The organism is Pontimonas salivibrio (assembly GCF_002950575.1).
In the GTDB taxonomy this organism is placed as follows: Bacteria; Actinomycetota; Actinomycetes; order Actinomycetales; family Microbacteriaceae; genus Pontimonas; species Pontimonas salivibrio.
In genome coordinates this window covers 569,684-1,492,429 of record NZ_CP026923.1, presented here as the reverse complement: position 1 = coordinate 1,492,429, position 922,746 = coordinate 569,684, and the positions used below count along the sequence as shown (strand labels likewise).

The window sequence follows — 922,746 nt, the reverse complement described above, 5'->3', positions numbered from 1 at the left end:
CCCTCTCGGTTTCGGGGAAGCCCGTTCCGCCGCCGATGGCCAGGTCATTGGTGCCTGAGGTGCGTGGGCGACCCAGTTCGGCGAGGACGTCGTCGGTGATGTGTTCGCCGATGGCGCGGAAAGTGGTCCACTTTCCACCAACCAGGCTCAACATGGTGGTGTCTTTATCGAGACGGTCGCGCACAATGCGGTAGTCGCGCGAGATGACGCCGGGGTTCACATCACCCGCGGCAGGCAGCGGGCGAACTCCGGAGTAGCGGTAGACAATGTGGGAGCGATCCAGGGCGATGTCGGGAAAGACGTATCCGACGAGGTCGAAAAAGTAGTCCACTTCTTCTTCGGTGCATTCGACGTCGTTGGGGTCATCGACGGGAATGTCCGTCGTGCCGAGCAGGACGCGGTCTAACAGTGGGTACATCAGGACAATCCGGCCGTCTTTATTTTCGAAAAAGATTTCCCGACCGTTACACGCGGCGTGTAGTTCGGGGTTGTCCAGTACGACGTGTGAGCCCTTGGTGCCACCCATGTAGTGCGAGTCGACACCTAGGGCCCGGTTTGTGAGGTCAGTCCAGGGGCCTGAGGTGTTGACCACCACGGTGGCGCTCAGATTTAGGGTGTCACCGCTTAGTTCGTCGGTAAGGGTGGTGTGGCCGTCTTCGTGAGCACTCGCGGTGACGTAGTTCACGGCGCGGGCGTGGGGTCCGGCTGCCAGTGCGTCTTGGAGCAGGTCGATGGCGAGCCGCTCAGGGTTTTCGATGGCGGCGTCGTAGTAATGCGCGGAATATTTGACCCGCTTGTTGATGCCGGGGATGGTGGCGAGTGTTTTTTCCCGCCCGAAGAACTGGTGGCGGGGCATCCGGCCCTGGTTGCGCCCAAACGTGTCATACAAGATGAGGCCGATTTTGATCAGTGCGGCGCCGCGTTCTTTGGGTTTGCCGGGGCGGTGGGTGAGGATTTTGAAGGGGGCGGAGAGAATTCCGGAAAACAGCGAAAAAATCGGAATCGTTGTTTTGAGGGGTTTGACGAAGTGTGGGGCATTTGCCAGCAGGCGGTTTCGCTCCAGTAGTGATTCACGCACGAGACGGATTTCGCCGTTTTCGAGGTAGCGAATACCTCCGTGGATCATGTGTGAGGAGGCGGCTGATGCTCCCGAGCAGTAGTCGGCTTTGTCGACGAGGACGACTTTGACGCCTTGGAGGGCAAGCTCCCGAAACACGGCGAGACCGTTGATCCCGCCGCCGATGACGAGGACATCGGTGCTGGGGTCATCTGACCAGTCAGCCAGTCTGCTGTGTGCCGTTTCCGGCAGTGAACGAATAGCCACGAACACCCTTCCCGCACCATTGCGCGATGTCTTTGTATTCGCAGAAGCATGTAGCAAGAATGAACTTCCTCTCAATCCATTTGCACGAACGTGCAAGAATGTCGGCTATGGCACCCCGAGCTCAAGACACCCTGCGAACCAGAGACGCACTCAAAGCTGCCCAGCTTTACTACCTCCAAGACCTCACAATGGAAGCCATCGGCAGTGAGTTGCGGGTGAGCCGCTCGACCGTTTCCCGCCTACTTGCAATGGCCAGATCCCAGGGAATTGTTGACATCCGGGTGCACTCACCCGAAGACGCCCCACGGCGGATCGAAGGTCTGATTAAGGAGTTGTACGGCGTCAACGCCTACCTCGTGCCGGTGCCTGACCGAACCTCGCATGTTGACCGGCTCGAGCGCGTTGCCCTCAGCGCCGCACGAATGCTCGGACAATTTTTCTCCCCCAATATGACCCTCGGGATCGCCTGGGGGTCCACCCTGAGTGCGATTAGTCGACACCTCATCAAGAAAACCGTTAACAATGCTGAAGTCGTTCAGCTGAACGGTGCCGGCAACGACCACACCACCGGAGTCACCTACGCCAGCGAAATCCTGCAGCGCTTTGGTGAGGCCTACCAAGCCCGGGTGCAGCACTTCCCGGTACCCACCTTTTTTGATAACGCCAAAACCAAAGAACTGATGTGGCAAGAGCGCAGCACCGAAAGAGTGCTAGCGCTCCAACGTCGGATGGACCTCGCACTATTTGGCCTCGGATCGATGACCGCCGATGTGCCCAGCCAGGTCTACACCGGTGGCTACCTGAACGGTCGAGAAATCCAACAGTTGCGGGATGAAGGAATCGTCGGCGACGTCGCCACCGTGTTTTACCGCGCAGATGGGACCTGGACAGACATTGAAGTAAACGCTCGCTCCAGCGGGCCAGGTTTACACGTCATCTCCCAGGCGCCCCGACGACTCTGCGTGGTCAGTGGTCAACGCAAACTAGAAGCCCTCCGCGGAGCGCTCGCGGCGGGGGTCATGACCGACCTGATTATTGATGACGGCACCGCACGCGAATTAGTCGGCTTCGCCGGTTAATAGGCACCTCGGGCTTCACGGACCGTAGCTCCCACCAGTGAGCACCGCACCACACACCCGCACTGGGGTGGGGATAACTTGCCCCCGCCATCGGACTCGGGCCCTACTCTGCCCGACATGTCAGTGCGAGAACGAAAACGCCACCGCCACCACGGCTATCACCACCCGCGTGCGACGTGGTTCAGCACCCTCTGGGTAGGGTTGTGTGCCCTCAGCCTGGTCTCCTGTGTGGGCGCTCAAGGGCAGATTGCTGACGCGGGAGACACCACAGAGTTATTCGATCCAATCCCTGCCGGTGTTGAGAGCCTTGAGGGGGGCAACTCCGACGGCCCTGACGGGGGCCTCAGCGGCGATGAACAGCCCACTGCCCGAGAGGAAACCACCACTCGGCAAGGTGCGACACCAGCGATCGAGACACCGTCTCGGTCTGAGGCCACACCCCAGGCAGCCGCGGCAGTCAGTCAGTATCTGGCACTCACCGATGAGGTGGGTGCGACAGGTGGCGTCGCCGTCGATGCTATGGCCGACGGTGTCACCCCCGAATGGTTAGCAGTGGAGGAGCGCGGTTTTGCCGACTACCGGGAACGTCGCATCAAAACCCTGGGACACACGGAGTTCTTTGCCCTCAGTGTCCAGTCAGTCCGCTGGAGCCCCCACAACATGTGGGAAGTGGCGGCCTTCGCCTGCATTGACTCGCGCAGAGTGTGGGTAGTGCCCGCAGATTCCCCTGACACCCCGGAAGGACTCGTTGAATGGTTGGCCTCCACCTCCACAGGTGGCGACGGGAAGACCACACTCTCGGAATCCGGTGGTGTCGGCGAGGCCGTTGATCCCGTCGCCGATTCGCCAACAGAGGCAGACCTTGCCCTGTGGCAAGAATTTATCGACGAAGCCAACCCCGATGCGGGACCCCTCGAGCCGGTGTTGTTGTGGTTAGTCGGGTCAGAGCTTGACCAGTTGAAAGTCGATGCAACGCAAACCTGGAGGGGGTACCACCCGTGTGGCACAGACAATCCGGTGGGGTAGGCCCGGTGTTTCATCTGATGATGTTTCGCCCCATAGTGTTTCACCTCGTGGTGTTAACCGCACTGATGGTGAGCGCTGTGGTGGTCACAGGGTCTGTGGCCTATGCGCAGTGTTCCCAAGCGGAGCGCACTGCCGGTTCCTGCACTGACACCACCACGCAGTGGACTACTGACAATGATGGCGACCAGGTCACCATCATCCGGGAGGAGAGCAACGCCGGATCTGAAGGCGACCAGAGCGGAAGTGGAACTCCCGGCACCAGTGCTGGTTCCAGTGGCCAGTCGGGACCCACCAGCCCGCCGCCCATCCGGCAAGAGGCGGAACTCGGTTCCACAGAGTGTGAAATCAAAGTGCAGGGACTCTGCCGCGGTGCTGCCCCCAGCAAAAACCCTCCGGTCGAACAGGTCACCAACACCCCACCAACCCCTCCGCGGTATGCCTCAGAGTTGGAAAGCTTTCGACCCGATCGGCCCTCGATTGTGTTTGAGCCCAACGGTTGGAGTGTGCCCACCTTGCCCACCAACATGATTGCGGGTGCCTCCCGCCACACGGTGCGCGGCGAGCTACTGGGTTGGCCGGTGGAGGTTCGCTTCCAACCGGTGACCTACCACTGGAGCTTTGGTGATGGTGCGTCTCGAACGGTGAGTGTTCGAGGAGACTCGTGGTCCAGCCGGAATGTGCCGCAGTTCGCTGCGACTCCCACCTCGCATCGTTATCTGCGACCCGGGAACTACCGGGTGGACCTTGTGGTGGACTACCGGGTCGAATTCCGTTTCGAAGGTGACGAATTTGACGACATTGACGGTTATGTGAGCGCCACAGCGTTGTCTCGAAATATGGAGGTGTTGAGCGTCTCACCCCTGCTGGTCAAATGAGATCACTAGACTTTTCGGATAACCTCCCCAGCGATTACCCGCGTGACACCAACGCTTTACTAAGGCTTTGCCAAGCTTTGGCCCGCACACTGTGGGGAGCCGAAGGGATGGTTGTTGATGTCAGAGCGCAATGGGGATATCGAAAACCCCAATAAACCGGAATCGTCCGGATCCGACCAACCCACGCCAGGTGTGCCAACAGATCGGTCCGATAGCTCCGGGTCGCCGGAGGTGCAACCACTGAGCGCTGGCACTCCCGACAAGGCTCCCACCGAGGCGAGCCGATCTGATGCGGCCGGCACTCCGCCAGAAGCCGAGGCTGTTGCATCAACAGAATCGGAGCACTCCGTCGCCGCCCCCGCTTCGGAAAACGCGGAGAGTGGCGCGGAGACTGGCGCGGAGAGTGGAAGCGAGCAGTTGGGCCGGTCCGGCTACACCGGGTCACCCTTCCACCAGAGCAGGTATCAGGGTATTCGCGATGCGGTGCTCGCCAGTGAGCGGCAACAAAAGCGTCAACGCCAGGGCGCTCGCCTTCGTCGATTGGGCGCAGTGATGACCCTGGTGGTCGGTTCTGTATTAGGTGGTGTCGCCGGGGCTTCTTTTGCCGTGTGGCAGTTGACCTCTGAAGGCCTTGTCACAGCGGGAGTAACCAGCCCACAAACGGTAACGGTCAATCAAGTTGATGACGCGACCCTCATCTCAGCGGTCGCCGCCCAAGCGATGCCGTCTGTGGTGACCCTTGAAGTGGCAGGAATGGGCACCGCCGGGAGTGGATCCGGTGTGATTATCAGCTCAGAGGGCCACATCATCACCAACGCTCACGTCGTCAGCGTGGGTGGTGCCGAAAGCAACCCCCGGATTCGGGTCTCCACCACTGATGGTCGACTGTGGTCGGGCGAAGTGGTGGGAAGTGACCCACTGTCGGATATCGCTGTCATCAAAATTGACACCGGAGCGGGCCTCACTCCTATCCCCCTCGGGGATTCTGACCAACTAAACGTCGGCGACGAAACGGTCGCGATCGGCGCACCGTTGGGGCTTTCGAACACGGTGACCAACGGAATCGTGTCCGCCCTGAACCGGTCGATTACGGTCGGCTCTTCAGAAACACCCGAAGATGGGCCTAACCTTTTCGACTTCGATTTGCCCTTCGGACAGTCGGGCAATGTGGGCACCGTGTCACTGCCGGTCATCCAAACCGACGCATCAATCAACCCCGGCAACTCCGGGGGCGCACTTCTCAACACGAAGGGTGAACTAATCGGCATCAATGTGGCGATTGCCTCCAACCAAGTCGGTTCCCAGGGTGCGGGAAGTATCGGCCTCGGTTTTTCCATTCCCTCCAACTACGCGATGCGTGTGGCGAACGAGCTGATTGCGACCGGTGACGCCAGCCACGGTCTTCTCGGCGCAACAGTGACCGATGCGGCGTTCGATGAGAACGCTTCCGTCTCCGGTGCCGCGATCGACAGTGTGAGTCCTGGCGGAGCCGCCGACAAGGCGGGACTTCGAGCGGGGGACATTGTGACGCGGTTTAATGGCCTACCCATTACCAACCGAATCGACTTGACCGCACAAGTGCGCACTGTGCCGGGCGGAACAGAGACCACTCTCACCTACGTGCGCGGCAGTCAGTCTTACACCGTGCGGGTCACCCTCGACGAACTGCCGTAATCCCAGTCGACACCGGATCTGGCAGAGGAATCTGCTGAGATTTTTCGATCGAGAAAAATGACCCCTGGGTGAAAATGGCCCCTAGATGAAGAAACGGGAGAGGACTCTTTACTTCTTCATGCTTTCGTAGATTTTTTTACACTCAGGGCATACCGGAAATTTTTCTGGATCTCGCCCTGGGGTCCACACTTTTCCACACAGTGCCCGAACGGGCGACCCGCTAAGAGCCGAGTCCATAATCCGGTTCTTCTTGACGTAGTGCGAAAAGCGTTCGTGATCGCCGTCTTCTAGCTGCTCCTCGTTGAGGAGTTTTTCCAACTCGCGATCGAGCACATCAACGCCACCAGCGGTGGTTTCTTCGGGATCAGCCATACGGTCAGTCTAAAACGGGTTGCTACAAAACTCATCCCAGTGCGTGGACATTGCCGCGGGTTCGTGACCGTTTGTTGACCACCGTCAATTGATGACGGTCTCGATGGCAGGCTCACCGTCTGCCAACCGAAAGGCATGTGGTGGAAGCTCTGCGATGGCGTGCAGATGGTGCTCGCGTGCTGCGCTCAGTGAGGTGTCGTGCTCGAGCCTCTCACCGTTACTCATGTAGTCGACAAGTAACTCTCGTGATTCGGTGATGTCCGGGTGCAATGTCTCGCCGGTCATCACCTGTTCGTACTGGGCGATACCGTCTTTGATCACACGAACAGCCTTTTTTTGGCCGCCGGGGTTAGCTTTGCCGACACTGGTTTTACTGACTGAGACCTGTTGCCCTGAATCGTCTTGTCGGGATACCAGTTTGTAGACAAGCCCGGCAGCAGGATGACCCGAGCCGGTCACGACGGAAGTGCCCACCCCGTAAGCATCTACCGGGGAGGCTTGGAGAGCCGCAATCGTGTATTCGTCCAAATCGTTGGTCACCACAATTCGTGTGGAGGTGGCTCCTAACCGATCCAGTTGTTCACGGACCTGGCGCACCACCACCGGTAAATCACCCGAATCGATGCGGACAGCACCCAGGTTGGGCCCAGCGACGCTAATTGCTCGCTCCACCGCCCGCTCCACATCGAAGGTGTCGACCAGCAAGGTGGTGTCACTCCCCAGCGTGGCAATTTGCGCCCGAAATGCTTCTTCTTCTGAATCGTGAAGCAAAGTAAAAGCGTGTGCGGCGGTGCCGAGGGTGGGAATACCAAAGCGTCGGCCTGCTTCTAAGTTGCTGGTGTGTGAAAAACCCACCAGATAGGCCGCCCGTGCGGCTGCCCAGGCGGCGTGTTCACTGGTGCGCCTCGAGCCCATTTCGATCAGTGGGCGGCCTCCTGCCGACTGCACCATGCGACTCGCGGCACTGGCAATCGCGGTGTCGTGGTTCAACACACTCAGTACGAGGGTTTCCACCAAGCAGGCTTCTTCGAATGTCCCTTCCACCTGCAGGATGGGGGAGTGGGGGAAGTAGATTTCGCCCTCACGGTAACCGCGGATGGTGCCCGAGAATCGGTAGTCAGCGAGCCAGTTGAGGGTGTCTTCTCCGACCACAGAGTTGTCGGAGAGGAAAGCGAGTTCTTCATCACCGAAGTGAAATTTCTCAATTTCGTCAATGAGCCGTTGGGTGCCGGCAACAACGCCGTAGCGGCGGCCGGAGGGTAGTCGGCGGGCGAACACTTCGAATACGGAGCGCCTCGAGGCGCGCCCGCTGTGGCGGGCGGCGTCGACCATTGTTAATTCGTAGTGGTCGGTCAGTAGCGCGCTGGACATGTGCTCAGCTTACAAACCACAGCGTGTGCCCGGCGGGTCACCATTTTTGCTCCCTACACTGCCGCTATGTCCGCCACCCCACGTTTTCTCACCTCCGACCAGCTGGGTCCACATTTTGACGATGGCGGGCCGATTATCGTCGTGGACAACCGCGGGGTGTTTGCCAGGCGCACCATGCATCGGCAGAAAGCCCATCTGATTCTCTCTGCGCTGTATCACCGGATTGCCCAGTGGGGTGATCGGGTGGAGGTCCACCAAGCCAGCTACTACCGTGAGGTGCTGCGCGGCAGAGATATCGAAGTGATTAACCCCACCTCCCACGGTTTGCGCCACATGGTGACAGAACTCTCTCGGGATGCGGCGATTACCGTGTTGCCTTCCAGAGGTTTTGTGACCAGTGAAGAAGATTTTTCCACCTGGGTGTCGGGGAAGAAACCTAGCCAGTTGTTGATGGAAACGTTTTATCGCGATGTGCGACACCGTGAGGGCTACCTGATGGTGCCAGATGCGAGTACTGGCGGGTATCTTCCCGAAGGGGGCGCATACAACTTTGATGCCGACAATCGCCAATCACCCCCCAAAGGTCAGACAACGCTCGGGTTACCCGAGCCGAAGTGGCCCGTAGAAGACGAGATTGATGCGTGGGTGCGCGCTGAGCTGGACCAGATGGAAGCCTCCGGCCAGGCCAGTTTCCTCGGCCACGATGGCCCGCGAGTATTCGCCGCCACCCGCGAAGAAGCCCTTGAGGCTCTGGACGATTTTCTGGACCACCGACTGGAACTTTTTGGCCCCTTCGAAGACGCTGCGATGCCCGACGACTGGTCGATGGCGCACTCTTTGCTCAGTGTCCCCATGAATGTGGGTCTACTCGATCCCCGCGAAGTGATCGATCGGGCGCTTGAGCGCTATCGCGAGGGTGGTGTGCCGTTGAACAGCGTGGAGGGCTTTATCCGTCAGATTGCTGGCTGGCGCGACTGGGTGTGGCACTTGTACTGGCATTTAGGGCCCGACTACGTCGAGACCTCAAATTACCTTTCTCACCACACGCCCCTGCCCGAAGAGTTCGCCCAGTTGAAGCCGGAGTTGGTTCGCTCCCACTGCATCAAAACGGTGTTGCAAGAAGTGCAGCAGCGTGGCTGGAGCCATCACATCAACCGATTAATGGTGTTGGGTAATCACGCCCTCCAACGCGGTATCGATCCGGCTGCGCTGAATCAGTGGTTCGTGGATGCTTTTGTGGACGGGACGCCCTGGGTAATGCCCGCCAACGTGGTCGGTATGAGCCAGCACGCCGATGGGGGTGTGGTAGCCACCAAGCCATACACCTCCGGTGGTGCCTACATCAAAAAAATGACCCAATACTGCCAGGGGTGCCCATTCCGTCCAGATGTTCGAGTCGGTGAGAACGCGTGTCCTTTTACAGCGGGATATTGGGCGTTTCTCAACCGACACCGTGAGGTTCTTCGACGAAACCATCGAATGTCGAAACCCTTGGCGGGCCTCGGCCGACTGTCTGACCTGGAGCCTTTACTGGAGCAGGAGGCTACGCGGCAGGCGTGGTAGCGCTCTCACCCGAGCGGCTCTGGCCTAAGATTGGCACTGCTCCGAGCGTGAGGTCGGGGAGTCAATCAGGGGAGGGTGAGCTGGTCTATGGCGTTTGACCCCACCGCCTACACCACCTTTTCCTACCGGGAATACCGTTTTTCTGATTCCCGCTTTGAGGCCACTTTTCACTACCAGCTCGCGGGTGGGTCGGTCACACCCCTTGACTTCACCGAAACAGTCCAATTCACTCCAGGCATCGCTGATCGTGTCGACACTCCTCGGTTGGAATCACTGTTGGCACTCCTCGGTGCCGTGTTGGGTCTCAGCTACTACAAACTGGCCGCACCCGATGAGTACGTCATTGAACAGCCGGGGCTTACCCGGGAAGCCGAAGAGTATCTGGCGCTGCTGATCTCGGAGGGGATGGCCGAGTTTGCCTACCGAAACGGTTTTTCTGTCCCCCTCCAACCGGCCATCATCAACAAAGCCGCTGGTGTGGCATCGGCGTGGCCCGAGGCGAGTTGGCGGGAACACACCGGTGACCCCATTGTCCCCATCGGTGGGGGTAAAGATTCGGTGGTCAGTGTGGAGCTGTTGCACCATCACCGCCTGCACCCCATCCAATTTGCGGTAAACGCTAACCCCACGATTCACCGTGTCGCACGAGCAAGCGGTCACCCACTGGTGACCGCGAAGCGCACGATCGATCCGCGTCTACTCGAGCTCAACACCGAAGGTGGCCTGAATGGGCATGTCCCTGTCACCGCGATGAATTCGCTGATTGCGCTGTGTCAGTCGCGCATTCTCGATGGGGGACCCGTGGTGATGTCTAACGAATCCTCGGCGTCTGATTCGACTCTCGAAGTGGATGGTTGGTCGATTAACCACCAGTGGTCAAAGTCGTGGGAGGCCGAAAAAGCCCTCCACGACGTGTTGGGGCCCCAAGCCGGGTTAAGACCGGAGCACTACTTTTCTCTCCTTCGACCCTTTAGTGAATTGCGTATCGCCGGAGCGTATGCGAACTATTCGCAGTACCACCGGGTGGCAACCAGCTGTAATCGTGCGTATCGACTGGATGCCGGCGATGTCAGCTGGTGCGGTGAATGCGATAAGTGCCGGTTTGTCTACCTCGTGCTCTCGGCATATCTCTCCCCGCAAGCACTCCGGGGAATCTTTGGTCGAGACCTGTTGGATGAGCCCGAACAAATCCCCGGCTACGAAGAACTGTTGGGCCTTGCCCGACACAAACCCTTCGAATGCGTGGGAACCGAAGCCGAGTCTCTGGTGGCACTGAGCGTGGCCGCCAGGCGACAAGACTGGTCCCAACACCGCGTGGTCGCCCACTTCGACCAAGTAATTCCGGGACTTTCCGACGTGCACGATGACCTTGAACACCAGGTCTGGGCTGCCTCAGAAAACAGCGCGACATTACCCGCCGGCTACCGTGAGGCTCAGGGTGCGCTTCGCTGAGCGTGGACTGACACCGTCAGATCTTGCTGGAGCCACGGTCGCCATTGTGGGGATTGGCCGAGAGGGCCAGGCCGTCGCTCGAATGCTGGAGCGGGATGTTCCCACTGCGACACTGCTCGCACTCGACCAGGCCGATGGGGAACACGCCAGTGTATGGCGAGCGTCTTTTGACATTCCCCTCCACATAGCAACCGGTGAGCAGGACGCCGCGTCGGGCGTTTTGTCCAGTGGGATCGACATCGCCGTAGTCTCCCCCGGAATTCCTCCCCGTAACCCGCTGCTTCGTGCACTCCAGGCAGCCGATGTCACGATCACTTCTGGAACCGACCTGTTTTTTTCGCTGAACCATGAGCGAATCATTGGTGTGACCGGCAGTAAAGGAAAATCGACCACGAGCGCGGTTGTTCACCACCTGTTGCGTGCCCACGGCGTGGATGCGGTCTTGGGAGGAAATGTCGGTGTGCCGCTGTGGGACCTGCCGGAGGCGACGTGGGTTGTCGCCGAAGTATCCAGCTATCAGGCAACCGGCTTGCACTTTTCACCCCACACAGCAGTACTGACCGCACTGTTTGAAGAACATATTGACTGGCACGGCAGCTTTGAGGCCTACGCCACCGACAAATTAAACCTGGTCGGGCACGGCCCCACCCACGTGGTGGTCAACACCACACAACAGACTCTGATGACCGAGTTAACGGCGCGGTACTCGAATCTGCCTCTCATCACGGTGGGGGAGGGTTCAGCCTGGCACATCGAACGAGTAGACGACCGGGCCTTTATCGCCCACCATGACCAGCAGTTGATCGCCCTCGATGCACTTCCCGTTGTGGGAGAACATAACGCCTGGAATGTGTTGTTGGCGCTCGCTGCGGTGGAGACGGTGATCACTCTGGATCCCAGTGTCATTGCGGACGCACTGGCGTCCTTTCATCCCCTACCCCACCGCATGCAACCCGTCTCGGACCCGTCTGGCGTGCGGTTTATCAACGATTCGTTGGCGACCAACCCGCCAGCGCTCGCTGCCGCGCTGCGCTCGCTTCGCAGCGAACGAGTAATCGCGTTGGTGGGTGGCCGCGACCGGGGTGTCGATGATGAGTCGTTGCGACAAGAACTCGTCGAGCACCCCCCTGCGGCGCTGATCGGGCTACCAGACTCTGGTCCCGACCTGTTACGGAAGGTTCGGGGTTGGCTCACCGACGCCGGAGTTGACCAGGGTCGCTGGCCGCGGTTAGAAGTTGCCGCGGACATGGATGATGCGGTGGCCGCAGCACGCACCATCGCCGGGCCCGGAGACGTAGTAACGCTGTCGCCCGGTGCTCCAAGTTTTGGCCGATACCGTGACTACCAAGAGCGAGCAGAAGATTTCATCCGTGCAGTGGAACACACTGCACCACACGGCACCCACGAGAGGACACCACCCCATGGCGCTTAAACGGTCCAACGGACGAGATAACCGCACCCTGCGCGAGGTCACCATTGAACGCGGTTGGTCAGAAAACGCCGAAGGAAGCGCGTTGGTGAGCTTTGGCAACACCCGGGTGTTGTGTACTGCATCATTTCAACCGGGCGTTCCGCGCTGGTTGAAGGGCCAAGGCACGGGCTGGGTCACCGCCGAATACGGGATGCTGCCTCGCTCCACCAATTCGCGGATGGACCGTGAGGCGGTGAAAGGCAAAGTGGGTGGGCGCACACACGAAATTTCTCGGCTTATCGGCCGCTCCCTCAGGGCCGTCGTGTCCTACCCGGAACTGGGCGAAAACACCATCGTGATCGACACCGACGTCTTGCAGGCCGATGGGGGAACAAGAACCGCGGCAATCACCGGAGCTTATGTTGCGCTCGCCGACGCGATTGCGTGGGCGAAAAAGCAGGGACACGTCCCCGAGGGCGCGAAAGTACTGATCGACGAGGTCGCGGCAATCAGTGTGGGCATTGTTGCGGGTGAACCAGCGCTCGATTTGGACTACAACGAAGACTCCACCGCCGAGACCGACATGAATGTGGTGGCGACAGGCCGAGGACTCCTGGTCGAAGTACAGGGCACCGCTGAGGGGCAACCCTTTTCGAAAGACGAATTGGGCGACCTTGTCGACCTTGCGCTGGAGGGTATCTCGACCCTGGTCGACATTCAACGAACAACATTGGCGTCGTAATGCAGCTGGTTTTCGCCAGTCACAACGCCCACAAGCGCGGTGAAGTCCAGGCCATCATGGCCGACGTGTGGCCGTCGGTAGACATTGTGGGGCCCAAGGGTGACCCCCCAGAGGAGGACGGCGATACTTTTACCGAAAACGCGTTGATTAAAGCCCGTGCGGGTTTTATTGACAGCGGGCAACCCACGATTGCCGATGACTCCGGGATTTGTGTTGACGCTCTTGGCGGTGCTCCCGGTATCCATTCCGCTCGGTACAGCCCCAGTGGTGAGGACACCGACAACGTGTCGCTCTTATTAGAAAACCTCAATGGCGTGACTGACCGCCGGGCATATTTTGTCTGTGTGGCCGCACTGGTTGATGGCGACGGAGAAGTGACTATCGAACGTCGCTGGTACGGGACCATCGCGGATGCCCCCCACGGCGGGGGTGGTTTTGGCTACGACCCGGTCTTTATCCCCGATGGCCAAGAACACACCGCAGCCGAGATGACCGCAGAGGATAAAAACCGTGTCAGCCACCGAGGTCAAGCCTTTCAAGCCTTAGCCGGGGCCCTTGTTGAGCGCTATCAGGGCGTGTAAGCAACCTCTATGGGGTCTCGGTAGCAGCTGTCCCCAGGGCAGCGATACCGGCCTTATGTCTCTTCTTTGCCAGGTTCTTCCCGGCCCGCCTGAATCACCGCGTTGCTAAGCTCGGGCGTGATGGACAGCCCCGTACTTCTCGCCTTCCTGGTGACCCTCGGTGCAGGGTTATCCACCGGAATTGGTGCCGCGTTGGGGCTTTTTGCGAAGACCACCAACGATCGGTTTCTCGCGCTCGCGTTGGGGTTTTCTGCCGGTGTGATGCTCTATGTGTCGTTTGTCGAAATCATCCCCAAAGCCATGGATTTTCTCGCCACCGACGACGGTGGTAGTGGGCTGGCCCAAGCCTCGGTTGCGTTTCTTACCGGAACGCTATTGATGGCAGTGCTTTACCGATTCTTACCCGATCTGCCCCTGCCCAACGATGAAAAGCGCCGTTTGGCAAAAGCCGACGTGGAAAGCCAATTTCCGGTCGAACCAGCCCGGCGGCTCTTTCGCGCCGGCCTCTTGGTCGCCCTCGCGGTCACCATTCACAATTTCCCGGAAGGAATCGCCACCTTCTTCCTCACGTTGGAAGACCCCGCCGTGGGGCTTTCCGTGGGTGTGGCCATCGCCATTCACAACATTCCAGAAGGAATCGCGGTCGCGATTCCCATGTATTTTGCGTTGCGCAACAGGTTGTGGGCGTTTGGGCTGGGTGTGCTCAGTGGTCTCGCGGAGCCTCTGGGTGCGGTGTTGGGTTACCTGGTCCTTCAACCCTTCATTTCCGATGCACTGCTCGGCACATTGTTTGCCGCAGTCGCAGGCATCATGGTCTACATCGCCCTGGATAGTTTGCTTCCGGCGGCCAGGGAGTTTGGCCGCGGACAGCTTGCCATTTATGGCGTGATTGCGGGTATGGCCGTGATGGCCCTCTCATTGGTGCTCTTCGAGGTGTAGACGACTGGTCACCCCGTAGTAGCTACCCACTACACCTCACTTTGTGCGGAAGGGGGGACTTGAACCCCCACGCCCGAAGGCACAGGAACCTAAATCCTGCGTGTCTGCCAATTTCACCACTCCCGCAGCTTCCACAGTCTATCCCGCCTGAACACTCGCCCGGCGGTAGTGCTGCTCCAACCGTGGGAGTGACACGCCCCTAAGTCAGGTCGCACCAGGTAGCTGTCACGCCTACTGGGGACAACTTCTGCGCAGGGTATTCGACGTTGGCACGGTGGTGGACATGACTTCCTCCGATTCCCTCACCGGTGCGCCCGTTGCAACTCCCAGCGTGCACTCCCACCTCACAGAACACATTAGGCGCCGAGCAGTGCACGCCGTTGATACCCCCTTGGCGAGCATTGTTGACGAGGAAGTTGCCCGGCACGCTGAAGCCAGCCTCGGGGGTGATGTGTGGGGTGCCGCCACAGAGAGCGAGCTTCGCACCCACCTGCACGCACACCTCGAAGGGTTTGGCCCCCTCCAGGAAGCCCTTGACGACCCGGCGGTCGAGGAAATATGGATTAACGCTCCCGATCGGGTCTTCATCGCCCGATCGGGAGTCAGCGAAGCCCTACCGCTGGTCTTAAGTGACGAAGAGGTGCGGGGACTAGTCGAGAGGATGCTTCGACCCACTGGGCGACGAGTCGATATTTCACAACCTTTTGTGGACGCATCCCTACCCGACGGATCACGCGTGCACGTGGTGATACCGGATATCACCCGACAACATTGGTCGGTCAACATCAGGAAATTTAGTAAGAGCATTCGAGACCTGGCCGACTTGGTGGAGCGGGGGGTCCTCTCGCTCCCCGCAGCTCACTACCTGAGGGCTGCCATTCGTGGAGGGAAAACCGTGTTGGTCTCCGGAGCAACTCAAGCCGGCAAAACCACCCTGTTACACACCCTGTTGCGGGCCGCACCACCTAGTGACCGGGTGGTCAGTGTCGAAGAAACCTTTGAACTGGATTTGGGCATTCCCGACCACGTCGCGTTGCAGTGTCGGGGGCCCAGTCTCGAGGGCACCGGTGAGGTCACTCTGCGTCGTTTAGTGAAAGAAGCGCTTCGGATGCGACCGGATCGCATCGTGGTGGGTGAAGTCCGCCAAGCTGAAGCACTGGATTTGTTGATTGCACTCAATTCGGGTCTGCCCGGTGCGTGCACTATCCACGCCAAAAGCGCTCGCCACGCATTAGAAAAACTTTGCACTCTGCCACTGCTTGCCGGTGGGAATATTGACCGCGGTTTTGTCCTGCCCACCGTGGCAGGCGTCATTGACGTGGTGGTTCACGCCGAACTGCGCTCGGATGGCACCCGTCGGGTGCGAGAAATCATTGAACCGCGCGGTGTCACTGATGGCGGTATCCACGCTGAGACTGTGTTTGATTGGCGAAGCGGTGAGCTTGCACGAGTGCCCCCTGGCGCCCACACACCATCTGCGGGCGGATTGATTCTCTCACCGAGTGTCGAAGGGGACCCGCTCCAATGACGTGGTGGGAAGCATTGGCTGTGGTCTCGGGGCTGGGCCTCGCTGCCGGAATACTGGTGTTGTTTTCCGTGTTTGTGACCTCTGCTGACCCTTGGCTGGATTCTTCACAGGCGGCCCATGTGAAGGCTGAGCCCGGGCCTGGAAAAGCAATCGGCATGGGAGGAGTAAGGGCAGGCGTGATGACCCGGGGTGTGGGTCAGGTTCAGCAACTACTGGATCAAGCGGGCTGGGGTTCTCTTCGTGCCCCGGTGGTGATGGCCCTGTGGGTGCTGGTCGCGGTGCTTCTCGCGGCACTGGTCGGGGTGTTCATTCCGATTCCCGTCCTGATGCCCCTCGCGATGGTGGGCTTTGGTCTTGCAGGCCGGGCACTACTGCAGGGCCGCATTGAGGCTCGCCAGCGACGTTTGAGGGCAGCATGGCCGGGCCTGGTGGACCATATTCGACAGGTCATTCGCTCGGGCGGTGGTGTCGCTGAAGCGGTGGCGGGTTTAGAACACCACTCTCCGGGTGAGCTGCGTGGTTTTTTTGCCGCTTTTGGCCGCGAAGTGGAGGCAGGTACCCGGGTGGATAGCGCCCTGGCGCAACTAAAGGACGAAGTTGCTGATCCTGTGGCGGATCGGATTATTGAAGCGCTTCGCATGGCTCACGAAGTGGGTGGCCGGGAACTGCCCAGTGTGCTCCACTCATTACAAGCCAGTGTGCGTGCTGACATCGCTGTTCGAGAGGATGCCCTCGCCAAGCAGTCCTGGATTCGTGCGGCATCACGCCTCGGCGTTGCAGCCCCGTGGTTGGTGTTGGTGGTCCTCTCCGGTCGGACAGAGACCGTACAGGCCTACGATTCCCCTGCGGGGGTTGCGGTCATCGTGGGAGGTGCACTGCTCAGTGCCCTGGCCTTTCGGATGATGAGCCGCTTGGGTCGACTCCCGGTGGACCAGCGCTGGTTCGCCAGCCCCGTTCTGGGTGTGGGGTAAACATGCTGTCTACCCCTGACGCCCTACACGCCGTTGCCGTGGTGTGTGGTCTTGCGCTGGGTGTCGGCTTGTGGGCGGTTGTCGCCAGCTGGTGGGCGCTGCCGGAATCCGGTGTGGAGAGTCGGGTCAGTAATTCCACCCTCAGGATTGCGCACGCGCTACGGGACATTTCCGCCCCGGCCAGAGCCGAGCTTGCCCCTCAGCTCATCGACCCCGTGAGCGTGGGTGGGGTGGTGGTGTCACCCGCATTCACAAGGCTTACCGATTGGCTCCACACTCTCCTTGGTGGTGATGCCGCGGCAACACGTGTGGTGGAACAGGCTGGTGTCGGCTACGGGCCATCGGAGTATCGGCTTCGCCGAGTCCTCTGGGCATTGGGGGGCGCGGCCTTGGGATTACTGGCTACCGTCCTCGCCACGCTCGGCCAAGGAGCTATTGGGTCTGTCGAGCAAGGAATGTCTGGTGGGGTACAGGGGGGAACCAGTGCTCTGGGTGGCACAGTCATGGCGTTGATGGCTTTGGTAATCGGCGCAGTGGTGGGAGCAGGCGCCTACGACCGTCTGCTTAGACGCCTCGTGGCAAAACGCAGCGAGCGTTTGGCCGAAGAATTCCCCAGCATTTTGGAGCTGCTGTCACTGGCGCTCGCCGCGGGGGAGTCGCTACCGGCTGCACTGTCACGCATCGCCCAGCGTGGGCACGGTGAATTGGCGGGGGAGTGGGCGCGGGTGATGCGCTTGGTTGAATTGGGTGAACCGTTGGGGCCCACACTCCGAGATTCTGCAGGGCGCTTGGCGGTTCCCGAGATCGAGGCGTTGGTGGAGCATCTGGCGGCCGCGCTGGAGCGCGGTGCGCCGTTAGCCGAAGTGGTTCGCTCTCACAGCGCTGATTCTCGCCACCAACGCTTGCGGGCAATTGTGGATCGGGCGGGTAAGGCAGAGGTGTGGATGTTGGTGCCCTTGGTGATGCTCATTCTCCCCACTACGGTGATTTTCGCCGTGTGGCCCAGTGTGCAGACCCTTCAGGGTGGCTTCTAGAACCGGACACACATAGAGCTACAACACTCAATATGAAGGACAACATTGGAGGCATTTGCCCGCTCAAACAATACGCCTCAGAGGTGATGGCCTCGCTGAAACAGAGGGCGCCCGCCTGGTTTTGATAGACCGTGGCAGACCCGCGGGCGCCGTCATTCCGATGGTGCCGTCTCGCCGTGACAAACTCGTTGAAGCTGGGTTCATGCGTAAACCGCACGATTCATGGGCATGCCCTGGGGGAGACCACGGACACAGGCCTTCTGTGCCGACCCCAGTTGCACGTCCACACCTGAAGTAGCCAACGCCTTGTGTGCCCTAACAGTGTGTTAAAACCCGTCCTGGCAAGCACCCTGATCACACTCACTGAGCTAGTCAGCATTGTTCGGCATTGTTCAGCATTTGGTGAGGGGGGCGGACTTGGCAGCCGAACAGTCATGCCACCCACTCGACAGCCGAGCTCATTCGGGCCTCGCCAGGCCGGGCGTGGTGAGGCAACAGTGGAGGCGCCTTGCGGCAATTAATGGTCATGAACACAAAGTAGGAAGTGAGAAACGCCACCGCATGACTTTCCCTCACAAGCCGTCTGTTGTCATTGGGTGGGCCCACGGTAGGGCTTCGCCTACATGGAAGCGTGTTGCCTAGCAGAACAGGCGTAGAGTATGGAGTCGACTGAGCGTGTGAATAGGGAGGTAACCCTCGTGGCGGGGACCGATGCGACAACCGATACAACCCAAGAATGGGCTGTTGTCGGCGACCGTATTCGATCTGCCCGGGAATCGATGGGGATGAGCGTTCGCGAACTTGCCCGCCGGGTGGATGTTTCGGCAAGTCACGTCTCACAGGTCGAACGCGGCCTCGCCTCCTTCAGTGTTCGCTCCCTCTACAACGTGGTGAGCGTTTTGGGTGTCTCCATGGACTCGCTGTTCGAGGAGGCCATCACCCCGGAGGGCGGCCCACTGATTGACACACCTAGCGAGGCGGATGTGACCGCCGAAGGCGGACCATTAGACGAATCAGGCATTGTGTTGCGCCGCGCCTCGCGCCCCAGCTTGAAGCTGCAGTCTGGCCCACGCTGGGAGCGACTGACGGCCAAGCCTGAAGAAGGGTCCGAGTTTCTCGAGGTGGTGTATGCCCCCAATCCGGGAGCGGAACCCCCAGAGGATTACATTCGCCACTCGGGGCGCGAATACGGTGTGATTCTTTCCGGCCTGCTCAACGTGCAAATTGGGTTTAGCGAAGCCCAACTCGGCCCAGGGGACTCGCTCGCATTTGATTCACGCATTCCACACCGTTTCTGGAATTCGGGTCCCGATGAAGTGCGCGCCATCTGGTTTGTCTCCGACCACGACGACGCCCTCGAGGGTGACACCCCTAACGCGGCTGCTGTCGGGCACCGCAACGGCCACGACTTCTAACTTCTCCCCACCTGACCGACCGTTCACCTCTAGATAACGTTTCGGTAAATCTGCAACCGCTAGTGGACACAGTGTTATGTCTGTGTTTACACTTGGCGAGTAGCCCAGTTTTTGGGCCGTAAGTTCTTAGGCAAAGGAGCCCCAGACGTGTCACCTTCGGCGTCCTCATCATCCGGGCCAGTGATCGAAGCTCACAACATCGTTAAGAAGTTCGGCGGCGCGACTGCCGTCGATGGGGTTTCCCTTGAGGTCCACCCCGGCGAAATCCACTCTGTTGTCGGCGAAAATGGGGCGGGAAAGTCGACCCTGATGCGGGTTCTTTCCGGAGTGATTCCCCACGACAGTGGCGAAGTCCTCGTCGAAGGTGCTGTTCTCGAGCCGGGCGCCCGTGAAGCCATCGACGCGGGAATTTCGTTGGTCCACCAAGAACTTTCCTTGGTCCCAGAAATGACTGTTGCTGAGAACATCATGCTCGGTTACGCCCCCACTACCTTTGGCTTCACTCGCTACGCAGAAATGAAAAAGACTGCTGCGGAAGCCCTGGACGAAATTGGTGTCTCCGTTGACCTCAACGAACGCATCTCCCGACTCTCGGTTGCCCTGCGACAGTTCGTGGAAATCGCCCGAGCGGTCGCAAGAAAACCCAAAGTGCTCATCCTGGACGAGCCCACCGCAACACTGACACCAGCCGAAACCGACTACCTGTTGGAAATGCTCCAGCGGCTAGCAGAACGCGGCATGGCCATTGTGTACATTTCCCACCGGATTCCCGAAGTGTTCCGCATCTCCCACACCGTCACCATCCTGCGAGACGGCAAAAGGGTTTCGGTATCCCCGATCGGTGAGACCTCGCCCGAACAGGTTGTCGACGAAATGGTCGGGCGCGAGTTGAAAAAAGACTTGCAGGAGCGACGTGTCGCCACCCCTGGTGACGTTGTGCTTCGGGCTGTGGGCATTAGGGCCCCTGGAGTGAACGGTGTCGACCTTGAGGTCCGTGCGGGAGAAATCGTCGGACTTGGCGGGCTCGTCGGAGCCGGTCGCACCGAATTGGTGCGCGCAATCATCGGAGCCGACGATCGCCTGTCCGGCCATGTCACGATGACTCTGGATGGTAAAACAAAGGTTCTTACCAGTTACCAATCCGCCGTGAAAAACGGCGTGGGGTACATCCCGGAGGAGCGCCGCACGGACGGGTTAGCACTGTCCATGACGGTGAGCGAAAACATCAATCTCACCAACCGCAAAGAACTCTCGACGGCTGGATTCCAACTGAAGAAGAAGATCATCACCTTTGCGCAGGAGCTGGCGGACCGCGTGGGTCTACGCCCGCCAGAGATTAAGCGTGAAGCAGGCCAATACAGCGGTGGAAACCAGCAGAAGATTGTGTTGGCGAAATGGTTGGGAAGAAAACCCTCACTGATCGTGCTCGACGAACCCACTCGCGGGGTTGACGTGGGAGCAAAAGCCGAAATCCACCGACTAGTCAAGGGCTTAGCGGACAACGGCACGGCCGTCCTCGTTGTGAGCTCCGACCTACCGGAACTCTTGGAGCTCTCCGACACGATTCACGTCGTTCGGGACGGACAAATCCAAGGAACCCTCAGCCAAGCAGAAGCAGACGAGAAGGCAGTGATGTCGCTGGCCTCCGGAGAAAAGATGGTGAGCGCATAGTGGCACAAGAGACGCTGACAGAGCAGATGGCGTTGGGCGAAATGCCCCCCGCCGATGACAAAGTCAAGAAATCACGCGGCGCTGCCGTCACGTGGGTCGCCGAGAACGGCATTTTTGTTTTCACCGCAATCCTTGTGCTCTTTGCGGTGCTCTTTATCGATGGTTTTGTGTCCCTGCAAAACATCACTGACGTGTTTCACCGGGCAGCGCCCATCGGCATTGTCGCGGTCGGTATGACCTTTGTGGTCATCAGTGGAAACTACTTAGATTTGTCCGTTGTAGCCCAGGTCGCTACTGCAGCGGTGATTCTCATCGCCGTGAGTAACGAATACGGCATTTTCCTCGCCGTCTTGGCCTCACTGGCTGCGGCCCTGGTGTACGGGATTGTCAACGGGGTTGCCGTCGGATACTTCAAAGCCAACGCGGTGATTGTCACACTCTCGACGACCTACATTGGGCTCGGAGTCCTCCGCTACTTCTCGGGGGGTTCGATTTTCTTTGGCCCGCAAGATGGCCCGATTCGCGAATTTGGTCTCGCCAAGCTTGGTCCTGTGCCCTATTCGGCACTCGTGTTGCTGGCCATGACCATCCTGCTGTCGATCCTGCTGACACGGACGAACTTTGGTTTCCTCGTGCGCTCCTTCGGCGTCAACGAAAAAGCCACTCGATTGGGAGGCACCAACACCGGGTTGGTCATCATCGGTGCCTTCATTGTTACCGCCATCGCTGCCATGATCGGAGGCTTCGTCCTCGCCGCGTTTTCCAACACGGCGGTGTCCGCGATGTCGCAGGGTTACGAATTCCGTGCACTGGCGGCCATCATCGTGGGCGGAACCAGTGTGTTTGGCGGAAGGGGAAGCATCTTCCGCACCCTCCTGGGCGTGATTTTTGTGAGCGTATTGACCAACATTCTGGTCCTCTCGGGAATCAGCTTCGGCTACCAGCAGGTAGCCCTGGGACTCCTCATTGTCATCGCCGTCTCTATCGACGCCATCGCCAGAAAGGTCTCCACACGATGAGCCAGACCATGCAGCTGGGTAAAGCAGCAGAAACCGGGTTCCTGGGGAACCTCCGTTCGACACTGGCGAGGCGAACCGAGGGTCGCGGTGTCGCGCTCCTCATCGTGATCCTCGTGTTCGTTGCCCTCTTCGAACCGCTCGTGTTCACGGCATACCCTGTGAGCTTGGGACGCATCGCCCTCATCGGTATTGTCGCCCTGGGACTCACCGCAGTCATCCTGATGGGTGAGCTAGATCTGAGTGTTGCCAGTACCTTGGCGCTCTCCGGTGTGATTATGGCGAGCATCCCCGACCTGACCCTCGGAATCATTGCGGGGCTGCTCACAGGCCTGGTTGTTGGCGCAATCAACGCGTTTTTTGTCGCCGTCATTGGCATCAACTCGTTCATCGCCACACTCGGAAGCCTGTTCGCACTGCGAGGCTTGGCTTTTGTTCTCTCCGATGAGGCGCCCGTAAGTTTGGTGGACAAGGACGCCGGTATCGCTTTTGGGCTTCCCCTGGTCGGTCCAATCACCCCGCGCATCATCATCTTCGTTCTCGTCTTCATCGCCATCCAGATGTTTGTGTCGCGCGTGAAGGCGGGCCGCGAATTCTTCGCTGTCGGTGGCAACCGCCAGGCTGCCTACGACGCGGGAATCCCCGTAAAGCGCCGCATTTTTACCGGGTTTATCATTTCCGGGTTCGTGTCCTCGCTCGCCGGAGTGATCAACACTTTGGAGCGGACAACGGCTGACCCGACCGCCGGGTCAACCGTGTTGCTCGCGAGTTTTGCCGCAGCAATCATCGGTGGAAACTACCTCAAAGGCGGTCGCGGTTCCATCGTGGGAACACTAATTGGTGCGGCATCGTTGGGTGTCCTCCAGGTGGCCCTCACCCTGTCGGGTATTCAAGTTCCCGTCCAACAGATTTTCATCGGTGCGATCCTGCTCATCGCAGTCACCACCGACCCCGCAAGTCTTCGCGCAGTTGCCGGCAGCCTGAGACAGGTCACTCGCAGCCGCGTGAAACCCTCGTCGGTCTAACCGACGGGAAACCGAACGTCCTCGGGCGTTCGTCCACTGTAAATAAGAAGAAAGAGGCACCACAATGCGAAAGTCCCGGATGTCACTGGGAATGGCGAGCCTATTCGCCGTCGCTGGTCTCACCCTCGCTGGTTGTGCTGCGGCTGAAGAGCCCGCAGTCGATGCAACTGGTGGAGAAGAGACCGCCGAAGAAACCACTGAAGAAGCAGCTGGCGGTGAGACCTTCGAGGTCTACGCACTGCTCCCCCAGGGTAATGACCAGCCATACGGCACCACCTACCTGCCCCCCATGGAGGCAAAGGCTGCTGAGCTCGGTATTAACCTGACCATCACCAACTCGGAGTACGACGCCGACAAGCAGGCCAGCGAGTGCGAAGTTGCCGTCGCAGCCCAGCCCGACGGCATCATCCTGTGGCCGGCAGTTGCGGACTCGATTCGCCCCTGCCTCGAAGCTGCTAACGCTGCCGAGATCCCCGTCTGGATCACCAACGCTGACGTGAACCCTGAAGACGCCGACCTGACGTACGGTTACTCCGGTACCGACAGCTACGGCCAGGGCGCTGCTTCGGCTGAAATGATGTGTGAACTGGCCGATGGCGCCGAAATCGGCATCATCCAGGTCAACGGTCTGACCGGTAACTCGGTGGCCACCCTCCGTGGAACTGGTTTCAGTGAAACCGTTGCTGCGAACTGCCCCAACGTGAGCATTTTGGCCGAACAGCCAGGTAACTGGAACAAGGATGAGTCGCAGATCGCGGCCTCCGAGATGCTGACCGCTGTGGGCGACGAGAACGTCCAGGGCATCTACGCCGCTGACGACACGATGGTTGCCGGTGCAATTGACGCCGCCAAGGCTCGTGGCCTCGACGTCGAAGCAATGTTCATCACCTCAATCGGTAACACCTTCCTGGGTAACCCCCTGGTGGAGTCCGGTGAGCTCGATGGCACCGTGTTCCAGTCCTCCTCATGGGATGGCGAGAACGCTGTTGTAGGTATCTACAACGCCATGACCGGTGCAACCGAACTCGGACGTGACGATGAAGGTTCGGTGCTGTACATGCCCAACCCGAAGGTCACCATCGACAACTTCGATGCACCTGAGGTTGCTCCTGAGTGGTAAACCCTTAATTTCACTTCGGTGAAATTGTTGTGGGTGGGGTGGTTTCCGCCCCACCCACAACACCACCGCACGACCTGCACTACCCGCAAAAACCCGAACATTAACCCTCACACGGATAGAGACCATGACTGACACTCTTCCCACTGCTCAGGCTGTTGCTGTTGAGACCAACGCTTCACGTGAAGCCGCTCCGGCACCCCTGATTCCCGCACTGGACTTCGCCAACCGCCAAATCCCTGCGCACGGCACGATGGCAGTCGATTTCGAAGCACGAGTGGACTTCCACCGTTTGCGTGATTACCGACTCAACCGCGCCATGGACGCCCTTAACCAGTCCGAGTGTGGTGCGTTCCTCCTGTTCGACTTCTACAACATCCGCTACGTCACCCAAACCTGGATCGGTGGCGCACTGGGCGACAAAATGTCGCGTTACGCACTACTCATGCCCGATGGCAAACCCCACATTTGGGACTTCGGCTCCGCCGCGAAACACCACCGCCTTTTCGCCCCCTGGCTCCACGAGGGCCACTCCCACGCGGGCATGCTCGGACTCCGCGGCGCTATCCACCCCGAGGTGGGCCTCATGAAGGAAGCCGTGACCCACATCAAGAACATGCTCACCGACGCGGGAGTCGTCAACGACCCCATCGGTGTTGACATTATTGAGCCCGCATTCCTGTTCGAAATGCAGGCACAAGGCCTAGATGTTCGAGACATCCAGCAAGACATGCTCGGTGCGCGCTCCATCAAAAACGTCGACGAAATAATGCTGCTCTCCCAAGCAGCCGCCATGGTCGATGGTGTCTACCAAAACATTGTCGACGTGCTGAAGCCCGGCATCCGCGAAAATGAAATCGTGGCTCTCGCCGCAAAACGCCTCTACGAACTGGGCTCCGATCAAGTAGAAGCCATCAACTCGGTTTCTGGTGAACGCTGCAACCCACACCCACACAACTTCACCGACAAAATCATCCGACCCGGTGATCAAGCGTTCTTCGACATCATCCACTCCTTCAACGGCTACCGCACCTGCTACTACCGCACCTTCAGCGTCGGAAGCTCCAACCACTTCCAACATGACGCTTACACCAAAGCCCGAGAATGGATGGATGCCGCGATCGACAAAGTCGCTCCCGGTGTCGGAACCGACGAAGTCGCCGCTCTCTGGCCCAAAGCCACCGAGTTCGGCTTCCCCAACGAAATGGAAGCCTTCGGACTCCAATTCGGCCACGGACTAGGACTCGGACTTCACGAACGTCCCATCATCTCCCGACTGAACTCCATGTCCAACCCGGTAGAAATCCAAGAAGGCATGGTCTTCGCCCTGGAGACCTACTGCCCCGCCCCCGACGGCATTTCCGCAGCACGCATCGAAGAAGAAGTCGTCGTCACCAAAAACGGAGCCCAAGTCCTCACACGATTCCCGGCGCAAGAACTGTTCGTCGCCAACCCTTACTAAGCGACCGCGGGCCCGGCAGAGGGCCCCAAGGACGGCAAAGTGCCCTTCCCATCAATGGGAAGGGCACTTTTGTTCGGTCTACATTTGGCGATTACGCGGTTTACTGCTTGCCGGCTTGACCAGCGGCGACCAAGAGCTCCTGGTTGTCCCAGGAGGGAGCGAGCTCACCGGATTCAATCTGCAGTGCGAGGTGCAGTATTGCCTCGTTTACTGGTGTCGGCATCCCAATTTCTTTGCCCTTTTTCACGACGTAGCCACAAAAGGCGTCCAGCTCGGCCCGGCGGCCTTTGTCCCAATCTTGAAGGACGGCAACCCGTGTCGTGGGTTTCGAGAAACGGGCAAGAACGGCATCCAAGAGGTCCAGAGCGTACTGCTCGGAGTCTGGCATCTCGTCTGCCGCAATGCCGAGCGAGGGCATAAACGTGACGCCAATCGCTTTAGCCAGGCGATAGGCCTCGATAGAGGCCTGATCCATCGCGAGTCGAATAACGGGGTTCCCGGCCGCCTCGACTAACGGTGCTCCGAGAATCCCTGAGGGCAACATTTCGGGGATATTGGCCAAGAGTTTCATCCACTTCGCGGAGCGAATGTCCTCGGTGATTTCCACCTGGGCACCGTGAGAGAGCAACTCGTGTACTTGACGCACCCGGTCGGTCACCGGCCCCTCCAGGGAACCCACCGCCAACCAGGTGCCCTCACGAGTGACTTCCCGGTTGATCAGACCAGGACTGGGCATGTTGGCCGCAATTCCGACCACGCAGCCCACCGTTCGCTCGGGTCCCACAATCTCGGAGACCTCATCAATGGTCATCCCGTTCTGGGTTCCTACAAACACCGAATCGGGTCCCATCAATGGTTTCATCAGCTCGGCAACCCACCGGGTGTCGTAAGACTTCACCCCAGTGAACACAATGTCGAAGGTGCCCCGCAGTGTGGGCACGTCGTAGAGGTGGAGCGGATGAAAGGGTGTGTGCTCCGTGCCGGTAGGCATGTTCACGGTCAACCCCGATTCGCGAATCGCGTCAACGTGTGGGGCCCACGGGTCGATGACGGTGACGTCGACACCGGCGTTGATCATGTCGGCGCTAAGCGATGCTCCGACTGCCCCTGCGCCACAAAAAGCAACTCTCATCGTCTCTTCCTACTTTCTGACATTCCCCGAATCTCGGCTAGTTGTTCTCCCGGGATTCGCCCAGCTGGCTGAGCGTAATTTCCGCCAGCGCCGACCAGTCTTTATCCGCCAAATCGGACTGTTGGAGGGCTTGGTCGAACACCGCTCGCAACGAAGAACTGGTGGGCAAGGTGATACCTGCCGCCGTCGCGGACGACTCTGCCAATCCGAGGTCCTTCAACCCAAGCTCCAACGAGAAAGCCTGCGGCAGGTATTCACGCTCAGCGACGAGGTTGCCATAGCCGGTGTAGACCACACCCCCAAAGAGTGTGTTCGTGAGTAGGTCGACAAAGTCTGCCGGCTTCACCCCCGCCGAAGTCGTCAGTGCGACCGATTCAGCAATCGCCTGAATGGCGTGAATGATGTTGTAGTTGACGGCGATCTTGACGAGGTTTGCCGTTCGGGGATCCTCTCCCATCAGCCAGGTGCGCGCCCCCATCACGTCGTAAAACGGTTGGAGGGCGTCAATATCTTCCGTCTGGCCCCCGGCCAAGATGTTTAAGCCCCCGGCTGCTGCGACATTCGGTCGACCGAGTACCGGTGAGGCCACATAACCGTGGCCCAATGACGCGAAGCGCGCAGCCAGTGTGTGGCCCATATCGGGGCTAACTGAGGCCATATTGGCGTGCACGATGCGATGGCTGGGCAGGTTGCCTTCCGACAACACCGCATCGGCAGCCTGGTCGTTGGCGAGCATTGATACCGAAACGTCCACTGCGAGGGCCTTGCCGGGGTGATCCACCGCAGTGGCCCCTGCCTGATCCATCCGTAGGCGGGGTTCCTCGGAGCGATTCCAGACAACAACCTCGTGTCCGGCATCGACTAGGCGGGTGGCCATGGCCTGACCCATGGACCCTAGTCCGAGGAAACCCACCCGCGCCATGACTAGCTCTTCCAGATGGTCTTAAAGTTGCAGAACTCCCTGATTCCGGGGGCGCCCAATTCACGACCGAAGCCGGAATCCTTCACACCACCAAAAGGCAGCTCTGGGTAGGAAATGGTCATTCCGTTGACGAATACAGCCCCGGCTTCGATGTTCTTGATGAAGTACTCTTCATCGCTCGCATCGCCCGTCCACAGCGCTGAGGAGAGACCAAAGGTGGTCTGGTTGGCCACGTCGGCTGCCTCTTCACGCGAGGACACTTTGTAGACGCTGGCGACCGGCCCGAAGGCTTCCTCCATGACCAGGCGCATTCCAGGCTCCAGACCATCCACAATGGTGGGTTCGTAGAACCAACCAGCACCTTCTGGCGCTTTACCACCGGTGCGGATTGTGGCGCCCTTTTCGCGAGCGTCATCAACCAATTCCGCAATTTCATCGCGGCCACGTTCGGTGGCCAGTGGGCCGACCTGGGTGGCCTCATCCATGGGGTCACCAACGACCAATGCAGACATTTTGGCGACGAACTTGTCCATGAACTCGTCGTAGACGTCGGCGTGGACGACGAAACGCTTTCCGGCAATACAGGACTGGCCGTTGTTGTTGATCCTCGCCGTGACGGCCACGGTGGAGGCCTGTTCGATCTCCGCCGAGGGCATCACAATAAACGCGTCTGAACCACCAAGCTCCATCACGGCAGGCTTGATGTGTGCTCCTGCTTGCCCGGCTACGGCCCGACCAGCGGGCTCTGAACCGGTCAGGGTGACGGCTTTGATTCGACGATCTTCAATGAGTCCGGCCACTGGAGCGGATCCGGCAAGGATGGTGGTGAATGACCCGTCGGGGAAACCCGCACGAGTAAATAGCGAATCCAGGTAGAGCGCGGAATGGGGAACGTTGGAGGCGTGCTTCAACAGTCCAGTGTTTCCGGCCATCAGTGCGGGTGCTGCGAATCGCACGACCTGCCACAGCGGGTAGTTCCAGGGCATGACCGCGAGGACAACACCGAGTGGTTGGTAGTGCAGGTACGCCTTCGAAGCGCCCACAATGCTGGGGTCTTCGAGGGGCTCATCGGCGAGGAATTTTTCGGCGTTATCCGCGTAGAAGCGGGCGTTTTTGGCGCATTTGAGCACTTCACCGACCGACTGCGCGATGGGCTTGCCCATTTCGATGGTGAGCATTTTGGCCAGCTCGTCGACTTCTTCTTCCAGAATGTCGGCCGCTTTTTTCATCCACACCGCACGCTGGGCGTAGTCGGTGGCTTTCAGTGCCTGGTAGGCCACTTCTGCTTTCACCACGCGGGCTTCAATTTCTTCCGCACTGTGTTCGCTAAAGGTTTCAACGGTTTCGCCGGTGGCGGGGTTGACGACAGCTATTGCCATGTTCTTACTCTCATCCTGTGTTGGGGTCTGGTTCGGGAAAAATTTCGGGGTGCCGCTCAAGGTTCACCCGGGTGCGGCGGATGTGCATACCCACAACCTGTTCGGCAAGTTCGAGGTCACCGTCACGCAGGGCACTGACCAACATGTGGTGGTCGTCGTGGAAAATCCGCATGTGCTCTGTGTCGACCAGACCAGTGTAAGCACGGCGGTAGGGCTGTGTGGTGTTCCATAAACGGTGCACCAACTCGCGAAGCACGTAGGTTCCCTCCGCCCGATAGGTGGCGAAGTGAAAGGCCCGATCGAGGGCAAGAAACTCTTCGATGTCCGAGCTGCTTTCCATTTTTTGGGCCAGGTCATCGAGTTCTCCGATGACCTCATCGGTGAGGTATTCGGCTGAGTGGCGAAGCAGTAACGGTTCAATTCGCTCGCGGGTTTGGTACACCTCAGAGCATTGAGCGAGGGTGAGGCTTTGCACCCACGCACCCGTGTTGGCAACCAAACGCACGAGGCCTTCGGTTTCTAGTTGACGAAGCGCTTCCCGCACGGGAATACGGGAACCGCCGTAGCGCTCGGAGAGGTCTTCTTGAACGATACGTTCACCGGGTTGATATTCGCCGGAGAGAATCGCTTCGCGCACAGCCTCGGCAATGCGCTGGCTTGCTGAGCCATCGCGAATTGCCGGGGTGGTGTCACTCATCTGTCTACTCTGCCGGTTTCGTCGGGTTCCACATGATGACGTCACTGTCCGCTTCGTACGCTTTGCCGTTGGGGTAGCTGACCAGTTCACACTGCATGCCCCACGGGGTGAGGAAGTAGATCCAACGTTGCCCGGTTGCACTTTGTTTGCTGGCTACCGGTTCGCCCAGCACCTCAACGTCGTGACTTTTGAGAAAGTCAATGGCTTCGTCTAAATCGTCGACGTAGAAAGCCAGGTGGTGTCCACCAATGTCTGAATTTTTGGGCTGTGGCGCAGGAGGCTCAGGGGTGACCCATTCAAAGATTTCGAAGTTGGTGCCAAAACCGCAGCGAAAATGACGATTCTCTCGAATGACCGAGCGCGGGTGAACGTTGAGTTGGTCGTTCATCCAATTGTCGTCGCGCTCAAAAGGACCCAGGGCGTAGACGCGCTGGCAGCCGATAATGTCGACAAAGAAGCGCTCTGCTTGATCCAGGTCAGGCACCGTGAAACCAATGTGGTCGGTTCCTCGCATTCCCGGTAACGGCATCAGACACTCCCTCATGTCACGGTGATTGCATCCAGTATGCCGTCATTAGTGGCGTAACGCCACCTTATTTCTCGAAAAAAGGGTGACATTGGATACTATCTCGTGTACCGTGGCACCGACCCCAACGAAGGGACCAACGCGGCGAGCCCGCGTGCTGGACACGGAAGAAGGCCACTGTGGCGAAAGAAAAGAAGCTCCACCCGCTCGAACCCTGGGTGGAAATCAGTTCCGAAAAATCCGACTGGGATACCGCGGACCCCACACTCTTGCACTCCATGCTCGTGCAACTACACCTCATTCGAGCTTTCGAAGAAACAGTCCTCGAACTCGCCGGTGAAGGACTCGTCCACGGCCCTGCCCACTCCTCGGTGGGACAAGAAGGTGGCGCAGTAGGGTCCGTCGTCGGACTGCGCGCCACCGACGCCATCAACGGCTCACACCGTGGCCACCACCAATTCCTCGCCAAAGCTCTCGGTTATGTCGCCCCACAAGGCTTTGACAAGAACTCCCAGGTCACCCCGGAGATCCAAACCGTTCTGCAAAAAACGCTCGCCGAAATCCTGGGCCTCGCCCAGGGCTTCTGTAAAGGGCGAGGCGGCTCGATGCACCTCCAGTGGCATGAAGCCGGTGCACTGGGAACCAACGCCATCGTCGGTGGTGGTGTCCCTCTTGCCGCGGGAAACGCATGGGCTCAAAAGCACGCCGGCACCGACGACCTCACCGTCACGTATTTCGGTGACGGCGCGGTCAACATTGGCTCTGTCCTCGAGAGCATGAACCTCACCTCGGCCTGGGATATCCCGCTCGTGTTCTTCATTGAGAACAACCTTTACGCCGTGTCCACCACTGTGGAAGAAGCGACCGGAGAGTCCCGCCTGTCTGGTCGCGGTGTCGGCTTTGGCATCACATCCCTTCGAGTAGATGGCATGGACCCGCTGGCTGTGCACCTCACCATGCAAAAAGCAGCGGAGATCGCTCGCTCCGGTAAGGGGCCAGTGGTCGTCGAAGCAGAGGTCTACCGTTTCTTCCACCAAAATGGCGCCTTCCCCGGATCAGCGTTTGGTTACCGCAGTAAAGAAGAAGAAGCCTCATGGCGTGAGCGCGACCCGCTCAGCAGGGTCGCCAGCGAAATGATTAGCCGGGGTCTGATCACCCAAGACGAAGTCGACCAGTTGCGATCTCACGCTCAAAGCGCGATGTCGCTCGCGGCCGGTGAACTAGTCGAACAAGACCCTGACGGCAAAGCCGGAGTGCGTCGCATCAAACCCGACCTGTGGCCGAGTGCTGACTTTGTCAATGTCGGTGTTCGCGGTGACCTCAGCGAACTCGCCGGTGCAGCAACTCGTGAAGCAGGCCAGGCCGGTGAGACCGAAGAGGTGCGTTTCGTCGACGCTGTCGCTGCCGTGATGGACCGCCGGATGGGCCTCGATGACCGCATCGTTGTCCTCGGTGAAGACGTCCACCGCCTCAAAGGTGGCACCAACGGTGCGACGAAAGGTTTGACCGAAAAGTACCCCGGCCGAATCTTAGGTACCCCCATTAGTGAGAACGCTTTTGTGGGACTCGGAGGAGGAATGGCCCTCGATGGTCGCTTCCGCCCCGTGGTCGAATTTATGTACCCCGACTTCTTGTGGGTCGCAGCGGACCAAGTGTTCAACCAGATCGGTAAAGCCCGTCACATGTTTGGTGGCGAATCTCCCGTACCGCTGGTCCTTCGCACGAAGGTTGCCATGGGTACCGGGTACGGGTCCCAGCACTCCATGGACCCCGCCGGAATTTTTGCGACTGCACCGGGTTGGCGGATCATGGCCGCATCAAACCCCCACGACTACGTGGGAATGATGAACGCTGCCCTGGCGTGCGAAGACCCGGTGTTGATGATTGAACACGTCGAGCTCTACAACGAAAAGGGCACCATTCCCGCGGGCGACTTGGACTACCAGATCCCCTTTGGGACAGCACGCGTGGTGCGCGAAGGCTCTGAGGTCACCGTGTTGAGCTACCTCTCCATGGTGCAGAAAGCGGTCACCGCAACCGAACACACCGGTGTCGATTCGGAAATCATTGACCTGCGCTTCTTGGACCAGGCCAGTATCGACTGGGCCACCATCGAGGCGAGCATTGCCAAGACCAACGCGGTGATGATTGTCGAACAGGGTGCCAGGGGCACTTCCTACGGCGGCTGGTTGGCTGATGAAATTCAGCGTCGCTTCTTTGATCACCTCGACCAGCCCATCACCCGCGTCAGTGGGCAAGAGGCATCCCCCAGCATTTCCAAACTGCTCGAGACCGCGGCAATTGCCGGCGTCGACGAAGTCGCGGCCGGACTCCAGCAGGTGCGAATCAACGCAGGAGGTGGGCGCTAATGGCCATCGTCATTCGAATGCCAGAAGTATTAGCTGGCGCGGTCGAAGCCGTGTTGTCCCAGTGGATGATGCAAGAAGGTAGCGAAGTGTCCGTCGGGGACACCTTGGCGGAAATCGAAACCGAAAAAGCCAACGTCGACTACCAGGCCGAAGAGCAAGGTCGCCTGGCGCGCGTCCTGGTCGGCCCGGGAGATACTGTCGAGGTCGGCGCACCCATTGCCGTCTTCGCCGCACCCGGTGACACCGACGATGATATTGATGCCGCTCTCGCGGCAGCGGGCATCGGTCAAGCCAGTGGCGGCAGTGAACCCTCTGCAGCCGCACCGGCGGACGAACCTGCCGAAGCACCCACGGTCGACCCCCAAGAGACGCCTAAGGGTGCGCCAGCAGAGCCTTCCCCCGCACAAAGCGGACCCGTTCCGCCGGTACCCGGGGGCCGCATTTATGCGAGTCCGTTAGTGCGAAAGCGTGCGCGGGAAGCAGGAATTGACCTCAGCCAGGTGACCGGAACCGGCCCCGGTGGGCGCATTGTGAAAAAGGACCTCGACGCGGTGGCCGCCTCGGGCACTGCAGCTCAGGGCACTTCGGCACCCGCGCATTCAGCAGTAGCCGCCCCTACGGTTCCGGCTGCGGCAATGGTTTCCGGCGACGCCGAGTACACCGATCGACCTCACTCCGGAATGCGAAAGGCAATTGCCCGAAGACTGACAGAATCGAAGACGACCGTTCCCCACTTCTATGTCAGTGCTGATTGTCGTGTCGAGAAATTGTTGGCTGCTCGCACCGAAATGAATGAGGCCACCGGCGTCAAGATTTCTGTCAACGACTGGGTAATCAAAGCCGTGGCGAAAGCCATGCTGGATGTTCCCGATGCGAACGTGATTTGGCGTGAAGATGCCCTTCGCTACTTCAACCGGGTTGACATCGCGATTGCCGTATCCGTCGAAGGTGGTCTGCTCACCCCTGTACTGCGGGGAGTGGAAGCGATGGGTCTCACCGAGATCAACTCTCAGGTCAACTCTTTGGCCTCGAAAGCCCGTGAAGGCAGGATTACCCAAGCGGAAATTGAGGGCGGAAGCTTCTCGATTAGCAACTTGGGTATGTATGGAACCGACGCGTTCCAGGCCATCCTGAACCCACCGCAGTCAGGAATCCTCGCGGTGGGAGCTGCCCGGGATGCCGCAGTGGTGGAACAAGGCTCTTTGGTAGCGGGCAAGATAATGACCGTGAACCTTTCGGCTGATCACCGCGCCGTTGATGGCGCCTTGGCCGCCGAGTGGATGAAGGCGTTCCGCCACTACATCGAACACCCCCTTGCATTGCTTGCTTAGAGTGAACACTGGGGTGATAGATGTCCCCGACAATTAGGAAATTCTGGACTCTGAAGGGTCCAGAACAGAGAAAAAACATAGTGTGCACGGCCGGCCACCGAGTGTAAGCTGAGAGTTAACACCCAGTGGTGCGGGCGGGGTTTATCTCCCCACAAGGCCACGACACACTCCACAACACAGCTCAACGAGGAGACAGAAATATGGACACGCAACGTCTTGCGGGTAGGAAAGCACTAATCACCGGCGCCGCCCAGGGTATGGGTGCAGCGATCGCGAAGAACTGGGCTGCGCAAGGCGCAGCAATCTGCGTGGCAGACATCAACGAAGAGGGCATTAAGGAAGTGGCCCAGGAGATCCGCGACGCGGGCGGCCAGGCCACCCACTTCGTCCTCGATGTGACCAACGAAGAACAAGCCGAGGCCGCTGTTGCCCACGTCGTCAAAGAGTTTGGTGAAATCAACCTGCTGCTGAACAACGCCGGCGTCAACAAGCCGACCATGTTCCCTGACACCCCCAAAGAAAACTACGACTTCATCATGAACGTCAACGCATGGGGCAAGTTCAACGTGATGCGGGCAGTGTCCAAGCAGATGATTGCCCAGGGCAAGCAAGAGCAGCCCTACAAAATCATCAACGTCGGTTCGATTGCCTCCAGGATGTCCTTCGACGACATCATCCCCTACTCGATGGCCAAGCACGCGGTACTCGCACTCATCCGCGGTGGCGCGAAAGCTCTCGCCCCCCACGGCATCACCGTCAACGGCTACGGCCCCGGTGTGGTGCGTACCGAAATGTGGGAGCAGCTGGATAAAGACCTGGTCGAGATCGGTAAGTTCGAACAGCCCGGTCAGTCAATGGACAGCCTCGCAGCCAACATGATTGAACTGAAGCGCTACTCCTACCCCGATGACATTCTCGGCACCGCCGCCTACCTGGCCAGTGCCGACAGCGACTACATGACCGGTCAGCTGATTATGATCGACGGAGGCATGGTTTACCAGTAAACCCTCAACAACACGTCATGACGGTCCCGCGGGTTTTCCCGCGGGACCGTTGCTTTCCAGGATTATTCGGGTGCAACAACCTCAAGACCCATTGACCGGGCGGTATCCCGAAATCGCTTGTCGTAGGTCACGATCCAATCAATGTGAGTCACAACAGTGAGGGCGCTGGCCAGGTGAATGGCATCTAGGCTTCCAAGCGCGGGACCGACCACTGCTCCAGCAATTCGTCCCGCCGCATCACACACCGCAGGCGTCAGCGCTAGGAGCTGCACACTGCGAAGAAGTGTTCGTGCGTCGTCAGGGTTTCCCCCCACACGCCCTGTGACCGCCAGGAGTTCGGTGCGCAGTAGGTCAGAGGACACTAGGGGTGATGACACCGGGCTACGGGACCCAGGCTGCCTTGCCAGGTGTTCGCGGATAAAAGCTGCCAATGCAACCGATTCCTGCTCGTCGACAATCAGCTTGGCTGCCGCCGAGGCGTCGAGGTATAAAACCCCCACTACTGTTCCTTGCGCAGTTCACGCAGGGCGTCAGTGCCTTTAGTGGAGGGTTCACCCCGAGGAATGCGATCGAGTAGCGCAGTGATGTCCCGATCGGGAGTGCTCACCAGTCCCGCCTCAGCGAGCTCCGCAAGCGTGGTGGGCCCGGCAGGCATAATCTTTGCCACTGGGTTGCCGTGGTCGGTCACGACCAGTATTTCGCCTTCTCGAACACGATTAATCACAGCAGAAGCATGCTGCTGAAGTTCCCTGATGCCTACCCTGTTATCCGCAATATGCTACAATGTAGCATATTGCGTGCGCCCAGGCTTACTTGATCCCACTGGGATACTGAAGCCATGTGGTTAGTCCAATTCATGTTCACCCCCGGTGAGTATGACGACGAGTTTCATCGCCTGAACGACGCCATCGACGCTTTTGCCGAATCACTCGAAGGGTTTGTGGGGACTGAGCGTTGGCTCTCTCCCGATGGCAAAACACAAAACTCCAGTTACTACTGGCGGGATAGTCAATCCCTCGCTGGTTTTTCCCGATTCCCCGAACACCTTGTCGCAAAAAAGAACTACCAACGCTGGTACCACTCCTACCAGGTGGTAATCAGCGAAGTAAGCGCCAGCTACGGCGATAGCTCAACACCACACCTATCCCAGCAGACCACGCCACGACACGATTAGCCCTACGCGATGATCAAGGCCCGACAAGGACAGGGATATCAGGTCGGCGCAAGAGTGGGAATCCAGAGGAAAAGAGAGCGCCCTGGCAATGCACTGGAGTAGTCATCTCACGAGGGTGCAGTGAGGAGAGAAAGGTGACGTCCCTGGCTGGCCTGTAATTGCTTTAGGTATATGACATTTTTTACTACGTGGTGAAGCCTTAGGGCCGCAGTTTGAGGACTATCGGTCCACTCAGCCGATCGAAACCGACGAGTTCTTGACGATTCCGTCTTTGTCACCGTGGGCAAACTGGTCGGTTGCGCGATGTGCTGCCGATTGAAAAATCCCGTCTCGCTGATTCTTCGCCGTCCTTGGGGTTATGCAAAGGAGAATTGGTTAGGCTCGGGACTGTGGGGGATCAGCGGGACGTCGGCCGATTTCGGCCTTTTCACAAGCGCCTGGCGGGCTTTTTCAGGTCGCTAAGCTGGCGGGATTTAGAGCCTGTCGAGGAAGGTCTGGCGGTTGCTGCGGTGTCCACTAAGCCGCAGTATCTTCTCGCTCCCCTGCTCGTTCTGATGAGCGCTGGGATGAGCTGGGCTTTTTTTTCTGCTGAGCAGGGAACCGACCGCTGGGGTCTGTTTTTTGGAACAGTCTCGATTGTCTTGATGGCATGGTCGTTTGTTCTGGGAACTCGATGGCAGTTTATGGAGTGGGCCTTTGGAGGGTTCGACCGACTACACGTCTGGCATCGTTGGGTCGGAGCGCTCGCCCTTGTTTTCTTGCTCCTGCACTCCAATGCGGAGAATTCAGTTCAAAATGGTGAGGTTCCTTTTGGGCGAAGTGTTGAGGAATTTGGCGTGTCACTGGGTGAACTCGCTCAGACTGTTCTCATTGTGTTTATAGTCGTGTCAATCCTTCGCATCTTGCCGTACCGAATTTGGCGTTTTTCGCACCTTGGGATGGTGATTCCATTTATTTTCTCCGCCTTTCACGTTCTCACCGCAGAGAGGCCATTCGGCGACTCACTCCTCGCAGAGGGGTATTTGTGGGCGTGGTCGGTCATCGGCCTCATCGCTTTTGTGTACCGGGTGTTAGTCGTCGACTCAGGTTTCTTCGACACCCCGGCCACAATTGCCGACGTTGCGGTTGACCCTCATTCCGCATCGGTTTCACTTGTTGCCCGGGAGGGCTCCAGTTGGTCCCACGTGGCTCCGGGGCAGTTTGTCTATCTGCGATTAGGGGGGGTTTTTCGCGAAGCGCACCCATTTTCCGTGACTGCATTCACCGATGACCCTCGCGTCATTTCCCTCCACATTGCGCAGGTGGGGGATTGGACCACGCAGGTCTCTTCTCGATTTGTCCCGGGGGCGAAAGTGAGGGTGTCGCGACCCCATGGACACCTCCGCCTGGGTGGAGAAAAAAAGACTGTCTGGATTGCGGGCGGTTCCGGTATTACTCCTTTTCTTCAACGGCCCAGCTTTTTCGAGGCGCTGGACGCTCCCCCCACACTTGTCTACTTTTTTCGAGGCAAAGAAAAAGCGATAGGACTTGACTACCTCACCAGGCTTTCGGACCAAGGTCTGATTCGATTGTCACGGATCGACACCACTCGTGAGAGAGTCGATCGAGCGGCACTTCTCTCGGAAGAAATTACCGCGGGTTCCCATGTCGCCGTTTGTGGACCGCGGGCACTGGTCTCAAGTGTTCTTCGCATTGCGCGGAAAAACCGCGCCTCGTCGGCGAGTTTTGAACTCTACGACTATCGCTCCCCTTTCGGACCGAACCTAAACCCGCTTCTCCGGATCCTCCTTGAAGGTGTTCTCCCACGTCGGATCGCCGCGAAGCTGCGATTCCTCGTTGATAACGACACCCCGAAAGAGACACAAAACTCACCAAGTCCGATGGTCTCGACAGCCCATATTGCTCAGTGAGTTAGTCACCGCCGGAACAAGCGGTGTCCTTCCAGCTAAGCGTTTCCGCTGTCACACCAAAGCTCGGGAAAACGATTCCCGGGCCCTCGTTGGCCAGCAGATTGAGCATGAGGCTTTCCGACGCTCAGCACCGCCCCCAAATCGTGAAACGTAAGGTTCGTGGGGGAGTAAGTTTTTCCCCTCAACATCCGTCTTTTCCTGCCACAAGGCGCACACTATTCGGGGCTGCTGTGCGCATACAAGCATGGGGATAACTTCCCCCGGGTCGTGAGGTCTTTTCGTAGCCTGTGGTCAACAGGTGAGAAAGGGAAAAGCCATGAACACATTCGAGAACCATCCCGGAGAACGAGGTGACGTCCCTGGGTGGGTGTTGATCACTTTGATGACGGCAGGGCTGGTCATTGTGATTTGGTCCGCCGCTGGTCCCGCTCTTGCCGGAGTGTTCGAACAAGCCATATCTCGTGTCACCTCGTTTTAGTGTTCGCACGAGTGATGCCAGCCCTCCGGGGGTAGATCGGCGGTGCCTCAACCGGGGTAACGCGCCTGCGGAATTTGTGTTGGTCTCGGGGCTCCTTGTCGCGCTCGCACTAGCCACACTTCACATCACCCTGGTCACTCACGTGAGACACACCTTGCAAGCCTCGGCGTGGGAGGGTGCCCGCCTTGCGAGCTACTACAACGCCACATCAGCAGACGGGGCCGATCTGACAAGGAGGCTCATCACCGTGGGGCTTGGCCCAGGTTATGCAGAGACGATTTATGCCGGTCGGGCCACTGTTGACGGCCAACCCGTCGCCCTCGTGAGCGTCGTCGCGCCACTACCCACCGTGGGTTTATGGAGTCTGGGTGGTGAGATCCGTGTGGAAGCTACCGCCCCACTGGAGCGACCCGACTAATCGTCTGTCATTAGATGCTGGTCGGGCATCGCTTGAGTTTCTGGTCGCCGGAGTAATCCTGTTCATCCCTCTGGTACTGCTCACCGTGTCGCTTTGGGGACTGCAACAGGCGGCGCTCGCGACCGACGCAGCCGCCCGTTACGGCGTAAGAGTGTTCACCCAACACACAGCGCTCTCGAGCGCTGTTCCGGGGACCCAGCGTGCGATTTCTCACACCTTAGAGACGTTCAGCATCGATCACGACGTTGACGTTTCCCTTATGTGTCGCCCCACAAATGGCTGTTTAGATCCCGGAAGTTGGGTCGAAATTACCGTCGTCGCTGATGTTCCACTGGGTTCGATTCCACTCATCCCGGCTGCCCTGCCCTTCAGTGTTCCCATCACCGGGGTGGCCCAAGCGCAGGTGTCTGATTATCGGGGTGACCCATGATCTGCACGCTCCCGGGGGAACGGGGCAGGAACCCCCAATTGACCGCCGAGCGCGGCTCCATTCTTCCGCTCGTGGCTGGAGCAATGGCTCTTGCAGTTGCCGTCACACTCGGCGTCGTCTCCGCGACGTCGCTGACAATCGAGCGTCATCGACTGGTCGCGCTTGCTGAAGCCACTGCCCTTCGAGGCGCTGAATCTTTTGACCCGGCAAGGCTTCGCCGAAGCGGCAGTGAGGTGGTGGCGCCCTTGGAGTCTTCTCGGGTGGCTGATGCGGCACTCGGGTTTCTCCGCGGTGTTCCAGAGATTTCGCACCACGAACTTCAGCTCATCCGCGCAGATACACCCGATGGGCGCCGAGCGCGAGTTGTTCTTGAGGCCACCTGGAGGGCCCCCTTGTGGTCAGAGTTTTTGCCACTGTCGCTCCCGATCCAAGCCGAAGCGCTTTCGCAAAGCGTGATTCGCTAAGGCCGACTGGCACCTGTGACTCTGGGGCGGTGGGAACACCCCGCCCAGGGTCTCTCCATGACTCCTGTGGAGACACTGAGCGAATATGCAGAAAGCGCTGGGACACTCACCTCATGACAGATCTTCATGGAGCCTCCATTCTTCTCGTTGGTGCCACAGGCGGGTTAGGGCGCGAGTTCGCCCACATCCTGCACGATAAAGGCGCCACGCTGACCCTCGCGGGCCGCGACCAGGCTGCGCTTGAGGCACTCGGTATTCCCGGGGCCACCGTCACCGGTGACATCACACAAGACGGAGTACCCGAGCGCTTCGTCGAAGCGGCAGTGGCCGCCCACGGACGCCTTGACGGCGTCATTTTTGCTGTTGGTGCGGTGGCTTTTGGCCCAGCAGCTGAAGTGAGCGACTCGACCCTGGATGCCCTATGGAAGGTCAACACAAAAGCCCCGATGGCACTGCTGCGAGCCGCGACTCCCGCTCTGCAGAGCTCGGCTGAGGCAGGTGGGTCACCGTTCATGCTCGCGCTCTCTGGTGTTGTCTCCGAATCGCCCACTGCCGGCCTCGCCGCCTATTCGGCGGTAAAGTCCGCCCTGCACGCCCATTTCTCGGCCGCTGGCCGAGAAATGCGCCGGGTGGGTATTCGACTACTCGACGCCAGGCCCGGTCACACCGACACCGAGCTATCGAAGCATCCCGTGGCGGGGCAACCGCCGGCTTTCCCGAAAGGTTTGGACCCCCACGCTGTGGCGGTGCGCATCGTCGAAGGAATTGAAGCTGACGAGCGGGATCTGCCGAGTACGGCCTTTAGCGCACTCGCTTAACGGCCTAGCGTGGCCAGCTGGGCTCGGTTCGTCTGGCCTCAGTTAGTCTGGGGACACGATGTCTGAACCCGATATTTCCCAGCGCATCGCCCACGCCCGAGAAAACTTCGAGGACATTGCCTCGGTTTTAGATCTGGGTCGTCTGCGAGAAGAAATCGAGCGACTCTCCGTGGATGCTTCGGCACCCGATTTGTGGGACGACCCCGACGCGGCCCAAAAAATCACCAGTGCGCTCAGTCACCGGCAGTCGGAGGTCAAAAGCATCGAATCGCTTCGTCAACGACTCGACGACCTGGACGTGTTACGAGAAATGGCGGAAGAGGACGCCGATTCGGCGACTGAACTTGCCGCCGAATTGGACTCCATCGAGCAGGCACTTGCCGATTTGGAAGTCAAAACTCTGCTCGATGGTGAATACGACGAGCTGCCGGCGATTGTCACTATTCGCGCGGGTGCGGGGGGAGTGGACGCTGCCGATTTCGCCGAAATGCTGATGCGAATGTATTTGCGCTACGCCGAATCACACGACCTTCCTGCCCGAGTGTTAGACACCAGTTACGCCGAAGAGGCCGGAATCAAATCGGCCACAATCGAAATCGACGCCCCGTTTGCGTTTGGCACCCTCGCCTCAGAAGCCGGCACCCACCGGTTGGTGCGGATGAGTCCGTTCAATTCGGCCGGCAAAAGACAAACGTCTTTTGCCGCTGTGGAAGTGGTTCCGTTGATGGCCGAAGTCACCGAGGTTGACATCCCGGAAAACGACATTCGAGTTGATGTGTTTCGCTCCAGTGGGCCAGGCGGTCAGTCGGTGAACACCACCGATTCGGCGGTGCGGATCACCCACCTCCCGACGGGCCTTGTGGTGTCGTGTCAAAACGAAAAAAGCCAAATCCAGAATCGCCTCGCGGCGATGCGTGTGCTGCAGTCGCGGCTGATGCTCCTTCAGCGTGAAGCAGAAGCGGCAAAGAAAAAGGAACTCGCGGGAAACATCACCGCCAGTTGGGGCGATCAGATGCGCAGCTACGTGTTGGCGCCCTACCAAATGGTGAAAGACCTACGAAACGATTTTGAAGTGGGTAATCCCCAGGCCGTGTTCGATGGCGACATTGACGGGTTTATCCGCGCCGGGATTCGTTGGCGCAACGCACCCGATCGAGTGTCGTAGCCGGTTTGCGGGGTAGGCGAGACCTACTCTGGAGAGGCCATGATTCTTTTCGACCAGGTCTCTAAGGTCTACCGAGGCGCCGCTCAGCCGGCGCTCTCGAACGTTTCGCTTGATATCCAACCGGGAGAGTTTGTCTTCCTCGTCGGATCGTCGGGTTCTGGTAAATCCTCGCTACTTCGGCTGATGCTGAAAGAGGAGCGTCCGAGCGCGGGAAGTGTTCACGTCTTAGGCCAAGACCTGCGCCGCATCCCGGCACGCAAAGTCCCCATCTTCCGCCGCAGCTTGGGAGTCGTGTTTCAAGACTTCCGTCTTTTGCCGCAAAAGACGGTGTTCGACAATGTCGCGTTCACCCTCCAGGTCATTGGAAAAAGCCAAGGGTTCATTCACGAAGCAGTACCCGACGTGCTTCAAACGGTGGGGCTTGCCTCCAAAGCGGACAATTTCCCCCACGAACTCTCCGGTGGTGAACAACAGCGAGTCGCGATCGCACGTGCGGCGGTCAATAAGCCCGCCATTTTGCTCGCCGATGAGCCCACAGGAAACCTTGACCCGGCGACGAGCGCCGGAATTATGAACGTGCTTTCCCGGATCAACGCTTCGGGAACTACCGTGTTGATGGCCACTCACGATGCCGGCATCGTGAACCAAATGCAGCGCCGAGTGGTGGAAATATCCAAGGGCCGTATTGTGCGCGACGAGTACCAGGGCGGCTACCAGACCAGCACTATTCCACTCGGTGAAGCCGACACTGCTCCGACTCCAGTTCAGTCGGACGATGGCGCCACGATGACTCCCATTCGAGAAAAAGTTGACCTGTCGGTTGACCCTGACGAAGTACCCGCCTCGTTCCCGTGGGAGCTTCGGGCGTGAGGATTGGTTTCATCCTCCGCGAGGTAGCAACAGGCCTCGCCAGAAATGCCTCAATGGTGGTCTCCATCATTTTGGTGACCTTCATTTCACTCACTTTCGTGGGCACGGCAGTGTTGTTGCAGTCACAGATTCAAGAGATGCGCACCTACTGGTTTGATCGTGCCCAGGTTGCCGTCTATTTGTGTACTGACTTTTCGACACTGGGTGGATGTGACCAGCAGGAAGCGACGACCGATCAGATTCGCGCGGTCGAAGCGCAATTGGAATCACCCAGCCTCAGCCCCTACATCGAGACGTTTTATTTCGAAGACCGACAGATGGCGTTCGATAATTTCCGGGAACAGTTTGCCGGCAGTGCGGTAGTCGACCTGGTCTCGCCAGAATTCCTACCCGAAACTTTTTGGGTGAGTCTGGTTGACCCGCAACAAACGGACCTGATTTTTGAGGCGATGGCTGGGCTTGCGGGTGTCGAGAGCGTGGTTGACCAGCGAAGCTACCTAGATCAAATCTTTGCCCTGCTGAACGCAGGGAGTATCACCGCGGTCGCCGTGGCGTCCCTGATGCTGGTGGCCGCTGCACTGCTGATTTCCACCACGATTCGCCTCAGCGCGTTTTCGAGGCGTCGCGAGTTGGGCATTATGCGACTAGTCGGTGCCTCAAACCGTTTTATCCAAACCCCCTTTGTCTTAGAGGGTGTGGTCGCCGCCCTAGCGGGTGCCGTCTTGGCAAGCGGTGCGGTGTGGGCGATTGTGCACTACTTTGTGCGGGGGTATCTGGTCGAAGCGCTGCCTACGACAGTGTTTATTGGCTACGACGAAGCCTTTGCGGCGATGCCGATTTTGTTGGCTACCGGGGTGCTACTCGCCGCTCTCGCCTCCTACGCATCGATTAGCCGGTACCTTCGGGTGTAGTCCCGGAGCGGTTGCCCGGGTGAGATGAGGGGGTGAATCGTGGTCAAAGAAGTGGGCGAGAAGCTCGTAGCGAGCAATAAAAAGGCGCGACACGATTTCCTCATCGAGGACACGATTGAAGCGGGCCTGGTTTTGAGTGGCACCGAAGTGAAGTCACTTCGAGCAGGTCGAGCGTCGCTTGTTGACGCGTACGCCACGATCGACCACGGTGAAGCGTGGATTGAAGGGGTACACATCCCGGAATATACGGCGGGGACGTGGACAAACCACCCGCCGAGGCGTAAACGCAAACTGTTGCTGCACCGTCGCGAAATTGACCGCTTGGCTGGCCAGGTGTCCCGTGGCGGCTACACCCTGGTGCCGTTGAAACTGTACTTCTTGGACGGTCGGGCCAAAGTGGAGATCGCCCTGGCGAAGGGTAAGCGTGAATTTGATAAGCGCCAGACCCTCCGGGAAAAACAAGACAAACGCGAAGCGGAGCGCGCGATGGCGAAGCGCAATCGGGGAGAAGCGTAAGCCGGTCGCTCTCACACTCCAGGTCTAGACTCGGGGGCAATGACCACTTCAGCTGATACGGGATCATCCCGGCCATCTACTGCCGCGATTCCGATCCTGAGTCCTGAGGAACAAAAGGTTCGTTGGCGGGCCTACGCGATCGCTGTCGCTGTCGCATCGCTCACCATTTTGGATTTAGCAAAAATCAATGTCGCTATTCCTGCCATTTCTGATGATTTGGGGGCGAGCGCCACCCAAGTGCAACTGTTAGTAGCGGGCTTCGTCCTCGCCTTTGGTCTGCTATTAGTGCCCTCTGGTCGAATCGGTGACCTTTACTCGAGGCGCACCATGTTTTTGATCGGATTAACCCTCTTTACTCTTTCCAGTCTTGCCGGGGCTCTCTCGCCGACTATTGAACTGTTGGTGGCCAGTCGTATTGCGCAAGGTTTCGCCGCGGGTCTCTTGATGCCACAGGTGTTGGGGTTAATCCAGCAACTGTTTTTAGGCCAAGAACGCGGTCGAGCGTTCGGTATTTTTGGCGCCGTCATTGGCCTCTCCACCGCATTTGGCCCCACCCTGGGCGGCATTTTGGTGGGTGTGGGGGGCTCTAGTTTTGGCTGGCACCTCCTGTTTTGGATGAATGTGCCACTGGGTATTGCCGCGTTTATTGGCGCGGTGCGGCTGCTGCCCAAAAAGCAAGACATTCCTGACTACGTGGTGAAAGATTTCGACGTGATCGGCACCGTGTTATTGGGTGTCACCGTGTTTTCGTTCATGCTGCCCTTTGTGCTCACCACGGGCACCGAAACGGATGAGCCGGCACGGTGGTGGTGGTTGGTCCTGGCTGTGGTGTCGGCCCTTGCTTTTGGTGCGTGGGAAAAGGGTTACCTGGCCCGTGGCCGGGTAGCAATTATCGATTTCACGCTGTTTCAGGTCTCGTCGTTTCGAAACGGTGTGGCAATTTCGAGTTTCTATTTCGCAGCCTTGCCCGCGACTTTTATCGCCCAAACGCTGTGGCTTCAAAACGGTTTGGGTTTCTCCCCCGTGGTGGCGGGAATGGTCACCATTCCCTTCGCCCTGCTTTCCGCGCTCAGTTCCTGGCGCAGTGGTCTGGTCGTGCACCGCTACGGACGCATTTTGGTGGTGGGGGGCTTGATCCTGGTTATTACCGGTTTTTCCAGCACCCTGATTTTGGGGTATGTGGTTTCGAACGAATGGATGGCCTGGGCTGTTGCAGGCTCCATGGCGGTTGCCGGTTTGGGTGGTGGTGCGGTGATTTCACCGAACCAAACCCTCATGTTGGAAGACATTCCCGTGCGTGAGGGGGGTTTGGCGGGCTCTATTGCCCAACTGGGTCAGCGCATCGGAACCGCAATCGGTTTGGCCGGTGTGCTCTCCGCCCTGTTCTACGGGGTCAGCCAAGCAGGCGTTGCGCTGAATTCGGACGCCTACTTGCAGGGTTTCACTCTGGCCGCGCTCGCATCTGTGGGACTCGTGGTGGCGTCGCTCGTGTTTGCGCTGTTAGATATGAGGGCTCGAAAACACCCCGTTGTTCGTCGCTAATCACTCGTTGTGGGTATCTGGGAAAAGTACGTGGTGGTGGGGTGTCCGGGGGTGTACACTGGAGGGCTGGCCACGGCCAGTTGATAACTCCACAGAGGCAAAACAGCTTCACGAGTGATTCATCATGGGGATGATCGGTTTCGACATTGCTAATGAGTCGGAGAGAAGCGGGTCGAGAACGCAGGGTTGTCTCGTTAACGCCCCCTGCATACCAATAGGTGCCAATACAAAGCGCGCCGACTTCGCCCTCGCTGCCTAGTAGCTAGCGAGCCCGAAGTCCGTCAGACCACGTGAGCCTTCAGCGTGGATTCTGGCGTCATGGAGAAGGCTAGCTGGGTGGTGGCGTGTCAGCGCCACTCGGGACTTTTACTGATACTGGGCCTGTCGTTCACGGTGCGTGTGCCGAATGGACGGGGTCGAGATACACGACATCGCACGCTACACCCGTAGAAGACTTCGTTTGGTAGCAGTGGACGGGGGTTCAATTCCCCCCATCTCCACCCAGTTCACAAAGGCCCCACCGTTTGGTGGGGCCTTTGTTGTGTCCGACAACTAACGCCTTGACCGGGCCCAGCTGTTCGTTATCAGACGGTGACCTGGTTCACAATGGAACCGGTTGGTTTCCCTGATAATCTGAGCGATGCGATGGAGCACATGCGTGCCCATCGCGCCTACTGTCCAACTACTAAGGAGTATTGATGAGGCACACGATTCGTGGTCGCTCCATCATCGGTGTTGCTGGCCTTTCGGTCGCCGCACTGGTGTTGGCCGGCTGTGCAGGAGGGGCTGGAGAAGAAGCCACCCTGTCCGAAGACGACATTCTCACAGAAATCAACGACTGCGTTGGCACCTACGAAGGTGAAACGGTCGAGATTTACACCACCATCATCGAACCAGAATCCACACTGTTCGAAGAGTCCTTCGTGGGCTTTGAAGAGTGCACCGGTATCGACATTGAGTGGAACGGTTCGCAAGAATTTGAAGCACAGATTGCCGTTCGCGTTGAGGGTGGAACTGCCCCCGACCTCGCAATCTTCCCCCAGCCCGGCCTCCTCGCCGCATTCCCCGACGACCTCGTCGCCGGATCAGCAGCGCTCGAGGGCTCGGTTGACGCCAACTACACCCCCGACTGGAAGGGTTATGGCACCGTTGGTGACACCTTCTTCGGCGCACCTCTTGGTGCGAACGTGAAGTCCTTCGTGTGGTACTCCCCGAAGGTCTTCGCCGACAACGGTTGGGCCATCCCCACCACATGGGATGAGCTGCTGAGCCTCTCCGACGACATCGTCGCGAGCGACTATGACGGCAACGCCTGGTGTGTTGGCTTCGGCTCCGGTGACGCTACCGGTTGGCCCGGAACTGACTGGATGGAAGACCTCATGCTTCGCTTCCAGTCGGCAGAAACCTACGACCAGTGGAGTGGCCAGGCCGATGAGCGCCTCGCCTTCAACTCGCCTGAGGTTGCCGAAGTTCTCGCAGAAGCCGAGAAAATCGTGAAGAACCCCGACTACGTGGGTGACGTTGCATCGATCGCGACCACCTCGTTCTCTGAGGGTGCTGCCGGCATTGTGGATGGCTCCTGTGCCATGCACCGCCAGGCTTCGTTCCTCGGTGGAATCCTCGTGGGTGATTACGGTGCTGAGATCGTGGCACCGGACGCCACTGACGTTGAGGGTGGAATCTCCGTGTTCTACTTCCCCGGCGTGAGCGCTGACCAGACTCCTGCCCTCGGTGGTGGCGAGTTCGTGGGTGCCTTCAGCAACACTCCGGCAACCCAGGTTGTCCGTTACCTGCTGACCACTCCTGAGTGGAACAACGAAAAGGCAGCTCTTGGTGGATGGTTCTCCGCGAACCTCGGCCTGGACACCGCCAACGTGGCAGACCCGGTCAACGCTGTTGCCGTGGAAATTCTGCAGAACGCCACCACGTTCCGCTTCGACGGCTCCGATGTGATGCCCGGTGAAGTCGGTGCGGGTTCGTTTTGGCGGGAAATGACTGCATGGGTGGCAGAAGACAAGGACAACCAAGCTGTCCTTGACGCCATCGAGGCCAGCTGGCCAGCAGAGTAATCTCGCTACACTGGCGCTAGCCAATCGGGGGGTCTGTCCCTAGGACAGGCCCCCCGATACCAGCCAACACAGCCGTTGGGGAAGGGACGACACGTGGGATCTGAGCTTTGGGCAGTAATTGCCCCGAACCTGGTGCTCCTCATCATTTCGTTACTGGTCTTCGCCGCCGTGGTCTATGCGGTGTTCCTGATTGGAGCCCGGGCCTCACTCAAGCAGCAAGAGTGGTTGCGTTACGTCATCTTCCTGGGCCCTGCGGGCCTGCTCCTACTCATTGGCCTGATCTACCCGGCTATCCGCACCATCATCCTGTCCTTCATGGATAAACGAGGCGACAATTTCATTGGCCTCGATAACTACATCTGGGCGTTTACGATGCCCGAGATTCAAATTGTTCTGCGCAACACGGTCATTTGGGTTATTTTGACCCCCATTCTCGCGACAGTCATCGGGTTGGCAATCGCCTATATGACCGACCGTATGAAGCGCGGCGCGTGGGTGAAATCCTTGATCTTCATGCCGATGGCCATTTCGTTCGTCGGTGCCGGTGTGATCTGGCGTTTTGTGTATAGCTACGAGCCCGACCCCAGCAAGCCAGAAATTGGCCTACTCAGTGCTATAGCGCGCGGTGTGGGTGCGGAACCCGTTAACTGGCTTCTTGAAGCCCCACTAAACACCGTGCTCCTGATTGTGGTGCTGGTGTGGATTCAAACCGGTTTTGCCATGGTGATTCTTGGGGCGGCAATGAAAAACATCCCGGATGAAGTGGTGGAGGCTGCGATGCTCGATGGTGCATCGAGTTGGCGCCGGTTTACTAGAGTCACGCTGCCCATGATCCGCTCCACCATCGTGGTGGTGTTGACCACCATCACCATTGCGACATTGAAAGTCTTCGACATTGTCCGGACGATGACCGGCGGTAACTTCCAAACCAACGTTGTGGCCAACGAAATGTATTCCCAAGCCTTCCGACAGCTGAACTATGGTCAGGGAAGTGCGCTGGCCGTGATTTTGTTCCTCGCCGTCGTTCCCATCATTTGGTACAACCTGCGACAACTGCGCCTAGAAAGGACGGAGCGATAATGACTGCACTGTCCGCGCCTAAAGGTTTAAGCCTTGGCCAGAAAAAGAAAGCGAAGGACATCTTCTCTTCGCCGGTGGCCTCGGCGTTCGCGATCGTGTTAGCCGTTGTCTGGACGATTCCGACGTTTGGCCTACTGGTCAGCTCGATTCGCCCCGAGCGGGACATCAACAATTCGGGTTGGTGGACGTTTTTTGCCAACCCCTCATTCTCGCTCGAGAACTACCAGCAGGTGTTGTTTGTGGGTTCGGGCGTCAATCCGCCCCTGTTCCAATATTTCTTCAACAGCCTCGCCGTGACTATTCCGGCGGTCATCTTCCCCATCACGTTGGCCACCTTTGCCGCCTATGCCCTCGCGTGGTTTGATTTCAAAGGTCGCGACTTCCTGTTCTTCACCATCTTTGCCTTGCAGATCATTCCCCTGCAGTTGGCGTTGGTTCCCCTCCTGCAACTTTTCTCCCAAGGGTTAGTCGTTGGCGGCGTGACCCTCATTCCGGCTCTGGGAATCACCGGGACATATATTCCCATTTGGATTGCCCACACCATTTTCGGGTTACCACTGGCAATCTTTTTGCTCCACAATTTCCTTCGCCAAATCCCGCGCGAGCTGATTGAAGCGGGTCGTGTGGATGGAGCCAACTGGTTCACCCTGTTCACGAAAATTGTTCTGCCACTGTCAATCCCGGCTATTGCATCGTTCCTCATTTTCCAGTTCCTGTGGGTGTGGAACGACCTCTTGGTGGGCTTGACCTTCGGCGCTGGGTCGAAAGAAGTGGCTCCCATGACGGTGCGTCTGGCTGAAATGGTCGGCACGAGGGGATCAGGTTGGGAAGTGCTCACAGCGGGTGCTTTCGTGTCCATCATCGTTCCCCTGATTGTGTTCTTTGCTCTCCAGCGATACTTCGTCCGAGGCTTATTGGCCGGTTCGGTCAAGGGTTAAGCACTTTCGGATCCCCTGCGCTCCGGCTCGTAGACTGAGGCCGGGGAGAAAAACGCAGTGATCTGGCACACACTTGACACGCAGACTCTCGAGAGCGAGTGTGCGACGAATGTGCACACGGGTCTTGGCGTTGAAGAGGCTGCAGCAAGACTCGAAGCTGACGGTCCCAATGCGCTCCCGGTAGGCACATCTCGCAGCGCGGTGATGCGTTTTGTGGACCAGTTTCGAAGCCCGCTGATCTATGTCCTACTGGTCGCGGCAGCGGTCACCCTCGCACTGGCCGACTATGTCGACGCGGCAGTCATCGGTGCTGTGGTGTTGGTCAACGCCCTGATCGGTTTCATTCAAGAGGGGCGCGCTGAGCGCGCCCTGGAATCAGTGCGTGGCCTACTGGCGGAAAAAGCCACCGTAGTCCGCTCCGGTTCGCGGCAGGTCATCGACGCTACCGAATTGGTGCGCGGGGACCTGATTGTTCTGGAGTCCGGGTCCAGGGTTCCGGCAGATGCTCGAGTGGTGAGCCAGCGCGGGGTGAGCGTGTCAGAAGCCACCCTGACCGGTGAATCTGTGCCGGTGGCAAAAACCCACGACGTATTGCCCGAGCAGATGCCGCTGGCTGAGCGGAGCAACATGCTCTACACCGGCACGGTCGTGAATTCAGGATTGGCCCACGCCATTGTGGTGGACACCGGCAGCAGAACCGAACTGGGTCGGATTGGCTCCTTGGTCGACCAGGTGGGTGCATTAACGACGCCTTTGACCAATCGGCTATCTCGCTTCGCACACCACATCACGTTGGCGATTATCGGCGTGGGTGGGTTCGCCTTTGCCTGGGGTGTGCTGGTCCATCAGCTGGACCTTTTTGACCTTTTTCTCGCCGTGGTGGGCATTGCCGTTGCCGCCATACCGGAAGGCCTTCCGGCGATTTTGACCATTGTGTTGGCCATTGGCACCCGACTGATGGCAGAGCGCGGTGCCCTCATTCGCCGTTTGCCCGCGGTGGAAACGCTGGGCTCAGTGTCACTGATCTGGACCGACAAAACGGGGACCCTCACCACCAATGAAATGACGGTAGTGGACGTGGTGACGGATGCGGGGGCTATTGAGGTCACCGGGGTGGGCTATGAGCCGGCGGGAGAGTTAAGGGTCAATGGTCAGCCGATTGTTTTAGCCGATTGGGCTTCCGGTGTAGAAGCCATTGAAGGAGGGGTGTTGTGTAATCGGGCGGAGCTTCGAGGGCAGGAGGGCAACGCTGCCCGCTTTGTTGGTGATCCACTGGATGCCGCACTCCTGGTTCTGGCGGAGAAAGCGGGTGTGGAACCAAGCGGCGTCACGGCCCGATATCCCCTGATCGACACGGTGCCCTTCGAATCCGAACGCCGTTTTATGGCCACACAGCACGATGATTCCGCGCACAGCGGCACTCGCACCTGGGTAAAAGGGGCACCCGAACGGGTCATCGAACTCGCCCAGGATGCGGGTGTTAGCCAGTCGGACGCTGAACTCTGGGGTACTCGCTCCCAGGAACTGGCCTCCAGGGGCAGGCGGGTCATCGCCTTAGCCACCAGCGCCGAACCACCACAAGGCGATAGCCGGTTTCCGGGTTTGCGCATTGTCGCTCTTGTGGGCGTGATTGACCCTCCGCGGCAGGAAGCGAAAGCCGCCATTAGCGCCTGCTATCACGCAGGAATTGCGGTGAAGATGATTACCGGTGACCACGTGGTGACCGCCTCAGTGATTGCCGGTCAACTGGGGTTGAGAGGAGAGCGGCCGCTGGTTGGTTCGGAAATTGATTTCCTGGACGACGATGAGCTGATAGACCGCATTGGCGAAACCGACGTGATTGCCCGGGCAAGCCCTCAACATAAATTACGACTAGTCACCCTCAGCCAGGCAGCCGGTCACCAGGTGGCCATGACCGGTGATGGTGTCAATGATGCCCCCGCGTTACAGGCGGCTGACATTGGTGTAGCGATGGGGAAAAACGGGACCGATGCCGCCCGCCAGGCCTCCGATTTGGTACTGACCGATGACCGGTTTGAAACCATCCAGGCCGCCGTTTTTCGGGGTCGAGTTGTCTTTGACAACATCAAAAAAGCCTTGTTGTTTATCTTGCCGACGAACCTGGGTGAGGCAGGAGTGATCCTTTTCGCCCTGATGTTAGGGGCTACTCTGCCGATCACCGCCACACAGATTTTGTGGGTCAATATGGTCACCGCGGTGACCTTGGCGTTGGCGCTTGTGTGGGAGCCTGGCGAACCTGGCGTGATGGTTCGCGCCCCAAGACCTCGCGCTGAAGCACTATTGACGGGGCGTTTGCTCACTCGGTTGGTTTTTGTGGGAGGGCTCATGGTGGCGTCAACCACCTTGGTCTTCCAATGGCAGTTAGATGTGGGGGCAAGTGTGGAGCAGGCCCGGACAGCGGCGGTGTCGATGCTGGTGGTGGGTGAACTCTTCTACCTGTTCAACGTCCGCTGGTTCACCCGTCACAGCCTCACCCACAACGTTTTTCGCGGCAACATCATGATGTGGCTCACTCCTGCTGCTCTGTTGGCATTCCAAGCGCTTTTTGTGTATTCCCCGTGGATGAATGACATTTTTGGAACGAGCGGCCTGGAGCTCGAGACCTGGCTGGTCATCGTGGGTATTGCCGTAGTCCAATTTCTCCTTGTGGAGGCGGAAAAGACGCTCTTGCGCTCTCGGGGCGTCGACCGGTTTTAACCCGGTGTGCGACTGGTGCACCGCGATACGGACTGTTCACCGGGGGTTACCCGTTGTGTTGTGATCTCCGCCCCGGCCAGATGCTAAAGTCGCGTTAACTCATTTCGTCGAAGAAATTGGACCTCCATGGCTTCCCCCGTTGTGTTTTCACAGCTCACGAAAACCTATTCCGGCACCCACGCGGTCAACGCGTTAAGTGCAGAGATCCCCTCCGGTCGCATTACCGGCTTTCTGGGACCAAACGGAGCCGGGAAATCGACCACTCTGCGCTGTCTGCTCGGCCTCGCGAGACCAAGCTCCGGTGCCGCCACTGTGTTTGGAAGCCCCTACCGGGAGCTTCGAAACCCGCTCAACCGAGTCGGGGTTGTCCTGGACACAAAAGGCTTCCAGCCCCAACTCTCAGGCGGTAAAAACCTTGGCCTGATGGCTTCCGGTATGGGGGTGTCGGGTAAACGTGTCGCCGAGCTCATGGAACTGGTGGAGCTAGGCGGTGTCGGTAAAAAGCCCGTGAAGTCGTACTCGTTGGGAATGCGTCAACGGCTCTCGCTCGCGTCAGCACTGCTTGGTGACCCAGAGCTTTTGGTGCTCGACGAACCAGCTAACGGTTTGGATCCTCTGGGTATCGCTTGGCTGAGAGCGTTCCTTCGCAACCTCCAAGCAGAGGGCCGCACGGTGTTGGTGTCATCCCACCAGTTGGCCGAAATGCAAAACACCGTCGACGACGTCTTAATCATTCATCAGGGTGCACTGGTGGCCCACGACAGCCTTGACGCAGTGATGGCCGGCGACGACAGTCTTGAAGCCGCCTTTTTGCGTCTCACCCAGGGAGGCCAGGCATGAAAATCCTGAAAGCAGAAGTTCAGAAACTCCTCGCCTCCAGCTACACCCGTGCGATTGGACTGACCGCCTTTGGTGTCGGTGTAGTCCTCAGCGTGTTTGATGGCATCAACATGCTCGCCCAACCAGAACGCGCGCTGGATCCTGAGCTGGTCGCCAACTTTTACACCGATACCGTCTTTTTGGCGTGGCTGTTCCCCGCCATTTTGGGCATCTTGTTGATGACCTCAGAGTTTCGTTGGGGAACAGCGATCCACACGTTCCTGCAAACCCCGAAACGAGGGATGGTGGTTTTGTGGAAGATGCTGGCTGCCGTCCTGGGCGGTGCTTTGATTGCCCTTGCCTCATTGGCGGGAGCGTTCATTACCGCCACGGTGATTCTCACCATTGTCGGTGACTACGCACTGCCTGAACCTGGTCGGCTCATTGGTGGAACAGTCGCCATGATCATTATCGGAATGATTGGGGCACCGTTAGGTGTCGCTGTTGGGGCGTTGATTCGCGCTCAACTGGCCGCCCTGGCCGTGTTCTTGGGCTGGATGCTATTAGTCGAACAGGCCGCTGCCGTGGCGCTTGGACCGGCGGGTATCTATTTGCCAGGAGCCATGATCCCCCGAGCGCTGTCACTGGAATGGACTGCCACCAGCCTCAGTGGCATATTCACCGAGCCGATTACTCCGATTAGCGCGATGATCTTTTTGGCTATCGAAGCCGTCCTCCTCGGTGTGATCGCCTCCTACACGACGCTGAGAAAAGACATCGAATAAGTTGACTGCCACGGGGGCAGTCAACTTCAGCAGCAGTGTTGTCGAAGTGCCCGATTACCGGGCGACGCCTTGGAGTGTTCCCGCTGTCTCCACACCGGGGTCAAACACCACGCAGTAGATGGAGCGGTCGCCCAGTGCCCAACTACTGGCCGTCGGGTAGTAGAAGTGGTAGTTCAGGCGTGACGCGGCAAAATCAAGACCCACAAACCGTCCAAATTCGCTCATACACTCACTCGTGGCTTGCGCGGTGACCGAATCCACACCCGGGTATTCGCCGCTATCGACGGTCACCTCGGCGAATACTTCCGACTGGTGTGGTTCATTGCAGGGGACCGACGGGATATCCGTGAGGTCTTGGGCGAGCGGCTGATCCACATCGTTTAAGCACGTGCCCACCTCCAGCTCCAACACCCCCAAGGCTGTGTCCCCACCGCCAGCGTCCGCCGGGGACACTGTGGCGCTATTGCCGGTGCTTTGACAGCCAGAAAGCAGCACTAGGGCCCCGAGGACAGCCCCGGCGAGGACATGATGGGAGTTTCCCCTCCTCATGACTGGTCCCCGCGCATAATGGCCAACACGTCGTTGTGTAACAGGCCGTTAGTGGCAAGAGCGGATCCAGCACCGAGATCTTCTGAGCCATCCAACGCGCTAAATCGACCACCCGCTTCTGTCACAATCGGCCACAGTGCGGCGATGTCATAGGGCTGTAGATCAAACTCCCCGGCCACTTCCAAAAGACCCTCGGCGACCAGCATGTAGGACCAAAAGTCGCCAATAGCGCGTGCCCTCCACGCAGTGGTGACGAGGGTCATTAGTTGATCGTGGGCGCCCGCCTCAAGCCAGCCCGGAAGACTGTTGTAGCTGACGACAGCCTCGTCCATTGAGCCGATGTGGCTGACACCGATGGCTCGGGTCTTCCCTTTCTGCCTCGTCCACGCGCCGTGGCCAGTAGCGGCCCACCAGCGCTGCCCGAGCGCGGGTGCGCTGACAACGCCCACTTCGGGAACACCGTTAATGGTGAGAGAAATGAGCGTCGCCCAGATAGGTAACCCGCGACTAAAACCTGCTGTGCCATCGATGGGGTCGATGACCCACTCCCTGGATCCCTCGGAGCCGGAACTGTGACCGCGTTCTTCGCCCAGAATCTGGTCGCGAGGACGTGCCGATCTAATCACTGCCCGCACCCGGTCCTCCACCGCCCGGTCGGCGTCTGTCACCGGTGTGGAGTCAGCTTTAGTGTCTGTCTGCAGGTCGGCCGCGTGAAAACGGGCCATCGAGATCAAGTCCGCGTCGGCTGCTGCCGCAAGCGCCAGGGAAAGATCATCTGCGAGCGAAAAGGTTAAGGCCACCGCTTCAGGCTAGTCGAGGGTCTCCTTCAGAAGCGTGGCCGTGGCCGGAGTGTTCGACAGCGAGGCCACGAAGGCGAACCAGCGACTCCGCCCGGGCTTTTTGGCGGGCACTGAGTCTGCCATCAGCCACCGCCTGGTGCAGGGCACAATCAGGCTCTGATTCACTGTGACCACAGCCCCTCGGGCACAACTCGAGGAAAGGTTGGAGGTCGGAAAAGCCTCGGTCGATGGCTTCTGGCGTCACGTGGCCCAAGCCAAATGAGCGCACGCCAGGGGTGTCAATAATCCAACCCCCACCGGGAAGCTCCAAGGCCCGACTCGAGCTAGAGGTGTGACGACCCCGACCGGTGACGACGTTGACCACACCGACATCGCGGTGGGCGCTGGGGACAAGACGGTTTACCAGGGTCGATTTCCCCACACCGGAATGGCCCACCGCGACCGTTGTGCGATCGCCGAGTAGTTCCCGCAGGGCATTTTCGTCATCTGGTTCACCGTCGGTGCGCAAGACCACGACAGGGATGTCTAATTGGGCTGCGTAGTCACGCAACCAGTCAGCCGGATGCACATCTGCCTTAGTGACACACAAAATGGGGTCAATCCCGGCATCCAATGCGGCGATGACGTAGCGGTCAATCAACCGTGGTCGGGGTTCCGGGTCGGCTGTGGCGACCACCATGAGCAGGTAGTCGGCATTTGCCACAATCACTCGTTCAAACTGGTCGGTGTCGTCCGCACTTCGACGCAACACATTGTCGCGCTCTTGGACGCGAACAATGCGGGCCAGTGTGCCCTCCTGACCCGTCACATCGCCCACTACATCGACGCGGTCGCCGACCACAATCGCCGTGTTGCGTAGTTCTCGCGCGCGGTTCGCCCGTACCTTTGTCGCCTCCGACGTATTCAGCACGACGTCGTAGCGCCCCCGGTCCACCCCAATGACCATTCCTGGGGCCGCATCGCTGTGGGCGGGGCGCTGTTTGCTGCGTGGCCTGCGGCCTGCCTGGGCGCTATCTAGAGACTCCTCGTAGGCATCGACCCAGTCGTCATCACCCAAGCGGGGGGTCACTGATTGGCTCCTCGCAGCATGTCCGACCAGAGGGCAACGAAACCGGGTAGCGTTTTCGCCGTTTGGTCAATATCGTCCACCTCGACGCCTGTGACGGCCAGGCCCACAAGCGCACCAGATGTGGCCATTCGGTGGTCCCCAAAAGCCTTCCACACGCCACCGTGAAGGGGGGCTGGAGTGACAATAATGCCGTCACTGGTTTCTGTTGCCACACCTCCCAGGGAGGTGATGTTTTCCACCAGGGCCGCCAGTCGGTTGGTTTCGTGACCTCGCAGGTGAGCAATCCCTCGAAAGGTGGAGGTCCCGTTTGAAAAAAGAGAAAGGGTGATGAGCGTGGGGGCCAGTTCACCGGCTTCACCCAAATCCATCGATACCGGCTCGAGTCCTAATCCAGGGCCTAACCCAGCACCCTGGACCATCAGTGTGTCGCCATCAAATTCCACCAGGGCGCCAAATGCTTTCAACAGCTCCGGTAGGCGCCCGCCCACCTGGGTGGTGCTGTGTGGCCAGTGGTGGATCGCCACTTGACCACCGGCGACCAGTGCCGCGGCGAGGAAAGGTGCCGCGTTGGACAGGTCTGGCTCAATGTGGACGTCGGTTGGCTTAATGGTGTGCGGTGTGACCCGCCATTGGTTGCCCCGGTCCGATTCGACAGGGACGCCCCGATCGGCCAAACACTTCAGGGTCATTTCGATGTGGGGGAGCGAGGGAACAGTGGCGCCACTGTGGGCGATGGTGAGTGGGGCGGGAAGTCTCGGCGCTGTGAGCAATAGTCCGCTCACGAACTGACTCGATGCTGAAGCGTCGATTGTGATGGTGTGATCTGTGGTGGGCAAGCCTCCAGGTTGTACCTCAAAGGGCAGCCCTGGGGTGCCCTGGTCGTAGACCTCCGCACCCAGTTGTCGCAAGCCTTCTAACACCCCCGACATGGGGCGGTGGCTGGCGTGTTCATCGCCTTGAAATTTCACGGGTTGGAAGCCGAGTAACACCATCGGCGGAACAAAACGCATCACTGTTCCCGCCAAACCGCAGTCAATGACGACGGGTTTATCGGCAATTGAACTAAACGAAATGGGGGTGATGCGCCACTGGTCCAGGCCGTCTGTGTGGTCAACCTTGATTGTGGCGCCCAACGCCTCGAGCGCCTGAATCATCAGGTCTGTGTCTCTGGCTCGCAAGCCACCCGTGATGGTGGACGGCCCAGAGGCCAGTGCGGCGAGAACAAGTTCGCGGTTGGTCAAAGATTTTGACCCCGGCAATTCGACGGAAGCATCGAGGATTTTACTGGCCACAGGAGCCTGCCACGGGGATGATGCTGCGGGGGAATGATTTTCGGTACCCATTGGTTAACAAGAGTAGTGGCAGTCGTCACCACGAAGGAGAAACTCACGTGAGAGCCCACACGGCAGTGTTGACACCCTCCGGTGTGTCATCGCGAGTCGCGCCCACACACCCGCCGAGTGGGGTGACATCCATAGACTGGGGGACGATGTCGGAAAACCTTGAGGATGACGCCTCGGACAGTGTTTCGGTGGAGGAAGTTTCTGCTGAGGAGGTCTCTGTAGGGGGACCTTCTTCCACGGAAGACTTTGTGGACCAGGCAATGGTCTTTGCCGACCAGCTCTATGCCGGGGCCATGCGCCTGGCAAAAAACCCTTCGGATGCGGCCGATCTGGTTCAAGAGACTTACCTCAAGGCGTACCAGTCTTTTCACCAATTCCAACAGGGCACCAACCTCAAAGCGTGGCTGTTTCGTATCCTCACCAACACCTTCATCAACCTGTACCGAAAGCGCTCGAAAGCGGGCATCCAGGAGGGCTTAGATGACCTTGAGGAATGGCAGGTGGGTGAGGCCACCTCACTCACACAAACCCGCACTCGTTCAGCCGAAGCAGAAGCGATCGACCGGATTCCTGATGACACGATTCGTCGGGCCCTGCAAGCACTGACGGAGGAGCGCCGAATGGTCATCTATTTGGCGGACGTGGAAGGTTTCCGCTACCACGAGATTGCCGAGATTATGGACACACCAGTAGGGACCGTGATGAGTCGTCTCCACCGGGGGCGGCGCGAACTTCGGGAAGCACTGAGCGACTACCACAAGACCCTCACCAACACTCAGGAGGTAGACCATGGCTGATTGCGGCTGCGACAAAGCACTCGTGGCGATGGAGGACTACATCCACGGGGAAACCGACGAAAACACTGGCAAAGATGTGGCCGACCACCTGGCCTGCTGCCCTCCGTGCGAAGAGGAGTGGCGGGTTGGCCAACACCTTTCCGAAGCGGTCAAGCGTGCCTGCTGTGAAGAAGCCCCCGCGGATTTGAAAACGCACATTGTTCAGACGTTAACGTCGGCCAAGAACCAGTAGAACGCCAATCCGGCCAAACGGTCGAGCCGGAGGGTCCAGTCGAGTGGCTTAGTCGAAAGACCGATCGAGAATCAGGCGCAATTCTTCGCTGCTGCGCTTCGATGAACCGGTAGCGGGTGATGCTGCCGCCGGGCGAGAAATCACGCGCATCGTGGGTAGTGCTGCCCCCAACGATTCGACTGCCATGAACGGCCATGCGCCTTGGTTTTCCGGTTCGTCTTGCACAAACACGTATTCGGCATTGGGGTAAGACTCGAGTTCCGCGCGAAGTTGTTCCGCAGGCAGGGGGTAGAACTGTTCCATTCGCACGAGTGCCACCTGATGTGCGCCCCGTGACTCGCGTTCGTTGGCAAGGTCGTAGTGAATCTTTCCCGCGTGGATGAGAACCCTGGTGACCTGCGAACGATCTGAGATGGTGTGGTCTCCCAAGACCGGTTCAAAACGGCCTGAGGTGAGATCGTCCACGCCACTGGTTGCCCCCTTCAAACGCAGCATCGCTTTCGGGGTGAACACCACGAGGGGGCGGCGGGGGCGCTGGTAGGCCTGACGGCGAAGCAAATGGAAGTAGGAGGCGGGGGTCGACGGTCTCGCAATCGTCATATTGTGTTCTGCGCCCAGTTGCAAGAACCGTTCAATTCGGGCTGAAGAGTGGTCCGGGCCTTGACCTTCGTAGCCGTGGGGGAGGAGCAACACCACACCGGAGCGTTGCCCCCATTTTTGTTCCGCGGACGAAATGAACTCGTCAATTACGGTTTGGGCGCCGTTGACGAAGTCACCAAATTGGGCTTCCCACAGCACCAGAGCATCGGGTCGCTCGACCGAGTAGCCGTATTCGAACGCGAGAGCCGCATATTCACTGAGCAGCGAATCGTAGATCGACAACCGGGCTTGGGTGTCGGAAAGGTTCATTAGCGGCAACCACTCTTGCCCGTTTACTCGGTCGTGCATGACCGCATGGCGTTGGACGAACGTCCCGCGCCTCGAATCTTGACCCACCAGACGCACCGGCGTTCCCTCCAATAGGACGGAACCTAGGGCTAAGAGTTCGCCAAAGCCCCAGTCAATCTCGCCGTTGCGGCTCATGTCGAAGCGTTTGGTCAGCAGCGCCATCAGTTTGGGGTGAACGGTGAAACCGGGAGGAATGTTTTGGTGGGCGTCACCGATGGCGTGAAGCACATCGGTGTGGACACCGGTTGACTCGGGAACCTCGACCCGGTCGTCACGTTGTGCCTCAGGACGCTCCACACCGCTAATCGCACCCTGGTCCGCTGATTGCACCTGGATGGCGCCGGTCTGGACGGCGTGGGTTTCAGCAAACGCTTCTTCGAGGCGGTGTTGGAAGTCCCGTTGGGCAGCTTCAAATTCTTCGGGGGTGATGTCACCACGACCCACCAAAGACTCGGTGTAAAGGTTTCGCACACTGCGCTTCGCTTCGATGAGGTTATACATCAGTGGTTGGGTCATCGAGGGGTCATCACCTTCGTTGTGACCGCGACGGCGGTAGCACACCAGGTCGATGACGACATCCGAGTGGAATTCTTGCCGGTACCTAAACGCTAACTCTGCGACCCTCATAACTGCTTCGGGGTCGTCACCGTTGACGTGGAAAATGGGCGCCTGAATGGTTTTCGCCACATCAGTGGAATACACGGTGGAGCGTGCGTCGTGGGGCAGGGTGGTGAAGCCAACCTGGTTATTGACCACCACGTGCACGGTGCCACCCGTGCGGTAGGCACGAAGCCTCGACATTTGCATGGTCTCGAAGACCACACCCTGTCCCGCCATGGCCGCATCACCGTGAATGAGGACCGGCAACACACCAAAGCGTCCCGGCTCAAGCCGATCCTGCTTGGCCCTCACAATGCCTTCGAGAACCCCATTCACGGCTTCTAAGTGAGAGGGATTGGCCGCCAAGTACACGGGAATACTCTGACCGCTGGGGCTTGTATAGGCTCCTTCAGTGCCGAGGTGGTACTTCACGTCACCGGAGCCCTGCACGGTGCTGGTGTCTTGTGTTCCTTCAAACTCGCGGAAGATTTGACCGTAGGTTTTTCCGGCAATATTGGCCAACACGTTGAGGCGACCGCGGTGTGCCATGCCGATGGCGACCTCGTCGAGACCCGTTTCGGCGGCTTTTTGAAGAATCTCGTCCACCAGTGTGATGGTGGATTCTCCGCCTTCGAGGCTGAAGCGTTTTTGGCCCACATATTTGGTTTGAAGAAAGGTTTCAAACGCTTCGGCTTGGTTCAGTTTGGACAGAACCCTCATCTGAGCATCGTGGGAGGGCTTCTCGTAAGGCTGTTCGAGGTGTGATTGGAACCAGCTGCGCTGGTCCGGGTCTTGGATATGCATGTATTCGATGCCGATTGTTCGGCAATACGAATCGCGAAGGACACCCAAGATTTCCCGCAACAGCATGGTGCGGCGACCACCAAAACCGCCGGTAACGAACTCTCGGTCCAAATCCCAGAAGGTGAGCCCGTGGCTTTCAATTTCCAAGTCAGGGTGTGAGCGTTGGCGGTACTCCAACGGGTCCACATCCGCCATCAGGTGACCGCGCACCCTAAACGCGTTGATTAGCTCTTGAACGCGGGCTGTCTTATTGACCGCATCGGCCGGATCAACCGCAATATCTTCCGCCCAGTGGATGGGCATGTAGGGGATGCGCAGAGCGGCGAATACTTCTTCGTAGAAGCCGCCGCCACCGATGAGCAATTCGTGGATTTTGGCCAAGAATTCGCCAGAGCCGGCCCCCTGGATGACCCGGTGGTCGTAAGTCGACGTGAGGGTAATCGTTTTGCCAATGCCCAGTTCAGCCAAAGAGGACTTTGCGGAACCCTGGAACTCCGCGGGGTATTCCAACGCGCCGGCGCCGATGATGCAGGCTTGACCTTTCATCAGACGGGGCACCGAGTGGACGGTACCAATGCCGCCGGGGTTGGTTAACGAGATTGTGTTGTCTTGGAAGTCGCTGGCTTCCAAAGCGCCCTCCCGGGCGCGCCGGACAACATTTTCGTATGCGGTGAGAAACTCCGCGAAACCCATGTGTTGGCAGCGCTTAATGCCCGGAACCAGGAGAGTTCTGCTCCCATCAGGTTTGGGCAAATCAATGGCAATACCGAGATTAATGTTGGCGGGTTTCACCATCACCGGTTTGCCGTCCTGCACGTCGTAGTAGACGTTTTGGCTGGGCAATTCCATGGTGGCTTTGACCATTGCCCATGCGATGAGGTGAGTGAAAGAGACCTTCCCCCCTCGCGTGCGACGCAGGTGGTTGTTGATCACAATGCGGTTATCGATCATCAACTTGGCCGGTACCGTGCGCACACTGGTCGCAGTCGGCACCTCCAACGACTCATCCATATTGGTCGCAATGGCTTTTGCGATACCGCGAAGTTTCTGGACCTCGTCGCCTGGTGGGGCCTCTTTTGCGGCCGGAGCCTGCTCTGTGGATTGGGAACCAGCAGCAGGTGCCTCAGCAGGAATGGGCTGAGGTCTCGGTTGAACGGATGTGGTTCTTGCCTGGGGAATAGTGATGGCGCCGGTTTGGGGCACTGAAATCTCGCCCGTGCGAGGCGGCTCGACGTGGGCAGTACGCGGGGCGTCGATGGATTCCGCTGGTTCGGCTGACGCAGGAGCCTTTGATGCCACAGGGGCAGTCGACGCCACGGGGGCAGACGAGGGGTCACCCGCTGGCGTTGCAGGTGTGGCCGCCGGTGTGCCGGCAGAGGGAATAGTGCTCACTCGGCCTGTAAAAAAGTCACGCCAGGCAGAATCGACCGTTTCCGGGTTGTGTTGAAATGCTTCCCACATTTCGTCGACCAACCATTGGTTGGCCCCAAAATCATTGGTGTCTACACCCACGGGTGACTTTGTGGTGTCCGATTCCGACACGTCGCGATGCCCACTCTCAACTGTGCTAGTCCGATAGGTCCGGCAAGGTTGTCTCAATGCTAGCGCGTGAGCGGGGTGTGCACGGTCAACAACTTCCCGGCGAGTGTGCTGTTATTCTGAACCCACCATGGGAGAACCCCCGTCTGAATCGGCAGACCCCGGTCATAGACCGCGGGGCACTCGAGGGAGTGCCCTTTGAGTACTGAACTCATCCTGCTCCTCACCGGAGTGCTGTTAGCCGTGGGTACTGGTGTCTTCGTCGGTAGCGAATTCGCTCTACTGAATTTGGACCGCTCGGAGCTTGAAGCCAGAAGGGACCGTGGGGCCAAAGGCTACGGCCCGACCATTGCGGCGCTGAAGCGCACCTCAACGCACCTTTCCAGTGCGCAGTTAGGTATAACCCTCACCACACTGCTCGCCGGTTACACCCTTGAGCCGTCGATCAGCTACTACCTTGCAGGGCCGCTTCAAAGCCTCGGGTTAGGAGAGGACTTCATTCGACCAGTAGGTGCGGTGTTAGCCATCGTGTTGGCTACCGCACTGTCGATGATTGTCGGCGAGCTGGTGCCGAAGAATTACGCGCTCGCGGTGCCAGAAGCCACCGCAAAGGTGCTGATTCCCTTGCAGTTGGCTTTCACATGGACGTTTAGACCCTTCATCGCTGTTCTCAATGGCAGCGCCAACAAGATCCTTTTAGCAATGGGCATCGAACCCAAAGAGGAGCTCTCCGCGGCGCGCACCGCCGATGAACTCTCGGCGTTGGTGCGCCGCTCTGCTCTCCACGGTCTGCTCGAGCAAGACACCGCGACCCTGCTGTCGCGCACACTCGCGTTTGCTGAGCTCAACGCTGAAGATGTGATGACGCCCCGAACCCGGGTCGAATCCGTGCACCGCAGTGATAGCGCCGAACACATTGTTGACCTTGCAGGACGCACTGGGTTTAGCCGGTTCCCTGTTGTTGATGACTCTATTGATGAGGTTCGAGGCGTCGTCCACATCAAGGCCGCGATGGCGGTTCCGCGTGATCGACGCTCTGATGTTCCCGCCTCCGCGTTGCAGTCTGATGTGGTCCGTGTTCCAGAGACCATGCCGTTGGATGCGCTGCTGACAGAACTTCGTGGGCGTGGATACCAGTTGGCGATTGTCGTGGACGAATACGGCGGCACTTCCGGTGTGGCCACCCTGGAAGACCTCGTTGAGGAGCTGATTGGTGAGGTCTCTGACGAACACGACCGCAGGCCGCTAGATGTGGTCCGAGCCAGAGACTGGTTTACGTTCCCGGGCCGTTGGCGACCCGACGAACTAGAAGATCAGACCGGCGTGAAACTGCCCGAAGAGGGTCACTTCGAAACGGTTGCCGGGTTTGTGATCGAGCAGTTGGGGCGCCTCGCTGAGGTGGGTGACACGGTCACCATCGAATCGGGCACGATTCGAGTGGAAAGACTTGATGGCAGGCGCATTGAGCGTCTGCGTTTCACTCCGGATATTCGTGCTGCGGAGGTGGAACTGCTGTGAGTGACGACTGGTGGGGCATTTTTTGGCTCTTTTTCCTCCTCGCGGGCAACGCGTTTTTTGTGGGGGCCGAATTTGCCGTCATTTCGGCAAAACGCTCCCAAATTGAACCTCGTGCTGAAGAGGGGTCCAAAAGCGCAAAGACCGCCCTTTACGCGATGGAACACGCCACCTTGATGCTCGCCACCTCGCAGCTGGGCATCACGGTGAACTCTTTGCTGATCTTGTTGGTCAGCGAGCCTGCACTGCACCACCTGTTAGAAATTCCGCTAGGAGCAACAGGTATTGACCCCGCCTGGGTGAGCACCATCGCGTTCATCATTGCCCTGTTAGTGGTCACCTACTTACACGTGGTGTTGGGTGAAATGGTGCCCAAAAACATTTCCTTCTCCCTGCCCGATCGAGCGGTGTTATTCCTTGCCCCACCGTTAGTCCTGGTGTCGAAAATCATTTCCCCCATCATTCGAGGTCTCAACGCTGTGGCGAACGGAATCTTGCGGCTCACCGGGGTGGAGCCCAAGCAGGAGGCCACCAGCACTTACACCCTCGATGAGGTGGCCACCATTGTGGCCGAATCCACCAGGGAAGGCATCCTCGAAGACCACACAGGCGCGCTCACTGCCGCATTCGAATTCACCGAAAAGAAGGCCCGGGATGTGGCCATCCCGGTCGCCAACCTGATCACCCTGCCCGAAGGGGCCACCCCGCACGATGTCGAGCACGCTGTCGGCCAACACGGGTTTAGTCGATACGTCCTCGTTGATGACGACGGTGAACCAAACGGTTACCTCCACATCAAAGATGTTTTGGACATTGATCCGCAGCAATATGACTACCCGCTACCGCCCAAGCGGTTGCGCTCCCTCATTTCCGTTGTTGCTGACACCGACCTCGAGGACGCCATGGCGATGCTTCGACGCACCCGTTCACACGTCGCCCGGGTGATGGACGAAACGGGAAACACCACCGGCGTGTTATTCCTCGAAGACATCATCGAAGAGCTCGTCGGTGAAGTCCGTGACGCCACCCGGCGCGGTGTGGGAACCGAGCGGCGCTAATGGGTGGACTTTTTGAGCTCACCCTCGACGATGTGGTGGGAATCATCCCTGCGCCCACGCCTCAAGACGATAAGTACTCCCGGGGTGTAGTCGGTCTCGCGGTCGGCTCCGATGATTACCCTGGCGCGGCTGTTCTCGTGGCTGAAGCAGCCATGCGCGCGGGTGTTGGAATGGTTCGACTCATCGCCCCCAGCCGCCCCTCACAGTTAGCCCTCCAGTCGCGGCCCGAAATCGTGACCGTTCCGGGGCGAATCGACGCGTTGGTTGTTGGCTCAGGGATGCCAGAGGCGTCAAGTGCGGATATCACGGCACGTGTTGCCCTGTGCGAATTGGGTGACCAGGCCCCTCGAATAGTCGACGCAGCCGCACTCGGTGACACACCGCATCTGGGCGGTCCCAGAATTCTCACCCCGCACACAGGCGAAATGACCCGACTGGCTGAAGCACTTCGATTGCCGGGCAGTGCACCCTCGGCGTGGGCGGAAGCGCTCGCGGCGCACTGGGGTGTGGTGGTGATTCTTAAAGGGCACCGTCCGGAGGTTTTTCACCCCGATGGCTTGGCCTACCGACTGCCCCCAGGTAGTCCGTGGCTGGCCACCGCTGGCACCGGTGACGTATTGGCGGGACTCTTGGGGGCGCTTAGCGCACTGCGACGCTTGCCGCAGTGGTCTTTTGACGATCTGGCGTTCACGGCAGCGGCGGGGGTGTTGGTCCACCAAGAAGCAGCATCCAGGCTCAGTAGACACTCGGGTGCCGGGCGACCCGGTCCAGTGCTGGCACTCGAGCTTGCCCGTGAGCTTTCTCCAGTGGTGGCCTCACTGATCGCTGAAGGGCCAGAAGACGATTCTTAGCCTGAGTCGAGGGGCACGGTGAGAAGCGCCTTACCCCGGGTTACGCCTTGTGGACCAGCAACCGGCTAATCTCCTGGCCGACAGCGTCCGATTCGATCAAGAAGCCGTCATGGCCAAATGGGGACGACACGACGGCTGGGCGCTTGTCTTTGCTGATCAGTCCCGGAATGTGGGCAGCGAGTTGTTGTTGCTGTTCGAGGGGAAAAAGTCGATCAGAGTCGACACCCACAACAATGGTCGGCATTTCGATGGAGCCCAAGACGCCTTCGAGTGAGCCGCGGTCGCGGCTGACATCGTGACTGTTCATCGCATTGACCAGCGTGAGGTAGCTGTTTGCATCAAAGCGTCGGGTGAATTTGTTGCCGTGAAAGTCGAGGTAACTCTCCACCGCAAAGCGGCCCGAGTCACCTAACGGTGAGCGTTTTCCCTGCCAACTGCGCTCAAAGCGTTCGTTTAATTCGGTGGCTGAGCGATAGTTCAATAGAGCCATCCGTCTGGCCAGAGCCAATCCGCGGTAGGGGCCCTCATCTTCGTCGTAGTAGTCGCCGCCGTGAAACGCGGGGTCGATGTGGACGGCTTCGATCTGGACAGAGTTCACCCCCAACTGGTCAGCGCTGGTGATTGCTGTGGTGGCAATGAGACCGAGGCGAGCCGTGTAATCGGGGTAGGCAATAGCCCACTCCAGGGCGTGCATACCGCCCATCGAGCCGCCAATCACCGCGTGGAAACGATGAATGCCGAGCTCCTCCGCGATGGCGCGAATGGGTTGAATTTGGTCTCTCACCGTGAGGTAAGGAAAACGAGAGCCCCATTCGTGGCCATTGGGTGCCACCGTGGCGGGTCCTGTCGAGCCTTGGCAGCCGCCCACGATGTTCGGCACAATCACCGCGAAGGTGTCCGTATCTAATGCGAGACCGGGCCCGATGATTCCTGACCACCAGCCACCGGTGGGGTGTCCGGGGCCTGCGGGACCTGTGGCGTGTGAATCGCCGGTGAGGGCGTGAAAGACCAATACTGCATTGGTCTTGTCGGCGTCGAGCTCACCAAAAATCTCGTACGCGATGCGCACGTGGGGAATGGTGTCCCCCGTTTCGGTCTCCAGGGGCCCAGTCTGTGCGAAGCGTCGATTGCCGAGGTGATCACCGTCACGCCATGCTCCAGTGACCGGAGGCGTGCCCCGAAGGGTTTGCGACAGCGCCTCAGTGACGAAAGCACTGGGGACAGAGTCGGAGGGGAGCTGCCAATCCATGGTGAGAGTATTCTCGCAGGATTGTCAGCTCCCCGCCGGAAGCTCTGGCTGTTTAGGCTTTCGCTGCTGCCTCGAAGCCTGCCTCCAGGTCGGCGATGATGTCATCGACGTGCTCCAGTCCCACACTCAAGCGCACCAGTCCCGGAGTGACACCAGCGGTGAGCTGCTGTTCGGGGGTCAGCTGAGAGTGTGTGGTCGAAGCCGGGTGAATGATGAGGCTTCGCACGTCACCAATGTTGGCGACGTGGCTGTGGAGCTCGACACTGTCCACCAGTGCACGGCCTGCATCAACACCACCCTTGATTTCGAAGCTCAACACAGCACCCACACCTTTGGGTGCGTAGCGCTGAGCGTGTTCGAAGTAGGGGTTGCTGGGCAGCCCGGCGTAATTGACACTCGCCACCTGCGGGTGTGCCTCCAGCCACTCGGCAACCTTTTGGGCGTTCTCGCAGTGGCGTTCCATCCGCAAACTGAGCGTTTCGATTCCTTGGAGGATCGCCCACGCGTTGTCAGGGGCGACAGCGGCACCCATGTCACGCAGCAGCTGCACACGGGCTTTGATGATGAAGGCAATTGGGTCACCCAACACACCGGTGTAGCTCGCGCCGTGGTAGCTGGGGTCTGGTTCGGTCAGGCCCGGGAACTTATCGGCATGTTTCGACCAAGGGAACGTGCCGCCATCGACGATGGCACCAGCGACGACGGTGCCATGCCCGCCGAGGAACTTGGTGGCCGAGTGAATCACAATGTCGGCACCGTGTTCGAAGGGACGCACCAGGTAGGGGCTTGGCACGGTGTTGTCCACGATGAGGGGCAGGTCGTGGGCGTGGGCAACATCGGCGACTTTTTGGATGTCGAGGATGTTGATTCGCGGGTTGGGGATGGCTTCACCAAAGAGCGCTTTGGTGTTGGGGCGAATCGCATCGGCCCATTCCTGCGCGTTGTCCTGGTCTTCAACGAAGGTCACTTCGATGCCCAGTTTCGCCATCGTGTACTTGAACAGGTTGTAGGTGCCCCCGTAGACGGAGCTGGAGCTCACAATGTGGTCCCCGGCTTGGGCGATGTTCAAAATCGCGGTGGTGGTGGCTGCTTGGCCGGACGCCAAGAGAAGGGCAGCGGTGCCCCCTTCGAGAGCGGCAATACGCTGTTCAGCCACATCTTGGGTGGGGTTCATGATGCGGGTGTAAATGTTGCCGAATTCGGCTAACGCGAACAGGTTTTGGGCGTGCTCGGCACTGTCGAAAACATACGCCGTGGTGCGGTAAATGGGAGTGGCACGCGCTTTGGTTGCCGGGTCAACACCGGCTCCGGCGTGAATTTGCTGGGTTTCAAACTTCCAGTCAGACATGACTTCTCTTCCTCACGGGGTGGTTGGGATGAGTTTTACAGTAGGGCGATGTCTGGCAGTTGTCACCTGACGCTGTCACAGTGCGTAACACTTATGGGCACGCGACGCACTGGCCCGGCAGTAATTATTTTCGACGAAGAGATTTTTGCATCATCACAATGCCAATCCAGCGCCCAAATTTGTAACCCACTTTTCCCATGCGTCCAGTTTCGGTGAAACCGAGCTTTTCGTGGAGGGCGAGAGATGCTTCGGCGCCCGAGTCGGCAATCACCGCGATCATTTCTCGAATGCCGGCCGCTTCGCAGCGGTCAATGAGTTCGGTGAGTAGTGCCCGGCCAAGGCCCCTCCCGGTTGACGCGGGACCTAAATAGATGGTCGATTCGACGGTGTGTCGAAAGGCGGCTTTATCTCGAAAGAGTTGCACCCGCGCGTAACCCAAAATGTCCCCGCTGGGGGACTGGGCGACTACAAACGGATACCCCAGTTTGTGGGTGTGTTCGAATTGGGCCCGAAAGGCCCGCAGGGTGGGGGGTTTTTCGTCAAACGTGACGACGGAGTTCCTCACGTAGTGGCGATACAGCGCGAGGACAGAGGGTAAATCTTCTGTCGTGGCTTCCCGCAGGGTGTAGGAAAACTCAGCTTGGCTGGGGGCCGCGGGGACAAGGTGGCGTGGTGGCTTCCGCCGATTCTGATATTCCGACTCCAGCACGATCACCCTCCCAAGGGCAGATTACCGTGTCGATTGCGGGCATGGCCCAGCACACCACCTGTTGTGTGACGTAGAGGGGTTACAGGCTCCAGTCGATGGCCGGTAGTCCCCGCTCAATCCACAGGGCATTGGCCCTGCTAAAAGGTTTTGAGCCAAAGAATCCTCGGTGGGCAGAAAGCGGACTGGGGTGTGCTGACTCGATGACCCCTAATGGCCCAAGGCGAGGAACAAGTTGCCTGGCCTGTGCGCCCCACACAATGGCCACAGCCTGTGGTGATTTCGCGACTACCTCATCGATGAGCGCATCGGTGAACACCGACCAGCCGAGGTCTTTGTGCGCTGCGGGCGCGCCCACAGCCGTGGTCAAATGACGGTTGATCAGTAACACCCCCTGGTCCACCCACGAATCCAGCGCGAAATGCTCACCAGTGTTGATTCCGAGGTCCGCTTCTAGCTCACTGCGAATGTTTCTCGCGCTAGGGGGTAGGGGCCACACCCCCCGGGGGACAGAAAACGCTAAACCCATGGCGTGTTGGGGGTTGGGGTAGGGGTCTTGGCCCACAATGACCACTCGCACACGATCTGGTGGCACTTCCAGTGCGCGAAAGACCTTTTCTGGCGCGGGAAGAATCGACTCGTGGGGCGCCCTGACATCCAGGCGGGCGCCAATGGCGGCGAGTTGGTCGAGGGTGTCTGCGCCAAGTGCTTCTGCCCACGCCGAGGGGAGTGTCTCTGGCAGTGTGTCTGCCCAGTGGGTGGAACTAGTTGGCACGCTCAGTGGTGTGTTGGCGCATTTGGGCGACCAAAGCTGAGCTGTCTTCGTAGGCCAGTCGCCCGCCGGGGAAAATCAGTGCTTCGTACCAGGCGTCGGGGTAGACGGCGTTGTAAATGGCCGGCACGGTGTCAGCGTCACCTTGAATCCAGTAGGTCAGCACCCCGTCACTGGTTTGGCCGGGGTTCAGCTGTTGGGCGAGCAGGCCATCGATCACTTCCGCCCTGGAGGTTTGCGTCATCGGCGCCACACTGAGGGTGAGGGTCTCGGTTTCTTCCAGATTGCCAAAGAGGCAACTAATTCCGCCACGCTCTTCCTGAGGAGAGGGGCCTTCTGGGTAGACGGTGTCTGCGGAACCACTGCCGGGACCACGGAGCAAATCAATGTTGCCGCTTAGCAAACTATCCAGACGGTCTGGGGGCAAAATATCTTGGCAGCTCCTTGGCAACACAAATTCGAGAGTTTCTGGAACACCAGCCCCGTCGTCGACTTCGTCTTGAGGGGCCTCAACTTCTTCTGGTTGTTCCGGGCTTGCTGCGGACTGGCATCCGGCGAGAAGGGCGAGGATGGCCAGGACGGCCGGAACCACTGCGCGGGGGTGGCTAGCGTGGCTCATGATGAGAAATCCTCTCCTGACCCTCGAGTATAGGCAACAAGTCAGGCAAATTGCCCAGAGTCAGGCGGAATGTGATGGGGTGGCGGATGTGCCGAACCCTAGTCATCTGTGGAAGCGATGTCGTGCCATGCCGGGCGGTCTCCTCCCTGGTCACGCCTACTAGCCTGAAGGAGTGACTAGTTGGCACCTGGAAAGCCTCGCCCAGCACCACGACGCCCTCAGGCACGGGCGCACGAGTGCGACAGAGCTCACCGAGTATTACCTCGAGCGCATCGAACGGTTCAACCCGCAACTGAATGCCTTCGTGCATGTTGACCCGGATTATGCGAGGAAGCGTGCGCTCACCGCTGACGAGCAATTGGATGGACCCCGAGCGACAGCGCTCACCGGCCTCCCGACAGCAGATAAAGATCTTGTCCAACGAGCCGGAATGCCGACCCGTTACGGTTCAGCCCTCACCGAAGGCCAGCCGCCCTCTGAGCATTCGGACCCGATGGCGACCTGGGTGGACGACGTGGGGGCAATCAGCGTCGGTAAGACAGCGACGTCAGAATTTGGCATGGCTGCCGCCACTGAAGCGCTCGCCATGGGTCCCACCCGTAATCCGCACGATCTAGAGCGCAGTGCAGGTGGCTCGAGCGGGGGCGCGGCCGCAGCGGTGGCGGCGGGCCTGTTGCCTTTCGCACCGGGATCTGATGGGGGTGGGTCAATTCGTATTCCCGCACTCTCGTGTGGCCTGGCGGGGTGGAAGCCCTCGCGGGGGCTTGTCCCCGCAGGTAGTGGCTTCGAGTTTTTGGGTGGCCTTGCCGTGCCTGGGCTCATTACCCGCAGTGTGGAAGATCTTGCCCTGGCGGCTGATTTGCTCGTGCAGGGCGAATGGCCCTGGGCGACAAGAGCTCCTGGTGAACCAGGCTCCTACCTGGCTGGTCTTCAGAGTCCCGAGGCGGGCCGCCGGATTGGTTGGACGGCTACAACACCCTGGCCCACAGACTGGGGCATCACCCCCGACCCACTTGCCCTTCAGGCTTTCGAGCGGGCGAAAGACGCCTTGGTGGATGCGGGACACGAACTTGTGGAGTTGGATTGGCAACCGGCACCGAGCTATGCCGATGACTTTGTCACGCTGTGGACGGCCAATGCGGCGAGTCTGCCGGTGCCGGAGGGCGCCGGCGACGCGCTTGAACCGTTGACGCGTTTTCTGGTGGAGGAGGGTCTGAAGGTCACCGGAGTTCAACTGGTGCAGGCATTAGCGGGCCTGCGATCGTTTGAGCGCGACACCATCATGGCCTTTGGTTCTTTCGACGCGGTGTTGACTCCTGGTCTGAATGGTCCAGCGCCCGCAATCGGCTGGTATGACCCAGCAGATGCCTGGCGGAATTTCCAACAGCAGGTTCAGATCACACCGTGGACGAGCTTTGTTAATGTCGCCGGGTTACCCGCCGTGGCACTGCCCACCGATTACAGCCCCGAGGGCTTACCACTGGGCGTTCAGTTAGTGGGCCGTGCCGGCGGAGATGCACTTGTGATGGCGTTAGCCAGGCAGATTGAACAGAGGCTGCCCGATGCCACGCGCAGCCCGCAGGGGTTTTAGTTCGCCGCATGTCGCTCCTAGAAGCTGTCCGCCGGGGGAGTTATTGGCGCCCGGGGTTACTGACCAAGCGCACCAAATACGACGGCGGCATCCCGGGTGAGCTCTTCTGAGCTTCCGGAGGAGTTTGTGGAGGCAAACCACACCGAACAGTTGGTTTCGGCTAAGGATTCAGGACATTCGGTGGGGGTGATGAAGTGGGTTTCGTTGGCCGTGTATTCACCGGAAATGTTCGAGCTGCTGGATTCGATTTTCCAGAGCGAACCGCCATCCAGGGTGGTTTGTGAATTTGAGGCAGCCGAGAGGATGTCTTCCACACCACCCATCTGCTCGGTGCCCAGAATGGCGACCGACGTGGTGGAGCTAAATTCTGGTGGGAGATACCAGGTGCAGGACACCCGAAGGTCGTTGCGAACGCCCTCCAGCAGCGCGATGAGGTCCTGATTGGTGGTTCCGTAGCCGTAGCCGTCCTGGCTGATGTCACCTTCTGGTTGGCGACCCTCTTCTTCAAAGGCGACGACCTGTGCGTCGCTATACAGCGCGGAGCAACCGGGCACCGCCGCTTGAACGGTGGGAGGAGCCGTGTCGTCCTCTGTGGTTTCTTCCACTAGTGGTGTGTCTGCGTCTGATTCGCTCGCAGCCTCATCCGTGCTATCCGAGGCACCATTTTCGCCTTGATCGGCAGTCTCTGTTGCGTCGGAGCCGCCGAGGGAATCGAGCACACCTTGGACGGATTGGCAGCCGGAAAGAATCAGGGCCAGGCCCACCAGGAGCGAGGCGGGAGCGAGAGTGTGAGCGCGCATCGCAGGATTCCTTTCCGAACCGAAAATGTGTTTCTAGCCTATGCGAGCGAGCACTTCTTCCTCGTAGCGCTGAAGCGTTTCTGGGTTGTTCGCGAGCGGGTGGGCTTTACCGCCAGGAAGTAACCCATCGAAGTAGGTTCCGTTGTCGACACCCAATTCGGGGGTATCCACCAAATGGACCAGGGGCGCAGCACCTGCCGGGGCGCTGATTTGCAAGTTTCGGGTGAGTCGAAGTGTGGTTCTGGCCAACCAGGTATCTGGTCCGAAACTGGTGGCGACATATCCGGGGTGGACGGGGTAACTCTCCAGTCCACTTCGTTCCATCACGGATCGTGCATACAAAATCACGCCCAGTTTGGCATCCGCGTAGGGCCGCCATCCTCCCTGGAATCCTCGGCTCTTGTAGTCGAGGTCATCTAGACGCAGTGCCGCCACCCTGTTCATCACCGATGACGTGTGAACAATTCGGGCGCCGTGGTCGACAAGTGTGGGCAGCAGTGTTTCGGTCAGGAGTGCCGACCCCAACACGTTTCGTTGCAGGGTCAGTTCGAATCCGTCAACGCTTTCTGAGCGTGTGCCTAAAATCCCTCCAGCATTGTTCACAAGCGCATCAATGCGGGGGAGCGTGTCGAGGAGTTGTCGGGCCAGCGTGCGCACATTGTCCAGTGAGTCAAAGTCGGCGATAAACGCGTCACCGCCGGTGGCTTCTGCCACCGCCCTGGTGCGCTGTGGGTCGCGTCCTGCGACCGCGACGTGCCAACCGCGACGGGCAAGTTCGATGGCGGCCGCACGGCCAATCCCTGAGCTTGCGCCCGTCACGACAACTACTCGCTGCACCACTTCAGTCTGTCGTAGTTACCAGCGGGGACAAAAGTGTGCTTAGTCCAGGCGCGAATGTGCAGCCTGCAACTGGGCACGAATTGCTTCTGGCAACTTGTCTCCGAAGGTGCTGAGGAACTCATCGGCCGCGTTGAGGTCTGCCCGGGCCAAATCGGGGTCTACTCTGAGCAAACCCGCGAGGGCTTCTTCGCTCAGCTCAGCGCCATCAATGTCCAGATCCTCTGGGTGGGGAGTGAGGCCCAGTGCCGTGTCGTTGGCGCTGTGTTGACCTTCGATGCGCTCGATCATCCACTTGACGACGCGAATGTTGTCGCCAAAACCTGGCCAAATGAAGCGACCGTCTTCGTCTTTTTGGAACCAGTTGACTTGGAAGATCCGTGGCACGCGCCCCTGGGAGCGAAGGCGCTCACCCATGCCCAACCAGTGCTTCATGTAGTCGCCCATGTGGTATCCGGCGAAGGGCAACATCGCGAAGGGGTCACGGCGAAGCACCCCAATGGTGCCCTCTGCAGCAGCGGTTTGTTCAGAGGCAATGGTCGATCCGAGGTATACCCCGTGATCCCAGTCGCGTGCTTCCACAACGAGGGGGACCGTATCCGAGCGGCGACCCCCGAAGATGATGGCATCGATGGGGACGCCCTCTGGGTTGTCCCAATCGGCGGCCAAACTGGGGCACTGGTCGACCGAGACGGTGAATCGGGCATTGGGGTGTGCGGCACGGTGGCCGGAGTGAGGGTCGTGGGGTTCACCGCGCCAGTTAGTGAGCCCTTCGGGAACCTCCTTGGTCATGCCCTCCCACCAGACGTCGCCCTCTTGTGTGACGGCGACGTTGGTGAACATGGTGTGACCCCAGAGGGTGTCCATTGCTACCGGGTTGGTTTTGTGTGAGGTGCCTGGTGCGACACCGAAGAAACCGGCTTCGGGGTTGATTGCCCGCAGGCGGCCGTCGTCGCCGATGGCGAGCCAGGCAATGTCATCGCCGAGTGTTTCAACACTCCAGCCATCGAGGACTGGTTGCATCATGGCGAAGTTTGTTTTGCCGCAGGCACTCGGGAAGGCTGCGACCATGTGGTACCGCTTTCCTTCTGGGCTGGTCAGCCGCACCAGCAGCATGTGTTCGGCCATCCAGCCTTCATCGCGGGCCATGGCTGAGGCGATGCGCAGCGCAAACGCTTTCTTGGGAAGCAGAGCATTGCCGCCGTAAGCGGAACCAAACGACCAGATTTCCCGGGTTTCGGGGAAGTGGGAAATGTATTTGGTGTCATTACAGGGCCACGCGACATCTTCTTCGCCCTCTGCAAGGGGCGCGCCGACGGTGTGCACGCACTTCACCCAGGACGCGCCCGCGGTGATGTTTTGCAGCACAGTGTTTGACACCCGCACCATGAGGTGCAGGCTGACGACGACGTAGGGAGAGTCGGTGATTTGAACCCCGTAGCGGGCCATCGGGGAGTCAATCGGGCCCATCGAGAATGGCACAACATACATAGTCCGACCGCGCATTGCGCCCTCGGAGAGATCCAAGAGGGTGTTTTTCATTTCATCCGGGGCAACCCAGTTGTTGGTGGGGCCGGCATCTTCGGGATCCACGGAGCACACAAAGGTCCGCGATTCGACGCGGGCCACATCGGTGGGTTCACTGCGGGCGACAAAACTGTAGGGACGCAGCTCGGCATTGAGCGGCTCAATGGTGCCCTGGTCTTGCATGAGCTGGATGAGTTCGTGGCGCTCGCGGGTGGATCCGTCGCACCACACCACGGCTTCTGGTTGCAGGGTGTCCTGCCACTGGTCAACAAAGGCAACAACGTCTTCGGGGGTCACGGTGAGGGTGGTGGTGGGGTCATTCATGAGGAGTGTCATGACCGTCTCTTTCGGTGTTTTCGGGTGGTTAACTCCATATTCGTCAAATAACGGGCCAGAATTCGACGATTACGACTGTCAAAAACATGCTTTTTTGCGTTATTGTGAGGAAATGCCTTCTCTCGACGTACTTGGCCAGCGCATTAGACACTTTCGCCAGCAACGAGGCTTCACCCTCGAAGAACTCGGCGAGCAGGTGGGTGTAACCGCTAGTCAGCTGTCTCTGGTGGAAAACGGCAAACGTGAAGCCAAAATTTCCCTGCTGAACGCTCTCACCGAATCACTCGATGTCGACATGGCGGAGTTACTGGATCGAACCCCGCCCAGTCCCCGGGCTGCACTGGAACAACGCTGGAAAGAGTCCGTCAGCGAGCCACTGTTTCACTCCTTGGGTATTAGTCCGCCACGGATCACCCGGTCTACTGCTGACGACGTGTTGGAAACACTGACCGGCCTCTACGGTGAAATTCATCAGCGTGAACAACAAGCGCTAGCGACCCCGGAGGAAGCCCGTCGGGCCAACACCGAACTGCGGCTTCGAATGCGTGAAGCCAATAACTATCTCCCCGATTTGGAAACACTGGCTGAAGACCTTGTGGGCGTGAGTGGGCACCAATCGGGTGCGATCACTCACCGCGAGGTTCAACTGATGGCAAAATCCTTGGGCTTCGACATCGTTCACGCCAACGACTTACCCAAAACGGCCCGGTCGGTCACCGATTTAGAAAACGGGAGAATCTACCTACCGCCCGCATCAATCCCCGGCGGACACGGCTTGCGCTCCATGGCCCTTCAAGCAATGGCCCACCTGTTACTCAAACACCGTGTGCCACAAACCTATGAAGAATTTCTCCAGCAGCGACTTGAAATCAACTACTTCGCCGCAGCCTGCCTCATGCCCAAAACCCAAGCGGTCGACTTCCTGAGGGACGCGAAAAAGCAACGCAATATCGCGGTAGAGGACTTCCGCGATGCGTTCGGGGTGACCCACGAAGCGGCGTCGCTTCGATTCACCAACCTCGCCACTGAGTTTCTGGACATCCGACTGCACTTTTTGCGCGTTGGTGATGACGGTGGTGTGTACAAGGCGTATGAAAATGATGGGCTTCGCCTCCCCACCGATGTGACCGGTGCGACAGAGGGGCAAATTGTCTGCCGTCACTGGTCGGCACGGCAAGCTTTCGCCCGCACCAACCGCACCACCGAGTACTACCAATACACCGACACCCCAGAAGGCACTTTTTGGGAATCCACCCAAATTGGTACCGGCTCGGCAGACGAATTTTCGATCACAGTGGGAGCCGCATTTGATGACGCCAAATGGTTCCGTGGACGGGACACCACCGAGCGCACCCATTCCAGCTGCCCCGAGCTGGAGTGTTGCCGCCGTCCTGAAGCAGACATGTCGGCGAAGTGGTCGGGCAAAGCCTGGACCTCGGCGAGGCTCCAGGCCCACACCCTCTCGCCGCTGCACGGCGGCACGTTCCCCGGAGTGTCTGACGTGGAACTCTTTGAGTTCTTAGAGAGGCACGAGCAACCTGATGAGCCCGTGAACTAGGTCATCCGCGGGATACTGGAGCCATGGTGCTTCGCATAGGAATGGTCGAAGATGACGCCCTCCTTCGACTGAGTATTACCGAAGCCCTTGAGGGCCGGGATGGCTGCCAGGTGGTCACTTCGAGCGACCAACCGAAAAGCATTATTGACGCGGTTCGCGCGGGGGCGCTTGATGTCGCCTTGCTCGATGTTCACCTGGGCAATGGCCCCTCCGGATTCGACATCGCCCAAAGCCTGCGACGGATCACACCGGGGCTTGGCATTGTCTTTCTCAGTAGTGTGCGCGACCCAAGGCTTTTGGGTTACAACCCGGCATCACTGCCCAAAGGGGCACGGTATTTGTTGAAATCTGACGTGGATGACATCGACATGATTGAGCAGTCTCTTCGGGCTGCCGCCCATGACGGCTATGCCCTCTCCGATCAGGCCGCACCCCGAGTTGACCTCACTCAGCCCCAGATTGACATCTTGCGCCTGGTTGCGCGGGGGCTGTCTAACGCGGAAATTGCCCGAGAGCGGGTCGTGACCGAACGGGCCGTGGAGGTTGCGGTGTCACGGTTGGCCAAACACTTGAATCTTCGGGAAACTCCGGGGCTGAACCAGCGGGTGCACATCGCCGCACGGTTTTTCAAAGAGATGGGGTGGACCCCGTGAGCCAAGCGCAGCCGACGAAAGTGCGTTTTCCTCGGCGGATACCCATACGTCACCTTTTTCACGTCCCGGCACTAGCCGGAGTGATGCCGGCAGTCGTCTTAATCTCTGCCATTGCCTCAACATCGGGGCTCACACTCTCGGTCCTCGTTGTCTGGTTGGCCGTTCACGCCGTCACACTGCTGCTAGCCGGACTGTTGGGCTGGGCCTTCGCGGCGATACTTCGCGCCGGTGGGCGCACCACAGTGGGGCCACTGATCGTGGTGACCACGGGCGCACTTGTGGGCGGCGCAAAAGGTTTTCTCACCGCCGTGGTCGACCTGGGTCTTGGCTTAACCGATGCGGGCGCTACCGAGTTGTTCATTCGAGGTCTGGGGGGAATTGTGGTGGGGGTGTGGCTGATTGGCACACTCGCCTACGCCCGGAGTGCCCTGGAGAAACTTGAAGATGCTCGCGAGATGCTCGTGCGGGCAAACATTGCGAGGCGACTGACTGAGGAGGGCGCCAGTACACCGCCAGAGTTGACCACGTCGCTGTACGCGGTGCGGGGTCTTCGCGACCAGCTCACCCGTGAACCTGAGGCGACCACGGCGAAAGAGATTCGAAGCGTCGTCGATGCGACGATTCGTCCGCTTAGTCGCGCGCTGTGGTCGGTGGAACAACAGCGCTACCCGAGTTTGCGACTCTCTTCGCTTTATCGTGTCGCGCTCGGGTCGATGCGCCCCCGCGCGTGGTTGATTGCTGTGCTGTGGTCGGCGACGTCCTTTACGGGCTTGGCGGTGCCACTGGGCATCATCGATGCCCTCCTTTACGTCGGTTGGGTGGGACTTCTGGGCGCAGCCCTGTTCTCGTTGATCCGATTGCCTTCCCGGTTGCCCATCGCCGTGTCGTTACCCCTGGTGATTGTGAGCTCGATTGCTGCGGTGCTCGGTGGCAACGCGATGGCGAGACTGGTCTACCCACCACTATCTGACCTCATCGGTTTAGGTCTTCTGGTCTCAGGGGTGGTCTGGATGACGTTTATTGCCATTAGCGCGAGCATGCTCTCTGGGGTGTTGGATATCCGCCGGGTTATTGAAGCGGATTTGGCCAGCCACGACACTCAAGCACTTCTCGACACTCGAGCAGGGCTTTCCGCCGAGGCAGTAAGTGCCAGGCGCCTTGCCACCGAACTACACGGCCGGGTACAAAGCAAACTGCTCGCCGTGGCAAGCGGCTTTGACCAACGGAGGCTGACCCGCAAACAGCTGGCCCAACAACTAGGTGATGTGGTGGGCAACCTAGAAAAACTGGCCGGCATCAACCAAGGCAATACAGCTTCTGAGGTCGCGACAGAGAACGAGACTGAGACCCTCCGTTCTCTAGAAGAAGCGTGGGCGGGACTGGTTGACCTCCGCATTGATGACGCTTCGCGCTCGGTCCTGGACCTGGCGCTCGTGGCGAAGCCTGAATTGATGGAGCCACTGCGTGAAGTCATTAACAACGCTCATCGCCATGGCCACGCAGGTGTTGTGGAGGTGTCTGCGAGCAGTAGCGAGGATGCTCTGGAAATTGTCTTCACCGATGACGGTTATGGCCCGACCGGGGGAGGGGCCGGGCTCGGCTCAGCACTGTTTGATTTGTGGACCCAGGGGAACTGGTCACTTGGAGCTGCTGTGGATGGCGGCGGCCGAGTAGAGATGGTGATTGAACAGAATCGGTTGGCCCCCAGCCAAGACATCTAGCGGCAAACCGTGGTTCACAACGCGGTTGTGGAAAGTTTCCCACGGCGGCCCGACCACAACGCTTTACTGGCGCGATGAATTCGTCACTGTCACGCCGGCGCGCGGCCTCGACCCTGCACTCCGTTGCGAATATTGTGAATTTAGGGGATAGTCGTGGGATGGATAACCTCGCCGTGGACGGACATCTATCAGACGAGAATGTTTCGGTGGAGCTTGCCTGTTTAAAGGAAAGGTTGGATGAAGACTCCAGTGTGGTCGTCTCCATCGAACGATCAGGACAGCACATTTCTCTGTCGAAGCACGCGACGCGGGCGCTTCGGGAGATTCTTGACACCGCGCTGACGCCTTCGCCCGAGGATGACAACCCTGCACGTAGAATCACGACCCAGCAGGCCGCACGCATCCTGGGAGTAAGTCGCCCCTTCGTCATCAAGCTCCTTGACCAAGGCGAAATGCCCTTTGAGCGCCTTGGACCCAGTCGACACCGACGCCTCAAATTATCCGACGTCGTTGACTATCAAACACGCATGCAACAGGTGCGCCGTGTCGCTCTTGCCACCATGACAGAAGAGGCGTTTACCGCCGGTTTATATGACGAGACCGCGTAGGAACCGAACACCGCGCTGTGGGCGACCAAACCTCCACGCCACCGCTGTTGGACGGCAGGAACCTGTGCGTCTTGGACACCTGCGTATTGGTGCCCGTGTCACTCACCGACACGCTCCTCCGGTGCGCCGAAACGGGCCTATTTAGCCCAATTTGGTCGGAGGGAATTCTCAGCGAGTTAACTCGGGCGCTCCTCCAGGCACACCCTGACCAGGACCCAAGGTTGCTGCAAAGACGGGTTCGAATGATGGCCAAAGCTTTTCCCGGCGCAGTTCACGACTTGACCGAAGAGCGTGAGCGGGTGGTTCGGGGCTTGCCCGATTCGGGTGATGAGCACGTACTCGAGCTGGCTCTGTCGGTTCACGCGTCATTGATTGTCACCATAAACCTCCGTGATTTCCCGGATGAAATCTGTAACCCCCTCGGTGTTCGGGCCATTCATCCCGGTGACCTGTTGGTGGCTTTCGCGACTGATGCGCCCCGTCTTATCGCAGACGTCCTATCGTCCCAAGCCCGTGACACGAGATCGCCAGCCATGACGGTGTCCCGTGTGGTGTCTTCATTGGGCGCTCACGTTCCTGATTTTGTCTCCTACTGGCGCGCACACCCGGACAACCCAGAGAGCTAAGCGTCCCACAATGGCCAGAAGGACCGACCACTGTGCCTACCCGGCGCGTGCTTGCCTTGCTCGGTAGATTCCGATGCCCACGCCGCCGAGTACGAGGGTGATCAGGATGCTTGATGCGGTGATGACCAACCACCCCGGAATCGGGTCCGAGGTGCCTTCGGGTGAACTGTTGGTCGACGAGTCTGTGTCGTTGCTCCCCGCCGGGGTCGTGTTGTCATCGCTGCCCTGAGTGGTGGTGGAGGCTTCTGTCGCGTCAGAGCTGTCCGAATCTGTTTTTGTCGCTGGTTCCTCCGCTTCGTCACCGGAGGTCTCTGCGGCAGGCGTCGCCTCAGCACTGGTGGTGTCAGTGCCAGAGTTCGATGCCGTTGCCGGGGAGGGTGCAGTGAAGAGCCCGGAGGCGTCGATACCGAAGCGCTCGGTCAACACCAGGAGGTTTCCGGCAGGGTCCTTAGAGTTGAGGGTCAGCGTGTAGGTACCGGGAGTGAGCCCTGCGGGCAAGGCGGTGTGGGTGCTGAAGGAGCCGAGCCTCGAGGCGGTGCCTGAAGCGAGGACTTGTCCCCCCGGTTCCAGCGTAAGAGTGAACGCCTCGCCGCGGGCAAGGCCTTGACCTTCAGCGAGCACACGAGTCTCGGCTACGGCAATGCCACCGGTGGCAGTCGCGTCTAGGTGGAGGGCGGCCTCTGCCGCGCGAGCGGAAGGAGCTGACTCCGGAGTGACTACCTCTTGTAACTGTTCAATATCCTCCACGAAAAAGACCGAGCTCACGCCAAAGACATCTCGCTCGTAGAACACGACGGAATCGTCCACACTCGAGACGGCGAGTCCACCCGTCGAGCCCACCTCAGGAGCGACCGTGGCGGCAACGTCCCCCGAGGCTTGCTCCACGAAATAGAGGGCGTCGCGGGAAGAGGAATTACTGGTGACGACAACCTCTGGGCTAGTCGAACGAAACGCAATTCCATCGCTTCGCGGAACACTCGTGATGGTGCGGTCGATTGTGTTGGTGGCGGTGTCGATGACCGTTATTGTCCCTCGAAGGCTGGTGACCCAAAGCTCTGAGCCGTCAGGCGAGACGGCAACCCGTTGGGGGTCGGATACACCCGTAATGGTTTCCGACACGGTGATGTTGGCGGTGTCGGATACGTCCACCACGGACACCGAATCATCGGCGGTACTTTGCACATACAACGTGTCACCGTTGAAATCGAGAGAAATAGGTCCCGTGCCCACCGGCACTGCAGAGAACTTTGCGAAGGTCGCGGTGTCAATCACTGTCACTGAGTTTCCGGCGAAGTTGGGAACAGCTGCCAGCGATCCATCCCCATTTAGTGCGATGTCGTATGGTCTGTTGGGGACCACAATTTCTTGCAGTCGCGGCAGCGTGGGGTCGGTCGCATCCAAAACGTCCACCCGAGACGTGCCGAAATACAACCGGGCGACCCACAGTTGAGACCCATCCGGGGAAATGTCCACAGCAAAGCCGCTTGTAGGTCCCGTTCGGGTTCCGGTCACCGTCTGCGTAGCGACATCAATTGTTTTGAGCTCATCGGAACCAACGACGTAATAGGTGGAGCCGTCTGGGCTCAAAACCGCGCCGTCGGGAGTGACGCCGGGGATTTCCAGCGAATTGACGACTTGCCACGCCGCCATAGCGGTTGACGAAGGCATGAACGCCGCTAAGGAGACGGTGAGCGCCACAAGGGCGGCAAACACCCGCGGTGGGAGAGAAGTGCGTGAGGAGGGCATAAGCCCGAGCGTAAAAATCAGGAGGGCGGTGAGGCCAATCGACGTGCCACACAGCCAAATACTGTGCAGGTAGCACTACAGGAAGAAGTCGTTGGGTGCCCCCAGTAGGATTCGAACCTACGGCCTTCTGCTCCGGAGGCAGACGCTCTATCCCCTGAGCTATGGGGGCCAGGTGTGCCTCAAGGTTACACGTTCGATGCCAGCGGTTTGCGCCGGTGTGGGCGGTTAGGCTGGGGCGTATGGATCCCTCTTCGTTGGCCGTACACATCGCGCACATTGCGGAGAAATACGTTGTGGAGGCCACAGGGTCCGCCGAGCACCCGCTGGGTCCTGAAGATGTTGCTCTCGAGCGTCCCAAAAAAGCCGAATTTGGCGACTGGGCCACCTCGGTGGCAATGAAACTGGCGAAGCCACTGGGTCAGTCGCCGCGTGAGATCGCCGAAGTGTTGGCCACGCGCCTGGCACACATTGATGGGGTGTCGTCGGTGGACATTGCCGGGCCAGGTTTTTTGAACATCACCCTCGATAAGGCAGCCCTCGGTGAGACCGCCCGCCACATCGTGCACAAAGGGGAGCAATACGGCCGCTCTGACGCACTCGTGGGGGAGACCATCAACTTAGAGTTCGTCTCGGCAAACCCGACCGGCCCTCTCCACATTGGCCACACCCGCTGGGCGGCCTTGGGTGATTCGTTGGCCCGAGTGTTACGCGCTGCCGGTGCGGAAGTGACCAGCGAGTTTTATATCAACGACGCCGGTTCACAAATGGACCTTTTTGGTGAATCGGTCCTCGCGCGTGCGCTCGGGCGCGACCTCCCCAAGGATGGGTACCCGGGGGATTATGTCGAGCAACTGGGTGCCACAGCGTTAGCCGAATACCCCACGCTTGCCGAAATGACTGCGGATGAAGCGCTGATGTGTTGTCGAGAGTGTGCCTACCGGGAACAGTTGGCCGCCATTCGGCGCTCGCTTGAGTTGTTCAACGTGCATTTTGATGTGTGGTTTTCGGAGCGCCAACTCCACGTCGTATCCACTCCGGAGGGCACCAGCTTGGTCGACCAGTCGGTTGACCGGTTGCGCGAAGGCGGTCACGTCTTTGACCACGAAGGTGCGGTGTGGGTGCGCACCACCGACTTTGGTGATGACAAAGATCGAGTGATCCGCCGCGCCAACGGTGTCTACACCTACTTTGCGGCCGATGCCGCGTATTACCTGTCGAAAAAAGACCGCGGGTTTGAGAAGAAGATTTACCTTCTGGGTGCTGACCACCACGGTTATGTCCACCGCTTAAAAGCGCTGGCGGGTGCCGCAGGTGATGACCCCGAACACCACATCGAAATTCTGATCGGCCAGCTGGTGAGTGTTAATGGCGAGAAACTCTCCAAACGCCGCGGCAACATTGTTGAACTGGACGAACTGCGTGAATGGTTGGGTACCGATGCGCTTCGCTATTCGCTTGCGCGCAGCCCAGCCGATTCACCACTGACTCTTGAACCCGACGTGTTGTTGGCAAAAACGAACGACAACCCGGTGTTTTATGTCCAATACGCTCACGCGCGCACCCACCAGGTGGGAAGAAATGCTGATGCGGCGGGCATTGACGGTTCAGGTTTTCATGCCGGTGACTTGGTCGAACCCAGTGAGGCTGAACTACTCACCGCACTGGCGGACTACCCGCGGGTAGTCGCTCAGGCGGCCGAGCTTCGTGAACCCCACCGGGTGGCCAGGTATTTAGAGGACCTTGCCGGGTCCTACCACCGCTGGTACGACGCCTGCCGGGTGACCCCTAAAGGTGACGAACCGATCGAATCAGTCCACCACTCTCGCCGTGTGCTGAACGACGCCACCGGCCAAGTGCTGGCTAATGGTGTGCAACTCCTCGGGGTTTCCGCACCCGAGCGCATGTAAGGCCCATCAGCGATATCCTTATTCTCAGGCTTCAGGGGCCACTCCGGGTCCGCTCGTCTTGACCACGGTGACTGTAGTCACCGCAGTGATCATCGCATCCCCTTTTTTGTTTAAGTGAAAGTGTCCATGTCAAACCCCCTCGCCCCCGACTGGCTGGTTCCACCCGCGGATCAAAACGCGCTGGATCAGAAAGTGTGGCCTGCCCACGCCCGTCGTGATGATGACGGAGTGTTACGCGTCGGCGGAGTGAGTGCTTCACGATTGGTGGAACAGTACGGCTCACCGCTGTATGTGGTGGACCTTGACGAAGTGGTGGAGCGCGCCCGGCATCTGGAGCACGTGTTAACTTCCGCCCTTGCTGTATCTGGGCGAACCCTTCGCATCCACTACGCCACGAAAGCCCTGTTGGCCGCAGACGTCATTCGCGCACTGGACGGGTTGGGCTGGGGCTTTGATGTTTCCAGTTTCGGCGAATGGGAGTGGACCAGGCGCGCCGGGGCCAACCCCGCACACGTCGAATACCAAGGCAACAACAAAACCGTGCACGAATTGCGCGCCGCCATCTCCCACGGTGTCGGCCAAATGGTGATCGACAGTGCCATCGAGGTGGAGCGCCTGGCTCAAGTCACCGCCGAGCTGGGTGTGACCCAAGACGTCATGATTCGGGTGAACACCGGTGTGCACGCAGGGACTCACGAATATTTGGCCACCGCACGCGAAGATCAAAAGTTCGGGGTCGCTAGGGCAGATATTCCCGCGCTCGCGGCAGAGATAGCCCGACACCCCAGCCTGCGGTTGATTGGGTTGCACTCCCACATTGGGTCCCAAATCGTGGCACCGGATGGTTTTGTCGAAGCGACGAAGCGCGTGTTGGAGCTGTATAAAACCCTCCAAGCCCATCACCCGTTGACCACACTCAACATCGGTGGCGGTTTCGCCATCCCCTACACCTCGGTGGACCCCGACTCGAACCTGGAAGACATTGCCCAGGCGGTCGGGCAAGAAATTGACGGATTTGTCACCAGGGAAGGCATCACCCTGGACACCATTGCCTGCGAACCGGGGCGCTACGTGGTGGGACCCGCCGGTATCACCCTCTATTCGGTGGGCACCACAAAACCGGTCGAGGTGGACTACCCGGTGGGCGAGGGATCAGACGCAGAGTCTGGGAGTGCCACCCGGTTGTATGTGAGCGTCGACGGCGGAATGAGTGACAATTTGCGCCCCGCCCTTTACGGAGCGAACTACACCGCACGGATTGCGAACAGAGCGTCCTCGGCGCCACCAGCGCTGGTGCGTGTGGTGGGAAGCCACTGTGAAAGCGGCGACATTGTCATTCACGACGACTATTTGCCCGCCGATGTCACCCCAGGTGACCTGGTTGCAGTAGCTGCGACCGGCGCGTATTGCCATTCACTCTCATCCAATTACAACGCGCTCGGTCGACCGGCACTAGTCGTCGTGGAAGGCGGCGAAGCCCGGGTGGCCATCCAGTCGGAAACACCCGACGATGTGATGGCCCGTGACCTCGGGTTAGCCTTGGGCTCTCGCACAGGAGCACAGAACACAGCAGACGAGAACACCACCGTTGAGGAAAGGACAGATCAGGCGTGAGGCAAAACTATCGAGACCTCAAAGTGGCTGTGTTGGGCTCCGGGACAGTCGGTTCCGAAGTGGTACACCGTCTCCTTCACGAACGCGAAGAACTGGGTGCCCGTATTGGGGCCGAGCTTGATGTGGTGGGTGTGGCTGTTCGTGACCTCACTAAACCGCGAAACCAGGACATTCCCTCAGAACTTCTCACCACCGATGCCGATTCCTTAATCGCCGGTGCGGACATTGTGGTGGAGCTGATGGGCGGAATCGAACCCGCTAAGTCACTGATTTTGCATGCCCTGGAATCTGGGGCTGACGTGATTAGCGCCAATAAGGCGCTTCTTGCCGCCCACGGACCAGAACTCTTTGACGCCGCCACCGCGGTCGGAGCGCAGCTCTACTATGAGGCCGCCGTTGCCGGCGCCATTCCGATTATCCGCCCGCTACGCGATTCTCTCGCCGGCGACAAAGTGCAACGCATTTTGGGCATCGTCAATGGCACCACAAACTTCATCCTTGACCTGATGGACCGCGAAGGGCAGTCCATGGAGGCGGCGCTGGCCACCGCAACCGAATTGGGTTACGCCGAAGCGGATCCGACCGCCGATGTCGGTGGCTACGACGCCCAACAAAAGGCCGCACTCTTGGCCCAACTGGCGTTTCACACCGCGATCGACCTGGAACAGGTTGGTCGCGAGGGTATTACTGAGATTTCCCTTGAGCAGGTTGAGGCCGCCCGGGAAGCCGGTTACGTCATTAAGCTGCTCGCCATTTGTGAGCGGGTGAACGAAGGAGGCGTCGAAGGTGTTTCCGTTCGGGTGCATCCCACCCTGGTCTCACGCGACCACCCACTCGCCGCAGTGCACGGCGCAAACAACGCCGTGTTTGTGGAAGCGGAGGGTGCCGGTTCGCTGATGTTTTACGGCGCCGGAGCGGGCGGACCCGAAACGGCATCGGCCGTATTGGGCGACATTGTCTCCGCCGCCAGGCGGCACGTGGCCGGCGGGCCCGGTGTGGCCGAATCGACCCACGCTGACCTGGTGATGGTCGACCCCGGCGTTGTTCCCACCCGCTACCAAATAGCCCTTCAGGTGCGAGACGAACCGGGTGTGCTGGCACAAATCGCTTCAGTGTTTTCCGAACAGGGTGTGTCGGTAGAAACTTTGAACCAGAGTGCGCCAGCCCACCCGCACTCGGGCGAAGAGCTCGCTACGCTGGTGATTCACACCCACACCGCGCCGGAGGCGAGCTTGGCACACACGGTCGCTCAGCTTGCCGACTCACCGGTGGTGGCGTCGGTGTCCGGAGTTGTTCGAGTAGAGGGGTCATAGTGGCCACACAGTGGCGCGGAGTCATCCGCGAATATTGGGATCGCCTTGATGTGAGTAAAAACACTCCGGTGATCACCCTCGGTGAGGGCGGAACGCCACTCATTCCTGCCCCTTTCCTTTCGGAGAAAACCGGCCTGGACGTGTACGTCAAGTTTGAGGGGATGAACCCCACGGGGAGTTTTAAAGACCGCGGTATGACGATGGCGATTTCCAAAGCGATGGAAGCCGGTGCGAAAGCCGTGATTTGTGCATCGACGGGTAACACGTCGGCGTCGACTGCGGCCTATGCCGCGTGGGCAGGAATCACTTCCGCGGTGTTAGTACCCGACGGCAAAATTGCGATGGGCAAACTGAGCCAAGCTGTCGCCCACAACGCCAACATCATTCAAATCGAAGGAAACTTCGATGACTGTTTGGAAATTGCCCGCGAATTGGCGGACAACTATCCCATTCACCTGGTCAATTCGGTCAATAATGACCGCATTGAGGGGCAAAAAACCGCGTCCTTTGAAGTGGTCGATTCGTTGGGTCGCGCACCCGACTACCACTTCATGCCGGTAGGAAATGCCGGAAACTACACCGCCTACCACCGCGGGTATAAAGAGGAACTGGCGCGCGGTCGAACCGACCGGATGCCGAGAATTTTTGGTTTCCAGGCAGCAGGTTCCGCCCCGATCGTGAGCGGCCAGAGGGTACTGAAACCAGAAACCCTCGCCAGTGCCATTCGCATTGGAAACCCCGCCTCATGGGATTTGGCCCTCGCCGCCCAAAGCGACACCAACGGGTATTTTGGGGCGATCAGCGACGAAGGAATCCTCGCCGCCCACCGCATGCTCTCCCAGACCACCGGAGTGTTCGTGGAGCCGTCTTCGGCGATCAGTGTGGCCGGGTTAATGGAGCGCAGCGAAGCCGGAGTGTTGGAGCGTGGCGCGACTGCGGTGCTCACCGTCACCGGCCACGGTTTGAAAGATCCTTCCTGGGCACTCAAAACAGAAGACGGGTCAGACATTGAACCCGTCCGCGTGCCCGTCGATGTGGAGCGAGTGGCTGAACTGCTCGGCATGGAAAAGTCCAGCTCGTGAGCGTGCGTATGCCCGCCGGTACCGGGGTCAGTGTGGTGGTTCCCGCCACCACAGCCAACCTCGGACCCGGTTTTGACACCCTGGGTATGGCCTTAACCATTTACGACGAGGTCACCGTGGTGACCCGGGAAACCCCCGGCGTCAGCGTCGAAGTACGAGGTGTCGGTGCAGGAGAAGTCGCCACCGATGAGACCAACCTGGTGGCCGCCTCCCTCATTTACGCCCTGGAAACCTGGGGTGTGGAAGTTCCAGGGCTAGATCTAGTAGCCACAAACCACATCCCGCACGGTCGCGGTGTGGGCAGCTCGGGTGCCGCCATTGTGGCCGGAGTCGTAGCGGCCAAAGGACTCGTCGAAGGAATTATTGACGTGAGCGATGACGAACTGCTTCGCATCGCGACTGAACGTGAAGGTCACCCGGACAATATTGCGCCCTCACTGTTTGGAGGACTGACCATCGCGTGGATGACACCCGATGGGCCGCGATCCAAAAAACTGTCCGTCCACCGCGGGGTGTCGCTGTTGGTGGCCATTCCGGGCGAGAGCCAAATGTCGACCAAGCTCGCGAGAAGTCTGCAACCAGAAACGGTGCCGCACGAAGACGCCATTTTCAACCTGTCCCGCGCTGCCCTCTTGATTGCCGCGCTTCTGGATAGTCCCGAGCTCTTGATGGAAGCGACAGAGGACCGCCTCCACCAGAACTACCGAGCCAGTGCGATGCCGGAAACCAGTGCACTGATCGGCGCTCTTCGCGAGAAAGGTTTCGCCGCTGTCGTGAGCGGTGCAGGGCCCTCGATTTTGGTGCTGTGTAGTGACCCCACACAGCGGGTTGATGCCGAAGCGCTGATTGCCGAGCAGGGCTCGGGGGAGTGGCAGTGTCACGCGCTGACGGTCGACCAGCGGGGTGCTACAGTGGAAGCGCTTCCGGGCTTCGCCCACTAAACCCAGTAGGCACTCCGGATTTCTCACCGGCTCCTCCAGGCGCCAAAGCCACCATGTGTGGCGTGTGGCGCCAGGAGACCTCGTCAGTCGACACCCCGATTGGTGCCGAGGACCACAGGCCGATGCGGAGAAAATTTCCCGACATAAGGAGACACCATGGACAACGACACCAGTACGCCTGATTCCACCGAATCGGTTGCACCGAAGCGCACAAGTCGCCGGGCAAAGACCGATCAGGTGGTCACCCCTGAGGCTGCCCCCTCATCCGAATCCGCTGCAACACCCACCCAATCTGCATCTGATTCCCCCTCTGGCGATGATGCCAAGACCAGCCGTGGGGCCAAGACCACCCGTTCAAGAAAAGCCGCTTCGGACGATTCATCGTCATCCAACGCTGCATCTGCTGGCGCCGATGGCCAGGCAGACGACGCCAGTGCAGGCTCCGGTGACGGGGCCGATGATTCAGCCAGCGAAAAGAAGTCCTCTGGCCGCTCGGGTTCACGACCAGCCCGCGGTAAGCGACCCTCGAACAAAAACCAGGAATCAGAAGAATCTGGCGACACGGCAGATTCTGACTCTGATGATTCCCGGGGCGAGTCCTCTGATGACTCCAACGATTCTGATTCCTCACAGCGCGGCCGCGGCCGCGGTCGGGGGCGTGATCGTCGGCGTGGTCGTGGAAATGGCGGCGATGATGTCGATCCTGAAATTTCTGACGACGACGTCCTGATTCCCATTGGCGGAATCCTCGACGTCCTTGATAACTACGCCTTTGTGCGGACCACCGGTTACCTTCCCGGGCCCACAGACATTTACGTCTCACTCGGTCAGGTGAAGAAATACAACCTCCGAAAAGGTGACGCCGTCATCGGTTCCATCCGTCAACCCCGCGAAGGGGAAATGCAGGGGCGCCAAAAATACAACGCCCTGGTCTCGGTCGACACCATCAACGCCCAAAGCCTGGATGACGCTCACAAGCGTCCCGATTTCGCGTCCCTCACCGCCATCCAGCCCACCAAACGCCTCAGTGTTGCCGGTGGCTCGGACATTAAATCCATGGGGCTGGTGGACCTTTTTGCACCACTGGCCATGGGTCAGCGCGGCATTATTGTCGCCCCGCCCAAATCAGGAAAATCCACCATGGTGCAGCGCTTGGCGGAAGCCATCGCAGCGAACCACCCCGATGTTCACCTGATGGTGGTCTTGGTCGATGAAAACCCTGAGACTGTCACTGAACTGCAGCGCAGTGTGAAGGGCGAAGTGATCGCGTCGACCTTCGACCGCCCGGCTGATGACCACACCACCATTGCGGAGCTCGCCATTGAGCGGGCAAAGCGCCTGGTTGAGCTGGGCCACGACGTGGTCGTCATTTTCGATTCGGTCACACGTTTGGCCAGGGCCTACCAACTCACCGGAACTCAGTCGCGCGGCAGCCAACAGGCTGACGCTGCGTGGTTGTACCCCACCAAGCGCCTTGTGGGTGCCGGTCGCCAGGTGGAAGGTGGCGGTTCACTCACCGTGCTGGGAACGCTCCTCGCCGACACCGGTCAAGCGATTGACGACCAGGTGGCTCACGAAATTTCCCAGCTGGCCACCGTCGAATTGGTGCTCTCCTCTGAGGCCTCAAGGGCCCGGTTGTTCCCCGCGATTGACGTGGTGCGCTCCGGCACGAGTCGTGACGAAGCCCTGATGGGCCACAGCGACGCGACGGTGATGGATGAATTCCGTCGACACGCTCTCCACGCCGACCAGGTTGAGGTTCTCAGTCACTTGATGGCGATTGCCGAAAAGACTCCCGCAGCTGAAGACATTGTCGAGAAGCTGCGGACCTCTCCGGTGGAGTTTCGCCAGGGGGCCTAAGCATGTGGGAGTCGATTGATCAACTCATTGCCGAACACGGCGAGCTTCAAGGCAAGCTCGCCGATCCGGCGGTTCACCAGAACCCCGGAATGGCACGCAAGCTCAATCGGCGCTACCTCGAGCTTGATCGGATCGTCAACGCCCACAAAAAGGTGATGGGCCTCCACGAAGACCTCGAAGCGACCAAAGAACTCGCGAAGGAAGATTCCAGCTTCGCCGACGAAATTCCGGCACTCACTGAACAAGTCGACGAAGCTGAAGACGCCCTGCGAGCACTGTTGATTCCGAAAGATCCCGACGATGGTCGGGATGTGATTATGGAAATCAAAGGTGGCGAGGGCGGTGAAGAAAGTGCCCTGTTCGCAGCCGACCTGCTCCGAATGTATTTGCACTATGCCGAATCGCGTGGCTGGAAAACCGAAGTGCTCGATAAGACCGAGTCCGACATGGGTGGTTACAAGAACGTCCAAGTCGCCATCAAATCCAGTTCGGCAGACCCGGCAGAGGGTGTGTGGGCGCGCCTCAAATATGAGGGCGGTGTTCACCGCGTGCAGCGGGTGCCCAGCACCGAATCACAGGGTCGTATTCACACCTCAACGACCGGTGTGCTCGTGTTTCCCGAAGTGGATGAACCCGAAGAAATCGAAATCGGCCCCAATGATCTCAAGGTGGACGTCTTTCGTGCCAGTGGCCCCGGCGGTCAGTCGGTGAACACCACCGACTCGGCGGTGCGGTTGACTCACCTTCCCACTGGGATTGTAGTGTCGATGCAGAACGAGAAATCGCAGTTGCAAAACAAGGAAGCGGCCCTTCGAGTGTTGCGCGCCAGGATTCTCGCCAAACAGCAAGAAGAACAAGATGCGGAAGCATCGAATCTGCGCAAATCCCAGATTCGCGGCATGGACCGTTCAGAGCGCATCCGCACCTACAACTTTCCCGAAAACCGCATCGCCGATCACCGCACCGGGTTTAAGGCGTACAACCTTGACCACGTCATGTCGGGGGCGCTCGACCCGGTCATTGATTCGTGTGTTGTCCACGACGAGGAAGCACAGCTCAAGGCCATAGGCGAGGCGTAACTTCGTGGCCGAATCTTTTCCAGACACTCTGGATCAGGCCATTTCCCGCCTCCGCGTGGCCGGTGTGGCCTCACCGGAGGCAGATGCCTGGTCACTCATTGCGGCAGTGACTGGCTTAGGTCGCGGTCAGGTACAAGCCAAAGCTCTGATCCACCCCGACCTGTTGGATGAGAAACAGTTGGTCCAACTGGAGCAGTGGTTAAGCAGGCGAGAAGCTCGTGAGCCGCTGTGGCGCATCACCGGTCTGGCACCCTTTTTAGAGCTTGAACTAGAGGTGGGCTCTGGGGTGTTTACTCCCCGGCCCGAAACAGAACTGCTCGCCCATCAGGCCATTGCGGAGGCGGAAGCCATGGTCCCCGTGGGGCAGGGTGTGTCGGTGGTGGATTTGTGCGCGGGGTCTGGAGCTATCGGGTTGGCCATAGTCCACCGTGTGGCGCACACCCACCTGGTCGCCGTGGAATCGTCACCGGAAGCCGCAGAATATTTACGCCGTAATGCTGAGTGTTTCGCGCCAGATCGCAGTGAGGTGCTCGTGGCCGACATCGGGGACGTGGTGCACACCGTAGCTGATCACACCGCGGACCTTGTGGTGTCAAACCCTCCCTATTTGGTTGAAGGTGTTGACCCGTTAGATGTCGAAACAGCACAGTTCGACCCGCCCGCAGCGCTGTTTAGTACCGGCCAAGGCCTCGATGTGATTTACCGGGTCGTCGACATTGCCGCAAAGCTGTTGAGGCCAGGCGGGGTGGTGTTCATCGAACACGGCATCGACCAAGGCCCGGCCACCCGGCAGGCACTTCAGGCTGCCGGGTTTCGCAACCCTCAAACCGAAGCGGATTTGCTAGGTCGGGAGCGCTTTAGCCGAGCTGTGGCGTCCGGGTAATAAAAGCCTGCAGTGCTCCACGCAACTCTTCTGCACTCTGGTTGGGGCTAAACCAGTGGCCAGTAATACCCAACGTTTCGGCACCACGAACGTTTTCTGGCAGGTCGTCGACAAAAAGAGTCTGGGAAGCCTTGTGCCCTAAGTGATCGATTGCTCGCTGGAACACCATTGGATCGGGTTTTCTTGCCCCGAAATGCGCGGTGGCAAAAAGGTTGTCGCCAAAAATGTCCAGAAGTTCGGGGGCAATCTCACCGAGGTGTTCACCAATGAGTGCACCGTTATTGGTCAATACGGCTACGTCCCCGTGGTGGGAGGCTTCCCTGGCAACGTCAATAATCGACGGTCGCGCCGTCATTCCTGCCCGTCTGTGGGTGAGCCAGTCGGGTACGGAAATATCGGACTCTAGGGCCGAATTGACCCGCTGCAAGTATTCGGCTCCTGTAGGGGGATCACCGGCTTCGGCCGCCCATTCACCGTCATCGTGCCACCAGCGGCGGCGTAGTTCATGAAAATCATGCCCGGTGAGAGCCGTGAGCCGGTCCATTCGAATTCGCCACTGGTAGTCGTAGAGGACATTGTCCATGTCGAAGAGGAATAGCATCAGCCCCAGCCTAGAGCGCTCGAAGTACACTAATTCGCAATGGCTACCCTCTTCGATCTCGCCCACGAGGATGATGCGCTCCCCGCGCTTCATCAGGCTCACGCCGCGCTCACCCGCGGCGAAGTGGTTGTTGTTCCCACCGACACGGTGTACGGGATCGCTGTCTCGCCTAAGGTTCCCGGTGCGATCGACACCGTGGTGGGTTTGAAAGGCCGCTGTAAAGATATGGCTCCACCGATCCTGGTCGCCACTGTCGACCAGGTGGTGCCTTTGGTGGCAGAGGGTGCGTTGAGTGACACTGTGCACGCGCTGTTGCAGCGCTACTGGCCAGGTGCGCTGACCGTGGTGTTGCCCGTCAACGAGTCACTTCCTTTTGATATTGGTCACACCCCGGGCACGATCGCCCTTCGAAGCCCCGATGATCAGTCGTTGCTGGAGCTTCTGCGGATCCACGGCCCCCTCGCGGTGACGAGCGCCAACCGTACGGGGGAGCCACCGTGTCAGAGCGTGTTCGAAGCAATTAATACTTTTGGTGACGAGGTGGCCGTCTATTTGGGAGCCACTCACGATTCACACACTGACCATTTGCCCTCGAGCATTGTCGACGCCAGCGATTTGGTGACCGGCGGAATGGGGCTGCGCCTCATTCGAGAGGGGGCCATTTCGGCCGCCGAGTTGCGTGACGCCGGCTATGAGGTGTCTGCCGCGTGACCTACTACGCACTTGTGCTCATTGTGGCGACCGTGGTGAGCTTTGGCCTTTCGGTGGCGCTGTGGCAAATCGGGACCCGATTTGATGTACGACGGGAAGTGCGCTCCCGTGATGTTCACAAAGAGCCGGTACCTCGATTGGGGGGTTTGGCTCTTTTCGGCAGCCTCCTGGTGGCGACTTTGGTCGCCAGCCAAGTCAGTTGGTTTGAGGGAATTTTTTCTGACTCTCACGCGGTCTGGGCGCTGGTGGGCGCGGCAGCTGTTGTTGTGGCCATCGGGTTTATCGATGACCTTTTCGAATTGGATTGGGTGACCAAACTGGCCGGTCAGGTTCTCGCTGCAGGGATTGTGGCGTGGCAGGGTGTGCAAATTGTGTCGATTCCCATTGGGGGTTTGACTCTGTTTTCTCCCACACTGTCGCTCATTCTCACCGTGTTAGCCATCGTCTTGGTGATGAATGCCGTGAACTTTATCGATGGTCTCGACGGGTTGGTCGCCGGTGTGACCCTCATTGCCAGTGGGGTGTTCTTTATGTACAGCTTTTTGCTGGCCACCGGCGAAGCCGACACCCCCTACTTCAACTACGCCTCACTGTTCACCGCGATTTTGTTGGGTGCCGTGTTGGGTTTCTTCCCCCTTAACTGGCATCCCGCGAAACTCTTCTTAGGAGATTCGGGGTCACTGCTGGTGGGCTTGATTATGGCCACTACGGCCATTTCGGTGACGGGACAGATCGACCCCGCCATGGTCAGTGCCTCCCAACTGCTTCCGGCTTTCATCCCCGTACTGCTACCGCTTGCCGTCTTGGTGGTGCCCCTGTTGGATTTCCTGCTGGCGGTGTTACGCAGACTGCGAGCGGGAATGAGCCCCTTTGAAGCCGACCGCCAGCACCTGCACCACCGTTTACTAGATATGGGTCACACCCACTTGCAAGCGGTATTGATTTTGTACGCCTGGACGTCAGTGTTGGCCATTGGCACCCTGATGTTCTTGTTTGTCGAGTGGTATGTCGCACTGGGCATCATTGCGCTGGGGCTTGTCGGTTCCACCGTGGTCACTCTCTCGCCAGAGCACCGAGACGTTGATGACCCTCTGGCAATCCCAGCCCAACCTGAAAGGACTGAGGCGTGAACGCACAGACTGTGATTAGAAAAGCCCTGTTCTGGGGGGTGGTGTGGACGTCTTTGGTGACCATTGTCGCCAGCATTGCCGGCGCCCTGGTCGCGGAACTCTCCGGAATGCTGGGCGCACTGCTCGGTGGCGGCATTGGTTTCGCCTTCCTTGCCATTACGCCACTGTCCATCGTGTGGGGGCTGAAAGCAGGTCGGGGAAATGTCCTAGAGCCGGGTTTCTTCGCTGTGGTCTTGGGCATGTGGCTGGGGAAGTTTGTGGCGTTTCTGGCGCTGGTGTTCTGGTTGGGCGATTTGGATTGGGCCCACCGAGAAACACTGTTTCTCACGATCGTGGCCTCGCTCCTGGTGGGGCTCGCCACCGATGTGGTGGTGGTGATTCGCTCGCGCATGCCCTACGTCGACGTGCCCCTTCCCGACTCCTCAGACCCGCAGTAGGCATTTCATGACCACACCTGACCCAACGGCCAGTGCACCAGCGTCTGGGCGTCAGGTGTTTTCTCTGGGTGACCCGGATTCGCTGCGGGCGGGTCTTCGCGCGGCGCGGATAGCTCTGGGGAAAAAACAGTTAGTCGTGATTCCCACCGACACGCATTACGCCATTGCCGCCGATGCGTTTTCACCGGCGGGGGTTGCTGCACTGGCACGTTTTAAAGGCTGGAGTGAACAACCTGCCCCCCAAGTGTTGTTACCCAATGCTGAAGCCCTTCACGCCTTAGGCGCTGAAGTTCCTGAGGCGATTACTCGCCTCACCGAGCAGTTCTGGCCAGGCCCCCTCACAGTGGTTGTGCAGGCAGGAAGTAGTGTGCGCTGGAATCTGGGTGACGCGGTGGACAGGGTCGGCCTCAGCTTGATCGCCCACGAAGTCACGCGGGAGCTTTTGCTGGATACGGGGCCGTTGATGATCAGTGCCGCGCACCCGGTGGGCGATGTTCCAAAAAACATTGAGGCACTGGCGGACAGCGACTATGCGGATCTTGCCGTGGTGTTGACGGACCCGCAATTGTCCTGGGATTTTTCTACCCCTGGCTCCACCGTTGTCGAAGTGGTCAACATTGCCGACACAGTCCGAGGTGCCGAGGCGGCCAGCGGTGCCGAGGTGGCCCGGGACGCAGCAGAGCAGGACCTTGCTGCGCGGGAGGGTGACCGCACCGTTATGCTTCGAGTGCTGCGTGAAGGAGTGATCTCGGGCGATCAGTTGCGCGATGTCGCCGGCGACGACGTGGTGTGGTGCTAACGATTTCGACAGAAAGTGTCTTCATCTGAAGATTTCCTGGCACTTTCTCAGCCTGGAGGGCCTTTTTGGTTGTTTGGCGCCTGTTCTTGCTTGATAGGGTAGAGCGACACGTAGCCGCCGCACCCCTTTGGTGCCACGACTCGGGAGACAACGCTGTTCGCGACACTCAGTAGCCGCTTGGTACCGCTGGCATCCGGCGATGACGGTGAATTCTCACCCCCCACCATTGCCGAGTTCTTCCCACCGGCCGTGTTATTCGAAGGCACCATTTTCGAAATGAACCGGATCGTTCTGATCCGACTGCTCGCGGTGCTCGTCATTTTCCTCATTTTCTATTTCGGCACCCGCAAGATGACGGTCATTCCTGGTCGCTTCCAGGGTGTCGTTGAAATGGCATTGGATTTGGTGCGAAGCGGTATCGCCATCAACGTCTTGGGCGAAAAAGACGGCAAGCGGTTCTTGCCGCTTATTTCCAGCATCTTCTTCATCGTCTTGTTCATGAACCTCACCGGGGTGATACCTGGGCTCAATATTGCGGGCACCAGTGTGATTGGTATGCCACTGGTGTTGGCCATCACCGCCTACCTGGCGTTCATTTATGCCGGTGTGAAAAAACACCCGGGCGCGTTTTTCAAGAACTCGCTCTTTCCTCCCGGTGTGCCGCTCCCGCTGTATGTGATCGTCACTCCGATCGAATTTGTCTCCACGTTCGTGTTGCGACCGGTCACCCTCACCCTTCGTCTTCTGATGAACATGGTGGTCGGACACTTCCTCCTGGTCTTGTTCTTCTCGTCCACCCACTTCTTCTTCCTCTACTCGGGCGATCTGCAAGCGCTCTTTGGGGTGGGGACAGTGCTGTTGTCGATCGTGTTCACGTTCTTCGAAATTTTCATCGCTATCTTGCAGGCCTATGTCTTTGCCCTCTTGACCGCCGTGTACCTCCAGCTTGCGCTTGCGGAAGAACACTAAACCCCGCTTCGGCTTGCCGAAGCACCAAATAGGAAGGAACGAGCTGTGGAACTCGCAGAACTCACCGGAAATATCGCCACAGTCGGTTACGGTCTCGCCGCGATTGGCCCCGCCATTGGTGTGGGTATCGTCGTCGGAAAGACCATCGAATCGGTGGCACGCCAACCCGAACTTCAGGGCCGCCTTACGGTGCTGATGTACATCGGTATTGCCTTCACCGAGGCGCTGGCGTTCATCGGTATCGCCACGTACTTCATCTTCACTGGCTAGGAGGCCTCAATGCTGCCGCACACAATGATCCTCGCGGCAGAGGGTGAGGCCCAGAACCCGCTCCTGCCTGCGATTTACGACATCATCTGGTCGATCATTCCGTTCGCCCTGGTGCTGTTGCTCTTCTGGCGAGTGATCCTGCCCAGGCTTCAGACAGTGCTCGACGAGCGCTCGAAAGCCATTGAAGGCGGAATCGAAGACGCCCAGTCGGCGCAGAAAGAAGCGCAGGAAGCTCTCGAGAAATACACGAAGCTCCTCGCGGACGCCCGCGATGAGGCGGCAGATATTCGAGACGAAGCCCGCAGTGAAGGCCAGAAGATTTTGGCCGAAATGAAACAGCAGGCACAGGCTGAAGCCGACCGCATCGCCCAGAACGCTCAGACACAGATTGAAGCCGAGCGTCAAGCCGCACTCGTCTCACTTCGCAAAGAGGTGGGCTCGTTGGCGTTGGATCTTGCCGGTGCGGTTGTTCGTGACCAGTTGGGAACCGACAAAAAAGCCAAGGCCGTAGTCGACTCGATGCTGGCCGACCTGGACAGTGCTGAAAAGGGCTCCACAAAGACCGCGAAGAAGGCCAGCAAGTAATCATGGGTGCACAGACGAGGGAATCGCTAGAAGCGGTGGCGCAGCATGCGTCGAGCACCAAGGGCCACTCCGTGGCTCACGTGGCCGGACTGTTTCAAGCAGGCCGTGCACTGGCGGCACACCCCTCGCTACTGGCAGCCCTGGCCGACCACGGTCACGACGCCAGCCAACGCAGCACCCTGCTGGATGGCGCACTGGGCTCATTGGATAAGGCTTCGAGGGAACTACTCGACCACGTAGTGGGTCTTGGTTGGTCGGCACCTGCCGATCTGCTCAAAGGCATCGAAGAGTATGGAATTCGCTTAAGCGCCGGACTGACCGACACTGATGTGTTGGTATCCCACCTGCTTCAGCTCTCCCGCACCATCAGAGGCCACGCCGAACTGCAGTTGGCGCTCTCGGATAAGCGCGCGAGTGCAGAATCAAAGCGCAGCATCGTGACGGCTTTGGGTGCGAAATCGATGGACAAAGTGGCGCTTGAAGTGGCTGCCCACGTCGCGTCACAACCCCGCGGTCGTCGCTCCAGTGACGCACTCATTGATGCGGCACGTCTGGTCTGCGCAGAAGACGGTAGAGGCCTCGCCGAAGTGTCTGTCGCGACAGAACTTTCCGCTGCGCAGTTGAAGACCGTGCAACAGACTGTGGTGAAGCGGTTTGGAACCGAGTGTTACCTCGATGTGGTGATTGCTCCGGAAATTATCGGTGGCGCACGCATCCAAGTAGGAGACGTCGTGATCGACGGCAGTGTCGACACGCAATTGAACGCAATGAGACTCCAGCTGGCTGGCTGACAACAGACGTAATTGGGCAACAACAAGGAATGGACAAATGGCAGAACTGACAATCAACCCGGATGAAATCCGCGATGCACTCCAAAAGTTCGCATCCAGTTATGAACCGGGCAGTGCCGAGGCGACCGAGGTCGGGACCGTTGTGGATGCCGCAGACGGTATTGCCCACGTTGAAGGCCTCCCCGGCTGTATGGCAAACGAGTTGGTGCGTTTCGCCGATGGAACACTCGGTATCGCCCAAAACCTCGACGAAAACGAAATCGGTGTGGTCGTCCTCGGTGAATTCGACGGCGTCGTCGCCGGCAGTGAAGTCACCCGCACCGGTGAAGTCCTCTCCGTCCCTGTCGGCGAGGGTTACCTCGGCCGCGTGGTCGACCCGCTGGGTAACCCCATTGACGGCTTAGGCGACATCGCGACCGATTCCCGCCGCGCCCTCGAACTTCAGGCCCCCGGCGTGATGGCGCGTAAGTCAGTGCACGAGCCCATGCAGACCGGTATTAAAGCCATCGACGCGATGATCCCCATCGGTCGCGGACAGCGTCAGCTGATCATTGGTGACCGCCAGACGGGTAAGACCGCCATCGCCGTGGACACCATCATCAACCAGAAAGACAACTGGGCCTCGGGTGACCCCGACAAGCAGGTGCGCTGTATTTATGTGGCTGTGGGGCAAAAAGGCTCGACGATTGCTGCGGTACGCGGAGCTCTCGAAGAGGCCGGCGCGATGGAATACACCACGATTGTGGCCTCGCCCGCATCTGACCCCGCAGGGTTCAAATACCTTGCCCCCTACACCGGCTCGGCCATCGGACAGCACTGGATGTATGACTCCAAGCACGTGCTAATCATCTTCGATGACCTGTCCAAGCAGGCTGAGGCCTACCGTGCGGTTTCGCTGCTGCTTCGTCGCCCACCGGGCCGTGAGGCATTCCCCGGAGACGTCTTCTACTTACACTCGCGCCTGCTGGAGCGTTGTGCGAAGCTCTCCGACGAACTCGGTGCCGGATCAATGACGGGTCTGCCCATCATTGAAACCAAAGCCAACGACGTCTCCGCGTTTATCCCCACCAACGTGATTTCCATCACGGACGGTCAGATCTTCTTGCAGTCTGACCTGTTCAACGCCAACCAGCGCCCCGCGGTGGATGTCGGTATTTCCGTCTCCCGTGTGGGTGGTGACGCTCAGGTCAAATCGATTAAGAGTGTGTCGGGAACCTTGAAACTGGAGCTCGCCCAGTACCGCTCCTTGGAAGCATTCGCCATGTTTGCCTCCGACTTGGACGCGGCAAGCCGTCGCCAGTTGGCACGCGGTGCCCGTTTGACTGAGCTGTTGAAGCAGCCCCAGTATTCGCCCTACCCGGTCGAAGACCAGGTGGTCTCCATTTGGGCGGGAACCAACGGAAAACTCGACGAAATCCCCGTGGAAGAGGTGTTGAAGTTTGAATCGGAACTTCTTGACCACTTGCGTCGCAACACCAAACTGTTGGACACCATCCGCGAGAGTGGAAAACTCGAAGATGACACCAAAGCCGAGCTGGAAAAAGAGGTTGACAAGTTTGTGACCTCGTTCCGCGGCGCCGGCAATGAAGGTCTGGGTCACCCCGGATCGGAAGAGTTTGACGCTCTAGAAGACGAAGACATCGAGCAGGAGAAAATCGTCCGGCGCAAGCGCTAGGACAATTGGCGACCAAGAAGGAAGAGAACACACACGAGTATGGGTGCACAACTTCGGGAGTACCGCGGCAAGATTCGCTCTGCCAAGGCAACCAAGAAGATTACCCGGGCGATGGAGCTTATCTCCGCCTCCCGGATTCAAAAGGCACAGCAGCGGATGTCTGAAGCTGCCCCCTACTCGCGCGCCGTCACTCGGGCCGTCTCCTCAGTAGCCACCTACTCCAGCATCGATCACCCACTGTTGACGGAAGCAGAAAACCCCCGCCGTGCGGCGGTGGTCATCTTCTCCGCTGACCGTGGTCTGGCGGGAGCCTTTTCCGCCCAGGTATTGCGTGAAGCGGGCGACCTCGCTGAGCGTCTCCGCGGCGAAGGCAAAGAGGTGCTCTACTACGTGCTGGGTCGAAAAGCGGTCCAGTATTTCCAGTTCCGTGAGCGCCCCACCGAGAAACAGTGGATGGGTGGTTCGGATAAGCCCGAGTTTGAAACGGCCAAAGAAGTCGCCGAAACGGTGATCGCCAAATTCACCGAAGACACCGATGCCGGTGGTGTGGATGAAATCCACATCGTGTACAACCGCTTCGTCAGTTTGGTGACCCAGCAACCAGAAGTGGTCCGCGTGCTGCCCTTGGAAGTGGTGGAAGGTGTTGACGAGCCCGGTGACACCGAAGTGTTCCCCCTCTACGAGTTCGAACCAGAACCCGACCAGGTACTAGACGCCCTGCTTCCCCGCTACATCGAAACGCGTATTTTCCAGGCCATGCTGCAATCGGCGGCCTCCGAACACGCGGCCCGTCAAAAGGCCATGAAGTCGGCAAGTGATAACGCCGACAAACTCATCTCGGACTACACCCGGTTGTTCAACAACGCCCGGCAGGCCGAAATTACCCAACAGATTTCCGAAATCGTCGGCGGCGCAAACGCGCTCCAAGGCTCCAAGTAAACAGAAAGAGACAGCGAAATGGCACAAGCTAAGACGGCAGTCGTTACCGGTCGTATTGCGCGCGTCACCGGCCCGGTGGTGGACGTCGAGTTCCCCAGTGACCACCTGCCTGGTATCTACAACGCGCTGCGTACCGAATTGAACCTCGGTGGTGAGAAAACCACACTGACTCTTGAGGTCGCCCAGCACCTCGGTGACAACCTCGTGCGCGCTATCGCGCTAAAGCCCACCGACGGCCTGGTCCGCGGCCAGGCCGTGGAAGACACCGGTGCACCCATCAGCGTTCCCGTCGGTGACGTCACCAAGGGAAAAGTGTTCAACGTGTTGGGTGAAGTGCTCAACTACGACGAGCAGATCCCCGAATCAAACGAGCGTTGGAGCATCCACCGCACCCCACCCGCATTCGACCAGTTGGAGTCAAAGACTCAGCTGTTCGAAACGGGTATCAAGGTCATCGACCTGCTCACCCCGTATGTGCAGGGTGGAAAAATTGGTCTCTTCGGTGGTGCCGGTGTGGGTAAAACGGTGCTCATCCAAGAAATGATTCAGCGTGTAGCCCAAGACCACGGTGGTGTCTCCGTGTTCGCCGGTGTGGGGGAGCGTACCCGTGAGGGTAACGACCTGATCGGTGAAATGGAAGAAGCCGGCGTCTTTGACAAGACCGCACTGGTATTCGGTCAGATGGACGAGCCACCAGGAACGCGTCTTCGCGTGGCGCTCAGTGCGCTCACCATGGCGGAATACTTCCGTGACGTGCAAAACCAGGACGTGTTGTTGTTCATTGACAACATCTTCCGGTTTACCCAGGCTGGTTCCGAAGTCTCGACTCTGCTGGGTCGTATGCCCTCCGCTGTGGGTTACCAGCCAAACCTCGCCGACGAGATGGGTATCCTCCAGGAGCGCATCACCTCGACGCGTGGTCACTCGATTACGTCGCTGCAGGCCATTTACGTCCCTGCGGATGACTACACCGACCCCGCGCCTGCGACGACCTTCGCCCACTTGGATGCCACCACTGAGCTTTCCCGTGAGATTGCGTCGCGCGGTCTCTACCCCGCGGTGGACCCACTGACATCAACCAGTCGAATCCTCGACCCGATGTACATCGGTGATGACCACTACCGCGTGGCCACCACGGTGAAGCAGATTCTGCAGAAGAACAAGGAACTCCAGGAAATCATCGCCATCCTCGGTGTCGACGAACTCTCTGAAGAAGACAAGGTAACGGTCTCTCGTGCCCGTCGCATCCAGCAGTTCCTCTCGCAAAACACCTACATGGCGAAGAAGTTCACCGGCGTGGAAGGCTCCACAGTCCCGCTGAAGGACACCATTGAATCGTTTGATGCGATTGCTCGCGGTGACTTCGACCACGTGGCCGAGCAGGCGTTCTTCAACGTCGGCCCGATCACCGATGTGGAAGAGAAGTGGGCGACCATGCAAAAGGAGATGGAGTAGTCGTGGCACCCCTCGACGTCACTGTCGTCTCTGCGACGGCCGAAGTGTGGTCGGGCGAGGCCGAAATGGTCGTTGCCCGCACCACTGAGGGTGAAATTGGTATCCTCGCCGGCCACGAGCCCACTCTGGGTGTGCTGGCTGCCGGAGAGGTTCGTATCACGACGACTTCGGGTGAGAAGGTGACGGCGACGGCTGAGGACGGTTTCCTCTCTGTCGATAACGACCAGGTGACCATTGTCGCCGGAATGGCTGAGATTCAGTAGCGCCTATGCGCATTGTTCTGCCTCCGTCGGAGACAAAAACCCCAGGCGGCCTGGACTCATCGCACCTCGAGTGGGAACAGTTAGCCCTTCCTGACCTCACTTCTGTGCGTCAGGCAATTGCCGAAGACCTTGTCGCACTGTCTCTGGACCCTGATGCGACTAAGAAGGCGCTGGGCCTTGGTGCTAAAGGTGACGAGTGGATCGTGGCCAATAGGGAGCTCCTATCGAGCCCGGTAATGCCCGCCATCCACCGATACACCGGGGTGTTATTCGATGCCCTCGATATTTCCGGTTTAGACGCTGCGGCCAGCGCGCACGCGGCCGAATCACTGTGGCTTTTTTCCGCACTCTTTGGACCACTTCGGGCGATGAACCCAATTCCCCGCTACCGACTCTCCTTTGATTCGAAACTTCCCGGGGAGAGCCTCAAATCCCGGTGGCAACCACACGCAGAGCAGATTTGGGCAGACGATTTCACGATTGATCTGCGCAGCGAGGGCTACCGAGCCCTCGCACCACTACCGGAGGGCACCGGGGTGTTCATTCGAGTGGTGAAAGACCTGGACCGCGGTGCGGCTGTCGGGCACGCCAATAAGGCCACCAAGGGCAAGATGGTTCGCGATTTGCTGACCAGTAATGCCCACATTGACTCGGCAGGGAAGCTCCTTGACTGGGGTGGCGCCCACGGTTGGCATTTTGCAGAGGTCCCAGACAATGCGGGGGAGCTGTACCTGGTCGTCGGTTAGAGGGCCCCACTCTTTTGGCCTTCTTCTTGGGTGAACACTTGGCAAACGAGGCCTCGTTTTTCGCTTCTTAATCGGTGCCCCAGGGCACACTTGGAGTACCCCTGCCATTCCAGGAGACCCCGTGTTGATGTCATTACCCCGCCGGCTTTTCGCTGAATTCCTCGGCACCGCGGCCTTAGTGATGATGGTGATTGGCTCGGGCCTCATGGGGCAGCGTTTGTCTGCAGACCTCGGTGTGGTGATCCTGATCAACCAGATCTCGACAGTGTTGGGTTTGGCTGTGTTGGTGGCCCTTCTCATTCCCGTCTCTGGTGCACACATCAACCCGGCAGTCACCCTGGTGATGACCCTTCGCCGAGAGCTGCCCGCGGGTGAGGGCCTGAGCTACGGCGTGATGCAGCTCGCCGGTGGTGTCGCCGGTGCGGTGGGAGCTCAGGCGATGTTTGACCTCCCCCTGGTGGAGTTTTCCAACAATCAGCGGCTCACGACGGGAAGCTTTCTGGGCGAAGTCATTTCCACAGCAGGCCTCATCGCGGTGATCTTGACCGCCGTCGCTCAGTCCAAAGCGGACTGGTTGCCGCTTCTGGTTCCGGCGTGGATTGGTGCGGGATTCTTTGCCACGTCGTCCACGTCTTTTGCCAACCCTGCGGTGACGGTTGGGCGCATGTTCACCGATTCGTTTACTGGCATTGCTGTCGAATCGGTGCTGGGGTTCATTGCTGCCCAGGTTCTCGGGGCATTATTGGGATGGCTACTGGTGTCCTTGTATTACCCCACAGGACTAGCCCGTGAACCACAGGGTGAAGAGGCCTCTCGGGCTGCTCACACCGAGCACACTGCGAAAGAAGGCCCCTAATGTCCACCACCCCCACGGTGTTGTTTGTCTGTGTTCACAACGCGGGCCGGTCCCAGATGGCGGCCGGTTATTTGCAGCATTTAGCGGGTGATCGCGTTCAGGTATTGAGCTCAGGCTCGGAACCGAAAGACCACATCAACCCGGTGGCCGTGGAGGCCATGCGGGAAGAGGGCATCGATATCAGTGCCAATCAGCCAAAAATCCTCACCGACGAACAAGTCGAGGCCAGCGACGTCGTCATCACTATGGGGTGTGGGGATGCGTGCAAGTTTCACCCTGGTAAGCGATACCTGGACTGGGAATTAGAAGACCCTGCAGGAAAAGACCTGGAAACAGTCCGCCGAGTACGAGACGACATCCGCCGCCGAGTGGAACAACTGATTGGTGAAATCACGCCGTAGTTATCACCCTGGTGCAGCGTGGAAAGCGATGTTAATGCGGCTTTTCGTGAGCAAGTAGTGCTTGCTTGGTAGAAATTCCATCGCCACCGCTGTAGCCGGTGATTTTGCCGGTTGAGCCCATGACACGGTGGCAGGGGACAATGATGGGAACTGGGTTGGCACCCACCGCACCACCGACCGCGCGTGCCGCACCAGGGCGCCCTACCGCCTCGGCCAGCTCACCGTAGCTGGCTGTCTGGCCGTGAGGGATGGACTCGAGTGCTGACCACACCGCTTCCTGAAATGGGGTGCCCTGCATCACCACAGGGACATCAAAGGTGTGCCTGGAGCCCGCAAAGTATTCCTCCAGTTGGGCCTTCGCCGCCTCCAATACGGGGTGGGCGAGGTCATGAGGCGCGGAGGCGTGACTCGGCGTTGACCCCGAATCTGATGCGTGGCCGATCTCCAGTCCGATCACGGCGTGATCAGTCGCATGAAGCGTGAGGGTGCCGAGCGGGCTTGGCATGGTGAGGGTTGCTTCGCCTTGTAAGTCACCGCCAGTGGGGTTGTCCCGGGTATGTGCTGAGGTCTTCGTGGGTGCCATGGGTGAAGTGTAAAGCCAGGCACTGACATGGCGCCAGGAGTGCCACCGCCCTGTGGATGGGTAACGCGAGGGTTAGGAGGCTTGTTCGACGGTGTCGATGTCGCCCAGTTCTTCTTCCTGCTCCAGCGTGATGTTAATGCCCTGGTTCAGCTCGGTGAGCTCTTGGTTCAGGATGTTTAGCTGATCGAGCAGCGCGTTGTATTCGTCGATGAGGTTTTCGACCTCTGCGCGCTGAGCGCGCAGAGCATTTTGGCGTCGGACCAGGTCTTCTTGTTCGGCTTCAAACCCTGCGGCACCCCGGACGTCCTCACCGTCGTTGTAACGAGACACCCTGTCGTTATAGATGGCAATATCGGCACCCAAAATTTCGGCATCCAACTCGTATTGAGCTTTTCGCGCATCAATGACCGTCAACCGGGCGTCAAGGTCGGCAACCAAGGAGTCGAGTTCCGCACCGAAAGAGTTGAAAATGCCGTAGACCTCGGCGGCAAGAGTCACTACCCTCTGGCGGTCGACAAAGTAGAGGGCGTAGTGGTCTTCTAACGCTTGGGGGAGCGTCTCGACCTCTGTTCCCAACAGGGCATACAGCTCAGGGATGCGGGAATTAGGATCGTAGTCTTCGTAACTGGCGATGCGCTCACGCATGGGGTGATCCTCCGGCAGAGCGGCGAAGGCTTCTTCTAGCAGCAGCGCCAGGCCATCCTTTGTGGCCTGGTCGAATCGATCCCACACTGCGTGGAGCATCTCGTGGGCGGCGATGACGGGTTCCATTGCGGAGAGCCGCTCGTCGGTGACGTCGTAGAGGTAAATTCGCTGTTCTTGAAGGCGGTAACAGCCCAACACGCCAATGCCTGGCTCGTTTCGGGAACAGTAGTTGTCAAACTCTAAAGCCGGCACCACTTCCGGCCGGGAAGCGTAAAAATACACTTCGCCCTCTGGGGTGAACTGCGCTTTGTCGGCATAGCCGGCAAGCTGTGGTCCAGGTTCAAACTGCAGGGCAATCGAGCGATCGGCAATCCACTGGTGGTGGTCCACCACCCAGTTCGCTGCCCACACCACACCGGCTTGGCCGGCCAGTGCGCCCACCGCAACGAGGGCCACGAATGCGCGGCCAATCTTTGCGGGGGTACTTAGTGAACTCATTGCCTCACACTTTCTAGACCAAAGCGGGTGGGTTACCACCCGCTGGAGTATTAGAACCGGGGATCATCCACAGCGGTGGCGTCAGAAGAAATCTAGTCAATCGGACCCGTATTTCGCTGGAGGTGGGGGACTACGTGTTCATCACCGCGATAGAGGCGTTGAGCGCGGTGGCAAACAGTAACCAGACCCAGTAGGGCACCAACAACACAGACGCGAAGCGCTGGACCGGCCAAAACACGAAAACGGTAGCCAGCACCGCAAAATCGAGAAGAACAATCCACACCAGTGCCACCCACAGTGCCACACCACCCGCATATTCAAAGGCGACAAAAAACAGGGGCGTCCAGGCCGCATTCATCGCCAACTGGCCCGCAAAAAGCCCCAATGCCCGCGAGCGCTCCAGGCTTCGGGGTTGGCGCCACACCAGCCACGCGGAAAGCGCCATCAGGGTGTAGAGCACACCCCAGATGGGGCCAAACATGTCGTTGGGGGGATTCCAGAGGGTCTTTTCTGCTTCGGCATACCAGCCGTTCACGGTAGAAACGGTCGCGAGGCCGGCAATTCCCGCCACCGCAAGACTGGCGATCAGAAAAAGGAGCAGAGCCCCCACATCCTGAGAGAGGGTGCGCGAATCGCTCCGGGTGTTCTCCCTGGTCTGATCGGGAGAAGGCAAACCTTCACTAGACATTCGGCCTGGTCACCTTTGATGGGGCAGTAAACGAAAAACTCTCAACCTGGAGGTTAAGCCTTCACTCTGGATAGTCGCCGTATGTCAGCTGGGTGTCGTGTGGAGGTTTCCGACACTGCCTCCCGGGCAGTGTGCACCCCAACAGGTAGCCTTCGATACGTGAGTTTGTTTGACCGCGAAGACGTAGCACCCCCCGAGGAGTGCTCCCGTTGTGGGCTCTTAGTGGCCCAAACCAGTCTTTTTTGTCCCTCGTGCGGCCAATCACGGGTCAACCCGTTAATCAAGAGCGAACCCGAAGATGACGCCTCGGAACACCCCGCGGGCGCTGAGGATCGCGCCGACGAAGACCCCGAGGCGACGGGTCCGGGCGGGGACGTAGGGGGAAGAGAAGCCGGAGGAAAGAAAACCGGTGACAAGTCAGAGTCGGACACCGAATCATCTGACGGCGACCACACCAGCGGCGACACATTGACCCGTGCGACACAGTGGTTGCGTCGCACTCTCGGTCGCGGGACTAACGCTCCCGAACCTGAACCATTAGATCCCGACGATTCGCCACTGTTGAGTGAAAAAAAGGCCCACCAGAGCTACCCGGAGCGTTTGTCACAGTCGTCTCGAGTTCGAGCCCGCTTTGTGTTGACTTCCCACACCGGCGTGACCTACACCTTGGGGGAAACCCCTGGCGGTATCGGCTCAGGAGACAGTGCTCCCGAGGGTGATCGTCTGCATTGGATTCAGATTGTTGCGGAAGACCAGTCTGTGGATCCTGTCCACCTGCGCTTTGGGGTCAGTGACGGGGTGTTGTGGGTCGAAGACGCCAATTCAGTGTTTGGCACGGTCGTGGTCGAACCGGGCCGGGCCGCACTCCAATGTGTGCCCTACGAGCGCTACCACCTGGTGCGCGGTTCAGAAATCCGGTTAGGGTCTGTCATTTTGGTGTTGGGCTAACCAGAACGGATAATTTCGCTGTCCACAGTGAATCGCATGTGGTCCTGTCGTCACCAAACAGGGCACACAGCAAAACACCACCTCCCGCACACGCTTTTCTGCAGGCTGTGACCCTACTTTCCCCACCCAGCAGCCCGCCAACTCCGCCCGTGGCGCCACGAACTTCCCGCTCTGCACCACGATTTCCGTGGCTCAGCCTGGTGGCCCCTCTGGTGATCTCTCTGGTGATGTTGGTCATCTTTCGCTCACCCTTCGCACTCATGATCGGCATTTTGGGACCCGTGATGGCGCTTGGGTCGTGGTGGGAAGCCAAGCGAAGCCACCGCCTGGCCATGGCCGAAGATGTGGCGGCTGAAGAAGCCGGCCAGGCTTATACCCAAGCCACCAGGGAGCACGAAGAGCGTCGTATTCGACAGGACGCACTCGAGCGACACCCGAGCGTCGTTGAATGGATGGCGAATCCGCTCTGGCGACCACACAGCGGCGGCTCGCTAGGAAGCGGATCGTTCGGGGGTGCGCACACGCAACACTCAACCTCCTTGCCCCTTCGGGTCGGCCTCGACCGTGTGGGCCCCAAACATGTTGGCCCCCAACACGGCGGCCTCGATCACAGTGGGCACTCCGGGCATGGGGGGCATTCTGGGCAGGTGATCTCTGGGCTTCCCCACCTGGTGGACCTTGCGGGCGGTGTGGCCGTGGTGGGTGAGGGGCCTCACGCGACCGCGGTGTACCGCGCAGTGGTCATTCAAGCACTGGCACTGTGGTGCAGTCGAGACCCCGAGCGAGATGTCCACTTGGTGTGGCCGGTTGATAATGAAGGCTCACTGCCGGGGGAGCCACCGTGCGTTGTCGAACTGTCCGAGATGGCGACATCCACAGCAGTTTCCCCTGCCAGTAGGGCTGGTGGCGTGCGCTGTGAACGAGTAGCCAGTCAGAGCGAGGTGCACCCCCAAGTACACACCGTGGTGCTGGTGAGTGGTCCTGACCAAGCTCAGGTGTATCAGGATGGAAGGCGCATGGATCAGGCGCTGAGGCCCGATCTTCTGGGCGCTCCCGGAGCATTGTGGGCGCTACGGCGAATGGCCCAGTGGCGACGGGTGTCACCGGAAGTTCACGCAGAGGCTGGGTCTTCTGATGATCGAAGCAGCCTGTGGTTTTCCCTCGATGGTCATCACAGTCACAACCTTGCCACCGAAGGCCCTCACGCATTGGTGTGGGGGCAAACAGGCAGAGGAAAAACCATCCTTCTCCAGCGGCTACTGCTCGATGTCGCAAGCCGATACACCCCGGAACAGTTCAGCTGCGTGTTGATTGATTTCAAAGGGGGTTCGGGAGCTCTCGGTCTGCAAGGACTGGGTCACTTAGCCGGGGTGCTCACCGATTTGGAGCCCGATGCGCTGCGCCGGGTCCACACCGGTGTGGTGGCGGAAATTGCCAGGCGAGAAACACTTCTCGCCAGCCACAGCGTGGCCGATATTAGTGACCTTCCTCCGGAAGTGGTCTGCCCGAGAAGCATTATCGCCATCGACGAAATCGCGCTACTGGTGCAGCGCGACGACAGCTTCGTCGACCTACTCTCCGACATTGCGGCACGTGGCCGCTCCTTGGGTTTACACCTAGTAATTTCTGGCCAGCGGATGACCTCCCAGGTTCCCAAAGGTGTCATTGTCAACGCCGGGCTGCGTTTCTGTTTGGGAGTGACCGACCCGATGGAGGCAAGCGAATACCTTCCGGGGGTTCCTGAGGCGACCATTCGACGCCTACACGCCACACCACCAGGGACAACCCTAGGTCTGAGCCTCGGTGGCTCCCCCTACACCAGTCAGGTGGTGCCACTGGGTCCGCCCGAGGGCACACAGCCTCCCGCTGCCAGGCTGTGGAGTGAATCCTTGCCCGATGTTGTCGCCCCGGTAGACGGTGAACTGGGTCTGATCGAACAGGCCGAGAAGCAGTGCCTGTCGCCCTGGAAGCCAGGTGACGTTGCCTCCGGACTGGTCGTGATTGTCGGTGATGTCGGTAGCGGTGTGGGGGAAGCGATGGCGCGTTTTGTGGAATGCACTTCAGCCAGTGGACCCGCTTCCTCTCTACCGAATGAACCGGCGGCATTACTCGACGCGCTCAGTCTTCTCACCGGTGTTTTCGACGACGGACACGGCACTGTGTCATCTGGTGGCCAGAAGGCGACAGGTCCGCTGGCGTGGACTGGTGTGACCCGTCTGGGCACCGCGCCACAAGTGTTTGCCCCGCGACTAGATCGAGTGTGGAATGACTGTTCTGAACAGGTGCAAGCCCAGTTAGCCACAGGACTCATCAGAGCGGGTGAGGCGCTCGCTGACCTGTCACATCCCGGGCGACTGGTCGTCTCAAGTAGACCAGGCTGCGCCATCATGCGCAGCCTGGTTCGAGCCGGCGCCGAGTTGATCACGCTCCGGGTAAGCCAAGCGGAGCTTTTGGACCAGTGGGGTATCAATCGACGCTATTTCTCACCACACGCTCCTCCGGGTCGGGGGCTGTGGCGGGAGCATCCGATTCATTGGGCGAGGCCTCGCTCTGGCAGAGAAGGAGTGGGCACTCGTCTCGACGCCGAGCATTCTTTTCCAAGGCCCGCCCTGGACCAGGTACTCGCTCACCAGAGGGGTGGTCTGTTGGTTGTGGCCGAACACACCGAGCCGGGCAGTGAGATCAGCACTCTGGTGGAACAGGCTGGCTGGTCTCAGGCCCCCGCACATCGCGTCTTCGCGGGCGGTGGGCTGGAGTCAGGTGGCCTCGACGCGGCGCTGGGTGGCCCAGGGGTAATTATGTGGGGTCTGTCACCCGCCCAAATGCGACAGGTTGTCGGGCACGAACGCGCACCCTTAGTGTCGCCTCCGGACTCTCAGGCGTGGTGGGTGCGCGCGCAAGGAGTGCGGCTTATTGACTGCGCTTAAGCGAGTATTCCTCCCGCCCGCCCACCCGAGCGAAAGGGTGGAAAGGCACGAGCAGTGAGGGTCTCTAGAAGTGGAGGGCGGCGTCTTCCGCAGTAATACCCAGAGCAGTTCCCACGAACTGGTTGGTGAGCGCACCAGCGTGGGTGGAAAGTCCTGCGGCCAGCGACGCGTCGGTTTTTAGGGCATCCTTCCACCCCTTATTGGCCAGTGACCGGACGTAGGGCATGGTGGCGTTGGTGAGGGCAGATGTTGAGGTGGCGGGGGCTGCCCCTGGCATGTTGGCCACGCAGTAGTAGACCGAGTTGTGCACGGCGAAGGTGGGGTCGTCGTGGGTGGTGGGCTTGGATCCTTCGAAGCATCCGCCCTGGTCAACAGCGATATCTACCAACACACTGCCGGGTTTCATTTTCGACACCAGGTCGAGGGAGACCAACTTGGGCGCTTTTGCACCTGGAATGAGGACAGACCCAATGACGAGGTCCGCATCGGTTACTGCACGCTCAATTTCGAGCGAGTTGGAGGCCAGGGTGGTGACCCGGCCGGCATACAGCGCATCGATTTCTCGAAGCCGCGCAATGTTGGTGTCCAACACCGTGACCCGCGCACCGAGTCCGACAGCGACGGCCATCGCGTTGGTGCCGGCGACACCGCCGCCCAAAATCACGACGTGGGCGGGGTGGGTTCCTGGAACACCGGGAACAAGCTGACCACTGCCCCCTTGGGGGCGAAGCAGCGTGTGAGCACCGACAATGGCGGCGAGGCGTCCGGCCACTTCACTCATCGGGGCAAGCAGCGGAAGGCCACCTCCGGGCAGTTGAACGGTTTCGTAGGCGATCGCTGTCACCCCGGCATCCATTAAGGCCTGGGTGAGCTCTGGTTCGGCCGCGAGGTGAAGGTAGGCAAAGAGGGTGAGACCTTCTCGGAAGTGGCGGTATTCCTCAGCGATGGGTTCTTTGACTTTGACCACCATGTCGGCGTGTCCCCAACATTCTTCGGCGGAAGCCACGATGTGAGCACCCTCTTGCTGGTAGTCGGCGTCGGTGATACCGCTACCCAACCCCGCTCCGGTTTCGATGGTGACGTGGTGTCCCGCAGTGACGAGGTCGCGCACGCCGGCAGGGGTAATCGCAACCCGGAATTCGTTGTTTTTGATTTCCCGAGGGATTGAGATTTTCATGACCTGCGCCTTTCTTTGTGGTCCTCGTCCGGGGCCCCATTGCCCAACGTCACGCGAAGACCGCCGATTACTGTGGAACCGCCTCGAACAGGCTCTTCGAGCCAGCCTCGTAGATTCTCCACTACTTCGACACTCACGGCACCTACTTTTGCGAGTGCTTCGAGTACTACCGGTGTGGTTGCTCGCATTGACCCGTCCAAGATTTTCACTCCGGCGGTGATTCCTCCGGGGAGACCGACCACGACGAGCCCTTCGGCGCCGATCTTGGCAATTCCCCCGAGGGTCTCAATGACCCTGGTGTTGGGGGTGTTCTCCCCTGAGAGTGCCCACGGGTGAGCGCCGATGGCGCTCACGATGCGCTTCGCGTGAGGGTCATCGCTCGAGAGAAGGCGGGAAATTCCCTGGGTGAGACCACGCAGTGTCACCGCGTGTAGGGGTGCCCCGCAGCCGTCGACACTGGTGTGGCTAACGGTTTCACCGGTGAACTCTTCGATGGTTGCTCTGATGTCTCGCTGTAGTGGGTGGTTCACATCGAGATAATTTTCCAACGGGTCGCCGCGGTGTTGGCAGGCGGCGAGAAAACCGGTGTGTTTTCCTGAGCAGTTCATCGCGAGGGAGCTTTTTTGACTGCCTTCGGCGATCAGGGCAGCTTTTTCGGAGACCGACAGTGGCCAATCGGGAGGGCACTGCAATAGGCCTTCGCTTAAGACGTGGCGCTGTAAAAACGCAGAAATCGCGTGACGGTGCGCGAGCGAGCCACTGTGACTGGCAGTAGCTAAGGCGATTTCCAGGTCAGTGAGCTCCACACCGGTGCGCAGCACCGCCAGGGTTTGCAGGGGCTTAATCGTGGATCGTGGATAGACCACACGATCAGCGTGACCCGCCTCAAAGAGCACTTTCCCGTCAGCGTCGACCACGCTAAGGATGCCGTGGTGAAAAGACTCCGAATGTCCGTCTCGCTCCACCGTGGCCAACACCGCACCATCGGTGGGTGCCAACCAGGTCAACATCGCTTATGCCTGCGCTGCGGTGGCGGCAATTGCCGCTTCGAGTGATGCTTCGAGAACGTCGAGACCTTCATGAAGCTGCTCGTCAGTGATGACCACACTGGGCAGGAATCGAAGGACGTTGCCGAATGTTCCGGCCGTGAGAAACAGCACCCCTTGGTGCAGGGCGAACTGCTGGACGGCTTTCACGATGGCGGGTGCTGGTTCACCGGTGGCAGGGTCCTGAAGTTCGATTGCCATCATCGCTCCCTTACCGCGGGCATCGGCGACAGAGTCGAAGCGTTGCTTGATGGCGTCCAGGCGTGGGCGCATGATTGATTCCACCCGCTGGGCTTCAGCGAGGAGACCTCTGGATTCCACCTGTTCAAAGACGGCAACCAGGGCGGCAGCAGCGACCGGGTTTCCTCCGAATGTTCCCCCTAAGCCACCCGAGTGGGAGGCATCCATAATGTCGGCACGACCTGTCACTGCAGCGATGGGTAGTCCACCACCGATTCCCTTCGCTGAGGTTGTGAGGTGGGGCACGATGCCGAAGTGTTCACTCGCGAAATATTTGCCGGTGCGGGCCATACCGCTTTGAACTTCGTCGGAGACGTAGACGATGCCGTTTTCTTCACACCAGTCCACAAGGGCGTTTAAGTAACCATCGGCGGGGATGATGAAACCACCCTCACCCTGAATGGGCTCCACCACGAGGCACGCAATCTGGCTTGCCCCTACGCGCTTTTCCAGGTGGGTGATCGTTGCTTTGGCAGCCTGCTCACCAGTGAGGCCATCACTAAACGGGTTGGAGTTGGGCGCGTGGTGGACTGACCCTGCGAGTGGCCCAAAACCTGTCCCGTAGGGGTGCATGTTGTAATTCATTGCCGCGGTGAGGTTCGTGCGACCGTGATAACCGTGGTGCAACACCGCAACCTCGGTGCGACCGGTGAACTTACGCGCAATTTTCACCGCATTTTCAAGTGCTTCCGCACCCGAGTTCACAAAGACCGATTTCTTGGGGAAATCTCCTGGAGTGTGTTCGGCTAACAACTCCGCCGCGCGGATATACGACTCGTATCCGACCAAACCAAACAGCGTGTGGGTGACTTTTCCCACTTGGTCGCGCACGGCTTCCACCACGGCGTCATTGGTGTGACCCACAGTGGTCACGCCAATTCCCCCGGTGAAGTCGATGAACTGGTTACCGTCGACATCGACCATGAGCGCATCGTGCGCGTGGTCGACATAAATCGGGAACAGCTCAGATACACCCTCAGAGACCACCTTCACACGGCGATCATGCAGTTCCACACTTTTCGGCCCCGGAATGGGGGTCACAATTTTCCGGTTGGTCGACTCGGAAGTGGTAGCGGGGGAGTGGAGAATGTCGGTCATAGTGCCCCAGTGTAGACCTCCACACTGACGCCCACGAAGTAGCTTTGCGCTGTGTCACACGCCGCGGTTGCACCCCTGCCAGAGGGCCCCTTTTCGAACTCCGGTGAGGGCAAATAGCTCGCCTCAGTGCGCCTTTGCCCCACGCTCAAGGGGGTGTCCCCATTGCCCAATGCCACCAGGGACCAACACTTCTGCCCGTGTGCTTCTGGGTCTAGGTGTCGTGCGTGTGTGGCCCGGCAACCCTAGAGTGTGAGCGGGAAGAGGCGTGAGCGTTAAGTGTTGAGCGGCGAGCGTTTCTGGCCTCAGTCAACCCAACAGACCGCTGAAGAATGCCCACACAGAACGGGGTGTAAATGCCAGAGCACCACTTTCACCTGCGCCTCCACGCGTTAGGTGAGATCGACACCTCTGTGGACTCTGACTCACTGAAGGGGGAGTCGCCCCAAGGGGATTACACCGAGCTGGGCGAGTCCCGCCCGGCTAGGCCGGGCGCGCTCGCTAGGAGGCATCTGATTGTGGCGGAGGGTAAACCCGACATTGTGGGTTCTTCGGCCAAAGTGTTCCACGGTGAAACGTCGAGGTGGAACCCCGAAGAGTTACTCATTGCCGCACTCGCCCAATGCCATTTTTTGAGCTTTGTGTACCTCGCCAGTGGGGCAGGAATAGACATCCGGGCTTTTGAGATGGAGGCCACCGGGACATTGGAGTGGGGCAGTGACGGTAAGGGGCAGATGACCCGTGTCGAGCTTCGGCCCTTCGTGAGTGTCCCGGGCGGGCAGAGAGATCAGGCCCAAGCCCTCCACCACGAAGCACACGAGGCGTGTTTTATTGCCCGCAGTGTGAACTTTGAGGTGGCTGTGATTGCCCAGACAATTTCGCTGTCCTGACCGCATATCCAGGTTTCGCCTGCGAAGATAGCGTGCGTTTGGTTTTCCCATCTGGAAGGTTGTCGCTCGTGCCCAGGCTTGCCCCTACTGCTGCCTCGGTAGCACTGACCCTTATTCTTGCCGGCTGCGCTGCCGGCGAAGCTGACCCGGCTGCCCTTGGCGAAGACGCTGAAGCCTCGGGCGGCAGCGAACCGATGGCTCCTGGTGAATGTCAGCCCTCCGGTCCCGATGTGGAATCACTGGAGGTCAGTACCGACCTGGATGCGCCCCCAGAGATCACTTTTAGTTCAGCACTCACCCCCGCCGCCACTGAGCGCATGGTGGTGGTGGAGGGTGAAGGTGAGCAGGTGGAAGCCCAAGACCGGGTGACCCTGTCTTATGCCTACTTCAACGGTGAAACCGGCGAAAAAATCGGCCACATTGGCTACGAAGATGAAGCTCCGGACATGATCCCAATCGAACCAGACACCCCCTACTTGGTCGGTTTGGTTCACACCCTGATGTGTTCCACGGTCGGCTCGCGCGTGGCGGGAGTTATTCCCGCCGAAGAAGCCTTTGGAACTGAGGGCGCACCAGAGTTTGGTTTAGGTGCGGGAGTGTCCATTATTTTCATTGCCGACATTTTGGACATTCAGCCACCACCCCCGCCGCCCCTTGAAGAACTGGTCGGTACACAACAGCCCGCCCCTGAAGGGTTCCCCGCGGTGGAGCTCGTTGATGGAGTGCCGGTCGTGGAATTCCCCGAAGGGGACATCCCGGGCTCCTATGCAGTGGCATCAGTGATTGAGGGTGAAGGCCCCATGGTGTACGACGGAGCCACCGTGGTCGTCCACTACCACGGGGTGAACTGGAACACGGGGGAGACCTTCGATTCCAGTTTTGAACGCGGTGAACCCGCCACTTTCCCCACCAACGGTGTCATCCCCGGTTTTAGAGACGGTTTGGTCGGCCAAGATGTGGGCTCCAGGGTCCTCATCACCATTCCCCCCGCCCTGGGCTATGGCCCGCAAGGGGGAACCGGTGATGGGCGTATTGGACCAGAAGACACAATCTTCTTCGTCGTCGACATCCTGGGGATGCAGTAGGTAAATAGTGCCTAGGGAACAAGACCTTTAGGGCCTCTTTGGCTCGAGAGGTTCAGGGCTGTGCGCTTGTTGAGCCGTGCGCGCTGCCACCCCGAGGGGCAATGGTCACCGGGTGGCGCTTGTCTTCGGGTAGAGCATTGATGCGCTCGCGGGCTTTGGTCATACTGGGCGACTCGGCACCTAAGACCCAGCCGATGAATGCCACAGCGACTCTTCCAATCGTGAGCGCTGGCCACCAGGGGCGCTTCAGGCCAAGCAGTGTCCGATATTGGGGCTCCAGGCTCGCGACTGCTGCGGCAGAAAGGAGCCGGTAGCCGGGTCGAATGCTTGGAGGAAGTGGTGGGTCCAGGATGAATTTCAGCGCGTCTGCGACCCGCTCATCGGAGCGAAGCTCCGGCAGGAATGCTTCGATGGCCTCCTTAAGGCCCTGCTGTGTGGTGGGGGGAGTGTTGTAGCCCATCAGGATTCCCGCGGTGGCCCATTCGCGAACGTAGCGGTCGGGGCCTGATTCACCGTCTTTGTCGGGGATATCTCGCCCGAGGCTTACGTGGCTTCCCAAAAAGGCGTCAGTAAATACCAGGTGCACCCAGGCGATCAGTGACTTGTCACTGGCCGCGTAGGGGGTTGGTGAGGCAGCAGACCCGGTGTCGCTGTTGGGTTGGTATTCGCCGGTCACACGGCGGTGCATTTTTTCTACCCGAGCAACTTCTGTGGCCACAGTGTCGGTACTGCCAAAGGTGGTGACCACCACCCACCGGACAGTGCCGGCGAGGCGTCCCAGGGGGTCGCTGTGGTAGCGGGAATGGTCGGCCACCCCGGCCATTGCGCCGGGGTGCAGGGTTTGCATCATGAGTGCCCGAATTCCGGCCACGAGGGTGGGGGCTGCGCCGTTGACGTGCCAGACGGCAGAGTCGGGGCCAAAGTAGCCGGCATCGTGGCCGTCGCCCATTTGGGCCACCCAGGGGGCGCCCCCTTCGGGGTCGCCCGAGAACATCATGAGGAGGTCTTTTCGAAGCCAACCAAAGAGCACCTGGTTGAGGGGTTTTTTCATCGGTTGGCCTGACACAGGTTTAAGGGTGACACGAACTAGCTGGGTGTGGAAATGATACCCCCCAGGGTATAAGGTGGTGGGTATGACCACACAGACTTCTCCGAACTCCAACCCCTCACACGCACACACCAGCGGCAGCGGTGTGCCCGAAAAAGTTGTCGTCATCGGCGGTGTCGCTGGCGGCATGTCCGCCGCGACCAGACTGCGACGGCTATCGGAAACCACACAAATCACCGTGTTTGAGCGCGGCGGCGAAGTGTCGTTCGCCAACTGTGGGCTGCCCTACCACGTGGGTGAGGTCATTCCCCACCGCAGCTCACTGGTGCTGCAAACACCCGGTGCGCTGAAAAACCGCTTCAACATCGACGTGCACGTGCGCACCGAAGTGACCGCCATTGACCGCGCCAACAAAACCGTTCAGGTGCGCGAAGTAGAAACCGGCAAGGAATACTCCGCCCCTTACGACGCCCTGGTGTTGAGTCCAGGCTCCAGCCCGATCAGGCCACCACTTCCCGGGGTGGAAAAGTCCTATGTGTTGTGGAACCTCGACGACATGGACCGGATGATTGAGCGCACCCAGACCGCCCAATCCGCGATCGTTGTTGGCGGAGGGTTCATCGGCCTCGAAGTGGCCGAAAACCTCGCCCACAAGGGCATGAAAGTCACCCTCGTTGAGGCACTACCCCAACTGATGCCGCTGCTGGATCCTGAAATGGCGTGGCTGTTGGTGGAGCGTGCCCGGGTCAACGACGTCGATGTGCACTTGGCTGCCAAAGTCCAAGAAGTGACCGACCAGGGTGTGACCCTGGAGGGTGGCAAGGCATTAGATGCCGACATGGTCGTCATGGCTGTAGGTGCCAGGCCCAACCTGGAGCTGGCCAAAGAAGCCGGACTCGAGATCGGTGCGGCCGGTGGAATCGCCGTAGATGACCAACAGCGAAGCTCCGACCCCGCCATTTGGGCGGTGGGCGATGCGGCCGAAAAGAAACGCGATGCCGGAGCCGGCATGATTCCCCTCGCAGGCCTTGCTAACCGCCACGGCCGCTATGCGGCCGATTCGATCATGGGCCGCCCGGTGCGAAACACCACCGCCTATGGCACCTCCATCGTGGGCTTCTTCGGACTGGCCGCTGCCTCCACGGGCGTAAACGAGCGAGTGCTCCGTGACCAGGGTCGAGCCATGCGGATCATCCACTCACACCCCATTGATCACGCCGGGTACTACCCGGATGCGGCCCAAATGGCGATGAAAATCATCGTCGATCCAGAAACGGATCTCATCCTCGGTGCCCAAGTAGTGGGCGATGACGGTGTCGATAAACGAATCGATGTGCTCGCGACTGCCATGCAGGCGGGCCTGACCGCCACCGACCTGATCGACTTAGAGCTTGCCTACGCCCCACAGTTTGGTTCTGCCAAAGACCCCATCAACATGGCCGGATACATTAACGACAACCGGGTCGGCGGGGAAGATTCCGCACAGTGGCACGAAGTCGACCAGCTCGCTGCCGATGGGTGGGAGCTAATCGACGTACGCTCCAGCTTCGAATACACCAGGGGCACCATCCCCGGTGCAGAATTTGTCGCCCTCGATTCGATAAGGGACAACCTCGACTCCCTTCGGGGTCGAAAGCTCATCGTCTTTGACCGTGTCGGCCAAAGAGCTCACACTGCGGCGAGTATTCTTCGCCTGGAGGGCATTGAGGTGAAAAATCTCGATGGTGGCTACCTCACCTGGCAGTTGGGAACATTTGCCACCACCGCCACGAAACAGGAGGCATCGACGTCATGACCGCCAAAAAAGTCGCGACCACGAAAAAAACCGGCAGTACCTCAGCGATCAGCAGCTCAGCAATCAGCACCGCGGGCATCGCACCGGAAGCGAAGCTTCCGGTGGCTGAAGACAAGAAAATCGTGAACCGCCTGCGCCGTGCACAAGGGCAACTGGGCGCGGTCATCGCCATGGTCGAATCGGGTCGTGACTGCCGCGACGTTGTCACCCAACTCTCCGCTGTATCGAGCGCACTGGATAAAGCGGGTTTTGCCATCATTGCCACGGCAATGCGAGAGTGCGTGGCCGAGGAAAACCTTGACGATGAAGGCAAGCCCACCGTTGAGGACCTCGAAAAACTGTTCTTGTCGTTGTCGTAGCCAAAGTGTGTTCTGAGCCCAACACTCTTAGCCGAGCGAGTCAATAACGCGACATTTGATTTCTGGCTTTCGTTGAAGGGCCGTCAGTGCCGTCCGGCGTGCGGTCGTTTGCTCTAGCGACGTCCGCGGGGGTATGACAGTGGCCGGCAACCCGGGGCGTTCATTTGTGGATGTGTAGACGCGGCACTCGGGCCACGCAACGCTCCGTGGCGCCTTCGGGAGACGGCACCTCCGGTAGCCCTTACGAAATCGCTTCTCCGGACAACCTTGTGTGGCTTTCATGGGCGGCTAGCGCAGATAACACTGGAAGCGATCCTTCACGGGCTGATGCCCTCGGAGCTTCATATCGCCAGACGGTAGATATTGACCTCGGCGGGTGCGAGTGGAAGCCAATCGGCGAGGCCGTCTTAAAATTTACGGGTTCCTACAACGGCCAAGGCAACATTGTGAAAAATCCTGTGGTGGCTGGTAACGAGAACTATGCCGGCTTTTTTGGCTACTTGGCGAGTGGTGGGGTGTTGTCAAATATTGGCTTGGTCGATGTTGATGTGTCGGGTCGCCTTTACGCCGGTGGACTTGTGGGGCGCCTTGATAGCGCCACAGTCTCTGGTGCTTTTGTTTCAGGGAGCGTGGAAGCCTGGCAAAAAGTGGGCGGTCTTGTTGGGTATTCATTATCTGCATCCCGGGTGACAGATAGTTATTCGACGGCCTCGGTTGGCGGATTTCGGCTGGTTTTGAACGACGGACGGACCTTCGACCCAGCGGACGTTGGGGGCCTCATCGGCCAAGCAGACGGTGCGTCACACGACCGATTGTTTTCAATTGGAGCAGTGTCTGCAGTGGACGGTGTGACCCATACCGATTTTGGAGGGTTTGCGGGTTCGGGCAAAGCCACCACGAATTCATTCTGGAACTCAGAGACCTCGCTGCAGTCGACGAGTGCTGCCGGTGAGGGCAAAACCACTGATGAAATGACTTCCCTCGCGACATTTAACGACACGGCAACTGAAGGCCTAGACGCTGCGTGGGGCATTGTCGACGGTTGGGAAGCATACGATTTTGACACACCGACCAACGTGTGGGGGATTTGTTCTCGAGCCAACGACGGTTATCCGTTCTTGTTGTGGGAATACACCGAAGATCCTTGTGTGGTGCCTGATTCAGGTGGCGGTGGTGACACCGGACGAAACGACGATGATGATGATGACACGGTGGCTGCTGCGGTAACTCCGGCGCCGGCTGTGACTGCACCCGTGCGGCCGAGGGTTGCTGAGGCTGCGCCGGCTCCGACTACGACTGTGGAGGGCCCGGTGTGGCGCGGTGGTGTGGTGTCCGCACCTCCTCGGGTTCCCACGGTGTTAGTGGGTGGTGTGCCGACCATTGTGGAGGAGTCTTCGCCTGATCCGACAACTTTGTCGGTGGTCGCGGGTTCGTTAAGCCTGGGTGTGAGTGTTGATGGGGGTTCTGGTGGGGTGTCACGCTCCGATGATGGGCTGAACCGTTTGAGTGTGAAGGCCGGCTCGGTTGCAGTTCTCCAGGGTGCTGGTTTAGAGCCGGGGGCAAGCGTTCAAGTGTTTATTCCCCTTGGTGTTGATGATTCGCGTGAGTTGGCGAGTATCACGGTGGCGGCCGATGGGACGTTTAGTGGTGAACTGCCAGTGTCGACAGATCCATTGGCGGAGCCCCTGCCTATTGGGGAGAGGCTGTTGCAGCTCGTAAGTGTGGATGCTGACGGTAACCAGGTCGTGCTCGAAATGGCCGTCAACGTCGCACAGGGTGATCCTGCTCCGGCGTTGGACCGTGATGCGGGTGATATTCCGGTGGTGGAGCCTGGAGCGACGGCGGTGACGTCTGCGGGTGTGGTCACGGAAGCCACAACGACGGCACTGCCCGATCAGAATATTGCGGTGGTGGAAGGGGATACCTGAAATATGGCGGTTGCGATTGATTCTGAACAGGGTGGTGTGGAACCCAGCGAGTCGGGTGCTTTGGTGACGCTGGTGCGTGATGAAGTGGCGCTGGTCTCTGGTGTGGGGTTCATGGCGGGCACGAGGGCGGATGTGTGGCTGTTTTCTGAACCTGCCCTGTTGGGAACGGTCACCATTGATGAAAATGGTGAGTTCTCGGGAGAGGTCGGGATTGACCCTGACCTGATCCCCACCGGTGAACATACTCTGCAGCTTCAAGGTGTGGGCACTGATGGTTACGTCAAAGCCGCCAACATGGGTGTCTTTGTGGATGACGCCCAACCCGACCTCGCAGTAGCGGAGCAGGCTGGTTTGGACCTGAGCTTCATTTGGTCGATCCTCGCCGTCATTCTTCTTGTGGCGATAGTCGTTGCCGCCTGGCTCCGTCGTAGCCGCCGGGCATAGAGGCCCGCCGCAAGCCACCATTCCGACGGCGACGAAGGAATCACTGGTTCGAGGCTGGGGCTCAACGGCTGTCTACCTGGGCGGTCTTGCTAGGCTTCATCTGTGAGTGTCCAGGTGGCGGTTGTGGGGGCTTCTGGCCGTTTGGGTCGGATTGTCGGCCAAGTTGTTGATGCCACTAATGGTTTCCAACTGACCAAAGAGCTTGGCTCCAATAACAGCTTGGACGAGCTAGCCGGTGTGGACCTGGTGGTCGATGTGTCCCTGCCTGGTGTCTCACCCAAAGTTGTCGATGCGGCCCTCGAGCACGGGGCAAAAGTGTTGGTGGGAACATCTGGTTGGGATGCCGACAAACTCGACGGCCTTCGCAAAAAGCTTGCCAGCCTGCCCGGTGCCGGGGTGATGGTGGTGCCGAACTTTTCTGTGGGATCTGTCGTGGGTACCCACTTGGCGACGATTGCTGCCCACTATTTCGATTCGGTTGAAATCATCGAAGCCCACCACCAAGGCAAAGTCGATTCCCCCTCCGGTACGGCAAGAAATACCGCAGAGCGCATCGCGGAGGTTCGCGATGCCCACGGTGGTGTGGTGGCACCACACTCCAACCAGACAGCCCGGGGGGATGACATCCACGGAGTGTCTGTGCATTCCATGCGGTTAGCCGGTGTGGTGGCCCAGCAAGAAGTCATTTTTGGCGGCACCGCAGAGACTCTTTCCATTCGACACGACACCTATTCCGCGGATGCCTACCGCCACGGTATTGCCGTGGCGATGAAAGCAGTGATGGACCAGGAAGGTCTCGTGGTGGGACTCGACCAGGCGTTGGGCCTGGGTGTGCCGGTTGGTGTGGATGATGCCGCCAGCGACCCTGTCGAGCCGGGGGCGTAGCGCTGGTGAATCGCTACCTCGCCGGTAGTGTGGTGATGTCACTGCTGTTGCTCGTCTATTTGGGCTTTGCCGTGGTGTACGCCTCGATCTTGCTGCAAGACGACAATCTAATTGTCAACATCATGGGTGTGGCCCTGCTGGTGTTGCCGCTGCTGGGAGCGTGGGGTCTTGTGGCCGAATGGCGTTTTGGCGCGGCCTCTAGTCGGCTGCGGGCACTTTTGGAGGAACAGGGCTTAGTTCCCGATTTTCCCCGCACCATCGGTGGTCGGGCACTGCGGGAAGAAGCCTCCCAGTTGTTCCCGCAGTTCCAAGGCGAGGTGGAAGCAGCTGAAGAAGATTGGAAAGCGTGGTTTCGGTTGGGCCTCGCCTATGACGCTTGCGGTGATCGCCGGCGTGGGCGCTGGGCGATTAGACGCGCAATCAGGTTGGAGCGGATTTACTCATAGGCTCCCCGGCCCGGATTTGTGGCTAGTCGACTCTCTGAACTATTGAGTTATGTTGCGCAACACGCTACACTGAGTGTGTGATTGTTTCGATTCGACACAAAGGGCTCCGGTTGCTCTTTGAGAAAGGAGAGTCGAGGGGGGTGAAACCGCAGCATGCGCCGAAGCTGAGACTTCTACTCTCTGCTATGGATTCAGCGAATAAAACCGAAGATCTCGATCTGCCAGGTTGGAGACTGCACCCGTTGAAAGGAGACCAGTCACCCCGCTGGTCGCTATCAGTGGACAAAAATTGGCGCGTGACCTTTGAGTTTCGAGAAGGAAACGCCTATCTACTTGATTACGAGGATTATCACTAATGACTGAGTTAGGACCAATGTATAACCCGCCCCACCCCGGTGAATTCATCACTGAGGTGTACCTGAAGCCCTCTGGGATGAGCTCGAGACGGTTGGCAGGCAAGCTGGGTGTCACGCCTTCAACGTTGCAAAGACTGCTCCAAGGTTCCCACCGAGTCAGTCCGGAGATGGCTATGCGCCTGTCGGTTGTTCTTGGCCGCTCAGCACGAAGCTGGCTGTCCATGCAGGCTTCTTATGACTTATGGCAGCTCTCCAGAGATTTTGAGCCCGGTGGTTTGGAGCGGCTGGACTTTAGTCAAGCCAGTTAGTTCAACTTAAAGACCAGCCGAGCTCAGTGCGTCGGCAACGGTCTTGTCCGAAAACTCGAATCCCGCGTCCGCTAGTGCTGTGGGGATCACCTTTTGGCTGGCGAGTAGAAGCTCGCGGCCTGCTTCACCGAGCAGGAGTTTCACTGCGAATTCCGGTAGGCCGAGCCAGTGGGGGCGCTTCATCATGTGAGCGAGAGTCTGGGTGACCTCGCGGGAAATGGCGGGGGTGGGGCCGGCGAGGTTAAACGGCCCGGAGAGTTTCTGGTTTTCCAATAAAAACACAAGGGCATCTACTTCGTCGCGCAGACTAATCCACGGCCACCACTGCCGACCAGAGCCAATAGCGCCCCCCACACCGAGCATGGTTTGTAGTCGAAGTGGTGCCATCGCTCCGCCCTGGGCGATGACCAAACCCGTCCGGGCCAGTGCCACACGGGTCGATGACCCCTCGAGCGGGGTCGTGGCACCTTCCCAGGCCTGGGTGACCTCGGCGAGGAAGCCAGAGCCCGGTTCGGAGTCTTCGCTGAGTTCTTCTTCGCCGCGGTCGCCATAAAAGCCCACCGCGGAGGCTTGGATGAGGCTGTGTGGTGGGGTGGGGGACTCCTTAATGGCGCCGACAATTGTGCCGGTGGCGTCGATGCGGGAGTCCAGGATGGCGCGCTTATGAGCGGCCGTCCACGGCAGTTTTGCAATTGATGCACCGGAGAGGTTGATGACCACATCGACGTGGTCGACGATGCCCTGATCAATCTGACCTGTGGCGGGGTCAAAGCGGTGTTCGGTCGCATCGTGTGGTTCGCGGCGCACCAACACGTGGACGTCGTGGCCACGGCTTCGAAGGCGCTCGACTAGGGGGGTGCCAATGAGGCCACTGGTACCAGAAACCAGCACCCGCAGGGTCTCTGCGGGGTTTTGGAGGAGTGGCATTACTTAAGACTCGCCTCCAGGGTGATCGGAACACCGGCGAGGGCTTGCGAGATGGGGCATCCCGCTTTGGCTTCTTCAGCGAAACGGTGGAATTCGTCTTCTGCAAGACCGGGAATGCTCGCCACCAGGAGTAGGTGTGAACCGGTCACGCCTTCACCGGGAACGAAGGTGACCGCGGCGGTCACGTCTAAGGATTCTGGGGTGTAGCCGGCACCACCAAGGGCGTGGCTGAGTGCCATCGAATAGCAGGCTGAGTGCGCAGCACCGAGGAGCTCTTCAGGGTTTGTTTTACCCGTTTCCCCGGTAGAGCGTGCTGCCCACGTCACATCGAACGTGGCAGCTCCAGAGGATTGCAAACTGGTTTGACCGTGGCCTTCGGTGAGTGAACCTTCCCAGTGGGTGCGTGCTTCGCTGGTAATAGCCATCGTGGTGTCCCTTCCTTGGGGGTGGTGGCGTGAACGAGATAGTCCGCGCTTTTTCTGCGGGAGTCCTTGGTCAGAGCCGAGGCTCTTCGAAGACGAGTTAATGCAACCACTATCTGACGGTTTTGGCGAGTGGTATTCAGGAACTTCCCACCCTTCAGGGTGTGGAAGGGCCTGCGGGGGCTCTACCCCGACGCAGGCGAAGGAGGACGTTATAGAGCTCACACCCCAGACACAGGCCAAATACGGCGTTTAAAAACGCCGCGAGGAACGCCACCGCTGCGGCGATCACTAGCCCGTAGGGGACGGCAAGTACATGCAGGGTGATCCCTACGGCGCTCACTATCAAGCCCACCAGTTGGGCGAAACGAGGTGGTGCTTGATCTTCGAGGTAAGAAGGTGGAGCGAGGCGGGGGCGAATAAGGGCCTTAAACAATGCCCCATATGGGTGTTTGCCGGGCCCCAGAAGCGTGCCCCAGGCAAATAGCGCAGTAATGACCACAAACAGCCACCAGGCACCATCAAAGGCGGGGGTGTCGGCAACGGGCAGGACGAGGGCTAACACCACCAGAAGCAACACACTGGTGATGGCCGCGCCAAAGCGCGGCCCGCGCGGATCAATCTGACCGGGGCGGTTAGATGAGGTATTCATCGGATCTCCTCTGGATTTCTTCGTAGGCACGGTGAATGTGATCGCTCACCACACCAGGCGGCGTGGGGCCTTCCAGTGTGAAAAGCACATCCCCTGATGCGGACACCAACAACGTCGTCGGTGTGCGTCGAATCGTGAACGACTCGATCACGTCGGGTATCTCCGACACGTCGTATTCGACGTGTCCTACCTGGGGGTCGCGCTCGGCAGCGGCAGCCAAAATGCCTCGCATCGCACCGCAGTATGAGCACAGCGGTGCTGAGACCTGCAACATGGTGAGTGTTTTTCCGACCGCGAGGTAGCCAGACGGCACCCGCGGTGACGTCTCAGAACTCCCCGGGGCGCTCACCCGTGACCGTGTGGCACGCCAGATGACGCCCACTGCGCTGGCTAGAACGACCAGGCCAATGATCAACAACATGCTGAGGGTCGAATCCATGTCCCACAACGCTATTCACAGTTGTTCCCTGATGCCAGTGTGTGACAAAGAATGACGGGAGGTTGTCTGCGTATGCTGAAGGGGTGTCAGAACATCACGAAATCGTTTTTCGCTCCGATGTCACCGTGGAGCTTGTCCGCCATCAGGCCTCCGACGCCGATGTGATCTTTGCTGCCCGGGTATCCACCCAGGGCGAGCAAACCCTTGAAGGGGCTGCCGCCGGTGAACAAGCCACCGAACGTGATCGTGGGCTGATCAACTACCTGATGCGCGATCGACACGGTTCGCCCTTCGAGCACAACTCGCTCACCTTCTACGTGCAAGCACCCATCTTTGTCTTTCGCGAATTCATGCGACACCGTATTGCCAGCTACAACGAAGAATCTGGTCGCTACCGGGAACTGCGTCCCGTGTTTTATGTTCCCGGTCCTGAGCGCAAACTCGTCCAGGTGGGAAAACCTGGCGCCTACGAATTTGAAGACGGCACGAGTGAACAACACCAGATGGCCGTCGACGAAATCAAAGCCGCCTGCACCGCAGGCTACGAGGCGTATACCCGCATGCTCGATGCGGGTATCGCCCGGGAAGTCGCCAGAGTGTCACTGCCCGTCTCGCTGTATTCGTCCATGTACGTGACCATGAATGCGCGCTCGCTGATGAACTTTCTAAGCCTCCGCACCACACGTGAAGGCACACATTTCCCGTCCTTCCCGCAGCGAGAAATCGAAATGGTTGCCGAAAAGATGGAAGCCTTCTGGGAGCCCCTCATGCCGATGACGGCTGAAACGTTCAATGCGAACGGACGCGTTGCGCCGTAGGTTCATAGCGACGATCTATTCGGCGCGGGTGGAGGAAATGGGAAGCAGTCCGCTTCGCTGGGCCTGAACCACCGCGTCGAGCCGGTTGCGTGCCCCAAGCGCGTGCATGAGAAACGTGACTTCGAGCTTGGCCAACGAGGCACTAATCGAGAGTTTTCTGCCGATTTCGGTATTGGACTTTCCGTCAGCGACCAGCTGAAGAACCTCGTACTGCCGGGGGGAGAAAAAGGATTCGGCATCCCCACTGAAACGACGCACTCCTCCGGCGCTCTCTGTGAGAGGAAGGCCCCCTAAGAAAAATTGGGTGCTGTGTTTGATTAACTCAAAGGCTCCTGGGCTGATGGAGAGGGCTGCAGTGAGGTCGAGGGCAATCACACCTAAATAGGGCGAGTCGATTCCCACTAAGTGTCGTGTTCCACTAGGCGAAGGCTCGAGGGGTATGTGCTGAGAGCCCTCCCGGAGAGCGGCGAGGTAGGAGGTGCCGAACGCTGAGGGGTCACCTCCGAGGGAGTCTGAGATGTCGTGAGTACTTCCAAAGCCCCCCAGGTAGATCCATTGGGCTCGCTCGGTGACACGCAGGACAGCGGCACCGCTCGCGGGAGGCTGGCCGAACACTTTGATCACGAGATGGGCGCAGTAGCGCTCGAGGGCTTGGTCTGCTGAGTGTGCTGTGCCGGACCCTGACCGCGGCCACTCGAGAATGCCGGAGTCGATGAGCGCTTCGGCATCGACCCTCTGCGTCATGGGGGCAGTCCTTTACGTCTGTTGCGGTGGTCCCTGGCTGGAGTGTTCCGCAGGACACTGTGTGGCTGAACGTAACCGCTTGAGGCGACGTTTCTTCAGATAATGCGCGGGCTTCTGCATGCTTTACCCGGTCAATCTGGTTTTTACCCGCTTTCCTCAGTGATTGGGGCGCCGAGCGGCCTCGGTAGACCCCGCAGCGTGCGCAGCATCCTGTGGACGACACCGACGCAAGGGCCGGGTAGCCTGGAGGCTGTGAGTATTCGAGAAAACCCCTTCGGTCAGGTCCTCGTCGCGATGGTGACTCCCATGAACGCCGAAGGCGAAGTGGATTGGCCATCAACCGAAGCGTTGATGGCGGGGCTTGTCGACCAGGGCGTTGACGGCATTGTGGTGACCGGCACCACTGGTGAAACCTCCACCTTGACGGATAAAGAAAAACTGCAACTGGTCACCGTGGGCAAGCAGGTCGCTGCCGGTCGGGCCAAGATCATTACCGGTGGTGGTTCCAACGAAACCGCTCACGCCATCGAGCTCTATAAGGCATCGGAAAAAGCGGGCGCCGATGGGGTCATGGTGGTCACCCCGTATTACAACAAGCCCACCCAGGCGGGCATTCTCACCCACTTCCGTCTGATTGCCGACGCCACTGACCTACCCGTCATCCTCTATGACATCCCGGGCCGAACCGGTGTGCCCATCAATTACGAAACGATTCTTCGTGCGGCAAAACACCCCAACATCCTTGCCGTGAAGGACGCCAAGGGCGATCTGATGGAAGTCAGCCGGGTGTTAAACGAAACCGACCTGATGTATTTCGCCGGCGATGACGGCAATGCCCTTCCCACCCTCTCCATTGGGGGAGTGGGCATGATCAGTGTCACCGCAAACATCGCCCCTGAGCCCTACCGGATCATGGTGGACGCGGTAAACCGCGGCAGCCTGCCGGAGGCCACAGAGGCCCACAAGCTTCTGGAGCCCCTCGTCCGGGCCACGATGACCCACGTACCTGGCACGGTGGCCACCAAATACATCCTCCACGGCCTGGGTCACATCACGTCACCGCGGGTGCGACTGCCCCTGGTGGGTCCAGAAGACGACCAGGCGGCCATTATCGAAGCCGACATCGATGAAGTATCCGGTGTCCCAGGAGTCGACTTTTCTAACTTCCGTCCCGACCGCAACGCGGCCGCCGGCGGCGCACTGCCCAAAGTGGCAGGCACCACCCGCTAAATATTGAAGGAGCCCACGGTGGCCCAACCTCTGCTCGATCCCCCCGCACTAAATTCCGAAACACTTCGCATTATTCCGCTGGGCGGAATTGGTGAAGTGGGGCGGAATATGACCGTCTTTGAACTGGGTGGAAAACTCCTCGTCGTCGACGCGGGGGTGTTGTTCCCTGAAGAAACCCAACCCGGGGTGGATTTGATCCTCCCGGATTTTGCTCCCATTAGGGACCGCATAGACGACATTGAAGCCATCGTGTTGACCCACGGACACGAAGACCACATTGGTGCCGTGCCTTACCTGTTGAAAATCCGGGACGATATTCCCCTGGTCGGCTCAACACTCACCATGGCGCTCATTGAAGCGAAACTCAAAGAACACCGCATCACCCCCTACACACTGACCGTGTCAGAGGGCACAAGGGAAAAGCTTGGCCCCTTCGATGTGGAATTTTTGGCGGTGAACCACTCCATCCCAGATGCTCTGGCCCTGTTTATTCGCACTACTGCAGGAACCGTGTTGCACACGGGAGATTTCAAAATGGACCAGTTGCCATTGGATGGTCGCCTGACCGACCTGCGCGGTTTTGCCCGGGTCGGCGAAGAAGGGGTGGACCTGCTGATGGCCGACTCCACCAACGCCGACATTCCAGGCTTCACCCCCGCGGAGCGGGGGATTGGTCCCGTATTGGAACAAGTGGTCCACCACGCAAAGCGCCGGGTGATTGTGGCGAGCTTCTCCTCCCACGTCCACCGCGTGCAGCAGGTGATTGATTCCGCGGTGGCAAACGGCCGCCGGGTGGCCCTCGTGGGTCGATCCATGGTGCGCAATATGGGTATTGCCAAAGAGTTGGGCTTCCTTCGGGTACCAGAAGGCGCTCTCATTGACGCCAAAAAGGCACCCGATATGCCAGACGACAAAATCGTCTACATGACTACCGGCTCGCAGGGCGAGCCGATGGCGGGACTTTCCCGGATGGCCAACCGTGAACACCCCACCATCGCCATCGGCGAAGGCGACACCGTGATTCTTGCGTCATCGCTGATCCCCGGAAACGAAAATGCTGTCTACCGGGTGATTAATGGGCTGATTGACCTCGGCGCTCAGGTGATCCACAAAGGAAATGCCAAAGTCCACGTCTCCGGCCACGCCGCAGCCGGAGAGTTGCTTTACGTCTACAACCTTGTCCAACCCCGACATGTGATGCCCATCCACGGTGAAGCAAGGCACCTTCGGGCGAATGCCGAAGTCGCCGTCGACTCCGGTGTGCCGAGAGACAACGTGATGATTTGTGAAAACGGGTCCGTGGTGGACCTCGTGGAGGGTCGTGCGAAGCAGACCGGCCAAATCGACATCGGCTTTGTTTACGTGGATGGCTCGACCGTGGGAGAAATCACTGACGCCGATTTGAAAGACCGACGCATTTTGGCCGAAGAGGGTTTCATCTCCATCTTCCTCGCCATCGACGCTCAAACCGGAAAGATCATTGTCGGACCAGAAATTCACGCCCGGGGCTTCGCCCCGGACGATTCCGTTTTTGACGATGTCCGCCCCGCGATCTTGAAAGCCCTCGAGGAAGCCGCCGGTCAGGGCACCAGAGACCCACACGGGTTTAGCCAAGTAGTCCGCCGGGTGGTCGGCCGCTGGGTGAACACCCAACATCGCAGGCGGCCCATGATTGTGCCGATCGTGATCGAGGCATAAGGGCAATATTTAGCGTTGGGTCGATAGGGCGCGCTTTGGCCCAGTCGCGTGTCCTCCGGGGTCAGAGAGCCCCACGGGATTAGCCTGAAATCCATGGCCACAAAGGGCACGACCGCGCGTGTGCAGGGAACAACGGGGCGCACGCCCCGCAGTCGACCCCGCGTACCCGATACTGAGCTGCCGAAGACCAGACGGATTGTGAGAAACCCTCAATCCACACCGCCCGTTCCGGTGACCACGCCTTACGAATCGGGGTTTTCTAAAGCCTGGCGCGTTGTCTCCCAAGCCACAGGCTCCGTGTTTCGACTCTTCCCGCTCGAGCCTGTCCACCCGGATGACCGCCGTGACAGTGTGCCCTTCGCATTGTTTGTATTGGCGACGGGTGGGATTGTCATCGAATGGTTTAACTACGGAGTGGGTTGGGCGACTACCTTCTCGCTGTACACCTTCGCCGGCTTCTTTGGTCGTTTATCGTTCGCGCTTCCCTTCATCCTGTTACTACTGGCTATATGGCTGTTTCGACACCCCACCAAAGCAGCAGCCAATGCCCGGATCGGCATTGGCCTGACGCTCTTCATGGTGGCAGTGGCCGGCATCAGCCACTTGGAAGCAGGACGCCCTGTTGTGGGCGAGGCAAGCCTGGAGACCCTTGGCCAAGCTGGGGGAGTCTTGGGTTTCGGTGTTGCCGAAGCGTTGGTGTTTCTCGGTGCCGGGTCACTCTGGATTGCCTGGCCCGTCTTAGTGGTGGTGATTGCCGGATCCTTGTTGGTGCTCACCAAAACCCCACCGGCTCAGATTGGCTCGCGGTTAATCGAGGCCTATGCCTACCTCTTTGGCCAACACCCCGACGAAATCGCCGCCTCCTGGCAGGATCGAAAGAGCGCCTGGGCCGAGGCCCGGGCCAGTAAACGAGACCTCGTTGCCCAGCGAAACGAACAGCAGGCCGGATCGGATCTGGTCGGTGAGGCCGACGTCGAATACGTCGATATCGACGACCTGGCAGAAACGATGCCGGTTGATCACGACTCAAATATCCCGTGGTGGCGCCGTGGTCGACAGCAAGAAAACACTGATCCAGACGGTGAATCAGGTGGTGCTGCGACCGGCCCAGCAGCAGATGGTGCGGATCACGCCTCGCCGGTGGGCAACACCGGCGTCTGGGATGCGCTCAGTGCCGCCGAAGACGCAGTCTCTGGTCAACAAGACGGCGACCAGGTTGCCGTCGGTTTAGAAGCAGACGACGAACCGGCTCTCGTGCCGGGCAGCGCGGCTCCGAAGCCTCCCGCCAGGCCCTACACCCTACCCCCGATGGCGCTACTCAAAGCCGGCTCTATTGCGAAATCGCGCAGTAGCGTGAACGACCAAGTGGTCGCGTCACTGACCCAAGTATTTGAACAGTTCGGTGTGAATGCCACGGTGGTGGGCTTCACCAGGGGCCCCAGTGTCACTCGCTATGAAGTGCAGTTGGGTACCGGGGTGAAAGTCGAACAGGTCACCCGCCTAGAAAAGAACATTTCCTACGCGGTTGCCAGCAACGAAGTGACCATTCTGTCGCCGATTCCCGGCAAATCGGCAATCGGTGTGGAAATACCTAACACCGACCGCGACATTGTCACCCTCGGTGACGTGTTGCGCTCCAGTGTGGCCGAGAATGAAACCCACCCCTTGGTGATGGGACTCGGTAAAGACGTCGAAGGTGGTTTTGTTGCCGCCAACCTTCAAAAAATGCCCCACCTGTTGGTGGCCGGTGCCACCGGGTCTGGAAAATCGAGCTTCATCAACTCGATGATTACCTCCGTGTTGATGCGGGCCACCCCCGACCAGGTGCGGATGATTCTGGTCGACCCCAAACGGGTGGAACTCTCCGCCTACCAGGGTGTTCCACACCTCATCACCCCAATTATTACCAACCCCAAACGGGCTGCTGAAGCGCTCTCCTGGGTGGTCACCGAAATGGACCAGCGCTATGACGACCTCGCCAGTTTTGGTTTCAAGCACATTGACGAGTTCAACCAGGCCGTCATCGACGGCACCATCGAACTACCCCCTGGTCTGAACCGCACCCTCGAGCCCTACCCTTACCTGCTCGTGGTGGTCGATGAGCTGTCCGATTTGATGATGGTCGCCCCCCGCGATGTGGAAGATTCGATTGTGCGCATCACCCAACTCGCCAGAGCATCTGGAATCCACTTGGTGCTCGCCACCCAGCGACCAAGCGTCGACGTGGTGACCGGTCTGATTAAAGCCAACATCCCCTCACGTCTGGGTTTTGCCGTCTCGTCCATGACCGACTCCCGAGTAATCCTCGACCAACCGGGCGCGGAGCGCCTGATCGGTCAAGGCGACGCCCTGTTTATTCCCCAGGGCGCCAATAAGTCCACCCGCGTCCAGGGCGCCTGGGTGGACTTGGATGAAATCCACCAAGTGGTCTCCCACGTGAAGCGCCAAGCAGAACCCGAATACCGCCACGACGTTCAAGCACAGGCCGTCGATAAGGCCAAACCAGACGCCGACATTGGTGACGATTTAGATGTGCTGTTGCAAGCCTGCGAACTGGTGGTAAACACCCAATTTGGTTCCACTTCCATGCTTCAGCGCAAACTACGTGTCGGTTTTGCGAAGGCCGGGCGCCTCATGGACCTGCTGGAATCCAGAGACATTGTCGGGCCCTCCGAAGGGTCAAAAGCCCGTGAAGTGTTGGTCGCGATCGAACAGCTTCCCGCGGCTTTGGCCCGTCTGCGCGGTGAGCAGGTGGCGGCCCCCGCCCCCACACCTGCCCCAGCTCCAGAGGAACAACTCACGATTGAGTTAGACCCCGCCGACATTCCCACACCACCAGAGGGCATGAGCCCTCCACCAGGTATCGAGGGAAGCCCTGACAGTGGCGACGCTGGTGGTGGTGGCGGCGAGCAGGCGCACTCTGACATTGCTCGGCCGAAGCCTGCCAGTGCCCACCAAGCTCACGATGCGGGCGAGTTTGACCCCACTCGTGCCGAGTACGATGGTGAGGATGCAAACGAGTCGGAGCGTTTCTAAGCTCTTTTCTGGCTCACCCGCGATGTCACCGGTCAGTCTTCGGGAGGTGTGTGATGGCCGATAAGACCGCCTCACCACACACCGGCTCCGGTGCCAAAGGCACTGCCCGCTTCCGCGGGCGTGTGGTGTCCGCAGGCGATGGCCCGGTTAGTGCCGGCAACCTGGCGAACATCATCACCGTGATCCGCATAGGTTTTGCCCCCCTCGTGCTGTGGTGGTTACTGCTCGATGACGGCCAGTGGGGTGTCTGGCGGTGGGCAGCTGCCGCCGTGTTTATTCTGGCCATTTCCAGCGACGGTATTGATGGGGCCTTAGCCAGGCGTCGAAACCTGGTGACCAGTTCCGGCATTCTCCTTGACCCGGTTGCCGATAAAGCCCTCACCGGTGTGGCGTTTGTGGGTTTAGCGCTTCTGGCGGAGTTGCCCTGGTGGGTCGTCATCGTGGTCTTGGGTCGTGAACTGGGGATTACCGTGTTTCGACTGGTGGTGGCCAACACCAGAATCATTCCCGCCTCGAGAGGTGGCAAAGCAAAAACAGTGTCCCAGGCGGTCGCCTTGACTTCTTGGCTGGCCCCCACCTGGCTCCTCTTTGGCGACTGGGTGTTCGTGTTGAACGACGTGCTGATGATCATCGCCGTGGCACTCACCGTAGTAACAGGTCTTGACTACCTCATCCGCGCATTGCGCGGAGATCGGCTGACCGGTGTCGATCCGGAGGTTGATCCTGGCGCTGATTCCTCTCGGGCAGATACCGCCTAATCGGGTGAACCAGGTGGGTAACGACACTCTTCCTCAGCAAGGCGACGCCGCTTTGGTGGTGGAGCTGCTTCGCACCCGCGGTGAGATGGTGGCGTGTGCGGAATCACTCACCGGGGGTGACCTGTGCTCGGCCCTGGTGGCTATACCGGGGGCATCCGCTGTCATGTTGGGTGGTGTCGTTGCCTACAGCAACACGGTGAAACACCACCTGTTGGGTGTGGATGAAGAAACACTGGCCACTACCGGTGCCGCGACGGCGGAAGTCGCCGTGGCCATGGCCAGGGGAGTGCAGAGTTCTTTGAGGGGTGACGCTACTGGCTCTGGCTCTGGCTCTGGCTCTGGCGTGTGGGGGGTGTCGACTACCGGAGTGGCAGGACCCGATCCGGATCCCATTTCCGGTGCACCTGCCGGTTTGGTGTTTATTGCGGTGGTGAGCCCCGATGGGAGAGTCTGGGAAGAAAAGTTGGGCCTTGTGGGCTCTAGAGCCCAGGTGCGCGAAGCCACTGTGTCTTTTGGGCTAGGGCTACTACAACGCGCCCTGCAGGCTTCGCCTGAAGCGCCTCCTGGAAGAACCAATACTCGGGAATAAAATGTGGCGGAGTGTCGTTATCTTCAGTAGCTACACAGAATGGTCACAGGGTTTTACCCGAGTGATGGCAAGGAAAACTGGTTAGAGTGTGGTTCACGGTTTAAGAAGGAGGTGTTCCCCGTGGTGTTGATGAGACACGAAATTGGTGATGTGTTGCGTGACTACCGTCTGCAGCGTGGTAAAACCCTGCGCCAAGTAGCGGGGCGAGCAAACGTTGCTCTGGGCTACCTCAGTGAAATCGAGCGCGGCCAGAAAGAGGCCAGCAGCGAAGTTCTTCAATCGATCGCTGAAGCGCTCGAATCGCCGCTGTCAGAAATTTTGATTGAAGTCGGCGAGAGACTCTCCATGTTTGAAGAGCTCACCCCCGTCTCCAACGTTCCAGACACCCTGCCCGACGAGCTTTACCGCGACCTCGGTCCCGTGGGTGCCAGCCAGCGCTAGAGCATCACTGCTCACCGTGCGACAGCGACGCTCAATACTGTGACGCGAAGCGAATTCGATCGTGCCGTAGCCGATGAGTTTGGTGTCACCGGTGGGCGCACCCTGGTGCGCGATCTGGTGATGCGCGCCCTGGGCGGTGTGACCGCCCAGGAGGCACTTTCTCGCGGAGATGCCCCCGCCGTGGTCTGGAAAGCACTGTGTGACGAAATGGATGTCGCTGGTCCGAGGCGCTACGGGGTGGGTATTGCAAAACCGCCAGAGGGTGCGCCGGCCTAAAAAGTCCTCGCCGTGTAGAGCTTTGTGGCGTGGTCGTGAAAGTGTCGGCTGCCAGGTCTCGAACGCCGGCTTATCGACACCGTTATCGACACGCCGCAGAGCGGCTGTTCGAATATTCGTTCGAATGGCACTAGCCTCGTCCCCAGGGCGTGATGGCCTGTCGTTTCCCACAGAAGTGGGCCAGGACCGACAAGTGTCGGTGGTGGCCGGCTACCGTGGGGCCGCTTCTGTCACACCCCAACGCCTTGTCGAGAGACCAAGGGCCTTACGGGGCCACGCGGAGGACGACAGCCGATAGGCAGCCACCCACAATGAGCGAGGAGTAAGTCATCATGACCCAAAATTCCGACCGCGAGAAGGCGCTAGACGCCGCTCTTGCACAGATTGACCGCCAGTTTGGAAAAGGCTCGGTGATGCGCCTGGGTTCGGAAGAACGCGCACCCGTTGCTGTCATCCCCACCGGTTCCATTGCCTTAGACGTTGCGCTCGGAGTGGGAGGTCTGCCCCGAGGTCGCATCACCGAGATTTATGGACCGGAATCGTCGGGTAAAACAACCCTGACGCTCCACGCCATCGCCAACGCCCAAGCCCAAGGCGGTATTGCCGCCTTCATCGACGCGGAACACGCGCTCGACCCCGAATACGCCAAAAGCCTCGGTGTGAACATCGACGAATTGCTGGTCAGCCAACCGGACACCGGTGAACAGGCCCTCGAAATTGCGGACATGTTGGTGCGCTCCGGCTCAGTCGACCTCGTCGTGATCGACTCGGTCGCTGCGCTTGTACCTCGCGCTGAAATTGAAGGCGAAATGGGCGACACCCACGTGGGTCTGCAGGCTAGGTTGATGAGCCAAGCGCTTCGTAAACTGACCGGTGGTCTGAATTCCACCGGCACCACGATGATTTTCATCAACCAGTTGCGGGAAAAAATTGGTGTCTTCTTTGGAAGCCCGGAGACCACTTCAGGCGGTAAAGCTCTCAAGTTCTACGCCTCAGTGCGCCTCGACATCCGACGCATCGAAACCCTGAAAGAGGGTTCCGATGCGGTCGGTAACCGCACTCGGGTCAAGGTGGTCAAAAACAAGATGGCGCCGCCGTTTAAGCAAGCCGAATTCGACATCATCTACGGAATCGGTATTTCCCGAGAGGGAAGCCTCATCGACTTCGGTGTCGAGCACAACCTGGTGCGCAAGTCCGGTGCCTGGTTTACCTACGAGGGTGACCAGTTGGGTCAGGGTAAAGAAAATGCCCGACGCTACCTGCTGGAACACCCCGAGATCGCCAACGAAATCGAACGCCGCATTCTCGAGCAGCTCGGTATCGCCCAAATTAAGGGCGAGAACGTGGCCGAAGCAGATGGCGTGGAAGCCGTTGTGGAGTCGCTAGAAGAAAAACGCGCTGAGAAGAGCGCGTAAGGCTTCCCCAGCCAGCTCTTATGACTACTTCATCGCAAGACAGCCCAAGCAAAGAGGGCACTGCAGGGGAGGGTGTGGCGGAAGTCATCGCCTTCCCCCGCAGTGCCACAGCACCCGTGACTGAATCGGACAGCGGCTCCCCAGAGGGTACGAACGACGCTCAGCCCCCACAGCATGAACAACCGGGGGTGCAACCCGAGTCGAGCGAACCTGTCCCGCTGTGGCCGGGGCAGGTCATTGACCTGCAACAGGCGCGCGCCATGGCGGGGTTACCCTTCGTTAGCGAGGGAGCTCCTAGCGGTGTGGAGGAGAGCGCGTCCGAGGAGGATGGCTCCCATGGCTCCGATGGCGCTGTGGACGATTCGGCATTCGCGACTGCTCGTCAGATTGCTCTTCGCAGTTTGGCTGCCAGGGCACGATCCGAAGCTGAGCTTCGACAGAAGCTCGCCGATCGTGGGGTGGAGCGCTGGGCGATTGACGAGGTAATCGCCGGTTTGCAAGATAAGCACCTGATCGATGATGCGCAGCTAGCCCACGACCTCGCACAAGGTTTGAGCGAGTCGAAAAAGATGGGCCCTGTCGGAATCAAACAGGCTCTGGTGAAAAGGCGTATTCCCCGAGGAATTATCGACCAGGTAGTCGGTGGTCTCGATGAGGTGAGCGACGACACACTCGAAGAGTTGGCACGCTCAAGGATGCGGGTACTTCGCGGCCTTGATCGCCAGGTTCAGGTACGTCGACTGGTGGGGTTCCTTGCCCGCCGTGGGTATCAAGGGCCCGAGGTCTACCGCGTGGTGGGCATGGTCGTCGATGAGCCAGAGGGCGGACCTGACATCGAACCGGATAGTGGTTCGACTCGCGGTGTGAGGTTTTCCCCCTCACCCGACTCCGCGAGTGCATGGGTCACCCCACTGGGCCGCCGTTAGGCCACCGGGTTTTAGACTGTCAGGGTGAGTGCACACACCCAGACCCTGAGCGAGGCCGAAGTCCAGTCCGACGCGCCGAATCTGTTTGGGTCTGGCCGTAGTTACGAAGTGCGGACCTTTGGGTGTCAGATGAACGTTCACGACTCTGAACGTATGGCGGGTTCCCTGGAAGCGGCAGGTTTTCACGAAGCAGCTGCCGGTGAAGAAGCCGACGTCATTGTGATTAACACCTGCGCGGTTCGAGAAAATGCCGACAACAAGCTTTATGGAACACTCGGCCACCTTGCCGAAAAAAAGCGCGAAAAGCCGGGAATGCAGATCGCCGTCGGCGGCTGCTTGGCTCAAAAGGATCAGTCCGGGATTGTGGAGCGGGCTCCCTGGGTCGACGTGGTCTTTGGTACCCACAACATGGGTTCTCTTCCCACGCTCCTCGAGCGCTCCAGGCACAACCAGCAGGCCGAGGTCGAAATCCTCGAAGCGTTGGAAGTGTTCCCCTCCACACTGCCGACCAAACGAGAGAGCACCTACTCCGGTTGGGTCAGTATTTCGGTGGGGTGTAACAACACCTGCACATTTTGTATTGTGCCCAGCCTGCGCGGTAAAGAAAAAGACCGTCGGCCGGGAGATATCCTGCGCGAAGTCGAAGCCTTGGTCGACGACGGTGCGCTCGAAGTCACGCTGTTGGGCCAAAACGTCAACACTTACGGTGTCGAATTTGGCGACCGCGGGGCTTTTGGAAAACTCCTGCGAGCGGCAGGCGACATTGAGGGCCTTGAACGCATTCGCTTCACCAGCCCGCACCCGGCGGCATTCACCGATGACGTGATTGATGCGATGGCGGAAACCCCCTCGGTCATGCCACAGCTTCATATGCCGCTGCAGTCTGGCTCTGACTCCATCCTGAAAGCCATGCGGCGCAGTTACCGCAGTGAAAAATTCCTCGGCATTCTCGATCGCGTGCGAGAAAAAATTCCCCACGCAGCCATCACCACCGACATCATCGTGGGGTTCCCGGGGGAGACCGAACAAGACTTTGAAGACACTCTCGAAGTAGTGAGAAAAGCGCGCTTCGCCAGCGCGTACACCTTTCAGTATTCGATACGACCAGGAACCCCGGCCGCGACAATGCCCGACCAGGTTCCCAAAGAAATCGTGCAGGAGCGCTTTGAGCGCCTAGTGGCACTCCAAGACGATATGTCCTGGCAAGAAAACAAGCGACAGCTGGGGCGTGATGTGGAAGTGCTGATCGCTACGGGTGAGGGTCGAAAAAATGAGGACACCCACCGAGTGTCCGGCCGGGCCCAAGACGGCCGATTGGTTCACGTCGGATTAGCTGAAGGGCAAGAGCCCCCTCGACCGGGCGATGTGATGAATGCCACCGTGAGCGATGCCCGGCCATTTTTCCTCATTGCCGACCCGCAAAGCCCTGAAGGCTTCCCGGTGAGACGCACCCGGGCGGGGGATGCCTACGACCGCGCCCAGGCCGAATCGTGTGGTGCCCCCACACCAGCTTCCGCGGCATCGGGTCCCGTGTCGCTGGGTCTGCCCATCCGGTTAAGAGACCAGTAGGCCGGTGGCCGCTTCCTCACCGGTCGACCAGGCTTCAGCGCACATGATGGCTAGCCCGACAATGTGGGCACTGGTAGGACCCACAGGAACGGGTAAGACCGCCACGGCAATCGCTGTCGCAAAGGCGGCGACACAGCGCGGTCTGAGCGTGGAAATTGTGAGCGCTGATGCGATGCAGCTCTATCGGGGCATGGATATTGGCACCGCGAAGGCCAGCCCGACAGAACGGGCACAGGTACCCCATCACCTCCTCGACACCTGGGAGCCTTCCGCTGAAGCCAGCGTCGAGGACTACCAACGAATGGCCAGGGAGGCTATTGTCGACGCGCAGGCCAGGGGAGTGGTGCCTCTACTGGTGGGAGGCTCTGGTCTTTATGTTTCCTCGGTGATTTACGATTTTCGCTTCCCAGGCCACGACCCACAGATTCGAGACCGACTGGAGGCCCAACTCGAGAACAAGGGGTTGGTGTCCCTGGTGGCGCTACTGCGCGAAAAGGACCCCCAGGTGGCAGACGCCGTTGATGTGCACAATCCCCGTCGGGTTGTTCGTGCCCTAGAGATTATGGAACTCACTGGGGAGCCACCCAGTGCGAGCCTTGCGGCAAGAGGGTCCTGGTGGTTCCAACCCTGCAGGGTAGTGGGCCTTGCCGGCCCCTGGGAATGGCTTGATGCTCGCATTAACCAGCGGGTGGAACAGATGTGGCAGCGGGGACTCGTCGACGAGGTGCGCACACTGCGAGAGGCCGGGTTGGGAAAGACGGCAGCTCAAGCCATTGGCTACCGAGAAGTGATTGATCATCTGGATGGTGAAACATCCGAGCCTGAGGCGAAAGAGCAGGTTTCTCAGCACACCAGACGGTATGCCAGGAAACAAATGTCGTGGTTTCGACGAGATGAGAATATTCACTGGATCAACGCCAGCGGCGACTCGGTGGAAACGGAAGTTGCCGACTATTTTTTACAGCCCGCCAGTCAGAGAGGCCGGGGGTAATTACCCCTGGCGCGATACATCGCGCTTTGCTTTGTAGGCTCGGGGTATGGCATCGACTCCCGCACAGACCCTCCCGGTGGAAAAAGCCCACGGAACAGGTAACGATTTTGTGGTCTTTGCTGACCCCGATGGCCTCTACGACTTGACCCCCGCACAGGTCCAAGCCCTTTGCGATCGACACCGCGGTGTCGGAGGGGATGGAATTCTCCGTGCAGCACGAACAGCTGACTCGCCCGAAGTGAAAGCACTGTTGGCAGAAGAGCGAGAGGCGACCTGGTTTATGGATTACCGAAATGCCGATGGGTCACTCGCGGAAATGTGTGGAAACGGCATTCGGGTGTTTGTGGACTTTCTTGTTCGACACGACTTAGTTGCTCTCACATCCGGCCAAACGCTGCCTATTGCCACCAGGGGCGGTGTGCGAGACGTCACCGTGTCGAACAGCGGTCACTACCAAGTCGACTTGGGCCGTTGGCAGCTGGTAGACACTGAGACACTCGTGCACGTACCCGGTCTGGATGTGCCTCGCCCGGCCCTTCGACTCTCGGTCCCGAACCCCCACGCGGTGGTGATTGTGGCGAGCAACGACGAGCTGGACGCACTCGATTTGTCGGCCTTACCTGACGTGCGCCCGGTTCCCGAAGACGGGGTGAACGTCGAGTTTGTGGTGCCTCAAGATCCCCTCATTACTGACGGTGTCGGTCACATTCGCATGCGGGTATATGAGCGTGGTGTGGGAGAAACACTCTCCTGTGGAACCGGAGCAGCTGCCGCCGCTCTCGCTGCGCGCCATTTTGTGGGCGATGCTGCGCCTCACCACTGGCGCGTGGATGTCCCCGGGGGGCAACTTTCGGTGCGAATGTTCCCCACAGAAGAGGGCGAACATGTGGCCCTTTCAGGGCCCGCTGTGCACGTGTTTGCCACTGAAGTGCAGGTCTAACTACCCTCACGCTTTACGCCGGGCGACGTCTCCGGTTCAGGACCCTGTGGGGGTGACGTGGAGAATCCAGAAACCTTTATCGCGGGCCGCGCGAATGCCGTGAAACGCCCCATCGTGTTCAGTGTTAATCCAGCGCAACAGCGTTTCCGCGCCAAGGCTTTTGGAAACCACAAGCCAGGCCTGGCCCTCGGGTGCCAGTCGGTGAAGCCACGTGCGAAGCAACTCGTGGAGTGCTTTTTTCCCAATGCGAATAGGGGGGTTGGACCAAATGGTGTCGATGGGGGCAGTGTCAGGAGTACGAGCCTCCCACTGGTCGGGGGTGAAGGCCTCAATGTTGTCCAGGCCGAGCTTCGCGGCGTTTGCCGCACAGGCTTCTAATGCTCTGGTATTGACATCGACGGCATACACGGTGGCGTCAGGGACCATAGTGGCCATGGTGACTGCGAGTGGCCCCCAGCCACATCCCACATCGACCAGGGTGTTACCCGTCGGCGTGGGAACGTGTCGAAGCAGTGCTGCAGTGCCCCGGTCGAGCCCCTCTGGCGAGAAGGTGCCGGAAAGGGTCTGTAGTTCCACCCTGCGCCCGGCCAGTTCTAAAGCCACGCTCCGCTCATGGCGGGCCGAGTCGGGGTCTTCAGAGAAGTAATGCTCGGTCGCCACAGGGTTAAGACTACTTCTGCTGATTGCTCACTTCCCGTAGCGATACCTCCAAGGTTTGTCTAAGCCACCGCCAAGGGTTCAGTAATACCCTTGGCTCATGACGACAATGACTCCCGCCCCTGAAATGTCTTTCGGTCAGGCGATCCAGACCGTGTTTCGCAAATACGCGGAATTTTCCGGGCGTGCATCACGGTCCGAGTTTTGGTGGTTCACGCTTTTCAGCTTTCTGGTCTCTTCCGGAACCAGCGCGATTTTTGGTGGTCTCGGTGTTGCCTGGTTCTTTGCCGTCATCGTGCCCTCGCTGGCGGTCGGAGTGCGCCGCCTGCGTGACGCTGGCCTGAGCTGGGCCTGGCTGTTTTTCCTCCTGCTGCCGTTTGTGGGCTTGATCGTGTTGGCTGTCCTCTTTGCCCAACCAGCGAAGCTTCCGCATAACGTGGTTACTGATGTGCCACCGGGCAGAGTTCCCCCCACCACGTCGGTTTAGCCGTGCCTTGTGGCCGGTGTGGGGGCTGCACCGTGGGTGATGGTGTTTGCGTGGAGGTGTCTGGTGTTCGGGCACCGTTATCGATTTGGCCCGTGGGGCGCTGGACTAGTGCGCCAGTGGGGTAATTCGCACTGTGCGAAAGGCCTGCAACTCGGGTCTAAGGACTCCAATGATGCCAAGGCCTTTTTGGGTGAGGTGGAAGATCGCGTTTTGCCGGTAACTCCTGGCGAGATCGACGGTGAACTCCCGCATCAAGTCAGAATTGTCCGCGGCAGCCATTACGGCAAAGCCGGGTTCGACGTGGTCGGAGTCCAGGGCGTATCCGGGGCAAGCTCTCGTGATCAGCCCTGAGTGGTCTAATTCGTGGGCAAGACTCGCCGTGGCGGCTGCATTTTCTTCGGGTGTGAACTCTCCCGAAGATTCGGGGTTTTCGGCGGTCAGGATGAACGCTTCCGTGTGGGGCGCCAAAATACTGGAGGCGTCGTCACCGTCGAACGCCGTCGGGGTGATCCTCCAGGTCTTTCCTTTCGCATCCGCCAGCTCCAGCGCGGTGGCGAAATACAACTCTTCAAGGGCACTGTCGTTCATCTGCTTAGAGTAATCGGCGACAGCCGCACTGTGTCGAAAAGTGTCTGCCAGGAGCCCGGAGTAAAGGCTTCATCGCTTGTGTTTGTTACACGGTAACTCTGCGGTGAGGTTCGCGGCATCCTCAAACCAGGGATAGAAGCCCACGCTCTCAAGCTCCTTTTCCAGATCGGCCTTAGCCTGCTCCAGGTCGGCTAAAGGGATAAACCCGGTGACCTCCTCGGCACTGTGTGGATCGGCACTGTGTGGATCGGTGTCGGTGCCGGTATAGATAGAGCCAGCCTGCCCACTGTTGTTGGCCGGAACTGTGGCGCGGAGCCCTTCGAAGCGCCAACACAACGGCTCTGGGGTGATGGGATGCTCCAGGCGCACAATGTCGGTTTCTCGAAGCGACCAGAAGTCGCGGGGTAGGGCCCAGCGCTCCACGTGGAGGGCCCAGGGGAATAGCCGGTCAAATGATTCACACACGGCTCCTGGTCCACCAGGGTGGGCACCTTCTAGTAACGCGCGGTCTTCTGCGAGCAGGGTGACCAGCTCTGGGTATTGGGGCTCTCGCACAATGTGCAGGAATCGTCCTGCTAACAGATACAGACTCATCTCATCCCTCCGGCCAAGGAGCCCACGAGAGGTGGGCTGTTTTTTGAGTTAATCTCACGCTAAACACGACCACTGACATGCCGTCTTGGTCAGAACGCTGACACGGGACGGGAGGCAGGGGACAGGGGTGGCGCACTGTCAGACTGGGGGTTGGGCTAGGAGTGTGACAAGGGTTCCCTTGATAAGGAGTGAGATGGCCGCGAAAAACCAGGCACAAATGTTTAGTGAGCTCACGCTGTCACGGCGCAGTACGAGGGATTTTCTGGATACGCCGGTCGCGCCTGAGCTTATTGACGAAATCCTCCAGGAGGCTCTGAGTGCCCCCAGCTGGTCAAACACGCGCCCCTACCGGGTCGCGGTGGCGACCGGCGAAGTGAAGGAGCGCATTTCGCACACACTGTTGGATCGCTTCGATGACATCATGCGCACCAGGAGTCCGAAGCTTGGCACCCGAATCAAGGGGGGCCTCAGTGCGCTGAGCCTCCTCCGCAGTGATTTTCGAATACCCATTAAGTACCCGGATGATTTGCGTGTGCGCCAAGTGGCTCTGGGTAAAGCGCTCTTTTCGCACCTTGGTGTCGAGCGTGGGGATATCGATGCCAGAAATGAGCAAATCCGGAACAACATGCGCTTTTTTGGTGCGCCGGTAGGGCTGTTTTTCTTTGCCCGCAAAGGGATGGGGGTGTACTCCCCGCTCGATGTCGGCCATTTCATGCAAACGCTGATGCTCTCGGCGAAAGCCCGTGGGCTCGACACCTGCGCACAAGGCTTTCTGGCGTTCTGGTCGGGTCCCATTCGTGACGAGTTTGAGGTGCCAGAGGGTTACAAACTCTTGTGTGGAATGTCGCTGGGTTATGCGGCCCACAGCCACACCAACGAGTTTGTCCCACCAGTGACCAAGGTTCAAGACATCGCACTGCCACTCTCCCAAAAGTAGACACGGGGAGAGGGCACGCTTCGGCCCTCAGTAACCTGAGTGGCCCCAGGGGTTTTTGGGGTTCACAGCGCGACGGTGTGGAAGCGGAAGTACCTGATGTGTGGCAGTGGTCTGGGTGCCAGGTTCAGACACAACGTTTGTGTGCAGCAACATCATGGGAGTGAGGTTTTCCGTGGGGCGGACTTATCTCGGGCAAAAAGCGCATGCTCGGCATCAGTAAGTCCCACCTGTCGGCCGATCGCCAGTAGTGCCTCCCCCTCATCGATACCGCCCTCTGAAGTTGTTGCCGATTGGATCATTGCCCTCACTTCGGCCTCCGCACTTCGATCGTTGAGTGCCGCACGCACTTTGAGTAAGCGATAGACATCGTCGGGAATGTTGCGAATGGTCATTGTGGCCACGGTGGGACCTCCTGGACTCGGGGACGGGTCCAGGTTAAGGCTTTGGAAGCATTGCTGGCGATGCAGGCACATAACGCGCATAGCGTGACCCTAGTCAGCGGAGGGGACCCCAGGCGGTGGCCGGGCGAAGGGCGAGGGTCGCTTCGTCTCAGGTGAATCCTTATGGACACACGGATCCTCTGGAGCATGCCACACGCCGAAGCCGAGGAGGCGCCTCGGGCCCTGACGATCCGTATCAGATGTGATACATTACTCCCATGGTGAACCCAAAAACTGCGTTCGACCGAGTGCTGGAGTCGGCGGCCAAGCTCCAACGGTTAGTTCCCGACCTCACTCTTGTGGGAGGGTCGGCTGCTGCCCTGCATGCGGGCCATCGTGTCTCGTTTGACCACGATCATGTCCTTACTGATCTCACGGATCGGTATGCGAGCGTGGTTGATGCGGTGGAGGCCACTGACGGCTGGGCCACTGCGGTGCGGGCAAGTCACCCACCACTCACGTTGATGGGCTCCCTCGATGGGGTTCAGGCGGGAATTAGGCAGCTTCGGCGAACAGCCCCCATCGAGACTGAGATGTGGGAGATTTCAGAGGATGTTTCGGTGCGGGTCCCCACGCTGGAGGAAATCCTCCGCATCAAGGCGTTTTTGACCGTCGACCGGGGAGCAGTTCGGGACTTTCTGGACTTGGCGGCTTTGGCCGACCGTGTAGGTCTCGAGCGTGCAACAGAGGTACTCGCTCGAATTGATGACTACTATGCAGCTCGCTCCGACGAGGCTCAATTGGTTTCCACAGAGGTCGCGCTTGCACTGGCAGCCCCAAAGCCCAAGGACGCCGCTGTCATTGCTGAGCTCGATCGGTATAAAGCACTTGAGCCGAGATGGCATGACTGGTCTGAAGTGGTGGCGGTGTGCCAACAGATCGCCGTGGGTTTGGCGAGCTCATGACTATGACGCTGTTTCGAAACGTCGATGGCAGTACTGCTGACCCGGTGGAAACCTGGCCATATGAGGGCATGGTGTCTGTCATCGAGCACGGGCTACTACCCGATTGGCGTCCGCTTATTGCCCACATTCGCCAACACCCCTGGGGCAAAGTTGCCCGCGCCCTCGAGGCCTACCTCGGCTATGCCGAGGATGCGCGCCAGGTGGCCTTTTTTCGACTCATGCTGGATCGTGCACGCTCGCGCGCTGAGAGCGAAGAACGCTTCGAGGTTGCCCGGCGAATTAGAGGACACCTGGAGGCTTCGGGGTTGACCAGAGCAGAATTCGCTCGGGCAATCGGAACCTCTCCTTCCAGGCTGAGTACCTACCTTTCGGGAAAAGTCGTTCCCTCTGCTGCACTCATGGTCCGAATGGAGCGAGTGGTTCAGGCTGTGGAAAAATCCTGAAGGTTTAATCCCGCGTGAAGTACCCTCGCGACATGGGCCGATTGTTACATGTACGCTTATGGTTATGGTGAAGCGAAGCGGGGACAGGCGCGTGAGGGTGCGGGTGGCAGACCACCGCGCACGACTGCGTGGTGAGGGCCTGAAGCCCGTTCAGATGTGGCTTCCCGACACCAGCAACGCCGAAGTACGAGCGGAATTGGCGGCGGTATGCCACGCGATTGAGGCATACCCGGGTGCTGCTGACGACGCGGCGTTTGTTTACGCGCTCGCTGAGGACGATCAGTGAGGCGAGGCGACCTCGTTCTCGCCTCAGCCGGTTCAGGTTATGCAGGAAAACCACGGCCGGTGCTCATTGTCCAAGACGATGCACTTCAGGCATTGAGTTCAGTGGTGGTGTGCCCGCTATCCACCACAAGTCCCGCCGATGGCCGTATTCGCCTTGCTGTCTCGGCGACCGCTGACAACGGCTTGGCGGCAGACTGCGTAATCATGACCGACAAAGTTACTGCCGTACCGACCACCACATTAGGCGCAGTAATTGGCTCTCTCGCTCGCCCCCAGATGAGAAGCGTAAATCACGCGCTGGGGCTTGTCTTGGGGTTTGGCCAGCCCCCTGGGCGTTAGACCTGGGTACTTCTAGGAGCCGTCAACGAGTCGTGCGGAACCGGTGGCCCGAATATCGAAGGCGTCTTCTTCTTCGAGTTCGTCCATCGCGCTGGAAAAGCGCCTAAAGGCCGCGTGCAGGTGTTCCTTCATGGACTCTTCGGCAGCTTTGGGGTCGGCGTCTTTGACCGCCCCGGCAATCACTTCGTGTTCGGCAATGGTCGCTTGCCAATCCCAGTTGGCTGTATACATCCGAAACAGGTGCAGGTGGCAGTGGGATTGTTCGAATGCTTTGAGCACGGTGAGGTTGCCCGCTGAGGTCAAAATCGCTGTGTGGAAGCGATTGTCGTGAGCGATGAGGGTCTGCTGCATGCTGTCGTTGGTGGAGTGAAAATCTTCTAGTTCTTTCTGCAACGTGGTCGCTGGGTTGCCCAGTCGGTTGGCCGACGCCGCTCCGGCCGCCCACGGTTCAAACAGGAGTCGAAATTCGAAAAGGTCGCGCACGCCCTGGCGGTCCAGGATGGCGGTGGTGGCATAGCCCTTATTGGATGTGGCCACCAGGAGGTTGTCTCCTTGGAGGAGCCTAAGGGCCTCACGCACGGGGGTGGGGGAGACGCCGAATTCTTGGGAGATGTGGTGGATGTTGACTTTGGTTGATGGCGGGATAGAGTGGTCAAGGATCTTGCGGCGCAATGCTTCATACACCTGGGCGGTAGTCAGACGCGCTGGGGGGGGCGAGGGTGTCACCATTTTGTGCACTGGTGGGAGTCGCACTTGCTGTATCCGGTGTCGTTACGCTCACGATGTTTTCTCCTCAGCGATGTGGGTTTGGCACTACCGCATCGGCGATGATGCGAAGTGTGTCCTTATTCCCACAGTCTTGTCGCTTTCTAGGGTAAACCAGAGGATGTTTCGTGCACATTTTCTCCTCCTGTGCGCCGTGTCGGTCAGTTGGCACCCCCACGGCGTTGGTCTGAACTATATAGTTCTGCTTAATCTGATAGCAAGAGAAAATAGTGTGGACGAGCGAGAGTCCGCGGAGGCTGCCTAAGCCATGGCACCACCGGACACCGGGAAGGCAGCAACCATGACCACGACAGCCCAGGAAGTGTTACCCGCTGACTCGAGCAGAGCGCTACTGGTCGGAAGAGTCTTCGACCCCGCTAATGGGGGTCCTCGCGTGTGTGTGGTGGAAGGCGAAGAACTTGTCGACATCACCCCACTTGTGCGCACCGTGTCTGATGCCATGGAACACCCCGACACGGTTGCCGACTCCGTCCTGCCTGGTGCCGCGCGTTACCCACTGAACGACGTGTTGGCGGCGTCCGAAGCCGGGGATCGGACTCAGCCCTACCTCCTGGCACCGATTGACTTGCAGGTGGTGAAGGCCTGTGGTGTGACGTTTGTGGGCAGCATGATCGAGCGGGTCATTGAAGAAAAATGTGCCGGTGATGCCGCAAAAGCCCAACAGGTGCGCGAGCACATCACTGCCGCCATTGGCGGCAGCTTGAAAGGCATCGAGCCGGGAAGTGAAAAAGCCAAAGCCGTCAAAGACATCCTGATCGAACAGGGTGTGTGGTCGGCCTACCTCGAAGTGGGCATTGGCCCTGACCCCGAAGTGTTCACTAAAGCCCCGGTGCTCTCCTCTGTGGGATGGGGCGCCAAGGTAGGTATTCCTGGGTTTTCGTCCTGGAATAACCCAGAACCAGAGCTGGTGCTCATTGTGAACTCGAAGGGTGTCGCCGTGGGCGCCACCCTCGGCAACGACGTTAACCTGCGCGATGTGGAAGGCCGAAGTGCTCTGCTGCTGGGTAAGGCCAAAGACAACAACGCCTCGTCGGCGCTGGGTCCATTCATTCGAGTATTCGACGAGCAATTCACCCCGGACACTGTCGCCTCTGAGGAGATTCACCTCCAGGTGAGTGGCACCGACGGCTATGAGTTGCACGGTGTGAACTCGGTGGCGGAAATCTCCCGGCCGCTCGAATCCCTTGTATCGGCAACCTGGGGAGCCCACCACCAATACCCTGATGGCTTCGCGCTGTATACCGGAACGTTGTTTGCGCCGACTCAGGATCGCGACACGCCAGGGGGAGGCTTTACCCACAAACACGGTGACCGTGTCGAGATCAGGAGCGAACACCTGGGCGCTCTGGTGAACACGACGGGGCCGGCTGAAGCGCTAGAGCCCTGGAATTTCGGGCTTCGGGCGATGATGGACTACCTCGGTGAGGCGTCGAAGAATGCTCACTGAGTGCGCCCTTTCGACCTATTTCTGTGGCTATTCCCACTGCCCGGAAGTCACAAATAAATATCTATTCTCTGGATAGTTGATATTTTTCTGGCGGTCAGGTTAGATAGGTCCATCCAGTCCCCCCTGCACCAGGGGAGAAAATAAGTGAGAGGAAAAATATGATGCTCAGGCGACGTAGCAGTGTGGCTTTCGCCGCGCTTGCAATGTCTGCAGGCCTCGTCCTCGCCGGTTGTACTCCGGCGGAAGAGGCAGCAGAAGAGTCCACTGACACTGGGTCGGAGTCGACCGAGGAAAGCACCTCAACAGACGGCCCCGACTTCTCGTCAGTTCAGGTCGCGCTGGTTCCGGGTGGAGCACACCCGTACTTCCAGCCGTGGATTGCTGGTGGCGAAGCTGCCGTAGCGGAGTTTGGAATCGGCGCCACCGAGTTCAACGAAACCGGCGAGTGGGACCAGACCAAGCACAACTCAGCCATCGACTCGATGGCCGCTCAGGGATTCAACGCATTCGGAATTTTCGGTGTGTCCCCGACCGACATCAACACCACCTTCAGCAACCTGAACGAACAGGGTTTTGCGACCGGTTCACTGGCATCCTGCCCCGCAGGTGACGTCAACGAGGCTTCGTTCTGCCTCTCGACTGACACCGGTGAAGCCGCCTACCTGGCTACTCAGGCACTCATCGAGCAGATGGGTGGCGAGGGCGCGATTGTGCACCTCACCGGAAACGCTGTGGACTCCAACACCGTTCGTCGTATCGACGGTGTCCAGGCAGCCATCGACGAGACCGACGGTGCTGTCACGCTGCTGACCACCATCACCGACATCGACACCGACCTGCAGTCGGCACAGAAGGCCGTTACTGACCTTCTCGCTGCTCAGGGCGACGCCGTGAACGGTATCGTCACCACCGCCTACAACCCGGCCGTTGCGGCCACTGAAGGCGTCGGCGACACCGGTCTGCCGATCAAGGTCATCGCCATTGACGACGACCAGATCATCCTCGATGCAATCCGCGAAGGCACCATTTCCGGAACCGTAGTCCAGAACCCCTGGGGTCAGGCCTACGTCGGTAGCTGGGTGCTTGCTGCACTGCAGACCGGATACTGCGAAATGAACGAACCAGGTCTCTACGTGGACTCCGGTTCGTTCCTGGTCACGACAGAAAACGTGGACACCTACGACGCTGAGCGCGAAGCAACGTCGAAGGAAATCCTCGCTGCGTTCCAGAACGACTACATGACCTGCAACTAACACACGCAGGTTCCTCTCTGACGGGGGCGGCCCTCGGGCCGCCCCCGTTGGAAGGAAAAAGCACCACCCGCTCCACAGCTTTACTGCTCAATCGCTCTACTGCTTCACCGCTTCACCCCAGACTTCACTTCTCCACTAAGGCAAGGACGCCATGGCTAAGATTTCTGCCGCGAGGGCCTATCTCATCGATATCCCCGTCGAAACCCCTCGAACAGATGCCGTGCAAGCGTTCCTCAAGCAAGAGACAATTTTCGTCCACCTCACCACCGAAGACGGTGTCGAGGGTGTGGGCTACAGCTACACGATCGGAACCGGTGGGACAGCGATTCTCGCGCTGCTGCGCGACTACCTGCTGGAAAAAGTGATCGGTATGGACGCCGATCGCATCGATCACATCTGGAACACCGTCTACTACAGCACTAGGGCGACCACCACCGGCGCGATTACTTCCGCCGCGGTGGCCGCCATTGACACGGCGCTGTGGGATCTGCGGGGCAAGAACAGTGGCTTGCCCCTGTGGAAAATGGTTGGCGGTTCCAACGATCGTGTAACCCTTTACGACACTGAGGGTGGTTGGCTCCACATCTCCGCTGAAGAACTCGTTCGCGGTGCCGTCGAGTCAAAGAAAAAGGGTTGGCCGGGTGTGAAACTGAAAATCGGCAAGCCCGACCCCTTAGAGGATTTGGATCGCCTGATGGCGGTGCGCGAAGCCGTCGGACCAGAAATGGCCATCATGGTGGACGCCAACCAGTTCATGACGCTCGCCGAATCGATTAAGCGGGCACGCATTTTGGAACCGGTCGGGTTGTTTTGGTTAGAAGAGCCGATGCCGGCTGACTACGTCGCCGAGCACGCCCAACTCGTGAAAGCCACCACTATTCCCATTGCGGTGGGCGAATCAATGTATTCGGCGGCACAGTTTCAGCAATACCTCCACCAGGGTGCTGCCGGCATTATCCAGGTCGATGTCGGCCGGGTCGGAGGCATCACGCCGTGGCTGAAAGTCGCACACCTCGCGGAGACGTATAACGTCAGCGTATGTCCACACTTTTTGATGGAGTTGCACGTGTCGCTCTCGGCCGGTGTGGCCAACGGGCACTTTGTGGAACACATCCCACAGCTCACCGCGGTGACAACGTCGCGGGTGACAATCGACAATGGTTATGCTCTCGCCCCAGAAGCACCGGGGTTGGGTATTCCATGGGACTTTGAGGCAATCGAAAGGTTGGTGGTGGCCTGATGAATAGCGCGTCAGAAAAGCTGGGGGCGAGGCTCGCCCATATAGCGACTGATCAGCGGGCAATTTTGGCTGTGCTGGTGATTGCCGTGTTCTTGGCCTTCGCCATTCGCACGCCCTCATTCCTCAACGGTCAATTTGTGATCTTCCCGCTGCTTCGAGACACCGCAGTCATCACCATCGTGGGTCTGGCGCAGTTAGCCACCCTCTCCATCGGCCACCTGAACCTCGCGGTCGGTCGAATGGCCGCCGTGGGAGCGATGGTCGCAGGCTTCACCTATGAACGCTTGGGCTTTGGGCTGACGGCCGGACTGATTTTGGGTATTGCCAGTGGTGCTTTGCTGGGTGCCCTCACCGGCTACATCATTGTGAAGTCGCAGGTCAACGCCTTCATTGTGACTCTGGCGATGGACTTCGCATTGCTGGGGCTTGTGACCTTTACCTACATCTCTATTACTGACGCGGCGGCATTCACGGTCAAACCCGACGGGATGGACACCATACGGCAGGGCTCCCTGGCCGATATTTGTCTCTTGGGTTGGTGTGGCCCTAGCGTGGTGCCCCTCATTTTGTTCCCGGCGCTGCTGGTGGTCGCGATTATGGGGTTTGTGTACCACCAGACCCGATTCGGTCGTGAACTACTCGCCACGGGCGGTAACGTCCGTGCGGCCAGGCTGTCGGGTATTCCGGTAAACGCCCGCATCATTCAGGCACACACCCTCTCCGGCGCACTGTCGGGACTGGGCGGAATTTTCCTCGCCTACGTCAACGGCTCATTCTCGGCAGCAATCGGAAACGAACTGTTGCTGCCGTCCTTCCTCGGACCACTGCTCGCGGGCACCTTGCTCACTGGTGGTGTGGTGGGAGTGTTTGGCACCATGATCGGCACCCTGCTGTGGTTGATCATCCGCCAAGGGTTGCTGGTTGAAGGAATCGGCCTCGAGACGTTGAACATCGCTCTGGGCGTGATTTTGTTGCTGGCACTCTCAGCCGACAAGATTCGCACCTCCATCACTGGTCTGTTCAGAAGGAGAAAAGTGGCATGAAGTTTCTCATCAAGCGTCTTCGGACCACAGAGTTTTCACTAACACTGCTGTTTATTGTGGGCTTCTTGGCCCTCGCATCGACCAGTGGTGGCGTGCTCTTCTCCGGTCAGTCCATCCGCAGCTTCCTCACCTATTTGGCCATTCCGATCCTGATCGGATTGGCGCAAATGGTGGTGTTGGCTGTCGGTCAGTTAAACCTCGCGGTGGGAGCCATGGGTGGTGCCACCGCAGCTCTGATGGCCCACATGATGGTCTCGTGGGAAGCCCCCATTTGGCTTGCCATGGTGACCGGCATCGTGGCTGCCACCCTGATGGGTGCACTAAACGGTGCCCTGGTGGTGGCGACAGGACTCAACGGCTTCATCATTACGCTCGGAACACTGACCATTTTGGAAGGTGTGCAGTATGCGTTTGTGCGAAGCTTCACCATCGACTCCTACCCGGACGCGGTGAAAGCCTTCGGAAAAATCAGCTTCTTCAACATCCCGACCGTGTTTATGATCGCCGTCGTCACGGCGCTCATTCTTGCTTGGTTCTACCGAACCAACATCACGGCGCGCAAAATGCTCGCCTCGGGGGCCAACCCTCTGGCTGCGCGCCTGTCGGGAGTGTCCAATAAGAAGTCAATTTTCTTGGCCCACACGCTTTCTGGAACCCTGCTGGGTGTGGCGGCCATTGTGACGATCACTTCACTGGGGGGTATTAACCGTTCGGTCGGTGGTGACTGGTTGTTGGCGAGCTTCGCCGCACCGATTATTGCCGGGGTGTTGATGAGTGGTGGTGTGGTGGCCATTTATGGCACCGTGATGGCGGCGTCAGTGATTCGCCTGGTGGACATTGCCAGGGCGCAGTACTCACTGGATCCCAGTGTGGTCAACCTGTCAATTGGAACCGTTGTCCTCTCAACGGTGGCGCTCAGTGAATGGCGCCGCCGGCGAGCCGAAATTAAGCGCCAAAAGTTTGTGGAGGTTGTTGATGAGTGACGTATTGCGGGTGGAGTCTGTCTCCAAATCGTTCCCTGGGGTTCGCGCCCTCAGCAACATGACGATGTCGCTTCGCGCCGGTGAAGTGCAAGCCCTCCTGGGCGAAAACGGGGCCGGGAAGTCGACATTGATCAAAATCCTCACCGGTGTCTATCAGGCCGATGAGGGCCAAATCCTCATCGACGGTGAGAGTGTGTCGTTTAACTCCCCACTGGAGGCCGCCAAAGCGGGAATCGGGGTGGTCCACCAGGAGAGAAACCTCATTCCGTATTTCACGGTGGCAGAAAACATTGTTCTCCAGGAACAACCCAACCGTTTGGGCATTATCAATGAGGCCAAGCGCACGGAAATGGCCAAGAAGGCCTTGGATTCACTGGGGTTGCTGATCGATCCTGATGAAATCACCCAAAACCTGTCCGTGGCACAAATGCAGTTGGTGGAAATCGCCAAAGCGATCGTCACGGAAACCAAAGTGTTGCTCCTGGATGAGCCCACCGCCTCCATTTCTGGTGCGGAAGCCAACCGCCTGTTTGAGGTAGTGGAGAAACTCAAAGAACAGGGCACCGCCGTGTTGTTTGTCAGCCACAAGCTCGAAGAAGTCTTCGCTGTGTGTGACACGGTAACCGTGCTTCGAGATGGTGAAGGCATCATCCAATCGGAACCGCTCTCGAACTACAACCAGCAAGAAATTGTGGCGGCGATGGTGGGTCGTCAACTTGCCGAGCGGGACAAGCGCTTCAGGGAAGTCTTGAAAGGCGAACCAGTATTCCAGCTCGACAACGTGGTGACCTCACTCGGCCACCCCGGTGCATCACTGGATTTGTATCAGGGTGAAGTTCTCGGCCTTTACGGTCTCGTCGGTGCCGGACGCAGTGAACTGATGCGCAGTGTCCTGGGTCTGCACACCATCGTCTCCGGCGACATCCTCCTGCGGGGTAAGGCCATCAAAATTCGGGATGTCCGTGATGCTCTGCACCGTTACCGCATGGGTTATGTGACCGAAAACCGCAAAGAAGAGGGCCTCTTCCTCGACTTTTCGGTCAACCGAAACGTTGCGGTCACCATTTGGCGGAAAATTCAACAACTACTCGGGGTCATTCGACACGACAAAGAATCTGACGTGTCCAACGAATACGTCGAAAAGTTGGGTATTCGTGTCGCCTCGGTCAAACAGTTAGCGGGAAACCTCTCCGGTGGTAACCAGCAGAAGGTCAGCCTGGCGAAATGGTTGGCGGCGAAAACAGAAATCATCATCATCGATGAGCCCACGGTCGGTATTGACGTGCGGACCAAAGCCACCTTCCACGACCTCATCATGGATCTCGCCGATGAGGGCATGTCGGTGATCCTCATCTCCAGTGACCTCCCCGAAATGGTGTCTGTGGCTGATCGCATTATGGTCATGCGCGACTACCAGTTCGTGGGTGAGTTTGATAACTCGAAGGACTACCCGGAGATGTCCACCAAAGTGATGGACGCGATTCAGGCGGGCAAGAAAGAAGCCGTCGTCTAACCTCAGCAGGTCGGGTCGCGTGTGGCCGCGGTGCATTGCGGGTTCACACGCTGGGTCGTTGCGCTGGGTCGAACCAGTGGCTCAGGTCCAGCGGCTTAGGTCCACTGGCTTAGGCCCAGTGGCTTACACCACTGCGTCCCGCCACTAAGAGAGGCCATTAAGGGACTTCGCTACGGCGCACCCAGGCGAGTGGCGAGACGCTCCAGCGCACCCCTACGCCGTGTTGAGTGTTGTTCAGGCCGTCGCTATTTGGTGCGCGGGGGTACCCGGAGGGTGGACAGCCCACCATCGACCGAGAGAATGGTGCCGGTGGTGGAAAGCGACTGCGGGTGCGCCAAATACATGATCGCGTGGGCGACTTCTTCGGGCGAGACTAGGCGTCCAATGGGCTGTCTCGCTTCGAGGGCGACACGTTCGGCCACCGGATCAGCAGCTTGGTCGAGGAGGCGCTGAACCCAAGGGGTATCTGCTGTTCCCGGGTTGACGCCGTTGACTCTGATTCCCTCCTCGAGGAAGTCCGCAGCCATTGAGCGAGTGAGGGACTCCAGTGCACCCTTCGAGGCGCTGTAAATAGCGCGCTTGGGGATACCGACGGGGGCTGCAACCGAGCAGGTGTTCACGATCACCGGGTTGGCGCCAGCGCGAAGCATGGGGTAAAACTCGCGAACGACGCGTGCGGTACCAAACACATTCACACCGAAAACTTGTTGCCACTGCTCGGGGGTGGCGTCGACCACCGTGCCGATTGAGCCCACACCGGCGTTGTTAATTAAGACGTCGAGGCCTGCACCCAGAATGTCTTTTACGGCGCTCGTCGCCTGCGACACACTGTCGTCGTCAGATATGTCGCAGGCGACGAACTCGGCGACGCCGGCAAGGCCACCCTCATGGAGGTCGAGGCCCACCACGGTGGCACCTTGGGCGCTCAGTCGGGTCGCTACTTCTAACCCGATTCCTGAACCCGCTCCTGTGACAATGGCACTCAGGCCGGCGAAATCTTTACTCATGCGTGCCATTCCTTACCGGTCTGGTAGTCAAAGTCTCTGATGGACTCGGCTTTCATTTCCGCTCCCGCGCCCGGGGTGGTGGGGGCGATGTAGCGGCCCTTGTCAATCACGGTGGGGATCACGAAGTGTTCGTGTAGGTGGTCCACAAATTCGACCACGCGGCCATCGTGGTGGCCGGAGACGGCCACCGAATCGAACATGGCCAAGTGTTGGACCATTTCGCACAGGCCCACTCCGCCAGCGTGTGGGCAGACGGGAACACCAAACTTTTTCGCCATCGCGATCATGGCGATGTTCTCGTTGACACCGGCCACCCGGGTGGCGTCGATTTGGAGGAACGAAATGGCGCCCGATTGGAGGAGCTGTTTCACCATGATGCGGTTGTGAACGTGCTCGCCGGTGGCGACTTTGATGGGGGCGATGCCATCTTGAATCGCTTTGTGTCCCAAAATGTCGTCCGGGCTGGTGGGCTCTTCCACCCAGTGGATTTTGTCGTCTTCTAGACCTTTAATCCACGCAATGGCGTCTGGCACATCCCACACCTGGTTGGCGTCGATGGCGAGGGTGATGTCGGGCCCCACGGTTTCACGCATCAGTTTCATGCGGTGGCGGTCATTATCGAGTGACCCGCCGACCTTCATCTTGATGAGTGTGAAGCCATCGGCGATGGCTTCGTGGGCGAGGCGCACCATGGTCTCGTCGGTGTAGCCCAACCACCCTGGGGTGGTCGTATAGGCCGGCAGGCCCTTTTCGAGCAGGATGCGCTCGTTTTCTGCCCGGTGCGGTTCCATTTCCTGGAAAATGTGAAGCGCTTCTTCCGGGGTGAGGGCGTCGGTGAGGTAGCGAAAGTCGATCAGGTTGGTCAGCTGTTCGGGGCTTAAGTGAGCCAACACCTGCCAGAGCGGTTTTTGTTCTACCTTGCAGACCAAATCCCAGAGGGCGTTGATGACGCCACCGGCGGCCATGTGGGGGATACCTTTTTCGGGTCCCAACCACCGCATTTGGGAGTCGCGGACCAAATCGCGACCAATGTCGCCGATCCGGTCGACGAGCCCTTCAATGTTTTCGCCGATGACGGCTTCAGCGAGTTGGGCGATTGATTCACACTGTAAGTCGTTACCTCGACCGATGGTGAAGACCAGGCTGTGACCGGAGAGACCTTCTTGGTCGGTTTCGAGGATGAGGTAGGCGGCCGAATAGTCCGGATCTTTGTTCATGGCGTCCGAGCCGTGGCCGTGCTTCCCAGTGGGGAAGCGGACATCGTGGGTCGTAGCCGAAATGATTGTGGTCACCGGTGACCGCCTTCCTGAGGGTAGAGGGGTATCAAAACCTGGGCCAAAGCATATATGATTTCGGCAGAGTCCATATGCAACCGCAATGAGGGGGAGGGCACTATGGCCACGCATCAAGACCAGGTGAGCTTTGGTCGCGCAGGATTGACCGTGAGCGCACTGGGAGTCGGCTGTGCACCGCTAGGCGGACTATTTAGTTCCGTATCTGACCAGGATGTCGACGAACTGATCGCCCGAGCCCTGGACATTGGGGTCACCTACTTTGACACCGCGCCCTTCTACGGTCACGGATCCTCAGAGCGGCGAATCGGTAAAGGGCTCGCGAAAGTGCCCCGCAGTGCTTTTCGACTCTCCACCAAGGTGGGCCGTGTACTGGAGCCCGGCCAATCCACAGAACCCAACGAATATGTCGACCTCGACCCGTTTATCCCCGTGTTTGACTACACGCCGTCTGGGATCAGGCGCTCGTTTGAATCCAGCCTGGAGCGTTTAGGTATCGACTCGATCGACATCCTCTACATCCACGACCCCGACGACTACCTCGACCAAGCCATCAACGAGGCCTACCCCGAACTCGACAAGATGCGACGTGAAGGGCTCATCTCGTCAATCGGTGTGGGAACAAACCTCGCCGAAATTGGTACCCGTTTTGTGCGAGAAACCGACATTGATGTGGCACTCGTTGCCGGGCGCTTCACCGTGCTCGACCAGATCGCCCTCGACGAGTTCCTCCCTGAAGCACACCGCCGAGACGTCTCCGTCCTGGGGGCTGGAGTATTCAACTCTGGGGTGCTCGTGAACCCCGTGGAAGGGGCCACCTACAACTACGCTCCCGCCTCACAAGAGATTCTTGAGCGCACCCGAGCCATTCACGACGCAATCGCCCCCTACGGCGTGCCCGTCGAAGCCGTCGGATTGCAATTCCCCCTTCGACACCCCGCCACCAAAGCGGTATTAACCGGGGTGCGCACCGCGGCTGAGCTCGACACCAACGTGAAAGCCTTCGACACCGAAGTGCCCGAACAGCTGTGGACTGACCTTGAGGACAAAGGCCTGATTAGGCCCTTGGGGCTCTAGTGGCAGGTGTGGCCGTAGTGGATGTGGCGGCGAGGCAGGTACACACCTTCTCGCCGACGTGGGGCTTAGATCATGGTCCCCTGCCCACTGCGCTCGCCCGCTGGGCGATGAGAAAAGGCCACACCCCTTTCTTGGTGATTGGGCGAGGCCCCATCGCCGGAGCGCCCGTTGTCGGTGGTCAAGTCGCGAGCATTACGGGTATTTCCCCGCTCGCACCCGTCCTTACCGAAGCAAAAGTTGAAGGCAGACTTGCTCGAGGCCTGCGCCGGCTCGGTCTAGATGCTGTGGTGATCTATGGCCACTCCGCAGACCCCGTCGCCGTTCAACTGAGTGCGGGGAGCCCAGCCCAACAAGCAGCCAAACAACCAGGGCAACAACAAGACAACTCCCACAAAGCCCGTGCGCTTGATGCGGTCCTGTTAGACGGAGAGTTTCTGGATGCAAGCGAATATGTCGACTCTGAAGTGTTCGGGACCGATTCGCTGCTTCGAGAAGGGCCAGACGATGTGGTGATCACCACAGGCTCCAGGGGGATGGCGGGGCATCCTGCGGCATCGATTGTCACCAACTGTGGTTTTCCCACCAGTCAGGGCGGTTTGGGTGCCGTCTGTGGCCAATTGGGCCTGAAAGCCATTGTCCTGCGAGAGGGCGGTGTCGAGCTGGCGGCCACGGCACTCGAATCAGACATCACCACCAGGTATCGAGAGTCCATTGACACCAACCCGCTCGCACAAAGCGAGCGGGACTATCCCGGTTTTGGCCTCTGGCCCTCCCAAGGGGCACTGGGTTATGCCAGCAGTGACGGGTTTAGTGGACAACCTGTTGCCGGTTTGGTCGATTTCGACGCGAAGGCGTTCATGCCTTTCGCCGTCGATGACGGCGAAGATGCCTGTCCTGGCTGCCCGCAGTCGTGTCTGAAAAGCTTCCACATCGATGGGAGTAAACCCGTCGATGGTGGCCGAGTCCACCAATTGGGTATTGCGGCACTAGCCAGCCAATCAAATGTCACCGACCCGAAAGAGCTGGTTGAATTCAACTCTCTCTGTCACGACTGGGGGGTTGAGCACTTAGCGGCTGAAGAGGCGCTTCGCAGCCACAACACCTCGCGCCCCGCAGAGGCTTCCACAGGCCCCCTGGCTGATCGGTTGGCCAGCGCACTGGAAGAAAAGCCTTTAGGTAGCGGTCTGGATGAGCGGGTAAAAGCCATGGTCATTCCGCCCTTTGACCCTCGGGCCAACCAAGGCCTCGCCGTCGGGTATGCACTAAACCCGACGGGTCCACGCTATGACGTGTTCGAACACGACATTGATTTTGATCCCGCCGGTGTCGGACCTGAGCGAAGCGAAGTGGGCGCCGATTTGGGCATTCCGGCAGGGGGTTTGCCCATGGGCACCCTGGATTCCAGGCGCCATGACAGCATCGTCTCACTGTGGCTGCTCTGGAGTGGCATGGACGCTTTAGGGGTGTGTGAATACGCCGGGCCACCCACCAGGGAACTAAGCACTGACGATGTGGTGGCGTTAGCCAATCAGTACCTTCCCGACCAGGTCACACGCACTGACATTGACCGTTGGGGACTACTACGCCTTGGCATGTTGCGCGATGCCAACCAGAGACTGGGGATCGCTTCTGATAGCGATCGGCTTCCTGAGCGGTTTTTCAGCCAACCGCTGCCCGCCGGCCCCCTCACAGGAAGCGTCATCGACCGGGCCGAGTTTCAGGACGCCACCGAGTACGTCCGAAAAGCACTGTCGTGGACCACGGACGGTGTTGACCCCGGCAGCGACCTGGCCGCAGCACTCTCGAGGGTGGATTCACACCTCGATGAGGAACTCTCAGAGGTAACTACTGAGGTAATGGCTACTGAGGTAATGACTACTAGAGGCAACAAGTAAAAGGAGCATGTAGATGAACCACGTCGTATGGACCCAGTGGAGTGATCTTGACGTTCCGGATGGAATCACCCTGCTCGGCCCAGATACTGCTCCGCTGGATAGTGACGCCATCAAAGATGTGACGTTTTACGTCCCGCCCTACATGACGGGCCATGCAGGACTCGCCCCGGTGAACTCCATGCCGAAACTTCAGTATCTGCAGATGCCAAACGCCGGTTACGACGACGCCATTGAGTATCGCAGGGAAGGGTTAGATATCTGCAACGCGCGTGGCGTCCACGACATTTCCACCGCAGAGCTCGCACTCACCCTCACGCTGTCGAGCCTGAGAGGAATTGACGACTTTGTGCGCGCCCAACCCAGTGGCGACTGGTTACAGGGCCCCAGGCCCTCGCTGGCCTATAAGCGGGTGGGACTTGTCGGTTATGGCTCGATCGGGAAAACCATCGCCAGCCTGTTAGCACCCTTCCACGTCGACCTGGTGCCCTTTAACCGCTCCGGCTCTGACGGCGCGACCACTATGGACCAACTCGACTCACTACTGCCCACCTTCGACGTGGTGATTTTGATCCTGCCGGCCACCCCAGAGACCACCAAACTCTTCGATGCGAAGCGACTGTCGTTAATGAAAGACGGAGCCCTCTTGGTCAATGTCGCCAGAGGAGTCATTGTCGACACCGACGCCCTCGTCCAAGAGCTCAACAGCGGACGCATTCGGGCAGCCCTCGATGTGATGGACCCCGAACCACTCCCGGCAGACCACCCGCTGTGGCAGGTACCCGGGGTCATCATTTCCCCCCACGTGGGCGGAAACTCCAGTGCGTTTGAACCGGGAATGCGCGCCCTGTTAGCGACCCAATTGGACCGGCTCGCTCAAGGACAAGAACCCATGAACATCGTCGTTCGAGGAATGGCAGGACAAGAATAATGATGAGAATCGATTCACACCACCACGTCTGGGATCTCTCGGTGAGAGAACAAGACTGGATGGTGGGCGACGCCGTCGCCCCCATCTCACGCACCTTCACCATGGCCGACATGGACCCGGTGTTAGAGCAATCACACATCGACAACACCGTGATCGTGCAAACCGTTGCCGTGATGGAAGAAACCCCCGAGTTTCTCGATATTGCCAGGGATCACCCCAAAGTGGCCGCCGTTGTCGGCTGGTTAGACATGGAATCAGACGACATCACGCCGGCACTGGAGAGCCACCTGGCCCACCCCGAATCGAAGCGTTTAGTGTCCATTCGAGACCTCGCCCAATACCAAGAAGACCCCAACTGGTTATCCAGAGACAGTGTGGTGCGAAACATTCAACGCCTGGGGGAGCGGGGCTTAAGCTACGACCTGCTCACCCTGCCCCCGCAGTTGCCCGCCGCCATTGACGCCGTCAAGCGCTCGCCGGATGTGCAATTTGTGTTGGACCACATTTCCAAGCCCTACATTGCCGATGGCGAAATCGACGCGTGGGCCAAAGACATGCGTGCCCTTGCCCAGTACCCCAACGTGGCGGTCAAAATTTCGGGAATGGTGACCGAAGCGAAATGGGACGACTGGACGCCGGAGACATTCAGGCCCTATGTCGATGTCTGTGCGGAAGCGTTTGGCCCCAGCAGGCTCATGTTTGGCTCCGACTGGCCTGTCAGCCTTCTGGGTGGGCAATATGCCGACATTGTCGGCATTGTCGAAACCCTCACCGCCGACTGGTCTGAGGCGGAACAAGAAGCCATTTGGGCGCACACCGCGATTTCTGCCTACCGTCTGGAGGGACTCCTGAAGTGAGCGTGCGTCGACAATTTCCCCGCTGGAGCAGCATTAAACCGCTGCTGGGTTGGTCCTGGCCTACTTTCAGAAAACGAGATCGTGGCCTGGAGAAGGTGCTGACCATTCCCGACTTGCGGGAATTGGCAAAAAAGCGCGTCCCGCTGTCGGTGTTCGACTACGTCGAAGGCGGCGCGCTTCAAGAAATCAGCATTATGCGCTCCAAAGATTCCTTCCAGCGCGTGGAATTTCACCCTCGAGTACTGCGCGGTGTCACCTCAGTGGATTTGAGCAGGGAAGTGTTGGGTAAGCGCACGTCCATGCCCATCATCCTCGCCCCCACCGGGTATACCCGAATGATGCACTATTTGGGCGAATACGCGGTGGCCGCCTCAGCGGCAAAACAGGACATGGTCTACGCACTGTCCACCATGGGGACCTGTTCGCCCTCCGATTTAGCAACAGCAACACCCGAGGGGCGTAAATGGTTCCAGCTGTATTTGTGGCAAAACCGGGACCAGTCGCGCGATTTCATCGCGCAGGCGAGGGATAACGGTTTTGATGCGCTGATTCTCACCGTCGACACCCCGGTCAGTGGTCAACGTCTGCGGGATACCAGAAACGGTCTGACCGTGCCGCCCAAAATCACCATGAAGACATTCCTCAACATGGCGACCAAGCCGCGTTGGTGGGCGAACCTACTCACCACCCCACCGCTGGAATTCGCGGCCATGCGCGGCTACGACAAATCGCTGTTTGAGCTGGCAAAGCTCATCTTTGACCCCAGTGTCACTTTGAAAGATGTCGCTTGGTTGCAAAAAGAATGGGGCGGCCCGCTCATTGTGAAAGGCATTCAAACCGTTGAGGACGCCCTGGAGATGAAAAAACTCGGCGTTCAAGGAATTGTCTTGTCAAACCACGGCGGACGCCAAATGGACCGTGGCACCACACCGCTTGAGCTACTCCCGGAAGTGAAAAAAGCCGTCGGCGATGAGATGGAAATCTACATCGACGGTTCCGTCCTCTCGGGTGGCGACGTGCTCGCCGCGGTCGCCCTCGGTGCAACGGCTGTACTGGTAGGTCGCCCCTACCTTTACGGACTGATGGCAGCCGGTGAGGCTGGCGTTGACAAAATGGCTGACGTGTTCCGCGAAGAAATGGAAAATACGATGACACTGATGGGTGTCGACAAAATTGATGACCTCCGCCCCGAACACGTGCGACTGCGTGAGCACTAAGGAGCACTAATGGCACCCCCCGCAACAATTCAAGCGATTGATCCCCGTACCGGGCAGGCCGTCTATGAAGGGTTGGTGGAAACCACCCAGGAGGAACTAGACAGCGCTGTTCACGAAGCCCATGATGCGTTTTCGACGTGGTCGAAGACCCCGGACCGCGAGCGCGCAGAGGTGTTGAATGCCCTCGCTGACGCTCTTGATGCTCACGTTGAGGAGCTTGTCGACATCGCCGAGCACGAAACAGGCTTGGGTGAAGTGAGGCTGACCGGCGAGGTGGCCAGAACAAGTTTCCAGCTGCGCATGTTTGCACAGCTGCTTGACGAGGGCGAGCTTCTCGCTACCCACGTCGATGAGCCCATTGAGGGGGCTCCACCAGTGGGCCGTCCGCGCATGGTGCGCTCTATGGTCCCACTCGGGCCGGTAGCGGTCTTTGGTGCCAGTAATTTCCCCTTCGCCTTTAGCGTCCTCGGTGGCGATACCGCCAGCGCGTTGGCCGCCGGCTGCACAGTGGTCGTGAAAGAACACCCCAGCCATCCCAACCTTTCGGTGAAAGTGGTGGAGCTGGCACGACAGGTGTTCGTTGACCACGGTCTTCCTGCGTCCGTGCTGGTGGGTGTGCGAGGTCTTGAGGCTGGGGTGTCGTTGGTATCCCATCCACTGATTTGTGCGGTGGGCTTCACTGGTTCCCAGGTGGCCGGGCGAGCACTTTTGGACATGGTCAATGCCCGCGAGGTTCCGATTCCTTTTTACGGAGAACTGGGCAGTTTGAACCCGGCCTTCATTACCCAGGCCGCCATGGGCGCCAGACGTTCAGAGTTGGCCGCGGAGGCCGCCACGTCCATCATGATGGGGCGGGGTCAGTTTTGTACGAAACCGGCGTTGCTATTCATCCCGGATGATCAAGAATTTGTGGATGAACTGGTGTCGAAACTAAGCGAAGCCCCAACCGGTCCGCTGTTATCCCCGGCTATTCGCCAGCGCTTTATTGACAGTGTCTCTCGAGTGAGCGAAAGCAGTGGAGTCACCTCACTGGTCGCCGATGATGACGCATCAGGGTTGTCGGTAGGGGCTCACCTTCTCAGTGTCAGCCTTGAGGACTATCTGGCGAACGCACACGGGATCAAAGAGGAATGCTTTGGGCCCTCTGCGGTCATCATTCGCTGCTCCGACGACACGGACTACCTGACGGTGTCAGAGGACTTAGAAGGCGCCCTGGTCGCCGCAATCCACGCTGAGTCTGGCGCCGACCAAAAGGTGGTCAATAGTGTTGTCGACGCGCTCTCTGGCCGTGTGGGGCGAATTGTCATGAACGGATGGCCCACCGGTCTTGCGGTGAGTCCATGGCAGCACCACGGTGGCCCCTACCCGGCGTCCACGAGCGTGTTACACACCTCTGTGGGTGGCCAAGCGATGATGCGCTTCGTTCGACCCTTAGTGATTCAAAATGCCACGCCCAATCAGTGGCCAGGCCTCACGTCGATCTAGTTTTTTGTAGGGCAACGCATAACGGGTAGTCACCCGATAAACCGTGGGTGACTACCCGTTATGCGGTTAGGCCTCCCCACGCCTGCCCCCGTGTGGCCATGTGCGGCCTTGCGGGGTGGGCGTGGGCTTTTGGCTGCTAGGAGAGGTTCGCTTCGACGCAGGTCGAGCGAATGGTGCCGATGCCCTCAATAGTCGTTTCGACAACGTCACCGGCTACCAAGTATTGGGTAGGGTTCATTCCCATGGCCACGCCTGCCGGAGTGCCCGTGTTGATGATGTCTCCGGGGAATAATTCCATGCACTGGCTCACGTAGTGGACAATTTCTGCCACGGTGAAAATCATGTCGTTGGTGTTGGAGTCTTGGCGGCTCTCACCGTTGACGCTGCAGGAGAGAACTTGGTTTTGTGGGTCAAAACTGGTGTCGGTCTCGATCCATGGCCCGCAGGGGTTGAAGGTGGGGAAGGCTTTTCCTTTATCCCACTGGCCACCGCGTTCGATTTGCCAGTGACGCTCGGAGACGTCCTGAGAGATGGTGTAACCGAGGACGGCTTTCATTGCCTTTTCCTGGCTGGTGGCGTAGCGAAGCCGGCTTCCGATGACGATGGCGAGTTCGACTTCATAGTCGGTTTTTTCTGACCCCGGGGGGATTTCGATGTCGTCGTTGGGACCCACCACACAGTCCGGAGCTTTCATGAAGATGACCGGTTCGGTGGGAGGTGTGGCGCCGGTTTCTGCCGCGTGTTTGCGGTAGTTCAGGCCGATGCAGACGACCTTGGTGGGGCGAGCCACTGGTGCGCCGATGCGGACATCGGTGAGGTCGATAGTGGGAAGGCTCTCGAGAGAGGCGGCCTTGACGCTCTCTAGTGCACCCGATTCGAGGGTTTCTCTGGACCAGTCGGAGATGATCGAATCGACGGCCACTGCCGTCTTGTCGTCGACAAAAACGACGGGTTTTTCGTGTCCTGTGTTACCAACGCGGCCGATTCTCATGGTGCAACCTTTCCAGAGGGTCTGTCGAATACTTCCACACTCTATCGGGCAGACCGGAAACAATATAGGATTTGGGAAAATCGTAGAAAGGAATTGGTGTGGCTGACCCCAAATCACGCGCCCAAGATGACCGACGAAGCCAGGATTGGTTTGGCGGAACCGGGCGCAACGGCTTCATACACCGCTCCTGGATGCGAAATCAAGGCTTCGCCCCCGATGTGTTTGACGGCCGGCCCGTCATCGGAATCGCCACCACCTGGTCCGAGCTCACCCCCTGCAATGCGCACCTACGCACCGTCTCAGAAGCGGTAAAGCGCGGTGTCTGGGAAGCCGGCGGTTTCCCCCTCGAATTCCCCATTGTCAGCCTCGGTGAGCCGATGATGCGACCCACCACGATGCTGTATCGCAACATGCTGGCCATGACGACGGAAGAACTCATCCGCGCCAACCCGCTCGACGGGGTGGTACTCCTCACCGGCTGTGACAAAACCACACCGGGAGCCATCATGGGTGCTGCCAGTGTGGACCTTCCCACCCTGGTGATTACCGGTGGTCCCATGCTGAACGGAAAATTCCGAGGTAAAGATATTGGCTCTGGTACCGACGTGTGGAAATTCACTGAAGAACACCGTGCCGGTCGAATGTCCACCGAAGACCTCTACGAAGCCGAAGCATGTATGGCCCGAAGTGCCGGCCACTGCATGACCATGGGAACCGCGTCCACCATGGCCGCCATTACTGAGGCATTAGGTCTTCAAGCCTCCGGCTCGTCGGCCATCCCCGCTGTCGACTCCCGCCGAGCGTCCATGGCTCAACTCGCCGGACGTCGCATCGTCGACATGGTCGATGAGCAGCTCACGCTCTCGCGCATCGTGACAAAGGATGCGTTCCACAACGCCATTGCGGTCAATGCGGCCCTGGGCGGGTCCACAAACGCCATCGTGCACCTGCTGGCGATCGCCAGGCGCCTGGGAATCGAGTTGACACTCGATGACTTCGACGCAATCGGTCGAGAAATCCCTCTGCTGGTGAACCTGATGCCCTCGGGTACCTACCTGATGGAAGATTTTTACTACGCCGGGGGTGTGCCCGCGGTGATGGCCGAAATGAAATCCGTCCTTAAGCTCAATCAAATCACTGTCTCCGGTCGCACCGTGGCTGAAGATATTGAAGGAGCGCCGAACTACAACCGCGATGTGATCGCGCCCTGGGATCAGCCCGTCCAGCCGGCTGGCTCCAGCACCATTGTGCTGAAGGGCAATATTTCCCCTAACGGTTCGGTGTTGAAAATTTCTGCGGCAAGCCCCGAACTGTTAACGCACAGAGGTCCTGCGCTCGTGTTTGACCGCAACGAGGACTACATCGCCGTCTCGGACGACCCCGATCTTGAGGTCACACCGGACACGGTGTTGATTGTGCGCAACTCGGGACCGAAGGGCTATCCGGGCTTCCCCGAAGTGGGCAACATGCCCCTGCCCAAAAAACTTCTCGAAGCGGGCGTGACCGACATGGTGCGCATCTCCGATGCGCGTATGAGCGGTACCGGCTTTGGCACGTGCGTGCTTCATGTCACCCCAGAGTCCGCCGCGGGCGGCCCTCTGGGTATTGTCCAAACTGGGGACATGATTGTGCTCGATGCGCATAAGCGCATCTTGGAAGTCGAACTATCCGACGAAGAAATAGCCGAGCGGATGGCAGCCTACGAGCCACAGGTGGCCCCCACCAGCAGGGGCTGGGAGCAGCTCTATGTCCAACACGTCACCGGAGCAGATACCGGAGCTGACCTCGACTTCCTCGAAGGCTCCAGTGGCAGTATGCCCGCAAGGCATTCCCACTGAGCATGATCCCCCACCTGTTCAGTAAACCAAGCCTTTAAACCACAGCACCTAAATACAGCATCCAAGCCCCAGCCCCTACACCACCCGACTACCCCACGAAAAGAAGGCAATTATGGTGACGAGACGTTTTCCCCGGCCTAAGGACCTTGCACCGCTGCTGAAGTTCAAAAAGTGGGAGCCGGATGGGACGAAGCGTCGGTTGGATAAGGCGCTGACGATCTGGGATTTGCGGGATATTGCGAAGAGGCGGACCCCGAAGGCTCCTTTTGATTACACGGATGGTTCTGCTGAGGCGGAGTTGTCGCTGGGGCGTGCGAGGGAAGCGTTTCAGGATGTTGAGTTTCATCCGGCGATTTTGAGGGATGTGTCGGAAGTGGACCTCTCTCGGGAGGTGTTGGGCCAGAAGGTGTCGATGCCGGTGGGTATTGCGCCGACAGGTTTTACGCGGATGATGCATACCGAGGGGGAAATTGCGGGGGTGCAGGCGGCTTCCCAGTGGGGTATTCCCTTTTCACTGTCGACTATGGGGACTCGGTCGATGGAAGAGGTGCAGGCGGCGGGGCCTGATGCGCGTAAGTGGTTCCAGTTGTATATGTGGAAAGACCGTGATCGTTCGATGGAGTTAGTGGATCGGGCGTGGAAGGCAGGTTTTGACACCCTTCAGGTGACTGTGGATGTGCCGGTGGCAGGCGCCAGGCTTCGAGACAAGAGAAATGGGTTTTCGATTCCTCCGGCACTGACCCTGGGAACGATTGTGAATGCGATTCCCCGGCCGTGGTGGTGGTTTGATTTCCTCACCACCGACCCTTTGGAGTTTGCGTCGCTGTCGAGTTGGGATGGCACGGTTGCTGAACTTTTGGATTTCATGTTTGACCCCACCGTCACGTATGACGATTTGAAGTGGGTGAAAAGCCAGTGGCCGGGGAAAATCGTGGTGAAGGGTATTCAGACGCTTGAGGATGCCAAAAAGGTGTCGAAGTTGGGTGTTGATGGGATTGTGTTGTCTAACCACGGTGGGCGGCAGCTAGATCGTGCGCCGATTCCTTTCCACCTGTTGCCTCAGGTGGTCAAAGCGGTCGGGAAAGACACGGAAGTGCATTTGGACACCGGAATCATGTCCGGTGCGGACATTATTGCCTCCGTGGCCCTGGGGGCTCGCTTCACGATGGTGGGGCGTGCGTATTTGTATGGGTTGATGGCGGGAGGCCTACCTGGGGTGAATCGCACGTTCGAGATTCTCTCCGAGCAAATGTCTCGCACCATGCGACTGTTAGGTGTTACCCACCTGGATGAGTTAACGCCTGCGCACGTCACCCAACTGCGGCGCCTGGCACCACGCGAGTAGCCCCGCATACAGGCCAGATCTATTCGAGGAGGCGGCAGTCAGTAGTTCTGGCAAGCTAAAGCTATGCAGACATCTTCTTTAGGCACCAGCGACCTCCAGGTCACCCCACTCACTCTCGGCACGATGACTTTTGGCAAAGAAGCCGATGAGGCCACCTCCCATGCACTACTCGATGCGTATGTTGCGGCGGGCGGAAACGTCATTGACACCGCCGATGTGTATTCGGCGGGGCTCAGTGAAGAGATCATTGGCCGCTGGCTAAAAGGCTCGGGCAAACGAGATGATGTTCTGATCGCCACCAAAGCCCGCTTTGCCATGGCAAAGGGTGGCCCGAGGGGCCTCCACCCCGACTACCTCAGGGGCGCAATTGAGGACAACCTTCGACGCTTAGACATCGACACCATTGACCTTTTCCAGCCACACGCCTTTGACCCCAACGTGCCGGTCGCCGAATGGCTGGGGCTCATTAAAGAATTTGTCGACCAGGGCAAGATTCGACACCTCGGTGTTTCCAACTTCCTGTCCTACCAACTCCAACAGACCCTCGATGTGGCGAAGTATGAAGGCTTGCCCACAGTGGTGTCCCTGCAGCCTCAGTACAACCTGCTCGATCGCCACATCGACTACGAAGTGATGGATGTGTGTAAGAACCACAACATTCCGCTTCTTCCTTGGTCACCCCTCGGTGGCGGTTGGTTGAGTGGTAAATACGAGCGCGACAGTGTTCCCACTGGCGCTACCCGTTTAGGTGAGGACCCCAGCCGTGGTGTGGAGGCTTACGACAAGCGAAACACCGAGCGCACATTCGCCATCTTGGATGTGGTGAAAGACATTGCCGCAGACCACGGTGCGAGCATGGCTCAAGTCTCACTCGCCTGGCTGATCCAACACCCCCAAGTGGGCAGTGTGATCCTCGGGGCCAGAACAACGGAGCAGTTAGCGGACAACCTGGGTGCAGCCCAGGTAGAGCTCAGCACCGAGCAGTGGGAGCGCTTAGAAGACGTCTCCAGGCCCCACACCCCCGACTACCCCTACGGTTTCGTGGACACCATGGGTGGGCGCTAGGGACCGAGCTTCTCTCAGCCCGTACTCCAATCCGAGGCACGGAATGACAGGGGAATTTAGTCAAGTGTCTCGCCTAAATCGTGAGCCGCTCGGAAGACGAAGTGTGGATCCCTTGTGAATTCGCGGGCTATAAAAATCGCGTCAGCGCGCCCCTCTTGGAGAATCTCCTCGGCGTGAGCTGCCGTCGTAATCTTGCCGACCGCAGCAGCTTTGACGTTGCCCAGCTCTCGAACCTTTTCGGTCAGGGGGACCTGATATCCAGGCGCAACGCTGATAAAGATGTCTCGCACTATTCCACCACTCGAGATATCAAAAAAGTCGACCCCGATATCCGCTGCCCAGCTTGCAACTTGGGCGGTGTCGCCAGGTTGCAAGCCGTCTTCAACCCAATCAGTCGCTGAGAAACGAATAAATAGGGCCGCCGCTTCCGGGATTTCCTCGCGGATTTCGCTAGCAATTCGTAACAGGATTCGCGCCCGGTTTTCTAACGACCCTCCGTATTCGTCGGTTCGGAAATTACTCAGTGGCGAAAGAAAACTATGGAGCAGATACCCGTGAGCTGCGTGTATTTCGATAACCTCAAAGCCTGCGTCTACTGCACGCCGAGCTGCTGCTCGATAATCGGCCACAATCTTGTCGATACCGTCTGTATCCAGTTCTTGGGGTGTGTCAAAACCGGGGCATGCGACGGCGGAAGGAGAAACAGGAGGCCACCCTCCTTCTTCGATCGGCTTCGTTTTGCCTGCTTCTGCAGTGAAGCCGCGGTAATCCGAGGCTTTTCTGCCAGCGTGGGCCAGTTGCATCGCCGGAACCGCACCTTGGGAGCGCACGAATGCCGCTACTCGCGCCCACTGATCCCGCTGGTCATCATTCCAAATGCCCGCGCACTCGGAAGTAATCCGGCCCTCTGGGCTTACTGCCGTGGCTTCGGTCATAAACATCCCCACACCACCTGCCGCATACTGGCCAGCATTGACTAGGTGCCAGTCATGTGGGAGGCCATCGTGCTCCAGGCACATGTACTGGCACATTGGTGAGACCCAGATGCGGTTTCGAAATTCCACACCACGGATAGTCAGTGGACTAAACAAAAGCCAGGCCATGTTTCTCTCCTTTGAGAAGTGGGCGCTGGCGAGGCCTTTCTGCCTCAGCGGTTCAGTTTGGCAGTCAGCTCTTCGTCGCTCGGTTCGACGACGAAACTACCGTCGGGGAAGACAATCACGGGGGAAGACTGCCCGCCGCTGATATTTTCGGCGCGCTTGCCAGCCTCGAAGTCAGAAGCAATATCGAGGAAACGATAGGTTAACCCCATCGATTCGAGTATTGCCTTAGAGCGAGCCCAATCGGTGCAGTCTGGTTTGCCGTACACGGTGATCATTCGCCCTACCTCCCCATAAATCCGCCGTCAATCGGCAAATTCACTCCAGTGACCCAGGTGGACTCGTCCGAAGCGAGGTACACACACGCCCACGCAACGTCGTCTGGGCGACCGATTCGGTGGATTGATTGGTTTTGTGTGTTTACTTCTTCATAGGCCTTTAGGCCCCCAGGGAATTCATTGACGATACCTTCGACTAAGGGGGTGAGGACTGTGCTGGGGTGGACCGAGTTCACTCGGATGTTGTACCTGCCGTAGACAGCAGCATCTTGTTTGGTTTGCATGGTGACGGCGCCCTTGGCAACGTGGTACGCGCTGAATTCATCATTACCGGCGAGGCCGTAAATTGATGAGTAGTTGATAATCGAACCGGATTGTTGGTCCATCATGAAGGGCAGAGTGTGTTTTGTGCAGAAGAACACACCTTTGACGTCGACGTTGAAGACTTTGTCCCATTCTGCTTCGCTGAGCTGGTGGGTGGGGTCACCTGAACCGATAATGCCTGCCGCGTTTACCAGTACATCGATTCGACCGTGGGCCTGCCCCACAGCAGTGCACACGGCGGCTACTTGGCCTTCATCGCTAACATCCAAAAGGTGATGCTCAGCTTGCCCACCAGCGGCGGCGATGTCAGAAACGGCAGCTTTCAGGCCCTCCTTGTCAAGATCACACAGGGCGACAATTGCGCCCTCCCGTGCGAACAGTTCAGCTGTGGCTTTGCCCATGCCCGATGCCGCACCGGTGATAATTGCGACTTTCTGATCGAGACGTCCCATTTGTTCTACCTATTTTCCTCTCTGTTGCCGAACTCAGAAGGCGAGGGGCGGAGTGAGCGACTTCTCGCTCCGCCCCACACCTGACTGAGGATTACGCGTTTATTAATTCAGGAGCACGGAAGGATCGGAAGCCGTCCTCTTTGGCCTGGCGGCAGAACTCCTGGTAGACCTGCCCGCCTCCCATGTACACCTGCAGTTGTCGCGGTTTGCCGGGGACGTTATCTCCCAGGAACCAGGCCTTTGCCTTCTTCCCTTGCTCGTACATGACGGTTGCCTTACCGGCCCGCTCCGACTCGGCAGCCCACCACTCTTCGGATTCAGGAGTCGCTTCGAGCTCCTCAATGCCGTTATCGCGGGCGAAGGAGATTGCATCTGCCATCCACTGAGCTCCCAACTGGATTGGCACCGGGAGGTTCGAGTACGGAGTCTGCGGCCCCAAAGCCACTAGGAAATTCGGGAACCCGTTGTAGGAGATCCCGAGGTTTCCGCCGATGTGGCCTTCGGCAAATTTCTCCCTCAGCACCTTGCCGTTGCGTCCGACGAGCTCAAGGTTGGTGAGGTTGCCGGTCATGGCGTCGAATCCGGTCGCGCAGATAATGACATCGAGTTCATATTCGGTGTCGCCTACTTTGAGTCCCTTTTCGGTGAACTCTGTAATTGGCGTGGTTTTAGCATCGATGAGCTGCACGTGAGGGAGGTTGTAGGTTTCGTAATAATTGAAACCAGTGGGAACACGCTTTCCGTTGAATGCGTAGTCCTTCGGGCAGAGCAACTCCGCCGTATCAGGGTCTTTCACAATTTCACGGATTTTGCTGCGGATGAACTCGGAAGCGAGCTCCGCAGATTCGTGGTCGGTAGCCAGGTCATTGAAGCATTCGTTGGCAAAGTGGAAGCCACCTTCGTCCCATTTGCTTTCAAAGATGCGCCTACGCTCTTCTTCGGACACTTCCTTTGCGCTGTATTTTGCCGGAACCATATCGACCCCAAACGGGTGCCCGGCTGCACGCTCCCAGATTTCGTCATACTCCGCTCGGACCTTCGCCAACTCTTCCGGAGTTGTCTTCGGGCTTTTTGCCGCTACGACGAAGTTTGGGGTTCGCTGGAAGACCTTCAACTCGGCGACTTCGGGAGCAATTGTCGGGGTGATCTGAAGCCCAGATGCGCCCAGACCAATCAGGCCGACGCGTTTGCCCTTGAGGTCAAAACCCTCCCGAGGCCACATCGCCGCGTGAAGCATTTCACCTTTGAACTTTTCGCGTCCCGGAATATCTGGCCAGATGGGTCGGGAGAGCACTCCCATGGCAGAGACCAAGTATTTGACTCGAAGTGTTCGGCCGTCGCTGAGGGACACTTCCCACACCTTGTCGGTTTCGTTGTAAGCCGCGTTGTTGACTGCCGTGTTAAACAACATGTCTTTACGCATGTCCAGGCGTTCCACAACGAACTTCAGGTAACTCAGTACCTCTTTGCCGGTGGGATAACGCTCACTCCAATCCCACTCCTCGCGTACTTCCTTCGAGAAGGAAAACGAGTAGTAGGGATACTCCGAGTCAGTGCGCACACCCGGGTAGTTATTAACCCACCAGGTTCCGCCCACCTCGGCTTCTTTGTCGACAACAAGGGTCTTAAACCCCGCTTCCCGGAAGAAGTGGAGAGTGGCGATACCGGAGAAGCCGGCGCCAATTACCAGTGCGTCGTAATCGGTGTGTCCTGTCATTTTCTGCTTCCTTTTCCTTTCTGGGTCCCAGGTCCGCTTCGTGCTGAAACGGGGCAGGGAATGCTGTTAGTTAGTGAGGGAGTGCTGTTAGTTAGTTCTGTCGCCCGGCGCGATACCACTCGGCCATGAGCTCAATCTCTTCGTCGGCTCGCTCATGGTTACCCGCGAGAAAGGGATATACGTGCTGCATTCCCTCTCCGATTGAGAATGTGACGTCGACTCCCGCGCTTTTCGCGAGTTCGTAGAGGCGCACGCTGTCATCAAACAGCGACTCCACATCGCCCGCGCAGATGTACAACCTTGGGAAACCGGTGAAATCTTGGTACAACGGGTTTGCCATCGGATCGGTAGGGGATGTGGCGCCCTCGAGGTAGCGGTCAATGTTTCCCTGCAGTCCCTCGCGGGTGATTAAAAAGTCCGTAGCATCGTTTGTTTCGATGGTGGCTCCAGTGTTTTCCATGTTTAGCCACGGGGACATTGTGATTACCTGGGCCGGTAGGGGCAGGCCCCGTTTCTTCATCTCGAAGACCATGCTGATCGCCAGGTTGCCACCGGCGCTGTCGCCGATAGGCGTGATGTCTTCTGGTTTGAGGCCCTCAGAAAGGAGCGCCTCGTAGATCGCGACTCCGTCCTCAATCTGTGCCGGGAACTTGTTCTCTGGGGCTCGACGGAAGTCAGCAACAAAGCAACCTATGCCCATCGCCTTTGCGATGTGCCCTCCTAGCTTGCGATGACTTGCGGACGATCCGAGGGCGAACCCGCCGCCGTGCATCAGAATCATCATCTCGCTGAGGTCAGCCCCGAGTGGTGTGACCATAATTCCGGGAACGCCACCAATCGATTTGTGTTCGTAAGTCACTTGGGTGGGCTCCGCAGTGGGTCGCTGCCAGTCGTCAAACATGAGCCTTAGGAGCTCAGTGGAAATGGGGGCATCGCCTAATTTGCCTAGTTCATCAATCCAGTGTTTATAAACCTCGCCGAGCATGTCAGTAGGTTCCCCGGGATGCTCAGAGGATCGTGGCGCCAGTGCCATTCTTCTCACTCCTTTGTGTTGTGGTGGTGAATCTGCTTCATCAGCTGGACCAATCGCGCGAATTCTTTCCAGCTTCCTTTCGCTGAAATTCGTCCGAGCCGAAGGGCTTTGAATAAGCGTGTACCGATGCACCAACGGTGCGAAAGCCGAGTCTCAAAATGAGGCAGTTGTTTCTCACCTTGAATCGAAATAGAGGGTGCCATCGACCCCATCATGGGTAAATCGGGCACCAGCTCGATTCGTGCCTCCCCCCATGGGGAGTTACCACGAGGCCTTTAGTCAAGGGAGATGAGAGGGCGTTCGGGAGTTTTATGCCGGCGGAGGATGTAGCCGGCGCGGCTGGAACCGTGGGAGTGGACAGCGGTATCGGCCAACATCACGGACTCGATCACTACCAGGACGTAAGTAAGGCTAGACCGGGGGTCACATCGTGACCCACACCAATGAAGAAAGTGAGATCACATGTCGAGGAAACTCAGGCTGTTGCTAACAGCGGTGTTTGCTTCCGGCGCTTTGGTCCTCGCTGGATGTGCCGCCGATGCCGGCGACACGGCCAGCGAGGACACCGCGCCCACCACAAGCGGCGAAGAAGAAACCGCGACGACTGAAGAGAACCTCATTCCGGTGGGTATTTCTGGCCTCCAAGGAGACATTGTCGACATCAGTGAATTCTGTGGAGACGAACCCATCAAGGTCGGCTTTGCCGATGGTTTCGGTGGAAACTCTTGGAGAGCTACCACCCGCGCCATCTTCGAGGCTGAGGCAGCGAAGTGCCCGAACATCACCGAAATTCTCTACACCGATGCTCAGGCCGACACCCAGAAGGCCATTGCGGACATCAACTCGATGGTCGCTCAAGGGGTTAACGTGATTGTGTCATTCACCGATGGTGGCGAGGCGCTTCTGCCGACGATCCGTGAGGCTACAAACGCAGGTGTTGCATTTGTGCCAATCATCGCGTGCCCCGGCGGCGAGCCGGGTATCGATTACGTTGATTGTGTGTCAGAGAACGTTGACACCTATGGTTATGGCCTTGCGAATTGGACCATCGGCCAGATGGGCGGCGAGGGCAACCTTGTCATGCTCGGCGGCCAAGCGGGCAACCCCTATTCGACCGCGGTCTACAACGGTGCCAAACGTGCAGTTGAAGAGAACCCTGGCGTTACCTTTTTGAACCTTGAATTGGGTGACACCTTCGTCGACACGGGCTGGGAGCCTGGCAAGACGAAGCAGGTTGTCGCAGGTCTGTTGACCCAGTTCGGCGAGATCGATGGAATCGTTGCTGACTACGGCGGGGGTTCTGTGGGTGGAATCGAGGCCTTCCTGGACGCAGGTGTTGCACTGCCCCCCTGGTCGGCAAACGACTCCAACCAGTTCGCGTGCCTGTGGTATGAGTACAAGGACACCCAGCCGAGCTACCAAGTGGCGACGATGTCTTCGCGTAACTGGGTTGCAGTTCCGGCCTTGCACAAAGGCCTTGCGGCCTACAACGGCCTGGCCAATAACGAGCCTTCGATCTACAACTTAGAGATCATCGAAGACTCTACTGATCCGAACAAGCAGCCTGTGTGTGAGACTGACCTGCCCAATGACGCGATTCTGTCGTCGGGCCTGAGTGTCGAACAGCTGCAAGCTCTGTTCAACTAATAAGGCGGAGACGTCGCCCCCGAGCATTAGGCCATCTGGGGGTGACAGAACTGGAAGGTAACGCTTGGGCGGGCTCTATGCCCGCCCAAGCGGACCGTCACCAGATTTCGCCCCTCAGCCGCATTCGCAGCCAGCCAGCGATGTGTGTGAAACAAAAAATGTCCCGCAAAAGTGGGTAAGTAAAGGAGTGCAAGTCATGAAACGTCTCGAAGGCAAGGTCGCCATCGTTACCGGCGCCGGCCGAGGAATCGGTCGAGCAATTGCCGAAATTTTTCACCAAGAGGGTGCCACGGTTGTGGCGACAAGCCAGTCCCCGAACCATGAGTTCGCGCCCGGAATTGATTTTATTCAGCAGGAAGTTGCAGAGGAGAAAGCATGGGAGCTCGTGGTGGCAACTACCATGCAGCGTCATGGCCGTGTGGATGTTCTGGTCAACAATGCGGGAATTATCGCCTACGAACCTCTCGGGGATTTGACCCTTGCTGACTGGGATCGGGTGGTAGCTGTAAACCAGACAGGTGTCTTCCTCGGTATGAAGGCAGTTCTGCCGCACATGTTGCAGCAGAAGACCGGTTCAATTATCAACATCTCCTCAATTTGGGGAAACGCTGCGGTGGCCGGCGCGCACGCATACCATGCGACTAAAGGCGCAGTCCGGAACATGTCGAAAAACGCCGCGATTACATACGCGACTACAGGAGTGCGGGTGAACTCACTCCATCCCGGTTTCATCGCGACACCACTGACCGACGCTCAAGACCCCGATGTCAACAAGTTTGTGGTTGGCATGACACCGATGGGACGTGCTGGCCAGCCCGAAGAAATTGCGTGGGGCGCGGTGTTCCTCGCTAGTGATGAGTCGAGCTTCATGACTGGCTCTGAACTTGTCATTGATGGTGGATACCTGGCTCAGTAATAACAATGTCAAAGAAAGAGGTCGATGCCATGTCTAGGAACGATTCCCCCCGGACAACAGCTGTTTCAATCGCCCCTGAAGTGGAGGTCGAGGCTGGCAGTGTTGCTCTGCGCTTGACGGGAATAACCAAGAGCTTCCCTGGTGTCAAAGCGCTCGCTGATGTATCGCTCGAAGTTCGTGCTGGCGAGGTTCACGCATTGGTGGGGGAGAACGGCGCTGGAAAATCGACCCTCATGGCAGTTGCCTCCGGGGCGCTCGCTCAAGATGAAGGCGCCGTTGAGATTGGTGGCCGCTCGCTGGAAGAAGCCTCACCAGATGAAGCAAGGCATCTGGGTCTCGCAATCGTGCGTCAAGACCCTGCTCTTTTGCCAGACCTCACCGTTGCGGAGAACATGGCAATCGGGAGCGGCGAGACGACAATGAAAGGGCTCTCAAGCGCCCCTGCTAAGGCGCAAGCACATTTAGATCCTTGGCAGATGGGAATCAATGCCAAAGCCCGAGTGTCTTCACTATCGGTAGAGCAACGCTTTGTGGTGGAAATCGCCAAAGCTCTATCGCTGAAGCCCCGAGTCCTTATTTTGGACGAGCCCACAGAGCACCTCAATAGCGACGAGGTCCAAAGGCTGTTTCGCCGGGTGCGCGAAGTCGTCAGTGCTAACGCAGCTGTGGTGTACATCTCCCACCGAATTCCGGAGGTTAAGTCCATTTCCGACCGTATTACGGTGTTACGTGACGGCCAAGTCCGCGGCACATTTGAAGCGGCAGATGTCTCAGAGTCCCAAATTATCGAGTTAGTCGTGGGGCGCGCTCTTGATACGGTCTTCCCCCCGAAGGGTTCTGCGTCAGGGCCAATCGTAGGAACGGATACCTTGGTGGTGACTAGCCTGTCGGGCTCCCATTTTCACGATGTGAGTTTTGCGGTCAAGCCAGGTGAAATGGTGGGCTTGGCCGGAGTTCAAGGAAATGGTCAAGAAAACCTCATACGCGCAATTGCCGGAGTCGATTCTTCCTCGGGAAAAGTAACGATTAATGGTCGTGGAGTGCGATTGGGCTCGAGCTCATCGAGCGCAAAGGCTGGAGTGGTCTATGTGCCCTCGGATCGACACGGCGAGGGTCTCTTTATGCCGATGTCTGTCGGTGAAAACATCGTAATGAAGACTCTCGGCAAGGTTTCCAGAGCTTCGGTCATCAGCGAGTCAGAGACACGCAGGGTCGCTCATCAAGAGATTGACCGGCAGTCGATTAAAACGCCCTCTCAGCGCACTGTCGTTTCGTCTCTGTCTGGCGGCAATCAACAAAAGGTGGTCTTGGCTCGGACGTTACTGTCGGAACCGAAAGTGCTGTTGGCCGAAGAGCCGACACAGGGCGTGGATGCAGGCGCCCGTGTCGACATTTACAAGATTTTGCGCGAAGCGGCCGATGAGGGTGCTGCGGTTCTCATCCTCTCATCCGACGGTGTTGAGCTAGAGGGCCTGTGCGATCGGGTGCTGATTATGTCCCGGGGGGAAATCGTTGAGGAGCTCAGGGGAGATGCTGTCACTGAGGAGGGAATAGCAAGGGCGGCGCTTACGTCGACGACTGTCCGGCAACGCAGCAACAGTAGCCATTCGACCGCGTCCCGATTTAAATCATGGCTGAAGGGTGACCACTCGCCAGCTGCTGTCCTAGCCATAATTGGGGTCCTGCTTGCTGCGCTAGTCGGTACCGTCAACACCGCCTACTTTTCGCCTTTCAACATATCCAATCTTCTGGTGATTGCCTCGATGTTGATTCTTGTGGGGGCCGCCCAGCAGGTTGTCGTGATGGGTTCGGGATTCGACCTCACGATCGGACCTCTCATGAGCTTCCTGGTTGTGATCGCTTCGTACTACGTCATTGACGGGGGCAGTATTGCCTTGGGGATAGGTTTGATGCTGGCCGCAAGCGTGCTCGTGGGAATAACCAACGGCTACCTGGTTACTCGCTTCAACTTAAGTCCTGTCGTAGTTACTCTTGCGATTGCGTTGGGTCTCCAGGGTACGCTCTTCCAAATTCGATCTACTCCTGGTGGGGTGTTCGATTACGCGGTAACCCAGCTGGTGCTCTACAAAATCGGTGGGTGGGTACCGATCTCCGCGATCTTCGCAATCATTGCGGTTTTGGTGCTGGAGTGGGCTCTTCGGCGAACTCGCTGGGGAGTTGAACTTCGGGCGGTTGGCTCGCGCAAGGATGCCGCTGGGCGATTGGGGATTAACACTGCCCGAGTCCAAATGTTTTCTTACCTGCTCACTTCTATTCTCGTCGTGCCAGCAGCGATCATCCTGATGTCACAGATTGGGGTTGGCGACGGACGGCCGGGCCTTCCTTTCACTTTGTCCTCCATTACAGTCTTGGTGCTATCGGGCGCAGCAATCTTCGGTGGTCGAGGTTCGTTCATTGGCATCATCATCGCCGGTGTTCTCGTTGGCCAGCTTCTAGGAATTCCGGGATTCGTGGGTGCCTCGGGCGCCTGGGGTTACTTGCTGCCGGGTTTAATCACCGTGGCGGCTGCAGTTCTCTACGCGCAACTTCGTAAAGCGAGGAAAAACTAATGTCTAACGCGCTCGATATGAAAATGGACCCCCTGTGGAAAAGGATGCTTGGGGGAGGATCCGGGACAATTTGGGTTGCAACCATTCTCCTTTTCGCGGCGAGTCCGGTTTTCGCCCCCGCAAGTCTGAGTTATTCGTCAGTAGTCGGAATGCTGCCTTTTGCCGCGGTGCTCGCTATCGCAGCAGTGGGGCAAACACTCGTCATCCAGCAAGGAGGTCTTGATTTATCAGTCCCCGGGATGATGGCCCTGAGTGCAGCGCTGGCTACTGGTTTGTACCAGTGGTATGCGTGGCCCAACTGGGCTGCCATCATCGCGGCGATCCTGCTACCGGGAGTTGCAGGCCTTCTCAGTGGAATTATTGTGACTCAGTTCCGCGTGATGTCTCTCGTGGTCACCCTCGGGATGAACGCGATTCTTCTTGGCCTCGTTTTTTGGCTTGCTGATGGAATCCCAGCGGGCGCTCCCGCTGCGCTTGCCCAGTTTGCTAAAGGAAAGGTCTTTGACGTTCCGGGCGTTTTCGGCATTCCTAATGCGCTGATCATTGCTGCGGTAATAATCGTATTCCTTGGGTTTATTGTTCAGCGGACCATTATTGGGCGGCGGCTCACTGCGGTGGGTGTTAGCCAGACGGCCGCAGCTGCCCTAGGCGTACCTGTCAACCTCTACCGGAGCCTGGCCTATATGGGCGCGGGAATGGCTTACGGGCTTGCAGGTGTCCTTTATGCCGGATACGTCACTACTCCGCCTCTGTTTTACGGTGACTCCTACCTTCTGCCCACTGTGGCTGCGGTGGTTCTTGGAGGCACGGCAATCGGCGGAGGGCGAGCTGCAATTGTCTCGACTGGTGTCGCTGCTCTTTTCCTCACCCAGCTCAGCCAGTTGATGAGGGCTGTGGGGTTACCCGAGCCGCTTCAGCTGATTGCCCAGGCCGGCGTGCTCCTCGCGGTTGTGTTGATGCGAGCTGTAATCCCGATGATTTCAGCTTCAGTGAAGGCGCGCCGCACGACCCCGATTACGGAGGTGACCTGACCGAACCACGAGGACCATTCACCCTCCCAGAGGGACATCCGAATCGAATCAATTAGGAAGGAGGCGCGAGTGCGTGTGTCAGCCCAGAGCGTATGTCTTAATTTTTCGATAGACGGTCGCGCGGGAGACGCCGAGAATTTCCGAAGCCTTAGAGCGATTTCCGTTTGCCTCCGCCAGAGCCTTTTTAATCGCTTCAATTTCCACCCGCTCGATGAGACTCAGATTTTTACCCATTTGCATGGTACCCGGCAGGTCTGCCGGAGTCACGACGCCAGACTTGCCGGCGTTGATTATTTGGCGAATCAGTCTGGACAACTCGCGAATATTTCCAGGCCAGTCGTATATCGAAAGAATGTTGAGAGCCTGGCTGCCCAGTTCCAGCTGGCTTCCGCCGCCATTAGCTGCCACGAGGTTGGTCCAGAGATCCGGCAAGTCCACGATGCGGTCGCGCAACGGAGGCAACCACACGCTGTTCGCCTCCAGAAGCAGTTCAAGCTTCCCAGCGTCACTGGGCTCTTCCGTGGTGAGCGTCATGATGATGTTGCGGTTTGTAGTTCCAGACAACACCAAACGGAGGCTATTCAAGCCCGCGTCGTCGAGCGCTTCGATACCTCGGATTACGACGGGTTTTCCTTGGTTGACGATTTCCCGAGCCTGGCTAAACCACTCACGGTTCCCCAAGACGTTGGCCTCGCCTGCTTCGAGAAGCTCCATCTCGGCTGGCTTATCACCGAAGTGGTACGGGTGGTCCAGCGCCAGGGATGCTTTGCCGGTGCCATACTCTCCGGCGATGATTACCGGAAATTCGGTATTCCGGAGCTTGTTGAGTTGGCTGACCAAGGCGAGCCATTCTGGCGAGCGGCCAACCAGATTTCTCGGGCGAATGGGCCGGTTTGCTGGAGTGGTGGCGCGGACCGCCGGCCCCATCAGTCGAACGAGGCGGTGTTGGTTGCCAATAGCGTGATAGTCCAGTTCAGTGAGGCCGCTCGACAGCTCGACAATGTAAGAGCCAGAATCTGGCTCTTCTTGGCTGAATTGGCGCAAAACCTCAATATCAGGCTCGGGGATTTGTTGGCCCTCGGAGCTTCGCATGATGGCACCCTCGGCGCCGAATCCTACAATGGGCGATCCCGTTTGCTTGGACATGGTGAGGAACAAATTCAGCATTTGTCTCGAATCCGGTCGCTCGATTCGAACCAGGTGCTCTTGCATCTCGCGAGACATCGAGCGGACGAGTGGTTTCAGATAATCCGCGCCAGGGGTCAGGTCACAGGAAATGGTCAACACGGCGAGAATGTTTCCACTTGTAGGGTGCATGATAGGCGCGCCGGTGCAAACCGCACCTTGGTAGAACTCGGCGTAGTGTTGAGGGCCACTCACTTGAACAGGCCGGCCGAGGGCCAAAACAGTGCCCACTCCGTTGGTCCCGACGACATTCTCGGCAAGGACAGCCCCGCGAACAGTGCCAACTGTGTCGAGATGTGCTTCAGCCCGGCGGTCTTCAAACCAACGTTGAACAATCTGGCCCCTGGCATCGGCGAGCAGGAGCGCCAGGCCCGTGCCTTGGACGTTGTCGGCGAACCGACTCATCAAAGGGCCGAAAACCTCCAACAGGTGCTCGTCAAGCATCTCTGCTGGGACGTGGGGTGCCATCGCAATATTCTCGGGGCTTCCCAGTGCCTCGTGGGAGCGTTTCCACGAGTGAAGCAGAGCCGATTCCTGGGCGTCGGTCTGAAAGTTGGCATAGAAAAGTCTCTCTTTTGCCTTTGCGGTCTCGCTCATGGTGGTGTCAAAGTCCACGGTGACTTTTCCCTTCCCAGGTTGGCGACATCCTACACCAATCTACGGCGTGCCATCCAGATGCGTCCGATTCAATCGCTCCAGTACCACCGAGGCCCCTCAGCTTGTTGGAGGTGCTTTGTACCCAAGGCCTCCCTGAGGGCTGGCGCTTCTGGGCCCGAGCACATTATTTGTCCCCGTTTCGCGAAGGCGAAGCGGGTTTCACCGCAAAGAAAGGCAGGGAAATGACATTAGAGAAGGATTCGAAGGTTGCAGATGTTCGGGGCCACCGGGTGCCAACCGGGCTCTTTATTGATGGTGAGTGGTTGCGAACAGGACAAGAGATTCCTGTTATTAATCCTTCGGACAAGTCTGAGATCACCAAAGTCGCAGATGGATCTGGGGGCCACGCTCTCGAAGCGTTAGCAGCCGCCGACCGGTCAGCACAGCAGTGGCGACACTGGGCACCGAGGGCTCGCGCGGACCTGTTTCACTTGGCGCATGGCTTACTTATTGAGAGGGCAGATGCCTTTGCCGATGTGATGACTATGGAAAGCGGAAAGCCACGTGCCGAGGCATTAGGGGAATTTAACTTGTCCGCCGGTTTCTTTCTCTGGTACGCCGAGCAGGTTGCTCACCTTCACGGACGCTACCAGGAGGGATCCCCTGGCGGCTATCGGGTCATAGAGACTCATCAACCAGTTGGCCCCAGCTTTTTGGTCACGCCGTGGAACTTTCCGATGTTGATGTCGGCGCGGAAGGCCGGAGCTGCGTTGGCTGCGGGTTGCACCGTAGTGATTAAGTCAGCGAGGGAGACTCCGCTGACGGCAGCATTGTTCATTGACACACTCCAAGAGGCGGGGTTCCCGGCGGGGGTTGTGAACCTCATACACACCAGCAACTCGGCGGAAGTCTCAGAGCAAATCATGGCGGATAGTCGTCTGAAGAAAGTGAGCTTCACTGGATCAAGCGCCGTGGGCACCGTATTGCTGAAGCAGGCGTCAAACCTCATCATCAATTCCTCGATGGAATTGGGCGGAGACGGCCCGTTTATCGTTTTGGATGATGCTGATGTTGATTTAGCAGTGCGCGAAGCGGTGATTTGCAAGTTCCGAAATGCCGGCCAAGCGTGTGTCGCAGCCAACCGCATCATTTTGCACGAATCTATTGCCGAGGAGTTCACCGAGAAGTTCCTGGCAGCCACTGCTGCCTTGAAGGTGGGTGATGGATTCGATCCAGAGGTCTCTGTGGGGCCGATTATCACCGAGCGCCAACTAAACCGTGTTTCAGGTCTAGTCGAGTCCTTCCAGAGTGCGGGAGGCACCCTTTTGGCTGGTGGGAACGTCATCGACGGAGAGGGTTTCTTCTTTGAACCCACCGTATTTCGATTTGATTCCTACGATCACGATTTCTGCAATGACGAGCTTTTTGCTCCAATCGCTGCGCTTTACACCGTCACAACAGTCGATGAGGCTCTTCGTTTTGCTAACGACACTCACTACGGCCTCTCGGCATATGTGTTTTCGAAGGATCTTTCTCGAGTGGTCACCGTTGCAGAGCGACTGGATTTCGGGATGGTCGGAGTGAATCGAGGAATCATGTCGGACCCGAAGGCTCCCTTTGGCGGAATAAAGGAATCCGGTTTGGGGCGCGAAGCGGGCCACGAGGGTATCTACGAGTTCCTCGAGCCCAAGTACATCGCCTTAACCATCGATGAGCGCAGCGGGATGGAGGGATAGGCGATGGAAACGGTGAACAACATCAGCGGACTTGGCTTGCTTCGCCAACCATCGACGGTGTTATTTGGTACTGGCCGGCGTCATCAAATTCCACAGTTGGTCAGTGACTTGGGCTCCTCAGTTCTCGTATGTACCGACGAGCGAATGGCGGGAACTCCGGAGTGTTCGCAATTGGTTGCCGGCCTCAAGGCAAGGGGTGTGGAAGTCGCGATATTCTCCGAGACCCAGCCAGACCTGCCTCGGGAAAACATCATGCAGGTGTTAGCTGCCTTTTCCTCTGAAGAAATTGAAGTGGTCATCGGTCTTGGTGGTGGAAGCTGTCTCGATATGGCCAAAACGGCTGCCTTGATGCTGCGGTACGGCGGAGATGTGCGGGATTATTACGGTGAAAACCAAGTTCCTGGGCCTGCCTTGCCGATTCTGACGGTACCCACTACAGCCGGGACCGGCGCAGAGATTTCGAACTTCGCGGTTGTTTTCGATGCGGAGCGCGGTATGAAGGTTGGGGTGGGCAGTGCCCATATCTTGCCCCGAGTAGCAGTGATTGACCCTGAGCTGACTCTCAGTTGCCCGCCAGGCCTCACTGCAGCGACCGCTTCTGACGCCCTGTCCCATTTGGTTGAGTCGTTTACCGACCGGGCGAAGAACCCGTCGTCGGAGGAGCTGGAGCACCACCTTTACGTCGGGAAGAACGTGTTGACCGATGTCTATTGCCGGGAAGGGCTTCGCCTGATGGCCCAGTCCATGGGTGCAGTGGCCACGGAACCATCCAACCTCCAAGCGCGCTCAGACGTGATGTTCGCGGCGTACTGCGGTGGGATGGCGCTCAATACTGCGGGAACTGCTGCATGCCACGCCCTGCAAGCACCTATTGGGAACCTGACCCACACGGCCCATGGATTTGGTGTGGGTGCACTGCTTCACTACGTGATGAGGTTTAACCTTCCCGCGCACATCGAGGCCTTCGCGGAATTATCCCGGGCGGTGGGGGTTTTCAACCCGGATTTGAGTGAACTGGACAATGCGAAGGCAGGCATTATTCGCGTTGATGAGCTCCTCGATGCCGTGGGGTGCCCAGCCGACTTGGCCGCACTTGGGCTCGAGCAATCTGACATTCCTCAGGTTGCCTCTCAAGCATTGCTGGCTACCCGGCTGACGGCCAACAACCCTCGAGCCCTCAACCAGGAGTTCGCTGAAGAGATTCTAAGAAGAGCCCATTCGGGGGATCGAAGCTGGTGGCCGATGGCATAGGGAGCTTCTTCGTTACCGCTGTAAGACCATCACCTGAACAAGAAAGAATCACAGTGTCTGAAACAGTTGCCATTGTCGGTGCTGGCTCCATCGGTGTCGGCTTCGCTGTCCACTTTGCCTCCCACGGATACCGCGTAAAGATGTGGGACGCTTTACCTGACGCCTTCGAACGAGCCCGCAATGACATGTCAGCTCGCTTAGAACTTCTCATCTCTGAGGGGGTAGTCGATTCCTCGGTTGAGGAAGTATTTGGGCGAGTGTCGTTTCACGATATTTTGCTAGATGCACTCTCCGGCGCGGCGTTGGTTCAGGAGTGCGCACCGGAGCAAGTTGGCACAAAGCGCGAGATATTTCAACAGATAGGTGCCTACTCGGAGAAAACCGCAATCCTGGCCAGTTCGAGTTCGGCAATTGTGTCCAGTGAGTTTGCGACAGTGACTCCGGCAAGAAGTCGCGTCCTTATCGGCCATCCGGGGAACCCGCCTTATCTCATTCCGGTCATCGAGGTTGTCCCCTCTCGGTATACCGACGACGCGATCACGCAGGCGGCAATTGATTTCTATGCCCGTTCTGGGTTGAGTCCGGTGCTGATCCGCGAGGAGACGGAGGGTTTTGTGTTCAATCGCCTCCAGGGCGCTCTGCTTCGGGAGGCTTACTGTTTGGTGCGCGATGGCGTAATCAGTGTGGACGACCTTGACGAGGTGGTCCGGCGCGGTTTGGGGCGTCGCTGGGCGTTTATGGGGCCATTTGAAACCTCGGATCTCAACACTCGTGGCGGGATTGAATCTCACGCTCAGAAAATGGGCCCCGCGTATGCACGCATGGGGCAGGAGCGAGGCCAAAATGACCCATGGACTGAGGATCTAGTGCGGGCCGTTAGCGATCAACGCCGAGCACTCCTGCCATTGGAGAAGTGGGACGAGCGGGTTGTCTGGAGAGACCGCCAACTGATTGCTCTGCGGAAGCTCTTGGGATAGGAACAGTTTTGGGTGGCGGGTATAGTCGCTTTTCCTTTGACGGCGCTCTAGGAGCATTGGCGATGGGTCAGGTGGTCGGCTGGGGCGTGTTGTATTATTCGCCGTTGGTGGCCATTTCGGCGATTTCCCAGCAGGAAGGGTGGAATCTCAGGACACTCACTGCCCTTTTGTCCATTGGACTGCTGGTTGCCGCCGTCGCGGGGATTTACGTGGGCCGGCTCTTAGACCGGCTCTCGCCCCGAAGGGTTCTTGTTGCTGGGGCAAGCATGGGGGTAGTGGGAATGGTGATGTTTGCTAGTGCAACCAGTACCGCATCGTTGGCGATTTCCCTCGTAGTTGTGGGGCTTGGGCAGTCAGCTGTTTTGTATCAAGCGGCTTTTACCGTTGCCACGCACCGCTATCGACAGTCCTTGGACTTTTCCCTCACTGTCATTACCATCGCGGGCGGGCTATCCTCGGCAGTTTTCGCACCAATTGTGGTGGGAATGCTCACTGAGCTCGGTTGGCGTGCCACTTTCGGTCTTCTGGCTGGGGTAATGGCAATGCTGATCCCGATTTATTTTCACTGGCTTCCTCGGGATGCTCCGGGCGGGCAATCCGATCCCCTGGAATCGGATTTATCTGAGCAGCATTCCGTAGCTGTCACTATGCGAACAGGTCGCTTTCTCCGCCTTGGTGTCATTCTCGTCGTTACTACCGTCGCGATTTTCAGTGTCACTTTCTTGGCTATCCCCTTATTCGAGGAGAAGGGGCTGAATTTCGAACAGGCCGCATGGCTTTTTGCCGCTATCGGTTTCGGGCAGGTGTTTGGACGATTGGGGCTTCTTTTCTTCCGTCTCGATCGGGCGCCCAGGTTGTTGCTCGCATTCGTCGCACTCGGAAGCGGGGCTGGGATTGCCGGATTTGTTGTGGTGGGCGATTATTTGCCCGTTTTGATGATTGTCGCGCTGCTAGTCGGCGGGTTGCGAGGTGCACATACGCTCGTTCAGGCCACAGCGATTTCTGTGAGGTGGGGTCGCCAGCATTTTGGCACTTTAAACGGTGTCCTTTCTGCGCCACTCAGTGTGGCGCTTGCTCTTGCGCCCGCCATTGGTGGGCAAATTGCCCATGTGATGTCTTCTTACAACTCGATGGCTCTCGTGATGGCGGCTGTATTAATTCTGGTCGCACCTCTCGCTCGTTACACCTAGAATTACACATAACGGCGCATTGACCGTTATGTGAATACTTGTTAGCCTGGCGTCATGTTAGACAAATCAGTGCCCTCCGTGCCTGACGCTCTAGGAGATGTGCGCGATGCATCCACAGTGATGATCGGCGGTTTCGGTCTGGCAGGGCAGCCCCGAGAACTCATTGACGGCCTCCTAGATACGGGCGCAAAAGACTTGGTCATTGTGAGCAATAACGCCGGTAATGGTGACATCGGCCTCGCAGCCCTTCTCAAAGCAGGTCGGGTTCGCAAAGTGATGTGTTCGTTTCCCAGACAGGTAGATTCGTGGGTTTTCGACGAGCTATATCGCGCCGGAAAAATTGAGCTCGAGCTCATACCTCAGGGCAATCTCGCCGAGCGTATCCGGGCTGGTGGCGCGGGCATTCCTGCCTTTTACTCGCCGACTGGGTTTGGCACGATTTTGGCGGAAGGGCTTGAGACACGAGATTTCTCCGGAACCCCAACCATTCTCCAGCACGCTATCGTCGCCGATCTAGCGCTGGTGAGTGCCTACCAATCAGACACCTGGGGCAATCTCGTTTACCGCAAGACCAGCCGAAATTTCGGCCCAATCATGGTCACCGCAGCCGCGACCAGTGTGGTGCAAGTCCGCCAGATTGTCCCTGTCGGAAGCTTGGATCCAGAAGCCATCGTCACCCCGGGAATCTATGTGGATCGGGTTGTCGAAGTAGGGCAGGGGGCGAGAGTATGACATTGGCTACCAGAGAGCACATCGCTAGGCGCGTTGCTCGCGATATTCCAGTCGGTGCGGTCGTGAACCTCGGTATTGGGGCCCCCACAATGGTGTCTAACTTCCTCGAACCCGACCGTCACGTCGTTCTTCACACCGAAAACGGCATGTTGGCAATGGGTCCCGAGGCCCAGGGAGACCAGATTGATACCGACCTCGTCAACGCTGGAAAAATCCCGGTCACCGAACTCGAGGGAGCCTCGTATTTTCATCACGCGGATTCGTTCGCAATGATGCGTGGGGGGCACCTTGACGTGTGTGTGTTGGGGGCATTTCAGGTTGCCACCAATGGAGATTTGGCCAACTGGCTGGTCAACACACCAGACGCGATTCCTGCGGTGGGCGGTGCAATGGACCTTGCGGCCGGCGCGAAAAACGTGTGGGTGATGATGGATTTGCTAACTAAGACTGGCGAGTCGAAGTTGGTGGGAAGTCGTAGCTACCCTCTCACCGGTCTCGGTTGCGTGAGCCGTGTCTACACCGATCACGGCGTGATCGATCTAACACCGGCGGGGCCTGTTCTTGTAGAAGCCTTCGGTGGGCACACCGCCCATTCCCTATCGGATATCACTGGTGAGACCATTCTGGAAAGGAACCCTGAGGCATGACTAGTTACATCTTCGACTCCGTGCGGAGCCACTTCGGGCGTCTCGGCCGCGGATTAGCCGAGGTGAGGCCAGACGACCTTGCCGCCTCAGTGATGAGGAGCTTGATGCAGCGTCAACCGCATGTGGCACTGGAGTCGATTAACGACGTGATTGTGGGCGATGCGAACCAGTCCGGAGAGGATAACCGAAATGTGGCGCGGATGGCGCTCCTGCTCGCGGGCTTCCCTACTAGCGTTCCTGGTACAACCGTCAATCGTTTATGCAGTTCGGGAATGGAAGCGGTGGTGCAGGGCTCGCGCGCTATCGATGCCGGCGACGCTGATGTGATTGTGGCTGGCGGAGTTGAATCGATGACTCGTGCGCCATGGGTATTGCCGAAGCCAGGACGGGCTTATCCGCCATCCAACGCAACTATTTATTCCAGCACTCTCGGTTGGCGGATGGTCAACCCAGCCATGGACTCGCGCTGGACGATCTCAAATGGGGAGAGCGCGGAAATTCTGGCTGTTCGCTTTTCGATCTCACGCGAGGAACAGGACTCCTTTGCAGTCCGAAGCCACCACCTCGCCCACCAGGCGTGGTTGGCAGGTGCCTTCGATGCTGAGGTGGTCTCGGTGGAGGGTTCAGAGCTCATCCGGGATGAGGGTATTCGTACTGACACGACACTGGAGGGTCTCGCTGGCCTGAAACCCGCCTTCCGAGAAAACGGCGGGACGGTCACTGCGGGCAACTCATCTCAACTGTCTGATGGTGCAGCGATGCTGCTCCTGGGGGGTGAAAAACTGGCAGCCAAGCAGGATCCGCTTGCCCGGATTGCTTCTCGTGCTGTTGTGGGAAACGACCCCGATGTATTCGGTATCGCCCCAGTTGAAGCGGCTAATCGTGCTTTGGCCAAGGCAGGTAAGACGTGGGCGGATGTTGATTTGCTCGAAATTAATGAAGCGTTTGCAGCGCAAGCACTGGCCTGCCTAAAAGGTTGGCCGGACGTTGACCCGGAGAGAGTAAATCCCCACGGCGGTGCCATCGCCCTAGGTCACCCGCTCGGGGCATCCGGCGCGAGGATTATTGGACACCTTGCTCACCAGCTTGCCCAGAGGGGCTCTGGTGTTGCCGTTGCGGCGATCTGTATCGGTGTTGGCCAGGGTATGGCGGTAGTTTTAGAAAGGTGAACACCCATTCGATTCCCCACACTCAGGGGGATTTTGTCCAGTCTCTCGCTCGCGGGCTTGAGCTGCTGAGGCTCGTCGGAGCCTCGGGTGGGTTTCTCAGCGTGGCTGAGGCGGCGGACAAGACGGGTCTCAATCCCGCGACAACTAGACGGTTACTGAAAACGCTAGAAGCCTTGGGATATCTCAGCTACGCCGAGCGGCAGTATCGGCTAACTTCGCAGGTGCTGGAGTTGGGCTACCACTATCTCACGAATCTTGGAATCTCTGAATTGGTGTCGGGTCCGATCGAAGCACTATCGGATTCACTGGGGGAGGCAGTATCTGTCACGGTCAGGGAAGGCGCCGAAATCGTTTATGTTGCTCGAGCCAGGCCTGCCCGTGTGATGACCGTATCGCTGGGAATAGGCGCTCGGCTTCCCGTCTGGCACACCTCGATGGGCCGGATCTTGCTTGCCGCACTCGACGCTCAGCGGTTGGATGAGCTCCTCAGCTCGTGGGTTCCTTCCCCCGCTCGGACCGCTTATTCGATCGTGAACAAAGACCTGCTCCGGGAAGAGGTGGAACATGTGCGGGCTCATGGCTGGAGCATGGTGGACCAAGAGCTCGAGCTTGGTCTAAGGTCTCTAGCTGTGCCTCTTCAACGGGCTGGTTCTATCGTCGCGGCACTGAATGCTGCGACTGCCCAGGTGGGGGAGAAGCCGGCGCAGAGTAGGGAGCGGATTTTGCCCGAGCTCCTCTCGACGGCAGAGACGATTGGCCAGCTTTTGGAGCAGGTGCCGAGGGAAACTCTGATGCCGTCGCGAGCTACGGGCTGACACTCTCCCGAAGTACTTACCGAGCAAAACCGCAAGCATCATGATTGCCTCTCGGACCGGAAAATTTGCGCCTGCGCATCGAAACGATGGAGGCCCAAAGGAATTGAGTAATTAACTGATGGGGGACCAGCGTCGGCGCGGTTGGGTCAAATTAACGACCGAGCAGTGGGAGCGCTTAGGGGACGTCTCCGGGCCCCACACTCCCGACTACCCCTACGGTTTCGTGGACACCATGGGTGGGCGCTAAGACACTTATCCGGGGCTGTGGATATCTGCCACGCCCAATTATTCGACGCCACTAACCTTCCAGGAAGTTCCCTGGAGCTACCGATTCCCCTGCAAATCCAGGCAGGGTGGGGTCTTTGGTTCCCGACAGTGCGAAGTATTTGTGCAGGGATTGTGTAGTGATTGTGCGGGGAGGGTGTAGTGATATCGTGATACCAGTTAGGAGGGCGTGATGACGGACATTCTTGTGCGGGGGCTCAGCCGCGATGTGGTGGCGAAAATCGACGACGAAGCGGCGAGGCGGGGTGTTTCTCGCAACCAGTTTCTGATCGAGTTCATCCAGCGCCCCTACGTAGAAGAAGACCGACCCAAGGTGACAGTGGCCGATCTGGAGCGCACTGCCCGTGCGGTCGCGGATCTTGGCGATCCTGACATCATGGCTCAAGCGTGGCGATAAAAACCTGGCTGATTGATAAGTCCGCCTACGCTCGTCTGAGCGAAAGTCCCGACCGTGAGGTCTGGGTTGAGAGAATATCGCGCGGACTGGTGCGCATCAGCTCCATCACAATGCTCGAAATTGCTTACTCTTTTCAGAATTCCTCGCGCGCCGATGAGGAGCTGACCAACCCCCCTCTCGCATTGATGCCGCTTGAATACCTGGGCGCCCGAGCAGAACGGCGCGCACTCGACTTGCAGCGAGCCTTGTTGAACGCCTCCGAGCATCGCGGGGTGAGCATCCCCGATCTCTTGATCGCCGCGGGTGCAGAAATCTCCGGGCACACCCTGCTACACGTTGACAGCGATTTCGAGCTCATCGCCCGCTACAGCGGTCAGCGGACTGAGAAATTGGTGCTGGGCTAGAGCCGCACCGTCTACCCTCGTCGCATTCGGGCGACGCAGATGAGCCAGCCACCTGCTTGACAACCAGCCTTCGGGTGAAAAGGCCTCCCCGGTGTGCCCCTCGGCGCGGACCTGCTGTGTGTGGCGTGAGTAGGTCAAAGACTCCAGACCCCAACGCCCGCCTATCCTTAGCGCTTTGTAGACACCGTGTGTGGGCATTAGCGATTCGAAGCTAACCGGAAGCTCTCACAATCAGCTCCGGGGCGAACCGTTGTGAGGTTGGTGCAGGTGACCCGGTGGCTTCTTGCATCAGTGTTTTAATCGCTTCAGTCATCTCTTCCACAGGCTGGCGAACAGTGGTGAGGGTGGGGTGTGAAAGCTGTGCAACCCCGACGTCATCGAAGCCGATAACCCGGAAATCGTCGGGAATTTTATGGCCGGCTGACGTGAGCCACGAGATCACACCAAGCGCAATCACATCGGCCCCCGTCACGATGGTCGCGGTCTGGAAGCCTCTCTTCAAAATCTGTTTGGCGGCTTTTTGACCCCAGCTAAAGCTAAAGCTTCCTTCTAGGTGCAGTACCGGCGATTGTGCGGTGAGAAATTCGGAGCTTCGCTCTCTACCCGAAGACGAAGATTCGCCCCCTCCCACCAAAATCACTGGCTGGCTGGAGGTGTCGACGGAGGTCTCGAGGTAAGCGCCCACCAGATCCATACCCGCTGCGTTATCGCAGCCGATATAGGGGATGGGCAAGTGGGGTACTTGCCGGTCAAATTGGATTGTGGGGACGTATTCGCTCGCCAGAAGGAGTGCTTCTTCGCTTTCGACTTCGTCGGTGGGAATCATGACGAGGGCGTCGACTTGGCGGCCAAGGAAGGATTGCACCGCTCTTTTTTCCTGCGCCTTGTCGTTGTCGGCGCTTGCAATGAGGACGTCAACTTCTGATTCGCCGAAACGCCGGCTGATGCGTTGAGCGAGAGAGGAAAAGAAGGGGTTTTCCAGGTCGGGGATGATTAAACCCAAGGTCGAAGTCTTCTTTTGGCGCAGCGCTCTTCCTACCAGGTTGACTTGGTAACCGAGCGTTCTGGCGGAGTCTTGAACCCGGGTGCGAAGTCCTTCCGACATCGACCGTGTGCCAGAGAGCGCGCGGGAGACGGTGGCGATTGAGACTCCAGCGTGTTCGGCGACGTCAAAGACGGTGACCCCGCCGTTGTTCCGTCGCTCCTGAGCCACGTCGCCTCCTTGATGTCAAAATGTTATCTTTTTTGCTCGATTTGCCATTGCCCCGCGCGAAAAGCATGATTAGATTAGCCCAATCTGGTAAACGTTTACCAGACGTGACATATCAGTCAGGAGACAGTAATGACAATCACACGCAAAGGGCTCAGTGGCTTCGCTGCCGCCGCGGCGCTTTCGCTGACGCTGGCCGGTTGTGCCGGCGGCGCGGAAGAAGCCCCGGTTGTAGAAGAAGAAACTGGCGCCTCGGAAGAGACAACCACTGAAGAGGCAGCAGCAGTCGACTGCAACATCGGTATGGTGCAGATTAACCAGACCGCTGCGTTCTTCACCGAAATGAACAAGGGAGCCGAAGAGGCCGCTGCAGAGGTGGGCTGTGAGCTCACCATCTCCAACGCCAACAACGACTCCGCGAAACAGGCCAGCGACATTGAGAACTTCGTGACTCAGGGCGTAACCGGCTTGATCGTCGTCGCCATTGACGTCAACGGCGTATTGCCTGGAGTTCAGGCAGCTATGGACGCCGGAATCAAAGTTGTCGCAATTGACGCAGCCCTCGAAGAGGGCAACTACGACACGTTCGTAGGTGTCGACAACGAAAACGCTGGCGCACAGATGGCACAGTGGGCAATCGACAACGGCTGGGCTGAAGGTAGCTACGGCGTTGTAGGCGCCAAGAACTCCTTCATCCAGAACCTTCGTGAAGATTCCTTCCGTGCCGCAGTCGACGCCGCCGGTGCGACCTTCACTCAGAGTGTCTCGGGTGACAACGTTCAAGAGCAGGCAGCTGACGCAGCCACCAACCTGGTGACCGCACAGCCTGGTCTGGACTTCATCTACACCACGGGTGAGCCCGCCACTGTTGGTGCGGTCTCCGCACTGGGCGAAAACTCCGACACCAAGGTAATCGGTTGGGACTTGACCGCTGAAGTAATCGCCGGTCTCGACTCAGGCACCGTGGTGGGCGTTGTCCAGCAGGACCCGTACACCGAAGGCATTGAGGGCGTGAAGGAAATCAAAGCGCTCCTCGAAGGTGCCGAGCCTAAGGGCTTCATCGATGTTCCGATCACTATTGTGACCACGGACAACGTTGACCCGTACCGCGAGATCTTCCCTGGCGGTTAAGAAGTAGTACCGGGGAGCATCGCCCGATGCTCCTGACGATAGAAAGGGGACCCCGTGTCAGTGACGACAACCACCGCTCGAGTCGAGATGGTCGACATAAAAAAGAGTTTTGGTGCAATTGAAGCCCTACGCGGGGTCACCCTTTCTATCCAACCCGGTGAGGTCGTAGGCCTCGTCGGTGACAACGGCGCCGGTAAGTCCACTCTCATGAAGATGTTGGCCGGTGCGGAAGTGCCCGATGAAGGCCAAATGCTCATCGATGGCGTTCCCATGGAGAAAATTGGCCCCAAAGAAGCCAGGGTGCGCGGAATCGAAATGGTCTACCAAGACCTTGCCCTCTGCAACGACATCGACGTGGCCGGGAACCTCTTTCTGGGCCGCGAAATTTATCACCCCATCACACGCCAGATGGATTCCAAGCGGATGCATAAAGAATCTCTGGAGCATCTAGAAAAGCTGCATATTCGCGTGAAACGCACCAATCAGATGGTGGGCACGCTCTCTGGTGGACAGCGCCAGGCGATTGCGATCGCCCGCGCCGTCACCTTCGACCCCAAAGTCTTGGTGCTCGACGAACCCACAGCAGCCCTTGCGGCCAAAGAAGTGGAAACCGTGTTGCAACTGGTGCGAGACATCTCCGCCAGAGGCGTCAGTGTGATTTTGATCACCCACCGCCTCCAAGACCTTTTTGAAGTCACCGACCGCTTAGTCGTCTTATATGAGGGCGAAGTGTGGAAAGAGCTCCAGCCAGCACAGACGGATCTGGCTGGCTTGGTCAACGCGATGATGGGGAACTAACGATGGCAACACAAGACGCAACACGGACCGACGCCAGGCGGACACACGGGAGCCCCGTGTTCGAATTTTTCACCGCATATTTCAACATCATCTCCATCCTTGGAGTGTTCCTCTTGTTGTTCGCCTTCTTCAGCGTTCAAGCAGACGCCTTTTTGACGGCAGAAAACCTGGTCAATGTGGCTCGACAGATTGCGCCCACGATCATCGTTGCCACCATGATGACCCTGGTGATTACGACCGGCCAGATTGACCTGTCGGTCGGTTCGATTATCGGAATGACTGCTTCTGCGCTCGCCATCCTTGTGGAAACAGGAAGCGCAATGTTTGGTTTGATTGCCACGTTGATTATCGGTGTGGCGGCCGGCCTAATACAAGGAATCCTGGCCGCTTACGGCAAGCTGCCCGCCTTCATTGTGACGCTGGCAGGCCTTATCGCCCTTCGCGGTGTTGCGCTTCTCATCACCCAGGGCTACAGCACCCCGATCACCATCGACTGGTTGCTCTGGTTGGGCCAAGGCAAGCTCTTGGGTATCTACATTCCCACCTGGGTGGCGTTGATTACCGTTGTCTTCGGGTGGTACCTGTTTACCCAAACGCGCTTTGGTCGCTACGTCGTAGCTGCAGGCTCCAACACTGAAGCTCTTCGCCGATCCGGCGTGAACGTCAAGCGTGTTCAAGCCTCCGTGCTGATGCTCACCGGGCTATTCGCCGGAATCGCCGGTGTGCTGATCGCGGCCAGGCTGGCCACAGGGTCGTCCAACTCCGGAACACTTTTTGAGTTGGAAGTGATCACCGCGGTGGTCCTCGGTGGAACCAACCTCCTTGGAGGCCGCGGGTCCATCGTGGGAACCCTCATTGGTGCCCTCACGCTAGGAATTATCGCCAATGGTTTGGTTTTGCTTCGGGTAGACGTGTTCTGGGTACCCATCACGCAGGGTGTGATTTTGATTATCGCCATGCTGCTCAACCAAAACGCCGTCGACCGGTTCCAAAAGCGCAAAGCATGACCCAAATACAGAGCGTCACCGGCCCAATCGACGCCGCCGATTTGGGGGTCTGCCTGCCCCACGAGCACGTCTTCAACGACGTGCGTTCGTGGTGGGCTAAAACAGAGCAAACAGGTGTTGACCCGGACTGGTTTCGGGATGCACCGGTGTCGATGGATATTTTGTGGGAGCTGCGACAGGACCCTTTTGGCAACCTCGATAACTGTGGCATGGACGATGAAGCTTTGGCTGCAGAAGAACTGGGCCGGTTCGCCGACCTGGGTGGCGTATCGGTGTTGGACGCGACGTCGGTGTCGATTGGGCGAAACCTCCCGGCCCTGAAACGGGCGAGTGAAGCAACCGGGCTGACCATCATTGCCGGTACCGGTTTGTATTTGGATAGTTCACTGACTGCCCAGCAGCGCACGATGACGGTCGATGAGATGGCTGAACTGCTCTACACCGACCTCACCGAAGGTGAAGAGGGTATTCGCCCGGGCTTTATCGGTGAGATCGGCGTGAGCGCCGACTTCACCGAAGCAGAGCGAAACAGTCTTCGGGCGGCCAGCAGAGTCCAAGCCCGGACGGGCTTGCCGATGCAAGTGCACTTGCCTGGCTGGTTTCGACTCGGCCACGACGTCCTCGACGTCTGCGAAGAAGAAGGTGTTGACCCTCGCTCCGTAGTGCTTTGCCACATGGGACCATCTGGTTCAGACAGTCACTACCAGGAGGCGTTGGCTCGCCGGGGAGCTTGGATCCAATACGACATGATCGGTATGGAAGTTTTTTACGCCGACCAGGGTGTGCAGTGCCCCTCAGATGAGGACAATGCCCGTCATCTGATGGGCTTGGTTGAAGCCGGTTTTGCCGACCAGCTCCTCATCTCCCAAGACATATTCCTCAAAAGCCTCCTACGCCGCTACGGCGGCCCAGGATTCGGCCACATCCTTCAGTACTTCCTGCCGCGGCTGCACCGCCACGGGGCCACCAAAGAACTGACCGACCAACTCACAGTGACCAACCCCCGACAACTTTTCGAAAAGGTAAAGGAGAAGCACCATGACTAATGTCCTCTTAGCAGGCGAGACCTGGATTTCGGAGGCAACCCACTACAAAGGGTTTGACAGCTTCACCAGCACCACCTTCCACTCTGGAGCCGACGACTATATTCGCGCTCTGAGTGCCCACTCAATCACCGTCGAACACATGGCCGCACACGATGTGCCGCAGGATTTCCCTGCGACCACTGAAGAACTGTCCAAATACGACGTCGTTGTGCTTTCCGACATCGGTGCCAACTCGTTCCAACTGCCGCCAGAGACCTGGCTTGAAGGCAAGGCAAGCCCCGACCGCTTAGGAGCGCTCGCCCAGTGGGTGAAAAACGGCGGTGCCTTGATGATGGCGGGAGGCTATTTAAGCTTCCAAGGGTTCCAAGCTCGAGCAAACTTTGCCCGTTCGGCAATCGCGCCCGTTCTTCCGGTGACCATGGCCGACTACGACGACCGTATTGAAGTCTCTGCGGGAGCCCCCGTAGCGGCCGTGTCAGGCACTGAACTGGGTGGCCTTGTGCATTCGGATGCCCCTGTCCTTCTTGGCTACAACAGGGTGGAGGCGAAACCTGACGCCACCGTCCACGCGAAGGTAGGTGACGACGTGTTGATTGCAACCGGCGCTTACGGTTCCGGACGCACCCTGGTGTGGACGAGCGATATTGGCCCACACTGGTGCCCAACACCCTTCGTCGAATGGTCTGGTTTCCAGCCGTTGATGGCCGGAATGATTCAGTGGCTTGCCACCGGAAAGGTCGGTGCCTAACGTGTCAAAGCCCACACCCATCATTCTCGATTGTGACCCCGGTCACGACGATGCTGTGGCCATCTTGTTGGCTGTGGCCTCGGAGAAAATCGACCTCCTTGGTGTGACGTCGTGTTTTGGTAACTGTTCTATTGACGACGCCACCTATAACGCCAGGCGCATTTTGACCCTGGCTGGTGCCACCGATGTTCCGGTGGGACGTGGGGCAGGTAAACCGCTTTCTGCTGAGCTGGAGCTAGGCAACTATGTCCACGGCAAGTCGGGGCTGGACGGTCCGGCAATGCCAGAGCCCGCCATGGAAGAAAACCCACTGGGCGCCATCGAACTGATGCGACACCTCATTGAGTCTTCTGCCGAATCGGTGACGATGGTGGTTACCGGTCCGATGACCAACATGGCTCAACTCTTGCGCGACCACCCAGAGCTTTCTTCCCGGATTTCCGAAGTGATCTTCATGGGTGGCTCCACCGAGCGGGGAAACCACACGCCCTCCGCAGAGTTCAACACTTTCGCCGACCCAGAGGCTCTCCAGGAAGTCATTGACTCCGGTTTGCCCCTCCGGATGGTGGGGTTAAACCTCACCCACCAAGCGTTAGCCGTGCCGGAAGTGGTCGAACGGATGAAAGCAATGGACCACGTGGTGGGTCAAACCGCTGCCGAATGGATGGGTTTCTTCGGTAGCTCTTACCGGCAAGTATGGAGCTTTGATGCACCACCAGTGCACGACCCGTGCACTGTTGCGGCATTAATTGATCCCACCCTCATCGAGTGGACAAAAAGCTTCCTCGCCGTCGAGCTCGAAGGTAAATGGTCGCGGGGTGAAACGATTGTTGACCTCCACGACCGATTCGAAAGAGAACCCAACGCGGACATTGCGATCACCTTGGATAGCGCCCGCTACTGGGACCTGGTGCTTGATGCCGTTGACACCCTGGGGAGGCGCTAGTGGCAGAAAAAACCCCGGTCGATGTCGCGGTGGTGGGTTCCATCAACGCCGATACGACCTATTTGGTGCCCCACTTGCCGGCACCCGGAGAAACCATCCTGGGTACCGGCAGATTGGACGCGCCAGGGGGCAAAGGCGCCAATCAGGCTGCCGCCATCGCGGCACTTGGCGCCAGCGTTGATTTTGTGGGGGCAGTAGGCGACGACGGGAACGGAGTTGCCCTCGTCGAAGCCCTTGCCAGTCGTGGAGTCGGTGTGGAACACGTAAGAGTTCTCAAGAGCGCTGCCACAGGATCGGCGGTGATTGTGGTGGCCGAGTCGGGTGAAAATTCAATCGTTGTCCATCCGGGGGCTAATGGTGAACTCGCCCCAGGCCACATCGCTGATTACCTCAGTAACCGGGCTCCTGAGGTCATCATGGCTCAGCTGGAAATTCCGCTCGAGACTGTCGTGGAAGCGTGCAAGAGGGCCCAGGGCACGGTGATAGTTAATCCTGCGCCAATGCCCGAAAAAAGCCCCCAGTTGGATGAAATTATTGCGCGCGCCGATATTTTGGTTCCCAATCGCACAGAACTCGCCGCTCTTGCCGGTCAACCCGTTCCTCAAAGCCATGACGAGGTTGTTGCATGCGCACAAATGTTGAACCTTGAGGGCCAGCTGGTCGTCACTCTGGGTTCAGATGGGGCCCTGTGTTTCCCAGACGGTGTGGCGGGCGAAGTGGTCAGTGTGGCATCGCCGGTCGTAAGCGCTGTGGACACCAGCGGGGCAGGCGATGCCTTCTGTGGTGCGCTTGCGGTCGGTATCCGACAGGGTAAATCTTTGGTGGAAGCGGTCGAATACGCCACAAAGTTTGCCAGTTGGAGTGTGACCCAGCCCGGCGCCCAAGTTCCCCAAACCACCCCAGATTCGCTCCTCGTTTCTGGGTAACCAGCCCACTGCGCAACCCTCGGCTTATATGAGGGCCGGGGGGATGATTGCGCGGGTCGGTGGCGCGGGGTGGTTGCGCGGATCGGTTGCGCGGCTCGGTTGCCTGGGCGAACAGCTAAGCGAAGAACCGGGCGAAGCGCCAGGGCTAGGCAGGCGCCCGGCGTGATGGCAGGGCCCGAATTTCCTGACGTCAGCCTAGGAGCAGGCCAAGGCTTAAAAGTCAGCGGGTCTCGGCTAGGGCGTCTCGGTTAGGGCGTCTCGGTTAGGGCGATGAAGAGCTTCAGCGCGGTCGCCATCGCATCTTCGTCAAAGAGAACTTCTGCGGAGTGGTTGAAGGCAGGACTCTCACCGACGGCCGCACCGACATAGACCATCGCCCCTGGCCACCGGTGCAGGAAATAGGAAAAGTCTTCAATGACCATGGAAGGGTGTTCCATTTCATGCACGTCGGTGATCCCCGCCGCAGCGAAGGTGTTTAACGCGCGATCAATAAAAGCTGCGTCCGAAATTACTGCCGGGTAACCGTCATGGATGGTGAGTGTGGCCTGGAGGCCCTGGGCTTCTGCGATTTCGATGACTTTTTCCCGCATAGCCCGATGCAGTTCGGCGCGCTGGGCTTCGGTTACTGTGCGAATCGTGCCGCGAAGACCCGCCGTGGTGGGAATCACGTTTACCGTGTTTCCCGAGAGGAATTCGGTGACGGTAGCGACTACTCGGGCTCGAGCCTCTGAGAGCTCATTGGCTAAACCGACAAATGCTCTGGTGATGTCGCTGCCGGCGAGAATGGGGTTGCCTGCACGCTCTGGTGCACTGGCGTGCCCACCTGGGCCCTCCAGGGCAATGTCGAACCAGTCGCCGAAGGCCATAAACGTGTCGCGGGAGTAATGCACACTTCCAGACGGCAAGACAGCATTGACGTGGACAGCGAAGGTCGTCGCGTCCTCGAGGTTCAGGTTCCGGTGCTTCAAGGTGTTCAGAGCACCACGGTCGGACTCTTCACCGGGTTGGAACGCAAAAACGAGCGGCCGTGGGGGAGTGTGTGTCGCGAAATGTTCTGCAACGCCGAGCAGCGTTGCCATATGTAAGTCGTGACCGCAGGCGTGCATTGCCCCTGATCTCACAGAACGAAACGACATACCCTGTGGTTCTTCGACGGGTAGGGCGTCCATGTCTGCTCGGAAGACCATGGGTGTTGCCGAAGGGTCGGAGCCACCAACCGTCACACTGACACCACCCCTCGGGTGGTGTTCAGTCTCGTAACCCAAAGACTTCAAAGACTCGACAATGTAGGCGTGGGTGTCAGGTAGTTCCAGGCCCACCTCGGGGTGTTGGTGGAGGTGTCGACGGTGTCGCACCATTGAGGGAAAGAGTGCGCTCGCGCTCGCCGGATCATTCTCTTTAGCGTTCTGTTTTTCGCTATTCACTGCGCCCATTTCCCTCGTGCTTCTCATGTCCTATTCTCGCCGACTGCAGTTCCTAACGCCACATGCACTCTGCCCACTGCTTCCAACTGGCCCGCAACTCCTGTGCCAGAGTGATGTGGTCCCCGCATTGGGGCTAAATGTTAAAGTCTTGTTGAACTATTACCTCAATTACCTGAGGTAACGTGCCAGTAGCTGCGCGGTCTGGTGTGATGGAGAGAGTTTCTGGCCAACAGTGCAGTGGGATAAGCCCAATATGAAGGATCTGGACACCTAGGGGAGTGAAGGCTATGGATTTTGGGTCACTCATTGTCCTGGCACTCATTGTGACCGGGGTCATCTTCGTCAGGCGACAAATCTTTCGCTCACGGGCGATGTCTTTCGGTCGCCAACAGGCCAACGCCCTGGAAGCACTCGCGCAAAGCTTTCCCGGCCAACACAGCACTGCTCTAGCGATGAAAAAGGGGGAAGAGTTTGTCTATGAGGCACACGGTGTCGCGCTCATGGAAACCCGAACAGGGGCCAGGCGCTCCCGGCGCACCATCGGTGCGCTGACTTTCCGGGTTGCCCCTGGGGTATTTGCCACCGGCGGTGCCGGTGGCAGTGTGAGCCCGCCACCACCCGAACACATGACGGCCATCGATCAGGGCTATGCCGTGTTTTCCAACCAAAGAGTGGTCTTTGTTGGCTCAATGCACACCAGGGAGTGGGCATTTTCCAAACTGCTGGGTGCCACACCATTTCAATCCTCGGGAGTGTTAATGGCCGTATCCAACAGGCAGAAAATGTCGGGCATTGTTCCCACCCATCAAGGTGGCCTAAGCCCCTGGGTCGCTTTTCAAATTGCCCAGCATGTCGCCGAACACGGCGTGGAGGCGGCAAAACAACAAATTGCTGATGCGATCACCGACGCCCACGCACAAGTTGACTTCATTAAATCCCACCTGTGGGCGACACGCTCATCAGTCGAACAGTTTCAACGCCAGCAGGCCCGCGCTGTCACTGCCACACCCACCAACCCCGCCACGAGCTCCCAGGTGGTTGGTAACCGGGATGAATCAGCCGTTCCGGATGGAAGGTCCGGGGCGCAGTTACCCGCAACAATCGATGTGGTGGGGGAGTCGTTTCACCCCGAGAGTATGGCCACACTGCGCAAATACTTCCGCTCGAAAGGCAAAAGCGAACACATTGTGGAAGCAGAGCTTCGCTGTGATCCAGACAACCCGCACAGCCCGTCTGGCAAAGCAGTAGCGGTGTTTATAAGAGACATGTTGGTGGGGCACATCCCTGAAGCCATTGCTCCCACAGTGTTCGACCAGGTCGACGCTGAGGGTGGCACCTTGATGGTGGGCTCCAGGTTGTGGCTGGATAGTCCACGCTCCAAGCCCAATAAGTCCTCGGTGGTGTTGTTTGTGGACTCGAGGCTCAGTATCTAACTGGCTACTTGACTTGTGGGCCACCTTATTTTGAGGCTGCGGCTCACCAGGTGATGGCCGTAGTGCAGGTCACAGGGCCATGATTTAGCGGGCAAATAGCCAAAAACATAAAAATAATTTGATGTTTTGTTCAGTTCTCTGACATGCTGAGGCTTATGCAAAGCCACAAGAGTTATACCGCCACCCTTTTACTTACCATCCTGCTCGGCTGGGCAGGTATTCACCGGTTCTATATCGGCAAGGTCGGCACCGGTGTCCTCTACTTCCTGACCTTCGGTCTCTTCGGCATTGGCTGGCTCATTGACATCATCTCCGCAGCGTCTGGCAACTTGACCGACAAGGCTGGGGCCTGGATCAAACCCGGTAACGCCGCTGCGTCAGGCGGCGCAGGCGCTGCGGGTTATGCCGCGGGCCAGGGGGCGTATACCTCCGCAGGGGCCAGCGAAGCCCCCGGCATAGTGGGCTCTGACAGTGGCGCGTCACAGGCATCACAGGCAGTGGGTGGCACGACTAACCCGGCTACCGGCAGCACAACTTCGACCCACACCCCCTACGGCCCGACGTCCAGAGTCGGTGTCGGCGCCGAAGGCGAATCTGAGGAAAAGCCGTTCTATACCCGCTGGTGGTTCATCACTATTGCCGTGATCGTCTTGTTGGCCATCATCTCGAGCCTCACCGGAGGTGGCGACGATGACACAAGCACCGATGCCAGCACTGAGCAAACCCAATCAGAAGCCAGCACGACTGACTCGAACGAGAGTGACTCTGCTGAATCAAGACTGCAAGAAGACGACACTGCAGGTGCTGAAGGCGTTGAGCAAGAGCCTGAGCGTCCCGATGAAACAGTCGGACAGCAAAACGCTAGAGAATCAGCAGAGAGCTACTTGAGCTTCAGTAGCTTTTCTCGCAACGGGTTGATCGACCAACTGGAGTTCGAAGGCTTCAGCACTGAAGAGGCCACCTACGGTGTTGACGCGGTGGGTGCTGACTGGAATGAACAAGCCCTCGGCTCCGCCGAGTCCTACCTCGACTTTTCTGCCTTCTCCCGATCGGGGCTTATTGACCAGCTCGAATTTGAAGGTTTCACCACAGAAGAAGCCACCTACGGTGTTGACGCGGTGGGTGCTGACTGGAATGAACAGGCGGCCCAGTCGGCACAGTCTTACCTGGAGTTCTCGTCATTTTCTCGACAAGGCCTCATTGACCAGTTGGTTTTCGAAGGCTTTAGCCAAGCAGAAGCCGAATATGGAGTGGACCAGGCAGGGTTCTAAAGACAGCTTGGCGTTTCACACCGCTTGGGGGTCGGATTCCTCATCGTCGACACTATCCATCTGTAGTCGAATGGTGTCGACGGAAATCCGTTGACTTGGGTCGGCCTTTCCGTCTGTGAATACGACACCTTCAGACTCCAGTACCTCCTGACAGCTGCGACCCTTGTAGGGGGAATCACTCGGCCAACTGAACTCAGGGGACACCGCTCCGCCGGCGCGGAGCACACGCCATGCTCCTTCCGGAGAACCAGAGCGAGATACGGCCGCGCCTACGACCTGTCCGACGGTGCCCACCGCTTGGGCAATATCGCCGTAGGTGGTCCAACTGCCAGGGCCGATCACTGCCATCGCTTCGTCGATCCTGTCGTATACGCTCTCTTGCTTGCTATTGAGCAACGCCTCATTTGGTCCCGGCCAGATACTGATTGCGGTTTCGGAAAGCCGCTCCGAGCGTTCGAGTATTTCCCGCTTTCCCCAGGAATCCTTTCGGGCGATTTGATGGTTGGCGATTACGCCAGTGTCCTTTAGCCGCTCCTCGCGCTTCACGCTAAACGGACTGTTACTTAGTTCACTGTTGTAGTTGGTGAGCGTCAGGTTTCCGATGGTGTGCACCAGTGCTTGGTGGGTTTCCTCGAGATCCTCGCCAGGTTCGAGTGAGGCAGCAAATTCGATTCGCGCTTGGTCAGAGAGTTTTTGTGGCAGGACGTGCTCGATACTCATCGAACTGAAGTCAATCGCGTCTTTGGCTTGTTCCTGTTCCAGAAGACGCTGGAGGACCAGTTTCACATTCTCCCGACGAGGTCGGAGGTAGATAGGGGTTTCGATGAGAATTCGGCGTATTTCGCTATCTGGAATGTACGCGCGGCGGCCGGTTGAAAGTAGCCGATGAAGCTCTTCTGCGACTTCGGGGCCGGTTAATTCTGCCGCGACAGCAGCGGAAATCCGGCCCAGTGAATTCACCGGGATGCCGGCGATTATCCGACGGACAAGATAGCTCTCAAGAACCGCGAAAGCCTGTGTGGCCTCTTCAAGCGATACCTTGCCTTTGGTGAGCAAGAAGAGAATGCGCGTAGCGACGACAAGCGCCCCCGGTGTTATGAGTTGAGCGAAGCGAGCGACCTGAGTTTGTAGACCAGGATCGGAGATAAGAGCGGTATTGCGCAGCTGCCTGAGCGCTCCCGCGATATCAAGCACATTCTCTAGATAGGCCACGACTGCATCGTTATCCATGGTCTTGAGGTGCTTCTTTTGCTGTTCGTACACGTTGAGCTTCCGGGATTCTGGATCGCGCCATTGGGCGTCAATCCAGAACACGGCCTCAACGTCTTCCGACGAGAGCTGGTCGACGATCGGGAGCCATAGCCGATCGTGAATGCGGTCGCCTGCTTTACCCAGCTTCATGAAGACGAAGTTTCGAACCAGGTCAGCCTGGGTGAGCCGCACACCTGTGTTGTTAATCGATTCGAAGATTCTGTATACGTTGTCGTCTGACTTCGCGGTGATGGTGACAAATTTGAGGCCCGACAGCGCGGCGTGTTGAAGCTCTTGTAAGTCGAGCCCCGACTCGTCGAGCTGTCTAATCTTGCGCTGAAAGAAGCTAAAGGCGCTCGTGATCTTCGATTCGGTGCCAAGAAGTTTCTGTCCCTGCACCACTGCTCGGAATGCGGGTTCATCGAAGTTTGCAGGTCGTAGGCGAAACTGAGAGTCAACATCGTCGGCGTAAGGGTTGACCAGGTACTGGTCTCGGATTTTTCGTGCCGCCTGTTCGTGTCCGCCCGCTTCCCATCCTCGAGTGATGGCCGCCAGGAGCACACTCAGGGTGGTGAGTCTCTGCTGGCCGTCTACGACCACGAATTGGGTGAGCCCGGTTGTCACCGAAGACGCTTCCAACACCAACGTTCCTGTGAAGTGGGTCGCGTGTGGTGCATGCTTCATCGTCTCAGCGAGCTCGATAATGTCTTGCCACAGGGTGTCCCAGTTCTTCATAGTCCACGAGTAGGGACGCTGGTAGAGCGGAATGAGGTACTGATTGGTGCCCTCAAGAACTTTTCCTAGTGCCGTGTCATGAACATCCACGCTCTATCCACCTTTCGTTCCCAAAGAATCACTTAAGAGGCGACACATTGTCATCGAGAGCCTAGGGCGGTGCACTGACGCGCAGGAGAGGGATTGGGGGAGGCCTCTCACCGCTATCCCAATCCAAAGAAGCGTGCGACGAATGCTGACAGGCGTTCGATGACCCTCTGTTTCGTTTCGCCGTGGCCACCATCGGGGGAAAAACGTGACACTGGGGGCAGAATGCCGGTGATGGCAGTTCCACTTGTGGCCACAGCACCGTCACGCAGGGCGGCCATGACAAACGCCTTGGTGGCCTGGGGTCTGAGGTTTTCGGCGGCAATAATGTGTTCCAGCTCTTCTTCGCGCCGCTTGCTGATGAACTCTGCCCACTGCTGGTCGACTTCTTCGGCGGTGTTGACCGATTCGATGAACGCCTCGATGAGATCTTTTTTGTTTCGCAGTGACGGTGAGGCGTCGATGGAGCGAGCGATTGATTCTTTGATTTCGGTATCGGAACCGTCACCAAATCGATCGCGGTGTTGTTGGACGAGCATCAGGATGTAGTCGACATTAATTTCGACCTGTTTGATCAACTCGATTTCGAAGACCAGGTCGTCGTTGATGGTGGCCCGCTCCGCGTCCAACAGTTTGCGACGTTCGTTGTAAATATCGAGGTATCGGGCGCGATAGTCCTGTTCTTGCCGATCTTCCAGTACGTCTTGGTGTTGGAAATCGTCGAAGGAAGTCAAAATGTTGCGAAGCCTGGTGATCGCACCCCACAGCTCAACAAACTCCCGCTCGGCTTGTTCGCCGACGATGTGCTCACCAGGGGGAAACTGTGTTTTGAGTTCGTTGAGCCTCTCGAGGTATTCGCTGAAGTAGTCCTGGTACGGCTTGAGGAGTACGACGCCCTTGGCGTCTTTGTTGCCAAACAGTGCAATAGCGTCGTTGGTGGCCTGTTCCAGATCACGAAACGACACGATATTTCCGTAGGTTTTGACCGAGTTCAAAATGCGGTTAGTCCTGGAATAGGCCTGGATGAGCCCATGGGAGCGAAGGTTCTTATCTACCCACAGAGTATTGAGGGTTGTGGCGTCAAAGCCGGTGAGAAACATATTGACCACGATGACGAGGTCCAAATCTCGCTCGCGAAGTCGCCTCGTGAGATCTTTGTAGTAGTTCTGAAAACCTTCCGAGGCACTGTCATAGCTCACCTCGAACATCTCGTTGTAATCGCTGATGCAGGCGTCCAGAAAAGACCGAGCGTCCATGCTGAGCCCGTCAGTCTCGAACTCTTCCTCATCGAGTAGGCCATCAACGAGTTCCTCGTTGGCCGCGTAGGAGTAAATGATTCCCACCTTCAGCCGCTCGCTCGCAGGAACGGACTCCTGCTGGCTTTTGAATTCCATGTAATACGCCTTCGCAGCGTCAATCGATGCGGTAGCGAAGAGCGAATTGAAGCCCTGCATCCGCTTACCCGCTGTCGTGTAGTGCTCCGAACGTTTTGTTTTCTGATCGAAGTGCTCGCGGATATACGCGACGATTTGGCGGATACGTTCACTGTCGAGCAGCGCACGCTCGGCATCGATTGCGGATACTTGCTGCTCGGTGAGACCGGGAGTCATCTTGACCGTGTTGACGTAGTCGATTCGAAACGGCAAAACGTTCTTATCGGTGATGGCGTCGACGATCGTATAGGTGTGTAGCTTGTCGCCAAAGGCCTGCTCTGTCGTTTTCAGCTGGGGTTTCCCGCCAGTCGACGCGTTTGACGCGAATATCGGAGTCCCGGTGAAGCCAAAAAGGTTGTAGCGCTTGAAAGCTCTCGTGATGGCCTGGTGCATATCGCCAAATTGTGAGCGGTGGCATTCGTCGAAGATGATCACTGTGTGATCGTTGTAGACCGCGTGGCTTTCGTGGCGATCGACAAATTTTGAGAGTTTCTGGATCGTGGTGACCACAATTCGCGCACTCGGGTTTTCCAGCTGTTTTTTCAGCTCGGCAGTGGATTGGTTGGAGTTGGCGGCACCCTTTTCGAACCGGTCGTATTCCCGCATTGTCTGAAAGTCGAGGTCTTTTCGATCCACCACGAACAACACTTTGTCGACACTGGGAATACGGGTAGCCAATTGTGCGGTTTTGAAGCTGGTCAGTGTCTTACCCGAACCGGTGGTGTGCCATACGTACCCACCGGCATCGATCGTTCCCAGTGTTTTGTAGTTCGTTGAAATAGCAATGCGCTGCAGGATTCGCTCGGTCGCCACAATTTGGTAGGGGCGCATCACCAGCAACATGCCCTCAGTGGTCAACACGCAGTATTTGGTTAAGACGTTCAAGAGTGAATGCTTGGCAAAAAAGGTTTTCGCAAACGCGGTGAGGTCCTGAATGGGTTTGTTGTGGGCATCTGCCCACCAGGAGGTGAATTCGAACGAGTTCGACGTCTTCGATTTGGCAGAGCCCTTTTTGGACTCCTCGAGGCGTTGTTTGCGAATGGTGTTTGAGTAGTACTTGGTCAATGTGCCATTGGAGATCACAAACAACTGCACGTATTCAAATAACCCGGAACCCGCCCAGAAACTATCGCGCTGGTATCGATTGATTTGGTTAAACGCTTCGCGTAAATCCACACCACGGCGTTTGAGCTCAATGTGAACCATCGGCAGCCCATTTACCAGAACCGTCACGTCGTAGCGGTTAGTCCGTGTTGCACCGCCGTTACCCTCGGCCACCTCGTATTGGTTGATGACCTGCACGCGATTGTTGTGAATGTTTGACTTATCCAGAAGCGCGATGTTTTTAGTCGACCCATCATCGCGGCGAAGAAGTTGAATGTGATCTTCTTGGATGCGCCTGGTCTTCTCCGCAATGCCCTCGTTTGAACTCGCCAGTTGGCTGGAGAAAAACTGCTCCCACTCGCCCTCAGAAAAGGTCACATTGTTTAGGGTCTCCAGCTGCCTGCGGAGATTAGCGATCAAATCCGCTTCTGACGTAATGCGGAGGTATTCGTAGGCCTGGCTTTCCAGCAACCGAATGAATTCAGTCTCCAGCTGCGCCTCTGACTGGTAACTAGAGGCGTTCTGTTTGTCCGGTACGTACTCCGAGACAACCGTGCTCTCGTTACTGACCGCAATCGGGTCATAACGGATCGCTTGGGCCTCACTCACGCAGCGAGCTCCTCAAAAGTCAACAGCTTGTCCCGGTAATACTCGTACTGCTTCCGGCGGGCAGCAATCTCAGCGGGAAGACCCGAAGATATGTCGTTCACCAAAGTGTTGAAGCTGTCGAGGATACGGACGATTTCCTGTTGAATGCCAAGTGGGGGCACTGGGATCTTCAATTCGTTGAGTTTGGCTTGTGTGAGGCTTGGGACTCCTCCGGCTTCATTGAGGTTTTCGAGCTCGGCTGATTCCAGGAAGTAGTAAAAAAACTTCGGGGCCAAGCGGTCCCCAACCTCGGTGAAAAAGATAGTGTCGACTGTCCAGAACGGAAATGACACAAAATATAGGTTTCCAAGCGAGCCCTTCCTAGGAATAAGCACAGAAGGGCCAGGATGGGCGGACTCTGACACAGAGGCGATGACGCCGCCGGAACCATAGACAGGAATTGGCCCTTCGGGCAAATGCTTGTAATCGCGGCCATTCCGAATCCGGACTAGTTCGCCAAGTCGATCCCAATCAATACCTTCTGGACACATCTCGTGAATCATTTCACTTAGTGGATGCCCCTCAAGGTCCCCATCAAACGAAACCAGAGAGTCGCGCACCACTTCATACTGCGTTTTTCGTGCCTCTAGCTCCGCCTCTAGCTCCGCCTCTAGCTCCATAAAGGTGTCGAGGATGCGGACGATTTCCTCTTGCACCCGTAGCGGGGGAATCGGGATGCGATAGTTCATAATTGCCGGCTTCGAACCTCTAGGCATCTTCCCCCCGCGTGCGTGCTTCATCGAAAAATTAAAGAAGCCATCTGACGAGAGAAGGTAAAAAAGGAAAGCCGGCGCCACCTGGCCAACGGAAGATGGTGTGATGCGAATCGCCAGTACGTCCCCGCTGCAGCCGCCAGAGCCTGTTGCGAGCCAAATTTTCTTTAGGTAGGGGCGAATATTTCCGAGCAAGATATCCCCTTCGGTGTAACCGGTGACTTTTCCGCTAACCGGAACCTGCTTCGCCGGACGGATACCTCGCTTGTTTGAAAGCATGTTGTCGACGCCCACGTAAGTCTCCGAGGTCAAAGAAGAAACATCAGAACGGGTGTCGGAAAAAGTGGCGATCTCGCTAAGGATTGCGTGGGGTACCCCGGCGGGAGACAACTCGCTAATAAGTCCGTCTATCCGACTCATCGCTCACCCTCGAGGTCTCTGACGATTGCATCAATTTGGGCTCGCAGTGCGGACTGTCTGGCGACGATTTGTTCAATTTCTTTATTTAGCTCGGCGATGTCGATGACTTCCCTGGTGTCTTCCTTTTCCACGTAAGCCGAGACTGAAAGGTTGTAATCCTTGGAAGCAAGCTCTTCGTTTGGTACCAGGCGGGAGAAGTATTCGGTGTTATCCCGTGATTCGTAAGCACTGAGGATGGTCGCCCGGTTGTCGGGAGTCAGGCGGTTCTTCGTGTTTTCCCTTTTGAACTCTGCGCTGGCGTCGATAAACAGCACCGCATTGTCGTTCTTCGATTTTTTCAGCACGAGAATGCAGGTGGCGATGGTGGTACCAAAAAAGAGGTCAGTGGGTAGTTGGATGACCGCATCAACAAAGTTGTTATCGATGAGGTATTTGCGAATCTTTTGTTCTGCCCCACCCCGGTACATCACACCAGGGAATTCCACAATGGCGGCGGTGCCATCAACGGCGAGCCACGACAGGATGTGCATGGTGAAGGCCAAATCGGCTTTTGATTTGGGTGCAAGCACTCCCGCGGGCGAAAACCGCGGGTCATTGATCATCAGGGGATTGGCGTCGCCGTCCCATTTAATCGAGTAGGGCGGGTTTGACACGATCGCTTCAAAAGGTTCGTCGTCGAGGTGGGCGGGATCAGTGAGAGTGTCGCCGTGTGCGAGGGAGAACTTTTCGTAGTTCACGTCGTGGAGAAACATGTTGATCCGGGCAAGGTTGAAGGTATTCAGGTTGATTTCTTGGCCGAAGAAACCCTTCCTCACGTTTTCTTTGCCAAGGACTTTGGCGAATTGGAGCAGCAGTGCACCTGAACCACAGGCTGGGTCGTACACCTTATTCACCTGTGTTTTGCCGACCAGGGTAATCCGAGCAAGGAGCTCAGAAACCTCCTGCGGGGTGAAGAACTCGCCCCCGGACTTTCCCGCACTTGACGCATACATAGCCAGTAGGTACTCATAGGCGTCACCGAACGCGTCAATCGAATTGTCCGCAAAATCACCGAGGGTGAGATCGCCAATCGCCTCCATAAGCTTTGCTAACCGACCGTTTCGTTTGGGGACGGTCGAACCGAGCTTTTGGGAATTGACATCCAAGTCATCGAATAACCCCTTCAGGTCATTTTCACTCTCGGAACCAATTGCTGAACCTTCAATTGCCTTGAAGATCGCCTCGAGGGTCTCGTTCAGGTTGGGGTCGTTGGCGGCCCGAGAGCGCACGTTGGCAAAAAGCTGACTGGGCAAAATGTAGAAGCCCTTTTCGGCGACCGTCTCCACGCGGCCGTATTCGGCCTCCTCGTCTGAGAGTGTGGCGTAGTCGAAGTCCGGGTTTCCTGCGGCCCATTCGGCTTTGTTCAGGTAGACGGAGAGGTTTTCCGAGATATACCGATAAAACAGCATGCCCAGCACATAACTCTTGAAGTCCCAACCGTCGACACTTCCCCGCATGTCGTTGGCAATTCGCCAAATTGTGCGGTGAAGTTCGGCCTGCTGTGATGCTGCTGCAGCCATTGACTAGCTCACCAACCACAGTGTTGGCATGGGTCTTTTGCCCTTGTGTGGATGGAGTGTCAGGGCTTGGTTATGCCTTTGATCGGCGGCGCGGGACAAATCGGCACATCTCTTCATGTTTGTAGTCTACGGTTGGTCACCAACAAGCTCACTGCTTGAACCCTCCTTACCCATCGCGCCCTGCCCGCCTAGGCCGTATCTCGAACCGTGATCGGCCACGTAATTGAGCCGGCATTTATGGTTTCACAAACGGTGGTTTTGTCACAAAGATTTAGTAACGAGATTTGGGTGCTTAGTTTGCAATTGAAGTTCACCATTACTTCCAAAGTCAGTGCTTCTCATAAACCAACGTTTTTGTATTTCTGCTCCTTTAGCGCGAATCCCGTAAAGAGGCTGATTAAGAGAGTTCAGTCCTCGCCACTAGCACCGATGTTTGTCTGTGCGGAGACCTGGAACTTGTTCGGGCGCTGCCAGCAAATGTCGAGAAGCAGCGCATTGCTTTGGAAATCGCGAATTGCGGAGCTGAACCATGACTTGTCCTCCGCCTGGACCTGTGCGACCGGCTCATCATCCACCGCAAAGACGAGATTTTCTTGGTCCACTTGAAGGCCGAGAGCACCGGGAAGTATTAGACGGTCCCAAAGGCGAGCACCATTGTTTTCAAGAAGTCTTCGGACGGTTTGCTTGTGCTCGTTCAACACGCGCCCATTAAATAGCCCAAATCGAAACGGAAGGGTCTCGGCGTAAGCAAGGCCCCGAAGGACCACTGGCCCCTTTCGTGCTGCAGCAGCGACTTGCGCTCTCGCCGCAGCCATTTCGGCGGGCTGTGACCGGGTAGCGAGCCACTCATCTGCCAAGCGCTTGCTTTCAAGCATTTCTGGTTTAGGCGACAACTCGGGATACCGTTCGAAAAACTCGCCGAGTGTCGAGTGGGGTTTATTCCAAAGAAGGGCTTTATCTAGCTCGGCGGAATCGTCCCACACTCCATTCTGCGGAACGACCACAACTGATGTGCGGCTTTTCGTAATGCGGTGTTCCACTTTGATTCCATGGGGCTGGAGCACTGCTTGGAGAAACTCTTCATCCGGCAGGCTCAGTTGGGTGATGGTGACTTCGTCTCCTTTTTTCAGCTTTGGCAGCTCAGGACTCCAGCCTCTTTTTCGGTCCTGCCTTTGGGCGTCGAGAGATTCGTGGTGTATCTCGTCAACTCTTGCGTATGTGGAGGAGCGTGCTTGCGAAAGGGGGCTTGGCTCGTCAGCCCAATGCACGGGGTGGATAAAGAGGTTGACCGAATGCTTTGGTCGCTCGCGCCGAAATTGGTCAAACCAGATTCGTCCTGAGCATCGAGCTGACCATCCGCGAGTCCTTATTTTGTCGAAAACCTCGGGGGCAACTTGTTCGGGGATGTGACCTAGTTGCAGTCCTAAGCACCACACGCCGACGGCTTTGCCTGATACGCTGAACCGATTGGTTGGGTCTGCCCGAAGCTCAATTTCAACCAGCGTTTCGCTTTTAGGACCGTTACCTAACTTTCGCGCCAGTCGTCGAAAAGATTTTGAGTAGAAACTTTCACCAGCGACGTTGGATTCACTACCTCGGGCTAGCTCGGGTAGTTGCGGAGCCGCTGTGGGGGGAAGTGTTTTCCGTTGAAGAAAATCAAGTATGCCCATGGGAAAAGGCTAGCCATGTCATGCAGACAGTTGGGAGAGTTTTCAAATGTCGTCGGTTCGGGGGAGAATCACACTGAAGGGGTAGAAAGGGCAGAAGAGGCGAATATGGAAGTTTTCTGGTTTCTTATGTTCTTCGGCGGAGTTGTCGCGAGTGTGTATTTCTTTGGTAGCCGTGGCCTCCGCAATCGTGCGATAACGACCGGGGCCGAGTCAAACGCTTCGATTCTCACGAAGCTCGCTAACGAGCTACCTCTTCAGAAGCATGCGGACTTCCAATTCCGCCCAGGAGAGCACTTGGTCTGGGTCCAAAAGAACGTGAACCTCATTGAGTCAAGACAGGCCCCGCGTATTTCAAGGAGGTCAGCAGACGCTTTCACCGTTGCTTTGGCAAAAGGTTTCTTCTACACCGCCGCATCAGGCACCTCCATCTCTCCGGAGCCTGGCGATGTTCTCCGCATTATCGATTCCGGCAGGGTCACCTTCACGAACATGCGCGTGATGTTTATCGGAAAACACCACTCTCGCGAGTGGGATATGGCAAAACTTGTTGGCTGGAACGCGGATAACGGCGGCCAGCTGATGATGGCGACATCGAACCGTAAGCGAATGTCGGGAGTCGCCCTCGCTGACCCCACCAACGGGCTCGCTCCATCAGTGGCCTTCGATTTGGCAGGCATTGCCCAGGAGGAGGGCTGGGAAGCCGCACGTCTAGAAAGTAGAAGAGGGGCAGAAGCCGCCCGCGCCCAGTCGCGAATCGTCCATGAGAACCCCTGGGCAAGCACTGAACGGTTACAGGAACTCATCGAACAGGCAGAAAACAGAAGGCTGAAAGCCGTAGATGATGATGAGCGCGCAAAGTCCCTCACTGTTGAGTCGCCGCCACAGCCAACAATCTCGGAGATTGAAGTTGTGGGCCAACAGTTCCAGCGCTCGAATCTCGAAAAACTTCGGAGGGACTTTCGCGCCGGCGAGGCGTTTGACTATATAGTCGAAGCAGAATTAGTGCAGGAGCCCGAAAACGACCACAGCCCTAGCGGCCGAGCTGTCGCTGTGCTCGTGAAGGGGTTGAAAGTCGGTTACGTCCCTGAATGGCTCGCGCTTCGTGTGTTCCAGGCTTTGGATTCGGTCGGGGGCCGAGCAACATTGCCTGGCTCGCTGCGCTTGTCCTCCGAGGCGAAAGATTCGACTGAGGCGCGGCTTACGCTTTCAATCGACTCAAGACTCCCTATTAATCCAGAGACTGCGTAGATGGTTGTTCCCTCGCCTCCTCACTGCCCATTGTGTGACTACGCACCTGCGCCCGAAGAAACACTTTGTGCTGCTGCGGCAATGCCTTCGCATGGCTCCAAGACGAGCACGGAAACTAATTATTAATTTCCGGAATCGTGTACTGAGCTAGTGGGTTGTCGAGCTCATCCTTCCGGGACAACTCCATGAAAGCCGGTCGTTTTGGCAGCTTCTCACCATGTAGAAAGCCGGTCGAGACTTCTAGAAAAGCTTTGTCAAATTCCTCGTGGGCTTGCTCGCCGGTGCCAATAATGTCGTGGGCCACCGAGGTTTCATCCTCGAAAACTATGAAGAACCGGAACCACTCCAAATCCTTGCCTCCAATGATTGGTAGCCACAGTCGAGCGCAGTCGGTCTTTCGAGTCTCTCAGTTCTAGTGTTTGAATTGGTAAATGGACAACGTGACAGCTGGAGCCTCAGATTCTCGTCCGCCAATAAAAAGGTGGTTTGTCTCCTTTCAGAATTTTTTGTCATTCGTGCTAGAGGTGTCGGACATGGCACGACTCGTCCGTCAGTCAATGAACAACTCTGAGGCATTGAATGACGCGGTTGAGCAGAGCTTGCGGGAGGTTTTTCCTCCAGATGTCTTGAGGTTGAAAGGCTCAGAGCTCGGCGAGATTGTGCGGGATGCATTCGAATATCGAAAATCCCTCGTCTCGCCCGATGGCACGCTCCATGATTCCTTTGAGGAGTCTTTGGATGAGGAAATTCGACAGAGGGTTGAGGCTTTGGTGGTTGCCAAAGACGAGCCCTTCGACCCAGACCTCTTCCTACACCCAATCACGAGGGCCATCCAGTCGGTCGAGAGGAGAACAGGTGGGCCTCGCTTGTACGCCGGTCTGCTTCTTCAGTTGGACTCCGCTTTCGAGGTCCTGACCGGAGACCTTATGGTTGCTATTAGTCTTCTTCATCCCGTGGATTATGACCTCAAGAGCCTTGGCCTTTCCTCGGGAGAAATTATCCGGGCTGTAAATCAAGAGGGTGTCGCACAGCTCTTCGCAGAGCGAGAGGCCGCAACAGTCTTGAACCGTTCTCTAGACGCGTGGATTGAGTGGTTTGAGCGAGCCCCACGAAAACTAATCGCGCCCGGAGCACTCACTTCCATTACTGATGTCAAGCGTTTCCACCTCATTAGAAATGTACTTGCTCATGGTGATGCGAAACCCCAGAGCAGACACCTCAAATTGATGGAGGAACTTGGACTACAAGAAACAGACTTTCGCTTGACCTCAGAGAGGTTTGCAGAGGCTTGTGAGGCATATCTTGCTCTTGGTTACGAGCTGTGGGCCATTTCTGGTGACAAGCTCTTTTCCAAGGAACCCGGGTTTAGCGGGCCGTTAACGTACATCCAGATTCGTCTGCTCAACAATGGCTTCTCCTCCGTCGTGGCGAGCCTTGACCACTCGCGGCTCAGGTCCTTTCAAGTTGATGAAGTGAGAATTAATGCCTGGCTAGCGAAGCTGGATGAGGTTGACAGAGATTCCGAATTCGAACTTGACCCTCCCTTCGAAGAGAACACTGTGGAGGAGCAAATTCGGCAATGGGAGCCTGATGATTCGGTGGCTGAAAGATTCGAGCGACTTCAACTCGCGAAGTTGGTCCTGACAGGCGACCGCGTCCAGGCTAATGCTCTAGCCACTCAGATGTTCGCTTCCGGTCGACTACAGATTAACCACGTTCTAGATTGGCCAATCTTCCGGAAGCTGGATACGGAGCGAATTCTTCAGGCTCATGAGGATGGGGCCTGAACGGACCTAACGTACGTTTTTGGCTCACCAAACGGCTGTAGCCTAAAAAGCGTGCTTGGAAGCGTGGATGAAGACAAAGATGGGTGGACAATCCTTTTCGGCAGCGTTGCAAGAGGAGACAACCGCCTTGAAGGATGCCCTGCCATTCTCGAGAGTTCCTCGCCCGGGCGATTTGTGCTCACGCTTCACGTGCCTGGGGCTCTCCTTCCCGTCCTTGGTGAAATGGGCGAAGACCAGGACTCTCTAAATACCGATGAGTCCGTCGAAATCTCCAACCCCGACGGTCGATGGGCGCTTTTCGGACTGCAATTCAAGAGCGCGAAAGGCTCGCTCGGAACCTTGCCTGCTCGGATTCAGTACAGAGTTGCATTTGTCGTCAAACTGGCTGCGGGAATAGTTCTGACGCCCCCTCTTCGTGCCGTCACCCTCTCTAGCGCGATTGAGCCGCTGGGCCACCTGTTCAGAGTGCGCGGTTTCGAGTGGGAGCCTACGCTTCCGCAAAAGACGGTTGCGATTAAGCCCAACATAGTAATTGCCGACTGGGGTTTCCAAGATTTTCAGTTAGCACTTGTTCACGAATCACGGTTTCGAGTGGCAGCCAATGTTTTGTCGGTCACCGGCTCAGTTCGGTTCAAGAGCAGCGCAACTGAAGATGTTCCACTCCAACTTCACCTAGACAGGAAACAGGAATTCCTCGCTCTTTTGAGAGTTGCTCTCGGTGAAGACGTTTCTGTTCAATCCCAAGTCATCGGGCTTCAGGACGAGAGCCAAACGTTTGACCTATGGACACATGACCAGAGCAGCGGCGCGAGTGGGGAAAACCCCTCTGAGGAACCGCCAAAGAGACTTCCCATTGATTTCCCAAAGATTGGTGTTGATAACTTTGCGCGTTGGCACGGAAAATATGACGAATTCAGGCGGCCAATCGAGGCGATTTCCAGTCTTTACGCAGGGAAACGAGTGGCTTATATAGAACACACGTTGTTGTCAGCATTCATTGCTCTCGAATCCTTAGCAAATATTCTTTCCAACCCCAAGGCACGAACAGCTAACGGGAAAAGCAAAGAGTGGGCTGCTTTCGACATTTACAGGCTCTTTTCCGAGGCACCGATACCCTACGAAGAATGGAATATTGATAGGGCAACACTTGCATGCTTCATGCCCAAGACTCACAATTCTTTGAAGCACCATCGAGAGAACAGGTTCATGGACACGGACGCCCTTGTTTTGGCAGGTTCTGTTGCGGTTGGTCTATCCCGATTTCTGCTGCTGAAGCATGTTTTAGGGCTCTCGCCAGACTCAATCGGTTTATACGGCCTGAGGGAGTTCCGTGTCGCTCGAGCTCTCATGAAGACGGCGTTCGCCGAAATTGAGGATTACAAGACAGGGAGGAAAGGCGCTGAGTGTGTTGGTTGCCTTTCAGCGCAATAGCGGCGGTACCGACGCCAAGTCTGTCATCGGTTGTGGGGCGCTTTTCTGTGCCCCACGAACTCCAGTTTCATGGACATTCATCCATGCTCAAAATAGACCGATATCCCTGAATTTGAGCGTTTATGACGCTGTGTGAGGCTCTCGCCGAGTACTGGGGGTGAACGGGTAATTAACTCCTCGACAAGAAGAGCGATTCCGAACAGATTCCGTAAAAAAGACGGAATCGGTCAGGAAAACCGGGAAAAAGGCGGAAAAGCGCTGACACTTTACAACTGCTGACGACTCCACGCACCAATATCTAGTTGAGGTTAATTCTTGATTTGCCGGCAGTGAAATTGTAAGTAAGACTAAAGAGGTGAAAAAAGCCCAAAATGTTGCCTTGTCCATCACTATTGCAGTTGCCATGCTTGCTTTGGCCGGCTGCTCACAATCCGCTGACAGTGGTGTTTCCCCGGAAGTGTCGGCTGAACAAGGAGCCGGCAGTGCAGGAGATGCAGTCACGGACCAGTCCTCTCGCTCCGACCAGGTGTGGCCAGTAACCCAATACGAACTGGATTCCGCACTTTCATCCGCTTCCTCGAAAGAGTACGACGATTTTGACGAAGAAACCACATATCTTTGGGCCGCGACCCAGTTTGCGGACTCAGTTATTTTTGGTGGGCAAGTTGATACCGCCGGGGGGTCGGCAGCTTTTTCTGCTTTCGTGGTCTATTACTCGGCTGATGATTGGATTTTCTTCGACACTCTTGTCGTTCGGGCCGGCGGGCAGACGTATGAGCTGAGCACATGGGAGTCCTACGAAAAAGGAACCGATGTTGGAAATGGTGGGATTGTAACCGAGTACGGGGTGGTCTCTCCCGGTCCGTCGGAGGACGAAGCTATCGCTGCGCTTTTGCGAGACGACAGCTCAAAATTTCGCCTGTCCGGTTCAGATGGCACAGTAGAGCGCGCTTTCACCACAGAGGAGCGACAGGTCATCAGAAATTGGTTCACTGCCCACCGTGGCTTGGCCGAGGGACTGGTTCCGTAGCTGCCAAAGGTTTTTGCCGTTCTTTCCGGGCCACGGGCTGGAGTAGCGGTCCTTGCGGGTGTAATCCGGACCTCTCTGCACGCTCAGAAAGACTGCGGCAAAGCCCGTCGGACCCAAACCTGAGAAGACTCCATCCCCGCGGAGTATCACTGCCTTGGTCCCGCTCGAAGAGAGGGTTGGGATACGGCTAGAGGGGTGGGGAAGCGGTCTTCTAGCTGGGTTTTTTGAATGTCAGGAGAAATGTCAGGAGCACGCCCGGACAAACTGACATTTCCTGATACACCCTGACACCCCCAAGCTCAGTAAACTGCTGGAAAACCACGTAGCTAGTGGGGTCGGTTTCTGTCTCTTAATCAGAGGGTTCATCGCACGTAGACCACTCGGCTCTTGCCTCAACTCAAAAAAACGGTGCAAGTGACCATTTGATGTCCGAAACCGAACGTTTGCGAGCCTTGTCGCGTTGATGGGTGTGGCCGCCCACCTTTGCGCACTGATTAGAGGTCAAACTCGGTCAATCGCGAGGCGCTTAATTTGAGTTTTTGGAGCGAACCGGATGGCCAGAAATTCCCATTACGTGAATACTCTTCAACCCTTGGCTATCTGTGCCCAACAAATGTGACGAGTAGGGTCGAGACAGTTAGCAGCACGTATAGGGCTATGTTTACTGCTCGCCAGAAACGAAGAAAAGAGGCTTTTCTCCATCCGCCGTTGGAGCGCCCCAAAAGGCCCAGCGTGGCGACAACTAATAAAGCGTGTGGCATCAATGTCCAGAAGTACGTAAACGTCTTCTTCGAATACGCGTCGTAGAGCCACACCTCGCTACATGAATCGCATTGCCATGAGGTCCCACTACCAATTGCCACAGACCCAGTTGCCCAGTGCATGAGCCGAGCCCGCGGCACTCCACACAAGTGTTTATTTGGCTGCGGTTTTGTTGGAGTTACAGGGACAACTTCTAGGAAACCCATGGCTTTAATGCTAGAGGTTCGTTCACTTGTTGCTCGTTATTACGACGTCCGGATGGGCCTCTCGAGCTCGCCAATCTCATGCCGAGGATATTTGCCTCCCCAGCCTTCAAGTTTGCTAAAACGATGCTCTTTAGAATTTGACGTCGTAAGGAGAAAGTTGTGGAGCCTCTCGCTGTGATCAGTCTCCTTGCTTGCGTTGGCTCTAAAGCCGGATAGTTGTGAGGACGGAGATAGATTACGAACTTGGAGTCGACTTAGATCGCAGACTCGTTTAATACGGCTCCACACACTCCAAACGAGTCGAAACAAGTGTGACGCTCCATGCGGATAAGAAACCCATTTCTAACCCGACAGCGCCCATGAGGCCATCCTGAGCAGGTTGGCGGGAGTGCGGGGGACCGGCATATCGGACTATTTCGTCGTAGGGCCGACCGACGAGCTGCCCCATCTCGGCCATCGCTTTTTGTGCGCTCTTCGAGTGGACATTTGGTTTGCCAGGGTAGGCACGGATGGACCACGTGCAGTCTCCCGGCACAAGGTCGCCCGCTGCAGGAACTTGTGAGGAGTCAAAGGGTTTGCCCGCGTTTCCTGCCTATTCGCTTCCCGGAAGAGCCCACACCCCGCCTGCGTCCATGATTTCATCGTTGTTTTCCGGTTTGACGCTGCCGACTGGCACCCGCCTGTCCGAGTTCTTGATAAATGCCTTTCCCGCATTGTCCGCATTTGGTTCGCCGCCCCCAAAGGGCGTCCCACATGCGCCTCAAAATTGATTGCCAGCGATCCGCTCGGTACCGCAATTAGTGAAAAACTTTTCCATCTTTTAGAGGCTAACCAGAGGTGAGGCCGCTTGCAAGGCGGCGGGGCCCGAAGTCACCAGAGCTCAGAATGTAAGTCCCAACCGGTCTGCGTCTTTACAAACTGGGGAGCGCTCGCCGAGAGTGCACGCGGTCCGCACGTAGAGGCCCTTCTCACTGTCCAGGTAATAGGTCATCCCGAAGGTATCCGGGTAGCGCTGAAGTCCCTTCCACCATTCGTCGACATTCGAGCAGGCGAAGATTGTTTCCCTAATTTCAGCATTATTGTCTTGACTGAGGGGCACAGCGGCAGCCGCCCGAAATGCGTCAGAGCAGCTCTGGCTTGGACTGGTTGTTGTTGGGGATTCACGCTCCTCGGGCTCATCTGCGGTCACGGTGATGAGATTTGTGGTCCGTGAGTAGTTGATGTCTGATGGCACACCGTCTATTTGACGCCGCCATTCAATGGAGTCGATGAAAAACTCCGTTTCGCCTGTGTTGAATGAGTAATCGCAGGTCGCGTCAGTTCCAATTCTCTGTCCAGCCGAGTTCTCGATGCTTATATCCATTTGCTTGAGGCCCTCAATGTGGGATGTGATTACACCTTCGGCAATGGATGGCTCGTGTGCCTTCAGGTACTGGGCACAAGCGTCGGCGATGGCTTCGGCGGTGGCGGCAGCGGTTGCTTCTTCTCTTTGGCTCAGCTGTTCGCTCCAAATGCTTGCCCCCACAATTGCAGCTAACACGACTCCTGCGACCGTCCACATAAGAACTGTGCGTCTCTTTTTTTCCGCCTCACCAGCTGCGGTTTCTGGGTCGAGAACTTGTGATTTTGGTGTGCTCTTGGTTGCTTCAAAATTCTGCTCCGTACCGGGCCCACCTTTCGGCTGGTCGGGTCTCTTGAGTCTCGAGCCACAGCTCGGGCAGAACGTCATGTTCGCTCTGGTCTCATAAGAGCATGAGAAGCATTTGGGCATCTGCAGCTAACCTCTCTGGAACGAGTTGACCACTTAACCAACTCCTTACCTCTATCCAATCGATGTCTGGGCAGTGTTGCAATTTTTTTTAATTACGTGGCATATTTGAACTAGGCGGGGGGTTACTTTTGTGTAGGTCGTGTGGTGCGCCAATTGAAGCTGGTCAGAAGTTTTGTTCTGAATGCGGGGCCGAACTGAGTCCCGCCATCATTAGTTTTGCCGCCCTTGCTGAGGAGAAGGAGCGTGGGCAGAAAAAGGACGACTGCTCGTCATGCGGTGCAGTCTTAGAGCCTGAGGCTTCGTTTTGCTTCGAGTGTGGGGAAGCGGTCGACAAGCCGCGGAACGTCCATAAGCCGGAACCCATTGTCCCCGATGGGGTGTCAGCAAATGCTGGTGACCCGGGGGCAGGGGCGGGCTTCCTTGGAGCGCTTTGGGGAAGCTCTGCCGGGTGTGGCTGTGGCTGCTTCACCCTCATCCTCGCTCTTGGGTTTCTTGCAGTTATCGGAGCTCTGCTCTGATGATGCTCGACGGCGGTACCGCGAGCATGAAGTTCTTTGAGCGTTCCGTGAAGGACCCCTCGGGAATTTAGAAAATGGCGGGTACCGCGAGAATTGACCGAGAAGGGGAGAGTTGCCATGGCAGGTGACGTAAGACCTTGTATCGCGTGCGCGGAGCAGATAAAGGCCGAGGCGCGTCTCTGTAAACACTGCAAAACAGCACAGGATGACGCCCGCTGGTCGCAGCAGTCCCCAACAAAAAGAGACGACACGGTGGTTCTGAACCCCGACGAGCAAAGAGTCCCGCAGGGGTCTATGACGCCTGAGGAATGGGATGCACGAGGGGCGGTCGAGGTTAAGAAAGGTTCTGAAGAACATGAGAACGCGGGAAGCGTTTTCGACCCCACAGTTCAACCCAAGCCGGACGATTTGGTGCCAGCCGACTGCATATGGGCAGTCTTTCCATGGCCAGGCCCTCTGCGCTCAGACCTCATTCCCGGGCGATGGTCCTCGCCAAATCCGGCGAAATTCTTCGATGAGCTGGGTGACGTTCGGGGATGGACCTACGCAGAGTTTGAACGCTGTGCCGGAGCCCCGTTCAATTCTTCTCGCCGCCCGGACGGAGGAAAAACAGTAATTTGGAGCCACGGAAGCCTGTTCGGAGCATGGTCCGCAGCGTTCTACTTCGACAAATATGGAATTTGTTACGGCATAGGGAGCGAGACCCAGTTTTAACTCCAACTCCAGTGCAGGTTTTTCGGTTGAGGTTTTGGCGCCACTAGCAAAGCAAGAGGTCCACTAGTTCCAGGTCAGCGGCTACAAAATCTGAAACCCTAAAAACAAGCAAAAAACGTCCCAACTAAGAGTGGCCAAACCTGCGCCCAGCGGGTCTGTTCTTGACACTTTTGTTCTGATAATGAAAAGCCCAGCAAAAACGAGTAGAGATACCTCAACCCGAACTGTCAGTATCAGTACGTGAGTAATTTTAAAAAGCCAATCAACGTGCTGGCTCTTGTCTTTTCTATCCTTACCCTTGGAGTCGTGGGATGGTCCATTTTCTCTGGTTTCCAGTCTTCCGAAGCTGCTACATCGGGCCTGGTGCACGTTTTGGTGACATGTAGGGTTTAGGCCGCGTGTCCTGTTTCAGTGGTCATTTTTGCTTCGTATTCGATGGGTGTCAAACGCCCTAACCGGTCTTGTCGCCGGCGGCGGTGGTATTTCGTTTCTATCCAGGTGACGATTGCTTGCCGCAGTTGGTCACGGGTGTCCCAGGTTCGCCGGTCGAGGACGTTTCCTTGGAGGAGGGAATGGAATGATTCCATCGCGGCGTTATCCGCCGCGGATGCGACTCGACCCATGGACAAGATCAGTCCATGCCGGGTGAGGACCTCCTGGAATGCCCTCGAGCGAAACTGGGATCCTCGGTCGGCGTGAACAACACACCCGGTGACATCACGACGTCTGGCGACCGCATTGGTGATGGCAGAGGTGACGAGTGTTGCTGTCATCCTCTCGGAGATGGAATAGCCCACAATGCGGTTCGAGAACACGTCTTTCACCCCGCAGGCATACAGCGTTCCCTCGCGCGTTTTATGTTCAGTGATATCGGTGAGCCATAACTGGTTGGGCCCATCAGCGGTGAAGTCACGTTTCACCAGGTCGTCAGCAACAGCAGGGCCAGGCGTCTTGCCCGACCCACGCTGTTTCCTGCCGATTACTGAACGAATGCGTTGCCAGGAGGCCAACTGCCACGCTGTTCGACGACTCATCGACCAGCCACCCTGTTCTGCTTCATCACGCAGCAGCCGATACCCGTATTCAGGGTCAGCCCGGTTGGCATCCACCAAAGCGTTGAGCTGATGCGCTTGCGCCCACGCCCGATCAGACACTGGAGTGTCTAACCACTGGTAATAGGGTTGCCTGGCCATTTTCAACACCCGACACGTCACCGTCACAGGGACACCCTCCACGGCTAGCTCACGAACGAGCGGGTACATCATTTTGGGGAACCACCCAATTTCAGGTTGGCCTGCGACAAATACGCTGCCGCGCGACGCAACTGACGTGACCCCATTTTTTAGGTCCGAAAGTTATGAGAGTCGTCTTGCGGCCAGCGTCAGCTGGCAGAAAGACTGTGAACATCATGACGAAAAGGAAGAAGCGGCATTCGCCGGAGCAAATCGTTCGGAAAATCCAGGACGCTGATCGCATCCTCGCCCAGGGCGGTGACGTTGCTGCCGTGTTGAAAGAGCTGAATGTCACGGAGGCGACGTATTACCGGTGGCGAAACCATTACGGCGGTTTGAAAGCAGAAGACGCGAAGAAGCTCAAAGCGTTGGAGAAGCAGAATTTGCAGTTGAAGAAACTGCTCGCTGAAGCAGAACTCGAAAAAGCAGTCCTCAAGGAGTTGGCTGAGGGACACTTCTAAGCCCGACCAGTCGACGTCGGGCCGTGATTCATGTGATGTCAGTCTTTGACATCAGTGAGCGGCTCGCCTGTCGACTAGTCGGGCTATCCCGGTCTGCATTCCGCCGACGCTTGCAACGTGAGCGCCCTGATGATCCAGATCGGGCCCTTCGGGCGTGGTTGCGTGACTATGCGCGCCGTCATGCCCGGTGGGGGTATCGGCGGGCGTATGTTGACGCCCGCCGTGACGGTTGGCAGGTGAACCATAAGAAAATTCAACGCCTCTGGGCTGAAGAAGGACTCCGCGTGGTGGTGAAACGCCGCCGGAAACGAATCGGTGTGTCAACCGTCCCAGCAGTGGTCGCTGAGAAAGCCAATGATGTGTGGTCTGTCGACTTCCAGTTCGACTCAACCATCACAGGCAAACCGATCAAGATTCTCTCCATCGTTGATGAACACACCAGAGAATGCTTGGGCGGCCTCGTCGACTACTCCATCACTGGGCTGGATCTAGCGGAACAACTCGACGTGTTGGCGTTGGAGCGGGGCATGCCAAAAGCACTGCGGATGGATAACGGGCCAGAGCTGGTCAGTAAAGCCTTGGCCGAGTGGGCTAGTGAAACAGACCGGGTATTCATCCCGCCAGGGCAACCCTGGCGAAACGGATACGTCGAGTCATTCAACGGCAAAATCCGAGACGAATGCCTCGGGGTCAACCAGTTTTACTCACTCAACCACGCCAAAGGCATCATCGGGCTCTGGAAGGAGGAATACAACACCATCCGGCCGCACTCATCGCTCGGCTATTCAACCCCGAGCATTTATGCTGGCCAATGCACCCACTAAAAACCAGTGACGACTCTCGAAGCGACTGGACCTAAAACAGGGGGCAGGTCACAACACCTCGTTTTCCTGCTCCAACAGGCGAGTGCGGCGACGCAACTGCCGCAACTCCTCCACCTGGTCCTTGGTCACACCATCACGGGACCCGTTTTCCACCTCGTCAGCCTTCAACCAGTTCGATAACGTCGCCGGGGAAATACCGAAATCCTCAGCGATTTTCTTCCTCGGCTCACGACTACTACGCGCAATTTCCACCACGTCACGGCGGAACTCTTCAGGGAACGCTTTCATAGCAACATCCTTCCAGGAACACCCCACGGTGTTCACATGTCAGATGTCACCAAAACGTTCACCACCCCCACACGGTGGGGGCAGGCGACTGCTTTGTTGGGTACTTCGTCTCGGCCGTGAATGGTGGCCATTCGTGGCAGCAAGCCCTTCGAGCTGGAGTTCATGCCGCGTCCGAGAGCGTGCAGCGCCTCGGAGCCCATGCGTCATACCCTTCGGCGGAAGACGCGTAGCGTTTCACCACAATCAGTTAGTGCACGGAGCGCTCATCTCACCTCGACGCTTGACGGGTGAGAGTTGGTAAGAAGCCACCCCGCCTCAGCAAACGTAACCAATGGCGCACTATGTCTGAGGTGACTGTAAGGCTGTAGGCATGGAAAACCTCATCGCACTCGGTGCACTAATCGTAATAATTGGTGCATTCCTCTGGTTCGTAGGCAAAGTCCTTTTGGCTTTCGATATTACTCAATCCGCTAATCATGGCAATCGTCGTAGCGGCAATCTCTCCGTCGAAGCAATATGCTTCCGAAGACGGTCCTGTTTCGCAGGCAGGTGAAATCGAGCGTTTGGCCCAGCTTCACGCGACAGGCGCCATCACCGTCGAATAGTGTGCAATCGCCAAGAAGCGGCTACTCGACTGGAATTAGCGGGCCGCCGCCGGCACGTTGGGTGGCACCCAGAATCAAATACACTTCTCACTCCAACCCATACAACCGACGATAGTGGTCACGCTCCTCGGGAGTTTTCTGCTCATCAGGACAAGCGGCCTCGCCAGCATAATCAGTTTTTTTACTGGACTGCTCCTCTTGATTGCCCGTTCTTTCGTCTTCGGCGGAACGATTCTGCAACATTCTGGGCCTGGTCGCGGAATTCAGGGCGGAGACCAAATCATCTGGAACTTCCGACAGGTCGGACTCCCTGATTTGGCTAATAATCGCGAGAACAGCTCCGATAACTAAGAGGATTCCCGCAACTACAAGAAACCCCGCGCCGAAGGCAAAACCCAACAAGACAAAGGGGATTGACAGGAGAGCGAAAATCAGTATCAGGGTGGAGGGAATAACTATCGCCCTCACCGCGTGATTCGCTCTATTCGTGGCTCTTATCTGCTCTTTAAGCAAGCTAACGAGCTCGTCGTGCTCGCCCTCAGACACAAGATGTCTCCCTTGGGTTCTTAGAATCCACGCGATTTGTCATTCAGTTGACTGGCCACTCTTGGCTATCGAATACTTCGCCAGTTGCTTCGTCGATGAACTGAACAGACCCACCTCTTTCGTCAGCTGGCACCCCAGCAAACATTTGGTAGAACTGAGCCTGAAAGTTGAGGCCAAAACCGAGCCACTGCGCTTCTGAGTTTGACTCGTAAGCGGCGCGGTCAACTACAAGCTCGAATTCAGTGACGTCATTGTCATAAGTGACGGACTTGAGCATTTCAGGATATTCGTTGGCGATTTCTTGAATCGACGCGTCGAGGTCTGCCTTCATTTCCCGAAGAGCTTCATCCCAGACCGCCTTGGGCATCGTGAATGTTACGCTGCCATCAGGGTTCATTACGAAGTCGGTGTAACCCTCCTCCTCGACGCTTTGTGCGATCTCCTCCTCCGAGATACCTTCGTAGAACTCGGCGGGAATCGTGACGTCGACAGTTAGCAAACCTTCATCGACTCCAATCGATTTATCGCCTTCAGCCTCTCCCGTGTCCGCTTCAGCCTCTCCTTGGTTGTCCTGAGACTCTTCGACCGCCATTTTGGTCCTAGGCGCGGGGTCTTCTTGGGTGGTACATCCCACGACTATCAGCACAAACACTCCAACAAGGGCCGTAAGGGGAAATGTCTTTGTCATTAGTTGGCACCTTTCTTACTGCGCGGCAAAAAAAACGGCAGCATCTCCCCATGAGGTGCCTATCCGCCAAGTTCCTTGTTTTGGGGCCTCTGAGGGAATCGCAATTGCGATATTTCCCTCCGCGACACCACCGTTGTACAACTCATTCAGACTGCCTAGGTCGTCCGGAATGACAACCGAAACATCAAAGGGCTTATGAGTGGTGCCGGCAGCTGAAACGTAGGCGAAGTCAAGGTCCCATGCGGCAGTCCCTGTTTCTTCGCCGAGGTACTTTGCTACAACCGGTAGGAGCGAGTACTGGAAGCCCTCCGGCGGGTCTTCGTTAAACATGTTTTCCGCAAGCACAACTTCGTTAGCTTCAAGGTCCGGCGCAAGAAGAGTGACCTCCCAAACACCACCCATCCCATCATCGAGGACCACAGCAGTACCTATCGGGAGCGGATTTTCTCTGGAGCCCAACTCTTCTGCCGTTTCCACTGAGTCTGAGCGGGCTTCCAGCTTGTCAGCGGGTAACTCGTCCGCAGATTGGGCTGCCTCGTCAACTTGCTGGTCACCTTCAACCGAAGAATCCACGTCTGGAACGATGGTAGTCGTGCCCGTGGAGCAGGCAGGCAACAATGCAACCAAGACCATAACCCCGATAAGCCTTGACCCCATACCCTTTACCCAAGCAGCAAAGGCGAGGTTATGTCAAAAAATCAGATGCTCTCGCGAATCAGATTTCATCAAGAAGACTCGCTTTTTTCTTGTCGAATTCCTCTTGGCTAATTAAACCCTCTCGCAAAAAAGAGCCAAGCTTCTCGATTTGTTCAAGCGGCGATTGGTTTGGGCCTGCGGATTGGCCGATCTGATTGGGAGTTGATGCCGGCTTCAGCGCCGCGACAACGAGCCACGTGACAAGAGGACTTATCAGCAAAGACAGCCAGAAAAAAGACAGCCAGCTCCGGTTCGACAACTCGGCCATATCCGCAACCATTGCCGAGAGCACCGCGAGGATTAATCCCAACACACCGGCCACTAGAACTGTAATTACAACCGAGACGTAAGAGTAGAAGCTAAATGCTGTGACAGAAATTGCGATGGCGACGATTGAAAAAAGAATCACGAAGAGCACCATGTTCGTGCCCTTCGTCGATGAAGTAGCAAACTCCACGCCCTGCGCCCTGAGGAGCTTCCTCTTTTCAACACGCGCTTCCCGACGCCTTTGTTCTTTTTCTTGTCCTTTAGGGCCGAAGGCGAGCACAACGAGGAAAATAAAAATCCCGATGATTGCCACCATGAGAAAGAGCGAAGGAATATCCACAAACGAATCTTCTCATGTCAAGATTCAGCCCGGGGCCAGGACGCGACTCCCAGAACCCTCGAGCCGCAGAATGACTCTCACATTTTTCGGAGCGAAAAGAGTGGGGGCACGTCACAGGGCGCAACCGTCATCGGCATGGGGACGCGGGGATAGACAAGCCAGTTACCTAGCAAGCTCCCTGCAGGCGACCTTTGCCTTAACAACAGCATCCGGGCGACTCTCTAGGAAGTCCCGTGCATTTTCCAAGTGAAGCTTTCGTGCTTCGATGGACCTATCTGCCGAAAACCCCGCCTCAGCACTTCCCAAAACAGTTTCATCGACGAAGACCAAGTACTCAATTAGGTTTGCAGTTTCGGAGGTGCGAGCATCGGGCAAATCATTGCCAATCAGCTGGTCCTAGGCCGATTCTTGCCTCTTCACCAATTCAGACCAATCGGTCAAATCGTTCCATCCACTCATCACGGTAGACATTTCACCCAGATACGTGTCCAGCCTTTCGCAGGCACTGACTGCTTCGGGGGCAGCGCAAGCTCCAAGGGCAAGGCTCCCCGTCAAAGTTGTTGCAAGGGTAAATTGATGCCTCCGAAACTTACTGCTCATCTTTTTCATTGACTCTCCCCGCCCGCAACACGAATTCTCCAATCGCAGACACCGCCAATGCAACAAGTAAAACGAAGGCACCGAAATCCATCACGATCCCCGAAATAGCCAAAAGATTCAGAGCATCGAGGTATTCGCCATCGCCCCCCAAACCAAACTCTAGAGACAACTCATTAGCAAAACCCAGTGAGTCAACCCTCCCTCGTGCCCAGAGCCATACGAATAGCCCAAGTCCAAAAAAGACGCTTCCAATAGCCCAGAGGGCCTTGGTCCCGGTGTTGAGTGCCATCTCTTACCTCATAACTTTCTTCACTTTGATTGACTGGCCTGACCATGCCTTGTTTGCTGGAGCCCGATAATCCATAGAGTCACCGCGATTACTCCCGAAACAGCGACCCCTGCAAACCCAAAAGAAATCGAAGCATCAAAGGCTCTGTCTGCCGAAAGGGCTTTCACCTGCGCTGTATTTCTAAGGTCCCTCGCCGATTTAATTTCTGCCGGGAGTTCGTCTTGTCGAACCGTGAGTGTCTCCTTTTTGTCTTGAAGCTGTCGCCACTCTTCACATCCCGCCTCATCGGCAGCCGTCGCTCCACTGCCAAACAATTCGTCGTTAATCACATTTGTGCAAAGAGCCCAAGCGTCTCCCTGCTCTGCGGGGATATCTAAGAGTCGAGCCGCGTTGTCCCGCTCCTCGTCCTCTAAGTCAGCAAGCTTTGATTCGCTGAGAAGAAACTCAGTTTCCGCTGATGGGGGTGGTGAACGTTTTGGTGACATCTGACATGTGAACACCGTGGGGTGTTCCTGGAAGGATGTTGCTATGAAAGCGTTCCCTGAAGAGTTCCGCCGTGACGTGGTGGAAATTGCGCGTAGTAGTCGTGAGCCGAGGAAGAAAATCGCTGAGGATTTCGGTATTTCCCCGGCGACGTTATCGAACTGGTTGAAGGCTGACGAGGTGGAAAACGGGTCCCGTGATGGTGTGACCAAGGACCAGGTGGAGGAGTTGCGGCAGTTGCGTCGCCGCACTCGCCTGTTGGAGCAGGAAAACGAGGTGTTGCGTCGCGCGGCAGCGTATTTGTCGCAAGCGAATCTGAAATTGGGTGGTTCCCCAAAATGATGTACCCGCTCGTTCGTGAGCTAGCCGTGGAGGGTGTCCCTGTGACGGTGACGTGTCGGGTGTTGAAAATGGCCAGGCAACCCTATTACCAGTGGTTAGACACTCCAGTGTCTGATCGGGCGTGGGCGCAAGCGCATCAGCTCAACGCTTTGGTGGATGCCAACCGGGCTGACCCTGAATACGGGTATCGGCTGCTGCGTGATGAAGCAGAACAGGGTGGCTGGTCGATGAGTCGTCGAACAGCGTGGCAGTTGGCCTCCTGGCAACGCATTCGTTCAGTAATCGGCAGGAAACAGCGTGGGTCGGGCAAGACGCCTGGCCCTGCTGTTGCTGACGACCTGGTGAAACGTGACTTCACCGCTGATGGGCCCAACCAGTTATGGCTCACCGATATCACTGAACATAAAACGCGCGAGGGAACGCTGTATGCCTGCGGGGTGAAAGACGTGTTCTCGAACCGCATTGTGGGCTATTCCATCTCCGAGAGGATGACAGCAACACTCGTCACCTCTGCCATCACCAACGCGGTCGCCAGACGTCGTGATGTCACCGGGTGTGTTGTTCACGCCGACCGAGGATCCCAGTTTCGCTCGAGGGCATTCCAGGAGGTCCTCACCCGGCATGGACTGATCTTGTCCATGGGTCGAGTCGCATCCGCGGCGGATAACGCCGCGATGGAATCATTCCATTCCCTCCTCCAAGGAAACGTCCTCGACCGGCGAACCTGGGACACCCGTGACCAACTGCGGCAAGCAATCGTCACCTGGATAGAAACGAAATACCACCGCCGCCGGCGACAAGACCGGTTAGGGCGATTGACACCCATCGAATACGAAGCAAAAATGACCACTGAAACAGGCCACGCAGCCTAAACCCTACATGTCACCAAAACGTGCACCAGGCCCGACCCGCCGCACAGATTGTTTGGACACTAAATGGGCCCGGGTTCACATTTCGTAAACACCCACTTTTGGCTTCCGAAAACGCCAGCTACCGCGGGGCGATTGGAACTCCGTACACCACACGATGGCGCCACGGTTGATCCATAACCCGGGGTTGGCGCTTATTGTGATTAGCCCGGGAGGGCGGTTCCCGTGGTGAAGAAATATTGAAGCAGGCCGTCAATCGTGGCCATTGTCGCTCCCAGATAGCACAGTGCGAAAGCGATGGTTCGCGCGGTGTTACCGGAAATGAGGTTCTTCACAACCTCCCCCAAGGAAAGACCAACAGCGCTTAAGACGAGTACCCCCACCCAAATGGACCAGTGGAAACTAGGTAAACCTCCGGCGAAGGACACTTTGGTGAGAAATGACGTTGCTCCGGTGGTGATGAACACCGGTTGTAATGTTGCGGCAAATTCGCGTTGTGGCCAACCGGTGGCGGCTGCATAAATCCCCATCGGAGGAGCACCCACCCCAGCTGTTGCACTGGTTACCCCAGCTGCGCCGCCCGCCACCATGGTGACCCACCACCGGGGGGTGATTTGTTTGGTGACTTTCGGTCGGGAAAGAACCAAGGTGAGTCCGGCAATCACAATCAGGCCGATTGCTATTTGGAGGCCTGGGCCTTGAAAGTTCACCACCACATAGCTTGTGGGAATGATGGCTAAGGCGGCTGGTGGACCAAGTGCAAGGTATGTCCGCCAGTTCACGTCCTTCCACAGTCTCATGAGTACGACAACAGATGACAGGGTTCCTGCGTAGTTGATCAGCACTACTCCGTCGTAGGGGCCGAAGGTGAGGACGAATACGGGGGCGACGAGCAGGGCAAACCCAAGCCCTGCAACTCGTTGGCTGATTGATCCAAGGACGACGCTGATTGCCGAAAAAATCAGCACGGGGAGTGGCTCTGACGGGTCATGATCTTTAGAGCTTTCCCACCTGCCAGGTGTTCTTGCCAAATTGGCTCAAGCCTTCAGGGTTCAGCTCCCACCCCCAACCGGGTTGTTCGGAGAGGGTGAGTACCCCGTCATGAATCTCTGGCTTACCGATAAAAAGTGAATCCCATAGTGGGTCCCGTGAGGCATTGGGGAAAACCTCTTGAATCAGGCCATTGGGTGAGGCAGCTATGAGGTGGCCGTGTATTTGGGGATCATGGTGGGGGGCCATTCCGACTCCGTGCGGGAGTGCGTGTTGTTGAACCCGTCGCCATTCGGTGACGCCACCCGCACGGGTGGCGTCAAACTGCATAACGCTCACGTGCCCAAGTTCGATCAGGTCGCGACATGTGTGTCGGGTAATCTCGCTTTCTCCCGATGCCAGCGGGATGGCGGTGTGTTGGGCGAGTTCACCAAGACCCCGAATCGAGTCGTACCAATGGAGGGGTTCTTCCAACCATCGAATGGAGTACGGGGCAAACGCGGTGGCCGCTGAAATGGCTTCCTCTAGCGAATATGCCTGATTAGCATCCAGCATCAAGTCGGTGTTTGGTCCGATGGCTTCACGAACTGCCGCAACCCGCTCTACGTCGGCGCTGAGGCTTAGGCCCCCAACCTTCATTTTGACCGCCGGATATCCAAGGGCGACGTAGCCAGCCATTTCCTGAGCCAGTTCAGCGGTGTAACTCTCTCCTTCTGGCCCGTAGTAACCTCCACTGGCGTAACAGTCAACGTGGGGTTGTTTTGCCCCAAAATAACGCCACAGTGGCATCTGCTGTGTCTTGCCGATGATGTCCCACAGGGCGATATCAATCCCCGCGATTGCGGCCATAAGTTGTGGGCGAACCCCGGAGCCAAAATGAGGCTGACCGTGTGATTCACCGAGCGCTGAACCCGCCCGTGTCACGCTGAGGTCAAATAATGACTGCCATATTTCGTCAATGTCTTCGGGCGAGCGCCCAATCAGGCTGGGCGCGAAGCTCTCGATGATCAGCTCCGCGATCTGATGAAGAGGTCGACCGTGAATTTCTCCAAGACCGGTGATGCCCTCGCTTGTGCTGATACTGACAATCAGTTCGGACGCCGTGCGGTATGGCTCCAAGGACATCCAATAGGGGCGGTCAAGGGGCGCGCTAATCTCCGTGACGGCTATACCGGTAATGTGCATCGCGCCCCGCCTCCCTATTTGCCGTAGTTTCGGAATTCCTTGTATCGGTCGAGGGTGAACTCATCAGAGGCGATGAGGTCCATATCGGCTGTTTCTTGGGTCCGGATCTTCTCCACGGCTGATGGCAAGTCGTCCAGCACTTCCCAGGGGATGACAACGATTCCGTTTCTGTCGCCGTGGAGAATATCGCCCGTCGAAATGACTTCCCCGCCGATGTGGGCGGGACGGGCGACGGTCGTGACGTGGAAATTGCTGTGTGAGACCACCGGGTATTTCATAAAGTAGTTAAAGCCCATGTCTTCGGCTTCTGAGACGTCTCGCAGCGCCCCATCGGTCACCATTCCCACCGCGCCAAGTCGCATCGCGAGACGGGACATGATTTCGCCGGCGTAAGCCACACGTTCGGGCCGCCCGCTGGCATCCTTAATCACCAGGATGTTGGGGGAGGGGAGTTTCTCTAAGGTCTCCCACATTTCCCATATCCCTGTTTTGCCTTCCACTGGACCTGGCCGGTCGGACATTTCTACCGTGAGGGCGATGCCCACCATTGATCCAAGCTGTGGGAACTGGCATTGAATGTCGCCCGCGAGAAAACCAACAGTTCGATCCCTCACGTTCAGAGTTTCAATCGCATTAGCGATGGTGGGACTGTCAACCGATTTCAAGAAATCGACCTGCTCGGGACTCAACGAGTGAGGGGTTTCCATGGCCGTTACTTCTTCACTCTCAACGTGTTCGCTTCTTCGGCGAGTTTTTCACCGGCAAGAAGACCGGAGGTCATCGCCCAACCAATGTGGTGTCCGTGACCTTTCAACAGCATGCCACCCTGCCCAATCGCTCCAACAGCGTAGAGTCCAGGAATCGGCTGACCAGAAGCGTCCGTGACGTTCAGATTCTCGTCGAGGCTCAGTGCACCCTCCGTGACCGTCAACATGCTCAGCACCGGGCCCAGCGTGACAAAGGGAGCCTTGAGGTTTGTCCCCTCCAAAGATGCCTTCACTGTGTCGAGCGGCAGGTGGAGTGATTGCGCAAGCTCTTCAACACTGGAGTGCTCCCTCACCAGGTCGGGGCGCCCCCGCTTATAGTCGGAGAAGTACGCGAACGCAATCCCTGGTGCGGTGGAAATGTAGTGTGGGTCGCCATTAAATTTCTTAGCGATCGACTCGTCGATCACGATGAAACCGGTACTTCCTTCTTGCATCGCAAGTTCTGATGCCGGTTTCTCCTCTTGGCCAAAGCGTTCTCCCCTGAAGTTCACCAGAATCCCGCCGCTGCGGAACAAATCATCAGTGGGGGACATCCACGCCACGAGGAGTGACTTCACAACGGGCTTCAGCATCCAGGTGGGCACGTTGCCAACGATGAATGCCTCTATTTGGCAAAGCCATTTCCATGTGGGAAGTCGATCCAAGAAGCCACCCTTTTCAGGGACGGGGAAGCGCAGTTGTGGACCAAAGAGCATGTCCATGTTCTTTGTTCCTGCTCCGTGTTTGATCGCAAACTCGTGGCCAAGGCCCAGAGCATCTTGGTTAATAGGAAGTGCGGTTGCCGCCTCGACGCTCAAATTCGCATCCCTGAGGGCCCTACTGGCGCTGAAATCGCCCGAAGCCAGCACAACACCCACCCGAGCTGCCACTGTTGAGGTTTTGCCGCCTCGGGTGACTTGAACCCCGGATACACGGCCGTCGTCAACTGTGAGGTCGTCTACAGCGGCACCGGTAATCACCGTTACTCCAGCTCTTTTGGCAGCTTCCAGGAGGCGAACGCCATAGGTCTTGGAGTTTGGAATCACATTATGCATCCGCGGAACTCGGTGCGGTGCTTCCGGGTAGGGCCCAGCAAAGGCCACTCCGAGACCTTGCAGCCAGTGAAGCGCTCGTGCCGAGTGGGTGGCATACAGTCGCCTCAGGTGAGGGGCATCGTTGGTCAGAAGTTCTTCATCGAACTTCCACATGTCCTCCATCATCCAGTCAACGCTGTCCGCAATTTTTTTGCGCTTCTGGAAGGTTGTTCCTGCTGCGGTGAACGACCCCACCGACATGATCGTGGTACCTCCCACCTCCGCATTTCTTTCAAACAGGGCGACCTTGAGGCCCTTTTTCGCCGCTGAAACCGCGGCGGAGAGCCCGGAGCCGCCACCGCCCACTACAACGACGTCGACTGATTCGGGGATGAGGGGAGATGAAACACCAGACATGCGGGCTTTCCTTTCCGGAAAATTATCGGTATCGTTTTCAAGATACAACACTGCAAAGCGATTTGTCTTATGTTTTTCGGACAACAAACGCTCGGCGGAGCTGTTGACCAATGAGAACAGCAGCCGTATTAGCGGGACTGGACTTACCAGGAACTGTCTTAAATCGGCTCAAAAACAGGGCTAAACCTGAGGAAGAGGGATTTTAAAATGAACGCTCCTGATCTGCGTGGCGTCACTCCCGCGCTTGTCACACCATTCAATGAGGATGGCTCAGTGGACTACGACACCGTCGTGAGTTACACCAAATGGTTGAAATCGATTCCCGGCGTCACGGGTGTGGTGGTAAATGCACACGCTGGCGAAGGAACCTCCCTGTTCGAAGAGGAGCGTCGAGAGATCATCGAAACCGTGGCGGCAAAAGTTCCGGATTTTCACATCGTGGCTGGTGTGTCAGGCGAAGGTACCGCTGTTGTTGCCCGGGAAGCTGAAATGGCCAAGGAAGCTGGCGCGCACTCTGTCCTCTTGTTCCCGGCAGCGTCTTGGACGCGATTTGGGTACCAAAAGCCCGCCGTCAGCGACCGCTACCGTGCCGTCTACGACGCTTCCGAGTTGCCCATCATTCTCTTTAACTGGCCCAACACAACCAAAGCGACCTATTCGCTAGATGTCCTGCTCGAACTCTGCGCGCTCGACGGTGTGTTTGCGATCAAAGACGGCGCCCGGGACATGATTCGTTGGGATGTAGAAACACCCATCATTCGACAAAATTTTCCCGACATCCAGATGCTTACCTGTCAAGACGAGTTCCTGCTTCACACCATGTGGGAATCAGATGGCGCGCTTGTCGGGTATGCCGCTCTCATACCCGAACTCATGGTGGAGCTACTCGAAAAAGCCAAAGCCCACGATTATGACGCGGCGAAGGAAGCATACGACCGGATGATGCCCATTACTCGGGCGGTCTATCACCGAGAGTCGCACATGGAATCAACGATGGCGATGAAGCTCGGTTTGGTCGAGAGGGGGCTTCTCAAGAACGCCATCGTGAGATCGCCATTGATGCCGCTGGAAGCTGAAGCCCGCGGCCAGGTTGCCTCAGCCCTCAAGTCCGCCGGCGTGATTTAGACCCTCAAACCTTAAGGAGCATTCGGAATGAAGATCACGGATATTCGCCACATCACGGTTCCTATCGAATCGGAAATGGCTAACGCCTTTATTAACTTTTCTAAAATGGACGTCAGCGTATTGGCGATAGAAACCGACGAAATTCGTGACGGGCAAAAAGTCATCGGCTACGGGTTCAACTCCAACGGTAGGTACGCCCAGCCAGGGATTTTGTCGCACCGGGTCGTCCCTCGCGTGCTTGAACAGGATTCGAAAAACCTCATCAACCCAGAAACGGGTCATCTAGATCCTGCGCTTATTTGGAAAGCGGCAATGGTGAACGAGAAACCGGGTGGCCACGGTGACCGGGCTGTCGCCCTAGGCATCCTCGACATGGCGTCTTGGGATCTTGCTGCGAAACTTGCAGGGAAGCCTGTTCAGAATCTGATGGCTGAAATTCCTGGTGTTGGCTTAGGAAAGCCACTCGAGAAAGTCTGGGTGTATGCGGCCGGGGGTTATTACTACCCGGATCGGGGAACCGACGCGCTTGTGGAAGAAATGCTCAATTATGTGGGCATGGGCTATCGCACCGTGAAGATGAAAATCGGGGGCGCTTCGCTCGAAGAAGACATCCAACGCATCGAGGCAGTGCTGGACGCGCTACCTGAAGGTGTCACCCTCGCTGTTGACGCCAATGGACGATTCGACGGGGCTGAAGCCGTCCGATACGGAAACGCTTTGGGGAACTATCCACTCCACTGGTACGAGGAGCCGACCGATCCGCTCGACTTTGAGGGACTAAAAATGGTTGCCGATTCGTATGAGGGCCCTCTGGCCACCGGGGAAAACCTGCTCTCCCGGGGAGAAGCAAACAACCTGGTGCTTTATGGCGGTTTGCGTAAAGACCGAGACGTACTCCAGATGGACTCCGCATTGAGTTATGGGTTCACGGAGTATCAAAAAACGCTGGCCGACTTGAAGGAAAAAGGTTGGGATGCTGGGCGGTGTGTGCCCCACGGTGGACACCAATTCAACCTCGCAATCGCCGCCGCGTGTGGTCTGGGAGGCTCCGAGTCCTACCCAGGAATCTTCGAGCCTTTCGGGGGTTTTGCCGACTCTATTGACGTCGTCGATGGGCACGTCGGTTTGCCCGACATTCCGGGAATCGGGTTAGAGGCGAAATCCTCCCTCGCGCCCATTCTTGCCAAACTCTCCTGAGGTGACTGCCCCGGTCGGGAACACGGTCCCTCGTAGTGCCATGAGGAGAGGGAAGTAATGAGTGTTTCTGACCGGGGTGGCGGCTCAAGGGTTGATGCGGTACTCGCCATTTTTATGGTGGGCCTGGTCACTGCTGTAATGGTGTCTGTTTTCGTCCCCGCTGCGAGGATTGTTTCGGGGGTACTTCTCTTACTGGTTGGTATCACTGGTTATTCGAGGCTTCGGCGGGGCCAAAAAATTGCGATTTCCATTTTGTCGACGCTCGGTGTTTCTCTGGCAGTAGCCGCCGCTTTTCGGGGATTTACGCCGACTTTCGGGGCAGCTCTGTCAATTAACCAGGACATCGTTGCCATGATTCTTTCGGTGTCTTTTGTGGCAATGGTGGCAAGCCCAAAAGTTGAATCACCATCCCGACTGCGAGGCCCCAAGGCCGTCCTGCGAACGGCAGTGGTGTCCCATTTTCTGGGCAGTGTGATCAATCTCAGCGCGGTGACACTGGTGGGGGACAAATTGGCGGGTGGTAAAAAACTGACCCTTCCTAATGCCCTGTTGTTATCGCGTACATACTCAATCGGCGCCTACTGGTCGCCGTTTTGGGCCGCTGCAGCGGCAGCACTCACATTTGCTCCGGGGGCCAACGTCAGCATGCTCGTAAGCTTCGGCTTGGCGTTTGCGATGGCGACACTCGTTCTCGGCGTGGTGGGAGTGATCCGTCGTATGGGAGACGATGTTGCTGACTATCGGGGTTACCCTCTGGCCCCCACAGTTGTCCTCCTCCCCATCATTCTTGTCATTATCGTCATGGGTAGCCATTGGCTGTGGCCGGAGGTACGCACGACCAACCTTGTCCTGATGGCATCGTTAGGACTGACAATCTTGCTGCTTTTATGGCGAGATCCGAAAATGGTTGTCCGACGTTTGTTTGAGCATTCGCGAAATGTGCTCCCGGGTATGCGCAGTGAGTCAATATTGTTTGCCTCAGCCGGTGTTCTGGCTGTGGGATTTTCCTTTTACCTCCAGACAACCCGCATCGCGCTGCCCGAAGTTGAGTTCGGTGTGTGGTTTGCGTGGCTGGCAATGATTGGCGTCGTTGCGCTTTCGACACTCGGTGTGCACCAGATCATTTCAATCGGTGTCCTCGCTACCGTCATCGCGCCGCTACACCCCGACCCCACGCTCTTTGCGATGGCCTGTACGGCGGCTTGGGGTACATCGGCTGCTATTAGTCCAATCGGAGGCCTGAACCTTTACATAATGGGGCGCTTCGGTCGATCAAGTACAGAGCTCGCTAAGGAAAATATTGTGTATGTCCTTGGGGTGATTGCTCTTGCGCTCCCACTGCTGGCCACCGTTGCCTTCGTTGTGGGCGCGGGGTGGTAAGCGCCCAAACCCACAATTACACCCTGAGGAGCGAGAAGCTCTGTTAACGTTTTCACTCGGGAACACAGAGGTTTGTGGAAATCCAGAGAGAAGTGTGCTGTGGCGACGATTAGAGACATCGCAAAAAAGGCAGGAGTCTCGCCTGCATCGGTGACGCGAGTTATCGGCGGGTACCCCAATGTTTCTGATTCACTGAGGGAACGGGTACTAGAAGCCGTCAACGAGGCAGGGTACAAACCGGACTTGTTGGCTGCTGGTTTGCGCCGAGGAACGACCAAAACCGTGGGTGTAATTATCAACGACATCCTCAATCCCGCCATTGCACAAATGGTGGACATCATCGAGAGCCAGCTTCGTGAAGCTGGCTATGGAGTCGTCTTCGCCAACTCCAACGGCGACCCCGCAAACGACCTCGAAGGTCTGCGCCTTGTGCTTCAGCGCCGAGTTGACGCACTGATTGCGTCGTTTGCAGACGATCAGGCGGAAGAGTTAGCCAAAAATCTCACTAACCCAAGTATTCCTACACTCCTGGTTGATCGACAGATGAACGTCGAGGGAGTGTCAGCTGTTCTCACCGACCACTATTCAGCGGCGGTCGTTCTGACACAACATCTCATTGATCAGGGGCACACTCGCATCGCCCTGATCAATGGTTCTCTCGCCGGCTATCCGAGCCGTGAACGGGCAAAGGCTGTGAAGGACACCTTGTTAAAAAATGGTCTGCCAGTTGAGGAAAGCCTCTTTCTTTCTGGGCGTGGATCCGAAGAATTTGGTCGGTCCGCAGCCCAGGAGATCTTCGGAAGAAATGATCGTCCAAGTGCATTGATTGTCGGCAATGGAAATACGGGCGCCCTCGCGGGAGTGCTGGACGAAATACGGAGCCTGGGAATTGGCATAGGAACAGAGCTCGCTCTGGCTGCATCCGAAGATGGTCCGCTTTGCACCCTCCACAGCCCGCCAATCACCACACTGCGGAGGGACATTTCAGACTTCGCGAGGCGGGCCACTCGCTTGACCCTTCAGCAACTGGAAAACAAGGGCAAGAATGCGTACGAAGTCCTCCTGCCAATGAATCTTATTGTTCGGGACTCCACCAACTGGCAACACCACTGAACCACCGCGGGTGAGCGCACCCATTTTGAGGTTTTTGCTTTCGCCTCTTGGGATTTTCTGCGGAGTGTGATTGAATATGTTAACCGTGCTGAAAACGGTACCGAACATAGCGATGGGGCTAGGGAGCTGCAGATGACGTCACGTGTTTGGCCTCACATCCCAAGTATTCGCTGGCGTTTTTACGCTTTCTTTGCGTTTCATGCAGTTTTTTTTGGCGCTGTTATGAAATCGATATCAAACACTTTCATGTCCAGCCCTGTTGCCGGGGGATTGACATGGAAATGAAAAAGGGCCCCTCCGCACAATGGGCGATTTCTGAACACCCTCGGGTTGCACAGTGGATCGGTGCTGTGGGCACAGTAGCTACCGAAACCGTCTCTCAGCGTGTGGTCGAGAACCTCGATAAGGCCCTGGAGCCTCTCGGGTCCACTCGTAAAATGCGCCCAACATTCGATGTGGTTGACCTTTGCCCGGACCCACTGGTGTTCGCTGTCAATTCAGGACTCCCTCGCCTTCGAGTGTTGGATAAGCAAATAGACGGCGGAAGTTTCTTTCATACCGCGCAGCGCTTGACCGAAGGGGAGATTACCCTCGTGCCCCGAATCTCCGAGATTTGGGAGCGTCGCACGAGCGACGGCCGCTGGATGATTAAGACAGTTTACGAAACGACTGTTTACACAGCGCGCGGATATTTAGTCGGCAGCGCGCGAGGAATAAGCCTCGATATCTCCAACGGGACGGAAGCCTAATGGCAGCTTCTGTTGGAGTTTTCGCTACTGGAATGACGTGGGAGGAGTCCCCAGTTATCGCCAGGACGGTCGACCTAGTGCACTGGGCGGTAGGGGCAAACGACTACACCGACTTCCATTTCGATTCAGAAGCGGCGCAGTCCCGAGGATTCGATGGACCCGTCGTGAATGGCCCCTGGAAAGCTCGAGCGATGAAAGCATTCCTTGAAGCGCGAGCCGAACCGCACGACGTACTGTTCGATGTAATCGACATCGATTATCGGCTTCCCGATGTCGTAAACCGGGAGTTGGTATTCGCGTTTGAAGTACTTGACGCCCAGTCGGATTCTCAAGGCAACCTGCGTGCTGAGATTGCGGGGGAGGTGCGCAATCCCGTCGGTGAGGTAACTACCAAGGCAAATTTGAAAGTGGTAGTCGCTACTTCACTGGAGACCGATGAGTTGCCCCTTGATGCCACTAAAGACGCATTGTCGATGGGCAAGGCCCATGGCCCATTCACTTACACCCTCCATCACAGCGATTTTCTCCGTTATCAGCAGATATCGGGACGCCCCGCCGACGAAGTAGATGACGTGATGCCCGCCGCGTTCTTCGGCGCCATCGACCCCGTAGAGCGCCGAGATCTTGACCTCGACAGTTTCCTGCTCGAGATTCCCCTCACAAAAGTGGGTGGAGGGAATGCGTTCAACGAGGTGTCATACGAACGTCCCATTAGAGCGGGCGAAGTACTGACCGTGATGACCACGTATACCGACGTGTTTGAAAAGAAAGGCCGTTCGTCCCGCCTGTTCTTTAGAGTTCGTGAAAACGTCTACCGAGACGAGAAAGGTGAGAAAGTCGCCGTCTCTACTAACGGTCACGTCATCGCCTACGCATCGGAAGGAGCTCAGAAATGATTGCCACGCTCGCGCTACCTGAAGTGGGTTTCCGTTTGACGCCCCGCGTGGTGGTCCCCACAACTACTGACTTAGTGAAATTTGCGGCCGCCTCCTCTGATTACAACTTGATCCATTACGACCACGAATACGCGAAAACACGAGGTTTCAGTGGCGTGATTGTCCACGGATTTTTCAAGGCAGCCTTTCTCGCTGAGCTTGCTCGTGCCCATGCGCCACACGGCAGTTGGTTTCGTTCCCTGAAAGCGACATACCTGGGTGTCGACAAAGTGGGCCGCCCCATCACACTCGAGGGCTCAGTAACCGAAGTTGATCAGGAAGCGCACAATGTGACTTTCGACCTTTCGACGAAAAACGCGGAAGGGCAACAGACCACTTCGTGTCAGGCGGTCGTGTCGTGGACACCAGCAGAGTCAGGGGGTGAGAGATGACTACTCACAAAATTGCCACTCTCCCGGGAGATGGAATCGGAAACGAGGTCGTTCCGGTCGCAATGGACGTGGTCAACCGGTTGGGCGAGATGCACGGGTTCACCATGGAGTGGGAGATTCAGGACTGGGGATGCGAAAGGTATGTCCGGGAAGGCTCCATGATGCCCTCTGACGCCCTGGACCAGATTGCATCTAGTGATGCCATTTTCTTGGGGGCAGTAGGTGCCCCTGGAGTGCCAGACCATGTGTCCCTGTGGGGCATGTTGATCCCTATTCGTCGCAGGTTTGACCAATACGTGAACCTTCGGCCCGCAAAAATCCTGAGAGGTATTCCTAGTCCACTCAAAGACGACAGGGCGCAAAACTTCGACATGGTCGTCATCAGAGAGAACGTCGAAGGCGAATACTCGGCCATTGGTGGCCGACTGTATTCGGGAAGCGACAACGAGCTCGCCATCCAAGAAAATGTGTTCACCCGGCGGGGCGTGACCCGCGTAATGGCCTATGCGTTTGAGCTTGCCCAGAAGAGGGGTAATCACCTCACGTCAGCCACAAAATCAAACGGAATCATCCACACCATGCCGTTTTGGGACGAAATCTTTGACGAAATGTCTGCACGACATGCTGATGTCACGGTTGATCAGTACCACATTGACGCATTGGTCGCCATGTTTGTCCTAGACCCGTCACGATTCGACGTAGTTGTCGCATCCAACCTTTTTGGCGACATCCTCACCGACCTTTCTGCCGCAATGGCCGGAAGTATCGGAATCGCACCGAGCGCGAATATCAACCCGGAAAGGATCCACCCTTCGATGTTCGAGCCGGTACACGGATCCGCGCCGGATATCGCGGGGAAAGGCATTGCAAACCCCATTGGGCAGGTTTGGTCGGCGGTATTGATGCTGGAACACCTTGGTCACCCCGTGGCAGCCAAGCACCTGATGCATTCAATGGAAGAAGTGATTGCCTCCGAAGTTCGTACACCAGACATTGGGGGGACGGCCACTACGCACGAAGTGGCAGAGGCCCTGATGGCGCAAATCGATGCCGACCTATCGCAATTTACATCGCAGGGACGGGGGTGACGATCATGAGATTTTCCGATGACGCAATCGTGATTACTGGTGGCTCCGGGGGAATGGGTGAGGCGATGGCTCGCCGCCTTCTCGCGGACGGCGCCCGTGTCGCGTTAGTTGATGTGAACGAAGAGGCTCTCAATAGCGCCCTGGCCAGGCTTGGTGTGGAGTCGTCACAGGCCGTTGGTCTCGTTGCTGACACCACAAATGAAGAGTCGATGAAGCGCGCAATGTCTGAGGTGGCTGCCACATTCGGCAGCGCGACAGGCCTCATCACCGCAGCGGGAATCCGCCAAACTGCTGCACTTTTCCATGAAATTGACCTCGACAGGTGGGACCTCATCAACAAAGTGAACGTCATGGGAACCCTCGTTGCTATTCGGGTGTGCCGTGAACAGTTGATCTCGACCAAAGGTTCAGTAGTCACAGTGGCCAGTGTGACTGCGGGAGGCGCTCGTTGGGCTCAATCCTCCTATGCCGTGAGTAAGGCTTCCGTATCCCATCTGACCAAACAGGTTGCCTTGGAGCTCTCTCCCCATGGAGTGAGGGTCAACTGTCTGTGTCCCGGTGTAACGAACACTCCAATGATCGCCGAAGCGGCCAAGACCGACGGCCCCGGGGTTTTGGAAGCCAAAGTGAATGGGTCCCTTGAGCAGTTTCGACCGGGGATACCTCTGGGCCGACTTGCCGAACCAGAAGAGCAGGCCGCGGCGGCGGCGTTCCTGCTCTCCTCGGATGCTTCATTCATTACGGGCATTGATTTATACGTCGATGGCGGCGTATCGATGATCGGTTAGACGGCGGAACAGGAGAGAGGAGCACACGTGGGAGTAGCAAGTAGTTTCTTCCGATTTATTTGGGAAAACAAGCTCGTAGCACTGAGCTTTTTCATCATCGGGGCCGTGCTGTCCTCAGCGCTCTTCCTTGATTTTTTGGCGCCCTTCGACCCGTATCTGATCGAAATGTCTCTGCGTAACCTACCGCCGGGAACTCCTGCTGAATCAGGTGGCGTATATCTGCTCGGTACGGACCCGCTCGGTCGCGACATACTCTCGCGGATCATGCTGGGCTCACAGGTGTCAATGTCGGTAGGCATCGCCAGTGTCGTGATCTCAGGGACTCTAGGCACATTCCTTGGATTGTTGGCGGGTTACTACCGCGGGTGGATTGACACCATGATCATGCGCTTGGTGGATATTCAGATGAGTGTTCCGTCGTTGCTTATCGCCCTGCTCGTCCTGTACATCCTCGGCCCAAGTTTCTTAAACGTTGTCCTAGTTCTCGCCATTACCCGGTGGATGGTGTACGCCCGTGTTGCCCGAGGCCTTGTCCTCTCGTTGCGGGAAACCCTTTTCGTGGAGGCCGCTCGTTCGCTCGGCGCATCTGACGCGCGGATCATCATGAAGCACCTCATGCCAAACATCAGTGCTCCATTGCTCGTGCTTGCCACATTGGAGCTTGCGGTCATGTTGCTGACGGAAGCATCGTTGAGCTTCCTCGGCCTCGGTATTCAACCGCCTGATTCGTCATGGGGTTTGATGCTCGCCGAAGGGCGAACCTATCTGACCAGTGCGTGGTGGTTAGTCGCGGTGCCGGGGTTCGCGATCTTGCTCACCACTTTGAGCGTCAACATCATTGCCACCTGGTTGCGCCAGAAAACACTCGACGAGCGAGGAAAGAAAACCCTTGAGAAATCAGATACGGGTGTCAAGAAGCAAGCAGGGGGTGGGCAGTAATGGCTGAGACGCAAATCACCCGGGAAATGGCCCTTGGCTGGGTTCGGTCAAACCTTGACTCATACCCCCACGCTCCGCAGGTATCGGTGCACGATCCTTTTACCGGTGAAAGTGTGGGCACCATTGCCGACTGCGGTAGCGCAGAGGTCAATAGCGCGGTTGCGGCCGCGCTGCGTGCATTTAAGACCGGTCTTCCCCGGGCTCAGCGCATCACAATTCTGGAAGAAGCAGCCCGTGGCCTTGACACACGGCGAGATGAATTCGCGGCGGTGATTGCTCTTGAGACGGGCAAGAGTCTCAAAGACTGCCGAACCGAGGTCGCTCGAGCCACCGAAACCTTGCGTTATACGGCTGCAGAAGCACGAACCCAGTCGAGTCGGGTCATACCCGCTGATGCTGCAGAAGCGGGTGAGGGAGCCCTCGCTATGGAAATGCGGGTTCCCCGTGGGGTTGTGGGGGCAATTACTCCATTCAATTTTCCGTTAAACACCTCGGTGCATAAAGTCGCCCCCGCTCTCGCCGTGGGGTGCTCCGTTGTGCACAAACCCGCCCACCAAACTCCGTTGACAGCTCTCGCACTTCAGGATCTTTTCCGCGAGGCAGGTTTAGGGGCCGGGTGGCTTGAAGTCTGCACTGATGGCGGCGGAAATGCGGGACGGGCTCTCGTTGAACACTCAGACGTCGCGGTAATCAGCTTCACCGGAAGCAATGTCGTTGGTTGGGAAATTGCGCAGAAGGCTCCAAAAAAGAAGGTCCTGTTGGAGTTGGGCTCTAACGCACCGGTCATTGTGACCGAAACGGCAGACCTTGCCCATGCTGCGAAACGCATTGCAACAGGAGGTTTTGGTTCAGCGGGGCAAAGCTGCATTTCGGTGCAGCGAGTCATTGCGCACCAGTCCATCGCGTCGAAACTTGAAGACCACTTAGCGGCGGTAGCGGGCGAGATTCAGGCCGGTGATCCATTTGATCCGAAAGTCGACATTGGCCCACTGATTTCTCTCGAGGCCAGCAGTCGAGTGCGGGAGTGGGTCCAGGAGGCCGTGGAGATGGGCGGAGCCATTGTGGGCAACACCCCAAACAATGACTCGGTAGCAATCGCGCCAATAATTATTTCCGGAGCACCGGAGAAATCTCGGATTCGACAAAAGGAGATTTTCGGGCCAGTCATCACCGTGTTGCCCTACAACACCTTTGACGAGGCCCTTGCGATCGCAAACGACACCATATTTGGCCTACAGGCCGGCGTCTTCACCTCAGACGTCAGCGAGATGCTCAGTGCCTTCCACCAACTCGAATTTGGCGGAGTGCTCATCAATGACATTCCGACCGTTCGACTTGACCACCAGCCATACGGAGGAGTCGCTGAATCCGGCAACACTCGGGAGGGGCCCCATTACGCCATGGAAGAGCTCACGCACTTGCGCTACCTCTCCATACGGGCGGGAAACCCCGGAGGTGACTCGTGACTGGTGCGCTAGAAGGAGTTCGGGTTATCGACTTCACCGAGCGGGTGCAAGGGCCCTACGCAACCCAGATTCTGGGTGATCTAGGTGCTGAAGTAATCAAGATCGAGCGTGTTCAGGCGGTAACCCCCGACGGTAGGCCTGACGAGCGTTACGGGATTCCACAATCCGAAGGGTCTCTCTATCGAGCTACATTCCTCGCTAATAACAGGAATAAGCGCTCTTTGGCTATCAACATCAAAGATCCAGACGGTCGAGCTGTGGTGCTGGACCTTATCGAAAACGCAGATCTTGTGTACGAAAATTTCCGGCCAGGAGTGATGGATCGCCTCGGGTTGGGATTTGATGCCTGCCGCGAAGTGAACCCGTCCATTATTTACGTGTCGGCCACAGGTTACGGCGATGATGGCCCTTACGTCGCTCACCCCGGCCAAGATCTACTCGCGCAGGCGCTCAGCGGAATGGGCCAGATGAATGTTGCTCCAGATGGCCGGCCCCTTCCTGTAGGGATGTCGATTACCGATGTCCTGGGCGGCATGTTTGGGGTGGTGGGTGCCTTGGCGGCCATTATCCATCAGCGCCGAACCGGGGAAGGACAGCGCGTTTCTGTCGACCTTCTCTCTTCTGCGTTGGCTGCCCAAGGGGAGCACCTAGTCCACTACATGAATAGTGATGTGGGTGAGCCATACCGTGAGACCGCACAGCACGCTCATGGTTACATCCCACCGCCATACGGCTTCTATCGAACCCAAGACGGTTTCATTGCGCTCTCTAGCGGCCGGCAAATCGGAGATATTTGCCACCTTCTTGGCATCGACGATTTAAGCCAGGATTTCCGCTTTGACACCTTCGAGAAGCGCCTTGCTCACCGCAGCGAATTCGAAACCATTCTTGAGGCCGGTTTAGCGGCCAAAACAACCGATGAATGGTTGGCGGAAATGATTCCCGCCGGAATCTTTGCGCAGGCGGTCAACACATTCGAAAAGGCTTTAGCAGACCCTCAAGTTGCCCACCGAGGCATGGTGCAACACGCACACCACAGCGCTGGGGACGTCAATCTCATTGCATTGCCTATTTCCCTATCGGAAACGCCACCTTCCTTAAGGCTCGCTCCACCCGATCACGGCGAGCACACACGTCAGGTCCTGTCCGAACTCAACATCGATGAATCTCACGTTGAGGAACTATTTAGCAGAAAGGTCGTCGCATGACGGACACACAAACGCTGGCCGCGAAGACCCCTCCGACAGCCGGAGAATTAATTCTCGACGTCCAAAACCTGTCTGTCGGCTTTAACGGAGCCAACGGGAAAGTGTTCGCGGTAAATGACCTCTCTTTCCAGGTCAAAGCCGGTGAACGCTTAGGGATAGCCGGTGAGTCCGGCTCGGGTAAATCGGTCACGGCGCTTGCTTTGTTGGGCCTTTTGCAAGGCGCTGAAATCGAAGGCAGTGTGTCGTTTCGCGGCCAAAATCTTTTGGAACTCCCACCGGCCGCACTGAGACGCATTCGTGGGTGGGATTTTTCCTACATTTTCCAAGACCCACTTTCTGCGATGGACCCCGTGCGCACGGTTGGTGACCAGGTAAGCCAGGTTCTCCGACTAAGGGGTATCTCGAAGAAAGAGGCACGCGAGCGAACCATCGACATGCTTGATCGTGTCGGGATCAGGAACCCAGAAGCTCGATTTAAGGACTACCCCCATCAGTTCTCAGGAGGCATGAGGCAGCGCGCCATGATTGCCATGGCGCTGATAGCAAACCCATCACTCGTGGTCGCTGATGAGCCAACGACAGCGCTGGATGTTCGCGTTCAGGCTCAAGTTATCGACCTACTCTACGAACTCACGGAAGAGCGCGGTACAGCAGTCGTCTTTATCACTCACGACTTGTCGATCATGGCCGGTTTTGCGCAGCGCATGATGGTCATGTACGCGGGCCGCATTGTTGAGGCCGCGACAACTGACGAGATTTACTACCGTTCTGTGCACCCCTACACGCTGGGTCTGCTGAACTCTCTACCCCGGGTGTCGGGTGATCTGGCCACTGAATTAGCAACGATTGGTGGCCAGCCACCAGCACCGAGCAACATACCGCCGGGATGCGCTTTCGCGCCCAGGTGCCGCTATGCATTGCCGGAATGCTCAGAAGCGGTTCCTGTGTTGGAAACCCCTCCAGGTGGCACTCACCCGAGCCGGTGTATTCGTTCTTCATGGCTCGCTGAACAACCGGGGGTGTTGCGATGACGGAAATCATGCTGGATGTAAGAAACCTGGTCAAGGAGTTCACGGTCCAATCCGCTGGTGGATCCGTCATGAGGGCTGTCGATGACGTCAGCTTTACCGTTTTCGAGGGCGAAGCCCTCGGCTTGGTCGGAGAGTCAGGTTCTGGCAAGTCGACAACCGCGAGATGTGTGTTGCGGCTGATTGAACCCACCGACGGCGAAGTGTTTTTCCGAGGCAAAGACGTCGTCTCAATGAATCGTCGCGAGTTGAAAGCGTTTCGACGTGAGGCTCAGCTGATTTTCCAAGACCCATACTCGTCCCTCGATCCGAAAATGCGTGTGGGGGACATCATCGCTGAAGGGATTCATATCCACCAACCACGAACGTCGAAGGACGACCTGTTGGCTGAAATGCGTCGCCTTATCGATCTCGTCGGCCTGCGAGAAGATCACCTCAACCGTTTTCCAGAATCATTTTCGGGAGGTGAACGCCAAAGGATTGGCATCGCCCGGGCGCTCGCCGTGGGGCCGAAGCTATTGGTGTGTGACGAACCGGTGGCTTCCTTGGATGTGTCGATTCAAGCTCAGGTCCTGAACCTCTTCCAGGAGCTGAAAGAGCGGCTCGGATTGACCATTTTGTTCATCGCCCATGATTTGGCCACTGTGCGCCACCTCTGTCAACGAGTAGCGGTGATGGAACAGGGTTGCCTTCGAGAAATCGGAAGCCGAGATGACGTTTATCACAACCCCACTCATCCCTATACAAAGTCGCTCATGGCGGCCGTTCCAGAACCCGATCCAGTCACAGAGCGCGAAAAGGTTCAGAAACGTTTGCGGGATAAAAAGAGGGAGGCGGAGTAACCGTGGCGCCCTCCCTGGACAGTATTGCTTTCACCGTCTCCGACGGAGTGGGTGAAATCGTTCTCAACCGTCCCCAAGTGCATAACGCGATGGATAGCGATATGCACCGAGCTATCTCGACAATCATCAGGGATGCCGACCATGACGACGACATCCGAGTCATTGTGGTCAGAGGCGAAGGTCCATCCTTTAGTTCCGGTTCCGACCTAAAAGAAATACGGCTTCTTGTGGGTGAAGCCGAACAGCGATACGTCGAACTGGATTTTGAGACGAAGAACATTGTCCAAACGTCGAAGAAGCCTACGATCGCCCTGATCCACGGCTACTGCCTCGGTGGAGGTCTCGAACTCGCCCTCGCGTGCGATATCCGCATCGCCTCCGAGGATGCCGTTTTTGGGATGCCAGAGGTAAGTCTTGGAAGTCTCCCCGGTTCCGGCGGCCTCCAACGCTTACCGGAGGTCGTTGGTGTCGGAATAGCGACCGAGTGGGTCCTCTCAGGGCGTCGGGTATCCGCCCAAGAGGCATATCAGCGCGGGCTTGTCTCAGCAGTCCACCCTGCCGACGAACTACGTGAAAAAGGTCTCACGCTGGCCACACAACTGAGCGGGCAGAGCCTGACGTCAATGCGTTTGGCAAAAGTGGCAATGAGGCCAGAGCCACTTTCTTCTCGCAGCCTGGTCGGCGTGTTCCAGGCCATGGGAGGCGACCTCACCCATCGCCAGGAGAGCTACCAAGAAGTGACGAAGAGGTTTGAGAAATGACAGGTCTCTGCTGCATTCGCAGCAGATTCTCGACAGGACAAAGCTGTGTTGTCGAGTCGAAAGGGAAAGGAAAGAAATGCCAAGAGTAACGACTACTGCAAGTCGCAAATCGCGGCTTACTCTGCTCCTCGGCGTTGTCAGCATCAGCGCGCTCGCGCTGGCTGGCTGCGCTGGAGGGGGAGAGACCTCGAGCTCGGGGGACACTTCTGGGGGCGACTCCAGTTCCGCCGGCTCGACCGACACGGAAATCACTATCGTGTTGCCCGAAGAGCCCAGAAGCCTTGCAAGCTGGAATGCGTATTCCAATGACGGCTTCCCCATTTTGAGGAACGTTGGTGAAGGGCTCATCAACCGTGACCCGGTGACAAACGAACTTGTCCCCGAATTGGCCACGGCCTGGGAGCAGGTTGACCCCAACAACTGGCAGTTCACCCTTCGTGAAGGTGTGTCGTTCCACGACGGCACCCCCTTCAATGCGGAAACAGCAGCCGCAGGGTTGAACTATGTTCTGAGCGAAGAGAACGGGTTCCCGATGCGGAACTTCCTCGGCTCTCAGACCAACGCCACAGCTGAGGGAGAATATCTCCTCAACGTAGAGACGGTTGATCCAGACCCGATTTTGGACCTTCGTCTCTACTTCGTCACCATTCCATCCTTCCCCGCAATTGAGGCGGATCTGGCTGGTTACGAAACCAACCCTGTGGGTACTGGTCCCTACATGCTGGATGAGTGGAACCGGGGAACAAGCATCACTCTGGTCCCGAACCCCGACTGGTGGGGCAACTCAGCTGGCGACGAGGCAAAGGGAACCCAACAGATCACGAAGGCCAACTTCGTGTTCCGTTCGGAGCCGACCGTTCGTTCGGCGATGGTGTCCTCTGGCGAGGCAGATTTTGCTCGCTGGATCACGCCGGAAGACTGTGACGCGGCAAGCGACTACGTCTGTGTTGGTGGGCCAACCATTGAGACGGCAATTTTCCGCCTTGACACCCCACACATCGCGATGTCTGACGTTCGGGTTCGCGAAGCCATCGCGCTGGCCTTTGATAAAGAGGCCATCATGAACGACATTCTTGGAGGCGGAATCACCGTCCCCCAGATTGTTGCTCCCACAACCCTGGGCTTCAACGACAGCCTGGAGCCTTACCCGTACGACCCTGAGCGCGCAGCGGAACTTGTTGCCGAAGCTGCCGCTGACGGTGTCGACGTGTCGGCCGAGATTGTTGTTGCCGCTCGTGAAGGGTTTATTCCAAAGGCTGGAGAAATCACCACTCTGATTGCTGACAGTCTCAATGCGGTAGGGCTAAACGCCACCACTTCCGTATTGGAGACTGCACCAGCTGAAGAGCAGTGGACTCTCGGTTACGAGAACATTCCCGAGGACCGCGGTTGGGCTGGTTTCTGGTTCCACGGAAACGAGCTCTTCGACTACTCGGCCAGTGTGGGTGGCTACTACGCCTGCAACGGTCCGGTGTCAGCCTACTGTGACGAAAATGTCGATGCCCTTTACCGAGAAGCGCTTCAGCTCTCCGGTGACGAGCGCGACAGCAAGTTGCAGGAACTCGCAGAATACGTCTACAACGACGTCGCAATCGTCCCCGTGGGACAGCCTTCATTCTTCTTCGGTCTCAGTGACCGAGTGGATTGGGAGCCCCGCGCAGATGGATTCATTCTGTTGAAGGAAATTACCCTCCAGTAATTTCCCCTGGTACCCAGCGGGCTTCGTGCCCGCTGGGTACCAGACCCAAACGAAGGAGTATGTAATGAGTTTTGAACACCCACTGACGAAGACGTGGTCACAAGGCCGCCAGGCTGTTGGCGGATGGGCGACAATACCGAGCTCCCTTCTGGTTGAGATTGCCGGCAGGCAAGGCCTGGACTATGTGTGCATTGATCAACAACACGGAATGATTGATGATTCGTCTTCCATCGACATGCTCCAAGCAATATCCGTAACCGACGCGGTCCCCTTGATTAGGGTGCGTTGGAATGAACCCGCGGCAATTATGTCCGCCCTCGATGCGGGGGCTCTAGGTGTGATTGTTCCGATGATCGAGACCGCTGACGATGCACGCAAAGCCGTCCAAGCGTGTCGCTACCCGCCGCACGGACAGCGCTCGTTCGGACCGGTGCGGGCAAGAGATGTTATTGGTTCAACCGATCCGCGCGAGTTGGAAAAAATCCTGTGCATCATCATGATTGAAACTGAGCAGGCCATTTCAAATCTCGATGAAGTCCTTGCTGTTCCGGGAGTTGACGCACTCTATATTGGCCCAAGTGACCTCGCGCTGGCCCTGGGAGAAAACCCTGGTAGCCAATCAGAGACCTTCAATAAACAGGTGTCCGAGATTAGACAAAAGGCGCAAGCGCAAGGTACCGCGGTAGGCATTCATACTGCTCACGGGGATGTCGCGAAGCGGTATTTGGACGAAGGTTTCAATTTCGTCACTCTCTACTCTGATGCTGGACTTTTCGCCTGGGCAATTAACGAACACCAGGCACTCATCTCCGGCCACGGCCGCGACAACGGGCCCTCCAGTTACTAGTTATTAAAGGAGATCACACCATGGCATTTCTCAGGTATATCGGAAAGCGGTTGAGCTTTTCTTTCCTGGTCATCTTGTTCATCCTTCTTGTCGTCTGGTTCATGGTGAACGAGGTAGGTGATCCCGCACGTTTGATCATTCCGACGGAAGCTAGTGAGCAGCTGTACCAAGAGACCCGCATCCGGTTGGGCCTAGATGATCCCCTGATTATTCGGCTTTGGCAGGATCTCTCCGGCTGGCTTATGGGAGATTTTGGAAATTCCTTATGGCAGGGGGTGCCAGCCCTGCCGCTCGTACTTAGTCGGCTGCCAGACACGCTTATTTTGACTTTCTTCACGCTGTCTATCGCCGTCCCTCTTGCGCTCTTGCTGGGTATCTTTTCGGCGCTGCGACCTAATTCGTGGCTTGACCGGCTTCTGACAACTGTCTCGCTTGCGGGGGTATCCATTGCCGACTTCTGGCTGGGGCTCATGTTGATCCTCGTGCTCGCGGTTCAGTTTGGAATCTTCCCGACCTCAGGATCTGGCGACTGGCGTTATCTCGTCCTTCCTGCCATCGCTTTGGCGATGCGACCGATTGGACGCCTGGCTCAGGTGGCTCGTTCCTCCCTTGTGGAGGAGATGAGAAAGCCGTATGTCACCACGTTGCGCGCGCAAGGCATGAGCGAGGGAAAAATCGTTCGCCGCCACGCTCTAAAGAACAGCATGATTTCAGTGATCACAATCGGTGGCGATGAGCTCGCAACATTCCTTAACGGAGCCGTGGTGATCGAGACGATTTTCGCGTGGCCAGGGATTGGAAGTCTCTTTATCCAGGCTATTGAACGACGCGATCTACCGCTTATCCTTGCGTGCGTTTTTGTCGTTGCCCTGATGGTTGTCCTCGTCAACCTCCTGGTCGACCTTGCTTATGCCTGGATTGATCCCCGAGCGTCAGTTGTGCAACGTCGGCAACGATTGAACCAAAGACTCCTGGGGGCTCGACCACTACCCAAAGGTCAGCCTTCATTCCCCTCCACCACCGAAGTACGCACGATCCCCGACGAGGTCAACGACCGCAAGTAGTGAGGAAGGAATCTGTTATGGAAGCTGCCGGACCCCTAGCGGGCGTGAAAGTTCTCGATTTTACGGAACGTATGCAGGGCCCTTATGCCACGCAAATGTTGGCTGACATGGGCGCTGACGTCATCAAGGTAGAGAGGCGCGAATCCTTCACTCCCGATGGGCGGCCAGATGATCGCTACGGGGAGAAGGGAAAATACGGCTCGGACCCTGAAGACTCCAAGGTGTATTCCGCGGGGTTCCTGGCGTGTAATCGCAATAAGCGGAGTATCACCGTTGACCTGAAGCACCCGAAGGGAGTGGCAATGGTCGAGCGGTTGGTGGCTCAGGTTGATGTGGTGTACGAAAACTTTAGGCCGGGGGTCATGGAACGCCTTGGTGTGGGGTATGAGCGTTGTCGGGAGCTGAATCCCTCCGTGGTCTACGCGTCTGCGACCGGATACGGGCCAGACGGGCCCTACGCCCGCAAACCGGGTCAGGATGTGCTGGTGGAAGCCCTGACTGGCTGGGGCGCTCTCAACGGTGACAGCGAGGGGCGTCCTGTCCCTGTGGGAACCGCGATAGCCGATACTTTGGGCGCAATGAACGGTGCTTTTGCTGTCGCGGCTGCGCTCGTACACAGGGCGAAAACCGGAGAGGGCCAGCGGGTAAATGTCTGCTTATTTGATAGTGCCCTCGCTGCCCTTGCCGAGTGGGGTGTGCACTTTTTGAACTCTCCGGCAGGGGAGCCTCACCGCACTCCTGCCACCCATGCGAGCCCTTACACCCCACCCCCTTACGGGTTTTACAAGACCAAGGACGGTCACATCGCTCTCTCGAGTGGTCGTCAAATCAAGATTCTGAGTGAGATTTTGGAAATCGACGACCTTTCGGTGGATCCTGATTACTCGAGCTATTGGCCTCGGTTTAATAATCGGGAACGCTTTTCGGCGATTCTTGAAGAGGCTTTGGCCCGAAAGACAACTGCCGAATGGGTGGCGTTGATGGAGAAAGAAGACATGTTCGTCGCGCCGGTCAATTCTCTCGAGCAGGCTTTTTCGGACCCTCAAGTCGCCCACAACAACATGGTCCAAGAAGTGCCCAGCCCGATTGGACCCCTCAAACTCCTCGGTCCTCCCTACGTATTGAGTGAAACTCCGGCAACGATACGATCTGCGCCACCCACTCACGGGCAGCACACTGATGAGGTCCTTCAAGAAGCCGGTTTCAGCGAAGAGGAAATCGCCGAGCTGAAATCGGACAAAGCGATATAAGCGCTGTATCTGTGCACTCCAGATCGGTTTAACTTCGGGGGAAGGGGAGCTGCTTTGCGGAGTTAGCCAACCCGCAACGAAGGTTTTGCGGGTTGGAATGGTAGGAAACGACACTCCTTAGGTCCCGAATGAAAAGGATGTCGGTGGTTGCCGATAACGTCTGTGCTCTTTGGCTAAAGGGGGCGACATGGACTGGTTTGAGTATTGGTTGATTTTTGACGACGAGGAATGCGTGGAAACCCACTCCGTCATTTGTAGTGGCCTTGATGAGGCCACAGGCTTATTTGACGAGCTGTATCTGCAATTGCACCTTTCGGGGCATATCGAAGATTACGGTCTTACCCCTGATCGGCGGCCTTCGGCGATTGCCCTCCGGGAAAAAGACGGCGAAGAGAATCTCGCTTCGTATGAACTGCACCTTGATGTAACGGGCTAAGCCGAAGGCGGGCCAGGGTATCCGCTTCGGTGGTTTTTTCAGCGGCGAGGCTATTCGTCCCGGCCGTACTCCCCGTAATGGGTATCTGGGTATGCAGTGCCTGGTTCGTAACCGCCACGGCCTGAATGGAAGTCGCCCTCATTCATGCCATCGGGGTGGTCACCGTTGGCGTCTGGGCCGCTACGGCTGGTCTCTGCTGGCCTTAATGTTTTAGTGGACGGAGTGCTGAATGTTTCGGACCAGATCGACAGGACTTTGCTCACAAACCAGATCAATGCGGCAATGATGGCTATTCCGGCACCGAGGCTGATCAGGTTTTCCATGCCCACAGCCTTACAGTCACCTCAGACATATCGCTACCCCCGCAGTATCGACTGTGTTGGCTCAAACGGGGGTCTTCTTACCACTCCTCGCCCGTCACATGCCGAGGTCAGATGAACATTCCGTGCACTAGCTGATTGTGGTGAAACGCTTGGCGTCTTCCGCTGCAGGGTAGGACGCCTGGGCTCCGAGGCGTTGCACGCTCTCCGAGGCGGCATGAACTCCTGATCGAAGAGCTTGCTGCCACGGATGGCCACCATTCAGGGCCGAGACGAAGTAGCCCACAAAGCAATCACCCGCCCCCACAGTGTCAATCGCCGTGACTTTGGGTGCTTCTGCGAAGTATGGCTCGGAGCCGGCGGCATGGCCGAGTGCTCCTTGTGAGCCGAGGGTGACCACCACATTGGTGCCAATTGCTTCTGACCAAGCAGGGACCTGCTCGATAAGTTCTCCCGGCGAGAGCTCTAAAGTGGTTTCGATTCCTACGTCGGTGAGGAGTGCTTCTAGTTCGCCTTCATTGGCGATTAACCAGTCGGTGTGTTCGAGCATTTCGGGCGAAAGCGCTGAATAGGGCGCGATGTTCAACACTGTGGTCATGCCATGTGATTTCGCACTGCCTAAGCCCGCGAGTACAACGTCGTGACCCAACTCGAGTTGGCTGACGAAGAACTTCGCCTGTGAGTGAGTTGACACTGCGTGTTCAGCTGCTTCTGGCGTGATCTTTCCCGATGCACCCAAGAACACTGTGATGCGGTTTGCTCCGTCTGGTTGAACCCAAATTGTTGCATTGCCTGAAGGTCCATCAATCTGCTCGAGGTGTGCAAGATCAATGCCCTCCTGGGACAGACCCTCCAGCATCATCTCCCCGAAAGAATCGGTGCCCACACGCCCAATGAAGCTGACAGCGCTTCCCGCACGACGTGCGGCGACTGCTTGATTCGCGCCCTTGCCCCCAAGTCCTATTGTGAAATCAGAGGCAATGATGGTTTCACCCTCAGCGACTTCGCGGGGAACGTAGGCGACGAGGTCAACATTAGTGTTTCCGAGGACCACTACGTGGGCTACGGGCCGACCAGTGCTGTCGTCGTCTTGAGTCGCGTGCATTCCCCCACTATCCCATTAACGAGGGGATGCGCAGGGGGCAGAGTAATTAGGCACGGGAATTGAGCACGGGAATTGGACCCTACGCGGCGAAGTCTGATTCGGCGCTTCGTGTGAAGCTGACTTGGGGCTTTCTTGAGCTGTGTTGAGCGTTCTTGGGCGCCGGCGGTTTTTGTTGCTTTAGGCCTCGGATAGCCAATGGAGCGAGTTGGCGGAGAAAAGTTGGAAACTCGTGCGGGGAAGAAAAATGGCGGTTTCGGAGGCCTATTTGGCCCCCGAAACCGCCACCGTTAGTTCTACTGGTTCGACAAATCGTTGAAGAGCTCGTGGGCGTCTTCAGCAGACATCCCTTCGTGGACGACCTTCGATACTGCGGTGATCATCGCACGGGGGTTGGCACTTTGGAAGATGTTTCGACCCATGTCCACACCGGCAGCACCTTCATCAATGGAGCGCCTTGCCATAATCAGTGCGTCTAATTCGGGAAGTTTCTTCCCTCCTGCGACAACGATGGGCACCGGGCAGGTGGACACCACAGTGTCAAAGCCTTCTTCGGTGTAGTAGCACTTGATGATTTGCGCTCCCAGTTCGGCACCCATCCGAGTGGCGAGACGGAAGTAGCGCGCATCCCGCACCAACTCCTTACCTACCGCAACAACGCCCATGACCGGGATGCCGTAGCGCATTCCCTCATCGACAAGTGTGGTGAGGTTCTTAATCGATTGGGTTTCAAACTCCCCGCCAACAAACATTTGAACGGCGAGAGCTGAGGCGTTGATGCGGATTGCATCATCAAGGGTGATGGCGACCTGTTCATTGGACAGCTCTTTGAGAATGCTGGGTCCTCCAGAGGCACGCAACACAATCGCTTTATCCATGGCGGGGTCGACTGACGTGCGAATGGCACCCCTTGTGGCCATCAAAGCGTCTGCTTTATCCAGTAGGGGCGGAATGGTCAGGTCAAGGCGTTCTAAACCAGTGGTGGGTCCTTGGAAGTAACCGTGGTCGACAGCGAACATCACTGTCTTTCCCGATTCTTTACGGAAAATCCGTCCGAGGCGGTTTTTCTGGCCCCATTCCAAAGAGTTTGCTCCTCGCACGTGGAAACCATGATTTTCCACGGGAACGTCCGCAAAGTAGTTACGTGATTCGGTGTCGTCTGCCTCTGGCATTTTTCTCCTTCTAGTGGTGGCTTTTTTGCTGGTTATGGCGTGGGAATAATCGCGACCTTGATGGCGTCGGGAGCGGAAATGGTCTCCACCGCCTGGTCGTATTCTTCGAGACTGAAACGGTGAGTGATCAGTGGGTCCACCACGATTCGGCCGGTTTCTAACAGTGCCATTGCCTGTTGGTAATCGGGTACCGTCGAGTTTGAGCTTCCTACTACTGTCAGCTCTCGGTAGTGAACCAGGTTGGGGTCAACCGAGGCCATTTCTCCTGCAGGGAAACCGGCAAAAAGGCTGACCCGTCCGTGTTTAGCTGCCAGGCTCATGGCTTGGTTCACTAACGCAGGTATTCCAATGCAGACGATGACGACGTCGGCACCTTGCCCGTTGGTGGCTGCCAGCACCAACTCTTCAAGATTTTCTTGAGTCGGGTCGACTGCCAACGAAACCCCAAACTGGGACCCAAGGTTCCGCCGAAATTCCATCGGCTCACTGAGAATGACTTGGTGGGCTCCGGAGAGTTCGGCGAGGGCGGAGTGGAGTAATCCAATGGCTCCGCCACCCATCACCAGCACGGTGTCGCCGACACCGACGTTCAAAAAACGTTGGCCATGAATGATGCACGAGAGCGGTTCAGCGAGCGCTGCTGCGGCGGGATCCAGATCGGCGGAGTAGGAAACAACTACACCATCGGCTACAGCCCTCGCGGGAATGCGGATAAATTCCGCCATGCCACCATCAGTTTGGTGACCGAGGACGAGGGCGTTCTCACACAGATGCACCCTTCCTCTTTGGCACTGGTAACAGCCACCGCAGGAGTAGGTGGGGCATATGCCCACGGTGTCACCGGGGGAGTAGGCATCGACGCCTTCTCCGATTGCTTCGATGACACCGGCAACTTCATGCCCGAGAATTCGGGGCGCGATGACGCCCTTTTTCTTTAATCCTCGAACAATTCTTAAATCAGTCCCACAAATAGTGTTTGCACCCACCCGAATCACTAATTCTCCCGGGCCGGGAGTGGGGGTGTCGACGTCCTCCACGCGGACGTCGCTTGGGCTGTGATAGCGCACGGCTTTCATGTGGGTGGGTTCTCCTTGTGTGCTGATGAGACTGAGGGTAAGAGTGCTTGGGCGGTCGCAGAGTCGGTCAGCAGTGTCGTGATGTAACCGCTTTGCGCTGCTGCGTTGATGATTTTTATCTTTGACGCGCCATACGCAATCGAGATGGTCTGCGGGATGTTTTTGAGCTTTTCGATGTCAACACCAATGACTCGAGAGGAAAACTCGGTGGATACGGGGACACCTTGTTCGTCAATGAAAATTCCGGCGACATCGCCCACTGCGCCGAGACCGGCGAGCTGTGCGGTGTCTTTTTGGGTGATGTACCCCGCACCGACGAGGGCGGAGGATTCGGGAGCCAAAGCACCGAGGCCGACTAGCGCGACGTCTGCTTGCGCTGAGCGCTCAAGCACATGTGACACTGCGCTTTGCTGACGCAGTGATTCCGCCGCAGCCACACTGTCGAGCATGAGGGGCGCACTCAGCAATTCGAGCTTTGCGCCCAGTTTATTGCTCGCTTTTCTGGCCAACTCCACCCCGTTCGAGGCGTCGTCGCTAATGCGCATCGATCCAATCATCTGAATGACGCTGAGGGTTGACTGCGTGGGGTTAAACAGGTGATCCACGACGTGACCGATCGAGCGTCCCCAACACACGCCCAATGTGCCGGGGTTCGGCAGCGAGTCTGCGACGAGTCCTGCGCCAATACGACCTAATGCATCTCGGACGTTGGGGGCCGAACGGGCATCGCCCTCAACAACGACGACTTGGCTCAGGCCGAGGTGTGCTGCGAGCTGCTGCTCCCAGTCCATGCGTCTGTGAACAGGAAAGCGAACCGAAATCTCGACTAGGCCTCGGTTCATGGCTTCTTTAATCATCCGGGACACGGTGGACCGGGACGCATGGATCAGGTGGGCAATTTCTTTCTGGTCCAGTCGTTGCACAAAGTGCATATGCGCGACGCGAGCGAGTTCTTGGTCATCGCGGCGATCAATGGTTGTTTCCATCAAGCTCCACTTGCGCTTTCGCCTTTTTGCCGGGCGGAAAGGCGGTGGAGGGTCGGGGCGAGGGCATCGTAGGCGGCGCGGTATTCGTCGAATAACGGCTGGTAGGCCTTAGTAATTTCCTGGTCTGGTTGGATTTGATAGTCAACATGGACCATATGGTCGACACCTTCTTGGATGCTGGAGAAAATCTCGGCCCCGACGCCAGCCAAAAGCGCTGGACCTAAGGTCGCCGATTCAGCGACCTTCGTGACTTGGAGGGGCACGCCTGACACATTCGCGTGCATTGCCAACCAGAAAGGATTATTCACTGCTCCGCCGCTGACCACCACTTCTGAAATATTGTGCCCCTGCTCCTTGAACCGGCGCATCGTGTTTTCACTGCCGAAACAGACGGACTCAATCATTGCGCGGAAAATGTGCTCTCGTTGGTGACTAAGGGACAGGCCCAGAAGGGCGCCCCGTGAGCGGGCGTCGACATAGGGCGTTCGGTTTCCTTGGAAGTGGTCCAAGACGAGAAGACCATCGGAGCCGGGCGGTAGTTGCTCGGCTTTTGAGGTGAGCTCCCTGAAGAATTCCTCGGAGGCCTGGCCTCCCACCAAATTGCGGAACCAGCCAACCATCGAGCCACTGGAGGTTTGGCCACCCTCCACGGTGTACTGGCCCTCGATGACGGCGTCGGGGTAGCTGCCCCAGGTGCCTTCGCCGTGGGTTCTTTTTGCCGTTTGGAGTAGGAGCAGGTGTGAAGAGCCGGTGATGAGCGCCATCGCACCGGGGTTGACAACGCCCAGGCCCACCTGGGCCACGAAGGCGTCTGCCCCGCCCATGACGACCCGCGTGCTGGGGTCAAGCCCTAATTCTTCGGCAGCGCTGGAGGTGAGGTTTCCCACGGCGGTGCCCATTGGTACCACCGTGTCAGGGAGCTTGTCGACGAGATCGGCAATGCCGACTCGGGCATACAGTTCGGAAGCCCAGCCGCCCTTCTCACGGTCGTAGTATGCGCGGATCGCTGCGGTGTTGAGCGAGGCCACTTTCTCTCCGCTGAGCCTCCAGGTGAGGTAGTCGGTGTACTCAGCAATCCAGCTTGCTTTTTCGTAAGTCTCGGGTTCGTGCCGGGATAGCCATAGGGATTTGGAGGTGAGCCACTCGGCGGATGCGTGGTGTTGGCCTGAAAGCTCTAGCGATGGCGAACCACTGGCCGCAATATCTGCCGCTTCCTGCTCGGCGCGAACGTCCATCCAGATGATTGCGGGTCGAATCACTCGACCTGAGTCATCTAGGCACACCACTGTGCAACTCGTGGCTCCTACCGCGATTGCCGCGATGTCAGAGGGTTCGGCGTGTATTTCATGCATTGCCTGGCGCACACCAGCAACGGCGGCCGACCACCAGTCATCAGGATTTTGTTCTGCCCAACCGGGCCGGAGGAAATTGGTGGGGTACGCGTTTCTTACGTAGACGAGGGGGGTTCCTGAAGTGTCGAAAATTCCAACGCGTAAACCTTCAGTTCCGCCGTCGAGACCAATGAGAAGAGGCCCGTGGGACATCAGTGTCTCCTTTGCCTTTGCTAACTAAATCGATACCCTCAGCGTAGGGTCAACAACCCGATAGCGTGCACAAAATTGAGCAACAACGCAATTAATTTCACCGCGAGTGTCGTGGCACTTCACAAGCCTCAAGACTTGCCGGCCCACGGAACCCGTGTGATCACGGCCTGGTGACAAATTGCGAAATTTATGACACGGATGCCCGGATCACCGGCAAGGGCAGTTGGGATGCGCGCAGGGGATTGAGGAAACTGTCGGTAATGATTGAGGTGAATCTATCGAGGCTAAATACCCGAAACAGGGCTCTGCGGTGGAATTTTGAACTATCGGCTACCAGGAAGGCGTCCTTCGCACTGTCGAGCATTGCGCGTTGGAGTTCAATCTCGTAGCTGGTGTTACTAAACGCACCATTGTCGCTGATCGAATCGGCGCCAAAGATGGCCACATCAACTCGAAGCTGTTGAACTTGTTCCACTGCGGTCGGGCCCCACATGTTGGTCGACTCCGGAAGGAGCTCGCCTCCGATAAACACGAGTTGAATTCCCGGTCGTTTGGCGACTTCTAATCCAATTCGCAAATCGTTGGTCACAATAGTCAGCTCGGCGTGTTCTAGTGCCTTTGCCACTTCCAGCGTTGTGGTCCCACTGTCGAGTAGCACGACCTGACCTTCGCGGATTCTGTCAGCCATTGCTCGGCCGATCAGGCGCTTCTCACGAATGTGGGGCGTGGGGGGTTCTGCCTCGTCGGCCGAGAGCTGAATTCTCGCACCGCCATAAGAGCGCTCAATGAGCTGCAGCTCGTCGAGTTTCGCGAGATGGCGGCGAATGGTCGACTCGTCGACCCGCAACTCGTCTGCCAGATCTCGTACTGATCGGAAACCGTGTTGCTGGATCGATTCAAGGATTTGAGATTGCCGCTTCACTGCGTCCTCCTGAAGCTATCCAGATGTGAACCCCACGATAGCGGGGAATTGGTAACATTTCGGCCACGATGCACAACTTTTGCACGAAACGTGCAGGAGCGTGATTGACATCGGGCAAAACCAGACCCTACAGTGAGGACACTCTGGTTGGTAGCGGGCCAGGAGGTTAGATATCTTCGCTACGCCTTATGAACACGAAGGAGTGATCTTGAAGTTCACGAAGAAATGGACCGGACTTGCGGTCCTGGGAGCAGCAGCTCTCGTACTCTCGGGTTGCACCTCGACCGAAGCCGACACGGCTGCAGTCGATGAGGGCTCGGCAGACGAGAACACCAGTGAAGAAAGCAGTGCAGCCGCGTCAGACCAGTCAATGGTTGTGGTTGTGAAGCTCACCGGTATCGGTTGGTTCGACCGCATGGAAGAGGGTGTCGTTGCCTTTGCCGAGCGCACTGGAATCGACGCCCGACAGGATGGTGGAGACGACGCCAGCCCTGAAAAGCAGGTCGCCATTGTGCAGAACCTGATTGCGCAGAACCCCACCGCAATCGGTGTGGTTCCGAACTCCATCGAGGCGATGGAGACAGTCTTGGGTGAAGCCCAAGCTGCCGGCATCATTGTTGTGGGACACGAAGCGGTTGGCATGCAAAACGCTGACGCCGTAATCGAAGCCTTCGACAACACCTGGTACGGCGAGCAAATCATGGACAACCTGGCCCAGTGCATGGAAGAAGAGGGCGAGTACGTTCAGTTTGTCGGTGGGTACACCGCTCAGAGCCACATGCAGTGGGTTGAGGGTGCACTTGCATCGCAGACTGCCAACTACCCGGGTATGACCCTGGTGGAGGAGCCCATCGAAAGTAAGGAAGACGAGACCGTCGCTTACGAGCGCGCGAAAGAAATCCTTGCTAAGTACCCGAACATCAAGGGCTTCCAGGGTTCAGCTGGAACAGACGTGGCCGGTATCGGACGCGCCGTTCAGGAAGCTGGCCTGCAGGATTCCGTGTGTGTGATGGGAACCAGCATTCCGTCAGTGTCAACCAAGTACCTCGAAGACGGCTCGATCGACAAGATCTTCTTCTGGGACCCGGCGCTCGCCGGTGAAGCCCAGTTGGCGATCGCACAGATCCTCGCCGACGGAGGAACAATCAGTGCAGGAACCGACCTGGGCATTGAGGGCTACAACAGCCTCTCGCAGCTCGACGGTTTCGACAACGTGTGGGTTGGTGAAGCCGCGGTTATCGTGGACGCCGACAACGCATCGCAGTACCCCTTCTAAAGAGCTCTCTAGAGCTTCCTGATAGGGAGGTTGGACCCGGAACTCATTGAGATCCCGGGTCCAACTTCCCTTGAGGGGAAGGTAAAGAATTTCATCCAGCACAACGACCGTGAGGGACATCACCGACAATGAGTAAGACGGCGCCGGTTCTTGAAGTAAAGAACATCATCAAGACTTACGGTGGGGTGAAGGCCCTCGACAACGTGTCGATGTCCCTCGTCGCAGGACACGTTCACTGCCTCGCCGGTGAGAACGGATGCGGGAAGTCAACCCTCATCAAAATTATTTCGGGTGTAGAACGCCCAGATTCTGGACAAGTAATCATTGACGGCGAAGTCCAAGCCGCACTGAATCCCGTCGATTCCATCCTCGCCGGAATCCAAGTGATCTACCAAGACTTTTCCCTTTTTCCGAACCTCTCAGTGGCAGAAAACATCTCCATCACTGCACAGGTCGCGCGGAAAACCAAGCTCTACTCATCGAACAAAGCCCGCGAAGAAGCATCCGCGATCGTCGCCGAGCTCGGACTTTCACTCGACCTTGACACCCTCGTGGAAGACCTCTCCGTCGCTGACAAACAACTGACAGCGATTTGTCGGGCACTCGTCAACGACGCCCGCATCATCATCATGGATGAACCGACAACCGCCCTCACTCACAGCGAAGTGAAGTATCTCTTCAAGCTCGTTGACCGTCTCAGGCAGCGCGGGGTGGCACTTGTTTTTGTGAGCCATAAGTTGGAAGAGGCGCTAGAGGTTTCTCAAGATGTGACCATTCTGCGAAACGGACAACACATCATCTCTGGTCCTGCTGAAGAGTTCGACCGTGCCTCCTTGGTGAAACACATCACCGGACGGGAAGTACTTGAAGTGCGAAACGTCAGTACTCCGGATTATCAGTCACCGCCGCTTCTCTCAGTAGAAGGCTTGGACCTCCCCGGGGCATTCTCAGGAGTCAGTTTCACTGTTCATCCGGGAGAAATCGTGGGTATCTCAGGTCTTCTTGGCTCCGGTCGGACCGAAATCGCGGAAGCTCTCTTTGGAGTGCGGCCGGCGAAAGCGGGCACCGTGCAAGTGGATGGAAAGACCGTGAAAATTCGGAGCATCAGGGATGCTCTGCGGGCCAAAATCGGTTACCTACCGGAGGATCGCCTTTCGCAAGGTCTCTTTCTTGAGCGCTCCGTCGGAGAAAACCTGATCGCAAGCTCCCTCGACTCACACCGAGGACGGGGGCCCCTGCTGGATTCGGCCCGAGTGAAACAGACCATTTCCGAAATGTTTGACCGGCTCCGAATCAAGGCAGCGAGTACTGAGGCAAAGGTGCGAAGCCTCTCTGGGGGAAATGCCCAGCGCGTCGTGATCGGCAAGCTGATCGCCACCAGGCCGAAAGTGTTGATCCTCAACGGACCCACGGTGGGTGTTGACATTGGTTCGAAGGAACAGATTTTGGAAATTCTTCGAGCAGAAGCAGCGGGCGGGATGGGAATCATCGTCATATCCGACGACGCCGCCGAGCTCGTGGCGGTGTGCAACCGAGTGTTGGTAGTAAAACAGGGACGAATTGTGGAAGAACTCACCAGTGAGCAAGTCAGCGTCGGGACGATTCAGGAGAAAACTGCAGCATGAGCAACTCACGAATGTCAACAGTGGCCCAATTTGTTGAGCGTTTTCGTGGCGCTAACAACGAAGGCATCCTCCTTCTCGTGCTTGCTGCACTGGTCTTAGTGATTGGCACACTAAACCCCGTATTTTTCTCGGTCAGCACGCTTTTCTCGATTCTCCGGGGTGTGCTTGTTCCATTGATTTTGGCCCTTGCGGTGTTGATCATCATGATTTCGGGCGGAATTGATGTGTCGTTTGTGGCGATCGCAATATTCGCGGGCTACACCTCAGTGGTTATTGCCCAGTCTGGTGGGGGTGACCCCGGGCTCATCGTGATCATTCTCATTGCCTTGTTCTTTGGTTTGTTACTTGGCGCCTTCAACGGCTTTGTCATTAGCCTTTTCCGGCTACCTACCTTGATTGTTTCCCTGGGAACCCAGAGTCTCTTTAAAGGCATCCTGTTGGCCTACGTGGGCTCGAAGTACATCGCCAACCTTCCGCCGAGCATGGACAGTGTGGCCACAACCAACATTTTGTCCATCCCACAAGATCAGGGGGTGGCAAACCTTCACGTCCTGGTCATCCCGGTCGCCATCATCTTGATTCTGGTGGCCTGGGTACTGAAAAAGACCATGTTCGGACGAGCCGTCTACGCAATCGGTGGCGACATGGAAGCAGCCCGTCGTGCTGGATTCCCGGTCGTGCGCACGCAGTTTTACATTTACATGCTCGCGGGCGCGTTGGCCGCAATAGGCGGATTCCTGCACGTCACCCTGGGCCGGGCAGCCAACCCTCAAGACCTTGTAGGCAATGAGCTTGACGTCCTTGCCGCGGTGGTCTTGGGCGGAGCGTCAGTCTTTGGTGGTCGCGGGTCTGTGTTTGGCACAGTGTTGGGCGTGTTGTTGATACAGGTAATCAACAACAGCCTGATTCTGGCGGGAGTCCCCACGTCCTGGCAGCGCACCGCAGTCGGCGTTTTGCTGCTGGTTGGTGTGGGAATTCAAGCGCTCTCAGCCAGGCGGCAGTCTATGAAATCGCACGTGACCGAAGATACGGAAAAGGAGTAGGGCCGGTGGCTTCACAAAACACTGAAACCAAAACTCTCGCGCTGGCTAACTCCCGAATCGAGACATCGCTGCGGGGGATGCTAAGCCGAACCCAGGAACACAGCTCGGTGACGAGAATGTTGGTGATCCTGCTGGGCTCCTTCGCATTCTTCACCGTGTTGCAACCGGCAATCTTTCTCAACCCAGTAAACCTGCAGAACATTTCGATTGCATCGCCGGAAATCGGAGTGATCGCCATTGCGATGATGTTGGCGATGCTTACGGGGGGTATTGATCTTTCCCTCATCGCTATTGCAAACATGTCAGCGATTACGATCACCACTCTTTACTCGACGCTCGCTGCTGAAGACCCCCAAGCAGCGGCAGAAGCAATGCCTTTTATTGTTCTCTTAGGCCTAGTGGTGGGGGGCGTAGCCGGAGCGTTTAATGGGTTCTTGATCGCGAAACTTCAAATCGTTCCGATTCTCGCAACACTCGGCACCATGCAGATCCTGAACGGGCTTGCGATTGTGTGGACGGGTGGAAGTACGCTCTACGGCGCCCCAGAGGCACTCACCGCAGTGGGAAAGAGCGGGATTCTTTACGTCCCCACGCTTTTTGTGCTCTTCCTGCTTACCGCACTTGGTGTTGGAGTATTTCTCAACCAAACATCACTGGGCAAAAAGCTACAGCTCCTTGGGAGCAATCCAGTGGCGGCAAAGTACTCAGGAATTGATACCTCCAGAGTCCTCATGAGGACCTACATCGTCACGGGATTATTGGGAGGCTTTGCTGGGATTTTGTTCCTTGTTCGAAACCCCACCTCCAGCGCGGACTACGGCAGTTCCTATCTCCTCCTTGCCATTGTGATTGCGGTGCTCGGGGGGACCAACCCCGCAGGAGGATTTGCCACAGTCTGGGGTGTAGTGCTGGCGACGCTGACTCTGCAGGTCGTCTCGAGCGGTTTTACCGCGGTGCGCCTGTCGGCCTACGAGTACGCCATTACCCAGGGTCTAATCCTCATCGTCGTAATGGTTCTGGATTTCCTCAGTTCGCGACGTAAGACACGAGCGCCTAAGTTAAGCCGTTTCAAATTGAGAAGAAAGGAAGTGTGAGCGTCATGAGAAAGATCATTAATGACCCTGAGGCCTTCGTAGACGAAATGATCGAGGGAATCGTCCTCGCGCACCCCGAGTTGGTGAAAACCCCCACCGATGATCCTCGGATCCTGGTTCGAGCGGATGCTCCGGTCGCCGGCAAGGTCGGTATCGTCACCGGAGGAGGATCTGGGCACCTGCCCCTGTTCAAAGGGTACGTGGGAACGGGTCTTGCTTCTGGTGTAGCCATCGGAAACGTGTTTTCTTCGCCTTCGGCGAAGCAATGTTTTGAAGCGACCAAAGCTGTCAACGGTGGGGCAGGTGTGCTTTACCTTTACGGCAACTACGGCGGGGACGTCTTAAACTTCGACCTCGCAGCCGATATGGCTGACCTCGAGGGCATCTCGACCGAGACCGTTCTTGGCTGCGACGATGTGGCGAGCCAGCCTCGCGAGAGAGCCCGCGATCGACGTGGCGTAGCAGGAATTTTCTTTGCGTTTAAAGCAGCGGGTGCTGCAGCGGAAAGAGGCGACAGTTTGGCAGAGGTCGCGGCTGTGGCCCAAGACATCGTCGATCACACGGCCACAATGGGAATTGGGCTCTCACCGACAATCTTTCCGGTGACAGGTCAGGCGAGCTTCGAGTTGCCAGAGGGTGAAATGGAAGTGGGTATCGGAATTCACGGAGAACCCGGAATTCACCGCGGTGAGCTGGAGTCAGCAGACGCCATTGTCGACCGTCTCGTCGATCCGTTGGTGACTGACCTGTCCCTCACAGAAGGCGACCGTGTTGCAGTGCTCGTCAATGGTCTCGGCTCTACTCCATTGGAAGAGCTCTACATCATGTACCGGCGGGTCAATCAGGTGCTATCTGAGCGAAAAATCAGCGTTGAAAAGGTCTATGTCGGTGAGTACGCGACATCACTAGAAATGGCGGGAGCATCAATTTCTTTGCTTGCGCTAAACGATGACCGCAAGGCACTACTCGATGCACCCGCTCAGTCACCGTTCTTCCAGGAAGGTTAAGTCCACGAAATGGATTCTGCACGACTAAAAATTGCCATCAAGAACGCCCTTGGGGATCTCGTCGACTATGAAAATGAACTGCGAGACCTTGATGCCGCGTTGGGCGACGGTGACCTGGGAATTACGGTCGCTGCCGGATCGCGAGCGGTAATCGACGCATTGGATGGGCTTCCTGAAACCGCAACACCCACCGACATCGCGAGGACGTGTGCGGCGACTTTTGCCGACGCGAACCCTTCCACGATGGCGGCTTTGGTCGCGGGAGGCCTCCTCGCTGGTTCGAAGACGTGGGAAGGCAAGGACACCATCAGTGTGGCTGATGCTGCCCTTTTCGTTCAGGCCGCGGCGGATAGCATCGCAAAGCGAGGGCGTTCCCAAGTGGGGGATAAGACCATACTTGACGCCATCTACCCCGCTGCCGAAGCACTTGGTGACGCAGCTTCGGTCGATGACGCACTCCCCAGCGCTGTCGCTGCCGCTGAGAAAGCTGTTCAAGACACGAAGAGTATGCAGTCCATGAGGGGTCGCGCCTCATGGCTTCAGGAGCGCAGCATCGGGCTCCAGGATCCAGGCGCCACCGCCTTTTGGTATCTATTGCGTTCTTGGCAGAAGACGAACGCCAACTAGTAGCGAGTTTTTGAGAAAAGGAGCAGGAAATGGCACAAATCGGATTTATCGGCATGGGCACAATGGGTCAGGGAATGGCCCTCAATCTCGCCAAGGCCGGTCACACGGTGAAGACCTGGAATCGCACGCCCTTTGATTCTCGCGCTCTAGGAGCAGAACCTGCGGCAACCATGGCAGAAGCCATGAGTGGCGCGGATTACGTCATGTATTGCTTGGGCGATGACCGGGCCGTGGAAGATGTTGTCTTCGGCCCTGAGGGAGTGTTGGCGAACGTTGAGAGTTCACAGGTCGTCATCGATCTTTCGACGATTGATCCTGAGACTTCCGCCAAGGAATCCGCTGCATTTGCGGAAAAAGGCGTCAAGTTCTTGGACGCGCCGGTGTTCGGCTCCAAAGGAGAAACGAATGCTGGGGGCCTATGGATTGTGGTGGGAGGTCCCCGTGAGGTCTTTGAGAGCGCGGCAGAAGTATTGGACCCCATCAGCGAAACAACTCACTACATGGGTGAATCGGGCAGCGGTGCAAAGATGAAGTTGGTTGGCAACCTCATCGTGGCTGCGCAACTCGAAGCTCTGGGTGAATCACTGACGCTAGCGAAAAAAGCCGGCCTGAACCTGGTTGATGTGCTCGGTGTGCTCAAGGTGACCGACTTCAAGTCGCCCATTTTTGACGGAGTAGGTGCCGCTGTGGTCGCTGGAGATTATTCTCCAAGCTTCGCTCTGAAGTGGATGTTGAAAGACGCGAACCTCGTGGTCGCTTTTGCCGAGCGCCTCGGTGCACCAGTGCCGGCTACTCGGTCAACGAGGACCACTATCGAGAAAGCCATCGCAGAAGGTTGGGGCGAAGAGAACGCATCGGCATTGATTAAGGCGCTTTCGAAAGAAGGTGGCGTCGACCTCGCTTCCTAACGTCCACCGCCTCATTATCGATCCCTGGAGTTCACTTTGTCCTGGTTAACCGAAGTATTTTCTGCGCCCAAGCCTGTCATCGCGATGTGTCACATGAAGCCTCTGCCGGGGGATCCGTCCTACGACAGTGCTTCCGGCATGGCCTATCTTGTCGAGTCAACTCGGAAAGAGATGCTGGCCCTTCAGGCTGGTGGTGTTGATGCCGTGATGTTTTCCAACGAATTCAGCCTCCCCTACCTAACCGAGACGGAGCCGATCACCGCCATATCGATGGCGAGGATCATTGGCGAAATTTCACACGAATTGTCGATACCTTTCGGGGTCAACGTGTTGTGGGATGCTCAAGCCTCCATCGATCTAGCAGTGGCGACTGGGGCATCATTCGTCCGAGAAATCTTTACCGGCGTCTACGCGTCAGACTTTGGCCTGTGGAACACCAACGTGGGAAGGACGGCAAGGCGTCAGCGAGCAGTCGATGGCCAGGCCGTTCGTTTGTTGTACAACATTGTTCCCGAAGCCGCTAGTTACTTAGGTGAGCGAAGCATTGAACAGATCACGAAATCTACGGTGTTCAATTGCAAGCCTGACGGTTTGTGTGTCTCCGGCCTGACGGCAGGAGCGGCCACAGATGCAACAGTGCTCCAGCGGGTCAAGGACTATGCAGGGGACACCCCGGTCATCGTCAACACCGGTGTTCGTGAGGACAGCGCCTACGAGTTGCTGTCCATTGCGGATGCGGCCGTTGTTGGAACCTACTTCAAGAGGGACGGCGTGTTTGAGAACGAAGCAGACACCACTCGAGTGGAGCGGTTAATGGCTGAAGTGACACGCTTGAGAGCCGATCTAGCGGGCAAATGAGTCCGACGAAGTCTTACCTCGGAGTCGATGTCGGCACCTTTGAAACCAAAGGGGTCCTCGTCGATGACGCCGGCACAGTCCTCGCAATGGCCACCAGAGGCCACGGCATTTCCACGCCGGCCGACGGACACGTCGAACAAGACGCCGACCTGGTGTGGTGGGCTGAGGTTGCTGCTGTCTGTCGTGACCTGATGGCAAGTGACGGGGCTAAGAACACGGTCGTCCAAGCAATGGCGGTCAGTGCGATCGGTCCATGTGTCCTCCCAATAGATGAGAATTTGCGTCCACTTCGACCCGGAATTCTCTACGGCGTGGATACCCGCGCAAACGAAGAGATTGAATTGCTTCGCGACCGACTGGGCGACGAAGAAATCAGCCGTCGTAGCGGCAATAGTCTCACCAGCCAGTCCGCAGGGCCCAAGATTATGTGGATTTCACGTAATGAGCCTGAGGTTGCGGCAAAAACACGGTGGTATGTCACCAGTCAGAGTTATCTGGTGGCGAAACTCACCGGTGAAGTCACGATGGATCACGGCACCGCCGGGTATTTCCATCCGCTCTACGATCTAGGCGCCCAGCAATGGGACGTAGCCGGGTGTGAAGACTTTGTTGAGCTAGCTCAGCTTCCCCGTGTGACCTGGGCAACCGAAATTGCCGGAACGGTCACACCTGAAGCGTCTGTGGAAACCGGGGTTCCCGAGGGTGTTCCTGTCTTAGTGGGGACTACCGATTCACCGGCAGAAGCAGTCGGCGCAGGAGTGGTCGCAGCTGGCGACATCATGATGCAGTACGGTTCCGCCGGGTACATGATTAACGTCTTGGCGGCACCACAACCCAGTGCTGATCTGTGGGCGGCGCCATTTGTCTTCCCAGGCACCTTCGTTGCGGCTGCCGGAACGGCAACCGCTGGCACCATCACCCGCTGGGTCGCCGATTTGCTTGACTTGGACTCAACCCAAGGGGATGCCGCGATGTTTTCCGCGCTAATCGAATTGGCCCAGCAATCGCCTCCCGGAGCGAGAGGCCTCTTGATGCTTCCGCATTTCAGCGGTGAGCGTACGCCTCTTCAGGACCCCTTGGCTCGAGGTGTCATTCACGGGTTGACGCTCGGTCATACCCGCGCGGATGTGGCCAGAGCGGCAATCGAGGGAATTGCTCACTCTCTGTCACATGCTTTCCTCAGTTTCGATGATGCAGGTTTACCCACGGGCACGATTACCGCAATCGGCGGAGGCACCAAGAATTCCATCCTGCTCGCATCGGTTTCGGCGGTAACCGGCAAAGATCAAGTCTCTATTGAAAGTGTGGGAGCCGCATTCGGTGATGCTGTTCTGGCGGCCTATGCGTCGGGGCGTTTCTCGAGCCCCCAAGAGTGCATGGAATGGATTCGGGTGAAAGCCCGGCAAGAACCCGACCCAGCAATCTCCGCTGTACTCGTCGCGGATCATGCTGACTACCGTGAACTCTATGAAGCAACTAGGCAACTGTCGCACCGTAGGGCGGTCAGGGGGTGAGTCCTGATTCACGATGGGCCGACCTTGCCAGGCAGCTCGCCCGCGGGACACAGCTCTCCGCGGGGGACAAAGCGTCCATCTTCATGACCGATGCCGGCGCGATGCCTGCAGTAGAAGCCTTTGTGGAGGAATGTTATCGCTGCGGTGCTGAGCCGGCGGTTTTGCTCACTACTGATGAATTTGATCGGGCCGCGCTTCGACACCTTCCAGATGAGGTGCTCCACATTGCGCCTGGTCTCGAGCTGGCCGCGATGGAGTGGTCGGACGTTCACGTATCTTTTCGCTCGATGGTGCCTCCCGGGCCGAATCTGAGCCCGAGGCGCTCCGCACTGCAGCGGCGAGGAAAAGGCCTTGTGTCCCAGGCCCGCTGGGAGAGCACGCGTTGGTGTCTAGTGAGAGTCCCCACCCCTGAATGGGCCGACTTTATTGGCGAAGACTTTTCTCAGGTCCAGGAGGAGTTCTTCGCTGGGACATTGGCTGATTGGGATGCGCTATCGAGTCAGCAGTCAGATCTCTGCGAGCACTTGAACTCGGCGACGTGGGTGCGGGTGACCTCTACCGATACCGACCTTACATTTGGCGTCAAAGGGCGCTCTTGGGTGGGGTTTGCAGGCGAAGCTAACCTGCCCGATGGAGAAGTGGCCACGGCGCCGTTGGATGACGAGGTCGATGGCCACATCACCTTTCCGGGGACATTCTGGTTTGCAGGAGTGGCAATTTCCGACCTTCGGTTGGTTTTTGAGCGCGGGCTGGTGGTTTCGGCCGAAGCGTCTGAAGGGGCCGACTTCGTCACCACCCTGCTGGAGTCTGACCCGGGTGCGAGACGGGTCGGTGAACTGGGAATAGGAACCAACTCGTTGATCAGAACGTTCACGGGCGATCTCCTCATCGACGAGAAAATCATGGGCACCATGCATCTTGCCCTGGGACGCGCTTACCCTGAATGTGGCGGTATTAACGAGTCGTCTATCCACTGGGATATCGTGAAGGATTTGCGAAGCCAGGGGGGCGCCGTTGAGTCCGATGTGGGAACCCTAATCAGCGGAGGCGCTCCAGGGGCACTCTTGGCACCGTTCGCCGATTGAACCGTGCGCTGTAGGGGAGCTTTTTCTGGGCACAGGAGGCTGAAAACCGCGGTCCTCTCTTAGCCGTGAGGCGCATGGACGACCTAGCCATTTGGGGCGACGTGAATGTGTCGAAACGGCCCCTTCAGGTCACTCGCTAGAACGTTGCCTTCGCGTTGTCGGAGGTCGGCACAATGTGGCCTTGGTTGACAGCCAGATCTGTTTCCAGCAGGTCAGGAAGCTTCTCTAGAAGTGACCGCACATGGTCGGAGGCCAAGTGTTGTTGGAAAGCGTCCTCTGATTCGTATACCTCCACCATAAAAAAACGGCCCGGAACTTCGCTGTCTCGGTGAACCAAGTACTTCACTACTCCCGCTTCATCCCAGGAGCCTTCAGCGACCATAGTGAGCTGGGTGAACAGCTCGGCTTCTTTGCCGCTTTTAGCCGTAGCGACAGCAATTACCGTCTTTTGTCCTTCGTTGTGTGACAATTCAGTGCCCATTTCCTCGAAGATGACGGTTTCCCGTTCGTGTCACGCAGTTTAGCCCTCTGTGCCAGTCAGCGCTATGGATGAGACCTTGGGCCCTCACGCCCTCGCTTTGGAGCTAGCACTGGGTGATGGCAGTGTGAGCGTCTGTGCGCCGTTTAGAGGACTCATGAGCACAATGTGCTCCGTTAGAGCTCAAACGTTTCCGGTTGGTTCAGAACACGCCGTGAGGCTACCTCGCGTCATCCTCACGGGCAAGGCGCTGTGAGATGTAGACGGGGATTAGCGACAGCAAGATCACAACTGTGGCAACCACGTTGACGACGCTGGCCTGGTTGGGCCTGGCCATTTCTTTCAAAATCCACAGCGGCAGGGTGTCCACCCCTGGTGGGGCGGTAAAAATCGTCACATACACTTCGTCGAAACTAAGGGCGAAAGCGAGCAGTGCTCCGGCGATGAAGGAAGAGCGAAACTGGGGGAAGGTGACCAGGCGGAACGTTTCCCACAAACCGGCACCGAGGTCCATTGAGGCTTCTTGCATGCTGGGGTTCATGCGTTTTAGTCGCGCGAACACGTTGTTGAACACCATGACGATGCAGAACGTGGCGTGGGAAACGATTAGGCCGAAGTAGCCCACATCGATACCGATGGGGGAGAGGAAGTTGGAGTAGGTGTTGGAAAAAGCCACACCGGTGACCACACCGGGTAGTGCAATGGGCAACACAACGAGCAGGTTGACGGTGCTTTTGCCGAAAAAGTCGTAGCGGCTCAGGGCAAAAGCCACCAGGGTCCCCAAAATGGCGGCAAAGACCATCGCGATACTGGCCACAATGAACGAATTCAACAGCGCCATACGAATCGGTTCATAGGTGGCCGCAAATATCCACCAGTCAAGGGTGAGCTGTTCAATGGGCCAGGCGGAAAGCCTGGCGCTGTTGAAGCTATTGGCAATGACCACGAACAGTGGGGTGTACATGAAAATCAGGACAAACAGGACCAGTCCGAGCAGGCCAAGCTTTGCCGACTTCGACATCTGCAGCATGACTACATCCTCTCCAGAGACCCGGTGCGCCGTGCCACCATCAGGTACATCACCACAAAGGCAATCGGCACCATCGAGAAGGCAGCGGCAACAGGGGGGTTCAAGTTGATGTTGGAGGCAATGATGCTCCCAATCATCTGGGTCGCGCCGCCGGTAAACCTGGCGGCTAAGTAGTCACCCAGGCTGAGTGAAAAAGTAAACACCGATCCGGCGATAATCGCCGGAACAATCAGGGGAATGACGACGCGGAAGATGGTTCCAAACGAGCGTGCGCCCATGTCGGCAGACGCATCAAAAAGGCTGTTGGGGATTTGGCGGATGGCGGTGAACACCGGAAGTGCCATGTAGGGAAACCACAGGTAGGTCAGGGTCACGATCGCTATCCAGACGTTAAACCCTGGGCTTTCAACACCCAGTGGGCCAAGGGCCCAATTGATGAAGCCGTTTTCGGTAAATACCAGGCGCATAGCGAGAATTTTCACCAGGTAGCCGGCCCATAAAGGCAGTGTGATGGCAACGGCAAGCAGGTTTCGCATCATCGGTGACGCGAGTTTCGCCATGTAGATACCCAGAGGGACAGCGAAAAGGATGGAAAGTGCTGTCACGGCGAGCGCCATTCCCAAAGTCCGAAGGGACGTCGAGAGGTAGGCGGGAACGGTGAAGATGCTCACAAAGTTGTCGAGCGTGAAGCCCGGAGTCACGCGGGAAGTAAAGGGGTTGACCACCCAGAAAGCGGTCACAAGTAGTAAGACCAGGGAAACGATGTAGATGCCGACAAGCCATGTCATGGGCAGAGCCAGGAGGCTGATCAGGCGTACGCGGGTGCGTTGGAAAAGGTAAGTCGAAAGGGGCCTTGAGTGCTCGTGCAGGCCAGTGACAGGTTCGGTGGAGCGAGGCTCGGCTTCGGCGACGGTTGCGGTAGCTGACGGGTTGTCAGCCGACTGCGTGTCATCGTCGCGGTGTGGTGAGCGCTCTGTCATCTTCTGTCTACTCCGGTTGGTGTGGATGTTGTGGTGGGGCCTATGGCCCCACCACAACACAGGGATTAACCCTTAACGGTCAACCACGCATTCGTCCAGTCTTGGAAACTGGTGCAGGTGACGTCGGTGCGTCCATCAATGCACTGCTCGATGGGAGTGGTCCAGGCCCAGATGCGGTCGAAGAATGCTTCATCTTCGGCAGCAAATTCATCACAGTGAGCTTGGGCTTCCTCGCTCGTCGCGCAGAACGCGAGGTTCGCAGGGGCCATACCGAAGTTCATGGCGATTGCACCATTCACGTCGGGCTGGCTGGTGTAGTCCATCCACGCGTAAGCGCAGGCGGTGTTGGGTGAAGTGGTGCTGAGCAACCACGCGTCAAACCAACCAGTCGAACCCTCAATGGGAAGAGTGGTCTTCAGGTTCGGGCTGTCAGCGAACTTGCGCAAAACCTCCCACGACGTACCCACAACGGTGTTTCCTCCTACGAAGGAAGTGATCTGCGCGACAGGGTCAGCCCAGTACTCGCCGATGATCTCGTTTTGCTGCTTCAGCAGGTCAACGGCAGCGGCAAGCTGGGTGTCATCCAGTGCGTAGGGGTTCTCAATGCCGAGCTCGGGCTCGTGGTACATCAAGTAGACCGCGGCGTCAGCGATGTAAATCGGTGCGTCGTATGCGGTGATTTTTCCGGCGTAGGGGCTGTCAGATTCCCAGACAACGTCCCAGCTTTCTGGTTCGCCACCGGTGACATCCTCGTTGTACTGCAGGAGGTTGGCGCCACGACCGATGGGCACACCGTAAGGGTTGCCGTTTACGGTGTCATAAATCTGACCTTTCATGCCCTCAGCGATGTCATCGCCGAAGTTGGGGATCAGTTCCATGTTCAGTGGCTGTACGTCTCCACCGACGATGAGGCGCAGTGCGGCGTCACCTGATGCGGAGACCAGGTCGTACTCGCCGGTACGCATCAGCGTCACCATTTCATCGGATGTACCGGCAACGCGAGCGTTGACGACACAGCCGGTGTCTGCTGTGAACTGATCGGTCCATGCAGGCTCAACGAACCCGGACCAGTTAACGATGTTCAGTTCACCTTCGAAGTCACCCAGTTCTTCAATCATTGGTACATCGGGCACATCGAGGGTGAGCTCTCCGCTGTCGGTGGCGCAGGCGCTCAGCACCACCGCTGATGCAGCAAAAAGCGATGCTGCTGCCAGCTTGTTTCCTCTCATGACTTTCCTTTCGCCTGGTCAATGACCAGTGTTATGCGGGGATTGTTGCGACGTGGTGATTGCGCCACGCCACAACGACTTTGTCGCCAGGGACAAAGCTGTGGAGTTGTTCAGGCGATTCCTCATTGAGCGACGTCGCAATGAGGCGTGAATCGGCTTGCGCCTGGACAACAAAATTAGTGTGTGCACCGGTGTAGATGACTTCGGTGACGACGCCTTCCGTGGTGGTTTCACCGGCGGCGGCAACATAATCGGAGGCGTGTAAGCGCAGGCGTTCGGGGCGCAGGTTGACCAGTTCGTCCCGACCCACCAGAGCTTTGGCTTGATCTCCTGAGAGAAGGTTGGACACCCCCAAGAAACCTGCAACAAACGATGAGGCCGGCTTTTCATACACCTCTACTGGTGTACCCAGCTGCTCGATACGCCCTTCGTTGAATACGGCGATGCGGTCACTCATTGTCATTGCTTCTTCTTGGTCGTGGGTCACAAAAATAAACGTGATGCCCGCTTCGCGTTGGATTGATTTCAACTCAATCTGCATCTTCTCGCGCAGTTGCTTATCCAGAGCCCCGAGGGGTTCATCGAGCAAGAGCACTTTTGGACGCAACACCAATGCTCGAGCCAGCGCGATGCGCTGGCGTTGCCCACCAGAGAGCTGGTGGGGCAGTTGGTTGGCCAGGTGGGCCAGTTTCACTCGGTCAATGGCTTCCAGAGCTTTTTCGGCACGCTGTGCTTTCGGTTCGCGCCTCGTGCGAAGACCGTATTCAACGTTTTCTTGAATGGTCATGTGAGGAAACAGCGCATAGTCCTGAAACACGGTATTCACGGTGCGATCGAAGGGGGCGAGTTCGGTGACGTCTTCGCCATCGATCGAGATTTTTCCGGCGGTGACCGTTTCAAACCCGGCAATCATGCGCAGCACAGTCGTTTTTCCCGAACCCGAAGGGCCCAACATGGAAAAAAACTCGCCCGAGGGGATATCCAGGTCTAATTTGTTGACTGCGGTGACCCCGTCAAAATTCTTGGATACTCCGCGCAGTGAGACAAACCCAGGAGTCGACTCTTGTCCAGTGCTCACGCGTTTCCAGCCTTCACTTTCTTTGGATTAACGTCCTAATGGTAGTCACCTTTCCCCTCTGGGGGATAACCGGCGCGCATAGTAAAGGTGGGGGGCTTGTGGCGACTTGGAGGCCGCTGTTGAGAGGCTGGGAGTTGGCTATGCGAGGTCTTTTTTGCCCGCGCGTGTCCTCAGTTAGGCTTGGATCATGACTACGACTTTGAAGAACTTCATTAACGGCCAGTACGTCGACTCGAAAGGCTCCGAGACGATCCCTTTGGTGGATCCGGCCACAGAAGAGGTATACGCCCATTCACCGATATCTTCCGCGGCCGACGTGGACGATGCCTACCAGGCAGCGTCGAAAGCCTTTGAGGGCTGGAGCGAGACTACGCCTGCTGAGCGACAGCTAGCGCTCTTTCGTATTGCCGATGAGTTGGAAAAACGCGGCGAGGAATTTGCCGACCTCGAATCCCAAGATGCCGGAAAACCCCGGGCGTCACTCGTAGAGGACGAAATCTCGCTCAGTGTTGACCAGATTCGCTTCTTCGCTGGAGCTGCTCGCAATCTTGAAGGCAAGAGCGCTGGCGAATACATGAAAGACCACACGTCTTTTATTCGCCGCGAACCCATTGGCGTTGTCGGCCAGGTCGCACCGTGGAATTACCCCCTCAACATGGCGGTGTGGAAGTTTGCTCCCGCCGTTGCCGCCGGAAACACCACCGTGTTGAAGCCTTCCGACACCACCCCCCAGTCCACGCTGTTGTTGGCAGAAATTTGCGCGATGCACCTCCCCGAAGGTGTCGTCAACGTCATCACGGGTGACCGCACCACGGGTGGTGCAATGATTGATCACAAAATTCCCGAAATGGTCTCCATTACCGGCTCGGTGCGAGCCGGGTTAGAGGTGGCGAAGGCTGCGGCGACCGACCTGAAGCGAGTGCACCTCGAATTGGGTGGAAAAGCTCCCGTCATCGTCTTTGACGACGCTGATATTCCCTCCGCAATCGAAGGAATCGGTATTGCCGGTTACTTCAATGCAGGACAAGACTGCACTGCGGCAACCCGAGTGGTCGTGCACGAGTCAATCCACGATGAATTTATTGCCGAGTTGAAAAAGTGGGTCGCCGCTAACGTGACCACGGGCCTTCCCTCTGACCCGAATACTTTCTACGGCCCGGTGAACAACGCCAACCAGATGGACCGGGTCATGGGAATCCTCGGTGAGCTGCCCAGCCACTCGACGGTAGAAGCCGGTGGTGTCCGCCAGGGCGAGCGCGGATACTTCATCGAACCCACCATCGTGTCTGGTTTGAAACAAAACGACGCCGCGATTCAGACTGAAATCTTTGGCCCCGTCATTACCGTGCAGCCCTTCCGCACGGAAGAAGAGGCCATGACCATGGCAAACGGTGTGCCCTATGGGCTTTCGTCTAGCGTGTGGACCAAAGACCACGCTCGGGCAATGCGTTTTGCGAAGGGGCTTGATTTTGGTGCTGTATGGATCAACTGCCACATCCCTCTGGTGGCAGAAATGCCCCACGGCGGCTTCAAGCACTCGGGCCACGGTAAAGACCTCTCGCAGTATGGCTTCGAGGAATACACGCGCGTCAAGCACGTGATGTCCTTTATCGGGAAGTAGCTGCGGGGAACGCGACTGACACTTCTGCGCCACTCAGTGCTGGATATGGCGGCACAACAAGAGCCCCAGTACTGCCCACGGTGTCGAACACCGTGGGTGTGGGGTAACGACTTCTGTGTGGGAGGCTGTGGTTGGACGCGTGAGTTAGAGGGGCGGGATTAGGCCGTGGCTACACCTACGAAGAGTCGGCATAAGAGCTCTCGGTATTCGATTGCCTCTCATAACTCCTTCATGTCAATCGGATCGATTGGGTCGGCCTTTTCGATTGGTTCCATTGGGTCGTTTGGCAGTGTGTTCGCTATTGGTTCGTTCCTGAGTGTTTTTGGCGTGCTCTCCAGCCTGTCGCTGCTGGCGATCATGTCCCACCGGGTCTTTCGGGGCGTTATGCGGGTTGGCCGCTAGGCGGCGGATGTATTCGACCCATTGGTCATGTCTTTTTGGGGCATACGGGGCAGTACCTGATTTTTTCTCTCGCCACAGTCGCACGTGACGACTAGCCTCAGAGGCGATGGTTCCCACCCATGCGGGAGCCGCAGCGAACAAGGAGAAGACTGATGAGCGATAGTGCTGACATGACTGGGGCTCCTACCCAGCAGAAGGGCTTTTTTGCTGCCCTGTTTGATCTGAAATTTGAAGAGTGGGTGACCCTCCGGGTTGCTGGAGTGCTGTATGTCATCATTTTGGCGCTGTTAGGCATCTTTGGCGTGGTCGCTTTTTTCTCCCTGCTGTTTGAGGGAGGCATCTCGATTCTTTTCGCCCTCGTCGGTGTCCCACTGGGTCTATTCATTGCCGTGTTGCTCATCAGGCTCAGTTTTGAGGCGACCGTGGCGCTCATTGCTGTGGCTCGCAACACCGAGTCCTTAAAGGACAAGAGTTAGCTTCAGCCAATCACCCGAGGTCGCTGGAGCTGTGGATAAAAGGCCCTACCACCGGCACGTTCGGTAAATGATGACTCGGTGGCCCCATCTAAAGCGAATTGTCGAATTGACCCGTTACCTGCTGGCCTCAATCGCTATCCTGTCCCGGCAGCACTGATTGGGCAGCTAGGTGTTGATCGTCGCGCTCAGGGGGAGGGCGTGGGATCTTTTCTTTTGAAGGATGCGCTCTCAAGAATCACTCGGACTAGCCACAACATAGGATTTCCACTCGTCGTGGTGGAGACAGTTTCTCCCGAGGTGACCACGTTCTATGAACGGGCAGGTTTTCAGCCCTTTTCTGACTGGCCATCACGCCTTTTTCTCTCTCTAAAAACGTTGCGTGCGTCGCCCGTGGAAATATAGTACGCTCACAGTACGTACAAGAGGAGTACAGATGTCCGCAACAACAAATCGAGCCGAGCGTTTGAATGTTCGCCTGAGCACGCAAGCTCGGGAGGAAATCACCCAGGCAGCCCATGCAAGTGGCCAGGATTTGACGTCTTTTGTAATCGGTGCCGCATTGGACCGGGCTCGACGGGTGCTCCTTGAAGAAAGGATTCTTTACTTAAGCACCGCCGACGCAGAACAGTTGGAGTTAGTGCTTGATAATCCACCAGAGCCGACCGAGTTTCTCCGGCGGCTCATGAGAGATTCCTAAGCAACCCTTCTGGCCTGTTGGGGGCCAAAAAAGCGCTGCCGGTGTGGGAAAACCACACCGGCAGCGAGGTCTTTTGTCGAACTAGATTCCTAGTGTGAGAGTCCTATTACTCAGTCCGGGCATGGGGCTTACTCACCGGGAATAACTATCTCGCAGTAACGCGTGGCGACCCCTGCCAGCTTCCGATCGAGGGTGACCAGGGGTATTTCCAGTGCCAACGCCAATCCGACATAACAGGCGTCGTAGAAGGTGATGTCGTGACGCAGGGGCCATGCGATGGAGGCGTATTCACTGACGTGATATTCACTCCAGGGTGAGCTGGTGAAGGATTCGAACTGGTGCGTGAGGTCCACACCTCTGAGCCGTTCCTGAGTGCGAAACACGTGACCCACTTCAGAAAAGACGAGGTCGGGGACGCAGCATTCAGACGAGGACAAGATGTCTCGGCACTGTGAGGCGAGTGGGGAGTCGTTGATCCACGCCTCTACGACAACCGAGGCCTCGACAACAATTCTCACGCGTCGCGGACCGCGCGAATTGTTGCCACGATTTCCTCGGTATTCAAGGCCGGGTTGGGCGTGGCCTTGAGGCCCGACTCAATCTCCGCCATGACTTCGGCCATGGTGGGCTTGTCGGCTGAGGCCTGGAGAAGGCCCAGGACATATTCCTGAAGTGACTTGCCCTCGCTCGCTGCCCGGCGAACCAAGGCTGCATGGGTATCAGCGGGGACACTTCTCACCAGAAGATTGGGGCTCATGCCCCCACGATAAGCAGTCTGCTTACGTTTTGCAAGCACGGTGTTGTGTGGTGGCGTCATCCGTGAAGGATAAGTCCCACCGACGCGCCGTGGACGAAAGGCCCCAAATCTGTGGAAAAAGGTCTTCGGCCCGCAGGCAAACAGCACGGGCGAGCTCGTGGGACTCACCAGGAGTGCCCTATCGGTCGACAAACGGTTGATGCAGTCTCGTAATTGCACAGTCCGTGTGCATCTGTCCGTGTGGTGCCTGGAAAAAGGACTGGCCTCGCCGCAGGTAGGAGATCTGAGACGCCACTGAATTGGCTTTTAGGCGGTGTCGGTGGTCCCTGTCACTGTGTCGTGATCATGCTGACACTCACCATCGCAAGAGCCCTGGGTTCACGATGCCTCGCGGGGGAGAGAGCGGATTGCGCGAGATCCTCCGGGGGCCCTGGCACTCATGTCACAAAACCGATACGATTTCGTGACATGAGTGCCGGAACTGTAGAAAATCCTTTAGCCCCTGACGCAAACGGCTTTGTGCGCTACCGCGCCTTCGAGGGTTTGAACGCTGCCGCACGACAACGCCTCTCTCGAGCAGCCAAGAGTGGTGAACTTCTCCCAGTCCGTCCAGGCTTGTATTACCGCGGGGTGAAAACCCAATACGGAATGGTCCCTCCCCGCCCCATTGATGTTGCGCGGGCTATCTGGGGCGAGCGGGGGATAGGACCATCAGGTTTTTCGGCCGCCAGAGAGTGGGGACTCACAAGCCAGATCCCCACTGCGCTCCACGTGGCAACACTGTGGACAGTCGCAGAGGTGAAGGGCATCGTTCAACATTCTCGAAGAAACCAGGCACGTCATGATTTGAACTGGAAAGAAATTGCGCTGCTCGAACTACTTCGCGACATGACGGTATATGTGGAAGCAGGCTGGGGTTCACCCGCCGAAAAAGTCCTCACCGCACAACAGGACGGCAGTGTCAACCTGGAGCGTATCGAGAGTGCGTTGCAGACCGAAAGGCGCCCCACGGCTCGCCGAGATTTCGCCACACTCATGGGGGTAATGGGAGTCTCGTGAGTCAAAAACTGAGGGATTATCCGGCCGAACTGCTCGCACTAGCCCAGCTTGTGGCCGAACATTTCAGTATCAGCTCGCCATCGGCTGTGAGCCTCCGGGCTAGCTCAACACATCCTTGGTGCTGAATCTGCCGTAGGCGAGGGCGCCAAACAGGGCGATGTAGCCGAGTTGTAGTAGGGCGTTGGAGCCGAAGCTGGAGAGCTCAATGGGCTGTCGCAATATATCCGCGAAGTCCAACCAGTAGTGGGTAAACAGCCATTCGTGGATGGCCGACAGCTGGGGCAGGTTGTCGAGAATTTGGCTGACACCACTGGCAATCAACACTCCTGTCATGGCACCCACGGGGATGGTCGTCAGGGTGGAGATGAAGAGCCCGATGGCGAGCATTCCCGTCATCGACACTGTTGTATACAGCGCGACGAGGGCCATTCGGCCCAGTGCTTCGCCAATGCCGATGACATCTCCGCTGAGCAGCGTGATGGGACCGGTGGGAAACAGAATCCACCCGATAAGTGCCCCCGCCAGCATCAGGGTGAAGGTTCCCGCTAGGACGAAAGCCAGTGTCCCCAGGTATTTCACCACCAGCAGGCGAAGCCTGCCGACTGGGGCAATGAGTAGGTAGCGAAGCGTGCCCAGGCCGGCTTCGCCGGCAATGGTGTCACCGGACACCACCGACACGGTCAGGGGAAGAAACAGCGGCATCGCCAGCAACATGGCGGCAAAACCGGTGAAGAGGCCGTTTTGGGTGACCCGGTCCACAAACGGAGGCCCCTCACCGGGGGCGAGCCGATCAGAGGACAAATACACGGCCACGGCCAACAGGATGGGAATGAGGGCGATGGCGGCGAGCATCGCCCAGGTGCGACGCCTGGTGAACATCACCAGGAGCTCGGAGAGCATCAGATCGAGGCTGAGAGCGGCAGTGAGAGTTTTGTTAGCGGGCAACGTCGAACCCCTCTCCGGTGAGCTCGACGAAATATTCTTCGAGGCTTGGTCGCTCAATCCGGAACCCACTGACACCAATACCTGCCGCGACCAATTCCTGGTTAATGGACGCAGCATTCGTGTCCACACTCACTGTGGCAACCAGTGTGGTGACCATGCCAGCAGTGGTCGCACGGGGGTGTCCTGAGGTGTTGCCTTCGTTGCGGGTGGGGTTTTTTGTGGTGGCGATGATGTGGTGCTGGGATAAGACACTCTTTGCACGGGCAACATCGTCGACTTCGATGACGAGTCTCGGTTCCGCGTGAGAGCGCAGTTCATCCAAGGAACCCTGGGCCAACAGTGACCCCAGGTTCATCACCGCGACATGGCTACACAACTGCTCGATTTCCACTAAAAGGTGACTGGAGAGAAAAATGGTGATGCCCTCATCAGCCAGGCTTCGAATCAAGTGTCGTACTTCCCTGGTGCCCTGAGGGTCTAACCCATTGGTGGGCTCGTCCAAGATCAGCAGATCGCGGGGTTTGAGAAGGGCGTTTGCCAGACCCAGGCGCTGTTTCATTCCCAGCGAATAGGCGCCCGCTTTTTTCTCCGCCGCCGCGGTGAGGCCCACCCGTGCCAGTGCGTAGTCGACTCGCTCCGCCCGGGATTGGGCATCAGAAAACCGATCAGCGGCATCCATTCGGATGAGGTTTTTTCGCCCCGATAAGTACGGGTAGAAGGCGGGGCCTTCCACCAGGGCACCCACTTTCGGCAGGGCGTGTTCTAAATGGCGGGGAATATCGTGACCCAGAACGTTGATGGTGCCTGAGCTTGCCTCCGCGAGGCCTAAGAGCATCCGAATGGTGGTGGTTTTCCCGGAGCCGTTTGGCCCCAAAAAACCAAACACTGAACCGCGGGGCACCGCAAGCGATAAGTCCTCGACGGCAGCCTGAGACCCAAACTTTTTGGTTAACCCCTCGGTCTGAATCGCGAAAGGCCCGTCAGTGGCGCTGTCAGATACCACCGCATGAGGCGCGGTGGTATCTGTTGTGCTGGTGGTCACCTAGTTGGAAGCGAGCTCGAGCAAGTACTCCACACTCACCGCTCCGGTGTAAACCTCACCGGCGTCGGTCAGAAGTGTGTTGCTGAGCGGAGTGCCAAACACCGTTCCGCCATCGACCTCAGTGGTGAAGTCCGCGAGGATGTCGTTTTCCAGCATCTCCAGCGGGAATGCCTCGGGCAGCTGGTTCATGGTGAGTACCGTGTCGAAGCCTTCACCGAGAGTGTCTGCGGTCACACCGGGGGCGAATTCTGCTTGCATGTCAGCTTTCAGCGACTCGAGCAGTGCTTCTTTCTCGGTGTCGCTTAAGTCTTCTCGCTGCAACTCGGTGAGAGTACTTTCCACCTCGGTGGGAAACTCCAGAGTTTCTACGGTTGCTCCCGGTGGGGGGCTAAAGGCAAAGATCGACGCTTCTGGTGTGTCGTAAGAGATGGTGTCGAAGGCGACCGAGAACGCGACGTCTGACTGCTCTGTGGAATACACCTGAACTCCCAGGCCCAGGCCGGTGTTGGCATCGACAGAGATATCAATGCGCTCAACCAAGCTGACCTCCGATACAGGTGTCACCACTAGGCGGTAGGCATCTTGGCCTGCCACACGGTGATCGGCGCCTACGGTGATTGTGGCTTTACCCTCTGCTTCTTCTAGCAGGGCGCTGGCCAGTTCGTCGGGGTTGGTTAGATCCAACTCGATTTCGCTGTTTAGCTCATCAAGGCTGGGCTTATCAACTTCCCCATCGATGCTTCTGGTCAGCACAGTGTTGGTCTTGGCGTTGTAAGAGTAGAAGGCGTCTTTGTTGACAATGACGTCGCGTTGGCTCATGGGGTCCAGGATTTGTGCGCGGAAGCCTTCTTCTGACGCGTAGACACGGATGGTGTCGGAGCCGGCGAGGAAAGAAATGGCGTCGGTCAGGGGGTTTTGTTCCACCAGTTGTGGGACGAAGTCTTCGAAGCCTTCCGGCATCCGCTCTTCCATGTCCGCAATCATCTCTTCACTCATCATTTGAGACATTTCCAACTCGGGGAGGCCCAGGTTGGACGTTTTGGTGACGCTTCCCGAAAAACCCTCCACGCTCTCGTCCATCGCCGCCAACAATTCGGCGACACTGCGCTCGGGCAAGTCCACTGCACTGGCTTGCATGGGCAGGGCGATTGCTCCGGCGGCGATTACTCCTGCGACGGTTACTGAGGGAACCCATTTGGTGAAAATGTCACTCACGACCTTTCAAAGACTGTGTGATGCTCACGATATGAGGTGTGTCTAAAGAACCGCTGAGTGCGGGTGTGGAGTGGTGCGGGTGTGGAGTGCTGCGGGTGTGGTGCGTTGTCCCGAACGGGACATCACCATGTCTTTGTTCACAGAGTCTTTGTTCTCAGGGGGCATCACATCAACCGAAGCAGCCGATCTAATCGGGCAGAGTGGGCAAATGGCAGGTATTCTGATAAGTATGAAGATTAGTGTGAACATTCCCGACGATGAAGTGGCTTTTGTCGACAGGGCAGTGGCCGCGGGACGCTACCCCTCGCGGTCGCAGGCATTTAGTGCCGCGATCAAGCTGTGGCGGAAAAAAGAGCTCGAAGCGAGTTACGAGCGCGCCTTTAGTGAAAGTGACCCGGCCTGGGATGCCGTCGTCTCCGATGGTCTAGCCGATGAAAAGCAATCGTGGTAGGTCCACAACGCGGTCACATTGCCTGGGTTGATCTAGGCGAACCCACAGGCTCTGAAGCCAGCACCAGGAGGCCTTGTGTGGTCATCTCGAACAATTCAGCAAATCGTGTCGCGCCGTCGCTCGGCCGTGGGGTCATCAACGTGATTCCGCTGACGACTAACCTGCAGCGAGCCGTCCATTCTCACTTGGTACTCACGGCCACACAGTCAGGGCTACCGCGCGATAGCGCCGTCCAAGTCGAACAAATCCGCGCGGTGGACATTTCACGGCTCCAGCCCACCTCGAATCGAGTGCCCACAGGGTTACTGGAGCACATCGAATGGGAAGTCCGGGTTCACCTGGACCTTCTGTAATCGACAAACACACACTCAGGGCTCACTGGTGGAGCGCCGATTATTGAACCGCCCATGTATTTTCTGCCCTCAACGCGGTGCACAGGTCTGGGTGCTGTAAAAGTAACCGTGCCGCAAGCGCCACAGTGTCCTACACTGTAGAACTGTGGATAACACTCACGTTGGGCTGCGTCAACTAGGTCAAAATGTCTCCCGCGTCATGGAACGAGTCAAACGGGGGGAAATCCTGGTGGTCACTGAATTTGGTAAACCGATTGCAAAGATCTCTCCGGTGCGTGAGCCCCAAACCCTTGAAGAAGCCGTCGAAATGGGTCAGATCACACCCGCGTCGGCCGATTTAGCAGAATTTCTCGCCCGGGAGCCCCTTCCCTCGGGCGATGGGGAATTGCTGTCGGAGACTCTGGAGCGAATGCGACGCGACGAAAGATGACGGGGTTTTATCTCGACACCTCGGCGGCGGTGAAGCTGGTCATCAGCGGGCGGAATCTTCTCCTGCGCGCCGTATCCCGAGCTAGGCAGTGTCCTACACTGTAGAACTGTGGATAACAATCACGTTGGACTGCGTCAACTAGGTCAAAATGTCTCCCGCGTCATGGAACGAATCAAACGGGGGGAAATCCTGGTGGTCACTGAATTTGGTAAACCGATAGCGCGCATTTCACCCATGGGTGAGCCACGGTCTTTAGAAGAGGCCGTTGCGGTGGGTGACGTCACTCCCGCCAAGGAAGACTGGCGCGATCTTCTGACCAATGATTTGGTTCCACAGGGAGACGGCGAGAGTGCCTCCGAGACCCTTCAGCGCTTGCGGCAAGACGAGAGATGAGCCTGGTCTACCTCGACACGTCGGCGGCAGTGAAGTTGGCCATGAGCGAGCCGGAATCGGATGCGCTTCGCGGCTGGATGGGCGCCACCGAGGGCGATTTACTGTCGAGTTCGCTTTTGGTCACCGAAATTCTGCGCGCGTGTCACCCGCACGGACCCGATGCGACCATTGCGGCCCGCGGAGTGATTGACAGAATCAACTTCGTCGAAGTCGACCGATCGATACTTGAGATAGCGGCATATCTTGCACCTGCCGCGATGCGCACTCTCGATGCGATTCATCTCGCAACCGCTCTGGGAAAGCTACCGTTCCTCAGAGCGTTGGTCACCTACGACAAGCGCCTGGCCGTCGCGTGCCGGGATCACGGTGTGTCGGTTGTGAGCCCTGGCGTGGACTTATAGCTACCGGTAAGAACCGGTCGAGGGCCCAGAAGTGCTACTGGACTCGAGTGCCAGTCTGCCAACATGTCCCGCACTGGACACCACCGACGCTGTGCTGTGGTTCCGTGACGAGAGGGTGCGTCTGGGCTTTATCGACCAAATTGGGCGGTAAGAGCCCGGTCGGATTCTTCCCACTGAGCGTCGGTCATGTCAGGAATTTTGCCTGCGGCGATGCCGAAAATGCTCTGCTCCTGCGGGCTTTCGAGGGGCACAATTCGCGCCACGGATACACCGGATCGCGACAACACGACGTCATCGCCGGCGAGAGCGGCTGTCACAAGAGAAGACAGTTGGGTTTTCGCTTCGCGCATTCCGACTATCCGGTCCATGGCATCAGTGTAACCGGAGCCACTTTGCTCGGTGCGGGACAGTACTTGCTGTGGCCAGTGGGGGAGACTCGCCCCACGTGCCCGGCAGGCTGTGAACCTAGTCCTCCGGCGTAATCACTTCGCAGTACTGCCTAGCTATGTCGGTGAGCACTCGGTCAGCGGTCACCAAGGGAAGGCCCCGCTCGATCGCGGATGCCAAATATGACGCATCGTAGAGCGACAGGTGGTGGCGGTGAGTCCATGTTTGCTCAGCGATTTGCGCGAAGGGGACCACCATAAGGTTCAATTCCACCACCGTGAAGAAGGCGTGTTCGGCGACCTTCTCGTATTCTCGTCGGCGCATGAGGTTTTTCAGCGAATGCGCCGCTTCCACACGGAAATGTTCGGGGACGTGTAATTCAGCGGACATGACCAACTGGTGAGCCTTTGACTTCTCCGACAGTGAGCCAACGGCCAACTCGATGTAGGCAGACGCGTCTAACACGATCGCGCGGTGGCTCACCGTTGCCGCTCGCCTCGCCGGTCGCGCTCTTTGGTTGATTCGTCAATCACCTTGCGGATGTCGTCTGACGTGGGCCGAGTCGTGCCTATCTCCGCATAGTGCTCGCGCATGACTCGTTGGTGTTCGGCCAGAATTTCCGCGTTGCTGCGGCGACTGGCGTGCTCGGTCAGCACCATGACAAGGTAGCGCTGAAGCGACAGTCCTTCGGTCTCAGCTTTGGCGAGGAGGGAGTCGTGCACGTCTGCCGGGACATTCCTCACGGTGATATTGGGCATAGCTTCAGGGTAAGGGGCCTGCATGCGGAATGCAAGCGTTTCTAACGGCCTTGAATGGGGTTCTCTCATGGCGAGACGATAGTGACGCCATGGGTCCCTTTGGTGCAACAAGCGTCACTCTGTGGAAAACCCGGCACACCGAGATGTGCTGGGTTTTTTGGCAGCTGTCGTTAGGCCGGGGGCAGATCGGGCATGTCCTCTTCAGGAGTGTTATCCATGCGCACCACGACTTTGCCCAAGACGCCCACCTCCTCGAGGTCGATGTATGCCTTTTTGAGCTCATCGAAAGGTTGTGTGCGAATGGGAATAATCAAGGAACCATCGGCAATTTTCGCCCCTAGGGCGTTGATGATGTCCCGGTTCAGGCCCACTCGGCCGACCGTGGGAACCCCGAATTTGGGGCCATCGCCAGAAATCGAATTGATGTTTTGGCGCGGGACACCCAGCTGGAGAGCGGCTTCGATCATCTCGTGACCAGAGTTATCGAACACATGGTGGAGCCCTTTGGGGGTGAATTCTTCCAAAGTGGCCACTAGGTCACCGTGGTAATCAACGGGAATGGCGCCCATCCCTTCGACGAACACGTGATTGCGCGGGCTTGCCGTGCCAATCACGACCGCTCCGAGGTCCCGAAGTAGTTGACACATCACCACTCCGACACCCCCGGCTGCGGCGCTGACGGCGACGACATCTCCGGGTTGGACGCGCTGTGATTCCACAGCAGCCCACGCTGTCTGTGCGGCGACGGGTAACACTGCCGCGTGATCGAATGTGATCCCGTCCGGCTTTGCCATGACGAGGTCGGCGGGGGACACGATGATGTCGGCCATCACACCTTGTCCGGTGCCCAGCACTTCTTGGCCCACTTCGACGTGGGTGACATTTTCGCCCACAGCAATCGCGATGCCAGAAAATTCGCGTCCAATGCGAGCCGGTAAATCAACGATCGGGGTGTGTCCTCGACGCATTTTGCTATCTGCGGGGTTCAGACCGGCGGCGATGACGCGGACCGAAACCTCGTCGGGGCCCGGATCACCTGGGTCTGGTTCGTGGACGAGAGTGATGACGTCTGGGGGACCGTAGCGGTCGTATTGCGCTACTCGCATGCTGGGGCCTTCTTTCTGGGCGCCTGCGGTTGTGGAGGGCAAATCGAGACGTCTTCTCGTGGTTTTCACCAGTGTAGTAGTGGCCTCTGACACCCGGGCCGGGGTGTGTGAGGGTATGTGACCCACTCGCGCCGGCTAAAAAACCGCGTGCCCGGGTAACCTCGGCGGGTCCAAGTCTCGCGATCGGCTTCTTTATCGGAAAAAACCGAAGAAAAGAAAAAACCGAAGAAAAAAAGTCTTGAACTTTTTTCGAGTCTCTACTTAACTGTGCGCCATGTTGACCCGATGGCGAGTCACGACAGATGGGCTACACCCTGAGGGTGTGTGGCCACCACACAAAAACGCCTCCCGTAAAGCCCGTGGCGCACAGCTTCCTCAGGGTCGCCCTGATTCCGGGCGGCCCTTCTTCGCTTTCCGATTCCCACTCACTCTGGGGGTTGTACTCGCTGCGGGAATCGCCGTGGCCGGCACCGTGGTGGCACCACCACTCTGGGCCACAGGCAGCGAATTAGAAGACGACTCTGCGGTGATGATCGGCTCTGACGGGGTCGTCTACTCGCTCAACATCGACACCGCCGTGGCCACCGCGGTGGACACCATTTCCGGTGACACTTTTGGCTACACCGTCACCGGCCTTGAAGCGGACCCCACCACCAACACCCTTTATGCCGTCAATCAGTCGATGGACGCCAACGTGTTGGCCTCCATCGACTACGACACCGGAATATCGACACTGATCGAATCCGACTACGGACCTGACGAAGTACTTGACGCCCTCGATCGCACCGAAGACGGCACCTTTTATTTAGCTCACGTGCCAGACCTCGATGGTGTGAGTGCTCACCTGTCCACACTGTCCATCACCGACGGTGCTTACGCCGAAATCGGCACCACCGACCTAGCGGGGGGGGGGGGGGGTAATCAGTACGTTTCAGCCCTCGTCTCGGTAGCTGACACCCTTTACGCGTTTATTTCCGGAGGAGCTGACGCGCTCTACCAGCTTGATACCGATACGGCTGAGCTCACCCTCGCACAAAGCGCCAGTGGCGACATGGCCGGAGTCACCATCGTGGCGGCAGATAACACCGCCGATGACACCGTGTATTTACTCGCTCGAGAAACCGACAACAGCCTGTCTCTTTACACCAACGACTTAGCGGGAACCAGCACCCTGGTCGGGGCTATCAGTGGGCTGCCCCTTGGTGTCGACGCCGGCAACTTCGCCATCGCCACCCTGCTCGAGAGGGAACGCGCAGAAGACGACACCGAAGAATCCTCCGGACACGACTCCGGAGGCAGTGAACCAGGTGGGAGCGGGGGAGGTGAGCGTGAGCCGGAGGACTCCGACGGTGTTGACACCGTCCTCACCTCGCCGCTCCCACCTGCCAGCGCACCACAACTTGCCCCCACCGGACCGGTTCTTGCGTTAGGGCTTGGAAGCACACTGGTCGGCTTAAGTCTTGGAACGGGGGTGGGTGTGCTTCTCGGGCTTGGCATTACTGCCGCCCTGGTTGGACCAGGTGGCTTCTCACGGGCGAGGCGTGGAAAACATCCTCGCGCCCACAGCGAACGACCCTAGAGCGGACGGTGCGCTCGCAGTACTCTGTAGGCACATGAGTGAATCGTCCAAGCGGGTAGACCCCATTGATCGAATTCTCTCCCGCGCGCCCGAAATGACAGACTCTGCGCCCCGCGCCACCGTATTCCACATTGCGGATGATGCCGCCGGTGAGTCCGACACGGTGAGTGCCTCTGCTGTGCTCGGTGCCGAAGAAAGAGACCGACCTCGCACAGCAAACGCGAGCGCTGATCCCACAACCGGCGATCTGGACCTGGAAGCCAGAAGTGGTCTGCGCCGTGTCGGAGGGCTTTCCACCGAACTCGAAGACGTTACTGAGGTGGAATACCGCCAACTTCGACTAGAAAACGTCGTGTTGGTGGGGGTGTATCGACACGGGGACATCGTTGATGCCGAAAACTCGCTGCGCGAATTAGCGCTGCTGTGTGAAACAGCTGGCGCAGCGGTCATTGACGGTGTCTTGCAACAGCGTGATCGACCAGACCCCGCCACCTACCTGGGTAGTGGAAAAGCCAGAGAGCTTGCCGACCTGGTCGCCGATGTCCGCGCCGACACCGTCGTGGCCGATACTGAACTGGCTCCCAGCCAGCGCCGTGCCCTAGAAGACGTGGTGGGAGTGAAAGTGATTGACCGCACAGCGGTCATTTTGGACATTTTTAGTCAACACGCAAAAACCCGTGAGGGTAAAGCCCAAGTGGAGCTTGCGCAGCTGCAGTATCTGTTGCCACGTCTTCGTGGTTGGGGTGCGTCGATGAGCCGCCAGGCTGGTGGTCAAGTCGGTGGCGCCGGAGCCGGAATGGGCTCACGTGGTCCCGGTGAAACCAAAATTGAACTAGACCGCAGGCGCATCAACCAGCGCATGGCGAGGCTTCGAAGCCAAATTGCCGGTTTTGCTCCTGCGCGCGCGGGAAAGCGTAAAAACCGGGAGCGAAGCAATATCGCTTCGGTCGCAATCGCGGGTTACACCAACGCCGGTAAATCCTCACTGCTCAATCAACTCACCGGTGCCGGCGTGATGGTTCAAGACGCCCTATTTGCCACGCTCGATCCGACGGTGAGAAAAGCCCAGACCCCCGATGGCAGGCCCTACACACTGAGCGACACGGTCGGTTTTGTTCGCTCCCTGCCCCACCAACTGGTCGAAGCGTTTCGATCCACCCTGGAAGAGGTGGCCGATGCCGACGTCATCGTCCACGTTGTCGATGGTTCTCATCCCGACCCTGCCGCCCAAATCCACACCGTGAGGCAGGTGATTATCGATGTGGGGGCGAGGGATATTCCAGAAATTATCGTGTTCAATAAATCCGACCGGATCGATTTTGACCGCGAAGTGGAACTGCGCGGGTTAGAACCCGGTGCAGTGTTTGTCTCAGCCTCCACAGGTCAGGGAATTGACGCCCTCCAAGCGGCAATCGCCGACGTGCTCCCGCGGCCGACCCTGCACCGCCACCTGCTCATTCCTTATGACCGCGGTGACCTGGTCGCCCTCGTCCACGACACAGGGGACGTGCTGGCGACCTCCTACGACACGTCAGGCACCAGCATGGAGGTCATGCTGGACGAGAAAGCTCTTGCCGCGCTGGAAGATTTCGTCCTGGACAATGACAGCACTCCCACGGCACCAGCCCAGTCGGCCACACAGTCGGCCACAGAGTCGGGCACAAGGTCTTAGTCCGTTGCTGTGATGGCTGAGGCCTGCGGCCTCACTGCTCAGAGTGTGCTTCCAGGTAGCCGTCGTCGCCTGGTTCGCTAAACCTCAACGCGTCCACCGCCTGGAAGGTTGCCTCAGGGCCGTGTTCAATCGCGACCCACACTACGTGTGCTCCGGCGGTGCGCAGGGAGCGAAGGATGGGGCTTAGGGCTTCGCGGTCATCGGCGGTGGAGACCACGATGACCTGATCGGCCCAACCAAGAAGTGAGCTGATGGTGTCCGAGACCACCTGGTGGAAACCCTCCAGCGAAAGATAGGCCTCACCGGGTGGGGTGTGGGCGCCTGAGGCGTTCGCGCTCGGTCCAAGCCACAGGGTGGGGGTTGTCCACCAACTCGCCACTTCGGGAATGGCGGCGTTTAGTTCCGCTCGAATGCCCGATGCCGCCGCTTCGACGCGCAAAATGTCTGAACCCAGTGGGGCATCGCCTGCACCTGAATGCAGACTGGCGATTGGTAAGAGCACCCTGAGTGCGCCATCAGGATGACTCGACCGGACGCTCGCGAGCTGTTGTGCACTGGAGTGGAGAAGATCACGACCTGACATGGTGGTCAGGTTACTCCCGTGGTGTCCCCACCAACAGGGTGTCGCGAGTACAGCGTGCCGCTAAGGCCCTAGTCGACCTTACGCAGGACGGTGACGACCTTGCCCAGAATGGTGGCTTCATCACCCAAGATGGGTTCATAGGCTGAGTTTTGGGGCAACAGCCAGGTGTGGCCATCTCGCTGTTTAAAGACCTTGACTGTGGCTTCGCCGTCAAGGAGAGCAGCAACAATCTCGCCATTTTCTGCAGTCTTTTGTTCCCGAATGACCACGTGGTCGCCATCGCAGATGGCGGCGTCAATCATCGAATCTCCGACCACGGTCAACATGAACAGGTTGCCGCTGCCCACCCACTGGGTGGGCAGGCTGACGATTTCTTCCACGTGCTGTTCGGCGGTGATGGGACCACCGGCGGCGATGCGGCCCACCAGGGGGATTGGCACCATGTTGTCTTCCAAAGAACTGACGGGGGCGACTGGCGCATCGGCTTCGGGGGTCAGGCGAATGAGGACCTCGAGGGTTCGCGCCGTGCCGGGGTGGCGCCTGATGTAACCGGCGCGCTCAAGCTGGCCCAACTGGTGGGACACGCTCGAGGTTGATGTGAGGCCGGTGTTCTCACAAATCTCTCTCATGCTCGGGGGAACCCCCCTGGAGTCGAGACTGTGCTCGATAAAGGCCTGGATGCGCTGCTGCTGTGGGGTCAACATAAGCACCAGGTTAGCGCGTTTCGAACACTTTTGTGAAACATTCTTTCGAACGTGTCGCGCCAATGTCAGTGGTCCCCGGTGAAATTATCTGCGTTCGGTAGTTGACAGCGTCAGCATTCGAACATATATTCGAAACAGAGATTCGCTCCCGATCCTCCCGGCCGAGGATCGGGAGCGGAACTCAACAGCCAGACAAGGAGAACACCATGTCCCTCACCACACTGACTAGCCCCGCCCCGACTGCCAGCGCGCCGCTTCGTATTACCCGGCGCGGACGCCTCGTTCTCGTGGGCCTGATTTCTCTGCCCGTGTTGGTGATGTCTTTGCTCTTTGCCACCCCGGGTGCTCAAGCAGGCGCGGAAGACGGCACCGTTGAGCTCTACACGGTTCTCGCCGGCGAGTCGCTGTGGGACATCGCAGAGGACATCGCACCGGAACAAGACCCGCGCGTGGTCATTGATCGTCTGCTGAGTGCCAACGGTCTGACAGCAACAGGACTTCAGCCGGGTCAACAGCTGATTATTCCCTCCGGCTTATAGGCTGCAGCGATAACCCCCAACCTCGGGGCTGGCGGCCCGTACGATGGGGTTGTGGAACTTTCCGACCTGCCCATCCGAGATGACCTTCAAGGGAAATCTCCCTACGGTGCCCCCATGATTGACGTTCCCGTCACGCTAAACGTCAACGAAAACACCCACAGTGTTCCCGCCGAGGTGCGAGCGAGCATCCTTGAGGCACTTTCTGGGGCACTGGAGAACATCAATCGCTACCCGGACCGCGAATTTGTCGCCTTGCGCCTGGCGCTAGCCGACTATGTGAACGACGGTGCGAAAGGGCACAGCGCGCCGGTCACCCCCGAGTCAGTCTGGGCGGCAAACGGGTCCAACGAGGTGTTGCAACACGTCCTGCAGGCTTTTGGTGGTCCGGGGCGAAGCGTGTTGGGCTTCCCGCCCACCTACTCGATGCACCCCATCATCGCCGAGGCCACCGGAACCCAGTGGGTCACTGCTGCCCGCGACGCCGATTTTGAGATCTCTCCTGCCACCGCAGTGGCTGCCGTAAAAGAGCACCAACCCGACGTGGTGTTTTTGTGTAGCCCCAACAACCCCACCGGGACGGGCGTGTCTCTGGAAACCATCGAAGCCACCTACGACGCGAGTGATGCGATGGTGCTCGTCGATGAGGCCTACATTGAATTCGCTCCGGATGATCACCCCTCAGCCCTGCGGTTACTAGAAGGCCGGCCGCGGCTGATGATTTCTCGCACGATGAGCAAAGCCTTCGCCTTTGCCGGGGCACGGCTTGGGTACCTGATTGCTGATCCAGCCGTAAACGACGCGCTCCGACTGGTGCGACTGCCCTATCACCTCTCCGCCCTCACCCAAGCAGCCGCCACCGCTGCCCTAGCGCACCACAGCACCATGCTCGCTACCGTCGAGCAAATTCGAGAGCAACGAGACCGCCTTGTGACGGAACTCACCAAAATGGGCTACACCGTCTGGCCATCGCTGGCGAACTTTGTCCTCTTCGGGGGAGTGGTAGACCCTCACGCCACCTTCAGGGGCCTTCTCGAGCGTGGGGTTCTCGTGCGAGACGTCGGAATCGAACACACCCTTCGGGTGAGTGCGGGCACACCCGAGGAGACCAGCGCTTTTCTTGAGGCTCTCAGCGATGTTGACGCGCTGGCTAGACTGGAGAAATGACTAGAAGCGCCAGCATCCAGCGCCAGACCAGTGAATCCACCGTCAGTGTGAGCCTGAACCTGGACGGCACCGGGGAAAACAGTATTTCTACCACGGTGCCCTTTTTCGACCACATGTTGACCGCACTGTCCAAGCACTCATTGATCGACCTCACCGTGGAATCCCACGGGGATACCGACATTGATGTCCACCACACCGTGGAAGACACGGCCATTGTCTTTGGTCAAGCACTGCGTGAAGCACTCGGCGATAAAGCCGGCATTTCACGCTTTGGTGATGCCCTGGTGCCGCTCGATGAGGCGTTGGCCAGAGCGGTCGTTGACGTATCCGGAAGGCCCTACTTGGTGCACACCGGTGAACCAGAAGGGTTCGAACACCACCACATCGGGGGTCACTTCACCGGTTCTCTGGTGCGCCACGTCTTCGAAGCCATCACCATGCACGCCATGTTGACCGTGCACGTGAGTGTGTTGGCGGGGCGAGACCCCCACCACATCGCGGAGGCCGAATTTAAAGCCTTCGCCAGGGCTCTGCGCAAAGCGATTGCTCCCGACACCAAAGTGACGGGTATTCCCTCCACCAAAGGGGCGCTCTAGTCGTGGCAACCACACCCCACGTCGTCGTCTTTGACTACGGCTCGGGAAATGTCCACTCTGCGGTGAAAGCGCTCGAGCGGGCCGGCGCCAGTGTGTCGCTCAGCGCCCATCGCGAAGACGCCATGAATGCTGACGGCTTAGTGGTCCCCGGAGTGGGGGCTTTCGCCTCTGTAATGGAGGCACTGGGTAAAAAGCGTGGCGGCGAAATCATCGAACGCCGACTCGCGGGCGGACGGCCCGTATTGGGTATTTGTGTGGGATTGCAGATCATGTTTGACCGCGGGGTGGAACACGGTGTGGACACCCCGGGTCTTGCGCAGTGGCCCGGTGTAGTCGAAAAACTTGATGCTCCGCGGCTGCCGCACATGGGCTGGAATACCGTGGATGCCGCGAGCGGCAGCGACCTTTTTGCCGGTGTCGAGCACGAGCGTTTCTACTTTGTGCACTCCTACGGCGTGACCCAGTGGAGTCTTGAACCCGGCCCACAATTTGTGGCCCCGAAGGTGAGTTGGAGCGAACACGGCCAACGGTTCGTGGCCGCAGTAGAAAACGGCCCACTCAGTGCCACACAGTTTCACCCCGAAAAATCGGGCGATGCGGGAATCCAGCTCTTGACCAACTGGCTCGGGCGCCTATAGTAGGTGGGTCAGTCCGGCCTGTGCCCCTAAGGGAAGAAATGGGCCCGGTTGCTGCATCTGAACACTCTGAACGCTTTCCGACGCGACACTGAGGGAAAAATCCGCACACTATGGCCGTTTCTTCTACCCCCAAGTTGGTCCTTCTGCCCGCCGTTGATGTCGCTGACGGCAAAGCCGTCCGACTCACCCAAGGGGAAGCAGGCACAGAAACCGCCTACGGCGACGCTGTCGCCGCCGCGGAAGAGTGGGCCCGCCTGGGAGCCGAATGGATCCACCTGGTCGACCTCGATGCCGCGTTTGGTCGCGGATCCAACCGCGGCACCATCAAAAAGGTCGTGAAAGCGGTAGGGAAGAAACTCAACGTCGAACTCTCCGGCGGAATCCGTGACGACGAGTCGTTAGAAGACGCCCTCTCCACCGGTGCCGTGCGAGTAAACCTCGGTACAGCAGCCCTAGAAAACCCTGAATGGACCGCCCACGTCATCGCCGAATACGGCGATGCCATCGCGGTGGGGTTGGATGTGCGCGGCGAAACCCTCGCCGCCAGGGGATGGACACAAGAAGGCGGCAACCTTTTTGATGTGCTCGAGCGACTAAACGACTGCGGCTGCGCACGTTTCGTGGTGACAGATGTGACCAAGGATGGCACCATGCGTGGACCCAACGTGGAGCTGCTTCGCCAAGTATTAGAAAACACCGACCACTCGGTGATTGCCTCGGGAGGTATTTCCAGCCTCGATGACATCGCCGAGTTACGCGAATTGGTGCCGCTGGGTCTTGAGGGAGCCATTTTGGGTAAAGCCCTCTACGCCGGTGCCTTCACGTTGACCGAAGCGCTCGACGTTGCAGGCCGCTGACTCAGCAGGAATCCCCTTTGATGGCCGAGAATTTCGGCCACACCCCTTCGCGGGCGATGATGGCAGCGCGCCGGAGCGTGTAGCCGAAGCGCTCGATCGTTGGTCCAGAGACCCCTCCGGGGCTGCGCAGTCAGAAGTAGTCGAATCTCTTCGAGACAGCCGTGTGCTCGTGCCACTCATTGCCGAAGCCGGAGATTTTGGCCACACTCCTGAGGGGCGTGTGGTGGAAAAAACACAAGAGCTCTCGATTGTTACCGTCGAAGGTCCTGACGGCCAGCCAGTGGGCCTCATGTTTTCTGATGTGGAATCGATGGCGAATTGGCGGTCAGAGGCGAGACCACAGCCGGTGGAAGCGCTCCGCGCTGCCGCCTGGGCTCTAGAAGAAGGCCTCACCCGGTTGGTCATCAACCCGACCACTTCCACCGAGTGTGTTCTTCGCCGAGGGGCTTTGGTCGCATTAGTGGCCTCACAGCCCTACACGCCGCCGTGGGAAGACCCCGAAGTGCTCGACGCCATTGTTCGGGGGTTAGGCAGTAAAGGGATCCTGCTTTCCGTGCGAAGCGGCTGGGGTGAGCCGCCAGCACCGGGGGCTGACCTCATCGTCGAGGTGGGTTTAGAGCCGGGTTTGAATCACGCGGAACTTGCCCAACTCCACAGCCAATGGTCGAGCGCGTGGGGTGGGGAAGTGGTGTTAAACCAGAGAGTTGACGGCATGCGCCTGGAAATTATTGCCCTCTAGGTCAGAAAACCTGGTTGTCGTGTCGCGCATTGTTCGGGCTGGACGGCAGTAGCGCGAGGATTATGGGGGCCGTCTGGCAGGTGTGAAACCAAGTGGTTAGTTGACCGGACCGGTGTATTTCTCGCCGGGGCCCTGGCCGGGAGCATCCGGGTAGGTGGACGCTTCGCGGAAAGCCAATTGCACGCTGCGCAGGCCGTCTCGTAACACTCGCGCGTGGTGGTCACCAATTTCTGGTGCCGCGGCGGTGATCAAGCCGGCCAAAGCGGTGATGATCTTTCTCGCCTCGGCTAGGTCAATTTCTTCTTTGGGATTGTCCGACAGGCCACATTTGACGGCTGCCGCAGAGAGCAGGTGAACACACACTGTTTGAATCAGTTCCACCGCCGGCACATCGCCGATGTCGCGCTCGGCATCCAACAGTGCTTCTTCTAATTCGTCGCTCATTGCTCTCCTTCAGACGTTCCCCCAGAGTATCGGCCCTTCTTCTGGGCTTTCTTTGCACCCGGGACCACACTTTGTGTTGGCGAATGCAACAACGCGGTTGTTCCCGCCGTTCGAGGGTGGCTGCGATCAGGCAATCAGTGCTTCTGCCGGTATTCCCAGCTCCCGGTGCAAGTTGCGAATCATCCGGATGCTTAACGGGCGTTTTTTGTTGAGGACTTCGTAGACGCGGCTGGTACTGCCGATAAGTGGGGCGAGGTCGCTGACGGCTAGACCACTTTGTTCCATCCGAAAACGGATAGCTTCGACAGGATCGGGTGGGCTAATCGGGTGGTGCTTGGCTTCGTATGCCTCTACCAAAGTGGCAAGAACATCGAGCTGTTCACTCTCCGGTGTCCCGGGTGCGGGATTGGCGTCCATAAGCGCCTCAATTGTTTCTAAAGCGGCGTGGAGATCTGTTTCGTTGCGAATCGGATGGATAAACATTTCTTGTCCCTTCTACTTCCGCCATTTGACGGTTTGCGCGTCGATTTGGTCATATTCTGCGTGGGTTCCAACGAACTTGATGTAGCAAATTTGAAGGAGGTAGTCGATGGCGACTACCAGGCGATATTTGTTTCCTGCGATGTTGAATACGACCCGGCCGCTTTGCAATACGCTTGCGTGGCGATAGAGGGCCTTAATGTCAGAGGGGCTTTCCCACTGTGCGTGCCGAGCTTCTTCGAACCATGCCCTCAGAGGTTGTTCTGCGTCGCCGTGCCGGTCCCAAAAATCCCGAAGACTTGATATTGCGATTACCCTCACACACTGAGGATAGTCCCATTTTGGGACTTGCGCAAGGGTGTTTTTCCAAGGTGTGCTGAGCGGAGTGTCGGGAGAGCGCCCTGTGCATAACTCCCCACTCGGGACGTGCACCTGCTACCCTTAGGGCGTTACTCATCCGAGTAACAGTGAAAGTGGAGAAGACTCCCACCTAGGTATACCGAATATCACGGTTTCCGGGTCGTTGTACTCCGTCGGGCAACCGGCAGCGTGAAGGGTACAGGGGGATACGTCCCCCGGGGACGACACTCGCACTCTCGCTGGTATCACGTGTTGATGTGTGTGAAAGGAGCCCCCATCAGCGATCCACGAATCAACGACCGTATCCGAGCAAGCGAAGTGCGCTTGGTCGGGCCCGAAGGGGAACAGGTCGGAGTGGTGCGAGTCGACATTGCATTGCGCCTCGCCCAAGAATCCGACTTGGACCTGGTTGAGGTTTCACCCAACTCGAACCCACCCGTAGTGAAAATCATGGACTACGGCAAGTTCAAGTACGAAGCCGCACAAAAGGCCAAAGAGGCCCGCAAGAACCAGGCCAATACGGTGTTGAAAGAAGTGCGTTTCCGCCTCAAAATTGACACCCACGACTACGAAACCAAGCGCAAAAGAGCTGAATCGTTCCTCAAGCAGGGCGACAAAGTCAAAGCAATGATCCTGTTTCGAGGACGCGAGCAGTCGCGACCCGAACAGGGTGTGCGCCTGCTGCAGCGCTTCGCCGAAGACGTGGCCGAATTTGGGCAAGTGGAATCCACACCCACCATCGACGGACGCAACATGGTCATGGTGATTGGACCGTTGAAGTCAAAGGCTGACCAGAAGCAACAGGCACGTAAAGGCCAAGAGGCTCCGGCCTCGGGCGACACCAGCGAGTAAGGCAACGAGGAGAAAGGCCACACAATGCCTAAGCAGAAAACCCACTCAGGGGCGAAAAAGCGTTTTCGCGTGACCGGTAGTGGAAAAATCATGAAGCAGGGTGCGGGTATGCGCCACAACTTGGAACGCAAAGAAACCAAGCTCACCCGTCGACTCAACAAAGACCGTGTCATCGCACCCGAAGACGCCAAGGTCATCAAGAAGCTACTCGGTAAATAGACCGACAACCAGGAAAGGTGTGAATCATGGCACGTGTTAAGAACGCGGTAAACGCGCACAAAAAACGCCGGGTTGTCCTCGAACAAGCCCAGGGCTACCGCGGGCAGCGCTCCAGGCTGTACCGCAAGGCCAAAGAGCAGGTCATCCACTCGCTCAACTACGCCTACCGCGACCGTCGCGCTCGCAAGGGTGACTTCCGTCGGCTGTGGATTCAGCGAATCAACGCCGGGGCACGCCAAAACGGCATGACCTACAACCGTTTGATTCAAGGCCTGAACCTCGCGGGTGTGGGTGTGGATCGCCGCATGTTGGCTGATTTGGCCATCAACGACGAGAAAGCGTTCAGCCAACTCGTCGCTGTCGCAAAGGCGGCTCTGCCCGAGCAGCGCTAACAACACTCGGTATTAAGGTGTGGGGCTCCGGGTTTGACCCGGAGCCCCACACCTTTATCGGCACAGTGTGATCAGCGCAGTGTGATGAGCACTGGGTTATCGCCACCGCTGTGTCGATGGACTATCAGCTCTCCCTTGGCGTTTATTCGCCCGGTGTTCACCTATCCGACATAACCTGAGGACGTCATGATTGACAACCCGCGTTCACCCCGCGTCAGAGCGGTAGCGAAGCTTGCCAAAAAATCCCGCCGTCACGAAGCGGGAATGTTCCTCGTGGAAGGCCCCCAGGCTGTTCGGGAAGCCCTTGCCCATAGGGCAAGTGACGTCATCGATGTATTCATGACGGAACAGGCGGCTATGCGCCACCAGGACCTCGTGGACCTAGCTAGCGGCGCCGGTATTGAGGTCGAAACTGTGACCGACGAAGTGCTTGAACAGATGGCGGACACGGCCACCCCACAAGGGGTAATCGCCGTGCACCACATCGTGCCCTTCACGCTTGACCAGGTACTCCAGGGAACCCCGCGACTGGTGGTCGCACTCGACCGGGTCAGTGACCCGGGCAATGCCGGCACCATTATTCGTGTGGCGGTCGCTGCGGGAGCTGACGCCGTCATTGTCACCGACGAATCGGTGGATATTTACAACCCCAAGGTTGTCAGAAGCACCACGGGCAGCCTCTTTCACATTCCTTTCGTCACCGATGTGGAATGGTCGGTTGCCGAGAGTGCTTTGCGCGCTGCCGGCCTGCAGGTGGTCGCCGCCGACACCTCAGGTGAATCTCTGCCTGATGTGGCGGAATCTGGTGGTCTTTCCACCCCCACGGCGTGGCTGTTTGGTAACGAAGCACACGGGCTCGCCCAGGACGTGCTGGAGCGCGCTGACCGTGTGGTCTCCGTACCCCAATACGGTCCCGTCGAGTCGATGAACCTTGCCACGGCGGCCGCCGTGTGTCTGTTCCAATCCGCGTTTGCCTTGCGCGGCCACCCTGGCTCTCCACAGGGGTAACCCTCCGCTTTCTTCTTCGCCCCGAGTGCCAGTGACGGGCTCACCGAGGCGGTCTTGCCCAGTAGACTGGGCGCTCGTGTCCGAGGTCGAAGAAATCAACGAAGCTGCCATCCAGCAGGCGGTCGATGCTGCCCTCCAGGCGATAGAGCAGGCAGACACTCCCGAAGCCCTTCTGGCAGTGCGAAGTGAACACCTGGGGGACGCCTCGGTGTTGACCAGGTTGCACGCGACACTGAAAAACCTTCCTCAGGATCAGCGGGCTGCCGCCGGGAAGCTTGTGGGCGGGGCGAAGGCCACACTGGCCCAGGCTTTTGACGCCAAACAGGTGGTGGTGGAGCAGGCCGCAGAAGCCGCCCGGCTCCAGGCCGAAGCTCTCGATGTCACCGCGATTGCCCCCAAAGGTCTACCCGGAGCCAGACACCCCCTCAGTGTGTTGATGGAAGCCATGTCGGATGTGTTTGTCCAGATGGGGTGGGAAGTCGCTGAAGGGCCTGAACTAGAGCACGAATGGTTCAACTTCGATGCGTTGAACTTTGATGCGGATCACCCCGCCCGGGCACTGCAAGACACGTTTTTCATCGACCCGATCGATCGGCACCTCGTGCTTCGCACGCACACGTCGCCGGTGCAAATTCGCTCACTCTTGAGCCGCGAGCTTCCCGTCTACGTGGTGGCACCCGGCCGGGTTTATCGCACCGACGAGCTTGACGCCACCCACACACCGGTGTTCCACCAGATTGAAGGCATCGCCATCGATCGGGGTTTGACCATGGCCCACCTCCGGGGCACGTTGGACCACCTTGCGCGGTCAATGTTTGGAGATGAAGCCAAAGTGCGGCTTCGCCCCAACTATTTCCCCTTCACCGAACCCAGTGCGGAGATGGATATCTGGCACCCCAGCTTTAAAGGTGGTGCCCGGTGGATCGAATGGGGTGGCTGCGGCATGGTCAATCGAAACGTCCTGGCCTCAGCCGGAATCGACCCCGACGAATATCAAGGTTTTGCGTTTGGAATGGGTATTGAGCGCACCCTGATGTTTAGAAACAACGTCCAAGACATGCGCGACATGGTCGAGGGTGATGTGCGCTTCTCTCAAGGCTTCGGGATGGTGGTCTAAATGCGCATCCCGCTGTCTTGGCTGTCCGAATACGTCACGAGCCCCACGCCGCTCAGTGCCGAATCACTCCACGACGCCTTGGTGTCGGTGGGACTTGAAGAAGAAGATGTCCACCGCTTCGAAGTCACCGGCCCCGTCGTGGTGGGTGAAGTACTCGAGTTCGTTGATGAACCACAGAGCAACGGCAAAACCATTCGCTGGTGCCAGGTGCGCGTTGCACCGGGTGATGCCGAGGGGTCAATCCGAGGCGTTGTCTGTGGCGCACACAATTTCTTTGTGGGCGACAAAGTGGTGGTGTCGCTGCCCGGAGCGGTACTCCCGGGTGGGTTCGAGATTTCGGCCCGAAAAACCTACGGTCACCTCTCAGACGGCATGATCGCCTCCGCCAAAGAATTAGGCCTCGGCGAGGATCACGCCGGAATCTTGCGCCTTGTGGAAATGGGCCTCGACCCCGATGTGGGTACCGACGCGAAAGAGTTGTTGGGCTTAGATGATGTCGCGGTCGAGGTAAATGTCACCCCCGATCGTGGCTACGCGATGTCCATTCGCGGTATTGCCCGCGAATACCACCACGCCACCGGCCATGACTTTGTGGACCCCGTGACGACCGTCACACCGGTTGTGGCCCAGGGTTTTGAGGTTCGGGTGGACGACCAGGCGCCCATTCGCGGTGTTCCCGGTTGCGAGGTATTTATTGCCCGGAGTGTGATGGGGATTGATGCGACCGCACCGACACCGCCGTTTATCCAGAGCAGGCTGTTGCTCGCCGGAATTCGCTCGATTTCTTTGCCGGTGGATATCACCAACTATGTGATGTTGGAATACGGCCAACCCCTTCACGGTTACGACCTCGATCGACTCACCGGGGGAATTACGGTTCGCCGGGCAGTAGCCGGTGAAAAACTCACCACCCTCGATGACCAGGTGCGCACGCTGGATGCCGAAGATCTGCTCATCACCGACGAGTCGGGTCCTATTGGCATGGCAGGGGTGATGGGTGGTGCTCAGACTGAATTGGGTGATTCCAGCACCAATGTGCTGATCGAGGCGGCCTGGTTTGATCCGGTGTCTATTGCGAGGACGGCGAGACGCCACAAACTGCCCAGCGAAGCGTCAAAACGCTTTCAACGCGGAGTCGACCCGCTGGTCGCTGAAGCGGCTGCGCAGCGAGCCGTGGACCTCCTGGTGGCTTACGCCGGGGGAACCCCCGGCGAATTGGGCGCCAGGCTCATCGACGACGCCGTGTCGACAATGCCCGTCATTACGTTTGAGCCCGACTCGGTGGAATCCCTGGTCGGTATCACCCTCCCGCATCCCCAGATCGAGGCAATCCTCACCGACATTGGCTGCGAAGTCGACACCACCGGTACCCGGGCGGTCGGCTCCTGGCAGGTCACGCCACCCAGTTGGCGCCCCGACTTGGAGGACTACCCGACCCTCGTGGAAGAAGTCGCCCGAATTGCCGGGTTTGACAGCATTCCCTCCGTGTTGCCGCCGGCACCCTCCGGTGCCGGGTTGACGCCTGTTCAACAGGCGAAGCGTCGAATCACACAAGGGCTCGCCCACGCTGGCCTCACCGAAGTGCTCTCCTACCCGTTTGTGGATTCAGGAGATAACGCGCGGTGTGGTGGGGTGAGTGAAGACCGCCAGGTGCGGGTGGCAAACGCTCTTGACCCCCAGAAGGCCGTGCTTCGCACCAGCCTGCTGCCGGGACTCATCGACATTGCGCAGCGCAACGTATCCCGCGGGCTTGTAGACCTCGCACTGTTCGAGGCGGGAAGTGTGTTCCTCCCACCAGAAACCCTCGGGACGGCAGATATTGCTCCGGGGGCAATGCGTCCCGACCAGGACACCATTGACCAGATGAACCAGTCGCTACCCCACCAGCCGTGGTGGGTCAGTGGAGTGTTTATCGGACACCAACGCCCCCGAGGGGTGGATCAGCGCTCAGAGTCCGCCAGCATTGCCGACGCATTAGACGCTGCGAGGACCGTGGTCGCCCTTGCCGGTGGACAGTTGGAGGTCGAGCAAGGAAGCCATCCGGCCTTCCACCCGGGCCGAGTGGCGACGCTTCTTGTGGCCGGGCAGCCCATTGGTGTTGCCGGGGAGTTGTTGCCCACGTGGTGTGTGGAGCGGGACCTACCCCGAAGGGTGGCGGCCTTCGAAATTGACGGTTCACAGCTCATCGAACGAGTCGGGAATAGCCCCCACACTGTGGATTCGTTGTCGGCCATGCCGGCAGCAACCCAAGACATTTCTGTTGTGGTCGATCGCAGTGTGCCGGCAGCGACCGTTCAGGCCGCGATTGCTGAAGGCGCGGGAGAGCTGTTGGAGCACATTGTCCTGAGCGATGAGTATGTGGGGGAGGGGATTCCCGAGGGGACGCGCTCGCTGACTTTTGCCCTTCGCTTCCGCGCCGATGATCGTACGTTGACTCAGGCGGAAGCAACGGAAGCGAAATCCCACGGCGTGGCCCGCGCCGCTGAGCTCTGCGGTGCACGCCTTCGCGGCGAGTAGCCACAACCCTGCTTCATCCTCTGGCTTAAGCTGAGACTATGACTCGTATCGCGGTAGTGGGCGCCAGCGGCTATGCCGGGGGCGAGATTGCCCGACTGATTTCCTCACACCCGCACTTCGAGTTGGGGACACTCACGGCCGATCGAAACGAAGGGCGTCCAGTCCGCCAGGTTCACCCACACCTGCGCACACTCGGTGATCAGACCTTTTCCGGCATCGACATCGACGTCTTGAGCGCCCACGACGTCGTCGTGTTGGCTCTACCCCACGGGCACTCTGGTGCACTTGGAGAGACACTGGCTCACGCGCGACCGGAGCTCACCCTGGTGGATTTGGGCGCTGATCGGCGACTCAACGACCCTGAGGCGTGGGAGCGCTACTACGGCGGTACCCACTACGACCCTTGGGTCTATGGCATGCCCGAGCTTGTCTTGGCAGATGGTCAGACCCAGCGTTCACGACTGGCTGGCGCGACACGCATTGTGGCACCAGGGTGCAATGCCACTGCGGTGACCCTCGCACTGGCGCCGCTGATTCGTGCCGGCCAGATTGAGCCCGCCGATATTGTCTCGACGCTGTCGGTGGCACCCAGTGGTGCCGGGCGCGCCCTGAAAGAGGAACTCCTCGCCTCCGAGCGGCTATCGTCAGCGGCCGCCTACGCGGTAGCGGGCTCCCACCGCCACATTCCAGAAGTGATTCAAAACCTTAGTAATGCCCGGGTCTCTGGCGTCAGCGAGGGCATGAGCGTGAGCCTCACACCGGTCTTGGTTCCCATGTCCCGGGGTATTCTCGCGGTGAACACCGCCCGGGTCGCCCCCGGAAATACTGGAAAAACACTGCATGACACGCTAGTTCAGTCATATGGCAGCGAAGCGTTCATCGACGTTCTGCCTGACGGGGAGCTCCCTGGCACCGGCAGTGTCCTCGGCTCCAACACGGTGGCCTTAGGTATTGGGCTTGACCCCGCCACCCAGAGAGTCACCGTGGTGAGCGCTATCGACAATCTGTATAAGGGCACGGCCGGTGCGGCCGTGCAATCTCTCAACATTGCTCTGGGTCTGGAAGAAACGGCCGGGCTTGAGTCAAACGGGGTGGCCCCGTGAGTGTCACCTACCCCAAAGGGTTTCGAGCCGGATCTGTTGCCGCGGGGCTCGCCGCGAGAGGCGGTGTGGATTTGACCGTGGTGGTGAACGATGGACCCACATTCGACGCAGCGGCCGTCTTCACCAGCAATCGCGCCAAAGCCCATCCCATTCGCTGGTCGATGGCAGCTATCGATGACCGCCAGGCCAAAGCGATTGTGTTGAACTCTGGTGGGGCAAACTGTTTCACCGGGCCGGAAGGGTTCGCATTGACCCATCGCTCGGCAGAACACACCGCCGAGACTCTGAGTGTTGTCGAGGGCTTCGACGTGAGTGCATCAGATGTGCTGGTGTGTTCGACTGGACTTATTGGTGAGCCACTGCCAGCCGGGGCCGTCATCCAGGGCATCGAGGTGGCCATTTCGCACCTCGATGACTCACCGGAGGCAGGAAAACAATCTGCTCAAGCGATTATGACCACTGACACGGTGGTGAAAACGGTGGAAAAAGAACGTGATGGTTGGCGCATCGGGGCGATGGCGAAAGGTGCTGGGATGTTGGCACCTGGCCTCGCCACGATGCTGGTGGTCATCACCACCGACGCCAAGGTGGATGGCGACACGGCTGATGCGGCCCTCCGGGCCGCCACTGCGGCCAGTGTTGACCGCCTCGATTCTGACGGGTGCATGTCCACAAACGACCAAGTGACCCTCATGGTTTCTGGAGCAAGTGGTGTAGCACCAGAGTCGTCAACCTTTGAGGATCTGCTTCTGGAGGTGTGTGTTGATCTCGCCCAACAGCTCCAACGGGATGCTGAGGGCGCTAGTCACGACATCACGATTGAAGTGATTGGTGCTGCCTCGGAAGCAGATGCTGTGGCGGTGGGTCGTGCGGTGGCGAGGAGCAACCTGTTCAAAGCGGCCATCTTTGGTGGCGACCCCAATTGGGGTCGCATTTTGGCGGCAATGGGAACAGCCGAAGCTGATTTTGTTGTTGATGCGACAGATGTGTCGATCAATGGTGTTCGTGTAGCCAGTGCGGGGATGCCCGATCAACCCCGCAGCGCGGTGGATTTGAGCCCCCGGGAGACCCACATTCTCATTGACCTGAAAGCCGGTGGCCACAGCGCCAGCATTTGGACAAATGACCTGACCCACGACTACGTGCACGAAAACAGTGCCTATTCCAGCTGATCTGATGATTAATCCTGAGCCGCGTTTCCACGACGCCCACGTTAAAGCCCAAACCCTCATTGAGAGTTTGCCGTGGCTGTTGCGCTTTGGCGGTCACACCGTGGTGGTGAAGCTTGGTGGCAATGCGATGGTGAGCGAAGACCTGTTAGATGCGTTTGCTGCCGACATGGTCTACCTGCGCACGGTGGGGGTGATGCCCGTCATTGTTCACGGTGGTGGTCCCCAAATTTCCGAGGCTCTGAAAGCTCGCGGTATTGAGAGTGAATTTCGTGGCGGCTACCGGGTGACCAGCACAGAGGCGATTCCCATCGTTCGAGATGTGTTGCGGGAAGAAATTTCCGCCGACGTGGTGGCGCGTATTGAACGCTACGGGGTGACAGCCAGGGCGCTCAACGGTTTCGATGAGGGGCTTTTTCACGCCACCAGGCGCGGCGCCATGATCGACGGCCACGAAGTGGATTTGGGTCACGTGGGAGAGGTCACTGAAGTAAACCCCGCAGTGGTGCGCACCCTGTTAGAGGAAGGCGCGATTCCGGTGATTTCGTCACTCGCTCCCGAACTGGGCAGTTCCGGTAATGGCGCGGAGGGCGCCACTGTGCTGAGCACTGAGTTGAACACTGGGCTGAATGTGAACGCCGACCAGGCCGCCTCCGCGCTTGCCGTGGCGCTCGGGGCTTCGAAACTGATTCTGCTGACTGACGTGCCAGGGCTGTATGCCCACTGGCCAGACACCTCCGAAGTGATTTCCACCATCACGGTGTCTTCCTTGGAGGCGATGTTGCCCGAATTAAAATCGGGCATGATTCCCAAGATGACCGCCTGTCTCGAAGCAGTCCGGGGTGGTGTGGAAAAAGCGGCCATCATCGATGGCAGGCTAGGCCACTCAGTCTTACTCGAAATATTCACCCCCACAGGCATTGGAACCGAGGTAGTGGCATGACCCGACACTTTTTACGAGATGACGATGTCACCCCTGAAGAACAGGCCGAAATTCTCAGCCTCGCGGGCCAGATGAAAGCGCAGCGCTTCGAACATCGCCCCCTGGAGGGGCCACAGACGGTCGCAGTCATTTTCGACAAGTCGTCGACGAGGACCAGAGTGTCCTTTGCGGTGGGTATTGCCGACTTGGGGGGCACTCCACTGATCATCTCGACGGCGTCTTCGCAGCTCGGCGGGAAAGAAACACCGGCCGATACCGCGCGGGTGTTGGAGCGAATGGTGGCCGCCATTGTCTGGCGCACCTACGGTCAAGAAGGCTTAGAGGAAATGGCTGATGGCACCACTGTGCCCGTCGTCAACGCCCTGAGCGACGACTTCCACCCCTGCCAGTTACTCGCTGACTTGTTGACCATGCAAGAAAAATTGGGAACGCTTCAAGACCGTGTGGTGTGTTTCAGCGGTGATGGCCGCTCCAACATGGCCCAAAGCTACCTTTTGGCGTGTGCGGCCGCGGGAATGCACGTGCGCATTGCCTGCCCCGAACAATTCGCCCCACGCGCCGACGTGGTGGCCGATGCGGAGCGCATCGCCCTACAAACGGGGGGCAGTGTTCGGGTAGGAGTAGACCCAGAAGAACTCGTCGCCGGTGCCGACGTGGTCGTCACCGACACGTGGGTGTCGATGGGGAAAGAAGATGAAAAAGTACAGCGGGTGAAAACCTTCACTCCCTATCAAGTCACCGACCAGCTGATGGCACTCGCGAAACCCGGAGCCCTGTTTATGCACTGTCTACCGGCCGACCGAGGGTTTGAAGTGGAACAGTCCGTCATTGACGGACCACAGAGTGTGATTTGGGACGAATCCGAAAACCGTTTGCACGCCCAAAAAGCCCTGCTGGCGTGGTTATTGGAGCGCGCGTAGCGACGCTTCGCCGGCGGTAGGATTGAGCTAACTCCCCACCTGGCCCTCCCTATCGTGGTCAGTGCGCCACCGGGAGTGCGAGCCGAGAGGAAACCCCATGTCAGAACGCGTCGTCCTTGCCTACTCCGGAGGCCTTGATACTTCAGTAGGAATCGGGTGGTTGAAAGACCAGACCGGTAAAGAGGTCGTCGCGCTTGCCGTTGATTTGGGTCAAGGCGGCGAAGATATGGACACTATCCGCCAGCGCGCCTTGGACTGTGGTGCGGTGGAATCCATCGTTGTCGACGCCAAAGACGAATTCGCCAACGATTTCGTGATGCCGGCACTGAAAGCAAACGCTCGGTACCAAAAGCGCTACCCACTGGTTTCTGCGCTATCCAGGCCCGTCATCGTGCGACACCTGGTGCGTGTGGCTAGGGAACTCTCCTGCGACACCGTCGCCCACGGCTGCACCGGTAAAGGAAACGACCAGGTCCGCTTTGAAGCCGGTGTGTTGGCTCTCGCGCCTGAACTGTCCAACATTGCCCCCATCAGGGATCTTGCCCTGACCCGCGATAAAGCAATCGCCTACGCCGAAGAGCACAACCTTCCCATCGAGCAGAGCAAGAAAAACCCTTACTCGGTGGATAAAAACGTGTGGGGTCGCACCGTGGAGACTGGCCCACTGGAAGACCCGTGGTCGGCACCCGGTGAGGACGTGTGGGAATACACCCAGACTCCCTCAGGGGATAAGCCAGCCGATGAAGTTACCATTACTTTTGCGCATGGCATCCCTGTCGCACTGAATGGGAAAAGCGTCACCCCCCTGCAAGCCATTCAGGAACTCAACGCCCTCGCCGGACCCCACGGTGTGGGACGCATCGACATCATGGAAGACCGCCTGGTGGGCATTAAGTCCCGCGAAGTCTACGAAGTACCCGGTGCGGAAGTGCTCATTAACGCCCACGAAGAGTTAGAAAACTTGGTGATGGAGCGTGATGTGAACCGCTACAAGCGCAGCATCGAAGCCGACTGGTCGCACCTGGTCTACGACGGCCTGTGGTACTCGGGGCTGAAGCGCTCGCTGGATGCGTTCATCGACGAAACCCAAAAACCAGTCTCCGGTGAGGTGCGGGTGAGTATTCACCAGGGCGCGGCTGTGGTGACCGGACGTAAATCCGAGCAAAGCCTCTACGACTTTGACCTCGCGACCTACGACACCGGTGACACGTTCGACCAATCCCACGCCAAAGGCTTTATCGAATTGTGGGCATTGCCTGGCAAGATTGCGGCTAAGCGCGACAGCAAATAACCACGGGGCGTAAAGCCCCCAGTGGCTGTCACGGGTCACGAATCGAGAAGGGCGCCACAACCATGAGCGAAAAACACTCCCGTGGTGACAGTGGCGCGAACGACGGTATGGCTGAAGGTAGAAGCGAGGGCACACACGAGGGCAGCCTGTGGGGTGGGCGGTTCCAGGACGGGCCGTCCTACGAGATGCAACAGCTCTCGCGCTCCACACATTTCGACTGGCAATTAGCCGCTTACGACCTTGAGGCCACTGCGGCTCACGCCAAGCAGTTGCAGGTGCACGGCTACTTGGAGCCTGAAGGCTTAGCTACAGTTCTTGCCACGCTCGAATCCATGCGAGAAGACTTTCTCGAAGGCCGGTTGGTGGCCAAGCCGGACGACGAAGATGTTCACGGCGCCCTCGAGCGTGAACTCATCCAGCGGGTAGGCCCAGAACTGGGTGGCGCGATTCGCGCCGGACGCAGTCGAAACGACCAAATCGCCACCTTTGTCCGGATGTATTTACGCGACCGCTCCCGGGCGATTCGCCACATCCTCATCGAAGTGGTGCGCATCCTGATCCTGCGCTCAGAAGAGGCCGGGGAGCGGGTGATGCCCGGTCGCACGCACTTCCAACACGCACAGCCGGTGTTAGTCGCTCACTTCCTGCTCGCCCACGCCTGGCCGCTGGTGCGAAACATTCAACGCCTCGATGACTGGTCGGTGCGCAATAACCTTTCGCCCTATGGCGGTGGTGCGCTCGCCGGTGGGGGCCTTGGGCTAGACCCGGAAGCGGTCGCCCGAGAATTGGGCTTTGATGGGGTACTGCCCAACTCGCTTGATGCCACCAGTGCGCGCGACAGCGTCGCCGAATGGGCGTATGTGGCGGCACAAATTGGTGTGGATATTTCTCGGCTGGCCGAAGAGATCATCGTCTTTTCCACCGCAGAGTTTGGTTACGTCACCCTCCACGACGCCTATGCCACCGGGTCGTCGATGATGCCTCAGAAGAAGAACCCCGACATCGCTGAGTTGGCCCGGGGTAAGTCGGGTCGACTGATCGGCAACCTGACGGGTCTACTCACCACGCTGAAAGCGCTTCCTCTGGCGTATAACCGTGACCTGCAAGAAGATAAAGAACCAGTGTTTGATTCGGCAGAAACGCTGTTGGTGACGCTCCCGGCGATGGCAGGTTTGCTGGCCCACCTCGAATTTGATTACGACCGGATGGAGAGCCTCGCCACTGCGGGGTATTCCCTCGCCACAGATGTCGCTGATTGGCTTGTCGTGCGCGGTATTGCCTTCCGCGAGGCACACGAAATTGCGGGTGCGCTGGTGCGAGCCTGTGAGCAGCGCGGTGTGGGCTTAGACGAGCTCACAGATGACGAGTATGTGGCCGTGTCAGCCCATTTGGACCCGTCGGTGCGAGACATTTTGAGTGCGGGGGAGTCGGTGTCGAAAAAGAACGGCCCCGCGGGGACAGCACCGCAGTCTGTTGCCGCTCAACGGGAAGCGTTGAGGCGACTAGTCGAGGGTCTCGACACCTAGATCCTCTGCCCGCTCGGGTGACGGAGTACTGGGCGCCGAGTGTTTCCGCACTACCGCTTGGACTGCCGCTGTAGGTCCCGCTGTCCACAGGGGGCTTTCGGTGCGCTGCTTTTTCCCTGCGAGCTGCCAGCGGGTTCTCTTGTGGCAACCCTCTGGCATTCTGAGCAAAGGAGTAAATAAACCTTTTATGTTGTAATCTTGGGGCGTGGTCGCATTTCTTCTGTTTGGCACATCAACACCTCCCGCATTGAGGGGTGGCTATCGACACTTGCGCCTAGAGGGGCGGAACGCTTGATTGCTCTCTTAGGGATGCTGGCGACACACGGTCCCCAATTAGGGCGACCCTACGTGGGCAAAATTGTGGGCTCGCGCTATTCGAATATGAAAGAGCTGCGTCTCACTGGACTCGAGGGCCGCCAACTGCGGGTGCTGTGGTGTCTTGATTCAGGTCGTCACGCGGTGATGCTTCGCGCAGGCGATAAAACTGGCCAATGGGACAGTTGGTATTCCCGCGAAATACCCATGGCCGATGCTGCTTTCGATGACTACCGGAGGACTAATAATGAGTGACGCCGAGAGCGAATTGGCGCAGTTGAGTGACCGTTTGCGCCTCAGCTCCGAGTCAATCAGGCGCGAACGTGAATCCCTCGAAAAAGAGCGCACTGCATACCAATTACGGGCTCTGCGTCGAGCCCGGGGGTTGACACAGGTTGAGCTGGCAGGGCGGCTGGGAGTCAGTCAAAATCGTGTCTCCCGTCTTGAGCGAGGAGAAATTCAGCGGGTGCGCATCGATACCCTTGCCCGCTACGTGGAGTCGCTTGGTGGCTCACTGCAAATCGAAATGCGCGTGGGCGACGCGCATTACCCCCTCGTGGTGGCCCACGAGGAAAGCGTCACGGAGCCATCCGGCGCAGACCCATCCAATGCAGACGAATCCTCCGAACCCGCCGCGCCTCTCTGGCAGGAGGCCACCACACGAGGGCGATAGCGTAGAGGAATGCCACTCAAACCTCTTTCCGCTATGGGGGCTTTGCTCCCGGTCGTCCTGGTCGTATCGGCATGTCAAGGACCGGCCACCCCACTCGCGGGTAACGCTGACGCTACGACCCCGGTCGACATTGATAGCTATTACGACCAAGAGATTTCCTGGGGCGAATGTGACGCCGAGTGGTTGATCGAACCCGACGTGGCAGCCAGTGGTTTCGTGGACGCTGACGTCACCTGCGCCACCGTGGCCGTGCCCGCCGTCTATGAGGATGTCTCCGAAGCAGTACCTGACTTCGAGATCGCGATGATGCGCCGAGAAGCAACCGAGCGCTCGATGGGCGCGATTTTTATTAACCCTGGCGGTCCCGGAGTGTCCGGGGTGGGCCAAGTGCAATTTTCAGACTTTCCAGAAGACCTCACCGACAATTTCGACATCATCGGCTTTGACCCGAGAGGGGTGCAGTATTCCGGGTTTGCCGACGGCACCGATATTCGCTGCTCCGATGTGACCGACTTCATCACCTACTTCGAAGAAGGCTCACCCGCCAACGAAGAAGAACTCGACGCCGTCGTCGAAGTACTCGACGTCCACTATGAAACCTGCCAAGAAGACAACCCCTACTGGTGGACACTCTCCACCAACAACGTGGTGGCCGACCTCGACATCATGCGCGAAGTGGTCACCCCCGGTGAACCACTGAACTTCATTGGTTCGTCCTATGGCACCACCATCGCCGGGCGCTACGTCAGCACTTTTCCCGACCATGTCGGAAAAATTGTGTTCGATAGCCCCACCACCGTGGATACTGACCGGATTGCCAGTCGGCTCGAAAAATTGGCCGCCGATGAAGAAAAACTTGCTGGTCTTGTCCAAGGCTATGCCGATAACCAAGAAATCAGTTTCGACGAAGCCTGGGATACCGTGCTCGAGCTGCGCCAACTCGCCGACGACGACCAGCTCTACGGTTTTGCGGGGATTGAACCGGCCGGGGAATTCGAAGACACCCAAATCAGCTCGGAGTCACTGTTTACCCGAGGTATCGCGGCCCTGAACTACCTACCCGAAGAAGACGCACAAGCGTATTTCAACCAAGCCATATTTGATGCGGTGCAATACCGCTGGAATGGCACCTTTGAATGGTTTGCTTTCTGGCTTGACGGTTACGAGCCCGATAGTTTGTATGGCGAGAGCCTGGAGGAAAAAGAAATCGCTCGCTCCAACGAGTTCGAGATTCGGGTGATCGTCAACACCATGGACTTCTCCCAGCCGCCCCTCGGTGAGGACGAGCAGCGAGAGTTTTCCCGCAAAGCAGAGGAAGTCGCCCCCATGCTCACTGCCTTGTATTCGGATGCCTCCGGCTACGAATACTTTGGTCCCCCCAAAGGCCTCAGTTGGTACCAACTGGCGATCGATAACCCGGAAATCCCTGACCCACCGACAGAGCCGTTCGTGCCGTCAAACCCCTCCGGGGAAGACCTGCTGATCATCGGGTCCCTCTACGAATCCGTGACCCCGTTTAGCTTTGCGGAGGACACCGCAGAGACCCTCGGGGCAACACTCATTTCGGTGGAATCGGAAATCCACGCGCCTGCCGGTAACTACACCAACGACTGTGTCAACCGGATTCTGGTGGACTATTTCCTCGACCGCGGTGAAATGGCACCGGTGACCTGTCCGGGGCAATCATGAGCCTAGAAACCATTGCCATAGGTTTGGCGATTACCGTAGTGCTCATTTTGGCCGGCGGGGCGATGGCCCTTGCGGCAAAAATTCCTCGCGACGGTCGTTGAGGACGGAATCCTTAGCGGTTATTGAACCGGTGCAGGAACTCCTTGGTGCGGTCCTTGGTCGGTGATTCAAAGATCTGCTGAGGCGAACCCTGTTCGCAGATCACACCCTGGTCGAGAAACACCACCTGGTCGGACACGTCTTTCGCAAAATCCATTTCGTGGGTGGCCATGACAATGGTGGTGCCATCTTCTTTCAAGGTGCGCACCAAGTCGAGCACTTCGCCGACCAATTCAGGATCCAGCGCACTCGTAATCTCATCCAGAAGTAACACTTCGGGGTTAGTGGCAATCGCGCGGACCAAAGCCACCCGTTGCTGCTGGCCGCCCGAGAGTCGGTCGGGAAACGCTTTGGCCTTATCGGCGAGCCCCACACGCTCCAACAGGCGCATTGCGGTCGCTTCCGCCTTGGCTTTGGGTGTGCCAAAGACTTCGGTGTCCGCGAGGGTGATGTTTCTCAGCACACTGAGGTGGGGAAAAAGGTTGAACTGTTGGAAGACGACACCGATCCGGGCACGGACTGTGTCCACATTCACCCGAGGGTCAGAAATATCGTCACCGCTTAGCCACATCTGCCCGTCATCTAACTGCTCCAACAGGTTGATGCAGCGCAACAGCGTGGATTTACCCGACCCACTGGCGCCAATCAGGGCGACGACGTCGCCCTGATTCACGGTGAGGTCGATGGAGTCCAGAACGACGTGGTCACCAAACTCTTTTCGCACACCACTAAGGGCGAGAACCGGGGGAGTGGACATTAGACGGTTGATCCTGCCTGCTCGCGGTCTCGAAGCCTGGCCGAATACCAGTCGGTGAGCCTGATCATGGGAAGGGCCATCAGAACAAACAAGAGTCCTGCGAGGACGTAGGGGGTGAAGTTAAACGCTTGCGCGGTTTCGATTTGGGCTGCACGCACCGCATCGACCGCACCGAGGACAGAAATCAGCCCGACATCTTTTTGCATGGCGATGAAATCGTTCATCAGCGCGGGCGTGACTTTACGAATGGCTTGTGGCATCACGATCATGCGCAGCGTTTGACCGTAGTTCAGACCCAGTGATCTGGCGGCGAGACGCTGTGAGGGGTGCACGGATTCAATACCGGCACGAAATACTTCAGAGACGTAAGCCGAATAGGTCAATATCAGTGCGATGGTGCCCCAAAACTCGAGGGGCATTCGAGGCAGCGCACCGAGACCGGGAACGCCAAAGCCCACCAGGTACAACACGATGATGAGCGGCATTCCCCGAAACAGGTCGGTATAGCCGGCGGCAAAAGCCCGGAGGGGAAAAAATACGGGGCCTCTGAGGGTGCGAAGTGTTGCCAGTAGGAGGGCAATGATCAGCACACCAATGGCGGCAAAAAACAGCACGCGGATGTTCAGCCATAAGCCTTCGATGACCCGAGGCCAGGCGCCCACCAACACGTCGACGTTGAAAAAGGCCTGCTGCACTCGTTCCCAGCCTGGAGTGTTGATGACGGTGAAATAAATCACCACCGCGAATACCAGAGTGCTGCCAAAAGAGACCGCTACGGAGCGGCCAGATTGTTTTTTCCGAAACGCCCGGCGCTCGAGCTCAATAGGGCTCGGGCGCCGGGCAGCGGATTCCACACTCACGAGTCGGTGAGGGTTTCTCTTAGACGGTCGTTACTGGAGGACCGGAGCGGACTGGTCAGCGCCCAGCCACGTGTCGGTGATTTCGGCGAGCGTGCCGTTGTCGGTCAAGGCCTGCAGTGCTTCGTTGACCGCGTCGGTTAATGGGCTGTCCTTTTCCAGAACAAGACCCCACTGGTCGGGCACGCCGACGTCGCCAGCAAGCTGGCCAACAATCAAGCCGTCAGTGATTTCCACACCGGTCAAATAGAACGCGGTGGGGAGGTCCACGACGAGAGCGTCGATCTGGCCGGTCTCGAGTGCGAGTTTCGCAGCATCGTTGTCGTTGAACGCCTGGGCGCCACTGGTCGGGTCGATGATTGCCTCAATGGCTTGGAAACTGGTGGTTCCCGTCGCTGCGCCAATGATCAGGTCTTTCAAATCAGCAATAGACGTGGCGTCGGCTGCTGCCGAAGACGCGTTGGTGATGACTGCCTGCGGGGTGGAGTAGTAGGGCAGCGAGAAGTCGACGTTTTCCGCCCGCTCCGCCGTAATGGTGTACTGCTGCAGGTTGAAGTCAAAATCTTTCGGTCCGGGCTGGATTGCGGCCTCAAACGTGGTGCGTACCCACTGGACATCCTCCGGGGCGAAGCCCAGCTCTTCGGCCAGCGCGTACGCGACGGCCGATTCGAAGCCTTCGCCACTGGTCGGGTCGTCTTCGAGTACGTAGGGGTAGTAAGCCGGTTCACCGGTGGCGATGGTGAGCACACCATCGGTCAGGGTCGGCAGCGACTCCTCGGCTGGAGTCTCTTCGGTGGTCTCTTCTGCGGCCTCTTCAGGTTCGGCAGTTTCGGTTTCTGGGGCGGTACCCGCTTGGCAGGCAGCAAGTGCCAAAACCAGGGCACCGGCACCAGCGAAAGCGCCAAAGCGCTTGCTCAGTGTCGACATTGTGTCTCCTCATTGTGCTGTGTGATGTAGTCACGGTGCTGTGTGATGCAGCCACTGTGATGGCGCGCCTCCGGAGGCCTCCTGGCGCAGGGATGTCTCTATTCTGTCCTAGCTTTGGCATCGCCGTGTGCTCGATGACAGTTCATGACGCTGCAGTGATAACCTGACCGCGTGTCAACGGCCTCTTCTGGCGGGAAAATCCCCGCCCCTCATAACGATGCGAGCTTTGCGGATGTCTGGGAAGAGCTCTCTTGGCGTGGCCTGATTCACGTCTCGACAGATCCGGTCGCACTGAAGGCTCTGCTGTCAGGGCCCCCCGTGACCTACTACTGCGGTTTTGACCCCACTGCTCCGAGCCTTCACCTGGGCAACCTGGTGCAGCTTTTGGTGATGCGCCGATTACAACTCGCCGGCCACCGCCCACTGGCGTTGGTAGGGGGGTCAACAGGTCTTATCGGTGACCCCAAACCCACCGCGGAGCGCACCCTCAATGACCCCGACACGGTGGCGCTGTGGGTGGAGAAGCTGCGCCACCAAGTCACTCGGTTTCTCGATGACTCTGGCGATAACGCCGTAGTGATGGTGAACAACCTCGATTGGACTAAAGACCTCAGCGCGATTTCGTTCCTTCGAGACATAGGCCAGTACTTCCGCGTAGGCACCATGATCAAAAAGGACGCGGTCGCTGCGCGGTTAAATTCCGATGCGGGGATTAGCTACACCGAGTTTTCCTACCAAATCCTTCAAGGTATGGACTTCATGCGCCTACATGAGGATTACGGCTGCATGCTCCAAACCGGAGGCTCCGACCAGTGGGGAAACCTCACGAGTGGCACCGACCTAGTCCACAAAGCATTGGGTAAGACTGTTCACGCGTTGGGCACCCCGCTGATTACTAACTCCGATGGCACCAAATTTGGAAAATCGGAAGGCAACGCGGTCTGGTTAGACCGCGAGCTCACCAGCCCCTGGGCGATGTACCAGTTTTGGCTGAACACCGATGATCGAGACGTAATCGACCGGCTGAAAGTGTTCACCTTCCTGAGTCGCGACGAGATTGAGTCTTTGGAGCAGGCCGTGGCGAGCGAACCTCACCGGCGGGAAGCACAGCGCACCCTCGCGCTGCACGTGACCGCGCTGGTTCACGGTGAGGAAGAAGCCAGGGCAGTCGAGGACGCTGCCTTGAAGCTGTTTGGCAAAGACTCTTTAGACGGCATTGATGCGGCGGTGTTTGACCAGGCGATGCAGGAATTGCCGCTTGCCGATGTTGAACCAGATACCCCGGTGACCCAAGCGCTCGTCGATTCGGGACTGTGCTCTTCGGTGTCAGAAGCCAGGCGGGCCATTTCCCAGGGGGGAGTGTCGATCAACAACACCCCTGTGAGTGAACAGGATGCCCCAGTTGGGGGTCCCACGCCGCCGTCAGCTCGCTGGTTGCTGCTCAAACGGGGTAAGAAAACCCTGGCGGGGCTTCGCATCACCGCTTAAACCCATCACCGTCTAATCGGGTCGCCGCGGGGTGCTCCAATTGCCGATGCTGTCTGGATGAGCACCAACTGGGAACATCGCGACACGCGCGGGATTCCTGGCTAATTTGGTAACAGGGCTGCTGGTCTCTATAGTTATCAAGTCGACATCACGGGCCAGTCTGGTGAGAACCCGAAGCCCCGAAAATGACGACAGCTAGGCCACAATCCTCTGGTTGCCAGAGTGACAGAAATGGACTAGTGTTATGGCTCTGACGCTTCTACGGAGCGAGACGGTCGAGTAAGGAAACTTCTCCCGGCTCGCAATCAACAAAGTGACAGATAAGTAAAAGGTAGAGACGCTTCGACGTTAACCCGAAAGGGAGCGAGTCGGGGGCGCCCGATCCTTGAGAACTCAACAGTGTGCACTAAGTCAATGCCAAAAAACCTCCGAGGCAGAGCAATCTGCCTTTGAGATTCCTTTGGATTATTGAACGAGTCAGACTCGTTCCAATAGTCAGAACACATTGGCATCGCGAGCAATCGCGGTGTCGCCAAGTGTGTGGTGGTCTTCGGATCATCACAGACAAACTCTTTACGGAGAGTTTGATCCTGGCTCAGGACGAACGCTGGCGGCGTGCTTAACACATGCAAGTCGAACGATGAACACCGGAGCTTGCTCTGGTGGGATTAGTGGCGAACGGGTGAGTAACACGTGAGCAATCTGCCCCCGACTCTGGGATAAGCGTTGGAAACGACGTCTAATACCGGATACGACACCTCCTGGCATCAGGTGGGTGTGGAAAGAATTTCGGTTGGGGATGAGCTCGCGGCCTATCAGCTTGTTGGTGAGGTAATGGCTCACCAAGGCGACGACGGGTAGCCGGCCTGAGAGGGTGACCGGCCACACTGGGACTGAGACACGGCCCAGACTCCTACGGGAGGCAGCAGTGGGGAATATTGCACAATGGGCGCAAGCCTGATGCAGCAACGCCGCGTGGGGGACGAAGGCCTTCGGGTTGTAAACCCCTTTTAGCAGGGAAGAAGCGCAAGTGACGGTACCTGCAGAAAAAGCACCGGCTAACTACGTGCCAGCAGCCGCGGTAATACGTAGGGTGCAAGCGTTGTCCGGAATTATTGGGCGTAAAGAGCTCGTAGGCGGTGTGTCGCGTCTGCTGTGAAAATCCAAGGCTCAACCTTGGACCTGCAGTGGGTACGGGCACACTAGAGTGCGGTAGGGGAGATTGGAATTCCTGGTGTAGCGGTGGAATGCGCAGATATCAGGAGGAACACCAATGGCGAAGGCAGATCTCTGGGCCGTAACTGACGCTGAGGAGCGAAAGCGTGGGGAGCGAACAGGATTAGATACCCTGGTAGTCCACGCCGTAAACGGTGGGAACTAGATGTGGGGTCCGTTCCACGGATTCCGTGTCGCAGCTAACGCATTAAGTTCCCCGCCTGGGGAGTACGGCCGCAAGGCTAAAACTCAAAGGAATTGACGGGGGCCCGCACAAGCGGCGGAGCATGCGGATTAATTCGATGCAACGCGAAGAACCTTACCAAGGCTTGACATATAGAGGAAAAGTGCAGAAATGTACTCCCCGCAAGGTCTCTATACAGGTGGTGCATGGTTGTCGTCAGCTCGTGTCGTGAGATGTTGGGTTAAGTCCCGCAACGAGCGCAACCCTCGTCCTATGTTGCCAGCACGTAATGGTGGGAACTCATGGGAGACTGCCGGGGTCAACTCGGAGGAAGGTGGGGATGACGTCAAATCATCATGCCCCTTATGTCTTGGGCTTCACGCATGCTACAATGGCCGGTACAGAGGGCTGCAATATCGCAAGATGGAGCGAATCCCACAAAGCCGGTCTCAGTTCGGATTGAGGTCTGCAACTCGACCTCATGAAGTTGGAGTCGCTAGTAATCGTGGATCAGCAACGCCACGGTGAATACGTTCCCGGGCCTTGTACACACCGCCCGTCAAGTCATGAAAGTCGGTAACACCCGAAGCCGGTGGCCTAACCTTTTGGAAGGAGCCGTCGAAGGTGGGATCGGTGATTAGGACTAAGTCGTAACAAGGTAGCCGTACCGGAAGGTGCGGCTGGATCACCTCCTTTCTAAGGAGCATCTGGTGTCTTCGGACACCTAGAGCCACGCGGGAGACATACGTTCTCTCGGTGGAAGCTCATGGGTGGAACATTGACTTAGGTGGTAGCGAAACTCAGTGCTGTTAGTACACCCTCCGGGGTCGGAACACAGCGCAGGGGGCTGCTGCCGCCATGCACACTGTTGGGTCCTGAGGGACCGGGTGGATGGGAAACCATCTCCTGGAACCGATCGGACCGTCACGAACGCGGAGCACATGCGCGCGTTTCGGGCGGTACCGCCCGTAGGTTGAGAACTACACAGTGGACGCGAGCATCTTAGAAACACACTCCTTCGGGAGTGTTTTTCGACAGATCTAGCAATAGATCAAATCATTGGTCACTGCCACAGTGTCGCTTAGGCGACGCTGTGACAGCGATTCATACTCATGTAGTCAAGTTTCTAAGGGCAAACGGTGGATGCCTAGGCATCTGGAGCCGAAGAAGGACGTAGCAATCTGCGATAAGCCTCGGGGAGCCGATAAGCGGGCTTTAATCCGAGGATTTCCGAATGGGGAAACCCAGCTGGGCGGCTAGTCCGACCCAGTTACTCCTGTCTGAATACATAGGGCAGGGAGAGGGAACGTGGGGAAGTGAAACATCTCAGTACCCACAGGAAGAGAAAACAATAGTGATTCCGTAAGTAGTGGCGAGCGAACGCGGAACAGGCTAAACCGGTCGTGTGTGATAGACGGTAGTCGTTGCACGGTCGGTGTTGTGGGACTCTCACGGTGTTCTACCGAACACCACATGGACACGCGTACGTATAGACGAATGGCATTGAAAGGCCAGCCACAGAGGGTGCCAGCCCCTTAGTCGAAATGCGTACCTGACGTGGAGAGGATCCCAAGTAGCACGGGGCCCGAGAAATCCCGTGTGAATCTGCCAGGACCACCTGGTAAGCCTAAATACTCCCAGATGACCGATAGCGGACAAGTACCGTGAGGGAAAGGTGAAAAGTACCCCGGGAGGGGAGTGAAATAGTACCTGAAACCGTTTGCTTACAAACCGTTGGAGCTCCCTTGTTGGAGTGACAGCGTGCCTTTTGAAGAATGAGCCTGCGAGTTAGCGATATGTGGCGAGGTTAACCCGTGAGGGGTAGCCGTAGCGAAAGCGAGTCTGAATAGGGCGATTCAGTCGCATGTCCTAGACCCGAAGCGAAGTGATCTATCCATGGCCAGGTTGAAGCGACGGTAAGACGTCGTGGAGGACCGAACCCACTTGGGTTGAAAACCGAGGGGATGAGCTGTGGATAGGGGTGAAAGGCCAATCAAACTTCGTGATAGCTGGTTCTCTCCGAAATGCATTTAGGTGCAGCGTTGCGTGTTTCTTACTGGAGGTAGAGCTACTGGATGGCCGATGGGCCCAACAAGGTTACTGACGTCAGCCAAACTCCGAATGCCAGTAAGTGAGAGCGCAGCAGTGAGACGGTGGGGGATAAGCTTCATCGTCGAAAGGGAAACAGCCCAGACTACCGACTAAGGTCCCAAAGCGTGTGCTAAGTGGAAAAGGATGTGGAGTTGCATAGACAACCAGGAGGTTGGCTTAGAAGCAGCCACCCTTGAAAGAGTGCGTAATAGCTCACTGGTCAAGTGATTCCGCGCCGACAATGTAACGGGGCTCAAGCACATCACCGAAGTCGTAGCATTTGCACAATAGGCAGGCCTTCGTGGTCCAGCCGTGTGGATGGGTAGGAGAGCGTCGTGTGGCGAGCGAAGCGGCGGGGTGACCCAGCCGTGGACGCCACACGAGTGAGAATGCAGGCATGAGTAGCGAAAGACGGGTGAGAAACCCGTCCTCCGGAAGACCAAGGGTTCCAGGGCCAGGCTAATCCGCCCTGGGTAAGTCGGGACCTAAGGCGAGGCCGACAGGCGTAGTCGATGGACAACGGGTTGATATTCCCGTACCGGCGAAGAACCGCAAGAGCTAATCCAATAATGCTAAGAGCCCGAATCTCCTTCTTGATCCCTTCGGGGTGAGAGTCGGAGGCTAGCGCTCGACCCTACGTTGGTGCGGCTAGCGTATTAACAGGTGTGACGCAGGAAGGTAGCTGAGCCAGGCGATGGTTGACCTGGTGTAAGGGTGTAGGGCGAGAGATAGGCAAATCCGTCTCTCATATGCCTGAGACCCGACGCGTAGCCCCATGGGCGAAATCAGTGATCCTATGCTGCCAAGAAAAGCATCGACGCGAGGTTCTAGCTGCCCGTACCCCAAACCGACTCAGGTGGTCAGGTAGAGAATACTAAGGAGATCGAGAGAATCGTGGTTAAGGAACTCGGCAAAATGCCCCCGTAACTTCGGGAGAAGGGGGGCCGGATGCGTGATGAAATTTACTTTTTGAGCGTTGAAGGCCGCAGAGACCAGTGGGAAGCGACTGTTTACTAAAAACACAGGTCCGTGCGAAGTTGTAAGACGATGTATACGGACTGACGCCTGCCCGGTGCTGGAAGGTTAAGGGGATCGGTTAGCTTCGGCGAAGCTGAGAACTTAAGCCCCAGTAAACGGCGGTGGTAACTATAACCATCCTAAGGTAGCGAAATTCCTTGTCGGGTAAGTTCCGACCTGCACGAATGGCGTAACGACTTCCCAACTGTCTCAACCGCGAACTCGGCGAAATTGCACTACGAGTAAAGATGCTCGTTACGCGCAGCAGGACGGAAAGACCCCGTGACCTTTACTACAGCTTGGTATTGGTGTTCGGTGTGGCTTGTGTAGGATAGGTGGGAGACTGTGAAGCGGACACGCCAGTGTTCGTGGAGTCATTGTTGAAATACCACTCTGGTCACTCTGGACATCTAACTTCGAACCGTAATCCGGTTCAGGGACAGTGCCTGGTGGGTAGTTTAACTGGGGCGGTTGCCTCCCAAAAAGTAACGGAGGCGCCCAAAGGTTCCCTCAGCCTGGTTGGCAATCAGGTTTTGAGTGTAAGTGCACAAGGGAGCTTGACTGTGAGACTGACAGGTCGAACAGGGACGAAAGTCGGGACTAGTGATCCGGCAGTGGCTTGTGGAAGCGCTGTCGCTCAACGGATAAAAGGTACCTCGGGGATAACAGGCTGATCTTGCCCAAGAGTCCATATCGACGGCATGGTTTGGCACCTCGATGTCGGCTCGTCGCATCCTGGGGCTGGAGTAGGTCCCAAGGGTTGGGCTGTTCGCCCATTAAAGCGGCACGCGAGCTGGGTTTAGAACGTCGTGAGACAGTTCGGTCCCTATCCGCTGCGTGCGTAGGAAGTTTGAAAGGATCTGACCCTAGTACGAGAGGACCGGGTTGGACGAACCTCTGGTGTGTCAGTTGTCCTGCCAAGGGCACCGCTGATTAGCTACGTTCGGGATGGATAACCGCTGAAAGCATCTAAGCGGGAAGCCGGCCTTAAGATGAGACTTCCATACCTTTTAGGTGAGAGGCTCCCAGTAGACGACTGGGTTGATAGGCTGGATGTGGAAGCGAGGACTAACGACTCGTGAAGCTGACCAGTACTAATAAGCCGAAAACTTGACATACACATGAACTGTTGTTCGCGTCCACTATGTGGTTCCCGATTTACGGCCGGGAACCGACGGCACACCCTCGGGTGTGCCCTCAGGCTGATAAATCCATAGAGTTTCGGCGGCCATAGCGAGAGGGAAACGCCCGGTTACATTCCGAACCCGGAAGCTAAGACTCTCAGCGCCGATGGTACTGCAGGGGGGACCCTGTGGGAGAGTAGGTCACCGCCGGACAACTATTAAAAAGTGGCCACCCGAGAGGGTGGCCACTTTTCATTTCTAGACTTTTTAATCACACAGAGGAACCCACTGATGGCAGATTCTCCTAGACGCCCCGGCGGTTCCTCAGACAATTCCCGCAATAACTCTCGTGGCCGGCCATCCACCGGCGGGAACTCCGGCTATCGGGGTGGCCCGAAAAAACCGGGTAGTCCGCGCTCTTCTGGCGGCGCACCCTCTGGTGAGGGTGGTCCACGTGATGGTGCCCGCAACTCGGGAGGCTACCGGGGTAGCGGGGGAAGCGACCGGGCTGGTGGCGAACGCGGAGGGCGACCTGATCGCCCTGATCGTTCGAACCGCACTGATCGCACTGATCGCCCGAACCGCACTGATCGCCCCGAGCGTTCTGGGCGCCCTGAACGCACCTCGGCGCCCCGCGATGGGTCGCGCACTGGTGGGGGACGACCCCCAGGAGCTGACACCAGACGCTCTGCGGGACCCCGAGCTGATAATCGCGATCGGCCACGCCGGGAGGAGGACCTGACGCCAACTCCCGTCTTTCCTGACGTCGATGAGGATGTGGAACCAAAACAACTCGATCGTATTGCCCGGCGGGATTTGACCACTCTGGATAAGGCTGAGGCTGAGTTTGTGGCGAACCACCTGGTGATGGCCGCACGGCTTATTGATGATGACGTGGAGCTCGCGCATCAACACGCTCTTGCCGCACTTCACAAAGGCTCGCGTATTCCCGTGGTGCGAGAAACCCTAGGAATTACCGCCTATTTGAGGGGCGATTTCGCGTTGGCACTGAGGGAGCTTCGCACGCACCGTCGATTGACCGGCAAAGACGTGAACGTGCCGATGATGGTCGATTGTGAGCGCGGCCTTGGCCGCCCACAAAGAGGCATCGAGTTGGCCAGAAGCACCAAAGTTGATTCTCTAGACACCGGCGTGAGGGTCGAATTAGCGATCGCGCTCTCTGGTGCGCGGTTGGATTTGGAGCAACCCGACCGAGCATTGTTGGAACTGCAGATTCCTGAATTGAATCCGAACTTGGCTTTTTCGTACTCGCCAGCACTATTTGATGCCTATGCGGTGGTACTCGACGAGCTGGGGCGCAGCGATGAAGCGGCGATTTGGGGCAACCGTGCCCACGTTGCAGCGCGAGCCCTAGCGGAAGCAGAGGGCGCCCCTGATGACATCGTGGTGGTGGATATCGGCGATGATGATGACGTGAGCCCCGATCTCAATCCTGAACTGAACCCTGATGTGAGCCCTGATGTGAGCGCAGACATTATTCCCGAGCCTGGTGAGCCAGGTAGCGAGCCTGGTTCGGGCAACTCCGCGCCAATGGTGTCCGACTCGGAAACCCCAGAGCCGCGAGGTGATGGGGCAGGTGACCTTTGATGATGGGGTTCACGGGTCGCTCTGGCAAAACTGACACCCCGCTTGCGGGTAAAGACGCTCTGTTTCTGGACCTCGATGGTGTGATTTATCGGGGTCCTGACCCAATCGATTATGCAGTGGAGTCCATCAACCAGACGGCTTTGCCAGTGGCCTATTTGACCAATAATGCTTCCAGAACGCCCGAGCAGGTGGCTGACCAATTACGCGGATACGGGCTGGAGCTAGTCCCCGAACACGTGGTGACGTCACCGCAAGCTGCTGTTGCGCTACTGAAAACGATGATTCCCGCGGCGTCCACTGTGCTCGTCGTCGGAGGTGAAGGCCTCCTCCGAGAAATCGCGGAAGCAGGTTTCTCGATCACGACGTCCGCTGATGATGAACCTGTTGCTGTCGTACAGGGTTTCTCGCCCGAGGTGGGTTGGCCACAGCTTGCTGAAGGGTCTTTTGCGATCCAACGCGACCCTTCTGTGGTGTGGGTGGCAACCAACACGGACTGGACCATTCCGGTGCAGCGCGGTGTGGCACCGGGAAACGGTGCGTTGGTTTCCGCGGTGCACTTGGCCGTGGGCCGACTCGCGACGTTTGCGGGTAAGCCCGAGAGGGCAATGTTCGATGTTGCCGCTCGCCGCATGGCCGTATCGACGCCGCTAATGGTCGGTGATCGCTTAGATACCGACATTAAAGGGGCGAGGGCGGCTGGAATATCGTCCGCTGTTGTGCTGACGGGAATCGATCAGGCCAAACAGATTCTTGCGGCAGGGGAAGACCAGCGACCCGATTATATCCTTCAGGACTTACGTCAGCTTCATCTGCCGTATCCCGAGATTATTAGAAGTGTGGACCGGGACGATGTGCACACTGTCGAGGTGGGGAAAGCGGTCGTGCGCAGAAAAGGCCACGTGGTTCGGGTGGCGCGTGCGGGGGAGAAGATTGATCTTCTTCGGGCCGGGGCAGCGTGTATTTATGATTCCGGTTTGAAAATCTTTGGACTCGATGTTGACCCTGCGTTGTACAGCGACAAGGGATAGTTCCGTTGGGGTGTTCTTCACACGCGAGCGAACCGTCCCCACATCCATCCGGCCCTCGCGTAATGTGGTGAACCATGGTCGAACCAGTGCACGGATTTTCTGACACCTCCGATGAGGAGTTTGTTGCCCAGGTTGAGGCGCTGATGGATTTGCCCCTCGAACAGCGCTTGCAAGGCCTCGCCGCAGCGGAAGAAGCCTTGCGGGAGCGTCTCGGTTCGGCCAACGTCACCGTGGCAGCGACACCCTCTGATGGCGAGCGTTCTGGCGCTGAGGACACTGCGCATTCCGAGTGAACGCCACTCGTCTTGATGTCGCTCTCGTTCAGCGAGGCCTCGCATCAACAAGGACCAAAGCTCAGCGTCTGATCGCCGGGGGACTGGTCACTGTGGCTAATTCACCCGCCACGAAGCCGTCGATGGTGGTGGCTGATGACGCGGTAATTGACCTTGTCGCCAACGCCGATCCCCACTCCGGCGTTTCTGAAGTGGCTGATGTGGGTAGGGGCGCGACAAAACTTCGGGCTGCGCTCACGCGGTGGTCACCTCCTATCCGTGGCGCGGTGTGTGTTGATGTGGGTGCGTCCACTGGTGGGTTTACTCAGGTGTTACTCGAATCAGGCGCGCGTAGTGTGGTCGCCCTCGATGTGGGACACGGTCAGCTTGATCCTTCCCTCGTTGCTGATACCCGGGTAATTAACCGTGAGGGTGTGCACGCTGCGCGGATTTCCTCGTCTTGGTGGGCGAATCAGTCTCTGCCGACACCGGTCAGTGTGGTGGTCGCCGACGTGAGTTTCATCTCCTTGACAAAGATCATTCCCGCATTGGTGGAGACTTTTGGTGTCCACAGCCACTTTGTGTTGTTACTAAAACCACAGTTTGAAGTGGGTAAGAGCGGGATTGACCAAGGCGTAGTGAAAGATGTCGCCAGACGGGATAAAGCGGTCCATACGGTGATGGAGTGTCTGGAAGAACATGGCGTGACACCACGCGACATCATGGTTTCGCCACTGACCGGCGAAAAGGGCAATGTGGAATATCTGGTCTACGCCAGTGCAACATCCAGTGTGTATCCAGCAGAATGGGACAAGGCGATTCCAGCCCAATGAGGGGAATACTGTGACCAGAAAGATGCTCGTTGTCTCCCACGTGGGCCGCGACGACGCACTCGAGGCTGCTCATACGGTGTTGCGGACCCTGCTCGCAGCGGGAGTGACACCGGTAGTGGCCCCCGATCAGGCTGAGCCGATGACTCGAGGGCTCGACATCCAACCAGAAATTCTCACACAGGGCGTTGCGGCAACAGACATCGAGCTGGGGATCGTCCTCGGTGGTGACGGCACAATCTTGATGGCAGCGGAACTCCTGCGAGGAAGCGGCGCTCCACTCCTGGGGGTCAACCTCGGACACGTGGGATTTCTTGCCGAAAGTGAAAAAGAAGATTTGCAGTTCACCGTCGACCAAGCCCTCGCCAAGAATTACCAGGTCGACGAGAGGTTAACCCTTGAGGTTGTCGTCGAAACCGACAGCCAGGAGGTGTTTCGCACCTTCGCGCTCAACGAAGCGACCGTGGAGAAAGCAGACCGCTCTCGAATGGTCGAATTGGCCCTAGAAGTTGATGGTAGACCCGTGTCGAGCTTCGGCTGTGACGGTGTTGTTCTCTCCACGCCCACCGGGTCGACCGCTTACTCATTTTCTGCAGGTGGACCCATCGTCTGGCCACAGGTCCAGGCGATGGTCATGACACCGCTATCCGCTCACGCACTGTTTTCCAGGCCTCTCGTTGTCGACCCAGGTTCAACCCTCGCCGTGGAAATACTTCCTCGAAACACGCAAGCCGCTGTGTTGTGGTGCGACGGTCGACGCGGCGTCGATGTGCCACCGGGATCTCGTGTGAGTGCCACCAAGAGCAGCGAGCCGGTCCGGCTCGCCAGACTTCACCCCGGCCCATTTAGTGACCGGCTGGTGCGAAAGTTTTCCCTTCCCGTGACGGGTTGGCGCGGTCCGGGGGAAGCCGGCTCATGATTGAGCAGATTCAGATCAACGACTTGGGTGTCATTTCCCACGCGAGTTTGCCACTTGGCCCTGGCTTTACCGTGCTGACCGGCGAGACAGGTGCAGGAAAAACAATGGTCGTCACCGCGTTGGGATTACTCCTAGGCGAGCGGGCCGACACGGCACGCGTTCGACAGGGAAGTGAACACAGTTGGGTTGAAGGGCATTTTCTTGCCGGCTCCATCACACCAGTAGCGGAACGCGTCGAAGAATTAGGCGGTGTCATTGAGGAGGGTGAATTGGTGCTCTCCCGTCAAGTGTCGGCGGAGGGCCGCTCCAAAGCAGTGGTGGGCGGGCGCTCTGCCCCCGTCTCGGTCCTTCAAGAACTTGCCCAACACCTCGTTGTCGTCCACGGGCAAAGCGACCAAATTCGACTGAAGTCGGAATCGGCCCAGCGAGATGCGCTCGATCGTTACGCCGGTGAACGCCTCGCCAGTGTCCTCCACGACTACCAAGAACTTTTTAGGGCACATCAGGAACGACTGCTGGAACTCGAACAAATCGATGAACGCTATGCGGCCCAAAAGGCCGACCAGGATCGGTTGCGCCAAGCTCTGGAGCGTATCGAAGGGGTGCGACCCGAACAGGGTGAAGATGTCTCATTGAAAGCGCTGTCGGACAAATTAGAGTCCATCGAAGACCTCCGAAACGCCGCAGCTGTGGCGAAAGAGGCGCTCTCCAGTGAAGCCGTCGGTCCAGAATCCTCAGATGCTCGCAGTCTTATCGACCACGCCATTCGCTCCTTAGAGCGAGTAGTGGAACACGATGCCGAACTAGCGGGGCCTCTTCAGACTCTGCGCGATGGTCTCTTTCAGATTGACGAAGCTTCACAAGCCCTGTCGTCTTACTTGAGCGCGATTACCGAGGGCGAGAGCCTCGATTTGGAATCAGTGATGTCCAGGCGTGCAGACCTTGGCGGTTTGATGCGTGACTACGGTCCCACATTGGACGACGTGTTGGTGTTCGAAAAATCAGCTAGTGACACCCTCTTGGAAATTGACCTTTCCGGCGATCGGCGAGGACAGCTCGAGGAACAGATCCGCCACGATCAAGAAACGCTCTCCCGCCTGGCCGCAGAAATTACTGAGCGGCGAATGGTCGCCGCGCACACCCTAGGGGAGCGGGTAAGCGCTGAGTTGCAGACACTCGCCATGCCAGACGCACACCTCGTGATTGATGTCTCACCCAAAGAGGCGACCGTTTCCGGAGCCGACCAAGTGAGTTTTCTATTGGCGCCACACCCCGGCGCCCCGCCACGCCCGCTGGCAAAATCGGCTTCTGGCGGTGAACTCTCCCGAGTGATGTTGTCTCTGGAGGTTGTCCTCGCCGAAGCAGACCCTGTCCCGACTTTTATTTTCGACGAAGTCGACGCTGGTGTGGGTGGAGCCACAGCATTGGAAATTGGAAAACGTTTGGCTCGACTGGCCCAATCTGCTCAAGTGATTTGTGTCACACACCTTGCCCAAGTGGCCTCCTACGCCGATACCCACCTCAGCGTGTTTAAAGACCGATCGGGGGAAGTGACCGAGTCGAGCGTGCGAGTGTTAGAAGCCGAGGACCGCGTTGCTGAGCTCGCTCGAATGTTGGGCGGCGATCAGGATTCCGACAGTGCAAAAGCCCACGCGAGAGAAATGCTCCAACGTCAATCGGTGAGTCGCAGCAGTGGTCGCTAAAAACCGGTTAGTCTTTTGACCCGTGGAGGATGAGATCCAGACGGATTCAATCCCGGTCACGAAACACATTTTCGTCACCGGTGGAGTTGTCTCCTCCCTAGGAAAAGGTCTGACCGCAGCATCGCTGGGTAATCTTCTTTCCGGTCGCGGCGTCAAAGTGGTCATGCAGAAGCTTGACCCTTACCTCAACGTTGACCCGGGCACGATGAACCCCTTCCAGCACGGCGAAGTGTTTGTCACCGATGACGGTGCGGAAACAGATCTCGATATTGGTCACTACGAGCGTTTCCTCGACATCAACCTGTCCCGCTCGGCAAACGTCACTACCGGTCAGGTTTACTCCGAAGTGATTGGCCGTGAGCGACGGGGTGAATACCTGGGGGAAACCGTCCAAGTGATTCCCCACATCACAGACGAAATTAAACGTCGGATGCGTGAGCAGGCATCGGCAACACCTAAACCGGATGTGATCATTAGTGAAATCGGTGGCACCGTCGGTGATATCGAAAGCCAACCGTTCATTGAAGCCGCCAGGCAGATTCGACACGAACTGGGACGCGACAACGTCTTCTTCGTCCACGTCTCCTTAGTTCCGTTCATGGGGGCTTCCGGGGAACAAAAGACCAAACCCACGCAACACTCGGTCGCGCAATTGCGCTCGATTGGTATCCAACCCGACGCGTTGGTGCTGCGCAGTGACCGACCCGTCGAAGCCGCCAATCGGCGAAAAATTGCTTTGATGTGTGACGTCGATGAAGCGGCAGTGGTTAATGCCATCGATGTGGCCAGTATTTACGACATCCCTTCCATGCTGCACAGCCAAGACCTCGACGATTACATCGTCGACCACTTGGGGCTAAACGCGGGGGAAATGGTGTGGGACGGGTGGTCGGCGCTACTCGATGCCGTGCACAACCCCGCTCGCGAAGTCACAATCGCGGTGGTCGGAAAATACATCGACCTGCCCGATGCCTACCTCAGTGTGGCCGAAGCCATTCGTGCCGGCGGCTTTGCCCAGCACACCAAAGTTCACCTCAAGTGGGTCGCCAGTGATGACTGTGCCACCGAGGAAGAGGCCGCAAAACAATTGGGCGATGTTGACGGTGTGCTTGTTCCCGGAGGTTTCGGCATCCGCGGAATTGAAGGCAAAGTGGGCGCCCTGCGTTACGCCCGCGAAAACAAGATTCCCACGTTGGGCCTGTGTTTAGGCCTCCAGTGCATGGTCATTGAATATGCCAGGAACGTGGCCGGATTGGCGGAGGCATCGAGCTCAGAATTTGACCCAGAGACCCCCCACCCGGTGGTCGCCACGATGGCCGAACAGGTGGACATCGTCTCCGGCCACGGCGACCTAGGTGGCACCATGCGCTTGGGCCTCTATCCGGCCAGTTTGACCAAAGGGTCTGTCGTCGCCGGTCTTTATGGCGCTCCAGAGATCCACGAGCGACACCGTCATCGCTTTGAAGTGAACAACAACTACCGCACCCAACTCACCGACGCTGGCCTGGTCGTCTCCGGTCAATCACCCGATGGCGGTTTGGTCGAATTTGTCGAGCTTCCTGCCTCCGTTCACCCGTTTTATGTGTCGACCCAAGCACACCCTGAGCTTCGCAGTCGACCCAATCGTGCACACCCGCTTTTTAGCGGCCTCATTGCCGCAGCGATTGAACGCCACGAAGCGTCTGCACTGTTTCCCGTAGGAGCAAAACAGGACACTGCGTGAGTACGCGGGACCTATCTGACACGCCAGAACACCCCACTGTGATCAGCACAGAACGGGTTTTTGATGGTGCCATTTGGGACGTCGTGCGAGAGCGCTTCGACTACAACGGCGATGTGCTTCGACGTGACTACGTTGACCATCCAGGTGCCAGCGCGGTGGTCGCGCTCGACCCGGACAACAACGTGTTGCTGTTGCGTCAATATCGACACCCTGTGCGCTCACGCAACTGGGAACTACCCGCAGGGTTGCTCGATGTAGTCGGCGAAGACCCCGCCGAGGCGGCCCGCCGGGAATTGGCTGAAGAGGCAGGGTATGCCGCAAGCGACATGGTGCACCTGGTGACGCTCAATGTGACACCGGGTGGTTCCAACGAAGTCATTCACATCTTTCTTGCCACGGGTCTGCGTCAGGTCGACCACGACTTTGTGGCGACCGGTGAAGAGGCCGACCTGGAGGTCGCCTTTTGGCCACTGTCTGACGCTGTCGACGCAGCGATGGCTGGGCGTATTAGAAACCAAATCTCCGTCACGGGACTGCTCGCAGCCCATGTCCACCAACAGTCCTAACCAGCCCTCCCCACCGCCTGGTCCCGTCGGGATTGAGGGGGAGCGCTTCCTTCGCTACCTCTCACTGGAGCGTGGGCGCTCGGCGAACACGCTGATTGCCTACCGCAAAGACCTTGAGTCTTACGGCGATTTTTTGCAGGCCCAAGGGGTTACCGAGTTGTCGCTGATCTCCAGGGAACACGTCGCGGAATTTGCCCGTGGCCTCACGGGTTCTCCCCGGAGTGTGCAGCGACGGCTCTCATCGATACGCAGTTTTCACCGCTACCTGATGGAAGTGGGTCACACCCAATCCAACCCGGCTGCAGAAGTGAAAGGGCCGCAGCAGCCGGAGCGGCTCCCGAAAGCACTGAGTGTTCACCGGGTCACCACACTGTTAGAAGGTGTGAGCGGAGATGACGCCCTCTCTCTTCGAGACCGGGCTGTCCTTGAAGTGCTCTACGGCACTGGCGCCCGAGTGAGTGAAGTAGTGAACCTCGCAGTCGACGATGTCACGGGAATAGATGGGGTCACACCCGAAGTGATTCGGGTGATTGGTAAGGGCGATAAAGAGCGCATCGTGCCGCTGGGTTCCAAAGCACGCGAGGCGCTCGAGGCGTATCTTGTGCGTTCGAGGCCGTTTCTCGCCAGAAAAGCCCGACGCTCCAGCGCCGCCCTGTTCTTGGGGGCGAGAGGCGCGGGTCTCTCCCGACAAAGCGTGTGGTTGATTTTGCGGGCACGAGCCGAAGCTGCCGGAATCACAGAGCCACTCTCGCCCCACACTCTTCGACACTCCTGCGCGACACATCTGATTGCTGGCGGGGCCGATATTCGGGTGGTTCAAGAGCTTTTGGGTCACCAGTCGGTGCAAACCACCCAGATTTATACGAGGGTCACCATTGATTCGCTTCGCGATGTGTACTACTCATCACATCCCCGGGCGACCGGGTAGCCCGGGAGTAGACTGAGGCCATGGCGAGCGAGAGTAAGACATCGGCGACAACGGGCCCGACGGGGCGCCCCGTTCGGGATTTCCCGGTCCCCGAAGCGCTGGAATCACACGGACCAGCGCGGGTCATCGCTCTGTGTAACCAAAAAGGTGGTGTGGGTAAGACCACCACCACCATTTCTTTGGCGGGCGCTTTGGCCGAGTACGGCCGAACCGTGTTGTTGGTCGACTTTGACCCTCAGGGCGCGCTGTCTGCAGGAATGGGCATCCAAAGCCACGATGTTCCCACCATTTACGACGCCATGATCGGTCGCGAAAAAGATATCCGACAGACCATTCAACCCTCCGCTATAGCCGGAATTCATGTCATTCCGGCCAATATTGACCTCTCGGCGGCAGAAGTGCACCTGGTCAGTGAGGTAGCCAGGGAAAACATACTCGCGGGGCTGTTACGGCCCGTCTTAGACGATTACGACGTCGTCCTCATCGACTGCCAACCCTCCCTTGGTTTGTTGACAGTGAATGCTCTCACTGCTGCCCACGGTGTGCTGATCCCTTTGGAGTGCGAGTTTTTTGCCCTGCGTGGTGTGGCACTGCTCGTTGACACAATCAACAAAGTCAAAGAGCGGTTAAACCCAGCCCTGCAAGTCGATGGCATCGTCGCGACCATGTATGACGCCCGGACACTCCACGCCAGGGAAGTACTCGAGCGCGTCGTGGACGGGTTTGGCGACACCGTGTTGGACACCGTGATTGGTCGGACGGTGAAGTTCCCCGACGCCTCCGTGGCGGGAACACCCATTACTGAGTTCGCCCCGCAGCATGCCAGCGCCCACACCTACCGTGAGCTTGCGAGAGAGCTGATTTCCCGAGGTGCGATTGCGTAGTGGCGTCCCACCAGGTGACCGGCGAGGCGAGCATGACTGATTCGGCCGTGTCTGATTCAGCAGTGGTTGATTCGGCAGTGGTCGATTCAGGGTTGAGTCCAGCGGAGGCTGCGTCATCTGCTGTTTCTGCTGAGCCTTCACAGCCAGGTGGCGACAGTGACTTTCACGTCTCGCTGGGTAATTTCGATGGTCCTTTTGACTTGCTGCTGCGGTTGATTGGGAAACGCGAAATGCTCATCACCGATGTGGCACTGGCGGCAGTGACGTCGGAATTTATTGACTATGTGAGCACCCTCGAAGGTGAGGACGGCCTCGATCAGGCGAGCCAGTTCCTTGTTGTCGCGGCGACATTACTGGACATGAAAGTTGTGGGGCTACTGCCCCAAGGTGACTATGTCGACGCGGAGGACGTCAAAGTCTTAGAAGCCAGAGATTTACTGTTTGCGAGACTGTTGGAGTACCGCGCGTTTAAGGACGTGTCCCAGTGGTTCTCTACCCGCCTCGCTGAAGAGTCCCTCAGAAATCCTCGGGTGGTGCCTCTGGAGGCTCACTACCGTGACCACACCAGGACCCTCCGTTGGACCACAAGCGTGGAGGATTTTCACGCCCTCGCCTTAATGGCTTTTGCCCCCAAAACCCTTCCCAGCGTGGCCACTGATCACCTTCACGCCCCACTGGTGAGTGTGCGCGAACAGGCGATCCACGTGCTCGGTGTGCTGCGTGGCGGGCAGCGAAGTTTCCGTGAACTCATTGCCGGTGTCAGTGAGCGAGGTGTCGTCGTCGCGCGGTTTCTGGCCATTTTGGAGCTCTACCGTCAAGGGGCACTGTCTTTTCACCAGCTTGAGCCCCTAGGGGAGCTCAGTATCAACCTGGTGGATGACTCCTTCAGCGACGATCAGTTGGCCAGTCTCGGTCAAGAATGGTCTAACCCCGCCGATGATGCCCGAAGCATTGACCAGGAGAACTATCCCGGCGCCGGTGAAGACGACGTTTCCGACAAGCCAGCCCGCGACAAGCAAGCCGGTGGTGCCACTGGTGAGAACTTATCTCCAGGCGCGGGAGAATAGGGCAGTGGAGAGTGAATCGGAGGAGACGGTGATGGACCAGCGCGGCGAGGAAGTCGCTGGGTCGTCGACGGCTGAAGACTCCGCCACACTTGAGTCCAACGTTGCGGTCAGCAGCGATGAGTTGCCTGCGGCTTTGGAGGCCCTTCTCATGGTCGCCGACCAACCGCTTTCGCCCTTGGCGCTGGCGCAGATTACCGGTCACCCCCAGCCGGAGGTCGAAGCCGCTGTGTCGAAACTGCGTGCCGATTACGCCGGAGAAGCCAATGGTCCTCGGCGCGGGTTCGAACTGCGCGAAGTCGGTGGTGGATGGCGCATCTACGCCGCAGCCCAGTGGGATGGCTTGGTGCGCTCCATGCTGCACGATGATTCACCACAACGTCTCAGCCAACAAGCCCTCGAAACGCTTTCTGTGGTGGCCTATAAGCAACCCGTGACGCGCTCGCAGGTGTCAGCAGTCCGAGCCGTCAACGTCGATTCGGTGATGCGCACCCTGATTGCGAGGGGCCTGATTGACGAACACTCCAATGATCCGGAAACGGGAGCCATTTTTTACCAGACGACACCGCTGCTTCTGGAATACCTGGGAATTGAATCACTCGAGGAACTTCCTCCGCTGTCCCCACTCTTAAGCGACGGTCGCGAAGGCTTTGGGGATGTTGAGGCGTGATGGCGGGCTCTCATGCTCGCGGGGGAGAGGAAGAATCAGACCGGTCCGCGCACGGCTCCTCTGAAGAGGGTGAGCGTCTTCAAAAGGTGCTCTCTCGAGCCGGTGTGGCATCCAGGAGGCGGGTCGAATCGTTTATCCAACAGGGACGTATTCGAGTAAACGGTGAAATCGTCGACGAGTTGGGTACCAGGGTCGACGTTTCACGAGATGTCGTCACATTGAACGGGAAAGCCCTGCAACTCGATGTGGACCGGCGTTACCTGCTTTTTCACAAGCCCACCAAAATGGTGACGTCACTGTCTGACGATAAAGGCCGCACCGACCTGTCAGGAATTCTGGATGAAGTCGGGGAGCGGGTGTACCCGGTGGGGCGCCTCGACTATGACAGTTCGGGTTTGTTGATTTTGACCAATGACGGTGACGCGGCCAACATTTTGGCCCACCCATCATTTGGGGTGGAAAAAACCTACGTCGTGAGCGTCAGAGGCGCGGTGTCGAATAAAACTCTGACCGAGTTAACCCGCGGGGTGGAATTAGACGACGGTGTCACCTTCGCGGATAGTGCCCAGCGTGTGGGGGACCCCCGCGGGGGAAAGTCGTTGTTGGAAATCACCTTGCATTCTGGAAAAAACAGGATTGTGCGGCGAATGTGCGCCGCGGTGGGCCACGAGGTGCTCACCCTGCAGCGGCGCAGATTTGGCCCCTTCCATTTAGGCGGTCTGCGTCCTGGTCAATGGCGTGACTTTACGGCAGATGAGCGCCACCAGCTCGCTACGCTGGTGGAATTGGCAAAAAGCCAACGCACACCACCGGGAGGCGCACAATGAGTGAATCATTGCCGTTTTCCCGCGTGCACATTGTGGGCACCGGATTGTTGGGAACCAGTATTGGCCTCGCCCTGGTCGAAGCTGGAGCCCAGGTCACCCTGGAGGACCAATCACCCAGTCGGGCAGCACTGGCTGCGGAATATGGGGCCGGTAGTGTTCACACTGCCGTTTCTCGGGAACACGACGAGTTGGCGGCTAATGTCGAGCTTGTCGTGGTGGCCACGCCTCCGGATGTGACCGCCACGGTCGTCTCCCACGCACTCGCGAAGTATCCACAGGCAATGGTGATCGATGTGGCCAGCGTGAAAAGCAGTGTTGTTGACGCGGTGATGGCTTCTGCATCGCCCGATGACAGTGGCGCCCGGAAACGGTTCTTGGGGACTCACCCGATGGCGGGACGTGAGCGTGGGGGACCCACAAGTGCCCGAGTTGATCTCTTCACCGGGCGACCATGGGTGATTACGCCGGTATCCGACACGCCTGTCGAACTCATTGGAGCAGTATCGGCTCTCATTCGGGTCTTGGGTGCCACCGTGCACACTATGACTCCTGCTGACCACGACCACGCAGTGGCTGTCGTATCCCACCTGCCCCAGCTGGTCAGCTCAGCACTCGCAACGCAGCTACAGAGTGTGTCAGAAGACGCACTGTCATTGGCTGGCCAAGGCTTGAGAGACATGACCCGGATTGCAGCCGGTGACCACGAACTGTGGGCCCAAATTCTCCAACACAACGCCGAGAGCGTGTTGCCCCTGCTGGATCACTTCAGGAACAGCGTGGACTCGTTAGAAAAAGCACTGCATGCCGCCTCAACCGAGGGTACACAGCGTGCTCTCGCAGAAGCACTCCACGCGGGGGCATCCGGTGTCAGTCGGATTCCCGGTAAACACGGAGGCCAGTCCCGTTTTGCCACGCTTGTGGTCGTCATTGACGACAGGTCGGGGCAGCTTGCCGCACTGTTGAGTGATGTGGGAGCCCTGGAAGTAAACCTCGAGGACATGAGCCTGGAGCATTCACCGGGAGCCCCCGTAGGCTTTGTGGAGCTATCGGTCAGTACAGAAGTCGTCGACAGGCTCGCTGCAGATCTCAGTGCGCGCGGTTGGCCCATAGCGGGAGAGAGTCAATGAGTGTGATTGTGGCCATCGATGGACCAGCAGGCAGTGGGAAATCCAGTGTCTCCAAAGCTGTTGCCCACAAACTGGGCTTTGGCTACCTCGATACTGGTGCCGCCTACCGCTGCCTCGCCTGGGCCTGTCTGGACTCAGGCGCGGACCTCGAACAACAAGACGCCATCGTGGCCCACCTTGACGCCATCGGGCAGAGTCGACCGCTCAACGCCGGAGATCAACGCCACAGCGTCGGTGACCAAGACGTCACCGACGCCATTAGGGGACCAGAAGTGTCCGCCGCGGTGTCGCAGGTCGCCAAGCACCCACTCGTTCGTCGCGGCCTCAACGACATTTTTCGGGCGCTCGCAGCGAATGATGAGAGACCCGGAATCATCATCGAAGGGCGTGACATCACGACAGTGGTGGCGCCGGATGCTCCCGTGCGTATTTTGCTCACCGCTGACGAAGCAACCCGTGTGGCCAGGCGCCAAGCCGAGATTGATGGTGTGGACGCCAGTGCGCTCATTGCCAGAGACCGGGCCGATAGCCAGGTGGTCGACTTCATGAGTGCCGCCGACGGGGTGTGGACACTGGATACGACACACTTAACTTTTGACCAAAGCGTGGAGGCGGTTATCGATCTGATTGCCCAGAACACCGAAATCAGCATAGAGACAGGGCAATGAGCGACAACCTTCACCACCCAGAGGACCACCCAGAGGACCAGCCACAAGGCCTCCCCAGCGACACCTCCGAGCAGGTGGTCGATCCTGGAGCGTTAGTCAACGACGAAGTGTTTCCTGATGACGAAGCCTCGCAGGATAAGCGCGCCCAAGCCCTTCGCGGCGGCTTAGAAGCCTTCGAGCTGGATGACGAAGATATTGCCCTGCTCGAAGGGGTGGGTGGCGATGCACTGGAAGAAGCCACCACTTGGGGAATGCCTGTGGTCGCCGTCGTGGGCCGACCCAATGTGGGCAAATCGGCGTTAGTGAACCGGATTATTGGTCGTCGTGAAGCCGTCGTGCAAGACATTCCTGGTGTGACCAGGGACCGGGTGTCTTACCCGGCAGAGTGGAACGAACGCCGTTTTAGCCTGATGGATACCGGTGGTTGGGAGCCAGACGCTAAAGGCTTAGACCAGTCGGTTGCCGTGCAAGCCGAAGTTGCCATCGACACGGCCGACGTCATTTTGTTTGTCGTTGACTCCCGTGTGGGCCCCACTGCGACCGATGAGCGCGTTGTGTCACTCCTTCGACAAAGTGGTGTTCCCGTTGTTGTGGTTGCGAACAAAGTCGACGACCAAAGACAGGAACCTGAAATCGCCAGCCTGTGGTCTTTGGGGTTGGGGGAGCCGTGGCCCGTCTCCGCACTACACGGGCGCGGTGTTGCGGACTTACTCGATCATGTCTTGACTCTTTTGCCCACCAAGGCCAAAGCGCCCATCCAACCGGGCGGGCCTCGGCGGGTGGCACTGGTGGGTAAACCCAATGTGGGTAAATCCAGCCTGTTGAACAAGGCGGCTCGCTCGGAGCGGGTGGTGGTTGCTGACACTGCCGGAACAACCCGTGATCCCGTCGATGAGCTTGTCGACATTGGGGGCGAGACCTGGAAATTTGTCGACACGGCAGGAATCAGAAGGAAAGTGCACCTCCAGCAAGGTGCCGACTTCTACGCCAGCCTTCGCACCCAAGCGGCGCTGGAAAAAGCCGAAGTCGCGGTCGTGGTGATTGATGTCAGCGAACCCGTCAGTGAACAAGACATGCGCATTATTGACCTCGTCGTCGAATCGGGCCGCGGCCTGGTGATTGCGTTTAACAAATGGGACCTGCTTGATGATGAACGCAGGCGTTACTTGGAGCGCGAAATCGAGGTAGACCTCGATCACGTCGACTGGGCGCCGAGGGTAAATATCTCGGCAGAAACCGGTCGGCACATCGAAAAGCTGCCCCACGCGCTGCACACCGCGCTGGAGTCGTGGGATCGACGTATCGGAACCGGTGAGTTGAACGCTTTCGTGGCGGAGCTTGCCCAAGCTCACCCGCACCCCGTTCGTGGTGGCAAGCAGCCCCGTGTTCTTTACGCCACTCAAGCAACGACCAGGCCACCCACCTTTGTCCTGTTTACGACCGGGTTTCTTGATCCCCAATATCGGCGTTTTATTCAGCGCAGGCTGCGGGAGACCTACGGTTTTGAAGGAACACCGATTCGGATTCAAATGCGTGTCCGAGAGCGCCGAAGCGAGCGAAAAGGACGCTAGGGCATGTCAATGATGCCCCCACCACTGCCGCCGGAGCACCTTCGTGACCCGGGCGATGCCTGGGTGGAAGGTCCCGATGGCACCCGCTATTGGGGCCGATTTGGTGCCGCTGGTGCGCTGGTGTGGCACCCAAGCCAGGGTGTGCTCTTACAGTTGCGGGCGGGATGGAGCCACCACGGCGGCACTTGGGGTATTCCGGGTGGTGCTCTCAAAAAGGGGGAATCAGCCCACCATGCCGCACTGCGAGAGGCCGGCGAGGAAGCAGGGGTGCCGAACGGCGGCCTAGAGACCCTGCACACTGAAGTGTTTGATTTGGGTTTTTGGTCCTACACGACAGTGTTGTTTTACTCCAGTGAGTACTTCGAGCCGCAAGTGACCGACCATGAGAGTGTGGACGTGCAGTGGATTCCCCTAGATACCGTCTCTTCCCTTGATTTACACCCAGGATTCCGGAAATCGTGGCCTGGGCTGCTCGCGCAGATTCACCTGCATACCGATTCGGTGTAATTCGCAGGGCGAGCTTCGGGGACACGCCGGGGTGACACCCGATGCGGTGGGTGCTTGCTGACCGTTGGACACCGCAGGAGGCATGGTGGGGTGGGCGATAGGATTGGCCTAATGTCTATCACAGCCGCCACCCTATGAGCAATCGCGAGGAATACCCCGATCCGTCTTTTCCGGTCACCGGAACGGTGCCGATTATTCGGCCGGACGACGAAGAGCTTTATCGCCTCGAGCAGGAAAAAAAAGACCGGAAAGACCCCGGCCCGCGTGGCCGGTTGTGGTTGTTCATTGTTCTGGCCGGTGGGATCTTTGCGGCGCTGACCGCACCCGGCCAAACGGCCGGGCTGTCGCCGTTTACCGACCCACTCATCGCCGAAATCGGTGTCGACCGAACAGAGATCTCGTTTAGCTACCTCATTGCCACACTGGCGGGTGCGACCGCGATGCCCCTTGTGGGACGGGCGCTCGATAAATTTGGGGCACGCCTGGCCATTGTCTGGATTGGTGTGGCGTTGGCTGCGGTATTGGTGGCGGCAAGCTTTGTGACCGAGATTTTGGGCCTCACCGGTGCGTATGTGGGGCTTCGCATGGTCGGCCAAGGCGCACTGACCTTGGCATCGACCACTTTGGTGGCCCGCTTAGTCACCCACCGCTCGGGCCTAGCCCTAGGGATCTCTGGCGCAATGGGTGCCGCAGGAATTTCACTCGCGCCGGTCGGTATCGAACGACTGATTACCCTTACCGACATTGCCACCGCGTGGCGAATCGAAGCAGCCACTGTGCTGGTCATCGCGCTGCCTTTGGCGCTGCTTCTGCCGAAGGATCGGCCCCGGACACACACCGAAACCGGTTCACTCATTGTGCATGTCCCCGAAGCGGGCTACACCCAAAAACAGGCGGCAGGGACTCTCATGTTTTGGGCGTTCACCGCAGCCGGTTTCACCGTAGGAATGATGGTGACTGGTTTGGCCTTCCACCTGATTTCCATCCTCGGTGCCCAAGGGCTGACCACCCTGGAAGCAGCCAGTAACTTTATCCCCCAAACCATCGCGGCCCTGTTACTAACCCTGGGCTTTGGTGCGATTGTCGACAAAATTGATCCGCGTTGGGGCCTGATCGCGTCAATGGTTTCCATGGCGGGCGCCATGATGCTGTTGCCGTTTGTCGAACCCGGCTTATGGGGCATTGTCTTTGGCCTGCTGCTCGGTGCCGCGCAGGGGAGTATCAGAGGTGTCGAAGCTGCGGCCTTTGTCCGCTACTTCGGCAGGGGACACATCGGTAGTATTCGCGGTCTCTCCACCGCGGTGATGCTGGCGTCGACTTCTCTTGGTCCACTGTATTTTGCTCTGGGGTTGGAATGGTCGGGATCCTATTTAGCGCCCAGCCTGTGGGGCGCTCTGCTTCCGGCTGCGGTGATTATCCTCGCGTTGTTGGCCAAAGAACCACCCCAAGAGGCTGAGGCGGTTGCGGTAGGGAAGAAATAGCTCCTTCCCGTGCTGTCGTTGCCAGTGTCGGTGTGAACCGGGAGGGTCTGGGGCCAGTAGAGTAGTCACTACGGGTTGTGGCGCAGCTTGGTAGCGCACTTGACTGGGGGTCAAGGGGTCGCAGGTTCAAATCCTGTCAACCCGACAATATTTGCGTCGTCCGCTGGACTACAGGCTTGTTGGTCGGGCGGCTGTTCGGTGACCAGGCCGAACGCTGCCTCCGACGAGTCGAACAATCTCCTCCGCGGCTTCCAAGTTGCTGAGGATTTCCTCGTGGGTATGAACCGGGGATTCGGTCATGCCCTGTGCCACGTAGTGCCCAAACCACTCTGCTTGGTAGTACAGTCCCTCATGGCCTTTGATCGAAGTGTCATCTGCCCAGGACATGGTGTCCGCGTAGAGCCCCTTGGTGGCCAGTTGCATCGTCGTGGGAACAAAGAACGGGTGCTCGAGGGTGATTGTCTGGTGCTGTCCGGAAATGGTCGCGGTGCAGGGGTGGGTGGCAATTCCGGAAATCACTAGGGTCGCTGTGGCTCCAGAGGGATAGGACAGTTTGACCGTTGCTGCTTCATCAATACCTCCCTCCGTCACACTGCCTAGGGCGTCAATCCGGGAGGGCGCTCCGAACACCTCATAGGCCAGTGCGATCGGATAGATCCCCATGTCGTAGGTGATACTTCCGGTGCCGGGACGCCAGAGCCTGTCGATGTGGCGGTTATCGACGGCGAAGGTTGCCACCAGGTGTTCTGGTGTCCCGAAGTCGGCCGACTGGATAATTGTGCGCAACACACTCGACTGTGGCAGGTAGCGCGTCCACATCGCCTCGGTCATCAGCAGCTGATGCTGCTTTGCGTGGGCGAGGACGCTCCGTGCGGCCTGGGCGGAGTAGTGCAGTGGCTTTTCCACTAGAGCGTGCTTGCCCGCATCCAGCGCCACCTGGGCGAGTTCGAGGTGTCCGTCAATGTGGTTCGAGATGTAGACCGCATCAACAACGCTCGATTCACACAGCTCGCGATAGGACCCCCAGTGCTGTTCGATGCCGTGGCGTGTGGCGAAGTTTGCGGCTCGCTGTGCCGAGCGTGATCCCACTGCCGTGATTTTTTGGGTCCCCCATTTGAGAACCGCAGAGGCGAACGTGTCGGCAATCTCCCCGGGCCCAGCGATACCCCATCGAAGCGGCGGCGAGGGTGGCACTGGTGTGGCTGGGGGGAACTGCATCGGCTGTGTCCACCTCTCTGTCGTTACTTCGGCCAGTTCGGCAGGAGCGGATGTCGAAACGCTCTGCCGAGAGTGGGCGCCGGTCTGGCTGGGCCGTGAGGCCCGACAGTCGGCGCCGCTATATTCGAAGCCCGCCCGGTGCCCGCTTTCTGGCAAGGGCGTCAACTGTTGCGGCCAAGGTGAGAACCAGCGCGGTGACGATAAAGCTGACACCAGCGGGGAAGCCCAGAAGGCCCAGTCCGTTATCGATGATGGAAATCACGATCGCGCCGATAGCGGCGTTGAATAGCTTTCCGCGCCCCCCAAAGAGGCTCACGCCGCCGACCACTGCGGCGCCCACGGCTTGGAGCACAATCATCCGACCGGCGGCCGATTCGACCGCGCCAATTCGGCTGATGTGCATGAGGCCACCAATCGTCGCGAGCGACGAGCAGAGCATGAAGGCGTAGATGCGGATTCGAGCGACGTTGATTCCCGCACGGCGGGCGGCTTCAGGATTGCCGCCCACGGCGTAGATGTAGCGACCAAACTTTGTCCTGTTGAGCAGGAATGTTCCTAGGAACAACAACAGCACCACAATGGGCACCACAATCGGGACGCCTTGGATGGGGTTTTCTGCCACCAGGCTTCGGGGGAGGTTTAGCAGGAACACCGCCAGTCCTCCCAGCAGCAGGTAGGCAACCACTTTGGCAAAGATGAAGACCGTGGGTCGTACCGGAAGGTCTTCTTTGAGTCGCCGTGAACGATCCCACATGGACAACGCAAGCACCACCGCCACGACAATGCCCAAGAAAAACCATCCCGCCCAGACCGGCAGGTTGGAGTTCATGATCGCCTTGATGACGTCGACTTCCAGTCGGAGGATGCCTCCACTACCCAAAATCAGGAGCATCACTCCCGGGAAACCCAAGTAGAACGCGAGTGAGATTACGAAGGATGGCACACCGATCTTGGCGACAAAGAACCCCAGCACCCATCCCGTGACGATTCCCACCAGGAAGCCAAGTATGAGCGCCAAAGGCCACGCGAGACCAGAATTGGTGAGTTTCACAAACAGCGCCATTCCGGTTGCCGCCGTGACACCAGCGCTCAGGTCAATTTCGGCAAGTAGCAGCACGAAGACCAGAGCCATCGCGGTCACCATCAGTACCGCTGATTGAACGAAGAGGTTGGCGATATTGATTTCGGTCAAGAAAAACGGCGAGAGGTTGGCAAACAGTGCCATCAGGACAATGATTCCTGCGACGGCCGGAAGGGCCCCCATGTCACCGGCTTTCAGCCGCGAAAAGTAGGCCTGCACCTGGTCAGACACAGAGCCCTCGTGGCCGGTGTTGATCAAGATTTTTTCCGCCATTAGACCGCTTCCTTCGTCTCGATACCCATGCCGGTGATGTAGCTGATTACTTCGTTCGTGGTGGTTTCGGATGCCTGCAGTTGGGCGACCATGTTGCCGAGGTAGAGCACGGCGATCTCGTCGGCAACCTTGAAAACGTCTTGCAGGTTGTGGCTGATGATGAGTACCGCGATGCCGTTCTCGGCAAGCCGAGTGACGAGGTTCAGTACCTGTTCGGTCTGAGCAACACCCAATGCGGCGGTGGGCTCGTCCAAAATGACCAACCGGGCGTCTCGCAGAACTGTCCGCGCGATGGCGACTGTTTGGCGCTGCCCACCGGACAGGGACGACACTGTCTGGCGCACCGAGCGCACCGTCTTCACCGACAGGGAGCTGAGCGCCTGGGCCGCTGCGTATTCCATCTGGGCCTCATTGAGGGTCCCGGTAGTGGTTTCCTCTCGGCCCAGGAACATGTTTTGAACAATGTCGAGGTTTTCGCACAGTGCGAGGTCCTGGTAGACCACTTCGATGCCAAGTTCCGCGGCATCTCGCGGCGAGTTCAGCGCAACACCAGAGCCTCTGAAACTCACCTCTCCAGAATCGTAGGGTTGCACTCCGGCAAGCCCTTTGATCAGCGTTGATTTACCTGCCCCGTTGTCACCGACCAGCGCGGTGACTTTCCCCTCGTAGATGTCCAAATCGACGCCTTTGAGGACGTCCACGGGTCCGAAACTCTTTTGTATGTTCTTCAGTGAAACTAGCGACTCTGCCATGTTTTCCCGCCTTTGGGTGATGTCCCGGGCGACCTGGGCCGCCCGGGACATCGGGTGTAGTGCTACACGCTACTAACTAGTTGACTCCGTAGGTGGCACAGGCCTCGGCTACCTCGTCGGTGCACAGGTCCTCTACCGTCGCGTCACCGTTGGCGACAACGTCGACGACATTCTCAGCGGTCACCACAATCGGGTCCACTGCGATGTACGGAGTGCCATCTTCGAGGGTCTGGTCGTAAGCGACTTCCTCGCCGGAGAGCAGGGCCTCAATGACCTCGAGGGCTGCAGTTACCTGAATACCAAACGGCTTGTAGACAGTTCCGAACTGCTTACCCAGCAGAACGTTCTGCAGACCAGCAACCGACGCGTCCTGACCAGAGATGGGCACACTCAGGCCGTTCTTGTCGAGGATCGCGATGATCGAGGATGCGTTGTTGTCGTTCGGGGCGAGGACAGCGTCCACGTTTCCACCTACAGCGGTGAAGGCCTGCTCAAAGAGCGTTCCGGCCTTCGCGCCATCCCAGGTGCCTTCCATGGTGAATGCCGCGCTGGCACCCGCCTCGTCCAGAACACTGAGCGCGCCGTTCAAGAACATCGCGGCGTTTCCATCCGCGGGGTCCCCCGAGGAGTAGACGATGCTCGCGGTCGCGGGGTCTTTTCCAGCAGCGGTCAGACCATCAATGATCATCTGGCCCTGGAGTGCACCCACGGTGAAGTTGTCGAACGACACGTAGTAGTCGGCACCCTCGATCGGGCGGTCATAGGCAATCACGGGGACGCCGGCGGCCTGAGCCTTCTCGGCGACCGTGGTGCCAGCACCCTGGTAGTCCACGACCAACATCACGGCGCAACCCTGAGTGAGCTGGGCGTCAGCAATGGTCGCAAACTTGGCGGTGTCGGCCAGAGCGTTTTGGATGTCTGCCTCGTAGCCAGCAGCGGTGATACCCGCCTCAAGAGCGGGGCGGTCGTTTGGCTCCCAGCGGGTGCCCGAGTCGGCATCCGGCAGGATGACGCAGACGCGCTGCGCTTCGCTGGTCGTGGTCTCCTCGGTCGTGGTCTCTCCAGAACCCGCGGTGTCTTCTGTGGGGGCGGCAGCGCCCGCACAACCCGCGAGCACCAGCGCGCTCGCCCCGAGGGTCGAGAGCAGTGCGAACATTCGCTTGGTCATGTTTCTCCTTAATTTTTGGATTTCTCACCCGACGCGACCCGAAGGGGGCTACGCCGTTGGAATATGTTCACATACAAAACAAAAGCTGGGAAGCAGTGCCTCATCAAGATTCGGTAACAATCGGCTCTGGCTTCCAGGGCACCGGGGTGGCAGGGGCCAGGCGACACTGCCTTGCCGTGGGGAACACAAACCATGGAAACTAGGGGGTTATGGAAGCTAACCCGGTCGGACCCGCTCACGGCGGCGCACTCGGCACCAATCTGCCCCGGGTCCTACAACTCATTCACGAACATCGTCGAATCTCTCGCTCGGAGATTGGGGCGATCACCGGATTGTCGCGTTCCGCGGTGGGAAACCTCGTGAACAAAGCGTGCGATCTTGGGCTTGCGCGCATCGTCGAGCATCGCGCTCCCGAGAGCGTGGGGCGGCCGAGCCTCGAAGTTGAGGCATCGGAGTACATCGTCGCGATTGCCGTGCACCCGGAAGTCGACTTTCTTGAACTTAAGGGCGTGGGTTTCAACGGCGAAATTGTGGCCAGCAAGCGCATCACCCTGCAGGAGCCGCTCTCAATCCCGGAGATGGTTGACGCGATTGTGCGCCAGACCCAAGCGCTGACCCGACGAATCGAAAAACTTGGGCCCCACTACGACGTAGTGGGAGCAGGGGTGGTTATCCCCGGACAGGTCGATTCGGCCACCGGTACCGTCATCCACGCGCCCCACCTGGGTTGGTTTGACGTTGCACTGAGGGACATTTTGGAAGCCCGCCTCGACCTGCCGTTGTATTTCGGAAACGACGGTGCCCTGGGTTGCAAGGCGGAGATTCGTTTTGGTGCAGCAGAAGGCGCGAGCGAAGTGGTCTACCTGCATGGAAGCTCCGGAATCGGTGGTGGCGCCTACACCCGAGGGCGCGAACTGAATGGTCGAAACGGCATCGTGGCAGAGTTTGGCCATATCCGTGTGAGCTCCGACAACACACGCGACTACTCGGGGCTTCCCGGCACTCTCGAAGCACTGGTTCGCCGCGAAGATCTCGAGCAGGTTCTCGGGTTGTCGAAAGTCTCTGACGAGGTTCTCGAGGACACGCTTCTCGGTCAGCGCACCACCCAGTCCACAGAGCTGGTGAGAAGACAGATTGACACCCTCGCGGTCGCCACGGCGAACCTCATCAATATCTTCAATCCCGAGACGGTGGTGTTGGCCGGGTTCCTCCGATCGCTGTACCGGTTTGACCAAAGCCTGTTTCTTGAGTGTCTAAAAAAACACGCGATACCCGCCAATCTGCGCTCTCTCAACATTTTTCTCGATGAGCTCGGTGGTAACTCGGTGGCCATAGGAGCGGCCGAGCTAGTGTTCGAACACCTGATGATGAATCCTGACAGAGTCACAGCCCACTAACCGCTGCGGGTACCTGCAGCGCGTGCTGCAATCCCTGTCGGGTAGCAGGCGGGTCTAATTGCCCGACGATGCCGGTGGCTTTTTTCGGTGCAGTCGGATCTCGTAGGCGCTCAGGGCAATCACGGTAATTGCGATCAGTGGCAACACGAACCACAGCATGACGATGCTAAAGCCGGTGACGGCGTCGTGTTCGGTGGCGGCCAGTACTACGTAGGCCAGGTAGCTGACGTAGAGGGCGACGAAGAGGGTGCCCTCCCAGCGGGCGACAATAAATCCGGTGAAGGCAATGGGCAGCAAGGCTAATGCGGCGGCCAACATCAGGGGAATATCGAGTGCAACCGCCGCTTGGGGCACGGGAATCCCCTCGCGGAAAATAATCGCGGGGACTCCCATGACGAGGCCGATGTTGAAGATATTGCTGCCGACAATGTTCCCCACTGCCATATCCCGCTCGCCACGGCGAATCGCGACGAGAGAAGTTGCCAGCTCCGGCAGTGACGTGCCGATTGCGACAACGGTTAAGCCCACCACGAGGGAGCTCACCCCAAGGTCAAGTGCGATGTTGACTGCACCCGTGACCAATGCCTGTGCTCCACCCACCAGCAGCGCAACACCACCCACCAAGAGCAAAGCGGCCAACCACAATGGCACCGGCTTCGTGTTGAGGGCTGCCTCTGCGTCTGGTTGGTCCAACGTGGCCGCATCCCGCCGCCCAATCACCACGCTGACAACGGCGTGGAGGACTAGTCCCAGCAAGAGCAAAATCCCGTCAATCAGGCCAATCTCGCCGTCGAGGGTTAACCCGAGAAAGAGCGCTGTCACTCCGAGCATCACGGGAATGTCAAAACGCACCACCTGGCGATTGATGGCAAGAGGGCTCACCATGGCGGAAAAGCCGAGAATCAATAAGACGTTGGCAATGTTGCTGCCGATGACGTTCCCGACAGCAAGACCCGGCTCACCCTCAACAACAGCACCGATCGTGACAGCAAACTCTGGTGCGGAGGTCGCACTGGAGACCACAATGAGGCCGATGACCAGTGGCGAGATTCCTACCCGCGCGGCAAGTGTGGAAGCACCTCTCACGAGCGCCTCACCGCCGGCGATGAGCAACGTCAGACCGAGTAGAACCAGTCCAATGTCAAGAAGCAGCACAGCGCCGAGACTATCGAAAGACGGTGTTTGAAGCCTGATACACCGCGTGACGGACCACCGCGCCAAAAAGGCTCGCGCGTTCACTCCCCACAGCCTTCCCAGGCTCTTCTTCGCATGCTTCCAGACTCTGCCGAGCTGTGTGACAGCTTTTTCGAAGGGCATTCACGAAAATATCGAGGTTTCACTCCGTAGCGTGCTTGTCAGCGCGCTGACGAGGCGGGGAGAGGAGAGGTTCGTGAACAAGAAAACGGTTGCCCTTGTGGGGGGAGCGTTTGCCCTGGGGGCGCTGAGCGTTGCCGGCGGGGTCGCAATCGGTGCGGGATTAGCAGGCGGCTCGCCGGTGCCCCCGGATACATCTGTGGTCGCCGCTCCAGCGCCTATTTCCGCTGAGACGGAGGGACTCTCAGAGCCAACTCCGACCAGCGATGTCACCAGAGGGACTTCCGACTTCGCACCCACCGCAATCGAAGCCCTTCAGCGCAACACCGTTGCCGCAGTCTCCGGGACCGTCGAGCGCATCACCGATGAGGACGAGTTCGTCCTGCGCGATGCGACTGGCACTATTCCAGTCTGGACGGGAGGGGACATGGTTCCTGTGCAACCGGGGGAACCGGTCACGGTCCGCGGATATGTGGATGACGACGTGCTGATTGAGCTGTATGCCCAAGAGATCGTCCGTGAGAATGGCCAGGTGATAATCCTCCGCGGACGCGGCTAGCGGGGCGACCACGAGGCTAGGCTGAAGCGGTGGTTAGCGTACAGCCCTATCGGGTAATTGAACCGCTCGGCGACCACGTTGAGCTGCGGGCCTATCCCGCCCACCGTGCCGTTTCGGTCGATGTTCAGGCCGGGTTAGAAGAAGCCGGCACGCTCGGGTTTGGCCCGTTAGTGGGCTACATTTCGGGGCGGAATGAGCACAGTCAGCGCGTCGCAATGACCTCGCCAGTGCTGCTCCAGCCCCGCAATGTTGATCGCCACGTGGTGAGCTTCGTGCTGCCCGAAGAGTGGTGGACGAAGGATGCCCCGGTTCCCTCGAGCAATCGAGTGTGGATCGAGGACAGACCAGAGGTCACGATGGCCGCCATCCGATTTCGAGGGATGTGGAAGGAAGCCAGGGTGTTGGAAAGAGAGGAGGCCCTGCGTCATGTCCTGCACACTCAGGGAATCCAGATCACCGGTGGGCCGCTTTTTGCTCGCTACGATCCGCCGGCCGTCCCCGGTTTTCTCCGCCGGAACGAGGTACTGCTTCCCGTTTCCCGCTAGTGCCTTCCAGCCGACACATGCTTTCGCGTGAGAGGAACGCCTGTAAAACCGGCTCTTGGGGTTAACTCGGCGGCTTCGGGGGCACAGCCTGATGCCCGCATGCCCGCCAGCAATGGCCTTAAGAACCGCACCGGCATGAGACGGCTCGATCTACTAGAAGGCGTCAGTGCGCCAGATAGATGGTGTTGGAGCTTTGGCCACCCGTCAGGGGGTTATCAAAGACCACCACCTCACCACTGACTTGTGTGAAGACGGTGTCCAGTACGGCCAGGAAGCCCTCATCAGGTGGGTCGTCGGACCAGAGTGCAAAGACACCGCCCGGCTTGAGGTGTCGGGCCATCTCTTTGAGACCCGATTCGCTGTAGAAGGGTCCGTGGCTGGGGTGTAAATGGTGTGATGGTGTGTGATCGATGTCGACCAGAATGGCGTCAAACACACGCTCCGCATCGTCATGGCGCATGAGCGCAAAGAAGTCAGCGACTTCCACGTTCATGCGCGGATCGGACATGATTTCCTCTGAGATGGGCAAGAGGTGTCGTGTATGCCACTGTGCGACCTGGTCGATGGCTTCAATGACCATGAGAGAGTGAACCCGATTGCTCGCTAATACTGCTTGTGCCGTGTAGCCAAGGCCCAGGCCGCCGACCATGACATCCAGGTTGTCGCCGGTGGCACACTCCACACCCAGGCGACCGAGCTCGATTTCTGCAGCGGTGAAATGGGTCGACATGAGGTGTTCGTCGTGCAAAATCGCTTCCCATACGTCCTTGTTCAACACGGGGTCAAAGCGTCGACGGAGTGTCAACTCGCCCATCGGGGTCTGTTGCCAGTCAAGCTCTTCGAAGCGTGTCACCATCTGCCCAGCCTATTGACCGTGGCAATCGGGCAAGAACTGGGCTATTTCGGGCTGGGGAGAAAGAGGACGAGGGTCGACGGGTTCACTCAGATTCGCCACGCTGGTTACGTGAGCGCGAAGGCGGGGGCCTCACCAGGTTGATCGCCCGACTGCAAGCCTCAGCCCACTGCGCCTACACTTTCTCTCATGGCCACACTCGCGGACGTTGCCCAGCGCGCCGGTGTGTCGAAGTCCACTGCGTCCAGGGCACTTTCCGGTCAGGGCTCAGTGTCGACAACGACGAGAAAAAGGGTTTCTGAGGTTGCGAAAGAGCTTGGTTTTGTTGCCTCCAGTGCGGCAGAGTCACTTGCAACGGGTCGTTCGCGCAATATTGCGCTGGTGACACCGTTTGTGAACCGCTGGTTTTACAGCGAAGTCATTGACGGTGTGGAGGCGGCACTAATCGGTGCCGGCTACGACCTCACCCTGTATCGCCTCACTGATGACCGCGGGCAACGGCAACAACTTTTTGACTATTTCTTGGTGCGAAAAGGTGTCGATGCGGTCATTGCCCTCACGCTATTCATTACCGACGATGAAGTGGCCCGGCTGGACGCGCTGGATAAACCGATTGTGGGAATCGGCGGTCGGATTCCTGGGGTATCCACCTACTTCATTGACGACCGAGAAGTGGCCCGAAAACAGACCGAACATCTGGTCGGCTTAGGTCACACCAAATTGATGCACTTTGGTGGCGACCAGGAACAACAGTTGGATTTCGAAGTGCATTCCCGACGCCTCCAAGGTTTCCGGGATGCCCTGGAGCGAGCAAATATTGCTGTGGACGGGGATTTTGCCGCGTGCGAAGTGTCGACAGCCGGCGGGTTTGACCGCGCAATGCAGGTTCTCTCTGACCCGCACAACAGGCCCACCGGTATTGTCGCCGTCAGTGACGAAGTGGCCATCGGGGTGATGTCAGCCGCTTATAAATTGGGCCTTCGAATTCCCGATGATCTCTCCATCATCGGACTGGACGGTCACCCCATGGGGGAAGCATTTGGGCTGACCACCATGGTTCAACACGTCTCACGCCAGGGAGCCATGGCGGTGTCTCAAGCGCTGGCCCTTCTCGGTGGCTTGGCTCCAGAAGATGAAAGCGATCTGGCCATGGCGCTACCGGTTGACCTCAAAGTAAGGGGCTCTACCGGCCCAGCGCCAAAGTAGTTCGACCGTCTTTCTTGGCACCGAATTAGGCCGGCATGGAGTGAAGGACCAACAGGCCGGTCTGAATGGCGGCAATCAACAGGTTGCTGATTACGACCGGGTTGGTGAGAACTCGAACGGTGAACGCTGAGAGCACCTTGTAGGCAATCTGGATGGCCAGCAGGGTAATAATGCCGGGCTCCAGTGGCCACACCAGGAACAAAATCGAGGCAGCAAGAATGGCCAAGTATTGAGCCATCACAATGCCTCGGGCCGGCGTGGCCTGACCAAAGGCTCGCACCGTCCACTTTGCGCCCACGGCCAGCGACGCAATGACGGGAACTAACACAACGATGTTGAGCCATAGGGCAATGAGCAAGACGGTCATGACCCACAGTCTAGATTGCTTGGCGGAGTGGGTGAGGGCAGTTGGTTGCATGACGCACAGGAGGCCGCCCTGCCACAGCGGGTAGAGCGCTTCCGCTTACAACCCCGGGGTCGGTAGTAAGCGGGCTCGGCTGGCACACTAAAGGCATGACAAAAGTCACCATTGTGGGAGCAGGTTCTGTCGGCACTGCGAGTGCTTTTGCGCTGTTACATACACAGGCAGTGGATGAGATCTGCCTGTTCGACATCGACTCCGACAAGGTGAGAGCCGAAGTATCTGATCTTGCCCATGCAGCGTCGGTGAGTAGCAGTGTTCGCATCAGGGGCGGGCATCGCCCCGATGTGACCGGAGGCAGCGACGTGGTGGTGATCACCGCCGGCGCTAACCGATCACCCGGTCAAACCCGTTTGGAATTAGCCGAGAAAAATACTGACCTAGTCGTCACAATCGCGAGGGATTTACTTTCCCACTCGCCTGAGGCGGTGATCGTTGTCGTGACAAACCCCTGCGACGTGGTGGCCACGGTGGCCCAGGCAGCCCTGGCCTTGCCACCATCACGGGTTATTTCTTCGGGGACGGTGCTAGACACCGCCCGACTGCGCTCCGTCCTGGCCGCCCGAATGGCGGTATCTGCGCAATCCGTGTCAGCGTCGGTGTTGGGGGAGCATGGCGAAAGCCAATTTGTGCTGTGGTCCGAGGCGAATATTTCCGGTGTGCCGGTGTCGTTATGGCAAGGCCCGGGAGGTCCGCTCGGCGACGAAGAGAAAGAGCAGATTGCCAAGAGCGTGCGCGACGCGGGTAAGGACGTGATTCAAGGAAAAGGCGTCACCAATTGGGGGATTGGTCAGTCGGTGTCGAGAATTGTCGAAGCGATCGTTGCGGACGAGCATCAGGTGTTACCCGTGGCAACGGTCTTAAACGGGTACCACGATATTTCCGGTGTCGCGGTGAGCGTGCCCCATCTGGTGAACCGCCATGGAGCCCACCCGGTAGCAATGTGGGAAATGGATCTGTCCGAGCGTGATCTGTTGACAGCGAGTGCCGCCCAAGTGGGGCTTTCTGTTGCGGGTCTGGGAGTGCCGCCCGCAACGGGCTAGTAGGCCACCCCAGTCAAGCGGGGGTAAACATCCTCTACTCCTGCACAAAGTCTTGCTAAATTGGTCGTGGACATGGTGTTGGTGTTCATGGTGGTCCATCCACATTGATGACATAAAGGATGGGACTAATGAAAGAAAAAGACGCAAATGATGCCCGCCGGGCTTTTGACTATCAAGAGCGCTGGCACGGTTGGGGTTCACCGGTAGGGCTGGGAATTTTTCTTCTCAGTGTTTCCGGGGGGCTGTTTCTGTTCTTCACCGGAGTGGGCTTTCTTGTGGCTAACCTCGAGGGTCTCCCTCAGTAGATGATTGCCGTGTGGGGTGAGTGTGCCCGCCCTGCTGCGTGCCTCTCGCCCCGCACGGTGTTCTCTACAGCTCAGAGTCACTACCGCTCATAGTCACTACAGCTCAGACAGGTGACGTTTCATCCACAACAGTTGAAGCAACGCGCTGGCTAAGAACAAGGTGATGAACGCTTCCCACACATCCGAGGTGAACGACCAGATGGCGACGAGGGCGAGCACAATGTGGCCCGAAGTCCAGCCCCAGCGAATACGGCCTAGTCTCCGCCGACGTGTGGTTCGAGCATCGTCTTCCTCGGCGGGCCCGTTGGGGGAATCGCTCACGGTGTACCTCGATTGCTCTGTGTTCGGGTGATGTGTGCACTGCGAGTTTAAAGCTCCACCGCACCGGTGCGCTCCATCTGATTGCTCGAGCGGAAGGGTGCTCTGGGTGCGACCACCCCAGGACGCCATTCAATCCCGTTCTTTGGCTGGGCCCCCTGCATACTTATTGGTGTGGGCGCAGAGACCGAAGACACAGGCACGAAGGATCGCCCGCTGTCGGTGGTGGTCGTTGACGATCACCGCCTGACCGCAATGGGCATCGCCGATTCACTGAGAGCTCGAGACATCACCGTTTTGGCCGTTGCCCACTCTGTTGCGGGTGCGGTTCAGAGCGTCAATGAACACTCACCTGACGTTGCAGTGGTGGATTTGGATTTGGGCCCGGGTCCAAGCGGGTTAGACCTTGCAGCGGCTTTTCGGGCCAGCCATCCAAGGATGGGGTTGGTCGTCCTCACCGCCTACGAAGATCCCAGATTGTTCATTCCAGAACTTCAGGAGCTGCCCCGGCGCATCGTGTACTTGGTAAAGCAACGTATCGACAGTGTTGAAGATCTGATCAATGCCGTCACCGAGGCAAAAGAGTGTGCGCAGGGAGCCACCACAGCGCAGTCCTCGTCGCCTTTCGTTTTGACGACTGCCCAAGCGGGGCTGCTGCGCCTCGTTGCGCAGGGCCTGTCTAACCATGCCATTGCGACCACGCTGAGCCTGACGGAAGATTCCGTCGCCAAATCCGTGAATCGCCTCGCCAAACGACTGGGGGTTGTTCACTCCGAGGGCACAAACCTCAGGGTGGGGCTCACTCAGCGCTATTACGACATGGTCGGCTACCAGCGTGAGGGTTGATTTCGACACGGTTCAATCTCGTGTAGGTGGCCGATTTGCGCTGTCGTGGAACATGGTGATTTCCGCGTTGCCGTTTTTCGTCCTCGGCCTTGTGGTCACCGAGGTGTCACCGGAGGATTGGTTCACTATGGGACCCGTGGTGGCCCTCGTGGGTCTCGCGGGCCACGGCGTCATCGCCCTGGGCTTCGCCTTCGGCCACCTAGTGTGGCGACCGGCGCACCGAGAGAAACCCATCGAGCTGTGGAAATTGGTGGTGTTGTTTTTTGTCGTGGCTCAAGCACGCGTGGCGGTCTTGCTGTGGGGGCTGGATCTTGTCGGCCTCGACAATGATGTCCCGTTGTGGTCACGAGTGCTGACTTCAGGGTTGTTGTTGCCGCTGGTTTTCACCTTTAGTGCCTATTCGCTGGAATCGCTGGAGCGCTATCGGGAAGGACGAAAAGCCCTTATCGAGTCGATTGTTGCCGCAGAATCACAGCTTGATCGGCAAGAAGACGCTGTGGCGTTGCTTCGCGATGCTTTTATGAGTTCCATTGATCAGAAAATTTCCGCAGTTAACGAGGAAACGGCTGAAGGTCTGCAGGATCTCGCCACTCGTATTGCCCAGGGCGAAGACATGAAACCTGAGCTGCAGGAGTTACTGGAGAGTGCCGATGCAGGCTGGCGCTCCATTAGCCACAGCACGTGGCAGGGCGCCCGAATCGACGTTCCGCCCAGCAGTGCCAAAGAATTTTTCTACACCTTGGCCGGATCTCGCCCACTGAGCTATTTGAGCGTTGTGTTTGGCGCGGTCTTCGTGCTCTCACTCGGTCTGGGAAGAACTTTGCCTCTCGGCTTAGCTCTCCTGGCGACGTTGTTGTGGTTGGCTGTGCTGCTCGCAGGGGTGTGGTCGGTCAATGAGGTCTCGGCCCGTGCGAATGTTTTTGCGCCGGCAGTGTTGGGTCTGGGGATTGTCGCCTTAGCTCTTCTCGGTCTGGGCTTCTGGTGGATACCTAATGTGTCGTCAGACCAGATTGCTGCTGCTTACTGGCTGCATGTCAGTGTGCTGGCGACCTCGTTGTTTGTCGGCTTTGGCCCGGCTTTGGCCAAAAATCAACAACGGGTTACCCGCGCCCTCTCTCGACACTTAGACCAGGCGACAATTCGGCGCTTAAGAGTGGAAAGTGAATTACTAGTGATCGCGAGAAAAGTTGCGAGCCGCCTTCATTCTGAAACGAGAGGCTATTTCCTCGCCCACATTCTGACCCTCCAACGCGCCCTCGACGATGGCGACACCGAGCGTGCACTGGGTGAAATTCGCAGTATCCAGGCTGCACTGCGTGACCACCATGATGGGTCCGAGGTAGTGGACAATCGGTCGGAAATCCAGACCTTTCTCGCCAATTGGCGCTCGTTGGTGACTGTCGATTCCAACCTTCACACCACAAAGATTCCGGTCGCCATCCGGGAGAGGGTCCACGGCATCGTGATGGATTCGGTTGCCGATGCGGTGCGCCACGGGGGTGCAGATTGGGTAGAAATTTCTTTTGAACCCGGGGTGGAATACTCGGTTCTCACTGTGGTGAACAACGGCCGGACGGGTGGACTGTCCACGCCAGGTTTGGGCAGTTCTCGCCTTGACCAGTGGGCCCCTGGGGCCTGGTCACGGCAGGTCGATGTGATGGGGTTCACTCGCCTCAAGGTGACCCTCGCCCACCCGTCAACACCGGAATGATTTCCCAGCGCTCACAGGCGAAAATCCGCCCCAGCGCGGCTCCCCACGGGTGTGGAGGGGAGAGCTTCGCTGGGGCGGACCCTCGGTGTTACTGGTTTCTCTGGGGGATATCTTCCGGATCGAGAGTGCCACCATTTTCCGCGGCCAGTTCGAAGGCGGGCAGGTGAGAATCGGCGGAGGCGTTCCGCAGGTTCTCAAGAACACCCACGAGGCGCTCGTCTGAAGCCTGCTCAATCAGTTCGTCGTAGAGTTCAACATTGGCGATTTCGCCAATCGCCCACGCCTGCGCTGCCGATTCAAGATCGACGGGTGCAGCGATGAGTCCGAGGTAGGGGTTTTCGCCCGGGGTATCGACGCCCATGCGGTCTAATTGGCGCACAAGGGCTTCAGCGTGGCGAGATTCTGCCTCTTTGATGGTGGCGTAGGGCTCGACTTGACCAAACTCGTCAAGGACTGCCTGATAGCTGGCGAGAGCCGCATATTCACCGTCGGGTCCCATCAGGGCTTCCCATGCCAGATAGGCGTCGGTATTCGCTTCTGGTGCGCCGATTGTCCAATCGGGTAGCGAGGGAGCTGTGTCGCCTTCGGCGTTATCTGAGGCGCCAGTCTCCGTTTCCGTATCCGTGTCCGTTGGGACGGAGGTTGTGTCGGTGTCCGCTGGTTCGCCGGGTTCCGCGGTGGGTGCTAAGGCTTGGCATCCTCCGAGGGTCACGCTGGCAACGATGGCCAGGGCGGGGAGGATGACTTTACGTGCGCGTTGTGTTCTCATATTTTGCACGCTACCGCGATGGTTGGCGCCTGGCGGCAACGAAAGGCTTTTCCTTAGCCAATTCAAGGGAATGACTTTGGCTTTACATAGGAAAGACCAAGAGTCGGGGTTAGTGGGTGAAGACTTTTCCAGGGTTCAAGATGCCCTGCGGGTCAAACAGCGACTTGATATCCCGTTGCAGTTGCCACTGGTCATCACCCAATTCGTCGACCAGCCAACGTCGTTTCAATAAACCCACACCGTGTTCACCGGTCAATGTGCCACCCAGGGCGATTGCTCGCCGGAAGAGTTCATCGGCGGCATCCCAAATATGGTCCGGGACTTCGTCGCCGTCCACAATGAAATTGGGGTGCAAATTGCCATCCGCGGCGTGCGCCACGGTGGGAATTAACACTGCCCGCTCCCGCTCAATCTTCCGGATCTCCTCAAACATCGCGCCCAGCTGTGAGCGGGGGACGGAGACGTCTTCGATTAACACCTGACCGAGGCGTTCCATTGCGGGATGCATTGAGCGACGCAGATGCAAGAGTGCATCTGCGTCAGGTCCCTCGGCGCTGGTCACGACCGAACCGCCAGCTACTTCACACAGCCCTGCAAATATGGCGATCTGTTCATTCGCATCAGATCCGTCAGCTTGGGCGATCAGTAACACCTCAGCGTCAGGGGGAGTGGGAAGGTCCAAATAGTTGTGGATGTGATGAAGCGAAATCGAATCAACGAGTTCCATAATCGCTGGGGTGTGGCCGGCACCGGTGATCGATTGGCAGGCCGTGGTGGCGCCCCCAATGTCGCCAAAGCGCGCGGCCAAGGTCCACACCGGGTGGGGGGAAATGGGTAAGAGTTTGACCGTTGCCTCCACAATCACCCCCAGTAAACCCTCTGACCCGATAAACAAACCGGTGAGGTCAAAACCAGTCACGCCTTTGACGCTTCGATGCCCGGTCGTAATGAGTCGACCATCGGCGAGAACGACGCTCAGCTCCAACACCGACTCCCTGGTCACCCCGTATTTTGCGCACAACAGGCCACCCGCATTGGTGGCAATGTTTCCGCCGACGGTGGACCACTGCCTACTTGCCGGATCGGGGGCAAACCACAAGCCATGCTCGCCGGCAGCCGCGAGAAGATCGCTGTTAATCACCCCTGCTTGGACCCTGGCCAGGCGGTCCTCCACCGAAATCTCCAAAATCTGATTCATTCGCTCAAGTGACAGCACAATCTCACCGTCTTGCCCGATCGCGCCACCCGCTAGTCCGCTGCCACCACCACGGGTGACCACGGGAATCTGGTGGGCGGTGGCCAGACGCATGAGCTCTTGCACGCCCTCCACAGTGGTGGCGTATGCAACCGCAAGCGGGGCCGAGTTGCTTCGATGCCCAGACTTGTCTGCCCTGGCTGATTCGACGGCTAAGGGGGAGGTATCTATGACCACACCGTCAAGGCCTACAAAGGCTTCCAACACATCGGGTGGGGTCATCACTTCAGATTACCGGCCGCACGGAGTGTGGTGCTTAATCACCCTGGTGTGGAGTCTCTTCATTGGTTGGAGGGTGTGGCGGATGCCTCGCCACATACACCCACAAAATGAGGCCCAACGTCAACAACGCAGTCGCAACAAGTGCGATCACCCAATCGTTTTCGGGCAGAGCGTCCCGGGTTTGGACCACCACGAAAAACACCATCAAGTAGCCAAAGACCAGGATTCGATTGCGCACAAGCCCAGAGTAGGCGACGGTGTGTGAAAACACCCGCCCTCGGGCACCGACTATGGGTATGAGTACGCTGGGCGCCATGAATCCGAGCCTCCCTCGTTTGGTCACACTCACGCCCGCGCCGTCGTGGGACATCACCTATTCGCTGAACACCTTGGAACCCGGCGTGGTGCACCGCGCTCAGAGCACCTCCCGGGAGTTCGCGGGTAAAGGCGTCAACGTGTCGAAGGCATTGGCGCTCGCCGGTATTGCCGCTCCGGCAGTAGTTCCGCTGTCCCACAGCGACCAGGCGAGCGTGAGCGTGGAAGTAGCCCTTGTGCCCGTTTTGATTGAAGGGCAGCTGCGCACAAATGTCACAGTGGTGGAAACCGGTGGGAGGACGACCAAAATCAATCAAGCCGCGTCGCCACTGTCCGCGGTCGAATGGTCCGCCCTGGCGAAAAAGACTGCCGAGCTTGGGTTGTTGGCAGAAGAATCCTGGGTGTTGGTCTCTGGAACGATTCCCACTTCGGGTGAAGCCTTGGAGAGCCGGTTGGTGGAACTCATCGACACACTGGGCCCGACACATCGCGTTGCGGTCGACACATCGGGGGAGGCCCTGAACGCTTTGGCTCGGTCGGGGCGGGTCGACTTGATCAAGCCCAACGTCAGTGAGCTCTCTGGGTGTGTCGGTCGGGCTCTGTTGACGTTGGGTGATGTTGTGGACGCAGCCAAAGAAGTCCTTGCCTGGGGTGTGTCAACCGTGCTGGTGAGTTTGGGCGAGCAAGGTTTCTTGGGTGTCCAAGCGGACGAAGTGGTCTGGGCCGAGAGCGAACGTGTCGCGGTGGTGAACACCATTGGTGCCGGCGATGCCAGTGTGGCGGGTTTTTTCCACGCGGTGCTCTCAGGTCGCTACTCGCTGGCCGATTCGGTGGCGTCTGCGGCGGCGTGGGGTGCCCTCAAGGTGACGCAGCCTGGGTCTCAACTCGAGACACTTCAGCCCCTTCCGAGGGTTTCTGTCCGCGCTGACATAGACGCTGATCAGCCCGTTTCTTCGGACTAGTTTTTCGCACCGTTGGGCCCGGCGGTGTTTTTTTGTGGAATCAAGTGTTGTTTTCTGTGGTTTTGTGTTAGCTTCTATGGAATTCGCGGACCCCGCACAGTAAGGACTCAACAAAGATGTTGGCTGAAGAGCGTCGCCTGATGATTGTCGATTGGACACGCACTGACGGACGCTTGGACGCATCCGATGCGGCCAACCGGTTGAACGTGGCAACCGAAACGGTGCGTCGCGATCTTGATGTCCTCGAGCGACGTGGCGTCCTCCGACGCGTACACGGCGGGGCAATTGCGCTCGAACGCTTTACCCACGAATACACGATTCCAGAGCGGGAAAACCTCAACCCGGAAGCAAAACGTCGTATCGCCGAGACAGCCGCTCGCTATCTTCCCGAGCAAGGCTGCGTCTTCGTCGATGGTGGCACGACAACAGAATTTCTCGCACCAGCCCTTCGCGGTCGGCCCAAACTCCTTGTGGTCACCAACAACATCCGGCTCGTGCACCGCATCGGTGACTCCGAGACGAGAGTGCACATGTTGGCAGGGACAGTGCGCCCCACCAGTTTGAGCTCGGTTGGGCCCCGCACCACAGCAGATCTCGAGGACCTGAACGCCGTAGTGGCTTTCATCGGCGCCAACGGCGTCTCCCAGGGCTTAAGGATGACCGCTTTTGACACCGATGAAGCAATCGTCAAAAAGAAAATGATCGCCAATGCTGAGGAAAGCATCCTCTTAGTGGACAACAGCAAATTTGGATCGACCTACCCCGCCAGTTTCGGGCAAGCCGGCGATATGGATCGTGTGGTGTGCGATTTGGACACCGACATCGACTACGTCGAACGACTGAACGCTGAAGGCACCGAAGTAGTTCTCGCATGAGAGCGCACACACAAGTTTCGTCGCCACCGATGGCGACGGAAACACTGAAAGTCCGGCAGGGGCGGAGCTTGTTCTCCCGCTGTGCCCCTTCCGGGACTTTTGGTGGGACTCCTTATCCCCCAACGGAAGGTTCAGTTTATGTCTGAGTTCATCCCGAGCGGGGGCGGCAGCCACACAGGCTGGCGAGCTTCACTGCAGAAGCTTGGAGGAAACCTTGCAGGTATGGTGATTCCGAACATCGGAGCATTCATCGCCTGGGGTCTCCTCACCGCCCTCTTCATCCCCACCGGCTGGTTGCCTAACGAAAGTTTCGCCAGCATGGTTGGGCCGATGATCCTCAACCTGTTGCCGATTCTGATCGGTTACACGGGTGGTCGCATCGTCCATGGTCAGCGCGGTGCTGTGATTGGTTCAATCGCCACCGTCGGTGTCATCGTCGGAACCGACATCCCCATGTTCCTCGGCGCTATGATCATTGGTCCGCTGTTGGCATGGATCCTCAAGCAAATCGACAAAGTTCTCGACCCGATCACCCCTCCGGGCTTCGAGATGCTGATTGGGAACTTCTCACTGGGTATTTCCGGAATGTTGGGCGCCATGCTCGGCTACCTGGCTATTGGGCCCACAGTGAGCGCAATCAGCACTGTCCTCGGTAATGGTGTGCAATGGATGGTGGACAACTCTCTGCTACCCATCGCATCGCTTATTGTCGAGCCCGCCAAGATTCTCTTCCTCAACAACGCCATCAACCACGGCGTGTTGGCCCCCTTGGGTGTCGTGGAAGCCGAAGAAACGGGCAAATCAATCCTGTTCATGTTGGAAACCAACCCCGGACCGGGTCTTGGAATTCTGGTGGCCTTCTGGCTTGCCGGACCCAAAATTCTCCGTGGCTCGGCGCCCGGCGCAATCATCATCCACTTCCTGGGCGGTATTCACGAAATCTACTTCCCTTACGTGCTGATGAAGCCACAGGTCATCCTGGCTGCAATCCTGGGTGGTGCGACCGGTGTGGCGACCTTCATGGTCACCGGAGTAGGTCTGGTAGCGACTCCGTCGCCCGGGTCAATCTTCGCCTACCTTGCCGTCACGCCACAGGGAGACCACCTGGGTGTGCTGCTGGGAATTGTCCTCTCTGCCGCGGTGTCTTTCGTCGTCGCATGGTTCTTGCTGCGCCTGTCCAAGTCGGATGCGTCCGACGCGGACTTTGAAGCAGCAAAAGCCAAGAGCGCCGCAATGAAAACGGGCGGACAGTAACAATGGCGGAAATATCGGCTGCTGACGTGAAGCAAATTGTGGTCGCCTGTGAAGCTGGTATGGGTTCCAGCGTCATGGTCGCCAAACAATTGGCCAAACAGTTGAAACCGCAAGGAATCACTGTGACCCACGCTCCGGTCAACCAACTCGCGGACACACCACACGAGATTGTTCTCGTGCACCGTGGTCTGTCAGCTCGGGCAAAACAAGCAGTACCCGAGTCCGTTGTGGTCATCTTTGACATGTTCCTCGGTGATCTCAACGTCGCGAAAATGGTCGGAACGTTGCAAAGCGGGGGAGTCGTCACCGATGGGTGACCTCCTTCAGACGGCCGGTATAACGCTCGATGCCACGGCCTCCTCGCGAGAGGAGGCCGTGCGCATCTGCGGCGATCTGCTGGTCACACTGGGGGCTGTCAGCCCGGAGTATGCCGAAGCCATGTGGGAGCGGGAGCTTGTGTTTCCCTCAGAAATTGGCGGTGGCTTTGCCATACCCCACGGCACTGACGAGTCGCGTCAATACGTGCACTTTGATCAACTGGTTTTTGTTCGATTCACGCAACCCTTCACCTGGATGAACGAGGAGGTTCAGGCCTGTGTGGGAATCGCCTCAGCGGGCGACGGTCACGTGGAGTTATTGGGAAATCTTGCAGAGCTGTTAATGGACGACGAATCCCGGACTGTCCTGCTGACTTCTCACGACGCGGACACAATCCGCGAATTACTCGTTTCTGGAAGGAGCGCATCATGAAAGCCGCCATTTATCGGGGACCCGAAGACCTCAGCGTCGAAACCGTTCCCTCCCCGGAAGTGGGCCCCCACGAAGCGAAAATGCGTGTGCACGCCTGCGCGACGTGTGGCACCGACGCCAAAATTTTTCATCACGGACACCCGCGACTAGAACCACCCCAAATCATCGGCCACGAGATTGCCGGAGAAATTATTGAATTGGGCGAAGACGTTCAGGGTTTAGCAATCGGTGATCGTGTCCAAGTTATTGCCGCCGTTCCCTGTGGCGAATGCTGGGCCTGTCGAGCAGGCCGGATGGGCATTTGTATCAATCAAACATCTATGGGCTATCAATACCCGGGCGGGTTCGCCGAAGAGATGATCATTCCCCACGAAGTGCTGAAAGCGGACGGAGTGAACCACATCCCCGACCACGTCAGCTACGACGAAGCGTCCGTCACCGAGCCACTGGCCTGTGCACTAAACGCCCAATCGCTGGTCAACGTGGGACCGGGCGACAACGTGTTGGTGATGGGTGCTGGCCCCATCGGTTGTCTCCACGTGCGTCTTGCCAGGGCTGCCGGAGCCGACAAAGTCTTCCTCGCCGACATTAATGGTGGTCGACTTGAGCTCTCTCAAGCCGTAGTTCACGCCGACCGGGCAGTAGACATGTCCATCGAGGACCTTGCCCAGGTGATGGCGGACGAAACAGACGGAATTGGCCCCAGCGTGATCATCACCGCGGCCCCCTCTGGTGCTGCCCAAGAGCAGGCCCTCGACATCGTCGCACCCGGTGGTCGGGTGAGCTTCTTTGGTGGGTTACCCAAAGATAAGCCCATGATTTCCGTGGATTCCAACGTCGTCCACTACCGAGAGCTCATCATTGCCGGTGCCAATGGGTCCAGTCCGGCCCAAAACCGCGAGGCCCTGGGGCTCATTGCCAGTGGCGCTGTTCCGGTCGCCGATCTCATCACCCACCGCCTGCCACTCGACCAGGTACGAGAGGCGATTCACGCGGTGACGTCCGGTGATGCCATCAAGGTCGTTATTCGCCCAGGAGAGAGCGCATGAGTGAGTATGTCCACCCGGTAGAAGTGCGTGACCCGATTGGCTTCCACGCCCGTCCGGTTGGCCAAGTAGTCGCGCAGGTGAAAGCCTCCGGTCTCGATGTCGTGGTGCGTCGGCCCGGCGAAGAGGGTGTGGTGGCCAACTCACCTCTTAGGCTTCTTGCCATGAAGGTCAAAAGCGGTGAACAGCTAGAACTGGTAATCCCCGCTGAAGGTGCCGACGCCGAGACATTAGCTGTTGCTCTGGCTGAGGCCATTAACGCCGAAGCGCCGTAAACGATGAGCCGGTCGCTCTCAGGTATTGGAATCGGTCGAGAGGCAGCGACCGGCCAGGTTCTGCGGTTCACGCGAGATCCTCGAGTCGAAGAGACACGCACCTCCTCCTTGGGCGTCGACCAAGAAATCGCGGCGTTGCGCAGTGCCATCGCGCAGGCTGGCGATGACGTGCGGGCACAGGTCGAAGGGTCCGACCCGGACACCGCCGCCATCCTGGATGCCCTGCTCATGGTGATCGAAGATGATGAACTCATCACGATGGCGACCCCCCACCTGGAACGAGGCCTGGATGCTGCCTCGGCTCTCTTTGGAGCACTCGATGACCTCAATGCCCTCATGGGCGATGATGAAGATTTTCAATCCCGTGTCGGGGATCTGCGTGGCATAGCGCGCTCGATTTCGACTCACCTTCGAGGACTCGACGCAACCACCACCATTCCCCACACGGGGGAGTGGGTTGTGGTTGCCGAAGACTTGACGCCGCTGGATACCGCACAATTCACGAACAGTGTGGTGGGAGTGGTGACCGAGTTGGGTGGCCCCACCAGTCACACCGCCATTATTTGCCGGGCGCGCAATATCCCGGCCGTGGTGAGCGTGACAGGGGCGATGGAATTGCCCGACGGGGAGTGGGTGTTAGTGGACCCGGCAGGCCACCGAGTGGTCGAGGGCGCTGACCTCAGTGTCGCCACGGTGCCGATTAGCTTTATTCCCACCCTCGATGAGCCTCTAGTGACGGTCAGGGCCAATATTGGCTCCCTTGCCGATGCGCAGGCAGCGGCTGACACGCTCGCTCGCGGAATCGGATTATTTCGCACCGAAGTGCTCTACCTCGACCGGCAGAGCCAACCCACAATGACGGAGCAGGCGTCTGAGCTTGCTGAGGTTTTTCGGGTGGCCCCTGCGGGCACCATTATTGTCCGGACAATCGATGCGGGCAGCGACAAACCTGTGGCCTTCCTCCCCGGAAAGAGCGAAGAAAACCCTGCACTGGGCGTTCGGGGATTCCGCTTAGGACGCGCCCACCCCGAGTTTCAAGAAGACCAACTCCTCGCCATCAAAGCGGCGATTGACGCGACTGGGCGACACGTGCAAGTGATGGCCCCCATGATTTCCACCGTGGAAGAAGCAACGGAATTTCGGGAGATGGCGAAGAAGGCCGGTCTTCCGGAGGTGGGAATCATGGTCGAAACCCCCGCCATTGTGCCGATGATTCCGGATCTGGCAGGCATCGTCGATTTTGTGAGTATCGGCTCCAACGACCTCTCACAATACCTCTTCGCCGCTGACCGGCAACACCCGGCCATGGGTGGCCTAGTCGATCCCTGGCAACCCGGATTGCTTCGCACTATCGACACCATCGTTCAACACGCCGCTCCCGCAGTTATTCCGGTGGGAGTCTGTGGTGAAGCCGGCTCCGACCCGCTATTGGCCATCGTCCTTGCGGGTCTTGGTGTGTCCTCAGTGAGCGCTGCACCCTCCGCGGTGGCGGCAGTTCGGGACGCACTGAGCTCGCTCACTAAAGCCCAAGCACAAGACATTGCCCGCGCGGTCGTCGCTGAAACGTCGGCGAACCGCGCCCGGGACGTTGCCACTGATGCCCTGGCCAGTGTGAGTCAATGAGCGATAACCCCAATTCAGAAGGACGCTCACCAGAGGCCTCCAGGCGCCTGGTAACGAACTGGCGCATTGTTGGTTGGGTAGTAGCGATATTGATGATTGTTGTGGTGGCAGGCCCACAAATCATCGACCTGTTTTGACCACTACCGAGAGGGTGTTGTGGTGGGCGATACTGGGTTCGAACCAGTGACCTCTTCCGTGTCAGGGAAGCGCGCTACCGCTGCGCCAATCGCCCGTAATTAAGTTGTGTCACCTCTTACGAGGTGGCGACGGGATTCGAACCCGTGTAGACGGCTTTGCAGGCCGCTGCCTCGCCTCTCGGCCACGCCACCGTACCGTGGATTCCTTCCGCCTGTGTATCGAATCCGAGCGGATGACGAGATTCGAACTCGCGACCCTCACCTTGGCAAGGTGATGCGCTACCACTGCGCCACATCCGCACTTACGCTTTCGCGTGGAGCCCACAATAGCTGATTTCTGGGCCCAGAGACAAACACGGCGCGCCCACAACGAAATGGTTGCTTTGAACCCTGGCGAATCCCGTGAGGACGAAGGGACAAGGGGTTCTCCCGTGCGCCTCGATGAGAGCGCCAGCACGCGAGCAGCCCCGCCTGTGGCACAATGAGAGCGACGGGCGATTGGCGCAGTGGTAGCGCGCTTCCTTCACACGGAAGAGGTCACTGGTTCGAACCCAGTATCGCCCACCATCTCGGTCAGATTTCTCCTGGTACCCCCAGCCCAATGGTTCGTCGGGAGTGCTCGGCCCGTAGCGTGAGCGGTGCAGGATCACGCGGGCATTACGAAATGCGGCACCGAACCGTCTACCCGGGCAAAATACGTGAGGCACGTCGCAGGCCGACATCGTCTGATACGTTGTCCACAATAGTTCCCCCCGGGGGTCGCTTATGGCGGCCGGTCGGGGGGCCTTTTTTTGGGTTACTGTCCGGGCGTGAGGAACACTTCGCTGTCGATCCCGGATCAAATAGCGATGCTGAGCTCACGAGGCCTCCACGATTCTCAGTCCCTACTGCCGAGGGCACTCTTGGGCATTGGGTATTTTCGGCTGTCGGGTTACTCCCGTTATTTTCAGGTAAATCCGGCCAAGGGCGGCAATAACTTTCAACCAGGTGTGGACTTTGCCAAGGTGTTCGATTTGCACCAGCATGACGCGGAACTGCGGAACCTGCTCTTGGAGGGATTGGCGGAAATAGAGATCGCGCTCCGCACAATACTTATCGCGCACACTTGCGCGATTGGTGGCCCGGGTACGGCGTACCTTCAGGCGTCCAGCTACAGAGAGAGCTACGACAAGACGGGTGCTCTGCTAAGAGACAAGCTATTGGCAGACCTTTGGGCCGATATCAATCGTTCTAAAGAGGCACACGTGGTGCATCACAGGACTGAGAGCCCCAAGGGGATCCCGCTCTGGGTTGCTGTTGAGGCCCTGTCGTTCGGGGTACTCTCACGAATGTTCGGACTCCTTGATAGCGAGGACATCCGTAGCCGAATCGCCCAGCGATTCGGCTACTCTAGCCCCGCCCACTTTCGCACGAATCTTCGCTCCGTAACGGTATTCAGAAACAGGTGCGCCCACCACAGCCGTGTCTGGAACAGTCGGGTTCGGCAGGACGTACCCCGGATGTTCCCCAAGTTGATTGACGAGGAACTAGTCGCTGCCAACTATGAGAACACTCCCTGGGGCGTCATCGCCGTGGTGGCGGACCTAGTCGGCCAGGTTCGCGGAGATACGACGTTCTTTGATGCCGTGTCGAGGTTGGTGCCAAGGGGCGGCCTCTACTGGAAAGGTCTCATCAGTCTCAGTAGCGAGTGAAGCCGTGGTTTTGGTTCAGGTTTCCACACGGCTTCCACGGCTTCTGCTCATACACTCGACGCTGTGAAACGGGTGTGCTGGTCGGGCTGGGCGAGTGCCCTTCTGCTGGTCGTTTTTGTTGTGCTGGTCGCGGGCTGTCAATCTAATCCCGCGCTCGTGCCGCCTGGCGTGCAGTCTGCGGTGAATGCGGACGACCGGGAGCGAAATTATGACCTTGCCTGGCAAGACATTCGTCGCCTCAACGGCCAGGTCGAGCGTGCGCAGTGGGAGGACCTCCCTGAGCTGTCACTCACCATCGTCTCCCGGATGGATCGGTTAGCGACGGGGGAAGCTGGGCCCTTAGCCGATCGGTCCACCACGCAACTGCTGGAGCAGGTTCGTGTGGATGTGGCCGAGCGCACTACCGAAGACAACGTTCGTGTCCTTACGGCGGTGGGTCTAGAGCTGCAGGAGGCTTTTGATCCGGGGGAGTTTGAGCGGGCACGGTCTTTGGCTATCGAGGCTCATGTTCTTTCGGTTGCTCTCGCACCCTCCCCATGAAGAGTGGGGCAACCTATACTGGACCGACCATGAAAAACCCTTTTGTTATCACCGCTTTGCTGTCTCTGGCGCTGTGGGCGGTGATTGTTCAACCGGCCTTTGAGCAAGACACCCTTTTGGCGTGGGTGGCCACCATTTTCCTTGTCGGTTGGGGTGTGTTCGGTTTGGTGTATTCGGCTCGCGGTGAAAAAGGGAAGGGTCGCGACTCGAAGTAGGCTGGGGAGGTCCTCTTTAAAGAAAGTTTGGGTGTCGTGAACACTTCCCCACAAGCCTCCCGCGCTGTTGTTGTCGACCAGGAAACCACTGGGAATGCACTTTTTGCTGACCCTTCAGTGGTCGCCATCCGGGTAGACGGGGAATTACGAGACCTGCACTCCACGGTGACTCCCGGCAGCACTGTGGAACCGGTCGAGATTGATTCACCAGACGGCCTCGACATTCTTCGACACTCCACCGCACACGTGTTGGCGCAAGCGGTTCAACAGATCAGGCCGGAAGCAAAACTCGGTATTGGGCCTCCCATTACCGACGGTTTCTACTACGACTTCGACGTGGAGGAGCCGTTTACTCCCGATGAGTTGAAAACCTTGGAAAAGACGATGCAGAAAATCGTCAACCAGTCGCAGCGGTTTCACCGCCGGGTTGTCACCGACGATGAAGCGAAGGCTGAGCTGGCATCAGAGCCCTACAAACTGGAACTCATTGGTCTGAAATCGGAAGCGTCCCAGGGTGGTGACAACGAATCCGTTGAGGTGGGGGCCGGTGAGCTCACCATGTATGACAACGTGGATGCCAAATCTGGTGACACCGTGTGGAGTGACCTGTGTCGAGGTCCGCACCTGCCCCACACGAAGCTCATTTCTAACGGGTTTTCACTGACGCGCGTCGCGGCGGCCTATTGGCGAGGCAGTGAACACAACCCCCAACTGCAGCGTATCTATGGCACAGCGTGGCCGACTAAAGACCAAATGCGGGAATATTTGGACCGCTTAGAAGAAGCAAAACGCCGCGACCACAGGATTCTCGGTCAAGAGCTCGACCTGTTTAGCTTCCCGGAAGAAATCGGTTCAGGCCTGCCGGTGTTCCACCCCAAGGGCGGAGTTATCCGCCGGGAAATGGAGAACTACTCGAGGCGGCGCCACGAAGAAGCCGGCTACGAGTTTGTGAACTCACCGCACATTTCCAAACAGGAACTGTTCGAAACTAGCGGTCACCTGTCTTGGTACAAAGAGGGCATGTTCCCGCCGATGCAGATCGACGAGGTGCGAAACGACGCCGGGGAAATCACTCGGGCAGGGGTGGACTACTACCTGAAGCCGATGAACTGCCCCTTCCACATTCTCATTTTCCGCTCCCGGCAGCGCTCCTACCGCGAACTTCCCCTTCGAATGTTCGAATTTGGTTCGGTTTACCGATACGAAAAATCTGGTGTCGTTCACGGCCTCACCCGAGTGAGGGGGATGACCCAAGATGACGCGCACATCTTCACCACCAGGGAAGATCTCGAAACAGAACTCCAAGGGGTCTTGGACTTCGTGTTGGGTCTGCTGGCCGACTACGGCCTGAATGACTTTTACCTCGAGCTGTCCACCCGGGATGATTCGGACAAATTTGTCGGAGGCGACGAGATTTGGACAGAGGCGACTGAGATTTTGCAGAGGGTCGCTGAAGGCTCCGGCCTCGAGTTGGTGCCAGACCCCGGTGGGGCCGCGTTTTACGGCCCCAAGATCTCGGTGCAAGCCCGCGATGCGATCGGTCGGACCTGGCAAATGTCCACCATTCAACTGGATTTCATGTTGCCGGAGCGCTTCGATTTGGAATACCAGTCGGCCGATGGGTCCAGGCAGCGCCCGATTATGCTCCACCGTGCCCTCTTTGGCTCCATTGAGCGTTTCTTTGGTGTGCTGACCGAACACTATGCGGGTGCGTTCCCCGCCTGGCTTGCCCCTGTCCAAGTGGTGGGCATTCCCGTTGCAGAAGAATTTGCTCCCTACTTGACCGAGGTCATCGACCGGATGCGGGCCTTGGGTATTCGCGCCGAAATAGACGATTCGGATGAGCGGATGCAGAAGAAGATTCGCACCCACACGAAACAAAAAGTGCCCTACCTGCTGATCGCCGGTGAAGACGACCGCAGCGCGGGTGCGGTGAGTTTCCGCTTTAGGGACGGCTCCCAAAACAATGGTGTGCCCATCGATGAAGCCATCGCCCACATCCAAAAAGCCATTGCGGAGCGCTCCGATGACTGAGGACCAACCAGACGCCGTCTTACGCGATGCGTGGGAAGTGCCTGGCGCCCCCGATAGTTTTCAGCGCCTCTGGGTACCCCACCGCATCGGATACATCCACGGCAATGAGGGGAAAAAGCCGGGCGAGTGCGTCTTTTGTGTCGCCACCGAGCTTCCTGAAGACGAAAGCCTCGTGGTGTTTGAAGGCACTCACAACTACGTCGTGTTGAACCTTTTTCCCTACAACCCCGGCCACCTATTGATTTGTCCTTACCGACACATCGCCCAATACGACGAAGCCAGTGAGGCCGAAACGGCCGAAATTGCCGCACTCACCCAACACGCCATGGTGCTGCTTCGCGAGGTGGCTGGAGCCCACGGGTTTAACATCGGAATGAACCAAGGTCGCATCGCCGGTGCGGGCATTGAAGAGCATCTCCACCAGCACGTGGTGCCGCGGTGGGGTCAAGATTCCAACTTTTTCCCCATCATCGCCAAAACCAAAGCCATGCCACAGCTGCTGGGAGATATCCGCGACCAGCTGCGTACAGCATGGTCACAGTCTGAAACAAAATAGAATCATGGCCTAGCGTGGGCCAAGGAGGAACACATGAGTGAACAGGGCAATCAGACCGGAAGTGCACGCGTCAAGCGTGGTCTGGCCGACATGCTTAAAGGTGGCGTCATCATGGACGTCGTCACACCGGAGCAGGCAAAAATCGCCGAAGATGCCGGTGCCGTAGCCGTAATGGCCCTGGAGCGAGTCCCCGCAGACATCCGTGCCGAAGGTGGCGTCGCGAGGATGTCCGACCCGGACCTGATCGACGAAATCATCAACTCGGTATCGATCCCGGTGATGGCGAAAGCCCGAATCGGGCACTTCGTTGAAGCCCAAATCCTCCAAGAGCTCGGTGTGGACTACATCGACGAATCGGAAGTCCTCAGCCCCGCGGACTACGTCAACCACATCGACAAATGGGGTTACACGGTTCCTTTCGTGTGTGGCGCGACCAACCTGGGTGAAGCCCTGCGCCGGATCAACGAAGGTGCCGCGATGATTCGCTCCAAAGGCGAAGCAGGCACCGGCGATGTCTCCGAGGCGACCAAACACATCCGTACCATTTTGGGTGAAATCAACCACCTCAAGTCCAAAACCCCCGACGAGCTTTACGTCGCCGCCAAAGAGCTCCAAGCCCCCTACGACCTGGTGGTCGAAGTGGCGCGAACCGGTTCACTGCCTGTGGTGTTGTTTACCGCTGGTGGAATGGCGACCCCCGCAGACGCGGCCATGATGATGCAGTTGGGCGCAGATGGCGTGTTTGTCGGCTCCGGCATCTTCAAATCTGGTGACCCGGCGAAGCGGGCGAAAGCGATTGTGCAAGCAACCGCCCAGTTCCACGACCCCTCCGTCATCGCCAATGTGTCCCGCCAGCTGGGTGATGCCATGGTGGGGATCAACGTGAACGACCTTCCCGCACCACACCGCCTGGCAGAGCGTGGGTGGTAGTAGCCCGGCAATTGGCATTCTCGCCCTTCAGGGCGATGTGTTTGAGCACCGGCGCATGCTGGAATCCCTCGGCGCGACCGTTGTCGAGGTCCGCGGTGTGCGGGACTTAGCGGGGCTACAAGGCCTTGTGATTCCCGGCGGCGAGTCCAGTGTGATGGACAAGCTCACCAGACTGTTTGACCTCGTCGAGCCCCTTCGGGGGGCAATTGATGAGGGGCTTCCCGTACTGGGCACCTGCGCCGGAATGATCATGCTCGCGAAAGATCTCGTCGACGGTATCGACGGTCAGGAAACACTGGGCGGCTTAGACATCAGTGTCCAGCGCAACGCCTTTGGTGCTCAACGGGAATCATTTGACACCCGGCTGAGCGTCAAAGGGGTGGCCGGCGAGCCGATGGATGTGTCCTTCATCCGCGCTCCGGTGGTCACCCGGGTCGGCCCCGGGGTTCAGGTGCTTGCGTCACTCGAGGATGGTCGAGTGGTGGCGGTAGACGACTCCCAGTGCATGGCGCTGGCTTTCCATCCGGAAGTGAGCGGTGATAGCCGCCTGCACGAAGCGTTTGTGAAACGCGCTGGCAACTATCCGCCCCTGCCTGGAGACCTCCCGACTACACTGGCCTAGGTCCCAGCAGTTAGCGCCTAGTGCGGCGCGGACACGGTGGGAGCCCGGCGAGGCAGCGCCTCTGAGGCACAGTGTGTCGTCACAGTGTGCCAACAAGGGCGGGTCGCACCGTTGGGTTGTATCAGGTGAGTTCAGTGGGGAGAGCGTGATGTCAGGACACTCTAAGTGGGCAACGACGAAGCACAAGAAAGCCGTCATCGACGCGAAGCGTGCGAAATCTTTCGCCAAACTCATCAAAAACATTGAGGTGGCGGCCAAAATTGGCGGCGCCGACCCAGCCGGCAACCCCACCCTGGCCGATGCGATCCAAAAAGCAAAAAAGTCGTCAGTACCCAACGACAACATTGATCGCGCCGTGAAGCGTGGGGCTGGCCTGAGCGGTGAATCCGTCGACTACCAAACGATCATGTACGAAGGTTACGGGCCGAGCGGTGTCGCCATGCTCATCGAATGTTTGACTGACAACAAAAATCGCGCCGCCGCTGAAGTTCGCACCATCATGAGTCGAAACGGCGGCACCATGGGTGACCCGGGAAGCGTCGCCTACAACTTTGCCCGCAAAGGGGTAATCGCGGTCGCGAAAACCGACGGACTCTCGGAAGACGATGTCCTGGCTGCCGTTTTGGACTCGGGCGCAGAGGAAGTCATCGACCGCGGTGAAGGTTTCGACGTCATTACTGACCCGTCCGACTTGGTGGAAAACCGAAAAGCAATACAGGCGGCGGGAATCGACTACGAGCAGGCTGAAGCAGAGTTCGTGGCTTCGGTGACGATTACCCCCGAACTGGAAGTAGCCAAGAAGGTCTTCTCACTGATTGACGCACTCGAGGAATCCGACGACGTCCAAAACGTGTTCACCAACATGGAACTCTCACCCGAGCTGCTTTCCGCACTAGACGAGTAACCCGTGCCACGCATACTCGGTGTCGACCCTGGAATCACCAGGCTCGGCGTCGGCGTGGTCGATAACCCTCACGGGTCATCTCTGAGCATGATTGCTGTGGACGTGCTTCGCACGCCCCCCGAGTGGGACATCACCGAACGGCTCCTGCATCTCCAACGAGGGGTCGCGCAACTGCTCGACCTGCACAAGCCCGATGTTCTTGCCCTCGAGCGCGTCTTTGCTCAACACAATGTCCGCACGGTGATGGGCACGGCCCAAGTCAGTGGCATCGTGATTGCTCTCGCCGCCGAACGTGGCATCCCGGTAAGCCACCGCACACCAAGCGAAGTGAAGGCCGCCGTCACCGGCTACGGCGGTGCAAAAAAAGCACAGGTTCAAACCATGGTGAAAAATATTTTGAGCCTGGACGAGATTCCTAAACCCGCCGATGCCGCCGACGCCCTCGCACTGGCCATTACCGAAGCCTGGCGGGGTCGGGTGCCGGGAGTTCAAGGCCGTGGGGCCTCTGCTTCCCCGGTGTCCAGCACACAGACGCCAGCTCAACGCGCGTGGCGCGAGGCTCTTGGTCAGCGCACCAACCTAGGCTAAGAGCGTGATTTCGCAGCTTCGTGGTGTGGTGGCGCTTGTTGACGGTAGCCGCGTGGTGATTGATATCCACGGTGTCGGCTTGAGCGTTTCTGTGCCAGAGCGCACAGCCAGCGTGTTGCGTGCTGGCGAGGACACTCTCCTGCACACCTCCATGATCGTGCGCGAAGACGATATGAGCCTTACTGGTTTTGCACTTGCTGAGGAGCGCGACCTGTTTGACCAGTTGCGAAGTGTCGGGGGAGTGGGGCCGAAGTCTGCGCTGGGTGTACTGCAGCACTACACCGCAGAGGAAATCGCCTCCGCCATCGCCAGTGAAGATGACGCCACTTTTCGCCAAGTGAGCGGAATCGGTCCAAAGACAGCGAAGTTAATCGTGCTAACCCTTCACGGCAAGCTGACCGCACCACCGGTAGGCGCCGGCAAAGGAGCTGTGGACACATCCGTGTCTGGAGCGGATCAGGCCGCTATTGTCCAAGCACTGGTCGGTTTGGGCTGGTCGGAGCGTGTAGCCAAAAAGGGAGTGTCGGACATGTTGGAGAGCCTGGGCGAGGGGGAAACCCCAAGTGTTTCCGACCTTGTGCGCAGAGCACTTCAGCTTCTGGGGCCCCAGACAAGCCGTGAGGGTAACCGTTGAGTGGTGACATAGTCGACCCCGCTGCGCAGTCCGATCAGGAACTGCAGTTCGAGGGTGCCCTTCGGCCATCGCGGCTTGAGGAATTCATCGGGCAAGAAAAAGTCCGTAGCCAATTGACGCTGCTGCTGAGCGCAGCGAGCCTTGAAAACCGGACTCCGGACCACATTTTGTTGGCGGGACCTCCCGGGTTAGGTAAGACCACGCTGGCGATGATTGTCGCCGAAGAATCACGCTCACCCCTTCGGATGTCGAGCGGCCCTGCCATTCAGCACGCCGGCGATCTCGCCGCCGTCCTCTCCGCACTCACCCCCGGCGAAGTGCTGTTTATCGACGAAATACACCGGATGGCCAGACCCGCGGAAGAAATGCTTTACCTGGCAATGGAAGATTTCCGCATTGACATCATGGTGGGTAAAGGCCCCGGAGCCACCACGGTTCCTCTTGAGCTCGCACCGTTCACACTGGTTGGTGCCACTACACGCTCCGGCCTACTGCCAAACCCCCTGAGGGATCGTTTCGGATTCACGGCAAATCTTGAGTTTTACAGCCCCGATGAACTGCAGGCGGTGGTGCGACGGTCATCGCGAGTTCTCAATATTGACGCCGACGAACAGGCGCTTTCAGAAATTGCGAAGCGCTCGAGGGGAACACCCCGTATTGCTAACCGACTACTTCGAAGGGTGCGGGACTATTCGCTGGTTCACGGCGGTCACGCGACCCTCAGCAATGCGCAGGCGGCGCTTGAGCTCTACGACGTAGATGACTGGGGTTTAGATCGTTTAGACCGTCAAGTTCTAGAAATTCTTATCGGCCGTTTTGGCGGGGGGCCAGTGGGACTGGGAACACTGTCGGTGTCTGTGGGGGAAGAGGCCGAAACGATTGAGTCGGTCGTCGAGCCGTTTCTTGTGCGCCAAGGCTTCATAGTGCGCTCACCTCGGGGGCGAATGGCGACCCCGATGGCCTGGGCTCACCTGGGGCGTGATGCGCCGGGTCTCAATGACCTATAGTTACAGGGGTGCCCGCGACGTCGGGCACTGTGTCGTGGAAGAGGTGGAGCGTCGTGGATCCTTTTAGTCTGTTTATGATCGCAGCCCTTGGGTTGCTCATTTTCTTTATGTTCAGAAACTCCCGCAAGCAGCGGCAAGCCCAACAGGAGCTTCAAGACAACCTGGTCCCCGGAGCCGAAGTGATGACCTCCTTTGGCCTGTTCGCCACAGTCATGTCCATCGACGATGACACCAATGTCGCCACCATTGACGCCGGTTCGGGAACGGTCCTCCGTGTCCACCGCCAGGTGCTCACCAAAGTGATCCACGACGAGCCAGAGCTCGAGACAGAATCCGCCGATAGTGCCACTGAGGCCTCCTCGGATGATGCCGGCCGCGAGTCGCGCGATTCCTAACCCCCAGATCCCTCAATCCCTGATTCCTAAACCCCGAACCCCTCACACACTGAATCCCTGATGGCCAAGAGAAGCGTTGCGCGCCAAGCGGTGCGATCCCTTATTTGGCTCGTTGTTATTTTCGCCCTGCTTGTGGGAGGAAATGCGCTTGCCGTGTTCGGTTCCGCAGGGTCCTGGGTGCCAAAGTTGGCCCTCGATCTTCAGGGTGGGACGCAAATCATTTTGGAACCACGCCTGGCTGAAGGCCAAAGTGTGAGTGAAGAGCAACTCAACCAAGCCGTGTCGATTATTCGACAGAGGGTCGACTCCAGTGGTGTTGCCGAGGCTGAAGTCACCACCCAAGGTGGCGAGAACATTGTCGTGGGTATCCCGGGAGAACCCGACCAAGCAACGCTGGAGCGAATTCGCTCGTCGGCGAAACTCGAATTTAGGCCGGTGTTGATCACCGGTGCGGCAAGTACCGAGCCGGTGGAACCCGTCGAGGTTCCCGAGGTTGACGACCAAGAGCGGGTAGAGCCCACGAGCGCTAGCGACCTGGCGTGGATTACTCCGGAAATTGACGCGGAATACCAGTCAATCAACTGTTTCGAGCTTGACACCAGCGGCGCCAATGTGGCTGACCCCACTCTTCCGCTAGTCACCTGTTCTCAAGATGGCTTCGAGCGCTTCATTTTGGGCCCGGTCGAAGTCGGCGGAGAATCCATTGCCGATGCGTCGTCAGGCCTTGTCCCCGGTCCAAACGGAGCACCCACCAACGAGTGGGGCGTCTTTATTGAGTTCGATGCCGAAGGGACTACCGGCTTCCGCCAGGTAACAGAGCGACTCATCACCCTGCCGGGTGTTCAAAACCAGTTCGCCATTGTTCTCGACGGTCGAGTGATTTCCGCGCCGCGCACCCTCGCGGCGATTACCGACGGCAACCCACAAATTTCCGGATCCTTCACTCAGGAATCCGCAGCGGTTCTGGCTGACCAGCTGAAGTTCGGTGCGTTGCCGATTGGCTTCCAAGTGCAGTCCTCGGAAACCATTTCGGCCACACTGGGAGTGTCGCAGCTTCAGAGCGGGCTTATCGCTGGCCTCATCGGATTGATTCTTGTGGTCATCTATTCGCTGTTCCAGTACAGACTCCTGGGACTCGTCACCGTCTTCTCGCTGTCGACCGCGTTCATCCTGTCCTACTTCGTCATCACTTATCTGTCTAACGCCCAGGGCTACCGATTGTCTTTGGCGGGTGTCGCCGGGCTGATTGTGGCGATTGGTATTACCGCGGATTCGTTTATCGTCTTTTTTGAGCGGATTCGAGATGAACTGCGTGATGGTCGGATGCTCGAATCCGCGATTCAGGCAGCCTGGAAGCGTGCGTTTAGGACCATTCTCGCCTCAGATGCGGTGAGCTTCATTGCTGCGGTGACTCTGTACCTTTTGGCGGTGGGAAACGTGAGAGGTTTCGCGTTCACGCTCGGGGTCACAACGATCGTCGACCTCATCATCGTCGCACTGTTTACTCACCCGCTGATGCAACTGTTGGGTCGAACCAAGTTCTTCGCCAGTGGGCACCCCCTTTCCGGGCTTGACCCGCAAGCATTGGGCGCGGTCTATCGCGGCCGTGCACGGTTTAGGGAACCTGTTGCCGTGGATAAGACGGCGAGAGAGCGTAGTCGTGGTGAAGCCAAACGCCGCCAAACCATTGCCGAGCGCAAAGCCGCAGAAGCAGAAGCAGCAGACCGTGGCGCAGGGAGGCTCAAATAATGTCGATGCTCACGCGTTTTGGAAACGGTCTGTACACCGGTGAGAAGTCGTTTGACTTTGTCGGTCGCAGAATGCTCTGGTACTTGATCGGCGCCGGAGTGGTCCTCCTCGCCATCCTGATTACGACCCTCCGAGGTGGCTTCGTCTTCGGAATCGAATTCCGGGGCGGGTCTGAATTTCGAGTATCCGAGCCTGTCCAAGTAGTGGAATCCGTCGCCATAGACACGGTTAACGAGGTTGTGGGTGTGGGCTCGAACCCCCGTGTGTCGATTGTGGGTGGGGATTCGGTCAGAGTGCAGACAGAGCAGCTCACCACCGAGGACACAGAATTGATTCGTGTCGAACTGGCTGAGGCCTACAACGTGCCGGTCAGCGAAGTCACCTCATCCTTTATTGGTGCAACGTGGGGACAAGACATCACCACACAGGCCCTGAGGGCTCTGGTGGTCTTCCTTGTCCTCGTGAGTGCTGTGATGGCTTTGTATTTCCGAACTTGGAAAATGTCGTTGGCGGCGATGACCGCGTTGATTCACGACCTGGTGATCACCGCGGGCGTGTATGGCGTTCTGGGCTTTGAAATCACCCCAGCGGCAGTCATCGGCTTCCTCACAATCTTGGGCTATTCGCTTTATGACACCGTCGTCGTCTTCGACAAAGTGCGGGAAAACACCGCAGAGGACGGCGAGGAGTCCACAAGGACATTCGCTGATTCAGTCAACCTGGCGGTTAACCAAACGCTCGTGCGCTCAATCAATACCTCGGTGGTCGCCGTGCTCCCCGTCGGTGCCATTTTGTTCATCGGTTCTGTGCTCTTGGGCGCGGGGACGCTGAGAGATATCGCCCTGGCCTTGTTTATTGGCATCCTGGCCGGGACCTACTCGACAATTTTTATTGCTGCGCCGATGTATGTGCACCTGCGCGAGAACGAACCGGAAGCCAGAAAGCAGGGTCGGCGCAAAGAAGTCGTCCAAAAGACCAGCTCTGGAGCTGTCCGCTAGTAGCACACCGCCGAAAGCCCCCATTCAGGCGCTCGGAGCGGGAACGCTCCTAAACTGTTGGTGGAGAGCGAGACGGAGGTGACCCGTGGCTGTCGAAACCCAAACCAACCAGTTTCAGGCGTTTCGTCAATTTCTGCCGCGCCTGTTTTCAAAAACCCAACCCACCGAGGGTCTCGACACCCTGCTTCGTACCATTAAACGCACCCACCCGCGTGCTGACATCGGACTGATTGAACGCGCCTATCGTGTTGCTGCCCTCGCCCACCAAGGCCAAACGCGCCACAGTGGCGAGCCCTACATCACCCACCCGTTAGCGGTGTCCCAGATTCTGGCTGACCTCGGGTTGGGCCCCAAAACGATTGCTGCTGCATTGCTCCACGACACGGTGGAAGACACGGGTTATGCACTGGAGACACTCCGCGGAGAATTTGGTGACGAGGTGGCCATGCTGGTTGACGGGGTCACCAAACTCGATCGAGTGAAATACGGCGATGCGGCCCAAGCGGAAACTGTTCGCAAAATGATTGTCGCGATGTCTAAGGACATTCGTGTGTTGGTCGTCAAACTTGCTGATCGTCTTCACAATGCGCGCACCTGGGGTTTTGTGGACCCCGAATCAGCTGCCCGCAAGGCGAAGGAAACACTCGAAATTTATTCTCCTCTTGCCCACCGCATGGGTATTCAAACCATCAAAGCCGAGCTTGAAGACCTGTCCTTTGCCGTATTGCACCCCAAGCTCTACGTCGAAATCGAATCTCTGGTGCGTGATCGCAGCCCCGAGCGGGAAGCGTTTGTCGAAAACGTCATCGAACAGGTGCGCGCGGACTTACGCCAAGCAAAGGTCAAAGGGGACATTAAGGGCCGCCCGAAAGAGTTTTATTCGATCTATCAAAAGATGATTCGACGCGGTCGCGATTTCTCCGATATCCACGACCTGACCGGTATCCGTATTGTGGTCGGCAGTATTCGCGACTGTTATGCGGCGCTGGGGGCTGTGCACGCCAGGTGGAACCCCATGTCGGGGCGTTTTAAGGATTACATCGCCACACCAAAGTTCAACCTCTACCAGTCGTTACACACGACAGTGTTTGGCCCTGAAGGTCGGCCGGTGGAAATCCAGATTCGCACCCACGATATGCACCAGCGTGCCGAATACGGTGTTGCGGCCCACTGGAAGTACAAAGAGGGCAGTCGAGACACCAAAGACCGTGAACGCCAACGGCGGGATGCTGATGATGCCCAACCCAGCACCCAACAAACCGAAATGGTGTGGCTTGCCCACCTGTCCGATTGGCAGGAGGAGGCAAAAGACCCCGAAGAATTCCTGGACACTCTTCGCTATGAAATTGGCGCGAAAGAGGTGTACGTGTTCACCCCGAAAGGGAAGGTCATAGGTCTGCCTGCCGGGGCGACACCGGTTGATTTTGCTTACGCCGTGCACACCGAAGTCGGTCACCGCACGATGGGCTCCAGGGTCAACGGCCGGCTCGTCCCCTTGGACACAGAATTGGGCAGCGGCGACACCGTAGAGGTGTTTACTGCTAAGAATCCTGATGCTGGGCCCAGCCAAGACTGGTTGAACTTCGTCAGTTCGCATCGAGCACGGTCAAAGATTCGCCAGTGGTTCACAAAGGAACGTCGCGACGAGGCCATTGAGCAAGGAAAAGAAGCCATTGTGCGCGCAATGCGCAAGCAAAACCTTCCGATGAAACGATTAATGTCTAGTGAAGCGTTAGCCACGTTGGGCAGCCAGCTGCACCTTGACGGGGTCGAAGCGCTCTATCAGGCGGTGGGAGAAGGCCGGGTGTCCACCCAGTCGGTCATCGAGAAACTGCTCGCGATTGCCGATGACAATTCGTCCGGTGATGAAGACTACGAGTCCAGTTCACCGGCACCCACCAGGCTCCCCACGAGGACCAGCGAATCGGGTGTATTGGTCCGAGGTGCGCCAGACATTTTGGTCAAACTCGCCAAATGTTGCACTCCCGTTCCCGGTGATGAAATTCATGGCTTCGTCACCCGGGGAACCGGTGTCAGCGTGCACCGCAGTGACTGCACAAATATTGCCAGCCTGATGGACAGTCCCGAACGGATGATTGAGGTCGAGTGGGCTGGGACAAAAGGGGCTGTCTTCCTCGTCCAGATTCAAATCGAAGCCCTGGATCGGCCCGGTCTACTCTCGGATGTGACTCGAGTGTTGACCGAACACCACGTGAACATCCTCTCCGCCACAGTGCACACCTCCGACGAACGGTTGGCTATCAGCCGTTTCGTGTTTGAAATGGGTGATGTCAGCCATCTGGAGCGTGTGCTGAACTCGGTTCGGCGCATTGACGCCGTCTATGACGTTTATCGCGTCACGACGGGGTGATCGCGCCACCATTGGCTCACTTGGGCGGCCCTGCGCCTCGCGCGGTCCCTGGCGGGTTTGCTCAAACTATCTCTCACTTGCTCCACCACTGAGTGCAGTTCAGTCTTGGTGACCAACGAATAAAGCTGTGCGGCAGCTACTTCGTCTTCACCCTGGTGGCTTAACAGGTCTGCTGCGCAGTCCATTCGTCCGAGAAGCCTGAGGCCTCTCACGCTTACTAGCGTGAAGCGCTCTAGTCGCTTCGCGCGAGGTCTCCATTGTGTGCGGGCAATGGGAGAAAGTGCTGGAGTGGTCGCACACAACACTGCCCAGGGTTCTGGTTTACCGAGCCCCGTCCAGACCCAGCCAGCAGTCTGCCCAGCCGCGACAGCCCATTGGGGGAGTCGCTCGGCCACGAGCGCTGCCCGCTCCTCATACAGTGGCGGTTCGCGCCGATCGGTGTAAATGCTTTGGATGCGCCAGCCGTCACCGTCGAGGTGGAGGGCGTGGCGTTCGGTGTCGCTGAGGGTCGGTGTGGGGTGCATCGCCGGATTATGGCGACCGCATCGGGGTTTCAGCCGACGGAGGGTGAATCTGTGGAGAGATTTGTACTACGCGTCGGTGAGGACATTGCGCCACGCCAGTTTGGTGTCCAGCTCAGCTTGGATCCGCTCTGCCTCTTGCGTGTTACCGGCTGCGTCGGCGGCAGACTTCTTCTCCTGCAAGCGTTCAATGTCTTGATCGATTTGCGACAAAAAGCTTTCGCTGCGCGCCTGTTTTTCTGGGTTCGATTTGTCCCAGTGGTCTGCTTCCAGCTTCTTGACGTGTTTATCGAAAGCCGCCACTTTCCCATCCAGCACTTTCACCTGTGCCCTCGGGACGGGACCAATTTTGCGCGAGCGCTCGTGAAAGAGTCGAATCCGCTCGAGAGCCTGACGGTGGTCGGTGAGGGTCAAAATGTCAGAAAACTCTTCAATGAGGGCAGCTTTTTGCTCCCCATTTTCCTTGTTGGCTTCATCTTCGGCCGCAGCTTCGGCAGTTTTTGCCTGATAAAGCACATCTCCAGCGGCTTTGAACTGACTCCACAGTTGGTCCTCAACGGCGCGGTTCGCCCGGGGGGCTTTTTTCCACGCTTCAAGAAGGTCGCGATATGCCGGGATACCTGCGGCCCCTTTCTCCGCTAATGCCTGGGCGCGCTCAATGAGTTCACGCTTGGCTCCCTTTGCTTCTTTCACGACTTTGTCGCGGGCTTGGAAGTGGGCGCGACGCGCTCGGTCAAGAGTGTGGCGGGCATTTCTAAAGCGCTTCCACAACGCATCTGCGGTGGCTTTGGGAAGCTTGGGGCCCTCTTGCTGCTGGGTTTTCCACGACTCAAACAACGCGTCAACGGCTGCGGTGGTTTCTTTCCAGCGCACCTGACTGAGGTCACCGTCAGCAAGCTTCTCAATCTCGGAGACAATTTTTTCACGTTCTTCAACCGCTACAGCCACAGCCTTTTCGCGCTCTTTGTTTTGCTGTGCCGCGAGTTCGCCGAGAGCCTCCGCAAGAGTTTCCACACGGGACTTCAACGATTCCAGGTCACCCACAGCACCGGGCGTTTCCAATGATTTGCGCAGCGCTGTGACACTTTTTTGGATATCTTTTGCGGGCGCCCCGGCCTTGTGGCGATCTTCGGCCAGCTTCACCTGAGATTCGAGGTCCGCGAACTTTCGCTCAAAGATGGCCATCGCCTCTTCAGGTGTTCCGTCTGGATAGGAGCCCACGGCGTGCCAATCGTCACCAATGCGCACCTCAACGGTGCCCTTTTCTGTGACACGACCCCAAGGGTGTGTGGTTTCGACCATGTCCTCCATGCTTTCCGCGCCAAATGTGTCGGCGCCGATTAGCCTACACACCGCCTTCTACTTGGCGAGCGCCACAAGCCAGAGACTTATCGGATTGTGATATTCGATATTTCGGCGGGTGCCACCGGGGAACCATCTGGAAGGCCGTCCACGGTGCCCTGCTCGATGACCTCGTCGACTAGCTCGGTCAAACCCGAAGTGACGGAACCAAACAACGTGTAGCCTCCGGCGGCGTCGGAGGGAATTGTGCTGTCGTCGTAGACGATGAAGAACTGGCTACCCATACTGGTGTCGTCACCGCCGACCCTGGCCATTGCGAGGCTACCGGTTTCATAGACGTCGTCTTCTGGCGCGTTTTCGATGGGCCCAAACGTGTAACCGGGGCCACCTTGTCCGGTTCCCTCAGGGTCACCACACTGCAACACGAAGATGCCCTCTGTGGTCAAACGGTGGCAGGAAACACCCTCGTAGAAACCGGTGCGGGAGAGCTCCAGAAAATTGGCGACAGCTTGGGGTGCCAAGAAGCCATTCAGCGACAGCTCGAGGTCCACCCCGTCGAGGGTCATTTGGGCCTCCCAGCTGCGAAATTCGCTGAGCGCAATGTCAGGAACCGTGTCCTCATTGATGACGGGCTCTTCCCCCAGCAGGTCGGTCACAGCGTCCTCGACGCCACCCTCCAAACCTTCAGATTCCTCGGCCACCACCGTGGCTCCAGGTCCCACCGCAACCCACGCCCAATAGCCCAAAGACGCAACAGAGACAGCCACCACCATGATTAACCCGGCCGCCCACTGGTCACGTGTGCGCCTGGTCACCTGCGTGTTGTGGACGATTTGATGGGCGCGGTAGAGCTTCAACCGCTGGTTGTGGTCGTCTTTTTGGCGTGAACTGGCCACGTGGGGCCTTCCTATCGGGAGTCGAACAAAAACCTCCCTCATTGTAGGCCCGGCGGGCACCGCTGACCGCACCATCCTGCCGGCGACATGGCCTCAGGCAACTAGCATGGGGCCATGTCAGGCCAGCCCGGGTTGTTTTCCTCCAAGGCACCCCTCGCAGCCGCCATGCGGCCACGAAGTCTCGACGATGTTTTTGGCCAAGACCACCTCCTCGTCGAGGGGTCCCCGCTTCGGGCACTGGCCGATTCGGCCTCAGGACAACCCGGTACGTCGGTGATCTTGTGGGGCCCTGCCGGTGTCGGCAAAACCACGTTGGCAAAAGTCATCGCCCACTCGTCAGAACGCGAATTTCTCGAACTTTCCGCGGTGAGTGCGGGTGTGAAAGATGTGCGAGAAGCAATGGATCGGGCGAGACGGGCTCTTGATATGGGCTCCCCGCCACCGGTGTTGTTTCTCGACGAAATACACCGCTTTTCCAAAGCCCAACAAGATGCGCTACTCCCGGGTGTCGAAAACGGCCTCGTGGTGCTCATTGCGGCCACGACCGAAAACCCGTCGTTTTCGGTCGTCTCGCCGCTGCTCTCCCGCAGTGTGTTGTTGACACTGCGGGCTCTTGATCACGATGCGTTGACCACAGTGGTGACCAGGGCCCTTTCCAGCCCTAGAGGCTTAGACAGTCGATTTGTGCTGGGTGAAGGGGTCCTCGATGCCTTGGTCGCCCGTTCGGGAGGGGACGCCCGGAGGGCGCTCACCGCTTTGGAGGCTGCGGCGTCGGTTGCACTAGGGCGCATCGCGAGCGCGGAAGGCTCAGCGGATGTTGGGTCGACCGATACTGGGTCACGCGGGTCAACAGCACCCGTCGAAATTACTGAGGACGATCTTTCCCACGCACTCGATGTGGCTCTGGTGACCTATGACCGAGACGGCGATCAGCACTACGACGTGGTCTCGGCATTTATCAAATCAGTCCGTGGAAGTGACGCCGATGCGGCCCTGCATTACCTCGCCCGCATGGTGGAAGCGGGGGAGGACCCCCGATTTATCGCTCGGCGTTTGGTCATTCTGGCCTCGGAGGATATTGGTCTCGCAGACCCGCAAGGGCTTGTGGTAGCAATGGCCGCTGCCGACGCGGTGAGTTTCATCGGGATGCCAGAAGGGCGCATTCCGCTGGCAGAAGCGACCGTGTATTTGGCCCTGGCCCCCAAGTCGAATGCCGCCTACCGCGGCATTAACCAGGCCATCGCTGATATTCGCGAGGGGAAAGCAGGTGTTGTGCCCCCGCATTTGCGAGACGCCCACTATCCGGGCGCGAGTGGGTTAGGACACGGTCAGGGCTACCTCTACAGTCACGACGCTCCGCGCGGTGTGGCACGGCAGCACTACTTGCCGGAAACCTTGCGCTCTGCGCGTTACTACCAGCCCACAACTCGAGGACTGGAAGCAGAATTGCACTCTCGGTATCGAGTGCTTCGGGGGATCATTGACGGTGAAGAGGCCGAGGGGCCCGGGGAATCTGATTCTTAGTCGACCCCGTGCTAGCATGATGGGTCGGTCGAGATAGCTCCAGCGGCTGGGAGCTTCAGTCCGAATGGCACTTTTTAGCCGGGTGCCTAGGCAGTGAAGTCTTTCCCTCTGGAAACGTCACTGAGTCTTGGTTGCCACTAATAAGGAGAAATTAATCCGTGTCCACTACGTCACGTACCCGTAGCAAGGTGCGCCTCTCGCGCGCACTGGGAATCCCGCTCACCCCGAAAGCTCAGCGCCACCTCGAAAAGCGCCCCTATGCTCCCGGCCAACACGGCCGCACCCGTCGCAAGACCGACAGTGACTTTGCTGTTCGTCTGCGCGAAAAGCAGCGCTTACGCGCCCAGTACGGCATTCGTGAAGCGCAGATTCGTCGCGTCTTCGAAGAGGCACGTAAAGCACCCGGTCTGACCGGTGAATCGCTTGTCGAGCTGTTGGAAATGCGTCTAGACGCTCTCGTTCTGCGCGCCGGTTTCGCACGCTCCACCGCACAGGCCCGCCAGCTGGTGGTGCACCGCCACATCATGGTCAACGGTCAGATTGTGGACCGCCCCTCTTTCCGGGTGAAGCCAGGTCAAATGATTCACGTCAAGCCCCGCTCGGAAGAGATGGATCCTTTCCAGGTTGCCGCCGCAGGTGCACACCAAGACGTGTTGCCTCCTGTGCCCGGCTACCTCGACGTATCCATTGAGACCCTTCAGGCCACCCTTCTTCGTCGCCCCAAGCGTGAAGAGGTTCCCGTGACCTGTGAAGTGCAGTTGGTTGTGGAGTATTACGCCGCAAGGTAGTCGTGTGTCCACCGGCATCGTCACAGCCGGTGGCGACCAACGGACAAGGAGTGTGGCATGAGAGCTCTCGGAGGCTTCATCTTCGGCGTTGTTGCCGGAGTAGTGCTGGTATTACTGGCAGGCCGCAGTGAGGCTGGCCGCGTCGCTCTCGCCCGCACCGACCACTCTTTGCAGGGGTTCGTCGACGGCGTGATTGAGGGTTTTCGTCAACCCGGTCGTTCTTAACCAGGTGAGGTAATGGAAACCGCCGAGATTCAGCGCCGCTGGTTGACCTATTTTGGTGACCGCGGTCACAGCGTTGTTCCCTCAGCGTCATTGGTGAGCGACGACCCCACACTGATGTTCACCGTGGCGGGGATGGTTCCCTTTATTCCCTACCTCACGGGAGTTGTTCCTTCACCGTTTGACCGCGCCACCAGCGTCCAAAAATGCATTCGGACGTTGGATATCGAAGAGGTGGGTAAAACCACGCGTCACGGCACGTTTTTCCAAATGAATGGCAACTTCTCCTTTGGCGACTACTTCAAAGAGGGCGCCATCGGTTTTGCCTGGGAGCTTCTCACCAGTTCCGAAGCTGACGGCGGTCTGGGGTTTCGCGACTCCGACCTGTGGGTGACCGTCTACGAAGAGGACGACGAAGCCTACGAGCTGTGGCAAAAAGTCGCTGGCGTACCAACCTCCCGAATTCAAAGGATGGGTCGCGAAGACAACTATTGGTCAACCGGTCAAGCAGGACCTGCAGGGCCGTGTTCGGAAATCTATTTTGACCGCGGGAGCGAATTTGGGCCCGACGGTGGACCCGCAGTGGATGACACCCGCTACTTGGAGCTGTGGAACCTGGTGTTCATGCAGTACGCCATCGACAATGTGCGAAGCAAAGTCGATTTTGATGTGGTGGGCGAGCTGCCCCAAAAAAACATCGACACCGGGATGGGGATGGAACGCGTTGCGTTCATCAAACAGGGTGTCGCCAACATGTACGAAATCGATCAAGTGCGGCCGGTACTAGACCGCGCTGCTGAGCTCTCCGGGCGAAAATACGGCGCTGACCCCGTCGATGACGTGCGGATGCGGGTTGTGGCCGACCACGTGCGCAGTGCGCTGATGCTGATGACCGACGGTGTGGCACCCAGTAATGACCAACGCGGCTACGTCCTGCGTCGCTTGCTGCGTCGCTCCATTCGGTCGATGCAGCTACTGGGCGTGAAGGAAGCGAGCTTCCCGGAGCTCTTCAGCGCCTCAAAAGACGCCATGGCACCTGCGTACCCTGAAGTGGCGAGCGAATTTTCCAGAACGCTTTCCCTGGCGACTTCTGAGGAAGAATCGTTCCTCGGCACCCTAGAAGCGGGAACGACAATCCTCGATGTGGCTGTCAGTAAAGCCACCGATGCGGGCCAGGCCACTCTCGATGGGGACACCGCTTTCGTGTTGCACGACACGTATGGCTTCCCCATCGACTTAACCCTGGAAATGGCTGAAGAGGCCGGTCTCGGTGTGGACCAGGAGCGCTTTGCCAGTTTGATGTCTGAGCAGCGAGACCGCGCTAAACAGGACGCCAAGAAGAAGCGCTCACAGGTGGCCGACACTTCCGTGTACCGGGAGTTCCGCCAACACGGCGAAACAGTGTTTTTGGGTTACGACGACCTCAGAAATGAGTCGAGTGTGTTGGGGCTCATCCGCGACGGGATCGCGGTGAGCTCAGTGGGTCCCGGTGACACCGCCGAAGTGATTCTCGCGGAAACCACTTTGTATCCGGAGTCGGGTGGGCAGGTTGCCGACCAGGGCACACTGGAAGCCCCCGGTGTCGTTGCCACGGTTCTTGATGTCCAGCGTCCCGTCTCTGGCCTCATTTCTCACACGGTGCACGTTGATCAGGGTGAGTTGGCGGTGGGCCAAAGCGTTGAAGTTCTCGTCGATGAGCCCAATCGTCGTCGCGCCCGCCAGGCCCACTCCGCCACGCACCTCATTCACGCTGCACTGCGCGACACCCTGGGGCCCCATGCCACGCAGGCGGGTTCACTCAACCGCTCCGGATACATGCGGCTTGATTTCTCGTGGACACAAGGGCTTGCCGCAGACCAGAAGTTAGAAATCGAAGCAATCGCAAACCGCGCGATTCACGACGACCTGGAAGTCAGCACCAAGGTGCTGCCCATTGACGAAGCCAAAGCTCTTGGCGCAATGGCGCTCTTTGGCGAAAAATACGGTGACACCGTGCGCATGGTCGATATTGGTGGCCCGTGGTCGAGAGAACTGTGTGCGGGAACCCACGTGGCGTCTTCCGCCCAAATCGGTGTCATCAACCTGGTCCACGAGTCGTCCATTAGTGCAGGAGCACGTCGGGTAGAGGCACTGGTGGGTATGGAAGCACTGAGTGAGTTCAGTCGCGAACGCGAACTGGTTGCCGGCCTGCAACAGACCCTCAAAGCTCCTCGGGCGGATATTCCCGCCCGAATTGATGAACTCATCAATCAAGTCAGGCAGATGGAAAAAACCATCGAAAGCCTCACCCAGAAAGGTTTAGGGGGAGCCATCGAACGGCTTGCTCCCACCGCGACCACATACGGCCCGGTGAATGGCGTTGTCGGCAGGGCCGACGAAGTGGCCAGTGCTGATGACCTGCGACACGTTGCTCAAAATGTGTTGCAACGTCTGGGCTCCGGTGCTCAGCTTGTCGCCTTAGGGGCTGACATCGCAGGGCGCGCCACCATCGTGGTCGTCGCCAACTCAGACGCCGTTGACCAGGGTGTCCACGCCGGAAACCTGGTCAAAGAATCGGTCGCCGTGGTGGGCGGTGGTGGCGGTGGTAAACCACAACTCGCCCAGGGTGGTGGCCCTGACGCAGCGGGTCTCGATAAGGCGCTAGAAACACTCGCCTCGAGCCTTCGCCAGTTGTGAACGATCACGCTCCCAGGCGTGGCGTGCGCCTCGGCGTTGATGTGGGTAAAGCCCGGGTGGGCATTGCCCGCTCGGATCCCGCAGGAATTCTTGCCGTTCCGGTAGAGAGCGCTCCTCGGGCGGAAGCCCTCAACCGACTGGTCTCCCTCGCGGGTGAATATGAGGCGCTTGAAGTTGTAGTCGGTAAACCCATCAGCCTCTCAGGTTCGCACACTGCGTCAACGGAGGACGCGGAATCTTTTGCTGCAGAGCTGGCGGGAAAGCTGGACTGTCCCGTTCGGCTGGTGGACGAGCGCCTGACGACTGTTCAAGCGAGTGCGGTTCTTCGTGGTCGCGGCCACAGCGCGAAAAATCAGCGGAGTGTGATTGACCAAGCATCGGCTGTTATCATTTTGCAACATTCATTGGATAGTGAAGCCGGCAGCAGCGTGGCTCCGGACGATGCGGTCGGCAGACCTGAGGGTGGTTCATGAGCGACGACGAGTTTGAGGCTCTGCTGCGTGGTTCGGGTCAGCCCGACCCCCCCGAGGAGCAGCCCGAACAACGCTCCCGCCGGGAACACCGTGAAGGTAATAAGAGTGCCGGTGCCCTCATCCTCGTCATCGTCCTCGTGGTGATCGCAGGACTCGCCGGGACGGGGTGGTGGGCGTGGAGCCAATATGGCGAGCGGGTCCTCGCCTATCTCGGTGAAGAGGAAATTCCTGATTACGCCAGTGACGGGACGATGACGGAAGTGCTCATCGTCGTGGAACAGGGCGATATTGGCGAAGATGTGGCCAGAAAGCTCGCTGATCAGGGCGTGACGGCCTCCTTTGAGTCGGTCTACCAGTTACTCCTAGAAGACACCAGCATCACCTTCCAGCCCGGTACGTACCGTCTGCGTGCCGAAATGTCGGCGGCGGCAGCGATTGAGGCCCTCCAGGATTCCGATAATCGGTTGCTTTATCGAATCACCATTCCTGAGGGACGCTCCGTCACTCAGGCGATAGAGACCATCGCCGAAAATTCGGATATTCCTCTGGCAAACCTTGAAGCGGCCATTGACGACCCCAGTGTGTACGGTGTTAACCCTCCCGCGGATAACACCTACCTTCAGCCTTTAGAGGGTTACCTTTTTCCCGCCACCTACGAGGTTGAGCCGGGCACCAGTGCCAGTGCGCTAATCCAACAGATGGTCGATGAGATGATCAGCCGCTTGGACAACCGAGGTGTGGAGCCAGATCAACGCCACGAAGTGCTCACGAAAGCGGCGCTTGTGCAACGAGAAGCCAAAGAGCCGGAAGATTTCTTCAAAGTCGCGGCCGTGATTGATAACCGTTTAGAAGACGGAATGCCTCTTCAGTTCGACTCGACCGTGACCTATTGGGAAAACACTTTCGGCACCGTCTGGACCACCGACGCCGCACGGGAGAACGCTGACAACCCTTACAACACCTACTACTACACCGGTTTGCCGGTGGGTCCTATTGGGTTACCGGGTGACATTGCCTTGGACGCCGTGTTGGAGCCCGCAGAGGGCAGCTGGAAGTACTTTGTGACTGTGAACCTGCAGTCGGGAGCCACAGTGTTTTCTGACACACTCTCCGAACACAACGCTGCCGTGGCGTTGCTTCGAGAGTGGTGCGATGATGCCGACAATGCCGTCTACTGCGAGTAATCTGCGCTTCGAAGTCTGGGGCTCACCCATACGCCACAGTCGCTCGCCGGAGCTCCACCAGGCTGCCTACCGTGTGTTGGGACTCGATTGGACCTACCGTCGCCAGGAGGTGACGGAGGAACAATTCCCGCAAGACTTTTCCAGCCTCGCTCCGGAAGTCGGTGGCCTTTCTTTGACGATGCCACTCAAAGAAGTGATTTTGGGTCACGTTGCTGATCACCGCGGACCGGTTGATCTTTTGCACGCGGCCAATACGGCCGTGAAAAACGCAGACGGCTGGTGGTTGGATAACACCGACTGGTGGGGGGCCTGGCGGACTCTCCAAGATTGTGGGGGAACGGCACACCAGAAGGTCTGGCTCTTAGGAGCCGGGGCAACAGCCAGGGCTGTAGTTTTCGCTCTCGCCGAAGATCGACCAGAGCACCTCACTTTGGTGGTGAGAAGCCCTGAGCGGGCCCGCATCACCCGGGTCTTAGGCGAGACTTTGGGTCTTTCGCTGAGCGTAGCCACCTTCGATGACCTTCCCACAGAGGCCGCTGACTGGGTGATTTCCACACTTCCAGGCGGGGTGGCCCCCGAGGCGCCCGGTCTCGCCCGCCAAGCCCACAGCGCGAAACTTTTCGATATTGCCTACGACCCTTGGCCCAGTGGGTTGGCTACGGCATGGCAAGAATCGCCACACCCTGTGGTGTCTGGCATGTCGATGCTGGTTTATCAAGCTCTCGGCCAGTTGCGCGCCTTTATTCAGGGCGATAGCCAAGAGCGGCTGAAACGCGAAAACGAAGTACTTGAGGCGATGTGGCAGGCGATTGGCCCTACCCCCGGCGCGGATGTCGCCCAGCCATCCGTGGAAGAATAGTGTCCATGCTTCGATGGCTTACTGCGGGTGAATCGCACGGACCGGAACTTGTTGCCCTGCTCGAAGGGCTTCCCGCCGGAGTTGAGGTGAGCGAAGACGCACTCCAACAGGCTTTGGCCAGGCGGCGGCTTGGCTACGGCCGCGGCGCACGAATGAAATTTGAAGCTGACGCGCTGTCGATCTCCGGCGGCCTTCGCCACGGGGTGACCCAAGGCGGGCCCGTCGCTCTGCGTATTGGAAATACGGAATGGCCGAAGTGGGAAAAAGTGATGAGCCCGTGGCCGGTAGACCCTGAAGAATTGACCGGTGCGAGGGCGGGAGCACTCACCAGGCCCAGACCCGGCCACGCGGATCTTGCCGGGATGCAAAAGTATGCCTTTGACGACGCCCGGCCAGTTCTTGAGCGGGCCAGTGCGCGTGAAACGGCGGCTCGTGTCGCCTTAGGGGCAATCGCGGCAGCGTTTTTGAAACCGCTCGGTATAGAGCTCATCAGCCACACGGTGGCCATCGAGCAGGTGGAAGTCCCGCGTGATGTGGCACCGCCATTGGCTTCCGAATTGGCACGAATTGACGAGGATCCGATGCGCTGTGCGCATCCAGAGACGTCTCAGGCGATGGTGGAGCGTGTCGATGCGGCCCATAAATCTGGTGACACCCTGGGCGGTGTTGTCGAAGTGGCGGTGTACGGACTGCCACCAGGTCTCGGTTCCTACGTTCAGTGGGATCGCCGCCTTGACGGGCGTCTCGCCGCAGCATTGATGGGGATTCAAGCGATCAAAGGCGTTGAGGTGGGTGATGGCTTCCACACCACCACTGTGCCCGGCTCACTTGCTCACGATGAGATCGTTCCAGGCCCCGATGGTGCCCAGCGCGTGACCGGCCACTCTGGGGGTATCGAGGGCGGTATGAGTACCGGTGAAGTGTTGCGAGTGCGCGCGGGCATGAAACCCATTGCCACGGTGCCCAAAGCGCTGCGAACAATCGACACCACATCCGGTGAAGCCGCTGGGGCCCACCATCAACGCTCCGATGTGTGCGCAGTACCCGCTGCTGGCGTGGTCGCAGAAGCCATGGTCGCATTGGTGATCGCTCAGGCGGTGTTGGAAAAATTTGGTGGCGACTCGTTGGGGGAAGTTCAGCGCAACCTTGCCTCCTACGTGGAGTCCATCCCGGAAACGCTGAAAACGGCGCCTGGCTCGAACGGTGAGTAGTAGTCACCCCAGAGTCGTCTTGGTGGGACCACCGGCTTCGGGGAAAACCAAGATTGGCAAAGTTCTCTCGAAGCGGTTGAACGAACCTTTTGTGGATACCGACACGGTCTTAAAAACCCGGTACGGGCCTATTCCCGCGATTTTTGCCGACCAGGGTGAGTATTGGTTTCGGGCTAGGGAAGCGGAGGTCGTGGCGGAATTCCTTGACGCGCCGGGCGTCCTCTCTCTCGGCGGAGGCGCAGTGACCACCGCGGGAACTCGCGAAGCGCTTGCGGATCACACGGTGGTGTTATTAGAGATTTCTGCCGAGGCGGTCGCACCGCGTTTACACAACGACAAGAGACCTTTACTCTCGGGCGGGGTGGCGCAGTGGGAAGAACTGGTTGCCGGTAGGAAGGGCTGGTACGACGAGGTCGCGACCTGGCGAATCGATGTCTCCCACCGGCCCATCGACGAGGTTGCCGAGGAAATTGCCGAGTATTTGGAAGGTGCCAATGACTGACACAACCGTGATTGACGTCACGAGCGCAGGGGTAAACCCCTACCAGGTGCACATCGGCCATGGTGTTCGGCAACAGATTCCCGAATGGTTGCCACACGACGCCCAGAAAATCATGATCGTTCACCCTCCAATCCTGCACGCCAGGGCAGAAGCACTGCGCGAGGCGCTCTCGGCGCAAAAGGAAGTCGTATTGGCTGAGGTTCCCGAAGGGGAATCGGCGAAACGCATTGAGGTGGCGAGCTTTGTGTGGGGCCTGCTCGGTCAGTTGGACTTTTCCCGAACCGACGCGATTATTGGTTTTGGGGGAGGGGCCACGACAGACCTGGCGGGGTTTATTGCCGCTAACTGGTTACGCGGGGTGCCCATTGTGCAGGTGCCCACCACGGTGTTGGGCATGGTTGATGCCGCCATTGGCGGCAAAACGGGAATCAACACCACTGAGGGGAAGAATCTTGTGGGAGCGTTTCACGCACCACACGCCGTTGTGGTGGACCTTGATTGGTTAGAAACCCTGCCAGAAAACGACATTCGGGCGGGACTCGCCGAAGTGGTCAAATGTGGGTTCATTAAAGACCCCGCCATTTTGGAGCTGATTGAAGCCCAACCCGACGAGGCCATTCGCGCAGGCTCCGATGTCCTGCGCGAGCTCATCACTCGAGCCATCCAGGTGAAAGCGGACGTGGTCAGTGACGACTTCACCGATGTGGGTGCCCGCGAGGTTCTCAACTATGGCCACACCTTGGGCCACGCCATCGAACACGCCGAGCGCTACCTGTGGCGACACGGTGTGGCGATTTCCATCGGAATGGTTTTCGCCGCGGAGCTTTCCCAAATGGTGGGCGGGCTTAGCGATGAGATTGTGGCCCGGCATCGCTCGGTCTTGAGCCTTCTCGGTTTGCCGTTGGACTACCCCGTCGATCGGTGGCCACAGCTTCTGGCAACCATGCAGAAAGATAAAAAGAGCCGAAGTGGTGTGCTGCGGTTTGTCATTTTGGATGGCCTCGGTCACGCGCGCGTTCTCGCCATTCCCGACGAATCGGTGCTTGTGGCCGCCTACCACGAGCTGCAAACGACCAGCGCCCAGTAGTCTGTAGGGATGCAGTCGATTTGGGTGATTAATGGCCCCAACCTTGGCCGACTTGGAACGCGGCAACCCGAAATTTACGGGACACAAACCGGTGGGGACATTCACGCTGTGCTTCAGGGCGAGCACCCCCAATGGGATATCCAGTGGAAGCAATCCAATGACGAGGGTGAAATCATTGGCTGGCTACACGAAGCGATCGATGGAGCCATTCCGGTGGTGTTGAACCCCGCTGCGTTTAGCCACTACTCCTATGCCCTTCGCGATGCCTGCGCGATGGTCACTGAAGCGGGACTGCCCCTCATCGAGGTTCACCTGTCGAATCCGGCGGCGAGGGAAGAGTTTCGGACGCACTCGGTCATTTCGGCGGTGGCCACAGGCGTGATTCAAGGCTTTGGTGCTGATTCTTACCGGCTCGCCCTCGCCCACATCACCGCACGCTAAATCCCCGACCACAACCTGCACGGAAGAGAGACGACGAAGAGATGGCAACGACAAACGACATCAAGAACGGCGTAGTGCTGAGCCTCGATGGCCAGCTGTGGTCGGTGATCGAATTCCAACACGTGAAGCCCGGCAAGGGTGGTGCTTTCGTGCGCACCAAACTGCGCAACGTGCGCTCCGGGAAAGTTGTCGACAAGACCTTCAACGCCGGGACAAAAATTGATTTCGCCACCGTTGACCGTCGCGACTACAGCTACCTGTACCAGGACGGCGAAAACTACGTCTTCATGGATACCAGTGACTACGACCAGGTCACCGTCCCCGGCGTGACGGTGGGTGACGCCGCCAACTACATGTTGGAGGGCACCGAAGTGCAGATTGCCATGTACGAGGGTGAGGCACTCTCGGTCGAACTTCCTCCGTCGGTCGTTCTCGAAGTGACCTACACCGAGCCTGGCCTCCAGGGGGACCGCTCGTCTGCTGGCACAAAGTCCGCCACTCTCGAAACGGGTTTTGAGATCCAGGTGCCGTTGTTTTTGGAAAACAACACCAAAGTGAAGGTGGACACCCGCTCCGGTGACTACCTCGGCCGTATCAACGAGTGAGTGCGCGTCACAAGGGCCGAAAACGCGCCCTCGATATTTTGTATGCGGCGGATTTGCGCCGCGTGGAAATCCTTGACGTGCTGGAGAGCGAATCCGCTCGGGTTGCCAAAAACCCTGATCAGTTACCCGCTTTTGAGTTTGGGGCCACACTGGTCCGCGGCGTGATGGGTGCAAGAGATCGCATTGATGAACTCATTTCCACCACGTCAACGGACTGGCCACTGGAGCGCATGCCGATTGTGGACCGCTCAGTCTTGCGCCTCGGAGTGTACGAATTGCTGGCGATGCCAGAGACACCGACTGCTGTGGTGATTGCCGAAGCGGGTGGTCTCGCCAGTGAATACAGCACAGATGATTCGCGTGGCTTTATTCAGGGCGTGTTGGGAACTATTGCGGAGCGGGTGCGTGGGGCCGGGCGCGAAGGCTTCAGTGAACACGGCTCGCCTGCATCACAAGCTGCGGAAGCTTCGGATTCTGCGCCACAGGAAGAGTCATCAGAGAGTGGGCCACCAGGACCCGAGGACATTTCGCCCGACACCGGGCGCACCGCGTAGTTCTCCCACGCCAAGCCTGGTACGCTTCCTGACGGTCCTACTTTAACCAGCGTCCAGAGAGGCGTGGAAGGAGGTACCGATGGCCAGCGACAGCGTCTTTAGCCAATCGGATATCACGCGCACGATTAAGCGCATGGCCCACGAAATTGTGGAAGGCAATCCGGACTCTTCGCTTCTCGTCCTTCTGGGTATTCCCACCCGCGGTGTGGTCCTCGCGAATCGCCTCGCCGAGCACATTGGCGATATCACCGGTGAGGATATTCCCACTGGGGTTCTGGATGTCACCATGTACCGAGATGATTTAGACCAAGCCCCCCTTCGAGTCCCACAGCCCACAACCGCCCCCACTGGTGGCCTAGACGACCGCATCGTGGTGCTCGTCGACGATGTGCTCTTTTCGGGCAGAACAGTCCGCTCGGCACTCGACGCGCTTGTTGATTTAGGTCGACCCCGCGCTGTGCGACTCGCGGTTTTGGTCGACCGCGGTCACCGTGAACTGCCCATCCGTGCCGACTATGTGGGAAAGAACTTGCCGAGCGCCCTGGGGGAGCGGGTTCAGGTTCGGTTACTGGGTGTTGATGACCGCGAAGCCGTGGAGGTCATTCGATGAACCACCTTCTGGGAACCGACACGCTCTCCCGCGAAGAGGCGGTGTCCCTGCTGGATTCGGCAAAAGAATTCGCCCGCGTGGCAGATCAAAAGATGCCAAAACTCCCCGCCCTTCGGGCGGTGACAGTGGTGAACCTGTTTTTTGAAGATTCAACTCGCACTCGCCTGTCTTTTGAAGCGGCGGCTAAGAAACTCTCCGCCGACGTGATCACCTTTCAAGGCCAAGGCTCCAGCCTGTCAAAAGGCGAAAGTTTGAAAGACACCGCCCAAACACTGGAAGCGATGGGGGCCAAAGTTGTTGTCGTTCGACACGCTTCTTCCGGTGCGGCGCACCGACTGGCCCACTCCGGCTGGCTCAGCTCATCGGTAGTCAACGCGGGAGATGGAACCCACCAGCACCCCACCCAAGCGCTTCTTGACGCCTACACACTGCGTGAGCGCCTTTACGGCGAAAACGCTGCCGGGGTGGGGCTTGACGGTGTCAGTGTGGCGATTGTGGGCGATGTGGCCCATTCCCGGGTCGCTCGCTCCAACGTGCACCTGTTGCACTTGCTGGGAGCCCAAGTGACCCTCGTCGCCCCGCGCACCCTCGCACCGAAGGGCATTGACTCGTGGCCGGTCAACTACGATCACGATTTTGACCGGGTGCTCAACGCAGGACCCGACGCGGTGATGATGCTCCGGGTACAACGCGAGCGCATGCGGGGGAGCTATTTTCCCAGCCCTCGCGAATACACGAAACACTTTGCGCTCAGTGAGGACCGGTTCGCTGCCTTACCCGAGCACACTCTGGTGATGCACCCGGGTCCGATGAACCGAGGTGTGGAAATTTCTTCGGTCGCAGCCGATTCACCGCGCTCCACGATTCTTGACCAAGTAACCAATGGAGTTTGGGTGCGAATGGCAGTCCTTTACCAAGTCAGCAGGGGAGGCCAGACGGCATGAGCGAAATACTGATTCGGCAGGCGGCGCTCTTAGGGGGCCCAAAGAGCGATTTAGCCATCAAAGATGGCATGTTTGTTGACCCGGTGGATCTCGACCCGAGTGCACGAGGCACACAGCTGATTGATGGGGAAGGACTTGTCGCCTTACCCGGACTGGTCGACTTACACACTCATTTGCGCCAGCCCGGAATGGAACAAGCCGAAACCGTTCTTTCCGGCTCGCAGGCGGCTGCAGCCGGCGGATTTACTGCGGTGTTTGCGATGGCGAACACCCAACCGGTGGCCGACTCGGTGGGGGTGACCGATATGGTCCACCGCCTCGGGCAGGAAGCAGGCTACGTGGATGTCCGTCCCATTGGGGCGGTCAGTAAAGGCTTAGCCGGTGAAGAACTCGCCGGAATCGCTGGAATGGCGGGCGGCACAGCGAAGGTTCGAGTGTTTTCTGACGATGGACACTGCGTGTCCGATTCCCTGCTGATGAGACGTGCCCTGGAATATGTGGGAACCTTCGGTGGTGTGATTGCCCAACACGCTCAAGACCCCAGGCTGACCGAAGACGCCCAAATTAATGAGGGTGCACTGTCGTCTCGGTTGGGTCTTGCCGGTTGGCCCGCAGTGGCCGAGGAAGCCATCATCGCGAGAGATATTCTCCTCGCCGAATACACCGGGTCCAGACTTCACCTGTGCCACCTCTCCACAAAAGGCTCGGTGGACATTGTTCGCGAAGCAAAAGCGAAAGGTGCACGGATTACGGCGGAAGTCACGCCGCATCACCTGTTGCTCACCGAAGAGCTCACCGCATCGTTCAATCCGCTCTACAAGGTCAACCCACCGCTTCGACAAGATGACGACGTCCAAGCACTTCGCGAAGCCGTGGCGGACGGCACGATCGACATTGTCGCGACCGACCACGCACCACACCCCAGTGAATCCAAAGAGTGCGCCTTCGACGAAGGGGCGTTTGGCATGCTGGGGCTCGAGGTGGCCTTAAGCGTTGTCCAGAAGGCTCTGATCGAACCTGGACACTTGGATTGGTCCGGAGTCGCTCGAGTTCTCTCCCAGACACCCGCCCACATTGGTGGTCTCGCCGGGTATGACAATCCGCTGACAGTGGGTGCTCCGGCACACCTCACCCTGGTTGATCCGGCGGCACTCAAGGATGTTCAGATGCGCTACACCCGCTCAGGAAACAACCCTTATGGCCACCTGCAGTTGCCGGGCGAAGTCCGCCACACCTTTTTTCGCGGGGTTCACACCCTCGCGGACGGACGTATTGTGCCCGCGGATGAACTCCCGGGAGTAGCGAAATGACGCGGGAATTGGCGGCCGGCCTGATGTTGGCGCTTCTTGTGGTGGCCCTCTTGCTCGCCTGGTGGGGCTGGCGCCACCGGGTGGGTCGACACCGGGACCTGCCAGAGCTCTTAGCGTCATCAGAGGTTTCTGTGCGCCCCGAGCGGGTTCATTCGTTGCTCTATGTCGCGACGACACAGTCGGACGCACCATTGGAGCGCATTGCCAGGCGTCCCTTGGCGTTTCGCGCACGGGTTAACCTGGGCAGTGGCCCCGATGGCCTGTGGCTGGATATCGCCGGTGAAGACGAAGTTTTCATTCCCTCTGCTCAGTTGATTGCGGTGGGTCGCGCCACGTGGACAATCGACCGAGTTGTCGATAGTGATGGTTTGATCTTTGTGCGCTGGCAGTGGGGCGAGCGCGAAGTCGATAGCTATTTTCGCTCAGTGGATTTCCCAGCTGAAGACGTTCAACGCGCAGTGGAAGTGGCACTCAGCAACGACACCAAGGAGGATGCGTGAGCATCAACACCCCCGCCGTATTGGTCTTAGAAGACGGCACCCGCTACGAAGGCACCGGTTTTGGTGCTGAGGGAAGCCGCTTTGGTGAGCTGGTGTTCAACACCGGCATGACCGGTTACCAAGAAACGCTGACGGACCCCAGCTACGCGGGCCAAATCGTCGTGATGACCGCTCCACACATCGGCAATACCGGAATGAACCAGGAAGATGAGGAATCCAGACGCATCTGGGTAGAGGGATTTGTGGTGCGGGATGTTGCCAGGAGGCCGTCGAATTTCCGCAGTCAGATCTCGCTACCCGATGCACTCACCCAACAAGGGGTGGTGGGCATCAGCGGGGTGGACACACGCGCGATCACCCTGCAGCTTCGAGAAGCAGGCGTCATGAGAGCCGGAATTTTCTCCGGAGCCGAGGCAGGCCTTGATCCGACACAACAACTCGACCAGGTGATCAACCAGCCCGAAATGAGTGGACAAAACCTCTCCGCCGAAGTGTCTGTGCAGACCACACGAATTGTCCCCGCTGTCGGAACACGCCTAGGGGCTCTTGCCGTCATCGATTTGGGCATCAAGGAATCCACTGTCCACCACCTGGCTGCCCGAGGGTTTGAAGTCCACGTCATGCCAGAGACATCCGGGTGGTCGGATATCGAAGCCATCAGCCCGGTCGCAGTGTTTTACTCCAACGGTCCAGGTGATCCGTCGGCCAGCGATCGACACGTTGGAATTTTGCGGGAAACCCTCTCCAAGCGGTTACCGTTTTTTGGCATCTGTTTTGGTAATCAACTTCTCGGTCGAGCGTTTGGCTTTGATACCTACAAACTCAAATACGGACACCGAGGAATTAACCAGCCCGTGTTGGATAAGCACAGTGGGACTGTGGAAATCACGGCCCAAAACCACGGCTTCGCCGTGGAAGCACCCCGAGACGAAGTGGTCGAATCGCCGGCCGGCTTTGGTCGCGTCGAGGTGAGTCACATCAGCTTGAACGACAACGTGGTGGAAGGACTACGAGCGCTCGATATCCCCGCATTTTCGGTCCAGTATCACCCTGAAGCGGCTGCTGGGCCCCACGATTCCACCTACCTGTTTGATCGATTCCGGGACATGGTGACCGACTATCTGGCTCAGCCCAGCGAAGGAGGGCGGCTCTAGTGCCCAAGCGTGACGACATCAATACGGTTCTCGTCATCGGTTCCGGCCCGATTGTGATCGGCCAAGCCGCCGAGTTTGACTATTCGGGCACCCAGGCCTGCCGAGTGCTGCGGGAAGAAGGTGTTCGGGTGGTGCTGGTGAACTCGAACCCGGCGACGATTATGACCGATCCGGGCTTCGCCGACGCGACCTACATTGAACCGATCAGCCCCGAAGTGATTGAGCAAATCATCATCGCCGAAAAGCCTGATGCCATTTTGCCCACACTGGGTGGACAAACAGCCCTCAATGCCGCCATGGCGCTCCACGAGCAAGGAATCCTTGCCCGCCACGACGTGGAACTCATTGGAGCGTCTTTTGAGGCCATCATGCGCGGCGAGGACCGCCAAGCGTTCAAAGACATTGTGTTGGCCTCTGGTGCGGATGTCGCAGCTTCCCGAATTGCCAAAAGCGTTGACGATGCCCTGAGTTACGCGGAAGAACTCGGATACCCGATGGTGATTCGTCCCTCGTTCACCATGGGTGGTGCGGGCTCCGGGTTTGCCCACACCGAAGAAGAACTCATTCGGATGGTCGCTGACGGCTTGCAGCAAAGCCCCACTCACGAAGTATTACTCGAAGAGTCCATTTTGGGGTGGAAAGAATACGAACTCGAACTGATGCGAGATCACGCGGATAACGCCGTCGTGGTCTGCTCCATCGAAAACGTCGACCCGGTCGGTGTTCACACCGGTGATTCGATTACGGTGGCCCCGGCGTTGACCCTGACCGACCGGGAATATCAACGCCTGAGGGATATCGGGATTGACATCATCCGTCGCGTCGGTGTCGACACTGGGGGTTGCAACATCCAGTTCGCGATTGACCCGGCAAATGGTCGCGTGATTGTTATCGAGATGAACCCTCGAGTGTCACGCTCCAGCGCGTTGGCGTCCAAAGCCACAGGTTTCCCGATTGCAAAAATTGCCGCGAAACTGGCGTTGGGCTATCGACTCGATGAGATTCCCAACGACATCACCAAGGTGACTCCGGCTTCTTTTGAACCGACCCTTGACTACGTGGTCGTCAAAGTGCCTCGTTTTGCGTTTGAAAAGTTCCCACTGGCCGATCGGACCCTGACGACCACCATGAAATCGGTGGGTGAGGCGATGGCGTTGGGCAGAAACTTTGCACAAGCACTCAATAAGGCCCTGCGGTCTTTGGAACAGCGGGGAAGCTCTTTCCACTGGTCGGAGCTTTCAGAGATAAAAGACACCCTTCTGCAGCGCGCGAGCGTGCCCACAGATGGCCGGATTGTGACCGTCCAACAAGCGATGCGCCAAGGAGCGAGCGTGGAGGAGGTCTTCCAGGCAACGGGAATCGATCCGTGGTTTGTCGACCAAATTGCGCTCATTAACGAAGTGGCAGACGAGATTGCGGCTGCGCCCGAGTTCACCCCAGAGGTGATGAGGTTGGCCAAAGACACCGGTCTTTCAGATGCACAAATTGGTCAGCTGCGCGGCCTTGGCGAGGTCGACGTCCGGACACTCCGCCACGGTTGGAATATTCGACCGGTCTTCAAAACAGTCGACACCTGCGCCGGAGAATTTCCCGCCTACACCCCCTATCACTACTCCAGCTACGACCTGGAGTCTGAAGTGGCGGCCTCCGACCGCGAAAAGGTGGTCATCTTGGGCTCAGGGCCCAACCGCATCGGTCAGGGTATTGAGTTCGACTACTCCTGCGTCCACGCCACCTTCGCCCTCCGCGAAGCGGGGGTGGAGACCATCATGATCAACTGCAACCCAGAAACGGTCTCTACCGACTATGACACCGCAGATCGGCTCTATTTTGAGCCGCTCACTCTGGAGGACGTCCTTGAGGTCATTCACCAGGAGGGCCAGTCGGGGACCCTTCGCGGGGTATTTGTTCAACTGGGAGGCCAAACTCCTCTGGGGCTTGCTCAGGGCTTAAAAGATGCTGGTGTGCCCATCCTGGGCACTCCACCTGAAGCGATTGATCGGGCCGAAGAGCGCGGACAATTTTCCGCCATTTTGGATCAAGCAGGCCTGCAAGCTCCCAAGAATGGCACCGCCCACTCCGTGGAGGGCGCCATCGCGGTGGCTGATGAGATTGGTTACCCGGTGTTGGTTCGCCCCAGCTTCGTGTTGGGTGGGCGGGCTATGGAAATCCTCTATGACGCGGAAAGCTTGGAGGATTACTTCCAGCGCATTGGTGAATTCGCCATTGTCTCACCGGAGGCACCGCTACTCGTGGATCGGTTCCTTGACGATGCGATCGAAATCGATGTGGATGCACTCTTTGATGGCTCCGAGCTGTATGTCGGCGGGATCATGGAACACATTGAGGAAGCGGGGATTCACTCCGGAGATTCTGCCTGCACATTGCCTCCCGTCACCTTGGGTCGCGACATCATCGACCAGGTGCGGCAAGCCACGCTGAAGCTCGCCAAGGGTATTGGCGTGCACGGGCTGATCAACGTCCAATTTGCGGTGGCCGCTGGCGTTCTCTACGTCCTTGAAGCAAACCCCCGAGCAAGTCGAACGGTTCCATTTGTCTCCAAGGCGTTAGGTATTCCCCTTGCCAGGGCTGCCGCCCTGGTGATGACGGGCTCCAGCGTCCGCGACTTGGTGGCAAAGGGGCTCCTTCCCGCCCAAGACGGGTCAGATGTTCCGGCCTGGCACCCGGTCTCGGTCAAAGAAGCGGTGTTGCCCTTTAAGCGCTTCCGCACACCCCAGGGCGACATTGTGGATTCGATTCTTGGACCAGAAATGCGCTCCACCGGCGAAGTGATGGGAATAGATCGCACCTTCCCCTTAGCGTTTGCCAAAAGCCAAGACGCCGCTTACGGTGGCCTTCCAAGCTCAGGTGTGGTGTTTGTATCCGTGGCTGATCGTGACAAACGTGGAGCTATTTTCCCCATCGCACGACTTCGACAGTTGGGTTATGACATTTGGGCCACCGAGGGTACTGCTCAGGTACTCTCCCGATACGGCGTCCCCGCGCGAGTGGTTGCCAAACACACGGATGCGCGCGATGACAACCAGCCCAGCATCGTCGATCTGATTGCTGCCGGTGAGGTGGACATCATTGTGAACACCCCGCGTGGTCGCTCCGCCAGAGCAGATGGCTACGAAATTCGCACGGCCACCGTGGCTGCGGACAAAGCCCTATTCACCACTGTGGGGCAATTGGGGGCCGCCGTGGTGTCTCTGGAGCAGCGCCCTGAGGTGCCCTCGGTGAAAAGCTTGCAGGAGTATCAGGCGGAGCGTGAGGCCCACCAGGATGAGCAGTAACGCCGCCTCGTTTGCCGAAGCGTTCCATCATTGGCACGCACCGGAGCAGCGCCTGTGTGTGGGCATTGACCCGCACCCTGACGTGTTGGTTCAGTGGGGTCTTGACGACAGCGCTTCGGGCAGTGAAAAATTCGCGACCGGCATCATCGATGCGGTAGTCGACGCGCGTGTAAGCCTTGTGAAACCGCAGGTGGCGTTGTTTGAGCGACACGGTGTGGCGGGTATGCGGGTGTTGGCCCAACTCATCGGGCGTATGCGTGCCCTCGGCATTCGGGTCATCGCCGACGCTAAGCGTGGTGACATTGGGACCAGCCTCCAAGGCTACGCTTCGGCGTGGCTTGCACCAGGTTCCGACTTCGAATCCGACGCGGTGACTCTTAGCCCGTACCTTGGTGTGGGCGCACTAGAGCCGGCTTTCACTCTTGCCAAGGAACACGGCAAAGGGGTTTTTGTCCTCGCCGCCACGTCAAACCCTGAAGGCCAGAGCATCCAATCGGCCGTGACCTCGCAGGGCGTCACTCTCGCCCAAAGCGTTCTCAATCAATTGCAGCACACCGTATCGGCCAGCCAGTCATCTCCGGGGTGGTTGGGCGCTGTGGTGGGAGCCACAATCAACCACGAATCACTCGGCCTGAACCTGAGTGCGGCGCCTGATGTGGTGATTTTGGCCCCCGGCTTTGGCCATCAAGGGGCACAATTGGGTGATCTGCACACCCTTTTTGGTGATGCGTCTTCGCAGGTAATCCCCACCGTGTCGAGGAGCGTTGCGGGAACAGACCCGGACGGTGTTGCCACCAGGCTCGCTCAACACCTTGAGGAGCTTCGTCGTGTCCACCCCTGAGCCACTAGATGGGTCGACACCCACATCGACATCGCCACCGGATAGGTCGGGGTTTGATGCGGGTGCTCAGTCGGCGAAAAGTAGTGCGCTTCGAAAAAGACGCGCGCAGATTAAGGAAGAACTCTCTCAGCTGCAAAGAGACTTTGTCGACACTTTTGACCGCGCCAAGGATTCCGACAATCCCGCACTGTCGGGATTGCGCGTGGATTGGTTCTTGAGGGCTTTACCCGGAGTGGGCCCCACGAAGACCACCAAGATACTCGAGCGTTTGGGTATCAACCCTCGGGCGACAATCGGCGGCCTGCGCATCAATCAACGCACAGCTTTTCGGCGCGAATTGGTGGAACTGACAAAGAACCTGCAACCAAGGCGCACCATCGGGCGCCTTGTTGTCATAGCCGGGCCTACTGCGGTGGGAAAAAACACGGTGATTTCCGAAATTCTTAAGGCACGACCGGAAATTGAAATGAGTGTCTCGGCCACGACCCGGCCGCCACGGCCCGGAGAAGTTGACGGAGTGGACTACTACTTTGTGCCCGATGAGCAGTTTGACGCGTTAGTTGAATCGGGTGAATTAATGGAGTGGGCCGTGGTGCATGGAACACACCGTTACGGAACCCCTCGAGGGCCAGTGTTGCGCCAGCAACGAGCAGGCAAGACGGTGTTGCTGGAGATCGACATTCAGGGCGCACGCCAGCTGCGTGACGGTGGCGAAGAGGCACTATTTATTTTTATTGCACCACCCAGTTTCGACGCACTGGCCGAACGTTTGGAATCTCGTGGCACTGAAGACTCGGACGAACGACAGCGGCGTTTAGCGACCGCCGTAGAAGAGTTGGGTGCCCGCGGAGAGTTTGATCATGTCGTTGTCAACGATGTCGTCCAGGATGCAGCCCAAGACATCGTAGACTTGTTAGAGGCCACAACCCCCCGAGGAGACTAAATCGTGTTGCACCACCGAGGAATCATTGATCCCCCTATCGACGAGTTGATGGAAAAAGTTGACTCCAAGTACCAGCTGGTGATCTTTGCGTCGAAGCGGGCACGTCAGATTAACTCCTACTACTCTGACCTCGGCGACGGGAGCCTCTACGAACACGTCGGCCCACTCGTTCCGTCCACAGTGGACGAAAAGCCCCTTTCTATTGCCCTGCGGGAAATCCACGAAGACAAACTCGTGATGACCCCGCTAGCGGATTAGCAGTAAGTGACTGCCTGGCACAGTGAGTCGGGCGCGCGGGTCGTCCTTGGAGTGACCGGCGGTATTGCCGCGTACAAAGCGGTGACAATCGCCAGGCAACTGGTCACCGCAGGCCACAGTGTCACCGTTGTGCCGACCCATTCGGCCCTCAAATTCGTGGGTGCACCCACCTGGGAGGCGATTAGTCGACGCCCAGTGGAGGTCGATGTTTTTGATGGCGTGTCAGAAGTTACCCATGTGGCCCTCGGCCAGCAGGCAGATTTAGTAATCGTTGCTCCAGCAACGGCGCATTTTTTAGCCCAATACGCTGGAGGCCAGGCTCCAGACCTCCTACACACCACTTTGCTGGCCACGACGGCACCCGTGTTGGTCGCGCCCGCCATGCACACCGAAATGTGGCAACACCCGGCCACCGCGGCAAACCTTGAGACACTCCGTTCTCGGGGTGTGCACTTTGTGGGTCCAGACAGTGGTCGCCTGACAGGGGATGATGAGGGCCCTGGCCGACTGGCCGATCCCCTCGAAATTGTCCAAAGGGGCCTCGCGCTGTTGGGCGACCGTCCCCTTTCAGGAAAGAAAGTTCTCATTTCGGCGGGTGGGACGAGAGAGCCACTGGATGCTGTGCGTTACATCGGTAACCGCTCCAGTGGGGCCATGGGGGTCGCACTCGCTGTCGCGGCAAGAGATCGCGGTGCGGAGGTCACACTTGTTCACGCCCCACTGGAAGTGTCTTTGCCCACCGGTGTGGAATGCGTGGCTGCGCCGACGGCCAAAGAGATGCACCGTGAGATGACGGGACGTGCAGGCGGTGCCAACTGGGTGTTGATGGCCGCAGCGGTGGCGGATTACACCCCGAGAAACGCCTTTTCGACGAAGGCCCATAAGGATGACCTCGGCGATGTGTACTCACCGGAGCTTGTGCAAAATCCCGATATTGCGGCGGAGCTTGGAAAAATGCTGCGCGATGACCAGCTGCTGGTCACGTTCTCTGCAGAAACTCTCAGCGATGACGAAGAGTTGATTCACAGAGCGCGGTCTAAGGGTGAGGCGAAGGGCGCCGATGTCGTGGTGGCTAATCGCGTAGGGCCCACGCTAGGCTTTGGCGAGACAGAGACCGCTGTGTGGATTATTCAGCGCTCCGGAGCCCCGGTTCTGTCGACTGGTTCAAAAACGGCCGTCGCGGGGCACCTCATTGATGTCCTGCTCAATCATTAGGGGACAGCAATGCGTTACTTCACATCAGAGTCGGTGACTGAGGGTCACCCGGACAAAATGTGCGACCAGATTTCTGACTCGATCCTTGATGCCTTCCTTGCGGAAGACCCCATGTCGAGAGTCGCCGTGGAATCACTCACAACGACCGGTCTTGTGCACGTTGCCGGGGAAGTGTCCTCCTCGGCAAAAATCGACGTCGAACACATTGCTCGCGAGCGGGTTCGAGACATTGGCTACATCGATGAAGATTATGGAATCAACGCCGAGACGATGGGCGTCATCGTCTCCCTCGGGCAGCAATCACCCGATATCGCCGGCGGTGTCGACAACTCTCTGCAAAGCAGAGAGGGTAACGCCAGTGACGCTTTTGACTCCTTGGGAGCTGGTGACCAAGGCCTGATGTTTGGCTACGCCACCAACGAAAATGAGGCGTTCATGCCCATGTCCCTGTGGTTGGCCCACCGTTTTGCTGAGCGCCTCGCTGCTGTGCGAAAAGACGGCACCGTCGACTACCTCCGTCCCGATGGTAAAACCCAGGTCACTCTTGGGCTGGATGGCCGGACTCCGGTTGAGTTGGACACTTTGGTGATCTCGACTCAGCATCACCCCGGAATTGCCCGCAAGGAACTCGAAGCAGACCTCAAGACCCACGTGATTAATCCAGTACTGGACATGGTGTCACTGGATTCGACAAAGACTCGCTACCTGATCAACCCGAGTGGGGAATTTGTTCTTGGTGGCCCCCAGGGTGACGCCGGCCTCACCGGACGCAAGATCATCGTCGACACATACGGCGGTGCCGCACGTCACGGTGGCGGTGCCTTCAGCGGCAAGGACCCGACAAAGGTCGACCGCTCGGCCGCATACGCCCTGCGCTGGGTGGCCAAAAATGTTGTTGCCGCCGGCCTGGCCGACATTGCGGAGATTCAAGTTGCGTACGCAATCGGTTCAGCTCACCCTGTCGGTATCTTTGTGGAAACATTTGGAACCGAGAAGGTAGCGACGGACAACATTGAAAAGGCCATCGGTGAAGTATTCGATCTGCGGCCTGCCGCAATCATTGATGCGTTGGAGCTCCGCACAACCCGGTACGTTCCGACAGCCACCTACGGTCACTTTGGCCGGTTGGATCTCGACCTGCCCTGGGAGCGCACCAACCGGATCGACGAACTTCTGCGCGCGAGCCGCTAATGGGTGAGCACCCGGTCGCCCGGGTGCTTCCCGAATCTAGGCTGCCGCAGTTAGATCGCATTTTTGACTACTCCATCCCCGAGGGGATGGAAGTCGCTCCTGGTGTGCGCGTGCGCGTACCCATGGGACGAGGCGGCCGGCTCCAAGCCGGCATCGTCATCGACGTGGTCGAAAAGTCCTCATTTGACGGGAAATTAACCCCCATTGACACTCTCGTGTCACCCGTCCCAGTCGTCACACCCGAGCTTCAGCGTCTGGCCGATGCAGTGGCGAAACGCCAGGCCGGTGGTGTGGCCGATATTTTGCGCTTGGCGGTGCCCCCGCGAGCTGTCCGGGTAGAAAAGGCGTGGCTCAACAGGGAATCGGTGGAACCCGCCGAGGTGGAGCTACCAGAAGCCCCCAGTGGCTACGACGAGGGTCACTGGTTAGGGCTGATCGAACAGGGCACTAGACATTGGTGGCAACTGCCCTATGGTCTTCACCACACCGCAGATCACAGTGTTCCCAATGGGCATTGGGAGATCGCCCAATTAGCCGCGCACGCCTTGGCTGCCGGCTCGGGTGTGGTGATTTGTGTGCCGGACTGGCGAGATCATCAGTTACTCGATGGTGCACTTCGTGAGCTAGTCGATGAGAGTGTCCTGGCTCCCTTTGTGGCAACAGAAACCCCCAGCGAGCGCTACCGCAGTTATTTGCGCACCCTTGAGCACACCCCGAGCATTGCCTATGGTGCTCGCCACGCAATCTATGCCCCGGTGTCCAAGCTTGGGCTGGTCATTGTGCTCTCGGACGGGGATGATCTTCACCGTGAGCCACTCGCTCCATACCCTCACAGTCGTGATGTTGCGCTGATACGCGGCGAGCACACCGGTGCCGCGGTGGTGTTCGCGAGTCACGTGCCGAGCCTTCCTGTGCTCAGATTGATGAAAATGGGCTATCTGACGGCCTGCCGCCCGCGTCATGACCGCAGACCCCGGGTTATCCCCACAGCCTTGGGGCGCTTAGCCGAGGACCCCCAGACACCGGGGCGCCTGCCGTCGGTGGCCTACCGGGCGATAGTCGACGCGTTGACAGCAGGCCCCGTTCTCGTTCAGGTCTTCCACGCCGGTTATTCCCCAGGGTTAACCTGTCGATCCTGTGGGGAGCGTGCGCGATGCCTCGAATGCGGAGGGCCGTTGAAAACCTCTCACCAAGCCGGACCTGTGTCCTGTGGCTGGTGTGGGCATCTGGCTGCCCTGTGGTCGTGTAGTGAATGTGGAGGCAGCGAACATCGCCCAAGCGGTCACGGGGTGGGGCGCACCACACAAGAGTTGGGCAAAGCTTTCCCCGGTGTTCCCATCGTTCGTGCTGATGGTGAAAGTAGGACCGCTTCGGTTCCAGGGCGTCCGGCACTGGTGGTGGCGACCCGAGGCGCTGAACCAGTCGCAGCGGGTGGTTACCACGCCGCGCTGTTATTAGACGGTGAGGCCATGTTGCAAAGGGCGTCACTGGATGCGCTGGAGGACACCCTGCAAGGGTGGGAGTGGGCTTTGAGCCTGCTGGCACCGGGCGCGGTGGTATACCTCACGGATTTGGAAGGAAAAGTCGCCCAAAGCTTCGCGTCGGGTGGTGTGGAGGTGCTGTTGGAACGGGAGCTCCAGCAGCGCGGGGAGCTTCGCATGCCCCCGACAATTCGTCTCGCGTCGGTCACTGGGCCACGCGCCGAGGTCGAAGCGGTGGTGTCTTCACTGACGGGCCCAGGGTCCTCGGGTGCCCTAAAAGGCCAGATTGATGCCTTGGGGCCCATTCGAACCGATTCTCACGCGACGTTCCTGCTTCGGATGTCCTACCGTGTGGCCCCAGAAGTGGGGGCGACGTTGCGCGCTGCCGTGGTGCGCTCTGCCACCGCGGGGCCCAGGCGGAATGCTCGCCTCAAAGTGGTGATGGATGACGTCGATGCACTAGACGCGATGGCGGATGACCCGGGGGAGTGAGCCCCACAAACCTGGTAAGCGGTTGGTCGCTCGCTGTCTACAGCCTCAGTAGTCTCGAAGGATGAGGGTTGTGTTCGCCGGTTCTCCGGCTGTTGCCAGGACCGTGTTGAAGGCCTGTGTGGACGCCGGGATGCCCATCGTGGGGGTCATTAGCCAACCCGATCGCCCGGTGGGACGAAAAAAGGTGATTACGCCAACGCCGGTGTCGGCCTATGCCACAGAAGGCGCGATCGCCCTGGAGCGTCCAGAGAGCTCAATAGAATTAACGGCTGCGATAGATCGGCTGAAGCCCGACCTTGTGATCGCCGTCGCCTACGGTCGCCTGATTACCCCTTCTGTGTTGGCATTGCCCACCCACGGGTGGTGGAATCTCCACTTTTCCCTGTTGCCCGCATACCGCGGTGCCACACCGGTGCAGCACGCCCTGCTAGAAGGCGACACGACCACCGGGGTGAGCGTTTTCCAGATTGATGAAGGACTAGACACCGGGCTGATTCTCGCCCAGGAGCCTCTGGTGATTAGGCCCCACGTTACTGCCGGAGAATTGCTGGTCGAACTAGCCCAGGTTGGCGCCCGACTGCTGATTCACACGTTCCATGATCTATTGGCCGGACGTCTGAAGCCGACACCCCAAAGTGGTCCTGTGTCACTCGCGCCCAAGTTGCCCCGTGACGCAGGGCGACTCGACTGCTCGCTTTCTGTGCAAGAGGTGTTCCAACGCTTTCAAGCCACCACGCCCGAACCGGGGGCATATCTCGCACTCGGCGAGGAAGGGGTTCGACTCGGTGTTCACGACGCAGAACCCCTTCCCGACATGCACGGCGAACCGGGTGTGATTGACCGTAGTGAGGGTCGGATTGTGGTGGGGTGCCACGACGGTGCACTCTGGCTGAAAAAGGTACAGCCCGCGGGAAAAACAGTGATGACTGCCGAGGACTGGTGGCGAGGGGTGTCGAAACCGGTGCACTGTGGCTGATCGAAAAACCCGCTACCCGCGGTCTGCTCGAGGTCTCGCGTGGGCGCTTCACCAACAGGTGTGGGAGGACGGGGGTTACGCAAACATTGTGTGGCCAAAGCTGTTGGCGGATACCCCACTGACTGCGGAGGACACACGGTTTGCGACCGAATTGGCTTACGGTTCGCTTAGGCGCTACGGCCAGTGGGAAGCCATTGTGAAGGCTGCTTCGGGTCGAGACCCACACCGGATACAACAAGAAGTCTGGTGGGTGCTCATTCTGGGAACCCACCAACTTCTCGCCATGTCCACAGCGACCCACGCTGCCGTCAACGAGATGGTGGCACTGTGTAAAACGCTGGGGTTTTCCCGCGCGTCTGGCTTCGTGAACGCTGTACTGCGTCGAGTGTCGGAAAAGACCCTGGAACAGTGGCTGGAGATCCTCACCGCCAATCGCCCGGAGGGGGCCGAGCGTTTGGGTGTGCTGCACGCCCACCCGGAGTGGATTGTCCACGCCCTTGGGCAGGCCCTCGAGCGTGAAGGTCGATTAGAGGAGCTTCCAGACCTTCTTGGTGCACATAACGAACCCGCCAGCACACACCTTGCGCTGCTCGGCTCCACGCCACACCCCAATGATCAGCGCACCTTATATTCGCCCATTGGTGTGGTGAGTCCCGGCAATCCGGGACTGGATGCCCGTGTGGTCGCGTCAACAGCAAGAGTGCAAGACGAAGGTTCACAATTGGCGGCACTCGTTGCCGCTCACGTTGTGCCGATGGCCGCAGGGATGAGAATGCTCGACGCTTGCGCTGGGCCGGGAGGAAAGACGGCCGTGTGGGGTCATGTAGCCCAGCAAGTGGGTGCCACCCTCACCGCGGTAGAACAACACGCCCACCGCGCCGCACTCGTGAGCGATTCGGTTCGTGGTCTGCATAGTGGGACAGTCGAGGTTGTCACCGCCGATGTCATTGATTACCTCGATGGGACAAGTGAGCCCTTCGATCGCATCCTGTTGGATGCGCCGTGTTTGGGCCTGGGGGCATTGCGCAGGCGACCGGAGGCACGGTGGCGCAAGAAGCGCTCCGATCTTGATGGCTTGATGGACACCCAACGTGCGCTGTTGTCGGCGTGTGCCGGAGCACTCGCCCCCGGTGGGCATCTGGTCTATGTCACATGCTCGCCCGTTGTGGAGGAAACCACGGAGGCTATTTCGTGGCTTCTCGCTCACGATTCGACCATGCGCGCTGTCCAGACAGAACCCATCATTCAATCCGTTGTGCGAAAGCCCCTCGATCAGGTGGCTGTGGGTACGGCCGTTCAGCTGTGGCCTCACCGTCATGGCACCGATGCGATGTTTATCCAAGTGCTCGTCAAGTCACCATCCGACTAGGCTTGAGCTGTGCAGGTGCGAATTAATCCGAGTGTTCTTGCGGCCGATTTTGTGAATATGGAAGCAGCACTGCAGAGCATCTCCTCCGCAGACGCGGTGCACGTGGATGTCATGGACTATCACTTTGTTCCCAACTTGACGTTTGGGCCCCAAATGGTGGGCCGCATCCAAGACGTCTCACCCGTCCCACTCGATGTGCACCTCATGATTGATAACCCCGAGCGTTGGGCAGTTGATTTTGCGAGCACCGGAGCCGACTGTGTGACGTTTCACGTGGAAGCCACCGAGGACCCTCTCGCGGTCATCGAGGCTCTGGAGAAGGCTGGGGCAAAGACAGGCATCTCGGTAAAGCCCGGCACACCCATCGAGCCCTACCTCGATTTAGTGGAGCGTGTCGACCAGGTACTGATTATGACCGTGGAACCAGGCTTTGGCGGGCAATCTTTCATGGACAGTGTGCTGGACAAAGTCACTGCTGTTGCCACGCGGGCGGCAGACATCGGCCGAGACCTGTGGATCCAGGTCGACGGGGGAGTAGGTCCCGGCACCATTCAACGTGCCGCTCGCGCAGGCGCAAACACTTTTGTGGCCGGCAGCAGTGTTTTTGGTCGAGAGATCTCTCCGGCTGAGGCGATCGCCGAACTACGGGCAGAGGCCCAGGCTGCCGTGGGCCACTAAGCGCCACGTAATACCACCCACACAGACCGTCCCGAAGGAGCAAGGAGTGCGACATGTCACAGACAAAGCCCGAAATTGATCCCCCCATGGGTCCAGCCCCCAGCGAACTGGTGATTGATGACCTCGAAGTGGGCTCCGGCGAGGAAGCCAAGCCGGGTGCCACTGTGGAAGTCCACTACCTCGGAGTGGACTACGAAACGGGCGAAGAATTTGATAGTTCCTGGTCGCGTGGCCAAACCATCACCTTTCCCCTCTCGGGACTCATTGCCGGTTGGCAGGAAGGAATTCCAGGGATGAAAGTCGGAGGGCGACGAACGCTGGCATGCCCACCCCACCTGGCCTATGGTCCTTCCGGTGGCGGGCACCCGTTGAGCGGAAAAACGCTCCTCTTCGTGATTGACCTGGTCGGCATCCGCTAAACCCTCCGCGTGATGGCCCTCCGGCGCGCTGTGGCCGGTAACCTGGTGTCGTGAAAACTTTCGATGAGCTTTACCGTGAAGTCCACGTTCGGTCCCTAGAAGCCACTGAAGGGTCGAGGACAGCTGAACTTCTCGCCGCCGGTGTGCACGCCATTGGAAAAAAAGTTGTCGAAGAGGCCGCCGAAGTGTGGATGGCGGCCGAGCACGAGACAGACGAAGAACTTGCCGTCGAAATCGCTCAGTTGCTTTATCACCTTCAGGTGATGATGGTCGCGCGCGGGGTCAGCCTCGAGGATGTGTACCGCGCCCTATGAGTTCTCTGAACACTCCAGCACAACCGCTACGGATCGCTGTACCCAATAAGGGCACTCTTTCCGACGCCGCTCAGCAAATGCTTACTGAGGCGGGCTATTCGGGCCGCGTTGATCCTCGTGCACTCAGTGTCCCCGATGAGCGAAACGGGGTCGAGTTTTACTACTTGCGCCCTCGAGACATCGCCACCTATGTGGCCAGTGGCGCCCTCGATATTGGGATCACCGGGCGTGACTTGTTGCGCGACTCGGAAACTCCTGCGAGAGAGATTCAGCCTCTGGATTTTGGTTTTTCCACTTTCCGTTTCGCGGGCCCTCCAGGCATTGATGACCTCGAAGCCCTCAAAGGCAAAAGGGTCGCTACGAGCTATCCGCACCTGGTCGAACGGTTTTTGGCCGAGCGTGGAGTGGTGGCCGACATTGTTCGCCTCGATGGTGCCGTGGAATCGGCAGTCCGATTGGGTGTCGCTGAAGCCGTGGCCGATGTGGTCTCCACGGGGCGCACTCTTGCCGCCCAAGGGTTAGAGATCTTTGGTCCAGTAATTCTGGAATCCGAAGCAGTGTTGATTGCGGGCCCAGAAAACCCCCCAGGTCTTGCGACCCTGCAACAGCGCCTCCAGGGTGTTTTAGTCGCGAGACAGTTTGTGTTGATGGACTACGACCTTCCGTTAGAGCTACTTGACCAGGCGATTGCGATTTCTCCGGGTCTGGAATCGCCCACCGTGTCGCCGTTGCAGGACCCTGCATGGGTTGCGGTGCGGGCGATGGTGCGCCGTGGAGACCAGCACGAGGTCATGGACCGGCTCTACGCCTTAGGTGCCCGCGCCATCCTGATGTCATCGATTCACGCAGCGCGGATCTAGTGACTCTGGCCACACGGGTCATTCCTTGCCTGGATGTTGATTCGGGCAGGGTCGTCAAGGGTGTCAACTTCCTCGACCTTGTTGACCAGGGCGACCCGGTGGAGCTGGCGACCCGTTACGGTGCACAGGGCGCCGACGAGATCACTTTCTTGGATGTGACCGCCACGGTTGATGACCGGGCGACCACGTTGGATCTTGTCAGGCGGACAGCAGAAACCCTCTTTATCCCGCTCACGGTGGGCGGAGGGGTGCGAACCAGTGACGATGTTGCCCGTCTCTTAGCCCACGGTGCCGACAAGATCAGTGTCAATTCGGCAGCGATTAGTCGACCAGAACTCATCGACGATATTGCTCAACGTTTTGGCGCCCAAGTGTGTGTTGTATCCCTCGATGTGAAAAGGGACCCGGGCACGCCCTCGGGCTTCGTCGTGACGACTCATGGTGGGCGGACCACAACCGACATTGATGCCCTCCAGTGGGCAATCGAAAGTGTTGACCGCGGAGCCGGAGAACTACTGGTTAACTCCATTGACGCAGACGGCACCAAAGAAGGCTTCGACGTGGAGCTGATTTCTCTGTTGCGGCCACACGTGTCTGTTCCCCTGGTCGCTTCAGGGGGTGCAGGGGCGCTGTCTCACTTTGCTCCTGCGATTGTGGCTGGCGCCGATGCGGTGCTTGCGGCATCGGTGTTTCACAGTGGCGCGTTGACCGTGTCACAGGTTAAGGAAGAATTGGTCGCGCAGGGGGTGGTAGTCAGATGAACTCAGTAGTGAAAGTCACGGGCGAAATACCCGGCGATGTGGTGTTCAACGCTGACGGGTTGGTCCCCGTGGTGGTCCAAGACGACCAGACCCTGCAGGTATTAATGCTGGCGTGGATGGACGCAGAAGCGATTCGCCGCACCGTGTCAGAAGGCCGAGTGACATATTTTTCTCGCTCCCGCAAGGAATATTGGCGAAAGGGCGACACCAGCGGTCACGTCCAATGGGCACAGTCACTTTCTCTCGACTGTGACGGTGACACGATCTTGCTCCGGGTCGATCAGACCGGGCCCGCCTGCCACACCGGGTCAACCAGTTGTTTTGAGGCCAGGTCGTGAACCAGTCAGGTCAGCCGATTAGCCACCTGGGAGACACCACGCTGGAGGCCTTTCTTGAGGCGGGCAACGATGCGCCTGTCGTGGCAGTAATGCGCACACTCTTTGCAGATAGTGAAACCCCGATGGGGCTTTATCGAAAACTCTCCGGGGGCCCAGGCTCCTTTTTACTGGAATCGGCCGATCAGGCCGGCAAATGGTCGAGGTATTCTTTTATTGGCGCCTCCAGCCATGGTGTGTTGACCGAATCAGATGGTCACGCGCAGTGGGATTCGCTGGGAATGAGTGCCAGTGAGGCTTTCGGGGGACCTGTCCCCGAGAAAGCACTCGATGCCCTCGAAGCACTAGACCTGCGCTGGGCAAGCAATGCCTTGCCCGCCGTGCCCCCATTTTCTGGCGGTCTTGTCGGCTATATCGGCTGGGATGCGGTGCGGGAGTTGGAACACCTGCCACACCCGCCACGCAGTGTTCACCCGGTGCCACGGGTCGCGATGGCACTCACAAAAGATTTGGTGGTCTTTGACCACCACTCGTCGGATGTGATTTTGTTGGCCTTGGTCTACTCTCAGGAGCCCGTCACAAAGAGCCACTACACCGAAGCTGTGGCGCGGTTGGATTCACTTCACGACGCCCTTCGAGCACCGACAGCCTCAACGCTCTCCACTCGCCACGAAGGTGAGGCCCAGGGGGCAACACCCAACATGACCCGGGAGCAATTCCACGACATGGTGGCCCGAGCCAAGCAACACATTGTTGACGGGGATGTCTTTCAAGTGGTCGTCGGGCAGCGCTTTGATGCCGAGGTCACCGCAAGCGCCCTTGAGGTGTATCGCGTGTTGCGTTCGCTGAACCCCAGCCCTTACATGTATTTGCTGGAATCACGGGGGGCTGATGGGGTTCCCTTCCACGTCGTCGGGTCATCGCCCGAAGCGCTTGTGAGCGTAAAAAACAATCGCGTGTACTCCCACCCGATTGCGGGTTCACGTCCCCGAGGGGACACCCCGGAGCGCGATGCGGAAATTGCCCACGAGTTGGCCGCAGATCAGAAAGAGCAGGCTGAGCACCTCATGCTGGTTGATTTGGCCAGAAATGACCTCTCCCGCGTCTGTGTGTCGGGCAGTGTTGACGTCACCGAATTCATGGAAGTGGAGCGTTTTAGCCACATCATGCATTTGGTGAGTTCCGTCGAAGGCCAAAAGCGCCCGGACGCGAGTCTCACCGACGTGTTACGCGCAACATTTCCCGCAGGGACCCTCAGTGGCGCACCGAAACCTCGGGCGCTGGAAATCATCGACGATCTGGAACCCGATCGGCGTGGCGTCTATGGGGGAGTGGTGGGCTACTTTGCCCACCGCGGTGACGCCGATGTGGCGATTGCGATTCGAACCGTGTGGATGCGCGAAGGTGTGGCCACCGTCCAGGCAGGAGCGGGCATTGTTGCCGATTCCGATCCCGAAAGTGAGTATCAAGAAACCCACCACAAGGCGGCCGCGCCCCTCAGAGCCGTTGCCACAGCCAACGCGCTACAACCGGACACACAGGCACCTGATTCGAAATGACCGCGTCGAATGGTTGATTCGAATGGCTGATTCGTGTACACCACGTCGCGGCAGTCGCCATTACCCCATGATTGTGGCCTTAATTGTGGGTTTGGTAAGTGTCGGAGCACCGTGGGTCACCGTCGAGCTCCCCACCGGAGCGACTGGCACAGCCGGCGTGGCTGAAGTCGCTCCCGCCTCTTTTAGTGCCGCCCTTGCAGCCGTTGCCGCGTGGGGTGCGACCCTGTTGACACGGGAGAGAGCCACCCGAGTCGTGAGCGTCCTGCAAGGGTTGTTAGGTGGGGTTGCAATCGTGTTTTATGCCCGCGCTTTTATCGAAACCGATTCGGTCATCGAATCGGTCGCGTCCAATGCGAGCGGTGTGATCGGTGCACTATCAGCCTCAGACAGTGTGACGACCTGGTCGCCGGCGTGGATTGGGTTGTGGGGCGTAGTGCTTCTCGCGATCATTATTTCAGGGTTGTGGGGTGTGCTGGTCCCCGGGCGGCGTGGCAGTGGCCGGTCGAAATATGAACGCTCGGATCAGGTGGATGAGCCCGACCCGTGGGAGTCCCTGAGCGACGGAGAAGACCCCACCTCCCGGTAAGATGGAGGAAAATCGTGTGTGAAGAGGAGCGTTTATGACCCCCGAGAATGACCCCGGACACGGCCACTCTCCTGCGGCCTGGATAGCCGTAGCGGTGTCGATTGCTGGACTTTCCGCCGCCACAGTGTTCTTCTTCCTCGCCATCTGGACACCGTTCTGGATTTCGATGGCGGTGTTCGTTGGCGGCCTACTCCTCGGACCCCTCTTAGCGGCGATGGGCTATGGCGTCCGCGGACCAAAATGGCAGCCAAAGGACACCCACTAGGTGTTAAACGAGCTTGTTGCGGGTGCCCGTGAGGATGCCCGCAATCGTGAGGCGACTGTTCCGTTAGAGGAGTTGGTGGCCAAAGCCACACTGATGCCCGCGGTGTCTGTCTCAGCACACTTGGCTCCGGGGCTGGACCATGTCGGCGTGATTGCGGAAATCAAACGGGCGAGCCCCTCTAAGGGCCCTCTGGCTGACATTCCTGACCCGGTCTGGTTGGCTAAAGAATACGAAGCGGGTGGTGCCAGTGCCATCAGCGTGTTGACCGAGTCGAGACAGTTCAAAGGTTCCCTCGACGACCTCGCGCAGGTGTCCTCAGCGGTCGATATTCCCGTTCTTCGCAAAGACTTCCTCACCAGTACCTATCAGGTCGTTGACGCCCGCGCCCACGGCGCGAGCATGATCCTGGTGATCATGGCCGCGGTGAATGATGCGGTGGCACGATCGATCATTGATGAGGCCAACACCTGGGGGATGCAGGCACTAGTGGAGGCACATAGCGCCGACGAAGTCCGACGGGCCGTCGATCTGGGGGCCGAACTCATTGGGATTAACGCACGAGATTTGACCACTTTCGAACTCGATCGGAACCTGTTTGGCACACTTCGCGACTTAATCCCGTCAGGTGTGGCGACGGTTGCGGAATCGGCCGTGAACACACCGGCCGATGTGGCGGCTTACCGCGAGCAGGGAGCTGATTTTGTGCTGGTGGGTGAAGCGCTCGTCACCGGAGAGAACCCCCAGGCAACCGTGAGAGAGTACTGCCAATCATGACAACACTTCGTGAAGAATCAGGCCCGTACTACGGCGCATTCGGTGGACGATTCGTCCCCGAATCTCTCATTGGCGCGCTCGATGAGCTAGAAGCCGCCTACCGGGACGCCAAGGCAGACCCTACCTTTCAAGCCGAACTAGATCGGCTCCATCGCGACTACACGGGTCGGCCCTCCATCATCACCGAAGCAACCCGCTACTCGGAATATTGCGGTGGGGCGCGAATTTTCTTGAAGCGCGAAGACCTGAATCACACCGGCAGTCACAAAATCAACAACGTGTTGGGTCAGGCGCTTCTGGCGAAAAGAATTGGAAAAACGAGGCTTATCGCCGAAACTGGCGCCGGCCAACACGGTGTGGCGACCGCCACTGCTGCAGCACTGATGGGCATGGAGTGCCTGGTCTACATGGGGCAGGTCGACACTGAACGACAGGCCTTGAATGTCGCCAGAATGCGCCTTTTGGGTGCAGAGGTCCACCCTGTGACCACTGGTTCGAGGACATTGAAAGACGCCATCAACGAAGCGATGCGCGACTGGGTGGCCAATGTGGAGCACTCCCACTACCTTTTGGGCACTGTTGCCGGACCGCACCCGTTCCCGCTCATTGTCCGAGACTTCCACTCGGTCATTGGCTACGAAGCCCGTCAGCAAATGCTTGAGCTGACCGGTCGCCTACCAGACGCCGTCACCGCCTGTATTGGTGGTGGCAGCAACGCGATGGGTATTTTCCACGCCTTCCTTGACGATCCTTCGGTACGCCTTGTGGGTTATGAAGCGGGTGGCGACGGCGTCGATACTCCCCACCATGCAGCGACCCTCGGAATGGGTAAGGCCGGGGTTCTCCACGGGGCCAGAAGCCTGGTACTCCAAGACGAAGACGGTCAAACCATCGAGTCGCACTCAATTTCTGCGGGTCTTGACTACCCCGGTGTCGGCCCCGAACACGCCTGGCTACAATCCATTGGGCGAAGCGAATACGGCTCCGTCACTGACGATGAGGCCATGCAGGCACTGCGCAGGCTGTCCCACAGTGAAGGAATTATTCCGGCAATCGAGACCGCTCACGGTCTTGCCGGCACCGAGAAGCTTGGAAAAGAGCTCGGCCCTGGAGCGAACATTTTGGTCAATCTCAGTGGCCGCGGAGATAAAGACATGGAAACTGCGGCGCGATACTTCAACTTGATCGGTGAAGGAGCTTAAGTGTCCACCCCGAGTGTTGCGGAGACCATTGCCGCCGCAAAGGAAAACGGCCGCGGTGTGGTTATTGGCTACCTGCCAATGGGGTTTCCAGATCTTGCGACCAGTGTTGAGGCCGCCGTCATTCTTGCCGAAGAAGGATTCGATGTTCTGGAGCTTGGTGTGCCCTATTCCGATCCTGTGATGGACGGACCGCTGATTTCGCGCTCCACCCAGCGCGCGTTAGAAGCCGGTTTTAAACTTCGCGATCTGTTTCCTGCAATTGCAGAAATCACTCGCAGAGTGGACATACCGGTACTGGTGATGACGTACTGGAATCCCGTTGTTCAGTACGGCGTTGATCGCTTTACCAAGGATCTTCTTGCGGCGGGCGCCAAAGGTCTCATCACCCCGGATCTCATCCCCGATGAGGCCAGCGAGTGGCTAGAGGTTTCTGAACGCCTAGGCGCTGAGCGGGTATTTCTCGCTGCACCGTCCTCCAGCGACGAACGCCTTGCGCGGGCCGTGGCAGAGTCCAAAGGGTTTGTCTATGCGGTGTCCACGATGGGAATTACGGGGACCCGAGCGGGCGTGGACAAGGCGGCGCACACGGTCGTCTCCAGACTTCGAGAGCAGGACGCTGATTCGGTCTGTGTGGGCCTCGGTATTTCCACTGGCGAGCACGTCGATGAGGTGCTCGCCTACGCCGATGGTGCCATTGTGGGATCCGCCCTGGTGCGTGCACTCGACGAGGGTGGTCTTGACCAGTTGAGAACCGTTGCGGCGGGTTTGACCAAACGAAGCGGGCTCCAGGCCAGGTAGCCTAGAGATTCGCCCACGCACCACGGAAGAAGAATTAATGCTGCCGAATTCACTGCCCAGCCCTCCTGCCGAATGGCGCTCATTCAATATCGGGCAATGGCTTCGAGACCTCGGTCTTGACTGGTTTGCGCTCAACCTCAGCGTGAATGCCTACGCCCTGTTCATCTTGCTGGGCATCGTGGCGGCAGTGCTGATTGTGAACCACCGTCTCACCAGTCGAGGCGCTGAACCGTGGATTGTGGTGGATATTGCCCTGTACGCGGTTCCCTTCGGCATTCTGGGGGGCAGGCTATTCCACGTCATCACCCACCCCGCCGATTACTTTTTTGAGGGCGCAGATCTCTGGCGGGTTCTCTACGTCTGGGAGGGCGGGCTCGCGATTTTCGGTGCCCTCCTCGGTGGTGCGGTCGGTGCATGGATCGGTACCCGAGTGACTGGGGTGCGTTTCTGGGCTTTTGCTGATGCCCTCGCACCGGGTTTGCTGATTGCGCAGGCCACAGGTCGCTTCGGTAACTATTTCAACCAAGAGCTTTTCGGTGCCCCAACCGACTTACCGTGGGGCCTGGAAATAGATCCGGGTAATCCCGCCATTCCGGTGGGGTTGCCCGCGGACACCCTGTTTCACCCCACCTTTGCCTACGAGTCCCTGTGGAACATTCTCGGAGCCCTGGTCATCATTGCGGCGACCAGAAAGCTCAACCTCCAATGGGGTAAAGCCTTTGCGCTGTATTTGATCTGGTACGGCGCGGGACGCTTCACCCTCGAATTCTTGCGCCTGGACGTTGCTGAAGTGATTTTTGGGCTGCGCGCGAATCAGTGGGCAGCGTTGGCTGGAATTGTGTTGGGACTCCTGATTATTGTGGTGCAAAGCAGATCTCACCCTGGCTTAGAACCTTCGGTGTATCGCCCTGGCAAAGAGTGGGAGCCAGACGATGAGGTAGAATCAGAGGACCGCTACCGGCTCGGTGAAGATTCTGAGCCTCGTAGCGAAGCGGCTTCTACGACCACCACAAGTGGCCAGCCCGCTCCAACCGACAAGTAAGAAGCCAGGCGTCGAGTGTAACCTCGAGGTCTCCTGGTATCCACGGGCCAACGGTGTCCCCGAACGGTGACGATTCGTCGTAAGGACGGTGACAATGACATTTCAAGGGCCCTACCAGCGCAACAACAGCATCCCGGACGCCTCCGGACTCTATAACCCACGCTTCGAACGTGACGCCTGTGGGCTGGCCATGGTCGCCACCCTCCGAGGAACGCCCGGTCACGACATCGTCGATAAGGCATTACGTGCTCTTCGCAACCTCGAACACCGCGGGGCAGTCGGTTCGGATGCGGGTACCGGTGACGGGGCAGGCATCATCACCCAAATCCCCGACCTTTTCCTCCGCGAAGTGGTCGATTTCGATCTTCCCGAAAAAGGTTCCTACGCGGTAGGAACAGGTTTTCTCGCCACCGACCCGTCTGTGCGATTGGATGAGAAAGCGGCGATTGAGGCCATCGCGCTTGAGGAAAAGCTCGTTGTTCTGGGTTGGCGAGAGGTTCCCGTGCGCCCCGAAGAGGTGGGCGAGCTCGCCCGTGCAGCAATGCCCGGCTTCGAGCAACTTTTCGTGTCCTCGACTGCGGAAGACCCGCGCTCAGGCATTGCCTTAGACCGGCTAACGTTCAGGCTGAGAAAACGAGTGGAGCGAGAACTGGGACTGTATTTCCCGTCCCTGTCGGCGAGAACCATGGTCTACAAAGGCATGGTGACCACGCTCCAGCTGGAGCCGTTCTACCCCGACCTTTCTGACGAACGCTTCCAGTCGACATTGGCGCTCGTGCACTCGCGCTATTCGACAAACACTTTCCCGTCTTGGCCGCTGGCCCAACCCTTTAGGCGCATCGCCCATAACGGTGAAATCAACACTATTCGGGCAAACCGCAACTGGATGCACGCCAGGCAGTCCCAGCTGCATTCAGAGCTTCTCGGGTCCCTCGACGAGCTCTATCCGATTGTGACGGAGGGCGCCAGTGACTCTGCCTCGCTCGACGAGGTTGTGGAGTTGTTGGAACTGGGCGGCCGTTCGCTCCCGCACGCCATCATGATGTTGGTTCCGGAAGCCTGGGAAAACCAAGCGGATATGGACCCTGCAGTGCGCGACTTCTACGAGTTCCATTCGATGTTGATGGAGCCGTGGGATGGCCCAGCCGCTCTGGTCTTCACCGACGGATCTCTCGTCGGCGCCACTCTGGATAGAAATGGCCTGCGTCCAGGCCGCTATGTCATCACCAGCGATGGTTCGGTGATTCTGGGTAGCGAGATTGGTGTGTTGGACGTTGATCCCGCGACCGTGGTGCGCAAAGGGCGCTTGCGTCCCGGTTCGATGCTGCTCGCGGATACTCACGAGGGTCGAATCATCGAAGACGATGAGCTGAAGGCTCAACTGGCCCACGCTGCCCCCTGGGGCCAGTGGGTCGAAGACGGCCGTATTGAACTTGAATCGCTGCCGGAGCGTGAACACATCATTGCGACACCCGCGTCGATTGTTCACCGCCAACGCACCTTCGGGTACACCGAGGAAGAAATCAGGGTGCTTCTCGCTCCGATGGGAGCTAACGGTCAAGAACCTCTCGGTGCGATGGGGTCCGATACGCCCATAGCGGCGATTTCTGAGCGCCCCCGGTTGCTCTTTGACTACTTCGCCCAACAGTTTGCTCAGGTGACCAACCCGCCGCTGGATTCCATCCGCGAGCAGGTTGTCACCTCCATGACGACGTCACTGGGACCAGAGGCCAACCTGCTCGATGCAGGGGCCGATCACACCCATCAGGTTGTGCTCGAGTTTCCCGTTATCGACAACGATGAGTTGGCCAAGATTGGTCACCTGAAAGATGACCAAGGCCAACCCAGCACCCACACAGTGGAGGGCCTCTACTCGGTAGATCGTGGTGTTGACGGATTACGCGAACGTCTCGATGAGATCTGCCGGGAAGCCGATGAAGCCGTTGAGCGTGGTGTGCGTTTCGTGGTGTTGAGCGACCGCCACTCCACCCAAGACCTTGCCCCCATCCCCTCGCTGCTGTTGCTCTCCGCAGTGCACCACCACCTGATTCGCGGCCACAAACGCATGCGGGTGGGCCTGGTGGTGGAAGCGGGCGACGTTCGCGAGGTTCACCACGCCGCCATGCTGATTGGTTTCGGTGCCTCGGCGCTGAACCCCTATCTCGCGATGGAGACCGTTGAGCACCTGGCGCGCACCGGAGAAATCGAAGGGGTTGAACCGGAAAAGGCCGTGAGAAACGTCATCACGGCACTTGGCAAAGGCGTGTTGAAAATCATGAGCAAGATGGGCATCTCCACTGTTGCCTCCTATGCCGGAGCCCAAGCATTCGAAGCAGTGGGGCTATCCCAGGAGCTCATCGACCTCTATTTCACCGGGACGACCAGCATTTTGGGTGGTGTTGGGCTCGAGATCATTGAGGCGGAAAACCAGAAGCGACACGCTTTGGCCTACCCGGAGACCGGTCACGCAAACCCGCACCAGCGTCTGCCTGTGGGTGGCGAATACCAGTGGCGCCGTGAAGGCCCACCGCACCTGTTTAACCCCCAGAGCGTCTTTTTGCTCCAGCACGCAACCCGCCAAAAGCGCTTTGACCTGTTTAGGGAATACACCAAAGGTGTTGACGACCAGTCCGAAGAACTAATGACCCTTCGTGGCCTGTTCAGCCTGCGCACCGGCGAGAGAAAACCGATCCCGCTGGACGAAGTTGAGCCCATCGAATCGATTCTCACCCGGTTTAACTCTGGGGCAATGTCGATGGGGGCGGTTAGCCCTGAGATGCACGAAACGCTTGCCGTGGCAATGAACCGTATGGGGGCGTTGAGTAACACCGGTGAGGGCGGTGAATCACCCGAGCGTCTGCTCGACCCCGAGCGCTCCAGTCGGATCAAACAAATCGCCTCAGGACGCTTTGGTGTGACCAGTTTGTATCTGACCCACGCGACCGACCTGCAAATCAAAATGGCGCAGGGCGCAAAACCCGGTGAAGGTGGGCAGCTGCCCGCGAACAAGGTGTATCCGTGGATTGCGAAGCTCCGCCATGGAACCCCGGGTGTGGGACTAATTTCACCCCCGCCACACCACGACATTTATTCCATTGAAGACCTCAAGCAACTCATCTATGACCTGAAACGCTCCAACCCGCTCGCCAACGTCCACGTGAAGCTGGTGAGTCAGTCGGGTATTGGTGCGGTTGCGACGGGTGTGGCCAAGGCAAAAGCCGACGTGATCCTCATTTCTGGACACGACGGTGGTACCGGGGCCAGCCCGCTGAACTCGCTCAAACACGCCGGTACGCCGTGGGAGATCGGTTTAGCGGAAGCCCAACAGACCCTGATGGTCAACAACCTTCGTGGGCGCGTGAAACTCGCCGTGGACGGCCAAATGAAGACCGGTCGTGATGTCATCATTGCTGCACTATTGGGTGCTGAAGGTTTCGGTTTCGCGACCGCACCCATGGTGGTCTCCGGCTGCATTCTGATGCGCGTGTGCCATTTGGACACCTGCCCGGTGGGTGTCGCCAGCCAAAACCCTGAACTGCGTAAGCGCTTTTCTGGCACACCCGAGTTCGTCCAAACCTTCTTTGAATACATCGCTGAAGAAGTGCGGGAATACCTCGCAGCGCTCGGCTTTAGAACCCTCGAAGAGGCAATCGGTCAGGCACACCTTATTGATGTCGACCGCGCGGTGTCGCATTGGAAGACAGACGGGCTCGACCTTGAACCCATTCTCTCCACTGAGGCACTGCGCCCCGGTGTGGCGGTCCATCACGCTGAAGGTCAAGACCACGAGATTGACCAACACTTCGATCAAGAGCTGATTCGACTGGCGGAACCTGCACTGTTGCGCGGGGAAAAAGTCACCATCGAGACCGAAATCCGGAACACTGAGCGAGCCGTAGGCACCATGCTCGGTAACGCGGTGACCGTCGCACACGGTGAACACGGATTGCCCTCAGGCACCATCGATATCACTCTCAACGGTGCTGCCGGCCAGTCGCTCGGTGCCTTTATGCCGGGCGGGATTTCGCTGCGCCTGTGGGGTGACGCCAACGACTACGTCGGGAAGGGCCTCTCCGGCGGAGCCATCACCATCCGACCCGCGAAGGGCAGTGTGTTTGCGCCTGAACGTAACGTGATCGCCGGAAACGTGATCGGTTACGGAGCAACCTCAGGAACCATGTTTATCAGTGGTGTCGTGGGGGAGCGGTTCCTGGTGCGAAACTCCGGTGCCACCGCGGTAGTAGAGGGTGTCGGCGATCACGCCCTCGAATACATGACCGGTGGCCTTGCCGTCATTCTCGGTGAGACGGGTCGAAACCTTGGCGCCGGCATGTCTGGCGGGATGGCCTACGTGTGGAAACTTCGCACCGAACGGGTAAACGCTGAGGCTCTTCGAAGTGGCGAAATTGAATTGGGTCCTTTGGGTTCGACAGAGCGTGAGATCCTTCGAGACCTGTTAACGCGCCACGTCGAAGAAACCGGCTCGCCGGCTGCCTCACGAATCCTGGAGCAGGGTGACGAAGGGTTAAACGACTTTGTGATGATCACACCGCGCGACTACCGGCGAGTGATTGAGACCAGGCAGCAAGCAGTAGCCGAAGGGCTCGACCCCGACGGTGATGAAGTGTGGAGCAGAATTTTGGAGGTGACCGGTGGGTGATCCAAGAGGGTTTTTGAAATACACCGAACGTGAGCTTCCACCCCGGCGGCCCGTACCGGTCCGAATTAGTGACTGGAAAGAGGTTTATGGGGCTCGTGACCCCGATGTACTGAAAAGGCAAGCGTCGCGTTGTATGGACTGTGGTGTGCCTTTTTGTCATCAGGGCTGCCCGCTGGGCAACCTCATTCCGGAATGGAACGATTTGGTGCGCCGCGGTGACGGGCTGGGCGCCATTGAACGCCTGCACGAGACAAACAACTTCCCCGAATTTACGGGACGGTTGTGTCCTGCCCCCTGCGAGTCCTCGTGCGTGTTGGGTATCAACCAACCCCCGGTCACCATCAAACAGGTCGAAGTATCCATTATCGACACCGCGTGGGCGAACGGTTGGGTGAAACCACTTCCTCCAGAGCGTCTAACCGGGAAAACAGTAGCGGTGGTCGGTAGTGGTCCCGCAGGCCTCGCGGCCGCTCAACAGTTGACCCGGGTCGGGCACACCGTTGCGGTGTACGAACGTGATGACCGCATCGGCGGTCTTCTGCGCTACGGCATTCCTGATTTCAAAATGGAAAAGCACCACGTCGATCAACGCTTGGCGCAAATGCAGGCTGAGGGAACACGCTTTCGAGCCGGAGTAAATATCGGAACCGACATCACCTGGGATGAACTCATTGCCCGTTACGACGCCGTCGTGGTGGCCACCGGTGCTCCCATTCCGCGTGATTTGCCCATTCCGGGACGCGATGCCCTGGGTATCCACTACGCGATGGATTATTTGGTTCCCGCCAACCGGTGGGTTGCCGGTGATGCCGTCGCCCAACCCATCGATGCCGAAGGCAAGCACGTCGTGATTCTGGGTGGTGGCGACACCGGAGCCGACTGTCTCGGTACTGCTCATCGCCAGCGGGCGGAAAGTGTCACCATGTTGGCCATTGGCCAACAACCACCGACCGAACGCCCAGAAAACCAACCATGGCCGATGGACCCCACACTTTTTGAAGTGCAATCAGCGCACGAAGAAGGTGGCGAGCGGATGTATCTGGCCTCCACGGTCGAGTTTGTGAGCAATGAAGCCGGAGAGGTGCGGGCGTTGAAAGTTGCGGAAACGGAATTCCGTGACGGCGGTCGGTACCCAAAGCCTGGGACTGAGCGTGAAATTCCTGCTGACCTGGTGCTTCTCGCGCTGGGTTACAAAGGCCCGGACTACCACCTGATGCACGACCAGTGCGGTATTGACATCGACGAACGGGGAAATATTGCCCGAGGCCGGGACTACGACACGTCGGTGCCTGGTGTGTTTGTTGCGGGCGACGCCGGTCGCGGCGCGTCGTTGATTGTGTGGGCTATTGCTGAGGGGCGCGCAGTTGCTGCCGAAGTCGATCGCTTCCTGGAAGGTGAGACGAGTCTGCCAGCACCGGTTCGTGCAACAGATCAGGCCTTAGCTGTCTAGAGCCTTGTGTAATCCCCGTAGGCTGGGGGTGTTCGTTTCTTCTACTTCGCATCGGGAGATGTCATGCGCCGTGCCAAAATTGTCGCCACCCTCGGGCCTGCCAGCAACAGCTACGAGCAGCTGCGGGCACTGATTCGGGCGGGTGTCAATGTGGCCAGGCTGAACTTGAGCCACGGCAGCCACGCCGTCCACGAAGAGGTCTACGCGAACCTGATGCGTGCTGCAGCTGACGAGGACCAACCAATTGGTGTGTTGGTCGATTTGCAGGGACCAAAAATCCGCTTGGAAACCTTTGCGGATGGTCCCCACCTGCTTGCAGCCGGTGACACATTCACCATCACGATCGAAGACACTCCGGGAACGAAGGAGTTAGTGGGGACCACCTTCAAGGGGCTCCCGCAGGATGTTGGCCCCGGTGACACCCTTCTGGTTGATGACGGAAAGGTCCGCCTTGAGGTGCTGGAGAAAACCGAGACCACCGTAGTGACCAAGGTCATTGTGGGCGGAATGGTCTCCAACAACAAAGGCATCAACCTGCCCGGAGTGGCCGTGTCGGTTCCTGCCCTGTCAGAAAAAGACGAAGCCGACCTGCGCTGGGGTCTTCGACAGGGCATCGACTACGTCGCGCTCAGCTTTGTCCGTAACGCCAGTGACGTCGTGCGGGTGCACGAAATCATGGCCGAAGAGGGCATCACACTTCCAGTCATTGCGAAGATCGAAAAGCCCCAGGCGGTCGACGCCCTGGAAGAGATTATTGATGCCTTCGACGGCATCATGGTCGCGCGCGGCGACCTCGGTGTCGAATTACCGCCCGAGACAGTACCCATTGTGCAAAAGCGCGCTGTGGAGCTTGCTCGGCGGATGGCGAAACCCGTGATTGTCGCTACCCAGATGCTGGAGAGCATGATTTCCAGCCCGGTCCCCACACGGGCAGAAACCTCCGATGTTGCCAACGCAGTGCTCGATGGCGCCGATGCCGTGATGCTGAGCGGCGAAACCAGTGTGGGCCAATACCCCATCGAAACCGTTGAGGTGATGGCTCGAATCCTGGCCTCCACCGAGGAGCACGGTGTAGAGCGAATTCCCCCGCTCGGAACCACACCCCGTACGCAGGGCGGCGCCATCACGCTCGCCGCCGTAGAGGTAGCCGACTTTGTCGAAGCAAAGTTTCTCTGCATCTTCACGGAGTCGGGAGACTCGGCGCGGAGAATGTCCAGGCTCCGATCGCTCATTCCTATGCTGGCGTTTACCCCGCTGGACTCGATTCGCCGTCGTCTGGCGCTCAACTGGGGTATCCAGAGTTACGCAATCGAACGTGTGACCCACACTGACGAAATGTATCGACAAGTCGATGAAGTCCTCCTGGGTGAGGGTTGGGCGGCTGTCGGAGACAAAGTTGTCGTCATTTCCGGTTCCCCTCCTGGGATTCCCGGCAGTACCAATGACCTGAGGGTGCACGTCGTGGGAGACGCTAGTGGCGGTAAAGCACCTGCTTGGCAAAACCACTAACGTCAGGTCCTCGCTTCGACACAGCCGGGTCGATGGTCGGCGTAGATCCACAACGTGGCCTGGCCTGGGCGGGTGCCCCAACGGGCTGGGGTGGAACTAACTCGCTAACCGTGGAGGATGTGTGGTGGCGCCTTGGCGCCAACTGTGGTGTCGAATAGCCAACTTGAGGGCAGACGAGAAAAGCTCTTCGTGGTGTCGGCTGAGTGTCGGCAGCTTTGTTAACGACTGCGAGAAACCCAAAAAGAGGGCAAACGGTTCGTGGGAGAGCGATAGGGGCAGCATCCACACGCCGGCAAACCCTGAAGCGTGCAGGGGGAAAGAAATATCGGGGTGCAGCACGTTCGAGGCATCGATCGGGAATGTACTCGAGCATGGACGCGCAAGTGCCAGGGCCAACGGCGTGGGGAAGGTCAATTCCAGTTGGGAAAAATCCGCGGGGGAGCCGGGGGCGAGGTGGCGGCCTCTTTCTTGTAAGACCCCGTCATCGTTGCACACCAAGATAGACGCGGCGTCAAGTGTGTGGCCCACAGCACGGCTGGCTATCACAAGGCGACACACGTCGTCGAGACTCCTACCACGGCCCATCTGATCGACCAGCTGCATGATTTGAAGCGTGTCACTCATAGGTGGGCCACCCCCTCCGAAGGCTTTGAGCGTGCACCAACAAGCGTGGAAGGGATGCGGTGCTCCCCGGAGGGGGTGTTCTGCGGGACCAGAAGGGCTGTCGTGTCAACGTAATATGTCTCCTCGTGACGGTCTCCATAAGAGTTGGAGAGTGGTGAGAGCCCTTCTGGCGGACTCCCTGAGGGAAACTGTAGGCAGGGTGAGATGCGCCAATTAGTGCGTAGGGGGGTTACCCGCACATGGCCTATACGGTGACCACAGGTGGGGTGCCGGATGTGGGATTTGAACCCACACGCCCTTTCGGACAAAGCATTTTGAGTGCTCCGCGTCTGCCATTCCGCCAATCCGGCTCCAGCGCTTACGCTGTCCTTAAGACGATACCTTAGGCTTGAATCATGATTGACCAGACGCCGAGCCCATCTTCAGAGCGAACCGTCGTGGTTGCCGAAGATGAGTCTTTGATTCGCATTGACATCATCGAAACTCTGACCGACAACGGGTTTACGGTCGTGGGGGAGGCCGCTGACGGCGAGAAAGCCGTGGAGTTGGCCAGGGAACTCCGGCCTGACCTGGTCGTCATGGACGTCAAAATGCCGTTGCTGGACGGTATTAGTGCCGCCGAAATTCTCGCGAAAGAAAAGATCGCTCCAGTGGTCCTGTTGACCGCTTTTAGTCAGCGGGAATTGGTGGAGCGGGCAAGTGAAGCCGGCGCTTTGGCTTATGTGGTGAAACCTTTTGGCCCCAATGACCTAATACCCGCCATCGAAATTGCCCTCAGTCGTGCTGCCCAGTTCCAAGCCTTGGAAGATGAAGTGTCGGATTTGGCTGATCGTTTGGAGACCAGAAAGGTTCTTGACCGGGCGAAAGGGATCCTGAATGACACTATGGGCCTCACCGAACCGGAAGCATTTCGCTGGATCCAAAAAGCGTCTATGGACCGCCGGCTGACGATGCGGGAGGTGGCCCAGACGGTCGTCGACCAGCTGGCGGCGCGTGCGGAGAACCCAGAAGGTCGTTAACCTCAGGCCCAGTCGTGCTCGTTATCACGCGCGGGTTACGCACCTTAATGAACGACCGCTGTGTGCCCAGGGGCTCTGACCGGGGCCCATCTGTCTCGTTACTCCTGTGGCATGTCCCGGAGGAAGTTCGTCATCCGCACGGTAGAAAGCCTTCTGCCTGAGTCGTCAGTCATCACAATTTCGTGCGTCGCTAGGGTGCGGCCCAAGCTGAGAGCTCGACAGTGGCCGTGGACGAGACCTTCAGTGACCGACTTGGAATGGCTGGCATTGATTTCAATGCCCACAGCGATCCGTCCGGGCCCCGCGTGAATCGCGGCCGATAGAGAACCCAATGATTCTCCAAGGACGACGTGTGCCCCACCGTGAAGTAAACCGATCACCTGACGGTTACCTTCGACCGGCATGGTGGCAATCGATTCCTCCGCGGTAAGTTTTTCAAACACAATGCCCATTTTCTGAGTCAGCTGGCCCCCTTGGGTGGTGACCAACCTTTCGATCAGTTTCGGGTCGAGGTTGGCGGGAAATTCGGTCATGCGGGGGATCTCCAGTGGCAGTGGTGAGGCCGGATAGGCTGGGGTGATGGATTCGAAGCCCCAGCCTACTCTGATGGTCATCGACGGCCATTCCTTGGCTTTTCGAGCTTTTTATGCCCTGCCGCTAGAAAGTTTCGTGACACCGGAGGGCCAACACACCAACGCGATTCACGGTTTTTTGTCCATGCTGCTGAGCCTGTTGAAGAACGAAAAACCGACCCACCTTGCCGTGGCTTTTGACGTGTCACGGTATTCGTTTAGGACCAGGGAGTACCCCGAATACAAGGGAACCCGAGGCGAAACACCCCCTGAGTTCGTGGGCCAGGTTCCGCTCCTGCAGAAAGCTCTGGACGCGATGGGTATTCACACCATCCAAAAAGAAGACTACGAAGCAGATGACATCCTTGCGACGCTGGCAGCCCAGGGCGAAGAATCCGGATTCAAAGTGCTACTCGTCTCGGGCGATCGAGACACACTGCAACTGGTGACCCCAGAAGTCACAGTCCTCTACCCAAGCTCTAGGGGAGTGTCCGAATTGAAGCGCTACACCCCTGACGCGGTGGTTGAGCGCTACGGCATCCCACCGGCGTCATACCCCGACATTGCCGCACTGGTGGGAGAAACAAGCGACAACCTGATCGGTATTGACAAAGTGGGTGAAAAAACGGCGGTCAAATGGATCACCCAGTACGGATCATTGGATGAACTCCTCGCACACGCCGACGACATTCCAGGCGTCGTGGGGGGCAACCTCCGAGAGCAGAAGGACCGGGCGCTCAGAAACCGGAAACTGAACACACTCGTGAAAGACGTTGAGCTTCCGGTCACCCCCAGCGACCTTGAGCGACGAAATATCAACACCGAAGCGGTCAAGGGCATCTTTGGGCAGTTGCGTTTTCGCACTCTCACCGAGCGCGTGCTCGCCCTCGCTGGCGATACTTCAGTTGTTACCGCGGATGTGCCGCCACCTTCAGACACCCCTGCGCCCCAGGCGCTGCTCGATGAAGAACTTGCTCGTTGGTTGGAAAAACACACTGACCCGCTTGCCATTGTGGTGCGAGAAGTGCCCCATGGTCTGCTCTGTGGCCTTTCAGACGGCACAGAGGTGATCGCAGTCCATCACACCCACGGATCGAAAGATGCTCTTCCCCTTCAACACGCGTTGCGCGAGCCACACAGGCAGTGGTGGTGGCTTCACGCAAAGCAGGACCTGCATCACCTTGCTGAGGCGGGCTGGGACGCTCCAGAGACAATCGACGGCGACCTTCGAGTGGCCTCGTGGATGATGATGCCGGGTCGAAAAATCCCCACGCTTGCCCAGCTGGTGGAAGAAAAACTCGGCGAGTCGACTGCTCCGGCTGACCCCAACACACTGCTGGACACTGGTGACGAAGGTGTGGTGGATTCCTGGTGGTTACATCGGGTGTACCCGGTGGTCCGCGATAGCCTCGCCGCCAGCCAGAAAACGGTCTACGAGGATGTTGAGCTGCCGTTGATTCCCATTTTGTGGAAGATGGAACGCCTCGGCATCGCCTCCAATCGCGCCGCGCTGGAAGAACTCAATTCACGACTACTCGGGGAAGCCGCCGAGTATCAACGATTGGCATTTGAAGCGATTGGCCACGAGGTGAATCTGGGCTCACCCAAACAACTTCAGGGTGTGCTTTTTGACGAGCTCAATATGCCAAAGACCAGGCAGACAAAGACGGGTTATTCCACCGACCAGCAGGCGTTGGCAGAGCTTCAAGAAAGTAACCCTCATCCGTTTTTAGATGCCCTGCTCGGCCACCGAGATCAGACCAAGCTCCACCAAATCGTCGAAGGTCTCGCGACAGCGGTCGGCGAAGACGGCCGGCTACACACCACTTTTGATCAGACGGGCACGAGCACCGGGAGGCTGTCCTCCCTGGAGCCGAACCTGCAAAACATTCCCGCCCGCACTGAAATCGGGCACGAGATTCGTGCGACTTTTGTTCACGGTGTGGAGTCTGAAGGTCTATTAACTGCCGACTATTCACAGATCGAAATGCGCATCATGGCCCACTTCTCCGGTGACGAAGCGCTCATCGAAGCTTTTCGGCGAGGTGAAGACCTCCACAACTATGTGGGCGCTCAAGTGTTCCAGGTCGAACCAGACGACGTGACACCCCAAATGCGGACCAAAGTCAAAGCGATGAGCTACGGGTTGGCCTACGGTCTCTCCGCCTACGGCCTGGCCAAACAGCTGCAGATTTCCCCATCGGAAGCAAAGACGCTGATGAGTGACTATTTCCAGCGGTTCGGGAAAGTTCGCGACTACCTGCGAGACGTCGTCGAGACAGCCCGAACAGCCGGTTACACCGAGACACTTTTTGGTCGACAACGACCTTTTCCCGAACTGAACTCCTCGAACCGGATGGCTCGCGAAGCCGCGGAGCGTGCTGCGTTGAACGCGCCCATGCAGGGCACAGCCGCCGACATCATCAAGCGCGCCATGATCACCATTGATCAGAAGCTGCGTGATCAGTCCATGTCCTCAGCCATGGTGCTACAAGTCCACGACGAACTTATTTTTGATGTCGCTCCGGGGGAGCGTGCCGCACTCGAAGCACTGGTCACGTCGGAGATGGAAAATGCTGCAGAGCTCGCCGTTCCCCTCGAGGTGAATCTCGGCTTCGGCCCAAACTGGGACCAGGCCGCGCACTAGCGGTTGCTGGCCATTGCGGCCCGGGCTACACTGAAGGGTCGCCCATTGGGCTTCTTTATCCTGTCCACGTCCGCGGAAACAACCCGCGGCCCGAATAACCCCCCGAGAGAACACCTACCGAATGACACCCTCCGCGACCACCGGCCCGAAGCAAGTAGCAATCAACGACATCGGCTCCGCCGAAGACTTCCTGGCCGAAGTCGAAAAAACACTGAAATTTTTCAATGATGGCGACCTCATCGAAGGCACTGTCGTCAAGATTGACCGCGACGAGGTTCTCCTCGATGTTGGTTACAAGACTGAGGGTGTTATTCCCTCCCGCGAACTCTCCATCAAGCACGATGTGGATCCCAACGAGGTCGTCTCTGTCGGCGACCCCATCGAGGCCCTGGTTCTTCAGAAGGAAGACAAAGAAGGCCGGCTGATTCTCTCCAAGAAACGCGCACAGTACGAACGCGCCTGGGGTGATGTCGAAAAGATTAAAGACGAAGACGGTGTGGTGACTGGTTCGGTCATCGAGGTCGTCAAGGGTGGACTGATTGTCGATATTGGTCTCCGCGGCTTCCTGCCCGCATCGCTCATCGAGCTGCGCCGAGTGCGCGATTTGACCCCCTACCTGGGGCAAGAAATTGAAGCCAAAATCCTTGAACTGGACAAGAACCGCAACAACGTGGTCCTCTCCAGGCGTGCATTGCTCGAGCAGAGCCAGAGTGAAACACGCAGCTCCTTCCTCACCAACTTGGAGAAGGGCCAAATCCGTAAGGGCGTTGTTTCGTCCATCGTGAACTTCGGTGCCTTCGTTGATTTGGGCGGCGTGGACGGTCTCGTTCACGTGTCCGAGCTGAGCTGGAAGCACATTGAGCACGCCAGCGAAGTCGTTGAAGTGGGCCAGGAAGTCACCGTCGAGGTTCTCGAAGTCGACATGGACAGGGAGCGTGTATCGCTGTCGCTGAAGGCCACGCAGGAAGACCCCTGGCAGCTCTTCGCGCGCACCCACGCCATTGGCCAAATCGCACCCGGTGCGGTCACCAAGTTGGTTCCCTTTGGTGCTTTTGTGCGTGTCGCGGACGGCATCGAAGGTCTTGTGCACATTTCAGAGCTCTCCGACAAGCACATCGATTTGGCAGAACAGGTCGTCTCTGCCGGTCAACAGGTCTTCATCAAAATCATCGATATCGACCTCGAGCGTCGTCGCATTTCCCTCTCGCTCAAGCAGGCGAACGAGGGCGTTGACCCAGAAGGCACAGAGTTTGATCCTGCCCTCTACGGAATGCCCACCGAGTATGACGATCAAGGCAACTACACTTACCCCGAGGGCTTCAACCCCGAAACGGGCGAATGGAAAGACGGCTTTGATGAGCAGCGCGCCAACTGGGAGCGCGAATACGGTGCGGCGCAGGCCCGCTGGGAAGCTCACAAGGTGCAGGTCGCCGAAATGGCCGCAATGGTCATCCAGCCAGTCGAGATGCCAGAAGCCGATGGGGATGATGAAGCCCCTGCGGCCGAAGCTGCACCTGAGGTGAACCAAGGTACGCTCGCCGACGATGAATCGCTGGCGGCGCTTCGCGAAAAGCTCAGCGGCTCTGGCGAGTAATCTCGCCCCAGCCAGCAAGGATCACTAGCGCGTATGGCTGTGGTCGCTCTCACCGGAGGAATTGCGGCGGGTAAAACCACCGTGACCGAGGTGTTAGCGGCCACAGGCATCGCGGTAATTGATGCCGACCAGGTCGCCCGTGATGTCGTGGCGCCCGGCGAAAGCGTGTTGGGTGCCATCGCTGAACACTTTGGCCCTTCAGTCCTCACCCCTGGAGGAGCATTGAACCGTGAGGCGTTGGCCCACATTGTGTTCGACGACGAAGCGGCCCGTTCCACACTGAATTCTCTGGTGCACCCAGCCGTATGGGAGCGCTCTACGGCTCTCTTTCGGGCTCACGAGGCGGCTCATCCCGATATTCCCTTGGTCTACGCCGTACCGCTGTTGGCCGAGGGGCAACGGGCGAAAGAATTCGACCTTGTCGTTGTCGTCGACGCACCAGACAGCGTGCGGCGCGATCGCTTAGTCCAGCATCGGCAGATGAGCGAAGAAACGGCCACTGCCCGGATTAAGTCGCAGGCAAGTGACGAAGCGCGCCGAGAAATCGCGGATGTTCTACTCGACGCCGGTGGTGATGTCGAAACGACGAAAGAAGCGGCACGCCAGCTGGCCAGAGGCTTGTGGGAGTACTGGCCCGATCGGCTTGACGACATCGCCCACGTGTTGCCCATCGCCGGGGAGTAACCTCAAGGCTGTGGAAGCAACACGATCTGTCCGGCCCTTCGAGGTGGTCTCTGACTACACACCAAGCGGTGACCAACCTCGTGCCCTCGATCAACTCGCCAGCAAGTTGCAGGCTGGTGAAACTGACGTCACCCTCCTTGGTGCGACCGGAACTGGCAAGACCGCAACGACCGCCTGGTTGGTGGAGCGTTTGCAAAGGCCCACTCTGGTGATGGCCCACAATAAAACCCTGGCGGCCCAGTTTGCCAACGAGTTGCGGGAGATGTTCCCGCACAACGCGGTCGAATATTTTGTGTCGTACTACGACTATTACCAACCAGAGGCCTACGTGCCACAGACCGACACCTTCATTGAGAAGGATTCGTCGGTCAACGCTGAGGTGGAGAGGCTTCGACACTCCACCACCAATTCGCTTCTTTCCCGTCGAGACGTCATTGTCGTCTCGACGGTGTCTGCGATTTATGGCTTAGGTGCCGCCGAGGAATATTTGGAGGCCATGCTGGCGCTGCATGTGGGCCAGCGAATTTCCCGCGACGCCCTGGTGCGCGCCTTTGTCGGCATGCAGTACCAACGAAACGACGTGGCGTTTCTCCGCGGCACCTTCCGGGTGCGCGGTGACACCGTGGAAATCATCCCCGTGTACGAGGAATTCGCCCTACGGATAGAAATGTTTGGCGATGAAATCGAATCTTTAAGTTCGCTGCACCCCCTCACCGGAGAAGTACTCCACGTTGTCGATAGCGTGTCCGTTTTTCCGGCAACCCACTACGCCGCATCACCGGAGACAATGAAGCGCGCCATCGGCACCATCCGTGAAGAGATGGAAGATCGGGTGTCCTGGTTTGAGAAGCAAGGAAAACTGCTGGAAGCTCAGCGGATTCGAATGCGCACCACCTATGACCTCGAAATGATGGAGCAGATCGGTTTCTGTTCCGGAATCGAAAACTATTCGCGCCACATTGATGGGCGCAGCCCCGGGGAGCCCCCCAACTGTTTACTGGATTATTTTCCCGATGATTTCCTCACCGTCATCGACGAATCCCACGTTAGCGTTCCCCAAATCGGGGGAATGTATGAAGGTGATGCGTCCAGAAAGCGCACCCTCGTCGAGCACGGTTTCCGACTACCTAGCGCCATGGACAACAGACCGCTGCGTTTTGATGAGTTTTTGGAGCGCACCGGTCAACGGATGTATCTCTCGGCAACACCGGCCGCCTATGAGCGGGAAGTCTCCGACGGCGTGGTCGAACAAATTATCCGTCCCACCGGTTTGGTCGACCCGAAAGTTGAGGTCCGGCCCGCAACCGGCCAAATCGACGACCTTCTGGAGGAAATCCGGAAACGCAGTAAGAAAAATGAGCGAGTACTGGTCACCACGTTGACCAAGAAGATGGCTGAAGACCTCACCGACTTTTTCGATGACGCAGGGGTGCGTGTGCGCTACCTACACTCAGACGTCGACACGTTGAGACGAGTGGAGCTGCTCACCGAACTGCGTGCCGGTGTGTATGACGTGCTTGTGGGGATCAACCTGTTGCGAGAAGGTCTCGACCTGCCCGAGGTGAGCCTGGTGGCCATTCTTGATGCCGATAAAGAGGGCTTTTTGCGTTCCCACACATCACTGATTCAAACCATTGGGCGCGCCGCACGAAACGTGTCAGGCGAGGTGTACATGTACGCCCAGACGATGACCGATTCGATGAAGTTTGCCATAGGGGAAACCAATCGTCGCCGCGAAATTCAAGTGGCCTACAACACCGAACACGGTATTGATCCCACCCCGTTGAGGAAGAAAATCGGTGACATTACCGCAGCACTCGTCCGTGAAAGCGCGGACACCGACGAATTGGTGGGTCAGGCGGAATCGGAAACACCAGTGATGCGGGCAGTGGCAGGAACCGAAGAACTTCCGGCGTTGATTCGACAACTCACTGATCAGATGATGCAAGCCTCGTCAGAGCTCAAGTTTGAATTGGCGGCCCGGCTGCGCGATGAAGTCGCTGAATTGAAGCGCGAACTTCGAGAAATGACCGAACATGCCAGTAGGTAAAGCCCCCTACTAACCGAAGGCACAGAGAGAACTACTTAAACTAAAGCGTGCCTATCGAGAAGCCCCGAACCGACCAAGTCATTTCCGTACAGGGCGCAAGGGTCCACAACCTGCGTGATGTGCATGTCGACATTCCCCGAAATGCTTTGGTGGTCTTCACCGGCCTGTCGGGCTCAGGAAAGTCTTCCCTGGCATTCGACACCATTTTTGCTGAAGGTCAACGCCGCTATGTCGAATCACTCTCTGCCTATGCCAGGCAGTTTCTGGGGCAGGTAGACCGCCCCGACGTCGACGTCATCGAGGGACTAAGCCCCGCGGTATCGATCGACCAGAAGTCCACCAACCGTAACCCCCGCTCGACGGTCGGGACGATCACCGAAATTCACGACTATCTGCGTCTCCTGTTTGCTCGAACCGGGCAACCACACTGTGTGGAGTGTGGTGAAGCTATTGTCCGCCAGACGGTGCAACAGATGGCCGACCAACTCATGACACTCGAGGCAGGGGAGCGGTTTCTCGTCTTGAGCCCCGTCGTCAGTCAACGCAAGGGCGAGTTTGTGGACCTTTTCAGCAGCCTGCAGGCCAGCGGCTATTCCCGGGCGATTGTCGATGGCGAGCAGATTCAACTGGCAAGCCCGCCGAAACTAGCCAAGACAAGAAAGCACGACATTTCGGTGATCGTCGACCGTTTGGTCACCGGAGAAGATATTGCTGGACGGTTAGTTGATTCGCTTGAAACTGCCCTTGGTCTCTCCGAAGGCAACATACGGATCCAGTTTGTGGACCGTGAAGGACCGGAAGCGACCAGGCTTCTGAGCGAAAAACTCAGCTGCCCAAACGGTCACCCCGTTGCTCTAAGCGAAGTGGAACCCCGCACTTTTTCCTTCAACTCACCCTTTGGGGCGTGCCCAGCCTGTTCAGGTTTGGGTTTCACCATGGCGGTCGACCACGAAATGGTGATTGGCGACCCCAGCCTGTCTATTGCCCAGGGTGCCATTTTGCCGTGGACACAGGCCGGTAAAGGCTTGTACGGGTATTTCACAAACCTTTTGGGCAGCCTTGCTCAGGACCTCGACTTTTCTCTCGACACCCCCTGGGAGGATTTGCCGGAAAGCGTCCGCGAAGCGGTATTGAGGGGAAACGACTTCGAAGTCGTGGTCAAGTGGCGCAATCGCTACGGCCGGGACGTGAAATATTCAACCGGTTTCGAAGGGGTTTTGCCCTACATCGAGCGCAAATACCGAGAAACAGATTCCGATTGGGCAAAACAGCGCTACGCCGAATACCTCCGCGAAGTCGCGTGCACGTCGTGTGGTGGGGCCAGACTGAAACCCGAAGTGCTCGCCATTACTGTTCAGGGCCGATCGATTGCCGAAGTGTCCGAAATGAGCCTGGATGACTGTTTCGGCTTCATCGTGTCCCTGGAGGATGTTGAACAAGACCACTCCATTTCGGCGCCCATCATTCGAGAAATTAGGGCCCGCCTGAACTTCCTGCTGGAAGTGGGCTTGTCCTACCTCACCTTGGCCAGAAACGCGGGAAGCCTCTCAGGTGGTGAAGCACAGCGCATCAGGCTGGCCACCCAAATCGGCTCCGGGTTGACCGGTGTGCTCTATGTGTTGGATGAACCCAGCATCGGTCTTCACCAGAGAGACAACAACCGTCTGATTGACACGTTGATCACCCTTCGCGATCTCGGCAATACCCTCATCGTGGTGGAACACGATGAGGACACCATTCGTACCGCGGACTGGTTAGTGGATATCGGCCCCGAGGCGGGAGAACACGGCGGCTACATTGTCCACTCCGGTCCGGTGTCAAAACTCGCCTCCGAGAAGAAATCCCTGACGGCTAAATATGTCTCCGGGGCGTGGCAAGTGGTGGAGCCTCGCGACATTCGGTCCATCGATCCGGAAAGAGTCCTTAAGGTCGTGGGTGCCCGGGAAAACAATCTGCGCACCATTGACGTGACACTGCCGCTCGGTGTGTTGTGTGCCATCACGGGTGTGAGTGGTTCGGGAAAGTCGTCTCTGGTCAACGACATTGTGTATCGCTCTCTGGCTAATAGGCTCAACAAGGCCCGCCACGTACCCGGCAAGCACACACGCATCGAAGGTGTGGAACACCTCGACAAAATCGTCCACGTCGACCAAGCCCCCATTGGCCGCACGCCTCGGTCAAACCCGGCCACCTACACCGGCGTTTTTGACAAAATTCGTGCCCTCTTTGCCGAAACCCAAGAGGCCAAAATGCGGGGTTACCTCCCAGGCCGCTTCAGTTTCAACGTCAAGGGTGGACGGTGCGAGCACTGTGCGGGCGATGGCACCATCACCATCGAAATGAACTTCCTCCCCGATGTGTACGTTCCTTGCGAGGTGTGCCACGGAGCGCGGTATAACCGGGAGACATTGCAGGTGCACTACAAGGGCAAAACCATTGCCGATGTGCTGAATATGCCCATCGAAGAGGCGACGACCTTTTTCGAACCCATCAGCTCGATCCACCGATTCCTGGCAACACTTGTCGATGTTGGACTGGGCTACGTGCGACTAGGACAAGCGGCTACCACCCTGTCCGGTGGGGAAGCCCAACGCGTCAAACTGGCCACCGAATTACAGCGTCGCTCCACGGGGCGCACCATCTACGTGCTGGATGAGCCCACCACAGGCCTGCACTTTCACGACGTCAAAAAGCTCCTCGTGGTACTCCAGGGGCTTGTCGACAAAGGCAACAGCGTGATTGTGATCGAACACAACCTTGACGTCATCCGATCCGCCGACTGGATTATCGACCTCGGACCAGAAGGGGGTGCCGGAGGTGGGCAAGTCGTCGCTGAGGGAACCCCCACGGAAGTCGCCGCCGTTGAAGCCTCGCACACCGGCAAATTTTTGCGAGAGGCGATGGCTAGAACACCGTGAGTTTGATCGCCCCCTGGCGTCCACGCACCGCGGACATCCCCACACAGCCGGGGGTGTATCGGTTCCTGGACGAAAAAGGGACCGTCGTCTATGTGGGCAAAGCCAAAAATCTTCGAAATCGGGTCACCAGTTACTTTGTGAGCCCTGAGCGTCTGATTGACCGGACGAGAAGAATGGTTCAGACCGCTCGTTCGATTGATTGGACGGTAGTCCAAACCGAGCGTGCCGCTTTGCAACTCGAATACGCCTGGATTAAGCAGTACCAGCCAGAGTTCAACATCCGTTTTCGGGACGACAAGTCCTACCCCTACCTGGTGGTGACGGTCTCAGATGATATTCCCCGCGTGTTCCTCTCACGTCGAAAAGACATCAAGGGCGCTAAGTATTTTGGGCCCTTCGCCAACTCCTGGGCCCTAAAAGACACCCTCTCCACGCTACTGAGAGCATTTCCGGTGCGTTCGTGTACCCAAAGTGTGTACCGAAGAGCCAAGCGCCAAGCACGCCCCTGCCTTCTCGGTGACATCGGCAAATGCGCTGCCCCGTGTGTGGATCGGGTAAGCCCGGAGGAGCATAAAGCTCTCGCTCTGGGGCTTGCGGCGTTCATGGACGGCAAAGACGATCGCGTCCTCGACACCCTGCGCTACGACATGATTCAAGCCGCTGAGCGTCTCGATTTTGAAAAAGCCGCCAAACTCCGTGACCGTATTGACGCCATCGAAACCATCATGGTGAAAAACACCATGGTGCTCGATGAGGCAGTTGATGCGGATATTTTTGGTATCGCCACCGATGACCTCCACGCCGCCGCCTACGTCTTTCGGGTTCGAGGAGGGCGTATCCGCCAAGCCCGAGGCTGGGTTCTTGATGGGGAGGAGCCCTTGAGCGAGGCGGAGTTGATCGAAACGCTCCTGCGCGACGGGTTTGACGATTCGTTTCCACCAGCACGGGTGGTTGCCCTTCCCCGGCTACCGGAGAGTCACGGTGTGTGGCAGGAGCGCCTCGGCCAGGTGCGCCAGGAACAGGGTGAGCGCGGGGGAGTCGAAATCCGGGTCGCTAAACGTGGTGACCTTGCTTCGCTGGCGGAGACGGTTCGCATCAATGCCCGACAAACACTGCAGTCCTTCCTCTCCAAACGCTCAACAGATGTTGTGGCACGCTCCGCTGCGCTGGCAGAACTGGGTGAGGCGCTGGGCCTGCCGGAAGCGCCACTGCGCATCGAATGTTTCGACGTTTCCCACTTGGGTGGAGAGAACCCTGTTGCCGCAATGGTCGTGTTTGAAGACGGCATTCCCCGGAAGGATCACTACCGGAAGTTCGCTCTCGATGCGCCCCAAGATGACACGGCAGGAATCTACGAAGTAGTGAGTCGGCGCCTTCGGCGACTCCAAGAGGGATCCGTTGAGGCTGCGGGTGAACAAGACGGGCCGCGCCAAAAAAGCGGCTTCGCCTATCCGCCAGGGCTACTGGTGATTGATGGCGGTCAGCCCCAGGTCAACGCGGCGAAACGGGCCCTGGATGACTCCGGCATGGACATTGCCGTGTGTGGTCTCGCAAAACGCTTAGAGGAAGTGTGGTTGCCGGGCCGAGACTTTCCCGTCATTTTGCCCCGCAGCAGCGAAGCGCTCTTCCTGCTTCAACGAGTGCGTGACGAAGCACACCGCGCAGCTATCAGCTACCAGCGCTCCACCAGAAAACGTTCGTTGAAAAGCGAATTGGTCGATATTCCCGGCGTGGGGGAGGCGATGGCTAATGCTCTCCTAAAAACCTTTGGTTCGGTTGCCCAAGTGCGAACGGCCGATGTCGAGACCCTCCAAAAGGTGCCCGGCGTGGGAAAAAAACTTGCCCAGACGATTTTTACCTCACTCCACGGTTAAGGCGGGTGTATGCCCCCACACAGCGCAAAGTGGGACCACCCCGGGGCACTACGATGAAGGCCTAACCATTGCGGAATGTAAGGGATTTTGGGGTACATGACTCAGGCGGACTCGAGCGGTGAGGTCTTAATCCTCACGGGCATGTCCGGAGCGGGTCGCTCAACGGCTGCCAACGCATTAGAGGACCAGGGCTGGTATGTCGTCGACAACCTTCCACCCCAAATGTTGAAACCGTTTATCGAGTTGGCCAGTTTGCCTGAGCACGGTCTCAACCGAGTGGCTTGTGTTGTCGATGTCCGGGGTGGCCAATTTTTTGAGTACGCCCGCGAAGCGATCCTGGACTTGGGAAACCGTGTCGGGGTCACGGTCGTGTTTCTGGATTCCAGCGATGACGTCCTGGTTCGCCGTTTCGAACAGGTAAGAAGGCCACACCCCCTCCAAGCGGATGGCACCATTCTCAACGGCATCCATAAAGAGCGGGACCTGATGCGCCCGATCCGTGAGCGGGCCGATGTCGTCATAGACAGCACCGATTTGAACGTCCACCAACTGACCAACACTGTTGGTGAGCGGTTTTCCGGGGAAGGTTCACCGGGCATCGCGCTCACGGTATTAAGTTTCGGCTACAAATACGGACTGCCCAGTGATGCCGACATGGTGTGGGATATGCGGTTCTTGCGCAACCCCTACTGGTCGCCAGAACTCAAGGACCGCACCGGTTTGGACAAAGAGGTTCAAGAATTTGTCCTAGACGGAGACCTGGCTGACACGTTTATCGATTCACAATTGCAGGCCCTGCGCGCAGTCCTCACGGGCTACGGCGAAGAAAACAAACGATTTGCCACGTTAGCGATCGGCTGCACCGGCGGACGACACCGATCAGTGTCCACCGCAGAAACGGTCGGCAAGCTTTTGGAAGAGTGGCCCGATGTGCGGGTGTCGGTCAAACACCGCGATGTAGGACGGGAGTAACCCTGTGAGTGTTGACGAATTGACGGTTGCCGTGAAGGACGACATCGTCCGAATTGTGGCACCCACACAGTCGGCTCGGCTGGCCGAACTGGCCACTATTCTTCGCTTCGCGGGCGGCCTGCACGTTATTTCGGGAAGCATCGCCGTCGAGGTGGAACTGACCCACAAAGAAACGGCGAAGAAGGTTCGCAGGGAGCTTCTTGAGTTGTTGGGGTTTAGTACCGACGCGGCGGTGTTGCAGCCCTCGGCCCAACGTCAACACCCCGTCTACGTCGTCCGGGTTCGCCAAGGCGGCGACATCCTTGCCCGCCAAATGGGCCTTCTCGACCAGCGGCTTCGCCCAGTGCGAGGTTTACCGAATAAGTTGACCACCAGCGCCATTGGTGACGTACCCGCCATCTGGCGTGGGGCGTTCTTAGCACGGGGGCAACTGAGCGAACCAGGACGCTCGTCGGCGATTGAACTCATCGCACCGACCGGTGAATCAGCGATCGCCATGGTCGGCCTTGCTCAACGCATCAACGTTCAAGCCAAAGCCCGCGAAGTGCGCATGGCGCAACGGGTTATCGTGCGCGAGCCTGACTCGATGTCCCAGCTACTTCGGGAGATGGGCGCTACCGACGCGATGGGGATGTGGGAAGAGCTCCGCGCGAAAAGGGAAGTGCGTGCGAACGCGAACCGGCTGGTGAATTTTGATGACGCTAACCTGCGTCGCTCAGCACAGGCAGCGGTTGCGGCCTGTGCTCGGGTGGAGCGTGCCCTAGAACTACTGGGGGATTCAGTACCCGACCACCTGCTGTACGCGGGGCGACTTCGTCTGGATCACCGCGAGGCAAGTCTGGATGAACTGGGCCATTTTGCCGACCCGCCGTTAACTAAAGATGCGGTTGCTGGACGGATTCGACGCTTACTGGCAATGGCAGACAAGCGCGCTGAAGAGCTCGGTGTTCCTGGAACCTTGGCGAGTGTGCCTAGCGACTACGTCGGATACTGACCATTTGGTGAATTCGGTGTCGCCTGGTCGCGACCCTGCTTAGACTAAAGAGACACAAACCAGAGAGGACATCATGGCTGCTTACACCCTGCCTGAACTTTCCTACGACTATTCCGCCCTCGAGCCTCACATCTCGGCGCGAATCATGGAACTTCACCACAGCAAACACCACAAGGCCTACGTGGACGGGGCAAATAATGCTCTCGCCCAGATGGCCGAAGCCCGCGAATCCGCTAACTTCGGTGCGATTAACAAGCTGGAGAAGGACTTGGCTTTCCACCTTGGTGGACACGTCAACCACTCGATTTTCTGGACCAATATGCAAGGTCACGGCCCCGCGACACCTGAAGGGGAAATCCAAGCGGCCATCAACGAGTTCTTTGGTTCCTACGAAAAATTCACCGCGCACTTCAGTGCCGTAGCAATGGGTATTCAAGGTTCGGGTTGGGCCGTATTGTCCTGGGATCCCATCGGCGAGCAGCTCATCGTCCAGCAGCTCTTCGACCAGCAAGCCAACACAGCCCAAGGCACTACTCCACTGCTCCAGTTGGACATGTGGGAGCACGCGTTCTACCTGGACTACCAAAACGTTAAAGGTGACTACGTCGCCGCGTTCTGGAACATCGTCAACTGGGAAAATGTGGCAGCCCGCCTCGCGGCTGCCCGTGGAGCCAGCGGACAGGCCCTGCTACTGTCCTAAACCTGAGTAGTTATCACACCCCGTTCAGTTCTAACCTTTGGAGAGTTAATGTCAGTCACCGTCGCAATTAACGGCTTTGGTCGGATTGGTCGAAGTTTCTTCCGGGCCGCATTGGCGTCCGGCCAAGACATCAACATCGTTGCCGTTAACGATTTGACCGACCCGAGTGTTCTCGCACACCTCCTGAAATATGACTCAGTCTCCGGACGACTGGACCAGGAAGTCGCGGTAGAGGGAAACCACCTGGTCGTCGGGGGAAAGAAAATCGCCGTCCACGCCGAGCGTGACCCGGGGGCGCTGCCTTGGGCCGCTCACGGTGTCGACATTGTCATCGAATCGACGGGTTTCTTCACCTCCGCCGACAAAGCGAAAGCCCACCTCGACGCGGGTGCGAAGAAGGTCATTATTTCCGCACCAGCCAGCGGAGAAGACATCACGGTCGTGATGGGTGTGAACCACGAGAATTATGACCCCGCTGCACACGACATCATCTCCAACGCGTCCTGCACGACCAACTGCCTCGCTCCAATGGCCAAGGTGCTCCACGACGCGGTGGGTATTGAGCGTGGACTGATGACCACAGTCCACGCCTACACCGCCGATCAGAACCTGCAGGATGGTCCTCACAGTGATTTGCGCCGTGCCCGGGCTGCCGGTGTGAATGTGGTGCCCACTTCAACGGGTGCTGCGAAAGCGATTGGCCTGGTCATGCCAGAGCTGAAGGGAAAACTCGACGGATTTGCCTTGCGCGTCCCCGTTCCCACAGGCTCCATTACTGACCTCACGGTGGATGTCGCAAAAACCATCAGTGTGGACGAGATTCAAGAGCTTTATCGTTCGCACTCCGACACGGGCGCCATGGCGGGAGTCATGCGGTACACCGACGATCCGATTGTGTCCTCAGACATCGTGGGCGACCCGTTCTCCTCGATTGTTGACGGAGGCCTGATTCGCGTAATCGACAACCAGGTGAAGGTCAGCTCTTGGTACGACAACGAGTGGGGATATTCCAACCGCCTGGTTGACCTCGCCAGTTACGTCGGCGCCCGCCTGTCCTAGTGGGTCTTCGCGGGATTGACACCCTTGGCTCCCTCGAGGGCCTTGTGGTGGGGGTGCGACTTGACTTAAACACTCCCCTGAAAGATGGGGAAATTACCGATGACGGTCGGGTTCACGCGGCCCTTCCGACACTAAGGGAATTGGCCGCGCGCGGAGCCAAGATGGTGGTCATGAGCCATTTGGGTCGCCCGGATGGAAAGCCAGACGAAAAATACTCGTTGGCTGCCGTCGCGAAACGGCTGCAGGAGCTGTGGTCGGGCTCTGTGAAGGCAGTGAGCCAGGTCTCCGGCGCGGAGGTCCAGTCCGCTCTGTCGGAGGTGGCAGCTGGGGACATTGTGTTGGTTGAAAACCTGAGGTTTGACGCTCGTGAAACGTCTAAGGACACCGAGGAACGTCGAGCCTTCGCCGAAGAGCTGGCAGCACCACTCGACTGTGTCGTCAGCGACGGTTTTGGAGTCGTCCACCGCCCTCAGGCGAGCGTCGTGGAACTGGTGGAGGCGAAGCCCTCATCGGCTGGTCTGCTGATCGAAGCCGAAGTGAAGGTCCTAGAAGCCCTTAGATCCAATCCCGAGCGGCCCTACACCGTCGTGCTCGGCGGCTCGAAAGTCTCCGACAAACTTGGCGTAATTGACGCGTTATTACCCGTCGTCGACAAGCTGGTGATCGGTGGAGGGATGGTCTTCACCCTTCTCCAAGCACAAGGTCACGCCACCGGCTCGAGTCTTCTTGAAGCCGACCAAATCGAGACCGTAAAGGGCTATCTGAGTCGAGCCAGCGAACTGGGTGTTGACATCGTCTTACCCACAGACATTGTGATGGCCGAATCGTTTGCTGCGGATGCGCCCTCAACCGTCCTACCCATCGACCAGTTGGAGTCTGGGCCGGCAGGAAAGAATGCCATCGGCCTCGATATTGGTCCCGACAGCGCGCAGCACTTTGCCGAAATTATTGCGTCTTCGCGCACCGTGTTTTGGAATGGTCCGATGGGCGTCTTTGAATTTGACGCGTTTGCCCACGGAACCCGTGCGGTTGCTGCGGCACTGACTGAAGTGGCCGGGTTGAGTGTGGTGGGCGGCGGCGATTCCGCCGCCGCAGTCCGACGTCTCGGTTTTGATGATGACCAGTTTGGTCACATCTCGACCGGCGGTGGGGCAAGTTTGGAGTTTCTCGAGGGGAAGACACTTCCCGGATTGAAGGTACTGGGATGGTAGGCACCACAGCGGCCAGGCGTGCACTGATTGCCGGAAACTGGAAGATGAACTTGGACCACCTGCAGTCGATTGCTCTGGTGCAAAAGTTGGCCTGGACGCTTAAAGACCGCAACTTCCAGTCGGACACGGTAGAGGTGGCGGTGTTTCCGCCATTCACTGACCTTCGCTCTGTTCAAACCCTGATTGCCGCTGACAAGCTCGATTTTTCTCTGGGCGGCCAAGACCTCTCGGCGCACGATTCCGGTGCACACACGGGGGACATCTCCGGGTCTTTCCTGAAAGCTTTGGCCTGCGACTACGTCCTCGTCGGCCACTCAGAGCGCCGCGCCAACCACAGCGAAACCGATCAGGTGTGTCTGGCGAAAGTCCAGGCTGCCCTGCGTCACTCTCTCACCCCTGTGTTGTGTGTGGGAGAAACCGCGGAGGATTTGGAAACGGTCGGCCAGAGTGCGGTACCCGTTGCACAGCTCACTGCAGTGTTAGAGGGAATCTCTGCTGAGGACGAGATTGTGGTGGCATACGAACCGGTATGGGCTATTGGTAGTGGCACACCGGCAACTGCGGAGCAAGCCCAAGAGGTCTGCGGAGTGTTGCGTGACACTATTCGCACCCTCCACGGCGACGAGCAGGCGGATCGCACACGAATCCTCTACGGTGGCTCCGTGAAATCCAGCAACATTGCCGGCTTTATGAGGGGCGCTGACGTGGACGGCGCCCTGGTGGGAGGGGCAAGTCTCGACTCGGAAGAATTTGCCGCCATCGCGCAATTCGAAAAGCACGTCACAATCGACTAGCCCTTGGGCGAAACCCCGTAGACTAAGTGACTGGTCGAAAGAGGAAGGGTGACCGTGGAAATCATTTTCGTGGTGTTCCAGGTAATACTGGCGCTCACCAGTCTGTTGCTGACCCTGATGATTTTGTTGCATAAAGGCCGCGGTGGTGGCCTCTCCGACATGTTCGGTGGGGGAGTGACATCAAACCTCGGCTCCTCTGGGGTTGCCGAGCGCAACCTGAACAGAATCACAGTAATTGTCGCGCTGGTGTGGGTGTCGTCCATTGTGGCGATCGGCCTGTTCACCCGTTTCGACGTCATTTAACGACGTTATTTAACAGTGTCAGGCCCGCAAGGGCACTAGGTGGGAGGAATTAGCCATGGCTTCAGGCGGTAGCGCGATTCGTGGGACCCGAGTGGGCTCTGGCCCGATGGGCGAACAGGATCGGGGAATTCTTGCCGATCGAATTGCGGTTTCCTACTGGGATGCGATGGGTAATGAAACCGTTCGGTACTTTTCCGCCCAGGTTGACCCCGAAGAAATTCCAGAGATTATTGATTCCCCACACTCAGGCCTTCCGGCTGGGCGCGACAAGGAAAACCCTCCCGAGGTTGCGATCAACGAGCCCTACAAGACCCACCTCGCTTACGTGAAAGAGCGTCGCACGGAGAAGGAAGCGGTCTCAATCCTCGACGAAGCGCTCGACAAGCTCCGACAGAAAAAGGGTCGAGCCTAAGGCTCAAGCGGGCACCCCGTCAGCGAAGAGCTTTCGGGACGTAGTCGGCGCGTTCATCTTCTGCGCTCCAGAACGTATCGCTGCGCACTAATTCTTCCGGGAGTAGACCGGCAAGTTCGGCGTCGGTAAAAATTTTGGTTGATCGCACCCCGCGCAGACCCGATGCAGGAACCTCGGCGACGGATGCTTCCGCCAAGGCAAGGCCCAACGCGGCAGCCTTATTGGCTCCTGAGACCACAATCCACACCCGGTCAGCTCGATTCAGCAGAGGAATGGTCATCGTTAACCGAAGAGGCGGGGGTTTGGGAGAATCCCAGACCGCCTGAACGTCTGGCGCTGTCGCAATTGCCTGCGACGAGCCAGGGAACACACTGAGCACGTGCCCATCGGGGCCCATCCCGGCAAAGGCGAGGTCAAAGTGTGGCCACTGGCCCTCTTGGCCGTGTTCCAACATGGCAGCTCTCGCCTGTGTGGCGGCGGCCTCCAGGTCGAGGCCACCATCGGAGCTCGGAAACCGCACGAGCTGCTCGTCACTCAGTCCCACACCACCGAGGAGAGCCCTTTGCGCTGCTAGGTCGTTTCGGTCCCCGTGTGAAGCCTCAACAAAGCGCTCATCACCCCAAAACACCGTCACCCCGGACCAGTTCAGCTGGTGCACCTTTGGGTGTTTCGAAATAGCCTGCAACACTTCTGTGCCCAAGCCCCCGCCAGTGAGAACCACTCGAAAGGATCCGGTTCGATCGAGAGTCTTTCTCGCACGCACCACGAATTTGTCGGCGACCAGAGCTGCGAGGTCGGTGGTGCTGGGGGCGATTACTACCCGCTTATCAGTCATGACATGATCCACATCGGCCAAAGGACATCTGATAACTCTACTGACCGATCACCTTCAGCATTGGAATACCCTCAGCAAGCACCCGGCCATAAATGGTGTCGGGAGCGAGTCGACGGAGCTCTTCGGCAACTAGCGTCGACAGTCCACGGCGTGGAAGCAGTAGAGGAAAATCGGGTTGGCCCGGTACGCGAAGCAGGACAGTTTGATCGTCGGTGCGCACAAGGGAAATATCACCCTCGCTGGTGTCCAGCTGCACGGAATAGACGCCGCCAATTCCCTCAGGAGCACTGGGATCTAACGTGACGGGTTGTCCTAGCGACACAGCCAGCCAGCCCGCGAGGAGTGCCACTGAGGGGTTGTCCGCAACGCCTGCGACAGTGGCCGCATGGATTGTGTCGATCTCTAAGTAGTCCAGAGTGGCGGCAAGCTGCGTCCGCCAGCCAGTGATCCGCCCCCAGGCGAGGTCGGTGTCACCTGGCCGGTAACCACTCGCTATACGGCCTAAACCGACAATGCCTTGACCGAGAGATTGCGAATCGAGAATCCTCCGTTGAGAAATCTGCCCGAGCGACGTTTCTGCCATACAGTCCGGACAGTGACTGGGCCACCACGTCACTACCGGGGTATCGGGCAGCAACAGTCCATTGACTAGACCGGGCAGGGAGTTCGCACTGGGACCCTCAGGGCGAAGCACCACGACCTCACTTGCCCCCGCATCGCCACCGAGGCGCAGCTGCGCAGAAAGGCCCGGTGCCACAGAGTGTGCTTCCGGCTCAGTGACCACCACAATGCGCATGGGGTGCTCACTACTGGCCTCATTGGCTGCAGCAATGGCTTGTTCTTCGCCGTCGTGGGGGGTGTAAATGAGGAAGGTGAGCACGCGGCCTAACGCCACCGCACCACCCTCTTCACGCGCGCTCACCAGACGTTTATTCACATCAGCCACGGTGGTGTTAGGAAGGTCGATAATCATGGCCGCCTCCAGACTCTGTTGTCTCGAAGCAGCAGTTGGTCAGCAGATGCGGGACCCCACGTCCCTGGAAGGTATCCCTCCGGGGTGCCCTGTTCTTCCCAATGGGCGAGAACCGGATCAAGAATGTGCCAGGACAGCTCAACTTCCCTCTGGCGCGGAAATAGTGGCGCGTCGCCTCGCAGGACATCCAAAATGAGCCGCTCGTACGCTTCGGGGGAGGTTTCGGTGAAGGCATGGCCGTAGCCAAAGTCCATCGTGACGTTTCGCACTTGCATGTCGGGGCCAGGAACTTTAGAGGCGAAGCGCATCGTGACGCCCTCGTCGGGCTGGACCCTGATTACTAGTGCGTTTTGACCCACTTCGCCGTGGGCAATTTCGGGGAACAAATGCCCGGGGGAGTCTTTAAAGACCACCGCGACTTCGGTCACCCGGCGTCCTAAACGCTTTCCGGTGCGTAAGTAAAACGGGACACCCTGCCAGCGGCGGGTGTTCACCTCTAGGCGAAGGGCTGCATAGGTTTCGGTTCTCGAGCTGTGGTCAATGCCGTCTTCATCCAAATATCCCGCAACCGCTGCACCGCCCTGCCACCCGCCCAGGTATTGCCCTCTGGCGGAAGAACTGGGCGGGTGGGCTATTGGCGCGACCGCAGCCAAGACTTTCTCTTTTTCTACCCGCACATCATCAGCCCCGAGGGTTCCAGGTTCCTCCATCGCGGTGAGGGCCAGTAACTGCAGGAGGTGATTTTGGATCACATCTCTCGCGGCACCAATCCCGTCGTAGTAGCCAGCTCGAGATCCGACGCCGATTTCTTCCGCCATGGTGATTTGCACATGGTCGACGTAGTGGGCATTCCAGATGGGCTCATACATCGAATTGGCGAAACGCAGCGCGAGCAGGTTTTGCACCGTTTCTTTGCCCAGATAGTGGTCGATACGGAAGACCGATTCGGGTTTAAATACCCTTTCAAGCGCCAGGTTGAGCTCTGCCGCCGTCTTTTCATCGCTACCAAAAGGTTTTTCGACAATCACCCTGCGCCAGGCGCCACCCGCATCCTCAGCCAGTCCGGCCTCTTCCAACCGTTGGGTCACAACCGGAAATTGTCCGGGCGGGATCGACAGATAGTACGCGTGGTTGTGGCCAGTGCCACGGGTGTGGGCCAGCTCATTCAACACAGTGGCCAGGGTGCTAAAGCCTTCAGGCTCGCTAAAGCTGCCTTCCACAAAACGCAATCCCGCTCGGAGCCGCTCAAAGACCCGCTCGTCAAACGCTTCCCGGGCGTGGGAGTGCACCGATTGGGCGACCTCTTCCTGGAACTGTTCATCCGACCATGGCCTTCTGCCGTAGCCCACTACCGAAAAGCCGGGGTGCAAAAGCCCACCCGCAGCCAGGTCGTAAATGGCGGGGATTAACTTCTTCCTCGCTAAATCTCCCGTCACACCAAAAATGACGAGCGCGCTGGGGCCAGCCAGACGTGCGAGGCGTCGATCCGCGGGGTCCCGTAACGGGTTGTACCTCACGCAGACTCCTTGAGGGTGGACAGGAGTGTGCGGGCGGTTTCTGCTGAATCGACACGCAGGGTCAACACAGGCCGGCCGCGCTCTGTCAGTACCTGACGATCACCCCAGCTTTGCGCATCAATCAAGGTGGCAAAGCTGTAGGGAAACCCCGGTATGTCCCGACCCCTTCGAGGTTCAATTTCAAGTTGCAGGAACACCCCGTCGGGAGTGCCCCCTTTGTGAAACTGACCGGTGGAGTGAAGAAACCTGGGACCAAAGCCCAGTGTCACGGGGCGTCCCGTTGCTGCCGCCAAGTGTTCTCGCACTTGGACAAAATCACTGAGCTCAAGACGGTTCCCGTACACCTGGAGCGCCAGGTACCCCGAATCTCCCAGCTGCGCGTGAAGATAAGACCAGGAATCCGCCAGAGTGGTCGAATCATCGGGGGCCCACAGTGTGTATTTCTCTGATACTTCCGACGGGTCCTGTCGGCTTGGCATGGCCTCCAGAAGGCTTCTCGTGGCCGTTTTGGCGCTCTCCACGTCGGGTTGGTCGAATGGATTCACGCCAAGGAGGACCCCCGCATATGCCGTGGCGTATTCCCACAACAGGAAAGATCCACCCAGTGTGGCCTCAATGCTGACGTGGGACACGTCTTGCCTGTCACCTGAAAGATCAACGATGACGACATCGTCGAGTGCGTTCGTGGCCTCTGGGGGAGTAGCGCTGGAGGTGGCAACAGGAAGCACCCCAATCCCGTCTTTACCCGTTGATTCCGCCACCAGTTGCTCAATCCAGTCCCCAAGGCCAGGCAGACTTTCGCTGGGTGTCAGCACGGCAATATCGCGCGATGGCGTCGACAACGAGGCAGCCAACAGCACCGCCGGGTTTTCCTCACTGTCCTGCCGCAATGCACTCCAGGCGTTGTGGGCGTCGCTTAGAAGGGCAGCAGTGTCCACACCGGCAAGAGTGGCGGGCACCAGCCCAAAAGCGGTCAGCGCAGAAAAACGGCCACCCACATGTGGGTCCGCGGTAAAGACCCGGTGGCCATTTCCCGCCGCTTCTTTGTGAAGCGGAGAATCCGGGTCCGTCACAATCAGAATCCGACTCGTGGGATCGATTCCCACACCTTGGAACGCTTCTGCAAAAGCCGCTCTTGCCGCCGCGGTCTCTACGGTTGTTCCTGATTTCGAGGACACAATCACTGCGGTGGACCGCAAATCTCCAGAGAGTGCCTGAGTGACGTGATCGGGATGAGTGGAGTCCACAATCTCTAACTGCACTCCCGCAGAGGACGCCATCACTTCTGGCGCCAGCGAAGACCCCCCCATACCGCAAAGGACAAACCGGGTTACTCCCTCGGCAGCAAAAGCCCGACGAAGCTCTTCTACGTCGTCAACTAGTGGGCGCATCAGGGAAGGGTCAGCGACCCAACCCACACGGATTGATGCTTCAGGTTCGGCATCCACCCCCCACAAAGTCGCATCACCGGCTGCAAGCCGCGAGGGTACGTTTTTCGACACCAGGGTGCCCACGGCGTCGCCGAGCGAGCTTCGAAAAGAGGACTCGAGGTGAACCCGAAGCGTCATCGAGTAGCACCCAACGCCTTCTCGACCGTTTCTAGTAACTCGTGCCAGCTGTCGATGAATTTCGAGACGCCTTCATCCTCCAGCGCTTGGGTCACCTCAGCGTAAGAAATACCCAAATCGGCCAGAGCGTCCATCACGCTGTGCGCCTCTGCGTAGAAGGCCGACACCCGGTCCCCCTCAATTGAGTGGAGTTCTCCCGTTGCCTCGAGTGTTTTTTCCGGCATGGTATTCACCGTGTGGGGTGCAGCCAACTCAGTGACGTACAGGGTGGGGGGCAAGGCAGGGTCTTTCACACCTGTCGATGCCCACAATGGGCGCTGAACGTTGGCGCCATCGGCGAGCAGTTTTTTTGCGCGATCGCTGTGAAAAAGCTCTTCGAATGCTTCGTAGGCAAGGCGAGCGTTGGCGATGCCCGCCTTGGACCGAAGGTCTTTGGCTTCAGGGGAACCATTCGCGTCTAGTTGCTGGTCAATGGCAGTGTCCACCCGGGACACAAAGAAAGACGCCACGGAATGCAGGGTGGAAATATCGACGCCCCGCTCGGCGGCCTGTTCCACACCGGCAAGATAAGCATCGACCACTTCGCGGTAGCGCTCCAGCGAGAAAATCAACGTGACGTTGACGCTGATTCCCCTGGCAAGAGTTTCCGTAATCGCGGGGAGACCGGCCTTGGTTGCCGGAATCTTGATCAACACATTGGCCCGGCCCACACTCTCTGCGAGGACGGTTGCCTGTTCGATCGTTGCCTGTGTGTCGTGGGCGAGAACGGGGGAGACTTCAATGGACACCCGCCCATCGACCCCCGCACTGGCCTCAAATTGAGGCACGAAAATATCGCAGGCATCTCGCACATCATCGACCATCAAGGCGAAGACCGCGTCTTCCGTGCTGTGGCCAGCATCGCCCAAGGCAGCTATACGTTCGGCGTAAGCGTCACCTTTGCTGATTGCCTGTTGGAAAATCGTCGGGTTGGTGGTGACGCCGACCACGTTGTGTGTGTCGATCAGTTGGGCCAGGTTTCCCGACGTGATGCGCTCACGCGAGAGGTCGTCCAGCCAAATACTCACACCCAGTGTGCTCAGTTCTGCAGTTGCACTCATGTCTTACTCCTTCGTCTTAAGCCTGCGTGCGTGACAGCACGGTTTTGGCAGCGGAAACGACAGCGTCTGTCGTCATTCCAAATTCTTGGTAGAGGGTTTTGTAGTCGGCCGAGGCACCAAAGTGTTCAATTGACACACTGTGCCCGTGGTCACCCACGAAACGGTGCCATCCTTGCGATATCCCCGCCTCTACAGAGACCCTGGCGCTCACAGTGGGGGGTAACACACTGTCTCGGTAAGCCTGGTCTTGGGCATCAAACCACTCCACGCAGGGCATCGACACGACGCGAGTGGCAATACCTTCGGATTCGAGACTGGTCTTTGCTTCCACGGCCAGAGAAACTTCCGAGCCGGTAGCAATCAGAATGACATCGGGCTTGCCACTACTGGCCTCAGCGAGGGTGTATCCGCCTTTGGCGGTGAGGGATGCAGGCGCGTAATCAGCACCGCGCTCAAATACCGGCACACCTTGGCGGGTGAGCGCAATACCTGCTGGTCCTTGGCGACGCTCTAGCATCGTCTTCCACGCCCAGGCTGTTTCGTGGGCGTCGGCAGGACGAACAACATCGAGGCCCGGGATTGCCCGCAGGCTCCACAGCTGTTCAATGGGTTGGTGGGTGGGGCCATCTTCACCCAGCGCCACAGAATCGTGTGTCCACACAAAAATGCTCGGGATTCCCATGAGCGCGGCGAGCCGCACTGAGGGACGCATGTAGTCGGAGAAGATCAGGAATGTTCCCGCAAAGGCCCTGGTCGGTCCGTGCAAGACGATTCCGTTGATAATTGCGGCCATTGCGTGTTCGCGAATACCGAAATGCAACACCCGGCCATAGGGGTCCGCACTCCATTGGCTGGTGGAGTGTTCTGCGGGGGCAAAAGACGCCGCTGACTCGATGGTGGTGAGGTTTGATTCGGCGAGATCTGCCGAGCCACCCCACAGTTCAGGCAACACCTTCGCGAGCGCGTTGATCACTTTGCCCGAGGCGGCCCTGGTGGCGATGGCGTCCACGCCCTCAAAGCTTGGCAACACCGACTCTAGGTCGGGTAGTTCACCTGCTTCGAGACGTGCGAGCAGTACCGCGCGCTCCGGATGTGCCGACTTCCACGCCTCAAACTTTTCAGTCCATTCGGCCCGGTCGGCAGCTGCGCGCTTGGCGAGTGAACGGGTGTGAGCGATGACGTCCTCTGAGACGGCGAAGTGCTCGGTGGGGTCAAAGCCAAGGATTGTCTTGGTCTCGGCGATTTCGCCGGCGCCAATGGCGGCACCGTGAATCTTTCCCGTGTTCATTTTGTGGGGTGAGGGCCAACCGATGACCGTTTTGACGATAATCAGGCTGGGCTTATCGGTTGCCGCCTGCGCTTTCTCAATTGCGCCAAACAGCGCGTCCACGTCTTCGTTGTAGTGATCGACGGGGCCAAAGTCCACGACGTGGACATCCCAGCCATACGCCTGGTAACGGGCAGCAACATCTTCGGTGAAAGCGATATCTGTGTCGTCCTCGATGGAAATCTTGTTTGCGTCGTAGAGCGCAATGAGTCGGCCCAGTTGTTGGTGTCCGGCGAGAGACGCCGCCTCACTGGTAATGCCCTCCTGGATGTCACCATCGCTCGCAATCACGTAGGTGTAGTGATCGAAAGGGGAGTCGCCATCGGGAGTTTCGGGGTCAAACAGGCCCCGTTCGAAGCGCTGCGCGTAGGCGAAGCCTGTCGCTGAAGCGAGCCCTTGGCCGAGGGGGCCGGTGGTGATTTCCACGCCACTGGTGTGGCCGTATTCGGGGTGGCCGGGTGTCTTTGAGCCCCAGGTGCGAAGCGCTTTCAGGTCATCCAGCTCCAAGCCGAAGCCTCCCAGGTATAACTGGACGTACTGGGTCAAAGACGAGTGGCCTGCCGAGAGAATGAAACGGTCGCGGCCAATCCACAGCGGATCGGCAGGATCGTGCCGCATCACCTTTTGGTAGAGCAGGTAGGCCACCGGCGCGAGGCTCATCGCCGTACCTGGGTGGCCATTTCCTACCTTTTCGACCGCGTCGGCGGCCAGAAGGCGGGCGGTGTCGACCGCAGCGCGGTCATGATCTGAAAATACCGAAGTCATCGGGTCAGTCCTTTGAGGTTGACGAACACTGGGGTACACCCCGGGGGCCTCTACGGCGACCCTTTGGCGACTGTGAGGACACGAAGACGCGGGGAAGTGGTTTCAGTATATCGGCGTGACTCGGCATCTATTCAGAACGGGAAAGGCCGGCCATCTAAGATGGAGCTACACCATGACTTCTTCGCTGGATCACGCCCACTCTCGCGCCCATTCCTCCTCAGATTCGGCGCCGAGGAACCGTTTCATGGCCTACCTGGCGCTCACGAAACCCAGAGTCATCGAGCTGCTTTTAGTCACTACGGCCCCCGTAATGGTCCTGGCCGAACGGGGAATCCCCAGCCTCTGGCTTCTTGCTTTCACTCTGATAGGTGGCGCCTTGAGCGCGGGCAGTGCGAACACGTTTAACAGTTACATCGACCGCGATATCGATAAGGACATGGGCCGCACGTCGAGTAGGCCTCTGGTGACCGGTGAGATCAGTAGCCGGCAGGCGTTGGTCTTTGCCTGGAGCTTGGGCATCGCCTCAGTAGCACTGCTGTGGGTGACGACAAACGCTCTCGCAGCCTTACTGTCGCTGGCAGCCATCCTCTTTTACGTGTTCGTCTACACGCTGTGGCTGAAGCGTCGCAGCGAACAGAACATTATTTGGGGTGGAATAGCGGGGTGCTTCCCGGTCCTCATCGGTTGGGCGGCAGTGACGGGCGATTTGTCACTCGAAGCCTGGATTCTCTTCATCGTGGTGTTCTTGTGGACCCCGGCACACTACTGGCCGCTGTCCATGCGCTACCGCGAGGATTACAGCAGTGTGGGCGTGCCGATGCTCGCGGTGGTTCGCGGTCCGAGGGAAGTCAGTGTGCAGGTGATTTTGTATGCGTGGGCGACCATCGTCATGTCACTACTACTGATTCCGATCGCCCCCATGGGGCCCCTGTACTGGCTGGCGGCCGTCGGTGGTGGCGCCTGGTTCATCATCGAGTCCCACCGTCTCTATGCGAGGGCCATTCGCGGTGAATCCGATCTACAACCGATGAAGGTGTTCCACTCGAGTATTAGCTATTTGACGCTGCTGTTTCTCGCTGTCGGAGTGGACCCGCTGCTGGCGCTAATTCCGGGTCTTCCCGGGTACTAAAAATCGCCGTGACGCTCAGCGCCACCAACACCGCAGCAAGCACCATGTGGATGCCGACAGCAAGCTCCGGTAGGCCATTTCGCGCCTGGTAAAGACCCACAGAGATTTGCACAAGGGTCATGGTGGTGAGCCCGACGAGGGTGCGCCTCAGTCGCATCTGTGAGGGGGAGCCATGACGTCGGAAAGCCAGTGCAGTGGCTAAGAGCGTGAGGCCAAAGACCACGTACGACGGCCAGGAGTGCAAGTGTTGGAGCAGTTCGGAATCGAGGTAGTTTCTCGCCGCACCTCCGTCGCCGGCGTGCGGTCCAGAACCCGTGGTCAGGATTCCCACCACAATGGACACCCCCAAAACGCCTAGGAGAACGGGCAACAGGCCCGCGAGCAGGGGCGATGCCGAGCGAACCCCTGTCGCCGGACCTACCCGAACCCGGTAGAGCAACCACGCCGCTAGTCCCACCAGGACCGCGGAGAGCAGGTAGTGCAAACCAACCACGTAGGGGTTCAGGTTTGTCAGAACGGTGATGCCACCAAGGACGGCCTGCGCGGGAATACCAAGACCCAGTGCGACGGACAGACGCAGGAGTTCGGGCCGCTCTTTTCGCATCCGTACCACCATGAGAAACATGCCAATGGCGATGATGATCAGCAGAAAAGTCAGCAGGCGGTTACCAAACTCGATAATCCCGTGAAAACCCATTTCGGGGGTACTCACGAACGATTCTTCGGTGCATCGAGGCCAGGTCGGGCAACCAAGACCGGACCCGGTCAACCGCACCGCACCACCGGTACCGATGATGAGAATTTGGCTTACCAATGAGGCCCACGCAAAGAACCGAACGCGCCCAATTACCCGGTCGGGTAACCACATCCACAGGTTTCTCACACCTAAAGCCCTTCTGCTTTGGGGCGGTCCCTACTAAGGTTGAGGACGCTATGGCAATGGTGCCTCGCACCGTTTCGAGGTGGCGCCGTCACCCTGAAGGGTCTGAACACGAAGTGTAGGTCAGTAGGCCGAAGCATCGCTGATAGCCCTCGGTGCGAGCCCTGCACGAGCGAAAGCGAGGAAAAAATGTCCGACATTCTTTTGGACCGTCCCGACCTTGAAGGCTTGGGAAACTACGAGTTCGGTTGGCACGATGCTGACGCTGCGGGAGCGATCGCGAAACGCGGTCTTTCACCCGACACTGTCACCGAAATTTCCGACCTGAAAGATGAGCCTGACTGGATGCGCCAAATGCGCCTCAAGGCTCTGCAAATTTTCGAACGCAAACCCATGCCCAATTTTGGGGCTGACCTTAGTGGCATCGATTTCGACAAGATCAAGTACTTCGTGCGCTCCACTGAGCGCCAAGCGCAAACCTGGGAAGACCTCCCCGAAGAAATTCGTAACACCTACGAACGTCTCGGCATTCCTGAGGCCGAGCGCTCCCGCCTAGTCGCCGGTGTTGCGGCCCAATACGAGTCGGAAGTGGTGTACCACCAGATTCGAGAAGACCTCGAAGAACAAGGTGTTCTCTTCCTTGACACCGACACTGCCCTTCGTGAGCACCCCGACTTCTTCACCGAATACTTTGGGTCGGTAATCCCCTCGGGTGACAACAAGTTTGCGGCGTTGAACACTGCAGTGTGGTCGGGTGGATCGTTTGTTTACGTCCCTCCGGGCGTTCACGTGGAGATCCCCCTCCAGGCCTACTTCCGGATTAACACTGAGAACATGGGCCAGTTTGAGCGCACGTTGATCATTGCGGACGAGGGTTCGTACGTGCACTACATCGAGGGTTGTACTGCCCCGATTTACTCCTCGGATTCGTTGCACTCTGCCGTGGTGGAAATCATCGTCAAGAAAAACGCCCGAGTGCGCTACACGACCATTCAGAACTGGTCGAACAACGTCTACAACTTGGTGACCAAGCGAGCAATCGCGCACGAAGGGGCGACCATGGAGTGGATTGATGGAAACCTCGGATCAAAGGTCACCATGAAGTACCCCTCGGTCTTCTTGGTCGGTGAACACGCAAAGGGCGAAACCCTCTCCGTCGCGTTCGCAGGGCCCGGGCAGCACCAGGATGCAGGCGCCAAGATGATTCACATGGCGCCGCACACCACGTCGTCAATTGTCTCGAAGTCGATTGCCCGTGGCGGTGGTCGTGCGGGTTACCGCGGTGAGGTGAGGGTCGATGAAAATGCCCACCACTCGGCCAATACGGTGCGCTGTGACGCCCTCCTCGTGGACACAATTTCACGCTCCGACACCTACCCGGCAATTGATATTCGGGTGGACGATGTGGTGTTGGGACACGAAGCAACCGTGTCAAAAGTGAGCGAAGAGCAGCTGTTCTACTTGCAGTCACGCGGTTTGCCAGAAGACGAGGCCATGGCGATGATTGTGCGAGGGTTCATTGAACCGATCGCGAGAGAGCTTCCCATGGAGTATGCCCTGGAGCTCAACAAGCTCATCGAAATGAATATGGAAGGGTCAGTCGGCTAGATGACCGCAGCGACACCGAACGGGTCGAACGTTACGCTCGATCCGTCACAGACACGTGTGACCTCAGCCGTCCCGGTGCAAACCCGGTCCGAGCGTTTCCACTCAGCTGATCCGGCGGACTTTTCGCCGGTCACTGGGCGGGAGCCCGAATGGCGCCTCACTCCGGTATCAGATCTCGGTGCCCTTATTGAGGGGCCCCTGGATGGTGGTTCCTACCCGGTCGAGTGCACCCCTCCTGAGGGTGTCACTGTGGAGTTCGTGGATGCTTCGTCGAGCACTCGCGGTGCGGTGGGCCTTCCGGAGGATCGTTTGTCTGCAAACGCCTGGTCGCAGGTTGACCAGGTGTTAGAAGTGACTGTGGCCTCCACGGAGCGCCAGACCACAAGGATTCTCCGACATGATCTTGGTGATGCACCGCGCGCAGCGCACACCCTGATTCACGTGAAGGAAGGCTGCCACGGAATTGTCATCATCGAATCCCAGGGCCAGGCACTTCTCGCCGAGAACGTGGAGATCCAGCTAGAAGCAGGTTCATCGCTCGAAGTGGTGGCTTTGCAGGAGTGGGACGAGGGCGCGATCCACTACTCGCCCCACTTTGGAACAGTGGGGCGCGATGCCCAGCTGCGTCACTTTGCGGCCAGTATGGGCGGGCACATTGTCGTCGTGAACCCGTCGATTACCCTGGCCGGTCAAGGCTCAGAGGCTGACCTGTTCGGCGTGTATTTCGCTGAGTCGCATCAGCACTTGGAGCACCGCGTGTATGTCCACCACGAAGGCCCTGACACCAAATCCCGGGTGAGCTACAAAGGTGCGCTTTATGGCCGTGGCGCGAGAACCGTGTGGATCGGCGATGTTCTCATCGGCGCTGGTGCGACGGGGACCGACTCATACGAAGAAAACCGCAACCTGGTGCTCTCAGATGGAACCAGAGCGGATTCGATTCCGAACCTCGAAATCAAAACGGGGGATATTGCTGGAGCCGGTCACGCGAGTGCCACTGGTCGCTTCGACGATGAGCACCTGTTTTACCTGCAGTCGCGGGGTATTCCCGAAGTGGCGGCCAGGCGGCTCGTCGTGCAGGGCTTTTTGGGAGAAATCGTGTTGAAGATTTCCGACGAAGAGCTCGTGGAGCGTTTGCTGGAACGGGTGAGACAAAAAATTCGCGAGACCGAGGAGGAGTCGTGAGCGAGGTTTTGGTGTGTAAAGCCGAGGATGTTGCCCCCGGCACGGCCCTCAAAGTGACCATTGATGGTGTCCCCATCGCGTTGGTGAAAGATTCCGCAGGTGACCTTCACGCGATCGGTGATACCTGTTCACACGGCGAAATCTCGCTCAGCGAAGGTTTCGTGGAAGACGATGCCCTCGAGTGCTGGGCGCACGGTTCACAGTTTGATTTGCGCAGTGGAAAACCACGCAACTTTCCTGCTTTTGAACCAGTTCCGGTCTACCAATTGAACGTGAAAGACGGTGAGGTCTACATAGACCCCACCGTTACCGTCGGCGAAAACGCCGACGCCTAATTCCCGCAACACACAGAAGGATTGTCATGTCGACACTAAAAATCACCGACCTGCACGTCAGTATTCAGACCGAGGCCGGACCGGTAGAAATTCTGAAGGGTGTGAATCTCACCCTCGAGGAGGGCCAAACCCACGCCATCATGGGCCCGAACGGCTCCGGAAAGTCCACCCTCGCGTACACCATTGCTGGGCACCCGCGCTATGACGTGACCTCGGGTTCAATCACCTTGGATGGTGAAGATGTTCTCGCTATGGCGACTGATGAGCGAGCCAGGGCTGGCTTGTTCCTCGCCATGCAGTACCCCGTTGAGATTCCCGGTGTCACGGTGACGAACTTCCTTCGCACGGCGAAACAGGCCATCGACGGTAAGGCACCTGCCCTCCGGCAGTGGATTGGCGACCTGAAACGCGCAATGGATTCGCTCAAAATGGATCCAGGGTTCGCCGAGCGCAGCGTGAACGAAGGATTCTCCGGTGGTGAAAAGAAACGCCACGAAATCATGCAGCTGCAGGTCTTGGGGCCGAAGTTCGCAGTACTCGACGAAACCGATTCGGGCCTAGACGTGGATGCGTTGAAGATTGTCGCCCAAGGCGTCAACGATGCGAAAGACAAAACAGGCCTTGGGGTCTTGCTGATTACCCACTACACGCGTATCTTGCGTTACATCAGCCCAGATTTCGTGCACGTCATTGTGGACGGAAAAATTGTGGAAGAAGGCGGCGCCGAATTGGCTGACCGCCTTGAAGAGGAAGGCTACGACCGCTACCTAAGCCAGGAGGTGAACTAATGGGAACGATTACTCTCGACGACCAAAAGTTTGATTCCGTCCAGGAAGCACTCAAAGACGTCATTGACCCTGAGCTGGGGGTCAACATTGTTGACCTTGGCCTGATCTATGACCTCAGTTGGGATGATGAAGAAGACGCACTCATCATCAGCATGACCCTCACATCGGCGGGTTGTCCGTTGACCGACGTCATTGAAGAAGAGATTTCTAAAGCAATTGATGGTGTCGCCGAGCGGTTCCGCATCAATTGGGTGTGGATGCCGCCGTGGGGTCAAGAACGCATCACGGAAGACGGCCGGGACATGATGCGCGCCCTCGGGTTTAACCTTTAGCGTCGCTCCATCGCGTCAACGCGGTCCATCAAGGCATCCTCGAAGTCCTGATCGGAGCGCGCCTTACTGGCCGCTTCAGGCCGAGTGATTCCCTTGCGCCGGCGCAACTCCTCCCGAAGGAGGTAGCCCCAGGCGATGAAACCTAAAATCCCAAAGAGGTACCACTGAAACGTGTAGCTCAGGTGGGGTCCTTCGTCCAACATCGGTTTGTCCTGGAGCAGGGGAGTGGGGCTCACTGGGGGAGACTCGCTCGCCATTGCCACGTATGCGTGTGGATAAAGCTCAACCCCGGTCACGCTGGTCGCTTGCGGCAGGTTGATTGTGGCTAGTTGTCCCTCCGGTGCGCCTCTACCGTCGATGGTGGCCTCACCGGGCAGCAGCCGGCCCTCAAGAGAAACGGCACCACTGGGGGCGGCAGGGACCAGGTCAGGGCCATCCTGCTCTTCACCGGTTGGCACCCAACCACGGCTCACCAAATAGGCCTGACCGCCTTCGGTCACGAACGGCACCACCACATCGAAGCCCACCTGGCCACCTCGAGGCCTTGTCCGCACGAGAAGCTGGTCCTCGGAGCGATATTCACCCTCAAGGATGACCGGGCGCCACTTCAGGTCCTCGTCGAAACTATCGCCACCGGTTAACAACTCATCAATGGCTACCGGCGCTTGGTCATAGTTGTTTTCCACTCGCTCCATTTCAGCCACAGCTTGGCCACGCCGATCCCACTGCCAGAGGCCAAACATCGTGGTGATGAGTGCGAAGACCACGGTGATCACGAGCCCCACCAGCCAGCGGGTACTGAGCGCTACGCGAAGGACACTCATTGTTGCCTCAAAGGTCGAGATGACACCGGAAATGAGCGAGAGGCTAAGTACTCCACGAAAAATGTCTCGTGTTCAGCACACGACAGCCAGATTTTTTCCCGATCCTCCGCGTGGATCTTGGGATTGCGCCAGACAATCTCATGGGCTGCGGACTGCTCACATTCACGCCGGGAGCAGCGCAGCGAATCGGGTCCGAGGTCGCCAAGCACTAGCGGGGAGAAGCGTCGAAGCGAACAATCTGGGAGGGCGCGTACGCCTGAGCGGTATTGCCGCGTTGGGTGACTTGGTTGGCGGCCACTACAGCCAAGTAGGGAAGCAACACGGCACCCGCGGCTGGGACCAACATCCACGCCCCCGGGGTGACAAAACACAACCCAATACACACCAGGCGCACACCCATGGCAGCCGAGTATTTGACCATGCGGGAGCGTCGCTCGTCGTCGGGCGACTCGTGCAACGAAGTGACGGCATTAACCTGGGCCATAGTGCTCACAATGCTAGGCGTTCTGCCTGCACATATGCTTGATGTCTATGACATCGACACGGACTGTTTTGGTCACTGGAGGCAATCGAGGCATCGGCTACGCCATCGCCCAACAATGTGTGGAAGCGGGACACCGGGTGGCTGTGACGGCCCGATCGGGAGAAGGCCCGGAAGGCACTCTCACTGTCCGCGCTGACGTCACGGACGGGAAAAGCCTCGATAATGCCCTGGCCGAGGTCGAAGACGCACTGGGGCCCATCGAAGTGGTCGTAGCAAACGCGGGAATCACTCGTGACACCCTGTTGATGAGGATGTCTGATGAGGATTTTGAGACCGTAATTAACACGAACCTGACCGGAGTGTTCAGGGTCGTCAAGCGAGCAATCAAGTCAATGGTGAAAGGCCGGTTCGGCCGGGTCATTCTCATCTCGAGCGTTGTCGGTCTTTACGGGTCCCCCGGACAGGTCAATTACGCCGCAGCCAAATCAGGCCTGGTCGGTTTCGCGCGTTCCCTCACAAGGGAACTAGGCGGTAGGGGAATCACCGCCAACGTGGTGGCCCCCGGTTTTATCAACACAGACATGACCGATCAGCTGTCCGATGAACAGCGCGCAAGCTACCTTCAGGCCATTCCCGCCGGTCGTTTTGCGGAGCCTTCCGAAGTGGCCAAAGTGGTCACGTGGTTAGCCTCCGATGACGCCGCCTACATTTCCGGCGCCGTGATTCCTGTCGATGGTGGACTGGGGATGGGGCACTAGACCTCGGTGACCCTCCACCCTTGAGAGTGAGCCTCGCAGGTCGCTACGCCCTCTCCAGGCCGAGCAGCTCAATCGCGTGTGACACATCCCGGGTATCAATACAGTGTGTGGCGTGTTGGCGAACGAGTAACTTCGGTACGAAGCCGATCGAGACATCTGCCGCCGCCATCATGTCTAAATCGTTTGCGCCGTCCCCAATGGCAACCGTGCGCGCGGCGCCCCATTGTTGGGCCCAATGCTGAAGCCAGCGCGCCTTTGCCAGCGCGTCAATGAGTTCACCCTGGAGCGAACCCGTGAGAACACCGGAAGACACCTCAAGGCGATTGGCCCTCCAATGGTCAACACCGAGAGAACTGAGCAAGTCATCCACCAGCTCATGAAAACCACCGGATACTGCACACACAATCCCGCCGGCTTGGTGCACGGCATCGACTAGTTCACGGGCGCCGGCGGTTGCGGTGACCCGTCTTTTCGCGTCCTCAATCACGCTTGAGGGGAGCCCCTTAAGCACAGCAATCCGCTGTTCCAAACTGGTCGCAAAATCCATTTCACCGGCCATCGCACGCCGAGTGATGGCCGCAACCTGTTCGGCAACGTCCGGACCGGCAGCACAGGCGAGTTCGTCGATTCCTTCTTCGTTTGAGAGTGTGGAATCCACATCCAATACGACCAGTAGTGGCGTGTGGGCGCCGCTCACGCCACCACCAAACCTTTGGCAACGACCGTGATTCCCGAAGCTGTCACGGTAAAGCCGCGGGCGCGGTCACGCTCGGCATCAAAGCCGACGTCTGCGCCTGGTGCGACAATCACCCCTTTGTCGAGGATTGCTCTATGTACCCTCGCGTCCTCACCGACAGTGACTTTTTCAAACAAAATTGAGTCCGAAATATCCGCCCCGGGGTGCACACGAACGGACTGGCCCAACACACTTCCACGAACTTTTGCCCCCTCAACGAGGGTTCCCAGTGACACCAGGGACCCCGTCATATCGCCTGTTCGACCAGAAGCGTCCGTAGTGAATTTTGCCGGCGGAAGGTTCCACTGTTGGGTGTATATCGGCCAGTCCGCGTTGAACAAGTTGAAAGCCGGGTCCGTGGCAATCAGATCAATGTGGGAATCGTAGAAAGAATCAATGGTTCCGACATCCCGCCAGTAGGTGCGATCCCGGTCTGTCGCACCGGGAACGTCGTTGCGCGACATGTCGTAGACGTACGCCTCTCCACGTTCCACAAACGCTGGAATGACGTCACCACCCATATCGTGATCGGACTCATCAGACTCTGCATCTTCAATGACAGCCTGCATCAGCACGCTGGCGTCAAACACATAGTTACCCATCGACGCGAGTACCTCTTCAGGAGAGTCCGCCAGTCCAGGCGCATCCTCTGGTTTTTCTAAAAACCTCGCGATTTTTCCCTTGGTGTCAGGGTGTGTCTGGATCACCCCAAACTGGTGGGCCAGTTCACGGGGTTGTCGGATACCCGCCACGGTCACACCCGCCCCGGAGGCCATGTGGGCGTCAATCATCTGCTGGAAATCCATCCGATAGACGTGGTCTGCCCCTACGACCACGACAATGTCCGGTTTTTCATCCCTGATGAGATTCAAACTTTGGTAGATGGCGTCGGCTGAGCCAGCAAACCAGCGCTTGCCAAGACGCTGCTGTGCGGGCGCCGAGGCCACATAGGCGTTCAACATTCCCGAGAGTCGCCAGGTTTGGGATATGTGCCGATCGAGCGAATGTGATTTGTACTGAGTGAGACAGACAATCTGGCGCAGGCCCGAATTGATCAGGTTAGAAATGGCGAAATCGATGAGGCGGTAGTGCCCAGCGAACGGAACTGACGGCTTCGCGCGGTCTTTCGTTAAAGGCATGAGCCTTTTGCCCTCACCACCGGCGAGCACAATTCCGAAAACTTTCGGGGCAACCATGACCCTAAGCGTAGAGCAGACGGGCATGCGATGGCAGGAACGCGTCGACTACGCTTGGGGTAATGACCATTGTTGCCAGCATGCGCGCCCTCGGTGTAGTCCGCGACCACAAGAATCTGTTGGCCGACATCGACTGGGACATTGACTCTTCAGAGCGTTGGGTTGTGTTGGGACCAAACGGGGCCGGTAAAACGACGCTTTTGACTTTGCTGGCCTCTCTGATGCACCCCACGTCGGGTGATCTGACCGTATTGGGAGAGCAGGTTGGCCACACTGACGTGTTTGAACTGCGCCCCCGAGTGGGTTTTGCCTCAAGTGCGATGGCAGCCCGCATACCGCAAAACGAATCGGTTTTGGATGCCGTGCTCACCGCGGCTCACGCCGTCACCGGCCGCTGGAACGAGGACTACGACGACATCGACACCCGCAGGGCCCACCGGGTGTTGGGGGAGTGGAATCTTGAACACCTCGCAACCCGTACCGTGGGCACACTGTCGGACGGTGAGAAAAAGCGCGTCCAGATTGCCCGCTCAGTGATGACCGATCCGGAGCTATTGTTGCTCGATGAGCCAGCCGGAAGCCTCGATTTGGGCGGCCGTGAGGATGTGATTGAACTTCTCGATCGTTTCGCTGCGTGGGAAGAGGCACCGGCAATGGTGATGGTCACCCACCACGTTGAAGAAATCCCTGCAGCGTTCACCCACGCACTACTGTTGAAGGATGGCGAAATCTTTGACCACGGTCCGCTCGAAGAAACCCTGACTAGCCAAAACCTTTCGGAACTTTTCGATCGCGAACTTCTTATCGAGCGCCATCAGGGTCGATTTAGTGCGAAAGCTAGCCCAAAGAGCTGGTAGACTAGGCGGTTGGTATCCACGAGTGAGGAATCTGTAATGAAGGCTGACATCCACCCCGCGTATCACCCGGTCGTCTTTCGCGACCTCACTTCGGGAGAATCTTTCCTCACCCGCTCCACTGCGGTCAGTGACAAGACGGTTGAGTGGGAAGACGGCAACTCGTATCCCGTGATTGACGTCGAAATTTCCTCTGCCTCGCACCCGTTCTACACCGGAAAGCAGCGCATCCTCGACTCAGCCGGACGCGTCGAGAAGTTCAACCAGCGCTTCAAAGGATTCGGCGCGTAGCGAGTTCTCTCCCTCGGGCCTGGAGTTAGGCCCGCATCATTCTTGTGCCCTGGGCTCCCGCGCCCTAGTGGAGTCCGTTGTCCAGCGGCCAGGCCCCACTTAAACCACGCGCAGGCCTGCCCTGGTTCTCCAAGTAGCGCCTAAAGTTCTCCGCCCACGAATACGCCCAATCAATTTGTTGGTCGTGTAGAGCCAGCACGTCGGAGAGTTGGTCCGGGAACCGAGAAACCAAGCCTTTTGTCACTAAGCCGGTGGTGAGAGCATCACCCTCGGCATTGTGGGCGGCAGGATTGGCCACTCCGTAATGGGCCGCCACAGCGTCTAGAGTTCGCTTTCCTTTGCGATAAGGGTCCAGGGCACGATCGATCACCAACGGATCAATCACCGGTTTGGGGTCTCCCACAGGCTCCACTCCATAACGAAGAGCCTCCCGGTAGCACAGGGACAGGTCATAACTGGCGTTATAGACAACCAGGGGAATGCCGTGGGCCGTCAGCTCGCGCAACTGCGCGACGACTTCGGCCACCACCTCAGCAGCGGGGCGGCCCTCTTCTTGGGCCCGTTGGGTCGACACACCGTGAACGGCCGTGGCCGCAGGGGGAATCACTATTCCTGGATCAGCCAACCAGCTGTGAGATTCCTGCAGGGCCCCATCTGGTCCCATCAGCCCGATGAACGCCGTGACGATGCGATCGTCCCGGGTGGACAGGCCGGTGGTTTCGGTATCAAACACCGCGAGATGATCTGACCAGTGCGACATCAGACCAGACTAACCACTCTGTGTTCCCGTAAGGAGAGTTATTCGACTTGGAGCCAGTAGAAACCTTGACTACCGAGGGTGAGTGTGACCTGAGCGTTCTCACCGACTCCGGGGAAAGTGTTTCCACCAAAAACGTCCCGCAGTCTGGCACCCGCGTGACGCGGGTCCAAAGTAATCGTTGTCGTCGTGGGGTGGTGCGCAAACGAAAACACGCACAACATCACCTGTGGGCGCTCCCCAGGTTGGCATTGGTCTTCTGACATGGTGCGTACAAACGCCAACACCGACTCGTTAGGCGTGGAGGCCATCTCTAGAGCCCCTATCCCCAACACCGGGTGGGCGCGCCGGACGTGAATAATTTGGCGCACAAAGTGCAAGAACGAGCGCGACTGAGCAAGCGCGGTTTCGACATTGACCGAGCTGTAGTGGTATCCCAAAGATTGGATTACCGGCAGGCAGAGTTTGCCCGGATCAGCGGTCGAAAAACCGGCATTTCGGTCTGGAGTCCACTGCATGGGCGTGCGGGAGGCATCTCGGTCGTGTAACCAAATGTTGTCTCCCATGGCAATCTCGTCGCCGTAATACAAAAACGGTGCCCCCGGCAGCGAGAGCAATAGAGCGTGGGCGAGTTCCAACTCGTGGCGAGAGTTATCGAGCAGTGTGGCCAGTCGACGACGAATCCCGACATTGATGCGCATCCGAGGGTCGTAGGCGTACCAGCCGTAGAGGGCTTGGCGCTCTTCGTCGGTCACCATTTCGAGGCTTAACTCGTCGTGGTTTCGAAGAAACACCCCCCACGCAGCGCTGTCAGGAATTTCTGTCGCCTCCGAGAGGACTTCAACTAAAGAGGACACCTGTTGGGAGCGAAGAGCGTAAAAAACCCGAGGCATGACGGGGAAGTCAAAAGCCATGTGGCATTCCGGATCGTCAGCTGTTCCAAAATATTCAGCCACCACATGGGGTTGCTGATTGGCTTCGGCGATGAGGACCTTACCCGGGTATTCGTCATCGAGGAGTGCACGCAGCGAGCGAATAAATTCGTGGGTTTCTGGCTCCGATTCGCCCACACCCTCATCCGACTCGTAGAGGTAGGGCACAGCGTCCAGGCGGAAACCATCCACCCCCATATCCAGCCAGTAGCGCGCCACATCGAAAATCTCTTGTTGGACCGCAGGATTTCCGTAGTTCAGGTCGGGCTGGTGGGAAAAGAACCGGTGAAAGTAAAACTGGCGACGCTCCGAATCAAAGGCCCAGTTGGATTCTTCAGTGTCACTGAAAATAATGCGGATATCGGGCCACAGCTCATCAGTGTCTGACCACACGTAATAGTCCCCGTAGGGGCCATGAGGCTCAGTCCGGGACTTATGGAACCATTCGTGCTGGTCTGAGGTGTGGTTCACCACCAGGTCAATCACAATGCGCATATTGCGCTGATGAGCCTGGGTCACCAGCTCCCGAAAATCGTCCAGTGTGCCGTATTCGGGTAACACTGTGCGGTAGTCGGCCACGTCGTAGCCGCCATCCAACAGGGGGGAGGCGTAAAAGGGTGGCAACCAAAGGGCATCCACGCCCAGCCATTCGAGGTAGTCAAGTTTTGAAATGAGGCCTTGGAAGTCGCCCACACCGTCGCCGTCAGAGTCCGCAAACGAGCGCACCATCACTTCGTAGAAAATGGCGCGGCGGTACCACTGCGGGTCGTGTTGAAGACCCGGTTGCCCAAACGGCACAGTAAAACTCACCCATTCCTCCAGAACTATTCGCGGTGCGGGCTTTCCCCTAAGACCCTAAAAGCCTAGAGGGTTAGACGACACTGACAATCTCGGCCGCGGTGAGTTCCTGCAGGCGTGCCGGTGTGATCGGAAAGACCGATTGGGCAGACCCCGCAGCGGCCCACACGGTCTCTAGTCGGAAGAAATCTTCGTCCATGACGGTGCGAAGGGGTGTGGGGTGACCAAAAGGAGGAACGCCTCCAATCGACCAACCGGTATGAGCTTTGACAGCGCGTGCGTCGGCTTGAGCCACAACACATCCCAGCCGGGCTCCAAGAGCCTCAGCGTTCACCCGGTTTGGCCCAGAGGCCAGCACGAGCAGTGGCTCATCTTGGGCCATGAACAGCAAAGATTTCACGATGGCCTCGACTGGTGCACCTACCGCAGCAGCTGCCTCGGCCGCCGTATGGGTGGATTGATCCATGTGCGACACCACAAGATCGAGATCTGCGGTGGCAGCCTGAAAACGCTCCAAGCCACTCGGCTTGGCCATTAGCTTGCGCGCTCCCTCGCTTCGCTCGGGTTTTGCTCCACAAAGTCTTCTGAGGCAAGCGTCCTGGCGACGACCTCCATCGGATCATCAAACTGAATCAGACTGACGCCCTGGGTCGAGTGGGCGAAGCTGTGAACCGAACAATTCCTGATCGGTTCTTTGTACTCGCCAGGTGCCGCGTAATCAACAACACTCCTGATCACACCACCATGGGTCACCACAATGATGTCGGCGTGAGGGTGGCGAATCGCAAGATCGCCCAGTGCCCGGGTGACGCGCTTTTGAACGTCTTCTCGCTCTTCTCGGCCCGGAACGGGTGCGTCACCGGGGAAGCGGGCGTCCAGATCCTCCCTGGTCGCCCCTTCCGCTTCACCGTAATGGCGCTCGACCAAAGCCGGCAAAGGAAGCGGCATGGGCATCTGCAAGCGTCGGGCAATAATCGTTGCCGTTTCCATGGCCCGTGAAAGAGGGCTGGCGACAATGAGGTCAAAGCGGTGACGAGAGAGCACACCGCCCACTTTGAGCGCTTGGGCGCGACCGGTGTCGTTTAGCGGAATGTCGCTCGAGCCTTGGATGCGGTGAATACGGTTCCACTCGGTTTCACCGTGGCGCACCATGAAAAAACGGCTCATCACACTCCTAGGCTGTGAGCAGACGTGAAGTCTGACTACGCAATCGAGTCGCCCACGGCCTGACGAAGGGCACTTAGCGACTCTGAGGTTCCGCCCTCAATCCTAACGGTCGCAACCTGGTCAGCGCGTGTAGGACCCCGATTGATCACCACAATGGGCAATCGGCGTTTCTTGGCTTGGCTCACTAACCGCATTCCGGTGTTCACCACGAGGGAAGAACCCGCCACGACGAGCGCACCCGACTGGGCCAACAGGGCTTGGGCGTGGCGAAAAACGGAACCGGGAACGAACTCGCCGAAAAATACGACCTCAGGCTTGAGGACTCCTTTGCACAAATCGCAACGCGGGACTACGAAGTCGATTCCTTCGGGCACTTCCACATCGCCATCCGGGCGGATTAAGTTTTCATCAACCGCGTCAATGAAGCCGGGGTTGTCCTGGGAAATTTGTGTCTCAATGGCACTGCGGGCGTAAGACTGCCCACAGTCCATACAACGAACCCGGTCCAGCCGGCCGTGCAGATCGACCACTCTTTTGGATCCTGCGTCATGGTGAAGCCCGTCAACGTTCTGCGTGACTACACCGGTGGCCATTCCGCGCTCTTCTAAATCAGCGATGGCAAGATGTCCCTCGTTGGGCCGCGCATGATGAAACCTCATCCACCCGAGGTGGGCTCCCATCCAGTAGCGACGCCTGCGGGCCTCTGAGCCCATGAATTCGTTGAATGTCATGGGGTGGTTTTTCGGTGCACCCTCCCCGCGATAGTCAGGGATGCCTGAATCTGTGCTGATTCCCGCCCCCGTGAGTATGCACAGTGGACGCCCGCGAATGACCTCCGCTGCGTACTCAATGGTGTGCCCGGTGGGAGGAACTACGCTCGATAGCGGAGCCAATAGTGACATCCACTCTCCTTCAACGTTCCGAGCTAACCAAAAGTTCCTAGGCTTGAGGGTACGGTGCGAATCTTACAAACATGTTTCGCCCCGCTGAGAGGAGTGTGGCCGGTGTTGTTAGTTGATGCGCCAGAAGCTGATCCGCAACTGGTCGCTGATTACCGGGATCTGACCGATTCGGCTCTGAGGCGACTTCAAGAGCCTCGTAGGGGGCTCTACATTGCTGAGTCCTTGACCATCCTGGGCAGGGCCCTCGATGCAGGCCACCAACCCCGGTCGGTGCTGACCAGCGATAAATGGCTACCCCAGCTCACAGCGTTGCTGCAACAACACGGCGCACCCGAGGACTTGCCGGTGTTGAGGGCATCAGATGAATGGTTAGAGTCGCTCACCGGTTTTCATGTTCACCGGGGCACCCTGGCGAGCATGAACCGACCCGCAACGCCAACACCGGACGAGCTACTCGCTACCGCACAGCGGATCGTGATTTTGGAAGACATTGTCGATCACACCAATGTGGGGGCGTTGTTTCGCTCGGTAGCGGCAATGGGTGCAGACGCGGTGATTGTGAGCGAGCGTTGCGCCGACCCCCTCTACCGAAGAAGCGTGCGGGTGAGTATGGGAACTGTCCTTCAAGTTCCCTGGACGAGAGCCGATTGGGGCGACATCATCGGCGCATGTCGCGATGGCGGTTTTGACGTCGTGGGGCTTGGCCTGGGGGAGGATGCTGTCGATTTCGACGAGTACGCGCCCAAGGCCCCGAAGAAGGTGGCGCTGGTGTTGGGCAGTGAAGGGCCGGGGCTCAGCCCTGAAGCTCTTGCTGATTGCGACGTAGTGGCCCGTATTCCCATGTCTCACGGGGTGGATTCGCTGAACGTGGCAGCGGCGGGTGCGGTCGCGTTACACGCCCTTCGACGCACCACAACGCGTCCCTAAAAGAGGAAAAGCAGGGGTGCTGTGGTGTGAAAGGCCTTTCACTGGAAGTTTCTAGCCCGCACAGCACTGCCCACTGCGAGTTGGGACACCCCATCGGCCACCACAGAGATCACCCCTTCGCCGCTCCGCTGCAGGCTGCCGCGCACAATGAGGCCACCACTGTGTCGAAGGATGAGCCGATAACGCTTCCACAGTCCCGGTGAACACACCACGTTAACAAGCCCCCACTCGTCTTCAAGGTTTAAAAACGTCACCCCACCAGCAGTGGAGGGACGCTGGCGGTGGGTGACTAGACCCGCCAGCCACACCCGGCGAGTGGTGTCGTGGGTGCGTAAATCCACGCTGGAAGACACACCCTGATCGCGCAACCACCCACGCAGGTGAGCAAGGGGGTGATCGCCCGGAGAAATACCGGTGGAATGCCGGTCGGCATTCATCAACTCCATGTCACTCATCGGCGCGAAAAGTGGTGTGTCTATCTGATGGTGGGTGCCCTCTAAATATTCTGGCTTTGCGGTAGAAGCTGATCCGGAAAGCCACAGTGCTTCTCGGCGGTTAACCCCTAAGTCGTCCAGTGCTCCCGCCTCGGAGAGGGCTTCAAGCTGTTTTTCGCGAAGCCCCACTCGGCGAGAGAGGTCATAAATATCCCCAAAAGGGCCACTTTTCTCGCGCTCGAGCACAATGGCTTCTGCCGTCTCGTGACCGATGCCGTCGATGGTGGCCAGTCCGCTGCGCACCGCCCAGTGCCCATCTCGGCGATGGTCTGCACTGTCATCCACAGCGTGTGGGTCGAACTCACCGGGGGGTTCTTGGTCAAAAATGAGGCAGCGATCTAAGCCGGTGGGTGCTGTGGGAGATTCGGGGGTGAGTGCTTCGAGTTCGGCGGTTGCCGCTGAGCGTTGCACGCAGGGTCGTCGCACCTCAACGCCGTGTCGCTCAGCGTCTGAGACCAGTGTGGCGGGGGAGTAGAACCCCATCGGCCAAGCCCTCAACATTCCGGTGAGGTAGCAGGCGGGATAGTGGAGTTTTAACCACGAACTGGAATACACCAGGAGGGCAAAGCTCAACGAGTGGCTTTCGGCAAAACCAAACCCGGCGAATGCCTGAATCATGCGATAAATGCGTTCAGCGTTTTCTGCCGAAATACCGTTATCGGCCATTCCGGCAAAAAGTGTTTCGCGCACCGATTCAATTTTTTCCAAACCACGCTTTGACCCCATGGCCCGGCGCAACACATCGGCGTCTTCCGCGGTGCACCCACCAATCGCCATCGCCATTTGCATGATTTGTTCTTGAAAGACGGGCACACCCAGGGTGCGCTCTAGTGGTCCTTCCAGTTTGGGGTGGAGGTAACTGACGTCCTCTAACCCCGCTTTTCGGCGCACAAAAGGGTGTACGGCGCCACCTTGGATGGGACCCGGTCGAATCATGGCAATCTGAATAGCCAGGTCATAAAACCGCCTCGGTTGAAGCCTTGGAAGTAGCGACATTTGCGCGCGGGATTCGACTTGGAATATTCCAATCGAATCGGCCCGACACAGCATGTCGTAGACCCCGGGTTCATCCCGGGGCAGTGTGGCAAGCTCCCACTCTTCACCCACCACGTCTCGAGCGAGGGTGAGGGTGTGTTGGATGGCTTCCAAAATTCCTAGTCCCAGGAGGTCAAATTTGACCAACCCCATCCATTCACAGTCATCTTTATCCCACTGCAGCACGGTGCGCTTATCCATCCGGGCGTGCTCAATGGGGACAACTTCACCGATGGGACGATCGGTGAGCACCATGCCACCCGGATGGATTCCCAAGTGACGAGGGAGCGTGAGTGCTTCTTTGGCTAACTGCACGACCGGTTCGGGTAGTCGTGAACTATCTGATTCGCTCAGTGCCCCACGGCGTTCGATGTCTTTGGCAAAAGCGTCTTGTTGGCCGGGGCTGTAGCCCAGCGCCCGAGCCATGTCGCGCACGGCACCCTTTGCTCGATATTCGATCACTGTGGCGACGAGCGCCGCGTTGTGGCGACCGTAGCGCTGGTAGACGTATTGGATGACTTCTTCGCGGCGGTGTGATTCAAAGTCCACGTCAATATCGGGCTCTTCGTCGCGCAGGGTGGAGAGAAAACGCTCGAAGGGCAGTCGGTAGTGGATGGCATCCACTGCGGTGATATCTAACAGGTAACACACCGCCGAATTGGCCGCCGAGCCGCGCCCCTGGCAGAGAATTCCTCGCGCCCTGGCCCATTGAACAATGTCGTGGACGATGAGAAAGTAACCGGCGAAACCTTTGGACTCAATGACGTCGAGTTCTCGCTCCACTCGAGCCATCACCGCAGCATCCGCATCCGGGTAGCGCCTGGGGATGGCCTCCGTGATGAGTTGGCGAAGGTAACTATCCGAGCTGTGCCCATCAGGGACCATCGAGAGGGGCAGTTGGGGGGCCACTTTTTTGAGTGAAAAAGCCAGTTCCCTACCTAATTGACCTGCGGCGTGCACAACACCCGGATAACGCCTAAAACGCTCCAGTTGTTGTGCCCCGGAGCGCAGAAAACTTGTGGGTGCTGGGGGCAGGTGGGCGCGCATTTGATCGAGAGAGCGCCTGGAGCGCACTGCGGCCATCGCTTGGGCGAGGCGGTGTTCGCGAATGGTGGCGTAGTGCACCACCCCACTGGCGATAGTGCGTAACCCGCGGTCCCTCGCGAGGTCGTAGAGGATGTCGTTGTGCAGCGAATCGAGGGGTTGTTGAAAATCAAATAACTCCACAACAACAGAATCTGAACCAAACCGCGCTACCAGTTCGTCTAATGCTCCCGCAGCAGCGTCAACCTGGCCGGTAGATGGGCTGCCAGAGCCCTGCAGCGGCCCACGAACGAGGCCTTTTCGACAGCCGGTAAGAATGACCCAATCGTCTGCTGCTTGTTCGGCGAGTTGATCGAGGTCATAGTCTGCTTCGCCTTTTTCCCCGGAAGATAAATGTGAGTCGGTCAACGCAGAAGCCAGCCGGTGGTAGCCCTCAGGGCCGCGGGCGAGCACTAAAAAGTGAGGCCCTGGTGGGTCGGCCCACTCGGTGCGCTGTGTGCGCGGCGCAAGAGAAAGCTCGGCACCAAACACTGTGGGTATCTGGTGTGCCTGTGCCGCTTCGGCAAATCGCACAATGCCGTAGAGGCCATCGTGGTCAGTAATGCCCACAGCGGACAGGCGTAATCGGGCTGCTTCAGCAACGAGGCTTTCGGGGGAGGACACCCCGTCGAGAAAACTGAAACTGCTGTGAACGTGCAGCTCGGCATAGTCCACCCAGTCTTCATCGGGTGGACTTTCTTGTTCGGGGGGCTGATAGGGGGCCCTGTGGTGTGACCATGCCGGTGAATCGCCAGGTCCCGCACCCAATGGTGGGGAACTTCCGGGACGAGTCGCTTCACGCAGTAACTGTTCATATTCCGACCACGGCAGGGGAGGGTTATGCCACTGCATCAGTCATACCTCGCCTCAATCTGCCAGTGGCCGCCTGTCTGGTCTTGGCTGACAAGCCAGCCCACACCCTGCTGATCGAGCAGTTGGAGTCGGTAACGACAGCGCGAGTGTGCAGGATCCCACCAGCGCTCCAGCACGGGCCAGGGGCCAGCCCAGGCCACAACGTCACGCGTGTTAGTGCCCGAGAGCATCTGGCTGGGAAGGCCACCGAGCGCCGAACCCTCAGCGTCAAGACTCAGTGGCTGACCCCACTGGTCGTGTAACAACACGGGCTGTGGGGGCTGAAACACGGTGGCCGGTAGTGGTTTAGGAAGTTCTGCCACAAAGGCTTCTGTGCGCTCCTGTTGACTCGAAGTGGCGTATTCATCAAAGGAGTCCGCTATGCCCCAGGGAATGATCTGTTCGCGTTCGTCAAAACTGTGCCCAGGGCGTAGGACACCGTGACCAACCGACTGATGCCCCAGCCGGGATTGCACGTGAGCAATTGCGTGTTCAATGCGGGCGTCAGCGTCGCCACCACCCCATAACCCCGGTTCGTGGCCAAAGAGACGCTCTGGCGAGAGGGCCTGAAAAGTGACTTCCTGAATGCCGCCTTCCTGGTATTCCTCGGCACTTTCTCGGGCAATAGATTCCCACTGCCAGCGCACACGATTAACCACATCGGCCGCATCAAAAAACCGCGGATGAGACCACACCTGGGAGTGAGTGACACCACGGTCATCCACCAGGCTGATGGACACGCTGGTGCACACCACGTGCGAGGCCACTAGTGCGCGCAAAAAATCTTCCACGGTGCCACGCAGTGCAAAACTTAACGCGTCGGAGCGTGCCAGTGGAGTATCGCCTTTCCAGGTGCGATCAGTGCTGGCAGGAATGTCACTCGGGGACGTCGTTCGGGGGTCAACTCCTCGGGCGCAGGAGTGCAGGAGTGTTGCCTCCAGCCCAAAACGGTCCTGCACGTGAAGAGGATCTAGCGCGGCAAAGTCCGCTAATTGGGTGAGGCCCAGTTTTGTGAGCGTGGCCGCAAGTCGAGGGTTTTCAAGGGTTGACAGGGGCAGTGGGCCAAGGAAATCGGCGTCACCTCCCGGGTCAATGACACACACTGGCGTGCTGTCGGTGGTGGCGTAGCGCGTGGCCACAGTGGCGGCAAAGAGAGTGTCAGCGACGGCTACTCGAGCAGAAACTCGACCTGCCTCGGCTTCCACCGCGTCAAGCAGTTGTGTCCCTGCGTGATGTTCTGACCCGTAGTAGCGAGCCAGGCCAGAAGATTTCATGACGATCAGTCCGGGTTCGATGACGGACACTTGGGCAACTGTGTCGTGAAGCCCAGAGAGCACCTGATTCCATAACCGCCAATCTCTGCCCGGTTGTGATGCCAGCACAGCCAGTTGGGGGCAGCTGACTTGGGCGTCTCTTACGCGCTGCCCTACCGACACCCCCTGTGCTCGTGCCTCTGGCGAACAGTGAGCGATGACCCCGCGTGCGCTAATGGCGACGGGTTGATTGTCAGCAAGGTGCAGACTCTCATCGGCTCGGGCGGCCACAATCGGCCAATCGGGGACACAGAGCACCATGACGCGTGAAGACCTCACGTGGCTACCCCGCAGCTTTCTCCACCACACTCACCGCGTGATCCAGCAGAGGCTCGTGCTGCGCAGCGCTACTGCGGTGAGGCTCTACACCTGTGCCAATCTGTCGGATTGTGGCGCGGTGTTGACTCTCGATGCCGCGGCTGGAGATACACAAGTCGATGTAGCGCGGCCTGGTTTCTCGGCGGTGTTGGTGGCTGAGTGTGATGTGCTGTTGGGAAAGTAGACCAAAACCGTGCCCTAAGCCTTCCCAGCTGCGCTGTGTGACGGAGATTCGCCCTTCGCTACCCGGCCAGGTGGCGCGAATGAGAAGCGTGGCTCCACGCTCTCTAAGCCTTGCCTGAAACCGATCACGCTGGCTCTGTGGAGGGAGCGCGCCTGAGGGGCTTAGCACCACGAGAGGCAGTGCATCGGCCAGGGTGCTCATGACAGAGAAACCGCTGCTGCCAGGCTGTGGAACCAGAACGAGCCGTTCGAGGTTGACTCCCGCATCGGCAGCAGCCTGAAGGCCTAAATGGGCCATGCCCACAAGGGCAATCCAATGCCCTGCCTGACTGGGGCCTGCCAAAAGGCTCCACAACAGTGAGCGTCCTTCGGAAATTTCATAGACCACACCGCGGCGCAGGCCACCGTCAGGAAACAGCTTGTCGACACCCACTGCACTGGGAAACACGGGTTGGTCTACTGGGGGTGATTCCATGTGTCGAATGTGTTGGCGCAAAGCCTCAACCTGCTCGCGACGAATACGCGCGGTGGGATGCAGAGTGAGGGGAGACACAGAGCCATGTTCGAACATTTGTTCGATTATGTCAATGTCCACTGACAGGGCGCTGCGTGGAGTTATCCCCAGAAACAGTCAGGGGTCCCACACTGTGTGTGAGACCCCATGAATTCTGGTGCGCGAGGGGGGACTTGAACCCCCACGCCCTTAGTCGGGCACTAGCACCTCAAGCTAGCGCGTCTGCCAATTCCGCCACCCGCGCAAAGCACACCGAATCCGATGACCGAGAAGACACTACCACTAAACCCGCCGGGCAAACCGGGGTCAAGATCATCGGTCGGGCTTGTCGCACGCAGTAGCGTGGAGGGGTCAATCAATGGAGGGCAACCCGGTGACCATTTTCGAAGCCATCATTTTGGGTATCCTCCAAGGTCTCACCGAATTTCTCCCCATTTCTTCCAGCGCGCACCTACGCATCGCCGGCGAGTTTCTTCCGGGCGCCAGTGATCCAGGAGCCACCTTTACCGCCATCACGCAAATCGGTACCGAAATTGCGGTGCTGATCTATTTTTGGCGCGACATTCGACACATTCTTGGCGCCTGGTTTCGACACCTCTGGCGACCCAAGACAACCCTCGCCGCCATGGACCCCGAAGGGCGCCAGGCCGTGCGCATGGGTTGGCTGATCATCGTGGGAACAATCCCCATTGTCATCGTCGGTTACACCGCACAATCGGCCATCCGAGACGTATTTCGCTCGCTGTGGCTTGTCGCCACCGTCCTGATCCTGTTCGGACTGGTCTTGTGGGCAGCGGACTACTTCGGGCGTCGAACGAGAACTCTCGAACACTTGACTACCGGCCACGGCATCGCCTACGGCCTCGCCCAAACTCTCGCCCTCATTCCCGGTGTGTCCCGCTCAGGAGCCACCATTTCCATGGGGCGAGCGCTCGGTTACACCCGAGTAGACGCCACACGTTACGCCTTCTTATTGGCGATACCGGCAGTGTTTGGTAGTGGATTTTACGAACTGCGCACCGCGTTATTTGACCCGGTAGCTGCCGGCCCCATCGACCTGCTGGCGACATTTGTGGCCACACTCACTGCAGGAGTTGTCGGATTTGTGGTGATTGCGTGGCTGATGCGCTACCTGACCACACACAGCTTTCTTCCCTTTGTGATCTACCGGGTGGCATTGGGAACCGGGCTGCTGATCCTGCTGGGAACAGGGGTAATCGAAGGCTAAATCGCCGCAGGAATTTAGCCTTCGCCTCCGGCGACGCCACCTGGCCAGTCAGGACGCTTATTGAGGTAGCGCTCAAATTCTTTGGCAATCGCGTCACCACTTGCCTCGGGCGATTCGACCGTGTCGCGCTGCTTTTCCAACTGGTGGATGTAGGCGAGCATGTCGTCGTCCTCAGCGGCTAAAGAGTCGATGTTTTCTTCCCAGACTTCCGCCTGCTCCAGCAATGAACCGCGAGGGATGTCGATTCCGGTGAGTTCGTGCAGGCGATCCAAAATCGCGAGTGTTGCTTTGGGTGACGGAGAAGTGTGCACATAGTGGGGAACTTGCGCCCACAGGTTCATCACCGCAATACCGGACTCTTGGGCCTGCAAGCCCAACACGCTCAAAATTCCCACCGGACCCTCGTAGCTGGATCGCTCCACATCCAAGGCTTCACGAATTTCCTGATCCTCACTGGAAGAGAGCATGCGCACGGGGCGGGAATGGGGCACGTCGGCCAGCATCGCACCACACAGCACCATTTGGTCAACATCCTGAGAGAGGGCTTGGAGGACCATCTGGTCGGCCAGTTGTCGCCACATTCGAGACGGCTCGGCACCGAGGATCACAAAAGGCCCTTCACCGTCACCTTCGTGACGGTCAGGCCCGAACAGCGTGATGTCTGGCCATGAGATCACCCGTGAACCGTCAGATTCAATCTGCACAAACGGCCTCGTGACCTGGTAGTCAAAATAGGCTTCGTCGCTAATGACCTCGTAGGGCACCAAGCCGAAGTGTTCGACCACCATGCGCAGTGCGGAAGTGGCGGCTTCACCCGCATCACTCCAGCCCTCGGTCGCGACCAAGAGTGTGTGGGGAGGTTCGAAAATGGGTCGCTCAGTCATACCCCCCCAACCTACCCCCGAAACGACAGGCGTCGCTGATTGTTCAATCACACGGCCACCACCAGGAGTGGGGGAGGGCCAGTAGGCTTGGTGACCATGATGAGACGCGTAAATGCTGGCCTTTTTGACATGGACGGCACCCTCATCGATAGTGAGCCCTACTGGCTTGAAGCCGAAATCGAGTTGGTGAAATCATTCGGTGGACACTGGACCCACGAACAAGGCCTCACGTTGGTAGGCAGTGGCCTCTGGGACAGTGCCACAGCGCTCCAACACGCTGGAGTGGATCTCGACCAGGCCGAAATTATTGACCGGTTGAGCGCGAGTGTGCGCACTCGGCTGGAGGAACACATCCCCTGGCGGCCCGGTGCCCGGGAAATGATTGGCCACCTGTTGGATCATGGCCTGCCCACGGCGCTAGTCACCATGTCTTATCGCAAGAACGCGTTGACCATTTCTCGTGCAATGAGCGCAGAATTGGGCCGCGAAGCGTTCGCCTTTGTTGTGGCAGGTGACGATGTGGAACAGCCCAAGCCAAACCCGGAGGCGTATTTAACGGCGGCTGAAGCCCTCGGAGTCGACGTCAATCATTCGGTGGCGTTTGAAGATTCCGTTTTTGGTGCGGCAGCCGCCTACTCATCGGGTGCGCTCACCATCGGAATACCCCTGCACATCGATATTCCTGACGCCTACATGCACAGCCGTTGGGAAACCATGGAACACAAAACGTTGGACGACATCGACAACGAGTGGCACCGCCGTGAGGGCTCTGCGTGAGCACTGAGGCATTACTCGCATCCGGTGACACGGTTCGTCTCACCGACCCCAAAGGTCGACACCACACTTTCGTGTTGGAATCCGGCGGGCGTTTTCACTCGCACAAAGGCTCGGTGGCACACGACGCCCTCATTGGCCTTCCCGAGGGCAGCGTGGTCACCACAGAACAGGGTGTCGAATATTTGGTGATGCGACCCCTCTTGGAAGACTACGTACTGTCAATGCCCCGCGGGGCAGCCATTATTTACCCCAAAGACGCGACCCAAATCCTTCAACGTGCCGATATTCACCCCGGCCAGACTGTTCTAGAAGCAGGTTTGGGCTCCGGGGCGCTTAGCCTCTGGCTACACCGTGTGTTGGGACCCAAGGGAACACTGATTTCAGTGGATCGGCGCGAAGATTTTGCCGACATCGCCAGAGGCAACGTGGAAACGTATTACCGCGGCTCACCTCCTGCCACCTGGGATATCCGGCTGGGTGATCTCAACGACGTCCTCGCCGATCAACCCGATCACTCAATCGATCGAATCATTCTTGACATGTTGGCGCCATGGGAATGCCTCGAACAAAGCCTGCGCACGCTTGTACCCGGGGGAGTGATCGTCTGCTACGTCGCCACGGTCACCCAACTCTCCAGAGTGATGGAAGCGTTGCGCGATACCGGGCGAACGACCGAACCAGAAGCAGCAGAAACCCTTCAACGCCCCTGGCATGTGGAGGGCCTTGCGGTGCGACCAGAGCACCGAATGATTGGCCACACTGCGTTTCTTTGCTGGGCGCGCAGCCTCGCCCCCGGAGCAACCCTCCCGGTGCGACCGGGAAAGAAAGTCAAACCCGACTACCTCGATGAAGATGTCGAAGCCTGGACCCCCGGGGCTGTTGCCCAACGCACCGAAACGGCCAAAAAAATTCGTCAACTTACGAGGGAAAGTCAGGCGCGCGCCGAAAAAGCTCGCCGAAATGCACCCGAGGTTCGCCCTGCCGACGATCCACCCACAAGCCCACACTCCGACGCTGGCGTCTCGTCAGCCGGGCTAGAATAGAGGTCTCATGACAAGAATTACTGGGCTGTCGCTTGCCATTACAGGTCTCATCGGAATAGGTGTCGTTGCAGGAGGATTCTCCGTTGCCTCCGCGGGCGATCCCGGTTGCGAGCCACTTGCCCTCTCCGGCAAAGCGTCCAGTTTGGTCGATGTTGAAGACGCCGAGACCGAGGGCAGCGCCCCAGTGGCCGTATTTCCCACCCCGCTCGTTACCAAGGGGCAGGAAGTTTCTCGAACAATTGCTGGCGAAGGCCAGGCTGCACTCACCGGTTCAGCCGTCGACTTCCACGTCGCCGCCTATCTCGGTTCCGATGGACAGTTTTTGACCGCCAGCAGCTTTGTGGACCAAGAGGCGGTTCGCCGGGTCGTTGACCCGGAAAGCGAAGACTTTTTTGCGAGGTCTTTGCAGTGCGCGAAAGCCGGTGACCGCCTTGTTGTGACCGACACGGTCGAAAACGTGTTCGGGCCTATCCCCGAAGATGAGCTGGTCCAAAACGACTCCACGGTTGTTGTGGTCGTGGACATTGTGCAGACCTACCTAGATCGGGCCGACGGCCGCCAACAGCCCGCCGAATCCGGTTCACCCATGATCGTCACCCACCCAGAGGGTTTCCACGGTGTGACACTCCCCATGGGCGCACCCCCGGAGGATCTCCAGGTACACACCGTGAAAAAAGGTGTCGGAGCACCTCTTGACAGTGGTGATACCGCCGTTGTCCACTTCACCGGGGTGGTCTGGGAAACCCGGCAAATGTTTTCCTCCAGCTTCGATCAGCAGACCCCTCTGGACATTGTGCTGGTCGACGGATCTACCGAAGGAGCCGTCGAAGGAGTTATCAGCGGGATCTACGAGGGCCTCTTAGGCCAAACAGTGGGATCTCAGGTCGCTATTGTCGTTCCGCCCAGTGCCGGCTACGCCGAAGGTGCTGGTCCTGCAGGTGTACCGGATGGGGCCACCCTGGTGTACGTCTTCGACATCCTGGGAACCCGCTAGAGTCCTGGTCTTTTCCCCCACGGCGAGCGAAGCAACCCCGTTACATTCCGGGTGCGTAGGATGTGGCCGTGACCGCGCCCACGATTAGACCAGAAGATCGACTCTTCCATCTGATCTTGGCGTTGATGGCGACCAGCCAAGGTCTGTCAAAAGACCACATTCTCACCACTGTGCGCGGATATCGGGAAGATGTCGAAGCGGGTGTCCAACGTGCCACCATCGAGCGTCGCTTTGAGCGCGATAAGGACACCGTGCGGGAGTTGGGAATACCGCTGGAGACCTATATTCCTGCCGAAGACGAAGGCAACAACAAGAGCACCCTCTATCGCATCCCCAAAGCCGATTACGACTCGCCCCAGGGATGGCAACTAGATGCTCAAGACATTCGACTGCTGAACACTGCCGCAGCGGTCTGGCGTGAGGGGAGCCTCTCGGTAGAAGCCCGTCTCACGCACACGAAACTGGCCAGCTACGGAGTCTCTGTGGACGAGCCCTTGGTCGGGTTTTTGCCGATGATCACTGCACGAGACCCCGCCTTAGACGCCCTCAGGCGCGCCGTGGCCGAGGGTTGCCAGGTGCGCTTTGACTATCTAAAGCCCGGTATGAGTCAGCCCACCACCCGAACCGTGTCACCGCTGTCCATCGTGCTGCACGAGAACCGTTGGCACCTGATCAGCCTCGAAGAGCCTGATGCCACCGAGCGCACCTTCCTCCTGCGACGCATTGTGTCGCCCATTAAGGCAGTGGATGCACCCGCTAGAGGCGCAGCCCCCGGGCAAATTGACTCAATCACCGCAGAGCTTGACGAACTGTTTTGGTCTAAGACTGCCCGCGTGCAAGTCACACCGGGCAGTGTCGCTGCCCTGGAGTTGGCTCATCGCCCCGGCAGCACCGTAGAAGGCGACACCGTCGTGGTGCATTTCACCGATGCGGTTGCCCTGGGGGTTGAGCTTGCCGGATACGGGCCCGACATTCGGTCTATCGAACCTGATGCCGTACGAGTGGCTCACCGTGATGCGTTGAACACCGTGGTGGTCGAACATGGCCAATAGCACCTCACACCCGACCGGGGAAAACCTTGTCCTATTTCTCGCACTGGTCCCTTTCGTGATGGACCGTGGGGAAGTGAGCATTGCCGAGGCCGCCGCACAGTTTGGCCGAAGTGAAAAGGACATCAAAAAAGCGGTCGAGTTAATAGCGTGTGCGGGAATTCCAGGAGACTCCTCCGCCTACCTGCACGCTGATTTGTTCGATATCGACTGGGATGCGCTAGAACACGACTCCGTCATTCGTTTCGAAAACACCATCGTGATTGACCAGCAACCACGGTTTTCTCCCCGCGAACTGGCCGCACTTATCGCCGGGTTGCAATATTTGGCCGCCCATCCGCGTTACGGCGAGCGCAGCGACGTCCAATCCTTATTGGCCAAACTGCGCACGCTGACAGGAAGTGACGCGGGGGACACACTGGTGGTGAAATCAGCCCCCATTGATTCCACGAGGGATCTGCTCGACCAGGCAATTGGTGCCGGCACCCAGGTGAGCTTTGACTATTTGACTTCCTCGGGGGAGGCGACGAAACGCAGTGTCGACCCCATCACCCTCGAAGCGCGGGATAACACCTGGTACCTGCGGGCCTGGTGTCACAGCCGTGAAGCGCTTCGGGTGTTTCGCTTGGACCGAATGGGTCAGGTGGAGGCCCTGTCCGCACCGATTGGGGAGCACCCGGATGTAAGCCAACCGGAATCGTGGCAGATTTTTGATCCGTCTTCGGCTGACCTCCAGGTGGTTATTGAATGTGATCCCCACGCCCTCGCACTGATTGCCGAATATCTTGACCGTCACAACCCGCCCGAAAAAGAGGGCGACGTGTTCGTGGCCACGATTCCTTTTGCCCACGAAAACGCTCTCGTGCGATTTGTCTGCTCCCACCCTGGGGTGGTGCGGGTGCGTGGCCCGGAATCGGCAAAGGCGGCTGTACGGGACTTTGCCACACGCGCTTTGCACGCCTCCGAAACCTCCGGAGATGCTTAAGCCCCCGGTGTTACACTCCAGACGTATTGAATCTTTAGTGACGCGAAGAAGGAGCAGGTAATGGGTGGCAATTTGGGGGGCTGGACTGGCCTCATTGTGTTGGTCCTCATTATTTTACTTTTCGGCGCACCTAAGCTTCCCGCCCTCGCACGCAGCCTCGGGCAGTCAATGAAAATTTTCAAATCTGAGGTCAAGGCCGAACCTGCCCAGGATGACAAGGCTGCAGCTTCCGACGAGCAGGAACTTCCGAAGAACTAACCGTGGCCAGATCCGATGGGGCCAGGATGTCCCTCGCGGAACACCTGGTTGAGCTTCGCAAACGCCTCCTGGTCAGCGCGGTGGCGATCATTCTCGCCGGAGTGGCGGGGTGGTTTTTAGCCGACCTTGTCTGGGCAGCCTTGTCGGAGCCGGTATTGGAAATTGCCGAAGAGCGCGACCGCAACGCCGAAATTAACTACACGAGCGTCAGCGAAGCGTTTGACACCAAAATCGCCATCGCTCTGACCCTTGGCATAGTGCTGTCGGCCCCGGTCTGGCTCTACCAAATTTGGGCCTATTTCGTGCCAGCCCTGGTGGCCAAAGAAAAAAAGGTGGTTTTGGGTTTTCTTGCCGCCGCCGTCCCACTGTTCTTTGCCGGAGTGTTTACCGGGTGGATGGTGCTGCCCAACATCGTGATTTTGTTGACCGGATTCGCACCCGAACAGTCCGCAACGCTTCTCACTGCACGGGTGTATTTGGACTTCGCGTTGAAGCTTGTGGTGGCAATCGGCGTCGGTTTTGTTCTCCCTGTATTTCTGGTGGTCTTAAACGTTCTCGGGGTCTTGAGTGCCCAGGCGATCATCAAGGGCTGGCGGATTGCCATCGTGCTGATTGCCCTGTTCACCGCGATCGCCACCCCCGCGGCGGACGTCATGTCAATGATTTTGCTCGCCATCCCGATGATTGTGTTGTACTACTTGGCAGCGGGAATCACGTGGCTCCACGACCGCCGGGCAGCGAAAAAAACGGCCCGCTTGGAGAGCGACGCACTGGCTGAGACAGGCAGCGACGTTGGCTGAGCCATCGTCGGCGAAGCTTTCTCCCGCCGAGCGTTACCGCGCAGCCACCAAGCGCACCCATTCCCCGGGACTTTCGGCTTACCGTGAGACCCTCGCGTTCGACTTGGACCCGTTCCAGGTCGCATCCTGCGAATCGGTCGAAGCCGGCCGCGGTGTCCTCGTTGCCGCACCGACAGGGGCGGGGAAGACTGCTGTCGCAGAGTTTGCCATTTTTTTGGCCCTGCAGACCACCGAAGCCAAAGTGTTTTACACGACCCCGATGAAGGCGCTGTCCAACCAGAAATACACCGAACTGGTCGAAGTGTACGGGGCGTCACAGATTGGTCTACTCACCGGCGACACCAGCATTAACCCACACGCCCGTGTGGTCATTATGACCACCGAGGTACTGCGCAACATGCTCTACGCCCACAGTGAGCTTTTAGAGCATTTGGCGTACGTGGTGATGGACGAAGTGCACTACCTCGCTGATCGCTTCCGTGGGGCTGTCTGGGAAGAGGTGATCATTCACCTGCCCGATACCGTCCAACTCATTTCCTTGAGCGCAACGGTGTCAAACGCCGAAGAATTTGGTGAATGGTTGCACACCGTGCGAGGCGACACCGACATTGTCGTCAGTGAGGAACGGCCCGTTCCGCTCTACCAGCACATGCTGGTGGGGGAGCGGATGGTGCCCCTTTTTCGCAGCGACCAACTGGGGGTCACCCCCAAAGTAAACCCCGAAATCGTTCAACTGGTGCACACGCTCCAACGAAACCAGGGCGGACGCTACGCCCAGCCGCGCGGAGCACGCCGTGGCCGTGGCGGGCGGCGATACGACAACACCGCCTCGCCAAAAGTCTCCAGTGCAAAAGTCATTCGACTGTTGGAAAGCGAAGACCTGCTTCCCGCCATTTTCTTCGTGTTTTCGAGAGTGGGGTGCAACAAGGCCGTCCAAGCAGCACTTGACCGCGGCGTCGACCTGACCAGCCCGGAAGAAAAGGCGGCCATTCTCGACCTCGTCGAGGAACGATGCGAACGTCTTGACGAAGAAGACCTCGGTGTATTGGGCTACCACGCCTGGGTGGATGGGCTACTGCGCGGGGTGGCAGCCCATCACGCAGGGCTCTTGCCAGTATTCAAAGAAGTGGTCGAAGAAGCGTTTCGGCGGAAATTACTGCGCGTAGTCTTCGCCACGGAAACCCTGGCATTAGGCATCAACATGCCTGCGCGCACTGTCGTGTTGGAGAAGCTTGAAAAGTTTGATGGTGAATCGAAAAAGCCGATTACCGCGGGGGAGTACACTCAGTTAACGGGGCGGGCCGGTAGAAGGCGGATCGACACACAAGGCCATTCGGTCATCACCTGGCGGCCGGGGATGAACCCTGAACAGGTCGCCCAGTTGGCTTCTAAGCGCTCCTACCCACTGCGCTCCAGTTTCCGCCCGACATACAACATGGCCGTGAACTTGATTGCCCAATTCGGGCACGAACCGACCCGCACCATTTTGGAAAGTTCTTTCGCCCAATTCCAAGCCGACCGCCACGTGGTGGAAATGGCCAAGAACGTTCGGCGCAACGAGGAATCGTTAGCCGGTTATGAAGAAGCAATCACCTGTGATCGGGGCGATTTTCGCGACTACGCGGCGCTTCGACGAAACCTCTCAGACCGGGAAAAAGCGCTCCGGCGCACCTCCGACGACTCCGAACGCAGCGAAATAGATTCGCTGCGTGTTGAGCTCAAAAAACACCCCTGTCACCATTGCCCAGACCGAGAATCGCATGCCCGGTGGGCGGAGCGTTGGTGGCGGCTTCAACGAGAAACCGACAAAATTCGGCGACAAATTGAGCAGCGCACTGGAGCCATCAGCGTCGTATTCGACCGGGTAGTCGGCGTGTTGGAAGAGCTGGACTACCTGCGCCCTGGCGACGGTGACTACACGCTCAGTGTCCACGGTGAGCGCCTGAGAAGAATCTATGGTGAACGCGACCTACTCACGGCTGAGGCGCTGCGCCGCCAGCTGTGGTCGGAGTTGGACCCTGCCAGTTTGGCTGCGATGGTCTCCGTCCTGGTGCACGAAGGCCGCGCAGACGAAATGCCCCCCAAACCCTCAGAGTTACCCCCGGGGCCTTTTCGGGCGGCCCTGAAGGACACTGAAGAGTTGTGGGAGCGCTTAGACATTGTGGAGCGCAGGCACCACCTAAGCGGGCCTTATCCGCTTTCAGCCCACCGAGCCTGGGCCATGTGGGAGTGGGCATCGGGAGCGGACCTCGCGGCAGTAATCGGTGACGACGATGTCGCAGTCGGCGACTTTGTTCGACTGTGTAAACAAGTGGTCGATGTGCTGGACCACATCGAACAGGTCGATGACGGTCCTGTAGGTAAGCGGGCGCGAGAAGCCAAAGCGCAAGTGTTCCGGGGGATCGTGGCCCTCAGCAGCCTTGTCTAGGCTTTCCGGTGTGAGTGTTGTAGCCCGAACCCACGCAGTGACTGCATGGAATGGTCGCGGTCCACTGGGGCTACCACTGCTTGTCGCCCTCACACTGGCCGTAGTTTCTGGCTGGGTGATGGATTTGGGGCACCCCGATACAAACCTGTGGCCACTCACTCTTGTGGGTGCCGCTTTGATGATTTTCGCTGCCCGAGGCCTGAGCGTTCGTTCGTCGCTGTTGGTGGGCGCTGTGGGTGGGTTTTCCTACTACGGCATTCACATCTGGTGGCTCACCGTGTATCTCGGCCCTGTGCCGTGGTTTGGGCTCACGATTGCCCAAACCGCCTTTTTTGCGTTGGGGTTCGCACTCCTCACCCTGGCCTGGCGCTGGATACCCCAGCTGTGGTCGGGACCGGTGGGAACACTTGGCATGCTTCCGACCGTGTTGGCCAGTATCTGGTTGTTGCGCGAATCGGTTTCGGGGGTGTGGCCCTCGGGGGGTTTCAACTGGGCCCGGCTTGCCCACAGCCAATCGGAGACACCGCTGACGCCTCTCGTGGCGTGGGTGGGTCCTGGCGTGTTCAGCTTTATCCTCGCCTGGCTTTCCGCCTTCGGGGTTGTGCTGTGGCTGGAGCATCGAGTGAGCAGGCAATCTCGCGCAGCGCTGGCGTTGGCTGTGGTGACAGCTCTTGTTGTCTGGCCGGCTTTCCCCACAACGATTAGTGGCCACATGAGCGTTGCCGCCATTCAAGGCAACGCCGATGCCGGACTCTTTGCACAGTATGAACGCGGTGACAATCTGCGTGACCATCACCTCGTCACCCAACGGATTTACGGCGAACAAGTCGACGTTGTGGTGTGGCCGGAAAACGCATCCGATATTGATCCACTGCGTGACGAAATGGCGGCCGCCATCGCCAATGAAGTGGTGCGAGAAATGGATGCCCCGCTGGTGGTGGGGACCATCACTAGAGACGGTGACGAGACGTTTAACAGCGTGTTGCTATGGGAGGAAGATGGACAAGGGGGCTCCGGGGCCTCCGATCAATACGACAAAATTCACCCCGTTCCGTTCGCCGAATACCTTCCCGCCAGGGAGCTGATTTACCCGCTGGCGCCAGAACTTTTCGACCTCGTCCCCAGGGATTACAGCTTTGGCACCCGCGATACGGTGTTTTCGATCGACTCCCACACCGCCGGGATTGCGATCTGCTACGACATCGTCGACGACGCCATTTTCGCCCAGATGATGGATGAGGGTGCGGACATCATTTTTGCCCCCACCAATAACGCTGATTTTGGGCGCACCGACCAAAGTCTTCAACAGTTAGCTATCGCCCGGCTTCGAGCGGTTGAACTGGGTCGAAGCGTGGTGAATATTTCTACAGTCGGAACCAGTGCGATCATCACCCCGGAGGGAAAAGACCTGGATCGCCTCCCCACCTATACCGAGGGTTACATGATCGAGAGGGTTCCCACCGCCACCCACACAACACCTGCAGCCCGGTGGGGGAAGCAGTGGGAGTGGTGGCTCATCGCCTTGGGCTTGAGCGCCTTGGCGATTGCGGGCTCCAGGCGTCATAGCCCGGTCAGGGCATCAGTTCGCGACGCTGGATTGCTAAATCCGCCCGGTCGGTGACCATCGCTCGCACTCCCAGCTGCCAATAGCGGGTCATCAGTTCCGGATCGTTGATGGTCCACACACCCAAGGTCACTTTTCGCTCAGTGAGCTGTGACACAAAGCGCGGGGTGAGGAGGTTTATCCCTCGCCAATTGGGGGGGATAAACACTGCCTGTGCTCCCGCGAGAGCACGGTGGGCAATACGCGGCAACCCTAGCTGGGAGGCGAGGTAGGCGGGAAAGAGTTGCTGACTGGTTGCGCAGTTCACAATGGGGGAGAGGGCTTTGAGGGCGCGAGCCCTCGTTTTCGAAGAGAACGAGGCAATCATCACCCTCGAGGTGGCCCCCATTTTCTTCAGAGTAGTCACCACGGGTTCTAACGCAGCGGGGTGTTTGATATCGACGCTGAACCGCGCCCGAGGAAACTCTTCCAACAACTCCGCCAGCGAAGGCATGGTGACTCCACCACCCAAATCAATCGCTGACAGCTCACGCTGACGAAGCTGAGAAATCCGCTCAGGCCGGCCGGCCAAGCGAAGCAGATTCGGGTCGTGGGAAATCATGGCCACACCGTCGGCGGATGCGTGGACGTCTGTTTCCAAAATATCGGCACCGACCTCCACTGCCGCGCTAAATGCCGGAAGGGTGTTCTCCGGGAAATGAAGCGCCAAGCCACGGTGTGCGACCACCAGGTGTGGTTGTTCAGAAAAGAAAGACAACGCTCACACCTGTCCTCTTTTATCGCCAATGGGCATGCCTAAGCTCAGCGTACTCTCCGAGGGTTGCTAAGGTTCTTGGCATGTCTGCTCCCTTGGAAACTCATGAACTTCTCGGCAAACGGGTGCTCGTCACCGGATCTTCCCGCGGTATAGGCGCTCAGGTGGCCGAGTACGTGGCGGCTGCTGGTGCCCGAGTAGCCATTAACTACCGCAACAAAGAAGCCCGAGCTCAGAAGATTGCTCGGGAGATTACTGACGCCGGGGGAGAAGCCATTGTTGTTGGCGGTGATCTCACCGACCCGGTTGCCGTATTAGGGATGATGGGTGCCCTGCGTTCAGAGTTTGGCGGGCTAGACATCCTTGTGTTGAACGCCTCTGGTGGCATGGAAGCCGATGTTGCTGAGGATTATGCGATGAAACTCAACCGCGACGCCCAAGTCGGGGTCCTCAACGCCGCGTTGCCCTTGCTCGCTCCTGGCGGACGGGTAGTGTTCATCACCAGCCACCAGGCACATTTCATTCGCGAGGTGGACACCATGCCGGAATACCGGCCTGTAGCGCTGTCAAAGCGTGCCGGCGAGGATGCCTTGCGGGCGATGAAAGACGAGCTTGAGGCCAAAGGTGTGGGTTTTGTCGTGGTCTCGGGGGACATGATTGAAGGAACGGTGACGGCAACGCTTCTGAACCGCATCCACCCCGGGGCGCTTGATGAACGAAAAGAAGTCGCCGGCAAGATCTACAACGTCGAGGAATTTGCGGCTGAAGTCACCAGGGCCATTGTCGATGAGATCCCTGAAGATCACACCCGGCTGGTGGGAGACACCAGCTCGTTTAGCCCCAGCAACTAACAGTGTTCGCCGCGCTTCGACCCACCAGTCGGGTGCTTTTGCTCTCTCCTTCCCACACCGTGTTGATGCTCTTTACCCGAGCACCAGATTCGAGTAATTGGGCCCGATGGGTGTTACCCGGAGGGGGAGTCGACCCTGGTGAGTCTCACGAGAAGGCCGCCATTCGGGAAGTGTGGGAAGAGACAGGCCTGGTCGTGCGGACATTGGGGCCCACAGTGTGGGTGGAAGATGTTCCGTTGCCCTACGACGAAGCCATCTATCCGGGGGCCCACCAGGAATATTTTCTCGCCCACATAGAAGGCGAGTTTGAACCAGACCCTTCAGGCTGGAGCGATACCGAACAGGTTGACGTGACCGCCTGGCGGTGGTGGAATCGGGAGCAGTTATTAGCCACCAGAGAGCCTTTTGAGCCTCGCCAATTGCCCGAACTGTTGCGCCAGGTGGCGCACAACGCACACCCTAAAAAAGGATCAGCCCGGGAGGCACCGTGAGCGGACATATTGTCAGTATCGGCGAGGCACTGGTCGACATGATCGAAGTCTCCGACCCAGAGCACGCCACAAGCGGTGTGGCACCCGCCCACACCCAACCGCACTACATGGCGGCCTGGGGTGGCAGTCCAATGAATGTCGCGGTCGGTGCCGCACGGCTTGGTTCCCGTGTGGAATTTGCCGGTTCGTTTGCCGCCGATGCGCTGGGCGGAAAGCTCAAGGCCTTCCTTGTCGATCAGGGCATCGGTGTTGACCTTTCGGTAGATGTGAAAGAGATCAACACCACGATTGCGATGACGTCTTTCGTCAACGCCGAGCCGCAGTATGCGTTTTACGCCAGCCCCGCGTCATACGGTTTCTTACCTCCCGCGACGGCTAACCGCCAACAAATCGCTTCTGCTGCTCTTGTCCACACCGGTTCTTTGGTGGTCCTAGAGGATGTGACCTACGAAACGCTCACTGAATGCTTCCGAGTGGCAACGGGTATTAAAACCTTCGACCCCAACGTGAGGCCACGCATGGTGTCGAATTGGGATGACTACCGCAGGCGACTCGGGCTACTCATCAATCAGTCAGATTTTGTGAAATTCAGTCTCGAGGACATTGAGGCGGCCTATCCGAACCAGTCAGCCGACTCTGTAGCCTGGGCGGCGCTTGATGGTCCCACCCAGGCCGTGTTGGTCACTCGCGGTGGTGCGCCTGTCACCCTTTACAGTCACGACCAGCAGACGGAGATTGCGTTACCAGGAACATTTCCGGTCGTCGACACAACAGGCGGTGGCGATGCCACCATGGCGGCGATCGTCCATCAACTGGCGAGTAACGGTTTGCCGGGCGATCACGACACCTGGCAGACGGTGGTCAGACACGCATTACGTGTCGCAGGAATCGTCACGTCGCGCCGGGGCGGGGCCATTGCGATGCCTAGTGCTGACGAGGTACGTGCCGCGGGCGGGGCTATTTAGGGAAACAGGCTCAATCCAACCCACTCGACTTAACCGATAATACTTATTATGTCAGTTTAGCGAAATCAGCCCGCCTGTTAAGCACTGAACCACTCACTCCCCGAGCAGCCGCCGTTCGATGCCGTCGAGCAATATGGTGAGCCCAGCCGAGAACTCATCGCCGAATGAATAGTGACCCGAGCTAAAGAGATCTCCCAGCGTGCGCGCCAGATGGGGAAATTCCGACTCGTCTAGACCCACCTCATCTGCGTACTCTTGCTCCGCTCCTGTCGCTGGGTCGAAAGGCAGGGTGCTCTCAGTGAGGACGAATCCGAACACAAAGGCGTCTACTGTGGCAAAAGCTGTGGTGGCGAGCGTCGCGGAAAATCCTGCTTCTGAGAGTCGACCCATCATCGAGTCGTAGTGTCGAAGCTGCGATTGTCCTGGTTGAGGGCGTGATTCCAGCATTCCGAGCCCCCAGGGGTGCGCGCGAAGCACCTCACTCGCGGAGTGTGCGCGCTCCGAAAGCGCATCTCGCCATCTTGCATCCACGTTAGGTATTTGGATTTTGCGAAAAAGCCATTCAGAAAGCTCATTCAATAGCGCGTCCTTGTTGGATACGTGGTGATAGAGCGACATCGCCTCTACCCCTAGTTCCGAGCCCACCTGGCGCATGGTGACCGCGTTTATTCCCCCGCGGTCCGCGACGCGGGCTGCGGCGTCAATGATCCGCTCCTTCGAGAGTCGCTCTTTTCCCGGCATGGCCACCATTCTTGCAATCTTACTGCTGTAAGGCTAGTGTCTATATTCTTACGAGTGTAAAAAGGAGTGTTATGACCACCGCATCCCCCTTCAGTCAGCGGATTGATGACCGAGTAATCGTCTCCTCGCTATGGATGGCGACCATGATTGCCGTCGCCTTTGTTGACCTCTTCTCGCTCTACCGAGCGGATGTGCGGGCACAGATTGACAGCGGGTCGATATATGTCTTCGACATCGGCCCTGGCTTTCTCCTCGGTGTCATCATCTACGTCCTGATTCCCACCCTGATGATTCCGTTGGCCCTCGTACTCCCCCGGCGGGCAAATCGCGTGACCAACATCATCGTGGGCAGCCTTTTTCTCATCACCGTCATCGGTGGCGCAGTGGGCGAATGGAGCTACTACGTCCTGGCCAGCGCGATCGAAGTTGTTCTACTGCTTGCGATTGTGCGGATCGCACTGCGCTGGAAGCCAGAACCCGTAGCGCACCCACACGACACGACCAGTACGGCTTAGACCCAAATGGACTATGCGGCTGAGGCGTGGGTTGCCTCGACCCAGGCGTCAAACTTGGCCTGAGCGCTTCCCTGATCAATAGTCGCCTGGGCCAGAGTGATGTTCTCCACAAGGCGTTCTCGGAGCGGTCGGTCCTGCTCAGCGGGATTCTGAGCAAGGGCGAAGGATGTCAATCCGGCAGCGGCGTTGAGGACGACAATGTCCCTGGCTGGGCTGGCATCCCCGGCGAGCACTGAACGTGCCAGAGTGGCGTTGTGTTGTGGGCTCTCCCCCAGCAAGTCCTCAATGCGGGCTTTCGGTAAGCCAAGTTCCTCCAGATCAATAACGTGCTCAATAACTTGACCGCGAGTCACTTCCCACACCCGAGTGTGTCCGGTCGTCGTCATTTTGTCGATACCGTCATCGCCGCGGTAGAGCAGCGCAGTTGCTCCTCGCGTACGAAAGACGCCAGCCATCTGCGGGACCCGTTCAAGGTTTGCCACCCCGACGGCACTGGCCTCGGGCCTCGCCGGATTACACAACGGACCCAAGATGTTGAATACCGTAGGAATCCCGATTTCCTTGCGGGCGTTTGCTGCGTGGCGAAAACCAGGGTGAAATTTTGCCGCGAACACAAATGTCAGACCGACTTCGTGGAACACCCTTGCGACGTCGTCGGGTGTGAGATCTAGATTCACACCCAGTTGGGCAAGAACATCGCTGGCTCCCGACGCTGAACTCGCTGCCCTGTTGCCATGTTTCACGACAGGGGCTCCAGCGGCTGCAGCCACAATCGAGGCAATCGATGACACATTGATGACCGCACCGTAAGGGTCTCCCCCAGTGCCCACAATGTCCAACACCATCGCCGGCACGTCAAGAGGTACGGCGTTGTCCAGGATGGCCGAGCGAAAGCCCACCACCTCGTCAACCGTTTCGCCTTTAGCTCGGAGGGCAACCAAAAAGGCCGCCAGTTGGGCGTCAGACACATCACCGGCCATGACCTGACCCATCGCCTCGCTGGCTTCTGACACCGAGAGGTCACCGTTGGCGAGGATGTGCTGGAGCAATTCCGGCCATGTTCGGGAAGCATTCGACATATTCCCAGCCTACTTTGTGCTCCTCCCCCGGGGTTTCGTGGTCCACGATTCCCAGAGACATCGGGCATAATATGGGGGTGACTACAGCGACCACTGCGAATATTCAGCCCACCATCAATCGGCCCAACACTGTCGCAGTGGGGACCATCGTCTGGCTAGGCAGCGAAGTGATGTTCTTCGCCGGCCTCTTCGCCATTTACTTCACTCTGCGGAGCACCTCCCCAGAGCTGTGGGAGTCACGAATCGAACTTCTGGACGTGCCGTACGCGGCCATCAACACCACAATTTTGGTGCTATCCAGTGTGACTGCCCAATTTGGCGTGTTCGCTGCCGAGCGCCTTCAACCACGTGCAACAGGGGCGTCCCCCACCAAGTGGGGAATGATCGAATGGTTCTTCCTCACCTACCTGATGGGCGCAATCTTCATCGCGGGGCAAGTCTACGAATATGCCGTATTAGTCAGTGAAGGCTTGGCGCTGAACTCCGATGCCTACGGTTCCGCTTTCTACTTGACCACCGGTTTCCACGGCTTGCACGTCACCGGCGGTCTCATTGCGTTCCTCCTGGTAATTGGCCGGGCATATGCCGTGAAAGTGTTTACCCACCGAGAAGCCACTAGTGCGATTGTGGTGTCCTATTACTGGCACTTCGTCGACGTGGTCTGGATCGGTCTGTTCCTCGTCATTTACGTACTGCAATAACCCACACCAAGAAGCAAAAGGACACGATGACTTCCATGAAGCACCAGCGCCGAGGCCGCCGACACCCACTCGCGGGGTTCGCTCTTTTGGTCCTCGGGTTGTTTGTGACAGGCGGCGCCTACTCAGCCACCACTGCGGGAATCGCTAGCGCGCAGGAGGCGCCGGTTGCCAGCGCGAACCTGGTGGAAGATGGCGAACGCCTGTTCCTCGCGAACTGCGCGAGCTGTCACGGGACCAACGCGGAAGGAACCGAAGCTGGTCCCAGTCTGATTGGTGTCGGTGCACTCTCGGTCGAATTCCAGGTGGGAACCGGACGCATGCCCATGGCCGCTTCTGGGCCCCAAGCGGAGAAAAAGCCAGTGCAGTTCACCCAGCCGCAGATTGATGCGATGGGCGCATGGGTTCAAACTCTTGGACCTGGGCCCACCCTCCCCGACCCGCGCTACTACGCCGGTGACGGAGATGCCGCTGTCGGCGCTGAGCTCTTCAGGATTAACTGTGCGATGTGTCACAACGTGGCCGGCGCAGGAGGCGCACTCACCGAAGGCAAGTGGGCTCCCGCGGTTGTCGATGTCGACCCCATCCACGTCTATGGCGCGATGGTGACTGGTCCGCAGAACATGCCGGTCTTTAGTGACATGAACCTCTCCCCCGAAGATAAGAACGACATCATCACCTACCTGCAATACGTGGAAAATAACCCGTCGGTGGGTGGTTTTAGTCTCGGCAGTATTGGCCCGGTAGCGGAGGGCTTGTTTGTCTGGATTATTGGCCTCGGCGTTCTGATTGCGATCACGATCTGGCTCACGGCCAAAGCCCACTAAACCTCTCGATTCGACTAAGGAGACATTCGGATGGCGAAAGAGCCTGCTGAACACAGCGACTCATACGACGACTACCAGCCTGATCCGGGTTCGGCCGTTGAACGCTCCAATGCACCCCAAAATCCGGGTTTGCCTGAAGAAGAGCACCGAATTACCGATAAGGACCCCAAAGCAGCGCGTACCGCGGAGCGTCGCATCGCGATGTTCTTCGGGTTGTCTGTTGTGGGAAGCATCTTTGCTACCGTCGCCTACGTCGTGTTCCCCATCATTCCGGGCGATATGACCTCAGTGCGCCTCAACAACGGCTTGATGGGGCTTGGAATCACGCTGGGACTATTGGGAATCGGTTTTGGCGCGGTGTACTGGGCCAAGAACCTCATGTCCGACGAAGAAATGGTCGAAGAGCGCCACCCCACCCGCGGTGACGATGAGACCCGCGAAAAGGCCTCTCAGATTTTCACGGACGCCAACAAAGAAAGTGGTTTCACGCGCCGCTCACTGGTGCGAAACTCCCTGATTGGTGCTCTTCTCGCGACCCCTATCCCCGCGGTAGTGCTCTTTAGGGATCTTGCCCCACCGGAAAACCCTTCAAAGCTGATGAAGCAGACCATGTGGGACCAAGGTGTGCGCCTCGCGAGGGACCCTTCGGGCGAGCCCATCCGCGCAGCGGATGTCACTATCGGCTCCGCGTTCCACGTCATTCCTGAGGGACTGAAAGAAATCAAGTCAGGAAAACTCGAGGAAAAAGCTAAGGCAGCGGTTTTGCTGATGCGCTTGCCGATCGAGGATCTCAACGAATCCGAAGCGCGCAAGGGCTGGTCATACCAAGGAATTGTCGCGTACTCAAAGATTTGTACCCACGTCGGATGCCCAGTGGCGCTTTACGAGCAGCACACCCACCACCTGCTGTGCCCCTGCCACCAGTCACAATTCGATGTATCAAACGAGTGCGAAGTGATCTTCGGACCCGCCGCCAGACCCCTTCCTCAGCTTCCTATCACCGTTGATGCGGAAGGATATCTAGTAGCACAAGGTGATTTCACTGAGCCTGTTGGACCTAGCTTCTGGGAGCGTGAACTGTGAGCGTCGCAACGAACACTGAACAGCAGAAACAAGAGCCCGGCAAGGGCATGAAATTCACGGGTGCGGCCGCAAGCTACATCGACGAGCGGACCAGCGCTTCTGTTGCGGTGAAAACCCTCGGGCGGAAAATCTTTCCCGACCACTGGTCGTTCATGCTGGGTGAGGTGGCGCTCTACAGCTTTGTCGTCATCCTGATCACCGGCACATTCCTCACCTTCTTCTACGACCCTTCCATGACAAAGGTCGAATACGACGGCTCGTATCTGCCCCTCAAGGGTGTGGAAATGGCTGTCGCGTACCACACATCCCTTGATTTGTCTTTTGACATCAGAGGTGGATTGTTGATGCGCCAAGCGCACCACTGGGCGGCGCTACTCTTTATCGCGTCAATTGGTCTTCACATGCTTCGGGTGTTCTTCACTGGAGCTTTCCGGAAGCCCCGTGAGCTGAACTGGGTAATTGGTTTCGTACTCTTCGTTTTGGCCATGGCCGAAGGCTTCACCGGATACTCCCTGCCCGACGACCTGCTCTCCGGAAACGGACTACGAATCATTGATGGAATGGTGAAAGCCTTCCCCGTCATTGGTGTGTGGATTTCTTACCTGCTCTTCGGAGATGAGTTCCCAGGAGACCAGGTCATTCCGCGCCTCTACATCCTGCACATCATGCTGTTACCGGCCATCTTGATCGCCACCTTGGCGCTGCACATGGTGCTGTTGGTGGTCAACAAGCACACGCAGTTTGCTGGCCCGGGTCGCACCAACGACAATGTCGTGGGTTCACCTGTGATGCCGACATTCGCGGCGAAAGCGGGAGGATTTTTCTTCATCGTCTTCGGTGTGATCATGTTAATGGCATCGACGTTTACGATTAACCCCATTTGGAACTACGGGCCCTATGACCCCTCCCCTGTTGGGGCAGGAACCCAGCCAGACTGGTACATCGGCTTTGCCGATGGTGCGCTCAGGCTCATTCCGCCGGGCTGGGAGACTGTCTGGTTTGGCTACACCTGGGCTTGGGGTGTGCTGGTGCCCACCATTTTGCTCATCGTGTTCCTCGCTGCCGTCTTCCTCTACCCGTTCTTCGAAGCGTGGGTCACGGGAGACAAGCGTGAGCACCACATCGCCCAGCGTCCGCGTAACGCCCCCACGCGCACCGGAATCGGCGCAGCTGGCGTCACCTTCTACGGCGTGCTGTGGGCAGCGGCAAGCTCAGACCTGATCGCCACACACTTCAGGATGAGTATTGAGGGAGTCATTACTTTCCTTCAGGTGCTTCTGTTTGTCGGCCCTGTGCTGGCGCACATCATCGCAAAGCGCACCTGTCTCGCACTGCAGCGGAAAGACCGTGAGATTGCTTTGCACGGTTTCGAAAGTGGTCGAATTGTCCGCCTGCCAGGTGGGGAATACATCGAAGTACACGAACAATTGGATGACCACGAGCGTTGGAAGCTTCTGGACTACGAAGAGTACACACCGCTTCCTGTCCGACCCAACGAAAAAGGCAAGATCACGGTCGGCCGGCGGCTGCGCTCCGCCGCGTCAAACTGGTTCTTTGAGGACCGCGTCATCCCTGTCACTCAAAAGGAACTGGAAAACCAGCCCCACTAGGGAGCTCACGTTCGACGAAGAAGCCCTGTCGCTGTCGGTACCTCGTACCTCGTACCTCGTACCTAAAGTGGCAGGGTTTCTTCGTATTTCGGAGCAAACACCTTTACGCCAAACTCTTTTTCGAGCACCGGGGCGAGTTCATCCCTGGCCTCATCCTCGCCGTGGATAAGGACCACCCGCTTAGGCAGCACAGCGGCGGACGAGAGCCATGCCCTCACGTCGTCCCGGTCTGCGTGGACGGAGAAGTGTTCAAGTTGAACAACCTCAGCCTCGACGGCAATGTCCTGACCATGGATGCGCACACTATCCGCACCATCTCGCAGTGATGCACCCCGAGTACCCGCCGCTTGGTACCCGGTGAGTACTACAGCGTTTCTTGGGTCGGGTAACAGCCTCTTCAAATGGTGAAGCACCCGACCGCCGGTAGCCATTCCGGAAGCCGAAATGATGATGCACGGCGGTGCCCCATTTATCGACTTCGAATCCTCCGGGGTGGGCAGGGTCTCTAGAGTCCCCGGGTTGAACACGTCGGATGCACTGAGGTGTTCACGAATTTCAGGGCGAATTTCTTGGTGGTCGCTATCGATGGCGTGACGATAGACCTGGAGGGCTCTAATCGCCATCGGCGAATCCACGTAGATGGGAACGCGGGGAATCTGATCGCTGTCCATCAAATCGTTGATTTCAGCAAGGATAATCTCGGTGCGATCGACGGCGAACGCGGGGATCAGGACCGTACCGTCTCTGGCGATTGTTGTCCGAATAATCTCATCGAGGCCACTCTCGGCCTCCGGATGAAGCCTTGCTCCATAAGTCGACTCAACAAGAACTGCGTCGTATGAGACCTCCGGAATAATGTGTGGGCCCACAAGTAAGGGGTGATTACCTTGACCTAGATCCCCGGAATGCAAGATGGCCACTCCCCCAACGTCGAGATCGACGATGGCTGAGCCAAGAATATGGCCGGCCGGAAGCAATCTGACCTTTGCTCCGCCGGGTAACTCTTGCCATTGGCCGTAACTTAAGGGTTGAAAGAGGGAGATTGCGCCCTCGGCATCCCGCGACTCGTAGAGCGGCTGCGGGTCGTCGTGGCGGGAATAACCTTCCTTTTTCGCGTACCGGGCATCCTCCTCTTGGATTCGTGCAGAATCGCGCAACACAATCGATGCCAGGTTGGCCGTATCTGGGGTGAGGTAAATGGGGCCCCGGTAGCCCTGCCGCCACAACCTTGGAAGATAGCCGCAATGATCCAGGTGGGCGTGAGAAATAACGACTGAGTCCAATTCCTTTGCCGGAAGAGGGAGGTCATCCCAGTTGCGTCTGCGCCACTCCCTCGGCCCTTGGAACAGGCCCGCCTCAAGCAGCAACTGATGGGAACCGTACTCTACTAAGAAGCGACTTCCGGTCACCGTACCCGCTGCGCCCAAAAACCGAATGCTCGTTGGGGCCGGAGTGCTCATAGGAGGCCCTAGAACAACCGGCGCATATATTCGGCCTGCTGGCTATAGCCCAGCCGGTCATAGAAACCACCAGCACGCCTGGCCGCAACAGTCAGCTGGGTCACACCGCGCGCTTCACACTCTGCCTCGACTGCCCTCACCAGGGCAGTTCCGACACCAGAAACTCTGGACTCCTCATCGACCACAATTTCCTGCAACTGCGCCGACGGGCCGTTGGAGTAAAGCAGCGGTGAAATGGTGGTCAAACAGTATCCGACGACAACTCCCCCCGCCTCCGCCACGTGCACAAGGGTGCGGTCTTCGTCAGCGAGCACAACGTTGAACGTCTCGGTAAACCTGGCCGGCTGAACCTCAAAGACGTGGTCCAATTTCCGCACGAGTTCTAAGACCCGATCGTGATCAGACAGGGCTGCCCTGCGAATGTTTATCGCCTCAGCGGGCAAAATATCCCCGGTAATACTCGAAGGTCCAACCGACGAGTCCAATCAGCACCAGTGGCACAGCGTAAAGAGCGACCCAGACACCTACCGCCAAGCCAATAATCGCCATCCCCGCGCCAGCCGCTAGGAAGATGGGCCACCAACTCCAGGGGCTGAAAAAGCCCAGTTCAGCCTCGCCGTCGTCAATTTCTGCGTCGAGGCGGTCTTCTGGTAGCTCGCCACCCTGGTTTTTCTTTGCAACTTGGAGGAAGAAGGCGATGAACACTGTCAGCGCACCACTCAACGCAATAGCGAGGGTGCCCACCCACTCCACTTCGCCCGTGTCAATGACAGCCCACACCGTGTAGACCGCAGCGAGGACGGCGAAGTAGGCGGTGAGAATCCACAGCAGAACAATGTTGGTCTTCACGAACTAGCTCTCCGACTTCACGTTGTCAGCTTTTCTGGAACTCCCCACCGCCAAGGGCAAATCCAATTCGGGGTGGTTCAAATCAAATGCCGGCGACTCGGAGCGAATCCGGGGAATAGAGGTGAAGTTGTGTCGAGGTGGCGGGCAACTAGTTGCCCACTCCAGTGAACGGCCATAACCCCACGGATCATTCACGGTCACCTTCTGACCCTTACGCGCAGTGAGATACACGTTCAAGAAGAACGGAATCATGGACAGCGCAAGGACCACGGAGCCGATGGTGGAAAGCTGGTTCATCCAGGTGAAGCCGTCTTCTTCCATGTAGGTGGCGTAGCGACGGGGCATTCCCATCACACCCAACCAGTGCTGGATAAGGAAGGTCATGTGGAAGCCGATAAAGAGTAGCCAGAACTGAATGTGGCCGAGGGACTCGTTCAGCATCTTCCCGGTGAACTTTGGCCACCAGAAGAAGAAGCCGGCGAACATGGCGAACACCACGGTGCCGAACACCACGTAGTGGAAGTGGGCGACCACAAAGTAGGAGTCTGAGGTGTGGAAGGTGAGCGGCGGGGAGGCGAGAATCACACCAGTCAGTCCACCAAAGACGAAGGACACCAAGAAGCCCAAGGCGTACACAATGGGAGTTTCAAATGTGACAGATCCCCGCCACATAGTCCCGATCCAGTTGAATATCTTCACTCCCGTTGGTACCGCAATGAGCATTGTCATTAGGGCGAAGAACGGCAACAACACGGAACCCGTCACATACATGTGGTGGGCCCAGACCGTCATTGACAAAGCGGCAATGGCAATTGTCGCGTACACCAGTGTCTTATAGCCGAAGATGGGTTTCCGGCTGAAGACGGGGAAAATCTCTGACACGATTCCGAAAAATGGCAGAGCGATGATGTAAACCTCGGGGTGGCCGAAGAACCAGAAGAGGTGCTGCCACAAGATCGCCCCACCGTTCGCCGCATCATAAACATGGGAACCGAACACGCGGTCGCTTCCGAGAGCCAGCATCGCCGCGGCCAACACGGGGAAGGCAAGCAACACCAGAATCGAGGTGACCAGTGTGTTCCAGGTGAAGATTGGCATGCGCCACATGGTCATGCCGGGTACACGCATTGTGATGATGGTGGTGATGAAGTTCACCGCACCCAAAATCGTTCCGAAACCACTGAGCCCCAGACCAAATACCCAGAGATTCCCCCCTAGACCCGGTGTGAACGTTTGACTAGACAGCGGCGTGTAGGCAAACCAACCAAATGACGCGGCACCCTGCGGGGTTAAGAATCCCGCTACCGCGATCAAAGAGCCGAAGCTAAAGAGCCAGTAGGCAAAAGCGTTCAAACGGGGGAAGGCCACATCGGGCGAACCAATTTGCAGAGGCATCAAGACGTTCGCAAAACCGGCGAACAGTGGCGTGGCAAACATCAGCAGCATGATGGTGCCGTGCATGGTGAACAGCTGGTTGTACTGCTCTTTGGTCGCCACGATCTCGAGACCTGGAGCGAAAAGCTGTGCACGAATCACCAGGGCCATCACACCACCGAGGAGGAAGTAGATGAACGAGGTAATGAGGTACAGGTAGCCCACCTTCTTGTGGTCGGTGGTGGTGAGCCACTCCACAAAGAGGTTTCCGCGTTTGGCGACGCGAGCGTTGCTCAGTCCTTCGGGAATGTCCGTGACGTCTGGACGTGGGGCCGTCTGGGTCATGGCTTAGCGCTCCTCTGCGGTGGCGGTGGTACCGGGAAGGTTCTGTAACACGTTGTACTCGGGTCCAAGGCGACCGGTGTTCCCCTGCTGACGTAGCGCTTGAATCTGCCGGTCATATTCTTCTTGGCTCACCACGTGAACCTCGAAGAGCATTAAGGAGTGGTATTCGCCACAGAGCTCGGCACATTTACCGCGGTAGACACCCTCCTGCTGGGGAATGAAGTACCAGTAGTTCGTACGAGCCGGAATCATGTCTTTTTTGTAGAGGAAGTCGACAATCCAGAAGGAGTGGATGACATCCCGCGACTCAATGGTGATTTCTACCTTTTGATCGACCGGCAGGTACAGCTTCGGCAGGCTTTCGGCGTCAATGGGCCCTTCAGGGAGCTCCTGGGCCTGAATGCCGGAGTAATAAACCTCTTCGTTGAGATAGTTAAAGTCCCAGGCCCAACGCTTTCCAAACACCTCAACGCGCACATCCGGGTCTGGCAGCGGTTCTTCGATGATTGCCTGGTCGCGGGCCGTAAACGCGAAGAATCCGAGAACCAGAATCAGCGGGACAACCGTGTAGAACGTTTCAATGGGCATGTTGTAGCGCAGCTGGGCGGGAGTACCGGTCTGACCCTTTCGACGGCGATACACCACGGCCGCCCAGATAATGAGGATCCAGGTGATTACTCCCACCACGAGCAGAACAATCCATGACACAACCCACAGGTCGATCACACGGTCTGTCTGGTTGGTCAAACCACGCTCAGTGGGCAACCAACCCAACGCGGCCTGCGATGTACACCCTGTAAGGACAAGCGCCAGACCCACCAAAATAGCTGCGGCCCTGGTGGACCTCGAGCGAAGCTTGCTCACGGCTCTCCTCAATATCTGTCAACTGCCCCTAGTTTACGACACGCCCACTACTACTCCGGTGCCACCAGAGCGGGTTTTTCCTGGAACTTAGCTGAAACTATCTCCGCAAGCGCAGCTGCCACCCGCATTGGGGTTATCAATCGTGAACCCCTGCTTTTGAATGGTGTCTTCAAAGTCGACGACCGCACCATCCAGGTAGGCGGTCGACATTTTGTCGACAATAACTTCCACGCCGTCAAAATCGGCGACAACGTCGTCTTCCATGAGACGCTCATCGAAAAACAGCTGGTAAATCAAACCAGAGCAGCCACCGGGTTGAACGGCGACACGAAGGCGCAAATCATCGCGTCCCTCCTGGTCAATCAGCGAGCGAACTTTGTTCGCCGCGGTATCGGTCAGCGTGACACCGTGCGTTTGGGTCTTTTCGTCAATTGACTGAGTCATCGTTCACACCTTTCGTCTGTGCCTCAGTTTAGCGCGGGTTCGTGGTGGCATCCTGGACGCGACTCTCCTCCATACGAGCCAAAAACAGTGCTTCACCGAGCGCCGCCCGCTCCAACATGGCCAGATCAACTGATTCGTCAATGCCATGGGCCGCCGATTGCCGATCCTCCACTCCAGTGACCGCAATGGGAACCCCCGGAAAACGCTGGGCAAGATGGGCCACAAAGGGAATCGTCCCGCCTACACCCTGGTACTCAACCGGGTTGCCAAAAGCCTCACCCAGACAGCCAGCTAATTCACTCAACAGCGGGTGGTCTGGTGTTTGGTCAAAACCTTCCCCTGCTTCTCCATCCAAAAACTCCATCACGACACCGGTGGGCAGATGATCCTGCAGATGGGTTTCCAACGCCTCTCGGGCCTTGATGGCATCGACATTGGGAGGAATGCGCAGACTGAGTCGAGCAGAAGCCTCAGGCAACAAAGTGTTCGATGCGTCACGAACCGCAGGGACATCCATGCCGGTGATGGTGAGGGCTGGTTCCCGCCAGAGCCTGCCAGAAAGCTCACCACTCCCCCACAACTCAATCCCAGGCAGAAGTCCTGCTTCTTCCCGGAAAGTGTCCTCAGACAGTTTCGTTAACGCACCGCTCGACACGCCAGAGAGCCCCTCAATCGCGACAGCCCCGGTGTCGTCGTAACAGGTGCCCAGTAGCCGCACCAACACACCTAAGGCATCAGGTGTCGGACCGCCAAAGAGCCCTGAGTGCCGCGCACCGGTCAGAGTTTTCAGCCGAACCGTCACACCCAACACCCCTCGAAGGCTTGTGGTCAGTGCAGGCCTATCGGGAGCAGGGTTATCCGAATCAGCCACCACGATGACGTCAGAAGCCAACGTGTCCGCATACATCTCCAACAACGTGGCAAACGTGGGTGAGCCACTTTCTTCCTCACCCTCGATAAACACCACAACGCCGAGACCCGGCGTCTCACCACAGTGTGATGTCAGTGCCTTAAGGGCGCTGTAGTGGGTGACGATGCCCGCTCCGTCATCGGCACTACCGCGTCCGTAAAGGCGACCTTCTCGTGTAGTCGCCACGAACGGCGGACTTGTCCATGAGTGTTCACCCCCCGTGGGTTGGACGTCGTGGTGTGCGTAGAGCAACACGGTGGGAAAGCCGGGCGCCGGCTCTTTTCTCGCCAACAAGGCGGGCGCGCCGTCAGGTGCACTGACGATCTCAATCCTGTTCCACGCAAGCAGCGGGGCAAAAAGTTCCTTAACAGTTTCTGCCGATTGGCTCAGCACCTTAGGGTCACTGCCCGGCTTCGACAGGGAAGGAATAGAAATCAGCTGTGCCAACACCGCCTGACTGTCGGGTTGAGCATCAGAGACAACATCTCTTAGCTGTGTGAGAAGTTCCTGCCGGTTACTGTTCACGCTCATGCCGGTAATCTAATGGCCAGAGATAACAGGAGAGTGGCAGACGTGAGCGAGACCGACAACACACACGCAGACGGCGAGACCGTCGGCAAAGGGCGCCCCACCCCCAGACGCAAAGACCGCGAGGCGGAATCGAGGCGACCCCTGGTCTCAAACAACCGCAAGGAGCGCAAGGCGCGGCAACGCGAGCAGCGAGACCGCGCCAGAGACGGCATGGCTCGTGGTGACGAGCGTTACCTGCCCGTTCGCGATAAGGGACCCCAGAAGAAATGGGTTCGAGATTTCGTCGACGCTCGGTGGAACTTTGGTGAGTTTTTGATCCCGATGATGTTTGCCGTCATTATCGCCACCTTCCTTCCCTCTCTCGAGGCTCAGGTGATTTCCATCATCGTGCTGTGGGGCTTTTTTGCGCTCGCGATTATTGACGCATTTTGGTTGGGCCGCCAGGTGAGACGAGGTTTAGGCGCCAAATACGGCCCCGAGAATGTGGAAAAGGGTGTCCGCTGGTACGCGGCGATGCGAGCGTTGCAAATGCGTGGACTGCGTCTGCCTAAGGCCCAAGTGGCTCGCGGCGAGCGACCCAGCTAGCCCATCTGCTCCAACAGTTCACGGATAATGTGCCGGGCAACAAACGGCCCCCGGTAGACAAAAGACGTATAGGCCTGCACGAGATCCGCCCCTGCATTCAACCGGGAGAACATCTGGGCACCCGTACTGACACCGCCCACCGAGATTAAGCAGGGCCCCTCACCGAGGGCTTTTCTTGCCACCGTCAACACCTGCTCGGAGCGAGCCGCCAGAGGTGCGCCGGATAATCCGCCGTCACCCATGGCATTAATTCGGGCGGCTGACGTGGACAATCCCTCCCGAGTCACCGTGGTGTTGGTCGCGACAAGACCCGCCAACCCCCTCTGCGTGACCAACCCAGCGATATCGGCAATTTCTTCATCAGGTGAGTCCGGCGATACTTTCACCAACACTGGCGTATCACCGGCTTCTTGCTGAACCACTCCTAGGAGGTTGTCGAGCACTGCTGGGTCTTGCAACGCCCGCAGACCAGGTGTGTTGGGGGAACTGACGTTTACCACAAGGTAGTCAGCGACGGGCGCCAGTTTTTCGGCCAATATGCCGTAGTCGTCCTCGGCGTGCTCCAGCGGAGTGTCGCGGTTTTTCCCGATGTTCACCCCAATGACAGGGCGGCGGTTATGTGCTCGGGCCCGCTGGAGGTTTTCCCGCATTGCCGCGACACCGTGGTTATTGAAACCCATCCGGTTCACGAGTGCCTGATCAGCTGGTAGGCGAAATAGTCGCGGGCTGGGGTTTCCAGGTTGCGGCCGGGGTGTGACCGTTCCGACTTCGACGTGGCCAAAACCGACTGCGCCCAATCCCGCAATAACTTCTGCGTCCTTATCGAAACCGGCGGCGAGCCCAAAAGGGTGGGCAAAATCAAGGCCCATGACGCGCCGAGGTAATCGGGGGTCCTCGATATTTCGACTCTCAAGAAGCTGCCGAATACCGGGGAGGCCACACGCTTTGAGTACTGCAACCCCAGCATGGTGAGTAAATTCTGGGTCTAACCGTCGAAGAAGGCGAAACAACGCGGGATACACCTAGGAGGCTCCTTCCGCTGACCCGGCATCCTTCTGAGATTTGTGAGAAGCACTGTTGTGTTCGCGGTCCGCGTCGGATGCTGCCCGTAGTGCAGCAATCGCGCCGTCGAAGTCGTCCAAACTGTCAAAGGCCTGGTACACCGAGGCAAAACGCAGATAGGCGACCTCATCAAGCTCGCGAAGGGGTTCGAGGATGCTCAAACCGATGTCGTTGGCGTCAATTTGGCTCACGCCGGTTTGCCGAATTGCCTCTTCCACCCGCTGGGCAAGCTGCGCCAGGTCACCGTCGGTCACTGGCCGACCCTGGCACGCTTTTTTCACTCCGGCGGCGATTTTTTCCCGCGAGAAGGGTTCGCTCACTCCACTTCGCTTCACCACGGTGAGGCTGGCGGTTTCTATCGTGCTAAATCGGCGCCCACATTCCGGGCATTCCCGACGTCGCCGGATGGACACACCATCATCGCTGGTGCGCGAATCGATCACACGTGAGTCGGGGTGGCGACAAAAGGGGCAAAACATCTCCTAGTCCTCCTCAGTGAGAAAGCGCGCTTCTACCGCTTCGGCGTGAGCGGGAAGGTTTTCGGCGCGAGCAAATATTCCCAAGGGTTCGGAAATCTCTTTCAGCGCATCGTGGCTGTAGTGAACGATTTGCTGCGGTCGCAAAAACGTGAGAGCCGAAAGGCCCGACTGGAATGTGGCTCGACCACCAGTGGGTAGTACGTGGTTTGACCCTGCGAGGTAGTCCCCCGCACTCACGGGAGTGTCCGAACCAACGAAAATGGCTCCCGCGTGTCGAATACGCGAAGCAACATCCAGGGCCTTCTCGGTGAGAATTTCGAGGTGCTCTGGCGCCAGCGCATCACTCACCACTACTGCCTGGGCCACCGTGTCGACGACGATGATGGCGGACTGTTGTCCGGCAAGAGCCATCTGGGCCCTCTCACTGTGGAGCGTGGCCTTCGCTCGGCGCTCAACATCGCCCAGCACCCGCTGGGCTAGGTCCCAATCGGTGGTGATCAACACCGCTTGGGCGAGCTCATCGTGTTCGGCCTGGCTCACTAAATCCGCAGCAACAATGTCGGCTGAGGCCCCAGAATCGGCAATCACCACAATCTCAGTGGGGCCCGCTTCAGAATCAATTCCGACCTGACCTTTGACCAGCCGTTTGGCTGAGGCAACATATCGGTTACCGGGTCCCGTAATCACGGACACCGGGTCGAGACCAATGTCCACAACACCGTAGGCGAGAGCGCCTACGGCACCGGCCCCACCCATCTGGTACAACTCATCAATGTCCAGTAAGGCCGCTGTGGCAAGAATCGTGGGGTGAATCTGTGCCTCGAAATCGGGTTGTGGTGGGGATGCGAGAGCAATCGATGACACCCCAGCCGCTTGGGCTGCCACCACATTCATGACCACGCTGGAGGGATACACAGCCTTCCCTCCAGGCACGTATACCCCCGCCCGACTGACGGGCACAAAACGCTGAGTAATCACTGCTCCCGGAGCCACTTCCACACTCTTAGACTCCGGCACCTGCAACGCGCTGGCCAGGCGAACACGATCAATACCAATCTCAATCGCGTGGCGCAGTTGCGGATCCAGAGTGTTGAGCGCCGTCTTAGCCGTTCCGGGATCGAGGCGAACGCTACTGGGCGCTACACCGTCAAAACGGGCAGATTGTTCCAACAGCGCTTCGCTACCGCGCTCGCGCACCTTATTAATAAGCTCCGTGGCGGCCTCAGAGACATCCAAGTCTGAGGCATTCAGCCGTGGGAGATCCGTCTCAAACGATCTGTCGTCGAGTGCACGGCCTCGCCAATCAAGCATCCTGATCATGCCCCCATGTTAGGCGCCATGGTGTGAAAGGAGCGCCCAGGGCTCGGGCGTAAGCTAACGGTGATGACTTCTCCACTTGATTACCAGACCAGCCCGTCCGCCCGAGAGAGTTTCTTGGAAGTGTTTCGCCGACACGGTGCCGGCGTATCCATCATTACTCTGCTCAAACCCTCCGGCGAACCCACCGGTTTTACCGCCACATCTTTGTCCTCGCTGTCATTACTACCTCCTCGTGCCAGCTTCAACATGTCCATCATGGCCAGTAGCTGGTCCGCAATTTCTGCAAGCGACTCGCTGCTTATTCACACCCTCTCTCATGAAGGCCACAGTCTGGCCACACAATTCAGCGGCGACGCATCCAGCCGCTTTGAGGGAATCGAACTGCTCGAGGGCCCTGAAGGGCTTCCGCTTGTTCCTGGCGCCTCGGGGTATCTTCACGCCAAGATTGTTGATCGCCACACGGTGGGTGACGCCGCCATGGTCGCGGTCGAAATTCTTGGTGGTGGACTGGGGGTCGACGGTGGTGCCCTGGTCTACCAACATCAGGACTACCGGGTCGCGGCCGACCTCTGATTAGCGTCCTCTGGTGAACCAGTCTTGTCCGGCTGGTAAATACAGTCCTTTCCAAGGACACCCTTCAGCTCAGCAATGAGGTTGGCGGTGACGTCCACCCGCTTGGGGAGGGCAAACATGCGGGCAGCGTGCGAGGTCACGAGCCGAATTCTCACGTCATAGTTTCCCGGGTGTGACTCCAAAATGCGATCCAACTGGGTGAGCACTTCTGCCGTCGCAAAGTATTCGGGAACAGCCAACGTGAGCGGCCCACTCCAACGCGCTTCAGCGCGGGATTGAATATCTAACGCTTTGGCCTGTTGGGCATGGAGTGTCACTTGGTCGTCTCGACGCTGCACCCTCCCCCGCAGTCCCACAATGTTGTCTGGTTGCAACAGGCCTTGGTGTTCTTGGTAGCTCTTGCCGAGGAACATCACCTGGATTTCGCCGCTGAAATCTTCAAGGGACACCTGGGCGTAGGGATTACCACTGGCCCTGGCCACTTTATGGTTCGCTTGGGTGAGCAGGCCGGCAATGGTCACCACCGTGCCGTCCTCAATGTCGCTTTCCAATAATTGCGCAACCGTCATTTCGGCGTGCTCCGCCAGACCCAATTCGAGGCCAGCCAGCGGGTGGTCTGACACGTAAAGGCCCAGCATGTCCCGCTCCAAGGAGAGAAGCTCGCGCTTTGGCCACTCCGGCAAATTAATGATTTTTGGGCTCGGAGCGCCGTCTGAACTGTCTAAGAGCGCGTCAAAGTCGAACCCTACGTCGCCGTGTTCCGCAGCCTTTTTGGTGCGCACCGCCTGGTCCACGACGCTTTCGTGGATTTCCGAGAGTGATCGTCTGGTGTTTCCCAGCTGATCAAAGGCTCCCGCCTTAATCAGTGAATCGACGGTGCGGCGGTTGAGTGCTTGAAGCGACACTTTGTGCACAAAGTCGTGGAAGTCAGAAAAGCTCCCCTTGTCGTCTCTGGCCTGCTTAATATGCGCCACTACAGATGCACCGACGTTTCGCACAGCGCCCAGTCCGAACCGGATGGAACCATCGACAGCGGAGAAGTTCACTTCTGACTCGTTGACATCGGGAGGTAAGACCGCGATTTTCATGCGGCGACACTCGTTCAGGTAAATCGCAGACTTATCTTTGTCATCGCTCACACTGGTCAACAACGCCGCCATATATTCCGCCGGGTAGTGGGCTTTGAGGTAGCCCGTCCAGTAGGACACAACCCCGTAGGCCGCGGAGTGCGCCTTATTAAACGCGTAGTCCGAAAACGGCAGCAAGATGTCCCAGAGTGTGTCAATCGCGTCATCGGAATAGCCGTTGTCGCGCATGCCGCCCTGAAACGCCTCAAACTGAATATCCAGTTCTTCTTTTTTCTTCTTACCCATTGCGCGCCTGAGCAAGTCGGCTTGAGCCAATGTGTAACCGGCGAGCTTTTGGGCGATTTCCATCACCTGCTCCTGGTACACAATCAGGCCGTAGGTTTCACCCAAAATGCCATCGAGGGCTTCAGCGAGTTCCGGATGCAGCGGGGTGATGTCTTGAACCCCATTTTTTCGAAGGGCGTAGTTGGTGTGGGAATCAGCACCCATTGGTCCTGGTCGATACAGTGCGAGAACAGCCGAAATATCGGCGAAGCGTTCGGGGCGCAGCAGCCGCAGCAGGCTACGCATGGGCCCACCATCAAGCTGAAACACTCCCAACGTGTCCCCTCTTGAGAGCAGTTCATAGGTGGGCCGATCATCCAAGCTCAGTACTTCTAAGACGGGGCGCTGACCGTGGCTTTTTTCGATGTTGTCCAGGGCGTCGTCGATAATCGTGAGGTTTCGAAGCGCCAGAAAGTCCATTTTCACCAGACCGAGGGCTTCACTGGTGGGGAAATCAAACTGGGTGACAATTTGGCCGTCTTGTTCCCGGCGCATAATCGGGATGATGTCTTCTAACGGGGAACGCGACATGATCACCCCCGCCGCATGCACCCCCCATTGGCGCTTCAGGTTTTCTAAACCTTTCGCGACGGCAAAGACACTGGCCGCATCGCGGTCTTGTTCGAGTAACGCCCGAAAGTCGGCTGCTTCTTTGTACCGCTCATGTTCCGGGTCGTTAATTCCCGAAAGTGTGATGTCTTTACCCATCACAGACGGGGGCATCGCCTTGGTGAGCTTCTCCCCCATCCCAAACGGGTAACCCAACACACGGGAGGCGTCTTTCAATGCCTGCTTGGCTTTAATCGTGCCGAAGGTCACAATCTGTGCGACGCGATCTTCACCGTATTTGTCCGTCACGTAGCGAATGACTTCACCGCGACGGCGCTCATCGAAATCCACATCAAAGTCGGGCATGGACACACGATCGGGGTTCAGAAACCGCTCAAAAATCAAGCCGTGTTCGATCGGGTCGAGCTCGGTGATGCGCATCGCGTAAGCCGCCATTGAGCCTGCACCAGATCCGCGGCCCGGCCCCACACGAATCCCGTGGTCTTTTGCCCACGTGATGAAGTCCGCAACGACGAGGAAGTAGCTGGGGAATCCCATCTGGATGATGACATCCATTTCGTATTCCGCGCGACGCATTGACTCTTCGGGGACCCCGTCGGGGTATCGCTCGTCGAGGCCGGTGAGCACAGCACGCCGGAATGCGTCTGCTTCGTTATCGCCCGCCTCGACAGCCCATTTGGGCATGTAGTTGGCCGATTCATCAAAGTCCACCGACACACGCTCGGCAATGAGCAGAGTGTTGTCACACGCTTCTGGGATGTCAGAAAACAGCTCACGCATTTCGGCTGCCGACTTGATGTAGAAGTCTTGGGAATCAAATTTGAACCGTTTGGGGTCATCCAGTGTTGAGCCCGATTGGACACACAGCAGAGCTTCATGGGCGGTGGCGTCTGCGGCGTGGGTGTAGTGAGAATCGTTGGTCGCGACCAGCGGTATCCCCAGTTCCTTCGCCAGACGCACCAGGTCAGTCATGACCTGCTTTTCAATCCCTAAGCCGTGGTCCATGACTTCGACGAAATAGTTTTCTTTCCCGAAGAGTTCCCGCATTTCACCGGCAACCCGCTTGGCCTCGTCATACTGTCCTAAACGCAGCCTGGTTTGCACCTCACCACTGGGACAACCCGTCGTCGCGATGATGCCTTGGTGGAGGGTTGACAACAGTTCGAGGTCCATCCGGGGTTTGAAGTAGTAGCCCTCCAACGACGCCTTAGAGGCCAACTTGAAGAGGTTATGCATTCCGGTGGTGTTCTCCGCCAACAGGGTGAGGTGGGTGTATGCACCCGCTCCTGAGACGTCATTTCCTCCGCCGTCGCCAAACGACACCCTCGTTTTGTCACTGCGGTGTGTTCCGGGAGTCAGATAACCCTCGAGGCCAATGATGGGGTTAATGCCGCGGTCTCTCGCGGCACGCCAAAACTCGTAAGCACCGAACATGTAGCCGTGATCGGTCATTGCCACAGCCGGCATGCCCTGCCTGGCCACCTCGTCCATCAGTTCGCCAATGCGCGCGGCTCCATCGAGCATCGAATACTCGGTATGGACGTGTAGGTGGGCGAACGAATCAGTCACGTAATCTCCGGCTCACTATTTCGACCTTTAGAGTATTGCTCTGCGGGCCCCGATTACTCAGCACACTCCGAAATCAGTCGGGGTCAAGCACCTGAAGGGCATGCGCGAGGTCCTCGGGGTATTCCGATTCAACCCGAAGCCGCTGAAGGGTGCCCGGGTGAACAAAGGACAGCACTTTTGCGTGCAACCACTGTCTGGTGAGACCGAGGCTGGCAGCAAAGCGCGGGTCGGCCCCATAGAGGGAATCACCGACTAACGGATGCCGTTCGGCTTGGAAATGGACGCGAATTTGGTGGGTCCGGCCCGTTTCAAGATGCACTTCGACCAGGGTGGCGCCGGGGAAGACTTCTAACGTGTCGTAGTGGGTGACGGCGTTCTTGCCGTCCCGCACTACCGCAAACCGCCACGATGAGGTCGGGTGTCTACCGACGGGCGCGTCAATCGTCCCCGAACTCGGTGACGGGTAACCCTGAACGAGTGCATGATAAATCTTCTCGACTTCGCGGTCGTGAAATGCGGCCTTGAGGGCCTGATAGGCCCGATCACTTCGGGCGAGCACCATCACGCCCGAAGTCCCTACATCGAGGCGGTGGACGACGCCTCTGCGGTCCTCAGGCCCCAAATCGGAGAGCGTAATGCCCGCTTTGTGCAGCGACGACAAAACGGTGGGGCCATCCCATCCTGGTGCGGGGTGAACCGCCAGTTCTGGCGGCTTATCAATGACCACCACATCGTCATCGATGTGGAGGACGGTGGGATCTGGACTTTCCGATGGCTGAAGGGGCACAGGTGGTAACGGGTAGGAAATATCGATCACCCAGCCCGCGTGGGCCGCTAAAGACTTCTTCACAGGACGACCTGCGCGGGTGACTGCCCCCTCGGCGATGAGCTCGTGAAGGCGCGAGCGGCTTAGGCCGGTGAGCTCCGCCAGGGCACCGTCAAGACGAGCTCCTGCATAGTCATCAGGGATGACGACCCGGGCAGGCTTCTCACCACCTCGGGTGACATCCACTTATTGGCTGGGGGTGTTGGGCGGCGGCGCAGCAACTGCGGACTGAGTCATGGATGATTCAACACCTGAATGTTCCAGGGTGGACAGTTGGCTTTCAATGAAGCCTCGCAGTCCCTGGCGATATTGACGCTCAAACTCACGAAGGCTATCCACTTTGGCTCCCAATGCATCGCGCTCTTGTTGGAAGACCGCCATCCGACGTTTTTGCTCTTCTTCGGCTTCGGCAACGATACGGGCGGCTTGAGCGTGACCTTCCGCAATGAGTTCATCTCGCTTATGGATACCTTCGCGCACGTGTTCTTCGTGGAGACGTCTCGCCAGTTGAAGGAGGTTGGTTGTCCCTTCAGCGTCGATGGGGTCATCCGCAGAGATGGTGGGAGCTTCAACGGAAGCGGCGGGTACTGGTGCGGGAGCACTTTGGACGCTCGCGGCGCGCTGTTTCGCCTCCTCAAGCTCCTTCTTTAGGCCCTCGTTTTCTTCAGTCAACCTACGCATTTCTACAACGACTTCATCCAGAAAGTCATCAACTTCGTCAGGGTCGTACCCCTCACGAAATTTTGTCGCCTGAAAGCGTTTGTTCACAATGTCTTCAGGAGTGAGTGCCATCTTTTCGTTCCTTACCCTCTGCGTGGACCCGGAGGCCTAGTAGCGTGTGGGTAGCATATTGAACGCCACCGCCGCCATCCTATCTCTGCCGTGATTTTTAGCGCGCCCGACTAGCGGAAACCCCCCACAATCGACATCGCTATCAGCGTTCCAATCATGAGTAGCGACCACCCGAGATCGATCGCTGCTCCCCCAATTCGAAGGGGTGGAATAACTTTTCGGACACTTCGAAGAGGCCGATCGGTCAACGAATAGCTGGCTTCGGCGAGAAAGAGGACCGGCCCCCGAGGCCGCCAACTTCTCGAAAAGACTTGAACCCAGTCCATGATGAATCGAACCCACATCGCAATAAAAAAGAGGTAAAGGGCGACATAAACCAGCCACGCAATTGCAGACACCATGGCCTCCATTATGGCCGTTACGCTCGAGAATCTACCGAGATTTAGTCGAGAAGAGCGTCGTCTGCAGAGTCATCGCTAGCCTCGCCCGAGACCTGCACGTGAGAGGGAGAGAGCAAGAAGACTTTGGGTGTGACCCGTTCGATGTGGCCGTAGAGGCCCTGGGTGAGCCCACTGGCAAAGTCCACCATGCGTCTGGCTTCCGATTCACTCATTTGTGTGACGTTCATCACGACGGGAATCCCGTCGCGGAACGTTTCGGCAATGAGTTTTGCGTCCTCATACTTCTTGGGGTGGACGGTCAAAATTTCGTTCACATCGGGCGCCTGGGATCCGCGTGCACGGCGCAGGGGCGTGACGGTGGCGCGCTGCGCGGGCTGCTGCTGCTGAGTGGGGTGGACGGCGGCAGGACGCTCTGACCACTCCTCGGAGGTGGACTCCTCAGCTAAACCGAGAAACTCCAAGGTTTTGCGCAATGGATTCGCCATGAGGCACCCTCTCTCTCTGTGTCGGGTAAGCCCAGGTTACGTCGCGGCTGGGCGTTTTCCGGTGATTGCCGTACCGATTCGAAGGTGTGTCGCACCAGCGGCAATTGCTTCCCGATAGTCACCAGACATTCCAATCGATAAACCGGTGGCGGAGGGAGCTAAGGCCAAGACCGTGTTGTGTAGCTGTCGAACCCGCGCAAAAGCGTCCACGGGCGGCTCGCCTTGGGGGGCCACAGCCATCACTCCCCGCAGGGTGATGGTCGGGGTGGACAGTATCTGCTCAGTGAGCGCCCCGAGGTCATCCGGGGACACTCCCCCGCGCCCAGGATCGCCAGTCAGGTTAATTTCGATGAATCCGTCAATGGAATGCTCCAGTGTGGCCAGTTTGGCCACGACACTCGATCGGTCGAGGGAATGTATCACTGAGCAGTAGTCGGCCACGGCCCGTGCTTTATTGGATTGCAGCTGGCCCACAAAATGCCAGGTGAGATCAAGGTCAGTCAGCTCGGCGTACTTCGCTGAAGCTTCTTGATGCCGCGACTCACCCACGTGCCGAACACCCGCAGCCTCAAGTTCACGCACGAGAGGCGCCGGGTGAAACTTTGTCACCACGACTGTCGTGATGTCGTCGGGGTCTCGACCGACCGCCTGTGACGCTTCCGCGATTTCGTCGGAAACGCGCCGCCAGCGATCGGTGACGCTCTCTGTGGCCACCGGGGTTAGCGCAAAAAGTCTGGGACGTCGAGGTCTTGATCGTCACTGTTTTCTGACGCAAATACGGGAGTGTGCTCCCTTTCAGGACGATCCGCGTCGGGTACCTGTGGGGCGGCATGGGATTCGATGAGCCATTGAGGGTCCGATTCGACACTGTTGTCGGCCGGGACGGTCTGTGTCGCTACAGGAACTTGTTTTTGACTTTCGGCGAATCCTGCAGCAATCACCGTCACGCGCACTTCGTCGCCTAGCGAGTCATCGATTACCGCACCGAAAATAATGTTGGCATCGGGGTGCACGGCTTCTTCGACCAGCTTCGCGGCGTCGTTGATTTCGTAGAGACCAAGATTTGACCCACCCTGAATGGAAATCAGCACACCTTGAGCTCCTTCGATACTTGTCTCGAGGAGGGGCGAGGCGATTGCCAGTTCGGCGGCTTTGATTGCTCGGTCCGCGCCGCGGGATGCACCGATTCCCATCAGTGCGGTGCCGGCATCTTGCATGACCGACTTGACGTCAGCAAAGTCGAGATTCCACAAACCAGGGGTGGTGATCAGGTCCGTAATTCCCTGCACACCGGCCAACAAAATGTGGTCAGCTGTCTCAAACGCTTGAATCATGCTGATGGTGGGATCACCCAATTCGAGAAGTCGGTCGTTGGGAACCACGATCAGGGTGTCTACTTCGTCGCGAAGGGCTTCAACACCCACTTCCGCTTGGGCTTGGCGGCGTTTTCCTTCAAAACTAAAGGGCTTGGTGACCACCCCGACGGTGAGAGCGCCCGTGGCTTTCGCGATGCGAGCGACTACCGGTGCTCCACCGGTTCCGGTTCCGCCGCCTTCGCCGGCGGTGACAAAGACCATGTTGGCTCCGGTGACAGCTTGTTCAATTTCTTCCGCGTGGTCTTCGGCAGCCCGGCGACCGATTTCTGGGTCAGCGCCCGCGCCGAGGCCCCTGGTCAGTTCGCGCCCGATGTCGAGCTTCACGTCAGCATCGGACATCAAGAGCGCTTGGGCGTCAGTGTTGATGGCGATGAACTCGACACCTCGAAGGCCTCGCTCGATCATGCGGTTCACGGCATTGACACCACCGCCGCCCACTCCAACGACTTTGATTACTGCGAGATAGTTGTGTTGACCGGTCACCCGGCACCCCCCTCGACAAAACCTTCAACCTATACTTTAAGATGAGAGTTTTATTCACTTTCGGACGTCTCCCACGCTAGAGCCTCAGGGCGTATCGGCCCGAGAGGTGCAGGGCGTGTCGTGCCAGCGGAACTATTACCCCGCAGGAACCTCACCGGGAGTGACAGTGTCGCTGCCTTCTACCGGCTCCTCTAACGGCGTCGGTGTGGGAAACGGCGATTCGATGTCGCGAATCACGACAGTGTCAGGCGTTGATAGGTCAATTAGCTGGGGACCAAACTCCCCCGCCGCCCGAAGGGCCGCGGGTAACACACGAGCTTTTTCCCTCGAAAGTTCACTACTGCCCCACAACACCCGATGTGGCGAATCACGCAAGGTGAACGCCACCGTATCCGCACTCGAGGCACTCACTCGATCGATCCGCGACAGCACGTCCGAAGGAATGACCGCCAGCGCCTCACCAATGGCCTGAAACCCACGAGATTCGGGCCGTGCAGGAACACAAATAAGGGGGAACTCTACAGGCAACACTTCAGACTCAAAGAGCACCACTGCGGCACGGTCCACTACGGCAAACCCGCCAGGGCTTCGAACCACCCCGATGGGTGTACGCTCCACGACGCTCACCACAAGAGTGCTCGGAAGCTCAATACGGGTGTCCACCGATTGCACAAGCGGAAGATCTGAGAGTAAACCTGCCACATCCGCCGGGCTCACCCGGGCCAACTGTTGACCGCCCAGAGGCTCCAGAGCGGACACGACGGTGTCGGTAGCGAGCCGTTCAGTACCTAAGACCCTCACCGTGTTGAGGGCAAGCAGAGGCGACGACGTCACAATCACGGTAAGTACTGCAATAAGGAGCACACCACCAATTCCCGCAGTGAAGGCTAAGCGTCGCTGACGGGTGGCCGTGGTGAACCGCCGGTATTCCCGGCGTTCCGCTCTCTTTCGCTCCCGGGCGGCCTGACGCTCGGCGCGCGTGCCCGAGGATGTTGATGCAGAACCCTTCCTCACAGCTGTGCCCCTGGGGGCCCCACCTGCCACTACTGGCCCACCACCGACGGGCCGGTTTCCTCGTCGCCGGAGTTGTCTTCGAATACGTCAACGGCCCGTTCGTGTACTTTCCGAAGCTGCTTGAGCAACCGAGGCACAATTTGATACAGGTCGCCGGTGCTCATCGTCACAATGACGTCTCCCGGCTGCGCTCGAGAAACGGCCAGATCAACTGCCCGATCCCAATCTGGCTCAAAGTCGTAAGACACCGCGGGTCCCAACCGATCCAGAATCATCTGAGTCGTGACGCCCTCGATGGGGTCCTCTCGGGAACCAAAAATGTCCAGAAAAATCGTGTGGTCGCTTCCGTGTCGAAAGGCCTCTGCCAGCTCGGCAGACATCAACTGGGTGCGACTAAACAGGTGGGGCTGAAACATCGTAATCACCTCACCCTGACCGGCAACGGTTTGAGCAATATCCAACGCTGTTGCCACTTCAGTGGGGTGGTGGGCGTGATCGTCGAATACCCTGATTCCGCCGATCTCACCGTGGAATTGGAAACGGCGATCGGCACCGGTAAAGCCAGACACACCCCGCGCCGCGTCGTCAAGAGACCAACCTGCCAGGAGGAGAACCCCGATTACTCCGGTGGCGTTGAGGGCGTTTAGCTCACCGGGCACAGCCAACTCAAAAGACGCACTCTGGGTGCCAAAAGTCACCACTGCCCGGGCATACGGTGCCACCGTGACGTCACTGAGTCGGAGTGCTGCGTCCGGGTGGGTCCCGTAGGTGAGGACCTCCCGAGGGGCAAGGCGTCCCACCAACGCCCTCGCGCCGTCATCATCCAAACAGACCACCGCGTCGGTGGCGCTTAGGACAAACTCATCAAAGGCAGCAAAGACCGCTTCCCTAGAGCCGTAAAAATCTAAATGGTCTGCCGCAACGTTCGTCACCAGCGCGATGCGCGGGTGATAGATCAAGAAGGATGCATCCGACTCATCAGCCTCCAGCACACACCACGACGAACTCCCCGCCCTGGCAGACACCCCCCACTGGCTGATCACTCCGCCGTTGACCGCCGTAATGTCCTCGCCGAGGCGTTCCATCGCGGTCGCGAGAATCGCAGTGGAGGTGGTTTTACCGTGCGAGCCTCCCACCGCAATGGTGTCTAAACCGCGGGCAATAAAGCGTAGAGCGTCTGCCCGGTGCAGGACAGTGATGCCCCGTTCGCGGGCTCGAACCATTTCCGGATGATTGTCACGCACCGCATAGGTAGATATCACCGTGTCCGCCTGGTCCACAAAACCCGAATCCTCACCAATGAACACGGTGATCCCACTCGCGGCAAGCGACTCGGTAACTTCTGACGCGGCCCGGTCGGTGCCGCTGACCATATGGCCGCGCTCGTGCAACACCCGAGCAATACCGCTCATTCCGGAGCCACCAATTCCGACCATGTGAACGCGACCCAATTCGTCGGGCAGCCAACCATCAGCACGCGGGCGCAACATCAGCTGTCGTCCTTTCTCCGAGCGCCAGCCTGTAAGGCCCAGCGCGCAACAATTTCCGCTCCGTCTCGATTGGCGGTCTGCTCCATCGCGGCCGCCATCGACGCGATTCGTTCACGGTCATCCAACAGTGGTAACAACACCGAGCGCACCCATTCCGCGGTGAACTCAGGCGTACTGACCTGAAGGGCAGCACCCGCTGACACCGCAAAGGCGGCGTTGTGTTCCTGTTCACCGTTTCCCACGTGGTACGGCACAAAAATGGCGGGAAGACCCACAACGCCCAACTCCGCCACAGTGTTGGCACCCGCTCGAGAAATTACCAGGTCGGCCGCAGCAAGCGCGAGGTCCATCCGGTTGGTATACGCAACCTGCACTACCCCGGTAGGTGGTGCGTCTGGTGCATCGTGGCCAGGACCGCGCAGGTGCAGGACCTGCCAGCCCTTCGCCACAATGTCTCCGGTGACCCTATCGAGCGTCTCGTTGATGGTTCGGGCACCTGAAGACCCCCCGGTCACTAATAGAACAGGAGTACCGGGGCGCAAACCAAAATGTTTCCGCGCCTGAGTGCCCAGCGCCAGACGATCCAGGGTGAGCACCTGCCGGCGAAGAGGCATCCCCACCACCTCTGCGTGGGGCAGCGGTGTGCCGGGAAAACACACTCCTACCCAGTGGGTAAGTCTGGCTCCGAGGCGGTTGGCAAGCCCCGGAATCGCGTTCGCTTCGTGAATGACCAAAGGGATACGAAGCGACCAGGCAGCCAGGTAGGCCGGGGCTGCCGTATACCCACCAAACCCCACCACAACATCGACCGCTGCCTGTTTGAGTGCCCGCCTGACGGCCAAGAAGGCCTTTACCCAACGAAGCGGAAACGCCAGTGCCGCCCCATTGATTTTCCTCGGGAAGGGCAGCTTCGGAATGCGGTAAATGATGGGAACACTTTGAGGCACCAGCTCATCTTCACGACCCCCGAGAGTGCCTATCACCACGCACCGCGCACTGCCGCCGAGCTGCTCAGCGACTGCAAGAAGAGGAGAAATATGCCCGGCAGTCCCACCACCGGTCAGGGCAATAGTAATCACCGTGCCGGTGCTTCCATAGAACCACCGGGTTGCCACACCGGAGTGACACGACTGTTGCGATTCACCGCCATCACCACGCCGATGCCCAACAGCGTCGAGAGCAGGGCTGAACCTCCGACAGAGATGAATGGTAGTGGAACCCCGAGCACCGGAAGATACTCCAAGACCACGGCAATGTTGACAAGAGCCTGACCCACAATCCAAATCATCACGCCCGCAGTGACCAGTCGGGCAAAAGGGTCAGGGCTTCGTTGAACTAAGCGGACCATGGCAATGGCTAACACCGTGAAACTGATAATCACCAGGCTTGCTCCCACGAGCCCCAACTCTTCGCCGATCACCGCGAAAATATAGTCGGTATCTGCCTCGGGTAACCACGACCATTTCGCGCGTGAGTTACCCAAACCCACCCCCAATACTCCCCCAGAGCCCAGGGCCATCGTCCCCTGCATGGGCTGCCAGCACTGGTAGAGGAATTCGTCTTCAGTACAACCGGAGAGCCACACCGTGACACGCTCCAGGCGGTAGGGGGCAAACAAAGCCATCACGCCCGCCACACCAGCCGTGGCGCCCACGACAGCACCCAACAGCGACAACCGAACCCCGGCCACGAAGAACACACCGAGGACAATCAGGGCCATCACCCCCATCGTCCCCAAGTCCTGACCGAAAAGGACGAAACTGAGTGCCAAGACCACACCCTGAATCAACGGGCGCCTCAGCGCCTGAGGGCTACGAATGTAGTCAACCCGGTCGGCCAAAATGTGTGCCATCCAGACGATTAGGGCAAGTTTTAAAAACTCAGAGGGCTGACCCTGGAGTCCGCCAATCGATAGCCAGTTGGTGTTTCCTCCTGAGGTGATACCCAAGGGGGTGAACACCACGAGGCCCTGCAGAATCAAACCAATGAGTAGCAAGGTGGGCGCCAGTGCTCGAAGAGCTTGGGGGCGCCAGGTGGAGAGAATGAACATCAGCGGGAGGCCGAGCATCGCCCAAATTACTTGCCGGGTGAACACCCCAAGGAATCCTTGACCCCCAGTTTGTGCCGTGACAAACGAAGAGGAAAGCACCATGACCAGCCCGAAAAGGACAAGAAAAAGGACCATCGCAACCATCACGACAAATTGGGGGGTTTCTGCACGAAATAGGCGCCGCACGGATACCAGAGCGCGGGGGCTTGCCGAAGGGGAGCGAGTGCCAGTGACTGTGTCCGCAGCAGAGGCCATTGACTACACCTCCATCGATGAGAACCCAGCCAGATAGACCACCCCTAGTCTCGGGCGAAGAGGGCAGTCGACGGGTGAGGGTAGCGGGTGTGTCCGCTATTTATGTTCCGGCCACTCACCACCGTCTTTAAGAGCCCCGCCGAGTAATTCCGGTGGCACGTCTAACGCGCGCGCAATGCCCAGCGCAGCTATCGCAACCTCAACCGACTCGGGCGTGGAAAAACCCGCGCCCACCAGCTCGTCGACCGTGCACAACTCCAATGCTCGGTCTTTTCGATCGGGCAAAAAAGCACGATCACAAATCACTTCACCGACGCGGCCCAGATCGCTCATTCCCGGGGTGTCCCCCACAATGCCAATCGCTCGGGCCCCCTCCACCACCGACGCCGCGTGAAGGGCGGTCTCGCTCTGGGTGCCGGGCTTATAGATGCAGGACTCAACCGTGTGGGTGTAGACCGCCTCGATTGTGCTGACATCCGTGTCCTCGCCTGGCGCGAAATAGACACTGACTCGTGGCCTGCGCAGGCTCGACTCATCAGCGCCCATCCGCCACAACTGTCGATCCGAAAGCGACCAGAGAACAACGTCAACGCCGTCTGGGTGTCGAAGGGCATCAAGCACTGACGGGGCGCCATGGCCTCCTCGGGCCGCGCGCTGTGAAGCGTGGAGCAAAAATCGTTGCGCCACATCGGCCACCCAGGACCCTTTCTGCTCACCAGCACACAAGACAATGTCGGGGCGTGTGCCCGTTTTATCGGCCACCCTCCAGGAGAATTCCACGTCAGACCAGACGATGAGATCGCTTTCCCAGAGCGCAGATTCGATTTCCCGGTCGGGGACCCAATCCGGGGACAGAAGCACCAGGTCAGGTGCAAGCTCTTTGGCCAAATCGGCAATCTCAGCATCTGATCCGACCGTATGAACACTCACGCCCAACACACCCAGGATGGTGAGCCGGTCAGCATCGTCGCCCAGCTGGACAACATGGGTGTGCGCCCCGAGCTCGGCCACAGTGTCCGCTAGGGCGAAACCACCCTCACCCAGGCCCACCACCAAGACTTTTAAGCCCGCCCAAGGTGCTGACCAACTGGTAAGAGTCTCAGGCGCAAAACCAGAATCAAGCACAGCGAACATTAACGACCAAGCCACTCCAGGTAGAAGATTCCCGCACCGGCAAAAGCAAGGAAACCGGCGATGAGCCAAAAGCGCACCACAATGGTCACTTCCGCCCAGCCTTTGATTTCATAGTGGTGATGGAGAGGACTGGAATAGAAAATGCGCCGACCTTTTGTCAGTTTGAAGTAGGTGCGCTGCAGGACTACTGACGCCGTGAGAATCAGAAACAGACCGGCAATGAGGGGTAGTAGCAATTCGGTGCGGGTAAAGATCGCCATTGCCGCAACCCCACCACCGAGCGCAAGTGAACCGGTGTCACCCATGAACACTTTGGCCGGCGAGGTGTTCCACCACAGGAACCCAATGAGGCTTGCCAAGATGGCCGTCGCCACGGCGGCAAGGTCTAAGGGGTCGCGCACTTCGTAACACTTGTAAGCCACTTCGGAGTCAAGACTTGCAGAGAAACACGACTGGTTGAATTGCCAAAAGCTGATCAAGACGTAAGCGCCAAAGACCAAAATGGATGAACCTGCCGCCAATCCGTCCAGGCCATCTGTGAGGTTCACCGCATTAGAAGTGCTCACCACAATCAAACTGGTCCAAATGGCGAAGGCGATATAGCTTCCGATCGTGCCAAACGCGGCGAAGGTGAGCCAGTCGATATCTCGGATAAATGAGACCGCCAGGGAGGCAGGGGTCTCACCATTCTGGTCGGGAAACGAAATGGCCAAGGCCGAGAACGCCGTGGCCACGATGATTTGTCCGACCACTTTTGCCCGCGGAGAAAGACCCAACGATTGCTGCTGACGAATCTTGGAAAAATCGTCCAGAAAACCTACCGCCCCCAATCCCAGCATGATCGCGATGACGAGCACACTGGAATAGCTGGGAACATCGCCGGCGATGAGGTGCGCGACGAAATACCCAAACACGATTCCCAGCAGGATGATGATCCCGCCCATCGTGGGCGTTCCCCTTTTCACAAAGTGGGTTTGGGGTCCGTCTTGACGGATGAATTGTCCCCAACCAAGACGTTGGAAGCCACGAACAAAGACCGGGGTGAGTACGAGGGTGAAAAGCAGAGACAGTGCTCCTGAGAGCAAAAGAACTCTCACCGAGTCACCCCCATCAGTTCTAACACGCCCGGCAACTCGCCAAAACGGTGCCCGGTAATGAGGACGAGATCATTCTCATTGGGCCAACCACGCAGGTAATCGTACGCTGTGGCGGCATTCTCCAACCACAGTGACTCGCCATCCCAAGAACCTTCTAGACCCACCTGGGTCGCTAAGGCTTTGGCTTCAACGCCCACACCAAGCCACTGGTCCACTCGCAGTCGAATCATGGCAGCGCCCAGAGCCGGTAACGAGTCATAGTCGTCCTCGGCACCTACCGCCACCAGACCGGCGACCACCAGAAGGCGGCCAGAGTCACGCACCGCAGCTGACGCTTTTTTTACGACGGAGACAAGATCATCAGCATGTGGGGATTCAGTCCAGTCCATCCAACACGTCGCCCCCGAATCAAACTCGAAGACTTCGACCAGGTGCGCACTTTGCGCAACACCCCGCACAGCAGTCTGATCGAGGCCACCCTCTGACTGGGCCAATAAGTCGATGACGGGTTGGCGGCTGATGAGCGCGGCAGGGTCATTGGGGTCAATTAACCCTAACGTGAGGGCTTCACCTTCCTCATCCACACACTGCGATCCCCATCGGGTAATGGCGTCCACTCTCCAGGTCACGATGGTTCCTCCTGATTGCTCTCCAGATAGCCCGATCGTTCAAGAGCTCTCAGCGCCTCTGTGCGAGCAGAGAACGGCTCTCGGACTCCGCCGACGTCGCGGTAAGACTGAGAGCCAGGCCCCATCCACACAACGGTATCGCCCGGCTTGGCGATCGTTACGGCCCGGGCGATGGCCTCTTCCTGGGAGGGGATTTCTTCGTAGGGGGTGTCGGTCATTTTCACGCCTTCCAGGAGGTCTGCGCGAATTTGTGCGGGGTCTTCCTTGCGCGGATCATCGTCGGCGACGATGAGGTAGTCAGCGAATCGAGCGGCAATCTTGCCCATAGCCGATCGCTTTGTTCGATCGCGATTACCAGAGGTGCCACATATCACGATCATTTTTCCCTTGGACTGGTTCGCGAGGGTTTCCAAAGTCTTTTGGTAGGCGTCAGGACTTCGTCCCGCGTCGACAAACACCTCAATGGGGGAAGTCCTGGATACTTTTTCCAACCGGCCCGGGACAATCAGTTCAATTCCGCCGCGCGCTAATCCCACCGCCTTTTCCAGCGCATCCACCGTGTAGCCGGCTTGGATGAACATCACTAACGCGAGGGCTGCGTTTCTCACCATATAGTCGCCGACCGCCCGAACACTGCTCGACAGGGTGCCCTCGGGTCCCGAGAGAGCGAATACAGTTTCGGCCCCGTCGACTCCGTGAACTTCCACGCTCCAGGTCGGATTTTGGTCTGGCTGGCCAACACTTACCGCGGGAACCCCGCAGCCCTCCAGCATTTTTCTTCCCCATTCGGATTCCAAAGAGATCACTGCCTGCTGGCTGAGCCTGGGTTGGAAAAGCTGGCGCTTTGTCTCGAAGTAGGACTCCATGTCACCGTAATCTTCGAGATGGTCGTGGCTGAGATTCGTGAAGCCTGCAACCCGGGAGATGATTCCCGTTAACCGCTGGCGCTGGATCGCTTGTGCGCTAGCCTCGATGGCCATTACGGACACACCTCGCTCGGCGGCAAGAGCAAGTAACGCCTGGAGCTCGGGTGCTTCTGGGGTCGTGAGAGGGGTCTTGACGCTCTCGTCACCAATTCGACGTTCGTGGGTGTTGGAAAACGCCGAAGGCACATGTAGTGCGCGGGCAATGGCATCCAGGAAAAACACCACAGAGGTTTTGCCGTTTGTTCCAGTGACTGAAAATACATCGGGCAGTGACACACCCGGGTCGTAAATGCGTTGGGACAGCAGGCCTAGTTCTGATCGGGGTTCAGGGTGAACCGCGATCGGAAAATCAGTTGACACACCGCTCAGCAACGCGGCGCCTTGAGGGTCGGTGAGTAAGGCCACCGCCCCGGCCGCGATGGCCCCCTCGGCAAACTCCGCGCCGTGCCGGGTGGAGCCGGACAGTGCAACGAAGAGGTCTCCTTCACACACCGCATCACTGGCAAGAGCGACACCGGATACGCGCGTCAGGCCGGGTTGGTGAAGCCATTCCCAGGAGAAAACGTCCGCGAGATCGGCAAGAGCCTTCGGGGTGCTGGTGGTCGGTCGCGGGCTCGCTTGGCTCACGGCGTTGACCTCCTCGATGACGCGGGCGTGCCTACCAGGTTAGTGGGGGAAGACCACCGGCAGGGGTCGACGGTGGCACCCGGAAGTGCTTCACGACTTGGGTGATAATCGCGTCGAAGGCGGGGGCGGCCGCGTAAGAAAAGCGGTTGGTCTGGGGTTTGACAAATGCGACCACCACCACGTATTTCGGGTCATCTGCGGGAACCATTCCGGCGATGGAAATCATTCGTTCGTCACCGTACTCGCCATTTTCGGCAATTTCGGCTGTTCCCGTCTTGGCCGCAACGCGGTACCCGGGAACATTCACTCGAGTCTGCAGAGTTCCGCTCTCGGGAACCGTTTCTAAGATCCGCAGCGTTTCTCGTGCCGTGGACTCCGAGACAACCCGCACACTCTCGCGCCTGGGGGCCGGCACAAACTCGCCGTCGGGCTGTTCACAGCCGCTCACGAGCCGAAGCGGGATTCGCTCACCTTTATTGGCAATAGCTTGATACGCACCGGCCATTTGGGCGGTCGTCGTCGACAGGCCTTGGCCGAACGTTTGGGTATGACGAGTAATCGAGTCGACCGTATCGGGATCAGGAAGGTACCCCGGCTGCTCCCCCAAAAACTCAACGCTCGTCATCTCGCCAAAACCGAAGAGTTGGTAATAGCGATTAAGGGTTTCGAGGTCCATCCTCTGCGCTAAGTCAACGATTCCGGTGTTCGAGGAATGACTCAGTATGCCGGCAGTCGTGAGATTGCCGGCCGCTGCCCCAGAGGAGTTTCTAATGTAGCGCCCGCCGGGGAGCTCCCAAGTGGCGGGGACATTGTGTGCCTCTTCGGAAAACGTTAGGCCTTGATCGAGAAGCGCCGCCATGGTCATCGTCTTCATTGTTGAGCCCGGCTCAAAAGTGGAACTGAAGCCAGCGGCACGAAGGTGCGACTGTGGCGCGTCCTCAAAGTTGTTGGGGTCGTAGGTGGGCCAATCGGCCGCTGCGACAACATCGCCCGTCTTCACCTCAACAACCATGGCCGAACCGCTTTGAGCACCAAGGTTTTGTCCGTAGCGGGCAAGCTGCTGGAGGACGAACCACTGTAGGTCGCTATCGACAGTGAGAACCGCGTTTCCCCCATCGAAGGCTTCCTGCGTGACCTCCATCGTGCCGGGAAGCTTCACCGAATCAGCACCCCGTTGATAGCGAAGCGACCCGTGTTCAGCGCGCAAGCATTGGTCCCATTTTAACTCGACGCCCTCGAGGGGGCCATCCGTGCCCATCATCCCGGTGAGATTGCCCGCAACAGAACCGAAGGGATAAAACCGCTCGGGGTTGCGCTCGAAATACATCCAAGGGATATCTAAATCGACGAGCGCGCGGTATTGGGTCGTAGTGGCCTCTTTACTGAGGTAGGCAAAGTTCGAATCCGGATCCGCTGACACACTCGCCCACATTTGGGCGACGGGGGTTCCTGTAATGGATTCGATTTCACCGAGTGCGGCCATGACGGTCACGGTCTGACCGTCCCGTCGAAAATCGGCAACGTGCATGGGCGACACGGTAACGTCATAGCGGTCAGCATTGTGGGCGAGCGCTTGTCCTGCTCGGTCAACGATTTGCCCGCGCTCTGCCCACAGAGTCGCAGACTGTGTCCGGAATTGAGTCGACTCGCTCGTGAGCTCCGCTGCTCGAACAACTTGAATGTCGACGAGACGCACGAAGAACGCCCCGACCGTGACTACCACGATGAGAGACACCGCTCCCATACGCCGTGCCGTCGTCGCGCCCGCCGGTCTCATCGTGTTCTTCAGCGAGTGACGGGAGCGGGCAAGTCGCCACCAAGAGGTGGCTGGTTTGCCGCGACCGCGGGTGTGTGGGGAACCAAGGCTTCTACTCCTGTGAGACTGTCTCCGGGCACGTCAACTTTTCCAGTGTCCCCATCCATGGCCGCAAAACCTGGCAGTGACTCACCCTGAGTGGGGGCTTGTTGGGACACCACCTGAGCCGTGGCAAGAGCGGCGGTGTTGGAGTCGCCAGGCACCACGCTCACAAGCGAGGTGCCCCCAACACGTGCAGGATCTCCTGAGCCGATCACTTGGGAGTCAGACAGTCGCAGGTATGCCGGGTCAGCGTTGTCGACCATACCCAGGGTGACCGCTAGTTGAGCGAGTGTCTGAGGATCTTGCATGGTCCCGATCTCCTCGCTGACAATACTTAAATCGCGGTTTCTCTCAGCAAGCTGCCGCTCAAGATCACGAATCTCGTAGGCACCGCTTCCTAAAGCGATTGACAGTCCGAGTTGGCCCATCAATACCGCAAAGATTCCCAGCAGGGTGCCGAGGACGTATCGAAGTTTCGGTGGGGCTGCCGGCGCCGGTCGGCTCACAGCTTTCAGGCCAGGGCGGCTCTTTAACCGCGGTGGTGCTGCAGCGGGGGCAGTCAAAGCACTCATCGAACATGTCCTTTACGGATTTTCTCGGCAGCACGAAGTCGAAGGGATCGGCTTCGCGGGTTGCTTTCGGCTTCTTCTGGCAGGGGGCCTTCAGGGGATTTGACCAACCAACGAAATGTCGGCTGGTCTGATTCAGGAATCACCGGAAGGTCAAGGGGCGCGTGGCTGCGCGTCCGCGCGTCAATGTCGTGTTTCACCACACGGTCTTCGCCCGATTGATAGGACAACACCACGATTCGTCCACCAACACACAGCGCATCGAGCGCGGCGGGAAGGGCGGCGGCCAGACTCTCAAGTTCATGGTTGACCGCGATACGCAGCGCCTGAAACACCCTCTTGGCGTTGTGACCACCGCGAGGGTGACCGCCGAGAGTCGCGCGGTCGATGACGTCGACCAATTGCAGCGTCGTGCGGAGCGGGCTCTCTTCCCGGGCGGTCACAATTGCTTTTGCGTACCGGGCGGCCAGCGGCTCGTCGCCAAAACGTTGAAACAGGGTCTGCAGCTCACCGCGGGAGAGAGTGTTCACCAGGTCGGCCGCAGTTGTCTCATCGTCCGGGTTCATCCGCATGTCCAAGGCAGCGTCAGTGAGGTAACTAAACCCACGCTCCGAGCGGTCAAGCTGAAGAGACGACACCCCAGCATCAAGAAGCACCGCATCGACACACCGACCGGGGTAATGGCTTTCCAACGCTGTGGGAAGCTCGTCGTAGCGGGCGTGAACGGTGGTCACGCGGGATCCGAAGCGAGCCAGCCGCTCGCGGGCAATCGCCAGAGCCTCTGTATCGCGGTCCATGCCGAGCAGTTGGACATCCGGGACTGCGTCCAAAATGGCTTCCGCGTGGCCTGCTAGCCCGAGGGTCAAATCAACCATCAGCGGCTCCGGCCCGTTGAGCGCGGGTGCCAGAAGCTCCACTGTGCGATCCAGTGCAACCGGGGTGTGGATAGGTATGGCCATCATGATTGTCAAGGGCCTGGCCTGTCGGTTTGATTCCCCTCCGTGAACCTGGGACCGGGGAAGGTGTTCCAGGGCCTACGGGAGGGAGTCAAACCGACAGATCAGAAGAGTCCTGGAATCACCTCCTCCTCGGTGTCGGAGAAGCCCTGTTCTTTTTCGGAGTAATAGGTCTCCCAAGCCCCGTGATCCCAAATCTCCGCGCGGGTTCCGGCGCCAATCACGGTGAGCTCCCGGTTGAGGCCGGCGTATTCGCGCAGAGCCGGAGGAATCGTCACTCGAGACTGCTTGTCGGGAATTTCATCCGACGCCCCGGAGAGGAACAGTCGAAGGAAGTCACGACCAGATTTGCTCGTCAAAGGCGCTTCCCGGATTCGCTCCACTTGGCGGGCGAATTCTTCTTCGGGGAATACGTAGAGACACCGTTCTTGACCTCGCGTCAGTACAACACCGCGGGAGAGCTCTTCGCGGAACTTGGCCGGCAAAATGAGCCGCCCTTTGTCGTCGAGCTTGGGCGCGTACGTACCAAGTAACATCACGCCCCCTTTCGCCGGCCCGATTGGTGCTTACCCCACTTTACTCCATTTCACTCCACTTTGCTCCATTTGAGAGGTCTTTTTTCCCGGAAACCCACCCGGAAGCTCCTCGAGGGGCTGATTACCTTGAATACCGAGGAACACGCGGGCATAAAAAAACCGGCCCCGTAGGGCCGGTGATGGGAAAGAAGTGTCCCGTTACAGTGCGTCGCCTCCGCGACGTTTCTCCCAACGCTCGTTGAGCTGGTCCATCAATGAGGCTGAGGGCTTAGTGCTCGAGGACGAGGCGGCGCGTACTGAGTCGATCGGTTTGCCTGGCACGCTGACAGCGACCATCACTCCCGTGAACAGCACCACAAAACCGATGATTCCCACAATGGTGGAGCTCGCCTGCACGGCCCACAACATCGCAATAAGCCCGACCACGCCAACCACTGTTCCGATACCGATTGCCCGGTAGTTGGGTGCACGTCTACCCAACTGAGAGGTCGACACAACATCGGCCTCGTTTTGATACAGGCCGCGTTCCATCTCTTCGAGCAACTTCTGCTCGTGCTCTGATAGCGCCATAACTCACTTCCTCAAAAGGTCTATACGAAGTCTAAGTCGAAAGGCTGAATATAGGCTAGGGGTGTGTCTAACTCATTGCGGTTCGTTGACATTATCGATTCTCAACTTCAACGCTTCTTCGATCAGAAGGCTGACGAGGTCGCGGAGATTTCTGCCGACCTCGCGCCGCTGATCGACTATTCGCGTTCCCTCCTGCGCGGAGGCAAGCGCTTTCGCGCGCGCTTCTGCTTTTGGGGTTGGCGTAGTATCGCCGGGCTGACTAATCAACCACACCCCCAGACAGGGGACCATCCGGCTTTTGAGCTCGCAACCGCACTGGAGATGTTTCACGCGGCGGCACTGGTCCACGACGACATCATGGATCGCTCAGACACACGACGTGGGGAGCTTTCGGCTCATCGTCATTTTGAGGAGCATCACAAAGGAAGTGGCTTTGGGCTCGATGCCGGACATTACGGTGAATCGACAGCTCTTCTTGTCGGCGACCTGATGTTGGCGTGGAGCTCAGAGCTGGTCACCCAAGCGTTGAGTGGTGTCACAGTGCCCAGTGTGATCGCCGGCACACGCCGCGAATTTCACCGGATGTGGAACGAAGTCACGCTCGGACAGTACCTCGATATTCATGAAGAGTCTGCCTGGCCGACGGTCAGCGACGATGAGCGCTTCCACCGCGCGATGCGGGTGGTGACTTTTAAGTCTGCGAAATACAGTATGGAAGCCCCCCTTCTGCTTGGCGCATCTATGGCTGACGCCAGTGACAATCAGCTACGCCAACTCGCCCATTTCGGCTTGCCGTTGGGTGTGGCTTTCCAACTTCGGGATGACCTTCTCGGCGTTTTTGGCGACCCGGAAGAGACCGGTAAACCCGCCGGAGACGATCTGCGAGAGGGAAAGCGAACGGTGTTGATTGCCCTGGCTGAGGCGCAAATGTCTCCCGGTGTCAAAGGGGTTTTCAATGACATGTTGGGTAACCCTGAGGTTACCGACGAACAAATTGCCATCATGCAGCACACGTTGCGAGACACCGGAGCGGTCGACCGCGTGGAGACAATAATTACCGAGTCGTCGCAGCGGGCCCTGTCCGCACTGGAGACTGACCTGCTCGATGGTGAAGCGGTCGCCGAACTTCGCAATCTCGCTGATGCGGTCGTCTCCCGCTCGGCTTAACGCCAGTCGTTGACCCTGGCCCTGCCACTAAAGGGCGAGGGCCTGTGCGATTCGGCGAACCTCAGTTTTACGACCTTGGCTGAGTGCAATCGCGGGACTCACTCCCAACAGGTCGTTATCTTCCAGTAACCACTCGAGCGCGCCATCTTCGCTGAAGCCACCGTCAATCAAAAGAGTGGCGGTCCCTGCGAGATGGTTAAGCGGTTCGCCTTCGTGAACCAACACAGCAGGGATAAGCCACTGGCCATCGTGACGCCTGGCGAGAAGGGTGCGATCCTCGATGAGACGGCGAACCCTTGAGGGACTGATATCAAGCTGCTCAGAAACCTGAGGCAGGGTGAGCCACTCGTCGGCTGGACTTTTTTCCACCCCTCTAGCCTGTCATGTCCGAGCCACGCAACAAAGAGCGGAACACAACCGGCGCGCACCGGACACAACCTCAAATGTTTCCGTTATGTTAACTGGCGCCACACCGACCACAATGATTGACTTCTCCCACTGGCTGTGGGAGCCTACTCAAGGGTCTAGGTGACTCCCATTAATGCTGTCGATGAGTGAGGTTCTCGTGAGCGAATCCCCAGAGCACGACCCTGCAATGGGTCGTGCTCCGAGAGACGACCACTTTTTCTTTGGCGACCCTCAAGAAGCCCAGCACGCACCGGAGATACTCCACGGTCTCCGGCCGCGCCACCTCGCCACCTCGGCAGCCGCGGCAACCACAGGTTCTGATTGGACCCAACGGACCATACGCGGAGGCCTGCCCCTTCTGATGACAGGGAGCCTCGCCGCGGGAGTAGGTGTCACCAACGCGATGCCCGCGGTGGCCGACACCGCAACCGAAGAGATTCCAGGGCACAGTCAACTGGATCGAACCAAGAACTCACTCTCCGAGCTGATTGCTCACGCCTTTGTTCCCCTGTCACAGCGGGTCGTCAACGCCGTGTCGCCCCACGTACCCAACACCTACAAGGTTCGCTCAGGTGAGACCGTGACCGCTGTGGCGGAAAAGTTTCAGATACCCACCGCCTTGCTTCTCAGCCTGAACGGGCTCAGTTGGAATTCGATCCTTCACGAAGGCCAGGTTCTTCGCTTGACCATGGCCCCGAGTAAACAGCGAGGAATGGCTCCCCCGCGGGTCTCTTCAGCGGGCTACCACGTTGAACCGGGTGACACCCTGGCTAAGGTCGCCCAACGTTTGGGCGTCTCCGAGAGAGCACTCGCCGAGGCCAACGACATGGAACAGGGAACACCCCTTACGCCCGGGTCAAAGCTGTCCCTACCCGGCAGCACAGCGGAAATGGCTCCGCGCACCGTTGCGAGCCAATCCTCCGTCCAGGCACCCAATATCGTTCTTGCGAGCCTCACCGATTCACCAGAGCGCGAAACGAATGAATCATCAACTGAGAGGGATTCAGATGATCCTGGTCGTGAAAGCGACCAGGAAGCAGCCTCCGGCGACGACCATGTGAATCCCCACCCACTGGGTGTCGATGTCCTACCCGCCCCGGAGTTGCGCCCCGAGAAGAAAGCTGCCCCCACTCCCCCACCCGCTCCCACCCCGGCCCCCGTTGCTCCCGCAGAACCCACGCAGGCGGAAAAGAAAGACCGCGACGACTCCGACGATGAAAGGTCTTCGTCTGACGAGTCCGCCACCGAATCATCCGTGGGCCAACCAAAATCTGGAGCGGTCACTCCACTCAACGACGTCAGACGGGAAAATGCATCAATTATCGTGCAAGTCGGTCGAGATCTTGGCGTACCCGACTACGGCATTGTGATTGCTCTGGCCACAGCGATGCAGGAATCCTCGCTCAGAAACATCAACTGGGGTGACCGTGACTCCGTGGGGCTTTACCAGCAACGCCCCAGCTCCGGTTGGGGCACGGTGGAACAGATTATGGACCCAGTGTTCGCTTCCAAAGCCTTCTACGGTGGCCCCAGTAACCCGAATCCGGGTAAAACCCGAGGCCTGTTGGATTACTCCGGCTGGCAATCCTTAGAGCTCACTGTTGCTGCCCAGCGCGTACAACGCTCCGCCTACCCTGACGCCTACGCCAAGTGGGAAGCAAGTGCCTGGGCGTGGCTTGACGAGCTCAGCTAACCTCCGCTGGGTGCGCCTGGGGCACGTACTGCGTTGCGCCCAATACAATCCAAAGCAATGAATAATGCCGCGACCGACCCCCTGGTCGGCACCACAATCGACAAGCGATACCTCATCGAGGATCGCATTGCCCGTGGTGGGATGGCATCGGTGTACCGCGGGTTGGACTACCGCCTGGAGCGACCGGTGGCAGTCAAAGTCATGCACCCACATTTGGCTGCTGATGCCCAGTTCACCGCCAGATTTATTCAAGAGGCCCGACAGGCAGCCAGACTGTCTCACCCCAACATCGTCAACGTGTTCGACCAAGGCCAAGACGGCGAACTGACATTCATCGTGATGGAGTACCTCCCCGGCATCACTCTTCGGGAGCTTCTCACAGACTTTGGCGTGTTGACCTGGGAGCAAACCCTTGACGTGGTGAAGGCCATCCTCCAGGGCTTGGACCTTGCCCACCAGGCGGGAATCGTCCACCGCGACCTGAAGCCAGAGAACATTTTGATGGCAGATGATGGTCGCATAAAAATTGCGGACTTTGGCCTCGCCCGCGCAGCGTCCCACAACACCCAGACGGGCCAAGCGCTGCTGGGGACCGTGGCCTACCTCTCCCCCGAGCTGGTGACCGGCAGTCCCGCTGATATTCGTAGCGACCTCTATGCCCTGGGCATCATGATGTTTGAAATGCTCACCGGGAAGCAACCCTTCATCGGTGACCAAGCGGTGACCATCGCGTACCAGCACGCGAATGCCGACGTTCCAGTACCCAGCGAAATCAACCCAGACATCCCCGATGAGCTCGATGACGTCATCCGCTGGGCGACCCAGAGGTCGCCAGACCAACGTCCGGCACACGCCCGGGCGCTGCTCGATCACATTATTCGAGTCGAACAAGAAATCAAGAAACGAGTGTCAGCGGGCGAACCCACGAGGGTGATGCCGGCCGCGGAGGCTCCCGATGAGCGCACCAAAGTCCTCCGCCCCGGAGACGTCGCGCCCCGCACGTCAGCAGACGACGAACCGACAGAAATACTCGGTCGCGCCGGCGACGTGTTTGCCGACTTAGAAGTACCCGACTACGCCGAGACCTCGCTAGCGCAAGAGGACGTTGCGGTCGAGGCGACACGTCGCCAACGACCCAGTGCAGGAGTGTGGTGGGCGTTTATTCTCACTGCGTTGGTTGCCGTGGGGATAGCCATCTTGCTGTTTGCCCCGCGCGGGCCCTCAATTGTTTCCGTGCCCGACGTCAGTGGAACCACGGTGCAGGAGGCTGGTGATTTACTTCAAGCCACCGAGCTCCTGGTGTCTGATCAACTTGACCAAGAATTCGACGATGCAATCCCTGCAGGGTTTGTCATTGGCACCGACCCGGCCGCAGGGGCGGAAGTAGAAGAGGAGACATCGGTAACTCTGATCATTTCTCAGGGCGTTGAGCCGACCGCACTTCCCGCCGTTGTGGGGCTGCAGCTCGAGCAGTCCGAAGCTCGCTTGGATGACGCCAGGCTCACGTTAGGGACCGTGACCAGAAAGTACTCCGATACCGCCCAACCAGGAGTCGTCACCGACGTCACGAATGAGGCAGGTGTCTCTATCGCTCCTGGCACACAGCTAGAGGCTGAAGCAGTTGTCAACCTTGTCACCAGTGCGGGGTCACTACCCGATGTGGAAGGGCTCACTGTTGAACAGGCCCAAGCAGCCCTGAAGGCCTTGGAATTGCAGGGAGTTGTCGGTGGCGACGGAGAGTTCTCCGAAACGATCGCCGAGGGGCTTGTTATTCGTTATACGCCATCAACCAACAGTGCACTCGATCCGGGCGACACGGTGACCTTAACCATTTCTCGTGGCCCGCCGCTGGTGACCATCCCCGACGTGCTGGGTGGAACCATCCGGGACGCTGTCGACACTCTCGAGAACCTCGGTTTGGAAGTCCAAGTGCGTACCGTGCTCCCGGAGGACTCGTGGTCAGATTCCCGCGCTGAAGTGACAAGCGTGGAGCCTGGCGAAGGGCAGCAAGTCCCGATTGGAACCACGGTCACCATTCGAAGCTTCGCTTAGGAAGCCGTCACAGCCAGTTCTTCAGCGACCAGGAAGGAAAGCTCGAGCGACTGTTGGTGATTGAGCCTCGGATCACACAACGATTCGTAGCGGGTTTCCAGGCCCAACTCATCAATTCGTTGGGTTCCTCCCATGCACTCTGTGACGTCATCCCCGGTCAACTCGACGTGGAGACCGCCCGGGTGTGAACCGACCTCACGATGGGCTTCAAAGAACCCTTTCACCTCATCGACCACATCATCAAACCGTCGGGTTTTGAAACCCGTTTGAGTAGTGATTCCATTACCGTGCATCGGGTCAGTGATCCAGATCGGCGTGGCCTCGCTACGCTGCGCCGCGTCCAGCAAGGGCGGCAAAGCGTCACGAATCGTGCCTGCGCCCATTCGAGTAATGAACGTCAACCGACCAGGGACCCTATCCGGGTCGAGTATGTCGATCAGTCTGTTCATATCATCGACGGTTGTTGAGGGGCCAAGCTTCACCCCGATCGGGTTTTGCACCCTGGAGAAAAAGTCGACATGCGCGCCGTCAAGATCCCTGGTGCGCTCACCGATCCACAGGAAGTGCGCGGAGGTATCGTAGGGAAGGCCAGTGCGGGAATCAATGCGTGTCATTGCCCGCTCGTATTCCATGAGCAAGCCTTCGTGACTCGCGAAAAAGTCCACCCGCTTGAGCTCATCAAAATTGGCTCCAGCGGCTTCCATAAACTTCACGGCTCGGTCAATCTCACGAGCCAATCCTTCATACCGCCGGTTGGCAGGGTTTTCCGCAAAGCCACGGTTCCAACTGTGAACCATGCGAAGATCAGCGAAACCACCCTGGGTGAAGGCGCGGATAAGGTTCAGTGTTGACGCGGCGGTGTGGTACCCCTCGAGCATTCGCTCGGGGTTGGGAGTTCTAGATTCTTCAGTGAATTCGTAGCCATTGACCATGTCCCCGCGGTAGGCGGGCAGTGTCACACCATCACGAGTTTCCTCGTCGCTCGAGCGAGGCTTCGCAAACTGCCCGGCCATGCGCCCCATTTTGACGACCGGTAGCGAGGCGCCATAGGTCAAGACCACAGCCATTTGGAGGATCGTTTTCACGCGGTTTCGAATTTGGTCCGCCGTTGCGCCGGCGAAAGTTTCTGCGCAGTCGCCCCCTTGAAGCACGAATGCCTCACCCCTGGCAACCGTCGCCAGCTGATTTCTCAGCTGGTCGACTTCTCCCGCAAAAACCAACGGCGGTACACGAAGCAAATGCTCAGAGACCGCGTCTGCTGCGGCCTGATCAGGCCAAGGAGGCTGTTGTTTCGTGGGCCGGGTGCGCCAATTGTCCAAACCCTCAATAGTTTCAGGCCGGGGTTCCACCACGGCTTCGGTGGGGTCAATCATCGTCGAAACGTTCATCGCTCCTGTATTTCTCACGAGGTTGGACAGGCTCTAAAGCCTACTTCAGGCTAAGGCGCCACACTCTCAGCTGGCGGCGGAGCCCTGACGCACTGTGGAGGCATACACGTCGACGTATTCCTGGCCACTGAGTTGATTAATTCGATACATTATTTCGTCAGTGATGGACCGCAATACAAAACGGTCACCCTCCATGCCCTCAAACCGCGAAAAATTGAGAGGCTCTCCGAAGCGGACGGTCACCTTTTTCACCCGAGGAAGCCGTTTGCCGAGAGGCATCACTTCGTCGGTACCGGTCACCGCAACCGGGATGACGGGGACGTGTGCTTCAAGTACCATTCTCGCCACACCCGTGCGGCCTCGATAAAGGCGTCCATCGGGTGAACGTGTCCCCTCAGGGTAAAGCCCGAGAATGCGCCCCTCGGCAAGCACTTGCAGACCGGTGTTCAGAGAAGCTTCTGAAGCCTTTCCGCCGGCTCGGTCAATGGGTAACTGGCCGGAGGCGGTGAAAAACCATCGAACGAGCGCCCCGCGAACACCCTTGCCCGTGAAATAGTCGCTCTTCGCGAGGTAACTCATCCTCCTGGGGACGGCTAGCGGGAGAAAAACGCTGTCTACGAACGAGAGGTGGTTGCAAACGATGATTGCTGGCCCGTCAGCAGGTATGTGTTCTACCCCTTCAATCTGGGGGCGAAAAACGGTGGCGAACAGAGGGCCCAGGAGACCATTTTTCAACCACCAGTAAAACACGTTAGACCCCCTCGAGATAATTCAGATTAGTGTGCAGAGTGGACGTCGTGTCTTTGAGCGAGTAAGCCCGCCCCAATAATTCCCGCTGAATTACCCAATTCGGCGGGAACAATTGGGGGAAATGCGACGCTTCTCCGCCCGTCTAACGCGTCATCTTTCAGTCGATCCAAGGCGTCGAACAGTTCCGCACCGAGCCGCTCAGTCACCCCACCGCCAATCACACTGAGCGCAGGATCGACCACCGCTTGGATTTGAAGGAGCGCCCCAATAATTCCTTCCGCCATCGTGTTGAGGAGAGTTTTTCGCAACTCCGGGGCATCAACCAAAGCTTGTTTAAGCGCGTGGGTCGAGTTGATCTCGATTCCTAAGGCTTGTCGCGCCATTGTCATGAGCGCCGTACCCGACGACACGGTCTCGACGCAGCCGCGCTGCCCACAACCGCACACCGCTCCCCCGGGGTTCACCACAATGTGGCCCAATTCGCCCGCGACACCTCTGGCGCCAGCCAAAAGTTTCCCGTCCAGAATGACTGCCCCGCCCACGCCTGTCCCGAGTGTGAGCATCACCATTGGCGACGCCTGCTGACCGGCTCCAAGGACGTATTCACCATAACCGGCTGCATTGGCATCGTTTTCCAACACCACAGGAAGCTGCAGGCCTTCCTCCAGTTCGTGGCGGAGTGGCCGGCCATCCCAGGCGATATTGGGGGAAAACTCAACGTGTGTGCGGGCAGGGTCAAGAAAAGCAGCAACAGCGACCCCCACCGTCGGCTGAACAGGAAAACTCTTCGCCAAAGCGAGCGTCGTGTCAATAATGGCGTCCGGATGCGAAGGGGTCGGCACCTGCCGAATCTCGCCCTCAAGCCCCCGAGGACCGACGATGCCGGCTTTGATTGAGGTCCCACCAATATCGATTCCGAGGCTCTGCACGGGCATTAGTGTAAGCCCTCAGCACCGGGCACTCATTTTCCCCGTCGAGGGGTGAAACCCCTCGAGCTCTCACCGATTCAGAAACCAGTCGGACTCTCGAATCACCCGCATCGCGTCGCGCTTTATCTCCGGCTCGAGGCCCTCAATATACAGGTGGCCATCTAAGTGGTCGCATTCGTGCTGTAGGGCTTGCGCCATCAGTCCCTCTCCGGAAAGCACTACCTCTACACCGGCTAGATCGACCCCCCGCACGGTTGCCTGCGGGTAGCGAAGCCTGGGAAAACTCATGCCGGGTACGGAAAGGCACCCTTCGTCCATCGTCTCCGGCTCTCCATCGACCGAGACCAGCACAGGGTTCAGCACATAGCCAACCTCGCCGTTCACGTTGTAACTGAAAGCGCGAAGTCCCACCCCAATTTGGTTCGCCGCAACACCGGCTCTCCCGGGTTCCCTCACCGTGTCCAAGAGGTCTTCCACAAGAGCCCTTGTGGAAGGATGTCCTAGATCTACCGGGTCGGTGGGACTGCGAAGAATCGGGTCACCAAAGAGGCGAATTGGCCGGGACGTCACGAGCTATCGCCCAGATTGGTCTGCCACACCCTCAACAACGAGGGCAGCCAATTCGCGGGCGGCGAGGCGGGTGAACGGACTGAGCCTGTCCCATTCAATGATCGAGCCAGCTGCCAACATGGGGTCGTAAGGAATACGCACAACGTCGCGGACCCGCGAGAGGAAGTGATCTTCAATCTCTTCCAACTTGACTACATTGGTGCCCTGAGTCGCAGTGTTCAACACCACAATGGTGTTCCGGACCAAATCGCCCCAGCCGTTGGCCTCCAACCAGGTCAATGTCTCCGAAGCCAAACGGGCTTCATCGATGCTCCCACCGGAGACGACAACCAGACCGTCTGCACGCTCCAGCGTGGGTTTCATCACGGAGTGAACCACACCGGTGCCACAGTCGGTGAGTATCACCGAGTAGAAGCGAGCGGCAGCGTCCGCCACCACGTTGTAGTCATCTTCATCAAACGCTTCAGAAAGTTGTGGGTCGGTATCTGATGCGAGCACATGCAGTCTGGTTTTGTCTTTGGAGACTAACTCGGAGAAATCGGTAAAACCGCGAATTCCGGCGATGAGTTTCACCACATCGCGAACGGTCGCGGCAGTAGACCTCGGCACTCGCTCTGACAGCGTTCCTCGGTCCGGGTTGGCATCTATCGCGATGACTCGATCGTCCCTGACCTCGGCGAGTGCCATACCCAGAAGGGTCGTTACGGTTGTTTTTCCCACTCCGCCTTTTCTGGTGAGAACGGGAACATACATGGCGCCACCATCAAAGGGACGAGCAATGCGACTGGAAAGGTCTTTTCTCGCTCGGGCGGCTCTCGAATCGCCGACGTTAATGAGGTGAAACGAAAGTTCGTAAAGCAGTCTTTGGAAGAACCCCTCCGGCACTTCGGCCGTTTTCTTCTGGTCAAGGAGACGGTCTTCGGTGAGCATGGAGCTCGCTTCGGGGGTGCCCGATGTGTTATCTTGCCGCTGGGTCTGCGCCGCGACCGAAGCAGTCACAATGACCGAGTGACTATCAACGCCATCGCCGATGAGCGCCGAAGGGTCCACTTGGCTTTCATCAAGGACCGAATCGTGTTCGGCGGGCTCTTGGGCCGCAACCGAAGCCGAATCTCCCACCTCAGGAGCACCCCCGGCGGGGTCATTTTTTTTCGAATCGGCGGGTACTGCTTCGGGATGCTTCGAAGCGCTCACTTTGTTATTAGCTTTAGCCACACTTGCTCCTTCATGCCCACGACAGCGGGCCTGTTCACTCTAGCGCGACCAGATGATGAGTCAGGATGAGAAGTGGGGATGCCTCACTGGTCTGCGATGACGAGTAATAGGTCCCCAGCCTCAACTGCTTGGGTGGCGCCAACTGCGTGTCGTGACACGACTCCGCTGACTTGGCTAGTGATAGCCGCCTCCATCTTCATCGCTTCAATGGTCGCCAGGACATCGCCTACTGCCACGTTGTCACCTACTGCGACCTTGAGTGTGGTCACACCCGCAAAGGGGGCCGCAACATGGCCGGATTGCAGCGGGTCAGCTTTCTCGACGCTCGGGATTTGGACACTGACGCTCCGGTCGGGAACGACGACGGGGCGCATTTGGCCATTCAAACTGGCCATTACGGTGCGCATACCCCTCTCATCCGTGTCACTCATCGCCTCCAGTTCGACATAAAGGCTCACCCCGGGCTCCACGTCCACGACAATTTCCTCGCCCACCCGCAGGCCATAAAGGTAGTCGCGGGTATCAAGCACCGAGACATCGCCAAACTGCTCCCGCACAGCTTCACACTCTTTGGCCGGACCGGGAAAGAGTAGGTGATTGAGAAGCACCTGGCGGTCTCGGCCCTGCTGGCTCAACGTGTCACGTTGAGTGTCGGAAAGTTCTTCCTGGGTGAGCGTCCGATGGCGCCCAGCCAAAATTTTTGTTCTGAACGGTTCGGGCCACCCTCCAGGAGGATCGCCGAGCTCGCCGGCCATGAAACCGATGACCGAGTCAGGAATGTCATATTTTTCGGGGTGTTGTTCAAAGTCGTCGGGGTCAACATCCGCGGCAGCCATTTGAAGAGCCAGGTCTCCCACCACTTTCGATGAAGGCGTGACCTTGGTAGGGCGACCCAGAATTCGGTTCGCTGCGGCATACCAATCCTCGATGGCTTCGAAACGGTCAGCTAATCCCAAGGCGATGGCTTGTTGGCGGAGGTTAGACAACTGACCTCCTGGAATTTCGTGGTGGTAGACACGGCCGGTGGGTGCTGGAAGTCCCGACTCGAAGGGTCCATAGAGAGCGCGAACTGCTTCGAAATAGGGCTCGAGCGCAAAAACGTTATCGAGCGTGATTCCTGAATCCCTAGGCGTGTGCTCCAGTGCGGCGACAAGCGCCGATAGCGACGGTTGGCTCGTTGTTCCCGATAGTGGCGCAGCAGCCGCGTCAACGGCATCCACGCCTGCACGGGAGGCTGCCAGCAGGGTCGCCAGTTGTCCACCTGCGGTGTCGTGGGTGTGCAAGTGGACGGGCTGATCGAAGCGCTCCCGCAACGCACTGACCAGAGTGTAAGCGGCCTCAGCGCGCAACAAACCAGCCATGTCTTTGATCGCGATGATGTGTGCCCCTGCCTCGACAACCTCCTCGGCTAAGCGAAGGTAATAGTCGAGGGTGTACAGGTTCTCCGCTGGATCGAGTAAGTTCCCCGAATAGCACATCCCCACTTCAGCAACCGAACGGCCGTTTTGGCGCACGGCGTCAATAGCAGGGCGCATCTGGTCGACGTTGTTGAGGGCATCGAAAATGCGGAAAATATCGACACCGACTGCACTGGCTTCGTCAACGAACGCGTCGGTCACTTCCGTTGGATAGGGCGTGTAGCCCACCGTGTTGCGTCCACGAAGGAGCATCTGAATGGTGATGTTCGGCAGCGCCTGTCTCATCTGCCCAAGGCGCTCCCAGGGGTCTTCTCCTATGAAGCGCAATGCGACATCGTAAGTGGCCCCACCCCACGCTTCCAGTGACAACAACTCTGGTGTGAGCCTCGACACAGCGGGGAGGACATCGACCAAATCCTTCGTGCGCACCCTGGTGGCCAGTAGAGATTGGTGGGCATCGCGGAAGCTCGTATCCGTGATCGCTAAGGCGGTTTGTTCCCGCAAGGACCGGGCAAAACCCTCTGGACCTAATTGTGCAAGACGTTCCCTCGAGCCTGGTGTGGGTTGCGCGTTGAGGTCCACTTCGGGCAACTTTTCGCTGGGTCTTACTAAACCGAGACCTTCTCCGTGGGGTTGATTGACGGTCACATCAGCCAACCAAGTGAGTAACTTTGTGCCGCGATCTTTTGACACCCGCGTCGTAATCAGCTCAGGGTGCTCATCGATAAATGATGTCGAGACGTCACCCGCGATGAATGACTCATCGGCCAGAACCGCTTGGAGAAAAGCAATATTGGTATGTACTCCCCTGATGCGGAATTCGGCGAGGCCCCTTCTGGCTCTCCGCACAACCTGCTCAAAATCTCTTCCCCGAGTGGTCATTTTTGCCAACATCGAATCGAAGTAGGGGGAAATTTGTGCACCCTGGTTGACCGTGCCCCCATCAAGGCGAATACCGGCGCCCCCCGGGGAACGGTAGGTGGTGATTTTGCCGGTGTCGGGCCGGAAATCTGCGCTGGGGTCCTCAGTCGTGATGCGACACTGCAGTGCCGCCCCACGCACTTCGATGGTCTCTTGACTGAGGCCCAGCTGCGCGAGGCTGACTCCAGCGGCAATCTGCATTTGCGCGCCCACCAGATCCACGTCGGTCACTTCTTCGGTCACGGTGTGTTCCACTTGAATTCGGGGGTTCATTTCGATGAAGACGTGCTGACCAGCGCGGTCGCCCGCGGTATCCAGAAGGAATTCGACGGTTCCCGCATTGACGTAACCCACCTGCCGGGCGAAGGACACCGCGTCAGCGAGCATGGCTTCACGAATGGCGGGGTCCAGGTTTTGGGCGGGCGCAATCTCGATAACTTTCTGGTGGCGCCGTTGGAGCGAGCAGTCTCGCTCAAACAGGTGCAACGTCTCCCCTGTGGAGTCAGCGAGGATTTGTACTTCGATATGGCGGGGCCGGACGACGGCCTGTTCGATGAACATTCGATCGTCGCCAAACGCGGAGGCTGCCTCTCGCATTGCGGCTTCTAGGGCCGGCCGTAGCAGCTCGGGGCTTTCCACCCGGCGCATTCCTCGTCCACCACCACCAGCGACGGCTTTCGCAAAGACGGGGTAACCAATCTCGGCTGCCGCGGCCACTAACGCGTCGATATCTGTGGTGGCTTCACTCGATTCGAGGACGGGGACTCCTGCTTGGCGGGCGGTGTTTTTTGCCTCAACCTTGTTTCCCGCAAGGTTTAGTGCGCGCTCTGGAGGGCCGATGAATGTCAGACCGTGTTCCGCGGCCGCCCGGGCAAGATCGGGGTTTTCACTCAGAAAGCCATAACCGGGGTAAATGGCGTCGGCCCCTGATTCGAGGGCGACTCGAATAATCTCGTCAATGTCCAGGTACGCCCTTAACGGGTGCCCGATTTCGCCGATGCGGTAGGCCTCGTCAGCTTTCATCCGGTGCAGCGAGTTGCGATCTTCGTAGGGGTAGACCGCAACAGTCTTGGCCCCTAGTTCGAAGGCGGCACGAAAAGCTCTAATGGCAATTTCGCCACGGTTTGCCACCAAAATTTTGTCAAACACGCCTCGGGCCCCCTCTGGCATACGACACACCGGGTCTCACGCCCTGAAGGGCGCGGTATCCAGCCTACTGAGGTTAAGCTGTAGTGACATGCGCGTGGTCAGTGTGAGTTCTCTTAAGGGTGGCGTCGGTAAAACTACGGTCACCCTCGGTGTGGCATCTGCAGGTTTTGCCCGGGGCCTGCGCACACTCGTCATCGACATGGATCCACAGTCAGATGCGTCCACGGGCCTTGATGTAGTGATGGGCAATCATCTGACTGTTGCCCACGTCCTGGGGAACCCAAAACCGCAGACCATCCGTCAAGCGATTGCACCGTCCGGGTGGACCAAGAATCACCGTGGCACCGTTCACGCGATGTTGGGCTCGCCGGCGAACATGCAGTTCGATACGCCAGTGCTGACAAAGCGTGAAATTTGGCGAATGGAAGAGGTTCTCGCTGAGTTAGAAGCCGATTATGACCTCGTGTTGCTGGACTGCCCGCCTTCGCTCAACGGTCTCACACGGATGGCGTGGACTGCCAGTGACCGCGTGTTGGTCGTCACCGAACCGAGCCTTTTTTCTGTTGCGGCCACCCAACGCGCTTTTCGAGCGGTTGACGAGCTACAGCGCGCGGTGTCGCCTCGATTGCAAGCTCTCGGTGCCGTGATTAACCGCGTTCGACCGCAGTCAATCGAGCACCAGTTCCGCATTGATGAAATGCGTGAAATGTTTGGCAACAGGGTGATCGAACCCCCACTTCAAGAACGCGTCGTGTTGCAACAAGCACAAGGCTCGGCCACGCCCGTGCACCTGTGGCCAGGGGAATCCGCTGAAGAAGCGGCAGCTCTTTTTGACGCGCTTCTCGCGCGTATTCAATCTGACGTTCCGATTGGTCCGGGCAACTAGGAAATCCGCTCCTGCGGCGCCCTCTTTCTGGCACGCCGATGCCCAGTTGACCTCCGTGGCGGATCTATAGCGGCGGGCACCGCTGGTGACACATGGTCCAACCGAGAACCAGGCCGTTTGACTTTCGCGCTCGAAGTCAAGCCGGTAGAAAAAAATGAGTGTCAGTGCCGCAATCGGTTGACTATCTTGCCGTGAAAGAGCGTGTTAGCTCGCTCGGCGGCTTCGCCTCGCGGCCAATTCATCTCGGGGGTCAAGCGTCGCGTCAGTGGTCTCCGCTGTGACCAGAGTGGATTCCACTTCCCGAAGAACTTTTCCGACAGCGATTCCAAAGACCCCTTGACCGCGTGAGACCAGGTCGATGACTTCATCGTTGGAGGTACAAAGGTAGACGCGTGCTCCATCACTCATCAGCGTGGTTTGTGCAAGATCTTCCACACCGGAGGTTCGAAGCTGTTCGATGGCAACCCTGATTTGTTGGAGAGAAATCCCGGTATCCAGCAGGCGCTTGACTAGTTTCAAGACCAAAATGTCGCGGAATCCGTAAAGACGTTGGGATCCCGAACCTGCTGCGTTTCTAATGGTGGGCTCCACGAGACCTGTTCGCGCCCAATAGTCCAACTGGCGATAGCTAATTCCCGCCGCTGTGGCGGCTACTTGACCGCGATAACCGTGGTCCGCGTCGAGCTCTGGCAAACCGTCAGTGAAGAGGAAATCTCCGGGACGCGTCCCATGGCCAGAAGGCGTGTATTCCATCACTACCGCTCTACCTTCATCTTCTAGTTTACAGTTAGGCTAGCTCCCCCACTGTACCCACCGATGCCACCCACAGTGGGATTGGAAGCCGACAGCCCGCTCGGGCGTGTCGGCGGCTACACCTGTTATGACTCTAACCCCTCCAAGGCTTGGCGCACCAGGGCCACGCGCAACTGCTGGACCACGTCGGCAAGTTCCCGTTGAAGTTCCTGTTTGGAACGTTTTGCTCGGGCGTCCTTCTGGCTCTTTGCGTCTACCGCGTGGCATACCAAGTCGACCTCACGGGCGACTGCCTGACTCATGCCCCTCAAGTGCCGGGGGGTCACACCAAAGCTTTCAGCCTGAACAAGTGACTCCACGACGCGCAACTGGTGCTGGTCAAAAAGCGGGCCAGGCGTAATCAGGCCCTGAGCAATTGCCTCGTCAACAAGATCCTTACTGGCACCGCTGCGGGAAATAAGCTCATCACGCTCCAGAGCGTTCACGCGGCCTATCGCCACCGGTTGAACGACCCGCGTGACGCCGGGAAGCTCAGCAGAGCCACCCGCATCCAACTCATCCAAATATGACTTGATGACCTTCAAGGGTAAGTAATGATCTCGCTGAAGGCCCAAGATGAACCGAAGACGATCCACATCGGCGTGAGAGTAAGTGCGATAGCCAGCAGGAGTGCGCCCAGGCTTCACGAGGTCCCGATCTTCCAGAAACCGTAGCTTCGACGGCGAAAGGTCGGGAAATTCTGGGTTGAGCCGCTGTAAGACTTGACCAATTGATAAAAGATTACGACCCGACGGCGTTGGAGTGGCCGAAGTTGCCCCCGCCACCTATGCGCCCCTCTCAGACTTGTGAGAAGACGGATAAAACGTCATACGAAACTTCCCCACCTGCACTTCAGCACCCTCATGCAACAGTGCTTGATCAATGAGGACACCATCAAAATACGTACCGTTGAGGGAACCCATATCGCGCACCTCAAATGAGTTGCCGTGACGCACAAATTCTGCGTGGCGCCTCGACACGGTGACATCGTCTAGGAAAATGTCGGCTTCGGGGTGGCGTCCGGCCACTGTTCGGTCTTGGTCCAGCAGGAAGCGCGCCCCCACCCCAGGGCCCCGGCGCACAATCAGCAGCGCAGATTCCGCCGGCAGTGCGTGAACAATTTCTTGTTCTTCCAGACTGAGGCCGTTCTCTAACGCCTGAATTTTCGACTCAAAATCTGGCCCAAAACGCTGAGTGCTGGAGGTGTCATTGGAGGGAACCTGCCCATCCTCAGAATGATCCACCATGGCCTAGCCTTCCGTCGTGGGTGCTAGCGTACCGGACTCGCCGGTGGCTCTTGCACGCGCTGTACGGGCAATCCCCACAGCGTCCAGGAGATACAAAATTCCTGCCCACCAATACAAGACCACGCCGGCAAACGCTATAGCCCACGCAAAGGGAGCGACGTACATTGCGAGTGCCTCAAAAACATTTACCAGGAGAAACAGCGGCAGCGAGAACAATAATGCGAAGGTGGCCCACTTACCCATCCACTTCACCGGTAAGACACCCACCCCAAAGCGTCTAAAGAAGAGCGTGCCAAGCCCGAGAAGGACATCACGTCCCAGCACGAGCAGCACAACCCACAGAGGCACCACGTCGCGAATGGTCAACGCCACCACAACGGCGGCAATGAACAGCCGATCTGCTAAAGGGTCCAGCAGTTGCCCGAGCACTGACACTTGGCCCAATCGCCTTGCGAGTGCGCCGTCGACAAAATCGGTCGACACGGCAACAACAAGCACGATTAGCCCTATAAGGTCATCACCGCGCCACACAAGCGACAAAAAGACCGGAATCGCTGCGAGGCGAGCCAGGCTGACGAGGTTGGGTATCGTCACAATCCGGTTGCTCACCCGAGCGCGATTTGGCACACCTTCAGTCTAGGCCTGGCGGCAGGCCTTTCTCAGGAACACCGCGGCTCGACAGGCCTGGCAAAACCCAGCACCCCTCTACCCCGCGATTTACGTGTGGACGATCGGGCACACCGGACTAATGCCTGAGGGCTGCCGTGAGAAAGTGGGCGCTCCAGTGACCTGGAAAGAGTCCCACTGGGCCGAACAACCCGTCGGGGCCTAAACCGTTGGTTGTGATGCACTAGCCGGGAGTCGCTGGAGCGCCATCAGGCCCACGACGATGGCGACACCGAGGCCTGCCCACAGCAGCGCCGGCAGAAGCTGTTCGGTCGCGGGCGCCAACAAGACCCGCTCATCGGTCTGCCACGGCCACAAAGCGCGAAGCGAACCCAGCAGCAGACCGGTCATCACGGTCAGTGTCAGTGCCCGCGCTCGACGTAACAGCCACTGCAACACCACAACAAAAGAAGCCAAACCGGCAATAGCCCCGGCAATAAAAAGGCCGAGGTAGCCAAAATCGCGGTCGTTTACTGCCGCGAGCGTGGGTTGGTACAGCCCTAAAGACAGCAGTAAGAACGACCCTGACACTCCCGGAAGAACTAACGCACAGACAGCTAACGCAGCCGAAGCGACAACCACCCACGGCTGGGGGTCGACCTGGTTCAGAGGTGCGAGCCCCAACACGAGAAACACCGCGGCCCCCACAGTGAGCACCACTGTAAGGCGACTAAACCCAAAGGGCCTCCCCACCATTCGAATCGGGACGGCAAGGGATGCCACAATCAGACCCGCAAAGAATGCACGGGTGAGCTCGGGGAAACGCTCAATCAACGGCTCAATAAATGCCGCCGCTGCCACAATGGCCACCAGCATTCCCGCCGCGATTACCAGGAGTCGCCACCATGGAAGTTGGCGGAGCGCCAACCAATTTTCCGGGCGGCTCGAGGGCTGAAACACAGAAAAAAACGCCCGAACAATGACGGCGGCGGAGGAGATGAGGGTCTCGTAAATACCCACCAACAGCGCAACCGTTCCACCACTCACTCCCGGAATGATTTCTGCCACACCAATGGCCCCACCCCGCACGGTGTCGAGTAGGCGTGCCTGGATGAGTCTCATCGGCCCAACATCCGACCAATGCTTCGACGTATTTTTCCGATCAGCTTTTTCAGCTGATAGCTCCACCGGTACTTCTTGACACCGAGGCCCCGCGATTCAACCCATTCGCGGTCGGCCGCCTTGTCGATCGCCACGTCTTTGGGGTGCACAAGCGGCAAAATTGCCGCAGTTGCCTTGGCTGCCCGCAGGGAATTACCCGACGTGTGGGTGGCGTCTGGGCGGTTCCAGCCAATGTTGCTCACCAAGTTCACCCTGGGAACCGCGACCAACCCACCGTGGGTGTGCACGGTGAATTTCCACTTATAGCCCCATGCATCGATACCGCTGTTGAAGTAGTGGTCAAAGCTTTTTCGGCGCACGAGGCGCTCCACACGGTCCGGGTACATACTCCGCTCTGTTTTGCTGCCCCTCACGGCCGGCCACCCCGAAAGCTCATGGTCGAAGTATTTCCAGGCCCTGGCCCACGTAGCCCAACCCCAAATCAAGGGATCGCGAATGAAGCCGTAACTTGCCCCCTGCGAGATGGGCAAATCGACCGAGTTATCTCCAGAGATGCACCACACTCGCTCGTCGCCGCGATACTTTTCGAGGAGTTCATCGCAGTAGCCAAAAAAGTCTGGGTGTGGAACACAATCATCTTCCAAGATGATGCCCTCTGGTACGTGGGAAAAAAACCAATCCAGCGCTCCAGAGACCCCCGCAAAAAGGCCCTGGTTCTGGTCGTTGTAACGGTAGTGAACTGTGGGGTTCCAATTCACCATCTCGGCAATTACCGTCCGGGTGTCTTGAACCTTCTGTTCCTCGCCCTCAACACCCGTGCGAGGACCGTCATTGAACACATAAAGTTCAGGTGGCTGTGCCTGCTGGAGCGTCGCTAACACTTCAGCGGTTGTATCTGGGCGGTTGAAGGACAGCAACAGCACGGGTGATTGTGTGGAAATGGTGCTTCTCCTTATGGCGTCTACGCCCTCAGTGTAGGCCGGGGTGACCAAGGCAGATGGTGATGCTGGCCTCAACGCCCTGTGGGTCGAAGCCCCTGCTCGTACTGCCAAATCGCTCGAGCCACAATCTTTCGATCCCGGGAATGCACAATGGCTCGGAGCGTAGCAGCTAGAAAAAACCCGATGATTGCACCGGCGGAATTGGCGTACACGTCATACAGGCTGGCCACCCGTTCACTCAGAAACTCCCGCTGAACATTTTCGATCAATGCAGAAAAAGCAGGACCCACTAACACCGTCAAAGCGGAAAGCCGCTGTGGGAGCAAAATCGCGACAATGAAACCAAACGGCACAAACATCGCCACGTTCGCCAGAAACTCGACTTCCCCGTAGCCAAACCACGTCGGGACGCCATTGCGATGGAGGACCTCGATGAGGCGCAACACCGCATTTTGATAATTCACGTCCATCTGGGTGGGCGAGAGAGTGACGGAGAGAATGAGTGTGCTGTACGCCAAGAGAATGGCGAAACCAATCAGCAACCGAAGCCGACTCTTACGTGGCGCCTGTCCAATTGCCGGCATTTCGAAACCTTCTCACACAGAATGATGTATGCCCCGAGCGTACTGCCGGAAGGTCGACTAGGCCGGCAAGTATCGAAGGACACCCCTCACACACACATATGAGGGGCCCGACGGGGACCCCTCATATGTGTGTGATGCGAAACGGTTAGGCGTTCTGGTTCTCGCCCTCAAGGGCGTAGCCCTCTTCACCGTGGACGATGGTGTCGATTCCCGCCACCTCGTCTTCGTTGGTGACCCGGAAGCCCATGGTCTTCTCGATTGCGAAGCCGATGATCAGCGCCGCAACAAATGAGAAGATCAGGACACCGAATCCGGCGATTGCTTGGACGACAAGCTGACCGAAGTCACCACCGGTGAACAGACCCGTACCTGTCGCAAAGAGGCCCAGATACAGTGTTCCGATCATTCCTGCGACGAGGTGGATACCCACTACGTCGAGCGAGTCGTCGTAACCCAACTTGTACTTCAGCTCAACGGCAAGCGCGGAGAGAATACCGGCGACGATTCCCAAAACCACCGCGAATGTAGGGGTCACGTTGGCACATGCCGGGGTGATGGCCACAAGACCACTGACGGCACCCGATGCGGCACCAACCGAGGTCGGCTTGCCATCCTTGATTTTCTCGATGAACAGCCAGCCAAGGATTGCTGCCGAAGTCGCGACCAACGTGTTGAGTGTGATCAGGCCGGCAAGTTCCATGTCGTTCAGGAATTCGGCACCGGCGTTGAACCCAAACCAGCCGAACCACAGAAGTGCTGCTCCGAGCATCACCAAGGGAACGTTGTGAGGCTTGTGAGCACCCTTTTCAAACACGACACGGCGACCCAGAACGATAGCCAAGGCGAGTGCTGCCGCTCCAGCGTTGATGTGGACTGCGGTTCCTCCCGCGTAGTCAATCACCGCCGGCAAACCCAGTGTCTCTCCCAGGTTCATGATCCAACCGCCACCCCAGACCCAGGCAGCAACAGGGAAGTAGACCACTGTGGCCCAGACGCCTGCGAAGACCATCCATGAACCGAACTTCGCACGGTCCGCGATCGCACCAGAAATCAGCGCTGTCGTGATGATGGCAAAGGTCGCGCCAAACGCGGCCCCAATGAGGTCCTCATTCGAACCAGCAATACCACCGAGGCCAAAGTCAGCAAAGGGGTTTCCGGAAAAAGCCCAGGTGCTATCCACCGCCGACATGTTGAATCCGTAGAGGACCCACAGCACTCCGATGAGCGCCATCGCGCCGAAGCTCATCATCATCATGCTCACCACGGACTTGGCTTTCACCAAACCGCCGTAAAAGAACGCGAGGCCGGGAGTCATTAGCAGCACCAGTGCGGTAGCCATGACTGCCCAGGCAAGTTCGCCTGTATCCATTTTTTCCCCCTGAAATTGGTAATCAATGGAGGTTGTGATCACGTGACCAAAAGGCCACGCGCACAACTCTCTGTGTGCCTCGCCAGTGTCACGGTCGCGCGTTTCTGGCAGGGGAACCAGAGTGTTACCAGCTGATTACCGCTGGGGCCTCGATGTTAAGACTGTGTTTCGTGCTGACGACCGACCGGTTCGCTCCTAGGCGCCCGGAGACTCGACGAGACGCGAAAGTGCAATCATTCGAGAAGTCGCTCGCAAATATTTCTTTCGATACCCACCCGAGAGCATCGTGTCGTCAAAAACCTCATCGAGCGCAACACCGCTGGCGGCAATAGCGACCTGCTGGTCGTACAGACGGTCAACCAGCGCCACCAGTCTGAGCGCTTGGGCCTGATCGTGCAGCACGTGCACGTCGTCAAGAATCACCATCGCGAGGTCTCGAACCAAGCCCACAAAGCGGCTCGGGTGGATCAGCCTGAGATGGTTGACCACTTGTTCGAACGAATCACGCGTGACACCCTGCGCACTGTGAGAAGCGATGCGATCGAGCTGGTCAGCCGTGAAGCTCACCGCATGCCCATCAAAGTCTCGCTTGCGGTAGTCCTCGCCCTCAATGCGGACCGTCAGAAATTTGTCCGACAGGGCGGTAATTTCTCGCAGGAAGTCCTCCGCGGCAAACCGACCCTCTCCCAGGGCGTTGGGAGGAGTATTTGAGGTTGCCGCGAGGCGGGTGCCGGTGGCGACTAATTCACCGAGAAGCCGAGACATGACCATGGTGTCGCCGGGGTCATCGAGTTCAAATTCGTCAATGGCTAAAAAATCGGCACCCTTAAGGTGCTCGACCGCACCCCGATAACCGAGGGCCCCAACCAACGCGGTGTATTCGATAAAGGTCCCGTAGTAGGTCCTACCCGGTGTGCTGTGCCACAGCGCAGCCAACAGGTGGGTTTTACCCACCCCAAAACCACCATCAAGATAAATCCCCGGCCGCTCAGCGGTCGAAGCGCTGGTTTTCGCTTTACCAAACCACGATTTAGCTCCGCCGTTTCGAAACGTCCCTCCCACCGCAAACTGTTGAACAGCAACCAACGCTTCCTGCTGGGACGGATAGCGGTCATCCGGCACATAGTTATCAAGACTGGCGTGTGCGAACTGGGCTGGGGGGTGAAAATACTCCAGCAGGTCAGCGGCACTCATCTCGGGGTTTCGCTCCACGAGACGCCCTAGCGCGGATTGGCTGGTCGAATGAACCATAGAAGGGTGTTGCTCCTTTTTCACGTGATTTTCCAGCCAGATGGTGGGAGACTTGGGCCAGTCTAATCTGGACGAGCGCCCGGTTTTCTGGGCAGACATGGAGTCACTGTGCCACTACCCACCGATCCTTCAATCGCCACTCACAACTACGCCCACCCTGAACGCCTGGTGAGCACTGAATGGCTCGCCGAACACTTGGGCTCTGAAGGACTCGTGGTGGTGGAATCTAACGAGGATGTCCTGCTCTACGACACGGGACATATTCCTGGTGCAGTGAAAGTTGACTGGCACACCGAATTAAACGACCCGGTGGTGCGCGACTACCTAAACGGCGAACAGTTCGCGGCCTTGATGTCCGCTAAAGGTATTTCCCGAGATGACACCGTGGTCATCTACGGTGACAAAAGCAACTGGTGGGCTGCCTACGCACTGTGGGTATTCAGTTTGTTTTCGCACCCCGATGTTCGGCTGCTGAACGGTGGACGGGATAAATGGATTGCCGAGGGTCGCGAACTGACCCGTGAGGTGTCTACACCACACAAGACCGATTACCCGGTCGTGGAGCGCAACGATGGCGACCTGCGCGCATTCAAAGAAGACGTTCTCGAGCACTTTGGCCGCCCACTCATTGACGTGCGCTCCCAGGAGGAATACACCGGTGAGCGCACACACATGCCCGCCTACCCCGAGGAGGGTGCCCTGCGCGGCGGACACATTCCCACCGCCCACAGCGTGCCCTGGGCAAAGGCCGCCAATGAGGACGGCACCTTCAAATCCCTCGAAGAGCTGCGAGAGGTGTACACCGAACAGGCGGGCATCGACGGTTCCGAACCAGTCATTACCTATTGCCGGATTGGTGAGCGCTCCAGCCACACCTGGTTTGTCCTTCAGCACCTGATGGGTATTGACAACGTCAAAAACTATGACGGTTCTTGGACCGAGTGGGGCTCTGCCGTGCGGGTACCGATTGTGAAAGGCCTAGAACCCGGCGTAGCACCTGGGCACTAATGTCTGATTCAAACCCTCCGCTGCCACAGTCGCTGCGCGCAATTCAAGACGACTTTCTTGCTCTTGGTAATGCCGACCGGCTCCAACTGCTACTCGAATTTTCGGACGAATTACCCGAGGTCCCCGAGGGAATGGTTCCTGAGGATGCGTGGGAGCGCGTGACCGAGTGCCAATCACCGGTATTCATTCACGTCGATAGCACTAAGAACGAACCCGTTGTGTACGCTTCCGCTCCGGCGGAGGCACCCACCACGCGAGGGTTTGCGTCCATCCTGGTTCAGGGTTTTCAGGGCTTGACCGCAGAGGAAATCATGGCGGTGCCACTCGATTTCCCTCAAAGCCTCGGCCTGGAAGAGGCAGTGAGTTTGCTTCGCTTGCGCGGGATGGCGGGAATGATTTGGCGTATTCAACGCCAGATTTCCGACGCCTCTCCCGCCTGAAATTAGCGCTGTGAACCTCTACCAGGTCTACCCCTCTAGCGGACTGCTCGATATGGACGATCCGAATGCTGCCACGACGCTTGCCCAATGGTTTGCGCCCCAGTCAGACACCCTGATTCGTTGGGCGTTGGTAGCTACCCCGCGTGGGGACATGCTCGATAGTGAAGGAAAGAGCGGAGGGTTATCGAATCCGGTCGATCGCAAAATTTTTCGCATTCTGCGAGAGCAGTCGCGCGCGGTAATCACCGGCGCACGCACCGTGAGAGCAGAGGCGGTAGCCATCCCCCCCACTGCCCCTCTGGTGATTATTTCCCGACACGGCGACCTCGCCGCACACCGCATCACCAAGCCCAGTTATCGCTCCGGAGGAGTCCTGGTACTCACCGGGCCACACCCCGAACACGATCCCACCCAGTTTTTTGACGCTGGCGTTGCCAGGCACAGGGAATTGGGCGATGCCTCGATGATTAACCCGCAGGACATTGTGAACACCCTCCGCGCCGAGGGGTTCCACTCACTTTTCCTAGAAGGTGGCATGGAGTTGGTTCGCCCCTTTTTGGATGCGCAAATGGTCGATGAGTGTGTGCTCACGATGACCCGGTCGCCCCTTGTTGAATCCCATCCCCCACTGCCTTGGTGGGAGGAACACTGGGGGCAGTGGAGTGCCAGCGCGGTGTTCACTGATGATGCGCGCTACCTGTACACCCGCTACCACCGGCCAGAAGTCTTTGAGGCTGTTTCACCTCCCTCGGCGCGTTAGCGAGGGTGCGCCGACGAAGGCGTTTAGATTTGACCCATGAGCGCTGCACCCCAGAATGATTTTCCCCCCGAATTTGAAGGGGCTTTGAGCACCGTCGCCGAAGTGGAATTCCGCGACGACATTCATGTCACAGATATCCCTGCCCCCGAGGGCATTGCCCCCTACGCGAAGGCGTGGTCGGCCACAATCGACCCCCGTTCTTCAGACGGCGACCACGGCACGGCCCGTCTGGTCATCCTCTACGACCCTTCAGCACCTGACAGCTGGTCTGGTCCTTTCCGCGCCGTGTGTTTTGCGAAAGCTCCGTTGGACCAATCTATGGGTGAAGATCCGTTCCTTCCGAAGGTGGCGTGGAGTTGGCTGATGGATGCGCTCGAGCAACGCGGTGCCGTTTTTTCCCGAGCGGCGGGTACCGCGAGCACAATAATTTCCACCGGGTTTGGCGAACTTGAGTCCGACCAGGTGGGTACTGAAATCGAGATGCGTGTCTCCTGGTCTCCAGACGGAGACAGGTTGGGCTCCCACGTGGAAGCCTGGGCGGAGTTTGTGGGAATGTTGGCCGGTTTGCCCCCTCAGGTTGAAGGCGTCACGGCCCTTCATCCGGGGCGTCATCGATGAACGAGAGCCACCCGGAGCCCCCAGAGAGCAGTCTTCGCCGCCTTGCGTCGCCGGATCACGGCTTAAAAGTCATCACGTCGGAAGATGCGTGGAAAAAAGTTCTGGATGTAATCGAGGCCGGGTCAGGACCGATTGCCCTCGATGTGGAACGGGCCAGTGGTTTCCGCTACTCCCAAAGGGCCTATTTGGTGCAAATTTATCGACGGGGTGGCACAAACTTTCTCGTTGATCCTCTTCACCTTCCCGACCTCAGCGGCTTCACCACTCGTTTTGGCGACCAAGAGTGGGTTCTCCACGCTGCTCGCCAAGATCTTGCGAGCCTGCGAGAGGTGGGTATGTCCCCCACGCGGTTGTTTGACACCGAATTGGGTGCCCGCCTTGCCGGGCTACCTCGCGTGGGATTGCAGGGTTCAGTTGAGGATCTTTTGGGAGTTCAACTGGCCAAGGAGCACTCTGCTGCAGATTGGTCCACCAGGCCACTGCCAGAGAGTTGGTTGAACTATGCAGCCCTGGACGTTGAAGTACTGCCAGACCTTCGCGACGCGATTTGGCGCACTCTCGAACAGGCCGGGAAGATAGATTTTGCGACCGAGGAATTCAACGCAATCATCCATGAACCCCCTGCAGCTGCAAGAGCGGAACCCTGGCGTCGACTGTCTGGCCTGCACCAAGTTCGAGGGGCACGCGGGCTCGCCATCGCCAGAGAACTCTGGCTTGCTCGAGAAGAGTTTGCGAAAGCACAAGATGTGTCTCCTGGCCGACTACTCCCTGATCGCTCCATTGTGCACGCGGCGATGGAGCGGCCTAGCTCACAAGCAGAGCTTGTTGGGTTAAAAAACTTCCACGGTCGTGCCAGCAGAAGTGAAGCCCCGAGGTGGTGGGCAGCGATACGTGAAGGCATGGCAACGCAGGAACTGCCCGCACTCCGTGGCTCTGGGGACACCCTTCCACCCCCACGGGCATGGCTCGATAAAGCCCCTGAGGCCCATCGGCGCTACGTGCTGGCGAGGGACCTCATTCAACGAGCGGGAGAGCGCATCACTATCCCCGCGGAGAACATTCTCACTCCGGAATACCTTCGGCGGATTTGTTACGCACCGCACGACCCTTCGCACCCGAGCGCTATTGACGGCCAACTGGAACAACTTGGTGCGAGGCGTTGGCAGCGTGACCTGGTTGTCCCCCTGCTGGTTGAAGCGTTTCGCCAAGCTGCCACTATTGACGAAGTAGCAGCCACACACTAGAAATGCGCATTGCCCCGCACTGCGGTAGCGGAGTGGGGGGAAACCCTACTGCCTGTTGATGGTCTTACTCGGTCGATTCCGACAGCGATTGCTGTTCGGTGGAGAGTTCTTCATCACCGGAATCAGGTAGCGGCCTGGCGACGGGAACTTTTGTGCCGAGAACCTGGGCGACCAGGTTTCGCGCAATCTCTTGGGCGGTGAGGCCAACATCGGCCAAGATTTCCGATCGACTTGCGTGATCGAGGAAACCATCCGGCAGGCCAATTTCGTCGACCGCTGTGTCAACACCGGCACGACGAAGTTCTTGGCGGATGCGTGTTCCGATTCCGCCCACGCGGGTGCCGTCTTCGATGCTGGCCACAATGCGGTGGTCTCTTGCCATTTCGACCACGCTGGAAGGGACGGGAACAACCCACCGAGGATCAACAACCGTGGCGCCGATACCCTGATCGGCGAGACGGTGAGCCACATCCATCGCCATGTGAGCCATTGGGCCGACCGCCACAATCAGCACGTCTTTATGCGCGGCTTCGACTAGCACGTCAACACCGTCATCGGTTCGACGGACCGCGGGCAGTTCGTTGGCTACTTGGCCACGAGGGAAGCGAACCACTGTCGGGGCATCATCCACCGCAATAGCTTCATCCAGTTCTTCCACCAGCCTCTTGGCGTCGCGCGGGGCCGCAAGACGGATTCCGGGCACCACCTGAAGGATGGACAAGTCCCACATGCCGTGATGGCTGGCTCCGTCAGGACCCGTCACACCAGCACGATCAAGGACGAAAGTCACGCCCGCTTTGTGGAGCGCGACATCCATCAAGACCTGATCGAATGCTCGGTTGATAAACGTGGCGTAGATCGCGACCACGGGGTGGAGGCCGCCGTAAGCCATCCCGGCTGCGCTGGTCACGGCGTGCTGCTCCGCAATACCGACATCCAACACTCGCCCAGGGAAACGCTGAGACATTTCGTAGAGACCCGTGGGCCGTAGCATCGCCGCGGTAATGCCCACCACTTTGTCATTTCGTTGGGCCTGCTCAACCATTGCTTCCGAGAACACCTGAGTCCAGCCCACCGAACCCGACGATCCCGTGGAGAGGCCTGTCACGGGGTCGATTTGGCCCACCGCGTGAAACTGGTCGGCTTCGTCAGCAACCGCTGGCGCAAAACCGCGACCTTTTTCGGTAATCACGTGCACAATGACCGGTTGCGAGTAGGCCTTGGCCTGAGCGAAAGCTTTTTCCAGGTCGGCCAGATTGTGGCCATCGATGGGGCCCACATATTTAATATCTAGGTTGGAATAGAGCGCCTCGTTGTTGGCAAAACGCGCCACAAACCCGCGCACGCCTCCGCGGATACCGCGGTAAATCGCTTTCCCGGGGGCGCCGAAGAAGCTGAAGAACGCTTCACTGCTGCCGCGGAAAATTCGGTAAGACTTTTGGGTGCGAATCCCGCCGAGGAACCTGGCGATTCCACCGATAGTGGGCGCATAAGACCGCCCGTTGTCGTTGACCACTAGGACAAGGTTTCTTTTATTGTCGTGGGAAATGTTGTTCAGCGCTTCCCACGTCATACCGCCTGTGAGGGCTCCATCACCCACCACAGCGACCACAAAACGTTCGTCATCTCCTTGTACCTGGAAGGCTCTCGAAATACCGTCAGCCCAACTGAGCGAACTTGACGCGTGGGAGCTTTCCACGATGTCGTGCTCGGATTCACTGCGCTGGGGATACCCGGCCAAACCGTCGCGTTGTCGAAGTTTCGAAAAATCGCGCCGACCGGTGAGGATTTTGTGGACATACGACTGATGACCGGTGTCCCAAATAATCGGATCCTTGGGCGAGTGGAACATGCGGTGAATCGCAATGGTCAGCTCAACAACACCCAAATTGGGTCCCAGGTGCCCGCCCGACTGGGCGACCTCTCGAACCAGGAACTCGCGTATTTCTTCTGCGAGCTGGCCCAGTTCACGAGAATCAAGACCGCGAAGGTCCTCCGGGGAATGAATCGAATCGAGCAATGCCATCTCTCCAGGGTATGCCTCGCAGCTTGAAAAATGCCAGACCCGCGTGCGCGAGTTAGACCAGTTGACGCAGGACGTAGGGAAGAATTCCGCCGTTTCGGTAGTAGTCCGCCTCGCCAGGGGTGTCGATGCGGACAATCGCATCAAACTGAACCGGTGTGCGCCCTGGTGCCGAGTGCGCACTGGGGGTCGCCGTCACACTCACTGTCGCGGGTGTTGAGCCTTCATTGAGTGACTCAATCCCTACGATGTCGAACACTTCGGTGCCATCTAGACCCAAAGATTCCGCGTTCTGCCCAGCCGGGAACTGCAGAGGAATGACACCCATGCCGATGAGGTTGGAGCGGTGAATGCGCTCAAAACTCTCCGCAATGACCGCTTTCACGCCCAGCAAGCTGGTGCCTTTGGCTGCCCAGTCACGTGAGGAGCCGGAACCGTATTCTTTTCCGGCTAACACCACCAGTGCAGTGTTCTCCTTTTGGTAGGCCTCGGCCGCGTCAAAGATAAAACTCTGTTCGCCCTCTGCGGTGGTGAAGTCTCTGGTGTATCCGCCTTCAACGCCGTCGAGTAGAAGGTTCTTCAGGCGAATGTTGGCGAAGGTCCCTCGAATCATCACCTCGTGGTTACCCCGACGCGAACCGTAGGAGTTGAAGTTCAACCGATCAATGCCGTGGCTTTGCAGGTAGTGGCCTGCAGGACTGTCTGCACGGATCGAACCGGCAGGCGAAATGTGGTCGGTCGTGACCGAGTCACCCAACAAAGCCAACACCCGTGCGTCAGCAATGTCGGTCACAGCCTTCGGCTGGGCCTCCATGCCGTCGAAGTAGGGGGGTTTTCTCACGTAAGTGGATTCAGCATCCCAGTCAAAGGTGTCACCGGTCGGTGTCGGCAGCGAACGCCAACGCTCATCGCCTTCGAACACGGAAGCATATTCCTTATCAAACATTCCGGTGTCGATTGAACTATCGATGGTTTCTTGAACCTCTTGGGCACTTGGCCAAATGTCCTTCAAGTAAATGGGCGACCCCGACGAGTCGGTACCCAAAGGCTCGTTGTCGAAGTCAAAGTTCATAGTGCCCGCTAGTGCGTAGGCGATTACTAGGGGCGGGCTAGCCAAATAGTTCATTTTGACGTCCGGGTTGATGCGCCCCTCAAAGTTTCGGTTACCCGAGAGCACCGCTGTCACCGCGAGGTCGTGGTCGTTGATCGCTTCGGATATTTCCTCATCGAGAGGTCCAGAGTTTCCGATACACGTGGTGCAACCGTACCCGACGAGGTAAAAACCGAGGTTTTCCAAATCATCCATGAGCCCGGCTTTTTCGTAGTAGTCGGTGACGACTTTTGAACCCGGTGCGAGGGTCGTTTTCACCCACGGCTTCGATTTGAGACCCTTTTGGCGTGCATTTCTGGCCAGTAGGCCAGCAGCCAGCATCACCGAGGGGTTTGATGTGTTGGTGCACGAAGTGATTGCCGCAATGGTGACGGCACCATTTTCCAAGTCGAACGCATCGCCTTTTACGCTCACCGGCACACGATCGCCAGTGTGTCCCGGCTTCACGTAGTCGGGAAGGTCGTGAGCAAATTGCTCTTTCGCACGGGATACTTCGATGCGATCTTGAGGTCGCCTCGGCCCAGCAATGCTTGGCACGACAGTTCCAAGGTCAAGCTCGAGATACTCGCTGAAAACCGGTTCGCGCTCAGCGTCGTGCCACAGGCCTTGGGCTTTTGCATACGCTTCGACGAGGTCGATTTGTGCGGAGTCTCGTCCCGTGAGCGCCAGGTAGTCCAGGGTCACCCGGTCTACGGGGAACATTGCGGCTGTGGAGCCAAACTCGGGGCTCATGTTCCCGATGGTCGCTCGGTTCGCGAGGGGAACTTCGGAGACACCGGCACCGTAAAACTCCACAAATTTGCCGACCACTCCGTGCTGGCGAAGCATCTGAGTAATGGTCAAGACCACATCGGTTGCTGTCACTCCAGTGGGAATGGAGCCGGTGAGTTTGAAACCCACTACCCGCGGAATCAGCATAGAGACCGGCTGGCCGAGCATGGCCGCCTCCGCTTCGATGCCACCGACACCCCAACCTAATACGCCGAGGCCGTTGACCATTGTGGTGTGGGAGTCGGTGCCAACGCAGGTGTCTGGGAAGGCTTGGAGTGTTCCGTCTACCTCACGCGAATAGACCACCTTGGCGAGGTGTTCGATGTTGACCTGGTGCACAATTCCGGTACCCGGAGGCACCACTTTGAAGTTTTCAAAAGCCGTTTGACCCCAACGTAGGAACTGGTAGCGCTCAGCGTTTCGTTCGTATTCGATGTCGACGTTTCGCTCTAGGGCATCCTCACTACCAAACAGGTCAGCAATGACGGAGTGGTCGATGACCAGCTCAGCCGGTGACAGGGGGTTGACTTTGTTGGGGTCGCCACCCAGGTCAACAATTGCTTCACGCATGGTCGCGAGGTCCACGATGCAGGGCACACCGGTGAAGTCCTGAAGAACAACCCGAGCTGGTGTGTATTGGATTTCTTTTGACGGCTCGGCTGCCGCATCCCAACTACCCAGCGAGCGGATTTGATCGGCGGTGATGTTGGCGCCGTCTTCGGTGCGTAGAAGGTTTTCAACGAGTACTTTCAAACTAAACGGCAGGTTCGCCGCCCCCTCGACGGCGTCGATGCGGTAAATCTCGTAATCGACTCCTCCGACCGTCAGCGTGTCTCGTGCGCCCAAGCTGTTCAGGCTCGCCATCGTCGTCCTCCCACTTAATTATCTTTACGTGAAGCTAATTCTATCACTCGGGAGTGTCCGTTTGAGGTCGGTACACCGAGCGCAACAACAACCATGTCAACCACAAGGTCAACCCGTACAGGGGCACTCCCATCACCAGTTTCGCTGTGGCAAGTGCTTGAACAGCGGGTTCTCCAGCCCAATAAAGAGGCACTTGGACCAGCAACCGCAGCCCAAACATTCCCGCCCACAACAGTGTCGCCACCGAGGCCATCGCAAACCGGGCGCGATGTTGGTGCCACTGATCGTCCCCCACGAGAATTCCCGCAATGACCCCGATGATGGGGCGCCTAAACAGAAACGAACCCAGGATCACACCCAGCGAAATAGCGTTCACCCACAGGCCCAACACGAAATTGTTCTCTGGTCGCCCCGAGACAATGGCCACAAAAGCCGACAGGGCCACACCGACCAGACCAATCAAAGCCGGCTGGATGGGGCTTTTCTGGATCAGTCTGGCGAGAATGAAACCCACAGAAGCCGCGAGAGGAGTCAACACCGACCACCACAACGACTGAGTGAGCGTATAGACCACTAAGAAGACCAATCCGGGAAGCAGCGACTCAATCACGCCGCGCTTTCCTCCCAACGCCGCCCAGACGTCTCTCCCCGTCGGTGTTGCCCCAGGCTCTATTGAGGCGAACGGTGAGCGCTCCAGACCGGAGCGAAAGGCATCGCTCAGGCCGCTGGGCTCCGGGTTACTCACGAGGCTTGTGCTCCCCCAGGCGCAGCTGGGGGCACACCACCAGTAGTACCGGCGGATGATTCTGGTGCTCGAAGTCCCAACAATTCTCGGGGGGGCATTGGGGTGTTTCCGCGGACAACAACAATTCCCCGAAAAATTTCGTGAATCGTCTCAGCAGCAACCGGATCTGATGCGGCCGGACCACTGATTACCCCCCTCAGAAACCAGCGGGGTCCGTCGACACCAATAAATCTCACGGTCCGTGTGGAATATCCCTGGGCCGACTGGACAGGCACATTGGCCAGAAGTTCAGGGCCAAACTGGCCATCCCTGTTCTCCACCTTGCCGCCCTGTTTGGCCACTTGACCCGCAATTTGCTCCCGGATCCCCAACCATAAACCGCTGGACCGAGGGGCGGCAAAAGGTTGGACCTGCACGCTAGAGCCCTGATATTCCAGGGTCACCGCCACCACACGGTTCGTGTTTTTCTCGACCTCTAAACGCATCTGCAACCCGCGACGCGGCTCAACCCGCAAAGCGCCCAAATCGATGGCGGGCTTTACGCTGCCGGCCTCTTGGTCGTCTAAGGGGCCACGCGCCGAACGATCCGCCGGGGCCGACTTCGGGTAGTCAAAGTCATCACTATCGAGTGTGGTGGAAATATCAGTCACTGTTTACTCTCCTGCCTTGCCCGCAACGCCAGTGGAGCCAAACCCTCCGTCACCCCGATGCGAACCGGGAAGAGAGTCGACCTCTAGCATTCGCGCCACACTGTGCTGGGTAATCACTAACTGGGCAATACGGTCACCGGCGCGAACCACAAACGGGGTTGTGGCATCAGTGTTCCACAACACGACCTGGATTTCTCCGCGGAAGCCCGCGTCGATAATTCCGGGTGCGTTGACCATGGAAATTCCGTGGCGAATTGCCAACCCACTGCGCGGCGTCACCCACCCTAAGTAACCTGCAGGCAGAGCGATCGACAGGCCGGTGGGCACCAGCTGTCTCGCCAGCGGCGGCAGTTCACACTCGATACGGGAAACAAGGTCCATTCCTGCATCACCGGGATGCGCATAGCGGGGTGGCTGCCCCACGACGAGAATCTCGACACTATTTTTCTGGTCCACGTTCCCAGGTTATACGTGGTCGAATAAGGGTGTGCACCTGTTTCATGAACGGTTGACCCCTGCGTGGTGGCTCGTTCTGGCGTTGTTTCTTGCCGTTCCCACCAGCGTGTTGATCTTCCTGCCGTTGAATCTCGCTCTGGGCTTTGTCGTCGGAGTAGCGATCTGGTTCGGGCTTGTCGGCTTGCTGTGGTGGGGTGCCCCGACAGTCCGTCTCGACGAAGATTTTCTCTACGCGGGCCGTGCCCATATTGAACGGCGATTTATTACCCGCTGCGAACCCATTGACGCTCAAGGTGCACGGGCCGCGAAAGGTATCGACTTAGATGCGAGAGCATTTCTTGTGATGCGCCCGTGGATCACTCCGGTGGTCCGCGTTCACTTAAACGACCCCCGTGACCCCACCCCGTATTGGCTGATTTCCACAAGACGCCCGGAACAACTCTCCGACCTCCTAAGCCGCCACGACTAAAGGGCTACACAGCCCACCATTAAAACCCTCGGGGCCATGGCACAGTGCACTCCGCGGGCACAGAGCAACCCGCAGCGACACAACCCCTCGCGCTGAGTCCATCACTGCGCGTCTGACCTCGAGGTGAGGGCGTTCAACCCTGAATCGTCAGATGTGACCTAGGAGGAGCATTCGCGACACACTGGACCGAGTTTGGTGTCGTGGTCCCGTTGCGAGCGGTGTTTCACAAGGAAGCATTCGACGCACGTAAATTCGTCTTCTTGGGGTGGGAGCACCACGACATCGAGCTCGATGTTGGCGAGGTCTTGACCCGCGAGTTCCACACTGCCCGGGTTATCAGCATCATCGGCGTCAACCGAACCGCTTAGCGAATCAGGTACACGCTCTTGGAGGGCCTGAATAGATTCAGTTTCCTCTTCTCCCTTGCGCGGTGCGTCGTAGTCCGTGGCCATCTCGCGTGACTCCCTCACCTTTCCTGTCTAGACAATACGAAGCACCAGTGTGCTCGCTAACCCCTAGAGTTTCCCTGGATATTGAACAATTACGCTCAGCAACACGCAAGCGAGAAGGATTATTCCCGTTTTCGCCACGCTGAACAAAAATCATCCATGGTTCATGCAGCCGTGACATCCTAGTGACAACGCCACCTGGAGGTCGGATGCGCACCCTACAAGTCATCGGAGTAGAGGAAGACCGACTCATCGTGGTGTCCGATTCGGGTGAGCGGTTCATTATTCCCGTCGACGAAGCTCTTCACAACGCCCTTCGCAAACCATCGATGTCCCGCCCGGCACAGGCAAGCAAAGTGTCTCCCAGGGAAATCCAAGCCCACATTCGCAGGGGTCTGAGCTCCCAGCAGGTCGCCGATTTAACAGGCGAAACGCTTGATTACGTGACCCTATTTGAGGGCCCAGTTGTCGCTGAGCGCGAGTACATTGCCCAGCAAGCTCAGGCCATCCAAATCGAACACCCCTTGGGTGATCGCGACAGGCACGTCAGTTTTGGTGAGTCTGTCCGGCAACGACTCGGAGATTTGGGCGCACACGACGCCACATGGTCAGCCTGGAAGGAAGAAACGGGTTGGCGAGTTGAAGTGCGCTTCACCGAAAACACAGTCGAGCATCAGGCGATGTGGTCATTTGAACCGCGCAAACAACTGCTTGTGCCCCTGAACGACGACGCCACCACGCTGTCTCAACCCGAACCCATTCAGGGACCATTGATTCCAAGACTTCGGCCGGTCGTCGCCACCGACGATAGCCCCGCCGGAGAACGCTTCGATTCCGAAATTTTTGACAACATGCCACTATCGGACACTGGGCCCCTGTTGGAGCCCGTGGCATACGGAAAAACCTCGGCACTGTCAGGCCAGCCGACACCACACGACTCCGACGACGCTGATTCCCCCGCGAGTAATGAAACAGCAGACCTTCTGGAAGCACTTCGGCGTCGACGAGGAGAGCGGGAACCGGCGCCTGAGGGTGAAGACCTTTCTCGCAGTAACCACCCGTCGACCGGAAGCATTCGGCTCGTTCCTGACGAGGACGCCGAACCAGAGGTACACGCCAGTGAAAAAACGGCCTCGATCCATTTCTTCCCCGGGACCGGTGAAGTGCCCCGAGAAGAGCCAGCACACAACGTTTCGGCTTCCCCTGAAGGCTCCGAAGAAGGCCCGGACGCAGAGGCACCACAAAAACCAAGGCCTAAACGCGGACGACCCAACATGCCCAGCTGGGATGACATCGTCTTTGGCACCAAACCTGGTGACGACCCTGCCTAACCCCGCTGACTGGGCAAGGTAATAGCGGGCACACGCACTTCGGCGGCACTCCAGGAACCGTGTTGGCCGACCATTTGAAGAGACTGCAGGCTCAATGTCGCCTCGTCGTAGAGGGCACTATTGCCTTCGGCAAAAAGAACAAGGTCACCGATCCGTCCCGCGTGTGCCGCGGGGACTGGGCCAAAAATGTCTTGTGACATCACCTCTTCGTGGGTGAGAACACTCGCGCGTGACACTAGTTCGGTTTGAAGTTCGCGCCCAATTACCGACGCTTCTGCAGGGTCGTGAAGATACAGGTGAGCACATCGAGGCTCGCCCGCCCAGGCCGCGATACCCGAGCGCACGGGATGCTCCGCAGGCAAGATCCACTGATCTGCCCCTCTCACGTCAACCATTCCGTGGTCGGCTAAGACCACAACCTGCTCATCAGGGGCGACCATGGACCACAGTGTGGCGATAAACGAATCGATGGCCTCCAGGGAATCCCGCCACCCGACGCTGTCCACTCCCCGCTGATGGCCGACCCGATCCAATCCGGGCCAGTAAAGGTAGGCGAAGCCTTGGTCGTATTGATCCCAAAAGGATCGATAGGCCTGAAGGTGCCCGTCCAGAGTATGCGAGGCCACAAACTCGGCCCCCCGCAAAATCGACTCACTAAAGTCGGTTCCGACAAACCGTTCTTCCCCCACCGCCAACGAGACCACACCGCGCTCACCTAGGCGTTCGAAATGGGTGGGGGTCGGTTGCCAGTTGCGCGAGGTCACCCCCGCCGGGTAGGGCTTCAGGTGGTTCACCAACGCCTTGGATTCCGGGTCACGCACGCAGTAGCCGAGCAGTCCGTGCTCACCGGAGTGCCGACCCGTCGTGATGCTGGCAAGCGCTGCCGCCGTAGTGGAGGGCAAGCCAGACGAAATCACCTCGCCGTGTTCCACCAACGCTCTGTGAAGCACCCGGGCGTGCCCAGAATGCTGCTCGATGAGTTGTGCCCCGAGACCGTCAATGACGACAAAAGTGACTTTTGATGCCCGCAGTGAATGATCGACCAGGTTGTCAGCGAGTCCTCCGACGAGTTCTTCAGAGACATCGGCCAGGCTCCGCGTTGGCTCTCGATGCCCCGGTAACATAGGCGCCATCTTATGACTCCTCCCCCCTCTCCCCCGGCTCCCACCGGCAGGGACCATGAACCCGATGACCGGATCGTTGATATTGACCTCTCTGACGAGATGTCGGACTCGTTTTTGGAATACGCCTATTCGGTGATTTACCAGCGCGCACTGCCGGATGCCCGCGACGGCCTGAAACCTGTGCAGAGGCGCATCCTCTACCAAATGGCTCAAATGGGGCTGCTTCCCGAACGCGGGCACGTCAAATCCGCTCGAGTTGTCGGCGAAGTGATGGGAAAGCTCCACCCTCACGGTGATAGTGCCATCTATGACGCGCTTGTCCGCTTGGCTCAGCCTTTCACCATGCGGGTGCCTTTTGTGGACGGTCACGGGAACTTCGGATCCCCCGATGACGGGCCGGCGGCGGCGCGGTACACCGAAGCTCGGCTGCGCGAAGAAGCCGTTCAAATGGTGGGCGAAATCGATGAAGATGTTGTGGATTTTGTTCCCAACTACGACAACCAGCTGACCCAACCGTCCGTACTACCCGCCGCTATTCCCGCGCTGTTAGTCAATGGCGCAAGCGGTATCGCCGTGGGAATGGCGACAAATATGGCTCCGCACAACCTCGGAGAGGTGATTAACGCGGCCCGCCACCTCATCGACCACCCCGACGCCAGCACCGAAGAGCTGATGGGGTTTGTGCCCGGACCTGACCTGCCGGGTGGCGGGATCATTGTGGGCACCGAAGGAATTGCTGAGGCCTATCAGGTCGGACGCGGGAGCTTCAAAACGAGGGCCCGGGTGTCCATCGAACAGGTAGGCCCGAGAAGTCAAGGGCTGGTGGTAACCGAACTTCCCTACCTCGTGGGGCCCGAACGGGTCATTGAGAAAATCAAAGACGGCGTCATTAATAAAAAGATCCAGGGCATCAGCGACGTCAACGATCTCACCGACCGGCAACACGGTTTACGTTTGGTCATCACCGTGAAATCGGGTTTTGACCCACAGCTTGTTCTCCAGGCTCTCTACCGACTCACTCCTCTCGAGGAGAGTTTCTCGATCAATAACGTCGCGCTTGTCGAGGGGCAACCTCGCACGATGGGCTTACGTGAGCTCCTCCAGGTGTACATCGACCACAGAATTTCGGTGACCACCAGGCGCAGCACGTTCCGTTTAGGCAAGAAACGTGACCGACTACACCTCGTCGAGGGTCTCCTAATCGCCATCGTTGACATTGACGAAGTGATTCATGTCATCCGATCGTCAGATGATTCCGCTGCCGCAAAAGCCACCCTGCAAAGTGTGTTCGATCTCACCGAAATCCAAGCCGAATACATTCTTGAGTTGCGTCTTCGCCGGTTGACCAAATTTTCGCGAATCGAATTGGAAACTGAACGAGACGAACTTGTCGCCGACATTGAGGCCCTTGAAGCACTACTGGCCGACCCTCAAGCAATTCGTGACCTGGTGGGCCACGAATTGGGCGAAACATCGAGGCGCTTTGATTCCCCGCGACGCACCGAGATCAGGTCCGCGGAAGATGAACCCGTCCCCACTCCCAAAGCCACTCGCACCCCAACATCTCTGGAGCGCCAAGACGCCCCCTGCGTGCTAATCCTCACGGCAACCGGGTTAGCAGCACGAATAGATGGAGATGAGTTCACTACCCCACGGGCTCGTTTAAGCCACGATGCTCTGCTGGCGCAGTGGCGCACTTCCACACGAAGCCCCGTCGGTGTGGTCCTCTCAGACGGCCAAGTCATCACCGTTGAGCCCGGAGAGTTCCCCGCCCTCAGTGCGGAGAAAATCACACCGAAAGACGGTGTGGATCTCGCGGGGTTCGTCGGTGCGGACAAGGGTGTTCGGGTGTTGGGCGCTTTCCCGTTGGGTGAAAAAGCCCCGGTGATCGCCTTAGGCACCCGCCAGGGCGTAGTGAAACGGGTTGAACTGGCTGCACTCCCCCAGAAAACCTCGCAACACCTCATTTCCCTGAAACCCGACGATCAGGTCGTGGGGGTGGGTATGGTCGCCGATGAAGATTGGTTGTGTTTCATCACCGATGACGCGCAACTGCTTCGTTTCCCGGCCCAAGCGGTCCGCCCTCAGGGGCCAAGTGCTGGCGGCATGACAGGGATCAGCCTGTCAGAGGGCCACGAGGTGATTTCTTTCCACACGGCCTACAGCGAAGACGCTCAGGTTGTGACAATCTCCTCAAGCTCCTCGGCTCTGAGCGGTGTCGGGCCGGGGCGAGCAAAAGTCACTGCCCTCCAGGCCTTCCCGCCGAAGGGGCGGGCCACCAAAGGGGTGCGCGCGCACGCGTTTTTGAAGGGCGAAGACATCCTCACCAGTGCGGCAGTTGCGATGAAACCCTTGGCTCTGAGCGCCGGTGGGCGTGCCGTGGAATTACCGGAACCCACAGACAAACGCGACGGTTCTGGTTCCGTTCTTCCCGCCACGGTGGGTCATGTTGGCAATGCTCCCGGGTTGGATTAGCGCCGCGCTACACGTCAATCGATGCGGGGTCTAGTCGCGGCCGATCCGCGATGAACTGTCGACGAGGCGCCACTTCGTTCCCCATCAACAGTTCGAACATGGCGGCCGCAGCCTCTGCATCGACTACCCGAACCCGACGCAACATTCGCCCGGAAGGCATCATTGTAGTTTCGGCGAGCTGGTCAGCATCCATCTCCCCGAGACCCTTGTAGCGCTGGATGGGTTGTTCGTAGCCAATACCTCTGGCTTCCAGATCCGCCAGCACGCTGTTTAACTCTGCTTCCGAGTAGGTGTAGAGCACTTCATTGGGTGTGCTGCCTCGATGCTTTGCGACAACGCGGTGCAAGGGCGGAACAGCCGCAAACACTCTCCCCGCCTCAACAAGAGGTCTCATATACCGGAAGAACAAGGTGAGAAGCAGGGTTCTAATGTGAGCGCCGTCAACATCGGCGTCACTCATCACAATAATTTTTCCGTAACGGACCTGATCGAGGTCAAACGTTCGACCAGAACCTGCGCCAATCACCTGAATGATCGCCGCACACTCTTGGTTGTTCAACATGTCTTGCAGGCTGGCTTTTTGGGTGTTGAGAATTTTTCCGCGAATGGGCAGAAGCGCTTGGGTATCGGAATCTCGAGCGAGCTTCGCCGTGCCGAGGGCCGAATCGCCCTCCACAATGAATAATTCTGTGTTGTCCACTGACTTACTTCTGCAATCGACCAGTTTTGTGGGCAGGGTCGAGTTCTCTAGTGCACTCTTTCTGCGCTGAGTCTCTTTGAGGGTTCTTGCCGAAATGCGAGTTTTCATTTCGGCGACAACTTTTTCCAGCAACAGTGCGGACTGTGCTTTGTCGTCTCGCTTACCGGATTGGAGACGTTCCCGCAGTTTTTCGCTCACCACCTGCTGCACAATCCCTTTCGCCGCAGGGGTGCCGAGCACTTCTTTTGTTTGACCCTCGAATTGTGGTTCAGGCACCCGAACCGCGACTACCGCGGTGAGTCCCGCGAGGACGTCATCTTTTTCTAACTTGTCAGAGCCGACCTTCAAACGCCGGGCGTTTTTTTCCACTTCCTGGCGGATGACCTTCATCACCCCTTGCTCAAAACCTTGAAGGTGTGAGCCGCCCTTGGGGGTTTGGATGATGTTGACAAAGCTTTTGATCACGGTGTCATAGCCGGGGCCCCACCGCACGACGACGTCCACAGCGAGTTCACGCTCCAGCTCGGTCTGCTCGAGGTGGCCATTGTCTTGCAGGACCGGAACAGTTTCAGTGAAAGTCCCGGTGCCTTGGAAGCGCCACGGACCCACCCGCGCCTCATCGGGTGCGAGGTAGTCGGCAAATTCAACGGTGCCCCCATCGAAATGGAAGGATTCTTTCCGGGACGGTTGCTGCCTGGTGTCACTAATTTCGAGCGCCAGCCCGGGTACCAGGAACGCTGTCTGCCGTGCCCGGTCCACCAAATCATCGACCGAAACAGACAAGTCAGTGCCGAACACACCGGGGTCGGGCCAAAACCGGACGCGAGTTCCGGTGACGTTTTTGCCCACTTTGCCCCGCACTTTGAGAGCACTATCACTCACAAAAGGCTCAAAATCCGACTTCGGGTCAGGCTCGGCTGAATCCTTAAATACTCCAGGTTCTCCTCGCCGAAAAGACATCGCCCAGGTTTTTCCGTCCCGGTCAACTTCTACGTCGACCCGCGCGGACAAGGCGTTCACCACAGACGCACCCACACCGTGCAATCCACCGCTGGACTGATAGGACGAACCGCCAAATTTGCCTCCAGCGTGGAGTTTGGTGAACACCAATTCCACGCCACTCAAACCAGATTTGGGTTCGATGTCGATGGGAATACCACGACCAGTGTCAGAGACTTCGATGCTGTGATCGGGGTGAACAATTACCTCAATGCTGTTTCCGTGGCCACCGATTGCCTCGTCGACGGCATTGTCGATAATTTCCCACACACAATGCATCAAGCCGCGTGAATCAGTCGAGCCAATGTACATACCGGGCCGCTTCCGAACGGCTTCCAGCCCCTCAAGAACAGAGAGATGCCGGGCGGAATAGTCCTTGGCCACGAGTACCCCTTTTTCTGATTTGTCGTGTGTTTCTGATTCGTCGTGTGTGCTGAATCTGCAGCCCTCCGAGCATACGCACCGGTGCGAGCCAGGACAGGTAGCGCCAGTCGGTGTGTGGAAACTTCCTGCGCACCCTAAGAAGCAAAACTACGCGCAGGGCGAAACAGTGCCGTCCTTGCAGCTAAAGCTCGCTTCGTCGTGATGGAATAGTGTTCACCACAACGGAAGGACTAAGGATGACTCAGAGCGCGGCAACCATCGAGAGCATCTCCGACACCACTTCGGAGGGCAATGCTCCCCTGGGTTTCGGTGACCACTGTGATAGCTGTGGCGCACAAGCCTATGTCCGGGTCACTCTTCCCTCTGGCGTCCTACTCTTTTGTGCTCACCACGCGGACAAGCACCGCGCGAGTCTGAGCGACAGTGCACTCGTCTGGCACGACGAGACCCATCGCCTCCGCGATGAATCGGCCAGCTGACCTCCCTCCCCTGCGCTGGGCCATCACGCGCACAACACCGCTGCGAGATTCCCTCAGCGCGCTTTTGGGCCTCAAAGGCCCAGATCATCACCTTGATTTGCGCGCCAACGCTTTTGGTTTAGGGGCCCAACACGTTGCGCAAGTCGCGGCCGATTTAGGTTTTCGCTTTGCCACCTTGGACGCAGGTGAGTGTCACCCCAAACTCGAAGTGACTGCCAGCCTGCCAGAGTCTCTATGGCTTCAACTCGCCCATCAGCACCACGCCCAGTTGCTCCAAGCTCGAGTGGTGAATTCGAAGTCAGTGGCAGCAGGCGCCGAAGTGTCATATGGCGGTTACTACACAACCCCGACACCCACTCACCTCGCATTAGTGGCGATCGGGTTTGCCGACGGTGTTCCCCGACTGAACCCAGTGGGCGGCATGGTCGAAGCTCGATCACAACGTTTCCCTGTTGCGGGTCGGATTGCCATGGACCAGCTCATCATCGACACCGGGGACGAAGCGTTGGTTCCAGGTGACGTGGTGACCGTATGGGGTGGCGCTGTCAGCGCCACCGAGTGGTCTGAGTGGTCGAAGCGTCCACTGGAAGTCATGGGTTCCGGAATAGGACCACGGGTGCACCACGTGGTGGATGGGCCACTGTCGTGACGGGACCACATATCGAACTAAACCGAGCTGCCCTCGCTCACAACGTTGCGCAGATTCGGGAGCTCTTGGGTTCGGATGTGTCACTCATGTTTGCGGTGAAGTCCAATGCATACGGGCACGGGATGGAGCTGATTGCTCCGGAGGTCATTGCCCAAGGGGCCGATGAGTTAGCGGTACTCGACATCCAAACTGGCGTCGCAGTGCGCGACGTGGTGCCAGAAGCTCCCCTTTTGGCGTGGCTACTCGAACCCTTAGACAACTATGCGGCGGCCTCCACCCACCGGCTCGAGTTGGGGATTTCGACCGTAGAACAACTCACGATGGTGGCCAAGAGCGCGCCCAAGACCCCACTTGTGGTCCACCTCAAAGTGGACACCGGTCTGCACCGAAACGGTGCTACCGCTAATCAGTGGCCGGAATTTTTCACTGTCGCGGCCGAACTTGAGCGCGCCGGGGTCATTACGGTCAGAGCACTCTGGTCCCACCTCGCAGACACATCAATTGAGTCCAGCCTGTCGGCTCTTAGTCGACTCCAGGATGCGGCCACAACGGCACGTGACGCGGGGCTTCACCCGGAGATTATGCACCTCGCCGCCTCCCACGGCGCCCTCGAGGTGCCAGAAACCCGTTTGGACATGGTGCGCTTTGGAATCCTCGGCTACGGGGTGAGTCCCTTTGATCATCACACCGCTGAAGATCTCGGCTTCCGTCCTGTCCTCACCCTCTTGGCGCCCATCACTCGCATCACCGAAGACACGATCTTCCTGGGGATGGGCTACCGACAGGGATTACTGTCCCCGTTGACACCAGGGGCCACAATCCGTGTCGGGCATACTCCGCTTGAGCTGGTCGCGGTGGAAGCTGACCACACAGTGTTGCGTGGTTCATTTTCCCCAGAACACCTTCAGGAGGGCATGATGGTGCCGCTGATGGGAGCCAACGCTCCCGGCGCCTCAGTCGAAGCGTGGGCTGGCTGGACCCACACCATTGGTGACGAAGTACTCGTGCGCTTACACCCGGACATCCCACGAAATTTCTCTGACGCGCCGATTGATTCGTGAGTGCCATGCGCTCTACGCAGCATCGTGTCGGCTGCGCCGACTCCTGTCAAGGTGTGAGCTCTACGCCGTGTTCAACCGGTCGACGATGCCCTGCCTGGCTTTTTCTGCCCTGAAGTCGGCGAGCTGATGTGTGGCCGTGTGCTCTGGCAAGGGTGTGCCATCTCGCTTCGCCCAGGCGTAGAGAATGTCATCCGCAATAGCGGGGTTCAGGGCCAGCAGTGGCCCTGAGAGAGTACTCACCCAAAGATTTTCCTGGCTCACACCGTCACCAAGAACACCTTCTTCAGTAATGGAGGTGTAACCCGACCATTGGGTTGTCGCCGTCACATCTAGGGTGATCAGGCTGGTCACGCCGGAGCCCTCACGCTCCGTGTAGTCGTTCAAATACCCCGCAACGGGTCTGCCCTTGGCATCTTTCCCACTCACTTCGGCGGAAAACCTGGCACCACCTTGGCGGGCAGATATGGGAGTGAGACCCAGACCCTGGTAGACCTCGCCCTTGGCGGTTGTAACCGACTGGCCCAGAAGGTCTCCACCGAGGCCAATCCCACACCACAGCGAGCCCTGTTCTTTGAAGCGGTGCAGACCTTTTGCCCAACGACTGAACTCTGGGGCAGCTACCTCGACCACGGAGGAGGTTCCTGAGCCCAGCACCACAATGTCGGCAGAATCGGGAAGGTCCTCACCCGCGCGGACATCGTGTAGCTGTGTGTCCACACTCCACCATTTGAGCCGCGCCTGGAGCACCTCGGCGTTACCCAGGGAACCGTTAAGCCCCAGTAGTTCCGGCAGGATTCTCACAATTCGCACTGGCGCGCTCATCCGCTGGTCTCCAAATCGCGAAGACCAGCAATGCGCCGCATTGCCATCATCTGTTCGTAGTTCACGATTGCGGTCACCGGTGCGCCCTTGGGGCCCAGGCCAGCCAAGTAGTCCATCGCTTCTTTGGTGTCCTCAATAATTTCGCCCAGCTCGATGCCGCGATAAGTCAGAAACGTGGCCCACTGCCACGCCTTGGAACCCGACAAGACGTCAACCTTCGTAATGGGACCAAGGTCAAGATCGTAAATCCAGGAAGGGTCCGGAGTTCCTTCATCGACGGCCACCCACACTGTCGCGGGGGGTTCCACCACCGTCTGAAGATTGACCTGCATGCTCGGCAGGTTCTTCTGCATCAGTAACTCAAAATCACGCCCGGCGTAACTGACGGTCTCTGCTCGACCCCACACCGGGGGAAGCTCGGTAAAAGCCTTTTCTGCCTGCTGCCATGACCATTTGTCTTGCAACAGTTCGATTGACAGGGCGAGAGCCAGGGTTGCATCAATGCCCCAATGGAGGCCTGGTGCGGGCAGCGCGAATATGTGAGCCATCCCCTGCTGGTCGAGGACAGTGGCGGTGTCTTTATCTCGATCAGATAGCACCAGTCGGGGGCCCACGCTCGGAGTGATGCGCCCACGGTAATCACCGAGGGTTGCATGGGAGATGCCCTCAGGATGCTTATTGCGCAAGTCCTCGGTGAGGGAAACAGTGTGAAGGGCAACACCCTCCTGCAGGCCCTCTTCGAGGGCGAGCAAAGCGGGTTCAGCGTCGTTCACCAGGAGTGCTTTCGTGGTTCTTGTGGCCACGGTGAGCATCATTTCCCACACCCGCTCAGGTTCGCCAAAACGGTTGAGCTGGTCCAGCTGAAGGTTGGTTACAACAAAGTTGGCGGGTGTAAGCCGGGCCGAAACCATCGGCCCATAGGCTTCATCGACCTCGAGAATGGCGATATCCGCATCAATTTTCCCGTTCAAGCGGGCGTCGGCGAGGACAGCTGAGGCGAGACCTTGGGGCAGATTACTTCCCGCCGGGTTTGTAAAGACCCGAAGTCCGTGAGCCCGGCATAACGCCACTGCCATTGCTGTTGTTGTCGATTTTCCGTTGGACCCGGTGATGAACACCACACCACCGGGGATTCGACCTACGGTGTGCTCGAGAAACTGCGGGTCGATTCTTTGGGCGACTAACCCCGGAAACGCGGAACCGCCACCGCGGGTCCTGGCAAGAATGCGCACCAAGCGACCGACCAGGATGGCAAGGCGCAGTAACACCGACCGGCCTTACTCGAGGTAGTCGCGCAGGGCCTGAGAGCGCGAAGGGTGGCGCAGCTTTGCCATCGTCTTGGATTCGATTTGGCGAATTCGCTCTCGGGTCACACCAAAGGTGTCACCAATTTGGTCCAAGGTCTTCGGCATCCCATCGCCCAAGCCAAAACGCATCCGAATAACGCCCGCTTCGCGCTCTGAGAGCGAATCTAACAGCGACTCCAGCTGCCGCTGCAACATGGTGAACCCGACAGCATCCGCGGGGACAACAGCCTCGGTGTCTTCGATGAGGTCACCAAACTCGCTGTCACCGTCCTCGCCTAGCGGGGTGTGAAGCGAAATGGGCTCACGGCCATACTTTTGAACCTCAACAACTTTTTCCGGAGTCATATCCAACTCACGGGCAAGCTCTTCAGGGGTGGGTTCGCGGCCCAAGTCCTGAAGCATTTGGCGCTGAACCCGGGCAAGCTTATTGATGACTTCGACCATGTGAACGGGGATACGAATGGTGCGGGCCTGATCAGCCATTGCGCGAGTGATGGCCTGTCGAATCCACCATGTGGCATAGGTCGAGAACTTAAAGCCCTTGGTGTAGTCAAACTTCTCTACGGCACGAATCAGACCGAGGTTTCCCTCTTGGATGAGATCCAGGAACTGCATTCCGCGTCCGGTGTAGCGCTTTGCGAGCGACACCACGAGGCGCAAGTTAGCGCCCAACAGGTGGTTTTTTGCCCTCTGCCCATCTTTGGCAATCTCGTGAAGTTCTCTGGCGAGTTTCGTGGTCTTTTCGCGTTGAGTCAGTTCGGAGAGTTTTTCTTCGGCGAAAAGTCCGGCCTCAATCCTCCAGGCCAATTGCACTTCCTGCTCAGCATTCAGCAGGGCAACTTTTCCGATTTGCTTCAGGTAATCCTTGACAGGGTCAGCTGTCGCGCCCGTGATTGTGGTGGAGACAATGGGGACATCTTCTTCATCACTGCTCTTGATGACGATTGCACCGGAGGGAAGCGCCTCCCCAGCGCCGGCAACCCCTTGAAGGATTGAGGCACCCAGGGCTTCGACCTGACGGTCATCGATGACCTCATCGTCACTGTCCGAATCGGTGTCGTTTGATCCGTTGTCCCCCGCTGCGGCGGAAGCCGTCGGTGCAACTTTTTCCTTGCTTTCCTCATCGGAGGCGGATTCTTCTGCGGCAGCGGAAGCAGGCTTTTTCTTTGCGGTCGCCTTGGCTGGCGCGTTAGCAGTCGAAGCTTTTTTTGCGGCTGGTTTCTTCGCTGCCGTCGCCGACGCAGCGGGCTTCTTCGCTGCGAGCTTCTTCGCGGCAGGCTCCTTCGCCGCAGGTTTCTTCGCCGCTGTTTGCGAGGCCGCAGCCTTTGCCGAAGGTGTCGAACTTGGCTCTTTCTTCGCGGGAGCTTTCTTTACAGGAGCTTTCTTTACAGGAGCTTTCTTCACCGCAGCCTTCTTTGTTGCCGTTGACTTCGCTGGCTCTTTTGTGGCGGCAGGTTTTTTCTCTGCAGCGGACTTGGCCGGCGTCGCCTTTGTCGTGGCAGCTTTAGCGGCAGTGGACTTGGATGCCGGTTTCTTCGCGGGAGCCTTCTTTGCCGGAGCCTTCTGGGATGCGGGTGCTACCGCGCCAGATTTTTTCGATTTGGCTGCTGTGTCCTGAGAGCGGGTGTTCACGGAAGAAATGTGATCCTTTTGCGTATCGGGGGCGGGGACTGTGTTCTGGGCGTCGTCGCCACCTCGACCAACGAGCCGACGGAGAGCACCCCGAAGACCTCTTGGAGCTTTATTAGTACCTTGCGAGTCGCGTGACGAAGCCACAGCGCACCTACTTCACATTTGCGGGCAGTAGGAAGACCCTTGTCAAGTCTGCGCGAGCAGACCTGCAGGGCCTAGGCCTCCATTATGGCACTAAATACCCGGGGCTACGCCCAGCTCCCTAGCTCTCCGTGTTTGGAGTGTCACCGGAGTCGACTGAGCGGTGTGCCAAAAAATCTTGAAGCTCCTGCGCGATGGTCTCGGCGCTTGGCACTTCACCGGCTTCGTCCATCAGCGGGGACGCCAACGGGTTGTCTTCCATGTAGGAATCGTGTCGCTTCTCCAACACCCCCACCAGGCGCTTCAACTCGTCGTTTCCTTCGACCTGGTCAGCAATACCGGCAAGAAAAGTCCGGCCTTGTTCACGCAGTGAATCAGTGGGGAAAATTCTCCCCGTCGCCGCGGTGATGCTCTCCAGTGCGGAAATCGCTGCCAACGGGTATTCAGTGTCCGCCAAATAGTGCGGCACGAGAACGACAAACCCCGAGACGGGGTGGCCTTTGGCCTGCAGGCTGTATTCCACCAAATGCATCATGGTTCCCGGAACCCCGGTTGTCGGCCGCCACACTGAGAGGCGATCGGTGAGGTCCTCGCGGTTGCCGCTGACAGTCACACCGAGCGAACGAGTGTGGGGAACCGGCATGGGAATTGCGTGCACCCAGGTGGTGGAAGCCACCTGGTAGTGCTCAATCAACTCAATAATTTCGCGATTCACCTGCTCCCACCGCATATCGGGCTCATAGCCAGAGAGCAGTAGGAACGGTTCTCCTAACTCGTCGCTGACCAGCGAGAGTCCCAGACGCTGGGGTTCGTATTCGGTGAGGTGGGTTTCTTCAAATTGGAAAATGGGGCGCCTGGCGCGGTAGTCCAAGATCTCGTCGTTGGAAAACCGTCCAATCTCGACACTTTCTAACGTGTCTTCCATGTAGGTGTTGACCTGGCTAACCGCAGAGCCTGCGTCCGCAAACCCGGTCAGCGCAACAACCAAGGGCAAGCCCTCAGGCACCTGGGGTGCAAGGTCGGCATGACGGAAAATGGCAGTGTCCACGTCCCCCATCGTAGGGCTCGACACCCCGAGCAATCCGAGCGTTCGCTCACGGCCCACCGCAGGCAAGGATTGCCCCAGAAAGGATTGCCCCAGTACCTCGACAACTGTGACTGTGTCCACCGGGCCCCGACAGGGTGGACACACATGCTCGTGGCTACCATGTAGGGGTGAATATTCCCCGCGTTGTCTCCCACAATCAACCCGCTGACCTCATCGACTGCGACGCCCTCATCGTGGGCATCACCCCTGGCCTCGACAAGACCCCCACGATTGTGGGCGATGTGCTGGGCGAAGCTGACACTGCGTGGTTGAAGGCGGCCGCAGTCGCGTTGGGTAAAAAAGGTTCCCTTGACGAGGCCACGGTTGTCCCCGCTCCCCCCGGCTGTAAGGCCACAACGGTCATCCTTGTCGGGTTGGGCCCGAAAGAATTGACGCCATCGTCTCTTCGCCACGCCGCGGGAAGCGCCACACGCGCTGCAGGACCCGTTTCGCACATCGCGGTGGCACTGCCCGTGGACGATGCTGCCTCCGCCCAAGCAGCAGTCGAAGGCGCGCTGCTTGGCGGTTACCGGGTGAATGCGAAAAAGAAACCGACGGACGACCCTGACTGGGCAACGTTGACGATTGTGGGCACCGACAAACAGGGCGCTCTGCAGGCTGGGGCAGTCATCGCCGAGTCCGTCTATCTCGTGCGAGATTTAGTCAACACGCCGCCCAACGACCTGTACCCAGAATCCTTCACAGACCACGTCACTTCGGCTCTCAAAGGCCTCCCCATCGAGATTGACGTTTTGGACGAACACCAACTCGCTGAGGGAGGATTTGGAGGAATTTTGGGTGTCGGGCAGGGCTCCACACGGCCACCCCGCCTCGTCGCGCTTCGCTACCGTCCCGAAGGGGCCACAGCCCACATTGCCCTGGTCGGCAAAGGCATCACTTTCGACTCGGGCGGGCTGTCGCTAAAGCCCGCGGCATCCATGGTGGGCATGAAATATGACATGACAGGCGCTGCCACCGTCTCGGGCGTGATGCGTGCAGTGGCGTCACTCCACGCACCCGTTGCGGTGACAGCCTGGCTGTGCTTGGCGGAGAATATGCCGTCTGGTTCCGCGCAGCGTCCCGGTGATGTGATCACTATTCACGGCGGAAAAACGGTAGAAGTACTGAACACCGACGCCGAGGGCAGGCTGGTCCTGGCCGATGGTCTACACGCCGCCAGCGAAGAATTTCCTGACCTCATTGTGGATGTTGCCACCCTCACGGGGGCGGCCCGCATTGCATTAGGTGAGCGCTACGCAGGTCTGATGGGTGACCAGTTGGCGACCGGACTGGTAGCACAAGCCGCTGAGTCGGCCGGCGAACTGGTGTGGACCATGCCACTGCCGGAAGAACTGCGAAAAGGCCTCAACTCTGATGTCGCCGATATCGCCAACGTCGCGACCGGGAGCTCACTGGGAGGGATGCTTGTCGCCGGTTTGTTCCTCAAAGAGTTTGTCGGACCCAGGCAAGGCCAGCCTGCTGACGATGATAGTTCCGCCCAGATTCCCTGGGCGCACCTCGACATCGCGGGGCCTGCCTCCAACACCAGCAGTGCCTACGGGTACACCCCGAAAGGGCCCACCGGTGCGACGACGAGGGCCCTGGTGAACTTGGTGATGGCCATGGACTCTGACGCCGTAGCCAGTCTTGTGCAGTAGTAGGCTGGGGGCCCGGCGGGGTCATATCTGCCCTGGCCACACACCGCACTACGCGAGGGAGTCCAACCGGTGACCGACCACACTTTTGATCTTGTCATTCTCGGAGCGGGAAGTGGTGGGTACGCTGCCGCTCTTCGCGCAAGCCAACTCGGCATGTCTGTCGGTTTGATCGAAAAAGACAAGGTGGGTGGCACCTGCCTCCACGTGGGCTGTATTCCCACAAAGGCCCTGTTGCACGCGGCTGAAGTGGCTGACTCAGCACGCCACTCGGAAATGTTCGGGGTGAAAGCCTCCCTGGAGGGCATCGACCTCCCCGCGGTAAACGCCTACCGAGACGGCATTGTCTCCAGCAAACACAAGGGTCTCCAGGGACTGATCAAGGCACGCGGGATCACCACCATCGAGGGTGAAGGCACACTCGTCTCCCCCACCACAGTGCAGGTCGGCTCAGACACGGTCACCGGTAAGAACGTGGTGCTCGCCACCGGCAGCTACCCGCGCACGCTTCCCGGCCTGGAAATTGGCGGTCGGGTCATCACTTCCGAGCAGGCTCTTCAGCTTGACTATGTCCCCCAATCGGTGATTGTCCTCGGTGGCGGTGTCATCGGTGTCGAGTTCGCCAGCGTGTGGCGCTCCTTCGGCAGTGAAGTGACCATTATTGAGGGGCTGAACCACTTGGTTCCCGCCGAAGACGAATCCGTCTCGAAACAGTTTGAGCGCGCGTACCGCAAGCGCGGAATCAACTTCTCTCTGGGGGTGCGCTTCCAAAGCGTCACGCAAAATGACCAGGGTGTGACGGTGACCCTGGAGGACGGTCAAACCTTTGAGGCCGAGCTTCTCCTCGTCGCTGTCGGCCGCGGGCCCAAAACCGACGGCATGGGCTTTGACACGGTCGGTGTAACCATGGACCGCGGCTACGTACTCACCGATGAGCGCCTTCGCACCAACGTCCCCGGTGTCTATGCCGTAGGCGACATCGTTCCAGGAATTCAGCTGGCTCACCGCGGTTTCCAACACGGTATTTTCGTGGCGGAAGAACTCGCTGGTCTAAACCCCCAGGTGATTAACGACGACCACATTCCCAAAGTCACCTACTCGGAACCCGAAGTGGCTTCTGTGGGGCTCTCGGAGGCGAAAGCTGTTGAAGCCTACGGCGCAGAAGGTATCGCCATCTATGACTACAACTTGGCCGGAAACGGTAAGAGCCACATCCTCGAAACCGCCGGTTCCATCAAAGTGATCCGCCAAGTGGATGGCCCCATCCTCGGAGTCCACATGATCGGTGCCCGCGTGGGCGAACTGATCGGCGAGGCGCAGGTCGCGGTCAACTGGGATGCCTACCCAGAAGACGTGGCACCGCTACTTCACGCCCACCCCACCCAAAACGAAGCCCTCGGCGAAGCCTTCTTGGCGATCGCCGGAAAACCCTTGCATGCCCTCTAACCACACCCGGTTAACCACACAGGAGTTGATTACCCATGAGTGATGTCACTCTCCCCGCCCTCGGTGAATCAGTCACCGAGGGAACTGTCACCCGCTGGCTAAAAGCCGTCGGAGACAGTATCGAAGTAGATGAACCGTTAGTTGAAATTTCGACCGACAAGGTCGACACCGAGATTCCCTCCCCCGTGGCGGGCATCGTCCAAGAAATCCTGGTCCAAGAAGACGAAACCGTGGAAGTAGGCGCCGTCCTTGCACGTGTCGGCGACCAGGGCGCTGCCTCCGCCGCAGAGCCTGCGGCCCCCGCTGCTGAACCCGCCACACCGGAACCTGCTGCAGAACCAGCTGCCCCTCCGGCCGCACCAGCACCTGCAGCTCCGGCTGCATCTCCGGTAGCCGAGCAACCCGCGGCCCCAGCTGCGCCCGCGCCACCAGCTCCCGCTGCGCCGGCCGCAACACCGCCGGCTCCGCCGGCGGCACCTGCAGCACCCGCCCCCGCTGTGGCGGCGGCTCCCCAGTCTGCGGATGCCGCAGCTCCGGTAGCAACCCCGGAAAAACCTGCCCTCAGCGGCGAAGATGCGTCCTACGTCACGCCCATTGTGAGGAAACTCGCCCAGCAACACGGTGTGGACCTCAGCACAGTCAGCGGTACCGGCGTGGGCGGGCGCATCAGGAAAGAGGATGTCCTTCAGGCTGCCTCCGCAGTGGCAACACCGGCAGCGGCGGCGTCCCCCGCGCCTGTCGCGGCGGCACCCGCAGCTCCCGCTGCCAGTGAGCACAGTGTGGAAGCCTCAGCGTTGCGTGGAACCTCTCAACCGATGAGCCGTCTGCGCAAGGTCATTGCGGAACGCGCTGTCGCATCAATGCAGCAGACCGCTCAGTTGACCAGTGTGGTGGAAGCTGATGTGACTGCTGTCGGCGCGCTTCGCGCTCGCGTGCAGGATGCTTTCGTTCAACAGACCGGCGGGAAGCTAAGCTTCTTGCCCTTCTTTGTGAAAGCCGCAGCCGAAGCACTCCAAGCGTTCCCCATCATCAACGCCACCGTGGAGGGTGACAGCATCGTGTACCCCGCGACGGAAAACATTTCCATTGCTGTCGATACGGAGCGCGGTCTCTTGACTCCTGTCCTCCGCGATGCGGCGTCCAAGACGTTGGCGCAGATTTCCCATGAAATCGCGGACTTGGCGGCCCGGACCAGGGACAATTCCCTGAGCCCCGATGAGCTCTCCGGCGGCACATTTACCGTCACGAACACGGGTTCCCGCGGTGCACTGTTTGACACCCCCGTGGTGTTCCTGCCCCAGGTAGCGATTTTGGGAACCGGAATCGTCCAAAAGAAGCCCGTTGTGGTCTCCCACAGCGGAAGTGACTCGATTGCTGTGCGCCAAATGGTGTACCTGTCGTTGTCCTACGACCACCGAATTGTTGACGGCGCCGACGCTGCGCGTTTCCTGGGCCAGGTAAAAGCACGCCTTGAAGCTGCCGATTTTGACGCCGTAATGGGCATTTAGGGAGTATCTGAAGAATGGCGGAGGAAACGCAAAAAGAACCCGGGCGGATGACCCAGCTGTGGCGGGTTTTCCAAATGACCCGCAAAGCGGACAAGTGGATTGTTCCTCTGCTGATTGCCGTGTTCCTTGGTCCCGTGGCGCTAGGAATCCTCCTGCCGCTAACAGTGCTCCCCGGCGGGATCTTGACACTCGTGTTGTGGATTCTCTCGGGAATACTCACCGGCGTGCTGTTAGTCCTGGTGGTGTTGGGAAACCGCGCCGAATCCACTGCCTACAAACAAATTGAGGGCCAAACGGGAGCTGTCGGAGCTGTCCTGCAAAACGGCCTGCGCAAAGCGTGGCAAACCAGTGAATACCCTGTGGCCATCAACCCGAGGACTCGCGACGCCGTCTACCGTGCTGTCGGTAAATGTGGCGTTGTCTTGATCGCTGAGGGCTCCAAAACACGCTCCAAGAAACTTCTCGACGATGAGCGTCGTCATGTCGCACGCGCAGTCCCACAAATCACTATCCACCACCTGTATGTCGGACCAGACGAGGGTGGTACACCGCTTCGTCAACTGCGCAAGGAGCTAAACCGCTTCAAGAAGACGCTGAGCAAAGCCGAAGTGTTGGCCGTGGCGAACCGCTTGGAGGCGCTTAAGAAACCCGGCAGTATCCCCATCCCTAAAGGTATGGACCCCGCTAAGGCACGAGCGCCAAAGCCCCGCTAAACAGCGCCTCGGCGTGTTTGCACAGTGACACACCTCAGGATTTCTGTGGGGGTCTCTTTAGCGCGTGACGAGGATAGTGCCCACTAGCCGATCGTGAGCGCCCCGTCGATCGTCATCGCTCATCAGCGCCGGAATCACTAGGGCGATCAGCAGGGGTCGCACGACGGGCGCGAGAATACCCAGCCGTCCGCCGGCGATGGGGGCGATGCGAATCTTCATCAGCAGATGTCCGGGAGACCCAGCTGCCAGCAGGCCACCAATGATGTGGAGTAAGACAAAGACTCCCAAAATGCTGAGGTTATTGAAGCCGAAAAATAACGCTGACAGACCTAACGCCAGCACCCAGTCAATGATTATTCCGGCGATGCGCCGATTCCATCCAGGGGTGCTTCTGGGGCCTTCTTCTGGCAGTCCAAAGCGCTTTCCAGGCCAGTAGTTGTCGGATTGTTCCACCACAGCAGTCTAGGAGTTGCAGGTTTCGTAACATGGCCGAAACATTGGGGATATCCCAGCGTGATGGCGGATGCTTACCCTGAAAGAGCTACGGAGTGTAGCCCTTGTCTCATCCACCACAGGAGTGTGTATGTTCCGCGACTCGTCTGAGGCTCTCGCCTTCATTAAAGACACTGACGTAAAGTTCCTTGATATTCGATTCACCGATCTGCCTGGCGTGCAGCAACACTTCAACCTGCCAGCGCGTGCCGTCGACGAAGAGTTCTTCACCGTCGGCCAACTCTTCGACGGATCGTCGATTCGCGGATTCCAGTCAATCCACGAGTCTGACCTGCAGCTCATCCCCGATGTGACCACCGCCTACGTGGACCCCTTCAGGAACGAGCGCACCCTCGTCATGGTCTTCGACATTTACAACCCCCGCAACGGGGAAATTTACCCGCGCGACCCACGCCAGGTCGCCAAGAAGGCGGAAAAGTATCTTGCCTCGACGGGTATCGCCGACACCGCGTTCTTCGCCCCCGAAGCAGAGTTCTTCATCTTTGATGACGTGCGCTACGAAGTAAACCAGCACACAAGCTTCTACTCGGTTGATTCCGAAGAGGGCGCCTGGAACACCGGTCGCGAAGAAGCCGGCGGAAACCTCGCCAACAAGACCCCTTATAAGGGTGGTTACTTCCCCGTGTCACCGGTCGACAAGATGGCAGACATCCGTGACGACATCGTGTTGAAACTTGAAGAAGTGGGCTTAGAAGTTGAACGCAGCCACCACGAGGTGGGCTCGGCTGGCCAGTGTGAAATCAACTACAAGTTCAACACGATGGTGCACTCTGCCGATGAAATCTTGAAGTTTAAATACATCGTGAAGAACACTGCGGACAACTGGGGCAAGACGGCCACCTTCATGCCCAAACCCCTCTTTGCCGACAACGGTTCGGGTATGCACACCCACCAGTCACTGTGGAGTGACGGCAAGCCACTGTTCTTCGATGAGGCCGGCTACGGTGGCCTGAGCGACGTTGCCCGCTGGTACATCGGTGGTCTGTTGAAGCACGCCCCGGCAGTGTTGGCCTTCACCAACCCTTCGATCAACTCCTACCGACGACTGGTGAAAGGCTTCGAAGCCCCGGTTAACCTGGTCTACTCGGCAGGAAACCGGTCCGCAGCGATTCGTATCCCCATTACCGGGTCGAACCCGAAAGCTAAGCGCATCGAGTTCCGCGCACCCGACTCGTCCGGTAACCCCTACCTCGCCTTTGCCGCTCAGATGATGGCAGGGTTGGATGGAATCCTGAACAAGATTGAGCCCCACGAGCCAGTCGACAAGGACCTCTACGAGTTGCCCCCTGAGGAAGCAAAATCGATTCCCCAGGTCCCGGGTTCACTCGAAGGCGCCCTGGCGGCACTGGAAGCAGATCACGAGTTCTTGCTCGCTGGCGGAGTATTCACGAAAGATCTCATTGACACTTGGATCGACTTCAAGAGGGAAAACGAACTCCTGCCTTACGCGCAGCGTCCGCACCCCTTCGAGTACGAGCTCTACTACAGCGTCTAAGCGTTCACACGCATTGAGGGGGTCAACAACGGTTGGCCCCCTCAATGCGTTGTAGGACCTTTTGGCCAGGTTCAGAGTTCGCACCTGGTGCCCAGAGGGGTCAGCCTCGTGTGCCCAGCACCGAGGTACCGACCGCTTAAAGCCGGCCCCTAAGAGTTGCTAGTCACCAGGGAAAAAGTGCCTCTCGAACACTGATCTGGCTAGCCGGGTAGTGCGCAAATAAAACTCTTCCAACGTGCTGGCGCTGTGGGGTGGGTATCCCATCAGTCTGGCGGCTTGTTCCAAGGCTCGGCGATCAGCCGGCAACACATCGGAGGGGCGCCCTGAGAGGGTCAGAGCATTTCGAAGGTTCGAACAGAGCTTCCACGCCCCCTCCAGCAAATGGGCATCTTCTTCCGGCAGGTAGCCTTCGCTGGCCAAAGCCTCCAGCGCACCTAGGGTGTCTGCCCGCTGCAGCTGTGGAGTTGTTCCACCATGTTGAAGTTGAAGTAATTGCACCAGCCATTCGATATCGCTTAGCGACCCAGGCCCCAATTTCACGTGACGCTTTGGGTCAGCCCCTTGAGGCAGTCGCTCTGCCTCTACCCGTGCTTTGATGCGCCGGATTTCTCGGGCAGCATCGTGCGGAAACTCCGTGGGGTAGCGCACCTCATCGGCAAGCGCCATGAACTCTTTCCTCAGCGGGGTATCGCCCACTACGTCTCTCGCCCGAAGGAGCGCTTGAGCTTCCCAACCCAAGGCCCAGCGTTCGTAGTAGGCACGATACGCCTCGAGGGATCGCACCAGCGGTCCATTTTTCCCTTCCGGGCGCAGCCCAGCATCGAGTTCAAAAGGAAAGAGCGGGTCTGTAGTGAGTTCACCGATGGCGCGAGCCAAAGCAGTGCCGCGTGCCACGGTCTCATCGCCCGCCCCGTCGTCGGTGACTACGTAGAGCACGTCAGCGTCTGAGGCAAAACCCAGCTCCCGACCACCAAAGCGCCCCATTGCAATGAGGGCAAACTGGATGCCGGGATAGTCGGGAGCGGCAATTCTCCATGCACCTTCAAGAAACTTTTCAGTCAGATCGCTGAGCGCTACAGCGAGCTGACTGGTGTCGATCACGCCCACGATTGACCCCATGGACAGGCGCAACAACTCTCGCCGGCGTAACTGGCGCAGGGCATTGTGAGCACTGTTTCGCTGGCCCCGGTAACGCCTGGCAATCGCAACAATTTCTTCGTCTAACTGCTCCGCCGGGCGCGGTTGTAAGCCATCGCCATCGTCTAACCAACCAGCACCCTCCGGCACTCGCTCCAAGAGTGCGCCCGCGAACCCACTTGTTCCCAACACCCTGGTGAGCCGGTTGGCCGCCCCCGAAGAATCGCGCAACATGCGTAAAAACCACGGACTCTCGCCCAGGTCATCGCTCAAACGTCGAAACGCCAATAACCCGCGGTCGGGGTCGGTACCGTCAGCGAGCCAACGAAGCACCACCGGCAGAAGGTTTCGTTGAATTTGGGCGCGCCGGGAGACCCCTTGAGTAAGCGCCGTAATGTGGGCCATCGCCCCTTGGGGATCGATAAAGCCGGTTGCCTTCAGTCGATCTGCCGCCTGGTCACTGGTGAGCTCCACGCCACCCTCAGCTGCCAGACCCGCAACAGCTTGCAGTAGCGGACGATAAAACAGGCGCTCATGCAGGGTGCGCACCTGGCGCTGCACCGCGCGCCAGGCTTCGACCAAAGCGCTGGCACCGTCCGCAAGATGGGTGGAGCGAGCCAAGATTCTGAGTGCCTCATCCTCACGGGGCATCAAGTGGGTTCGAGCGAGGTGTCGAAGCTGCAGGCGGTGTTCCAGGGTGCGCAGGAACCGGTAGGCGCGGTCGAATTCTTCGGCCTCCTCCCGGCCCACATAACCTTTCGCTGCCAGAGCACGCAAAGCACCCAACGTGTCGGCCACACGCACGTCAGAGTCGGCTCCACCGTGGACCAACTGCAGCAATTGGATGGTGAATTCGACATCACGCAAACCACCGGGGCCGAGCTTGAGTTGCACATCCACTTCGTCTTGTGGGATGTGGTTGGTGACCCTCTCGCGCATTCGCTGAACCTGCTCCACGAAGCCTTCACGGGCAGAGGCCTGCCAAATCATGGGCTCCAGGGCCTCTCGGTACGCCAGGCCCAGCGTCAACGAACCCGCCATCGGCCGTGCTTTAATGAGCGCCTGAAACTCCCAATCTTTGGCCCACCGCTGGTAGTAGGCCACGTGGGAATCTAATGTGCGCACTAGGGCGCCATCTTTTCCTTCGGGCCGCAGGTTTGCGTCGACCTCCCACAAACCAGGCTCAAGCCCAAACTCCATAATGATGCGCTGTGTTGCCTGGGCAAGGCGTGTTGCATCAGCCACCACAGAATCACTTTGTGTGTCGGGAGGGGCCTCAGTGACGTAGATGACATCGACGTCACTCAAGTAGTTCAGTTCCCGCGCACCCGCTTTACCCATTCCGATGATGGCCAGCGGCACGTCGGCTTCCAACACTCCGATTTCTCTTCGGGCAATGGATAAGGCCACCTCGAGTGCAGCGTCGGCTAAATCAGCTAAGGCTCGAGCAACCTGGTCGACAATCGAAATCGGTTGGGGATGCGACACATCATAAAGCGCGAGTTTCGCAAGTTCCGCCCGGTAACCGACCCGCAGCTGTGTGACAGCGGGCTCCCCCACCTGCTCCCCCACAGCCACGCCCAGCCGCCGCACAAGTTCTTCTCTGGTGGCTGGGGGGCCTGCTGCGGTAACCACCGGCGCAATCTGTTCCGGGCGTCGCTTAAAAAAATCCGCCAAACCCGACGAGGCTCCTAGGAGGGAAATGAGGTGGGTGACCCTCTGGCCGCCAGCCCCAAGCGACGACACCACATCCGGGGCGCTCTCTACAAGACGCTCCCACGCGTGCAGGGCCTGGTCGGGGTCACCTGCGTGAGAAAAAAGTGTCGCGTCGAGTTGTAACGATTCGAGCCTGGCTTTTGCTGCGCTTAATTCGCTGAAACCATTTCTGGCTAATTCGCTTAACCCCAGTGCGCCACGAGCCACCAGTTATCTCCTCGCGACTAGAGCAGCCCCAAATTGGCTTCGATTTCGTAAGGGGTGACCTGAGCACGGTATTGCTCCCACTCCAGGCGTTTGTTTTTCAGCACATGCTGGAACACCTGTTCGCCGAGTGTTTCTGCCACTAGTTCACTGTTCTCCATCAAATTCAACGCGTGATCCAGGCTTGAGGGAAGGGGTTTGTATCCCAAAGCTTTTCGCTCTTGGGAGCTCAGCTCCCAGACGGTGTCTTCTGCTTCGGCCGGTAGTTCGTAGCCCTCTTCAATACCTTTCAGACCGGCGGCGAGCAACACGGCGTAGGCCAAATAGGGGTTTGCCGCGGAGTCCATGGCTCGGTATTCGATTCGAGCGGCCTGGCCTTTACCGGGCTTATACAGCGGAACGCGAACCAACGCGGAGCGGTTGTTGTGACCCCAAGTGAGGTAACTGGGGGCTTCGTGCCCACCCCACAAACGCTTATACGAGTTCACAAACTGGTTGGTAATGGCTGTGATTTCAGGGGCGTGGGTGAGCAGACCGGCGACAAACTGGCGCCCCACCGTGGAGAGCTGGTACGTCTGGGACTGGTCGAAAAACGCGTTGGTGTCGCCTTCAAACAGTGACATGTGGGTGTGCATACCGGAACCCGGGTGGCCAGCGAACGGTTTGGGCATAAAGGTCGCGTACACGCCCTGCTCGATAGCGACCTCTTTCACCACGGTGCGGAACGTCATCAGGTTATCCGCCGTGGAGAGGGCATCCGCGTAGCGCAGGTCAATTTCGTTTTGACCGGGACCACCCTCGTGGTGTGAAAACTCGACCGAGATGCCCAAATCTTCCAACATGCGCACCGCGCGACGACGGAAATCGTGGGCTGTGCCCCCGGGGACGTTGTCAAAGTAGCCTGCTTTGTCCACTGGGACCGGACCCTCTGGCCCATATTCGCCCGATTTCAGAAGATAAAACTCAATTTCGGGGTGGGTGTAAAAGGTAAAACCCCGGTCGGCCGCGCGCTGCAGAGTGCGCTTCAGGACATAGCGGGGGTCAGACATAGCCGGTTCCCCGTCGGGGGTGTGAATGTCGCAAAACATTCTCGCTGTCGGGTCAATTTCGCCCCGCCAGGGCAAGATTTGGAAGGTTGTGGGGTCCGGGTGGGCCAGGACGTCGGCTTCGTAGGCGCGGGTGTATCCCTGGATGGACGAGCCATCAATGCCCAGGCCCTCTGCGAAGGCGCCCTCAATTTCTGCGGGGGCAACAGCCACCATTTTGAGTGTCCCGACGACATCGGTAAACCACAATCGAATGAACTTCACTCCACGTTCTTCGATTGTGCGAAGCACAAACTCTCTTTGCTTGTCCATGGCCCTCACCTACTGCGAAAACGGGGGAAAACTGGCTGACTATTAGGCTACTGGGTATGCCGACTATCCAGGTGGCCATCGCCCAAACTAACCCCATTGTGGGCGACCTCGGAGGCAACAGAGAACGTCTCGTGGAAATGGCCCAAACCGCGTGGGATCAGGGCGCCCAAGTATTCCTCAGCGGTGAGTTGGCTATGAGTGGTTACCCCATTGAAGATCTGGCATTGCGGGATGATTTTCTACACCGCGCACGGGAAGCCGTCGACCAGATGGCAACCCAACTACACGAGCGTGGCCTTGGCGACTTGGTGGTCCTCGTCGGTCACCCCGATGGGCCATTTGCGCCCCCCACCGATCAGTATTCTCCGGCGCATCCGCAGCAGGCGAAAAACTGTCTCAGCGTGCTCCACGGCGGTCAGATTGTGGCACGTTACGCCAAACACCACCTGCCGAACTATTCCGTGTTTGACGAATTCCGCACGTTCCTGCCAGGCAGTGAAAACCTCATCCTTCGCCTCGGTGGTGTCGACTTTGGCGTCATCATCTGCGAAGACCTGTGGCGGGATCACGGCCCTATCCACACGCTCAGCAGCTACCCGCTAGCCGGGCTCTTGGTTCCCAACGCCTCGCCCTTTGAGCGCGATAAAGATGATGTTCGCCTTCCGCTGGTGACCAGGCGCGCACAGCAGATGGGTGTCGCGGTGTACTACGCAAACCTTGTGGGCGGCCAAGATGACTTGGTGTTCGATGGTGACTCGGTCGTCGTCGATCAGCAAGGCACCCTGCACGCCCGCTCACCACTGTTTGTGGAACATCTGCAGCTGGTCGGGCTGGATCTGCCAGAAGCAGCTGATCATCCGCTGCCAGAAGATACGCGCTTAGTGGAATTACCCCTTGCGGCCTTGCGCCCCACCGGTGTGGTCCCCGAGGTGGCGCCGGAGCGCGACGATCTCGATGTGATTTGGAATGCGCTCGTGACGGGAACGCGCGATTACGTGGAAAAAAATGGTTTCCCCAGTGTGATGTTGGGGCTTTCTGGCGGTATCGACTCCGCCGTGTGTGCGGTCATTGCCGCTGATGCCATCGGGCCAGAGCGTGTGCACGCCGTGTCGCTTCCCAGTCGCCACTCCAGTGAGCATTCGCGCGACGATGCCCGCTTATTGGCTGAGGCAACAGGGATTGGCTACCGGGTTGAACCTATCGCCGACTTAGTTCAGCCTTTTGACGCCCAATTGGGCCTCAGCGGCCTTGCAGCAGAGAACGTTCAGGCGCGGGTGCGTGGTGTCGTGTTGATGTCACTATCAAACCAAGAAGGTCATTTGGTGTTGACCACGGGCAATAAATCCGAACTGGCAGTCGGCTATTCGACCATCTACGGAGACTCCGTCGGCGGATACGCCCCCATCAAAGATGTCCCCAAAACGATTGTCTGGGAATTGGCCCGTTGGCGTAACGCGCAAGCGACCGCACTCGGAGAGACGCCGCCCATCCCGGTCTCCTCTATTGAGAAAGCACCGAGTGCGGAGCTACGCCCCGACCAAACCGACCAGGACAGCCTGCCCGACTACGACACCCTCGATCAGATCCTCCACCTACTCATTGTGGAAGGCCTTGACCACCCACAAATTGTGAAACGCGGCTTTGACACCGACACAGTGGCCGAGGTGGTCGTCTTGGTTGACCGAGCAGAGTGGAAGCGTCGACAGGGAGCCATTGGGCCCAGAATTTCCAGCGTTGCATTCGGCCGCGATCGTCGCCTACCCGTTACTGCTCGAAACCACAGCGTCAGACCCCAGTAACGCACAGGACGACACACCTCAGCGGCGACATCAGTGTTGTGGCTCACCGGGGTCTCTGTCTGTGTCTCTGTCTCTGTCTCTGTCTCTGTCTCTGTGCCTGTTGCGCAGGCGCAACAGGGCGGGGCTAGTCTGGGGGTATGAGCGAGGCCACTAAGCGAGTGCGTGTGCGCCACTTTGCCCAGGCAAAGCAGGCGGGAACCAAAATTGTGGGGCTGACAAGCTACGACTTCCTCACCGCAGGCTTATTTGATCAAGCAGAAGTCGACTTTTTGTTAGTGGGTGATTCTGCGGGAAATGTGGTGTTTGGTTACGACACCACTGTTCCGACCACTACCGACGAGCTCATCCCGCTGGCCCGCGGTGTTGTACGCGCAGCGAAACGCGCGCTGGTTGTTGCCGACCTACCTTTTGGTTCTTACGAATCAGGTCCTGACGATGCGCTTCACACGGCTGTGCGGTTCATGAAAGAAAGCGAAGTCCACGCCGTCAAGCTAGAGGGCGGAGTGCGCTCGGCTGCGCAGATTGAACGCCTGGTGCAGTCCGGAATCCCGGTCATGGGGCACATCGGTTACACCCCTCAAAGCGAACACGGTTTAGGTGGACACGTCGTCCAGGGCCGTGGCGACGCCAGGGAGAGTTTCCTTGCCGATGCGAAAGCGGTCGAAGCGGCTGGCGCATTCGCAGTCGTCATTGAAATGGTGCCAGAGGCCCTCGCCGCAGAGGTGAGCCAAATGCTCACGATTCCCACAATCGGCATTGGAGCAGGCCGCCACACTGACGGGCAAATCTTGGTGTGGACAGACCTTCTGGGGGTCGCCACCGGTCGACTCCCCCGTTTTGTTCGCCAATACGCGTCTCTCGGCCAGGAGATGATTGAGTCGGTGTCGACTTGGCGTGACGACGTGCGCTCTGGCGCATTCCCCGACGAGTCCCACGTCTTCGAGGACTAGTCGGCCTCCTCTTCTTCGTCCCACTCTTTGGCGCGCTGACGGGCAATCTCTGGTGCCCTGAGGGCCTCCGCTTCCGACTCGTAGGGTCCGTCTCGGTCACCGCCTAGCGACTGTCGACCAAATTCGACTTGCCCTGTTTTGTGGTTGTACCACCAGGAGCCATCCGGAGCGTTTGTGTCGTCGGTCATGACACCAGTGTGCCACTGCAAGAGCCCGTTGGGACGTGCAGCGCAACATCTGGCTCAGGTGCCATTACCTAGACTTGGGGAGTGCCAAAAAATCTGGAAGGTGTACTAGTCCCCGGTGTGGTTTCGCCTTGGAGGGATGTACCCAACACCATCACTCGGCCCGAATACGTGGGGCGCAAAGAACCCCGCGAGGGTCTACGCGGTGACTGGTACTCGCCAGAAGACATCGAAAAAATTCGTGAAGCGGGTCGTATCGCCGCAGGAGCAATAGAGGCCGTACATGAGGCCATAGCTCCGGGTGTCGCCACCGACTTTCTTGACCGCATCGCCCACGAATACTTGCTCGATCACGGCGCGTATCCCTCGACTCTTGGCTACCGCGGGTTTCCCAAATCGTGTTGCACGTCAGTCAATGAGGTGATCTGCCACGGCATACCTGACGACACCGTCTTAGATGAAGGCGACATCATCAACATCGATATCACCGCCTACCGAAATGGGATGCACGGCGATACCAATAAGACCTTCGGAGTGGGCGAAATATCCGAGGATGCGAGACTGCTGATCGAGCGCACCGAAGAAGCACTAAACCGCGCTATTCGGGCAGTAAAGCCGGGCCGCCCCATCAACGTGTTAGGTCGAGCAATCGAGTCCTACGCGAAACGTTTCGGTTACGGGGTGGTCCGAGATTTCACCGGACACGGTGTGGGCGCAGAGTTTCACTCTGGCCTGATCATCCCCCACTATGACCCGGCGCCCGGCTATGACACCCCCATGGAGGTGGGAATGGTGTTCACCATTGAACCGATGCTCACTGTGGGAGAGATTTCGTGGGACATGTGGTCGGATGGTTGGACCATCGTGACCAAAGACAAGACACTCTCCGCACAGTTTGAGCACACCCTTGCCGTGACAGAAACGGGGGCGGAGGTGTTGACGCTTCCATGAACACTCAACACGCTGTCGGAATCGATGTCGGGGGAACAGGCATCAAGGGTGCCCTGGTAGACACCCAGGCCGGTGAATTGCTCAGCGAACGGATCAAATACCCCACCCCCGAAGGGGGTACACCGGGAGATATTTTCGAAGTCATTGCCCAGATTGTTGACGATTGCGGCCCAGACGCCGCGGGTTTGCCGCTGGGCGTATGTGTCCCCTCCGTCGTCAAAAACGGACGCACACTGACCGCCGCAAATATCTCGACAGAGTGGGTTGGCTTAGACGCAGAAGAAGCGCTTGAGGATCGCCTCGGTCGAGACATTGTGTTCCTCAACGATGCGGATTCCGCCGGTGTTGCAGAGGCCCACTACGGCGAAGCAGTCGGCCAAGAGGGCTTGACCATCCTCACCACCCTCGGCACGGGGATTGGCAGTGCGCTCATCCAGGACGGCGTACTCATTCCCAACACCGAATTGGGCCATCTCGAATTAGACGGAGAGGTCGCTGAGCACCGCAGTTCCGCGGTGGCCAGGCAACGCCTCGGTCAAAGCTTTGAACAGTGGGCTGCAGGGTTAGAGCGCTACTACCTGCACCTCAACCGACTGTTTAGCCCGGACCTCTTCCTGTTGGGAGGCGGTGTGTCCAAAGAAGCCGACCAGTTTCTGCACCTGATTTCCCTTCCGGTACCCATTCGCACCGCGGCGCTTCGCAACAACGCCGGAATTCTGGGGGCAGCGTTCCTCGCGCACAACACCAGGAACTCTCGTTAGGAAAAGAGGCCGGCCGATACGCCGGGTTCTGTCCCGGAAAACCGGGGGCGACCATCTCTCTCGGGTTACTGTTGCCAGCCACCTCTAGCGACCTACCCGGTGTCTAGACGAGCAGCCGTATCGACACCTGTTTGGTCTTGCTCCGGGTGAGGTTTACCAAGCAGATGCGGTCACCCGCACCTCTGGTGGTCTCTTACACCACCGTTTCACCCTTACCTTCCTTGCGGAAGGCGGTTTACTTTCTGTGGCACTATCTCGCGGATTACTCCGGGTGGGCGTTACCCACCACCCCGCTCTGTGGAGCCCGGACGTTCCTCGGCACCCGTGAGGGTGACGCGGTCGCCTAGCCGACCTCTCTTCCTGTGCCTAGAGTAGCGCGGCACGCCACACAGGACTAGACGGGCTCCTCGACTCCTCGGACGACCAAGTAATCTCTGCCTTCATCTAAGGCTTTATTTGCTGCGGCGTCCGCCAAAGAATTGTCTTCTCGGGGAACCCATTCGAAGTGCACCTTTAAGGGGCCAATCACCTCGAAGGCTTCTTTCACTAAGACTTTCATGTCGGGGTGTTTCACTTTCCAACGCCCTGACATTTGCTCGACAACAAGTTTCGAATCCAAACGCACCCGGACCGGCTCTTGAGTGTTCCATGTCCTCAACAGCCGAATCGCTTCGATCATGCCCCGATATTCGGCCACATTGTTCGATGCGACACCGCACAGCACACCCAACTGGGCCATTACCTGCCCGGTGTCTGAGTCCAACACCACGGCGCCGCCTGCTGCAGCACCGGGGTTGCCTCTAGACGCCCCGTCAGCGTGGACAACAATTTCGCTCACGAAAGGCCTGACTCGTGGGTGCGCACCAAAATGGCATTGCTGTCGGGGCAGAGCACCACGTCATCTTCAGCCGCTTTTCTCACCGACTGTAAATCAGATTCGGTGAGCTTTACCCCACTCGCGCTCGACATCCCGGCGCGCAATAGCGATGCGCCGTAACCGTAACGCTCACGCTGTCGCTCATAGAGGGCAAGAAGGTCCTCGGGGATGGTGTGGATCAGGGCGTCTCGCGAGGCGCGGAGAGTAGCCAGCTCCTCATCACTGCTGGCCAAGGCCGCTTCGAGCGAACGGTTAACCTCGTCCATTTGTCTTTCCACGTCTTGCGCGTGGGCCTGGGCTGTCGAAAACTGCTTTTCAGCTTCATCCAACCGCTCCATGACTTCCAACTCCACCTCTTCCAGCACGGCCAGTCGTTGCCGTAACACCTCTAATTCGTGTTGAAGGCCTTTGACGTCTTTGACGGAAGAGCTCTCCTCCACCCGCTTCGCATCCCGCGCAATGCGGGTTTCGACTAACTCCACATCGTTTTCGGCTCTGGAGAGCTCCGCACGTAGCTCTTCTAATTCGGCGAGAGTTTTCCTCGTCTCGGCTCGAGCAAGGGCCAAAGACGACTCGAGCTCACCGAGTTGTGCACGCTCGGGCAGGTTTGCCCGTTGTGTGTTGCCGCGACTAATAGACACGTCAATGTCCTGAAGTTCTAACAGTTTTGCCTGATCGGCGGGCTGGGCTTTCACACACTCTCCCTGACTGGTGGTGGGCCCAGTCTAAACACCGGAGCTGGTGCCACTGGATTGTCTCTTCGTGATGACCGAGGCTTCGGTCGTGGCGGGTAGCACCGAGGGTCAGCCTGGGTGGACGACAAAATCCCACGGATCGGTCACGATGTCACTGACTCGAATATCAAGATCAGGCAGGTCCTGTTGAAGAGTGTGTCGAACCCCGTCGAGGAAAAACCACTCCGACGCAAAATGGGACACATCAATGAGGCAAGGACCCCGGCCCAGCTGACGGGCCTGCTGCACATCACTGGCGGGGTGATGGCGCAAATCACCGGTGATGTAGACATCAGAGGCGAGCACTTCTGGATGGTCAAGAAGCGAATCACCTGCACCCGTACAGAGGGCTACACGGGAGACCATCTGATCGGGATCGCCTGACACTTTCACCCCACCGGCAGTCTGTGGGACCAAACGACCCAACTGGGTTGCTAAGTCGTAGAGCCGCACGGGGCTGGGTAGGGTTCCCACCCGACCAATTCCCGCATCCGATGTCACAGACGGGGTAATCGGGGTCATCCCCTGGAGGCCCAATGCGCCACCCACACTCTCCGAGGTGCCCCGATCGACAGCGTCCGCGTTGGTGTGCGCGGAAAACACCGCAATTCCGGCCCGCACGAGTGCGGCCACCAGGTGGCCTTTGACTTCGTCTTCGACTAAGGAGTTCACCGGACGAAACAGGAGAGGGTGGTGAGAAACAATGACGTCGACGCCTTCGGCGACCGCTTCGTTAACGGTGTCTAGGGTGATGTCCACGACCAGCATGACTTTCTCAACACTCGCGCTGGGTCGACCGAGAACTAGCCCCACTGCATCCCAGTCTTCAGCAAGTTCTCGCGGCCAAAGCGTGTCGAGAACGTCGACGAATTCTTGAACGCTTAGTTCACAGTTGTTCACACTCACGCCTTTGCCGAGCGGCGTTCACTCGTGTGCACGCCTCCTCGAATACCAGCTAGCGCGGCCACAACGAAGCCCACAATGAGTGCGACGAAGGGGCCCAGCTGCCAGCCGGAGAGGTCGCTTAAGCCCCACTGTTGGAATGGCCCCAACAGATAGCCCACACCCTGTAGCCAGAGCGTGTCGAGGTTAAGCAGTCCAAGACCCAGCGCAATCGCACCGATAAAACCGAGCACCGGCGCAACCCTAAAACCCGGGAAATCTCCGCTAGTCCCTGCCAGCACCCTTGGATCAAGGTAAACCCGGCGGGTTACCACCTCACCGGCAAAGATTCCCACCCAGGCCGCCGATAGGACACCTGCGACCAAAGCCACGTCGATCAACCAGTTGTGGAAATCGGGGGCAAAAACAATGAGAGCAATGATCCCCAACGCGGCAAGGGCACCCACAAGGGTTGCCGCCGCGTAACGAGGAATCCGAATACCCAGGCTGAGCACCGCATATCCAGAAGAGTGCACACTCAGCGCAGCGATTGCCACCAACGGAAGCGCCCCAAGAATCAGTGCAGGGATTGGGTACCATCCGGGGGCATCGCCGAGAGCTGTGTCAAAAAAATCACTGAAGAGGAGTGAGCGGTTTTCGTCGCCCGAACCACCGAGTAACGCCCCCCATGCAATGAGGCCCACAATCGGAATCACTGCGGCAACAGCGGCCACTGACGGTCCAGCAGGACCCGACCTGTTTCGCTGGAATCGGGCAATATCGCCGCCGAAGTGGGCCCAGAACACCACGAGCACGCTCATCACGACGGCAGTACCCGCGACCATGGTCGATAGTGCGCCGTCAGCGCGCCGAAACGCTTCCCCGGAGAGTTGGTCCAGGGTGGCCAAGAACAACCCGATCGCTCCCAGTAGTCCCATTCCGGCAGCAGACCACAGTGCAACCGTGACCCACCCGCGTCCCGCGATGGCAAGACCCGCGGCTGCGAGGGCAAAAAATGCCCCCAAGATGACCTGCATCAACGCGGGTTCGCCGTTCCAATAATTGGATTCCACCAACACACCGGTGGCCATCCAAGACGCCGCCCATAGAACAACTGTGGCAACAAAAATCCGGATGAGCACCATCAACACAGCGGGAACAATGTTGCCCACCATGCCAAAGGCAGCCCGCGAAGACACGAGGGTGGGAAGCCCCGACTGCGCACCTTTCAGGGTGCCAAGAACCAACGGAATCGCCGCTAGCAAGGCACCCACACCACCGACAACTACGGCTTGCCCCACACTCAGTCCAGTATCAATGAGCCACACGCCCAGCAAAACCACCGGGAGTGGGGTTCCCAGAGCCCACCACACCCACAGCAGCTGTGTTGCCTTGTCGGTGCGAACGTTATCCGCAGTGGGCTCAGCCCCTACGTGGTCAAATCCGAAGCGGCTAGACGTTTGCGCGCCTAAATCCTGAAAAGGAACCTCGGTCACAGGTTTTGTCGCGAGAGCCTGTTGAACAGAAACCGGCTGTTGCGTTGCAGCACTCGCTGTGTCCCCCGAAGCATCAGACAGGGTTGTTTCGGGCCTGGGCTGACTCTCGATTTCAGAAGACTGGGAGTCAGATACGCCAGCAGCGGGCTCACCTTCTCCAGCTTGGTCGGCCAGCTCCTCTAAGAGGGTAACCTCGGACTCGCGTTGCGCGGGTTCTGGCTGGTCGAGTACTTCGGCTAAGGGCCACGCGTTCGTTGGTGGGGTCACCGCATCAGGGTCGACCAAAATCTGTTCAAACGAGCCCTGCCCACCCGCGGATTGCTCCTGGGCGTGGTTGCTCTCTGATTCTAAATCCTGTTGCGGGCCGTCATCCGGCAGCTCTTCGTCGGCGGTCACTCCGCCCCAGCGCGGGAGAATGATGGGTTCTGACTCGACGGGCTCTGACTCGACAGGCTCTGACGCGACAGGCTCTGACGCGACAGGCTCTGAATCGACAGGCTCTGACGCGGCGCCGATCTCTGGCTGGGGCTCGACGAGTTCGGGGGTGGCCTCCGACGCCGGCGTAGACGAGTTGTCGGTATTGGACGCGGGTGAAACCGGTTCGGCCTGGGACTGTGCGGGCACTTCGGGTGGGGCACTGGCCGCGGGAGCAGGAGGGCTTTGAGGGGTCAGACTTTCTACCGGTACACCCTCGAATTGTGCCCGGCCTCGCAAGACAATGTCCTCAGCTTCGTCTTCCGGGAAGCTTTGGCGAATAAGGGCTTCCCACCCTTCAAACTCGCTATCTTCTCTTTTTCGAAGATCCATTTGTTCCTGAAGGGCATTGATGAGGGCTCCTGTTTCCGTTCCCTCCTCACCCATGCTCGCCATAATTTCCTGGTCCGAAAGGGAACGTCGCTCCGGCGGGGCAAGCACCGCATCATCCCAACCCGATGAAGCCTGGGGAGCACCCGGCTGGGGCGGAATCGGCTGGGGAGGCGCTGAAGAGGTTTCTTTGGGTTCGACGGGCTGTGCGAGGGGAGCAGGTGCTTGGGCAGAGGCCATGGGGGGTGGGGTCTGCGGGGTAACCTGCGGGTTTGAAGGCGCATTCCACTGCGGTGCCGAGGATGGTGCGAACGGTGACGAGTCCGCCACAGCGTCTGTTGCGGGCGACGGACCTGGGGGCGGAGTTTCGCTCTGTGAACTCTGACTGGCCCGAGTGGTGTCAGCCATCAGCTGTGGCGACTCTGGGGGCAGTGCAACAGCGCCCTCGCCGAGATTGACGGGTACCTCTGCGTCTTGTGCAGGCGGCGTAAATGTTGAGCGCCGCTTCACGCCGCCGTCCGAGCGCTCGTCGTCAGGGAATTCCGCCTCGATCATGCCTTCAACAATACGTGTCTAATGCCGTTGACGCATCGTGCGCGCCCTCGCGGCGAGCACCACAGCAATGGTAATTGCGACGAGGCCCGCGATTCCCAGCGGGCCAAACCGTTCTCCCACCACTCCAACAGCCAAGAGTGTAGCCACAGCAGGTTCCACCAAAGCGATGACCAAGACAACACTCGAGCTCAGGTGTGTTAGGCCTTGGCCGTAAAGGAGGTAACTGATCACCATGGGGCCGGTTACTAAGTATCCGAGGCCCGTGACGCTGCTGGCCTCCCACTGCAGACTCGACAACTGGGTCACCATCACCACCAGTAAGGGCACAGCTCCCGCCCCAAAAACCGCACCGGTGGCACTCAGCGAAGACGCCCCGGTGCGAATTATGCGTGAGAGGCAATAGGAAAACGTGCCGTAGGCAACCCCGGCGAGCAAGGATAAGCCAAGCCCCACAGGCCACAGCGTGGGATCGGCGGTGGTGAGTTCCCGCTCCCCCGTGGCCAACACGATGACACCCGCCACACCTACCAAGAGAGCCCACCACCAGGTAGCACCAGGAGGGTCTCGCTCAAGTCGCCATTCGAGGACTGCCCCGACTAAAGGCCCGGTGGCGAGCGCAACAATATTGCCGACTGCGACACCAGCGAGGCTCATCCCGGTGTAAAAGGCGAGCGGGTATGCAGTGACCGCTGCAGCACCTGCGAGCAACACAGGACGAAGCGACGGGTTGGCCCATAGCGCCAGGGCCCGACGCCCGCCAAGTAGTGCCAGGACCACTCCCCCCACACCCATGGTGATTGCACCGACGGTGACCGCCGAGACTGTGTCAGAGATGAGGTAGGCCACTGTTCCCGTTGTTCCCCACAGGCTGGCACCGAGGGCCACCATGATGGTCGCTCGAGTGTGACTCATCTACCCATCCTCCAGTCCTCAGGGCTACTACGCTGTTGGGTAAGACCCGGCGAGTCCAAGGAGATTACGGTGAACTCTGGCGAAAAATTTGTTGCCTGGCAGCGCGCGCGGCTGCACTTGATTGTGTCCCAAATTGCCCCAACAGTGTTGCTCATTTCCACGGTGGCTCTCCTGCAGTGGGGTCTGGCTGAGACGGGCTTGGCGGTGCGCATTGCAGCCTTGGGCATTTTGTTGGCCTCTGGCATCTTGGGTGCCCTGGTTCAGTTTCAGTCGGCCACCGAGGCACAACACATCGCCCAAGACCTTTCAGGTGGTGAATTCAGTCGGATGGTCGTGGGTGCTTCTCACTGGCTGTGGGTTCCCAAATTTCTCACTCCGGCCGTTTTCGTGGTGATTTACCTGGCCTTAGTGGTGGCGCTGCTGTTTTAGTGTTCGCCGGGTGCAGGCCGGCTCATTAGCGCGCTGTGCCTATTAGTCGGATACGTCCAACTCGATGGTTCCCAGCTCACCAAATCGGGCCACAACGCGATCCCCGGGATTAATGGGGAGGGCACGCTCCACCAGATTGCCGGTGAAAATAATGAACCCGGCGGGGGTCGCTAAGGACTGTGTGAGTCGTTGTCGAACCACGTCAACGACGACGTGGAGGGGGTTGCCCAATACACGTGAGCCCTCCCCATACAGTGTCGGAAAGTCCCCCACGTCAAACGCCACGGTCTCAGTCGCCGGGTCGAACTGGTCGGGCCGAAGACCGTGTTCGCGCCAGGCGGCTCCTCTGGCTGAACTGTTGTCGGCGAGCGCATCGGCCAGAATAAAGTGCGCGGTTTCGTAGCGGGGGTCAACAATTTCGATTCCTGCGTGTAGGCCGCCGATTGCGTTGATGATGTCTTCGTCGCTCATGTCTGGGTCATCCACGGCTGAGTCGAATACGGCCACCATTTCTGGTTCGACTTTGGGCTGAACGCTTTTTCCACAGTGAATGGTGCCGGTCACGATCATGGCGTCGGTGAGATACCCCACACTGGAGTAGTCAACGCCCGCTTCAGCCCTTTGGGCTTGTGTGGTTAGGCCTAGTTTGACTCCAATGACTCGCTCCCCACGTGCCTCTCGAAGTGCCAGCTGCGCACGTTGAATATCAGCCCCCTGGTCAACGGTGAGTGGCTGGTTTTCTATGAGAGGCCGAGGATGGTGCTGCGCCTGGTCAGCGGCTTCCAAGAGCGACTGGGCAAGGTGGTCGACTGCGTCGGCGCTCATCATTGTGTGCACTCTCTTCTTCAGGTTCGCTTACTACTGGCGGCACAAGCAACGGCCGCTTGGGGGGCTTTCTTGTTGTCACACAACGTTAGCGCCGAGGTGCAATCCAGCGCGCGAGAAGGTCACCGTCGCGGTGCCATGTCCGTATGACCGGAGGACGACTGACAGTGGAGTGCGGGAGAAAAGTGGGCCCGGAGGGACTCGAACCCCCGGCATCCACGGTGTAAACGTGGCGCTCTAACCAACTGAGCTACAGGCCCTAATGTGCGAGTCCAATCGTATACCGAGAGTTGTGCGAGCTGCGCGATGGGGGCAGACGGGTTTCCCCCGCGGGTCTAGACTGGGGGTGTTCCAGAGCTGATGAAGTACCCCTTCGGAGGTTCGGGAGCTTTTTTTGGAGGACTCTCCCAACACAGGAAAGAGGTCACCCATGGCGGTCAACGACCAGGACCCTTACTCGTTTACTCCGATGGATTCCGATCCCCAAGAGACATCTGAATGGAACCAGTCGCTTGACGGTGTGGTCTCCGAATCAGGCCACCAACGCGGTCGAGAGATTATGCTCTCGCTTCTCAAACGCTCCAAAGAGCTTCATTTGGGTGTGCCGATGGTTCCCACCACCGACTACCTGAACACCATTGCCCCCGAGAACGAAACGCCGTTTCCCGGGGATGAAGAAATCGAACGGCGCTACCGCAGTTGGATTCGTTGGAATGCGGCCATCATGGTCCACCGCGCTCAGCGACCAGAGATTTCCGTTGGTGGACACATTTCCACCTACGCATCATCCGCATCGCTGTATGAGGTTGGTCACAACTATTTCTTCCGCGGCCCAGACCATGAGGGCGGCGGCGACCAGGTGTTCTACCAGGGCCACGCCTCACCGGGCATGTATGCCCGGTCCTTTTTAGAAGGTCGGCTCGATCAGGATCAGCTTGAAGGGTTCCGTCAAGAAAAGTCCCACCCGTCAGGTGGTTTAAGTTCCTACCCGCACCCGCGGTTGATGCCCGAATTTTGGCAGTTCCCCACCGTGTCAATGGGAATCGGTCCGATTCACGCGATCTACCAAGCCCAAATGAACCGCTATTTGACCGATCGAGGCATCAAAGATGCCTCCGATTCACACGTCTGGGCGTTCCTCGGTGACGGCGAGATGGACGAAATTGAATCTCGTGGCGCCCTGCACGTTGCCGCGAACGACGATCTTGACAACCTGACGTTTGTCATCAACTGCAACCTGCAGCGACTCGATGGGCCAGTGCGCGGTAACGGCAAAATCATTCAAGAGCTCGAGAGTTTCTTCCGCGGCGCCGGCTGGAACGTCATCAAAGTGATTTGGGGACGCGAATGGGATCAACTTCTCCAAGCCGACCACGATGGCGCTCTTCGCAACCTGATGAACGTCACCCCCGACGGCGATTTCCAAACCTATAAGGCCGAAAACGGCGCCTATGTTCGGGAAAACTTCTTCGGTCGCGACCCACGCACCGCAGAAATGGTGGCGCATATGAGCGACGACGAGATTTGGGCACTACGCCGTGGCGGTCACGATTACCGCAAGGTCTATGCCGCGTTTGAAGCGGCCAAGAACCACAAAGGCCAACCCACTGTGATTCTCGCCAAAACGGTGAAGGGTTACGGTTTGGGCCCCAGCTTCGAAGGCCGCAATGCCACGCACCAGATGAAGAAGCTCACGCTGGAGAACCTGAAAACCTTCCGCGATGACATGCGCATTCCGATTTCGGACCAGGAGTTGGAGAAAGACCCCTACCAGCCCCCGTTCTACCACCCGGGTGAATCCGACGAAGCAATCCAGTATTTGCAGGAGCGCCGCCGTGAACTGGGTGGGTATATCCCCCAACGCCGCTCCCGCTACACCCAGGTCGCCCTTCCTGAAAAGTCGACTTACGACATCGGTAAGACGGGGTCTGGAAAACAGCAGGTCGCTTCCACTATGGCGTTTGCCAGGCTGTTTAAAGACCTGCTGAAGGACAAAAACTTCGGAGCGAGGTTTGTGCCGATCATTCCCGATGAGGCACGCACTTTCGGAATGGACGCCTACTTCCCCACGGCGAAGATTTACAACCCGCACGGTCAAAACTATGTGTCGGTAGATCGCGAACTTCTCCTGGCCTACAAGGAAAGCCCGCAGGGTCAAATTTTGATGCCGGGTATCAACGAAGCCGGTGCCGTTGCCTCATTTGTTGCTGCGGGCACAAGCTACGCCACCCACGGTGAACCGCTCGTCCCGGTATACGTCTTCTACTCCATGTTCGGGTTCCAACGAACGGGTGATCAGTTCTGGGCTGCGGGCGATCAAATGGCCAGAGGGTTCATCATTGGTGCGACTGCAGGACGAACAACCCTCACCGGTGAAGGCCTACAACACGGTGATGGTCACTCGCACATGATTTCGGCGACAAACCCCGCCGTCATCTCCTACGACCCGGCCTACGGTTACGAAATTGCCCACATCGTGGAGGCCGGACTGGACCGCATGTATGGCGGAAACCACCCTGATCCAAACGTCATGTACTACCTCACGGTATACAACGAGCCCATCTCTCAACCGGCCGAACCAGAAGGGCTCGACGTCGAAGGCGTTGTTCGAGGTATCTACCTGCTTCAACCCGCCGCGGAAGCACACAGCTCGAGGGCGCAAATTCTTGCCTCCGGCGTGGGTGTCCCCTGGGCCCTCGAAGCACAGGAGCTGCTCGCCAAGGATTGGGCCGTCTCTGCTGACGTGTGGTCGGTAACCTCCTGGACTGAGCTTCGACGGGATGGGCTTCGCTCGCAAGAGCACAATTTCTTGTACCCGGAGGAACCGCCCCAGGTCGCCTATGTCACACACAAGCTCCAATCAGCTGAGGGCCCCTTCCTCGGCGTGAGTGACTTCATGCACCAGGTTCCCGACCAAATCCGGGCCTTCATCCCCGGCGACTACGCCACTTTGGGCGCTGACGGTTTCGGCTTCAGTGACACGAGGCCTGCCGCAAGGCGGTTCTTCCACATTGACGGGCCGTCCATTGTCGTTCGCGTTCTCCAACAATTGGCCGACCAAGGAAAAGTGGATCGGGCGTTGATTGCCCAGGCAATCGTGAAATACCAACTCCACGACGTGACGGCAGGAACCAGCGGAAGCGCGGGTGGAGACGCTTAACAGCTTTCCCGGGGGCGGCAGATCGTCTCCACCGGGGTTTCCACAGGGGTAGCGTGAACTACCCCAGCGGTGAGTGCAAAGGGGTGAGCGATGGCCGAAATGACCAAGGAGCAAACGCTCCATTGGCTGAGAAATAGCTCTGGTGAGCTTGCCACGAGCACTCTGGCTCGTTTAGAGGACACCCTGCCCTGGTATCGAGAGATGCCGCCGTCAAGACGATCTTCGGTGGGAATGGTTGCGCAAGCAGGCATCACCTCATTTATCCGGTGGTACGAAAACCCAGACTCGTCACCCTGGATTGCCTCAGACGTTTTCAACGCGGCCCCACGCGAACTCTTGCGCTCTGTGAGCCTGCAGGAAACCCTCCAGCTGATCAAAGTGACCGTTGAAGTCGTTGAAGAGTATTTACGCGACGGTTCCAAGCAACTTCAAGAAGCCATCCTGCTGTACTCGCGGGAAATCGCCTTCGCCGCAGCCGATGTGTATGCGAGGGCTGCCGAGGCTCGCGGTTTGTGGGATCAGCGGCTAGAAGCCCTCGTGGTCGATTCAATACTCTCCGGCGAGTTCGACCACGAAATGCCCAGTCGAATCGCAGCGTTGGGTTGGAGTGGGACGGGCGATGTCGCCGTCGCGGTAGGCACCAGCCCACGACCCGTCGATGTGGACCCGATTCGTCGAGTGGCCAGGCATATGAATGCTGACGTACTGATTGGGGTCCAGGGAAGCCGCCTTGTGGTCGTGATCGGTCACCGCTCACCCGAGGAGGGCGACAGTCCAGCCGACGCCATCGCGTTTGCTGAGATCATTCAGGCGATGGATGAGTGGTTTGGTGAAGGCCCTCTCGTCTTAGGCCCCACTGTGGCCAGCGTTCTTGACGCTGCGACCAGTGCACGAGCGGCGCTTTCCGGGTTTGCGGTTGCCGGTTCGCTGCGACAACCCAGTCGCCCGTTGCTCGCTGATGATGCGTTGCCTGAAAGGGCGCTCGCGGGTGATGCCATCGCGCGAGCCACCTTGATTACGGATATTTATGAACCCCTGCGCGAGCATCCACTAGATCTGTTGAGCACGGTGTGGACATACTTTGAAACCGGCTACTCGCTGGAGGCCACCGCGAAAGAACTTTTTGTGCACCCCAACACGGTGCGCTATCGCCTGAAAAAAGTCGCCGACATGTTGTCCTTTGACCCGGTGGAGGCGAGAGATTCGATGATCATCCATCTGGCGATCATCCTCGGGCACATTGCGGAGCGTTCGGGTTCACAGGCGTCAAAGAAACCCACCCTGAACGCGGGTAGTAGGTAACCCACGAAGAATTAGGGTTTTCTTTCCCTCTAACCTCCTATGACCGGTGGTGGCCACCCCTGGACACTAGGGGGATGCGTGTTGTCGTTGCTCCCGGACAAGGCTCCCAGAAACCAGGTTTCCTCGCTCCGTGGTTAGAAAATCCAGAAACCCACAAAATCGTGGCCGACTGGTCGGCCGCTATCGGGGTCGACTTGATCACTCATGGGACACACAGCGATGCGGAAACAATCCGAGACACCCGGATTGCTCAACCGCTAATCGTTGCCGCCGGATTGATCTCGGGCCGGGCGCTTCAAGCCACTCTCACTGAAGACGTGCACTATGCCGGACATTCGGTGGGTGAGTTCACTGCGGCTGCACTTGCCGGGGTTCTCACCGACGTAGAAGCCCTCCAACTAGTCGCCCGTCGCGGTGCGGCGATGTCCAAAGCGGCGTCACTCACACCAACGGGGATGTCGGCTGTGGTGGGAACCAATCTGGAGTCACTGGAGGGTGTCCTGGACGAGCGAGGACTCATTGCAGCGAACGTGAATAGTTCCACTCAGGTGGTCGTCGCCGGTGAACTCGCTGCTCTAGACGACTTGCGAGGTAACCCGCCGGAGGGCACCCGAGTGATTCCCCTCGAGGTGGCGGGAGCGTTCCACACCAGCTTCATGCAGCCTGCCCAGGCTGACCTCGAGTCGGCTGCCACAAGTGTGTCGCCCAAAGACCCGACTTCGGTGATCTACACAAACCAAGACGGCTCGGTCGTCACCTCGGGTGGCAAATACCTGGAACTCTTGGTTTCTCAAATGACCTCACCCGTCCGTTGGGACCGGTGCATGGAAGCTTTCGTGGCGGCCGGTGCCACAGAGGTGATTGAACTTGCCCCGGCAGGTGCACTGGTGGGACTGGCGAAGCGGTCCATGCCGGGTGTGTCAACCCGGAAGCTAGACTTGCCCGAGCACTTAGACGCGTTTTCCGCTGAAGAAAAGGGTTAATGTGGCTTCTCTTAATCAAACCACCGGGGCACCCCACTCAAGGATTTACTCCTTGGGCGCCGCGCGAGGTGACCTGGTGGTCCCCAATGACGACCTGATCGGACCGATTGATTCCTCGGATGAGTGGATTCGTCAACGTACTGGCATTATCGAGCGACGCCGCGCAAGCGAAAAAGTCCAAGCGATTGACTTAGCTGAACAGGCTTCCCTCGAAGCTATCGCCAAAGCGGGTATCAAGGCATCGGAGATTGGTGCAGTCATCGTCGCGACCATTTCGAACACCGTGCAGACCCCGTCCCTGGCCGCCCTTCTTGCCGACCGTATAGGCGCCACCCCGGCTCCGGCCTACGATGTCTCGGCCGCGTGCGCGGGGTATACCTACGGAATCGCGCAAGCTGACGCTCTCATTCGCGGAGGAATCGCTCGTTATGTGTTGGTTGTCGGCGCGGAAAAGCTGAGTGACTTTGCAAAACCTTCGGATCGCAGCATCTCCTTTCTCCTGGGCGATGGAGCTGGAGCAGCAATCGTGGGACCTGCAGAAGAGCCCGGTATTGGACCAACCCTGTGGGGTTCAGACGGTTCGCGCTGGGATTCGGTGGGAATGGATAGGCCGCTGAAAGACGCCTTCAATGATCCCGACGGCGAGTTTCCGACCCTTCGACAGGACGGTCAAGGGGTGTTTCGTTGGGCTGTCTGGGACATGGCAAAAGTTGCGCGCGAGGCACTGGAAGTGTCTGGCATTACCGCAGAAGATTTGACCGCGTTTGTTCCCCACCAAGCCAATATGCGGATCATTGACGAGTTCGCGAAACAATTGGGGCTTCCTGAATCGGTGCTGGTCGCTCGAGACATTGCGCACACCGGAAACACCTCAGCGGCCTCAATTCCGTTGGCAATGCACCAGCTGTTGGCTGACCACCCGGAAGCCTCCGGGGGCTACGCACTGCAAATAGGTTTTGGTGCCGGCCTGGTGTACGGCGCTCAAGTTGTGCGTTTGCCCTAACAGGCGGGGCTCGCGCGCACCGTAGAATAAAACACTGTTCATCGACTACCAGATATTGAGAGGTTCCCCATGGCCCACACCACCGAAGAGATTATGTCCGGCCTCGCCGAGCTTATTACCGACGAAACCGGAATTGCCGCCGACCAGGTCGAAATGGATAAGTCCTTCACGGACGACCTCGACATCGACTCGATTTCAATGATGACGATCGTGGTTAACGCTGAGGAAAAGTTCGATGTGAAGATTCCCGACGACGAGGTCAAGAACCTTTTGACGGTGAAAGATGCCGTCGAGTTCATCGAAAAAAATCAGTAACCTGCGCGGGTTCTCCCGCAAGTCACACTGACCACGGAGGGATACGTCATGGTCGAAGTGGTCGTCACCGGTATTGGTGCCACCTCCCCGCTAGGGGGAACGGCACGGGATTCATGGACCGCCCTGCTGGCAGGGCAGTCCGGTGTGCGCACCCTCGAGCACGACTGGATCGCTGAGCGAGAGATTCCGATTACGTTTGCCGCGGAAGTGGCGGTCAAAGCGGAGGACGTGTTAGAGCGTCGAGAAATTAAGAGGCTCGACCCCTCCGCACAGTTGGCACTGATTTCCGCCAGGGAAGCGTGGGCGGATAGCGGCTTGGAAGGAATCGCTCCGGAGCGGATCCTGGTCGACTACGCCACAGGAATCGGTGGTCTGTGGACGCTGTTGGATGCATGGGACACGCTTCGAGAAAAAGGTCCCCGGCGCGTCTTACCGATGACCATTCCCATGCTGATGCCGAACGCGGCCGCGGCCGCGGTCAGTATGGAACTGGAGGCTCGCGCTGGCGCACGCACCGTGGTGTCCGCGTGTGCATCGGGAACCGAATCCATTGCCAACGCCTATGAACATCTCCAACTGGGTCTTGCCGATGTCGTCGTCGCGGGTGGAACCGAGTCGGTGGTCCACCCCTTGCCGATCGCGGCTTTTGCGGCAATGCAGGCGCTGTCGAAAAGAAACGATGATCCCGCACGGGCTTCTCGCCCCTATGACGTGGACCGCGACGGTTTTGTGTTGGGTGAGGGTGCGGCAACGCTCATCCTCGAGACTCGCGAGCACGCGGAAGCCCGCGGTGCGCGCATTTATGCCGAACTCGCTGGCGGTGCGGTGACCTCAGACAGCTACCACATCACGGCCCCCGACCCTGAGGGTGGCGGGGCATCCAGGGCCGTCCTACAAGCCTTAGAACAAGCCGGTGCAGGCCCCGAGGATGTGGGCCACATCAATGCTCACGCCACGTCGACCCCTGTCGGTGATATCGCGGAATACCACGCGCTCTACTCCGTCTTTGGTGAGTACGTGAAGCAAATCCCTATCTCGGCCACCAAGGCTGCCACCGGACACCTTCTGGGCGGTACTGGTGCACTCGAAGCCGTATTTACCGTGCTGGCATTGCACGAGCGCACTGCCCCTCCCACCATCAACCTGGATAACCAGGACCCAGAGATTCCACTCGATGTCGTCACAAGCCCCCGGACGCTTCCCGATGGGCCATTACTGGCGTTGTCCAACTCCTTCGGTTTCGGTGGGCACAACGCGGTTGTTGCTTTCCGTAGCAACTAGCTTGGCTTTTGCCCAGGACTGACTGGGAATTGGCGCACAAACTGACCAACTGGTCAGGATGTGGTGTCTCTTCACTTTAGGCTCGAGGTCGTGTCCAATCACGATCACATCCTGCAGGTCTCCCTGGAGCGCTTCGCCCACCAGGGAATCGCCCACACCACGATTCAGGATGTGGCCGACCACGCCGGGTCATCCAAAGCCAACGTGCTCTATCACTTTCACAATAAAAACCACCTCGTCGATGTGGCACTCGCACCAGCACTCGAAGCTCTTTCCGCCCTGTTGGAGCGCTCCAACGAATCCGCAACCCACGACGCCGGCTCCCGGCGGGTGTTTATTGACAACTTCGTCGATTTCCTGATCAACCACCGCCTCGCCACCCACATCATCGTCGCCCACCCCTACCTCGCCGAGGAGAGTAAATCGCTTGGCCGCGCACACCAGCTGATGGCACAAATGGCTGAAATGGTGGGTGAGATGACCGATGGCGAAGAAGACCGACTGCGTTTTGGCATCGCCGTCTCAGGAGCCACCTACGCCCTGGTCTCCAGTGGCATCTTGGGGGTACCGGGGCTCGATGACGAGGCTGCCAGAGAAGGATTGCGCGAGGTGCTCGGCCAAATGTTGCGACTTGAACAGCCGGAGGCCAGCCGCTAATGGCCACTTTCCTCTATCGCCTGGGTAAGGCGAGCTACCGTCACGCGGGCCGGGTTCTCCTCGGCTGGCTTGTCGCCCTCATCGCGATTGGCGGTATCGGCTTTGGTTTCGCCGGAGCCACCGATGAGGAATTCCGTATTCCCGGCAGTGAATCTCAGGAAGCCTTTGACCGACTCGAAGCGGTTTTTCCCACTTTCGCCGGAGCATCCGCACAAGCAGTCATCGTCGCGCCAGAGGGTGAGCGGCTCACGACACCGTCGAACCGTCTCGGCATCATCGAACTCGCGACAACCATTAAAGATCTTGACGGCATCGAAGAAGCGGTGCACCCCTTTGAGGAATTCGCCGAACAGGCCCTCTCCGAGGACGCCACCACGGCGTACATCCAGATTCAATTCGAGGCGGCCGGCCCCGAAGTGACCGATGAACTCTTGACTGAGCTTCAAGCAACCAGAGCAATTGTGGAACCCCTAGGACTTCGGGTTGAATTCGGCGGAGCCGTGTTTCAAGACCAAGAGGTCGGCCTCACCATCGCTGAAGTGTTCGGTGTCGCCTTTGCGGGACTAGTCCTCATCGTGACCTTCCGGTCCTTTCGACCCGCCTGGATGCCCCTCGCGAGTGCCATTATCGGGGTGGGCATTGTGCTGGGTGTGTTGTTCTTCGCCGCCCGCGAGCTCACTATTTCCAGCTCTGGGCCACTACTTGCCGTGATGCTGGGTCTTGCAGTGGGTATCGACTACTCACTATTTATCCTCTCTAGACACCGAACGCAGTTAGCCGCCGGGGAAGACGCTGAAGAATCAGCCGGGATCGCGGTGGGAACAGCGGGAAATGCTGTGGTGTTCGCGGGAGTGACCGTGATTGTGGCCCTTCTGGGTCTTTTTGTCGTAGGATTGCCCTTCCTCAGTGTGTTGGGTGCTTCGGCCGCTCTCGCGGTGGCTATCGCCGTCGTGGCAGCCATCACCCTCCTGCCCGCCTTCATGGGTCTCGCGGGGGAAAAACTGCGTCCTCAACCGGGTTCACAAGCAGCCCGGGTGGCCGCCTACTCGGCGGACAACCCCAGTTTTGGCAGGCGTTGGGTGCGCATGGTGGCAAAGCGCCCTCTCGCCGTCACACTCATTACCGTGCTGGGCCTTGGGGCAATTGCTCTACCCGCACTGTCGTTAGATCTCAACCTTCCCGGTGGGGGTCAAGAACCAGAGGACTCCACACAGCGCCAGGCGTACGACCTCATCAGTGAAGGGTTTGGCCCGGGATATAACGGCCCGCTCCTCATCGCCGTCGACATCACCCGAAGCGAAGAGCTAATAGACGACCTGGAGGCGATGGAAGAAGACTTCGGCCAGATTCCAGGCGTGGCGTATGTCAGCCAAGGGTTCCCCTCCCCCGGTCTCGACACGGGCATCTTCCAAATCGTCCCGGAGTACGCACCCGATTCGAAGGAGACAAAAGCACTCCTGGCAGATATCCGGGAGCGCATTCCCGACTGGGAGCAGGAATACGACGCCCCGATGGCTGTCACCGGTGTGACTGCCATCGGTGTCGATGTGTCTGAGCGCATCCAAAATGCGCTGCTGCCCTTTGGCGTCGTCGTCGTCGGACTCGCCATCGTGTTACTACTCGCCGTCTTCCGATCGATCGTGGTCCCCCTGAAAGCGGCGTTGGGTTTTGCCCTCTCAGTCACTGCAGCGTTCGGAGTCGTTGTCGTGGTGTTCCAGTGGGGTTACGGGGCAGACCTGCTACACGTGACCCCTGGCCCCATTTTGAGCTTCATGCCCATCATCCTGATGGCGGTGCTCTTTGGTTTAGCGATGGACTACCAAGTGTTCATGGTCTCCGGCATGCGCGAAGTCCAAGTGCACACCGGAAATTGGCGACACGCCATCGAGGAGGGCTACTCCCAGGGTGCACGGGTGGTGATGGCTGCCGCCCTCATCATGTTTTTCGTCTTTTTCTCCTTCGTCCCAGAAGGCTCCAACACGATTAAACCCATCGCATTGGGCTTGGCGGTCGGGATTGCCTTTGACGCGTTTATCGTCCGGATGACCCTCATTCCCGCCCTGATGGCACTCTTTGGGCGAAAAGCTTGGTGGCTTCCCAACTCCTGGAACTCACGAGTGCCACAGGCGGATGTGGAGGGCGAACAGCTTCGAGACCACATCCGAGACACCCAGTGGGCGCGCCAACACCAACACCTTGCCGTCCACGCCGATTTCTTGGTCACCCAGTCGGGGCCCGAGCAGCCACTCTCACTCGAATGGGAGCCCGGTGCACGTATTGACCTGGTGGGCGAACCCCAACACACCAGTGCACTAGCCGCCACCCTTTCGGGCTATCTGCCACCCCGCTCCGGGGCGCTCCAGGTCGCAGGCCACCCTCTGCCTAGTGAATCTGGGCGCGTCGCGCGCAAAGTTTCGGTCTGGTCCAGAAGAGATGACGACCTCCTGGATGCCCTGGGAAGCGCCATCGACCAGCGATTAGCGTATGCCGGGAGTGCCGGTAGCCGATCTACTGCCTCTCGAGCCACCATCGTGCAAGACACTCTTCGACACCTCAATACCCTCAGTGGGCAACTGCCCCCAGAAACCGGGGTCATCACTCTCGATGAGAACACCAGAGCAGGGGTATTACCCAGAGCCCAACAAATCCTGGTGTGGGCGGCACTTGCGCTGGTAGATCGTGCACCGATCACCATTGTGGGCGCCGGTGATCCCGTTTCCAGCCTGGACGACCATGCCCTGTGGTGGCACGCAATCGACAGCTTTGCTGCTGAAGACCAACTTGTGGTGTTGTGTGTCCTCCCGCCGGCTCGGGCTCTGCCCTCGAATATGGCACGTCGAGTCGTCGATGTGACTCCTGCCGCACTGCAGCTGGGCGGTGTCCAATGATCAGAGACACTCGTCGCCAACGTCTGTCGTGGTGGGCCGGCGCGGTAGCACTCCCATTGATTCTCATTGCCACTCTGCTCGGTGTTGTGACCTCCGCAGACACCGCAATCGAGCGCATCCCCGTCGCCCTCGTGAACAATGACGAACTGGTGGAGCGCACCGATGACAACGGTGAGGAAGAAATCATCCTTGCTTCCAGGCCACTGGTCACCGAACTGGTCTCCAACGATGATTTTGAAGTTAATTGGGTCATTACCGGCAGCTCACAAGCTGCCGAACTCCTCGCCGCAGGCGAGGTGTATGCCGTCTTAGAAATCCCCGAGAACTTCTCTGAAGCAGTACTCTCGCTTGACACAGATTCCCCCGAACAAGCCACCTTTTCCATTACCACCGACCCCTCACACAGTTACCTCGCCGGTGTGCTTTCCGACCAGCTAGGTGCCACCATTGCCTCGACCATCAGCGCCGAGTTCGGCCGAGAAATCACCGCAGGCCTATTCACCGCCATAGTTGACCTAGGTGATGGCATCACTGAGGCGGCCGAAGGTGCAGAGGAGGTCGCCGAGGCGACCCAGGAACTCGCTGATGGTGTGAGCGATGTGAAGGAGGGTTCGGAAGAACTCGCGGAGGGAACCTCAGACCTCGCTGACGGCTACATCGAATTTGACGACGGACTGGACAAATACCTTGATGGTCTGCGAAAACTGGCTGATGGGGCGGAAGAGCTCAACCGGGGCACCAAGCAACTTCCGGCGCTGGCCGACGGGGTCGAGGCTTACACCGACGGAGTGAGCGGGCTCAGTGGAGCACTCAGCGCTTACCTTGGTGACGGCGTGGACCTGACGGCAATTACTTATACCGACGGTGAGGGAAACACTGTTTCGGACCCCACACTCGGGCAACTGAGAGGCCTGCCCGCGGTCACCGGGAACGCCGCGTTGGACAAGAAACTCGGAGACTTCATCACAGATCTCTCCACGGCTGCTGCCGGTGGGACCACCCTGGCCACAAATGTCGACACCGCAATTTCTGGTGTCCGCACAGGAATTACCGGTCTCGATGAGGGCGCAGACGCCCTGGCAGAAAACAGCTATTCCTTGCAGGAAGGCTCCGACGATATTCGCTCTGGACTGATTGACCTCGCCGATGGTGTTGAAGAGTTCGATGACGGCATCGGCGATCTCGAGGAAGGCACCGCGGAGCTTGCTGAGGGCATGGAAGAGTTTGCCGATGGGCTTTCCGATGCCGCGAGCGATATTGCTGACGAGGGATTAGAAGAACCCTCCGACTCTGAGCTCGACACGCTCCTCTCCCCCATTGGTTTCGTGCAGGACGACCGGCCGGAGAGCATCGGCTTTCAAGAAACACTCACCAGTGTGTTCGTTCCCGTCGCATTGTGGTTCGTGGCGCTCCTTGGAACACTGCGACTTCCCTCTTTGAGTCACCGAATATTGGGCTCCACGGCGACAACGGCGCGGATTGTGCGAAAGTCGCTTCTGCCGGTGCTGGGCACTGTGGCGATTCAAGCCATTGTGGCAATCGCGCTCATGCACACCCTTGGCGGCTTAGCACTTGGCGACCTGGGTTGGTCAACACTGGTGGTCTCCAGTACGGCGCTGGGGTTCACTGCGGCGCACTACTTCGTGTGGTTGTGGAAACCCCAACTACTCGCCTCACTCTCGATTGCCGCGGGGGTCATCCAAGTCATCACCCTGGGCACCCTTATTCCTTTGGAAGCGCTTCCTGGCCTCTACCAAACCTTGGGCGGCTTCAGCCCGATGGCGTGGAGTGCAGACGCCCTGATTGCCGCAATCGCCGGCGGTGATTCCGGACGCATTAGCGCCGGCGTGGCAGGACTGTTGGCGATAACCGCTGTGTCGCTCGTGCTTGCACGCCTTGTTTTGGGGCGCTTAAGGGCGCGTGCAATGCGCGAAACGCTGGGGTTAACCGACGCGGTGTAACCACACCACACGTTCGTGGTCGCCGGCGTGACGGAAGGGCTCGAGTTCTTCGTCCCAGGCTCCACCCAAGGCGAGCGTGAGCTCTTTCGCGATTTCACTGGCGTCTCCCGCGGCCACTTCGATGGCGTAGCGGACACGATCTTCCGGGATGACGAGGTTTCCCGCAGCATCCATGGGGGCAGCAAAAACACCCAGATCCGGGGTGTGCAGGAAGCGCATCCCATCAACACCAGGTGAAGCATCTTCGGTGACTTCGTAGCGCAGGTGTTCCCAACCGCGAAGCGCACTGGCCAACATCGCGCCTGTGCCGACCGGGCCATACCAGGTGTATTCGGCGCGAAGGGAACCGGGGAGTACTGGCTGGTCTACCCACTCCAAAGTGATTTGAGTGCCCAACGCACTACCCAGGGCCCACTCGATGTGTGGAGCAAGGGCGCGCGGAGCAGAATGCACAAAAAGCACCCCACTTACCGTCGGTGCCACCATGTTCTCCTCCGTTCCTGTTGGCTCGACTTCCCCATCGACCACAGAAACGCGCGAAGTGCTGTGCAGTTATGTATGTAGTGTGACACAACGCCCGCCTAAATCACAAGCGTGTGATTCTCAGGTTAGAGCCTGAGGCCGCAGTGGTCTGAGGGTTACTCCGGGTGCAAGAGCCCACCAGAGGTCGCCATCACCTGTTTCTCACCGGCACGAATGGGGAAGGGTAACCGGTTATTGGCCGGAGGTAGTGGACAGTTGTACTGGTAACTAAAGGCACACGGGGGCAATATGGCGTAGTTGAAATCCAACGTAATCGTGCCATCGGGTTGCGGGGCGCAAAAAAGAAAGCGTCCCACGCTGTACGTCTCGACACCACTCGTGGTATCAGCAAAAACCAGTTGCAGGGCGGTTCCTGCCTTAAATGCACTGAGCGTGTAGGACTCGCCCTCAAACTCGAGGACAATATCGCCAGGAACTACCTCATCGCGTGCGTTGCCGTCGTCTTTGAGATGTTCAAAGCCCACAATCGAACCACCCGGTATTTCCCTCCACGCGGCATTGAGCACCCAGTCGGGGTTGTAGTCGTAGCGATCGATGTGGGAAAAGCCGGTGGCATCATCTGATTGCTGGTCGAAGACTCGGAGGGCGAAACCAGGTTCACCCGCAATCACCGTGGCGCTCACGGTGTCAGAAAAGCGAACCTCGGATGCAGGCTTGTCACCCTTTGGTGACACTGACGCCTCACCGTCAACCAACACCCCGTCCACCGTGATGCTGTCGGAGGCCACAGCTTTCACCATTAGACCAGGCTCACCATCGGGCCGGGGTGCCCACACACCGGGAGCAGCCCAGACGGTTTGTTCGTCAGTCACCCACTGGGTATTCACTAACGCTAACGACCCTTGGGGACTAAGCGCTGCCTGGTGGCGCCGCTCAGCGAATGTGGCGTAACGGGCAACGGCCTCTTCGGTCATTCTCAACCTCACTCTGTGGTGTGCTGTTCTCAGGCTATGCCAGGCGTGAAGGACACGGGCGGTTCACACGCCCGACTAATCCTCGCCATGCAAGGCCGAATCGGCCGCGCCGAGACTCAACTGAGAAAAGCTGACCTCAAGACCCGCTCTCGTCGGGCTTGCCGCGTAAGGACCGGCCCACCACTGTCGGCTCGATTCGATGGGCGCCAAACGCACCAGCTGCCACGGCTCTCCCGGTCGCTTTGCTCGAATAGTCAAGGCGTCACCCATTCGACTGACCCGAAAACGAGTGATTCCTTCTGACCAGTGTGGGACCGGAGCGGCTGACCAATCAGATACCTCGCTGGTCACCACAGCGCCCAACTGGGCTGAACCGTCCGCAAACTCAATCCCACATTTAATCCAGTGAGTGGGTGCGGAAAATACAATGAGCCCGGCTTGGTCAAACTGTTTTTCATAGCGGGCCTCAACATCACATTCCATCGCCTGACCATCCGGCAGGGGCGCCAACAGGGCATGCCCAGAGTCGTGAACGAATCCGTAACTGGTGTGGCGCCACATATCGGTGGCTTCTTTCGTGCGCACCTTCAGTGCATCACGGTCCACCGCGGCGTCAGAGGGGGGATTGCGCCAACTTCCTGCGTCCCACGGGATGGTTTCCACTCCCCCAGGCTAATTGCACGAACCCTCTTCTGTTGGTCAGCAACGACCCCTAGTCTGGGGCCAGGGAGGTCACATATGACCAAGAACACAGATGTTCCACGCGACAACACAGGGATCGTCCCAAAGCGGGTACTCGACGGTATCGAGGATGTTGTGCACGCCGTGTTGGGGCTCATTTTGCTCGTTGTGGCTGTTGCCGCCGTGGGCGTCACCGTCTGGCGGGTAATCACCATCCGGCCGTTTTTTCCCAACGGAATGCTGGAAGCGATTAACGACGTGTTGTTTATCGTCATCATCTTGGAAATCATTCGCACCGTCGTCGCACGTTTCACCGACGGATTTTTCCAACTCAGCAAGTTTCTTGTCATCGGTGTGATTGCCAGCGTGCGACACATTCTCTCGGTGGGCTCGTCGCTCACACTCAATCAAGGCAAAACCACGGAGGAGTTCCAGCGCGCCATTTTGGAACTGGGCGTGAACGCCGGAGTTGTCCTCGCACTGGTGTTTGCCATTGTGCTGGTTCGTCGCTCAGAAAAAGACGCCAAGGCCAAGAGCTCCTAACCTGAGCCTTCTAGACTGGCGTTTTCTCGCACGCGCACGGTTTTACACGAAACGCTGAGGAGGACACTGTGGAGTTGTGGATTGGGATTGCCACCCAAGCGGGCATTGCCCTTGGGCTCAGCCTGGCGGTGCTGTTCATCCTGTGGCTGGTAGTAAAAATCATTGGCCGAAAAGTGCCCTGGTTGCCACCCGCATACGAAGACATCAGGCCTCGCCTTCGTTTCACCGTTGTCGTCCTGGCAAGCCTTATCAGCGTGGCGTCAATCGCCCAAAGCGACCAGTTGTGGTGGCGAATCACCACACAGGCCCTCCTCATTTTGTTGATTCTTTCGGCAGGTTTCCTGCTTCAAGAAGTGGTCAACTACTCGATTTCCCGCGTGATTAACACCTTCGAACAGGGTGACCTCAACAACGCGGACACCAGGCGAATTGCCACGCAGCTTCGTTTGCTGCGGCGGCTCGGAAATGCAGTCATTGGCATTGTCACTATTGGGTTGGCGTTATTTACCTTCCCGGACATACGTGGCCTAGGGGCGGGCGTGTTGGCTTCCGCCGGAGTCCTTGGCGTGATTGGCGGCCTCGCCGCCCAGTCGGTACTCGGCAACCTCTTCGCTGGAATACAACTCGCCTTCAGTGACGCGATCCGTGTCGGTGACGTGGTCGTCGTAGAGGGAGAGTGGGGAACAGTAGGCGAAATCACCCTGTCTTACGTTGTGGTCTACATCTGGGACGAGAGACGCCTCATTGTTCCCTCCACCTATTTCACGAGCCACCCGTTTGAAACCTGGACAAGGCACTCCCCCAAGGTGTACGGAGTGGTGATGGTGGATATGGATTGGCGGGTACCCGTCGAAGCTGTGCGTGAGGAATTCCACCGCTTTATTAACACGACCGACCTATGGGATGGGCGCACTGCGGATTGCCTTGTTACCGATGCCACCGGCGGGTATTTGCAGGTTCGGTTCGTGGCCTCTGCAGAGGATTCGAGTAAGCAATGGGCGCTGCGCTGTTTGATTCGCGAACACATTGTGGCGTGGCTGAGAGAAAACTACCCCGACGCCCTGCCCAGTACACGCGTCATTGTGGAACAAGAAACCACGCAATCGCCCAAATAACCCGAAATGAATACGCTTTTGTTACCTACACGACACATTGCTCGCCTAAAGTAGAGGTGTGGATGGAAGGGATTTTCGGAGAGTTCTCCGTGGCTACGACCCAGACGAAGTCGTCTCGGTTCTCGAGCGGCTCGATGCTGAGCTCGCTCAGGTGCGCGCTCAGCTTGAAGAGACTGAGGCCGCCTACACCCAGTTGCGCCTGAACGCAGCCAAACAGGTAGAGGATGCTGGTGCTGAAGCCAACGCTGTTCTTGCAGCCGCTCGCACCGATGCAACCAGAATCCGGGAAGAAGCAAACCAAGAATCTGAGCAACGCCGAAACGCCGCCGAGGTTGAGGCGAAAGCTCTCGTCGCAGAAGCGCACCGTCAAGCCGCCGAGAGCGACCGTCAATCCCAGGAGCGCATTGACAAAGCCAACAAAGAAGTCACCCGCGCGGAAAGCCGTGCCGAAGAAATTGTGCGATTCGCGAACTCCCGAGCCGAAAAGCTGAAGTCTGAAGCGTCAGAAATTCTTCGTACCGCGGAAGAACGGGCCCAATCGTCGGACAACCAGATCCGACTCGCCACCTTAGAGTTAGAGCGAAAAGAGGCTGAGGTGCGCGACCAGGCTGACGCCTACGCAAGAAAGACTTACCTTGAAGCCGATCGTTATTCCCAGTCAACCGAGCGGCGGAGCCGTGAGCTCCAAGCCCATGCCGAACAAATCGTACGGGAGGCAAAACGGCGGGCCGAAGAAATCGCCACCCAAGCCATGGACTATGCGAAACGCATCCTGGGTGACGCCGTCGACCAAATGAACCAGGTGAGCCAAGATGTGAGCGGCTCAATGGCGGTTGTGAACAGAATGCGGCGCTCCGTCACCGAACAACTTGAGCGAGTCAACCAAATGGAGCCCCCCACACAAAGCCTCACCGACGATGCCGGCGTGAGCTCCGTAGACGCCTTCATTCAGCTGTCGCAAGTCGAAGCGACCATTGACGAGAATTTCCTGGCTGAGGACACCCATCCGGAAAGCGATTCAGACGACGACGAAGCTGACGGCGACACCGAATCGGAGTCGAAAACCTCTTAACGTCGAGCCATCTGGGGTAATTCGCCAGCGACTGCGAGTGCTCTCTTATCGAGCCGCCAGGTGAGAGCCATATGCGGAACGGTGAGGGCCCAGACGATCACCAACACAATCCACAGGTAATCACGCTCAAGCGTTCCGCCGGTGATCATGGTGATGGCCACGGCCACCACCATGGTGCCGAGAAGCGCAGGAAGGCCCGGTAGGACGGCTTTCACAAACCCGGCGGCCGGTGAATGATCTTTCGCGTGAGTAATGGCGTCCGGCATTTCTAAGACCAAACGAGCAGTGTGACGCTGCGCGTGCCAAAAACCGAAATACACGGCAAAGGCGACAAGGGGTGGCGAGAGTAGCGCCAGCGCACCCAGTGCAATCACGTCTAGGGCATCCCGGTACTGTCGCCTCCCTGCCAGCCATATGACGCCCACAACCCCGGCGAGAAGGCTAAGCCACAGCACGTAGGGCCCCGCGCCTTGATGCCATTGCTGAAGAACGGGGTTCACAAACTCCAGCGCATCGTCTGCTTGATCACTGGTTAACGGCACGACAACCGGTAGTGCCCCTGCGGGTATTGCGTACACCCACCAGGGGGCCTGTCTCTTGGGGGGTGACTGGGAGCGTGAGAGTTCTTTCAGAAAAGCCGCATCACCAATGCCGAAATGTACGGCACTCATCAACACCACAAGTGCAAACCCCAACACATTCCAGGTCAAAATCGCTAAGACAGCGAGGGCGACCACTGAGAGGTAAGCAACGATAAAAAGGGCCATCCGGGCCGGTTGCATACCCGGCACTGTGACCACATGATCCATCGCCCCGTGGGGAATACCCACGGCAAGAGCAATGACGGCCAGCCACACTTGCCAGTCGGCAGAACCGCCCACCCCCAAGGCAAGCAAAATCCCAGAAACCCCTGCTGTTGCGAGGGCCGCCGCCGTCGACACATCGCGAGTTCGCCGGAAAAGGGTAACTACGGAGTCGTGCATGATTCCAGCTTAATCTTCGGGCATTGCAGGGTAATGTGTGGGGGTGCTCGAATGGTCCTACATGGCGATGTTGGGCTTCGTGCTTCTCGCTTCTGGTTGGCTTGAGTGGGCCTTTGACTTGAGGGTTTATCGCCGGCCCGGTCGCCTATTCGCTACGGTAGCCGTCGCGGCACCGCCCTTTATCCTGTGGGATGCGTGGGCCATTTCTGAAGGCCACTGGTTTTTTGACCGGTCCCAAATGTTGGGCATTGTGGGGCCACTCAACGTCCCCCTTGAGGAATACCTCTTTTTCATTATCATCCCCATTGCCGCGGTATTGACACTTGAGGGCGTGACCCGCTTTTTGGAGATTCTGCGAGCTCGAAGGGCAGCCTCGTGACCTACACAATGCTCGCGGCAACGGGCGTCGCGGTCGCCGTTATTCTGGATCTTTTCATTCTGCGCACCAAGTTGCTTACCCAGGGCCGCTTCTGGTTTGCCTGGGTGATCCTCGTATTTTTCCAAGTACTTACAAATGGTTGGTTAACCGGCCGTGGAATCGTTCAGTACGACCCCGAGATGATTCTCGGTGTGCGCATCGCCTTCGCACCGGTCGAGGATCTCGCGTTTGGGTTTGCCCTCATCGTGGTCACCTTGGCGGTCTGGCTCACAATGAGTCCCGAACGTGAAGAAGTACCAAAGCCCCGATAGGTCTAAGGCGAACAGCGATACCGGATGCGCTGCTCTGGGCGCGCTGCTAACGGGGCCTGAAGGAAAGGGCTCCCGCCTCGCACACCCTGGGGATGGTCATTCCGGTGGTGCCCTTCATGCCAACACGCAGAGGACACCACCAGATGGAACCATGTGTCGACTATGCGGTTACTTCTGCCACGGTCGGTAACTCGCGCCGGCTGTTAGGACAACACCCCACTGCGCAAAACTCTGGCCATGGCCCAAGCGGTGATAGCGCCACTTTCTCTGCTCCGGCGAGCCGCTCGAGGAGAAGATCGCAGATGCCATCAACAAAGGCTTCATGTGTCCCCGCTGTGGCCGTCCTGGCAAACCAGAGACCTTCTACATCAGCGGTTTCTTTCGCTTCGTTGTCGAGGTCCCAAATGACTTCGACGTGGTCGCTCACAAAACCTAGAGGCGACACCAACACGGCTTTTTTGCCGCGAGCCTTGGCCTCACGAATGGCGTCATTCACATCGGGTTCCAACCAGGGAACGGATGGGCTTCCACTACGTGACTGGTAGACCAGCTCCCATTCGGGTGCGACCTGACCTCGACGCTCCACTTCGTTAATCACCAACGCGGCGGCGGCCAGGTGTTGTGCAGCATATGCACCGCCTGGTTGTTCGAACTCGCCGCGCCTCGCCGGTGGGCCACTGGTTTCGCCCATGGTGTTCGGCACAGAGTGGGTCGCAAACATGATGACGGCATCTTTTGGATCAACGCCTTCACTCACCATCCTCGCCAGCTGATTGGCAATATCTTCCGCCACAGGGGTCACGAAACCCGGGTGATCAAAATAGTGGCGCACTTTGTCAATCGTCATTTTGCCCAACAATTCAGTGTCCTGGAGGGCTTTGTAAAAGTTTTCGCGGTACTGCCTGCAACCCGAATAAGACGAATAGGCCGAGGTCACCCACGCCAGAACCCGACGGTGACCATCGTCATACATTTGCTGAATCACGTCGGCAAAATACGGTTCACTGTTTCGGTTACCAAAGTAAATCGGCACGTCAATCCCGCGCTCCGGAAACCTCGCACGCAAGGCGTCAAGCAGCTCGCGGTTTTGCGCGTTGATGGGGCTTACCCCACCGAGTGCCATGTAGTGGTGGGAGACATCAACCAGGCGCTCATAGGGAACACCCCGGCCGGCGGTGACTCGCTCCAGAAAGGGCATTACCTCGTCGGGACCTTCTGGTCCGCCGAAAGAGGCCAACAGGATGGCGTCATAACTCATGAAAACAACTCCCCCATTTCGTGTGTGGTCATTTTGCGTCCGGTGAAGAACGGGACTTCTTCTCGAACGTGCAGTCGGGCTTTCGTGTAACGAAGATCACGCATCATGTCGACAATGTCGTGGAGCACATCGGATTCGAGGGCGAGCAGCCACTCGTAATCACCGAGACCAAACGAGGCGACCGTGCTGGAAATGATTGACGGGTATTTGGAGCCCTCTTTGCCGTGTTCGACCAGCATTTCGCGACGCTCTGCCTCTTCCAGCAAATACCAGTCGTAGGAGCGAACGAAGGGGTAGAAACACAACCACTGCGCGGGATCTTTGCCCATCATGAAACCGGGCACATGGCGGCGGTTGAATTCGGCTGGTCGGTGCAGTGCCATGCCGGACCAGGTCGATTCGGTCAGTGCCCCCATGTCTGTGGCATCAAATTGGTGGAGAGCTTCTTGAATCTGTTGTGCTTCCGGGGCGTGTAACCACAACAGGAGATCTGCTTCACCACTAAACCCGCGAAGGTCGTAGGCTCCGCGGAGCGTGATGTCTTGGGCCGCCCAAGTGGCGACCAGCGCCTCCCAATCAGCGGCGGCTTGAAGCGGATCACTGATGCCCGATTGCACCCGATAGGCCGTCCAATTGGTGTAGCGAATAGTGTCGTTGATTTCTTCCAACGCTTCAGACACGGTGTACCTCCTGTGTGGTGTTAATTGAAGAGCTCTTGGCGATACGCAGTAGGCCGTTTCCGCTACCCACTCCGCCACGAATGTCAATACCTCGGGCGGCTGCCAGGGTTTTTAGGAACGAGACGTGCTCGCTAAAGCCTGGGCGTGGGCGCATCAACACGTCACTCCAACTGTGAAACGCCATCTCGCGCACAGCCTCCTCGGGTACGGCCAGGACACGCCAAAGGGCGTCCGTGACAGCCTGCCGCTCAGCATCCGAGCCGCGCACCGAATCGTCACCGCCTGGAACACCCTGGGAGTGATTGTGGTGCAGGCTCAATCTGATGATGTGCCGGTTGGCGGGTAACACCTGTGAGAGCCAGGCCCATTTGGCGTTCACGTGCGTGAGGGCTTTCACTCCGACCCCCACCTCATCGGCAATGAGGGCACCAGAGCCAACAGGAAAACTATTGAGCGTGTCGTCGTCAACACTGACGATGCACACGCGGCTCTTGACGGGCTCTAAGGCCTCCAGCATGGGCAGTAAGTCGTCGTGTTCACCCAACAGGTTGCGCAGTGCCGATGGTCCCACAGCGAGGGTGACCCGTTGTGCAGTGAAGGGCACTGAGGCATGCACCAGGTGGCCACCGGCCACCGAAGTGATTGCCGACACGGGAGTGGAAAGGTGAACAGGGATATCTCGGTCGGCCAAGCGTTGGGCCAACACCTCGGCCAACTGGTGCAGGCCGCCCCGGAGCGACTGGACGGCTTGGCCCATGGAGGGCCCGTTCGCCCGAAGGGTGGACGCTGCCTCTAAGAGCGAACCGCATGCTTCAGCTCTGGCGAGCAATTCGGGAAACACCGCTTTGGCCTCAAGCGAATCGGGGTGTGTTCCAAAAACCCCATAAATCACGGGGGCCACAAGGCGATCAAGAACAGGGCGACTGAGGCGAGAAACCACCACGTCGGACACAGACCAGCCAGCCCAGTCAGGAATGGGCTGCGAGTCATTCTTCGCTACCTCTGCCAACTCACCCGCGTCACACAAACCACTCTGTGAAAGAGTGTCGATTCCTGCCGGGATTCCCATTACGCCCCGCGGGACTGGCTCGGATGATTGGGCCAGGACAATTCTGGGCGGAGTGGGCTCCGGGGAGACAATGTCGCTAGCCAGACCCCACGACACGAGCAACTCAGTGACATCTGGGGTCACCACAGAAAACGATTCTGCCCCCACGTCAACGGTCACTCCATCAAGTTCGTGCCCGCACAGCGCCCCGCCCATGCGATCGGAAGCTTCGAGTAGGACAACGCTTTCGCCAGCGGCGTGTGCCTCCAAAGCGGCCAGCACACCCGAAAAACCGGCGCCGATGACGACTCGGTCGACCTGTGTCGTAGAGGACATCTCTGGTGGGCGGCCGGTGGAGCCCTCGATCACGAGCTCGCCTCGCGGACGTAGTCGACAATCTGTGTCAGCACCCCAGGATCTGTGTCTTTGGGGACACCGTGGCTGAGGTTCACCACATGTCCCGGTGCTTCCGCGCCGGAAGCGAGAACCTCATCAATGTGTGCGCGGAGTGACTCCCACGGGGCATCAAGCATCGACACATCAATATTTCCCTGCAGGGGAACCGTGCCACCCAGTAACCCGTTGGCCTTCGCAAGGGTGAGAGCGGCGTCCACCCCAATGGCATCGACTCCGACAGCCAGCATGTCGGGCAAAAACTCGCCTGTGCCTAGACCGAAATGAATCCGCGGCACTCGCTGACCCGAATCGTCGACAAGGTGGTCCAGTTGACTCAACAGGGCTTTCGAATGGGGTGCGGCAGCCTGTCGATAATCCTCTGCCCCGAGCTTGCCCGCCCATGAATCAAAAAGTTGGAGTGCGCTGGCGCCTGCCTCAACCTGGGCGGCAATGAATTCCGCCGTAATATCGCCACACCACTGTAAGACGGCGTTCCACAGTTCACGATCATCACGCATCATCGCCCTCGTGTTGGCCAAGTCTTTCGAGGGACCACCCTCAATCAAGTAGGAGGCGAGGGTGAACGGTGCGCCACCAAAAGCAATGAGCGGCGTGGACCCCAATTCGTCAACCACTTGAGCCACAGCCTGGGAAATAGGCTCCAGGCTTTCTCGCTCCAAAGGCCGCAGCCGACCCAGATCCTGGTGGCTTCGCACCGGCGCATCAATGACGGGTCCGACACCCGCCTGAATCTCCACATCGATACCGGCGAGGAGAAAAGGAACCACGATGTCGGAAAAGAAAATCGCGGCATCAACACCGTGTCTGCGCACCGGCTGAAGGGTAATTTCCGCTGCCACGTCAGGGGTGACGCAGCTTTCCAACATGGCGTAGCGCTCACGAAGCGCGCGGTATTCCGGAAGAGATCGTCCGGCTTGGCGCATAAACCACACCGGGCGCGACGTGCTCGATTGACTTCTTAACTGCCGCACCAGACCACTAGGCGCCGTAGCGCCCGAATTGAGGGGGTGGTTAGGAGCCAAAGTCACCTCTTTATTGTGAGTCTGGCTGGGGCCTGACCGCTGACACAGTGTCAGCAGGCCCCCTTATAACGTGGGGGTATGTCTGTGGTGTTTTTGGGCGCCGATTTTCACGATGCGCCGCTGAGTCTGCTGAACCACTTTGACGTGTCCCAAGAAGCTCTTCGCCACGAATTGGCAACTTGGTCAGAACCTGTTCACGGCGCGGTTGTCGTGGCCACCTGCAATCGTGCCGAAATTTATATCGACACCGACAATCCCGGGCAGACCTTCTCCGACTTGATTTCCCTCATCGCGCGACACCTCGATTCCGACGAGTCAGAAATTGCCAAAGTGTTCCGAGTGCTGACGGGCGGCAGTGTTGTCCGTCACCTTTTTTCGACGGCCTCGGGCCTCGAATCAATGGTGTTGGGTGAAAGTGAAATCGGCGGTCAGATCAAACGCATGCTGCACACCGCACAGCAGGAACAGATGGTGTCGCCACGGCTACAGCGACTGTTCCAACGAGCCCACTCAGTATCAAAGTCAGTCACCACCCACACGGGCGTAGGGGCTTCCGGACGCTCTCTTGTCCACACTGCTCTCGACCGCGCAGAGCGCACACTGGGGCAACCGGTCCAACCGTCCGCTCTCATCATTGGAACAGGCGCCTACGCGAGGGTTGTCGTTCAAGCGCTGCGCAAACGAGGTGTGGGGTCAATTAGCGTCTACTCGCGCTCGGGTCGAGGGGCCGAATTCGCGTCACTGCATGACATCACTGCTGTTGATCGCGACGAACTACCGGGCGTCCTTCAGGAGGTGAACTGGGTCATTAGCGCCAGCGGGCAATCCGGCTATGCCCTGCCGTTAGACATGGTGAGTCACGCGGTGGCACACTCCATAAGGGTCTCCGAGTTGCTGCTCGTCGACGTGGCCCTGTCCGCCGATATTGACCCCCGGGTGGCGTCCCTTCCAGGTTGCACACTGATCACATTGGATCAGCTGCGCGAAGATAATCCCGCAGAACACCGCGACGCGATTGTGAAAGCTGATCGAATCGTGGAAGAAGGCGCCCAGCTTTTTGAAGAAACCGAAAGGGTTCGCCGCGTAGACCCACTCATTACCGCTCTTCGCAGTGACATGGAATCTCGCATCAATCAGGAAATCTCTCGGGCCAGAGGGCGCTTCACCCCCGAGCAGGTCGATGAAATTGAACGTGCGGTGCGTCGTGTGACGAGGGCTCTACTTCATACCCCCACGGTGCGCGCGCGGCAACTGGCCAAAGACGGTCGCGAGGACGAATATTCGACGGCACTATTGTTGCTTTTCGACCTCAACCCTGAACAGGCTGTGACTTCCACCCCCCAAGGCGCAGACCAGGACGTCGCACACCCTGACACTGCCCTGTCGCGAGCCCACCATGACTCTTAGGGTCGGCACCCGCGGAAGCCAACTCGCGAGAACCCAAACCGGTTGGGTGATGACTCAGCTCGACGCGAAGCGTAAGACGGCTGAGATTGAGACGGCCGTGAATTGGAAAGAGGTGCTCGTCACAACAGAGGGAGACACCTACACAGGGGAACTCTCCAAGGCGCCCGTTCCGGGGATTTTTGTGTCCCGCTTGCGAGAAGAATTACTCGCGGGCCGTGTCGATGTGATTGTGCACTCCATGAAAGACCTTCCGGCCGCGCCCCACGAAGGCATCGCGTTGGCGGCTGTGCCACCCCGGGAGAATCCGGGCGATGTCCTGGTGAGCCGCGGTCACCTCAAGTTGGCCGACCTCGCACCTGGCAGCGTGGTGGGCACGTCGTCACCCCGCCGGGCAGCCAGTATTCGTCGGGCACGGCCCGATCTCAACCCACAGTCCATTCGAGGCAACATCACAACCCGAATCGACAAGGTCCTACGGGGTGAGTATGACGCGACAGTGCTCGCTCGGGCAGGCCTCGCCCGGATCAATGCTCTGGAGTACATCAGTGAAGAACTGGATGGGGCGATTTTTCTTCCCGCGCCACGCCAAGCCGCACTTGCGGTGGAGTGCCGCGCAGACGACCACGACACCATTGCCCTGCTACACACGGTGGATAACCCCGTAACGCGTGTTGCCACGAGGGCGGAGCAGGCGGTGTTGATTGGTCTGAATGCGGGATGTCACACGGCAGTATCCGCCCTTTCCACGTGGGAGCCCGATGCCTCCGGGTCAAGTGGAACCCTTCGCTTAAATGCGGAACTGGCCGATGCGAACACCGGGGAGATGGTGAGCTCATCGGGCGAAATTCGCGCTCCACTTGACACCCTCGTCAGTGATGAGTTGCTCGCGTGGAATTTCGGCCTCGAGCACGCACACGCCCTTGGGTCCACGGCATTGGGCCGAGCTCTCGGGAAGGAAGGTCTGCGCTGATGAATGTGCTTCTGATAAGACCCCGGCGTAATGAGGACGATAGGGCTGCACTGGACGCTAAGGGCATCCAGACCATTGTTGAGCCTTGGCTCGAGGTGGCAGCTGTGGCCAACGAAGCCGGCGCCATGAGACTTGTTGAGCTACTGGGTGCACCAGGGCCAAAATGGCTGGTCGTCACCTCACTAAACGCGATCGATTTTTGGCAGCAGCAACTTCCCGCGGGACTGTTAGAGGCGACAATCGCCGAAAACCCGTCGATACGTTTCGCCGCAATCGGCGAATCGACGGCTAGACGCGCACGAGAATTAGGCGCGACGGAGGTACTGCTCGCCGAGGAGGGCACCTCACGCTATGTCGCCGACGCAATCGCCGTCCATGAGCCCGCACCAGTGGTGCTACCTTCAGGTTCCATTTCGATGGGCTCTATTCCCGATCGGCTTCAACCGAAGGGTTTTGTGATGCACGAAGAGGTTTTTTACACCACCACCGTGGTTGACACACCACCCCCTTCTGCCAGGCAAGTAAGAGAAGGACGGTTGGATGCCGTGGTCTTGCGCTCCCCCAGTGCCGCAAGGGCGCTCCAGCAACACTGCCCCGACCCTCACCCGTCGGTGGCGTTAATTGCTACCGGACCCACCACAGCAGCCGAAATGGCGCGACTGGGTCTAAGGGTTTCTGCTACGTCTCCGTCTTCGTCGCCGGCCGCGGTGGCCGACACCGTTGCACAGGCACTCACAACCCGCCACAGTGAGGACACAGCAGAGTGACCCTTCAACATCGCCCCCGACGGTTAAGAGCACACCAAGCGCTTCGGGAGATGGTCGCCGAGACACACATTGACCCTCGTCAGTTGATCCTTCCGGTGTTTGTCAAAGAAGGGATTGCTTCACCCCAACCCATTTCGAGTCTTCCCGGTGTGTGGCAACACACAGTGGAGAGCATGGAGGAGCTGGTCAGAGAGGCGGTATCCGCCGGACTGGGCGGCGTCATGATTTTTGGTGTGCCGTCTGTGCGTGACCCCGAGGGGAGCCAGTGTGACAATCCGGCCAGTATTCTCCACCGCGGCGTATCGGCAGCGGTGGAGGCCTCAGCCGGCCAGCTCGTGGTGATTGCCGACCTCTGTCTCGACGAGTTCACGTCCCACGGCCATTGTGGAGTGTTGAACGAGGTGGGTAAGGTGGACAATGACCGAACCCTTGTGCGCTACCAGTCGATGGCGGTGTCCTTAGCGAAAGCTGGGGCTCACATGTTGGGTCTGAGCGGCATGATGGACGGCCAAGTCGCTGCGGTCAGAGCAGGTCTCGACAAGGCGGGCCACACCGACACCGCACTGCTCGCCTATGCCGCGAAATACGCTTCGGTGTTTTACGGGCCATTTCGGGATGCCGTGGAGTCGACGTTGGATGGGGACCGAAAAAGCTACCAACAAGATCCGCGCAACAGAAAGGAAGCAAGGCGAGAAATCGCTCTCGACCTCGACGAAGGTGCCGATGTGGTGATGGTGAAGCCCGCGCTGTCCTACTTGGATGTCATTTCCGACGCTGCGACGATGTCGGATGTTCCCGTTGCTGCTTACGTCGTCTCTGGGGAAACCGCGATGATTGAACTGGCCGCACGGGAAGGCATTGTGGACCGTGATGCGGCAATCGATGAGGCCCTCACGTCTGTGCGTCGAGCGGGAGCCGACATTGTCTGCACGTATTGGGCCTTGGAATACGCCACGCGACATGCCCACCGGGGCGGAAACGAAGAAGGAGCCTGAGCATGACGCCACGCAATGAATCGGAGCGCTGGCACGAGCGGGCGCAGTCGAGCATTCCCGGTGGGGTGAGCTCACCGGTGCGAGCATTCTCCGCCGTCGGGGGAACTCCGATGTATATGAAAAGCGGTGCGGGCTCCCGTGTGACCGACATCGATGGCAACTCTTACGTGGACTTCATTGGCTCCTGGGGTCCCATGATCATGGGTCATGCCCACCCTGAGGTGGTGCACCGAGTCACTGAAGTAGCGGCCGATTCATCGAGTTTTGGCGCCCCGCACCAACACGAAGTCCTCCTCGCTGAGGAAATCATCCGACGGGTGGCACCGGTGGAGAGGGTGCGCTTTGTCTCCTCGGGGACCGAGGCGGTGATGACTGCCCTTCGTTTGGCACGAGCAGCAACCGGGCGAAACCTGATTGTGAAGTTCGCCGGTTGCTATCACGGCCACATGGATAGCTTGCTCGTACAAGCCGGCTCTGGTGTGGCGACGCTGGCAATGGCGAATTCGCCGGGTGTGCCACCCGGTCACGTTGAAGACACCATCGTGGTCCCCTACAACGACCCTGTCGCATTGCGCCACGTGTTTGACGAACACTCTGACCGCATCGCCGCCGTGATTACGGAATCCTCAGCGGCAAACATGGGCGTTGTTCCACCAACCACTGAGTTTGCCGACGCGTTGTTTCATTTGGCGGGAAAACACGGTGCACTGGTCATCCTCGACGAGGTCATGACCGGTTTTCGGGTGTCCTCGGCCGGTTGGTGGGGCCTCGTCGATGGACCCGCTGGTCGCGTCCCCGATTTGCTGACCTTCGGCAAGGTGATTGGCGGAGGCTTCCCCTTGGCCGCGGTCGGTGGCCGCAAAGACGTGATGGAACTGCTGGCCCCCACCGGGCCGGTGTACCAAGCAGGCACGCTCAGTGGCAACCCGGTCGCCAGTATTGCGGGCCTCACCACTCTGCAGCTGTGCCAACGAGATGTCTACGACCATCTGGATTCCTACGCGCACCAAGCAGGCGAAATCGTTTCCGAAGCATTAACCAAGGAGGGTGTTGCCCACCGCCTACAACGGGCGGGCAATCTCTTCTCGGTGTTTTTCACAGCCGATGAGGTGCACAATTTTGACGACTCGAAAGCTCAAGACACGAAAGCTTTTGCACGCTTTTTCCACTCGCTGCTCGACCATGGGGTGAGCATCCCTCCGTCGGCTTTCGAGGCGTGGTTTGTTTCCGCCGCACACAACCAGGACGATTTACAGATTTTGTCCGACGCGTTAGTGCCGGCCGCACGAGCTGCCGCCGGCCACTAAGTTGCCCACGCCCTGAGAGTTTCCCCCAGAGCAGTGGTTTTGCGCAGTGTTGACAGCAATCCCCCCGGCGGTATTCGTATAATTCTGGGGTGATGCACACTCCCACCTACGACAAAAGGCAGTCGACAATTGTCGATGTTGCCCGGGCAATTGTGGCGGGTCACGGTCCGGAGGCTGTGACAATGAGTGCCCTCGCTGAAGGCACTGGTCTCTCGCGCCCCGCGATTTATCAATACTTTTCTTCCAGCGCGCACGTCTTGGGTGAACTTGTCCTCAACGACATGGCGGATTTGAGTAATGAGGTCGAGCGGATTGTGGGGGCAATCGATGAGCCCACCGAACAAATTCGCGCGTGGATTCACTACTGTCTGGCGTATCTTTCGACCGGTGAGCACCAGGCGATTATGACGATTGGCCGCTCATCGCTCCCCGAGGAGCACCTCGGCGTTGTGAAAGCCATGCACGGTTTCTTCATGGAGCAGCTCGTTCGGCCGTTGGACCAACTCGGAGTGGAAGATGCCAGGTCTTTGTGCGGAATGATTTACGGGGCGGTATCCGCTGCCGCGGGACGTATTGCCGAAGGCGGCGAATTTCTCACCGAAGCCCGTTTGTTGGAAACTTTTGTGGATGCGGGCCTGGAATCGACTCTCGCGAACCGCCAGGCACACCTTCCCGCAGCGGACTAACACCGTCGCTTTCGCCTGTAGCGTTTCTTATGCCCGCGCACAGGCCAATGGGTTAGATTGAAGGGCATCTAGGCGGAACACTCGTCTCCCCGGCTGAGAAGTCACAACAGGTTTGAGACGAGGATTTATGTCGGTGGTCATCACTACTCCCACCCGCGGCGGCCGAAGCGCGAACCCGGCCGACCACCCCTACACGTCCGACTTCGCCGGTCTGATTTCTCGCGTTCGTGAGGCTGGACTGCTCGCCCGACAAAGTGCCTATTACACCCGAATCATTGTGGCGTTGAGTGTCGTGATGCTGGTCACTATTGGCGCGATGGTGTGGATTGGCGCAAGCTGGTGGCAGGTTGCGTTGGCGCCGGTGATGGCTATTGTCTTCACACAGTTTGCCTTTCTTGCCCACGAAATGGCTCACAAACAGGTCTTTGAAAAGGGCACCACCAACGACCGTGGCGGCAAAATTCTCGCCAACCTCGTGGTGGGAATTAGCTACTCCTGGTGGATGAATAAGCACTCACGACACCACGCCAACCCCAACACGGTCGGCAAAGACCCCGATATCGAATCCGATGTCATCGTGTTCCAGGAGGAGCACGCGTCGAAAACTAAAGGGTTGCAACGCGCGATCACCAAACGACAGGGCTGGCTATTTTTTCCTCTGCTCACGCTCGAGGGACTAAACCTCCACGTTCAAGGTTTCAAGCGGGCGTTTTCCAAGGAGCCCTTGCAGGGTCGGGCCAGTGAAATCACCATGCTGTTGGTTCGCCACGGTCTGCTTTTTGCCTTGGTGTTTCTGGTGATGCCCTGGGGTGTCGCCCTCGTATTCCTTGGCACCCAGCTCGCGGTGTTTGGTGTCTACATGGGCGCTTCGTTTGCCCCCAACCACAAAGGCATGCCCATCATTCCCCGTGGAGAAAAAGTTGATTTCCTGAGACGACAGGTTCTCACCAGCCGCAACATTCGTGGCGGTCGGATGATGGACGTCTTCATGGGTGGGTTGAACTACCAGGTGGAACACCACCTCTTTCCCAACATGCCTCGACCCTCACTGGCAAAGGCTGCCGCCATGGTGAAGGACTACTGCAAAGAGCATTCCATCTCTTATACCGAGACGACTCTCTGGCGTTCGTACGGCACAGTGGTTGCCTACCTCAACAGGGTGGGCTTACAGGCCAGGGATCCATTTGATTGCCCTGCACCGCAGATGATGGGCCGTTAAGAAGCCTGCAAGTGCGGTCCCCCGGCTGAGCGCAGGCGATGAATCATGTCGTCCAGCGCCCGTTCAACCGTTTGGCGAGTGATGCGTGCCGCGTCACCGCCCATCTGCTCGAGCTGTTCGAGACCACTCGAGACGGTGATACCAATTGACGTCCAGGTCAAGACCGTTGTGTGGGCAATCACTTCCGTGTCGGCAATGATCTGCTCAGGATCGGCTGTTTCTGCCCAAGAGTTATCAGCTGTTACCCGCCCGTCTCGGACATCTGCTGCTAACCGGTAGAGCCTTGTGTTGCTGAGCGCAATGCGCTCACGTAGCTCGTCGCCGAAGAGCTCAAACATGTAAGACGACGCGCGCTGTGCGGAGCGGGGGAAGCTGAAAAAAGCCACCCACCCGGGGTGCTCCACCGCCCACTGGTGGTGTGCGAGGAGAAAAGCCCGCAGCCGATCCTCCGGGGTGGCAGGTGCATCGAGGACGCGTTGCCACAGACTGTCAATTAAGTCGCAGTAGGCGGCCCAGCCTGCGTGGGCGATGAGGTGCGCCCAACTAGTGAAGTTGTAGTTAATGGTGCTGGGTTGGACTCCGGCTTCACGAGCGACAAGGACAGAGCTGGAATCCGTAGTGCCGTTCTCACCGACGATTCGAACGGTGGCGTCGATCAGCTCATCTTTGATTGGGCGCTCAAGAGAGTCACCCCTTGGCCGACCTCGGCCTCTGTGGGTTTTCGGTGCCGATGTCGTCATTCTTTTGAGACTAAGCCGAAGGAGGGCAGAGGACAAGAAAAAACGTCATTGTTTATCACCCTGTAACAAATGAAAATAGTATTCTTAAGTAAACAATTTTTTAGTAATTTTCTTCATCGCGCATGCTCTGCATCATTTGCCGAGCCCCCGACGCCAGGCCGAGAAGCTTCTCACTGACCCACCGTGTGGTCGTCTCAACCACGGGTAGGGGTGAACCTCCGCCAATCGGGTGAATTTCTTAAACGACGGTACCGGGGCGTACGTCACGGCCACTGAATATTGTTCGGTGAACACATAAGGATCACCCAACAGCACTCGAACGTCGCGCCTGGTCGACAAATCCGCCAAGGTTTGCAGGTAAAAACCGATGCGCTTTGCGCTGAGCTGAAGACGGGTGAGAGCGGGCTCATTGAACACGAAAACGACGGGAAGCTCGGGGTGGGCCTGCAGGGCCGGGTCGTCATCACCCAAAGAATCAATGGTCAACAACACATATTCCGGCGAGCGAAGCCTGATTGGTCGGTCGGGACCTGCGGTCGCCTCTGGATCCGAGTCGTGCCTCAATAGTGGCTCATCCGCCAATTCCCGCAGTGGTGTGGAGTCGGGGAACTCTTCGATTGGGCATTGGCTTGAGAGGGGGCAGCGCTCACATAAACCCGGTGCCCGCTTTTCGACCTGCCAGCGGGCGAAACCGTAAGGCTTACCGGTTCCTGATCCCACGGTCCACTGCCAACCTAAAAGGTTGGCAGCCCTCGAACCATCGATGAGCTCTCGGTGCATCCGCTCTTGACCGTGAAGCCACCCTGCGCCGTTGCGAACCGTCCAATGCGAGGCCAACCACATGCGGGTCTGGTTGACCAACCAACCGTCGGTTTCCAGCTCGGAGGCAACCTCATCCACACAGGCCATGTCACGATTCCAGCCATCTCCCGGCGTATCCCAGGTGGCCTCAAAACGCAGGTTCGAAAACAGCCTCGTACCCACCCGGGCATAAAGATGCCTGGCGTATTCCTGCCACAACAATTCGTCTCGAAACTTTTCCCGATCACGAGCCGGCGCGTCCTTCACAGCCTGATAGACCTCCCCGAGGGGTAACAGGTTGTGTCGAATGTAGGGCGAGAGGACACTCGCCCCGCGGCGCTCTTTCGGTAGCACTTCAGAGCGAGTCGCGGCATAACCCGCGATGTCTAGGGTGGCCAAGGCCTGATCGGCGGCCGTTTGCCCACCCGGGATGGGGCTCAACGCCACAGGCCCAGAGTAGAGCCCGTCGAAATGGCGTTCGATGACCTTCTCCGGGTCATCGACTACCGGGATGTCGCGAAACTCCATAAAAAGGAGGCTACCCAGCCGAAGTGATGACTGCTCCCAGGCAAATCCCTCCCCGCCTTCGGCCGACAAGCTGGGACACCTAAGCTTTCACCATGAACGGTGTCCGAACCCTCGCCCGCCTTGCCCTGGGCGCTGCCCTACTCTTCGCCGGATTGGGTCACCTCACCTTTGGGCGGGAAGAATTTCAGGCCCAAGTTCCCCCCTGGTTGCCCCTCAACGCTGATTTCGTCGTGCTGGCTTCTGGTGTCGTGGAAATCACTCTCGGGGTATCGCTCCTGGTCGCCAGGCGGTATCGACGCCAGGTGGGTTGGATCACCGCTGCGTTCTTTGTCGCCATCTTCCCGGGAAACATCTCGCAATACCTCACCCAAACCGACGCCTTCGGCCTCGACACTGACACTGCCCGGCTCACCCGTCTGTTCTTTCAGCCCCTGCTGGTTTTGTGGGCGCTCTGGGCTACAGGCGCGCTCAAGAAAAAGCCCCAGGTCTCGCAGAATTCCTCCACCGAGTAACCACAGAGCAACCCTTACTTCCACAGAACAGGTCACCGATTATCGGCCGGATAGTTCAGCCTGATGACCACACAGACGCCGATAGCCCAACGCGTCACGATCTGCGCTATGGTGAGAACACCGGTGAACAGCTCGTTGTTCCCTGCGTCGTAGAACGCTCCCTCACCACAGTGTGGTTGACAATTTTCTTGCGGCGATCGGATGCATCACTCGATGCACTCGCCCCCTGCCAGGCTTCGTCTGGCACTACGTGATGAACATCATCACCAGAAAGCCCTTACTGATTATGAACACCCACAGTTTTTCCTCACTTGGCGTGCCCGCCACAATTGTCGCCGCCCTCACCCGGGCCGGTATCGACAGCCCCTTTCCCATACAGATCGACACCCTGCCCGACACCTTGGCCGGCAAAGATGTCTTGGGTCGGGGCAAAACAGGCTCTGGTAAGACCCTGGCCTTTTCCATTCCCCTTGTCGCAAGACTCTCCGGGGAACTCTCCGGAGGGAGCCGAAGGGCCAGTCGCCCACTGGGTCTCGTGTTGGCTCCCACCCGGGAACTGGCCACCCAAATCACCAATGCGATGCGGCCGCTTGCGGAAGCAGTCAACCTTCGAGTGACCACGATCTTTGGTGGAGTGTCCCAAACCCGCCAAGTTCAGGCCCTTCGCGAAGGCGTCGACATTGTGGTGGCCACACCAGGACGCTTAGAGGATTTGATGGGTCAAGGCCTGCTGCACTTAGACGCCGTTGAGATGACGGTGTTGGATGAGGCCGACCACATGGCTGACCTTGGCTTCCTGCCCGTAGTGACCAGGATCTTAAACGCCACACCCAATACAGGCCAGCGATTGCTGTTCTCAGCAACCCTCGATAACGGGGTCAACAAGCTCGTTGATCGTTTTTTGCACAACGAAGTGATGCACGCGGTGGATGAGGCGAACTCCCCCGTTACCCACATGACCCACCACGTGTTCGACACCCCCAGCGCAGAATCAAAAAAGGAACTGCTTTATGCTCTCGCCTCCGGCACAGGGCGAAGGATCCTGTTCATGCGGACTAAACACCATGCCAAAAAGCTCGCTAAAGCACTCACCCAAGCGGGAATCCCCGCCGTTGACCTCCATGGCAACCTGTCCCAACCCGCCAGAGATCGAAACCTCGCGGCCTTCAGTGACGGATCCGCCAAAGTTCTCGTGGCCACAGATGTTGCCGCCAGAGGTGTTCACGTGGACAACGTGGATTTGGTCATTCACGTCGACCCTCCGATGGAACACAAAGCGTATTTGCACCGCTCCGGGCGGACGGCTCGTGCCGGGGCCGAGGGTGATGTCATCACACTGTGTCTGCCCACCCAGAAAAGTGACCTGAGCACTTTGCTGAGAAAAGCCGGCATTACTGTGGCCCCCATCAGTGTCACGTCACGGTCACCAGAAGTGCTCGCCCTTGTGGGTGAGGTTGCACCGTATGTGAAGCCCATGCCCGCAGAACACCAACATCACGGTGGAGCACACCGAGGTAAGGGCACCTCCACTGGCGCTAACGCGCAACGCAACAGAGCTCGTCGTGGTGGGACGAGCCAAACAGCTCGCGGCCGCAGTACTCAGACGAGTCGAACTACTCGCACTGGGGGTGGCCGGCCGAACACCGACACCCGGCGCTCACAACAGCGCTAAAGCGTGACACAGGACGCCCCGCGGTCACATCCGGCAGCCCTACGAACGTCGCCGAAAGCGATGAGGAAGCCCCTCAACACGGCTGTGGTTGAGCCACGAGCGTTAGGGTCGTGAGTCTCTCATGATTTCTTCCCCCTCAGCCCCCGTGGGTAATCCAAGTGTTGTTCGAGGTTTAGCCCGGGTAGTCCGCTACGCACGAAAAGAACTACCCCTACTTGTCCTCGGTATGGGTGTTGCACTGATTGCCAGCGCATTTGCCCTCGCGATTCCGCTCACATTGGAATACGTGGTGGATGGCCCACTTTCCACCGGGGACCCTGAGGCGGTGTGGCCGGCAGCCGGCCTGGTCGCCCTTCTCGGCCTGGCAGAAGCATTGTTTATCTATCTGCGCAGAGTGACTGTGCTCACTCCGGGCACCAAGATTGACTCCAACATTCGAAACGACATCTACCGCCACCTCCAGGACCTTCCCGTTGCGTTCCACGACCGCTGGAACAGCGGCCAGTTGCTGTCCCGAGCGCAAAATGACGTGAGCCTGATTCGCCGCTGGATGTCGTTTGGCCTGGTGATGCTGGTGGCGAATGCCATCACCATCGTGTTGGGTACTGCAATCCTTTTTTCGTGGAGCCCACTCCTGGCCGGAGTGTTTGTTATGTGCTCTTTGCCGATGGTGTTCTTTGGCTCGCGTTTTCGGCGCGGCTTTGAACAGCTGGCCCGTGATGCCCAAGACCAGTGGGGCGATGTGGCAACCCTGGTGGAGGAGTCGGTTCATGGGATTCGCATCCTCAAATCCTTTGGCCGAGGCGACGACGCCTTCGAGTCTTATTCCGCCTACGTTCAGCGGGGTCGAGAGCTGGAGGTCACGAAAGGAACTACCCAAGCAAAGCTGGGGTTTTGGTTGACGTGGATCCCCGACTTCGCTCTCGCCGTGTCACTGTTCGTCGGTGTCTGGTTGGCGAGTGTCGGTGACCTCTCGACCGGGCAACTTTTCGCCTTCTTTGCCACGGCGGCCGTTCTTGCGGGTCCAATTTCTTCTCTCGGCTTTCTCTCCGCGCTGGCACTGGAAGCTAATAGTGGCTTGAACCGGATTTTTGAGGTGCTGGATACTCCCAATCCGATCAACACCGCAGTCACACCTCGCACTCCTCAGAGCCGCGCCGGCTCCTTAGTGTTCCAGGACGTTCACTTCCGACACCAGGACGCACCCGCTGACTCTCCAGACCTCATCAACGGTGTCTCCCTGGAGCTTCATCCCGGGGAAACCATGGCGCTTGTGGGAGTAACGGGGAGCGGCAAAACCACCCTGACAGCGCTACCCACGAGGCTGTATGACGTGACCGGCGGCCGGATACTCCTCGACGGCGTGGATGTTCGGGAGCTTGATCTGGTGGTGCTTCGCACCCGAATCGCCATGGCATTTGAGGATGCCACGCTCTTTTCCGCCAGCATCCGCGACAACGTGCTCTTTGGACGCTCAGACCCCGTCGACCCCCGCAGCGTCGAAGCAACCGCCATCCTCGACCAGGCTCTGGCCATCGCGGAGGCGGAATTTGTGTATTCCCTGCCCGATGGGGTGGACACGGTGATTGGCGAACAGGGGCTCAGCCTGTCTGGGGGGCAGCGCCAAAGGATTGCCCTGGCCAGGGCGATCGCGGCCGAACCGGAGGTTCTTGTCTTAGATGACCCCCTTTCCGCCCTCGACATCGAGACAGAGGCACGGGTGGAGGCCGCCCTTCGCAAAGTTCTTGCGACCACGACGGCCCTGGTGGTTGCTCACCGCCCCTCTACGGTCATGCTCGCTGACCGCGTCGCACTGCTCGAGAACGGCCAAATCACTGCTGTGGGAACCCACACCGAACTGCTGGCCTCCTCCCCCAGTTATCGAGCTGTCATCTCTTCACTCGACGACACCACAGAATCTCCCAGCGAGGCCACCACCCAGGAGGCCAACCGATGAGCATGCAGGGGGTGAAGGGAGAGGACCGCGGTGATCTGAGCCGCGACGAAAGCCGGCAGATTAGACGCCGATCGATTTCCCTCCTGATGGATCTGCTTCCGCCCTATCGCCGCCAGGTGCTCGCCATCGCGGGGTTAATTGTGGCTAGCGCGGCGATGCAAGTGGCGGGGCCCGCACTGATTGCGCGTGGAATTGACCGGGGGCTTCCCGCCGTGGTCGAAGACAATGATTTTGTACCGATAGTCCTGATTGCCGGTGCTTTTCTCCTGACCGGCTTTGGCGGCGCGCTTCTTCTCGCGGCCTACACCAAGAAATCCATCGCGTTTAGCCAGGACATCATGGCCGACCTTCGGTTGCGACTTTTCGCGCACACCCAACGCTTAAGCATGGGCTTTCATGAGACCTACACTTCAGGGCGAATCATTGCCCGGCAAACAAGCGACATTGCCACGCTTGGGGAGCTCCTCGGTGGCGGGTTAACCAACCTTGTATCCGGTGTGCTGTTTATGACCTTTACCACGACAGCGCTACTCACCCTCGACCCCGAAAGCGCCCTGCCCTTGGTCGGCGCAATCATCCCCATCATGGCGGTCACCTGGTGGTTCTCCCACGCCTCCCGTCGAGAATTCCGGGCTTCGCGAACCCACTCCGCGAGAGTGATCATCCAGTTTGTGGAAACCATGGCCGGTATTCGAGCGGTCAAAGCCTTCCGCCGTGAGTCGGTGAATCGTGACACCTACGCGGACAAAGTCGAGGACTACCGGGAGGCAACCCGTCGCACCATCCAAGTATTTGGTATCTACGAACCCCTCCTGAAAGTCATCGGAACCTTCACCGTCGCCACACTGGTCCTGCTCGGAGCATTTCGGGTAATCGAAGGCACCCTCGAGGTGGGGGTCCTTTTGGCGGCAGTGTTGTACACGAGGAACTTTTTCACCCCAATCGACAGTCTCGCGATGTTTTATAACTCCTTTCAGTCAGCGTCGGCTGCTCTGGAAAAGATCTCCGGGGTCCTCGAGGAGGCCCCGGATATTGCTGACCCAGCCAATCCGGCGCCATTCGTGGCAGGGCCTGGCACCATACGATTCGATGGAGTGAGTTTTGGGTACTCCGATGACGTCGAAGTTCTGCCGTCTTTTGACCTGACGATTCCCGGCGGCCAAACGGTCGCGTTAGTGGGAGCCACGGGCGCGGGGAAGTCGAGTGTGGCAAAACTGATTGCCCGGTTCTACGACCCTACGTCCGGCACGATCACTCTCGACGGCAGGGACCTGAAAGACATCAGCAATCGTGACCTTCGTCGAGCCATCGCTCTGGTCACCCAAGAGGCTTACTTGTTCAGCGGTAGCGTGTCCGACAACATCCGTTTGGGTAATCCCCGAGCAGATGATGCCCAGGTTGAATCAGCCGCACGAGCGGTCGGCGCCCACGACTTCATTTCCGCTCTCCCCGAGGGCTACGACACCGATGTGAATAAAAGGGGCGGCCGACTGTCATCGGGGCAGAGACAACTCGTGTCTTTTGCCAGGGCATTTCTCGCCGACCCCCGTGTTCTGATACTCGATGAGGCCACCGCATCACTCGATATTCCGAGCGAACGGCTTGTGCAACACGGCCTAAAAACTCTCCTCGCGGACCGGACAGCAATCATCATCGCCCACCGACTCTCAACGGTGGCGATTGCTGACCGTGTCCTTGTGATGGACGGTGGCCGCATCGTCGAAGACGGGCCCACCGCAGAACTGCTCAGCGGAACAGGCCGATTTGCCACACTGCACCAGGCTTGGCGAGAAACCCTGGTCTAGGACACTCGAGACCATTCGACGCTGATTCCTCCTGGACACTACCCCCAGGCTCCACAACCATTGTGTCCTGGATTACGGCGTGTTCCCGGCGTCCCCAGCCCGCTGGACTCTACGGGGGCTCACATTGCGAAACAAGGACTGCAAGTGTTGCTTCCTCAGCCGCTTGGCCCATTCCAGGGGGGTCGTGAGCTGACCTACAGGGTGCACACAAGACGTGTGAGGGGCTAGACCTTTCTAGCCTTAGGCAGATTGCCTGTTTGAGTACCCGACACCGCTCCACCCAGTCGAAAAGTAGAAAAGAATCCCAGTGCAAGGAACCCTGCCGCGGCATAGGCCGCCAGCTGGGCACCATCGGTGAAGGCTTCACCACTGGCTTCCTGAATGGCGTCTGCCGTTGCTGCGTCCATACCTGTGGCCACTGCAATCCCCGATAGCTGGGGAATCACGGCTCCGGCAGACTCCACGACAGCTTCCACAATTACCGCTTGGTCTGTAGTGGGAACACCCAGATCATCCAAACGATCCTCCAACGACGATTCGGTCCCCGTAAACAGCATTGTTCCGATCACCGCAATCCCCAGGGCGGAACCAATCTGGCGAACAGTGGATTGTGAACCAGATCCCTGCCCCGTTTGTTCCATCGGGACATCGACCATGATGACCCCCGTCAGTTGAGCCGTTGCCAGTCCAACTCCCACCCCATAGAGGAACAGAAACGGTGCAATTGCCTGCCATCCGGTGTCTGTGGAGGCCACCACACCGAAGCCCATAATGCCAACGATTTCGAGCAAGACCCCTAACTGCACAGCCCGTTCCGGAGGCAGCTTGCCCGACAGTGCTCCGCCAATACCGGACGCGGCAAACGCTCCCCCTGCAAGCCAGAGCAGTACCAGACCGGCACCAATGGGAGACATCCCCACGACATTTTGCAGCCACAACGGAATAGCAAAGAGGAGCCCGAATTCCCCCATCGAAATAATGAGGGCCGCCACAGAACCGTTGCGAAATGATGGGATGGTGAACAAATTGAGATCTAATAACACCCCTTGATTTTTTCTGGCCCGCTTCGTTTCCCACCAGACAAAGGCAATTCCTGCAAGCAAGGAGAGAACTAAGGCCACGGGGATCACCGATATTCCCGACTCGGCCCAACGAAAACTGCCCAGCGAGAACACATTTTCGGGATTGACCTCCCACCAGCCATACACGCGGCCTTCGATGAGGCCAAAAACAAGCGGACCGAAAAGAAGGACCGATAGGAGACCGCCCAGCCAATCAATCGACTTGCGCTCCCCGGGCGACTTCGATTCCATCACAAACAACAGCAACCCGATAATGATCAGGATTCCCAGCGGCACGTTAATGAGAAAGGCCCAGCGCCAGGTGAAATCGGTGGCGAGCCAGCCGCCCAAAACCGGCCCCACAGCGACCATTCCCCCAATAGTGGAGCCCCACACAGCGAACGCAATTCCCCGCTCTTTCCCCTGAAACGTCGCGTTCACCAATGACAGTGTTGTGGGTAACACCATGGCCCCACCAAACCCCTGCACCACCCGAGCCCAAATCAAGCTGCTCGCACTATCGGCGTAACCTGCCCACACGGAAGAGGCGATAAACACCACAATTCCGATAAGCAGAACCCGCCGACGCCCCATCCGGTCGGCGAGCGAACCCCAGATCAGCAAGGTGGAGGCAAAGACCAGCACATAGCTTTCTTGCACCCACTGAACCTCGGTGGAACTCAACCCTAGATCCTTGATGATTTCAGGAAAGATTGTGTTGACGATTGTGCCGTCAATGATGACCAAAGAGATGGCCAACGAAATGAAGAGAAGTCCGACCCACCGCGTGGATGTTGATGCCGCCATAGGAAACCTTCCAGGTCTACGAACCCACAGGATGCAGGAGTGGATGCTCCTGCGCGACATAACCGGTGTGGCTCAGTCTAGTTTCAATCAGGCGCCGCGGAGTGCCGCGAACCTCGAGTGCCCTGTCGTGGGCGACTACGTGACCGTAATGATTGCTCACCCAAGTATCCAGCCTTTCGAGGGCCCGTAAGCCTCAGGGTGTACAGCCCGAGAGCCAGAATCTATGCCACGTGACCCGCGGGCACCCCTCAGAGCCCGAAACCTCACCCTCTGCCTACTTACTCCGACAAGCCTGATAGCGCAGGCCCCACCGCAGTGAGCGTGAAAAACGGACAGTGCCCAATTTCTCATCCGCATGTGCCTCTGGAAGGTTTAGTCCACACTTCGCCCCCGACCTACATCAAAGCCCGGCCTGTCTCAGCGCGTGACCGCACTTTCCGGGGGCCTTAGGTCGCCCCACCAGAACGATAGCCGACGGAACTTTTGGCTCGATGTGCTTTCGCCAAGCGGCTAAAGTACACATTCCCGCGTGCGGCAAAACTAGGTGGTCCTGCCACCCTGGGATCACATCACTTGGATCCAGAGAAACTGGAAGCCCGGTTACCCGGGACACTTCTTACAAATAGGCCGAATCGTCCCCGTTAAAGGAGGCCGAGTAGGTCATACCGCCCCAGGTGAACGAAGCCTGCAGGAAACCCCCGCCCCCCCGGTACGTATCCACTGACACTCTCCCGGTGGAGACTTCCGCACCGACCCACTCGAAATAGCTGCTTAACACCGTTCCGCCAACTGGTGCGCTGAAGGCCGAAAGCGAGGCGCTAGGAACCGCAGACACGCTTATCGCCGAGGGAGGTGTCTCGGTCGGGTTGAAGGGGAACTCAGACCAACCCGGGCTACCCTGAACTGCCGAGAGGATTATGTTATATCCATCGGGGCCGCTGGTGTTGTAGGACCAGAAACCAATCTCTCCAACAGATATCCCTGAGCTGGCCGCAGCAATGCTGGGCAGGGCGAGGGTAGCAATGCCGGCACCCGCTAGGACCGCACCGCCCTTGACCAGTGAGCGGCGCGACAACCCTTCCTTCACGGGCTCGATAACACCTAGCCGTTCGAGCTCATGAAGCACTTCAGAATTAACATCCTGAGAATGCATTGCGTCGAGGTTGCGGACTGTGCGCGCATAGTTACCTGACAAACGAATTACGTCAACCTGTCCAGGGACAGTGGCAAAAACCTCCTCACCCACAACTTCAAAAACACAAGCAGTATTGAGTTGAAATTTGTTCACCCGAGTACGTTAAAAAAAAGAAATCGATTGTCAAGTTCCCGACCCACCCCCGCACCTGGCCGATGCAGTGGTCCTTCTCCGGATAAGTAAGGCCCGACAGTGGAACCGGTAGGTGAGGCAGATCCTGCGTTCCGGTTACGAAACACAGCCCTTAGTTGGTTTCTGATAATTCGGACCCCTCGATAGGGACGGGTTAGCGTGGAAACTGGCGGGTTCTTGTCGAATACGCCGTGGTGTCAATGCGCGGGCTGGCCTCATTGCCGTGATCAAGGGCTCACCGCGAGAAACAAGAACGCCGAGAAAATCGCCAGGTGAAGGCCCCCTTGGAATAGAGTCACCCGGTGAGACGCCACTGTGACGGTGCTCACCACCAGAGTCAGGATGAACAACACAATATCCACTGGTCTCAGCCCAAAAACGAGGTCAAAGTCCAGAAGAAACGACACCACCACTAACGCGGGGATCGTGAGCCCAATACTCGCTAACGCTGAACCGTAGCCGAGGTTGAAACTTGCCTGAAGGTGTCCTGCCCGGGCGAACCGAAATGCAGCGGTGCCCTCGGGTAACAAAATCACCAGAGCGATGACAACGGCGACAAAAGTCAGGGGGAAACCCGCCCCGGTCACAGCGTTTTCTACCGAGGGAGAGAGCACCTGGGCGAGTAACACCACGGTCACAAGCGCCAGTATGAGAAAAATCACACTGAGCGCGAAAGTCCCTCGCGAGGGAACCACTCTCAACGATTGCGTCGGGGGGCTTGCCGGGTCTTCAAAGTGTTCGCGGTTGCGCACAGTGAGGATGTAGAGGAAAAGAACATAAACACTCAGTGCCGCTAATCCGACAAACACTAACTGCGGTGTGGTGAAGGTCGGACCGGATGAACCGGTCGTGAACGAGGGAATCACAAGGCTCAAGGTGGCAATGACCGCAATCGCGCCGAGCGCCGCGCCACTGCCTTCAGAGTTAAACGATGATGTCGACGATCGAAAGGTAGCTGCCACGACGGAAAGGCCGATGATTCCATTAGTCGCAATCATGACCGCAGCAAACACCGTGTCCCTTCCCAACGTTGACGCTGATTCCCCGGAGGCGAGAAGTACAGACACAATCAGGGACACCTCAATAATCGTGACCGCAAGAGCCAAGATGACAGCGCCCAGAACTCTGCCGACATACGCCGCGATTACGTCAACGTGGTGCACAGCAGAGATCACCCCGCCGAGCAGCACAATGCTGAGGACTAGGACGCCAAAAATATCGAGCTGCTGACCCCACAAGGCCACAATGAGCACTAAGGCTACGGCCAGGCCCACAACATTGATTGTCAAGGTCCGGGCAAGCGTCATGGTGGTCATGCTAGCCGTTGGTCTTCGGTGTCCCCCCGATGACAAGGGTGTTTGACTAAACAGCTGACCTGCTCTGCAGCAAGGATTTGAATTCTTTCCTCCCTCGATTGGCTGATCGAATACACGAATTCTGAGTTCGCGTCTTCGAATGAGGTGCCCGCAAACCCCGCAATCGCCGCATCCCGCCCAAGGCGCTTGACATTCGGGTGAAACTCATCATCATCCGTTGTCTCACGGCCAGCTGAGATGGCGGAAAACGGCCTCGTTAGTTGGTTGTTTGACTCTGCTTGTACAACTGTTTAGTATTTGAACATGCGTTCAGTACACTCCACGAGAGATCAGCTCCTCTCCATAGCGGTTGAGATGTTTGCCGAGAAGGGATTTGCTGGCACGTCGCTTCGGTCTATTGCGAAGCAAGCTGAAGTGTCACCCGCGCTACTCGTTCATCACTTTGGGGGAAAGGATGCGCTGGTGAAGGAAGCAATCTCGAAAACCCTCGGCGATTGGGTTGCCGATGAAAAGGCGGCCATGTTGGATGATGAGTCGCACCAGGTTGAGAACTGGCAAAGCCTTGCGGCAAAGGGCACTACCTCGCTCAACTTTTTTAGGCAGGCGCTGCTCGCGGGCGGAGAATATTCCCAACGGCTCTTTGACGCAGCTTTCCTCGAGTCAGAGGCTCTCCTTGATCAAATGCAGGCAGTGGGGCGACTGAAAGACATCAGCGACCAGCAAACCACCGCACTCATGATGACGATTAGTGGTCTGGGGTCAGTGCTCTTTATGAGCCAGATCGAACAAACCCTGGGGGGTCCAATCAGCTCCGACCAAGTTGCGTCGAGGCTGGTGAATGCCAATCAAAAGATGATGCAAGAGGGAGTATTTCGTCCGGCCAGCACCACCAAAGGGAAAACAGGTAACTGATGGCTCCAATTGCCATGCATGGCCTAGTTAATAGCTATGGCAAGCAAAATGTTTCAGACGACTTGACGGTCAACAGAGCAAAAGGTCGGATCACAGGCTTCTTAGGACCTAGAGAGGGTTGTTGGTGAAGCAGGAGCAGGAGAAACATGGGCGGTCCTAACGGAGCCGAGGGAGCACCTCAACGCGTGATGCTTATCGCTTGGGGGTCCCGCGGAGACATTCAGCCGGTCGCAGCCCTAGCCACTCACCTGAAACATATTGGCCGTGAGGTGCTCGTATTTGCGACGCCGCCATCCACCGACCTTCTCGAATCGCATGGTGTGCCCTTCGTTGCAGCCGAGGAAAGTATCGCAGGCTTTGTCGAACAGCTATTTGGTGAAGTTGACCTGTCTGATCGATCCCTCAGCGGCCTGATGAAACTTGCACAATTCGGACGCCAGTACATCAACAGTGCCGAGTATGTTGACCTGCAACGTTCTGATGTGAAACGCGCGTTCGAGGCCGCACAAGAGTTCAACCCCGACGTGCTGTTGGTTCCCAACATTGTGTACGGCGCTTATGTAGCCATCGCCGAAGCTTTGCGTGTCCCGGTCATGACCTTTGATCTACTGATCAACCACCCCACTCCCGACTATCCGCTGTTCCAAATGACGGTCGGTAGAGTCCCGCGGTGGCTCAATTCCAGCCTTCACCGCTTCAAAGGCTTCCTCTACCCCAAGATGTGGCGGGCCAAATTTTCCGCGGCTCGGGAAATCGTCGGTATCGACCCCACACGGTATCCCGATGGCACCAAATACAAAATTTGGCCCCACGACTTCCCCCAAGTCTGCGCCGCCCCGACCACAATTTTTTCGCAGCCGACAGGATGGCCGAAAGAAAAAATTGTGTCGGGCTCCTGGGTTCTGAGAGAAGACACAGCTTTTGACCCACCGGAGTCTCTGGTCAGTTTTCTGACGAAAAAGCCCGTGTACATCGGGTTTGGAAGTATGAAATCAAATGCTGAGTTTCGCCAGCGCCTCTCGACCTTGGCCATCGGCGCGCTCTATGAAGCGGGCACACCCGGTGTGCTGCTCGGCGGTTGGGCTGGACTAAGCCGGGAAGCGCTGGACACCTCAACACCGCGGGGCGAGGCACTATACGAGTGGGCTCAGAGCAATATCTACGAAACCCACTCTTGCCCGCATGACTGGCTCTTCCCGCAATGCTCAGTCATCGTTCACCACGGTGGCGCGGGAACATTCGCCGCCGCCCTTCGCTCCGGACGTCCCAGTGTCGTGTGCGCAATGCAGGGCGATCAACCCTTTCACGGATCATTAACTGAAGCACGAGGCCTCGGACGCTACCTAGGCATCGTGGGTAGTCCTTCCGTGACCGAAGGAACCGTGGGAAAGGCGATCCTGGACATGAAAGGAAACGAAGCGGTCAATCAGAAAACTGCCCAGGTTGGCGGTCTTGTCCGGGCAGAGGACGGAGTGGCCCGTACCGTCGATTTCATCGACACTGTTGTGCGCAATCACTCTTTCCCCTGGCCCACATCAGCCCAAGAAGTCGCAAAGTAGGGGGCTTGACCCGGTTTGACGGACACCTAAGTTTGGAGGTATTGCTTCCAAGGAAGGATGTCTGTGATTCCAGCTGCGAAACCGCCGGAGTTCCGGCGTCGAGCCCTTGACCTGGTCGCTGTGGGGGAACCTGGCGCCCAGGTTGCGAAGGGTTTAGGGATCAGCGAGGGGACTCTGCGTCGCTGGATGGCGATCGACGCTGTCGACTCGGGACGTGTTGAGGGACTCACCAGTTCTGAGAAACGGGAACTCATTGAACTGCGTCGGAAGACGCGTGTGTTGGAGATGGAAAACGAAATCCTGAAACGCGCGTCGGTGGAGCCAGGCCGCCAACAACGGTTGTAGTTGATTTCGTCAACCGCAACAAGGACGACATTGTCGAAGGACGCAAGCTTGGTGCCTGGCTCATCTGCAAGGTCTTGCAGGTGGCGCCAAGTACTTACTATGCGGCAAGGGACCGTTCCCCTTCAGCGAGAACACTGAGTGACGCTGTGATTGGTGCTGAGTTGTTTGACCTCTGGGTGAACAACCGGAAGGTCTATGGGGCTAGGAAACTGTGGAAGGCAGCGAGACGCTCAGGGATCGATGTTGGGCGGGATCAGATAGCCCGGCTCATGCGATCTCTTGGCATTGAAGGCGTCAAGCGCTCTAAGCGCGTAAAGACAACGAAACCAGACCCGACGGCGGTAAGACATCCAGACCTGGTGAAACGGGTGTTCTCGTCAACTGCGCCGAACCAGCTGTGGGTGACTGACCTGAAGTTCGGTAACCTGGGCGGGGGTGGCATACGTGTGTTTCATCATTGACGCCTACTCCAGAACGATCGTCGGGTGGCGGGTCGCCTCCACGATGAAAACAGAAACCGTCCTGGATGCCATTGAAATGGCGAGGTGGTCCAGGGGCAAAAAGCTCCCTGGTTTGCGGTGCCACTCGGACGCCGGCAGTCAATTCACGTCTATTCGCTATGGGGAGCGCCTCGCCGAGATCGGCGCTGTTCCATCGATTGGCACCGTTGGTGATTCCTTTGATAACGCCCTGGCGGAAACCGTGAACGGGTATTACGAGGCGGAACTCGTTCGGGGACCAGAACACCCCGGACCCTGGAAAAGCGTTGAAGAGCTAGAACTTGCAACCCTCGGGTGGGTCCACTGGCATAACCAGGAGCGCCTCCACGGGTTCATCGGCGACGTCCCACCAGCAGAGTTCGAGCAAGCCTTCTATGCTGAAAACCGTCAGGCGCAAGCGCTGGCAGAAAACACAACTCTGGGGTCTCTATAAAACCCAGTACGGTTCACACACCTGCACTTACTTTGTTAGCTTTGAGGTTATTTTAGTTTTCGAGGAGCCTTTGGTGGGGAAACAATCAGGGCGACGTGGGCTGGTTGCCCTTTACCTGTCCTATTTCGAAAGAGACGTCTCCCAGGGCATCGAAACACGCTTGGTCTGATTGGTCGACAGGGTCCAATTTTGCCCCCTCACGCACTCGACTCACATCACCACACGGTTCAGCCTGACGGTCTCAATGACCTCCTTCATCGTCACAGCCTCGCCATAGACGAGGGCACGTGATGCCTCGAAGCCGGCTTTGATTGAGGGGAAACATTCGTGGGCTTCATCGAAGGCCGGACTATCGGCATAGCCGCCTGGTGGGCGGGGCGTGACACTAAATTCCCCCGCCAGACTGTGATTATCGATGTCCTCGGCAAGGGCAGCGATTCCCTCTTCTCCCAAGACGCCAAGAGCCTCAGCAATTCGAGAGTCGCGCAGCAGGCGATAGATGTCATAGAAATGACGTCCACCGCGCAAAAGTCTCTCGGTGTCGAGCCGTGAGGCCGCGTCATGGACAGCAGCGAGTTTCTCTAGAAGAGTGCGCTCCGGGGCCAGAACGGTGACGTCGAAGGGCGCAAACTCTTCCCAGTCCGAGGTAGTGCCGCCGAGGACTGCAAGGGCAAAGTCCGCGACAAGAGAGCGGTATGGGTGGCGGGCAGAAGGAGCACCCCCTCCCCTACTGCCCAGTTCGAGCACTACTCGATCCTTAAGGTTACGATCGCTCTGGTGCATTCGATAGGGGTAGGCGGTGAACCGCTTCACACCGACCGTCGAAGACTGGACCTCTACGTGCTCTGTCGCCACACCAAGATGCTCCTGCACGGCCCTATCCACGGCTTTGAGCAACGTATGACGCGCCTGCGGGCTGGCTCCATCAGGGAAATGTGCGATGAGATCGACGTCTTCTGAAAAACGGTCGATTATTCCAAACACCCTGCTGAGGCTGGTGCCGCCTTTGAAGGTCAAAGTGACAGCAGCCCTTGACCCATCAGTCAGGCGCACTTCCCGGGGTGCGCTCGCTACGCGAAGGACTTCTGTCACCCAGAAGTCCTTCTCCACATGAGAGACCGGAACTCCCAGCGCATTAGCCGTTTGCTGAATGAGCGCCGTCAGGTCGTCAGGGTGATCGCGAAGACGTGCGGTCACGAACGCGCCACATCGGCCATCAGTGTCGCGAAATTGCCTCGAACTGATTGGTTTCGCTCGGACGCGACGGCGTGTTCAAGAAAGCTTCCACGAACCAATCCCCGCGCTTGAGCTTCTGTGTAGCGATCAACCAGAGATTGCCAGCCACTTTCAACAAACACTCGAGGGTCACGCAACAACTCCACCAGGGCAATCTCTTTCTGATTCAATTCCCCTCGAGCCCTATTACGCCTCGAATACTGGGTCACTCCGTCGATGGGCGCCACCGTCCACAACGCTGCGACATGGTAGGTCGCCGGGACCTGCGTTGTCACACCCCACTCTCTGGCGGCAGAAAAACCCGCGGGTCCGACTCCAGTGGAACCCCACACCTCACGGACAATGTCTTCAACCGGAGGTCTGGTCGTGCCGTATCTGGTCTTGCCGCCCCGATAGTAAAGTCCAGGCTTTACCGTCACCAATTCGCCAGACCGCGTCGCTCGCGACGCCGCCTGCCGGGCCGCGTCGGAAGGCCCCGGAAGGGCACTCAGCGGAACAAAAGAGCCGAGGGGTGTTTCGCGAATCGCCTGCGATGCCGTCAGTGCCGTCATGTCACAAAATACTACTATTTTTGTGACATACGGGCAACCACCATTCCCCGAGCAGAAACACCCAATTCCCTGAAGCTGCAGTTCAGTCATGCTCACAGTGTGGCGAAGCAAACAAGCACTCGTGAGACCAGGACGAGGATCCGTGAAACTGTGCTCTATGGCAGCTCTGTGGACAAACAGTCCCCAACTAGCCACACACTCATAACCAACTCATAATCGCCACTGCAAAAATTTTGGCCCAGTAGGGCGGACGGGACTTGAACCCGTGACCGACGGATTATGAGTTCGATGCCTAGGTATTAGCTGGTGTCAGAGGGTGTTAGCTGACGGTGCGGATGCCAGTAAACGGGTGAGGTTTAGCGTGGATGGTGTTGGGGTGTGTGAGGACAAGATGTGCACTGAATGTGCATTCATCACTCCGCGACAGGTAACGCGTATGCGGTTCTTACGGATTTCATGAGTCTCGGGATTCCTTTTTCTCTGATTGGTTCTTGATTCTCTACGATCCGTGCGCACTGAGCTCTCGTAGAGCTGCAGAGTTGCGCCCGGGCTCCAAGGACGTAAGAACCCGGGCGACTCAACCTCTCGCTATAAAAACAGCAGACCGTGCGCTACCGGCACGGCAATGATGAGGACGGAGAAGATGAAGGCGAAGACTCCAAAACCGGCAAAGGACGAACCGAATCGGGTTGACCTAAAGTCCTCAGCCATATCCTCGCTGAGCCGTTTCATGTCATCAATCGTCGACATAACAAACAACAGCACACCGAGAGTCTCAGCGACGGAAATAATGAACAGAGGTATTCCCGACCCATGGCCGGCAATCCCAAATGCCATGACAAAGAGGGCTCCCAACACAAAGTGGACGAGAACCCACGCCACCATGGGATAGACCCGATGGTTGAACCACGGAACAAGTTGTTCACTGGTGAGTTTCATCGCCTACTCCTCGTCGTTCCAGTGGAGCAGGCCTGAAATCATCATGCCGAGGGCTGCCACCATCGGGATAATTCCAAAGTCCGGCGCAAAATTGCTGTAACCAACAACAGGCCCGACGAGAACGAGCAATCCGAGAAGCACCCAGAAAAGGATGCTCACGCCCATGCCAAAGGTGAGGCGAGCGCGGGTCGCCCCCCGCGCGAAGTAGCCAATCCCTGCAGCCGCAAGGAGATAACCACCCATGAAAACAAGGGAGTAGAACGTTGTGGCGGCAACATCTGCCTCAGCGGTCGAGAAGCCTCCGGCCGCGTTCGCTTCTTCTGTGAAGAACAGCGTCATCGTGACGCCCATTCCCCAGAACAATGTACTGAACAGTAGCCAACCCACTGGGCTAAAAAACTTTCTCACTGAACAACCTTTCCTTGACGTGGGCGCGAGCTGCGCTTGTCACGATTATTCAAAATTAGGGAAGGGCAGTCTTGTACGAGATGAGCATGTTTCGCGAGCCCCCGAGGGCCACTAGGCGAGATGAAGGTGGTCCGCCCCGGTCCGTAGGGTCTGTCGATAGTTGCTGGGCGAGATTCCGGAGTACTCGGTAAACCTGTGGGTGAAATGAGCCTGGTCAAAATAACCCGCCGCGGCAGCTACATCAGCCAGTGGCATCGGCGAATTGACGAGCCTCAGCGCCTTCCGATACCGCTTGAGAGCGAGAGTCTTCTCCAGCGACAACCCCATCCATTGGCGCGAGAGTCGATTCGCGTGCGCCCGCGAGTAGCCGGTGAGATCCATCACCTGGTCAACCTTCGGAACATCCCGGCCATCTCGGAACAAATCAACCAGCGCACCGCGGAAGGAGATGAAGTCCGGCAAGTCCGCGACGGCTCCCAGTCTCTTCACCATCCAGGCCTCGAGAGCTCGCGATCGCATCTCAAAGTTTGGAAGCCTCCTCAAGACGTCTTCGAGGGGTCGAACGTCTACCCCCACCTCCCGGGGCTCAACGGACCGATTCGCGAGTGCAGAAGCCGGAATTCCGAACAACAACATGGCCGCAGCCGGGCTCATCAGAGCGAGCAAAACGTGAATTTGCCCCGCGACGATTTGTGGTCGGTTAGCGACGGAAAAGATGAGGGAGGTTTCTTTGCGGACGCCACGATCAGCGGGCGAGTCCTCGCCCATATAAAATTCCGCAACATCACTGCCCTCGAGAAAAAAGGCGATTTCGACTTTACCCTCGGGCATAATCAGCGCTCGGCCGCGCCGGTCCTGCTCCATTTCGCCAATGAAATCGACGATTCCCCTCAACCGTGGGGGAACGTAAATCTTGGGCTCAAAGGCTTGGGGAAGCTCTTCCGCTTGTGCCAGCGACATTCGCCCTCCTCAGCGAGCAATGCCCTCTTCGGCGTCAGCTCCACCCTCCAGAGTACACAGGCACATTAACCCCACGTTAACGCTAGAGCGGCCGGTGAGGCTCGGTAGGGCGGACGGGACTTGAAACCGTGACCGACGGATTATGAGTTCGATGCCTAGGTATTAGCTGGTGTTAGAGGGTGTTAGCTGACGGTGCGGATGCCAGTAAACAGGTGAGGGTTAGCGTGGATGGTGTTGGAAGGTGATGGATGGTGAAGTGCATTTAATGTGCATTCGATGCCCCTTGGTAGGGCGGTCGGGACTTGAACCCGCGACGACCGAATTATGAGTTCGGGGCTCTAACCAGCTGAGCTACCGCCCCATGGCTTTCTTGCCACAGAGTTCAAGTCTATTCGAGAGAAAAACGTTTCTCTGTTGAGCTCGACATCTTCACTCCCCCGACTGTGTATCGGGCTTTGGAGACTGCTTCGACTCGAACGCTTCCAGAAGGCGCACACCGGCAGCTTCGGAAAATCGGACTCGTGGTCTAATGACGTCACGACCTAAGGGTAATGCAACCCTCCCGAATCCGCCGCTTCGGCAAAATCGGTGTACTGTTCGCTTGTGGCCACCACACTAAGATTCCGACGCCAACAAAGAGACGAAGGGGATGCTTTTGCACGAGCGCCGGGCCGGGAGTTGGAGTAAAGTCCCGGGTCTGACCATCGGCTACTGGGCTTCTCGTGTCTCCCGGAGTATCAAACCGTTCGAATCAACGCACACGACGATTCTCAGCGCAAGACGACTACCACAGCGGTCGATGCTTTCAAAGATGACGTTGCTGTCAGCCGATGATCAAGAGGGAAGATAAGCTGCGGATCCAAGACTGTGTAAGACAGCGAATGCGGCAATGGCGGCGGTCTCCTCTAGCCCACCCCTTCATATACTGAGAACATGACGCGGGCCTCTGTCGTAATCGTCGAAGATGACCACTTCACGCGCAGTCTTCTCAGCCAAACTCTGCGCTCTCTAGACGTCACTGTGTCAGCCGAGACGGCAGAGCCAGCCGAGGCGCTCGAGCTATGCCAGACCCACACACCAGACGTTGCCCTTTTGGATCTCGATTTAGGGCCAGGCCCGACGGGGTTTCACGTGGCAGTGGCGCTACGTAAACAGCAGCCCCACATCGGCCTTGTGATGCTGACGAGCTATCTAGACCCCCGGCTTCTTCACACTGACGCCCCGGCCGACCCGGTCGGGGCTCGTTTTCTGCGCAAATCAGACCTTGACTCGCCGGTCCAGCTGGTAAAGACCATCCTGCAGGCGAAACAATCTCCCCGACTCGCCCAGCGATCAGACCAACGGACGGGGCCCACACTGACCGCTCATCAACTTGAAGTCCTCCGTCAGGTGGCCACTGGACACTCGACGCGAGAGATTGCGGAAAGCCTTGGGGTGACTGACAAAGCGGTCGAGGCATCGATTTCTCGAATCCACAAAGCTTTTGACCCCCCGCGTTCACGCGGTTCTGCCACACGGGTGAAACTCGTCCAGGCCTATTACTCCCTCACCGGTCGCACCCCACCTCGTGCCTAATGCAGCAATCGAGCAGGTCAAACACCTGACTCTCACCCCCAGTGCCACCCTGCTGTTTTGGGTCGTGTCCGTGACAACCCTTCCGTTTAGTGACACCCAGAGCACGGACGGGCTCGTCGATATTGCCAACGAGTTGCTGCTGGGCCTCATTGCGACGGGAGCGATGTTGGCCGTTATCTTGCCAAGCCTGGTGCTCACCCGCCGAATGACGGCCACAGGATGGCCCCGTCAGTGGATCACCCTTGCGGTGATCGCGGCAGGGGCAGTGGTTCGCGGGACAGTGGTTTTCTGGCTCGGACCATCCTTTGACTTCCTCAGCACCGCCACCATGAGCCAGCGTGTGTTGAATTCCGTGACGACCTCAGTGCTCTGGCTGGTACTCCTGTCTCTGGCAACCAATGCCACCAGGGATTTTCGTTCTCAATACGCCGCTGATTTTCGACGTCTCGCCCTCACTCGCGCGTCCCAGATGCCCCACACGGAGATGACGGGCCTATTTGCCGATCTCGAGGGTGCACTGAAGAAGGTGCCACTGCCACGAACTCACGACAGCGCGGAACCGGGCAGCCTCACACGCGACATGCGGCGAGCCGCTCGCGCCCTGGAAAATGAAATCATCGCGCGAATTAAGACCCAAAGTCGATCTCTCTGGCGGTTTGACCACGCGAAACCCCCTCGCATAAGGGCTGGTCGATTGCTTGTGTTGGCGATGACACGACTGGACTATTCCATCGTCTTGGTGACTGGCTTCGCGGCTGGTGGCGCAGTGGTGAACCTGGCAACAGCTCTTGGCTGGGGGCAATCGCTTCTTCGGGTCGCAGCGGCGACAGTCATCCTCGTGTTCCTACACGTCTTTTACCGCATCGTCGTGGCTCCGCGGTGGGGTAACAGGCGGGTGGTCAATACCGTGTATGTTCTGTCTCTTGGTTTGTCGTGGGTCACCTCACTGGGAGTAATCGAGTATTTCACCGCTAATTCCCCACTGGCGGTGGTGTTTGTGGTGCTCGTTGCGGTGGCAACAGCCGCTCTGCCGGTGCTGAATTCCATGCTGAACCTGGCGGGGGCTGCCAGGGAAGAAATTATGGAGGCTCTCGACACACTGAGTGAAAGAGCACGAACTCCAGCGCCGAAACAGGCGGCGAGTACCGATGCGGTGGCCACCTACCTGCACAATTCCCTCCAGTCGGAAGTGCAGAACCTGATTCTTTCCCTACGAAAACACTCCAATGATCACGACGCCGACGAGGTCACCGCAGCATCTCTTGCGCGTCTGCACGAGTTAGTCAATCGTCGGCTCCATGACGCGTTCCTCGACTACTCCCTGGAGCCTCTGGAACGTCTCGATGACGCCATTATGAAGTGGCGGGGAATTTTGGACATTGCGCTGGACTGGGAGGACCGCCCGGCGAGCAGTGGCCGTGCAGAGGCCACCGTCGTGCAGATCATTGAAGAAATCGCCAATAATGCCGTGGTCCACGGCGAGGCTACCGAGCTCCAGGTGACGGTCCGCTCGCGCGGCCAGGGCTACGACATTCATGCTGTCAATAACGGCCACGACCGCGTCGGTCAACAGGGACAAGGCTCGATATGGCTAGATACTTTTGTCGCTCAACCCACCGGAGAGCCCCACCCGCTACACGCGACCCACCGGCACTACCGGGTCTAACCGGTCCCCCACGCCCTTCAGCGGGGCCGGTCTGACAAATAGGGATTTCCCTACCTGTCGGTGGCGAAATACTTCTGCGCTGGATTCGCTTGCCACATGGACACACAGGGTACGAACGAAACGCACTCGACACCGGTGAGAACCCGCAAATCGAGGGCCCGGGACTGGCTGCTCCCCGCATGTCTGGTCGCGGGAGCCCTGGTGCTGTCGGGCGTGATGGCACCAACACCGGTCCAGCCCGGTGACTCCCCGGTGAACCCACCCCTAGCGGCGATCGGTCCGCCCTTGGGTGAGGATTCTGCAACGACGACTGGCACCCCTTCCTTCACCGAGCCGAACAGAGTGCTCCAGGGACTAGATAACCACCCCTCGGCGTCCCACAGCCTCGCTATTCCTCGAACAAGCCCATCGGGGGCAGTGCGATTAACCGACGCAACAGGACTCTCGGCTTCCGTCTTCGGAGCTCAGGCACAGGTGTCGAGCCCGGTGCTCCCTACCCTGACCATGACGCTCGAGTCCGTGGGGCGAGGGCAGGTATCCGCAAGAATCCAGCACACCACGATGCCAGAGGTGGACGGTCTCGTCGTCTGGCAACACCATCTGGTGCACAACAGCACAGTGGCCGAATACTGGCGCGTGGACGACGGTATTGAACACGGCTATGTTCTCGAAGATTCTCCGTCCGGAGAGGGCCCAGTCTCTATCGACCTGAGGTTTTCTGGTCTGACACCCCGGCCGCTCGCTCACGCAGTATCGCTCCAGGACACCTCAGGTGTCGAGCGTGTGCGGTGGGACCGTTTACTCGCGTGGGATGCGACAGGGGCCACACTTCCCGCCACCTTTGCGATCCGCGGTGCAACGGTCTCGCTGGAAGTGGATGACCGCTCCGCTGTTTACCCCATTGTCATCGACCCCACGTTCTCCCAAGACGCCTACCTCAAAGCCAGCAATTCTGAGGCTGCCGATTACTTTGGCGCCAGTATAGATATCTCTGGCGACACGTTGGTGGTGGGCGCGTGGGGAGAAGACTCTGCTGACAGCACTGAATCGGACAACACGGAGCTCCAGGCCGGAGCGGCCTACGTATTTGTGCGCTCCGGCTCGACCTGGGTACAACAGGCCTACTTGAAGGCGAGATACGCGGGGGCCGATGACCGTTTCGGTTTTTCGGTCGCGATTTCTGGGGACACCATCGTGGTTGGCGCTCCCCACGAAGACTCGAACGCTCAATCAATCGATGGGAACGAGTCGAATAACTCTGCCTCGAATCTGGGAGCAGCCTATGTGTTTGTGCGGGATGGCACCTCCTGGAGCCAACAGGCGTATGTGAAGGCCGATCATCCTGATGCCTGCTGTCCAACTGAGGACAGGGTGGGATGGGCGGTCGATATCGACGGCGACACGATTGCTGTCGGTGCGCCCGGACAGACCTGGAGTGAAGGTCTGACAGACCAAGGAGCGGTCTATATTTTTCACCGGGTCGGAACAACATGGAGCCAACAGGGACTAGTGAAGGGTTCCACGAGCGGATCCGGCGACGAGTTCGGCGAGGCCGTGTCACTGTCGGGTGACTCTCTCCTGGTAGGCGCATCCGAAGAAGACTCAGACAGTACTGGCGTTGGAGGTAGTGATAACGACGACTCCTCAGAGGCAGGCGCCGCCTATGTGTTCACCCGCACAGGGTCGACTTGGACGGAGCAGGCATATTTGAAGGCCAGCAACACAGAAGCTGACGACCTGTTTGGGTTTGCCGTCGCTCTAGATGGTGATGTTGCGGTCGTGGGCGCGCACGCGGAAGATTCAGCCGGGGGCGATTCTGCGCCCGACCAAAGCGACAACTCCCGCGACGCATCCGGCGCGGCGTACGTGTTCGAAAGAGATGGATCCACGTGGGCCCAGACCGCGTTCCTCAAAGGCCCCAGCCCCAACCGCTACAAGGCATTTGGGATATCGGTCGACGTGGTCGACGACCGGGTGATTGCAGGAGCGCCCGCCGGAACCCGGGGCAGCGTCGAAGTGTATACAAAGAGCGGCAGCACATGGAGCCACGCCCAGACTCTCCATGCCAGCAATGTGCTCGATGACCTGGACCGATTTGGCAGCAGTGTCGCTATGGCGGGCACGACAATTCTCGGCGGCGCGGCTGACGAAGATTCGGATCTGCGTGGAGTGTTCACAACTGCAGAGCTCACCGCACAAAACAACGACGACGCGGGATCCTCAGGTGCCGTGTATGTCTTTCGTACGCCAGACGATACTGGGGATTCGTCGCGGTCAAGCGAGTCTTCGGTGGCCGGCACACCAGGCATTTTCCTCACCCTAGGCTCCACGCCCGGCCAACCAATCAATCTGGCAAAGCTGACCTGGGGTGCGTTCCGAGGATTCCCCGGTGGCGCATATTCGTTGGTACTTACCAGCTCGTCTGACGGGGGCACCACCCGAGTTCTCGGCAGTGGCTTTCTCAACCGGGGCGGCCATTTAGAAAAGACCATCGCCTTACCCGATTTACTGCCCGGGAGCTATGTGGTCACCGTGACGGCGCTGAGCGAGACCGGTCATGCCCTGGTTCTCGGCAATCGTTTCTCTGTTACTCCAGGAGGAACGCTGGGGGCGAAGACGGCGGAGAGCTTGCAGCCTCTCGTGCGCTAGAACGGCACACCTCGAGCGCATCGCCCAGGGCGCTGACCTCCTCGAACAAACACACCTCCTCGAAGTCTTCGTCGACGCCGGTCTCAACGAGACTCTTGGGTAGCAGACCACGCATTTAGCGGGCTGAGGAATACCGCTACCGCCTCTGCGATGCCTATCGGTTGATCCTCTCTCGCACTCCTCATGCCGACGGGGAGGGCAGCCTTTTTCGCCAGGCAGAAAAGCTCTGGACCGGTCCACTGTGCGGTGACCGCAGCCACGGATAGGGGTGGATCTCGACCAGGTTTCTGAACTTACGAAACGACGGAACCGGGGCGAAGGTGACAGCCACCTTGTTCTCGGCGGCGTACTCGTAGGGGTCACCCAGCAGGACCTCCACTTCGCGCCTAGCAGCTAGGTCGTGGAGGGTCTGGAGATAAAAACCGATTCGCTTGGCACTCAACTGGAGCTTGGCAAGCGCTGGGGCATTGAAGACAAACACAGCGGGAAGATCAGGGTGCGCCGATAGAGCGGGGTCGTCGTCGCCGAGGGAGTCAATAGTGAGCAACACTTTCTCGGGCGTGCCGAAGTGGACCGGAGTTTTTGGCCCAGCGGTGCTCTCTACATCGGGGTCGCTTTGTAGCAGCGGCTCTGGCGCGAGAGCCCGCGGAGTATCGGTGTCGGGGAAATCCTGGATCGGACAGCGGTTGCTCAACGGACAACGCTGACACAGCCCGGGGGCGCGTTTTTCGACCTGCCACCGGGCGAAGCCGTACGGTTTGCCTGTACCCGCCCCGACCGTCCACTGCCAACCCAGCAAATTGGCGGCGCGGGAGCCATCGATGAGCTCACGGTGCATGCGCTCCTGGCCGTGCAGCCAACCGCGTCCCTGCCGCACGCTCCAGTGTGAGGCGAGCCACATTCGGGTCTGATTGACAAGCCAGCCATCCTGCTCGAGCTCGGAGGCCACCTCGTCAAGACAGGCCATTCCAGTCTCCCACCCATCACCCGGAAGGTCCCACGGGGCATCGAAGCGGAGGTTCTGAAAAAGCCGCACCCCAATTCGGGCGTAGAGATGCCGGGCATATTCTTGCCACAGCAGTTCATCCTGATATTTCTCGCGGTCCCGAGCAGGTGCCTGGCGTACCCGTTGCCACACCGCCCCCAGAGTGAGCAGGTTGTGGCGAATGTAGGGAGACAGGACGCTCGCTCCACGGGCCTCACGAGGGAGCACCTCAGAGCGCTTCGCGGCGTAACCTGCGATATCAAGAGTAGCCAAGGCGGCGTCGGCTGCTGCCTGCCCCCCAGGGATGGAGCTCAGAGCCAGATTTCCCGAATACATCCCTACGAAATCCCGCTGAATCACCGTCAGTGGGTCGTCCTCGATTCGGAGCTGCGACATCTGCATCGTGCCCGAAGGCTAGTACCCCGAGGCCTCGCAACACCACCCAGCTCGGGAGACAAGGGCCGTAGGGCGGACGGGACTTGAACCCGTGACCGACGGATTATGAGTCCGCTGCTCTAACCAGCTGAGCTACCGCCCCGGATGCGATGGAAACAAGGCATCTAGGCAACATCCTAAAGCGTGAGCCGCTGAAACGGAGCCGTCACGCTTACGTAACAATGAGCGCCGATGATGGAGGCCAGCTCGCAGATAGAGAGTAGATTACGAGGAAGGTGTCTTCAACGATGTTGGCTCCCAGCCCCATCGTGTAGGCAACTCTGATTATCACGTAAGGGGATATACATGAAGAAAACTGTTGGCATCTTGGCTGCTCTCGCAGCCGCCACACTCGTGGTGAGTGGATGCGCAGCAAGCACTGACGTCGAACCAGCTGAAGAAACTGCCGCTGATACGTCGACAGAGACAACGGAAGAGACAACAACCAGCACTGAGTCTGTCCTGACCGCTGTCCAGGAAGCCGGTGTGGTCCGTTGTGGAACACGCGATGCTCTTCCTGGTTTTGCCGTGTTGCAAGAAGATGGCACCCACGTCGGATTTGACTCCGACTTCTGTCGCGCCATCGCTGCGGCTGTGCTCGGTAGTGCCGATGCAGTCGAAATGGTCGACTTGGAAACCGCCGATCGCTTTACCGCGCTTCAGAGTGGTTCCATTGACGTCCTCGTCCGAAACACCACGTGGACCGCTTCGCGCGACGGTGGTGAAGCCGCAACCTTCCTCCAGACCAACTTCTACGACGGTCAGGGAATGATGGTTGAAGCTTCTAGCGGGTACTCCTCAGTATCGGACATGAACGGCGCTGTCGTCTGTGTTGCTAAGGGAACCACGACCGAGGGTAACGCTGCTCTTGAGTCGTCGCGTCTCGGCCTTGGCTGGGAAGTTCGACCCTTTGATGACACCGACCTGCTGCAGGAAGCTTTCCTTGCAGGGCAGTGTGACGGATGGTCCTCCGATGTCAGCCAGCTGACCGGATTCCGCTCGGCATACCCCGACGGAGCTGACGCACTTGAGATTCTGCCCGAGGTCTTCTCCAAGGAGCCCCTCGGACCCGCAGTTCTCGACGGCGACACCCAGTGGGCACAGGTCGTCAACTGGGCGATCTTCGCCACCATCCAGGCTGAAGAGTTCGGAATCACGAGCGCTAACGTGGACAGCTTCCTCGCCTCTGAGGATGTCACCATTCAGCGCTTCCTCGGTGTGGAAATAACTACCGACGAGGGTTCCGCTGTTCTCGACCCCGGTCTGGGACTACCCGAAGATTTTGCCTACCAAGTTGTGAAGCAGGTTGGTAACTATGGCGAGATCTTCGAGCGTCACCTCGCCCCTCTCGGACTTGAGCGCGGAGTCAATGCTCTGTGGTCCGATGGCGGTCTGATGTACGCACCCCCTTACCGTTAATAGGTAAGGCGCATTTTCGGTAAGACCGAACTGTTAGGGGGCTCCCTGTGAGCCCCCTAACAGGCGTACCTACGAAAACCCCACTGTGGCGAGACATTCGAGTCCTCAAGTGGTTGTTCCAACTCGCTGTTCTCGCAATCTTTGTCGGCATCATTTTCTGGTTATACAACAACTACCAAGTCAATATTCAGCGCAGCAAGATTCCCACGGGGCTCGACTTTCTCGACAACCCCGCCAACTTCACCATGCCGGGCAACGACTTCAATCAAAGCTCACCCGTCTGGTCCGCTTTTGTCCAAGGTTTTTACAACACTCTTCGTGTTTCCGTTGTTGGAATCTTGCTGGCGATTCTCATTGGCACCCTCGTGGGTATGGCGAGATTGTCGAAGAACTTCCTCGTTCGGACAGTTGCGGGCGCCTATGTCGAGGTCATTCGTAACTTGCCCTTGCTCGTTCTCCTCACCTTCATGAACCTCGCTGTGGTGCTCCAAACATTCCCCCGAATCGAGGATGCTTGGAAACCCCTGGACCTCTTTGTTGTCTCTAATAGGGGAATTGCGATTCCCTGGTTCGAAGGATCGGGGATTACCCTGCTTAGCGTTCTGCTCGCGGCCCTTGCGGCGGCAGTCATCATCGCGTGGGTGCGGGGGAAATACTCTGACCGCACCGGCAAACCAGCCCGCGGACTCCTCTATGGCACGACAATCTTCGTTCTAGTCATAGTCGGGGCATGGTTGGCTCTGGGTTACAGCTGGACGCTGCCCCTCGTTCAAGACCGTGGGACGGAAGGCGGATTACGGCTTGACCCATCTTTCTTTGCGTTACTGGTGACCCTCGTGGTGTACACCAGTAGCCACATCGCGGAGATTGTGCGCGGCTCAATCCTCGCTGTCCCCCGTGGTCAAGGCGAAGCCGCGGACGCTCTGGCCCTGAGTGGGCCCAAGAAGATGCGTCTGGTTATTCTCCCTCAAGCGTTTCGAGTCGCTCTTCCCGCGGTTGGAAACCAATCCTTGAACCTCATCAAGAACTCATCACTGGGCGCCGCAATCAGCTACTTTGAGTTGACGCAAATTGCCCAAATCACCGTCGGTAATGGTTCTCCCGCGGTTCCCGCTTTCACCCTGACGCTGTTGGTGTATCTCTCGATCTCACTAACCACAAGCCTCATCATCAACATTTTCAATAGGCGATTGGCGCTGGTCGAGCGATGATGGTGTGGTTTAGGCGGAACCTCTTCCGAACATGGTGGGACGGAGTCCTCACCCTTGTTTTCGGTGGACTATCCGCCTGGGTGATCTGGAGCCTCGTGGAGTTCATTTTCATCACCGGGCGCTGGGAAATCATTGAGGTGAACCTGAAACTGTTGCTCGTTGGTCAGTTCCCCGGCGAATCACTCTGGATGGTTGAAGGGTCACTCATCGCGATTACCTTCTGGCTCGCCGCAGCCCTCGGCGGCAAACCGAAGCCGGTCGAAGAGCGACGGTCGTGGCCGACGAGAATACGGGACATCATCCAACGTTTTGGGCTTATTATCGGCTTAGGGATTCTGCTAGTCGTCCTCGCCGGACCCACCGAGTCCGCACCGGTGGCGCTCGGCGTTCTCGTTGCCATCATCGTGGGACGCCTGGTCAACACGGCGCGGCATCGCGTCACCTGGTTGAAAAGGGTTCCAACTCCCCTGTGGCACCTGGTCTTACTGATTGCCCCGATTGCGCTGATTTCCCTGACCCTGATGCAGTCTGAGCTGTCGTTGTGGGGAGGGTTCCTCATCAACTTCTATATGGCGATTATCGCAATTGTGTTGTGCTTCCCCCTTGGTGTGCTTCTCGCGTTGGGTAGGAAGTCCACACTGCCTATCGTTCGCCTGATCAGCACGACCTATATCGAGCTGATTCGGGGAGCCCCCCTCTTTGTGTTGCTCCTCCTTGCCGGTGTCGCGCTCGAGTTCTTTATCCCCTCCGAGGTGGCTCCTGGTTCGGTATTCCGGGCGGTAACAGTATTTACTCTCTTCACGGCCGCTTATCTGGCAGAGATTGTTCGTGGCGGACTCCAATCCATCCCCAAGGGGCAGCTCGAAGCAGGAAAAGCGCTCGGGCTCTCGACGGCGAAAATCACGTTCCTGATCACTCTCCCGCAAGCCCTCCGCAACGTCATCCCGGCCCAAATCGGTCAGTTCATCAGCCTGTTCAAGGACACGACGCTGGCGGGTGCTGCTCTCAGCATTGTCGAGTTGTTGAAAGTGAGCGAAGCGGTTACAAAACAGGATGACTTCCTCGGCCAGGGCTACATCTATGAGGCGCTGACATTCGTGAGTCTTCTGTTCTGGGTTGGGTCGTATGTGATGAGTAGAGAAAGTCAAAGACTGGAAAAGAGACTTGGAGTGGGTCAGCGATGAACAAGAAAGTCTTTACCGATGCAACGCAAATGTCAGGGAACCGCGCCGATGCCGACGCGATTGTGGTGATGAGCGGTGTCTATAAGCGCTTTAAAGATTTCGAGGCACTCAAGAACATCAACTTTCGGGTCGGAAAGCAGGAAGTTGTCGTGGTCATTGGGCCCTCGGGCTCAGGCAAGTCGACCCTAATTCGCTGCATCAACCGCCTGGAGGAGCACGACGCAGGGCGGATCATCGTGGATGGCACGGAACTCACCATGGACATTCGCAACATTCAAGAAATCCGGAAAGAAACAGGGATGGTGTTCCAAAACTTCAACCTGTTTCCCCACCTCACGGTGTTGACCAATGTGGCAATCGGCCCGCGCCAAGTGCGGAACATGCCCAAAGCACAGGCAGAGGAGCTGGCGTTAGAGCTGCTCACTCGGGTAAAGATTCCAGAGCAGTCCGATAAGTTCCCCTCACAGCTTTCCGGCGGCCAACAGCAACGTGTGGCAATTGCGAGGGCCCTGGCTATGAAACCCAAGGTCATGCTCTTTGATGAGCCCACCTCTGCTCTCGATCCCGAGATGATTAACGAGGTCCTCGACGCCATCAAACAGCTCGCATCCGAGGGAATGACCATGGTCGTGGTCACCCACGAGATGGGATTTGCTCGCGAGGTGGCCGATCGAGTCGTCTTCATGGCCGACGGTGAAATTGTAGAGGTGGGAACGCCCACCGAGCTCTTTGACCATCCTCAAGAGGAACGTACCAAGAAATTCTTGTCGCAGATCCTGTAATAGCCGGCTCACATTGACAGCGGTCGTCGACCGGAAACTTCCTCTTCCACCACGGCGTGCGCGAGCCATGCGCCTCGCCCGGGCGCACCCCTCGCACGCTGCGAGCAAGTCACTGGGTTACAACGGGGTGGTCAGGCTCAGATGCTCCAGCCTGCGCCCCTGATAGCAGAGCTCATAAGCTGGTCAAACGTGCAGTCATTTCCAGGGAGAGGGCCAAATGGTTACCAGGTCAGAGGTTCTTGATGGGGACATAGTCCTGGTTACCGGGGCTGGCCGAGGCATCGGGTTGGGCATTGCCACCGCGATGGCCGCTGCTGGAGCAAATGTTGCGATGGTGTCCAGAAGTGTTGCCCAGCTCAACGAAGCGTCACGCGGCGTCCCGGGGTCGCTGGCCGTGCCCTTCGATGTGTCTGAGTTCGCTGGGTTATCTCAAGTTGTAGACGACATCGAGACCCACTACGGGGCAATGGTCAACACCGTGGTGCACGCTGCAGGTATTCACGCCAGGCACAAAGCAGAAGACTTTGACCTGGATGTGTGGCGCAGGGTAATCGAAGTGAACCTTGTTGCCCCGTTTGCTCTATCTCAGGAAATTGCTCGGCGCCAGCTGGCTGCCGGCCAACCCGGCCAACATGTTTTCATTGGATCCCTGACCAGCTTCATCGCTATCCCTGAAACCTCGGCATACACTGCCTCAAAATCTGGGGTTTTTGGGGTAGTGAGAAGCCTGAGTCAGGAGTGGTCTGGGCGGGGCATCCGCGTTAACGGGATTGCTCCTGGGTACGTGAGAACGGAATTGACGGAAGTCGTGTTTGCCGACCCGGAGCGCTCGGCACACAACCTCTCACGCATCCCCATGGGGCGATTTGGCGTCCCCGAAGACATTGCACAGGTTGCAGTGTTTTTGGCCTCACCACAGTCCGCTTACGTGACCGGCCAGATGCTCCCCGTTGATGGCGGGTGGCTGTCGGCTTGAGGTCAGTCCCACCCTGCCCGCACTCTTCACACAATCCGCCCACACCTCGCAGGCCTCGAAGGAATTCCTGCGCCGCAGCAATCCGGTGCAGCGCGAAACCTTCGAAGCAGACCGCCAAACCTCCTCCTATGCCACGTTGGCTGTTGCCCCCGCTGTTTCAGCGGTCACCCCTTCGCCGAGTTTGGTCAATTCCTCAGTTCGCGAGAACGAAGAGGGTCCTCCTGACCAGACTCACAGGCAAAAGGGATGCTGGGTAAGTGTGGAACAACAGCTCATGGATCACACGCCCGACGACGTGTTCCAGGCCATTACCCCGCACCATGGGCTTACGCAGCTGTGGCAGAAAGAACCCCTCAGAGTGGCCCCCACACGAGACCCCGCGCGGGAGACAACTATCGCCGTTAAGATGGGGTCGCAGGGCTTCGGTTGGAAACTTCTGCACCTCTTAGCCCTAAGGACACTCTCATCGCTCTCACTACACGCGACGACGTGCGAAACGTCGCCATCGTCGCCCACGTTGACCACGGAAAAACCACTCTTGTCGATGCCATGCTTGGCCAGACAAACTCTTTCGCCGCTCACGGCGAAGTCACCGAACGCGCCATGGACTCCGGTGATTTGGAGAAGGAAAAAGGGATCACCATCCTTGCCAAAAACACGGCGGTGACCTACTCCGGTATCCACGCAGAGGGTAAAGACATCACGATTAACGTGATTGACACTCCCGGTCACGCCGACTTTGGCGGTGAGGTGGAACGAGGCCTCAGCATGGTCGACGGTGTCGTGCTCCTTGTTGACGCCTCAGAAGGACCACTTCCACAAACGCGTTTCGTCCTTCGAAAAGCCCTCGCAGCCAAACTTCCCGTCATCTTGCTGGTGAACAAAACCGACCGCCCAGACTCGCGAATTGACGACGTTGTGGCGGAAACCCAAGACCTCCTTTTGGGTTTGGCCTCTGACCTGAGTGACGAAGTTCCCGACGTTGATGTTGATGCACTCCTTGACTTGCCCATCATTTACGCTGCTGGCCGAGACGGTGCGGCGAGTTTGAATCAGCCCGCTGATGGTTCGCTACCGGATAACCCCGACTTAGAACCCCTCTTTGGTGCGATCCTCACGCATATTCCCGCCCCTACCTACGACGATGAGCACCCGCTCCAAGCCCACGTGACCAACCTCGACGCGTCACCCTTTTTAGGACGCATCGCACTCCTGCGCATTTTCAACGGGACGATGAAAAAGGGTCAAACCGTGGCGTGGGTCAAACACGATGGCACCGTACACAACGTGCGCATCACCGAGTTGATGAAAACCCGTGCCTTAGAGCGATACCCCGCGGAGAGTGCCATGGCCGGCGACATCGTCGCCGTGGCAGGCATTGAGGACATAACAATCGGCGAAACAATCGCCGATCCCGAAGACGTCCGGCCATTGCCCGCCATTACGGTCGACGAACCAGCCATCTCGATGACCATCGGTACAAACACTTCTCCCCTGGCCGGTGTGGTGAAGGGTCACAAGCTGACAGCACGAATGGTGAAAGACCGCTTGGACCGCGAACTAATCGGTAACGTCTCGATCAAAGTTGTTGACGTCGGCCGCCCAGATGCCTGGGAAGTTCAGGGCCGTGGCGAATTAGCTCTGGCCATCCTGGTAGAGAACATGCGCCGTGAAGGGTTTGAACTCACTGTGGGTAAACCCCAAGTAGTCACGAAAGTGATCAATGGAAGCACGCACGAGCCCCTCGAAGCACTGACCATTGATGCCCCAGAAGAGTTTGTGGGCGCCATCACCCAACTGTTAGCTGCGCGCAAAGGCCGGATGGACAATATGGCCAACCACGGCACCGGGTGGGTGCGCATTGAGTTCACCGTTCCCTCCAGGGGGCTCATCGGTTTCCGCACCGAATTCTTGACCCTCACCCGCGGTCAAGGAATCGCTAACGCGATTTCCGCCGGCTACGGCCCCTGGGCGGGCTCTATCGTGATGCGAAGCTCCGGTTCAATTGTGGCTGACCGCCAAGGTGTGGCGACATCGAACGCCATGATGGCTCTGCAGGAGCGGATGAGCTTCTTTGTGAAACCCGGTGATGCGGTCTACGAAGGCATGGTGGTCGGAGAGAACTCCCGAGCCGACGACATGGATGTCAACATCACGAAAGAAAAGAAGCTCAACAACATCCGCTCCTCCACCGCGGAAGAGCTCGAGCGCCTCACCCCACCACGCCAACTTTCTCTCGAAGAGTGCTTGGAATTTGCCCGAGAAGATGAGTGTGTGGAAATCACGCCGGAAATTGTTCGCATCCGCAAAGTAGAGCTTGATCAAACCATGCGTGCGAGGACAGCCTCAAGGCTGAAGCGCCAAGACGCCTAGCAGATCCGCTTCGAGGCGTAGGGCTTTCCTTCTGGTCACACTCTCTGGGTTGCAGTAAGGCCGGCGGGCACCACCGCCGGCCTTACTGATTTACCTAGACTGCGAGGCCGTCTACTCCGCAGCTTTGGTGAAATACTCGTAGTGCGGGCCACGCCACAGTGGGTTCACTGTGAAATCACCCAACCAGGAGCGATAGGGGAACGCGAGGCCCTCTTGAGCCGCGTAAACCCACATCGGGTCATCATGGAGCAGTTGCTGCAACTCGGAATAAATCGCTTGTCGCTCATCCGGGTCAACAGTTGCTTTGCCCGCATCAATCAGGTCGGCAATTTGATCCGGGTTTTCATAAGCATCTCGCATACCGTGCTTTTCACCCCAATCGCCGTCTGGGTGTTGGTGCGGGTCGAAGAACTGGTGCGGGTCAGCACCGGGATCGGCGTTCTTCACCCACAGTGCGTAGGGCACTGGGTCGGCACCTAAATTGTCATCGAATTGGGTTTCCGCCTGGTTGACAACATTGACCCGGAAATTGGGATTCAACTGTTCAATGCCGTCCTTCATCAGCAGGGCAACACCTTCGAACTCCGGCTCACCCGACTGCACCAGGACCGACACGGTGAAACCCTCGTCCCAGTAGGGTGTCTGCTCCATCAGTTCTGCGGCCTTATCGAGGTCGTAGTTGTAGATGGGAGCGTTTTCGTCGTAACCGAAGACACCCTGAGGGATGTATGCGGAATACCGTGCACCGTAACCATCCAAGAAGGAGTCGATGTAGGTGTCGTAGTCAAACGCATAGTTAAAGGCTTGACGGATTCGCTTGTCGGCGAAAAAGTCAGCCGGAATGGTATCGCTGGCGGGCAAGTCATCGGAGCGCATGTTGAAGCCCAAGTGGATGGGCTCGAGCAACAGGCCACCTTCAAAGATTGACACACCCTCCACACCTTCGACATCACTCACGTTGGAGGGTGAGATGTCGATAATGTCTGCGTCACCTGCCTGCAATGCGAGCACTCGGGAGCTTTCCTCGGGGGTAATGTCCCATCGGACACCAGCCTTTGCGGTCTCGCCCCAGTAGTCCTCGTTGATGATCATGGTGAGCGATTCGCCGCGCTTCCATTCACCAAACGAATAGGGTCCGGTTCCCACCATGTTGGTGTCCATCCACTCGTTAGGAGTGTTTTCTTCAACCCCGCCATTGTCGTTTACCGCTTCGGGGCTCACGACGGAAGCCACCGTGTTCAACACGACGGAATAGAGAAAGGAGGCGTCTGGCTCAACGATGGTTACCTCGAAGGTGAAATCGTCCACGGCGCGCATCGACTCGACAGAGTCGACCAGAGCAGCAGCCTGACCTTCCGGCAGATTCATCGTGATGACCCGCTCCCACGAAAACACCACGTCGTCAGCGGTAAAGTCGGTGCCGTCGTGGAACACTACGCCTTCGCGTAACGGGAACGTGTAGGTCAAACGGTCTTCACTCACTAACCCGTTTTCTAGGGTTGGAACCTCGGTAGCCAAAGACGGAATCAGGTCTGGACCGTCGGGCCCTACGTCCACAAGGCGTTCGTACACGTTGTCGATGAAGCGCTCGCCCTTCTCACCTTGCTCTGTACGAGCAGGATCCAGGCTTCGCGGCTCACCGTTTTGAGCGTGAACAATCACGCCGGCGTTGCGGACCTCGCCGGACGCTGCTCCTCCGCTTTGAGGAGCACCGGCACAACCCGCAAGCACCATGCTCAGTGCCGCCACGCCGGCGGCGATGGGCACTACTCGAAGCGAGTTTCGCGTCGAGTTTGTACTTTCCCACTTTGTTCTCATAATGCTTACCCTTCTTTCTTGTTAGTCGGTAGCTGTAGTGTCGCGCCGAGGCAGTTTGCCTAGGCCCTGAGTGCGAGTGCACGACGTCCAGCGCCCAGGTTGCAGCGCTTGAAGCTCGGCGTCGGGCACCTCATTGAAAGCCATCGTGACCGTTTGGCCGGTCACCCCTAAGGGTTGGTCCAGTGCATCGTGCGCACTCATTTGACGCACGTGATCAGCAAAATCTTGGGCGGAGTTTTCGTCATCGAACAGGACTTCAGCGGCAAAGTCGCTCGAGCGCTCCACTCGAGAAATCGCCTCGAATGTTCGTGGGCTCAGGTCTTCAACCGAAAAAAACACATCATCAACGGACCACCCGCAGCCGGCGGCAGCGACCGGGCAACGAGGGTGGAGTCGGCAACCACGAGGTGGATTAACCGGGTTGGGTACCGTTCCAGAAAGCTCCCATTCGTTGGTAACCAGGTCGTCCTCCAAGGAAGGATTTGAGTCACGCAAAATCCTGGAATAGGGGTGAAGAGGATCGTTAAAAACCTGAGCGGTGGGTCCGAATTCGGCAATTTGACCCAGGTACATGACGGCAATCGAGTCCGACATGTGCTGCACCACTCCAAGATCGTGAGTGATGAAGAGATAGGTGAGCCCGAGCTCTTCCTGCAGTTCGACCAGAAGATTCAAAATTTGCGCCTGTACCGAAACATCAAGTGCGCTAGTCGGCTCGTCCAAAATCACAAACTCCGGATTGAGCGCGAGCGCCCGAGCAATAGAAATCCGTTGGCGTTGGCCTCCTGAAAACTGGTGGGGGTAACGGAGCAAGTGCTGTGAGCCCAAGCCAACCCGTTCCAAAAGTTCAACCACTTGGCGGTCGAGGTCTTCACCTGAAGCCTCACGATGCACACGCAAGGGCCTACCTACGATGTCACGAACCAAATGGCGGGGGTTCAGGGAGGAAAAAGCGTCTTGAAAAACTACTTGAGTATTTCGGCGATATTTGCGCTGCCTCTCGCGGGACATCGCGCCAAGGCGATGGCCACTCTCAAGTGCTTTCCAAAGGTCACGATCACCAGTTTCCATCTCCGAGGACTCAAGTGATCGCAGCCGTTGCACATCGCGCTGTTGTTCGGCATCAAGATCCAGCCAGATATCGCCCCCGGTTGGCGTGACAAGACCGGCAATCACACGCCCCAGGGTCGTTTTCCCACAACCGGATTCCCCCACCAATCCAAGTGTCTGCCCTCGGGCAATGGTCAGGTCAACCCCGTCTACCGCACGCACTTGACCAGTCACCTTTTGAAGCAGTCCCTCTTTAACGGGATAGTGCACCTTGACGTCGTTCAATGACACCACGGCTCCACGATCAACGTCGTAGTCCTGGGTCAGACTTTCGTGAATCATCGTCATAGTGACGCTATCCCTTCAACTTTTCGGCGGGAATGGGCATGTCCGCTTCGGACACCGACAAATGGCTGGCTTCCTCGAAACGGAAACACGCAACATTTCTGGAGGGGGACAGAGCAAGCAGATTCGGCACCGTGGACCCACAAGCGGGCGCTGCCCATTTGCACCTACCGGCAAAGTGGCACTGGGCCGGTGGGTCGATAAGCTGCGGGACCGAACCCGCAATGGCAGCCAGCTGACCGCGAGGGGTCCGGGAGTGAGGAATGGCACCCAGTAGTCCCTCAGTGTAAGGATGCTGGGGCGAGGCAAGGACCTCTTTTGCTGGACCGGTTTCCACAATTCGCCCCGCGTACATTACCGCGACGCGGTCTGCGAACTCCCGAACGAGTGAAAGATCATGCGTAATGTACAAAATCGCCGTACCCCGTCGCTTTTGCATCTCGTGAATGAGCTCTAAAATTCGTGCCTGAATGGTCACATCGAGTGCTGTGGTCGGCTCGTCGGCAATTAATAGGTCAGGATCGCATGCCAAGGCTTGGGCAATCATGACCCGCTGTTTCATTCCGCCCGAAAGCTCGTGCGGGAAACTTTTCATGATTTTCCGCGGGTTGGGAATTCCTGTGTCGGCAAGCGCGCGCATCACCGCGTCATCAATCGATTTCTGCAATGCGATTGATTTCTTTCTTTGCGTCAACCAGAAGAGACGGCGTCGCAGGGCGCCCGCTCGCTGCTTGGCAATTCTTTTTTCCTGGTGACCTGCCGAGACAGAATCGATGCCCGCGTTGTCCAACACCATCGTTGAGCGATGCTCTCCAAAAACCTCGCCAAGCTGCTGCCCGATTGTCAAGGCTGGGTTCAGAGCCTTTCCTGGGTCCTGGAAGATCATCGAAATCCGTTCCCCGCGAATGGAGCGAACCTCTTTCATTGGGGCTTTCAAGATGTCCGTGACGGTAGCGTCGTCGTTCCTCAACAAGATTTCCCCTGAGGCATATTCGCCAGGGGGCTCGGGCACTAGGCGAAGAATGGAGCGAGCTGTCACACTCTTTCCACAGCCCGTTTCCCCGACGAGCGCGAGCGTTTCATGGGGCTTGATATCAAACGACACATCGTCAACAGCGTGGGCAACACCCTTTGATGAGTGGAACCGAACGCTGAGATTTCTTACTCGCACTAGCCAGCTGTCCGACATATCAGCGCCCTTCCGTCTTGGGATCCAAAACATCTCGGAGGCCATCTCCAACGAGGTTGAACGCCAGGGCCCAGAGGACGATGGCGAGGCCAGCAAATGTCGATACCCACCAATGGCCAGCAAGAAGACCTGACTGGCCGGCACTGACCATCGCGCCCCATTCGGTCAAGCCAGCTTGTGCGAGTCCAATAAAACTCAGGGTCGCCCCAATCAGCACCACATTGCCCATGTCCAAGGTCGCTTGAACAACAAGTGGGGTTACCGCATTGGGTAAGACGTCTTTCCGGTAGATATTCCAGGTGGAGTCGCCCACGACGCGAGAGGACGCGACGTACTCCGCTTGCTTCACCCGGATGATTTCGCCACGAATAATCCTCGCGTATTTCACCCAAAACACTGCTGCGAGGGCCAGGATGATGTTCCTAAAAGACGGCCCAAGGACCGCGGCGATAGCCAGGGCAAAAATCAGCTCTGGTATTGATAGGAAGACATCAACGATGCGCATGAGCAAGTTGTCGAGGCGCCCGCCACGCATGGCCGCGACACTACCCACGATTGTTCCAAACACGAGCGTGAACAACACGACAGAAAGCGACAACTGGAGGGAGAGCCTCGACCCCCAAATGACGCCGTACAAGACGTCACCACCTTGGGAGTCAGTGCCAAGAACGTGGCCTGCAACTCCTGGTGGCGAGTCAATGTTGGCCCAATCCCGGGGGCTTTGGTAAGCGTCTGGCTGATTGGGTTCGGTCAACAATGGCGCAAAGAGCGCCATTAAGAAGAACGCAAAAATGATGACCAGTCCAATTACGGTGAGCGGGTTACGAAGTACCTCAGTAGCCACTTCCCTTCGCCGTGCCCATTTGACGCTCGCAGCGCTCTGTTTGGGGAGCTCTGCGGAAATTACGTCTCCGTTTGTCTGAAGAATTGTCATCCCCCCAACACCACCCTTCGATCGAGGTATGCATAGGCCACATCGACGGCAAGGTTGACCGTCATGAAGATAAAGGCGGTGATCAACACGTAGGCCATGATCGTGGCTTGGTCTCCTGAGAGAATTGCACTCGTTACCCACTGACCAAGGCCCGGCCACCGAAAAATTAGCTCCACGGCGACTGCTCCTTGGAGGAGGAAGCCGAAACTCAGACCAATCACCGTCGTGGTGGGCACAAAGGCGTTCCGACGAGCGTGGCGTCGAATTACCAGACGTTCGGGCAGCCCCTTCGCCCTCGCGGCATCGACGTACTCCTCGGACATCGCCTCGACCATCGACGACCGCATCATTCGAACGATAATCGCCATCGCTCCGAAGCCGAGAACAATTGCGGGCAAAACCAGATGCCTTAGTGCGTCGAGAAAGGCAACGGGACTACCGTTCAAGATGGCATCGAGGCTATACATTCCCGTGAAATGAGAAATCGAGGAGTAAATTTCGGGTGTTGAGCGCCCCAGCGGGAACCAGCCGAGCCACAGATAGAACGGCACAAGGAGCAATAACCCGAACCAAAAGGTGGGCGTGCTCGCACCGAGAATGGAGAAAAATCTCGCTCCATGGTCAGGCCACCGGTTTCGCCTAACCCCGGCGACAGTTCCTAATGCGATCCCTGCGAGCACGGCAATCAAGCCAGCCGCTAGCGCGAGCTCCAAAGTGGCCGCAATTTTGCTTCCGATCACTTCGGTAACCGGAGCAACAGAGACCCCAGACCAGCCGAGATCACCGCGTAACAGACCACCGAGCCACGCCAGATACTGGACCGGAATGGGACGATCAAGAAGGTAACGCTCTTCGAGCGCAGCCACTTCGTCAGGCGTCATGTTAGGGGTGGCATAGATGCCGACAGGAGAACCTGTAAACCTGGTGAGAGTGAACACGATGATGCTGACGCCCAGCATGATGAACGGGAGTAACGCCAATCGCCGTATTAGGTAATCCCTCACCTGCATTGTTGCCTCCATTGGCCCGCAGAATGTCGCACCTTTGCCACATTTTTGCAATCGATTGCTACTAACCTAACGCAGAAAAAATATTGTGCAACCCTTTACCGCTAAATGTTTGGGTTTTGCAATTAAAGCGGAAACGAAAAACCGCTCAAGCAGTTACCACCTCATGAAAAAGCGGGAAAACGGCCTGCTAACGAGAAGAATCTAAGAGATCTTTGATCTGTTGTTCGTTTGGAGTATAGGCGTGTGCTGCCGCGCGAATGTCAGCCAAAACGGTCAAGGCGTCGATAGTAATTTCCTCGCCGGCGATGCAACCAAAATCCGAGGATTGGAGGAGATCGACATAGGCCTTAGTGGCTAACGCCGGCGCTGATTCGCTGAAAACTTCCACCAAGGATTCAGGTGCAGAGGCAAGAATGATGCCAGTCGCCTCCTCCCACATGTCCAGAAATGCTCTGGTTGAGTCGGAGACCGGACCAGCCATTTGGCAAAGAACTGTCCCCAGGTAGTGGTCGCTGACATCGACCGATGAGGACCACTTTTTTAGTCCAGCGGCTTCAGCCGCAACAGCCGTTTCAGCATTCAAAATGCTGCCACTGATGTCGCCCTCTGTAATGGCCACGAGTCTCTTGGGAGTGGCCCCCACCGGTTTGAAAGAAATACTTGAGTCCTCGACGCCCAACTCTTCCAACATCCTCAGAAGTAGCAGGGCAAAACCGGAACTCATAACATCGACGCCCAATGTGCAACCAATGAAATCGGTTGGATGTTCAATATCCCGCGAGGTATAAAGCGCGAGGCCCAGCCCACGATCTATCGGCCTCAACAGGCGCAAATTAATCTTCTCTTTGAGAGGGTTAGCGTCCGTCGTCGCATAAAGAAGCACGTTGTCTGGACTCGTCACCACGAGGTCATATTCACCATTGCGAAGAGATTCGAACTGTCCAGGCGAAGAGGCCACTCGGTCAGTTACCCAGGACAGACCGTACCGACTATCCAGCCCAAGCCCCCGCGCCACAGCCAATACGGGTGACTCGCTAAACTGACCAATCTTTATCCGGGGAAATGACTGTGCCATGCATTACTCCTTAGATTGGTCGGCCGTCGTGGATTTGCCACAGTGGAGACCGTGAGAAGGGACTCCACCGCTGAACTACTCACTAGTGCTCAGGTTCGAGACCATCACTAACATCTGCGTTCTCCGGCTTTAGGCTAAGCCCAGCGCCCTTAGCAACTGTCCGAATCAGAGTCGCAAAGTCCTCCTCCGTGTTACCTGAGCCCACCTCTTGGGCCACGATCTGCCGTGTGGCAGAAGCAATGGGCATTGGTGCTCGCAAGCTATTCGCAGCGTCGAGCCCCAGGTCGAAGTCTTTTTGCAGGAGAGGCATTGTGAAGGTCGGATTAAAGTCCAAATTCACCATCGCCGGTGTCTTGTAACGCGTAAACACAGAACCCATTACAGATTCGTTGAGGAAGTTCAGGAACGCCTCTCTGCTAACCCCACCTTTCTCCGCAAGGACGGTGATCTCGGCGAGCGACTGCGTGACCACACCGAGAAACACGTTGTGGGCAATCTTGACCAATCGGGCAACCTCACCGTCACCTACGTAGGTCACACCGCGACCAAAGTGCTGTAGGACAGGCTCTATGGCGGCAAAAGTTTCTCGCGGTCCGGAAACCGCCACGGTGAGCTTGCCAGCGGCAATCACCGCAGGGTTGCCACTGACCGGAGCGGCTAGGAAGCCAGCCCCCCGCGCATTTGCTGCCTGTCGAATCTCGTCAGAAGCCTCCATCGATACCGTCGATGAGTCAGCAATCACACTTGGCACTGCCTTGCCAGTCAGTAGACCGTTTGCTCCCAACATGACCTCTTCTAGATCCTTGGGAGCCGACACCATGCTGAACACTAGGTCGCGGTCGGCTAGTTCTACCGGCGTGTCGACAACCTTTGCTCCCAAGGAAACTAACGGCTCCGCTTTGGACTTCGTTCGGTTGTAAACAGAAACGTCATATCCTGCGGCGAGAAGCCGGGAGGCAAGTTGAAAACCCATCCTTCCGACGCCGATCCAACCAACTGTCAATGCATTTTTGGCCACGGGCTTTTCCTCCTTGGAAAGCTTTTGCTAGGTCTACGGATTACACAAATCGGCACGTGATGAGCGACTATCCCACCTGTCAATTAGCCAAAAATAGCAATCGATTGCAGTCATGCTATGCGAACCTCAGAGGCCTGTCAACCACCCATGGCGAAATGCCCCAACCGGCCTGCACCTGCAAATCAATACTCGTTACATTCAGCGGAGTGTCGGCCGGTATAGGGCTCGCGAGGACGCTGATCGACAGTACCCAGGTGACCTACCCACCGCGACAGCACCGGCGACAACTCACGGCTGGGTCGAAACCCCAGCCCGCGGGGCTTGACCCGTGGACGCGCGCACGATGAGGGACACTGGAAGGGTCACCACGATAGGGGAGCTACTCCCCTCCGAGAGACTCCTCATCAACTGACGGGCCGATTCGGTGCCGATGTCCTCCAACGGCACGCGCACAGTGGTAAGACCCGGGCTGAACTCCTCAGCAAAAGGCATGTCGTTGAAACCGATTACTGACATTTCTTCCGGGCAACGCATGCCGTGGCGACGCAACGACCTCAGAACCCCTAAAGCGAGAAGGTCCGTACTGGCTTGGATCGCCGTGAAGTTTTGCTTCTCCGCCAGCAATGTATCGGTAACTTTCTCGCCTTCGTCAGCAGTCAAGGCGGTTGCCTCCACCACCCGACAGCGCATGCCCGCTACCTCGCAGGCTCGAACCATTGTTTCCGCACGAATACGCGAGGTAGAAAACGACTGTGGTCCGGCCACATGAACGACATCGCGGTGGCCGAGTTCCTTTAGGTGGGAAACCGCTGCTTGAATACCTGCCTCATCATTACCAGTAACCAAGGGGTAAGGCACCTCTCCTGCCCCGCGGTTGGCTAACACCACCGGCACACCGGATTCAAACAGGGTGGGGAGGAGCGGGTGCTGCTCGAGGCCAGTGGCGATAATAAAGCCATCAACACGGCGCTCTGACAACGACGTCACTGCAGATCTTTCCAGCGCCGCTTTGCCATCAGAATCCGACAAAAGTGCTGTGTAACCGCGAGGGGCCAGGTAGTTCTCAATCCCTCGAATCATGGGAGGAAAAATGGGATTTGTCAGGTCCGGAATGATGACCCCAACGGTCATTGTCGATTGGGTTCGCAGGCTACGCGCCATGATGTTGGGAACATATCCCAACTCTTTGGCAGCGGCTTCAACCCGACGGGCCGTCTTCTCATTCACGATCGATCGCGTTGCTGGGTTCAACGCTCGGGAAACCGTTGCCACATGAACACCAGCGCGCGTGGCGACTTCGGAGAGAGTGACTTGTTTTGGCATGAATATGACCCAAAAAAGAATCTACCCGATAGGTCTTCGACATAACAGTGGTTACGAGCGTGAGCCGAACGCCCTGAACCCTGCCATATTCCTTTGGCCCAGTCAGCGTGCTTGATCATGACGCGGCTTTAGTAGACCGGGATGTTAGAGGTGAGCTATTGGTGCCCTGCGGGTTGAACCGTGTCATTTTTCGCAATCTTAAACCTTGGGCCATACGCTAAGAACACTTGCGGGAGCCCCCAGCAGTCCATCACTAACCGACTCTGTGGGAGCTCTTTATGAACAGTCAGTCCTTCACCGACCGCCTCAGCCAGGATGAGCCTTTAGTCCTCGCCGGTGGATACCTTTTCGAGGTGGAACGCCGGGGGTATTTAACCGCTGGCGAATTTGTCCCCAAGGTGGCGCTGGAACACCCCGAGGTGCTGGAACAGGTGGCGAGGGATTTCCTCCGTGCCGGTAGCGACATCGCACTGGCCTTTACTTACAACGGCCACCGCGAGAAAATGCGGATCATTGGTGAAGAGCACCTCCTTGAACCCCTGAACCGTGAAGCGATGCGGATCGCGAAAAGGGTCGCGGCCGAGCAACGCGAAGAGCTGGGGCGAGACATCTTTGTCGCAGGGAATATCTCCAACTCCAACATTTTTGACCCTGATGACCCGGCGACTGCCGACCAGGTTCGTGCGATGTATCGCGAGATGGTGGGTTGGGCGAAAGAAGAAGGTGCTGACCTGATTCTTGCCGAGACGATGTATTTCTTTGAGGAAGCCAAAATCGCGCTCGAAGAAATAAAAGCGGCTGGGCTACCGGCGATTGTGAACGTGGCAGTCTTCGCCACAGGCGAGCTGCGGGACGGGGTATCCCCCGGAGAAGCCGCAAAGCGTCTCGCCGAGGCCGGAGCGGACGTCGTGGGCACGAACTGTTTCCAGGGCCCACACACCATCCGCCCGATTGTCAAAGACATCGTGGACGCCGTAGGTGGACACAAGGTGTGTGCCATGCCCGGAACCTTCCGCACCACCGACGAACACACCACCTTCTTCAACCTGCCAGACCCTGGCAATACGGCCACCCTCCCCCACGACCGGACATTCCCGGACTCGCTGGAGGCCCAAAACTCAAACCGTTACGAAACGGCTGAATTCGGGGAATACGCCCACTCTTTAGGGGTGAAGGTGATTGGTTTGTGCTGTGGCGGAAGCGTTATTCACCACCGCGAACTCAGCGAACGCTTGGGTAAACCGAGCTACCTCAGTAAATATTCGCCTGATATGAGCAAACACTTCATGTATGGAAGCGACTCATCACTTCCCGATGTGGCCACGTCATTTCGGGGGCAGGCTTAGCTCCGGTACCTACCACCATTAGGCGCTGCCTCGCCCAGTCGGAGGGGCGGCGCTTAGTGACCAAGTCCCTCGACGACGGCTTGCGCCGAATGCACTGCGCGTTCAATGCTCCGTGCGGGTCCCGTAGCCTGGCCAAAACCGTCGCCGGCCATCCAAATGGCCGGCCGATCAGGGTGTCGCCAGTAGGGGGCGGGGTGGGGCGCGTCGGTCATGGCGTAACGCCAACGCATGACCTGGGTGTCGACAACTCGAGCTTGCCCAACCAATAAACCCAACTCGAGGAGCAGCCGGCCCTGCGAGATGGTGGCATCGTCGTTCCAGGTGGCTTCTGACCAACTCTGGCGGGCATACGCTTCGATTCCCAACAGGCCATCCGGATGGGGTCGAAAGCGCACCGACTCGATGATGTCGGTGGACCAATGCGAATCCGGATCAAGCCCATCTCCCTCCAAAGCGGCCAGGAGAACTTGTCGTTTGCGATATTCGACGCTGTCCAATGAATAGTCCAACACCAAATCGCTGTAGGCGATGATTGCCTGCGATTGCGGGATAGGGGCGGTCAACACCACCGATCGACCCCAGATAGCATCGCCAAACCCATGTCGAACTGCTCCGATTGCGCCTGGCTGGTCAGTAATTAAATGGGTGACGTGGGTGCGCTGGACTTTTAGTCCGTGAGCCCACTGCTCGGCGATATCTCGCGCTGAATGGGTGAACCCCCACTCGGCCGAACCCTTGTCCTGGGGGCCAAAAGCCCATTTGGCACCTAACCAGCCAGTGAGAAGGGTTTGAACCGTAGGGTCCGCGCTGACCATCGATATTGCCCCGGAATCCAGGGCCATCCCTCCCACATTTTTCGTTGCCAGGCGACCACCGGGTCGGTGTGACTTGTCGAGGACCAACACCTGTTGACCTTGATCGCTGAGCAACCTGGCGATAGTCATACCGGTCACGCCGGCACCGACCACAATCACATCCCACGGTTTCATGTCCCCAGCCTAAGAGGCACAATGGGGGAATGTGTGGTCGCTATGCGTTGGGAGTTTCCCAGGAGCAGCTGTCTGACTATTTCCACGTCGGCGCTTCACGCCTCACTCGGTGGTCGCCCTCGTGGAACATCGCTCCCACCGCGACCATCCCCATCATCATTGACCGGGTGGTTGACACTGACCGTGTTGAGCGCATTGTGGGGCCCGCACGTTGGTCGCTGACCCCCACATGGGCTGAGACGCTAGAGACCCCCTACCCCACTTTCAACGCTCGGAGTGAGACGGTATCCACCAAACCGACGTTTCGTCAGGCTCTTGCTCACAGCAGGGCGCTCATCCCCGCGAGCGGCTATTTCGAGTGGCATACGGACGGGAAGACCAAAACACCGCACTACATTTATCCCGCGAATGAATCCCTGTTTGCTTTCGCGGGGCTGTATTCGCTGTGGGGTACAACCGGCCAGCAGGTGGTGACGGCGACCATCCTCACCCGTGAGGCGCCCCACAACCTTGACGGCATTCATCCGAGAAGCCCGGTTCCTTTGCCCACCGAGCAGTGGTCGCGCTGGCTTGATCCCCACAGCACCGCCGATGCGCAACTGGTGGAGGACATGGTGAGCTGTTCACAAGAAATTCTGGAACATGCCAGTCACCACCCGGTGAACCCTCTGCGTGGTGACTCGCCACAGCTCATCCAGCCAAAGCCCTAAGCGAACCCTCAGCGTCGGCGCCCACACCGGAACCCTCGCCTCCAGCCCGACACTGGCCACAGCGAAGGACGTTGCGCAGAGAGGAGAAATCTTGTGCGAGGGGTGTGGTTGTCGACCAGGTGGAGTGTGTGGTGGTGTTAGCCCAACGCTGGAGGGATTACTCCCCGGAGGGGCTCGCCGGCGGGGACATCGTAGGCTTCGTGCACTTCAGCCGGTGAGGCAAGTAGCCCCTCTAGTCGCGCGTTGATCTCTGCCACCGCAGGGCCTTCGATATGGTCGACCCACTGCTGCCGGGAATCCCAGGCTTCCACAAAAATGAGCGTCCCGTCAGTGCTCTCGTGGAGGGCGTAAATCTCACACCCTGACTCTTGATGGACAGCAGGAATTACTGCTTCTAAATGCTGACGCACCTCAGCAGTTTTGCCCTCCACGGGTCGAATGAGGGCAACTACCACGCACCGTTCACTCATTGCCGGGCCTCAAATCGTCGACGCGTCGATGACAAAACGGTAGCGAACATCAGAATCGACCACCCGCTGGTAGGCGGTGTTGATGTAATCCGCGGGAATGACCTCAATGTCGGAGTGAATGCCGTGCTCTGCGGAGAAATTTAACATCTCCTGGAGCTGACTCACCGGCCCAATCATGCTGCCCGTAATGGAGCGCCCCTGGTTCAAAATCACTGGAGCGTCGAAGCAGTAAGGTTCCCCGGCCAAGCCCACCATCACCAAGGTTCCTCTAAAGTCCAACAACTCGAGGTAAGCGTTCACATCGATGGGCACCGACACCGTATTGATCAGCAAATCAAACCCAAAACGGTGAGCGTCCATCTGCTCCTGATCGGTCGAGAGGAGGAAGTGGTCTGCTCCCAGTTTCTTGGCGTCGGCTTCTTTTCCTGGACTGTGAGAAATAACGGTCACTTCAGCGCCCATGGCGTGGGCAAACTTCACGCCCATGTGACCGAGTCCGCCCAATCCGATGATGCCCACTCGTTTGCCCGGGCCCGCCTCAAACCTGCTCAGCGGCGCAAAAAGGGTAATCCCCGCACACAGCAGCGGTGCTGCTCCTGCCGGGTCAAGACTCTCGGGAACATGAACGACATAACCGTGGTCAACAACGATGTCGGACGCATAACCGCCTTGGGTAAAACCACCGTGTCGGCGATCGGGCGCTGCATACGTTCCCGTCATGCCCTTGTGGCAACTATTGGATTCACCAGCCAGGCAGTTGGCACATTCGCGGCAAGAATCGACGTACACCCCAACGCCGGCTAAGTCACCCACAGCAAAATCTGTGACGTCAGCGCCTACTGCGACCACTCGCCCGATAATTTCGTGACCGGGAACGATGGGGAACTCTTGGTCGCCCCAATCCCCTCCCACGGTGTGAATATCTGAGTGACACACACCGGAGTGGGTAATGTCGATGCGAACATCGCCTGGGCCAACCTCCCGACGGTCGAACTCAAAAGGGACCAGGTCTACGCCGGCTGCCATCGCCGCGAGTGCACGTGTTGTCATCGCAAATCCTTCACAGTCTCAAAAAGCTATTCCCACTCACCGTGTGCTCCACTGCGAGCGTCTCTGGACCATCCTGGCACGGCTGGGCCCAGTAGCCTAAGTCGGTGGCCGTATTGCCTATCCTGACAACTGGTACCCCCGTGCTCCATCAACGCGCCGCCCGCGTGGATCGGGTGACCAACGATATTCGCGCCCTTGTGGCGGATATGACCGACACGATGCACGAAGCCCCCGGTGTGGGACTCGCGGCACCACAGGTGGGTGTGGGGCTACAAATTTTTGTGTGGCGCTACGAATCTGACGAAGCCCTCCACCAAGGCCACGTCCTGAACCCTCGGTTGATTCTTCGGGGCCCCTGGAAGGGGCGCTTTCGCGGGGAACCCGAGGAAGAGGGTTGCCTCTCAATCCCGGGCTTTCGATACCCCCTCGCAAGAGCCCACCGCGCTCGTTTGGTGGGCACAGACCTCGAAGGCCATCCCCTCGATATTGCCGCCAGGGGGTGGTTGGCGCGTATCTTCCAGCACGAATACGACCATCTGCAGGGAATTTTGTACCGGGACCGCTTGGCCAGGAAGTGGCGCAAGGAAGCAGAGATCGACATTGCACACTCCGACTTCATCAACACAAGAGACTCATGGACTCCAGGTGAGGACGGACAAGAGTCCGATTTCGTCACCGAATTCGACGGTGCTGAAGTCGACAATGCTGAAGTCGACAATGCTGAAGTCGACGGTGCTGAAGTCGACGGTGCCGAGGTCGACGGTGCCGAGGTCGACGGTGCTGAACTCGACGAGCTCATTGACGACGGAGACAATCACGTCAGAGAAAATGCCGACCCGACCGTGGATGACAATTCCGCCGGAAGTGGTGGCCCGTCAGGGACACCGCGTGACACGCAGGTTTAAGGCATCCAACCCAGAAACCGAAGGCCTGCCGCGACGAGTGCGGCTGCGACAATCACCACAATGAACGGTGCACGAAACCACAGCAAGAGGCCCGCTACCAGCACGGCGGGAATTCGCGCATCAAGCACGATTCCGCCATCGCCCGCGAGGGTCTGTGAGGCCACCAAGGAGCTCAACAAAGCAATGGTGACCAACCCCGCCACCCGAGACACCACCGGACCCGACACAATCTTTTGAGGCACCAGGTAGCCGACAAATTTCAACGCAAAAACCAGTAGCGACGCCGCGATCACACTCCACCAAATAGCGCTCATCAGATCGCTTCCTCGCGTGGTGGGGCATGAGGCGCCACCCGGTGGCGATAAAGCCCAAAGACGATTGCTCCCAGCGCAACAATGAGAACGGGCACACCTGCCGGGAGGGCGGGAACAAGAGCTACCGTGACCACCGCCGCGCTCACGGCAACCACTACCGGTTCGCCCCTGGTCAACCACGGCCACACGAGACCCAAGAAGGCTGCTGCGGCGGCAGCATCCAAGCCGTAGGTGCGCACATCACCCAAAATGTCACCCAAAATTGCGCCCAGCAGGGTCATCGCATTCCACCCCAGAAAGAGGGCAATTCCCGTTGTCCAGAATCCGACCCTGCTTGATTCCACGCTGGTTTGGGCACTACCCACCGCGGTCGACTCGTCGATGGTGAGGTGGGCAGCAAGAATACGAAGTCCGCCACGCACACCCAGAAGGGGTGACATTCGAAGGGAATAGAGGCTGTTTCGCACACCGAGCAGGCCTGCGGACAACACGGCGGCGAGGCCTGCGGCTGCGCCGCCAGAGGCAATAATCCCAATGAGTGCGAACTGGGATGCGCCGGAAAACATCACCAGACTCAACACCATCGTTTGCCAGAGGGAAAAGCCCGAAATCACTGCGAGTGCGCCAAATGACACACCGTAAAGGGAAACGGCAAGGGCCACCTGTAGGCCCTGTCCTCGAGCCTCAGCACTGGAGCTATCGCTAGCTCTCATCACCGACTCCGCGGGAGGCACCACCTGCACTCCAGGAAGAGCTGGGTAATGAACTCACCGCGTTATGGAAGCGGAGGGTGGGAAACGCTGCGGAGAGGCTAAAGCCCACACCGGGTACACGGTGTGCGGAAAATACTCCGCCGAAGGCTTCGGTTCTGGCTTTCATGTCTTTCATGCCACGTCCGTCGAGCATTTCCACCAACGCCCTCTGGTCATCACCGATGCTGTAACCCGCATCATCCCCCCACTGCTCACGCTGGGCATTTTTGACCCGAATGCCGTCGTCATCGATGCGTAGCTGGAGGCCATTGCCACCCCAGGTCATGGACACTTTGACGGTCACTCCGGGGCCACCGTGTTGGCGAGAGTTATTGAGCGCTTCTTGGACAATCCGATACACGGCAATTTCTGCACTTGCACTCACATCGAAGGGTTTCCCCGACTCTTCAAACCTCACAATGAGGCCCGAGTCGTTCATGCCTTGGAACAGTTCATCAATGGACCCCAAGGTGGGTGCGGATCCCACGTGCTCATCTCCCTGTCGCCCCACGTTTGCGACGCGGCGCAAATCGGTGAGCGCACTGCGGGACTGATCCGCGATGCTCGAGGCGACCCGAACGGCGACCTCCGGGTCCACTTGGGCGACCATTCGAGCTCCCTCAGCTTGGGAGATCACGGAGGTAATCGTGGCCGCTGCTTGGTCGTGAATTTCGGTCATCAAGCGAATCCGATCAGCGAGCTCCGCTGCGCGCAACTCGGCATCGATTCGCTTATTTTCAGCATCCACCCGCGATCCCGCGCGGGTATCAACGCGTTTTTTTTGACGCCACCAGAGGGTCACTGTCGTGGCCAGAAGGACAAAAAGAACACCTAAGAGGCCTGAGACGGTCCAGACAAGCCAGAGTGGCACCGCCACGCTCGCTACTGCCATGCCCACCCCATCACCTACGTGTCGAAATCACACCCGTCACGCTGAAGGCTAGTGGCTTCAGCAGGGCATTTGATGGCTCCTCGACTTGGACTCGAACCAAGAACCTACCGGTTAACAGCCGGTCGCTCTGCCAATTGAGCTATCGAGGATTGGACGGCAAAAGCGTAGCAGAGCAGACCGAGACCCCGTGGCGCAGAGCGTCAATAACCCTCCTCCACAGAGACCACACCACGAAGCGGTGACCCTGAGAGGAAGGCTTTTGTGTTGTGTGTCACCCGGGCAGCCAAAAGCGGCCTCGTCATCGCGGGAGTATCCGCCGCATGGGAGGTGATGACACACTCCGGGATATCAAAAAGCGGATGACCGTCAGGCAGGGGCTCCGGGTCGGTAACGTCCAACCCTGCACCCGCAATGTTCCCTGACTTCAAAGCGCTCACCAGGGCGGGCGTATCCACCAGCGGACCGCGTGCAATGTTCACAAATACTGCGTGTTGTGGCAGGGCATCAAACTCTGGGGCTGCCCACATTGCCCTGGTGGAGTCGGTGTGTGCGGCGGCCAGTACTACCGCATCAATTTCTGGAAGCAACTCGCGCCAGCCATCCTGACCCACGGTCTTGGCGGCACCCTCCATGTGCTGACTTGGATCTCTTCGCACCACGGTGACTTCGCAGTGAAAGGGAGCCAGAAGGTCCATAAAAGCCCTGGCCACTCCCCCGGCCCCGACAAGCAATACTCGATTGCCAAACAGTGATAAACCGGTTCGCTCATCTTTCCACCGTGCTGCCCGGGCTTTTTGAGGGAGTTCTCGCAGGGTGGCCAACAGCAGAGCAAGAGCGTGTTCGGCGACCGGCTCAGAGTATGCGCCTTTGGCGCTGGTAACCACGGGCCTATCTTGCTCATTGGTGCCCGCAAGGCCGTTCAGAATCGACGAAAAAGCGTCCACCCCCGCCCACGGTAGCTGCAACCATTCAATGCCGGGATGCTGCTGAAGGATGTCGGACAACTCATCTGATCGTGTCTCAGAGAGCCACACCAACCCCTTCGTGTTCTCATCGAGAGGCTGGACATCGCCGCCTCCAGCGCGCACCGCGGCGACGAATGCTTCTCCTCTGGTGGGTGCAACGGCGATAGGACCACCCGTGAGGGCTCGATGGGCGGTGGACGGAGCCAGATATCGACCTTCATCGTGTTGGTGGGGCCGCTCGATCACCTAGTCACCTTCTCTCAGGGCACGGCGGGTGGTTTCGATTTCCACAAGTTGGCGCTGAAGGGCCGCATATTCGTCGCTCCCCGCGACGCTGCGTTGCAGGGAGGATAACAGTTGGCCTTTACGGCGAAGCAGGTCCTTATCCAGCAGGGTGGCCGTCACCCCCAGGGCGTAACGGCCGGCTTCGTCGTCACGCTCGGGTAACGGGTGTACGGCCATCTGTTGCACGAATACTTGCAACGTGTTAGGGATTTCCGCCTGAACACGGCCCACCCATCCGGATTCTCCGTAGTGGTCAAACACCGCGAGGATCGCATCTCGAACGAGGGCGAGTGCACCGTGTGAAAAGTGTGCTTGAAGGACCAGGATCGCCCGCTCCAGAGGAATCACTTCCGGATGTTGCAGCAGGGCCATCAGGGCGTCTCGCTCAATCACCGTCACCGGATCATTGGATAGCGAACCCAACTGGTAAATCGGAGCCTCCTCAGAGACCGCAACCGGACCGGCAGTGGCAGGGGCCTTGCGACTGGTCTGTTGCAGCTCCCTGGAAACTTCGGCTGGCTCCATCCCCAGCCAGCCAGCCAGTTCGCGCACATAACCTTGGCGGACGATGCCATCGCGAATGGTTGCCACCACCTGCAGGGCCTGCCGGAGGGCATGAGCGCGACCCTCCACAGTGTTCAAATCCATGCCATCCATGACGCGCTTGATCATGAATTCATACATCGGCCGGCGGCTGTCAATGACATCGCGCAGCGCCGCATCCCCTCGCTCGATTCGCACATCGCAGGGGTCTAACCCTTCGGGAGGTACGGCCACGTATGTTTGGGCGGCAAATTTTCCCTGGTCAGCAAATGCTTTTGATGCGGCTTTTTGTCCCGCCTCATCGGGATCGAAAGTAAAAATCACTTCCCCACGACTCTGGTCCACACTGTGCTCCGAATCACCGAGCACTCGCCTCACGAGAGGAATGTGATCGGCACCAAACGCTGTCCCACAGGTCGCTACTGCCGTGTCAATACCCGCCAAGTGGCACGCCATGACGTCGGTGTAGCCCTCGACAATGACCACTTGGTGTTTTTTGGCAATCTGGCGTTTTGCCAGATCCAGCCCGTAGAGCACTTTGGACTTGTGGTACACCGCAGTTTCCGGAGTGTTGAGGTATTTCGGGCCCTTATCGTCGTCGCTCAGACGCCTGGCGCCGAATCCCACAGTTTGACCTGTAACGTCTCGGATGGGCCAAATGACGCGTCCGCGGAAACGGTCATACACCCCCCGTTCGCCCTTACTGACCACGCCGGCGTCGACGAGTTCGGGAATGGTGAACCCTTTCGCGGTGAGGTGTGTCGAGAGTGCATCAAACGAGTCGGGGGCGTAACCCACCCCAAAACGTTCGGCCGCTAACTGGTCGAAGCCCTTCTGGGCTAAGAAGGCGCGGCCCGCTTCGGCAGCTGGCGTGTGAATTTGTGCTCGAAAAAACTCTTCTGCTTCTTTGTTCACCTGCAAAAGCCGGCTGCGTTTTTGACCGTCTTCGACCGCCACGCCGTCCTCATAGCTGAGAGTAAAGCCCACCCGGGCCGCCAAACGCTCGACCGCTTCGGTGAAGCTCAACGCGTCGAGTTTTTGAATAAAGGTGTACACATCACCACCTTCACCACAACCAAAACAGTGGTAGAAACCCGCTTGCGGTCGGACATGGAAGCTGGGGCTTCGCTCGTCATGAAAAGGGCAGAGTCCCTTCATCGAGCCCACGCCGGCCGATTTCAGGGTCACGTAATCGCCGACAACATCGGCGATATTTACCCGCTGGCGCACCTCATCAATGTCAGTACGCCGGATTCGTCCAGCCACAGACCAAGTCTAGTTTGCCCGGTTGGGCGCATGCCTGGGCTATCCACAACTAATACTGATGGAGGCGTTCATGCCAGGCCAAGGCCGAGGCATCGGTCAGCGCGGCCACCTGATCAACAACAACACGTTTCTGGGCGTCTTCCCGGTCTTGTGAGGAAAAGTCGGCCTGAAATACGGGTTCAAGGCAGCGCACGGGGTCAGACCAGATGCCATTTAACAAATCGGTCAACACTTCACGTTGGTGCCGGTAGATCGGCTGCCGTGTTTCGTGGCGCATCACGGCGGTCGCCACAACACCTTTGAGAAAAGCGATTTCGGCCACAGTGTCGAGGGGCACGTTGAGTCGGTAGCGGTACCGAAAGGGAAGCTCAGAGCCGCGTTCGGCATTGCCGAGCGTCACACTGTGAGCAAAACGGCCGATCATGCTGCTGGTGAAATTCTTCAGTTGGGCGAAATCTGAGCGTGTGCCGGCAAACGCTTTTGGCCACTGCTCCAAGCGACGCAACCGAATGAAGGCATCCTGCATGAGCTCTGAATCGACATCTGACCCGGACCAGTTATTACCGACCGCCGTTGTTCCGAGAGGAGACTCTTGCCCCACCAGCGACTCCGGCTTAATAAAGCCACCCACAATGGCGTCTTCAAAATCATGAACCGAGTAGGCAATATCGTCGGCTAAATCCATGACTTGGGCTTCCAAGGAGACCGCTCGGTCGGGAATGCCCTCTCGCAACCAGTCAAAGACTTCGTGGTCATCGTCGTAGAAGCCAAACTTTTCTCGACCATCACCTTCTAGGACCGCCTGCGCTCTCGGCCAGGGGTACTTACTGGCCGCGTCGAGACTGGCCCTGGTGAGGTTCAGCCCTCGGGGTCTCCCACTGTCGTCAAAAAGCTTCGATTCGAGCCTGGTCAACGCTCGAAAGGTTTGCGCATTTCCTTCAAACCCACCGATATCTTTTGCCCACGCAGCAATAGCTGATTCGCCGTTGTGCCCAAAAGGTGGGTGGCCGAGGTCGTGGGCGAGACAGGCACCATCGACGACATCGGGATCAAGCCCGAGCCGCCCTCCAATCTCCCGGCCCACTTGGGCCACCTCGAGCGAATGGGTGAGGCGGTTTCTGGCGAAATCAACACCAGCTGTCGGCGACAACACCTGGGTTTTTTGGGAGAGCCGTCGAAAGCTCGACGAATGAATAATGCGCCCGCGATCTCGCTGAAAATCACCCCTCGTCGACGAATGCGACTCGGGAACAAATCGTTCGCGGTCTTCTGGTCCGTAGTCGATACTCACCACAGCGCACTACCCGCCACTGGTGTCAATTTCAGCCTCCAGAAGGGTACTGCGCTGGGAGGCACTGAGCTCGGTCGAATCAAGCCAATGTTCGGGCAGGGCCGTGCGCTTGGGTGAACCGGCCCGACCACGAGGTCCTTCCGCAGGATCTCCCGGGTATTCCTGGTCAAGATCCATTTGACCCAACAGGTCATCGATTTCCTGCAGGGATTCCACCCGCGCGAGTGCCGCCCGAAGCTCGCCCCCCACCGGGTAGCCCTTGAAATACCAGGCGACGTGTTTGCGGATATCCCGACACGCTCGGATTTCTTCGCCGCCGAAAAACTCGACCAACAGTTCAGCATGCCGGCGAAAAGCTCCCGCCACCTCACGCAGGCCAGGTTGGTGGCGAAGGGGTTCACCCCGAAAAGCAGCCGCCAGGTCACCAAAAAGCCACGGTTTACCCAAACACCCTCGGCCGACGACCACGCCATCACAGTCAGTCTGAGCGACCATGTTCAACGCATCTTCTGCTGACCAAATATCGCCGTTGCCCAACACCGGAATGGAATTGATCGTCTGCTTTAGAGCGCCAATCGCATCCCAGTCAGCGTGGCCGGAATAAAACTGATCGGCAGTACGCGCGTGTAGCGCCACAGCAGAAACCCCTGCCCCTTCGGCAGCCTTCGCTGCCTCTAAGTAGGTGAGGTGGTCTGAGTCGATTCCTTTTCGCATTTTCACGGTGACGGGAATATCCCCTGCCGACTTCACGGCCCGCTCCACAATGGCGCGAAAAAGTTCCAACTTCCAGGGAAGAGCGGCACCGCCACCCTTTTTGGTCACTTTGGGAACCGGACAACCGAAGTTGAGGTCGATATGGTCAGCCCGGTCTTCGGCCACGAGCATGGTCACGGCTTCACCGATAGTCGCCGGGTCGACACCGTAAAGCTGAATACTGCGCGGCTGCTCGGAAGGGTGGTGGGTAATCAGGCGCATACTGGCCTCAGTGCGCTCCACCAGCGCCCTGGAGGTAATCATTTCACTGACGTAAAGACCTGCACCAAATTCGCGGCACAGCCGACGAAAAGCGGTGTTCGTAATTCCCGCCATAGGCGCCAACACCACAGGAATACTCAACGCGATGTCACCGATGTGCATCGCAGGAGCAACCTCCTGCGATGCCTCGAGGGTCTGTAGAGGACCCGACATTGTCGCTACGCTCCCGCCAACGCTTCAGAGAAGTAGCCAGGCAGATCAGCAATCGCGATGCGCTCTTGCGACATGGTGTCTCGCTCTCGGACCGTCACGGAGTGGTCGTCGAGGGAATCGAAATCAACAGTCACCGCGAAGGGTGTGCCAATTTCGTCGTGTCGACGATAACGCCGACCGATCGCTCCGGCGTCGTCAAAGTCGACCATCCAGTTCTCGCGGAGGGTCTGAGCCAATTCCTTGGCCACTGGGGAGAGTTTTTCGTCACGAGAAAGTGGCAAGACAGCCACTTTGATGGGAGCAAGACGGCGATCAAGTTTCAACACGGTACGTGTGTCAACACCACCCTTCGAGTTGGGCGCTTCGTCTTCGTAGTAGGCGTCGACCAAGAAGGCCATGAGTGACCGGGTGAGCCCTGCCGCGGGTTCAATCACGTAGGGCACCCAACGGGTATCTTTTGCCTGGTCAAAGTAGGACAGGTCGGTCCCGGAATGTTCAGAGTGGGTGGAGAGGTCAAAATCGGTCCGGTTGGCGACACCTTCTAGTTCGCCAAATTCCCCGGACGGGAACCCAAAGCGGTATTCGATGTCAACGGTGCGCTTGGAGTAATGCGAAAGCTTCTCTTGAGGGTGCTCGTAGAGGCGCAGGTTGTCCGGATCGATGCCCAAATCCGTGTACCACTGGTGGCGCAGGTCGATCCAATACTGGTGCCAGGTCTCATCGGTACCCGGCTCGACGAAGAATTCCATTTCCATCTGCTCAAACTCACGAGTGCGGAAGATGAAATTCCCGGGGGTGATTTCGTTGCGGAAGCTTTTTCCGACCTGCGCGATACCAAACGGTGGCTTCATTCTGGATGCCTGCATCACGTTGGCGAAATTCACAAAAATTCCTTGGGCCGTCTCGGGTCGTAGGTAGTGCAACCCTGCCTCATCGTCGACTGGGCCCAGGTAAGTTTTCAACAGGCCACTAAACGCTCGGGGCTCGGTCCATTGGCCCTTGTTGCCACAGTTCGGGCAGTTAATTCCGGCGAGGCCACCCTCGGGGGGCCGGCCTTTCTTCTCTTCAAACTCTTCAATGAGGTGGTCTTCACGGAAACGCTTGTGACAGCTGGTGCACTCAACAAGTGGGTCGCTAAAGACGTCCACGTGGCCTGAGGCCTCCCACACCTTTTTGGGCAGGATGACCGAAGAGTCAATTCCGACAACGTCTTCTCGCCTCTGAACCATGGAGCGCCACCATTGGCGCTTAATGTTTTCTTTGAGGGCGGTGCCCAGCGGGCCGTAGTCCCATGCGGAGCGTGAACCGCCGTAAATTTCGCCGGCTTGAAAGACAAAGCCCCGCCGTTTCGCCAACGCGATGACTTTATCCAGTTTCGACGAATGGGCCATTGTCCTTCTCTCCTCGGTGACTGGGCGGGTTAATCACCAAATAACTAGCCTAGCTGGCCGGTGTGGGGCCAGGCTGCGTCGGCGCATCTATTGCGCCACCAAAGCGCCGCTGTCGGCGCTGATACTCCTCAATCGCCGCCCAGAGTTCCACTCGGGTCATATCCGGCCACAGAGTGTCCAGAAAAACCATTTCCGCATAAGCCGACTGCCACAGTTGAAAATTGCTGGTGCGCTGCTCACCGGAGGTGCGAACAAATAAGTCCACATCTGGGGCCTCTGGCACATAGAGATGCTTCTTGATGGTCGACTCCCGGATACCGGAAGGTTTCTGCTTACCCGATTTCACGTCCGCGGCGATCGCCCGAACCGCATCGACTAATTCGGCTCGGCCTCCATAGTTGACACACATCGACAGGGTCAATGCGGTGTTGTTTTTCGTGCGCCGCTCCGCTTCGGTCAAGTCGTTAATGACACTCGACCACAGCTTGGGCCTTCTACCGGACCACCGAATACGCACCCCCCACGCATCAAGCTGATCACGCCGGCGACGAAGAACTTCTCGGTTAAAACCCATCAGAAACTTCACTTCTTCTGGTGAGCGGTTCCAATTTTCAGTTGAAAATGCATACACCGACAGGTGTGACACCCCCGCTTGAAGGGCGCCGGCTACAACATCAAGCAGCGCTTTTTCTCCCGCGCGGTGGCCTTCCACCCTGGTCAACCCGCGAGCATTAGCCCAGCGACCATTCCCGTCCATCACCAGCGCAACATGGCGGGGAACCTTGCCCTGCTCCCACTGCGGCGGCTTATGCCCTGTCCAATCGATGGGCAGCAGTTCACTCACTGTCTAGCCTCCGCCGTTCGCTCGCTTCGAAGCCTCGATGTTTCCCCCAAAGAGCGTATGCCACGCTCTAAGTGGTATTGGGTAAAGGCCGACACTATCGCTGAGGCTTCATCGCGAGTGGAACTCGTGCTCGCCTCAGCGCTCTCCCAATGACCATCGAGTAGCGCCGCTAAGAGTTCCACTACGGCTGGCCCCACTCGAAGCGCACCGGGAGGTGCCACCTCCGCCGCCACCATTCCTCCCAACGCAGGAACGAAATGTTGGTGGGGTCCAGGCACACCGGTTTGAGCACACGCATCAACGCTGGGTGACCAGCCGGCAAGGCTCAGTGCCCGTAACAGGTAGCTATCCAGGATGAGGGATGTGGGGTGGGCGCGCTCGGATAGCGCGCGCAACCCACCCACCAGCAGTAAGAACTGGTCACGGGTGGCCTCATGATTCGTCAGCTGGTCAGCCGTTTCCACCATTGCTGCAGCCGCTGTATAGGCCTCATATTCAGTGGCGAGCGCGCTGGCGTAGGAGCCAACACTTTCAACCTGCTGGATAATGCCCAGCGACTTACCGGTTGACCATTGAACATCCACCACCATGAAGGGGGCAAGCCTGGAACCGATTCGACTGGTCGTTTTTCGCACACCTTTTGCGACGGCACGCACTTTGCCCTCTTCACGACACAACAGGGTCACAATGCGATCAGATTCACCGATGAGCTGGTTGCGCAACACTACGGCGTGGTCGCGAATGCTTGGCATAGCTACCAGTATGGCGAGCCGGCCCCCGCGTGAGGCTCAGGGACTCAGGAACTCTAGAACTCAGGCGCTCGCTGCGACCAGTGCGGGTGAACCTGCCTCTAACCGGAGTGCACGGTTCACCGCAGACACGATGGCTTTCAATGATGCGGTGGAGATATCGGGATCGATACCCACGCCCCACAGTGTTCGGCCGTTCACTTCCAGCTCGACGTATGCCGCTGCGCGGGCGTCACCACTGGCCGCCATCGTGTGTTCGACGTAGTCAAAGAGCCTGACAGCGACCCCGTCGGAACCCAAAATGCTCAAAAAAGCAGCAATCGGGCCGTTCCCGCTGCCGTGGTATTCCTCGACGCTTTCGCCGTCTCGCATCCGGACAGTGAGTGACACGTCACCACCTAGGTCACTGCTACTGGCGGTGGAAAAGATTTCGAAGCGTCCCCACTTGGCATCGTCTTGGTCGACGGGCAAGTATTCGTCTTGGAAGATGCGCCAAATTTCTTCGCTGGAGACTTCGCCACCTTCGGTGTCTGTGCGCTGCTGGACGACCTGACTAAATTCGATTTGCAGGCGCCTCGGCAGGTCAAGGTGGTGGTCGGTCTTCATCAGGTAGGAGACCCCACCCTTGCCCGACTGCGAGTTGACCCGAATGACCGCTTCGTAGCTGCGGCCGACATCTTTCGGGTCGATGGGCAGGTAGGGCACGGCCCATTCCATGTCGTCCACGGACACGCCTGTGGCATCCGCATTGGCCTGCATTGCTTCGAGGCCTTTTTTGATGGCGTCCTGGTGTGAACCAGAAAATGCGGTGTAGACCAGGTCACCAGCCCAGGGGCTGCGCTCGTGCACGGACAGCTGATTGCAGTATTCAGCAGTGCGCTTCAGCTCATCCAGGTCGGACAGGTCAATCTGGGGGTCAATACCTTGACTAAAGAGGTTCATCCCCAAGGCGATCAGGTCAACGTTTCCGGTGCGCTCGCCGTTTCCAAACAAACACCCCTCGATACGGTCAGCTCCGGCCATGTAACCCAGTTCGGCCGCAGCGATTGCCGTACCCCGGTCATTGTGGGGGTGGAGGCTCACGATGACGTTTTCGCGGTGGTTGAGATTGCGTGACATCCACTCAATGGAGTCGGCGTACACGTTTGGTGTCGCCATCTCGATGGTGGCTGGCAGATTGATGATGAGGTTTCGCTCTGGGGTCGGAACCAGGACTTCCATCACCCGGTTACACACTTCGGCCGCAAATTCGAGTTCGGTTCCGGTGTAACTCTCGGGTGAGTATTCGTAGAAGATGTCGGTTTCTGGAACCATCGATTCGGCCTCGACGCACCACTTCGCACCCTGAAGCGCAATATCGATGATGCCTTGCTTGTCGGTGTGGAACACGACATCGCGCTGCAACACACTGGTGGAGTTGTAGAGGTGCACAATGGCGCGTTTGGCGCCTTTGAGGGACTCGTAGGTGCGCTGGATGAGGTGTTGCCTGGCTTGAGTCAGCACCTGAATGGTGACGTCCTCGGGAATGAGGTCATTTTCGATGAGGGTACGGACGAAATCGAAATCAGTTTGGCTTGCAGACGGGAAGCCCACTTCGATTTCTTTGAAGCCCATTTTGACGAGCATCAAGAACATGATCTTTTTGCGCTCAGGACTCATCGGGTCGATGAGCGCTTGGTTTCCATCGCGCAGATCCACGGCACACCAGCGCGGGGCGCTGGTGATTGTCTTGTCTGGCCAAGTGCGTTCAGGCAGGCTGACGGCAAACGTTTCCGAGTATGGCCGGTAGCGGTGAACGGGCAGTGTGCTGGGTTGTTGACGGTTTTTCATCGTTAATCCTTCTTATCCCGAGAATCGGGTTTACGGGGGAAAAGGCCGCGACGACTCCGCGGGGAGGGTGGCCTTAGAGCGAGACCCCACCGCGGCGACTAAGAAGAAGCGTGTAACCCATGCCACGAGAGTAACACCCCTTGGCGGATGGTCGCCAGGAGCGAGCTGGGTGCAGCGTTTTTCGTCGCCGGTCACCGATGGATTAAAAACCCAACCGACCGAGCTTTTTCGGATCCCGTTGCCACTCTTTTTCAACCCGCACATGCAGTGCCAAATACACCCGGTGGCCCAATTCTTTTTCTATCTCCGCCCTGGCATCGCTTCCAATGCGTTTTAGCCGCTCACCCCCAGTGCCAATGATGATGCGTTTTTGGCTTTCCCTTTCCACCACCACGTTGGCAAAAATCTTTTCAATCTGCCCCTCTTCGCGCACACGCTCTTCGATGGTGACCGCGAGCGAGTGCGGCAATTCGTCTCGAACGTCCTCTAGGGCTGCTTCTCGAATCAGCTCGGCAATCCGAATATCGTCATCGTCATCGTGTAAGTCTTCTGGCGGATACAGCGCGGGTGACAGCGGTAGCAGTGCGAGGAGCTCACGCACCAAGATGTCCAGCTGATCCCCCGTCACCGCGGAAACCGGAATGATGAGGTCCCACTCCCCTAGCGCGTCCACTTCAAGAAGCCGCTCACCAATCTGATCCTTGGTCGCCTGATCGGTTTTCGTGACCACCGCCACCTTTTTGGCTCGCGGGAAAGTCGAAATGGTTTCCCGAATGTGTCGATCCCCCGGGCCCACTTTTTCTGTCGCTGGAATCAGGTGGGCGATGAGATCCACTTCCGCGAGGGTTGATTCGACCAACTCGTTCAACCTTTTACCTAGCAGCGTGCGGGGCCGGTGCATTCCTGGGGTATCGACCAGGACAATCTGACCCTCGGGGCGGTGGACAATTCCTCGGATGGTCCGCCTCGTGGTTTGGGGTTTCGATGACGTGATGGCCACTTTGTGCCCTGCTAAGGCGTTGGTGAGTGTCGATTTGCCCACGTTTGGTCGCCCCACCAAGGTGACAAAGCCGGCGCGGTAGCCTTCTGAGCTCATTGAACGGGGATTTCGCCGGTGAGGGCTTGATCCAGCGCGCGGCGCTCTGCCAAAGCATCCCGCAGCTGTGTTGTCGGCTGGACAACAATCCACTCGACACCCGTTTTTTGACTGACCGGGGTTTCCGCCAGAAGAAGCAAATCGTGAGCCTGGGCTTCACTGCCACCCTCTGGCAGGCGCCCCAAATATTTCGTCATCAACCCACCAACCGTGTCCACGTCATCCTCATCAATATCAATGTCGAACAGGTCGGAGAGATCATCGAGAGGCAACCTGGTGGCCACCCGGTAGCGATCTTCGCCAAGCGCGCTCCACTCGCTCGACTCGGTGTCGTATTCATCGGTGATATCGCCCACGAGTTCCTCAATGAGGTCTTCCAGGGTGACCAGGCCAGCGATTCCGCCGTACTCGTCGACGACCAGGGCCATGTGGTTGCGCTGGGTTTGCAGGTAGCGAAGCGTGTCGTCAGCTTTTTTCGTTTCCGGGACAAACACTGCCGGCTTCGCGAGTGCGGAAACGCGTGTGGAACCCATTTTGCGCGAGTTCTCATGCTGGACACTGGCCACGTCCCGCAAATAGATCACGCCCACCACGTCGTCGGAATCTTTCCCCACAACGGGCATCCTCGATACCCCTTTGTCGAAAAAGACTTCCAGGACTTCCCGCAGAGTCCAGGTGGCCTCCGCGGTGACCATGTCGGTGCGGGCCACCATGACTTCGCGCACAATCGTATCCCCAAACTCAAATACGGAGTGCAGTAACTCGCGATCTTCTGCTTCCAACACGTCCTGGTGGGCCGCCTCATCGACCAGGCTGCGCAGTTGTTCTTCACTAGTCAGTGGTCCACCTGCGGGGCGACCGGGTGTTACCAGTCGGCCGACAACAATTAACCCCTCAGCGAGAGGGCCCAGACCCACACGAATGCCCCGAATCAGCGGCGCAAAGGTTGTCAGCATCGCCCGCGGGTGAGTCATTCCCACACTGCGTGGAGAGGAGCCCACCACCACAAACGACACGGCAATGAGGATGATGCCGGCGACCAACAACACCTGCCACCATTCGTCCAAGAGGTTCACCACGGCCAATGTCACCAAAATGGCCGCCAGGGTGTCGACAACCACCCTCACGAAACCTAAGGCGGTGATGTGCGCGGCGACGTCGGTGGCAATGCGTTGCAGCGGGAGGCGATGCTTCGCGCCTTCCGCTTCGTCGAGAATGTCACTGCGGGAGAGCACGTGCAGTGCGCCGTCTAGGGCGGTGAGTAGCCCTCCGATGACAATCAGGAGTACTGCGGTGATGATGAAGGCGATGGTCACGCCACTACTCCTTCATTGAGCGAGGCAGAACCTTGGTCTCGAAACTGCTGGAGAAGACTGTTTTGGAGTCCAAACATTTCTCGCTCTTCGTCTGGTTCCGCATGGTCAAAACCTAAAAGGTGCAACAACCCGTGAACGGTCAGTAGTTCAAGCTCAGCCATCAGACTGTGGCCGGCCGTTTTCGCTTGAGCGTCGGCCACACTCGGACACAGCACAATGTCACCCAAAATCCCTGTGGGCGATTCATCCCCTGGCTTGGGTGGCCGCAATTCATCCATGGGAAAGCTCAACACATCGGTGGGACCTGGCTCATCCATCCACTGTTGATGCAGTTGCGCCATTGCCGTCTCATCCACCGCGATCAACGCGACCTCAGCATCTTTGTGAACGCGCAATTGGGCCAGGACAAAAAGCACGAGGTCCTGAAGTCCCTCGAGGGGAACCTCAAATCCGGACTCGTTGGTCATCTCTACGCTCAACGTTGCTCCTTTGCCGCGTCGTAGCGTTCATAGGCATCCACAATGTCGCTGACTAGTTGGTGTCGAACAATGTCGCTGGCGCCGAGGTGGTGGAAGTGCACACCCTCGACATCTTTCAGAATGTCCACTACCGCGCGAAGCCCAGAATGTCCCCCCGGCACATCGACCTGGGTGATGTCACCGGTGATCACCATGCGGGAATCAAAACCCAAACGGGTGAGGAACATTTTCATCTGCTCCGCTGTGGTGTTTTGGGCTTCGTCCAGAATGATGAACGACTTGTTGAGTGTGCGACCCCGCATGTACGCCAGGGGCGCCACTTCGAGGGTTCCGCTGGCCAGCAGTTTCGGAACCAACTCGGGGTTCATCATTTCCTGAAGCGCATCAAAAAGTGGCCGCAGGTAGGGATCAATTTTTTCCGACAGTGTGCCGGGGAGAAACCCCAACCTTTCACCGGCTTCCACCGCGGGCCTGGTCAAAATGATCCGGTCGACCGCTTTGCTTTCCAGCGCGGCGACGGCTTTCGCCATTGCCAGATAGGTTTTTCCCGTTCCCGCCGGACCAATTCCAAACACGATGGTGTGTGAGTCGATGGAGTCGACGTAGCGCTTTTGGCCGAGAGTTTTTGGCCTAATACTTCGACCCCCACGAGCGAGAATGGGTGCCGCCAAAATATCGGTGGGAGCGTCGTTCGTTTCTCGGGCAATGCGGGCACTGTGAGTCACCTGCTCCCGGTCCACCTCGACCCCCGTTTTTGCAAGGTCCACCAGTTGTGTGATGAGTTCCATCGCTTGGTGGGCCTTGTGGGACTCACCCTCGATGGTGATTTGGTTGCCCCGGGCGTGGACCGAGACGTCCGGGAATTCTCGTTCGACTTGTTTCAGCACTCGGTCGTGGACACCCAAGACCCGAATCATGGACACGTCGTCGACGTCTACCCGTAAAGAGACAGGCTCTTTGGACACAAAATCAGCGTTATCGCTCGGCAAGGGACCCCTCAGCTAAGTCGCCCCCGAGAACGTGAGCGTGGACGTGAAACACCGTTTGGCCGGCCTTTTCCCCGGAGTTGAACACGAGTCGGAACTGTCCTTCGCATAACTCGTTGGCAATGTCTTGTGCGACGCCGACTACGTGGGCGAGCAATTCGGGGTCCCCCGCGGCCAGCTCAGACACAGTGGCATACTCGCCGGTTTTGGGAACCACCAAGACGTGGATCGGGGCTTGAGGCTGGATGTCTCGAAAAGCAATTACTCGCTCAGTTTCCAGGACAATATCGGCCGGGATTTCCCGCGACACGATTTTGCTGAAGATACTGGGCTCTTGCTCACTCATGTCCACAGTCTACAAAGGCCTTCCCGAGAGTGAGAAGGGATTACCAGTGGCGAAGCCTGGCGTGCAGTAGTGCCAGGGCAATCGGTCCTGCACTAGATGCGCGCAGGACGCCCGGGCCCAGTTTCGCCAGCGAAATGCCCGCAGTAGACAAAGCATCAAATTCCTGGTCACTCCATCCGCCCTCTGGCCCGACAGCCACCACAATCGGCAGTGCTTCTGGTAGCCCATCGATTGGCACGTCCAACACGGTGGCCTGAGCTCGGTGGTCCAACACAATGAGTTGGCACTCGACCGAGCGTTCAATCAACGCCTCAATGGTCGACACCGGCTCAACGCTGGCCACCCGGGGCTGTAGCGCCTGCTTACTCGCCTCAGTGACAATTTTCTGCCAACGCTCCACACCGCGGGTGGCTTTGTCCAAATCCCAGCGGACCACTGAGCGCTGGGCGTGGAGGGGAATAATCCGATCGACACCCACTTCGGTGGCCTGCTCGATTGCTTGTTCGTCTCGACCCGACTTGGCGAGAGACTGTGCGAGCCACAATTCGGGTTGCCAACCTTTCGTGTGGCTGACATCCAGGACAACCAGAGCCACCGATTCGGCGCTCACCTCAGTGGCTTCAGCAGTGGCAAGAACTCCCCGACCATTACCAATCAGAACCTTTTCGCCCACTCGAAGCCTGGCCGCTTTGGCCGCATGGCGTGCTTCAGCACCGGACAGTTCTACTTTTTCGCCTGCAATGAGGCGCTGAAATGGATCAATGAAATACAGGTGCGCCACAGCGTTTAGGCGCCAAAGAATCGCTCACGCAGACGCTGGAATGTCCCTGACTGGTTGGCCTTCAGCGTCGGCGGGTGCGGTTTTCTGATTTCTCGGAGCTTTTTCACGAGGTCAATTTCTTTTCCACCCAGTTTGCTGGGGGTCACCACATGGACGGGCAGCTTCAAGTCACCGCGACCGGCTCCGCGCAGTTTGGTCACACCACGGCCTTTGATGGTCAATACATCCTCACTTTGAACTCCCGGGCGAATAGTGATGTCCACGGGGCCATCTAGTGCGTCGATAGTGGCCTCAGCACCCAAGATTGCGTCGACCAGGTCGACATCGATGGTGGCGACGAGGTCGTCACCGTGGCGTTCGAACGTTTCGTGTGCACGCACCTGGATTTCCAGGTAAAGATCTCCCGCGGGCCCACCACCGTGTCCCACTTCACCGGCACCCGCCATGTGGATGCGCTGCCCGGTTTCAATACCGGCAGGAATCTCCACCTCAAGCGACTGGCTGGAGCGGACCCGGCCTTGGCCGGCGCAGCTCGGGCACGGTTGGTCAATCACACTGCCAAAACCGCGGCAAGACCCGCACGGGCTTTGGGTGACCATGTTGCCCAACAGGCTCCGCACGGTGCGCTGTACCTGCCCGGATCCCTGACAGATATCGCAGGTGCGCGGTTGGGTGCCAGGCGCGCAGCACGAACCTTGACAACTGTCACACACCACCGCGGTGTCAATCTCCAGAGTGGTGGTGGTCCCAAAGATCACCTCTGTGAGGTCCACTTCGACGCGTAAGAGGGCGTCTTGGCCTCGTTCAGTGCGGGACCGTGGGCCACGAGTTTGGCCGCCACCACCGAAAAAGGTTTCAAAGATGTCACCGAAGGGACCAAACCCACCCTGTTCGTCGCCGCCGCGGTCGTAGCGCTGACGTGATTGGGCGTCCGAGAGGACTTCGTAGGCGTGGGTGACCTGCTTGAAGCGGTCTTCAGCACCTTCATCTTTATTGACATCGGGGTGTAGCTCCCGCGCCAGCCTGCGATACGCCTTTCGAATCTCGTCAGACGAGGCGTCGCGGGCGACACCGAGGACTTCGTAGTGGTCAACAGCCACGCTATTTATCTCCAGTTCCTGACTGCCCATCGAGCAATCTGGTCAAGTATCGGGCGACGGCGTGAACGGCCGCCATATTTCCTGGGTAGTCCATGCGGGTAGGGCCCAACACACCCACCACGCCCTTGTCGGTTTCACCCGAATGGTAGGACCCGGCGACAACCGAAGTTTCTGACAGCGGTGCCGACATTTCCCGCCCGATTCTGGCCAACACGTCTTGACCACCCTCTTGCATTTCGGTGAAGAGTTTCAACACAGTGACCTGTTCTTCGATCGCTTCCAAAACAGGGTAAACACTGTCAGAAAAATCGGTCTCTGTGCGGACAAGATTTGCCGCGCCAGCAACCAACAAGCGGTTCGTGCGGTGGGCTTCCAGGTTCCGACACACACCATCAACGAGGCGTTCAAGGATTTCCCGACGTTCGGGACTGGCCTGAGCGGGTAGGCCTTGGAGGGCAATTTGGACGTCGTCCAAGCTTTTCCCCATGACCGCTTCGTTAATGGTGGCGCGAATCTCGCCCACGACGGCGTCATCGGGGATTTCTGTCCAGTTCACAACACTTTGGTCGACGTGACCAGAGTCGGTGATCAAAATCACCATGACCCGCTCGCTATCCATCGGCAACAATTCGACGTGTCGCACGCGTGCAGTGCCGAAGGTGGGGTACTGAATGAGGGCGACCTGGTTGGTCAGTTGCGACAGCATCCGCACAGTGCGAGTCAACGTATCGTCCAGATCGACCGACTGGTCAAGGAATCGTTCAATGGCCGAGCGTTGGGCTGCACTCAGTGGTTTGTGGTGGGTGAGGCTGTCGACAAACACTCGGTAGCCCTTATCGGTGGGAATGCGACCGGCCGACGTGTGGGGTGCGGCAATGAGGTCTTCTTCTTCTAGCAGCGCCATGTCGTTTCGGATGGTCGCTGCCGAGACACCAAAGCCTGGCCTCTCGGCGATCGCCTTCGACGCGACGGGTTCGCTGGAGTCGATGAAGTCTTGGACGATGACTCGCAGGACATTGAGAGCACGCTCAGAAACCACTAGCCACCTCCTCTTTAGCAGTCTCACTACTCAACTGCTAATGATACTTGCGCGCAGACCGTGGTCCTGAAAACTGCCCTAGCCTCCTGTCAGCCGCGCCGACAACCCATCAGCAAGCAGCCTGCCTTTCAGGCTGAGCTCTACCCGACCGGCAGTAAACGCTTCAGGCTGCAGCCAACCCGCGTCGAGTGCCTCGTGCAGAATGGCTCCAGCCGGCGGGTAGTGGTCGGTCAGTGAATCAATCGCCAGTCCCTGTCGGGTGCGAAGACCCAGCATCACCATTTCCACCCAACGAGTATGTTCATCCAACACTTCGCGCCCCAACGCGGGCGAGTGCCCAGCTTTCACTCGATCGGCATAGGCCCGTGGGTGTTTCACATTCCACCAACGCACCCCACCGATGTGGGAGTGAGCGCCGGGTCCGATACCCCACCAGTCAGAGCCCAACCAGTAGCTGAGGTTATGGCGAGACAGCCCCTCAGAAGTATGTGACCAGTTGCTCACCTCGTACCACTCGTAGCCGGCGTCGCGAAAGGTCTCATCGGCTTGTTCATAAAAACTCGCCTGAGTGTCCTCATCAATCGCTTCCAGCTCCCCCCTACGGATGCGTCTGGCCAACGCGGTCCCTGGTTCCACAATGAGTGAATAGGCGGAAATGTGGTCGGGTTCAAGCTCCAACGCACGATCAAGGCTCTCCTGCCAATCGGCGGAGGACTCTCCCGGTGTGCCATAAATCAAATCCAAAGACACCTGTAGCCCGGCGTCTGACGCTGCCCTGATCACGTCGGGGACACTGCCCGGATTGTGCGTTCGATCCAGTGTGGACAATACGTGGGGGACAAATGACTGCACCCCGACCGAAACCCGAGTGACCCCTTGTGCCGCGAGTTCCACAAGGCGTTGAGCATCCAACGTGTCCGGGTTTGCTTCCACGGTGACCTCTGCGCGAGGTGACATTCCCCACAGTGTGTCCACCCTCCTGAGCATTTGCCCCAACCGGGACGGTGCCAACAGAGTGGGAGTACCGCCACCGATGAACACGGTCTGCACTTCACGCTTTGGCACACCCGAGGCATCGAGTACACCAGCAGCAAAGTCCAACTCCTGGAACACCCGCTCGGGGTAATCCTCCGGGCTCACCTCAGGAAGTTCCCCGGGCGTGTAGGTGTTGAAATCGCAGTAACCACAGCGCACGGTACAAAAAGGCACGTGAATGTAAACCCCAAAATCTTTGGCGGCAGCTCCCTCTCGGGCTTGCTCTGGCAAGAGCCCGTCAGTGGGAGGAATATCGCCCTCGGGCAACGACGCCACCTACATCACCTGAACAAACCAGATTTCGTGCATCCGGTACATCATGACCGCAAGCGAAAAACCCACCACTGCGAGCGCGATCGTGGCCCACCGGGAGCGTTCAATGAGGCCCCACGCGATTGCTGCGGGTGCCAGCACCAGCGCTGTAGCGAGATACGCCCAGTACTCAACAATGTCCCCCGTCGGGCTACTGCCTGCGACCTGAAGCCAAATCGTGATGACCACCTGGGCCAGTATCGATAACCCCAGTAGTGCGGTGAGCCCCAGGGTGTAGTCGTTGGGGGGCGATCCGGCGATAGCAAATCCCACGGACACCAGGGTGGACACCAGAGCCAGAGCGATAACGCTGTAGCTAAACCACTCGATCATGACCCACCTTCCGCGGCCGGAAACCCCACCAGAATATGCGCCACCTTGTGGTCAATCCGGCACATTGCAACAAGCTCGCCTTCTGGGCTCACACAGGCAACAGGTTCACCGGGTCGTGAGCCTTCTGGTGGGTCAAGGAAGATTTTTTTACCGTGTCGCATTTCCACACTCTGAGTGGTGCTCAACGCACACACTGGCGCAACCTGGCCAGCCGCATCACCCAGGGGAATGAGGGCTGAGGGCTCGATGTCGTCGGGTTCGATCGCGTCTGCCACGTCAAAGGGTCCGACCCGGGTGCGACGAAGAGCAGTGAGGTGACCGCCTACGGCAAGAGCCTGTCCCACATCGCGGGCAATCGCCCGAATGTAGGTACCCGACGAACAATCAATTTCTACATCGATATCCCACAGGGCACCATCACGACGGATTGATTCCACAGTTAGTGTGCTGATGGTAACCCGACGGGAGGCGAGCTCCACGTCTTCACCGGCGCGTACCCGGTCATACGCTCGCTGCCCGTCAACTTTGATCGCGCTCACGCTAGAGGGGACTTGGTCAATTTCGCCGACAAAGCTGGCCATGGCGTCGCGAATGCGTTGCTCATCCAGCGCATCCAGCACATCGGTGCCGGCGGGTTCACCAATGGGCTCGCCTTCGGCGTCATCGGTGTGGGTGTTTTGACCCAACCGGATTGTGGCTTTGTAGGTTTTGTCCATTCCGACGCAGTAGGTCAACAGCTTTGTTCCCGGCCCCACGCCGAGCACCAAGAGTCCTGTGGCCATCGGGTCTAGGGTTCCGGCGTGGCCCACTTTTTTCAGGCCGAGTCGTTTCCTCGCGATGGCCACCACGGTGTGACTTGTGGGGCCTTGTGGTTTATCGACAAGGACAATTCCTTGGAGCATTTACCCCATCGCCTTGGTGTGCCAGACGGTTTTCACCTCAGTAAACGCGGTGATCCGCGCAAGACTCTCCTCGGGGACACTTTTGACGGGTGTGAGCACACGCTTTAGTGTCGCACTGGCTTCTGCTTCCAGTGAGGCCCAGTCCAACTCGGTGGCACCCATCAGGTCCATTGCTCCCACATCGGCGTGGGTGGCAAGCCACGGCGCGGCCGAATCCCTCAGGCCGGTCAAGATATTGACCACTCCGCCGGGTGCGTCACTGGTGTGTAGCACTTCGGCAAACGTCATTGCGGGTATTGGTTGGCTGGGGTGAGCCCAGATGACCACAGTGTTTCCGGAGACAATGATGGGGGCGATGGTGCGCACCAGGCCGAGAAGGCTGGCGTTTTTTTGTTCGGCTGGCGCGAAAGCTGCCACCACTCCGGTCGGTTCTGGCACCGACAGGTTGAAGTATGGTCCGGCAACGGGGTTTGCTGACCCCACTAGTTGGGCGTATTTATCCGCCCAGCCTGCGTACCAGACCCACGAATCAATCGCCTGGTCTACCTGTTGGGCTGCTTGGCGCTGGTTGACACCTTCACAGTGTCGGATGCCGTCAATGAACTCTTCGCGCCTGCCCTCTAACATTTCGGCAATGCGATAGAGCACCTGGCCTCGGTTGTAGCTGGTCGCACCCGCCCAACCTGACTGTGCGCCCCTGGCCGCTGATACGGCGTCTCTGGCGTCTTTCCTACTGGCTTGGGCCACATTGGCGAGGTGCTCACCTTTGGTGGTCGTGACCTGGAGGGTGTAGCCCGATTCGCTGCGAGGAAAAGCTCCCCCGATGTAGAGCTTGTAGGTCTTTTTCACGTCGAGCCGGGTCATTGTTTTCCTCCCGCAGGAACGGAGTGAGGACGAAGGTAGCTGAGTAGTCCAGGCAACCCGCCTTCACGGCCGTAGCCAGATTCTTGGTATCCGCCAAAGGGGCTGGTCGGGTCAAACTTGTTAAACGTGTTGGACCACACCACTCCGGCGCGTAACCGATCGACTACGGCGAGCATTCGACTGGCCTTTTCGGTCCAGACGCCTGCGCTCAACCCGTACGGGGTGTTGTTGGCTTTTGCGACTGCTTCATCTGGTGTTCGGAAGGTCAAAACCGACAGGACGGGACCGAAGATTTCATCTTGGGCGATCCGGTGACTGGTCGACACGTCGGTGAAGACAGTCGGGGGGAACCAGAAGCCCCGCTCGGGCAACGCGCAGTCTGACTGCCAGATGCTTGCACCCTCATCTACTCCGCTTTGGGTGAGAGTACTGATGGTGTCTAGTTGGGCGCGAGAGTTAATGGCCCCAATGTCCGTGTTTTTATCGAGCGGGTCACCTAAGCGCAGCGTTTGAATGCGGCTGGTGAGGCGTGCGAGGAGCTCGTCATGAACATTTTCTTGCACCAGCAGTCTGGAGCCCGCGCAGCAGACGTGGCCTTGGTTGAAGAAGATTCCCGAAATGATGCCTTCGACGGCTTCATCCATCGCGGCGTCGTCAAACACAATGTTTGCCCCTTTGCCCCCCAATTCGAGGGTGAGTGCTGTGGGGCGTCCCGCCAACGTTTTGGCAATCTCCCGACCGACAGGGGTTGACCCGGTGAAGGCCACTTTGTCAATGCCCGCGTGTGACACCAGTGCACGTCCGGTCGCTCCCGCTCCGGTGACAATGTTGACCACACCGGCGGGCACACCTGCTTGTTGGCAGATTTCGGCAAACAGCATGGCCGTCACCGAAGTGGTTTCTGCGGGTTTCAATACGACCGTGTTTCCGGCAGCGAGTGCGGGGGCAACCTTCCAGGCAAGCATCATCAGCGGAAAGTTCCACGGAATCACCTGGCCAACGACCCCCCAGGCGTGGGGCTGATGTGAGCCTGTAGCTTCTTCTAATTTGTCGGCCCAACCGGCGTAATAAAAAAACCAGGCAGCCACCAGGGGAATGTCGACATCCCGGGTTTCCTTGATCGGCTTGCCGTTGTCCATTGTCTCGGCGATCGCCAGTTCGCGGGAGCGCTCCTGGACGATGCGGGCAATGCGGAAAAGGTACTTTGAGCGCTCCCGGCCCGGCATTTTGGACCACACCTTGTCGTAGGCGGCTCGGGCCTGGCCGATTGCATAGTCGACGTCTTCTTCACTGGCTTCACTAAACCGGGTGAGGACTTCTTCCGTGGCGGGGGAAATGCTGTCGAATACTCCCCCACGACCTGGGCGAAATTCGCCGTTGATGAATAGGCCATATTCGTCGGCCAGTGACACGATGCCCGTCGATTCGGGGGCAGGTGAGTAGTCAAGAAAACCCATTAGTCCACACTCACATAGTTGGGGCCGCTGTAATGGCCGGTGGTCATCTTTTGTCGTTGCATCACCAAGTCGTTCAGCAGACTCGATGCACCAAACCGAAACAGGTTCGGGGTCAGCCACGCCTCACCAGCGGTTTCGGCAACCGCCACCAGGTAGCGAAGGGCATCTTTTGCACTACGAATACCTCCGGCGGGTTTGAAACCCACATACTCTCCGGTCGCTAAATGCCAGTCGCGCACTGCCTCCAGCATGACCACCGACACGGGGAGGGTCGCCGCCGGCGACACTTTTCCGGTCGATGTTTTGATGAAATCGGCGCCGGCCAGAATCGCCAGCTGGCTGGCGCGTCGAACGTTATCGAGTGTCTGGAGTTCACCGGTTTCCAAAATCACTTTTAAGTGTGCGTGAGAGCCATCTGGCCGTTTCGTCGCTTCTTTCACTTGCACAATCTGGTCAAAGACTTCACCGATACGACCGGAGAGGAACGCACCTCGGTCGATCACCATGTCGATTTCGTCGGCACCCGCCGCAACAGCATCTTCCGTGTCGGCGATTTTCACCCGCATGCTGGCGCGACCGCTGGGAAAAGCGGTCGCTACCGCAGCGACCGCCACACCCTCAGGGTCTGTACTCAGGTGGGCACTACCCAACGCATCAATCACATCAGCGACCCTGTCGCCATAGACACAGACGGCGGCCACTCGGGGTGCTGTGGGATCGAGTGGATCGGTGAAAAGCGCTTTGTGGGCCAAGGTGCGCACTTTATTTGGAGTGTCAGCGCCCTCTAGGGTCGTGAGGTCCACCATCGAAATCGCGGTGTCAAGTCCCCATATTTTGCTCTCGGTTTTAATCGACCTGGTCTGAAAATGGGCGGCCCTTTGGGCGGCCCCCACCGCATCAACAGCGGGCAAGCCGGACAAGTAACGGCGCAGTGCCATTTCGCTCAGTTCGCCACCCAGGACGGCTCGCGCTCTGCTGGTGGGCGACAGGGCGCTCGAGGGTTTCACCGCAGACACTGACCACTCCTGACCTTGCTGGACGCCCCATCACAGAGCCTTCTAAGAGACGCTTCGAGCGTAGTACGTCTAATTCGGCGTCGAACCAGAGAGCTCATGTTCGACCGTGTTTTCCCGGGCGAAAACTGCTGAGGCGGGCAAGGCCAGAAGAGACAGTCCGGCCAGGACGAACAGACTCCAGATCCACTCGCCGGTCAGTTCATGAAGCAACCCGGTCACCACCGGACCCACCCCAGCTACTAGATACCCGACCGTGTTCACAAAACCGCTGAGATTCGTGGCCATCTGGTGAGTTGCGGTCCTCGCACCAATGAGAGCCAGAGCCATCGAAAAAGACAGCGTGCCGAGGGCAGCCAGCACCGTCCACAACAGCGGCGCCAGCTCGGGCACAAGAGCCAGCCCAAGAAATCCACTCACCCCACTTCCGGCAGCAAATACGACAAGCCGCGAGGGCCACCCTTTTCTCACCGCGAGCAAAGGAATGGTGAGCGACATGGGAATTCCCGTGAGCGAAAACAGTGTCAACGCGAACGCGGCCTCTCCGGCACTTGCCCCAGCCTGTTCGATGAGGACCGGGGGCAGCAACGCAAAGATCGAATAGGCCGTCACGCCGGAGACAGAAAAAATCAGCGTAATTGCTCGCGCTGTCGGGGATTTCCACAAAGCGCCCAGAGAAGGCAGTGCGGGCAGCTCGCTCAGTACCGCGGCTTCCGCAGTGCGCCTGCTCCACGCAAAACGCAGCAGAACCAGCCAGGGCACCATTGCCACAATGCTGAGCAGAGCCCAACTGGCAAGCGACCAGCGCCAGTCGAAAGCTTCCGCAAGCCACAAGCCGACCCCAGCCGGTGCAGCGGTAGAAAGGGCCATCGCTGTCGAATACAGCGATGTGATCTGTCCGATACGCCCTGGAGCGTAGAGCTTGACCAGACCAGGAAGGATCACATTAATCGACCCCACACCGAGCATTAACACGATGGTCGCAATAAACAGGCCCCAATAGTGGGGAGTAAATCCGCGGGAGACGTGGGCCAGGGCGGTGACGACCGACACCAGTACCGCGACACCTTCCAAAGACAGCGCCCTGGCGATGCGGGGGGTGAATACCCCCGCAACCGCATAGGCCAGGGGCGGGATTGTCCCCAATAGACCCAGCCATAAACCATTTAAAGGCACATCGAGTTCTACTTCTGCGGCAATGGGGGAGAGGGCTGCGACACCCGTTCGGGCACCAAGAGCGAGTAGGAGCACACCCGCAATACCCCACCAGGTAATACTGCGGGGGTGGAGTGCTGTGGTTCCCGATGAGGTCATCGGGAAAGGATGTTTTTAATCTGTGCGGCGTCGGCAGCCATTTGATCGGCCAAGCTTTTCGCGTCCGGGAATTTGTTCATCCCTCGAATGAATTCCACAAAATGCACCGTCACCCGGGAACCATAGAGAAGGCCATCAAACCCGAAAAGGTGAGACTCCACCATGCGTTGCGAGACGTCACCAAAAGTGGGATTGACCCCAATGGACGTCGCCGCCTGGTAGGGAACACCATCAACATCCACCCACGTCGCATACACACCATCGCGTGGAACAAAACCCTCTGGCGGGTTTTCCAGATTGGCTGTCGGGTAGCCCAATTCACGGCCTCTCTGGTACCCCTGCACCACAGTGCTTCGAAGCTGGTGATGCCGGCCCAGTAACTGTGCGGCTCGTGACACGTCACCGTCGTCGAGTAGTCGCCGAATCCTGGTCGACGAAATGCGCTCACCCTCGTCGTGGACGACATCAGCGACCGTGTGGACGTCGAAGCCTAACCGCTCGCCTTCTGCCCGGAGGGTGTCCACGTCTCCGGCACCTAAATGCCCGTAGCGAAAATCACCACCCACCAACACTGCTGTGGCGCCTAAACCTTCGGCCAAAACAGTGCGCGCGAAATCTTCAGGGCTCAAGTCGGCAAATTCTCTTGTGAAGGGAATGACGGCCACACGGCTCGCTCCGGCCCCACCCAAGAATTCAACTTTCTGCTGGGTGCTCACCAGGGGAAGGGGGGAAGCATCGGGAGTGAGGAGAGCTTTGGGATGGCGGTCGAAAGTCACCACCGTCGCTTCGGCGTGGGGTGCGATGCGCCCGAGCTCGGCGATTACTTCCCGGTGTCCGATGTGAACACCATCAAACTTTCCAATGGTGACCACACGTGGTGTGTCAGGGCCGGGCAGGTCCTCGAGAGACCACGACACGGCAGGGTGTAGCGAAGTCATCGGGCCTCCCTCGATGAGCGCAGCCACCACAAGCCGATAAAGGGCAACACGAGGGGGATGTAGAGGTATCCGGCACCGTAGTTCGACCAGACAGTGTCGGCCGGAAACAGCTCCGGGCGAAACAGGCTCAGGGTGCCAATACCCACAACACCTAGGGCTTCCACAGTGAGCGCGACCAGAGCGACAATGCGACCCACGCGCAACGTTCTGGTCGTGTGTGAGGTGGAGGCAATGAGCGCCACTGTGGCCAGCAGGTACACCACAGCCGCGAAGGCACTCAACACATACGCCGTGGGGGCATCAGAAAACTTGGTCGCAATTTGGTAGCCGGATCGGCCGAGCGCCGCCAGTGTCAGCACAACATAAATCGACGCGAGAGTGGTGAACACTCCCCCGCGTGTGGTTGAACCGCCAGCCACCCGTTAGTCCTTTTTCTTTTCCGTATCACCCGAGAGGGCTTGAATGAACGCATCTTGGGGAACTTCGACACGTCCCACCATTTTCATTCGCTTCTTACCCTCTTTTTGTTTCTCCAAGAGTTTGCGCTTTCTGGTGATGTCACCGCCGTAGCATTTTGCGAGGACATCTTTCCTCATCGCACGAATGGTTTCGCGGGCAATGACCCGGGCACCAATGGCCGCCTGAATGGGGACTTCATACTGTTGCCGAGGAATCAAATCCCGCAGTCGTCCGGTCATCATGACCCCGTAGGCATAGGCCTTGTCTTTGTGAACAATGGCACTGAATGCGTCCACCCGGTCACCTTGGAGCAAGATATCGACTTTCACCAGTTCGGCTTCCTGGAGTCCAGAGGGTTCGTAATCCAATGAGGCGTAGCCCGCGGTTTTAGATTTCAACTGATCGAAAAAGTCAAAAACAATTTCGGCCAACGGCATGACATAGCGAATTTCCACCCGGTCTTCACCCAGATATTCCATTCCCTGCAACGCCCCGCGCCTCGACTGGCACAGCTCCATGATGGTCCCGACATAGTCTTTCGGGGCCAAGATCGCTGCGTTCACTACGGGTTCTTCCACGGTGGCAATTTTGCCGGTCGGAAATTCGGACGGGTTAGTCACCTGAAGTGCTTCACCGGTTTCCAATTGCACTTCGTAGACCACCGAAGGAGCGGTCGCAATCAGTTCGATCCCGAACTCTCGCTCGAGACGCTCACGCACGATCTCTAAATGCAACAGCCCTAAAAAGCCACAGCGGAAACCAAACCCCAGCGCGACAGAGGTTTCCGGTTCGTACACCAAGGCGGCATCGGAGAGTTTGAGGCGATCAAGCGCCTCCCGGAGATCGGGGTAATCGCTCCCATCAACCGGGTATAGCCCCGAAAACACCATCGGTTTGGGCTCCACATAGCCGGGCAGGGCGTCAACCGCGCCATTTTTGGCGAGCGTCACCGTATCGCCCACTTTCGATTGGCGAACGTCTTTCACACCCGTAATCAAATACCCCACTTCTCCCACGCCAAGGCCTTTTGAAGCAGTTGGCTCAGGGGAACTGACACCAATTTCTAACAGCTCATGTTGCGCCCTAGTGGAAAGCATGACAATGCGGTCCTTCGGCGCCAAATGGCCGTCAATCATTCGCACGTAGGTGACCACGCCACGGTAGGCGTCGTACACCGAGTCGAAAATCAGTGCCCGTGCCGGGGCGTCGGCGTCGCCGGTGGGACCAGGCACCCTTTCCACCACACGGTCGAGTAGCTCAGCCACACCCGCACCCGTTTTCCCGCTGACGCGCAACACATCACCCGGGTCGCAGCCGATGAGCTGGGCGAGTTCTTGGGCGTAGCGCTCCGGTTCGGCCGCCGGTAAATCGATCTTGTTCAACACGGGAATGATTTCAAGGTCGTTTGCTAATGCCAGATAGAGGTTGGCCAGCGTTTGCGCTTCGATACCTTGCGCGGCGTCGACCAGCAGGATGGCCCCCTCACATGCTGCGAGAGAACGAGAGACTTCGTAGGAAAAGTCCACGTGTCCGGGGGTGTCAATCATGTTGAGGGCAAACATCTCACCCTCGACCACCCAGGGCATCCTGACTGCTTGGCTCTTGATGGTGATGCCTCGCTCGCGTTCAATATCCATTCGATCGAGATACTGCTCGCGCATTGCACGCTGGTCGACAATGCCGGTCAGTTGCAACATGCGGTCGGCCAAAGTCGACTTGCCGTGGTCGATGTGAGCGATGATGCAAAAGTTGCGCAGACGACCAGGTTCGGTCGCCGCGGGAACAAGCGGCGCGGGAGAATGAGACATTACCGATGATTCTCCCACGCTCTGGGCTTGGTCACTCACCCATTCGGGTGGTATCGTGTGACGCTGGCCGAACGTTTCGATGTAATGGCCGCTTATTCACGGTTTTCCCTGCTCGATGCAGTGGTATCCAGTCCTTTCGACGAAAGAGAAGTAGCACGTGGCGAACATTAAGTCGCAAATCAAGCGCAACAAGACCAACCTGAAAGCTCAGGAGCGAAACCGCGCGGTCAAAAGCGAGCTGAAGACGGCTGTTCGTCACGCCCGCAAGGCCATTGACGCTGGGGACAAAGAACAAGCAGCACAGGCAGTCAAGGTCGCGACCCGCAAACTCGATAAGGCTGTCAGCAAGGGCGTTATCCACAAAAACCAGGCCGCTAACCGCAAGTCGGCGATCGCCGCTCAGGCATCACGGCTGTCCTAACACCTGGTGTTTCGGGGCCTCACTACCCCGTTCTTGTCTAGTACGCCCCGGTAAGGCAACCGCCAAGCGTCCTCTCGGACGTTTTCTCACCTCGTAGAGCGCAGAAAATAGTCCCTTGGGGACCCGTACTACTGGCCCCGCCTGGCGACGATGTCCACCACGCGCTCTAGGGCGTAATCAGGCTGTAAGCCGACACCTTTGATGGCGGCATCGGTTTGAGCAACCTCCATGATCGCCACACCAAGACCCACTTCGTCCCACCCTTGAAGCTGTGAGCGTGCGCGCTGAACCTGCCAGCTTTGCACCCCCAATTCTTTGGCCACGTCCGCAACCGACCCTCTGGATCCTCCGACACGGGCCATCTGCCGAAGGCTGTGAGCCAGTGCCGCAATAATCAACACCGGTTCCACCCCCGCGTGGAGGGCCTGGCGCAACGCAATCAGGGCATCTCCGCGACGGCCACCAATGGCGAGTTCGGCGAGTTCAAAACTGGTCGTTTCGACCCTTCCGCCGTAATAGCGACTGACGATGTCTCGGCTAATCGTCGCCTCTTCGCCCAAATCGCCCGCGAGTTGACTCAACGCGGCGTGGAGTTCCGCTAAATCGCTACCAAGAGAATCAATTAAGAGCTGCTCGGCGTCGGGCTGCAGTCGAACTTTCAGACTCTGCGCTTCTTGTCGAAGAAATTGCGCCCGATCCCTGTCCGATTTGAGTTCGTGTGCGGTGACGACAAGCCAGTCGCCGCCGTGTGCTTTGATCACATCGAGGGCTTTTTTTCCGCGGTTTCCTGACGAATGCCGAACAATAAAAGTCACTGCTGGATCCGGAGAGTCCAGGTAGTCCAGAACATCGGCCAAAACACCATCGGTGGCCTTTTCAAAACCCCACACTCGGACCATCCGTGGCTCACCAAACAGCGACGGGCTGACCCCTTGGCTTACCTCACCAGAGCCTGCAGTCGATGCGTCAATGTCGACAATTTCTAATTCAGGACTTACCGAGCGAAGACGATCCGCGAGCGCCCGGACGGCGCGATCGGCAAGGAAAGCTTCCGGACCGGTCAATAAAATGACGGGCGCTTCCCGGATACCAGACCACGGCACCTCTTGTGTTTTCGCTGCCATCACTCTCCCTGAGTGCCCAGCCTAACCATCGCGCTCCGACCACAACTCGATGACACCCGTCACACCTCGGTGGAGGGTAAGGGTTCCGCGCTGATCACTTCGCAGGACATGGGCGCCCAGGGACTCCAGGAGGCTGGTGACCGCGGGGGCGGGGTGGCCGTAGCTGTTATCCGCTCCGACCCCAATCAATCCGATCGATGCGCCCAGTTCTTGGTAGAGGGCAGCTGATTGATTGGCTGACCCGTGATGGCTCACCTTCACCACGTCAAGGGGACTCTCGGGCAGTCGTGACCGGAGAATGGATTGAGCCCTTTCTCCCAGGTCGCCCAGTGCCAGCATCGACACCCCGGCTGTGTGGTGCGGCTCGAGCCACACCACAAGACTCGAATCGTTTCCTGGCTCGGAGAGTGTTTGGCTGCCCGGCCACAGAATGTTGAGGGTGTAGTCGCCCAAATCCAGACTCTCGCCTGCGCGAACGGGGCGAATAGTGGCGCCGGCGCGGGATAGATCCGCCAGCCGGGACACGTCCTCACTGTTGTCGGTGGGCCCGGTGAGTACCGTTCCGACCCTCCCGTGGAACACCGCGGATTGGCCCACATGGTCGCGATCAAAATGGGTGAGCAGCAGCCATTCCACCCGGTTAATCCCCAACACCATGAGGCACTGGCGAAGGAGCTGTTCGTCATCACCGGTATCAATAAAGAGCACGCCCTGTGACGTGCGCACGGCAAGGGCGTCGCCTTGACCGACGTCACATTGAGCAACCTGCCACTGTGCCGGTCTGGCCAACCGGGCAACAATTTGGGGTGCGCTCGAGGCCACCACTGTGGCGGTGATGACAATAATCGCGCCAACACCGGCAAACACCATCCTTCCGCGCCAGATTGCCCACCAGACCACGCTGGAGAGCACGGCAGCAGCCAGCACCCCCGCCAGTCCGGGAAACCAAGGCAGCTCCGTCACGGGTGCCCGGGCGGTGGCCCGTGCAATTGCTGCGATTGCCGTAGAGGGCCACCAGCCGATTGCAGCGGACTGTTGTGATAGCCACGGCCACCACGGCTCCGACACACTTCCCACAAGCCCCGAGACGGTTACTGCCGGAACAAACGGTGCGGCCAGCACATTGGCGGGGATTGCATAGAGCGGAAGTGTGGGCCTAAGAAGAACAATGATGGGCTGGACGGCAAGCTGTGCCACCAAAGGCAATGCCACCCACCAGGCCAACCACACCGGCATCACCCTGGTAAGAGCTCCCGCCATTGGCCGCAAACCCAACACAATGCCGGCTGTTGCCGCCACGGATAATACGAACGCAAATTCGACAGCCCGCCAAGGATCAGCCAATAACAACACCCACACTGTGAGGGAAAGCACAGCAATTCCTGCGCCCGGACGCCCCCAGGCGATAGCACCCAGGGCAATCGTGGCCATCACCGCAGCCCTGATGACGCTGGGTTCCGGTGTGACCAAAAGCACGAAACCCGCCAATGTGACAACACCGACGACAAGCCTCATCCGCACACCGCCGCCAAAAAGCGCAGTGATTGCCACCGCGATCCCCACCACCAATGCGCAATTCGCCCCGGAGACGGCAACCAGGTGGGCGAGCGACACCTTTCGCATATCGGCTTCAAGCGACTCTGACACCCCGGTCGTGTCGCCCAGGGCCAGTCCGGGTAAGAGCGCCCCGCCATCACCGCCCTGGGCGAGAGAGCGCTCCAAGAATGCTTCTCGCATTCGGTCAGCGCCTGCTTGCCACCACGAACTCTCCTGAAACACCGAGAACTCAGAGGCAAACACCCGCCATGCTTTCGCGTCTAGGGCGGAAGTGGACACCACACTGCCCGTCACCTGCAGCAGTGTTCCCGGCGGTATCCGCTCAGGTGACGGGTCAACAAAAAGTGTGGCCCGAACCCTTGGCGTCGACTGCCCGTCGGCGTGGAGAATCCGAATGGCCACAAACCGATCGCCCGGGGTGAGGGTGTTCTCGTTCACGACTAACAGCTCATGGTCTCCTGCACTATCGATTCCGCGGAGCTCCGGAGGGTTTCGAAGGGAATCGTGGGCAAGGGTCGCCCCCACTCCCACAAGAGCCACCAACCAAAACACCACGAAATGTCGATACCCCACACGGGTGCCGAACCGGGACCATCCGACTAAGAGCACCGTTAGCCCTCCCAATGACACAACGCCCCCGACAAGTGGTGAGGCGATCGTGAAAAGGATCTGCACCCACGTCAGTAGGGCGATTACTGGCAGCCGGTAGTCCCGGCGTTGCAGAACACTGGAGGCCACTAGGGCACGACCTGGTCCCGAAACCCCTCCAGGGTGGCGGGACCAATTCCTGAGACCGCCAATACGTCGTCGATGTGTTGGAATCCGCCATTTTCGTCTCGCCAGGCCACAATTCTTTGGGCCAACGCCGGCCCCACCCCGGGCAGGTCCACCAACACTTCAGCCGGGGATCTGGACAAAGAAATGGGTTCCCCAGTCGATGCGGAAGTGCCTTCTGCGGGGGCTTCCCCCACGCGTGGGATGACGATGTGTTCACCATCCATCAGGGGCCGCGCAAGATTGACCCGGTCGGCATCTGCTTGCGCTGTGACCCCTCCGGCAGCATCGACGGCGTCGAATACTCTCGAGCCCTCCTCAAGCTCTAACACCCCCGGGGCATTGACCGCGCCGCTGACGTGAACCAGCAGTGTCGACGGCGCTGATGGGGTCTGCTCTTGGACAGGTACTGGCGCGCTTTCTGGGATCGGAACATTTGATTGCTGGCCAAGCACCCCAATAGCCGCAATGGCACAAGCCACGATGATGACGCCGATTACTCCCGCCACGACCATTCGATAGCCAGAGGGTATTCTCGCCGGCTCCTGTTCAGGGGTGGGCGTCGACACTGAGGGAGATACTGAGGGCGATGCCAACCCAACCGGGGTTTGGTCATCAATGTCGGGAAATTCCCAACGGCCACCGGGGCCTTGGAAGAATTCGCGTGTGCCACTCCACGTTGCCATGGCCAGCAGTGTCACCGCAGCTGGCAACACCAACCAGGCCTTAGGTCAAAGCCGTGGTGTGGACTTTTGGGCCCGTCGGGTGTGGACGAACGACGCTAGTCGGCTAGTTGGATGCTCACAATTTTCGGCGGTCGAACAATGAGGTTCTTGATTTCTTGACCCTCAACCAGTGAACTAATCGTTTCGTCAGCCAGGGCACGCTTTCGCAGTTCGTCGGTGCCAATCGATGGCGACACGTCCAGTCGTGCGCGGACTTTGCCGTTGATTTGGACAATGGCTACTACCGACTCTTCCACCAGAAGGGTGTGATCCGGGCTGGGCCAGGTGGCGTGGGCAACACTGGGCGGGAATCCTAAGATTTCCCACATTTCTTCCGCGGTGTACGGCGCGAACATTGACAGTGCGATGGCGACCGTCTCGGCAGCTTCTCGCACGGCAGGGTCACTTCCCCCTGGCCCTTGATCAATGGTTTTGCGTGCCACATTGACCAATTCCATCAACCGGGCCACCGCAACGTTGAACTTGAACGATTCAATGAGCCCAGGCAAGTCGTTTAGCAAATGGTGGGTGGCGCGACGAAGAGTGCCATCCCCATTACCAAAGGCAATACCTGGTTCACTCTGGACGTCTCTGGCGAGACGCCATGCTCGCGCCAAGAACTTTTGGGACCCCACCGGGGAGACATCTCGCCAGTCGATGTCATCTTCTGGGGGGCCGGCAAAAGCCATCGAAAGGCGAACGGCATCGACACCGTAGTTGTCGAGCTCTTCCGAGAAGTACACGACGTTGCCTTTGGATTTGCTCATCTTTGCACCGTCCAAGATGACCATTCCCTGGTTCAACAAGGAGGTAAACGGTTCGGTGAAGGTGAGGTACCCAAGGTCGAAGAGAACTTTGGTGATGAATCGTGCGTAAAGCAGGTGCAAAATGGCGTGTTCCACACCACCCACGTATTGATCAACGGGAGCCCATTTGTCGACTTCCGCTGGGTCAAAGGCTTGAGTGTCATCGTGGGCGCTCAAGAACCGCAGGAAGTACCACGAGCTATCCACAAAGGTGTCCATCGTGTCAGCGTCACGGCGAACGGGCTTACCGTCGAGTTCCGTGTTGACCCAGTGGTCAATCGCGCCCAACGGGCTGGAGCCTTTCGGGCGCAAATCAAGACCTTCGCTGGGTGGCAGGGTCACCGGAAGCTGATCGTCGGGCAACGCAATCTCATTGCCCTCTTCGTCGTAGACGATGGGGATGGGGGTGCCCCAATAACGCTGTCTCGAAATGAGCCAGTCCCGAAGCCGATACGTCTTCGTCGCTCGACCCGTTCCGGCTTCTTCCAACAATTCGATCATTCGGTTAATGGCGTTGTCTTTGCTGAGGCCGTTGAGAGGGCCCGAGTTGATCATGCGACCGCTGCCCGCGAGCGCGACGCCGGTCGCGACGGGGTCAAGTTCGGGCACTTCCCCCGAGTCCAACATCTCTTGGGTGACTACCGGGATTGCCCCGGTCACAGGGGCAGTGACATCGACAACCACTCGCACCGGCAAGTCATGGGCAATGGCAAAATCGAGGTCGCGTTGATCGTGTGCGGGAACGGCCATGATGATGCCGGTGCCGTAGTCGGCTAACACGTAGTCGCCGGCCCACACCGAGATACGCTCACCATTGACGGGGTTGATTGCCCAACGCTCAAGAAAAACACCCGTCTTTTCTCGGGTGTGATCTTGTCGTTCAATCTCGGAGGACTGTTGAACCTTTTCTAAGTAGGTGCCAAAACGCTCTTGCACCTCGGGCGAGGCTCCTGCCACCAGTTCGGAAGCCAAATCAGATTCGGGGGCGACCACCATAAACGTTGCACCAAACAACGTGTCCGGGCGCGTGGTGAACACGGTGATGGCCTCTGGGTGTCCTTCAATCACGAAGTCCACTTCGGCACCGAAGCTTCTGCCGATCCAGTTGCGCTGCATGGTGAGCACTTTTTGGGGCCAACGACCCTCCAGCTGGTTCAAATCGTCCAACAGCCGATCGGCATAGTCGGTGATTTTGAAGTACCACTGTGTGAGTTTTTTCTTGACCACGACAGCACCGCTGCGGTCTGAGGTGCCATCGGCAAGGACTTGCTCGTTGGCGAGCACGGTCTGGTCGACCGGGTCCCAGTTGACCCACGAATCTTTGCGGTAGGCCAAACCTTTTTCGTACATGCGCAAAAACAACCACTGGTTCCAGCGGTAATACTCCTCATCGGAGGTGTGGAACACTCGCGACCAGTCAAACGATGTCGCGTAGCGTTTCATCGACTGCCGCTGTTGGGCGATGTTCTGGTAGGTCCACTCTCTGGGGTCCACCCCGCGTTTGATTGCCGCATTTTCCGCAGGCAGACCGAAAGAGTCCCAACCAATCGGGTGCAGGACTTGAAAGCCTCGTAGCCGCCAATACCGGGCGACGATGTCGCCTAGGGCATACACCTCGGCGTGACCCATGTGCAGATCCCCTGAAGGGTAGGGAAACATGTCGAGGATGTACTTGCGTGGCCTCTGGTCGTTGGGGTCATCGACGGTGAAGGGTTGCAGTTGCTCCCAAATTGCCGACCATTTGTGTTCGAGTTGACGAAAATCGAAACTTTCGGCCGGTTCGGGGGATGTGGGCTCAGTCATTGCTTTAAGAATACGCAATGGTGGGCACACCGAGCGCCTCTAGGAGCCTTTTTGCCTTATGTCCCACTTCGGCGACTTCTTCATCTACTTGTGACGACCAGGTAATCCCGCCGCCCGCGCCAATCCGCGCCACACCGTCTGCGAGTACCACGGTGCGAATTGTCATGGCCAGTTCCATGGTGGAATCACCTCGAAGCCACCCCCAGGTTCCCGAATACACTCCCCGCGGCCCGCTTTCCCACTCGCTCAACAGACTGACGGCCCGCGACTTGGGTGCTCCCGTCATTGACCCCGCCGGAAAACAGGCCCTGATGGCGTCAATTCCGTCGTGCCCTGCGGCCAGTGTGCCTGTCACTGTCGATACCAACTGGTGCACGGTGGCGAAAGTTTCCACTTCAAATAATTCCGTGACGCGGACACTGTCGACCGCGCAGACCCGTAAGAAATCATTTCTCATCAGGTCAACAATCATCAGGTTTTCTGCCTGTTCTTTTTCGCTTTCTACAAGGTCGGTAATGAAACGCCGGTCTTCTTCCTCGTTTCGCCCTCGAGGTCTGGTGCCCTTAATCGGTCGGGTGGTCAACTCACCGTCGCGATCGAGGCGCAAGAACGTTTCGGGCGACGCTGACACCATCGAAAAAGCTCCGAGGCGCAACAGCGCCTGATGGGGTGCCGGTGAAATCTGTCGAAGGATGTGGTGCAACTCCCAATCGGCAAGGGGACAGTTCACCTCAACCTGCGTAGTGACACATAGCTGGTAGGCCTCTCCGTCGCGAATTGCGTCGAGGGCTTTGCCAATCATCTCCCGGTACTCACTGGGGGTGTCCCTCCAACGATCACGCGCAGAAACCTGTGTCACTGACGTGTCACTTTGATTGGAGAAAGCGCCATCCACCGCTTCAGACACCGACGCCACAGAGGGGAGAGTCGACACAGCGGACAGCGCCGCCTCTACGTGCTGAAAATAGTGTTCACACTCTGCCGGATCTTCGCCTAGCATCCACGCCGTGACGAGCCCGCTCGCCCAGTTCACACTGATGCTCTGGCGCACAATCACGGCCCTCAGGGGTTCACTCCAAGACTCCAGGGGCTGCCAATTGTCAGGAAGTTGGATGGTGACAGCAGCGTGGTCATAGGGAACCACCACAATAAGTCCCAGCGGAACGCTGACATCTGTGGGGTCATCTGTGGGGTTCTCTGTGGGCTCTAATGCGACGCTCCCCCACAGCTCGCGCAACTGCTCCAAGGCATCTTCTCCGGAGAGTTCCTGGAGTTCACCCCGGGCCAGCACACTGTGTGCGGAGTGCGCGTCACCGGCGACATCAACCCACACCGCACAGTCGTCGTCGGCACACAACTCGTGGAAGATTTGCTCCGGTGTTGCACGCGCGGATAATTCTCGCCGAAATGCCCGAATGGCCATAGCCTTTAGCCTATGTCTCGGCACCACACGTTCCTTTGGTCAGGCGCCGAGCTTGTTCCCACAGAGTCAGTTGTCGCCGAATCGGTTGTGGTGGCGGACTCGTGGCGTGTAGAAAATGGCAGGGTCGTCGCACTACCCAACCACCTTGAACGGTTCTTCACAGGCGTTGAACCCCACAGGCGTCTGCACGAATCATCGCGCCAATTTGCCCAGGCTGTGCTCCAACACTTACCTCAGACGGGTTCGTGGTTTCCTCGAATTGACCTCATTGACACCGGCTCCCAGTGGGTTTTTCGCTACCAGTTGCGCCCACGGCCCACAGTGACCGATCGTGCAGTGTTGGCTACAGCGCGGCTAGATCCCAGAAAACACCCCACGACAAAAGGGCCCGACCTTGAGGCGCTACTCGCCGTGCGCGAGGAGGCGTCAGAGAGTGGCGCCGATGAGGCGATTATTGTGCGAAATGGTTACGTCTGCGAAGGCGCGTACAGCACAGTCATGGCCTGGTCGCCAGACAAAAGAACCCTCTATTCGATGGGCCCCGAGGAACCACGAATACCGAGCGTCACCGAATCACTCGTGGCCGACATTGCACAATCTCACGGTGTCACTGTCCTCGCACAGCGTTTTCGACCCGACGACCTGGAAGGTTTAGAAGTGTGGATCGTCTCAGCCCTCCACGGAATCCGACACGCGGTCTCGTGGCATAGCGGACCGAACCTGTTGGCACCCTCCGGTCTGCGAGACGACTACCAGAATGAATGGCTCAATCGAGCTCTGCCGTGGAATCGCGAAGCAGGTATCGCCGGCTGATCAGCTCATCTCGGACAGGTACGTGCGAGATGATAAGGGCGATGCGCTGGGGCCCGTGGCCCACACTGGTTAGAAGGTCATCCATCAGTGCATCAGCCATCGCCCGGTCAACGTTGGCGGTGGGCTCATCAAGGACAATAATCGGGGCTTTGGCCAAAAACGCTCTGGCCAACGCGATCCGTTGGGCTTGACCACCCGACACCAGGGCACCCGATTCGCCGACCAGACTGTCAAGTCCTCCTCTGTGTTTCACCCATTCGAGCAAGCCCACACGCTCCAGAACGTCCCAAAGCTCCTCGTCGTCAGCGTCCGGTGCGGCAAAGGACAGGTTGTGTCGAATTGACGTATCAAACAGGTGCGGCCGCTGTTCAATGAGCACGATATGGCGTCGACGCTCGGCCAAAGACATCGACGAAAGTTCGACACCGTCAATCTGGCAGTGCCCGGTGTAGTCGATAAATCCGACCATTGCACTGGCGAGGGTGGATTTACCGACCCCGCTTGGGCCTTCGATGAGTACCCGCTCCCCCGCTCTGGCCTGCAGGGTGACGGGAGCAAAAGGTGAGCTCATTTGCGTGGGCCAATGAGCGGCAAAATTGTCCCATCGGAGGCTCTCGACCGCCAGATTCGGCCCATCCTCGGCATCATCTTCGCTCTCCACGGGGATGCCCGCAGGATGATCTTCGGGGGCCAGCTGGGCAATGCGCTCGGCCGAGCTAGATACACGCCGCCACGCAGACACCGCCTGTGGGATTGCCTGAAACACTTCGAAGAGCGCCAGCGGGGTCAAGACCAGAAGAGCAAACAGCGGTCCGGAAAGTCCCCCCTCTGCCACCCGTGGTGACACAATGAGGACGACACCGACCACGGCCAAGCCGGCGAACACAATAAAGGCTCCGCCGATGAGACTCTGCCCCCAGGCAGCTCTCCGCTCAACCCTTCGAAGGGAGTCATCGAGTTCACGGGCCCGGCGGTAGTAGTGCTCATCCGCATCAAAGGCGACGAGCACGGCGCGACGCTGAATCGTATCCATCAGCCAGTCGGCCAACTCGGCACGAGCTGGTGCGACATCGCGGTCTGCCCTGGCCGACACCAGTCGTTGCCACCAGATGGACAACACGCCGGCCAAGATCAACATCGCAGCCAACAGCGCGCTGGCTCGGTAATCCACGACAGCGAGGGCGCCCACGCTGAGTACCACCACGGTGACCGCTGACGCGACAGGTTGGATGACCCGCAAAGGGTAATCCTGGAGTGTGTCGACATCGGCCCCCAAGGTGGTGAGGACATCACCGCGCCCCCGACGCCACAGACCGGCCGGTGCGAGAGGGACCAACCGGCGATACAACCACACCCGCAATTCTTCCAGTGCGACGAACGCGTGGTGGTGGGCGTGGAGTCGCTCCAGGTAGCGAAAGACCGCGCGCGAGAGCGCGAAAGCCCGCACGGCGACGATGGCTAGCGTGAGATACAAAATGGGTGGTTGCTCAGCGGCCCGGGTGATCAACCAGGCCGATGTCGCTAAGAGCGCGACCTGTGCTCCTTGGGCGAGGCTCCCCAGGGCGACGGCTTGAACCATGGCCACACGTCGTGGGAGAGCCCTTGATGCGACAGTCCGAGGCATCAGCGATTCACCTCAGTCAACCCTGTCGGCACAATCGATACTGTGTGGTCTGCGCGCTGGCCGGCACGAAGGCGATGGCTGACGACCAGGCACAACACTCCCGCCTTAGCCAATCCGGCGATAGCGTCCCACACGACCTCTTCAGTGTCGGAATCCACAGCGCTGGTGACCTCGTCGAGTAACACCAACGAAGCCGAACGCTCAGCCTGCCGATACAGGGCTCGCGCCAGCGCGACGCGCTGTGCTTGACCTCCTGAAAGGCCCGAGCCATTCACACCCAAGCTCATCTCAGGGTCGATTCGCTCGAGTCCGACCCGTTCAAGAACGTCACTGAGTAATGTCCGATTGGGCGCAGGTGAACCGAGGGTGATATTGCTGGCGACACTCCCGGCAAGCAAAGACGGTTGCTGGGGCGCCCAGGCAATGTCCTCGCGCAATGTGGGGAGTTCAACCACAGTGCCATTACGCATCACCTGTCCGTGTGCGGGTGCGAAGCCGAGCAGTGCCTGAACGATGCTGGTTTTGCCTGCGCCACTTGGCCCCTCAAGGAGGGTCACCTGACCTGCCCGCATGGTGACGGTGAGAGGTTCATGGACGGCCCGTCCCCCGCGGGTGGCCTGAAAATCAACCAACTCCAAGGTCTTGATGGGCTGGTGTATGCCACCAGGGGGCGGTGCAGCAGTTCGCGAGTCCAAGGCGGGTGCGGTCCTAGCCGGAGGGGTCGCCAATTGCTGAGGCGGGAGTGATTCCGGGGTCGCTTCGAAAATCTCAAAAAGGTCTTCGGCGGCCGCAACGCCTTCAGCGGCGTTATGAAACTGTGCTCCCACTGCCCGCAGGGGCAAATACACTTCCGGCACGAGGATGAGAACGAACAGACCCAGCCAGAGCGGGATTCCGCCATCGACCAATCGGATTCCTACCGAGACGGCAACGATGGCGACCGAGAAACTGGCCGCCAATTCGAGCACAAAGGACGACAGGAAACTAACCCTCAAGACCGCCATTGTTCGCTGTCGAAAGCGGCTCGTCATGTCGCGAATTTTGGCCACTTGGCGCCATTGGCGACCAAAAATTTTCAGGGTCGACAGGCCCTCCAGGAGGTCCATAAAGCCGCGGGAGAGTAGCTGCATACCTTCCCATTGCCGCTTTTGGACTGCTTGAGTGGCCCACCCAATGAGCACCATGAAAATGGGAATCACCGGCAGGGCAAGGGTGATCGCGATTCCGGTCGGCAAATCGGTTGTCCAGAGGATGATCAGGAGCAGGGGTGTCTGGATGGCGGTGAGGATCAGTTGCGGCAGGTAGCGCCCGAAATACATATCAAGTACATCAATGCCTCGTGCCAACAGGTTGGTGATGTCACTACTGGCTCGGCGCTCCATGTAGGAGGGGCCAAGTTCGCGCAATGCCATCAGCGCTCGGGCCCGAAGTTGTGATTTCACGCGCGATCCACCCCGGTCAGAAATGGCGTCTAATGCCACCAGGGTGGCTGCGCGGACCAATACGGCGATCAAGAAAAAGATGACCAATATGCGAATGTCCGACCAGGGCGCGCCATCGATCACGCCGGCAATGACGAGCGCAATGCTCAGGGAAAAAGCCGCAATGGAGAGTGTGTGGATGAGGGCGACCACAGCGAGGGCGACCACCAGTGGGGTGGCCGCCCTCGCGTAGTGAAGTAGACGTTTATCGAATGGCTTCAGTGACTCGCTCCCACAGGAATGGAATCCCGGGTGACACGTTTTCTAAACACCCAATAGGTCCAACCTTGATAGGCCATTACCAAGGGCAATGAGAACAGCGCAATCCAGGTCATTACGGTGAGAGTGTATTCCGTGCTTGACGCGTTTTCGATTGTGAGCGAGTAGGCCGGGTCGATGCTCGAGGGCATCACATTGGGATACAACGCGGCGAGAATCGCTCCGACCGCGAAAACAATCGTGAGTGCCATTGTGGTGAAGGCCCAGCCTTCGCGTCCCACCATGTTCAACACCCACGCCGCAATGAGGAACACCGCCGCGGCTGCCGAAAGACCCAGCAATACCGGGAGGTGATCGATGTCGCGGTGTTGCCACGCGGTCCACAGTAGAAAGCTGGCGGCAACGGCGACAGTAATCCCCGTGGATCGGGTGACCAAGGCTTTTGCTCGCGCCTTCAGCTCCCCGTCTGTTTTGAGTGTGACGAAGATGACCCCGTGCGTGAAAAACAGCATCAAGGTGGTCAGCCCGCCCAGCAGTCCGTAGGGATTGAGCAAGGTGAAGAAGGTTCCGGCGTAGTTGCCGGTCTCATCGATGGGTACTCCCTGGATGATGTTGGCAAAAGCGACACCCCAGAGCAGTGCGGGCAGGGCGGAGCCCACAACGATCATCCAGTCGAACCAGTTCGTCCACTGTTCGCCTTTACCTTGATGGCGATATTCGAAGGAGACTCCCCTGACAATCAGCGCCAACAAGATGACCAGTAGTGCGAGATAGAAACCGCTGAAGAGGGTTCCGTACCAAATGGGGAATGCGGCGAACAAGGCCGCCCCGGCAACGATTAGCCAGGTTTCGTTTAAGTCCCAGACCGGCCCAATGGTGTTGATGAGTACTCGGCGGTCGGTGTTGTCTTTGCCAATAAATGGCAGCGACATTCCGACCCCGAAGTCGAACCCGTCGAGGACAAAGTAGCCCACGAAGAGGAATCCGACGATGAGAAACCAGACATATGCGAGATCCATGATGTGCCTTCTTTATTCCTAATAAACCGTTGCCAGTTTTGCGGAGTCGATATCTTTGGGGTCCACTGTGTGGTCCCAACTGTGTGGACCCTCTTGCGCCGCTTTCACAATCAGTTTGAATTCGACGACGGCGAGGATGCCGTAGACCAGAGTGAACGCCACCAAAGAGATCAGTACCTCGAGGCCTGTGACCGTGGGTGACACTCCGTCTTCGGTGAGCATCAAACCGAACACAATCCACGGTTGGCGAGCCATTTCGGTGAACAACCACCCCACGAGACTCGCGAGCAGTGGCAGTGGAGCAGCCCAGATCGCGACTTTCCATGCCCACGGCTTGGGTTCGCGACCCTTACGGGTCATCCACAGTCCCACCGCCGAAATCAACGCAGCAAGGGCGCCAAGGCCAATCATCCAGCGGAAGCTCCAGTAGGCCAGCCAGATAATGGGCAGGTAGTCGCCTGGACCGTACGCCAACTCGTACTGTGCCTGCAGGTCATTAATTCCTTCCACGGTGCCCATGGGGTCGTGGGTGGAAAGTATGGACAGCAGGTAGGGAATACGTATCGAGAAAGTTTCTTCCGTGCCGTCCGGCGTTCCCAGCGAGAAGATCGAAAAGCTCGCAGCCGATGTGGTTTCGTAGAGGGCTTCCGCGGCAGCCATTTTCATTGGCTGTGTTTGAACCATGATCAGGCTCAATGCGTCACCACTGGCTGCGACTCCCGCGAAGGCGACAATGTTGGTCCAGCCACCAAATTTCAACGCGGTGCGCATTTCTTCGTAGTGCTGGCCTCTGGAGAGGTGCCATGCGGCTACCGCCACAACAACTACTGCCGCAAACATCACCGAGGCGAACAGTGTGTGCGGGAACGAGGCTAAGACCACGGGGTTGGTTAACACCGCGCCAATGTCGGCAAGTTCCGCTCGCCCCGCTTCCTCATTAATGCGGAATCCCACCGGGTTTTGCATGAACGCGTTCGCGGCCAGGATGAAATACGCCGAGAGGATGGTCGAGAACCAGGTCATCCAGATACTCAGCAGGTGCAGTCGCGGCGAGAGTTTGTCCCAACCAAAAATCCATAGGCCAATAAACGTTGCCTCGAGGAAGAATGCCAGGAGCCCTTCCATAGCGAGTGGGGCCCCGAAGACGTCACCGACAAACTTGGAATAGTCCGACCAGTTCATTCCGAATTGGAATTCCTGAACGATTCCGGTGACTACACCCATCGCAAAGTTGATCAGGAAGATCCGTCCGAATAGGCGTGTGAGGTGCAGCCATTTGAGTTTGCCGGTGACAAACCACGCAGACTGCATGATTGCCACCAGTAGCGCCATCCCAATAGTGAGGGGCACAAACAGGAAGTGGTACAGGGTGGTTAAACCAAACTGCCACCGGGCCAACACGAGGGGATCAAGCCACTCCATCAACATTCGAATCTCTTTCTCGAAATCAACTGTTGCCCTTAGTTTACCTTTCTGCGAAAAAGCTGATAATTACCTGCCATACAGATTTGAATCGCAAAAAGGCCAAGGTTTTGTTCATTACTGACAACAGTAGAATCGTGGCCAATGAATGAAGCCATCGATAGCTTCCTGAGCTTTATCCAGGACATGGATCCGGTGCTTCGGACAGTTCTTGCTGGCGTGGCAATCATGTTGGAAACCAGTGTCCTCGTCGGCCTCATTGTGCCCGGGGACACCGTTGTTCTGGTGGCCTCGACTGGAGTCGAAGGCGTTTTGGAATACCTGTCACTCGCCGTGGTGATCATCGTGGGTGCTCTGGTGGGCGAGTCGATTGGTTTCGCCATTGGGCGCTACTTCGGGCCCAAACTGCGTGAGGGAAAGCTGGGGCACAGGCTGGGACCCGAACGCCTCGCGAAAGCGGATCGCTTTGTCGACCGTCGAGGCGGGATTGCGGTTTTTATTTCCCGCTTCCTTCCCGTGTTTCACTCCGTCGTACCCATGGTTGCCGGGATGTCGACAATGCGTTACCGGCGTTTCATGGCGTGGACAGCGCCAGCCTGCACCCTGTGGGCCTTTATTTATGTGTCGGTCGGAGCGGGGGCTGCGGGAACCTACCGGGAATTAAAAGACCAGTTCGATTGGGCAGGCTGGGTCTTCATTGGAATTTTTGTGGTGTTCTCGGCTCTTCTCTGGGTCGTGAAACATTTCCTGATGCGCTTCACTGACCGGTCCACCAGGGAAGATACTGCGGAGACGCCCGAGAGTTCCGTAGAGTCCCAGAACTAAGTCACAGACGGCCTTTTCGCAGGCGAACGCTACGTCATCACCAAAGCCAGGGCCGGGATTTTTCCGACGAGAACACTTCCGATGGCTGCGGAAATGACTGTGGGGACCTGGTTTCCCAGGTCCCCACAGTCTCTATAGCGCTTAGAAGCCGTTGGCAGCTAACCACTCCGAAGCGATGTCTGCTGAGGACATCTCCTCTGCGGTTGCCTGAAGGTTCATGGCCACTAAATCACCAGCGGTCATTGCTTCACTGATCGGGTTGATCACTGGCGCAATGCCCTCAGCCACATCCCTCGCCGCGATGGGAACCACGTTTGACGAAAGGAATAACCCCTCTGGGTCGGCCAAGGTCACCAGGTTGTCGCGTGCGATGGCCGGGTTTCCGGTGTAAATATTTGCGACCTGAACTTCGCCCGAGAGCAACGCCTCCAGTGTCACTTCACCGGTGGCACTGAACTCGACCTCAACGCCGTAGGTTTCCAGCAGGCCGCTGGGACCGTAGGGGCGCTCTTCAAGCTCAGGAGCACCACCGAGAACGAGTGGGCTAATTCCCGCAAGGTCACCGATTTCCACAAGACCGTTCGCTTCAGCAAATTCGGCGGTGACGTTGTAGGAATCTTGGTCGGTTGCCGGAGACATCGACAGCGCCACCAGGCCTGGGGGTAGGGCTCCCTGCAACGCGGTGTACACCTCGTCGGCTTGGGTTGCCGTTGCGTCAGCCGAGTAGTACTGCAACAGGTTGCCGGTGTACTCGGGGAACAGCTGCACTTCGCCTGCTTCAAGCGCGGGGAGGTACGCCTCGCGCTGGCCGATTTGATAGTTGCGCTCCACGGTATATCCGGCAGCTTCCAACGCTTGGGAGTACACCTCGGCCACAATTTCGTTGGAGTAGTAGGCCTGTGAGCCCACCACGATGGTGCCCAGTTCCATTTGGTCCATCGTGTCGTCGGCCATGCTTTCGTCCTGGGACTCAGTTTCGGCACCAGTGTCTACTGGTTCCTCTTCCGGGGCACCAGCGGCACAGCCCACCAGGAGACCGGCGGTTGCCACCAGGCCACCCATCAGGAGTGTTTTACGTCGTAGTGTCATTGTGTTCTGTATCTCTCTTCCTGTTTTTCACTGTGTCACAAGGGTGGCAGGCCGAAGCCTGCCTGACCGGTCACCGCGTTTTCTGGCGTGCCCGGACATCAACACCTCGACCTGTAGTCACCCCTTGCGGGGTGGCGAGTCGGGTGAGGAGTGCAAGGAGCCCGTCGATGACGAGCGCGAGGACGATGATGAGCAACGCTGCTCCCACCATTTGATCGAGGCGTCGAAGGGGAATGCCTTGGATAATTTCGTAGCCAAGTCCGCCAAGACCCACATACGCAATGAGCGTGACGGTGGCCACCACCTGAAGTGTTGCTCCACGTAGTCCGCCGATGAGAAGCGGGAGCGACAGGGGTATTTCGACTCTTGTGAGAATCTGCCAGTCGGTCATCCCTTGGGCTTTCGCCGCATCGATGGTGGACCGATTAATTTGGTCAACACCCGCATACGCACCGGCGAGGAGAGGTGGGATGGCCAGCAGGACCAGTGAGACGGTCGCGGCGGTGGCTCGCTCGGACACCCCAAAGACCAACACCAGGTAGAGCATCAGACCGAAAGTGGGTAGCGCCCGGGCAGCCCCCGCAGTCCCTACAGCGAGTACCCGTCCACGACCGGTGTGACCGATGTAGTAACCCAGCGGAACGGCAATCGCCGCGGCAATCGCCACCGCAACCGCGGTGTAGGAGAGGTGTTCGAGGGTGCGATTGGGTATCGAGCCCGAACCGACCCAGTTTTCTGGGTCACCCAGCCACAGAATGGCTTGTTGGAAGATATCCATTAGCTCACCGCCTGGCCGGCTCGGGCCATGGCGAGCCGTGCCCAGGGCATGCCTAAGCGCCCGGCCAGGACGAGTGCGGCATCAAACAGGGCAGCCACGAACACAGTCATCACAATTCCGGTGAGAATTTCCGCTTCAATTCGCCTCTGAAAACCATCAGTAAAGAAATAGCCGAGGCTTTGAACGCCCACCAGCACTCCCACCGTGACCAAAGACACAGTACTGACCGCCACAACGCGCAACCCGGCGACAAGCACGGGCCCGGCGAGGGGAAGTTCAACCTGGAAAAAACGCTGCCAGGGCCCATACCCGACAGCGGTCGCAGCACGGAGGGCTGCCGGGTCGATACTCGAAAACGCGTCGGCTGCGTTTCTCGACATAATCGCCACCGCGTAGACAACCAACGCAATGAGCACGTTCAACGGTGAGAGAAAGGGCAACCCGAAAAGGGGTGGGATCAGCACAAACAGCGCAAGAGAAGGGATTGTGTACAAAATTCCGACCACGGAGAGAATCAGCCCACGCAGGCGAGTAAATCGATGGGCCAGCCAGCCGATGGGCAGCGACAAAAGGCCCCCTAGGACGATGGGGATTGCGGAGAGCCAAATGTGCTCGACTGTGAGACGCACAATCGCGTCAGTGTTATCCCACACCCAGTTCACTGTGCGTCCCTAACGGTCAAGGCGCCCTTGAATGCGCCCCTCGGTGTCGACCACGACATCTGGGTGGGTGCCGCTGCGCTCCAGTCGACGCGCGGCGGTTGTGTGCCCAATGAAGGAGGCCACAAAGTCGTCTGCGGGGCTACTGAGGATGTCTTCCGGGGTTCCTTGTTGGGCGACTTCGGCACCCTCTCGAAGGATGACCATCTGGTCGGCGACAAGAAACGCTTCATCAATGTCGTGAGTGACAAACACCACGGTTTTCGACAGCCTGGCTTGGAGGTCGAGTAATTCCCGTTGAAGATCTCTTCGCACCACGGGGTCGACGGCACCAAATGGCTCGTCCATCAACAAAATGTTGGGGTCGACCGCGAGAGCTCGCGCAACGCCCACCCGTTGCTGCTGGCCGCCAGAGAGCTGTTGGGGGTATCGCGTGGCTAACGAAGGGTCGAGCCCCACCAACTCCATGAGTTCCTCCGCGCGTTCGCGGGATTGCGCTTTGGGTGTGCCCACCAAGCGAGAGACCGTTTGAATGTTGTCGATCACGCTCTTGTGGGGAAGGAGACCACCACTTTGCATGACGTAGCCCACGGAGCGGCGCAGGGTTACCGGATCGCGCTGGCGCACATCCTCGTCGTCGATGAGGACGCTACCGGAATCGGGTTCGACCATGCGGTTGACCATTCGAAGCAGTGTCGTCTTCCCACACCCACTAGAGCCGACCAACACGGTGAGTGATCCACTAGGAATCGTCAGGGAGAAATCCCGAACGGCAACATTTCCTCCCGGAAATGTTTTGTGCACGCGTCGATACTCAATCATTGGCGAAACTCTCCGCGTGTTGTGAGGACCGAGGACTGGGCCCCCAGTCAACCAGGGACGCCAGCAAAGCTGGCGGGAGAGTGCCCCTTTTCTGGGAGTCTCTCAGGAACTTGTGATGTCCGCTTAGCGCACCGCGTCAGCGACAATGAGGTGGAAAATCCTTCTCGCCTCGGCGAGGATCGCTTTGTCTCCGCGCTCTACCCGCAAAAAAGCTCGAACGAGAAGCGCATCGAGGGCTTCGAACCCGGTTTCCAAGGCGAGGCGTCCTTTGGAGTCAAACGACATTCCCATGGTGGTCGAAAATTCCTCAATCATGAGCTGGGACAGCTCCTGATTTCCCATTCGGGCTTCACTAACCGGCCGGATATCAATGGGGTCACCGGCTCTAATCGAGCGGTAGCCGGGTTCCTGTCGAAACAGTCCCTCCATGCAATCGAAGACAACATCGAGACCCTCAGTCAGCGTGCTGGGCTTTGCAGCGCGAATTGCGTCTCGCAGTGCGTCAAGAGCGCGCTGTTGATTTCTCCCGGCCAAGGTTTGGAGCATCGCCAAACGGTCGGGAAAGTAGCGGTAGATGGTGCCAATTGATGCACCACTGGTTTCGGCGATTGCCGCCGTGGTGAGGGTTTCGTAGCCGTTTTGGGACACGTAGGCTGCCGCAGCGTCCAAAATGTTGGACACCCTTTTGGTGCTGCGCAACTGCACAGGGGCAACACGTACCGGGCCGTAGCCCGCAATGATGTTGTCTTCCGACTTTTTCGTGTTCACCCTCAATGATTCCCGTCTTGTGGACGCATGCTCGGCGTCTCGAGCGATTAGGTAGCTGTGTGCCAGCTGGTTTTTTCTAAAAGAACTCTGGGAGCCCAACTAGGTGTTACCTAGCGGGACTCACCAACGACGACGGAGCTCTCTTCAGAAGTACCCTCCACCCTAACAAACACAGAAGCCGAATATCGAAACAGATTGTATTTTGTGGGCCCATTCCCGAAAACTACTTTCCCAACTACAGTGGGGAGGGTGGCCAGACCGGAAGACCGATCGACCGACCATAAGGCAAGACCGGTGGACCCCATCCATCGAGCCGCTCGCATCGAAGACTGGTTCCAGCAAAGGCGCGTCCGCTCTGGCTTAAAGCGAGGCCTTGTCCCCCAAGTAATCCCCTTTCGCGGATATGGCAGCACATCCTGGATACGGGTACTCGCTCGAGTGGTGCTCGCAGCCAAACCAGAGCCTGATGCCCAGGGTCCCAAAAAAATTCGTGGCTGGCGTTCGTTCACTTCTGCACCGGTGCCCTTTGCCGAAGTCACCCTGACAGCTGACGGACACACCCTGACTGTCCAAGCTGATCGCGGTGGAGTAATTGATCACACCTTGGACGTGTCGCTCTCACCCGGCTGGCATGACGTGTGGATGCGAGTCGGCGATGGCCTACCTGTTCGTGCCCGAGTGTTCATCATCGCCGATGACCAAAACATTGGGGTGATTTGCGACGTAGATGACACCATCATGGTCACGGCCCTCCCCCGCCCTTTTCTTGCCGCCTGGAACTCTTTTGTGAGAGATGAACACGCCAGACGCCCAGTGCCCGGCATGGCAGTCCTTCTGGAGCGCACCGTCCGTCAATACCCGGGTTGCCCCGTGATCTATCTCTCAACAGGGGCCTGGAACGTTCAACCCACTATCAGTCGGTTTCTGAAGCGACACCTCTACCCGATGGGCTCCCTCTTACTCACGGATTGGGGCCCCACGACAGACCGGATTTTTCGTAGCGGCCTCGACCATAAGAAAGAGAACCTGGAGCGACTCGCGAAAGATTTTCCCCACGTTCGGTGGATTCTCATTGGGGATGACGGCCAACACGACGAAGAGCTCTACTCGAATTTCGCCATGAACCACCCGGATCAAGTCCGAGCCATTGCGATCAGGGAACTTCTGGCACCCGAAGCACTCCTCGCGGGAGGACGCTCTCACACCAATCGGACAGTGAACCCGGAGGTCACCCCGTGGGTGTCTGCATCAAATGGTGCCGGACTAGCCGTCGAGTTCGCCAGACTCGGTGTCCTCGAATGGCCTGCTCACTCCCCCGAGTGATTCGCGCAACCTCAACGCTCTGAGGGCGGCCTGGTCGATGTGGCTCTCGGAAATCTCTTCCCGCTCGACGGCAGCTACTACCGCCTCAACCATTGCAGTCAGTCGGGTAAGCGCTTGCTCCGCGCTCAGTCCACCACTGTCAACGACCATGTCCACACCGGAGGCGAAAGCCTCAACAGCGTTTAATGAGGGATCTTCAAACCGCGAGTCACCGGATGCTTCCAACATGGACAAATCGTCGGTGATGATCACTCCGCTATAACCCCACTGTTGTCGGAGCAGGGAGATCCAGGGCTCCGAAAGGGAAGCCGGCCGATCATCGACCTCTTCCATCACCAGGTGCCCCAGCATCAGCAGTGGCACCTGCTCGTTCACAGCCGCCCTGAAGGGTGGCGCATGCCGCTCACTCCACTGATCAAAATCTTCTTCTGCAACACCGAGGGTTTTGTGAGTGTCATCTACGGTCAACCCATGACCGGGGAAATGTTTCACCGCCACAGCGACCCCGTCAATAGAACCTTGGAGGGCCGCCTTCACTCGAGCGCTGACTTCTTCGGGTTCGCTACCAAACGCGCGTGAGTGAATGTAGGCGTCCTGACCGGGACTCACGTCGGCTACTACCCCCAGGTTGACGTTCGCCCCCGCATCAAACACGAGACGATTACGCTCACGGGTCGTCTCCGTGGTGCGGTTCACCGGTTCTGTTGACAGTTCGCTGGCGCTCGGAAAATCATCCGGCCGGAGTCGTTGGACGGCCCCGCCTTCTTGGTCAATGGCGATGAGAAGGTCACTATCGGCCATGGTCCTTAGTGAACTAATAAAGGGTCGAGCTTGCTCGATATCACCGGAAATATTGTCACCGAGTAGGAGAAAACCACCGATCGGGTGAGTGTCAATGACGCGTTGGTGGGGTGCTTCAGTTGTGCCGGGCACATGGATGATAAAGAGTGAAGCGACCTTCTCCTCCAGCGTCCACCCGGAGACCACCTCCCCCGCCAAATCCCCACTTTCGACCGGATCAAGTTCCTCAGTCGCCACCCCGTCGATATCAGGAAAGCTAAAAGAATCGGCGGATACTTCTTGACCTGTCGCAGCACCTGGAATCTGGCCAAGTTCTTGTTCTGGCGATTTCGTAAGGGCTCCGGCGCAGGCCGAGAGAACAAAAGAAACGACCACGGCACACACAACGAATTTCTTCGGGCTGGTGGCTTTTAAGGCAGGGGAAGAAAGGAGCACTGTCACACGTTAATGCCCTATCCCCGGGGGTTTGGGGAGCCCCGCTGGTAGCGTGGCGACATGGTCGACGACACCTTTCTGCAAATTGGCGCCGTTCTCGGTTTAGCGCTTGTGGGTGGCCTTTTGGCGAAACTCCTTCGCCAACCTGTGATTGTCGCCTATATCGTCGTGGGCGTCCTGGGCGGGCCGGCGTTTTTAGGTTTGGTGTCCGCGGAAGACGAAATCAAGCTTCTCGCAAAGCTCGGCATCGCAATCCTGCTCTTTTTAGTGGGGCTTAAGCTCGACATTCACTTGATTAGAGCAATCGGTCCGGTGGCCCTCATCACCGGCGCCGGCCAGGTTCTCCTCACAGCGGGTCTGGGCTATCTGCTCGCGCTCGGCCTGGGGTGGGATTCTTCGTCCGCTGTCTACATCGCAGTGGCCTTGACTTTTTCCTCCACGATTATTGTGGTGAAGCTCCTCGGTGACCGGCGTGAACTTGACCAACTTCATGGCCGCATTGCGGTGGGCATCCTCATCGTCCAGGACATTTTGGTGGTCATTGCCATGCTCGCCATTGTCACCGTGGGACAACCTGGCGAGCAGGCGCTTGCGTCAGAAATCGCCTGGACATTAGGCGGTGGCCTTCTTTTTCTGGCAGCAGTAGCGATGGTGTCTCGCTTCGTGTTGCCACGCCTGTTGGAGTGGATGGCCAAAAACCAAGAGTTGACCTTGGTTTTTGGCGTGTCTTGGGCGGTGATGTTGGCTGCCGCTAGTTCGTGGCTCGGGTTAAGCATGGAGATTGGTGCTTTTGTCGCGGGTGTTGCGTTGGCGTCCACTCCGTATCGCGAAAGCCTCGGCGCCCGCATGATTAGCCTGCGCGACATCATGATTTTGTTCTTCTTTATTGAATTGGGTTCGTCGCTGACGCTCGATGGCGCAATTTCCCAACTGTTCCCTGCCCTGATCGTCACGGTGTTCATTTTGATCGGCAAGCCAATCATCGTGCTCGGAGTCATGTTGGCTCAGGGGTATCGGGCGACGGTCGCACTGAGAACGGGCCTGACTATCGCCCAGATCAGTGAGTTCTCTTTGATTCTTGTGGCTTTGGGCTACAGCCTGGGCCAAGTCAACGACGATCTGTTGAGCCTGATCACCCTGGTCGCCATTTTCACAATCACCATTTCGACGTATTTCATTACCTACCAGGAACGGCTCATCGCGATGCTCTCACCGTTAACCCGTGTGATTGAGCGACGCTTCCAGGGTTCGGGTGCGGAGCAAAATGCGTCCCACCCTTATGACGCCATTGTGATTGGTGCGGGCAGGCTCGGTTCGGACATCGTGCGAGGACTTCGGGACGAAGGTAGCGACCTCCTCGTGGTAGACCTTGACCCTCGAGCCTTAAAAACAATCGGAGCCTACGGGGTGGACACGCTCTACGGGGACGCTAGCGACCCGGATTTCATCAAAGCGCTACCGTTGCACGAGACTCGCACCGTGGTGTGCGCAGCGCCGGATCGGACCACGAACATGGTGGTGTTAGAAGCACTCCAACGCCTGGAGTTCGGCGGCTCAATCTGTCTCACCGCTTTGGACGCGAGAACGGCGGAAACCTTCGAAGGCTATCGCCACGTCACCGTGGTGCGGCCTTTTAAGATGGCGGCGCACTCCATTGTGGATGGTGTGAAGGCACAAATGAAAACCGATGACGACAATGCATAGCAATACCCCTAGGGGTATTGCTATAGTGTGGGGACGATTCGTTTCAGAAAGGGTTACCCGTGAAGAGATTTTTTGCCACAATTGCCGTACTACTCGGCGTCACCGCGGGCCTGGCGGCCTGCTCGAGCGCTGAGCCCGTCGAATTGTCGGAGGATACCGTGATTATTGACGTTCGCACCCCCGGTGAATTCGCGTCCGGACACCTCGAGGGTGCAATCAACATCGACGTTCAGTCGGCAGACTTCGCCGCCCAGGTGATGGAACTGGACAAAGATGGCGAGTACTTCGTCTACTGCCGCACCGGCAACCGGTCGGGTCAAGCCATCGCCCAGATGAACCAGATGGGCTTCACCAACACGAAAAATGGCGGAGGCGTTTCCGAAGCGTCAGAAGCGTCCGGCATCGAGGTCATCACGCCGTAGCAGCGCGACCGAGAGCCCCAACCGGCCACACGCGTGAGGGCCCCACGACAGTGTCGCGGGGCCCTCACGCGTTGGAGCATCACTGTCCTGGGGTTAGGCGGGCACCGCTTCCGCCACCATTTCGCGGACCATAGGAATGACCTTCGTGCCGTAAAGCTCGATGGATTTCATCAGAGTGGCGTGAGACATCGGCCCTGTTGAATACTTCAGATCAAAGCGGGTCGCACCAAGGGCAGTTACCGCTCCGGCAATTTTGCGCGCCACGGTCTCCGGTGATCCCACAACCAACCCACCGTGGTGGACTTCGTTGAGGTAGTGCTCTTTAGTCATCGGACCCCAACCGCGTTCGCGGCCGATGCGGCCAAACATCTGCTCGTAATTTGGCCACATTTCTTCAATCGCTTGCTCGTCTGTCGCGGCAATGTGTCCGGGCGAGTGCACGCCGATGGGTTGTGGGGCGTGGCCCATCTGGTCCATCGCCCTGCGGTACAAATCGGCGTAGGGCGCAAAGCGATCGTGAGGGCCACCAATAATGGCCAGCATCAACGGGAAGCCGTATCGCGCAGTGCGGACCACGGATTCCGGGCTTCCGCCCACACCCACCCAGGTGCGAATTGCCCCCGTGTGCGACTTGGGGAAGACATCCTGGTTCGCCAGAGGAGGCCTGGTGGTTCCTTCCCAATTCACTGGGGTTTCTTTCAGAAGCTCCGCCAAAAGGTTCAGTTTTTCCTCAAACAGCACCTCGTAGTCGTGAAGCTGGTAGCCAAAGAGTGGAAATGATTCGGTGAAAGACCCGCGACCGACAATAATTTCCGCACGGCCCTCGGACAGTGCGTCCAAGGTCGCAAAGCGCTGGAACACGCGGATAGGGTCGTCCGAGCTGAGCACCGTCACGCCGGACGACAAACGAATACGGGAAGTCTTCGTCGCGATACCCGCAAGGACTGTCTCGGGAGAAGAGATGGCGAAATCGTCACGGTGATGTTCACCCAGGGTAATCGCGTCAATGCCCAACTCATCAGCGAGGACTGCTTCTTCGACGACGTCCCTGATGACTTGAGCATAGGGAGTCTTCACCCCATTGGGCCCTTCGGTCACATCGCCGAAAGTGTCAATACCTAGCTCAATTTTTTCACTCATCTCACGCCTCTCTCCGCTATCTCCGTATTGTCCTCAACACTGGCCCTTAATGAAGTATTCCCGCACCGGGTCAGTACTTGCTGTTACCGCGAGCCTCGCATCTCAGGAAGGCACGACAGAGGAAAAGTTAGGGTTGCAACCTTTCTGGCTTCCACCCGTGTTCACCACGTACAAAGCGCACCCGGTCGTGCAAACGAGACCGCCTGCCTGCCCAAAATTCAATCGATCGGGGGCGAATGAGAAACCCACCCCATTTTTCGGGCCGCGGCACATCGTCCACCCCGGCAAACTTTTGTTCCATCTGCTCGACTTTGTCCTCTAGTGCAGCCCGAGAAGAAATCGGCTGGGACTGGTCGCTCGCCCAAGCCCCCACACGAGAGTCTCGTGGGCGAGTGGAAAAATAAGCATCCGAATCTTCCACCGAAACCTTCTCGGCGACCCCGCGAATTTTCACCTGCCGGTGCAAGGAATACCAGGGAAATACGGCGGCTACCGCAGGATTCTGCTCCAAGGCCACACCTTTTTGTGAGGTGTAGTCGGTGTAAAAGGCGAATCCTTCGTCGCTGACACCCCGCAACAACACTGTACGAATCGTGGGCGAACCATCCGGGTCGATGGTGGAGACCACCATCGCGTTTGGTTCGTAAATCCCCTGCTCGTCAGCCTCTTGCAACCACACGCGAAACTGGGCGATGGGATCGGGAAGGAGAGACCCTTCCTCGAGAGCAATCTCCCCATAATCGGTGTGCCGCGCCAGCGGGTCAACAGATTCAGTCATACTCCACAGCCTAGAAGTCCCCAGATGGGGTGGTGCTGAGCACATCGGGAAAAACGTGGACCTGAGGGGACTCGAACCCCTGACCCCCTGCATGCCATGCAGGTGCGCTACCAGCTGCGCCACAGGCCCCGAAGTCCTTAGATTACTACACCCACTGAGCGCGTGCGCCCACTTATTCGCTGGTGGCTGACGGCTCGTCTGGAAGATCGAGTGGAACGACCGGCGAATCCTTCCACAGCCGCTCTAACGCGTAAAAACCGCGCTCTTCTTCGTGGAAAATGTGCACAATCAAGTCCCCAAAATCCAGCAAAATCCACCGGCCATCGGCTTTACCCTCGCGCCGCAGCAGCCTGATGCCTGCACTCAACAGCTCTTCTTCGATCCCGTCGGCAATGGCGCGAGTGTTTCTCTCACTGCGTCCACTGAGGATGAGAAAAAAATCACTAAGCGCGAGCCGGCCCGACACATCGAGTGCCACGGGTTCCACCGCACCCTTTGACCATGCCGCAGAGGCGGCCAGTTGGAGGGCAGATTCCTGTGTCTTCGCCACTAGAAAGGCAAATCAACAATGTCGGTTAATAGCGCCAAGGCAAGTAGCCCCAGTGCGCTGACTCCCAAGATGGCCGCTGAGGAACCCAACACAATGGAGGCGACACCCCACCGAGGCTTCTGAATCATTGGCTGGTCCACTTGGCTAGTGCGCAAGGAGACCGTGTCACTTGCACGGATGGGTGTGGTGAAACTGCTGCCATCTGCTTGGTCATACGGACTGTGGTCCTCTTCCATTTCCAAAGCCCCCGTGAGGGCCTGTTCTGAGACGTGGCGGGGTAACGGGATATTTCCCGTGATCAGCACTTCACCAGTGTCACCAATTGGCCCGGTCACATCCATTGTCGGTGCGACCGGCAGAATCAGGGCATGGGTTGCATCCAGACCTACGCCGACTGTTCTTGCAGAAGCGGTGTGGGTGTCGCCCTGAGTGGTCGTGGGGCCAAAGACGGGAGGCAACACGGTGCTGTGAGAAGACCCATCTCCTCGAGACTGTCCATAGTCGGCTTCCGCGGCAACGCGCTGCTCGGGCTCAGGGTGACGGCCTGGGATGTCCTCTACCGCAGGTAAGGGACTCACTGTGGATGGAGGATCTGAATTGGGACCCACCGGGTTCAGCACGGTTTCCGACACGGACTCGCCGCGCTGCTCCATTTCGCGACGCTCGCGTCGGGTGAGGACCCGGGACCCGGACGTGGACCGTTGAGCGGTTGCACCCTCGGGTTGAAGAGCATTAGGGGTGAGAGCGCTTGGGGTGGAAGGGGTTAGGGCAGAAACTGCCGGGGTGGCAACCGGAGGGTCCGCAACTGGTGGGGTGGCAACCGGTGGGGTGGCAACTGGTGGGGTGGCAACCGGAGGGTCCGCAACTGGTGGGGTGGCAACCGGTGGGGTGGCAACTGGTGGGGTGGCAACCGGCGGGGTGGCAACCGGCGGAGCGGTGTCTGAACTTATCGCAAGCCCCGTCGGAGGTGGCGACCATCCGGGGGTAGTTTCCTGAGCGCTGGAGAAGCTAGCCGGAGTGTCAGGCATCCCCTGCGAAACTGCTGCGGGGTCTGGTGTGGGTTGCCCTTCTATGGGCTCTGGTGTAATCGAGATAGCGCCAGTCGCAAGGAGGCGATCCTGTTCGCGGCGCTCTCGTCTAGTCAGGGGCGGCGTAGGCGTTGTGGGTACCGGAGGGGCAACTTGAGTGGTGGTTGGTGAACCGAGCGACCGCCCTGGTGTAGCGGGGGGCTGTGTGGGAAGAGGCGATGCTTCCTGGGGCCTCACACCTGCCGGATCAACTCCGGCATTACCTGGTGGTTTTTCTGAGGTATCGGGAAGATCGATGGCTCCAGTAATCCACCCTTCTTTTTCCCGCAAGGCGCGCCTGGACGGTAGCGGGTTGCCCTCACTGGGTGTCATGCGTCGCTCCGATACAGGCCATGCTTGCCGATGTATTGAACCACACCGTCAGGGACGAGATACCACGGCGGCCTACCCTCAGCGACCCTTTTACGACAATCGGTTGACGAAATCGCCAAAGCGGGCACTTCCAAGACACTGACTACCCCACCGGGAATACCGGCAACACTCAATTCGTGCTCCGGCCGGGTGACGGCAACAAAGTGGGCCAACTCCCACAAGACGGGGGCATCCCGCCAACTGAGCACCTGGGTAATTGCGTCAGCACCGGTAATGAAGAACAATTCCGCATCCGGATATTTTTCTCGCATATCGCGAAGCGTGTCGATGGTGAAGGTGGGCCCCGGCCGATCGATATCGACGCGGCTGACCTCAAATCGGGGGTTTGACGCGGTGGCGATCACCGCCATCAGGTAACGATGCTCGCTGGGCGACACACCAGACTTATCGGCGGGCCGACCCGTGGGCACAAAAATCACTTCGTCCAGGTCCAAACTCATTTGGACCTCACTGGCGGCTACCAGGTGGCCGTGGTGAATGGGGTCGAACGTGCCACCCATAATCCCGATGCGGGGTGGTCGAGGGGTGGCCATGGGGTCCTAGTGCTGGCCGCCCTGGTGTGAACCACCCTTGGACCGGTGCCGATTGGCGACATTTCGGTAGCTGTAGGTCACAAAGGCGAGCGCGATGAAAGCGACGAGGAATCCGAGCCCGTACACAATCGCTGGAACGGGAAGTTCGTTAACCACCTCTGCGGCAAGGACAACAGCGCCCGCGGCTTGCTCCATCAGTACACCCTCCAATAACTCGTCCTACTAACTTACCGTGTGACAGCCCCGCGAGATTGACCTCTAGCTGCGCGTGTGGCCTAATCCCCGCACAATCCATTTCGTGCTGGTCAGCTCTGGGAGACCCATGGGGCCCCTGGCGTGAAGCTTCTGAGTAGAAATACCCACCTCGGCACCAAAACCAAACTCACCACCGTCAGTAAACCTCGTCGACGTGTTGACCATCACCACGGCAGAGTCCACTTCGCGAAGAAACTGCTCGGCCCTCGTGACACTTTCGGTGAGAATCGATTCGGTGTGGCCAGTCGAGTAGGTCTGGATGTGAGCGATGGCGTCGTTGACGTCGTCAACCACTCTCATGGCTACGTCGAGTGAGAGATATTCCCTCGCCCAATCGTCTGTGCTGGCAGGCTCCACCTCTGCGAGGCCTTGGGTGATCTCGCAACCGTGAACGGTGACCCCCTGAGCCTTCAAGGCGTCTACTAACGACGGGATCAGACCCGGTGCCTCATCGTGGTGGACAAGTACGGTTTCGACCGCGTTACACACACTGGGCCGTTGCACTTTTGCGTTTACCACGATGTCAATAGCCTGCGTGTGATCAGCTGACTGGTCCACAAAAATATGGACGTTGCCTTCACCGGTTTCAATCACGGGCACCTGAGATTCGGTGACCACGGACTGAATCAACGACGCCGATCCGCGCGGGATCAACACATCAATCAGGCCCCTAGCCCGCATGAGCCAGGTGGCACCCTCACGACCGAACTCGTCAATGGTGCTCACTGCCGAGCGGGGCAGCCCGGCGCCTGCCAGGGCCTGCCCAATAATGTCGACGAGTACTCGGTTAGATGATTCGGCGAGGCTACCCCCACGCAGCACCGCAGCGTTACCGCTTTTAATGCACAGCGCGGCGATATCGACGGTCACGTTAGGTCGGGCTTCGTAGATGGCGCCCACAACGCCAAAAGGCACCCGAACCTGCTGCACGCGTAGACCGTTGGGAAGTTGGTGGCCACGAACGACCTGGCCGATGGGATCCGACAGGCCCCTGATGTCTTCAACCGCACGGGCAAGACCTTCAACCCGCTCTGGGGTTAATCGCAGACGGTCAAGAAGGCCGGTAGCGATGCCACCGGCTTCGCCGCGCTCATAGTCGAGCGAATTGGCTTCAACAATGTCCCCAGAGCGTTCTCTCAGGAGCCCAGCAAGCCGGGTGAGCACTTCGTCTTTCACCGCAGACGACTGGGTGCGAAGCGTGCGCGAGGCCTCACGGGTGTCCTCCAGCAGCCGGACGAAGGCCGGATTAGCCTCAAGATGTTCTGTCATCGCTCCCCCGCAACTCGCTAGGCCTTCAGTTTACGCTCGCAACAAACCAGGTGCCTGGGCCTTGCCCGGCTAGAGCGCCCGCGACCAACCACGTCCCGGTCACCAGTGTGGGAATTCCTGAAGCGGTGGCCAGCCGAGCGGCGCTGACTTTCGTCACCGCCCCACCTGTTCCCACCGTGTTGACGACCGAACTTTCCAACACCAGCCATGAAAGGTCGTCATCGGGCTGGATGAGCTCGACAGGCTGGGCGCCAGGCTGTGAAGGGGGCGCCGTGTAAATCGCTTCGACATCGCTTAAGAGCACAAGGGCATCAGCACCCACCAGTTCAGCGACCTGTGCGGCCAGTCGATCGTTATCGCCAAACCGGATTTCTTGGGTGGCTACTGTGTCATTTTCATTGACAATCGGAATCACGCCCAAGCCCAGCATTCGTTCAATGGTGCGCCGGGCGTTAGAGCGATGCGGTTCGTTTTCCACATCACCGACGGTGAGGAGGACTTGTCCACTGGTCACGCCAAAACGATCAAAAATGTCCTGGTAGCGACGCATCAGCAGGTTTTGACCCACTGCGGCGGCCGCTTGTTGGGTAGCCAAATCCAAGGGTCGATCACCTAGCTCAAGCTGTGGCATCCCGGTGGCAATCGCACCGGATGAGACCAACACAATTTCTTGCCCTTGGGCTTTGGCCGCGGCAAGGGCGGTGACGAGACCGTCGAGCTGATCGGCCTGATCGCCAGTAATTGACGACGAGCCCACCTTCACGACGAGGCGCTTGGCGTGTGGGATATCACTCTTGTGTCGAATCATCGCTCCACATCCCCGCTTCACGCTCCCTGGCAAGCTCCTCTCTGGCTGCCGATTTTTCATCCATTCGTTCGTAATATTCTTCACGACGCTCAGCCGTGGTCCGACGTCTAGCCCCTAGTAGGCGCTCATCTGTCCCCCGGGGTGCTGTTGCGGTGTAGCCGGCCGCCGAGATGGTGGGTTCCCAATCAAACACCATGGCGCTGTGGGGTCCAATAGCCACAGCGTCACCGGGTGTGGCCCCCGCCTCGTAGAGCGCTTCATCGATACGCAGGGCGTTCAGCCGGTCAGAGAGGTAACCGACCGCCTCATCGTTATCAAAGTCGGTCTGTTGTACGAAGCGTTCGGGCTTTTCCCCGACAATTCGATAGAGCATGCCATCAGACCTACCCTCACGAACAATCTCAAAGGGACGCTCATCGACGGCGTGTGGTCGACGCACGGTGCGCGGCCGCTCGATAGCAAGTTCTTGGGTTGCCGCGCGGGATTGAGCGACCATTTCAGCCATCGCAAAGCCCCATTCGCGCAAACCCTCACGGCTGGTCGCGCTGACAGGAAACACGCGGTAACCACGGGATTCGAACTCTGGCGCCACCCATTGGACCATTTCTTTGGCATCCGGAACATCGATTTTGTTGAGCACGATCATCGCTGGTCGATCCGCGAGGGGAACCTGTTCGCCCGGAACCTGGTAGGCGGCCAGTTCTGCCGAAATGGACTCGAAGTCGCTAATGGGGTCGCGACCAGGCTCCATTGTTGCCATGTCGATGACGTGCACCACGACGTGGCAGCGTTCAATGTGTCGCAAAAATTCCAAACCCAAGCCTTTACCTTCGCTGGCGCCTTCAATAAGTCCTGGAACATCAGCGATCGTGTAACGGGTCTCACCAGATTCCACCACACCCAAATTCGGCTGCAGCGTGGTGAAGGGATAGTCGGCAATTTTAGGCCTGGCTTGGGACATGGCGGCGATGAGGCTTGATTTCCCGGCGCTGGGATAGCCCACCAGGGCCACATCAGCGAGGGTTTTCAACTCCAAAACCACATCACGTTGAGTGCCTTCAGTTCCCAATAGCGCAAAACCAGGAGCTTTCCTCGCCGGGCTCGCCAAGGCGAGGTTTCCTAACCCACCTCGGCCCCCTTCGGCGACCACACACTGTTCGCCGGGCTCTTGCAGGTCGGCAATTACTTCACCTTCAGCGGTCGAGATCACTGTGCCCAAGGGGACCGGCAAATAGACATCATCTGCGCTTGCCCCTTGGCGAGAATCGCCCATCCCGGGACCACCCGACTCGCTGGAGCGGTGGGGCCTGCGGTGGTAGTCGAGCAGAGTAGTGACCTGGGGGTCAGCAAACACGATGATGTCGCCGCCGTGGCCACCCTTACCGCCGTCTGGTCCACCAAGAGGTTTGAATTTCTCCCGGCGCACCGACACACAACCACGACCGCCGCGGCCAGCACTCAAGTGCAAGACCACGCGGTCAATAAATTCGCTCACCATGAGAGCGCGCCTCTGATTCGCAGAGGAGCAAGAACGCCGGCTACGCGGCGAATTTGCACCTGACTAGGCGACGATGTGAACGACGCGACGGCCACCCTTGTGGCCAAACTCGACGACTCCCGCCGACAGGGCGAAGAGCGTGTCATCGTTACCGCGACCCACGTTGGAACCGGGGTGAAAGTGAGTTCCGCGCTGACGAACAATAATCTCACCGGCTTTCACCACCTGTCCACCAAAACGCTTCACGCCGAGGTACTGGGGGTTGGAATCACGACCGTTGCGAGTCGATGACGCTCCCTTTTTGTGTGCCATAGCTAATCCTTCCCCGGGGCCCTACTTGGCCGAAATGTCAGTCACCTTCAAGCGTGTGAGCTCCGCACGGAAGCCCTGACGCTTGTGGTAACCAGTCTTGTTCTTGAACTTGTGAATAGTGATTTTGGGGCCGCGGAGGTCGTTGAGGACCTCCGCCGTCACGCTCACCTTGGCCAGTGCTTTCGGGTCGTGAGTGACCTTCTCGCCGTCGACGAGCAGTAACGGCTCAAGCGACACCGAGTTTTTCGCATCGGCGGAAATCCGGTCGACGGTGATGACCGATCCGACCTCAACTTTTTCTTGGCGCCCACCGGCGCGCACTACTGCATAGACCACGAGTTATCCCACTTTGCTTGAGCGAATAGGCCCTGAACACCACATCAGACAGTGCCGTCCGAGCCAAACCCCTAGAGTACCCGAGACTCGGGGCCTAGGGCAACACGGCTACCAGATTGGCCAAAAACCTTCCACGCTTCGCACCACTTGCCCGCTGTCGATGTCGACAACAACTGTCGTCACGCTCTGATCTCGCGGCTCAAGAATGCGCCCGTCAGGCGTCGCTTCAGCCCGGTTGGGGGTGAATTCAATGGCCACATACTGATCGCCAGGCGAGACGACAAAGCGCCCAATACTGCCCAAATCATCGGGGGTTCGATAAATCGGGACCGAAGACCCTTCCCCGTCATCGAGGACCACCAAACTGGTGAACTCGGTATCCGTTTGGTTACCAATCACGACCGTTTGCACCCGTCGGCCGTCCACCATGAGGTGAGTTTGACCTTCGAACACTTCACGGGTTCCGACCCGCCCCGGGACAATCCGCTCCTCTTCCAGCGACTCAATGTCGATCGCCACTGTGCCCCCTAGATCGACCAGCACCGCGTCGGATGCGTCCGAGGAGACACCCCAAAACTCTTGAGCTTCTTCGGCAATGGGCAGTACAAGGCCCGAATCGAGGTCAATACGCACGACTTTCACCTCATCCACCCACGCCACCACCTGCGACGATCCGGGGGTAACGGCGGCCTTGGTGACCCGAAGGGATTCACCGTCTAAACCGGTGAGCATTTCGGGTCGGGAACCCCCGGCCGCATCAGCGACAAACAGGGTCCTGTCATAGCGACCAGAGTCATCCACCGATGACAGGGTGAACAGGAATCTTGTGCCCGTTGCCGGTGCGAGGAGTTGGTCAATTCGCGCGTTTTCCGGCAAGACCAGCCGTTGAAGGTCATCGCCCACCGGTTCAACAATGTCGAGGCGACTGGTGCCGTTACCGCCCGAAGATGCCGTAATCAATGCGGAACCGATCGTCACAAAAGAGTCAATCTGGGGTGCCGAGTGGACCTCTTCCGGTGGTTCACCTTCGGTCCCCACCCGCATCACCCGATCAGGGGTTTGACCATCACCGCGATCGAGGTAGTGAAGACTGGCCGACGGTGTCGAAAACTCGAAATCCCAACTGCCCGTGACACCGCGGGTTTCTCCGGCCACACCGTCAATACTGACTCGGTAATCGGTTCCGTAGCGAAGCGCTTGGGTGAACACCACACTGACAATCGGTCCTGAAACGTCAACTGCCACCCCGGTATCGGGCCAAACGGTGACGTCTGAGGGTTCAATGGCGCCCAGCGGGCGATCTGATTCCAAACGCAGTACCGCCCCGGGGAACTGGACTGCTCGAACAACATCCACACTGGCGACGCGTAACCGCGGACCCTGGGCCGCGTAGACAGTGAGTGCAACGACTGTGGCCACGAGGGCCAACACGGAGACCAACCACACCGAACGGTGATAGCGGGTCGTTGCCCGCTGCGCACCCCGGGTGTCGTGTCCCTCAGAAGAGATACGGCTCACGTGGCTGCTCCGTCGGTTCAATACTTTGGGGTCGAACAACCAGCGGATGGTTTTCCTCCAAGTTGGGGTTGACCACAAACTCGCCAGTCACCCTCACCCAGGTCTCCGCGGCCCATTCACTCTCCCAATCCGGAAGGCTGATGGGAATGCCGACAGGTTGTGCGTCCACTGAACAACAACTCACCACGAAACGGGTGAGGTAAAACACGTCACCGTTTTCTGGATCCTCAGCCACGAAACCAATGACCTCAACAGGTTTCCCCCGAAAAAACGCAGGATCGCTTGTTTGGCGCAAGATTCCTGCCCACTCCCGCACCGTGAATGCGGCGAAGGAGGCATCATCACCCTGACGGGCAGCTTCCAAAGAGGCGGCAGTGTCACCGAGACCACTCTGGTTAATGGCCCGATTTTCGACGGTGACCGAACCCAAAGTTGCCGGGGGTAATAAGACCAGGGCGGCAATAGTGGCAACGCCCAACACACTCGAGCCGACTAGTGCCGCCATACTCCAGCGGCCGGCAGGAAGCTCGTCTTCATGATCGTGATCGTGCTCCGCTCCATCGCCTGAAGCCGAAGCTTTCGCAGCATTGGGTTGGGAGGCGTAACCCACACCCCAGAGCACCGCGATCACGGCAATCATCGACATCACGGCAGTGAACAGGTGATATCTCGGGTGAATGTAAAGCGAGAGTTGACCACTGAAGTACAGCCACAACACCATTGCGGAAATGACGGCGATAAAAATGGGGCCTCGCCAGGTCGTGAATTTACGCCACAAGGTTCACCGCCGTTCCGACCGCTGCAGTGATGAGAACAGTCAGCAATGTCAGTCGCACCAGTGTGCTGTTGCGGTACGTGGTCTTCAACAGCGCCAACATTTTGATGTCCACGATGGGGCCGAGTAAGAGGAAGGCCAGTATCGAACCGGGCAGAAATGTGTCCGCGAAAGGCAAAATGAAAAAGGAGTCCACGTTGGCACAAATCGATATCACGAAGGCCAAAAGCATCATTGCCAAGACCGACAGCAGAGGATCTTGGCCGAGGGCCACCAGTGTGTCGCGCTGAACAATGACCTGAATGGCTCCGGCTACCAACGACCCCACAATCAAGGCCGGCATCAAGACTGTGGCTTCACGCAAAAACATGTCCGTACTGCGTTGCATACGACTCGAAGACGCCACACTGGGGCCGACCGCGCACTGGGCCGCAAAACGAGTGGTGAGCAGAGTTTCCGGGTTCGGATGAAGCGCGAACACCCAACCGAGGACGTTGGCGATCACGATTGCGCCAAGAATGCGCGCCACCAAAATCCCGTCATCGAAACCAAACGCCTGGTGCGTTGTGATGATTGTGACCGGGTTGATGATTGGCGCCGCGAGCAAGAAAGTCATCGAGTCGGACACGCTGTAACCACGGGCGACTAAGCCGCGGGCTAAGGGCACATTTCCGCATTCGCAGACGGGCAAAAACATGCCCAGTAGCGAGATGACAAAGCGCCGCCCGAAACGGTTTGCGGGCAGGATCCGAAACAACCACTTTTGGGGAATCCACAACTGCACAATGACCGAAAGGGTGATGCCCAACACGATAAAAGGCAGCGACTCGATGAGTACACTGAGTGCAAGGGTCAGACCATCCATCACCGGAGCCGGGACGGATTCGACCGGCTGGTCTGCTGTTGCGAGGCGCAACAGCAGCAACACGGCGAGCCCGGCGAGGCCCAGACCAACCCCGCCTACTGCTCGAAGACGACTAGCTGTCACCACCATCACGACTCACGTCATCTCCCGGTGAGACCACGCCGCCCGAGCTTGCGCGACGCCGGCGTCGAGACTGGCCGGCAGCTGGCGGTTCAGGCAGCGCGCTTAAGACCACATCGAGCACTTCGGTCGACTTCTTGGCTCGACGACTGGGTCGATTTTTCTTTGCTTCCACGAGTTCCGAAAGACCCAACACGTCATCCTGCTGCAATGCTGCAGCGTCCGCGGACGACTTGGGGGGTGCTTGTTCGGCAGTGGGAGGGGAATCAGGGGACGCCTCAGCAGATGACCCACCAACAGTTCCGGCCGCGATTTGGGCAATAGCAGCGCGAGCATCGTCTGTGATTTGGTGGGGCTCAATTGTGGCTGTACGACTGTTCGTCGATGATTTCCGACGTTTATTCCCAGAATCGCTGGATCCTGACTGCTTTGACTTGCCCACCGGCTCTGACTGAACGACCACCCCGCGGCCTTGACAGTGCTCACAGGTTTCGCTGAAGGTCTCTAACAGGCCCAGACCAAGGCGTTTTCTGGTCATTTGGACGAGCCCGAGGCTGGTCACCTCGGCGACTTGATGTTTCGTTCGGTCACGTGAGAGGCACTCGACGAGTCGTCGCAAGACCAAATCACGGTTGGATTCGAGAACCATGTCGATGAAGTCGATGACGATGATTCCACCAATGTCGCGCAACCGCAGCTGGCGAACAATTTCTTCCGCCGCTTCGACATTGTTTTTGGTCACCGTTTCTTCGAGGTTGCCGCCTGAGCCCACAAATTTCCCGGTGTTGACATCGACAACGGTCATCGCCTCGGTGCGGTCAATGACCAACGACCCACCACTGGGCAACCAGACTTTGCGCTCAAGAGCTTTATGAATACTTTCGTTCACCCGGTACTCATCGAAGGGGTCACCTTCACCCTGGTAGACCTCGATGCGCTCCATCAGGTCGGGGGCAACCTGAGCAAGGTATTCGGTGATCACTCGGTGTTGATCATCGCCCGCGATGACGAGTTTGTGAAAGTCCTCGTTGAACACATCGCGAATGATTTTGACGAGAAGGTCGGGTTCACTGTGGAGAAGCGCGGGAGCTTTTTTCTGCCCGACTTCTTTTTGCAGGGAATCCCACTGCAACTGAAGCCTCTGGACGTCCGAGGTGAGCTGTTCTTCCGTTGCCCCTTCGGCCGCGGTCCGCACGATCACACCCGCCGTTTCGGGCACCACCGTTTTGAGAATCGCTTTGAGTCGTGAACGCTCCGTATCGGGAAGTTTCCTAGAAATCCCGTTCATTCCTCCGGAGGGAACATAGACGAGGTAGCGCCCGGGCAGGCTGACCTGACTGGTGAGCCTGGCGCCTTTATGTCCGATCGGGTCTTTGGTGACCTGGACGAGAACACTGTCCCCGGTTTTGAGGGCCGCTTCAATCTTTTTTGGTCGCTCGCCGCCTTCTTCAGTGGCGGCATCCCAATCCACTTCGCCGGAATACAGCACAGCGTTTCGGCCGCGACCAATATCCACGAAAGCCGCTTCCATACTGGGAAGCACGTTTTGAACCCGGCCGAGATAGACGTTGCCGATCAGGCTGGCCTCATCGTTTTTGGCTACGTAGTGCTCGACGGCAACGCCATCTTCCAACACGGCAATCTGTGTGCGGCTGTCTTTTTCACGCACGACCATTACACGCTCGACGCTTTCGCGCCGGGCAAGGAATTCTGACTCCGTCACCACCGCGCGGCGACGGCCTTGGTCGCGACCCTCTCGACGTCTTTGGCGTTTGGCTTCCAAACGCGTCGACCCGCGAACCTTTTGCGGCTGACTGGGAGCGTCGTCCTTGGTGCGCGAAGTCCGCGTCTTCTGAGGCGTCGAGGGCTCGGCCTCTACCTGGGGTCTGGCTGATCGTTGGCGCTTTCGCACATTACGTTCGGCAGGCTCTGCGTTTTCCTGAAATTTTTGGAAGAGGGCAGGATCTGGCCCAGCGAACACCAGTTGGGTGGGTGACGACGGCGTTAAGGGCACCTTCTTGCTCTCTGCAGTTCCCTTGGGCCTGCCCGCACCAGCTCGTGGGTTTTTCTGAGACGACGTCTTGTCCGAAGTACTTTGCGGATCGTCTGTTTTTTCGGCTTTATTGCTGGATTTTTCACCCTTCACGGCTGAAGCCTTTGAGCTTCTTGCGGGGGCTTTTTTCTTCGACTCCGCGGGCGTTTTCTCGCCGCTGCCAGTTGACGCAGAGCGTTTTGTTGCCGGAGTGCTGGTCGTCTTTTTGGGTGTCTTAGTAGTGGAGGATTTTTCGTCCTGGGAATTTTCTGTTGATTTGTTCACCATCGCTGGTGGCTCCTTGTACGACCCGGGCCGCCCGCGCGAGGCGTGGGCCGAAATTCGTGTGTCTCCGGCATGCCGGAGAAATTCTTCTTGTGGTGTGAGGCCTGGTCTTCATATTCCGACCTCGAAAAGCTTTTCGGGTGAGACCATGGGCGCGGCCGTAATCTCATTTACCCTGCCCCTAGTATCGCACACCCCGGCTCACAGCCCCCGGCGCACACCACGGGGCACCTAAAGTCCACCCGGGCGACGCATGACAGTGACGTTGTGTTCGCGTGCAGACTCACAGAGCGTGGTGGAATACTCTTCTCATGCTCTTACCCGCCCAACGTAGTCGGCCCATGGGATGGTTCCTTTTCCTTACTGGTCTGGTGTCTCTCGCCGCGTCCTTTTTGCTGGCACGCGACGGCTACCTCCTCGCCGCTGAAGGCAAGACGCCAAGCTGCGATATCAATCCGTTTTTCTCCTGCGGCAACGTGATGGAGTCGTGGCAGGCGAGGGTGTTCTTTGACGCACCCAACCAGCTGATGGGCATTGCCGGGTGGGCGGTTATTGCCACCATCGGAGTGGCGCTTCTCCAGGGAGCGGGCTTTCAGAAGTGGTTCTGGCGGATTGCCGGGCTCGGAATGCTCGGTGCCTGGGTCTTTTTGATGTGGCTCTTTCAACAAGCCGTCTTCGTCATCGGCTTCTTGTGTCTCTATTGCATGGTGGTGTGGGTGCTCCACACTATTTTGTTTTGGGTGTTTGTTCCCTGGGCGGCCCGCGAAGGGCTATTGGGTGCCGCACCCTGGCTTCGCCGAGCTGGTGCTGTCATTGCACCATTTAGTTGGGTTCCGATCGTGGCGACGTTTGCGACGATCGGGCTGTCAATCTTTGTACAGTTCCCGCTGTTGTTTGTGTGAGCCCACACAGAAGGTCTTGGTTTTCGCTGCTACCTAGCTGTGGGAAAACCAGAGGGCCAGTTCGCGCTCCGCTGTTTCCACAGAGTCGCTGCCGTGGACAAGGTTTTGTTGAACGTTGAGGCCCCAGTCGCGGCCCAAATCCCCACGAATTGTTCCGGGAGCTGCCGTGGTCGGGTCCGTAGTTCCCGCCAACACCCGGAAACCTTCAATGACGCGGTGGCCTGAAATTCGAAGTGCCACGATGGGGCCTGATTCCATGAACTGGATGAGTGGTTCGTAGAAGGGTTTGCCCTCGTGTTCGGCGTAATGGGCAGCCAACAGGTCTCGCTGGGCGTGAACAAGGCGCACGTCGACAAGCTGGTAACCCTTTGCTTCGATCCGGCGCAGGATTTCTCCCGTGAGATTTCTCGCCACGCCATCGGGCTTAATCAGTACCAGGGTTTGCTCAAGTTGCGACATTCACTGCGCCTTTCGTTGTTCTACGTGTTGTGCGACAGTCTAGGAGTCTTGGTCCCCGGCCTCCGCGGCCAAAGCATCCAGTTGGGGCCCGCGAATCATCGCAAAAAGCCAAAACCCGATGGGCACAAGCACTGACAACCCGATTGCCACGTCAATGGTGAACGCTCCCAGCAGGGCCACGTGAAAAAGGTGCCCGAGCCACCTACCCACCGGGGTAGTAATGGTGCCAAGCGCGGCAATCAACCAGACCAGGGCAACACCGCCCCCCGTCCAGACAAGCCACTCATCAAACACCGCTAAACCGCGAATGGCGAGCAACCCAAAAAACAACACGGCCATGTCGATACCCAGTGCAATCCGCATTAGCGACACTGTTGCGCTCGGAGTACCCCTACTCATGATTCGCGCTCGGCCATTACCCCGGCCCAGGTCTTCACCTCACCAATGAGGGTGATTGATCCGGTGACGACCACTCCGCCGGTGGGGCCAGCCTGCTCGCGGGCCAACTCAAGTGCCTGTGAGACATTTTCTCGCCACGAGGTGCGATCCGGTCCGGCCACAGCGCGGACAGTCTCCGCTAAGTCTTCAGCGGAGACCGCGCGGTCTGATTCAGATTGGGTCACCACAAACACGTCAGCAATCGGGTCGAGTGCTTCGACAATGCCCTCGGCATCCTTATCGCTCAGTACCCCGAGGACCACCACAAGGGTGTCGAACTGAAACGACTGCATCAGCGCACGAGTGAGCGATTCGGCGCTAGCCGGATTGTGGGCAGCATCGATGATGACACTGGGGCTGGTCGCCACCACTTCTAGCCGCCCAGGGCTCTTGGAGTCTCCCAGTCCTTCCTCAACAACTTCTTTGGCAAGAGAGTGTTCTCCCCCGCCGAGGAACTGTTCAGCTGCCGCCACGGCGAGCGCAGCGTTTTCTGCTTGGTGATAGCCCAAGAGCGGTAGCGCAACACCACGGTATTCGCCATTACTCACTCGAATATCCACGACCTGGCCGCCGACGGCAGGCACACTATCGACAACGAAAAAATCTCGACCCAGCACGTTGAGTGGAGCTTCATCACGTTCACAAGCCGACGCGATGATGTCGATCACTTCCGCTTCTTGAGGGGAAGTGACGACGTGACTGGCGGGTTTGATGATCCCGGCTTTTGTTTTGGCGATGTCTTGAATTGTGGGCCCAAGAAACTCGACGTGTTCCAGTGAAATGGGCGTTACGACTGCAACATCGGCGTTGGCCACGTTGGTGGAGTCCCACTCGCCCCCCATGCCGACTTCCAGCACCGCCACGTCGACGGGTGCGTCGGCAAAGCAGGAGAAGGTGAGCACGGTGAGCGCTTCGAAAAACGTCATGGCGGGTTCACCCCGTGCAGCGCATTCGGCATCAACAATGGTCAAATAGGGCTCAATGTCGCGGTAGTTTTCGACCAAGGCTTCATCGGAGACACTCTGGCCGTCCACCACAATGCGTTCGTTGAGTCGTTGCAGGTGGGGGCTGGTCATCAACCCGGTGCGCAAGCCATGGGCGCGCAGAATGGATTCAATCATTCGTGCGGTGGAGGTTTTCCCATTCGATCCGGTGATGTGCACCACACCAAACATATGTTGGGGGTCTCCTAAGAGTTCCACCGCTCGCCTCGTCGGCCAGAGCCTCGGTTGTGGCGCACGCTCCCCGATTCGTTGGTAGAGCGCCGCAATCACTTCGTCGGCTTGCCCACGAAAACTCTCCGTCACTACTGTGGCCTTTCGCTGTGGGCTCTGGCAACACTCACTCGCACCGTGGAATCATCCCCCACAGAATGTTCGCTGGACGGGGCGCCTTCCGGGAGCTCTCCCACACTCATCTGCGCGGCCAGAGTCTCCGTCGCAATCAAATCACCGTGGGCCTGGAGTGCACTGAGAGTGGCCTGGTCACCGCCGAGGGCAAGGTGAATCCTGTCGGAGACGTCCAACCCAGCATCTTTTCTGGCCTGTTGGACTACTCGGATCACGTCCCTGGCTAACCCTTCTTGTCGAAGGGGTTCGCTCACGTGTGTATCGAGGAGGACAAACCCGAAGGTTCCGACGAATTCGACCGCGTGGTGGCCTTCGGCAACGTCGAGGACGAGGTCGTACTCGCCCTCCTGGAGGGTGTGCCCTGCGACCTCAAGACCCTCTCCGGTGAAGGTGTAATCCCCCGCTTTGGTGGCCTTAATGACACTTTGGACTTCTTTACCTAAGCGGGGGCCCAATGCCCGCGCATTAACCACTACTCGCCTGGTCACGCCAAAGTTCTCCAGGGTGTCCTCACTGCGGGCCACCAGGTCGACCTCTTTCACGTTGAGCTCGTCGGCCAAGACCTCTGTGTAGTGTTCAACGCTGGCTGGGTTATCGACAACGACCGTGATTTTCTGTAGGGGAAGGCGCACCCGCAGTTGGTGGGCTTTTCGAAGGGCCAGGCCCGCGCTGGCGATGCCTCGCACCTGATCCATTTCGTCTACCAGTGTGGGGTCTGAGGGAATCAGAGAAGCGTCTGGCCAGTCGGTTAAGTGCACGCTTTCTCCACCGGTGAGCCCCCGCCAGACTTCTTCTGTAATCAGCGGTGCGAGGGGTGCTGCCAGTCGTGAGAGCACTTCCAACACGGTGTAAAGGGTGTCTATTGCCGCTTGGTCGCTTCCGTCCCAGAAGCGCTCCCGACTGCGCCGCACGTACCAGTTGGTGAGCACGTCAGCGAAGTCACGCAGTGCTGCTGCCGCTAACGGGCTGTCCAGGTGGTCGAGGTGTTCGGTGACAACCTGGGCGGTGTCGTGAAGTTTCGCGAGGATGTAGCGATCGAGTGTGTGGGGTGAATCGGTGCGCCAGGTCGCCTCCGAGTCACCGGCATACAGGCTGAAGAAGTAATACGTGCTCCACAGCGGTAACAGGAACTGCCGCACGCCCTCTCGAATACCTTCTTCGGTGACGACGAGGTTTCCCCCTCTGATGACCGAACTGGACATCAAAAACCACCGCATGGCGTCCGCGCCGTCGCGCTCAAACACTTCGGAAACATCCGGGTAGTTGCGAAGCGACTTGGACATTTTGTTGCCGTCGGATCCGAGGACAATTCCGTGGCTCACGACTTGAGAAAACGCCGGGCGGTCAAATAGTGCGGTGGCCAACACGTGCATGGTGTAAAACCAGCCACGGGTTTGGCCGATGTATTCGACGATGAAATCGGCGGGGTTGTGGGAATCAAACCATTGCTGGTTATCGAAGGGGTAGTGCACTTGGGCGAAGGGCATCGAACCGGAATCGAACCACACATCTAAGACATCGGGGATACGCCGCATCATCGACTGACCGCTGGGGTCATCGGGGTTTGGTCGAACGAGTTCATCGATGGCGGGGCGGTGGAGGTCAACAGGACGCACCCCAAAGTCGGCTTCGAGTTCGTCGAGTGAACCGTAGACATCGACGCGGGGGAAATCGGGGTTGTCTGATTTCCACACCGGAATGGGCGAACCCCAATACCGGTTTCGACTAATCGACCAATCCCGGGCATTTTCCAGCCATTTTCCAAACTGGCCGTGTTTGACATTCGCGGGAACCCAGTTGATGTCTTCGTTGAGTTCAATCATCCGGTCCCGAAACTGGGTGACTCGCACAAACCAACTCGACACCGCCCGGTAGATCAGGGGGGTTCGACAGCGCCAACAGTGCGGGTAAGAGTGGTCGTAGCTTCGCTGTTGGACGAGCTTTCCGGCCTGGCGCACCAACTGGGTGAGGGGTTTATTCGCCTCAAACACGGATACGCCCGCCACGTCGCTCACCTGGGGCAAGAACGCTCCCGCATCATCGAGAGACAAAATCAGCGGGATTCCTGCTTTTTCGCAGGTGATTTGGTCGTCTTCACCGTAGGCGGGCGCTTGGTGCACAATGCCCGTACCTTCACCGGTGGCGACATAGTCGGCAACCAGAATCTGCCAGGCGTTCTGGGTACCCCATGTCTCCACATCGGCGTAGTAGACAAACAGTCGCTCGTAGCGCAGACCGCCCAGTTGGCTCCCGGCAAACGTCTCGCCGATTGCCTCGTGGGCCGACTCTGCTGAGTCGTAACCCAATTCTTTGGCGTATGCGCTGAGAGTGTCCCGGGCGAGGAGGTAACGCGCGCCGTGTCGGCGTTCACCGCCTTCACCATCGGCGGCACCCACTGGCCCTGCGGGCACCACGACGTAGTCGACGTCTGGTCCCACCGCGAGCGCGGCATTGGTGGGAAGTGTCCACGGGGTTGTGGTCCATGCCAACGCCCGCACCCCAGAGAGCCCCAGAGAGTCGGCTGTGTCCCCGTAAAGGGGAAAAGACACCGTGACCGACTGGTCTTGGCGGGGTTGGTAGACGTCGTCGTCCATCCGCAGTTCGTGGTTGGACAGTGGTGTTTGGTCACGCCAGCAGTAGGGCAGGACCCGGTAGCCCTCGTAGGCCAGGCCTTTGTCGTAGAGGGTTTTAAACGCCCACACCACACTTTCCATAAAGGTGATGTCGAGAGTTTTGTAGTCGTTGTCAAAGTCAACCCATCGAGCTTGACGGGTGACATATTCCTGCCACTGGTCGGTGTAGCGAAGGACGGACTCTTTGGCGGCTTGGTTGAACTGGGCAATACCCATTTCTTCAATTTGGGATTTGTCGGTGATGCCCAACTGTCGTTCTGCTTCTAATTCGGCGGGTAAGCCGTGGGTGTCCCAACCAAAACGGCGGTGCACTTGGTAGCCGCGCATCGTGAAATACCGGGGAAAGAGGTCTTTGGCGTAACCGGTGAGGAGGTGACCGTAGTGGGGTAGACCGTTCGCAAAAGGTGGGCCGTCATAAAACACCCACTCTTCGCAGCCTTCTCGCTGGTCAATGGAGCGTTGGAAGGTGTCGTGACCTGCCCAGTAGGCCAGTACGTCGTGTTCGATGTCGGGAAAACGCGGCGAAGGGTTCACTCCGGCGTGGTCTCTGTGACGCGGATACTTCATGGGGCTCCCAACAACGATTCTTGCGGTGATTTTGTGTGGGGGCGCATGCCGCGCGGTACCACCCCACTTGCCCATCGAAACAGGCCACTCGTTGCTGGGCGTTAACGGGCCCTCCCGACCGGTTCTACTCCCCCACTACCTGGGGTTTCTTCCGGTAGCTCCCCGGTGATTGCCGGATCGACACCTCTTTATCTTAAGCCATCATCGCGGGTGCGGCCGCGAGAAGTTCCCTGGTGAAGGGGTGCTGCGGGTCAGTGATGACGCTCGCGGAATTTCCCGATTCCACAACCCGACCTTCGTGCAGGACCACCACTTCGTCACTCATCTGGGCAATGACGCCCAGGTCGTGAGAAATCACAATGAGACTGAGGGCTAAGCGCTCTTGTAGCGAAGCCAGCATGCGCAGAACTTGTGCCTGAACAGAGGCATCCAATGCCGAGACCGGCTCATCGCACACCAGCACTCTGGGTCGCCTGGCGAGCGCACGAGCGATGGCCACCCGCTGACGCTGACCCCCCGACAGCTGGTGGGGTTTGCGTGGCAAAAGCTCCTCAGATAAACCCACCTGCTCCAGAAGTTCTCTCATGCGAGCGGAACGCTGGTGTGTATCGGTGAGAGTGTCATCGAGGCGTATCGCCTCGCCAATGACTTTCTTGACGCTCCACCGTGGGTCCAGGGCGTCGTAAGGGTTTTGCTCAACGAGTTGGATTGCCCCGCGCTGTGGTCTTTGCAGACGCTCAGACACCGATGACCAGGGTTTACCCATCAGCTCCACGTCACCGGAATCCGGCTTGTCAATTCCCATCACAATCCGCGCAAGGGTGGTTTTTCCTGAACCCGACTCCCCCACGATGCCCAGCGTGCGACCGGCAGAGACCTGGAGGGACACATCCTGGAGTGCGTGAAACACTGCGCCCTCGTCAGTGGCATAGTGTCGGCTCACCCCGCGCACAAGAAGCACGGGCGACTCTGAAGGGTCGTCGTGGCTGGTGTTCCTGGGAGCACCAGTTTTCAGGGTGGGTACCAAATCGAGTAGCTCTCGCGTGTAGGGATGCCGTGGTGCGGTGAGGATCTCATCAGCGGGCCCCTTTTCGACCAGTTCACCGTGTCGCATCACGCCAATTCGGTCGGCAATCTGGCGAACCACAGCAATGTCATGGCTGACCAACAGCAGGGCAATTCCGGAGGCTTTCAACTGGCCCAAGAGTTCGAGAATGCGTGCCTGGCTGAGGGAATCTAAGGCTGTCGTCGGCTCGTCTGCGATGAGAATTGCTGGCTTTGCGGCAATTGCAGACGCGATGAGCGCTCGTTGCCGAAGCCCTCCAGAGAGTTGATGGGCATACTGTTGCATCCTGAGGTGGGGCTCGGACACCGCCGCCTGCTCTAAGGCGGCCAACACCTGTTGCATTCGCACGTGCTCTTCCACTCGTGGGCGGGCGATATCGAGCACTTCGCCGACTTCGGTACCAATTCTTCGCAGCGGATCCAGCGAAACCAACGCATCCTGACTCACTAGACCCACCCGGGTGCCCCGAAGCGTGCGCCACTGCGATTGGGTGAACTCGCGCGTTTCAACCCCCGCAATGACCCGACTTTTCGCAGTGACGACCGCATCCGGTGGCGTGAGACCCAGCAGAGAAAGAGCCGTGAGGGTTTTACCAGAACCCGATTCACCCACTAGGGCGAAACACTCTCCCGGCTCGATATCAAACGACACGTCAGCCACGGCGGGTGCTGAACCACCAGGAAACTGCACAGTGAGCTGCTCCAGGTGAACACGGTTAGTCATCAGATTTTCACCTCGTTGAGGGAGCGTAGATAACGACCTAGTGTGCTGACCGAAATCACGGTGGCAACAATGGCAAGCCCTGGGAAGAGGGCAATCCACCACGCTGTGGCCAGAAAGTTGCGCCCCTCGGAGAGGATGATGCCCCATTCCGGGGTGGGAGGCTGAGGGCCGAGCCCCAGAAAACTCAAACCGGAGGCGGTGACGATGGCGGTGCCCACCCCAATGGTCGCCATCACCAACAGCGGGCCCACAATGTTGGGAATCACGTGTGTGATGAGCACTTTCGCCGGCGATGACCCTAACAATCGGGCTGCTCGCACGTAACCGGCTTTCGCCACTACCAGGGTTTCTGAGCGCGCCACCCTGGCGTAGGCGGGCAGAGCAGCCAGAGCCACCGCAACAGGGATACTCGCTTCACCGGTACCCATGACCGCAATCACGAGCAAAGCCAAGAGAAATTCGGGAAAAGCCATCAACACATCCACCCCGCGGGACAGTCCCGCTGCCACGGCCTTGGGGGCCAAGGCAGCTCCCACACCGATCAACACACCGAAGGTGAGAGCGATCGCTGTTGCGCCAAAACCGACGAAAAGGGAATATCTCGCGCCGTGAACGACCCGAGAGAACACGTCCCGCCCCGATTGGTCGGTTCCAAAAAAGTGCGCACTACTGGGTGGTTGAAGCACAGCAGCAGCGTCAGTGTCAAGTGGGCTCAGCCCAGTCCACCACGAGGGAGCTACAGCAGCCACCGCAATCAGTGCGAACACGAACCCGGCCAGTACAACACTGGGAGGCACCGCCCGGGTTCTCACGAACCGACCCTTCGCAGCGGTGACGCTAGCAAGAAAGCTCACGAGCGCTCCTTCGCCTGGGAGGAACGTAAACGGGGGTCCAGCGCTTGGTAGCTCAGATCAACAACCAAGTTGATGACAGCAAAGACCATAGCTGACAGGACAATAACGCCGAGGATGACGGGCAGGTCGCGGCCAATAATGGCGCGGATCACGACTTGCCCGAGACCGGGTCGAGCGAAGACCGTTTCGACCAGGACTGTCCCGCCCAAGAGTGAACCGACAAGGAACCCGCTCAGTGTGAGCGTGTCCATCGCGGCGTGGCGCAGGGTGTGGCGTGAGACCAACATGGCTGGGGTGAGCCCCCGAGATTTTGCGGTTGTTGCGAAAGGCTGCCCTTCAGCAGAGTCGAGGCCTTGACGCAGTACTTGGCTGATGATGCCGGCCACTGGCAGAGCGAGGGTGAGTGCTGGCAGCACGAGAGAGGCCACACCAGCGGTCGACAAGACCGGAAACCAGCCCAGTTGGAACGCGAAAACGGCGAGGAGGAGGAGTCCAATCCAGAAGGTTGGTGAAGAAATCACCACCAGTTCCACCAGCGAGATGACCTTTTTTGTTTTCTGGCCACGCCCGAGCAGTGCTGCGGAGTAGGCCATCACCCCTGCAAGGAGGGCTGCCGCGCCACTGAGTTGGAGTGTGGGAACAATTTGTTGAGAGATCACCTCGACGACGGGAGAGCGAAGCTGATAGGACTCACCCAGATCGCCTTGCAGGAGACGACCCATGTACTCCAGATACTGAAGAAAGGGGGGACTATCCATTCCCCAGTCCGCCCTGATTTGTTCGCGCACCGAATCAGAGACCTGTGCTTGGACCCCCAGCATGATGTCCACCGGATCGCCCGGGACAACCATCAACGCAATGAAGCCGACTGTTGCTGCGGCCCAAACCACCACCAACACTCGGGTGAGGCGCCGGGCCACTGCCCACCCAAGCGCCCTTGCAGACGAGCCCCATGACTGAGGCACTGTGGCGGTGGGGGCGACGCCCGGACTCACTGACCGGCGATGGCACCGTAGAACAAGGCGCGGCCGTAAAGGTCAAACTCCAAGCCCTCCACGGTGTCGCTTGCCACGGTGATTTCCGAGGGCACAAACAGCGGAACAATCAGGTTGTTTTGCGCGTTCCACTGCTGGATGCGCTGGTAAATCCGTTCACGCTCCTCGGGTGCACTAGTAGCCACTGCATCACTCAACAGCTGGTCGATTTCGGGCTTACTGACCGTTGACACTGTTTGGTAGCCGCCAGTTTGAAGGTGACTGCGAAGCACATCCGCGTCAGGGCCTGAGAATGACCAGTCGGCAACATCAAATTCGCGCGGGCCATAAAACTCCATGTACTGAGCGGGCTCTAGTACCTCACGAACCAATTCGAAACCAATGTCTTGGAGGTCTGACTGGATGAAGTTCGCGAGGCTCGCTCGGTCATCCGGCACCGGTGTGTAGACAATCCAGCGGGCGCTGAGGCGTTCACCGTCTTTGGTGCGGTAGCCCTCTTCGTCCCGGCCGGTCCAACCAGCTTCGTCGAGCAACTCATTGGCTTTTTCGGGGTCGTAGGGCCACGACTGCTCGAGTGATTCGTCGTAGGCATTGGGAGTTGTGGGCCCCAACACGCTCCACGCCCGGCTAAATTGCCCCAGATAAATACTGTCGATGGCGTCCGCCGCGTCAAAACCTATGCTGAAAGCTTCTCGGACGCGTTCATCGGCGAACACGCCGTGACCTTCGTTGATGTAGAGGGAGTAGGGAATTCCCGGCATTTCCACCGAGTAGGTAGAAACTCCTTCCCGCACCTGAGCAGCCATGTCTGGCGTGAAGTCGGCGGCGACATCGACATCACCGGCATTGATGGCGCCAACCCGCGACGCTGTTTCGGGAACGATGGCGATTGTGAGGACATCCGATACCGCCCGGCCTTGGTGCTCGAAATGTGCCGGAGCCCAGTTGTAGTCAGGATTCGCGGTGAAGACAAGCTCTTGGTCGGGGGTGTATTCCTGGAGGATGAAGGGCCCCGTTCCCACGGTGATGCCCGGTCCGCCCGCTTTCAATTCCTCAGCTGACTCTTCCAAGACTTTGGGTGAGTAGAAACCCAACTGGGGCAAACTCAAACCTTGCAGGAAGGGTGCGTAGGGCTGGCGGAAATTCACCGCAACTTCGTACTCGCTGAGTACTTCAGTCCCTTCGTAATAGCCGCCTTCTTCGGCGAAACCGATCAGGCTGGCTGCCTGCGCGGAGGCTGTCTCGGGCGCCACGACGTGGTCGAAATTGGCCTTGACGGCTTCCGCGTTGAAGGGTTCTCCGTCGTGGAAGGTGACGTCCTGGCGCAGCGTGAAGGTGTATTGGAGTTCATCCTCGGAGATTGTCCATGACTCGGCCAACCAGGGGACAAAATTGCCCGACGTGTCCTGGGCTACTAATGAGTCAAAAGAGTTGCGCAACACCAGCGCCGCAACATCGAGTTGGCTGGAGTGAATGTCCATGTGCCCTGCGCTCAAATTGCCGCCCTCGATAGCGAAGGTGAGGGTGGAACGAGACGCTGCGTCGCCCGCCTGTTCGACACCGCTGGGCTCGGCGGCACAAGCGCCCAGACCAATCACGAGGGCGGCAGACGCCCCCACGGAGAGTAGTGAACGGGTCCTGCGGGAGACTGTGGACATGGAATCGCCTTCTTTTACGCAACAATTTTCCCTTACGCTACATTATTTAGACTCGGTAGAAAAATTGGGGATCTAATGGCAGCGTCACACTCCCGAGGTCGACCTCCCGCCTCATCGCAGGAGACGCTGCAAGATGCGGCCTTCGATTTATTTCTCGAAAAAAGCTATGCAGACACCAGCGTCCTTGACATCACCCAACGGGCGGGTGTGAGCCGGGCAACATTTTTCAATTACTTCGAGGCAAAAAGCGACGTGTTCTGGGTCGAGTTAGACCAGGCTCTCAGCCAACTGCGCGAGCAATTAGGGGCAGCGCAACGCTCCGCTGGAGGGCTGTCACCCCGAATGGGGTTAGAGGCCGTAGTGGGAGCATTCGAGTCCTTCGCAGCACAACTACAGATTCATCAGGTGCCGTTCGCGCTGACCCAACACCACATGATCGGAAGCGTCAACGAACTGCAGGCGTCAGCGCTCAACCGGTTCAGTCTCATCGCGCGCGTGATCACCGACTTCCTGGAAGCAGCCGGTCATCCCACCAGCCGAGCGAGAGCAGCATCTTATGCATTGATTGCCGCTGCGGTCGCGGCGGCTCAAGAGTGGGCATCTGCGGGCACAGCCAGAGGCTCGCTTCCCCTTTACGTCACGGACGCACTGTTGCCGGTACTCCAGGGCTTCACACCGGAAGGGAGCTAACACGGCCACGCTCAGCACAGCACTGAGCAGGTTTTGTAGCATGGAGCAACCAGTAGGCACGATCACCCGGTGCCGCCCATAGTGAAAGGTCCTCGATATGGCCCGCCCCATCCCTGAAAAGCCCCAACTCGAAGGCCTCGAAGCGACATGGTCGACACACTGGGATCAGGAGGGCACTTACCGGTTCAACAGGGAACAGGGCCTCGCGAAGGGTTCAGAGGGTGTCTTCTCGGTCGACACTCCCCCACCGACCGCGTCGGGCAGTCTGCACATTGGCCACGTCTTTAGCTACACCCACATGGACCTGCAAGCGCGCTACCAGCGCATGCGAGGTAAAGAGATTTTCTACCCCATGGGTTGGGACGATAACGGCCTGCCCACAGAGCGGCGGGTGCAGAACTACTATGGTGTGCGCTGCGACCCGACCCTGCCTTACGACCCCGATTTCACGCCGCCCTATGAGCGCGGTGAAGCGGGCAAGAACAGCCAACAGTTGCCGATTAGCCGACGAAACTTTGTAGAACTGTGTGAAACACTCACCGTGGAGGACGAGCAACAGTTTGAAGACCTGTGGCGGGCATTGGGGCTCTCGGTTGACTGGTCGCTCAGTTACCGAACAATCGACGACCACTCACAGCGCACCGCGCAGCGGGCATTCCTTCGAAACTTGGAACGCGGTGAGGCCTACCAGTCGGATGCGCCGACTCTGTGGGACATCACCTTCCGTACGGCGGTGGCTCAGGCTGAACTGGAAGACCGCGAACAGCCCGCTGCCTACCACCGGGTGCGATTCCACGGCCCCAGTGCTGGCGAATCGGTCACCATTGTGACGACAAGGCCCGAGTTAATTCCTGCCTGTGTTGCCCTGGTCGCTCACCCCGACGACGAGCGCTACCAACACCTCTTTGGCCAGAGTGTCACCAGCCCACTTTTTGGGGTGTCTGTTCCCGTGAAGGCTCACCACCTTGCACAACAAGATAAAGGCACCGGCTTGGCCATGGTCTGCACCTTTGGTGATGTCACCGACGTGGTGTGGTGGCGAGAACTCGACCTGGAAACCAGGCCCATGTTGGGCCCCGATGGTCGAGTGTTGGCGGAAATCCCTGACGCCATCACCGACGCCGACGCCAAGGCCCACTATGAGCAACTAGTCGGCAAAACAGTGTTTTCCGCAAAAGCTCAGATGGTCGACATGTTGCGCGAATCGGGCGACCTGCTGGCTGAGCCAGAAGCAATTACCCACCCGGTGAAGTTTTTTGAAAAAGGCGACAAGCCCCTGGAGATTGTCACCACCAGGCAGTGGTACATCAGCAATGGCTCCAGAGACGACGATTTGAAAGCGCGTTTGATTCAGCGGGGCAAAGAGGTCGAATTTCACCCCGACTTTATGCGTGTGCGCTACGACAACTGGGTGGGTGGGTTGAGCGGAGACTGGCTCATTTCCCGCCAACGGTTCTTCGGCGTGCCGATCCCCGTGTGGTACCGACTCGATGAACACGGCGAGGTTCAACGAGAAGAAGTCCTCACCCCCGATGAGTCCAGCTTGCCGGTCGACCCCGCCTCAATGCCCGCACCGGGATATACCGAAGATCAGCGGGGCACGCCCGGAGGGTTTGTCGGAGAAGCCGACATCATGGACACCTGGGCGACGTCCTGCCTCACCCCTCAAATCGCTGGTGGTTGGGAAGAAGACCCGGAGCTTTTTGACTTGGTCTTTCCCTACGACTTAAGAAGCCAGGGCCAAGACATTATTCGTACGTGGCTGTTTTCCACGGTGCTACGCTCCGAATTGGAACACGGCACCGTGCCGTGGAAGCACGCCGGCATTTCGGGCTTCATTGTCGATCCTGACCGCAAAAAAATGTCAAAGTCCAAAGGAAACGTGGTCACCCCTCAAGGGATGCTCGACGACCACGGTTCCGACGCTGTGCGCTACTGGGCTGCGTCGTCACGACTGGGCACCGACGCCGCATTTGACCCCAACAACCCGAAAGTCATCAAGATTGGCCGTCGACTGGCGATCAAGGTCTTGAACGCGTCGAAGTTTGCGTACTCGTTCCCCGGCCAAGGTGGTGCGGTCACTGAAGCGCTCGATCTGGACATGCTCCACCAACTTTCTTCCGTGATTGAGCAGGCGACGGCGGCCTACGAGCAGTTCGATCACGCCCGTGCCCTCGAAGTCACCGAAACGTTCTTCTGGAGTTTCTGTGACGACTACCTCGAGCTGGTCAAAAACCGTGCTTACGCGGATGGTGACAGCGCACAGGAGGGAAACCCCGGACAGCAGAGCGCGATTAGCGCGCTAGGGCTGGCACTCGATGCCATGCTGAGGCTTTTCGCCCCCGTCATTCCCTTCGCCACCGAAGAGGTGTGGAGCTGGCAACACGAAGGCAGTATTCACCAGGCTGCGTGGCCCACGGTGGAAGAGCTTGGCCTTGGCAACAACGCCCACCCTGGTGTGTACGCGGTGACCTCCGAAGCGCTGATCGTCATTCGCCGTGCGAAAACCGACCGACACCTCTCACAACGGGCACCCCTGACACGGGTTTCTTTGGCTGCCCCTGAACTTCTCGCTCACGCGGCGGCTGATCTTCAGGCGCTCGGACATATCGAACAGCTTGACCTGAGTGTTGCGGATGACATCGAATTGATTGCCTGCGAGGCAGCCGAAGCGTGAGCTCAACACCCGCAACCGTCCGACCCATTGCGAAAGAGGACTTCACCGCCTGGCGCAGGCTTTTTGACGATTACGCCACCTTCTACAACACCACACTCGACGAGTCTGTGTATGAGGGCTTGTGGGGTTGGCTGTTAGACCCAAGCGTTCCCCTATGGGGTTTTGTCGCCGAATCAGAGGGCAAGATTGTGGGCTTTGCCCACCTTCAACAACAACGAGACACCTTCACGGCGTCGACCAGTTGGTTTCTTGACGACCTTTTTGTCGACCCCCAGCACCGCTCACAGGGCATCGCCCGGATACTGATCGCCGAAGTGAATCGTTTCTCGGCCGAGCACGGTGGCGGTCGCATCCGTTGGATTACCGACACCGACAACCACAGGGCACGGCGCCTCTATGACGATGTCGCACAACTCACCCACTGGGTGATGTATGAACAAGGAGGGAACACACCATGATGCTGGGTGGTCGCTTTGATGTGGGTCACGATTTTTCTCGGGTGGCCTCGGCTGAACTCCTGGAGCGAATCGCCCAGGCCGAAGCGGACCTGAGCGACGAGCAACGCCAATCAGCACGTTGGACTCTGACCTGGTTGGAAGGCTCGCCAGTCCTGGCCTTAGATGGCGGCCCCACCCTGCGGGAGGGTTCCGCCGAGGAGTACTAACTCACGACGTGTCATGCCGGAGACGAGTGACGTCGGAGTGTTAGGCCGACTTTTCTTGACGCCGCGCTGATTTCGGCACGATTGTCGGCGAAGCGTTTTTTAGGACCACATCTCGGGTGATGACCACTCGGGCGATTGTGTCCGAGGAGGGCACATCAAACATGACCGGCCCCAACACTTCTTCCAAGATGGCCCGTAACCCGCGGGCACCTGTTTGACGCAGCGCCGCGAGGTCAGCAATTTCCTCAAGGGCTCCCTGTTCGAACTCCAACTCCACATCGTCGAGCGCGAACATTCTCTTGTACTGCTTAATGAGGGCGTTTTTGGGCGTCTCAAGAATGTCCATCAGTGCGGTGCGATCCAGTGGTGACACGGTGGTCACCACCGGGAGCCTGCCGATGAATTCAGGGATCAGACCGAACTTGTGTAAATCTTCTGGCAGAACTTCGGAGAACATATCCTCGATGGCGCCCTTGGTGTGCAGTGGCGCCCCGAACCCAATGCCGTGTCGACCGACTCGCTGGGAAATGATTTCTTCTAAGCCAGAGAATGCCCCAGCCACTATAAACAAGACGTTGGTGGTATCGATTTGAATGAAGTCCTGCTGGGGGTGCTTGCGTCCACCCTGGGGTGGGACGGAGGCCACAGAGCCTTCCAAAATCTTGAGAAGCGCCTGCTGAACGCCTTCTCCTGAGACATCGCGTGTGATGGAGGGATTCTCGGCTTTCCGAGCAATCTTGTCCACCTCATCGATGTAGATAATTCCGGTCTCGGCACGCTTCACGTCATAGTCGGCTGCCTGGATCAGCTTCAGGAGGATGTTTTCGACATCTTCTCCGACATAACCCGCTTCGGTCAGTGCCGTGGCATCGGCTACTGCGAAGGGCACATTGAGCCGTTTCGCGAGGGTCTGGGCGAGGTAGGTTTTGCCACATCCCGTGGGGCCAATGAGCAGAATGTTGGATTTTTGAATCTCGACGTCGTCTGGTTCGGCGTTGCCCTGGGCAATCGCCCGGACACGTTTGTAGTGGTTGTAGACGGACACTGAGAGGGACTTTTTCGCCGGCTCTTGACCGATCACGTATTCCTCGAGGAAGTCGAAAATCTCCTTGGGTTTCGGCAGGTCGAAATCGACAACGCTGTCAGTGGTTTTCTCCGCTTGGCGCTCTTCGATGATTTCGTTGCACAGCTCCACGCATTCATCACAGATGTATACGCCTGGTCCTGCGATTAACTGCTGGACCTGCTTTTGACTCTTGCCACAGAACGAACACTTCAGAAGCTCGCCTGACTCACCTGCACGCGCCATTGTGGACCGCCCCCGCTCAATTGTGGAGTCCAATTCGTAGGAAGCCTACCGGTTTGCACCGATGAGGCCGGGTTTTTGGAGCTGAGAGTGTCGATAATCACACAGACCTAAACTGGGGCCACCATGGAGCACTCCCAGCGCCACACATCACTGGTCTTGAGCGCAGCAATGCTGACGGGACTGTGGGTGTTGGCGGCCGTTCCTGCCCTAGCTCATGACCAAGTGATTGAGACCACTCCTGGTGTGGGCGAGAGCGTCTCAGATCACCCTGTCGACATCATCATCACCACGTCTGGTGAACTTCTCGACTTGGGAGGAAACTCTGCAGGGTTTGCCATCATCGTCAACGACGAAGCCGGATTGTTCTACGGCGATGGCTGCGTCACCGTTGATGGAATTTCGCTGTCCACCTCAGCGAACTTGGGTGACACAGGGCCCTACACGGTGACCTACCAGTACATCTCCGGCGATGGCCACACCCTCTCCGGAGAATACGGCTTCGACTTTGAACGCCCGGAGGACTACCTTCCTGCTGCCGGGCAATCCCAAGCCCCCGTCTGCGGCGAGCCGCCCGTGTACCCGCTGGAATCAACAGGCTCCGATGAAGAACCTTCACAAGAGCTTGGCTCTGGCGAAGCAGAGCCCTCAGTGTCCGAACCATCGGCGCAACCGGCGACGGAACCCGCCGCGGGTAGCGTTAATCCATGGTGGGGCAGCCCGGCGACGATCGCCTCAATTGTGATCCCGCTCGGAATTGGCGCAGCGCTCGTGTACTGGTTTGCGAGGCGAAAGCCACGCCAAGCAGACTAGTGGCCACCTATAGCGACCCCCGGTACCGAATGACTTTTTCGGGATCTACCCTGCGGTGACGGCCTGCGGGCCGCCCGCGGGAACAATTCCGCCTTTTCGACTACTCAACACCTGATCGATGAGGCCGTAGCTGAGGGCTTCATCCGCGGTGAGGATTTTGTCGCGGTCGATGTCTTTTCGCACCTGCTCGATGGTGTGATTCGAGTGCTTGGAGAGGGTCTCCTCTAACCAGTCACGCAGACGGGCGATTTCTTTCGCCTGGATTTCAATATCCGAAGCTTGTCCACGACCCGCTTCGCCCATCATCGGCTGGTGGATGAGGATTCGAGCGTTGGGAAGCGCCAGGCGCTTACCCGGGGTACCGCCGGCAAGAATCACCGCAGCCGCAGAGGCCGCCTGACCCAACACGACGGTTTGAACTTCGGGCCGGATGTACTGCATGGTGTCGTAAATCGCGGTCATCGCGGTAAACGAGCCACCCGGTGAGTTGATGTACATCACAATGTCGCGCTCGGGGTCTTGGCTTTCCAACACCAACAGTTGCGCCATCACGTCATCGGCGGAGGCGTCATCGACTTGAACACCCAAGAACACGATGCGGTCCTCAAAGAGTTTTGCGTAGGGGTCTTGGCGTTTGAAGCCGTAACTGGTGCGCTCTTCAAAGCTCGGCAGGATGTAACGGGCTTCTGGCATGAAACGATTTTCCATTGCGATCTCCTTCTACCCGACTACTTCTTCTTGCCTGTTTCGGTACCGCCGCCACCGGACACATCGCTGGCTGACGCCCGAATGTGGTCGACAAACCCATATTCCAGGGCTTCTTCGGCGCTGAACCACTTATCGCGGTCGCCATCGGTCATGATTTGCTCCACCGTCTTACCGGTCGCTTCGGCGGTAATTTCCGCCAAACGCTTCTTCATGTCGTTGATCAGTTGCGCCTGAGTTTGAATGTCACTGGCTGTTCCACCGAAACCTCCGTGTGGCTGGTGGAGCAACACTCGTGCATTGGGGGTGATGTAGCGCTTGCCTTGGGAACCGGCAGTGAGCAACAGTTGGCCCATTGAGGCAGCCATACCGATCCCTACGGTGACGATGTCGTTGGGCACAAACTGCATGGTGTCGTAAATTGCCATACCCGCGGTGATCGAACCACCGGGCGAGTTGATGTAGAGGTAAATGTCCTTCTCGGGGTCTTCTGCAGCCAACAACAGCAGTTTCGCCGCAATCTCGTTGGCGTTGTCGTCCCGAACTTCTGAACCGAGCCAAATAATTCGTTCTTTGAGCAGGCGATCGAACACGCTCTGCTGCATCATCGGTTCAGCCATGATCTCCTCACAGGGTTGCCTTGTGTCTGACTATTCGACAGTAGTGCTCCCGGGCTGAACACCCTGGGCGTGTTCGCCCTCGGCAGAGGGCGAAGCGCACTTTAGTGGTCGTGCTCGTCAGGGGTCGTCGAGCCCACTTCGCCGAGGAAATCAGTCAAGTCGACTTTTTTCCCCTTGGAGTCCTTAATGCTCACCTCGCGCAGAGCCACCGAAAGGGCCTTTGATCGTGACACTTCGTTGGCGATTGTGCCCAACTGGTTTTGCTGGCTCAGTGCCTGGATAAACTCAGCCGGTTCCATCCCGTATTGACCAGCCGACTGCACCAGGTAGCTGGAGAGTTCCTCTTGGGTGGGCTGAATATCGAGAGAGGCGATCAGTGCGTCAAGGACAAACTGGGTCCGCAGCGACTTCTGGGTCGATTCGGTCACCTCAGCGCGGTGTTCATCATCCTGGAGGCGCTTTTCTTGCTCCAGGTGACGGTGAACTTCGGCCTCCACGACGCCGTCTGGAACGGGAAGGTCGAGCTCTTCCAGCATCTTCTCGACCAGTTTGTCTCTGGCTTCCTGCGCTTGAGCGAGGCGCCCTTTGCGCTCCACTTCTTTCGCGAGGTCTTCGCGAAGCTCCGCGATGGTGTCGAACTGGCTGGCAATTTGCGCGAAGTCGTCATCAGCTTCGGGTAGTTCGCGCTCTTTCACCGACAACACGGTGACTTCAATGTCTGCAGTCTCACCGGCGTGGTCGCCACCGAGTAGTTCGGAGGCAAAGGTGGTGGTCTCCCCCGCAGTCAACGTGTCGAGTGCTTCGTCGATTCCATCGATGAGCTGGCCGGAGCCCATTTCGTAGCTAATCGAGTTGGCCGTATCAATCGTGTTGTCACCGATTTTGGCGACCAAGTCGAGTTGGACAAAGTCTCCCGACGAGATGGGGCGATCCACACTGACCAGGGAGGCGAAGCGCTCACGCAGGGAATCGAGTTCCTCATCGACGGCTTTCTTATCCGTGGAGAGCGCTTCCACCTCGAGGGTGTATTTCGAATAATCCGGAAGCTTCACTTCGGGACGGACATCCGTTTCGACGGTGATGATTAAGTCACCGGAGAAATCTTTTTCTTCAGGCCACGTTGTCACGTCAGCCTCTGGTCGACCCAGAGTGTCAATGCCCTCTTCCGCGACCGCCTCCTGGAAAATGCGGTCCAAACCTTCACTGACGGCGTGGTTCAGCACTTCACCGCGACCGATGCGCTGGTCGATAATCGGCGGCGGCACTTTACCTTTACGGAAGCCGGGAATAGTGACCTGCTCAGCGATGTGAGTGTAGGCGTGGTCGATGCTGGGCTTTAGCTCCTCGGGGCTCACCGCAATGGTGAGCTTCACGCGGGTGGGACCCAAATTTTCGATGGTGGTCTTCGGCACTTAAATACTCTCCCGGGTTGATGACGTGCGCGGGCTGGTCGGGGCGACAGGATTCGAACCTGCGACCTCCCGCTCCCAAAGCGGGCGCTCTACCAAGCTGAGCTACGCCCCGAAAGGAGTCCCTGTCAGCCCACAGTGAATCGATAGCGCACGCTGCGCGCTATCGACCGTGAACAGTGTAGCCCAGGCAGTGTTTACGCCCGTGACTGGAACAGATGCACTACGATGGAGAAATCCTGGGGATGTAGCTCAATGGTAGAGCCTCAGTCTTCCAAACTGATGGTGCGGGTTCGATTCCCGTCATCCCCTCCACGATTTTCCTCCGGCTGAGTATGGCCCCTCAAGGGCCACTCTGTCGTGCGTTGGTCGGGTGAAGACTGTGCCGTGAACCCCACACTCAACACCACTCGACCACCCTGCTGTTCCAACTGAGTGCCACTGGAGTGGGCCTCAATTGTGGACAAACCGATTCCCCCGCCGGCCGAAGGCACCATCCGGTGTAACACCCCAGGGTTACTCACACTCATGAGCACTCGCTCCGGATCAGGCCGGGTAATGTTCAGCGTGATACTGCCCGGTCGCCCGTGACGGACCGCGTTGGATAACGCCTCCGAAAACACCATAAACACTCGATCGGCGAGTGCCGGTTCACCATCCAGCAGCCGCCACACCTGGGGGTCCACGCTGTGGTCGATGGGCCGCGCGGCAGACCACACAGTGATGAGCGACTCAAAACGCGCCTGTGTGGGGAGGAATTCTCGGGTGTCCTGGTCATCAAAAAAGGTATCTAACCGCCGTCCCATTTCTTCCAACGCCTCAGGCAACTCGTCGGGCACAAAGTCGGGGGTGCGAAACAGGGCGGCCCACGCAACCAGTTCTGCCTGCACCCCGGAATGGAGCACGTCGGCGACTGTGGCCATGCCGTCACGAGTGCCGACGTGGTGTTGTGCGGTCCTGGTGGCCAGACCCGAAAGGGTCTTCGCCTGAATGTCCTCTCTCCTGAGCGTCACCTTAATCAGATGCTCAGCAACGGAAAAACCTGTCCCCATAATGGCCAACATGGTGGGTGCCGCGAACACGAAACCGACGGGGGTTCCCAGGGCTCTGGCAGCAACCACCATAAGCGTCGTCGTAGTGGTCCCGGCGGCACTCAAACCCGCCACAATCCAGGCGAAGCGAACGACTGCGGTCCGGGGCTGCAGTCGAGTCACGATCACGCGCAGTAACCAAAACGCCCCCCCAAGTACGGGCAGCGTGGACACGGCAATGAGCGTTTCGGTACTCCACCCGAAACGCTCCCACATGAAGACCGCCACGATGGGAAGGCTCACGAGCAACAGCGATGCCCCGCGGGTGGGAAGGATTTCGCGCCAACGCAGGTCTTTCGGGAAAATCGTGTCGGGATCATCCGCTAGTTCTTTTTGAGCCTCTGAGGAAAGCGAGCCGTGCGGGGGTGCCTCAGTCACCACCGCGTGCTCGAGATCGCGCTTCGTCTCATGGCTAAGCGGCCGAATCACTTCCTCCACAAGTGCATCAATTTCGAGGGCAACATAATCGGGGCGTGTGGGTGGAGAGACCTTCCACGGCAAGAGCAGTTGATCGATATGAGCTTGGGCGCGGGCCATCACTTCCGCAACTGTGGGTGCATCGTCGCCGCGATCTGCGAGACCGAGAGACACGATGGATTCCTGTGCTTGGTCGATTCGACGCCGAGCAACCCGCGAGCGCTGCAACAGTTCGACGAGCACACCGGTGAGAGCGAAAAGGGGAACGACGAACACAATGCTTAAGGCAAAGCGGGAAGGACTCAGTGGCACGGTGGGCACACCAACCAGCAGGTACGCGTAGTCCACGGCATAGATGCGCACAACGGCCAGTAGGACAAACACGCTCGTGGTAATGAGGGCTGGGGGTGGCTTAACCGGAAGAAAAAACAGGAGCCACCACAGCAACAACGCGACCGCTCCCATTGCTGCGTGTCCGAGCAGAGTCGGGAGGAAATGCCCCTCATATTGGGGATTCGCGTAAGGCCCCCAACCGGAGAGCATCGTGAGGGAAAACGTGATGGTCACGACAAGTGCGATACCGGCTGGAGTCATACCACCACGGCCTCCCAACAGGGACAGGTAGGACGCCAGACCGCGCATCTAGATCACCTGATCGGGTGGACCAAAAAGGGCGATGTATTCCCTCGCTGCCGCAACTCGGGCGTTGAGCGAGGCACTTCCGTCCACTCCCAAACGGGCAAAAAGTCGCGTCACTATTCTCTCGGTGGCCGCCACAGTGGTGCCCCGATGTTCGGCAATGGCGGCATTGGATAACCCTGCCGCGATGAGTCGCCAGACCTCCATTTGGGGTGTGGTGAGGGAAGCTGCTTCCTGCGCGAAAGGTGAGCTTGGTTGTGGCTCCAGTAACTGCGGTTGACGGTTTCGAAGCGCAGCTTCGACGACGCTCAAGAGTTCGCCCTGGTTAGTGACTTGTTGTTTGCTGGCCACCACGGTGTGCGCGGGAATTGCTTTGGCTTCTCTCGCCAGGTGTGAGGCCGGATAATTGCTCATTAAGACAACGGCCAGGTGGGGCGCCCTGGTGGCAAGAATCAGCGCCAATTCACTACCGGAGGGCGGTGAACCCAGATGAACATCGGCGACCAGAAGGTCGGGGTCACACTCGTCGAATTGGGCGACAGCGTCTTCGGCTCCCGCCACCGCGGTCACCTCAAAGCCGTTGTGGCTAAGCGCATCCGCTACTAACCCCCGGGTCATGGGGTGATCTTCGACAACCATTGCACGCCGAGCCACCATGGCATTGCCCCCTCATCTGACATTCTCGCGAAGCGTCGAAGACCCTCTCGGCGCAAAAGTTAAAGCCAGGTTAGTATCCTTACCGGGCACTCTACAGCGTGGGACCGCTCCCCACCACGGGAATTAACGACTGAGGGTGCTGTGCGTCACGCGGCCTTCAACTACCGTCAGCTCCACGGGAAGCTCACGCAAGGCCTGAGCGAGCCGACTGGGATCACTGGCAAAGGCTCTTCCCAACCAGAGCGGGTCCGCGCCTAACACCGCGAGATCGGCCGGCTCGCCCACAGCGACATCATTTCTGGCCGATGCCCGGAAGGCCGCTCGAACCCCAATGCGTTGAGCGGCGACCCAGGACGAACGGTCGTCATCGGTTCTCGCCACTGCAGCCGCTATTTGCGCCAGAGGGTCCAGCGAGGAGACGGGGGCGTCTGAACCAAAAACCACGTGAGCACCGGCATCGAGCAGAGACCGTATGGCAATGACCCGGTCGGTTCGGTCACTCCAATAGTGGTCGGCGACTTCCCTGTCGTCGACAGCGTGCTGAGGTTGGACGCTTGCCGTCACACCGAGGGTGGCAAACCGGGAAAAATCCACATCGCGAAGAAGTTGCGCGTGTTCGATTCGCCCCGGCACTCCGACCGCCTCGAAGAGGTCAAGGACGACACGATTGGCTTCGTCACCGATCGCGTGAAAGGCGGGGGAAAGACCAGCGTCTTTGCCGCGAACCATGAGCGCCTCTAGTTCCGCTACCGGATAGTTCATCGCCCCGAACTCCTCACCGGGGATACCGCGGTAGGGCTGACAGCAGTAGGCAGTGCGGGTGTTGAGTGAACCGTCGGTGATGACTTTCAAGTAGCCGACACTGACTCCTGGCGCGACCGGTTTTCCGGTCTGATCCCCGCGCCCAATGGCCTGCTCTAAGTAATCCGGATACACCGCGTAATGCACGCGAGTGCCCCAATCGTCGCGTCCTAGTCGGCGGCGTTGCCAGTTGGCGTGGTTGTCATCGAAATCAAAATCGACAATTCCGACAACACCCCTGGCAGAAGCGGCCACAAGCGCATCAGCCACCCACTGGTCGCGGCTATCGCCATCCACACTGGCGAGCTTTTCGGCTAAGCCGAACGCTTCGCGCTCCCGAAGGACACCTTCGGGTAGGGCTTCAGCATGGCCCAGCATTTCGGCTGCTGCGGTGTTTAACCACACCGAGTGCAAGTCGATACTCCACAACACCCACGGCTGTGCACCCGAAAACTGATCCAGCAGCGCCGCGGTTTTCGGATCCGACCACAGGCCATCTCGAAACCCGGCACCAATCATCACATCGGCAGTGTTGGCTGCTTCGGCTGTGGCTGTCGCCATTAACTGTGCTGCTTCCACAGCCGATTCGGCAGCTTCTAGGGACACCCGGCGGCGATACTCAGCCCACGACCCCAAGTGGACGTGTTCATCCCAGAGGCCAGGGGCAAGGACGCGGCCATCGAGATCGTGTTCTTCTAGGGCAGCATCCGCCTCGATTGAGCCGGCTGCACCAATGTGATCAATAAGGCCACCGCGCACACGCACATCGACGAGGCCGCGCTCCGGTTGATCAAAGAGGGTCGCGCGGCGAAGAATCATAGAAAAAACTCTAACGTCGCCTAATGCCTGGCCTGACAGTGCGGGCAGTAGTAAAGCTTCCTCGCCTGCATCGGGGCCATCACGACGTGGTGGCCACACACCAGGCAAGGCTCCCCCTCACGTTTATACACAAAGTGTCGAAACGCTCGAGCGCGCAGGGCCTTTTTTGCCCCCGCGGGGGTGAGATCGTCCCTTGTGACCATGACACCCGTTTTCACACCGCGCCTCAGTAACACCCCCCAGTCGTCCCATAGAGCCTCTAGTTGCTCTGTGCTGAGCGAGCGGGCAGGTTGAAAAGGATCGAGCCTGTGGCGAAACAGCAGTTCGGCTCGATACACATTGCCAATTCCGCTGACAATTTTCTGATTCATCAACGCGATTCCGACCGGTGTGGACGTTTTCGCCATTCGCTCAATAAAGCGTTGACGGTTGACGGTGTCTGAACCGACCAACGGGTCTGGCCCGAGCGTCGAAGCCAGCTCTGAGGCGTCCCCTGGCCTCATCAGCTCACAGGCGGTGGGGCCCCGCAAATCCGCCACAACAGATGGTCCCGCCAGGCGCAGACGCACTTGACCCACCGGCTCCGGTGGAAAGTCTTCAGCGTCAACTTGTCTGAGCCCTTCCTCCACGCGACGTGGCGCTCTCGGTGCTCCCAACGACTCGTTTTCCGTCACACCGTGAACACTCCACGCACCGTAAATACCCAAATGTACCCGCAGCACCCAGTCGCCCCCGAAGGCCGCAAAAAACTGTTTGCCTACAGCCCAGGCGTCATCCATGACCAGACCGTCCAGTAGCGCCGCTCCCTCGCGGAAACGTCCCTGCGGTGAAGACGCCGCTAACGCGTGGCCGACGAACGAGCGACGAAAGAGCCCGGCAACCCGGTGAACGGTGTGGCCCTCAGGCATACCTTAGAAAGTCTGACCGGAGGCGGGAACGTCCCCGCTGGTCTCGAAGTGGCGAATCTGGCTGATCCTCCGAACGTGCCGCTCATCACCGCTAAACGCGGTGGCGATGAACGCCTCAATGAGCATCACCGCCTCATCAAAACCGTGCTGCCTGGCCCCAATAGCCGCCACGTTCGCGTCGTTGTGTTCCCGAGCCAAAACCGCTGTGTCGCGATTCCAAATTAACGCTGCTCGTACCCCGGGGACTTTATTTGCGGCAATTTGTTCACCATTTCCCGAGCCACCCAAGACAATTCCGAGAGCCTCCACGCCCGCCAACTGATCGGCCACCACTGCCTGCCCGGCCGCAATGCAGAACCCTGGGTAGTCATCAAGTGCGTCAAAAACTGTGGGCCCATGATCGATGACTTCGTGTCCCCCGCCTTCCAAGTGGTCGGCCAGATCGCGCAGCAATTCAAGGCCGGCATGGTCGGTTGCTAAGTGAATGCGCATCGTGCCTTAGTCGCTAGAAAGTAACAGTCGGATTAACGAAGGAGAGCTCCCCTGCATTAAAACCTATTTTGCCGTATTGTAGGTTATTCCGAAGCGTGGATGGAGTTGTCTTGAGCTTTCCCGAATTTCGCCGAGCAGTGCGCGGCTATGACCCAGACGAGGTCAGCCGCTTCGTTGGCGAACTCCAAAGCCGAATTGACAAGCTCGAGCAGGAGCAGTCTGAGCACGCCAGAGACAACCAACGGCTCAGCCGTGAGCTTCAAGAAGCCAATGAACGTGCCGGCCGCGCGAAGCCCAGCTTCGCCGAATTAGGTTCCGCCTTCGAAGAGACTCTTCGCCTCGCAGAAGCCCAGTCTCAAAAGATTGTCCAAGAGGCGTCAGCTGAAGCGACTGATGTGTTGGCTAACGCCCGTAGCGAATCCACCAAGATGCGCGAAGACGCTGCGAAAGAGTCACGCAAGACCGTGTCGGAAGCACAGCGGGCAGCGGAGGACCTTCGCCTTGACAGTGAACGCGAAGCCGCTCAGCTGCGCCAGCAAGCTGCCGACGAAATTGCCAAAGCCACCAACACGCGTACCCGCGCGGAGCGCGCGGCCGCCACAATGATCAGCCAGGCCGAAAAACAGGTCTCTGAAATCAAAGCCGAAGCGTCCCGTCAGGTCGAACAGCTCAAACGTGAAGCATCCGAACTTCTCCACGCTGCCCAAGAACGCGCAGTGGCAACCGATGCATCCATTCGTCAACAGATTGACGAGGCGGAACGTGCTCGGGCCACTATCCATGAAGAGGCCGACGAATACGCCCAGAAGGCCTACCAACAAGCTGACCTGCACGTGCAAAACGCCGCCAAGCGCGCAACCGACCTCGGTCAGGAAGCCGACCAGGTCCTCAAAGCGTCCCAACAGCGAGCTGACGACCTCACCCGGGAAGCCAGGAGCTATTCGGAGCGACTCATATCTGAAACGGTTAATCGCTCTCGCGGTATTGCCCGCGACACTGAAGACTTGGTCAACTCGATGGTCAGCGATGCAGAAAGCCACATGAGTGACCTGCGCCGCCAGCAAGCGATGCTAGACGAATATGTGCAAAAGATGCGTCGCGCGGCCAGTGAAGTCGACCTCGAAATCACCAGCCTGCAGGCACCGAGCCTTGAAGATATGAAGCCGATTTCTCCGCAAGCTCCGGCTGAAGCCGCCGAGTCGGAAGAAATGCTTGACGCCGTTGAGGTTCCCATCGAGGAATCTCGCGACAAGTAACAGGCCTCGGGCCGTACACTCTCGGTAAAGGTTCCCGAGATGAGGGCACTGTTCTGTCTCGGCCATTGGAGCACCTAGATATTGTGTTGTTGGCCTGTGGCCCGCTGAAATCGTAAGGAGAGCGAATTGCCCGGTGAGAACCTGACCCGTAAAGAGGCCAAGTCCCGCGCAAGGGATCTCACCACACGTTCCTACCTGCTGGACATTGACCTGTCTCAGGCCGCCTCGTCAGACACTTTTCGCACCCACGCCACCATCCACTTTCTCGCGACCGCCGGTAAGCCAACGTTCATCGATGCGCTTGCCCATGTCGTTCACCGAGTGACCTTGAACGGTCGTGAACTAGTGGTCGATGACGTCTTCGACGGATCCCGCATTGCTTTAGATGACTTAGGCGCCGAAAACGAACTGGTGATTGAGGCTGATTTTTCCTACACAAACACCGGCGAAGGTCTGCACAAGTTTGTCGACCCTGTCGACGGTGAGGTGTACCTCTACAGCCAGTTCGAAGTGCCCGATTCGAGGCGAGTGTTTCCGGTCTTCGAACAGCCCGACCTCAAGGCCACGTTCGAGTTTCAGATCAGGGCGCCACAAGGCTGGACCGTGGTGAGCAACCAGGCCACACCTGAGGCCAAGCAGGATCAGGGCTCCCTCGTGTTTTCTTTCTCCCCCACACCCCGCATTTCCAGCTACATCACCGCGCTTATTGCGGGTCCCTACCAGGTGGTGCGGGACGAACTCACCAGCTCTCAGGGCAAAACGGTTCCTCTAGGTATTTACGCCAGACAGTCACTGTTTGAGTATTTGGATCCGGACTACCTCTTTGACGTCACCAAAAAAGGTTTCGCCTACTTTGAGGAAAAGTTTTCCTACCCGTACCCCTTTGATAAGTACGACCAGTTGTTCGTGCCCGAATTTAACGCTGGGGCAATGGAAAACGCAGGCGCAGTGACCTTCACCGAAAACTACGTCTTCCGAGGTGAAGTGTCTGACGCGATGCGCGAGCGACGCGTTGTCACCGTCCTTCACGAGCTTGCCCACATGTGGTTTGGTGACTTGGTCACCATGCGCTGGTGGAACGACCTGTGGCTCAATGAGTCGTTTGCGGAATGGGCATCCACTATCGCCACAGCCGAAGCAACAGAGTGGACAGAGGCGTGGACCACTTTCCAAGCGATGGAAAAAAACTGGGCCTACCGCCAAGATCAGTTGCCCTCAACCCACCCCATTGTGGCGACGATCAACGACTTAGAAGACGTCCAAGTGAACTTCGACGGCATCACCTACGCCAAGGGTGGTTCTGTGTTGAAACAACTGGTTGCCTGGGTGGGCCGCGATGCCTTTTTCCAAGGCGTCGCGAACTATTTCCACAAACACGCCTGGCTGAACACCGAACTTCGTGACCTGCTCTCCGAATTGGAAGTTACCAGCGGTCGGGACCTTTCTGGTTGGTCCAAGAAATGGCTAGAAACTGCCGGTGTCAATACTCTGCGACCCGAAATGACTGTCGATTCCGACGGCGTATTGACCTCATTTGCCATTGTTCAAACTGCGCCGGAAGATTGGCCCACCATTCGCCCGCACCGTCTCGCCATTGGCGTCTACCGTGACACCGGATCGGCCGTCGAGCGTGTTCACCGAGTGGAGTGTGACGTCGACGGTCCACGCACGGAAATCACCGAACTGGTGGGTGTTCACCGCAGTGACATGATTCTCATCAACGACGACGATTTGGCATACGCCAAGATCCGACTGGATGAGCAATCTGAAGCGTTTGCCCGTGAGCATTTAGACAAGATCGCCTCCCCGCTTGCACGCTCCCTGGTGTGGTCAGCGACCTGGGATGCCACCCGGGATGGCGAAATGCCCGCCCGGGATTTCCGGAAACTGATTGTGGCCAACCTCGAAGCGGAAACAGAAAGCACCACAGTGCGCACCGTTCTCGGGCAATTGCGTGTGGTCAGCACCATTTACGCGGACCCCGCGACCACCAGGCAAGCACAGAGTGAGGTTGCCGATCGTCTCTGGGAGATGACCTTGGCGGCCACACCAGGAAGTGACAACCAATTCCAGTTCCTGAAAGCGTTCAGCCAAATGGCGACCACTTCAGAGCACGCCGGTATTCTGCGCGGTCTTCGAGACGGTTCCACTGTGTTGCCCAAACGCCCTCTTGATACCGATCTGCACTGGGATGTCCTGGGTGGTCTTGTCCTCCTGGGTGAAGCAGGCGCAGAAGAGATCACTGCCCAACGAGAGATGGACAACACCTCCAACGGACACCAGGCAGCCGCTCGACTCCACGCAATGATTCCCACCCCTGAAGCGAAAGCAAACACTTTCAACACGCTGATCAGCGATGAGACAATGCCCAACGCGCTCGTGCGTGCCGCCACAATCGGCTACACCCACGTCAATGATGCGTCCCTGCTGGAAGGCCTGGTTGCGCCCTACTTTGAGCAGTTGAGCTCAATCTGGGAATCCCGCAGCTACAAAATGGCCGAGTATCTCGTCGAAGGTCTCTTCCCCGCTCCCCTGGCCTCAGCCGCGCTGGAGGAGGCCTGCGTGGAGTGGCTCGCCGAGAACGACGGCCCGCCGGCCCTTCGCAGGATGATCGAAGAGAACTTGGCCGGTGTGATTCGTGCTCGCACCGCACAACAGCGCGACCTCAACGCTGGCTGAATTCCACCGTCCACTGCGCCGTTAGCATGGGGCCATGGATGATCAAGAGCCCGAGTGGTGGATTACGGTCGTAGAGTTTTTTGGTGACAACGAGCGTGTCGCCCAGATTGTGTTGACTCTTCTCAGTGGGGTTATCGCCATCGTGTTGTTGCGCGTCGCAATCAGCCGAATCGTCAACCGAGTTGTCACCGATGTGAAAAAGCGCCACGGAGCCGAAGACACCCAGGCGCTTACGATGAGTCCTGTTGAGGCGATGCGGCAGGTGCAACGCACCAGAACGTTAGGGTCCGTGCTGAATTCCTTCGCGGGTTGGACCGTCGGCATTGTGGTGGTCTTGATGGTCCTTGCGGAAGCGGGAGTATCCGTCACACCTCTGATTGCCAGTGCCGGAATCCTGGGGGCGGCGATTGGTTTTGGGGCTCAATCCCTCGTGCGTGATGTGCTGAACGGGCTATTCATGGTCTTTGAAGACCAATTGGGCGTAGGTGATGTGGTGAACGTGGGTGAAGTCTCCGGAGTCGTTGAGCGCCTAGGGGTTCGGGTGACTGAAATCAGAGACGTCGACGGGACCCTGTGGTTTGTCCGAAACGGAGAAATCATTCGTGTGGGCAACTACAGTCAAGACTGGGCCAGGGTGGTAGTCGATATCCCCATCCCCTACGAGTCTGACGTCTCAGAAGTTCAAGACCGCCTGTTGGACACCGCAAAAGCGTTTAGCCAACATCCTGACTGGCGACGGAAAGTCCTGGCGGAGCCGGAGATTTGGGGCATCGAATCTATTTCTGCTGAAGCTCTCGTGGTTCGCATGGTGGTGAAAGTCCGCGGTGGTGAACAGTGGGCGGCCAAACGTGCCCTGCACGCCGAGATCAAGAAGGCTTTGGACCACGAAGGCATCGATTTGCCACCTCTGAACCGTATGGTCCTTGATGGGATTCAAGGTGTCCGAAGTGCCACCAAACGGGCAGCCACCGACGCAGCAGAGAAGCCTGAGTGATGGCGTGAGTGACAGTATCGGTGGCGCTGCGCCATCGTTTTATGAACAAATCGGCGGCCATGCCACGTTTGACAAGCTGGTGCGCCGCTTTTACGAGGGCATTAAAAGCGACCCCGTTCTTGCCCCCATGTATCCCGAGGATGACATGGAGGGAGCCATTTGGCGCCTCACCGCGTTTCTTGAGCAGTATTGGGGTGGACCCACCACCTACTCCGAGCAGCGGGGTCACCCGCGTCTGCGGATGCGACACCAGCCTTTTAAAGTCAACCCGGATGCGAAAGAGCGTTGGCTAGGACACATGGAAGTGGCCGTGAATGAGTTGGAGCTTCCGGAGCTTCAACGCGCCACCCTGTGGGACTATCTGGAGCGCGCAGCACTGAGCATGGTCAATACTTTCGAGAATTAATCGTTCGCCTCTGGTTCGCCGAGGCCCTCTGGCTCGCTGTGTCCTTTCACCAGGACATATCCGTGGAGCGCGCTGAGTCGAATCCAGTGCCCTGAGGTGTGAACAGCAAGGGAGCGTTGGTCGAGTAAGCCCAACGCGTCGGCAGCAAAACCTGCGGCCCAAGGAATGGACTTTTTATGGGGCATTGGTTGGCCCCACACTTCAGAGCGCACTTTCTGCAACACCGATTCACCCACCGAATCAGGTATCGCCTCGGAAATGGCTTCAATTCCCCTGCGGGCAGCGTCTCCCAGTTGCGAGGCTGGTATTCCCATCCGCCGCTTCCACCCTTCTCTAGGCGGAGTGATTGCCGGCCATTGGATGGATGGCGCGGCAGTGGGAAGGGTCACCTCAACTTCTCCTTGCTGGGCTTTTTTATCCGAGCTATCAACGTCTTGTTGCTCCAGCGCTTGCTCGATTCGATGCATGAACGACTCGATTGGCACGACTTGGTCAAATTGCTGGTCGGTTGGGATTTCCGCAACCCTCAAACCCAAGACGGTGGGGGTTTGGTCCAGTAGACCTCGAGGCATCAAAATTCCGACATAGCATTGGGCGAATCCGTCTGACGCCACAATCCTCGTGTTGCCGTCGATTACCCGACGTGCACGCCCAAGGAAGCTCAACAGATCACCCGCCACCGCGGGGGATGCAAGGGTGAGGGTGGGGCTCATCTGCTACCTCTCCCCCGTGGGTTCACCACGGGGATTGGGATGCGTTAGTCGCGGGTTAGTTTGCGATAGGTCGAACGGTGTGGTGTGGCCGCTTCGGGTCCTAAACGCTCGATCTTGTTTTCTTCGTAGGCTTCGAAGTTTCCTTCAAACCAGTACCAGTTCGCTGGGTTTGCTTCAGTGCCTTCGTAGGCCAAGATGTGGGTGGCGACTCGGTCGAGGAACCACCGATCGTGGGTAATCACCACCGCACAGCCGGGGAACTCCAAGAGGGCGTTTTCCAGGCTGGAGAGGGTTTCCACATCGAGGTCGTTTGTGGGTTCGTCAAGAAGCAACAAGTTGCCACCCTGTTTCAGGGTGAGGGCGAGGTTGAGACGGTTTCGCTCTCCACCGGAGAGCACCCCCGCTTTCTTCTGCTGGTCGGGACCCTTGAAACCAAAGCTGGAGACGTAGGCGCGGGAAGGAATTTCGACGTTTCCGACCTGGATGATGTCCAGGCCGTCAGAAACCACTTCCCACAGGCTCTTGTTGGGGTCAATGCCCGAGCGACCTTGGTCGACGTAACTGATTTTGACACTCTCACCAATTTTGAGCTCGCCGCCGTCTAAGGGTTCGAGCCCCACAATGGTTTTAAACAGGGTCGACTTTCCGACACCGTTGGGTCCAATAATTCCGACAATGCCGTTTCGGGGAAGACTGAAACTCAGTCCATCAATGAGGACACGATCGCCGAAGCCTTTGTTGAGGTTGTGGGCTTCGAGCACCATGGCACCCAGGCGAGGCCCGGGCGGAATCTGAATTTCTTCGAAGTCGAGCTTCTTGGTGCGCTCCGCCTCGTCAGCCATCTCCTCATAACGCGAGAGTCGCGCTTTGGATTTCGCTTGACGACCTTTTTGGTTGCTTCGCACCCAGTCGAGTTCTTCGGCCAGTCGCTTCGCCAGTTTTTGGTCTTTTTTGCCTTGGACTTGGAGACGCTCGGCTTTCTTCTCCAAATACGTCGTGTAGTTGCCTTCGTAGGGGTAGAGGCGACCACGGTCAACTTCAGCAATCCACTGGGCCACGTGGTCCAAGAAGTAGCGATCGTGTGTGATGGCGATGACCGCACCGTGGTACTTCGAGAGGTGCTGCTCTAACCACAACACGCTTTCGGCATCGAGGTGGTTGGTGGGCTCATCAAGCAACAGCAGGTCTGGTTTTTCCAGCAACAGTTTGCACAGTGCCACGCGGCGTTTTTCTCCACCGGAGAGGTGCGTGATGGACTCGTCGGAGGGTGGGCAGCGCAGGGCGTCCAGCGCCTGCTCTAACTGGGAGTCAAGATCCCATGCGTCGGCGGCATCAATCGCTTCTTGAAGCGTGCCCATTTCTGCCATCAGCGCGTCAAAGTCAGCATCGGGGTTTGCCATCTCGGCGGAAATTTCGTTGAACCGCTCGACTTTGGAATAGATTTCTCGCACACCGTCGCGGACGTTTTCGATGACCGTCTTGGTTTCATCAAGTTCCGGTTCTTGCATCAAGATGCCGACGCTGTAGCCGGGGCTGAGGGTGGCATCGCCGTTGCTGGGCTCATCGAGCCCAGCCATGATTTTCAGGATGGTTGATTTACCGGCCCCGTTAGGGCCCACCATGCCGATCTTCGCTCCGGGGTAGAACGACATGGTGACATCGTCGAGGATGACCTTGTCTCCCACTGTTTTGCGGGCTTTGATCATGGTGTAAACGAATTCGGCCATAGCTATCAGTCTAGAGTTTCACGCTCGAGCACGAGACAGCGACCATCAGGAAGTGGCGCTACGACATCGACGGCGAGCCATTCGTCGGTGTATTGACCCACAAGGCATTCACCAGCAAAGGCGACCGCCACACTGACCGAATCTGCTGGCAGGGCGATTAGCGACTTTTCTGGAGTCATTTCGATATCAGCGGCCTGGAAGCCTGCGCCGATCAGGGCCTGGGTGATGTCCTCAGCCGACACCGGAAGCACACCGGCACCGCTCTCGGCCAGAGTGTGTTCAAAAAACGGAAGATTGGTTGCGGCTGGAAGGTCGGGGTAAAACTCTGGCGGGGCCTCGGGCTGGGACGACTCATCCGGGTTGGGCTGCACCTCATTGATCCCGGCACTGGTCTCAGCTGGCGGGCTGGTGTCCGTGGGTCCTGTGCAGCCAGCGAGGACGCTCAGGGTGGTCACCGCAGCCAACATGCCGGCACACCGTTTCACCCTTAGCGTCCTCTCTTAGCGGAAGACCCCAGTCTAGAAGGAGTCGGCGCAGGCTGGGCCTGAGCGCTAAGCCACCTCCGGATCATCCTCGGATTCCAGCTGTTCAACAAGACGGGTGTTCTTGGTGTACTCGGTGGTGCCCCAGAGGAGATCGTGCCCCAGTGATTCGGCTTCGATCTCGACTGCGGTCCCCGTGGAGCTGTCGTTTTCCCATTCCCGCACGCGAACCCTTCCGGCAACGACTACGCGGTCACCCTTGTGGATGCTGTCGTGGGTGTTTTGCGCCAGTTGGCGAAAAGCGACCACGGTAAACCAGTTGGTGTCGAGATCGACCCATTTGTTTTCCCTGGTGTCAAAACGTCGGCGGTTGGAGGCTAGCCGAAAGCTGGTGATGGCAAGGCCCTCCGCGGTGGTGACGTGGCGTGGCATCGTGGCCACAATTCCGGCAGTACTCATTGTGCTCATTTTTTGGTTCCCCTTGTGCGTCGGTGTGATGCCCGTACGGGCAGGCATACCCTGACAAAAACCACTGAGTTGCAGACAGTGTGCCTGCCTTTTAGGGGAGAGCTAAAGCGCCACCGTTGACTGTGGACAAAACGCCTTTATGGGGAATTAGCTCTGCAGGTAAGGCTGGAAGCTTTGGCGTACTTTTTTGACCTTCGGGGCCGCAACAGCCAAACAGTAACCCTGGGTGGGGTTCTTCGCGAAGAAATCCTGGTGGTAATCCTCAGCCTGGTAGTAGGGCCCCAACGGCGAAATCTCGGTCACCACATCGCCATCCCACATCTCCGCCGCACGCTCACGGGCTGCCTCAAAGAGTGCCTTCTCTTCTTCATCGTGGTAAAACATCGCCGAGCGGTACTGGGTTCCCACATCAGCGCCTTGGCGATTGAGTTGCCGGGGGTCGTGGATGGTGAAAAACACGTCCAAGATGACGTCGGAGGGAATTACCTCCGGATCAAACGACACGGCAACAGCTTCAGCGTGGCCCGTCTGCCCGGTACACACCGACTCGTAAGTGGGGTGATCGTCTTCACCTCCGGTGTAACCGGAGATGACGTCGTGTACCCCGCGCAGCACGCGATAGGCCGCATCGAGACACCAGAAACAACCACCAGCAAGCACGTAGGTTTTCATGCCTTTCAGGGTACAAAAGTCCTCTGCCAAAACGCCGAAAAGTGCGAAAGCGCACAATCAAGAAAGTGCCTGGTGATGTGTCATGCTGGTGGGCGTGAAGATGCCCCATTGCGCGACCCGATAACCCGTGGGTTACGTATACGCCTTCACGGCGGCTCTACTTTTTGGTGCCAACGGTAGCGTCACCAAAGTGATGATGGAAGCCGGCTTCACCGCTCTTCAGGTCACCCAGTTGAGGGTCTTAGGCTCTTCGTTGATTGCCGGCTTAGTGCTGCTCATTCTGGATCCCCGCTCCTTTAGGGTTCTTCGCCAGCAGTGGATACCCATCGCCTCGATGGGGGTATTCGGCATTGCCGTGTTGCAGGCCGCCTACGCCACCGCCATCCAACTGCTCCCGGTGGGCATTGCTTTGTTGTTGGAGTACCTCGCCGTACCGATGGTCGCCATTTTTGCCCTCGTCGTCTTCAAAGAACGCGTGCGCACACGAATATGGGTCTCTATTGGTTTGGTCATCGCCGGGTTGTTCCTGGTGGCACAAATTTGGGCAGCGAACCTCAACATTTTTGGTGTCATTGCCGGTCTGATCTCAGCACTGAGTCTCAGCACCTACCTGCTGGTGGGTGAGCGCCAACTAGAAACCATTTCTCCCCTCGCGCTGATGTTTTGGGTGATGACCATCGCGAGTGTGTTTTGGGCATTTTTTAGCGGCTGGTGGAATATCGACCCCGGCCTCCTTCTCGAGTCGGTGTCCCTCTCGGGTAACCTCGCCGCGTTTTCCGCACCAATGTGGGCGTTGTTGGCGTGGAACGTGGTGATGGGTTCGTTCGTGACCTACCTGATGAGTTTGGAATCGATCCGACTGCTCTCGGCCACCCCCGCCGGTATTGCCACCACCAGCGAAGTAGCCTTTGCCTTCCTCGTGGCCTGGTTGTGGTTGGAAGAAGCACTGAACACGCCCCAACTCATCGGGGCCATTGTGGTCCTTGCCGGCATTGTGGTCGCTCAAACCGCGCGTCGCGAAGCTGTACCCGTGTATGCCGATTTGGCCATAGAAACTGGCCCCATTGTTCTGCCAGAGTGGTTACACGACGAATACGACAAAGAACACCACTCTGAATCACCAGAAGAGCCAAAGGACAACACTCCGTGAAAGCCATATTCACCCCCCTCGTCATCGGCACCCTGATTGCCGCCGCCGTCAATTCAGTGATTTTTCTCATCGCGGCCGAACTGCTCGGCGAGGAGTTCATTGTTGACCCCGACGGCATCGGAGGCGAGCCCCGCATGGTCGTCCCCGCAATCATGCCCGCCGTGTTCACCGTGTTTCAAGCCATCGTCGGTGGTGTGATTGCTGCGGCGATTGCCCTCGCCACCAAGAGCCCCAAATACACCTGGCGGTTAATCACCCTGGTCGGGTTGTCCTTGAGTTTTGTCCCCACCGCGTTCGCCTCACTGGGTGAAACCTCCACGTTCTTGTGGCTCTCGGCCATGCACGTCGTGGCCGGAGCACTCGTGATTCCTTTAGTCGAACGAGTACTCCCCGCCGACAAGAACAAGGCGGCAGACGGCGAGACTACCGACACTTCGGACACCACAGATGCGACAGACACCGCCGGGCTTAAAAAGCCCGCAGGCCAGGCACCTCCGGGCGATACCGCCTCCGACCACACACCGTAACCGCACACACAGCCACACGAAGAAACACGAAGACACGGACCGTGACCGATCTCATCATCCTGCCGGGAACCAGCCTTGAAGTGTCTTCACTGTGTTTTGGCGCCAACGTGTTCGGCTGGTCGATTCACGAACAGCGTGCGGCCAACGCCCTGCTCGATCATTTAGTGGGCGAAGGGGTGAACTTTTTCGATTCGGCCGATATGTATGTCCAATGGCATCCGGGTAACCACGGCGGTGAATCCGAGACAATGCTGGGTGCCTGGTTACGCGAGTCACAGATTCCCCGCGATGAGGTGGTCATTGCCACCAAAGTGGGCAAAATGACCAGTCGACCAGGCCTCAGCCCAGAAAACATTCGAATCGCCGCGGAGGAATCCCTCCAACGCTTAGGCATCGACACCATTGACCTGTACTACGCCCACTTTGACGATCAGACTGTCCCCCTGGAAGACACCATGGGAGCGTTTGCGGAGCTCATCGATCAGGGCAAAGTGTCCTACATCGGTGCCTCCAACTACAGCCCCCAGCGACTGGCCGAAGCACAACACATTGCAGAAAAGTTGGGTATCCCCCAACACATTGCCGTGCAAAACCACTACAACCTGGTTTACCGAGACGAATACGAAGCCGGCATGGCCGACTACGTCGAATCCCACCAACTGGCGGGACTTCCCTACTTTTCTCTGGCCAGTGGTTTTCTTGCCGGTGCCTACACCAGGGACTCACGGCCAGATAGCCCCAGAGTGCAGCGGGTATCGGACACCTATTTCTCGCCACGAAACTTTGACACCCTCGATCGACTCAACACTGTGGCCACGCGCCACGGTGTGGCACCGTCCACCGTGGCGCTGGAATGGCTGCGGGCCCAACCCGGCGTCAGCGCACCCATCGCGAGTGCCAGTCGCATCGACCAAGTGGCGCCACTTCTACAACGCGTTGAGCTCACGCCAGAAGACCTGAACTACCTCTCCAGCAGCAGTTAAATAAGGGTCTGGCCGATATAGCCCCCACGCTCACATCCCGGGGGTATGGCGTAAACAGCTGAACCCACCGGCGTCGTCCACAAATTCATCATGTCCATGTCGTCCAGTCGGCGCTGTACGGGAACAAACTGCCGTGAGGGGTTGTAACCGAAGGCTTCAAACAGGAGTCCAGCTTCTGGCTTACTCCCCACGCCGTGCTCGAGCTCGTAGTTGTAACCGCGCCGAGCAAACACCTCATCGGGTCGTTGAGCGTGAGCGCGGCGCATGTGGGCAAAGTCCGGAATCACCGGTAGCCCCCTGGCATCGCGCGCCTCAAAATCAGCCGCATCCTGTTCGACCTCACCGGTGAGTGGTGCTCCCGTATCCATCCGACGCCCGACAGCCCGTTCACGGTCTGGTCGGTCGACCTCATCCCAGGTATCCAAGTCCATCTGGATGCGGCGAAGGACCAGCCCGGTACCACCGTCTAGCCACCCTGGATTGCCTGTGCTGGCGCCCTCACCCCAGACGGCCCGGGCGAACGACGCGTCGCTGGGGTGTGGGCCTTGGGTGCCGTCGACTTGACCGAAGAGATTGCGCATGGTCGCGCCAGATGGCGCCGCACCAGGTGAGTGTCGAAAACCATCAAGACTCCACCGCAACGACACAAATGATCGGGTTTGCCGTGTGAGCACGCGCGCGCCGTGGGAAATCGCCACCAGATCATCGGCTTGCACAATGAGAAGCACATCACCGCCGGTGTACTGGGGGTCCAGTCGGTCAATGCCAAAGGCCGGCAGCGGCCCTAACCATGACGGCAACGCCATGCTTCCGGCAGCACGCCGGACCAGCTCAGGGCCAAAACCCACCGTCACCATCAGTCGCGAGGGCATCGACGCGAGTTCAGGCTCCGAGTCAGCCAATGGGGCTTTCCCTTCCGCCAATGATGCGGAGTCTTCCGTCACGATGCGCAACATCCGACGAATCCCTTCGGCACCGATTCCTGGGCGCAAATCGAATGTCAGGTATCGGGCAAAGCTGGTTGCCGGCTGTTCGAGCCCAGCTTGGTGCTCACCGTAGAAACGAACCATCGCCTCATGGCCCCAACCGGCTTGCTCGGTCTGACGGGTGTGGGCGGCATGGCCGCCCACACCCGTCGCAACCCCGAGTCCGACAAGGCCCGCAGACGCCGTTGCACCCTGCATCAGTGCCCGTCTGCTCACTCGGGGCGCGTTCACGGCATCTGCCCTCCGTGGCCGGGTTCGTACTCTTCCATGGCGCCGGCATAGTCGCGCACCTCAGCGACCACCTCGAGCGGCTCCCCGGTGTCGAGCTCTAGTGTCACGAGGACACTGTCTCCCGGAAGCAACGGGCCGGCCAAGCCCATCAACATAATGTGGTCGGCCCCTGGTTCAAGCACCCGGGTGCTGTCTGGCGGAACGACGACGCCACCGGGTTTCTCCCGCATCACGCCATCAACGACCTCGTGGAGTTCCACCTGTTGGGCGGCCTCAGAGCGACCACCCACAATCGTCACCGGCTCGGAGCCGGTGTTGGTGATGTCAGCAAACACAGCTGTCATTCCCGAGTCGGCCGCCTTAGCCCAAGCCCGTTCCACGACGGGTGGCTCCGGTGTGGCAGCGCAACCCGCAAGGGTCATAATCGCCACAGAAGCAAGGGCCAACGGTATTTTCCATGCAGTTCTTTGAGTCATTACACAGTCCTTTCACGCGTGTCTAGATGGCACGACGAGTCGTCGTGCGGTCGATGCACAGAGGCATCCGAAAAAGAAAGACGTTAGTGAGCAGACAGCGGTGGGGCTCGCAAGGTGTGGCCGGTAAGCCGGTATATTTCGCGGGCCCGATCAGGGACAAACAGTGTGTGGATGGTGGGCGCTTCGGGTAAGAACACTGCAGGTTGTGTGGGCAGTGACACGAGTCGATGCACGGCATGGGTCATGAGCGTGGTCAGTGTGAGCGATAACCGCCTGATTCGCTCGGCCAGCACAATCGCCACGCCAGTCACCACCGCTGCCACCAGGTGGCCCAGCGTCATGGGTAACTCGCTCAGAATGGTGGGCTCCCACACCGCTTCGGAATGGTGGGTGTGCCCCTGGGCGGCATACGGACTGCCCAAAACCGCCAGCTCGTGAAACATCCATTGGCCTGACAGGGCTGTGGCAGCGATGCCTACTGTGGAGCGCTTGCGCAACAACATGGCCCCGAGCAAGGTGGTCAGGACCAGCGCTGGAAGAAATCCCAAGACACCCGGTAATGACCCGCCCAGCATGACGTGCGCCGCGGCGCCCGTGCCGACGCCCGTTGCCGCAGCAGTTCCCGAGCGCCACATCCACGCACTGCGCTCTGTGCGAGATGTTGCCAACGGACTGCCCTTTCTGTGCCCAGAACCACGAGTTTCGGGGGGAAATCGCTTCTAGGCTAGCAACTATGGCAGAGCCCAAGGTGAGTAATGCGCATGGCTGGCATGCCAGGACCAACGATGAGGTTCTGGCCCACTGGTCGACTGACGCCCTGGAGGGTTTGGGGATCAGCGAAGCGGAATCCCGGCGTGCTCAATGGGGCCCGAACACGATGGAAGCCACCACAAAGCAACCCTGGTGGCAGCGTCTGTTGCGCGAGTTTGTCAATCCGCTGACCGGTGTTCTCGCCCTCGCAGTGGCTCTCACCCTCTATCTCGAAGACTACGTCGACGCTGTGGTGATTTCCGCGGTAATCCTGATTAACGCAGTCATTGGTTTTGCCCAGGAGTATCGGGCCGAAAAGGCCATAAGCCAGGTGGCCGGGATGCTCACCCCACACGCCCGAGTGGTTCGAGACGGAAAGCGCACGCGGATACCCGCTTCCGAGCTGGTCCCGGGTGACGTGGTCTGGTTGGAATCAGGCGACGGTGTTCCCGCTGATTGCCGACTGCTCGATGCCCGGTCCCTCGAGTGTGACGAATCGGCTCTCACCGGCGAATCCGTGCCGGTGGCAAAATCCGAGGAGCCCCTCCCCGGCGACACCCCTCTTGCGGAACAGTCGAATATGGTTTTTGCGGGGACCCTTGTCACCCGCGGCACAGCAAGTGCTCTCGTGGTGGGAACAGCGGGAAATACCGCGCTAGGTTCCATTGGTTCGATGATGCGCCGGGTGGCACGCCTTCGTACCCCGTTAACCAGCAGGCTGGATCGTCTCGCCCAACAAATCACCGCTGTGGTGTTGGTCTTGGCGGTGGGAACATTCGCGTGGGGATATTTTGCGACTGACCGCACGATGGACTTTCTCATCATCGCGGTCGTCGGTCTCGCTGTGGGGGCAATCCCGGAGGGTCTTCCCGCAGTGGTCACTTTCGCCCTCGCCTGGAGTGCGAGAAAACTAGCCGGGATGGGAGCTCTAGTGAGGCGGCTTCCCGCGGTGGAAGCTCTGGGTTCAGTAGATGTGGTCTTCACGGACAAGACCGGAACGTTGACCGCAAACGAGATGACGGTGGTTGACGTTCAGACGCCCGCAGGGCGTCACACCGTGACCGGTGTGGGATACGACGCCGACGGTGACATCGCCGAGACACACCCCGATAATTCCGAAGCGCTAGATGATCTACTCCGGGCCGTGGTGTTGTGTAATGACTCAACGCGGGAAATTCATGACAACAAGGTAAAAACTGCGGGTGACCCCACTGAGCTTGCGCTGTTGACACTTGCTGCCAAAGCGGGAGTGAACCAGGAGAACCTTTTTGAGAAATGGCCGCGCACAGAGGCCATACCTTTTGATTCCGACCGGCAATACATGGTCACCCTGCATCGCGGTGTGGACGGCGAGTTGTTGGTCGTCAAGGGCAGCCCGGAGCGAATCCTTGAACTGTGTCAGCACACCCTGAGCGAACAGCAATTGGCCAAATGGCACGCCGACAGCCAGACGATGGCGCGCTCTGGCTCCCGCGTCTTGGCTGCGGCTCATGCCCGGGTCGCTCCGGGCACGGGGCTGAACAGTTGGGAGAGCCAACCACTGGAGTTTCTCGGCCTGTTGGGCCTTCTTGACCCACCACGCCCCGATGCCATCCGGGCCCTCGAGCAGTGCCGGGAGGCGGGTGTCCACGTGGTCATGGTGACTGGTGACCACCCGGAAACAGCGCGTGCTGTGGCAGGGCAGTTAGGCATGGGCGATCACGGCGTACTCACCGGTCAGGAGCTTGACGACCTGACCGATAAAGAGCTCACCGCTCTGCTTGAACACATCACAGTGATTGCTCGAGTCACTCCCGCTCACAAACTGCGGCTTGTGCAGTTAAGCCAACACGCGGGACATTTCGTGGCGATGACCGGCGATGGGGTCAATGATGCTCCCGCCCTGCGCCAAGCCCACATCGGGGTCGCGATGGGCCAAAAGGGCACCGATGTCGCCCGCGAAGCAGCCGACATTGTGTTGACCGACGATCGATTCGCCACCATCTCGAAGGCGATTCGGGAGGGTCGCCGGGTTTATGACAACGTGAAAAAGACGTTGCTGTTTTTGTTGGCAACAAATGTCGATGAGGCTGCACTCATTATGTTGGCCATCATTTTTGGGGTCGCCCTTCCCGTCACACCGACACAGATTTTGTGGATCAACCTGGTCACCTCGGTGTCGTTGTCTTTCGCCTTAGTGTTTGAACGAGCCGAAAAGAGCGTGATGCATCGTGGGCCAAACCCTAAATCTCTTTCGCTGATCACTCCTCGAATGATTTCCCGCATCCTGTTGGTGGCCCTGCTCTCCGTGGTGGCAGCGTTTGTGGTCTTTCAAGAACAGTTAGCTGTCGGTGTTTCGGTGCAGGAGGCGCAAACGGCTGCGGTCACCATGTTGGTGGTGGTGGAAATGGCGATCCTGATCAACCATCGGCGTTTTACTGATTCCGCACTCGGCCGAGAGGGCATCGCCGGAAACCGCGTTGCCCTGGTGGTAATTGGACTGTTGGTCCTCTTACAGTTGGCCTTTGTCTACCTTCCAGCGCTCAATCTCGTGTTCGATAGCCGGCCACTTCCGGTCGACACCTGGCTGATCATTATCGCCGTGACACTCACCGTGTTCTTCATCATCGAAGGCGAAAAATGGTGGCGTCGATCCCGCGGTCACCACTCGTTGTAGTCCGCTGTTGGGCCAGAGTGGCCCTTCTCACAACCCGTTAGCCTGGACACCACACACAACTGGGGGGTCGAGATGGATATTGCCGACAAAGTCTTTGTGGTCACCGGTGCAGGAAACGGGATCGGTCGAGAGGTGACATTAGAAATTCTTCGCCGCGGGGGTGTCGTCGCCGGGCTGGATGTGGACTCGGAGGGCTTAGCGGACACCGCGGCTCTCGCCGAAGGGTTTGATGAGAAGTTTCTTCCCCTCACCGTAGACATCACTAAACGTCGCTTAGTGGAAGCCCTCCCAAAGAAAATCGAGAAGGCGTTGGGGCCAGTCGATGGCGTCGTTAATGTGGCGGGCATCATCCAGCCTTTTGTGAGGGTCAATGATCTGGATTTCGACGCCATTGAACGGGTAATGGCCGTCAATTTCATCGGACCACTCACCCTGATTAAGACTTTCCTGCCAGGTTTGCTTACCCGTCCGGAGGCACACATCACCAACGTGTCCTCAATGGGTTCCTACGCCCCAGTTCCGGGGCAAACCATTTATGGTGCATCCAAGGCGGCCATCAATCTGCTCTCTGAGGGGCTTCGCAGTGAACTGCGAGAAAGCGCCGTTCACGTCACTGTGGTGTACCCGGGAGCCATCGGGACCAACATTGCCGCCAATTCAGGACTGGACATGTCCGGTGTGGACACCGAGTCGAGTGAGCGCAAAACGGTGGAGCCCGCTGAAGCGGGCAAGGCGATTGTGGAGGCCATCGAAGCCAACAAGAAACGCACACTCATCGGTTCAGACGCCAGCACCATGTGGTGGGCTAACCGCGTGAGCCCTGATCTGGCCAGCAACCTGATTTATCAGGGCATGAAAGACCTCTTGCCGCCCAGCCCCGTGAAGGATTAGCAACGGCTTCGCCCACTGGAGCGGTGGGTCGATTCGCGCTAGCAAGTCGCACACGGAGAGGTTCCCAGCCCGCGGGACATTGATCCGAACAAGCCAACACAGTCGCGAACAATGAGGGATATAGCTGATTCGGTCGGTGTTGACAGGTCTCGCAGGACCTTTAAGTGTCCCCAAAACCAACGCCGACAGAACGATAGCCCGGGAGTCCGGGAGCCAAAAGAATTGCACCTTCGCGGGAGGCTGGTCTCGAGCGCGCCCTCGGCAGGAATCGAACCTGCGGCCAAAAGATTAGAAGTCTTCTGCTCTATCCGCTGAGCTACGAGGGCTCGGGGCAAAAACCCCGCAAATACAAGTGTATCGGGGCACTGCCGCTCCACACAGGACTGACGTCCATGGAGCGATTTTTCACGCGGTTTTGCGAACATTCGAACTGCTTAGCGAACCGAGACTGTTGCCGATGGCTCGCACGGTGGGTCGGATCCCAAGAATATGCGAATGTGAATCGATTGATCACCGCTCGGTCTATCGTCCTTCTGTGGCAGCCCCTTCAATTGCATCAAGGATGAGATTCAGGCCGAAATCAAAGGTCTTCCCAAAATCGTACTCAGGAGTCATCACGTAATCCGACGTGAATTTCGTCAGGAACGGAAAATCTCCGGGACTCAGCGGAACAACGACTTGCTCGCTGGCCTCTACCAAAGAGCCCGTCGAATCATCTGTCGCTTCAAGCGGAAGCGATAATTCCTGCAAGACGAAACCAAAAACGAATGCATCCAATGTCGCCAGCCCGTGGGCGATGTATTTCGTGTCAAGGCCCGATGAAAACCAGATGGACAACAAAATCTCGTGATGGAGCAGCACCTGTCGCGAGGGATTCCTCCGAGATTCAATTAGTGGGAGGGCCCACGGGTGAGCTTTCAGGCCCACACGCATCGAGTGCGCCCGAGCAACGAGAGCTTCCTTCCAATTGAGCCCGTCGGGTGGCACCTCGATCTCCGCATAGACGAGGTCGACTAACCCATCCAAAATCGCTTCCTTGTTCGCAAAGTAGTGGTAGAGGGACATGGGCTTGCTTCCGATATGCGAAGCAAGGGCACGAATTGTCAACTTGTCGATGCCGTGCTGATCGGCAAAGGCCAGGGCCTCGACCAGCACTCTGTCTTTTGTCAACCTCGCCATCACTCCGCCCTTCCACTACCGACTTTGAGCACCATTGACACTTCGTACAACGTACTGTAACGTGCTGTTTTGTTCATTATCCGTACAACGTACGATATTTCAGACCAAAGGAAGTGTGCGCCCATGACCATTCAATTGGACCAATCTCAAAGGAAAGTCGCGGCGTTCACCGGTGCCGCGTATGGACTGATGTTTGCCCTCGCTATCGGAGGCGGCGTCGCCCTAGCAAGCGTTTTACCACTCGCTACCAATCCCTCAGGCATCGTGTCAGTGCTCTCCTCAAATGAGCAGTGGGTTCGAATCGGAATGTTTGCCTTTGCCGTGATATTTCTGCTTGATATTTCGGTCAGCTGGGGGCTGTATGTCGTGTTTAGTGTGGTCGACAAAATGCGAGCGCTTCATGCAGCAGCCTTCAGGCTGATCTACTCGGCCGTCCTCGCAGTGGCCGTGGGGAGCCTCTTCGTTGGGGTGCAACTCGCGGAATCGGGAGAGTTCCCTCCAGCTCTAGTCGCGGCTTTTGTTGTGGGATTTCAGTCGATTTGGGCAGTTGGATTGACCGCTTTTGGGCTTCATTTAGTGATATTGGGCTGGCTCATCATCACCTCTGGGTTCGCTCACAAAATACTGGGCTGGGCACTTGGCGCAGCAGGCACTGCCTATGTCGCTGACGGTCTGCTGCAACTTCTGTTGACCGAATACCAATCGGTTGCCGGGTTTATGGCCGTTCTCGTTGGGGTTCTCTCGATTGCCTCTGAGCTCTGGTTGACCGTCTGGCTGGTCGCTAAGGGAGCGTCCCGTCGGTCGAATGCGCTTTAGGCAGTTTCTGTGCGTCTCGCGGACGATTGGTCGAGAATGCTCCGTCGCACACCCATCGCACGACCCACCATCTCTCCCCCACTACCCTGTAGGTAGTGCGATGTAGGGCCGGGGCCGTTAGTCGGAAAGGCTCTTGCTCCTTGCAAGCGCGGTCTAGCGGAGGCTGCGCTTCTTGATTGCCCTCACTACGCGCATGACAATGCCAACAAGAATCACTCCGTAGACCAGTAGAGAAAATACCCACTTGATAGTTGAGAACGTTGAGGCAAGTGCAGCGGTCGTTGAAGATATCGTGCCGCCTGCGAGGTATTCATTTGACAGCGTGGCTAGGGCAAAGTTTTCCAACCAATCAAAGACAACTTGACCGAATGGAAGCAGATTCAAAATAGACGCCCTTTTCGAATACGGCTTAAACAAAACCGACACCCAGATCACGTACATAACTCCGTAGATCAGAGCAAAGAGTGAGTCCCAGACCTGATTGAAGTTGATATACGCAAGAATCATCTTTTCCGAACGCTCTGCAAGGAACGCAAGAATCTCTGTCTGACCGAAACCCAACGTAGTTCCCAGTGACCGAACACTGCTGTTGGCCACTTCGAAAGCGGCCCCCTTGCCCATCAGAACAAAAACGAGGTAGCCGGCGAGAACTGCGGTGGCCAGCAATGCGGCGAGAAGGTTTGATCGCGCGTAGAAAAACCGTGAGGGGCTGATTAGGAGTCCAGGTTTTGGATTTTTGCTCTGAGTGGTTTTGCTAGACATCGCTGAGGACCTAACTCTCTCTTGCTCGTGCGGAAGGATACTAATGGCTTTAGCGGTCGATCCAATAGGGCCACCACAGAGCACCGGAAAAACAATCGCACACAAATCGCACGACCCTTCACTTCTCCCCCGCTACCCTTGTCGGCAGTGCGATGTGGGCGCGGGGTAAGTAGTCGGAAAGTCTTCTGCTCTATCCGCTGAGCTACGAGGGCTCGGGGCAAAAACCCCGGCCATACAAGTGTACAGCGGGCTTCACCGCTGCCCACAGGTGATCTCGCATCAGATGACGGAATCCCCGGTTTCATGCGGTTTAGGGCAGTCTCCTGACCCAACCGCTGTTGTCCCATCGCACACAGATTGCACGAAAAAGCTGGAAAGTATCAAGAACGATGCTTGTGAGAATTGGCGTTACGAAGCCGAAGATTTTCGACCACCGTGAAGCAGTCTGTTCAACAGGTGGCGAAACCCGATGGAGTCACAGTTCGTGAGAACTTACTGTTCCTGCGAACGACGTCTCCGAGCCAGCAGCAGTAGAAGGAACAGAAGTACGAGCAGGAACGCTCCAACAATCCACCACAACAGTCCACTCGCGCTCTCAGCTGTCACCTCAACAGGCTGCTCCACAAGAAAACCCAAGTTCGCGGCCTTGATGTAACCATCAGAGCCCACACCTTGAACCTGCAGGGTGTGCTCACCCGGAGCAATCAAACGCGCATCCACGAGGAATTCTGCTGAGAACTCCCCAGCGTCATTCACACTCACTGTGGCCACAAGCGTGGGCTCGGAGAACAACCACACCGTGGCCAGAGTTCCGGGAAGGAACCCGTTACCTGACGTTGTCCCCACGGATGAGGGGTTCAGTCTGACGAGAACGTTTCCATCTGAAGTCTCCACTACCCCGTCGTCACGGTCCGCATTGACACTGATAACCCAGCCAGAACCCTCAACAACCACGTTGCCAGCCTCTGGCACACCCGTCACCGACACGGTTTCCGGGATACCCCCAGAAGTCGCGAGTGACTGCCCCGCGGTGAGGGCGGGAAGAGCTCCAGCTTGGCGATTGGGCTCGGGAGCGGGAACACCTTGGCCGATGTTTACCGTCATATCCACCACGGTTTGGTTGCCCAGTTCGTCATAACCCACGACCTGCAACACTTGACGGCCAATCGGAACAGGAAGCTCCAACGCACCCGCTTGAAAACTCAAATCAGACGCAAACGTTCCATCCGAGCGCACCGGTATACGGGCGAGCTCACGAGAGTCATTACCGTTGCCCGGCAAGAACAGCTGCACAAACGAGCCCGGGTAGGAGCCCTTGCCAGACACCGCCGCAGACTGCCCGCGGGGCACAAACAACTCGGGAGATTGTGATGGTGTGTCCGTCTGCACTTCCGCCCCATCAGCGTCAGCCAAGCTGACACCGAACTGGAAAGCACCCGCCGTCACCGACAACCCGTCGGAACCCACTGGGGTCTTCACAAGGTTCGCTGGAACCCCGCCAACAGTTGCGCGGGAGGGAGCATCCGGGTCAAACCTCAACCCAAGGCGCTCGACGGGACGAGGAACAGGATTCGTATTGGGACCAACCAGTGTGAGTCGCGTCTGACGGGGAGTGGCAACCGGTGTAGTCGGTGGGACTACCGGGTTACGAGCCGAGGAATCCCCTGATGAGCCTCCTGAGTTTGCCGAGGGGGTAACTGTGACGGGAACCACATAGCGAACTATGACGACTCCAGAGCCCCCAGCTCCTCCAATTCCGCGGTAAGTGCTGGTGCCGCCACCTCCACCTCCGGTCGCAGGTGATCCTGTGTGTAGGAGCGGATTCATGCCGGTACCTCCACCGCCTAAACCGCCAGCCATGTTCAGATTGCCGCCGCACCGCCCATTTTGGGTCCCGGTGTACCCGCAACCACCACCACCACCACCGGCAAAGTAGACAACCCCACCGGAAACCTGACCTACTGAATGAGCAGACGCAATCGCGCTCGGCAAAATAGAGGAGGACCTGCCGGTCCCACCCACTGAGGTGGCATCGCCCCCCGAAGAGGAAGCGTTTGCTGGCGTCCCTCCAGCTCCTCCTCCACCACCACCAACAACCGCGGTGGCAAGTGAATTCGTGATGCCGAACCCTTTCGAGCCAGCGAAACCAAAGCTGTCGGCGTCAGAGTCATCAATCGAAGCACCGGGCTCAAAAGATCCATGGTTACTCCCTCCGGTCGAACCTCCATCAAGGTTGTCCAGACCGTTCCTCCAATCCTTGCCGCCCGGACCTCCGCCCGCGGCTTCTAAGCCGCCAAACAGAGACGAAGTTCCGGATGTACTCGCGTCTGGAACGCTCACTCCACCGGCACCTGCACGAACCGCCAAAGTTCCGGACACTTCGAGAGCGCTCCTCTGGACGAATTCTCCCGCTCCACCTCCTGCAAGTCCCGAACTACCACCGCCACCACCGATAACGAGAACATCAACTGCAGTCACCCCGGAGGGCACCGTCCAGTCGCAAGAGGAGGAATTCTTGAACACAAGAGCCTGGTAGTCGACCCCTCCGGAGGAGAACGTCGGTTCAGAAGAAGCGCAACCTCGATACAGGGCATAGGACTCCCCCGCTGACAAGGTCGGGCTCAGTGTCGAATTCTCGTCAACTCCGTAATAAACATTTGAGGAGCCACCGGCGAGAGTGGTAAGCCCCGTGCTATTCGATTCAATTCCGCTGAACAGGCGGACTATTCCATTTGCTCCGGTGGAAAGAGTTGGGGAACCGGAGACCACAATGTTGCCCCCGGTGCTTGTCCCCGCGGCTGTGGAGTCTCCGGCGTTGAGTGTGATTGCCGAAGAGGAAGTGCTGTCCGTGGCAATGTTTTTTGCCAAAGTGATGTCGCCGGCACCAGTCTCAACCAACACGTCGCCCGTGGCGGTAATCCCTTCCAGCAGCCCCACCGTGCCAATTGTTAGGCCACCAGATGCGTCGTAGACGCTGACGCTTCCCAATTTGGACCCGCTTGCACCACCAGCGATGGTGCCGAGGTTGTTGCTCGTGTTGGTGAGTGTGAAGCTTCCTGAACCGTTCAACGCGAGGTTGGTGGCTGTGATTGGTTGACTTTGTGTGGTCGCCCCGGACGAGAATAGGTTCACCGTAGTCGCGGTCGTGGCAGCTGAGATGGCTACGTTCCCAGCGTGAATCGTCAGGGGACCGTTCACACTCAGCGAATTATTGACGGTGAGATTAGCGGTGTTTCCAGAAGCCCCAAACGTCACACTTGATGCGTTACTCGCATTCACATCGCCAAGTGATGGGTTGTTGTCGAAGGATGAGTCCGTGTAGGGGACAACTGAAAACGTGCCGGTCGACACGGTAAGAGTTGCGATATTGAGGTACTTGTCTGCTTTGACCGTGATTGACCCACTCGTCGTAATCGAATTAGATCCTCCAGCGATATAAAAGCCGGAGGAATTCGAGTTAGACCCCGGAGTCTCGTCCTGAATCAGCACGTTTCCCGAAGTGGAGGTGATGCTAAATGTGGCCAACACAACCCCATAGCGGGCGCTCCCCGAAGCGTTGTCACTTTTTCCGATAATTGAGACATCACCCGAGTCTGTTGTGATGTCCGCCCCTCCGGTTGGTCCCCATGGGTTGGCTCCGGTGGCGGATTGTGACGCGTCACCATAAATCAACACCGAGCCGCTACCGGTAGTAGTGATAGTCGTCCGGTTGTTTGGAGCCTGACTCTGGCTTTCCATCAACACTGCTCGAACAGAGTTGCTCGAGACTCCAGTGCTGCCGCGAATCGAAATATCGCCTCCGCCGGCGTCTAGACTGCAACCCCAAATACCAACGCCAAAAATAGGTTTAGTGGAGACGGGGATTGAGGTGCCTCCCGAGGCAAAGTCGGTCAGTGGATTGCTCCTACCACCGAGAACAATGTCGCCCCCGTTTGAATCTACGACGCATTGCGAAGAGGAGGCGGAAGTTCCCAGAAGAATGTACCCGTCCGAATTACTGTCGCTGTCTGCCCAGAAAATCACGTCTCCGCCGTCATTGATGATTCGCACTCCCTCGTCGACAGTGATGTTGGCGGAGGCTTTGAGGGTGAGGGAATTTGCGTTTGGACCGTCGATGTCAGATTGAACAATGATGGACGTTGCCCACAAGGTGACGTCGCCTGAACCGAGGGCTGTCTCGATGTCAGCCGGAGTGACGGTGATGTTGGACTGTATGTCGTACACGCCACCCGATGGGGTGGGCAGCGAACCCCCTCCACCATCGTCGATGGTGAGAGTTCCGGCAGGGGCAGCGAATGCGGGTTGAGATGTGACCGTCAGAAGCGAAAGAAGCAGACTGAGAAATGCGACGACAGTGACGTTCTTCCTGAGAGCGGGCGAGAAAGTCACAAAAGAAGAGTACGGAGAGTAGGTTCCCAAAACACAGCGAGAAGGCCTATTTGGGCCAAAGTGTCCATCTAGGGTGACACTTTTGAGGGTCATTTCGGTGCAGTCATAGCTTCGTGAATCGCACGCGAATCGCACGACCCGACACTTCGCCCCCACTACCCTTTAGGCAGTGCGATGTAGGGGCGGGGTCTGTAGTCGGAAAGTCTTCTGCTCTATCCGCTGAGCTACGAGGGCTCGGGGCAAAACCCCGGAAACCCAAGTGTGCAGCGGGGTCAGCGCTCACCAACAGGCACTCACACATGGTGTGACTGAATGCCCGGTTTTAGGCGGTTGTGCGCAGTTTTGCGCGACGAGTGTTGTTTTCTCATCGCACACAGATCGCACGGCTTCCCTCGGACGCATTTGCTCAGAGCGCCGCTGCCGTATCTAACACTGTTTGCTCGATCGGGCGTGGCTTCCAGTGAAGGTCTTTGGTCGTATTCGAGGTGTCGGCATAGACAGATTTCCCGAGAAACGCCTTCATTGAGCTAAGCTCACGGTTCACCGGCGCGAGGGCCCTGATCAGCCCCTGAGGAATTTCTCGGCTCGGCACCTTGGTGTATCCGGCGGCGCGGAGAATTTTTGCGACTTCCAGATAGCGGATGGGCTCTGGATGAGAAGCAGCAAAACGTTGACCATTCGCAGAGGGGTTCTCCAGAGCAGCAACGTGCGCCAGCGCAACATCTCGGACGTCAACCATCGGGACCGAAATCGGCGGTATTCCCGGTACCGAACCGGTAATCATGCCCCGGATGGTTGACACCGACGTCCCGGCGGAGTCAGATCCCAGGGGTGGACCCAAAATAGCGCCGGGATGGATAGTACTGACTGACATGTCAGGAGCTTCTGAAGTCACAAAATCCCACAGCGCCTCTTCAGCAGCAACTTTGCTGCGAATGTAGGCGTTAATGCTGGGGTCACCGATTGGGGTGTGGTCTTCTGGCCCGAACGTTCCGGCAAACATATGCCCGGCCATCGTCAGGTACGTGGAGGTCACCACGGAGGTCGTGACACCCGCGTCTAGAGCGAACCGCATCACTCGACGTGTGCCCTCCACCGCGGGCCGAAGATACTCCTGCTCGTCTTTGGGCTCCCGAAGAATGAAGGGAGATGCGACGTGAATCAGCGCATCGACACCGTCGAAAGCTTCAGCCCATCCAGAGTCACTGGTCAGATCGCAGATGGCAACACTCAGCATGCCTGCTGGGTCGGGGAGGGCCTCCCTGACCGATGACTCTTTACTGCGGTTGCGGATAGTCCCCCGGACACGATGACCTCTTTCCAATAGTGCCTGGGCGACGTGGAGGCCGAGATAGCCGGAAATGCCTGTGACCATGACTGTCTGATTACTCACCGAGTTTTTCTTTCCCTTGTAACTTCCACTTTACTTTTGCAAGTGATATGGTCAGAGTATCACAATCACTTGCAACCTGAAAGGCATCATGAAATTCATCACTGTAGCGGGAAGCGCGGGCTTTTTTGGAGTCATGCTCTCAATCGGAACGGGCCTCGTCCCCTTCTTCTATCTCGCAGGGCCCAGCGCCTTTGAGGAGTGGTTTGCCACCTACTTCGTCTTCTTCCTCTCTGGCGTGTTTATTACCAGCGTCCCGGCTTTCATCGGCTCCATCGCACTGATGAGACGAAGTGCCAAGGGATCACACGAGCGTCGCCTGTGGCGCAACACTCTGCTCGGCCTCGTTGTTGTCTATGCGGTGACCATGGCCGTCCACTTACCCTTGAACTTTGCGTTCTGGTCATTTGAACTTTCCGACGCAGCGATCATCGCCAACCTCGGATGGTGGAGCGCCGCCCACGTTCTCAGGATTGGCGGGGCGCTATTCGCCAGCTACAACGCCTTCCGCGCCGTGTCACTCTCGAAGGAGCAACTCGTATGAGCGAGCTGATCGCGCTGACGGGAATCACCGGTTTCGTGGGCATGCGCATTGCCGAGCAAGCCCTGAACAACGGGCATAGGGTGCGGGCGACCGTGCGAAAGCGTGAACATGGGGAAAGAGTTCGAACTCTTATCCAGAAGGAAGCGGCCACCGACGGGCTTGAGTTTGTTCACGCTGATCTGCTGGCTGATGAGGGCTGGGATGAGGCGCTGGCCGGCGCGGACTACGTCATCCACACGGCATCACCCGTGATTCTGGGAGCCGTCACCGATGAGAACGTTCTCTTTGGACCGGCTGTGGACGGCACAAAAAGGGTGCTGGAAGCGGCGAAGAAGGCACAGGTCAAGAAAATCGTGGTCACCTCCACCGCGCTTACCATCGCCGGCCACATCTCGGAAGGGATGGCAACTCCCGCTGATTTCACGCCAGCAGATGATCCCCGGGTCACGCTTTACACGAAGAGCAAAATCGCCGCTGAGGAAGTTGTGCTGAACTTCGCCGCGGAGAACCCGTCAGGGCCCGAGGTAGTGACAATCCACCCCGGAGTGATTATTGGGCCACCGCTCGATTCAGAGGAAGACTCCGAATCGATTGCCTTGTTCCGCGGAATCTGGTCAGGAGCCCAGCCGGCTATACCGGACCTCCCGTTCCCCATGGCTGATGTGCGAGACGTGGCACAAATTCACCTCGCGGCGATGACCTCTTCGAACACCGGCACCTCCCGATACATGGTCTCGTTTACTACCGACCCGCAACAGTTCCCCGACATCGCCCGCGTGCTGCGTCGTCATGGAAACAAGAAAGCGCCTCGGTTCACGATTCCCCTGTTTGTGCTGCGACTACTCGCACGCTTCAACGAGGAGATTCGTACCCTAGTGAAATCAACGGGCGGCTTATCTATGAGGCTGGATACCTCGGCCACGGTCAAAGACTTCGGCTGGGAACCGATTCCGTTTGAACAGTCCGTGCTCGACACCGCCAAGGCCCTTAAGTAGGACCACTCCAGTCGAAACAGCTCCTCGGCCTAGATCTGGGCGAGGAGCTGTTTCGTACGCTCACCCACGAAGGCTGCCCTCGTGTCCGAATTCAACATTGACTCAAACTCCGCGCTAGGCGGAACGTCGGTGTTCTTAACTCCCCACACCACAAGCTCCGCAATAACCGGAAGCAACTCAACGCCAGGCCTCAAGACCCGGTAGTGGTACTTACGTCGGTCGGCCTCATCGGGAACCCGTTCAATAATTCCTCGCTCCACAAGGGTCGCAAGCCGATCGGCGAGGATATTTGTCGCGACGCCTTCTGCGGCGGCGAACTCACCAAACTGAGATTTCCCTCCCAGCAACATGTCCCGGAGAATCAGCATCGTCCACCGGTCCCCGAGAATGTCTAAGGACGCAGCAATAGGACAATCCGAGCGGAGAGTCTTCTTCATGGTCTCCTCAACGTGCGGGTTTGAGCGGCTTCAAAGACCAGTTTACTTGCCCTTCGCAACTCAAAACAATCAGTTGGCGCCACTCGGCCCCTAACACACGTCGCACGCCCATCGCAGGACCCACAACTTCTCCCCCACTACCCCGTAAACAGTGCGATGTGGGGGCGGGGTCAGTAGTCGGAAAGTCTTCTGCTCTATCCGCTGAGCTGCGAGGACTCGGGGCAAAAACCCCGGAAACACGAATTTACAGCGTGGCCTCTGCCCACCGAAGGGCACCCGAGATACCCATACGTTGTGGGACGTGATGCTCGGTTTTGTGCAGTACCGATCAACAAATCTTGTTTCTCGTTGCACACAATTCGCATTGCGTTTTTGTCACCGTCAAGAAAACGGTCCCATTGAGAAGGTGACTTCCCAAACGTAAGGTGTCCTCTCCAGGGAACACCCTCTCTCGAGTTCACCTCTGGCTCGGCGAAAGTGGCACGCTTCTCAGTCCGAAGTCTAAGAGCTTTCAGCTCTTTGGCGTCTGTACCCCCACAGCAAGACAAGACCCATGCCGACAAGCAGGACTGTGCTGTAGAAACCTAAAGCCATTGTTTCATTTGACGGTCCAGTTGCCGCAAGGCGAGCAGCTTTGAATTGCTCCAGGGTCAAACCTGATGCGAGGAAGGCGAGGTACTCGGCTTCGGTTAATCCGAGCGCCGCTGCGGAAGACTCAGAGGACTCGTCATCATCATCATCGTCAGATCCACCGCCGGTAGCGGAACAATCCAACTCTTCCCACACGAGGAAGGGATAACCTGAGTTCGAATTCGAGCAAACCTCCCAGACGCGGCCAAGTGTGGGGTAGCCGGTGACCGATTCTGGATCGTCCCCACCGTGGACGGTCAAATCCCCTGCACCCTCGCGGCGGTATGACTGAGAAACAGAAGTGTCGGAAAAGAGCTGACGGGTTAGATAGTTGGCTTCTGACGTGTAGTCAGAGGGAACAAAGGTTTGGATGTTACCCGACTCAATCGCCCATCGGTAATCCTGCTCAGCAAGCGTCCCTGTAGAGGAGGCAACCAAGAGATCCGCATCCCCAGAGGGAGAACCAGTCGTGCTTCCTTCCTCACTTTGGAACGTCGACACTGTCTTCAGGAGGGTTGCCGAGAGCCCTGGAGCCTCAGGGAGAGCAGGCGTGGCAGCTGTGTAATCGAGTGGTTGAGTTCCAGCATCGACGATCTCCCCGACTGCATTGCTTGCGGAGCTCGACAGCCAGAATGCCGAGACGAGGAGGTCGTCCGCGTCATCCAAATCCTCGGACACACCAAATAGTCCTCCAGTGAACACATGACTCGGGGAGTCCGTATTGCAGTCAGCCGCTGATCCTTCACACAGGTTGGAAAAAGATCCGGCAAAGTAGGACCTCACGATGCGCACTTCGCTTGCAGAAAATGTTCTGTCGCCATCATCGGTGTTAAATGCAGCGAGGTCGGTTTCTCCATCAGATCCGACGAGTCCACCGGCATAGATAGCCGTGTCAGGGTCGGTTCCGGTCAAATCTCCGGAATCGTAAGAAATCGAAGCCAGCGAGTACGAATCCCGAAGCTCCGTCGTCCCCGTGCCGACAACCATTCCCACGAGCCCACCAATTGTCGGACCCTCTACATCCCCGGTCCCGTCGTCGACCCAGTCGATTCGGCCGGAATACTTCGAGTATTGGATTCGAGAGCTAGCATCTGATACTACACTGCTCGACCCGGTGACAGCGGCGAGTCCCCCGATGAGCGCATTGGAATCTTCAACCTCCAGCCATACCGAGGAGCGGACTTCAGAGATCGTGCCACCGACGAGATACTCTACGAGGCTCGCATTCCTTGTACTGTCGCCCTTGATGTGACCGGTCAAGTTCAATCGCTTGATGACACCACCCGACCCCAACTCATCGAAGACTGGTGAGCGACCCTGGAAAGTAGCACTCCCCCCACCGGAGAAGTAAGAAATTGAGTAGTGATCGCCGTCATAGGTACCGGTGAACACTCCGTCAACAATCCAATCTGAATCTCCAACCGAGCTTGTATCGACTCCCGTCAGGCTTGCCGTCTGCAAATAGTGCCCCGCAAGAGAACAAGAATTTTCACCGGCGGTCGAACTCTCAGCACCTACACTCTTGAAATCCGCAGCAGTGCCCACTAGCCACGGATCAGAGGTGATACCCGAACCAGATAGCGAACACGCATCCACATAGACGGTCACGGCGTCTCCCGTGACCGGGGTGATGGTGAACGCGCCCGAATTTGCTACATCAAGCTCATTCGCCGCCGTTGACGTTCCTCCCTCGACGGTTCCGCCACCGGTTATAGTGAGGGCCGCGTTGCCCGAAACATTGGCGAAATCACAGTCATCATCGGTTGACGTACCACTAGCCGTAACATCGATGTCGTCGCCGATAAGAGCGGAAATCACGTAGGGGGCACCTGCGGGGAATTCGTCAGACAGCGAGCTGACCAAAGTCGTGTTCGAAGTACACGTCAACGAGAGGCTTGCCGGATCTGCCGCCGCCCCTGCTTCCTGTTCAAGAGCTGTTATCCCCGTTAAAGCAAGCGCGCTGATAGCCACCAGCGAGAGAATTTTTTTCACTGTACCTTTTCCTGTCGCGAATTTAATTTGACAGTACCCCTATCGCGCGGGCAAACCGAAAACAAAAGGGAGAATTTGCGCACTTAAAGAGAAAGTGTCACTCTAGGTGGACACATTGGTGCCTAATTCGGCGTTTTCTTGCTCCCCGAGTAGCGCGCCAATCTCAAACTCACCGCACGTCGAGACTCTTCTCCCCCACTGCCTTTAAGGCGGAGGGATGTGGCGGCGTAAGCAAGTCGGAACGCAGTCTGCGCTATCCGCTGAGCTACGAGGGCAACACCTTGCCTTCTCAGTGCCCAGGAGGTTAAATCCGACATTTTCCGACAGCAACCCCCCATGTATAGCTCACTTCTGATGCCGTTTTGCGCAACACGTCACGTCTCCGTATCGCACAAGGATCGCACGCGACCACGCGGCCACTGCTCGACAACAGACTGGGCTTAATGCGGTTGTGCACAGCACATGGACGGCCGCCAAGTGCAGCGATAAGGTTTACTTATCATGATGACGAGAAGCCCCGCCACATTGGTCAAGCAGGCCCAAGAGCAGGAGCTGCTCGCGCGCGACGATTTCCGCCGTCAACTCCACGCGGCAAGCAAGCACATGTCACAACGGGCCCTCGCAGCCCGGCTGGGAATTTCCCAGCCGGCGATTGCGCAACGTCTGCAGGGCTACACATCTGACTACGACACGCGGCCTGTCGAGACCATGCAATCCTGCGCCCAGAGCATCTGCGAAAGTTTGGGTTGCCCGTCGGAGCCGCTCAGCACGCGCCTGCGCCTCGTGGGACAGGCAATCAGCGACTTCCGGGCGCTCACCCAACCACACGATCAGAGATTTTTTCTGCGCGAGCCCCAGAGCACAGGCGATACCCGATGGGACGCTCTGCTCGCCGGTGTGGCGGCGAGAGAGGCGCGGCGAGTCGGTATGCCCATCCCCCTGTGGACAACTGACGACTCGCGTTTTCTCGATAGACCATGGTTTCCTACAGAGACCTTGAGTCTTCGCGCAATCGCTTTTGAAGCCTCCCCCTCCGATTTTGCGATTCGACACGTCTACCTTGATCCAGCCGAATTGGAGTCTGTGTGATGCCGGAGGGGTTTACTCGGGAAAAGATTGTGGCAGCCCTCGAAGAACTTGGTCGGCGCCTCGAACTCTCCGGCGAGAGAGCGGAGCTCTACATCGTCGGAGGCGCGGCGATGGCACTCGCCTTTGCGAGGGACCGCGTGACGAGGGATATTGATGCCGTTTTTGTTCCCAAAACTCGTATCTACAACGAAGCAGAGGCGATGGCAGTCGAGGACAGCAGTTTGGGGCCGGATTGGTTGAACGATGCGGTGAAGGGGTTCCTTCCCCAGGTTGACGATTCCAAGGCTCAGGTGATGCTGGAGCGCCCCGGCATCAGGGTCCTCGTTGCCTCACCCCAACGACTGCTCGCCATGAAGATATTTGCTGCCAGGGTTGATCGAGATCGAGATGACATCCTCACCCTCTGCGCGGAAGCCAACATCAGCACCATTGACGAAGCACTGGACATGACGTACGACCTCTACGGTGAGCTACTCACCGCAAAGAGTAGGTTCCTGACCATCGAGCTCCTGCAAGACAGCCTCCCGATGTCTTAAGCATCTGCCTCACAGGCCTTCATGACCTCAGGCCTTCATAACCTCAGGCCTTCATAACCTCAGGCCATCGACTGTCGGGCCCGGGTGAAACCCCGCGATTAGAGGTGCAACCTGGGGTCACTGGTTGCCAACAGCCTCAGATACAGTGGGCAACCACAGCCAGCGCTAAGGAATAGTCGTGGAACATCCAACACCGAACACAAGCCTGCGCCGCAGGCGAGGCTTTGGCGCATGGCTCGCCGTCGTCGGCGTCAGCGTGGTGGCAGCGATTGTGGTTCCGTACACGCTGATTCCATTGATCACCCACCCTCTTGCCACCTACTTCTTTTGGACAGGGTTCTCTCTGGTCATCACGCTCTTTGTCTTCTGGGGTGTGCGCAGCTGGAGGGACGAAGAGTGATCGACTCCTGGCTGATCTGGTTAGCCATTGGAATCTTCACCCTCTTTGGCATCACCCTTTCTGTCGTAGCCACTCGGGCTAACCAGGGAACAGCGACCGACTACTTTCTGGCGGGGCGAGCAACGGGTTCCGTGGTCGCGGGTCTTAGCTACTCGGCAACGACCTACTCCGCTTACATGCTGGTGGTGTTGACCGGCCTCACCTATCGCGGAGGGATTGGGGCACTGGGATTTGAACTGATTTACTTCGCGGGACTCAGTTTGTTGGTGGTGTTTGCGCCTCGGTATTGGCTGGCGTCGAAAAGGTGGGGTTTCGTTTCTCCCGCGGAAATGTTCGGTGCGCGATATGCAGACCGCCGTGTGGCGAAGGTGATGGCCCTCGTCTCCATCGTGTTCCTGTTGCCCTACTGCACTACACAAATGGCGGGCATCGGGCTTCTACTCTCCGGGGTCACCGATAATTCCTTCGACCTGTTCCAAGCCGTGCTCATTGGTGCCGCACTAGCTATCGCGTGGACCCTGTTTGCTGGCCTTCGATCCGTCGCCTGGACGGATGCCGCCCAGGCGGTGATGATGATGGTCTCAGCACTCATTGCCCTGGGATTTGTGATCGCGGGACTGGGTGGGATTCCCGAATTTCTCGAGGCCACTATCGACACCCGCCGCTTATGGCTGGACGTGCCCGGACCGGACCTGTGGAGCTTTGGGACTTTTATCGCACTGTCTTTGCCCTGGTTCTTTTTCACCATCTCCAACCCTCAGGTCGCTCAGAGGCTGTTTATTGTCAAAGACTTTCGCTCGATGCGAAACATGATTTTATGGGTACTGGCATTCGGGCTCATTTTCACTCAGGTATCGATTATTTGGGGATTTGCGGCCCTCCAGGTGGCCCCAGGGCTGGAAAACACCTCCACGGCCACGCCGTCTCTTCTCACCAGCGGAATCATCCCGTTACCAATCGTCCTATTTGTCATTGTCGGTATCTTGGCCGCGGCAATTTCAACCCTCGATTCCATTGCCTTGACCATGGGTTCCCTGATTGCGCGTGATTTCGCACCGCGCAAAGCGTTCAACGACAAAGCCCAAATTCTTGCCGGACGGGTCGTCGTAGTTGTCGTGATTGTTTTTGCGAGCTATTTTGCGCTTCGCTCCACCGACATTGTCGACCAACTCGCTTCACTCTCGGCCGCCGGTTTGATGGTCATGGTGCCCACAGTTGTCGGAGCCTTCTTTTGGAAACGCTCCACCCATTGGGGTGCACTGTCTTCACTCGTGGGCGGGTCTCTGGCGGCCGTCTACCTCGCGCTGGTCCAAGGTGTGAGCGTGTTTAACCCGCTCCTCGTCGGTGTTGTCGCAACGATCAGCACGCTCTTATTCATTGTGGTGAGCTTGGCCACCAGAGCTCACCCGGCCGCCCTAGATTTTGCTGGCGATCTAAAGGATGACCTCGAGCGCCACCGAGCGTGGTGAGCTGGCCTAAGCACGCCACGTATCCCGAAGTCGAAAACCCTCCAGCGGTTCAGTCCCCGTCCAATGGAACCGGCTGCAGCCGGGTCCCGTCACCCAGTAGGCCGACCATGCACTCTCGCTTTTCATTGAGGCAGCTCGAGACGATTTGCTCCATCGTGTCCTCATCCCAGCCATTCATCCAGTCCCCGTGGAAGGAATATCCGCCCTGCTTGGCATCAATCGGGTCGGTGATGAAGCGCCACTGAGTAGACGGACCGGTTTCTTCGGTCACCCGCACTCCGAAGTTGTAGGAGATTTCCGGTAGCGCAACGGGGTGGGACTCCGGGCAGTAACCCGTTCCCACATCGGGAGCGTCAGCCGGAATCGGATACGCCATATGGCTCTTGTGGTCCACAGAGGTGATGTTTTTCCCATCCCAACACTGGGGGAACACCAGGCGCATCTCGACAATGTCGCCCTCGGCGCACTCGGGGATATAGGGGACATGGTCCAGCGGGTCACCCGAGCTGAATTGAGGCTCTGGGGCTTCCCAACTGAAGCATCGAAACTTCGCAACCTCCACGTCTTGAGGCTGGCTGGAGGCCATGTCACCGGCGATGATGGTGAGCCCCTCTGGCATCGGCTCAATCTGCTCAGCGGGGACGTGGTAACCGGTCTTGTAGTAGAATAGTGGGTCGATAAACGGGATCCGCTCGCCACTAGGGCCAAACAACGCGGGAACCCAATAGCCCGACTTGTTGAGCGACACCCCATCACACGTGGTCGAGGGTGTCTCCTGGAGCGAAGTGGTAGTGGTGAACGCATCGGTGTCGGGGTTACCAAAAAAAACGTGCAAGTGGGACATTCCCGGGTCCCCCGGCCACACCAAAGGATCATCGGGGCCGATGTGTGATTCCAGGCAGTGGGTTCTAAAGGCACCACTTCCGTCTTCTCGAAAGCCGGCAGGCTCCAACGCCTGAACCACTTCATCCAGCGAACCCACCTCGGCTAACCAGTCGACCTCGTTAACCAGCTGATACGGGGAATCATCCGCGGTGTCGTCGGGCGACTCTCTTGAGTCTTGCGACACAGCGGGCGCCAAGGACTCCGTATCGCTTGGTTCAGCCGAACCGGCTGCACATGCCGGCAAACCCGCAATGAGCAGCACAAGTCCGCTGATAGTAAATCGCATCCCCTTTTACCTACTAGACAAAAATTACATCGGTGTGAACATCGAGGCGGCCTACCCGGCCTCGAATGTGGGGCTGTGGCTGGTATCGACTGCGCTCCGCAGGTTTCGGTCGACAGGAGAATTGGCGGACACCCCGGTGTCCGCGCACTGGCGGAGGACGCCACGGACGATCGGTTCGGACCTGAAGACCCCTCCTAGGCCTGGCATTGCGCTCCGACGATAAACCCTGACCATGCGGCGACCGGTGCCAACTTTCCACCGCGGAATCCCCCAGGGCCCACACCGATCACACCCGGCGCTATGGCCGCCATCTCAGGTCCGGTAGCCAAACGCCGGGAAGGGACCAGTGTGAGGGAAGTCGACAGCGTGGGCCATTGAGCGACGGAAGTTCACTCCGGCGAGAGCGACCGGGACTTAGGCACTGACTTTCGACCCAGGAGTGGGGCTGAACAGGCGGTATTTACCTGTCTTCGCGATACGCCAGGTCCACAGAACAATTACTGGGACCAAAACGACTGTTGGGCCGAGCCAGAGAGCAACTTGCTCGAGAGGATCGTCAACCAGGGGCGAGACCTGTTGGACAAGGACCGCAGTGATTGTGGCAATGGTTCCACCCAGCATCCGAGAAAGATGGACGCTCACCCGTTCAGCGTGTGCAGGCGTTCTCCTCGCCTTCACGACGTCTTCTAATCCAAACGAAAGCCCTAACCCTCCGAATGAGGCGAGTGCCCAACCGAGCGGCTCATCCGAGACCACCATGAAGACGCCGTACCCAATCATCACAACACCGAAGACAAGCATCAACCAGGCAGCAATGACGTCAATGCCTTCATCCACATGGAGCCTTCGGCCCCTTCGATAACCCGCGAAGGCCATGTAAAAAGAAAACAGCGCGATGAAGAACAAGAACGGATTGGGGCGAACAAAAGTGACCGGTATCGCGGTTATTCCCACACCCAGCATCGCCCAAAAAAACACGGTGCCGACCCTGCGATGAAAGGTCGCACCTTTTGCCACCCCAACGGCAACGAAGGCCGCCACCAAAGCCACTACCCCACTCAACACATGGATTATCAGCAACATCTCAATGATGAATTCCACAAGAAAAGGGTATTGCACGCCCATCTCAGGACCCGCCTCATGGCCTTCACCACCGAACACAGCTGTGTGCGATAACGGTGAAGGCGCATACCGTGAGGTAGTCCGCGCCTTAGCGATCCAACGTCTCACAAGTCCGAGCAGGGTCGAAAGTAGTTACTGGGACGCCTCACCCGCGAGCTGAGAAGCAAACCAACACAGAGCGAAGGCCTGCTCGAGTCGCCGACCAGCCTCCACAGCGAACTCGCTGTCTTCCTCGGTCAGTTCCACCCTTTCAGGATACGTGCGCGCACTGTGTTGCACTTCTCACTGCAATTCGGGCCCTAGAAAGCAGGCGTGTAAGGCTCAGGACTCTACACAGCGTCAAGACACAGTCGAGGTGACCTGCCGTTAGGCCCGCTCCGAGCGCCTTCTGCGAGCCAGTGAGAAGAACAGTATGAGTAGTAGCGCGAGCAACAACACGCCCACAACCCAAAACAACCAACTGCTTGCACCCTCTGAGGTCAAGACCACGGGTTGCTCGACCAGGACACCAAGGTTCGCGGCTTTCAACAACCCGTCATTACCGATACCTTGCACCTGCAAGGTGTGCTCACCCGGGGCAATCAACCGGGCATCGACCAAGAACTCGGAAGAGAATTCGCCGTTGTCATCCACGGTGACGGTCGCCATCAGAGTCGGCTCAGAAAACAACCACACGCTGGCGAGTGTCCCGGCCATGAATCCGCTGCCCGAGGTTGTCCCCACCGACGACTGGTCAAGGCGCACAAGGACTTGACCCTCGTCAGTTTCCACCACACCGTTGTCGCGGTCAGCGTTGACGTTGATCATCCAATCAGGGCCCTCGACAACCACATTTCCTGCCTCAGGAATACCGGTGACCGAGACTTCTTGTGGCAGGCCTCCCGAGGTTGCTAGCGATTGACCGGCACCCAGTGCCGGAAGTTCACCCACTTGACGGTTGGGTTCAGGAGCGGGTGCCCCTTGACCAATATTGATGGTCATGTCCACCACGGTTTGATTACCGTCCTCGTCGTAGCCCACCACTTGCAACACCTGGCGACCAACAGGCACCGGTTGCTGGAGCGCATCCGCCTGGAAACTCACAGTAGAGGCAAAGGTCCCGTCTGAGCGAACCGGAATACGCGCAATCTCACGAGAGTCGGAGCCCGTACCGGGTAACCACAACTGCACAAACGAGCCGGGGTAGGACCCCTTGCCCGACACCCCCGCAGGCTGTACTTCCGGCATGAAAAGCTCCAGCGAGTCCGAGAATGCTGCGGTCCGAATTTCCCCGCCGTTACGACGATCCAGACTCACGCCAAACTGGAAAGCGCCCGCAACCACGGACACCCCATCGGGCCCCAGAGGTATTTGGCGAAGACTGGTAGGGAGGCCTCCCACAGTGGCTCTAGAAGGAGCGTTCGGGTCAAAAACACTCCCCGGACGACGCACCGGTTGGCCGACGGGTTTCACACTCACCGAAACTGTCTCGGTATCGGGCGCTGTTCTCCCTCCGCTGGGTGGTGTGGTGGGGATGGTCGGTGGCACGAGTCCTGAGCTGGGCGTTTTCGAGCTGGAAGTTCCCGTCTGAGGCTCTTCCTCGGAGTCATCGCCACCAGGTGTTTGCGGTGATACCCCGTTTGACGTTGCGAAAGGAGAGGCTCCGCCAACGTTTCTGGCGACGACGCTGAAAGTGTACGCGGTGCCGTTGGTGAGGCTGGCGATTGTGCAGGTCGTACCTGACGTGACACACGTTTCACTCCCGGGCGAGGCCGTGACCGTGTAAGAGACGATTGGCGCGCCCGTGATAGGCGCTGACCAGGAGATGACCGCCTGCTGGTCTCCTCCGACTGCCGACACTGACCGAGGGGCGCTGGGAGCGTCTACTTCGCCGGGACCGCCCGGCGGTGGAGTCCTCGATTCGGTGACAAGGACTCCACTGGAGGGGTTACCAAAATCACCCATCATGTAGCGCTCGTTGACATGGTCACGAGTGAAATAGGTTGCGTTAGACATTATTGCCCCTGAGGCGTAGGGCCCAGAAATGGGACATAAGCCCCCGGACACTCCACTGGCAGCCCCACAAGCGTCTTCATCGGCAGTGAGAATCTTTGTCCCATCCCCATTGAACACGACATAGGACGGAGCGTTCGATTGGAGGGCCCACACTTTGTAGCCCCTAGAGTGATGCGATTGGTAAAGATACGTGCCGTCCGTAGCGATCCCATGGTCGTCGCACGGCCAGCCGTTAGTCCCGGAGGGCACAGTGGTGGCATTCCAACAGGTGGTCGAATCCGTTCCCTCAATTCGCGCATCATCATCTGCGAGAAGAATGTCCTCACTGTGGGTCAGCGTGGGTGGGTTTGACGGTGTATCGGAGTCGTAGACCACGTCATACAGGCGCAAGACTTTGCAGTAGAAGCCGACTGGGCACACCAAAGGCGATGTTCCATCTTTGCTCTGCGCAGAATCAAGGGCCTGTTTGTTTCGACTGACCGCCCCAATTCGACCGTCAGGAAAATCAATAATGTTTCCCGTGAGCCAAGTCTGGCCGTCAAAAAAGGGCTTCCCCGACGGAAGATCCACCTCAACCATGACCCCACTGGCGACTGAAATGGCGTACAGCTTTGATTCGGCGGTGCCGTCCTCACGAACCCAAATGTGTCCTGAGCTGTAGGCCAGATCCCGGTTCCCGGATGCGACAGAGGTAATGACCGTAAGCGCGTCATCTCCCGTCACAGTCAAATCATCCTGGTCGGTTCCATCGACCCCCACACGACTTACTACCGCGTTGGTCTGGTCACCAGTCACGTAGAAGAGAGAGATCCCATCGGTTGTGAGTCCTCGCATTCCCGCAGTCGACGGCATCTCTAACTGTTGTTCATCGCCCAGGTGAAACAAGCGAGCAGCTTCAGGAATACCCCATTGCGCGGAAAATGTGACATCCGCAGTGACGGTATAAGTGTCTCCCTCTTCATAGGTCGCACCAGCACCATCTGCCTGCCAGCCCTCAAAAGTAAAACCGAAACGTGCCAGGTCTCCTTTTCCAGGAAGGGTAAGTTCCGAGTTGGCAGCCGCAGAAACATCCGCCGGCACCGATCCGGTCACTACGCCACCTTGGTGCTGCGAGTTGTTGCCGTCAAACTCGACAGTGAACGTCCCGGAAGCAAAGGACTGTTGGGGGGAGTGCGCCAGGGGCACTCCGTGGCTCAGCATTGCGACCGCGAGCGCTAACAATCCGAGACCCCTTAAGCGGGACAGGGTTCTTGGGCTCGGCTTCGCCGCCTCACGTTTTTGCATGGCCTCATCTCGCATGGTTTCGTTGGGTACTGCTCGCGAAAAACCTCACTCCGAAAACGGAGGTCTAAAATCAAGCGAGCCATCCGCAGAAGCTTTTTCATCACCTTTTTCGGCGACAAACCCAAAAAGGGCATCTCTTACGGTACGGGTGGGGGCAGGCTTTATGCCCAAAAATTTCCCCAAAACAGTGAAAGTGTCACCCTAGGTGGACAACTTTGCTCGAACTTCCTGGATTCCGTGGGCTTACCACAGGCCAAAACCGGGAGAACTCTTCCTAGACGAGTGAGGAGGAAATCGAGAAATCCCCAGCCTGTCGTGCCTGCAAGGTGAATCAAAACCGTAGCGTGTAAGCCATAACCCGGTGACTTCGCAGTCGGCAGGCTGACTGCCGCCAAGGAGCATTTGGTCAGCCGGTAAAAATCCGGTCAATTACACTTCGAGAATCGTGACTTTTTCAGCCAACGCACGGGCCCGCAAGCCCCCCACCCTCCAGCCCCGCAGGCTGTCGGCGTTGACTCAGCTGTCCTTCTGGCTTGTAGTCGGCAGCGTGTTGGCACTGTCTTCTGCCGTCTTCGTGGCGGGTGTGAATCCGGTTCGACTCAGCGTGGTCGGCATCGGATTCCTATTAGCTGCCAGTTTCACGCTCTGGCTGTTCCGTCGAGGGTTTCCACACCCGACTCTCGGCGCAGGCAACCTGGTCACCTTGGCCCGAATGGCGCTCATCGTGAGCCTGCTAGCCGCAACATCCGGTGGCGCACGCCCGTGGCTGGTCGTGGCAGTGGCGAGTGTTGCACTCGCCCTTGATGGTGTGGACGGTTGGTTGGCGAGACGAGACGACCGGGTGTCGAGCTTTGGCGAGACTCTGGATACGGAAGTGGACTCGGCGTTTACGGTGATCCTCGCTGCGAGCGCTATGGTTGCCGGAACGATTGGCCCAGTGGTGTTGTTACTCGCCCTGCCCCGCTACCTCTTTGTAGGGGCTTCGTGGGTCTGGCCCTGGCTGAAGGGTTCTCTGCCGGAGAGCCTGGCCCGCAAAGTGATCTGTGTGGTTCAAGTCATAGCACTAATTGCCCTGCAGGTGCCTGGGCTTATTGGGGTTCTCACCACACCTTTGGTGTTAGTGGTCAGCGGAGCTCTGCTGTGGTCATTCGGTCGGGATGTGGTGTGGCTCTGGCGCCACAGGGCTTAACTGAAAGTCAGGCCTTAGTAGGTCAAGATGGGGTGATGGGAAGCTCTCGTCGCACTCGCCGCCGCTGGGTTCTTCTGGTCGTTCAGGTGGCTGTGGCGGTGGGTCTCCTGACGCTGGTGTGGCGTGTGGTTGACGGCGGTGAAGCCCTTCAGCTTCTGTCTCAGGCGAACCTCTTGTGGATCATCGCAGCCATCGCGGTGTTGAGCCTGCAGATTGTTCTCTCAGCACTTCGCTGGCAGATCACAGCCGGCCAGTTGGGCATCACCCTCAATCGCCGCTCGGCGATTAAGGAGTATTACCTCTCCCAGATCATCAACCAAACCCTTCCCGGTGGGGTGTTGGGCGATGCCGGCCGGGCGGTGCGGGTGAGAGCTCAGGCGGGTTTATGGGCCTCCGGACAGGCTGTTGTCTTAGAGCGCCTCGCCGGTCAGATCGGTCTGCTGATTGTGCTGACCGTTGCCTTTAGTGTGACGGTGACTGTGCCGGGTGGCGTGGTGTGGCCGGGGTGGCTTGCCGCGACAGTCACCATCCTGATTGTTGGTGGACTTGCAGCACCCTTTGTGCTTGGTGCTGTCGCGCGTCTTCTCCCTCCACGTGCCAGGCAATTGGTCAATGGGTTAATCGCTTCAGCGCGCCGCGCCCTGGCCGGCAAGGAAGTCCGGGTGTGGCAATTGGTCTTCAGTCTTGCGACAGCGCTGGCAAACATTGCCGGCGTGGTGTTTTGTGCCAGGGCACTCGGTGTTGATTTGCCCTTTGGTGTGGCAATGGCCATCGTGCCGCTGATCCTCTTCACCATGTTGGTTCCCATCACGGTGAGCGGGTGGGGGCTTCGTGAAGCCGCCGCCGCTGTACTGTTTCCCCTTGTTGGCCTGGGTGCCGCAGAAGGCCTGGCCACCAGTGTGGCCTTCGGGGTGGTCCTCATCGTGATTGCCCTTCCAGGGCTGTTGTTTCTGCGCTCCACAACCCACCAGGTCGCTCAATGAATCCGGCCACACCACCAGAAGTCGTGTTCGCCATCCCCGGGGATCTCGACACACCCACGGGTGGTTATGTCTACGACCGACGGGTCATACAAGAACTGCGAGACCTCGGTCTAACACTCACCCACATGAGACTGGGCTCTTCTTTTCCTCACCCCACCGAAGAAGACACACTCGATGCCGCCACACAGCTGGCGGCGATTGATCCTGAGCGGGTTCTAATGATTGACGGCTTGGCACTGGGTGCATTAGAGCCCGAACTACTCGCCCAGGTCCACGCGCCGATTGTGGCGCTGGTTCACCACCCACTGGCGCTCGAGGGCCACCTCGATTCCTTCCGCCGCGAAGAACTACACCGGATAGAGCGAGACAATTTAGCCCGCTGTGTGGCAGTGATTGTCACCAGCGATCAAACAGCCGAGATACTCACGAGCGATTACGGCGTCCCTGCACAAACCATCACCGTGGCCCGGCCCGGGACAGACCAGCCCGTGAACACGCATCGACCCACCAGCCCGCCGTTGATTGTCTCAGTGGGTAGTCAGTCCCGCCGAAAAGGTCACGATGTCCTCATTGAGGCACTTTCGCACATCGATCATCTGCCGTGGCAGGCAGTGATTGCTGGGTCAGTGCGCGACGAGGCTTACAGCACAGAGCTACACCGGATGGTTCATGATCTGGGTGTGGAAGATCGGGTGCGCCTAATCGGCGCAGTATCTCCCGAACAGCTGCAGCAGCTGTATTCACAGGCGAGTGTTTTTGCCCTGGCCACCCGATTCGAGGGTTACGGGATGGTCTTTGATGAAGCGATGACCTATGGCTTACCCATTGTGAGCTGTGACACCGGTGCTGTGCCAGACACTGTGGCTGAGGGTGCGGGGCTTTTGGTGCCAGTTGACGACCCGCACGCTTTTTCTCATGCACTGGGCAGTGTGCTCACCGACGAGAAAAAACGAGCGTCAATGGCCGCTTCGTCCCACGACGCCGGGCAGTTACTTCCCACCTGGTCGGACACGGCTGACATCATCGCCCGGGTGTTGGATGGGGCCAGGGCAGACAGAATGGAATCGTGACCCCCTCCAGCACACCCGCCACCGCCTTTACGAGCGAAGACGACCTGGCATTGGCCGAGTCAGTAGCCCGGGAGGCAGGAGGGATTTTGCTTCGCTATTGGAGCGATCGAACACGCCTCACCGTGTCGACAAAGCGCGCCGGAGATTTTGTGAGCGAAGCCGATCTGGCCTCTGAACACCATCTGAAGGCAGCGCTTCTGGGTGCCAGGCCAACGGATGCTTGGCTCGGGGAAGAAGGCGGAGGCATGCGAGCGGGAGATGATGCACCCACCGGCAGGCGGTGGATTGTTGACCCTCTCGATGGGACAACCAATTTTCTTCGCGGGATTCCCCACTGGGCCGTATCCGTCGCATTAGAAATCGATGGCCACCTGCAACTGGGGGTTGTTCACGACCCGGTAAAAGATGACACCTTTGTTGCCGCGTTGGGTCACGGAGCCAGGCTTAATGGGGTCGCCCTCAGACATGCAGATACCTCGGTGTTTGACCACGCACTGCTGGGGACCGGTATTCCTTTTGGTCAGATGGCTCACATTGATGACCATGCAGCGGATATCAGCAGGGTTCTCCCCCACTGTGCGGGGGCGCGGCGGATGGGAGCCGCCGCACTCGATCTGGCGTATGTCGCTGCCGGTCGACTCGATGGTTTTTGGGAGCGCATCCTTCAACCCTGGGACATTGCCGCGGGGCTTGTGATTATGCGCGAAGCCGGAGTGCGGGTCGAAGGGTGGGAAACCCATGAACGCCCGGAAGAAACGGGGTCGGTCATTGCTGCCACACCGGCGCTCTTTGACACCTTCGCCGGTCTACTGCGAGACAACACCACCGACTAAACCTCGTGCAGCCTCGCAAAGAGATCACCGGAGTCACTCTCGGGCGACAAGGAGCGAAGCCAACCCTTCGTCGCTGTCGCATCCCACCACTCATCCCATAGGAACTGCCCCGTCTCGCCCACGACCGGGTTAAACCGATAGTTACCCAACTCCATCAGTCGATCGACCAGCACGAGACTGATTTGGGGAAAGCCCGGTAGAAACTCGACAGAAATCATGTCCACCGCACCACTCAGGCCCGCAAGAACTTCTTCCTCGAAACCCTCCACGTCGATTTTGATGTAGCGGGGTGTGCCGTGTTGGGCAATGACACTATCCAGGGTGACCACTGAGACTTCCTGGCTTTCATTCCAGCTGACTTGCTCAAAACCGGCCACACTTGCCGCACCGGAGACAAAATCGGTTCGCAGTGACGACACGGTTGGGTGGCGAGAAGACACTGCCAACTGACCCGTGGTGACACTGGAGCCCGCTGCCGCTTCGATGAACACGATGTCTTTCGGCAGTGTCGCCCGGAGGAAACCCGCAAAAGGCCGCTGTGGTTCGAGGGCGATGACTTTCGCCCCCAGCGAGCGCATGGCACGAGCCCTGGTGCCCGCATGGGCACCCACATCAATCACCACGTCGCCTGGCGCAAGGAGGGTTCGATAAAACCTTCGCCACGCCCGCAGGATGAGGGGGTTTAGGTACACCACCACAGACCGGGCAAAGCCCCACCAGCGCGCAAGGCGCTGACTGTTGGTCTGATTCCCCACGTTGGTTAGCCTAGGAGGGTGGGCTTGAGGGGAAGTGAACGGGCGCAGTTCGCCAGGCGAGCTGGCGAACCTGCACACCCCCACTACGTGGCCTCCACCTGTCGGCTCTGCGAACACCGGGCGCTTTGACGATGACGACGAGCGCGCTGTGGTGTGTGGGCCCGACGCAGGCTGAGTTACGAGACGGCGCCCTTGGCGAAGGGGTGTTGGTCAACACCCTCTATTCGGGCATCAGTCGGGGAACAGAACGCCTCGTGTTTCGAGGCGATATTCCCGCCAGTGAATTCCAGCGCATGCGCGGGCCCGCCCAGGAGGGTGATTTCCCCTTCCCCGTGAAATACGGCTACTGCGCTGTGGGAACGGTGGTCGAAGGGGAACTGGCCGGACAGACAGTGTTTGCCCTCCACCCCCACCAAACGTCGTTTCGCCTACCCCAGCACATGCTGACACCCCTGCCAGAAGGGGTCCCCGCACAACGCGCCGTCTTGACAGCCAATATGGAAACGGCGCTGAACATCCTGTGGGATAGCACTGCCGGGGCCGGTGATCGCATCGCGGTTGTCGGAGCCGGAGTAGTGGGTGCGCTGGTGGGTTACCTGGCCGCACAACTGCCAGGTTCCGCAGTGACCCTGGTCGACACCAATCAGGATCGCGCGTCTCTGGCCGCAACACTGGGGTGCGAGTTTGCGACCCCGGATCAGGCGCTGCAACCGTGTGATGTGGTTGTTCACACTTCGGCGAGTGCCGCGGGCTTGCACACCGCTTTGGCACTGGCCGGCCAAGAAGCCACCGTGGTGGAAGCAAGTTGGCATGGTAACGCCATGGTCGAGGTTCCTCTCGGTGAAGCTTTTCACAGCAAGCGCCTGAAGTTGGTGAGCTCGCAGGTAGGACAGCTGCCCGCGCTTCGCACACCCAGGTGGGATCACGCCAGGCGTTTAGCAACAGCCTTAGAGCTGTTGCGAGACCCGGTACTGGATGTGTTGATTACCGGCGAGACGGCGTTGTCCCAATTGCCAGGCGAGTACGGCACTATTTTGAACGACCCCGCCACCCTGTGCCACCGAGTGGTCTACCCCACGTCCTGAGGAGTGCCAAGTGTTTGCGTTGGAAGTTCGAGACCACATCATGATTGGCCACTCGCTACCCTCCCCTGTGTTTGGTCCCGCTCAAGGACTACACGGGGCAACCTTCACGGTTGATGCCGCTTTTTTCACCGAAGACATCGATCAGCACGGCCTTGTGGTCGACATTGGTCTTGCCTCCCAAGCACTCTCTGAAGTGTTAGAGCCTCTGCGTTATAAGAACCTCGATGACGTTCCGGGGTTTGAGGGCAAGTTCACGACCACCGAGTTCTTGTGCAAACACATTTTTGACGGCCTTGCCGAGCGCATCCGCACAGGCCAGCTCGGTGACGGCGGTCGTGTGCAACGCCTGAAAATCATGCTCCACGAAAGCCACATTGCGCGCGCGTGGTTCGAAAGCGAACTGTAGGGGTGGGTTTTTCAACCGATTGGTTAACCCTTCGCGAGCCCGCGGACCGGGAAGCTAGGGATCACACCCTGCTTCAGCGGGCTGTGGAACTGGCTGGAGTCGACCCCATACTGATGGATTTGGGGTGTGGCACGGGGTCCACTGTGCGAACCCTGGAACCCGCGCTTCCGGAGGGCGCCACTTGGCGCCTGGTCGATAATGACCCGGTACTCCTCGAACGGGCGCTGGAAGCGGCGGGTAACACATCAAGAGGGCACCTTGTCGATATCGACCAGCTCGATTCACTCCCCTGGGAGGGTGTCACATTGGTGACCGCCTCCGCGCTACTCGACCTGGTCACCGAGGACTGGCTTGTTCGCCTCTCAGAGGTGCTGACGGTCCCCTTCTACGCAGCACTGTCCTACAACGGCCAGATGCACTGGGATCCCGTTGACCCCCGCGATCAGGCAGTAACCGAGGCGTTTAATCGACACCAACGCCAAAACAAAGGGCTAGGTCCTGCATTGGGCCCGACATCAGTAGAAAAAACGATCGAAGTCTTCGAAGCCGCCGGTTTCACGGTCCTCCACGGTGACAGCCCCTGGCAACTGGGCCCCGAATTCACCGAACTCCAGCAAGCACTCGTGGCGGGAATTGCCCAGGCTGCCAGTGAGGCGGCTGGCGAACCGGACGAAACGACCGCCAAAGCGTGGGGTGAGACTCGCGTCGCGCAGGCCGCACAGACCCGGTGTGTCATCGGCCACGGTGACCTCCTCATCATCCCCCGCTCGCTGTCAAGCACGGTGGTGTCCTGATGGAGCAGGTGGACGTGAGCGCGCGGGTGTGGCAACACCTTTTAGCGGTGCGCGACGGCAAGGGACATCTGAGTGGTGGCGACTGGAGCCCTGGCGAGCAGCGTGCCGTTGATCTCTATGGCCCGCTGGCCCAAAGGGATGTGGGCCCACGTGTCTTCGGACAAATTGGTCAATCGTTGGACGGTCGCATTGCCACGGAGTCTGACGATGCGCGAGATATTTCGGGGCCCGATGGCCTCGCCCACCTCCACCGCATGCGGGCACTGGTTGATGGGGTGATTGTGGGGGTCAAAACGGCTCTGCACGATCAGCCACGCCTGACTGTGCGTCTGTGTGAAGGTCCCAATCCAGCACGCATTGTGATTGACCCGCACGGTCGACTACCCAACGATGCACCGATATTTCGCGCGGACGGCGCCCGCAGACTGGTGATTCAAGCCCTCGAGCAGGACCGACCCGAGGGTGTTGAGGTCATCACGCTCAAGGCCACGGAAGGTCGGCTCGACCCCGATGAAATGCTCGCTGCCCTGAACAAAGCAGGGCTTACCACCCTGTTGATCGAAGGGGGTGGCTTCACAATCTCCCGGTTTATCGACGCCGGTTTGTTGGCACGTTTACACATCGCCATCGCCCCGGTCCTGATTGGTGCCGGCCAACAGGGAATCACCATGCCCTACCCCCCGGACACGCTCGCCGAGGCGCTTCGACCCGCCACCACAGCTTTTTCATTGGGTTCAGACGTTGTCTTTGACTGTGAGCTACCTGGCGACCGGGAGCAGGCGGTAACACCCGCTTCCCTTTAGGTCCACACCGAGAGTCAGTCGGTGGTCCACGCGCGCACAGTGCTGACGGGTCGCTCGCGCCCTCCCGCGCAGTCACCGCCTGGTGGAAAAATGAGATGTCGCACGAGTGCGTCTGCGCCCGTCAACTCGCGTGCCACACTATGCCTATGGGCAGGGTCAGCTTCTACGGGGTAACGACGACGGGAATCTTCTGCCGGTGTGGATGCCCCTCCAGGACACCCACACCCGAACACGTGGTGTTCTTCGGGCACGTGAACGACGCGATAGAACGAGGCTTCCGATCATGCAAGAGGTGCCGACCCGACCAGGAGGTCTCACCCCATGAAGCGTTTGGCGCCTTCGTGGTCACTCAGGTGGTTGCTCTCGCCCAGGCCACACCTCAGAGTCGCATTGAAGACATCGCCCGGGGCCTTGCTCTCTCGAAGCGACAGCTCGAGCGCATCATCAAAGCGGTGACAGGCTTATCCCCCCGGCAGTACATCCATTCAGCCCTCCAGGCCACACAATGACCACAGACCTGCGTTGGTTACCCGGCTTTATCGCCTTAGGGGTGGTGTGGGGTTCATCATTTTTATTCATCGACCTCGCACTGGAAAGCTTCAGCGCCGCAGGAATCGTTTTTCTCCGCGGTCTCTTAGGTGCACTGAGCTTGGTGGTGATCCTTGTGGCCAGACGAGATCGCCTCCCAGGTCTCGGACCACACTGGTTTCACATCGCAGTTGTGGCGCTCTTACTGAACGCGTTACCGGGTTTTCTTTTTGCCCTCGGCCAACAGTGGGTACCAAGTTCTTTAGCGGGAATCGTCAACGCAACCACCCCATTAATGACCGTCCTCGTGGTGGTGATCGCGTTTCGAGAACAAAAGCCCACCGCCAACCAAGTGTTGGGTATTGCTGTGGGGCTAGCAGGAATTGTTTTGGTCACCAACGTTCTGCAACGCATTGAGGGCCTCACCGTCCTCGGCGTAGGGGTACTTCTCATCGCCACACTTTCCTACGGAATCGCGATGCCTTACGCCAAGCGCCACGTCGCCTCCTTGCCTTACAGCCCATACGCCTTGGCGACCGCCCAAGTCGGGGTCTCTGCCGTTCTCACCCTGCCGGGCGCGCTCTTCTTTGGCCTGAGCACCGACACCATCACCCAACCCGCACTGTGGGGAATGCTGGCACTGGGGGTGCTGGGCACAGGGATGGCCTATGTCTGGAACTATCGAAACATTGAACTGGCCGGAAGCGTGATTGCCTCCAGCGTGACCTACATCACCCCAGTAATTGCCGTCATCCTCGGGGTGGCCTTCCTGCGGGAGTCATTGACTCTCGGTCAACTACTCGGAGGTGTCCTCGTCGTCGTCTCGGCACTCCTGGTTCAGGGGCGCTGGAAACCACTGCGCTCCCAGCTCCGGCGGCAGCAAACCCCCTGATTTGTGAAATTAACGGGGGCGCCGGCTGGAGCCCCAACTTGCAATAGCGTGGACGACGATACCGATGACAACGCCCCAAATAAGATCGACGGCGACAACGACCACGGCGGTGGTCAGGTAGCTGAGACGACTGGGCCAGGTGGTTCGAAGGTTCTCCACAATGCTGGCCGGGTTCGCGATGCGCCAGGAAGCGCCCAGGAGGACGCCGGCGAGAACAGCAGTGGGGATGTGAGCGACAATTGCGCCTAGCGCAACCACAAACACCCACAACACCACGGCGTGAAAGACCGTTGCCATCCGGGTCCTCGCGCCCGCGTTCACGTTCACTGCTGTTCGCGCAATGGCACCAGTTGCGGGCATTCCTCCGACGAACGACGATGCCATCGTGGCAAAACCTTGGCCGATGAGTTCCCGGTTCGGTCGATAGGCCTCCACCAGTTCCACATCGCGGCGTTTCACCATGGCATCGGCAACGCGTGCCGACAAGAGAGATTCCAGCGCCCCGAGGAGGGCAACGACGAACGCGGCATACACAATGGTGCCCCAGGGCAGGTCAGGCCACTGCAGGTTGAGCGTAAAAAGTTGCGCTGCCGGCAAAGCCCCAATCGTGGAGACAGGCGCGGCGATTAGCCATGCCAACACCGAAAGGACCACAACCGCAACACCACTCGGCGGAAAATGGTGCAACCCAGTCCAGCGTCTGCGGAGGGCCGACCAGCCGATTTTGATGCTCAGGGTGGCCCCAACAAGACCGAGAGGCCAAAAATGCAGTGGCGTCTGCCCGACGTTCTCGAGTGTCCCCCACGCGACTTGGAAGGTTTCTGTACCCTCTCCTCGAGGAACCTCGAATATCAGCGGAAGCTGTTGCAGGGCGATCACCACGGCAATGCCGAGCGTGAAACCTTCCATCACAGGCCAGGGAATGCTTTCCACATACTTGCCCAGACGCAGGATGCCAAAACCGATAATGAGGGCTCCAGCAATGACACCGACTCCGAGCAAGCCCGACATTCCGACCTCGGCAATGATGGGAAAAAGCACCACCACCATTGCGCCTGTCGGTCCGCTCACCTGGTAGCGAGAACCTCCAAGAAGGCCGGCGACAATGCCGGCAACGATCGCAGTGACCATCCCACTGGCGGCCCCTGCTCCTGAGGTCACCCCGAAACCTAACGCGAGGGGCAGGGCAACAATCGCGACGATTAAGCCCGCGGGCACATCAAACTTCAGGGAACCCAAAAAATGTTGAACCACGTGCACCCCACAGAAAGAACCCTCAGCGCGCCATTGCTGTGCACTCTACTCCGGCGAGGACCAGCCTCCGCACACCCCATTCATATCTGAGAAAGCGGGGCAGAATCGACCAGGTGGGGATTCACACTCTGTGTGGAGTGAGCACGTCGAGGCCGAATTGTGTGGCCTCGCGCATGAGCACCTGATCAGTGGTGGCGAGGGTGGCACCCAGCCTGAGTGATTCGTGAAGTACCACCGCATCGGACATCCTTAAACCGCTTTCGACCCGAAGGGTGGCAAGTCCCGCCACATCACTCTGATCAATGGGTCGAACCTGGATGCGTAGTCCTGAGAGGCGTTGCTGAAACTCCGGGGCTTTACCGGCTTTCGTGGGGTGGACCATGACCTCGGCGTAGGTGAGGGCTGGCATCGATAGTTCGTGGCTCAGCGTGTGCAGAAACATACCCATCGCCCATTGGTGGTGGGCGTCGCTTTCACTGCTGAGGGCGATGAGAGCACCAGCATCGAGAACAACTATGCCGGCCATTCATCCCTCAACTGCTCGCGCCAACCAGGCGGCCACACACCGGTCATACTCCCGGCAAGACTCTGGATTGCGAGCTGACGACTCGCCACGCGTCCTTGGCCTTCCTTTTCCACTTCGTCGATGCCCCGCTCCAGAATGCGACGAAGCAACAGACCTTTCTCGCCCGCGATGTCAGGCCACACCTCTGCGGCGACCTCGAGGGCCGAAGAGAGGCGATCGGTCTCCGTGATCATGTGCCGGGGACGGGTTGTGGGCATGGTCAAAGTGTAACACTTATATTTTAGTGCAACACATTGTGGGCGACCCGTGCTCGATGACCGATCAGGCTGCCCGACGAGATGGGCCTGTGTCCCTCAGAGTCCTTTTGGGTCGGCTACGGCGGGCAAATCCAACAGCGGTGGCCTAAAGGCATCCCGCTGGGTCGCAATTCCCGCAATCACCACCAGTGCGATACCCAGCGCATCAAAAAGTTGGGGGATCTGAAACAACACCACCAGGCCGATTGCGGTCGCAATCGCCGGTTCCACTGCCATCAGCGTGCCAAAGGCACGCTTATTCATGCGCTTCAGCGCAAGCATTTCCAGCGCAAACGGAAACACTGGGGTGAGTACGGCCAAGAGCACCCCCAGCGCCAACACCTCGAGGGTGATGTTGCCCCACGCCTGCGGGAGACCGACGGTGGTGGCGGTGAGGGCCGCCACCGGGGTGGCAAGCGCAAGGCCTTGGATGCCGCTGAATTGGTCCCCCACCTGCTGAGTGAACACAATGTAGAGCGCCCAGCCCAAGGCGGCCACCAAGGCAAACCCGACACCCACCATATCGACGGTGCCCGTCCACGGCCTGGTCAACGACACCACACCCACAAGCGCTACTGCCGGCCAGAGTGCTGCCCTGGCATTTTTGCCCGACAGCGCGGCAACGGTCAGTGGGCCCAGGAACTCAATGGCGACTGTGGTGCCCAGTGGAATGCGATCCAACGCGGAGAGGAACGCCGAGGTCATCACCCCGGTAGCGACCCCAAGACCCAGCAGTCCAGGAAGGCTTTTCCGGGTGATTACCCGCCACGAGGGGCGAACGAGCGCAATGAGAATCAGCGCGCCGAGGACCAGTCGAAGCCATGCCGTGCCGGCAGGCCCCACGGCAGGAAACAGGGAGATCGATAGTGCGGAGCCCATTTGGATGCTGAGCATCGCCACGACGGCGAGACTCCAGGCGGGCAGTTTCTCCGCGAACTGTTCGCCCCTCACAGAGCGAGCCCACTGTGTATGGACCTGCGTTGAATGTCTTCTGCTCCAAAACGCGCCAACCAGAAGGTGAGGTCGTCGGCGACCCGGTTCCTTTGCTGCTCGGACAGCGGGTCAAGAGTGTCAATGATGAATAGAGCATTGGTGGTGTCGTCAGTCAGTTGGGTGCGACGGCACTGGCGCCAGTTCCACCGCCGACAGGTCACGCCTTGGTCGTCTCGCCACACCACTTCCCCCACGCTGGGGTGTTCGACCACGTCTTCTCCGCCTGAGACTGTGTCAAACGATTCGTCACCGACTGCGCGGGTGAGGCGCGGTGGCCCCACGTAGGCGTCGACATTTTCTCCGCCAAGGGGTGTCTGGTGAAGGACCGACAGGGCGTTATACATGTCAGTTAACCCGTTGATGCGCGGTAGACCGTTTGGTGCACGCTTCATCAGCGCTTCAGCGCTATTTCGATAATCGGAGGGCTTCGACCCGAAGGCCCTAAATGCTTCCCGCCAGGACGCAATGTGTTCACGCTCGGCCACAGGGGTAGTCGCCAGTAACTGCCTGGCGTAATCCTCAGCTTGTTGAACTAGTTCGGAGACGTCAGATTGGTCAGCGTGTGCGTTGATCCCGGTAGCCACAATGATGTCCGCGCGGTAGTCAGGTCGAAGTTCGAACACTTCGTCAGATACGTGGGCGCCAGAAAGAAAAGACTCACTATCCATGAGGGAACACGCTTTCACTGAGACCTAAGAGACCGAGTTCATCGACCAGCCTTGAGACTAGTGCCCCAACAGCTCAGTCACGTGCTCCCCCGGTTGCTTGATCAGAATCTGGGGGTGCGCTTGCCAGGCCAGCGCGCTAAGTTTGTCTACGGTCAACGTCGCCCCCACTCGAACAGGCGGTGACCCCTTTGACGAAAGGTCACCGTGACTCAGACACCGTGGATGTCCCACTACCCCTCGTTCGTTGAACCCGAGCTTGCTGCACTGCCCGCAGCACACCTACCGGAAATGGTGCGCACCGCATCGTCTCAATACGCCGACACGATTGCGTTCACGCAGTGCATGCCTAATGGAATGAACGGGTCGCTGACGTTCAAGGAGGTTGACGAGCTGTCCGATCAGTTCGCGATCTACCTTCGAGAAACCGTGGGGGTGACAGCAGGCGAAAGGGTTGCCCTGCAAATGCCCAACTGCTTGAGCTACCCGGTCGCGGCCTTTGGAGTGTTAAAAGCCGGCTGTGTCTTGGTCAACACCAACCCGCTCTACACACCCTCTGAGATGATTCACCAGTTCTCCGACTCAGGAGCGACCGTGTTGGTGGTGATTGACATGTTTGCCGATCGCCTCGATGCGGTGTTACCGCAGACGAACATCCACACTGTGGTGACCACCAAAATCGGGGAGTTCTTCCCCCCGGTGATTGCTGGAGTAATCCGTTTGGTGCAAAAAGTGTGGAATCGCTCATTACCGGCCATTACTGTCGAGCACACCCCTTTTAGGGATGCCCTGAAGGCTGGAAAATCAGCAGCCCCCTCCGCGCAGGTGGGCAGCTACCTAGATGGTGTCACAGCAGATTCTGTCGCCGCCCTGCAATACACCGGCGGGACAACCGGTGTGGCAAAAGGGGCCATGCTCACTCAGACCAACCTCATCGCGAACACCATGCAGACCATTTCGATGGCGGGGTCTTTCCTGCGGCCCGGCAAAGAGACGGTCATGACGGCCCTCCCGCTGTACCACGTCTTTGCTTTCACCTTGAATTTGTTGTCGTTTTATCACCTCGGTGCCAGAAATATTCTCATTCCCACCCCCAGGCCACCGAGCAACCTCAAACGGGCGTTCGAAAACTACACGGTGACCTGGCTGACCGGTGTCAACACCCTTTTCCAGGCACTACTCAAAGAGCGCTGGTTCCAAGACAGCCCGCCGGCGTCTCTTCGAGCCTCAGCAGCGGGCGGGATGGCCCTGCACACGTCTGTGGCGAAACAGTGGCGAGAGATGGTGGGTACACCGATTGTGGAGGGCTACGGTCTGACCGAATCATCGCCAGTGTTGACCTTCAACCCTCTCGATGGCACCGCCCGTGACGGAACGATTGGTATCCCGGTGCCGTCCACCCTGGTGCGCTGTGTCGACGACGAAGGACACGACGTTCCCGTCGGGCAGGCCGGGGAGCTTTTTGCCAAAGGTCCACAGATCATGGCCGGTTATTGGAATAAACCAGAAGAAACTGCTGCAGCCATCACCGATGGGTGGTTACACACCGGCGATGTAGCCGAAATGGATGCGGACGGGTTTTTCACCGTCGTGGATCGCAAAAAGGACGTCATTTTGGTCAGTGGCTTCAACGTCTATCCCAACGAGGTGGAAGACCAGATCGCTGCGGTGCCTGGAGTGTTAGAAGTGGGCGTCATTGGCCTTCCGGATGAAAAGTCCGGTGAACGCGTTGAAGCGTTCGTGGTGGCCTCACATCCACCACCCTCCAGTGAGGCCATTCGTGCCTACTGCCGCACCCACCTTGCCGCTTATAAGGTGCCCCAGCGGGTCACCATCATTGATGAACTGCCAAAGAGCCCGATCGGCAAAATTTTGCGACGACAGTTGCGCTCCACCGCAACCGGTGAGATTGCCACCCAGTCGGGAAGTACTGACGAGAAGGGCTCTGCCAAATGAACAACATGATGGTGCTCGCGCAGGCCGGAATTTCCGAGCAAGACGTCGTCACCCCTTTTGAGCAAAACCTGTTGGTGATCCTGGTCTTCATCATCATGTTCGGTTTGGGGGCAGGACTCACTCCGAAAGATTTCCGGTTGGCGTTTCGCCGCCCGTGGGGCTTAATCATCGGTTGGTTTACCCAGTTCGGCCTGATGCCGCTCATCACTTTTGGGCTAATTACGCTGTTTTTGTTCCAACTGCCCATGGAATACGCAGCCCCCGTTGCCCTCGGAGCACTGCTGATGGGGAGTGTCCCCGCGGGAACCACGTCGAACATTTTCACCTACTTCTCAAAAGGCAACCTGGCACTGAGCGTGATGATGACCACCCACTCCACGCTGTGGGCGATCCTGATGACACCGCTCGTGCTCACCCTCTACGGCAGGCTGCTCTTTGCCGATCAAACTGATTTCGCAATACCCCTGTTCAACATTGTGATCACGCTGGTGTTGTTGCTGGTGCCGGTTGTCGCCGGAATGTTCATTCGGAAAAAAAGCGCCAACGTGGGGGCAGTCTTGGAGCTACTCGGTGGCTTTGTGGGCATGTTCTTCATCGTGTTTTTGGTCGCCACCTGGGTTCCCCGCAACTGGGGCCTACTCTCAAGCACACCGTGGCAAACCTTCACTGTCGCCATTGTGATGGGGCTACTGGGCATCTTTGTCGCCTACGGACTCGCCCGAGCCCTCCGGTTGCATCCGATGAACGCAAGGACCATTGGAATGGAAACGGGTATTCAAAATGGCCCATTAGGAATTGCCATTGTGTTGCTGAGCTTTTCGGGAAATCCCGACATTGGGCTGATCTTGATCATTCCTGCCCTCTATTCGCTCTTCATTGTCATTGTCGCCACCGTGGTCACACTGTTCTTCCGGCGCGCAAACCTGGCTGAAGAACAAAAGATTCCCAACCTGCTCTAGACCCTGCCTCGCCCCGGATAGCGGCCACAGGTCGCACTTGGACACCGGGACTACCCTGGGCTCCATGGGCATCACACGTAGCAAAGCCACAACACGTCTCGCCGCCGCGGTGAGCGCGGCGGCGCTCGTCATCGGCCTGAGTGGCTGTGGGATGATTCCGATACTGCCGATGGCCGATGATCGGCCGGCAACCCCACAGGAGGATGTACCGAGTACGGAAACCTCAGAGGATGCGTTCGCGGTGAGTGATCTGATGTTTGCCGCGATGATGATTCCCCACCACCAGCAAGCCGTCGATATGTCCCGCTCTGCTCTGGAAATTTCTGACTCACCAGAGATACGCGACCTCGCCACCAGAATTCGAGACGGCCAACTCCCCGAAATCGACCAAATGCAGGGCTGGCTGGACGACAGCGGATTCGATGGTGACGATTTTCCCGACGACATGATGGGGCCTATGGGCCAACCCGGCATGGACTCCTTGGAGGGTATGCCCGGTATGGAATCCATGGGAGGGATGGCTACTGAGGAAGAAATTGCGGCCCTCAACGCCTTGGCTTCCCCAGAGTTCGACCAAGAATTCCTCCGCCTCATGATCGACCACCACGAAGGTGCACTGGTCATGATTCGAATGATCAACAACTCGGCAGTCGACGAAGTGCGCCAACTCGCGGAAGATATTGACCGGGTTCAACGCGCCGAAATAGCCGAAATGGAAGACCTACAGGAAAGGCTTGCCAGTGAATAAGGCGCTATGGGCTACTATTTCGAGCCTCTTACTCCTCACTGGCTGTGCAACGGACGCCGAGCACACCACCGACCTCGGCTCAACAGGACACGTCCACAACGTCGCCACCAACGGCAGCGAAATGTGGGCGGGGACTCACGAAGGTCTCTACCAGTGGGAAGACGATTCGGCATCGTGGCGTCGCCTGGGTCCCTCATTTGATGTGATGGGCCTGAGCTATCACGACGGAACGTTTTGGGCCAGTGGGCACCCAGGGTCAGAACTCGACTCGCCAGACCCCATTGGGCTAATTCGCTCGGGTGATGGTGCAACAACGTGGGAGGCGCACGCGCTCTCCGGCGAAGTCGATTTTCACATGTTGGATGTCAGCGAGAGTTCCATGGTGGGTGTGGCGGCCAACTACGGGGCAATCGTGAGAAGTGTTGACGGCGGTGCCAACTGGGAGACCTTTGACGTGCCCCCGCTCACCGATTTTGCGCTGAACCCCCAAAACCCCCAACAACTGCTCATCGCAACAGGCGAAGGGTTATTACTCTCTGACGACTTGGGCGAGAGCTTCACCGAACTTGACGTGCCAGCGGGTATCACCACGGTGGACTGGTCAGACACAGCAGTCGTCATCGGTTCGACATCCGAGGTGTTTACCAGCCCAAGCCCAACGGGTCCTTTCACGGTTCTTGACCACACCTTTAGCGACATCGGTGCGATTGCTGCCTCCGGAGACGTGATTGTGGTCCTCGACGCCGGAGAGGTCGTTTTCTCCGTCGACCAAGGTCAGCAGTTCCTGGCGAATTAAACACTAAACCGGTAGAGGTCAGCACCACACCGGTGAACGGGGCGCCTGCCGGCTGATACTTCCCCAGCGTTTCATCAGCTCCGTGCCAAACACTGGAAGGCGTCCACACAGTGTGTGTGGCGACACGGAGGTGAACACCAGCACAGTGGATGACACTGTTTGGCTCGATGTTGGCCTCGTTGCCTTTTTCATTCTGCTCGGAGGGCTATTCGCCGCCGCGGAATTGGCGCTCGTTTCTCTTCGCGAATCCCAACTCGATGCCCTAGAAAAACGCAGCCGCCGCGGGGTGGCCGTGGCGAAATTGGCGCGTGACCCGAACACCTTCCTTGCCGCCGTGCAAATCGGTGTCACGGTCTCGGGATTTTTCTCGGCCGCCTTTGGCGCGACCGCACTAGCACCGGTGTTAGAGGAGCCACTTCGGGCAATCGGAATCAACCCGGTCGCGGCTGGCGTCGTGGCGGTAATCGCCATGACACTCCTCGTCGCCTACGCCTCTCTCGTATTTGGTGAGCTGGCCCCGAAACGCCTCGCTCTACAAAAAGCTGAAGGGTTCGCTCTCACCATTGCGCCACTCATTGCGTGGATCGCCGTCGCCTTCACGCCACTGATTTGGCTGGTCGGCAAATCGAGTGACGCCGTAGTGAAACTGCTCGGTGGCGATCCGAACAAACGCGGCGAGGTACTCTCCGGCGAAGAACTGAAATCCATTGTGGAAAGCCATGAAAGTTTGGGAGATGAACAGCGCGAAATTCTCTCTGACGTGTTGGAGGCTGCCGAACAGGCCCTCATATCGGTAATGCAACCCCGCGGTGAAGTTCACTGCCTGGTCAGCACCATGGCCATCACCGAGGCGAGAGAGTTAATCCAAAGCCTCCCCTACTCGCGCTACCCCGTGATCACTAAAAGTCTTGACGACTGTGAATCGTTTGTTCATGTGCGCGATGTGATGTGGGCGTCCAAAAACCATCACACGGTCGCCGATGTCGCCCGATCGATACCTATTCTTCCCAGCAGCATGAAAGTGTTTCCCGCGATGAGCGAACTGCGTCGCGAGGGTAAACATATTGCCCTCGTTGTTGACGAATACGGAGGCGCGGACGGTCTGGTGACCCTAGAAGACCTCGTCGAAGAACTGATCGGCGAGGTCTACGACGAGCACGACCCCGCAGACCGCCGCGGCCGTGAGGACACACTGACGCGTCGGGGGCACTTCCGCGGGGAGACCAGCATCCGCCGGTTTGAAGAGCTCACCGGTGTGGTCATACCCCCCGGCCCCTACACCACCGTTGCCGGCTTTATGCTCTCCGAGTTGGGATACATTCCCGAGCCGGGCGCGGCTGTGAACATCCCCGAGGCCACCCTGATTGTCCACTCCATGGACTCACGGCGTATTGCGCTGGTCAGCCTGGACGCCGCGGCGGCGCGACCCAACGAGCAAGAACCCCAGTGACTGCGCCCCTCTGATTGCTCGCCCTCCAGGTCCGCAGTGAGGTCACGAACGGTGTCACGACTCGAGCAGAACGGCTAAGCCTTAACCGTCTCGCGCCCCAGCGCCTTTTCCCGCGCCCGACCCAGAACAGAGCTGGGCAGGGCGCTCACTACGCGACGCCGCTGGCTTCGCGTGAGCGCCTCGCCAGAGCATCCACTGCTACGGCGATGAGGACCACCGCTCCTGTCACCATGAAGCGGATAGACGAATCCAGATTGAGAAGCGTCAGCCCACTCGAGATTGACTGAATCACGATTACCCCGAGCAATGCCGAGAAGGCACTTCCTCGTCCACCGAAGAGACTCGTGCCGCCGATCACTGCGGCAGCAATCGCTGTGAGGTTGGTGTCTCCACCACCTGAGCTTTGGGCAGCAGCGGCGAGACGCCCCGCAGCCATTAGTCCACCGATTGCTGCCAATGTGGAGGTGATCATGAACGCGGAAGTATAAATCGCGTTGACATTGATTCCGGCTCGGCGAGCAGCTTCTGGGTTACCACCTACCGCGAAAATAGCCCGCCCAAATTGGGTACGGGTCAGGACAAAATGAGCCACGAGAACAGTAGCCACAAAAAGGGAAAACATCATGCTGATCCCGCGGGACTGGTTTAAAAACCACGCGATGAATTCAAGCACCACGATGAGTCCTACCGCCTGCAGGACAATACCAATCTGCCCTTGAGTCGAAAGGCCGGCTTTTTTGCGCCGTGCGGACTTAGCCGTTCTCACAAGGTAAAAAACAATTCCGACAGTCGCCATCAACACATACGACACAGTGGCGGGGATGAAGGCTTGTTGACCAAACCACACCAGCGGTGATTCGAACGGCAAATTGATTGTTCCCTGTCCGCGCAGTACGTAAAGCTGCAACCCTAAAAAGCCCAACAGTCCGGCAACGGAAATGACGAAGGAGGGCACACCGAGTCGGTTGAATATCTGCCCATAGATGAAGCCGATCGCAGTACCAGTGAGGACGGCGGCGATGATTGCCGGAAGAATTGGCCACCCGTTTTGAACGAAGCCAACAGCAAAAATGGCCGCCGAGAGCCCACTGACTGAACCGATGGACAGGTCAATCTGGGCCAGCAGGAGCACAAAGACAATTCCCAAAGCCATAAAGCCAATAGCCGTCGACTCCATGAGCAGGTTCGCCAGGTTGTTCGACGAGAGGAAGAACGGGTTCAGGCTTTGGAAAATGATCGAAATCACGATGATGCCGATAATGACGGGCAACAAACCCAGGTCACCTCGTCGGATCCGGTCAAATGAACCCCGCAATGCACCCTGCAAACCGACGTCTTGACGCAGGCGGGAATCCCGGCGATCTGCTGGGGTGTTGTCTTCTGGTGTCACAGTGCTGGTCATGGAAAGGTTTACCGTTCTGAATCGACTGGTTGGGAAATTCTGAGATTTCGTGTCGTGACGGCGTTGTCCGCCGAACCCGTAATGGCCGCCACAATGTCATCTTTCGTTGCGGCAGAGGGAACGAACTCGCCGTTGTTTGAGCCCAATCGCAACACGACCACGCGGTCAGCAACCGCGAGAACGTCGTCCATGTTGTGGGACACCACAATGACGGCAAGTCCGCGTTCTCGCAGCCGTTCAATGAGGTTCAGAACCTCGGCCGTTTGTTCGACACCGAGTGCAGCGGTGGGCTCGTCCAGCATGATCAGCTTGGGCTCCCCCAGCAACGATCGTGCGATCGCAACGGTTTGACGTTGACCTCCCGACAGGGAAGCCACGGGGATCCGTACCGACGGGATTTTGGCGCTCAATTCACGCAGCAATTCCCATGCTCGGAGCTCCATGGTGATTTCGTCGAGACGCACCGGACTAATTTCCCGCCCAAGGAAAAGGTTGCTGACCACATCTAGGTTGTCGCAGAGCGCGAGGTCCTGAAAAACCGTGGCAATCCCGGCTTCGAGAGAATCGTGGGGGTTGTGAATTTCTACTTCTTTACCGGCGAAGGTGATGGTGCCCTCGTCCTGAGCGTGAACACCCGCGAGGATTTTCACAAGCGTCGACTTCCCCGCGCCGTTGTCGCCGACCAGCGCCACGACCTCGCCCGGATACACGTCAAGGTTGACGTCGGAGAGGGCGGAGACTGCACCGAAATGTTTGGAGATCATCCGCATGGACAAAACAGGTTCGGACTGTGTGTTCGGTGCATCCATGAGTCAAAGTTCCTATCGCCGTTGATAACACTAAGAGTGGGGGTATGTGGGGCCCGGGTCAATAACCCGGGCCCCACACGCTAATCGGAAATCTATCCCATTAGCTAATACCCAATGCTGCACAGGCATCTGCATACTCATCGGTGCAGACCTGGTCAGCGGTGTAGATACCACTGTCGAAGATTGCCTCTTTGACATTCTCCTGAGTCACCACAGTGGGGACGTAGAGCTTGGAGGGAGTGTCAAACAGTGTGGTGTCTGGGGTCGGAGTTTCTCCGCTCAGAATTCCCACAGCAACTTCAGCCGCGGCCGAGGCCACAATGCTGATCGGCTTCGAAATGGTGTTGTACTGGTCTCCAGCAATCACGCGCTGAATGGCCGCAACTTCGGCATCGTTACCCGTCACGGGGGGAAGCGGGCTCACGCCAGCTGCCTTGAGGGCGGCAACAGAGCCACCACCGGTTCCATCATTGGCGGCGATCACACCGAGGATCTGGTCACCAAACTGCGTGATCTGACCCGCTACCCAGTCCTGGGCCTTTGCGGGGTCCCATTCGGGGGTGCGGAACTCTGCGAGAACGCTGAAGTCGCTTGCATCAACAGCGGCCTTTTGACCGTCGAAGATCAGTCCGGCTGCGTCATCAGTGGGCGACCCACCGACGACGAGGATTCCACCATCGTCTGGTGATGCACCATCCGCTTCGAGCTTCTCGATCAGCGAGATTCCGATGTTCTCACCAATCCAGTAGTTATCGAAGGAGACGTAGAAGTCGGCTGGCTTGGTGGTGATGGGGCGGTCGTAGGTGACCACGGCAACACCCTGGGACTGAGCGCTTTCTACGATGGACGCCGCAGCGGCGGTGTCTACCGACGAAATAACGATTACTTCTGCGCCCTGGGTGATTGCGGAGTCTGCTTGAGCCTGCTGCGCTGCAGGATCGGCGTCAGCATTCTGATACAGCACCTCACAGTTGGGGCACAGTTCAGCAACTGCTGCCGTAAACAGAGGTGCATCCTGCTCCTCATATCGTGTTGACGCCAGGTCTGGCATCAAGAACGCGATAGTGCCGGAAAGTTCTTCCGAACCACCAGCTTCTTCAGTTTCTGTTTCAGCCGAAGTGCCCTCATCGGCACTTCCGGAGTCTGCAGCCGGCTCGGAGGCACAAGCACCCAGCGTTCCCGCGAGCGTAATGACCCCGGCCAAGGCAACGAGCCTCTTGGACAGTGTTGACATTGAGTTTCCTTTCCGAATTCCCGGTGCGGGAATGGTGGCAATATGCCCGGACTGACATATCGTGAGTGAGAATACCACACAGCGCGGTAATTTTAGCAAGTAGTATGAGAGTTTAATAACGGAAATGTTATAAATTGAGGCTCCGAATACGACACAATGTTGTAGTCGTCATACTCGGGGAGGGACGTCCACGATGTCTACAGAAACCCAATCATCATCCAATCGTGAACGCGACGAACGGCGTCGGGTAATTTTGGATTACGTGCTGGAACACGGTCAGGCAAGCGCCGCCACTCTGACGGAGGTCACCGGCCGGAGCCTGATGACGGTTCACCGTGATCTCGATGAACTTGCCTCCCGGGGCTTGGTGAGAAAATTCCACGGGGGCGTATCTGCGCTTCCCACGAGCATGTTCGAGTCGAGTTCCGATTTTCGAAAGCAGCGTAACGCTCAAGTCAAAAAGGCACTGGCGATGACAGCCGTCGAGTTGATTGAGCCGGGGATGTCTATCTTGCTCGATGACTCAACAACAGTCCTCGAACTGGCCAAACTTCTGCCCAGCAAAGCACCGCTCACAGTGTTAACAAACTATCGAGACGCCATTGATGTCCTTGTTGAAGAGCCTGAAATTCGAGTGATTGCCATAGGCGGGACATACTCGAAGACCCACAACTCGTTTGTCGGCTCACCCCACCTCACCGGTCTCGACTCCTATGCGGTCGACATTGTGTTTCAATCCACCTCCACGATGGATGGGCACATGACCTACCACCAAGAAGAGGACTTGGTGCTGATGAAGCGCGCAATGCTCGACGCCGGCACGCGAAAGGTCCTGATGATGGACTCAAGCAAGGTGGGAAGAACCTCTCTGCATCAGTTTGTCCCGCTGGCAGCTTTCACCGACGTCATTTTGAGCGATGACGTCCCCCGATCAATGTTCACGGAGCTCCCGGAAAACGTCTTGTTGCACTTCGCCTGAGCGCATTGACCTGATAGACCAGGGCAACTTGCATGGTATTTTTACCATTTGAAGTGTTATAGTTGAGCTCGTGAGTTCCTGAGTGGCGTCTACGCCTCGCACTCCACCACCACGTGAACAGATAGTAGGAAAAAATGGTCCGGATCGCCGCAGTGGGTGACAACTTCGTTCTACCCCAACTGTTCGAGGACGCTCTCGCCCGACATGCGCTGTCTGACCTTTCCTTCCAGCACACCACTCTTCCCTGGCCGCAAGTGCCGTTTGGTTCGGTGGGTGCTGTGCACGAAGCCAGCGGAGGCGAAGACGACACCATCGCTGCTGTGCAGGGTGCAGAAATTGCTATGACGCAGTTGGCGCCCTTCACCCGCGCCGTATTCGATTCAAGCCCGGATTTGCGTCTAGTGTCCGTGTGTCGTGGAGGGCCCGTAAACGTTGATCTTGCCGCTGCCACCGACGCGGGAGTGGTGGTGTCCTTCGCGCCAGGGAGAAATGCCCAGGCTGCTGCAGAATTCAGTGTCGGCATGATGCTGGCCGCGATGAGGAAAATCGGGGACGGCAACACAGCCCTCCACCGAGGAACCTGGCGAGGAGAGTTTTACAGCTATTCACACGCCGGTATGGAGCTGGCAGGCAACACTGTGGGAGTAATCGGCTTTGGAGCTATCGGGCGCCTGGTGACCGACATGGTTCTCGCGTTCGGTGCGAAGGTACTCGTTTTTGATCCCTATCTTGACGGCTCCACGGTGCCGCCAGAAGGAGTTACCCTCGTCGACCTGGAAACTCTGTTGTCGTCGTCACGGGTAGTGACCGTGCACGCGCGACTCAGTGAAGAATCAGCCCACATGCTAAACGCCTCCACTCTCTCGTTGTTGCCGGGCGGATCTGTCCTCGTCAACACAGCCCGAGGTGGCCTACTCGACTACTCTGCGTTGCCGGCGCTTCTGGATAGTGGCCAATTAGGCGCGGTGGCCCTCGATGTCTTTGACGAAGAACCCCCGCCCCTCTCGTGGCCCCTACTCGGCCGTGACAACGTATTGCTCACACCGCATTTAGCGGGCGCCACCCAACAAACCGCCGAGCGCGCAGCCTCCATTCTTGCCACCGACGTGGCTAGGTTTATTGCAGGTCAATCACCCGAGCACGTTGCCAACCCCGAAGTACTCGCTCAGCTCAGTTTGACCTCCTAGACAAGGAGACGCAGGTGGCCACTCTCTGCATTGACGCGGGCACCACCCTCATTAAAGCTGTCCTCTTCTCGGATGACGGTGAAGAGTTAGCTATTGCCACTCGAGCGACCACGGTGCATTCGCCACACCCCGATTGGTCCGAACAGCACATGCTCGAGGTGTGGGACAGCGTCGAACAGGCATGCCTGGAGGTGATTTCCACACAACGTGGCGAAATCACGGGAATTGCGGTCACCGCACAAGGGGACGGTGCGTGGTTGATTGATGCCAAAGGCGCCCCCATTCGACCGGCCATCCTCTGGAACGACGGTAGAGCGGCCGACGTGATGCAGCCACTCAGCGCGGATGGGCGCCTTGAGTCAGCATGGGCACTCAACGGTTCCTTGTCGTCACTTGGCTTGCCCAACGCCATCATGAGGTGGCTAGTTCATCACGAACCACAGTCCCTCGCATCGGCGCGGGCAGTGCTCACCTGCGGAAGCTGGATTCTCTACAAGTTAACGGGCGTAATCGGTCAGCATCCTTCCGAAGCCAGTGCTCCATGGCTCGATATCAACTCAGGCGAGATTTCCGACGCACTGTGCGAATTGTATGAACTAACTGACTGGAAGCACCTCATCCCGCCCGTCTTAGACAACACTGCTCTACCCATCGATTCTCGCCTGGCCGACCAGTGGAAGCTTGCCGAAGCGACACCGGTCGTGATGGCTCCTTACGACATCGTTGCCACAGCAGCTGGCGCAGGCGCCGCACATCAGGGCGACGCGTTCGCCATCTTGGGCACCACGATTTGTCCAGGGATCATCACCCACACGCCCCAACTAGATGGCGTTCACACCGGCCTCAACCTGCTCGGGGTGGGCGATAGCCAAGTGCTCCGCGCCTTTCCCACGATCACGGGCGCAAATACTCTGACGTGGCTCTCGAACATCGTGCAGGTTGACACTGTTCCCGAACTGACTGCCCTTGCCGAGGAATCACCGGTCGGCGCAAGGGGGCTGCTGTGGTTGCCCTATCTTTCCCCCGCGGGCGAGCGCGCTCCGTTTTTTGACCCGCAGGCATCTGGGCTGCTCTTTGGACTACACGACACCCACACACGAGCCGACATTGCACGGTCGCTCATTGAGTCCCTCAGTTACGTCGTCCGCGAATCCTTGGAGGCAACCCACGTCACACCATCCCGGCTGGGTCTCGCGGGTGGCGCAGCCGCGAGCGACCTGTGGGCTCAAACCCTTGCCGATGTCACCGGTGTGACGACGGTCAGAAGTCGCGATGCCCAGGTGGGTGCGAAGGGGGCGCAAATTTACTTCTCTGTGGCCGTAGGCACCGATATCAGCGTTTCTCAGGCCACTAAGCGCCTGGTGTCTGGAGGCGCCAGCTTTAGCCCTGCGCCGGCCCACCGTGAGATCCACAACACACGTTTCGAGCTTTTCACCACTCTGCGAAAGGCAGTTTCGCCGCTGTGGAGTCATGAGCGGGGGGCTCATGGTGTCTGATGCCACGGCGTGGATTGGAATCGACCTCGGTACGCAAAGTGTCAAGGTTTCCGCAATCGATTCCGATGGAGCACCTCTCGCCCACGCCACAAAGCCCTTGAGCAGTATGCGAAATGGCGCCCACCACGAACAATCGGCAGAGGACTGGTGGTCTGCGACCGCCGCGTGCCTGCGTGAAGTCGTCAGCGCCTTACCCGCTGGCCACCCGGTCGGAGGAATCGCCACCTGTGCCACCTCCGGCACTCTGGTTGTCGCTCACCGACACGATGGGACCGTGACTACTCCGGCGATTATGTACGACGACCGGAGGGCAGCGGATTTCACCGAAGAGGTGAACGTCGTCGGCCGTGAAGTATGGTCCAGGCTGGGTTACCTCATGCAGGACTCTTGGGCCCTACCAGCGATGGTCTGGCGGCAACACACCAACCCTTTGAGTAGCTCGGAAATCTTCCTCACCCAAGCAGATGTCATCTCGTGGCGACTTGCGGGGAAGCCGGTAGCCAGTGATACCAGCCACACGTTGAAATCAGGATTCGATCTCGATCATGGGCGTTGGCCCGAGGAAGTTTTTTCGGCATTAGGAATTCCGGCCTCCAGCGTGAACACAGTCGTCGAACCGGGGACAGTCATCGGAGTGGTGGGAGCTATGGCTGCCGAGGGCACCGGGTTGGCTGTCGGCACCCCGATTGTCGCGGGAATGACGGATGGGTCTGCCGCACAAATTGCCGCGGGAGCGGTCGCTCCGGGTAGTTGGAATTCAGTGCTCGGCACCACGTTGGTCCTCAAAGGCTCCAGCGCCACACGTCAAGAAGACCCCACCGGCGCAATTTATTGCCACCTGGCTCCTTTCGGCTCTGGTTGGTGGCCAGGCGGAGCATCAAACATTGGGGCCCGAGCAATCACGGAGGAACTTTCTGGAGCGACCCCACACGATCTTCAGATAATCCCTGAAAAGCTGAAGGACACTGCCGTGAGCTACCCGCTCATCGGCACGGGCGAGAGATTTCCCTTTGTAAGCGCCGAGGCCACGGGGTTCACCCTTGGTAAGGACACCACACCCACCGACCCTCAGGGTCGTTTTATGGAAATTGCTCTCGGGGTGGCACTCATCGAACGGCTGGCGTTTGACGCCGTTGAGCACGCGGGTTACCCGGTCAATGGTGCCCTGAGCTTTACTGGTGGCGGTTCAACAAACCCCACGTGGCGGCAGTTGCGCGCCACTGCACTATCGCGTGAAGTGCGCATACCCCGAAACAGTGAAGGATCGGTCGGCATGGCCATTCTGGCCAGGGCAGGAGTCGAGGCTCGCAGCAGCGAAGACTTCGGCCACATCGTCGAGGAGATGGTGAACCTCGAAGACACCGTGACACCTGATCTCACCCTGCAGGACGTTCTACAACCCAAATATCTCCTCCTCATTGACGAGTTGGACCGTCGGGGATGGATCGGGACCGCATTAGCTCAGTTTGCGAGGGAGAATACGCGTTGACCATCATCCACATCATTCGCCACGGTGAAACCGTGTGGCACGCCGAAAACCGCTACGCCGGACACACCGACGTCCCCCTCACCGCGAGGGGGGTCCAACAGAGCATTGAACTTGTCGGCTGGGCAAAAACCGCTGGCATTGATCGGATTTTGTCTTCAGATCTCAGCAGAGCTCGCCTCACGGCAGAACCCCTGGCTCAGGCCGCTCAGCTGCCGCTCACTACTGAGCCCGGACTGAGAGAAGTGGATTTTGGATCGGGAGAAGGTCTCACCGCAGCCGAAATGAGCGAGCAATTCCCACGAGAACGTCAAGCGTTTGAGGCCCACCCTGCTTCTTCACGTTTCCCGGGTGGTGAGTCGGGAGAAGAGGCGCTTGAGCGCGCACTGCCACATGTGTTCGATGCGGTGAGGGACCAGAGCGTCAACACAATTGTCTTCGTCATTCATTCAACCCTGGGCCGGATCATATTGTGTGAATTCCTGGGAATCGCTCTGGACAACTACCGAAGGATCTTCCCCAAATTCATCAACGGAGCCCTCACAACGGTCGAACTGCCCGCTCCAAAAACCCTCAACGACCTCAGGGGTCGGGCGTCGCTTCTTGCACTTAATGCCCCACCGCACCTGTAGTGCCTGCCTGCTAGTACTTTCCTGCTCGCTCGAGGGCCTGCATCACATCGGCCAGCAGGTCGTCGATGTCTTCAATCCCGACGGAGAGGCGCACAATCGTATCCGGCACTTCCAACTCAGTGCCCTTCACGGACATGTGGGTCATTTTTGCCGGATAGTTCACCAACGATTCCACCCCACCAAGGCTCTCCGCGAGGGTGAACACTTCGGTGGATTCAACAAACGCTTGCGCTTGAGCGCCGGTGGGAAAACGCATCGAGAGCATTCCGCCAAAACCCGACATCTGTGTTCGTGCAATGTCATGCCCGGCGTGAGAAGGCAGGCCCGGGTAGAACACCTGCTCCACTCGAGGATCAGCGTCGAGGGCTTCAGCGAGGATTTGGGCGTTGTGGCAGTGGCGATCCATCCGAACCGGAAGGGTCTTAATACCCCTGGTGGTGAGCCACGCTTCCATTGGAGCACTAATCGCTCCGGCGGCGAATTGATGGAAGCCCACCTTTTCGGCGAGCTCATCGTTGTTCGTGATGACGGCACCACCGACAACGTCCGAGTGGCCGCCGAGATATTTGGTGGTCGAGTGGACCACCACGTGTGCACCGTGTTCGAGGGGGCGCTGCAAATAAGGGGTCGCAAAAGTGTTATCCACCACCAGCAGGGCGTCACCCACCAACTCTGACACGGCGGCAATATCGGACACTTTCATGAAGGGATTACTCGGTGTTTCTAACCAGACCACCGTGGGCTGATTCGCCGCAATCGCCGCCGCGACACCCTCAAGGTCGGTCATTTCCGTGGTCACCACGGTGACCCCCCAGGGGCCAAAGATTTTGCTCGCGAGCCGGTGGGTTCCGCCATACACATCGTTACCCATCAACACGGTGTCACCGGGTGCTAATACCGAGCGCATCAGCGCATCTTCGGCGGCAAGCCCTGAGGCGAACGAAAACGCGTGGGTGGCGCCCTCTAGGGAGGCCAGTTGGGTTTGTAGGGCATCCCTGGTGGGGTTTGCCGCCCTGGCATATTCGTAACCACCGCGAAGGTTGCCAACACCGTCTTGGGTGAAAGTCGATGCCATCACCACCGGTGGGACCACGGCACCCGTCAACGGGTCAGGTTCTTGGCCGGCGTGAATGGCTCGGGTCGCAAATCCGGCACCGTCACCACTGTGTGTGTTTTTCGTCATCAGACCTGCCCCACTATTTCCTCAGATGCCGCAACCGCGACAACCTGTCCTTGATCCATCACCACAACGCCATCCACACCGTCAAGGGCGTGGGGGTCAAACTCTTCTGCAGCGCCGACAGTGACTAAGCGATCTGCCGTTCGCACTTCTGCAGGGTCGTCCAGGTGGAACCACCCCCTCATTTCACCGGGCTGAAGCGGAGGGGATGCGTGAGTCACCACACCCACACTCCGACCGGAGTCTTGAAGGAGTTTTGCGCGGCTCGAGGCCTCGTCGTCTTTATGGCTGGTGAGCACGGCAGGTGTCAACCCAGAAATCCGGCTCCCCCAGGTGGTTGCCACTCCTTCGGGCGCAAGGAACCCGTTGTGGGTCATCCAACCGTCGTCGAAAATCTTTTGTAAGTAGCCGCGGCCGCTGTCTGGAAGTAGCACCACAATGAGGTCACCCGCGGATGCTTTCTTTGCCACTTCGAGTCCGGCCACCATCGCCATACCGCAGGAGCCCCCGACCAGCAGGCCTTCTTCACGCGCCAAACGCCTCGTCATCGAAAACGCTTCGGCGTCACTGACAGTGATGATCTCATCCGGAATGGAGGGGTCGTAGGCTTCGGGCCAGAAATCTTCCCCCACGCCTTCCACGAAGTAGGGCCTTGCGGGGCCTTTTTCGGCGTAGACACTGCCATAGGGGTCTGCTCCGATGACCCGGACACTTCCACCTGAGACCTCTTTTAAATACTTTCCGGTGCCACTAATGGTTCCCCCCGTGCCCACACCGGCAACAAAGTGGGTCACGGTCCCGTCAGTGTCTTCCCAAATCTCGGGGCCCGTCGTGCGGTAGTGCGCCTCTGGCCCAGCAGGGTTTGCATACTGGTTGGGTTTGAACCCACCAGGAATTTCCCTGGCCAACCGATCACTGACCGAGTAATACGATTCGGGGTCATCGGGTTCCACGTTGGTGGGGGTCACGACAACTCTCGCTCCGTAGGCTTCCAACACTTTGCGCTTATCGGCGCTGACTTTGTCGGGGCAGACAAACACGCAGTGGTAGCCGCGCTGTTGGGCGACCAGAGCCAAACCCACTCCGGTGTTTCCACTGGTGGGCTCCACAATGGTTCCCCCGGGTTTCAACAGACCCGCCTTTTCGGCCGCATCAATCATGCCCACCGCAAGGCGGTCTTTGGAGGACCCGCCGGGGTTGAAGTATTCGACTTTGGCGACGACGGTGGCGTCGGTGAGACCTTTCACCAAGGGCCCCAGTTGAATGAGAGGTGTGTGGCCAATAACGTCCAAAACGGACCCTGCGATTTTCACTAAACCTCCCCAATTATGGGCGGGTAGTTCCTCAAGACCTGAACTCCCGCTAACACTCGATGGTACCGCTCTGGGCTTGGTGGGTGGCCCAATCGCTAGCCCCAGAGCTCTGGTTCGGGCAGGCCCACTGTGCCGCCTTCGCGGTAAACCAAACCACCGGGAACATCCTCAGCGAGTAGTACTGGCCCATCGATGTCGACAAATTCGCACGACTGCCCCACCACGTAGCTCGGCGCCATCGACAGTGATGTGCCGGTCATGTTGCCGACCATCACCGATTTGCCGTCTTCGGTGGCGCGTGTGGCGATGGCCAGTGCTTCAGTGAGCCCCCCACACTTATCCAGTTTGATGTTGATGACGTCATAGAACGGGGCAACGCTGTCGTACTCGGCGAGATCCAAACAGCTCTCGTCCGCACCTAAGGGGATCGCGGAGGAAAATCCTTCCAGCTGGGTGTCGGTGCCTCTCGCTAACGGCTGCTCCACCATGGCAATGTGAAGCTCTTCTAATGCGGGAAGGTAGTCGGTCAGTTCCTGGAGGCTCCAGCCCTGATTCACATCAATCACCAGTGAGGCCTCAGGCCGGGCGTGCCGAATCGCACGAAGTTTCTCCAAAGGACTATCGCCGTCAAGTTTGATTTTCAGTTTCTCGAAGGAGTGGTAGTCGCGTGCCTGCTGGGCCATGGCCTCCGGGGTACCAATTCCGATCGTGGCGACAGTGTTCAACTCGTGGGGTACCAGACCCAGCAGCTGCCAAATGGTCGTGCCGGAGCTCTTGCATTCAAGGTCCCAGTAGGCACAGTCCAACGCGTTTCTGGCGCCCCCTGCAGGAAGCAGGTGTTGGATATCTGTCCGTGTTGCCCCGGCTTCCACCTCTGTGCGCACCGACTCCAACTGGGACACCATCGATTCCGTGGTTTCCCCGGTGTAATACACACCGATTGCTTCGCCCCGCCCGGTGTGCCCTTCTGATTCGAGGTGGACCCACACGGGATTAATTTCAGTAAAAGTGTGTCCGGTGATGACAAAGGGTGCCCGCAAGGCAAAACGGTGGGTGTCAATGGTCATTCGCACTGGAGTGACCCCTACTGGCCAAATTCTGTGGCGAGTCGTGTCACGATGGGTTCAACCCCGGTGGCGATGGGGTCAATCGCAGGAAGCCCGTATTCCTTCTCCAGGGCGCCCAAATAGTCGGCTCTCGCGGTGGGGTCAAGGTGTCGGGTGTTGGCACTGATTCCCACGCAGCGAATATCGGGGTTGAACTGCTGACCGATGTCAATGGTGCGCGCAATGACGTCTCGAATATCGGGTGTGCTGAAGCTATCCCAGCCGCGAATTGTGTCACGCCCCGCCTCGGTGCACACCACAAACGCGTCTGGTTGTGACCCAATGAGTAACCCCATGCTGACTGGGCCATAGCCGGGGTGAAAAAGGGCACCTTGGCCTTCAATGACGTCCCAGTGGTCGGGGGCGTTATCCGGGGAGACTTTTTCCGCAGCCCCCACGAGGAAGTCCGCCACCACGGCGTCCAGGGGCACTCCCCCACCGGCAATGAGGATCCCCGTTTGACCGGTGGCGCGAAAGTCGGCCGACATTCCCGCAGCACTCATGCCTTTCGCCAGGGCGAGTGCGGTGTATTTCTTCCCCAGCGCACAGTCTGTTCCCACCGTGAGAAGCCTGCGACCGGTTCGCTTCTGCCCTGTGCCGACAGGGATATCTGCTGGTGGCACCCGCACGTCAACAAGATTCGACCCACCACGCTCGGCTGCTGCGACCAGTTCAGGAAAAGAACTGAGCTTGGTGTGGAAACCTGCGACCACATCCATTCCCGCCTCGAGTGCTTCCACAAGGATGGGGAGCCATTCGGCCGGAATGGCTCCGCCGATCATTGCCACCCCCAACACGAGGGACTGGGCACCGGCGGCTTGGGCTTCGTGAATGCTCTGGTCGGGAAGCCCCGTATCGGCGGCATTGTCGCTCAGGCGCATTTGTCCGACACAAAGATCGGGCCGCCAGTAGGCCAAGCCGATGCCTGTTTTGGCGTAGGCAGAGTCTGCTTCGTCGCCGAGGAATACGAGGTAGGGGGTGCGAAGGGTCAGCATTCCATTAGTGTGCCACGCCGAACCCGACCTGCTGGTCGACTCGTTCCACACGGAGGGCTTGCATGGCAGTTATCCACACATGTCCACCTCGACGCCGTGATACCACTTTGCTACCATATGGTCATGGCTATGACACTTCGACTAGATACCGACCATGACGAAATGGCTCAGCGGCTCGCTAAAGCATTTGGCTGCTCAAAACATGAAGCAATCATTCGAGCCATTGAAATGACTGACACTCGCGTTTCGCTGAAAGAAACGGCGCTGCGAAAGGCCCAGCACATTCTCGAAACACGGGATAAAGAGCTCATGGACCGTCTCGCCGACTCATGACGCGATTTCTTGACCTTGAGGACGCACTTCGCCAAGTCAAGTACCTCGGCTTCCACGTCCGAGACCTTGGCCTTCTGCAGGGATGCCTCGCCCGCCCAGAGACAACGCTCTTCGGTGACGATGCCTACCCCACTCTGAGTCATAAAGCTGCTGCCCTACTGCATTCGGTCGCCACAAGCCACCCGCTGATTGACGGCAATAAGCGCACAGCCTGGGCGCTTCTGGTGACTTTTTTAGTCCTGAATGACTATGAAGTGATCACTGTTGCCGATGAGGGTGTGGAATTTGTCCTCGCTGTGGCAACAGACAGCCTCGAATTGGACGAGATTGCCCACTGGTTGAGCAGCCGTCTCAAGGTCTCACCGCTGCGCTAAAGACAAGTCCCTACTCGAACCGCAGCGCTTCCACAGGTTGAAGTTTGGCGGCGGACCGCGCAGGCCACACACCAAAGACAATTCCGACGAACGCACTAAAGCCCAGTGCGAGCGCGACTGTTCCCGGGTCGATAAAGAAATCCCACCCACCCACCTGGGCAAGCCCAAACGAACCCAACAGACCGATGATCAGCCCGATGAATCCACCCAGCAGTGACAGCAGGATCGCTTCGAGGAGGAACTGGGTGAGAATCTGACCCTGGGTGGCACCAATTGCCCGTCGCACACCAATTTCTCGGGTGCGCTCACGCACCGAGACGAGCATGATGTTCATAATTCCGATACCACCGACGATGAGGCTGATTCCCGCAATAGCGGTAATAAACAGACTGAGCGTTCCGGTGACTGTATTGACGGCATCTTGCAGGGCGGCCTGGTTGAAAATAATGAACTCGGCGTCGTCATCATCCACGAAACCCTTACTCACCCGGAGGTAGCTCTCCACGGCGGATTCGACCGAGGCGACAGAATCCTCATCGACCGCTTGAATGTTAATCACCGACACGTAGGGCGATTTTGCATACAGGCTCCGAGCGGCGGTCTGTGTCATCAAGACGTTGCCGCCACCACCAAAACCTTCGGCGTCATCCAAGACGCCGATGACCTGGAAAGCCACACCATTGACCCGAATCTCGCTACCTAAGTCATCAAAACCAAGACCCAAATCTGACGCGGCAATGGCGCTCAGCACAACCACACGAGACGACTGAGAGGCTCGATCCTCGGGCAGAAAACGCCCAGAGCCCACCGTGGGTGTCGCAATTTCTTCATAGCCTGGAGACACCCCGATGAGGGCAACCCTGGCCTCGTTTCCTTCAAACGAGGCGTTGCCGTTCGAGCGCACCTCACTGGAGACACGCAACACCCCCTGAATGGTGGAAATATTCTCGATGTCTTGATCTTGCAAACCATCGGGAGTGGTGGAGGTCACCGAAATCTGGTTGGCCCCCAAATCAGCCAACGAATCATTGATGCCCTGCTGGGCACCCTGACCAACGGAAATCAGGGTAACCACGGTGGAGACACCGATCACGATTCCCAGCATGGTCAGCGCTGAGCGCAACTTGGAGGCCCAAATACGCTGTGTGGCTAAGCGCAGGAGCAGCGCGAGGGTCATCGGCTCGCCGCCGTGAGTGGCGAGCGCTCATCGCGCTCGATAAGACCATCGCGAATGTGCACTCGCCGGTTTGCGGCCGCCGCGACATCCAGCTCGTGGGTAATCAGCACAATCGTGCGGCCCTCAGCGTTCATTTCCTTAAAAATATTCATTACCGCTTCACCGGAGGCAGAATCCAAAGCACCAGTGGGTTCATCCGCGAGCACAATGTCGGGGTTGGTCACCAACGCACGGGCAATCGCCACCCGCTGTTGCTGTCCACCACTGAGTCGTGCGCGGTCAAAATTCAAACGTTCACCGAGTCCCAATCGGGTGAGCATTTCCGCCGCCCGGCGCCTCGCCTCACGAGGTTTCACACCCTGATACAACAGTGGCGTGGCGACGTTATCCACTGCGGAGGTCAGCGGCAAGAGTTGGAACTGTTGAAACACAAAACCGATTGATTTCGAACGCAATTCGGTCAACTCGCCGTCATCGAGGTCCTGGACATTCTTGCCCGCCACAATGACTTCGCCGGAGCTCGGGCGATCGAGACACCCGACCAGGTTCATCAGTGTCGATTTACCCGAACCAGAGGGCCCCACAATGGCGACAAATTCGCCGCGATCTACCTGGAAACTCACATCGGCAAGCGCCACCGTGACCACATCACCGGTTTGATATTCCCGCCTGACGTGACGAAGGTCAACGACGAGATCACTCATCAAATTGCTCCCGCTGGCGCTGTTGATCTTCCACACCTGGTGGCGGTCCCGTTGCCGGATCAAATTCGTCATCCGAGCTCACCACGGGAAACTCACCCACGTCACCGATGATGACGGTTTCGCCACCTTCCAGACCGGAGGTGATTTCGACAAAGTTACTTCCTTGGGTGCCCGTTTCCACAACCACTTCTTGGACGGTGGCGTTATCGAGAAGAACATTGACCACCACATCCTCGCCCCGCACATTGAGCGCAGCAACCGGGGCGGCGACGACGTCGACGTTCTCGGCCGTAATGATGTTGATCTGAGCGGTCATTCCGACCCGCAACAACTCGGGCGGGTTCGAAATAGATACGGTCACCGGGTAGGTGGTGAGTGACCCACCAGTGGGGTCAACTTGGCCCATGAGTGACACTTCGGTCACTGTGCCCTCGCGGCTTTCACCCGGAATAGCGTCAAAGTCGACTTGGACGCTTTGGCCCTCTTCGATGGAAATAATGTCCGATTCGGCAAAGTTTGCGGTCACTTCGAACGCACCCAGGTCGGCAATGATGAACGCATCAGCGCCTGCGGTGGTGACCGAGTCACCTTCTTCTGCACCGACCATCAACACCGTGCCGGACATTGGGGCGCGCAGTGTGGCCTTCTCAAGGTTCGCTTCAGCTTGTTCGAGCCCGGCCTGCGCGGCAGCGAGCCCACTGGACGCGGCTGCTTTTTGCAGGGGTACTCGGGCTTGTTGATATTCGGCCGTGTCGCGCTGAGCTTGGGCAGCGGCGAGTTGACGATTCGCGGTTGCGACAGCTTCCGAGCGATTACTGTCGAGGTCTTTGGCGTTCGCAATAGCTTGTTCGGCTGCGGCGAGCGCCTGGTCAGCGGTATTGATGGCTTGCTGAGCGGTTGCTTCCGCGAGGTTCGCAGCGCTCACACCGTCTCTCGCGCTGGCCACACTGTTTTGGGCGGTGGCGAGTGCCGATTCCAACGCCGTGGGGTCGAGGGTGGCCAACACATCGCCCGCGTTTACTTCATCGCCTGCTTCGACAACGATGCTCGAGACATCGCCGGCGGTCGCAAAGTTGACACCCAGTTGATCAGCAGCCTGTACTTCACCGGAGGCGGCGACCGTGGTGGAGATGGTGCGCACGTCGACCTCGCTGGTAATCAGCTGATCCACCGGGTCGGGTTGGTTTGTGAGTGACACCGCTGTGGCCACACCGGCACCCACAACGGCCACCCCAATCACAACGCCGAGAGTAATTTTGGTCGACTTCTTCACGATTACTGCGTGTCCTTTACTGGAGGGCTAACGGCCTAGGGCCTGGAAAACCGAGAATCGCCCGAAAATGTGTTCCCGGGCGTGAGCCAGTCTGCCAGCGAGCGGGGGCACAGCCTTGGTAGCTCCTGGGAGTTTTCCCATTCCCGGCGGCACGCTAAAAGGGGCCAGACAGGGGAAAACCAGATGATTTTGCCCAGGACAAGACATCGCCCGCCAATTACGCTGAGGGTGAGCCACACAAGCGAGAGGCAACGACGTGCAGAGCAACAACAGTGACGACCCCCTCGTCTTGCGATGGATTTTGCGCACCGGAGCGGCCGTCTTTGGTCTGAGTGCAGTGTGGCTACTCGTCACACCTGGTTTCTTCCTGGAACTACTCGCTCTCGAGCCGACACTGCCTCTGCGGTGGTCGATGTGGATGACCGCGATCACGCTGATTGCGCTCACCGGCAATATGGCCGTTGTGTCGTTTCGCGCCCCTGCTTCTGGTGTGGTCGCGTCGTCGATGGTGATGATGGTGGCCTCAGGAGCCCTCGGGTTTGTCACACTGCTTGTTCCGGCAGCGATTACGGGCTTTGGGGTGGCCTACGGCCTGCTCAGTTTTGCGTTTTCGGCAGCGTATTTCGCTGCCCTCGCCCGGTGGTGGCGCCCCGGTCGCTAGAATCCTCGAATGGCTTCGACAGATAACGCCAGATTGGTCTGGCTCGACGCGGAAATGACCGGGCTCGACCTCCAATCTGACGAACTGATTGAAGTCGCGGTGTTGATTACCGACTACAACCTCACCGTGTTGGATGAGGGTTTCCACCGGGTCATTGCCCCCAGTGCGAAAGCCCTGGAGCAGATGGGCGACTTTGTCCGTCAGATGCACACCAGCTCAGGGTTACTCGACGAGTTAGCAGGCGGGATTAGCTTGGAGCAGGCCCAATCCGAACTGATGGACTATCTACGCTCCCACGTGCCAGAGCCTCAATCAGCCCCCTTAGCGGGTAACACCATCGGCACCGATCGTGCGTTTATCCAACGCGATATGCCCGAGGTGAACGCCCACCTGCACTACCGAAATATTGACGTATCGACCATTAAAGAACTCACCCGACACTGGTTTCCCCGGATGTATTTCCAAGCACCGGAAAAAAATGGTGGCCACCGGGCACTGGCAGATATTCGGGAGTCCATTCGAGAACTCGCCTACTACCGCCAGGTGGCTTTCGTGGACGAGCCTGGCCCTAGCACCAGTGAAATCAAGAAAATCAGCCAGGAAATCGTCACCCGCTTCGAATAACCAGGGCCCCACCCATCGCGCGCGACAGGGCGCTCACTTGGTGACCCGCACTGTATTAGACTGTGGGAGCTCGAGCATCGGGCGCATGGTGGGTATAGCTCAGCTGGTAGAGCGCCTGGTTGTGGTCCAGGAGGTCGCGGGTTCAAGCCCCGTTACTCACCCCAAAGCCCCACCCGAAGAGGTCTCTCATCTCCGACTGGTGGCCCACCCTCGAACAGTTTGAAGCCCTCGTGGTGGAAGGGCTCGATCGTTTGCCCGACGAGATGGTCGATGGCCTCGACAACTTAGTGTTCTTAGTCCAAGACATGCCGGAACAGTCCGAGGCTGTCTTGGGGATTTATGAGGGCGTCGCGCTGACCGAACGCGGTGACTACGGCTACGGCGAATTACCCGACCGCATCGTGCTTTACCGTCAACCACTAATCGAACAATCGGAATCCTTAGAGCGCCTCGTACACGAAATTCACGTCACGCTGGTGCACGAAATTGCCCACTATTACGGCATTGACGACCAACAGCTTCACGAGTTGGGCTGGGGTTAAGCGGTGATGATTGAATCCGCGAGACTCCGCGATTGGTGGATTCGGTAAAACCGCTCCTCTTGTAGTGCCCACCGCAGCCAGTGGGGGGCGAATTGCTCACCATCGCGATCGAGGGCTCGCTGTTTCCTTACCTCATCATCTGCGTCCACCCACAAGCGCGTTGTCGCGTAGAGCGCAGTGAAGGTGGATAAAGCACCACATCCTTCGATGATGAGGTTCACCTCCGGGCCAATTTCCCGCACTCCGCCGGGGCGACTTCTGGCCCAATCCCACATGCGTAGTCGAGCGACCCGCCCTTCACTCCAGGGCACAATCCCGTGTTGGTAGGTGTGCCAGTGGCCAGCATCCAACCCATCCCAGCCCGGGTAGACCTCATCAAGACTCAAAAGGGTGAAGCCTGACTCACGGGCTAACGCACTGGCCCACTGCGTTTTTCCCGCGCCCGAGCGACCATCGACCAGGACCAACTGCCTGGCAGTCCCACTCTCAGCGATCGACATCGACTCGACCCGTCCTACTACCCACCGACGAGATAAACCACACCACCGCAATCGCAAGGGCAATAAACACCGTGGCGGCGACCATCGCCATTCCCACATTTTCCGCCCCCGGGCGGGACATCAGTCGGAACATCACCAAAGGCAAGGTTTGGTCAGAGCCGTAAGCCAGGAAGCTGGCAGCACCAAACTCACCCAGCGAACCCAAACTCACGAGTGCTGCAGCCGCGGTGAGGGGTTTTGCCAGGGTGGGCAACTCCACCAACGAAAACACCTGAAGGCTGTTGGCTCCGTCCAGGCGTGCCGCTTCGAGTAATTCACGTGAGAGCGAACGCCTGGCGGGAGCAATGATCTGAAACGCTAACGGGGTGAGAAAAATGCTTTGAACAGCGGGCAGAAGTAGCCAACTGCCGGAAATGGTGGCGGGTAAATAACCCGAGAGCACCAGAGCCGTCAAGCCAATCGCGACAGGCGAAATACCAATCGGCGCTAACACTGCTAAGCCCACACGCTTCGCACTTAACCACCACGCGACCAGGAGGGAAATGGCGAGCGCCACAAGGAGGTTGCGAAGCGAATTCCCCATCGCGTCGATCACGCTGAGATTGAGAATGTCTCTCGATCCACGCCCGGCGAGGTTGACCATGTTTCCCCACAGCCCAGGCCCCGCGGTGACTGCTCGATAGACCACGCCGGACACCAACCACGTCACCGCGCCAATCACCACACCACCGATCAGCATTCCAGGCACAAAACGGCGGGACACCGCCTCGCTGTCACCAAACAACACCGTGGGTGTTGCCCCGAGGCGTCTCGAGATGAGGAAGAAAGCAACCGTCAACAGGCTTTGTAACACGGCGAGCCATGCGGCAGTGGGCAGGTCAAGCAGCTGGAGGGCCACGATGGCGATACCCGTCTCGAGGGTGTTGATCGACCCCTGCCCCAAAGAGACCACCAAGCCGAAACTGGTTGCCGAATAGAGCGCAACCAGCAGGGCCGCCGCGCTCAGCGCAGGCAGCTGTTGGGGTATTTCGATGAAACGCCTGGTCTGACCGGGCGAAGCACCATCGAGAGCTGCCGCCTCCACCTGGTCTCTTGGCACCAGGGAGGCAGCTGTCACCACGGCGATAAAGCCCGCATTCATCAGCGCATGCGCAGCCACCACCGCGAGGATGCCCACGCGGGTGTCATCCAACCACGCGCCAAACAGTGGGCGAAAGGCCAGCCCGATCAAAAACGCGGGCAACAAAAAGGGCAAGAGCAGGACACTGGTGACCAGCTTCCTTCCCCGCCGAAGCGAGGCCAGCCATAAGCCCACCGGGTAGCCAAGGAGCATTGTCACTACCGCGCTCATCGTCGCGATCAGCGCGGTAGTGACAAACAGTTCTCCGCTAGCCAGCGAACACCTCAGACCATTCGTCTAACCATGCTTCCCGGTTGGCGTTAATGTCGAGGTCTTCACCGAGAGTGGATGTGGCGGGGGTCGCAAACTCTGCCCACGCCGCGGGGACCTCTGTCCCCTCTACTGCCGGATAGACATACATGGCTTCTGGGACCGAGCGTTGAAAATCATCCCCGAGCATGAAGTCGATGAGAGCTTCCGCCCCCGCAATGTTGTCCGAGTCGGCAATCACGCCCGCATACTCGGTCTGCCGGAAACACTCATCCAATAGGGCCTTCGAACCGGGACTGCCATCCTCATTTACTTCAGCCGACGGCGATGAGGCGTAGCTCAACACGACGGGATAGTTACCGCCGTACCGGGAGAAGTCGGAGAAGTAGGCGTCCTCCCACGACCCGGCCACTTTCACGTCGTTATCGCGCAGCGCGGACCAAAAGCCCAGCACCTCGTCCGAGGTGTCAAAAGCGGCGTGTGTGGTCGCCAGAAACGCCAAACCGGGTGAGGAAGTGTTCGGGTTGGTCACCACTGTGAGCCCCCGGTAGTCCTCGTTCACCAGATCCCGCCAGGTTGCAGGCGGTGTCATGCCTGCCTCGTCAAACCAGGCAATGTCGTAGTTAACGCACACATCCGAATAGTCAATAGCCGACGGAGTGGAATCAAAGACCCCTTCGGATTCGGCTCGACCAAAGAAAGTGTTGTCGATTCCAAAGAACGCATCCGCAACGGGTGCGTTCTTGGTGAGCACAAGCTGGTTGGTGAGCGAACCGGTATCACCCAGGCGAATGATTTCTAGGTCATAACCAGTATCGGTCTCGAACTGTTCGACAAGTTCGTCACTGATGACAAACGAGTCGTGTGCGGCCAAGCGCACCAGAGTGTTTTCTGGTGCCGTGCAGCCGGCCAACACCATCAGGCCGGCGAGTAGTAACGCAATTTTCTTCATTACGTGCCTTTCGTAATCGATTGATAACGTGGCACGGGTAGAGGTCCTCCCTGCGCCGGCATGATCCGGATCAGGTTCGACGGTCGAAGCGTTTGCTTCCTCTCAGCCTCTTTCTCGAGACTCCCGTGTTACAGAAATAGTTTAGCGCAGATCGATGCGGGGAATTTTGAAGACTTGATTTTCTCGAAGCTTGTGACTCCAGCGCATACCTTTGGCGATGGGGTAAATGGCCAAATACACCCACGCCGGTGCCCTGAGGCGTCGTTTGCGAATCCCGTGGTGGCGGTAGGTGCGATCGAAGCGTTGCACGTAGTCGTAAAAATCTTTCGGAGTATCTTCGACTCGCCTGGCCGACATACCCGCCACCATGTGTGATGCGTAGATCGCCTTAAAACCTTGGTCGTAGAGGTGCACAGAGAGGTCAATGTCTTCGTGCATGTCGTCGTCTGAATCCAGACACACTTCGTCTCGCACCGCCCACCAGGCGTCCCGGCGAAGAGCCATGTTTGTCCCGAACAGGAACTTGTAGCTGGTCGCTAAGCGAAACATTGCTTTTCGCATCGTGTCATCGGCTCTGGCCATGTAGCGACGAAGGGGCATGTCGTAGTAGATCACTGGCCCGGTCGCGGCGTGCACATTCGAATCTGCGAAAACATTTTTGACCTGCTCGACCCAGTTGGGCTCCAACAACGTATCCGAATCAATCCGACCAATGACGTCGGATTCGACAGCGTCGAACCCCATATTTCTGGTCGGGGTAATGCCCTGTTCGGATTCTTGGCTCAGAACCCGAATCGGCGCGTCGGGGTGTTGGGCGATGAGTTCCTCAACGATGTGGCGAGTGCGATCACGGGACCGGTTATCCACGATGATGATTTCATCCGCGGGGACTGTTTGGCCCAGCGCGGCCATCACACAGGCACGAATGGTGTCCTCTTCGTTGTATGCGGGAATGACAATTCCCACGCTCACGACAGGAGCCTCAGACATGGCGTGCTGGGGCAGCCATCAGTTGCACCACGACGCTGCCGCCTTTAGTTGCTTGAGTATCGATATCCACAAACCCCAACCTACGGTGAAAAGCGATGCTCGCCGGGTTGGGAGGTTCGAGGTTCACCTCGCAGGTGACCTGGGCGTGGCCTTGATCTTGGGCTCGGTTAAACACTTCTTGGTAGAGCGTCGCACCCAGCTTCATTCCCCTGTAGCGGGGATCAATCACAATCCGGTCGATGTAGAAGTGGCTGGTGTAGCGGCCTTCGAAGTAGCGGTAATTTTCCGAGTCGTAGTCAACACCGGGGTCAAAACAGATCACAAAGCCCACTACTTGGCCGTCACGTTCAGCAACAATCGACCACGACGATGCCTCTAACAGTGTGGCCATCTCGTCGAGAGACACTTCGGGAACAGCTGGTACTGCGCCGTTGTTCAACTGGACCAGCCGGGACGCATCTCCTGGCAGTGTGTCTCGGACCGCGACGGGTGAACCGAGACTCGCTTCAGAAGTACTGGGGGGTGTGACCACCGCGCCAGCCTACCAAGCTCGGGTCACCAACCCCAGGTGCCCGGTGCGCCTTTAAAGGGGCCCTTCACCCGCGAGGTAATCCAGCCACCATAGAAGTCACCCTCCTGAGCGACAACCTTTTCGCCGTTGACCCGCACATCGTCAAACATTCCCGGATACAGCGCGGCATGGTCAGCAAGTCGGGTGAAATCGCGGTGAGGCGTCGGGTACCACCACACCGCGCGGGATAGGCGCTGCCCGTCCACAACCACATCGGCATAAGACGCCGCGCCCTTAAATTCGCACATTGTTTGCCCCGCCACAGGCTCTAACACCCCTGGGGTGAAATCCTTCAAAGGGATGTAGTACGTCGGAGGGTGGCTGGTTTCCAACACCCGAATAGTGTCCGTCGAATCAGCAATCACCACACCACCGTGAGTCACGACGACGCGTTCGTCACTGGCATCCATGGCCGGAGGCCTGGGGTAGTCCCACACCGATTCCGGAGCGTATTCTTTTTCGGCCATCACAATCCCTTCACGAAACCCCCACGTTAAGGGCTCTTTGACAGCGAAAGCTTAGAAAATCGTGCGCACCATTTCGGTGGAGCCCATTTCCCGCTAGGCTGTGGGTGCGTTGAAAGGCCCAGTGGTCAGTCGGTGTTGTGGGTGCCCATACGGACCTACTTTCTGGGAGATCACACTGGGAGTCTCGACGAGTTGTTTCGTCGTTCGAAACTCCTACCAGATATACCCCGAAAGTAAGGAAAGTACATGGCAACCGGAACCGTGAAATGGTTCAACGCCGATAAAGGCTACGGGTTCATTACCCCCGACGATGGCGGAGCGGACGTTTTCGCCCACTTCAGCGCCATTCAGTCGAGTGGTTACCGAAGCCTCGAAGAGAACCAGAAGGTTCAGTTCGAAACCACCCAGGGCCAGAAAGGCCCTCAGGCAGAGAACATCCAACCGCTCTAGAACGGTTGGAGTAACACTGTGGCCAGCCTCCGGGCTGGCCACAGTGCTTTGTAGGGGCTTTTTTCTTCCCCCGGTTGCCCCACGCACCGGGGGTTTTGTTTTCTCCTGACCCGCAGGTTCTAGACTGTGGTCAATGCGCCCGCTCGATCCTGATGAGATTCGTGGGTCCATTGTGAACATTGACGACTCTGAGCGGCAAGAGATTCCCCTTCCCGGTCTTCACGAGACCGTGTGGGACGAGCGGGAGTTCCTCGGTTGGCGTGACCCTGAGCGGCCCCACCGCGGCTACCTTGTGTTTTGGGACGGCGACACCCCGGTAGGTGTGTGGGTGAGGGCGGCCGAGTCCACTATGCCGGCTGGTAGACCGGCGATGTGTTCGCTGTGTCACACCCAGCAACCTGCGCCCCAAGTAAGCCTCTTTGTCGCCCCCAAAGCTGGCGCATCAGGCAAGAAGGGCGACACTGTCGGCACCTATTTGTGTCGGGACTTAAATTGCCCCATTTTGATGCGTCAGAAATCAGACGAGCTTGCTCGGCCGATTGACTCGGAGCACACCAGGAGGCTGCTCGCCGAGGGCGTGCTGAAACGCCTGTCGGGTTTCACGGCACGCGTGCGAAACGACCGTTGAGAGTAGCGGGTGAGTCCAAAACCTAAGAGGCGAACCCCAAGAGGCGAATCCAAAGGGGCGACCCCTGTTTGGTAGTGGCTCTCTCAGCAAAACGAGCTCGAGTGTTAGCGCTCTGAACGTCCCAGAATGACCATGGGAATCCAAAAAGCAGCCGACGAGGTGAAAATCCCGGCAGTGAAGAGCAATGCGGCGTATTCCTCGGGGACAACAAAGGCGTAGGTGAACATCGGAAACGATGCGAGGAAGATGACCGATGAGAGAATGAAGAGGAAGATATTCATGGTCCCCCCAGTATCCCACACTAAGAAAGTGTTGTGATGGCGCCACCTAACCGGTCAGCAAAACAACGGCTCAAAATTCGTCGTATCCGCATTACCGGCTGGACCGCACTGTCTAGTCTCCTCGTGACCATCGTGGGGTTTCTCGTCTGGGCCTACACGCCCTACCCCGACCAACCTGAACCCCTACGAGACTTGTTTGCCAGGGAGGAGGTTGCCTGGTCGATTACCCCGGACCTCGTCGTGATGGCACCGATCAACCAGGACGGCCCACTTGAAGGTGAGGCGATGGTGTTTCTCCCTGGTGCCAGAGTGAGCCCCCACGCTTATGCGGCCACTTTTCACGAGGTGGTGACCGAAACGGGCCTCACCGTCCTTGTTCCCCGACCACTGGCGAACCTTGCTCTCGCCGACGGACGAAGCGTTGACGATTTCCAACAACTCATCCCCGACACTCCCATCACTATGGTGGGTGGCCACTCCATGGGTGGCGTCAGGGCGTGCAGTCTGGCACTCCATCCCGACGTTGAACGGCTCGTCTTGATGGCCAGTTACTGTGCGAGTGACCTTCAGGAGACCACCCTCACAGTGTTGAGTGTGCAGGGATCCGAAGATGAACTCATCGACCAGGATGAACTCGCCGCTGCGAGGGCCTTGATGCCGGAAAACTACCGAGAGGTCACCATTGAGGGCGCAAGCCATGCCTCGTTTGCTGATTACGGGCCACAAAGCGGTGATGGCACACCCAAGCTTTCCCGAGCGGAAGCAATCGAAGCGATCACCACACTTCTCGTGCCGGACCTCACCAACTAGCTGTGCAGCCAGCCTGAGACGCTTCAGGTGTTAAGACTGTGAGGCTTGTTCGAGAATGAGCTCTCGCACGCGCTGAGCGTCTGCTTGACCACCCAAGGCTTTCATCACCTGACCGATAATGGCACCCGCGGCCTGCACTTTGCCTTCGCGAATTTTCTCTAAGACGTCGGGTTGGGCACTCAGCGCCTCATCAATCGCTGCGCGGAGCGCCCCGTCGTCACTGACCACCGCGAGACCACGGGCGTCAATAATCTCCGCCGCGGTGCCTTCGCCGTCAACCATGGCGAGAAGGACTTCCCGCGCCATTTTGTCGTTGATGGTGCCCTGGGTGATGTGGCTATCGAGCTCAACAACCTGCGCAGGGGTCAACAGGCTGGTCACCAGCACATCACGGTCGTTGGCGATCCGGGAGAGCTCACCCAGCCACCATTTTTTGGCTGACGCCGGCGTGGTGCCCTGGTTGATGGTCTCCTCCACCACATCCAACAGGTCCGCGTTGATGAGGGCTTGGAAGTCCGTTTCGGCCAGCTGCCATGCTTCGCGCAGTCGCCGGCGCCGAACGGACGGGGTTTCTGGCAAGGACTGCCTGATCTCTTCCACCCAGTCCGGGTCGGGACTCACCGGCAGGAGGTCCGGTTCCGGGAAGTAGCGGTAATCATCGGCATCTGATTTGGGACGACCCGGGCTGGTTTGACCGGTGTCTTCGTGCCAGTGCCGGGTTTCCTGAGTGATGGCCGTACCCTCCAACAGCAGGGTGGCCTGCCGCCGGATTTCGTAAATCACGGCACGCTCGATAGAGCGAAACGAGTTGACGTTCTTGGTTTCCGTGCGGGTACCGAACTCGGTGGCGCCCTTGGGCATCAGAGAGACGTTAGCGTCACAGCGCAGATTTCCACGCTCCATGCGCGCCTGGGACACACCCAGTGCGATCACGATGTCGCGGATGGTTTGTACATAGGCGCGAGCCAACTGGGGTGCTTTCTCCCCGGCGCCCGCAATCGGCCGGGTCACAATTTCCACTAGGGGCACACCCGCCCGGTTGTAGTCGACCAGAGAATACTCGGCACCTTGGATACGTCCGGTGTTGCCTCCCACGTGGGTGAGTTTCCCGGCATCCTCTTCCATGTGGGCGCGCTCGATTTCCACACTCCACACGCTCTGGTCATCGAGTTCCACTTCGACGACACCGTCGTGGGCGATCGGTTCGTCGTATTGGCTGATTTGGTAGTTCTTGGCCAGGTCGGGGTAGAAGTAGTTTTTTCTTGCAAAACGTGAGGTGGGACGAATCTCACAGCCCAGGGCCAGACCGAGGGCAATGCTGGAGCGCACCGCCTCAGCGTTCACCACCGGCAAGGAGCCCGGTAATCCCAGGCACACCGGTGAGATGGCCGTATTGGGGGCAAAATCTTCCAGTGATGCAGCCGGGTTGGGTGCGGGAGAAAACATTTTTGTTGTCGTACTGAGCTCGACGTGCACTTCCAGTCCGATGACCGGATCAAAATGCTCCAGTGCAACATCTAAATCGACGAGAGTGTTCACTGAGCCACCCCCTGTCGTTGTTGACCAGGCTCTGGCACGAGTGCGCTGAGTGTGGAGCCGTCGCGCTGAATCATGAGTGCTTCCAAGGCTGCTCCCACGCTGTAAAGGCGTTGGTCTTGGAAGGCGGGTGCCATGAGTTGAGCACCGACCGGGAGGCCATCTTCTGGCGCCAGGCCAATGGGAAGTGACAGCCCCGGAACTCCGGCAAGGTTTGCCGGAATAGTGGTCAGGTCGTTGGCATACATCGTCAACGGGTTATCCAACTGTTCGCCCAACTTAAACGCCGTGGTCGGAGCGGAGGGGGTGATCAGAGCATCAACTTGTTCGAAGGCTCTTTGGAAGTCGCCCTGGATGAGGGTGCGCACCTGTTGGGCACTGCCGTAATAGGCATCGTAGTAACCCGCACTCAGTGCATAGGTGCCCAAAATGATGCGCCGTTTGACTTCGTCACCGAAGCCGGCCTCACGAGTCGCCGCCATCACGTCTTCGACAGTGACCTGACCATTGGTGGGGGTGGTGCGCATCCCAAACCGGACAGAATCATATTTCGCGAGATTACTCGAGGCTTCCGCAGGCAGAATCAGGTAGTACGCGGCCACCGCATAGTCAAAGTGTGGGCAGTCGACATCGATAATTTCGGCGCCGTGGGCACTGGCCAATTCGAGCAACTCAGCAAAGCGGGAGCGAACCCCGGGTTGGAAGCCGTCAGTGTCAAGCTGTCTCACTCGACCCAGGCGCACCCCGCGCAAGTCAGGTTCTGCTCCCGATCGAAGTGCTGCTTCCAACATGGACGGCCAAGCATCAGGAATTGACGTCGAATCGTGGGGGTCGTGACCGGCGATGACGTCGTGGAGTAGTGCGGCGTCAGCGACGCTCCTCGCGACCGGTCCTACTTGGTCGAGGGAGGACGCCAACGCAATCACACCGTAACGGCTCACTCCGCCGTATGTGGGCTTCATTCCTACCGTTCCGGTGAGGGCTGCAGGCTGTCGAATGGACCCACCAGTGTCGCTACCGAGCGCGATCGGTGCCTCAAATGCCCCTACCGCCGCAGCGGAACCTCCCCCGGAACCGCCGGGCACACGCTCAATGTCCCACGGGTTGGTGGTCGGACCGTAGGCGGAGTGTTCTGTGGATGAACCCATAGCGAATTCGTCCATGTTCGTCTTACCCAGTGCCACCATCCCGGCGTCACGGTATTTTTTCACCACTGTCGCGTCGTAGGGCGGATACCAGCCTTCCAGAATGCGTGACCCCGCTGTGGTGGGCATCCCCACCGTACACAGCACGTCTTTGACCCCTAGGGGAAGCCCGGCGGTGGGGGGAAGACTTTTGCCCTCAGCACGTGCGGTGTCAATCTTTTTGGCCTCAGCGAGTGCTCCCTCATTGACGTGCACGAACGCGTTCAACACGGGTTCTACGGCCGCAATGCGGTCCACAAATGCTTGGGTCACCTCGGTGGCAGAGACTTCACCCGACTGCAACAAGCCTTGAAGGTCGAGGGCGGAAAGCCGATGAAGGTCGCTCACTGTTCTTCACCCAGGATTGCGGTGACTCGAAAACGCGAGCCGTCATGATCGGGCGCACCCTCCAGGGCCTGCTCAGTGGTCAACGTGTCGCCGACTTCGTCGACTCGCCACACGTTTCCTAAACCAATCGGATGGCTGGTCGGTTCGACACCTTCAGAGACCACAGCACTCACTTTTTCCACGGCGTCAACGATGGCGCCCAGTTCCCCGGCAAGTCGCGTGATTTCGCCCTCATCCAAAGCAATGCGGGCTAAGCCCGCAAGGTGTCGCACCTGATCCGGGGTAATTTCCGACATAACGCCCTCTACTTAATCGACCCGCTAACCCCCATAGTTTAGGGGGCGTGGGCTGTGGTCTTAGTCGGCGCTCACAGCGTCCAGGCCATCCGTAATGAGGGCCACAAAGTCTTTCTGATCCACCACAGGAATACCCAGCTCAATGGCTTTTTCCTGTTTTGATCCCGCACCGGGTCCCGCCACGACCACGGTGGTGTTTTTACTCACACTGGAGACAGGTACTCCCCCGGCAGCCCGAACCGCTTCAGCGGCCCCATCGCGAGTGAAACCCTCCACACTGCCGGTCACGACAACCTTGGCCCCAGCGAGCGGGCCGTCCTGCTGTGTCGAGCTCTGAGGCGACCAGTCCGGGTCGACAAACCGCACACCCGATGCTCGCCACGACTCCAGAATCTGCTGATGCCAGTCCACTGCCAGCCAGTCAACAATTGATTGGGCGATAGTGGGCCCCACCCCGTCGATGGCAGCGAGTTGCTCGCTGCCAGCTTTTTCGATGGCGTCGAGGGAACCAAAATGCCCAGCGAGCGCCCGGGCCGCTACCGGACCGACGTGTCGAATATTGAGACTCACCAGGAGACGCCAGAGCGGTTTCTCTCGAGCTTGGGCCAGCTGATCAATCAGTTCAATGGCCGCCTTAGAGGGAACTTCTGTCTCGGTCCCCGCAAACTCACCGCCGTCTCGATAGGGCGGGTCGTCTTTGCCGCGCTTTCTCCTAAATGGACTCAAGACAACCGGCTCTCCGGTTTCGGAATCCACCCGCGGTTGGCCGGTGTCAACATCTCGGGGCTGGTAATCGATGGGGAAAATATCTTCCACACTCAAGCCAAAAAGTCCCGCCTCAGACTCAAGCGGAGGCGGTGAGGGCCGCAAGGGTTGGGTCAACGCAAAAGCACTGACTTCACCTAATCCTTCAATATCGAGGCCGCCGCGCGAACCAATGTGTTCGATGCGTCCGCGCACCTGCGCGGGGCAGCTTTGCTGGTTCGGGCAGCGCAAATCGATATCGCCCTCCTTTTGGGGGGCAAGGGCAGTGTGGCATTCCGGACAGTGAGTGGGCATTTCAAAGGGACGCTCTGACCCATCACGCCGTTCCACGACAGGGCCCAACACTTCAGGGATCACATCACCGGCTTTGCGAATCACCACGTGATCGCCAATGAGCACACCTTTGGCTTTGACGACATCTTGGTTGTGCAGGGTGGCCCGCTCGACTTCACTTCCCGCGACAGTGACCGGATCGAGCACGGCGTAGGGGGTGGCTCGACCTGTGCGGCCCACACTGACCACGATGTCGCGCAGGATAGTGGTCACCTGCTCTGGCGGGTACTTGTAGGCGACGGCCCACCGTGGCGCCCTCGAGGTTGCGCCCAGTTCACGCTGCGTCGCCCACGAATCCACCTTGACGACTACCCCATCAATTTCGTGGTCCAGTTCGTCACGGCGTTCGTTCAACCGGTGAATGAAGTCGATCACTCCTGCCTGGTCACTGTGCACTTCAGCCAGGGACGACACCGGCAGACCCCAGGAGCCCAACAGGTCATACAGCTCACTTTGGGTTGATAGTGGTGGTTCGGGCCACGCCCCAATTCCGTGAACGGTCATCTGCAGTTGGGAAATCCGCCAGCGCCCCGACTCCTGTTTGGCCGCGCTACGCCCGTCAAGTTTTTGACGCAGCGACCCCGACGCTGCGTTTCGCGGATTAGCAAATACTCGCTCGCCCGCCTCGGCGAGGGTGGCGTTCATATCGTGAAAGGTTTGAACGGGAAAGAACACTTCACCGCGCACTTCGACAACGGGTGGGTGGTCACTGCCCTCAAGCGCCCTGGGCAGTCCCGGAATGTGGTGAACATTTTCGCTGACATCTTCACCGGTGACACCATCACCCCTGGTGGCCGCCGTCATCAGTTGCCCGTGTTCGTAGTGAAGGTTGATGGCCAGGCCATCGATTTTGGGTTCACACAAAAACTGTGCGTGAGGGTATTCGGCGTGAATCTTGGCCAACCACTCGAGCATTTCCTCATCGGAAAACACGTTGTCCAGGCTGTACATCCGCTCGGCATGCACCAGGGGAGAAAAAAGTGTTGACTGCCCGGCCCCCACAATCCGGGTGGGGGAATCGTCGGTGGCAAATTGCGGAAACTGTTCCTCGAGCGCTTCTAACCGTGCGACCATTTCGTCGTACTGGGCGTCATCGGCGAGGAGTTCGTTGCGCGCGTAGTAGGCGTCCCTGAGGGCGTAGATGTTGGCCGCCAGAGCGTCCATTTCTTGTCGAGCCTCAGACTCCTGCACGATGCCATTCTAAACCGGCGGTGTGACCGACCTGGGTTGGGAAAACATCAGGACGCTTTAGAAGGGCTGCTCGTCGGGCATTCCCGTGCGCAACTCGGCGGCGAGGTGGCCAAGATCGTTGTGAGTGATCAGCACCGCCGGTTTTGCCGTGCGCACGCGAATGATGGTCAAGCCACAGTGGGCTTGGTTGATTCCCATCCAACGCCACGGCGCGGCCCCGAACACTTCGCGAACAAACCAGGCAATCACAAAGTTGTGAGTGATCAATAGTTCGTGGGTGTCACCTTGTCCCACAGAAAGCCATTCCGCTGTGGCGTCAGCCATTTGGGCTTCACCGGCCTGAATTTCTTCGTCACTCACTCCACCAAAGAACGACTCAAACACGCCAGGCATATCTGCGCTTGGCCCACTGGGAACACAGTCCATCAGCAATGCGGAAGGCTCCGGCGTGAGTGACGGGAGGCGGTTAGTCATGGTGTGGGCAGTGTCCAGCGCGCGCTGAAGCGGTGAGGTGTACGCGTGGGTGAAGGGCACCCCGCTCAGGCGCTCGGCGATGGCCTCGGCTTGGCGCATACCCCGCGGAGACAGCGGCCCTTCCGGGAGGCCGTATTCGGCGTCGACTTGTTCACCATGTCGTACAAGGTAGAGATACCGCGACACCGTGTGTCTCACTTTCCGAGGAGGTCGACCCACAGTGAGTGGGCAATCGAACCGGCTCCTAGTCTGCTACGAGTGACCCCACGCTGTCGAGGGCCGTGTCGCTGATCGCTCCCACCGCGACCGCGCTGAGTGGCCCTCCGGCAACACTCGCTGCCAAGTCCCTCACAGAATCCAGGGTCACCAAGTCGAGTCGCCTCAAGGCTTCATCTCGGTCGACAAATTCACCCGTGTGAATCTCGGATCGGCCCAAGCGCACCATCCGGGTGTCTGTGCTCTCCAGCGCCAGGGAGCTCGCACCCTGGAGGTTGCCGAGTGTGCGCTCGAGTTCTTCCTCGGTGATTCCCTCTGCAACGATCTCTCGGAAAATGTCCTGCATCACGCGAACGACAGTGTCGACGTATTCAGGTCCGGTACCAGCGGCCATCCCAAACAGCCCCGCATCGGAGTAGTGGCCTGAGTAGGCGTAGACGCTGTAGGCCAGGCCGCGCTTCTCGCGAATCTCTTGAAATAGCCTCGACGACATCCCACCACCCAGCACGGTGGTCAGCACGGCCGCGGTGGAGCGTCGTTCATCTGTCTGGGTGAGCCCTGGTGTGGCCAACACCACCGTGGATTGTTCCAACGGTCGATGGATGAGCTTCTTAGTGGGTTCTTGTGGGAGGGTCGGTGCCACCGTCGTGCGCCTTGGCACGGGAGGTGCCTGCTGGTCGAGTGGCCAGCCGTAGCGCTCTAGGGCCTCTAACAGTGTCCGTACGGCGTGGTTGTGGTCGACGGCGCCTGCCAGGGTCACCACAAGGTGATCGGGGCGGTAGTAGCGCTCGTAGTGGGCGACGACTTGATCCCTGGATGCGGCTTCGATGCTTTCCGGCGAACCGCCGATCGGGCGCCCCAGCGGGTGGTCACCCATCACCGCTTCGGCAATCCGCTCGTGGGCAACATCCGCAGCGTCGTCATCGGCCATGGCGAGCTCTTCGAGGATGACCCGACGCTCAACGTCGAATTCGTCCACGTCAATCAATGATGAGGAGACCATGTCGGCCAGAACATCAATGGCCATGTCCACATCGCGGTCTTGCACTTTGGCGTAGTAGCAGGTGTGCTCTTTTGCCGTCAGCGCGTTGTGTTCACCACCGACGCGGTCAAAGGCCACCGCAATATCCATCGCCGTGCGACGGGGCGTGCCTTTGAACAGGAGGTGTTCGAGGAAGTGGGTGGAGCCGTATGCCACAGCGTCTTCATCACGGCTCCCGACGGGCACCCAGAAGCCCACCGAGGTGCTTGCAGCGCCCGGTACCCATTCGGTGAGGATGCGTAGCCCTGAAGGGTGCACGGTGCGACGAAAGTGTGCCCCCTGAGAAATGGTGCTCGCGATTTCTGGAACGTCAAGGGGAAGATCAATAGCTTCAGACACAATCGCCGAGCCTACTGGCAGAAAGTCAGCAGCGCCTGCACGGATACGAAGTCTCCAGAAACGCCAAATGGGCCGGAGCTCTCGCTCCGGCCCACAGGCTATTACGGGTGCTTAGGCCTTCTTGGCAGCGGCAACCGCGACCATTCCGAAGCCCACCTTGTTCAACACGTCGGCAATGACGAAGATGATTGCGGCGAGGCTGACGGCGAGGCCGACATCCGCTCCACCAAGGGTGAGGAATTCCTCAACAGCAACACCGACGGGGTAGATCGTCCAACCGAAGAGCACGAAGCGACGCATGATGCGTACGGCGCGTGCTGCGTAGTCGGGCATTCCGTCGAGCTTCACCTGGTACACCGCGTACACGATGTAGAACCACGCGAGGCTGGAAATGATGAAGAAGATCCAGTTGTTCGCTGAACCTGGTTCTCCAACTTCACCGAGGTAACCGGTGACGATCATGATGATGTCCGCCACGATGATCTTGGTCATGAAGCTCTTGGTCGCGCCACCAGCGATGGCAACAATGAGACCAAATTCCACCAGCAGAAGCGGGGTGGTGAGCAGCCAGTCAATGTAACGGTAGGGCATCGTTGCACCAACATCAGCGGTTGTGGCCTGGTCAAAGAAGCCGACGAAGTCGGTCATGATCCAGTACATAATCGCGGCGATGAAGGTGATGATGCCGGCATAGGTTGCAGTCATGCGGTGTTCGGGCTTGATGTCATTGCGCTCGAGAACGAAGTACAGCGTTCCCGCGGCCATGGCCACAAATCCGAGCATGAAGAATGCCTGCGTAATAGCGAGCAGATCCATTGTTCTCCCTCGAAAGGTTTTGGGTTTTTACTTGTCCGCCCGCCGCCACGACGGAATGTCGGCGGGTGGTGGGGGTGGTCCCCCGCACTAATCGACGGAGTCAAACTGCCCTCCACGACTAGCGCCCCACAGGCTACCGCGATGGCGTGAACCAATGTCTAGGTGAAACCCCAAATTCACCTGAAAAGAAACTGGGAACCTTTTGTAGGTAATCGACAAAAGCGATGTGGATAAGGGTCAAGAAACAGCAAAGGGGCGGAAATTTCCGCCCCTTTGAACTGATTGGTTCTCTTAGCCGTCTTCGCCGTCATCTCCTGATGGAGCACCCTGATCCAACACGGGGCTCAGCGAAAGCTTGCCACGGTCATCAATCTTGGTGATTTCCACCTGGACTTTTTGGCCCACGGAGAGCACTTCTTCAATGTCCTCCACGCGCTTACCACCGGCGAGCTTGCGCACCTCTGAGATGTGCAAGAGGCCATCTTTACCGGGCATCAGCGACACGAATGCGCCGAAGGTGGCCAGCTTGACGACAGTACCGAGGTACTGTTCACCGATTTCCGGCGTGACCGGGTTAGCGATCGCGTTCACCCGTGAACGGGCTTCGTCGGCAATCGCCTGGTCGGTCGCACCGATGTACACCGTGCCGTCATCCTCAATCGAGATCTGAGCACCAGTCTCGTCTTGGATGGCGTTAATGGTTTTACCCTTCGGTCCGATGAGTTCACCGATCTTGTCCTCAGGGATTTGCACACTGATCACGCGCGGCGCGGTAGGTGCCATCTCATCGGGCTCACTAATGGCCTGATTCATCACGTCAAGAATGCTGAGTCGAGCCTCTTTGGCTTGACCCAACGCGCCCGACAGGACACTCGCGGGAAGACCATCGAGTTTGGTGTCCAACTGGATTGCGGTGATGAAGTCCTTCGTGCCGGCGACCTTGAAGTCCATGTCGCCCAGGGCGTCTTCGGCGCCGAGGATGTCGGTCAATGCGCTGTAGTGCATCTTTCCGTCAACCTCTTCGCTGATCAGACCCATCGCAATACCCGCAACCGGGGCACGCAGTGGCACACCGGCGTCCAGCATCGACAGGGTCGATGCGCACACCGAACCCATTGAAGTAGAACCGTTGGAGCCAAGGGCCTCGGATACCTGACGAATGGCGTAGGGGAACTCTTCACGGGTCGGAAGAACCGGAACAAGTGCCCGCTCGGCCAAGAAACCGTGACCGATTTCTCGACGCTTCGGCGAACCCACACGACCGGTTTCACCTGTCGAGTAGGGCGGGAAGTTGTAGTGGTGCATGTAACGCTTGCTCGTCACAGGGCTCAACGAATCAAGTTGCTGCTCCAACTTCAACATGTTCAGCGTGGTCACACCCAGGATCTGAGTGTCACCTCGTTGGAACAGTGCGGAACCGTGTACTCGGGGAATAACTTCCACTTCGGCGTCTAGCCCACGAATCTGCTCCGGGGTGCGACCGTCCATACGGATACCTTCGGTGAGCACGCGGCGGCGCATCACCGATTTGGTGACGGACTTGTACGCAGCACCCACCATGGCGTTGGCTTCCTCAGGAAGCTCTCCGGCCTCCACCTTTTGGGCGATTGTGGCTTTAACCTGAGTTTTCAGCTCATCGTCTTTGGCCTGACGCTCCTGCTTGTCGGCGATTTGGTAGACCGCAGCCAAATCGGTTGCCGCCAAGTCCTGAACGGCCTTGTAGACCTCATCGGTGTAGTCCGCAAAGCGGGGGTAGTCCTGGACTTCTTTGGCGGAGTCTTTGGCCATTGCGGCCTGGGCCTCAATGAGTTGACGCAAGAAGGGTTTCGCCGCTTCCAAACCACCAGCAACGACGTCCTCATCGGGCTTGGTTGCACCAGCCTGGATGAGGTTCCAGCTACCTTCAGTGGCTTCCGCTTCGACCATCATGATTGCGACGTCGTCGGTGCCATCGTCTTGTTTCACTACACGACCGGCGACCATCATGTCGAAGACCGCTTCGTCGAGCTGGGCGTGAGTGGGGAACGCGACCCACTGCGAACCAATCAGCGCAATACGCACTGCGCCAATGGGACCGCTAAAGGGCAAACCGGAAATCTGGGTCGATGCACTTGCCGCGTTAATTGCGAGAGCGTCGTAGAACTCACCGGGTGCAATCGAGAGCACGGTGATGACAATCTGCACTTCGTTTCGAAGGCCCGTGGCAAACGAGGGACGCAGTGGCCGGTCGATCAAACGGCAGACCAAAATGGCTTCCGTGGAGGGGCGACCCTCACGGCGGAAGAACGATCCGGGGATCTTGCCGGCAGCGTATTGACGCTCTTCGACGTCAACGGTCAGTGGGAAAAAGTCGAACCCTTCACGAGGGTGCTTTCCCGCGCTAGTTGCCGAGAGCAACATGGTTTCTTCATCCAGGTATGCCGCGACGGCTCCTTGGGCTTGCTGGGCGAGGCGCCCAGTCTCAAAGCGAATCGTGCGCTTACCAAACGAACCGTTATCTAAAACAGCCTCGGCAAACGTAATGTCGTCACCTTCCATAGGTGTATCTCCTTTATGTCATCGCACACCGTCTGCGCGGCGATGCCGCGCAGAATCACGGTCTGGATGACTCGGGGAGACTGGCCAACAGTAGAAGTGCACTGTGAGGTTGACCTGACAGTAGACCACCACCGGTGACCAGCTTCATGCCGGAGCGTTCCAGACGCGAAGGTATGCAGTTTTTTCCGCGCGCAACAGCGCGCTCCCCCAGGCTAGCAGGCGGCGGCGGAAAAAGCGGGATAGTGCCTAGCGGCGAAGGCCCAGGCGCTCAATCAGTACGCGGTAACGACCGATGTCGACACGCTGGAGGTAACCCAGCAGGCGGCGACGCTGACCCACCAGAAGCAGCAGTCCACGACGCGAGTGGTGGTCGTGCTTGTGGGTCTTCAGGTGCTCAGTAAGTTCAGTGATCCGGTGCGTCATGAGAGCAATTTGGACCTCGGGTGAACCCGTGTCACCGGGGTGGGTCTGGTACTGCTCGACGATGGACTTTTTGGTCTCGGGACTAATGCTCATAGTGAACCCACCTTTGCTCTCTCGCTGCGCGGCGCCCCAACCCGATGTTGAAGCTCTCTTTATCCGCGGCCGTTACACGGCGCAACGCCCTAGCTTAGCACCGCAATCACCCACCCTCCCCCACACGGAAGTCGGTGAATCAGACCCCCTGCCCACACCCTTTCCTCCGCCGTGCACCTGGCACTAACCTGGTCTCAAGTCACTCGCCAAATAAGGGATTAGGTCATGGACACGTCATCGGATAGCCCCGTCACCGAACTCACCACAGAAGAGTGCTGGCAGTTACTGGCCTCACACGAAGTGGGCCGGTTAGCGACCACGGCGGGCGGTGTGTTGGATATCTTCCCCATTACCTACGTCGTGGACAACGAATCGTTGGTATTCCGCACCGGGCCAGGAACAAAGCTCGTGGAGCTGACCATCAACGAAAACGTCGCGTTCGAAATCGACCACTACGACGACCGCGAGGGTTACAGTGTGGTGCTTCACGGTCACGCCCAACAGTTGGACACCATGTCGGAAGTCGACCAAGCGAAAACGTTAGGAATTCCGGATCTTTTTCCGACCGAGCGTCCTCGGGTTGTGCGAATAAATCCCACCCACATCACGGGTCGGCGCTTCCGCAGGAGCTAAAGCGCCCCCTCCAAGCGGCTGGTTTTTGTGACCGTTTTGTGACCACAAAAACTCTTGACCAGAAGGCGCCAACGGGTTCACACTGAAGAGAAGTTACTCGCCGCCCAGGAGAGTCGGAGGCATCGCCCCACCACTGGGCGGCGAGGTTCTTTTCTGGGGCTGCGATCGGGTTCTTTTTTACGGCTCCCGCTGGAGCCTCAGCATCCGATGCGGTCGCTGCTAGTGCCCGAAGTGCAACCGATCACGTGCGTCAATGAGCTCGCCCACCAATGCCCCTTCCCAGTCTTCCCGGCCAGGAGGCACCCCCCGCTCATCCCGGTGTCGAGTGAGTGCTAAGCGAACCGCGACGGCAATAAACCGATCGAGCTGTTTGGTGAGCCCTCGCTTTTTGGCCCACCGAAGGGCGACCACGCGACCGGATGCGGTGGTGAGGAAACCCATCTCTTGGTCAGCAATCACACCTGCTCTGGCGTAGTAGCCAAGATTTTCCCGCAAAATGGCGGCTTTCTGGTTGCGAAGCCACCACACCAACAGCACCGCGCCGATAAAGAGCGGGACCTGGACGATGAAGAAATACACGTAGAAAGAACTGACTACAAACAGCGCGCCGTTCCACAGCGCGTGCAACAACACGGCCGGAATAAACCCTCTGAGGAACGCCCCGAGGGCTACACGCCGCACGCCTTTTTCTGCTGCGCGGCCCAACGAGTAACCAATGAGGGCGGTGAACATCACGTGGGCAAACGGTGACATTAACCCCCGCACGATGAACGTTTCAACAAACACGTCCCCGCCCTGGGCAATGGCGGCACCGAAGTAGAGAATGTTTTCGCTAAACGCAAAACCTGCCGCCGACCAGGCCGCGTACACCACACCATCGATCGGGCCATCGAGGCGGTTGCGCCCAACCCAAAACAACACCCACACCGCAAGACCTTTACCAAACTCCTCCACTAGCGGTGCTTGCACGGTGGGCCCCAGCACAGCCGATAGAGCTTCTGGGCTGCCCGCCAGTGCCGAGCTACCCCACACCCAGGCATCAACACCTAAGGCAATGACCACCGCAACCCCTGCGCCAAAAAGGAAGGCGAACCAGGTCGCTGCCGGGGGTTCTGGTTCGAATCGGTCAATCCATCGAATCCCCCACGCCACAATGGCGAGAGGAACCAGCGCCACGACGGCAGAAATCACCAGCAGTGGGCCGCCCAAATTACCTGCCAGCGTGTCCAACGCGACCAGGGTGGCAACCCCCACCAGGACAAAACCCACAATCACAAGAGCGCTGATGGCGAGCGTTCTTCCAAACGGCGAGCCCCCACCCGGAGGCTTTTTGGCTGCACTCATCCGCTAGAGACTAGTCGTCTGGGTCGACAGCGGGCAGAACAATCTGACTGGTCGCATCACTGAGGCCACTCAAGCGATCCGGGTGCAAAGCCTTATCCAACTCGCTTTCTTCCATCAGGCCTTCTTGGAGGACCAATTCGCGAATAGACCGGTGACCCTCCAGCGCTTTATGGGCCAACTCGGCAGCTTTGCGGTAGCCAATTGCTGGCGTGAGCGCCGTGACGACACCCACACTGGAAGCGACCTGGGCGGCCAGTCGATCCTCGTTGGCGGTGATTCCCACCACGCAGTTCACGCGCAGTGTGCGACAGGCTTTCGTCATCCACATCAAGGATTGAAGGATGGACGCCGCCATCACCGGCTCGAAGGCGTTGAGTTGCAACTGTCCCGCTTCAGCTGCCGCACACACGGTCGCATCGGAACCAATTACCGAAAAGGCCACCTGGTTCACGACTTCCGGAATCACCGGGTTGACCTTGCCGGGCATGATCGACGAACCCGCTTGGACTGCGGGAAGGTTAATTTCCCCCAACCCCGCTTGGGGTCCGCTGGAGAGTAGGCGCAGGTCGTTGCAGATCTTCGAGATTTTTACGGCCGAGCGCTTCAACACACCACTGAGGGTCATGAACACACCGACATCGCTGGTCGCTTCAATCAGATCTGGTGCCGTGCGGATGTCGAGCCCTGTCACCTCTGCCAAATGGGACCGGACGGCTTCCGCGTAGCGGGAATCGGCGGTAATCCCGGTGCCGATGGCGGTGGCGCCCATGTTGACCTCACACAGGAAGGCAATCACTTCACCGAGGCGATCGAAATCTTCCGAGATGGTGGTCTTAAAACCACCAAATTCTTGACCGAGAGTCATCGGCACCGCGTCTTGAAGCTGGGTGCGACCCACTTTCAGGACGTCCCGAAATTCAACGGCTTTGTCCCCAAAGGCTTCCGCCAGAGCGCGGTGTTCGGGCAGGAGGGCCTGGATGCCACGCACCATGGCCAATTTGATTGCGGTCGGATAGACATCGTTGGTGCTCTGTGAGCGATTGACGTCATCGATGGGGTGGAGGTACTGATACTCGCCCTTGTGGTGTCCCAACAGTTCCAGGGCACGGTTGGCGATGATTTCATTCGCACACATGTTGGTCGATGTCCCCGCACCACCTTGAATGGCGCCGAGCACAAACTGGTCGTGCAAGTACCCGTCAATAATTTCCTGACAGGCCGCGTCAATCGCGTCCGCTTTGTCTTTTTCCAAGACACCCAAATCGCGGTTGGCTCTGGCGGCAGCCTGTTTTACTCGCGCCAAGGCGACTAGCAGGTCAGGGTAGTTAGAGATTGCCCGGCGACTAATGGGGAAGTTGTGCAAGGCCCTGGCGGTGTGAACCCCCCAGTAGGCATCGGCGGGAACCTCCATCTCACCCAGAGAGTCACGCTCCACACGCATGGCGACGTTGGCTTCTTCGCTGCCAAGCCCCGGGTGGAAAACAGCACGTCCCGTCCCGTCTTGGTCAATTGTGGGTCCTGGTCCCGTGGTGTCCACCATGCTGGCCTCCGCCTCACGCTTCACTGGTCCTGCTCGAGCCCAGCATAGGAGCTTGGGTCTTAACCGGGACCGAACACTGCGGCGTTATCGAGCAACAGCTATGTGACCAATTCACATCTAGTGGATAAGCAGGGTTCGCTCCTATGCTCGGGGTATCAACACAGCGAAGGAGATCACCCATGTCTGAGCCCACAATCGAATTTTATGGAGCCCAATGGTGTGGCGACTGTCGCCGGGCTCAAGCCTTAATGGAGCACTTCGGTGTGGATTTCAATTACCACGACATCGATGCCAGCGAAGCCGACAAAGCACGTGCCATCGAAATCAGCGGGTTGCAGAAAATTCCCGTCCTTCTCTTCCCCGACGGCAGTCACCTGAGTGAACCGTCAAGCCCGCTTCTCCAGGAAAAGTTGACAGAGCTGAATCTGATTTAGCCCTGAACCCCACTCTGTTCTCGTTGTGCACCAATGAGCTGCCGGGGCCATCGGCGTGAAAACCCGCGCAGATGGCACGGTGCTGTGGACGCTTCGAGACATTAGTGAAAGCGACCGTTGCCCCTACGCGGCGCTGAAAAACTACGCCTGCCTGGTGGAGGGCACCACACCAGTGGCCGCCATCAGTCGGCCCATTGCGCAACTCATGGGCCGCGCCCTTCGAGACCACAGGCTGCGGGTGGAACAGTTTTGGCGCCACAACAACCCGACCATCGCGAACTGGAGGGATACAGACGGGGCTCAAGCCCTGCCGGATCTTCTAGACGGTGAGACGTCAGTTCTTGCCCCCACCATCGAATGGGTCGACCCTGATCACGGGTTACTCATTGAAGGAGGGGCCGATGCGCTGATCTCCCATCTGGATGGGGCCTACGAAATGGAGCAGGCCCGTTTGGGCAAGTCCACGATGCGGCGGCAACTGATCGAGCTCGCCGGGCTACACAGCGGGTTCACACAGTTAGGGGTTGCCCTCTCACCCACCGCGGTGATGAATTTTGCCCACACGGGTCGCCAGCGCTTTGAACTGCAGGACTCATGGGATGCGTGGAGGACTGCGTGTGATGGCTTAGCCCAGGCTGTGCGGGCTTATCACCAAGGCGAGTTGTCACTGGAGTGGTCCACGACGCCACTGGATCAGTGCGGACGGCAAAGCTGCGCGTGGTGCCAAATCGAGCTGTCCCCGCACGACGATCTGTTCCTCATTGCCCGGCTTCGAAGAACCCACCGGCGGATTCTTCGTGCGCGGGGGATTACCACCATGACCGCCTTCGCGGAAGCATCTTCCGATGAAATCGATGACGTATTGGCCGGCGCCGACCCGGTCGAGGTTCAAAGCTCCCACCGTCAAGCCACCCTTCAAGTCCTCACCAAGCGCTCAGGAGGGGGCCGACCCGCAACCAGCGTGGTCAATTCCACCAGATTGGCCACGCTGAATACCCTCCAGCCAGGTGATATCTATTTGGACTTCGAGGGTGATCCTGCCTACCACGAATGGCCCGATGGCAGTGCGTGGAACCCTAGGGCTGAGGGGGCCCAGTCGTGGTTGGGTATCGACTATCTCATTGGCGTAATGGAGGGCGACAGTGGGGAATACCACTCGTGGTGGTCCAGCGACTTCGCCTCTGAAGCCACAGCGTTTCGGGATTTTCTGGACTGGATCGCTAACCGCCTCAGCAACTACCCCACCATGTCGATTTACCACTACGCAGACTATGAAGCCACAGCCCTGCGACGCTTGGCCGAACGTCACGCAGACCCCCGGAATGTCATAGCCCAGATCGAATCGGGGGGAACACTTGTCGACCTCTACCGCTTGGTGATGGCGAGCGTGGCGGTGGGGACATCGGGGTATGCGCTAAAAGATTTAGAAGCACTCTATTTTGAGCCAGACACACGCTCAGGTATTAGTGGCGGAGGCGAATCGGTTCTTGCCTTTAGCCGCTACCTCAAGGCCACGCAATCTGGGAACCACTCTGAAGCGAAGCGGATTAGTCACACCATTCTTGACTACAACCGCCTTGACACACTCTCCACGAGGGCCCTGCATCACTGGCTACTGGAGCGAAGAGCTATAGAAGAAACACCCCACTAAGCACACACTGGGCACCTCGCGGCTACTGGGAACACTGGGGCTACTGGGAACAGTGGGGCTACTGGCCGAGGTCAAACTCTTCTGCTGCGCGGCGGTCGTATTCGCTTCGCACGCGGTGGTAGTCATTCCAGTCATCTAACGGGTCTTCCCCATCGGGAAACACCTTGAGGCGAAGTTCTTCTAGGTCATCGTGCTCACCCTCAAGGGCTCGGGTCCACTCGTCGAGCTCACGCATTCGCGCCTCAAGTTCCACTAAACCGGCATTGTCCATACGGCTTGGCATGACTACTGCTCCCCTCTGTCTCGACACTGTGGATCCACGGCGTGGGCAGTCTACGAGCCGACCCTTTTACACTGGCGCTAAGGCCACGGCGTGTGGTTCCAGAAAGGCCCGCTAAGAAACGATGCATCCGATTCGACGAGGCCTCCTGTGGGGTGCTGCGGGCCTGATCGCGCTCTTCGTGATCAACGCACTTTCTGCGGTCATCACCGGAGCCGATGACCCCTTCCCACCGGCGCCAGTAACGCAGCCTCACACGGATACTCAGTCATCAGAGGGCTCCAGCCCTGATGCTCCTGTGGAGGGTGGACCAGATGGCAACCTCGAGCAGCCGGACAGCCGCAGCAGGGAACCCGACGATTTGAGCGCCCGAGAGATGTTGCAGAGCATTCCCATTAAAGGTCGCGCCCCAAAGACCGGCTACGACAGGGAAGGTCAGTTTGGACGTGCGTGGTTCGACGTGGACGCCAATGGGTGCGACACAAGAAACGACATTTTGCAGCGGGACCTCGACAACCTGGTCCTCGAACGCGAGTGCACAGTACTTTCTGGCACTCTCGACGACCCGTTTAGTGGCGAAGTGATCGACTTTGAACGCGGAGAAGCCACCTCAATCCTTGTGCAAATCGACCATGTCGTGGCACTATCCAACGCCTGGCAGACCGGTGCGGCTCAACTGGACGCCGAAACCCGTCTCAGTTTTGCCAACGATCCGCTCAATCTGATTGCCGTGTCTGGTCGGCTAAACGCTCAAAAGGGCGACGGTGACGCTGCGACCTGGTTACCGCCCAAGGGTGACTTTTGGTGCGAATACGTCGCGAGGCAAGTGGCCGTGAAAGCCCACTACGACCTGTGGGTAACGCCGCCGGAATTTGAACGAATCGATACCATCCTCAGCGAATGCGGGAATCCACCCGCGCTCACCCCAGATCAACACGGCATGTTTCGACCGGGGTCACTTCCGGGGTTTTAGGACGCCCATTCGACACCGAGAACACCGTCGTCATCGCCAATAGTGACGGTTGCTCGAATAAACCCACCCGCGAGAGCGGAGGGCAACCACAATTTGGCATCGGGCCACATTCGGGAAAAAGGAATCTGGGTTTTAGGCCACCACTGGGGGATGAGCTCATCGCTGGGGGTGGGCTCACCCTCAAACTCTCTGACTAAAAAGGCGTGGGAGCGCTGGGACAGATGTGGCCTGGTGGGAAAGGGATAGTGGAGGGTGGCGATGGGAATGAGTGATGTTTCCTCGGCCACCAGCGTGGTTTCTTCAAAAAGTTCGCGCACGGCCGCCTGTCTCAGGCTTTCGCCGGATTCGACCTTCCCGCCAGGGCCAACGACCCGGCCCTGTCCAAGCCCGGTCTTTTTTTCACCTAACAGGATGTGTTCGGTGCCCTCAGACTGGAGAAGGGGGTAGACCACTACGACGTCGTACATTCGCAACAGGCTATCGTCAGGCCTTGGCTGGGGCTAGCCCACCTGTTAACGTGTGGAAACCCCTACACGAAATGGTGAACGTCGTGGAACCTCGTCCTGGACTGTTGCGTCAGAGTCTCGGTGTCCTCGCACTGGTGGCCGCTGCCACCCTCGCTGTCGCCCTTTTCACCCAAATCTCGGACCAAATCCACCATCAGGCTTTTGTTCCCGAAGAGTATTTTTCCTATTTTTCTATCCAAACCTCAATCGCCAACATGGTGGTACTGACCATTACTGGGCTTCACCAGCTTCAGTCCCACATGGATTCTCCTGCGCTTGTGGGGGTGCGCCATTCGCTGGTCGCGTACGCGATCGTGACCGGCTCGGTCTACAACCTGTTACTACGGGATTTACCCCCAAAGCCCGGTGGGTTTGTCTCAGATATTGCTTTTCCCAATGAAGTCATCCACGTCGTCATCCCGGCATACCTGGTGCTGGACTGGATTCTCAGTCCACACGGTGCCGCACTTCCGTGGCGTTCGATGGCGTGGGGGCTTGTCTACCCGATTGGATGGTTGGGCGGGACGCTTGTGCGGGGCGACCTCGCCGGCTGGTACCCCTACGCCTTTCTCAATCCCAGTAACCCCGCAGGGTGGTCGGGTGTGGGCGCACACGTCTTAGGAATAGCGCTGTTCATTAGTGCGCTGTTGGCAGCAGGCCTCATGCTGAACCGGCTGTATTGTCGACTGCGCTCTACTCGAGCGATGTCACAGTCTGCGGCGCTACCCGCGGATTTCTCCTCTGGCCTCTAAGGCCTGGATAAGGAGGTTTCCGAGCGCTGCTTCCTGCATCGTGCCTTCCACAGTGCTGGCCTCTTCATCCCCATCGAGGGCGCGAAGAGCTAAACCAGATTTTTGGTCGATGAGTTCAGCGATGCGCTGATCGACTGTCTGTGCGGCCACGATCCGCCAGGCCGTCACGGGCACATTTTGGCCAATTCGGTGGACCCGGTCGATGGCTTGGGTTTGTTCCGCACTGGTCCAACTGAGCTCCGCGAGGACCACGTTGGAGGCTGCTTGAAGGTTAACGCCGACGCCCGCCGCGGTGAGGGAACAGACAATGACGCCCACCGATTCGTCGGTAGTGAACCGGTCGATGGCGTCTTGGCGCACCTGACTGGTTTGGTCACCACGAATTTGGGTGGGGTTGAAACCTTTGTCGACAAAGTGTTGGTAGGCGACATCGAGCACGTCGATGTGTTTGGCGAAGAAGACAACCTTGCCGACGTTTCTCGCCAGTTGAGCGGTGTAATCAGCCGCCATCAATGCTTTGGCTTTACCAATTGTGCGCACCAAGGCGAACACGTTTTGTGAACTGTCGTCTTGCTTAGACTCTTCAATCTCTGAATGGCAGACCAAGCGAACCAAATCGGTATCGATTGTGGGTGTCGGTGTTCCCCGGGCGGCCACCACTCGGTCGTAACGGGCCATCAGGCGCTCCACAAGAGCACGCTCCGCGTCCCGAATGGATCGACCCGCCTCATCGTCCAACTCGACCGGAATATCGGCAATACGACGGGCAGGAATATCGCCGGCAACGTCTTCTTTTCGACGACGGACAATGCCCATGGAAATCACTGCCCGCCTGGCTTCGGCGAAGAACCCGGGATCAACCGGTGTGAGGCCCGTGTTTTCCAATTTGGCCATCAATTCGGTCAGGGGTTTCTTGTCGTCAATCCACCCCAGGAACTGCCAAATCATTCGAAAGTCTTCGATTTGGTTAATCAGGGGTGTTCCCGTGAGGGCCACCAAGAGGGGGTGTCCGAGCCTCGCCCGAATAGTGCCCGCCACAGCCTGAACCATTTTGGAACGCTGTGATTCGCGATTTTTGATGAAGTGGGCTTCGTCAACGACCATGCCTCGGAAGTCAAACTTTGACAGCCATCCGACGTGTCGATCGAGAATGTCGTAGTTCACAATAAACACTTCACTAAAAGCATCCAATTCGCCGCCATCACCGTGAACAACCGTGGCACGACGGCCGGGAATCCATTTCTCGACCTCCCGGGCCCAGTTCGTTTTCACCACGTTGGGCACCACGACAAGGAGCGGGAAGGCTTCGGCGACTTCCGCAGCCATCAACGCTTGAGCTGTCTTACCCAGACCAGGCTCATCGGCGAGGAGGAAGGTCCGGTGACCCGCTTTCGCAGCCTCCACAAAGCTCGATTGGTGGGGCATCAATTCGATGCCCCCTGGTGTGGAAAGGCCAGCCGGTTCAGGCAATTCCATACTCGCCGCACCACCGCCGGAGCCCTGTTCGAACGCTCTAAAGAGCGGTTCGATCAGCTCCCAGTTGACCAGTCGTCCTTCGGCGCGCCCAGTGGACTGGGCGTAGGCCGCGAAATCGGGGGCCATAAAAGGGTTGGCCAGCTGTGCTTGACGCACCGACTGTGGCACCACCTGTTTTGCCGCCTCAGGGCTGGGTGTTTCCACCCGATCCACAATGATGAGCTCTTCGGGGGCGAGCTGGGCGCCACTGGCGAGGAGGAAATCGCGTCGAAGCCGCTTCGCAGCTTCCGACACTTTGGCTTCCGGTGCCAACAGGGCAATCAGGCTGGTGTCTTTAGCCGCGGTTTTTGCCATGATGGCCGCCAAACCATCCAGGCGTTTGAGTACTTCAGCGCGTTCTTGGGTCGACACTTCAGCGTCATCTTTGACGCGGTTTCGCTCTTCGCGCACCAGAAGTGCGGCGACCTGGAACTTTGTGCGGTTTTGGGCGTTGACTTTGCCTCTTGCGGCTTGCGATTCGACCTCACGCACAGCCCGCGCGAGCACGGGAATAATGCCCTCGTCATCTAAGGGGCGCCTACGCGATTTCGACTTTGAGCCGTTGCGCGACGCCGTTTTCGCGGCACCTGTGTGGGCCATGCATCTCCTTGTGTTGCACCGTGACACCACCAACGAACCGAGAAACGCTCTCTCTGGGTGTCCTCACGCCCACCAGACCCGGCAACAACCGGTGATGAGCTCCCCCCTACTCTAGCGGGTTGCCAGCAGATGCCGCCACTTGGGGTTCATCCTGATAGGCCTCAGCTTTTCGGGCAAGACCCCTGGCCATTCCTTCAAACACAATCCCGTGAAAAGGCATCACGGCCAACCAGTAAAGCCGACCGCCTAATCCGTGGGGGAAAAAGGTGGCCCGTTGGGTGAGGATACTTCCCCCCGACTCGGCCTCGTCAACCTGGAACTCTAACCACGCCAAGCCCGGAAGTTTCATTTCGGCGCGCAGTCGGACCAGGTGTCCGGCTTCTACGCGCTCAACCCGCCAGAAGTCGAGAGCGTCTCCGGTGACAAGATGATCGGCGTCACGACGACCCCGCCTGAGCCCCACACCCCCGACTAGTTTGTCGATGAAACCCCGCAGCGCCCACGCCCCCGGCAGGGAATACCAGCCATTGTCGCCGCCGATTGATTCCACTGCCCGAAACAAGTCGGTAGTGCTGGCCTCAGACTCGACCGTGCGCACATCGGTGTACACGGTGTGGCCCGACCATTCGGGGTCGGTGGGAAGGGGGTCTTGTGGTGCACCAGCAATCTGAGCATCACGCCACGAGGTTTCGACTTCGCCCGCACGCATTTTGCCCAAAGCCAGTCGAACGGCTTTGCGGTAGCCAATAAGGCCTTCTGGGGGTGGGGCGATGATGTCGTCAATGTCGTGGTTTTTCATCACCGCGTCGTGTAGCAGGGATTCGATGATGGGAACCGCGAGCGACCGGGGAATGGGGGTGACGAGGTTGACCCACTGCGAAGCCAACCAGGGGGTGAGTACCGGCAGGGCGGCAATCGGGCGCTGGCTGAGCCCCGCCTCCAGCGCGTAGCCGTTCATTAGTTGGCCGTAGCGGAATACGTCCGGTCCCCCAATATCGAATCCACGGTTGATGGAGGGGTCGATCGAGGCGGCCTTGATCAGGTAGTGCAGCACGTCTCGGATGGCAATGGGTTGGATAAAGTTCCGCACCCATTTGGGTGCAGGCATATAGGGGAGTACTTCGGTGAGGTGTCGAATCATTTCAAAACTGGCCGACCCGGAACCAATAATCACTCCGGCTCTCAACACAATGGTCGGGACCCCGGAGGCTAAGAGCACTTCGCCCACTTCTTTTCTGGAGGCTAAGTGCGTCGATAGCGGCCCTGCGGGGTGTAGCCCACCCAAATAGATGATGCGGGACACGTTGTGTTTCGCTGCTTGCCTGGCCACTATGTGAGCGATTTCTCGCTCCACACTGGCGAAATCGTCAGCGTGGCTCATCGAGTGGACCAAGTAGTAGACGATGTCTTGGCCTGTAACCGCTTTGGCTACCGCCTCTTCGTCGCGCAGATCGCCCACGAACACTGTCACCTGGGAGCGCCAGGGCACGTCGTCTAAACGATGGGCGTCTCGTACGATCACACTGACCTCGAAGCCCTGCTCGAGCAGGCGCGGGACGAGTCGCCCACCGACGTAACCTGATGCACCAGTGACTAAAGCTTTCACCCTCCACAGCGTATGCCCCTCACGTCCACACTGGCCGAGAGTCTTTCCGGTGTGGAGTGACTACCATCGGGGCGTGGACACAGCGTTAGTTCGGCAGTGGTATTCGACACATCAGCGTGACCTGCCGTGGCGGGCTGAAGGGATTTCGGCGTGGCAGATTCTGACCAGTGAAGTGATGCTGCAACAAACCCCGGTGGCCAGAGTGATTCCCGCCTGGCAGGCGTGGTGTGAGAGATGGCCAGACGCTCACTCTTTGAGTAAGGCTTCCCTCGGTGAGGTGCTCTCGCAGTGGAACCGCCTGGGGTATCCCAGGCGGGCAAAAAATATGCACCAGACCGCACAGATTGTGGCCAAAGACTATGGGGGTGAACTCCCCCGGGATGTGGAGGCGTTAGAAACACTGCCCGGTATTGGCACCTATACGGCCAGAGCGATCGCCTGCTTTGCCTACGGTGTTCCCGTCCCAGTAGTCGACACCAACGTGAAACGGGTCGTTGCTCGGGTGGAGGACGGCGATCAGGCGGCCGGACACTGGAGTGTGGGTTTTGGGTTGGACCGGGTCGATCAGGTGAGCGCCACGGGTAGTGCGACAGATTATTGCCAGACCCAGCGCGGGTTAATGGAACTTGGAGCATTGGTCTGCACAGCCAGAAGCCCGAAGTGTGGCCAATGCCCCCTCCAACACAGCTGTCGGTGGAAAGCAGAGGGTTACCCGGAGGACCCTTCGGTGAAACCGCGCGTGCAAGCACGCTATGAGGGCAGCGACCGCCAAGTTCGGGGCATCATCCTCGGTTGGCTAAGAGACAATCCGGAGTCGCTCGAGCGTGACACCCTGGAGAGCCTTTGGCCGCAGGCGACACAGCGGATGCGGGCGGTGGAGTCGCTGGTTCGAGATGGTTTAATCCAGCGCGACAGCCGCGCAGACGGCGAAGAGCGTTTTAGCCTTTCGTGGCAGCAGCCCGGTCGCGGCGAATAATCTCCCGCATTCCTTCAATCGCTACCGGCAGGGCGTGTTCCACTTTGGAGGCTTCCCACTCTTCTGGGGTCATCGGCGACTGGTCGGGGTGGCCCATGATCATCATGATGCCGGTCGCACGAACCCCTAACACTTGGGCGGTGATGTATAAACCGGCGGCTTCCATTTCGGAACAAATGGCGCCCCCTGCCATCCAGGCCTCCCAGCGCTCGTGAAGCCTTTTGGCGACGGGCATCCGCTCTGGCGAATGTTGACCGTAGAAAGAGTCCTTGGACTGGCTGACGCCTAAGTGCACCCTCAGACGACTATCGGTGGCGGCCTGCCAGAGAGCCTGTGTGATGGGAAAATTCGCCACAGCCGGAAACTCGATGGGTAAATAGTGGCTGGTGGTGCCCTCGTCGCGAATCGCGGCGGTAATCACCCCTAAATCACCGGGGGCGATGTGAGGTTGCATAGAACCGGAAGTGCCCACCCGCATGAACGTGTCCGCACCTACGTTGACGAGTTCTTCCATCGCAATCACCGCTGAAGGACAGCCGATACCAGTCGAGGTCACAGAAACCTTTTCGCCATCCAAATACCCGGTCCACGTTTCGTATTCGCGGTGTCTGGAGACAAAAGCGGGAGAGTCAAAATACTGGGCAATCATTTCGCAGCGGCCAGGATCGCCGGGAAGAAAAACGTAGCGACCGACATCACCTTTGCCCACCTCAATGTGATACTCGCGTGCATCATCGCGTTCCATAGACATTTGGGTCTCTCCTCTTTCTAGCGAGCCGAGTCGTCAGCATCTTCAGACCGATATGGGTCAGCATCCCCGGCTGGTTGTGCTCCAGCGGCGACATCGCGCAGCTGCTCATCGCGTTGCTTCGCCTCATCCAACAGCCTGTCGATGTCTTCAACCGTGCCCGGCAAAGCATCCAAGACAAACTCAAGCGTCGGTACCAACCGCACCCTCATATGCCGACCGACCTCAGTGCGCAACATTCCTGTGGCGCGGGCGAGTGCTTTGCCGCTGGCTTCGCGCTCGTCGTCTGTTCCCAACACCGTGTAAAACACGGTGGCGTGTTGGAGGTCACCCGTGACTTTCACGTCAGTGATTGTCACGTACCCCATGTCGGGGTCGCGAAGCCCCTTTTGGAGCCTTTCGGCGAGGACTCGGTGGATCTGGTCCGCCATTTTCCTCACCCGGGGTGAATTACTCACGGACCTTCTCTTTCATCTCGATGGTTTCGACCTCATCGCCCACCTCGATGTCTTTAATTTTGCCCAAGCCGATACCGCATTCGTAGTCGGTCTTCACTTCGGTGACGTCATCCTTGAAACGACGAAGCGACTCGATGGCTAAACCGTCGGCAATCACCACACCGTCGCGAATGATGCGAGCCTTGGCGTTGCGGGTGATGGTGCCCGAGCGGACAATACACCCCGCGATTGTTCCGGCTTTGGAGGAGCGGAATATCTCGCGCACCTCGGCGACACCGGATTGCACCTCTTCGAATTCGGGTTTGAGCATGCCCTTGAGTGAGCTTTCGATTTCGTCCAAGGCGTTGTAAATAACCGAGTAGAACCGGATATCGACACCTTCGCGGGTCGCACGCTCCCTCGCTTTGGTGTCGGGGCGCACATTGAACCCGAGGATGATGGCGTTGTCGATGGTCGCCAAGTTCACGTCGGATTCGGTGATGGCACCAACTCCGCGGTGAATAATGCGCAGTTGAACCGTGTCGTCAACTTCGATCTTCAACAGCGATTCCTCCAGTGCTTCAACAGCACCCGAGACATCACCCTTGATGATGAGGTTCAGCGATTCAATCTTGCCGTCCTCGAGAGCCTTGGTGAAGTCTTCCAGGCTGATGCGCTTACGAGCTTTCGCCAGCTGAGCGTTACGCTCAGCGGCTTCACGCTTTTCCGCAATCTGGCGCGCAGTGCGGTCATCGTCGGTGACGATGAACGAATCGCCAGCCCTGGGCACGCTGGAGAGACCCTGAACTTGAACGGGCCTCGAGGGCATCGCCTCTTCGATGTGTTCACCGTGTTCGTCAACCATCGCCCGGACGCGTCCGTAGGCGGTTCCGGTTACAATCGCATCACCCACGCGCAGTGTTCCCGACTGAATGAGCACGGTCGCAACAGAACCGCGGCCCTTATCGAGCTTGGCTTCAATGGCCACACCGCGGGCTTGACGATTGGGGTTTGCCCTCAAGTCCAACCCAGCGTCAGCGGTGAGCAACACGGCGTCCAACAGTTCGTTGATGCCTTCACCCTTCAACGCTGACACGCGGCGGAACATAGTGTCCCCGCCGTATTCTTCGGCAACCAAGCCATATTCGGTGAGCTGCTGAAGCACCTTGTCGGGGTTGGCCCCCTCGGCGTCGATCTTGTTGACCGCCACCACGATGGGCACACCCGCTGCTTGAGCGTGGTTCAGCGCTTCAATGGTCTGGGGCATGATGCCGTCATCGGCGGCGACCACAAGGATCGCAATGTCGGTGACGTCTGCACCACGCGCACGCATCGCCGTAAAGGCTTCGTGACCGGGGGTGTCGATAAAGGTGATGGCCCGTTCAATATCGTCATGTTCGGTCCACACCTGGTAGGCACCAATGTGCTGGGTGATTCCGCCGGCTTCGCCCGCGGTCACATCCGCTTTACGGATCGCATCCAGCAGTTTCGTCTTACCGTGGTCGACGTGACCCATGACGGTCACCACAGGTGGGCGAATTTGTAGGTCTTCTTCGTCTTCTTCAACTTCGAAGGCAATATCGAAGCTTTCGAGAAGCTCTTTGTCTTCATCTTCCAGCGAGACAATTTCGATTTTGTAACCGAGCTCCGCACCTAAGACTTCAAAGGTCGACCCGTCCAACGACTCGGTCGCGGTCGCCATCTCACCCAGCTGGAACAACACAGTTACCAGGTTGCCGGGAGGGACGTTCATCCCGGTGAGAGTCTCGAGCTTTTCCGCAAAGTCACTGATGGAGGCACCCTGACGAAGTCGGACCGGAGTGTCACCGTTACCGCGCGGAACACTCACACCACCCAACGAGGGGGCTTCGCGCATTTCAAACTCTTGGCGCTTTGTCCGCTTCGACTTACGCGACTTGCTCTTCGAGCCTCCACGACCAAACGCTCCTGCGGTGCCACCACCGGGGCCACGGCCGCGACCGCGCGGACCGCCACCACCGCCACCAGGACGTGCCGGACCACCCGCAGCGGGAGGGCCACCAGCACCGGGTCGACCGGGTCCACCAGGACGCTGTTGGAAGGGAGGTTTGCTGCCCGGGGCACCGCCACGGCTTGGGGTGGCACGATTTGCCGCTTCGGTCCGCTCCGCGCCCGCGCGGGCGTTCGCCGGAGTGGGGCGACCCATTCCTTGACTGGAGGCGTAGGGGTTGTTGCCAGGCCTGGGCATTCCGGGGCGACCCATTCCTTGGCTGGAGGCGTAGGGGTTGTTACCGGGGCGAGGAATTCCCGGTGTAGGAATGGAGGAAGGTGTTGCGCCACCTGATTCGGGAGCACCAGGAGCTGACGGGCTTTCCGGGGCTTCAGACTTTTCGGGCTCTGGCTCTGGAGCTACTTCCGCCTCGGGCGCTGGCGCGGGAGCTGCGGGCTTGGGTGCAGGCTTTTTGGGCTCGGCCTTTTTTTGCTCGTCTTTGGGGACAGGGACGACGCCTTCTTCCGCGAAAGCGGCTTTCAGTTTCCGGGCAACGGGAGGCTCAACCGTAGAAGACGGTCCTTTGACGAACTCGCCGATTTCTTTCAGCTTTTCAAGCGTCCGCTTGCTGTCAATTCCTAATTCAGCCGCGATTTCGTGAACGCGTGGTTTTGCCGCCACAACTCTCCTGTCTGGGTGAACCCCAGGCAGGGCACACCACTATGTCCGAACGGGACTCATTTCGAGCCACTCATGAAAGGTCCATTAGCCGTTCAGCCTGTTCTTCTTCGTGTGCTCCTCGTTGTGTACGAGGAGGGTTAGTTCTTCTAGGTCGAGTCGGGGTTCCCTAAGAGCCCTCGGCCACGCCTTTGTTCCAAGCGATGCCTCGACACACTCTGCGTTGCGGTGAACATAAGCTCCGCGACCCGGAAGTGTTGCCGAATCATCGAGCACTGCCCGGTTGTTTTCTGCCACGACTCGAAGGAGCAGGTCCTTAGATTCGCGTTGTCGACAGCCCAAACAGCACCTTACTGGCACCATACTACTCCTCGGACGGGTGGGACCCTCCCGCCCTACTCGCCTTCCATCACCGAATCGGGCTGAATGTCGATTTTCGCCCCGGTGAGTTTTGCGGCTAGGCGGGCGTTTTGCCCCTCTTTTCCGATTGCCAGCGACAGCTGATAGTCGGGAACCAACGCGCGCACCTGCTTGAGTTCTTCGTTGATCACAAAGGCGCTGCTGACTTTTGCCGGCGAGAGCGCGCTGGCGACAAAAGTGGCGAGATCTTCGGAAAAGTCGACAATGTCAATCTTTTCTTCACCCAATTCGGATTGCACCGCGCGAACTCTTTGGCCTAACTCGCCAATGCACGAGCCTTTGGCATTCACCCCGGGCACGAGGGCTCGGACCGCGATTTTCGTGCGGTGTCCCGCTTCGCGGGCAATGGAGGTGATTTCCACCGAACCTTCGCTGATTTCGGGTACTTCCATTTCGAACAAACGCCTCACCAAACCGGGGTGGGTACGACTGACGGTAATGGAAGGCCCTTTAAGGCCTTTGTCTACTTTGGTGACAAAAGTGCGAAGCCGTGTGCCGTGTTCGTAGGCTTCGCCCGGAACCTGCTCCTCCGGCGGCAACAGTGCTTCCACGTCACCCAAATCAATGTGGATCATCCGGGGGTTTGGCCCTTGCTGGATGATTCCCGAGACAATGTCGCCGTCTTTGCCCCGGTATTCACCCAAAATACGGTCGTCGCCGATGTCGCGGATGCGCTGATTGATGACCTGTTTGGCTGCTTGGGCGGCAATACGACCAAAGCCTTCAGGACTGTCGACACCTTCACCAATGAGGGTGCCTTCGTCGTCGAGTTCGGGTACAAACACGGTGACGTGACCGGTTTTACGGTCGAGTTCCACGCGAGCTCGAGGGGCATCGGGGTCGACGCGTTGCCCTCGATGATCGGCAAGGCCGGTGTGTTTTTCGTATGCAGTGAGAATGGCCTGTTCGATGATGATGACAAGCTCATCGAAAGGGATGTCCCGTTCGGATTCCATCAGTTTCAACACACTGAGGTCGATGTCCACGGCACACACCTCCTATTTGATTGTTTTTGTGGGCGGTGATACACATCTCACCGGTCGACACAGCTTAGCCCCAGCGTCTGTGCCCGCGCCAGGACTGTGGGGTCAGTCCCTGCCTACCAGGGCTCCCACGACGTCAGCAATGTTTACTTCGCGGCGTTCATCACTGGCTCGATCCCACAGTTCAACCTTGCCCTCAGCCACTCCCCGACCGGCAATCACGATGTGGGGAATGCCAATAACTTCCGCATCGGCAAATTTCACACCGGGGGAAAGCTTTGCGCGGTCATCGAGCAATACATCTTTTCCGGCCGCAACAAGAGCTTCAGCCAATTCCTCGGCCACAGTAGCCACCTGTTCGTCTTTTCCTGCCTGGATAACGTGAATGTCGTAGGGTGCAACAGCTTCAGGCCAGATCAGGCCTTTGTCATCGTGGTGACCCTCCGCAATGATCGCCAAAATTCTGGTGACACCGATGCCGTAAGAGCCCATGGTCACGGTGACGAGGGAGCCGTTTTCGTCAAGGACTTGCAAGCCGAGGGCTTCAGCGTATTTGCGGCCCAACTGGAAGACGTGACCAATTTCCATCCCACGGGCAGTGTTGACTGGTCCGGAACCGTCCGGCGCCGGGTCACCGTCTCGAACATTGGCAATATCGGCGACGCCATCGGAGTGAAAATCCCGTCCGGCAACTAAGTGGAAGACGTGTTTTTCGGGGATGTTCGCGCCAGTCACCCACTGGGTGCCCTCCACTACCCGGGGGTCCAGGTAGTAGGCGATACCACTGGAACTCTCTAGGCCAAGAACGGGACCTTCTGTGGACCAGGGGCCAATGTAGCCCTTCACCAGTGCGGGGTGTTGGACAAAGTCAGCCTCGGTAGCGGGTTCCACATCACGTGGGCCAAACCATGCCTCCGCACGCTTCATGTCGACCTCGCGGTCACCGGGAAGTCCGACAACAACCAGTTCGCGGTTTTTGTCAGCATCCACCAGAGCCAGCACCACATTTTTCAGTGTGTCCTCTGCAGCCCATGGCCTATCGCTTCGTGGAACATCGCGATTGGCCAGTGCCACCAGGGTGTCGATCGTGGGGGTATCTGGGGAGTCGTGAATTTCTGCTTCAGGCAGGCCCTCTAGTGGCAGGGGCTCTGTGGCAGCGACCCGAAACGCTTCAACGTTTGCGGCGTAACCGGCATCGTTTCGCACAAACGTGTCTTCACCGACGGCGATGGGGTGAAGGAACTCTTCGGATTTGGAGCCACCCATCGCGCCGGCATCGGCGCGAACAATGACATATTCGAGTCCTAAGCGCTGAAAAATACGCTCGTAGGCGTCCCTTTGGGCCTGGTAGCTGACATCTAGGCCCTCGTCGGTGTAGTCAAACGAGTAGGCGTCTTTCATCGAGAATTCTCGACCGCGCAGCAGTCCCGCCCGTGGCCGCGCTTCGTCGCGATATTTGTCTTGAATTTGATAGATCGTGAGGGGGAGGTCTTTATAACTGGAGTAGAGGTCTTTCACCGTGAGAGTGAACACTTCCTCGTGGGTGGGCGCTAACAGGTAGTCGGCCTCTCGGCGATCCTTGAGTCGAAAAATGTTGGGGCCGTACTCTTCCCACCGCCCAGTGGTTTCGTAAGGCTCGCGGGGTAAGAGGGCGGGAAAGTGAACCTGCTGAGCTCCCGCCAGTCGCATCTCTTCGTGAATGATTGCTTCGATTTTCTGTCGAACACGCAGACCCAAAGGTAACCAGGCGAAAATCCCTGGTGCTTGGCGCCGGATATATCCGGCGCGAACCAGCCATTTGTGGCTGGCTACTTCGGCGTCAGCGGGGTCTTCCCGGAGGGTTCGAACGAAGAGATGACTGAGTCTTTCAAGCACCGACCCAGACTAGCGCCACTAGCCGGTGATGACTTCTGGTTCTCCAGAGGGCACATCGGGCATTTCGGCGGCCAGGCGGTTGGCCTCTTCGATCAGGGTTTGGACAATTTCGGCTTCGGGAACAGTCTTAATGACTTCGCCCTTCACAAAAATCTGGCCTTTACCGTTTCCACTGGCCACACCGAGGTCCGCCTCACGGGCTTCTCCCGGGCCATTCACCACACACCCCATCACCGCGACTCGAAGTGGCACAGTCATGCCCTCCAGGCCTTTGGTGACAGAGTCAGCGAGCGTGTAGACGTCGACTTGGGCCCGACCACAACTGGGGCAGGAAACAATCTCAAGCTTTCGCTCACGAAGATTCAAACTCTCTAGAATCTTCAGGCCCACTTTGACTTCTTCTGCCGGCGGGGCCGACAGCGACACTCGAATCGTGTCGCCAATGCCTTCCGCGAGCAGGGTTCCAAACGCTACCGAGGATTTGATGGTGCCTTGGAAAGCCGGTCCCGCTTCGGTGACACCCAAGTGCAAGGGCCAGTCACCGCGCTCCGACAACATCCTGTAGGCCTTCACCATGACGACAGGGTCGTTGTGTTTGACGGAAATCTTAAAGTCGTGGAAGTCGTGTTCCTCGAAGAGGCTTGCCTCCCAGACGGCACTTTCGACGAGCGCTTCAGCAGTCGGTTTGCCATATTTCTGCAACAGCCGTGGATCCAGCGAACCGGCGTTCACCCCAATGCGAAGGCTGACCCCAGCGTCTTTGGCGGCTTTCGCAATTTCTCCCACCCGGTCATCGAATTTCTTAATGTTGCCCGGGTTCACCCGCACAGCACCGCAACCAGCGTCGATGGCCGAAAAGACGTATTTGGGTTGGAAGTGAATGTCGGCGATCACCGGAATTTGGCTTTTCTTGGCGATGATGTGCAACACGTTGGCGTCGTCTTGGGTGGGCACTGCAACCCGGACAACATCACAGCCTGTGGCCGTGAGTTCAGCGATTTGTTGAAGGGTGCCGTTGATGTCTGTGGTCTGAGTGGTCGTCATCGATTGGACGCTGACGGGAGCGTCACCACCGACAAGGAGGTTGCCCACTTTGATTTGTCGGGTTTTTCGCCGAGGCGCCAACGTTTCGGCAACTTTGGGCATTCCCAGATTCACAGCGGGCACAGCGTCTCCTCTTCACGTTCCTACCGGTATGGCCGGCCTGCCCATGTTAGCGAAGCGCAGTGAAGGACCGCTGGGTAATTTGGGGTTCGAGGGTGTCGAATGACGAAACGTTTACTGAATCAGACTGATCGGGTTGACAATATCGGCATACATCAGCAACACGCTCATACTGATCAACGCCGCAACAACCACGAGGGTGAGGGGCATGAGTTTTTGCGGGTTGGTCGGATTGGGTGGCGGCGAGCCTCGAATGGAGGCAATTTTTCGACGGATGCCATCGATGAGGGCCACGGCGACGTGTCCACCATCCAAGGGCAGCAGGGGTATCAGGTTGAACACGAACAGGGCAATATTCAGCGAAGCCAGTAGGGCAATGAAACTGGCAATGCGGTCATGGTTTTCGATGTCGTCGATTGACGCGATTTCACCGGCGATACGTCCCACGCCCACCACACTGATGGGGCCGTTCGGGTCTCGTTCGTCGTCCCCGAATGCCGCCTGGGACACTTGCACCATGCGTTGGGGCAGAGTCAGGATCACCCTGGTGACACCTTCAACGTTGTCCCCAATCGCGACCGGTACTTGGCTGATGGGTTGGCGCGCGGTTTCCAGTGCCGCACCAATTCCCACAAACCCCACCGGTTCCACCATGGGTTGCCCGTCCGAGTCCACTGCGACTTGACCTCTGGAGTCCATCGCGAAGCGCTCCGTCAGCAGAGGCGTGATGCGAATCTCGCGAGTGGTGCCCTCACGGTCAATCGTCAGAGCAAGAGTCTCACCGGGGTGATCGCGAATGATTTCGGTCAACACCAACCAGCTGTCGACTTCTTGGCCATCGACAGCAAGAATCACATCGCCCGGCTCCATACCGGCCTGGTTCCCTGGAGCAGCAGGGTCCCCGGGGCGACAGTCGGTGCGCGTTTCTGTTGCCGGCAGCACACACTGGGACACAGAACCCACGGTGAGGCTCGGCTGGACGACACCAAAACCCATCAGCAACACCGCATACAACACGGTCGCAATGATGAGATTCATGGCCGGGCCACCCAGCATGATGACGATGCGACGAAAGACACTCAAGCGGTAAAAACTTCTCGAATCATCAAACTCGTCGGAGTCTGGCTGATCATCTAAACCGGCAAAATCAGTACCGGCACCACCGCGCCTCGGCGCCCTCTCATTGGCTCCTACTTCACCGGCCCCTTTTTCGCTGGCCCCTTTTTCGCTGGGCGCAAACATCCCGTGCATGGCGACATAACCGCCCAGTGGAATGGCTTTAATGCCAAATTCCGTTTCACCGGGCTTGGTCGACCACAGTGTGGGCCCAAAGCCCACCATGAATTTGGTGATACCCACGCCAAAGCGTTTCGCGGGGTAAAAGTGACCCCACTCGTGTAACCCAATCGAAATCCCCAACCCCACAATGAGGGCAAGAACTCCGACGATGAACCAGATGGTTGACTCCACGCCGTAACCATAATCCCCACCACTGAGAATGCTCAGAAGCGGCGTGTGGCGATCACCTCATCGGCACGCGAACGCGCCCACGCTTCGGCCGCGTACACGCCTTCAAGGGTCATTGGCTCCGGTTGATGCTCACCCAGTACTTCAGCGATTACTTGGGTGATACCGGGGAAGCTGAGCGCCCCGTCATGGAAGGCATCAACGGCCTGCTCGTTGGCGGCATTGAACACGGCGGGAAAAGTTGCCCCTTTGATTCCTGCCGCCTTCGCCATCGACACCGCCGGAAATACGTCATCATCCAGCGGCTCAAAAGTCCAGGTGTGTGCGGCCGTCCAATCCAGTCCGGCAACAGCGCCAGGAACCCTCTTGGGCCACTCCAACGCCAGAGAAATGGGCAGTCGCATATCAGGCGGTGAACACTGAGCCATGGTCGACCCGTCAATGAACTCCACTAGAGAGTGCACGATTGATTGGGGGTGAACAGTGACCTCAATGTGGTCGTAGTCAATGCCAAACAGGAGGTGGGCCTCAATGACTTCCAGACCCTTATTGACCAGGGTGGCCGAATTGGTGGTAATCACCCGCCCCATGTTCCAGGTGGGGTGAGCCAGTGCATCACCCGGCGAGACCGCTTCTAACTCCTTGGCACTGCGCCCACGAAACGGGCCCCCACTGGCGGTGACAATGAGCCGGTTCACTTCAGAGGACTTCCCGGCCATCAATGCCTGGGCTAAGGCAGAGTGTTCGGAATCGACAGGAACGATCTGGCCCTCTTGGGCCCGGGAGGTGACCAACTGCCCGCCCACAATCAGGCTTTCCTTATTGGCCAGTGCCAAGACCGCACCAGAATCCAAAGCGACCAAGGTGGGGCCCAAACCGACCGACCCGGTGATGGCGTTTAAGACAACATCTGGCTCGAGCCGCTTAATCAGATCCGATGCACCCTCGGCTCCAAGCGCGGTGGCAGATTCTGGCAGACCCAGCTGTTGGGCTTGGTGTGCCAGCATCTCCGCCTTTGAGCCGGCGGAGAGACCCACGATGGAAAACCGTTCAGGGTGGGCTGTGGCGATATCAATCGCTTGGGTCCCGATAGACCCTGTCGAGCCCAGTATGAGGACTCTACGCACGGCTTAGGGACCCCTGATCGGCCGAGACCGTGTGGTCGATGGTGACCTGTCCTAACACGCGGGTCCCCACATACAGCACGGCCGATTGGCCGGGGGCCACACCCGAAATGGGGTCTTCGACACGCACCCGAAGCTGGCCGGACTCAATCCACGCCGTCGCCGGGTAGGTATCGCCGTGGGCTCGCACCTGAACCTCGCAGGCGAAGGGTTCACAGGAGCTCAACACCCCATCGTCATAGCTCCCGGTCGATAGACCGGTCGCTATCGGGTCAATGCCCGCAAAGCTAATCCGGCTACCGGAGAGTTCGATGGTGTCGAGTGCCTCTTTAGGGCCGACCACCACTTCTTTGGTCACCGGGCGGATGTTGAGAACGTAGCGGGGTTTGCCATCCTCAGCGGGGTAGCCAATCTGCAACCCTTTTCGCTGACCGACCGTGTAACGGTGGGTGCCCTCGTGTGAGCCCACCACTGCGCCATCACGGTCAACAATGTCTCCCGGGTCGGTGCCCAGTTTGTCGTCCAAAAATCCTTGCGTATCGCCGTCGGGGATGAAACAAATGTCGTGGCTGTCGGGTTTGCTGGCCACACTAAATCCACGCTCTGTGGCCTCCGCCCGGACGTCATCTTTTGAGGGGGTTTCGCCGAGCGGGAAGTAGCAGTGTCGCACCTGCTCTGTGGTCAACACACCCAAGACGTAAGACTGGTCTTTGGCCCACTCTGCGGAGCGGTGTAATTCAGGATTGCCATCGGCATCTTCGCGCACAACCGCGTAATGCCCGGTGACCACACGATCAAAACCTAACGCCATCGCCCGATCCACGACCGCTTCAAACTTGATCTTTTCATTACAGCGCAAACACGGGTTGGGGGTGCGGCCTTCGCGGTATTCCTCAATGAAATTATCGACAACGTCGGCTTTAAAACGATCGGAAAAGTCCCACACATAAAAAGGAATACCCAACTGACCGGCAACCCGCCTCGCGTCCATCGAATCTTCAATGGTGCAGCAGCCCCTCGAGCCCGTCCGCAGGGTGCCCGGCATACGAGAAAGTGCCAGGTGAACCCCGACCACTTCGTGGCCTTCATCGACGGCCCTGGCAGCCGCCACCGCACTATCGACACCGCCGCTCATGGCTGCAAGAACTTTCATGACCACCAGTGTAGGCAGTGGACTACTGGGCGAATACTCCATCGGGATTGGGAGCATCAGCCATACCGGCCTCCCTGGCGGCCGCAACGACGCCCGGAAACACTTCAAGCACCCGGTCAATGTCGGCGTCAGTGGTCTGGGCCCCCACGCTGAACCGGAGGGCGCCACGGGCGGACTGCTCGGACAACCCCATCGCCACCAGAACATGGGAGGGCTCAGGGACACCCGCCTGACACGCGGAGCCCGTAGACACCCGAATACCTTGGGCATCCAGCAAATACAACAAGACGTCTCCTTCCACACCATCCACGGTGATGTGGACGATGTGGTTTACGCGGTGGGTGGGGTGACCACTGGGAGTCACACCCTGGCTGGCACCCACTAACCCTTCCCTCAAGCGACCAGACAGCCGCTGGAGGTGTGCTTCTCGTTCGAGTCGTGTCGATTCTGCTAACCGCGCTGCGTGAGCAAAGGCCACTGCACCGGCAGCATCGAGAGTCCCCGAGCGGTGCAACTGTTGACCGCCCCCGTGGTGAAGGCCTTCAATCGCGGGGGCGTCCCTGGTCACCACAAGCCCTCCAATACCCACCGGTCCACCAATTTTGTGGGCCGAAATGCTCACCGCATGAACACCCCACTGGCGAATGGGAAGCTCCACGTGGCCGAAGGCTTGAATCGCATCAATGTGGACAGATACCCCGCGGGTGGCCGCGAGCGCGGCGATCGCCTCCACCGGTTGGATACTGCCCACTTCATTGTTGGCCACCAGGGTTGTCACCCCCGCAATTTCGGCAGCCGGGTAGGCATCCAACGCACTCTCCAACGACTCCAGATCACACACACCCCAGCGGTCAACGTCCACGAAATGGGTCCGGGCCAGGCCGTGGGCTTCCAACCAGTTCAGGGCATCGAGGGTGGCGTGATGTTCGGCTGCCGTGGAAATCCATACCGGGGTCTGGATTCCTTCCTTGCGCATGGAAAAAGTGCGTCCTTTAATCCAGGTGTTGGTTGATTCGGTCCCCCCGGAGGTGAACACCAGCTCCATGGGGTCGAGGCCGAGAAGGCCCGCAATTTCTCCCCGGGCCACTTCGAGGTGTGCTCTGGCGTCTTGACCGGCTTGATGAATCGATGACGGATTTCCCACACCGGCTAACGCCCGGGTGTAGGTGTCCCGGATGTTTTCGGGCATCGGCGTGGTCGCCGCGTGGTCTAGGTAGACACTCACGGGTGGCCTCAGTAGAGCAGCGAGGTCAAACGCTGGCGTGCGGCAATCACGGAGGGATGTGTCGGCCCGGCGATGGCGAAGTAGTCGAGCATGCGTGTGCGAAGGGTTTCTCGACCGTCAGTATCGAGGGTGGTGAAGATACCCAACAGCCTGGTGAACGCATCGTCCAGGTGACCACCGGAGACATCGAGGTCTGCCACCAGTAACTGGGCGTCAAGGTTTCCTGGATCCTTAGCCGCCTCGGCGCGAATTGTGTCAGCCGATTGATTGCCGAGGCGTTTGAGCAGGCCCACTTGGGCGAGGCCTGCTTGTGCGTCAGTATCCGCGGGAGCTTTGGCGAGCGCGTCCCGGTAGGCAGCCTCTGCACCGTCCCAGTCGTTTGCACTCAGTGCATCGAAAGCCCTCTGGTGTTCGGGCGAAAGCGGGGGCTCTGTCGGCGCCTCTGGGGTGTCGTGGTCAGAATTTTCTGGCGCCGGCAACACACCGGTCACTCCCACTTGAGCGGCCACTTTCAACACTTCGTCCAATACCGGAGTGATTTCCGCTTCTTGGGCTTGGCCTTGAAACAGTGGTGCCGGGCGGCCTTGAATCACGGCAAACACAGTGGGTATCCCCTGTATTTGCAGTGCCTGAACTAGTTGCGGGGCGTGATCAGCGTTCAGTGTGGCGAGCAGAAGCTTGCCCTGGTATTTCTCGATCAGACCACCCAGTTGGGGTGTGACACCTTGACCGTAAATTTCCAGGATGACGGGGACCGTGTTGGAGAGTTCAACGATCTGGCCCATTTCCGATTCGTTGATGTCGCGCACGTAGGAAGAAGCCCCTGCGGGGGTTGTGGGGGCTGCGGGCGAGGCGGGCGCCTGCGCCGCCTTGGCGCGGTTAACCAACGCTGAGAGGTCCATCGCTCCCGCGAAATTGCCTGGCAGTGGCGGATTACTCATGGGCTGTCCTCCGGTTAGTCCTCAATGGGTTCGAGCTCACTGGCATCCACCAACAGGTATCCGTAGCCGACAACTCGTGCCCGCTCGTCGGAGCCAATTGGTGGCACGTACCAGACTATTTGCATCTCGTAGCGCGCGACAAAGCCTTCGGTTGATGATGGCAGGTCTGTCAGCGCCCGAACGGACGGAGTCGCATTGATGGCCGCACCGTCTTCAAGGGGGCGAACCACTTCGGTTTCTTCCAGCGTGCCAAACACCAGCGCTCCGTTATCGGCCGTTGATAGTGCGACTACCGGATAGTCGGTGGGCAAAATGTCGGCGCTGAGCTCCAGTTCGGATCCGAGGGACTCTCGTCTGAGGTCACGTCCGTCGGGACCCACCAGGGCATAAAGGTCGTCGGTGAGGGTGTCGAAATCTAACCAACCCCTGGAATCGGGTCCACGGCGAAGAACATCGCCGTAAATCGACACGGTCTCTTCTGGACTGAGCGAGACGAGTTTCGAATCCCGGGCTAACCGCGGGCTTCCCACGTCAGCCGGTGGCATTGGGGGCAAAATGACGTCCGGTGCTAACAGCGTCGAATACGACAGTTGGTAGTTTTCCCGCGGGGTTTCTTGACGCAACACCACGGCAATGGTCGGCGCATTCAATTCGGGGCCTTCTTGAATGACGGCCATCACGGTGCGCGGCCAACTACTCGTTTGTTGGGGCACCAGTAACCGGATGGGCTCTGCAGGAATTCCCACCAGCTGCCCTAACTCGCCGTCCCACGATCGAAGTCGATACTGACTACTGCGATGGCTCAAGCTGGGTTCGATGAAGCGCTCAGTCAATAACTGCGCATCCAGACTCTGATCAGCCAGCGACACTTGGTTGGCCACGCGGCCCATAATGCGCTCAAATTGGGCCTGGGTCACCGCGGGGTAAGCACCCGTAGCACTGTCGGTATCACCCGATGCACCCTCTGAGGGGCCGGCTAGGTCTGAGCTTTGGCCTGTGGGGGTGCCCCCCGCAGGACCTTCACTGTTTTGTCCAGCCTCTGGAGCGACACAACCGCCTGCCAACAACACACCCAAAAGGGGCATGGTGACAACGCTCCGGGTCATCCGTCTACTGCGCGCTGAGCCGGTTGAGCCCCGCCTGGAGCCGTAAGGGCCGCGCCTTGGCGCGCGGCGTTTGGGCGCAAGGGTGATTTTTCGCCTCGGCCCGCGACGCCTGCGCACGTCGGTGAGGGCAAGACCGAGAAGGACAAAACCGATTGCCATCGCCACAATGCCCAAAGCCACCAACACCCCAGAAAGGGGGGAAATGTTATCCAGCGGCCAGGAAATTTGGATCGATTTCGGGGCAGCGCGCTCCCCATCGGCAAATACCGCCACCGTGATGCCCGAATCAGCAGTCAGCGAAGTGCGCACCGCATCGGTTTCGCGATATTGCTCAAGCCACAGATCCGAACCCAACGGGCTGGGCAGGGTGGACTCTGCGCCCAGCCTGGGCACCGCATAGAGTTCGCCTGTTTCTTGGTTGTGCCGCACGGCGGTAAAACGCGCGGGGGTGACCCAGGCAATCACGTCCGTGGACCGCCCGTAGACAAGAACGACTCCCGCTTCAGGGTCACCTTGATCATCGATCGCGGTGATCGTTTGGCGACCGGGGTAGGCCGTGAGGGTCTTTCCGTCGATTAACACCGCAGGGGCCGTGTGGTCAATCTCAACCGACTTCACGATGCTGTCGGGCCCTGCCCAGACGGTGCGAAGGGCGATACCCGAACCCAACGACATGATTGAGGCAAGAAGAATGAGAATGGCCGACACCAGTCGCACGGCACACTCCTCTCCCGGAAGCCCACCAAAGGGGCTGGGTCAACCATCCAGGGTAACCGACCATCTGGGAACATCCTGCGACCAGTCCAACTAGACTCAGCTTCGTCCTTCATCCCCTGAGGAGATTTCGGTGAGTATCGACCAAGGCGAGTTCCCTACGGAGTTGCGCGGCTATCGCCGCGCAGACGTGGAAGCTACCCTTGCGGAGCTTCGCAATGAATTGATGCAAGCCGCGAAGGATCGCGCTCAAGCACTCGAAGACCTCACGGCAGCCCGAACCGAATTAGAGCAGCTACGCAGCGTCCAGCACGAAAACCAAACTCCCAGCTACGCGGGTCTCGGCGGCCGGCTGGAAGCCGTCTTGCGTATCGCTGAGGAACAGTCCACACGCATCATCGCTCAAGCCGATATCGATGCCGATCGCGTGACCCAGGAGGCGAAAGCACAGGCCGAAGCAGCTATTGACGCCGCCGAAAAAGAAGCCGAGAGGCTTGTCTCCGAAACAGAAGCGTCAACAAAAGCTCGCAGAGAGTCGGCGGAGGAGCAGGCCGAAAAACTTATCGCTGACGCGAAAGCGGAAGCCGAACGCCTGAGAAACGAGGCCATCGAGGAGGCAGCGTCCATCCGGGGCGCTGTGACGACGGAAACCGCGCAGCTTCGAGCCTCAGCAAAACGCGAATCGGAGTCGTTGCGTGCCGAAGCGGAGCGGGCCATTGCGGAGCAACGCAGCGTGGCCGAACGCGAACTGGGTCAGGCTAGAAGTGAAGCGGCAGCGCTTCAAAAAGACATTGCGGTCGAACGGGCGACCCACGAACTGACTCTGAAAAAAATCCAAGAGGAAGCCGCGTTGGCAAAAACCCAAATGGAAGAAGAGATTGCTGCCACTCACGCCAAACTTCAACACGACAATGAAAAGCAAGCTGACGCCTTAGCCCGTGTAGCCTCGCAGGCTCGTTCAGATTTGGATCTGGAACTCAAAGCCCGTCGAGCGGAAAATGAGCGCGAACTGCTGGAAGCCCACCAGAAAGCTGTTGAACTCAACAACAGTTTCATCACTGAAGCCACCACGCAACGCGAAGAGCTCACCGCCCAGTTGGACGCCATACGGCAAGCCCAACGTGAGCTGGAGGAGTCAATCGCCGAGTTGAACAACACGGGTCGCGATGCCGCTCAGACTCAGGCCAGGGAAACCATCGAGGAAGCCGAAACACAAGCCCAAGCGCTCGTCGACGCGGCCACGCAGGAGGCGAACCAGAAGCTCTCTGATGCCGAGAAGAGACTCGCCGCACTTCGGGTGGAAAAAGAAACAATCGCCGGTTACATCGAAACACTTCGCAACGTTGTGCAGGTAGTAGACGAGGCCGCACAGAACGCCGAAGCGCCCCCAAGTACACCCGAAGCCTAGGCTTCTGACTGGCCTTCTGGCCATTCTGTGGGGAGGGGCAAGACGTCAGGTGCCACCTTCGCCACAATTTCGCTTAGAGCAAGGTGAGTGTATTTTTCTCCCACAAACAGATGTTTTGCGCCCGCGGCGGGGATGACTTCTGCATGTGGAATGGCGGCAAAACGCCTGGTGGCTTCAGCGGGTTGAAGAAAATCGTCGTGTTCGGGAACAAGCGCCACTACCGGTTCTGGCCGTCCCACCCAGCGGGTGAGGTCCGACTCAGTGGTGCGATGAAGAGGCGGTGAGAGCAAAAAGGCCCCGCTGAAGGGGTAGGCGCTATCTGGAGCGTGTTTCAGGATTACTTCGGTACCGAAGGACCAACCGACCAGCCACGGTGAGTGGAGGCCCGACTCGGCGAGGAAGCGCAATGCGGCCTCAAGGTCGAGGCCTTCTTGTTCACCGTCACCAAAAGTACCCTCGGAGGTTCCACGTGGGGAAGACACCCCTCGGAAGTTGAACCTCAATACCGCGATGCCCGCCATGGCGGGCAGGCGGTTCGCTGCCTTTCTAATCACATGAGAGTCCATGTATCCCCCAGCAGTGGGCAGCGGGTGACACCACAGCAGAGTCGCCGCCGGGGTACCGGTTACGGGGAGGGCGAGCTCACCGACCAGGGTGAGACCATCGGAGGTCTGGAAGGAGATGTCTGACCTTCGCGCGGGCAGCACCGTGGAGCTTCGAATCATCGTCATCGTCATGTCCTCGTTAGGCAATTCGCCAACAGTGGTTGTGCCAGTGCCGTCTTTCTTCTACCGCGCGATGCGAACCCCGAAGGGATTCTTCTTCCCAGGACACCACGTGGGCCTGTCCGGGGGGAATGATCTGGTCGCATCCTGGGCAGCGGTAATCCTTCAACGCATTTTTTTCGCCGATGGGTTGCACCACGTAACGGGTGCCGCGTTTTGTTTCCACTCGACGAACACCGGTGCGAAGCCGCTCAATATCGAGCGCCTCAACATCCTGATCTCGGTCGCGGCGGTGTCGGCGAGGCATTGGGCTCAGTACCAGTTCTTTGCTTCAGAGTGCTCCCACGCGGCACAAGGGGTGCCGTAGCGGGCGTCAATGTAGCCCAGCCCCCAACGGATTTGGGTTTCTGGATTGGTCGCCCAATCATCACCCGCACTGGCCATTTTCGTTGCCGGTAGGGCTTGAGGGATTCCGTAGGCACCGCTACTGGGGTTTTGCGCAAAATGGTTCCACCCTGACTCCCTCGACCAGAGTGCGTGCAGGCAGCGATATTCGGTATCGTCCAGGCCTCTCGCCACCACCAGTTCACGCGCGATGGCTTGCGCGCTGCCGGGGTCAGGAGTGCCGACCGCGGGAGCTGTGGCACTCGCGGCACGAGTCACACTCCATGAACCGTCGCGGATAATTTGGCCGGCATCTCCGGTGACGGTGAACTCTTGGGTGTCACCGACTTCTTCCCCGTGTGCGAAATACGCGCTGGCAGGGTCCAGATGGGGGTTCACCAGTGGCCAGGCAAGAAAAGCTGCCACGCTACCCAGCGCAAGAAACGACAGCAGCCTGTCACGCACACCAAAGTGGCGCTGTCGACTGTGGCTGGCGGGGTGGGCCAGATTCCTGGTAAACACTCGTCTCAGTGTAGCCGGGGTGGGTGGGAACCTAACGGACGGCGAGGATTACCGACACAGTGTCATCTAAGACGCGGTCTACTTGGCTTTCTTCGTACCCACCTAGGCGAGTGCGAAACTTTTGGTTGCGCACGGTCGCCACGGACACAGCTTCTTGACCTTGGAAGTAACGCACGAGCCGATCGCAGAACGCATCGACATCAACGGGGTGGTAGCCGGGCCGCAGGGGTTTTGCTCGGCGAAACTTTTCGGTGCGAGGCCTGGCGACTCGGTCCAAAATCTCTTGGGCTTGCTGGCGAATGCGTTTGTAGTAGCCGGCCTCGCCCGTTTCTTCAGTCACGCCTTCTCGCTCTCTGGAGGCAAACGCTTCCTCTAATCGCCATAGTGCTTGATCGACGGCGTACGGGTCAAAACCCTCTTTGGAGTTGGTAGTGAAAACCTTCTGACGAATATCTGAGCTGGTAATACCCTCGTCGATGCCCTCGTAGGCGCGCTTTGCACGGTTCAAGAAATCGCGGACTTCACCTTTGTCATAACCGGCTTGACCTTTTGGGGCATCTGGAAACAGCTCATCCACTCCCCCATTCTGCTGGCTGGTGATGCCTACAGCCCGCATTCACACACCCTGGGACACCTTTTCGCGCATTGTGGG

Annotated in this window: 869 protein-coding genes, 18 tRNA genes, 3 rRNA genes, 2 other RNA genes, 4 pseudogenes and 1 riboswitch (1 of these 897 running past the window's edge); of the genes and pseudogenes, 496 read left to right on the top strand and 400 right to left on the bottom strand. The window is 58.3% G+C overall.

From position 1 onward, the window contains the following. Positions 1–1,324, bottom strand: the 5' portion of a protein-coding gene (locus C3B54_RS07470) for a glycerol-3-phosphate dehydrogenase/oxidase (protein ID WP_158665594.1). The gene continues 371 nt to the left of window position 1, outside the view; only the first 1,324 of its 1,695 coding nucleotides appear in the window; the start codon lies at positions 1,322–1,324; its stop codon lies off the left edge, out of view. Positions 1,325–1,431: 107 nt separating this feature from the next. Here C3B54_RS07470 and C3B54_RS07465 point away from each other — a divergent pair, with 107 nt between their 5' ends. The 4 genes from C3B54_RS07465 to C3B54_RS07450 all read left to right on the top strand — a co-directional run bounded on the left by C3B54_RS07465 (position 1,432) and on the right by C3B54_RS07450 (position 5,978). After that, positions 1,432–2,403 (top strand): sugar-binding transcriptional regulator, encoded by a 972-nt coding sequence (locus C3B54_RS07465; RefSeq protein ID WP_104913934.1) that lies wholly within the window; start codon positions 1,432–1,434, stop codon positions 2,401–2,403. Between the two features lie 117 nt (positions 2,404–2,520). After that, the gene (locus C3B54_RS07460; protein WP_158665593.1) at positions 2,521–3,429 is read left to right on the top strand and encodes a hypothetical protein; all 909 of its coding nucleotides are present in this window, start codon (positions 2,521–2,523) and stop codon (positions 3,427–3,429) included. Beyond that, complete coding sequence (locus C3B54_RS07455; RefSeq protein WP_158665592.1) at positions 3,402–4,304, top strand: PKD domain-containing protein; 903 nt, start codon at positions 3,402–3,404, stop codon at positions 4,302–4,304. Before C3B54_RS07460 ends, C3B54_RS07455 begins: the two co-directional genes overlap by 28 nt. A gap of 117 nt (positions 4,305–4,421) precedes the next feature. Further along, the gene (locus tag C3B54_RS07450) at positions 4,422–5,978 is read left to right on the top strand and encodes a S1C family serine protease (RefSeq protein WP_245867886.1); all 1,557 of its coding nucleotides are present in this window, start codon (positions 4,422–4,424) and stop codon (positions 5,976–5,978) included. 108 nt (positions 5,979–6,086) lie between these two features. Here C3B54_RS07450 and C3B54_RS07445 read toward each other — a convergent pair whose 3' ends face one another. After that, positions 6,087–6,350 (bottom strand): DUF3039 domain-containing protein, encoded by a 264-nt coding sequence (locus C3B54_RS07445; RefSeq protein WP_104913931.1) that lies wholly within the window; start codon positions 6,348–6,350, stop codon positions 6,087–6,089. A gap of 84 nt (positions 6,351–6,434) precedes the next feature. Beyond that, complete coding sequence (locus C3B54_RS07440) at positions 6,435–7,721, bottom strand: nicotinate phosphoribosyltransferase (RefSeq protein WP_104913930.1); 1,287 nt, start codon at positions 7,719–7,721, stop codon at positions 6,435–6,437. 66 nt (positions 7,722–7,787) lie between these two features. On the opposite strand from C3B54_RS07440, the gene C3B54_RS07435 reads away from it, so the two are divergent. The 6 genes from C3B54_RS07435 to zupT all read left to right on the top strand — a co-directional run bounded on the left by C3B54_RS07435 (position 7,788) and on the right by zupT (position 14,409). After that, the gene (locus C3B54_RS07435; RefSeq protein ID WP_104914341.1) at positions 7,788–9,284 is read left to right on the top strand and encodes a cryptochrome/photolyase family protein; all 1,497 of its coding nucleotides are present in this window, start codon (positions 7,788–7,790) and stop codon (positions 9,282–9,284) included. An 87-nt stretch (positions 9,285–9,371) separates the two neighbouring features. Next, positions 9,372–10,736 carry a MurL-like N-terminal domain-containing gene (locus C3B54_RS07430; RefSeq protein WP_104913929.1) on the top strand — a complete coding sequence of 455 codons (1,365 nt, stop codon included), beginning with the start codon at positions 9,372–9,374 and terminating at the stop codon, positions 10,734–10,736. Then, the gene (gene murD / locus C3B54_RS07425) at positions 10,711–12,168 is read left to right on the top strand and encodes a UDP-N-acetylmuramoyl-L-alanine--D-glutamate ligase (protein WP_158665591.1); all 1,458 of its coding nucleotides are present in this window, start codon (positions 10,711–10,713) and stop codon (positions 12,166–12,168) included. Before C3B54_RS07430 ends, murD begins: the two co-directional genes overlap by 26 nt. Next, positions 12,158–12,889: a ribonuclease PH gene (gene rph, locus C3B54_RS07420; protein ID WP_104913927.1), complete on the top strand. Its 732-nt coding sequence runs from the start codon at positions 12,158–12,160 to the stop codon at positions 12,887–12,889. The genes murD and rph overlap by 11 nt, the downstream gene beginning before the upstream one ends. Further along, positions 12,889–13,470: an RdgB/HAM1 family non-canonical purine NTP pyrophosphatase gene (rdgB, locus tag C3B54_RS07415; protein ID WP_104913926.1), complete on the top strand. Its 582-nt coding sequence runs from the start codon at positions 12,889–12,891 to the stop codon at positions 13,468–13,470. Before rph ends, rdgB begins: the two co-directional genes overlap by 1 nt. A 120-nt stretch (positions 13,471–13,590) precedes the next feature. Continuing rightward, positions 13,591–14,409, top strand: a complete 819-nt coding sequence (gene zupT, locus C3B54_RS07410; RefSeq protein WP_104913925.1) for a zinc transporter ZupT — start codon at positions 13,591–13,593, stop codon at positions 14,407–14,409. A 44-nt stretch (positions 14,410–14,453) separates the two neighbouring features. Here the strand turns inward: zupT and C3B54_RS07405 are convergent. Then, a tRNA-Leu gene (locus C3B54_RS07405) sits at positions 14,454–14,535 on the bottom strand. Positions 14,536–14,692: 157 nt separating this feature from the next. Between C3B54_RS07405 and C3B54_RS07400 the strand changes: the two genes are divergently transcribed. The 9 genes from C3B54_RS07400 (at position 14,693) to C3B54_RS07360 (ending at position 25,648) form a co-directional block, all read left to right on the top strand. Next, on the top strand, positions 14,693–15,937 hold the full coding sequence (locus tag C3B54_RS07400; protein ID WP_104914340.1) for a TadA family conjugal transfer-associated ATPase: 1,245 nt from the start codon (positions 14,693–14,695) through the stop codon (positions 15,935–15,937). Continuing rightward, positions 15,934–16,908: a type II secretion system F family protein gene (locus C3B54_RS07395; protein ID WP_104913924.1), complete on the top strand. Its 975-nt coding sequence runs from the start codon at positions 15,934–15,936 to the stop codon at positions 16,906–16,908. The genes C3B54_RS07400 and C3B54_RS07395 overlap by 4 nt, the downstream gene beginning before the upstream one ends. Positions 16,909–16,910: 2 nt before the next feature. After that, positions 16,911–17,942, top strand: coding sequence for a type II secretion system F family protein (locus C3B54_RS07390; RefSeq protein ID WP_104913923.1), 1,032 nt, complete (start codon positions 16,911–16,913; stop codon positions 17,940–17,942). 698 nt (positions 17,943–18,640) lie between these two features. After that, positions 18,641–19,357 carry a helix-turn-helix domain-containing protein gene (locus C3B54_RS07385; RefSeq protein ID WP_245867884.1) on the top strand — a complete coding sequence of 239 codons (717 nt, stop codon included), beginning with the start codon at positions 18,641–18,643 and terminating at the stop codon, positions 19,355–19,357. Between the two features lie 147 nt (positions 19,358–19,504). Further along, positions 19,505–21,028 carry a sugar ABC transporter ATP-binding protein gene (locus tag C3B54_RS07380; protein ID WP_104913921.1) on the top strand — a complete coding sequence of 508 codons (1,524 nt, stop codon included), beginning with the start codon at positions 19,505–19,507 and terminating at the stop codon, positions 21,026–21,028. After that, entirely contained in the window at positions 21,028–22,047 is a 1,020-nt protein-coding gene (locus C3B54_RS07375; RefSeq protein WP_211286294.1) for an ABC transporter permease, read from the top strand. Before C3B54_RS07380 ends, C3B54_RS07375 begins: the two co-directional genes overlap by 1 nt. Then, positions 22,044–23,069 (top strand): ABC transporter permease, encoded by a 1,026-nt coding sequence (locus tag C3B54_RS07370; RefSeq protein WP_104913920.1) that lies wholly within the window; start codon positions 22,044–22,046, stop codon positions 23,067–23,069. The genes C3B54_RS07375 and C3B54_RS07370 overlap by 4 nt, the downstream gene beginning before the upstream one ends. Before the next feature lie 91 nt (positions 23,070–23,160). Continuing rightward, the gene (locus C3B54_RS07365; RefSeq protein ID WP_245867881.1) at positions 23,161–24,189 is read left to right on the top strand and encodes a sugar ABC transporter substrate-binding protein; all 1,029 of its coding nucleotides are present in this window, start codon (positions 23,161–23,163) and stop codon (positions 24,187–24,189) included. 124 nt (positions 24,190–24,313) lie between these two features. After that, positions 24,314–25,648: a M24 family metallopeptidase gene (locus tag C3B54_RS07360; RefSeq protein WP_104913918.1), complete on the top strand. Its 1,335-nt coding sequence runs from the start codon at positions 24,314–24,316 to the stop codon at positions 25,646–25,648. A 100-nt stretch (positions 25,649–25,748) separates the two neighbouring features. Here the strand turns inward: C3B54_RS07360 and C3B54_RS07355 are convergent, their stop codons facing one another. The 5 genes from C3B54_RS07355 to C3B54_RS07335 are packed head-to-tail and all read right to left on the bottom strand — an operon-like array spanning position 25,749 to position 30,322. Beyond that, entirely contained in the window at positions 25,749–26,780 is a 1,032-nt protein-coding gene (locus tag C3B54_RS07355; RefSeq protein ID WP_104913917.1) for a ketopantoate reductase family protein, read from the bottom strand. 37 nt (positions 26,781–26,817) lie between these two features. After that, a complete protein-coding gene (locus C3B54_RS07350) occupies positions 26,818–27,702 on the bottom strand; it encodes an NAD(P)-dependent oxidoreductase (RefSeq protein ID WP_104913916.1) in 885 nt (294 codons plus the stop codon). Positions 27,703–27,704: 2 nt separating this feature from the next. Next, a complete protein-coding gene (locus tag C3B54_RS07345) occupies positions 27,705–29,081 on the bottom strand; it encodes an NADP-dependent succinic semialdehyde dehydrogenase (RefSeq protein ID WP_104913915.1) in 1,377 nt (458 codons plus the stop codon). Positions 29,082–29,091: 10 nt separating this feature from the next. Continuing rightward, a complete protein-coding gene (locus tag C3B54_RS07340; RefSeq protein WP_104913914.1) occupies positions 29,092–29,778 on the bottom strand; it encodes a GntR family transcriptional regulator in 687 nt (228 codons plus the stop codon). Between the two features lie 4 nt (positions 29,779–29,782). Further along, on the bottom strand, positions 29,783–30,322 hold the full coding sequence (locus C3B54_RS07335) for a VOC family protein (RefSeq protein WP_245867878.1): 540 nt from the start codon (positions 30,320–30,322) through the stop codon (positions 29,783–29,785). 161 nt (positions 30,323–30,483) lie between these two features. On the opposite strand from C3B54_RS07335, the gene C3B54_RS07330 reads away from it, so the two are divergent. The 3 genes from C3B54_RS07330 (at position 30,484) to C3B54_RS07320 (ending at position 35,008) form a co-directional block, all read left to right on the top strand. After that, complete coding sequence (locus C3B54_RS07330) at positions 30,484–32,673, top strand: alpha-ketoacid dehydrogenase subunit alpha/beta (RefSeq protein WP_211286293.1); 2,190 nt, start codon at positions 30,484–30,486, stop codon at positions 32,671–32,673. Then, on the top strand, positions 32,673–34,004 hold the full coding sequence (locus tag C3B54_RS07325; RefSeq protein ID WP_104913912.1) for a dihydrolipoamide acetyltransferase family protein: 1,332 nt from the start codon (positions 32,673–32,675) through the stop codon (positions 34,002–34,004). Before C3B54_RS07330 ends, C3B54_RS07325 begins: the two co-directional genes overlap by 1 nt. Positions 34,005–34,204: 200 nt before the next feature. Continuing rightward, positions 34,205–35,008, top strand: coding sequence for an SDR family NAD(P)-dependent oxidoreductase (locus tag C3B54_RS07320; protein WP_104914337.1), 804 nt, complete (start codon positions 34,205–34,207; stop codon positions 35,006–35,008). Between the two features lie 62 nt (positions 35,009–35,070). Here C3B54_RS07320 and C3B54_RS07315 read toward each other — a convergent pair whose 3' ends face one another. Further along, on the bottom strand, positions 35,071–35,508 hold the full coding sequence (locus C3B54_RS07315; protein WP_104913911.1) for a type II toxin-antitoxin system VapC family toxin: 438 nt from the start codon (positions 35,506–35,508) through the stop codon (positions 35,071–35,073). Then, complete coding sequence (locus C3B54_RS07310) at positions 35,508–35,762, bottom strand: type II toxin-antitoxin system Phd/YefM family antitoxin (RefSeq protein WP_281256245.1); 255 nt, start codon at positions 35,760–35,762, stop codon at positions 35,508–35,510. The genes C3B54_RS07315 and C3B54_RS07310 overlap by 1 nt, the downstream gene beginning before the upstream one ends. Before the next feature lie 84 nt (positions 35,763–35,846). On the opposite strand from C3B54_RS07310, the gene C3B54_RS07305 reads away from it, so the two are divergent. The 19 genes from C3B54_RS07305 (at position 35,847) to C3B54_RS07215 (ending at position 54,113) form a co-directional block, all read left to right on the top strand. Next, positions 35,847–36,182, top strand: a complete 336-nt coding sequence (locus C3B54_RS07305) for an antibiotic biosynthesis monooxygenase family protein (protein ID WP_104913909.1) — start codon at positions 35,847–35,849, stop codon at positions 36,180–36,182. Between the two features lie 566 nt (positions 36,183–36,748). After that, positions 36,749–38,092, top strand: a complete 1,344-nt coding sequence (locus tag C3B54_RS07300) for a ferredoxin reductase family protein (RefSeq protein ID WP_158665589.1) — start codon at positions 36,749–36,751, stop codon at positions 38,090–38,092. 316 nt (positions 38,093–38,408) lie between these two features. After that, complete coding sequence (locus tag C3B54_RS08835; RefSeq protein ID WP_170006138.1) at positions 38,409–38,570, top strand: hypothetical protein; 162 nt, start codon at positions 38,409–38,411, stop codon at positions 38,568–38,570. Then, complete coding sequence (locus C3B54_RS07290) at positions 38,554–38,988, top strand: TadE/TadG family type IV pilus assembly protein (protein ID WP_158665588.1); 435 nt, start codon at positions 38,554–38,556, stop codon at positions 38,986–38,988. Before C3B54_RS08835 ends, C3B54_RS07290 begins: the two co-directional genes overlap by 17 nt. Continuing rightward, on the top strand, positions 38,939–39,418 hold the full coding sequence (locus tag C3B54_RS07285) for a hypothetical protein (RefSeq protein WP_158665587.1): 480 nt from the start codon (positions 38,939–38,941) through the stop codon (positions 39,416–39,418). Before C3B54_RS07290 ends, C3B54_RS07285 begins: the two co-directional genes overlap by 50 nt. Then, on the top strand, positions 39,415–39,882 hold the full coding sequence (locus C3B54_RS07280; RefSeq protein ID WP_342749535.1) for a pilus assembly protein TadG-related protein: 468 nt from the start codon (positions 39,415–39,417) through the stop codon (positions 39,880–39,882). The genes C3B54_RS07285 and C3B54_RS07280 overlap by 4 nt, the downstream gene beginning before the upstream one ends. Positions 39,883–39,995: 113 nt before the next feature. Beyond that, positions 39,996–40,700 (top strand): SDR family NAD(P)-dependent oxidoreductase, encoded by a 705-nt coding sequence (locus C3B54_RS07275; protein ID WP_211286292.1) that lies wholly within the window; start codon positions 39,996–39,998, stop codon positions 40,698–40,700. Between the two features lie 58 nt (positions 40,701–40,758). Beyond that, positions 40,759–41,865, top strand: coding sequence for a peptide chain release factor 2 (gene prfB / locus C3B54_RS07270; protein WP_104913903.1), 1,107 nt, complete (start codon positions 40,759–40,761; stop codon positions 41,863–41,865). Positions 41,866–41,904: 39 nt separating this feature from the next. Then, entirely contained in the window at positions 41,905–42,735 is an 831-nt protein-coding gene (gene ftsE, locus C3B54_RS07265) for a cell division ATP-binding protein FtsE (protein WP_104913902.1), read from the top strand. Further along, complete coding sequence (ftsX, locus tag C3B54_RS07260) at positions 42,732–43,646, top strand: permease-like cell division protein FtsX (RefSeq protein ID WP_104913901.1); 915 nt, start codon at positions 42,732–42,734, stop codon at positions 43,644–43,646. Before ftsE ends, ftsX begins: the two co-directional genes overlap by 4 nt. Before the next feature lie 39 nt (positions 43,647–43,685). Next, a complete protein-coding gene (gene smpB, locus C3B54_RS07255; protein ID WP_104913900.1) occupies positions 43,686–44,162 on the top strand; it encodes an SsrA-binding protein SmpB in 477 nt (158 codons plus the stop codon). 39 nt (positions 44,163–44,201) lie between these two features. Continuing rightward, positions 44,202–45,704 carry an MFS transporter gene (locus tag C3B54_RS07250; RefSeq protein ID WP_104913899.1) on the top strand — a complete coding sequence of 501 codons (1,503 nt, stop codon included), beginning with the start codon at positions 44,202–44,204 and terminating at the stop codon, positions 45,702–45,704. A gap of 126 nt (positions 45,705–45,830) precedes the next feature. Next, positions 45,831–46,207, top strand: a transfer-messenger RNA (tmRNA) gene (gene ssrA, locus C3B54_RS07245). Positions 46,208–46,402: 195 nt separating this feature from the next. Further along, positions 46,403–47,773 carry an ABC transporter substrate-binding protein gene (locus tag C3B54_RS07240; protein WP_104913898.1) on the top strand — a complete coding sequence of 457 codons (1,371 nt, stop codon included), beginning with the start codon at positions 46,403–46,405 and terminating at the stop codon, positions 47,771–47,773. A gap of 93 nt (positions 47,774–47,866) precedes the next feature. Continuing rightward, positions 47,867–48,853 carry a carbohydrate ABC transporter permease gene (locus tag C3B54_RS07235; protein WP_104913897.1) on the top strand — a complete coding sequence of 329 codons (987 nt, stop codon included), beginning with the start codon at positions 47,867–47,869 and terminating at the stop codon, positions 48,851–48,853. Continuing rightward, positions 48,853–49,791, top strand: a complete 939-nt coding sequence (locus C3B54_RS07230; protein WP_104913896.1) for a carbohydrate ABC transporter permease — start codon at positions 48,853–48,855, stop codon at positions 49,789–49,791. The genes C3B54_RS07235 and C3B54_RS07230 overlap by 1 nt, the downstream gene beginning before the upstream one ends. A gap of 57 nt (positions 49,792–49,848) precedes the next feature. Next, entirely contained in the window at positions 49,849–52,509 is a 2,661-nt protein-coding gene (locus tag C3B54_RS07225; RefSeq protein WP_211286291.1) for a cation-translocating P-type ATPase, read from the top strand. A gap of 126 nt (positions 52,510–52,635) precedes the next feature. Further along, a complete protein-coding gene (locus tag C3B54_RS07220; protein WP_104913895.1) occupies positions 52,636–53,349 on the top strand; it encodes an ABC transporter ATP-binding protein in 714 nt (237 codons plus the stop codon). Next, positions 53,346–54,113 (top strand): hypothetical protein, encoded by a 768-nt coding sequence (locus tag C3B54_RS07215; protein WP_104913894.1) that lies wholly within the window; start codon positions 53,346–53,348, stop codon positions 54,111–54,113. Before C3B54_RS07220 ends, C3B54_RS07215 begins: the two co-directional genes overlap by 4 nt. A gap of 54 nt (positions 54,114–54,167) precedes the next feature. Here the strand turns inward: C3B54_RS07215 and C3B54_RS07210 are convergent, their stop codons facing one another. The 4 genes from C3B54_RS07210 to aroA form a co-directional block, all read right to left on the bottom strand. Beyond that, a complete protein-coding gene (locus C3B54_RS07210) occupies positions 54,168–54,566 on the bottom strand; it encodes a septum formation family protein (RefSeq protein WP_158665586.1) in 399 nt (132 codons plus the stop codon). A 92-nt stretch (positions 54,567–54,658) separates the two neighbouring features. Beyond that, on the bottom strand, positions 54,659–55,462 hold the full coding sequence (locus C3B54_RS07205) for an inositol monophosphatase family protein (RefSeq protein ID WP_245867875.1): 804 nt from the start codon (positions 55,460–55,462) through the stop codon (positions 54,659–54,661). Between the two features lie 4 nt (positions 55,463–55,466). Further along, on the bottom strand, positions 55,467–56,531 hold the full coding sequence (gene rsgA, locus C3B54_RS07200) for a ribosome small subunit-dependent GTPase A (RefSeq protein ID WP_104913892.1): 1,065 nt from the start codon (positions 56,529–56,531) through the stop codon (positions 55,467–55,469). After that, entirely contained in the window at positions 56,528–57,874 is a 1,347-nt protein-coding gene (gene aroA, locus C3B54_RS07195; protein ID WP_104913891.1) for a 3-phosphoshikimate 1-carboxyvinyltransferase, read from the bottom strand. Before aroA ends, rsgA begins: the two co-directional genes overlap by 4 nt. 146 nt (positions 57,875–58,020) lie before the next feature. On the opposite strand from aroA, the gene C3B54_RS07190 reads away from it, so the two are divergent. Together C3B54_RS07190 and C3B54_RS07185 are read left to right on the top strand one after the other, a co-directional pair. Further along, positions 58,021–58,671 carry a sigma-70 family RNA polymerase sigma factor gene (locus tag C3B54_RS07190; protein WP_104913890.1) on the top strand — a complete coding sequence of 217 codons (651 nt, stop codon included), beginning with the start codon at positions 58,021–58,023 and terminating at the stop codon, positions 58,669–58,671. Next, positions 58,664–58,903, top strand: a complete 240-nt coding sequence (locus C3B54_RS07185; RefSeq protein ID WP_104913889.1) for a zf-HC2 domain-containing protein — start codon at positions 58,664–58,666, stop codon at positions 58,901–58,903. The genes C3B54_RS07190 and C3B54_RS07185 overlap by 8 nt, the downstream gene beginning before the upstream one ends. A gap of 48 nt (positions 58,904–58,951) precedes the next feature. Here C3B54_RS07185 and C3B54_RS07180 read toward each other — a convergent pair whose 3' ends face one another. Further along, entirely contained in the window at positions 58,952–62,767 is a 3,816-nt protein-coding gene (locus C3B54_RS07180; protein WP_104914334.1) for a multifunctional oxoglutarate decarboxylase/oxoglutarate dehydrogenase thiamine pyrophosphate-binding subunit/dihydrolipoyllysine-residue succinyltransferase subunit, read from the bottom strand. 225 nt (positions 62,768–62,992) lie between these two features. Here C3B54_RS07180 and C3B54_RS07175 point away from each other — a divergent pair, with 225 nt between their 5' ends. The 3 genes from C3B54_RS07175 to C3B54_RS07165 are packed head-to-tail and all read left to right on the top strand — an operon-like array spanning position 62,993 to position 66,218. Further along, entirely contained in the window at positions 62,993–64,312 is a 1,320-nt protein-coding gene (locus C3B54_RS07175) for a hemolysin family protein (RefSeq protein ID WP_104913888.1), read from the top strand. Then, on the top strand, positions 64,309–65,367 hold the full coding sequence (locus C3B54_RS07170; RefSeq protein ID WP_104913887.1) for a hemolysin family protein: 1,059 nt from the start codon (positions 64,309–64,311) through the stop codon (positions 65,365–65,367). Before C3B54_RS07175 ends, C3B54_RS07170 begins: the two co-directional genes overlap by 4 nt. After that, positions 65,367–66,218 carry an ADP-dependent NAD(P)H-hydrate dehydratase gene (locus C3B54_RS07165; RefSeq protein ID WP_104913886.1) on the top strand — a complete coding sequence of 284 codons (852 nt, stop codon included), beginning with the start codon at positions 65,367–65,369 and terminating at the stop codon, positions 66,216–66,218. The genes C3B54_RS07170 and C3B54_RS07165 overlap by 1 nt, the downstream gene beginning before the upstream one ends. A 40-nt stretch (positions 66,219–66,258) precedes the next feature. Here the strand turns inward: C3B54_RS07165 and metX are convergent, their stop codons facing one another. The 5 genes from metX to C3B54_RS07140 all read right to left on the bottom strand — a co-directional run bounded on the left by metX (position 66,259) and on the right by C3B54_RS07140 (position 70,912). Further along, positions 66,259–67,467, bottom strand: coding sequence for a homoserine O-acetyltransferase MetX (gene metX / locus C3B54_RS07160; protein WP_104913885.1), 1,209 nt, complete (start codon positions 67,465–67,467; stop codon positions 66,259–66,261). A 52-nt stretch (positions 67,468–67,519) separates the two neighbouring features. Then, positions 67,520–68,815 carry a bifunctional o-acetylhomoserine/o-acetylserine sulfhydrylase gene (locus C3B54_RS07155; RefSeq protein ID WP_104913884.1) on the bottom strand — a complete coding sequence of 432 codons (1,296 nt, stop codon included), beginning with the start codon at positions 68,813–68,815 and terminating at the stop codon, positions 67,520–67,522. Positions 68,816–68,939: 124 nt separating this feature from the next. Further along, positions 68,940–69,524: a GNAT family N-acetyltransferase gene (locus C3B54_RS07150; protein ID WP_104914333.1), complete on the bottom strand. Its 585-nt coding sequence runs from the start codon at positions 69,522–69,524 to the stop codon at positions 68,940–68,942. A 79-nt stretch (positions 69,525–69,603) separates the two neighbouring features. Next, entirely contained in the window at positions 69,604–70,296 is a 693-nt protein-coding gene (locus C3B54_RS07145) for a uracil-DNA glycosylase (RefSeq protein ID WP_245867872.1), read from the bottom strand. Beyond that, entirely contained in the window at positions 70,286–70,912 is a 627-nt protein-coding gene (locus tag C3B54_RS07140; RefSeq protein ID WP_104913883.1) for a hypothetical protein, read from the bottom strand. The genes C3B54_RS07145 and C3B54_RS07140 overlap by 11 nt, the downstream gene beginning before the upstream one ends. A 172-nt stretch (positions 70,913–71,084) precedes the next feature. Here C3B54_RS07140 and C3B54_RS07135 point away from each other — a divergent pair, with 172 nt between their 5' ends. Further along, positions 71,085–72,503, top strand: a complete 1,419-nt coding sequence (locus tag C3B54_RS07135; RefSeq protein ID WP_104913882.1) for an amidase — start codon at positions 71,085–71,087, stop codon at positions 72,501–72,503. A 56-nt stretch (positions 72,504–72,559) separates the two neighbouring features. Here C3B54_RS07135 and C3B54_RS07130 read toward each other — a convergent pair whose 3' ends face one another. The 3 genes from C3B54_RS07130 to C3B54_RS07120 are packed head-to-tail and all read right to left on the bottom strand — an operon-like array spanning position 72,560 to position 76,003. Further along, a complete protein-coding gene (locus C3B54_RS07130; RefSeq protein ID WP_104913881.1) occupies positions 72,560–73,303 on the bottom strand; it encodes a hypothetical protein in 744 nt (247 codons plus the stop codon). Between the two features lie 33 nt (positions 73,304–73,336). Continuing rightward, complete coding sequence (locus C3B54_RS07125; protein ID WP_104913880.1) at positions 73,337–74,140, bottom strand: SDR family NAD(P)-dependent oxidoreductase; 804 nt, start codon at positions 74,138–74,140, stop codon at positions 73,337–73,339. Positions 74,141–74,182: 42 nt separating this feature from the next. Further along, on the bottom strand, positions 74,183–76,003 hold the full coding sequence (locus C3B54_RS07120; protein WP_104913879.1) for a phosphoenolpyruvate carboxykinase (GTP): 1,821 nt from the start codon (positions 76,001–76,003) through the stop codon (positions 74,183–74,185). 112 nt (positions 76,004–76,115) lie between these two features. Between C3B54_RS07120 and C3B54_RS07115 the strand changes: the two genes are divergently transcribed. From C3B54_RS07115 to C3B54_RS07095, 5 genes are all read left to right on the top strand, one after another. Then, positions 76,116–77,561, top strand: coding sequence for a helix-turn-helix domain-containing protein (locus tag C3B54_RS07115; RefSeq protein ID WP_104913878.1), 1,446 nt, complete (start codon positions 76,116–76,118; stop codon positions 77,559–77,561). A 23-nt stretch (positions 77,562–77,584) separates the two neighbouring features. Continuing rightward, complete coding sequence (locus C3B54_RS07110; protein ID WP_104913877.1) at positions 77,585–78,214, top strand: response regulator transcription factor; 630 nt, start codon at positions 77,585–77,587, stop codon at positions 78,212–78,214. After that, a complete protein-coding gene (locus C3B54_RS07105; RefSeq protein ID WP_158665585.1) occupies positions 78,211–79,935 on the top strand; it encodes a sensor histidine kinase in 1,725 nt (574 codons plus the stop codon). The genes C3B54_RS07110 and C3B54_RS07105 overlap by 4 nt, the downstream gene beginning before the upstream one ends. 158 nt (positions 79,936–80,093) lie before the next feature. Next, positions 80,094–80,543 (top strand): excisionase family DNA-binding protein, encoded by a 450-nt coding sequence (locus C3B54_RS07100; RefSeq protein WP_104913875.1) that lies wholly within the window; start codon positions 80,094–80,096, stop codon positions 80,541–80,543. A 17-nt stretch (positions 80,544–80,560) separates the two neighbouring features. Further along, positions 80,561–81,169, top strand: coding sequence for a PIN domain-containing protein (locus C3B54_RS07095; protein WP_104913874.1), 609 nt, complete (start codon positions 80,561–80,563; stop codon positions 81,167–81,169). A 36-nt stretch (positions 81,170–81,205) separates the two neighbouring features. Here C3B54_RS07095 and C3B54_RS07090 read toward each other — a convergent pair whose 3' ends face one another. Together C3B54_RS07090 and C3B54_RS07085 are read right to left on the bottom strand one after the other, a co-directional pair. Next, a complete protein-coding gene (locus tag C3B54_RS07090; protein WP_104913873.1) occupies positions 81,206–82,915 on the bottom strand; it encodes a YncE family protein in 1,710 nt (569 codons plus the stop codon). Positions 82,916–83,011: 96 nt separating this feature from the next. After that, positions 83,012–83,084: transfer RNA gene (locus tag C3B54_RS07085), tRNA-Arg, on the bottom strand. 70 nt (positions 83,085–83,154) lie between these two features. Here C3B54_RS07085 and C3B54_RS07080 point away from each other — a divergent pair. From C3B54_RS07080 to prmC, 8 genes are all read left to right on the top strand, one after another. Beyond that, complete coding sequence (locus C3B54_RS07080) at positions 83,155–84,822, top strand: arginine--tRNA ligase (RefSeq protein WP_104913872.1); 1,668 nt, start codon at positions 83,155–83,157, stop codon at positions 84,820–84,822. A gap of 126 nt (positions 84,823–84,948) precedes the next feature. Beyond that, a complete protein-coding gene (gene lysA, locus C3B54_RS07075; protein WP_104913871.1) occupies positions 84,949–86,436 on the top strand; it encodes a diaminopimelate decarboxylase in 1,488 nt (495 codons plus the stop codon). Further along, entirely contained in the window at positions 86,433–87,749 is a 1,317-nt protein-coding gene (locus tag C3B54_RS07070; protein ID WP_104913870.1) for a homoserine dehydrogenase, read from the top strand. Before lysA ends, C3B54_RS07070 begins: the two co-directional genes overlap by 4 nt. Then, the gene (gene thrC / locus C3B54_RS07065) at positions 87,749–88,831 is read left to right on the top strand and encodes a threonine synthase (protein ID WP_104913869.1); all 1,083 of its coding nucleotides are present in this window, start codon (positions 87,749–87,751) and stop codon (positions 88,829–88,831) included. The genes C3B54_RS07070 and thrC overlap by 1 nt, the downstream gene beginning before the upstream one ends. An 8-nt stretch (positions 88,832–88,839) precedes the next feature. Next, positions 88,840–89,772, top strand: coding sequence for a homoserine kinase (thrB, locus tag C3B54_RS07060; protein WP_104914331.1), 933 nt, complete (start codon positions 88,840–88,842; stop codon positions 89,770–89,772). Positions 89,773–89,928: 156 nt separating this feature from the next. Continuing rightward, entirely contained in the window at positions 89,929–91,632 is a 1,704-nt protein-coding gene (gene rho / locus C3B54_RS07055; RefSeq protein ID WP_104913868.1) for a transcription termination factor Rho, read from the top strand. 2 nt (positions 91,633–91,634) lie between these two features. Then, on the top strand, positions 91,635–92,711 hold the full coding sequence (gene prfA / locus C3B54_RS07050) for a peptide chain release factor 1 (RefSeq protein ID WP_104913867.1): 1,077 nt from the start codon (positions 91,635–91,637) through the stop codon (positions 92,709–92,711). A 4-nt stretch (positions 92,712–92,715) separates the two neighbouring features. Continuing rightward, the gene (prmC, locus tag C3B54_RS07045) at positions 92,716–93,594 is read left to right on the top strand and encodes a peptide chain release factor N(5)-glutamine methyltransferase (RefSeq protein ID WP_104913866.1); all 879 of its coding nucleotides are present in this window, start codon (positions 92,716–92,718) and stop codon (positions 93,592–93,594) included. Here the strand turns inward: prmC and C3B54_RS07040 are convergent. Next, positions 93,569–94,195: an HAD-IA family hydrolase gene (locus C3B54_RS07040; RefSeq protein ID WP_104913865.1), complete on the bottom strand. Its 627-nt coding sequence runs from the start codon at positions 94,193–94,195 to the stop codon at positions 93,569–93,571. The two genes, prmC and C3B54_RS07040, sit on opposite strands and share 26 nt — an antisense overlap. Before the next feature lie 39 nt (positions 94,196–94,234). On the opposite strand from C3B54_RS07040, the gene C3B54_RS07035 reads away from it, so the two are divergent. The 15 genes from C3B54_RS07035 (at position 94,235) to C3B54_RS06965 (ending at position 106,222) form a co-directional block, all read left to right on the top strand. After that, positions 94,235–94,906: an L-threonylcarbamoyladenylate synthase gene (locus C3B54_RS07035; RefSeq protein ID WP_104913864.1), complete on the top strand. Its 672-nt coding sequence runs from the start codon at positions 94,235–94,237 to the stop codon at positions 94,904–94,906. Next, positions 94,903–96,036, top strand: coding sequence for an MraY family glycosyltransferase (locus C3B54_RS07030; RefSeq protein WP_104913863.1), 1,134 nt, complete (start codon positions 94,903–94,905; stop codon positions 96,034–96,036). Before C3B54_RS07035 ends, C3B54_RS07030 begins: the two co-directional genes overlap by 4 nt. Beyond that, the gene (locus C3B54_RS07025; protein WP_104913862.1) at positions 96,033–96,473 is read left to right on the top strand and encodes a Cg1360 family ATP-synthase-associated protein; all 441 of its coding nucleotides are present in this window, start codon (positions 96,033–96,035) and stop codon (positions 96,471–96,473) included. Before C3B54_RS07030 ends, C3B54_RS07025 begins: the two co-directional genes overlap by 4 nt. Before the next feature lie 7 nt (positions 96,474–96,480). After that, a complete protein-coding gene (locus C3B54_RS07020; RefSeq protein ID WP_104913861.1) occupies positions 96,481–97,272 on the top strand; it encodes an L-threonylcarbamoyladenylate synthase in 792 nt (263 codons plus the stop codon). Positions 97,273–97,449: 177 nt separating this feature from the next. Continuing rightward, positions 97,450–98,241, top strand: coding sequence for a F0F1 ATP synthase subunit A (gene atpB / locus C3B54_RS07015; RefSeq protein ID WP_245867869.1), 792 nt, complete (start codon positions 97,450–97,452; stop codon positions 98,239–98,241). Positions 98,242–98,286: 45 nt separating this feature from the next. Beyond that, positions 98,287–98,511 (top strand): ATP synthase F0 subunit C, encoded by a 225-nt coding sequence (gene atpE / locus C3B54_RS07010; RefSeq protein WP_104913860.1) that lies wholly within the window; start codon positions 98,287–98,289, stop codon positions 98,509–98,511. Positions 98,512–98,520: 9 nt separating this feature from the next. Further along, complete coding sequence (locus tag C3B54_RS07005; protein WP_104913859.1) at positions 98,521–99,096, top strand: F0F1 ATP synthase subunit B; 576 nt, start codon at positions 98,521–98,523, stop codon at positions 99,094–99,096. A gap of 2 nt (positions 99,097–99,098) precedes the next feature. Further along, a complete protein-coding gene (locus C3B54_RS07000) occupies positions 99,099–99,887 on the top strand; it encodes a F0F1 ATP synthase subunit delta (RefSeq protein WP_104913858.1) in 789 nt (262 codons plus the stop codon). Between the two features lie 37 nt (positions 99,888–99,924). After that, complete coding sequence (atpA, locus tag C3B54_RS06995; RefSeq protein ID WP_104913857.1) at positions 99,925–101,562, top strand: F0F1 ATP synthase subunit alpha; 1,638 nt, start codon at positions 99,925–99,927, stop codon at positions 101,560–101,562. A gap of 39 nt (positions 101,563–101,601) precedes the next feature. Beyond that, positions 101,602–102,501, top strand: a complete 900-nt coding sequence (locus C3B54_RS06990) for a F0F1 ATP synthase subunit gamma (RefSeq protein ID WP_104913856.1) — start codon at positions 101,602–101,604, stop codon at positions 102,499–102,501. An 18-nt stretch (positions 102,502–102,519) separates the two neighbouring features. After that, positions 102,520–103,956: a F0F1 ATP synthase subunit beta gene (atpD, locus tag C3B54_RS06985; RefSeq protein WP_104913855.1), complete on the top strand. Its 1,437-nt coding sequence runs from the start codon at positions 102,520–102,522 to the stop codon at positions 103,954–103,956. Between the two features lie 2 nt (positions 103,957–103,958). Next, on the top strand, positions 103,959–104,219 hold the full coding sequence (locus C3B54_RS06980; RefSeq protein WP_104913854.1) for a F0F1 ATP synthase subunit epsilon: 261 nt from the start codon (positions 103,959–103,961) through the stop codon (positions 104,217–104,219). A gap of 5 nt (positions 104,220–104,224) precedes the next feature. Beyond that, positions 104,225–104,965, top strand: coding sequence for a YaaA family protein (locus tag C3B54_RS06975; RefSeq protein ID WP_104913853.1), 741 nt, complete (start codon positions 104,225–104,227; stop codon positions 104,963–104,965). Positions 104,966–105,092: 127 nt separating this feature from the next. Next, complete coding sequence (locus C3B54_RS06970; protein ID WP_104914329.1) at positions 105,093–105,821, top strand: aquaporin; 729 nt, start codon at positions 105,093–105,095, stop codon at positions 105,819–105,821. Beyond that, positions 105,821–106,222 (top strand): arsenate reductase ArsC, encoded by a 402-nt coding sequence (locus tag C3B54_RS06965; RefSeq protein ID WP_104913852.1) that lies wholly within the window; start codon positions 105,821–105,823, stop codon positions 106,220–106,222. The genes C3B54_RS06970 and C3B54_RS06965 overlap by 1 nt, the downstream gene beginning before the upstream one ends. Positions 106,223–106,253: 31 nt before the next feature. Here the strand turns inward: C3B54_RS06965 and C3B54_RS09005 are convergent, their stop codons facing one another. From C3B54_RS09005 to C3B54_RS06950, 3 genes are all read right to left on the bottom strand, one after another. Beyond that, entirely contained in the window at positions 106,254–106,805 is a 552-nt protein-coding gene (locus C3B54_RS09005; RefSeq protein ID WP_170006136.1) for a methylated-DNA--[protein]-cysteine S-methyltransferase, read from the bottom strand. A gap of 72 nt (positions 106,806–106,877) precedes the next feature. After that, entirely contained in the window at positions 106,878–107,948 is a 1,071-nt protein-coding gene (locus C3B54_RS06955; RefSeq protein ID WP_104913851.1) for a hypothetical protein, read from the bottom strand. Positions 107,949–108,078: 130 nt separating this feature from the next. After that, complete coding sequence (locus tag C3B54_RS06950; RefSeq protein WP_104913850.1) at positions 108,079–108,636, bottom strand: TspO/MBR family protein; 558 nt, start codon at positions 108,634–108,636, stop codon at positions 108,079–108,081. A 222-nt stretch (positions 108,637–108,858) separates the two neighbouring features. Between C3B54_RS06950 and C3B54_RS06945 the strand changes: the two genes are divergently transcribed. Further along, positions 108,859–109,584 carry an FHA domain-containing protein gene (locus C3B54_RS06945; RefSeq protein WP_104913849.1) on the top strand — a complete coding sequence of 242 codons (726 nt, stop codon included), beginning with the start codon at positions 108,859–108,861 and terminating at the stop codon, positions 109,582–109,584. A 212-nt stretch (positions 109,585–109,796) separates the two neighbouring features. Then, positions 109,797–112,511 (top strand): FtsK/SpoIIIE domain-containing protein, encoded by a 2,715-nt coding sequence (locus C3B54_RS06940; protein ID WP_158665584.1) that lies wholly within the window; start codon positions 109,797–109,799, stop codon positions 112,509–112,511. Positions 112,512–112,575: 64 nt separating this feature from the next. Here C3B54_RS06940 and ald read toward each other — a convergent pair whose 3' ends face one another. From ald to gabT, 3 genes are read right to left on the bottom strand one after another with little or no spacing between them, the layout of a single operon-like run. After that, positions 112,576–113,688 carry an alanine dehydrogenase gene (ald, locus tag C3B54_RS06935; RefSeq protein WP_104913847.1) on the bottom strand — a complete coding sequence of 371 codons (1,113 nt, stop codon included), beginning with the start codon at positions 113,686–113,688 and terminating at the stop codon, positions 112,576–112,578. After that, a complete protein-coding gene (locus C3B54_RS06930; protein ID WP_104913846.1) occupies positions 113,685–114,698 on the bottom strand; it encodes an asparaginase in 1,014 nt (337 codons plus the stop codon). Before C3B54_RS06930 ends, ald begins: the two co-directional genes overlap by 4 nt. Positions 114,699–114,701: 3 nt before the next feature. Next, positions 114,702–116,072, bottom strand: a complete 1,371-nt coding sequence (gene gabT, locus C3B54_RS06925) for a 4-aminobutyrate--2-oxoglutarate transaminase (protein ID WP_104913845.1) — start codon at positions 116,070–116,072, stop codon at positions 114,702–114,704. A 353-nt stretch (positions 116,073–116,425) separates the two neighbouring features. Here gabT and C3B54_RS06915 point away from each other — a divergent pair, with 353 nt between their 5' ends. Continuing rightward, entirely contained in the window at positions 116,426–116,959 is a 534-nt protein-coding gene (locus C3B54_RS06915; RefSeq protein WP_104913843.1) for an OsmC family protein, read from the top strand. A 68-nt stretch (positions 116,960–117,027) separates the two neighbouring features. Next, entirely contained in the window at positions 117,028–118,044 is a 1,017-nt protein-coding gene (locus C3B54_RS06910) for an FKBP-type peptidyl-prolyl cis-trans isomerase (protein ID WP_104913842.1), read from the top strand. A gap of 52 nt (positions 118,045–118,096) precedes the next feature. Here C3B54_RS06910 and C3B54_RS06905 read toward each other — a convergent pair whose 3' ends face one another. After that, positions 118,097–119,110: an oxygenase MpaB family protein gene (locus tag C3B54_RS06905; protein ID WP_245867867.1), complete on the bottom strand. Its 1,014-nt coding sequence runs from the start codon at positions 119,108–119,110 to the stop codon at positions 118,097–118,099. Positions 119,111–119,177: 67 nt separating this feature from the next. On the opposite strand from C3B54_RS06905, the gene C3B54_RS06900 reads away from it, so the two are divergent. From C3B54_RS06900 to C3B54_RS06865, 8 genes are all read left to right on the top strand, one after another. Beyond that, entirely contained in the window at positions 119,178–120,887 is a 1,710-nt protein-coding gene (locus C3B54_RS06900) for an FAD-dependent oxidoreductase (protein WP_104913840.1), read from the top strand. After that, positions 120,884–121,246, top strand: a complete 363-nt coding sequence (locus tag C3B54_RS06895; protein ID WP_104913839.1) for a metal-sensitive transcriptional regulator — start codon at positions 120,884–120,886, stop codon at positions 121,244–121,246. The genes C3B54_RS06900 and C3B54_RS06895 overlap by 4 nt, the downstream gene beginning before the upstream one ends. Positions 121,247–121,452: 206 nt before the next feature. Then, complete coding sequence (locus tag C3B54_RS06890; protein WP_104913838.1) at positions 121,453–123,174, top strand: hypothetical protein; 1,722 nt, start codon at positions 121,453–121,455, stop codon at positions 123,172–123,174. A 3-nt stretch (positions 123,175–123,177) separates the two neighbouring features. Then, positions 123,178–123,618, top strand: a complete 441-nt coding sequence (locus C3B54_RS06885) for a hypothetical protein (protein WP_104913837.1) — start codon at positions 123,178–123,180, stop codon at positions 123,616–123,618. Between the two features lie 102 nt (positions 123,619–123,720). Next, entirely contained in the window at positions 123,721–124,503 is a 783-nt protein-coding gene (dapB, locus tag C3B54_RS06880) for a 4-hydroxy-tetrahydrodipicolinate reductase (RefSeq protein WP_104913836.1), read from the top strand. 5 nt (positions 124,504–124,508) lie between these two features. Beyond that, positions 124,509–124,949, top strand: coding sequence for a hypothetical protein (locus tag C3B54_RS06875; protein ID WP_245867866.1), 441 nt, complete (start codon positions 124,509–124,511; stop codon positions 124,947–124,949). 77 nt (positions 124,950–125,026) lie between these two features. Further along, positions 125,027–125,305 (top strand): type II toxin-antitoxin system RelE/ParE family toxin, encoded by a 279-nt coding sequence (locus tag C3B54_RS06870; protein WP_104913835.1) that lies wholly within the window; start codon positions 125,027–125,029, stop codon positions 125,303–125,305. After that, complete coding sequence (locus tag C3B54_RS06865) at positions 125,305–125,613, top strand: HigA family addiction module antitoxin (RefSeq protein ID WP_211286290.1); 309 nt, start codon at positions 125,305–125,307, stop codon at positions 125,611–125,613. The genes C3B54_RS06870 and C3B54_RS06865 overlap by 1 nt, the downstream gene beginning before the upstream one ends. Positions 125,614–125,619: 6 nt before the next feature. On the opposite strand, the gene C3B54_RS06860 is transcribed toward C3B54_RS06865, so the two are convergent. The 4 genes from C3B54_RS06860 to C3B54_RS06845 form a co-directional block, all read right to left on the bottom strand. Continuing rightward, positions 125,620–126,540, bottom strand: coding sequence for a TIGR01777 family oxidoreductase (locus tag C3B54_RS06860; RefSeq protein WP_245867865.1), 921 nt, complete (start codon positions 126,538–126,540; stop codon positions 125,620–125,622). After that, positions 126,540–126,965, bottom strand: a complete 426-nt coding sequence (locus C3B54_RS06855; protein WP_104913834.1) for an OsmC family peroxiredoxin — start codon at positions 126,963–126,965, stop codon at positions 126,540–126,542. Before C3B54_RS06855 ends, C3B54_RS06860 begins: the two co-directional genes overlap by 1 nt. A gap of 154 nt (positions 126,966–127,119) precedes the next feature. Next, a complete protein-coding gene (locus C3B54_RS06850; RefSeq protein WP_104913833.1) occupies positions 127,120–127,614 on the bottom strand; it encodes a DUF4395 domain-containing protein in 495 nt (164 codons plus the stop codon). Continuing rightward, positions 127,598–128,053 (bottom strand): thioredoxin family protein, encoded by a 456-nt coding sequence (locus C3B54_RS06845; protein ID WP_104913832.1) that lies wholly within the window; start codon positions 128,051–128,053, stop codon positions 127,598–127,600. The genes C3B54_RS06850 and C3B54_RS06845 overlap by 17 nt, the downstream gene beginning before the upstream one ends. Positions 128,054–128,136: 83 nt before the next feature. Between C3B54_RS06845 and thyX the strand changes: the two genes are divergently transcribed. Next, the gene (gene thyX, locus C3B54_RS06840; RefSeq protein WP_104913831.1) at positions 128,137–128,871 is read left to right on the top strand and encodes an FAD-dependent thymidylate synthase; all 735 of its coding nucleotides are present in this window, start codon (positions 128,137–128,139) and stop codon (positions 128,869–128,871) included. A 15-nt stretch (positions 128,872–128,886) separates the two neighbouring features. On the opposite strand, the gene C3B54_RS06835 is transcribed toward thyX, so the two are convergent. Next, the gene (locus tag C3B54_RS06835) at positions 128,887–129,615 is read right to left on the bottom strand and encodes a LuxR C-terminal-related transcriptional regulator (RefSeq protein WP_104913830.1); all 729 of its coding nucleotides are present in this window, start codon (positions 129,613–129,615) and stop codon (positions 128,887–128,889) included. Between the two features lie 252 nt (positions 129,616–129,867). Between C3B54_RS06835 and dapA the strand changes: the two genes are divergently transcribed. The 12 genes from dapA to dapF all read left to right on the top strand — a co-directional run bounded on the left by dapA (position 129,868) and on the right by dapF (position 143,484). After that, the gene (dapA, locus tag C3B54_RS06830) at positions 129,868–130,845 is read left to right on the top strand and encodes a 4-hydroxy-tetrahydrodipicolinate synthase (RefSeq protein WP_104913829.1); all 978 of its coding nucleotides are present in this window, start codon (positions 129,868–129,870) and stop codon (positions 130,843–130,845) included. Positions 130,846–130,863: 18 nt separating this feature from the next. After that, complete coding sequence (locus C3B54_RS06825; protein ID WP_104913828.1) at positions 130,864–132,543, top strand: ribonuclease J; 1,680 nt, start codon at positions 130,864–130,866, stop codon at positions 132,541–132,543. Positions 132,544–132,636: 93 nt separating this feature from the next. After that, complete coding sequence (locus C3B54_RS06820) at positions 132,637–135,579, top strand: FtsK/SpoIIIE family DNA translocase (RefSeq protein WP_104913827.1); 2,943 nt, start codon at positions 132,637–132,639, stop codon at positions 135,577–135,579. A gap of 53 nt (positions 135,580–135,632) precedes the next feature. Beyond that, complete coding sequence (pgsA, locus tag C3B54_RS06815) at positions 135,633–136,337, top strand: CDP-diacylglycerol--glycerol-3-phosphate 3-phosphatidyltransferase (protein ID WP_104913826.1); 705 nt, start codon at positions 135,633–135,635, stop codon at positions 136,335–136,337. Positions 136,338–136,341: 4 nt separating this feature from the next. Next, a complete protein-coding gene (locus tag C3B54_RS06810; protein WP_245867860.1) occupies positions 136,342–136,926 on the top strand; it encodes a CinA family protein in 585 nt (194 codons plus the stop codon). Positions 136,927–137,046: 120 nt separating this feature from the next. Next, entirely contained in the window at positions 137,047–137,367 is a 321-nt protein-coding gene (locus C3B54_RS06805) for a helix-turn-helix domain-containing protein (RefSeq protein ID WP_104914323.1), read from the top strand. A 39-nt stretch (positions 137,368–137,406) separates the two neighbouring features. Next, a complete protein-coding gene (locus C3B54_RS06800) occupies positions 137,407–137,643 on the top strand; it encodes a DUF3046 domain-containing protein (protein WP_104913825.1) in 237 nt (78 codons plus the stop codon). 332 nt (positions 137,644–137,975) lie between these two features. Further along, complete coding sequence (gene recA / locus C3B54_RS06795; RefSeq protein WP_104913824.1) at positions 137,976–139,058, top strand: recombinase RecA; 1,083 nt, start codon at positions 137,976–137,978, stop codon at positions 139,056–139,058. Positions 139,059–139,078: 20 nt separating this feature from the next. Then, the gene (locus tag C3B54_RS06790) at positions 139,079–139,984 is read left to right on the top strand and encodes a regulatory protein RecX (RefSeq protein WP_104913823.1); all 906 of its coding nucleotides are present in this window, start codon (positions 139,079–139,081) and stop codon (positions 139,982–139,984) included. 45 nt (positions 139,985–140,029) lie between these two features. Then, positions 140,030–141,553, top strand: a complete 1,524-nt coding sequence (gene miaB, locus C3B54_RS06785) for a tRNA (N6-isopentenyl adenosine(37)-C2)-methylthiotransferase MiaB (protein WP_104914322.1) — start codon at positions 140,030–140,032, stop codon at positions 141,551–141,553. 4 nt (positions 141,554–141,557) lie between these two features. After that, on the top strand, positions 141,558–142,544 hold the full coding sequence (miaA, locus tag C3B54_RS06780) for a tRNA (adenosine(37)-N6)-dimethylallyltransferase MiaA (RefSeq protein WP_245867851.1): 987 nt from the start codon (positions 141,558–141,560) through the stop codon (positions 142,542–142,544). 46 nt (positions 142,545–142,590) lie between these two features. Then, a complete protein-coding gene (gene dapF, locus C3B54_RS06775; RefSeq protein ID WP_104913822.1) occupies positions 142,591–143,484 on the top strand; it encodes a diaminopimelate epimerase in 894 nt (297 codons plus the stop codon). 36 nt (positions 143,485–143,520) lie between these two features. Here the strand turns inward: dapF and C3B54_RS06770 are convergent, their stop codons facing one another. Continuing rightward, positions 143,521–144,144, bottom strand: a complete 624-nt coding sequence (locus C3B54_RS06770) for a class I SAM-dependent methyltransferase (protein WP_104913821.1) — start codon at positions 144,142–144,144, stop codon at positions 143,521–143,523. A 97-nt stretch (positions 144,145–144,241) separates the two neighbouring features. Between C3B54_RS06770 and C3B54_RS06765 the strand changes: the two genes are divergently transcribed. Further along, on the top strand, positions 144,242–144,628 hold the full coding sequence (locus tag C3B54_RS06765; protein WP_245867849.1) for a DUF805 domain-containing protein: 387 nt from the start codon (positions 144,242–144,244) through the stop codon (positions 144,626–144,628). Between the two features lie 105 nt (positions 144,629–144,733). Here C3B54_RS06765 and C3B54_RS06760 read toward each other — a convergent pair whose 3' ends face one another. Both C3B54_RS06760 and C3B54_RS06755 read right to left on the bottom strand, forming a co-directional pair. After that, complete coding sequence (locus C3B54_RS06760) at positions 144,734–145,216, bottom strand: DUF3293 domain-containing protein (protein ID WP_104913820.1); 483 nt, start codon at positions 145,214–145,216, stop codon at positions 144,734–144,736. Between the two features lie 69 nt (positions 145,217–145,285). Continuing rightward, the gene (locus C3B54_RS06755) at positions 145,286–145,810 is read right to left on the bottom strand and encodes a hypothetical protein (protein WP_104913819.1); all 525 of its coding nucleotides are present in this window, start codon (positions 145,808–145,810) and stop codon (positions 145,286–145,288) included. Between the two features lie 193 nt (positions 145,811–146,003). Here C3B54_RS06755 and C3B54_RS06750 point away from each other — a divergent pair, with 193 nt between their 5' ends. Then, a complete protein-coding gene (locus tag C3B54_RS06750) occupies positions 146,004–146,747 on the top strand; it encodes a nitroreductase (RefSeq protein ID WP_104913818.1) in 744 nt (247 codons plus the stop codon). Between the two features lie 152 nt (positions 146,748–146,899). Here the strand turns inward: C3B54_RS06750 and C3B54_RS06745 are convergent, their stop codons facing one another. Further along, positions 146,900–147,139 carry a FitA-like ribbon-helix-helix domain-containing protein gene (locus C3B54_RS06745; RefSeq protein WP_425440314.1) on the bottom strand — a complete coding sequence of 80 codons (240 nt, stop codon included), beginning with the start codon at positions 147,137–147,139 and terminating at the stop codon, positions 146,900–146,902. A gap of 266 nt (positions 147,140–147,405) precedes the next feature. On the opposite strand from C3B54_RS06745, the gene C3B54_RS06740 reads away from it, so the two are divergent. The 4 genes from C3B54_RS06740 to C3B54_RS06725 all read left to right on the top strand — a co-directional run bounded on the left by C3B54_RS06740 (position 147,406) and on the right by C3B54_RS06725 (position 149,159). After that, complete coding sequence (locus tag C3B54_RS06740; RefSeq protein WP_104913816.1) at positions 147,406–148,092, top strand: nucleotidyl transferase AbiEii/AbiGii toxin family protein; 687 nt, start codon at positions 147,406–147,408, stop codon at positions 148,090–148,092. Beyond that, positions 148,089–148,535, top strand: a complete 447-nt coding sequence (locus C3B54_RS06735; protein WP_245867846.1) for a helix-turn-helix domain-containing protein — start codon at positions 148,089–148,091, stop codon at positions 148,533–148,535. Before C3B54_RS06740 ends, C3B54_RS06735 begins: the two co-directional genes overlap by 4 nt. 64 nt (positions 148,536–148,599) lie before the next feature. Beyond that, a complete protein-coding gene (locus C3B54_RS06730; protein WP_104913814.1) occupies positions 148,600–148,821 on the top strand; it encodes an antitoxin MazE-like protein in 222 nt (73 codons plus the stop codon). After that, a complete protein-coding gene (locus C3B54_RS06725) occupies positions 148,818–149,159 on the top strand; it encodes a type II toxin-antitoxin system PemK/MazF family toxin (protein ID WP_104913813.1) in 342 nt (113 codons plus the stop codon). Before C3B54_RS06730 ends, C3B54_RS06725 begins: the two co-directional genes overlap by 4 nt. 12 nt (positions 149,160–149,171) lie before the next feature. On the opposite strand, the gene C3B54_RS06720 is transcribed toward C3B54_RS06725, so the two are convergent. Next, the gene (locus C3B54_RS06720; protein WP_245867843.1) at positions 149,172–149,843 is read right to left on the bottom strand and encodes a GntR family transcriptional regulator; all 672 of its coding nucleotides are present in this window, start codon (positions 149,841–149,843) and stop codon (positions 149,172–149,174) included. Positions 149,844–150,225: 382 nt separating this feature from the next. Between C3B54_RS06720 and C3B54_RS06715 the strand changes: the two genes are divergently transcribed. From C3B54_RS06715 to C3B54_RS06690, 6 genes are all read left to right on the top strand, one after another. Beyond that, positions 150,226–151,392: a fumarylacetoacetate hydrolase family protein gene (locus C3B54_RS06715; RefSeq protein WP_104914318.1), complete on the top strand. Its 1,167-nt coding sequence runs from the start codon at positions 150,226–150,228 to the stop codon at positions 151,390–151,392. Positions 151,393–151,550: 158 nt separating this feature from the next. Then, a complete protein-coding gene (locus C3B54_RS06710; protein WP_211286289.1) occupies positions 151,551–152,645 on the top strand; it encodes a sugar ABC transporter substrate-binding protein in 1,095 nt (364 codons plus the stop codon). 151 nt (positions 152,646–152,796) lie between these two features. Continuing rightward, positions 152,797–153,885 (top strand): mandelate racemase/muconate lactonizing enzyme family protein, encoded by a 1,089-nt coding sequence (locus C3B54_RS06705; protein ID WP_104913812.1) that lies wholly within the window; start codon positions 152,797–152,799, stop codon positions 153,883–153,885. Continuing rightward, positions 153,885–154,928 (top strand): ABC transporter permease, encoded by a 1,044-nt coding sequence (locus C3B54_RS06700; RefSeq protein ID WP_104913811.1) that lies wholly within the window; start codon positions 153,885–153,887, stop codon positions 154,926–154,928. The genes C3B54_RS06705 and C3B54_RS06700 overlap by 1 nt, the downstream gene beginning before the upstream one ends. Then, positions 154,925–155,911 (top strand): ABC transporter permease, encoded by a 987-nt coding sequence (locus C3B54_RS06695; protein ID WP_104913810.1) that lies wholly within the window; start codon positions 154,925–154,927, stop codon positions 155,909–155,911. The genes C3B54_RS06700 and C3B54_RS06695 overlap by 4 nt, the downstream gene beginning before the upstream one ends. Beyond that, entirely contained in the window at positions 155,904–157,424 is a 1,521-nt protein-coding gene (locus C3B54_RS06690) for a sugar ABC transporter ATP-binding protein (RefSeq protein ID WP_104913809.1), read from the top strand. Before C3B54_RS06695 ends, C3B54_RS06690 begins: the two co-directional genes overlap by 8 nt. Positions 157,425–157,669: 245 nt before the next feature. Here the strand turns inward: C3B54_RS06690 and C3B54_RS06685 are convergent, their stop codons facing one another. Beyond that, complete coding sequence (locus C3B54_RS06685) at positions 157,670–158,431, bottom strand: SDR family NAD(P)-dependent oxidoreductase (RefSeq protein ID WP_104913808.1); 762 nt, start codon at positions 158,429–158,431, stop codon at positions 157,670–157,672. Beyond that, entirely contained in the window at positions 158,428–159,723 is a 1,296-nt protein-coding gene (locus C3B54_RS06680) for an enolase C-terminal domain-like protein (RefSeq protein WP_211286288.1), read from the bottom strand. The genes C3B54_RS06685 and C3B54_RS06680 overlap by 4 nt, the downstream gene beginning before the upstream one ends. A 102-nt stretch (positions 159,724–159,825) precedes the next feature. On the opposite strand from C3B54_RS06680, the gene C3B54_RS06675 reads away from it, so the two are divergent. From C3B54_RS06675 to C3B54_RS06650, 6 genes are read left to right on the top strand one after another with little or no spacing between them, the layout of a single operon-like run. Next, on the top strand, positions 159,826–160,800 hold the full coding sequence (locus C3B54_RS06675; RefSeq protein ID WP_104913806.1) for an aldo/keto reductase: 975 nt from the start codon (positions 159,826–159,828) through the stop codon (positions 160,798–160,800). Continuing rightward, positions 160,800–162,695 (top strand): aldehyde ferredoxin oxidoreductase C-terminal domain-containing protein, encoded by a 1,896-nt coding sequence (locus C3B54_RS06670; protein WP_104913805.1) that lies wholly within the window; start codon positions 160,800–160,802, stop codon positions 162,693–162,695. The genes C3B54_RS06675 and C3B54_RS06670 overlap by 1 nt, the downstream gene beginning before the upstream one ends. Before the next feature lie 13 nt (positions 162,696–162,708). Continuing rightward, positions 162,709–163,623 carry an NAD(P)-dependent oxidoreductase gene (locus C3B54_RS06665; RefSeq protein ID WP_104913804.1) on the top strand — a complete coding sequence of 305 codons (915 nt, stop codon included), beginning with the start codon at positions 162,709–162,711 and terminating at the stop codon, positions 163,621–163,623. Next, positions 163,623–164,480: an amidohydrolase family protein gene (locus tag C3B54_RS06660; RefSeq protein WP_104913803.1), complete on the top strand. Its 858-nt coding sequence runs from the start codon at positions 163,623–163,625 to the stop codon at positions 164,478–164,480. Before C3B54_RS06665 ends, C3B54_RS06660 begins: the two co-directional genes overlap by 1 nt. After that, positions 164,477–165,697 carry an alpha-hydroxy acid oxidase gene (locus tag C3B54_RS06655; RefSeq protein ID WP_170006134.1) on the top strand — a complete coding sequence of 407 codons (1,221 nt, stop codon included), beginning with the start codon at positions 164,477–164,479 and terminating at the stop codon, positions 165,695–165,697. Before C3B54_RS06660 ends, C3B54_RS06655 begins: the two co-directional genes overlap by 4 nt. Positions 165,698–165,706: 9 nt before the next feature. Then, positions 165,707–167,182 carry an aldehyde dehydrogenase (NADP(+)) gene (locus C3B54_RS06650; RefSeq protein ID WP_104913801.1) on the top strand — a complete coding sequence of 492 codons (1,476 nt, stop codon included), beginning with the start codon at positions 165,707–165,709 and terminating at the stop codon, positions 167,180–167,182. Positions 167,183–167,318: 136 nt separating this feature from the next. Here the strand turns inward: C3B54_RS06650 and C3B54_RS06645 are convergent, their stop codons facing one another. Further along, positions 167,319–168,173: a fumarylacetoacetate hydrolase family protein gene (locus C3B54_RS06645; protein WP_104913800.1), complete on the bottom strand. Its 855-nt coding sequence runs from the start codon at positions 168,171–168,173 to the stop codon at positions 167,319–167,321. A gap of 98 nt (positions 168,174–168,271) precedes the next feature. Here C3B54_RS06645 and C3B54_RS06640 point away from each other — a divergent pair, with 98 nt between their 5' ends. The 3 genes from C3B54_RS06640 (at position 168,272) to C3B54_RS06630 (ending at position 172,421) form a co-directional block, all read left to right on the top strand. After that, positions 168,272–170,011 (top strand): IlvD/Edd family dehydratase, encoded by a 1,740-nt coding sequence (locus C3B54_RS06640; protein ID WP_104913799.1) that lies wholly within the window; start codon positions 168,272–168,274, stop codon positions 170,009–170,011. 112 nt (positions 170,012–170,123) lie between these two features. Beyond that, a complete protein-coding gene (locus tag C3B54_RS06635; protein WP_104913798.1) occupies positions 170,124–171,356 on the top strand; it encodes an alpha-hydroxy acid oxidase in 1,233 nt (410 codons plus the stop codon). 63 nt (positions 171,357–171,419) lie between these two features. After that, positions 171,420–172,421 carry an aldo/keto reductase gene (locus C3B54_RS06630; protein WP_104913797.1) on the top strand — a complete coding sequence of 334 codons (1,002 nt, stop codon included), beginning with the start codon at positions 171,420–171,422 and terminating at the stop codon, positions 172,419–172,421. Between the two features lie 56 nt (positions 172,422–172,477). Here C3B54_RS06630 and C3B54_RS06625 read toward each other — a convergent pair whose 3' ends face one another. The 5 genes from C3B54_RS06625 to C3B54_RS06605 all read right to left on the bottom strand — a co-directional run bounded on the left by C3B54_RS06625 (position 172,478) and on the right by C3B54_RS06605 (position 177,277). Continuing rightward, positions 172,478–173,524 (bottom strand): NADH:flavin oxidoreductase/NADH oxidase, encoded by a 1,047-nt coding sequence (locus C3B54_RS06625; RefSeq protein ID WP_104913796.1) that lies wholly within the window; start codon positions 173,522–173,524, stop codon positions 172,478–172,480. 44 nt (positions 173,525–173,568) lie between these two features. After that, positions 173,569–173,799, bottom strand: coding sequence for a glutaredoxin family protein (locus C3B54_RS06620; protein ID WP_104913795.1), 231 nt, complete (start codon positions 173,797–173,799; stop codon positions 173,569–173,571). Positions 173,800–173,804: 5 nt separating this feature from the next. Next, positions 173,805–174,575 carry an SDR family NAD(P)-dependent oxidoreductase gene (locus C3B54_RS06615; protein WP_104913794.1) on the bottom strand — a complete coding sequence of 257 codons (771 nt, stop codon included), beginning with the start codon at positions 174,573–174,575 and terminating at the stop codon, positions 173,805–173,807. Positions 174,576–174,666: 91 nt separating this feature from the next. Beyond that, entirely contained in the window at positions 174,667–176,292 is a 1,626-nt protein-coding gene (locus C3B54_RS06610; protein ID WP_104913793.1) for a flavin-containing monooxygenase, read from the bottom strand. A 91-nt stretch (positions 176,293–176,383) separates the two neighbouring features. Further along, positions 176,384–177,277, bottom strand: coding sequence for an alpha/beta hydrolase (locus C3B54_RS06605; protein ID WP_211286287.1), 894 nt, complete (start codon positions 177,275–177,277; stop codon positions 176,384–176,386). A gap of 510 nt (positions 177,278–177,787) precedes the next feature. On the opposite strand from C3B54_RS06605, the gene C3B54_RS06595 reads away from it, so the two are divergent. The 4 genes from C3B54_RS06595 to C3B54_RS06580 all read left to right on the top strand — a co-directional run bounded on the left by C3B54_RS06595 (position 177,788) and on the right by C3B54_RS06580 (position 183,489). Beyond that, a complete protein-coding gene (locus tag C3B54_RS06595; RefSeq protein WP_104913790.1) occupies positions 177,788–178,972 on the top strand; it encodes a substrate-binding domain-containing protein in 1,185 nt (394 codons plus the stop codon). 196 nt (positions 178,973–179,168) lie between these two features. Then, a complete protein-coding gene (locus C3B54_RS06590; protein ID WP_104914316.1) occupies positions 179,169–179,888 on the top strand; it encodes an SDR family NAD(P)-dependent oxidoreductase in 720 nt (239 codons plus the stop codon). A 5-nt stretch (positions 179,889–179,893) separates the two neighbouring features. Next, positions 179,894–182,458, top strand: a complete 2,565-nt coding sequence (locus C3B54_RS06585; RefSeq protein WP_104913789.1) for an ATP-binding cassette domain-containing protein — start codon at positions 179,894–179,896, stop codon at positions 182,456–182,458. Then, the gene (locus C3B54_RS06580) at positions 182,458–183,489 is read left to right on the top strand and encodes an ABC transporter permease (RefSeq protein ID WP_104913788.1); all 1,032 of its coding nucleotides are present in this window, start codon (positions 182,458–182,460) and stop codon (positions 183,487–183,489) included. Before C3B54_RS06585 ends, C3B54_RS06580 begins: the two co-directional genes overlap by 1 nt. Before the next feature lie 78 nt (positions 183,490–183,567). Here C3B54_RS06580 and C3B54_RS06575 read toward each other — a convergent pair whose 3' ends face one another. Next, on the bottom strand, positions 183,568–185,271 hold the full coding sequence (locus C3B54_RS06575; RefSeq protein WP_158665583.1) for a sigma-54-dependent Fis family transcriptional regulator: 1,704 nt from the start codon (positions 185,269–185,271) through the stop codon (positions 183,568–183,570). A 242-nt stretch (positions 185,272–185,513) separates the two neighbouring features. Between C3B54_RS06575 and C3B54_RS06570 the strand changes: the two genes are divergently transcribed. From C3B54_RS06570 to C3B54_RS06525, 11 genes are all read left to right on the top strand, one after another. Further along, positions 185,514–187,007, top strand: coding sequence for an NAD-dependent succinate-semialdehyde dehydrogenase (locus C3B54_RS06570; protein ID WP_104914315.1), 1,494 nt, complete (start codon positions 185,514–185,516; stop codon positions 187,005–187,007). A 3-nt stretch (positions 187,008–187,010) separates the two neighbouring features. Next, the gene (locus C3B54_RS06565; RefSeq protein ID WP_104913786.1) at positions 187,011–188,258 is read left to right on the top strand and encodes an iron-containing alcohol dehydrogenase; all 1,248 of its coding nucleotides are present in this window, start codon (positions 187,011–187,013) and stop codon (positions 188,256–188,258) included. A 53-nt stretch (positions 188,259–188,311) separates the two neighbouring features. Next, positions 188,312–189,235: a 3-hydroxyacyl-CoA dehydrogenase gene (locus tag C3B54_RS06560; RefSeq protein WP_211286286.1), complete on the top strand. Its 924-nt coding sequence runs from the start codon at positions 188,312–188,314 to the stop codon at positions 189,233–189,235. A 62-nt stretch (positions 189,236–189,297) separates the two neighbouring features. After that, complete coding sequence (locus tag C3B54_RS06555; RefSeq protein WP_104913785.1) at positions 189,298–190,425, top strand: MFS transporter; 1,128 nt, start codon at positions 189,298–189,300, stop codon at positions 190,423–190,425. A gap of 54 nt (positions 190,426–190,479) precedes the next feature. After that, positions 190,480–191,157, top strand: coding sequence for a 3-oxoacid CoA-transferase subunit A (locus C3B54_RS06550; RefSeq protein WP_104913784.1), 678 nt, complete (start codon positions 190,480–190,482; stop codon positions 191,155–191,157). Next, positions 191,154–191,804, top strand: coding sequence for a 3-oxoacid CoA-transferase subunit B (locus C3B54_RS06545; RefSeq protein ID WP_104913783.1), 651 nt, complete (start codon positions 191,154–191,156; stop codon positions 191,802–191,804). Before C3B54_RS06550 ends, C3B54_RS06545 begins: the two co-directional genes overlap by 4 nt. Beyond that, positions 191,801–192,973 carry a thiolase family protein gene (locus tag C3B54_RS06540; protein ID WP_104913782.1) on the top strand — a complete coding sequence of 391 codons (1,173 nt, stop codon included), beginning with the start codon at positions 191,801–191,803 and terminating at the stop codon, positions 192,971–192,973. The genes C3B54_RS06545 and C3B54_RS06540 overlap by 4 nt, the downstream gene beginning before the upstream one ends. After that, positions 192,970–193,788, top strand: a complete 819-nt coding sequence (locus C3B54_RS06535) for an IclR family transcriptional regulator domain-containing protein (protein WP_104913781.1) — start codon at positions 192,970–192,972, stop codon at positions 193,786–193,788. Before C3B54_RS06540 ends, C3B54_RS06535 begins: the two co-directional genes overlap by 4 nt. Positions 193,789–193,906: 118 nt before the next feature. Then, positions 193,907–194,035: a hypothetical protein gene (locus C3B54_RS09000; RefSeq protein WP_281256233.1), complete on the top strand. Its 129-nt coding sequence runs from the start codon at positions 193,907–193,909 to the stop codon at positions 194,033–194,035. A 210-nt stretch (positions 194,036–194,245) separates the two neighbouring features. Beyond that, the gene (vapB, locus tag C3B54_RS06530) at positions 194,246–194,470 is read left to right on the top strand and encodes a type II toxin-antitoxin system VapB family antitoxin (protein WP_104913780.1); all 225 of its coding nucleotides are present in this window, start codon (positions 194,246–194,248) and stop codon (positions 194,468–194,470) included. Further along, the gene (locus C3B54_RS06525; RefSeq protein ID WP_104913779.1) at positions 194,461–194,874 is read left to right on the top strand and encodes a PIN domain nuclease; all 414 of its coding nucleotides are present in this window, start codon (positions 194,461–194,463) and stop codon (positions 194,872–194,874) included. The genes vapB and C3B54_RS06525 overlap by 10 nt, the downstream gene beginning before the upstream one ends. A gap of 211 nt (positions 194,875–195,085) precedes the next feature. Here the strand turns inward: C3B54_RS06525 and C3B54_RS06520 are convergent, their stop codons facing one another. Next, positions 195,086–196,087: a LacI family DNA-binding transcriptional regulator gene (locus C3B54_RS06520; protein WP_104913778.1), complete on the bottom strand. Its 1,002-nt coding sequence runs from the start codon at positions 196,085–196,087 to the stop codon at positions 195,086–195,088. Positions 196,088–196,216: 129 nt separating this feature from the next. Between C3B54_RS06520 and C3B54_RS06515 the strand changes: the two genes are divergently transcribed. Genes C3B54_RS06515 through C3B54_RS06485 form a run of 7 tightly spaced genes read left to right on the top strand, consistent with a single transcriptional unit; the run spans position 196,217 to position 202,686 of the window. Then, positions 196,217–197,215 carry a substrate-binding domain-containing protein gene (locus C3B54_RS06515; protein ID WP_104913777.1) on the top strand — a complete coding sequence of 333 codons (999 nt, stop codon included), beginning with the start codon at positions 196,217–196,219 and terminating at the stop codon, positions 197,213–197,215. A 60-nt stretch (positions 197,216–197,275) separates the two neighbouring features. Further along, positions 197,276–198,013 (top strand): ATP-binding cassette domain-containing protein, encoded by a 738-nt coding sequence (locus tag C3B54_RS06510; RefSeq protein WP_211286285.1) that lies wholly within the window; start codon positions 197,276–197,278, stop codon positions 198,011–198,013. Between the two features lie 2 nt (positions 198,014–198,015). Then, complete coding sequence (locus C3B54_RS06505; RefSeq protein WP_104913776.1) at positions 198,016–199,020, top strand: ABC transporter permease; 1,005 nt, start codon at positions 198,016–198,018, stop codon at positions 199,018–199,020. Next, positions 199,017–200,066, top strand: coding sequence for a phosphotriesterase family protein (locus tag C3B54_RS06500; protein ID WP_104913775.1), 1,050 nt, complete (start codon positions 199,017–199,019; stop codon positions 200,064–200,066). The genes C3B54_RS06505 and C3B54_RS06500 overlap by 4 nt, the downstream gene beginning before the upstream one ends. Next, positions 200,059–200,814 (top strand): glutamine amidotransferase, encoded by a 756-nt coding sequence (locus C3B54_RS06495; RefSeq protein WP_104913774.1) that lies wholly within the window; start codon positions 200,059–200,061, stop codon positions 200,812–200,814. The genes C3B54_RS06500 and C3B54_RS06495 overlap by 8 nt, the downstream gene beginning before the upstream one ends. Before the next feature lies 1 nt (position 200,815). Beyond that, positions 200,816–201,760: a nucleoside hydrolase gene (locus tag C3B54_RS06490; protein WP_211286284.1), complete on the top strand. Its 945-nt coding sequence runs from the start codon at positions 200,816–200,818 to the stop codon at positions 201,758–201,760. Continuing rightward, complete coding sequence (locus tag C3B54_RS06485) at positions 201,760–202,686, top strand: ribokinase (protein ID WP_104913773.1); 927 nt, start codon at positions 201,760–201,762, stop codon at positions 202,684–202,686. The genes C3B54_RS06490 and C3B54_RS06485 overlap by 1 nt, the downstream gene beginning before the upstream one ends. A 248-nt stretch (positions 202,687–202,934) precedes the next feature. On the opposite strand, the gene C3B54_RS06480 is transcribed toward C3B54_RS06485, so the two are convergent. Further along, positions 202,935–204,119, bottom strand: a complete 1,185-nt coding sequence (locus C3B54_RS06480; protein ID WP_158665582.1) for a M20 metallopeptidase family protein — start codon at positions 204,117–204,119, stop codon at positions 202,935–202,937. 269 nt (positions 204,120–204,388) lie between these two features. On the opposite strand from C3B54_RS06480, the gene C3B54_RS06475 reads away from it, so the two are divergent. Both C3B54_RS06475 and C3B54_RS06470 read left to right on the top strand, forming a co-directional pair. Continuing rightward, positions 204,389–205,543: a hypothetical protein gene (locus C3B54_RS06475; RefSeq protein ID WP_158665581.1), complete on the top strand. Its 1,155-nt coding sequence runs from the start codon at positions 204,389–204,391 to the stop codon at positions 205,541–205,543. 143 nt (positions 205,544–205,686) lie between these two features. Further along, the gene (locus C3B54_RS06470) at positions 205,687–206,814 is read left to right on the top strand and encodes an Ltp family lipoprotein (protein WP_104913770.1); all 1,128 of its coding nucleotides are present in this window, start codon (positions 205,687–205,689) and stop codon (positions 206,812–206,814) included. A gap of 15 nt (positions 206,815–206,829) precedes the next feature. Here C3B54_RS06470 and C3B54_RS06465 read toward each other — a convergent pair whose 3' ends face one another. The 5 genes from C3B54_RS06465 to C3B54_RS06445 all read right to left on the bottom strand — a co-directional run bounded on the left by C3B54_RS06465 (position 206,830) and on the right by C3B54_RS06445 (position 216,434). Then, positions 206,830–208,890 carry a GmrSD restriction endonuclease domain-containing protein gene (locus C3B54_RS06465; protein WP_104913769.1) on the bottom strand — a complete coding sequence of 687 codons (2,061 nt, stop codon included), beginning with the start codon at positions 208,888–208,890 and terminating at the stop codon, positions 206,830–206,832. A gap of 113 nt (positions 208,891–209,003) precedes the next feature. Beyond that, positions 209,004–212,033, bottom strand: coding sequence for a type I restriction endonuclease subunit R (locus C3B54_RS06460; protein WP_104913768.1), 3,030 nt, complete (start codon positions 212,031–212,033; stop codon positions 209,004–209,006). Further along, the gene (locus C3B54_RS06455) at positions 212,030–213,205 is read right to left on the bottom strand and encodes a restriction endonuclease subunit S (protein ID WP_104913767.1); all 1,176 of its coding nucleotides are present in this window, start codon (positions 213,203–213,205) and stop codon (positions 212,030–212,032) included. Before C3B54_RS06455 ends, C3B54_RS06460 begins: the two co-directional genes overlap by 4 nt. Continuing rightward, positions 213,202–214,764, bottom strand: coding sequence for a type I restriction-modification system subunit M (locus C3B54_RS06450; RefSeq protein ID WP_104913766.1), 1,563 nt, complete (start codon positions 214,762–214,764; stop codon positions 213,202–213,204). Before C3B54_RS06450 ends, C3B54_RS06455 begins: the two co-directional genes overlap by 4 nt. 407 nt (positions 214,765–215,171) lie before the next feature. Beyond that, the gene (locus C3B54_RS06445) at positions 215,172–216,434 is read right to left on the bottom strand and encodes a hypothetical protein (protein WP_104913765.1); all 1,263 of its coding nucleotides are present in this window, start codon (positions 216,432–216,434) and stop codon (positions 215,172–215,174) included. A gap of 105 nt (positions 216,435–216,539) precedes the next feature. On the opposite strand from C3B54_RS06445, the gene C3B54_RS06440 reads away from it, so the two are divergent. After that, positions 216,540–217,682: a hypothetical protein gene (locus C3B54_RS06440; protein ID WP_104913764.1), complete on the top strand. Its 1,143-nt coding sequence runs from the start codon at positions 216,540–216,542 to the stop codon at positions 217,680–217,682. Between the two features lie 115 nt (positions 217,683–217,797). Here C3B54_RS06440 and C3B54_RS06435 read toward each other — a convergent pair whose 3' ends face one another. After that, on the bottom strand, positions 217,798–217,986 hold the full coding sequence (locus tag C3B54_RS06435) for a hypothetical protein (RefSeq protein ID WP_158665580.1): 189 nt from the start codon (positions 217,984–217,986) through the stop codon (positions 217,798–217,800). 127 nt (positions 217,987–218,113) lie between these two features. Between C3B54_RS06435 and C3B54_RS06430 the strand changes: the two genes are divergently transcribed. The 3 genes from C3B54_RS06430 to C3B54_RS06420 all read left to right on the top strand — a co-directional run bounded on the left by C3B54_RS06430 (position 218,114) and on the right by C3B54_RS06420 (position 221,930). Next, a complete protein-coding gene (locus C3B54_RS06430; RefSeq protein ID WP_158665579.1) occupies positions 218,114–219,469 on the top strand; it encodes a hypothetical protein in 1,356 nt (451 codons plus the stop codon). A 63-nt stretch (positions 219,470–219,532) separates the two neighbouring features. Further along, on the top strand, positions 219,533–220,900 hold the full coding sequence (locus C3B54_RS06425) for a hypothetical protein (protein WP_158665578.1): 1,368 nt from the start codon (positions 219,533–219,535) through the stop codon (positions 220,898–220,900). A gap of 355 nt (positions 220,901–221,255) precedes the next feature. Beyond that, complete coding sequence (locus C3B54_RS06420; protein ID WP_104913760.1) at positions 221,256–221,930, top strand: hypothetical protein; 675 nt, start codon at positions 221,256–221,258, stop codon at positions 221,928–221,930. A gap of 1,848 nt (positions 221,931–223,778) precedes the next feature. On the opposite strand, the gene C3B54_RS06415 is transcribed toward C3B54_RS06420, so the two are convergent. Next, on the bottom strand, positions 223,779–224,438 hold the full coding sequence (locus C3B54_RS06415; RefSeq protein ID WP_158665577.1) for a hypothetical protein: 660 nt from the start codon (positions 224,436–224,438) through the stop codon (positions 223,779–223,781). Between the two features lie 359 nt (positions 224,439–224,797). Here C3B54_RS06415 and C3B54_RS09055 point away from each other — a divergent pair, with 359 nt between their 5' ends. Further along, positions 224,798–225,187: a zinc ribbon domain-containing protein gene (locus tag C3B54_RS09055; protein ID WP_158665576.1), complete on the top strand. Its 390-nt coding sequence runs from the start codon at positions 224,798–224,800 to the stop codon at positions 225,185–225,187. 1,103 nt (positions 225,188–226,290) lie between these two features. Here the strand turns inward: C3B54_RS09055 and C3B54_RS06400 are convergent. After that, the gene (locus tag C3B54_RS06400; RefSeq protein ID WP_425440313.1) at positions 226,291–227,163 is read right to left on the bottom strand and encodes an IS3 family transposase; all 873 of its coding nucleotides are present in this window, start codon (positions 227,161–227,163) and stop codon (positions 226,291–226,293) included. Positions 227,164–227,309: 146 nt separating this feature from the next. On the opposite strand from C3B54_RS06400, the pseudogene C3B54_RS06395 reads away from it, so the two are divergent. Beyond that, positions 227,310–228,453, top strand: a pseudogene (locus C3B54_RS06395) (IS3 family transposase). Positions 228,454–228,466: 13 nt separating this feature from the next. Here C3B54_RS06395 and C3B54_RS06390 read toward each other — a convergent pair. Next, a complete protein-coding gene (locus tag C3B54_RS06390) occupies positions 228,467–228,706 on the bottom strand; it encodes a transposase (protein WP_104913755.1) in 240 nt (79 codons plus the stop codon). Between the two features lie 116 nt (positions 228,707–228,822). Between C3B54_RS06390 and C3B54_RS09050 the strand changes: the two genes are divergently transcribed. Together C3B54_RS09050 and C3B54_RS08995 are read left to right on the top strand one after the other, a co-directional pair. After that, positions 228,823–228,936, top strand: a complete 114-nt coding sequence (locus tag C3B54_RS09050) for a hypothetical protein (RefSeq protein ID WP_425440312.1) — start codon at positions 228,823–228,825, stop codon at positions 228,934–228,936. 246 nt (positions 228,937–229,182) lie between these two features. Beyond that, the gene (locus tag C3B54_RS08995; RefSeq protein ID WP_281256232.1) at positions 229,183–229,311 is read left to right on the top strand and encodes a hypothetical protein; all 129 of its coding nucleotides are present in this window, start codon (positions 229,183–229,185) and stop codon (positions 229,309–229,311) included. Positions 229,312–229,398: 87 nt separating this feature from the next. Here C3B54_RS08995 and C3B54_RS06380 read toward each other — a convergent pair whose 3' ends face one another. The 6 genes from C3B54_RS06380 to C3B54_RS06355 all read right to left on the bottom strand — a co-directional run bounded on the left by C3B54_RS06380 (position 229,399) and on the right by C3B54_RS06355 (position 233,222). Then, the gene (locus C3B54_RS06380) at positions 229,399–229,779 is read right to left on the bottom strand and encodes a phage holin family protein (protein ID WP_158665575.1); all 381 of its coding nucleotides are present in this window, start codon (positions 229,777–229,779) and stop codon (positions 229,399–229,401) included. 121 nt (positions 229,780–229,900) lie between these two features. Continuing rightward, on the bottom strand, positions 229,901–230,545 hold the full coding sequence (locus C3B54_RS06375; RefSeq protein WP_104913752.1) for a hypothetical protein: 645 nt from the start codon (positions 230,543–230,545) through the stop codon (positions 229,901–229,903). A gap of 15 nt (positions 230,546–230,560) precedes the next feature. Then, a complete protein-coding gene (locus C3B54_RS06370; protein WP_158665574.1) occupies positions 230,561–231,118 on the bottom strand; it encodes a hypothetical protein in 558 nt (185 codons plus the stop codon). 142 nt (positions 231,119–231,260) lie between these two features. Then, positions 231,261–231,848 carry an SHOCT domain-containing protein gene (locus C3B54_RS06365; protein ID WP_104913750.1) on the bottom strand — a complete coding sequence of 196 codons (588 nt, stop codon included), beginning with the start codon at positions 231,846–231,848 and terminating at the stop codon, positions 231,261–231,263. Between the two features lie 589 nt (positions 231,849–232,437). Further along, positions 232,438–232,737, bottom strand: a complete 300-nt coding sequence (locus tag C3B54_RS06360; RefSeq protein ID WP_104913749.1) for a hypothetical protein — start codon at positions 232,735–232,737, stop codon at positions 232,438–232,440. Between the two features lie 20 nt (positions 232,738–232,757). After that, entirely contained in the window at positions 232,758–233,222 is a 465-nt protein-coding gene (locus C3B54_RS06355; RefSeq protein ID WP_104913748.1) for a hypothetical protein, read from the bottom strand. 43 nt (positions 233,223–233,265) lie between these two features. Here C3B54_RS06355 and C3B54_RS06350 point away from each other — a divergent pair. Then, positions 233,266–234,434 (top strand): IS3 family transposase gene (locus C3B54_RS06350; RefSeq protein ID WP_425440304.1). Its coding sequence is split into 2 segments (ribosomal slippage): positions 233,266–233,523 and positions 233,526–234,434, totalling 1,167 coding nucleotides; the frame shifts between segments, so codons are not numbered across the junction. A 200-nt stretch (positions 234,435–234,634) separates the two neighbouring features. On the opposite strand, the gene C3B54_RS06345 is transcribed toward C3B54_RS06350, so the two are convergent. From C3B54_RS06345 to C3B54_RS06330, 4 genes are read right to left on the bottom strand one after another with little or no spacing between them, the layout of a single operon-like run. After that, positions 234,635–235,399: a sulfite exporter TauE/SafE family protein gene (locus C3B54_RS06345; RefSeq protein ID WP_158665573.1), complete on the bottom strand. Its 765-nt coding sequence runs from the start codon at positions 235,397–235,399 to the stop codon at positions 234,635–234,637. A 28-nt stretch (positions 235,400–235,427) separates the two neighbouring features. Continuing rightward, on the bottom strand, positions 235,428–236,606 hold the full coding sequence (locus tag C3B54_RS06340) for a mandelate racemase/muconate lactonizing enzyme family protein (protein WP_104913746.1): 1,179 nt from the start codon (positions 236,604–236,606) through the stop codon (positions 235,428–235,430). A 14-nt stretch (positions 236,607–236,620) separates the two neighbouring features. Then, positions 236,621–237,313 (bottom strand): RraA family protein, encoded by a 693-nt coding sequence (locus C3B54_RS06335; RefSeq protein ID WP_104913745.1) that lies wholly within the window; start codon positions 237,311–237,313, stop codon positions 236,621–236,623. Positions 237,314–237,318: 5 nt separating this feature from the next. Further along, positions 237,319–238,803, bottom strand: coding sequence for an FAD-dependent oxidoreductase (locus C3B54_RS06330; protein WP_158665572.1), 1,485 nt, complete (start codon positions 238,801–238,803; stop codon positions 237,319–237,321). Between the two features lie 207 nt (positions 238,804–239,010). Between C3B54_RS06330 and C3B54_RS06325 the strand changes: the two genes are divergently transcribed. The 20 genes from C3B54_RS06325 to C3B54_RS06230 all read left to right on the top strand — a co-directional run bounded on the left by C3B54_RS06325 (position 239,011) and on the right by C3B54_RS06230 (position 259,110). Then, positions 239,011–239,928 (top strand): dihydrodipicolinate synthase family protein, encoded by a 918-nt coding sequence (locus tag C3B54_RS06325; protein WP_104913743.1) that lies wholly within the window; start codon positions 239,011–239,013, stop codon positions 239,926–239,928. Positions 239,929–239,955: 27 nt separating this feature from the next. Beyond that, complete coding sequence (locus C3B54_RS06320; RefSeq protein ID WP_104913742.1) at positions 239,956–241,125, top strand: enolase C-terminal domain-like protein; 1,170 nt, start codon at positions 239,956–239,958, stop codon at positions 241,123–241,125. Between the two features lie 57 nt (positions 241,126–241,182). Beyond that, on the top strand, positions 241,183–242,505 hold the full coding sequence (locus tag C3B54_RS06315; RefSeq protein WP_104913741.1) for a hypothetical protein: 1,323 nt from the start codon (positions 241,183–241,185) through the stop codon (positions 242,503–242,505). A 99-nt stretch (positions 242,506–242,604) separates the two neighbouring features. Further along, positions 242,605–243,618, top strand: coding sequence for a LacI family DNA-binding transcriptional regulator (locus tag C3B54_RS06310; protein WP_158665571.1), 1,014 nt, complete (start codon positions 242,605–242,607; stop codon positions 243,616–243,618). Positions 243,619–243,893: 275 nt separating this feature from the next. After that, positions 243,894–244,367, top strand: coding sequence for a hypothetical protein (locus C3B54_RS06305; RefSeq protein WP_104913739.1), 474 nt, complete (start codon positions 243,894–243,896; stop codon positions 244,365–244,367). Further along, positions 244,367–245,263 (top strand): FAS1-like dehydratase domain-containing protein, encoded by an 897-nt coding sequence (locus C3B54_RS06300; protein WP_104913738.1) that lies wholly within the window; start codon positions 244,367–244,369, stop codon positions 245,261–245,263. Before C3B54_RS06305 ends, C3B54_RS06300 begins: the two co-directional genes overlap by 1 nt. Beyond that, on the top strand, positions 245,260–245,694 hold the full coding sequence (locus tag C3B54_RS06295) for a MaoC family dehydratase (protein ID WP_104913737.1): 435 nt from the start codon (positions 245,260–245,262) through the stop codon (positions 245,692–245,694). Before C3B54_RS06300 ends, C3B54_RS06295 begins: the two co-directional genes overlap by 4 nt. Beyond that, positions 245,691–246,782 (top strand): tartrate dehydrogenase, encoded by a 1,092-nt coding sequence (locus C3B54_RS06290; protein WP_104913736.1) that lies wholly within the window; start codon positions 245,691–245,693, stop codon positions 246,780–246,782. The genes C3B54_RS06295 and C3B54_RS06290 overlap by 4 nt, the downstream gene beginning before the upstream one ends. A gap of 5 nt (positions 246,783–246,787) precedes the next feature. Then, the gene (locus C3B54_RS06285; protein WP_158665570.1) at positions 246,788–247,570 is read left to right on the top strand and encodes an SDR family NAD(P)-dependent oxidoreductase; all 783 of its coding nucleotides are present in this window, start codon (positions 246,788–246,790) and stop codon (positions 247,568–247,570) included. A 27-nt stretch (positions 247,571–247,597) separates the two neighbouring features. Then, positions 247,598–248,509 carry an ABC transporter permease gene (locus tag C3B54_RS06280; RefSeq protein ID WP_211286283.1) on the top strand — a complete coding sequence of 304 codons (912 nt, stop codon included), beginning with the start codon at positions 247,598–247,600 and terminating at the stop codon, positions 248,507–248,509. Continuing rightward, the gene (locus tag C3B54_RS06275) at positions 248,509–249,975 is read left to right on the top strand and encodes an aldehyde dehydrogenase family protein (RefSeq protein WP_104913734.1); all 1,467 of its coding nucleotides are present in this window, start codon (positions 248,509–248,511) and stop codon (positions 249,973–249,975) included. Before C3B54_RS06280 ends, C3B54_RS06275 begins: the two co-directional genes overlap by 1 nt. Next, positions 249,972–251,183 (top strand): CaiB/BaiF CoA transferase family protein, encoded by a 1,212-nt coding sequence (locus C3B54_RS06270; RefSeq protein WP_104913733.1) that lies wholly within the window; start codon positions 249,972–249,974, stop codon positions 251,181–251,183. Before C3B54_RS06275 ends, C3B54_RS06270 begins: the two co-directional genes overlap by 4 nt. Then, positions 251,180–252,214 (top strand): ABC transporter ATP-binding protein, encoded by a 1,035-nt coding sequence (locus tag C3B54_RS06265; protein WP_104913732.1) that lies wholly within the window; start codon positions 251,180–251,182, stop codon positions 252,212–252,214. Before C3B54_RS06270 ends, C3B54_RS06265 begins: the two co-directional genes overlap by 4 nt. Continuing rightward, entirely contained in the window at positions 252,211–253,053 is an 843-nt protein-coding gene (locus tag C3B54_RS06260) for an ATP-binding cassette domain-containing protein (RefSeq protein ID WP_104913731.1), read from the top strand. The genes C3B54_RS06265 and C3B54_RS06260 overlap by 4 nt, the downstream gene beginning before the upstream one ends. A gap of 2 nt (positions 253,054–253,055) precedes the next feature. After that, positions 253,056–253,814 (top strand): enoyl-CoA hydratase/isomerase family protein, encoded by a 759-nt coding sequence (locus C3B54_RS06255; protein WP_104913730.1) that lies wholly within the window; start codon positions 253,056–253,058, stop codon positions 253,812–253,814. A 76-nt stretch (positions 253,815–253,890) separates the two neighbouring features. Further along, positions 253,891–255,513 (top strand): ABC transporter substrate-binding protein, encoded by a 1,623-nt coding sequence (locus tag C3B54_RS06250; protein WP_104913729.1) that lies wholly within the window; start codon positions 253,891–253,893, stop codon positions 255,511–255,513. Positions 255,514–255,577: 64 nt separating this feature from the next. Next, positions 255,578–256,360, top strand: a complete 783-nt coding sequence (locus C3B54_RS06245) for an HpcH/HpaI aldolase family protein (protein WP_104913728.1) — start codon at positions 255,578–255,580, stop codon at positions 256,358–256,360. Between the two features lie 20 nt (positions 256,361–256,380). Continuing rightward, positions 256,381–257,424, top strand: coding sequence for an ABC transporter permease (locus C3B54_RS06240; protein WP_104913727.1), 1,044 nt, complete (start codon positions 256,381–256,383; stop codon positions 257,422–257,424). Between the two features lie 17 nt (positions 257,425–257,441). Beyond that, complete coding sequence (locus C3B54_RS06235; protein WP_104913726.1) at positions 257,442–258,674, top strand: CaiB/BaiF CoA transferase family protein; 1,233 nt, start codon at positions 257,442–257,444, stop codon at positions 258,672–258,674. A gap of 187 nt (positions 258,675–258,861) precedes the next feature. Further along, on the top strand, positions 258,862–259,110 hold the full coding sequence (locus tag C3B54_RS06230) for a hypothetical protein (protein ID WP_104913725.1): 249 nt from the start codon (positions 258,862–258,864) through the stop codon (positions 259,108–259,110). 50 nt (positions 259,111–259,160) lie between these two features. On the opposite strand, the gene C3B54_RS06225 is transcribed toward C3B54_RS06230, so the two are convergent. The 7 genes from C3B54_RS06225 to C3B54_RS06195 all read right to left on the bottom strand — a co-directional run bounded on the left by C3B54_RS06225 (position 259,161) and on the right by C3B54_RS06195 (position 266,232). Next, the gene (locus C3B54_RS06225; RefSeq protein ID WP_104913724.1) at positions 259,161–259,433 is read right to left on the bottom strand and encodes a hypothetical protein; all 273 of its coding nucleotides are present in this window, start codon (positions 259,431–259,433) and stop codon (positions 259,161–259,163) included. A 127-nt stretch (positions 259,434–259,560) separates the two neighbouring features. Further along, positions 259,561–260,535, bottom strand: coding sequence for a ribokinase (locus tag C3B54_RS06220; RefSeq protein ID WP_104913723.1), 975 nt, complete (start codon positions 260,533–260,535; stop codon positions 259,561–259,563). A 293-nt stretch (positions 260,536–260,828) separates the two neighbouring features. Next, on the bottom strand, positions 260,829–261,704 hold the full coding sequence (gene lsrF / locus C3B54_RS06215) for a 3-hydroxy-5-phosphonooxypentane-2,4-dione thiolase (RefSeq protein WP_104913722.1): 876 nt from the start codon (positions 261,702–261,704) through the stop codon (positions 260,829–260,831). Between the two features lie 32 nt (positions 261,705–261,736). Continuing rightward, positions 261,737–262,780: an alcohol dehydrogenase catalytic domain-containing protein gene (locus tag C3B54_RS06210; protein WP_104913721.1), complete on the bottom strand. Its 1,044-nt coding sequence runs from the start codon at positions 262,778–262,780 to the stop codon at positions 261,737–261,739. After that, complete coding sequence (locus tag C3B54_RS06205) at positions 262,777–263,766, bottom strand: sugar-binding transcriptional regulator (RefSeq protein ID WP_104913720.1); 990 nt, start codon at positions 263,764–263,766, stop codon at positions 262,777–262,779. The genes C3B54_RS06210 and C3B54_RS06205 overlap by 4 nt, the downstream gene beginning before the upstream one ends. After that, positions 263,766–265,310 (bottom strand): FGGY-family carbohydrate kinase, encoded by a 1,545-nt coding sequence (locus C3B54_RS06200; RefSeq protein ID WP_104913719.1) that lies wholly within the window; start codon positions 265,308–265,310, stop codon positions 263,766–263,768. The genes C3B54_RS06205 and C3B54_RS06200 overlap by 1 nt, the downstream gene beginning before the upstream one ends. A 187-nt stretch (positions 265,311–265,497) precedes the next feature. After that, on the bottom strand, positions 265,498–266,232 hold the full coding sequence (locus tag C3B54_RS06195) for a DeoR/GlpR family DNA-binding transcription regulator (protein WP_104913718.1): 735 nt from the start codon (positions 266,230–266,232) through the stop codon (positions 265,498–265,500). 202 nt (positions 266,233–266,434) lie between these two features. Here C3B54_RS06195 and C3B54_RS06190 point away from each other — a divergent pair, with 202 nt between their 5' ends. The 10 genes from C3B54_RS06190 (at position 266,435) to C3B54_RS06145 (ending at position 277,269) form a co-directional block, all read left to right on the top strand. Continuing rightward, positions 266,435–267,508 (top strand): substrate-binding domain-containing protein, encoded by a 1,074-nt coding sequence (locus C3B54_RS06190; RefSeq protein WP_245867838.1) that lies wholly within the window; start codon positions 266,435–266,437, stop codon positions 267,506–267,508. A 128-nt stretch (positions 267,509–267,636) separates the two neighbouring features. Continuing rightward, a complete protein-coding gene (locus tag C3B54_RS06185) occupies positions 267,637–269,133 on the top strand; it encodes a sugar ABC transporter ATP-binding protein (protein WP_104913717.1) in 1,497 nt (498 codons plus the stop codon). Further along, positions 269,130–270,176 carry an ABC transporter permease gene (locus C3B54_RS06180; RefSeq protein WP_245867836.1) on the top strand — a complete coding sequence of 349 codons (1,047 nt, stop codon included), beginning with the start codon at positions 269,130–269,132 and terminating at the stop codon, positions 270,174–270,176. Before C3B54_RS06185 ends, C3B54_RS06180 begins: the two co-directional genes overlap by 4 nt. A 5-nt stretch (positions 270,177–270,181) precedes the next feature. Next, positions 270,182–271,270 carry an ABC transporter permease gene (locus C3B54_RS06175; protein WP_245867835.1) on the top strand — a complete coding sequence of 363 codons (1,089 nt, stop codon included), beginning with the start codon at positions 270,182–270,184 and terminating at the stop codon, positions 271,268–271,270. A gap of 5 nt (positions 271,271–271,275) precedes the next feature. Further along, complete coding sequence (locus tag C3B54_RS06170; protein WP_104914306.1) at positions 271,276–272,277, top strand: dihydroxyacetone kinase subunit DhaK; 1,002 nt, start codon at positions 271,276–271,278, stop codon at positions 272,275–272,277. A gap of 9 nt (positions 272,278–272,286) precedes the next feature. After that, the gene (locus C3B54_RS06165) at positions 272,287–272,904 is read left to right on the top strand and encodes a DAK2 domain-containing protein (RefSeq protein WP_104913716.1); all 618 of its coding nucleotides are present in this window, start codon (positions 272,287–272,289) and stop codon (positions 272,902–272,904) included. A 29-nt stretch (positions 272,905–272,933) separates the two neighbouring features. Next, entirely contained in the window at positions 272,934–273,812 is an 879-nt protein-coding gene (locus tag C3B54_RS06160) for an NAD(P)-dependent oxidoreductase (protein WP_104913715.1), read from the top strand. A gap of 36 nt (positions 273,813–273,848) precedes the next feature. Next, complete coding sequence (locus tag C3B54_RS06155; protein WP_158665569.1) at positions 273,849–274,670, top strand: BtpA/SgcQ family protein; 822 nt, start codon at positions 273,849–273,851, stop codon at positions 274,668–274,670. After that, positions 274,667–276,184, top strand: coding sequence for an FGGY-family carbohydrate kinase (locus C3B54_RS06150; RefSeq protein ID WP_104913714.1), 1,518 nt, complete (start codon positions 274,667–274,669; stop codon positions 276,182–276,184). Before C3B54_RS06155 ends, C3B54_RS06150 begins: the two co-directional genes overlap by 4 nt. Next, positions 276,181–277,269, top strand: a complete 1,089-nt coding sequence (locus tag C3B54_RS06145; RefSeq protein WP_104913713.1) for an aminopeptidase — start codon at positions 276,181–276,183, stop codon at positions 277,267–277,269. Before C3B54_RS06150 ends, C3B54_RS06145 begins: the two co-directional genes overlap by 4 nt. A 136-nt stretch (positions 277,270–277,405) precedes the next feature. On the opposite strand, the gene C3B54_RS06140 is transcribed toward C3B54_RS06145, so the two are convergent. From C3B54_RS06140 to C3B54_RS06120, 5 genes are all read right to left on the bottom strand, one after another. After that, positions 277,406–277,750 (bottom strand): putative quinol monooxygenase, encoded by a 345-nt coding sequence (locus tag C3B54_RS06140; RefSeq protein WP_104913712.1) that lies wholly within the window; start codon positions 277,748–277,750, stop codon positions 277,406–277,408. Between the two features lie 217 nt (positions 277,751–277,967). Continuing rightward, positions 277,968–278,777, bottom strand: a complete 810-nt coding sequence (locus C3B54_RS06135; RefSeq protein WP_104913711.1) for an ABC transporter permease — start codon at positions 278,775–278,777, stop codon at positions 277,968–277,970. A gap of 2 nt (positions 278,778–278,779) precedes the next feature. Next, positions 278,780–279,757, bottom strand: coding sequence for an ABC transporter permease (locus C3B54_RS06130; RefSeq protein ID WP_104913710.1), 978 nt, complete (start codon positions 279,755–279,757; stop codon positions 278,780–278,782). Between the two features lie 65 nt (positions 279,758–279,822). Beyond that, the gene (locus C3B54_RS06125; RefSeq protein ID WP_104913709.1) at positions 279,823–280,986 is read right to left on the bottom strand and encodes a type 2 periplasmic-binding domain-containing protein; all 1,164 of its coding nucleotides are present in this window, start codon (positions 280,984–280,986) and stop codon (positions 279,823–279,825) included. A gap of 31 nt (positions 280,987–281,017) precedes the next feature. Further along, positions 281,018–282,064, bottom strand: coding sequence for an ABC transporter ATP-binding protein (locus C3B54_RS06120; protein WP_104913708.1), 1,047 nt, complete (start codon positions 282,062–282,064; stop codon positions 281,018–281,020). 187 nt (positions 282,065–282,251) lie between these two features. On the opposite strand from C3B54_RS06120, the gene C3B54_RS06115 reads away from it, so the two are divergent. The 5 genes from C3B54_RS06115 to C3B54_RS09040 all read left to right on the top strand — a co-directional run bounded on the left by C3B54_RS06115 (position 282,252) and on the right by C3B54_RS09040 (position 285,260). Next, complete coding sequence (locus tag C3B54_RS06115) at positions 282,252–283,685, top strand: gamma-aminobutyraldehyde dehydrogenase (protein ID WP_211286282.1); 1,434 nt, start codon at positions 282,252–282,254, stop codon at positions 283,683–283,685. 231 nt (positions 283,686–283,916) lie between these two features. Next, positions 283,917–284,087, top strand: a complete 171-nt coding sequence (locus C3B54_RS06110) for a hypothetical protein (RefSeq protein ID WP_211286281.1) — start codon at positions 283,917–283,919, stop codon at positions 284,085–284,087. A 152-nt stretch (positions 284,088–284,239) separates the two neighbouring features. Continuing rightward, entirely contained in the window at positions 284,240–284,563 is a 324-nt protein-coding gene (locus tag C3B54_RS06105; protein ID WP_158665568.1) for a DUF4282 domain-containing protein, read from the top strand. Between the two features lie 78 nt (positions 284,564–284,641). Further along, the gene (locus C3B54_RS09045) at positions 284,642–284,965 is read left to right on the top strand and encodes a GNAT family N-acetyltransferase (RefSeq protein WP_425440303.1); all 324 of its coding nucleotides are present in this window, start codon (positions 284,642–284,644) and stop codon (positions 284,963–284,965) included. Between the two features lie 31 nt (positions 284,966–284,996). Continuing rightward, entirely contained in the window at positions 284,997–285,260 is a 264-nt protein-coding gene (locus C3B54_RS09040; RefSeq protein WP_104913704.1) for a type II toxin-antitoxin system TacA family antitoxin, read from the top strand. 128 nt (positions 285,261–285,388) lie between these two features. Here C3B54_RS09040 and C3B54_RS06095 read toward each other — a convergent pair whose 3' ends face one another. Continuing rightward, complete coding sequence (locus tag C3B54_RS06095; protein WP_104913703.1) at positions 285,389–285,778, bottom strand: type II toxin-antitoxin system VapC family toxin; 390 nt, start codon at positions 285,776–285,778, stop codon at positions 285,389–285,391. Further along, positions 285,775–286,017 (bottom strand): FitA-like ribbon-helix-helix domain-containing protein, encoded by a 243-nt coding sequence (locus C3B54_RS06090; protein WP_104913702.1) that lies wholly within the window; start codon positions 286,015–286,017, stop codon positions 285,775–285,777. The genes C3B54_RS06095 and C3B54_RS06090 overlap by 4 nt, the downstream gene beginning before the upstream one ends. Positions 286,018–286,485: 468 nt before the next feature. Between C3B54_RS06090 and C3B54_RS06085 the strand changes: the two genes are divergently transcribed. Further along, positions 286,486–287,076, top strand: coding sequence for a hypothetical protein (locus C3B54_RS06085; protein WP_104913701.1), 591 nt, complete (start codon positions 286,486–286,488; stop codon positions 287,074–287,076). Between the two features lie 99 nt (positions 287,077–287,175). Here the strand turns inward: C3B54_RS06085 and C3B54_RS06080 are convergent, their stop codons facing one another. The 3 genes from C3B54_RS06080 to C3B54_RS06070 are packed head-to-tail and all read right to left on the bottom strand — an operon-like array spanning position 287,176 to position 290,278. Continuing rightward, positions 287,176–287,976: an ABC transporter permease gene (locus C3B54_RS06080; protein WP_104914303.1), complete on the bottom strand. Its 801-nt coding sequence runs from the start codon at positions 287,974–287,976 to the stop codon at positions 287,176–287,178. A 34-nt stretch (positions 287,977–288,010) separates the two neighbouring features. Further along, positions 288,011–289,024 carry an ABC transporter ATP-binding protein gene (locus tag C3B54_RS06075; protein ID WP_104914304.1) on the bottom strand — a complete coding sequence of 338 codons (1,014 nt, stop codon included), beginning with the start codon at positions 289,022–289,024 and terminating at the stop codon, positions 288,011–288,013. A gap of 39 nt (positions 289,025–289,063) precedes the next feature. Further along, positions 289,064–290,278 carry a LolA family protein gene (locus C3B54_RS06070; RefSeq protein ID WP_104913700.1) on the bottom strand — a complete coding sequence of 405 codons (1,215 nt, stop codon included), beginning with the start codon at positions 290,276–290,278 and terminating at the stop codon, positions 289,064–289,066. A 208-nt stretch (positions 290,279–290,486) separates the two neighbouring features. Between C3B54_RS06070 and C3B54_RS08785 the strand changes: the two genes are divergently transcribed. The 5 genes from C3B54_RS08785 (at position 290,487) to C3B54_RS06045 (ending at position 292,306) form a co-directional block, all read left to right on the top strand. Next, positions 290,487–290,729: a ribbon-helix-helix domain-containing protein gene (locus C3B54_RS08785; protein WP_158665567.1), complete on the top strand. Its 243-nt coding sequence runs from the start codon at positions 290,487–290,489 to the stop codon at positions 290,727–290,729. Next, complete coding sequence (locus C3B54_RS06060; RefSeq protein WP_158665566.1) at positions 290,723–291,082, top strand: type II toxin-antitoxin system PemK/MazF family toxin; 360 nt, start codon at positions 290,723–290,725, stop codon at positions 291,080–291,082. Before C3B54_RS08785 ends, C3B54_RS06060 begins: the two co-directional genes overlap by 7 nt. 145 nt (positions 291,083–291,227) lie before the next feature. Next, a complete protein-coding gene (locus C3B54_RS06055; protein ID WP_104913697.1) occupies positions 291,228–291,512 on the top strand; it encodes a type II toxin-antitoxin system Phd/YefM family antitoxin in 285 nt (94 codons plus the stop codon). 108 nt (positions 291,513–291,620) lie between these two features. Continuing rightward, positions 291,621–291,905: a type II toxin-antitoxin system Phd/YefM family antitoxin gene (locus C3B54_RS06050; protein ID WP_104913696.1), complete on the top strand. Its 285-nt coding sequence runs from the start codon at positions 291,621–291,623 to the stop codon at positions 291,903–291,905. Beyond that, the gene (locus tag C3B54_RS06045; RefSeq protein ID WP_104913695.1) at positions 291,902–292,306 is read left to right on the top strand and encodes a type II toxin-antitoxin system VapC family toxin; all 405 of its coding nucleotides are present in this window, start codon (positions 291,902–291,904) and stop codon (positions 292,304–292,306) included. Before C3B54_RS06050 ends, C3B54_RS06045 begins: the two co-directional genes overlap by 4 nt. 128 nt (positions 292,307–292,434) lie before the next feature. Here C3B54_RS06045 and C3B54_RS06040 read toward each other — a convergent pair whose 3' ends face one another. From C3B54_RS06040 to C3B54_RS06025, 4 genes are all read right to left on the bottom strand, one after another. Further along, complete coding sequence (locus C3B54_RS06040; protein WP_104913694.1) at positions 292,435–292,674, bottom strand: type II toxin-antitoxin system Phd/YefM family antitoxin; 240 nt, start codon at positions 292,672–292,674, stop codon at positions 292,435–292,437. Between the two features lie 97 nt (positions 292,675–292,771). Next, positions 292,772–293,176: a type II toxin-antitoxin system VapC family toxin gene (locus C3B54_RS06035; RefSeq protein WP_158665565.1), complete on the bottom strand. Its 405-nt coding sequence runs from the start codon at positions 293,174–293,176 to the stop codon at positions 292,772–292,774. Continuing rightward, positions 293,173–293,451, bottom strand: a complete 279-nt coding sequence (locus C3B54_RS06030) for a FitA-like ribbon-helix-helix domain-containing protein (protein ID WP_104913692.1) — start codon at positions 293,449–293,451, stop codon at positions 293,173–293,175. Before C3B54_RS06030 ends, C3B54_RS06035 begins: the two co-directional genes overlap by 4 nt. Before the next feature lie 170 nt (positions 293,452–293,621). Further along, positions 293,622–294,650: an NADP-dependent oxidoreductase gene (locus C3B54_RS06025; protein WP_158665564.1), complete on the bottom strand. Its 1,029-nt coding sequence runs from the start codon at positions 294,648–294,650 to the stop codon at positions 293,622–293,624. 181 nt (positions 294,651–294,831) lie between these two features. Here C3B54_RS06025 and C3B54_RS06020 point away from each other — a divergent pair, with 181 nt between their 5' ends. Together C3B54_RS06020 and hflX are read left to right on the top strand one after the other, a co-directional pair. Then, complete coding sequence (locus C3B54_RS06020; protein WP_158665563.1) at positions 294,832–296,136, top strand: hypothetical protein; 1,305 nt, start codon at positions 294,832–294,834, stop codon at positions 296,134–296,136. 34 nt (positions 296,137–296,170) lie between these two features. Beyond that, the gene (hflX, locus tag C3B54_RS06015) at positions 296,171–297,808 is read left to right on the top strand and encodes a GTPase HflX (RefSeq protein WP_245867833.1); all 1,638 of its coding nucleotides are present in this window, start codon (positions 296,171–296,173) and stop codon (positions 297,806–297,808) included. A 31-nt stretch (positions 297,809–297,839) separates the two neighbouring features. Here hflX and C3B54_RS06010 read toward each other — a convergent pair whose 3' ends face one another. Both C3B54_RS06010 and lexA read right to left on the bottom strand, forming a co-directional pair. Beyond that, positions 297,840–298,391, bottom strand: coding sequence for a creatininase family protein (locus tag C3B54_RS06010; protein ID WP_104913689.1), 552 nt, complete (start codon positions 298,389–298,391; stop codon positions 297,840–297,842). Positions 298,392–298,459: 68 nt separating this feature from the next. Continuing rightward, a complete protein-coding gene (gene lexA, locus C3B54_RS06005; protein ID WP_104913688.1) occupies positions 298,460–299,095 on the bottom strand; it encodes a transcriptional repressor LexA in 636 nt (211 codons plus the stop codon). Between the two features lie 206 nt (positions 299,096–299,301). Here lexA and C3B54_RS06000 point away from each other — a divergent pair, with 206 nt between their 5' ends. From C3B54_RS06000 to C3B54_RS05975, 6 genes are all read left to right on the top strand, one after another. Continuing rightward, positions 299,302–299,634, top strand: coding sequence for a LysM peptidoglycan-binding domain-containing protein (locus C3B54_RS06000; protein WP_104913687.1), 333 nt, complete (start codon positions 299,302–299,304; stop codon positions 299,632–299,634). A gap of 51 nt (positions 299,635–299,685) precedes the next feature. Then, positions 299,686–300,798 (top strand): histidinol-phosphate transaminase, encoded by a 1,113-nt coding sequence (locus C3B54_RS05995; RefSeq protein ID WP_170006132.1) that lies wholly within the window; start codon positions 299,686–299,688, stop codon positions 300,796–300,798. Then, the gene (hisB, locus tag C3B54_RS05990) at positions 300,795–301,394 is read left to right on the top strand and encodes an imidazoleglycerol-phosphate dehydratase HisB (RefSeq protein ID WP_104913685.1); all 600 of its coding nucleotides are present in this window, start codon (positions 300,795–300,797) and stop codon (positions 301,392–301,394) included. The genes C3B54_RS05995 and hisB overlap by 4 nt, the downstream gene beginning before the upstream one ends. A gap of 2 nt (positions 301,395–301,396) precedes the next feature. Beyond that, positions 301,397–302,032 (top strand): imidazole glycerol phosphate synthase subunit HisH, encoded by a 636-nt coding sequence (gene hisH / locus C3B54_RS05985; RefSeq protein WP_104913684.1) that lies wholly within the window; start codon positions 301,397–301,399, stop codon positions 302,030–302,032. Between the two features lie 110 nt (positions 302,033–302,142). Then, on the top strand, positions 302,143–302,889 hold the full coding sequence (gene priA / locus C3B54_RS05980) for a bifunctional 1-(5-phosphoribosyl)-5-((5-phosphoribosylamino)methylideneamino)imidazole-4-carboxamide isomerase/phosphoribosylanthranilate isomerase PriA (RefSeq protein ID WP_104913683.1): 747 nt from the start codon (positions 302,143–302,145) through the stop codon (positions 302,887–302,889). Further along, positions 302,876–303,628 (top strand): SseB family protein, encoded by a 753-nt coding sequence (locus C3B54_RS05975; RefSeq protein WP_104913682.1) that lies wholly within the window; start codon positions 302,876–302,878, stop codon positions 303,626–303,628. Before priA ends, C3B54_RS05975 begins: the two co-directional genes overlap by 14 nt. Before the next feature lie 96 nt (positions 303,629–303,724). On the opposite strand, the gene C3B54_RS05970 is transcribed toward C3B54_RS05975, so the two are convergent. The 3 genes from C3B54_RS05970 to C3B54_RS05960 form a co-directional block, all read right to left on the bottom strand. Further along, complete coding sequence (locus tag C3B54_RS05970) at positions 303,725–304,072, bottom strand: DUF1844 domain-containing protein (protein WP_104913681.1); 348 nt, start codon at positions 304,070–304,072, stop codon at positions 303,725–303,727. 126 nt (positions 304,073–304,198) lie between these two features. Beyond that, complete coding sequence (locus tag C3B54_RS05965) at positions 304,199–304,555, bottom strand: helix-turn-helix domain-containing protein (protein ID WP_104913680.1); 357 nt, start codon at positions 304,553–304,555, stop codon at positions 304,199–304,201. A gap of 12 nt (positions 304,556–304,567) precedes the next feature. Further along, positions 304,568–304,873: a type II toxin-antitoxin system HigB family toxin gene (locus C3B54_RS05960; RefSeq protein ID WP_104913679.1), complete on the bottom strand. Its 306-nt coding sequence runs from the start codon at positions 304,871–304,873 to the stop codon at positions 304,568–304,570. Positions 304,874–305,167: 294 nt separating this feature from the next. Here C3B54_RS05960 and infC point away from each other — a divergent pair, with 294 nt between their 5' ends. The 15 genes from infC to C3B54_RS05885 all read left to right on the top strand — a co-directional run bounded on the left by infC (position 305,168) and on the right by C3B54_RS05885 (position 320,646). After that, positions 305,168–305,764, top strand: coding sequence for a translation initiation factor IF-3 (gene infC / locus C3B54_RS05955; RefSeq protein ID WP_104914301.1), 597 nt, complete (start codon positions 305,168–305,170; stop codon positions 305,762–305,764). A 24-nt stretch (positions 305,765–305,788) separates the two neighbouring features. Continuing rightward, complete coding sequence (gene rpmI / locus C3B54_RS05950; protein WP_104913678.1) at positions 305,789–305,983, top strand: 50S ribosomal protein L35; 195 nt, start codon at positions 305,789–305,791, stop codon at positions 305,981–305,983. A 26-nt stretch (positions 305,984–306,009) separates the two neighbouring features. Further along, positions 306,010–306,375 carry a 50S ribosomal protein L20 gene (rplT, locus tag C3B54_RS05945; protein WP_104913677.1) on the top strand — a complete coding sequence of 122 codons (366 nt, stop codon included), beginning with the start codon at positions 306,010–306,012 and terminating at the stop codon, positions 306,373–306,375. 186 nt (positions 306,376–306,561) lie between these two features. Further along, a complete protein-coding gene (locus C3B54_RS05940) occupies positions 306,562–307,383 on the top strand; it encodes a TrmH family RNA methyltransferase (RefSeq protein ID WP_104913676.1) in 822 nt (273 codons plus the stop codon). 76 nt (positions 307,384–307,459) lie between these two features. Continuing rightward, the gene (gene pheS / locus C3B54_RS05935) at positions 307,460–308,500 is read left to right on the top strand and encodes a phenylalanine--tRNA ligase subunit alpha (RefSeq protein ID WP_104913675.1); all 1,041 of its coding nucleotides are present in this window, start codon (positions 307,460–307,462) and stop codon (positions 308,498–308,500) included. Further along, positions 308,501–311,017, top strand: coding sequence for a phenylalanine--tRNA ligase subunit beta (pheT, locus tag C3B54_RS05930; protein WP_104913674.1), 2,517 nt, complete (start codon positions 308,501–308,503; stop codon positions 311,015–311,017). Positions 311,018–311,055: 38 nt separating this feature from the next. Then, positions 311,056–312,120 carry an N-acetyl-gamma-glutamyl-phosphate reductase gene (gene argC, locus C3B54_RS05925; protein WP_104913673.1) on the top strand — a complete coding sequence of 355 codons (1,065 nt, stop codon included), beginning with the start codon at positions 311,056–311,058 and terminating at the stop codon, positions 312,118–312,120. Continuing rightward, positions 312,117–313,292 (top strand): bifunctional glutamate N-acetyltransferase/amino-acid acetyltransferase ArgJ, encoded by a 1,176-nt coding sequence (argJ, locus tag C3B54_RS05920; protein ID WP_104913672.1) that lies wholly within the window; start codon positions 312,117–312,119, stop codon positions 313,290–313,292. Before argC ends, argJ begins: the two co-directional genes overlap by 4 nt. A 4-nt stretch (positions 313,293–313,296) precedes the next feature. Continuing rightward, a complete protein-coding gene (gene argB, locus C3B54_RS05915; RefSeq protein ID WP_104914300.1) occupies positions 313,297–314,232 on the top strand; it encodes an acetylglutamate kinase in 936 nt (311 codons plus the stop codon). Further along, positions 314,229–315,152: an ornithine carbamoyltransferase gene (argF, locus tag C3B54_RS05910; RefSeq protein WP_104913671.1), complete on the top strand. Its 924-nt coding sequence runs from the start codon at positions 314,229–314,231 to the stop codon at positions 315,150–315,152. The genes argB and argF overlap by 4 nt, the downstream gene beginning before the upstream one ends. 97 nt (positions 315,153–315,249) lie before the next feature. Further along, positions 315,250–316,443, top strand: a complete 1,194-nt coding sequence (locus C3B54_RS05905) for an argininosuccinate synthase (protein WP_104913670.1) — start codon at positions 315,250–315,252, stop codon at positions 316,441–316,443. A gap of 62 nt (positions 316,444–316,505) precedes the next feature. Continuing rightward, positions 316,506–317,969, top strand: coding sequence for an argininosuccinate lyase (gene argH, locus C3B54_RS05900; RefSeq protein WP_425440302.1), 1,464 nt, complete (start codon positions 316,506–316,508; stop codon positions 317,967–317,969). Positions 317,970–318,167: 198 nt separating this feature from the next. Continuing rightward, entirely contained in the window at positions 318,168–318,539 is a 372-nt protein-coding gene (locus C3B54_RS05895) for a type II toxin-antitoxin system RelE/ParE family toxin (RefSeq protein ID WP_281256231.1), read from the top strand. After that, complete coding sequence (locus tag C3B54_RS05890) at positions 318,532–318,957, top strand: helix-turn-helix domain-containing protein (RefSeq protein ID WP_104913669.1); 426 nt, start codon at positions 318,532–318,534, stop codon at positions 318,955–318,957. Before C3B54_RS05895 ends, C3B54_RS05890 begins: the two co-directional genes overlap by 8 nt. A 9-nt stretch (positions 318,958–318,966) precedes the next feature. After that, entirely contained in the window at positions 318,967–320,646 is a 1,680-nt protein-coding gene (locus C3B54_RS05885; protein WP_104913668.1) for an alpha/beta fold hydrolase, read from the top strand. A gap of 112 nt (positions 320,647–320,758) precedes the next feature. Here C3B54_RS05885 and C3B54_RS05880 read toward each other — a convergent pair whose 3' ends face one another. Genes C3B54_RS05880 through C3B54_RS05870 form a run of 3 tightly spaced genes read right to left on the bottom strand, consistent with a single transcriptional unit; the run spans position 320,759 to position 323,286 of the window. After that, complete coding sequence (locus tag C3B54_RS05880) at positions 320,759–321,502, bottom strand: amino acid ABC transporter ATP-binding protein (protein ID WP_104913667.1); 744 nt, start codon at positions 321,500–321,502, stop codon at positions 320,759–320,761. Further along, the gene (locus tag C3B54_RS05875) at positions 321,502–322,362 is read right to left on the bottom strand and encodes an amino acid ABC transporter permease (RefSeq protein WP_104913666.1); all 861 of its coding nucleotides are present in this window, start codon (positions 322,360–322,362) and stop codon (positions 321,502–321,504) included. The genes C3B54_RS05880 and C3B54_RS05875 overlap by 1 nt, the downstream gene beginning before the upstream one ends. A gap of 30 nt (positions 322,363–322,392) precedes the next feature. Next, positions 322,393–323,286, bottom strand: a complete 894-nt coding sequence (locus C3B54_RS05870; RefSeq protein WP_104913665.1) for an ABC transporter substrate-binding protein — start codon at positions 323,284–323,286, stop codon at positions 322,393–322,395. A gap of 171 nt (positions 323,287–323,457) precedes the next feature. Between C3B54_RS05870 and tyrS the strand changes: the two genes are divergently transcribed. The 24 genes from tyrS to C3B54_RS05755 all read left to right on the top strand — a co-directional run bounded on the left by tyrS (position 323,458) and on the right by C3B54_RS05755 (position 348,926). Further along, positions 323,458–324,774 (top strand): tyrosine--tRNA ligase, encoded by a 1,317-nt coding sequence (gene tyrS, locus C3B54_RS05865; RefSeq protein WP_104913664.1) that lies wholly within the window; start codon positions 323,458–323,460, stop codon positions 324,772–324,774. A 572-nt stretch (positions 324,775–325,346) separates the two neighbouring features. After that, a 16S ribosomal RNA gene (locus C3B54_RS05860) occupies positions 325,347–326,869 on the top strand. Positions 326,870–327,289: 420 nt separating this feature from the next. Then, a 23S ribosomal RNA gene (locus C3B54_RS05855) occupies positions 327,290–330,399 on the top strand. A gap of 102 nt (positions 330,400–330,501) precedes the next feature. Then, positions 330,502–330,618, top strand: a 5S ribosomal RNA gene (rrf, locus tag C3B54_RS05850). The 16S, 23S and 5S rRNA genes sit together here, the layout of an rRNA operon. 241 nt (positions 330,619–330,859) lie before the next feature. Then, a complete protein-coding gene (locus C3B54_RS08825) occupies positions 330,860–331,147 on the top strand; it encodes a hypothetical protein (protein ID WP_170006116.1) in 288 nt (95 codons plus the stop codon). Between the two features lie 35 nt (positions 331,148–331,182). Then, the gene (locus C3B54_RS05845) at positions 331,183–332,013 is read left to right on the top strand and encodes a hypothetical protein (RefSeq protein ID WP_245867827.1); all 831 of its coding nucleotides are present in this window, start codon (positions 331,183–331,185) and stop codon (positions 332,011–332,013) included. 2 nt (positions 332,014–332,015) lie between these two features. Continuing rightward, positions 332,016–333,041 (top strand): HAD-IIA family hydrolase, encoded by a 1,026-nt coding sequence (locus tag C3B54_RS05840; protein ID WP_104914296.1) that lies wholly within the window; start codon positions 332,016–332,018, stop codon positions 333,039–333,041. A gap of 74 nt (positions 333,042–333,115) precedes the next feature. Continuing rightward, the gene (locus tag C3B54_RS05835; RefSeq protein ID WP_104913663.1) at positions 333,116–333,334 is read left to right on the top strand and encodes a hypothetical protein; all 219 of its coding nucleotides are present in this window, start codon (positions 333,116–333,118) and stop codon (positions 333,332–333,334) included. Next, positions 333,331–334,146, top strand: coding sequence for a TlyA family RNA methyltransferase (locus C3B54_RS05830; protein WP_104913662.1), 816 nt, complete (start codon positions 333,331–333,333; stop codon positions 334,144–334,146). The genes C3B54_RS05835 and C3B54_RS05830 overlap by 4 nt, the downstream gene beginning before the upstream one ends. Positions 334,147–334,156: 10 nt before the next feature. Further along, the gene (locus tag C3B54_RS05825) at positions 334,157–335,062 is read left to right on the top strand and encodes an NAD kinase (RefSeq protein WP_342749532.1); all 906 of its coding nucleotides are present in this window, start codon (positions 334,157–334,159) and stop codon (positions 335,060–335,062) included. Continuing rightward, on the top strand, positions 335,059–336,765 hold the full coding sequence (gene recN / locus C3B54_RS05820) for a DNA repair protein RecN (protein WP_104913660.1): 1,707 nt from the start codon (positions 335,059–335,061) through the stop codon (positions 336,763–336,765). The genes C3B54_RS05825 and recN overlap by 4 nt, the downstream gene beginning before the upstream one ends. 22 nt (positions 336,766–336,787) lie before the next feature. Beyond that, positions 336,788–338,488 (top strand): CTP synthase, encoded by a 1,701-nt coding sequence (locus C3B54_RS05815; protein ID WP_104913659.1) that lies wholly within the window; start codon positions 336,788–336,790, stop codon positions 338,486–338,488. Continuing rightward, positions 338,485–339,054 (top strand): NUDIX domain-containing protein, encoded by a 570-nt coding sequence (locus C3B54_RS05810; protein ID WP_104913658.1) that lies wholly within the window; start codon positions 338,485–338,487, stop codon positions 339,052–339,054. Before C3B54_RS05815 ends, C3B54_RS05810 begins: the two co-directional genes overlap by 4 nt. After that, positions 339,035–339,982 (top strand): site-specific tyrosine recombinase XerD, encoded by a 948-nt coding sequence (xerD, locus tag C3B54_RS05805; RefSeq protein WP_104913657.1) that lies wholly within the window; start codon positions 339,035–339,037, stop codon positions 339,980–339,982. Before C3B54_RS05810 ends, xerD begins: the two co-directional genes overlap by 20 nt. A 20-nt stretch (positions 339,983–340,002) precedes the next feature. Continuing rightward, complete coding sequence (locus C3B54_RS05800; RefSeq protein ID WP_104913656.1) at positions 340,003–340,866, top strand: ParA family protein; 864 nt, start codon at positions 340,003–340,005, stop codon at positions 340,864–340,866. Positions 340,867–340,898: 32 nt separating this feature from the next. Further along, the gene (locus C3B54_RS05795) at positions 340,899–341,933 is read left to right on the top strand and encodes a segregation and condensation protein A (protein WP_104914295.1); all 1,035 of its coding nucleotides are present in this window, start codon (positions 340,899–340,901) and stop codon (positions 341,931–341,933) included. Positions 341,934–341,937: 4 nt separating this feature from the next. Further along, positions 341,938–342,600, top strand: a complete 663-nt coding sequence (gene scpB / locus C3B54_RS05790) for an SMC-Scp complex subunit ScpB (RefSeq protein ID WP_245867825.1) — start codon at positions 341,938–341,940, stop codon at positions 342,598–342,600. Next, positions 342,600–343,427 carry a pseudouridine synthase gene (locus C3B54_RS05785; RefSeq protein WP_104913655.1) on the top strand — a complete coding sequence of 276 codons (828 nt, stop codon included), beginning with the start codon at positions 342,600–342,602 and terminating at the stop codon, positions 343,425–343,427. The genes scpB and C3B54_RS05785 overlap by 1 nt, the downstream gene beginning before the upstream one ends. After that, a complete protein-coding gene (locus C3B54_RS05780) occupies positions 343,424–344,554 on the top strand; it encodes a prephenate dehydrogenase (protein WP_104913654.1) in 1,131 nt (376 codons plus the stop codon). The genes C3B54_RS05785 and C3B54_RS05780 overlap by 4 nt, the downstream gene beginning before the upstream one ends. Next, positions 344,551–345,222, top strand: a complete 672-nt coding sequence (gene cmk / locus C3B54_RS05775; RefSeq protein ID WP_104913653.1) for a (d)CMP kinase — start codon at positions 344,551–344,553, stop codon at positions 345,220–345,222. Before C3B54_RS05780 ends, cmk begins: the two co-directional genes overlap by 4 nt. Next, positions 345,219–346,793 (top strand): ribosome biogenesis GTPase Der, encoded by a 1,575-nt coding sequence (gene der, locus C3B54_RS05770; protein ID WP_104913652.1) that lies wholly within the window; start codon positions 345,219–345,221, stop codon positions 346,791–346,793. Before cmk ends, der begins: the two co-directional genes overlap by 4 nt. Positions 346,794–346,796: 3 nt before the next feature. Beyond that, on the top strand, positions 346,797–347,300 hold the full coding sequence (locus tag C3B54_RS05765; protein WP_211286279.1) for an NUDIX domain-containing protein: 504 nt from the start codon (positions 346,797–346,799) through the stop codon (positions 347,298–347,300). Positions 347,301–347,434: 134 nt separating this feature from the next. Beyond that, entirely contained in the window at positions 347,435–348,781 is a 1,347-nt protein-coding gene (locus C3B54_RS05760; RefSeq protein WP_104913650.1) for an MFS transporter, read from the top strand. A gap of 71 nt (positions 348,782–348,852) precedes the next feature. Continuing rightward, a tRNA-Pro gene (locus tag C3B54_RS05755) sits at positions 348,853–348,926 on the top strand. A gap of 23 nt (positions 348,927–348,949) precedes the next feature. On the opposite strand, the gene C3B54_RS05750 is transcribed toward C3B54_RS05755, so the two are convergent. The 4 genes from C3B54_RS05750 to C3B54_RS05735 form a co-directional block, all read right to left on the bottom strand. Then, positions 348,950–349,999, bottom strand: a complete 1,050-nt coding sequence (locus C3B54_RS05750; protein ID WP_104913649.1) for a Gfo/Idh/MocA family protein — start codon at positions 349,997–349,999, stop codon at positions 348,950–348,952. 118 nt (positions 350,000–350,117) lie between these two features. Beyond that, complete coding sequence (locus tag C3B54_RS05745; protein ID WP_104913648.1) at positions 350,118–351,353, bottom strand: sugar ABC transporter permease; 1,236 nt, start codon at positions 351,351–351,353, stop codon at positions 350,118–350,120. Beyond that, positions 351,353–352,156: an ATP-binding cassette domain-containing protein gene (locus tag C3B54_RS05740; RefSeq protein ID WP_245867824.1), complete on the bottom strand. Its 804-nt coding sequence runs from the start codon at positions 352,154–352,156 to the stop codon at positions 351,353–351,355. Before C3B54_RS05740 ends, C3B54_RS05745 begins: the two co-directional genes overlap by 1 nt. 25 nt (positions 352,157–352,181) lie before the next feature. Then, complete coding sequence (locus tag C3B54_RS05735) at positions 352,182–353,273, bottom strand: sugar ABC transporter substrate-binding protein (protein WP_104913647.1); 1,092 nt, start codon at positions 353,271–353,273, stop codon at positions 352,182–352,184. Positions 353,274–353,482: 209 nt separating this feature from the next. Here C3B54_RS05735 and C3B54_RS05730 point away from each other — a divergent pair, with 209 nt between their 5' ends. Beyond that, positions 353,483–354,670, top strand: coding sequence for an ROK family transcriptional regulator (locus C3B54_RS05730; protein WP_104913646.1), 1,188 nt, complete (start codon positions 353,483–353,485; stop codon positions 354,668–354,670). 54 nt (positions 354,671–354,724) lie between these two features. Here C3B54_RS05730 and C3B54_RS05725 read toward each other — a convergent pair whose 3' ends face one another. Beyond that, positions 354,725–355,825, bottom strand: coding sequence for a calcium/sodium antiporter (locus tag C3B54_RS05725; protein ID WP_104914292.1), 1,101 nt, complete (start codon positions 355,823–355,825; stop codon positions 354,725–354,727). A 235-nt stretch (positions 355,826–356,060) separates the two neighbouring features. Here C3B54_RS05725 and C3B54_RS05720 point away from each other — a divergent pair, with 235 nt between their 5' ends. Together C3B54_RS05720 and C3B54_RS05715 are read left to right on the top strand one after the other, a co-directional pair. Continuing rightward, entirely contained in the window at positions 356,061–356,543 is a 483-nt protein-coding gene (locus C3B54_RS05720) for a single stranded DNA-binding domain-containing protein (protein WP_211286278.1), read from the top strand. A 29-nt stretch (positions 356,544–356,572) separates the two neighbouring features. Continuing rightward, positions 356,573–357,088: an SOUL family heme-binding protein gene (locus tag C3B54_RS05715; RefSeq protein WP_104913645.1), complete on the top strand. Its 516-nt coding sequence runs from the start codon at positions 356,573–356,575 to the stop codon at positions 357,086–357,088. A gap of 163 nt (positions 357,089–357,251) precedes the next feature. Here C3B54_RS05715 and C3B54_RS05710 read toward each other — a convergent pair whose 3' ends face one another. Then, positions 357,252–357,944, bottom strand: coding sequence for a spermine/spermidine synthase domain-containing protein (locus C3B54_RS05710; protein ID WP_104913644.1), 693 nt, complete (start codon positions 357,942–357,944; stop codon positions 357,252–357,254). A gap of 186 nt (positions 357,945–358,130) precedes the next feature. On the opposite strand from C3B54_RS05710, the gene C3B54_RS05705 reads away from it, so the two are divergent. Beyond that, the gene (locus tag C3B54_RS05705; RefSeq protein ID WP_104913643.1) at positions 358,131–359,147 is read left to right on the top strand and encodes a LacI family DNA-binding transcriptional regulator; all 1,017 of its coding nucleotides are present in this window, start codon (positions 358,131–358,133) and stop codon (positions 359,145–359,147) included. A gap of 25 nt (positions 359,148–359,172) precedes the next feature. On the opposite strand, the gene C3B54_RS05700 is transcribed toward C3B54_RS05705, so the two are convergent. Next, positions 359,173–359,514 carry a hypothetical protein gene (locus C3B54_RS05700; protein WP_211286277.1) on the bottom strand — a complete coding sequence of 114 codons (342 nt, stop codon included), beginning with the start codon at positions 359,512–359,514 and terminating at the stop codon, positions 359,173–359,175. A gap of 146 nt (positions 359,515–359,660) precedes the next feature. Here C3B54_RS05700 and C3B54_RS05695 point away from each other — a divergent pair, with 146 nt between their 5' ends. Further along, a complete protein-coding gene (locus C3B54_RS05695; RefSeq protein WP_104913641.1) occupies positions 359,661–360,611 on the top strand; it encodes an L-lactate dehydrogenase in 951 nt (316 codons plus the stop codon). Positions 360,612–360,739: 128 nt separating this feature from the next. Further along, positions 360,740–360,916, top strand: coding sequence for a hypothetical protein (locus C3B54_RS08780; RefSeq protein WP_158665562.1), 177 nt, complete (start codon positions 360,740–360,742; stop codon positions 360,914–360,916). A 96-nt stretch (positions 360,917–361,012) separates the two neighbouring features. Here the strand turns inward: C3B54_RS08780 and C3B54_RS08775 are convergent, their stop codons facing one another. Beyond that, positions 361,013–361,237, bottom strand: a complete 225-nt coding sequence (locus C3B54_RS08775) for a hypothetical protein (RefSeq protein WP_158665561.1) — start codon at positions 361,235–361,237, stop codon at positions 361,013–361,015. A gap of 171 nt (positions 361,238–361,408) precedes the next feature. Here C3B54_RS08775 and C3B54_RS05685 point away from each other — a divergent pair, with 171 nt between their 5' ends. Beyond that, positions 361,409–362,080 (top strand): response regulator transcription factor, encoded by a 672-nt coding sequence (locus C3B54_RS05685; protein ID WP_104913639.1) that lies wholly within the window; start codon positions 361,409–361,411, stop codon positions 362,078–362,080. Then, entirely contained in the window at positions 362,070–363,791 is a 1,722-nt protein-coding gene (locus tag C3B54_RS05680) for a sensor histidine kinase (protein ID WP_158665560.1), read from the top strand. The genes C3B54_RS05685 and C3B54_RS05680 overlap by 11 nt, the downstream gene beginning before the upstream one ends. 88 nt (positions 363,792–363,879) lie before the next feature. On the opposite strand, the gene C3B54_RS05675 is transcribed toward C3B54_RS05680, so the two are convergent. From C3B54_RS05675 to C3B54_RS05665, 3 genes are all read right to left on the bottom strand, one after another. Further along, a complete protein-coding gene (locus C3B54_RS05675; protein ID WP_104913637.1) occupies positions 363,880–364,560 on the bottom strand; it encodes a ferritin family protein in 681 nt (226 codons plus the stop codon). A 109-nt stretch (positions 364,561–364,669) separates the two neighbouring features. After that, the gene (locus C3B54_RS05670; RefSeq protein ID WP_104913636.1) at positions 364,670–366,037 is read right to left on the bottom strand and encodes an FAD-binding oxidoreductase; all 1,368 of its coding nucleotides are present in this window, start codon (positions 366,035–366,037) and stop codon (positions 364,670–364,672) included. A gap of 34 nt (positions 366,038–366,071) precedes the next feature. Then, on the bottom strand, positions 366,072–366,353 hold the full coding sequence (locus tag C3B54_RS05665) for a hypothetical protein (protein WP_158665559.1): 282 nt from the start codon (positions 366,351–366,353) through the stop codon (positions 366,072–366,074). Here C3B54_RS05665 and C3B54_RS05660 point away from each other — a divergent pair. The 9 genes from C3B54_RS05660 (at position 366,352) to C3B54_RS08770 (ending at position 373,274) form a co-directional block, all read left to right on the top strand. Further along, positions 366,352–367,314 (top strand): 1-phosphofructokinase family hexose kinase, encoded by a 963-nt coding sequence (locus C3B54_RS05660; RefSeq protein ID WP_158665558.1) that lies wholly within the window; start codon positions 366,352–366,354, stop codon positions 367,312–367,314. The two genes, C3B54_RS05665 and C3B54_RS05660, sit on opposite strands and share 2 nt — an antisense overlap. Before the next feature lie 116 nt (positions 367,315–367,430). Beyond that, positions 367,431–368,189, top strand: a complete 759-nt coding sequence (locus C3B54_RS05655; RefSeq protein WP_104913633.1) for a DeoR/GlpR family DNA-binding transcription regulator — start codon at positions 367,431–367,433, stop codon at positions 368,187–368,189. A gap of 138 nt (positions 368,190–368,327) precedes the next feature. Further along, the gene (gene mtlA, locus C3B54_RS05650) at positions 368,328–369,443 is read left to right on the top strand and encodes a mannitol-specific PTS transporter subunit IIC (RefSeq protein ID WP_104914290.1); all 1,116 of its coding nucleotides are present in this window, start codon (positions 368,328–368,330) and stop codon (positions 369,441–369,443) included. A gap of 2 nt (positions 369,444–369,445) precedes the next feature. Next, positions 369,446–369,760 (top strand): PTS lactose transporter subunit IIB, encoded by a 315-nt coding sequence (locus C3B54_RS08945; RefSeq protein WP_104913632.1) that lies wholly within the window; start codon positions 369,446–369,448, stop codon positions 369,758–369,760. Then, positions 369,753–370,193 carry a PTS mannitol transporter subunit IIA gene (locus C3B54_RS05640; RefSeq protein ID WP_104913631.1) on the top strand — a complete coding sequence of 147 codons (441 nt, stop codon included), beginning with the start codon at positions 369,753–369,755 and terminating at the stop codon, positions 370,191–370,193. Before C3B54_RS08945 ends, C3B54_RS05640 begins: the two co-directional genes overlap by 8 nt. Next, a complete protein-coding gene (locus C3B54_RS05635; RefSeq protein WP_104913630.1) occupies positions 370,190–371,242 on the top strand; it encodes a zinc-dependent dehydrogenase in 1,053 nt (350 codons plus the stop codon). Before C3B54_RS05640 ends, C3B54_RS05635 begins: the two co-directional genes overlap by 4 nt. Then, complete coding sequence (locus C3B54_RS05630; protein ID WP_104913629.1) at positions 371,239–371,514, top strand: HPr family phosphocarrier protein; 276 nt, start codon at positions 371,239–371,241, stop codon at positions 371,512–371,514. Before C3B54_RS05635 ends, C3B54_RS05630 begins: the two co-directional genes overlap by 4 nt. A 3-nt stretch (positions 371,515–371,517) precedes the next feature. After that, positions 371,518–373,137, top strand: a complete 1,620-nt coding sequence (locus tag C3B54_RS05625; protein WP_104913628.1) for a putative PEP-binding protein — start codon at positions 371,518–371,520, stop codon at positions 373,135–373,137. Continuing rightward, the gene (locus tag C3B54_RS08770) at positions 373,134–373,274 is read left to right on the top strand and encodes a hypothetical protein (protein ID WP_158665557.1); all 141 of its coding nucleotides are present in this window, start codon (positions 373,134–373,136) and stop codon (positions 373,272–373,274) included. Before C3B54_RS05625 ends, C3B54_RS08770 begins: the two co-directional genes overlap by 4 nt. A 20-nt stretch (positions 373,275–373,294) precedes the next feature. Here C3B54_RS08770 and C3B54_RS05620 read toward each other — a convergent pair. The 3 genes from C3B54_RS05620 to C3B54_RS05610 form a co-directional block, all read right to left on the bottom strand. Continuing rightward, a tRNA-Val gene (locus tag C3B54_RS05620) sits at positions 373,295–373,369 on the bottom strand. Positions 373,370–373,395: 26 nt separating this feature from the next. Next, positions 373,396–373,466, bottom strand: a tRNA-Cys gene (locus tag C3B54_RS05615). A 36-nt stretch (positions 373,467–373,502) separates the two neighbouring features. Continuing rightward, positions 373,503–373,574: transfer RNA gene (locus C3B54_RS05610), tRNA-Gly, on the bottom strand. 192 nt (positions 373,575–373,766) lie between these two features. On the opposite strand from C3B54_RS05610, the gene C3B54_RS05605 reads away from it, so the two are divergent. From C3B54_RS05605 to C3B54_RS05530, 17 genes and pseudogenes are all read left to right on the top strand, one after another. After that, positions 373,767–373,841: transfer RNA gene (locus tag C3B54_RS05605), tRNA-Val, on the top strand. Positions 373,842–374,122: 281 nt separating this feature from the next. Beyond that, positions 374,123–374,686 (top strand): annotated as a pseudogene (locus C3B54_RS09035) (Abi family protein); the annotation flags it as partial. An 87-nt stretch (positions 374,687–374,773) separates the two neighbouring features. Then, on the top strand, positions 374,774–374,965 hold the full coding sequence (locus C3B54_RS08935) for a hypothetical protein (RefSeq protein WP_245867819.1): 192 nt from the start codon (positions 374,774–374,776) through the stop codon (positions 374,963–374,965). A gap of 63 nt (positions 374,966–375,028) precedes the next feature. Next, on the top strand, positions 375,029–375,505 hold the full coding sequence (locus C3B54_RS05595; RefSeq protein ID WP_158665555.1) for a hypothetical protein: 477 nt from the start codon (positions 375,029–375,031) through the stop codon (positions 375,503–375,505). A 29-nt stretch (positions 375,506–375,534) separates the two neighbouring features. Beyond that, on the top strand, positions 375,535–375,720 hold the full coding sequence (locus C3B54_RS05590) for a hypothetical protein (protein WP_104913625.1): 186 nt from the start codon (positions 375,535–375,537) through the stop codon (positions 375,718–375,720). Between the two features lie 36 nt (positions 375,721–375,756). Then, on the top strand, positions 375,757–377,754 hold the full coding sequence (gene thrS, locus C3B54_RS05585) for a threonine--tRNA ligase (protein ID WP_158665554.1): 1,998 nt from the start codon (positions 375,757–375,759) through the stop codon (positions 377,752–377,754). Continuing rightward, entirely contained in the window at positions 377,747–378,310 is a 564-nt protein-coding gene (locus C3B54_RS05580; protein WP_104913623.1) for an HIT family protein, read from the top strand. Before thrS ends, C3B54_RS05580 begins: the two co-directional genes overlap by 8 nt. A 33-nt stretch (positions 378,311–378,343) precedes the next feature. After that, positions 378,344–379,240 carry a pyridoxal 5'-phosphate synthase lyase subunit PdxS gene (gene pdxS / locus C3B54_RS05575; RefSeq protein ID WP_104913622.1) on the top strand — a complete coding sequence of 299 codons (897 nt, stop codon included), beginning with the start codon at positions 378,344–378,346 and terminating at the stop codon, positions 379,238–379,240. Next, positions 379,230–379,862 carry a pyridoxal 5'-phosphate synthase glutaminase subunit PdxT gene (gene pdxT / locus C3B54_RS05570; RefSeq protein ID WP_104913621.1) on the top strand — a complete coding sequence of 211 codons (633 nt, stop codon included), beginning with the start codon at positions 379,230–379,232 and terminating at the stop codon, positions 379,860–379,862. The genes pdxS and pdxT overlap by 11 nt, the downstream gene beginning before the upstream one ends. 148 nt (positions 379,863–380,010) lie before the next feature. Beyond that, positions 380,011–380,766 (top strand): YebC/PmpR family DNA-binding transcriptional regulator, encoded by a 756-nt coding sequence (locus C3B54_RS05565; protein ID WP_104913620.1) that lies wholly within the window; start codon positions 380,011–380,013, stop codon positions 380,764–380,766. 3 nt (positions 380,767–380,769) lie between these two features. Next, positions 380,770–381,354 (top strand): crossover junction endodeoxyribonuclease RuvC, encoded by a 585-nt coding sequence (gene ruvC, locus C3B54_RS05560; protein WP_245867816.1) that lies wholly within the window; start codon positions 380,770–380,772, stop codon positions 381,352–381,354. A gap of 4 nt (positions 381,355–381,358) precedes the next feature. After that, positions 381,359–381,988 (top strand): Holliday junction branch migration protein RuvA, encoded by a 630-nt coding sequence (gene ruvA / locus C3B54_RS05555; protein WP_104913619.1) that lies wholly within the window; start codon positions 381,359–381,361, stop codon positions 381,986–381,988. Further along, positions 381,985–382,995, top strand: coding sequence for a Holliday junction branch migration DNA helicase RuvB (gene ruvB, locus C3B54_RS05550; RefSeq protein WP_104913618.1), 1,011 nt, complete (start codon positions 381,985–381,987; stop codon positions 382,993–382,995). Before ruvA ends, ruvB begins: the two co-directional genes overlap by 4 nt. A gap of 74 nt (positions 382,996–383,069) precedes the next feature. Continuing rightward, the gene (gene yajC, locus C3B54_RS05545) at positions 383,070–383,390 is read left to right on the top strand and encodes a preprotein translocase subunit YajC (RefSeq protein WP_104913617.1); all 321 of its coding nucleotides are present in this window, start codon (positions 383,070–383,072) and stop codon (positions 383,388–383,390) included. Positions 383,391–383,450: 60 nt separating this feature from the next. Then, positions 383,451–385,139, top strand: a complete 1,689-nt coding sequence (secD, locus tag C3B54_RS05540; protein WP_104913616.1) for a protein translocase subunit SecD — start codon at positions 383,451–383,453, stop codon at positions 385,137–385,139. Further along, positions 385,139–386,137: a protein translocase subunit SecF gene (gene secF / locus C3B54_RS05535; protein ID WP_104913615.1), complete on the top strand. Its 999-nt coding sequence runs from the start codon at positions 385,139–385,141 to the stop codon at positions 386,135–386,137. Before secD ends, secF begins: the two co-directional genes overlap by 1 nt. Positions 386,138–386,222: 85 nt before the next feature. Beyond that, complete coding sequence (locus tag C3B54_RS05530; protein ID WP_104913614.1) at positions 386,223–388,508, top strand: RelA/SpoT family protein; 2,286 nt, start codon at positions 386,223–386,225, stop codon at positions 388,506–388,508. On the opposite strand, the gene C3B54_RS05525 is transcribed toward C3B54_RS05530, so the two are convergent. The 3 genes from C3B54_RS05525 to C3B54_RS05515 form a co-directional block, all read right to left on the bottom strand. Then, on the bottom strand, positions 388,487–389,032 hold the full coding sequence (locus tag C3B54_RS05525) for a hypothetical protein (RefSeq protein WP_104913613.1): 546 nt from the start codon (positions 389,030–389,032) through the stop codon (positions 388,487–388,489). The genes C3B54_RS05530 and C3B54_RS05525 overlap by 22 nt on opposite strands. A 66-nt stretch (positions 389,033–389,098) precedes the next feature. After that, complete coding sequence (locus tag C3B54_RS05520) at positions 389,099–390,331, bottom strand: DUF349 domain-containing protein (RefSeq protein ID WP_158665553.1); 1,233 nt, start codon at positions 390,329–390,331, stop codon at positions 389,099–389,101. Between the two features lie 86 nt (positions 390,332–390,417). After that, complete coding sequence (locus C3B54_RS05515) at positions 390,418–391,227, bottom strand: peptidylprolyl isomerase (RefSeq protein WP_245867814.1); 810 nt, start codon at positions 391,225–391,227, stop codon at positions 390,418–390,420. Between the two features lie 114 nt (positions 391,228–391,341). Between C3B54_RS05515 and C3B54_RS05510 the strand changes: the two genes are divergently transcribed. From C3B54_RS05510 to pyk, 43 genes are all read left to right on the top strand, one after another. Next, positions 391,342–392,751 carry a replication-associated recombination protein A gene (locus C3B54_RS05510; RefSeq protein ID WP_104913611.1) on the top strand — a complete coding sequence of 470 codons (1,410 nt, stop codon included), beginning with the start codon at positions 391,342–391,344 and terminating at the stop codon, positions 392,749–392,751. A 158-nt stretch (positions 392,752–392,909) separates the two neighbouring features. Next, complete coding sequence (gene rpsD, locus C3B54_RS05505; protein WP_104913610.1) at positions 392,910–393,539, top strand: 30S ribosomal protein S4; 630 nt, start codon at positions 392,910–392,912, stop codon at positions 393,537–393,539. Between the two features lie 57 nt (positions 393,540–393,596). Then, positions 393,597–393,764 (top strand): hypothetical protein, encoded by a 168-nt coding sequence (locus C3B54_RS08765; RefSeq protein WP_158665552.1) that lies wholly within the window; start codon positions 393,597–393,599, stop codon positions 393,762–393,764. A gap of 12 nt (positions 393,765–393,776) precedes the next feature. Continuing rightward, positions 393,777–396,437 (top strand): alanine--tRNA ligase, encoded by a 2,661-nt coding sequence (gene alaS, locus C3B54_RS05500; RefSeq protein ID WP_104913609.1) that lies wholly within the window; start codon positions 393,777–393,779, stop codon positions 396,435–396,437. Further along, a complete protein-coding gene (ruvX, locus tag C3B54_RS05495; RefSeq protein WP_104913608.1) occupies positions 396,434–396,910 on the top strand; it encodes a Holliday junction resolvase RuvX in 477 nt (158 codons plus the stop codon). The genes alaS and ruvX overlap by 4 nt, the downstream gene beginning before the upstream one ends. Continuing rightward, on the top strand, positions 396,907–398,094 hold the full coding sequence (mltG, locus tag C3B54_RS05490; RefSeq protein ID WP_104913607.1) for an endolytic transglycosylase MltG: 1,188 nt from the start codon (positions 396,907–396,909) through the stop codon (positions 398,092–398,094). Before ruvX ends, mltG begins: the two co-directional genes overlap by 4 nt. Continuing rightward, the gene (locus C3B54_RS05485) at positions 398,063–398,953 is read left to right on the top strand and encodes a shikimate dehydrogenase family protein (RefSeq protein ID WP_104913606.1); all 891 of its coding nucleotides are present in this window, start codon (positions 398,063–398,065) and stop codon (positions 398,951–398,953) included. Before mltG ends, C3B54_RS05485 begins: the two co-directional genes overlap by 32 nt. Positions 398,954–398,958: 5 nt before the next feature. Continuing rightward, the gene (gene aroC / locus C3B54_RS05480; RefSeq protein ID WP_104914287.1) at positions 398,959–400,164 is read left to right on the top strand and encodes a chorismate synthase; all 1,206 of its coding nucleotides are present in this window, start codon (positions 398,959–398,961) and stop codon (positions 400,162–400,164) included. Further along, positions 400,157–400,666 (top strand): shikimate kinase, encoded by a 510-nt coding sequence (locus C3B54_RS05475; RefSeq protein ID WP_104913605.1) that lies wholly within the window; start codon positions 400,157–400,159, stop codon positions 400,664–400,666. The genes aroC and C3B54_RS05475 overlap by 8 nt, the downstream gene beginning before the upstream one ends. Then, on the top strand, positions 400,659–401,753 hold the full coding sequence (gene aroB, locus C3B54_RS05470) for a 3-dehydroquinate synthase (protein WP_104913604.1): 1,095 nt from the start codon (positions 400,659–400,661) through the stop codon (positions 401,751–401,753). The genes C3B54_RS05475 and aroB overlap by 8 nt, the downstream gene beginning before the upstream one ends. 9 nt (positions 401,754–401,762) lie before the next feature. After that, complete coding sequence (locus C3B54_RS05465; protein ID WP_104913603.1) at positions 401,763–402,194, top strand: type II 3-dehydroquinate dehydratase; 432 nt, start codon at positions 401,763–401,765, stop codon at positions 402,192–402,194. Between the two features lie 41 nt (positions 402,195–402,235). After that, positions 402,236–402,799, top strand: coding sequence for an elongation factor P (gene efp / locus C3B54_RS05460; RefSeq protein ID WP_104913602.1), 564 nt, complete (start codon positions 402,236–402,238; stop codon positions 402,797–402,799). After that, positions 402,796–403,353, top strand: coding sequence for a transcription antitermination factor NusB (gene nusB / locus C3B54_RS05455; protein WP_104913601.1), 558 nt, complete (start codon positions 402,796–402,798; stop codon positions 403,351–403,353). The genes efp and nusB overlap by 4 nt, the downstream gene beginning before the upstream one ends. Positions 403,354–403,432: 79 nt before the next feature. Beyond that, positions 403,433–403,963 carry a bifunctional pyr operon transcriptional regulator/uracil phosphoribosyltransferase PyrR gene (pyrR, locus tag C3B54_RS05450; protein WP_104913600.1) on the top strand — a complete coding sequence of 177 codons (531 nt, stop codon included), beginning with the start codon at positions 403,433–403,435 and terminating at the stop codon, positions 403,961–403,963. Further along, positions 403,960–404,907 carry an aspartate carbamoyltransferase catalytic subunit gene (locus tag C3B54_RS05445; RefSeq protein ID WP_104913599.1) on the top strand — a complete coding sequence of 316 codons (948 nt, stop codon included), beginning with the start codon at positions 403,960–403,962 and terminating at the stop codon, positions 404,905–404,907. The genes pyrR and C3B54_RS05445 overlap by 4 nt, the downstream gene beginning before the upstream one ends. Continuing rightward, complete coding sequence (locus C3B54_RS05440; RefSeq protein ID WP_104913598.1) at positions 404,904–406,217, top strand: dihydroorotase; 1,314 nt, start codon at positions 404,904–404,906, stop codon at positions 406,215–406,217. Before C3B54_RS05445 ends, C3B54_RS05440 begins: the two co-directional genes overlap by 4 nt. Beyond that, complete coding sequence (locus C3B54_RS05435) at positions 406,214–406,717, top strand: PH-like domain-containing protein (RefSeq protein ID WP_104913597.1); 504 nt, start codon at positions 406,214–406,216, stop codon at positions 406,715–406,717. Before C3B54_RS05440 ends, C3B54_RS05435 begins: the two co-directional genes overlap by 4 nt. After that, positions 406,714–407,871: a glutamine-hydrolyzing carbamoyl-phosphate synthase small subunit gene (gene carA / locus C3B54_RS05430; protein WP_104913596.1), complete on the top strand. Its 1,158-nt coding sequence runs from the start codon at positions 406,714–406,716 to the stop codon at positions 407,869–407,871. The genes C3B54_RS05435 and carA overlap by 4 nt, the downstream gene beginning before the upstream one ends. Continuing rightward, entirely contained in the window at positions 407,871–411,167 is a 3,297-nt protein-coding gene (gene carB / locus C3B54_RS05425; RefSeq protein ID WP_104913595.1) for a carbamoyl-phosphate synthase large subunit, read from the top strand. The genes carA and carB overlap by 1 nt, the downstream gene beginning before the upstream one ends. Beyond that, positions 411,157–412,008 carry an orotidine-5'-phosphate decarboxylase gene (pyrF, locus tag C3B54_RS05420; RefSeq protein WP_104913594.1) on the top strand — a complete coding sequence of 284 codons (852 nt, stop codon included), beginning with the start codon at positions 411,157–411,159 and terminating at the stop codon, positions 412,006–412,008. Before carB ends, pyrF begins: the two co-directional genes overlap by 11 nt. Further along, the gene (gene gmk / locus C3B54_RS05415; RefSeq protein ID WP_158665551.1) at positions 411,995–412,951 is read left to right on the top strand and encodes a guanylate kinase; all 957 of its coding nucleotides are present in this window, start codon (positions 411,995–411,997) and stop codon (positions 412,949–412,951) included. The genes pyrF and gmk overlap by 14 nt, the downstream gene beginning before the upstream one ends. 3 nt (positions 412,952–412,954) lie before the next feature. Further along, positions 412,955–413,209 (top strand): DNA-directed RNA polymerase subunit omega, encoded by a 255-nt coding sequence (gene rpoZ, locus C3B54_RS05410; RefSeq protein WP_425440301.1) that lies wholly within the window; start codon positions 412,955–412,957, stop codon positions 413,207–413,209. A 6-nt stretch (positions 413,210–413,215) separates the two neighbouring features. Then, entirely contained in the window at positions 413,216–414,424 is a 1,209-nt protein-coding gene (gene coaBC, locus C3B54_RS05405; RefSeq protein ID WP_104913591.1) for a bifunctional phosphopantothenoylcysteine decarboxylase/phosphopantothenate--cysteine ligase CoaBC, read from the top strand. A 9-nt stretch (positions 414,425–414,433) separates the two neighbouring features. Further along, positions 414,434–415,615: a methionine adenosyltransferase gene (gene metK / locus C3B54_RS05400; RefSeq protein WP_104913590.1), complete on the top strand. Its 1,182-nt coding sequence runs from the start codon at positions 414,434–414,436 to the stop codon at positions 415,613–415,615. Beyond that, a complete protein-coding gene (locus C3B54_RS05395) occupies positions 415,615–417,588 on the top strand; it encodes a primosomal protein N' family DNA-binding protein (RefSeq protein ID WP_104913589.1) in 1,974 nt (657 codons plus the stop codon). The genes metK and C3B54_RS05395 overlap by 1 nt, the downstream gene beginning before the upstream one ends. A 61-nt stretch (positions 417,589–417,649) precedes the next feature. Next, on the top strand, positions 417,650–418,564 hold the full coding sequence (gene fmt / locus C3B54_RS05390) for a methionyl-tRNA formyltransferase (RefSeq protein WP_104913588.1): 915 nt from the start codon (positions 417,650–417,652) through the stop codon (positions 418,562–418,564). Next, positions 418,557–419,933 carry an RsmB/NOP family class I SAM-dependent RNA methyltransferase gene (locus tag C3B54_RS05385; RefSeq protein ID WP_104913587.1) on the top strand — a complete coding sequence of 459 codons (1,377 nt, stop codon included), beginning with the start codon at positions 418,557–418,559 and terminating at the stop codon, positions 419,931–419,933. The genes fmt and C3B54_RS05385 overlap by 8 nt, the downstream gene beginning before the upstream one ends. Positions 419,934–419,942: 9 nt before the next feature. Further along, positions 419,943–420,611, top strand: a complete 669-nt coding sequence (gene rpe, locus C3B54_RS05380) for a ribulose-phosphate 3-epimerase (RefSeq protein ID WP_104913586.1) — start codon at positions 419,943–419,945, stop codon at positions 420,609–420,611. A 53-nt stretch (positions 420,612–420,664) separates the two neighbouring features. Then, positions 420,665–421,030 carry an FKBP-type peptidyl-prolyl cis-trans isomerase gene (locus C3B54_RS05375; protein ID WP_104913585.1) on the top strand — a complete coding sequence of 122 codons (366 nt, stop codon included), beginning with the start codon at positions 420,665–420,667 and terminating at the stop codon, positions 421,028–421,030. Positions 421,031–421,080: 50 nt separating this feature from the next. Continuing rightward, a complete protein-coding gene (locus tag C3B54_RS05370; RefSeq protein ID WP_104913584.1) occupies positions 421,081–421,344 on the top strand; it encodes a phosphoribosyl-ATP diphosphatase in 264 nt (87 codons plus the stop codon). After that, a complete protein-coding gene (gene hisG / locus C3B54_RS05365) occupies positions 421,341–422,204 on the top strand; it encodes an ATP phosphoribosyltransferase (protein ID WP_104913583.1) in 864 nt (287 codons plus the stop codon). Before C3B54_RS05370 ends, hisG begins: the two co-directional genes overlap by 4 nt. Continuing rightward, a complete protein-coding gene (hisF, locus tag C3B54_RS05360; protein ID WP_104913582.1) occupies positions 422,204–422,965 on the top strand; it encodes an imidazole glycerol phosphate synthase subunit HisF in 762 nt (253 codons plus the stop codon). The genes hisG and hisF overlap by 1 nt, the downstream gene beginning before the upstream one ends. Next, positions 422,962–423,303, top strand: coding sequence for a phosphoribosyl-AMP cyclohydrolase (gene hisI, locus C3B54_RS05355; protein WP_104913581.1), 342 nt, complete (start codon positions 422,962–422,964; stop codon positions 423,301–423,303). Before hisF ends, hisI begins: the two co-directional genes overlap by 4 nt. Beyond that, a complete protein-coding gene (gene trpE, locus C3B54_RS05350) occupies positions 423,300–424,859 on the top strand; it encodes an anthranilate synthase component I (RefSeq protein WP_245867811.1) in 1,560 nt (519 codons plus the stop codon). The genes hisI and trpE overlap by 4 nt, the downstream gene beginning before the upstream one ends. A 22-nt stretch (positions 424,860–424,881) precedes the next feature. After that, positions 424,882–425,445, top strand: coding sequence for a Trp biosynthesis-associated membrane protein (locus C3B54_RS05345; RefSeq protein ID WP_104913580.1), 564 nt, complete (start codon positions 424,882–424,884; stop codon positions 425,443–425,445). A gap of 34 nt (positions 425,446–425,479) precedes the next feature. Continuing rightward, positions 425,480–425,710 carry a DUF6704 family protein gene (locus C3B54_RS05340; protein ID WP_104913579.1) on the top strand — a complete coding sequence of 77 codons (231 nt, stop codon included), beginning with the start codon at positions 425,480–425,482 and terminating at the stop codon, positions 425,708–425,710. After that, a complete protein-coding gene (locus C3B54_RS05335) occupies positions 425,711–426,484 on the top strand; it encodes an indole-3-glycerol phosphate synthase TrpC (RefSeq protein ID WP_104913578.1) in 774 nt (257 codons plus the stop codon). Further along, positions 426,481–427,686: a tryptophan synthase subunit beta gene (gene trpB, locus C3B54_RS05330; protein ID WP_104913577.1), complete on the top strand. Its 1,206-nt coding sequence runs from the start codon at positions 426,481–426,483 to the stop codon at positions 427,684–427,686. Before C3B54_RS05335 ends, trpB begins: the two co-directional genes overlap by 4 nt. Then, complete coding sequence (gene trpA / locus C3B54_RS05325) at positions 427,687–428,484, top strand: tryptophan synthase subunit alpha (protein WP_104913576.1); 798 nt, start codon at positions 427,687–427,689, stop codon at positions 428,482–428,484. A 37-nt stretch (positions 428,485–428,521) separates the two neighbouring features. After that, positions 428,522–429,526: a prolipoprotein diacylglyceryl transferase gene (lgt, locus tag C3B54_RS05320; RefSeq protein WP_104913575.1), complete on the top strand. Its 1,005-nt coding sequence runs from the start codon at positions 428,522–428,524 to the stop codon at positions 429,524–429,526. A gap of 94 nt (positions 429,527–429,620) precedes the next feature. Then, complete coding sequence (gene gltB / locus C3B54_RS05315) at positions 429,621–434,186, top strand: glutamate synthase large subunit (protein WP_104913574.1); 4,566 nt, start codon at positions 429,621–429,623, stop codon at positions 434,184–434,186. Beyond that, a complete protein-coding gene (locus tag C3B54_RS05310; RefSeq protein ID WP_104913573.1) occupies positions 434,179–435,636 on the top strand; it encodes a glutamate synthase subunit beta in 1,458 nt (485 codons plus the stop codon). Before gltB ends, C3B54_RS05310 begins: the two co-directional genes overlap by 8 nt. Positions 435,637–435,699: 63 nt before the next feature. Beyond that, on the top strand, positions 435,700–437,145 hold the full coding sequence (gene pyk / locus C3B54_RS05305) for a pyruvate kinase (protein WP_104913572.1): 1,446 nt from the start codon (positions 435,700–435,702) through the stop codon (positions 437,143–437,145). Positions 437,146–437,241: 96 nt separating this feature from the next. On the opposite strand, the gene C3B54_RS05300 is transcribed toward pyk, so the two are convergent. Continuing rightward, on the bottom strand, positions 437,242–437,769 hold the full coding sequence (locus tag C3B54_RS05300; RefSeq protein ID WP_104913571.1) for a hypothetical protein: 528 nt from the start codon (positions 437,767–437,769) through the stop codon (positions 437,242–437,244). A 267-nt stretch (positions 437,770–438,036) separates the two neighbouring features. After that, positions 438,037–438,119 (bottom strand) — tRNA-Leu (locus C3B54_RS05295). A gap of 45 nt (positions 438,120–438,164) precedes the next feature. Between C3B54_RS05295 and C3B54_RS05290 the strand changes: the two genes are divergently transcribed. Then, positions 438,165–438,788: an ANTAR domain-containing response regulator gene (locus C3B54_RS05290; RefSeq protein WP_104913570.1), complete on the top strand. Its 624-nt coding sequence runs from the start codon at positions 438,165–438,167 to the stop codon at positions 438,786–438,788. A gap of 98 nt (positions 438,789–438,886) precedes the next feature. On the opposite strand, the gene C3B54_RS05285 is transcribed toward C3B54_RS05290, so the two are convergent. Further along, positions 438,887–439,402 carry a hotdog fold thioesterase gene (locus tag C3B54_RS05285; RefSeq protein ID WP_425440300.1) on the bottom strand — a complete coding sequence of 172 codons (516 nt, stop codon included), beginning with the start codon at positions 439,400–439,402 and terminating at the stop codon, positions 438,887–438,889. Here C3B54_RS05285 and polA point away from each other — a divergent pair. The 14 genes from polA to C3B54_RS05215 all read left to right on the top strand — a co-directional run bounded on the left by polA (position 439,368) and on the right by C3B54_RS05215 (position 457,572). Next, entirely contained in the window at positions 439,368–442,007 is a 2,640-nt protein-coding gene (gene polA / locus C3B54_RS05280; protein ID WP_104913568.1) for a DNA polymerase I, read from the top strand. The genes C3B54_RS05285 and polA overlap by 35 nt on opposite strands. A 121-nt stretch (positions 442,008–442,128) precedes the next feature. Next, complete coding sequence (gene rpsA / locus C3B54_RS05275; protein ID WP_104913567.1) at positions 442,129–443,601, top strand: 30S ribosomal protein S1; 1,473 nt, start codon at positions 442,129–442,131, stop codon at positions 443,599–443,601. A gap of 33 nt (positions 443,602–443,634) precedes the next feature. Beyond that, positions 443,635–444,285, top strand: a complete 651-nt coding sequence (gene coaE / locus C3B54_RS05270) for a dephospho-CoA kinase (protein ID WP_104913566.1) — start codon at positions 443,635–443,637, stop codon at positions 444,283–444,285. Between the two features lie 10 nt (positions 444,286–444,295). Further along, positions 444,296–446,335, top strand: a complete 2,040-nt coding sequence (gene uvrB / locus C3B54_RS05265; protein ID WP_104913565.1) for an excinuclease ABC subunit UvrB — start codon at positions 444,296–444,298, stop codon at positions 446,333–446,335. Positions 446,336–446,382: 47 nt separating this feature from the next. After that, positions 446,383–449,253, top strand: a complete 2,871-nt coding sequence (gene uvrA / locus C3B54_RS05260; protein ID WP_104913564.1) for an excinuclease ABC subunit UvrA — start codon at positions 446,383–446,385, stop codon at positions 449,251–449,253. Then, positions 449,250–451,127 (top strand): excinuclease ABC subunit UvrC, encoded by a 1,878-nt coding sequence (gene uvrC / locus C3B54_RS05255; RefSeq protein WP_104913563.1) that lies wholly within the window; start codon positions 449,250–449,252, stop codon positions 451,125–451,127. The genes uvrA and uvrC overlap by 4 nt, the downstream gene beginning before the upstream one ends. Positions 451,128–451,223: 96 nt before the next feature. Continuing rightward, on the top strand, positions 451,224–452,099 hold the full coding sequence (gene rapZ, locus C3B54_RS05250; RefSeq protein WP_104913562.1) for an RNase adapter RapZ: 876 nt from the start codon (positions 451,224–451,226) through the stop codon (positions 452,097–452,099). Between the two features lie 4 nt (positions 452,100–452,103). Continuing rightward, positions 452,104–453,093 (top strand): DNA-binding protein WhiA, encoded by a 990-nt coding sequence (gene whiA, locus C3B54_RS05245; RefSeq protein ID WP_245867807.1) that lies wholly within the window; start codon positions 452,104–452,106, stop codon positions 453,091–453,093. Positions 453,094–453,166: 73 nt separating this feature from the next. Further along, complete coding sequence (locus C3B54_RS05240; protein ID WP_104913561.1) at positions 453,167–453,793, top strand: superoxide dismutase; 627 nt, start codon at positions 453,167–453,169, stop codon at positions 453,791–453,793. A 48-nt stretch (positions 453,794–453,841) separates the two neighbouring features. Next, positions 453,842–454,852, top strand: coding sequence for a type I glyceraldehyde-3-phosphate dehydrogenase (gap, locus tag C3B54_RS05235; protein ID WP_104913560.1), 1,011 nt, complete (start codon positions 453,842–453,844; stop codon positions 454,850–454,852). Then, entirely contained in the window at positions 454,852–456,063 is a 1,212-nt protein-coding gene (locus C3B54_RS05230) for a phosphoglycerate kinase (protein WP_104913559.1), read from the top strand. Before gap ends, C3B54_RS05230 begins: the two co-directional genes overlap by 1 nt. Beyond that, a complete protein-coding gene (gene tpiA / locus C3B54_RS05225; RefSeq protein WP_104913558.1) occupies positions 456,057–456,857 on the top strand; it encodes a triose-phosphate isomerase in 801 nt (266 codons plus the stop codon). Before C3B54_RS05230 ends, tpiA begins: the two co-directional genes overlap by 7 nt. A 54-nt stretch (positions 456,858–456,911) precedes the next feature. Further along, positions 456,912–457,160: a preprotein translocase subunit SecG gene (gene secG, locus C3B54_RS05220; RefSeq protein ID WP_104914284.1), complete on the top strand. Its 249-nt coding sequence runs from the start codon at positions 456,912–456,914 to the stop codon at positions 457,158–457,160. A gap of 55 nt (positions 457,161–457,215) precedes the next feature. Continuing rightward, positions 457,216–457,572, top strand: a complete 357-nt coding sequence (locus C3B54_RS05215) for an RNA polymerase-binding protein RbpA (RefSeq protein ID WP_104913557.1) — start codon at positions 457,216–457,218, stop codon at positions 457,570–457,572. A 19-nt stretch (positions 457,573–457,591) separates the two neighbouring features. Here the strand turns inward: C3B54_RS05215 and pgl are convergent, their stop codons facing one another. Genes pgl through tkt form a run of 6 tightly spaced genes read right to left on the bottom strand, consistent with a single transcriptional unit; the run spans position 457,592 to position 465,657 of the window. Continuing rightward, entirely contained in the window at positions 457,592–458,407 is an 816-nt protein-coding gene (gene pgl / locus C3B54_RS05210) for a 6-phosphogluconolactonase (protein ID WP_104913556.1), read from the bottom strand. A gap of 37 nt (positions 458,408–458,444) precedes the next feature. Then, positions 458,445–459,380 carry a glucose-6-phosphate dehydrogenase assembly protein OpcA gene (locus tag C3B54_RS05205; RefSeq protein WP_104913555.1) on the bottom strand — a complete coding sequence of 312 codons (936 nt, stop codon included), beginning with the start codon at positions 459,378–459,380 and terminating at the stop codon, positions 458,445–458,447. Further along, positions 459,377–460,897: a glucose-6-phosphate dehydrogenase gene (zwf, locus tag C3B54_RS05200; RefSeq protein WP_104913554.1), complete on the bottom strand. Its 1,521-nt coding sequence runs from the start codon at positions 460,895–460,897 to the stop codon at positions 459,377–459,379. The genes C3B54_RS05205 and zwf overlap by 4 nt, the downstream gene beginning before the upstream one ends. Further along, positions 460,894–462,465, bottom strand: coding sequence for a glucose-6-phosphate isomerase (locus C3B54_RS05195; RefSeq protein ID WP_104913553.1), 1,572 nt, complete (start codon positions 462,463–462,465; stop codon positions 460,894–460,896). Before C3B54_RS05195 ends, zwf begins: the two co-directional genes overlap by 4 nt. Next, positions 462,462–463,565 carry a transaldolase gene (tal, locus tag C3B54_RS05190; RefSeq protein ID WP_104913552.1) on the bottom strand — a complete coding sequence of 368 codons (1,104 nt, stop codon included), beginning with the start codon at positions 463,563–463,565 and terminating at the stop codon, positions 462,462–462,464. Before tal ends, C3B54_RS05195 begins: the two co-directional genes overlap by 4 nt. A gap of 16 nt (positions 463,566–463,581) precedes the next feature. Next, the gene (tkt, locus tag C3B54_RS05185) at positions 463,582–465,657 is read right to left on the bottom strand and encodes a transketolase (protein ID WP_104913551.1); all 2,076 of its coding nucleotides are present in this window, start codon (positions 465,655–465,657) and stop codon (positions 463,582–463,584) included. A 244-nt stretch (positions 465,658–465,901) separates the two neighbouring features. Here tkt and C3B54_RS05180 point away from each other — a divergent pair, with 244 nt between their 5' ends. Beyond that, positions 465,902–466,786 carry a heme o synthase gene (locus tag C3B54_RS05180; protein ID WP_245868011.1) on the top strand — a complete coding sequence of 295 codons (885 nt, stop codon included), beginning with the start codon at positions 465,902–465,904 and terminating at the stop codon, positions 466,784–466,786. Here C3B54_RS05180 and C3B54_RS05175 read toward each other — a convergent pair. Further along, positions 466,707–467,669 (bottom strand): COX15/CtaA family protein, encoded by a 963-nt coding sequence (locus tag C3B54_RS05175; RefSeq protein ID WP_104913549.1) that lies wholly within the window; start codon positions 467,667–467,669, stop codon positions 466,707–466,709. The genes C3B54_RS05180 and C3B54_RS05175 overlap by 80 nt on opposite strands. 186 nt (positions 467,670–467,855) lie before the next feature. Between C3B54_RS05175 and sufB the strand changes: the two genes are divergently transcribed. The 5 genes from sufB to C3B54_RS05150 are packed head-to-tail and all read left to right on the top strand — an operon-like array spanning position 467,856 to position 471,914. Continuing rightward, positions 467,856–469,274 (top strand): Fe-S cluster assembly protein SufB, encoded by a 1,419-nt coding sequence (sufB, locus tag C3B54_RS05170; protein ID WP_104913548.1) that lies wholly within the window; start codon positions 467,856–467,858, stop codon positions 469,272–469,274. A 57-nt stretch (positions 469,275–469,331) separates the two neighbouring features. Further along, a complete protein-coding gene (gene sufD, locus C3B54_RS05165) occupies positions 469,332–470,459 on the top strand; it encodes a Fe-S cluster assembly protein SufD (RefSeq protein WP_158665550.1) in 1,128 nt (375 codons plus the stop codon). Further along, positions 470,456–470,794, top strand: a complete 339-nt coding sequence (locus tag C3B54_RS05160; protein ID WP_104913546.1) for a non-heme iron oxygenase ferredoxin subunit — start codon at positions 470,456–470,458, stop codon at positions 470,792–470,794. Before sufD ends, C3B54_RS05160 begins: the two co-directional genes overlap by 4 nt. Positions 470,795–470,820: 26 nt before the next feature. After that, the gene (gene sufC, locus C3B54_RS05155) at positions 470,821–471,582 is read left to right on the top strand and encodes a Fe-S cluster assembly ATPase SufC (protein WP_104913545.1); all 762 of its coding nucleotides are present in this window, start codon (positions 470,821–470,823) and stop codon (positions 471,580–471,582) included. Continuing rightward, positions 471,582–471,914: a metal-sulfur cluster assembly factor gene (locus tag C3B54_RS05150; protein ID WP_104913544.1), complete on the top strand. Its 333-nt coding sequence runs from the start codon at positions 471,582–471,584 to the stop codon at positions 471,912–471,914. Before sufC ends, C3B54_RS05150 begins: the two co-directional genes overlap by 1 nt. On the opposite strand, the gene C3B54_RS05145 is transcribed toward C3B54_RS05150, so the two are convergent. Next, the gene (locus tag C3B54_RS05145; RefSeq protein WP_104913543.1) at positions 471,911–472,738 is read right to left on the bottom strand and encodes an SURF1 family cytochrome oxidase biogenesis protein; all 828 of its coding nucleotides are present in this window, start codon (positions 472,736–472,738) and stop codon (positions 471,911–471,913) included. The two genes, C3B54_RS05150 and C3B54_RS05145, sit on opposite strands and share 4 nt — an antisense overlap. A gap of 208 nt (positions 472,739–472,946) precedes the next feature. Then, positions 472,947–473,222, bottom strand: a complete 276-nt coding sequence (locus C3B54_RS05135; protein ID WP_104913542.1) for a DUF3099 domain-containing protein — start codon at positions 473,220–473,222, stop codon at positions 472,947–472,949. Positions 473,223–473,269: 47 nt separating this feature from the next. Between C3B54_RS05135 and C3B54_RS05130 the strand changes: the two genes are divergently transcribed. Continuing rightward, the gene (locus C3B54_RS05130) at positions 473,270–473,980 is read left to right on the top strand and encodes a beta-ketoacyl-ACP reductase (protein WP_104913541.1); all 711 of its coding nucleotides are present in this window, start codon (positions 473,270–473,272) and stop codon (positions 473,978–473,980) included. A 43-nt stretch (positions 473,981–474,023) separates the two neighbouring features. Here C3B54_RS05130 and serB read toward each other — a convergent pair whose 3' ends face one another. Next, entirely contained in the window at positions 474,024–474,677 is a 654-nt protein-coding gene (serB, locus tag C3B54_RS05125) for a phosphoserine phosphatase SerB (RefSeq protein ID WP_104913540.1), read from the bottom strand. Beyond that, on the bottom strand, positions 474,674–475,912 hold the full coding sequence (glgC, locus tag C3B54_RS05120; RefSeq protein WP_104913539.1) for a glucose-1-phosphate adenylyltransferase: 1,239 nt from the start codon (positions 475,910–475,912) through the stop codon (positions 474,674–474,676). The genes serB and glgC overlap by 4 nt, the downstream gene beginning before the upstream one ends. Positions 475,913–475,974: 62 nt before the next feature. Here glgC and C3B54_RS05115 point away from each other — a divergent pair, with 62 nt between their 5' ends. Together C3B54_RS05115 and C3B54_RS05110 are read left to right on the top strand one after the other, a co-directional pair. Then, positions 475,975–476,769, top strand: coding sequence for an ABC transporter ATP-binding protein (locus C3B54_RS05115; RefSeq protein WP_104913538.1), 795 nt, complete (start codon positions 475,975–475,977; stop codon positions 476,767–476,769). A 36-nt stretch (positions 476,770–476,805) separates the two neighbouring features. Further along, positions 476,806–477,057, top strand: coding sequence for a type B 50S ribosomal protein L31 (locus tag C3B54_RS05110; RefSeq protein WP_104913537.1), 252 nt, complete (start codon positions 476,806–476,808; stop codon positions 477,055–477,057). A 64-nt stretch (positions 477,058–477,121) separates the two neighbouring features. Here C3B54_RS05110 and C3B54_RS05105 read toward each other — a convergent pair whose 3' ends face one another. The 5 genes from C3B54_RS05105 to C3B54_RS05085 form a co-directional block, all read right to left on the bottom strand. After that, a complete protein-coding gene (locus C3B54_RS05105) occupies positions 477,122–477,817 on the bottom strand; it encodes an exonuclease domain-containing protein (RefSeq protein ID WP_104913536.1) in 696 nt (231 codons plus the stop codon). 38 nt (positions 477,818–477,855) lie between these two features. Next, positions 477,856–479,556 carry a maltose alpha-D-glucosyltransferase gene (treS, locus tag C3B54_RS05100; protein WP_104913535.1) on the bottom strand — a complete coding sequence of 567 codons (1,701 nt, stop codon included), beginning with the start codon at positions 479,554–479,556 and terminating at the stop codon, positions 477,856–477,858. 61 nt (positions 479,557–479,617) lie between these two features. Next, the gene (locus C3B54_RS05095; protein ID WP_104913534.1) at positions 479,618–480,079 is read right to left on the bottom strand and encodes a YbaK/EbsC family protein; all 462 of its coding nucleotides are present in this window, start codon (positions 480,077–480,079) and stop codon (positions 479,618–479,620) included. Next, the gene (locus C3B54_RS05090; protein ID WP_104913533.1) at positions 480,079–480,711 is read right to left on the bottom strand and encodes a histidine phosphatase family protein; all 633 of its coding nucleotides are present in this window, start codon (positions 480,709–480,711) and stop codon (positions 480,079–480,081) included. The genes C3B54_RS05095 and C3B54_RS05090 overlap by 1 nt, the downstream gene beginning before the upstream one ends. 35 nt (positions 480,712–480,746) lie before the next feature. Beyond that, on the bottom strand, positions 480,747–481,613 hold the full coding sequence (locus C3B54_RS05085; protein ID WP_104913532.1) for a Sir2 family NAD-dependent protein deacetylase: 867 nt from the start codon (positions 481,611–481,613) through the stop codon (positions 480,747–480,749). A gap of 102 nt (positions 481,614–481,715) precedes the next feature. Between C3B54_RS05085 and C3B54_RS05080 the strand changes: the two genes are divergently transcribed. After that, complete coding sequence (locus tag C3B54_RS05080; RefSeq protein ID WP_245867803.1) at positions 481,716–482,540, top strand: TrmH family RNA methyltransferase; 825 nt, start codon at positions 481,716–481,718, stop codon at positions 482,538–482,540. Between the two features lie 38 nt (positions 482,541–482,578). Here the strand turns inward: C3B54_RS05080 and C3B54_RS05075 are convergent, their stop codons facing one another. From C3B54_RS05075 to C3B54_RS05060, 4 genes are all read right to left on the bottom strand, one after another. Further along, positions 482,579–486,004, bottom strand: a complete 3,426-nt coding sequence (locus C3B54_RS05075) for an error-prone DNA polymerase (protein WP_104913531.1) — start codon at positions 486,002–486,004, stop codon at positions 482,579–482,581. Then, the gene (locus C3B54_RS05070) at positions 486,004–487,596 is read right to left on the bottom strand and encodes a DNA polymerase Y family protein (protein WP_158665549.1); all 1,593 of its coding nucleotides are present in this window, start codon (positions 487,594–487,596) and stop codon (positions 486,004–486,006) included. The genes C3B54_RS05075 and C3B54_RS05070 overlap by 1 nt, the downstream gene beginning before the upstream one ends. A 4-nt stretch (positions 487,597–487,600) precedes the next feature. After that, positions 487,601–488,413 (bottom strand): hypothetical protein, encoded by an 813-nt coding sequence (locus C3B54_RS05065; protein ID WP_104913529.1) that lies wholly within the window; start codon positions 488,411–488,413, stop codon positions 487,601–487,603. Positions 488,414–488,487: 74 nt separating this feature from the next. After that, positions 488,488–488,576, bottom strand: a tRNA-Leu gene (locus C3B54_RS05060). Positions 488,577–488,705: 129 nt separating this feature from the next. Between C3B54_RS05060 and C3B54_RS05055 the strand changes: the two genes are divergently transcribed. After that, entirely contained in the window at positions 488,706–489,560 is an 855-nt protein-coding gene (locus tag C3B54_RS05055) for an undecaprenyl-diphosphate phosphatase (protein ID WP_104914281.1), read from the top strand. A gap of 14 nt (positions 489,561–489,574) precedes the next feature. On the opposite strand, the gene C3B54_RS05050 is transcribed toward C3B54_RS05055, so the two are convergent. Beyond that, entirely contained in the window at positions 489,575–490,444 is an 870-nt protein-coding gene (locus C3B54_RS05050) for a proteasome assembly chaperone family protein (RefSeq protein ID WP_104913528.1), read from the bottom strand. A 96-nt stretch (positions 490,445–490,540) separates the two neighbouring features. On the opposite strand from C3B54_RS05050, the gene C3B54_RS05045 reads away from it, so the two are divergent. The 9 genes from C3B54_RS05045 to lnt all read left to right on the top strand — a co-directional run bounded on the left by C3B54_RS05045 (position 490,541) and on the right by lnt (position 500,399). Continuing rightward, the gene (locus C3B54_RS05045; protein ID WP_104914280.1) at positions 490,541–491,221 is read left to right on the top strand and encodes an HAD family hydrolase; all 681 of its coding nucleotides are present in this window, start codon (positions 490,541–490,543) and stop codon (positions 491,219–491,221) included. Continuing rightward, positions 491,218–492,264 (top strand): tRNA (adenine-N1)-methyltransferase, encoded by a 1,047-nt coding sequence (locus C3B54_RS05040; protein ID WP_104913527.1) that lies wholly within the window; start codon positions 491,218–491,220, stop codon positions 492,262–492,264. The genes C3B54_RS05045 and C3B54_RS05040 overlap by 4 nt, the downstream gene beginning before the upstream one ends. A gap of 7 nt (positions 492,265–492,271) precedes the next feature. Then, complete coding sequence (locus C3B54_RS05035) at positions 492,272–493,258, top strand: FKBP-type peptidyl-prolyl cis-trans isomerase (RefSeq protein ID WP_104913526.1); 987 nt, start codon at positions 492,272–492,274, stop codon at positions 493,256–493,258. Positions 493,259–493,326: 68 nt separating this feature from the next. Beyond that, a complete protein-coding gene (locus C3B54_RS05030) occupies positions 493,327–494,310 on the top strand; it encodes a helix-turn-helix transcriptional regulator (RefSeq protein ID WP_104913525.1) in 984 nt (327 codons plus the stop codon). Further along, positions 494,300–495,292: a helix-turn-helix transcriptional regulator gene (locus C3B54_RS05025; RefSeq protein WP_104913524.1), complete on the top strand. Its 993-nt coding sequence runs from the start codon at positions 494,300–494,302 to the stop codon at positions 495,290–495,292. Before C3B54_RS05030 ends, C3B54_RS05025 begins: the two co-directional genes overlap by 11 nt. A 60-nt stretch (positions 495,293–495,352) precedes the next feature. Continuing rightward, positions 495,353–495,550 (top strand): twin-arginine translocase TatA/TatE family subunit, encoded by a 198-nt coding sequence (gene tatA, locus C3B54_RS05020; protein ID WP_104913523.1) that lies wholly within the window; start codon positions 495,353–495,355, stop codon positions 495,548–495,550. Positions 495,551–495,552: 2 nt separating this feature from the next. Then, entirely contained in the window at positions 495,553–496,350 is a 798-nt protein-coding gene (gene tatC, locus C3B54_RS05015; RefSeq protein ID WP_245867801.1) for a twin-arginine translocase subunit TatC, read from the top strand. Next, on the top strand, positions 496,343–498,778 hold the full coding sequence (locus C3B54_RS05010; RefSeq protein WP_104913521.1) for a DEAD/DEAH box helicase: 2,436 nt from the start codon (positions 496,343–496,345) through the stop codon (positions 498,776–498,778). Before tatC ends, C3B54_RS05010 begins: the two co-directional genes overlap by 8 nt. Positions 498,779–498,788: 10 nt before the next feature. Next, complete coding sequence (gene lnt, locus C3B54_RS05005; RefSeq protein ID WP_245867799.1) at positions 498,789–500,399, top strand: apolipoprotein N-acyltransferase; 1,611 nt, start codon at positions 498,789–498,791, stop codon at positions 500,397–500,399. Here lnt and C3B54_RS05000 read toward each other — a convergent pair. After that, complete coding sequence (locus C3B54_RS05000; RefSeq protein ID WP_158665548.1) at positions 500,350–501,069, bottom strand: glycerophosphodiester phosphodiesterase family protein; 720 nt, start codon at positions 501,067–501,069, stop codon at positions 500,350–500,352. The two genes, lnt and C3B54_RS05000, sit on opposite strands and share 50 nt — an antisense overlap. Positions 501,070–501,179: 110 nt before the next feature. Here C3B54_RS05000 and C3B54_RS04995 point away from each other — a divergent pair, with 110 nt between their 5' ends. The 3 genes from C3B54_RS04995 to C3B54_RS04985 are packed head-to-tail and all read left to right on the top strand — an operon-like array spanning position 501,180 to position 503,403. Then, complete coding sequence (locus tag C3B54_RS04995; protein ID WP_104913519.1) at positions 501,180–501,947, top strand: SDR family oxidoreductase; 768 nt, start codon at positions 501,180–501,182, stop codon at positions 501,945–501,947. Between the two features lie 2 nt (positions 501,948–501,949). Continuing rightward, positions 501,950–502,438, top strand: a complete 489-nt coding sequence (locus C3B54_RS04990) for an NUDIX hydrolase (protein ID WP_104913518.1) — start codon at positions 501,950–501,952, stop codon at positions 502,436–502,438. Further along, the gene (locus tag C3B54_RS04985) at positions 502,435–503,403 is read left to right on the top strand and encodes a PfkB family carbohydrate kinase (protein ID WP_104913517.1); all 969 of its coding nucleotides are present in this window, start codon (positions 502,435–502,437) and stop codon (positions 503,401–503,403) included. The genes C3B54_RS04990 and C3B54_RS04985 overlap by 4 nt, the downstream gene beginning before the upstream one ends. Before the next feature lie 93 nt (positions 503,404–503,496). Here C3B54_RS04985 and C3B54_RS04980 read toward each other — a convergent pair whose 3' ends face one another. After that, on the bottom strand, positions 503,497–504,144 hold the full coding sequence (locus C3B54_RS04980) for a TetR/AcrR family transcriptional regulator (RefSeq protein ID WP_104914278.1): 648 nt from the start codon (positions 504,142–504,144) through the stop codon (positions 503,497–503,499). 71 nt (positions 504,145–504,215) lie between these two features. Here C3B54_RS04980 and C3B54_RS04975 point away from each other — a divergent pair, with 71 nt between their 5' ends. After that, the gene (locus tag C3B54_RS04975; protein ID WP_104913516.1) at positions 504,216–504,659 is read left to right on the top strand and encodes a DUF6326 family protein; all 444 of its coding nucleotides are present in this window, start codon (positions 504,216–504,218) and stop codon (positions 504,657–504,659) included. Positions 504,660–504,670: 11 nt separating this feature from the next. Here the strand turns inward: C3B54_RS04975 and trpD are convergent, their stop codons facing one another. Next, a complete protein-coding gene (trpD, locus tag C3B54_RS04970) occupies positions 504,671–505,738 on the bottom strand; it encodes an anthranilate phosphoribosyltransferase (protein WP_104913515.1) in 1,068 nt (355 codons plus the stop codon). Between the two features lie 71 nt (positions 505,739–505,809). Between trpD and ctaE the strand changes: the two genes are divergently transcribed. From ctaE to qcrB, 4 genes are read left to right on the top strand one after another with little or no spacing between them, the layout of a single operon-like run. Further along, positions 505,810–506,439 carry an aa3-type cytochrome oxidase subunit III gene (ctaE, locus tag C3B54_RS04965; RefSeq protein WP_104913514.1) on the top strand — a complete coding sequence of 210 codons (630 nt, stop codon included), beginning with the start codon at positions 505,810–505,812 and terminating at the stop codon, positions 506,437–506,439. Between the two features lie 26 nt (positions 506,440–506,465). After that, the gene (gene qcrC, locus C3B54_RS04960) at positions 506,466–507,263 is read left to right on the top strand and encodes a cytochrome bc1 complex diheme cytochrome c subunit (protein ID WP_104913513.1); all 798 of its coding nucleotides are present in this window, start codon (positions 506,466–506,468) and stop codon (positions 507,261–507,263) included. A 30-nt stretch (positions 507,264–507,293) separates the two neighbouring features. Further along, positions 507,294–508,346, top strand: a complete 1,053-nt coding sequence (qcrA, locus tag C3B54_RS04955; RefSeq protein ID WP_104913512.1) for a cytochrome bc1 complex Rieske iron-sulfur subunit — start codon at positions 507,294–507,296, stop codon at positions 508,344–508,346. A gap of 47 nt (positions 508,347–508,393) precedes the next feature. After that, positions 508,394–509,956, top strand: a complete 1,563-nt coding sequence (gene qcrB, locus C3B54_RS04950) for a cytochrome bc1 complex cytochrome b subunit (protein ID WP_104914277.1) — start codon at positions 508,394–508,396, stop codon at positions 509,954–509,956. A gap of 62 nt (positions 509,957–510,018) precedes the next feature. On the opposite strand, the gene C3B54_RS04945 is transcribed toward qcrB, so the two are convergent. The 7 genes from C3B54_RS04945 to C3B54_RS04915 all read right to left on the bottom strand — a co-directional run bounded on the left by C3B54_RS04945 (position 510,019) and on the right by C3B54_RS04915 (position 516,733). Further along, the gene (locus C3B54_RS04945; RefSeq protein ID WP_104913511.1) at positions 510,019–511,416 is read right to left on the bottom strand and encodes an MBL fold metallo-hydrolase RNA specificity domain-containing protein; all 1,398 of its coding nucleotides are present in this window, start codon (positions 511,414–511,416) and stop codon (positions 510,019–510,021) included. Positions 511,417–511,424: 8 nt separating this feature from the next. Further along, on the bottom strand, positions 511,425–511,859 hold the full coding sequence (locus C3B54_RS04940; RefSeq protein WP_281256230.1) for a GNAT family N-acetyltransferase: 435 nt from the start codon (positions 511,857–511,859) through the stop codon (positions 511,425–511,427). Continuing rightward, entirely contained in the window at positions 511,849–512,265 is a 417-nt protein-coding gene (locus C3B54_RS04935; protein WP_104913509.1) for a cytochrome c oxidase subunit 4, read from the bottom strand. Before C3B54_RS04935 ends, C3B54_RS04940 begins: the two co-directional genes overlap by 11 nt. A gap of 3 nt (positions 512,266–512,268) precedes the next feature. Next, positions 512,269–513,984: an aa3-type cytochrome oxidase subunit I gene (gene ctaD / locus C3B54_RS04930; RefSeq protein ID WP_104913508.1), complete on the bottom strand. Its 1,716-nt coding sequence runs from the start codon at positions 513,982–513,984 to the stop codon at positions 512,269–512,271. 3 nt (positions 513,985–513,987) lie between these two features. Further along, on the bottom strand, positions 513,988–514,848 hold the full coding sequence (gene ctaC / locus C3B54_RS04925) for an aa3-type cytochrome oxidase subunit II (protein ID WP_245867796.1): 861 nt from the start codon (positions 514,846–514,848) through the stop codon (positions 513,988–513,990). Positions 514,849–514,935: 87 nt separating this feature from the next. Beyond that, a complete protein-coding gene (gene erpA / locus C3B54_RS04920) occupies positions 514,936–515,292 on the bottom strand; it encodes an iron-sulfur cluster insertion protein ErpA (RefSeq protein WP_104913507.1) in 357 nt (118 codons plus the stop codon). A gap of 28 nt (positions 515,293–515,320) precedes the next feature. Beyond that, positions 515,321–516,733 (bottom strand): M20/M25/M40 family metallo-hydrolase, encoded by a 1,413-nt coding sequence (locus C3B54_RS04915; RefSeq protein WP_104913506.1) that lies wholly within the window; start codon positions 516,731–516,733, stop codon positions 515,321–515,323. Between the two features lie 42 nt (positions 516,734–516,775). On the opposite strand from C3B54_RS04915, the gene C3B54_RS04910 reads away from it, so the two are divergent. Continuing rightward, on the top strand, positions 516,776–517,318 hold the full coding sequence (locus C3B54_RS04910; RefSeq protein ID WP_245867793.1) for a DUF3043 domain-containing protein: 543 nt from the start codon (positions 516,776–516,778) through the stop codon (positions 517,316–517,318). Here the strand turns inward: C3B54_RS04910 and C3B54_RS04905 are convergent. From C3B54_RS04905 to hisD, 3 genes are read right to left on the bottom strand one after another with little or no spacing between them, the layout of a single operon-like run. Further along, entirely contained in the window at positions 517,315–518,340 is a 1,026-nt protein-coding gene (locus tag C3B54_RS04905; RefSeq protein WP_104913504.1) for a quinone-dependent dihydroorotate dehydrogenase, read from the bottom strand. The genes C3B54_RS04910 and C3B54_RS04905 overlap by 4 nt on opposite strands. Continuing rightward, positions 518,341–518,859 (bottom strand): transcriptional regulator NrdR, encoded by a 519-nt coding sequence (gene nrdR / locus C3B54_RS04900; protein ID WP_104913503.1) that lies wholly within the window; start codon positions 518,857–518,859, stop codon positions 518,341–518,343. Between the two features lie 3 nt (positions 518,860–518,862). After that, positions 518,863–520,179: a histidinol dehydrogenase gene (hisD, locus tag C3B54_RS04895; RefSeq protein ID WP_104913502.1), complete on the bottom strand. Its 1,317-nt coding sequence runs from the start codon at positions 520,177–520,179 to the stop codon at positions 518,863–518,865. A 63-nt stretch (positions 520,180–520,242) separates the two neighbouring features. On the opposite strand from hisD, the gene C3B54_RS04890 reads away from it, so the two are divergent. Then, positions 520,243–520,752 (top strand): flavin reductase family protein, encoded by a 510-nt coding sequence (locus C3B54_RS04890; protein ID WP_104913501.1) that lies wholly within the window; start codon positions 520,243–520,245, stop codon positions 520,750–520,752. On the opposite strand, the gene dnaE is transcribed toward C3B54_RS04890, so the two are convergent. The 20 genes from dnaE to C3B54_RS04790 all read right to left on the bottom strand — a co-directional run bounded on the left by dnaE (position 520,728) and on the right by C3B54_RS04790 (position 542,377). Next, positions 520,728–524,303: a DNA polymerase III subunit alpha gene (gene dnaE / locus C3B54_RS04885; protein ID WP_104913500.1), complete on the bottom strand. Its 3,576-nt coding sequence runs from the start codon at positions 524,301–524,303 to the stop codon at positions 520,728–520,730. The two genes, C3B54_RS04890 and dnaE, sit on opposite strands and share 25 nt — an antisense overlap. A gap of 73 nt (positions 524,304–524,376) precedes the next feature. Continuing rightward, positions 524,377–525,315 carry an RluA family pseudouridine synthase gene (locus C3B54_RS04880; RefSeq protein WP_104913499.1) on the bottom strand — a complete coding sequence of 313 codons (939 nt, stop codon included), beginning with the start codon at positions 525,313–525,315 and terminating at the stop codon, positions 524,377–524,379. After that, positions 525,316–525,921, bottom strand: a complete 606-nt coding sequence (locus C3B54_RS04875) for a DivIVA domain-containing protein (protein ID WP_104913498.1) — start codon at positions 525,919–525,921, stop codon at positions 525,316–525,318. A gap of 110 nt (positions 525,922–526,031) precedes the next feature. Continuing rightward, entirely contained in the window at positions 526,032–526,322 is a 291-nt protein-coding gene (locus tag C3B54_RS04870) for a YggT family protein (RefSeq protein WP_104913497.1), read from the bottom strand. A 41-nt stretch (positions 526,323–526,363) separates the two neighbouring features. Next, the gene (locus C3B54_RS04865) at positions 526,364–526,807 is read right to left on the bottom strand and encodes a cell division protein SepF (protein WP_104913496.1); all 444 of its coding nucleotides are present in this window, start codon (positions 526,805–526,807) and stop codon (positions 526,364–526,366) included. A gap of 36 nt (positions 526,808–526,843) precedes the next feature. Further along, a complete protein-coding gene (locus C3B54_RS04860; protein WP_104913495.1) occupies positions 526,844–527,521 on the bottom strand; it encodes a YggS family pyridoxal phosphate-dependent enzyme in 678 nt (225 codons plus the stop codon). A gap of 5 nt (positions 527,522–527,526) precedes the next feature. Then, positions 527,527–528,666, bottom strand: coding sequence for a cell division protein FtsZ (gene ftsZ, locus C3B54_RS04855; RefSeq protein ID WP_104913494.1), 1,140 nt, complete (start codon positions 528,664–528,666; stop codon positions 527,527–527,529). A gap of 135 nt (positions 528,667–528,801) precedes the next feature. Then, entirely contained in the window at positions 528,802–529,680 is an 879-nt protein-coding gene (locus C3B54_RS04850; RefSeq protein ID WP_158665546.1) for an FtsQ-type POTRA domain-containing protein, read from the bottom strand. 29 nt (positions 529,681–529,709) lie between these two features. Further along, positions 529,710–531,170: a UDP-N-acetylmuramate--L-alanine ligase gene (gene murC, locus C3B54_RS04845; RefSeq protein ID WP_104913492.1), complete on the bottom strand. Its 1,461-nt coding sequence runs from the start codon at positions 531,168–531,170 to the stop codon at positions 529,710–529,712. After that, complete coding sequence (gene murG, locus C3B54_RS04840; protein ID WP_158665545.1) at positions 531,170–532,249, bottom strand: undecaprenyldiphospho-muramoylpentapeptide beta-N-acetylglucosaminyltransferase; 1,080 nt, start codon at positions 532,247–532,249, stop codon at positions 531,170–531,172. Before murG ends, murC begins: the two co-directional genes overlap by 1 nt. Then, the gene (locus C3B54_RS04835) at positions 532,246–533,475 is read right to left on the bottom strand and encodes an FtsW/RodA/SpoVE family cell cycle protein (RefSeq protein ID WP_104913490.1); all 1,230 of its coding nucleotides are present in this window, start codon (positions 533,473–533,475) and stop codon (positions 532,246–532,248) included. The genes murG and C3B54_RS04835 overlap by 4 nt, the downstream gene beginning before the upstream one ends. A gap of 96 nt (positions 533,476–533,571) precedes the next feature. Then, positions 533,572–534,609: a Mur ligase family protein gene (locus tag C3B54_RS04830; RefSeq protein ID WP_104913489.1), complete on the bottom strand. Its 1,038-nt coding sequence runs from the start codon at positions 534,607–534,609 to the stop codon at positions 533,572–533,574. Further along, the gene (gene mraY / locus C3B54_RS04825; RefSeq protein WP_104913488.1) at positions 534,609–535,706 is read right to left on the bottom strand and encodes a phospho-N-acetylmuramoyl-pentapeptide-transferase; all 1,098 of its coding nucleotides are present in this window, start codon (positions 535,704–535,706) and stop codon (positions 534,609–534,611) included. Before mraY ends, C3B54_RS04830 begins: the two co-directional genes overlap by 1 nt. Then, on the bottom strand, positions 535,703–536,335 hold the full coding sequence (locus C3B54_RS04820; RefSeq protein WP_158665544.1) for a hypothetical protein: 633 nt from the start codon (positions 536,333–536,335) through the stop codon (positions 535,703–535,705). Before C3B54_RS04820 ends, mraY begins: the two co-directional genes overlap by 4 nt. Further along, positions 536,332–537,888: a Mur ligase family protein gene (locus C3B54_RS04815; RefSeq protein ID WP_158665543.1), complete on the bottom strand. Its 1,557-nt coding sequence runs from the start codon at positions 537,886–537,888 to the stop codon at positions 536,332–536,334. Before C3B54_RS04815 ends, C3B54_RS04820 begins: the two co-directional genes overlap by 4 nt. 31 nt (positions 537,889–537,919) lie before the next feature. Continuing rightward, entirely contained in the window at positions 537,920–539,665 is a 1,746-nt protein-coding gene (locus C3B54_RS04810) for a peptidoglycan D,D-transpeptidase FtsI family protein (RefSeq protein ID WP_104913485.1), read from the bottom strand. A gap of 8 nt (positions 539,666–539,673) precedes the next feature. Further along, positions 539,674–540,252 (bottom strand): hypothetical protein, encoded by a 579-nt coding sequence (locus C3B54_RS04805; protein ID WP_158665542.1) that lies wholly within the window; start codon positions 540,250–540,252, stop codon positions 539,674–539,676. 62 nt (positions 540,253–540,314) lie between these two features. After that, positions 540,315–541,277 (bottom strand): 16S rRNA (cytosine(1402)-N(4))-methyltransferase RsmH, encoded by a 963-nt coding sequence (gene rsmH, locus C3B54_RS04800; RefSeq protein ID WP_104913483.1) that lies wholly within the window; start codon positions 541,275–541,277, stop codon positions 540,315–540,317. Positions 541,278–541,375: 98 nt separating this feature from the next. Then, positions 541,376–541,807: a division/cell wall cluster transcriptional repressor MraZ gene (gene mraZ, locus C3B54_RS04795; protein ID WP_104913482.1), complete on the bottom strand. Its 432-nt coding sequence runs from the start codon at positions 541,805–541,807 to the stop codon at positions 541,376–541,378. Positions 541,808–542,005: 198 nt separating this feature from the next. Continuing rightward, positions 542,006–542,377, bottom strand: coding sequence for a DUF3040 domain-containing protein (locus C3B54_RS04790; RefSeq protein WP_104913481.1), 372 nt, complete (start codon positions 542,375–542,377; stop codon positions 542,006–542,008). 63 nt (positions 542,378–542,440) lie between these two features. On the opposite strand from C3B54_RS04790, the gene C3B54_RS04785 reads away from it, so the two are divergent. Further along, a complete protein-coding gene (locus C3B54_RS04785) occupies positions 542,441–543,544 on the top strand; it encodes a polyprenyl synthetase family protein (RefSeq protein ID WP_104913480.1) in 1,104 nt (367 codons plus the stop codon). A 27-nt stretch (positions 543,545–543,571) separates the two neighbouring features. Here C3B54_RS04785 and C3B54_RS04780 read toward each other — a convergent pair whose 3' ends face one another. Continuing rightward, entirely contained in the window at positions 543,572–543,913 is a 342-nt protein-coding gene (locus C3B54_RS04780) for an Rv2175c family DNA-binding protein (protein WP_104913479.1), read from the bottom strand. Between the two features lie 181 nt (positions 543,914–544,094). Between C3B54_RS04780 and C3B54_RS04775 the strand changes: the two genes are divergently transcribed. Both C3B54_RS04775 and pknB read left to right on the top strand, forming a co-directional pair. After that, complete coding sequence (locus tag C3B54_RS04775) at positions 544,095–545,645, top strand: LysM peptidoglycan-binding domain-containing protein (protein WP_158665541.1); 1,551 nt, start codon at positions 544,095–544,097, stop codon at positions 545,643–545,645. Positions 545,646–545,702: 57 nt separating this feature from the next. Continuing rightward, positions 545,703–547,697, top strand: coding sequence for a Stk1 family PASTA domain-containing Ser/Thr kinase (pknB, locus tag C3B54_RS04770; protein ID WP_104913477.1), 1,995 nt, complete (start codon positions 545,703–545,705; stop codon positions 547,695–547,697). On the opposite strand, the gene C3B54_RS04765 is transcribed toward pknB, so the two are convergent. The 6 genes from C3B54_RS04765 to C3B54_RS04740 all read right to left on the bottom strand — a co-directional run bounded on the left by C3B54_RS04765 (position 547,694) and on the right by C3B54_RS04740 (position 556,037). Beyond that, positions 547,694–549,070, bottom strand: coding sequence for a class II 3-deoxy-7-phosphoheptulonate synthase (locus C3B54_RS04765; RefSeq protein WP_104914275.1), 1,377 nt, complete (start codon positions 549,068–549,070; stop codon positions 547,694–547,696). The genes pknB and C3B54_RS04765 overlap by 4 nt on opposite strands. Before the next feature lie 81 nt (positions 549,071–549,151). Further along, on the bottom strand, positions 549,152–549,835 hold the full coding sequence (locus tag C3B54_RS04760; RefSeq protein ID WP_104913476.1) for a lysophospholipid acyltransferase family protein: 684 nt from the start codon (positions 549,833–549,835) through the stop codon (positions 549,152–549,154). A 26-nt stretch (positions 549,836–549,861) separates the two neighbouring features. Next, positions 549,862–550,764 carry an ROK family protein gene (locus tag C3B54_RS04755; RefSeq protein ID WP_158665540.1) on the bottom strand — a complete coding sequence of 301 codons (903 nt, stop codon included), beginning with the start codon at positions 550,762–550,764 and terminating at the stop codon, positions 549,862–549,864. Positions 550,765–550,833: 69 nt separating this feature from the next. Beyond that, positions 550,834–551,334 (bottom strand): peptide deformylase, encoded by a 501-nt coding sequence (locus C3B54_RS04750; RefSeq protein WP_104913474.1) that lies wholly within the window; start codon positions 551,332–551,334, stop codon positions 550,834–550,836. A 3-nt stretch (positions 551,335–551,337) separates the two neighbouring features. Then, on the bottom strand, positions 551,338–552,549 hold the full coding sequence (locus C3B54_RS04745; RefSeq protein WP_245867791.1) for a MinD/ParA family ATP-binding protein: 1,212 nt from the start codon (positions 552,547–552,549) through the stop codon (positions 551,338–551,340). Between the two features lie 83 nt (positions 552,550–552,632). Next, complete coding sequence (locus C3B54_RS04740) at positions 552,633–556,037, bottom strand: pyruvate carboxylase (RefSeq protein ID WP_104914273.1); 3,405 nt, start codon at positions 556,035–556,037, stop codon at positions 552,633–552,635. A gap of 88 nt (positions 556,038–556,125) precedes the next feature. On the opposite strand from C3B54_RS04740, the gene C3B54_RS04735 reads away from it, so the two are divergent. After that, on the top strand, positions 556,126–556,923 hold the full coding sequence (locus C3B54_RS04735; RefSeq protein WP_104913473.1) for a ParA family protein: 798 nt from the start codon (positions 556,126–556,128) through the stop codon (positions 556,921–556,923). 204 nt (positions 556,924–557,127) lie between these two features. Here the strand turns inward: C3B54_RS04735 and C3B54_RS04730 are convergent, their stop codons facing one another. The 9 genes from C3B54_RS04730 to zapE form a co-directional block, all read right to left on the bottom strand. Then, entirely contained in the window at positions 557,128–557,676 is a 549-nt protein-coding gene (locus C3B54_RS04730; protein ID WP_104913472.1) for a MerR family transcriptional regulator, read from the bottom strand. 125 nt (positions 557,677–557,801) lie between these two features. Further along, positions 557,802–558,500: a transcriptional regulator FtsR gene (gene ftsR, locus C3B54_RS04725; protein WP_104913471.1), complete on the bottom strand. Its 699-nt coding sequence runs from the start codon at positions 558,498–558,500 to the stop codon at positions 557,802–557,804. Next, complete coding sequence (locus C3B54_RS04720) at positions 558,501–558,962, bottom strand: FHA domain-containing protein (RefSeq protein WP_104913470.1); 462 nt, start codon at positions 558,960–558,962, stop codon at positions 558,501–558,503. It lies immediately after the preceding gene. 3 nt (positions 558,963–558,965) lie between these two features. Then, positions 558,966–559,589: a CDP-alcohol phosphatidyltransferase family protein gene (locus tag C3B54_RS04715; protein WP_104913469.1), complete on the bottom strand. Its 624-nt coding sequence runs from the start codon at positions 559,587–559,589 to the stop codon at positions 558,966–558,968. Between the two features lie 201 nt (positions 559,590–559,790). Continuing rightward, positions 559,791–560,756 carry a DUF368 domain-containing protein gene (locus tag C3B54_RS04710; protein WP_158665539.1) on the bottom strand — a complete coding sequence of 322 codons (966 nt, stop codon included), beginning with the start codon at positions 560,754–560,756 and terminating at the stop codon, positions 559,791–559,793. Then, complete coding sequence (locus tag C3B54_RS04705) at positions 560,687–561,613, bottom strand: glycosyltransferase family A protein (RefSeq protein ID WP_104913467.1); 927 nt, start codon at positions 561,611–561,613, stop codon at positions 560,687–560,689. The genes C3B54_RS04710 and C3B54_RS04705 overlap by 70 nt, the downstream gene beginning before the upstream one ends. 89 nt (positions 561,614–561,702) lie before the next feature. Further along, a complete protein-coding gene (locus C3B54_RS04700; RefSeq protein ID WP_104913466.1) occupies positions 561,703–562,215 on the bottom strand; it encodes a VanZ family protein in 513 nt (170 codons plus the stop codon). Positions 562,216–562,360: 145 nt separating this feature from the next. Next, on the bottom strand, positions 562,361–563,584 hold the full coding sequence (locus C3B54_RS04695) for an ammonium transporter (RefSeq protein WP_104914272.1): 1,224 nt from the start codon (positions 563,582–563,584) through the stop codon (positions 562,361–562,363). Positions 563,585–563,779: 195 nt separating this feature from the next. Then, complete coding sequence (gene zapE / locus C3B54_RS04690; protein ID WP_104914271.1) at positions 563,780–564,835, bottom strand: cell division protein ZapE; 1,056 nt, start codon at positions 564,833–564,835, stop codon at positions 563,780–563,782. A 108-nt stretch (positions 564,836–564,943) separates the two neighbouring features. Here zapE and C3B54_RS04685 point away from each other — a divergent pair, with 108 nt between their 5' ends. Genes C3B54_RS04685 through C3B54_RS04665 form a run of 5 tightly spaced genes read left to right on the top strand, consistent with a single transcriptional unit; the run spans position 564,944 to position 568,905 of the window. Then, entirely contained in the window at positions 564,944–565,843 is a 900-nt protein-coding gene (locus C3B54_RS04685; RefSeq protein WP_104913465.1) for a sulfurtransferase, read from the top strand. Then, complete coding sequence (locus C3B54_RS04680) at positions 565,843–566,283, top strand: SufE family protein (RefSeq protein ID WP_104913464.1); 441 nt, start codon at positions 565,843–565,845, stop codon at positions 566,281–566,283. Before C3B54_RS04685 ends, C3B54_RS04680 begins: the two co-directional genes overlap by 1 nt. Positions 566,284–566,293: 10 nt before the next feature. After that, the gene (locus C3B54_RS04675) at positions 566,294–567,043 is read left to right on the top strand and encodes a RibD family protein (protein ID WP_104913463.1); all 750 of its coding nucleotides are present in this window, start codon (positions 566,294–566,296) and stop codon (positions 567,041–567,043) included. 36 nt (positions 567,044–567,079) lie between these two features. Continuing rightward, on the top strand, positions 567,080–567,661 hold the full coding sequence (locus tag C3B54_RS04670) for a DUF3000 domain-containing protein (RefSeq protein ID WP_104913462.1): 582 nt from the start codon (positions 567,080–567,082) through the stop codon (positions 567,659–567,661). Continuing rightward, positions 567,658–568,905, top strand: coding sequence for an HRDC domain-containing protein (locus tag C3B54_RS04665; RefSeq protein WP_104913461.1), 1,248 nt, complete (start codon positions 567,658–567,660; stop codon positions 568,903–568,905). The genes C3B54_RS04670 and C3B54_RS04665 overlap by 4 nt, the downstream gene beginning before the upstream one ends. A gap of 64 nt (positions 568,906–568,969) precedes the next feature. On the opposite strand, the gene dxs is transcribed toward C3B54_RS04665, so the two are convergent. Genes dxs through dut form a run of 5 tightly spaced genes read right to left on the bottom strand, consistent with a single transcriptional unit; the run spans position 568,970 to position 575,525 of the window. Further along, complete coding sequence (dxs, locus tag C3B54_RS04660) at positions 568,970–570,931, bottom strand: 1-deoxy-D-xylulose-5-phosphate synthase (protein ID WP_104913460.1); 1,962 nt, start codon at positions 570,929–570,931, stop codon at positions 568,970–568,972. Between the two features lie 52 nt (positions 570,932–570,983). Beyond that, the gene (gene acnA, locus C3B54_RS04655) at positions 570,984–573,674 is read right to left on the bottom strand and encodes an aconitate hydratase AcnA (protein WP_104913459.1); all 2,691 of its coding nucleotides are present in this window, start codon (positions 573,672–573,674) and stop codon (positions 570,984–570,986) included. Positions 573,675–573,717: 43 nt separating this feature from the next. Next, a complete protein-coding gene (locus tag C3B54_RS04650; protein ID WP_158665538.1) occupies positions 573,718–574,419 on the bottom strand; it encodes a DUF3159 domain-containing protein in 702 nt (233 codons plus the stop codon). Then, a complete protein-coding gene (locus C3B54_RS04645; RefSeq protein ID WP_104913457.1) occupies positions 574,416–575,069 on the bottom strand; it encodes a DUF3710 domain-containing protein in 654 nt (217 codons plus the stop codon). Before C3B54_RS04645 ends, C3B54_RS04650 begins: the two co-directional genes overlap by 4 nt. Positions 575,070–575,072: 3 nt before the next feature. Further along, complete coding sequence (gene dut / locus C3B54_RS04640) at positions 575,073–575,525, bottom strand: dUTP diphosphatase (RefSeq protein WP_245867786.1); 453 nt, start codon at positions 575,523–575,525, stop codon at positions 575,073–575,075. Positions 575,526–575,556: 31 nt separating this feature from the next. On the opposite strand from dut, the gene C3B54_RS04635 reads away from it, so the two are divergent. Then, complete coding sequence (locus C3B54_RS04635) at positions 575,557–575,994, top strand: DUF3093 domain-containing protein (protein ID WP_158665537.1); 438 nt, start codon at positions 575,557–575,559, stop codon at positions 575,992–575,994. A gap of 158 nt (positions 575,995–576,152) precedes the next feature. Here C3B54_RS04635 and C3B54_RS04630 read toward each other — a convergent pair whose 3' ends face one another. Continuing rightward, on the bottom strand, positions 576,153–576,446 hold the full coding sequence (locus C3B54_RS04630) for a DUF4193 domain-containing protein (RefSeq protein ID WP_104913455.1): 294 nt from the start codon (positions 576,444–576,446) through the stop codon (positions 576,153–576,155). 206 nt (positions 576,447–576,652) lie between these two features. Here C3B54_RS04630 and sepH point away from each other — a divergent pair, with 206 nt between their 5' ends. Continuing rightward, the gene (sepH, locus tag C3B54_RS04625) at positions 576,653–577,774 is read left to right on the top strand and encodes a septation protein SepH (RefSeq protein ID WP_104913454.1); all 1,122 of its coding nucleotides are present in this window, start codon (positions 576,653–576,655) and stop codon (positions 577,772–577,774) included. Here sepH and C3B54_RS04620 read toward each other — a convergent pair. Further along, complete coding sequence (locus C3B54_RS04620; RefSeq protein WP_158665536.1) at positions 577,771–578,907, bottom strand: alkaline phosphatase family protein; 1,137 nt, start codon at positions 578,905–578,907, stop codon at positions 577,771–577,773. The two genes, sepH and C3B54_RS04620, sit on opposite strands and share 4 nt — an antisense overlap. Before the next feature lie 3 nt (positions 578,908–578,910). Here C3B54_RS04620 and C3B54_RS04615 point away from each other — a divergent pair, with 3 nt between their 5' ends. Beyond that, positions 578,911–581,373, top strand: coding sequence for a DNA gyrase/topoisomerase IV subunit A (locus tag C3B54_RS04615; RefSeq protein WP_104913452.1), 2,463 nt, complete (start codon positions 578,911–578,913; stop codon positions 581,371–581,373). 7 nt (positions 581,374–581,380) lie between these two features. On the opposite strand, the gene C3B54_RS04610 is transcribed toward C3B54_RS04615, so the two are convergent. Further along, a complete protein-coding gene (locus C3B54_RS04610) occupies positions 581,381–583,456 on the bottom strand; it encodes a DNA gyrase/topoisomerase IV subunit B (RefSeq protein WP_245867783.1) in 2,076 nt (691 codons plus the stop codon). A 236-nt stretch (positions 583,457–583,692) separates the two neighbouring features. Between C3B54_RS04610 and C3B54_RS04605 the strand changes: the two genes are divergently transcribed. From C3B54_RS04605 to C3B54_RS04595, 3 genes are read left to right on the top strand one after another with little or no spacing between them, the layout of a single operon-like run. Further along, a complete protein-coding gene (locus C3B54_RS04605) occupies positions 583,693–583,935 on the top strand; it encodes a DUF7455 domain-containing protein (protein WP_245867782.1) in 243 nt (80 codons plus the stop codon). Next, complete coding sequence (locus C3B54_RS04600) at positions 583,919–584,584, top strand: alanine racemase C-terminal domain-containing protein (protein WP_104913450.1); 666 nt, start codon at positions 583,919–583,921, stop codon at positions 584,582–584,584. Before C3B54_RS04605 ends, C3B54_RS04600 begins: the two co-directional genes overlap by 17 nt. After that, a complete protein-coding gene (locus C3B54_RS04595) occupies positions 584,581–585,645 on the top strand; it encodes an alanine racemase (protein ID WP_158665535.1) in 1,065 nt (354 codons plus the stop codon). The genes C3B54_RS04600 and C3B54_RS04595 overlap by 4 nt, the downstream gene beginning before the upstream one ends. Before the next feature lie 60 nt (positions 585,646–585,705). Here C3B54_RS04595 and C3B54_RS04590 read toward each other — a convergent pair whose 3' ends face one another. From C3B54_RS04590 to C3B54_RS04575, 4 genes are all read right to left on the bottom strand, one after another. After that, positions 585,706–586,467, bottom strand: coding sequence for a hypothetical protein (locus C3B54_RS04590; RefSeq protein ID WP_104913448.1), 762 nt, complete (start codon positions 586,465–586,467; stop codon positions 585,706–585,708). Then, the gene (locus tag C3B54_RS04585) at positions 586,464–587,735 is read right to left on the bottom strand and encodes a Mur ligase family protein (protein ID WP_104913447.1); all 1,272 of its coding nucleotides are present in this window, start codon (positions 587,733–587,735) and stop codon (positions 586,464–586,466) included. Before C3B54_RS04585 ends, C3B54_RS04590 begins: the two co-directional genes overlap by 4 nt. 9 nt (positions 587,736–587,744) lie before the next feature. After that, complete coding sequence (locus C3B54_RS04580) at positions 587,745–589,406, bottom strand: RNA polymerase sigma factor (protein ID WP_104914268.1); 1,662 nt, start codon at positions 589,404–589,406, stop codon at positions 587,745–587,747. Between the two features lie 262 nt (positions 589,407–589,668). Further along, positions 589,669–590,604: a proteasome assembly chaperone family protein gene (locus tag C3B54_RS04575; RefSeq protein ID WP_104914267.1), complete on the bottom strand. Its 936-nt coding sequence runs from the start codon at positions 590,602–590,604 to the stop codon at positions 589,669–589,671. A gap of 158 nt (positions 590,605–590,762) precedes the next feature. Between C3B54_RS04575 and C3B54_RS04570 the strand changes: the two genes are divergently transcribed. The 4 genes from C3B54_RS04570 to C3B54_RS04555 all read left to right on the top strand — a co-directional run bounded on the left by C3B54_RS04570 (position 590,763) and on the right by C3B54_RS04555 (position 595,956). Beyond that, entirely contained in the window at positions 590,763–592,292 is a 1,530-nt protein-coding gene (locus C3B54_RS04570; protein ID WP_211286273.1) for a leucyl aminopeptidase, read from the top strand. A gap of 69 nt (positions 592,293–592,361) precedes the next feature. Then, on the top strand, positions 592,362–593,735 hold the full coding sequence (gene lpdA / locus C3B54_RS04565; protein WP_104913446.1) for a dihydrolipoyl dehydrogenase: 1,374 nt from the start codon (positions 592,362–592,364) through the stop codon (positions 593,733–593,735). 35 nt (positions 593,736–593,770) lie between these two features. Beyond that, the gene (gene sucB, locus C3B54_RS04560) at positions 593,771–595,243 is read left to right on the top strand and encodes a 2-oxoglutarate dehydrogenase, E2 component, dihydrolipoamide succinyltransferase (protein ID WP_104913445.1); all 1,473 of its coding nucleotides are present in this window, start codon (positions 593,771–593,773) and stop codon (positions 595,241–595,243) included. A 14-nt stretch (positions 595,244–595,257) separates the two neighbouring features. After that, on the top strand, positions 595,258–595,956 hold the full coding sequence (locus C3B54_RS04555; RefSeq protein ID WP_104913444.1) for a DUF4191 domain-containing protein: 699 nt from the start codon (positions 595,258–595,260) through the stop codon (positions 595,954–595,956). A gap of 57 nt (positions 595,957–596,013) precedes the next feature. Here the strand turns inward: C3B54_RS04555 and C3B54_RS04550 are convergent, their stop codons facing one another. After that, positions 596,014–596,409, bottom strand: a complete 396-nt coding sequence (locus tag C3B54_RS04550) for an RDD family protein (protein ID WP_245867778.1) — start codon at positions 596,407–596,409, stop codon at positions 596,014–596,016. A 130-nt stretch (positions 596,410–596,539) separates the two neighbouring features. Here C3B54_RS04550 and glnA (C3B54_RS04545) point away from each other — a divergent pair, with 130 nt between their 5' ends. After that, a complete protein-coding gene (gene glnA / locus C3B54_RS04545; protein ID WP_104913442.1) occupies positions 596,540–597,964 on the top strand; it encodes a type I glutamate--ammonia ligase in 1,425 nt (474 codons plus the stop codon). 159 nt (positions 597,965–598,123) lie between these two features. Here the strand turns inward: glnA (C3B54_RS04545) and C3B54_RS04540 are convergent, their stop codons facing one another. Together C3B54_RS04540 and glnA (C3B54_RS04535) are read right to left on the bottom strand one after the other, a co-directional pair. Continuing rightward, positions 598,124–601,024, bottom strand: a complete 2,901-nt coding sequence (locus tag C3B54_RS04540) for a bifunctional [glutamine synthetase] adenylyltransferase/[glutamine synthetase]-adenylyl-L-tyrosine phosphorylase (RefSeq protein WP_104913441.1) — start codon at positions 601,022–601,024, stop codon at positions 598,124–598,126. A gap of 17 nt (positions 601,025–601,041) precedes the next feature. Next, entirely contained in the window at positions 601,042–602,379 is a 1,338-nt protein-coding gene (gene glnA / locus C3B54_RS04535) for a type I glutamate--ammonia ligase (RefSeq protein WP_104913440.1), read from the bottom strand. 56 nt (positions 602,380–602,435) lie between these two features. Here glnA (C3B54_RS04535) and C3B54_RS04530 point away from each other — a divergent pair, with 56 nt between their 5' ends. Beyond that, complete coding sequence (locus C3B54_RS04530) at positions 602,436–604,178, top strand: NAD+ synthase (protein WP_104913439.1); 1,743 nt, start codon at positions 602,436–602,438, stop codon at positions 604,176–604,178. A gap of 137 nt (positions 604,179–604,315) precedes the next feature. Further along, positions 604,316–605,128, top strand: coding sequence for a 3-methyl-2-oxobutanoate hydroxymethyltransferase (panB, locus tag C3B54_RS04525; RefSeq protein WP_104913438.1), 813 nt, complete (start codon positions 604,316–604,318; stop codon positions 605,126–605,128). Here the strand turns inward: panB and C3B54_RS04520 are convergent. Beyond that, positions 605,125–605,316, bottom strand: coding sequence for a methionine aminopeptidase (locus tag C3B54_RS04520; RefSeq protein WP_104913437.1), 192 nt, complete (start codon positions 605,314–605,316; stop codon positions 605,125–605,127). The two genes, panB and C3B54_RS04520, sit on opposite strands and share 4 nt — an antisense overlap. Positions 605,317–605,397: 81 nt before the next feature. On the opposite strand from C3B54_RS04520, the gene map reads away from it, so the two are divergent. Both map and ppgK read left to right on the top strand, forming a co-directional pair. Then, positions 605,398–606,264 (top strand): type I methionyl aminopeptidase, encoded by an 867-nt coding sequence (gene map / locus C3B54_RS04515; protein ID WP_104913436.1) that lies wholly within the window; start codon positions 605,398–605,400, stop codon positions 606,262–606,264. Beyond that, positions 606,261–607,025: a polyphosphate--glucose phosphotransferase gene (gene ppgK / locus C3B54_RS04510; RefSeq protein ID WP_104913435.1), complete on the top strand. Its 765-nt coding sequence runs from the start codon at positions 606,261–606,263 to the stop codon at positions 607,023–607,025. The genes map and ppgK overlap by 4 nt, the downstream gene beginning before the upstream one ends. 1 nt (position 607,026) lies before the next feature. On the opposite strand, the gene rnpB is transcribed toward ppgK, so the two are convergent. The 6 genes from rnpB to C3B54_RS04480 all read right to left on the bottom strand — a co-directional run bounded on the left by rnpB (position 607,027) and on the right by C3B54_RS04480 (position 613,285). Beyond that, an RNA gene (gene rnpB, locus C3B54_RS04505) (RNase P RNA component class A) lies at positions 607,027–607,380 on the bottom strand. A 39-nt stretch (positions 607,381–607,419) separates the two neighbouring features. Next, the gene (locus C3B54_RS04500) at positions 607,420–607,863 is read right to left on the bottom strand and encodes a reverse transcriptase-like protein (protein WP_158665534.1); all 444 of its coding nucleotides are present in this window, start codon (positions 607,861–607,863) and stop codon (positions 607,420–607,422) included. After that, a complete protein-coding gene (locus C3B54_RS04495; protein ID WP_104913433.1) occupies positions 607,860–608,597 on the bottom strand; it encodes a zinc ribbon domain-containing protein in 738 nt (245 codons plus the stop codon). Before C3B54_RS04495 ends, C3B54_RS04500 begins: the two co-directional genes overlap by 4 nt. A gap of 108 nt (positions 608,598–608,705) precedes the next feature. Continuing rightward, positions 608,706–609,542 (bottom strand): Nif3-like dinuclear metal center hexameric protein, encoded by an 837-nt coding sequence (locus C3B54_RS04490; RefSeq protein ID WP_245867775.1) that lies wholly within the window; start codon positions 609,540–609,542, stop codon positions 608,706–608,708. Further along, positions 609,539–612,373, bottom strand: a complete 2,835-nt coding sequence (locus tag C3B54_RS04485; RefSeq protein WP_104913432.1) for a cytosine permease — start codon at positions 612,371–612,373, stop codon at positions 609,539–609,541. The genes C3B54_RS04490 and C3B54_RS04485 overlap by 4 nt, the downstream gene beginning before the upstream one ends. An 18-nt stretch (positions 612,374–612,391) precedes the next feature. After that, the gene (locus tag C3B54_RS04480) at positions 612,392–613,285 is read right to left on the bottom strand and encodes a DMT family transporter (RefSeq protein WP_104913431.1); all 894 of its coding nucleotides are present in this window, start codon (positions 613,283–613,285) and stop codon (positions 612,392–612,394) included. A 69-nt stretch (positions 613,286–613,354) separates the two neighbouring features. Between C3B54_RS04480 and C3B54_RS04475 the strand changes: the two genes are divergently transcribed. Beyond that, on the top strand, positions 613,355–613,714 hold the full coding sequence (locus C3B54_RS04475) for a hypothetical protein (protein ID WP_104913430.1): 360 nt from the start codon (positions 613,355–613,357) through the stop codon (positions 613,712–613,714). A gap of 42 nt (positions 613,715–613,756) precedes the next feature. Here the strand turns inward: C3B54_RS04475 and C3B54_RS04470 are convergent, their stop codons facing one another. Next, complete coding sequence (locus C3B54_RS04470; RefSeq protein ID WP_158665533.1) at positions 613,757–614,542, bottom strand: 2-keto-4-pentenoate hydratase; 786 nt, start codon at positions 614,540–614,542, stop codon at positions 613,757–613,759. Between the two features lie 183 nt (positions 614,543–614,725). Beyond that, positions 614,726–614,799: transfer RNA gene (locus C3B54_RS04465), tRNA-Val, on the bottom strand. A 170-nt stretch (positions 614,800–614,969) separates the two neighbouring features. On the opposite strand from C3B54_RS04465, the gene aceE reads away from it, so the two are divergent. The 9 genes from aceE (at position 614,970) to C3B54_RS04420 (ending at position 628,089) form a co-directional block, all read left to right on the top strand. Beyond that, positions 614,970–617,699, top strand: coding sequence for a pyruvate dehydrogenase (acetyl-transferring), homodimeric type (gene aceE, locus C3B54_RS04460; protein ID WP_104913428.1), 2,730 nt, complete (start codon positions 614,970–614,972; stop codon positions 617,697–617,699). A gap of 90 nt (positions 617,700–617,789) precedes the next feature. Continuing rightward, positions 617,790–619,001, top strand: a complete 1,212-nt coding sequence (locus tag C3B54_RS04455; RefSeq protein ID WP_104913427.1) for a PucR family transcriptional regulator — start codon at positions 617,790–617,792, stop codon at positions 618,999–619,001. Between the two features lie 74 nt (positions 619,002–619,075). Then, positions 619,076–619,984, top strand: a complete 909-nt coding sequence (locus tag C3B54_RS04450; protein WP_104913426.1) for an ACP S-malonyltransferase — start codon at positions 619,076–619,078, stop codon at positions 619,982–619,984. A gap of 1 nt (position 619,985) precedes the next feature. Beyond that, a complete protein-coding gene (locus C3B54_RS04445; protein ID WP_104913425.1) occupies positions 619,986–620,987 on the top strand; it encodes a beta-ketoacyl-ACP synthase III in 1,002 nt (333 codons plus the stop codon). 69 nt (positions 620,988–621,056) lie between these two features. Further along, positions 621,057–621,302 carry an acyl carrier protein gene (locus tag C3B54_RS04440; RefSeq protein WP_104913424.1) on the top strand — a complete coding sequence of 82 codons (246 nt, stop codon included), beginning with the start codon at positions 621,057–621,059 and terminating at the stop codon, positions 621,300–621,302. A gap of 48 nt (positions 621,303–621,350) precedes the next feature. Continuing rightward, the gene (locus C3B54_RS04435) at positions 621,351–622,583 is read left to right on the top strand and encodes a beta-ketoacyl-[acyl-carrier-protein] synthase family protein (RefSeq protein WP_104913423.1); all 1,233 of its coding nucleotides are present in this window, start codon (positions 621,351–621,353) and stop codon (positions 622,581–622,583) included. A 90-nt stretch (positions 622,584–622,673) separates the two neighbouring features. Beyond that, on the top strand, positions 622,674–623,240 hold the full coding sequence (locus C3B54_RS04430; protein ID WP_158665532.1) for a TetR/AcrR family transcriptional regulator: 567 nt from the start codon (positions 622,674–622,676) through the stop codon (positions 623,238–623,240). Next, positions 623,240–626,128: an MMPL family transporter gene (locus C3B54_RS04425; RefSeq protein WP_104913421.1), complete on the top strand. Its 2,889-nt coding sequence runs from the start codon at positions 623,240–623,242 to the stop codon at positions 626,126–626,128. The genes C3B54_RS04430 and C3B54_RS04425 overlap by 1 nt, the downstream gene beginning before the upstream one ends. Continuing rightward, positions 626,125–628,089, top strand: coding sequence for a YhgE/Pip domain-containing protein (locus C3B54_RS04420; protein ID WP_104913420.1), 1,965 nt, complete (start codon positions 626,125–626,127; stop codon positions 628,087–628,089). The genes C3B54_RS04425 and C3B54_RS04420 overlap by 4 nt, the downstream gene beginning before the upstream one ends. On the opposite strand, the gene C3B54_RS04415 is transcribed toward C3B54_RS04420, so the two are convergent. The 3 genes from C3B54_RS04415 to C3B54_RS04405 all read right to left on the bottom strand — a co-directional run bounded on the left by C3B54_RS04415 (position 628,072) and on the right by C3B54_RS04405 (position 630,209). Then, a complete protein-coding gene (locus C3B54_RS04415; protein WP_104913419.1) occupies positions 628,072–628,575 on the bottom strand; it encodes a DUF3145 domain-containing protein in 504 nt (167 codons plus the stop codon). The two genes, C3B54_RS04420 and C3B54_RS04415, sit on opposite strands and share 18 nt — an antisense overlap. Positions 628,576–628,727: 152 nt before the next feature. Beyond that, positions 628,728–629,546, bottom strand: a complete 819-nt coding sequence (locus tag C3B54_RS04410; RefSeq protein WP_104913418.1) for a DUF1684 domain-containing protein — start codon at positions 629,544–629,546, stop codon at positions 628,728–628,730. A 75-nt stretch (positions 629,547–629,621) separates the two neighbouring features. Continuing rightward, entirely contained in the window at positions 629,622–630,209 is a 588-nt protein-coding gene (locus C3B54_RS04405; protein WP_104913417.1) for a DUF1349 domain-containing protein, read from the bottom strand. Between the two features lie 75 nt (positions 630,210–630,284). Here C3B54_RS04405 and C3B54_RS04400 point away from each other — a divergent pair, with 75 nt between their 5' ends. From C3B54_RS04400 to C3B54_RS04390, 3 genes are all read left to right on the top strand, one after another. Next, positions 630,285–630,770, top strand: coding sequence for a phosphate-starvation-inducible PsiE family protein (locus C3B54_RS04400; protein WP_170006129.1), 486 nt, complete (start codon positions 630,285–630,287; stop codon positions 630,768–630,770). A gap of 68 nt (positions 630,771–630,838) precedes the next feature. Beyond that, positions 630,839–631,885, top strand: coding sequence for a mechanosensitive ion channel family protein (locus C3B54_RS04395; protein ID WP_104913416.1), 1,047 nt, complete (start codon positions 630,839–630,841; stop codon positions 631,883–631,885). A 58-nt stretch (positions 631,886–631,943) separates the two neighbouring features. Beyond that, the gene (locus C3B54_RS04390) at positions 631,944–632,957 is read left to right on the top strand and encodes a DivIVA domain-containing protein (protein ID WP_104913415.1); all 1,014 of its coding nucleotides are present in this window, start codon (positions 631,944–631,946) and stop codon (positions 632,955–632,957) included. On the opposite strand, the gene C3B54_RS04385 is transcribed toward C3B54_RS04390, so the two are convergent. Then, positions 632,954–633,940 (bottom strand): Brp/Blh family beta-carotene 15,15'-dioxygenase, encoded by a 987-nt coding sequence (locus C3B54_RS04385; RefSeq protein WP_104913414.1) that lies wholly within the window; start codon positions 633,938–633,940, stop codon positions 632,954–632,956. The genes C3B54_RS04390 and C3B54_RS04385 overlap by 4 nt on opposite strands. Before the next feature lie 43 nt (positions 633,941–633,983). On the opposite strand from C3B54_RS04385, the gene C3B54_RS04380 reads away from it, so the two are divergent. Continuing rightward, positions 633,984–634,319 (top strand): lycopene cyclase domain-containing protein, encoded by a 336-nt coding sequence (locus tag C3B54_RS04380; protein ID WP_211286345.1) that lies wholly within the window; start codon positions 633,984–633,986, stop codon positions 634,317–634,319. After that, complete coding sequence (locus tag C3B54_RS04375; protein WP_104913413.1) at positions 634,316–634,630, top strand: lycopene cyclase domain-containing protein; 315 nt, start codon at positions 634,316–634,318, stop codon at positions 634,628–634,630. The genes C3B54_RS04380 and C3B54_RS04375 overlap by 4 nt, the downstream gene beginning before the upstream one ends. Before the next feature lie 160 nt (positions 634,631–634,790). Here C3B54_RS04375 and C3B54_RS04370 read toward each other — a convergent pair whose 3' ends face one another. Genes C3B54_RS04370 through hemE form a run of 4 tightly spaced genes read right to left on the bottom strand, consistent with a single transcriptional unit; the run spans position 634,791 to position 639,004 of the window. Beyond that, the gene (locus tag C3B54_RS04370; protein ID WP_104913412.1) at positions 634,791–635,888 is read right to left on the bottom strand and encodes a ferrochelatase; all 1,098 of its coding nucleotides are present in this window, start codon (positions 635,886–635,888) and stop codon (positions 634,791–634,793) included. Beyond that, positions 635,885–636,568, bottom strand: coding sequence for a hydrogen peroxide-dependent heme synthase (gene hemQ / locus C3B54_RS04365; protein ID WP_104913411.1), 684 nt, complete (start codon positions 636,566–636,568; stop codon positions 635,885–635,887). The genes C3B54_RS04370 and hemQ overlap by 4 nt, the downstream gene beginning before the upstream one ends. Then, positions 636,561–637,952: a protoporphyrinogen/coproporphyrinogen oxidase gene (locus C3B54_RS04360; protein ID WP_158665531.1), complete on the bottom strand. Its 1,392-nt coding sequence runs from the start codon at positions 637,950–637,952 to the stop codon at positions 636,561–636,563. Before C3B54_RS04360 ends, hemQ begins: the two co-directional genes overlap by 8 nt. A 29-nt stretch (positions 637,953–637,981) precedes the next feature. Beyond that, positions 637,982–639,004: a uroporphyrinogen decarboxylase gene (gene hemE, locus C3B54_RS04355; protein ID WP_342749555.1), complete on the bottom strand. Its 1,023-nt coding sequence runs from the start codon at positions 639,002–639,004 to the stop codon at positions 637,982–637,984. A gap of 129 nt (positions 639,005–639,133) precedes the next feature. On the opposite strand from hemE, the gene C3B54_RS04350 reads away from it, so the two are divergent. The 7 genes from C3B54_RS04350 to C3B54_RS04320 all read left to right on the top strand — a co-directional run bounded on the left by C3B54_RS04350 (position 639,134) and on the right by C3B54_RS04320 (position 646,406). After that, positions 639,134–640,462, top strand: coding sequence for a glutamyl-tRNA reductase (locus tag C3B54_RS04350; RefSeq protein WP_104913408.1), 1,329 nt, complete (start codon positions 639,134–639,136; stop codon positions 640,460–640,462). Then, positions 640,452–641,432 (top strand): hydroxymethylbilane synthase, encoded by a 981-nt coding sequence (gene hemC, locus C3B54_RS04345; protein ID WP_104913407.1) that lies wholly within the window; start codon positions 640,452–640,454, stop codon positions 641,430–641,432. Before C3B54_RS04350 ends, hemC begins: the two co-directional genes overlap by 11 nt. Continuing rightward, on the top strand, positions 641,432–642,199 hold the full coding sequence (locus C3B54_RS04340; RefSeq protein WP_104913406.1) for a uroporphyrinogen-III synthase: 768 nt from the start codon (positions 641,432–641,434) through the stop codon (positions 642,197–642,199). Before hemC ends, C3B54_RS04340 begins: the two co-directional genes overlap by 1 nt. Beyond that, positions 642,196–643,194 carry a porphobilinogen synthase gene (gene hemB / locus C3B54_RS04335; RefSeq protein ID WP_104913405.1) on the top strand — a complete coding sequence of 333 codons (999 nt, stop codon included), beginning with the start codon at positions 642,196–642,198 and terminating at the stop codon, positions 643,192–643,194. Before C3B54_RS04340 ends, hemB begins: the two co-directional genes overlap by 4 nt. A gap of 2 nt (positions 643,195–643,196) precedes the next feature. After that, positions 643,197–644,501, top strand: a complete 1,305-nt coding sequence (gene hemL / locus C3B54_RS04330) for a glutamate-1-semialdehyde 2,1-aminomutase (protein ID WP_104913404.1) — start codon at positions 643,197–643,199, stop codon at positions 644,499–644,501. A 92-nt stretch (positions 644,502–644,593) separates the two neighbouring features. Further along, positions 644,594–645,187 (top strand): TetR/AcrR family transcriptional regulator, encoded by a 594-nt coding sequence (locus C3B54_RS04325; protein ID WP_104913403.1) that lies wholly within the window; start codon positions 644,594–644,596, stop codon positions 645,185–645,187. Between the two features lie 127 nt (positions 645,188–645,314). Continuing rightward, the gene (locus C3B54_RS04320; protein WP_170006128.1) at positions 645,315–646,406 is read left to right on the top strand and encodes a fatty acid desaturase family protein; all 1,092 of its coding nucleotides are present in this window, start codon (positions 645,315–645,317) and stop codon (positions 646,404–646,406) included. Here C3B54_RS04320 and C3B54_RS04315 read toward each other — a convergent pair. Beyond that, a complete protein-coding gene (locus tag C3B54_RS04315) occupies positions 646,403–647,146 on the bottom strand; it encodes a TetR/AcrR family transcriptional regulator (protein ID WP_104913402.1) in 744 nt (247 codons plus the stop codon). The two genes, C3B54_RS04320 and C3B54_RS04315, sit on opposite strands and share 4 nt — an antisense overlap. A 132-nt stretch (positions 647,147–647,278) precedes the next feature. Next, on the bottom strand, positions 647,279–648,475 hold the full coding sequence (locus tag C3B54_RS04310; RefSeq protein ID WP_104913401.1) for an FAD-binding domain-containing protein: 1,197 nt from the start codon (positions 648,473–648,475) through the stop codon (positions 647,279–647,281). Between the two features lie 92 nt (positions 648,476–648,567). On the opposite strand from C3B54_RS04310, the gene C3B54_RS04305 reads away from it, so the two are divergent. The 4 genes from C3B54_RS04305 to C3B54_RS04290 all read left to right on the top strand — a co-directional run bounded on the left by C3B54_RS04305 (position 648,568) and on the right by C3B54_RS04290 (position 654,421). Then, complete coding sequence (locus C3B54_RS04305) at positions 648,568–648,987, top strand: DoxX family protein (protein ID WP_104913400.1); 420 nt, start codon at positions 648,568–648,570, stop codon at positions 648,985–648,987. Positions 648,988–649,273: 286 nt separating this feature from the next. Beyond that, positions 649,274–650,659, top strand: a complete 1,386-nt coding sequence (locus C3B54_RS04300; protein ID WP_104914261.1) for a DEAD/DEAH box helicase — start codon at positions 649,274–649,276, stop codon at positions 650,657–650,659. Between the two features lie 121 nt (positions 650,660–650,780). Continuing rightward, entirely contained in the window at positions 650,781–652,616 is a 1,836-nt protein-coding gene (locus C3B54_RS04295) for an ABC transporter ATP-binding protein (RefSeq protein ID WP_104913399.1), read from the top strand. Beyond that, positions 652,613–654,421 (top strand): ABC transporter ATP-binding protein, encoded by a 1,809-nt coding sequence (locus C3B54_RS04290; protein ID WP_104913398.1) that lies wholly within the window; start codon positions 652,613–652,615, stop codon positions 654,419–654,421. The genes C3B54_RS04295 and C3B54_RS04290 overlap by 4 nt, the downstream gene beginning before the upstream one ends. 224 nt (positions 654,422–654,645) lie before the next feature. Here C3B54_RS04290 and C3B54_RS04285 read toward each other — a convergent pair whose 3' ends face one another. The 3 genes from C3B54_RS04285 to C3B54_RS04270 all read right to left on the bottom strand — a co-directional run bounded on the left by C3B54_RS04285 (position 654,646) and on the right by C3B54_RS04270 (position 658,923). Then, positions 654,646–656,289, bottom strand: coding sequence for a DHA2 family efflux MFS transporter permease subunit (locus C3B54_RS04285; protein ID WP_104913397.1), 1,644 nt, complete (start codon positions 656,287–656,289; stop codon positions 654,646–654,648). A 616-nt stretch (positions 656,290–656,905) separates the two neighbouring features. Beyond that, positions 656,906–657,577 (bottom strand): hypothetical protein, encoded by a 672-nt coding sequence (locus C3B54_RS04275; RefSeq protein WP_158665529.1) that lies wholly within the window; start codon positions 657,575–657,577, stop codon positions 656,906–656,908. A 266-nt stretch (positions 657,578–657,843) separates the two neighbouring features. Further along, entirely contained in the window at positions 657,844–658,923 is a 1,080-nt protein-coding gene (locus C3B54_RS04270; protein WP_104914260.1) for a calcium:cation antiporter, read from the bottom strand. A gap of 312 nt (positions 658,924–659,235) precedes the next feature. On the opposite strand from C3B54_RS04270, the gene C3B54_RS04265 reads away from it, so the two are divergent. The 3 genes and pseudogenes from C3B54_RS04265 (at position 659,236) to C3B54_RS04255 (ending at position 662,681) form a co-directional block, all read left to right on the top strand. Further along, a complete protein-coding gene (locus C3B54_RS04265) occupies positions 659,236–659,844 on the top strand; it encodes a TetR/AcrR family transcriptional regulator (RefSeq protein ID WP_104913394.1) in 609 nt (202 codons plus the stop codon). A gap of 188 nt (positions 659,845–660,032) precedes the next feature. Beyond that, complete coding sequence (locus C3B54_RS08990; RefSeq protein ID WP_281256244.1) at positions 660,033–661,403, top strand: glycosyltransferase; 1,371 nt, start codon at positions 660,033–660,035, stop codon at positions 661,401–661,403. 57 nt (positions 661,404–661,460) lie between these two features. Next, a pseudogene (locus tag C3B54_RS04255) lies at positions 661,461–662,681 on the top strand (IS3 family transposase). A gap of 210 nt (positions 662,682–662,891) precedes the next feature. Here C3B54_RS04255 and C3B54_RS04250 read toward each other — a convergent pair. The 6 genes from C3B54_RS04250 to C3B54_RS04225 form a co-directional block, all read right to left on the bottom strand. Next, positions 662,892–663,878 (bottom strand): nucleotidyl transferase AbiEii/AbiGii toxin family protein, encoded by a 987-nt coding sequence (locus C3B54_RS04250; protein ID WP_158665527.1) that lies wholly within the window; start codon positions 663,876–663,878, stop codon positions 662,892–662,894. Continuing rightward, on the bottom strand, positions 663,875–664,468 hold the full coding sequence (locus C3B54_RS04245) for a hypothetical protein (RefSeq protein ID WP_104913391.1): 594 nt from the start codon (positions 664,466–664,468) through the stop codon (positions 663,875–663,877). Before C3B54_RS04245 ends, C3B54_RS04250 begins: the two co-directional genes overlap by 4 nt. 588 nt (positions 664,469–665,056) lie before the next feature. Then, on the bottom strand, positions 665,057–665,407 hold the full coding sequence (locus tag C3B54_RS04240) for a hypothetical protein (RefSeq protein ID WP_104913390.1): 351 nt from the start codon (positions 665,405–665,407) through the stop codon (positions 665,057–665,059). 3 nt (positions 665,408–665,410) lie between these two features. Continuing rightward, on the bottom strand, positions 665,411–665,758 hold the full coding sequence (locus C3B54_RS04235) for a hypothetical protein (protein ID WP_104913389.1): 348 nt from the start codon (positions 665,756–665,758) through the stop codon (positions 665,411–665,413). A gap of 168 nt (positions 665,759–665,926) precedes the next feature. Continuing rightward, entirely contained in the window at positions 665,927–666,775 is an 849-nt protein-coding gene (locus C3B54_RS04230; protein ID WP_104913388.1) for a helix-turn-helix transcriptional regulator, read from the bottom strand. A gap of 284 nt (positions 666,776–667,059) precedes the next feature. Next, positions 667,060–667,136, bottom strand: a tRNA-Ile gene (locus C3B54_RS04225). Positions 667,137–667,708: 572 nt separating this feature from the next. Here C3B54_RS04225 and C3B54_RS04220 point away from each other — a divergent pair. The 3 genes from C3B54_RS04220 (at position 667,709) to C3B54_RS04210 (ending at position 672,665) form a co-directional block, all read left to right on the top strand. Continuing rightward, a complete protein-coding gene (locus C3B54_RS04220; RefSeq protein ID WP_104913387.1) occupies positions 667,709–668,350 on the top strand; it encodes a response regulator transcription factor in 642 nt (213 codons plus the stop codon). Continuing rightward, positions 668,343–670,016, top strand: a complete 1,674-nt coding sequence (locus tag C3B54_RS04215; protein WP_104913386.1) for a sensor histidine kinase — start codon at positions 668,343–668,345, stop codon at positions 670,014–670,016. Before C3B54_RS04220 ends, C3B54_RS04215 begins: the two co-directional genes overlap by 8 nt. A gap of 504 nt (positions 670,017–670,520) precedes the next feature. Beyond that, positions 670,521–672,665: an FG-GAP repeat protein gene (locus C3B54_RS04210; RefSeq protein ID WP_158665526.1), complete on the top strand. Its 2,145-nt coding sequence runs from the start codon at positions 670,521–670,523 to the stop codon at positions 672,663–672,665. 181 nt (positions 672,666–672,846) lie between these two features. Here the strand turns inward: C3B54_RS04210 and C3B54_RS04205 are convergent, their stop codons facing one another. Next, positions 672,847–674,052 carry an FAD-binding domain-containing protein gene (locus C3B54_RS04205; RefSeq protein ID WP_245868002.1) on the bottom strand — a complete coding sequence of 402 codons (1,206 nt, stop codon included), beginning with the start codon at positions 674,050–674,052 and terminating at the stop codon, positions 672,847–672,849. A 62-nt stretch (positions 674,053–674,114) separates the two neighbouring features. Further along, positions 674,115–674,188, bottom strand: a tRNA-Ile gene (locus C3B54_RS04200). A gap of 203 nt (positions 674,189–674,391) precedes the next feature. Between C3B54_RS04200 and C3B54_RS04195 the strand changes: the two genes are divergently transcribed. From C3B54_RS04195 to typA, 6 genes are all read left to right on the top strand, one after another. After that, on the top strand, positions 674,392–675,504 hold the full coding sequence (locus tag C3B54_RS04195) for an amino acid ABC transporter substrate-binding protein (protein ID WP_104913384.1): 1,113 nt from the start codon (positions 674,392–674,394) through the stop codon (positions 675,502–675,504). Positions 675,505–675,551: 47 nt separating this feature from the next. Further along, positions 675,552–676,715: an amino acid ABC transporter permease gene (locus C3B54_RS04190; RefSeq protein WP_104913383.1), complete on the top strand. Its 1,164-nt coding sequence runs from the start codon at positions 675,552–675,554 to the stop codon at positions 676,713–676,715. Next, complete coding sequence (locus tag C3B54_RS04185) at positions 676,712–677,899, top strand: amino acid ABC transporter permease (RefSeq protein ID WP_104913382.1); 1,188 nt, start codon at positions 676,712–676,714, stop codon at positions 677,897–677,899. The genes C3B54_RS04190 and C3B54_RS04185 overlap by 4 nt, the downstream gene beginning before the upstream one ends. Beyond that, positions 677,896–678,681 (top strand): amino acid ABC transporter ATP-binding protein, encoded by a 786-nt coding sequence (locus tag C3B54_RS04180; RefSeq protein ID WP_104913381.1) that lies wholly within the window; start codon positions 677,896–677,898, stop codon positions 678,679–678,681. The genes C3B54_RS04185 and C3B54_RS04180 overlap by 4 nt, the downstream gene beginning before the upstream one ends. A gap of 217 nt (positions 678,682–678,898) precedes the next feature. Continuing rightward, entirely contained in the window at positions 678,899–679,657 is a 759-nt protein-coding gene (locus C3B54_RS04175; RefSeq protein ID WP_104913380.1) for an SDR family oxidoreductase, read from the top strand. A 465-nt stretch (positions 679,658–680,122) separates the two neighbouring features. Beyond that, a complete protein-coding gene (gene typA / locus C3B54_RS04170; protein ID WP_104914258.1) occupies positions 680,123–682,030 on the top strand; it encodes a translational GTPase TypA in 1,908 nt (635 codons plus the stop codon). 111 nt (positions 682,031–682,141) lie between these two features. Here the strand turns inward: typA and C3B54_RS04165 are convergent, their stop codons facing one another. The 8 genes from C3B54_RS04165 to C3B54_RS04130 form a co-directional block, all read right to left on the bottom strand. Beyond that, entirely contained in the window at positions 682,142–683,848 is a 1,707-nt protein-coding gene (locus C3B54_RS04165; RefSeq protein ID WP_104913379.1) for an ABC transporter substrate-binding protein, read from the bottom strand. A gap of 21 nt (positions 683,849–683,869) precedes the next feature. After that, positions 683,870–685,240, bottom strand: a complete 1,371-nt coding sequence (locus C3B54_RS04160) for an ABC transporter ATP-binding protein (protein ID WP_158665525.1) — start codon at positions 685,238–685,240, stop codon at positions 683,870–683,872. A gap of 13 nt (positions 685,241–685,253) precedes the next feature. Then, positions 685,254–686,432: an ABC transporter ATP-binding protein gene (locus C3B54_RS04155; RefSeq protein WP_104913377.1), complete on the bottom strand. Its 1,179-nt coding sequence runs from the start codon at positions 686,430–686,432 to the stop codon at positions 685,254–685,256. A gap of 1 nt (position 686,433) precedes the next feature. Next, the gene (locus C3B54_RS04150; RefSeq protein ID WP_104913376.1) at positions 686,434–687,366 is read right to left on the bottom strand and encodes an ABC transporter permease; all 933 of its coding nucleotides are present in this window, start codon (positions 687,364–687,366) and stop codon (positions 686,434–686,436) included. Continuing rightward, complete coding sequence (locus tag C3B54_RS04145) at positions 687,363–688,376, bottom strand: ABC transporter permease (RefSeq protein WP_158665524.1); 1,014 nt, start codon at positions 688,374–688,376, stop codon at positions 687,363–687,365. Before C3B54_RS04145 ends, C3B54_RS04150 begins: the two co-directional genes overlap by 4 nt. Positions 688,377–688,563: 187 nt before the next feature. After that, complete coding sequence (locus tag C3B54_RS04140; RefSeq protein ID WP_104913374.1) at positions 688,564–689,334, bottom strand: hypothetical protein; 771 nt, start codon at positions 689,332–689,334, stop codon at positions 688,564–688,566. A gap of 199 nt (positions 689,335–689,533) precedes the next feature. Beyond that, on the bottom strand, positions 689,534–690,469 hold the full coding sequence (locus C3B54_RS04135; protein WP_104913373.1) for an NAD(P)-dependent oxidoreductase: 936 nt from the start codon (positions 690,467–690,469) through the stop codon (positions 689,534–689,536). 288 nt (positions 690,470–690,757) lie between these two features. Further along, entirely contained in the window at positions 690,758–691,792 is a 1,035-nt protein-coding gene (locus C3B54_RS04130) for a LacI family DNA-binding transcriptional regulator (protein WP_104913372.1), read from the bottom strand. 278 nt (positions 691,793–692,070) lie between these two features. On the opposite strand from C3B54_RS04130, the gene C3B54_RS04125 reads away from it, so the two are divergent. Beyond that, a complete protein-coding gene (locus C3B54_RS04125; RefSeq protein ID WP_104913371.1) occupies positions 692,071–693,138 on the top strand; it encodes a homocysteine S-methyltransferase family protein in 1,068 nt (355 codons plus the stop codon). Positions 693,139–693,191: 53 nt separating this feature from the next. On the opposite strand, the gene C3B54_RS04120 is transcribed toward C3B54_RS04125, so the two are convergent. After that, the gene (locus tag C3B54_RS04120; RefSeq protein WP_104913370.1) at positions 693,192–694,127 is read right to left on the bottom strand and encodes an FAD-dependent oxidoreductase; all 936 of its coding nucleotides are present in this window, start codon (positions 694,125–694,127) and stop codon (positions 693,192–693,194) included. 29 nt (positions 694,128–694,156) lie between these two features. Between C3B54_RS04120 and C3B54_RS04115 the strand changes: the two genes are divergently transcribed. Next, on the top strand, positions 694,157–694,837 hold the full coding sequence (locus C3B54_RS04115; RefSeq protein WP_104913369.1) for an SOS response-associated peptidase: 681 nt from the start codon (positions 694,157–694,159) through the stop codon (positions 694,835–694,837). A gap of 137 nt (positions 694,838–694,974) precedes the next feature. On the opposite strand, the gene C3B54_RS04110 is transcribed toward C3B54_RS04115, so the two are convergent. Both C3B54_RS04110 and C3B54_RS04105 read right to left on the bottom strand, forming a co-directional pair. Then, positions 694,975–695,307 (bottom strand): putative quinol monooxygenase, encoded by a 333-nt coding sequence (locus tag C3B54_RS04110; RefSeq protein ID WP_104913368.1) that lies wholly within the window; start codon positions 695,305–695,307, stop codon positions 694,975–694,977. Positions 695,308–695,316: 9 nt separating this feature from the next. After that, positions 695,317–696,357 carry an NAD(P)-dependent alcohol dehydrogenase gene (locus C3B54_RS04105; RefSeq protein WP_104913367.1) on the bottom strand — a complete coding sequence of 347 codons (1,041 nt, stop codon included), beginning with the start codon at positions 696,355–696,357 and terminating at the stop codon, positions 695,317–695,319. A 104-nt stretch (positions 696,358–696,461) separates the two neighbouring features. Between C3B54_RS04105 and def the strand changes: the two genes are divergently transcribed. Next, positions 696,462–697,262, top strand: coding sequence for a peptide deformylase (gene def / locus C3B54_RS04100; RefSeq protein WP_211286343.1), 801 nt, complete (start codon positions 696,462–696,464; stop codon positions 697,260–697,262). On the opposite strand, the gene C3B54_RS04095 is transcribed toward def, so the two are convergent. The 30 genes from C3B54_RS04095 to lepA all read right to left on the bottom strand — a co-directional run bounded on the left by C3B54_RS04095 (position 697,259) and on the right by lepA (position 727,150). Then, a complete protein-coding gene (locus tag C3B54_RS04095) occupies positions 697,259–697,576 on the bottom strand; it encodes an AzlD domain-containing protein (protein WP_104913366.1) in 318 nt (105 codons plus the stop codon). The genes def and C3B54_RS04095 overlap by 4 nt on opposite strands. Further along, positions 697,576–698,289, bottom strand: a complete 714-nt coding sequence (locus tag C3B54_RS04090) for an AzlC family ABC transporter permease (protein WP_211286341.1) — start codon at positions 698,287–698,289, stop codon at positions 697,576–697,578. Before C3B54_RS04090 ends, C3B54_RS04095 begins: the two co-directional genes overlap by 1 nt. Further along, a complete protein-coding gene (locus C3B54_RS04085; RefSeq protein ID WP_104913365.1) occupies positions 698,279–699,220 on the bottom strand; it encodes a sensor histidine kinase in 942 nt (313 codons plus the stop codon). Before C3B54_RS04085 ends, C3B54_RS04090 begins: the two co-directional genes overlap by 11 nt. A 73-nt stretch (positions 699,221–699,293) precedes the next feature. After that, a tRNA-Asn gene (locus tag C3B54_RS04080) sits at positions 699,294–699,369 on the bottom strand. A 51-nt stretch (positions 699,370–699,420) separates the two neighbouring features. After that, positions 699,421–700,431, bottom strand: coding sequence for an NAD(P)-dependent oxidoreductase (locus C3B54_RS04075; RefSeq protein ID WP_245868001.1), 1,011 nt, complete (start codon positions 700,429–700,431; stop codon positions 699,421–699,423). Further along, positions 700,432–702,279, bottom strand: a complete 1,848-nt coding sequence (gene dnaG / locus C3B54_RS04070) for a DNA primase (RefSeq protein WP_104913364.1) — start codon at positions 702,277–702,279, stop codon at positions 700,432–700,434. It lies immediately after the preceding gene. 49 nt (positions 702,280–702,328) lie between these two features. Continuing rightward, entirely contained in the window at positions 702,329–703,570 is a 1,242-nt protein-coding gene (locus C3B54_RS04065) for a deoxyguanosinetriphosphate triphosphohydrolase (protein ID WP_245868000.1), read from the bottom strand. Between the two features lie 9 nt (positions 703,571–703,579). Next, on the bottom strand, positions 703,580–704,758 hold the full coding sequence (dusB, locus tag C3B54_RS04060) for a tRNA dihydrouridine synthase DusB (RefSeq protein ID WP_104913362.1): 1,179 nt from the start codon (positions 704,756–704,758) through the stop codon (positions 703,580–703,582). Positions 704,759–704,763: 5 nt separating this feature from the next. Next, the gene (locus C3B54_RS04055) at positions 704,764–706,149 is read right to left on the bottom strand and encodes a glycine--tRNA ligase (RefSeq protein WP_104913361.1); all 1,386 of its coding nucleotides are present in this window, start codon (positions 706,147–706,149) and stop codon (positions 704,764–704,766) included. 49 nt (positions 706,150–706,198) lie between these two features. Continuing rightward, positions 706,199–706,993: an isoprenyl transferase gene (locus C3B54_RS04050; protein ID WP_104913360.1), complete on the bottom strand. Its 795-nt coding sequence runs from the start codon at positions 706,991–706,993 to the stop codon at positions 706,199–706,201. Further along, the gene (recO, locus tag C3B54_RS04045; protein WP_104913359.1) at positions 706,990–707,745 is read right to left on the bottom strand and encodes a DNA repair protein RecO; all 756 of its coding nucleotides are present in this window, start codon (positions 707,743–707,745) and stop codon (positions 706,990–706,992) included. The genes C3B54_RS04050 and recO overlap by 4 nt, the downstream gene beginning before the upstream one ends. Before the next feature lie 60 nt (positions 707,746–707,805). Continuing rightward, positions 707,806–709,572, bottom strand: coding sequence for a 2-isopropylmalate synthase (gene leuA / locus C3B54_RS04040; RefSeq protein WP_104913358.1), 1,767 nt, complete (start codon positions 709,570–709,572; stop codon positions 707,806–707,808). Between the two features lie 202 nt (positions 709,573–709,774). Then, positions 709,775–710,668, bottom strand: coding sequence for a GTPase Era (era, locus tag C3B54_RS04035; protein ID WP_104913357.1), 894 nt, complete (start codon positions 710,666–710,668; stop codon positions 709,775–709,777). Further along, the gene (locus C3B54_RS04030) at positions 710,665–711,984 is read right to left on the bottom strand and encodes a hemolysin family protein (RefSeq protein ID WP_104913356.1); all 1,320 of its coding nucleotides are present in this window, start codon (positions 711,982–711,984) and stop codon (positions 710,665–710,667) included. The genes era and C3B54_RS04030 overlap by 4 nt, the downstream gene beginning before the upstream one ends. Further along, entirely contained in the window at positions 711,981–712,463 is a 483-nt protein-coding gene (gene ybeY / locus C3B54_RS04025; RefSeq protein WP_104913355.1) for an rRNA maturation RNase YbeY, read from the bottom strand. Before ybeY ends, C3B54_RS04030 begins: the two co-directional genes overlap by 4 nt. Continuing rightward, positions 712,460–713,380 (bottom strand): PhoH family protein, encoded by a 921-nt coding sequence (locus C3B54_RS04020; RefSeq protein WP_104914255.1) that lies wholly within the window; start codon positions 713,378–713,380, stop codon positions 712,460–712,462. The genes ybeY and C3B54_RS04020 overlap by 4 nt, the downstream gene beginning before the upstream one ends. Positions 713,381–713,438: 58 nt before the next feature. Then, positions 713,439–713,795 carry a histidine triad nucleotide-binding protein gene (locus tag C3B54_RS04015; protein ID WP_104913354.1) on the bottom strand — a complete coding sequence of 119 codons (357 nt, stop codon included), beginning with the start codon at positions 713,793–713,795 and terminating at the stop codon, positions 713,439–713,441. A 40-nt stretch (positions 713,796–713,835) separates the two neighbouring features. After that, positions 713,836–714,576, bottom strand: a complete 741-nt coding sequence (locus C3B54_RS04010) for a 16S rRNA (uracil(1498)-N(3))-methyltransferase (RefSeq protein ID WP_158665523.1) — start codon at positions 714,574–714,576, stop codon at positions 713,836–713,838. Positions 714,577–714,581: 5 nt separating this feature from the next. Beyond that, positions 714,582–715,676: a molecular chaperone DnaJ gene (dnaJ, locus tag C3B54_RS04005; protein ID WP_245867999.1), complete on the bottom strand. Its 1,095-nt coding sequence runs from the start codon at positions 715,674–715,676 to the stop codon at positions 714,582–714,584. Between the two features lies 1 nt (position 715,677). After that, on the bottom strand, positions 715,678–716,715 hold the full coding sequence (gene hrcA / locus C3B54_RS04000; protein ID WP_104913351.1) for a heat-inducible transcriptional repressor HrcA: 1,038 nt from the start codon (positions 716,713–716,715) through the stop codon (positions 715,678–715,680). Between the two features lie 78 nt (positions 716,716–716,793). Then, entirely contained in the window at positions 716,794–718,026 is a 1,233-nt protein-coding gene (gene hemW, locus C3B54_RS03995; protein WP_104913350.1) for a radical SAM family heme chaperone HemW, read from the bottom strand. After that, complete coding sequence (locus C3B54_RS03990; RefSeq protein WP_104913349.1) at positions 718,027–718,395, bottom strand: hypothetical protein; 369 nt, start codon at positions 718,393–718,395, stop codon at positions 718,027–718,029. It lies immediately after the preceding gene. Continuing rightward, positions 718,392–719,297, bottom strand: coding sequence for a tRNA pseudouridine(55) synthase TruB (truB, locus tag C3B54_RS03985; protein WP_104913348.1), 906 nt, complete (start codon positions 719,295–719,297; stop codon positions 718,392–718,394). The genes C3B54_RS03990 and truB overlap by 4 nt, the downstream gene beginning before the upstream one ends. Continuing rightward, the gene (locus tag C3B54_RS03980; protein WP_104913347.1) at positions 719,298–720,161 is read right to left on the bottom strand and encodes an aldehyde dehydrogenase family protein; all 864 of its coding nucleotides are present in this window, start codon (positions 720,159–720,161) and stop codon (positions 719,298–719,300) included. Then, positions 720,158–721,618 (bottom strand): aldehyde dehydrogenase family protein, encoded by a 1,461-nt coding sequence (locus C3B54_RS03975; RefSeq protein ID WP_104913346.1) that lies wholly within the window; start codon positions 721,616–721,618, stop codon positions 720,158–720,160. The genes C3B54_RS03980 and C3B54_RS03975 overlap by 4 nt, the downstream gene beginning before the upstream one ends. Continuing rightward, positions 721,618–722,556, bottom strand: coding sequence for a deoxyribose-phosphate aldolase (gene deoC / locus C3B54_RS03970; protein WP_104914254.1), 939 nt, complete (start codon positions 722,554–722,556; stop codon positions 721,618–721,620). The genes C3B54_RS03975 and deoC overlap by 1 nt, the downstream gene beginning before the upstream one ends. A 147-nt stretch (positions 722,557–722,703) precedes the next feature. Next, on the bottom strand, positions 722,704–723,945 hold the full coding sequence (locus C3B54_RS03965; protein ID WP_104913345.1) for an MFS transporter: 1,242 nt from the start codon (positions 723,943–723,945) through the stop codon (positions 722,704–722,706). Beyond that, positions 723,942–724,883, bottom strand: a complete 942-nt coding sequence (locus C3B54_RS03960; protein WP_104913344.1) for a bifunctional riboflavin kinase/FAD synthetase — start codon at positions 724,881–724,883, stop codon at positions 723,942–723,944. The genes C3B54_RS03965 and C3B54_RS03960 overlap by 4 nt, the downstream gene beginning before the upstream one ends. Next, positions 724,880–725,302, bottom strand: a complete 423-nt coding sequence (locus C3B54_RS03955) for a hypothetical protein (RefSeq protein WP_104913343.1) — start codon at positions 725,300–725,302, stop codon at positions 724,880–724,882. Before C3B54_RS03955 ends, C3B54_RS03960 begins: the two co-directional genes overlap by 4 nt. A 3-nt stretch (positions 725,303–725,305) precedes the next feature. Then, positions 725,306–727,150: a translation elongation factor 4 gene (gene lepA / locus C3B54_RS03950; protein WP_104913342.1), complete on the bottom strand. Its 1,845-nt coding sequence runs from the start codon at positions 727,148–727,150 to the stop codon at positions 725,306–725,308. Positions 727,151–727,307: 157 nt separating this feature from the next. On the opposite strand from lepA, the gene rpsT reads away from it, so the two are divergent. Next, entirely contained in the window at positions 727,308–727,571 is a 264-nt protein-coding gene (gene rpsT, locus C3B54_RS03945) for a 30S ribosomal protein S20 (protein WP_104913341.1), read from the top strand. Between the two features lie 128 nt (positions 727,572–727,699). On the opposite strand, the gene holA is transcribed toward rpsT, so the two are convergent. From holA to C3B54_RS03920, 5 genes are all read right to left on the bottom strand, one after another. Next, the gene (gene holA / locus C3B54_RS03940) at positions 727,700–728,695 is read right to left on the bottom strand and encodes a DNA polymerase III subunit delta (protein WP_104913340.1); all 996 of its coding nucleotides are present in this window, start codon (positions 728,693–728,695) and stop codon (positions 727,700–727,702) included. A 21-nt stretch (positions 728,696–728,716) separates the two neighbouring features. Next, positions 728,717–730,990, bottom strand: a complete 2,274-nt coding sequence (locus C3B54_RS03935) for a ComEC/Rec2 family competence protein (protein ID WP_104913339.1) — start codon at positions 730,988–730,990, stop codon at positions 728,717–728,719. Next, a complete protein-coding gene (locus tag C3B54_RS03930) occupies positions 730,990–731,712 on the bottom strand; it encodes an SLBB domain-containing protein (RefSeq protein ID WP_158665522.1) in 723 nt (240 codons plus the stop codon). Before C3B54_RS03930 ends, C3B54_RS03935 begins: the two co-directional genes overlap by 1 nt. Before the next feature lie 95 nt (positions 731,713–731,807). After that, positions 731,808–734,360 carry a leucine--tRNA ligase gene (gene leuS, locus C3B54_RS03925; protein WP_104913337.1) on the bottom strand — a complete coding sequence of 851 codons (2,553 nt, stop codon included), beginning with the start codon at positions 734,358–734,360 and terminating at the stop codon, positions 731,808–731,810. Positions 734,361–734,364: 4 nt separating this feature from the next. Next, positions 734,365–735,783, bottom strand: coding sequence for an anthranilate synthase component I family protein (locus tag C3B54_RS03920; RefSeq protein ID WP_104913336.1), 1,419 nt, complete (start codon positions 735,781–735,783; stop codon positions 734,365–734,367). 12 nt (positions 735,784–735,795) lie between these two features. Between C3B54_RS03920 and C3B54_RS03915 the strand changes: the two genes are divergently transcribed. After that, positions 735,796–736,596 carry an aminotransferase class IV gene (locus C3B54_RS03915; protein WP_104913335.1) on the top strand — a complete coding sequence of 267 codons (801 nt, stop codon included), beginning with the start codon at positions 735,796–735,798 and terminating at the stop codon, positions 736,594–736,596. On the opposite strand, the gene cydC is transcribed toward C3B54_RS03915, so the two are convergent. From cydC to C3B54_RS03895, 4 genes are read right to left on the bottom strand one after another with little or no spacing between them, the layout of a single operon-like run. Then, positions 736,550–738,220 (bottom strand): thiol reductant ABC exporter subunit CydC, encoded by a 1,671-nt coding sequence (gene cydC, locus C3B54_RS03910; RefSeq protein ID WP_104913334.1) that lies wholly within the window; start codon positions 738,218–738,220, stop codon positions 736,550–736,552. The two genes, C3B54_RS03915 and cydC, sit on opposite strands and share 47 nt — an antisense overlap. Beyond that, entirely contained in the window at positions 738,220–739,869 is a 1,650-nt protein-coding gene (gene cydD / locus C3B54_RS03905) for a thiol reductant ABC exporter subunit CydD (protein ID WP_158665520.1), read from the bottom strand. The genes cydC and cydD overlap by 1 nt, the downstream gene beginning before the upstream one ends. A gap of 50 nt (positions 739,870–739,919) precedes the next feature. Next, positions 739,920–740,939, bottom strand: coding sequence for a cytochrome d ubiquinol oxidase subunit II (cydB, locus tag C3B54_RS03900; RefSeq protein WP_104913332.1), 1,020 nt, complete (start codon positions 740,937–740,939; stop codon positions 739,920–739,922). A gap of 18 nt (positions 740,940–740,957) precedes the next feature. Further along, complete coding sequence (locus C3B54_RS03895) at positions 740,958–742,361, bottom strand: cytochrome ubiquinol oxidase subunit I (RefSeq protein WP_425440311.1); 1,404 nt, start codon at positions 742,359–742,361, stop codon at positions 740,958–740,960. 144 nt (positions 742,362–742,505) lie between these two features. Between C3B54_RS03895 and C3B54_RS03890 the strand changes: the two genes are divergently transcribed. After that, entirely contained in the window at positions 742,506–743,186 is a 681-nt protein-coding gene (locus C3B54_RS03890) for a DedA family protein (protein WP_104913331.1), read from the top strand. Positions 743,187–743,327: 141 nt separating this feature from the next. On the opposite strand, the gene C3B54_RS03885 is transcribed toward C3B54_RS03890, so the two are convergent. From C3B54_RS03885 to C3B54_RS03865, 5 genes are all read right to left on the bottom strand, one after another. Continuing rightward, the gene (locus C3B54_RS03885) at positions 743,328–744,275 is read right to left on the bottom strand and encodes an ABC transporter substrate-binding protein (protein ID WP_104913330.1); all 948 of its coding nucleotides are present in this window, start codon (positions 744,273–744,275) and stop codon (positions 743,328–743,330) included. Between the two features lie 70 nt (positions 744,276–744,345). Further along, on the bottom strand, positions 744,346–745,053 hold the full coding sequence (locus tag C3B54_RS03880) for an ABC transporter permease (RefSeq protein ID WP_104913329.1): 708 nt from the start codon (positions 745,051–745,053) through the stop codon (positions 744,346–744,348). Next, the gene (locus C3B54_RS03875) at positions 745,053–745,715 is read right to left on the bottom strand and encodes an ABC transporter permease (RefSeq protein WP_104913328.1); all 663 of its coding nucleotides are present in this window, start codon (positions 745,713–745,715) and stop codon (positions 745,053–745,055) included. Before C3B54_RS03875 ends, C3B54_RS03880 begins: the two co-directional genes overlap by 1 nt. A gap of 9 nt (positions 745,716–745,724) precedes the next feature. Further along, positions 745,725–746,534, bottom strand: a complete 810-nt coding sequence (locus C3B54_RS03870; protein ID WP_104913327.1) for an ABC transporter ATP-binding protein — start codon at positions 746,532–746,534, stop codon at positions 745,725–745,727. Between the two features lie 123 nt (positions 746,535–746,657). After that, positions 746,658–747,302, bottom strand: coding sequence for a TetR/AcrR family transcriptional regulator (locus C3B54_RS03865; RefSeq protein ID WP_158665519.1), 645 nt, complete (start codon positions 747,300–747,302; stop codon positions 746,658–746,660). 249 nt (positions 747,303–747,551) lie between these two features. Between C3B54_RS03865 and C3B54_RS03860 the strand changes: the two genes are divergently transcribed. Continuing rightward, entirely contained in the window at positions 747,552–748,625 is a 1,074-nt protein-coding gene (locus C3B54_RS03860) for an App1 family protein phosphatidate phosphatase (RefSeq protein ID WP_245867998.1), read from the top strand. Here C3B54_RS03860 and C3B54_RS03855 read toward each other — a convergent pair. Next, complete coding sequence (locus C3B54_RS03855) at positions 748,566–749,861, bottom strand: glycoside hydrolase family 3 N-terminal domain-containing protein (protein ID WP_158665518.1); 1,296 nt, start codon at positions 749,859–749,861, stop codon at positions 748,566–748,568. The two genes, C3B54_RS03860 and C3B54_RS03855, sit on opposite strands and share 60 nt — an antisense overlap. Before the next feature lie 60 nt (positions 749,862–749,921). Here C3B54_RS03855 and C3B54_RS03850 point away from each other — a divergent pair, with 60 nt between their 5' ends. Both C3B54_RS03850 and C3B54_RS03845 read left to right on the top strand, forming a co-directional pair. After that, positions 749,922–751,565, top strand: coding sequence for a cation:proton antiporter (locus C3B54_RS03850; RefSeq protein WP_104913324.1), 1,644 nt, complete (start codon positions 749,922–749,924; stop codon positions 751,563–751,565). A gap of 59 nt (positions 751,566–751,624) precedes the next feature. Beyond that, positions 751,625–751,987 (top strand): rhodanese-like domain-containing protein, encoded by a 363-nt coding sequence (locus C3B54_RS03845; RefSeq protein ID WP_104913323.1) that lies wholly within the window; start codon positions 751,625–751,627, stop codon positions 751,985–751,987. Between the two features lie 93 nt (positions 751,988–752,080). Here C3B54_RS03845 and C3B54_RS03840 read toward each other — a convergent pair whose 3' ends face one another. The 5 genes from C3B54_RS03840 to C3B54_RS08760 all read right to left on the bottom strand — a co-directional run bounded on the left by C3B54_RS03840 (position 752,081) and on the right by C3B54_RS08760 (position 755,033). Further along, positions 752,081–753,127, bottom strand: a complete 1,047-nt coding sequence (locus C3B54_RS03840) for an LLM class flavin-dependent oxidoreductase (RefSeq protein WP_104913322.1) — start codon at positions 753,125–753,127, stop codon at positions 752,081–752,083. Positions 753,128–753,254: 127 nt separating this feature from the next. Further along, entirely contained in the window at positions 753,255–753,905 is a 651-nt protein-coding gene (gene pdxH / locus C3B54_RS03835) for a pyridoxamine 5'-phosphate oxidase (RefSeq protein ID WP_158665517.1), read from the bottom strand. Between the two features lie 56 nt (positions 753,906–753,961). Beyond that, positions 753,962–754,034 (bottom strand) — tRNA-Ala (locus C3B54_RS03830). Positions 754,035–754,077: 43 nt separating this feature from the next. Next, positions 754,078–754,455, bottom strand: a complete 378-nt coding sequence (gene rsfS / locus C3B54_RS03825) for a ribosome silencing factor (RefSeq protein ID WP_104913320.1) — start codon at positions 754,453–754,455, stop codon at positions 754,078–754,080. Next, on the bottom strand, positions 754,455–755,033 hold the full coding sequence (locus C3B54_RS08760) for a hypothetical protein (RefSeq protein ID WP_158665516.1): 579 nt from the start codon (positions 755,031–755,033) through the stop codon (positions 754,455–754,457). Before C3B54_RS08760 ends, rsfS begins: the two co-directional genes overlap by 1 nt. A 205-nt stretch (positions 755,034–755,238) precedes the next feature. Between C3B54_RS08760 and C3B54_RS08870 the strand changes: the two genes are divergently transcribed. After that, a complete protein-coding gene (locus C3B54_RS08870) occupies positions 755,239–755,451 on the top strand; it encodes a hypothetical protein (protein ID WP_158665515.1) in 213 nt (70 codons plus the stop codon). A 400-nt stretch (positions 755,452–755,851) separates the two neighbouring features. On the opposite strand, the gene nadD is transcribed toward C3B54_RS08870, so the two are convergent. The 11 genes from nadD to C3B54_RS03765 form a co-directional block, all read right to left on the bottom strand. Continuing rightward, positions 755,852–756,448 carry a nicotinate-nucleotide adenylyltransferase gene (gene nadD / locus C3B54_RS03815; RefSeq protein WP_104913319.1) on the bottom strand — a complete coding sequence of 199 codons (597 nt, stop codon included), beginning with the start codon at positions 756,446–756,448 and terminating at the stop codon, positions 755,852–755,854. A gap of 6 nt (positions 756,449–756,454) precedes the next feature. Next, on the bottom strand, positions 756,455–756,643 hold the full coding sequence (locus tag C3B54_RS03810) for a hypothetical protein (RefSeq protein ID WP_104913318.1): 189 nt from the start codon (positions 756,641–756,643) through the stop codon (positions 756,455–756,457). 63 nt (positions 756,644–756,706) lie between these two features. Continuing rightward, entirely contained in the window at positions 756,707–757,972 is a 1,266-nt protein-coding gene (locus C3B54_RS03805; protein WP_104913317.1) for a glutamate-5-semialdehyde dehydrogenase, read from the bottom strand. Positions 757,973–757,997: 25 nt separating this feature from the next. Continuing rightward, entirely contained in the window at positions 757,998–758,780 is a 783-nt protein-coding gene (gene proB / locus C3B54_RS03800) for a glutamate 5-kinase (RefSeq protein WP_104913316.1), read from the bottom strand. After that, on the bottom strand, positions 758,761–760,275 hold the full coding sequence (gene obgE, locus C3B54_RS03795) for a GTPase ObgE (RefSeq protein WP_104914251.1): 1,515 nt from the start codon (positions 760,273–760,275) through the stop codon (positions 758,761–758,763). The genes proB and obgE overlap by 20 nt, the downstream gene beginning before the upstream one ends. A gap of 66 nt (positions 760,276–760,341) precedes the next feature. Then, positions 760,342–760,590 carry a 50S ribosomal protein L27 gene (gene rpmA / locus C3B54_RS03790; RefSeq protein WP_104913315.1) on the bottom strand — a complete coding sequence of 83 codons (249 nt, stop codon included), beginning with the start codon at positions 760,588–760,590 and terminating at the stop codon, positions 760,342–760,344. 21 nt (positions 760,591–760,611) lie between these two features. Next, a complete protein-coding gene (gene rplU / locus C3B54_RS03785; protein ID WP_104913314.1) occupies positions 760,612–760,926 on the bottom strand; it encodes a 50S ribosomal protein L21 in 315 nt (104 codons plus the stop codon). Positions 760,927–761,034: 108 nt separating this feature from the next. Continuing rightward, positions 761,035–762,444, bottom strand: coding sequence for a hypothetical protein (locus C3B54_RS03780; RefSeq protein WP_158665514.1), 1,410 nt, complete (start codon positions 762,442–762,444; stop codon positions 761,035–761,037). After that, positions 762,425–763,222 (bottom strand): TIGR03943 family putative permease subunit, encoded by a 798-nt coding sequence (locus C3B54_RS03775; protein WP_158665513.1) that lies wholly within the window; start codon positions 763,220–763,222, stop codon positions 762,425–762,427. Before C3B54_RS03775 ends, C3B54_RS03780 begins: the two co-directional genes overlap by 20 nt. After that, on the bottom strand, positions 763,212–764,213 hold the full coding sequence (locus C3B54_RS03770; RefSeq protein ID WP_104913311.1) for a permease: 1,002 nt from the start codon (positions 764,211–764,213) through the stop codon (positions 763,212–763,214). The genes C3B54_RS03775 and C3B54_RS03770 overlap by 11 nt, the downstream gene beginning before the upstream one ends. Continuing rightward, on the bottom strand, positions 764,197–766,524 hold the full coding sequence (locus C3B54_RS03765) for an Rne/Rng family ribonuclease (protein WP_104913310.1): 2,328 nt from the start codon (positions 766,522–766,524) through the stop codon (positions 764,197–764,199). The genes C3B54_RS03770 and C3B54_RS03765 overlap by 17 nt, the downstream gene beginning before the upstream one ends. A 338-nt stretch (positions 766,525–766,862) precedes the next feature. Here C3B54_RS03765 and C3B54_RS03760 point away from each other — a divergent pair, with 338 nt between their 5' ends. Beyond that, complete coding sequence (locus tag C3B54_RS03760; protein WP_158665512.1) at positions 766,863–767,423, top strand: vitamin K epoxide reductase family protein; 561 nt, start codon at positions 766,863–766,865, stop codon at positions 767,421–767,423. 33 nt (positions 767,424–767,456) lie between these two features. Here C3B54_RS03760 and ndk read toward each other — a convergent pair whose 3' ends face one another. The 8 genes from ndk to C3B54_RS03720 form a co-directional block, all read right to left on the bottom strand. Continuing rightward, positions 767,457–767,882 carry a nucleoside-diphosphate kinase gene (gene ndk, locus C3B54_RS03755; RefSeq protein WP_104913308.1) on the bottom strand — a complete coding sequence of 142 codons (426 nt, stop codon included), beginning with the start codon at positions 767,880–767,882 and terminating at the stop codon, positions 767,457–767,459. A gap of 39 nt (positions 767,883–767,921) precedes the next feature. Further along, a complete protein-coding gene (locus C3B54_RS03750) occupies positions 767,922–768,245 on the bottom strand; it encodes a DUF4233 domain-containing protein (RefSeq protein ID WP_104913307.1) in 324 nt (107 codons plus the stop codon). A 32-nt stretch (positions 768,246–768,277) separates the two neighbouring features. Next, on the bottom strand, positions 768,278–769,627 hold the full coding sequence (locus C3B54_RS03745; RefSeq protein WP_104913306.1) for a bifunctional folylpolyglutamate synthase/dihydrofolate synthase: 1,350 nt from the start codon (positions 769,625–769,627) through the stop codon (positions 768,278–768,280). Beyond that, complete coding sequence (ileS, locus tag C3B54_RS03740; RefSeq protein WP_104914250.1) at positions 769,627–772,869, bottom strand: isoleucine--tRNA ligase; 3,243 nt, start codon at positions 772,867–772,869, stop codon at positions 769,627–769,629. Before ileS ends, C3B54_RS03745 begins: the two co-directional genes overlap by 1 nt. A gap of 193 nt (positions 772,870–773,062) precedes the next feature. Next, positions 773,063–774,658, bottom strand: a complete 1,596-nt coding sequence (locus C3B54_RS03735; protein WP_104913305.1) for a dipeptide ABC transporter ATP-binding protein — start codon at positions 774,656–774,658, stop codon at positions 773,063–773,065. After that, positions 774,658–775,470, bottom strand: coding sequence for an ABC transporter permease (locus C3B54_RS03730; protein ID WP_104914249.1), 813 nt, complete (start codon positions 775,468–775,470; stop codon positions 774,658–774,660). Before C3B54_RS03730 ends, C3B54_RS03735 begins: the two co-directional genes overlap by 1 nt. Positions 775,471–775,508: 38 nt before the next feature. Next, positions 775,509–776,432, bottom strand: coding sequence for an ABC transporter permease (locus C3B54_RS03725; protein ID WP_245867996.1), 924 nt, complete (start codon positions 776,430–776,432; stop codon positions 775,509–775,511). Positions 776,433–776,503: 71 nt separating this feature from the next. Then, positions 776,504–778,165: an ABC transporter substrate-binding protein gene (locus C3B54_RS03720; RefSeq protein WP_104913304.1), complete on the bottom strand. Its 1,662-nt coding sequence runs from the start codon at positions 778,163–778,165 to the stop codon at positions 776,504–776,506. A 75-nt stretch (positions 778,166–778,240) separates the two neighbouring features. On the opposite strand from C3B54_RS03720, the gene C3B54_RS03715 reads away from it, so the two are divergent. The 4 genes from C3B54_RS03715 to C3B54_RS03700 all read left to right on the top strand — a co-directional run bounded on the left by C3B54_RS03715 (position 778,241) and on the right by C3B54_RS03700 (position 782,196). Next, positions 778,241–778,855 carry a TetR/AcrR family transcriptional regulator gene (locus C3B54_RS03715; protein WP_104913303.1) on the top strand — a complete coding sequence of 205 codons (615 nt, stop codon included), beginning with the start codon at positions 778,241–778,243 and terminating at the stop codon, positions 778,853–778,855. 97 nt (positions 778,856–778,952) lie between these two features. Then, positions 778,953–781,532, top strand: a complete 2,580-nt coding sequence (valS, locus tag C3B54_RS03710) for a valine--tRNA ligase (RefSeq protein WP_104913302.1) — start codon at positions 778,953–778,955, stop codon at positions 781,530–781,532. Continuing rightward, positions 781,529–781,990: a GNAT family N-acetyltransferase gene (locus tag C3B54_RS03705; RefSeq protein WP_158665511.1), complete on the top strand. Its 462-nt coding sequence runs from the start codon at positions 781,529–781,531 to the stop codon at positions 781,988–781,990. The genes valS and C3B54_RS03705 overlap by 4 nt, the downstream gene beginning before the upstream one ends. Next, positions 781,987–782,196 (top strand): hypothetical protein, encoded by a 210-nt coding sequence (locus C3B54_RS03700; protein ID WP_158665510.1) that lies wholly within the window; start codon positions 781,987–781,989, stop codon positions 782,194–782,196. Before C3B54_RS03705 ends, C3B54_RS03700 begins: the two co-directional genes overlap by 4 nt. Before the next feature lie 40 nt (positions 782,197–782,236). Here C3B54_RS03700 and clpX read toward each other — a convergent pair whose 3' ends face one another. Further along, on the bottom strand, positions 782,237–783,505 hold the full coding sequence (gene clpX / locus C3B54_RS03695; RefSeq protein WP_104913299.1) for an ATP-dependent Clp protease ATP-binding subunit ClpX: 1,269 nt from the start codon (positions 783,503–783,505) through the stop codon (positions 782,237–782,239). Between the two features lie 123 nt (positions 783,506–783,628). Here clpX and C3B54_RS03690 point away from each other — a divergent pair, with 123 nt between their 5' ends. Then, positions 783,629–784,315 carry a copper resistance CopC family protein gene (locus C3B54_RS03690; RefSeq protein ID WP_104913298.1) on the top strand — a complete coding sequence of 229 codons (687 nt, stop codon included), beginning with the start codon at positions 783,629–783,631 and terminating at the stop codon, positions 784,313–784,315. A gap of 45 nt (positions 784,316–784,360) precedes the next feature. Here C3B54_RS03690 and C3B54_RS03685 read toward each other — a convergent pair whose 3' ends face one another. The 4 genes from C3B54_RS03685 to C3B54_RS03670 all read right to left on the bottom strand — a co-directional run bounded on the left by C3B54_RS03685 (position 784,361) and on the right by C3B54_RS03670 (position 787,164). Then, the gene (locus tag C3B54_RS03685; protein ID WP_104913297.1) at positions 784,361–785,023 is read right to left on the bottom strand and encodes an ATP-dependent Clp protease proteolytic subunit; all 663 of its coding nucleotides are present in this window, start codon (positions 785,021–785,023) and stop codon (positions 784,361–784,363) included. 20 nt (positions 785,024–785,043) lie between these two features. Then, positions 785,044–785,640, bottom strand: a complete 597-nt coding sequence (locus C3B54_RS03680; RefSeq protein WP_104913296.1) for an ATP-dependent Clp protease proteolytic subunit — start codon at positions 785,638–785,640, stop codon at positions 785,044–785,046. A 101-nt stretch (positions 785,641–785,741) separates the two neighbouring features. Next, positions 785,742–787,052 (bottom strand): trigger factor, encoded by a 1,311-nt coding sequence (gene tig, locus C3B54_RS03675; RefSeq protein WP_104913295.1) that lies wholly within the window; start codon positions 787,050–787,052, stop codon positions 785,742–785,744. A gap of 35 nt (positions 787,053–787,087) precedes the next feature. After that, positions 787,088–787,164 (bottom strand) — tRNA-Pro (locus tag C3B54_RS03670). Positions 787,165–787,290: 126 nt separating this feature from the next. On the opposite strand from C3B54_RS03670, the gene C3B54_RS03665 reads away from it, so the two are divergent. Next, positions 787,291–787,364 (top strand) — tRNA-Gly (locus tag C3B54_RS03665). A 1,835-nt stretch (positions 787,365–789,199) separates the two neighbouring features. Here the strand turns inward: C3B54_RS03665 and C3B54_RS03655 are convergent. The 4 genes from C3B54_RS03655 to C3B54_RS03640 all read right to left on the bottom strand — a co-directional run bounded on the left by C3B54_RS03655 (position 789,200) and on the right by C3B54_RS03640 (position 792,873). Continuing rightward, positions 789,200–789,853: a response regulator gene (locus C3B54_RS03655; RefSeq protein WP_104913293.1), complete on the bottom strand. Its 654-nt coding sequence runs from the start codon at positions 789,851–789,853 to the stop codon at positions 789,200–789,202. Positions 789,854–789,976: 123 nt separating this feature from the next. Next, positions 789,977–791,473 (bottom strand): amidohydrolase, encoded by a 1,497-nt coding sequence (locus tag C3B54_RS03650; RefSeq protein WP_104913292.1) that lies wholly within the window; start codon positions 791,471–791,473, stop codon positions 789,977–789,979. Between the two features lie 20 nt (positions 791,474–791,493). Next, the gene (locus tag C3B54_RS03645) at positions 791,494–792,381 is read right to left on the bottom strand and encodes an Fpg/Nei family DNA glycosylase (protein ID WP_104913291.1); all 888 of its coding nucleotides are present in this window, start codon (positions 792,379–792,381) and stop codon (positions 791,494–791,496) included. Between the two features lie 3 nt (positions 792,382–792,384). Continuing rightward, positions 792,385–792,873, bottom strand: coding sequence for a ribose-5-phosphate isomerase (locus C3B54_RS03640; protein ID WP_104913290.1), 489 nt, complete (start codon positions 792,871–792,873; stop codon positions 792,385–792,387). Positions 792,874–792,968: 95 nt separating this feature from the next. On the opposite strand from C3B54_RS03640, the gene C3B54_RS03635 reads away from it, so the two are divergent. The 4 genes from C3B54_RS03635 to C3B54_RS03620 all read left to right on the top strand — a co-directional run bounded on the left by C3B54_RS03635 (position 792,969) and on the right by C3B54_RS03620 (position 798,208). Continuing rightward, positions 792,969–794,129 carry a DivIVA domain-containing protein gene (locus C3B54_RS03635; RefSeq protein WP_158665509.1) on the top strand — a complete coding sequence of 387 codons (1,161 nt, stop codon included), beginning with the start codon at positions 792,969–792,971 and terminating at the stop codon, positions 794,127–794,129. Positions 794,130–794,255: 126 nt separating this feature from the next. After that, positions 794,256–796,808 (top strand): aminopeptidase N, encoded by a 2,553-nt coding sequence (pepN, locus tag C3B54_RS03630; protein WP_104913288.1) that lies wholly within the window; start codon positions 794,256–794,258, stop codon positions 796,806–796,808. A 34-nt stretch (positions 796,809–796,842) separates the two neighbouring features. Next, entirely contained in the window at positions 796,843–797,802 is a 960-nt protein-coding gene (locus C3B54_RS03625; protein WP_104913287.1) for a mechanosensitive ion channel family protein, read from the top strand. Further along, the gene (locus C3B54_RS03620) at positions 797,735–798,208 is read left to right on the top strand and encodes a globin (protein ID WP_104913286.1); all 474 of its coding nucleotides are present in this window, start codon (positions 797,735–797,737) and stop codon (positions 798,206–798,208) included. The genes C3B54_RS03625 and C3B54_RS03620 overlap by 68 nt, the downstream gene beginning before the upstream one ends. On the opposite strand, the gene C3B54_RS03615 is transcribed toward C3B54_RS03620, so the two are convergent. The 5 genes from C3B54_RS03615 to msrA all read right to left on the bottom strand — a co-directional run bounded on the left by C3B54_RS03615 (position 798,205) and on the right by msrA (position 802,270). Further along, positions 798,205–798,921 carry a DUF8185 domain-containing protein gene (locus tag C3B54_RS03615; protein WP_104913285.1) on the bottom strand — a complete coding sequence of 239 codons (717 nt, stop codon included), beginning with the start codon at positions 798,919–798,921 and terminating at the stop codon, positions 798,205–798,207. The two genes, C3B54_RS03620 and C3B54_RS03615, sit on opposite strands and share 4 nt — an antisense overlap. Before the next feature lie 44 nt (positions 798,922–798,965). Next, entirely contained in the window at positions 798,966–800,648 is a 1,683-nt protein-coding gene (gene ettA / locus C3B54_RS03610; RefSeq protein WP_104913284.1) for an energy-dependent translational throttle protein EttA, read from the bottom strand. A gap of 5 nt (positions 800,649–800,653) precedes the next feature. After that, on the bottom strand, positions 800,654–801,133 hold the full coding sequence (locus tag C3B54_RS03605) for a DUF6993 domain-containing protein (RefSeq protein ID WP_158665508.1): 480 nt from the start codon (positions 801,131–801,133) through the stop codon (positions 800,654–800,656). A 66-nt stretch (positions 801,134–801,199) separates the two neighbouring features. Next, the gene (locus C3B54_RS03600; protein ID WP_158665507.1) at positions 801,200–801,598 is read right to left on the bottom strand and encodes a single-stranded DNA-binding protein; all 399 of its coding nucleotides are present in this window, start codon (positions 801,596–801,598) and stop codon (positions 801,200–801,202) included. Positions 801,599–801,745: 147 nt separating this feature from the next. Further along, the gene (gene msrA, locus C3B54_RS03595; RefSeq protein WP_104913281.1) at positions 801,746–802,270 is read right to left on the bottom strand and encodes a peptide-methionine (S)-S-oxide reductase MsrA; all 525 of its coding nucleotides are present in this window, start codon (positions 802,268–802,270) and stop codon (positions 801,746–801,748) included. A gap of 127 nt (positions 802,271–802,397) precedes the next feature. Between msrA and C3B54_RS03590 the strand changes: the two genes are divergently transcribed. The 3 genes from C3B54_RS03590 to C3B54_RS03580 are packed head-to-tail and all read left to right on the top strand — an operon-like array spanning position 802,398 to position 804,930. After that, positions 802,398–803,420, top strand: a complete 1,023-nt coding sequence (locus C3B54_RS03590) for a DMT family transporter (RefSeq protein ID WP_104913280.1) — start codon at positions 802,398–802,400, stop codon at positions 803,418–803,420. Further along, positions 803,417–803,947, top strand: a complete 531-nt coding sequence (locus tag C3B54_RS03585; RefSeq protein ID WP_104913279.1) for a DUF6069 family protein — start codon at positions 803,417–803,419, stop codon at positions 803,945–803,947. Before C3B54_RS03590 ends, C3B54_RS03585 begins: the two co-directional genes overlap by 4 nt. Before the next feature lie 41 nt (positions 803,948–803,988). Then, positions 803,989–804,930, top strand: a complete 942-nt coding sequence (locus C3B54_RS03580) for an aldo/keto reductase (protein WP_211286339.1) — start codon at positions 803,989–803,991, stop codon at positions 804,928–804,930. On the opposite strand, the gene C3B54_RS03575 is transcribed toward C3B54_RS03580, so the two are convergent. The 3 genes from C3B54_RS03575 to C3B54_RS03565 all read right to left on the bottom strand — a co-directional run bounded on the left by C3B54_RS03575 (position 804,927) and on the right by C3B54_RS03565 (position 807,291). After that, complete coding sequence (locus C3B54_RS03575) at positions 804,927–806,147, bottom strand: Dyp-type peroxidase (protein WP_245867994.1); 1,221 nt, start codon at positions 806,145–806,147, stop codon at positions 804,927–804,929. The genes C3B54_RS03580 and C3B54_RS03575 overlap by 4 nt on opposite strands. Beyond that, positions 806,144–806,623 carry a copper chaperone PCu(A)C gene (locus C3B54_RS03570; RefSeq protein ID WP_104913277.1) on the bottom strand — a complete coding sequence of 160 codons (480 nt, stop codon included), beginning with the start codon at positions 806,621–806,623 and terminating at the stop codon, positions 806,144–806,146. Before C3B54_RS03570 ends, C3B54_RS03575 begins: the two co-directional genes overlap by 4 nt. Before the next feature lie 83 nt (positions 806,624–806,706). Then, positions 806,707–807,291: a hypothetical protein gene (locus C3B54_RS03565; protein ID WP_158665506.1), complete on the bottom strand. Its 585-nt coding sequence runs from the start codon at positions 807,289–807,291 to the stop codon at positions 806,707–806,709. 65 nt (positions 807,292–807,356) lie between these two features. On the opposite strand from C3B54_RS03565, the gene C3B54_RS03560 reads away from it, so the two are divergent. After that, positions 807,357–810,029 (top strand): cation-translocating P-type ATPase, encoded by a 2,673-nt coding sequence (locus C3B54_RS03560; RefSeq protein ID WP_158665505.1) that lies wholly within the window; start codon positions 807,357–807,359, stop codon positions 810,027–810,029. Positions 810,030–810,101: 72 nt separating this feature from the next. Beyond that, positions 810,102–810,920, top strand: a complete 819-nt coding sequence (locus C3B54_RS03555) for an SDR family NAD(P)-dependent oxidoreductase (protein WP_104913274.1) — start codon at positions 810,102–810,104, stop codon at positions 810,918–810,920. A gap of 253 nt (positions 810,921–811,173) precedes the next feature. Here C3B54_RS03555 and C3B54_RS03550 read toward each other — a convergent pair. Beyond that, positions 811,174–811,246 (bottom strand) — tRNA-Arg (locus tag C3B54_RS03550). Positions 811,247–811,442: 196 nt separating this feature from the next. Further along, positions 811,443–812,099 carry a TetR/AcrR family transcriptional regulator gene (locus C3B54_RS03545; RefSeq protein ID WP_104913273.1) on the bottom strand — a complete coding sequence of 219 codons (657 nt, stop codon included), beginning with the start codon at positions 812,097–812,099 and terminating at the stop codon, positions 811,443–811,445. Positions 812,100–812,222: 123 nt separating this feature from the next. Here C3B54_RS03545 and C3B54_RS03540 point away from each other — a divergent pair, with 123 nt between their 5' ends. Further along, positions 812,223–812,915 (top strand): DUF4386 domain-containing protein, encoded by a 693-nt coding sequence (locus C3B54_RS03540; protein ID WP_104913272.1) that lies wholly within the window; start codon positions 812,223–812,225, stop codon positions 812,913–812,915. 153 nt (positions 812,916–813,068) lie between these two features. Here the strand turns inward: C3B54_RS03540 and C3B54_RS03535 are convergent, their stop codons facing one another. From C3B54_RS03535 to C3B54_RS03525, 3 genes are all read right to left on the bottom strand, one after another. Next, positions 813,069–813,677: a hypothetical protein gene (locus C3B54_RS03535; protein WP_104913271.1), complete on the bottom strand. Its 609-nt coding sequence runs from the start codon at positions 813,675–813,677 to the stop codon at positions 813,069–813,071. Between the two features lie 492 nt (positions 813,678–814,169). Continuing rightward, positions 814,170–818,066: a beta strand repeat-containing protein gene (locus C3B54_RS03530; protein ID WP_158665504.1), complete on the bottom strand. Its 3,897-nt coding sequence runs from the start codon at positions 818,064–818,066 to the stop codon at positions 814,170–814,172. 406 nt (positions 818,067–818,472) lie between these two features. Next, positions 818,473–819,459, bottom strand: coding sequence for an NAD-dependent epimerase/dehydratase family protein (locus C3B54_RS03525; protein ID WP_158665503.1), 987 nt, complete (start codon positions 819,457–819,459; stop codon positions 818,473–818,475). Between the two features lie 88 nt (positions 819,460–819,547). Here C3B54_RS03525 and C3B54_RS03520 point away from each other — a divergent pair, with 88 nt between their 5' ends. Then, positions 819,548–820,000: a hypothetical protein gene (locus C3B54_RS03520; RefSeq protein WP_104913268.1), complete on the top strand. Its 453-nt coding sequence runs from the start codon at positions 819,548–819,550 to the stop codon at positions 819,998–820,000. Continuing rightward, the gene (locus tag C3B54_RS03515; protein WP_158665502.1) at positions 819,997–820,995 is read left to right on the top strand and encodes an NAD-dependent epimerase/dehydratase family protein; all 999 of its coding nucleotides are present in this window, start codon (positions 819,997–819,999) and stop codon (positions 820,993–820,995) included. Before C3B54_RS03520 ends, C3B54_RS03515 begins: the two co-directional genes overlap by 4 nt. A gap of 29 nt (positions 820,996–821,024) precedes the next feature. Here the strand turns inward: C3B54_RS03515 and C3B54_RS03510 are convergent, their stop codons facing one another. Both C3B54_RS03510 and C3B54_RS03505 read right to left on the bottom strand, forming a co-directional pair. After that, positions 821,025–821,432 (bottom strand): winged helix-turn-helix transcriptional regulator, encoded by a 408-nt coding sequence (locus tag C3B54_RS03510; RefSeq protein WP_104913266.1) that lies wholly within the window; start codon positions 821,430–821,432, stop codon positions 821,025–821,027. Positions 821,433–821,933: 501 nt separating this feature from the next. Then, positions 821,934–824,054 carry a hypothetical protein gene (locus tag C3B54_RS03505; protein ID WP_104913265.1) on the bottom strand — a complete coding sequence of 707 codons (2,121 nt, stop codon included), beginning with the start codon at positions 824,052–824,054 and terminating at the stop codon, positions 821,934–821,936. Positions 824,055–824,555: 501 nt separating this feature from the next. Here C3B54_RS03505 and C3B54_RS03500 point away from each other — a divergent pair. From C3B54_RS03500 to C3B54_RS03490, 4 genes are all read left to right on the top strand, one after another. Next, a complete protein-coding gene (locus tag C3B54_RS03500; protein WP_104913264.1) occupies positions 824,556–825,143 on the top strand; it encodes a hypothetical protein in 588 nt (195 codons plus the stop codon). Next, positions 825,143–825,679: a DUF6036 family nucleotidyltransferase gene (locus C3B54_RS03495; protein WP_104913263.1), complete on the top strand. Its 537-nt coding sequence runs from the start codon at positions 825,143–825,145 to the stop codon at positions 825,677–825,679. Before C3B54_RS03500 ends, C3B54_RS03495 begins: the two co-directional genes overlap by 1 nt. A gap of 178 nt (positions 825,680–825,857) precedes the next feature. Then, positions 825,858–826,079: a hypothetical protein gene (locus tag C3B54_RS08750; protein WP_158665501.1), complete on the top strand. Its 222-nt coding sequence runs from the start codon at positions 825,858–825,860 to the stop codon at positions 826,077–826,079. After that, on the top strand, positions 826,076–827,548 hold the full coding sequence (locus C3B54_RS03490) for a sodium:solute symporter family protein (RefSeq protein WP_158665500.1): 1,473 nt from the start codon (positions 826,076–826,078) through the stop codon (positions 827,546–827,548). Before C3B54_RS08750 ends, C3B54_RS03490 begins: the two co-directional genes overlap by 4 nt. Positions 827,549–827,597: 49 nt before the next feature. Here C3B54_RS03490 and C3B54_RS03485 read toward each other — a convergent pair whose 3' ends face one another. From C3B54_RS03485 to C3B54_RS03475, 3 genes are all read right to left on the bottom strand, one after another. Continuing rightward, the gene (locus C3B54_RS03485; protein WP_104913261.1) at positions 827,598–828,719 is read right to left on the bottom strand and encodes a DUF1996 domain-containing protein; all 1,122 of its coding nucleotides are present in this window, start codon (positions 828,717–828,719) and stop codon (positions 827,598–827,600) included. A gap of 414 nt (positions 828,720–829,133) precedes the next feature. Beyond that, a complete protein-coding gene (locus C3B54_RS03480) occupies positions 829,134–829,820 on the bottom strand; it encodes a hypothetical protein (protein ID WP_158665499.1) in 687 nt (228 codons plus the stop codon). A 387-nt stretch (positions 829,821–830,207) separates the two neighbouring features. Next, the gene (locus C3B54_RS03475; RefSeq protein WP_104913259.1) at positions 830,208–833,135 is read right to left on the bottom strand and encodes a fibronectin type III domain-containing protein; all 2,928 of its coding nucleotides are present in this window, start codon (positions 833,133–833,135) and stop codon (positions 830,208–830,210) included. 430 nt (positions 833,136–833,565) lie between these two features. Here C3B54_RS03475 and C3B54_RS03470 point away from each other — a divergent pair, with 430 nt between their 5' ends. Genes C3B54_RS03470 through C3B54_RS03455 form a run of 4 tightly spaced genes read left to right on the top strand, consistent with a single transcriptional unit; the run spans position 833,566 to position 837,195 of the window. Beyond that, complete coding sequence (locus tag C3B54_RS03470) at positions 833,566–834,309, top strand: CDP-alcohol phosphatidyltransferase family protein (protein ID WP_104913258.1); 744 nt, start codon at positions 833,566–833,568, stop codon at positions 834,307–834,309. Between the two features lie 35 nt (positions 834,310–834,344). Continuing rightward, a complete protein-coding gene (locus C3B54_RS03465; protein WP_104913257.1) occupies positions 834,345–835,292 on the top strand; it encodes a lysylphosphatidylglycerol synthase transmembrane domain-containing protein in 948 nt (315 codons plus the stop codon). Continuing rightward, positions 835,289–836,362 (top strand): glycosyltransferase family 4 protein, encoded by a 1,074-nt coding sequence (locus C3B54_RS03460; protein WP_104913256.1) that lies wholly within the window; start codon positions 835,289–835,291, stop codon positions 836,360–836,362. Before C3B54_RS03465 ends, C3B54_RS03460 begins: the two co-directional genes overlap by 4 nt. Continuing rightward, positions 836,359–837,195 carry an inositol monophosphatase family protein gene (locus tag C3B54_RS03455; protein WP_211286334.1) on the top strand — a complete coding sequence of 279 codons (837 nt, stop codon included), beginning with the start codon at positions 836,359–836,361 and terminating at the stop codon, positions 837,193–837,195. The genes C3B54_RS03460 and C3B54_RS03455 overlap by 4 nt, the downstream gene beginning before the upstream one ends. Here C3B54_RS03455 and C3B54_RS03450 read toward each other — a convergent pair. Continuing rightward, entirely contained in the window at positions 837,192–837,950 is a 759-nt protein-coding gene (locus C3B54_RS03450) for an FkbM family methyltransferase (protein ID WP_104914245.1), read from the bottom strand. The two genes, C3B54_RS03455 and C3B54_RS03450, sit on opposite strands and share 4 nt — an antisense overlap. Before the next feature lie 131 nt (positions 837,951–838,081). On the opposite strand from C3B54_RS03450, the gene C3B54_RS03445 reads away from it, so the two are divergent. From C3B54_RS03445 to C3B54_RS03420, 7 genes and pseudogenes are all read left to right on the top strand, one after another. Further along, positions 838,082–839,035, top strand: coding sequence for a zinc-dependent alcohol dehydrogenase (locus C3B54_RS03445; protein WP_104913255.1), 954 nt, complete (start codon positions 838,082–838,084; stop codon positions 839,033–839,035). Between the two features lie 10 nt (positions 839,036–839,045). Then, complete coding sequence (locus C3B54_RS03440) at positions 839,046–839,441, top strand: 6-pyruvoyl trahydropterin synthase family protein (RefSeq protein WP_104913254.1); 396 nt, start codon at positions 839,046–839,048, stop codon at positions 839,439–839,441. Positions 839,442–839,443: 2 nt separating this feature from the next. Further along, positions 839,444–840,235 carry a class I SAM-dependent methyltransferase gene (locus tag C3B54_RS03435; RefSeq protein ID WP_104913253.1) on the top strand — a complete coding sequence of 264 codons (792 nt, stop codon included), beginning with the start codon at positions 839,444–839,446 and terminating at the stop codon, positions 840,233–840,235. Between the two features lie 14 nt (positions 840,236–840,249). After that, positions 840,250–841,038 carry a RibD family protein gene (locus tag C3B54_RS03430; protein ID WP_211286328.1) on the top strand — a complete coding sequence of 263 codons (789 nt, stop codon included), beginning with the start codon at positions 840,250–840,252 and terminating at the stop codon, positions 841,036–841,038. A 95-nt stretch (positions 841,039–841,133) separates the two neighbouring features. After that, positions 841,134–841,331 (top strand): annotated as a pseudogene (locus C3B54_RS08920) (Ada metal-binding domain-containing protein); the annotation flags it as partial. 48 nt (positions 841,332–841,379) lie between these two features. Continuing rightward, on the top strand, positions 841,380–841,547 hold the full coding sequence (locus C3B54_RS08915) for an AraC family transcriptional regulator (protein WP_245868034.1): 168 nt from the start codon (positions 841,380–841,382) through the stop codon (positions 841,545–841,547). Beyond that, positions 841,544–842,458: a DMT family transporter gene (locus C3B54_RS03420; RefSeq protein WP_104913250.1), complete on the top strand. Its 915-nt coding sequence runs from the start codon at positions 841,544–841,546 to the stop codon at positions 842,456–842,458. The genes C3B54_RS08915 and C3B54_RS03420 overlap by 4 nt, the downstream gene beginning before the upstream one ends. 9 nt (positions 842,459–842,467) lie before the next feature. On the opposite strand, the gene C3B54_RS03415 is transcribed toward C3B54_RS03420, so the two are convergent. The 5 genes from C3B54_RS03415 to C3B54_RS03395 all read right to left on the bottom strand — a co-directional run bounded on the left by C3B54_RS03415 (position 842,468) and on the right by C3B54_RS03395 (position 846,195). After that, a complete protein-coding gene (locus C3B54_RS03415) occupies positions 842,468–843,712 on the bottom strand; it encodes a SulP family inorganic anion transporter (RefSeq protein ID WP_158665497.1) in 1,245 nt (414 codons plus the stop codon). Positions 843,713–843,833: 121 nt separating this feature from the next. Further along, the gene (locus tag C3B54_RS03410; protein ID WP_104913248.1) at positions 843,834–844,238 is read right to left on the bottom strand and encodes a type II toxin-antitoxin system VapC family toxin; all 405 of its coding nucleotides are present in this window, start codon (positions 844,236–844,238) and stop codon (positions 843,834–843,836) included. After that, positions 844,226–844,495 (bottom strand): hypothetical protein, encoded by a 270-nt coding sequence (locus C3B54_RS03405; RefSeq protein WP_104913247.1) that lies wholly within the window; start codon positions 844,493–844,495, stop codon positions 844,226–844,228. The genes C3B54_RS03410 and C3B54_RS03405 overlap by 13 nt, the downstream gene beginning before the upstream one ends. Positions 844,496–844,591: 96 nt before the next feature. After that, positions 844,592–845,485, bottom strand: coding sequence for an EamA family transporter (locus tag C3B54_RS03400; protein WP_245867993.1), 894 nt, complete (start codon positions 845,483–845,485; stop codon positions 844,592–844,594). Then, positions 845,482–846,195 carry a B3/B4 domain-containing protein gene (locus C3B54_RS03395; protein WP_104913246.1) on the bottom strand — a complete coding sequence of 238 codons (714 nt, stop codon included), beginning with the start codon at positions 846,193–846,195 and terminating at the stop codon, positions 845,482–845,484. Before C3B54_RS03395 ends, C3B54_RS03400 begins: the two co-directional genes overlap by 4 nt. Before the next feature lie 222 nt (positions 846,196–846,417). Between C3B54_RS03395 and C3B54_RS03390 the strand changes: the two genes are divergently transcribed. From C3B54_RS03390 to C3B54_RS03370, 5 genes are all read left to right on the top strand, one after another. Further along, positions 846,418–848,148 (top strand): AMP-binding protein, encoded by a 1,731-nt coding sequence (locus C3B54_RS03390; RefSeq protein WP_211286326.1) that lies wholly within the window; start codon positions 846,418–846,420, stop codon positions 848,146–848,148. Further along, on the top strand, positions 848,145–849,107 hold the full coding sequence (locus C3B54_RS03385; protein WP_211286324.1) for a bile acid:sodium symporter family protein: 963 nt from the start codon (positions 848,145–848,147) through the stop codon (positions 849,105–849,107). The genes C3B54_RS03390 and C3B54_RS03385 overlap by 4 nt, the downstream gene beginning before the upstream one ends. A gap of 64 nt (positions 849,108–849,171) precedes the next feature. Beyond that, the gene (locus C3B54_RS03380; RefSeq protein WP_104913245.1) at positions 849,172–849,855 is read left to right on the top strand and encodes a DUF305 domain-containing protein; all 684 of its coding nucleotides are present in this window, start codon (positions 849,172–849,174) and stop codon (positions 849,853–849,855) included. Continuing rightward, a complete protein-coding gene (locus C3B54_RS03375; protein ID WP_104913244.1) occupies positions 849,848–850,651 on the top strand; it encodes a WD40/YVTN/BNR-like repeat-containing protein in 804 nt (267 codons plus the stop codon). Before C3B54_RS03380 ends, C3B54_RS03375 begins: the two co-directional genes overlap by 8 nt. 145 nt (positions 850,652–850,796) lie before the next feature. Next, positions 850,797–852,101, top strand: a complete 1,305-nt coding sequence (locus C3B54_RS03370; protein ID WP_104914241.1) for a hemolysin family protein — start codon at positions 850,797–850,799, stop codon at positions 852,099–852,101. 148 nt (positions 852,102–852,249) lie between these two features. Here C3B54_RS03370 and C3B54_RS03365 read toward each other — a convergent pair whose 3' ends face one another. The 3 genes from C3B54_RS03365 to C3B54_RS03355 form a co-directional block, all read right to left on the bottom strand. Continuing rightward, on the bottom strand, positions 852,250–853,503 hold the full coding sequence (locus tag C3B54_RS03365; protein ID WP_104913243.1) for a sugar ABC transporter permease: 1,254 nt from the start codon (positions 853,501–853,503) through the stop codon (positions 852,250–852,252). Between the two features lie 8 nt (positions 853,504–853,511). Further along, positions 853,512–854,312, bottom strand: a complete 801-nt coding sequence (locus C3B54_RS03360; protein WP_104913242.1) for an ATP-binding cassette domain-containing protein — start codon at positions 854,310–854,312, stop codon at positions 853,512–853,514. A 100-nt stretch (positions 854,313–854,412) separates the two neighbouring features. After that, positions 854,413–855,546 carry a substrate-binding domain-containing protein gene (locus C3B54_RS03355; protein WP_104913241.1) on the bottom strand — a complete coding sequence of 378 codons (1,134 nt, stop codon included), beginning with the start codon at positions 855,544–855,546 and terminating at the stop codon, positions 854,413–854,415. Between the two features lie 193 nt (positions 855,547–855,739). Between C3B54_RS03355 and C3B54_RS03350 the strand changes: the two genes are divergently transcribed. From C3B54_RS03350 to C3B54_RS03330, 5 genes are all read left to right on the top strand, one after another. Beyond that, positions 855,740–856,525: a DeoR/GlpR family DNA-binding transcription regulator gene (locus C3B54_RS03350; RefSeq protein WP_104913240.1), complete on the top strand. Its 786-nt coding sequence runs from the start codon at positions 855,740–855,742 to the stop codon at positions 856,523–856,525. A gap of 134 nt (positions 856,526–856,659) precedes the next feature. Then, positions 856,660–857,712, top strand: coding sequence for a 2-hydroxyacid dehydrogenase (locus tag C3B54_RS03345; RefSeq protein ID WP_104913239.1), 1,053 nt, complete (start codon positions 856,660–856,662; stop codon positions 857,710–857,712). Positions 857,713–857,726: 14 nt separating this feature from the next. Further along, the gene (locus tag C3B54_RS03340; RefSeq protein ID WP_104913238.1) at positions 857,727–859,208 is read left to right on the top strand and encodes an FGGY family carbohydrate kinase; all 1,482 of its coding nucleotides are present in this window, start codon (positions 857,727–857,729) and stop codon (positions 859,206–859,208) included. Further along, positions 859,183–860,697 (top strand): FGGY-family carbohydrate kinase, encoded by a 1,515-nt coding sequence (locus C3B54_RS03335; protein WP_104913237.1) that lies wholly within the window; start codon positions 859,183–859,185, stop codon positions 860,695–860,697. The genes C3B54_RS03340 and C3B54_RS03335 overlap by 26 nt, the downstream gene beginning before the upstream one ends. Then, a complete protein-coding gene (locus C3B54_RS03330) occupies positions 860,694–861,326 on the top strand; it encodes a histidine phosphatase family protein (RefSeq protein ID WP_104913236.1) in 633 nt (210 codons plus the stop codon). Before C3B54_RS03335 ends, C3B54_RS03330 begins: the two co-directional genes overlap by 4 nt. A gap of 10 nt (positions 861,327–861,336) precedes the next feature. Here the strand turns inward: C3B54_RS03330 and C3B54_RS03325 are convergent, their stop codons facing one another. From C3B54_RS03325 to C3B54_RS03310, 4 genes are all read right to left on the bottom strand, one after another. Further along, on the bottom strand, positions 861,337–862,509 hold the full coding sequence (locus C3B54_RS03325) for a cystathionine gamma-synthase (protein WP_104913235.1): 1,173 nt from the start codon (positions 862,507–862,509) through the stop codon (positions 861,337–861,339). Continuing rightward, on the bottom strand, positions 862,509–863,819 hold the full coding sequence (locus C3B54_RS03320) for a pyridoxal-phosphate dependent enzyme (RefSeq protein ID WP_104913234.1): 1,311 nt from the start codon (positions 863,817–863,819) through the stop codon (positions 862,509–862,511). The genes C3B54_RS03325 and C3B54_RS03320 overlap by 1 nt, the downstream gene beginning before the upstream one ends. A gap of 95 nt (positions 863,820–863,914) precedes the next feature. Then, positions 863,915–864,886, bottom strand: a complete 972-nt coding sequence (locus tag C3B54_RS03315) for a dipeptide epimerase (protein WP_211286323.1) — start codon at positions 864,884–864,886, stop codon at positions 863,915–863,917. A gap of 17 nt (positions 864,887–864,903) precedes the next feature. Continuing rightward, positions 864,904–865,920: an N-acetyltransferase DgcN family protein gene (locus C3B54_RS03310; protein WP_104913232.1), complete on the bottom strand. Its 1,017-nt coding sequence runs from the start codon at positions 865,918–865,920 to the stop codon at positions 864,904–864,906. A gap of 123 nt (positions 865,921–866,043) precedes the next feature. Between C3B54_RS03310 and C3B54_RS03305 the strand changes: the two genes are divergently transcribed. Beyond that, positions 866,044–866,253 (top strand): CopG family transcriptional regulator, encoded by a 210-nt coding sequence (locus tag C3B54_RS03305; protein WP_104913231.1) that lies wholly within the window; start codon positions 866,044–866,046, stop codon positions 866,251–866,253. Further along, the gene (locus tag C3B54_RS03300) at positions 866,250–866,627 is read left to right on the top strand and encodes a type II toxin-antitoxin system death-on-curing family toxin (RefSeq protein WP_104913230.1); all 378 of its coding nucleotides are present in this window, start codon (positions 866,250–866,252) and stop codon (positions 866,625–866,627) included. The genes C3B54_RS03305 and C3B54_RS03300 overlap by 4 nt, the downstream gene beginning before the upstream one ends. 10 nt (positions 866,628–866,637) lie before the next feature. On the opposite strand, the gene C3B54_RS03295 is transcribed toward C3B54_RS03300, so the two are convergent. Genes C3B54_RS03295 through C3B54_RS03285 form a run of 3 tightly spaced genes read right to left on the bottom strand, consistent with a single transcriptional unit; the run spans position 866,638 to position 869,781 of the window. Next, positions 866,638–867,804 carry an ABC transporter permease gene (locus tag C3B54_RS03295; RefSeq protein ID WP_104913229.1) on the bottom strand — a complete coding sequence of 389 codons (1,167 nt, stop codon included), beginning with the start codon at positions 867,802–867,804 and terminating at the stop codon, positions 866,638–866,640. Then, entirely contained in the window at positions 867,801–868,508 is a 708-nt protein-coding gene (locus tag C3B54_RS03290; protein ID WP_104913228.1) for an ABC transporter ATP-binding protein, read from the bottom strand. The genes C3B54_RS03295 and C3B54_RS03290 overlap by 4 nt, the downstream gene beginning before the upstream one ends. After that, on the bottom strand, positions 868,501–869,781 hold the full coding sequence (locus C3B54_RS03285; RefSeq protein WP_158665496.1) for an efflux RND transporter periplasmic adaptor subunit: 1,281 nt from the start codon (positions 869,779–869,781) through the stop codon (positions 868,501–868,503). Before C3B54_RS03285 ends, C3B54_RS03290 begins: the two co-directional genes overlap by 8 nt. Before the next feature lie 256 nt (positions 869,782–870,037). On the opposite strand from C3B54_RS03285, the gene C3B54_RS03280 reads away from it, so the two are divergent. From C3B54_RS03280 to C3B54_RS03265, 4 genes are all read left to right on the top strand, one after another. Continuing rightward, a complete protein-coding gene (locus C3B54_RS03280; protein WP_104913226.1) occupies positions 870,038–870,442 on the top strand; it encodes a hypothetical protein in 405 nt (134 codons plus the stop codon). Between the two features lie 9 nt (positions 870,443–870,451). Continuing rightward, positions 870,452–871,066, top strand: coding sequence for an oligoribonuclease (gene orn / locus C3B54_RS03275; RefSeq protein WP_104913225.1), 615 nt, complete (start codon positions 870,452–870,454; stop codon positions 871,064–871,066). An 88-nt stretch (positions 871,067–871,154) separates the two neighbouring features. Then, positions 871,155–871,230: transfer RNA gene (locus tag C3B54_RS03270), tRNA-His, on the top strand. A 99-nt stretch (positions 871,231–871,329) separates the two neighbouring features. Then, positions 871,330–871,608 (top strand): metallopeptidase family protein, encoded by a 279-nt coding sequence (locus C3B54_RS03265; protein WP_104914240.1) that lies wholly within the window; start codon positions 871,330–871,332, stop codon positions 871,606–871,608. Here the strand turns inward: C3B54_RS03265 and C3B54_RS03260 are convergent. From C3B54_RS03260 to C3B54_RS03235, 6 genes are all read right to left on the bottom strand, one after another. After that, positions 871,605–872,108, bottom strand: a complete 504-nt coding sequence (locus C3B54_RS03260; protein ID WP_104913224.1) for a nucleoside/nucleotide kinase family protein — start codon at positions 872,106–872,108, stop codon at positions 871,605–871,607. The two genes, C3B54_RS03265 and C3B54_RS03260, sit on opposite strands and share 4 nt — an antisense overlap. Then, entirely contained in the window at positions 872,095–873,441 is a 1,347-nt protein-coding gene (locus C3B54_RS03255) for an ABC transporter permease (RefSeq protein WP_245868006.1), read from the bottom strand. Before C3B54_RS03255 ends, C3B54_RS03260 begins: the two co-directional genes overlap by 14 nt. Before the next feature lie 55 nt (positions 873,442–873,496). Further along, positions 873,497–874,450: a thiamine ABC transporter substrate-binding protein gene (locus C3B54_RS03250; protein ID WP_104913222.1), complete on the bottom strand. Its 954-nt coding sequence runs from the start codon at positions 874,448–874,450 to the stop codon at positions 873,497–873,499. Positions 874,451–874,480: 30 nt separating this feature from the next. Beyond that, positions 874,481–874,587, bottom strand: a riboswitch (TPP riboswitch). A gap of 4 nt (positions 874,588–874,591) precedes the next feature. Continuing rightward, positions 874,592–875,440, bottom strand: coding sequence for a glycosyltransferase family 2 protein (locus tag C3B54_RS03245; RefSeq protein ID WP_104913221.1), 849 nt, complete (start codon positions 875,438–875,440; stop codon positions 874,592–874,594). Beyond that, entirely contained in the window at positions 875,433–875,972 is a 540-nt protein-coding gene (locus C3B54_RS03240) for a GNAT family N-acetyltransferase (protein WP_104913220.1), read from the bottom strand. The genes C3B54_RS03245 and C3B54_RS03240 overlap by 8 nt, the downstream gene beginning before the upstream one ends. 23 nt (positions 875,973–875,995) lie before the next feature. Then, complete coding sequence (locus tag C3B54_RS03235) at positions 875,996–876,478, bottom strand: DUF427 domain-containing protein (RefSeq protein ID WP_104913219.1); 483 nt, start codon at positions 876,476–876,478, stop codon at positions 875,996–875,998. Positions 876,479–876,724: 246 nt separating this feature from the next. Here C3B54_RS03235 and cspE point away from each other — a divergent pair, with 246 nt between their 5' ends. Beyond that, positions 876,725–876,928 (top strand): transcription antiterminator/RNA stability regulator CspE, encoded by a 204-nt coding sequence (gene cspE, locus C3B54_RS03230; RefSeq protein ID WP_104913218.1) that lies wholly within the window; start codon positions 876,725–876,727, stop codon positions 876,926–876,928. A 133-nt stretch (positions 876,929–877,061) separates the two neighbouring features. Beyond that, positions 877,062–877,556: an FBP domain-containing protein gene (locus C3B54_RS03225; RefSeq protein ID WP_104913217.1), complete on the top strand. Its 495-nt coding sequence runs from the start codon at positions 877,062–877,064 to the stop codon at positions 877,554–877,556. Between the two features lie 104 nt (positions 877,557–877,660). Here C3B54_RS03225 and C3B54_RS08745 read toward each other — a convergent pair whose 3' ends face one another. After that, positions 877,661–877,837 carry a hypothetical protein gene (locus C3B54_RS08745; protein WP_158665494.1) on the bottom strand — a complete coding sequence of 59 codons (177 nt, stop codon included), beginning with the start codon at positions 877,835–877,837 and terminating at the stop codon, positions 877,661–877,663. A 36-nt stretch (positions 877,838–877,873) separates the two neighbouring features. On the opposite strand from C3B54_RS08745, the gene C3B54_RS03220 reads away from it, so the two are divergent. Further along, a complete protein-coding gene (locus C3B54_RS03220) occupies positions 877,874–878,647 on the top strand; it encodes an alpha/beta hydrolase (RefSeq protein ID WP_104913216.1) in 774 nt (257 codons plus the stop codon). Between the two features lie 30 nt (positions 878,648–878,677). Here the strand turns inward: C3B54_RS03220 and gatB are convergent, their stop codons facing one another. From gatB to rpsO, 9 genes are all read right to left on the bottom strand, one after another. Continuing rightward, positions 878,678–880,186 carry an Asp-tRNA(Asn)/Glu-tRNA(Gln) amidotransferase subunit GatB gene (gene gatB, locus C3B54_RS03215; RefSeq protein ID WP_104913215.1) on the bottom strand — a complete coding sequence of 503 codons (1,509 nt, stop codon included), beginning with the start codon at positions 880,184–880,186 and terminating at the stop codon, positions 878,678–878,680. After that, positions 880,183–881,715, bottom strand: coding sequence for an Asp-tRNA(Asn)/Glu-tRNA(Gln) amidotransferase subunit GatA (gene gatA, locus C3B54_RS03210; RefSeq protein ID WP_104913214.1), 1,533 nt, complete (start codon positions 881,713–881,715; stop codon positions 880,183–880,185). The genes gatB and gatA overlap by 4 nt, the downstream gene beginning before the upstream one ends. Continuing rightward, complete coding sequence (gene gatC, locus C3B54_RS03205; RefSeq protein ID WP_104913213.1) at positions 881,712–882,011, bottom strand: Asp-tRNA(Asn)/Glu-tRNA(Gln) amidotransferase subunit GatC; 300 nt, start codon at positions 882,009–882,011, stop codon at positions 881,712–881,714. The genes gatA and gatC overlap by 4 nt, the downstream gene beginning before the upstream one ends. 60 nt (positions 882,012–882,071) lie before the next feature. Continuing rightward, entirely contained in the window at positions 882,072–884,300 is a 2,229-nt protein-coding gene (gene ligA / locus C3B54_RS03200) for an NAD-dependent DNA ligase LigA (RefSeq protein ID WP_281256243.1), read from the bottom strand. A gap of 57 nt (positions 884,301–884,357) precedes the next feature. Further along, positions 884,358–884,960 carry a histidine phosphatase family protein gene (locus tag C3B54_RS03195; RefSeq protein ID WP_104913211.1) on the bottom strand — a complete coding sequence of 201 codons (603 nt, stop codon included), beginning with the start codon at positions 884,958–884,960 and terminating at the stop codon, positions 884,358–884,360. 58 nt (positions 884,961–885,018) lie between these two features. After that, a complete protein-coding gene (locus tag C3B54_RS03190; protein ID WP_104913210.1) occupies positions 885,019–886,371 on the bottom strand; it encodes a M16 family metallopeptidase in 1,353 nt (450 codons plus the stop codon). A gap of 111 nt (positions 886,372–886,482) precedes the next feature. Beyond that, the gene (locus C3B54_RS03185) at positions 886,483–887,187 is read right to left on the bottom strand and encodes a bacteriorhodopsin (protein ID WP_104913209.1); all 705 of its coding nucleotides are present in this window, start codon (positions 887,185–887,187) and stop codon (positions 886,483–886,485) included. Positions 887,188–887,478: 291 nt separating this feature from the next. Further along, complete coding sequence (locus tag C3B54_RS03180; RefSeq protein WP_104913208.1) at positions 887,479–889,725, bottom strand: polyribonucleotide nucleotidyltransferase; 2,247 nt, start codon at positions 889,723–889,725, stop codon at positions 887,479–887,481. Positions 889,726–889,971: 246 nt separating this feature from the next. After that, positions 889,972–890,241, bottom strand: a complete 270-nt coding sequence (gene rpsO, locus C3B54_RS03175) for a 30S ribosomal protein S15 (RefSeq protein WP_104913207.1) — start codon at positions 890,239–890,241, stop codon at positions 889,972–889,974. Between the two features lie 225 nt (positions 890,242–890,466). Here rpsO and C3B54_RS03170 point away from each other — a divergent pair, with 225 nt between their 5' ends. Then, positions 890,467–890,874: a pyridoxamine 5'-phosphate oxidase family protein gene (locus C3B54_RS03170; RefSeq protein ID WP_104913206.1), complete on the top strand. Its 408-nt coding sequence runs from the start codon at positions 890,467–890,469 to the stop codon at positions 890,872–890,874. Positions 890,875–891,093: 219 nt separating this feature from the next. On the opposite strand, the gene C3B54_RS03165 is transcribed toward C3B54_RS03170, so the two are convergent. Continuing rightward, on the bottom strand, positions 891,094–892,218 hold the full coding sequence (locus C3B54_RS03165) for a PrsW family intramembrane metalloprotease (protein ID WP_104913205.1): 1,125 nt from the start codon (positions 892,216–892,218) through the stop codon (positions 891,094–891,096). Between the two features lie 10 nt (positions 892,219–892,228). Beyond that, entirely contained in the window at positions 892,229–893,659 is a 1,431-nt protein-coding gene (locus C3B54_RS03160; RefSeq protein WP_104914239.1) for an aspartate ammonia-lyase, read from the bottom strand. Between the two features lie 278 nt (positions 893,660–893,937). Here C3B54_RS03160 and C3B54_RS03155 point away from each other — a divergent pair, with 278 nt between their 5' ends. After that, the gene (locus tag C3B54_RS03155) at positions 893,938–894,192 is read left to right on the top strand and encodes a glutaredoxin family protein (protein WP_104913204.1); all 255 of its coding nucleotides are present in this window, start codon (positions 893,938–893,940) and stop codon (positions 894,190–894,192) included. A 55-nt stretch (positions 894,193–894,247) separates the two neighbouring features. Further along, entirely contained in the window at positions 894,248–895,843 is a 1,596-nt protein-coding gene (locus tag C3B54_RS03150; protein WP_158665493.1) for a TM0106 family RecB-like putative nuclease, read from the top strand. Positions 895,844–895,901: 58 nt separating this feature from the next. Here C3B54_RS03150 and C3B54_RS03145 read toward each other — a convergent pair whose 3' ends face one another. After that, entirely contained in the window at positions 895,902–896,126 is a 225-nt protein-coding gene (locus C3B54_RS03145) for a hypothetical protein (protein WP_158665492.1), read from the bottom strand. 121 nt (positions 896,127–896,247) lie between these two features. Here C3B54_RS03145 and C3B54_RS03140 point away from each other — a divergent pair, with 121 nt between their 5' ends. Then, on the top strand, positions 896,248–897,096 hold the full coding sequence (locus tag C3B54_RS03140) for a GmrSD restriction endonuclease domain-containing protein (RefSeq protein ID WP_104913201.1): 849 nt from the start codon (positions 896,248–896,250) through the stop codon (positions 897,094–897,096). Here the strand turns inward: C3B54_RS03140 and C3B54_RS03135 are convergent. Then, entirely contained in the window at positions 897,093–897,563 is a 471-nt protein-coding gene (locus C3B54_RS03135) for an 8-oxo-dGTP diphosphatase (protein WP_104913200.1), read from the bottom strand. The genes C3B54_RS03140 and C3B54_RS03135 overlap by 4 nt on opposite strands. Before the next feature lie 83 nt (positions 897,564–897,646). Between C3B54_RS03135 and C3B54_RS03130 the strand changes: the two genes are divergently transcribed. After that, complete coding sequence (locus tag C3B54_RS03130) at positions 897,647–898,354, top strand: Pr6Pr family membrane protein (protein WP_158665491.1); 708 nt, start codon at positions 897,647–897,649, stop codon at positions 898,352–898,354. Here the strand turns inward: C3B54_RS03130 and C3B54_RS03125 are convergent. Both C3B54_RS03125 and C3B54_RS03120 read right to left on the bottom strand, forming a co-directional pair. Further along, positions 898,325–900,469, bottom strand: coding sequence for a DEAD/DEAH box helicase (locus C3B54_RS03125; protein WP_104913198.1), 2,145 nt, complete (start codon positions 900,467–900,469; stop codon positions 898,325–898,327). The two genes, C3B54_RS03130 and C3B54_RS03125, sit on opposite strands and share 30 nt — an antisense overlap. Positions 900,470–900,575: 106 nt before the next feature. Beyond that, a complete protein-coding gene (locus C3B54_RS03120) occupies positions 900,576–902,075 on the bottom strand; it encodes an SDR family oxidoreductase (protein ID WP_425440310.1) in 1,500 nt (499 codons plus the stop codon). A gap of 73 nt (positions 902,076–902,148) precedes the next feature. On the opposite strand from C3B54_RS03120, the gene C3B54_RS03115 reads away from it, so the two are divergent. Further along, the gene (locus C3B54_RS03115) at positions 902,149–903,051 is read left to right on the top strand and encodes an HhH-GPD family protein (protein ID WP_245867992.1); all 903 of its coding nucleotides are present in this window, start codon (positions 902,149–902,151) and stop codon (positions 903,049–903,051) included. On the opposite strand, the gene C3B54_RS03110 is transcribed toward C3B54_RS03115, so the two are convergent. The 13 genes from C3B54_RS03110 to C3B54_RS03050 all read right to left on the bottom strand — a co-directional run bounded on the left by C3B54_RS03110 (position 903,014) and on the right by C3B54_RS03050 (position 919,049). After that, on the bottom strand, positions 903,014–903,802 hold the full coding sequence (locus C3B54_RS03110) for a nucleoside phosphorylase (RefSeq protein WP_104913196.1): 789 nt from the start codon (positions 903,800–903,802) through the stop codon (positions 903,014–903,016). The two genes, C3B54_RS03115 and C3B54_RS03110, sit on opposite strands and share 38 nt — an antisense overlap. A gap of 17 nt (positions 903,803–903,819) precedes the next feature. Continuing rightward, positions 903,820–904,257: a 30S ribosome-binding factor RbfA gene (gene rbfA / locus C3B54_RS03105; protein WP_104913195.1), complete on the bottom strand. Its 438-nt coding sequence runs from the start codon at positions 904,255–904,257 to the stop codon at positions 903,820–903,822. Beyond that, on the bottom strand, positions 904,250–906,886 hold the full coding sequence (gene infB, locus C3B54_RS03100; RefSeq protein ID WP_104913194.1) for a translation initiation factor IF-2: 2,637 nt from the start codon (positions 906,884–906,886) through the stop codon (positions 904,250–904,252). Before infB ends, rbfA begins: the two co-directional genes overlap by 8 nt. A gap of 84 nt (positions 906,887–906,970) precedes the next feature. Continuing rightward, positions 906,971–907,246 (bottom strand): YlxR family protein, encoded by a 276-nt coding sequence (locus C3B54_RS03095; protein ID WP_104913193.1) that lies wholly within the window; start codon positions 907,244–907,246, stop codon positions 906,971–906,973. A gap of 32 nt (positions 907,247–907,278) precedes the next feature. Beyond that, complete coding sequence (nusA, locus tag C3B54_RS03090; protein WP_104913192.1) at positions 907,279–908,289, bottom strand: transcription termination factor NusA; 1,011 nt, start codon at positions 908,287–908,289, stop codon at positions 907,279–907,281. Positions 908,290–908,391: 102 nt separating this feature from the next. Then, a complete protein-coding gene (locus C3B54_RS03085; protein WP_104913191.1) occupies positions 908,392–910,161 on the bottom strand; it encodes a proline--tRNA ligase in 1,770 nt (589 codons plus the stop codon). An 18-nt stretch (positions 910,162–910,179) separates the two neighbouring features. Then, entirely contained in the window at positions 910,180–911,328 is a 1,149-nt protein-coding gene (ispG, locus tag C3B54_RS03080) for a flavodoxin-dependent (E)-4-hydroxy-3-methylbut-2-enyl-diphosphate synthase (protein ID WP_211286321.1), read from the bottom strand. Positions 911,329–911,439: 111 nt separating this feature from the next. Continuing rightward, complete coding sequence (locus tag C3B54_RS03075; RefSeq protein ID WP_104913190.1) at positions 911,440–912,795, bottom strand: M50 family metallopeptidase; 1,356 nt, start codon at positions 912,793–912,795, stop codon at positions 911,440–911,442. A gap of 32 nt (positions 912,796–912,827) precedes the next feature. Further along, positions 912,828–913,919: a 1-deoxy-D-xylulose-5-phosphate reductoisomerase gene (gene dxr / locus C3B54_RS03070; RefSeq protein WP_104913189.1), complete on the bottom strand. Its 1,092-nt coding sequence runs from the start codon at positions 913,917–913,919 to the stop codon at positions 912,828–912,830. Beyond that, positions 913,912–915,069: a tRNA 2-thiouridine(34) synthase MnmA gene (mnmA, locus tag C3B54_RS03065; protein WP_104914236.1), complete on the bottom strand. Its 1,158-nt coding sequence runs from the start codon at positions 915,067–915,069 to the stop codon at positions 913,912–913,914. Before mnmA ends, dxr begins: the two co-directional genes overlap by 8 nt. Positions 915,070–915,091: 22 nt before the next feature. Continuing rightward, on the bottom strand, positions 915,092–916,294 hold the full coding sequence (locus C3B54_RS03060; RefSeq protein WP_104913188.1) for a cysteine desulfurase family protein: 1,203 nt from the start codon (positions 916,292–916,294) through the stop codon (positions 915,092–915,094). A gap of 8 nt (positions 916,295–916,302) precedes the next feature. Then, positions 916,303–917,235, bottom strand: a complete 933-nt coding sequence (locus tag C3B54_RS03055) for a tetratricopeptide repeat protein (RefSeq protein ID WP_104913187.1) — start codon at positions 917,233–917,235, stop codon at positions 916,303–916,305. A gap of 14 nt (positions 917,236–917,249) precedes the next feature. Beyond that, positions 917,250–919,049 (bottom strand): DUF8094 domain-containing protein, encoded by a 1,800-nt coding sequence (locus C3B54_RS03050; protein ID WP_158665490.1) that lies wholly within the window; start codon positions 919,047–919,049, stop codon positions 917,250–917,252. A 139-nt stretch (positions 919,050–919,188) separates the two neighbouring features. Between C3B54_RS03050 and C3B54_RS03045 the strand changes: the two genes are divergently transcribed. Beyond that, a complete protein-coding gene (locus C3B54_RS03045) occupies positions 919,189–920,463 on the top strand; it encodes a DivIVA domain-containing protein (RefSeq protein WP_104913185.1) in 1,275 nt (424 codons plus the stop codon). On the opposite strand, the gene C3B54_RS03040 is transcribed toward C3B54_RS03045, so the two are convergent. The 4 genes from C3B54_RS03040 to C3B54_RS03025 are packed head-to-tail and all read right to left on the bottom strand — an operon-like array spanning position 920,460 to position 922,671. Beyond that, positions 920,460–921,200, bottom strand: a complete 741-nt coding sequence (locus tag C3B54_RS03040) for an alpha/beta hydrolase (protein WP_104913184.1) — start codon at positions 921,198–921,200, stop codon at positions 920,460–920,462. The genes C3B54_RS03045 and C3B54_RS03040 overlap by 4 nt on opposite strands. Before the next feature lie 7 nt (positions 921,201–921,207). Continuing rightward, on the bottom strand, positions 921,208–921,495 hold the full coding sequence (locus C3B54_RS03035; protein ID WP_104913183.1) for a hypothetical protein: 288 nt from the start codon (positions 921,493–921,495) through the stop codon (positions 921,208–921,210). Positions 921,496–921,500: 5 nt separating this feature from the next. Then, complete coding sequence (locus C3B54_RS08865) at positions 921,501–922,094, bottom strand: aggregation-promoting factor C-terminal-like domain-containing protein (protein WP_245867990.1); 594 nt, start codon at positions 922,092–922,094, stop codon at positions 921,501–921,503. Positions 922,095–922,125: 31 nt separating this feature from the next. Then, positions 922,126–922,671 carry a DivIVA domain-containing protein gene (locus C3B54_RS03025; protein ID WP_158665489.1) on the bottom strand — a complete coding sequence of 182 codons (546 nt, stop codon included), beginning with the start codon at positions 922,669–922,671 and terminating at the stop codon, positions 922,126–922,128. Positions 922,672–922,746: the final 75 nt, after the last annotated feature.

Coding starts and splice junctions, on each gene's coding strand:
- C3B54_RS07465 (WP_104913934.1), top strand. CDS start 1,432: ATGGCACCCCGAGCTCAAGACACCCTGCGAACCAGAGACGCACTCAAA.
- C3B54_RS07460 (WP_158665593.1), top strand. CDS start 2,521: ATGTCAGTGCGAGAACGAAAACGCCACCGCCACCACGGCTATCACCAC.
- C3B54_RS07450 (WP_245867886.1), top strand. CDS start 4,422: ATGTCAGAGCGCAATGGGGATATCGAAAACCCCAATAAACCGGAATCG.
- C3B54_RS07445 (WP_104913931.1), bottom strand. CDS start 6,350: ATGGCTGATCCCGAAGAAACCACCGCTGGTGGCGTTGATGTGCTCGAT.
- C3B54_RS07440 (WP_104913930.1), bottom strand. CDS start 7,721: ATGTCCAGCGCGCTACTGACCGACCACTACGAATTAACAATGGTCGAC.
- C3B54_RS07435 (WP_104914341.1), top strand. CDS start 7,788: ATGTCCGCCACCCCACGTTTTCTCACCTCCGACCAGCTGGGTCCACAT.
- C3B54_RS07430 (WP_104913929.1), top strand. CDS start 9,372: ATGGCGTTTGACCCCACCGCCTACACCACCTTTTCCTACCGGGAATAC.
- rph (WP_104913927.1), top strand. CDS start 12,158: ATGGCGCTTAAACGGTCCAACGGACGAGATAACCGCACCCTGCGCGAG.
- rdgB (WP_104913926.1), top strand. CDS start 12,889: ATGCAGCTGGTTTTCGCCAGTCACAACGCCCACAAGCGCGGTGAAGTC.
- zupT (WP_104913925.1), top strand. CDS start 13,591: ATGGACAGCCCCGTACTTCTCGCCTTCCTGGTGACCCTCGGTGCAGGG.
- C3B54_RS07400 (WP_104914340.1), top strand. CDS start 14,693: ATGACTTCCTCCGATTCCCTCACCGGTGCGCCCGTTGCAACTCCCAGC.
- C3B54_RS07395 (WP_104913924.1), top strand. CDS start 15,934: ATGACGTGGTGGGAAGCATTGGCTGTGGTCTCGGGGCTGGGCCTCGCT.
- C3B54_RS07390 (WP_104913923.1), top strand. CDS start 16,911: ATGCTGTCTACCCCTGACGCCCTACACGCCGTTGCCGTGGTGTGTGGT.
- C3B54_RS07370 (WP_104913920.1), top strand. CDS start 22,044: ATGAGCCAGACCATGCAGCTGGGTAAAGCAGCAGAAACCGGGTTCCTG.
- C3B54_RS07365 (WP_245867881.1), top strand. CDS start 23,161: ATGGCGAGCCTATTCGCCGTCGCTGGTCTCACCCTCGCTGGTTGTGCT.
- C3B54_RS07360 (WP_104913918.1), top strand. CDS start 24,314: ATGACTGACACTCTTCCCACTGCTCAGGCTGTTGCTGTTGAGACCAAC.
- C3B54_RS07355 (WP_104913917.1), bottom strand. CDS start 26,780: ATGAGAGTTGCTTTTTGTGGCGCAGGGGCAGTCGGAGCATCGCTTAGC.
- C3B54_RS07350 (WP_104913916.1), bottom strand. CDS start 27,702: ATGGCGCGGGTGGGTTTCCTCGGACTAGGGTCCATGGGTCAGGCCATG.
- C3B54_RS07345 (WP_104913915.1), bottom strand. CDS start 29,081: ATGGCAATAGCTGTCGTCAACCCCGCCACCGGCGAAACCGTTGAAACC.
- C3B54_RS07340 (WP_104913914.1), bottom strand. CDS start 29,778: ATGAGTGACACCACCCCGGCAATTCGCGATGGCTCAGCAAGCCAGCGC.
- C3B54_RS07335 (WP_245867878.1), bottom strand. CDS start 30,322: ATGAGGGAGTGTCTGATGCCGTTACCGGGAATGCGAGGAACCGACCAC.
- C3B54_RS07325 (WP_104913912.1), top strand. CDS start 32,673: ATGGCCATCGTCATTCGAATGCCAGAAGTATTAGCTGGCGCGGTCGAA.
- C3B54_RS07320 (WP_104914337.1), top strand. CDS start 34,205: ATGGACACGCAACGTCTTGCGGGTAGGAAAGCACTAATCACCGGCGCC.
- C3B54_RS07305 (WP_104913909.1), top strand. CDS start 35,847: ATGTGGTTAGTCCAATTCATGTTCACCCCCGGTGAGTATGACGACGAG.
- C3B54_RS07300 (WP_158665589.1), top strand. CDS start 36,749: ATGAGCTGGGCTTTTTTTTCTGCTGAGCAGGGAACCGACCGCTGGGGT.
- C3B54_RS08835 (WP_170006138.1), top strand. CDS start 38,409: ATGAACACATTCGAGAACCATCCCGGAGAACGAGGTGACGTCCCTGGG.
- C3B54_RS07280 (WP_342749535.1), top strand. CDS start 39,415: ATGATCTGCACGCTCCCGGGGGAACGGGGCAGGAACCCCCAATTGACC.
- C3B54_RS07275 (WP_211286292.1), top strand. CDS start 39,996: ATGACAGATCTTCATGGAGCCTCCATTCTTCTCGTTGGTGCCACAGGC.
- prfB (WP_104913903.1), top strand. CDS start 40,759: ATGTCTGAACCCGATATTTCCCAGCGCATCGCCCACGCCCGAGAAAAC.
- ftsE (WP_104913902.1), top strand. CDS start 41,905: ATGATTCTTTTCGACCAGGTCTCTAAGGTCTACCGAGGCGCCGCTCAG.
- C3B54_RS07250 (WP_104913899.1), top strand. CDS start 44,202: ATGACCACTTCAGCTGATACGGGATCATCCCGGCCATCTACTGCCGCG.
- C3B54_RS07240 (WP_104913898.1), top strand. CDS start 46,403: ATGAGGCACACGATTCGTGGTCGCTCCATCATCGGTGTTGCTGGCCTT.
- C3B54_RS07230 (WP_104913896.1), top strand. CDS start 48,853: ATGACTGCACTGTCCGCGCCTAAAGGTTTAAGCCTTGGCCAGAAAAAG.
- C3B54_RS07220 (WP_104913895.1), top strand. CDS start 52,636: ATGGCTTCCCCCGTTGTGTTTTCACAGCTCACGAAAACCTATTCCGGC.
- C3B54_RS07215 (WP_104913894.1), top strand. CDS start 53,346: ATGAAAATCCTGAAAGCAGAAGTTCAGAAACTCCTCGCCTCCAGCTAC.
- aroA (WP_104913891.1), bottom strand. CDS start 57,874: ATGGGTACCGAAAATCATTCCCCCGCAGCATCATCCCCGTGGCAGGCT.
- C3B54_RS07190 (WP_104913890.1), top strand. CDS start 58,021: ATGTCGGAAAACCTTGAGGATGACGCCTCGGACAGTGTTTCGGTGGAG.
- C3B54_RS07185 (WP_104913889.1), top strand. CDS start 58,664: ATGGCTGATTGCGGCTGCGACAAAGCACTCGTGGCGATGGAGGACTAC.
- C3B54_RS07165 (WP_104913886.1), top strand. CDS start 65,367: ATGGGTGGACTTTTTGAGCTCACCCTCGACGATGTGGTGGGAATCATC.
- metX (WP_104913885.1), bottom strand. CDS start 67,467: ATGGATTGGCAGCTCCCCTCCGACTCTGTCCCCAGTGCTTTCGTCACT.
- C3B54_RS07155 (WP_104913884.1), bottom strand. CDS start 68,815: ATGTCTGACTGGAAGTTTGAAACCCAGCAAATTCACGCCGGAGCCGGT.
- C3B54_RS07140 (WP_104913883.1), bottom strand. CDS start 70,912: ATGAGCCACGCTAGCCACCCCCGCGCAGTGGTTCCGGCCGTCCTGGCC.
- C3B54_RS07130 (WP_104913881.1), bottom strand. CDS start 73,303: ATGCGCGCTCACACTCTCGCTCCCGCCTCGCTCCTGGTGGGCCTGGCC.
- C3B54_RS07120 (WP_104913879.1), bottom strand. CDS start 76,003: ATGACACTCCTCATGAATGACCCCACCACCACCCTCACCGTGACCCCC.
- C3B54_RS07115 (WP_104913878.1), top strand. CDS start 76,116: ATGCCTTCTCTCGACGTACTTGGCCAGCGCATTAGACACTTTCGCCAG.
- C3B54_RS07110 (WP_104913877.1), top strand. CDS start 77,585: ATGGTGCTTCGCATAGGAATGGTCGAAGATGACGCCCTCCTTCGACTG.
- C3B54_RS07100 (WP_104913875.1), top strand. CDS start 80,094: ATGGATAACCTCGCCGTGGACGGACATCTATCAGACGAGAATGTTTCG.
- C3B54_RS07090 (WP_104913873.1), bottom strand. CDS start 82,915: ATGCCCTCCTCACGCACTTCTCTCCCACCGCGGGTGTTTGCCGCCCTT.
- C3B54_RS07080 (WP_104913872.1), top strand. CDS start 83,155: ATGGATCCCTCTTCGTTGGCCGTACACATCGCGCACATTGCGGAGAAA.
- lysA (WP_104913871.1), top strand. CDS start 84,949: ATGTCAAACCCCCTCGCCCCCGACTGGCTGGTTCCACCCGCGGATCAA.
- thrB (WP_104914331.1), top strand. CDS start 88,840: ATGCCCGCCGGTACCGGGGTCAGTGTGGTGGTTCCCGCCACCACAGCC.
- rho (WP_104913868.1), top strand. CDS start 89,929: ATGGACAACGACACCAGTACGCCTGATTCCACCGAATCGGTTGCACCG.
- prfA (WP_104913867.1), top strand. CDS start 91,635: ATGTGGGAGTCGATTGATCAACTCATTGCCGAACACGGCGAGCTTCAA.
- C3B54_RS07040 (WP_104913865.1), bottom strand. CDS start 94,195: ATGCTATTCCTCTTCGACATGGACAATGTCCTCTACGACTACCAGTGG.
- C3B54_RS07035 (WP_104913864.1), top strand. CDS start 94,235: ATGGCTACCCTCTTCGATCTCGCCCACGAGGATGATGCGCTCCCCGCG.
- C3B54_RS07020 (WP_104913861.1), top strand. CDS start 96,481: ATGACCACACCTGACCCAACGGCCAGTGCACCAGCGTCTGGGCGTCAG.
- C3B54_RS07005 (WP_104913859.1), top strand. CDS start 98,521: ATGCTGCCGCACACAATGATCCTCGCGGCAGAGGGTGAGGCCCAGAAC.
- C3B54_RS07000 (WP_104913858.1), top strand. CDS start 99,099: ATGGGTGCACAGACGAGGGAATCGCTAGAAGCGGTGGCGCAGCATGCG.
- atpA (WP_104913857.1), top strand. CDS start 99,925: ATGGCAGAACTGACAATCAACCCGGATGAAATCCGCGATGCACTCCAA.
- C3B54_RS06990 (WP_104913856.1), top strand. CDS start 101,602: ATGGGTGCACAACTTCGGGAGTACCGCGGCAAGATTCGCTCTGCCAAG.
- atpD (WP_104913855.1), top strand. CDS start 102,520: ATGGCACAAGCTAAGACGGCAGTCGTTACCGGTCGTATTGCGCGCGTC.
- C3B54_RS06975 (WP_104913853.1), top strand. CDS start 104,225: ATGCGCATTGTTCTGCCTCCGTCGGAGACAAAAACCCCAGGCGGCCTG.
- C3B54_RS06970 (WP_104914329.1), top strand. CDS start 105,093: ATGTCATTACCCCGCCGGCTTTTCGCTGAATTCCTCGGCACCGCGGCC.
- C3B54_RS06965 (WP_104913852.1), top strand. CDS start 105,821: ATGTCCACCACCCCCACGGTGTTGTTTGTCTGTGTTCACAACGCGGGC.
- C3B54_RS09005 (WP_170006136.1), bottom strand. CDS start 106,805: ATGGCACCCACGAAGACCTCAGCACATACCCGGGACAACCCCACTGGC.
- C3B54_RS06955 (WP_104913851.1), bottom strand. CDS start 107,948: ATGAGTTCACTAAGTACCCCCGCAAAGATTGGCCGCGCATTCGTGGCC.
- C3B54_RS06950 (WP_104913850.1), bottom strand. CDS start 108,636: ATGTCTAGTGAAGGTTTGCCTTCTCCCGATCAGACCAGGGAGAACACC.
- ald (WP_104913847.1), bottom strand. CDS start 113,688: ATGAAAATCTCAATCCCTCGGGAAATCAAAAACAACGAATTCCGGGTT.
- C3B54_RS06930 (WP_104913846.1), bottom strand. CDS start 114,698: ATGTTGACCTGGTTGGCACCCACCGATGGTGCGGTGTTGGCCACGGTG.
- gabT (WP_104913845.1), bottom strand. CDS start 116,072: ATGACCGACATTCTCCACTCCCCCGCTACCACTTCCGAGTCGACCAAC.
- C3B54_RS06915 (WP_104913843.1), top strand. CDS start 116,426: ATGCCAGAGCACCACTTTCACCTGCGCCTCCACGCGTTAGGTGAGATC.
- C3B54_RS06900 (WP_104913840.1), top strand. CDS start 119,178: ATGACCACACAGACTTCTCCGAACTCCAACCCCTCACACGCACACACC.
- C3B54_RS06895 (WP_104913839.1), top strand. CDS start 120,884: ATGACCGCCAAAAAAGTCGCGACCACGAAAAAAACCGGCAGTACCTCA.
- C3B54_RS06885 (WP_104913837.1), top strand. CDS start 123,178: ATGGCGGTTGCGATTGATTCTGAACAGGGTGGTGTGGAACCCAGCGAG.
- C3B54_RS06865 (WP_211286290.1), top strand. CDS start 125,305: ATGACTGAGTTAGGACCAATGTATAACCCGCCCCACCCCGGTGAATTC.
- C3B54_RS06860 (WP_245867865.1), bottom strand. CDS start 126,540: ATGCCACTCCTCCAAAACCCCGCAGAGACCCTGCGGGTGCTGGTTTCT.
- C3B54_RS06855 (WP_104913834.1), bottom strand. CDS start 126,965: ATGGCTATTACCAGCGAAGCACGCACCCACTGGGAAGGTTCACTCACC.
- C3B54_RS06850 (WP_104913833.1), bottom strand. CDS start 127,614: ATGAATACCTCATCTAACCGCCCCGGTCAGATTGATCCGCGCGGGCCG.
- C3B54_RS06845 (WP_104913832.1), bottom strand. CDS start 128,053: ATGGATTCGACCCTCAGCATGTTGTTGATCATTGGCCTGGTCGTTCTA.
- C3B54_RS06835 (WP_104913830.1), bottom strand. CDS start 129,615: ATGACGCAGAGGGTCGATGCCGAAGCGCTCATCGACTCCGGCATTCTC.
- C3B54_RS06820 (WP_104913827.1), top strand. CDS start 132,637: ATGGCCACAAAGGGCACGACCGCGCGTGTGCAGGGAACAACGGGGCGC.
- pgsA (WP_104913826.1), top strand. CDS start 135,633: ATGGCCGATAAGACCGCCTCACCACACACCGGCTCCGGTGCCAAAGGC.
- recA (WP_104913824.1), top strand. CDS start 137,976: ATGACCCAAAATTCCGACCGCGAGAAGGCGCTAGACGCCGCTCTTGCA.
- C3B54_RS06790 (WP_104913823.1), top strand. CDS start 139,079: ATGACTACTTCATCGCAAGACAGCCCAAGCAAAGAGGGCACTGCAGGG.
- dapF (WP_104913822.1), top strand. CDS start 142,591: ATGGCATCGACTCCCGCACAGACCCTCCCGGTGGAAAAAGCCCACGGA.
- C3B54_RS06765 (WP_245867849.1), top strand. CDS start 144,242: ATGACGACAATGACTCCCGCCCCTGAAATGTCTTTCGGTCAGGCGATC.
- C3B54_RS06760 (WP_104913820.1), bottom strand. CDS start 145,216: ATGAACGACAGTGCCCTTGAAGAGTTGTATTTCGCCACCGCGCTGGAG.
- C3B54_RS06755 (WP_104913819.1), bottom strand. CDS start 145,810: ATGAGTCTGTATCTGTTAGCAGGACGATTCCTGCACATTGTGCGAGAG.
- C3B54_RS06750 (WP_104913818.1), top strand. CDS start 146,004: ATGGCCGCGAAAAACCAGGCACAAATGTTTAGTGAGCTCACGCTGTCA.
- C3B54_RS06745 (WP_425440314.1), bottom strand. CDS start 147,139: ATGACCATTCGCAACATTCCCGACGATGTCTATCGCTTACTCAAAGTG.
- C3B54_RS06740 (WP_104913816.1), top strand. CDS start 147,406: ATGGTGAACCCAAAAACTGCGTTCGACCGAGTGCTGGAGTCGGCGGCC.
- C3B54_RS06735 (WP_245867846.1), top strand. CDS start 148,089: ATGACTATGACGCTGTTTCGAAACGTCGATGGCAGTACTGCTGACCCG.
- C3B54_RS06730 (WP_104913814.1), top strand. CDS start 148,600: ATGGTGAAGCGAAGCGGGGACAGGCGCGTGAGGGTGCGGGTGGCAGAC.
- C3B54_RS06715 (WP_104914318.1), top strand. CDS start 150,226: ATGACCACGACAGCCCAGGAAGTGTTACCCGCTGACTCGAGCAGAGCG.
- C3B54_RS06710 (WP_211286289.1), top strand. CDS start 151,551: ATGATGCTCAGGCGACGTAGCAGTGTGGCTTTCGCCGCGCTTGCAATG.
- C3B54_RS06705 (WP_104913812.1), top strand. CDS start 152,797: ATGGCTAAGATTTCTGCCGCGAGGGCCTATCTCATCGATATCCCCGTC.
- C3B54_RS06700 (WP_104913811.1), top strand. CDS start 153,885: ATGAATAGCGCGTCAGAAAAGCTGGGGGCGAGGCTCGCCCATATAGCG.
- C3B54_RS06695 (WP_104913810.1), top strand. CDS start 154,925: ATGAAGTTTCTCATCAAGCGTCTTCGGACCACAGAGTTTTCACTAACA.
- C3B54_RS06690 (WP_104913809.1), top strand. CDS start 155,904: ATGAGTGACGTATTGCGGGTGGAGTCTGTCTCCAAATCGTTCCCTGGG.
- C3B54_RS06685 (WP_104913808.1), bottom strand. CDS start 158,431: ATGAGTAAAGATTTCGCCGGCCTGAGTGCCATTGTCACAGGAGCGGGT.
- C3B54_RS06675 (WP_104913806.1), top strand. CDS start 159,826: ATGGCCACGCATCAAGACCAGGTGAGCTTTGGTCGCGCAGGATTGACC.
- C3B54_RS06665 (WP_104913804.1), top strand. CDS start 162,709: ATGAACCACGTCGTATGGACCCAGTGGAGTGATCTTGACGTTCCGGAT.
- C3B54_RS06660 (WP_104913803.1), top strand. CDS start 163,623: ATGATGAGAATCGATTCACACCACCACGTCTGGGATCTCTCGGTGAGA.
- C3B54_RS06650 (WP_104913801.1), top strand. CDS start 165,707: ATGGCACCCCCCGCAACAATTCAAGCGATTGATCCCCGTACCGGGCAG.
- C3B54_RS06645 (WP_104913800.1), bottom strand. CDS start 168,173: ATGAGAATCGGCCGCGTTGGTAACACAGGACACGAAAAACCCGTCGTT.
- C3B54_RS06635 (WP_104913798.1), top strand. CDS start 170,124: ATGGTGACGAGACGTTTTCCCCGGCCTAAGGACCTTGCACCGCTGCTG.
- C3B54_RS06630 (WP_104913797.1), top strand. CDS start 171,420: ATGCAGACATCTTCTTTAGGCACCAGCGACCTCCAGGTCACCCCACTC.
- C3B54_RS06625 (WP_104913796.1), bottom strand. CDS start 173,524: ATGGCCTGGCTTTTGTTTAGTCCACTGACTATCCGTGGTGTGGAATTT.
- C3B54_RS06620 (WP_104913795.1), bottom strand. CDS start 173,799: ATGATCACCGTGTACGGCAAACCAGACTGCACCGATTGGGCTCGCTCT.
- C3B54_RS06615 (WP_104913794.1), bottom strand. CDS start 174,575: ATGGGACGTCTCGATCAGAAAGTCGCAATTATCACCGGTGCGGCATCG.
- C3B54_RS06610 (WP_104913793.1), bottom strand. CDS start 176,292: ATGACAGGACACACCGATTACGACGCACTGGTAATTGGCGCCGGCTTC.
- C3B54_RS06605 (WP_211286287.1), bottom strand. CDS start 177,277: ATGCTCGGCGAGGTTTATAAACACTGGATTGATGAACTAGGCAAATTA.
- C3B54_RS06595 (WP_104913790.1), top strand. CDS start 177,788: ATGTCGAGGAAACTCAGGCTGTTGCTAACAGCGGTGTTTGCTTCCGGC.
- C3B54_RS06590 (WP_104914316.1), top strand. CDS start 179,169: ATGAAACGTCTCGAAGGCAAGGTCGCCATCGTTACCGGCGCCGGCCGA.
- C3B54_RS06585 (WP_104913789.1), top strand. CDS start 179,894: ATGTCAAAGAAAGAGGTCGATGCCATGTCTAGGAACGATTCCCCCCGG.
- C3B54_RS06580 (WP_104913788.1), top strand. CDS start 182,458: ATGTCTAACGCGCTCGATATGAAAATGGACCCCCTGTGGAAAAGGATG.
- C3B54_RS06575 (WP_158665583.1), bottom strand. CDS start 185,271: ATGAGCGAGACCGCAAAGGCAAAAGAGAGACTTTTCTATGCCAACTTT.
- C3B54_RS06570 (WP_104914315.1), top strand. CDS start 185,514: ATGACATTAGAGAAGGATTCGAAGGTTGCAGATGTTCGGGGCCACCGG.
- C3B54_RS06565 (WP_104913786.1), top strand. CDS start 187,011: ATGGAAACGGTGAACAACATCAGCGGACTTGGCTTGCTTCGCCAACCA.
- C3B54_RS06555 (WP_104913785.1), top strand. CDS start 189,298: ATGGGTCAGGTGGTCGGCTGGGGCGTGTTGTATTATTCGCCGTTGGTG.
- C3B54_RS06550 (WP_104913784.1), top strand. CDS start 190,480: ATGTTAGACAAATCAGTGCCCTCCGTGCCTGACGCTCTAGGAGATGTG.
- C3B54_RS06545 (WP_104913783.1), top strand. CDS start 191,154: ATGACATTGGCTACCAGAGAGCACATCGCTAGGCGCGTTGCTCGCGAT.
- C3B54_RS06540 (WP_104913782.1), top strand. CDS start 191,801: ATGACTAGTTACATCTTCGACTCCGTGCGGAGCCACTTCGGGCGTCTC.
- C3B54_RS09000 (WP_281256233.1), top strand. CDS start 193,907: ATGGGGGACCAGCGTCGGCGCGGTTGGGTCAAATTAACGACCGAGCAG.
- vapB (WP_104913780.1), top strand. CDS start 194,246: ATGACGGACATTCTTGTGCGGGGGCTCAGCCGCGATGTGGTGGCGAAA.
- C3B54_RS06515 (WP_104913777.1), top strand. CDS start 196,217: ATGACAATCACACGCAAAGGGCTCAGTGGCTTCGCTGCCGCCGCGGCG.
- C3B54_RS06505 (WP_104913776.1), top strand. CDS start 198,016: ATGGCAACACAAGACGCAACACGGACCGACGCCAGGCGGACACACGGG.
- C3B54_RS06500 (WP_104913775.1), top strand. CDS start 199,017: ATGACCCAAATACAGAGCGTCACCGGCCCAATCGACGCCGCCGATTTG.
- C3B54_RS06495 (WP_104913774.1), top strand. CDS start 200,059: ATGACTAATGTCCTCTTAGCAGGCGAGACCTGGATTTCGGAGGCAACC.
- C3B54_RS06480 (WP_158665582.1), bottom strand. CDS start 204,119: ATGGGCGCAGTGAATAGCGAAAAACAGAACGCTAAAGAGAATGATCCG.
- C3B54_RS06470 (WP_104913770.1), top strand. CDS start 205,687: ATGCTGAGGCTTATGCAAAGCCACAAGAGTTATACCGCCACCCTTTTA.
- C3B54_RS06455 (WP_104913767.1), bottom strand. CDS start 213,205: ATGAGTCGGATAGACGGACTTATTAGCGAGTTGTCTCCCGCCGGGGTA.
- C3B54_RS06450 (WP_104913766.1), bottom strand. CDS start 214,764: ATGGCTGCAGCAGCATCACAGCAGGCCGAACTTCACCGCACAATTTGG.
- C3B54_RS06445 (WP_104913765.1), bottom strand. CDS start 216,434: ATGGGCATACTTGATTTTCTTCAACGGAAAACACTTCCCCCCACAGCG.
- C3B54_RS06440 (WP_104913764.1), top strand. CDS start 216,540: ATGGAAGTTTTCTGGTTTCTTATGTTCTTCGGCGGAGTTGTCGCGAGT.
- C3B54_RS06430 (WP_158665579.1), top strand. CDS start 218,114: ATGGACAACGTGACAGCTGGAGCCTCAGATTCTCGTCCGCCAATAAAA.
- C3B54_RS06400 (WP_425440313.1), bottom strand. CDS start 227,163: ATGTACCCGCTCGTTCGTGAGCTAGCCGTGGAGGGTGTCCCTGTGACG.
- C3B54_RS06390 (WP_104913755.1), bottom strand. CDS start 228,706: ATGAAAGCGTTCCCTGAAGAGTTCCGCCGTGACGTGGTGGAAATTGCG.
- C3B54_RS08995 (WP_281256232.1), top strand. CDS start 229,183: ATGGCAATCGTCGTAGCGGCAATCTCTCCGTCGAAGCAATATGCTTCC.
- C3B54_RS06375 (WP_104913752.1), bottom strand. CDS start 230,545: ATGACAAAGACATTTCCCCTTACGGCCCTTGTTGGAGTGTTTGTGCTG.
- C3B54_RS06360 (WP_104913749.1), bottom strand. CDS start 232,737: ATGGCACTCAACACCGGGACCAAGGCCCTCTGGGCTATTGGAAGCGTC.
- C3B54_RS06355 (WP_104913748.1), bottom strand. CDS start 233,222: ATGTCACCAAAACGTTCACCACCCCCATCAGCGGAAACTGAGTTTCTT.
- C3B54_RS06340 (WP_104913746.1), bottom strand. CDS start 236,606: ATGCACATTACCGGTATAGCCGTCACGGAGATTAGCGCGCCCCTTGAC.
- C3B54_RS06335 (WP_104913745.1), bottom strand. CDS start 237,313: ATGGAAACCCCTCACTCGTTGAGTCCCGAGCAGGTCGATTTCTTGAAA.
- C3B54_RS06330 (WP_158665572.1), bottom strand. CDS start 238,803: ATGTCTGGTGTTTCATCTCCCCTCATCCCCGAATCAGTCGACGTCGTT.
- C3B54_RS06325 (WP_104913743.1), top strand. CDS start 239,011: ATGAACGCTCCTGATCTGCGTGGCGTCACTCCCGCGCTTGTCACACCA.
- C3B54_RS06320 (WP_104913742.1), top strand. CDS start 239,956: ATGAAGATCACGGATATTCGCCACATCACGGTTCCTATCGAATCGGAA.
- C3B54_RS06315 (WP_104913741.1), top strand. CDS start 241,183: ATGAGTGTTTCTGACCGGGGTGGCGGCTCAAGGGTTGATGCGGTACTC.
- C3B54_RS06305 (WP_104913739.1), top strand. CDS start 243,894: ATGGAAATGAAAAAGGGCCCCTCCGCACAATGGGCGATTTCTGAACAC.
- C3B54_RS06300 (WP_104913738.1), top strand. CDS start 244,367: ATGGCAGCTTCTGTTGGAGTTTTCGCTACTGGAATGACGTGGGAGGAG.
- C3B54_RS06295 (WP_104913737.1), top strand. CDS start 245,260: ATGATTGCCACGCTCGCGCTACCTGAAGTGGGTTTCCGTTTGACGCCC.
- C3B54_RS06290 (WP_104913736.1), top strand. CDS start 245,691: ATGACTACTCACAAAATTGCCACTCTCCCGGGAGATGGAATCGGAAAC.
- C3B54_RS06285 (WP_158665570.1), top strand. CDS start 246,788: ATGAGATTTTCCGATGACGCAATCGTGATTACTGGTGGCTCCGGGGGA.
- C3B54_RS06275 (WP_104913734.1), top strand. CDS start 248,509: ATGGCTGAGACGCAAATCACCCGGGAAATGGCCCTTGGCTGGGTTCGG.
- C3B54_RS06265 (WP_104913732.1), top strand. CDS start 251,180: ATGACGGACACACAAACGCTGGCCGCGAAGACCCCTCCGACAGCCGGA.
- C3B54_RS06260 (WP_104913731.1), top strand. CDS start 252,211: ATGACGGAAATCATGCTGGATGTAAGAAACCTGGTCAAGGAGTTCACG.
- C3B54_RS06250 (WP_104913729.1), top strand. CDS start 253,891: ATGCCAAGAGTAACGACTACTGCAAGTCGCAAATCGCGGCTTACTCTG.
- C3B54_RS06245 (WP_104913728.1), top strand. CDS start 255,578: ATGAGTTTTGAACACCCACTGACGAAGACGTGGTCACAAGGCCGCCAG.
- C3B54_RS06240 (WP_104913727.1), top strand. CDS start 256,381: ATGGCATTTCTCAGGTATATCGGAAAGCGGTTGAGCTTTTCTTTCCTG.
- C3B54_RS06235 (WP_104913726.1), top strand. CDS start 257,442: ATGGAAGCTGCCGGACCCCTAGCGGGCGTGAAAGTTCTCGATTTTACG.
- C3B54_RS06230 (WP_104913725.1), top strand. CDS start 258,862: ATGGACTGGTTTGAGTATTGGTTGATTTTTGACGACGAGGAATGCGTG.
- C3B54_RS06225 (WP_104913724.1), bottom strand. CDS start 259,433: ATGGAAAACCTGATCAGCCTCGGTGCCGGAATAGCCATCATTGCCGCA.
- C3B54_RS06220 (WP_104913723.1), bottom strand. CDS start 260,535: ATGCACGCGACTCAAGACGACGACAGCACTGGTCGGCCCGTAGCCCAC.
- lsrF (WP_104913722.1), bottom strand. CDS start 261,704: ATGCCAGAGGCAGACGACACCGAATCACGTAACTACTTTGCGGACGTT.
- C3B54_RS06210 (WP_104913721.1), bottom strand. CDS start 262,780: ATGAAAGCCGTGCGCTATCACAGCCCAAGCGACGTCCGCGTGGAGGAC.
- C3B54_RS06205 (WP_104913720.1), bottom strand. CDS start 263,766: ATGGAAACAACCATTGATCGCCGCGATGACCAAGAACTCGCTCGCGTC.
- C3B54_RS06200 (WP_104913719.1), bottom strand. CDS start 265,310: ATGTCCCACGGGCCTCTTCTCATTGGTCTCGACGGCGGAACTGAAGGT.
- C3B54_RS06185 (WP_104913717.1), top strand. CDS start 267,637: ATGAGTAAGACGGCGCCGGTTCTTGAAGTAAAGAACATCATCAAGACT.
- C3B54_RS06180 (WP_245867836.1), top strand. CDS start 269,130: ATGAGCAACTCACGAATGTCAACAGTGGCCCAATTTGTTGAGCGTTTT.
- C3B54_RS06170 (WP_104914306.1), top strand. CDS start 271,276: ATGAGAAAGATCATTAATGACCCTGAGGCCTTCGTAGACGAAATGATC.
- C3B54_RS06165 (WP_104913716.1), top strand. CDS start 272,287: ATGGATTCTGCACGACTAAAAATTGCCATCAAGAACGCCCTTGGGGAT.
- C3B54_RS06160 (WP_104913715.1), top strand. CDS start 272,934: ATGGCACAAATCGGATTTATCGGCATGGGCACAATGGGTCAGGGAATG.
- C3B54_RS06150 (WP_104913714.1), top strand. CDS start 274,667: ATGAGTCCGACGAAGTCTTACCTCGGAGTCGATGTCGGCACCTTTGAA.
- C3B54_RS06140 (WP_104913712.1), bottom strand. CDS start 277,750: ATGGGCACTGAATTGTCACACAACGAAGGACAAAAGACGGTAATTGCT.
- C3B54_RS06135 (WP_104913711.1), bottom strand. CDS start 278,777: ATGCTGCAGATGTCGAAGTCGGCAAAGCTTGGCCTGCTCGGACTGGTC.
- C3B54_RS06130 (WP_104913710.1), bottom strand. CDS start 279,757: ATGACAGAGCGCTCACCACACCGCGACGATGACACGCAGTCGGCTGAC.
- C3B54_RS06125 (WP_104913709.1), bottom strand. CDS start 280,986: ATGAGAGGAAACAAGCTGGCAGCAGCATCGCTTTTTGCTGCATCAGCG.
- C3B54_RS06115 (WP_211286282.1), top strand. CDS start 282,252: ATGACTACGACTTTGAAGAACTTCATTAACGGCCAGTACGTCGACTCG.
- C3B54_RS06110 (WP_211286281.1), top strand. CDS start 283,917: ATGTCAATCGGATCGATTGGGTCGGCCTTTTCGATTGGTTCCATTGGG.
- C3B54_RS06105 (WP_158665568.1), top strand. CDS start 284,240: ATGAGCGATAGTGCTGACATGACTGGGGCTCCTACCCAGCAGAAGGGC.
- C3B54_RS09040 (WP_104913704.1), top strand. CDS start 284,997: ATGTCCGCAACAACAAATCGAGCCGAGCGTTTGAATGTTCGCCTGAGC.
- C3B54_RS06090 (WP_104913702.1), bottom strand. CDS start 286,017: ATGAGCCCCAATCTTCTGGTGAGAAGTGTCCCCGCTGATACCCATGCA.
- C3B54_RS06085 (WP_104913701.1), top strand. CDS start 286,486: ATGAGTGCCGGAACTGTAGAAAATCCTTTAGCCCCTGACGCAAACGGC.
- C3B54_RS06080 (WP_104914303.1), bottom strand. CDS start 287,976: ATGCTCTCCGAGCTCCTGGTGATGTTCACCAGGCGTCGCACCTGGGCG.
- C3B54_RS08785 (WP_158665567.1), top strand. CDS start 290,487: ATGGCAGGTATTCTGATAAGTATGAAGATTAGTGTGAACATTCCCGAC.
- C3B54_RS06045 (WP_104913695.1), top strand. CDS start 291,902: ATGAGCCTGGTCTACCTCGACACGTCGGCGGCAGTGAAGTTGGCCATG.
- C3B54_RS06040 (WP_104913694.1), bottom strand. CDS start 292,674: ATGGACCGGATAGTCGGAATGCGCGAAGCGAAAACCCAACTGTCTTCT.
- C3B54_RS06030 (WP_104913692.1), bottom strand. CDS start 293,451: ATGCCCAATATCACCGTGAGGAATGTCCCGGCAGACGTGCACGACTCC.
- C3B54_RS06020 (WP_158665563.1), top strand. CDS start 294,832: ATGTTGACCCGATGGCGAGTCACGACAGATGGGCTACACCCTGAGGGT.
- hflX (WP_245867833.1), top strand. CDS start 296,171: ATGAGTGAATCGTCCAAGCGGGTAGACCCCATTGATCGAATTCTCTCC.
- C3B54_RS06010 (WP_104913689.1), bottom strand. CDS start 298,391: ATGTCAGGTCGTGATCTTCTCCACTCCAGTGCACAACAGCTCGCGAGC.
- lexA (WP_104913688.1), bottom strand. CDS start 299,095: ATGTTGACCCCACAGCAGCAGCGCATCCAGGCCTTTATCGAGCACAGT.
- C3B54_RS06000 (WP_104913687.1), top strand. CDS start 299,302: ATGTCCCTCACCACACTGACTAGCCCCGCCCCGACTGCCAGCGCGCCG.
- hisB (WP_104913685.1), top strand. CDS start 300,795: ATGACTAGAAGCGCCAGCATCCAGCGCCAGACCAGTGAATCCACCGTC.
- priA (WP_104913683.1), top strand. CDS start 302,143: ATGGCCGTTTCTTCTACCCCCAAGTTGGTCCTTCTGCCCGCCGTTGAT.
- C3B54_RS05970 (WP_104913681.1), bottom strand. CDS start 304,072: ATGAGCGACGAATTAGAAGAAGCACTGTTGGATGCCGAGCGCGACATC.
- C3B54_RS05965 (WP_104913680.1), bottom strand. CDS start 304,555: ATGTTTATCCATCCGATTCGCAACGAAACAGATCTCCACGCCGCTTTA.
- infC (WP_104914301.1), top strand. CDS start 305,168: ATGTGTGTGAAAGGAGCCCCCATCAGCGATCCACGAATCAACGACCGT.
- rpmI (WP_104913678.1), top strand. CDS start 305,789: ATGCCTAAGCAGAAAACCCACTCAGGGGCGAAAAAGCGTTTTCGCGTG.
- rplT (WP_104913677.1), top strand. CDS start 306,010: ATGGCACGTGTTAAGAACGCGGTAAACGCGCACAAAAAACGCCGGGTT.
- C3B54_RS05940 (WP_104913676.1), top strand. CDS start 306,562: ATGATTGACAACCCGCGTTCACCCCGCGTCAGAGCGGTAGCGAAGCTT.
- pheT (WP_104913674.1), top strand. CDS start 308,501: ATGCGCATCCCGCTGTCTTGGCTGTCCGAATACGTCACGAGCCCCACG.
- argC (WP_104913673.1), top strand. CDS start 311,056: ATGACTCGTATCGCGGTAGTGGGCGCCAGCGGCTATGCCGGGGGCGAG.
- argB (WP_104914300.1), top strand. CDS start 313,297: ATGATTAATCCTGAGCCGCGTTTCCACGACGCCCACGTTAAAGCCCAA.
- argF (WP_104913671.1), top strand. CDS start 314,229: ATGACCCGACACTTTTTACGAGATGACGATGTCACCCCTGAAGAACAG.
- C3B54_RS05905 (WP_104913670.1), top strand. CDS start 315,250: ATGTCAGAACGCGTCGTCCTTGCCTACTCCGGAGGCCTTGATACTTCA.
- argH (WP_425440302.1), top strand. CDS start 316,506: ATGAGCGAAAAACACTCCCGTGGTGACAGTGGCGCGAACGACGGTATG.
- C3B54_RS05890 (WP_104913669.1), top strand. CDS start 318,532: ATGAGTGACGCCGAGAGCGAATTGGCGCAGTTGAGTGACCGTTTGCGC.
- C3B54_RS05885 (WP_104913668.1), top strand. CDS start 318,967: ATGCCACTCAAACCTCTTTCCGCTATGGGGGCTTTGCTCCCGGTCGTC.
- C3B54_RS05880 (WP_104913667.1), bottom strand. CDS start 321,502: ATGTCCACTCCCCCGGTTCTCGCCCTTAGTGGTGTGCGAAAAGAGTTT.
- C3B54_RS05870 (WP_104913665.1), bottom strand. CDS start 323,286: ATGTCGACACTGAGCAAGCGCTTTGGCGCTTTCGCTGGTGCCGGTGCC.
- C3B54_RS05840 (WP_104914296.1), top strand. CDS start 332,016: ATGGGGTTCACGGGTCGCTCTGGCAAAACTGACACCCCGCTTGCGGGT.
- C3B54_RS05835 (WP_104913663.1), top strand. CDS start 333,116: ATGGTCGAACCAGTGCACGGATTTTCTGACACCTCCGATGAGGAGTTT.
- recN (WP_104913660.1), top strand. CDS start 335,059: ATGATTGAGCAGATTCAGATCAACGACTTGGGTGTCATTTCCCACGCG.
- xerD (WP_104913657.1), top strand. CDS start 339,035: ATGTCCACCAACAGTCCTAACCAGCCCTCCCCACCGCCTGGTCCCGTC.
- C3B54_RS05800 (WP_104913656.1), top strand. CDS start 340,003: ATGGCGAGCGAGAGTAAGACATCGGCGACAACGGGCCCGACGGGGCGC.
- C3B54_RS05795 (WP_104914295.1), top strand. CDS start 340,899: ATGACTGATTCGGCCGTGTCTGATTCAGCAGTGGTTGATTCGGCAGTG.
- C3B54_RS05785 (WP_104913655.1), top strand. CDS start 342,600: ATGGCGGGCTCTCATGCTCGCGGGGGAGAGGAAGAATCAGACCGGTCC.
- C3B54_RS05780 (WP_104913654.1), top strand. CDS start 343,424: ATGAGTGAATCATTGCCGTTTTCCCGCGTGCACATTGTGGGCACCGGA.
- cmk (WP_104913653.1), top strand. CDS start 344,551: ATGAGTGTGATTGTGGCCATCGATGGACCAGCAGGCAGTGGGAAATCC.
- der (WP_104913652.1), top strand. CDS start 345,219: ATGAGCGACAACCTTCACCACCCAGAGGACCACCCAGAGGACCAGCCA.
- C3B54_RS05765 (WP_211286279.1), top strand. CDS start 346,797: ATGTCAATGATGCCCCCACCACTGCCGCCGGAGCACCTTCGTGACCCG.
- C3B54_RS05760 (WP_104913650.1), top strand. CDS start 347,435: ATGAGCAATCGCGAGGAATACCCCGATCCGTCTTTTCCGGTCACCGGA.
- C3B54_RS05750 (WP_104913649.1), bottom strand. CDS start 349,999: ATGCAGTTCCCCCCAGCCACACCAGTGCCACCCTCGCCGCCGCTTCGA.
- C3B54_RS05745 (WP_104913648.1), bottom strand. CDS start 351,353: ATGGCGGAAAAAATCTTGATCAACACCGGCCACGAGGGCTCTGTGTCT.
- C3B54_RS05740 (WP_245867824.1), bottom strand. CDS start 352,156: ATGTCCCGGGCGGCCCAGGTCGCCCGGGACATCACCCAAAGGCGGGAA.
- C3B54_RS05735 (WP_104913647.1), bottom strand. CDS start 353,273: ATGACCAAGCGAATGTTCGCACTGCTCTCGACCCTCGGGGCGAGCGCG.
- C3B54_RS05730 (WP_104913646.1), top strand. CDS start 353,483: ATGGAAGCTAACCCGGTCGGACCCGCTCACGGCGGCGCACTCGGCACC.
- C3B54_RS05710 (WP_104913644.1), bottom strand. CDS start 357,944: ATGGTGACACGCTTCGAAGAGCTTGACTGGCAACAGACCCCGATGGGC.
- C3B54_RS05705 (WP_104913643.1), top strand. CDS start 358,131: ATGGCCACACTCGCGGACGTTGCCCAGCGCGCCGGTGTGTCGAAGTCC.
- C3B54_RS05700 (WP_211286277.1), bottom strand. CDS start 359,514: ATGACCGTCTTGCTCATTGCCCTATGGCTCAACATCGTTGTGTTAGTT.
- C3B54_RS05695 (WP_104913641.1), top strand. CDS start 359,661: ATGACAAAAGTCACCATTGTGGGAGCAGGTTCTGTCGGCACTGCGAGT.
- C3B54_RS08780 (WP_158665562.1), top strand. CDS start 360,740: ATGAAAGAAAAAGACGCAAATGATGCCCGCCGGGCTTTTGACTATCAA.
- C3B54_RS05675 (WP_104913637.1), bottom strand. CDS start 364,560: ATGAGAACACAACGCGCACGTAAAGTCATCCTCCCCGCCCTGGCCATC.
- C3B54_RS05670 (WP_104913636.1), bottom strand. CDS start 366,037: ATGACCCCACCCGATGTGTTGGAAGCCTTTGTAGGCCTTGACGGTGTG.
- C3B54_RS05660 (WP_158665558.1), top strand. CDS start 366,352: ATGAATCCGAGCCTCCCTCGTTTGGTCACACTCACGCCCGCGCCGTCG.
- C3B54_RS05665 (WP_158665559.1), bottom strand. CDS start 366,353: ATGGCGCCCAGCGTACTCATACCCATAGTCGGTGCCCGAGGGCGGGTG.
- C3B54_RS05655 (WP_104913633.1), top strand. CDS start 367,431: ATGTTGGCTGAAGAGCGTCGCCTGATGATTGTCGATTGGACACGCACT.
- mtlA (WP_104914290.1), top strand. CDS start 368,328: ATGTCTGAGTTCATCCCGAGCGGGGGCGGCAGCCACACAGGCTGGCGA.
- C3B54_RS08945 (WP_104913632.1), top strand. CDS start 369,446: ATGGCGGAAATATCGGCTGCTGACGTGAAGCAAATTGTGGTCGCCTGT.
- C3B54_RS05640 (WP_104913631.1), top strand. CDS start 369,753: ATGGGTGACCTCCTTCAGACGGCCGGTATAACGCTCGATGCCACGGCC.
- C3B54_RS05635 (WP_104913630.1), top strand. CDS start 370,190: ATGAAAGCCGCCATTTATCGGGGACCCGAAGACCTCAGCGTCGAAACC.
- C3B54_RS05630 (WP_104913629.1), top strand. CDS start 371,239: ATGAGTGAGTATGTCCACCCGGTAGAAGTGCGTGACCCGATTGGCTTC.
- C3B54_RS05625 (WP_104913628.1), top strand. CDS start 371,518: ATGAGCCGGTCGCTCTCAGGTATTGGAATCGGTCGAGAGGCAGCGACC.
- C3B54_RS08770 (WP_158665557.1), top strand. CDS start 373,134: ATGAGCGATAACCCCAATTCAGAAGGACGCTCACCAGAGGCCTCCAGG.
- C3B54_RS08935 (WP_245867819.1), top strand. CDS start 374,774: ATGTTCCCCAAGTTGATTGACGAGGAACTAGTCGCTGCCAACTATGAG.
- C3B54_RS05590 (WP_104913625.1), top strand. CDS start 375,535: ATGAAAAACCCTTTTGTTATCACCGCTTTGCTGTCTCTGGCGCTGTGG.
- C3B54_RS05580 (WP_104913623.1), top strand. CDS start 377,747: ATGACTGAGGACCAACCAGACGCCGTCTTACGCGATGCGTGGGAAGTG.
- pdxS (WP_104913622.1), top strand. CDS start 378,344: ATGAGTGAACAGGGCAATCAGACCGGAAGTGCACGCGTCAAGCGTGGT.
- C3B54_RS05565 (WP_104913620.1), top strand. CDS start 380,011: ATGTCAGGACACTCTAAGTGGGCAACGACGAAGCACAAGAAAGCCGTC.
- yajC (WP_104913617.1), top strand. CDS start 383,070: ATGATCGCAGCCCTTGGGTTGCTCATTTTCTTTATGTTCAGAAACTCC.
- secD (WP_104913616.1), top strand. CDS start 383,451: ATGGCCAAGAGAAGCGTTGCGCGCCAAGCGGTGCGATCCCTTATTTGG.
- secF (WP_104913615.1), top strand. CDS start 385,139: ATGTCGATGCTCACGCGTTTTGGAAACGGTCTGTACACCGGTGAGAAG.
- C3B54_RS05525 (WP_104913613.1), bottom strand. CDS start 389,032: ATGCACCCCACACCGACCCTCAGCGACACCGAACGCCACGCCCTCCAC.
- C3B54_RS05520 (WP_158665553.1), bottom strand. CDS start 390,331: ATGGTCGAAACCACACACCCTTGGGGTCGTGTCACAGAAAAGGGCACC.
- C3B54_RS05510 (WP_104913611.1), top strand. CDS start 391,342: ATGTCAGGCCAGCCCGGGTTGTTTTCCTCCAAGGCACCCCTCGCAGCC.
- C3B54_RS08765 (WP_158665552.1), top strand. CDS start 393,597: ATGAGAGCTCTCGGAGGCTTCATCTTCGGCGTTGTTGCCGGAGTAGTG.
- alaS (WP_104913609.1), top strand. CDS start 393,777: ATGGAAACCGCCGAGATTCAGCGCCGCTGGTTGACCTATTTTGGTGAC.
- mltG (WP_104913607.1), top strand. CDS start 396,907: ATGAGCGACGACGAGTTTGAGGCTCTGCTGCGTGGTTCGGGTCAGCCC.
- C3B54_RS05485 (WP_104913606.1), top strand. CDS start 398,063: ATGATGCCGACAATGCCGTCTACTGCGAGTAATCTGCGCTTCGAAGTC.
- aroC (WP_104914287.1), top strand. CDS start 398,959: ATGCTTCGATGGCTTACTGCGGGTGAATCGCACGGACCGGAACTTGTT.
- aroB (WP_104913604.1), top strand. CDS start 400,659: ATGACTGACACAACCGTGATTGACGTCACGAGCGCAGGGGTAAACCCC.
- C3B54_RS05465 (WP_104913603.1), top strand. CDS start 401,763: ATGCAGTCGATTTGGGTGATTAATGGCCCCAACCTTGGCCGACTTGGA.
- efp (WP_104913602.1), top strand. CDS start 402,236: ATGGCAACGACAAACGACATCAAGAACGGCGTAGTGCTGAGCCTCGAT.
- pyrR (WP_104913600.1), top strand. CDS start 403,433: ATGGCCAGCGACAGCGTCTTTAGCCAATCGGATATCACGCGCACGATT.
- C3B54_RS05445 (WP_104913599.1), top strand. CDS start 403,960: ATGAACCACCTTCTGGGAACCGACACGCTCTCCCGCGAAGAGGCGGTG.
- C3B54_RS05440 (WP_104913598.1), top strand. CDS start 404,904: ATGAGCGAAATACTGATTCGGCAGGCGGCGCTCTTAGGGGGCCCAAAG.
- C3B54_RS05435 (WP_104913597.1), top strand. CDS start 406,214: ATGACGCGGGAATTGGCGGCCGGCCTGATGTTGGCGCTTCTTGTGGTG.
- pyrF (WP_104913594.1), top strand. CDS start 411,157: ATGAGCAGTAACGCCGCCTCGTTTGCCGAAGCGTTCCATCATTGGCAC.
- metK (WP_104913590.1), top strand. CDS start 414,434: ATGCGTTACTTCACATCAGAGTCGGTGACTGAGGGTCACCCGGACAAA.
- C3B54_RS05395 (WP_104913589.1), top strand. CDS start 415,615: ATGGGTGAGCACCCGGTCGCCCGGGTGCTTCCCGAATCTAGGCTGCCG.
- fmt (WP_104913588.1), top strand. CDS start 417,650: ATGAGGGTTGTGTTCGCCGGTTCTCCGGCTGTTGCCAGGACCGTGTTG.
- C3B54_RS05375 (WP_104913585.1), top strand. CDS start 420,665: ATGTCACAGACAAAGCCCGAAATTGATCCCCCCATGGGTCCAGCCCCC.
- hisG (WP_104913583.1), top strand. CDS start 421,341: ATGAGTTCTCTGAACACTCCAGCACAACCGCTACGGATCGCTGTACCC.
- hisI (WP_104913581.1), top strand. CDS start 422,962: ATGAACTCAGTAGTGAAAGTCACGGGCGAAATACCCGGCGATGTGGTG.
- C3B54_RS05345 (WP_104913580.1), top strand. CDS start 424,882: ATGGCTGATTCGTGTACACCACGTCGCGGCAGTCGCCATTACCCCATG.
- C3B54_RS05340 (WP_104913579.1), top strand. CDS start 425,480: ATGACCCCCGAGAATGACCCCGGACACGGCCACTCTCCTGCGGCCTGG.
- trpB (WP_104913577.1), top strand. CDS start 426,481: ATGACAACACTTCGTGAAGAATCAGGCCCGTACTACGGCGCATTCGGT.
- lgt (WP_104913575.1), top strand. CDS start 428,522: ATGCTGCCGAATTCACTGCCCAGCCCTCCTGCCGAATGGCGCTCATTC.
- gltB (WP_104913574.1), top strand. CDS start 429,621: ATGACATTTCAAGGGCCCTACCAGCGCAACAACAGCATCCCGGACGCC.
- pyk (WP_104913572.1), top strand. CDS start 435,700: ATGCGCCGTGCCAAAATTGTCGCCACCCTCGGGCCTGCCAGCAACAGC.
- C3B54_RS05300 (WP_104913571.1), bottom strand. CDS start 437,769: ATGAGTGACACGCTTCAAATCATGCAGCTGGTCGATCAGATGGGCCGT.
- C3B54_RS05290 (WP_104913570.1), top strand. CDS start 438,165: ATGATTGACCAGACGCCGAGCCCATCTTCAGAGCGAACCGTCGTGGTT.
- polA (WP_104913568.1), top strand. CDS start 439,368: ATGGATTCGAAGCCCCAGCCTACTCTGATGGTCATCGACGGCCATTCC.
- C3B54_RS05285 (WP_425440300.1), bottom strand. CDS start 439,402: ATGACCATCAGAGTAGGCTGGGGCTTCGAATCCATCACCCCAGCCTAT.
- rpsA (WP_104913567.1), top strand. CDS start 442,129: ATGACACCCTCCGCGACCACCGGCCCGAAGCAAGTAGCAATCAACGAC.
- coaE (WP_104913566.1), top strand. CDS start 443,635: ATGGCTGTGGTCGCTCTCACCGGAGGAATTGCGGCGGGTAAAACCACC.
- rapZ (WP_104913562.1), top strand. CDS start 451,224: ATGACTCAGGCGGACTCGAGCGGTGAGGTCTTAATCCTCACGGGCATG.
- C3B54_RS05240 (WP_104913561.1), top strand. CDS start 453,167: ATGGCTGCTTACACCCTGCCTGAACTTTCCTACGACTATTCCGCCCTC.
- gap (WP_104913560.1), top strand. CDS start 453,842: ATGTCAGTCACCGTCGCAATTAACGGCTTTGGTCGGATTGGTCGAAGT.
- tpiA (WP_104913558.1), top strand. CDS start 456,057: ATGGTAGGCACCACAGCGGCCAGGCGTGCACTGATTGCCGGAAACTGG.
- C3B54_RS05215 (WP_104913557.1), top strand. CDS start 457,216: ATGGCTTCAGGCGGTAGCGCGATTCGTGGGACCCGAGTGGGCTCTGGC.
- pgl (WP_104913556.1), bottom strand. CDS start 458,407: ATGACTGATAAGCGGGTAGTAATCGCCCCCAGCACCACCGACCTCGCA.
- C3B54_RS05205 (WP_104913555.1), bottom strand. CDS start 459,380: ATGATTATCGACCTTCCTAACACCACCGTGGCTGATGTGAATAAACGT.
- C3B54_RS05195 (WP_104913553.1), bottom strand. CDS start 462,465: ATGACGCTTCGGGTTCACCTCGAGTCCTCTTTTCGAAGCTCGCTCGGC.
- tal (WP_104913552.1), bottom strand. CDS start 463,565: ATGAGTGCAACTGCAGAACTGAGCACACTGGGTGTGAGTATTTGGCTG.
- tkt (WP_104913551.1), bottom strand. CDS start 465,657: ATGACTTCGGTATTTTCAGATCATGACCGCGCTGCGGTCGACACCGCC.
- C3B54_RS05180 (WP_245868011.1), top strand. CDS start 465,902: ATGGCCTACCTGGCGCTCACGAAACCCAGAGTCATCGAGCTGCTTTTA.
- sufB (WP_104913548.1), top strand. CDS start 467,856: ATGTCCGACATTCTTTTGGACCGTCCCGACCTTGAAGGCTTGGGAAAC.
- sufC (WP_104913545.1), top strand. CDS start 470,821: ATGTCGACACTAAAAATCACCGACCTGCACGTCAGTATTCAGACCGAG.
- C3B54_RS05150 (WP_104913544.1), top strand. CDS start 471,582: ATGGGAACGATTACTCTCGACGACCAAAAGTTTGATTCCGTCCAGGAA.
- C3B54_RS05145 (WP_104913543.1), bottom strand. CDS start 472,738: ATGAGTGTCCTTCGCGTAGCGCTCAGTACCCGCTGGCTGGTGGGGCTC.
- C3B54_RS05135 (WP_104913542.1), bottom strand. CDS start 473,222: ATGGCCCAGGTTAATGCCGTCACTTCGTTGCACGAGTCGCCCGACGAC.
- C3B54_RS05130 (WP_104913541.1), top strand. CDS start 473,270: ATGACATCGACACGGACTGTTTTGGTCACTGGAGGCAATCGAGGCATC.
- glgC (WP_104913539.1), bottom strand. CDS start 475,912: ATGGTTGCCCCGAAAGTTTTCGGAATTGTGCTCGCCGGTGGTGAGGGC.
- C3B54_RS05115 (WP_104913538.1), top strand. CDS start 475,975: ATGACCATTGTTGCCAGCATGCGCGCCCTCGGTGTAGTCCGCGACCAC.
- C3B54_RS05110 (WP_104913537.1), top strand. CDS start 476,806: ATGAAGGCTGACATCCACCCCGCGTATCACCCGGTCGTCTTTCGCGAC.
- C3B54_RS05105 (WP_104913536.1), bottom strand. CDS start 477,817: ATGTCGCACTGGTCAGATCATCTCGCGGTGTTTGATACCGAAACCACC.
- C3B54_RS05095 (WP_104913534.1), bottom strand. CDS start 480,079: ATGGCCAAGCCGAGTGGCTTGGAGCGTTTTCAGGCTGCCACCGCAGAT.
- C3B54_RS05090 (WP_104913533.1), bottom strand. CDS start 480,711: ATGAGCCGTTTTTTCATGGTGCGCCACGGTGAAACCGAGTGGAACCGT.
- C3B54_RS05085 (WP_104913532.1), bottom strand. CDS start 481,613: ATGTCACTATTGGCTCCGCTATCGAGCGTAGTTCCTCCCACCGGGCAC.
- C3B54_RS05075 (WP_104913531.1), bottom strand. CDS start 486,004: ATGCAGTGGCATAACCCTCCCCTGCCGTGGTCGGAATATGAACAGTTA.
- C3B54_RS05050 (WP_104913528.1), bottom strand. CDS start 490,444: ATGACTGAGCGACCCATTTTCGAACCTCCCCACACACTCTTGGTCGCG.
- C3B54_RS05045 (WP_104914280.1), top strand. CDS start 490,541: ATGATGAGACGCGTAAATGCTGGCCTTTTTGACATGGACGGCACCCTC.
- C3B54_RS05035 (WP_104913526.1), top strand. CDS start 492,272: ATGACAAGAATTACTGGGCTGTCGCTTGCCATTACAGGTCTCATCGGA.
- C3B54_RS05025 (WP_104913524.1), top strand. CDS start 494,300: ATGGCCAATAGCACCTCACACCCGACCGGGGAAAACCTTGTCCTATTT.
- tatA (WP_104913523.1), top strand. CDS start 495,353: ATGGGTGGCAATTTGGGGGGCTGGACTGGCCTCATTGTGTTGGTCCTC.
- C3B54_RS04995 (WP_104913519.1), top strand. CDS start 501,180: ATGTCTGCTCCCTTGGAAACTCATGAACTTCTCGGCAAACGGGTGCTC.
- C3B54_RS04980 (WP_104914278.1), bottom strand. CDS start 504,144: ATGCCGGGAAAAGAGCGACTCTCGAAGGAGCGGATCATTGACGCCGCA.
- C3B54_RS04975 (WP_104913516.1), top strand. CDS start 504,216: ATGACCACCGCATCCCCCTTCAGTCAGCGGATTGATGACCGAGTAATC.
- trpD (WP_104913515.1), bottom strand. CDS start 505,738: ATGTCGAATGCTTCCCGAACATGGCCGGAATTGCTCCAGCACATCCTC.
- ctaE (WP_104913514.1), top strand. CDS start 505,810: ATGGGGGTGACTACAGCGACCACTGCGAATATTCAGCCCACCATCAAT.
- qcrC (WP_104913513.1), top strand. CDS start 506,466: ATGACTTCCATGAAGCACCAGCGCCGAGGCCGCCGACACCCACTCGCG.
- qcrA (WP_104913512.1), top strand. CDS start 507,294: ATGGCGAAAGAGCCTGCTGAACACAGCGACTCATACGACGACTACCAG.
- qcrB (WP_104914277.1), top strand. CDS start 508,394: ATGAAATTCACGGGTGCGGCCGCAAGCTACATCGACGAGCGGACCAGC.
- C3B54_RS04945 (WP_104913511.1), bottom strand. CDS start 511,416: ATGAGCACTCCGGCCCCAACGAGCATTCGGTTTTTGGGCGCAGCGGGT.
- ctaD (WP_104913508.1), bottom strand. CDS start 513,984: ATGACCCAGACGGCCCCACGTCCAGACGTCACGGACATTCCCGAAGGA.
- erpA (WP_104913507.1), bottom strand. CDS start 515,292: ATGACTCAGTCAATTGACGAAAAGACCCAAACGCACGGTGTCACGCTG.
- C3B54_RS04915 (WP_104913506.1), bottom strand. CDS start 516,733: ATGAGCGTGAACAGTAACCGGCAGGAACTTCTCACACAGCTAAGAGAT.
- nrdR (WP_104913503.1), bottom strand. CDS start 518,859: ATGTTTTGCCCCTTTTGTCGCCACCCCGACTCACGTGTGATCGATTCG.
- hisD (WP_104913502.1), bottom strand. CDS start 520,179: ATGATCAGGATGCTTGATTGGCGAGGCCGTGCACTCGACGACAGATCG.
- C3B54_RS04890 (WP_104913501.1), top strand. CDS start 520,243: ATGACTTCTCCACTTGATTACCAGACCAGCCCGTCCGCCCGAGAGAGT.
- C3B54_RS04875 (WP_104913498.1), bottom strand. CDS start 525,921: ATGGCACTCACTCCTGAAGACATTGTGAACAAACGCTTTCAGGCGACA.
- C3B54_RS04870 (WP_104913497.1), bottom strand. CDS start 526,322: ATGGTGTCTGCAATTGCGTGGCTGGTTTATGTCGCCCTTTACCTCTTT.
- C3B54_RS04865 (WP_104913496.1), bottom strand. CDS start 526,807: ATGGCGAATCCATTGCGCAAAACCTTGGAGTTTCTCGGTTTAGCTGAG.
- murC (WP_104913492.1), bottom strand. CDS start 531,170: ATGTTGCGCCCGCGTGCTGATGGTTGGCTGCCCGACGAATTGGGTCGC.
- C3B54_RS04835 (WP_104913490.1), bottom strand. CDS start 533,475: ATGGCCTCTGCTGCGGACACAGTCACTGGCACTCGCTCCCCTTCGGCA.
- C3B54_RS04830 (WP_104913489.1), bottom strand. CDS start 534,609: ATGTTCGCTGTGCTTGATTCTGGTTTTGCGCCTGAGACTCTTACCAGT.
- C3B54_RS04810 (WP_104913485.1), bottom strand. CDS start 539,665: ATGAGACCGGCGGGCGCGACGACGGCACGGCGTATGGGAGCGGTGTCT.
- rsmH (WP_104913483.1), bottom strand. CDS start 541,277: ATGATGGCCATACCTATCCACACCCCGGTTGCACTGGATCGCACAGTG.
- mraZ (WP_104913482.1), bottom strand. CDS start 541,807: ATGTTACTTGGTACGTACGCGCCCAAGCTCGACGACAAAGGGCGGCTC.
- C3B54_RS04790 (WP_104913481.1), bottom strand. CDS start 542,377: ATGGCGCTATCAGAGCACGAGCAGAAGTTGCTCGAAGAGATGGAACGC.
- C3B54_RS04775 (WP_158665541.1), top strand. CDS start 544,095: ATGAGTGAGGTTCTCGTGAGCGAATCCCCAGAGCACGACCCTGCAATG.
- pknB (WP_104913477.1), top strand. CDS start 545,703: ATGAATAATGCCGCGACCGACCCCCTGGTCGGCACCACAATCGACAAG.
- C3B54_RS04765 (WP_104914275.1), bottom strand. CDS start 549,070: ATGATTGACCCCACCGAAGCCGTGGTGGAACCCCGGCCTGAAACTATT.
- C3B54_RS04735 (WP_104913473.1), top strand. CDS start 556,126: ATGCGCGTGGTCAGTGTGAGTTCTCTTAAGGGTGGCGTCGGTAAAACT.
- C3B54_RS04730 (WP_104913472.1), bottom strand. CDS start 557,676: ATGGAATACACGCCTTCTGGCCATGGGACGCGTCCCGGAGATTTCCTC.
- C3B54_RS04720 (WP_104913470.1), bottom strand. CDS start 558,962: ATGGTGGATCATTCTGAGGATGGGCAGGTTCCCTCCAATGACACCTCC.
- C3B54_RS04700 (WP_104913466.1), bottom strand. CDS start 562,215: ATGCCGGCAATTGGACAGGCGCCACGTAAGAGTCGGCTTCGGTTGCTG.
- C3B54_RS04695 (WP_104914272.1), bottom strand. CDS start 563,584: ATGGATACAGGCGAACTTGCCTGGGCAGTCATGGCTACCGCACTGGTG.
- zapE (WP_104914271.1), bottom strand. CDS start 564,835: ATGGTTCATTCGACCAGCCAATCCGCGCTAGGGCGTCTCGTGGAGCGA.
- C3B54_RS04680 (WP_104913464.1), top strand. CDS start 565,843: ATGTCTGATTCAAACCCTCCGCTGCCACAGTCGCTGCGCGCAATTCAA.
- C3B54_RS04670 (WP_104913462.1), top strand. CDS start 567,080: ATGAGCGCTGCACCCCAGAATGATTTTCCCCCCGAATTTGAAGGGGCT.
- C3B54_RS04665 (WP_104913461.1), top strand. CDS start 567,658: ATGAACGAGAGCCACCCGGAGCCCCCAGAGAGCAGTCTTCGCCGCCTT.
- dxs (WP_104913460.1), bottom strand. CDS start 570,931: ATGGCATTGCTCGATTCGATTCATTCCCCGGAGGACCTTCGCGGTCTT.
- acnA (WP_104913459.1), bottom strand. CDS start 573,674: ATGGCGAGCCTGAACAGCTTGGGCGCACGAGACACGCTGACGGTCGGA.
- C3B54_RS04630 (WP_104913455.1), bottom strand. CDS start 576,446: ATGGCCACGGACTACGACGCACCGCGCAAGGGAGAAGAGGAAACTGAA.
- sepH (WP_104913454.1), top strand. CDS start 576,653: ATGCGCACCCTACAAGTCATCGGAGTAGAGGAAGACCGACTCATCGTG.
- C3B54_RS04620 (WP_158665536.1), bottom strand. CDS start 578,907: ATGGCGCCTATGTTACCGGGGCATCGAGAGCCAACGCGGAGCCTGGCC.
- C3B54_RS04615 (WP_104913452.1), top strand. CDS start 578,911: ATGACTCCTCCCCCCTCTCCCCCGGCTCCCACCGGCAGGGACCATGAA.
- C3B54_RS04605 (WP_245867782.1), top strand. CDS start 583,693: ATGACTCAGAGCGCGGCAACCATCGAGAGCATCTCCGACACCACTTCG.
- C3B54_RS04600 (WP_104913450.1), top strand. CDS start 583,919: ATGAATCGGCCAGCTGACCTCCCTCCCCTGCGCTGGGCCATCACGCGC.
- C3B54_RS04590 (WP_104913448.1), bottom strand. CDS start 586,467: ATGAGCGCGCCAGTGCGAATTGTGAGAATCCTGCCGGAACTACTGGGG.
- C3B54_RS04575 (WP_104914267.1), bottom strand. CDS start 590,604: ATGGGGGACGTGGACACTGCCATTTTCCGTCATGCCGACCTTGCACCC.
- sucB (WP_104913445.1), top strand. CDS start 593,771: ATGAGTGATGTCACTCTCCCCGCCCTCGGTGAATCAGTCACCGAGGGA.
- C3B54_RS04555 (WP_104913444.1), top strand. CDS start 595,258: ATGGCGGAGGAAACGCAAAAAGAACCCGGGCGGATGACCCAGCTGTGG.
- glnA (WP_104913442.1), top strand. CDS start 596,540: ATGTTCCGCGACTCGTCTGAGGCTCTCGCCTTCATTAAAGACACTGAC.
- glnA (WP_104913440.1), bottom strand. CDS start 602,379: ATGGACAAGCAAAGAGAGTTTGTGCTTCGCACAATCGAAGAACGTGGA.
- C3B54_RS04530 (WP_104913439.1), top strand. CDS start 602,436: ATGCCGACTATCCAGGTGGCCATCGCCCAAACTAACCCCATTGTGGGC.
- panB (WP_104913438.1), top strand. CDS start 604,316: ATGAGCGAGGCCACTAAGCGAGTGCGTGTGCGCCACTTTGCCCAGGCA.
- C3B54_RS04520 (WP_104913437.1), bottom strand. CDS start 605,316: ATGACCGACGACACAAACGCTCCGGATGGCTCCTGGTGGTACAACCAC.
- ppgK (WP_104913435.1), top strand. CDS start 606,261: ATGAACACTCAACACGCTGTCGGAATCGATGTCGGGGGAACAGGCATC.
- C3B54_RS04485 (WP_104913432.1), bottom strand. CDS start 612,373: ATGATCGAGGCGGAATTCCCTGACGACGAGCGCTCGGACGGCGGCGTG.
- C3B54_RS04480 (WP_104913431.1), bottom strand. CDS start 613,285: ATGAGTCACACTCGAGCGACCATCATGGTGGCCCTCGGTGCCAGCCTG.
- C3B54_RS04470 (WP_158665533.1), bottom strand. CDS start 614,542: ATGATGAGCGCCGACGCAGTCGACCACCTTGCCCAGTCGCTCTTGGAA.
- aceE (WP_104913428.1), top strand. CDS start 614,970: ATGGCGGTCAACGACCAGGACCCTTACTCGTTTACTCCGATGGATTCC.
- C3B54_RS04455 (WP_104913427.1), top strand. CDS start 617,790: ATGGCCGAAATGACCAAGGAGCAAACGCTCCATTGGCTGAGAAATAGC.
- C3B54_RS04450 (WP_104913426.1), top strand. CDS start 619,076: ATGCGTGTTGTCGTTGCTCCCGGACAAGGCTCCCAGAAACCAGGTTTC.
- C3B54_RS04440 (WP_104913424.1), top strand. CDS start 621,057: ATGGCCCACACCACCGAAGAGATTATGTCCGGCCTCGCCGAGCTTATT.
- C3B54_RS04435 (WP_104913423.1), top strand. CDS start 621,351: ATGGTCGAAGTGGTCGTCACCGGTATTGGTGCCACCTCCCCGCTAGGG.
- C3B54_RS04425 (WP_104913421.1), top strand. CDS start 623,240: ATGGCCACTTTCCTCTATCGCCTGGGTAAGGCGAGCTACCGTCACGCG.
- C3B54_RS04420 (WP_104913420.1), top strand. CDS start 626,125: ATGATCAGAGACACTCGTCGCCAACGTCTGTCGTGGTGGGCCGGCGCG.
- C3B54_RS04415 (WP_104913419.1), bottom strand. CDS start 628,575: ATGGTGGCACCGACGGTAAGTGGGGTGCTTTTTGTGCATTCTGCTCCG.
- C3B54_RS04410 (WP_104913418.1), bottom strand. CDS start 629,546: ATGACCGAAGAGGCCGTTGCCCGTTACGCCACATTCGCTGAGCGGCGC.
- C3B54_RS04400 (WP_170006129.1), top strand. CDS start 630,285: ATGACCAAGAACACAGATGTTCCACGCGACAACACAGGGATCGTCCCA.
- C3B54_RS04385 (WP_104913414.1), bottom strand. CDS start 633,940: ATGCACGACTCCGTAGTTACCCTTTTCCGGCGAACTCGCGATGTGTCG.
- C3B54_RS04370 (WP_104913412.1), bottom strand. CDS start 635,888: ATGAGTTATGACGCCATCCTGTTGGCCTCTTTCGGCGGACCAGAAGGT.
- C3B54_RS04360 (WP_158665531.1), bottom strand. CDS start 637,952: ATGTCCTCTACGACACAGGTCGACCGAGTCGTCATCGGCGCCGGTTTT.
- C3B54_RS04350 (WP_104913408.1), top strand. CDS start 639,134: ATGTCTGTGGTGTTTTTGGGCGCCGATTTTCACGATGCGCCGCTGAGT.
- hemC (WP_104913407.1), top strand. CDS start 640,452: ATGACTCTTAGGGTCGGCACCCGCGGAAGCCAACTCGCGAGAACCCAA.
- C3B54_RS04340 (WP_104913406.1), top strand. CDS start 641,432: ATGAATGTGCTTCTGATAAGACCCCGGCGTAATGAGGACGATAGGGCT.
- hemL (WP_104913404.1), top strand. CDS start 643,197: ATGACGCCACGCAATGAATCGGAGCGCTGGCACGAGCGGGCGCAGTCG.
- C3B54_RS04325 (WP_104913403.1), top strand. CDS start 644,594: ATGCACACTCCCACCTACGACAAAAGGCAGTCGACAATTGTCGATGTT.
- C3B54_RS04320 (WP_170006128.1), top strand. CDS start 645,315: ATGTCGGTGGTCATCACTACTCCCACCCGCGGCGGCCGAAGCGCGAAC.
- C3B54_RS04315 (WP_104913402.1), bottom strand. CDS start 647,146: ATGACGACATCGGCACCGAAAACCCACAGAGGCCGAGGTCGGCCAAGG.
- C3B54_RS04310 (WP_104913401.1), bottom strand. CDS start 648,475: ATGGAGTTTCGCGACATCCCGGTAGTCGATGACCCGGAGAAGGTCATC.
- C3B54_RS04305 (WP_104913400.1), top strand. CDS start 648,568: ATGAACGGTGTCCGAACCCTCGCCCGCCTTGCCCTGGGCGCTGCCCTA.
- C3B54_RS04300 (WP_104914261.1), top strand. CDS start 649,274: ATGAACACCCACAGTTTTTCCTCACTTGGCGTGCCCGCCACAATTGTC.
- C3B54_RS04295 (WP_104913399.1), top strand. CDS start 650,781: ATGATTTCTTCCCCCTCAGCCCCCGTGGGTAATCCAAGTGTTGTTCGA.
- C3B54_RS04290 (WP_104913398.1), top strand. CDS start 652,613: ATGAGCATGCAGGGGGTGAAGGGAGAGGACCGCGGTGATCTGAGCCGC.
- C3B54_RS04285 (WP_104913397.1), bottom strand. CDS start 656,289: ATGGCGGCATCAACATCCACGCGGTGGGTCGGACTTCTCTTCATTTCG.
- C3B54_RS04270 (WP_104914260.1), bottom strand. CDS start 658,923: ATGACGCTTGCCCGGACCTTGACAATCAATGTTGTGGGCCTGGCCGTA.
- C3B54_RS04265 (WP_104913394.1), top strand. CDS start 659,236: ATGCGTTCAGTACACTCCACGAGAGATCAGCTCCTCTCCATAGCGGTT.
- C3B54_RS08990 (WP_281256244.1), top strand. CDS start 660,033: ATGCTTATCGCTTGGGGGTCCCGCGGAGACATTCAGCCGGTCGCAGCC.
- C3B54_RS04245 (WP_104913391.1), bottom strand. CDS start 664,468: ATGACGGCACTGACGGCATCGCAGGCGATTCGCGAAACACCCCTCGGC.
- C3B54_RS04240 (WP_104913390.1), bottom strand. CDS start 665,407: ATGAAACTCACCAGTGAACAACTTGTTCCGTGGTTCAACCATCGGGTC.
- C3B54_RS04235 (WP_104913389.1), bottom strand. CDS start 665,758: ATGGGCGTCACGATGACGCTGTTCTTCACAGAAGAAGCGAACGCGGCC.
- C3B54_RS04230 (WP_104913388.1), bottom strand. CDS start 666,775: ATGTCGCTGGCACAAGCGGAAGAGCTTCCCCAAGCCTTTGAGCCCAAG.
- C3B54_RS04220 (WP_104913387.1), top strand. CDS start 667,709: ATGACGCGGGCCTCTGTCGTAATCGTCGAAGATGACCACTTCACGCGC.
- C3B54_RS04210 (WP_158665526.1), top strand. CDS start 670,521: ATGACGCTCGAGTCCGTGGGGCGAGGGCAGGTATCCGCAAGAATCCAG.
- C3B54_RS04205 (WP_245868002.1), bottom strand. CDS start 674,052: ATGCAGATGTCGCAGCTCCGAATCGAGGACGACCCACTGACGGTGATT.
- C3B54_RS04195 (WP_104913384.1), top strand. CDS start 674,392: ATGAAGAAAACTGTTGGCATCTTGGCTGCTCTCGCAGCCGCCACACTC.
- C3B54_RS04185 (WP_104913382.1), top strand. CDS start 676,712: ATGATGGTGTGGTTTAGGCGGAACCTCTTCCGAACATGGTGGGACGGA.
- C3B54_RS04180 (WP_104913381.1), top strand. CDS start 677,896: ATGAACAAGAAAGTCTTTACCGATGCAACGCAAATGTCAGGGAACCGC.
- C3B54_RS04175 (WP_104913380.1), top strand. CDS start 678,899: ATGGTTACCAGGTCAGAGGTTCTTGATGGGGACATAGTCCTGGTTACC.
- C3B54_RS04165 (WP_104913379.1), bottom strand. CDS start 683,848: ATGAGAACAAAGTGGGAAAGTACAAACTCGACGCGAAACTCGCTTCGA.
- C3B54_RS04160 (WP_158665525.1), bottom strand. CDS start 685,240: ATGATTCACGAAAGTCTGACCCAGGACTACGACGTTGATCGTGGAGCC.
- C3B54_RS04155 (WP_104913377.1), bottom strand. CDS start 686,432: ATGTCGGACAGCTGGCTAGTGCGAGTAAGAAATCTCAGCGTTCGGTTC.
- C3B54_RS04150 (WP_104913376.1), bottom strand. CDS start 687,366: ATGACAATTCTTCAGACAAACGGAGACGTAATTTCCGCAGAGCTCCCC.
- C3B54_RS04145 (WP_158665524.1), bottom strand. CDS start 688,376: ATGCAGGTGAGGGATTACCTAATACGGCGATTGGCGTTACTCCCGTTC.
- C3B54_RS04130 (WP_104913372.1), bottom strand. CDS start 691,792: ATGCCAAAACAAGTCACTCTCTCCGAAGTCGCCACGCGCGCTGGTGTT.
- C3B54_RS04125 (WP_104913371.1), top strand. CDS start 692,071: ATGAACAGTCAGTCCTTCACCGACCGCCTCAGCCAGGATGAGCCTTTA.
- C3B54_RS04120 (WP_104913370.1), bottom strand. CDS start 694,127: ATGAAACCGTGGGATGTGATTGTGGTCGGTGCCGGCGTGACCGGTATG.
- C3B54_RS04115 (WP_104913369.1), top strand. CDS start 694,157: ATGTGTGGTCGCTATGCGTTGGGAGTTTCCCAGGAGCAGCTGTCTGAC.
- C3B54_RS04110 (WP_104913368.1), bottom strand. CDS start 695,307: ATGAGTGAACGGTGCGTGGTAGTTGCCCTCATTCGACCCGTGGAGGGC.
- C3B54_RS04105 (WP_104913367.1), bottom strand. CDS start 696,357: ATGACAACACGTGCACTCGCGGCGATGGCAGCCGGCGTAGACCTGGTC.
- C3B54_RS04095 (WP_104913366.1), bottom strand. CDS start 697,576: ATGAGCGCTATTTGGTGGAGTGTGATCGCGGCGTCGCTACTGGTTTTT.
- C3B54_RS04090 (WP_211286341.1), bottom strand. CDS start 698,289: ATGAGAGCTAGCGATAGCTCCAGTGCTGAGGCTCGAGGACAGGGCCTA.
- C3B54_RS04085 (WP_104913365.1), bottom strand. CDS start 699,220: ATGGCAGTAGCGAGCGTGGCGGTGCCACTCTGGCTTGTCTGGACCGTC.
- dusB (WP_104913362.1), bottom strand. CDS start 704,758: ATGTCGGGTCCTCTACAGACCCTCGAGGCATCGCAGGAGGTTGCTCCT.
- C3B54_RS04055 (WP_104913361.1), bottom strand. CDS start 706,149: ATGGCCCATTCGTCGAAACTGGATAAAGTCATCGCGTTGGCGAAACGG.
- recO (WP_104913359.1), bottom strand. CDS start 707,745: ATGCCAAGCATTCGCGACCACGCCGTAGTGTTGCGCAACCAGCTCATC.
- leuA (WP_104913358.1), bottom strand. CDS start 709,572: ATGAAAAACCGTCAACAACCCAGCACACTGCCCGTTCACCGCTACCGG.
- era (WP_104913357.1), bottom strand. CDS start 710,668: ATGAGCTCAGAAGGCTACCGCGCCGGCTTTGTCACCTTGGTGGGGCGA.
- C3B54_RS04020 (WP_104914255.1), bottom strand. CDS start 713,380: ATGATTCGGGTCTTGGGTGTCCACGACCGAGTGCTGAAACAAGTCGAA.
- C3B54_RS04015 (WP_104913354.1), bottom strand. CDS start 713,795: ATGAGTGAGCAAGAGCCCAGTATCTTCAGCAAAATCGTGTCGCGGGAA.
- C3B54_RS03990 (WP_104913349.1), bottom strand. CDS start 718,395: ATGATCGAGTGGTTTAGCTACAGCGTTATCGCTCTGGCTCTGGTGTCC.
- truB (WP_104913348.1), bottom strand. CDS start 719,297: ATGCTCCAAGGAATTGTCCTTGTCGATAAACCACAAGGCCCCACAAGT.
- C3B54_RS03980 (WP_104913347.1), bottom strand. CDS start 720,161: ATGACCCGGCTCGACGTGAAAAAGACCTACAAGCTCTACATCGGGGGA.
- C3B54_RS03975 (WP_104913346.1), bottom strand. CDS start 721,618: ATGGGTTTTCTTGACTACTCACCTGCCCCCGAATCGACGGGCATCGTG.
- deoC (WP_104914254.1), bottom strand. CDS start 722,556: ATGGCACTGCGCCGTTACTTGTCCGGCTTGCCCGCTGTTGATGCGGTG.
- C3B54_RS03965 (WP_104913345.1), bottom strand. CDS start 723,945: ATGACCTCATCGGGAACCACAGCACTCCACCCCCGCAGTATTACCTGG.
- C3B54_RS03960 (WP_104913344.1), bottom strand. CDS start 724,883: ATGACTTCGCTACACCCTGCCGTGTCGTGGTCTCTCGAGGACCTGCCC.
- lepA (WP_104913342.1), bottom strand. CDS start 727,150: ATGTCTCATTCTCCCGCGCCGCTTGTTCCCGCGGCGACCGAACCTGGT.
- holA (WP_104913340.1), bottom strand. CDS start 728,695: ATGGCAGCGAAAACACAAGAGGTGCCGTGGTCTGGTATCCGGGAAGCG.
- C3B54_RS03930 (WP_158665522.1), bottom strand. CDS start 731,712: ATGGCAACGTGGAGTGGCACACGCGAATTCTTCCAAGGCCCCGGTGGC.
- leuS (WP_104913337.1), bottom strand. CDS start 734,360: ATGACTGAGCCCACATCCCCCGAACCGGCCGAAAGTTTCGATTTTCGT.
- C3B54_RS03920 (WP_104913336.1), bottom strand. CDS start 735,783: ATGGCCATTCGGGCATTTCGGCGAGAATTATCCGCGCGTGCAACACCG.
- C3B54_RS03915 (WP_104913335.1), top strand. CDS start 735,796: ATGTCTCGGCACCACACGTTCCTTTGGTCAGGCGCCGAGCTTGTTCCC.
- cydC (WP_104913334.1), bottom strand. CDS start 738,220: ATGCCTCGGACTGTCGCATCAAGGGCTCTCCCACGACGTGTGGCCATG.
- cydB (WP_104913332.1), bottom strand. CDS start 740,939: ATGGATCTCGCATATGTCTGGTTTCTCATCGTCGGATTCCTCTTCGTG.
- C3B54_RS03895 (WP_425440311.1), bottom strand. CDS start 742,361: ATGGAGTGGCTTGATCCCCTCGTGTTGGCCCGGTGGCAGTTTGGTTTA.
- C3B54_RS03890 (WP_104913331.1), top strand. CDS start 742,506: ATGAATGAAGCCATCGATAGCTTCCTGAGCTTTATCCAGGACATGGAT.
- C3B54_RS03885 (WP_104913330.1), bottom strand. CDS start 744,275: ATGACACTACGACGTAAAACACTCCTGATGGGTGGCCTGGTGGCAACC.
- C3B54_RS03880 (WP_104913329.1), bottom strand. CDS start 745,053: ATGGATATCTTCCAACAAGCCATTCTGTGGCTGGGTGACCCAGAAAAC.
- C3B54_RS03870 (WP_104913327.1), bottom strand. CDS start 746,534: ATGATTGAGTATCGACGCGTGCACAAAACATTTCCGGGAGGAAATGTT.
- C3B54_RS03850 (WP_104913324.1), top strand. CDS start 749,922: ATGGTCGACGACACCTTTCTGCAAATTGGCGCCGTTCTCGGTTTAGCG.
- C3B54_RS03840 (WP_104913322.1), bottom strand. CDS start 753,127: ATGAGTGAAAAAATTGAGCTAGGTATTGACACTTTCGGCGATGTGACC.
- pdxH (WP_158665517.1), bottom strand. CDS start 753,905: ATGACTGAATCTGTTGACCCGCTGGCGCGGCACACCGATTATGGGGAG.
- nadD (WP_104913319.1), bottom strand. CDS start 756,448: ATGGCCACCCCTCGACCACCCCGCATCGGGATTATGGGTGGCACGTTC.
- C3B54_RS03810 (WP_104913318.1), bottom strand. CDS start 756,643: ATGGAGCAAGCCGCGGGCGCTGTTGTCCTTGCCGCAGAGGTGGTTAAC.
- C3B54_RS03805 (WP_104913317.1), bottom strand. CDS start 757,972: ATGACAGAACATCTTGAGGCTAATCCGGCCTTCGTCCGGCTGCTGGAG.
- proB (WP_104913316.1), bottom strand. CDS start 758,780: ATGATTCGACACAAGAGTGATATCCCACACGCCAAGCGCCTCGTCGTG.
- rpmA (WP_104913315.1), bottom strand. CDS start 760,590: ATGGCACACAAAAAGGGAGCGTCATCGACTCGCAACGGTCGTGATTCC.
- C3B54_RS03770 (WP_104913311.1), bottom strand. CDS start 764,213: ATGGTGGTGACAGCTAGTCGTCTTCGAGCAGTAGGCGGGGTTGGTCTG.
- C3B54_RS03765 (WP_104913310.1), bottom strand. CDS start 766,524: ATGGTGAACAAATCAACAGAAAATTCCCAGGACGAAAAATCCTCCACT.
- C3B54_RS03760 (WP_158665512.1), top strand. CDS start 766,863: ATGGGATGGTTCCTTTTCCTTACTGGTCTGGTGTCTCTCGCCGCGTCC.
- ndk (WP_104913308.1), bottom strand. CDS start 767,882: ATGTCGCAACTTGAGCAAACCCTGGTACTGATTAAGCCCGATGGCGTG.
- C3B54_RS03750 (WP_104913307.1), bottom strand. CDS start 768,245: ATGCGGATTGCACTGGGTATCGACATGGCCGTGTTGTTTTTTGGGTTG.
- ileS (WP_104914250.1), bottom strand. CDS start 772,869: ATGAAGTATCCGCGTCACAGAGACCACGCCGGAGTGAACCCTTCGCCG.
- C3B54_RS03735 (WP_104913305.1), bottom strand. CDS start 774,658: ATGACTAACCGTGTTCACCTGGAGCAGCTCACTGTGCAGTTTCCTGGT.
- C3B54_RS03720 (WP_104913304.1), bottom strand. CDS start 778,165: ATGTCCACAGTCTCCCGCAGGACCCGTTCACTACTCTCCGTGGGGGCG.
- C3B54_RS03715 (WP_104913303.1), top strand. CDS start 778,241: ATGGCAGCGTCACACTCCCGAGGTCGACCTCCCGCCTCATCGCAGGAG.
- valS (WP_104913302.1), top strand. CDS start 778,953: ATGGCCCGCCCCATCCCTGAAAAGCCCCAACTCGAAGGCCTCGAAGCG.
- C3B54_RS03700 (WP_158665510.1), top strand. CDS start 781,987: ATGATGCTGGGTGGTCGCTTTGATGTGGGTCACGATTTTTCTCGGGTG.
- clpX (WP_104913299.1), bottom strand. CDS start 783,505: ATGGCGCGTGCAGGTGAGTCAGGCGAGCTTCTGAAGTGTTCGTTCTGT.
- C3B54_RS03690 (WP_104913298.1), top strand. CDS start 783,629: ATGGAGCACTCCCAGCGCCACACATCACTGGTCTTGAGCGCAGCAATG.
- C3B54_RS03685 (WP_104913297.1), bottom strand. CDS start 785,023: ATGGAAAATCGTTTCATGCCAGAAGCCCGTTACATCCTGCCGAGCTTT.
- C3B54_RS03680 (WP_104913296.1), bottom strand. CDS start 785,640: ATGGCTGAACCGATGATGCAGCAGAGCGTGTTCGATCGCCTGCTCAAA.
- C3B54_RS03655 (WP_104913293.1), bottom strand. CDS start 789,853: ATGGTGGCTCGGCGTGCAATGGTTGTCGAAGATCACCCCATGACCCGG.
- C3B54_RS03650 (WP_104913292.1), bottom strand. CDS start 791,473: ATGATTCTTCGCCGCGCGACCCTCTTTGATCAACCGGAGCGCGGCCTC.
- C3B54_RS03645 (WP_104913291.1), bottom strand. CDS start 792,381: ATGCCTGAGGGCCACACCGTTCACCGGGTTGCCGGGCTCTTTCGTCGC.
- C3B54_RS03640 (WP_104913290.1), bottom strand. CDS start 792,873: ATGCGCATTCACTTAGCAACCGACCATGCCGGCCTTGAATTGCTGCGC.
- C3B54_RS03625 (WP_104913287.1), top strand. CDS start 796,843: ATGGATGATCAAGAGCCCGAGTGGTGGATTACGGTCGTAGAGTTTTTT.
- C3B54_RS03620 (WP_104913286.1), top strand. CDS start 797,735: ATGGGATTCAAGGTGTCCGAAGTGCCACCAAACGGGCAGCCACCGACG.
- C3B54_RS03615 (WP_104913285.1), bottom strand. CDS start 798,921: ATGAGCCCCACCCTCACCCTTGCATCCCCCGCGGTGGCGGGTGATCTG.
- ettA (WP_104913284.1), bottom strand. CDS start 800,648: ATGGCCGAATTCGTTTACACCATGATCAAAGCCCGCAAAACAGTGGGA.
- C3B54_RS03600 (WP_158665507.1), bottom strand. CDS start 801,598: ATGAGCACAATGAGTACTGCCGGAATTGTGGCCACGATGCCACGCCAC.
- msrA (WP_104913281.1), bottom strand. CDS start 802,270: ATGAAAACCTACGTGCTTGCTGGTGGTTGTTTCTGGTGTCTCGATGCG.
- C3B54_RS03570 (WP_104913277.1), bottom strand. CDS start 806,623: ATGACTCAAAGAACTGCATGGAAAATACCGTTGGCCCTTGCTTCTGTG.
- C3B54_RS03560 (WP_158665505.1), top strand. CDS start 807,357: ATGGCAGAGCCCAAGGTGAGTAATGCGCATGGCTGGCATGCCAGGACC.
- C3B54_RS03555 (WP_104913274.1), top strand. CDS start 810,102: ATGGATATTGCCGACAAAGTCTTTGTGGTCACCGGTGCAGGAAACGGG.
- C3B54_RS03545 (WP_104913273.1), bottom strand. CDS start 812,099: ATGGCGAGGTTGACAAAAGACAGAGTGCTGGTCGAGGCCCTGGCCTTT.
- C3B54_RS03540 (WP_104913272.1), top strand. CDS start 812,223: ATGACCATTCAATTGGACCAATCTCAAAGGAAAGTCGCGGCGTTCACC.
- C3B54_RS03535 (WP_104913271.1), bottom strand. CDS start 813,677: ATGTCTAGCAAAACCACTCAGAGCAAAAATCCAAAACCTGGACTCCTA.
- C3B54_RS03520 (WP_104913268.1), top strand. CDS start 819,548: ATGAAATTCATCACTGTAGCGGGAAGCGCGGGCTTTTTTGGAGTCATG.
- C3B54_RS03515 (WP_158665502.1), top strand. CDS start 819,997: ATGAGCGAGCTGATCGCGCTGACGGGAATCACCGGTTTCGTGGGCATG.
- C3B54_RS03510 (WP_104913266.1), bottom strand. CDS start 821,432: ATGAAGAAGACTCTCCGCTCGGATTGTCCTATTGCTGCGTCCTTAGAC.
- C3B54_RS03500 (WP_104913264.1), top strand. CDS start 824,556: ATGATGACGAGAAGCCCCGCCACATTGGTCAAGCAGGCCCAAGAGCAG.
- C3B54_RS03495 (WP_104913263.1), top strand. CDS start 825,143: ATGCCGGAGGGGTTTACTCGGGAAAAGATTGTGGCAGCCCTCGAAGAA.
- C3B54_RS03485 (WP_104913261.1), bottom strand. CDS start 828,719: ATGCGATTTACTATCAGCGGACTTGTGCTGCTCATTGCGGGTTTGCCG.
- C3B54_RS03475 (WP_104913259.1), bottom strand. CDS start 833,135: ATGCGAGATGAGGCCATGCAAAAACGTGAGGCGGCGAAGCCGAGCCCA.
- C3B54_RS03465 (WP_104913257.1), top strand. CDS start 834,345: ATGGGAAGCTCTCGTCGCACTCGCCGCCGCTGGGTTCTTCTGGTCGTT.
- C3B54_RS03460 (WP_104913256.1), top strand. CDS start 835,289: ATGAATCCGGCCACACCACCAGAAGTCGTGTTCGCCATCCCCGGGGAT.
- C3B54_RS03445 (WP_104913255.1), top strand. CDS start 838,082: ATGACGACGAGCGCGCTGTGGTGTGTGGGCCCGACGCAGGCTGAGTTA.
- C3B54_RS03420 (WP_104913250.1), top strand. CDS start 841,544: ATGACCACAGACCTGCGTTGGTTACCCGGCTTTATCGCCTTAGGGGTG.
- C3B54_RS03410 (WP_104913248.1), bottom strand. CDS start 844,238: ATGGCCGGCATAGTTGTTCTCGATGCTGGTGCTCTCATCGCCCTCAGC.
- C3B54_RS03405 (WP_104913247.1), bottom strand. CDS start 844,495: ATGCCCACAACCCGTCCCCGGCACATGATCACGGAGACCGATCGCCTC.
- C3B54_RS03395 (WP_104913246.1), bottom strand. CDS start 846,195: ATGGATAGTGAGTCTTTTCTTTCTGGCGCCCACGTATCTGACGAAGTG.
- C3B54_RS03390 (WP_211286326.1), top strand. CDS start 846,418: ATGTCCCACTACCCCTCGTTCGTTGAACCCGAGCTTGCTGCACTGCCC.
- C3B54_RS03385 (WP_211286324.1), top strand. CDS start 848,145: ATGAACAACATGATGGTGCTCGCGCAGGCCGGAATTTCCGAGCAAGAC.
- C3B54_RS03380 (WP_104913245.1), top strand. CDS start 849,172: ATGGGCATCACACGTAGCAAAGCCACAACACGTCTCGCCGCCGCGGTG.
- C3B54_RS03365 (WP_104913243.1), bottom strand. CDS start 853,503: ATGACCAGCACTGTGACACCAGAAGACAACACCCCAGCAGATCGCCGG.
- C3B54_RS03360 (WP_104913242.1), bottom strand. CDS start 854,312: ATGGATGCACCGAACACACAGTCCGAACCTGTTTTGTCCATGCGGATG.
- C3B54_RS03355 (WP_104913241.1), bottom strand. CDS start 855,546: ATGTCAACACTGTCCAAGAGGCTCGTTGCCTTGGCCGGGGTCATTACG.
- C3B54_RS03350 (WP_104913240.1), top strand. CDS start 855,740: ATGTCTACAGAAACCCAATCATCATCCAATCGTGAACGCGACGAACGG.
- C3B54_RS03345 (WP_104913239.1), top strand. CDS start 856,660: ATGGTCCGGATCGCCGCAGTGGGTGACAACTTCGTTCTACCCCAACTG.
- C3B54_RS03335 (WP_104913237.1), top strand. CDS start 859,183: ATGAGCGGGGGGCTCATGGTGTCTGATGCCACGGCGTGGATTGGAATC.
- C3B54_RS03325 (WP_104913235.1), bottom strand. CDS start 862,509: ATGACGAAAAACACACACAGTGGTGACGGTGCCGGATTTGCGACCCGA.
- C3B54_RS03315 (WP_211286323.1), bottom strand. CDS start 864,886: ATGACCATTGACACCCACCGTTTTGCCTTGCGGGCACCCTTTGTCATC.
- C3B54_RS03310 (WP_104913232.1), bottom strand. CDS start 865,920: ATGCTGACCCTTCGCACCCCCTACCTCGTATTCCTCGGCGACGAAGCA.
- C3B54_RS03305 (WP_104913231.1), top strand. CDS start 866,044: ATGGCTATGACACTTCGACTAGATACCGACCATGACGAAATGGCTCAG.
- C3B54_RS03300 (WP_104913230.1), top strand. CDS start 866,250: ATGACGCGATTTCTTGACCTTGAGGACGCACTTCGCCAAGTCAAGTAC.
- C3B54_RS03295 (WP_104913229.1), bottom strand. CDS start 867,804: ATGACCCTCGCGCTGCTCCTGCGCTTAGCCACACAGCGTATTTGGGCC.
- C3B54_RS03290 (WP_104913228.1), bottom strand. CDS start 868,508: ATGAGTGATCTCGTCGTTGACCTTCGTCACGTCAGGCGGGAATATCAA.
- orn (WP_104913225.1), top strand. CDS start 870,452: ATGGCTTCGACAGATAACGCCAGATTGGTCTGGCTCGACGCGGAAATG.
- C3B54_RS03265 (WP_104914240.1), top strand. CDS start 871,330: ATGGTCGATGGCCTCGACAACTTAGTGTTCTTAGTCCAAGACATGCCG.
- C3B54_RS03260 (WP_104913224.1), bottom strand. CDS start 872,108: ATGTCGATCGCTGAGAGTGGGACTGCCAGGCAGTTGGTCCTGGTCGAT.
- C3B54_RS03255 (WP_245868006.1), bottom strand. CDS start 873,441: ATGCTCCTTGGCTACCCGGTGGGCTTATGGCTGGCCTCGCTTCGGCGG.
- C3B54_RS03250 (WP_104913222.1), bottom strand. CDS start 874,450: ATGAAGAAAATTGCGTTACTACTCGCCGGCCTGATGGTGTTGGCCGGC.
- C3B54_RS03245 (WP_104913221.1), bottom strand. CDS start 875,440: ATGTCTGAGGCTCCTGTCGTGAGCGTGGGAATTGTCATTCCCGCATAC.
- C3B54_RS03235 (WP_104913219.1), bottom strand. CDS start 876,478: ATGGCCGAAAAAGAATACGCTCCGGAATCGGTGTGGGACTACCCCAGG.
- cspE (WP_104913218.1), top strand. CDS start 876,725: ATGGCAACCGGAACCGTGAAATGGTTCAACGCCGATAAAGGCTACGGG.
- C3B54_RS03225 (WP_104913217.1), top strand. CDS start 877,062: ATGCGCCCGCTCGATCCTGATGAGATTCGTGGGTCCATTGTGAACATT.
- C3B54_RS08745 (WP_158665494.1), bottom strand. CDS start 877,837: ATGAATATCTTCCTCTTCATTCTCTCATCGGTCATCTTCCTCGCATCG.
- C3B54_RS03220 (WP_104913216.1), top strand. CDS start 877,874: ATGGCGCCACCTAACCGGTCAGCAAAACAACGGCTCAAAATTCGTCGT.
- gatC (WP_104913213.1), bottom strand. CDS start 882,011: ATGTCGGAAATTACCCCGGATCAGGTGCGACACCTTGCGGGCTTAGCC.
- C3B54_RS03185 (WP_104913209.1), bottom strand. CDS start 887,187: ATGGATCTGCTCGCTATTACGCAGGCATTCTTCATGCTCGGATTTGTG.
- C3B54_RS03180 (WP_104913208.1), bottom strand. CDS start 889,725: ATGGAAGGTGACGACATTACGTTTGCCGAGGCTGTTTTAGATAACGGT.
- rpsO (WP_104913207.1), bottom strand. CDS start 890,241: ATGAGCATTAGTCCCGAGACCAAAAAGTCCATCGTCGAGCAGTACCAG.
- C3B54_RS03170 (WP_104913206.1), top strand. CDS start 890,467: ATGGACACGTCATCGGATAGCCCCGTCACCGAACTCACCACAGAAGAG.
- C3B54_RS03165 (WP_104913205.1), bottom strand. CDS start 892,218: ATGAGTGCAGCCAAAAAGCCTCCGGGTGGGGGCTCGCCGTTTGGAAGA.
- C3B54_RS03160 (WP_104914239.1), bottom strand. CDS start 893,659: ATGCGTGTGGAGCGTGACTCTCTGGGTGAGATGGAGGTTCCCGCCGAT.
- C3B54_RS03155 (WP_104913204.1), top strand. CDS start 893,938: ATGTCTGAGCCCACAATCGAATTTTATGGAGCCCAATGGTGTGGCGAC.
- C3B54_RS03145 (WP_158665492.1), bottom strand. CDS start 896,126: ATGCCAAGCCGTATGGACAATGCCGGTTTAGTGGAACTTGAGGCGCGA.
- C3B54_RS03140 (WP_104913201.1), top strand. CDS start 896,248: ATGCATCCGATTCGACGAGGCCTCCTGTGGGGTGCTGCGGGCCTGATC.
- C3B54_RS03135 (WP_104913200.1), bottom strand. CDS start 897,563: ATGTACGACGTCGTAGTGGTCTACCCCCTTCTCCAGTCTGAGGGCACC.
- C3B54_RS03125 (WP_104913198.1), bottom strand. CDS start 900,469: ATGGCCCACACAGGTGCCGCGAAAACGGCGTCGCGCAACGGCTCAAAG.
- C3B54_RS03110 (WP_104913196.1), bottom strand. CDS start 903,802: ATGTCTATGGAACGCGATGATGCACGCGAGTATCACATTGAGGTGGGC.
- C3B54_RS03095 (WP_104913193.1), bottom strand. CDS start 907,246: ATGGTGCCAGTAAGGTGCTGTTTGGGCTGTCGACAACGCGAATCTAAG.
- mnmA (WP_104914236.1), bottom strand. CDS start 915,069: ATGAAAGTTCTTGCAGCCATGAGCGGCGGTGTCGATAGTGCGGTGGCG.
- C3B54_RS03055 (WP_104913187.1), bottom strand. CDS start 917,235: ATGAGTAATCCGCCACTGCCAGGCAATTTCGCGGGAGCGATGGACCTC.
- C3B54_RS03040 (WP_104913184.1), bottom strand. CDS start 921,200: ATGACGATGACGATGATTCGAAGCTCCACGGTGCTGCCCGCGCGAAGG.
- C3B54_RS03035 (WP_104913183.1), bottom strand. CDS start 921,495: ATGCCTCGCCGACACCGCCGCGACCGAGATCAGGATGTTGAGGCGCTC.